839 protein-coding genes, 30 tRNA genes, 3 rRNA genes, 6 pseudogenes and 3 riboswitches (2 of these 881 only partly in view) are annotated in these 922,746 nt (G+C 33.9%); of the genes and pseudogenes, 471 read left to right on the top strand and 407 right to left on the bottom strand.

Going from position 1 to position 922,746, the window contains the following annotated elements; translation table 11 throughout:
- The 9 genes from FDY99_RS08315 to FDY99_RS08275 form a co-directional block, all read left to right on the top strand.
- Positions 1–897 carry the final stretch of a heavy metal translocating P-type ATPase gene (locus FDY99_RS08315; RefSeq protein WP_139420632.1) on the top strand. The gene continues 1,050 nt to the left of window position 1, outside the view, so the window shows 897 of its 1,947 coding nt (coding positions 1,051–1,947); its start codon lies off the left edge, out of view; it ends in the stop codon at positions 895–897.
- Positions 898–1,176: 279 nt separating this feature from the next.
- Positions 1,177–1,539, top strand: coding sequence for a hypothetical protein (locus tag FDY99_RS08310; protein WP_139420630.1), 363 nt, complete (start codon positions 1,177–1,179; stop codon positions 1,537–1,539).
- 82 nt (positions 1,540–1,621) lie between these two features.
- Positions 1,622–1,897, top strand: a complete 276-nt coding sequence (locus FDY99_RS08305) for a YHS domain-containing protein (protein WP_139420627.1) — start codon at positions 1,622–1,624, stop codon at positions 1,895–1,897.
- Positions 1,884–2,567: an SCO family protein gene (locus tag FDY99_RS08300; protein ID WP_185148720.1), complete on the top strand. Its 684-nt coding sequence runs from the start codon at positions 1,884–1,886 to the stop codon at positions 2,565–2,567. The genes FDY99_RS08305 and FDY99_RS08300 overlap by 14 nt, the downstream gene beginning before the upstream one ends.
- A 106-nt stretch (positions 2,568–2,673) precedes the next feature.
- A complete protein-coding gene (locus FDY99_RS08295; RefSeq protein ID WP_139420625.1) occupies positions 2,674–3,348 on the top strand; it encodes a superoxide dismutase in 675 nt (224 codons plus the stop codon).
- Between the two features lie 4 nt (positions 3,349–3,352).
- On the top strand, positions 3,353–3,721 hold the full coding sequence (locus tag FDY99_RS08290) for a hypothetical protein (RefSeq protein ID WP_139420623.1): 369 nt from the start codon (positions 3,353–3,355) through the stop codon (positions 3,719–3,721).
- Between the two features lie 447 nt (positions 3,722–4,168).
- Complete coding sequence (locus FDY99_RS08285) at positions 4,169–4,996, top strand: MbnP family protein (protein WP_139420621.1); 828 nt, start codon at positions 4,169–4,171, stop codon at positions 4,994–4,996.
- The gene (locus FDY99_RS08280) at positions 4,980–6,035 is read left to right on the top strand and encodes a cytochrome-c peroxidase (RefSeq protein WP_139420619.1); all 1,056 of its coding nucleotides are present in this window, start codon (positions 4,980–4,982) and stop codon (positions 6,033–6,035) included. Before FDY99_RS08285 ends, FDY99_RS08280 begins: the two co-directional genes overlap by 17 nt.
- A 12-nt stretch (positions 6,036–6,047) precedes the next feature.
- On the top strand, positions 6,048–6,989 hold the full coding sequence (locus FDY99_RS08275; protein ID WP_139420617.1) for a transporter: 942 nt from the start codon (positions 6,048–6,050) through the stop codon (positions 6,987–6,989).
- A 104-nt stretch (positions 6,990–7,093) separates the two neighbouring features.
- On the opposite strand, the gene FDY99_RS08270 is transcribed toward FDY99_RS08275, so the two are convergent.
- The 10 genes from FDY99_RS08270 to FDY99_RS08225 all read right to left on the bottom strand — a co-directional run bounded on the left by FDY99_RS08270 (position 7,094) and on the right by FDY99_RS08225 (position 14,538).
- Positions 7,094–8,299 (bottom strand): MFS transporter, encoded by a 1,206-nt coding sequence (locus tag FDY99_RS08270; protein ID WP_139420615.1) that lies wholly within the window; start codon positions 8,297–8,299, stop codon positions 7,094–7,096.
- A 48-nt stretch (positions 8,300–8,347) separates the two neighbouring features.
- Positions 8,348–9,004 (bottom strand): FadR/GntR family transcriptional regulator, encoded by a 657-nt coding sequence (locus tag FDY99_RS08265; protein ID WP_139420613.1) that lies wholly within the window; start codon positions 9,002–9,004, stop codon positions 8,348–8,350.
- A gap of 134 nt (positions 9,005–9,138) precedes the next feature.
- Positions 9,139–9,210: transfer RNA gene (locus FDY99_RS08260), tRNA-Glu, on the bottom strand.
- Between the two features lie 98 nt (positions 9,211–9,308).
- Positions 9,309–9,380, bottom strand: a tRNA-Glu gene (locus FDY99_RS08255).
- A gap of 10 nt (positions 9,381–9,390) precedes the next feature.
- The gene (gene rpsT / locus FDY99_RS08250; RefSeq protein ID WP_048501176.1) at positions 9,391–9,645 is read right to left on the bottom strand and encodes a 30S ribosomal protein S20; all 255 of its coding nucleotides are present in this window, start codon (positions 9,643–9,645) and stop codon (positions 9,391–9,393) included.
- Positions 9,646–9,722: 77 nt separating this feature from the next.
- A complete protein-coding gene (locus FDY99_RS08245; RefSeq protein ID WP_074230932.1) occupies positions 9,723–10,043 on the bottom strand; it encodes a hypothetical protein in 321 nt (106 codons plus the stop codon).
- A gap of 202 nt (positions 10,044–10,245) precedes the next feature.
- Complete coding sequence (locus tag FDY99_RS08240; RefSeq protein WP_139420611.1) at positions 10,246–12,369, bottom strand: cation:proton antiporter; 2,124 nt, start codon at positions 12,367–12,369, stop codon at positions 10,246–10,248.
- 6 nt (positions 12,370–12,375) lie between these two features.
- Positions 12,376–12,939 (bottom strand): hypothetical protein, encoded by a 564-nt coding sequence (locus tag FDY99_RS08235; protein ID WP_139420609.1) that lies wholly within the window; start codon positions 12,937–12,939, stop codon positions 12,376–12,378.
- Positions 12,940–13,115: 176 nt separating this feature from the next.
- Positions 13,116–13,190: transfer RNA gene (locus FDY99_RS08230), tRNA-Glu, on the bottom strand.
- A gap of 55 nt (positions 13,191–13,245) precedes the next feature.
- On the bottom strand, positions 13,246–14,538 hold the full coding sequence (locus tag FDY99_RS08225) for an N-acetylmuramoyl-L-alanine amidase family protein (RefSeq protein ID WP_139423783.1): 1,293 nt from the start codon (positions 14,536–14,538) through the stop codon (positions 13,246–13,248).
- Between the two features lie 52 nt (positions 14,539–14,590).
- On the opposite strand from FDY99_RS08225, the gene FDY99_RS08220 reads away from it, so the two are divergent.
- From FDY99_RS08220 to FDY99_RS08210, 3 genes are all read left to right on the top strand, one after another.
- Positions 14,591–17,179 carry a putative LPS assembly protein LptD gene (locus FDY99_RS08220; RefSeq protein WP_139420607.1) on the top strand — a complete coding sequence of 863 codons (2,589 nt, stop codon included), beginning with the start codon at positions 14,591–14,593 and terminating at the stop codon, positions 17,177–17,179.
- A 104-nt stretch (positions 17,180–17,283) separates the two neighbouring features.
- A complete protein-coding gene (locus tag FDY99_RS08215) occupies positions 17,284–17,664 on the top strand; it encodes a RidA family protein (protein ID WP_074230937.1) in 381 nt (126 codons plus the stop codon).
- Positions 17,664–18,116: a hypothetical protein gene (locus FDY99_RS08210; RefSeq protein ID WP_102978826.1), complete on the top strand. Its 453-nt coding sequence runs from the start codon at positions 17,664–17,666 to the stop codon at positions 18,114–18,116. Before FDY99_RS08215 ends, FDY99_RS08210 begins: the two co-directional genes overlap by 1 nt.
- Before the next feature lie 68 nt (positions 18,117–18,184).
- Here the strand turns inward: FDY99_RS08210 and FDY99_RS08205 are convergent, their stop codons facing one another.
- Positions 18,185–19,714, bottom strand: coding sequence for a trypsin-like peptidase domain-containing protein (locus tag FDY99_RS08205; RefSeq protein ID WP_074230939.1), 1,530 nt, complete (start codon positions 19,712–19,714; stop codon positions 18,185–18,187).
- 317 nt (positions 19,715–20,031) lie between these two features.
- Here FDY99_RS08205 and trhO point away from each other — a divergent pair, with 317 nt between their 5' ends.
- On the top strand, positions 20,032–21,387 hold the full coding sequence (trhO, locus tag FDY99_RS08200; RefSeq protein ID WP_139420604.1) for an oxygen-dependent tRNA uridine(34) hydroxylase TrhO: 1,356 nt from the start codon (positions 20,032–20,034) through the stop codon (positions 21,385–21,387).
- A gap of 196 nt (positions 21,388–21,583) precedes the next feature.
- On the top strand, positions 21,584–22,159 hold the full coding sequence (locus tag FDY99_RS08195; RefSeq protein WP_139420602.1) for a 5-formyltetrahydrofolate cyclo-ligase: 576 nt from the start codon (positions 21,584–21,586) through the stop codon (positions 22,157–22,159).
- Here the strand turns inward: FDY99_RS08195 and FDY99_RS08190 are convergent.
- Both FDY99_RS08190 and FDY99_RS08185 read right to left on the bottom strand, forming a co-directional pair.
- A complete protein-coding gene (locus FDY99_RS08190) occupies positions 22,108–22,689 on the bottom strand; it encodes a hypothetical protein (protein WP_139420600.1) in 582 nt (193 codons plus the stop codon). The two genes, FDY99_RS08195 and FDY99_RS08190, sit on opposite strands and share 52 nt — an antisense overlap.
- On the bottom strand, positions 22,673–23,839 hold the full coding sequence (locus tag FDY99_RS08185; RefSeq protein WP_139420598.1) for a hypothetical protein: 1,167 nt from the start codon (positions 23,837–23,839) through the stop codon (positions 22,673–22,675). Before FDY99_RS08185 ends, FDY99_RS08190 begins: the two co-directional genes overlap by 17 nt.
- 184 nt (positions 23,840–24,023) lie before the next feature.
- Here FDY99_RS08185 and FDY99_RS08180 point away from each other — a divergent pair, with 184 nt between their 5' ends.
- Positions 24,024–24,281 (top strand): hypothetical protein, encoded by a 258-nt coding sequence (locus tag FDY99_RS08180; protein ID WP_115948798.1) that lies wholly within the window; start codon positions 24,024–24,026, stop codon positions 24,279–24,281.
- A 76-nt stretch (positions 24,282–24,357) separates the two neighbouring features.
- Here FDY99_RS08180 and FDY99_RS08175 read toward each other — a convergent pair whose 3' ends face one another.
- From FDY99_RS08175 to FDY99_RS08145, 7 genes are all read right to left on the bottom strand, one after another.
- Positions 24,358–25,125, bottom strand: a complete 768-nt coding sequence (locus tag FDY99_RS08175) for an RNA methyltransferase (RefSeq protein WP_139423782.1) — start codon at positions 25,123–25,125, stop codon at positions 24,358–24,360.
- Between the two features lie 192 nt (positions 25,126–25,317).
- On the bottom strand, positions 25,318–26,808 hold the full coding sequence (rmuC, locus tag FDY99_RS08170; protein ID WP_139420596.1) for a DNA recombination protein RmuC: 1,491 nt from the start codon (positions 26,806–26,808) through the stop codon (positions 25,318–25,320).
- A 251-nt stretch (positions 26,809–27,059) separates the two neighbouring features.
- Positions 27,060–27,938 (bottom strand): alpha/beta hydrolase family protein, encoded by an 879-nt coding sequence (locus FDY99_RS08165; RefSeq protein ID WP_139420594.1) that lies wholly within the window; start codon positions 27,936–27,938, stop codon positions 27,060–27,062.
- Between the two features lie 66 nt (positions 27,939–28,004).
- Positions 28,005–28,745 carry a hypothetical protein gene (locus FDY99_RS08160; protein ID WP_139420592.1) on the bottom strand — a complete coding sequence of 247 codons (741 nt, stop codon included), beginning with the start codon at positions 28,743–28,745 and terminating at the stop codon, positions 28,005–28,007.
- A 10-nt stretch (positions 28,746–28,755) separates the two neighbouring features.
- Positions 28,756–29,265: a YciI family protein gene (locus tag FDY99_RS08155; protein ID WP_228448756.1), complete on the bottom strand. Its 510-nt coding sequence runs from the start codon at positions 29,263–29,265 to the stop codon at positions 28,756–28,758.
- 12 nt (positions 29,266–29,277) lie between these two features.
- Positions 29,278–30,456 (bottom strand): nicotinate phosphoribosyltransferase, encoded by a 1,179-nt coding sequence (pncB, locus tag FDY99_RS08150; protein WP_139420590.1) that lies wholly within the window; start codon positions 30,454–30,456, stop codon positions 29,278–29,280.
- Between the two features lie 96 nt (positions 30,457–30,552).
- Positions 30,553–31,029 (bottom strand): Dps family protein, encoded by a 477-nt coding sequence (locus FDY99_RS08145; protein WP_074230950.1) that lies wholly within the window; start codon positions 31,027–31,029, stop codon positions 30,553–30,555.
- A 474-nt stretch (positions 31,030–31,503) separates the two neighbouring features.
- Between FDY99_RS08145 and rpsL the strand changes: the two genes are divergently transcribed.
- From rpsL to FDY99_RS08105, 8 genes are all read left to right on the top strand, one after another.
- The gene (rpsL, locus tag FDY99_RS08140) at positions 31,504–31,917 is read left to right on the top strand and encodes a 30S ribosomal protein S12 (RefSeq protein WP_027383325.1); all 414 of its coding nucleotides are present in this window, start codon (positions 31,504–31,506) and stop codon (positions 31,915–31,917) included.
- A gap of 23 nt (positions 31,918–31,940) precedes the next feature.
- The gene (rpsG, locus tag FDY99_RS08135) at positions 31,941–32,417 is read left to right on the top strand and encodes a 30S ribosomal protein S7 (RefSeq protein ID WP_027387226.1); all 477 of its coding nucleotides are present in this window, start codon (positions 31,941–31,943) and stop codon (positions 32,415–32,417) included.
- 6 nt (positions 32,418–32,423) lie between these two features.
- Positions 32,424–34,541 carry an elongation factor G gene (gene fusA / locus FDY99_RS08130; protein WP_074230952.1) on the top strand — a complete coding sequence of 706 codons (2,118 nt, stop codon included), beginning with the start codon at positions 32,424–32,426 and terminating at the stop codon, positions 34,539–34,541.
- A gap of 19 nt (positions 34,542–34,560) precedes the next feature.
- A complete protein-coding gene (rpsJ, locus tag FDY99_RS08125) occupies positions 34,561–34,866 on the top strand; it encodes a 30S ribosomal protein S10 (protein WP_002661363.1) in 306 nt (101 codons plus the stop codon).
- A gap of 183 nt (positions 34,867–35,049) precedes the next feature.
- Positions 35,050–35,877: a GLPGLI family protein gene (locus FDY99_RS08120; RefSeq protein ID WP_139420588.1), complete on the top strand. Its 828-nt coding sequence runs from the start codon at positions 35,050–35,052 to the stop codon at positions 35,875–35,877.
- Positions 35,878–36,014: 137 nt separating this feature from the next.
- Positions 36,015–38,279, top strand: coding sequence for a TonB-dependent siderophore receptor (locus FDY99_RS08115; protein WP_139420586.1), 2,265 nt, complete (start codon positions 36,015–36,017; stop codon positions 38,277–38,279).
- A 129-nt stretch (positions 38,280–38,408) separates the two neighbouring features.
- A complete protein-coding gene (locus FDY99_RS08110) occupies positions 38,409–38,894 on the top strand; it encodes a low affinity iron permease family protein (protein WP_139420584.1) in 486 nt (161 codons plus the stop codon).
- A gap of 326 nt (positions 38,895–39,220) precedes the next feature.
- Complete coding sequence (locus tag FDY99_RS08105; protein ID WP_139420582.1) at positions 39,221–40,060, top strand: GLPGLI family protein; 840 nt, start codon at positions 39,221–39,223, stop codon at positions 40,058–40,060.
- 43 nt (positions 40,061–40,103) lie between these two features.
- On the opposite strand, the gene FDY99_RS08100 is transcribed toward FDY99_RS08105, so the two are convergent.
- The 3 genes from FDY99_RS08100 to FDY99_RS08090 all read right to left on the bottom strand — a co-directional run bounded on the left by FDY99_RS08100 (position 40,104) and on the right by FDY99_RS08090 (position 44,407).
- Positions 40,104–42,809, bottom strand: coding sequence for a hypothetical protein (locus tag FDY99_RS08100; protein WP_139420580.1), 2,706 nt, complete (start codon positions 42,807–42,809; stop codon positions 40,104–40,106).
- A gap of 213 nt (positions 42,810–43,022) precedes the next feature.
- A complete protein-coding gene (locus FDY99_RS08095; protein ID WP_139420578.1) occupies positions 43,023–43,994 on the bottom strand; it encodes a hypothetical protein in 972 nt (323 codons plus the stop codon).
- Positions 43,994–44,407: a hypothetical protein gene (locus FDY99_RS08090; protein WP_139420576.1), complete on the bottom strand. Its 414-nt coding sequence runs from the start codon at positions 44,405–44,407 to the stop codon at positions 43,994–43,996. The genes FDY99_RS08095 and FDY99_RS08090 overlap by 1 nt, the downstream gene beginning before the upstream one ends.
- Before the next feature lie 241 nt (positions 44,408–44,648).
- Between FDY99_RS08090 and rplC the strand changes: the two genes are divergently transcribed.
- The 28 genes from rplC to rplQ all read left to right on the top strand — a co-directional run bounded on the left by rplC (position 44,649) and on the right by rplQ (position 58,463).
- Positions 44,649–45,275 (top strand): 50S ribosomal protein L3, encoded by a 627-nt coding sequence (rplC, locus tag FDY99_RS08085; protein ID WP_074230959.1) that lies wholly within the window; start codon positions 44,649–44,651, stop codon positions 45,273–45,275.
- Complete coding sequence (gene rplD, locus FDY99_RS08080) at positions 45,266–45,895, top strand: 50S ribosomal protein L4 (RefSeq protein ID WP_066679846.1); 630 nt, start codon at positions 45,266–45,268, stop codon at positions 45,893–45,895. Before rplC ends, rplD begins: the two co-directional genes overlap by 10 nt.
- 3 nt (positions 45,896–45,898) lie before the next feature.
- Entirely contained in the window at positions 45,899–46,189 is a 291-nt protein-coding gene (gene rplW / locus FDY99_RS08075) for a 50S ribosomal protein L23 (protein ID WP_047442263.1), read from the top strand.
- A gap of 22 nt (positions 46,190–46,211) precedes the next feature.
- On the top strand, positions 46,212–47,033 hold the full coding sequence (gene rplB / locus FDY99_RS08070) for a 50S ribosomal protein L2 (RefSeq protein WP_074230960.1): 822 nt from the start codon (positions 46,212–46,214) through the stop codon (positions 47,031–47,033).
- Between the two features lie 2 nt (positions 47,034–47,035).
- The gene (gene rpsS / locus FDY99_RS08065; protein WP_055861765.1) at positions 47,036–47,314 is read left to right on the top strand and encodes a 30S ribosomal protein S19; all 279 of its coding nucleotides are present in this window, start codon (positions 47,036–47,038) and stop codon (positions 47,312–47,314) included.
- A gap of 2 nt (positions 47,315–47,316) precedes the next feature.
- On the top strand, positions 47,317–47,715 hold the full coding sequence (gene rplV / locus FDY99_RS08060; protein ID WP_066679843.1) for a 50S ribosomal protein L22: 399 nt from the start codon (positions 47,317–47,319) through the stop codon (positions 47,713–47,715).
- 8 nt (positions 47,716–47,723) lie between these two features.
- On the top strand, positions 47,724–48,461 hold the full coding sequence (gene rpsC, locus FDY99_RS08055; RefSeq protein ID WP_074230961.1) for a 30S ribosomal protein S3: 738 nt from the start codon (positions 47,724–47,726) through the stop codon (positions 48,459–48,461).
- 78 nt (positions 48,462–48,539) lie between these two features.
- Positions 48,540–48,965, top strand: a complete 426-nt coding sequence (gene rplP, locus FDY99_RS08050) for a 50S ribosomal protein L16 (RefSeq protein WP_050378488.1) — start codon at positions 48,540–48,542, stop codon at positions 48,963–48,965.
- A gap of 12 nt (positions 48,966–48,977) precedes the next feature.
- On the top strand, positions 48,978–49,163 hold the full coding sequence (rpmC, locus tag FDY99_RS08045) for a 50S ribosomal protein L29 (protein WP_074230962.1): 186 nt from the start codon (positions 48,978–48,980) through the stop codon (positions 49,161–49,163).
- 14 nt (positions 49,164–49,177) lie between these two features.
- The gene (gene rpsQ / locus FDY99_RS08040; protein ID WP_065400323.1) at positions 49,178–49,432 is read left to right on the top strand and encodes a 30S ribosomal protein S17; all 255 of its coding nucleotides are present in this window, start codon (positions 49,178–49,180) and stop codon (positions 49,430–49,432) included.
- Between the two features lie 2 nt (positions 49,433–49,434).
- A complete protein-coding gene (rplN, locus tag FDY99_RS08035) occupies positions 49,435–49,803 on the top strand; it encodes a 50S ribosomal protein L14 (RefSeq protein ID WP_034684837.1) in 369 nt (122 codons plus the stop codon).
- Positions 49,804–49,824: 21 nt separating this feature from the next.
- On the top strand, positions 49,825–50,151 hold the full coding sequence (rplX, locus tag FDY99_RS08030) for a 50S ribosomal protein L24 (protein ID WP_074230963.1): 327 nt from the start codon (positions 49,825–49,827) through the stop codon (positions 50,149–50,151).
- A 13-nt stretch (positions 50,152–50,164) separates the two neighbouring features.
- Positions 50,165–50,716, top strand: a complete 552-nt coding sequence (rplE, locus tag FDY99_RS08025) for a 50S ribosomal protein L5 (RefSeq protein ID WP_074230964.1) — start codon at positions 50,165–50,167, stop codon at positions 50,714–50,716.
- Between the two features lie 3 nt (positions 50,717–50,719).
- Positions 50,720–50,989 (top strand): 30S ribosomal protein S14, encoded by a 270-nt coding sequence (gene rpsN / locus FDY99_RS08020; RefSeq protein WP_047442254.1) that lies wholly within the window; start codon positions 50,720–50,722, stop codon positions 50,987–50,989.
- Positions 50,990–51,136: 147 nt separating this feature from the next.
- On the top strand, positions 51,137–51,535 hold the full coding sequence (rpsH, locus tag FDY99_RS08015; protein ID WP_074230965.1) for a 30S ribosomal protein S8: 399 nt from the start codon (positions 51,137–51,139) through the stop codon (positions 51,533–51,535).
- A gap of 17 nt (positions 51,536–51,552) precedes the next feature.
- Positions 51,553–52,098 carry a 50S ribosomal protein L6 gene (rplF, locus tag FDY99_RS08010; protein ID WP_074230966.1) on the top strand — a complete coding sequence of 182 codons (546 nt, stop codon included), beginning with the start codon at positions 51,553–51,555 and terminating at the stop codon, positions 52,096–52,098.
- A gap of 14 nt (positions 52,099–52,112) precedes the next feature.
- The gene (gene rplR, locus FDY99_RS08005) at positions 52,113–52,466 is read left to right on the top strand and encodes a 50S ribosomal protein L18 (protein WP_066679835.1); all 354 of its coding nucleotides are present in this window, start codon (positions 52,113–52,115) and stop codon (positions 52,464–52,466) included.
- A gap of 18 nt (positions 52,467–52,484) precedes the next feature.
- Entirely contained in the window at positions 52,485–53,006 is a 522-nt protein-coding gene (gene rpsE / locus FDY99_RS08000) for a 30S ribosomal protein S5 (RefSeq protein WP_034678028.1), read from the top strand.
- Positions 53,007–53,016: 10 nt separating this feature from the next.
- The gene (gene rpmD, locus FDY99_RS07995; protein ID WP_007839493.1) at positions 53,017–53,193 is read left to right on the top strand and encodes a 50S ribosomal protein L30; all 177 of its coding nucleotides are present in this window, start codon (positions 53,017–53,019) and stop codon (positions 53,191–53,193) included.
- Between the two features lie 19 nt (positions 53,194–53,212).
- Positions 53,213–53,662 carry a 50S ribosomal protein L15 gene (gene rplO / locus FDY99_RS07990; RefSeq protein WP_139420575.1) on the top strand — a complete coding sequence of 150 codons (450 nt, stop codon included), beginning with the start codon at positions 53,213–53,215 and terminating at the stop codon, positions 53,660–53,662.
- A 9-nt stretch (positions 53,663–53,671) separates the two neighbouring features.
- Entirely contained in the window at positions 53,672–55,051 is a 1,380-nt protein-coding gene (secY, locus tag FDY99_RS07985; protein WP_074230969.1) for a preprotein translocase subunit SecY, read from the top strand.
- A 3-nt stretch (positions 55,052–55,054) separates the two neighbouring features.
- Positions 55,055–55,270 carry a translation initiation factor IF-1 gene (gene infA / locus FDY99_RS07980; protein WP_029297754.1) on the top strand — a complete coding sequence of 72 codons (216 nt, stop codon included), beginning with the start codon at positions 55,055–55,057 and terminating at the stop codon, positions 55,268–55,270.
- A gap of 111 nt (positions 55,271–55,381) precedes the next feature.
- The gene (gene rpmJ, locus FDY99_RS07975; RefSeq protein WP_007839480.1) at positions 55,382–55,498 is read left to right on the top strand and encodes a 50S ribosomal protein L36; all 117 of its coding nucleotides are present in this window, start codon (positions 55,382–55,384) and stop codon (positions 55,496–55,498) included.
- Between the two features lie 3 nt (positions 55,499–55,501).
- Entirely contained in the window at positions 55,502–55,879 is a 378-nt protein-coding gene (gene rpsM / locus FDY99_RS07970) for a 30S ribosomal protein S13 (protein WP_074230970.1), read from the top strand.
- A 12-nt stretch (positions 55,880–55,891) separates the two neighbouring features.
- Entirely contained in the window at positions 55,892–56,281 is a 390-nt protein-coding gene (rpsK, locus tag FDY99_RS07965) for a 30S ribosomal protein S11 (protein ID WP_066679832.1), read from the top strand.
- Between the two features lie 19 nt (positions 56,282–56,300).
- Positions 56,301–56,909: a 30S ribosomal protein S4 gene (gene rpsD, locus FDY99_RS07960; protein ID WP_074230971.1), complete on the top strand. Its 609-nt coding sequence runs from the start codon at positions 56,301–56,303 to the stop codon at positions 56,907–56,909.
- Positions 56,910–56,942: 33 nt separating this feature from the next.
- Positions 56,943–57,938 (top strand): DNA-directed RNA polymerase subunit alpha, encoded by a 996-nt coding sequence (locus tag FDY99_RS07955; RefSeq protein ID WP_074230972.1) that lies wholly within the window; start codon positions 56,943–56,945, stop codon positions 57,936–57,938.
- Between the two features lie 6 nt (positions 57,939–57,944).
- Positions 57,945–58,463, top strand: coding sequence for a 50S ribosomal protein L17 (gene rplQ / locus FDY99_RS07950; protein ID WP_074230973.1), 519 nt, complete (start codon positions 57,945–57,947; stop codon positions 58,461–58,463).
- A gap of 57 nt (positions 58,464–58,520) precedes the next feature.
- On the opposite strand, the gene FDY99_RS07945 is transcribed toward rplQ, so the two are convergent.
- Positions 58,521–58,949, bottom strand: a complete 429-nt coding sequence (locus FDY99_RS07945) for a hypothetical protein (protein ID WP_139420573.1) — start codon at positions 58,947–58,949, stop codon at positions 58,521–58,523.
- Between the two features lie 170 nt (positions 58,950–59,119).
- Between FDY99_RS07945 and FDY99_RS07940 the strand changes: the two genes are divergently transcribed.
- The 8 genes from FDY99_RS07940 to FDY99_RS07910 all read left to right on the top strand — a co-directional run bounded on the left by FDY99_RS07940 (position 59,120) and on the right by FDY99_RS07910 (position 66,851).
- On the top strand, positions 59,120–59,752 hold the full coding sequence (locus tag FDY99_RS07940) for a response regulator transcription factor (protein WP_139420571.1): 633 nt from the start codon (positions 59,120–59,122) through the stop codon (positions 59,750–59,752).
- A gap of 5 nt (positions 59,753–59,757) precedes the next feature.
- A complete protein-coding gene (locus FDY99_RS07935) occupies positions 59,758–60,585 on the top strand; it encodes a hypothetical protein (protein WP_139420568.1) in 828 nt (275 codons plus the stop codon).
- 631 nt (positions 60,586–61,216) lie between these two features.
- Positions 61,217–62,002 carry a sensor histidine kinase gene (locus tag FDY99_RS07930; RefSeq protein ID WP_139420566.1) on the top strand — a complete coding sequence of 262 codons (786 nt, stop codon included), beginning with the start codon at positions 61,217–61,219 and terminating at the stop codon, positions 62,000–62,002.
- Positions 62,003–62,139: 137 nt separating this feature from the next.
- A complete protein-coding gene (locus FDY99_RS22970; protein ID WP_162304152.1) occupies positions 62,140–62,289 on the top strand; it encodes a hypothetical protein in 150 nt (49 codons plus the stop codon).
- Positions 62,290–62,489: 200 nt separating this feature from the next.
- Positions 62,490–62,804: a hypothetical protein gene (locus FDY99_RS07925; protein ID WP_139420564.1), complete on the top strand. Its 315-nt coding sequence runs from the start codon at positions 62,490–62,492 to the stop codon at positions 62,802–62,804.
- A complete protein-coding gene (locus FDY99_RS07920; RefSeq protein WP_139420562.1) occupies positions 62,804–63,943 on the top strand; it encodes a hypothetical protein in 1,140 nt (379 codons plus the stop codon). The genes FDY99_RS07925 and FDY99_RS07920 overlap by 1 nt, the downstream gene beginning before the upstream one ends.
- A gap of 239 nt (positions 63,944–64,182) precedes the next feature.
- A complete protein-coding gene (eno, locus tag FDY99_RS07915; RefSeq protein ID WP_074230982.1) occupies positions 64,183–65,475 on the top strand; it encodes a phosphopyruvate hydratase in 1,293 nt (430 codons plus the stop codon).
- Positions 65,476–65,564: 89 nt separating this feature from the next.
- The gene (locus FDY99_RS07910; RefSeq protein ID WP_139420560.1) at positions 65,565–66,851 is read left to right on the top strand and encodes a citrate synthase; all 1,287 of its coding nucleotides are present in this window, start codon (positions 65,565–65,567) and stop codon (positions 66,849–66,851) included.
- 47 nt (positions 66,852–66,898) lie between these two features.
- On the opposite strand, the gene FDY99_RS07905 is transcribed toward FDY99_RS07910, so the two are convergent.
- A complete protein-coding gene (locus FDY99_RS07905; protein ID WP_139420558.1) occupies positions 66,899–67,291 on the bottom strand; it encodes a hypothetical protein in 393 nt (130 codons plus the stop codon).
- A gap of 341 nt (positions 67,292–67,632) precedes the next feature.
- Between FDY99_RS07905 and FDY99_RS07900 the strand changes: the two genes are divergently transcribed.
- The 4 genes from FDY99_RS07900 (at position 67,633) to FDY99_RS07885 (ending at position 72,749) form a co-directional block, all read left to right on the top strand.
- Complete coding sequence (locus FDY99_RS07900) at positions 67,633–68,547, top strand: dimethylarginine dimethylaminohydrolase family protein (protein WP_139420555.1); 915 nt, start codon at positions 67,633–67,635, stop codon at positions 68,545–68,547.
- 16 nt (positions 68,548–68,563) lie between these two features.
- Positions 68,564–69,931 carry a hypothetical protein gene (locus FDY99_RS07895; protein WP_139420552.1) on the top strand — a complete coding sequence of 456 codons (1,368 nt, stop codon included), beginning with the start codon at positions 68,564–68,566 and terminating at the stop codon, positions 69,929–69,931.
- Positions 69,932–69,944: 13 nt separating this feature from the next.
- Entirely contained in the window at positions 69,945–70,868 is a 924-nt protein-coding gene (ctlX, locus tag FDY99_RS07890; protein ID WP_139420550.1) for a citrulline utilization hydrolase CtlX, read from the top strand.
- Positions 70,869–70,991: 123 nt separating this feature from the next.
- Positions 70,992–72,749, top strand: coding sequence for a discoidin domain-containing protein (locus FDY99_RS07885; protein WP_185148719.1), 1,758 nt, complete (start codon positions 70,992–70,994; stop codon positions 72,747–72,749).
- Between the two features lie 43 nt (positions 72,750–72,792).
- Here the strand turns inward: FDY99_RS07885 and FDY99_RS07880 are convergent, their stop codons facing one another.
- From FDY99_RS07880 to recJ, 5 genes are all read right to left on the bottom strand, one after another.
- Complete coding sequence (locus FDY99_RS07880; protein WP_139420548.1) at positions 72,793–73,647, bottom strand: alpha/beta hydrolase; 855 nt, start codon at positions 73,645–73,647, stop codon at positions 72,793–72,795.
- 74 nt (positions 73,648–73,721) lie between these two features.
- Positions 73,722–76,037 carry a TonB-dependent receptor domain-containing protein gene (locus FDY99_RS07875; protein ID WP_139420546.1) on the bottom strand — a complete coding sequence of 772 codons (2,316 nt, stop codon included), beginning with the start codon at positions 76,035–76,037 and terminating at the stop codon, positions 73,722–73,724.
- A gap of 239 nt (positions 76,038–76,276) precedes the next feature.
- Complete coding sequence (locus FDY99_RS07870; protein WP_139420544.1) at positions 76,277–76,615, bottom strand: DUF3817 domain-containing protein; 339 nt, start codon at positions 76,613–76,615, stop codon at positions 76,277–76,279.
- Between the two features lie 43 nt (positions 76,616–76,658).
- On the bottom strand, positions 76,659–77,243 hold the full coding sequence (gene nadD, locus FDY99_RS07865; protein WP_139420541.1) for a nicotinate (nicotinamide) nucleotide adenylyltransferase: 585 nt from the start codon (positions 77,241–77,243) through the stop codon (positions 76,659–76,661).
- Between the two features lie 105 nt (positions 77,244–77,348).
- Entirely contained in the window at positions 77,349–79,067 is a 1,719-nt protein-coding gene (gene recJ, locus FDY99_RS07860) for a single-stranded-DNA-specific exonuclease RecJ (protein WP_139420539.1), read from the bottom strand.
- A 215-nt stretch (positions 79,068–79,282) separates the two neighbouring features.
- Here recJ and FDY99_RS07855 point away from each other — a divergent pair, with 215 nt between their 5' ends.
- The 3 genes from FDY99_RS07855 to FDY99_RS07845 all read left to right on the top strand — a co-directional run bounded on the left by FDY99_RS07855 (position 79,283) and on the right by FDY99_RS07845 (position 81,745).
- Positions 79,283–79,993, top strand: a complete 711-nt coding sequence (locus FDY99_RS07855) for a ferritin-like domain-containing protein (RefSeq protein ID WP_139420537.1) — start codon at positions 79,283–79,285, stop codon at positions 79,991–79,993.
- Positions 79,994–80,012: 19 nt separating this feature from the next.
- Positions 80,013–80,828 carry a ferritin-like domain-containing protein gene (locus tag FDY99_RS07850; protein WP_139420535.1) on the top strand — a complete coding sequence of 272 codons (816 nt, stop codon included), beginning with the start codon at positions 80,013–80,015 and terminating at the stop codon, positions 80,826–80,828.
- A 101-nt stretch (positions 80,829–80,929) separates the two neighbouring features.
- The gene (locus FDY99_RS07845; RefSeq protein WP_139420533.1) at positions 80,930–81,745 is read left to right on the top strand and encodes a M48 family metallopeptidase; all 816 of its coding nucleotides are present in this window, start codon (positions 80,930–80,932) and stop codon (positions 81,743–81,745) included.
- A 76-nt stretch (positions 81,746–81,821) separates the two neighbouring features.
- Here FDY99_RS07845 and FDY99_RS07840 read toward each other — a convergent pair whose 3' ends face one another.
- The gene (locus FDY99_RS07840; protein WP_139420531.1) at positions 81,822–83,444 is read right to left on the bottom strand and encodes an ABC-F family ATP-binding cassette domain-containing protein; all 1,623 of its coding nucleotides are present in this window, start codon (positions 83,442–83,444) and stop codon (positions 81,822–81,824) included.
- 118 nt (positions 83,445–83,562) lie between these two features.
- Here FDY99_RS07840 and smpB point away from each other — a divergent pair, with 118 nt between their 5' ends.
- The 7 genes from smpB (at position 83,563) to FDY99_RS07810 (ending at position 89,358) form a co-directional block, all read left to right on the top strand.
- Positions 83,563–84,021 carry an SsrA-binding protein SmpB gene (gene smpB, locus FDY99_RS07835; RefSeq protein WP_139420529.1) on the top strand — a complete coding sequence of 153 codons (459 nt, stop codon included), beginning with the start codon at positions 83,563–83,565 and terminating at the stop codon, positions 84,019–84,021.
- Between the two features lie 77 nt (positions 84,022–84,098).
- Positions 84,099–85,583: an OmpA family protein gene (locus tag FDY99_RS07830; protein WP_139420527.1), complete on the top strand. Its 1,485-nt coding sequence runs from the start codon at positions 84,099–84,101 to the stop codon at positions 85,581–85,583.
- 93 nt (positions 85,584–85,676) lie between these two features.
- Complete coding sequence (locus FDY99_RS07825; protein WP_139420525.1) at positions 85,677–86,417, top strand: YebC/PmpR family DNA-binding transcriptional regulator; 741 nt, start codon at positions 85,677–85,679, stop codon at positions 86,415–86,417.
- A gap of 165 nt (positions 86,418–86,582) precedes the next feature.
- Entirely contained in the window at positions 86,583–87,017 is a 435-nt protein-coding gene (locus FDY99_RS23330; protein WP_317129850.1) for a transposase, read from the top strand.
- A complete protein-coding gene (locus tag FDY99_RS23325) occupies positions 87,002–87,394 on the top strand; it encodes a transposase (protein WP_262711395.1) in 393 nt (130 codons plus the stop codon). The genes FDY99_RS23330 and FDY99_RS23325 overlap by 16 nt, the downstream gene beginning before the upstream one ends.
- 166 nt (positions 87,395–87,560) lie before the next feature.
- Positions 87,561–88,385, top strand: a complete 825-nt coding sequence (locus FDY99_RS07815) for a UDP-2,3-diacylglucosamine diphosphatase (protein WP_139420522.1) — start codon at positions 87,561–87,563, stop codon at positions 88,383–88,385.
- A 1-nt stretch (position 88,386) separates the two neighbouring features.
- Positions 88,387–89,358 (top strand): glycosyltransferase family protein, encoded by a 972-nt coding sequence (locus FDY99_RS07810; RefSeq protein WP_139420520.1) that lies wholly within the window; start codon positions 88,387–88,389, stop codon positions 89,356–89,358.
- Here the strand turns inward: FDY99_RS07810 and FDY99_RS07805 are convergent.
- Entirely contained in the window at positions 89,347–89,637 is a 291-nt protein-coding gene (locus FDY99_RS07805; protein WP_139420518.1) for a GNAT family N-acetyltransferase, read from the bottom strand. The genes FDY99_RS07810 and FDY99_RS07805 overlap by 12 nt on opposite strands.
- A gap of 200 nt (positions 89,638–89,837) precedes the next feature.
- Between FDY99_RS07805 and FDY99_RS07800 the strand changes: the two genes are divergently transcribed.
- Positions 89,838–90,314: a hypothetical protein gene (locus FDY99_RS07800; RefSeq protein WP_139420516.1), complete on the top strand. Its 477-nt coding sequence runs from the start codon at positions 89,838–89,840 to the stop codon at positions 90,312–90,314.
- A gap of 83 nt (positions 90,315–90,397) precedes the next feature.
- Here FDY99_RS07800 and FDY99_RS07795 read toward each other — a convergent pair whose 3' ends face one another.
- On the bottom strand, positions 90,398–91,147 hold the full coding sequence (locus FDY99_RS07795) for an RDD family protein (RefSeq protein ID WP_074231004.1): 750 nt from the start codon (positions 91,145–91,147) through the stop codon (positions 90,398–90,400).
- Positions 91,148–91,174: 27 nt separating this feature from the next.
- On the opposite strand from FDY99_RS07795, the gene FDY99_RS07790 reads away from it, so the two are divergent.
- The 7 genes from FDY99_RS07790 (at position 91,175) to FDY99_RS07760 (ending at position 98,161) form a co-directional block, all read left to right on the top strand.
- Positions 91,175–92,158: a stage II sporulation protein M gene (locus FDY99_RS07790; protein ID WP_139420514.1), complete on the top strand. Its 984-nt coding sequence runs from the start codon at positions 91,175–91,177 to the stop codon at positions 92,156–92,158.
- Positions 92,142–93,104 (top strand): DUF4013 domain-containing protein, encoded by a 963-nt coding sequence (locus FDY99_RS07785; protein WP_139420512.1) that lies wholly within the window; start codon positions 92,142–92,144, stop codon positions 93,102–93,104. Before FDY99_RS07790 ends, FDY99_RS07785 begins: the two co-directional genes overlap by 17 nt.
- Complete coding sequence (locus FDY99_RS07780) at positions 93,097–93,894, top strand: DUF4129 domain-containing protein (RefSeq protein WP_139420509.1); 798 nt, start codon at positions 93,097–93,099, stop codon at positions 93,892–93,894. The genes FDY99_RS07785 and FDY99_RS07780 overlap by 8 nt, the downstream gene beginning before the upstream one ends.
- Positions 93,895–93,909: 15 nt before the next feature.
- A complete protein-coding gene (locus FDY99_RS07775; protein WP_139420508.1) occupies positions 93,910–95,067 on the top strand; it encodes a DUF4350 domain-containing protein in 1,158 nt (385 codons plus the stop codon).
- A gap of 209 nt (positions 95,068–95,276) precedes the next feature.
- The gene (locus FDY99_RS07770; protein ID WP_378087488.1) at positions 95,277–96,221 is read left to right on the top strand and encodes an AAA family ATPase; all 945 of its coding nucleotides are present in this window, start codon (positions 95,277–95,279) and stop codon (positions 96,219–96,221) included.
- A gap of 167 nt (positions 96,222–96,388) precedes the next feature.
- Positions 96,389–97,711, top strand: coding sequence for a DUF58 domain-containing protein (locus tag FDY99_RS07765; protein ID WP_139420506.1), 1,323 nt, complete (start codon positions 96,389–96,391; stop codon positions 97,709–97,711).
- Between the two features lie 24 nt (positions 97,712–97,735).
- Positions 97,736–98,161 carry an OsmC family protein gene (locus FDY99_RS07760; protein ID WP_139420504.1) on the top strand — a complete coding sequence of 142 codons (426 nt, stop codon included), beginning with the start codon at positions 97,736–97,738 and terminating at the stop codon, positions 98,159–98,161.
- Between the two features lie 89 nt (positions 98,162–98,250).
- Here FDY99_RS07760 and FDY99_RS07755 read toward each other — a convergent pair whose 3' ends face one another.
- Positions 98,251–100,863, bottom strand: a complete 2,613-nt coding sequence (locus tag FDY99_RS07755) for an MGH1-like glycoside hydrolase domain-containing protein (protein ID WP_139420502.1) — start codon at positions 100,861–100,863, stop codon at positions 98,251–98,253.
- A 186-nt stretch (positions 100,864–101,049) separates the two neighbouring features.
- Positions 101,050–101,161: riboswitch (SAM riboswitch) on the top strand.
- A gap of 62 nt (positions 101,162–101,223) precedes the next feature.
- Between FDY99_RS07755 and FDY99_RS23695 the strand changes: the two genes are divergently transcribed.
- The 7 genes from FDY99_RS23695 to metF all read left to right on the top strand — a co-directional run bounded on the left by FDY99_RS23695 (position 101,224) and on the right by metF (position 111,331).
- Complete coding sequence (locus FDY99_RS23695; protein WP_139420500.1) at positions 101,224–102,162, top strand: alpha/beta fold hydrolase; 939 nt, start codon at positions 101,224–101,226, stop codon at positions 102,160–102,162.
- Positions 102,163–102,217: 55 nt separating this feature from the next.
- Entirely contained in the window at positions 102,218–103,759 is a 1,542-nt protein-coding gene (locus FDY99_RS23690; RefSeq protein WP_139420498.1) for an ACT domain-containing protein, read from the top strand.
- A 196-nt stretch (positions 103,760–103,955) separates the two neighbouring features.
- On the top strand, positions 103,956–105,158 hold the full coding sequence (locus FDY99_RS07740; RefSeq protein ID WP_139420496.1) for an O-succinylhomoserine sulfhydrylase: 1,203 nt from the start codon (positions 103,956–103,958) through the stop codon (positions 105,156–105,158).
- A 295-nt stretch (positions 105,159–105,453) separates the two neighbouring features.
- Positions 105,454–106,464, top strand: coding sequence for a homocysteine S-methyltransferase family protein (locus FDY99_RS07735; RefSeq protein WP_139420494.1), 1,011 nt, complete (start codon positions 105,454–105,456; stop codon positions 106,462–106,464).
- A 68-nt stretch (positions 106,465–106,532) separates the two neighbouring features.
- Positions 106,533–107,624: a fatty acid desaturase family protein gene (locus FDY99_RS07730; RefSeq protein WP_139420492.1), complete on the top strand. Its 1,092-nt coding sequence runs from the start codon at positions 106,533–106,535 to the stop codon at positions 107,622–107,624.
- 4 nt (positions 107,625–107,628) lie between these two features.
- Positions 107,629–110,295 carry a methionine synthase gene (gene metH / locus FDY99_RS07725; RefSeq protein ID WP_139420490.1) on the top strand — a complete coding sequence of 889 codons (2,667 nt, stop codon included), beginning with the start codon at positions 107,629–107,631 and terminating at the stop codon, positions 110,293–110,295.
- A gap of 76 nt (positions 110,296–110,371) precedes the next feature.
- Positions 110,372–111,331: a methylenetetrahydrofolate reductase [NAD(P)H] gene (gene metF / locus FDY99_RS07720; RefSeq protein WP_139420488.1), complete on the top strand. Its 960-nt coding sequence runs from the start codon at positions 110,372–110,374 to the stop codon at positions 111,329–111,331.
- A 42-nt stretch (positions 111,332–111,373) separates the two neighbouring features.
- On the opposite strand, the gene FDY99_RS07715 is transcribed toward metF, so the two are convergent.
- Both FDY99_RS07715 and FDY99_RS07710 read right to left on the bottom strand, forming a co-directional pair.
- Positions 111,374–112,048 carry a hypothetical protein gene (locus FDY99_RS07715; RefSeq protein WP_139420486.1) on the bottom strand — a complete coding sequence of 225 codons (675 nt, stop codon included), beginning with the start codon at positions 112,046–112,048 and terminating at the stop codon, positions 111,374–111,376.
- Between the two features lie 288 nt (positions 112,049–112,336).
- Positions 112,337–113,488, bottom strand: coding sequence for a hypothetical protein (locus FDY99_RS07710; RefSeq protein ID WP_139420484.1), 1,152 nt, complete (start codon positions 113,486–113,488; stop codon positions 112,337–112,339).
- A gap of 99 nt (positions 113,489–113,587) precedes the next feature.
- On the opposite strand from FDY99_RS07710, the gene folE reads away from it, so the two are divergent.
- From folE to FDY99_RS07675, 7 genes are all read left to right on the top strand, one after another.
- Positions 113,588–114,256, top strand: coding sequence for a GTP cyclohydrolase I FolE (folE, locus tag FDY99_RS07705; RefSeq protein WP_074231021.1), 669 nt, complete (start codon positions 113,588–113,590; stop codon positions 114,254–114,256).
- A gap of 153 nt (positions 114,257–114,409) precedes the next feature.
- Entirely contained in the window at positions 114,410–115,876 is a 1,467-nt protein-coding gene (gene cysS / locus FDY99_RS07700) for a cysteine--tRNA ligase (protein ID WP_139420483.1), read from the top strand.
- Between the two features lie 201 nt (positions 115,877–116,077).
- Entirely contained in the window at positions 116,078–117,241 is a 1,164-nt protein-coding gene (locus FDY99_RS07695; RefSeq protein ID WP_139420481.1) for a T9SS type A sorting domain-containing protein, read from the top strand.
- Positions 117,242–117,367: 126 nt separating this feature from the next.
- Positions 117,368–120,016 (top strand): 4-alpha-glucanotransferase, encoded by a 2,649-nt coding sequence (locus FDY99_RS07690; protein ID WP_139420479.1) that lies wholly within the window; start codon positions 117,368–117,370, stop codon positions 120,014–120,016.
- A 139-nt stretch (positions 120,017–120,155) separates the two neighbouring features.
- Complete coding sequence (locus FDY99_RS07685; RefSeq protein WP_139420477.1) at positions 120,156–121,127, top strand: hypothetical protein; 972 nt, start codon at positions 120,156–120,158, stop codon at positions 121,125–121,127.
- Between the two features lie 180 nt (positions 121,128–121,307).
- On the top strand, positions 121,308–121,763 hold the full coding sequence (locus tag FDY99_RS07680) for a hypothetical protein (protein ID WP_139420471.1): 456 nt from the start codon (positions 121,308–121,310) through the stop codon (positions 121,761–121,763).
- Positions 121,764–121,910: 147 nt separating this feature from the next.
- Positions 121,911–122,420, top strand: a complete 510-nt coding sequence (locus FDY99_RS07675; RefSeq protein ID WP_139420469.1) for a ferritin — start codon at positions 121,911–121,913, stop codon at positions 122,418–122,420.
- Between the two features lie 65 nt (positions 122,421–122,485).
- Here FDY99_RS07675 and FDY99_RS07670 read toward each other — a convergent pair whose 3' ends face one another.
- The gene (locus FDY99_RS07670; RefSeq protein WP_139420467.1) at positions 122,486–125,638 is read right to left on the bottom strand and encodes a UvrD-helicase domain-containing protein; all 3,153 of its coding nucleotides are present in this window, start codon (positions 125,636–125,638) and stop codon (positions 122,486–122,488) included.
- 180 nt (positions 125,639–125,818) lie between these two features.
- On the opposite strand from FDY99_RS07670, the gene FDY99_RS07665 reads away from it, so the two are divergent.
- Genes FDY99_RS07665 through FDY99_RS07655 form a run of 3 tightly spaced genes read left to right on the top strand, consistent with a single transcriptional unit; the run spans position 125,819 to position 128,166 of the window.
- Positions 125,819–126,565 (top strand): hypothetical protein, encoded by a 747-nt coding sequence (locus FDY99_RS07665; protein ID WP_139420465.1) that lies wholly within the window; start codon positions 125,819–125,821, stop codon positions 126,563–126,565.
- Positions 126,566–126,574: 9 nt separating this feature from the next.
- Positions 126,575–127,357 (top strand): carboxypeptidase regulatory-like domain-containing protein, encoded by a 783-nt coding sequence (locus FDY99_RS07660; protein ID WP_139420463.1) that lies wholly within the window; start codon positions 126,575–126,577, stop codon positions 127,355–127,357.
- The gene (locus FDY99_RS07655) at positions 127,354–128,166 is read left to right on the top strand and encodes a hypothetical protein (protein ID WP_139420461.1); all 813 of its coding nucleotides are present in this window, start codon (positions 127,354–127,356) and stop codon (positions 128,164–128,166) included. Before FDY99_RS07660 ends, FDY99_RS07655 begins: the two co-directional genes overlap by 4 nt.
- Before the next feature lie 65 nt (positions 128,167–128,231).
- On the opposite strand, the gene FDY99_RS07650 is transcribed toward FDY99_RS07655, so the two are convergent.
- The 5 genes from FDY99_RS07650 to FDY99_RS07630 form a co-directional block, all read right to left on the bottom strand.
- Positions 128,232–128,744: a GNAT family N-acetyltransferase gene (locus FDY99_RS07650; protein ID WP_102979224.1), complete on the bottom strand. Its 513-nt coding sequence runs from the start codon at positions 128,742–128,744 to the stop codon at positions 128,232–128,234.
- A gap of 2 nt (positions 128,745–128,746) precedes the next feature.
- The gene (locus FDY99_RS07645) at positions 128,747–128,968 is read right to left on the bottom strand and encodes a PspC family transcriptional regulator (RefSeq protein ID WP_034678114.1); all 222 of its coding nucleotides are present in this window, start codon (positions 128,966–128,968) and stop codon (positions 128,747–128,749) included.
- A gap of 4 nt (positions 128,969–128,972) precedes the next feature.
- A complete protein-coding gene (locus tag FDY99_RS07640) occupies positions 128,973–130,238 on the bottom strand; it encodes a DUF2851 family protein (protein ID WP_139420459.1) in 1,266 nt (421 codons plus the stop codon).
- 276 nt (positions 130,239–130,514) lie between these two features.
- Positions 130,515–131,663, bottom strand: a complete 1,149-nt coding sequence (bshA, locus tag FDY99_RS07635) for an N-acetyl-alpha-D-glucosaminyl L-malate synthase BshA (protein WP_139420456.1) — start codon at positions 131,661–131,663, stop codon at positions 130,515–130,517.
- 10 nt (positions 131,664–131,673) lie between these two features.
- A complete protein-coding gene (locus FDY99_RS07630) occupies positions 131,674–133,404 on the bottom strand; it encodes a glycoside hydrolase family 3 protein (RefSeq protein ID WP_139420454.1) in 1,731 nt (576 codons plus the stop codon).
- A 112-nt stretch (positions 133,405–133,516) separates the two neighbouring features.
- On the opposite strand from FDY99_RS07630, the gene FDY99_RS07625 reads away from it, so the two are divergent.
- The gene (locus tag FDY99_RS07625; protein WP_139420452.1) at positions 133,517–134,032 is read left to right on the top strand and encodes a hypothetical protein; all 516 of its coding nucleotides are present in this window, start codon (positions 133,517–133,519) and stop codon (positions 134,030–134,032) included.
- Between the two features lie 82 nt (positions 134,033–134,114).
- Here FDY99_RS07625 and ribA read toward each other — a convergent pair whose 3' ends face one another.
- The 8 genes from ribA to FDY99_RS07585 form a co-directional block, all read right to left on the bottom strand.
- Positions 134,115–134,708 (bottom strand): GTP cyclohydrolase II, encoded by a 594-nt coding sequence (gene ribA, locus FDY99_RS07620; RefSeq protein WP_102979228.1) that lies wholly within the window; start codon positions 134,706–134,708, stop codon positions 134,115–134,117.
- A 13-nt stretch (positions 134,709–134,721) separates the two neighbouring features.
- A complete protein-coding gene (locus FDY99_RS07615; RefSeq protein WP_139420451.1) occupies positions 134,722–135,171 on the bottom strand; it encodes a hypothetical protein in 450 nt (149 codons plus the stop codon).
- Positions 135,168–135,779, bottom strand: coding sequence for a DUF4254 domain-containing protein (locus FDY99_RS07610; protein WP_139420449.1), 612 nt, complete (start codon positions 135,777–135,779; stop codon positions 135,168–135,170). Before FDY99_RS07610 ends, FDY99_RS07615 begins: the two co-directional genes overlap by 4 nt.
- 16 nt (positions 135,780–135,795) lie before the next feature.
- A complete protein-coding gene (locus FDY99_RS07605; RefSeq protein WP_139420447.1) occupies positions 135,796–136,011 on the bottom strand; it encodes a twin-arginine translocase TatA/TatE family subunit in 216 nt (71 codons plus the stop codon).
- Between the two features lie 30 nt (positions 136,012–136,041).
- Positions 136,042–137,601 (bottom strand): murein hydrolase activator EnvC family protein, encoded by a 1,560-nt coding sequence (locus FDY99_RS07600; RefSeq protein WP_139420445.1) that lies wholly within the window; start codon positions 137,599–137,601, stop codon positions 136,042–136,044.
- Positions 137,598–138,440, bottom strand: a complete 843-nt coding sequence (locus tag FDY99_RS07595) for a DUF4292 domain-containing protein (RefSeq protein WP_139420443.1) — start codon at positions 138,438–138,440, stop codon at positions 137,598–137,600. The genes FDY99_RS07600 and FDY99_RS07595 overlap by 4 nt, the downstream gene beginning before the upstream one ends.
- A 136-nt stretch (positions 138,441–138,576) precedes the next feature.
- Positions 138,577–139,593: a sugar phosphate nucleotidyltransferase gene (locus tag FDY99_RS07590; protein WP_074231046.1), complete on the bottom strand. Its 1,017-nt coding sequence runs from the start codon at positions 139,591–139,593 to the stop codon at positions 138,577–138,579.
- Positions 139,594–139,626: 33 nt separating this feature from the next.
- Entirely contained in the window at positions 139,627–141,081 is a 1,455-nt protein-coding gene (locus tag FDY99_RS07585) for a lipopolysaccharide biosynthesis protein (RefSeq protein ID WP_139420441.1), read from the bottom strand.
- A gap of 121 nt (positions 141,082–141,202) precedes the next feature.
- Here FDY99_RS07585 and FDY99_RS07580 point away from each other — a divergent pair, with 121 nt between their 5' ends.
- Complete coding sequence (locus FDY99_RS07580) at positions 141,203–142,540, top strand: dihydroorotase (RefSeq protein ID WP_139420439.1); 1,338 nt, start codon at positions 141,203–141,205, stop codon at positions 142,538–142,540.
- Between the two features lie 312 nt (positions 142,541–142,852).
- Here the strand turns inward: FDY99_RS07580 and FDY99_RS07575 are convergent, their stop codons facing one another.
- From FDY99_RS07575 to FDY99_RS07565, 3 genes are all read right to left on the bottom strand, one after another.
- Positions 142,853–145,150 (bottom strand): GH92 family glycosyl hydrolase, encoded by a 2,298-nt coding sequence (locus FDY99_RS07575; RefSeq protein ID WP_139420437.1) that lies wholly within the window; start codon positions 145,148–145,150, stop codon positions 142,853–142,855.
- Positions 145,151–145,412: 262 nt separating this feature from the next.
- Positions 145,413–146,096 (bottom strand): response regulator transcription factor, encoded by a 684-nt coding sequence (locus FDY99_RS07570; protein WP_139423778.1) that lies wholly within the window; start codon positions 146,094–146,096, stop codon positions 145,413–145,415.
- 17 nt (positions 146,097–146,113) lie between these two features.
- Positions 146,114–147,361 carry a sensor histidine kinase gene (locus FDY99_RS07565; RefSeq protein WP_139420435.1) on the bottom strand — a complete coding sequence of 416 codons (1,248 nt, stop codon included), beginning with the start codon at positions 147,359–147,361 and terminating at the stop codon, positions 146,114–146,116.
- Positions 147,362–147,527: 166 nt separating this feature from the next.
- Between FDY99_RS07565 and FDY99_RS07560 the strand changes: the two genes are divergently transcribed.
- The 3 genes from FDY99_RS07560 to FDY99_RS07550 all read left to right on the top strand — a co-directional run bounded on the left by FDY99_RS07560 (position 147,528) and on the right by FDY99_RS07550 (position 150,110).
- Positions 147,528–147,938: a DUF1573 domain-containing protein gene (locus FDY99_RS07560; RefSeq protein ID WP_074231058.1), complete on the top strand. Its 411-nt coding sequence runs from the start codon at positions 147,528–147,530 to the stop codon at positions 147,936–147,938.
- Positions 147,939–148,260: 322 nt separating this feature from the next.
- Complete coding sequence (locus FDY99_RS07555; protein ID WP_066678484.1) at positions 148,261–149,142, top strand: SDR family oxidoreductase; 882 nt, start codon at positions 148,261–148,263, stop codon at positions 149,140–149,142.
- A 140-nt stretch (positions 149,143–149,282) separates the two neighbouring features.
- Complete coding sequence (locus tag FDY99_RS07550; RefSeq protein ID WP_139420433.1) at positions 149,283–150,110, top strand: endonuclease/exonuclease/phosphatase family protein; 828 nt, start codon at positions 149,283–149,285, stop codon at positions 150,108–150,110.
- 4 nt (positions 150,111–150,114) lie between these two features.
- On the opposite strand, the gene FDY99_RS07545 is transcribed toward FDY99_RS07550, so the two are convergent.
- Positions 150,115–150,801, bottom strand: coding sequence for a response regulator transcription factor (locus FDY99_RS07545; RefSeq protein WP_139420432.1), 687 nt, complete (start codon positions 150,799–150,801; stop codon positions 150,115–150,117).
- The gene (locus FDY99_RS07540) at positions 150,791–152,128 is read right to left on the bottom strand and encodes a sensor histidine kinase (protein ID WP_139420430.1); all 1,338 of its coding nucleotides are present in this window, start codon (positions 152,126–152,128) and stop codon (positions 150,791–150,793) included. The genes FDY99_RS07545 and FDY99_RS07540 overlap by 11 nt, the downstream gene beginning before the upstream one ends.
- 126 nt (positions 152,129–152,254) lie before the next feature.
- On the opposite strand from FDY99_RS07540, the gene FDY99_RS07535 reads away from it, so the two are divergent.
- Positions 152,255–154,627 (top strand): outer membrane beta-barrel family protein, encoded by a 2,373-nt coding sequence (locus FDY99_RS07535; protein WP_139420428.1) that lies wholly within the window; start codon positions 152,255–152,257, stop codon positions 154,625–154,627.
- A gap of 82 nt (positions 154,628–154,709) precedes the next feature.
- On the opposite strand, the gene FDY99_RS07530 is transcribed toward FDY99_RS07535, so the two are convergent.
- Together FDY99_RS07530 and FDY99_RS07525 are read right to left on the bottom strand one after the other, a co-directional pair.
- Positions 154,710–155,708 carry a zinc metalloprotease gene (locus tag FDY99_RS07530; RefSeq protein ID WP_139420426.1) on the bottom strand — a complete coding sequence of 333 codons (999 nt, stop codon included), beginning with the start codon at positions 155,706–155,708 and terminating at the stop codon, positions 154,710–154,712.
- Between the two features lie 414 nt (positions 155,709–156,122).
- Positions 156,123–156,305, bottom strand: coding sequence for a hypothetical protein (locus tag FDY99_RS07525; protein WP_102979249.1), 183 nt, complete (start codon positions 156,303–156,305; stop codon positions 156,123–156,125).
- 353 nt (positions 156,306–156,658) lie between these two features.
- Here FDY99_RS07525 and FDY99_RS07520 point away from each other — a divergent pair, with 353 nt between their 5' ends.
- Complete coding sequence (locus FDY99_RS07520; RefSeq protein WP_139420424.1) at positions 156,659–157,363, top strand: FKBP-type peptidyl-prolyl cis-trans isomerase; 705 nt, start codon at positions 156,659–156,661, stop codon at positions 157,361–157,363.
- Between the two features lie 79 nt (positions 157,364–157,442).
- Here the strand turns inward: FDY99_RS07520 and FDY99_RS07515 are convergent, their stop codons facing one another.
- The 5 genes from FDY99_RS07515 to clpB form a co-directional block, all read right to left on the bottom strand.
- The gene (locus tag FDY99_RS07515; protein ID WP_074231066.1) at positions 157,443–158,087 is read right to left on the bottom strand and encodes a response regulator transcription factor; all 645 of its coding nucleotides are present in this window, start codon (positions 158,085–158,087) and stop codon (positions 157,443–157,445) included.
- Complete coding sequence (locus tag FDY99_RS07510) at positions 158,084–158,869, bottom strand: sensor histidine kinase (protein ID WP_139420422.1); 786 nt, start codon at positions 158,867–158,869, stop codon at positions 158,084–158,086. Before FDY99_RS07510 ends, FDY99_RS07515 begins: the two co-directional genes overlap by 4 nt.
- A complete protein-coding gene (locus FDY99_RS07505; protein WP_139420421.1) occupies positions 158,845–159,495 on the bottom strand; it encodes a hypothetical protein in 651 nt (216 codons plus the stop codon). The genes FDY99_RS07510 and FDY99_RS07505 overlap by 25 nt, the downstream gene beginning before the upstream one ends.
- A 9-nt stretch (positions 159,496–159,504) precedes the next feature.
- Positions 159,505–159,960, bottom strand: coding sequence for a hypothetical protein (locus tag FDY99_RS07500; protein WP_139420419.1), 456 nt, complete (start codon positions 159,958–159,960; stop codon positions 159,505–159,507).
- Between the two features lie 175 nt (positions 159,961–160,135).
- Positions 160,136–162,730: an ATP-dependent chaperone ClpB gene (clpB, locus tag FDY99_RS07495; protein WP_139420417.1), complete on the bottom strand. Its 2,595-nt coding sequence runs from the start codon at positions 162,728–162,730 to the stop codon at positions 160,136–160,138.
- A 401-nt stretch (positions 162,731–163,131) separates the two neighbouring features.
- On the opposite strand from clpB, the gene FDY99_RS07490 reads away from it, so the two are divergent.
- Together FDY99_RS07490 and FDY99_RS07485 are read left to right on the top strand one after the other, a co-directional pair.
- Positions 163,132–163,707: a TetR/AcrR family transcriptional regulator gene (locus tag FDY99_RS07490; protein WP_102979254.1), complete on the top strand. Its 576-nt coding sequence runs from the start codon at positions 163,132–163,134 to the stop codon at positions 163,705–163,707.
- 92 nt (positions 163,708–163,799) lie between these two features.
- Positions 163,800–164,819, top strand: a complete 1,020-nt coding sequence (locus FDY99_RS07485) for an LLM class flavin-dependent oxidoreductase (RefSeq protein ID WP_139420415.1) — start codon at positions 163,800–163,802, stop codon at positions 164,817–164,819.
- A 42-nt stretch (positions 164,820–164,861) separates the two neighbouring features.
- On the opposite strand, the gene FDY99_RS07480 is transcribed toward FDY99_RS07485, so the two are convergent.
- The 3 genes from FDY99_RS07480 to sbcD form a co-directional block, all read right to left on the bottom strand.
- Positions 164,862–165,308 carry a PH domain-containing protein gene (locus FDY99_RS07480; RefSeq protein ID WP_139420413.1) on the bottom strand — a complete coding sequence of 149 codons (447 nt, stop codon included), beginning with the start codon at positions 165,306–165,308 and terminating at the stop codon, positions 164,862–164,864.
- Between the two features lie 38 nt (positions 165,309–165,346).
- Positions 165,347–168,385, bottom strand: coding sequence for an AAA family ATPase (locus tag FDY99_RS07475; protein WP_139420411.1), 3,039 nt, complete (start codon positions 168,383–168,385; stop codon positions 165,347–165,349).
- 222 nt (positions 168,386–168,607) lie between these two features.
- Positions 168,608–169,819: a metallophosphoesterase family protein gene (gene sbcD / locus FDY99_RS07470; RefSeq protein ID WP_139420409.1), complete on the bottom strand. Its 1,212-nt coding sequence runs from the start codon at positions 169,817–169,819 to the stop codon at positions 168,608–168,610.
- 82 nt (positions 169,820–169,901) lie between these two features.
- Between sbcD and FDY99_RS07465 the strand changes: the two genes are divergently transcribed.
- Entirely contained in the window at positions 169,902–170,765 is an 864-nt protein-coding gene (locus FDY99_RS07465; RefSeq protein ID WP_185148717.1) for a hypothetical protein, read from the top strand.
- Between the two features lie 16 nt (positions 170,766–170,781).
- On the opposite strand, the gene FDY99_RS23160 is transcribed toward FDY99_RS07465, so the two are convergent.
- Entirely contained in the window at positions 170,782–170,934 is a 153-nt protein-coding gene (locus tag FDY99_RS23160) for a hypothetical protein (protein WP_167494295.1), read from the bottom strand.
- A 122-nt stretch (positions 170,935–171,056) separates the two neighbouring features.
- On the opposite strand from FDY99_RS23160, the gene FDY99_RS07460 reads away from it, so the two are divergent.
- The gene (locus tag FDY99_RS07460; protein ID WP_139420407.1) at positions 171,057–171,308 is read left to right on the top strand and encodes a VF530 family protein; all 252 of its coding nucleotides are present in this window, start codon (positions 171,057–171,059) and stop codon (positions 171,306–171,308) included.
- Positions 171,309–171,413: 105 nt separating this feature from the next.
- A complete protein-coding gene (locus tag FDY99_RS07455) occupies positions 171,414–171,914 on the top strand; it encodes an FKBP-type peptidyl-prolyl cis-trans isomerase (protein ID WP_074231077.1) in 501 nt (166 codons plus the stop codon).
- A gap of 251 nt (positions 171,915–172,165) precedes the next feature.
- Here the strand turns inward: FDY99_RS07455 and FDY99_RS07450 are convergent, their stop codons facing one another.
- Both FDY99_RS07450 and FDY99_RS07445 read right to left on the bottom strand, forming a co-directional pair.
- Positions 172,166–172,543 carry a YchJ family protein gene (locus tag FDY99_RS07450; protein ID WP_139420405.1) on the bottom strand — a complete coding sequence of 126 codons (378 nt, stop codon included), beginning with the start codon at positions 172,541–172,543 and terminating at the stop codon, positions 172,166–172,168.
- A gap of 96 nt (positions 172,544–172,639) precedes the next feature.
- Positions 172,640–174,781: a M3 family metallopeptidase gene (locus FDY99_RS07445; protein WP_139420403.1), complete on the bottom strand. Its 2,142-nt coding sequence runs from the start codon at positions 174,779–174,781 to the stop codon at positions 172,640–172,642.
- A 231-nt stretch (positions 174,782–175,012) separates the two neighbouring features.
- On the opposite strand from FDY99_RS07445, the gene FDY99_RS07440 reads away from it, so the two are divergent.
- On the top strand, positions 175,013–175,822 hold the full coding sequence (locus tag FDY99_RS07440) for a head GIN domain-containing protein (RefSeq protein WP_139420401.1): 810 nt from the start codon (positions 175,013–175,015) through the stop codon (positions 175,820–175,822).
- A gap of 1 nt (position 175,823) precedes the next feature.
- On the opposite strand, the gene FDY99_RS07435 is transcribed toward FDY99_RS07440, so the two are convergent.
- From FDY99_RS07435 to FDY99_RS07415, 5 genes are all read right to left on the bottom strand, one after another.
- Positions 175,824–177,704: a monovalent cation:proton antiporter-2 (CPA2) family protein gene (locus FDY99_RS07435; protein WP_139420399.1), complete on the bottom strand. Its 1,881-nt coding sequence runs from the start codon at positions 177,702–177,704 to the stop codon at positions 175,824–175,826.
- A gap of 1 nt (position 177,705) precedes the next feature.
- Positions 177,706–178,227, bottom strand: coding sequence for an NAD(P)H-dependent oxidoreductase (locus FDY99_RS07430; protein ID WP_102979266.1), 522 nt, complete (start codon positions 178,225–178,227; stop codon positions 177,706–177,708).
- A 206-nt stretch (positions 178,228–178,433) separates the two neighbouring features.
- Positions 178,434–179,237 (bottom strand): TPM domain-containing protein, encoded by an 804-nt coding sequence (locus FDY99_RS07425; RefSeq protein WP_139420397.1) that lies wholly within the window; start codon positions 179,235–179,237, stop codon positions 178,434–178,436.
- On the bottom strand, positions 179,218–179,649 hold the full coding sequence (locus FDY99_RS07420) for a TPM domain-containing protein (protein ID WP_115948685.1): 432 nt from the start codon (positions 179,647–179,649) through the stop codon (positions 179,218–179,220). Before FDY99_RS07420 ends, FDY99_RS07425 begins: the two co-directional genes overlap by 20 nt.
- Positions 179,646–180,254, bottom strand: a complete 609-nt coding sequence (locus FDY99_RS07415) for a LemA family protein (RefSeq protein ID WP_066677561.1) — start codon at positions 180,252–180,254, stop codon at positions 179,646–179,648. The genes FDY99_RS07420 and FDY99_RS07415 overlap by 4 nt, the downstream gene beginning before the upstream one ends.
- Positions 180,255–180,416: 162 nt before the next feature.
- Between FDY99_RS07415 and FDY99_RS07410 the strand changes: the two genes are divergently transcribed.
- Both FDY99_RS07410 and FDY99_RS07405 read left to right on the top strand, forming a co-directional pair.
- A complete protein-coding gene (locus FDY99_RS07410; protein WP_074231088.1) occupies positions 180,417–180,908 on the top strand; it encodes a dihydrofolate reductase in 492 nt (163 codons plus the stop codon).
- A gap of 111 nt (positions 180,909–181,019) precedes the next feature.
- The gene (locus FDY99_RS07405; protein WP_079463891.1) at positions 181,020–181,586 is read left to right on the top strand and encodes a hypothetical protein; all 567 of its coding nucleotides are present in this window, start codon (positions 181,020–181,022) and stop codon (positions 181,584–181,586) included.
- A gap of 47 nt (positions 181,587–181,633) precedes the next feature.
- Here the strand turns inward: FDY99_RS07405 and FDY99_RS07400 are convergent, their stop codons facing one another.
- The 4 genes from FDY99_RS07400 to FDY99_RS07385 all read right to left on the bottom strand — a co-directional run bounded on the left by FDY99_RS07400 (position 181,634) and on the right by FDY99_RS07385 (position 184,405).
- Positions 181,634–182,167: a hypothetical protein gene (locus FDY99_RS07400; RefSeq protein WP_139420395.1), complete on the bottom strand. Its 534-nt coding sequence runs from the start codon at positions 182,165–182,167 to the stop codon at positions 181,634–181,636.
- 5 nt (positions 182,168–182,172) lie between these two features.
- Entirely contained in the window at positions 182,173–182,805 is a 633-nt protein-coding gene (locus FDY99_RS07395) for a trimeric intracellular cation channel family protein (protein WP_115948681.1), read from the bottom strand.
- Between the two features lie 73 nt (positions 182,806–182,878).
- Positions 182,879–183,343, bottom strand: a complete 465-nt coding sequence (coaD, locus tag FDY99_RS07390; RefSeq protein ID WP_076557705.1) for a pantetheine-phosphate adenylyltransferase — start codon at positions 183,341–183,343, stop codon at positions 182,879–182,881.
- A gap of 72 nt (positions 183,344–183,415) precedes the next feature.
- Positions 183,416–184,405 (bottom strand): D-alanine--D-alanine ligase, encoded by a 990-nt coding sequence (locus FDY99_RS07385; protein WP_139423777.1) that lies wholly within the window; start codon positions 184,403–184,405, stop codon positions 183,416–183,418.
- A 154-nt stretch (positions 184,406–184,559) separates the two neighbouring features.
- Between FDY99_RS07385 and FDY99_RS07380 the strand changes: the two genes are divergently transcribed.
- The 5 genes from FDY99_RS07380 to murI all read left to right on the top strand — a co-directional run bounded on the left by FDY99_RS07380 (position 184,560) and on the right by murI (position 189,855).
- Positions 184,560–185,597, top strand: a complete 1,038-nt coding sequence (locus tag FDY99_RS07380; RefSeq protein WP_139420393.1) for a PASTA domain-containing protein — start codon at positions 184,560–184,562, stop codon at positions 185,595–185,597.
- 73 nt (positions 185,598–185,670) lie between these two features.
- Positions 185,671–186,738, top strand: a complete 1,068-nt coding sequence (locus tag FDY99_RS07375) for an RluA family pseudouridine synthase (RefSeq protein ID WP_139420391.1) — start codon at positions 185,671–185,673, stop codon at positions 186,736–186,738.
- A gap of 51 nt (positions 186,739–186,789) precedes the next feature.
- Positions 186,790–187,740 carry a PorP/SprF family type IX secretion system membrane protein gene (locus FDY99_RS07370; protein ID WP_074231094.1) on the top strand — a complete coding sequence of 317 codons (951 nt, stop codon included), beginning with the start codon at positions 186,790–186,792 and terminating at the stop codon, positions 187,738–187,740.
- 51 nt (positions 187,741–187,791) lie between these two features.
- The gene (gene hemW, locus FDY99_RS07365) at positions 187,792–188,916 is read left to right on the top strand and encodes a radical SAM family heme chaperone HemW (protein ID WP_139420389.1); all 1,125 of its coding nucleotides are present in this window, start codon (positions 187,792–187,794) and stop codon (positions 188,914–188,916) included.
- 108 nt (positions 188,917–189,024) lie between these two features.
- The gene (gene murI / locus FDY99_RS07360; protein ID WP_139420387.1) at positions 189,025–189,855 is read left to right on the top strand and encodes a glutamate racemase; all 831 of its coding nucleotides are present in this window, start codon (positions 189,025–189,027) and stop codon (positions 189,853–189,855) included.
- Between the two features lie 30 nt (positions 189,856–189,885).
- Here the strand turns inward: murI and FDY99_RS07355 are convergent, their stop codons facing one another.
- From FDY99_RS07355 to FDY99_RS07330, 6 genes are all read right to left on the bottom strand, one after another.
- Positions 189,886–190,485, bottom strand: a complete 600-nt coding sequence (locus FDY99_RS07355; RefSeq protein ID WP_139420384.1) for an RsmD family RNA methyltransferase — start codon at positions 190,483–190,485, stop codon at positions 189,886–189,888.
- A 68-nt stretch (positions 190,486–190,553) separates the two neighbouring features.
- Positions 190,554–190,907: a four helix bundle protein gene (locus FDY99_RS07350; protein WP_139420383.1), complete on the bottom strand. Its 354-nt coding sequence runs from the start codon at positions 190,905–190,907 to the stop codon at positions 190,554–190,556.
- Between the two features lie 55 nt (positions 190,908–190,962).
- Entirely contained in the window at positions 190,963–191,679 is a 717-nt protein-coding gene (locus FDY99_RS07345) for a DUF3822 family protein (RefSeq protein ID WP_139420381.1), read from the bottom strand.
- A gap of 18 nt (positions 191,680–191,697) precedes the next feature.
- On the bottom strand, positions 191,698–192,192 hold the full coding sequence (locus FDY99_RS07340; protein WP_139420379.1) for a Smr/MutS family protein: 495 nt from the start codon (positions 192,190–192,192) through the stop codon (positions 191,698–191,700).
- A gap of 94 nt (positions 192,193–192,286) precedes the next feature.
- On the bottom strand, positions 192,287–192,784 hold the full coding sequence (locus tag FDY99_RS07335; RefSeq protein WP_079463903.1) for a metallophosphoesterase family protein: 498 nt from the start codon (positions 192,782–192,784) through the stop codon (positions 192,287–192,289).
- The gene (locus FDY99_RS07330; protein WP_139420377.1) at positions 192,785–193,234 is read right to left on the bottom strand and encodes a hypothetical protein; all 450 of its coding nucleotides are present in this window, start codon (positions 193,232–193,234) and stop codon (positions 192,785–192,787) included.
- 307 nt (positions 193,235–193,541) lie between these two features.
- Here FDY99_RS07330 and FDY99_RS07325 point away from each other — a divergent pair, with 307 nt between their 5' ends.
- Positions 193,542–195,083: a serine hydrolase gene (locus FDY99_RS07325; protein ID WP_139420375.1), complete on the top strand. Its 1,542-nt coding sequence runs from the start codon at positions 193,542–193,544 to the stop codon at positions 195,081–195,083.
- Positions 195,084–195,135: 52 nt separating this feature from the next.
- Here the strand turns inward: FDY99_RS07325 and FDY99_RS07320 are convergent, their stop codons facing one another.
- Positions 195,136–196,194 carry a T9SS type A sorting domain-containing protein gene (locus FDY99_RS07320; protein ID WP_139420373.1) on the bottom strand — a complete coding sequence of 353 codons (1,059 nt, stop codon included), beginning with the start codon at positions 196,192–196,194 and terminating at the stop codon, positions 195,136–195,138.
- Positions 196,195–196,396: 202 nt separating this feature from the next.
- Complete coding sequence (locus FDY99_RS07315) at positions 196,397–196,873, bottom strand: SixA phosphatase family protein (protein WP_139420371.1); 477 nt, start codon at positions 196,871–196,873, stop codon at positions 196,397–196,399.
- Between the two features lie 115 nt (positions 196,874–196,988).
- On the opposite strand from FDY99_RS07315, the gene ruvX reads away from it, so the two are divergent.
- The 6 genes from ruvX (at position 196,989) to FDY99_RS07285 (ending at position 201,632) form a co-directional block, all read left to right on the top strand.
- Positions 196,989–197,405: a Holliday junction resolvase RuvX gene (ruvX, locus tag FDY99_RS07310; protein ID WP_139420369.1), complete on the top strand. Its 417-nt coding sequence runs from the start codon at positions 196,989–196,991 to the stop codon at positions 197,403–197,405.
- Positions 197,402–197,974, top strand: a complete 573-nt coding sequence (gene def / locus FDY99_RS07305) for a peptide deformylase (protein ID WP_074231106.1) — start codon at positions 197,402–197,404, stop codon at positions 197,972–197,974. Before ruvX ends, def begins: the two co-directional genes overlap by 4 nt.
- Before the next feature lie 67 nt (positions 197,975–198,041).
- The gene (locus FDY99_RS07300; protein ID WP_139420367.1) at positions 198,042–198,590 is read left to right on the top strand and encodes a DUF5606 family protein; all 549 of its coding nucleotides are present in this window, start codon (positions 198,042–198,044) and stop codon (positions 198,588–198,590) included.
- A 317-nt stretch (positions 198,591–198,907) separates the two neighbouring features.
- Entirely contained in the window at positions 198,908–199,675 is a 768-nt protein-coding gene (gene mazG / locus FDY99_RS07295; RefSeq protein ID WP_139420365.1) for a nucleoside triphosphate pyrophosphohydrolase, read from the top strand.
- Entirely contained in the window at positions 199,676–200,755 is a 1,080-nt protein-coding gene (locus tag FDY99_RS07290; RefSeq protein ID WP_139420363.1) for an FUSC family protein, read from the top strand.
- Between the two features lie 4 nt (positions 200,756–200,759).
- The gene (locus FDY99_RS07285; protein WP_139420360.1) at positions 200,760–201,632 is read left to right on the top strand and encodes a hypothetical protein; all 873 of its coding nucleotides are present in this window, start codon (positions 200,760–200,762) and stop codon (positions 201,630–201,632) included.
- 293 nt (positions 201,633–201,925) lie between these two features.
- On the opposite strand, the gene FDY99_RS07280 is transcribed toward FDY99_RS07285, so the two are convergent.
- On the bottom strand, positions 201,926–205,639 hold the full coding sequence (locus FDY99_RS07280) for a metallophosphoesterase (RefSeq protein ID WP_139420358.1): 3,714 nt from the start codon (positions 205,637–205,639) through the stop codon (positions 201,926–201,928).
- 26 nt (positions 205,640–205,665) lie between these two features.
- Between FDY99_RS07280 and FDY99_RS07275 the strand changes: the two genes are divergently transcribed.
- Both FDY99_RS07275 and FDY99_RS07270 read left to right on the top strand, forming a co-directional pair.
- Positions 205,666–206,838: a Pycsar system effector family protein gene (locus FDY99_RS07275; RefSeq protein WP_139420356.1), complete on the top strand. Its 1,173-nt coding sequence runs from the start codon at positions 205,666–205,668 to the stop codon at positions 206,836–206,838.
- A 21-nt stretch (positions 206,839–206,859) separates the two neighbouring features.
- Positions 206,860–207,774 carry a bestrophin family protein gene (locus FDY99_RS07270; protein WP_139420354.1) on the top strand — a complete coding sequence of 305 codons (915 nt, stop codon included), beginning with the start codon at positions 206,860–206,862 and terminating at the stop codon, positions 207,772–207,774.
- 1 nt (position 207,775) lies between these two features.
- Here the strand turns inward: FDY99_RS07270 and FDY99_RS07265 are convergent, their stop codons facing one another.
- The 8 genes from FDY99_RS07265 to FDY99_RS07240 all read right to left on the bottom strand — a co-directional run bounded on the left by FDY99_RS07265 (position 207,776) and on the right by FDY99_RS07240 (position 219,926).
- Positions 207,776–210,079 carry a GAF domain-containing protein gene (locus FDY99_RS07265; RefSeq protein WP_139420351.1) on the bottom strand — a complete coding sequence of 768 codons (2,304 nt, stop codon included), beginning with the start codon at positions 210,077–210,079 and terminating at the stop codon, positions 207,776–207,778.
- 164 nt (positions 210,080–210,243) lie between these two features.
- Positions 210,244–210,567 (bottom strand): hypothetical protein, encoded by a 324-nt coding sequence (locus FDY99_RS07260; RefSeq protein WP_139420349.1) that lies wholly within the window; start codon positions 210,565–210,567, stop codon positions 210,244–210,246.
- A 63-nt stretch (positions 210,568–210,630) separates the two neighbouring features.
- Positions 210,631–210,789 carry a hypothetical protein gene (locus tag FDY99_RS22965; RefSeq protein ID WP_162304150.1) on the bottom strand — a complete coding sequence of 53 codons (159 nt, stop codon included), beginning with the start codon at positions 210,787–210,789 and terminating at the stop codon, positions 210,631–210,633.
- Between the two features lie 8 nt (positions 210,790–210,797).
- Positions 210,798–210,938 carry a hypothetical protein gene (locus FDY99_RS22960; protein ID WP_228448755.1) on the bottom strand — a complete coding sequence of 47 codons (141 nt, stop codon included), beginning with the start codon at positions 210,936–210,938 and terminating at the stop codon, positions 210,798–210,800.
- 298 nt (positions 210,939–211,236) lie between these two features.
- On the bottom strand, positions 211,237–211,683 hold the full coding sequence (locus tag FDY99_RS07255; RefSeq protein ID WP_139420347.1) for a hypothetical protein: 447 nt from the start codon (positions 211,681–211,683) through the stop codon (positions 211,237–211,239).
- Positions 211,684–211,726: 43 nt separating this feature from the next.
- A complete protein-coding gene (locus FDY99_RS07250) occupies positions 211,727–215,464 on the bottom strand; it encodes a DUF6443 domain-containing protein (protein ID WP_139420345.1) in 3,738 nt (1,245 codons plus the stop codon).
- 34 nt (positions 215,465–215,498) lie between these two features.
- A complete protein-coding gene (locus tag FDY99_RS07245; protein ID WP_139420343.1) occupies positions 215,499–218,255 on the bottom strand; it encodes a hypothetical protein in 2,757 nt (918 codons plus the stop codon).
- A gap of 6 nt (positions 218,256–218,261) precedes the next feature.
- Positions 218,262–219,926 (bottom strand): T9SS type A sorting domain-containing protein, encoded by a 1,665-nt coding sequence (locus FDY99_RS07240; RefSeq protein ID WP_139420341.1) that lies wholly within the window; start codon positions 219,924–219,926, stop codon positions 218,262–218,264.
- An 831-nt stretch (positions 219,927–220,757) separates the two neighbouring features.
- Here FDY99_RS07240 and FDY99_RS07235 point away from each other — a divergent pair.
- Positions 220,758–221,321, top strand: a complete 564-nt coding sequence (locus FDY99_RS07235) for a hypothetical protein (protein ID WP_139420339.1) — start codon at positions 220,758–220,760, stop codon at positions 221,319–221,321.
- A 352-nt stretch (positions 221,322–221,673) separates the two neighbouring features.
- Here the strand turns inward: FDY99_RS07235 and FDY99_RS07230 are convergent, their stop codons facing one another.
- The 17 genes from FDY99_RS07230 to FDY99_RS07155 all read right to left on the bottom strand — a co-directional run bounded on the left by FDY99_RS07230 (position 221,674) and on the right by FDY99_RS07155 (position 237,597).
- Positions 221,674–223,059 (bottom strand): NADH-quinone oxidoreductase subunit N, encoded by a 1,386-nt coding sequence (locus FDY99_RS07230; protein ID WP_074231141.1) that lies wholly within the window; start codon positions 223,057–223,059, stop codon positions 221,674–221,676.
- A 139-nt stretch (positions 223,060–223,198) separates the two neighbouring features.
- Positions 223,199–224,692 carry a complex I subunit 4 family protein gene (locus FDY99_RS07225; protein WP_139420337.1) on the bottom strand — a complete coding sequence of 498 codons (1,494 nt, stop codon included), beginning with the start codon at positions 224,690–224,692 and terminating at the stop codon, positions 223,199–223,201.
- Positions 224,692–226,605, bottom strand: a complete 1,914-nt coding sequence (nuoL, locus tag FDY99_RS07220) for an NADH-quinone oxidoreductase subunit L (protein WP_139420335.1) — start codon at positions 226,603–226,605, stop codon at positions 224,692–224,694. Before nuoL ends, FDY99_RS07225 begins: the two co-directional genes overlap by 1 nt.
- Positions 226,606–226,607: 2 nt before the next feature.
- Entirely contained in the window at positions 226,608–226,937 is a 330-nt protein-coding gene (gene nuoK / locus FDY99_RS07215; RefSeq protein ID WP_074231138.1) for an NADH-quinone oxidoreductase subunit NuoK, read from the bottom strand.
- A gap of 4 nt (positions 226,938–226,941) precedes the next feature.
- Positions 226,942–227,439 (bottom strand): NADH-quinone oxidoreductase subunit J family protein, encoded by a 498-nt coding sequence (locus FDY99_RS07210; RefSeq protein WP_102979326.1) that lies wholly within the window; start codon positions 227,437–227,439, stop codon positions 226,942–226,944.
- Positions 227,439–227,996 carry a NuoI/complex I 23 kDa subunit family protein gene (locus FDY99_RS07205; protein ID WP_066680251.1) on the bottom strand — a complete coding sequence of 186 codons (558 nt, stop codon included), beginning with the start codon at positions 227,994–227,996 and terminating at the stop codon, positions 227,439–227,441. The genes FDY99_RS07210 and FDY99_RS07205 overlap by 1 nt, the downstream gene beginning before the upstream one ends.
- 134 nt (positions 227,997–228,130) lie before the next feature.
- A complete protein-coding gene (gene nuoH / locus FDY99_RS07200) occupies positions 228,131–229,195 on the bottom strand; it encodes an NADH-quinone oxidoreductase subunit NuoH (protein WP_139420333.1) in 1,065 nt (354 codons plus the stop codon).
- Between the two features lie 90 nt (positions 229,196–229,285).
- The gene (locus FDY99_RS07195) at positions 229,286–230,284 is read right to left on the bottom strand and encodes a 2Fe-2S iron-sulfur cluster-binding protein (RefSeq protein ID WP_066680254.1); all 999 of its coding nucleotides are present in this window, start codon (positions 230,282–230,284) and stop codon (positions 229,286–229,288) included.
- 22 nt (positions 230,285–230,306) lie between these two features.
- On the bottom strand, positions 230,307–231,035 hold the full coding sequence (locus FDY99_RS07190; RefSeq protein ID WP_228448928.1) for a hypothetical protein: 729 nt from the start codon (positions 231,033–231,035) through the stop codon (positions 230,307–230,309).
- A gap of 195 nt (positions 231,036–231,230) precedes the next feature.
- On the bottom strand, positions 231,231–232,586 hold the full coding sequence (gene nuoF / locus FDY99_RS07185; protein ID WP_139420331.1) for an NADH-quinone oxidoreductase subunit NuoF: 1,356 nt from the start codon (positions 232,584–232,586) through the stop codon (positions 231,231–231,233).
- A gap of 102 nt (positions 232,587–232,688) precedes the next feature.
- Complete coding sequence (locus tag FDY99_RS07180) at positions 232,689–233,198, bottom strand: NADH-quinone oxidoreductase subunit NuoE family protein (RefSeq protein WP_074231133.1); 510 nt, start codon at positions 233,196–233,198, stop codon at positions 232,689–232,691.
- Between the two features lie 138 nt (positions 233,199–233,336).
- On the bottom strand, positions 233,337–234,560 hold the full coding sequence (locus tag FDY99_RS07175; RefSeq protein WP_139420329.1) for an NADH-quinone oxidoreductase subunit D: 1,224 nt from the start codon (positions 234,558–234,560) through the stop codon (positions 233,337–233,339).
- Between the two features lie 67 nt (positions 234,561–234,627).
- Positions 234,628–235,122 (bottom strand): NADH-quinone oxidoreductase subunit C, encoded by a 495-nt coding sequence (locus FDY99_RS07170; protein ID WP_139420327.1) that lies wholly within the window; start codon positions 235,120–235,122, stop codon positions 234,628–234,630.
- 11 nt (positions 235,123–235,133) lie between these two features.
- A complete protein-coding gene (locus FDY99_RS07165) occupies positions 235,134–235,694 on the bottom strand; it encodes an NADH-quinone oxidoreductase subunit B (RefSeq protein WP_074231131.1) in 561 nt (186 codons plus the stop codon).
- Positions 235,695–235,802: 108 nt separating this feature from the next.
- Positions 235,803–236,174 carry an NADH-quinone oxidoreductase subunit A gene (locus FDY99_RS07160; RefSeq protein WP_074231130.1) on the bottom strand — a complete coding sequence of 124 codons (372 nt, stop codon included), beginning with the start codon at positions 236,172–236,174 and terminating at the stop codon, positions 235,803–235,805.
- A 120-nt stretch (positions 236,175–236,294) separates the two neighbouring features.
- Complete coding sequence (locus FDY99_RS23155; protein WP_167494294.1) at positions 236,295–236,471, bottom strand: hypothetical protein; 177 nt, start codon at positions 236,469–236,471, stop codon at positions 236,295–236,297.
- A gap of 1 nt (position 236,472) precedes the next feature.
- Complete coding sequence (locus FDY99_RS07155; RefSeq protein WP_139420325.1) at positions 236,473–237,597, bottom strand: GTP cyclohydrolase; 1,125 nt, start codon at positions 237,595–237,597, stop codon at positions 236,473–236,475.
- A 104-nt stretch (positions 237,598–237,701) separates the two neighbouring features.
- Between FDY99_RS07155 and FDY99_RS07150 the strand changes: the two genes are divergently transcribed.
- Entirely contained in the window at positions 237,702–238,391 is a 690-nt protein-coding gene (locus FDY99_RS07150) for a zinc metallopeptidase (protein WP_139420323.1), read from the top strand.
- Position 238,392: 1 nt separating this feature from the next.
- Here FDY99_RS07150 and FDY99_RS07145 read toward each other — a convergent pair whose 3' ends face one another.
- From FDY99_RS07145 to rbfA, 7 genes are all read right to left on the bottom strand, one after another.
- On the bottom strand, positions 238,393–238,998 hold the full coding sequence (locus FDY99_RS07145; RefSeq protein WP_139420321.1) for a YigZ family protein: 606 nt from the start codon (positions 238,996–238,998) through the stop codon (positions 238,393–238,395).
- Between the two features lie 11 nt (positions 238,999–239,009).
- Positions 239,010–240,035, bottom strand: coding sequence for a bifunctional diaminohydroxyphosphoribosylaminopyrimidine deaminase/5-amino-6-(5-phosphoribosylamino)uracil reductase RibD (ribD, locus tag FDY99_RS07140; protein ID WP_139420319.1), 1,026 nt, complete (start codon positions 240,033–240,035; stop codon positions 239,010–239,012).
- 63 nt (positions 240,036–240,098) lie between these two features.
- Positions 240,099–241,898, bottom strand: coding sequence for a DUF349 domain-containing protein (locus FDY99_RS07135; protein ID WP_139420317.1), 1,800 nt, complete (start codon positions 241,896–241,898; stop codon positions 240,099–240,101).
- 75 nt (positions 241,899–241,973) lie between these two features.
- Positions 241,974–242,711: a shikimate dehydrogenase family protein gene (locus FDY99_RS07130; protein ID WP_139420315.1), complete on the bottom strand. Its 738-nt coding sequence runs from the start codon at positions 242,709–242,711 to the stop codon at positions 241,974–241,976.
- 63 nt (positions 242,712–242,774) lie between these two features.
- Entirely contained in the window at positions 242,775–244,550 is a 1,776-nt protein-coding gene (locus tag FDY99_RS07125; RefSeq protein ID WP_139420313.1) for an endonuclease, read from the bottom strand.
- Positions 244,551–244,599: 49 nt separating this feature from the next.
- Positions 244,600–245,805, bottom strand: coding sequence for an ABC transporter permease (locus FDY99_RS07120; RefSeq protein ID WP_139420311.1), 1,206 nt, complete (start codon positions 245,803–245,805; stop codon positions 244,600–244,602).
- Positions 245,806–245,810: 5 nt separating this feature from the next.
- Positions 245,811–246,170 (bottom strand): 30S ribosome-binding factor RbfA, encoded by a 360-nt coding sequence (gene rbfA / locus FDY99_RS07115; RefSeq protein ID WP_074231121.1) that lies wholly within the window; start codon positions 246,168–246,170, stop codon positions 245,811–245,813.
- Positions 246,171–246,250: 80 nt separating this feature from the next.
- Between rbfA and mce the strand changes: the two genes are divergently transcribed.
- From mce to FDY99_RS07060, 11 genes and pseudogenes are all read left to right on the top strand, one after another.
- The gene (gene mce / locus FDY99_RS07110; protein WP_102979313.1) at positions 246,251–246,649 is read left to right on the top strand and encodes a methylmalonyl-CoA epimerase; all 399 of its coding nucleotides are present in this window, start codon (positions 246,251–246,253) and stop codon (positions 246,647–246,649) included.
- A gap of 62 nt (positions 246,650–246,711) precedes the next feature.
- Positions 246,712–246,785, top strand: a tRNA-Ile gene (locus tag FDY99_RS07105).
- A gap of 85 nt (positions 246,786–246,870) precedes the next feature.
- Positions 246,871–247,662 carry a hypothetical protein gene (locus FDY99_RS07100; protein ID WP_139420309.1) on the top strand — a complete coding sequence of 264 codons (792 nt, stop codon included), beginning with the start codon at positions 246,871–246,873 and terminating at the stop codon, positions 247,660–247,662.
- A gap of 162 nt (positions 247,663–247,824) precedes the next feature.
- On the top strand, positions 247,825–249,273 hold the full coding sequence (locus tag FDY99_RS07095) for an RHS repeat domain-containing protein (RefSeq protein ID WP_139420307.1): 1,449 nt from the start codon (positions 247,825–247,827) through the stop codon (positions 249,271–249,273).
- A 10-nt stretch (positions 249,274–249,283) separates the two neighbouring features.
- Complete coding sequence (locus FDY99_RS07090) at positions 249,284–252,850, top strand: DUF6443 domain-containing protein (RefSeq protein WP_139420305.1); 3,567 nt, start codon at positions 249,284–249,286, stop codon at positions 252,848–252,850.
- Between the two features lie 6 nt (positions 252,851–252,856).
- A complete protein-coding gene (locus FDY99_RS07085) occupies positions 252,857–253,279 on the top strand; it encodes a hypothetical protein (protein WP_139420303.1) in 423 nt (140 codons plus the stop codon).
- A 278-nt stretch (positions 253,280–253,557) separates the two neighbouring features.
- A pseudogene (locus tag FDY99_RS07080) lies at positions 253,558–254,730 on the top strand (IS3 family transposase).
- A gap of 29 nt (positions 254,731–254,759) precedes the next feature.
- A complete protein-coding gene (locus FDY99_RS07075; protein WP_139420301.1) occupies positions 254,760–255,914 on the top strand; it encodes a protein NO VEIN domain-containing protein in 1,155 nt (384 codons plus the stop codon).
- Positions 255,915–256,153: 239 nt separating this feature from the next.
- Positions 256,154–256,918: a type I methionyl aminopeptidase gene (gene map / locus FDY99_RS07070; protein ID WP_139420300.1), complete on the top strand. Its 765-nt coding sequence runs from the start codon at positions 256,154–256,156 to the stop codon at positions 256,916–256,918.
- Positions 256,919–257,127: 209 nt separating this feature from the next.
- Complete coding sequence (locus tag FDY99_RS07065) at positions 257,128–258,366, top strand: PQQ-dependent sugar dehydrogenase (protein WP_139420298.1); 1,239 nt, start codon at positions 257,128–257,130, stop codon at positions 258,364–258,366.
- Positions 258,367–258,755: 389 nt separating this feature from the next.
- Positions 258,756–260,258 carry a bifunctional GNAT family N-acetyltransferase/carbon-nitrogen hydrolase family protein gene (locus tag FDY99_RS07060; RefSeq protein WP_074232171.1) on the top strand — a complete coding sequence of 501 codons (1,503 nt, stop codon included), beginning with the start codon at positions 258,756–258,758 and terminating at the stop codon, positions 260,256–260,258.
- A gap of 89 nt (positions 260,259–260,347) precedes the next feature.
- Here the strand turns inward: FDY99_RS07060 and FDY99_RS07055 are convergent, their stop codons facing one another.
- The 17 genes from FDY99_RS07055 to FDY99_RS06975 form a co-directional block, all read right to left on the bottom strand.
- Positions 260,348–260,650 (bottom strand): hypothetical protein, encoded by a 303-nt coding sequence (locus tag FDY99_RS07055; protein ID WP_139420296.1) that lies wholly within the window; start codon positions 260,648–260,650, stop codon positions 260,348–260,350.
- Between the two features lie 75 nt (positions 260,651–260,725).
- Positions 260,726–261,436 (bottom strand): class I SAM-dependent methyltransferase, encoded by a 711-nt coding sequence (locus FDY99_RS07050; RefSeq protein WP_139420294.1) that lies wholly within the window; start codon positions 261,434–261,436, stop codon positions 260,726–260,728.
- A 31-nt stretch (positions 261,437–261,467) separates the two neighbouring features.
- Positions 261,468–262,556 (bottom strand): TlpA family protein disulfide reductase, encoded by a 1,089-nt coding sequence (locus FDY99_RS07045; protein WP_139420292.1) that lies wholly within the window; start codon positions 262,554–262,556, stop codon positions 261,468–261,470.
- 10 nt (positions 262,557–262,566) lie between these two features.
- Positions 262,567–262,878 (bottom strand): hypothetical protein, encoded by a 312-nt coding sequence (locus tag FDY99_RS07040; protein WP_139420290.1) that lies wholly within the window; start codon positions 262,876–262,878, stop codon positions 262,567–262,569.
- Positions 262,875–263,279 carry a hypothetical protein gene (locus FDY99_RS07035; protein WP_139420288.1) on the bottom strand — a complete coding sequence of 135 codons (405 nt, stop codon included), beginning with the start codon at positions 263,277–263,279 and terminating at the stop codon, positions 262,875–262,877. Before FDY99_RS07035 ends, FDY99_RS07040 begins: the two co-directional genes overlap by 4 nt.
- A 32-nt stretch (positions 263,280–263,311) precedes the next feature.
- Positions 263,312–263,815 carry a hypothetical protein gene (locus FDY99_RS07030; protein WP_139420286.1) on the bottom strand — a complete coding sequence of 168 codons (504 nt, stop codon included), beginning with the start codon at positions 263,813–263,815 and terminating at the stop codon, positions 263,312–263,314.
- 37 nt (positions 263,816–263,852) lie between these two features.
- Complete coding sequence (locus FDY99_RS07025; RefSeq protein ID WP_139420272.1) at positions 263,853–264,272, bottom strand: lysozyme inhibitor LprI family protein; 420 nt, start codon at positions 264,270–264,272, stop codon at positions 263,853–263,855.
- The gene (locus tag FDY99_RS07020) at positions 264,269–264,784 is read right to left on the bottom strand and encodes a hypothetical protein (RefSeq protein WP_139420270.1); all 516 of its coding nucleotides are present in this window, start codon (positions 264,782–264,784) and stop codon (positions 264,269–264,271) included. Before FDY99_RS07020 ends, FDY99_RS07025 begins: the two co-directional genes overlap by 4 nt.
- Positions 264,785–264,795: 11 nt before the next feature.
- On the bottom strand, positions 264,796–265,233 hold the full coding sequence (locus FDY99_RS07015) for a hypothetical protein (RefSeq protein ID WP_139420268.1): 438 nt from the start codon (positions 265,231–265,233) through the stop codon (positions 264,796–264,798).
- A 55-nt stretch (positions 265,234–265,288) separates the two neighbouring features.
- The gene (locus FDY99_RS07010) at positions 265,289–266,077 is read right to left on the bottom strand and encodes a V-type ATP synthase subunit I domain-containing protein (RefSeq protein WP_139420267.1); all 789 of its coding nucleotides are present in this window, start codon (positions 266,075–266,077) and stop codon (positions 265,289–265,291) included.
- A 36-nt stretch (positions 266,078–266,113) separates the two neighbouring features.
- The gene (locus FDY99_RS07005; RefSeq protein ID WP_139420265.1) at positions 266,114–271,813 is read right to left on the bottom strand and encodes a DUF3320 domain-containing protein; all 5,700 of its coding nucleotides are present in this window, start codon (positions 271,811–271,813) and stop codon (positions 266,114–266,116) included.
- A gap of 130 nt (positions 271,814–271,943) precedes the next feature.
- Positions 271,944–272,699 carry a DUF2490 domain-containing protein gene (locus FDY99_RS07000; RefSeq protein ID WP_162304148.1) on the bottom strand — a complete coding sequence of 252 codons (756 nt, stop codon included), beginning with the start codon at positions 272,697–272,699 and terminating at the stop codon, positions 271,944–271,946.
- A gap of 1 nt (position 272,700) precedes the next feature.
- Positions 272,701–273,147 (bottom strand): PepSY-like domain-containing protein, encoded by a 447-nt coding sequence (locus tag FDY99_RS06995; RefSeq protein WP_139420261.1) that lies wholly within the window; start codon positions 273,145–273,147, stop codon positions 272,701–272,703.
- Positions 273,148–273,297: 150 nt separating this feature from the next.
- Positions 273,298–274,107, bottom strand: a complete 810-nt coding sequence (locus tag FDY99_RS06990) for an HAEPLYID family protein (RefSeq protein WP_139420259.1) — start codon at positions 274,105–274,107, stop codon at positions 273,298–273,300.
- 285 nt (positions 274,108–274,392) lie between these two features.
- Complete coding sequence (locus FDY99_RS06985) at positions 274,393–275,670, bottom strand: sensor histidine kinase (RefSeq protein WP_139420257.1); 1,278 nt, start codon at positions 275,668–275,670, stop codon at positions 274,393–274,395.
- Positions 275,667–276,344, bottom strand: a complete 678-nt coding sequence (locus FDY99_RS06980) for a response regulator transcription factor (RefSeq protein ID WP_139420254.1) — start codon at positions 276,342–276,344, stop codon at positions 275,667–275,669. The genes FDY99_RS06985 and FDY99_RS06980 overlap by 4 nt, the downstream gene beginning before the upstream one ends.
- 183 nt (positions 276,345–276,527) lie before the next feature.
- Entirely contained in the window at positions 276,528–276,866 is a 339-nt protein-coding gene (locus FDY99_RS06975) for a hypothetical protein (RefSeq protein WP_139420252.1), read from the bottom strand.
- A 131-nt stretch (positions 276,867–276,997) separates the two neighbouring features.
- Here FDY99_RS06975 and FDY99_RS06970 point away from each other — a divergent pair, with 131 nt between their 5' ends.
- Both FDY99_RS06970 and pelA read left to right on the top strand, forming a co-directional pair.
- Positions 276,998–278,182, top strand: coding sequence for a DUF4861 family protein (locus tag FDY99_RS06970; RefSeq protein WP_228448754.1), 1,185 nt, complete (start codon positions 276,998–277,000; stop codon positions 278,180–278,182).
- A gap of 7 nt (positions 278,183–278,189) precedes the next feature.
- On the top strand, positions 278,190–279,224 hold the full coding sequence (gene pelA, locus FDY99_RS06965) for a pectate lyase (RefSeq protein ID WP_139420251.1): 1,035 nt from the start codon (positions 278,190–278,192) through the stop codon (positions 279,222–279,224).
- Positions 279,225–279,274: 50 nt separating this feature from the next.
- Here pelA and FDY99_RS06960 read toward each other — a convergent pair whose 3' ends face one another.
- The 8 genes from FDY99_RS06960 to FDY99_RS06925 form a co-directional block, all read right to left on the bottom strand.
- Positions 279,275–280,393: a pectate lyase family protein gene (locus FDY99_RS06960; RefSeq protein WP_139420249.1), complete on the bottom strand. Its 1,119-nt coding sequence runs from the start codon at positions 280,391–280,393 to the stop codon at positions 279,275–279,277.
- 345 nt (positions 280,394–280,738) lie between these two features.
- Positions 280,739–281,644, bottom strand: coding sequence for an alpha/beta hydrolase (locus tag FDY99_RS06955; RefSeq protein WP_139420246.1), 906 nt, complete (start codon positions 281,642–281,644; stop codon positions 280,739–280,741).
- A 205-nt stretch (positions 281,645–281,849) separates the two neighbouring features.
- Positions 281,850–282,749 (bottom strand): alpha/beta hydrolase, encoded by a 900-nt coding sequence (locus FDY99_RS06950; RefSeq protein ID WP_139420243.1) that lies wholly within the window; start codon positions 282,747–282,749, stop codon positions 281,850–281,852.
- A gap of 83 nt (positions 282,750–282,832) precedes the next feature.
- Positions 282,833–283,174, bottom strand: a complete 342-nt coding sequence (locus tag FDY99_RS06945; protein ID WP_139420241.1) for a cupin domain-containing protein — start codon at positions 283,172–283,174, stop codon at positions 282,833–282,835.
- A gap of 214 nt (positions 283,175–283,388) precedes the next feature.
- A complete protein-coding gene (locus FDY99_RS06940; RefSeq protein WP_139420239.1) occupies positions 283,389–284,126 on the bottom strand; it encodes a rhamnogalacturonan acetylesterase in 738 nt (245 codons plus the stop codon).
- A gap of 255 nt (positions 284,127–284,381) precedes the next feature.
- Positions 284,382–285,359, bottom strand: a complete 978-nt coding sequence (locus tag FDY99_RS06935; protein ID WP_139420237.1) for a pectinesterase family protein — start codon at positions 285,357–285,359, stop codon at positions 284,382–284,384.
- 221 nt (positions 285,360–285,580) lie between these two features.
- A complete protein-coding gene (locus FDY99_RS06930) occupies positions 285,581–286,564 on the bottom strand; it encodes an alpha/beta hydrolase (RefSeq protein WP_139420235.1) in 984 nt (327 codons plus the stop codon).
- A 146-nt stretch (positions 286,565–286,710) separates the two neighbouring features.
- Positions 286,711–287,007 carry a hypothetical protein gene (locus FDY99_RS06925; protein ID WP_139420233.1) on the bottom strand — a complete coding sequence of 99 codons (297 nt, stop codon included), beginning with the start codon at positions 287,005–287,007 and terminating at the stop codon, positions 286,711–286,713.
- Positions 287,008–287,329: 322 nt separating this feature from the next.
- Here FDY99_RS06925 and FDY99_RS06920 point away from each other — a divergent pair, with 322 nt between their 5' ends.
- Positions 287,330–288,580 (top strand): site-specific integrase, encoded by a 1,251-nt coding sequence (locus FDY99_RS06920; RefSeq protein ID WP_139420232.1) that lies wholly within the window; start codon positions 287,330–287,332, stop codon positions 288,578–288,580.
- Between the two features lie 95 nt (positions 288,581–288,675).
- Positions 288,676–289,143, top strand: coding sequence for an immunoglobulin-like domain-containing protein (locus FDY99_RS06915; protein ID WP_139420230.1), 468 nt, complete (start codon positions 288,676–288,678; stop codon positions 289,141–289,143).
- 91 nt (positions 289,144–289,234) lie between these two features.
- Here FDY99_RS06915 and FDY99_RS06910 read toward each other — a convergent pair whose 3' ends face one another.
- The 3 genes from FDY99_RS06910 to FDY99_RS06900 form a co-directional block, all read right to left on the bottom strand.
- Positions 289,235–289,516 carry a helix-turn-helix domain-containing protein gene (locus FDY99_RS06910; protein ID WP_139420228.1) on the bottom strand — a complete coding sequence of 94 codons (282 nt, stop codon included), beginning with the start codon at positions 289,514–289,516 and terminating at the stop codon, positions 289,235–289,237.
- Positions 289,513–289,809 carry a helix-turn-helix domain-containing protein gene (locus FDY99_RS06905; protein ID WP_139420226.1) on the bottom strand — a complete coding sequence of 99 codons (297 nt, stop codon included), beginning with the start codon at positions 289,807–289,809 and terminating at the stop codon, positions 289,513–289,515. The genes FDY99_RS06910 and FDY99_RS06905 overlap by 4 nt, the downstream gene beginning before the upstream one ends.
- Positions 289,810–289,909: 100 nt before the next feature.
- The gene (locus FDY99_RS06900) at positions 289,910–290,335 is read right to left on the bottom strand and encodes a hypothetical protein (protein ID WP_139420224.1); all 426 of its coding nucleotides are present in this window, start codon (positions 290,333–290,335) and stop codon (positions 289,910–289,912) included.
- 107 nt (positions 290,336–290,442) lie between these two features.
- Here FDY99_RS06900 and FDY99_RS06895 point away from each other — a divergent pair, with 107 nt between their 5' ends.
- Positions 290,443–290,703, top strand: a complete 261-nt coding sequence (locus FDY99_RS06895) for a DUF3781 domain-containing protein (protein WP_139420222.1) — start codon at positions 290,443–290,445, stop codon at positions 290,701–290,703.
- A gap of 509 nt (positions 290,704–291,212) precedes the next feature.
- Here FDY99_RS06895 and FDY99_RS06890 read toward each other — a convergent pair.
- The 3 genes from FDY99_RS06890 to FDY99_RS06880 all read right to left on the bottom strand — a co-directional run bounded on the left by FDY99_RS06890 (position 291,213) and on the right by FDY99_RS06880 (position 292,846).
- Positions 291,213–291,530: a DUF6922 domain-containing protein gene (locus FDY99_RS06890; protein ID WP_139420220.1), complete on the bottom strand. Its 318-nt coding sequence runs from the start codon at positions 291,528–291,530 to the stop codon at positions 291,213–291,215.
- A gap of 39 nt (positions 291,531–291,569) precedes the next feature.
- Positions 291,570–292,244: a nucleotidyl transferase AbiEii/AbiGii toxin family protein gene (locus FDY99_RS06885; protein WP_139420218.1), complete on the bottom strand. Its 675-nt coding sequence runs from the start codon at positions 292,242–292,244 to the stop codon at positions 291,570–291,572.
- Positions 292,245–292,387: 143 nt separating this feature from the next.
- Entirely contained in the window at positions 292,388–292,846 is a 459-nt protein-coding gene (locus FDY99_RS06880) for a DUF3408 domain-containing protein (protein WP_139420215.1), read from the bottom strand.
- 564 nt (positions 292,847–293,410) lie between these two features.
- Between FDY99_RS06880 and mobA the strand changes: the two genes are divergently transcribed.
- The 8 genes from mobA to FDY99_RS06840 all read left to right on the top strand — a co-directional run bounded on the left by mobA (position 293,411) and on the right by FDY99_RS06840 (position 303,372).
- Positions 293,411–293,845: a conjugal transfer protein MobA gene (mobA, locus tag FDY99_RS06875; RefSeq protein WP_139420213.1), complete on the top strand. Its 435-nt coding sequence runs from the start codon at positions 293,411–293,413 to the stop codon at positions 293,843–293,845.
- 4 nt (positions 293,846–293,849) lie between these two features.
- Positions 293,850–295,118, top strand: a complete 1,269-nt coding sequence (mobB, locus tag FDY99_RS06870) for a conjugal transfer protein MobB (RefSeq protein WP_139420211.1) — start codon at positions 293,850–293,852, stop codon at positions 295,116–295,118.
- A gap of 205 nt (positions 295,119–295,323) precedes the next feature.
- Complete coding sequence (locus FDY99_RS06865; protein ID WP_139420209.1) at positions 295,324–295,641, top strand: helix-turn-helix domain-containing protein; 318 nt, start codon at positions 295,324–295,326, stop codon at positions 295,639–295,641.
- Positions 295,641–298,358, top strand: coding sequence for a restriction endonuclease (locus FDY99_RS06860; RefSeq protein ID WP_139420208.1), 2,718 nt, complete (start codon positions 295,641–295,643; stop codon positions 298,356–298,358). The genes FDY99_RS06865 and FDY99_RS06860 overlap by 1 nt, the downstream gene beginning before the upstream one ends.
- Positions 298,358–300,298 carry a site-specific DNA-methyltransferase gene (locus FDY99_RS06855; RefSeq protein ID WP_139420206.1) on the top strand — a complete coding sequence of 647 codons (1,941 nt, stop codon included), beginning with the start codon at positions 298,358–298,360 and terminating at the stop codon, positions 300,296–300,298. Before FDY99_RS06860 ends, FDY99_RS06855 begins: the two co-directional genes overlap by 1 nt.
- A 4-nt stretch (positions 300,299–300,302) precedes the next feature.
- Positions 300,303–300,758, top strand: coding sequence for a GIY-YIG nuclease family protein (locus FDY99_RS06850; RefSeq protein WP_139420204.1), 456 nt, complete (start codon positions 300,303–300,305; stop codon positions 300,756–300,758).
- A gap of 9 nt (positions 300,759–300,767) precedes the next feature.
- A complete protein-coding gene (locus tag FDY99_RS06845; RefSeq protein ID WP_139420202.1) occupies positions 300,768–300,956 on the top strand; it encodes a hypothetical protein in 189 nt (62 codons plus the stop codon).
- Entirely contained in the window at positions 300,940–303,372 is a 2,433-nt protein-coding gene (locus tag FDY99_RS06840) for a hypothetical protein (RefSeq protein WP_139420200.1), read from the top strand. The genes FDY99_RS06845 and FDY99_RS06840 overlap by 17 nt, the downstream gene beginning before the upstream one ends.
- An 80-nt stretch (positions 303,373–303,452) precedes the next feature.
- Here the strand turns inward: FDY99_RS06840 and FDY99_RS06835 are convergent, their stop codons facing one another.
- Complete coding sequence (locus tag FDY99_RS06835; RefSeq protein ID WP_139420198.1) at positions 303,453–304,958, bottom strand: glycoside hydrolase family 28 protein; 1,506 nt, start codon at positions 304,956–304,958, stop codon at positions 303,453–303,455.
- A 162-nt stretch (positions 304,959–305,120) separates the two neighbouring features.
- Positions 305,121–306,701 (bottom strand): glycoside hydrolase family 43 protein, encoded by a 1,581-nt coding sequence (locus FDY99_RS06830; protein ID WP_228448753.1) that lies wholly within the window; start codon positions 306,699–306,701, stop codon positions 305,121–305,123.
- Positions 306,702–306,908: 207 nt separating this feature from the next.
- Here FDY99_RS06830 and istA (FDY99_RS06825) point away from each other — a divergent pair, with 207 nt between their 5' ends.
- Together istA (FDY99_RS06825) and istB (FDY99_RS06820) are read left to right on the top strand one after the other, a co-directional pair.
- Entirely contained in the window at positions 306,909–308,459 is a 1,551-nt protein-coding gene (gene istA / locus FDY99_RS06825; protein ID WP_139419508.1) for an IS21 family transposase, read from the top strand.
- Positions 308,460–308,471: 12 nt separating this feature from the next.
- A complete protein-coding gene (istB, locus tag FDY99_RS06820; protein ID WP_139418563.1) occupies positions 308,472–309,209 on the top strand; it encodes an IS21-like element helper ATPase IstB in 738 nt (245 codons plus the stop codon).
- A 460-nt stretch (positions 309,210–309,669) separates the two neighbouring features.
- Here the strand turns inward: istB (FDY99_RS06820) and FDY99_RS06815 are convergent, their stop codons facing one another.
- From FDY99_RS06815 to FDY99_RS06790, 6 genes are all read right to left on the bottom strand, one after another.
- A complete protein-coding gene (locus tag FDY99_RS06815) occupies positions 309,670–310,929 on the bottom strand; it encodes a glycoside hydrolase family 88/105 protein (protein WP_139420194.1) in 1,260 nt (419 codons plus the stop codon).
- A 12-nt stretch (positions 310,930–310,941) separates the two neighbouring features.
- Positions 310,942–311,946 (bottom strand): DUF4861 family protein, encoded by a 1,005-nt coding sequence (locus tag FDY99_RS06810; protein WP_228448752.1) that lies wholly within the window; start codon positions 311,944–311,946, stop codon positions 310,942–310,944.
- Positions 311,947–311,994: 48 nt separating this feature from the next.
- Positions 311,995–313,413 carry a pectate lyase gene (locus FDY99_RS06805; protein ID WP_185148716.1) on the bottom strand — a complete coding sequence of 473 codons (1,419 nt, stop codon included), beginning with the start codon at positions 313,411–313,413 and terminating at the stop codon, positions 311,995–311,997.
- 172 nt (positions 313,414–313,585) lie between these two features.
- Positions 313,586–314,608: a pectinesterase family protein gene (locus FDY99_RS06800; RefSeq protein WP_139420192.1), complete on the bottom strand. Its 1,023-nt coding sequence runs from the start codon at positions 314,606–314,608 to the stop codon at positions 313,586–313,588.
- A gap of 153 nt (positions 314,609–314,761) precedes the next feature.
- The gene (locus FDY99_RS06795) at positions 314,762–316,585 is read right to left on the bottom strand and encodes a RagB/SusD family nutrient uptake outer membrane protein (protein ID WP_139420190.1); all 1,824 of its coding nucleotides are present in this window, start codon (positions 316,583–316,585) and stop codon (positions 314,762–314,764) included.
- Positions 316,586–316,595: 10 nt separating this feature from the next.
- A complete protein-coding gene (locus FDY99_RS06790) occupies positions 316,596–319,592 on the bottom strand; it encodes a SusC/RagA family TonB-linked outer membrane protein (protein ID WP_139420188.1) in 2,997 nt (998 codons plus the stop codon).
- A gap of 872 nt (positions 319,593–320,464) precedes the next feature.
- Between FDY99_RS06790 and kduI the strand changes: the two genes are divergently transcribed.
- From kduI to FDY99_RS06750, 8 genes are all read left to right on the top strand, one after another.
- A complete protein-coding gene (gene kduI / locus FDY99_RS06785) occupies positions 320,465–321,301 on the top strand; it encodes a 5-dehydro-4-deoxy-D-glucuronate isomerase (protein WP_139420186.1) in 837 nt (278 codons plus the stop codon).
- A gap of 10 nt (positions 321,302–321,311) precedes the next feature.
- Positions 321,312–322,094 carry a gluconate 5-dehydrogenase gene (locus FDY99_RS06780; protein WP_139420184.1) on the top strand — a complete coding sequence of 261 codons (783 nt, stop codon included), beginning with the start codon at positions 321,312–321,314 and terminating at the stop codon, positions 322,092–322,094.
- Positions 322,095–322,112: 18 nt separating this feature from the next.
- Positions 322,113–323,510, top strand: coding sequence for a glucuronate isomerase (uxaC, locus tag FDY99_RS06775; RefSeq protein ID WP_139420182.1), 1,398 nt, complete (start codon positions 322,113–322,115; stop codon positions 323,508–323,510).
- Between the two features lie 318 nt (positions 323,511–323,828).
- Entirely contained in the window at positions 323,829–324,836 is a 1,008-nt protein-coding gene (locus FDY99_RS06770) for a sugar kinase (RefSeq protein ID WP_139420180.1), read from the top strand.
- A gap of 222 nt (positions 324,837–325,058) precedes the next feature.
- A complete protein-coding gene (locus FDY99_RS06765; protein WP_139420179.1) occupies positions 325,059–325,718 on the top strand; it encodes a beta/alpha barrel domain-containing protein in 660 nt (219 codons plus the stop codon).
- A gap of 22 nt (positions 325,719–325,740) precedes the next feature.
- Positions 325,741–327,270 carry an MFS transporter gene (locus FDY99_RS06760; protein ID WP_139420177.1) on the top strand — a complete coding sequence of 510 codons (1,530 nt, stop codon included), beginning with the start codon at positions 325,741–325,743 and terminating at the stop codon, positions 327,268–327,270.
- A 337-nt stretch (positions 327,271–327,607) separates the two neighbouring features.
- The gene (locus FDY99_RS06755) at positions 327,608–329,071 is read left to right on the top strand and encodes a tagaturonate reductase (protein WP_139420176.1); all 1,464 of its coding nucleotides are present in this window, start codon (positions 327,608–327,610) and stop codon (positions 329,069–329,071) included.
- Between the two features lie 5 nt (positions 329,072–329,076).
- The gene (locus FDY99_RS06750) at positions 329,077–330,696 is read left to right on the top strand and encodes a UxaA family hydrolase (protein WP_139420174.1); all 1,620 of its coding nucleotides are present in this window, start codon (positions 329,077–329,079) and stop codon (positions 330,694–330,696) included.
- Positions 330,697–330,849: 153 nt separating this feature from the next.
- On the opposite strand, the gene FDY99_RS06745 is transcribed toward FDY99_RS06750, so the two are convergent.
- Positions 330,850–331,830 carry a hypothetical protein gene (locus tag FDY99_RS06745; protein WP_139420172.1) on the bottom strand — a complete coding sequence of 327 codons (981 nt, stop codon included), beginning with the start codon at positions 331,828–331,830 and terminating at the stop codon, positions 330,850–330,852.
- 574 nt (positions 331,831–332,404) lie between these two features.
- On the bottom strand, positions 332,405–333,433 hold the full coding sequence (locus FDY99_RS06740; protein WP_102978806.1) for a LacI family DNA-binding transcriptional regulator: 1,029 nt from the start codon (positions 333,431–333,433) through the stop codon (positions 332,405–332,407).
- A gap of 299 nt (positions 333,434–333,732) precedes the next feature.
- Between FDY99_RS06740 and tssD the strand changes: the two genes are divergently transcribed.
- The 12 genes from tssD to FDY99_RS06680 all read left to right on the top strand — a co-directional run bounded on the left by tssD (position 333,733) and on the right by FDY99_RS06680 (position 347,842).
- Positions 333,733–334,137 (top strand): type VI secretion system tube protein TssD, encoded by a 405-nt coding sequence (gene tssD, locus FDY99_RS06735; protein WP_074232213.1) that lies wholly within the window; start codon positions 333,733–333,735, stop codon positions 334,135–334,137.
- Positions 334,138–334,398: 261 nt separating this feature from the next.
- Positions 334,399–336,357 carry a type VI secretion system Vgr family protein gene (locus FDY99_RS06730; RefSeq protein ID WP_139420168.1) on the top strand — a complete coding sequence of 653 codons (1,959 nt, stop codon included), beginning with the start codon at positions 334,399–334,401 and terminating at the stop codon, positions 336,355–336,357.
- 3 nt (positions 336,358–336,360) lie between these two features.
- Positions 336,361–338,142 (top strand): hypothetical protein, encoded by a 1,782-nt coding sequence (locus FDY99_RS06725; RefSeq protein ID WP_228448751.1) that lies wholly within the window; start codon positions 336,361–336,363, stop codon positions 338,140–338,142.
- 2 nt (positions 338,143–338,144) lie between these two features.
- Entirely contained in the window at positions 338,145–338,489 is a 345-nt protein-coding gene (locus FDY99_RS06720; RefSeq protein WP_139420166.1) for a hypothetical protein, read from the top strand.
- A 36-nt stretch (positions 338,490–338,525) separates the two neighbouring features.
- Entirely contained in the window at positions 338,526–339,134 is a 609-nt protein-coding gene (locus FDY99_RS06715; RefSeq protein WP_139420164.1) for a hypothetical protein, read from the top strand.
- A gap of 150 nt (positions 339,135–339,284) precedes the next feature.
- Entirely contained in the window at positions 339,285–340,259 is a 975-nt protein-coding gene (locus FDY99_RS06710) for a hypothetical protein (protein ID WP_139420162.1), read from the top strand.
- A 24-nt stretch (positions 340,260–340,283) separates the two neighbouring features.
- Entirely contained in the window at positions 340,284–340,754 is a 471-nt protein-coding gene (locus FDY99_RS06705; protein ID WP_139420160.1) for a DUF4280 domain-containing protein, read from the top strand.
- 4 nt (positions 340,755–340,758) lie between these two features.
- Positions 340,759–343,608 (top strand): hypothetical protein, encoded by a 2,850-nt coding sequence (locus tag FDY99_RS06700; RefSeq protein ID WP_139420158.1) that lies wholly within the window; start codon positions 340,759–340,761, stop codon positions 343,606–343,608.
- Positions 343,609–343,618: 10 nt separating this feature from the next.
- Positions 343,619–344,656 (top strand): hypothetical protein, encoded by a 1,038-nt coding sequence (locus FDY99_RS06695; protein ID WP_139420156.1) that lies wholly within the window; start codon positions 343,619–343,621, stop codon positions 344,654–344,656.
- A gap of 458 nt (positions 344,657–345,114) precedes the next feature.
- Positions 345,115–345,744 carry a hypothetical protein gene (locus tag FDY99_RS06690; RefSeq protein ID WP_139420154.1) on the top strand — a complete coding sequence of 210 codons (630 nt, stop codon included), beginning with the start codon at positions 345,115–345,117 and terminating at the stop codon, positions 345,742–345,744.
- Positions 345,745–345,976: 232 nt separating this feature from the next.
- The gene (locus FDY99_RS06685; protein WP_139420152.1) at positions 345,977–347,560 is read left to right on the top strand and encodes a Na+/H+ antiporter; all 1,584 of its coding nucleotides are present in this window, start codon (positions 345,977–345,979) and stop codon (positions 347,558–347,560) included.
- A gap of 18 nt (positions 347,561–347,578) precedes the next feature.
- Positions 347,579–347,842: a hypothetical protein gene (locus FDY99_RS06680; protein ID WP_139420150.1), complete on the top strand. Its 264-nt coding sequence runs from the start codon at positions 347,579–347,581 to the stop codon at positions 347,840–347,842.
- 79 nt (positions 347,843–347,921) lie between these two features.
- Here FDY99_RS06680 and xylE read toward each other — a convergent pair whose 3' ends face one another.
- The 4 genes from xylE to FDY99_RS06665 form a co-directional block, all read right to left on the bottom strand.
- Positions 347,922–349,343 (bottom strand): D-xylose transporter XylE, encoded by a 1,422-nt coding sequence (xylE, locus tag FDY99_RS06675; protein ID WP_139420148.1) that lies wholly within the window; start codon positions 349,341–349,343, stop codon positions 347,922–347,924.
- Between the two features lie 212 nt (positions 349,344–349,555).
- Positions 349,556–350,884: a xylose isomerase gene (xylA, locus tag FDY99_RS06670; RefSeq protein ID WP_139420146.1), complete on the bottom strand. Its 1,329-nt coding sequence runs from the start codon at positions 350,882–350,884 to the stop codon at positions 349,556–349,558.
- A gap of 270 nt (positions 350,885–351,154) precedes the next feature.
- The gene (locus FDY99_RS23640) at positions 351,155–351,454 is read right to left on the bottom strand and encodes a hypothetical protein (RefSeq protein ID WP_317129816.1); all 300 of its coding nucleotides are present in this window, start codon (positions 351,452–351,454) and stop codon (positions 351,155–351,157) included.
- Positions 351,455–351,469: 15 nt separating this feature from the next.
- Positions 351,470–352,639 carry a xylulokinase gene (locus tag FDY99_RS06665; protein WP_317129815.1) on the bottom strand — a complete coding sequence of 390 codons (1,170 nt, stop codon included), beginning with the start codon at positions 352,637–352,639 and terminating at the stop codon, positions 351,470–351,472.
- A 292-nt stretch (positions 352,640–352,931) separates the two neighbouring features.
- On the opposite strand from FDY99_RS06665, the gene FDY99_RS06660 reads away from it, so the two are divergent.
- The 4 genes from FDY99_RS06660 to FDY99_RS06645 all read left to right on the top strand — a co-directional run bounded on the left by FDY99_RS06660 (position 352,932) and on the right by FDY99_RS06645 (position 355,478).
- The gene (locus FDY99_RS06660) at positions 352,932–353,645 is read left to right on the top strand and encodes a DUF434 domain-containing protein (protein WP_139420144.1); all 714 of its coding nucleotides are present in this window, start codon (positions 352,932–352,934) and stop codon (positions 353,643–353,645) included.
- Between the two features lie 2 nt (positions 353,646–353,647).
- Positions 353,648–354,298 carry a hypothetical protein gene (locus FDY99_RS06655; protein ID WP_139420142.1) on the top strand — a complete coding sequence of 217 codons (651 nt, stop codon included), beginning with the start codon at positions 353,648–353,650 and terminating at the stop codon, positions 354,296–354,298.
- A gap of 77 nt (positions 354,299–354,375) precedes the next feature.
- The gene (locus FDY99_RS06650) at positions 354,376–354,696 is read left to right on the top strand and encodes a hypothetical protein (protein ID WP_139420140.1); all 321 of its coding nucleotides are present in this window, start codon (positions 354,376–354,378) and stop codon (positions 354,694–354,696) included.
- Positions 354,693–355,478 carry a TatD family hydrolase gene (locus FDY99_RS06645; RefSeq protein ID WP_139420138.1) on the top strand — a complete coding sequence of 262 codons (786 nt, stop codon included), beginning with the start codon at positions 354,693–354,695 and terminating at the stop codon, positions 355,476–355,478. The genes FDY99_RS06650 and FDY99_RS06645 overlap by 4 nt, the downstream gene beginning before the upstream one ends.
- A gap of 53 nt (positions 355,479–355,531) precedes the next feature.
- On the opposite strand, the gene deoD is transcribed toward FDY99_RS06645, so the two are convergent.
- On the bottom strand, positions 355,532–356,242 hold the full coding sequence (gene deoD, locus FDY99_RS06640) for a purine-nucleoside phosphorylase (RefSeq protein ID WP_139420136.1): 711 nt from the start codon (positions 356,240–356,242) through the stop codon (positions 355,532–355,534).
- Positions 356,243–356,437: 195 nt separating this feature from the next.
- Here deoD and FDY99_RS06635 point away from each other — a divergent pair, with 195 nt between their 5' ends.
- Positions 356,438–358,579 (top strand): S9 family peptidase, encoded by a 2,142-nt coding sequence (locus tag FDY99_RS06635; protein WP_139420134.1) that lies wholly within the window; start codon positions 356,438–356,440, stop codon positions 358,577–358,579.
- A 235-nt stretch (positions 358,580–358,814) separates the two neighbouring features.
- Here FDY99_RS06635 and FDY99_RS06630 read toward each other — a convergent pair whose 3' ends face one another.
- From FDY99_RS06630 to lpxK, 4 genes are all read right to left on the bottom strand, one after another.
- A complete protein-coding gene (locus tag FDY99_RS06630) occupies positions 358,815–360,287 on the bottom strand; it encodes an alpha-amylase (RefSeq protein ID WP_139420132.1) in 1,473 nt (490 codons plus the stop codon).
- Positions 360,288–360,329: 42 nt separating this feature from the next.
- A complete protein-coding gene (gene dinB / locus FDY99_RS06625) occupies positions 360,330–361,424 on the bottom strand; it encodes a DNA polymerase IV (protein WP_139420130.1) in 1,095 nt (364 codons plus the stop codon).
- Positions 361,425–361,508: 84 nt separating this feature from the next.
- Complete coding sequence (locus FDY99_RS06620; protein WP_139420128.1) at positions 361,509–362,024, bottom strand: TlpA family protein disulfide reductase; 516 nt, start codon at positions 362,022–362,024, stop codon at positions 361,509–361,511.
- Between the two features lie 133 nt (positions 362,025–362,157).
- Positions 362,158–363,186, bottom strand: a complete 1,029-nt coding sequence (gene lpxK, locus FDY99_RS06615) for a tetraacyldisaccharide 4'-kinase (protein WP_074232238.1) — start codon at positions 363,184–363,186, stop codon at positions 362,158–362,160.
- Positions 363,187–363,370: 184 nt separating this feature from the next.
- Between lpxK and truA the strand changes: the two genes are divergently transcribed.
- The 3 genes from truA to FDY99_RS06600 all read left to right on the top strand — a co-directional run bounded on the left by truA (position 363,371) and on the right by FDY99_RS06600 (position 366,469).
- Entirely contained in the window at positions 363,371–364,105 is a 735-nt protein-coding gene (gene truA, locus FDY99_RS06610) for a tRNA pseudouridine(38-40) synthase TruA (RefSeq protein ID WP_139420126.1), read from the top strand.
- Between the two features lie 130 nt (positions 364,106–364,235).
- Positions 364,236–364,589: a hypothetical protein gene (locus FDY99_RS06605; RefSeq protein ID WP_139420124.1), complete on the top strand. Its 354-nt coding sequence runs from the start codon at positions 364,236–364,238 to the stop codon at positions 364,587–364,589.
- A 122-nt stretch (positions 364,590–364,711) separates the two neighbouring features.
- A complete protein-coding gene (locus FDY99_RS06600) occupies positions 364,712–366,469 on the top strand; it encodes an ABC transporter ATP-binding protein (protein ID WP_139420122.1) in 1,758 nt (585 codons plus the stop codon).
- Here the strand turns inward: FDY99_RS06600 and FDY99_RS06595 are convergent.
- Positions 366,464–366,814 (bottom strand): FEKKY domain-containing protein, encoded by a 351-nt coding sequence (locus FDY99_RS06595; protein WP_139420119.1) that lies wholly within the window; start codon positions 366,812–366,814, stop codon positions 366,464–366,466. The two genes, FDY99_RS06600 and FDY99_RS06595, sit on opposite strands and share 6 nt — an antisense overlap.
- 378 nt (positions 366,815–367,192) lie before the next feature.
- Here FDY99_RS06595 and FDY99_RS06590 point away from each other — a divergent pair, with 378 nt between their 5' ends.
- A complete protein-coding gene (locus FDY99_RS06590) occupies positions 367,193–367,405 on the top strand; it encodes a hypothetical protein (protein WP_066679427.1) in 213 nt (70 codons plus the stop codon).
- A gap of 55 nt (positions 367,406–367,460) precedes the next feature.
- Here the strand turns inward: FDY99_RS06590 and FDY99_RS06585 are convergent, their stop codons facing one another.
- The 19 genes from FDY99_RS06585 to FDY99_RS06495 form a co-directional block, all read right to left on the bottom strand.
- Positions 367,461–368,225, bottom strand: coding sequence for a DUF3575 domain-containing protein (locus FDY99_RS06585; RefSeq protein WP_139420117.1), 765 nt, complete (start codon positions 368,223–368,225; stop codon positions 367,461–367,463).
- A gap of 138 nt (positions 368,226–368,363) precedes the next feature.
- Positions 368,364–369,338 carry a T9SS type A sorting domain-containing protein gene (locus FDY99_RS06580; RefSeq protein WP_139420115.1) on the bottom strand — a complete coding sequence of 325 codons (975 nt, stop codon included), beginning with the start codon at positions 369,336–369,338 and terminating at the stop codon, positions 368,364–368,366.
- A gap of 123 nt (positions 369,339–369,461) precedes the next feature.
- Positions 369,462–370,109 carry a 3,4-dihydroxy-2-butanone-4-phosphate synthase gene (gene ribB / locus FDY99_RS06575; protein WP_139420113.1) on the bottom strand — a complete coding sequence of 216 codons (648 nt, stop codon included), beginning with the start codon at positions 370,107–370,109 and terminating at the stop codon, positions 369,462–369,464.
- A gap of 84 nt (positions 370,110–370,193) precedes the next feature.
- Positions 370,194–370,319, bottom strand: a riboswitch (FMN riboswitch).
- 455 nt (positions 370,320–370,774) lie between these two features.
- On the bottom strand, positions 370,775–371,188 hold the full coding sequence (locus FDY99_RS06570; protein ID WP_139420111.1) for a DUF1801 domain-containing protein: 414 nt from the start codon (positions 371,186–371,188) through the stop codon (positions 370,775–370,777).
- A gap of 67 nt (positions 371,189–371,255) precedes the next feature.
- Entirely contained in the window at positions 371,256–371,693 is a 438-nt protein-coding gene (locus FDY99_RS06565) for a DUF1801 domain-containing protein (protein ID WP_139420109.1), read from the bottom strand.
- Between the two features lie 14 nt (positions 371,694–371,707).
- Entirely contained in the window at positions 371,708–372,070 is a 363-nt protein-coding gene (locus FDY99_RS06560; protein WP_139420107.1) for a DUF2200 domain-containing protein, read from the bottom strand.
- Between the two features lie 4 nt (positions 372,071–372,074).
- Positions 372,075–372,833 carry a hypothetical protein gene (locus FDY99_RS06555; RefSeq protein ID WP_228448750.1) on the bottom strand — a complete coding sequence of 253 codons (759 nt, stop codon included), beginning with the start codon at positions 372,831–372,833 and terminating at the stop codon, positions 372,075–372,077.
- 43 nt (positions 372,834–372,876) lie between these two features.
- The gene (locus FDY99_RS06550) at positions 372,877–374,178 is read right to left on the bottom strand and encodes a DUF2268 domain-containing putative Zn-dependent protease (protein ID WP_139420105.1); all 1,302 of its coding nucleotides are present in this window, start codon (positions 374,176–374,178) and stop codon (positions 372,877–372,879) included.
- Between the two features lie 123 nt (positions 374,179–374,301).
- A complete protein-coding gene (locus tag FDY99_RS06545) occupies positions 374,302–375,162 on the bottom strand; it encodes an AadS family aminoglycoside 6-adenylyltransferase (RefSeq protein WP_139420103.1) in 861 nt (286 codons plus the stop codon).
- Between the two features lie 74 nt (positions 375,163–375,236).
- Positions 375,237–376,220 (bottom strand): alpha/beta hydrolase, encoded by a 984-nt coding sequence (locus FDY99_RS06540; RefSeq protein WP_139420101.1) that lies wholly within the window; start codon positions 376,218–376,220, stop codon positions 375,237–375,239.
- Positions 376,221–376,341: 121 nt separating this feature from the next.
- Positions 376,342–378,399, bottom strand: coding sequence for a M48 family metalloprotease (locus FDY99_RS06535; protein WP_139420100.1), 2,058 nt, complete (start codon positions 378,397–378,399; stop codon positions 376,342–376,344).
- Positions 378,400–378,538: 139 nt separating this feature from the next.
- A complete protein-coding gene (locus tag FDY99_RS06530) occupies positions 378,539–379,057 on the bottom strand; it encodes a DinB family protein (RefSeq protein WP_139420099.1) in 519 nt (172 codons plus the stop codon).
- A 106-nt stretch (positions 379,058–379,163) separates the two neighbouring features.
- The gene (locus FDY99_RS06525) at positions 379,164–379,661 is read right to left on the bottom strand and encodes a GNAT family N-acetyltransferase (protein ID WP_139420098.1); all 498 of its coding nucleotides are present in this window, start codon (positions 379,659–379,661) and stop codon (positions 379,164–379,166) included.
- Between the two features lie 75 nt (positions 379,662–379,736).
- Positions 379,737–380,162 carry an NAD(+)--rifampin ADP-ribosyltransferase gene (arr, locus tag FDY99_RS06520; RefSeq protein WP_139420096.1) on the bottom strand — a complete coding sequence of 142 codons (426 nt, stop codon included), beginning with the start codon at positions 380,160–380,162 and terminating at the stop codon, positions 379,737–379,739.
- A 99-nt stretch (positions 380,163–380,261) separates the two neighbouring features.
- Positions 380,262–381,245 (bottom strand): phosphotransferase, encoded by a 984-nt coding sequence (locus FDY99_RS06515; protein WP_139420094.1) that lies wholly within the window; start codon positions 381,243–381,245, stop codon positions 380,262–380,264.
- A gap of 614 nt (positions 381,246–381,859) precedes the next feature.
- The gene (locus tag FDY99_RS06510; RefSeq protein WP_139420092.1) at positions 381,860–382,450 is read right to left on the bottom strand and encodes a hypothetical protein; all 591 of its coding nucleotides are present in this window, start codon (positions 382,448–382,450) and stop codon (positions 381,860–381,862) included.
- 141 nt (positions 382,451–382,591) lie between these two features.
- The gene (locus tag FDY99_RS06505; RefSeq protein WP_139420090.1) at positions 382,592–383,518 is read right to left on the bottom strand and encodes a Kelch repeat-containing protein; all 927 of its coding nucleotides are present in this window, start codon (positions 383,516–383,518) and stop codon (positions 382,592–382,594) included.
- 293 nt (positions 383,519–383,811) lie between these two features.
- On the bottom strand, positions 383,812–384,378 hold the full coding sequence (locus FDY99_RS06500) for a restriction endonuclease (RefSeq protein ID WP_228448749.1): 567 nt from the start codon (positions 384,376–384,378) through the stop codon (positions 383,812–383,814).
- Positions 384,345–384,695, bottom strand: coding sequence for a hypothetical protein (locus FDY99_RS06495; protein ID WP_139420085.1), 351 nt, complete (start codon positions 384,693–384,695; stop codon positions 384,345–384,347). Before FDY99_RS06495 ends, FDY99_RS06500 begins: the two co-directional genes overlap by 34 nt.
- Positions 384,696–385,213: 518 nt before the next feature.
- Here FDY99_RS06495 and FDY99_RS06490 point away from each other — a divergent pair.
- Both FDY99_RS06490 and FDY99_RS06485 read left to right on the top strand, forming a co-directional pair.
- On the top strand, positions 385,214–386,095 hold the full coding sequence (locus tag FDY99_RS06490) for a tyrosine-type recombinase/integrase (RefSeq protein WP_228448715.1): 882 nt from the start codon (positions 385,214–385,216) through the stop codon (positions 386,093–386,095).
- Positions 386,080–387,372, top strand: a complete 1,293-nt coding sequence (locus tag FDY99_RS06485) for an IS91 family transposase (protein WP_228423886.1) — start codon at positions 386,080–386,082, stop codon at positions 387,370–387,372. Before FDY99_RS06490 ends, FDY99_RS06485 begins: the two co-directional genes overlap by 16 nt.
- A gap of 238 nt (positions 387,373–387,610) precedes the next feature.
- Here the strand turns inward: FDY99_RS06485 and FDY99_RS06480 are convergent, their stop codons facing one another.
- The 5 genes from FDY99_RS06480 to FDY99_RS06460 all read right to left on the bottom strand — a co-directional run bounded on the left by FDY99_RS06480 (position 387,611) and on the right by FDY99_RS06460 (position 393,993).
- Positions 387,611–388,810, bottom strand: coding sequence for a DUF2971 domain-containing protein (locus FDY99_RS06480; protein ID WP_228448748.1), 1,200 nt, complete (start codon positions 388,808–388,810; stop codon positions 387,611–387,613).
- Between the two features lie 265 nt (positions 388,811–389,075).
- Positions 389,076–390,701 (bottom strand): chaperonin GroEL, encoded by a 1,626-nt coding sequence (gene groL / locus FDY99_RS06475; protein ID WP_139420081.1) that lies wholly within the window; start codon positions 390,699–390,701, stop codon positions 389,076–389,078.
- Between the two features lie 100 nt (positions 390,702–390,801).
- Positions 390,802–391,080 (bottom strand): co-chaperone GroES, encoded by a 279-nt coding sequence (locus tag FDY99_RS06470; RefSeq protein ID WP_066681821.1) that lies wholly within the window; start codon positions 391,078–391,080, stop codon positions 390,802–390,804.
- Between the two features lie 151 nt (positions 391,081–391,231).
- The gene (locus FDY99_RS06465) at positions 391,232–393,610 is read right to left on the bottom strand and encodes a M1 family metallopeptidase (RefSeq protein WP_139420079.1); all 2,379 of its coding nucleotides are present in this window, start codon (positions 393,608–393,610) and stop codon (positions 391,232–391,234) included.
- 11 nt (positions 393,611–393,621) lie between these two features.
- A complete protein-coding gene (locus FDY99_RS06460; protein WP_066681811.1) occupies positions 393,622–393,993 on the bottom strand; it encodes a winged helix-turn-helix transcriptional regulator in 372 nt (123 codons plus the stop codon).
- 86 nt (positions 393,994–394,079) lie between these two features.
- Between FDY99_RS06460 and FDY99_RS06455 the strand changes: the two genes are divergently transcribed.
- Entirely contained in the window at positions 394,080–395,465 is a 1,386-nt protein-coding gene (locus tag FDY99_RS06455; protein WP_139420077.1) for an MFS transporter, read from the top strand.
- Here the strand turns inward: FDY99_RS06455 and FDY99_RS06450 are convergent.
- Positions 395,445–396,023, bottom strand: a complete 579-nt coding sequence (locus tag FDY99_RS06450) for a HupE/UreJ family protein (protein ID WP_139420075.1) — start codon at positions 396,021–396,023, stop codon at positions 395,445–395,447. The two genes, FDY99_RS06455 and FDY99_RS06450, sit on opposite strands and share 21 nt — an antisense overlap.
- 77 nt (positions 396,024–396,100) lie before the next feature.
- Between FDY99_RS06450 and FDY99_RS06445 the strand changes: the two genes are divergently transcribed.
- Positions 396,101–396,601: a DUF6702 family protein gene (locus tag FDY99_RS06445; protein ID WP_139420073.1), complete on the top strand. Its 501-nt coding sequence runs from the start codon at positions 396,101–396,103 to the stop codon at positions 396,599–396,601.
- A gap of 3 nt (positions 396,602–396,604) precedes the next feature.
- Here FDY99_RS06445 and FDY99_RS06440 read toward each other — a convergent pair whose 3' ends face one another.
- The 6 genes from FDY99_RS06440 to radA all read right to left on the bottom strand — a co-directional run bounded on the left by FDY99_RS06440 (position 396,605) and on the right by radA (position 402,294).
- Positions 396,605–397,198, bottom strand: coding sequence for an acyl carrier protein phosphodiesterase (locus FDY99_RS06440; RefSeq protein WP_139420071.1), 594 nt, complete (start codon positions 397,196–397,198; stop codon positions 396,605–396,607).
- A 296-nt stretch (positions 397,199–397,494) separates the two neighbouring features.
- Positions 397,495–398,259, bottom strand: coding sequence for a helix-turn-helix domain-containing protein (locus tag FDY99_RS06435; RefSeq protein ID WP_228448747.1), 765 nt, complete (start codon positions 398,257–398,259; stop codon positions 397,495–397,497).
- Positions 398,260–398,978: 719 nt separating this feature from the next.
- Complete coding sequence (locus tag FDY99_RS23685; RefSeq protein ID WP_139423771.1) at positions 398,979–399,119, bottom strand: methyltransferase domain-containing protein; 141 nt, start codon at positions 399,117–399,119, stop codon at positions 398,979–398,981.
- Positions 399,113–399,265, bottom strand: coding sequence for a hypothetical protein (locus FDY99_RS22955; protein WP_162304145.1), 153 nt, complete (start codon positions 399,263–399,265; stop codon positions 399,113–399,115). The genes FDY99_RS23685 and FDY99_RS22955 overlap by 7 nt, the downstream gene beginning before the upstream one ends.
- 90 nt (positions 399,266–399,355) lie before the next feature.
- Positions 399,356–400,894: a zinc-dependent metalloprotease gene (locus FDY99_RS06425; protein ID WP_139420067.1), complete on the bottom strand. Its 1,539-nt coding sequence runs from the start codon at positions 400,892–400,894 to the stop codon at positions 399,356–399,358.
- 50 nt (positions 400,895–400,944) lie between these two features.
- Positions 400,945–402,294: a DNA repair protein RadA gene (radA, locus tag FDY99_RS06420; protein WP_102980508.1), complete on the bottom strand. Its 1,350-nt coding sequence runs from the start codon at positions 402,292–402,294 to the stop codon at positions 400,945–400,947.
- A 47-nt stretch (positions 402,295–402,341) separates the two neighbouring features.
- On the opposite strand from radA, the gene FDY99_RS06415 reads away from it, so the two are divergent.
- The 4 genes from FDY99_RS06415 to yidC all read left to right on the top strand — a co-directional run bounded on the left by FDY99_RS06415 (position 402,342) and on the right by yidC (position 407,366).
- Positions 402,342–402,755, top strand: a complete 414-nt coding sequence (locus FDY99_RS06415; RefSeq protein WP_139420065.1) for a hypothetical protein — start codon at positions 402,342–402,344, stop codon at positions 402,753–402,755.
- Between the two features lie 54 nt (positions 402,756–402,809).
- Positions 402,810–403,376: a YceI family protein gene (locus tag FDY99_RS06410; RefSeq protein WP_139420063.1), complete on the top strand. Its 567-nt coding sequence runs from the start codon at positions 402,810–402,812 to the stop codon at positions 403,374–403,376.
- A 176-nt stretch (positions 403,377–403,552) separates the two neighbouring features.
- A complete protein-coding gene (locus FDY99_RS06405; protein ID WP_074232284.1) occupies positions 403,553–405,160 on the top strand; it encodes a CTP synthase in 1,608 nt (535 codons plus the stop codon).
- Positions 405,161–405,542: 382 nt separating this feature from the next.
- On the top strand, positions 405,543–407,366 hold the full coding sequence (gene yidC / locus FDY99_RS06400) for a membrane protein insertase YidC (RefSeq protein ID WP_139420061.1): 1,824 nt from the start codon (positions 405,543–405,545) through the stop codon (positions 407,364–407,366).
- A gap of 110 nt (positions 407,367–407,476) precedes the next feature.
- Here the strand turns inward: yidC and FDY99_RS06395 are convergent, their stop codons facing one another.
- Positions 407,477–408,061: a ribonuclease HII gene (locus FDY99_RS06395; protein WP_139420059.1), complete on the bottom strand. Its 585-nt coding sequence runs from the start codon at positions 408,059–408,061 to the stop codon at positions 407,477–407,479.
- A gap of 134 nt (positions 408,062–408,195) precedes the next feature.
- Between FDY99_RS06395 and FDY99_RS06390 the strand changes: the two genes are divergently transcribed.
- The 3 genes from FDY99_RS06390 to argS all read left to right on the top strand — a co-directional run bounded on the left by FDY99_RS06390 (position 408,196) and on the right by argS (position 414,537).
- A complete protein-coding gene (locus tag FDY99_RS06390; protein ID WP_139420057.1) occupies positions 408,196–411,219 on the top strand; it encodes a SusC/RagA family TonB-linked outer membrane protein in 3,024 nt (1,007 codons plus the stop codon).
- 12 nt (positions 411,220–411,231) lie between these two features.
- Positions 411,232–412,698 carry a SusD/RagB family nutrient-binding outer membrane lipoprotein gene (locus FDY99_RS06385; protein ID WP_139420055.1) on the top strand — a complete coding sequence of 489 codons (1,467 nt, stop codon included), beginning with the start codon at positions 411,232–411,234 and terminating at the stop codon, positions 412,696–412,698.
- Positions 412,699–412,779: 81 nt separating this feature from the next.
- On the top strand, positions 412,780–414,537 hold the full coding sequence (argS, locus tag FDY99_RS06380) for an arginine--tRNA ligase (RefSeq protein ID WP_139420053.1): 1,758 nt from the start codon (positions 412,780–412,782) through the stop codon (positions 414,535–414,537).
- Between the two features lie 39 nt (positions 414,538–414,576).
- Here argS and FDY99_RS06375 read toward each other — a convergent pair whose 3' ends face one another.
- The 5 genes from FDY99_RS06375 to ccoN all read right to left on the bottom strand — a co-directional run bounded on the left by FDY99_RS06375 (position 414,577) and on the right by ccoN (position 426,816).
- Positions 414,577–415,506, bottom strand: a complete 930-nt coding sequence (locus tag FDY99_RS06375) for a YihY/virulence factor BrkB family protein (RefSeq protein ID WP_139420051.1) — start codon at positions 415,504–415,506, stop codon at positions 414,577–414,579.
- A 330-nt stretch (positions 415,507–415,836) separates the two neighbouring features.
- On the bottom strand, positions 415,837–418,185 hold the full coding sequence (tamL, locus tag FDY99_RS06370; protein ID WP_139420049.1) for a translocation and assembly module lipoprotein TamL: 2,349 nt from the start codon (positions 418,183–418,185) through the stop codon (positions 415,837–415,839).
- The gene (locus tag FDY99_RS06365) at positions 418,185–423,233 is read right to left on the bottom strand and encodes a translocation/assembly module TamB domain-containing protein (RefSeq protein WP_139420047.1); all 5,049 of its coding nucleotides are present in this window, start codon (positions 423,231–423,233) and stop codon (positions 418,185–418,187) included. Before FDY99_RS06365 ends, tamL begins: the two co-directional genes overlap by 1 nt.
- A gap of 406 nt (positions 423,234–423,639) precedes the next feature.
- Positions 423,640–424,518: a cbb3-type cytochrome c oxidase N-terminal domain-containing protein gene (locus FDY99_RS06360; RefSeq protein ID WP_139420045.1), complete on the bottom strand. Its 879-nt coding sequence runs from the start codon at positions 424,516–424,518 to the stop codon at positions 423,640–423,642.
- 18 nt (positions 424,519–424,536) lie between these two features.
- The gene (ccoN, locus tag FDY99_RS06355) at positions 424,537–426,816 is read right to left on the bottom strand and encodes a cytochrome-c oxidase, cbb3-type subunit I (RefSeq protein ID WP_139420043.1); all 2,280 of its coding nucleotides are present in this window, start codon (positions 426,814–426,816) and stop codon (positions 424,537–424,539) included.
- A gap of 184 nt (positions 426,817–427,000) precedes the next feature.
- Between ccoN and FDY99_RS06350 the strand changes: the two genes are divergently transcribed.
- The 7 genes from FDY99_RS06350 to dusB all read left to right on the top strand — a co-directional run bounded on the left by FDY99_RS06350 (position 427,001) and on the right by dusB (position 435,434).
- The gene (locus FDY99_RS06350) at positions 427,001–427,291 is read left to right on the top strand and encodes a helix-turn-helix domain-containing protein (RefSeq protein ID WP_074232293.1); all 291 of its coding nucleotides are present in this window, start codon (positions 427,001–427,003) and stop codon (positions 427,289–427,291) included.
- A gap of 1,221 nt (positions 427,292–428,512) precedes the next feature.
- A 16S ribosomal RNA gene (locus FDY99_RS06345) occupies positions 428,513–430,029 on the top strand.
- Positions 430,030–430,210: 181 nt separating this feature from the next.
- Positions 430,211–430,284: transfer RNA gene (locus FDY99_RS06340), tRNA-Ile, on the top strand.
- Between the two features lie 87 nt (positions 430,285–430,371).
- Positions 430,372–430,445, top strand: a tRNA-Ala gene (locus FDY99_RS06335).
- A 204-nt stretch (positions 430,446–430,649) separates the two neighbouring features.
- A 23S ribosomal RNA gene (locus FDY99_RS06330) occupies positions 430,650–433,408 on the top strand.
- 143 nt (positions 433,409–433,551) lie between these two features.
- Positions 433,552–433,659, top strand: a 5S ribosomal RNA gene (rrf, locus tag FDY99_RS06325).
- Together the 16S, 23S and 5S rRNA genes with 2 tRNA genes alongside form the textbook arrangement of a ribosomal RNA operon.
- Before the next feature lie 776 nt (positions 433,660–434,435).
- Positions 434,436–435,434, top strand: coding sequence for a tRNA dihydrouridine synthase DusB (gene dusB, locus FDY99_RS06320; RefSeq protein ID WP_074231728.1), 999 nt, complete (start codon positions 434,436–434,438; stop codon positions 435,432–435,434).
- A gap of 56 nt (positions 435,435–435,490) precedes the next feature.
- Here the strand turns inward: dusB and deoC are convergent, their stop codons facing one another.
- From deoC to FDY99_RS06295, 5 genes are all read right to left on the bottom strand, one after another.
- Positions 435,491–436,240 (bottom strand): deoxyribose-phosphate aldolase, encoded by a 750-nt coding sequence (gene deoC / locus FDY99_RS06315; protein ID WP_139420041.1) that lies wholly within the window; start codon positions 436,238–436,240, stop codon positions 435,491–435,493.
- A 2-nt stretch (positions 436,241–436,242) separates the two neighbouring features.
- A complete protein-coding gene (locus FDY99_RS06310; protein ID WP_074231730.1) occupies positions 436,243–436,716 on the bottom strand; it encodes an Lrp/AsnC ligand binding domain-containing protein in 474 nt (157 codons plus the stop codon).
- Between the two features lie 23 nt (positions 436,717–436,739).
- Positions 436,740–437,675 (bottom strand): endonuclease/exonuclease/phosphatase family protein, encoded by a 936-nt coding sequence (locus FDY99_RS06305; protein ID WP_084550763.1) that lies wholly within the window; start codon positions 437,673–437,675, stop codon positions 436,740–436,742.
- Positions 437,676–437,965: 290 nt separating this feature from the next.
- A complete protein-coding gene (trmD, locus tag FDY99_RS06300) occupies positions 437,966–438,640 on the bottom strand; it encodes a tRNA (guanosine(37)-N1)-methyltransferase TrmD (RefSeq protein ID WP_139420039.1) in 675 nt (224 codons plus the stop codon).
- Positions 438,637–439,899: an NAD(P)/FAD-dependent oxidoreductase gene (locus tag FDY99_RS06295; protein WP_139420038.1), complete on the bottom strand. Its 1,263-nt coding sequence runs from the start codon at positions 439,897–439,899 to the stop codon at positions 438,637–438,639. Before FDY99_RS06295 ends, trmD begins: the two co-directional genes overlap by 4 nt.
- A gap of 66 nt (positions 439,900–439,965) precedes the next feature.
- On the opposite strand from FDY99_RS06295, the gene FDY99_RS06290 reads away from it, so the two are divergent.
- A complete protein-coding gene (locus FDY99_RS06290) occupies positions 439,966–440,829 on the top strand; it encodes a glycoside hydrolase family 25 protein (protein WP_139420036.1) in 864 nt (287 codons plus the stop codon).
- Positions 440,830–441,054: 225 nt separating this feature from the next.
- Here the strand turns inward: FDY99_RS06290 and FDY99_RS06285 are convergent, their stop codons facing one another.
- From FDY99_RS06285 to pfkA, 3 genes are all read right to left on the bottom strand, one after another.
- On the bottom strand, positions 441,055–441,330 hold the full coding sequence (locus tag FDY99_RS06285) for a hypothetical protein (protein WP_139420035.1): 276 nt from the start codon (positions 441,328–441,330) through the stop codon (positions 441,055–441,057).
- 81 nt (positions 441,331–441,411) lie between these two features.
- Entirely contained in the window at positions 441,412–442,416 is a 1,005-nt protein-coding gene (gap, locus tag FDY99_RS06280) for a type I glyceraldehyde-3-phosphate dehydrogenase (protein ID WP_066679504.1), read from the bottom strand.
- A gap of 35 nt (positions 442,417–442,451) precedes the next feature.
- The gene (gene pfkA, locus FDY99_RS06275; protein WP_102979737.1) at positions 442,452–443,438 is read right to left on the bottom strand and encodes a 6-phosphofructokinase; all 987 of its coding nucleotides are present in this window, start codon (positions 443,436–443,438) and stop codon (positions 442,452–442,454) included.
- Positions 443,439–443,725: 287 nt separating this feature from the next.
- On the opposite strand from pfkA, the gene FDY99_RS06270 reads away from it, so the two are divergent.
- From FDY99_RS06270 to FDY99_RS06260, 3 genes are all read left to right on the top strand, one after another.
- Complete coding sequence (locus FDY99_RS06270; RefSeq protein WP_139420032.1) at positions 443,726–445,231, top strand: S8 family peptidase; 1,506 nt, start codon at positions 443,726–443,728, stop codon at positions 445,229–445,231.
- A 329-nt stretch (positions 445,232–445,560) separates the two neighbouring features.
- Positions 445,561–445,830: a hypothetical protein gene (locus tag FDY99_RS06265; RefSeq protein WP_139420031.1), complete on the top strand. Its 270-nt coding sequence runs from the start codon at positions 445,561–445,563 to the stop codon at positions 445,828–445,830.
- A 442-nt stretch (positions 445,831–446,272) separates the two neighbouring features.
- Positions 446,273–446,545 carry a hypothetical protein gene (locus FDY99_RS06260; protein WP_139420029.1) on the top strand — a complete coding sequence of 91 codons (273 nt, stop codon included), beginning with the start codon at positions 446,273–446,275 and terminating at the stop codon, positions 446,543–446,545.
- Between the two features lie 71 nt (positions 446,546–446,616).
- On the opposite strand, the gene FDY99_RS06255 is transcribed toward FDY99_RS06260, so the two are convergent.
- From FDY99_RS06255 to FDY99_RS06245, 3 genes are all read right to left on the bottom strand, one after another.
- Entirely contained in the window at positions 446,617–447,780 is a 1,164-nt protein-coding gene (locus tag FDY99_RS06255) for a carboxypeptidase-like regulatory domain-containing protein (RefSeq protein ID WP_139420027.1), read from the bottom strand.
- Between the two features lie 57 nt (positions 447,781–447,837).
- On the bottom strand, positions 447,838–448,662 hold the full coding sequence (gene ygiD / locus FDY99_RS06250; protein WP_139420025.1) for a 4,5-DOPA-extradiol-dioxygenase: 825 nt from the start codon (positions 448,660–448,662) through the stop codon (positions 447,838–447,840).
- Between the two features lie 116 nt (positions 448,663–448,778).
- Entirely contained in the window at positions 448,779–449,291 is a 513-nt protein-coding gene (locus FDY99_RS06245) for a YceI family protein (RefSeq protein WP_139420023.1), read from the bottom strand.
- A gap of 201 nt (positions 449,292–449,492) precedes the next feature.
- Between FDY99_RS06245 and FDY99_RS06240 the strand changes: the two genes are divergently transcribed.
- The 29 genes from FDY99_RS06240 to FDY99_RS06115 all read left to right on the top strand — a co-directional run bounded on the left by FDY99_RS06240 (position 449,493) and on the right by FDY99_RS06115 (position 466,946).
- Entirely contained in the window at positions 449,493–450,131 is a 639-nt protein-coding gene (locus FDY99_RS06240; protein WP_139420021.1) for a hypothetical protein, read from the top strand.
- Positions 450,132–450,252: 121 nt separating this feature from the next.
- A complete protein-coding gene (locus FDY99_RS06235; RefSeq protein ID WP_139420019.1) occupies positions 450,253–451,386 on the top strand; it encodes an AAA family ATPase in 1,134 nt (377 codons plus the stop codon).
- Positions 451,359–452,102, top strand: a complete 744-nt coding sequence (locus FDY99_RS06230) for a hypothetical protein (RefSeq protein WP_139420016.1) — start codon at positions 451,359–451,361, stop codon at positions 452,100–452,102. The genes FDY99_RS06235 and FDY99_RS06230 overlap by 28 nt, the downstream gene beginning before the upstream one ends.
- Entirely contained in the window at positions 452,093–454,495 is a 2,403-nt protein-coding gene (locus FDY99_RS06225) for a hypothetical protein (protein WP_139420014.1), read from the top strand. Before FDY99_RS06230 ends, FDY99_RS06225 begins: the two co-directional genes overlap by 10 nt.
- The gene (locus FDY99_RS06220) at positions 454,479–456,128 is read left to right on the top strand and encodes an APC family permease (RefSeq protein ID WP_139420012.1); all 1,650 of its coding nucleotides are present in this window, start codon (positions 454,479–454,481) and stop codon (positions 456,126–456,128) included. The genes FDY99_RS06225 and FDY99_RS06220 overlap by 17 nt, the downstream gene beginning before the upstream one ends.
- Positions 456,121–457,137 carry a tetratricopeptide repeat protein gene (locus FDY99_RS06215; protein WP_139420010.1) on the top strand — a complete coding sequence of 339 codons (1,017 nt, stop codon included), beginning with the start codon at positions 456,121–456,123 and terminating at the stop codon, positions 457,135–457,137. The genes FDY99_RS06220 and FDY99_RS06215 overlap by 8 nt, the downstream gene beginning before the upstream one ends.
- Positions 457,138–457,982: 845 nt before the next feature.
- Positions 457,983–458,055: transfer RNA gene (locus tag FDY99_RS06205), tRNA-His, on the top strand.
- Positions 458,056–458,154: 99 nt separating this feature from the next.
- Positions 458,155–458,228 (top strand) — tRNA-Ile (locus FDY99_RS06200).
- Positions 458,229–458,236: 8 nt separating this feature from the next.
- A tRNA-Arg gene (locus FDY99_RS06195) sits at positions 458,237–458,310 on the top strand.
- 7 nt (positions 458,311–458,317) lie between these two features.
- Positions 458,318–458,391: transfer RNA gene (locus FDY99_RS06190), tRNA-Lys, on the top strand.
- Positions 458,392–458,679: 288 nt separating this feature from the next.
- A tRNA-Pro gene (locus tag FDY99_RS22950) sits at positions 458,680–458,751 on the top strand.
- 6 nt (positions 458,752–458,757) lie between these two features.
- Positions 458,758–458,830: transfer RNA gene (locus FDY99_RS06185), tRNA-Glu, on the top strand.
- Between the two features lie 93 nt (positions 458,831–458,923).
- Positions 458,924–458,997: transfer RNA gene (locus FDY99_RS06180), tRNA-Met, on the top strand.
- Positions 458,998–459,003: 6 nt separating this feature from the next.
- Positions 459,004–459,075: transfer RNA gene (locus tag FDY99_RS06175), tRNA-Asn, on the top strand.
- Positions 459,076–459,385: 310 nt separating this feature from the next.
- A tRNA-Cys gene (locus FDY99_RS22945) sits at positions 459,386–459,467 on the top strand.
- A gap of 180 nt (positions 459,468–459,647) precedes the next feature.
- Positions 459,648–459,734 (top strand) — tRNA-Tyr (locus FDY99_RS06170).
- Between the two features lie 169 nt (positions 459,735–459,903).
- Positions 459,904–459,976 (top strand) — tRNA-Glu (locus FDY99_RS06165).
- Between the two features lie 108 nt (positions 459,977–460,084).
- A tRNA-Leu gene (locus FDY99_RS06160) sits at positions 460,085–460,158 on the top strand.
- 7 nt (positions 460,159–460,165) lie between these two features.
- Positions 460,166–460,239 (top strand) — tRNA-Leu (locus FDY99_RS22940).
- A 107-nt stretch (positions 460,240–460,346) separates the two neighbouring features.
- Positions 460,347–460,419 (top strand) — tRNA-Phe (locus FDY99_RS06155).
- An 87-nt stretch (positions 460,420–460,506) separates the two neighbouring features.
- Positions 460,507–460,579: transfer RNA gene (locus tag FDY99_RS06150), tRNA-Gln, on the top strand.
- Between the two features lie 219 nt (positions 460,580–460,798).
- On the top strand, positions 460,799–461,284 hold the full coding sequence (locus FDY99_RS06145) for a ribonuclease H-like YkuK family protein (protein ID WP_139420006.1): 486 nt from the start codon (positions 460,799–460,801) through the stop codon (positions 461,282–461,284).
- 125 nt (positions 461,285–461,409) lie between these two features.
- Positions 461,410–462,180, top strand: coding sequence for an ATP-grasp domain-containing protein (locus FDY99_RS06140; RefSeq protein ID WP_139420004.1), 771 nt, complete (start codon positions 461,410–461,412; stop codon positions 462,178–462,180).
- A gap of 13 nt (positions 462,181–462,193) precedes the next feature.
- Complete coding sequence (locus FDY99_RS06135; protein WP_139420003.1) at positions 462,194–462,739, top strand: 3'-5' exonuclease; 546 nt, start codon at positions 462,194–462,196, stop codon at positions 462,737–462,739.
- 4 nt (positions 462,740–462,743) lie between these two features.
- Positions 462,744–463,115 carry a cyclic-phosphate processing receiver domain-containing protein gene (locus tag FDY99_RS06130; RefSeq protein ID WP_139420001.1) on the top strand — a complete coding sequence of 124 codons (372 nt, stop codon included), beginning with the start codon at positions 462,744–462,746 and terminating at the stop codon, positions 463,113–463,115.
- A gap of 11 nt (positions 463,116–463,126) precedes the next feature.
- Positions 463,127–464,140 carry an RNA ligase, Rnl2 family gene (locus FDY99_RS06125; protein WP_139419999.1) on the top strand — a complete coding sequence of 338 codons (1,014 nt, stop codon included), beginning with the start codon at positions 463,127–463,129 and terminating at the stop codon, positions 464,138–464,140.
- Between the two features lie 201 nt (positions 464,141–464,341).
- Positions 464,342–464,905, top strand: a complete 564-nt coding sequence (locus FDY99_RS06120; RefSeq protein WP_139419997.1) for a metallophosphoesterase family protein — start codon at positions 464,342–464,344, stop codon at positions 464,903–464,905.
- A 360-nt stretch (positions 464,906–465,265) separates the two neighbouring features.
- Positions 465,266–465,326, top strand: a tRNA-OTHER gene (locus tag FDY99_RS22935).
- Positions 465,327–465,845: 519 nt separating this feature from the next.
- Complete coding sequence (locus tag FDY99_RS06115) at positions 465,846–466,946, top strand: slipin family protein (protein ID WP_228448746.1); 1,101 nt, start codon at positions 465,846–465,848, stop codon at positions 466,944–466,946.
- 287 nt (positions 466,947–467,233) lie between these two features.
- Here FDY99_RS06115 and FDY99_RS06110 read toward each other — a convergent pair whose 3' ends face one another.
- Both FDY99_RS06110 and FDY99_RS06105 read right to left on the bottom strand, forming a co-directional pair.
- Complete coding sequence (locus FDY99_RS06110; RefSeq protein ID WP_139419995.1) at positions 467,234–467,680, bottom strand: VOC family protein; 447 nt, start codon at positions 467,678–467,680, stop codon at positions 467,234–467,236.
- Positions 467,681–467,889: 209 nt separating this feature from the next.
- Positions 467,890–468,087 (bottom strand): hypothetical protein, encoded by a 198-nt coding sequence (locus FDY99_RS06105; RefSeq protein ID WP_139419993.1) that lies wholly within the window; start codon positions 468,085–468,087, stop codon positions 467,890–467,892.
- 109 nt (positions 468,088–468,196) lie between these two features.
- On the opposite strand from FDY99_RS06105, the gene FDY99_RS06100 reads away from it, so the two are divergent.
- From FDY99_RS06100 to FDY99_RS06090, 3 genes are all read left to right on the top strand, one after another.
- Positions 468,197–469,714: a TROVE domain-containing protein gene (locus FDY99_RS06100; protein ID WP_139419991.1), complete on the top strand. Its 1,518-nt coding sequence runs from the start codon at positions 468,197–468,199 to the stop codon at positions 469,712–469,714.
- A gap of 1,919 nt (positions 469,715–471,633) precedes the next feature.
- Complete coding sequence (locus FDY99_RS06095) at positions 471,634–472,926, top strand: alpha/beta fold hydrolase (protein ID WP_139419989.1); 1,293 nt, start codon at positions 471,634–471,636, stop codon at positions 472,924–472,926.
- A 58-nt stretch (positions 472,927–472,984) separates the two neighbouring features.
- The gene (locus FDY99_RS06090) at positions 472,985–473,176 is read left to right on the top strand and encodes a hypothetical protein (protein WP_139419987.1); all 192 of its coding nucleotides are present in this window, start codon (positions 472,985–472,987) and stop codon (positions 473,174–473,176) included.
- A 12-nt stretch (positions 473,177–473,188) separates the two neighbouring features.
- On the opposite strand, the gene FDY99_RS06085 is transcribed toward FDY99_RS06090, so the two are convergent.
- Positions 473,189–473,800 (bottom strand): helix-turn-helix domain-containing protein, encoded by a 612-nt coding sequence (locus FDY99_RS06085; RefSeq protein ID WP_139419985.1) that lies wholly within the window; start codon positions 473,798–473,800, stop codon positions 473,189–473,191.
- Between the two features lie 200 nt (positions 473,801–474,000).
- Between FDY99_RS06085 and FDY99_RS06080 the strand changes: the two genes are divergently transcribed.
- From FDY99_RS06080 to FDY99_RS06070, 3 genes are all read left to right on the top strand, one after another.
- Positions 474,001–474,648, top strand: a complete 648-nt coding sequence (locus FDY99_RS06080; RefSeq protein ID WP_139419983.1) for a hypothetical protein — start codon at positions 474,001–474,003, stop codon at positions 474,646–474,648.
- Between the two features lie 164 nt (positions 474,649–474,812).
- Entirely contained in the window at positions 474,813–476,822 is a 2,010-nt protein-coding gene (locus tag FDY99_RS06075) for a flotillin family protein (protein WP_102979759.1), read from the top strand.
- Between the two features lie 317 nt (positions 476,823–477,139).
- The gene (locus FDY99_RS06070) at positions 477,140–481,951 is read left to right on the top strand and encodes a DNA repair ATPase (RefSeq protein ID WP_139419981.1); all 4,812 of its coding nucleotides are present in this window, start codon (positions 477,140–477,142) and stop codon (positions 481,949–481,951) included.
- Positions 481,952–481,992: 41 nt separating this feature from the next.
- On the opposite strand, the gene FDY99_RS06065 is transcribed toward FDY99_RS06070, so the two are convergent.
- On the bottom strand, positions 481,993–482,328 hold the full coding sequence (locus tag FDY99_RS06065) for a helix-turn-helix domain-containing protein (RefSeq protein WP_139419978.1): 336 nt from the start codon (positions 482,326–482,328) through the stop codon (positions 481,993–481,995).
- 23 nt (positions 482,329–482,351) lie between these two features.
- A complete protein-coding gene (locus FDY99_RS06060) occupies positions 482,352–482,771 on the bottom strand; it encodes a transposase (RefSeq protein ID WP_139419976.1) in 420 nt (139 codons plus the stop codon).
- A 712-nt stretch (positions 482,772–483,483) separates the two neighbouring features.
- Here FDY99_RS06060 and FDY99_RS06055 point away from each other — a divergent pair.
- The gene (locus tag FDY99_RS06055; protein WP_139419974.1) at positions 483,484–485,019 is read left to right on the top strand and encodes a SulP family inorganic anion transporter; all 1,536 of its coding nucleotides are present in this window, start codon (positions 483,484–483,486) and stop codon (positions 485,017–485,019) included.
- 202 nt (positions 485,020–485,221) lie between these two features.
- Here the strand turns inward: FDY99_RS06055 and fusA (FDY99_RS06050) are convergent, their stop codons facing one another.
- Positions 485,222–487,288: an elongation factor G gene (gene fusA, locus FDY99_RS06050; RefSeq protein WP_139419972.1), complete on the bottom strand. Its 2,067-nt coding sequence runs from the start codon at positions 487,286–487,288 to the stop codon at positions 485,222–485,224.
- A 584-nt stretch (positions 487,289–487,872) separates the two neighbouring features.
- Between fusA (FDY99_RS06050) and FDY99_RS06045 the strand changes: the two genes are divergently transcribed.
- The 7 genes from FDY99_RS06045 (at position 487,873) to FDY99_RS06015 (ending at position 494,086) form a co-directional block, all read left to right on the top strand.
- Positions 487,873–488,547 (top strand): HAD family hydrolase, encoded by a 675-nt coding sequence (locus FDY99_RS06045; protein WP_139419970.1) that lies wholly within the window; start codon positions 487,873–487,875, stop codon positions 488,545–488,547.
- Between the two features lie 2 nt (positions 488,548–488,549).
- Positions 488,550–489,374, top strand: coding sequence for a phosphoribosyltransferase family protein (locus FDY99_RS06040; RefSeq protein WP_074231768.1), 825 nt, complete (start codon positions 488,550–488,552; stop codon positions 489,372–489,374).
- Complete coding sequence (locus FDY99_RS06035; protein WP_074231769.1) at positions 489,364–489,918, top strand: TerD family protein; 555 nt, start codon at positions 489,364–489,366, stop codon at positions 489,916–489,918. The genes FDY99_RS06040 and FDY99_RS06035 overlap by 11 nt, the downstream gene beginning before the upstream one ends.
- A gap of 8 nt (positions 489,919–489,926) precedes the next feature.
- A complete protein-coding gene (locus FDY99_RS06030; RefSeq protein WP_185148715.1) occupies positions 489,927–491,096 on the top strand; it encodes a toxic anion resistance protein in 1,170 nt (389 codons plus the stop codon).
- Positions 491,097–491,111: 15 nt separating this feature from the next.
- A complete protein-coding gene (locus tag FDY99_RS06025; protein WP_139419968.1) occupies positions 491,112–492,059 on the top strand; it encodes a hypothetical protein in 948 nt (315 codons plus the stop codon).
- 204 nt (positions 492,060–492,263) lie between these two features.
- Positions 492,264–492,875 carry a TerD family protein gene (locus FDY99_RS06020; protein ID WP_139419966.1) on the top strand — a complete coding sequence of 204 codons (612 nt, stop codon included), beginning with the start codon at positions 492,264–492,266 and terminating at the stop codon, positions 492,873–492,875.
- A 179-nt stretch (positions 492,876–493,054) separates the two neighbouring features.
- Entirely contained in the window at positions 493,055–494,086 is a 1,032-nt protein-coding gene (locus tag FDY99_RS06015; RefSeq protein WP_074231771.1) for a TerC/Alx family metal homeostasis membrane protein, read from the top strand.
- Between the two features lie 101 nt (positions 494,087–494,187).
- Here the strand turns inward: FDY99_RS06015 and FDY99_RS06010 are convergent, their stop codons facing one another.
- A complete protein-coding gene (locus tag FDY99_RS06010; RefSeq protein WP_139419964.1) occupies positions 494,188–495,189 on the bottom strand; it encodes a catalase family protein in 1,002 nt (333 codons plus the stop codon).
- A 218-nt stretch (positions 495,190–495,407) separates the two neighbouring features.
- Between FDY99_RS06010 and FDY99_RS06005 the strand changes: the two genes are divergently transcribed.
- The 6 genes from FDY99_RS06005 to FDY99_RS05980 all read left to right on the top strand — a co-directional run bounded on the left by FDY99_RS06005 (position 495,408) and on the right by FDY99_RS05980 (position 500,264).
- Positions 495,408–495,842 carry an FKBP-type peptidyl-prolyl cis-trans isomerase gene (locus FDY99_RS06005; protein ID WP_074231773.1) on the top strand — a complete coding sequence of 145 codons (435 nt, stop codon included), beginning with the start codon at positions 495,408–495,410 and terminating at the stop codon, positions 495,840–495,842.
- Between the two features lie 103 nt (positions 495,843–495,945).
- Positions 495,946–496,896 (top strand): hypothetical protein, encoded by a 951-nt coding sequence (locus FDY99_RS06000; RefSeq protein WP_139419961.1) that lies wholly within the window; start codon positions 495,946–495,948, stop codon positions 496,894–496,896.
- 53 nt (positions 496,897–496,949) lie between these two features.
- A complete protein-coding gene (locus tag FDY99_RS05995; protein WP_139419960.1) occupies positions 496,950–497,522 on the top strand; it encodes a helix-turn-helix domain-containing protein in 573 nt (190 codons plus the stop codon).
- 86 nt (positions 497,523–497,608) lie between these two features.
- On the top strand, positions 497,609–499,075 hold the full coding sequence (locus FDY99_RS05990) for a serine hydrolase (protein WP_139419959.1): 1,467 nt from the start codon (positions 497,609–497,611) through the stop codon (positions 499,073–499,075).
- Positions 499,076–499,142: 67 nt separating this feature from the next.
- Complete coding sequence (locus tag FDY99_RS05985) at positions 499,143–499,553, top strand: Rrf2 family transcriptional regulator (protein WP_139419957.1); 411 nt, start codon at positions 499,143–499,145, stop codon at positions 499,551–499,553.
- Positions 499,554–499,613: 60 nt separating this feature from the next.
- Entirely contained in the window at positions 499,614–500,264 is a 651-nt protein-coding gene (locus FDY99_RS05980; RefSeq protein ID WP_139419955.1) for an NAD(P)-dependent oxidoreductase, read from the top strand.
- Positions 500,265–500,396: 132 nt separating this feature from the next.
- Here FDY99_RS05980 and FDY99_RS05975 read toward each other — a convergent pair whose 3' ends face one another.
- On the bottom strand, positions 500,397–501,407 hold the full coding sequence (locus tag FDY99_RS05975; RefSeq protein WP_139419953.1) for a peptidoglycan DD-metalloendopeptidase family protein: 1,011 nt from the start codon (positions 501,405–501,407) through the stop codon (positions 500,397–500,399).
- A 224-nt stretch (positions 501,408–501,631) separates the two neighbouring features.
- Here FDY99_RS05975 and FDY99_RS05970 point away from each other — a divergent pair, with 224 nt between their 5' ends.
- The 6 genes from FDY99_RS05970 to FDY99_RS05945 all read left to right on the top strand — a co-directional run bounded on the left by FDY99_RS05970 (position 501,632) and on the right by FDY99_RS05945 (position 506,963).
- Complete coding sequence (locus FDY99_RS05970; protein ID WP_139419951.1) at positions 501,632–502,672, top strand: NAD(P)H-dependent glycerol-3-phosphate dehydrogenase; 1,041 nt, start codon at positions 501,632–501,634, stop codon at positions 502,670–502,672.
- A gap of 204 nt (positions 502,673–502,876) precedes the next feature.
- Positions 502,877–504,382 carry a malate dehydrogenase (quinone) gene (gene mqo / locus FDY99_RS05965; RefSeq protein ID WP_139419949.1) on the top strand — a complete coding sequence of 502 codons (1,506 nt, stop codon included), beginning with the start codon at positions 502,877–502,879 and terminating at the stop codon, positions 504,380–504,382.
- A gap of 83 nt (positions 504,383–504,465) precedes the next feature.
- Positions 504,466–504,858, top strand: a complete 393-nt coding sequence (locus tag FDY99_RS05960) for a hypothetical protein (protein ID WP_074231781.1) — start codon at positions 504,466–504,468, stop codon at positions 504,856–504,858.
- A gap of 66 nt (positions 504,859–504,924) precedes the next feature.
- Positions 504,925–505,596 carry a DUF1684 domain-containing protein gene (locus FDY99_RS05955; protein WP_139419947.1) on the top strand — a complete coding sequence of 224 codons (672 nt, stop codon included), beginning with the start codon at positions 504,925–504,927 and terminating at the stop codon, positions 505,594–505,596.
- A 3-nt stretch (positions 505,597–505,599) separates the two neighbouring features.
- A complete protein-coding gene (locus FDY99_RS05950; RefSeq protein ID WP_139419945.1) occupies positions 505,600–506,085 on the top strand; it encodes a GNAT family N-acetyltransferase in 486 nt (161 codons plus the stop codon).
- A 68-nt stretch (positions 506,086–506,153) separates the two neighbouring features.
- Positions 506,154–506,963, top strand: coding sequence for a glucose 1-dehydrogenase (locus FDY99_RS05945; protein ID WP_139419943.1), 810 nt, complete (start codon positions 506,154–506,156; stop codon positions 506,961–506,963).
- Position 506,964: 1 nt separating this feature from the next.
- On the opposite strand, the gene recO is transcribed toward FDY99_RS05945, so the two are convergent.
- The 4 genes from recO to FDY99_RS05925 are packed head-to-tail and all read right to left on the bottom strand — an operon-like array spanning position 506,965 to position 511,616.
- Complete coding sequence (gene recO, locus FDY99_RS05940) at positions 506,965–507,651, bottom strand: DNA repair protein RecO (protein ID WP_139419938.1); 687 nt, start codon at positions 507,649–507,651, stop codon at positions 506,965–506,967.
- Positions 507,651–509,909, bottom strand: coding sequence for a type IX secretion system anionic LPS delivery protein PorZ (gene porZ / locus FDY99_RS05935; RefSeq protein ID WP_139419936.1), 2,259 nt, complete (start codon positions 509,907–509,909; stop codon positions 507,651–507,653). Before porZ ends, recO begins: the two co-directional genes overlap by 1 nt.
- A 1-nt stretch (position 509,910) precedes the next feature.
- Positions 509,911–510,861 (bottom strand): bifunctional metallophosphatase/5'-nucleotidase, encoded by a 951-nt coding sequence (locus FDY99_RS05930; RefSeq protein WP_139419934.1) that lies wholly within the window; start codon positions 510,859–510,861, stop codon positions 509,911–509,913.
- Positions 510,861–511,616 carry a 5'-nucleotidase C-terminal domain-containing protein gene (locus FDY99_RS05925; RefSeq protein WP_139419932.1) on the bottom strand — a complete coding sequence of 252 codons (756 nt, stop codon included), beginning with the start codon at positions 511,614–511,616 and terminating at the stop codon, positions 510,861–510,863. The genes FDY99_RS05930 and FDY99_RS05925 overlap by 1 nt, the downstream gene beginning before the upstream one ends.
- 106 nt (positions 511,617–511,722) lie before the next feature.
- Here FDY99_RS05925 and dapA point away from each other — a divergent pair, with 106 nt between their 5' ends.
- Together dapA and FDY99_RS05915 are read left to right on the top strand one after the other, a co-directional pair.
- Complete coding sequence (gene dapA / locus FDY99_RS05920) at positions 511,723–512,595, top strand: 4-hydroxy-tetrahydrodipicolinate synthase (RefSeq protein ID WP_139419930.1); 873 nt, start codon at positions 511,723–511,725, stop codon at positions 512,593–512,595.
- Positions 512,596–512,862: 267 nt separating this feature from the next.
- A complete protein-coding gene (locus FDY99_RS05915) occupies positions 512,863–513,360 on the top strand; it encodes a GNAT family N-acetyltransferase (protein ID WP_139419928.1) in 498 nt (165 codons plus the stop codon).
- A 3-nt stretch (positions 513,361–513,363) separates the two neighbouring features.
- Here FDY99_RS05915 and FDY99_RS05910 read toward each other — a convergent pair whose 3' ends face one another.
- From FDY99_RS05910 to FDY99_RS05880, 6 genes are all read right to left on the bottom strand, one after another.
- On the bottom strand, positions 513,364–513,933 hold the full coding sequence (locus FDY99_RS05910) for a hypothetical protein (RefSeq protein WP_139419926.1): 570 nt from the start codon (positions 513,931–513,933) through the stop codon (positions 513,364–513,366).
- A gap of 21 nt (positions 513,934–513,954) precedes the next feature.
- The gene (recG, locus tag FDY99_RS05905; protein WP_139419924.1) at positions 513,955–516,039 is read right to left on the bottom strand and encodes an ATP-dependent DNA helicase RecG; all 2,085 of its coding nucleotides are present in this window, start codon (positions 516,037–516,039) and stop codon (positions 513,955–513,957) included.
- 129 nt (positions 516,040–516,168) lie between these two features.
- Complete coding sequence (locus FDY99_RS05900; RefSeq protein WP_139419922.1) at positions 516,169–516,702, bottom strand: thioredoxin family protein; 534 nt, start codon at positions 516,700–516,702, stop codon at positions 516,169–516,171.
- Between the two features lie 28 nt (positions 516,703–516,730).
- The gene (locus FDY99_RS05895; RefSeq protein WP_139419920.1) at positions 516,731–518,209 is read right to left on the bottom strand and encodes a peptide MFS transporter; all 1,479 of its coding nucleotides are present in this window, start codon (positions 518,207–518,209) and stop codon (positions 516,731–516,733) included.
- 238 nt (positions 518,210–518,447) lie between these two features.
- Complete coding sequence (locus tag FDY99_RS05885) at positions 518,448–519,842, bottom strand: peptide MFS transporter (protein ID WP_139419918.1); 1,395 nt, start codon at positions 519,840–519,842, stop codon at positions 518,448–518,450.
- A 132-nt stretch (positions 519,843–519,974) separates the two neighbouring features.
- A complete protein-coding gene (locus FDY99_RS05880; RefSeq protein ID WP_139419916.1) occupies positions 519,975–521,627 on the bottom strand; it encodes a peptide MFS transporter in 1,653 nt (550 codons plus the stop codon).
- Positions 521,628–521,713: 86 nt separating this feature from the next.
- Here FDY99_RS05880 and FDY99_RS05875 point away from each other — a divergent pair, with 86 nt between their 5' ends.
- Together FDY99_RS05875 and FDY99_RS05870 are read left to right on the top strand one after the other, a co-directional pair.
- Entirely contained in the window at positions 521,714–521,959 is a 246-nt protein-coding gene (locus tag FDY99_RS05875) for a hypothetical protein (protein WP_139419914.1), read from the top strand.
- The gene (locus tag FDY99_RS05870) at positions 521,949–522,251 is read left to right on the top strand and encodes a type II toxin-antitoxin system RelE/ParE family toxin (RefSeq protein WP_139419912.1); all 303 of its coding nucleotides are present in this window, start codon (positions 521,949–521,951) and stop codon (positions 522,249–522,251) included. The genes FDY99_RS05875 and FDY99_RS05870 overlap by 11 nt, the downstream gene beginning before the upstream one ends.
- Before the next feature lie 58 nt (positions 522,252–522,309).
- Here the strand turns inward: FDY99_RS05870 and FDY99_RS05865 are convergent, their stop codons facing one another.
- The gene (locus FDY99_RS05865) at positions 522,310–524,439 is read right to left on the bottom strand and encodes a S9 family peptidase (RefSeq protein ID WP_139419910.1); all 2,130 of its coding nucleotides are present in this window, start codon (positions 524,437–524,439) and stop codon (positions 522,310–522,312) included.
- 116 nt (positions 524,440–524,555) lie between these two features.
- Here FDY99_RS05865 and FDY99_RS23315 point away from each other — a divergent pair, with 116 nt between their 5' ends.
- The gene (locus tag FDY99_RS23315) at positions 524,556–525,020 is read left to right on the top strand and encodes a hypothetical protein (RefSeq protein ID WP_228448745.1); all 465 of its coding nucleotides are present in this window, start codon (positions 524,556–524,558) and stop codon (positions 525,018–525,020) included.
- A gap of 59 nt (positions 525,021–525,079) precedes the next feature.
- On the opposite strand, the gene glgP is transcribed toward FDY99_RS23315, so the two are convergent.
- Positions 525,080–526,738 (bottom strand): alpha-glucan family phosphorylase, encoded by a 1,659-nt coding sequence (glgP, locus tag FDY99_RS05855; RefSeq protein ID WP_139419906.1) that lies wholly within the window; start codon positions 526,736–526,738, stop codon positions 525,080–525,082.
- Between the two features lie 198 nt (positions 526,739–526,936).
- Here glgP and FDY99_RS05850 point away from each other — a divergent pair, with 198 nt between their 5' ends.
- Positions 526,937–527,734 (top strand): hypothetical protein, encoded by a 798-nt coding sequence (locus FDY99_RS05850; protein ID WP_139419904.1) that lies wholly within the window; start codon positions 526,937–526,939, stop codon positions 527,732–527,734.
- Positions 527,735–527,870: 136 nt separating this feature from the next.
- Positions 527,871–529,967, top strand: a complete 2,097-nt coding sequence (locus FDY99_RS05845) for a T9SS type B sorting domain-containing protein (protein ID WP_139419902.1) — start codon at positions 527,871–527,873, stop codon at positions 529,965–529,967.
- Between the two features lie 50 nt (positions 529,968–530,017).
- On the opposite strand, the gene FDY99_RS05840 is transcribed toward FDY99_RS05845, so the two are convergent.
- Positions 530,018–530,377 carry a nuclear transport factor 2 family protein gene (locus tag FDY99_RS05840; protein WP_084550735.1) on the bottom strand — a complete coding sequence of 120 codons (360 nt, stop codon included), beginning with the start codon at positions 530,375–530,377 and terminating at the stop codon, positions 530,018–530,020.
- A gap of 70 nt (positions 530,378–530,447) precedes the next feature.
- Between FDY99_RS05840 and FDY99_RS05835 the strand changes: the two genes are divergently transcribed.
- The 3 genes from FDY99_RS05835 (at position 530,448) to FDY99_RS05825 (ending at position 534,012) form a co-directional block, all read left to right on the top strand.
- Positions 530,448–531,041, top strand: a complete 594-nt coding sequence (locus FDY99_RS05835) for a DUF1572 domain-containing protein (protein WP_139419900.1) — start codon at positions 530,448–530,450, stop codon at positions 531,039–531,041.
- Positions 531,042–531,106: 65 nt separating this feature from the next.
- Positions 531,107–532,453: a tRNA (N(6)-L-threonylcarbamoyladenosine(37)-C(2))-methylthiotransferase MtaB gene (gene mtaB / locus FDY99_RS05830; RefSeq protein ID WP_139419898.1), complete on the top strand. Its 1,347-nt coding sequence runs from the start codon at positions 531,107–531,109 to the stop codon at positions 532,451–532,453.
- Positions 532,454–532,509: 56 nt separating this feature from the next.
- Entirely contained in the window at positions 532,510–534,012 is a 1,503-nt protein-coding gene (locus tag FDY99_RS05825) for an FMN-binding glutamate synthase family protein (protein ID WP_139419896.1), read from the top strand.
- 45 nt (positions 534,013–534,057) lie between these two features.
- Here FDY99_RS05825 and FDY99_RS05820 read toward each other — a convergent pair whose 3' ends face one another.
- Positions 534,058–534,798 carry a hypothetical protein gene (locus FDY99_RS05820; RefSeq protein WP_139419894.1) on the bottom strand — a complete coding sequence of 247 codons (741 nt, stop codon included), beginning with the start codon at positions 534,796–534,798 and terminating at the stop codon, positions 534,058–534,060.
- A gap of 54 nt (positions 534,799–534,852) precedes the next feature.
- Here FDY99_RS05820 and FDY99_RS05815 point away from each other — a divergent pair, with 54 nt between their 5' ends.
- Positions 534,853–535,290, top strand: coding sequence for an RNA-binding S4 domain-containing protein (locus tag FDY99_RS05815; protein WP_102979799.1), 438 nt, complete (start codon positions 534,853–534,855; stop codon positions 535,288–535,290).
- A gap of 26 nt (positions 535,291–535,316) precedes the next feature.
- Here FDY99_RS05815 and FDY99_RS05810 read toward each other — a convergent pair whose 3' ends face one another.
- Positions 535,317–535,832 carry a shikimate kinase gene (locus tag FDY99_RS05810; protein ID WP_139419892.1) on the bottom strand — a complete coding sequence of 172 codons (516 nt, stop codon included), beginning with the start codon at positions 535,830–535,832 and terminating at the stop codon, positions 535,317–535,319.
- Between the two features lie 116 nt (positions 535,833–535,948).
- Between FDY99_RS05810 and FDY99_RS05805 the strand changes: the two genes are divergently transcribed.
- The 3 genes from FDY99_RS05805 (at position 535,949) to FDY99_RS05795 (ending at position 536,293) form a co-directional block, all read left to right on the top strand.
- A tRNA-Lys gene (locus FDY99_RS05805) sits at positions 535,949–536,021 on the top strand.
- 35 nt (positions 536,022–536,056) lie between these two features.
- Positions 536,057–536,139, top strand: a tRNA-Leu gene (locus FDY99_RS05800).
- An 81-nt stretch (positions 536,140–536,220) separates the two neighbouring features.
- Positions 536,221–536,293: transfer RNA gene (locus tag FDY99_RS05795), tRNA-Lys, on the top strand.
- Positions 536,294–536,382: 89 nt separating this feature from the next.
- Here FDY99_RS05795 and panC read toward each other — a convergent pair.
- Positions 536,383–537,231, bottom strand: coding sequence for a pantoate--beta-alanine ligase (gene panC / locus FDY99_RS05790; RefSeq protein WP_139419890.1), 849 nt, complete (start codon positions 537,229–537,231; stop codon positions 536,383–536,385).
- A gap of 167 nt (positions 537,232–537,398) precedes the next feature.
- Here panC and FDY99_RS05785 point away from each other — a divergent pair, with 167 nt between their 5' ends.
- The 8 genes from FDY99_RS05785 to FDY99_RS05750 all read left to right on the top strand — a co-directional run bounded on the left by FDY99_RS05785 (position 537,399) and on the right by FDY99_RS05750 (position 547,685).
- Complete coding sequence (locus FDY99_RS05785; protein ID WP_139419888.1) at positions 537,399–538,169, top strand: glycogen/starch synthase; 771 nt, start codon at positions 537,399–537,401, stop codon at positions 538,167–538,169.
- Between the two features lie 11 nt (positions 538,170–538,180).
- Positions 538,181–539,794: a DUF4270 family protein gene (locus tag FDY99_RS05780; protein WP_139419886.1), complete on the top strand. Its 1,614-nt coding sequence runs from the start codon at positions 538,181–538,183 to the stop codon at positions 539,792–539,794.
- A 29-nt stretch (positions 539,795–539,823) separates the two neighbouring features.
- Positions 539,824–541,677, top strand: coding sequence for a glutamine--fructose-6-phosphate transaminase (isomerizing) (glmS, locus tag FDY99_RS05775; RefSeq protein WP_139419884.1), 1,854 nt, complete (start codon positions 539,824–539,826; stop codon positions 541,675–541,677).
- A gap of 108 nt (positions 541,678–541,785) precedes the next feature.
- Positions 541,786–543,201: a T9SS ring complex lipoprotein PorK/GldK gene (gene porK / locus FDY99_RS05770; RefSeq protein WP_139419883.1), complete on the top strand. Its 1,416-nt coding sequence runs from the start codon at positions 541,786–541,788 to the stop codon at positions 543,199–543,201.
- Between the two features lie 54 nt (positions 543,202–543,255).
- Positions 543,256–543,948: a type IX secretion system motor protein PorL/GldL gene (gene porL / locus FDY99_RS05765; protein WP_074231816.1), complete on the top strand. Its 693-nt coding sequence runs from the start codon at positions 543,256–543,258 to the stop codon at positions 543,946–543,948.
- 39 nt (positions 543,949–543,987) lie between these two features.
- Positions 543,988–545,577: a type IX secretion system motor protein PorM/GldM gene (gene porM / locus FDY99_RS05760; protein ID WP_139419880.1), complete on the top strand. Its 1,590-nt coding sequence runs from the start codon at positions 543,988–543,990 to the stop codon at positions 545,575–545,577.
- 18 nt (positions 545,578–545,595) lie between these two features.
- Positions 545,596–546,534 (top strand): type IX secretion system ring subunit PorN/GldN, encoded by a 939-nt coding sequence (porN, locus tag FDY99_RS05755; protein WP_139419878.1) that lies wholly within the window; start codon positions 545,596–545,598, stop codon positions 546,532–546,534.
- Between the two features lie 119 nt (positions 546,535–546,653).
- Positions 546,654–547,685 (top strand): NAD(P)/FAD-dependent oxidoreductase, encoded by a 1,032-nt coding sequence (locus FDY99_RS05750; RefSeq protein WP_139419876.1) that lies wholly within the window; start codon positions 546,654–546,656, stop codon positions 547,683–547,685.
- A gap of 34 nt (positions 547,686–547,719) precedes the next feature.
- Here FDY99_RS05750 and FDY99_RS05745 read toward each other — a convergent pair whose 3' ends face one another.
- Complete coding sequence (locus FDY99_RS05745; RefSeq protein WP_139419874.1) at positions 547,720–548,100, bottom strand: hypothetical protein; 381 nt, start codon at positions 548,098–548,100, stop codon at positions 547,720–547,722.
- Positions 548,101–548,347: 247 nt separating this feature from the next.
- On the opposite strand from FDY99_RS05745, the gene FDY99_RS05740 reads away from it, so the two are divergent.
- The 5 genes from FDY99_RS05740 to FDY99_RS05720 all read left to right on the top strand — a co-directional run bounded on the left by FDY99_RS05740 (position 548,348) and on the right by FDY99_RS05720 (position 555,520).
- Positions 548,348–548,737 carry a hypothetical protein gene (locus tag FDY99_RS05740; protein WP_074231821.1) on the top strand — a complete coding sequence of 130 codons (390 nt, stop codon included), beginning with the start codon at positions 548,348–548,350 and terminating at the stop codon, positions 548,735–548,737.
- A 144-nt stretch (positions 548,738–548,881) separates the two neighbouring features.
- Positions 548,882–549,964: an efflux RND transporter periplasmic adaptor subunit gene (locus FDY99_RS05735; protein WP_139423768.1), complete on the top strand. Its 1,083-nt coding sequence runs from the start codon at positions 548,882–548,884 to the stop codon at positions 549,962–549,964.
- Between the two features lie 74 nt (positions 549,965–550,038).
- Positions 550,039–553,236 carry an efflux RND transporter permease subunit gene (locus FDY99_RS05730; protein ID WP_139419872.1) on the top strand — a complete coding sequence of 1,066 codons (3,198 nt, stop codon included), beginning with the start codon at positions 550,039–550,041 and terminating at the stop codon, positions 553,234–553,236.
- Complete coding sequence (locus FDY99_RS05725) at positions 553,220–554,662, top strand: TolC family protein (RefSeq protein ID WP_167494293.1); 1,443 nt, start codon at positions 553,220–553,222, stop codon at positions 554,660–554,662. Before FDY99_RS05730 ends, FDY99_RS05725 begins: the two co-directional genes overlap by 17 nt.
- 159 nt (positions 554,663–554,821) lie before the next feature.
- Entirely contained in the window at positions 554,822–555,520 is a 699-nt protein-coding gene (locus tag FDY99_RS05720) for a hypothetical protein (protein ID WP_139419869.1), read from the top strand.
- Between the two features lie 447 nt (positions 555,521–555,967).
- On the opposite strand, the gene FDY99_RS05715 is transcribed toward FDY99_RS05720, so the two are convergent.
- Both FDY99_RS05715 and FDY99_RS05710 read right to left on the bottom strand, forming a co-directional pair.
- Positions 555,968–556,054: transfer RNA gene (locus tag FDY99_RS05715), tRNA-Ser, on the bottom strand.
- 60 nt (positions 556,055–556,114) lie between these two features.
- On the bottom strand, positions 556,115–557,131 hold the full coding sequence (locus FDY99_RS05710) for an asparaginase (RefSeq protein WP_139419867.1): 1,017 nt from the start codon (positions 557,129–557,131) through the stop codon (positions 556,115–556,117).
- A gap of 84 nt (positions 557,132–557,215) precedes the next feature.
- Between FDY99_RS05710 and FDY99_RS05705 the strand changes: the two genes are divergently transcribed.
- Both FDY99_RS05705 and FDY99_RS05700 read left to right on the top strand, forming a co-directional pair.
- Positions 557,216–557,887 (top strand): TrmH family RNA methyltransferase, encoded by a 672-nt coding sequence (locus tag FDY99_RS05705; protein WP_139419865.1) that lies wholly within the window; start codon positions 557,216–557,218, stop codon positions 557,885–557,887.
- Between the two features lie 27 nt (positions 557,888–557,914).
- Positions 557,915–558,451, top strand: a complete 537-nt coding sequence (locus tag FDY99_RS05700) for a hypothetical protein (protein WP_139419863.1) — start codon at positions 557,915–557,917, stop codon at positions 558,449–558,451.
- Here the strand turns inward: FDY99_RS05700 and FDY99_RS05695 are convergent.
- Genes FDY99_RS05695 through tsaD form a run of 3 tightly spaced genes read right to left on the bottom strand, consistent with a single transcriptional unit; the run spans position 558,444 to position 560,617 of the window.
- Positions 558,444–559,142 carry an RsmE family RNA methyltransferase gene (locus tag FDY99_RS05695; RefSeq protein WP_139419861.1) on the bottom strand — a complete coding sequence of 233 codons (699 nt, stop codon included), beginning with the start codon at positions 559,140–559,142 and terminating at the stop codon, positions 558,444–558,446. The two genes, FDY99_RS05700 and FDY99_RS05695, sit on opposite strands and share 8 nt — an antisense overlap.
- 48 nt (positions 559,143–559,190) lie before the next feature.
- Positions 559,191–559,601 carry a hypothetical protein gene (locus tag FDY99_RS05690; RefSeq protein ID WP_139419859.1) on the bottom strand — a complete coding sequence of 137 codons (411 nt, stop codon included), beginning with the start codon at positions 559,599–559,601 and terminating at the stop codon, positions 559,191–559,193.
- Positions 559,601–560,617, bottom strand: coding sequence for a tRNA (adenosine(37)-N6)-threonylcarbamoyltransferase complex transferase subunit TsaD (gene tsaD / locus FDY99_RS05685; protein ID WP_139419857.1), 1,017 nt, complete (start codon positions 560,615–560,617; stop codon positions 559,601–559,603). Before tsaD ends, FDY99_RS05690 begins: the two co-directional genes overlap by 1 nt.
- 4 nt (positions 560,618–560,621) lie before the next feature.
- Between tsaD and FDY99_RS05680 the strand changes: the two genes are divergently transcribed.
- From FDY99_RS05680 to FDY99_RS05670, 3 genes are all read left to right on the top strand, one after another.
- Positions 560,622–565,421 carry a translocation/assembly module TamB domain-containing protein gene (locus FDY99_RS05680; protein WP_139419855.1) on the top strand — a complete coding sequence of 1,600 codons (4,800 nt, stop codon included), beginning with the start codon at positions 560,622–560,624 and terminating at the stop codon, positions 565,419–565,421.
- 128 nt (positions 565,422–565,549) lie between these two features.
- Positions 565,550–566,020, top strand: coding sequence for an Lrp/AsnC family transcriptional regulator (locus FDY99_RS05675; protein ID WP_066678756.1), 471 nt, complete (start codon positions 565,550–565,552; stop codon positions 566,018–566,020).
- Between the two features lie 68 nt (positions 566,021–566,088).
- A complete protein-coding gene (locus FDY99_RS05670) occupies positions 566,089–566,478 on the top strand; it encodes a hypothetical protein (protein WP_139419853.1) in 390 nt (129 codons plus the stop codon).
- A gap of 231 nt (positions 566,479–566,709) precedes the next feature.
- On the opposite strand, the gene FDY99_RS05665 is transcribed toward FDY99_RS05670, so the two are convergent.
- The 13 genes from FDY99_RS05665 to FDY99_RS05605 all read right to left on the bottom strand — a co-directional run bounded on the left by FDY99_RS05665 (position 566,710) and on the right by FDY99_RS05605 (position 578,615).
- On the bottom strand, positions 566,710–567,654 hold the full coding sequence (locus FDY99_RS05665) for a transketolase family protein (RefSeq protein ID WP_102979822.1): 945 nt from the start codon (positions 567,652–567,654) through the stop codon (positions 566,710–566,712).
- Between the two features lie 87 nt (positions 567,655–567,741).
- Entirely contained in the window at positions 567,742–568,593 is an 852-nt protein-coding gene (locus FDY99_RS05660; RefSeq protein WP_139419851.1) for a transketolase, read from the bottom strand.
- Between the two features lie 301 nt (positions 568,594–568,894).
- On the bottom strand, positions 568,895–569,884 hold the full coding sequence (locus tag FDY99_RS05655) for a WG repeat-containing protein (protein WP_139419850.1): 990 nt from the start codon (positions 569,882–569,884) through the stop codon (positions 568,895–568,897).
- Between the two features lie 25 nt (positions 569,885–569,909).
- Positions 569,910–571,484, bottom strand: a complete 1,575-nt coding sequence (locus FDY99_RS05650; RefSeq protein ID WP_139419848.1) for a sodium:solute symporter — start codon at positions 571,482–571,484, stop codon at positions 569,910–569,912.
- A gap of 358 nt (positions 571,485–571,842) precedes the next feature.
- Positions 571,843–572,124 carry a GNAT family N-acetyltransferase gene (locus tag FDY99_RS05645; protein WP_175621469.1) on the bottom strand — a complete coding sequence of 94 codons (282 nt, stop codon included), beginning with the start codon at positions 572,122–572,124 and terminating at the stop codon, positions 571,843–571,845.
- A gap of 2 nt (positions 572,125–572,126) precedes the next feature.
- A complete protein-coding gene (locus tag FDY99_RS05640) occupies positions 572,127–572,525 on the bottom strand; it encodes an OsmC family protein (RefSeq protein ID WP_139419846.1) in 399 nt (132 codons plus the stop codon).
- A gap of 186 nt (positions 572,526–572,711) precedes the next feature.
- The gene (locus tag FDY99_RS05635) at positions 572,712–573,242 is read right to left on the bottom strand and encodes an NADPH-dependent FMN reductase (RefSeq protein ID WP_139419843.1); all 531 of its coding nucleotides are present in this window, start codon (positions 573,240–573,242) and stop codon (positions 572,712–572,714) included.
- 42 nt (positions 573,243–573,284) lie between these two features.
- On the bottom strand, positions 573,285–574,157 hold the full coding sequence (blaCPS, locus tag FDY99_RS05630; protein WP_139419841.1) for a CPS family subclass B3 metallo-beta-lactamase: 873 nt from the start codon (positions 574,155–574,157) through the stop codon (positions 573,285–573,287).
- Positions 574,158–574,190: 33 nt separating this feature from the next.
- Entirely contained in the window at positions 574,191–575,090 is a 900-nt protein-coding gene (locus FDY99_RS05625; RefSeq protein ID WP_139419839.1) for a pirin family protein, read from the bottom strand.
- Positions 575,091–575,166: 76 nt separating this feature from the next.
- Positions 575,167–575,484 carry a GNAT family N-acetyltransferase gene (locus FDY99_RS05620; protein WP_139419837.1) on the bottom strand — a complete coding sequence of 106 codons (318 nt, stop codon included), beginning with the start codon at positions 575,482–575,484 and terminating at the stop codon, positions 575,167–575,169.
- A gap of 126 nt (positions 575,485–575,610) precedes the next feature.
- Positions 575,611–576,486 (bottom strand): pirin family protein, encoded by an 876-nt coding sequence (locus FDY99_RS05615; protein WP_139419835.1) that lies wholly within the window; start codon positions 576,484–576,486, stop codon positions 575,611–575,613.
- A gap of 214 nt (positions 576,487–576,700) precedes the next feature.
- Positions 576,701–578,104, bottom strand: coding sequence for an MFS transporter (locus FDY99_RS05610; RefSeq protein WP_139419833.1), 1,404 nt, complete (start codon positions 578,102–578,104; stop codon positions 576,701–576,703).
- Between the two features lie 76 nt (positions 578,105–578,180).
- Positions 578,181–578,615: a GNAT family N-acetyltransferase gene (locus FDY99_RS05605; RefSeq protein ID WP_139419831.1), complete on the bottom strand. Its 435-nt coding sequence runs from the start codon at positions 578,613–578,615 to the stop codon at positions 578,181–578,183.
- A 108-nt stretch (positions 578,616–578,723) separates the two neighbouring features.
- On the opposite strand from FDY99_RS05605, the gene FDY99_RS05600 reads away from it, so the two are divergent.
- Positions 578,724–579,788 carry an NAD(P)H-dependent flavin oxidoreductase gene (locus FDY99_RS05600; protein ID WP_139419829.1) on the top strand — a complete coding sequence of 355 codons (1,065 nt, stop codon included), beginning with the start codon at positions 578,724–578,726 and terminating at the stop codon, positions 579,786–579,788.
- A gap of 123 nt (positions 579,789–579,911) precedes the next feature.
- Entirely contained in the window at positions 579,912–580,637 is a 726-nt protein-coding gene (locus FDY99_RS05595; protein ID WP_139419827.1) for a hypothetical protein, read from the top strand.
- A gap of 95 nt (positions 580,638–580,732) precedes the next feature.
- On the opposite strand, the gene FDY99_RS05590 is transcribed toward FDY99_RS05595, so the two are convergent.
- Genes FDY99_RS05590 through FDY99_RS05575 form a run of 4 tightly spaced genes read right to left on the bottom strand, consistent with a single transcriptional unit; the run spans position 580,733 to position 583,982 of the window.
- Entirely contained in the window at positions 580,733–582,070 is a 1,338-nt protein-coding gene (locus tag FDY99_RS05590) for a UDP-N-acetylmuramate--L-alanine ligase (RefSeq protein WP_139419825.1), read from the bottom strand.
- Positions 582,071–582,079: 9 nt separating this feature from the next.
- A complete protein-coding gene (locus FDY99_RS05585; protein WP_139419823.1) occupies positions 582,080–582,514 on the bottom strand; it encodes a hypothetical protein in 435 nt (144 codons plus the stop codon).
- A 6-nt stretch (positions 582,515–582,520) separates the two neighbouring features.
- A complete protein-coding gene (locus FDY99_RS05580) occupies positions 582,521–583,327 on the bottom strand; it encodes a lysophospholipid acyltransferase family protein (RefSeq protein ID WP_074229914.1) in 807 nt (268 codons plus the stop codon).
- A 28-nt stretch (positions 583,328–583,355) separates the two neighbouring features.
- Complete coding sequence (locus FDY99_RS05575; RefSeq protein ID WP_074229913.1) at positions 583,356–583,982, bottom strand: NUDIX hydrolase; 627 nt, start codon at positions 583,980–583,982, stop codon at positions 583,356–583,358.
- Positions 583,983–584,235: 253 nt separating this feature from the next.
- Between FDY99_RS05575 and FDY99_RS05570 the strand changes: the two genes are divergently transcribed.
- From FDY99_RS05570 to FDY99_RS05545, 6 genes are all read left to right on the top strand, one after another.
- The gene (locus FDY99_RS05570; protein ID WP_139419821.1) at positions 584,236–585,054 is read left to right on the top strand and encodes a hypothetical protein; all 819 of its coding nucleotides are present in this window, start codon (positions 584,236–584,238) and stop codon (positions 585,052–585,054) included.
- A 170-nt stretch (positions 585,055–585,224) separates the two neighbouring features.
- Positions 585,225–585,629 (top strand): hypothetical protein, encoded by a 405-nt coding sequence (locus FDY99_RS05565; RefSeq protein ID WP_139419820.1) that lies wholly within the window; start codon positions 585,225–585,227, stop codon positions 585,627–585,629.
- A gap of 10 nt (positions 585,630–585,639) precedes the next feature.
- Positions 585,640–586,371, top strand: coding sequence for a curli-like amyloid fiber formation chaperone CsgH (gene csgH, locus FDY99_RS05560; RefSeq protein WP_139419818.1), 732 nt, complete (start codon positions 585,640–585,642; stop codon positions 586,369–586,371).
- 11 nt (positions 586,372–586,382) lie between these two features.
- On the top strand, positions 586,383–586,793 hold the full coding sequence (locus tag FDY99_RS05555) for a curli production assembly/transport component CsgF (RefSeq protein WP_074229909.1): 411 nt from the start codon (positions 586,383–586,385) through the stop codon (positions 586,791–586,793).
- 17 nt (positions 586,794–586,810) lie between these two features.
- Entirely contained in the window at positions 586,811–588,178 is a 1,368-nt protein-coding gene (locus tag FDY99_RS05550; RefSeq protein ID WP_139419816.1) for a CsgG/HfaB family protein, read from the top strand.
- Between the two features lie 10 nt (positions 588,179–588,188).
- Positions 588,189–589,694 carry a carboxypeptidase-like regulatory domain-containing protein gene (locus tag FDY99_RS05545; RefSeq protein ID WP_139419814.1) on the top strand — a complete coding sequence of 502 codons (1,506 nt, stop codon included), beginning with the start codon at positions 588,189–588,191 and terminating at the stop codon, positions 589,692–589,694.
- Between the two features lie 314 nt (positions 589,695–590,008).
- Here FDY99_RS05545 and FDY99_RS05540 read toward each other — a convergent pair whose 3' ends face one another.
- From FDY99_RS05540 to FDY99_RS05525, 4 genes are all read right to left on the bottom strand, one after another.
- Entirely contained in the window at positions 590,009–590,656 is a 648-nt protein-coding gene (locus FDY99_RS05540; protein WP_102981500.1) for a response regulator transcription factor, read from the bottom strand.
- A 455-nt stretch (positions 590,657–591,111) separates the two neighbouring features.
- Positions 591,112–592,671, bottom strand: coding sequence for an Rne/Rng family ribonuclease (locus tag FDY99_RS05535; protein ID WP_102981499.1), 1,560 nt, complete (start codon positions 592,669–592,671; stop codon positions 591,112–591,114).
- 298 nt (positions 592,672–592,969) lie between these two features.
- The gene (locus FDY99_RS05530) at positions 592,970–593,260 is read right to left on the bottom strand and encodes an HU family DNA-binding protein (RefSeq protein ID WP_034674127.1); all 291 of its coding nucleotides are present in this window, start codon (positions 593,258–593,260) and stop codon (positions 592,970–592,972) included.
- 140 nt (positions 593,261–593,400) lie between these two features.
- The gene (locus FDY99_RS05525) at positions 593,401–594,072 is read right to left on the bottom strand and encodes a response regulator transcription factor (RefSeq protein WP_102981498.1); all 672 of its coding nucleotides are present in this window, start codon (positions 594,070–594,072) and stop codon (positions 593,401–593,403) included.
- Between the two features lie 179 nt (positions 594,073–594,251).
- Here FDY99_RS05525 and tssO (FDY99_RS05520) point away from each other — a divergent pair, with 179 nt between their 5' ends.
- The 9 genes from tssO (FDY99_RS05520) to FDY99_RS05475 all read left to right on the top strand — a co-directional run bounded on the left by tssO (FDY99_RS05520) (position 594,252) and on the right by FDY99_RS05475 (position 605,850).
- Positions 594,252–594,782 carry a type VI secretion system TssO gene (gene tssO / locus FDY99_RS05520; RefSeq protein WP_139419812.1) on the top strand — a complete coding sequence of 177 codons (531 nt, stop codon included), beginning with the start codon at positions 594,252–594,254 and terminating at the stop codon, positions 594,780–594,782.
- Between the two features lie 23 nt (positions 594,783–594,805).
- Positions 594,806–595,324 carry a type VI secretion system TssO gene (tssO, locus tag FDY99_RS05515; protein ID WP_139419811.1) on the top strand — a complete coding sequence of 173 codons (519 nt, stop codon included), beginning with the start codon at positions 594,806–594,808 and terminating at the stop codon, positions 595,322–595,324.
- A 38-nt stretch (positions 595,325–595,362) separates the two neighbouring features.
- Entirely contained in the window at positions 595,363–596,274 is a 912-nt protein-coding gene (locus FDY99_RS05510) for a PKD domain-containing protein (RefSeq protein WP_115951162.1), read from the top strand.
- 48 nt (positions 596,275–596,322) lie between these two features.
- Entirely contained in the window at positions 596,323–598,722 is a 2,400-nt protein-coding gene (tssR, locus tag FDY99_RS05505; RefSeq protein WP_139419809.1) for a type VI secretion system protein TssR domain-containing protein, read from the top strand.
- A gap of 94 nt (positions 598,723–598,816) precedes the next feature.
- The gene (locus FDY99_RS05500) at positions 598,817–599,320 is read left to right on the top strand and encodes a DUF4280 domain-containing protein (RefSeq protein WP_139419807.1); all 504 of its coding nucleotides are present in this window, start codon (positions 598,817–598,819) and stop codon (positions 599,318–599,320) included.
- Positions 599,321–599,338: 18 nt separating this feature from the next.
- Complete coding sequence (locus FDY99_RS05495; protein ID WP_139419805.1) at positions 599,339–602,407, top strand: peptidoglycan DD-metalloendopeptidase family protein; 3,069 nt, start codon at positions 599,339–599,341, stop codon at positions 602,405–602,407.
- Between the two features lies 1 nt (position 602,408).
- Positions 602,409–603,443, top strand: coding sequence for an XAC2610-related protein (locus tag FDY99_RS05490; protein WP_139419803.1), 1,035 nt, complete (start codon positions 602,409–602,411; stop codon positions 603,441–603,443).
- 459 nt (positions 603,444–603,902) lie between these two features.
- Positions 603,903–604,856 (top strand): hypothetical protein, encoded by a 954-nt coding sequence (locus FDY99_RS05480; protein WP_139419801.1) that lies wholly within the window; start codon positions 603,903–603,905, stop codon positions 604,854–604,856.
- Positions 604,857–604,893: 37 nt separating this feature from the next.
- Positions 604,894–605,850: a hypothetical protein gene (locus FDY99_RS05475; RefSeq protein ID WP_139419799.1), complete on the top strand. Its 957-nt coding sequence runs from the start codon at positions 604,894–604,896 to the stop codon at positions 605,848–605,850.
- A 322-nt stretch (positions 605,851–606,172) separates the two neighbouring features.
- Here the strand turns inward: FDY99_RS05475 and FDY99_RS05470 are convergent, their stop codons facing one another.
- From FDY99_RS05470 to FDY99_RS05460, 3 genes are all read right to left on the bottom strand, one after another.
- Positions 606,173–607,966 (bottom strand): endonuclease, encoded by a 1,794-nt coding sequence (locus FDY99_RS05470; protein ID WP_139419797.1) that lies wholly within the window; start codon positions 607,964–607,966, stop codon positions 606,173–606,175.
- A gap of 199 nt (positions 607,967–608,165) precedes the next feature.
- Positions 608,166–608,693, bottom strand: a complete 528-nt coding sequence (locus tag FDY99_RS05465; RefSeq protein WP_074229890.1) for a DUF4136 domain-containing protein — start codon at positions 608,691–608,693, stop codon at positions 608,166–608,168.
- Between the two features lies 1 nt (position 608,694).
- Positions 608,695–608,877, bottom strand: coding sequence for a DUF5522 domain-containing protein (locus FDY99_RS05460; protein WP_074229889.1), 183 nt, complete (start codon positions 608,875–608,877; stop codon positions 608,695–608,697).
- Positions 608,878–608,908: 31 nt separating this feature from the next.
- On the opposite strand from FDY99_RS05460, the gene FDY99_RS05455 reads away from it, so the two are divergent.
- The 7 genes from FDY99_RS05455 to FDY99_RS05425 all read left to right on the top strand — a co-directional run bounded on the left by FDY99_RS05455 (position 608,909) and on the right by FDY99_RS05425 (position 615,991).
- A complete protein-coding gene (locus FDY99_RS05455; RefSeq protein WP_115951153.1) occupies positions 608,909–609,238 on the top strand; it encodes a hypothetical protein in 330 nt (109 codons plus the stop codon).
- A 178-nt stretch (positions 609,239–609,416) separates the two neighbouring features.
- A complete protein-coding gene (locus FDY99_RS05450; RefSeq protein WP_139419795.1) occupies positions 609,417–610,325 on the top strand; it encodes a 1-aminocyclopropane-1-carboxylate deaminase/D-cysteine desulfhydrase in 909 nt (302 codons plus the stop codon).
- A gap of 78 nt (positions 610,326–610,403) precedes the next feature.
- The gene (locus tag FDY99_RS05445) at positions 610,404–611,462 is read left to right on the top strand and encodes a glucosaminidase domain-containing protein (protein WP_102981106.1); all 1,059 of its coding nucleotides are present in this window, start codon (positions 610,404–610,406) and stop codon (positions 611,460–611,462) included.
- 95 nt (positions 611,463–611,557) lie between these two features.
- Positions 611,558–612,841 (top strand): glutamate-1-semialdehyde 2,1-aminomutase, encoded by a 1,284-nt coding sequence (gene hemL, locus FDY99_RS05440; protein WP_139419793.1) that lies wholly within the window; start codon positions 611,558–611,560, stop codon positions 612,839–612,841.
- A 216-nt stretch (positions 612,842–613,057) separates the two neighbouring features.
- The gene (locus tag FDY99_RS05435) at positions 613,058–614,389 is read left to right on the top strand and encodes an amidohydrolase (protein WP_139419791.1); all 1,332 of its coding nucleotides are present in this window, start codon (positions 613,058–613,060) and stop codon (positions 614,387–614,389) included.
- Positions 614,390–614,407: 18 nt separating this feature from the next.
- Complete coding sequence (locus FDY99_RS05430) at positions 614,408–615,073, top strand: ankyrin repeat domain-containing protein (RefSeq protein WP_139419789.1); 666 nt, start codon at positions 614,408–614,410, stop codon at positions 615,071–615,073.
- Between the two features lie 72 nt (positions 615,074–615,145).
- Positions 615,146–615,991: a helix-turn-helix domain-containing protein gene (locus FDY99_RS05425; protein WP_139419787.1), complete on the top strand. Its 846-nt coding sequence runs from the start codon at positions 615,146–615,148 to the stop codon at positions 615,989–615,991.
- Positions 615,992–616,198: 207 nt separating this feature from the next.
- Here the strand turns inward: FDY99_RS05425 and FDY99_RS05420 are convergent, their stop codons facing one another.
- From FDY99_RS05420 to FDY99_RS05410, 3 genes are all read right to left on the bottom strand, one after another.
- On the bottom strand, positions 616,199–617,371 hold the full coding sequence (locus FDY99_RS05420; RefSeq protein ID WP_139419785.1) for a hypothetical protein: 1,173 nt from the start codon (positions 617,369–617,371) through the stop codon (positions 616,199–616,201).
- A gap of 226 nt (positions 617,372–617,597) precedes the next feature.
- Positions 617,598–618,758, bottom strand: a complete 1,161-nt coding sequence (locus FDY99_RS05415) for a hypothetical protein (RefSeq protein WP_139419783.1) — start codon at positions 618,756–618,758, stop codon at positions 617,598–617,600.
- Between the two features lie 27 nt (positions 618,759–618,785).
- The gene (locus tag FDY99_RS05410; protein ID WP_139419781.1) at positions 618,786–621,359 is read right to left on the bottom strand and encodes a TonB-dependent receptor domain-containing protein; all 2,574 of its coding nucleotides are present in this window, start codon (positions 621,357–621,359) and stop codon (positions 618,786–618,788) included.
- A 187-nt stretch (positions 621,360–621,546) separates the two neighbouring features.
- On the opposite strand from FDY99_RS05410, the gene FDY99_RS05405 reads away from it, so the two are divergent.
- The 13 genes from FDY99_RS05405 to FDY99_RS05345 all read left to right on the top strand — a co-directional run bounded on the left by FDY99_RS05405 (position 621,547) and on the right by FDY99_RS05345 (position 633,324).
- On the top strand, positions 621,547–622,224 hold the full coding sequence (locus FDY99_RS05405; RefSeq protein ID WP_074229871.1) for a response regulator: 678 nt from the start codon (positions 621,547–621,549) through the stop codon (positions 622,222–622,224).
- A gap of 46 nt (positions 622,225–622,270) precedes the next feature.
- Positions 622,271–623,302 (top strand): sensor histidine kinase, encoded by a 1,032-nt coding sequence (locus tag FDY99_RS05400; protein WP_074229870.1) that lies wholly within the window; start codon positions 622,271–622,273, stop codon positions 623,300–623,302.
- 132 nt (positions 623,303–623,434) lie between these two features.
- On the top strand, positions 623,435–624,040 hold the full coding sequence (locus tag FDY99_RS05395) for a plasmid pRiA4b ORF-3 family protein (protein WP_139419779.1): 606 nt from the start codon (positions 623,435–623,437) through the stop codon (positions 624,038–624,040).
- Between the two features lie 139 nt (positions 624,041–624,179).
- The gene (locus FDY99_RS05390; protein WP_139419777.1) at positions 624,180–625,460 is read left to right on the top strand and encodes an alpha-amylase family glycosyl hydrolase; all 1,281 of its coding nucleotides are present in this window, start codon (positions 624,180–624,182) and stop codon (positions 625,458–625,460) included.
- Positions 625,461–625,597: 137 nt separating this feature from the next.
- Positions 625,598–626,038 carry a hypothetical protein gene (locus FDY99_RS05385; RefSeq protein ID WP_139419775.1) on the top strand — a complete coding sequence of 147 codons (441 nt, stop codon included), beginning with the start codon at positions 625,598–625,600 and terminating at the stop codon, positions 626,036–626,038.
- Between the two features lie 118 nt (positions 626,039–626,156).
- Positions 626,157–626,906 carry an SDR family NAD(P)-dependent oxidoreductase gene (locus tag FDY99_RS05380; RefSeq protein WP_066680072.1) on the top strand — a complete coding sequence of 250 codons (750 nt, stop codon included), beginning with the start codon at positions 626,157–626,159 and terminating at the stop codon, positions 626,904–626,906.
- A 150-nt stretch (positions 626,907–627,056) separates the two neighbouring features.
- Positions 627,057–627,851 carry a thymidylate synthase gene (locus FDY99_RS05375; protein ID WP_139419773.1) on the top strand — a complete coding sequence of 265 codons (795 nt, stop codon included), beginning with the start codon at positions 627,057–627,059 and terminating at the stop codon, positions 627,849–627,851.
- Positions 627,852–627,896: 45 nt separating this feature from the next.
- Entirely contained in the window at positions 627,897–628,232 is a 336-nt protein-coding gene (locus FDY99_RS05370) for a hypothetical protein (protein WP_139419771.1), read from the top strand.
- On the top strand, positions 628,229–628,543 hold the full coding sequence (locus tag FDY99_RS05365; RefSeq protein ID WP_139419769.1) for a hypothetical protein: 315 nt from the start codon (positions 628,229–628,231) through the stop codon (positions 628,541–628,543). Before FDY99_RS05370 ends, FDY99_RS05365 begins: the two co-directional genes overlap by 4 nt.
- A 61-nt stretch (positions 628,544–628,604) precedes the next feature.
- On the top strand, positions 628,605–628,823 hold the full coding sequence (locus FDY99_RS05360) for a hypothetical protein (RefSeq protein ID WP_079464113.1): 219 nt from the start codon (positions 628,605–628,607) through the stop codon (positions 628,821–628,823).
- 29 nt (positions 628,824–628,852) lie between these two features.
- Positions 628,853–631,363 (top strand): M1 family metallopeptidase, encoded by a 2,511-nt coding sequence (locus tag FDY99_RS05355; RefSeq protein WP_139419767.1) that lies wholly within the window; start codon positions 628,853–628,855, stop codon positions 631,361–631,363.
- A 141-nt stretch (positions 631,364–631,504) separates the two neighbouring features.
- Positions 631,505–632,833, top strand: coding sequence for a hydroxymethylglutaryl-CoA synthase family protein (locus tag FDY99_RS05350; RefSeq protein WP_139419765.1), 1,329 nt, complete (start codon positions 631,505–631,507; stop codon positions 632,831–632,833).
- A 47-nt stretch (positions 632,834–632,880) separates the two neighbouring features.
- Positions 632,881–633,324, top strand: coding sequence for a hypothetical protein (locus FDY99_RS05345; protein WP_139419762.1), 444 nt, complete (start codon positions 632,881–632,883; stop codon positions 633,322–633,324).
- A 2-nt stretch (positions 633,325–633,326) separates the two neighbouring features.
- Here the strand turns inward: FDY99_RS05345 and FDY99_RS05340 are convergent, their stop codons facing one another.
- Positions 633,327–634,250: an AraC family transcriptional regulator gene (locus FDY99_RS05340; protein WP_139419760.1), complete on the bottom strand. Its 924-nt coding sequence runs from the start codon at positions 634,248–634,250 to the stop codon at positions 633,327–633,329.
- A 177-nt stretch (positions 634,251–634,427) separates the two neighbouring features.
- Here FDY99_RS05340 and FDY99_RS05335 point away from each other — a divergent pair, with 177 nt between their 5' ends.
- The 5 genes from FDY99_RS05335 (at position 634,428) to FDY99_RS05320 (ending at position 639,777) form a co-directional block, all read left to right on the top strand.
- Positions 634,428–635,957 carry an aldehyde dehydrogenase family protein gene (locus tag FDY99_RS05335; protein WP_139419758.1) on the top strand — a complete coding sequence of 510 codons (1,530 nt, stop codon included), beginning with the start codon at positions 634,428–634,430 and terminating at the stop codon, positions 635,955–635,957.
- 449 nt (positions 635,958–636,406) lie between these two features.
- Positions 636,407–636,697: an alcohol dehydrogenase catalytic domain-containing protein gene (locus FDY99_RS23310; RefSeq protein ID WP_394344538.1), complete on the top strand. Its 291-nt coding sequence runs from the start codon at positions 636,407–636,409 to the stop codon at positions 636,695–636,697.
- 33 nt (positions 636,698–636,730) lie between these two features.
- Complete coding sequence (locus FDY99_RS23305; RefSeq protein ID WP_394344537.1) at positions 636,731–637,444, top strand: zinc-dependent alcohol dehydrogenase; 714 nt, start codon at positions 636,731–636,733, stop codon at positions 637,442–637,444.
- A 351-nt stretch (positions 637,445–637,795) separates the two neighbouring features.
- A complete protein-coding gene (locus FDY99_RS05325; protein ID WP_139419756.1) occupies positions 637,796–638,182 on the top strand; it encodes a DUF779 domain-containing protein in 387 nt (128 codons plus the stop codon).
- Between the two features lie 464 nt (positions 638,183–638,646).
- Positions 638,647–639,777, top strand: coding sequence for an acyltransferase family protein (locus FDY99_RS05320; RefSeq protein ID WP_139419754.1), 1,131 nt, complete (start codon positions 638,647–638,649; stop codon positions 639,775–639,777).
- Positions 639,778–639,954: 177 nt separating this feature from the next.
- Here the strand turns inward: FDY99_RS05320 and FDY99_RS05315 are convergent, their stop codons facing one another.
- Positions 639,955–641,154, bottom strand: coding sequence for a dicarboxylate/amino acid:cation symporter (locus tag FDY99_RS05315; protein ID WP_139419752.1), 1,200 nt, complete (start codon positions 641,152–641,154; stop codon positions 639,955–639,957).
- Between the two features lie 178 nt (positions 641,155–641,332).
- Between FDY99_RS05315 and FDY99_RS05310 the strand changes: the two genes are divergently transcribed.
- From FDY99_RS05310 to FDY99_RS05300, 3 genes are read left to right on the top strand one after another with little or no spacing between them, the layout of a single operon-like run.
- A complete protein-coding gene (locus tag FDY99_RS05310; RefSeq protein WP_139419750.1) occupies positions 641,333–642,247 on the top strand; it encodes a DnaJ C-terminal domain-containing protein in 915 nt (304 codons plus the stop codon).
- A gap of 3 nt (positions 642,248–642,250) precedes the next feature.
- Positions 642,251–642,553: a chaperone modulator CbpM gene (locus tag FDY99_RS05305; protein ID WP_139419748.1), complete on the top strand. Its 303-nt coding sequence runs from the start codon at positions 642,251–642,253 to the stop codon at positions 642,551–642,553.
- A 31-nt stretch (positions 642,554–642,584) separates the two neighbouring features.
- Positions 642,585–643,121 (top strand): hypothetical protein, encoded by a 537-nt coding sequence (locus tag FDY99_RS05300; RefSeq protein WP_139419746.1) that lies wholly within the window; start codon positions 642,585–642,587, stop codon positions 643,119–643,121.
- A gap of 175 nt (positions 643,122–643,296) precedes the next feature.
- On the opposite strand, the gene FDY99_RS05295 is transcribed toward FDY99_RS05300, so the two are convergent.
- On the bottom strand, positions 643,297–644,280 hold the full coding sequence (locus FDY99_RS05295) for a PLP-dependent cysteine synthase family protein (protein ID WP_074229853.1): 984 nt from the start codon (positions 644,278–644,280) through the stop codon (positions 643,297–643,299).
- 493 nt (positions 644,281–644,773) lie between these two features.
- Positions 644,774–646,003 (bottom strand): ABC transporter permease, encoded by a 1,230-nt coding sequence (locus FDY99_RS05290; RefSeq protein WP_139419744.1) that lies wholly within the window; start codon positions 646,001–646,003, stop codon positions 644,774–644,776.
- Between the two features lie 4 nt (positions 646,004–646,007).
- Between FDY99_RS05290 and FDY99_RS05285 the strand changes: the two genes are divergently transcribed.
- Entirely contained in the window at positions 646,008–647,267 is a 1,260-nt protein-coding gene (locus tag FDY99_RS05285) for an exo-beta-N-acetylmuramidase NamZ family protein (RefSeq protein ID WP_139419742.1), read from the top strand.
- A gap of 139 nt (positions 647,268–647,406) precedes the next feature.
- Here FDY99_RS05285 and FDY99_RS05280 read toward each other — a convergent pair whose 3' ends face one another.
- From FDY99_RS05280 to FDY99_RS05250, 7 genes are all read right to left on the bottom strand, one after another.
- Complete coding sequence (locus FDY99_RS05280; RefSeq protein WP_074229850.1) at positions 647,407–647,613, bottom strand: hypothetical protein; 207 nt, start codon at positions 647,611–647,613, stop codon at positions 647,407–647,409.
- A gap of 1 nt (position 647,614) precedes the next feature.
- Positions 647,615–648,265: a DUF3575 domain-containing protein gene (locus FDY99_RS05275; RefSeq protein WP_228448744.1), complete on the bottom strand. Its 651-nt coding sequence runs from the start codon at positions 648,263–648,265 to the stop codon at positions 647,615–647,617.
- Positions 648,266–648,275: 10 nt separating this feature from the next.
- On the bottom strand, positions 648,276–649,454 hold the full coding sequence (locus FDY99_RS05270; RefSeq protein WP_139419740.1) for a thioredoxin family protein: 1,179 nt from the start codon (positions 649,452–649,454) through the stop codon (positions 648,276–648,278).
- A gap of 111 nt (positions 649,455–649,565) precedes the next feature.
- Positions 649,566–649,638, bottom strand: a tRNA-Phe gene (locus FDY99_RS05265).
- A gap of 115 nt (positions 649,639–649,753) precedes the next feature.
- Positions 649,754–649,826: transfer RNA gene (locus FDY99_RS05260), tRNA-Phe, on the bottom strand.
- A gap of 92 nt (positions 649,827–649,918) precedes the next feature.
- Positions 649,919–651,760 (bottom strand): lysophospholipid acyltransferase family protein, encoded by a 1,842-nt coding sequence (locus FDY99_RS05255; RefSeq protein WP_139419738.1) that lies wholly within the window; start codon positions 651,758–651,760, stop codon positions 649,919–649,921.
- A 23-nt stretch (positions 651,761–651,783) separates the two neighbouring features.
- Positions 651,784–653,022: an aspartate kinase gene (locus FDY99_RS05250; RefSeq protein WP_139419735.1), complete on the bottom strand. Its 1,239-nt coding sequence runs from the start codon at positions 653,020–653,022 to the stop codon at positions 651,784–651,786.
- Positions 653,023–653,342: 320 nt separating this feature from the next.
- On the opposite strand from FDY99_RS05250, the gene fbp reads away from it, so the two are divergent.
- The 6 genes from fbp (at position 653,343) to FDY99_RS05225 (ending at position 661,036) form a co-directional block, all read left to right on the top strand.
- Entirely contained in the window at positions 653,343–654,359 is a 1,017-nt protein-coding gene (fbp, locus tag FDY99_RS05245) for a class 1 fructose-bisphosphatase (RefSeq protein WP_074229846.1), read from the top strand.
- Complete coding sequence (locus FDY99_RS05240; protein WP_139419733.1) at positions 654,360–655,364, top strand: o-succinylbenzoate synthase; 1,005 nt, start codon at positions 654,360–654,362, stop codon at positions 655,362–655,364.
- A 239-nt stretch (positions 655,365–655,603) separates the two neighbouring features.
- Positions 655,604–657,277, top strand: a complete 1,674-nt coding sequence (locus FDY99_RS05235; RefSeq protein ID WP_139419731.1) for a glutamine--tRNA ligase/YqeY domain fusion protein — start codon at positions 655,604–655,606, stop codon at positions 657,275–657,277.
- Positions 657,278–657,622: 345 nt separating this feature from the next.
- Complete coding sequence (locus FDY99_RS05230) at positions 657,623–658,795, top strand: MFS transporter (RefSeq protein WP_139423765.1); 1,173 nt, start codon at positions 657,623–657,625, stop codon at positions 658,793–658,795.
- 136 nt (positions 658,796–658,931) lie between these two features.
- The gene (locus FDY99_RS23300; RefSeq protein ID WP_228448742.1) at positions 658,932–659,621 is read left to right on the top strand and encodes a TonB-dependent receptor plug domain-containing protein; all 690 of its coding nucleotides are present in this window, start codon (positions 658,932–658,934) and stop codon (positions 659,619–659,621) included.
- Positions 659,564–661,036: a TonB-dependent receptor domain-containing protein gene (locus tag FDY99_RS05225; RefSeq protein ID WP_228448741.1), complete on the top strand. Its 1,473-nt coding sequence runs from the start codon at positions 659,564–659,566 to the stop codon at positions 661,034–661,036. Before FDY99_RS23300 ends, FDY99_RS05225 begins: the two co-directional genes overlap by 58 nt.
- Here the strand turns inward: FDY99_RS05225 and FDY99_RS05220 are convergent.
- Both FDY99_RS05220 and FDY99_RS05215 read right to left on the bottom strand, forming a co-directional pair.
- Positions 661,033–662,034: a S41 family peptidase gene (locus FDY99_RS05220; protein ID WP_139419730.1), complete on the bottom strand. Its 1,002-nt coding sequence runs from the start codon at positions 662,032–662,034 to the stop codon at positions 661,033–661,035. The two genes, FDY99_RS05225 and FDY99_RS05220, sit on opposite strands and share 4 nt — an antisense overlap.
- A 59-nt stretch (positions 662,035–662,093) precedes the next feature.
- Positions 662,094–663,056, bottom strand: coding sequence for a YpdA family putative bacillithiol disulfide reductase (locus FDY99_RS05215; RefSeq protein ID WP_139419728.1), 963 nt, complete (start codon positions 663,054–663,056; stop codon positions 662,094–662,096).
- A gap of 155 nt (positions 663,057–663,211) precedes the next feature.
- On the opposite strand from FDY99_RS05215, the gene FDY99_RS05210 reads away from it, so the two are divergent.
- Complete coding sequence (locus FDY99_RS05210) at positions 663,212–663,847, top strand: hypothetical protein (RefSeq protein WP_139419727.1); 636 nt, start codon at positions 663,212–663,214, stop codon at positions 663,845–663,847.
- A gap of 36 nt (positions 663,848–663,883) precedes the next feature.
- Here the strand turns inward: FDY99_RS05210 and FDY99_RS05205 are convergent, their stop codons facing one another.
- The 8 genes from FDY99_RS05205 to FDY99_RS05170 all read right to left on the bottom strand — a co-directional run bounded on the left by FDY99_RS05205 (position 663,884) and on the right by FDY99_RS05170 (position 671,307).
- On the bottom strand, positions 663,884–665,173 hold the full coding sequence (locus FDY99_RS05205) for a glycosyltransferase family 4 protein (protein ID WP_139419725.1): 1,290 nt from the start codon (positions 665,171–665,173) through the stop codon (positions 663,884–663,886).
- Between the two features lie 125 nt (positions 665,174–665,298).
- Positions 665,299–665,532 carry a GIY-YIG nuclease family protein gene (locus tag FDY99_RS05200; RefSeq protein WP_317129813.1) on the bottom strand — a complete coding sequence of 78 codons (234 nt, stop codon included), beginning with the start codon at positions 665,530–665,532 and terminating at the stop codon, positions 665,299–665,301.
- A gap of 95 nt (positions 665,533–665,627) precedes the next feature.
- The gene (locus tag FDY99_RS05195; protein ID WP_139419723.1) at positions 665,628–668,177 is read right to left on the bottom strand and encodes a YfhO family protein; all 2,550 of its coding nucleotides are present in this window, start codon (positions 668,175–668,177) and stop codon (positions 665,628–665,630) included.
- Positions 668,178–668,240: 63 nt separating this feature from the next.
- Entirely contained in the window at positions 668,241–668,468 is a 228-nt protein-coding gene (locus FDY99_RS05190; protein WP_074229835.1) for a hypothetical protein, read from the bottom strand.
- Positions 668,469–668,555: 87 nt separating this feature from the next.
- Entirely contained in the window at positions 668,556–669,602 is a 1,047-nt protein-coding gene (locus FDY99_RS05185; protein ID WP_139419721.1) for a DUF6263 family protein, read from the bottom strand.
- Positions 669,603–669,623: 21 nt separating this feature from the next.
- Complete coding sequence (rlmB, locus tag FDY99_RS05180; protein WP_066681467.1) at positions 669,624–670,364, bottom strand: 23S rRNA (guanosine(2251)-2'-O)-methyltransferase RlmB; 741 nt, start codon at positions 670,362–670,364, stop codon at positions 669,624–669,626.
- A gap of 50 nt (positions 670,365–670,414) precedes the next feature.
- Positions 670,415–670,804 (bottom strand): four helix bundle protein, encoded by a 390-nt coding sequence (locus tag FDY99_RS05175; protein WP_139419719.1) that lies wholly within the window; start codon positions 670,802–670,804, stop codon positions 670,415–670,417.
- Between the two features lie 32 nt (positions 670,805–670,836).
- A complete protein-coding gene (locus FDY99_RS05170) occupies positions 670,837–671,307 on the bottom strand; it encodes a DinB family protein (protein WP_139419717.1) in 471 nt (156 codons plus the stop codon).
- A 251-nt stretch (positions 671,308–671,558) separates the two neighbouring features.
- On the opposite strand from FDY99_RS05170, the gene FDY99_RS05165 reads away from it, so the two are divergent.
- The 9 genes from FDY99_RS05165 to FDY99_RS05125 all read left to right on the top strand — a co-directional run bounded on the left by FDY99_RS05165 (position 671,559) and on the right by FDY99_RS05125 (position 679,882).
- On the top strand, positions 671,559–672,563 hold the full coding sequence (locus FDY99_RS05165) for an AAA family ATPase (protein ID WP_074229832.1): 1,005 nt from the start codon (positions 671,559–671,561) through the stop codon (positions 672,561–672,563).
- Positions 672,564–672,648: 85 nt separating this feature from the next.
- Positions 672,649–673,512 carry a DUF58 domain-containing protein gene (locus FDY99_RS05160; protein ID WP_139419715.1) on the top strand — a complete coding sequence of 288 codons (864 nt, stop codon included), beginning with the start codon at positions 672,649–672,651 and terminating at the stop codon, positions 673,510–673,512.
- Between the two features lie 80 nt (positions 673,513–673,592).
- Positions 673,593–674,489 carry a BatD family protein gene (locus FDY99_RS05155; protein WP_139419713.1) on the top strand — a complete coding sequence of 299 codons (897 nt, stop codon included), beginning with the start codon at positions 673,593–673,595 and terminating at the stop codon, positions 674,487–674,489.
- Positions 674,482–675,474 carry a VWA domain-containing protein gene (locus FDY99_RS05150; RefSeq protein WP_139419711.1) on the top strand — a complete coding sequence of 331 codons (993 nt, stop codon included), beginning with the start codon at positions 674,482–674,484 and terminating at the stop codon, positions 675,472–675,474. Before FDY99_RS05155 ends, FDY99_RS05150 begins: the two co-directional genes overlap by 8 nt.
- Complete coding sequence (locus FDY99_RS05145; RefSeq protein WP_139419709.1) at positions 675,474–676,481, top strand: vWA domain-containing protein; 1,008 nt, start codon at positions 675,474–675,476, stop codon at positions 676,479–676,481. Before FDY99_RS05150 ends, FDY99_RS05145 begins: the two co-directional genes overlap by 1 nt.
- 89 nt (positions 676,482–676,570) lie before the next feature.
- Positions 676,571–677,305 (top strand): tetratricopeptide repeat protein, encoded by a 735-nt coding sequence (locus FDY99_RS05140; protein WP_102978328.1) that lies wholly within the window; start codon positions 676,571–676,573, stop codon positions 677,303–677,305.
- The gene (locus tag FDY99_RS05135; protein WP_139419707.1) at positions 677,305–679,038 is read left to right on the top strand and encodes a BatD family protein; all 1,734 of its coding nucleotides are present in this window, start codon (positions 677,305–677,307) and stop codon (positions 679,036–679,038) included. Before FDY99_RS05140 ends, FDY99_RS05135 begins: the two co-directional genes overlap by 1 nt.
- Before the next feature lie 43 nt (positions 679,039–679,081).
- Positions 679,082–679,684, top strand: coding sequence for a MarC family protein (locus tag FDY99_RS05130; protein WP_074229825.1), 603 nt, complete (start codon positions 679,082–679,084; stop codon positions 679,682–679,684).
- 3 nt (positions 679,685–679,687) lie between these two features.
- On the top strand, positions 679,688–679,882 hold the full coding sequence (locus FDY99_RS05125; protein WP_066681436.1) for a hypothetical protein: 195 nt from the start codon (positions 679,688–679,690) through the stop codon (positions 679,880–679,882).
- A gap of 77 nt (positions 679,883–679,959) precedes the next feature.
- Here FDY99_RS05125 and FDY99_RS05120 read toward each other — a convergent pair whose 3' ends face one another.
- Together FDY99_RS05120 and FDY99_RS05115 are read right to left on the bottom strand one after the other, a co-directional pair.
- Positions 679,960–680,343 carry an HU family DNA-binding protein gene (locus FDY99_RS05120; protein WP_139419705.1) on the bottom strand — a complete coding sequence of 128 codons (384 nt, stop codon included), beginning with the start codon at positions 680,341–680,343 and terminating at the stop codon, positions 679,960–679,962.
- A gap of 235 nt (positions 680,344–680,578) precedes the next feature.
- The gene (locus tag FDY99_RS05115; protein WP_139419703.1) at positions 680,579–680,962 is read right to left on the bottom strand and encodes a helix-turn-helix domain-containing protein; all 384 of its coding nucleotides are present in this window, start codon (positions 680,960–680,962) and stop codon (positions 680,579–680,581) included.
- Between the two features lie 164 nt (positions 680,963–681,126).
- Here FDY99_RS05115 and FDY99_RS05110 point away from each other — a divergent pair, with 164 nt between their 5' ends.
- The 4 genes from FDY99_RS05110 (at position 681,127) to FDY99_RS05095 (ending at position 685,230) form a co-directional block, all read left to right on the top strand.
- Entirely contained in the window at positions 681,127–682,494 is a 1,368-nt protein-coding gene (locus FDY99_RS05110) for a hypothetical protein (RefSeq protein WP_139419701.1), read from the top strand.
- An 18-nt stretch (positions 682,495–682,512) separates the two neighbouring features.
- A complete protein-coding gene (locus FDY99_RS05105; protein WP_139419699.1) occupies positions 682,513–683,094 on the top strand; it encodes a DUF6705 family protein in 582 nt (193 codons plus the stop codon).
- A 145-nt stretch (positions 683,095–683,239) separates the two neighbouring features.
- Positions 683,240–684,340, top strand: a complete 1,101-nt coding sequence (locus tag FDY99_RS05100; protein ID WP_139419698.1) for a hypothetical protein — start codon at positions 683,240–683,242, stop codon at positions 684,338–684,340.
- A 2-nt stretch (positions 684,341–684,342) separates the two neighbouring features.
- Positions 684,343–685,230: a hypothetical protein gene (locus FDY99_RS05095; protein ID WP_228448740.1), complete on the top strand. Its 888-nt coding sequence runs from the start codon at positions 684,343–684,345 to the stop codon at positions 685,228–685,230.
- A 116-nt stretch (positions 685,231–685,346) separates the two neighbouring features.
- Here the strand turns inward: FDY99_RS05095 and FDY99_RS05090 are convergent, their stop codons facing one another.
- The 10 genes from FDY99_RS05090 to FDY99_RS05045 form a co-directional block, all read right to left on the bottom strand.
- The gene (locus tag FDY99_RS05090) at positions 685,347–686,321 is read right to left on the bottom strand and encodes a chorismate-binding protein (protein WP_139419696.1); all 975 of its coding nucleotides are present in this window, start codon (positions 686,319–686,321) and stop codon (positions 685,347–685,349) included.
- Between the two features lie 24 nt (positions 686,322–686,345).
- Positions 686,346–687,230: an outer membrane beta-barrel protein gene (locus FDY99_RS05085; protein ID WP_139419694.1), complete on the bottom strand. Its 885-nt coding sequence runs from the start codon at positions 687,228–687,230 to the stop codon at positions 686,346–686,348.
- 13 nt (positions 687,231–687,243) lie between these two features.
- Positions 687,244–688,347, bottom strand: a complete 1,104-nt coding sequence (locus FDY99_RS05080) for a sigma-70 family RNA polymerase sigma factor (RefSeq protein ID WP_139419692.1) — start codon at positions 688,345–688,347, stop codon at positions 687,244–687,246.
- A 3-nt stretch (positions 688,348–688,350) separates the two neighbouring features.
- Positions 688,351–689,382, bottom strand: a complete 1,032-nt coding sequence (locus tag FDY99_RS05075; protein WP_139419690.1) for a hypothetical protein — start codon at positions 689,380–689,382, stop codon at positions 688,351–688,353.
- A gap of 51 nt (positions 689,383–689,433) precedes the next feature.
- Positions 689,434–689,901, bottom strand: a complete 468-nt coding sequence (locus FDY99_RS05070; protein ID WP_139419688.1) for a protease complex subunit PrcB family protein — start codon at positions 689,899–689,901, stop codon at positions 689,434–689,436.
- A 63-nt stretch (positions 689,902–689,964) separates the two neighbouring features.
- Entirely contained in the window at positions 689,965–690,426 is a 462-nt protein-coding gene (locus tag FDY99_RS05065) for a protease complex subunit PrcB family protein (protein WP_139419686.1), read from the bottom strand.
- A 115-nt stretch (positions 690,427–690,541) separates the two neighbouring features.
- The gene (locus FDY99_RS05060) at positions 690,542–690,970 is read right to left on the bottom strand and encodes a PaaI family thioesterase (protein WP_079464287.1); all 429 of its coding nucleotides are present in this window, start codon (positions 690,968–690,970) and stop codon (positions 690,542–690,544) included.
- A gap of 144 nt (positions 690,971–691,114) precedes the next feature.
- On the bottom strand, positions 691,115–691,711 hold the full coding sequence (locus tag FDY99_RS05055; protein WP_102978335.1) for a 1-acyl-sn-glycerol-3-phosphate acyltransferase: 597 nt from the start codon (positions 691,709–691,711) through the stop codon (positions 691,115–691,117).
- Positions 691,712–692,026: 315 nt separating this feature from the next.
- Positions 692,027–693,754: a PspC domain-containing protein gene (locus FDY99_RS05050; protein ID WP_139419684.1), complete on the bottom strand. Its 1,728-nt coding sequence runs from the start codon at positions 693,752–693,754 to the stop codon at positions 692,027–692,029.
- An 11-nt stretch (positions 693,755–693,765) separates the two neighbouring features.
- The gene (locus tag FDY99_RS05045; protein ID WP_066681456.1) at positions 693,766–694,095 is read right to left on the bottom strand and encodes a PadR family transcriptional regulator; all 330 of its coding nucleotides are present in this window, start codon (positions 694,093–694,095) and stop codon (positions 693,766–693,768) included.
- A 296-nt stretch (positions 694,096–694,391) separates the two neighbouring features.
- On the opposite strand from FDY99_RS05045, the gene FDY99_RS05040 reads away from it, so the two are divergent.
- Both FDY99_RS05040 and FDY99_RS05035 read left to right on the top strand, forming a co-directional pair.
- Positions 694,392–695,084 carry an XAC2610-related protein gene (locus FDY99_RS05040; protein WP_139419682.1) on the top strand — a complete coding sequence of 231 codons (693 nt, stop codon included), beginning with the start codon at positions 694,392–694,394 and terminating at the stop codon, positions 695,082–695,084.
- Complete coding sequence (locus FDY99_RS05035) at positions 695,062–695,652, top strand: HD domain-containing protein (RefSeq protein WP_074229814.1); 591 nt, start codon at positions 695,062–695,064, stop codon at positions 695,650–695,652. The genes FDY99_RS05040 and FDY99_RS05035 overlap by 23 nt, the downstream gene beginning before the upstream one ends.
- A 161-nt stretch (positions 695,653–695,813) precedes the next feature.
- On the opposite strand, the gene FDY99_RS05030 is transcribed toward FDY99_RS05035, so the two are convergent.
- The 5 genes from FDY99_RS05030 to FDY99_RS05010 form a co-directional block, all read right to left on the bottom strand.
- Positions 695,814–696,197, bottom strand: coding sequence for an acyl-CoA thioesterase (locus tag FDY99_RS05030; RefSeq protein ID WP_074229813.1), 384 nt, complete (start codon positions 696,195–696,197; stop codon positions 695,814–695,816).
- Between the two features lie 113 nt (positions 696,198–696,310).
- A riboswitch (cobalamin riboswitch) is annotated at positions 696,311–696,487 on the bottom strand.
- Between the two features lie 78 nt (positions 696,488–696,565).
- Positions 696,566–697,363 carry an SGNH/GDSL hydrolase family protein gene (locus tag FDY99_RS05025; protein ID WP_228448739.1) on the bottom strand — a complete coding sequence of 266 codons (798 nt, stop codon included), beginning with the start codon at positions 697,361–697,363 and terminating at the stop codon, positions 696,566–696,568.
- 34 nt (positions 697,364–697,397) lie between these two features.
- Positions 697,398–698,057: an ATP-binding cassette domain-containing protein gene (locus FDY99_RS05020; protein ID WP_139419679.1), complete on the bottom strand. Its 660-nt coding sequence runs from the start codon at positions 698,055–698,057 to the stop codon at positions 697,398–697,400.
- 339 nt (positions 698,058–698,396) lie between these two features.
- Positions 698,397–698,885, bottom strand: coding sequence for a YcxB family protein (locus FDY99_RS05015; protein ID WP_139419676.1), 489 nt, complete (start codon positions 698,883–698,885; stop codon positions 698,397–698,399).
- Between the two features lie 133 nt (positions 698,886–699,018).
- Positions 699,019–701,166, bottom strand: a complete 2,148-nt coding sequence (locus tag FDY99_RS05010; protein ID WP_139419674.1) for an endonuclease MutS2 — start codon at positions 701,164–701,166, stop codon at positions 699,019–699,021.
- A 224-nt stretch (positions 701,167–701,390) separates the two neighbouring features.
- Between FDY99_RS05010 and FDY99_RS05005 the strand changes: the two genes are divergently transcribed.
- The gene (locus FDY99_RS05005; protein ID WP_139419672.1) at positions 701,391–701,900 is read left to right on the top strand and encodes a GNAT family N-acetyltransferase; all 510 of its coding nucleotides are present in this window, start codon (positions 701,391–701,393) and stop codon (positions 701,898–701,900) included.
- Positions 701,901–702,073: 173 nt separating this feature from the next.
- On the top strand, positions 702,074–702,715 hold the full coding sequence (locus FDY99_RS05000) for a uracil-DNA glycosylase (protein WP_139419670.1): 642 nt from the start codon (positions 702,074–702,076) through the stop codon (positions 702,713–702,715).
- A 7-nt stretch (positions 702,716–702,722) separates the two neighbouring features.
- Here the strand turns inward: FDY99_RS05000 and FDY99_RS04995 are convergent, their stop codons facing one another.
- Positions 702,723–703,205, bottom strand: a complete 483-nt coding sequence (locus FDY99_RS04995) for a hypothetical protein (protein WP_139419668.1) — start codon at positions 703,203–703,205, stop codon at positions 702,723–702,725.
- Positions 703,206–703,214: 9 nt separating this feature from the next.
- Entirely contained in the window at positions 703,215–703,706 is a 492-nt protein-coding gene (locus tag FDY99_RS04990) for a DUF456 domain-containing protein (RefSeq protein ID WP_139419666.1), read from the bottom strand.
- Between the two features lie 123 nt (positions 703,707–703,829).
- Here FDY99_RS04990 and FDY99_RS04985 point away from each other — a divergent pair, with 123 nt between their 5' ends.
- The 7 genes from FDY99_RS04985 (at position 703,830) to FDY99_RS04955 (ending at position 711,685) form a co-directional block, all read left to right on the top strand.
- Positions 703,830–705,095 carry a mechanosensitive ion channel family protein gene (locus tag FDY99_RS04985; protein ID WP_139419664.1) on the top strand — a complete coding sequence of 422 codons (1,266 nt, stop codon included), beginning with the start codon at positions 703,830–703,832 and terminating at the stop codon, positions 705,093–705,095.
- Between the two features lie 308 nt (positions 705,096–705,403).
- A complete protein-coding gene (locus FDY99_RS04980; protein WP_139419662.1) occupies positions 705,404–706,126 on the top strand; it encodes a pyridoxine 5'-phosphate synthase in 723 nt (240 codons plus the stop codon).
- A gap of 97 nt (positions 706,127–706,223) precedes the next feature.
- Entirely contained in the window at positions 706,224–707,015 is a 792-nt protein-coding gene (locus FDY99_RS04975; RefSeq protein ID WP_139419660.1) for an alpha/beta fold hydrolase, read from the top strand.
- Positions 707,016–707,418: 403 nt separating this feature from the next.
- Entirely contained in the window at positions 707,419–708,435 is a 1,017-nt protein-coding gene (locus tag FDY99_RS04970; protein WP_139419658.1) for an NAD-dependent epimerase/dehydratase family protein, read from the top strand.
- Complete coding sequence (locus FDY99_RS04965; protein ID WP_139419656.1) at positions 708,435–710,207, top strand: AMP-dependent synthetase/ligase; 1,773 nt, start codon at positions 708,435–708,437, stop codon at positions 710,205–710,207. Before FDY99_RS04970 ends, FDY99_RS04965 begins: the two co-directional genes overlap by 1 nt.
- Before the next feature lie 61 nt (positions 710,208–710,268).
- On the top strand, positions 710,269–711,327 hold the full coding sequence (locus tag FDY99_RS04960) for a diphosphomevalonate/mevalonate 3,5-bisphosphate decarboxylase family protein (RefSeq protein ID WP_139419654.1): 1,059 nt from the start codon (positions 710,269–710,271) through the stop codon (positions 711,325–711,327).
- Positions 711,328–711,337: 10 nt separating this feature from the next.
- Positions 711,338–711,685 (top strand): hypothetical protein, encoded by a 348-nt coding sequence (locus FDY99_RS04955; RefSeq protein ID WP_139419652.1) that lies wholly within the window; start codon positions 711,338–711,340, stop codon positions 711,683–711,685.
- Between the two features lie 24 nt (positions 711,686–711,709).
- Here FDY99_RS04955 and FDY99_RS04950 read toward each other — a convergent pair whose 3' ends face one another.
- On the bottom strand, positions 711,710–712,129 hold the full coding sequence (locus FDY99_RS04950) for a hypothetical protein (RefSeq protein WP_139419650.1): 420 nt from the start codon (positions 712,127–712,129) through the stop codon (positions 711,710–711,712).
- Between the two features lie 155 nt (positions 712,130–712,284).
- Between FDY99_RS04950 and FDY99_RS04945 the strand changes: the two genes are divergently transcribed.
- Entirely contained in the window at positions 712,285–712,980 is a 696-nt protein-coding gene (locus FDY99_RS04945; RefSeq protein WP_139419648.1) for a phosphatase PAP2 family protein, read from the top strand.
- A 36-nt stretch (positions 712,981–713,016) separates the two neighbouring features.
- On the opposite strand, the gene FDY99_RS04940 is transcribed toward FDY99_RS04945, so the two are convergent.
- Positions 713,017–714,099, bottom strand: a complete 1,083-nt coding sequence (locus tag FDY99_RS04940; RefSeq protein ID WP_139419646.1) for an endonuclease/exonuclease/phosphatase family protein — start codon at positions 714,097–714,099, stop codon at positions 713,017–713,019.
- Positions 714,100–714,215: 116 nt separating this feature from the next.
- On the opposite strand from FDY99_RS04940, the gene FDY99_RS04935 reads away from it, so the two are divergent.
- Complete coding sequence (locus FDY99_RS04935; RefSeq protein WP_139419644.1) at positions 714,216–714,653, top strand: nuclear transport factor 2 family protein; 438 nt, start codon at positions 714,216–714,218, stop codon at positions 714,651–714,653.
- A gap of 6 nt (positions 714,654–714,659) precedes the next feature.
- Positions 714,660–715,037 carry an SMU1112c/YaeR family gloxylase I-like metalloprotein gene (gene gloA2, locus FDY99_RS04930; RefSeq protein ID WP_074229790.1) on the top strand — a complete coding sequence of 126 codons (378 nt, stop codon included), beginning with the start codon at positions 714,660–714,662 and terminating at the stop codon, positions 715,035–715,037.
- A 32-nt stretch (positions 715,038–715,069) separates the two neighbouring features.
- Here the strand turns inward: gloA2 and FDY99_RS04925 are convergent, their stop codons facing one another.
- Together FDY99_RS04925 and FDY99_RS04920 are read right to left on the bottom strand one after the other, a co-directional pair.
- Positions 715,070–715,453, bottom strand: coding sequence for a DUF1634 domain-containing protein (locus FDY99_RS04925; RefSeq protein WP_074229789.1), 384 nt, complete (start codon positions 715,451–715,453; stop codon positions 715,070–715,072).
- Positions 715,450–716,280, bottom strand: coding sequence for a sulfite exporter TauE/SafE family protein (locus tag FDY99_RS04920; RefSeq protein WP_074229788.1), 831 nt, complete (start codon positions 716,278–716,280; stop codon positions 715,450–715,452). Before FDY99_RS04920 ends, FDY99_RS04925 begins: the two co-directional genes overlap by 4 nt.
- Positions 716,281–716,367: 87 nt before the next feature.
- Between FDY99_RS04920 and FDY99_RS04915 the strand changes: the two genes are divergently transcribed.
- Positions 716,368–716,919 carry a DUF1543 domain-containing protein gene (locus tag FDY99_RS04915; RefSeq protein WP_139419642.1) on the top strand — a complete coding sequence of 184 codons (552 nt, stop codon included), beginning with the start codon at positions 716,368–716,370 and terminating at the stop codon, positions 716,917–716,919.
- 138 nt (positions 716,920–717,057) lie between these two features.
- Entirely contained in the window at positions 717,058–718,167 is a 1,110-nt protein-coding gene (locus FDY99_RS04910) for a 5-(carboxyamino)imidazole ribonucleotide synthase (protein ID WP_139419640.1), read from the top strand.
- Between the two features lie 45 nt (positions 718,168–718,212).
- On the opposite strand, the gene FDY99_RS04905 is transcribed toward FDY99_RS04910, so the two are convergent.
- Genes FDY99_RS04905 through FDY99_RS04895 form a run of 3 tightly spaced genes read right to left on the bottom strand, consistent with a single transcriptional unit; the run spans position 718,213 to position 720,098 of the window.
- Complete coding sequence (locus FDY99_RS04905) at positions 718,213–718,566, bottom strand: hypothetical protein (RefSeq protein WP_139419638.1); 354 nt, start codon at positions 718,564–718,566, stop codon at positions 718,213–718,215.
- Positions 718,567–718,575: 9 nt separating this feature from the next.
- A complete protein-coding gene (locus FDY99_RS04900) occupies positions 718,576–719,139 on the bottom strand; it encodes a hypothetical protein (RefSeq protein ID WP_139419636.1) in 564 nt (187 codons plus the stop codon).
- A 41-nt stretch (positions 719,140–719,180) separates the two neighbouring features.
- The gene (locus FDY99_RS04895) at positions 719,181–720,098 is read right to left on the bottom strand and encodes a DMT family transporter (protein WP_139419634.1); all 918 of its coding nucleotides are present in this window, start codon (positions 720,096–720,098) and stop codon (positions 719,181–719,183) included.
- 137 nt (positions 720,099–720,235) lie between these two features.
- On the opposite strand from FDY99_RS04895, the gene purE reads away from it, so the two are divergent.
- Positions 720,236–720,739 (top strand): 5-(carboxyamino)imidazole ribonucleotide mutase, encoded by a 504-nt coding sequence (gene purE / locus FDY99_RS04890; RefSeq protein ID WP_139423763.1) that lies wholly within the window; start codon positions 720,236–720,238, stop codon positions 720,737–720,739.
- Between the two features lie 100 nt (positions 720,740–720,839).
- Here purE and FDY99_RS04885 read toward each other — a convergent pair whose 3' ends face one another.
- The 4 genes from FDY99_RS04885 to ahcY all read right to left on the bottom strand — a co-directional run bounded on the left by FDY99_RS04885 (position 720,840) and on the right by ahcY (position 726,294).
- The gene (locus FDY99_RS04885) at positions 720,840–722,390 is read right to left on the bottom strand and encodes a BspA family leucine-rich repeat surface protein (protein WP_139419632.1); all 1,551 of its coding nucleotides are present in this window, start codon (positions 722,388–722,390) and stop codon (positions 720,840–720,842) included.
- A gap of 18 nt (positions 722,391–722,408) precedes the next feature.
- Complete coding sequence (locus tag FDY99_RS04880) at positions 722,409–724,178, bottom strand: BspA family leucine-rich repeat surface protein (RefSeq protein WP_139419630.1); 1,770 nt, start codon at positions 724,176–724,178, stop codon at positions 722,409–722,411.
- A gap of 69 nt (positions 724,179–724,247) precedes the next feature.
- Entirely contained in the window at positions 724,248–724,640 is a 393-nt protein-coding gene (yiaA, locus tag FDY99_RS04875; protein WP_115949027.1) for an inner membrane protein YiaA, read from the bottom strand.
- 340 nt (positions 724,641–724,980) lie between these two features.
- On the bottom strand, positions 724,981–726,294 hold the full coding sequence (gene ahcY / locus FDY99_RS04870) for an adenosylhomocysteinase (RefSeq protein WP_139419628.1): 1,314 nt from the start codon (positions 726,292–726,294) through the stop codon (positions 724,981–724,983).
- Between the two features lie 162 nt (positions 726,295–726,456).
- On the opposite strand from ahcY, the gene FDY99_RS04865 reads away from it, so the two are divergent.
- Positions 726,457–726,987, top strand: a complete 531-nt coding sequence (locus FDY99_RS04865) for a HugZ family pyridoxamine 5'-phosphate oxidase (RefSeq protein WP_139419626.1) — start codon at positions 726,457–726,459, stop codon at positions 726,985–726,987.
- A 495-nt stretch (positions 726,988–727,482) separates the two neighbouring features.
- Positions 727,483–728,097, top strand: a complete 615-nt coding sequence (locus tag FDY99_RS04860) for a 4'-phosphopantetheinyl transferase family protein (protein WP_139419624.1) — start codon at positions 727,483–727,485, stop codon at positions 728,095–728,097.
- Here FDY99_RS04860 and FDY99_RS04855 read toward each other — a convergent pair.
- From FDY99_RS04855 to porU, 3 genes are all read right to left on the bottom strand, one after another.
- Positions 728,078–730,342 carry an FUSC family protein gene (locus FDY99_RS04855; protein ID WP_139419622.1) on the bottom strand — a complete coding sequence of 755 codons (2,265 nt, stop codon included), beginning with the start codon at positions 730,340–730,342 and terminating at the stop codon, positions 728,078–728,080. The genes FDY99_RS04860 and FDY99_RS04855 overlap by 20 nt on opposite strands.
- A 166-nt stretch (positions 730,343–730,508) precedes the next feature.
- The gene (gene porV, locus FDY99_RS04850) at positions 730,509–731,675 is read right to left on the bottom strand and encodes a type IX secretion system outer membrane channel protein PorV (RefSeq protein WP_139419620.1); all 1,167 of its coding nucleotides are present in this window, start codon (positions 731,673–731,675) and stop codon (positions 730,509–730,511) included.
- 56 nt (positions 731,676–731,731) lie between these two features.
- Complete coding sequence (porU, locus tag FDY99_RS04845) at positions 731,732–735,631, bottom strand: type IX secretion system sortase PorU (protein ID WP_139419618.1); 3,900 nt, start codon at positions 735,629–735,631, stop codon at positions 731,732–731,734.
- A gap of 165 nt (positions 735,632–735,796) precedes the next feature.
- Between porU and gldJ the strand changes: the two genes are divergently transcribed.
- Both gldJ and FDY99_RS04835 read left to right on the top strand, forming a co-directional pair.
- The gene (gene gldJ, locus FDY99_RS04840) at positions 735,797–737,395 is read left to right on the top strand and encodes a gliding motility lipoprotein GldJ (protein ID WP_139419616.1); all 1,599 of its coding nucleotides are present in this window, start codon (positions 735,797–735,799) and stop codon (positions 737,393–737,395) included.
- A gap of 139 nt (positions 737,396–737,534) precedes the next feature.
- A complete protein-coding gene (locus tag FDY99_RS04835; RefSeq protein ID WP_139419614.1) occupies positions 737,535–738,806 on the top strand; it encodes a UDP-N-acetylmuramoyl-tripeptide--D-alanyl-D-alanine ligase in 1,272 nt (423 codons plus the stop codon).
- Here FDY99_RS04835 and FDY99_RS04830 read toward each other — a convergent pair.
- Entirely contained in the window at positions 738,799–739,410 is a 612-nt protein-coding gene (locus tag FDY99_RS04830) for an NUDIX hydrolase (protein ID WP_139419612.1), read from the bottom strand. The genes FDY99_RS04835 and FDY99_RS04830 overlap by 8 nt on opposite strands.
- 29 nt (positions 739,411–739,439) lie before the next feature.
- Between FDY99_RS04830 and FDY99_RS04825 the strand changes: the two genes are divergently transcribed.
- Positions 739,440–739,829, top strand: coding sequence for a hypothetical protein (locus tag FDY99_RS04825; protein ID WP_034674362.1), 390 nt, complete (start codon positions 739,440–739,442; stop codon positions 739,827–739,829).
- 29 nt (positions 739,830–739,858) lie between these two features.
- On the opposite strand, the gene FDY99_RS04820 is transcribed toward FDY99_RS04825, so the two are convergent.
- Genes FDY99_RS04820 through FDY99_RS04810 form a run of 3 tightly spaced genes read right to left on the bottom strand, consistent with a single transcriptional unit; the run spans position 739,859 to position 742,785 of the window.
- Entirely contained in the window at positions 739,859–740,908 is a 1,050-nt protein-coding gene (locus FDY99_RS04820) for an anhydro-N-acetylmuramic acid kinase (RefSeq protein ID WP_139419610.1), read from the bottom strand.
- A gap of 3 nt (positions 740,909–740,911) precedes the next feature.
- Positions 740,912–741,508, bottom strand: a complete 597-nt coding sequence (gene lptC, locus FDY99_RS04815; protein WP_139419608.1) for an LPS export ABC transporter periplasmic protein LptC — start codon at positions 741,506–741,508, stop codon at positions 740,912–740,914.
- A gap of 2 nt (positions 741,509–741,510) precedes the next feature.
- Positions 741,511–742,785 carry a hypothetical protein gene (locus FDY99_RS04810; RefSeq protein WP_139419606.1) on the bottom strand — a complete coding sequence of 425 codons (1,275 nt, stop codon included), beginning with the start codon at positions 742,783–742,785 and terminating at the stop codon, positions 741,511–741,513.
- Between the two features lie 217 nt (positions 742,786–743,002).
- On the opposite strand from FDY99_RS04810, the gene FDY99_RS04805 reads away from it, so the two are divergent.
- Positions 743,003–744,118 carry a DNA polymerase III subunit gene (locus tag FDY99_RS04805; protein ID WP_139419604.1) on the top strand — a complete coding sequence of 372 codons (1,116 nt, stop codon included), beginning with the start codon at positions 743,003–743,005 and terminating at the stop codon, positions 744,116–744,118.
- 39 nt (positions 744,119–744,157) lie between these two features.
- Here the strand turns inward: FDY99_RS04805 and FDY99_RS04800 are convergent, their stop codons facing one another.
- The gene (locus FDY99_RS04800) at positions 744,158–745,138 is read right to left on the bottom strand and encodes a hypothetical protein (RefSeq protein WP_139419602.1); all 981 of its coding nucleotides are present in this window, start codon (positions 745,136–745,138) and stop codon (positions 744,158–744,160) included.
- A gap of 130 nt (positions 745,139–745,268) precedes the next feature.
- Here FDY99_RS04800 and FDY99_RS04795 point away from each other — a divergent pair, with 130 nt between their 5' ends.
- The 4 genes from FDY99_RS04795 to FDY99_RS04780 all read left to right on the top strand — a co-directional run bounded on the left by FDY99_RS04795 (position 745,269) and on the right by FDY99_RS04780 (position 750,282).
- Positions 745,269–745,895 carry a TetR/AcrR family transcriptional regulator gene (locus FDY99_RS04795; protein ID WP_074229765.1) on the top strand — a complete coding sequence of 209 codons (627 nt, stop codon included), beginning with the start codon at positions 745,269–745,271 and terminating at the stop codon, positions 745,893–745,895.
- Positions 745,879–747,192, top strand: coding sequence for a TolC family protein (locus tag FDY99_RS04790; protein WP_139419600.1), 1,314 nt, complete (start codon positions 745,879–745,881; stop codon positions 747,190–747,192). The genes FDY99_RS04795 and FDY99_RS04790 overlap by 17 nt, the downstream gene beginning before the upstream one ends.
- A gap of 19 nt (positions 747,193–747,211) precedes the next feature.
- Positions 747,212–748,315 carry an HlyD family secretion protein gene (locus tag FDY99_RS04785; RefSeq protein ID WP_102978386.1) on the top strand — a complete coding sequence of 368 codons (1,104 nt, stop codon included), beginning with the start codon at positions 747,212–747,214 and terminating at the stop codon, positions 748,313–748,315.
- Positions 748,316–748,704: 389 nt separating this feature from the next.
- Complete coding sequence (locus FDY99_RS04780) at positions 748,705–750,282, top strand: DHA2 family efflux MFS transporter permease subunit (RefSeq protein WP_139419598.1); 1,578 nt, start codon at positions 748,705–748,707, stop codon at positions 750,280–750,282.
- Positions 750,283–750,320: 38 nt separating this feature from the next.
- Here the strand turns inward: FDY99_RS04780 and FDY99_RS04775 are convergent, their stop codons facing one another.
- Positions 750,321–750,962, bottom strand: coding sequence for a response regulator transcription factor (locus FDY99_RS04775; RefSeq protein ID WP_139419596.1), 642 nt, complete (start codon positions 750,960–750,962; stop codon positions 750,321–750,323).
- Positions 750,949–752,934 (bottom strand): tetratricopeptide repeat-containing sensor histidine kinase, encoded by a 1,986-nt coding sequence (locus FDY99_RS04770; RefSeq protein WP_139419594.1) that lies wholly within the window; start codon positions 752,932–752,934, stop codon positions 750,949–750,951. Before FDY99_RS04770 ends, FDY99_RS04775 begins: the two co-directional genes overlap by 14 nt.
- A gap of 195 nt (positions 752,935–753,129) precedes the next feature.
- Here FDY99_RS04770 and FDY99_RS04765 point away from each other — a divergent pair, with 195 nt between their 5' ends.
- Complete coding sequence (locus tag FDY99_RS04765; protein WP_139419593.1) at positions 753,130–753,546, top strand: MmpS family transport accessory protein; 417 nt, start codon at positions 753,130–753,132, stop codon at positions 753,544–753,546.
- A gap of 239 nt (positions 753,547–753,785) precedes the next feature.
- A complete protein-coding gene (locus tag FDY99_RS04760; protein WP_139419590.1) occupies positions 753,786–754,199 on the top strand; it encodes a hypothetical protein in 414 nt (137 codons plus the stop codon).
- A 74-nt stretch (positions 754,200–754,273) separates the two neighbouring features.
- On the opposite strand, the gene tyrS is transcribed toward FDY99_RS04760, so the two are convergent.
- Positions 754,274–755,569, bottom strand: a complete 1,296-nt coding sequence (gene tyrS / locus FDY99_RS04755) for a tyrosine--tRNA ligase (RefSeq protein ID WP_139419588.1) — start codon at positions 755,567–755,569, stop codon at positions 754,274–754,276.
- 294 nt (positions 755,570–755,863) lie between these two features.
- Here tyrS and FDY99_RS04750 point away from each other — a divergent pair, with 294 nt between their 5' ends.
- On the top strand, positions 755,864–756,424 hold the full coding sequence (locus FDY99_RS04750) for an RNA polymerase sigma factor (RefSeq protein ID WP_074229756.1): 561 nt from the start codon (positions 755,864–755,866) through the stop codon (positions 756,422–756,424).
- A gap of 49 nt (positions 756,425–756,473) precedes the next feature.
- Here the strand turns inward: FDY99_RS04750 and FDY99_RS04745 are convergent, their stop codons facing one another.
- A complete protein-coding gene (locus FDY99_RS04745) occupies positions 756,474–757,106 on the bottom strand; it encodes a hypothetical protein (RefSeq protein WP_139419586.1) in 633 nt (210 codons plus the stop codon).
- A 107-nt stretch (positions 757,107–757,213) separates the two neighbouring features.
- Here FDY99_RS04745 and lipA point away from each other — a divergent pair, with 107 nt between their 5' ends.
- Together lipA and FDY99_RS04735 are read left to right on the top strand one after the other, a co-directional pair.
- A complete protein-coding gene (lipA, locus tag FDY99_RS04740) occupies positions 757,214–758,080 on the top strand; it encodes a lipoyl synthase (RefSeq protein WP_139419585.1) in 867 nt (288 codons plus the stop codon).
- A gap of 180 nt (positions 758,081–758,260) precedes the next feature.
- Positions 758,261–759,463 carry an MFS transporter gene (locus tag FDY99_RS04735; protein ID WP_139419583.1) on the top strand — a complete coding sequence of 401 codons (1,203 nt, stop codon included), beginning with the start codon at positions 758,261–758,263 and terminating at the stop codon, positions 759,461–759,463.
- 35 nt (positions 759,464–759,498) lie between these two features.
- On the opposite strand, the gene FDY99_RS04730 is transcribed toward FDY99_RS04735, so the two are convergent.
- Positions 759,499–759,879, bottom strand: coding sequence for a SpoIIAA family protein (locus FDY99_RS04730; protein ID WP_102978394.1), 381 nt, complete (start codon positions 759,877–759,879; stop codon positions 759,499–759,501).
- Positions 759,880–759,990: 111 nt separating this feature from the next.
- Between FDY99_RS04730 and FDY99_RS04725 the strand changes: the two genes are divergently transcribed.
- Positions 759,991–761,196 (top strand): NAD(P)/FAD-dependent oxidoreductase, encoded by a 1,206-nt coding sequence (locus tag FDY99_RS04725; protein ID WP_139419581.1) that lies wholly within the window; start codon positions 759,991–759,993, stop codon positions 761,194–761,196.
- Between the two features lie 8 nt (positions 761,197–761,204).
- Here the strand turns inward: FDY99_RS04725 and FDY99_RS04720 are convergent, their stop codons facing one another.
- A complete protein-coding gene (locus tag FDY99_RS04720; RefSeq protein WP_162304142.1) occupies positions 761,205–761,780 on the bottom strand; it encodes a Crp/Fnr family transcriptional regulator in 576 nt (191 codons plus the stop codon).
- 215 nt (positions 761,781–761,995) lie between these two features.
- Here FDY99_RS04720 and FDY99_RS04715 point away from each other — a divergent pair, with 215 nt between their 5' ends.
- Positions 761,996–762,673 (top strand): hypothetical protein, encoded by a 678-nt coding sequence (locus tag FDY99_RS04715; protein ID WP_139419576.1) that lies wholly within the window; start codon positions 761,996–761,998, stop codon positions 762,671–762,673.
- Positions 762,674–762,726: 53 nt separating this feature from the next.
- Here FDY99_RS04715 and FDY99_RS04710 read toward each other — a convergent pair whose 3' ends face one another.
- The 5 genes from FDY99_RS04710 to FDY99_RS04690 form a co-directional block, all read right to left on the bottom strand.
- A complete protein-coding gene (locus FDY99_RS04710; RefSeq protein WP_139419574.1) occupies positions 762,727–763,920 on the bottom strand; it encodes a vWA domain-containing protein in 1,194 nt (397 codons plus the stop codon).
- 143 nt (positions 763,921–764,063) lie between these two features.
- Complete coding sequence (locus tag FDY99_RS04705; protein WP_139419572.1) at positions 764,064–765,659, bottom strand: DUF4139 domain-containing protein; 1,596 nt, start codon at positions 765,657–765,659, stop codon at positions 764,064–764,066.
- 140 nt (positions 765,660–765,799) lie between these two features.
- Complete coding sequence (locus FDY99_RS04700; protein ID WP_139419571.1) at positions 765,800–766,474, bottom strand: SIMPL domain-containing protein; 675 nt, start codon at positions 766,472–766,474, stop codon at positions 765,800–765,802.
- A 121-nt stretch (positions 766,475–766,595) separates the two neighbouring features.
- On the bottom strand, positions 766,596–767,666 hold the full coding sequence (locus tag FDY99_RS04695; protein ID WP_139419569.1) for a hypothetical protein: 1,071 nt from the start codon (positions 767,664–767,666) through the stop codon (positions 766,596–766,598).
- 91 nt (positions 767,667–767,757) lie between these two features.
- Positions 767,758–768,333: a hypothetical protein gene (locus tag FDY99_RS04690; RefSeq protein ID WP_139419567.1), complete on the bottom strand. Its 576-nt coding sequence runs from the start codon at positions 768,331–768,333 to the stop codon at positions 767,758–767,760.
- A 166-nt stretch (positions 768,334–768,499) separates the two neighbouring features.
- Between FDY99_RS04690 and FDY99_RS04685 the strand changes: the two genes are divergently transcribed.
- The 3 genes from FDY99_RS04685 (at position 768,500) to FDY99_RS04675 (ending at position 771,729) form a co-directional block, all read left to right on the top strand.
- Positions 768,500–770,254 carry a tetratricopeptide repeat-containing sensor histidine kinase gene (locus tag FDY99_RS04685; RefSeq protein ID WP_228448738.1) on the top strand — a complete coding sequence of 585 codons (1,755 nt, stop codon included), beginning with the start codon at positions 768,500–768,502 and terminating at the stop codon, positions 770,252–770,254.
- A 26-nt stretch (positions 770,255–770,280) separates the two neighbouring features.
- Positions 770,281–771,015: a LytR/AlgR family response regulator transcription factor gene (locus FDY99_RS04680; RefSeq protein ID WP_139419564.1), complete on the top strand. Its 735-nt coding sequence runs from the start codon at positions 770,281–770,283 to the stop codon at positions 771,013–771,015.
- A gap of 174 nt (positions 771,016–771,189) precedes the next feature.
- Positions 771,190–771,729 carry a lipocalin family protein gene (locus tag FDY99_RS04675; RefSeq protein ID WP_139419562.1) on the top strand — a complete coding sequence of 180 codons (540 nt, stop codon included), beginning with the start codon at positions 771,190–771,192 and terminating at the stop codon, positions 771,727–771,729.
- Positions 771,730–771,864: 135 nt separating this feature from the next.
- Here the strand turns inward: FDY99_RS04675 and FDY99_RS04670 are convergent, their stop codons facing one another.
- The gene (locus tag FDY99_RS04670) at positions 771,865–772,341 is read right to left on the bottom strand and encodes a DUF7832 domain-containing protein (RefSeq protein ID WP_139419560.1); all 477 of its coding nucleotides are present in this window, start codon (positions 772,339–772,341) and stop codon (positions 771,865–771,867) included.
- A gap of 113 nt (positions 772,342–772,454) precedes the next feature.
- Here FDY99_RS04670 and FDY99_RS04665 point away from each other — a divergent pair, with 113 nt between their 5' ends.
- Together FDY99_RS04665 and FDY99_RS04660 are read left to right on the top strand one after the other, a co-directional pair.
- Positions 772,455–773,705, top strand: coding sequence for a CinA family nicotinamide mononucleotide deamidase-related protein (locus FDY99_RS04665; protein ID WP_139419558.1), 1,251 nt, complete (start codon positions 772,455–772,457; stop codon positions 773,703–773,705).
- Positions 773,706–773,784: 79 nt separating this feature from the next.
- Positions 773,785–775,836: a M13 family metallopeptidase gene (locus tag FDY99_RS04660; RefSeq protein ID WP_139419556.1), complete on the top strand. Its 2,052-nt coding sequence runs from the start codon at positions 773,785–773,787 to the stop codon at positions 775,834–775,836.
- A gap of 45 nt (positions 775,837–775,881) precedes the next feature.
- Here FDY99_RS04660 and FDY99_RS04655 read toward each other — a convergent pair whose 3' ends face one another.
- Positions 775,882–777,126, bottom strand: a complete 1,245-nt coding sequence (locus FDY99_RS04655; protein ID WP_139419554.1) for an erythromycin esterase family protein — start codon at positions 777,124–777,126, stop codon at positions 775,882–775,884.
- A gap of 136 nt (positions 777,127–777,262) precedes the next feature.
- On the opposite strand from FDY99_RS04655, the gene FDY99_RS04650 reads away from it, so the two are divergent.
- From FDY99_RS04650 to FDY99_RS04605, 10 genes are all read left to right on the top strand, one after another.
- Positions 777,263–779,362 (top strand): M13 family metallopeptidase, encoded by a 2,100-nt coding sequence (locus FDY99_RS04650; RefSeq protein WP_139419552.1) that lies wholly within the window; start codon positions 777,263–777,265, stop codon positions 779,360–779,362.
- Between the two features lie 243 nt (positions 779,363–779,605).
- Positions 779,606–780,052 carry a type VI secretion system contractile sheath small subunit gene (locus FDY99_RS04645; RefSeq protein WP_074230261.1) on the top strand — a complete coding sequence of 149 codons (447 nt, stop codon included), beginning with the start codon at positions 779,606–779,608 and terminating at the stop codon, positions 780,050–780,052.
- A 23-nt stretch (positions 780,053–780,075) separates the two neighbouring features.
- The gene (locus FDY99_RS04640; RefSeq protein WP_139419550.1) at positions 780,076–781,437 is read left to right on the top strand and encodes a DUF5458 family protein; all 1,362 of its coding nucleotides are present in this window, start codon (positions 780,076–780,078) and stop codon (positions 781,435–781,437) included.
- A 78-nt stretch (positions 781,438–781,515) separates the two neighbouring features.
- A complete protein-coding gene (locus FDY99_RS04635; RefSeq protein WP_139419548.1) occupies positions 781,516–781,989 on the top strand; it encodes a hypothetical protein in 474 nt (157 codons plus the stop codon).
- Between the two features lie 32 nt (positions 781,990–782,021).
- Positions 782,022–783,068 carry an A/G-specific adenine glycosylase gene (gene mutY, locus FDY99_RS04630; RefSeq protein ID WP_139419546.1) on the top strand — a complete coding sequence of 349 codons (1,047 nt, stop codon included), beginning with the start codon at positions 782,022–782,024 and terminating at the stop codon, positions 783,066–783,068.
- A 269-nt stretch (positions 783,069–783,337) separates the two neighbouring features.
- Positions 783,338–783,895, top strand: a complete 558-nt coding sequence (gene gldD / locus FDY99_RS04625) for a gliding motility lipoprotein GldD (protein WP_074229734.1) — start codon at positions 783,338–783,340, stop codon at positions 783,893–783,895.
- 73 nt (positions 783,896–783,968) lie between these two features.
- Positions 783,969–784,892 (top strand): PfkB family carbohydrate kinase, encoded by a 924-nt coding sequence (locus FDY99_RS04620; protein ID WP_139419544.1) that lies wholly within the window; start codon positions 783,969–783,971, stop codon positions 784,890–784,892.
- An 88-nt stretch (positions 784,893–784,980) separates the two neighbouring features.
- The gene (locus FDY99_RS04615; RefSeq protein WP_139419542.1) at positions 784,981–786,348 is read left to right on the top strand and encodes a peptidylprolyl isomerase; all 1,368 of its coding nucleotides are present in this window, start codon (positions 784,981–784,983) and stop codon (positions 786,346–786,348) included.
- Between the two features lie 135 nt (positions 786,349–786,483).
- Positions 786,484–787,428 carry an NAD(P)H-dependent flavin oxidoreductase gene (locus FDY99_RS04610; RefSeq protein WP_139419540.1) on the top strand — a complete coding sequence of 315 codons (945 nt, stop codon included), beginning with the start codon at positions 786,484–786,486 and terminating at the stop codon, positions 787,426–787,428.
- 3 nt (positions 787,429–787,431) lie between these two features.
- Positions 787,432–788,205 (top strand): alpha/beta fold hydrolase, encoded by a 774-nt coding sequence (locus tag FDY99_RS04605; protein ID WP_139419538.1) that lies wholly within the window; start codon positions 787,432–787,434, stop codon positions 788,203–788,205.
- 137 nt (positions 788,206–788,342) lie between these two features.
- Here the strand turns inward: FDY99_RS04605 and FDY99_RS04600 are convergent, their stop codons facing one another.
- The 3 genes from FDY99_RS04600 to FDY99_RS04590 form a co-directional block, all read right to left on the bottom strand.
- Complete coding sequence (locus FDY99_RS04600) at positions 788,343–788,960, bottom strand: HD domain-containing protein (RefSeq protein WP_139419536.1); 618 nt, start codon at positions 788,958–788,960, stop codon at positions 788,343–788,345.
- A gap of 54 nt (positions 788,961–789,014) precedes the next feature.
- Positions 789,015–789,293, bottom strand: a complete 279-nt coding sequence (locus FDY99_RS04595) for a rhodanese-like domain-containing protein (protein WP_139419534.1) — start codon at positions 789,291–789,293, stop codon at positions 789,015–789,017.
- 61 nt (positions 789,294–789,354) lie between these two features.
- Positions 789,355–790,557 (bottom strand): porin family protein, encoded by a 1,203-nt coding sequence (locus FDY99_RS04590; RefSeq protein ID WP_139419532.1) that lies wholly within the window; start codon positions 790,555–790,557, stop codon positions 789,355–789,357.
- A 72-nt stretch (positions 790,558–790,629) separates the two neighbouring features.
- Between FDY99_RS04590 and queG the strand changes: the two genes are divergently transcribed.
- The 3 genes from queG to FDY99_RS04575 all read left to right on the top strand — a co-directional run bounded on the left by queG (position 790,630) and on the right by FDY99_RS04575 (position 793,285).
- Complete coding sequence (gene queG, locus FDY99_RS04585) at positions 790,630–791,574, top strand: tRNA epoxyqueuosine(34) reductase QueG (RefSeq protein ID WP_139419530.1); 945 nt, start codon at positions 790,630–790,632, stop codon at positions 791,572–791,574.
- Between the two features lie 365 nt (positions 791,575–791,939).
- On the top strand, positions 791,940–792,623 hold the full coding sequence (locus FDY99_RS04580) for a TIGR02117 family protein (RefSeq protein WP_139419528.1): 684 nt from the start codon (positions 791,940–791,942) through the stop codon (positions 792,621–792,623).
- A gap of 5 nt (positions 792,624–792,628) precedes the next feature.
- Entirely contained in the window at positions 792,629–793,285 is a 657-nt protein-coding gene (locus FDY99_RS04575; RefSeq protein WP_228448737.1) for a murein L,D-transpeptidase catalytic domain-containing protein, read from the top strand.
- Position 793,286: 1 nt separating this feature from the next.
- Here FDY99_RS04575 and FDY99_RS04570 read toward each other — a convergent pair whose 3' ends face one another.
- Complete coding sequence (locus FDY99_RS04570) at positions 793,287–793,823, bottom strand: hypothetical protein (RefSeq protein WP_139419524.1); 537 nt, start codon at positions 793,821–793,823, stop codon at positions 793,287–793,289.
- Between the two features lie 104 nt (positions 793,824–793,927).
- Here FDY99_RS04570 and FDY99_RS04565 point away from each other — a divergent pair, with 104 nt between their 5' ends.
- The 7 genes from FDY99_RS04565 (at position 793,928) to FDY99_RS04540 (ending at position 805,350) form a co-directional block, all read left to right on the top strand.
- On the top strand, positions 793,928–795,349 hold the full coding sequence (locus FDY99_RS04565) for an aminotransferase-like domain-containing protein (protein WP_139419522.1): 1,422 nt from the start codon (positions 793,928–793,930) through the stop codon (positions 795,347–795,349).
- 220 nt (positions 795,350–795,569) lie between these two features.
- A complete protein-coding gene (locus tag FDY99_RS04560) occupies positions 795,570–797,360 on the top strand; it encodes a cytochrome-c peroxidase (protein WP_139419519.1) in 1,791 nt (596 codons plus the stop codon).
- Positions 797,361–797,520: 160 nt separating this feature from the next.
- A complete protein-coding gene (locus FDY99_RS04555; protein ID WP_139419517.1) occupies positions 797,521–799,668 on the top strand; it encodes an alkaline phosphatase PhoX in 2,148 nt (715 codons plus the stop codon).
- 54 nt (positions 799,669–799,722) lie between these two features.
- Positions 799,723–800,619 (top strand): leucine-rich repeat domain-containing protein, encoded by an 897-nt coding sequence (locus FDY99_RS04550; protein WP_139419515.1) that lies wholly within the window; start codon positions 799,723–799,725, stop codon positions 800,617–800,619.
- Between the two features lie 423 nt (positions 800,620–801,042).
- The gene (locus tag FDY99_RS04545; RefSeq protein ID WP_034980100.1) at positions 801,043–803,061 is read left to right on the top strand and encodes a BCCT family transporter; all 2,019 of its coding nucleotides are present in this window, start codon (positions 801,043–801,045) and stop codon (positions 803,059–803,061) included.
- Positions 803,062–803,753: 692 nt separating this feature from the next.
- Positions 803,754–803,930, top strand: a complete 177-nt coding sequence (locus FDY99_RS22925) for a hypothetical protein (RefSeq protein WP_162304141.1) — start codon at positions 803,754–803,756, stop codon at positions 803,928–803,930.
- A gap of 193 nt (positions 803,931–804,123) precedes the next feature.
- Positions 804,124–805,350, top strand: a complete 1,227-nt coding sequence (locus tag FDY99_RS04540) for a cation:proton antiporter (protein ID WP_073334159.1) — start codon at positions 804,124–804,126, stop codon at positions 805,348–805,350.
- 106 nt (positions 805,351–805,456) lie between these two features.
- On the opposite strand, the gene FDY99_RS04535 is transcribed toward FDY99_RS04540, so the two are convergent.
- The 3 genes from FDY99_RS04535 to FDY99_RS04530 all read right to left on the bottom strand — a co-directional run bounded on the left by FDY99_RS04535 (position 805,457) and on the right by FDY99_RS04530 (position 807,901).
- A complete protein-coding gene (locus FDY99_RS04535) occupies positions 805,457–805,669 on the bottom strand; it encodes a hypothetical protein (RefSeq protein ID WP_139419513.1) in 213 nt (70 codons plus the stop codon).
- Positions 805,670–805,823: 154 nt separating this feature from the next.
- On the bottom strand, positions 805,824–805,967 hold the full coding sequence (locus FDY99_RS22920; RefSeq protein WP_155845857.1) for a hypothetical protein: 144 nt from the start codon (positions 805,965–805,967) through the stop codon (positions 805,824–805,826).
- Positions 805,968–806,053: 86 nt separating this feature from the next.
- Positions 806,054–807,901, bottom strand: coding sequence for a chloride channel protein (locus FDY99_RS04530; RefSeq protein ID WP_139419512.1), 1,848 nt, complete (start codon positions 807,899–807,901; stop codon positions 806,054–806,056).
- Positions 807,902–808,230: 329 nt separating this feature from the next.
- Between FDY99_RS04530 and FDY99_RS23635 the strand changes: the two genes are divergently transcribed.
- Both FDY99_RS23635 and FDY99_RS23630 read left to right on the top strand, forming a co-directional pair.
- Positions 808,231–808,479, top strand: coding sequence for a hypothetical protein (locus FDY99_RS23635; RefSeq protein ID WP_317041433.1), 249 nt, complete (start codon positions 808,231–808,233; stop codon positions 808,477–808,479).
- A 148-nt stretch (positions 808,480–808,627) separates the two neighbouring features.
- Positions 808,628–808,894: pseudogene (locus FDY99_RS23630) on the top strand (dihydrodipicolinate reductase C-terminal domain-containing protein); the annotation flags it as partial.
- 61 nt (positions 808,895–808,955) lie between these two features.
- On the opposite strand, the gene FDY99_RS04520 reads toward FDY99_RS23630, so the two are convergent.
- From FDY99_RS04520 to FDY99_RS04510, 3 genes are all read right to left on the bottom strand, one after another.
- Positions 808,956–810,242: a DUF389 domain-containing protein gene (locus FDY99_RS04520; RefSeq protein ID WP_073334158.1), complete on the bottom strand. Its 1,287-nt coding sequence runs from the start codon at positions 810,240–810,242 to the stop codon at positions 808,956–808,958.
- Positions 810,235–811,578 carry a Na+/H+ antiporter NhaA gene (nhaA, locus tag FDY99_RS04515; RefSeq protein ID WP_073334156.1) on the bottom strand — a complete coding sequence of 448 codons (1,344 nt, stop codon included), beginning with the start codon at positions 811,576–811,578 and terminating at the stop codon, positions 810,235–810,237. Before nhaA ends, FDY99_RS04520 begins: the two co-directional genes overlap by 8 nt.
- 99 nt (positions 811,579–811,677) lie before the next feature.
- Positions 811,678–812,559: an IS982 family transposase gene (locus FDY99_RS04510; RefSeq protein WP_073334154.1), complete on the bottom strand. Its 882-nt coding sequence runs from the start codon at positions 812,557–812,559 to the stop codon at positions 811,678–811,680.
- Between the two features lie 77 nt (positions 812,560–812,636).
- Here FDY99_RS04510 and FDY99_RS04505 point away from each other — a divergent pair.
- From FDY99_RS04505 to FDY99_RS04490, 4 genes and pseudogenes are all read left to right on the top strand, one after another.
- A pseudogene (locus FDY99_RS04505) lies at positions 812,637–813,083 on the top strand (site-specific integrase); the annotation flags it as partial.
- A gap of 261 nt (positions 813,084–813,344) precedes the next feature.
- Positions 813,345–813,533: a DUF3606 domain-containing protein gene (locus FDY99_RS04500; protein WP_028123103.1), complete on the top strand. Its 189-nt coding sequence runs from the start codon at positions 813,345–813,347 to the stop codon at positions 813,531–813,533.
- Between the two features lie 95 nt (positions 813,534–813,628).
- The gene (locus FDY99_RS04495; protein ID WP_034981618.1) at positions 813,629–813,871 is read left to right on the top strand and encodes a DNA polymerase ligase N-terminal domain-containing protein; all 243 of its coding nucleotides are present in this window, start codon (positions 813,629–813,631) and stop codon (positions 813,869–813,871) included.
- Positions 813,872–814,177: 306 nt separating this feature from the next.
- Complete coding sequence (locus FDY99_RS04490; RefSeq protein ID WP_139419510.1) at positions 814,178–815,254, top strand: UvrD-helicase domain-containing protein; 1,077 nt, start codon at positions 814,178–814,180, stop codon at positions 815,252–815,254.
- Positions 815,255–815,375: 121 nt separating this feature from the next.
- On the opposite strand, the gene istB (FDY99_RS04485) is transcribed toward FDY99_RS04490, so the two are convergent.
- Both istB (FDY99_RS04485) and istA (FDY99_RS04480) read right to left on the bottom strand, forming a co-directional pair.
- Positions 815,376–816,113, bottom strand: a complete 738-nt coding sequence (gene istB / locus FDY99_RS04485) for an IS21-like element helper ATPase IstB (protein WP_139418563.1) — start codon at positions 816,111–816,113, stop codon at positions 815,376–815,378.
- A gap of 12 nt (positions 816,114–816,125) precedes the next feature.
- A complete protein-coding gene (istA, locus tag FDY99_RS04480; RefSeq protein ID WP_139419508.1) occupies positions 816,126–817,676 on the bottom strand; it encodes an IS21 family transposase in 1,551 nt (516 codons plus the stop codon).
- Positions 817,677–817,856: 180 nt separating this feature from the next.
- On the opposite strand from istA (FDY99_RS04480), the pseudogene FDY99_RS23625 reads away from it, so the two are divergent.
- The 3 genes and pseudogenes from FDY99_RS23625 to FDY99_RS04465 form a co-directional block, all read left to right on the top strand.
- Positions 817,857–817,934, top strand: a pseudogene (locus tag FDY99_RS23625) (invertase); the annotation flags it as partial.
- A 573-nt stretch (positions 817,935–818,507) separates the two neighbouring features.
- Positions 818,508–818,669 (top strand): DUF2624 family protein, encoded by a 162-nt coding sequence (locus FDY99_RS04470; RefSeq protein WP_139419506.1) that lies wholly within the window; start codon positions 818,508–818,510, stop codon positions 818,667–818,669.
- 18 nt (positions 818,670–818,687) lie between these two features.
- Positions 818,688–820,259: a recombinase family protein gene (locus tag FDY99_RS04465; RefSeq protein ID WP_139423762.1), complete on the top strand. Its 1,572-nt coding sequence runs from the start codon at positions 818,688–818,690 to the stop codon at positions 820,257–820,259.
- Here FDY99_RS04465 and FDY99_RS04460 read toward each other — a convergent pair.
- Both FDY99_RS04460 and FDY99_RS04455 read right to left on the bottom strand, forming a co-directional pair.
- A tRNA-Leu gene (locus FDY99_RS04460) sits at positions 820,213–820,292 on the bottom strand. The genes FDY99_RS04465 and FDY99_RS04460 overlap by 47 nt on opposite strands.
- Before the next feature lie 93 nt (positions 820,293–820,385).
- Positions 820,386–821,153 carry an MBL fold metallo-hydrolase gene (locus FDY99_RS04455; RefSeq protein WP_139419504.1) on the bottom strand — a complete coding sequence of 256 codons (768 nt, stop codon included), beginning with the start codon at positions 821,151–821,153 and terminating at the stop codon, positions 820,386–820,388.
- Between the two features lie 54 nt (positions 821,154–821,207).
- Between FDY99_RS04455 and FDY99_RS04450 the strand changes: the two genes are divergently transcribed.
- Together FDY99_RS04450 and FDY99_RS04445 are read left to right on the top strand one after the other, a co-directional pair.
- The gene (locus FDY99_RS04450; RefSeq protein ID WP_139419502.1) at positions 821,208–822,635 is read left to right on the top strand and encodes a TonB-dependent receptor; all 1,428 of its coding nucleotides are present in this window, start codon (positions 821,208–821,210) and stop codon (positions 822,633–822,635) included.
- A gap of 11 nt (positions 822,636–822,646) precedes the next feature.
- Complete coding sequence (locus tag FDY99_RS04445) at positions 822,647–823,096, top strand: GAF domain-containing protein (RefSeq protein WP_139419500.1); 450 nt, start codon at positions 822,647–822,649, stop codon at positions 823,094–823,096.
- A gap of 131 nt (positions 823,097–823,227) precedes the next feature.
- Here FDY99_RS04445 and FDY99_RS04440 read toward each other — a convergent pair whose 3' ends face one another.
- The 3 genes from FDY99_RS04440 to FDY99_RS04430 form a co-directional block, all read right to left on the bottom strand.
- On the bottom strand, positions 823,228–823,956 hold the full coding sequence (locus FDY99_RS04440) for an ABC transporter substrate-binding protein (protein WP_139419498.1): 729 nt from the start codon (positions 823,954–823,956) through the stop codon (positions 823,228–823,230).
- Between the two features lie 23 nt (positions 823,957–823,979).
- Positions 823,980–825,302 (bottom strand): magnesium transporter, encoded by a 1,323-nt coding sequence (gene mgtE / locus FDY99_RS04435; RefSeq protein ID WP_102978439.1) that lies wholly within the window; start codon positions 825,300–825,302, stop codon positions 823,980–823,982.
- A gap of 83 nt (positions 825,303–825,385) precedes the next feature.
- Positions 825,386–825,943, bottom strand: a complete 558-nt coding sequence (locus FDY99_RS04430) for a pyruvate decarboxylase (RefSeq protein WP_139419496.1) — start codon at positions 825,941–825,943, stop codon at positions 825,386–825,388.
- A 286-nt stretch (positions 825,944–826,229) separates the two neighbouring features.
- On the opposite strand from FDY99_RS04430, the gene rpsO reads away from it, so the two are divergent.
- From rpsO to FDY99_RS04415, 3 genes are all read left to right on the top strand, one after another.
- Positions 826,230–826,499: a 30S ribosomal protein S15 gene (gene rpsO / locus FDY99_RS04425; protein ID WP_027386233.1), complete on the top strand. Its 270-nt coding sequence runs from the start codon at positions 826,230–826,232 to the stop codon at positions 826,497–826,499.
- A gap of 152 nt (positions 826,500–826,651) precedes the next feature.
- Complete coding sequence (locus FDY99_RS04420) at positions 826,652–827,842, top strand: acyloxyacyl hydrolase (RefSeq protein WP_139419494.1); 1,191 nt, start codon at positions 826,652–826,654, stop codon at positions 827,840–827,842.
- Positions 827,843–827,984: 142 nt separating this feature from the next.
- Positions 827,985–830,246, top strand: a complete 2,262-nt coding sequence (locus FDY99_RS04415) for a polyribonucleotide nucleotidyltransferase (RefSeq protein ID WP_102978545.1) — start codon at positions 827,985–827,987, stop codon at positions 830,244–830,246.
- A 958-nt stretch (positions 830,247–831,204) separates the two neighbouring features.
- On the opposite strand, the gene FDY99_RS04410 is transcribed toward FDY99_RS04415, so the two are convergent.
- Together FDY99_RS04410 and FDY99_RS04405 are read right to left on the bottom strand one after the other, a co-directional pair.
- Positions 831,205–833,631 (bottom strand): TonB-dependent receptor, encoded by a 2,427-nt coding sequence (locus FDY99_RS04410; protein WP_139419492.1) that lies wholly within the window; start codon positions 833,629–833,631, stop codon positions 831,205–831,207.
- Between the two features lie 6 nt (positions 833,632–833,637).
- Entirely contained in the window at positions 833,638–834,078 is a 441-nt protein-coding gene (locus FDY99_RS04405; RefSeq protein ID WP_139419490.1) for a MarR family winged helix-turn-helix transcriptional regulator, read from the bottom strand.
- A gap of 780 nt (positions 834,079–834,858) precedes the next feature.
- Here FDY99_RS04405 and FDY99_RS04400 point away from each other — a divergent pair.
- On the top strand, positions 834,859–835,293 hold the full coding sequence (locus FDY99_RS04400; RefSeq protein WP_066680898.1) for a cold-shock protein: 435 nt from the start codon (positions 834,859–834,861) through the stop codon (positions 835,291–835,293).
- Positions 835,294–835,373: 80 nt separating this feature from the next.
- Here the strand turns inward: FDY99_RS04400 and FDY99_RS04395 are convergent, their stop codons facing one another.
- The 5 genes from FDY99_RS04395 to FDY99_RS04375 form a co-directional block, all read right to left on the bottom strand.
- A complete protein-coding gene (locus FDY99_RS04395) occupies positions 835,374–836,429 on the bottom strand; it encodes a nucleotidyltransferase domain-containing protein (protein ID WP_139419488.1) in 1,056 nt (351 codons plus the stop codon).
- Positions 836,430–836,436: 7 nt separating this feature from the next.
- A complete protein-coding gene (locus FDY99_RS04390) occupies positions 836,437–837,147 on the bottom strand; it encodes a hypothetical protein (protein WP_139419486.1) in 711 nt (236 codons plus the stop codon).
- 14 nt (positions 837,148–837,161) lie between these two features.
- Positions 837,162–837,794, bottom strand: coding sequence for a hypothetical protein (locus FDY99_RS04385; protein WP_139419485.1), 633 nt, complete (start codon positions 837,792–837,794; stop codon positions 837,162–837,164).
- Positions 837,795–837,865: 71 nt separating this feature from the next.
- Complete coding sequence (locus FDY99_RS04380) at positions 837,866–838,597, bottom strand: ATP-grasp domain-containing protein (protein ID WP_139419483.1); 732 nt, start codon at positions 838,595–838,597, stop codon at positions 837,866–837,868.
- A gap of 17 nt (positions 838,598–838,614) precedes the next feature.
- Complete coding sequence (locus FDY99_RS04375; protein WP_139419481.1) at positions 838,615–839,364, bottom strand: nucleotidyltransferase domain-containing protein; 750 nt, start codon at positions 839,362–839,364, stop codon at positions 838,615–838,617.
- A 393-nt stretch (positions 839,365–839,757) separates the two neighbouring features.
- Here FDY99_RS04375 and cobT point away from each other — a divergent pair, with 393 nt between their 5' ends.
- The 3 genes from cobT to cobC are packed head-to-tail and all read left to right on the top strand — an operon-like array spanning position 839,758 to position 842,084.
- Positions 839,758–840,762, top strand: a complete 1,005-nt coding sequence (cobT, locus tag FDY99_RS04370; RefSeq protein ID WP_139419479.1) for a nicotinate-nucleotide--dimethylbenzimidazole phosphoribosyltransferase — start codon at positions 839,758–839,760, stop codon at positions 840,760–840,762.
- Positions 840,763–841,545, top strand: a complete 783-nt coding sequence (locus tag FDY99_RS04365; protein ID WP_139419477.1) for an adenosylcobinamide-GDP ribazoletransferase — start codon at positions 840,763–840,765, stop codon at positions 841,543–841,545.
- Positions 841,530–842,084, top strand: coding sequence for an alpha-ribazole phosphatase (cobC, locus tag FDY99_RS04360; protein WP_139419475.1), 555 nt, complete (start codon positions 841,530–841,532; stop codon positions 842,082–842,084). Before FDY99_RS04365 ends, cobC begins: the two co-directional genes overlap by 16 nt.
- A 240-nt stretch (positions 842,085–842,324) precedes the next feature.
- Here cobC and FDY99_RS04355 read toward each other — a convergent pair whose 3' ends face one another.
- The 3 genes from FDY99_RS04355 to FDY99_RS04350 form a co-directional block, all read right to left on the bottom strand.
- Positions 842,325–844,076, bottom strand: a complete 1,752-nt coding sequence (locus FDY99_RS04355; RefSeq protein ID WP_139419474.1) for a hypothetical protein — start codon at positions 844,074–844,076, stop codon at positions 842,325–842,327.
- Positions 844,077–844,318: 242 nt separating this feature from the next.
- Positions 844,319–844,426, bottom strand: a tRNA-OTHER gene (locus tag FDY99_RS22915).
- Positions 844,427–844,450: 24 nt separating this feature from the next.
- Positions 844,451–845,836, bottom strand: a complete 1,386-nt coding sequence (locus FDY99_RS04350) for an RtcB family protein (protein WP_139419472.1) — start codon at positions 845,834–845,836, stop codon at positions 844,451–844,453.
- Between the two features lie 206 nt (positions 845,837–846,042).
- Here FDY99_RS04350 and FDY99_RS04345 point away from each other — a divergent pair, with 206 nt between their 5' ends.
- The 4 genes from FDY99_RS04345 to FDY99_RS23145 all read left to right on the top strand — a co-directional run bounded on the left by FDY99_RS04345 (position 846,043) and on the right by FDY99_RS23145 (position 848,315).
- Complete coding sequence (locus FDY99_RS04345) at positions 846,043–846,552, top strand: hypothetical protein (protein WP_139419470.1); 510 nt, start codon at positions 846,043–846,045, stop codon at positions 846,550–846,552.
- Between the two features lie 11 nt (positions 846,553–846,563).
- Positions 846,564–846,896 (top strand): HopJ type III effector protein, encoded by a 333-nt coding sequence (locus FDY99_RS04340; RefSeq protein ID WP_139419468.1) that lies wholly within the window; start codon positions 846,564–846,566, stop codon positions 846,894–846,896.
- Between the two features lie 198 nt (positions 846,897–847,094).
- On the top strand, positions 847,095–848,117 hold the full coding sequence (locus FDY99_RS04335) for a helix-turn-helix transcriptional regulator (protein ID WP_139419466.1): 1,023 nt from the start codon (positions 847,095–847,097) through the stop codon (positions 848,115–848,117).
- Positions 848,118–848,177: 60 nt separating this feature from the next.
- Positions 848,178–848,315: a hypothetical protein gene (locus tag FDY99_RS23145; protein WP_167494292.1), complete on the top strand. Its 138-nt coding sequence runs from the start codon at positions 848,178–848,180 to the stop codon at positions 848,313–848,315.
- Between the two features lie 31 nt (positions 848,316–848,346).
- Here the strand turns inward: FDY99_RS23145 and FDY99_RS04330 are convergent, their stop codons facing one another.
- The 5 genes from FDY99_RS04330 to FDY99_RS04310 form a co-directional block, all read right to left on the bottom strand.
- Complete coding sequence (locus FDY99_RS04330; protein ID WP_139419464.1) at positions 848,347–849,111, bottom strand: LytR/AlgR family response regulator transcription factor; 765 nt, start codon at positions 849,109–849,111, stop codon at positions 848,347–848,349.
- Positions 849,108–850,133 carry a sensor histidine kinase gene (locus tag FDY99_RS04325; RefSeq protein WP_139419462.1) on the bottom strand — a complete coding sequence of 342 codons (1,026 nt, stop codon included), beginning with the start codon at positions 850,131–850,133 and terminating at the stop codon, positions 849,108–849,110. Before FDY99_RS04325 ends, FDY99_RS04330 begins: the two co-directional genes overlap by 4 nt.
- A gap of 77 nt (positions 850,134–850,210) precedes the next feature.
- Positions 850,211–850,891, bottom strand: coding sequence for a hypothetical protein (locus FDY99_RS04320; RefSeq protein WP_167494291.1), 681 nt, complete (start codon positions 850,889–850,891; stop codon positions 850,211–850,213).
- Between the two features lie 124 nt (positions 850,892–851,015).
- Complete coding sequence (locus tag FDY99_RS04315; RefSeq protein WP_139419460.1) at positions 851,016–852,206, bottom strand: DUF1501 domain-containing protein; 1,191 nt, start codon at positions 852,204–852,206, stop codon at positions 851,016–851,018.
- 86 nt (positions 852,207–852,292) lie between these two features.
- Positions 852,293–853,666: a DUF1800 domain-containing protein gene (locus FDY99_RS04310; protein WP_139419458.1), complete on the bottom strand. Its 1,374-nt coding sequence runs from the start codon at positions 853,664–853,666 to the stop codon at positions 852,293–852,295.
- 240 nt (positions 853,667–853,906) lie between these two features.
- Here FDY99_RS04310 and FDY99_RS04305 point away from each other — a divergent pair, with 240 nt between their 5' ends.
- The 7 genes from FDY99_RS04305 to FDY99_RS04275 all read left to right on the top strand — a co-directional run bounded on the left by FDY99_RS04305 (position 853,907) and on the right by FDY99_RS04275 (position 861,018).
- On the top strand, positions 853,907–854,479 hold the full coding sequence (locus FDY99_RS04305) for a hypothetical protein (protein WP_139419456.1): 573 nt from the start codon (positions 853,907–853,909) through the stop codon (positions 854,477–854,479).
- Between the two features lie 112 nt (positions 854,480–854,591).
- Complete coding sequence (locus FDY99_RS04300; RefSeq protein WP_074229693.1) at positions 854,592–855,644, top strand: glucokinase; 1,053 nt, start codon at positions 854,592–854,594, stop codon at positions 855,642–855,644.
- 141 nt (positions 855,645–855,785) lie between these two features.
- Positions 855,786–856,352: a YceI family protein gene (locus tag FDY99_RS04295; protein ID WP_139419454.1), complete on the top strand. Its 567-nt coding sequence runs from the start codon at positions 855,786–855,788 to the stop codon at positions 856,350–856,352.
- A gap of 78 nt (positions 856,353–856,430) precedes the next feature.
- A complete protein-coding gene (locus tag FDY99_RS04290) occupies positions 856,431–857,042 on the top strand; it encodes a YceI family protein (protein WP_074229691.1) in 612 nt (203 codons plus the stop codon).
- 115 nt (positions 857,043–857,157) lie between these two features.
- Positions 857,158–857,799, top strand: a complete 642-nt coding sequence (locus tag FDY99_RS04285; protein WP_139419452.1) for an alpha/beta hydrolase family protein — start codon at positions 857,158–857,160, stop codon at positions 857,797–857,799.
- 148 nt (positions 857,800–857,947) lie between these two features.
- Complete coding sequence (locus FDY99_RS04280; RefSeq protein WP_139419450.1) at positions 857,948–859,294, top strand: ammonium transporter; 1,347 nt, start codon at positions 857,948–857,950, stop codon at positions 859,292–859,294.
- A 305-nt stretch (positions 859,295–859,599) separates the two neighbouring features.
- Positions 859,600–861,018, top strand: a complete 1,419-nt coding sequence (locus tag FDY99_RS04275) for an L-serine ammonia-lyase (RefSeq protein ID WP_139419448.1) — start codon at positions 859,600–859,602, stop codon at positions 861,016–861,018.
- A 115-nt stretch (positions 861,019–861,133) separates the two neighbouring features.
- Here FDY99_RS04275 and FDY99_RS04270 read toward each other — a convergent pair whose 3' ends face one another.
- The 6 genes from FDY99_RS04270 to FDY99_RS23295 form a co-directional block, all read right to left on the bottom strand.
- The gene (locus FDY99_RS04270; protein ID WP_139419445.1) at positions 861,134–862,774 is read right to left on the bottom strand and encodes a serine hydrolase domain-containing protein; all 1,641 of its coding nucleotides are present in this window, start codon (positions 862,772–862,774) and stop codon (positions 861,134–861,136) included.
- A gap of 12 nt (positions 862,775–862,786) precedes the next feature.
- Positions 862,787–863,359 carry a YIP1 family protein gene (locus FDY99_RS04265; protein WP_139419443.1) on the bottom strand — a complete coding sequence of 191 codons (573 nt, stop codon included), beginning with the start codon at positions 863,357–863,359 and terminating at the stop codon, positions 862,787–862,789.
- A gap of 7 nt (positions 863,360–863,366) precedes the next feature.
- Complete coding sequence (locus tag FDY99_RS04260) at positions 863,367–863,633, bottom strand: DUF2089 family protein (RefSeq protein WP_065720434.1); 267 nt, start codon at positions 863,631–863,633, stop codon at positions 863,367–863,369.
- Between the two features lie 132 nt (positions 863,634–863,765).
- A complete protein-coding gene (locus FDY99_RS04255) occupies positions 863,766–864,611 on the bottom strand; it encodes a prephenate dehydrogenase (RefSeq protein ID WP_139419441.1) in 846 nt (281 codons plus the stop codon).
- A 424-nt stretch (positions 864,612–865,035) separates the two neighbouring features.
- The gene (locus tag FDY99_RS23190) at positions 865,036–865,551 is read right to left on the bottom strand and encodes a hypothetical protein (RefSeq protein WP_185148714.1); all 516 of its coding nucleotides are present in this window, start codon (positions 865,549–865,551) and stop codon (positions 865,036–865,038) included.
- Positions 865,552–865,862: 311 nt separating this feature from the next.
- Positions 865,863–866,342, bottom strand: coding sequence for a hypothetical protein (locus FDY99_RS23295; RefSeq protein WP_228448966.1), 480 nt, complete (start codon positions 866,340–866,342; stop codon positions 865,863–865,865).
- On the opposite strand from FDY99_RS23295, the gene FDY99_RS04245 reads away from it, so the two are divergent.
- Both FDY99_RS04245 and FDY99_RS04240 read left to right on the top strand, forming a co-directional pair.
- Positions 866,241–866,837, top strand: a complete 597-nt coding sequence (locus tag FDY99_RS04245; RefSeq protein ID WP_262711422.1) for a tyrosine-type recombinase/integrase — start codon at positions 866,241–866,243, stop codon at positions 866,835–866,837. The two genes, FDY99_RS23295 and FDY99_RS04245, sit on opposite strands and share 102 nt — an antisense overlap.
- Positions 866,821–867,927: an IS91 family transposase gene (locus tag FDY99_RS04240; protein ID WP_139419437.1), complete on the top strand. Its 1,107-nt coding sequence runs from the start codon at positions 866,821–866,823 to the stop codon at positions 867,925–867,927. The genes FDY99_RS04245 and FDY99_RS04240 overlap by 17 nt, the downstream gene beginning before the upstream one ends.
- 234 nt (positions 867,928–868,161) lie before the next feature.
- On the opposite strand, the gene gapS4b is transcribed toward FDY99_RS04240, so the two are convergent.
- Together gapS4b and gapS4a are read right to left on the bottom strand one after the other, a co-directional pair.
- Positions 868,162–869,268: a GapS4b family protein gene (gene gapS4b / locus FDY99_RS04235; RefSeq protein WP_139419435.1), complete on the bottom strand. Its 1,107-nt coding sequence runs from the start codon at positions 869,266–869,268 to the stop codon at positions 868,162–868,164.
- 4 nt (positions 869,269–869,272) lie between these two features.
- A complete protein-coding gene (gapS4a, locus tag FDY99_RS04230) occupies positions 869,273–870,208 on the bottom strand; it encodes a GapS4a family protein (RefSeq protein ID WP_449384933.1) in 936 nt (311 codons plus the stop codon).
- Positions 870,209–870,485: 277 nt separating this feature from the next.
- Between gapS4a and polA the strand changes: the two genes are divergently transcribed.
- Positions 870,486–873,335 (top strand): DNA polymerase I, encoded by a 2,850-nt coding sequence (gene polA, locus FDY99_RS04225; RefSeq protein ID WP_139419431.1) that lies wholly within the window; start codon positions 870,486–870,488, stop codon positions 873,333–873,335.
- A gap of 9 nt (positions 873,336–873,344) precedes the next feature.
- Entirely contained in the window at positions 873,345–874,328 is a 984-nt protein-coding gene (locus tag FDY99_RS04220; protein ID WP_139419429.1) for a hypothetical protein, read from the top strand.
- A 16-nt stretch (positions 874,329–874,344) separates the two neighbouring features.
- Here FDY99_RS04220 and FDY99_RS04215 read toward each other — a convergent pair whose 3' ends face one another.
- From FDY99_RS04215 to FDY99_RS04190, 6 genes are all read right to left on the bottom strand, one after another.
- Positions 874,345–874,731 (bottom strand): immunity 22 family protein, encoded by a 387-nt coding sequence (locus FDY99_RS04215; protein ID WP_139419427.1) that lies wholly within the window; start codon positions 874,729–874,731, stop codon positions 874,345–874,347.
- A 69-nt stretch (positions 874,732–874,800) separates the two neighbouring features.
- A complete protein-coding gene (locus tag FDY99_RS04210; protein ID WP_139419425.1) occupies positions 874,801–875,103 on the bottom strand; it encodes a hypothetical protein in 303 nt (100 codons plus the stop codon).
- 12 nt (positions 875,104–875,115) lie between these two features.
- The gene (locus FDY99_RS04205) at positions 875,116–875,679 is read right to left on the bottom strand and encodes a DUF4256 domain-containing protein (protein WP_139419423.1); all 564 of its coding nucleotides are present in this window, start codon (positions 875,677–875,679) and stop codon (positions 875,116–875,118) included.
- Positions 875,680–875,704: 25 nt separating this feature from the next.
- Positions 875,705–876,415 carry a hypothetical protein gene (locus FDY99_RS04200; RefSeq protein WP_139419421.1) on the bottom strand — a complete coding sequence of 237 codons (711 nt, stop codon included), beginning with the start codon at positions 876,413–876,415 and terminating at the stop codon, positions 875,705–875,707.
- A gap of 59 nt (positions 876,416–876,474) precedes the next feature.
- Positions 876,475–877,032: a YdeI/OmpD-associated family protein gene (locus tag FDY99_RS04195; RefSeq protein ID WP_139419419.1), complete on the bottom strand. Its 558-nt coding sequence runs from the start codon at positions 877,030–877,032 to the stop codon at positions 876,475–876,477.
- A 496-nt stretch (positions 877,033–877,528) separates the two neighbouring features.
- A complete protein-coding gene (locus FDY99_RS04190) occupies positions 877,529–878,359 on the bottom strand; it encodes a GLPGLI family protein (RefSeq protein WP_139419417.1) in 831 nt (276 codons plus the stop codon).
- Between the two features lie 289 nt (positions 878,360–878,648).
- On the opposite strand from FDY99_RS04190, the gene FDY99_RS04185 reads away from it, so the two are divergent.
- The gene (locus FDY99_RS04185; protein WP_139419416.1) at positions 878,649–881,516 is read left to right on the top strand and encodes a M16 family metallopeptidase; all 2,868 of its coding nucleotides are present in this window, start codon (positions 878,649–878,651) and stop codon (positions 881,514–881,516) included.
- Between the two features lie 81 nt (positions 881,517–881,597).
- On the opposite strand, the gene FDY99_RS04180 is transcribed toward FDY99_RS04185, so the two are convergent.
- Both FDY99_RS04180 and FDY99_RS04175 read right to left on the bottom strand, forming a co-directional pair.
- On the bottom strand, positions 881,598–881,987 hold the full coding sequence (locus tag FDY99_RS04180) for a VOC family protein (RefSeq protein WP_139419414.1): 390 nt from the start codon (positions 881,985–881,987) through the stop codon (positions 881,598–881,600).
- An 11-nt stretch (positions 881,988–881,998) separates the two neighbouring features.
- Positions 881,999–883,096, bottom strand: coding sequence for an MFS transporter (locus FDY99_RS04175; protein WP_162304139.1), 1,098 nt, complete (start codon positions 883,094–883,096; stop codon positions 881,999–882,001).
- A 175-nt stretch (positions 883,097–883,271) separates the two neighbouring features.
- On the opposite strand from FDY99_RS04175, the gene FDY99_RS04170 reads away from it, so the two are divergent.
- Positions 883,272–883,841, top strand: a complete 570-nt coding sequence (locus FDY99_RS04170) for a Crp/Fnr family transcriptional regulator (RefSeq protein WP_139419409.1) — start codon at positions 883,272–883,274, stop codon at positions 883,839–883,841.
- Between the two features lie 282 nt (positions 883,842–884,123).
- On the opposite strand, the gene FDY99_RS04165 is transcribed toward FDY99_RS04170, so the two are convergent.
- The 4 genes from FDY99_RS04165 to ligA form a co-directional block, all read right to left on the bottom strand.
- Positions 884,124–886,265 (bottom strand): S46 family peptidase, encoded by a 2,142-nt coding sequence (locus FDY99_RS04165; protein WP_139419407.1) that lies wholly within the window; start codon positions 886,263–886,265, stop codon positions 884,124–884,126.
- A 259-nt stretch (positions 886,266–886,524) separates the two neighbouring features.
- Positions 886,525–887,106 carry a Crp/Fnr family transcriptional regulator gene (locus FDY99_RS04160; protein WP_139419405.1) on the bottom strand — a complete coding sequence of 194 codons (582 nt, stop codon included), beginning with the start codon at positions 887,104–887,106 and terminating at the stop codon, positions 886,525–886,527.
- 272 nt (positions 887,107–887,378) lie between these two features.
- Complete coding sequence (locus tag FDY99_RS04155; protein ID WP_139419403.1) at positions 887,379–888,023, bottom strand: MgtC/SapB family protein; 645 nt, start codon at positions 888,021–888,023, stop codon at positions 887,379–887,381.
- A 94-nt stretch (positions 888,024–888,117) separates the two neighbouring features.
- Positions 888,118–890,121 carry an NAD-dependent DNA ligase LigA gene (gene ligA / locus FDY99_RS04150; RefSeq protein ID WP_139419401.1) on the bottom strand — a complete coding sequence of 668 codons (2,004 nt, stop codon included), beginning with the start codon at positions 890,119–890,121 and terminating at the stop codon, positions 888,118–888,120.
- A gap of 240 nt (positions 890,122–890,361) precedes the next feature.
- On the opposite strand from ligA, the pseudogene FDY99_RS04145 reads away from it, so the two are divergent.
- From FDY99_RS04145 to FDY99_RS04115, 7 genes and pseudogenes are all read left to right on the top strand, one after another.
- Positions 890,362–891,918 (top strand): annotated as a pseudogene (locus FDY99_RS04145) (TonB-dependent receptor); the annotation flags it as partial.
- Positions 891,919–892,036: 118 nt separating this feature from the next.
- Positions 892,037–892,915 (top strand): IS982 family transposase, encoded by an 879-nt coding sequence (locus FDY99_RS04140; protein WP_063969482.1) that lies wholly within the window; start codon positions 892,037–892,039, stop codon positions 892,913–892,915.
- 15 nt (positions 892,916–892,930) lie between these two features.
- Positions 892,931–894,457: pseudogene (locus FDY99_RS04135) on the top strand (TonB-dependent receptor); the annotation flags it as partial.
- Between the two features lie 67 nt (positions 894,458–894,524).
- Positions 894,525–895,271, top strand: a complete 747-nt coding sequence (locus tag FDY99_RS04130) for a glycerophosphodiester phosphodiesterase family protein (RefSeq protein WP_139419399.1) — start codon at positions 894,525–894,527, stop codon at positions 895,269–895,271.
- Positions 895,272–896,106: 835 nt separating this feature from the next.
- Positions 896,107–896,820, top strand: a complete 714-nt coding sequence (locus FDY99_RS04125) for a 3-ketoacyl-ACP reductase (RefSeq protein ID WP_139419396.1) — start codon at positions 896,107–896,109, stop codon at positions 896,818–896,820.
- Between the two features lie 284 nt (positions 896,821–897,104).
- Positions 897,105–897,932, top strand: a complete 828-nt coding sequence (gene prmA, locus FDY99_RS04120; protein ID WP_139419394.1) for a 50S ribosomal protein L11 methyltransferase — start codon at positions 897,105–897,107, stop codon at positions 897,930–897,932.
- Between the two features lie 16 nt (positions 897,933–897,948).
- Complete coding sequence (locus FDY99_RS04115; protein ID WP_139419392.1) at positions 897,949–898,794, top strand: SH3 domain-containing protein; 846 nt, start codon at positions 897,949–897,951, stop codon at positions 898,792–898,794.
- Positions 898,795–898,923: 129 nt separating this feature from the next.
- Here the strand turns inward: FDY99_RS04115 and FDY99_RS04110 are convergent, their stop codons facing one another.
- From FDY99_RS04110 to FDY99_RS04080, 7 genes are all read right to left on the bottom strand, one after another.
- A complete protein-coding gene (locus FDY99_RS04110) occupies positions 898,924–900,324 on the bottom strand; it encodes a TolC family protein (protein ID WP_139419390.1) in 1,401 nt (466 codons plus the stop codon).
- Position 900,325: 1 nt separating this feature from the next.
- A complete protein-coding gene (locus tag FDY99_RS04105; RefSeq protein ID WP_139419388.1) occupies positions 900,326–901,483 on the bottom strand; it encodes an HlyD family secretion protein in 1,158 nt (385 codons plus the stop codon).
- Between the two features lie 11 nt (positions 901,484–901,494).
- On the bottom strand, positions 901,495–901,896 hold the full coding sequence (locus tag FDY99_RS04100) for a DUF3302 domain-containing protein (RefSeq protein ID WP_139419386.1): 402 nt from the start codon (positions 901,894–901,896) through the stop codon (positions 901,495–901,497).
- Between the two features lie 74 nt (positions 901,897–901,970).
- A complete protein-coding gene (locus tag FDY99_RS04095) occupies positions 901,971–902,615 on the bottom strand; it encodes a hypothetical protein (RefSeq protein WP_139419383.1) in 645 nt (214 codons plus the stop codon).
- Between the two features lie 104 nt (positions 902,616–902,719).
- Positions 902,720–903,328 (bottom strand): Crp/Fnr family transcriptional regulator, encoded by a 609-nt coding sequence (locus FDY99_RS04090; RefSeq protein WP_139419381.1) that lies wholly within the window; start codon positions 903,326–903,328, stop codon positions 902,720–902,722.
- Between the two features lie 1,118 nt (positions 903,329–904,446).
- Positions 904,447–906,204 carry a UvrD-helicase domain-containing protein gene (locus FDY99_RS04085; RefSeq protein ID WP_139419379.1) on the bottom strand — a complete coding sequence of 586 codons (1,758 nt, stop codon included), beginning with the start codon at positions 906,202–906,204 and terminating at the stop codon, positions 904,447–904,449.
- Complete coding sequence (locus FDY99_RS04080) at positions 906,195–908,285, bottom strand: ATP-dependent nuclease (RefSeq protein ID WP_167494290.1); 2,091 nt, start codon at positions 908,283–908,285, stop codon at positions 906,195–906,197. The genes FDY99_RS04085 and FDY99_RS04080 overlap by 10 nt, the downstream gene beginning before the upstream one ends.
- A 362-nt stretch (positions 908,286–908,647) precedes the next feature.
- Between FDY99_RS04080 and FDY99_RS23290 the strand changes: the two genes are divergently transcribed.
- Positions 908,648–909,832, top strand: coding sequence for a hypothetical protein (locus FDY99_RS23290; RefSeq protein ID WP_228448736.1), 1,185 nt, complete (start codon positions 908,648–908,650; stop codon positions 909,830–909,832).
- 469 nt (positions 909,833–910,301) lie between these two features.
- On the opposite strand, the gene FDY99_RS04070 is transcribed toward FDY99_RS23290, so the two are convergent.
- Positions 910,302–910,931 (bottom strand): NAD(P)H-dependent oxidoreductase, encoded by a 630-nt coding sequence (locus tag FDY99_RS04070; protein ID WP_139419377.1) that lies wholly within the window; start codon positions 910,929–910,931, stop codon positions 910,302–910,304.
- A 115-nt stretch (positions 910,932–911,046) separates the two neighbouring features.
- On the opposite strand from FDY99_RS04070, the gene FDY99_RS04065 reads away from it, so the two are divergent.
- A complete protein-coding gene (locus FDY99_RS04065) occupies positions 911,047–911,412 on the top strand; it encodes a winged helix-turn-helix transcriptional regulator (RefSeq protein ID WP_139419375.1) in 366 nt (121 codons plus the stop codon).
- 136 nt (positions 911,413–911,548) lie between these two features.
- On the opposite strand, the gene FDY99_RS04060 is transcribed toward FDY99_RS04065, so the two are convergent.
- A complete protein-coding gene (locus tag FDY99_RS04060) occupies positions 911,549–912,115 on the bottom strand; it encodes a TetR/AcrR family transcriptional regulator (RefSeq protein ID WP_139419373.1) in 567 nt (188 codons plus the stop codon).
- A gap of 97 nt (positions 912,116–912,212) precedes the next feature.
- On the opposite strand from FDY99_RS04060, the gene FDY99_RS04055 reads away from it, so the two are divergent.
- The 9 genes from FDY99_RS04055 to FDY99_RS04025 all read left to right on the top strand — a co-directional run.
- A complete protein-coding gene (locus tag FDY99_RS04055) occupies positions 912,213–913,223 on the top strand; it encodes a hypothetical protein (protein ID WP_139419372.1) in 1,011 nt (336 codons plus the stop codon).
- A gap of 30 nt (positions 913,224–913,253) precedes the next feature.
- Positions 913,254–913,697 (top strand): nuclear transport factor 2 family protein, encoded by a 444-nt coding sequence (locus tag FDY99_RS04050; protein ID WP_228448735.1) that lies wholly within the window; start codon positions 913,254–913,256, stop codon positions 913,695–913,697.
- A gap of 809 nt (positions 913,698–914,506) precedes the next feature.
- Positions 914,507–914,680 (top strand): hypothetical protein, encoded by a 174-nt coding sequence (locus FDY99_RS22910; protein WP_162304138.1) that lies wholly within the window; start codon positions 914,507–914,509, stop codon positions 914,678–914,680.
- 225 nt (positions 914,681–914,905) lie between these two features.
- Positions 914,906–918,274 carry an HD domain-containing protein gene (locus FDY99_RS04045; RefSeq protein WP_162304137.1) on the top strand — a complete coding sequence of 1,123 codons (3,369 nt, stop codon included), beginning with the start codon at positions 914,906–914,908 and terminating at the stop codon, positions 918,272–918,274.
- Between the two features lie 234 nt (positions 918,275–918,508).
- On the top strand, positions 918,509–918,676 hold the full coding sequence (locus tag FDY99_RS22905) for a hypothetical protein (RefSeq protein ID WP_162304136.1): 168 nt from the start codon (positions 918,509–918,511) through the stop codon (positions 918,674–918,676).
- Between the two features lie 9 nt (positions 918,677–918,685).
- Positions 918,686–918,967, top strand: a complete 282-nt coding sequence (locus FDY99_RS04040) for a hypothetical protein (RefSeq protein WP_139419368.1) — start codon at positions 918,686–918,688, stop codon at positions 918,965–918,967.
- Positions 918,968–919,236: 269 nt separating this feature from the next.
- A complete protein-coding gene (locus tag FDY99_RS04035) occupies positions 919,237–920,367 on the top strand; it encodes a 3'-5' exonuclease (RefSeq protein ID WP_228448734.1) in 1,131 nt (376 codons plus the stop codon).
- 24 nt (positions 920,368–920,391) lie between these two features.
- Positions 920,392–922,521 carry a hypothetical protein gene (locus FDY99_RS04030; RefSeq protein ID WP_139419364.1) on the top strand — a complete coding sequence of 710 codons (2,130 nt, stop codon included), beginning with the start codon at positions 920,392–920,394 and terminating at the stop codon, positions 922,519–922,521.
- Positions 922,521–922,746, top strand: the beginning of a protein-coding gene (locus FDY99_RS04025; protein WP_139419362.1) for a class I SAM-dependent methyltransferase. 1,235 nt of this gene lie beyond the right edge of the window; 226 of the gene's 1,461 nt are visible here — the first part of the coding sequence; the start codon lies at positions 922,521–922,523; its stop codon lies beyond the right edge, outside the window. The genes FDY99_RS04030 and FDY99_RS04025 overlap by 1 nt, the downstream gene beginning before the upstream one ends.

Raw genomic sequence — 922,746 nt, 5'->3', positions numbered from 1 at the left:
AAAACAGGAACGATGACTGAAGGTGTTTTCAAGGTTCAGGAAGTGAATTTTGGAAATGAATTTAATAAAGATGAAATTTTAAAACTAGTCAATGCGCTTGAAAGCCAGAGTACGCATCCTGTAGCAACAGCTATTCATCAGTTTGTGGGCGAGATCGATCATTCTATTCAATTAGAAAATGTAGAAGAAATTGCAGGTCACGGTTTAAAAGCAACGATTACAGATAAAGAATTGCTGGTTGGAAACTTTAAGCTGATGGATAAATTCAACATCAATTACGATCTGAAAACTGAAAATATTGTTTATACTTTAATTGCCATAGCGTATGATAAAAAGTTTGTTGGATATCTTACCATCGCAGATTCCATCAAAGAAGATGCTCAGTTAACGATCAATAAACTAAAAGCATTGAATGTAAAAACCACGATGTTAAGTGGCGATAAAACTTCTGTTGTACAGTTTGTTGCGAATGAATTGGGTATTGAAAATGCTTTCGGAGACTTACTTCCTGAAGATAAAGTAAATAAAGTCAAAGAACTGAAAGCTAAAAACCAAACCGTTGCTTTTGTTGGTGATGGAGTAAATGATGCTCCCGTTGTTGCTTTAAGCGATGTCGGAATTGCAATGGGCGGATTGGGAAGTGATGCAACAATTGAAACTGCTGATGTCGTAATTCAGGATGATAAACCGAGCAAAATCCCAATGGCGATCAACATTGGAAAGCAAACTAAAAAGATAGTTTGGCAAAATATAATTTTAGCATTTGCGGTAAAAGCTATTGTTTTAGTTTTAGGAGCAGGAGGTTTAGCAACAATGTGGGAAGCTGTTTTTGCTGATGTGGGAGTTGCATTATTGGCAATCTTAAATGCAGTAAGAATTCAGAGAATGAAGTTTTAATAATGCTGGAAGACGGGAGCTTGATGTTGGAAGTTTTACAAATAAACTACAAAAGTTTCTAATAATTTTTATCAATAGGGGCGGACTTTAGTCCGTCCTTAAAAATATCAAACTTCCAACGGCTTTAGCCAAAACATATTAACATAAATATATTTTCAAACATCTGTGTAAATCCGTGCAATCTGTGGGGAAATAAAGACCTCCATCTTACCTGACTTTCATCATAAATTAATGCATAAATAAATTTTGTACACTATATTTGTACTAAAGATTTGATACTTGAAGTTTTTCTTATCCTTTTTCATCGTATTTACCATTGCAATTCGCCCTGTTTTGCCAATGTTAAATTATGCGGTCAACTACGATTACATTGTGAAAAACCTTTGTGAGAACAGAAAAATTATAGAATCTGATTGTAAAGGAAAGTGTTTTGTAAAAAAAGAATTAGCAAAGACCGAAAAGGGATCTAATAATGCTCAAAATATTAAGATTGCAGGATTAGATGTTTTTTTATCTCATGAAATTCTTTCATTTTCAAATATTAGTAATGCAGATCTAAAATCAGAAAACCCTAATTCAAATCATATTCAGTTACATTCTTCAGAATATTTTTCACGAATATTCCATCCTCCTTTAGTTTAATTTATTTAACCTGAAACTTTAGTTTTGATTTTTATCAAGGCTTATATTCATATTAATTAAACTTAATTTTAAATTCTATTTAATGAAATCTAAAGTTATCTTAACGGCATTATTGTCTGTTTCATTATTCGCCTGTGCGCAGGAAACGCCTAAAGTAAAGCATAAAAAGAAAAATACAACTACAAAAACAACCTCACAAAAAATAAAATTTGCAAACGCTGTAGATCCTATTTGTGATATGCCTACCGAAAGCGATATGAAAGATACCGCAGTTTACAAAGGAAAAACGTACGGTTTTTGCAGTAGCTACTGTAAGGATGAGTTTAAGAAAAATCCTGAGAAGTATGTCCAAAAGTAAAAAAACTGAGAGCAGCGCAAAAAAGAAGATCATTATTCCGATTGCGGTTATTGCATTGTTGTTTTTGGGAATTGGAGTTGGGATGAGCTATTTTAAAAGCAGTCTTTACACGGTGATGAAAGTTCCGGATTTTGAGCTGACGGATCAGAACAGTAAAAAAATTACCAACAAAGAGATGCTCGGAAAAGTATATTTAGTTGAATTTTTCTTCAGCAAATGTCCTACAATTTGTCCGGTGATGAATACCAATATGAGATTTATTGAAGATCAGATCAACAATCCCGATTTTGGAATAATCTCAATAAGCATCGACCCTGAAAATGATACTCCCGAATTATTAAAACAACATGCGCAAAAGATCGGAACAAAATCTCCAAACTGGCATTTTCTGACAGGTGACCGAACTTATATCGGAGATCTTGCAGATAAATTTGATATCTACGTCGGAGACAAAGAAGATGAAAGTGAAAATCTTAATCACAGCGGAATGATCGCTTTAGTTGATAAAGAAGGAAATATCCGTTGTCGCTACAACAAAGAAAATATGCCGATCCTCTATTATTCAGGATTGAATTATGAAGACGCCGAAGGAAAGATCCCTAAATTGAATGGGAAATTTCATCCTGACCGGGAAATTTTAATCGAGGATATCAAGAAATTATTAAAATAAGGCAGGAAGTTTGAAGCTAGATGTTTGAAGTTATGATGACACCGAAAAAAGACATCCATCTTCCAACAAAAGAAAAATAAATGTTAAACCATATAAACAAAAAGTTATGAAGATTTTTAAAATCGCTGCACTAAGTGCGGTTTTTGCGGCGCAGTTTGCGTTTGCACAGTTTAAGCAGACCCCTTTACCATACGCATACAATGCATTGGAAGGTAATATCGATGCGCAAACGATGGAAATTCACTATTCAAAACACGCAGCGGCTTATGTTGCCAATTTGAATAAAGCTATTGCCGGAACTCCACAGGAAAAGCAAACTTTATTTGAAATTCTTTCAAAAGCGGGAACTTTACCAATGGCTGTAAGAAATAATGCGGGAGGTCACTACAACCACGAGTTGTTCTGGACGGTTCTTACACCACAAAAAGACACGAAACCATCTGCAAAATTAACAAAAGCAATTACTGATGCTTTCGGAAGCATGGATGCTTTTAAGGAAAAAATGAGCAAAGCAGGAGCAGACCGTTTCGGTTCGGGTTGGGCATGGCTTTCTGTTGATAAAAACGGGAAATTATTCGTTTCTTCAACACCAAACCAAGATAACCCTTTGATGGATGTTGTGGAAGAAAAAGGAACTCCAATCTTCGGGATCGATGTTTGGGAGCACGCTTATTACCTGAAATATCAGAACAAAAGAGCTGATTATTTAACTGCGATCTGGAACGTAACCAACTGGAAAGAAATCAGCAGAAGATATGATGAAGCGTTAAGCAAAAAATAATCTTTTGAATTTAATTTGCAGCATATTTCTCACCTTTTTCACGGTTTTCAGACCTCTGATCCCGTTGGTGGAGTATGCTGTAAATTATCAATATATTAGCGAAGAACTCTGCGTCAACAGGAAAAATGTTACGCTCAACTGTAATGGTAAATGTTACCTTGCTAAAGAATTATCAAAAACAACCGATACCGATTCTTCGCCTTTAAACAAAACAAAAAACTCAGGGCAGAAATTACTCGACATCTACGTTCTTCCTGAAATTATAGCCGTCAATTCCACAGAAAAGTCGATCTTTTCTACAACCAATTTCCTTTACAAAACAGGCTACTCGTTTCTGTTTTTAAAACACATTTTCAGACCGCCGGTTTTTTAGTATCCCTTTTTATTATTTTGGGCGATTCCCTTTCCATGGCTTTTCCAGCTGCTTGGGTCGGGCTGTCCACTCATATCTTTTTTTAGATTCTTCCTTGCGTCAGAATCCAAAAAAAGGATAACTGCTTTCATCCCTATCGCGATGGAGCGTCTCAATATAATTTGAGTTCAGGTTAAATAATGAATATCAATAGTTAGTTATTTAACGCAAAGAATTATTAAAATAATTTTGATTTAAGTAGGCAAAGAAAAATCAATAAATTGATTGATAAAACCGTTGCTCACGCTTCGCGATGCAAATTTATTTGCCTTTTCTTTCTAAAATATAAAGTTTAAATACAAGAATCTTTGCGTAAAAAAATCTTTTCAAATTTTAAAGATTGCAAACTGTTATCAATATTTCTTATCCTGAATTAAGCTAACATATTTATCACTAAAAAATCAAAAAATGAAAATTTATAAATTTTTATCATTATTATTTATTGTCTTTACTTTTTTCACTTTTACATCATGTAGAAACAACGATGAAGAAGATTCATCACCTGAAACAAATGGAAAACTTCAGCTCAAATTCGAAAACGGTTTCAATAACCTTGGAAATATTGTTCTCAATCAAACGACTCAAACCTCTTCAAACGGACAAAAACATCAGTTTTCAACTTTAAAATATGTTATCAGCAACATCAGTTTAATCGATGAAAACGGAAACGAATTCAAATACAACGAAAATAATCCCGACAAAGGCGCTTTTATCATCAATCAGGAAAAAGCAGTTGCCGGAATTGTTTATGTAGATTTAGATGAAATTCCAAAAAACAATTATATAAAAATAAAATTCGGATTGGGAATCAGTCAGAACGCGTATTTACTCGGACAAAACGGACAGGCAGAATTTTGGGAAAAAGCTAAAAAAGAAAGTCTCACCTGGTCTTGGGCTGCAGGATATATTTTCGTGAAATTGGAAGGGAAATACGGAACAGGTTCTGCCAATACAGAATTTATGAATCACACCGGAAACATGGGAAATGTTACCGCCAACAATACTCCGGATTTATATCGTGAAGTAATTTTAGACCTTCCGACAACAGCAAGAGTTTCTGCAAGTGTAAAACCTTCCATTCATATTTTGGCAGATCTTAATCAATATTTGAGCGGAGAAACAACAATAAGTTTTTCCACAACAAATGATATGGCGATGGGGTCTAATCAGCATTTGGTGAATGTGACAAATAATTTAACCAAAATGTTTAAAGTAGACCATGTTCACAATGATTAAGCAGATTTTTAAAACAGGATTGGTTTTAATGTCTTTCCTGAATTTCATTTCATGTTCTGAAGAAGTTATTCAGCCTTTGGAAAAAGACGAAGCGGTGAATCTTCAATTTCCTTCTTATTTTCCGGAAATGACTTTCAATCAATCAGAAAATTCCATCACAAAAAATGGAGTGGAGTTGGGAAGAAAATTATTTTATGAAGGCAGACTTTCCAGAAACAATACGATTTCATGTGGCTTCTGTCATATTCAGGAAAATGCGTTTACGCACCACGGTCACACAGTAAGTCACGGAATCGATGACAGACTAGGAATCAGAAATGCACCACCGATCCAAAATATGGCGTTTTTAAAACGATATATGTGGGACGGTGTAATTCATAATTTAAATCAACAACCGATTATTCCGATGACGGATGTAAACGAAATGGATAGCTCGATGCCTGAAGCAATTGCAAAACTCAGCAAAGATGAGGTGTATAAAAAGCTTTTTAAGCAAGCTTATGGTGATGAAAGTATTACGGGAGAAAGAGTTTTGAAAGCATTGTCTCAGTTTATGGTTACTTTAATTTCTGCTGATTCAAAATATGACCGTTTCAAGCAGGGAAAAGAAAAATTAAACTCTGAAGAATCTCAAGGAATGGCTTTGTTTCAGCAAAAATGTGCGTCGTGTCACAGCGGAGAATTATTTACCGATGAAAGTTTCAGAAATACCGGCATGTATTACAATACTCAATTCAAAGATACAGGGCGACATCGTGTGACGCTTGACCAAAATGACTGGATGAAATTCAGAGTTCCGAGTTTAAGAAATGTAGAATATACTTCGCCTTACATGCACGACGGAAGATTTTATACGTTGGAAGCAGTGCTCAATTTTTATTCAGATAATGTAGAAGATGATCCCAATCTCGACCCGCAATTGAAACAGAATAATCATATCGGAATTGCGATGAATACTCAGGAAAAACAATTCATTATTGCTTTTCTAAAGACTTTGTCCGACAAAAGTTTTATTTCTAATCCCAAGTTTGCGGAATAAATTTTAATTAAAATGAAGAAGATATTTTTAATTTTAAGTCTGGTTTTATTTAATTTAAATCAAGCTAAAACGATCAATGACAGTTTATATATTCCAAACGATCTGAGTGAAATTTTATTTAATGAATGTGATGCTTGCGGATGTGCTGCAGGAAACGGCTCTTCCGGTTTTGAATCGCTTTTAAATCCTCAGTTTATTGGAATTAAATATTTTGCTCAACATTACAAAGCGAAAGAGAATTTGTTTGTGAATGATTTAACCCAAGACCAGTATTTTAATACGATTCAGCTTTGGGCTAAAGTTCCTTTAACTCAAAAATTAAGTGTTTATGCAAGTTTACCGTTTCATTTTCATGAAAAGAAAACTTTGCAGGGTGACATTAATATCAATGGGACTGGTGATTTTAATCTGATGGGAATTTATAAACTGATCAACTCAAAAGACAATATGCATGAGCTAAACGGTGGAGTAGGAGTAAAAGTTCCGCTCGGAAAATTTGATGAAAAAGGAGTTTCGGGAGTTAATCCAAGTTTTCAGTTGGGAACCGGAAGTTGGGATTATCAGGCTGTTTTGAATTACAGATTTCAAAAAAATAAAGTGTCTGTTCTTCTCAATACCGATTATACCATAAAAACTGAGAATAAGAAACACTACCAGTTTGGCAATCAATGGAATTATTCAGCCACCGGATTTTATCAAATTTTTAGAAATGAGAAAACCATTATCTCTGGAAAAGCCGGTTTTCAGGGCGAAGTTTATGACAGAAACCGTCAGTACAAAGAACATCTTCCGAAAACTGCAGGAAGTGCTTTATATGGAAAAATGGGGTTTGAAGCTTCCTTTAAAAAGTTGAGTATGGGAACAGAATTAATGCTTCCGACTTACACCAATTTGGCTGGTGGAGATATTGAAGCTAAATCCAGATTCAGTGTTTTTATCAACTTTGGGATTTAAATAAAAAATAGAATTTTAGGAAAAGCCATTTTTATAAATGATCTTTACACCTAAAATTCTATTTAATTTAAATTTTATGTAGTCCTCATCAGCTTTGGTGAGGACTATTTTTTATGTCCTTTTATATTGGGTAAAAATGCAGTGATGATCCCCATTAAAGGTAAGAATGCACAAATTTTAAAGACAAATTCTATACTGGTATCATCTGCAACAGCGCCTAATATTGCAGAACCAATTCCTCCCATCCCAAACATGAAACCGAAGAATAATCCGGCAACCAATCCGATTTTGTTAGGCATAAGGTCTGTGGCGTAAACTAATATTGCGGAAAATGCTGAAGCAATGATCAATCCTATTAAAACAGCGAAGATGATCGTCCAGAATAATGAAAGATAAGGAAGGCAAAGCGTAAATGGCGCCGCTCCCAAAATAGAAGCCCAGATGATCTTCTTCCTACCATATTTATCTCCCAATTTTCCCCCTAAAATTGTCCCTATAGCAACTGCCGCTAAAAATATGAACAAATAAAGTTGAGAATCTTGTACCGAAACATGGAATTTATCAATCAAAAAGAAGGTAAAATAATTGGTCATCGACGCCAGGTAAATGTACTTTGAAAAAATAAGAGCCAATAAAATGGATACAGAAAACAAAATCTTTTTGCGGGAAAGCTGTATCTCAATAATATCACTTGGGTGTTTAGCAGATCTTTTTAATGATAGTCTTTCAGCATACCAGTTTCCGATTCTCCATAATACAATAATTCCGATGAAAGCTGCGATGGCAAACAATCCTACGTAACCTTGTCCCAAAGGAAGAATAATCAATGCTACCAAAAGCGGTCCTATTGCACTTCCTGAATTTCCACCTACCTGAAATATAGATTGGGCCAATCCTTTTTGTCCGCCCGATGCCAATTGCGCAACTCTTGAAGCTTCAGGATGAAAGATAGAAGATCCCATTCCGATCAATGCGACAGAAATTAAAATAACATAATATTCGTGAGCAGCAGCTAGCAAAAGTAACCCAGCCATTGATAATGCCATTCCAATTGCCAAAGATCTTGGATTTGGTTTTTTGTCAGTATAAATTCCAACAAAAGGCTGCAAAATTGAAGCGGTAAGTTGAAATACCAATGTGATAATTCCAATTTGTGAAAAGGATAAGCTGAATTCTCCTTTCAAAATGGGATACAATGAAGGAATAGTAGATTGGATCAGGTCATTCAAAAAATGCGAAAAACTGATCATAAAGAGAATAGGATAAACAATTTTTGTGGTGTCAACTGTTTTGGTAGTTATATTTTCCATGCTATTATTTTATTCATCATATCATCTGATGAATTTTGTTAAATTTTTTTAATAAATCTGATCTACTATTTTTTGAGCAATGATAGCTGCTTTCTCTGCATCACCATTCTCTATCGATAGATAAAGATCGATATGAATTTTCTGAGAAATTTTAAATGATTCTGTATTGTTATGATGTCTCGTTTCGAAAGAACTCATAATATGTTTGGTTGCTATTTTGTAGATTTCTTTTAAAAGATTATTTCCACATGCTTCTGCAATGGCTAAATGGAAATTAATGTCTGCTTGATAACATTCTGTCGCAAGATTTTGTTCTGCAAATTGATTTCTGAGATTCAGATAATTTTTAATTGTTTCTAAATCTTTCTCAGTTCGGTTAATCGCTGCTTTTGCTGCAATTTTTGAATCAAGCAATGAACGTACTTCCTGTACTTCCTCGATCTGTGCTTTATTCATTTGAGTTTCTAATGATTCGTGAACATTTTTAGAAACTACAAAAGTTCCTACGCCTTGCTGTACATTAAGAATTCCCTGAATAGATAAGATCTTTATCGCTTCACGGATGCTGGAACGGCCCACGCCATAGATCTTCATCAGCTCAGGTTCAATCGGCAGTTTTTCCCCAATAGCATATTCATCGTTGGATATTCCTTCGATTAATCTTTCTGCTACTTCTTGTGCTAAAGTTTTTCTTTGAATTTGCATGATAAAAACATCATATCATCTGATGAGTTGCAAAAGTATAACTTTTAGAGATAGATAAGCAAACTTTATTGATGATTTTTAACAGTATTTTATTAAATGAAAAAAGAGATTTCAAATTTTGAAATCTCTTTTTGTAGCCCGTAGGGGAATCGAACCCCTCTTACCAGAATGAAAATCTGAGGTCCTAACCGATAGACGAACGGGCCATCTACCAAACTGTAAATGAATTTACAGGGTTAGTTTTTTTGTTTTTATAAGTTTCAACTCTTATTTTAATTACCCGGTTAGTAGTAATTAAGTTTAGTAGCCCGTAGGGGAATCGAACCCCTCTTACCAGAATGAAAATCTGAGGTCCTAACCGATAGACGAACGGGCCAACTATATAATTACGCTAATTTATTAACGTGCTTAGTCAATTTACTTTTCAAGTTAGCTGCCTTATTCTTGTGAATAATGTTTTTCTTAGCTAATTTGTCTAACAAAGCGATAACTTTTGGCAATTGCTCAGTAGCTGCTGCTTTATTTTCTTCGTTTCTTAAAACTTTTAGAGCTGTTCTAGCAGTCTTGTGATAGTATCTGTTACGAACTTTTCTAACTTCGTTTTGTCTTATTCTTTTAAGTGCTGATTTATGATTAGCCATATCGTTTAAATGTGAGTGCAAATTTACAGACTTTTTTGTTACCCACCAAATTTATTTTTAATTATTTTAAAATATTTTTAGTTTTCTTCTGAAAGGTACTTTTTAAGCTTGTCTAAGGCCTGTTGTACTTTAATATTTTCAGTTTCTTTTCCTAATTTATTGATGATGTTTTCCAACATAATCATTGCATTATTCCATTCTCCGGTAGAGTTGGAAAAAGTAAGTCCGTCGATGGTTACTTCAAAAATACTTTTTTCTCCGCTCTTGTAGAGTTTGAAACTAATTTTATCATCCTTGCCTGTAATCCCTTCCGTACTAGTTTTTAAATCATACCCTTTCGGGTTAGAGCGAATCTTATTAAAAAGCTGTTGCGCTTCTTGAATTTTTAAATTCGGCATGATGTAAAATTTGGTAGTCTTGTGAGGCCTGTGTTTATTTACTCATTAAGAGTAAAGTTTACCAGTTTTTATCCTGTCGACTGATTTCTCAGTCTCTAAACTTTTGCAAAAGTAATGTTTTTCGCATTTTAAACAAAATCAAATTTAATTTTGAATGAAAATTTACTGATGTTTAGTTTTACGTACTTGTTTTTCAGCATGTTTATCTGAAAACTTTATTTACAATATTTCCTATTTCCATAAAATCACTGTGATTTCCTACGGATCTTTTTTCAAAATTGGTATTTTCAAATTCCGAAAAAGGGAAGATAAGTAGATAATTTTTATCACTCAAATATTTGTTGAGAAGCTCGGGAATCAATCGCATTTGTGGAATGTAAGACTTCATTCCTCTTTTTGCCATAAATATAATAAGAGCTTCATTATCTTTAAGTTGGGTTGCTGTTTGCTCACCGTCTTTCCAAGTGTTCATAATGATGAATTCGGCTTCAATATTGGCTTTTTTAATAATTCTTTGCAAAATATTCAAAATCTCTTCTGAAGCATAAAATGTCACCGTTGCTCCAGAATTTCTAGCAATATTCCAAACTCTCAACAAAGCATGGAAAAATCCGGCTTCTTTATGAGCATTTTCTGGAATCATCACCGCATGGTTTGTTATGGTAGCCAAAGGCTGAATTGCATGATAAACCAAGACATTCAAATCATCACGCTGTAAATAACCATTGTAAAGATTATCGGTGAAGGAAGTCGAAAAACCTTTGCTGTCTTCTAATCCGATAATAAGATCGGTGATGTTTTGCTCTTTAATTACGTTGTTTACACCGTTGATAACATCATTATCATATCTTTTTAGAGGCTGTATTTTCACATCTGCCGCTGCTGCCATATCGGTTGCCTGATGTAAAAGTTTCTCTGCATTTTTTACAGAAGACTCATTTTTATCTTCATTAATTACATTTAAAGCAAATAAATTTTCTGTATTCGAATGAGCTTTAATTAAAATTCCAAGATTCACCATTCTTTCAACAGTCGATTCGTGATTTAATGCTAAAAGAATATTTTCCTGTTCGTGACTGTTTCCGGAAACGGTTTCCTCATTATCCTGTTCTGCAATCTTCTGAGCACTCGACATAGAGATGAATGATGAAATGGTACACGAAATAAGAATCAATAAAATACTTCCGTTAAGAACATGTTCGTTTAATAATCTAATCGGTTCTCCGGTTTCTGTTTCCGAAATTATAATATTATAACCCACCATCACAGAAGCTAAAGTTGCTGCTGCAGAAGCAGAACTTAAACCGAAAATAAGTTTGCCTTCATCTTTTGAAAGTTTAAATGTTTTTTGTGTAGCAACAGCAGAAAGATACTTTCCTCCAATGGATGCCACAAGCATAATCGCTGCAACTTCCAAAGTTTTCCAACTTTCAAAAAAAACTTTAAAATCAATCAGCATTCCCACACTGATCAGGAAAAAAGGGATGAAAATGGCATTCCCGACAAATTCTACCCGGTTCATCAACGAAGAAGTATGTGGAATCAATCTGTTTAAAGCAAGTCCGGCAAAGAAGGCTCCGATAATAGCTTCAACTCCAGCTAATTCAGCTAACAAAGCAGCCAGATAAATCATCACCAATACAAAAATATATTGTGAAATCTTATCATTTACTTTTTTGAAAAACCACCTTCCGATCATTGGGAAAATCACCAAGACCACCAATGCAAAAACCACAAAGGAAACCGAAAGTTTTACCCAAAATTCTGTTCCTACATCACCTTGAGACATCCCGACAATAATGGCAAGAACCAATAGTGCCAAAACATCTGTAATCATCGTTCCTCCAACAGTTATATTCACTGCAGGATTTTTTGCAATTCCTAATTTACTTATTAAAGGATAAGCAATTAAAGTATGAGACGAAAATAAGCTGGCAAAAAGAATAGAGGTTAATACCGAAAATTTCAAAATATAATATCCTCCCAAATATCCCAAAACAAACGGAACGATAAATGTAAACAACCCGAAAGTGAGACTTTTCCATTTATTTTTCTTAAAATCTCCCATATCGATTTCAAGACCGGCAAGAAACATAATATAGAGCAGTCCGGTTGTTCCGGTCACTACAATGCTGCTGTCTCTCGCTAAAACATTAAATCCGTTCGGACCGATTACTGCACCTGCAATAATTAACCCCAACAAATGAGGAACTTTAATTTTATTGAGTAAAAGCGGTGCCGCAAGAATGATGATGAGCACCAAAAGAAACTTCAATACCGGATCTTCAATGGGAAGACTGAGGTTGTGTATACTTAATAGAGTCATCTGTGTTTATTTTGTTGAACGTATTAATTCTACAGAGAATTTTGCCACACAATTGTCAACTGCAACGGTTCTTGTTCCTCTGATTTTGTTTGATGAAATCTCATTCAGTAAGACATTCATATTTACCTGTTTTTTTGCAGTAGAATCTGTTTTAAAATTAAGCTTGATTTCGTTATTCTCAAATTTTCCTGAATATAATCTTACCAGATTATTGTTATTGATGATTTTGGTAAATAACTGTATGGAATCGCTGTCGAATTCCCAGGTGTCGGTACGCTGATCTCCTACAACATAATCTCCGCAGTTAGATTCTGTACAGATTACTTTTCCTGTCCAAGCTCCGGAAATTTCATCAGACCATTTGGTGATTCTTGTTGAATCTGAATTTTTATGATTAAAAATACTGTCTCTCATTTTTAACAGAGATTGGTATTCGGCTTCTTTTTGTGCAAATAATTTTTCTTTATTCAGTAATTCCTTTTCTCTCAGAGCTAAATCGTTTGCTTTGTCTTTATTGTCGCAACTGAAAAATAGAAATAAGAAGGAAATTAAGAGTATTGAATTTTTCATAAAAATAAGTTGTAGCCTAAATATACAAAAAAATTACAGATAGATTCGGGCTTTAGTTCTGGAAACTATGGATTCAAAAGATAAAAATTAATACAGAAGATCTCCTCTGAGTTTTTATACTTTGAAAAGTTTTAGAAAAACGCATAAAAAAAAGCCCTCTGAAATAGAGAGCTTTTTGGTAGTCTATAGGAGAATCGAACTCCTGTTGCAAGGATGAAAACCTTGAGTCCTGACCACTAGACGAATAGACCAAATTTTGAGGTTGCAAAAGTATAAATAAACTTTTAAACTTCAAAATTATAGAGTTTATTTAAAATTCTTCTGAATAACGGTATTTTTTATTCCTTTGGCTTCCAGTTCTTTTTGAAGTTTAACTGCGTCTTCCAGGGTGTAAACTTTTCCGTAAGTGTAGTAGAACATTCCGTTAGATTTGTTTCTTTCTACATCTTTTAAGGTTTGAAGGATGAAAGAATTTGAGCTTAATTTATCTTTTCCTACATACACTTCAATATTATAATAACCGATGCTCAGTTTTTGGTTTGGCATAAATCCTACCGCATAAGAATTTCTGAATCCGGCATCTTTAGCTGTTTTAAGATTAATGTCTTTTACAGATGCCATATTGGTTACACCATAATAGTATTTATACAATCCGTTTTCTTTGATAGGAAGAATGTAATTCAATCCTTTTAATTCCGGATCTCCATCGTTGTATTTTACAGGCATTGTCATCAGTAAAATTCTGAAGTCATTTTTCAATGCAACTTCTGCCGGTTTTTCTGGCTCCGGTTTTTTGGTAATGACTTGCGCTCCTGTTTTTCTGTCAACTGCTTTTTTATAGTCAATAATTGCTTTATAAATATTTTCTGCTGTTTCCTGCTGTCCTTTTTCAGAATTTAAGAATGCGGCATCTTCATAATTATTTACAAATCCTGTTTCAATAAGAATAGAAGGCATCGCACTTCTTCTTAAGATGTGTAGGTTTTCCTGTTTTACACCACGCGAAAAACGGCCGCTTTTTTCAAAGTTTCCTTCTACGAAGCTTCCTACAATTAAGCTGTTTTCAAGATATTTACTTTGCTGTAATTTTAAGGCAATTAAAGATTCGGGTGAAGATGCATCATAAGAGGCAAAAGTCTCTTTATCTTTTTCATCAAGGTAAATTACGCTGTTTTCTTGCTTCGCTACTTCAAGATTTTCTCTGTTTTGAGCAGGACCCTGTACGAAAGTTTCGGTTCCTCTTGCTGTCGCAGAACGACTTGGCGAAGAATTAACGTGTACAGAAATAAATAAATCTGCCCTGCTTCGGTTGGCGGTATTGGTTCTGTCTGTTAAAGAAGGATACTCGTCTATTTTTCGGGTGTAAATAACTTTAAATTCTTTGTTTTTCTCAAGCATTGCTCCTAATTTCAGAACAATTGCTAACGTAACATGCTTCTCCTGAACAAGACCCAGATCTGGATAATTTCTGTTAGCTCCGTTATCGCTTCCTCCGTGTCCTGCATCCAAAACTACAGTGAATTTTTTTTGAGCAAAAGTAAAAGAGGTAAAGAATATCAGTAGAAATGCTAAAATTGTTTTAAAATTTAGTTGGTACATCATACAGTTATAAAAATTATATTAATTTTGAGCCAAATTATATAGAACAAAATTGGACAAAACCGTCTTCAAAAATATATTACAATTTTTAATTATCCTAATTTTTAACAGTTTTTTAGCACAGGAAGGTCCTAAAAAAGTAGTTAAAGCTACGATAATTAACGATACTATTTCCAAAAAGGATACCATTGCTGCACCAAAAGAATCTCTAGACGCTGTGGTAGATTATAAAGCCGATGATATTCGTAGAGATGTTCCGAAAAAAATGATTTATCTGAATAAAAATGCTCAGGTAAAATATCAGGATATGCAGATCGATGCAGATTATATCTCAATTGATGAAGAAAAAAACTTAATTTTTGCCCGTGGAAAGCTGGACTCTTTAGGGAAAGTATTTGAGCTTGCCCAGGTAAATCAGGCAGGGAAAAAATATGAAGTAGAAAGCTTTAATTATAATACGAAAACCAGAGAAGCTATTGCCTATAACGCAAGAACAGAGGAAAGTGAAGGTTTAATTGTTGCGGATAAAACTAAAAAGTACAACGATTCTGTTTTTGTAATGCGACATGCAGAATTTACGACCGATAGTTATTACATCGATAAAAAAGATACAAGACCCGATTATCACCTTTTGGCATCTTATATCAAAATGCAGAAAGGAAAAGAAAGCTCAACCTTAATTGTAGGTCCCGCACAAATGTACATCGAAGATGTTCCTACGCCTTTGATTTTGCCGTTTGCTATTTTACCGTTTTCAAGTAAAAGAGCTGCAGGTATTCTTATTCCAAGTTTTGGTGAAAGAGAAGATGTTGGTTTTTTCCTAAATGGAATAGGGTATTATCAGCCGATTGGTGAACATTTCGATTTAAAAGTTCTTGCAGATATTTATACAAAAGGAAGCTGGACGGTAAGACCTGAAATGAATTATCTTAAAAAATATAGATATTCAGGGAATTTCTCGGCAGATATCGGAAGTACGGTTCGTGGAATTAAAGGTCTTGATAATTACAGCAAAACTGGAACATATAGAATTGCTTGGAGGCATACTCAAGATACAAAAGCAAATCCTTTCCTTACATTTTCTGCGTCTGTGGATATGACGAGTACTGCTTTCTATAATAATACCGTAAACAATGCCTTTATTATGGATCAAAGTGTTTTGAGAACGCAGCAAAACTCAACACTTTCCCTGACTAAAAGGTTTTTGAAACTTCCTGCAACGATTACGAGTACGGCTTCTTACTCTCAGAACTTTGCAGAAAAAACGGCGAGTTTGCGTTTGCCTCAAATGAACGTAGCAATCAATCAGTTTTATTTATTTAAATCGAAAACTGGTGTGAGATCAGGTTTGCTGGAAAATATTACAGTTAATACAGGTTTAAATCTAACGAATTCTGTCAATACATCGGATGGTGAAATGTTTACAGATGCAATGTGGGACAAACTTCAAACAGGTTTGAAAAATAATATTGCTTTAGGAACAAATACTACTTTTGCTAAATTTTTTACTTTTAGTTTAGGGGCTACAATTGATAATGCTCTTACCACGAAGACGCTTACAAAATATTACGACCCAATTCAGAATATTGAAGTTGATCAATTTAATAATAAAATTGCGGGATATAGCATTTTTTCTACAACAGCAAGTGTGCAGACTCAATTATACGGTCAGGCAAACTTCAAAAAAGGATCCACGATACAGGCAATAAGACACATGATGACGCCGAGTATTGGGTTCACCTATTCTCCGGATTTTGGTGGGGAACAATTTGGATACTTTAAGAATTTCTATAATGCAAATGGAGCCTTAACACCGTATTCAATTTTTGATAGAGGAGTTGTAGGAACACCTACAACAGGGATGACGGGAGCTTTAAACTATAACATCGGGAACAATATCGAAATGAAGGTAAGGTCTAAGAGTGATTCTACTGGAGTGAAAAAAATGAAGATTTTTGAATCTTTAAATGTAAGCGGGAATTATAATTTTGCTGCAAAAAGTCATCCGTGGTCAATTATCTCTGTGAACGGACAATCTTCTTTCTTTGATAATAAGCTAAGCGTAAATACAAGTTTAACGATTGAACCATATAAGATTCTATTTGCTCCGGGATCAGATACAGGAATCAGAACAGAAGATTTTGGATCTTTTAGCGTGCAGGGTTTCAATGTACAGCTTTCTTATCCTTTAAGCAACGAATTGTTTGGTGAGAAAAAAGATTACGCCAAAACTTATTCGCAAAAAGGGGAAATCAGAAATGAAAATTATTTCTTTGACGATGATAATTATGCCCATTTTGATCAGGCATGGACGTTAAATTTGAATGCCAATTACCAATATTCAAGAAACTTATCGAGAACAGCAACTAAAATGGCGTCCATTGGTTTAGATGGAAGCTTAAAGCTTACTCCTTACTGGAACATTAATGGTAGTACGCATTATGATATGGTGACCAAAGAATTGGCGTATACAAGAATTGGTTTCTCAAGAGATCAGCGTAGTTTTACGATAAATTTTAACTGGGTTCCTTTTGGACAGTATAAAGTTTATGATTTCTTTATCGGTATTAAAGCAAATATATTGAGCGATGCATTGAAGTATAAAGACAGAAGTTTTACTCAGCCTAATGCACCTTTCTAAAGTCATACTGATTTTACAATATAAATTTTATCTTTGCACCCAAAATAAACTATATTCAAGTCGTAAATGATTTGGTATGATTTTTAAAGTAAATAAATCTATATATGAAAACAATCATCAACACAGTTAATGCTCCTGCAGCTATTGGTCCTTATTCTCAGGCAAATCTTGCCAACGGAGTTTTGTATATCTCTGGTCAGATTCCTGTAGATCCTGCAACGGGTAAACTGGTAGAAGGAATTGAAAAGGAAACACATCAGGTAATGAAAAACCTTGAAGCGATTCTTACAGAAGCAGGAATGACGTTTAAAAATGTGGTTAAAGCAACAATCTTCCTTAAAAGTATGGATGATTTTGCGGTGATGAATGATATTTATGCATCATATCTTGATGCTGAAAGCTTTCCGGCTCGTGAAACTGTACAGGTTTCTTGTTTGCCAAAGAATGTTGATATCGAAATTTCTATGATTGCACATCAGGATTAATGAATTTTTTAAGAAATACATTTGCAGTTTTGGTAGGTCTTGTGATTGCAGGGCTTATTATCACTCTTGGTATAAGGGCTTTTCCAAAGTGGGTTACCTTTGATGCATTTGCTCCGTTTGAGCATTGGCAGAGATTTTTAGAAAGCATGAAAAATAATGATGCCTTCTTCGGCTTTTTGCTTTTTATTTCAGGATTAGGAACTACCGTGGGAGGAGTTGTTACGGCAATGATTGTAAAATATGCAAAAGTAGCTTATGCAATTCTTATTGGTTTCATCATGCTTTTTATAGCAATGCTTGATGTAATCATTCTTCCTTATCATCCTACATTTTATAAAATTTCTATTTTTCTTGTCTTTTTTCCATTTGCTTGGATGGGAGGTAAGATCGTAGAGATAATTTATGAAAGAAATAAGAAGAAAAGAATTGCTGAAAAAATGAATAAAAAGTAATCTTTTAAAACATAAAAAACGCTGCAGACCTTAAGATCTGCAGCGTTTTTGTTTATTATTTGTTTCTACTAAGGCATTTTAAATCCTCTTTGATAGCCTCTTCCGTAATCATCCATGTATTTTATCTGGCCTGTTCCGGTGAATTTATTTAATAAGTTTTCTACATCTTTCTGAGAATTTACAGGCTTCCCGTTAATTTCAGTAATGATATAACCGTCTACTATACCCGCCTTAGCGATTTCGCTTCCTTCCACTACATTTTTAGCAACAACTCCGTTGCTTAGTCCATAGTAAGCTTTCGTTCTGTCATCCAGACTTTGGAAATCTGCACCAATTTTTTCAGTGACGCTCAGATCAGCTTTCGTTCTTGCAGAAGTTCCGCCTTTTTGATCTTTTAAAGTAACTGTAGAGGTAGTCTCTTTTCCGTTTCTTGAGTAAGTTACCTGTACTTTATCACCTGGTCTTTTGCTTCCGATGGCAACAGAGAGATCTGCAAAATCTGTAATGTTGGCTCCGTCAATTTTGGTAATGATGTCTCCAACTTTCATTCCCGCTTCTTGCGCACCACTATTATCAGGAAGTCCTGTAATATAAACTCCAGAACCTGGTTTTATATTCGTTTTCTTTTCTTGATTGTAGTAAGCAACTTGTTGGTCATTCGATAAATCTAAAGAGTTTACACCTAAGAAACCTCTCTGTACAATACCGAATTTCTTAATGTCCTCGATTATTTTTCTTGCTAAATTCGCAGGAACAGCAAAGCCGTAGCCTTGATAATATCCGTTTGTAGATGAAATCGCTGAGTTAATTCCAATCAAATCTCCATTTACATTTACCAATGCTCCTCCTGAGTTTCCAGGATTAATGGCAGCATCGGTTTGTATAAAGCTTTCAATTGGGTTAGTTGCTTTTCCTTGTCCGCCCAAAATTCCTATTCCTCTTCCTTTTGCAGAAATAATTCCCGCTGTAACCGTAGAGTTTAATCCAAGAGGATTACCCACTGCTAAAACCCATTGTCCAACTTCAACGTTGTCAGAATTGGCAAAGTTTAAGAATGGCAATCCTTTTTCTTCGATTTTCAGTAATGAAATGTCAGTGTTTGGATCAGTTCCTACCAAAGTTGCGATATAAGATTTTTTATTGCTTAAAACAACTTCAAGCTTATTTGCTCCTGCTACAACGTGGTTGTTTGAAATAATATATCCATCCGGAGAAATAATTACTCCAGATCCTAAACCTGAAGGCATATTTTCTGGCGCTTGCTGTTGCTGTCTCTGTCTTTGTTGGCCTTTTCCTCCAAAAGGATCGCCGAAAAAGAAATCAAACAAATCCTGCTCAGACGCTCTGCTTGATGCCCTATTCTGATAATTTTTAATAGTTACAACAGCCGGAACTGTCATTTTAGATGCTTTTACAAAATCGTCACCTACAGTTGCAGTATTCATTCCCACAAACGAAGCATTGGTAGATTTTGTAAAATAAGATTGGTCACCGTTGTTAGAATCGTGACTTAGATATTGTTGCACGCCAACGGTAGTAGCTCCTGAGAGAACCCCTACAACGGCAAATGGTAAAAGTTTTTTAAAAGTACTCTTCATTGTATGTCTTCTTTGTTTGATTGTTATTTTATCTTACACAAATTTAATGCTAAATATGTATGTAAATAATCTTAAGTGTTTCATTTTTAACTAAAATTTAACGAGAATTATACCATTTTATAGTTTATGTAATAATTATCGTATGAGTTTAACACTGCTTAAAAAATTATTAAAGACAAAATGTCATCTATTAGATTGTAAAATCAGTCAAAAAGTTAAATTGTAACTTATAAGAAGGTGCTTTATGTCATATCAACCACATTTGAAAAATTAACTATCTTTGCAAAAATAATTTTCTCACTTAAACCGTTTATAGCATGCAACTGTATAACACCTTAAGCGCAGAAGAAAGAGCTCAACTTATTGATGAAGCTGGTAAGCAACGCCTTACTTTGTCTTTCTATGCGTATGCCAAAATTGAAAATCCCAAAAAATTTCGCGACGATTTATTTATAGCCTGGAACGCACTCGATGCATTAGGTCGTATCTATGTTGCCCATGAAGGAATTAATGCTCAAATGAGTATTCCTGCAGATCATTTGGAAGATTTTCGAAATACGTTGGAAGTCTATGATTTTATGCAAGGAATTCGTCTTAATGTTGCAGTAGAACAAGACAATCATTCTTTCTTGAAATTAACGATTAAGGTAAGACATAAAATTGTTGCCGATGGTTTGAATGATGATACTTTTGATGTGACCAATAAAGGAATTCACTTAAAAGCACAGGAGTTTAATAACTTATTGGAAGATCCCAATACAATTGTAGTAGATTTTAGAAATCATTACGAAAGTGAAGTAGGACATTTTGAAGGTGCTATCACTCCAGATGTGGAAAACTTCAGAGAGAGTTTGCCGATTATCAACGAGCAGCTTCAGGATTTTAAAGATGATAAAAATCTTTTGATGTATTGTACGGGCGGAATCCGTTGTGAAAAAGCAAGTGCTTATTTCAAACATCAAGGTTTTAAAAATGTTTTTCAATTGGAAGGCGGCATTATTGAATATACCCGTCAAATCAAAGAAGAAAATATTGAAAGTAAATTTATTGGTAAAAACTTTGTGTTTGATCACCGATTAGGAGAAAGAATTACCGACGATATTATTTCTCAGTGTCACCAATGCGGAAAACCGTGTGATAATCACACTAACTGTGCTAATGATGCTTGTCATTTGTTGTTTATTCAGTGTGATGACTGTAAAACGGCGATGGAAAACTGTTGTTCTACAGAATGTTTAGAAATAACACACTTGCCGGTCGAAGAACAAGTTGCTTTAAGAAAAGGATTGCAGGTTGGTAATAAAGTTTTCAGAAAAGGAAAGTCTGATGCTTTGACCTTTAAAAAGTCAGGAGATTTACCAAATAAACCTTTAGCAAAAGTTGATTCTAAAAATATTCGCCAGAAAATTGCAGTCAAAAAAACATTGATTGGAAAAGCTGAACATTACTATACAAAATCAAAAATTGCACAATTTTTAATTGAAAATAATGAAGTTTCAGTTGGAGATAAAGTTTTAATCTCTGGCCCAACAACAGGAGAACAGGAAATTACAATTACTGAAATATTTGTTAATGGAAGTTCTTGCGAAACAGCAAAAGCAGGTGACCAAATTACTTTTGAACTTCCGTTCAGAGTTCGTTTGTCAGATAAAATATATAAAATTTTAGGATAGTCGATCCTCAGATTTATGATGATGTAAAGGTTGCGCTCCTCCGGAGCGCAACCTTTTTTTTATTGAATTAAATATTATTAGAAAACTCCGTAGGCCTTTTATCTGTGTAGAAACATAATGTAACAAAACTTTGCGCTCCGTAGGAGCGCTATCTCTAAAATGGTTTTGTATAATGCTATTTTTTATAAATTTGAAAATGAAAAAATCAGAACTCAGAAAAATATATCTTGAAAAAAGAAATAATCTGTCAAAAGATGAAATTTCTCTTTTTTCTAAAAGAATTTTTCAAAATTTCATCGATTATTTTAAACCTGTTTCTGATCAAAAAATCCATATTTTCATTCCGATTGAAAAGTTTAAAGAAATTAATACCCAGATTTTTATTGATTACTTTTTAAGCCGAAATATCAAAGTTTTTGTTCCTAAAATCGTTGATGCAAAATTGATTTCTGTTGAAATTTTCTCTGACACTCAATTTGAAACCAATAATTGGGGAATTTCTGAACCTGTTTCAAACGAAGATTCAGAAGTTTTAGATTTCGATTTTGTGATTACTCCTTTGCTTTATTGTGATTTTAAAGGAAACAGGGTAGGGTATGGAAAGGGATTTTATGATCAATTCTTTGAAAATATTTCAAAAGATTCAAAAAAAATCGGAGTTAATTATTTTAACCCCGATGATATGATTGATGATGTCTGGGAAAATGATATTCCCCTAGATTATCTGGTTACGCCTACTGAAGTGCTGTCTTTTTCCAGCAAGTCTGAATAGAATTTAATAAAATAAAATTTAAATTCTTTATTTTTTTCTGTGGCTTTAGAAACAAGGGTGTATTGTGCACTTCTTTCAAAATTTCCTATTGATTTATTTTTGTCGCCAATATATTCCACATTAAATTTTGCGAAATCTAAAGTGTCTTTATCGTTTATTTTTTTGAAAACATTAATGTGGCTTACTTTCACCTTTTTCACCTTCAAACTTTCAAGTTCTTTAAATAGTCCTTGGAAAGTTGTAGAATCTGATTTCTGAAAATACTTCTCAATTTTTGAATAAATAGCAGTATCTATTTCAGTCTTTTTATTTCCGGAAAGATAAAGAGTAGACAGATCAAGCACGTCTTGTACTTTTTGTAAAGTAATAGAGTTAATGGCTTGTGTACTGTCCATTTGTACATTGATATTGTTTGTGTTTCTTAGCTTTTCAAGATCACTTATGTTGTTGTTTTCTTCTTTTTTTGTACAGGCAATCATGATGACGCCAAGAAGTATCGTCAAAAACAAAAAGTTATTTATTGTTTTCATGGTTTGAGATTTTAAATTTGATAGATACTATTTTTCCTTTATCTTTTTTCATTTCAATAACGTTCAGGTTTTTTAATGAAGTGGTAGGTGTAGTCACCAAAGTGATATAATCCTGCTTGTCTAGAGTTTCAAGACCGTAGATATCACTGTCATAAACCTGCGTTATGGTAGCTGTGTTGCTGATGAGGTTTTCCAGCTGTTTTCTTTTCTGTTTGATGAGCTGTTCAGAATTTTCTCCGTTAATATCTTTTATAGAGAAATAATAGAGCGCCATCTTATAGTCATCGGGTTTCAGCTCTATCGTTTCTTCTTCAGGTGCATTCTCAAGATTTCTGTTGACTTCAAGATCTTCATAAACCGTCGAACTGATTTGCATTTTCAAAGTTTTATCCTTTGTTGGATAGATGAAACATTCTCCTGGTTTAATTCTGTATAAAATAGGAGATTCGTTTTCTTTAATAACTTTAATTTCAATATCACGCTGAACATTTAGATTTCTGTCGGCATCCGTAAAACAATACTTATAAGTTTTTTGAAAAATTTCATCCTTAAAACCTAAAAGTCCCAATAAAATAACAAAAACTGATGCCGCAGCAATCCATGCAGTTCTTTGGTAGTTCTTTTTCGGTGGTTTTATTTCTGATATTTTAGAAGATTCTAAAATAGTTTGTTTTTTTTCAATTATTTGATTTTCAGTATTCTTTTCTTGTAAAACGGTGTTTTCTTCGTTATTAAATACTGTTTTTTTAGGCTCTTCTTCGGTTTTAGGTAAATTTAATGCACTTGAAACTGTTTTTTCTAATTCTTTCAGTTCATCATCACTCAAATCTTTCTCATCACTTAATAATTCTCCTGCGAAAAGATGGTTCTTTTTAAAATCATACCATGAGTCGTAACCCGCATAGATACTCAATAAATTAAGCATATCAATACGAGGTAATTTTGAAACCGGAGAAGATTTAAAATAGGTGTAAAAAGATTTTTCACTGATGTTTCCTTTGGCCTTTTTCCTAAGGTCTTCCTGAAAATATATAATATCAATCCCCTTCCACTTAGATATTTCATCATAAGAAGGGGTGTATTCTTTCAAATATTGAGCTTGAACGTCCTTTTTGAGCTGCTCAAAATGTAAGAGGTCTAAATCTGTCACTTTATAAAAAAGTAGTTAAATTATTGATTATCAGTATTTGTTATTTGTAAAACTATTTTACAAAGTTATTACAATTATTTTTCATAAACAAATTTCATATCTGCTATACCTTTGTCTTGTTCAAATAACCGAACAGAGAAAAAGATTTAAAAAACAATATTAACAAAATTAAATTTAATTTATTATGAAAAAGTCATTATTCGTAGCTGCTATCGCTGCAATCTCTTTAGTTGCTTGTAAAAAAGGTGAAGCTACAACTTCTACTGATTCAATCGAAGCTAACAAAGATTCAGTAGTTACTGCTATCGATTCTACTAAAGATGCTGCTGTTGATTCTATCAAAACTAATGCAGAAGTTGCTACTGATTCTATCAAAGCTGACGCTAAAGTTGCTACTGAAGCAGTTAAAGGTGAAGCTAAGAAAGAAGAAGCTAAACACTAATCAGCTCCGACTTAAAATAAAAGAACCGTTTCGCTCAGCGAGACGGTTTTTTTAGGTCTTACTATTAAAAAAACAACTAAGACTTTTTCTGTCTTAAAGCTTCATAACATGTAATCGCTACAGCATTACTCAAATTTAAAGAGTCAATACTTCCGGTCATCGGTATTAATGTATTTTGACCTTTACCATACCAGAAATCACTCAACCCTGAATGCTCTGTACCAAATAAGACCGCCGAACGTTTTGTGAAATCTCTTTCAAACATATCTTTGGAAGTCTCATCCATAATGGTTGTATATATGTTGAAGTTGTTTTTCTTTAAAAATTCATAGACTTCGTTATTGTCTGCCTGAAAAACTTCCATTCCAAAAAGGCATCCAACACTAGATCGAATTACATTAGGATTATAAAAATCTGTTTTTCCATCGGCAACAATTAAAGCATCAATTCCGAAAGCTTCGCAGCTTCTTAAGATTGCACCTAAGTTTCCTGGTTTTTCAACACCTTCTACGATGATTACCGTTGAATTTTCTTTTGGTTGAAAGTTGTTTAAATGAGATTCTTTGGTTTTATAAACTCCAATAATTCCTTCTGAAGTCCCTCGATAAGCAATTTTTTCATAGACTTTATCACTCACTAAATGAATTTTCTTTTTAGGAGTATTTCCTTTGAAAATGTTTTCACAGATATAGAATTCTACAGCTTCAAAATTGTATTTCTGAGCTCTTTCGTTTTCCTGTTGTCCTTCTACTACAAAAACTTCCGATTTTTTACGAAAACGGTTGTCTGTAAGAAGTTTGGTAATGTGTTTTATCTTTTCGTTTTGAAAACTCTCGATGATCATAAATGGGGAATGATTGATAATTGATGCAAAAATAAGATTTACATCAGACTTATCAATCATTCATTGGCGGAAGATTAGTTATATAATTTAGTGTATTTGATTAAAAATCAATTCTCAATTGTAAATTTTGCTTTACAAAAGAGTTTAAAATTGACAAACGAAGTGAATTGACTATTCACTATTCACGTTTATTTATTCATCACTTATATTTCCGATCAAGCTTTGTGGAAGCTCTTTTTTATTTTTAATTCCTAAAGATTTTAGTTTCTGAGTCTGGACAATTAAGTTGTCATTTCCTGTATATAGTTGCTTGTAAGCATCATTGTAAACATTTTTTGCTAAGTCTAAATTTTTTCCAACCTTTTCAAGGTTTTCTACAAAACCTGCGAATTTGTCGTATAATTTAGCACCACGCTCAGCAATTTCCATAGAATTTCTGTTCTGATATTCTCTTTTCCAAAGATCAGCAATGAGTTTTAATGAAGTAATCAGGTTGCTCGGATTTAAAAGTAAAATTCTTTTCTCATAAGCAAAATTCCAAAGATTTTGATCAGCTTGCATTGCAGCAATATAAGCCGGTTCGCTCGGAATAAACATCATGACAAAGTCTAAAGATTTTCCGTAATCGTCATACGCTTTTTGACTCAATTGGCTGATGTGAGTTTTAATAGAAGATAAATGTTGGTTGACTTTAATTTGATAAATGTCTGAATCTGTTTCGTCTACCAATTCTGTAAAGGCGGTCAAAGAAACTTTAGAATCGATGATCACATTTCTTTCGTCGGGATATTTTACAACCGCATCAGGGCGCATTTTTTTACCCGAAAACTCTGAAAACAAAGCTTTATTATCTTCATCTTTCAGTTCGTGCTCCAGGAAATATTCTCTTCCTTTTACCAATCCTGATTTTTCTAAAATACTTTCCAGAATCATTTCGCCCCAATTTCCCTGAGTTTTGCTTTCACCTTTCAGAGCTTTGGTCAGTTTTTTAGCATCTTCCGAAATTTGTTGGTTGAGCAAAGCCAATTCTTTCACTTTTTCAGCCAGAGAAAAACGTTCTTTATTTTCCTTTTCATAAGCTTCGTTGACCTTGTTTTTTAAATCGTTGATTTTCTCCTGAAAAGGTTCAAGGATATTTTTAAGATTATTTTGATTGACAGTTGTGAATTTTTCTGTTTTTTCTTCTAGAATTTTGTTCGCCAAATTTTCAAATTGCAGTTTTCCTTCTTCCTGAATTTTTTTAATCTCTTCTTTCTGAGTTTCTAAAGATTTTTGTAGACCTTCATTTTGAGCAGATAATTCTGAATTTTTAGCATACAAATGTTGTTTTTCATTCAAAATCAACTCAATTTGAGCGTTTTGTTTTTGATTTAAAAATTTTTGTTCATCAAATTGTGTTTGGAGAAAAGTGTTTTCTGCTGAAATTTTGGAGAACTCATTTTTAAGATCATTCAATAAATCAGATTGTTGAAGATTTAAATCTTTTTCATTTTTGATAATTTGATCTAAATCCTGAATTTTCAGATTCAAATTTTCTAAATCAGCTTTAGTTTTAATATGTAAATAATTCAATTCATCATAAGAACTTCTTGAAACCATAGACGATTTCAAAACAAAATAAATCAAAATAGCGCCGATAATTCCTCCGGCAAAACATCCAATGATGAGATAAGTGATTTCCATTTTTCAAAATTACAAAAACAAAAAAAGATTTTCTTTATGGGAAACCTCAATGTTTTATCTAGCTCGGAAAATAATTTTGTTTAATTTTTAAGACTTCTTCTATGATTTTCATTTGGATTAGTTAACTTAAAAAAGATAAGGGAAATAGACTTGGATATTGTTCAATGTTTTTTAATTTGTAAGATGGAAGTTGTATGGTTGAGCTGAATTTATCCATTCCAGTTTTGAGTAATGCTTTTTTCGTTTCAATCTTATTTTTTCTCGTTATTTATTATTTCAATAAACTTTTTCATTGCTGGTTCTAAACTTGTGAAATGATCTCCATCAACATAAATAAGTTTTAATTTTGAATTACGTGATATAGCGTTAAGTTCATCTTTTAGATCATATAATCCCTCATCTTCTTTCCCGACAAGAGCATAATGATTAATCTGCATCGAAGGAATGTTTTCTACTAAAACACGCATTTTACCTTCTAATGGATTTTTATTATCAAAAGGAATTATGTCTTCCCAACCATAAAAATCTTGTGTATATAAACCGCCGCTACTTCCGCTTTTTGCAATTGGAACATTGTTTTCTAAAGACAGCAATGAAGATATTCCTCCGCCAATACTGTGTCCAAATACATATATTTTAGTACTGTCTGCAAATGGTTGTTTTGCTATCCATTTTATTGCTTCCTTTGCATCATCAACTTCTCCTTGAAATAATTCAAAGTTTCCACCATTTCCATTTTCACCTCTATAACTTGGAGCAAATACGATGTAACCTTGCTTTGTGAAAACTTGACAGTCTAATAAATCTTGTTCTCCCAATGCAAAACCTCCGTGTAAATAGACAAGGATAGGTTTTCGCTTCGTTGAATCTAGATTTTTTTTGACAATTAATGCTTTCAAATTAATTCCATTTGAAAGATATTCTACTTTTAATAGATCTTTTGTGCTTACTAAGTCTTCGTATTCTTGAGGTGCTTTTTCTTTTTTAATTAATTTTGAATGAAAATGCTGCTTTTCATTCAAATATGTGCTATCGCTTTTTTGTGATTTTGTTTCACATGAAAATAATAAAGTGGTAAGGATGCATAAAATGAAATGTATTTGAACTTTTGTGTTATATTTTTTTTTCATTATTAGAGAATTATAATTGCTATTGTCTGCGAGGTTAGATTAGAAATAACTCAAAGATTTACGAGATTATATTTTCAATTGTTTTTTGTAAAATGTAAATTTTATTTTGTTGTCTTTTACATCTAAAATACCACTTTTAGGATGTTGAAAATAAAGTTTTTGATGGTTTTCCGATTCTTTTACAATATGTGGGGAATCATTTAAAATTAATCCATCCAATGTTTGTATTGTTTTGAATTTATTGTTCTCAACTTTTGAAATAGTTATTAAGTCGTTTTTGTAGTTTTTTATGATTGAATATAAATTATCCTTATATACAAAGCTTGTTAAAATAGATACACCTGTAGAATCTGCAATTGTCTTTATTCCTAAATTGCTTTGAGTTTCATATTCTCTTGTTATAATTTCAGGATGAAAAGGTGGTAATTTTAAAGTCAATTCCATTTTCTCAGGATTTATGATTTCCAAGATAGAGGATCTTTCATACAAGTGAGTAGATACGTTTGAAATGTAATATTTATCACCAATTTTATTTACTGAAACTGCGCAGGTGGATTGTGCATAACGAATTTCTCCATTGTTTTTATTTTTAAAATAAATTGTTCCACCCCATTCTCCGGAACAGCTATTCCAGACTTCATATTTTTCATCTTGGAAAAGTAAGCCGTAAGGTTTCCTGTTTGTTATTTGTTTTAATTCTTGTACAATATTTTTATCAACAGTATCTGTGGTGAATTCAAAAACTTTGGGTTCTTTATTGCAATTAATCAGCATCAATAGAAATAATAAGATGCAATATAGTTTCATCGAAAAAGATTTAAGGATTTTCTTTCGAAATTTCATCATGATGTTTCAAGTACAAAGGCAAAGCTGCGGAACCGTACCAAGGAAATATTTCATAACTGAAAATTCCGGCCGCAACGGCGGGATCAGTTTTTACCCAAGATTCGGCTTCTTCTTTTGACTTGGTGTTGAAGATAAACATTCCGCGGTAGTTTTCTTTATTCTTTTCTAAGAACGGTCCGGCTACAATAATTTTTCCTTCATCGGCTAATTTTCCGATGTTGGTCATGTGGCCTTTCATTAATTCTGCTTTTTTCTCTTTATCATCAATTTTTGCTGAGCCGGTTGTCAACATTACGATGGTGTAAGCTTTCATCCCATATTTATCTGCTCCTAAAGAATCTGCCAGTTTTTGGTTGAAACCTATTTTTGAAACACCAGAAGTTCCGTCTTTTCCGGGTTTACCATCTTGAGCTTTGGTTTGAATAGAGCAGGAGATTAAAGTGAATATAATTCCGCTAAGTAGAAATAAATTTTTCATCATACTTAAATGTTTTTAATCTTTAATCCTCAAAAACTCTTTTGCAAGTTCAATCATTTTTGGATCACCAGTGTATTTTCCATGTTCATCAGAAAGTTTTACGGTAGGAATCCATTCGTTGTTGAGAGATTGTACGCCGATAAGTTTCATCACGATGTTCATTGGTTTTAAACCGACATCATTCGTAAGATTGGTTCCAATCCCAAAAGAAACTCCGATTTTTCCTTTACAGTAATTGGTGATTTCTTCTACTTTTTCAAGATTTAAAGCATCAGAAAAAATAATATATTTAAATAAAGGATTAATCCCATGTCGTTTGTAGTGAGCAATGGTTTTGTCGGCAAATTCTAACGGATCACCACTGTCGTGACGAACTCCGTCGAAAAGTTTTGCGAATTTTTTATCAAATTGCTGGAAGAAAACATCAGTGGTATAAGTGTCTGAAAGAGCGACTCCCAAATCTCCACGATAAACATCAACCCAATGTTCAAGGGCTAATTCGTTGGCCATTTTAAATCCAAACTCGGCTCCGTGAAACATAAACCATTCGTGAGCATGAGTTCCAATTGGTTTTACACCGTATTTCATTGCGAAATGTACGTTGGAGCTTCCTATAAATGTAGAGTCCTTTTTCTGGGTTAAAGCTTCCATTACCAAATTTTGTACTTTATAAGAATGTCTTCTTCTTGTACCAAATTCTGCAAAGTTAACTCCCAACTTGTTTAGTGAATCTGCTTTTTCCAGCGTTTTTGCCATTACGGTTTCGTTAGAATCTCTTTCCATATGATTCATTTCGTAATGCAATTCACTAATCAAAGCCAATAAAGGAACTTCCCAAAGAATGGTTCGGTACCAAAGTCCTTCAACAGTAACCGATAGATCATTTTCTGTTTGTACAATTTTTACTTCAGATGGATCGTAATGATAGCCTTCTAGAAAATCAAGATAAGGTAAGTTTAAATAAGGACAGGTTTTAGCTAAAAACTTTTTCTCATCTTTAGTCAGTTTCAGCTCTGCCATTTTGTTGACAGTTTCTCTTAAAGCATGATCAAAACCTTCAGGAAAATGATGTTTTCCACGATTGATAAATTCGTATTTTACAGTTTGACTTGGGAAAAGTTTTACCACCGCATTTTGCATGGTAATTTTATAGAAATCGTTGTCTAGAATGGAGTTAAACGTCATATGTTGCATATTGTGTAATTTTAACACAAATTTAGTTTATTTAAAATAAAAATCGTCTAAATGTAAGACGATTTTTTAAATATTGTAATGATTTTTGTCTTGTTTTTACTTCCCTAAATAAGAATTGTACATCCAGACTTCTTTTTCCTGCTCTGTAATATAGTCGCTCATTTGCGAGTTGGTACCTTCATCACCTGCTTTGTCTGTAATATCTAAAAGCTCTCTTTGCAAATCGATGACCACTTTGAAAGAATTCAGAATGATCTCTACACTTTTATTGCCGTCGCTTACTTCTTTGCTTTCTTTAATGGTAGAAACCTGAAGGTAATCTGAATAATTGTGCGCCGGAGTTGCTCCTAAAGTTAATATACGTTCTGCAATCTCATCTATTTTTAAAACTAAACTATTGTATAATTCTTCAAACTTAGGATGCAGTGTGAAAAATTGTTCACCTTTGATATTCCAGTGAGAACCTCTTGTATTCTGGTAAAATACAGAATAGTTAGCTAGTAAGATATTCAGTTTTTCTGAAATGTTTTGGCAGTCGGCTTCTTTTAGGCCGATAATGTTTGCGTTTTTCATATGTATATAATTTATTTTTAAAGGTCATATGGAATCACACTTATTTCCATTATTCTTTATAATAGCAAATGGTGATGATTTCATGAGTTTATTTTTTGATATTTCTAAGCAGGAAATATTGTGCCGAAATCAACTTGATCTCATAGAAGATAACTATTGTAAATTTTTTTAATTTAATTAGGATTAATTTGTTTGATTTTAAAATGTGTTTAATGATTAGATAAATATAATTATGATGTTTAAGGCTGAATCAATTAGTAATAAATTAATAAAAATAGATGGGTCAAAGGTAAAATTGGGTAAAGTATTTTAAGGCTATAAAAATTTTTAAAATTTGTTGTATGTCTCTGTTTGCTGTAAATTGTAGGTAATCATAAGGTTAGTTTAAATTAAATAAAGATTATTATTTCTACATAACTACTTGTCAATTAAAAAATTATTATTATTTTTGCACCCTAAAATAAAAGCAATTAAATGCCTACTATTCAACAATTAGTTAGAAAAGGAAGAGTCGCACTTACCAAGAAGAGTAAATCGGCTGCACTTGATTCTTGTCCACAAAGACGAGGTGTATGTACGAGAGTATATACTACCACTCCTAAGAAACCTAACTCTGCACTTAGAAAAGTTGCAAGGGTAAGACTTTCAAACGGTAAAGAAGTTAACGCCTATATCCCAGGTGAAGGACATAATCTTCAAGAGCACTCGATAGTATTGGTACGCGGGGGGAGAGTAAAAGATTTACCAGGAGTTAGATACCACATCGTAAGAGGTGCGTTAGATACTGCTGGAGTAAGCGGAAGAACTCAAAGAAGATCTAAGTACGGAGCTAAGAGACCTAAGCCAGGTCAAGCTGCAGCTGCACCGGCTAAAGGAAAGAAAAAATAATCATTAAATAAGGTACAGAAACAATGAGAAAGACAAAAGCGAAAAAAAGACCGTTGTTACCAGATCCAAAATTTAATGATCAATTGGTAACTAGATTCGTAAACAACTTGATGCTTGACGGTAAGAAGTCAATCGCATTCAAAATATTCTATGATGCATTAGACATCGTAGAAACTAAAAAAGGAGAAACTGAAAAGACTGCCCTTGAAATCTGGAAAGATGCATTAACTAACGTTATGCCTCACGTAGAAGTACGTTCTAGAAGAGTAGGTGGAGCAAACTTCCAGATTCCTATGCCAATCAGAGCTGATAGAAAAATTTCTATGGCAATGAAATGGTTAATTAGCTACTCTAAAAAGAGAAATGATAAGTCTATGGCTTTGAAATTGGCTAATGAAGTAGTTGCCGCTTCAAGAGAAGAAGGTGCTGCTTACAAGAAGAAATCTGATACTCACAAAATGGCGGAAGCTAACAAAGCTTTCTCACACTTTAAATTCTAATCTGAAATGGGTAGAGATCTTAAATTTACAAGAAATATTGGTATTGCTGCGCACATTGATGCTGGTAAAACTACCACTACAGAAAGAATTTTATTCTATACAGGTGTAAACCACAAAATTGGTGAAGTTCACGATGGTGCTTCTACAATGGACTGGATGGAGCAGGAAGCAGAAAGAGGTATTACTATTACTTCTGCTGCAACTACTTGTTCTTGGAACTTTCCAACAGACCAAGGAAAACCTTTAGCTGATACTAAGCCTTACCACTTCAACATCATCGATACACCGGGACACGTTGACTTCACAGTAGAAGTAAACAGATCTTTGAGAGTATTGGATGGGTTGGTATTCTTATTCTCTGCAGTAGATGGAGTAGAGCCTCAGTCTGAAACAAACTGGAGACTTGCTGACAACTACAAAGTTGCAAGAATGGGATTTGTAAACAAAATGGACAGACAAGGTGCTGACTTCCTTAACGTGGTAAACCAGGTTAAGACAATGTTAGGATCAAACGCAGTTCCTATCGTTTTACCAATCGGTGCTGAAGAAGATTTCAAAGGTGTTGTAGACTTAATTAAAAACAGAGCGATCATCTGGGATGAAGCTGGACAAGGTGCTACTTTCGAGGTAGTTCCAATTCCAGAAGACATGAAAGATGAAGTTCTAGAATATAGAGAGAAATTAGTTGAGGCTGTTGCAGATTATGATGATACTTTGATGGAGAAATTCTTCGAAGATCCAGATTCAATCTCTGAAGACGAAATCAACGAAGCTCTTAGAAAAGCTACTATCGATTTATCTATTATCCCAATGACTTGTGGTTCTTCATTTAAGAACAAAGGAGTACAGTTTATGTTGGATGCAGTATGTAAATACTTGCCTTCTCCATTGGATAAAGATGATATCAAAGGTACTGACCCAAGAACTGATGCTGAAATTTTCAGAAAGCCAGACGTAAACGAACCTTTCTCTGCATTGGCATTTAAGATTGCTACCGATCCTTTCGTAGGAAGATTGGCATTCTTCAGAGCTTACTCTGGAAGACTAGATGCAGGTTCTTATATCTTGAACACTCGTTCAGGAGATAAAGAAAGAATCTCTAGAATCTATCAGATGCACGCTAACAAGCAAAACCCAGTAGAATATATTGAAGCTGGTGATATTGGTGCTGCTGTAGGTTTCAAATCTATCAAAACTGGTGATACTATGTGTGACGAGAAAAACCCAATCGTTCTAGAATCGATGGTTTTCCCTGATCCGGTAATTGGTATCGCTGTTGAGCCTAAAACTAAGGCTGACCAAGATAAAATGGGTAACGCTCTAGCTAAATTGGCTGAAGAAGATCCTACGTTTACGGTTAGAACTGACGAGGCTTCAGGACAAACGATTATCTCTGGTATGGGTGAGCTTCACTTAGATATCATTGTAGATCGTATGAGAAGAGAATTCAAAGTTGAAGTTAACCAAGGTCAACCTCAGGTAGAATATAAAGAAAATCTTACAAGAGTTGCTCAGCACAGAGAAGTTTACAAAAAACAATCTGGTGGTAAAGGTAAATTTGCTGATATTGTATTTGAACTAGGACCTGCTGACGAAGGTAAAGTTGGTTTAGAATTCATCAATGAGATCAAAGGTGGTAACGTTCCTAGAGAATTTGTTCCTGCAATTGAAAAAGGCTTTAAAGCTGCAATGAAGAACGGTCCTTTGGCTGGTTTCGAAGTTGAAGGTATTAAAGTAACTCTTAAAGACGGATCTTTCCACGCGGTGGATTCTGATGCTCTTTCTTTCGAATTAGCTGCTAAATTAGGATTTAAAGAAGCGGGACGTGCTGCTAAGCCAGTAATTATGGAGCCTATTATGAAATTGGAGGTTGTAACTCCGGAAGAATATATGGGTAACATCATTGGTGACCTTAACAAGAGAAGAGGTACAATCAGTGGACAAGAAGAGAAGAACGGTGCCGTTGTTATCAAAGGTTCAGTTCCATTGTCTGAAATGTTTGGTTATGTTACTACTCTAAGAACACTTTCATCAGGAAGAGCTACTTCTTCTATGGAATTAGAGAAGTACCAAGCTACTCCTCAAAACGTTGCTGAAGATATCATTGCTAAAGCAAAAGGTTAATTTTTTTAAAGTACAAGAAATGTCACAAAGAATCAGAATAAAACTAAAATCTTACGATTACAACTTGGTAGACAAGTCTGCTGAGAAGATCGTAAAAACGGTAAAGGCTACTGGTGCTGTTGTAAACGGACCAATTCCATTGCCAACGAATAAGAGAATCTTCACAGTGTTGAGATCTCCGCACGTAAACAAGAAAGCAAGAGAGCAGTTCCAATTATCAGCTCACAAGAGATTGATGGATATCTACTCTTCTTCTTCTAAAACTGTTGATGCTCTAATGAAATTAGAACTTCCTTCAGGAGTTGACGTTGAAATTAAAGTGTGATAAATATGCTGGAAGATGGATGATGGAAGTCAGAAGTTTTTTAGCAACACCTTAAATATTAAATCCCTTTTCGAAAGAAGAGGGATTTTTTTTGTTTAAATTTTAAAAATGTTTTAACTAAATATTTAGTAATAAATTAATATTAATTCAAATAGTATTGATATTTTTGATTAAAATTAAAATATGAAAAAACTGATTTTATTATTGTTTCCTTTAATCATTTCAGCTCAAACACATCGATTCATTTATCAGTTTCACTACAAATTAGATTCAACAGCAACAGAATTGACTGCCGAAAATATGATCTTGGATGTCAATCCTAATAATGTTAAATTTTATCCTTATTCTTATGCCGAAACAGATTCTTTAAATATTATTAGAGATCAGCATGTATCGAGATGGGACGATCATCTTCCTGCTCTTATTAGAAAAAAAGGTTCTTTTGAAAATACTTCATTGATTTTATTGAATGATTTATTCTCTTTAAAATCAACAGACAAGATGACTTGGAAACTTCTGAATGATACAAAAGTAGATGGTCAATATACATTACAAAAAGCAACCACAACTTTTGGGGGAAGAAATTGGATCGCATGGTTTTCTAAAGATGTTAATTTGAGCGAAGGTCCATACAAATTCCGTGGACTTCCGGGATTGATTTTCGAGATTGAAGACGACAAAAATAACTTTATGTTTAAGCTTTCAAAAAGTATGAAGTTTCCTAAAACGTATGAAGCCAAATTCCTTGAAAGTTTTGCTGGGAAAAAACCACTGTCCGTGACTGAGAAAGTCATTGCAAAAAAACAGTTAGAACTTTACAATGATCCGCTGCAGGATATCGCGGAAGCCTTTAAGTCTAATACAAATCCTGAAAATACCTTTTACGTTTCTAGTGTTCAGATAAAAAGCTTAGACCAGCTAAAAGGAATGTCTGATGAGAGAAGAAAAGCAATGCTCAGAGAAAACAACCCAATCGAGATTGATAAAGCGATAAAATACCCTGTAAATTAAAACTCCGATCATATATTTTTGATCATTCTCTAAAAAAGCGGCGTAATTTGGCATAAATTTAACATAAGTGACAATTGTCAGTTAATATAATTTATTTAGAATTAATAAAAATAATATTTTTGTTTCAAATTTATGAAATGAAAAAAACGGTATCTGTCTCATTGCTAATTTTGGGAGTAGCTTTTTCTAAAGCACAACAAAAAGCAAATGATACAATCAGAAAAGAAACCACGATTGAAGAAGTAGAACTTTTTGGAGAGAAAAAAAAGCAACCTCAAGGTTTAGATGCAATTACACGATTGCCTCTAAAAACAAGAGATCAAATACAGAGTATTTCAGTTGTATCACATAAGGTTATCGAGCAATTAGGAGGTCTTACCGTGACGGATGTTGCGAAAAATGTTCCGGGAGTAACTTTATTTTCCAGCTATGGTGGTGCAAATGAAAGTATGTCTATAAGAGGTTATCGTGGTGTTCCTGTTCTGAAAAACGGTGTGCAAATGGATTCTGATTTTCGTACTGCAGGAATGATAACTGATATGCAGGGTGTAGAAAGTATTCAGGTTATTAAAGGCTCTGCCGCTATAAGCCAAGGTGTTGGTAACGGTTTGGGATCTGCAGGTGGAGTTATTAATGTAGTAACCAAACGTCCTCAGTTTATCAACCAAACGAATGTAGGTTTCAGATACGGAAGTTGGGATTTTTACAGACCGACTGTAGATTTTCAGAGAGTTTTAGATTCTCATGATAAAGTTGCTGTAAGATTTAATGGAGCTTATCAAAATAATAATTCTTTCAGAACTCATGTTGGAGCTGAAAGAATTTATATAAATCCATCAATTACATACCGCCCGGATGATAAAACCGAGATTAATGTTGAAATGGATTATCTAAATGATAACAGAACTCCAGATAGAGGTACAATAAATACGGCAACCGGTGATATAGAAGCGCTGTATCATATGCCGAAAGGAAAATTTCTAGGATATACTTCCGATTATAACAAAACGGAAACTTTTAATTTTGCAACGACTGCTGTAAGAAAACTTAATGATAAATTTAAGGTAAGAGCTGCGTTCATCAACTCAAATAATAATGGCGATAATGAAGCTTCATCAATTTCATTGCCGACTGGAGGTACTAATTATAATATAAGACAAAGGGTAATAGGAAAATCTGAGTCAGAAGATATAAACAGAGTTTTACAGTTTGACTTCATTGGTCAGGATGTAAAGACAGGCTTTATCAACCACACATTCCAGGTAGGTTTTGATTGGCGAGAAACTGAAACTTCAGCAGTTACTTACAATGCTTATAAAAATTCAATAGCTCCACAAAATCTAATCACAGCACGTGCTACAAAAATTGGAAGTACAAACTATCCTGCAAATCCTTTAGATACTTTTGATGTAGTGAATGGTTCTATTCCCAATACACTTCCTGTAAATGTAGTTTATGAAAATCTGGGAAGATCAAATCCAGTCTTAGCTCCAAGTATAGGTGCGATGGCTCAGGATGTGATGTCTTTCGGAAAATATATTAAGGCACATTTAGGAATCAGATACAGCAGACTAAATGGTTCAGCAAATCGAATTGTAGACACTTGGAATCCTTCATTAGGTGTTATTGTTTCTCCATTTGAAAATGTAAATGTTTTTGGATCTTATACGACAACAACATCACTACGTTCTGTAAATAATATTTTGCAGGGAGGTGGAAATGTAGGAGCTTCACAAACAAAGCAGTGGGAAGCAGGAATTAAATCAGATTGGTTTAATGAAAGATTAAGATTTAATGTGACTTTATTTGACATTAATACGGATAATTTATCATTCCAAATATTAAATCAGGCATATCAACCCGTAAGAGATGATAGTAACAATATTCTTTACGGTTTGGCAGGGAATTTAAGAAGAAAAGGTGTAGAAGTTGAGTTGATAGGTAGAATTTTATCCAACTTACAAATTATGTCTGGATGGGCATATTTAGATGCGCAATATCAAGATAGTCCGGCGTACATAAACGGTTCAGCTCCGATGAATGCTCCTAAGCATACTGCAAATGGATGGCTGAATTATAAATTCAATCAAGGAGTTTTAGATGGTCTCGATGTAGGTGCCGGAATTTATTTTGTAGGAAAACGTCCGGTTGATGAATGGACTCAGAAAACTTTTACTGCAGGTCACTTAAATAGTGTTGAAGCCGGAACAAAGCCTTTTGATATGCCGGAATACACAACCGTAGATGCTCAAGTCGGTTATCAGTTGAAAAACGGATTAGGTTTAAGAGTCTTCTTTAATAATATCTTTGATTCAGTAGGATATAGTTCTTATTTCAGAGGAGGATATATTGATCAGATTCAGCCAAGAAATTTCTCAGCACAAATCAATTATAAGTTTTAATAGATAATTTTCAAGTAATAGTTTTATCTATATCGGGAGAGTCTCTGAATTTTTTCAGAGGCTTTCCTTTTTTAATTGAATACTTGTCTATACAGATGCATGTTTTTTGTTACTTTTAATAAAAAAATAATGGCAAAGTCAGATAGCAGTGTTTTTGAGAGATTTTCAAACTGGGCAACAAAATTTACGGGCAGTTCGTATGCGTTTTTGGGAGCAGTTGCCATCGTGGTAATTTGGGCAGTTTCCGGACCGGTTTTTAATTATTCAGAAACTTGGCAGTTGGTCATCAATACAGGAACAACGATTATTACTTTTCTGATGGTTTTCCTGATTCAGAAATCTCAAAATAAAGATTCTAAAGCGATTCAAATAAAATTAAACGAACTGATTGCTGCCAATGAAAAAGCAAGCAACCGGATTGTTGACATCGAAGATTTGACAGAGAAAGAGCTCGACCAATTACACTGCTATTACGAAAAACTCGCTGATTTTGCTGAAGAAGATGAAGACATTCATGCTTCACATTCTATAGATGCGGCAAAAAGAAATCAGGATTATAAGCATGAGTTTTTTAAAAGAAAGCATGAAGAATGGTTATCGAAACAAAAGGAATAAGCTTATTTAAGATGAATTCGGATTAAGCTGTAGAAGTAAACTACCTATTGTGAAATTGTTATGTATTTAACGCACAGCTTGATTTTTATGAAGCACTTGTTTATTCAAGCTTCATCAGCGACTATGTCGCCATTCTTTGCTTCTTAAAATAATACGCTTAAAAATTAAAACCTTTGCGTGACAAAAGATTCTATTTAATTTCTTATACCGAACTTCGGTTATTTAATTTAAAATGAGATTATTTATCACTATAAAGTGTGTTTTTTTAGTAATGAATTAGTACAAATTAATTTTTCATCCTATTTTTGTTTCTAAAGTTATCTTATATGTTGAAGGTTTTTATTTCAATTTTGATTTTTTGTTCAGCTTTAATTTCTGCTCAGCAAACTAAAATTCTCGGTGATTTTTCGATGAAGGCCTCTTCTTACAGTGCAAAGGTTTTTGAGAAGAGCAATCTTAATATTTATTATCAGTTTAAATTTTTAAAAGACGCAAAAATTTCTGAAAACCCGAGAGAAGGGTTATGTGTTTTACAAATTGGCGAAAACTATTCAAAGTTCAGCGATACAAAAACATTACAGAAAGATTCTTTGTTTGAAAAATTTTCTCATCTCGAAAGTGTCGGTGCGAAAGAAATGAATCAGCTTTTTATGTACAATCCTTTATGGAGTATGGAAAGTTTAAAATCGGAAGCCGATAAAAAAGTTACTTATCAAAAAAGATATAAAACAAAATACGAGTATGAAGAAATTCAGCCGGAACTAAAGTGGCAACTTCATAACGAATCGAAAAAAATTCTTGATTACAGCTGTAAAAAGGCAACCGTAAAATACCGAGGAAGAGAATTTATCGCTTGGTACACAACGGAAGTTCCCATAAACAACGGTCCTTATGTTTTTGAAGGATTGCCTGGTTTGATCTTAGAAATTGAAGATTCACAAAATAAATATCATTTTATAGCAGTTGGAATAGATAAAAAACCAATGGATATTTATTTACGAAACGATAAAGAAATACTTAGAATAAGCAGAGCAAAATTTAGAGAAGTTGAGAAAACATATCACGATAACCCGGGTGATTTTCATGGTAAAGCTGTAAATGAAGATGGTTCACCGATGGTGGTTAAATCAAAACCTTTTCTTTACGACCCTTTTGAATTAGAATAAAAATTAAAGCCTTACAAAATTTGTAAGGCTTTAATTTTATAATTTATCTCTTCATAAAATAATCGAAATACGTACAACTTCCCATCAGTTCGCGGGCAGTTTCAGTATTTGAATATTGAGATTTGAGCTGTGTAAAGTAAGTTCTGTATTTCTGGTTTTTCAGATCAGCCATCTGTTTTTCGTGAGCATCGTTTTTCTCAGACCATTTCGGATCAGCATAGTCAATGTTTGCTTGGTTTTTGGCTTCATACTGATAATATTTTCCCTGTTCTGCGCTTGCCATTTGGAAAAGTACTCTTGCTTTCTGTTCTCTGTCATTAGAAAGGTCGTACGCTTTTTTATAATAATTGATAGCCAAATCAAAATTATCAGGTTCTATAAAAGTCGTGTAGGTGAAATTCTTGTAATAATACTGATACGGATTTTCTCTTTTTGTATTCCAGAAATCATATTTTCCACCGTTGCTGTTGTCGACATCCATCACAAAAAGTTCTCTGTAATATCCAAGAATAGAAGTGTTGTACAACAGATTTCCAATGAGCTGATTGGCTTGAGTGGCTTTTGCATCTTTTCCGTTTCCTATTTTTTTAAGCTGAATTAATGCATCTGCCAATTCCAGTTTATTCATTTTGTTTTTTATGAATGGAAATGCGGTATAATCTTCTGCTTTCATACTTTGTGATTCAGGACTTTGGAAACTTTCCCAAACATTATGTCCGAAAACTAAATTCGGAATATTTCGGTAACCGTCATAATTTTCACCATTATAAACCAGCTTTTCATATTTTCCGGTTTCAGGATTATATTTTTCATAATTGTCTCTCGGAATTCCTGAAAAGTTTACTGCTTTTTGATAATAAGATTTTGCCTTATCAAAATCAGCAAGTCTCATCGCTCTGTCACCATAAATGTTGGCAAAGAAGGCGTCAATATTTCCTACGTCATCAAGGTTTTTGGCAATGATCTGTTGTTCAAATTGGGTTTTATTCGGTTTTCTGTAAAATTCTTCAACACTTTTTACCAAGCTTGAATTTGGGTTGTACTGAAGATCAGAAAGTTTGTTATTCATCAGGTAAGATTTTCCGTCTTCGCCTTGAAGGAAATAGCGGTTGGCTAAAACATCTTTCAGGAAATCTGCAGTTGACGGAGCTTCACCATAATAATCGTAATCATTGGTTTCGGTGCTGTCTTTTTTTACAGTTGCTTTTTCCACAAAATATTCAGCATAATCTTTCATTAAATGATCTTCGTAATCTGCATCAATTTTGGGTTGCGAAACAATATCATTCAGCACTTTCATTCTCTTGATCTCTTCAAGATATTCAGGATTGCTGGTTTTAATATCTGCTAAAATATCGCTGCTTTTTTCATAATCTTTTTTGAGGAATTTCAAATAAGCATCTGCGATCTGCCAATATTCATCTTTAGATCTTTCTTTTGTTTTGGCGGTGAATTTTTCCAGATCATCCAAGAAATCTTTCTGATTTTCATCCTGAGAATAATAATAAGCATTGTTCTTTACATAAGTTGGAATCCTGTCTGGGTTTTCAAACAATTCATCATTACTTTGCTCAGATTTATCATTGGTTTTGTCAGATTTCTTTCCACCAAAAAGATTTTTAAAGAAGAGAACTATTTTCTGCCAGAAACTCAGTTCCTTTTTCTTGACTTCCGGTTTTTCAGCTGTTACGTTCCCTTTTTTATCTGAAGTTGATTTAGAATCTTTTGAAGCATAATAATAGGTTGGAAGATAATTTCTTTCCAGTTCATTGATGCTTCTTGCAGCCATTACTTTCAGAATTTCAGAATCGGGATCGATGTCGTACATCTTTTCCATCATCGGAATGGGATTGGTGAAATCTTCATAGCCTAAAAGAAAATACGCCATGTTTTTTTCCTCATTCGTTCCGGCTCTTTTCATAATGTTGTTGAAAGAAGCGGTGTCTGAAAGTTTCATCGATATAAATGCAGATTCTTTACGGCTTTTAGATTTCATAAAAACCTGAAAGAAATTCCAGTTGGCCTCACTTCCCATTTCCAGACCTCTTTGAGCTCCCGCCAATTGATCGAGCGCCATATAATAAGGTGCGCCTTTTAAAGAAATCGGTTGTACATATTTTTTGAATGCCTCCAAAGCTGCATCAAAATTTCTCGTATAATGGTTAAATCTTACCAATTGATAACCGTATCGCTGTTTGATTTCTGGATTTTTAGCTGCGTTGTATAAAGAGGTTAATGCTGAAACGGTTTTATTGTAATCTAGTTGGGTCGCATTTTTATCACTTTCATTTTCGCGATAATAAAAAGAATCTGGACTTTCTACATAATTGATTTTCATGTAAGGCTCCAGATATTTTGCTTCAATTAAATAATCGATTGCTTCACGGTATTTTGTATAAAAGCCAGGTCCTAATTTCTTTAGAAATTGATTATTGGGATTTCCTTTTTTTAAATCATTTAAATCTGCCATTGAGATTTTGTTGACCAGATAATTGGTTTCTGTATAGCTGATTTGATTGCCGAAAAATTTTCTCCACGATTCTATATTTTCATCAGGAATCTGAGACGATTTGTAATTGGTGTAAAATCGATCAGAATAATTATGTAAAAAAGGAAGATACGATTTGTCTTTTATAATGCTTTGCGTGAAAAGATTAAAATAATCATGATCAGGATCAGACCATGCACAAGCTTCGGTCTTGGTGTAGAAAAGCGATGCAACCGCAAGTGAAATGATATACTTTTTCATATTAATTTTTGGTGTTTTATTTGTTTTTTTTTGAAAGCCTTGTCAATGTTTTAAACCTTAACAAGGCTTCTTCATAATTTTTAAAGTTTTATCTGTGTAAATCTGTGTGATCTGCGGGAGGAAAATATCCCCACAAATTACACATATTTGCACGGATTTTTAATTTATGCATACTTGAAAACTTCCATTATCAAGCTTCCAGCCTCCTTCATTCTAAAATTTCCTTCCTTCTACAAATTTACCATCTAATTGATAATATATAATGTTGTAAGAGCTAATTTTTTTGTCTAAATATTCTATTGCGCTGTTAAGTTGTTCTGGTGAGATTTCTTCCACTTTTATTTTGAAACCTTTGTTTAAGAAATTTCCAAAATAAAAACCGTCTTTCAGAATTTCAATTTCGTTATCGGAAATTTTTTTGAAATCTGGATTATCCAAATCTTTAGCCGAAAGTGCATTAATGAGTTTATGTTTTCCTAAATGATTGGTAACAATTCCCCACGAATAAATCGGAAGCGCGACTTCAATTTTTTTAATCGGATAATCTTCCAGTTTCGATAAATAACTTTTCATAATATTCAAATCTAAAATCGAATTTTTATCTGAATTTTCCAAAGGCGAAGAAGTAGAGTAGCACATCAGGTACACTTTTTCAACGGGCGGAATTCCTGTAAGATTTTTATCTTTCACCTGATGAAGTCTTAAAGTACAGGTAATTTCTTTTCGTGAAATCTTTTTTAACTGTTTTAAAAATTCAAAATAATCATCTTTGCTTCCTGCTGTCCAATCGCAGTCGATTTGAATTTCGTTATTGATTTTTAATTGATAATCCTGAGCTTTCTTTTGAATGAGTTGATGAATGCTTTCAGCCAGAAACTGTATTTCTTCTTTTTTGATATGTAAAAAAGTTTGATTGGTTATAAAAACTGTTGGGACGATCTGCTTGTCAGTTTCAAAACTTTTATCTTTAGTAATTACCGCAACAGGCTGAAATTTTCCTCCGACTTTATCAACATCAAAAAACCGTGTATATAAAAACGGATTTGTTGATTCGCTCAACGATTTTTTTTCGGTTTCATTTAATTTGAGGTGGGTTTTCCAGTAATAAAATGAATAAGGATGCTTTTGTTTCTCGCTACATGAAATCACCAAAAAACAAACGAAAAGAAGTTGTAAGATTTTCATTATTTATAAAGAATACTTTCGCAGTTACAGTTCATTTCTGCCATTTCAGAAACAGGGCAGCAATCGTCTGATTTTTTGATATTGCCTTTCTCATCGGTAAGGTAGATTTTCTCTTTATCAAATTTCACATAGAAGGTTTCATTATACGTTTTAAAATGAACTTTCATTACTTTAGGATTGTATTTTCCGGCATTCATCTCTTCTTTGGTTTCTTTTCCGTCGGCCTGATTGATTTGCAGAAAACCAAAGTGTACGTTTCCGTTTTTCTTTACATCTAAATAATAAGCAGGAGTTCCGGATCCGCTGGCTCCGTCTTCGATATTAAAATCTCTTTTCCCTGTAAATGGAATGGCAGTCTGCGCAAAAGAAATGACTCCGCAGAATAAAATGAATGTGGTGAAAATATTTTTCATATTACTTTTTTCTCAAAATTAAAAAATTATTCAGAAGAAATTCTTTTCAAAATCTGTGCAAATCTCTAAATGATTAAAAATCAAAATATTTTGCAAGAAATATTTGTCAAATTAAATTTTATTCATACATTTGCACACTCATTTTAGGGGAGGAGTATGCCCAATTCAAACTTGGTAATTACTTGAGCACTCGAAAAATGAAAGTGAATACAAGAAAATTTTATAACATATTATATAAATAATGTCAGGTATTATTGGAAAAAAAATTGGGATGACTTCTCTGTTTGACGAAAACGGCAAAAATATGCCGTGTACCGTTATTCAGGCAGGTCCTTGCTCAGTTTTACAGGTCAGAACCATTGAAAAGGACGGATACAAATCTGTTCAGTTAGGTTTCGATGACAAGAGTGAAAAGAACGTTGGTAAAGCGTTAGCTGGCCATTTTAAAAAGGCTGGTTCTGCTCCTAAAGCTAAGTTGGTAGAATTCTACAGAGAATTCGTAGACGAAGTAAAGGTAGGAGAAGAAGTAAAAGTTGATTTGTTCACAGAAGGTGAATATGTTGACGTAACAGGAACTTCAAAAGGTAAAGGTTTCCAAGGTGTTGTTAAAAGACACGGTTTTGGAGGTGTAATGCAAGCTACTCATGGTCAGCACAACAGACTTAGAGCTCCAGGTTCTATCGGTGCTGGATCGGATCCTTCAAGAGTATTCAAAGGAATGAGAATGGCAGGTAGAATGGGAGGTAAGCAGGTAACTGTACAAAACCTTCAAGTATTAAAAGTGGATCAAGAACAAAATCTTTTAGTAGTAAAAGGTGCTGTTCCGGGAGCTAAAAATTCTTATGTAATTATCAGAAAATGGAATTAGTAGTATTAAATACATCAGGAAAAGAAACCGGAAAGAAAGTAACTCTAGACGAATCTATCTTCGGAATTGAGCCAAACAAGCACGCGGTTTACTTAGAAGTAAAACAATATCTTGCTGCACAGCGTCAAGGTACTCATAAATCAAAAGAAAGAAGCGAAATTACTGCTTCTACTAAAAAACTTAAGAAGCAAAAAGGATCTGGTTCTGCTAGATACGGTGATATTAAATCTCCTACTTTTAGAGGTGGAGGTAGAGTATTCGGTCCTAAGCCAAGAGACTACAGATTCAAATTGAATAAAGCTCTTAAGAGATTAGCTAAAAAATCTGTTCTTTCTCAGAAAATGAGAGATAACAGCATCAGAATTGTTGAAGGTTTAAGCATTGCTGCTCCTAAAACTAAAGATTTCATCACGGTATTGAATGCTTTGGCATTGAATGACAAGAAGTCTCTATTCATTTTGGCTGATACTAACAAGAACGTATATTTATCTTCAAGAAACTTACCTAAGACTAAAGTTATGAAATTCAACGAAATTTCTTCTTATGACTTAATCAATGCAGGTGAGATCGTTTTCTTAGAAGGTGCAGTTGAAAAATTCCAGGAAAATTTAAAGAAATAAATCATGTCACTAATTATTAAACCAGTTATTTCAGAAAAAGCTAACTATCTTACAGATTTAAGAGGTGCTTATTCTTTCTTAGTACAACCTAAGGCGAATAAAATCCAGATTAAAAATGCAATAGAGCAAGCTTACGGTGTGAAAGTAGCAGACGTTAGAACCATGATTTATGCGCCTAAAGTTTCTTCGAAATACACGAAAAAAGGTCTTCAAGTAGGAAAGACAAACAAATTGAAAAAAGCGGTTATCACTCTTGCTGAAGGGGAAGTAATCGATATTTTTGCTGTAAATTAATTATTAATTATAAATAATAGTAATGTCTGTTAGAAAATTAAAACCTATCACCCCAGGACAGAGATTCAGAATTGTAAACAATTTTGAGGAAATTACTACCAACAAACCAGAGAAATCTCTAACTGTTGGTATTAGTAAGTCAGGTGGACGTAACCAAACTGGTAAAATGACCATGCGTTACACCGGAGGTGGACACAAAAAGAAATACAGAATTATCGACTTCAAAAGAAACAAGCATGATGTTGAAGCAACGGTAAAAACTGTAGAGTACGATCCAAACAGAACTGCTTTCATCGCTTTAGTGGAGTATGCAGACGGAGAGAAGAGATATATCATCGCTCCAAACGGAATCAAAGTTGACCAAAAAATTATTTCTGGCGAAAGCGTAGAACCGAACATCGGTAACGCAATGAAATTGAAAAACATTCCATTGGGTACTGTAATTTCTTGTGTTGAAATGAAGCCTGGACAAGGTGCTATTTTAGCAAGAAGTGCTGGTTCTTCAGCTCAGTTGACTTCAAGAGACGGAAAATATGCAATCATCAAATTGCCTTCAGGAGAATCTAGAATGATCCTTACTGAGTGTTATGCAATGATTGGATCTGTATCTAACTCTGATCACCAGTTAACTGTATCAGGTAAGGCTGGTAGAAGCAGATGGTTAGGTAGAAGACCAAGAACAAGACCAGTAGTAATGAACCCTGTAGATCACCCAATGGGAGGTGGTGAAGGACGTTCTTCTGGAGGTCACCCAAGATCTAGAAACGGTATGCCATCTAAAGGTTACAAAACTAGAAAGAAAAACAAAGTGTCTAACCGTTACATCGTATCTAAAAGAAAATAATTATGGCAAGATCACTTAAAAAAGGACCATTCATTCATCATACTTTAGATAAGAAGGTTCAGGCAAATGTAGAGTCTGGTAAGAAGACTGTTATCAAAACTTGGTCTAGAGCATCTATGATCTCTCCAGACTTTGTAGGACAAACTATTGCTGTACACAACGGGAAATCTTTTATCCCGGTTTACGTTACAGAAAACATGGTTGGTCATAAGCTAGGCGAATTTTCTCCAACAAGATCTTTCAGAGGTCATGGTGGTAACAAAAACAAAGGAAGCAGATAATCATGGGATCAAGAAAAAGAGAAAGTGCATTAGCACGTAAATTAACAAATCAAGATGTAGTAAAAGCATTACACAATGATTGCCCTTCATCTCCAAGAAAGATGAGATTAGTAGCTGATATCATCAGAGGGGTAGAAGTTGAAAAAGCTTTAAGCATCCTAAAATATTCGAAAAAAGACGCTTCAAACAAATTAGAGAAAGTACTTCTTTCTGCGATGGCTAACTGGCAATCTAAGAACGAAGGTGCAGATATCGAAGAAGCTAACCTTATCGTTAAAGAAATTTTTGTAGACAGTGCAAGACAATTGAAGAGACTAAGACCAGCTCCACAAGGTAGAGGGTACAGAATCAGAAAAAGATCAAACCACATTACACTAATCTTAGGAACAAAAGAAAATTAATTCAAGGTATGGGACAGAAGACAAATCCAATTGGTAACAGATTAGGTATCATCAGAGGATGGGATTCAAACTGGTTTGGTGGTAAAAACTACGGTGATAGAATCGCTGAAGACTACAAAATCAGAAGATACCTTGAAGCAAGATTATCTAAAGGTGGAATTTCAAAAATCTATATTGAAAGAACACTTAAATTAGTAACTGTAACAATCACTACTGCTAGACCGGGACTTATCATCGGTAAAGGAGGTCAGGAAGTTGACAAGTTAAAAGAAGAATTGAAGAAACTTACTAAAAAGGATATTCAAATCAACATTTTCGAAATCAAAAGACCTGAGCTTGACGCAGTATTAGTTGCAGACAGTATCGCTAAGCAAATCGAAAACAGAATCTCTTACAGAAGAGCTGTAAAAATGGCTATCGCTTCTACAATGAGAATGGGTGCTGAAGGTATCAAAGTTCAAATCTCTGGTAGATTGAACGGTGCTGAAATGGCAAGATCTGAGTCTTTCAAAGACGGAAGAATCCCATTGTCTACTTTCAGAGCAGATATCGACTATCATATCGGTGAGGCATTAACTCAGTACGGTAAGTTAGGAGTTAAAGTTTGGATCATGAAAGGAGAAGTTTACGGTAAGAGAGATCTTATGCCATTAGTAGGACAACAGAAGAAAGGTGGTCCTTCAGGAGGTGGAAACAGAGGAGATAGAGATAACAGAAGACCTTCAAGAGATAAAAAAAATAATTAAAAAAATTTTAGAGGATAGTTTTTAAATGACCGTTACTTTTTTAAAATCTAAATTCTAAAATCTAAAATTTAAGAAATTATGTTACAACCAAAAAGAACCAAATTCCGTAGAGTTCATAAGATGAAAATGAAGGGGATTGCTCAAAGAGGTAATCAACTTGCTTATGGAACTTTCGGAATCAAAGCAACAGAAGGTGCTTGGATCACTGCAAGACAAATTGAAGCTGCACGTATCGCTGCAACAAGATATATGAAGAGAGAAGGTCAACTATGGATCAAAATCTTCCCAGATAAGCCAATTACTAAAAAACCAGCGGAAGTACGTATGGGTAAAGGTAAAGGTGCTGTGGAATATTGGGTAGCTGTAGTAAAGCCAGGTAAAATTATGTTTGAAGTTGGAGGAGTATCTTACGAGATCGCTAAAGAAGCTTTAAGACTTGCTGCACAAAAATTACCGGTAGTTACCAAATTTGTAGTTGCTAACGATTTTGTTAAACCTCTTTAATCTCTGAATATTATGAAACAAGCTGAAATTAAAAATCTAAGCCTTGAAGATGTTCAAGCTAAATTGACTGAAGCTAAAGCTCAATTTTCAAAAATGAAATTGGCTCACAAAATCAGTCCACTTGAAAATCCGATCCAAATCAGAGATTTAAGAAAAACAATCGCAAGATTAAATACTGAGTTAACTAACAAACAATAATATTCCTTTTTACAATGGATAGAAATTTAAGAAAAGAAAGAATCGGAGTGGTTTCCAGCAATAAAATGGAAAAAACTATTGTTGTTAGTGAAACGACTAGAGTAAAACACCCGATGTACGGTAAATTCGTTTTGAAAACGAAAAAATATACTGCACACGACGAAAACAACGAATGCGCAGAAGGAGATACAGTTCTTATCCAAGAAACTAGACCTTTAAGCAAGAGTAAGAGATGGAGATTAGTAAGAATCATTGAAAAAGCTAAGTAATAATGTTACAAACAGAATCAAGATTAAAAGTTGCTGATAACACAGGTGCAAAAGAAGTACTAGTTATTAGAGTTCTGGGAGGAACCAGAAGAAGATATGCTTCAGTTGGTGATAAAATCGTAGTTACTATTAAAGATTCTACACCATCAGGAAACGCAAAAAAAGGTCAGGTATCTAAAGCAGTTGTAGTAAGAACTAAAAAAGCAGTGAGAAGAAAAGATGGTTCATACATCAAATTCGAAGACAATGCTTGTGTTTTACTAAACGCTGGAGGAGAAATGAGAGGAACACGTGTTTTCGGACCGGTTGCTCGTGAGTTGAGAGACAAAGAATATATGAAAATCATTTCATTAGCTCCTGAAGTACTTTAATTTTAAAAATTTTTAAAAGAAATGTCAAAGTTAAAAATAAAAAGAGGAGATAACGTAATCATTACTACTGGTAAAAAAGATATCAAAGGTAAAACTGGTGAAGTTATTGAAGTGATCAAAAAAGAAGGAAAAGACCCTAGAGTAATCGTTGCAGGACTTAACATCGTTAAAAAACACGTTAAGCCTTCAGCTTCAAATCCTCAAGGAGGAATTACTGAAAAGGAAGCTTCTCTTCATATCTCAAACGTAGCTTTAGTTGGTAAAGACGGAAAAGCTATCAAAATCGGTTACAAAATCGAAGGAGATAAGAAAGTAAGAATCAACAAAAAAACGGGTGAAACTTTATAATTTTAAATAACACATGGAATATATAGCAAGACCCAAAAAAGCATATAAAGAAACGATTGTTCCTGCAATGATGGAAGAATTCGGATACAAATCAGTAATGCAAGTACCAAGACTAGAGAAAATTATTTTATCTCAAGGTTTAGGAGACGCTACTGCTGATAAAAAGATCATCGATTATGCTGTAGAAGAACTTACAAATATCACTGGTCAAAAGGCTGTTGGTACTATCTCTAAGAAAGATGAAGCTGCTTTCAAATTAAGAAAAGGTATGCCTGTAGGTGCTAAGGTAACTCTTAGAGCTACAAAAATGTACGAATTCTTAGACAGATTAACTTCTTCTGCTTTGCCACGTATCAGAGATTTTTCTGGTATCAAAGCTGATGGTTTCGACGGTAGAGGTAACTATAACTTAGGTATTACTGAGCAGATTATCTTCCCTGAGATCGCAATCGACAAAGTAAAGAAAATCCAAGGGATGGACATTACTTTCGTTACTACTGCGAAAACAGACAAAGAAGCTAAAGCATTATTAACTCACTTCGGTTTACCATTCAAAAAGAACTAAGAAATGGCTAAAGAATCAATGAAAGCGCGTGAGCGCAAAAGAGAAGCTACTGTAGCTAAATACGCTGAAAAAAGAAAGGCTCTTAAAGAAGCAGGTGATTATGAAGGACTTCAAAAATTACCAAAAAACGCTTCACCTGTAAGATTACACAACAGATGTAAATTAACAGGTAGACCAAGAGGTTACATGAGAACTTTCGGTATTTCAAGAGTAACTTTCAGAGAAATGGCCAACAACGGTCTTATCCCGGGAGTGAAAAAAGCTAGTTGGTAATAATTACTAATTAAAAATCGGGACAATTAAGTTGTCGAGATACTAAAGAAATAAATATCAGACCTAAGATTTTCTGAAGTCTGATATTTTAATCTTCAAGTCTTTTCAAAACTGATTGTTCTTTAACCAATAATTTAAAACAAAGAAATGGTAACAGATCCAATTTCAGATTTCCTAACTAGAGTAAGGAACGCACAAAGCGCAGGCCACAAAGTGGTGGAAATTCCTGCATCGAAAATCAAAAAGGAGATTACAAAGATTTTATTTGATCAAGGGTATATCTTAAACTTTAAGTTTGAAGAGAACGCTGTTCAAGGAAACATCAAAATCGCTTTGAAGTACGATAAGCAAACCAACAAACCAGCTATTAAATCTATCCAAAGAGCTTCTAGACCAGGTTTGAGACAGTACAAAGGTTCAGGTGAACTTCCAAGAGTACTAAACGGTTTGGGTATTTCTATCATCTCTACTTCTAAAGGAGTAATGACTGACAAGAAAGCTAGAGAAGAGAAAGTAGGCGGTGAAGTAATCTGCTATGTTTATTAATTTTTAATCAAAGGAAAATGTCAAGAATTGGTAAAGCAATTATAACAATTCCAGCTGGTATCACAGTTTCTGAAAAAGAAGGTGTAGTTACAGTAAAAGGTCCTAAAGGAGAACTTTCTCAGGAGCTTACAGAAGGAATTACAATTGAGCAAAACGAAGGTACGTTAACTGTTAACAGACCATCTGATGCTAAACAACACAGAGCACTTCACGGTTTATACAGAGCGTTAATCGCTAATATGATCGTTGGTGTAAACACTGGTTTCGAAAAGAAACTAGAATTAGTAGGGGTAGGATACAGAGCTTCTCATGCAGGTCAAAAACTTGAGTTAGCTTTAGGATTCTCTCACGGTATCGTTTTAGAACTTCCTAGCGAAGTGAAAGTTGATACATTGACTGAAAAAGGTAAAAACCCAATTATTACTTTAACGTCTCACGACAACCAACTTCTAGGGATGGTAGCTGCAAAGATCAGATCTTTCAGAAAACCTGAGCCATACAAAGGAAAAGGTGTGAAATTCGTAGGAGAAATTGTAAGACGTAAAGCTGGTAAATCTGCTTAATAAAATTTAAGAAAATGGCACTAAGTAAATTAGAAAAAAGAATAAGAATCAAAAGAAGAGTAAGAGGAAAAATCTCTGGATCTGCTGATTTGCCAAGATTATCTGTATATAAGAGTAATAAGGAAATTTACGCTCAGTTAATCGACGATAAAGACGGAAAAACTTTAGCTTCAGCTTCTTCTAGAGAGAAAGGAGTAGACGCTAACGGAACAAAAAGTGAAGTTTCTGCTGCTGTAGGTAAAGCAATCGCTGCTAAAGCTCTTGCTGCAGGAATCGAAACTATTGTATTTGATAGAAACGGATTCGTATATCACGGAAGAGTTAAGGCTCTAGCTGATGGTGCGAGAGAAGGAGGACTTAAATTCTAATCATTAAATTTCGGAAATATGTTAGGACTAGATAATATAGAAAGAGTAAAACCGGGAGGATTAGAACTTAAAGATCGTCTCGTAGCTGTTAATAGAGTAACAAAAGTAACTAAAGGAGGTAGAGCTTTCGGATTTTCTGCAATTGTTGTTGTAGGAGACGAAGCTGGAACTATCGGTTTTGGTTTAGGAAAATCTAAGGAAGTTGCTTCTGCTATTGCTAAGGCGGTAGAAGATGCTAAGAAAAACTTAGTAAAAGTTCCTGTAATGAACCATACTATCCCTCACCAGACTACTGCAAGATACGGTGGTGCAGATATCTTCTTGAGACCTGCTTCTCACGGTACAGGTCTTATCGCAGGTGGTGCGGTAAGAGCGGTATTAGAATCTGCTGGTATTCACGATATCCTTTCAAAATCTAAAGGATCTTCAAACCCTCACAATGTAGTAAAGGCAACTTTCAAAGCATTGTTAGACATCAGAAGACCAGAAGAAATTGCAAGAATGAGAGGAGTTTCTCTAACTAAAGTGTTTAACGGTTAATAAATAAACAATGGCAACAATTAAAGTAAAGCAAGTAAGAAGCGCTATTGGTAGAACAAAAACCCAAAAGAGAACGCTTGAAGCATTAGGATTTAAGAAACTTCACCAAGTTGTAGAGCACGAAGCTACTCCTTCTATTTTAGGAATGATAGCTGCAGTTAGTCACTTACTTGAAGTTCAAAAATAATTTTTAAAATAATTTTAAAATGAATTTAAACAACATAAAGCCTGCTGCAGGTTCTACATTTAGTTCTAAAAGAATTGGTAGAGGACAAGGTAGTGGAAAAGGAGGTACTTCTACAAAAGGTCACAAAGGTCAGAAAGCAAGAGCTGGTTATTCTCAGAAAATCGGTTTTGAAGGAGGACAGATGCCTTTGCAAAGAAGATTACCTAAATTCGGTTTCAAAAACGTAAACAGAAAAGAATATAGAGCTATTAATCTTGATGATATCCAAATTTTAATTGAAAATAATTCTGTAACAGGAGATATTACAAAAGAAGTTTTGGTACAGCACGGTCTAGCTACTAAAAATGAAATAGTGAAAATTATGGGGAGAGGAGAATTGAAGTCTGCGATTTCAATTACTGCTGACAAATTCACTAAATCTGCTGAAGAGCTTATTGCTAAAGCAGGTGGAAAAGCAATTACCTTATAATAATTACTAATGAAAGAATTTATACAAACCCTCAAAAATATTTGGAGTCTTAAGGAACTTAGAGATAAAATTCTATTTACTTTAGGGATTATCCTTGTGTATAGATTCGCATCTTTTATCTCTTTACCTGCGATTAACCTTGCAGAAGTAGGAGATCTCTTAGAGCATTATAAAAATCAAGGCGGTAACAAGCAAGGAGCAGGTCTCCTTGGCTTGCTTTCGTCGTTTACAGGAGGAGCTTTCAGCCACGCTTCTGTAATGGCGTTGGGTATCATGCCTTATATTTCTGCTTCTATTATTGTTCAGTTGATGGGGATGGCAATTCCTTATCTTCAGAAACTTCAAAAAGACGGAGAGTCTGGTAGAAACACATTGAATCAAATTACTAGATGGTTAACCATTGGGGTTTGTCTTGTACAGGCACCTTCTTATTTAACTTCTATTACTCAGTTGTTCTTACCATATGCTCAGTTCCAGTCTGCATACTTTATAGATCCAAACTCTATTATGTTCTGGTTACCAAGTATTGTTATCTTGGTTGCAGGTTCTGTATTTGCAATGTGGTTAGGTGAAAAAATTACCGATAAAGGTATTGGAAATGGTATTTCTATCCTTATTATGGTAGGTATTTTATCTAGATTACCAGAAGCATTTGTACAAGAAATTGCAGTACAAAACGGAAAAGGAGGATTAGGTTCTATCATGATTATGATTGAAGTAATATTCTGGATGTTGGTGGTTCTTTTAGCAGTAGTATTATCTGTTGCGGTAAGAAAAATCCCTATTCAGTATGTAAGCAGAGCTCAAGCAAGAGGAGGTGTAAATAGAAATCTAATGCAAGGAGCGAGACAGTGGATTCCGCTAAAAGTTAATGCAGCCGGTGTAATGCCGATTATCTTTGCTCAGGCATTGATGTTCGTACCTGGTTTGTTGACCAAAGTAGATGAGTCTAATACTTTTCTTGCAGGTTTCAAAAATGTTTTTAGCTGGCAATACAACGTATTGTTTGCGCTATTAATTATTATCTTTTCATTTTTCTATACCGCAATTACAATTCCGGTAAACCAAATGGCCGATGATCTTAAGAGAAATGGCGGTTTGGTACCTAAAGTAAGACCCGGTAAAGAGACTGCTGATTACCTAGATGATATTTTATCAAAAATTACCTTGCCAGGTGCGATATTTTTATCTATCTTTGCAGTCCTTCCAGCAATAGTGCATGGAAGTCTTGTTCAGACAGATGCGTTCGCCCTATTTTTTGGGGGAACTTCGTTGCTAATTATGGTTGGGGTAGTATTAGATACTGTTCAACAGATTAACACTTATCTGCTGAATCATCATTATGATGGCTTAATGCAGTCTAAATTATCAAGATCGACTGGATATTAATTTATGGCAAAACAAAAACATATCGAACAAGATGGCGTTATAACGGAAGCACTTTCGAACGCTCAGTTCCGTGTAGAACTAGAAAATGGGCATGTACTTATTGCTCATATCTCTGGTAAAATGCGTATGCATTATATTAAACTATTACCTGGTGATAAGGTAAAATTAGAAATGTCTCCTTACGATCTTTCAAAGGGGAGAATTACATTTAGATATTAAACAAACGCCAAATGGAATCTTCGGATCTCCATTTGGCTCTTGTTGAAAATAAATATTTTCAAATGAAATCGTAGATTTTATTTGGTTATTGAAAAAATATAAATATTTCAAATGAAAGTTAGAGCATCAATTAAAAAAAGAAGTGCTGATTGCAAAATCGTTCGTAGAAAAGGCGTTCTATTTGTAATCAACAAGAAAAACCCAAAATTTAAACAAAGACAAGGCTAAATTATGGCGAGAATTTCAGGTATTGATTTACCAAAAAACAAAAGAGGTGTTATCGGTTTAACTTATATCTATGGAGTTGGAAGAAGTACTTCTTCTGAAATCCTTAAGGCTGCCGGTATCAGCGAAGACAAGAAAGTCAACGAATGGAATGACGATGAATTGGCTGCAATCAGAAACTATATCTCAGAAAACATTAAAGTGGAAGGAGAGCTTAGATCTGAAGTGCAATTGAACATCAAGAGATTGATGGACATAGGATGCCAACGAGGAATACGTCACAGACTAGGACTACCTTTAAGAGGCCAGAGAACGAAAAACAACTCTAGAACCCGTAAAGGAAAGAGAAAAACTGTTGCTAACAAGAAAAAAGCAAGTAAATAATCGTTAGGAATTATGGCAAAACAAACTAAAGTAGTTAAAAAAAGAAAAGTAAAAGTTGAGGCTATAGGAGAAGCGCATATTCAAGCTTCTTTCAATAACATCATCATTTCTTTAACAAATAAAAGCGGAGAGGTTATCTCTTGGGCATCTGCCGGTAAAATGGGGTTCAGAGGTTCTAAAAAGAACACTCCTTTTGCTGCTCAAATGGCAGCAGAAAATTGCTCTACTGTAGCTCACGAAGCGGGTCTTAGAAGAGTAAAGGTGTATGTGAAAGGTCCAGGTGCAGGTAGAGAATCTGCTATCAGAACTATTCACAATTCAGGTATCGAAGTTAGCGAAATTATTGACGTTACTCCTATGCCACACAATGGATGTAGACCACCGAAAAGAAGAAGAGTTTAATTTTTAGAATTTACCCATTATGGCAAGATATATTGGACCTAAAACTAAGATTGCTAGAAAGTTTGGTGCTGCAATCTACGGAGATGATAAAAACTTCGAGAAAAGAAAAAACCAACCGCCAGGACAACACGGTCCTAACAAAAGAAGAGGAGCAAAGAAATCTGAATATGCTGTTCAGTTAATGGAAAAGCAAAAAGCTAAATATACTTACGGTATTTTAGAAAGACAATTTGCTAACCTTTTTGAAAAAGCTCACAGAAGTAAAGGTGTAACAGGTGAAGTTCTATTACAACTTTGCGAATCAAGATTGGATAACGTTGTTTACAGATTAGGTTTTGCTAAAACTAGATCTGGTGCAAGACAATTAACTTCTCACAGACACATTACTGTAAATGGTGAGATCCTTAACATTCCATCTTATTTAGTAAAAGCTGGTGATGTAATCGCTGTAAGAGAAAAATCTAAGTCTCTAGAGGTTGTTGCTGATGCTTTGGCATCAAAAGCAAACTATGAGTGGTTACAATTCAACGACGAGAAAAAAGAAGGTACCTTCATTTCTGCTCCTGAAAGAATCCAAATCCCGGAAGACATCAAGGAACAGCTTATCGTCGAACTTTACTCTAAATAATTTTTTAATCAATTTTTTGCTCAACCCAACAATATGGCAATTTTACAATTCATAAAACCCGATAAAGTAATTCTACTTAACTCTGATGAATTTAAAGGTCAATTCGAATTTCGTCCTTTAGAACCAGGTTTCGGGCTTACAATCGGTAATGCTTTGAGAAGAGTGTTGCTTTCTTCTCTGGAAGGATACGCTATTTCATCTATCAAAATAGAAGGTGTAGAGCACGAATTTTCAACTATCCCAGGAGTAATTGAAGACGTTACCGAGATTATTCTTAACCTTAAGCAAGTAAGACTTAAAGCTACAGCAGAAAACCAAGCTTCAGAGCAGGTAGTTGCTAAAGTTTCTGGTCAAACTGTAATTACTGCTGGAGATTTAGGACAGTCTATCAACGGATTTGAAATCTTGAATCCAGATTTGATGATCTGTAACCTAAACTCTGATGTTACTTTTGAAATCACGTTTAATATAGAAAAGGGAAGAGGATACGTTCCTTCTGAACAAAACAAATCAAACAATGCACCTGTAGGTACTATTGCTATTGATTCTATCTTTACGCCGATCAAAAAAGTACAGTATAGTATTGAAAATTACCGTGTAGAGCAAAAAACAGACTACGAAAAATTGGTTTTGGATATAGAAACTGATGGCTCAATAAGCCCTCAGAATGCTTTAACTGAAGCTTCTAAGATATTAATTTATCACTTCATGTTGTTCTCTGATGAGAGAATCACGCTGGAGACTGAAGCTGTGAAAGCATCTATCCAATACGATGAAGAGACACTTCACACAAGACAACTACTTAAGTCTAAATTAGCAGATATGGATCTTTCTGTAAGAGCCCTAAACTGTCTGAAAGCAGCTGAAGTAGAAACTCTAGGTGAGCTTGTTTCTTATAGTAAGTCTGATTTGATGAAATTCAGAAATTTTGGTAAAAAATCTTTGACAGAACTAGAAGAATTGGTGCATTCAAAAGGTCTTAACTTCGGTTTCGACGTTGCAAAATATAAATTAGACGCTGATAATTAAATAATAATGAGACACGGTAAAAAATTCAATCACTTAGGAAGAACTTCTTCTCACAGAAGCGCGTTACTTTCTAATATGGCTTGTTCTCTAATTGAGCATAAGAGAATCAACACTACTGTAGCTAAAGCGAAAGCTTTAAGAGTATATGTTGAGCCTCTATTAACAAAGGCAAAAGAAGATACTACACACAATAGAAGAATTGTTTTCGCATATCTTCAAAGTAAAGAAGCAGTTACTGAACTTTTCAGAACAGTAGCTCCTAAAATCGCAGAAAGAAACGGAGGTTATACAAGAATCATCAAGACTGGTTTCAGACAAGGTGATGCTGCTGATATGGCCCTTATCGAGCTTGTTGATTTCAACGAACTTTACAATCCTAATGCTGAGGAGAAAAAGACGACAAGAAGAAGTAGAAGATCTACTACTGCAAAAGTAGCTGTTGAAGCTGCTCCTGTAGCAGAAGAAAAAGTTGAAGAGCCTAAAGCTGAATCAACAGATTCTACTGAAGAAAAAGCTGGAGAATAATATTCATCCGGATATAAATAAAAAACCGTTCAGATTTCTGAACGGTTTTTTTATGCTTTAAATTTTGGTTCTTTCCAGTTCGATAATATTATTCCCCTGATGAATAATTAAGCTGTCGCCTTTTACAGTAGCGGTCATATCATCTTTTTTATAAATCGTTTCATTTACTTTCGCTTCAGATTTCTCTAACACGAATGTTTTATTATTATTGGTAATAGAAACAGTTCTGTTTTTAGGATCATAGTTGAAAACCACTTTTACCAAAGATTTGTCGGTAGCTTTGTAAACATAATCTGTCTTTATGCTTTTCTTGCCATTGATATCTGTATTATAAGCAATCGTAGAATCTACAGCTCCATTATCAGCAAGAATTTCTGTGTTTGCAGAATCTGCTTTTATAATTCCTTTATTCCCTTCTTCAGATTTTTTACAGCTTGATAGCGAAAACATCAAGATGCCAATCGACAGGATAAGTTCTTTTTTCATTGAGTTTATTTTTGATATTATTAATTTAAATTAATTGCCAAATTTTCTTTAAATTTAATAAAAACAAAAAACAAACCAATAACCTCAACTCGAAATTCTATTATTACACAAAAGTGTAATTGTTTCTGTTTTGTTTTCTGTTGAAATTTGTCTTTACAAAAACAAAAAATATGAGCATTTCTATCGCCATAGTAGAAGACGAAAAAAACTACAACAATGCGTTGAAGAAAGTCATCGATTATCAAAATGATATGAAGGTGATTGCTCAGTTTTTTGACGGAAATACTGCTCTGAAAAAATTATCTAATATTTCTCCGGATGTAGTGATGATGGATATCCAACTTCAGGATATTCTCGGTATTGATATTATCGGAAAGTTGAAGATAGAGATGCCTAACACACAATTCATCATGTGCACAAGCTTTGATAATGACGAAATGATTTTCAATTCTCTTAAAGCCGGAGCAATGGGCTATCTGATCAAAGGGGAAAGCATGGATAAAATCCTGAGCTCTATTCGCGATGTCTATAATGGTGGTGCACCCATGAGTTTTTCAATTGCAAGAAGAGTTTTAGCTCATTTTGAAAAAAAAACAATTGAAATAAAAGATCTTGAAGAGCTTACAAAACGGGAGACTGAGATCGTAGAACTTTTATCTCAAGGACTTTTATACAAAGAAATTGCAGATAAACTATTTATAAGCATTGATACCGTAAAAAAACACGTCGGAAATATCTACAGAAAACTTCACGTCAATAACAAAGTGGAGGCTATTAATAAATTTAACCATTTTAAAAACTAGAAATTATGAAAAAAATTAAACTTCTTTTGAATGTAATAATTCTTTTATTAATCACAAGCTGTAATGGAAATCAAAAATTTTTGAAAGAGTTACAAGAGATAACCCAATTAAAGCCACAATATGATCCAGTACCTCCTGACGTTGCTGCAAAAATGGAAAGTTCATTTAAAGGGAAAACATTTCTTGAACTAGATAAACAAAAATTATTGAATGGTGATGAGTTTATTTTAGAGAAAAAAGAATGGCTGGAAATCTGTAATTTTCTTCAAAGCAATAATAAAGTATCAGTAATTCGGCTTTATTTTGTTCAATTTGATAGTAATTTAAATAGTAAATACGCTTCTTTAAAACCTTATGATGGCAAACTTTATATTTTGCTAGGTTATTTTGACGGGACTGGGAAATTAATTAATGACAAATATTATGGAATGATGTCTGTGAATTCTGGGACGGTAGAAATTATACCCGATGATTTTCTTATAATGCATGAGAATTACAAGAAAAATATTAAACCTCATATCAATCAATACTGCATCACAAAAAATAATACAGAATATCTAAGTATTGATGTTATAGACTTTGGTATACAACAAGGAGTAATTAAAGCTCATGATAAATATGAAAATGTAAAGTTTAAAAATTTAAAATTTAAATTGTCTGAAGTAGTAGATCCAAGCAGTATTGTGATAACAAAAAGTAAAAACTATTATGTAACGAAATATAATAATGAGATTGGACAGTTAACTACATTGACTGATGCAATAGACACAGATGATAAGATAATTTCAGGATTAGATAATTATGATTTAAATTCACTTTCACCTCCAAATTAATAGAATTGAATATTTTAAATAATACGTATGAAATTGTAGTTCTGATTAATCTTTTAGTTTCAATATATATGTTGGTAAAAGGTAAATCTGAACAGCAGTTTCATTTTTATATTTATCTATCAATGGTGACTGTATTAGATATTATATTCCCAATTATTAGATTGAAGGATGTGATAAATTCTAACTATTTATTTTTCCTTTTTGTCCTAACATCATATTTGTATTTTTTTTATTTTTTTAGAGAAAATTTTCCAGAAAAAATTTATAGAAATATCTGGACATTCGTTTTTAGTGTATTTTTTGGCGTTACTTTTATTCTTCAAATCAAATATAATTTTACAGAACTTAGCTCTTTCACCCTTGCTTTGTTGCCATTGTTTTATATTTTTGGAAGCATGGGTTGGTTCGTATATATATTAAATCAAAAAGTTGAAGGGGCAATTTTTGATAAAATGTCATTTTGGATCAGTTGTGGTCTCTTAATTTGGTCTGTCTTCTTTTTGTTTAGAGGTCTTCCGATGTACTATTTCAACAATTTTGATCCTAAGTTTTTGAAAAGTATCTCAGTGATTTTCACCGTAGTTAATATTATAACATATTCACTTTTTTTCCGTAGCCTATTTTGTAAGAAATGAAAGATCTTCCTGATGAAATAAAAATGGTTTACATTATTGCACTTGTAGTAATGATGTTATTTGTGGGTTTTATAATTTTTGTAGTATTAATATACAACAGAAAACAACTTCTCTACCTCAAAGAAAAACAACTTCAAGAATCAGAATACCAAAATCAAATCCTCCAAAAAGAACTCGAAAGACAAAAATCAGTAAAAAATGAAAGAGAACGAATCTCTCATGATATGCATGATGATCTTGGAGCAGGAATTTCTGCATTGAAACTTCAGGCAGAATTTTTAAAACAACGAGCTGAAGATGAAGATTTAAAAAATGATATCGATGAACTTCTGAAAACTTCCGAAGAAATGAATATTTCAATGCGGGAAATGCTTTGGAGCTTAAATTCCGGAAATGATACATTGGGAAGCTTTATAGATTACTCAAAAATATATGCACAGAATTTTCTTAAAAAGACAAAAATTCAGCTAAGTATTGAAGAAGAAAATGTAATTTCTGAAACTACCATTACTACAGAACAAAGGAGAAATTTATTTCTGTGTTTAAAAGAAGCGTTGAATAATGCGTATAAACATAGCCAATCTAATCAACTAAAGCTTTCGTTTGTTCAAAAAGATAAAGAATTCATGATGAAAATTTCCGACAACGGAATAGGAATCGATCATGAAAAACCAGAAGGAAATGGTCTCCGAAATATGAAAAGAAGAATGCAGGAACAAAACGGCTATTGTGAAGTTACCACCGAAAACGGAACTCATTTGTTCTTCAGAATAGATTTGTAATTAATTTTTAAGCTAAATATAACAGTATCATTTTTTAATGGTGCTGTTTTTTGTTGTGAGAATCACCCGTTTGGGTAATTGACATGGAGCTTTTTTAGAAGGAACTTTGAGGTATAAATTTTAAAAAACGAGTAACCATGAAAACTACAATTGACAATACGTTTGATGATTTCAAAACAGCACTAAATAACGATCCCAAACTTCAACAGGAATTTAGAGACAATCCTGTGAGGGCAGCCGAAAATTTGGTGACAACAAACCCGAAAGATACAGATTCCTGGATTTAAAGGATCATTGTAGTATCAATGGGAATCGCAATTCTTGCAATAATAATCACATTGACAATAATGGCGATTAGCTTAGGCGAAAAACTAAATAATCAAGTGATTACGGTATTTACGGCAATATCATCAGGTGCAATCGGTGCATTAGCCGGACTTTTAGCGCCATCACCAAAAAAATAAATTAACAACTAAAAATAATTATCATGGCAAATTTTAGAATTAATGTAAGAATAGAAGGAGGCAAATCATTTATGGGATTTTATTGTCTTTTATATAGAAACGGATTACTTATGGAAGAATTTATAAGTGAGTACGGATTTGAAAAAGTTTATGATGGTTTAAATGGAAGTTATATGTTGTGTGTTTTTGGAACTAATCCAATTGCACCAAATAGAAAAACAACTATTAGAGTATACTTTAATAATGATCAGATAGAAGTAAGTAATATCTCGACCGCAACACCATCTATTCAACAAGGGAACAGAGTTAATGCAACATATTATTTTAGAACACGATAATGAAAACAATACAATTTATAATATTAAGTCTGACATTGGGAATGTCACTATGTAAAAGCCAAGTTATTCACTCAGAAGAAAATAGATCAGTATATATTTTAAAAGAAGTGAATAAATCCAAAACAGGAAACTGGAAAGATGTTTTTGCAGACTTTGGACAATTAGCTTTTAAAGATTTAACGGGTGAAAAAAAAGCGTTTCAAATTAAAACTACTCTGTATGCTTTAAAAGTGAAAGCAGATAGTAGTCAGTTTACGGATGTTAATTATGAACAGGCAAAATTTACAAGAAATTTTCAAATTGAAATAGGGGCAAATTTAGATAATGATTATAAGTTCAAGGGTTTTACCTATGGTGCTGACTGGACAATCATCAATAAACGAGATTTATCAGTTAATACTCTTTACGGATCTAATGAGCAAAATTTATATACCAATTATTCACGAGTTTTGATAGAAGCAAAAGCAAAATATTATTTTCATTTGGCAGATACAAAAGATAGCGAATTGGAATCCAAAATGAAAAAATTAGACGAAGCCATTGCTGCAAATTCAGATAAATATGTAATTCCAATTGATAATTTTCCCAAAGATTTTGTAGCTTTTCTTCCAAATGATTTCTCTGATATAGGCACTGCAATAGACAAAAGGATTTTAGATAAAATTGAAGAAATAAAATTACAACCATTGCTTTCAATTGGCTTTAGAAATACCATCCAAGAAAAATCTAAACTGTTTGACGAATATAAATTTAATCTTGTTTACTTGCATGGTTTGAAATCCCTAAAAAATATATTTGAATTAGATGTAAGAAGTGAATTTAATGCAAAAGACAGTATAGGAATAAGTCAGTATATCAAACGTAGAGAATGGAATAGCCAAATAGGATTAAATATTCAACTCTTAAAACAAAAAGAAGTTTCTCTTGTCGAATTCAAACCCAATTTCGAATTTAAAAGAATTTTCTCAGGATTAATGGATGAAGAAAAAAATAATCAGCTTTTAGCAAATGCCGATTTAAGAGTAAGGGTTCTGAAAAATCTTTGGATTCCTTTAATATTAAAGTATGATATTAAAAATAATAATTTCTTCGGATTTTTAAATGTTAGCTTCAATTTCGATGCCGTAAAAAATGAATAAGTAAATAAAAATTATATGAAAGAAAAACCTTTTTTGAAGTAATTTTAAAGAAGGTTTTTTGTTGTTTTAAATATAATTGAAAATAAAATTTGCTTGATCTTTTTTATTTTCAAATCTAAAATTATCATAATCTTAATATTAACTAAAATTTAACTCAGATAAATACAGAAATTACCTCTTCCATGCGTTCAAAATTTAAATTTTGATTAAATTTGTATAAACTATAAAATAGATAAAAAATGAGTTACATTTCTTACATAGAAGCGAGACAAATTTTGGATTCAAGAGGAAATCCTACAGTTGAAGTTGATGTATTTACGGAAGGTGGTGCGATGGGTCGTGCAGCTGTTCCTTCAGGTGCATCTACGGGAGAGCATGAAGCAGTTGAATTACGTGATGGTGGTTCAGAATGGATGGGAAAAGGAGTTTCTAAAGCTGTAGAAAATGTAAGAGAAGTAATTGCACCAGAATTGGTGGGTCTTCCTGTTTTTGATCAGAATCTTATCGACCAGATTATGATCGAATTGGATGGTACAAACAATAAAGGAAACTTAGGAGCAAACGCAATTCTTGGAGTTTCTTTGGCTGCTGCAAAAGCTGCTGCTGCTGAACTTAAAATGCCTTTATACAAATATATTGGTGGTGTAAATGCAAATACACTTCCGGTTCCAATGATGAATGTAATTAACGGTGGGTCTCACTCAGATGCACCAATTGCTTTCCAGGAATTTATGGTAATGCCGGTAAAAGCAGATTCTTTCTCTCACGCATTGAGAAAAGGAACTGAGATTTTCCATAATCTGAAATCTATTCTTCATTCAAGAGGTCTTTCTACTGCGGTAGGTGACGAAGGTGGTTTTGCACCAACTTTCAAAGGAACTGAAGATGCTTTGGATACTTTACTTCAGGCAATTGAAAAAGCAGGTTACAAACCTGGTGACGATGTAATGATCGCATTAGACTGTGCAGCTTCAGAATTCTACAAAGACGGAGTTTACGATTACAGAAAATTCCAGACTGCAGATGCGCCTCAGTTCTCAAGCAGCGAACAGGTTTCTTATTTGGCTGAATTGGCAAACAAATATCCAATCATCTCTATCGAAGATGGTATGCAGGAAAATGACTGGGAAGGTTGGAAAATGTTAACCGATAAAATTGGTGACAGAGTGCAGCTGGTTGGTGACGATTTATTCGTAACTAATGTTGAAAGATTATCAAGAGGGGTAAAAGAAGGAATTGCAAACTCAATCTTGGTAAAAGTTAATCAAATTGGTTCTCTTTCTGAAACAATGGCAGCGGTACAAATGGCTCAGCACAACAAGTTTACATCAGTAATGTCTCATAGATCTGGTGAAACTGAAGATTCTACGATTGCAGATCTTGCGGTTGCTATGAACTGTGGTCAGATCAAAACAGGTTCAGCTTCTAGATCAGATAGAATGGCAAAATATAACCAATTATTAAGAATCGAAGAAGCTTTAGGAGATACTGCTTATTTCCCAGGATTAGATGCTTTTAAAATCAAAAGATAATTCATTGAATTTATAAATAACGGCGAACGAAATTTTTTGTTTGCCGTATTTTATAATAAATAGTATATTTAAAAAAAATAAATAAAATAATGTCAGACAACAAAGTGGTATTGAATTACGACGGTAATTCGTATGAATATCCAATCGTGGATAGTACAATCGGAGACAGAGGAATAGATATTTCAAAATTAAGAGACCAAACGGGTCTTATTACCTTAGATTTAGGGTACAAAAATACAGGTGCTACATTAAGCGAGATTACATATCTTGATGGTGACCAGGGAGAATTGTTCTACAGAGGTTATCCTATCGAGCAGATCGCTGAAAAATCAAACTTCACAGAGGTAATGTATCTTTTACTTCACGGTGAATTGCCTACAAAAGAACAATTTGATACCTTCAACGGTAACATCAAAAAATATAACTTCGTAGCAGAGGAGATGAAAAAAATCATCGATGCTTTCCCTCGTTCTGCACACCCAATGGGAGTTTTATCTACTCTTACTTCTGCTTTAACAGCTTTTAACCCAAAAGCAGTTAATGTACAGTCTAAAGAAGAGATGGATCTTGCTGCTGAATTGTTGATTGCTAAATTTGCTCACCTTGCAGCTTGGACTTACAGAAAAACTCTAGGTTTACCATTAAACCACGGAGATAACAGCCTAAACTATGTAGAAAACTTCTACAAAATGGCGTTCAGATTACCAAACGAAGAGTTTGAAATCAACCCTGTGGTGACTGCTGCTTTAGATAAATTGTTAATTCTTCACGCTGACCACGAGCAAAACTGTTCAACATCTACTGTAAGAATGGTAGGTTCTGCTCACACGGGTCTTTTTGCATCTGTTTCTGCAGGTATTTCTGCACTTTGGGGACCACTTCATGGTGGTGCAAACCAGGCGGTTATCGAAATGCTTGAATTAATCGAAAAAGACGGTGGTGATGTAAATAAATGGGTTGCTAAAGCTAAAGATAAGAATGACAGCTTCCGTTTGATGGGATTCGGACACAGAGTGTACAAAAACTTCGATCCAAGAGCAAAAATCATCAAAAAAGCTGCTGACGATTTATTGGCTGCTTTAGGAATTGAAGACAAAGCGTTGGATATTGCAATGCAATTAGAAAAAGTAGCTCTTGAAGACGAATACTTCATCGAAAGAAAATTATATCCAAACGTAGATTTCTATTCAGGAATCATCTACAGAGCGTTAGGAATTCCTACAGAAATGTTTACAGTAATGTTTGCATTGGGAAGACTTCCGGGATGGATTGCTCAATGGAAAGAAATGAGACTAAAAGGAGATCCAATCGGAAGACCAAGACAGGTTTACCAAGGAGCTCAAAAAAGAGATTATATTGATATTACAAACAGATAATGTTTTTGAATTAAAATAAAAAAGACCCAAATTAATTTGGGTCTTTTTTATTTTAATTTCCATAGATATCCATATTTATCTTTAAGTGTTTTATCATCAACTATTGTTAGTTGATATTTATGTTGTAATTGATTACTTACAAGCATAATAGAGTTTCCTGTAACTTTATATGTGCAATCTTCTATAATGTCGCTGCCATATCCTGCAAAATGTGCAGTACTTTCAGATTTAAAATTTATAAAACCTGGTGAAAGCATAGGGTCGGAATTAGGTTTTTCAACCTGTTGAAGAAAGCTTTTATTAGTTAAGTTTTTCTTAGCAGCTACCGAAGTGGTAACTATTTCTGTTTTTTGATTTTCTTTTGAGCCATTAGGTTTGCAAGAATTCATTAAAAACAAAGATGTTAGACAAAAGGTCGAATAATAAATTATTTTTTTCATTTAAATTGTTATTATATTATTAATGTTTTTTCATTTTGCAATATTTCAAATTTTATACCAAATACTAAACTCTACTAAATAGCAGTGAGATATTAAATAATACTGTTAGACCTATAATATTTCATGTTATGAAATATTTATTTAAAAAAAATAACAAAGATATTGTGCTTGAAATTAAGCTGATTATCATTAATTCTATCTGCAAGCTTTAACTTCATTAGATGAAATGATTAAAGATTCACTAATGTACAAAAGTTTCAGAAAAAGCTTCATTTATTCTCGGTTGCAAAAACTTTCAGCATCACATTGGTTTCATTATATTTGCTTAATTCTCATTATTTATGAAATTAAATATTAAAAACGAAACCGGAAGACTGAGGTCTGTGGTTTTAGGTCAACCCAACTCTATGGGCGGTATTCCTACTTTGGAAGAAAGCTATGATGCAAAATCATATTACACCATAGAGCACAACATGTATCCAAAAGAAGAAGACATCATCAACGAAATGAATGCTTTTGAAGCGGTGCTGAAAAAATATGATGTAGAAGTTCTTCGTCCGGATATTATTGAAGATTACAATCAGGTCTTTGCAAGAGATGTTGCTTTTGTAATCGACGATAAAATGATTATTTCAAATGTAATTGCCGACAGAGCAGATGAACAGGAAGCTTATAAAAAGGTTTACGAAAAAGTAGCGTGGAGAAAAATTATCAATCTTCCGGAAACAGCTCACATTGAAGGAGGAGATGTAATTGTTTGGAATGATTTTCTTTTCATCGGAACTTGCTTCAGTGAAGATTATAGAAATTATAAAACGGCAAGAACCAACGAATACGCCATCGAAATTCTTAAAGAATATTTTCCTAAAAAGAGAATCATTGATCTTGAATTAAAGAAAAACGACCGAGAACCTTATCAGGGAATTTTACATTTAGATTGTACCTTCAACCCGGTTGGAAATGATAAATGTATTATTTATAAAAATGGTTTTGTAGACGAAAGCGATTACAATCTGATCATTGATATCTTCGGTGAAGAAAATTGTTTCCACGTAACAGATGAAGAAATGTTTGAAATGTTCCCAAATATTTTTTCGATTTCTCCGGAAGTTGTGGTTTCAGATAAAGCTTTCACAAGAATGAACAATCATTTAAGAGATGTTTGGGGAATGACCGTTGAAGAAATTCCTTACAGAGAAATTTCTAAAATGGGAGGCTTGTTGAGATGTTCTACAATGCCGCTAGTAAGAGACTAAATTAAATTGAAGTCTATTGAAAAAATTAGTTTTATTTTTTCTTTTGTTATCTATATTTAAAGCCTATTCTCAGCAAAAACTTAACTGGGCTGAAGTTGTATATGGAAATATTAAAGGTTTGAAAGAAAATAAAATTAAAACTTTAAAATTAAAACAAGGCAATAAAGTTCTCCGATCTATTGAAGTACTTTCAGACAAATCGATTCTGGTAAAAGATTCGTTAAATACCCAATACTTTGATTTTGATGACGAAAATCGACTGATTTCTGTAAAGTCAGTCAAAGACATGTGGCAACAACAATTTAATTTAAATTTTAAAAATAATTACGTCAATCAGCTTTCAAAAACAATTGATAATAATGGAATTGTCACCTTCAGTAAATTTTCAAAAGTATCTTTTAACAATACTTTGTATGAAGAAAGGGAAGTATACAACTTTGATCGTAAGAAAAACGATTCTCTGAATGTTTTTAGAATAAAGTATTTTTTTAATCAACAAAATCCAGATTTAAGTTATAGAGAAACTTATAACAACGGAAAGATTTGGAATAAAAAATATTTTAATCAAACCGAAGTAACGAAGGAAAAATTTGACGGTCATTTTATTGTAGATTCCATTTTACAAAAAGATTATAAAGTTACTAAATACCATTTTGAAAATTATCCCGAACACCAGAATATAAAAATTGAAAATGACTCTGTTTTAACCATTCACAAAAAATTAGGAAAAAAAGTCAGTGAAAAATTAGAATATGCATCTATTCCTTTCAGAGAAATTTTCTACGATGAAAATGAGACTATAAAAGAGAAAATCATTTATAAAAATTATCAAAACGCCTTTAATGAATGGGTTATTTGGGAAGAAATAAAATATGATGAAAGAGGAAAGGTGATTAACCGAAAATTTCCTAATAAATCTATATACAAACTTAAAAACGGAATTTTAGTTTATAGACAAAATGTCCATAGAGTCAAAGGTTGTGGTAATTCTTATACTATCAAAAACAAAATGCTATCAATGTATTATTTACAACTCTATTCTTCTTCGATATTATTTAACTTAAAATTGAATAAGAATTTCGTAGATAATTTTGATACATCATCTGTTGAAGAAGACGAAGAAGAGTTGATCTACAATTATTTAGACTTTACAGATAGTTCAAAAGTAACTGCAGATTATTCAGCATCAAAAGATGTAAAAGATGAAATTCTCAGAACTTCAAAGGGCGTAAGAAGAAAAGACAGATACGTAAAAAGATATTTCGAAGGTTTGGAAGTAGAAGCAGAAACAATGACAGGTAAAAAATATAAATTTAATCCATCTCAAAATTCTGATCTTTTATCTTTTCCAATCCATACATTTTTAACTAAAGAAGATTATTAAAAATTCAAAAACAATGCAGACAACAGATACAGTATTAATGATAGAGCCAATTGCATTCGGTTATAATGCAGAAACGGCAGAGAATAATTATTTTCAGGTAGAGCAGAAAGGTGCAGATATTCAGTCAAAAGCTTTGGCTGAATTCAAAATTTTTGTTGAAAAACTGAGAAACAAAGGTGTTAATGTAATTACCATCAAAGACACTATCGATCCTCATACTCCGGATTCTATTTTCCCAAACAACTGGGTAAGTTTCCACAAAGATGGAAAAGTGGTTTTATATCCGATGTTTGCTTCAAACAGAAGGGTAGAGCGAAGAGAAGATATTATTGAGAGTATCAAAAATCAAGGCTTTGAAGTTTCTGAAATTGATGATTGGTCATTGCCTGAAATTCAGGGACATTTTTTAGAAGGAACAGGAAGTATGATTTTCGATCATGATAACAGAATTGCTTACGGATCGGTTTCTTTGAGACTTGATGAAGGTTTATTCAGAGAGTTTTGTACTAAATATAGATTTACACCTGTTGTTTTCCATTCATTTCAAACGGTTGGCGAAGAAAGACTTCCAATCTACCATACCAATGTAATGATGTGTGTTGCCGATAAATTCGTAGTAATTTGTCTTGACTGTATTGATTCTGAATTGGAGAGAAGCAAAGTTATTGAAACCATTAAAAATTCAGGAAAAGAAATCATTGAAATTTCCGAAGAACAAATGCAGCAATTTGCTGGAAACATGCTGCAGGTGCAAAATAAAGATGGCGAAAAGTTCTTAGTAATGAGCCAAACTGCTTATCAGTCTTTAAATGCTGAACAAATTTCTAATATTGAAAAATATTGTGAAATCATTTATTCAGATTTAAATACGATTGAAGTAAACGGTGGAGGTAGTGCAAGATGTATGTTAGCTGAGGTTTTTTTACCTAAAAAATAAATTATTTTAAATTAAACAAAATAAAAACTTCTGGCTTTAATTAAGGTCGGAAGTTTTTTTATGCTTCAATCTCAAGCAACCATTAAAAAAACTTTAAATTTGTAGAAATATAAAGTTTTGATTATGAGTAAGAGATTATATTTGAGCATGGTTATACTTCTGTGTTTCTTTTCAAATGCACAGCAGAAAACCTTTTGTAACCCAATTAATATCGATTACGGTTACACGCCTTTTGAAGTTTTTTCAAAACAAGGAAAACACCGTGCAACTGCAGACCCGGTAATTGTTAATTTTCAGAAAAAGCTTTTTCTTTTTTCAACCAATCAGGAAGGATATTGGTACAGTGACAATATGCTCGACTGGAAATTTGTGAAAAGAAAATTCCTGAGAGATAATAAATATACTCACGATCTGAACGCTCCTGCAGTTTGGGCAATGAAAGATACTTTATATGTTTACGGTTCAACCTGGGAACAGGATTTCCCGATCTGGAAATCTACCAATCCAACAAAAGACGATTGGAAAATTGCTGTAGATACTTTAAAAGTTGGAGCTTGGGATCCGGCTTTTCATTATGATGAAGACAAAAATAAACTTTATTTATATTGGGGATCCAGCAACGAATGGCCTCTTTTGGGAACTGAAGTAAAAGTTAAAAATCTTCAGTCTGAAGGTTTTGTAAAACCTATTTTACGATTAAAACCAGAAGATCACGGTTGGGAAAGATTCGGTGAATATAATGACAATGTTTTCTTGCAACCTTTTGTAGAAGGAGCTTGGGTAACCAAATATAAAGACAAATATTACATGCAATACGGTGCTCCTGCAACAGAATTCAGCGGATATTCTGACGGAGTGTATGTTTCTAAAAATCCTTTGGAAGGTTATGAATACCAACAGCACAATCCTTTTTCTTATAAGCCGGGAGGTTTTGCAAGAGGAGCGGGTCATGGTGCAACTTTCGAAGATAATTATAAAAACTGGTGGCATGTTTCAACTATTTTTATTTCCACTAAAAATAATTTTGAAAGACGTTTAGGAATTTGGCCTGCAGGTTTCGATAAAGATGATGTAATGTACACCAACACTGCTTATGGTGATTATCCGACTTTGCTTCCGCGGTTTGCGCAGGGAAAAGATTTTTCTAAAGGACTTTTCACAGGCTGGATGTTGTTAAATTACAATAAACCCGTTCAGGTTTCGTCTACTTTAGGAGGTTATCATTCCAATAATGCTGTAGATGAAGATATTAAAACGTACTGGAGTGCCAAAACCGGAAATTCCGGGGAATGGTTTCAGACTGATTTAGGCGAAGTTTCTACCATTAATGCCATTCAAATAAATTATGCAGATCAGGATGTTGAATTTATGGGAAAAACGGAAGGCAAAATGCATCAGTATAAAATCTATGGCTCAAATGACGGTAAAAAGTGGAAAGTAATTGTTGATAAAAGTAAAAATACTAAAGACGTTCCTCACGATTATGTAGAATTGGAGAAACCTGCTGAAGCAAGATTTTTAAAAATGGAAAATCTGAAAATGCCTACAGGAAAATTTGCATTAAGCGGTTTCAGAGTTTTTGGAAAAGGAGCGGGTGCAAAACCTGCAAAAGTTCAGAACTTTGTTCCATTGAGAGCTGATCCAAAGAAATATGGTGAAAGAAGAAGCATCTGGATGAAATGGCAGCAAAACTCAGAAGCCGATGGTTATGTTATTTATTGGGGAAAATCTCCGGATAAATTATACGGAAGTATTATGGTATACGGAAAAAACGAATATTTCTTCACCGGAGCAGACCGAGTAGATTCTTATTATTTCCAGATTGAAGCATTTAATGCAAACGGAGTTTCGGAAAGAACAGAAGTTTTAAAGTCTGAATAATCATTAAAATATTTAATTAAATAATAAGACGCTTTGAAATTTTTCAAGGCGTTTTATTTTTGTCAATTTGCTTTAAAAATTCACTAATCGAATTGATTACAAATGGAGCATTTCTCTCATTCACCCAATCAAGATGCCCACCTGTAAATTCGAAAGATTGATTAAAAATTCCGTTTTTGTTTAAAGTTGAGTCTAAAATATTTTTTTGTGATAATGGAATTACAGTGTCATTATTTCCGTAAAAAGAAATGGTTGGTGGAGACGTTTTATTAATCCAATAAACTGGGCTTGCAAAATTTTCCATAGAAATTCCTTTAGAAAGTAGAGTTGGATCAACCAAATGATTTTCGACAAATGAATAATCATAATAATTTTTAAAACTTGGATCTGATAAATCGGCTGGACCAACGATATTTATTACTGCTTTTATATTGGCTTTACCATCAGATTTATATGAATAAAGCATTGATAAATGACCACCCGCACTGTTTCCGAGAAGAATAATATTGGGTTTGTATTTCAATGTTTTTTCTAAAAATAAAATTACTCTATTAATATCGTCTGTCTGATTTGGAATTCCGAAACGATTTTCAGAAGCTAATCTGTAATTAATGTTTGCAAAAACACTTTTGGGGAATTTCTCCATCATCGACAAAATGAAATAAGTAAGCTGAGATTTATTTCCTGCTTTCCAACCTCCACCATGAATGATGATAAATAAATTTTTATTTTGTTGAGTGTTTTTGGGAATATATAAATCTAATTTTTGTTCAGAATCATTTCCGTAAGAGACATTCATTTGTTTATCGAAAGTAATGTCTTTACTGATATTTATTGTTTTTTCTTTACAGCTAAAAAGAATTAAAACTAAAAATAAAATTATCAGATTTTTTTTCATAATCATAAATATAAACGAAACCCACCAATTTCTTGATGGGTTTCTTACAAAATAAAATATATGAAGATTGAATGTTAACGTGTTCTGCTTTTAATCGCATCTGATGCGCCTTCTATGTTTCTTACTTTTTTTACTTTTTGGTTTCCGAAGTTGTACGTAATACTGAATGTTCCGCCTCTTCTGAATTGGTCGTTTCTTACATAGTTGTAATTTCCGTTGGCTTGATAATCTTCAATTTCTACGATGTTTGTTCTTAAAACATCATTTAGATTTAAAGCAAAAGTCCAGTCGTTCCAGTTTTTCTTTAAACTTACATCAAGGCTTGAAAGATTCTTAAGCATTCCCAATTCGATTTGCTGTTTATCTACAAAGAAATAGTTTACGCCCAAAAACCAGGTTTTCTTTTTATCTAAACGAATAGTGTTATTGGTTTGAATCAAGATACTTGTAGATCTTATATTATTACTGTACACAATTTGGTTTCCCTCTTTATCAAGAAAAATATCACCATTCGTAGGATCTACAGCCAAAGAACCATTGTTAACGTTGTGCTGTACTCCAACATTGAAATTCATCGTCAGATATTGATTAAAAAATGTTTTATTCATTCCCAACATTGCAGACATTTCCTGTTTGTCACCAAAATTTGTTCTGATGTAGCGAAGCACGTTTTGCTTGGTGATTTTACCATCCATCGATTTTGCATAGCCTTGTAATGGAACCTGAGTAATTACATCTTTGAAGAAGGAGTGATTTAAGATCAAAAAGTAAGAATTTTTGAACATGTAGGTCAGTTCCTGGTTATAGGTTGACGAAGCCTTAACAAAAGGGTTGTTTTGAGTATAATTGGTCTCAGTCAAAATATTTCTTACAGGATTAAGCTCCCAAAAACTAGGTCTTCTCATTCTGCTCGAAAATGCATACGATATATTATTTTTATCATTAATAGCATAATTAACGCTCAGATACGGAAGTAAATTATTATAATTTCTTTCAATCTTTCTGTATTCTTCAGTAGCATTGTCTGAAGTTCCCAAGCTGTTGGTAATTTCGTATCGGGTACCAATTTTCCCTGAAAGTTTATCAGAGAACTTTTTCTCCAATGTTAAATAAGCACCATAGATATTTTCATCATAAATGAAGTGATTAGGTTCATATTTTGGGTTGTCAATAGTATTTCCGTTTGAATCAAATAATTCTGCAATATTTCCGTCAATATCATAAACTGTGGTTGTGTTTTTTGTATCGTTATCTGTTTTTGTTTTATTAAAATTTCCACCAATAGCAACCGTGAAATCATTCTTAAACTTTTGAATATAATCTACAGTACTAGAAAAATTATTGATGATCTGCGGTAGATTTTGAGTAATTGTCTGGTTGGGTTTTAATTGTGTATTATTTCCTGAAGGATCTGCGGCAAATGTTTTGTTGTCTGTAAACTGAAATCTTTTGTAATTAAGATAAGCCGCATTTACATTTAGTTTGCTTCCCAATGAATCCGTTTTTAATTCATAATTTAAGTTAACCGAATTATTGTAAGAACGTGCATCTTCTTTATTTTTAGAATTGGTATAATTGGTCTTAAAAGATTGAGTGTCTTCATCAAATGCGCGGATGGTATTAAATAAATTGACCGTAGAATTATAACTTTTATTAGCATTTGAATTCCAGGATAGAGCAAGGTTGCTTTTTTCTGTCAACTGATAATCAAAATTCAGATAACCACCAATGTATTGATTCGGATCATCAATGTTTCCTGTAGATTCATTTGAAGATAGATCATTTCCGTTTCTCAGAATATAATGTTGAGCGTCAATATTGTTTCCGCCGTATAAATTGGCACTGATTCCCAACTTATCTTTTCTGTAGTTAGCCGAAAAACTTGCAGAACTGCCATTGTATTTGTTTTGAGAATTAGACATTCTCATGTTTCCATTCAGACCGTCGCTCATTTTCTTTTTAAGAATAATATTGATAATTCCATCTGAAGCTTCTACTTGAAACTCACTTCCAGGAACAGTAATTACTTCAATTTTCTGAATATTTTCTGCGGGAGTATTTTTTAAAAACTGAGTAACAGATTCAGCATCCATATTGGTTTTTCTACCATTGATGTAGATTAGTGCATTATTTTTTCCTACAATTTTTAATGTTTTATCATCTGTTGTCGAAAGTAGGGGAGTCTGTCTCAATAGATCGAAAGTTGTGTTTCCTTTGGCTACAGGAGACGCAGCTACATCATATACAAAACGGTCGCTTTGCTTTTTAAAAACTTGCTTTGTCAAAACAACTTCTTCTATTTTTTGAGTTTTTACTGTGTCTGTTTTTTTTTCCTGGGCAAAAGTAAATCCGCTTAAGAAAAGTGCTGCGATGAATATTTGAGTTTTCATAATTATATTTTTTAGTTTAGATGCTTGTATCTGTTATTATTTTACATTGCAAAGATATATAATAAATTTAGTATCATGCAATACAAAGTAGTATAAATGTTTTTATTTTTAATTTAAGTGTTTGATTAGTAGTGATTAAAATTTATTATTGGAATTTGTAGAATTTTAAGTTTCTACATAATAAGACAACTATAACAGTATATTTGTTACAGTAAGGGTAAGTTTTTTTTAAAATTTTATTATTCTCTATCGAAACGCGCCAGTTTTTTGTCAATCCAGATCGTGGCAAAAGGGAAAAAGGCAGCTATCAAAGCAAAAACAGAATCTTCATCATCCCAATTGTATATTTTTCTGGTAGCAGGAAGAAATAGAAGATAAAGCGTAAAAAATAGTCCATGAATACTTCCAATTGTACTGATGTACACAATAGGTAAAATACCTTCAGGGTCAACCCGAATCCAAATCATTGCAGTAAAAAGGAAAAACCAAGAAACAGCTTCAGCCAAACAGATTTGTTTAAACCATTTGATGACTTTTTCCTGACCATATTTTGCGAAAAAATTTTCGAGAAATTCCATTGTATTTAATTTTGCCTAACTTCTAACTTCTAACTTCTAACTTCTACTTATAAAAACTACTTCCATCCAAATATTCAAAAACTTCCGGCGGAAGCATCGGTCTTACGTTTTTACCCTGTTTTATCATATTACGAATTTCAGTAGCAGATAATTCGATAACAGGTGCTTTCACAAGCGAAATATTTTCGTTATTTATATTTTCAGAATTTTTTTTGTCACCTTCAAAAACTCTGGGATAAACAATAATGTGATGATTTTTTATTAATAAATCAACATTTTTCCATTTGTGTAAACTTCCAAGATTATCTTCACCCATAATTAAACTAAAAGAATAGTCAGGATGTTTTTCTTTTAGATAGGTTAAAGTATCGATGGTATAACTTGGTGTAGGAAGTGAGAACTCTACATTTGAAGCCCGCATATCCGGATAATTTTTGATGGCGAGTTCTACCATATCGAGCCTGTTGTGATCGTTTAGAAGTGACTTTTTTTCTTTAAACGGGTTTTGCGGACTCACCACAAACCACAATTCATTCATATCCGAATTTTCAAGAATATAATTCGCCAATATCAAATGCCCAATATGAATTGGGTTAAATGATCCGAAAAATAAGCCGATTTTTTTCATTAAGTAGATAAGTCAATTGTCAATTTTGCTTTGCAAGTCAATTCGCTAGACTTGTCAAATTTTTAATTTTTAAGAATTCAGTATTCACTTCCGAAGGAAAATTTACTATTGACCTTCATGAAACTTAACATCCTTAATATTCAGGCAATGCGTTACATTTCCTTTCCAATGATTTTCTTCTAGCGTAAAAGCTATATCGAAATTTTTAGTTCTAAAATCATCGGCAAATTGCCCTAGTTTAAAACCAATACATTCTATATTTCTTCCGGTAGATTCTTGTTTGATATAAAACTTCAGGTGATTATTATCTTTACCCATCGTTTTTAAGTAACCGGAAATCTTCTGATTTCTTAAAACCAAATTAGGTTTCATATTGTGAGGTCCGAAAGGAGCCAGTTTTCTGTGGAAATTGATAAAATCTCTGTTAATTTCATCAACATCAACATCAGCATCTATGGTAATTGACGGTTCTTTTTGATGGTCTTTTATTTTTTCACCAACAATTCTTTCAAATTTAATTTTGAAATCCTCAAACTTCGATTTCTCCATAGAAAGTCCTGCTGCAGCGTGGTGTCCTCCAAATTTTAAAAAGTATTCCGAGCAAAGATCCAATGCTTCATGTACATCAAAATCTGAAACCGATCTTGCCGAAGCTACCATTTCACCATTGTTTCCGTCTGTGAAAACTAAGGTAGGTTTATAATAAGTTTCGGTAAGTCTTGAAGCAACAATTCCTATTACCCCTTTATTCCATTCAGGATGGTAAACAATGGTTGAGAACTTTGTCTGCTGTTGTGATTCTATGATTTGATTAAGTGCTGAAAGGGTAGAGTTCATGTCGAGTTCACGCCTTTCATCATTAAGATTCATGATGTCGCTTACGATTTGGTGAGCGTGTTTCAGGTTGTCTGAAACCATCAGTTCTACGGCTGCTTTTCCTTGGGAAATTCTTCCAGCAGCGTTGATTTTTGGTGCAATTTCAAAAACAATATTTGAAATTTCAAAATGAGAAAGTTTATCCTCCGGAATTAAAAGTCTCAGACCCATATTTCGGGTTTTTCTGAGCATTTTAAGTCCCATTTTTGCTAAAACTCTGTTTTCTCCGGTCATCGAAACAATATCTGCAGCAATAGAAATTGCCAGAAGATCTGTCAGTTCAAACAGTTCCGATTCGGGAATTTTATAAATAGTATTCAGACCTTGGCACAGTTTAAAACCGACACCACATCCTGAAAGTTCTTTAAAAGGATATCTGCAGTCAACCCTTTTTGGGTCTAAAACTGCTGTTGCATCTGGAATTTCGTCACCAGGTAAATGGTGATCACAGATGATAAACTCAATGTCTTTGGTTTTGGCATAATTAATCATGTCAATCGCCTTAATTCCGCAATCTAATGCGATAATAAGCGAAAAGCCATTTTCCTTTGCAAAATCAATACCTTCGGTAGAAATTCCGTATCCTTCAGAATTACGGTCTGGAATATAGTAATCTAAATATTTTTTTTGAACAATTTTTCTGAGGTAAAGATACATCAGCGCAACCGCAGTGGTTCCGTCTACGTCATAATCTCCGTAAACCATGATTTTTTCACCATTTTCTATAGCTGTTGCAATGCGTTCTACTGCTTTTTGCATATCTGCCATCAGAAAAGGGTTGTGAATATCGGTTACGTTAGGTTTGAAAAATTCTCTCGCCTTTTGATAATTGTCGATTCCTCTGAGAACTAATAGTTTGGATTCAAAAGTTCCAAAACCAAGCGACGAACTCAATCCATCTACAATTTCTTCATCAGGTTCGGGTTTATAAATCCATTTTTGGCTCATGTCACAAAAATAGGTAAAATTTATTTTAAAAGCTATTGAAATGTCTGCTCAAATTCAAATTCATTTTGCTTTTGATGTTGAGTTATTTTCAATATAAATAGTGTTTTAAAATTAAGTTTTTAATGAATTTTGATTTTTTTTACAATTTAATAAAACCAAAGCGTTGAGAGTCTCGTAAGTAATTTTAAATATTAAACCCATTTAAAAATTATATTATGAAAAAACCAATTCAAGTTTCTAACCAGGGAGCAACTCTGGATACCGGCAGAAGAAACTTTCTAAAACTGAGCGGCATTGGTATTGCCGTTGCCGGCCTTACTTTGATAGGCTGCGATGACGACGATTTCGAATACATGGAACCTAACAAAATATTTGATTTGGGATCTGGTGATGTAGGTGTTCTCAATTATGCGTACGCACTTGAACAGTTAGAAGCAGATTTTTACACCAAAGTCGTTAATAATTTCTATTCCGGAATTTCAAATGCCGAAAAAGAAGTTCTTACCGATCTTTATCATCACGAAGTTATACACCGTGACTTTTTCAAAGCGGCCATTTCTGGCGTAACGAATAATGTTTTACCCACTTTGGAATTTCAGTATTCGAACGTGAATTTTAATGATAGAAACTCAGTTTTGGCTACAGCGAAAGCTTTAGAAGATACGGGTGTTGCAGCATATAATGCAGCTGGAAAATATATTACAAACCCTGCTTATTTGGTGATTGCTGGAAAAATAGTTTCAGTGGAAGCAAGACATGCTTCAGCGATTAGAGATTTAATCAATCCGGGAACTGCAGCATTTTCAGGAGATGATGTCATCAATGCAAACGGGCTTGATGTTGCCAAAGAACCAAAGGATATCGTAATGGCAGCCGGAGGATTTATAAAAACTCCATTCACTTGGAAAGAACAAGTTATCAACTAATCAAATTAAATCTATTATTATGAATATTCTTAAATTACTAGATAAACTTTCAGACGATTCTTTTTTTACAAGACAAACGTCTAGATCAGGTTCGCTTTCAGACATTTCAGCATTTGGAAAGAAAGCCGCAGTTGCAGCTTTACCATTGGGTTTAGCCGGTTTAATGACAACTACTGCAAAAGCAGAAACTTTTAACGATAATGTTCCCGGAACATCGATGAAAAGCGCTTTAACAGATGCTCTTCAGTTAGCATTAACTTTGGAATATTTAGAAGATGAATATTACAGAATAGGTCTCAACACCGGAACTTTAATTCCTACAGCAGACCGTACTGTTTTTATGCAGATTTCTAAACATGAGGCAGCTCACGTTGCGTTTTTAAAAGCAACATTAACTTCTTTAGGAGAAACACCGGGAGCAAAACCTACCTTCGATTTTACAGCCGGAGGAAACTTTACACCATTTACCAATTACCAACAGTTTTTGATTTTGGCGCAAGCTTTTGAAGATACAGGAGTAAGAGCTTATAAAGGACAAGCAGGAAATGTGATGTCTAACAAGGCGGTTCTTCAGGCTGCTTTACAAATCCACTCTGTAGAAGCGAGACATGCTTCTCAGGTGCGAAGAATGCGTGCCAATAAAGGTTGGATAGAATTGGCAGATGGCGGAAGTATGCCTCCTGCAACAAATCCAGTCTACGCAGGAGAAGGTGTTACACTACAAGCTGGATTTAATACTGCAACTGCTTTTGGAGCAGCGGCCGGATCTGCAGCTTATGATGAGGTTCTTAGCGGTTCAGATGCTGCAGCAATTGCAGGTCTGTTTATTGTATAAATAATTTCTTTTTTAATATTAAAAATCCTTTTTCGGTATCTCTCCGGAAAAGGATTTTATTTTGATGAAAAGTATTATCTTCACAGCACAAATTATTTAATATGAAAAAAATCTTCATTTCGGCACTTTTGATAAGTGCTTTCTCGGGCGTTCAGGCTCAGAAAATTAATCTTGGAAAAGCAGCGGGTGTTGTATCTAAAGGAGCTTCAGCTTTATCTTTCTCCAATGCAGATGCCATAAAATTATCTAAAGAATCTGTTGATTATATGGATAAGAATAATCCGATCGCTGGCCCGAAAGATCCTTATACAGTAAGGCTGAATAAACTTTTTGGAAAGCATAAGTCTCAGGATGGTTTAAACCTGAATTATAAAGTTTATAAAGTGAAAGACATCAATGCATTTGCTTGCGCAGATGGCAGTGTTCGTGTTTTTTCTTCTTTAATGGATATTATGACGGATGATGAATTATTGGCTGTAATTGGTCATGAAATTGGTCATGTTAAAAATCAGGATACCAAAGATGCTATTAAGTCGGCTTATCTGAAAGCTGCAGCTTTAGACGCTGCTTCATCAGCCTCAAATACGATTGCTACATTAAATGAAAGTCAGGTTGGGAAAATGGCAAATGAATTTTTGGATGCTTCTCACAGTAAAAAACAGGAGTCTCAAGCCGATACGTATTCTTACGATTTTATGAAAGCAAATAATTATAATGTTGTCGGAGCTTACACAGCATTCAAAAAATTAGCTTTATTATCAGAAGGAGGAACGGCTCAGTCAGGATTTCAGAAAATGTTTAATTCGCATCCGGACAGCAATAAAAGAGCAGAAGCGGTGAAAAAGCGTGCCGAAAAAGATGGTTTATGGAAAGATCCGGGAACAGTTTCTTTGCCTAAAACAAAATTGACAAAATAATAAGTAAACTAAATATTACAAAAAAATCCTCAAAATTAATTGAGGATTTTTTATGGATTTTAATGTTGTTCTAAAATTAAGAATACATTTTTTCTCTTAGTTCTTTGATCTTTTTATCAGCAAGATATTCGTCGTAAGTCATTTCTCTGTCGATGATTCCGTTTGGAGTCAATTCGATGATTCTGTTACAGACAGTTGAAAGCATTTCGTGGTCATGAGACGCCAATAAAAGATTTCCTTTGAAGTTAGACAATGAGTTGTTCAAAGTCGTGATACTTTCAAGATCTAAGTGGTTGGTAGGTTCGTCTAATAAAAGAACGTTTGCTTTCTGAAGCATCATTCTACTAAACATACATCTCATTTTTTCACCTCCTGAAAGTACTTTACAAGATTTTAAAGCTTCATCACCAGAGAAAAGCATTCTTCCTAAGAATCCTCTCATGAATTCTTCGTGACGCTCTTCGTCGTTTTTGGTAAATTGTCTCAACCAGTCAACTAAATTGATATCTTCCTTAAAGAATTCTGTATTGTCTAAAGGCATGTGAGATTGGTTAGTCGTAACTCCCCAAGCAAAAGTTCCTTTGTCTTGTTGAGTGTTTCCTGCTAAAATTTCGAAAAATTCTGTAATTGCTAAAGAGTTTTTAGACAAAATAGCAACTTTATCTCCTTTCTTAAGGTTTAAGTCGATGTTAGAGAACAATAATTCTCCGTCTTTCGTTTTTTCAAGACCTTTTACATCTAAAATCTGATCACCAACTTCTCTTTCCATTTCAAAAATGATCGCTGGATATCTTCTAGAAGAAGGTTTGATATCATCGATGTTTAATTTATCGATCATTTTCTTTCTTGCAGTAGCCTGCTTAGCTTTTGCAACGTTTGAACTAAATCTCGCGATGAAATCCTGAAGTTCTTTCTTCTTTTCTTCCGCTTTTTTGTTAGCCTGAGCTCTTTGTCTTGTTGCTAATTGAGAAGCTTGGTACCAGAAAGAGTAGTTACCTGTGTAAAGGTTTAATTTAGCATAATCTAAATCTCCGATGTGTGTACAAACGGTGTCTAAGAAGTGACGGTCGTGAGAAACTACGATTACAGTATTTTCATAATCAGCAAGGAAATCTTCCAACCAAGAGATTGTATCAATATCAAGGTCATTCGTAGGTTCATCCAAGATCAACACATCTGGATTTCCGAAAAGCGCCTGAGCCAAAAGAACTTTTACTTTGTCTTTATTCTCTAATTCGCTCATCATTTGCCAATGCATATCGTCTTTGATACCCACATTTGAAAGCATGGTTTGTGCGTCAGATTCAGAGTTCCATCCACCCATTTCATCGTAGACAACACCTAGTTCACCGGCTTTAATTCCGTCTTCGTCAGAGAAGTCTTCCTTTGCATAAAGGGCATCCATCTCTTCTTTTATTTCAAATAATTTTTTGTTTCCTCTTAAAACCGCTTCCAGTACAGTAAATTGATCGTAAGCAAAGTGATCCTGCTCAAGAACAGACATTCTTTTTCCAGGTTCCAAAGATACGTGTCCTGTTGTTGGGTCTTGTTTTCCTGTTAATATTTTAAGGAATGTAGACTTTCCTGCACCATTTGCTCCGATGATTCCGTAGCAGTTTCCTTTGGTAAACATTATGTTTACCTCGTCAAAAAGAACTCTTTTCCCGAATTGTAAAGATAAATTAGATACTGTTAACATATAGTTTTGTAAATTTGGCGCAAAATTACGAAAAGAATTTGGGTAAATTATAATAATGTAATACTCAAGTTTTTATATGAAAGCAAATTTTGTATATTTAATAACAAAATTTAATATAATGAAGATTGAAAAAACAGTCAGGATACTCAATAAAAGGGCTAGATTTGAATATGAAATTCTCGAAGAAATAGAGGCGGGAATGGTGTTGACCGGTACCGAAATTAAATCTTTACGCTCCTCTAAAGCATCTATTACAGAAGCTTTTTGCCAGTTCATCGATGGTGAATTGTATATCATTAATATGATGATTGATGAATATAAATTAGGCACTTTTTATAATCATAAAACAAAAAGGGAACGAAAGTTGCTCTTGCACAAAAGAGAATTGTTAAAATTTGAAAAAAAACTTAAGGATGCAGGGAATACAATAGTTCCGTTAAAACTTTATATTAATGATGCAGGAAAGGCTAAAATTCTTATCGCTTTAGGGAGAGGTAAAAAACTCTTTGATAAAAGAGAGGCAATAAAAGATAGAGAAAATAAACGAAACCTCGATAGAATATTAAAGAAAAGTTAAAAATCATCCTTAAAACTTTGTTTATAAAGAAAAATTATATTTATTTTGCATTATCAATTATTTAATCATTTAATTCTATGAAAAATCTAAAATTAGGAATTTCAGCATTGGCGCTTACGGTTGCCTCTACTGTTTTCGCTCAGACTACCAACAATCCGTGGATGATCGGAGTTGGTGCTCATGCGGAAAACCATACAGCACAGCGTGGTAATTTCAGTAACACGTTTTCTGCTACTAATTTGACGAAGAATATGTTCAATACGAACAATTTTTCTATTACACCACCACTTTCTAAGTTAACAGTTGCTAGAAACATTGGTAAAGGTTTAGTTATTGATTGGCAAACCTCTGTAGGAAATGTTGACAACAAAAGACTTAACATGGGTAAAGAGTTCATGTTAATGACTGGTCTTGGTTTCCAAGCAAAAGCTGCTGGTTTAATTTGGGACGAAGAGTCTTGGTTTGATCCTTACTTGAGAGTAGGTGCAAACTATTTAAGACATGATTACACTGCTCTTACTTTCCCAAGACAAACTTTCATCAACGGAAATCCTACAGAAATGATACCTAATGGAGATGGTGGAAATGAAATGGGTAAAGCTAACCACTTTACTGTATCTACAGGTGCAGGTGTTAACTTTTGGTTAACTAAGAATTTCGGTTTGGGTGTACAAGGTGATTACGTTTCTACTCCAGGGGACAAGGCTAATTATGCTAACTTCTGGCAAGCTTCTGCTTCTTTGAACTTTAGATTCGGAAACAGAGACAGAGATAAGGATGGTATCTTAGATAAAGACGATTTATGTCCAGATACACCAGGTTTACCAGAATTCCAAGGATGTCCTGATACAGACGGTGATGGAGTTCCAGATAAAGACGATCAATGTCCAGATGTTGCTGGTCCAGTTGAGAATGGTGGATGCCCTTGGCCTGATACAGATGGTGACGGTATTATCGACAAAGATGATGCTTGTCCATCAGTTGCAGGTCCTGCAGAAAACAACGGTTGTCCTTGGCCAGATACAGACGGTGATGGTATCTTAGATAAAGATGATGCATGTCCTACAGTTCCTGGTGTTCCAGAATTCAACGGATGTCCTCCTCCAGTTGTAGAGCCACCAATTGAAGAAGTTATCACAAGAGAATTTAAAGATCTTTTATTTGACTTCAACAAAGCTACAATTAGAAAAGAATCTAGTGGTAAATTAGATACAGCTGCAAAAATCATTAAAGATGCTCCAGCTCAAAACTTTGTAATTGTTGGTATGACTGACAAAAAAGGTAGTGATGTTTATAACTTAAACCTATCTAAGCAAAGAGCTGCTTCAGTAGTTGCTGCTTTAGAAGCTAGAGGTGTAAACCCATCAGTATTGAAATCTATCGGTATCGGTGAACAAGATGCACAAGTTCCAGAAACGGCTTCTGATGCTGAAAGACAAGCTGACAGAAAAGTTGTTGTAAGAGCTATCTCTGGATCAGAGTGGGAAACTTACAAAAAATCTGACTTACCAGTTAAAAAAGCTCCAGCTAAGAAAAAAGCTCCAGCTAAAAAGAAAAAATAATTAATTTTTCTAAATAATAAATACCTCCAGGTTTCTGGGGGTATTTTTTTTGTTGTTGATTTTGAGTAATTTTGTCAAAATTTAAATTATAAAATGGGAAGAGCATTTGAATATAGAAAAGCCTCAAAAATGGCACGTTGGGATAAAATGGCCAAAACTTTTTCTAAAATAGGTAAAGACATTGCTTTAGCAGTAAAAGCCGGAGGAACAGACCCCGAAGCTAATCCTGCATTGAGAAGATGCATCCAAAATGCGAAGGGTGCCAATATGCCAAAAGACAATGTTGAAAGAGCAATCAAAAAAGCTGGCGGAGCCGATGCAGAAAACTATGAAGAGATCACTTATGAAGGTTACGGACAAGGAGGTGTTGCATTTTTTGTAGAATGTACAACCAATAATCCTACCAGAACGGTTGCCAATGTAAGAGCAATCTTCAATAAATTTGACGGTAACCTTGGAAAGAATGGTGAATTAGCTTTTATCTTCGACAGAAAAGGAATTTTCACAATCGATTTAGCTAAAATTACAATGGATTGGGATGATTTTGAAATGGAAATGATTGACGGTGGAGCTGAGGATGTTGAAAAAGATGATGAAGAAGTAATGATTACTACAGCTTTTGAAGATTTTGGATCTTTATCTCACAAATTGGATGAACTTAAAATAGAAGCCAAGAGCGCAGAATTGCAAAGGATTCCGAATAATATAAAAGAAGTCACTGCGGAGCAATTTAAAGTAAATATGAAAATGCTTGATCGTTTCGAAGAAGATGATGATGTACAAAACGTATATCACAATATGGAAATAACAGACGAACTTTTAGAGTCTTTATAGAAATAAATTGCTGTTTATAGCAAAGTATTATGTCTTGCCACGAATACACGAATGTAAGATTTAGGTATTCGTGGCGATTTTTTAATAATAAACCTGTTTAAACTTTTTAGAAAAAGAGTTTCCAGAAAATTAGCAATTTAGAGTTGCAAAAAAAAGAACTAAAATCTGGAACTCATAAGCAAAGATAAACTGGAAAAATGGATTTTACCTCATTTAAGCAAAGGCAAGCGAGGATTTTCCACGAGATTTTATTTAGGAAAAATCTTTAAACTTATTATTAAACGATTAAAAACGGGCTGTCAATGGCGGGAATTAAGCCTTAAAGAATACTTTTCAAAAGAAACAATAAGCTGGCAACTCGTCTATTATTATTTCAGTAAATGGAGTAAAGATGGTTCTTTCAAACGAATTTGGATTTCTCTTCTCCAGAATAATAAAAGGAAATTAGATCTTTCCAGTGTCCAATTGGATGGAAGCCATACCCGAAGTAAAACAGGAGGACAATCGGTAGGCTATCAGGGAAGAAAATCATCTAAGACAGTAATTGTATTTTTATCTGTGATAATCAGGGACAAATGCTTTCAATGGGAAAGCCAATAAGCGGTGAACATCATGATCTTTATAATATTGAAGATACTTTGGAAGAGATTTTCGGTCTTCTCGATAATGCTGATATAAAGTGTAAGGGATTATTTCTCAATGCAGACTCTGGTTTTGACAGTAAAAAATTCAGAGATATGCTGGATAAAAAAGAAATAATTGGGAATATTAAAGAGAATCCTCGTAACGGAGATACAAAGAATGAAAAATATTTTGATGATGAACTGTATAAAAGAAGATTCAAAATAGAAAAAGCAAATGCATGGTTGGATAGTTTCAAAGCTTTATTAATAAGGTTTGAAACACTAAATTTAACTTGGGTAAATCTACATTATCTCGCTTTTTCTATTTTATTCCTCAGAAAAATAAAAGTTTAAACAGGTTCATAGTGTAACAACAAAATAATATAGCATTCATATACAATTCATTTTCAATTAGTTTCTTTGCATAAGAATCAATTGTGAAATCGCCATCCTTGGTAAATGTAAATACTAATTGATATGGCGATCACTTTTGATCATTAGTAAGATAAATATCTGCAATTTGAAAAGAAACGTTGAACTTGTTATCATTTCGGATGTACATTTGGGAACTTACGGATGTAAGGCCAAAGAACTTCTACGGTATCTAAATTCTATTCAACCGAAAACGTTAGTTTTAAATGGTGATATCATTGATATTTGGCAGTTTAAAAAGTCTTACTTTCCTAAACCTCATTTGAAGGTGATCAAAAAGATCATTTCATTCGCTACAAAAAATACAGATGTCTATTATATTACCGGTAATCATGATGAAATGTTCAGAAAGTTTACCGATTTCGAATTGGGCAAACTCAAAGTTTGCAACAAACTCTGCTTGGAAATTAATGATAAAAAAACATGGATCTTTCATGGCGATGTTTTTGATGCATCAGTACAGCATTCAAAATGGATTGCTAAACTTGGAGGAAAAGGTTATGATCTTTTAATTGTCATCAATAATGTTGTGAATTGGTTTTTAGAAAAAATGGGTAGAGAAAAATATTCATTTTCAAAAAAAATTAAAAGGAATGTAAAAAAAGCGGTAAAGTATATTGGTGATTTTGAATTAACAGCTTCCGAACTTGCTATTGATAATGGATACGATTATGTAGTTTGTGGCCATATTCATCAGCCTCAAATGCGTGAAGTTTCCAATAAAAAGGGTTCTTGTACTTATCTCAATTCCGGAGATTGGATCGAAAATTTATCTGCCCTCGAATTTAATCAGAACGAATGGACAATCTTTCATTATGAAGATCACAAACATTTGCTGAAAGATGATGAATCTGAGGAAATTCAGGATATCAATAATTCAGATCTTTTGAAAATTGTAACTCAATTTACGTAGAATGAAGATTTTGTATGCATTTCAGGGAACAGGAAACGGTCATGTTGCTCGTGCGCAGGAAATTATTCCTATTCTTAAAAAATATGCATCTGTTGATACTTTGATCAGTGGTCACCAATCTCAATTAAAAGCTGATTTTCCCATTAACTTTCAACATAAAGGTATTTCTCTGCTTTATAATAAAACGGGCGGAATTTCCTATAAAAAAATCCTTTTTGAAAATAATTTTCTCGAAGCTTTTAAAACCATCAAGCAAATCGATTTAAGCAAATACGATTTGATTATCAATGATTATGAGCCTTTGACAGGTTGGGCGTGTAAAACTAAAAATTTAAATATGATTGAGCTGAGTCATCAGGCTTCAATGAGTTTTAAAGAAACCCCAAAACCTTTAAAAAAAGATTTTTTCGGAGAGTTGATTTTAAAATTTTATGTTCCAAGCGAAAGAAAAATAGGTTTTCATTTTGAAAATTATCATCCGCAAATTAAAAAACCGGTTATCAGAAGAAAAATCAGAAACCTGAATCCGGATAAAAAAGGATTTTATGTGGTGTATCTTCCTAGTTTTTCTGACGAAAATATTATTAAAGTTTTAAGTGAAATTCCTGTAGAATGGAAAGTTTTTTCCAAACACAGTAAACTTCAGAGAAAGGAGAAAAATGTTGAGATTTTCCCAATTGATGAAATTCAATATTTAAAATATTTCGAAAATTGTGACGGAATTTTATGTAATGCAGGATTTGAAACTCCCGCTGAAGCACTTTTTATGGATAAAAAACTATTTGTAATTCCCATTCATAATCAATATGAACAGGAATGTAATGCATGTGCTTTAGACAAAATGGGAATTCCGAATTCTAAAATTTTAGATGTAGAAGAAATTAAAAACTGGGTCGCTTCAGATCTTCATTTTCAAGTAAATTATCCCGATGATATTGAAGATATTCTTCTGAAAGAAGTTTTAGCTTTGTAAAAAAATATCTTCCACATCATTCATTCTTCTCATCACGGCTCTTGCGTAAGAACAATGCGGATAAACTTTCCAATTGCTTTCTCTCGCAAATTTAATGGCTTCTTCTACCAAAAATTTTCCCATTCCGCGACCTTCAAATTCGGGATGAACCAGTACAAAAGAAATAATCAATTTATTGTCTTCGGGGAAAATAGTATAAGTCAATCTTCCAACTTCTTTGATTTCATTGTTGATTGTAATGACTCCGCCGTTTCCGGATTTATTGTTTTCGAATTTCATATTTTATATTTTTGATTAAAACTAAAAATACAAAAACTGCACCGATTGCAAGCGAAGTACAAATGAAGATAATGTAAATGGTTAATTCATTTCACTTGCTAATTTATTTAGATTCAACAAAATTTCCTAGAATTTCTTTTTTAAGTGGAATCTTTTAAAAGAAAATATTAAATATTCCGTTTAATTCTTAAATTTGGCTAATGCGAAAATATCTTTATCTCATCATCTTATCACTTTCTCTTGTAAGTTGCTATACTTATCAGGTTAAAAAAACTGTGGATACAGCAATTGATAATAAACAGGCATCTAAAAATAACGCAGCTCTTGCAATTACCAATACTCCACAAACGGAAAGTATAAAGGCTAAATCTCAAAACCAAAGCCAAAATTTACAACAAACACCGGCTCCAGTGAATGTTCAGGAGAAACTTGCACCTAATAAAAATGTGAAAATTGATGTTGATGGCCGAGCTTATAAAGTAATTGTTGATCGATGGGAAGGAGACAGTCTGATTGCTCATCCGGTTCATAGCCGCGATAAAGTTCTGAAGTTCCATAAGAACCAGATTAATGCCGAAAAAATTGCTGAAAAACGCTTTTCACAACCTATTGCAGATATTATTACTGTTGTAGCTTATGCGGGTATTGGTTTCGGAATTTGGTCTCTTTTGCAATGATATTTTAAGTGAATTGTGAATTGTCAATTTTTTTTCAATCAAAATTCACCTTTCACTTGCGAGGCAAAACTGACTATTGACATCTAAATATCTTTCCCTGTATAGTAATTGTAATCTTTAATAATAATTCCGATAAACTGTCTTTCGGTCATTTTTGTAGGATCTACTTCCAGTTTGAGAATGCTTTTTATTTTGTCTGAAAGTTTTGTAATAACTTGTCTGTCGTCAATTCTCAGAGCTTTTAAGTAATTATCTTTTATAATTCTCATATCGTTATCACTTAATCCGATTACCTGTGAAAAAGTGGGAATGTAGTCGGGATTGATGTTTTCAAGAATTGTATGAGAAATATTGATATTGTTTTTAAGTGAAATCACCGCTGTTCCCGAAGCCATGTCTCCTAATCGCTGATTATTTTTAGAAACAATCATAGAAACTAAACCTACAATTCCTGCAAAAGTTGTGTCGATTAATCTGAAAACCCATCTGATCAGATAATCTCCAAAACTTGCTTGGTAACCGTCAATTTTTACCACACGTATTTTCATTACTTTTTTTCCGGGAGTTTGTCCTTCCATCAGGCTTTCCAAAACAAGTGGGTAAAGAGCAACAGGTAATGTGAGAACAATATAAACTGCGTTTTGAGACCATGAATCTAAACCATCTAAAATATATCCTAAATTGAAAATATTGAAAAACAAATAGAAGATTGCCACAAGATAAGCCACCTTAATGAGAAGATCGATAATGTACGCTACCATTCGTTCTCCGATACTTGCCGTGATAAAATTAATATTTACATTTTGGGAGGTATTAATCGCAATTTGAGACATAATTTTTATTATTTTAGCCTTACAATTATGAGAGAGGTTTATTTCATTAAACAAAATAAAGAAAAATGGTTGGGAATTGAGCAGGTTGTTCAAGGGAAAATTAAAAAAAATCCTGATGACCTGTCTTCGTTGTATATCAACCTTGTCAACGATCTTTCTTTTGCCCAGACTTATTACCCCAAAAGCAATACAACTGTTTATCTTAACCATCTTTCGTCTCAGATTTTCCAAAAAATTTATAAAACTAAAAGAGTTGAAGAAAACAGACTTGTTTATTTCTTTAAAACAGAAGTTCCTTTGATTGTTTACGAAAACAGAAGATATTTAATCTACTCCTTTTTGTTCTTTATATTTTTTATGCTAATCGGCGTTCTTTCGGCAATTTATGATAAAGATTTTGCGAATCTTATTTTAAGTGAAAGCTATGTAAATATGACTATCGAAAACATCAAAGAAGGAAACGCAGTCGGTGTTTATCAGGATGGCTCAACTTGGGGAAGTACCATCGGAATTACTTTCAACAACATTATCGTTGGTACAAAATTATACATTTACGGGATTTTTGGCGGACTTGGAACGTTATATCTTCTGATGCAAAATTCTGTGATGTTAGGAACTTTTCAGTATTTTTTCTACGAACATGGAGCTTTAGGAGACAGCGCAAGAGGAATCTGGCTTCACGGAACATTTGAAATTTTCAGTATGGTGGTTGAAGGAATGTGTGGTCTAATTCTCGGAACATCTATTCTTTTCCCAAAAACACTTTCAAGATTTAATTCTTTTAAAAATGGATTTAAAAATTCATTCAAAATATTTTTAAGTACAGTTCCCTTTACCATTTGTGCCGGAATTATTGAAGGCTACGTAACAAGACATGCTTTAAACATGCCTTTGTCACTCAATCTTTTTATCATTTTTGGCTGTTTGGGAATTATTGGCTTTTATTATTTTGTTTATCCACATATTGTTAACCGGAGAATAAAAAACACAATCAATGATGCAGTTTTATAAAAAAAGAGATTTCGGAGCATTTATCAGCGACAGTTTTACCTTTTTCAAATTATACGGTAAAAACTATTTCAGAAATTATATTCTGCTGAATGGGCTTTTGCTTATTCTGTTGGTTGCTGTATTTATTTTTGGTTACAGAGAATTGTTTATGCAGATTTTCGGTTCCAATATGAGTGGCGAAAGCTATTATTTCGAATCTTATTTTGAAGATAATATCGGAATGTTTATCGTAGTAGGATTGCTTACGTTCTTGCTTTTTTTAATCATGATTATTGTCAATTATCTCTTCCCTGTTTTTTATCTTAAAAGATTGGCGGAAGGAGAGGTGAAAATAAAAACCGATGATATTCTTGGTGATTTTAAGAAAAATGCAGGTAAAATAGGAAAGCTTTGTCTGGGTATGATTTTCGTTGTGACACCGCTCTCGCTTATTGTAATGGGAATTTCTTATGCGATGATATTAATTGTTATCGGGTTCTTTCTCATCTTATTAGTTTATCCGGTTCTATTTAATGTGGTCACCTTTTTAATGTACGATTACTTCAACAGCAAAAGAGGTTTTTTCGAAAGTTTAAGCTATTCTATACGATCTCAATTTTCTTACACGAATGGAAGAGAAAGATCTCCATTCTGGAAATATTGGGGTTCTACGGTTGTAATTTCAATTATTCTGTATGTAATTACGACCATTTTTACTGCAGTACCGATGATTTTTTTCATGCTGAAAATTACGACTACTGAGCCTGATGCAAATTTTGAACAAAATCCATTTGCCGGAAGTTTCGGAATAATGATGTTCGTAACGTATGGAATTTCTCTGTTGGTATCGTTCTTTTTGTCGAATATGCTGTATGTAAATTCAGGATTAATGTATTACGACAGCCGAAGAGATTTTCACCAGAAAGTAGAGTTGGAAGAAATAGAAACGATTGGGATTAATGAATAAATTTCTGTTTTTTTTACTGATTTTTCTGAATCTTGGGGTTTTAAAATCTCAGGAATATGAAGATGATGATTTTTCTGAAGTTTATATCGAAGACTCTGTGGTGACTTCGCATTACAAAAATATGTATGTTGCAGATTCTGTTTTAAAAGCGAATCCTCAAACCGAGAATACGGTTTTCCCAAAGAAGTTTAAAGAAAATCTGCCTTCAAGATACAAAGGAAATGAGTTTGATTATTCGACCTCAAAACCCAGAGAATCGTTTTTTGACAAACTTCAACGTAAGCTCGCTCAACTTCTTCGTAGTATTTTTGGGGAAACAAGTTTAGAAACTTCTTCACAGATTACAGGTGTTGTTATCCGCCTTTTTGCCATCATCGTAGTTGGATTTTTACTTTATTTTATCGTTAAATATTTAATCAGCACCAATGGAAGTTTCTTTTTCGGTAAAAAGAATAAAAAAATTGAAATCAACGAAGAAGAACTTCATGAAAATATTCACGAAATCAACTTCCCTCAAAGTATTGCTAAGTTTGAAAATGACGGAGATTACCGTTCTGCGGTTCGTTATCAGTTTTTATACATTCTTAAAAAATTAAGCGATAAAAAACTCATCCTTTGGAATCCCGAAAAAACAAATAAAGATTACGTTGCCGAATTAAAAGCTGCACATCTTAAAAATGAATTTTACAACCTTTCCTATATTTTCGATTATGTTTGGTATGGCGAGTTCAGTATTGATGAGCAAAGCTATGGTAAATTTAAAAACCAGTTTCACGGATTCAAACCTTAATTAAACTTCTTAAAAATGAATAAAACTTTCAAAATATATGCTGTTATTTTCATCATTGTTATGGTGATTTTGGCATTGCTTGAAGTGAATAAAAAGGAAGTTACAGACTGGCGAAAAAACTATGATGTCAATCAAAAATCACCTTTCGGGCTTTTTGTTTTTAATAAAGAAGTAAAAGATTTGTTTAAAAACAATCTTACGAAGCTTGATGTTGCACCTTACGATTATTACACCGAAAAAGATAAGAAACCACACAATATTCTCATCGTAGAAAGCGAAATGGATCAGGAATCATGGAATAAAATTTTAGATGAGGTTTCCAAAGGTTCAGATGCGATGATAATTGCGAATCGACTTCCAAAAAATATTTCAGATACGATTGGTTTTTACGGTTCAAAAATTTCTTATGAAGACCAGAATGTTCTGAAACTGACCGACAAAAAATATCAGAATGATTTTATTAAATTAGATAAATTTCCCTCAGGAAGAGGTTTTTCTTACGTTAAACCGAATGTTCAGGTTTTAGGAAAAACGGTTGAAGAAAACAATAAAGATCAGGCAAATTTCATCAAAGCACCATTTGGAAAAGGGACAATTTATGTGCATTGCGAACCGCTTTTTTTAACGAATTATTATCTTTTGCAATCAGGAAATGTAAGATATGCGCAAAGTGTTTTTTCATATTTGAAAGACAGAGAAACGTTATGGTTTGTAGAAAGCAATACAAAAGAATCTCGTTCATTATTGCGTTTTATTCTTTCTAATCCGGCTTTAAAATATGCTTGGTGGGTATTTTTAGGAGGATTGGTTTTATTTATATTTTTTAATGTAAAAAGAAAACAACGAATCGTTCCAATTATTGAACCGCTGAAAAATACTTCTGCAGAGTTTGTGAAAAGTATTGGTAATCTTTACTTACAGGAAGGTGATTTCCATGATATGATGGCAAAAAAAGCTCAATATTTTTTAAATAAAGTAAGGCTGGATCTTCTCATTGATACTCAAAATCTGGATGAAGAATTTGCCAAAAAACTCCAACTAAAAACCGGAAAATCAACAGAAATGGTTAATGAGGCAATCATTCTGATTAAAAAAGCACAAGATCCTTATGCAAGTGTAATAAAAGAAGATTTGGCGAGAATAAACAGTCTTTTGGATGAAATTTTAAAATGATTGAAAGAATTGAGGAAGGCTCCGTAGGAGTCTGACCTTTGTAGAAAAAAAATAGAAATGTGAAAATGAGCTCCGTAGGAGCGAAACGTTCAAAATAATAAAAACAAAATAGGATGGAAAATAACGAAGAACAAAATTTAACAAATCAAAATTCTATTAATTTAAATAAAGAACAAAAAGATCAGGGAGAATTTCAATCGAGAATTGATATGATTGAGCTTCGTGAAAATTTAAATAAAGTAAAAACGGAGATTGCAAAAGTAATCGTCGGTCAGGAAAATATGGTTGAACATCTTTTAGCAGCTTTACTTTCTAACGGACACGTTTTAATTGAAGGCGTTCCGGGAGTAGCAAAGACTATTACGGCAAAATTATTGGCGAAAACTATTGATGTAGATTTTAGCAGAATACAGTTTACACCGGATTTGATGCCTTCCGATATTTTAGGAACGTCAATTTTCAGCATGAAAAATTCTGAATTTGAATTTAAAAAAGGACCAATTTTCTCAAGCTTTATTTTGATTGACGAAATTAACCGTTCACCTGCAAAAACGCAAGCGGCCTTGTTTGAGGTAATGGAGGAGAAGCAAATTACAATTGACGGAACCCGTTACGAAATGGATGAACCTTTCCTTGTTGTTGCTACTCAAAACCCAATCGAGCACGAAGGAACTTACCGACTTCCGGAAGCTCAGCTTGACCGATTTTTATTTAAAATTAATGTAGGTTATCCGAATTTGGAACAGGAAGTTGCAATTATAAAGAATCAACATGACAACAGACTTGAAGATAAGACTGAAGCGGTAAACAAAGTGATTACGGCACAACAGTTAAATAATTATCAGAAATTGGTAAAAGAAATCATTGTTGAATCTCAACTGATTGAATATATTGCTAAAATTATCATCAATACAAGAGAAAATCAATTTTTGTATTTGGGAGCTTCACCAAGAGCAAGTTTAGCATTATTAACGGCTTCAAAAGCTTTTGCAGCATTGAGAGGCAGAGACTTTGTAACGCCGGAAGATATTAAAGAAGCAAGTTATGCCGTGTTAAGACACAGAGTAATCGTTTCGCCGGAAAGAGAAATGGAAGGTTTGACAGCCGATGAAATCATCAGACAGATCTTGGAAGGAATAGAGATTCCTAGGTAAGTTGCAGGGAATAATAATTTCAGAATATCAATAAACATTATGTTTGTCATGCTGAAAGCATCTCCACAAAATTTATTAAGATTCCTCCGGAATGACAAAGATTCAGCTTAATTTTAAATACTAAACGGTTAATAATTATAGAAATAAAAAACCTAAAATCTGCAACCTTGAAGAATCTATACATCAATACACGCTTTTTTTTCGCACTCATCGGTGTAGGAATGCTCTATGTTTTAGCGTTTTTCTTTCCGTTTTTTATGATTTTGGGACATGGATTTTTATTATTGATTTTCCTTACTGCTTTTGTTGATTATTTGCTTGTTTTCAGACAGAAAGATGCTGTTTTAGCACAAAGAATTTTACCTGAAAAATTATCAAATGGTGATGAAAATGCAGTGAAAGTTGATATCAAAAATAATTATAGTTTTAAAATTAATGTAAAGGTGATTGATGAAATTCCTTTTCAGTTTCAGAAGAGAGATTTTTTGATAAGAAAAGAAATTCAGTCAGGAAAAAATACATTATTTCAATATTTTTTAGAACCAAAAGAACGTGGGGAATATAATTTTGGAGCTTTAAATATTTATGCTTCGTCACCGATTGGTTTCATTTCAAAAAGATTTATATTTCAGAAAGATACTTCTTTAGCTTCTTATCCCTCGTTTGTTCACTTAAGAAAATATGAACTGATGGCACTTCAGAACGAATTTTTATTAGGCGGAATCAAAAAAATCAGGAAACTGGGACACACAATGGAATTTGAGCAGATCAAAGAATATGTTCCCGGTGATGATGTGAGAACGATTAACTGGAAAGCTACCTCAAAGACCAATCGTTTGATGGTGAATCAGTTTCAGGACGAAAAATCGCAACGTATTTTTATGTTGATTGATAAAGGAAGAACGATGAAAATGCCTTTCAACGGCTTAAGTCTTCTTGATTATTCTATTAATGCGACAATGGCTTTGTCTCATATTATTCTGAAAAAAAGTGACCGAGCTGGAATGATGACATTTTCTAAAAAAGCTGAAAATAAAGTTGCTGCCGAAAATAAATCAGGACAATTAAGAAAAATTTCCGAAGCTTTATATAACATTAAAACCGATTTTTTTGAAAGCGATTTCAACAGACTGTATCAGGATGTAAAATACTCCATTAATCAGAGAAGTCTGGTTTTGCTTTTTACCAATTTTGAAACTTTGGATGGTCTAAACAGACAGATGAAATATCTGAGAGGAATGGCCAAAAACCATTTGCTGGTTGTGGTTTTCTTTAAAAATACAGAAATACAGAAACTGATGAATACCCATCCTGAAAGTATGCAGGGAATTTATGACGAAATCATTGCCGAAAAGTTTGAGTTTGAAAAGAAACTCATCATTCAGGAATTAAGAAAATACGGAATTTACTCAGTCTACACACTTCCCGAAAATCTGAATATTGACGTGATTAATAAATATCTTGAAATAAAAGCAAGAGGGATTTTGTAGATTTGCAATAAGAAATAAACAATAATGAAAATTACTTTAAACAGAATAAACGACGATTTTTTATTTGAATGTACCAATGCTCAGGGAAATTCAATTTTATTAGATAATACCTCTCAACCGGGAGCAAAAGGAGTTTCTCCTATGGAAAGTGTTTTGATGGCGGTTGCAGGATGCAGCGGAATTGACGTAGTTTCAATTTTGAAAAAACAAAGACAGGAAATTACAGGATTCCAAGCTGAAGTTGAAGGGGAAAGAATTCCTGTGGATGATGCAAAACCATTCAAATCAATTATGGTAAAGTTTTTATTGGAAGGAAATATTGATCCTAAAAAAGCCTTGAAAGCATCCGAATTATCTTTCGAAAAATACTGTTCGGTTTCAAAAACTTTAGAGCCTAATGTAGAAATCGGGTATGAAGTTTTTGTAAACGGAGAGAAAGTTGAGCAATAGAGTTGTAGAGTTTTAGGGTTTGAGAGTTTCAGAAAACAAAAATTGTTTATAATTCTCAAACTCTAGTAAGCTCAAACCCTCCAATCCAATTAAGCCAGTCTTGGCTTCATCAGTTTTGCCACAGTTGCAGTCCATCCTGTTTGATGCGAAGCTCCAACTCCGCGACCGTTATCTCCGTGGAAATATTCATAAAATGTGATGTAATCTTTGAAGTTTGGGTCATAATTAAATTTATAATTCCCGCCGTTGAAAGCGCGTTGTCCGCTTTCATCTTTCAGGAAAATAGAGCAGAGTCTTCCGCTGATATTTTGGGCTACTTCATCTAAGTTTTTCTTTTCACCACTTCCGGTAGGAAATTCCACTTTTAAGCTGTTTCCATAATAAAAATGGAAACGTTGTAAACTTTCAACAATCAAAAAATTAATCGGAAACCAAATCGGACCGCGCCAATTACTGTTTCCGCCAAACATTCTGCTGTCACTTTCTGCTGGCGTATAATAAACAACATTTTTATTACCATGAACTGTAAACACAAACGGGTTTTCTTCATAAACCTTAGACATGGCTCTGATTCCATAAGAACTTAGAAATTCTTTTTCATCCAACATTCTTGTTAGAACTTTTGTAAGTCGGTTTTTACGAAGAATACTCATCAAATGTTTTCTGCCGCTTCCTTCTTCGTCCCAGTGAGAAACTAAAGAAGTAAGTTCAGGTTTATTTTTTAAAACCCAATCCATTCTCTCCCGGAAATTAGGCATTTTACTGAGCAAATGATGATCGATAATTTCAACTGCAAACAAAGGAATCAATCCGACAATACTTCTCAGTCTTAGAGAAACACTTTCTCCGTTGGCCAACTGTAAAACATCGTAAAAGAAGCCGTCTTCCTCGTTCCAAAGACCTTCTTTGCCTTCACCCATGTTTTCCATGGCTTCCGCAATATAAAGATAGTGTTCAAAAAACTTGATGGCCATATCTTCATAAACCTGATAATATTGAGCCAATTCCATAGAAATTCGCATCATGTTTAGCGCATACATCGCCATCCAGCTCGTTCCATCGGCTTGCTCAAGATGTTCGCCGTCTTTCAATTCCATATTTCGGTCAAAAGCACCGATGTTATCTAATCCTAAAAATCCGCCGCCAAAAATATTTTTCCCGTTTTTATCTTTTCTGTTGACCCACCAGGTAAAATTCAGCAATAGTTTTTGGAAAACTTTTTCGAGGAATAAAAGGTCTGGTTTTCCGTTTGTTTTTTCATCAATTTTAAAAACCCTGAAGCACGACCATGCATGAACAGGTGGATTAACGTCACTCAGATTCCATTCATAAGCGGGCATTTGTCCGTTCGGATGCATATACCACTCCTTAGTAAGCAAAAGCAATTGGTTTTTCGCAAAATCGGCGTCAATAATAGCAAAAGGAACACAATGGAATGCCAAATCCCAAGTCGCATACCAAGGATATTCCCATTTATCAGGCATTGAGATGATGTCTTTATTGTGAAGATGTTCCCATTCTGTATTTCTTACATAATGATTAAAATCTCTTGGAGCTTCATAATTAGGGTCGCCTTTCAGCCATTTTCCAACATTGTAATGGTAAAATTGCTTGTTCCAAAGAAGCCCAGCAAAAGCTTGACGCTGCACATTCTTTTCATCATCATTAAATATATCCTGTTGAATTTCATCATAAAATTCATTCGCTTCATTAATTCTTGCATTAAAAATATCATAAAACTGATAGAAGGCATCATCCATATCATAAGGTGATAGCCTGAACTCAAAAACTTCAGACTGACCTCCTTCAATAACTTCATCAATGATGAAGGCTGCTTTTGTCCCCTTTCTTTCAGGATTTACAGTATTTTGCTGATGAATAATATAATCGTTGATTCCATCTTTATAGTAAGTATTTTCTACAGATGGAGTGCCATGAAGTTTGGGGTTATTGGTTTCATTTTCACAGAAAACCTGTTCTGCATTTTTATTTTTTGAATAAAACTTTTTAATGGGAAGACTGTCGTGAACCACGTTGATGCAGCCTTCTTTTCCACTTTCTACCTGACCTTTGTATTCATTATAACCCCATTTCCAGTTATTTCTAAACCAAGTTGTAGGTAAAATTACAATCGGGGCAGCTTGGTTACTTCTGTTGCAGACTGTAACACGAATTAAAATATCATGAGCATCAGATTTACAGTATTCTATGAAAATATCGAAATATTCATCTTTATCAAAAATTCCGGTATCGAAAAGTTCGTATTCAGGTTCTTTTTTGGTACGTCTTGCGTTTTCAGCTACGATTTCGTCATAAGGAAATTCATTGATAGGATATTTGTACACCATTTTCATATAGCTGTGAGTAGGTGTATTGTCAAGATAGTAGAAAATTTCTTTAATATCTTCTCCGTGATTTCCCTGCGGATTGCTCAGCCCGAAAAGACGTTCTTTTATTCTTTTATCTTTTTTATTCCAAAATGAAAGGGCAAAACAAAAAAGTTGTTTGGTATCTGAAATTCCCGCGATACCCTCTTCTCCCCATCGATACGTGTGGCTTTCTGCAATATCGTGGTTGGCAAAATGCCAAGCATTTCCGTTGGGGCTGTAGTCTTCGCGCACATTTCCCCATTGTCTGTTGCTTACATAAGGTCCCCAGTTTTTCCAGTCTTTATTTTGTAATCTTTGCTTTTCGATATTCATTTTCAGCCATTTTCATGGCTAAGTTAATTTTTTTGATAAATAATTCCAATTTTTTTAATCTGAATAATTATTAACAATCTTCTCAAAACCCTACTGTGATTATGTTTTATATTATTTATTAATTTTTTTTAATTTTTAAAATAAAAAGTTTTATCTTTGCACCATTCGTTCATTTACATATTGAAAATGTTATCAAGAAAGGTTGAGGGATTAGACCCTGTGAAACCTTAGCAACCCTTTGCGCAAGCAGAGAAGGTGCTACGTTCTACCAAATAAATTTATTTTGGACAGATAACTTACTGAAGTTCTTTTCAGCCATTCTCATGGCATTTTCAAATTTATTTTTTAATAATTATAAAATTGAAAACAGAACTGCAACATATTAATTTTTTGTACAAAACCGATTCTCAGAGAGAATATCATATCCCGTTAAGCTACCAGCTTTTCGGGAAAGAACTCTTTTCAGCACCCATCATTTTGATAAATCATGCCTTAACCGGAAACTCAAATGTTGCCGGAGAAAAAGGTTGGTGGAAACAATTGATTGGCGAAAATCAGATAATTGATACAAATAAATATACTGTACTCTGCTTCAATATTCCCGGAAATGGATATGACGATTTTTTTATTGACGAATATTCAGATTTTACCCCTTCAGATATTGCAAATATATTTCTGAAAGGTCTTGAATCTTTAAATATTAAAAACATATACGCTCTGATTGGAGGGTCTTTGGGTGGAGGAATCGGTTGGGAAATGCTTTCGAAAAAACCGGATTTAGTCGAAATTTTTATTCCCATTGCCTGTGATTCTAAAACTCATGATTGGTTGTATGCTCAATGTCTTGTTCAGAAATTTTTATTAAATGGAAATGATGAACCACTTCAAAAAGCCAGAATCCATGCAATGTTGTGCTACAGAACGCCTCAATCTTTAAACGACAGATTTCAAAATAAATGTAATCAGAAAAAACAACAGCTAGAATCTGAAGACTGGCTGATTTATCATGGGAAATCTCTTGCCGAAAGATTTAGTTTAAAATCTTATCAACTGATGAATCATTTACTGATGAATATCAATACAAACGAAAATATGTTGGAGAAAATTCAGGCACGAATGCACATGATCTCTGTAGATACAGATCTGTTTTTTCCTGCCTCTGAAATCAGAAACGGCTTTGAAAAGCTAAAGGAAAATAAAGAAGATGTTTTCTATCACGAGATCAAATCAGTTCATGGGCACGATGCCTTCTTAATGGAATACAGTCAATTAAATAATATCATAAATAACATTTTGTAGGAAAAAAAGAGTTTAAGGTAACTCTGTCTTATAAAAAAATTAAAAAAGGTTACAGATGAAAAGTAATGCAAACGAAATAAAATTTTTAAAGAACAGATCAATCATCAAATTTGAAGGAGAAGATTTTTTAGGTGAAATAGGGATTGATGGAAGAGTGTTTAAAGCGCTTACATTTGCGCGTATTAGTGTAGGAATAATTTCTCAGCAGGCGGTAGAAAACGGCTTGTCAATTCTTGTACATGAAGATGATTCTGAAAAAGCAGTAAACTGTCTGATAGAAGAGTTTGCTACGGAAAGAAAATCAGGAAAAGTTACTCAGATTTATAGTATCAACAATGTTTCTGTCATCGGTTTTGTGGCAGAAGATTTAAATAAAATACTTTCAGAATTGGCAAGAAATAACGTTTTTCCGTTACTTTTAAACCAAAATTCAAGCGAAAAACGTATCAATATTGTTGTGACATCTTCTCAGGATGAGAAAACTAAAAATATCATTGAATCTGAAATTTTCAAAAAACCAAAAACAGTTCACTTGGCAATTATCGGTCACGGAAATGTGGGGAAGACCTTAATAGAGCAGGTTTTACATTCTTCGGAAGAAATTAAAAGACGAAAAAATATACATCTGAAAGTCGTTGCTGTTGCCAATTCTAGAAAAATTGCTTTCAATAAAAAAGGTTTTGACAACCAATGGAGCAATGAGGTTTTTGCTTCTGAAAAAACTTCTAATGTAGATGAATTAATTAGTTTCTCTAAAGAAAACCAGCTTGAAAATCTAATTGTTGTTGATAATACAGCAAGTACAGATTTTGTCAAAAATTACCACGCTTTGGCAGAAAACGGGTTCGATTTAGTCTCTTCAAACAAAATTTTCAACACTCTTCCGATTGAAGAATACCGTAAACTAAGATATACGTTGAACAAAAATAATAAACGTTATTTGTATGAAACCAATGTTGGCGCAGGTTTGCCGTTAATTGATACGATAAAACTTTTACATCTTTCCGGTGAAAATATTACAAGAATAAAAGGTGTTTTTTCAGGAACATTGAGTTATGTATTCAACAATTTTTCTTTGAGAGATGATAAGTTTTCAACCATCGTTAATGAAGCTTTAGAAAAAGGTTTCACAGAACCAGATCCAAGAGAAGATTTATCAGGAAACGATGTAGCGAGAAAATTATTGATCTTGGCAAGAGAATTAGACTTAATTAATGAATTTAATGACATCAACATCCAAAACCTAGTTCCGGAAGCTTTATTGTCTATATCAAAACAAGAATTTCTTTCAAGGTTGGAAGAATTAGATAATGAATATGATAAAATTAAGAAAAATCAGAAGCCTGGTCACGTTTTAAGATATGTAGGAGATTTGCATGGAGATCTACAGAAAGAGAAAGGTAACCTCGATGTAAAGCTGATTTCTGTTCCTGCAACTTCAGCTTTGGGACAGCTGAAAGGTTCAGATTCTATTTTTGAGATCTATACCGAAAGTTATGGTGAAAACCCAATCGTTATCATGGGAGCCGGAGCCGGAGCAAAAGTAACGGCTAGAGGAGTTTTCGGAGATATTTTAAGATTAAGTGAAACGAAATAAATACGTAAGATGCTGGAAGATGGAAGTTTGAAGTCTTTCATCGCCGAAAAGTCCCGAAGGGACGATTTAACTCAGGATAGGATGAAATCCTGTCAAAAATAACAAATCAAATTATAACAATATAGTAACATGTCAATTTAAAAATTTGAAAAAATCATAATTAAATTGATGCATTGCTAAAAAGATAAATAAGTTTATGAGCGATAATAATCAACCAAAAACTAACAACGAGCAACTGTTAACAAACTTCGAGACTCTTGCTATAAGAACCCAAACTGAAAGATCTCAGTTTGACGAGCATTCTACACCTTTATATCTTACTTCAAGCTTTGTTTTTGAAGATGCGGAAGATATGAGAGCGAGCTTTGCCGAAGAAAAATCAAAAAATCTGTACAGCCGATTTTCAAATCCTAATGTTACAGAATTTACTGACAAAATCGTTAAAATGGAAGGCGCAGAAGCTGGTTATGCTTTCGCAACGGGAATGGCGGCAATTTATTCAACTTTTGCCACTTTGCTCAATGCGGGTGATCATATCGTAAGCTGTCAGTCGGTTTTCGGCTCTACACATACGTTGTTCACAAAATATTTTCCAAAATGGAATATCGAGACCACTTATTTCAAAGCAGAAGATTCTGAAAATGTTGAAAAATACATTCAGCCCAATACGAAAATTTTATATCTGGAAACGCCGACCAATCCAGCGATTGAAGTCTTAGATCTAGAATTTTTCGGAAAGATTGCAAAAAAGCATAATCTTATTTTCATTGTGGATAATTGTTTTGCAACTCCTTATTTACAGCAACCTATAAAATACGGTGCAGATATCGTTGTTCACTCAGCTACAAAATTAATTGACGGTCAAGGTCGTGTTTTGGGTGGAGTAGCAGTTGGTAGAGAAGATTTGATTCGTGAGATTTATCTTTTCGCAAGAAATACCGGACCTGCGATGTCGCCTTTCAATGCGTGGGTTTTGTCTAAAAGCCTGGAAACTTTGGCAATCCGTGTAGAAAGACACTGTGAAAACGCTTTAAAAGTTGCAGAATTTTTAGAAAGCCATCCGAATGTAAAACTGACGAAATATCCATTTCTTCCATCTCACCCAAGCTATGAGGTTGCGAAGAAACAGATGAGACTGGGCGGAAATATCGTAGCATTCGAAATCAAAGGTGGTATCGAAGGGGGCAGAAATTTTTTAGATAAAATAAAAATGTGCTCACTTTCTGCCAATCTTGGCGATACCAGAACGATTGTCACGCATCCCGCATCAACAACGCATTCCAAGCTTTCCGATGAAGAAAGAAATGAAGTGGGAATTACCGCCGGTTTGGTTCGTTGCTCGGTAGGTTTAGAAAATGTAGAAGATATTATTGCAGATTTAAAACAGGCTTTGGATTAATTCAATAGGAATGGGCTTTAGCCCGTTTTAGTGGATGAGTTGAGTGTAAGGCTTTAGCCGAAACTTAATTATTTGAGCAGCTTTTCCGCCTGAATTTATCCTGAGCTTGTCGAAAGACCTCGTTCAAGTCGGGTTGCAGAGATTCAGCGCAAAACCAGCCTTGTCAAGGTTCGAAACCTTGACAAGGCTTAGAAATAAGAAGTTTGAAATAAATAAAGAGTCCTGAAAGGATGATTTAAATCAGAATAGGATAAAATCCTATTAAAATGAAAACAACAATTTCAAAAAAAGTAAAATGAAAAATTCAGAACAACTATACAAAGCATTATCCGAAAGAATTTTAATTCTCGACGGAGCGATGGGAACCATGCTTCAGCGATATAAATTCGAAGAAGAAGATTACCGTGGAGAGCGTTTTAAAGATTGGGAACATCCTGTAAAAGGGAATAACGAACTTCTTTCTCTCACGCAGCCTGAAGCCATTGAAGAAGTTCACAGAAAATACCTTGAATCTGGAGCTGATATTCTGGAAACCAATACATTTTCCGGAACTACGATTGCGATGGCCGATTATTACATGGAAGAGTTGGTCTACGAACTAAACTATGAGTCTGCGAAAATTGCCAGAAAAGTTTGTTATGAGTTCACCGCTAAAAATCCGGACAAACCAAGATTTGTTGCAGGTTCTATTGGTCCTACGAACAGAACGGCAAGTTTAAGTCCGGATGTGAATGATCCTGGTTATCGTGCAATTACTTTTGAAGAGTTAAGATTAGCTTATAAACAACAGTCAGAAGCTTTATTAGACGGCGGTTCAGATATTCTTTTGGTAGAAACCATTTTCGATACTTTGAATGCAAAAGCTGCATTATTTGCGATCGATGAAATTCAGGAAGAAAGAGGAATTGAAATCCCGATCATGGTTTCAGGAACGATTACTGATGCTTCAGGAAGAACATTGAGCGGACAAACCGCAGAGGCTTTTTTGATCTCAGTTTCGCATTTAAATTTATTAAGTGTCGGGTTCAACTGTGCTTTGGGAGCAAACCAATTAACGCCTTATTTGGAAACATTAGCGCATAATTCAGACTTTTTTGTTTCGGCATATCCTAACGCAGGTTTACCAAATGCTTTCGGGCAATATGACGAATCTCCCGAATTTATGGCTGAGCAAATCAGAGAATATGTAGAAAAAGGATTGATTAATATTATTGGTGGATGTTGTGGTACAACGCCAGAACACATCAAAGCAATCGCTGATTTAGTTGATAAATACGAACCAAGAAAAGTGAAAAATTTTGTATGATTTTTGATTGTTGAAAATTTAGAACGAGTACACAAAATACTTTTTTTAAATACAAAAACAACAATCCCATGGAAAAGCCAATTTATCTCAAAAATCCGGACGACGCCAAACTGTTTAATGAATTAAGAAAAAGAGTGAACCAGCGAGTAGAAAAACTTCCCCAAAACAGAGATGTTTATATTAAGATCAAAGCGATTATTTTGCCTTTGATCTATTTTGGCTTGTATCTATTTGCTCTTTTAAATGCAGATCAACCGTGGATTTATATTTCGAGTTTTGTTTTAATGGGAATTTCATTGGTTTTGATTTATCTGAATTTAATTCACGAAGCGGCTCACAATAATATTTTTAAAAGCAAAAAACTGAACAGCATTGTTTTGCAGATTTTTGATTTTGTGGGAGCTAACTCATACATCTGGAAAAAAAGACATATTGCAGCTCATCACGCTTACCCAAATGTTGACGGTTGGGATACCGACATCGAACAGAGCGGACTTTTATTAATAGTTCCCTGGATCAAGGCAAAAGGAATTCAAAAATATCAGCATTTCTTTTTCTTTCTGGTTTATCCGCTTTATTTATTTAACTGGATGTTTATCAGAGATTTTAGAGATTTTTTTGATAATGAAAGGGTGATTCTGAAAACTCAGGGAAGAATTCCGGTTTCAGAAAAAATTAAAATGATCAGTTTCAAACTGTTTTATTTTTTTTATCAGATTGCCGTGCCTGTTTTATTTTTTAAAGTTTCCATAGGATTAGCTTTGGGAGCTTGGTTTTTACAGGTGATTGCAGCAAGTATTTTTGCACTTTTTGTGTTGTTGCCTTTGCATCCGCTTCCAGATAATGCTTTTCCGAAATTGGATAAAAAAAACGGACTTCCATTTAGCTGGCTTCGCCATCAATTGGAAGTTACGAATGATTTAAAAGAAAATAATTGGTTTGTTAGAAATATGTTAGGGAATTTCAACTTTCACGTTGCCCATCATCTTTTTCCGAATTACAGTTATATGTATTATAACGAAATCACCGAGGAAATTGAGCAGTTTGCTAGAGAATATAATCTGGGTTACAAGCGATTTCCAATTTTTACTGCTTTAGGCAAACATGTTGATTTGCTGAAGCAAAATGCGAATAACGCTTATTTTATTTTAGAAGAATAATTAAATGAAATATTTAAGATTATCAGGGCTTGAACCTCTGATTATTACTCCGGAATCTAATTTCATCAATGTTGGTGAAAGAACAAATGTTGCCGGATCTAAAAAGTTTTTAAGATTAATAAAAGAAGAGAAATTTTCTGAAGCCTTAGATATCGCAAGAGATCAGGTTGATGGTGGAGCTCAGATTCTTGATGTTAATTTTGATGACGGTTTGATTGATGGAAAAGCTTCCATGATTAAATTCCTGAATTTAATTGGTTCTGAACCAGATATTTCCAAAATTCCAATTATGGTCGATTCTTCCAAATGGGAAATTTTGGAAGCGGGTCTTCAGGTTGTACAAGGAAAATGTGTGGTCAATTCTATCAGTTTAAAAGAAGGAAAAGAAGAGTTTGTAAAACATGCCAAAGCAATCAAAAGATATGGAGCTGCCGTTATTGTGATGGCTTTTGATGAGGTTGGTCAAGCTGACAATTATGAAAGAAGACTTGAGATCACCAAAAGATCGTATGATATTTTGGTTAATGAGGTTAAGTTTCCTGCAGAAGATATTATTTTCGATTTAAATATATTTCCGGTAGCAACCGGGATGGAAGAACACCGTAGAAACGCAATCGATTTCATCGAAGCAACACGTTGGGTTCGCCAAAACCTTCCTTATGCTTCGGTAAGTGGAGGAGTTTCAAATGTTTCGTTCTCTTTCCGAGGAAATGATACGGTACGTGAAGCAATGCACTCGGTTTTCCTTTATCATGCCATTCAGGCCGGGATGAATATAGGAATTGTAAACCCGGCAATGCTTGAGGTTTATGATGAAATTAATAAAGAACTTTTAGAACTCGTTGAAGATGTAATTCTCGATAAAAGAGAAGATGCAACGGAGCGTCTTTTAGATTATTCAGAACGAAATAAATCGGTAAAAAAAGAAAAAGTTGAAGAATTAGAGTGGCGTACTCATCCTTTACAGGAGAGAATTACGCATTCTTTGGTGAAAGGAATTGACCGTTTTATAGAAGAAGATGTGGAAGAAGCAAGGTTGCAATCTGAGCGACCGCTTCATGTAATTGAAGTTAATTTGATGACCGGAATGGGCGTCGTTGGAGATTTGTTCGGAAGCGGAAAAATGTTTCTTCCACAGGTTGTAAAGTCTGCCCGTGTAATGAAAAAAGCAGTGGCTTATTTGCAGCCATTCATCGAAGCTGAAAAAGATGTTGCTCAAAAAGCTAACGGAAAAATTTTAATGGCAACCGTAAAAGGAGACGTTCATGATATTGGTAAAAATATTGTGAGCGTAGTTTTGGGATGTAACAATTATGAAATCGTCGATTTGGGTGTGATGGTTCCTGCTGAGAAAATCATACAAGCAGCTATTGATCATCAGGTTGATGTTATTGGTTTAAGTGGATTGATTACGCCAAGTTTGGATGAAATGGTCTACATCGCATCAGAATTGGAAAGACAGAATCTTAATTTTCCTTTATTAATCGGTGGTGCAACAACTTCTAAAGCGCATACTGCAGTTAAGATTGATCTAAAATATAAAAATGCTGTCGTTCATGTGAATGACGCTTCCAGAGCAGTAAATGTTGTCAGTTCTCTTTTGGGAGATCGGAATAAAGAATATGTAGACGATCTTAAAAATGACTATTCAGATTTTCGTGAAAAGTTTTTGAACAGACAGGTTGACAAAGAGTACGTTTCTCTGGAACAAGCAAGAGCTGATAAGTTTAAAATTGATTGGGAAAATGAAGAAATTTTCACCCCTAATCAACTGGGAATTCAGGTTTTTGAAAATCAGGATTTAGCAGAATTAATTCCGTTTATCGACTGGTCTCCATTTTTCAGAAGTTGGGATCTGCATGGGAAATATCCGAATATCCTTGAAGATGAGGTTGTAGGCGAACAAGCCAAAGAGTTATTTGCAGACGGACAGAAAATTCTAAAGAAAATTGTTGATGAGAAGTTATTAACAGCAAAAGCAATCTTCGGAATTTTTATAGCTAATTCAAACGAAACTGATGATATTTTGATTTATGATGAAAATAATCAGGAACAAGTTAAATTTTTAACCTTAAGACAGCAGGTTCAAAAGTCAAAAGGAAAAGATTATCTGGCGTTAAGTGATTTTATTGCCCCAAAAAGTACCGGAAAAACCGATTATATGGGAGCTTTTTGTGTAACAACAGGTTTCGGAACTGATGAATTATCAGATCAATACGAAAAAGATAATGACGACTACAATGCCATTATGGTAAAAGCCATCGCCGACCGTTTTGCAGAAGCTTATGCTGAATTTTTGCATAAAAAAGTCCGTACAGAATATTGGGGATATGCCAATCAGGAAAACTTGAGCAACGAAGATTTAATTGCTGAAAAATATAAAGGAATTCGTCCTGCTCCTGGTTATCCTGCGTGTCCTGATCACTTAGAAAAACATGCGATTTGGGATCTTTTGAAAGTGAAAGAGAATATTGGAGTGTACCTTACCGAAAGTTTAGCGATGTTTCCTACGGCGGCAGTTTCCGGATATTATTTTGGAAGCCCGCATGCCAAATATTTTGGTTTAGGAAAAATCACAGAAGAACAAGTGAAAGAATATTCAGAAAGAAAAGGAATTTCTTTGAGAGAGGCTAAAAAATGGCTTTCTCCAAATTTAGCAGACGGAATTTAATTTTTGAATTTTGCGGCGGCGAAGCCGCCGCAAAATCAAAAAAATTCTTTAAAAAATTAAAACTTACTATTATTAAATGAAAATCACAGACCATATAAAAAACGCCAACGGAAAAACTTTATTCTCCCTCGAAGTAGTTCCGCCTCAAAAGGGAATCGGAATTGAAGATTTATATAAAAATATTGACCCTTTGATGGAGTTTAAACCTCCATTTATTGATGTGACGACTTCTCGAGAAGAATATATTTATATCGACAAAGGAAATGGCTTGATGGAACGTAGAATTACCAGAATGCGTCCCGGAACTTTGGGGATTTGTTCGGCAATTCAGCATAAATATGGAGTTGATACTGTGCCACACTTACTTTGTGGTGGTTTCACTAAAGAAGAAACAGAATATCTTTTGGTAGATTGTATGTACCTCGGAATTGATAATATTATGGCTCTTCGTGGCGACGCGATGAAAGGTCATCAGTATTTTGAGCCTACTTTAGGAGGTCATGCAAGTGCGATGGATTTAGTCAATCAGATTAATAATTTAGGTCGCGGAAAATACCTCCATGATGATGAGCAAATTTGTGACGAACATAACAAATTCTGCATCGGAGTTGCTGGTTATCCAGAAAAACATATGGAAGCTCCTTCAATGAATTATGATTTGAAATGGCTGAAACAAAAAGTAGATGCAGGTGCAGACTATATTGTTACCCAAATGTTTTTTGATAATAAAAAATATATAGAATTTGTGAAAAAAGCTCGTGAAATGGGCATCACAGTTCCAATTATTCCGGGAATAAAACCGATTGCAACAAAAAAACATTTAAAATTATTGCCACAGGTTTTCAAAATAGATTTACCTGAAGATTTGATCAATGCTGTTGAAGGTGCTAAAAATAACGAAGCCGTAAAGCAAATCGGGGTTGAATGGGCAATTGCACAATGCAAAGAATTATTAGATTTTGGCGTCCCTGTTCTACACTTTTACTCGATGGGGAAAAGCGATAATATTAAAAAAGTAGCAGGAGAGTTGTTTTAATAAAATACGGCTGTTCATTTGGAACAGCCGTATTTTTGTTTTTTATTGATTTAAGAAAGTAACTAATTTTTTCAAGTCTTCCTCCTTATCAAATTTTATTTTATTTTCTTTGAAGAAAGCTGAAAGGGCTTCTTTTTTATCTGGAAATTGTTCTAAGATTTCTTTTTGGTTTTTAGGCTTTTTAATAAATCCTTTTGCTGTTTTTATATAGTAAAACGGTTCAAATGTCTTAAAGAAAGCAGGTCTGTCACTGTCATATGTGGTTTTTGCAAGTACAGCATCAGTAAATTTAGTTTTTATTTTTTTATAAAGTGCATTTTCTCCATTTACTAACTCATAAAAATATCCAGAAAATTCATCACCTGTTTTTAAATTTACTAAGGTTTCTTTAGTATTAACGTAGGTTACTCTAGAGAAATCTTCAGTGTCGGGTAAAATAAAGATTTCATTATTTTTTTGATATTCAATATTATCTTTAAAACTATTATATCTTGCCGGGGCTGTTTCAAAATTATCTTTAAATTTTGCTAAAACAAATTGTTTATTTGGATAGGGAGTACCTTTTATTTCATCATAGCTTAATGCTCTACTAGAACTTTTAGAATTTACTTGATTATAAAGACCTAAGTCAGTTGGAAGCGATATAGCACCAGTTGTTACTTGCCCATAAATTATTGTTAAAGAAAATAATGAGATTAAAATAAGTGTTCTTTTCATTGTCTAGGTAATTGTTATTTTTTCAAAATTACAAATAAAATTCATTTAATGTAGAATTATTTATAAATTTTTAAATTTATGATTTTAATATGTTATAAACGTAGTTTTCACTTAAATATTGCGAATTTGATAATGGTGTTTTATCTGGATATTTCATAAAGCAACTAAAAACTTTCATAGGTGTTAGTTTTTCTTTTTATTTCAAAAGATTTTTAGTTGATAAATACTTGATGAAAAAATATGCCGGAACGAAAATAAATAATAACCTTTATAGTTTCCCTTTTTTAATTACAATTCCGGATGCCTTTCAAACTCTTTATTTCTATCAAAAAGATACCTGTAAGTTGCCAGTTTTCTGGTAACTATCGTATCAAGATTTTCAGCTATTTTTATCATTTTTGGATTAAAATCACCAATCCATTGTAATTCAGTGGTTTTGAAATCGGTGTGCTTTCTTAAGTGTTGAGTTCCTTCCCAAATCATGTATCCTTCAAGACCTTTTTTCTGCCATTTGGGAACCACACCGAAAACGAGACCCACCATTTTCTCATTCTTTTTGAACTTTTTAACCCACAAAAATTTTAATTTTTCAATAATTCCGAATTTTCCGTTCAGGTATTTAAACCACTGATTCAGATCCGGAATATTCATCCACATGGCAACAGGTTTTTCATTTTCATAAACGAACCAGGAGATATGTTCATTAATGATCGGTTTCATTGTTTTAAACATTTTCAACGTTTTTGTCTCGTCTAAACATTTTCCTCCACCGTGTGAAGCCCAAGCTTTATTATAAATTAAGGTAAAGTCTTTTGCAAATTTCTCCAGATTGTTCTTTTTCATCGGTATTGCCAAAATCTCAGGATTTTTACTGTGTTTCGCATGCATCACTGTAAAAACTCTTGAAACTTCTGCGAAAATAGGTCTTGAAAAACACAGTTGTTCGAAATAAATTTTGAACCCGTAATTTTCAAAAAGCTCTTTGTAGTAAGGGAAATTATAATTCATTCCATATAAAGGTTCGATAAAACCTTCCGTTAGAAGTCCCCAAAATTTATCACGTTCCCCGAAATTGATAGGTCCGTCCATCGCTTCAATTCCTTTTTCCTGAAGCCAGTTTTTACAGTGATTAAAAATAAAATTGGCAGTTTCCTGATCGTTGATACAATCAAAAAAACCAATTCCACCAGTTGGTTGATTCTGTTCGTAAGATTTATTGATGAAAACAGCAACTTTCCCTACAGTTTCAGATTTTTTTTTAAATAAAAATCTTACACACTCTCCGTTTTTATAAAATTTATTTTTCTCAGGGTTAAAAACTTCGTTAATATCCTTATCTAAAGCTCTGATATAATTTTTGTCATGTTGATAAAGCCTTGCCGGGAAATCGAGAAACTCCTTTTTTTGATGGGTATTTTGTACTTCTTCAACAGTGATCATAACTTTTTAGCAGAATAAAACCGAAAGGTAATATTTTTCAGTATAAATTGAAATAGCCAAAAAGATTTTATCCGTATTTTTGTTGAAAAATTATTTAAAATGGTTGATTTTACCGATAACGATGATGATATTTTTACAGGAAAAGAGCATACGCCAATCCGTGAAGATGCTTTTGAGAAATCGCCACAGGAAAAAATAGAAAAGATTACCGAGCTTTTTGGTGAGATTATGGAAACATTAGGTCTTGATATGACCGATGATTCTTTGAAAGATTCTCCGAAAAGAGTCGCGAAAATGTATGTTAACGAAATTTTTGGAGGTTTACTTCCCGAAAATAAACCCGGCATTTCTACCTTTTCAAACAAGTACAAATACCGCCAAATGTTGGTGGAAAAAGATATTACGGTGTACTCTTTCTGCGAACATCATTTTTTACCGATAATAGGGAGAGCGCATGTTGCTTATATTTCAAACGGAGAGGTAATTGGTCTTTCAAAAATCAACAGGATTGTAGATTACTATGCCAAAAGACCGCAGGTTCAGGAGAGATTGACGATGCAGATTGTAGATGCATTAAAAGAAGCGTTGGGAACAAAAGATGTCGCTTGTATTATTGATGCTAAACATCTTTGTGTAAATTGCAGAGGAATAAAAGATACGGCAAGTTCTACAATTACGGCAGAATTGAGTGGGATTTTCAGAACCAATCCTATTACAAGACAAGAGTTTCTACATTATGTAGGAAGCCATGCAAAACTGGATTATTAAAATTTAAAATAATGATAAAATTTAGAAAAGTTTCAAATCAGATATTCATCACAACCATTATTTGTTGTTGCTGTGAATGCTGCTATTAAAGATTTCTTTCTTTTAATATGTGAAACTGTAAAATAAATTTAAAAATCATTAAATCAAAAATAAATGCAACTAAAAATATACAACTCTCTTGCGGGAGAAAAAGAAATATTTAAACCAATTTTAGAAGGAAATGTTGGAATGTACGTTTGTGGACCGACCGTTTACAGCAATGTGCATTTAGGAAATGTGCGAACTTTTCTTTCCTTCGATTTTATCTACAGAAGTTTAACGCATCTTGGGTATAAGGTAAGATATGTAAGAAATATTACTGATGCAGGTCACCTTACCGATGATGGAGATGTTAATAACGACCGTTTTGTAAAGCAAACCCGACTTGAGAAATTAGAACCGATGGAAATTGTGCAGAAATATACTGTAGATTTTCACAAGGTTTTAGACATGTTCAATCTATTGCCTCCAAATATTGAGCCTACTGCGACTGGTCACATCGTAGAGCAAATTGAATTGACTCAGAAATTAATTGAAACAGGTTTCGCTTACGAAAGCAATGGTTCTGTTTATTTCGATGTGTTGGAATATAATGCAAGAGGCTTAAATTACGGTGAACTTTCAAAACGTAACATCGAAGAACTTTTTGCCAATACAAGAGATCTAGACGGTCAAGGTGAAAAGAAAAATCCTCAGGATTTTGCATTATGGAAAAAAGCTTCTCCGGCGCATATTATGCGTTGGAATTCTCCTTGGGGAGAAGGTTTCCCGGGATGGCATCTTGAATGTACTGCGATGAGCACGAAATATTTAGGAGAAACTTTCGATATTCACGGTGGAGGAATGGATTTGAAATTTCCGCACCACGAATGTGAAATTGCACAGGGAAAAGCTTGCAACGGAGCTTCTCCGGTAAATTACTGGATGCACGCTAATATGTTGACAATGAATTCTCAACGTATGAGTAAATCAACGGGGAATTATATTTTACCAATGCAGTTGGTTTCTGGTGAGAATGATTTTTTTGAAAAATCTTTTCATCCTGCGATTGTTCGTTTTTGCTTTTTACAGGCACATTACAGAAGTGTTTTAGATATTTCTAATGATGCAATGTTGGCAAGTGAAAAAGGATTCAGTCGATTGATGGAAGCCTTAAAAATATTAAATTTAATCACTCCGAATGATGAGAAACAGTCTGGTTTCAGTTTGGAAGATTGGAAAACAAAATGTTATGATGCTTTAACAGATGATTTCAATTCACCTGTGCTGATTGCTCATTTATTTGAAGCGGTGAAGTTTATTTTTGCTTTAAAAGATGAAAAAGAAACAATTTCTGCTAAAAATCTTGAAGATTTAAAATCAACATTAAATGCTTTTGTTTTTGATGTTTTAGGATTGCAGAATATTGAAGAAAATAATAATGAAAAACTTGATCAGACGTTACAGGTTTTAATTGAATTAAGAAATCAGGCAAGAAAATCTAAAAACTTTGACCTTTCAGACCAGATCAGAGATAAACTTTTAGCAGAAGGAATTGAGCTGAAAGATGGAAGAGAAGGTACAACTTACGTTTTGAACTAAAGAAAGTTTTTCAATTTATATCTCTCGCAGATTTAAAGATTACCCAGATTTTTTACAAATAATTATCTGATCAATCTTTAAAATCTGCGAGAGTTTTTTTATGCTAAAAATTGTTATATTTTTAATAATATTTTTTCAAAATCCAATTCAAAAATTGTTTAACTTAGTAAGACTAAAACAATTACAAATAAAAATTAACACATGAAAAAACATTTATTCCCTATTATCTTATTATTACTTGGAAATACAATCAATGCGCAACAGGATTTTTTTGCATTGGCAGGAAAAGATTCTCCAAGAATTGAGTTTAATGATTTCCGTGCGATGAATTCAGACGGAACTTCCGCTGAAAGTATTTTCGGAGTTTCTTCAGAGGCAAAAGTGGTTTCCCAATCTAGAAAAACAGCAGTTACCGAAGATAAAACTTCTTATAATCATGCTCAGTCGATGAATTTGGCGGCTTTAGCTTTAGATTCTTCAGGCAATAATTTGGTGTATATGCCAATGTTTTCGTCTAATATCTATGTTCTAAATCAGAAAACAAAAGAAATTACTTTAGTTGAAAATACTGTGGCAAGAGTTACTTCTTGTGATATCAATTCTCATATTACAAGAATGGCAACCGGTTATGATGGAAATATTTATGCAATCAATAATGCAGGAACGCAATTTATTCAAATCAGTAAAAAGAACAATCAATACATTGTAAATGATCTTGGTATTATTAAAGATGATGCTTCAAACGGTAAAAACTCATTTACTGAGATGACAACAGGTTTTGGTGGCGATATGATTGCTGATGCAGATAATAACTTCTACGTTTTTGCAGCTTCTGGAAATGTATTTAAAGTTTCAACGAAAGAATTAAAGGCAAAATTTGTAGGTAAAATTACAGGTTTGCCTGAAGCGTATTCTATAAATGGAGCTGCAGTAAATTCTAAAGGAAAAGTAGTGATTGCAAGCGCAAAAGGGGCGGCTTTGTATGAATTGAATCTTAATAATTTGGAAGCAAAACAACTTCCGGGTGAACAGAATTTGCATATTTATGATTTGGCAAGTAAATATTTTGCAAACGACAGAATCGCTGCTGTAAATACTTTGGCGAATATTGATATTTATCCAACAAAAGTTGATGAACAAACGATTACGGTGAATGTAAATGATAAAGCTGTCAAAGGAAATATTAAAGTGAATATTTTTGATGTTTCAGGAAAATCGGTGATGTCAACAACTTTATCTGTAAAAGACGGAAACCTTAATCAGCAGATTCAGCTTAGAAATCTGGTAACCGGAACTTATGTGGTGAGCATCACAGAAGAATCTGGTAAAAACTTATTGTCTAAGAAAATTTTGGTTACTAAATAAATTGACTTTGTTATAATATTTAAAGACCTTTCTTCAGTATTGAGGAAAGGTTTTTTAATGAATATTTGATATTGCAACAGCTTGTTTTTCAATTTTTAAGCGTATTTTTAGGGAAAATAGACATCGATGAAATTGTATTTTAATATTGAATATCATGCAAAACCAGGCGAGAGACTGGAACTTATTGTTGATGAAAAAGATTCTGCTGCCCGAAGCTACATGATGTTTCATACCGAAAATGGTTTGTGGAAATGTGAAGTAGATTTTTTTTCTAAATCAATTGCTTACAAATATCAGCTTAAAGACGAAAGAGGAAATATTTTGCGGGAAGAGTTTGTTCTGCATCATTTGGGTTTTCCTCACAACTATAAAGAGTTTTTAATTTTCGATGAATGGAACAGCAAAAACTTTCCGGAAAATTATCTGAACAATAAAATTTTAAGAAACAAACTTTCCCAATTAGTTCCACGAAAAATCTCGGTCTTAAAAAAACACACTCATTTATTCAGAATTGAAGCACCGGTTTATAATCCTAACTGGGAAATTGTTTTAATAGGAAATACACCTTCTTTAGGTAATTGGAGCTATGAAAATTCAATTCATTTATCTCAGACTGATTTCGGGATTTGGGAAGCTTCTGTTGATATTCCGGAAATTCAGCTTATTCAGTATAAATACGCCATTTTTGATACAATTGAAGGGGAAATAATTGATATAGAAAGTGGTGAAAACAGGTCAACAGTTCCAAATCAACAGAATGATGTTTTGCAGATTGTAGCAGATCATTATTTCAGATTTAAATCTTATCAAATGTATCACGATGCGGGTGTTGCAGTTCCTGTTTTTTCTTTAAGAACTCAAGATGGTTTTGGTGTAGGAGAATTTTCTGATTTAAAAAAACTTGCAGATTGGGCAGATAAAGCTTCTTTAGGGATTATTCAGATTTTACCGATTAATGACACAACGGCTAATTATTCATGGACGGATTCTTATCCTTATGCGGCAGTTTCGGTATATGCTTTACATCCACAATATATTTCTATTGAAGATCTTGATTTTGAATTACCGAAAGAACTAGTTGAAGAGTTTCATGCAAAAAAATCAGAATTAAATTCCTTAGATTTAATTGATTACGAAAAAATGATTTCCGCAAAATGGAAATATCTTAAAGCTGTTTTCAATACCGAAAAAGAAAAGATTTATAAAGACAGAAGTTTCAAAAAGTTTATCAAAGATAATGAAGAATGGCTTTTACCCTATTCTGCATTTTGTGTTTTGAGAGATAAATACAAAACACCGAATTTTAACGAGTGGAAAACCCATAAAAAATATATTGCTGGTAAAATTTTACCATTTTTCTCAGCAAAAAATAAAGATTATGATGCTTCGATGCTTCATGCATGGGTACAGTTTCAACTTCATAAACAATTGAAAGATGCTGTTGATCATATTCATGGTTTAGGAATTTCGTTAAAAGGAGATTTACCGATTGGAATTTATAGACATTCTGTTGAAGCATGGGCGGAACTTGATTTATTCGGAATGGATTTCCAAGCAGGAGCACCTCCGGATCAGTTTACGGAAATCGGGCAGAATTGGGAATTTCCGACGTACAATTGGGAAGCGATGAAAGCGGATGATTATAGGTGGTGGAAAAATAGATTCAAAGCATTAGAACAGTATTTTGATGCAATGAGAATCGATCATATTTTAGGATTTTTCAGAATCTGGAGAATGCCGATTTCTGCAACTCAGGGAATTTTGGGATATTTTTATCCGGCTGTTCCGGTCATTTTTGATGAATTTAAAGCGAGACATATTCCTTTTGATTTTGAAAGATATTGTAAACCTTTCATTAATGATGAAATTCTGTGGAAATATTTTGGGAAAGAAACTTTTAAAGCTTTACAGTTTATCCATAAAAATTCAGACGGAACTTATCAATTTAAAGAAGAGTTTAATACTCAAAGAAAGATTGCAGATTATTTTAAAAATCAACCTGAAGATATTTCTGAAAAATTAATTTCGCTTTGTGCGAATGTTTTATTCTTGACTGAGGAAAAAAACGGCGAAACGGTATATCATCCGAGATTTAATATTTTTAAAACTGAATCTTACCAATATCTTTCTGATTGGGAAAGAAAGTCTATTTACGAGCTTTATCAGGACTATTTCTTTAAAAGACAGGATTATTTATGGAAAGAAAAAGCGATGGAAAAACTTCCGGTCATCCTGAACGCAACAGATATGTTGATTTGCGGTGAAGATTTGGGCATGGTTCCGGATTGTGTTCCTGAAGTTATGGATGAATTGGCAATTGTCGCATTGAAAGTTCAACGTATGCCTTCCGGAAATATTCCGTTTTCTAATCCTAAAAAAGCAGGATATATGAATGTGGTTACGGCTTCTTCGCATGACAGTTCAACGCTTCGTCAATGGTGGAAAGAAAATCCAGGATCTACGCAGATTTATTTTAATCAACAATTAAATCAAAATGGAAAAGCGCCCAGTGATTTAGAACCTTATTTAGCCGAAATTATAATGAAACAGCATCTTTACAACGATGCAATGTTGGCAATTTTCCCTATTCAGGATTTCTTTGCAATGGATGAAAATTTGATCAATTCGAAGATTGAGAATGAAAGAATTAATAATCCTGCAGTGTTTCCGCACTATTGGCGTTATAGAATGCAGTTAAACCTTGAAAATTTAACAGAAAATGTAGAATTTAATCAAAAGGTTTCAAATTGGATTAATGAAAGTGGAAGACGTTGATTAAAATTATTGTATTGAAAATCAATTGTTTAAAAATATTTTAAGAAGAAGTTTTATCTGTAGATTTAACTTCTTTTTTGTATCTATATCAAAAAGATAAGAATGAAAGTTCTGGATTAACCAATTAACGATTAATAAAATGAAAAATATATTTATAGGATTTGCATTAGGTTTGGCAACTTTATCATTTGCTCAGCAATATCCAAATAACGGTTGGGACAATGATGGATATTACGGAAATAATGACGGATATTACAGTGATGATGATGACAGGAATTATTTCCCCGATGATTATTACTACAATTATCCACAGGATTATTATCCTTCAGATTATTACCAAAGTTATTACAACGATTACAGACAGAGTATTATCAATATCAACTGGAACGGATTTTTTGCTCAACACAGATTAAACCGTTGGCAAATTGATCAGATTTTATATCTGAATAATTTATACTCAAGTTTTTCTTCGTGGAATAATTTCTACCGTTACAATCCGGATAGATGGTATTATGACAGGTTTTATGCAATGGAAAGAATTTTAGGGCCAAGAGTTTTTGTAGTTTTCCAAAACAATTATTATCATGGTCGTAGTCCGATTGTATATTTCCAAAATTACAGACGAACACATTATGTTCCGACATACAGAGTAATGCCTCGATATAGAAATGTGAATATCAATATTTATAAAGTTGACAGAAACAGCTTCCGTAGAAATGATAACCCTACTTTAAATGTTGTAAGATCTTCACGAGCGGGAAGTATCAGAAATGGAAATTCTTCCGGTGGTTTTAGAAATTCAGATTCCAATAATGGAGTAAGAAACAACAACGGAAATAACGGGATCAGAAGCAATAATGGAAATGGCGGAGTAAGAAACAATGGCGGATTTAGAAATGATAATGGACGAAATGAAGGTGGACAAAGACAGAGAGAGGCTACTCCAAGATCTGAAAACAATTCACCAAGAAACAACGGAAACGGAGGATTCAGATCTCAACCGAGAAATGAAAACTCGAGCCCGAGACAGCAAAATAATGCTCCAAGACAGCAGAATAATTCTAATGAAGGAAGAAATTCCGGATTCAGAGGGAATTTAGTAAGGAATTAATTTTCATATATTATATTTGAGTGGTGTTGAGAGTAGATTTTTTATCTACTCTCTTTTTTATTTTAAAAAATGTTGAAATATTAATAATTAAATTTAACATTATTTATGAATTTCGTTTTTAACTTATTGTGAAATTCCGTATCAAAAAGATATAACAAAACAATTAATTAATTTAAGCACATGAAAAAATTAGTATTAGCCGCAGCCTTTATCGTAACAGGAAGTTTTGCAATGGCACAACAGGTAAATCCTCAAGACAAAAAAATTAACAGAGAGGAAATGCATAAAAAAATGGAGTTGAAGCAGCAGGAAAGAATGGCTGAAATGCAAAAGGAATTAAACCTGAATGAATCTCAGGTTGCAAAAATAAAAAATCTTCAGGAAAAACGTAAAGCTGATATGAAAGCTGAGTTTGAAAAAAACAAAGGCGAAAGACAGGCGAAAATGGAGAAGATGAAAGCGAAAAGACAGCAAATGGATAATGAAATGAAAAGCATCTTGACTCCGGAACAATATGATAAATGGCAGGTTTCAAGAAAAGCAAAAATGGAAGAAAGAAAGTCTGCGATGAAAGAGAGAGGGATGAAACATGATAGAAAAATGATGGCGAAACCTCAGTCTGGAACCTCAATATAAGCTGATATAGAAGTTTATAATTTTGATTTTTAATGTTAGAAGGGCAGAAGTAATTCTGTCCTTTTTTATATTAAATCTAAATCTAAATTTTGTGAAAACTTTTCAATTCGCCTTTTAATCCGTAATTTTGAATATAAATTTTTTATTATGGTAAGTGAAAAAATTGCACAGCTAATAAACGAACAAATCGCTCACGAGCAATATGCGGCTCAATATTATCTTTCTATGTCTGCTTGGTTTTCAGCAAAAGATCTTGACGGAATCGCCAATTACTTCAGAGTTCAAAGCAAAGAAGAATTGATGCATGCTGAAAAAATGTTTGATTACCTAAACGATGTAGGTGGTGAAATCATCTTAGGTGAAATCGCAAAACCGCCACACCAGTTTGAAAGCGCAACAGATATTTTTGAAAAAGCTCTGGAACACGAAAAGAAAGTAACTAAAAGTATTTTCAATATCGTGAAAAATGCAAATGACGAAGGTGATTTTGCAACGACTTCATTCATGCAATGGTTCATCAATGAGCAAGTAGAAGAAGAAGCAAGCGCTTCTCAATACGTAACGAAAATTAAAATGGTTTGTGATAATCCATCTGCGTTATACCTTTTTGATCAGGAATTGGCGAAAAGAGTTTTTGTAGTAGATCCTACAGCCTAAAAATATTTTTTTGAAATTGTGAGTTTCGGCGGCACCAAAGGTGCCGCCGAAACTTTTTTTAAATTTTATAAATTATCAGGAATATAAATCAGCTGTGTTTTAATCACCTTCATTCCCAGGTTTTCTAAAACAGATTTGTAGGTTTCGATTTGTTTATCGTTCTTTTCGGTTTCCATTCCGGTTTTAAAATCTACGATAATATAGCCTTCATCACCTTTTAAAATTCTGTCGGGACGATAAATTCTGCTGATTCCTCTCTCAGAAATCATGATGTCTTTTTCGTTAATCACTTTCCATTTTTCATCAAAAAATTCTGAATATTGATGAATGATTTTTTTGAGATCATCTTTAATATTTTCCTTTTCTTCAAGCGTGATTTGACCTTCCAAAACATACGTTTCCAAAACCTTATCAATATCTTTTTCAGTATTTATTTTTGAAAGCAGTTCATGCACAAAAAGTCCGATTCTTACTTTCTCGTTTCTTACCTGATAATTTTTTGAAGGCGTAGCTATTTTTATTGAACTTGTATTTTCATGCTCGTTTCTCAGAGTTTGAATATTTTCAGTTTTAAACTCAGACTTTTTATGAGAAATTTGTTTTTTCAACATTTCAGGATACGTTTCATACAAATCAAATTCATCAAGATCCTGAAGGTTTTTAGATTGAATAAACTCCAAAATTTCTAAATTATTCGAAGTCTTATTTTGTTTCTGAAGGTAAAAAAATAACTGTTCTACAGGTCGTGTTGTGGCAACATATTGCAGACACAATCTATCAACAAGATTTTTATAAGAATTTTCGTGATTAAATTTCTCAATTCCTTCATCATAAACTTCAAGATTTTTATTGAACTGATTGATGTTAACAGATTTTAAAACCGATTTTTCATCCGTTTCAAACCAGTTGCTAAATTCAGAATCACGGTTTTTATTCATCATCGGAATAAAAACGACCGGAAATTCAAGACCTTTTGCTTTGTGAATCGTCATGATCTGAATCGCATCGATATTTTCGGAAGCCTGAATCGTATACGTTGAAGCTTCTTCGTCCCAATATTTCAAAAATTCTTTGGTACTTGCTCCTGCATTTTGAGTAAAATTAAAAAGCATTTCCAAAAAGTTGAGCAGAAAATCGGTTTCTTTATGCTCAATCGAAAACTCGTTGATGTAATATTCAATAAAATTATAAAGATTAAATTTCGGAAAATGATCTTGTTTTAGTTTTAAATGATACTTTTCTTCAATAAATTGAATGATGGTTTCATGCTGTTCTAAAGCCAGAATTTCTTTCATTTCTAAAGTGAAATCCGGCATATTGATTCTTCCGAGTCTGTTGAGATAAAACATCATCATAATAAGGTGAGGTTTGTTTTTCGGATTGGTTTCCCATTTCAAAAATTCAACAACAGCCAGTAAAGTATTTGATAATTCCAAAGTCAAACCTTTATCAGAAATCGTTTTAATATTCGTTTCTTCGCCATTGTAACTGACTTTCAGATTTCCTAATTTTTGTGAATAAGAAAAAATATCAAAATTTCCACGGCACAAAATGGTAATATCTGAAAATCTGAAACCGTTATCCAGACATTCCTGAATGTCTTTCTGCATTTTATCTGAAACATCATTGTAGAAATCTTCATTGGTTAAATTGTCAATGAGATTTACCTTTACTCTTCCATTAATACCTGATTTTGGATTTTGTTCGCCATCAACACCAAAAATATGCTGATGCTCTTCTTCAAGGTTTAAAGAATGAAAATGATACAGTTCATTATTAAACTGAACAATATTTTTAGCACTTCTCCAATTGTCCTTTAGAACTAATAATTCAGCTTTTTTAGGCGTGAATTCCTTTTTGTTGATAATATCCAACATCAGTTTACTTTCACCACCACGAAAACGATAGATACTCTGTTTCGGATCACCTACCAAAGTAAAAGAAGTATTTTCTGTCGAAATACTGTGATCTCTTAACGGAACAAAATTTTGCCACTGCAATTCTGAAGTATCCTGAAATTCATCAAAGAAATAATGTTGAAATTGTGAACCTACTTTCTCGTAAATAAAAGCTGAAGGCTCATTTTTAAGATTTTCATTAATCAGAATATTGAATTTTGAAAGCAAAACCAAATCATTTTCTTCCTCAATTTTTCTCAGCTCATCCTGAATGTCTTTGTTGACTTTTAGAGGTAATAATGCAGAAAGTATTTTTTCTTTTTTCTGAGTTTCGATGAACAGAAGAATGAGTTTCATTCTGTTTTCAAGAAGTGGCTCTAGGATTTCTGAAATTTCTGAGTCTTTATGTTTTGATTTTGTTGCAGTACCTTTTAAGTAATTATTTTGAGCAGACTCTTCGTTGGAAGGAAAAGGAAATTTATCTCTTTCTTTATTATAAAATCTTTGAATTTCAATAAAAAACAATGCTAATCCGTTTTTTTTACCTCCTGAAAAATCTTCAATCTCGATATTTCTTGATTTAAATAATTCGATGGATTGTAAAGCTAATTCTAAAGACTGTTTTTTGTTGAATGTAATCTCTTTCCTTAACGTGTTTTTGATGTTTTCATAATTCTCATCATCAAATTCTTTATTGTCTTTCAGATGTTCGTAATGAATGTCTTTTACAAATTCTTTCGCAGAATCGTAAAGGTTTTTATTCAGATTAATTCTTTCATTATTTTCCAGACTATAATCCACATAATCCATAAACGAATTGGAAATATTCTCATTTTCCCCAATTTGATCTAGCATTTTGTCGACAGCTTCAATCAAAAATGGTTCTGCATCAATTTCAAGATTAAAATTTTTAGCCAAACCCAATTCATAAGAAAAACTTCTCACCAATCGAGAATTGAAACGGTCAATCGTCCCGATATTTAAGGTAGAATAATTATGCAGGATATAATCTAAAAGCTTTTTTGAGCGGTGATGAAGCTCATCAATCGTTATTTTCAGACCTTCGTTTTCGAACGCTTTCTGAATGTTTTTAAGATCATTATTCTCACGATAATTATCTGCCGTAAATTTGTTGAGCCATGAAAGAATTCTTTCTTTCATTTCGTTTGCGGCTTTGTTGGTAAACGTTAATGCCAAAATATTTCTGATGGATTGATGCTGATTCGGATATCTCAGACAAATCATCAGAAGCCTCTGTACAAGAGCATAGGTTTTACCGGAACCTGCTGAAGCGTTGATTACTGTATAAGAGTTTGACATTTTTTACGAAAGATTTTATGCAATTTAGATAAAATTTAATTGAAAATTTAACAATTTGAAGCTGATATTTTAACAGTTTCGAAGTTTAAATTCAAAAAAAATATTAAAACCCGTTAAGTCTGGTTAAACTTGCTGTGTTAATGAAAAATAACTTTAGTTTTGCTTAATAAACAATAATCTGTGAAATATAAACTACTCTTTATTTTGTCTCTAATTTCTTTCATTCAAATGAATGCTCAAAACTATATTTTTGGGAAGATTTCGTCTGAAGATTTGTCTGAAGTTCCAAACGTGACGGTTATCAATCTGCGGACCGATGAGCAGGTTCTTACCAACAGAGACGGTCATTTTATGATTTCCGGAAGACAAGGTGATATTCTTCGTTTTTTTAAAAACGGATTTGAAAGAACTGACCGAAAAGTTTCCAAAGAAAATCTGGAATCACCAATGAACGTAAAGTTGTTGAGGGCTGCAGAATTAATCGCTGAGGTTGAAATCAAAAAAGGACTCAGCGGAGATCTGAAAATAGATTCTAAAACATTAAACCCACCCAAAAAAGTTGAGAAACTGAAAGCCGAAATTAATAATTATCTAAAACAAAAATCTGATCCAAGAATTTTAGCAGCCAGACCCGGTGAATTTGTGCAACCAAAAGGGCAGGGTTTTTCTATAGGAAAAGTGAAAAACAAATGGGATGACCTTGACTTGGCAAATTATCTTGCGTATGCTTTGGGTGAGCAGTATTTTACCGATTTAAAAATAGAAAAGCCTTTCATCAATCACTTCATCAATTATGTTCTTGCAGGCGGATTTGAAAGACAGAAAATTTTGAAATATGGTTTTGTAAGCGATGCTGATCTGATAAGATTTCAAGGGGCAGTTTTGATGCGGATTTCTTCTTACCGAGCTCCACAAATTCAAAAATAAACACAAACGATGAGAAAAAATCTTGCTGTATTTTTCTTTTTTCTTACAATACATTTCTTTGGTCAGCAGAAAATAATGGGAAAAACGTTGAGTGAGAACGATATGATTGTTACCTCAGTTTTGGTCATCAATATTTCCAATGACCAAAAGGTTTACAGTAATTCTTTGGGTGAATTTTCTATTGATGGTTCTGAAAAAGATGAGATCAGATTTATCAAAAAAGGATACGAAAGAGCTTCAAGAAAAGTTGTAAATGCGGAATCTCCAATCAATGTTGTTTTGGTAAGAATTCCTGAAGAGATAGAAGAGGTTGAAATAATTTCTACAACCGGAGATCTGTCTAAAGATTCTAAAAGACTGACTAAAATCGACAAAAAAGAACAGCTTCAAAAAGCTATAGGTCTTCCAAAACCTCCTGAAAAACCTCGTGAAGTTCCGGCGGAAGTAAAGAAGGTTTTATTGGCTGCTGCTTTTGGAAATGTTGATATACAAGCTGTTTTTGATTTGATAAGCGGAAAATCCAGAAGGCAGAAAAGATGGTACAAATATGAAGACGTACAGCTTGATATTACCTGGATCAGAAAAAGAATTGATGACGAATATTTTGTGAAAGACGGAATTCCTGCTGAAAGAATTCCGGAGTTTTTAGAATTCAGTTTTCTTATCAAGCCTGAAATAAGATCCTATGTGAAAGCTAAAAATATAAATAGAGTCATGTTTAATTTAGACAGTGTACTTCCGATTTATGTAGAACGCCTCAAGCAAAATAATAATACTGTTGAGCAAAAATGAGTACAGTTTTTGCAAAATTTTTAATACTGATTGCTTTACTGCTAGTAATTTTTACATTTTCACAGCAGAATATTTCCGGTAAAATTGTGGACGAAGATCACAATAATCTAACTGGCGTTTTGGTTTTTAATATCACTAAAAATACAAAAGTCTACAGCAATATTTCTGGTGATTATTTTATTGAAGCACAAGAAAATGATGAAGTGAAGTTTATAAAACAAGGTTTTTACCGGATCGATAAAATTATTAAAAAAGAAACATTCAATTCTCCATTAGAAATACAGCTTGTAAGAGTTGAAACCTTGATTCAGGAAGTAGAAATTAACTATAAACCCACTGGGAATTTAGGTAAAGACAGTAAACATTTGGAAGATTCTAAGAAAGTTGCTGCTTTGCAATCTTCAATCAATGATTACATGAAATCTGAGCTGAATGAACCGCTTCCTAAAAATGAGATTTCAAAATCTTTTCGAGTACATGATTTTCAGGCAGGGCATGTAAGTGTAAATCTTTTGACAATTTTTGGAGAAGTAGGTGGATTAATAAAAAAAGCAACAGGTTCTAAAATTACAACACCTAATTATGTTGAAACTCAACATTTTCTTGCAAGAGTAAAAGCAGAAGTAGATTTGAGTATATTTAAAAAGTTCGGAATGGATGAAGAAAAAATAGATCATTTCCTGGCTTATGCAGAGAAAGTAAATCATCTTTCGAAAAAATACCGTAAAGATTTTAATACAGCTACGATTCTGAGTGAACTTCAATCTGCTTTTGTAGAATATTCTAAATTGAATAAACTAAGTGATTGATTTTATTATTTAGAAATTTGTGGTAATAAAAAATCCAGAGCTTTTTAATGCTCTGGATTTATATTTTAATGATAAACGATATCATAAATTTCGTCTTTCACATCCTTTAAGTTTTCAGGGGAGTAATTGGCAAGAAGCCAAAGTTTGAGGCTTTTTTTGCCTTCACCATAACTTGGCTGTACATACATTTCGTCAATCAGGTTGAAGCCGTTTCTCTGATAAAACGAAAAACGTCGTTTAGCATCTTCGTTCAAATGTTCAGGCTCAATTTCCAAAATAATTCTTGGATAATTTTTAAATAAATAATCGGTAATGTAAGAACCTAATTTTTGATTTCTGAATTCTGAAAACACTTCAAAATGCTCCACAAAAACATAATTGCTCAACTCCCAAATAATAAGGTAGCCAATATTTTCTGTATCATTTAAAACAGAAATCACTTTTACATTCGGATGTTCAAATAATTTGATAAATTGAGACCATTCTCGTCTTTCATCTTCTGGAAAAGTCGTTGAATAAGAGTGAAAAATCTGTTGCACACGATAATCATCGGGTGACGTAATCTGTAAAAATTCCATAATTAAAGGTCAAAAACGCTTGGTCGTCTGGTGATAAAAATGTCTTTAATCCAAAGAGTAAAAGCCAGACCAAGATAAATTAAAAAGAAAAAACCTGCCGTTGCAAAAGTAGAATAAATAAAGAAAACTCTCAGTTTAGAAACCGGAATTCCCAGTTTGGCACCCATTCTTGTGAGTACACCAAACCATTCGCGTTCCATTTTGTGGCGTAGATTATCAAACATTTTTTTAAGATTCTTTTAAAATTTTAAATCCGATACCGCAATTTAAGCAATTTTTTGCTTCGCAATAGTTTTTAAAATGATAAATCAGGCTTTGGCTTTCTAAAGAGGTTTTGATTTTTACCCCTAATTTTTTCCATTCTATAATCACTGAATTCTTTTCAGACTGAATTTCGTTGTAGAATTTTAGAATTTCATCGTTGATGTTTTCATTTTGGTATTTGTGATAGGTGTATTTTATAGGAAGAATAGCATTTAAAATAATCAGTTCAATGAAATCTTTCGTTAAAACTTTTGGCTGATTTATCGTAGAGATTTTACCAAAATTAAAATGATTGTCCCAATATTCTGAAGCTTTTATGTCTTTAAAAATTTGATGTAAAACACTAGAATTTTCTGCAGTAATCATCTTTGAGAATAAGTTTTGATGCTGAAAATAAAGATCAGCGAGTTGTGGTAAACGAATTGTAGGGAAGTTTGGCGGGCGTAACCGAAGAAACTTAGGATGAATTGTAATTTCAGGAATAGTATATTTTGCTTTAAGAAACTCAAATTCTCTTTTCCATATTTTCATTTGTGAATCTTGTGGATTTTCTAACCAGCCGGAAATTCCGAAAAGTAAGGCTTCAAGCTGTGTTTTATTTTGCCGGATTTTATTGATGATATTGAAATCGATACTTTCTGCAATCTGTTTAAATATTGATGCATTGACTTTTAAACCGAAAGAGTAGGCGAGATGATGAAACATAACGGCTTCATAATTATTTTTGTGACGCAGCAAATCTGCTTCTATTTCTAAAGATTTTTCTTCCAGTTTTTTAAGCAAATTTTCTTCATGAAAATTAACAGGGATTTTTGTAGAGCTGAAAACCTTTTCACAAGGAATAAAAAGATTTTCTTTTAATAAATTCTCATATTTCTGAAAAACATTTTTATCTATATGATCTCTCAATTCCAGGGTCGGGATATTCTGGTCTTTAAATTCTTTGATGTCAACATCATTTTGGAAAACTACATGCAAAATGATATTCTGATAAGCTGGATCTTTTGAGTGTTGATGAAAAATCCAGTCGGAAGATTTTACATGAAGTTCTATATTTCCGGCAAGAATAAGATTTCTGATTTTGATTTTTGCCATCAGAAAATCCGGTCCCGAATCGGTATTCCATTTCCCAAAATCTAAAATTTCAATAAGATTTCCGTCGGTGTCTTGGAAGTTAAAATGAGTAAACACTTTGAAATTCCAAAGGTATTGAAGCAATTTTTCATTCATCAGTTGTGGTTTTGTGTTACAACTAATTTAGTGAAAAATATTTTTTGAAATGATATTTTTTTTAATGAGGTTTTTAGGTTGCGCTCCTACGGAGCGCCGCGATTCGTAGATTAACTGATGTTTTCTACAAAGGTTCAGCTCCGAAGGAGCTGAACTGAATCAATAATTTTCTTAAAATAGGAAAAGCTATGTTTTCAATTATGTATTTGTAATAAAATTTATAAACAAAAAATCCAGAGCAAGAGCACTGGATTTTAATTTATTTTTAAGAAAAGCTTAAGCTTTCGCAGGCTCCTTTTTGAAATTGGTAATCGTTGTTTTGTACATCTCCTCATAAATAGGAAGAATGTTTTTCAAATCAAATTTTACAGCTTGTTCTTTAGCATTCATTTTCATTTGTGCCAAAAGTTCATCGTTGCTTAAAAGTTTGATGCAATAATTACTCATCGCTTCCACATTACCAATTTCTGCTAAAAATCCGGTTTCGCCCTGGATATTTACTTCAGGAATTCCGCCCGCATTTGAACTGATTACAGGAGTATATGCTGCCATTGCTTCTAAAGCTGCCAAACCGAAACTTTCCTGCTCGGATGGAAGTAAAAATACATCTGAAAGCTGTAAAATTCTATACAGATCATTTACTTTTCCTAACAATCTGATTTTTGATATTAAATCAGGGTTTTCTTCTAAGAACTGATTTACTTTTTCCATATCGGGACCTTCACCGATGATAATCAATTTAGATTTTACTTTCTTTTCAACATTTTTAAAGATTTGTAAAACTTCATCCACACGTTTTACCGGACGTAAATTGGAAACGTGAATCAGAATTTTTTCATCCTCATTGGCAAATTGAGTTCGCTGACATTCATTAAGTTCATCAAATTCAGAATTATCTATAAAGTTGGTGATTACCTGAATTTCTTTTTTGATATTAAAAAACTGTAAGGTATCTTTTTTCAGACTTTCTGAAACAGACGTAATTGCATCTGATTGATTGATCGAAAATTCTACCGCATGTTTATAACTTGGATGTTGCCCCACCAAAGTAATATCGGTTCCGTGAAGCGTGGTCACCAAAGGAATATCATTATTGTCTTCCTTCAACATTTGCTTAGCTGTAAAAGCTGCATAAGCATAAGGGATGGCGTAATGAGCATGAAGTAAATCTAATTTATAAAGATTTACAACACGGTAAATCATTGAGCTCAACGCAATGTCATAAGGTTGATATTGGAAAAGAGGGTAGGTTTGAACATTTACTTTATGAAAGAAAATATTCGGGTTGGTAATATCTAATCTTGCGGGAAGTGCCGAACTGATGAAATGTACTTCATAGCCTTTGTTGGCGAGAGACATTCCGAGTTCTGTTGCCACAATTCCGCTTCCGCCGTATGTTGGGTAGCAAAGTATGCCTATTTTCATTGTACTGTTGTTATTTTGAAGTGGTGAATTCTGTTGATTTTGAAAATTTAAATGGATCTAAAGTCATTCCCATTCCAGGTTTTAATTGATCATTAACTAAAACCGGAAGTTTTCCTGAAATTGTAGTCTTTCCACGAAATGCATCTGCAGTTGCCGTCATAGAATCATCGTTGTTTTCGTAAGAAACCAGAACGGTGGAAACTTTAGATAGATCAATATCCTTCAAAGCATATGCGCTTCCAAAAATATTGAGAATCACATTTTGGTTTTTTGTCAATTCCGATAAAATCTTTTTTGACTCTGCTGAAATTTTGTAAGGTTTGTAAGCTGTAGAATTATCTTTATGAAAGCCTACAATTACCGTAGAATTTGCAGGAATTGTATTGATTTCTGAAGCTTTTTTAACAATAATTTTAGCATCTAATTTCAACCTATTTTCAAAAGTCTGATAAGGAGCTTCTTCCAATGGAACATAATAATATGTTGTATTAGAATTTAAAGGAAGTAGTTTCTTTTCGTCTTTTAATAATGTTAAAGCATTTGAATAAAGATTTTGAACCAATTTTGTATGCGAATCATTATTGAGGTCATAATTAACGTTTTCTGGATTTTTTGGAGTGTACTGGCTTAAACCCAAAAGATATTTAGTTAATAAAATTTTCTTCACACTTTCTTCAACTCTCGATTGAGAAATTTCTCCTTTATCGATTGCTTTCTGAATGAGTTTTTTACCTTCCGAAACACCTTGAGAAAAAAGCATGATATCATTTCCTGCCTTGAAAGCCAAAGCATCTAGTTCGCCCGGTTTGTATTTATTAGCTACAGCGCCCATATTTAAAGCATCTGTGATAATCAAACCTTTGTAACTAAGCTTTTCTTTTAATAATCCGGTGATAATATTTTTTGAAATAGAAGCAGGAATTCCTTTTCCTGACTCCAAACTTGGAACGTACAAATGCGCAACCATTACGCCACCAATTCCTTTATTCATCAAAGCTTTGAAAGGTGCTAATTCTATTTTATTTAATCTATCTAAATTATGAGAAACTACGGGAAGATCGAGGTGAGAGTCTGTATTGGTATCACCGTGTCCCGGAAAATGTTTAATCGCCGCAAGAATATTGTTGTCTTGCAAACCATTTGCATAAGATAATGCAGACTGCGTAACATTAGAGACTTCTGAACCGAAACTTCTGTTTCCAATAATCGGATTGTTTGGATTGGTATTGACATCAACAACAGGTGCAAAATCCCAATTGATACCCATTCTTTTGCAATCTTCGGCAATTTTCGCAGCCATCTTATAAATAAGATCTTTATCCTGAATAGCACCCAATGTCATTGCCCAAGGAAATTTGTGAGCAGTATTGATTCTTTGGTAAAGCCCCCATTCAGCATCCATTCCGATCATTAACGGGACTTTTGATTTTTGTTGAAATTCATTTACAAGATTAATTTCTCTTGCTGCGTCATCCTGCATCAGAATCAATCCGCCGATTTTATCGTTTGTAACAATATTCCTTACCTGATTAATATGGTTTTCGTCTTTATTGGTGTAGAGCGCCACAATAAAAAGCTGGCCTAGTTTTTCATCCTGTGAAAGACTGTTGTAAGTTTGGTTGACCCATTCTTTTGCTTTTTTAAGATCATGTTTTGAAATATCCTTTGGCTGATATTGCGCCGAAAGATTTACACTGAATGAAACGGTAATTAAGAGAAAATTAAAAACTAATTTCTTCATGATTTTTGAATATGAACAAAAATACGATTAAAAAAATGATGAATACTAAAGTTTTTGTGATTTTTGGTATATGTTTTGATTCCGCCATTAGTAATATTAAAACTTATTTAAAATGAAAAAAATTATTCCATTTTTAATGCTTGCATTTGTCAGTGTATTTACTGTTAGTTGCGATAATGACGATGATAATGTACAGTACGTAGATAACGACACTGTTGCAGGAGTTATAGAGATTACTAGAAGTTTCCAATATAATAGTACCACAGATCAACATTATATTAATCAGTCAATCAGCATATTGCCTTCTGATATGGTTTTAGTATATAGATTAAAAGATCTTTCCGGAAGTAATAATGTTTGGGAACAAATTCCTAAAACTATTTACCTGAACAATGGTAACGAATTAGATTATGATTTTGATTTTACTAAAAATGATGTGCAAATCTATATTGGTGGAACTTATGATGTAACGACTACGCCAATTTATTATAATAATCAAAAATTCAGAATTGTTTTAGTTCCTGCAGATATTGTAAATAAAGGTGCTCAAGCTCCAGTTGATTACAGCGATTATAATGCAGTTATCAAGTATTTTAAAATTAACGATTCAAAAGTTACGAAATACTAATTAAGCAGAATCTTTTCAAATTTTTATAATAAAAAAGCGCCGGAAATTTACTTTTCGGCGCTTTTGATTTATTTGATTTAAATTATTTCTGGTCATCTAAAAAATGACCGAAGAAATCTTTTTTTGTCTGTAAATATTCTTTACTATTTTCGTTTGCAGGGATTTGCAACGGAACTCTCGAGTTGAGGTTGATGTTGCTTTCCTTTACAAACTTTACCTTTTCCGGGTTATTGGTTAAAAGGTTGATATTTTCTATTTTCAGTTGATTTAGAATTTCGATAGCGATACCAAAATTTCTGTCATCGGCAGGTAAACCAAGCTCCAGATTTGCCTGTACAGTATCAAAACCTTTTTCCTGAAGAGAATATGCTTTAAGTTTATTGATGATTCCGATGTTTCTACCTTCCTGACGAAGATAAATGATGAGTCCGCCATTTTCATGCATATATTTCATTGCTGCATCAAGCTGTTGCCCGCATTCGCATTTTTTTGAATGGAAAACTTCTCCGGTAATACATTCAGAATGAAAACGTACATTAACAGGCTGAGAAAAATCTGTATTTTCTGCGATTACTGCCATGTGCGGCATCCAGTCATTTTCATCTTCCGAAAAAGCGATCATTCGGAAATTACCGTGTTCTGTAGGAACATTAGCTTCCGCCTGAATTTTAATCATTGAATTGTTTTGTTTATTTTTTTCCGTTTACAGAATCTTCTATTACGGTAATATTAGTTTTTAGTCTTACCAAATATCTGTTTAATACTTCATCTTCATCCTTTTTAAGATATTTTCTTAATTTTTGGATATTTTTGTAAGATTTTTCCAGATCTCTAATGGTCTTGTTTTTACCTGAATTATTCCCTGCAGCTATCGCATACAGATAATTTTGAAGCGTGTACTTTAAGGTAATTACTTCATCATTTACAGCAGTATTGGTAAATTTAGGAAAAGTAGAAATCAGATTAGTGATTTCTGAGGCATTTACATTTTCGGTAATATTGATGCTTATACTTTTTGAATCTTCAGAATCAGATTTTGCCTCACTTGAGAATGTGTTTGATAAAGGCGATAAATTCAGCTTTTCAGTGGCACAAGAAGTGATTAATAAAAGTATTCCAAGAAAAAGTAGTCGTCTCATTTTTGCTCCTTTTGGTAAAGGATTGGGTTAAGACTTTCATCGTTGTACATTTTCATTTGTTTGTACACTTTCATCTTAACATCACCGTTTTCAATATCTGTAAGTAATTGAATAATTGAAGTTGACAAATCTTCTTTCTGAGTATGCAATACGTCTAATTTTGCCTGGCAATTTTGACGGTGCTCTTCAGAAGCAGATTCTCTGTTGGCTTCCAACGACATATGATAAACCTTTAATGCCAAAATAGATAATCTGTCAACAGCCCAAGCTGGAGTTTCAGTATTTATTTTTGCATCAGATTTAGGAGTAATATTTTTATATTTATCTAAAAACCAACTGTCTATAAATTCCACTAAATCAGTTCTTTTTTGATTTGAAGAATCTATTGTCCTCTTTAATTGAAGAGCTTCAACAGGGTCTATGTTTTCATCTCTAATAATATCTTCCAAATGCCATTGAACGGTATCAATCCAGTTTTTAGCATACAAAATCCGTTCCAAACTGTCTGTTTCAAAAGGATTTTTCACAGGTGTCTCAACGCTGTCTAATACATGATAGTCTTCAATTGATTGGTTGAAGATCTTCCAGGCAGTATCGGTGAAATTCATTGAAATGAAGAATTATTTAGTTGCTGTTTGAATTATTGTTTGAAGGATTATTCTCCGTAGTTTTTGCTTCCGGCTTGTCTTCTTCTTTAATAGCATCTTTAAATTCTTTAATTCCAGAACCCATACCTCTCATCAATTCAGGGATTTTTTTACCTCCGAAAAGTAATAAAAGAATGATGGCAACGATAAGGATGTGCTGCCAAGATAAGGCGAGTATTGTTAATGTATACATTTCTTAAATTTTTGCAAAGTTAATCTTTTTTTAATATGAAACCCAACCTAATGGGTCAACTGCATTATTTCCATTCCATATCTGGAAATCAAGCGTATAAGTGCCGTCAAAATCCTGTGCAACTGCTCCTACCACTGTTCCTGCAGAAACCTGTTGGTTCTTAGAAACTGTTGTGCTGCTTAGATTTGAGTAAATGGTAAAATAATCACCATGTTTTATCATTACCGTTCTTGTACCGTCTGCCGAAGGAATTACCTGAGATACTACTCCTGGGAAAACGGCTCTTGCAGAAGTTCCTTTTGCTACGGATATTTTAATACCGTTATTTTCTTCCCAAATCGATTTAAAGACAGGGTGTTGCTGTCTTCCGAATCTATGGGTGATTGTTCCTTGCGCAGGCATAGAAATTCTACCTTTGTTTGAAACAAAATTGCTTCCTGCAGCTGGAGCAGATACACCATAATTGGTCATTGCTTTTGTTTCAGCCGCTTTTTTATCGCTTTCTTTTTTCTTTTCTAAAGCTTCTTCAGCAGCTTTTGCAGCGTTTAGTTTGGCTGTAGCTTCTTTGGATCTTAATTCAGCATCTTCAGAAGCCTTTTTAGCAGCAATCTTTCTAGCTTCATCTTTTGCACTAGCCTCGCTTCTTGCTGCTTCTTCATTTCTTTTTCTTTCTTCTTCAGCTCTTTTAGCAACTAAATCTGCAGCTTTTTTAGCTTCAGCTTCGGCTAATTTTCTTTCTTTTTCCAAAGCTTCGGCACGAGCTTTTGCTTCTGCTTCAATTCTTGCTTTTTCTCTGTCTGCAGCGATTTTTGCTAAACGAATTTTTTCTGCCTCTGCTTTTCTTCTGCTTTCTTCTTCAGCTTTTGCAATTCTTATTTCTTCAGCAATAATGGCTCTTATTTGTCCTTCTAAAGCTTTAGACTGAGATTGTTTTTGTCTAAGATCAGCGGTAAGTTTTGTTTCGTTTTTCTTGAAATCTGTCACCAACTGTTCTTTCTGAGTACGCTCAACACTGATAGTTGTTAAATCTTTTTTCTGATTAACTAACAGGTTTTCTTTTTCGTTCGCCGATCTCTTTTTCTGTTCAACAGATTTTTTCAGCGCAACGGCAGCTGTTGTTATTTCAGCAGCTTTTTTATCCTGATAATCTGAATATTGCTTTAAATATTGTACTCTTCGTAATGCTTCCCCCAAACTTTTTGATGAAAGTATAAAAGTTACTTTATTTTGTACTCCTTTGTTTTTGTAGGCATTTACCAAAACTTGAGCGTAATTTTTTCTTAAAACAGCAAGCTCTCGGTTTTGACGATTAATTTCAAGCTGACGAAGATATATTTCGTCTTCAATAAATCTTTTTTCTTTTTGCGTATTATTATAAACCTTTTCTCTAAGCGCTAATTTTTTATTAACGTTATTCAAATATGAGATAGACAATTTAGATTCGTTTCTTGTTTTTGCCAAATCTGAATTTATCTGAGATATCTGTTTTTTTAGATCAGCATTTTGCTTTTGCAATTGTTCTTTGGTTTGTTGACCATATTGTAAACCGAACAGCAAAATGCCTATTAAAAAGCTAATTTTTTTAATCATTTAATATCAATTTTCTTATAATTGGCTGGAACAGAATAAGGTGTTTCCATCCTCGAAAAGTCAAATTTCGTGTTTTCCATTAAAATCTGGCTTGTTTTAGAACCTTTTATAATTATTTTAACATTTTTTGGTAGCTTTACTTCATTCGGAAAGGTCTCCCAGTTTTCATATACGATTTCAATAGCATCATTGGATTTTACATCTTGTAATTTTACCCAATTTAAATTGAAATCTTCGGTGTACTGCATTTCTACTTTGTATTCTCTTGTAACTTCGTCTGTAACGATCTTCTGGTTTGTAATGGAAGTCAGCTGGTAACCTTCAGAGTTTTTTACAATTCTTGAATTACTGTTGGTGATATGCATAAATGTACGTCCCATCAAGAGTTTTTCTAAAGTTTTATAATCAATAAAATTAACATTCAAAAGGTTATTGAGATAATCAAAATCTGAATCGATATAATTTTTATTGTATCTGTCCATAGCCTTAATTCCTTCCGGCGTTATAATCGCTCTTGCTGCAGGAATGATTAGAAAAGTAATATTAGACCATATTTTTTTATCATTTTCGATGTAAATTGTTGCGTCAAGCGGACTTACTCTTAAATCACTTGCTGTAATTTTACTGCTGATTTTTACATGTTCAAATTTTGGATGTAGAAATATTTTCTCGTAAAAAGTCAAACGATCCTGAATGTTTTTAGCATCTTTAGGATCATTTTTATCTGAATTTTGTATCTGGATGCTGTCGTTCTCAGAAGAATTCTGATTAAGGGCTTTTCTGCTTTTGCAGGAAAGTACAGTCAGTGTAAGAATCAGGAAGATAGCCCCGTTTTTCATATGATGTTTTATTGTTTTTGTAGCGAATGTAATCTCTTCGATTTTATTTGCAGATTTTTAGTAACCTTTTGCAATATTAACGCCAAACCACACAAAATGTTATTGTGTGGTTCTCTCAACGTTATTTTATTTAAATTTATTTTGATAAAAAATCTAAAACTGAAAAATCTCCTAAAGAAATTTCTCTGGCTACTCCAAAATAATGAGCCGAGCTTCCGATCATTGAGTTGGAAAGATTTCCATGATCAATCACTGTTTTCTCCTGAATCAGCGAGTTGTCAATATTAGAATTGATTACTTTTGTTCCTTTACCTAATGAAACGTAAGGTCCGATTTTTGAGTTGGAAATTTCAACTCCTTCACCGATATAGCAAGGCTGAATAATTAAAGAATTCTGAATATTGGCAGATTCAGGATAAGCTGTAAACTCATCTTTTTCATATTCTAAAATCTTACCATTGGTTTCTACAGTCGCATTTTTGTTTCCACAATCCATCCAGTCATCTACTTTTCCTAAAGAAAATTTAGCACCGGCTTGACGAAGATTTTCTAAAGCAGTGGTCAATTGATATTCTCCACTTACTTTAATGTTATTATCCATGATATGGTTAATTTCAGCCATCAATTTTTCTGCTGAATTAAAGTAATAAATCCCAATGATCGCCAAATCTGAAACAAAAGTCTGAGGTTTTTCGATGAAATCTGTGATAAAACCATAATCATCCAGTTTTACAACACCAAAAGCAGAAGGATCGTCTACTTTTTTCACCCAGATTACGCCATCAGAATTTGTATCTAAAGTAAAATCTGCTCTGAAAAGAGTATCTGCATAAGCAATCACAACATTTCCCTGCATAGATTCTTCAGCACATTTTATCGAATGAGCTGTCCCAAGAGGTTCAAGCTGATGATAAATGGTTCCTTTTGCGCCAAGTTTTTCTGCTATTTTAAGTAATGATTCTTCTACTTCAGTTCCAAAATCTCCGATAATAAACGCTACCTCTTCAATTTTTTCACCTGCCACTTTAGCAATATCTTCTACTAATCTCTGTACGATTGGTTTTCCTGCAATCGGAATCAATGGTTTTGGAACGGTTAAAGTATGTGGTCTCAATCTTGAGCCCTTTCCAGCCATTGGAACAATAATTTTCATATGTGAATGTTTGTTTTTATTTATAAAGTTTAATTAAGCCCTTCTTAGAATTTTATTTATCATCGTCCTTTCATTATATGCTAAAAATGCAATGAAGAAAAGAAACAATCCGTTTCCAATTAAATAATTGTGCCGGAAATAATAAAAGGATATCATCGAAATACCAATAGATAATGAGAGATAAATTGCTATTTTGGATGTATTATAATGAATAGGGTATTGTGATTTCCCCCAAAGGTATGAAATAATCATCATACTTGTATACGTGATTAATGCAGCAAAAGCACTCGCCCAATATCCGTAGGTAGGAATAAATGTAAAGTTGATGAAAATAGTAATTGCAGCTCCGATTAAAGAAATATACAGCCCAACTCTTGTTTGATCTGAAAGTTTATACCAGATCGATAAATTTAAATAAATACCTAAAAATAATGCACCTAACATTACAAATGGAATGATCTCAATTCCCTCATAATAAAGTGGATTTTTTAAATATTTTTCAGAAATCCATTGTAGATTTACCATTAATCCGATGTAAATTAAACAGTTGCAAATCACAAAAATATCCATTAAAACGGCATAAGTTTTATGGTTGTTTTTATCTTTAAAACTTGAGAAAAAGTAAGGCTCAATTCCTAATTGATAAGCCTGTCTGAAAACCGTGATAAAAGTTGCAATCTTATAAACAGCACCATAAACTCCGATCTGATGCTTCGCTTCTTCTTTTGGAAGTAAATATTTTAAAAACTGTCGGTCTAAAGTCTGATTGATAATTCCTGCCAATCCTGCAATCATTACAGGCCAGGAATAATTCATAATTCTTTTCCAAAGCTTAAAATCGAATTTTTTAAAGCTGAAATTCACAAATTCTTTTCCTACAATCGCTAAAGTAATGATACTTTGTACCAGATTGGCAATGAAAACATAACCAACACCAATTTCAGGGTTATATTTAATTCCTAAAATTCCGTCAGGATAATTCGGAAGCCATTTGATGAAGAAAACAACTAAAAAGTAATATGCCAAAGAACCAATTACTTTTGAAAGCATATATTGAATAGGTTTTCCTTCAAGTCTTAAAACTGCTGAAGGAATTGTGGAAAATGCATCGAAGGATAGAATGAAAAGGAAAATAATTAAATAATTAACCTGATCCGGAGTTTCGAAAGCATTCGCTAGATCCTGCCTGAAAACATATCCTAAAATCAAATAAATAAAGCCTGTTCCTAAAATACTTAGAGCACAGGTAGAAACCAAAGTTTTCTTATCAATATCACCTTCCTGCGCAAAACGAAAAAATGACGTTTCCATCCCATGAGTCAGGAAAACGGTGATTACTCCGGCAATAGAATACCAATCTACGAAAGGTGACGAAGCTGAAGGTCCGAAAGCTTTTGTTACAATAGGTGCAATAAGAAAAGGGAAAATTCTTACCAATACAGAACTGAGCCCGTAAACAGCGGTTTGTCCAAATAGTTTCTTATACAATTTTAGGTTTTTAAAATGCAAATGTAAATATTAGAATTCATAATTTTCTGATTGATGTTTAAAAATCACTTTGGAAAATATTAAATTTGTGCAATATCAATCTTATATCTAAAAAGTAAAAATGAAAATTCTTATAAAAAATGCTCAAATCGTCAACGAAGGAAAAATTATAAAAAGTGATATTCTGATTGAAAACGATTTGATTTCTAAAATTGATTCTCAAATTTCTGAAGATGCAGACCAAATTATCGATGCCGAAGGAAAATATCTTTTGCCTGGAGTAATCGATGATCAGGTACATTTCCGTGAACCAGGTTTAACGCACAAAGGCGATATCGAATCTGAATCTCGTTCTGCGGTTGCAGGAGGAACTACAAGTTTTATTGAGCAACCCAACACTGTTCCCAACGCTGTAACTCAGGAATTATTAGCTGATAAATACGACATTGCTTCTCAGAAATCATTTGCCAATTATGGTTTTATGATGGGCGGAACGAATGATAACTTGGAGGAAGTTTTGAAAACAAACCCAAGAAATGTTCCCGGAATTAAATTGTTTTTAGGTTCTTCCACAGGAAATATGTTGGTTGATAATCCTGAAACTTTAGAAAATATTTTCAGCAATACAAAGATGCTGATTGCGGTTCATTGTGAAGATGAAGCTACAATTAGAGCCAATACTCAAAAATATCTGGATGAATATGGTGAAGATATTCCTGTGAAATTCCATCATTTAATAAGAAGCGAAGAGGCTTGTTATAAATCTTCATCAAAAGCAGTTGAGTTGGCAAAAAAAACAGGAGCAAGGCTTCACGTTTTTCACCTTTCCACTGCTAAAGAAATGGAACTTTTCAGAAATGATATTCCTTTAAAAGATAAAAAAATCACTGCGGAAGTTTGTGTTCATCATTTAACTTTTACGAATGAAGATTACGACACAAAAGGAGGATTAATCAAATGGAATCCTGCTGTAAAAACGCAAAAAGATAAAGATGCACTTTGGGAAGCTTTGTTGGATGACAGAATTGATGTGATTGCGACAGATCATGCACCTCATACTTGGGAAGAAAAACAAAATGTGTACACCAAATGTCCTTCGGGAGCGCCTTTGGTTCAGCATTCTTTGGTTGTAATGTTAGAAAATTATAAAAACGGAAAGATTTCTTTGGAGAGAATTGTTGAAAAAATGGCTCACAATCCTGCGATTTTATTCAGAATTGAGAAGAGAGGTTTCATTAAAGAAGGTTACAAGGCTGATCTAGTTTTGGTTGATCTTAATGAAAACTGGACCGTTGAAAAAGAAAATATCCTGTACAAGTGCGGTTGGAGTCCGTTAGAAGGGATGAGTTTCCAATCTAAAGTGACGCACACTTTCGTTAATGGAAATCTGGTCTATGAAAATGGAAAAATCAATGAACAAAAATTCGGAGAGCGATTGCTTTTTGAAATTCAGGAGTAAATTAAAATAGAATTTTCATGCAATTATATCAATAGGAGCGGGCTTTAGCCTGCTTTTTCATTTGCCCGCCTCAAATTGGCTTTAGCCAAAGCTTAAAGTTTACAAATAAAAAAGACTACAACTTGCAATCTTTTTTTCTCTCGCAGATTAAGCAAATGATTGCCTTTAAAAATCTGCGTAATCAGCAAAATCTGCGAGAGATTTATTTATAGATTCTTCACTCTACTTTCGCACTATTCATAACGAAAAATTCGCAAAACAATTATTTGTGAAAATTAGAGCAAAACATTAGTGCAATTCGTGTTTAAAAAACTATTTCCTAGCCTTAGAACTCATCTGAAAACTTAATTTTCCACCATTCATAATATCAGAATGCTTCAAAGTAAAGTTCTTAATTTCTTTTCCATTCAAAACAATTTTTTCCACATAGACATTCTTTGCACTTTGATTAATAGCTTCAATTTCAAAAGTTTTTCCGTTTTCCAAATTCAAAACAGCATGATCAATCGCCGGACTTCCAATGGCGTAATCTTCCGAACCTGGAGCAACAGGATAAAAACCAAGCGAACTCAAAATATACCATGCGCTCATTTGTCCGGTATCGTCGTTTCCGCCCAATCCATCGGGTGTCGCTTTGTATTGCATTTCCAAAATTCGTCTAATCTGTGCCTGCGTTTTCCAAGGTTGTCCCGCCCAATTGTAGAAATAGGCAACATGATGAGCAGGCTCGTTTCCGTGAACATATCCTCCGATAATTCCTTCTCTTGTAATGTCTTCCGTGTCGGCGAAAAATTCGTCTGGTAAATGCATCGTGAACAATTCATCCAGTTTTGAAGCAAATTTTTTCTTTCCACCCATCATTTTAATTAATTCGTCCGGATTTTGGGGAACAAAGAAACTGTAGTTCCACGAATTCCCTTCGATAAAGCCTTGTCCGTGCGTACTTAATGCATTAAAATCTTTTTTAAAACTTCCGTCAGCCAAACGAGGACGCATAAATCCTACTGTTTTATCAAAATTATTTTTCCAGTTTTCAGAACGTTTGATGAATTGATTGTAAATTTCTGTTTCTCCTAAATGTTTCGCCAATTGAGCAATTGCCCAGTCGTCGTAGGCATATTCTAAAGTATTTGAAACCGAAGTCCCACTTTTTTCGACAGGAATATATCCTTTATCAATGTAATATCCTATTCCTTCATAATCTCTTTTGTTGGCAGTTTCTACACAGGCTTTTAAAGCAGCTTTTGCATCACCGTTATAATTTCCTTTAATAATCGCATCTGCTACTACACTTACGCTGTGATAACCGCTCATACACCAATTATCATTCGCATAATGCGACCAAATTGGCAACATTTTCATAGAAAACTGATCGTAATGTGCCATCATCGATTTCACCATGTCACCGTTTCTTTTCGGTTGAATAATATTGAAGAAAGGATGAAGTGCACGATACGTATCCCAAATAGAGAACGTTGTGTAGTTGGTAAAACCTTCCGCTTTATGAATATTTTGATCTAAACCTTTATACTCTTCATTCACATCCATATAAGTTGTCGGATTGATAAAAGTATGATACATTGCCGTATAAAAATTCGTTTTTTCTGTTTCAGAACCTTTAATGACGATTTTGTTTAATTCTTTATTCCAAATTTCCTGTGTTTGTGCTTTCACTTGGTCAAAAGATAAGTTTCCAGTCTCTTTTTCTAAGTTTTCTAAAGCATTGGCTTGACTTACTGGTGAAATTGCCAACTTAACTTCAATCGCTTCATTTTCATTCGTATCGAAATCAAAATACATTTTCAGATTTTTTCCTGCGATTTCCGGGAAGTTTTTCGTCTGATCAAATTTTCTCCAAAATCCACCGTAAACTTGTTTTCCATCATAATTTTTCTGACCGTAAGATTTAAATGGCTTTGAAAATTTCATTGCAAAATAAACCGTTCTCGTTCTCGCCCAACCGTTAGTTTGTCGATAACCGGTAATCGTATTTCCGTTTTCTACGCGAACATAAGTCCAGACATTTTTACCATCATAATTGTAAATTCCGGCCATCAAATCTAAAATAATATGCGCTTGGTCAGATTTCGGGAAAGTATAACGATGAACACCGACTCTTGTTGTAGAAGTTAATTCGGCTAAAATATTATGATCGTCTAACTTTACTTTGTAATATCCAGCTTCTGCGGTTTCATTTGCATGTGAAAATCTGCTTCTGTAACCACTTTCAGGATTTGTTGCTGTTCCGGGATTCAATTGCAGTTTTCCCACAGTTGGCATTACGAGAAAATCTCCCAAATCAGAATGTCCGGTTCCGCTAAAATGGGTTGAGCTGAAACCGACAATCGTTTTGTCTTCATATCTGTAACCTGCACAATATTTATAAACATCACCATTGTATTTTCCATTCATTTCGTAGGAAATTGTATCGGTTTCAGGACTGAGCTGAACAGCTCCAAAAGGTGCGGTTGCACCGGGATAAGTGTGGCCCATTTTTTCTGTACCGATTAACGGATTGACATATTGAACCAGTTTTTCGGATTTTTGAGCTTTAATATTTAGTCCAAAAAATAAAAGAAATAGAAAAGGAATAGTTGTCGGATTTTTCATGAAAATTATTTTGAATCGTAAATTTAATTAAAATGAAATGTAAAGGTTTATCAATACAATGTTATCGATACAATTTTAAATCATTAAGTTTATTTAAGAAGTAAGATGAATTAAGAAAAATATTTTTTAAGCTAAATGCTAAAGTTTATCTTTCTGCTTAATGTTTAAATTTTCTCTCGCAGATTAAAGATATTTGGCAGATTTTTTATAAGCTTTATCAAAATAATCTGCGAGAGTTTAACTTTTTAATAAAATTAATGCTTTAAACTTTCTCCGAAAATCGAAAACCAATTCCGTGAATGTTTTCTATTGCAACAGTATTCTCATCGGCAAAAACTTTTCTCAGTCTTGAAATAAAAACGTCCAGACTTCGTCCCATAAAATAATCATCATCGCCCCAAATTGCCTTCAAAATATCCTGTCTTTTGAGAACCGTATTTTTATGACGAATAAAATACAAAAGCAGATCAGATTCTCTTTGGGTAAGTGTGATTGTATTTTGATTATCGTTTAAAGTATAGTTTTTAGGATCAAAATTGTATTTTCCAACTTTATATTTTTGTGGAAAAGTTTCCGTTTTCTTAGAACGTTTCAGGAAAATTTCAATTTTTAAAATTAATTCTTCGATGCTGAAAGGTTTCACCAAATAATCATCTGCTCCGATTTTTAAACCTTTAATTCGGTCTTCTTTTAAAGCTTTAGCAGAAGTGAAAATGATTGGAATTTCAGCGTTTTTATCTCTTATTTTTTGAGCTAAATCGAAACCGTTCATTTCGGGCATCATAATATCAAGTAAACAAATATCAAAATCTTTGGTGTTGAAGGCTTCAAACGCTGATTTTCCGTCTGAGCAATGTTCTATTTCATAATAATTTTCCAAGCTGTCCTGAATCAGAAAAGCTATGGTTTCATCATCTTCTGCGTATAGAATTTTAGATTTATCCATCATTTACACAAATTAAATTAAAACGGAAAAAACAGAGTAATGGTGATGCCTTTATCTGCGTTATTTTCAACTAATATTTTCCAGTTATGCTGCTGAACGATTTTTTTTACATAAAATAATCCCAGCCCAAACCCGTTGATTTCGTCACTATTATTGGTAGGTACTCTGTAAAATTTATCAAAAATATGATTGATATTTTTCGCAGGAATGCCCATTCCGTTGTCTTTAAACTTTAAATATAAGCCTTTTGAATCTTTCACCGAAGAAATAAGAATTTCAGGTTTTGTTTCGCAATATTTAATAGAGTTATCTAAAAGATTGTAAACGATATTGGTAAAGTGAAATTCATCTGCTAAAATTGAAATATCATTTTCAATATCTATCTGGATTGAAATGTTTTCATTTTTCTGTTTAATAGTTTCTGCAATCTCCTCAATAAGCGGTTTCAAAATTATTTTCTGAGGTTTTAATGATAATCCTGAAGCATCGTTTTTTGCAATATTCAATATTTTTTCAATATGATTATTCAGTTTAAAACTTTGATTAATGATAATTGATGTGTACGTTTTCAACTTGGGGTTTTCTTGCACGACTTCCTGTTTGTTAAGTGCTTCAGAAGCTAATAATATTGATGATAAAGGAGTTTTAAACTCATGCGTCATATTGTTGATAAAATCGCGCTGTAATTCTGAAAATTTCTTCTGTTGAATAATTGTATAAATTGAATAAACATAAACAAGAAGGATAATGATCAGTGCAAAAGTCAGAAGATACCAAAAACGCAAAGAACTAATCAGGTAAGTGGTTTTATCGGGGAAACGGATCGAAAAATAATACGTTAGATTTTTATGTTTCGGAAACTGAATGACTTTTTCATTTGGCTCTTCCTGATGACTGGTCATGTATTTTCCATACATCATCTGGTCGCTGTGACAATTGTACAAAGCGTAAACATAATCTGTATTAATTTGAAATCTCGTAAATTCTGTTTTTAGATAATGCTCAAGAACTGCGGGATGAAATTCGTTATTAATATTAACAACATAATAATCATTCGCAATAATTTGAACAGGATTTTCGGTGAAAGAGGATTTGCCTTCAGTCATTTTGTCAACAACCTCCATTAAAGCGATGTTTACTTTCTGATTAAATTTTCTGTCCTCAAGATTATAAGCTTGTTTGGTCCACATAAGTTGAGCTATCAAAATTCCGATGATAGCAACCAATCCAAGGCTTATAATAATATTTAGCTTTTTAATTTCCATTTCCAGAAGCAATATTATCCAAAAATATCTATAATTTTTTTACCATTAACAACTCGTTAACAAATGTTTGATAACGGTTAACAACTTACAATCGTTTTCCGCTCTACATTTGTTAAAACAAAAAATAATTATTATTTGATTTCATAACTACTAAAAATTTATACACATGAAAAATTTAAAAATTACAGCGCTTCTTGCGGTTTTGGCATTCTCTCCGTTTTATGCAAACGTATTCCCGGTAACTCCGGCTTCAATTGTTAAAAAAGTAGCAGAAGCTGCAAAATGGAAATCAGAAACTATCGATGTAGGAAAAATTCCACAAGGGAAACCAAAAATCATCAGATTTGAATTCACCAATACATCGTCACAACCAATTATGATTGATAAAGTTGCGCCTTCATGCGGATGTACAACTGCTGATTATACACAAACTAAAATTTTACCAGGAAAAACAGGATTTGTAGAAGCAAGTTACAATGCTGCAGCTGAAGGTCCGTTTTCAAAGTCAATTACAGTGACGATGAGTGACAACCAAAACCCAAAAGTACTTTCTTTTAAAGGTACTGTTGTGAAGTAATTAATTTAATCTTGTTCAATATAAAAACAGTCTGTCAATCATTTGACAGACTGTTTTGTTTTTATTTGGAGCTGTTTCTCGCTTTCCGCACTCGCTATTTTTCTACTTTGGCTCAGCGGCGGCGAAGCCGCCGCTGAGCCAAAGTAGAAAAATGAGCTCAAACAAATGCTGCAATCGAGGCTAAGATTGTTTTTAATATTTGTAAGAAATCTTTGAAATATTTTACGCTAAAAACAAAAACAATTATTTGCAGCATTATTTATACATCTATTTTAGAGGATTGCGTTTTAATATTTGTTATTTTTAAGAAAAAATAAAACGTATGAATCTTTATACACAACCGATGTTGCGTGAAGACGCTCTAAAAGATAAAGTTGCTATTGTTACAGGAGGCGGAAGCGGTCTTGGAAAAGCAATGACCAAATATTTCCTGCAATTAGGCGCAAAAGTGGTAATCACTTCCAGAAATTTAGAAAAACTTCAGGTTACTGCTAAAGAATTGGAAGATGAAACGGGAGGAAAAGTTCTGTGTGTTGCTTGTGACGTAAGAAATTGGGATGAGGTGGAAGCGATGAAAGAAGCCACTTTAAAAGAATTCGGGAAAATTGATATTCTATTAAATAATGCAGCCGGAAATTTCATTTCGCCTACAGAAAGATTGACGCATTCTGCTTTCGATTCTATTTTAGATATTGTTTTAAAAGGAACAAAAAACTGCACACTTTCTATCGGAAAACATTGGATAGATTCAAAAACTCCGGGAACAGTTTTAAATATTGTAACAACTTACGCTTGGACAGGTTCTGCATACGTTGTTCCATCAGCTTGTGCAAAAGCAGGCGTTTTAGCGATGACGAGAAGTTTAGCCGTTGAGTGGGCAAAATATGGAATTCGTTTTAATGCCATTGCACCGGGACCGTTTCCTACAAAAGGAGCTTGGGACAGATTACTTCCTGGAGATTTGCAGGAAAAATTTGATATGAGAAAAAAAGTTCCGCTGAGAAGAGTAGGGGAACATCAGGAATTGGCAAATCTTGCTGCGTATCTGGTTTCAGATTATTCAGCTTATATGAATGGAGAAGTCGTTACAATCGATGGTGGAGAATGGCTTCAAGGTGCGGGTGAATTTAATATGCTCGAAGATATTCCGCAGGAAATGTGGGATGCTTTAGAAGCTATGATCAAGGCAAAAAAATCCAATTAGTTATAAATTATTAGTCTGTGGTTTCGGGTCATTTAATTTTGTTAACAGTTAACCTCGATTAATCAAAAAAACAACACGAATAATGCTTCTCTATGAAACATAAATTTTATTTTTGTTCTTTAATTTAAATTAGAACCCTAATGAATTTCAGATTTTCAACTTTATTACTATTTGTTTTTGCATGGAGCTTTTCTCAGAATTTAAAAGTAATGTCTTTCAACATCAGACTCAATGTAGAATCTGATAAAGAAAATTCATGGACAAACAGGAAACAGGATGCGGTAGATTTATTGAGCTATTATCATCCTGATTATTTCGGAGTTCAGGAAGCACTTCCGGAGCAGATGAAAGATATTAAAAATGGTTTAAAGAACTACGATTATGTAGGTGTAGGTAGAGACGATGGTAAAGAAAAAGGCGAATTTTCTGCTATATTTTATGATACCGAAAAATTACAGGTGGTAAAATCGGGAACGTTCTGGCTTTCAGAAACTCCAGAAAAACCGTCGAAAGGTTGGGATGCTGCTTACAACAGAGTTTGCACGTATGCTATTTTTAAAGATAAAAAATCGAAGAAAGAATTTTTGGCAATGAATCTTCATTTCGATCATGTAGGAAATGTGGCAAGAGTAAAATCTGCAGATTTGATCTTAAAGAAAATTAAAGAAATCAATCCTAAAAATTTACCTTTAACATTAAGCGGTGATTTTAATTTGACAGACGATACAGAGCCAATAAAAATAATTTCTCAAAACCTGAAAGATACTTTCTACAACTCAGAGACTAAATCTTACGGACCGAAAGGAACATTTACGGCATTCAACGTAACTGAAGTTCCTCAGGAAAGAATTGATTATATTTTTGTAAAAGGTTTTAAGATAAAATCTCACAGACATATCAACGACAGAAGAGAAAATCTGCTGTATCCGTCGGATCATTTCCCGGTTTTGACAGAGCTGCAGTTTTAAAATATTAATTCTCAGGAAAATCAATCTCAAATCCAATTCCTCTCAGGGATTGGATTTTTATTTTGTCGTCATACTGAAAATATTTTCGCAGTCGGCTGATAAAAACATCAAGGCTTCTTCCGGTAAAATAATCGTTGGTTTCCCACAAATTATCGAGAATGTCGTCTCGTTTGATCGTTTTATGATTAAATTTTAAAAGATAAAGCAAAAGATCTTTTTCACGAATGGTGAGTCTTATTTTTTCATTAGGATGAGAAAGCAAAAGCTTTTCTGTATCTAAAATATAGCTTCCGATTTTGTACTGAGTAATAGTTTCGGAAGGTAAAGTTCTTTTCAGAATATTTTTAATTCTTAAAATTAGTTCTTCTGGATCACAAGGTTTTGAGATGTAATCATCGGCTCCGATTTTCAGTCCTGTTAGACGATCTATTTTCTGGTTTTTTGCCGTTAAAAATAAAAGCGGGAAATCGGGTTTTGTTTTTAAAATCATTTTTGCCAAAGAAAATCCGTCGAGATTAGGCATCATAATATCTAAAATCCCGATATGAAAATGGAAATCTGATTGTAAAACCGGTAAAATATCTTCAGGATTCTGAAACCAGGTAACTTCAAAATCTTCTAGTTCGAGATATTGTTTAAGGATCATTCCAAAATCTGAATCGTCTTCTGCCAATAAAATCTTAATCTTCATAAGGAATTGAAATTTTAAAAGTTGTTCCTACATTTATTTCACTTGTAATCTCTGTTTTACCGTTATATTTTTCAACAATTTTTTTAACAAAAAATAATCCCAAGCCTAAACCTTTGCTGTTGTGAATATTGTTGGATTGTATTCTGTAAAATTTTTCAAAAATATTTTTCAGCTCGTTTTGTTCTATTCCGTTTCCGTTGTCTGCAACAATAATTTCAAGCTTATCCTGAATGGTTTTTACATCGATTTTAATTTCTGAAGCACCATATTTCACACTGTTTTCACAGAGATTTTTGATCACGGTTTCCATCAATCTTTTGTCGAAAGGAAGTTCTTTTGAAACTGAATTATTAAGTGAAAAATCAGTGTTCTCGTAAGTAAAAGCCAAATCGTGAATAAAATAATCCCAGTTTTTTGGCTGTATTGTGGAGTTTTTTTCGTCAAAATCTTCAGGATGAAGTTGCAGCATCAAATCTTCAAGCCTTAAAACCTGTCGGTCAATTAATGGTAAAATTTCGGGAGTAAATTCTTTTTTTAATGTTTTTGAAGCAATCTTCAACGTTGCAATCGGGGTTTTAAACTCGTGCGAAATATTATCGACCACAGTATGCAGAACCTCAACCTGTTTTTGTTGTCTGATTAAATTTTTGACGGTGAAAATATATAAAATCAAGACACTCAATAAAATAGCAACACAGCATAAAATAAGCACGGTAAGGTCTTGAAAAACGACAGTATTGATGTTTAAAATTTCAAAATCTGTTTGACTTCTTACAAAAAAAGAATCATCTCTTTCAAGTTGATTGGTTTTATCAGATTTTGAAGTAGAAGAGGTTTCCCATTTTCCGGTATTGGAAATTCCGGCTTTTGTAATCTTGTTCCGCGTCTCGTACAAAGTGACAGGTTGATCGATCAGATTTAAATTTTTCGGAACATAAACAATTGATAAATACTGAGTTCTTACGGCAACTTTGTAGCCTTCTTTTTCAAAATACTGGTCTATATAATCGCTTAATTTATCTTGCGTGCGCTTTCTGTTTTGATCGAAATAATGTAAAAATTCTTTTTTTGTGATTTTTTGGTCTTTGAATTCGGCAAAGACTTTTCGTATGCGATCATCACCCAAATTACTTGTTCCTCCAAGATTTTCCAAGTTATCGATATAATCATCAAGTCTGCTATGTACATCACTGTAGATTTCCCGCTTTTTTACCTGAGCAGTTTTGTACATAAAATATACCTGAATGCCCAATAATAGCAGAAATAAAGCTGCAAAAAGAGATATAAGATATTTGCTTTTAGAAATCATTGAAGCAAATATATACATTTAGTGAATGTGTTTTTACCATTAACCTCGCATTAACCTTCCATTAACCGAAATTCTCGGTGACAATATTCAATTTTGTGACAGTAAAATATCAAACTCATTTGAATTAACTTAAAACTAACTGAAATGTATAAATATCTTCTCTTTCTTGTTTTTCCGGTTTTTATGTTTTCGCAGTCGCAGAAAATTTCCGGTACTGTTTTTAATGCTGATAAAGAAAAACTTGATTCTGTGAAAGTGGAATTGTATAATCATGAGAACACTTTAATTAAATCTTTCTTTACTGATTCTGAAGGTCGATTTTTGTTTGATAATCTTTCATCAACATCTTTTAAGCTGAAAATTAATAATGAAAAATACCATTCATTTGAAAAAAATATCGAGGCTGAAAATGAGAACGAAGCTTTAAATATTATTTTGAAAAACAATCAGAAAGATATTGAAGCAGTAACAATAACGAAGAAAAAACCATTGGTGAAAAGAAAGGTAGACCGTTTGGAATTTAATGTAGAAAACAGCAATATTTCTTCACTCAACGCTTGGGAAATTCTTAAAAAAACACCTCAGGTTACCATTAATAATGATGTTTTGGCAGTGAAAGGCGGAACATCGGTTTTAATAACCATAAATGATAAAAAAGTAATGATGACCGGTGAAGAGCTCAAAAATTTTCTTGAAAACACACAAGGCGATGACGTTAAATCTGTAGAAGTTATTACCAATCCGCCTGCAAAATATGAAGCGCAGGGTGGAGCTGTTCTGAACATTGTAATGAAGAAAAATAAAATTGAGGGCTATCGTGGAATTCTTTCTTCAAAATATATTCAAACTCAATACGCAAAAGGGGTTGCCGGTCTTTCGCAATATTACAAAAAAGATAAACTTTCGGTAATGGGAAGCTATTTTCGAGGAGGAGGAACGTATTATCGTGAAGGAACAGATTATGTAAATTATCCTGAAGACGGCACAACCTGGATCAGTACGATGAACCGGAAAGATCAGAACAAAAGCCAAAATACAGTAAACTTTAATGTAGAATATGAAATCGACAGTCTTACAGCAGCAAGTCTGAATTACTCAGGATTTTTTGCCCCCAAATCTTTTGGAACTTATTTCGTCCCGACTTTGATTTATAACACTCAGAATGTAGCAGAATCTAATTATACAACGATTAACGATCATCATTCCAGAACAATTAATAATTCATTAAGTTTTCAAATCGACAGAAAACTGAATAAAAAAAGCAGCATTTCGTGGATCAATTATTTTACAGCAAATAATTCAAATGCTTATCAAAATGTTTTGACCTACTTGAATTTTAAAGATCAGCAACCGAGAGAAACCAATTTTATGACCAACAATAAAAACAATGTTCAGTTATATTCTACACAATTTGATTATCAATGGAAAAATGAAAAACTGGAAATAGAATCTGGTGCGAAATACAGTTTTGTAAAAACGAACAGTTTGCTTGATTTTTCGGATAACGAAAATGGGCAATTTCAGTACAGACCAGAAAAAAGCAGTCTTTTTGATTATAAAGAGCACAACTTTGGAATTTATACATCAATGGCTTATAATCTCGGAAAATGGAATTTCAAAGGCGGACTTCGTGCAGAAATGACCGACTTGGAAGGTGTGGTTTCTGAACCTTATGAAGTGAATGAAAATAATTACTGGAGCTTGTTCCCAACATTTTATGCGCAATATACTACGGAAAATAAACATGAATTTGGTTTCTCTTACGGGAAAAGAATCAGCAGACCGTATTATTCATGGCTGAATCCTGCGAAATCGTATTACAATTTATTCTCATATTATCAGGGTGATCCCAAGTTGAAAGCAACGATTATTCATAATTTAAATCTTACCTATTCATTCAAAAACTGGAATTTAGATTTTTATTACCGAAAAGAAATTTTCCCATCAATGGAAATCTCATATCAACAGCATGAAAACAATAATCTGATTTATTATTTTACCAATATTGAGAAAGGGGAGGCTTTCGGTATGAGTCTTTACAAAAGCTTTGAAATTAAACCTTGGTGGAGTTTGATTGTTTCTGAAAACCTGGAGCACAACGAAAATTATTTTAAAGGAATAGATGGAGCTTTAAATAAAAATCAAGTCTGGAACTTGGTTTCAAATATCTCAACAAGCTTTACTTTAGACAAAAATTCAGACTGGAAAATGGAAGTTGGTCACAAATATTATTCGCCGTCAATTCAAGGGACATTCAAAATTTCCAGTCAATGGTCGGCTTATTTTGTAATGAACAGGAAGTTTTTCAATAAAAAATTAGAAGCGGCATTTATTTTTAATGATATTTTCAGATCGACACAGCAAAAAATAAGCACCAAATATGGTAATCAGGATAATTACTTTTTAGATTATCAGGATACCCAAGGTTTCACTTTTTCTCTAAAATATAATTTTGGAAATCAGTCGGTGAAAAACTCCAAAACGATCAAAAAAGCTGATGAACAGGAAAGATTGTAATGAATTTCTAAAAGCAATTGAAGTGTAAAAATTAAAATCCTTTTTCATTTTGAAAAAGGATTTTAAAATAATATTTTTTGTACTAATAAACTCTTAATCCTGATCTTGATCCTGATGAAGAAACTACAGATTGCATTCTTGTTTTTTGTCCGCTAGAGAACATAAACATAGCTGAATCATCCACATAGTCCATATAATTCATAAACATTACAGACCTTGATACTCCACTACAAGTATTATACAAAGGATACGAAGGTTTTCCTATATTAGCTGTAGTTTGTGTAGGAGTATCAGTTACATAGTCAGTTCCACAGTTTGCATCCCCCCAAATATGTCTTAGGTTTAAGTAGTGACCCACTTCATGGGTTGCTGTTCTGCCTAAATTAAATGGAGAAGAAGCTCCTGTTTTTCCGAAATAAGGTGCGGCGATTACTACACCGTCATTCCATAAACCTGCTGATTCCGGAAATGTTGCGTACCCAAGAGTGTCTCCATTGGGACTCGGCATACTGCTTACCACCCAAATATTTAAGTAATTAGTAGGGTTTGTTGCATTAATACCTCCTGTAGAGGTTTTTTTCATAGCATCATTGCTGCTCCAGCTTGATTTAGTGGTAGATTTTCTGACCGTATTTATGAGCTTAAATCTTACTTTTACATCGCCGGCTTTTACAGACTGGAATGCGGAAGGTATTTTGCTAACGTCGCTATTGGTGCCGCCAAAATCAGCATTTAATACTGCGATCTGTTCTGCTATTCTTGCATCAGAAACATTTTGTGAAGTGGTTTTGTATAAAACATTTACAATTACCGGAATTTCAACGGTGCCATCTGCGAGAACTTTTCCTAATTTAATTTCATTGAGGAATTTTTCAGTATGAGCTTCTAAAGTTTCATACTTCATTTTTAGTTCTGGATTTTTTTGCAATGCCTCCTTGCGGATTTCTTCAGAAGGACAGCTTCTTTTTGCAGCGGTATTGACTAAGTTTTCTGAATCACTTACTGATTCTTGCGTAATGTTGTCGTTGTTACAAGCCGACAGAGAACCTAATATAAAGGCTCCAAATAATAATTTTTTCATAAATTCTGATTTTTTTGGTGATTTTCAGAATGTGAATTTATATTATTATATAATGCAATTTGCGAAATAAATGTTAAAATCTGCTAAAATTAACGTTTTTTAATATGCATTGTATAGTATTTTTAATATTATGTTAAGTTTTTATTTGAATTGTTGATTGAAGTTTTATTTTTTTAAGGTATTTTTTTCCGCTTAGTTCTAAGTTTAATGAATGTCTATTAGGAAAAATTATAGAAAAATTAAAATATTTTTATATTATTATTTTTTTCGAAGATTTGAAAACCAATCTGTTTTTTTTAATATAATTAAAATGAAGAGATATAAAACAAACAGGTTTGCATCTTTAAATTTTAATAAAAAATAAAAGCGGTGAAATATTCACCGCTGTAGTTTATTGAATTTTGTTTTTTAAGATTAAACAATCTCAAGAGAAGGTCTGCATTCTGGTTGTCCACAGCTAAAACTTATTTCTGAACATTCTGATGTGGCACATGGACCACCACTTGTAGAGCCATCATAATAAGTAATCATACGACATGAACAATCTAGTTTTCCGCCCATAATCGTTTTTAATGCTTTTCTTTTTAATTTTTTCATAGTAATTTAGTTTTGTTAGTAAATGTTTGGTAATCATAAAGATATAAAATATTTTAAAATTGGTAAATAATACTCAAAAAAATAAAAAATGACTTGAGAAAATGACAATTGCTTTCAGAAGACCTGAAAGACAAGTGATTTCATCGAAGTAATCTAAAGTGTAATTTAGAAACTCTGTCTTTGAAAAATTTAAAAAGCAGATAAAAAGGAAAGATTGTAGATCTCCTTGATTAATCTGTTCATCTGAAAATTTTTAACAGAAAAAAGTGTTGTACTGCAGGGAAATTTCTGTAATTAATGATAGATTTGCAGCGATTATTTAATTCGTTAATAATAAATAATAAAATTATCAAATGAAAAAACAGACCATTGCATTATTTTGTATAGCAATATTTAGTATTTCGTGCGCTCAGAAAAATGATAAACAAGGCGATAGCAAATATACAGATGACCAAAAAGCGTCATATTATATAGGTTTAAATATTGCGCAAAACATGAAACAAGAAGGTTTCAAAGTAGATGCAGATCTTTTGGCTCAGGCTATTAAAGAAGAAATGAATGGAACGAAGAAACTAATGCCTGCTGAAGAAATGAATGCTTTCATGCAGGATTTTATGCAGAAACAAAATGAAAAAAAGCAATCTGCAGCATTAGTACAGGCGGGTGAAAATAAGAAAAAAGGTCAGGATTTTCTTGCAAAAAATAAAACCAACCCAAAAGTAAAAACCACTGCTTCAGGTTTGCAATATGAGGTATTGCAGGAAGGTGACGGCAAAACAAAACCAACGGCTACAAACGTTGTGCAGGTAAAATATACCGGTAAACTTTTGGATGGAACTGTTTTCGACTCTACCGATAAAAATGGAGGTAATCCAATGGATATTAACCTAGGTAGCGTAATCAAAGGCTGGACAGAAGGTATTCAACTGATGAGCAAAGGAGCTAAATACAGATTTTATATTCCTTCAGATCTTGCTTATGGAGATCATGGAGCAGGAGCTGCAATTCCGGCAGGTTCTACAATCATTTTTGATGTAGAATTGATAGGTGTAAAATAATTATAATTTAATTTTCCCAATAAAAAAAGAAGCTGAAAAGCTTCTTTTTTTATTGGGAAAATTATGAGTAGATCATTAGCTACGATTCTGCAAAACCATTTTTGATAGCAAAAACGGCTAAACCGACTCTTGTTTTAAGATCAAATTTTTCACAGAGCTGATCTCGGTAGCTCTCTACAGTTCTTGGGCTGCAGCACATTTTTTCTGCAATTTCTTTATAGCTGAGTTCGGTAACAGTGTAAGTAAGAAATTCTTTTTCTCGTTCTGAGATTTTCTTTTTTTTCTCATTATTTTTTTCGTCACTCATATTCGAAAAAATAATTTTTGATGCCCAATCCGGATAAAAAAAACCGTCGCTATTTAGCTTTGTAAGTGCAATTTCCAGATCTTTCGGATGAGTATTTTTAAGAAGATAACCTTTGGCTCCGTTTCTTATCATTTTGATAACACTATTGTCATCGCCCTGCATACTGAGTGCCATTACTTTGATATTTGGATGATTTTCTTTAAGCCATGCAGCAGTTTCAAAACCATTCATAAGCGGCATACTGATGTCCAAAAGAATGATATCCGGAATTTTCTGTCCACTTTCAAACTTATCAATCATGTCTTTTCCGTTTTCGGCCACATCAATTACTTCAAAATCTTCGAAGTTATCTATAATTCCTTCAAGCGCTTTAGCGATCAATAGATGATCGTCAACAATTACGATGGTTTTTTTCATGGTCGTTTTTTTAGTTTTATTTCAATTACAGTACCAACGTTTTCATTGCTTTCAAGATTAAACTCGGCTCCGATGATTGCTGTTCTGTTTTTCATATTGGTAAGCCCGATTCCGTTGGAGAGAATTTTGTCGATGTCAAAACCAATTCCGTCATCATTAATTTTTAATTCCCAAAGATTTTCTTCGGTTGTATTGAGTTTAATGAAAATATTTTTACACTTTGAATGTTTAATACTGTTCTGAATAAACTCCTGTGTAATTCTCAATAAAACATTTTTATAAACAAAATCGAGATCGAGATGTTCAAAATTATGCTCAAAATGAATTTTGCATTTCTTTAATACACTTGCATTATCTACTTCTTCCTGAATTAAAGTTACAATGTCTTTCTGATTAATGTTATCATCAGTTAATGTTTTTGAAAGACTTCTCAAATCCTGCAGAGACTGGTTGATAATTTGCGAAACCTGATCTATCCTTTCGCTTTCTTCTAAAACTTTATTTTCATAAAGCAACTGTTGTATGTAAAGGCTTGCTAATGTGAGTTTTTGCCCGATATTGTCATGCAATTCACGACCGATTTGCTGCATCGTTGCCTGCTGAATTTCGAGCTGGGTTGCTAAAAGCTCTTTTTGATGAATTTCATTTTTAAGCTGAATTTCATTAAGATATTCTATTTTTCTCTGCTTGTACTTTCGAATGTAAATCATCACAGCAACCAGAAATAAGACGAAAAAAATATTAAATAAAATAATAGTTAAGTATAATTCTGTTTTCCCCATATGAATGAACTTGCAAATAATAGATACATCACAATTCCGGACAAAAGGAAATAGCTATAATAGAGACTCCAGATATCCATATGTTCCAAAAGCTGGAAATAAAATGCCCAAAACGGGAGCGTACCTATATAGAACAAAGTTACGCCAAGATTAATGTAAAACATCCTGTTTTTCGTAAAATTAAGAATGTTATCAGAGTTAACCTGCTTATAATATTCCATAATAACCAAAAACATCATCAGCAGACTTCCAAATGTATAGTTGAAAGAAAAAATATGCTTGTTTTTTACAAAATAAAGCTCATTTGGGATGAATGCTAAAAGAAATAATATAGAAAATACAAAAAACAGTTTTCTATTTTTAAGTGACTGATAGGCATAAAGCCAATAAAAAAATATAAATTCTATTGGGATGACGAAGTAATTAAAAAATAAGTTTTTCGGATAAGAAATATAGTTTTCGGCAAATTTCCCGAATATTTCGCAACAGAAAATAAAAATCAGGAATATGGAAAAATATCGATAGTGACTTCCTTTCATTTTTTTAAAGAAAATAATTGATGCAAGTGCTGCAAGACCTTCTGCGAAGATCATACAGCTCTGTAAAAAAAGTTGGAAGTCACTCATAATAATTGATTAATAAGACTCTACTATCGATGTACTTGGAGGAACCAGAGTTCCGTGATTTTGAGCTAAAGCCAATTCTCCGGTTACTGCAAGTGCTTTTCCTTCTTCGAAAGGATTAAAATCATAATTTAGACTTTCTTTCTTTTTCGTAGGAATCATTACTAAAGTATGTTTTTTGGCATAATTAGAAGGAATGGGCTGTTGTGGCACTTGAGGATACGCTGCATAATAAAAACGAATTCCCAAATCGTCATTTTCTACATTTGGATCGATTGTTAGGGCCTGAGTTTCTATTTCAGCAATAAAACTTTTTAACGTTGGTAAATCAAACCAAACAGAGTGTGCATCATCCATCGCCATATTTTGATTAATGCAATCCAATTGATTGTTTCGGTAATTGTCTACCAAATTTTGAATAAGATCTACTGGAAGTGTATTTGGGTTGTTCAAGTTGGTGTTGTTCATTTTCTTAGGTTTTATGGTTATATTTTGTACAAATTTGCAAAAAAAACTCCTTAAAGTCTTCCGTTTTTTCACTGTAAATCCTGTCTTTGCAATTTATTTTTCCATTAAAAAAAGTAAGTACCACAGAATGAGATCTGTGGTACTTACTAAAAATAATATATATGAAAAAAACTACTTATTTTTCAGCTGGTCTGAAAACCAAACCTGTTTCTTCGAAATAATCAAGCGTGATTCTGTCACCGTCATTCACCGTTCCTGCAAGAATCTCTCGTGATAATTTGTTTAAAACTTCCTGCTGAATCACTCTCTTCAAAGGTCTTGCTCCAAAAACAGGATCATAACCTTTGTTAGTCAAATAATTCAAAGCATCTTGCGTTGCAGTCATAATAATATTTCTTTTTGCAAGCATATCATTAAATCCTCTCAACTGATACTGAACGATTTTTCCGATTTCTTTTTTTCTTAAAGGTTGGAACAATACGGTCTCATCAATTCTGTTTAAGAATTCCGGACGAAGCGTTTGTTTCAATAAATCAAAAACTTCAATTTTCGTTTTAGCTACAATTTCGTCTTGGTTTTCTTCCGTGATATTTTCAAAATTCTCCTGAATAATATGCGAACCGAGATTCGAAGTCATAATAATAATCGAATTTTTGAAATTAACGACTCTACCTTTATTATCGGTCAAACGACCGTCATCCAAAACTTGAAGTAAAGTATTGAAAACATCCGGATGGGCTTTTTCAATTTCATCTAAAAGTACGACTGAATAAGGTCTTCTTCGCACAGCTTCTGTCAACTGACCGCCTTCATCGTAACCAACATACCCAGGAGGCGCTCCAACCAATCTCGAAACTGAATGACGCTCTTGATATTCACTCATATCGATTCTCGTCATATTGTTTTCGTCATCGAATAAAAATTCAGCCAAAGCTTTTGCCAGCTCAGTTTTACCAACACCGGTTGTTCCTAAAAACAAGAAACTTCCGATTGGTTTTTTCTCGTCGCTCAGTCCAGCTCTGTTTCTTCTTATCGCATCTGCAACCGCTTCAATAGCTTCTTCCTGACCAACCACTCTGTGATGAAGTTCGGTTTCAAGATGCAATAATTTTTCTCTTTCAGATTGAAGCAATTTGGTAACAGGAATCCCTGTCCATTTTCCAATCACTTCTGAGATATTATCAGCCGTAACTTCTTCTTTAATTAATTCATTCTGATGGTTTTGCATCTCCAGTTCAAGTTTCTGCAAAGCATCTTCTTTCTCCTTAATTTTTCCATACTGAATTTCAGCAACTTTTGCGTAATCTCCAGCTCTTGAAGCTCTTTCTGCTTCCAGTTTCAGAGATTCAATATCTTTTTTAATCTGTGTTAAATCCTCAGATTTTTGTTTTTCTTTCAGCCATTTAGCATTAATTTCGTTTCTCTGTTCAGAAATTTTCGAGATGTCTTCTTTTAAATGGTCAATTTTCGTCTGATTGCCTTCTCTTGAAATGGCAGCCAATTCAATTTCCATCTGCATTAATTTTCTGTCGAGAACATCCAATTCTTCAGGTTTTGAATTGATTTCCATTCTCAACTTTGCTGAAGCTTCATCAATCAAGTCAATCGCTTTATCCGGTAAAAATCTGTCCGAAATATATCGTTGAGACATTTCCACCGCCGCAATAATTGCCTCATCTTTGATTCTTACTTTGTGGTGAGCTTCGTATTTATCTTTAATTCCACGAAGAATGGAAATTGCAGATTCTGTATCAGGTTCTTCCACCATCACTTTCTGGAAACGTCTTTCTAATGCTTTATCTTTTTCAAAATACTTTTGATATTCATTTAAAGTGGTTGCACCGATCGCTCTTAATTCTCCTCTTGCCAAAGCAGGTTTTAAAATGTTGGCAGCATCCATTGCGCCTTCACCACCTCCGGCTCCAACCAAAGTATGGATCTCGTCGATGAAAAGAATGATTTGTCCGTCAGATTTTATTACTTCATTTACAACGGATTTTAATCTTTCTTCAAATTCTCCTTTATATTTTGCACCGGCAATCAATGCTCCCATATCCAATGAATACAATGTTTTATCCATCAGGTTTTCAGGAATATCTCCGCTGATAATTCTATGTGCAATTCCTTCCGCAATGGCGGTTTTACCAACTCCGGGTTCACCAATCAGAATAGGGTTGTTTTTTGTTCTTCTCGAAAGAATCTGCAAAACTCTTCTGATTTCTTCATCACGCCCGATTACAGGATCTAATTTTCCTTCTGCTGCTAATTCGTTGAAGTTTTTTGCATATTTTTTTAAGGATTGATACGTCTCTTCTGAGCTTGCAGATGTGGCAGTACTTCCTTTTCTTAATTCTTTAATTCCGCCTTCCAAAAGACTTTTGGTCACGCCCATATCTTTCAGTATTTTCGAAACTTCTGAACTGGTTTCTAAAAGAGAAAGCCATAAATGTTCAATCGTTACGAATTCATCACCCATCTTTTTAGCGATATTGGGCGCATCCAACAAAACTTTATTTGCGGATTGAGAAAGATAAATATTCCCTCCTTGTACTTTCGGAAGTTTTTCTAAATTTTCGCGGTTGCGCTCTCTTACCAAATTGGCATCTGCTTCAGATTTTTTTAATAAGAAAGGCGATATATTCTCATCCACCTGAAAAATTCCTTCCAATAAATGTTGAGGTTCTATGCTTTGATTGCCAAATTCCATGGCTACTTGTTGTGCAGCTTGGATGGCTTCTTGTGATTTTACGGTATATTGATTTAAGTTCATATTTTATGTATTTTTTGGTTTTTATTATTTTGCTTGTATTTACAGATTTTAGACATCAAATTTCAAACCATAAAGACTTGAATAAATATTATTTTTTTAAATCTAATCTAAAGTCTGATGTCCTTCAATCTGATTCAATCATTTAATTCGAGAAGTATATCTCAAAAACTGTTCAATTATTAAATTTTTAAAAATAAAGGACAAAATTTCCGAAATATTCATTTTTGAATCTATTTTGAGAAGACAAAATTTCCGATTTCAAAGAATAAACTGAAAGTTAGGGAAATATGATTCAACAAAAAGTGGAAAATAGAGTGTTTTAAAATTTAGCAAGATTGTATTAAATGATTACATGAAAATCAGAATATTAAAATCAGAATAATTACTTTTGCACTCAACCTATGGAGTTAAAAGAAAAACAGATCAAAATACTCGAAGTCGCAGTAGAACTTTTCAAAGAGAAAGGGTATATGGGCAGCTCGGTAAGGGATCTTGCCACGAAACTAAATATAAAAGCGGCATCATTATATGCACACATCCGTTCTAAAGAAGAAATTCTTGAGTGGATTTGCTTTGGAGTTGCACATGAGTTTTTTGCAGAACTTCAGGAAGTAAAAAATACAAATGTTTCTCCGCAGGAAAAGCTTAATCTTTTTTTAGATAAACATTTATCGGTTGTTCTTAAAAACCGTGATGTTACGCACATTTATTCTAATGAATGGAAACATTTGGAAGAAAGATTGCCTGAATTTATTGAATTAAGAAAAAATTATCAGCAGGAAGTAGAGCAACTCATTTCTGAAATTTATCAGGCTGAAAACTGGGAACTGAAATCTTCTGCTTTTACAACAAGATTTATTCTTCATACCCTAAATAATTCTTATTTCTGGTTTAAAAGAAATATAGAATCAACTTCTGAAATTACCAATGAGATAAGAGATAAATTGCTTTTTGGTCTCTTGGGAAATCAAAAATAATTTAAAAACTTAAAATCGTCAATCTTATCATTCATCAATGTTTTTGATATTTCGTTCCCTTACTTTTGTTCTATCTTAAAAAAAACAAAAATATGGAATTAGGAATAGGAATGTTTGGTGACTTGGCTTTTGATCAGACTACCGGAAAATATAGAAATGCAGGAATTAAAATCAGAGAAATTCTTGAGCAGGTAAAATTAATGGACGAGGTAGGAATCGATGTTTTCGCATTGGGTGAACATCACCGTGCAGATTATGCCGTTTCTTCACCTGAAATCGTTTTGGCTGCCGCTGCAAGTATTACAAAAAATATAAAATTAGCAAGTGGAGTAACGGTTTTGAGCTCATCTGAACCAGTAAAAGTCTACGAAGATTTTGCCACATTAGATTTAATTTCTGATGGAAGAGCAGAGATTTTTGTCGGACGAGGAAGTTTCATTGAATCTTTTCCACTTTATGGATATTCTCTAAATGATTATGAAGAACTTTTTGATGAGAAATTAGAACTTTTATTAAAAATAAATTCAGAAGAAAACGTTTCATGGTCTGGTAAACTTCGTGCTCCGATGCAGAATCAAACCGTTTATCCAAGAGCAAAAAATAACGGGAAACTTCCAATTTGGAGAGCAGTTGGCGGAACTCCACAATCGGTTTTAAGTGCCGCACAATTAGGAATGCCTTTAGTGGTGGCAATTATTGGCGGAATGCCGATTCAGTTTAAAAATTTAATCGAATTCTATAAGCAGGAATATCGTAAAGCAGGACATGATGAAGCTAAAATGCAGATTGCCATTCATTCACACACTTTTGTAAGTGATGAAAAAGAAGTTGTAGACGGATATTTTCATAATTATAAATCTCAGATGGATCGCATTGGAGCTTCCAGAGGTTGGTCCCCTTATACAAAAATGCAGTATGAAGGCGGAAGGAATAAGGATGGTGCTTTATTCATCGGAAATGCCAATGAAGTTGCCGATAAAATCAATTACATGAAAGAGATTTTCGGGATTACAAGATTTATCGGTCATATGGATGTAGGAGATCCTGCGAATGATGTAATGATGAAATCTATTGAGTTGTTTGGAGAAAAAGTGGCTCCACAATTAAAATAAATTTAAAGCTCTGTTGAATATTTCAACGGAGCTTTTTATGATTTATACTGTATCAAACTTGGCTTTATATTCATTCAGAAGATTGGCTAAATTTTTCGCAGACATTCCGTACGTATCTGGAAAAGCTCCGGTTTTTCCTTTCATTTTAGAGTTTTCAAGAAGTTTTTCATCGATGGTAAAAGTGACCAATCTATTAACGAAAATAAATTTAGTTTTAAAACCACTCACAGCCTGCCAAGGAATGAAGGTTGTTTTGAAAAGATTTTTCATTTCAATTCCTGTTTCATCAATTTTAAGGTAAGATGAATTGGGAATCATATTGATTACAAAAATAATAAGACAGATCCCGAAGAAGAAAATATTTAAAACTGCAATCAGCATATTTTTTTCTAAAAGTGAAATTCCTAAAACTATAAAAGCAGTACTGATGAGAATAAGAATTATATTTTTTATTTTTCCGGGTTTTAAAATAAGTGGTAAATTTTGCATGGTAATTAAAATTCAAAAGTAAATAAAAAGACTAAATATTAAACAATCTCAATCAAACTTCCCCGTTCTTCATCTTTTGTAATATTCAGAGAAACCGGAATTTTTTCTTTCAGTTCTTCAACGTGCGAAATAATTCCCACAATTCTGTTCTCTTTCTGAAGATTCATCAACGTTTCAAATACGATATTCACAGATTCCAGATCCTGAGTTCCGAAGCCTTCATCGATGAAAAAGAAATTTTTCTCAGATTGCGCATTCGTTTGTACACTTTCTGCCAAAGCCAAAGCCAGACTCAGCGAAACCTGAAAAGCCTGCCCTCCGGAAAGCGTTTTCACACTTCGACTGCGTCCTTCATTCAGATAATCGATAATTTCAAAATCATTGCTTTCGTTCAACTGTAAACTCAACTGATTTCTTGTCATCCGATGAAAACGTACATTCGCATGATCACACAATTGACGAAGATAAATTGACGAAACATATTGTACAAAACCGGCTCCCTTAAAGAGATTGGTCATAATCTTCAGATTTTCTGCACGCTTTTGAAGTTGAGATAAATTCGTTAGCAAATCTTCTTTTTTCTTGAATTCTTTTTCAAGTCTTTCAATTTCAGTGGCGATTTTTACCACAGAATCATTGACTATTTTTAAATCATTTTCAAAAGCTTTGAATTGATTTTCGGTTTCTGCAAACTGTTCTTCATCAAAAGAAAAATCTTTGAGTTTGGCTTCCAGATTGAGAATGTTGTTTTTTACAATTTCAAATTGAATTCTGAATTGCTGAATCTGATTTCTTGTTTCCTGAACATTAATTTCCTGTGCAAGAATTTGCAGGGTTTCTTCTAAAGTGCTGAATTTCTGTTCTGATAAAGAATTTTCAATCAGGGTTTTATTATCAGAAATTTCTTTTTCCAATTCTGAAATTCGTTTTTCTAATTGGTTAACAATTGTTTTTTGCTCAGCTAATTTTGGTGAAATTTCTTCTTTTTCCTTATTTAGTTTTTGATAATTTTCTTCAGTTTCACGATTCGATTGCGATAATTTATTGTAAATTTCTTCGGTTTCAAGGATTGGTTTTTTCTCGTAATCAAGCCAGCTTAAAACTTTTAAATTAGTTTCATTGGTCTTGATTTGCTCTTCTTTTTTCGCCTCATCAAGCCTGAATTTTTCTAAAGCTTTATTGTAATTATCTAGATTTTCTCGCTCTTTTTCAAGATTTTTTTGTTCCAGACCGATTTGCTGATTCAGTTCATCGATCTGCTTTTCAATAGCGAAAGATTGTTGTCTTTTTTCTTCAAAATCATTTTGATTTTCAGGATTAAATTCTGTCCAGCTAAAGTTTTTTAAATGTTCTTCAATTTGAGTTTGAATTTGCTTTAAATTTTCTTCTTCTGATTTCTGTTGTTCCTCAAAAATCTTTTTTCGATCAAGAATTTTTTCAATTTCTAAAGATTGTTTTTGAATCTGATCTTTTTGAATTTCAAGTTGATCAATCTTTTTCTGAATTTCATTTAATTCAGAATTCACATCATCAAATTCTACAATATTCGGATGTTCCAAAGCGCCACAAAGCGGACAAGATTCTCCGTCGTGCAGTTCGTTGGCAAAGTGAGCCAGTTTTTGCTGCACTTCTAGATGATTTCGCTTTTCAGAAAGTGTTTTTTTCTGATTTTCTAAAGTTTCAATTTGAGTTTTAAAATCATTTCTAAAAGTCTCAGGATTGATTTCAAAAGGTTTTAAGCCTTCTGATATTTTTCCAATTTCAATTTTTATTGAATCAATTTTTCCAGTCTGATTTTGTAAATTTTCATTTAATCTTTTCTTTTCTGTAAACCAGTTTCCGACATTTAAAAGTAAAGTGGAATCTAATTTTTTAGGTTTTAAAAGTTCTGCATTTTTAGAAAGGTCTTCAATTTTTTGATGGACTAATTTCTGATGGGTTTCAACCTCTTTTACTTTTTCAGAACCTTTTTTTGTTCTTTCTTTTAAGGTTTCAATTTCTCCCGAAAATTTCTGCATTTGTAGAATCAAGCTCAGATCATTTTCCTGAGTTTTAGATTGATTTAATGCTTCATACTTTGGTTGAATTGCAGAAAGTTTATTTTTTACATCTTCAAACCGAATTTCAGTTTCCTGTACAATTTTAAATTGAACTTCTTTATTTTTCTGTTGTTCTGAAATTTCTTTCTGAAACTTATTTTTTTCAGAAATTAATGGCGTGAAAATTCTGAAAACTTTGTCGAATACTTCAGTTTTTGTTTCTAAAATATCGATTTCTGTTTTCTGTTGATTCAGTTTTTCAAACTCAGATTTTTTCTGATTTAAAATTTCAAAATCCTCTTTTAGACTTTTTAGTTTAATATATTTTTCTTCAATTTTTTTAAACTGAATTTTTGCATCTTCAAATTTTTGTTGCTCAATTTTTAAATTGTCTTTCTGAATCAAAATTTGCTCTTCGTTAACTTCTTCAAAACCCTTCAATTGCCCTTCTAACTGATCCAGTTCTGATCTGTTTTTTGAGTTTAAAACCGAAACATTATTCTGCAGATCAAAACGCTGAAGGCTGAAAATTTCCTTCATCATATTCGTTCTGTCCGTCGCGCCCAATTCTAAAAATTCTTTAAACTGACCTTGAGGAATAATAATGGTTCGCTTAAAATTGGCATAACTCAAACCAATGAGTTTTTCAGCATTGGAATGTTCCAAAGGAATCCAGTTTTCATTTTTCCATTCATAGAAAGTAACGCTCGGAGTCTTTACATCTTCAAAATTTTTAGAATTACGTTTAAACTCTCTTGTAGCACGGAATTTTTTGTTTTCAAAATTGATGAAATCAAACTCAATGTAAGATTTATTCGATTTCAAATTCATCATATTGTAAGCACGTTTGTCTCTTGAATTGAGACGCTCCGTTTCGCCGTACAACGCAAAAGAAATGGCTTCCAAAATAGAAGATTTCCCGGAACCGACAGAACCGAAAATTCCGAAAAGACCTGCTTCCGTAAGATTTTCAAAATTGATTTTCTGACGTTCCTGATAAGAATAAAGACCTTCTAAAGTCAGTTGAATTGGAATCATAATGTTATGTTTGATTTCAAAAATTAATATTGCATTGTTGTCATTTTGAGCGCAACGAAGTGGAGTCGAAAAATCTTAAATATTTGTATTTTAAAAGATTCTTCATTTCATAATGCTTCGCAAAATTTCATTCAGAATGACAAAAAGAACTTTTAAGTAAAATTTAAAAAGACCCTTAAAAACCTTATAACCTGAAACTTCTTAATGGTTTAATAAAATATATTATTTATCAGAACTAACAATTTCGTTAAACAAATTAATGAGTTCTTCATTGGCTTCCTGACCGCCGTTTTTAGATTTAAAATAATTGTTGAACAAAGTCTGAATATCCTGACTTAGGTTGATTTCACTTAATTGATTTTCATTAAAACCCTGATTTTTAACTTTCGGAATGAGATGTACAATTCCGCTGTGCGATTGATAGATGAGTTTTCTCTCTTCGGCTTTTAAAAAAGTTTCACTTTCTAAGGTCAATTCAACTAAAGTATTTGGGTTTTCTTTCAGCCATTCAATTGTATTTTCAATGGAGTCAAACGTTTTTCTGACGAGTTTTTTACCGCTTTGTAAAGCGATCTTCTCAAATGAAACATTTTTATTGGGTTCAGCTTCAATAATGGAAACATATTTCGTTTGTCCGGCTTCGCTAAAGCTGTAACACAAAGGCGAAGATGAATAGACAACAGGCTTTTCATCAGTTCCTATATTTTGAAAACCATGCAAATGTCCTAAAGCTGTATATTGAATCTGCTGCGGAATAATATCTGAAAAAACAAGATCTGCATTTCCAATTTTAATTGGTTTTTCACCTTCCGGTTCTTCCAAAATCGGAGCGCCTTTTTTGTTCATATACAAATGTGTTATCAAAAGATTAATACCGTTTTGATCGCAAAATTCATCAGCCGTTTTTTTCCAGTTTTCGGCTAAAACTCTATTGAGTTCCTCTTCTTTATTCTCTCCAAAATATTCTTTTAAACGAACCTCATTTGCATAAGGAGTGTGCAAAATTCTGACTGGGAAATTTTGATTTTTAAATTCCAATTCAATAAAACCTTCTGTTGATTTTGAAATTTTGAAATATTCAAGTTCAAAAGGATTGATTGTCGCTTTTGGATGTCCGATTAAAATAATACCGCATTCGCGCGCTAAAGGATCGGGTGCATCAATCAAACTTGGCGAATCATGATTCCCGGAAATCGCAATAACAGGACGCTTTCCATTTAATGATAAACTCTTCAAAGTTTTATAAAAAAGTTCCGTCGCCTCAACACTCGGATTAAAGTTGTCGAATAAATCTCCGGCAATCAAAACCAGATCAACATTTTCACGATCTGCGATGTCAACAATTTCGTTCATCACTAAAACCTGTTCTTCTAATCTAGAAAAACGGTCGAGACGTTTACCCAAATGCCAATCGGCGGTGTGGAGGATTTTCATAATGTAAATGTAAGAAACTAAAAAGGCAAAGTAAAATTTCTAAATAAAAATGTTATTCCCTATTTTTGGAAAAACTAATTGTATGAAAAATATTATTACTGTACTTTTTATTTTGTTTGCAGTTTCTTTTCAAGCTCAAAATCTGGAAAAACTTTCGAAAGAAATTAATGAAGAAGGAATTGCTTTGTACCGCAGCGAAATGGCAAGTTGGTATGGAACAGATGTTTTCAAAGCTAATTATGAACAAATGGAAAATGTTGGAGGATACTTTTCTTATATAGATGATTCTGTTCCCAAATGTATTTTCTTTTCAAAAGAAAGCAAGGTTATTGGAACGATTGCCTTTCCCACAAATTATAATCCGCAAAATGCAAAGCTTGATTTGAAAGAGAGAAATTTTACACCTACAGAAGCTGAGTATTTTACTATAAGACAGAATGCTTTAGCGAGAATTAAAACAGATACAATATTTAAATCTTATAAAAATACAAGCTTTAATATCGTTCCTCTCATCAAAAAAAATGTAAAAAAGGTATATGTTTTAACTGGTCCATCTGTAGATAATGTTGTTATTTTTGGAAATGATTATTTGATTACTTTTAATAATAAAAATGAAGTTAAAAATGTTGAAAAGCTTCATAACAGCATGATCGCTCAAAATATTAATGATGAAAAAATAGGAAAAACAATAAGTGGAGTCCATTCTCATGTTATTGAAAATTGGCAGACGATTACACCTACAGATATTTGCACGTTAATGCTCTATCAGAATCTTACAGATTGGGGAAGTTATATTACTATTTCTAAAAAATTCACAAGTATTTGGAATTCAAATAACAATATTGTTATTATGAAAACTGAAGATTATAAAAAAATGGCAGAAAATATTCTGGAAAGAAATAAGAATAAGACAGATTCGAAAGAAAATGCAGAGGATGCAAATTAATAAAGTCTAAACGGATTTATAGTTTAGAATCAGCTTCTCTTGCTTTAAAGTCTTCTCGAATTTGTTTTAAACGTGCTTTTCTTTCTGCTTCTGCATTTTGTATTTTACGTTTTTTCTGATTGATTTTCTTTTTATTTTTCTTCCTGTTAGCTTCGTTATTTTTGCTCATATTGATTGTCGGAATGAGTAATTTTTATAGATAAGAAATACCTTCATCAAAAATACTAAAGATTAAGAGTTTAAACAATTTTAGTAGATAAGTCTGATAAAATATTTTAATTTTACTGCGTTATGGAAGAAAAATCAAAAGATCCTTTACATGGAAAAAGACTTGATGCCATTCTTGAAGAGTTGGTAGAATATTATCAGGGCTTTGAGGAATTGGGAAAACAAATCAATATCAAATGCTTTACAGATAATCCGAGTATCAATTCGTCATTGAAGTTTTTACGAAAAACAGACTGGGCAAGAGCGAAAGTTGAAAGTCTGTATCTGTATGTTTTAAGACAGAAAAAAAGGGAAGAATCAAAAGATAGGAAGTAATATGTTGAAGATTATTCTTTACATGTAATTTCTTAATCAATTCTTTCAAAAACAGTATATTTGTGCCGTTAATCGTGATAGGAATTCACGAAAAAAAGAAAAAATATGACAATCGAAAACAATCATGTGGTAGCTGTAAAGTATATTCTTCACACTATCGAAGAGGATGGAACTAAAACTCTTGTAGAAGAAACAACTGCAGAAAATCCACTTACATTTTTATATGGTTTGGGAATGATGATTCCAAAGTTTGAGCAAAATATCCACGGTTTGAAAGCTGGTGATACTGCTGCTTTTGTAATTCAGCCGGAAGAAGCTTACGGTGAAAAGCAAGATGATGCTATCGCACAATTGCCAATCGATATGTTTGCAGAATCTGGAGTTCCGCCAATCGGAGCTATTTTACCTTTATCTGATAACCAAGGAAATAATTTCCAGGCTTTTGTAGTAGAAGTTACTCCGGAAGTTGTTGTAGCAGATCTTAACCATCCAATGGCTGGAAAAGTTTTAGATTTCCAGGTGGAAATTTTAAACACTCGTCCTGCAACAGAAGAGGAGTTGTCTCACGGTCACGCTCATGGAATTGACGGAAACGAGGCTCACTAAGAAATATTTAAAATAAAATATGAATGTCCGATTTTTTAATCGGACATTTTTTGATTAAAACGTAAAAGTTTTTTTAAACATATTAGATACGTTAGTTTAAGTTTAATACTTGAAAATATTTTAGAACATATAAGCTGAAAATCAAAGATTTTCAAAATTTAGGGTTTTTCAATTTTATCTTTGATAAAATCTTTGCGCCTTAAAATATAATTAAAGTAAATTTTTTTGCGCCTTTGCGGTTTACCAACAAATTATTCTAGAAATTCTCCAGTTAAATAATACCATCGGTTTTGAATCATTTTAAATGTAGATAATTCATGATGCATTTGTTTTTCTCCATCTTCATCAGTGTAATGTGCCTTGAATTCTACTTTATTCATTGAAGGTTTATTTACAATTTCAAGTTTTGTCCATTCATTGATTTCTCCCCATTCCTGCAAATCTTTTGTATTGTGGAATTGCCTTTTGCTGGGAGAAGTTGTTTCCATTAAATATTTTCCATTCGGAATTGCAAATGCGGAAAATCTTGAGCGCATCAAAGCTTCTGCAGTTGGTGCGTATTTTTCTCCAACATGATAAGGTTTGCAACATTCTTCGTATGTTTTTCCGGAGCAACAAGGACAGTTCATTTCTTTTGATTTTATCAGTTACAAAAGTCTTAAAAGTTTTTGATAATTAAAATTAATGATAAAAAAAGAAACATTCCAAAGAATGCTTCTAAAAATTTATTTAATAAAACCTCTGTTTCTCAACAACGGCTTAATATCCGGATCATGTCCTGTGAAATCTCTGAATGCCTGATTAAGATCTACAGAATTTCCTACAGAAAGAATGTATTTTCTGAAACGGTCACCATTTTCTCTTGTAAGACCGCCATTATTCTTAATCCATTCCCACGCGTCATTATCTAAAGTTTCAGACCATAAATAAGCGTAATATCCTGCAGAATAACCACCGCCCCAAATGTGTGCAAAATAAGGAGTATGATATCTCGGAGGAACAGTAGCTAAAGTAAATCCGTGATTATTTAATGATTGTTTTTCAAAATGTAAAACAGGAAGCAATTGACCTTCGTTAGTCACAGAATGCCAATCCATATCCAAAGCTGCTGCAGAAACCAATTCGGTCGTCATATAACCTTGGTTAAATGTTGATGCTTTTTTAATTTTATCAACCAAAGCCTGTGGAATAGGTTGTTTTGTTTCGTAATGAAGAGCATAGTTTTTCAAAACTACCGGATCTAAAGCCCAGTGTTCATTGATCTGAGAAGGAAATTCTACGAAATCTCTCGGTACATTGGTTCCTGAAAGTGAAGGATATTTCTGGCTTGCAAACATTCCGTGGATAGAGTGACCAAACTCATGGAAAATCGTTGAAACATCATCATAACTGATTAAAGAAGGTTTTCCCGGAGCTGGTTTCTGATAATTATAACATTTTACAATTACAGGTTTTGTTCCCAATAAATACGATTGCTCAACGTAGTTGCTCATCCACGCTCCACCGCTTTTAGAATCTCTTGTGTAGAAATCTAGGTAATAAATTGCAATAGATTTTCCGTCATGATCGAAAACTTCATAAGTTACAACATCAGGATGATAAACCGGAAGATCTGTTCTTTTCTTAAAAGTTAATCCATAGAATTTTTCTGCAGCGAAGAAAACACCTTTTTCCAAAACGGTTGTAATTTCAAAATAAGGCTTGATCTGGTTTTCATCTAAATCAAATTTTGCTTTTCTTACTTGTTCAGCATAGAAATTCCAATCCCAAGGTTCTACTTTGAAACCTCCTTTTTGCTGATCAATTAGATCTTGAATGTCTTTTGCTTCACGTTTTGCTGTTTCTACCGCAGGATTTGCAACCTGGTTCATCAGCTTTACTGCAGCTTCAGGATTTTTAGCCATTTGATCCTGCAATTTCCATTCTGCAAAACTTTTTTTGCCTAAAATCTGAGCTTTTTTAAGTCTAAGTTTCGCTAATTTTTCAATCGTTTCTCTCGTGTAGTTGGCATCGCCTTTTTCAGCTCTTTGCCAAGATGCTTTGAACAGTTTTTCTCTTGTTGCTCTGTTGGTAAGATTTTGCAAAAGAGGTTGCTGAGTTGTATTTTGTAAAGCCAAAAGATATTTTCCCGGTTGTCCTGCAGTTTTTGCATCGCTTGCTGCAGCTTCAATTTCATCTGTTGAGAGTCCGTCTAATTCTTTAGCATCAGAAAAGAAAACGCCACCTTGCTTTCTCGCTTCCAATAATTTGTTAGAATACTGAGTGGAAAGTGATGCCAATTCCTGATTTACCTGCTTTAATTTTTCTTTGTCGGCAGAAGAAAGATTAGCTCCTGCGATTTCAAAATTCTGCTTGTAGAACTGCAGTAATCTTTTGCTTTCAGAGTCTAAACCATTTTCTGTGATCGATTTTATTCTTTTATACAGATTTTCATTCAGATACATTTTATCAGAATGCGCTGCAAAAATGGGTGCATATTCTTCGTCCAAAGCCTGCAAAGTAGGATTGGTATTTGCGCTTGTAAGATTTGAAAATGTAATTGTGGTTCTTTTTAGAACTTCGCCACTTTTTTCTAATGCAACAATAGTGTTTTCGAAAGTTGCCGCTTCGCTATTGTTGGCGATTTTCAGAATTTCAGCATCGTGCTGTTTTAATCCAAATTGAAATGCAGGTTTGAAGTGTTCGTTTTTAATTTTATCAAACTCGGGAGTTTCATACTGAAGTTTGCTTTTCTTCATAAAAGGATTTGAAGAAAGCGAAGCATCAGGAACAGGCATTTCCTGTTTTATGTCGTTTGTTTTCATTGTGGTACAAGAGTAATTGAATGCCAAAGCAGAAATTAACAATGCTGATGAAATGTGTTTCATGGGCAGATATTTATTATTTTAAAAGTCATATAGAATCTCTTTTGATTTTAAAAATTGTTTTTATTGTCAATTGTAAGAGATTTTATAATTTAGTTGTTATTAAAGTATAAAGATATTAAAAACTAAACTTCTAAACATTAAAACATGAAATCGCTATGATTTTTCATACTGAAACACTGATGAAGATGAAGCGATTGAATATGTTCTTTAAAAAAAATAAAATATTTAACTATGAAATATACAGCAATTTTACTTCTTTCAGGATTAGTGATTTTCACTTCTTGCAAAAAAAATGAGAACAAAGAAGGCAAATCAACTTGGTTACCCGACGTTACCAATAAAGATCACGGATCTCTAAAACAAAAAGAATTTAAAGGCGATTTTAACGAAATTGAAGTTTCTCAGGCTATTGAAGCAGAGATTATTAAATCTGATGTTGAAAGAGTAGTGATTTCTGCCCCTGCAAATATTATTGACGAAGTTTTGGTGGATAACAATGGCGGCGAACTTCATATTCACTACAAAACAGGAGTACGTGTAATGAATACCAATAATGTGAAAGCTAAAATTTATGCTAAAGATTTTAAAAAACTTGAAGCAAACTCTGCTGCTATCATTATTGTAAGAGATCAGTTCACTCAGGAAAAAACAGATGTTGAGGTTTCTAGTGCAGCTCATATTTCAGGAAAACTTGAAGCAAATGATCTAGATATTGATGCAGGAAGCAGCGCTACTTTCAAAGGACAAATCTGGGCGGTAAACCTTAATATTGAGGCTTCTTCTGCAGCAGATGTTACAATATCCGGAAAAACTAAAAATGCAAATCTTACTTCATCTTCAGGAAGCGGTATTTCTGCAAAGGATGTGGTTGCTGAAAATGTGAAAGCTGAAGCGTCAAGTGGAGCGAGTGTAGAAATCGGTGTTTCTTCAAAATTTGAAGGTCATGCATCTTCAGGTGGAAGTATAAAAGGACACAAAAAAGGAAATGTAACTACCGTAACCAAAGAAGAAAGCAGCGGTGGAAGCGTAGATATTCAATAATTTATTCTTGGGTCTCTTCATCATCATCATCTGCAGATGAGGTTTCCCAGTCTTTATTTTCAAAATTTAAATTATCATAAGCCAACAACTCCTCCTCTCGCTGGAGGAGTTCTTTTGTGGTAAAAAGACGCATATCTTCATCATCTTTTGATTTTGCCAGTTTTCGGATTGAGGCTTTATCGATTGCCATAAATCTTTGTCCAAGACGTCGTGCTGCGTATTTTCGCATTCCGGTTTCCTGCAAAACATCAACGGCCATTTCTACTGCGGTTCCTAATGTTTCACGGTAAATATTATCAATTCCTTTGTCTAAATACTCGTATGCATCAATCCTGTTTTTAGCGCGTACAAATATTTTCACATTAGGATATTGCTCACGAACCAGTTCTGCAACAAATCTATTATCATCGGGATCGTCAAGACATAAAACCAAAATTTCTGCTTCTTCAATTCCTGCAGCTCTCAAGACGGGAATTCTTGTTGCGTCTCCGTAATAGACTTTAAAACCGTAGCTTCTTAATAATTTCACTCTATCAGAATCTCTGTCGAGAACGGTTGCCGAGATTTTATTGGCTTTAAGAAGTCTTCCTACAGTGCTTCCAAAATGTCCAAAACCTACAATGATGATTTTTTTCTGAGAAATATTGCCATCAAGAATATCAAAATCTGATTTTACTTCCGGAATTTCTTTGATGAATTTAGGAGTAATCAGTCTGTCATTAATAATTAAAAGAATAGGGGTTATACACATTGTAATGGCGGTGATTGCCATCATTTGAGCATTCATTTCGGCATTGAATAGATAAAGATCGGAAGCGTAATTGATCAAGACAAAAGCAAATTCTCCGACCTGAGAAAGTGCAAAAGCATAGAATAAACTTTGAGGAGTATCAATTTTAAAGAATTTTCCGATCGCAAAAAGCACAAAAAACTTTACGGCTAAAACCACAAAAACAGTGCTGAAAATGAATACAGGATCTTGTGCAATGACGTTAAAATTCATCGTAGAACCTACACTTACAAAAAATACTGCGAGAAGAAGTCCTTTAAATGGATCAATGTGTGCTTCCAATTCATGGCGGAATTCACTGTTTGCCAACATGACACCTGCTAAAAATGCTCCTAAAGCGGGAGATAATCCGATGGCAACCATTAATTCTGAAACTCCTATCACTAAAAATAGGGAAGAAGCGGTTAATAGTTCCGTCATTCCTGCTTTTGAAACGTATCTTAAAAAAGGGACAAAAACATACCGACCCAATAAAATTAAAATAACAACTCCGAAAATTACGGTTCCTGCCTGAAGCCATTCCGGAAGTTTCTGAATTAAAATCTGAACTTCATTATCATGATGTCTTGCTTTGTAATTCGCAATGATAGGTAAAATCGCCAAAATAGGGATGACAGCAATATCCTGAAATAAAAGCGTGGAAAAAGATGCTTCACCGGCGGTGGTTTTAAGATTATTTTTTTCCTGTAAAGTCTGTAAAACAATTGCTGTTGATGATAATGCAAAACACATCGCAATCGTAATGGCTCTATCGATTTTCCAGCCAGCTAAAAAAAAGATCAGGAAAAGTAGCGAAATGGTGAGAGTCATCTGAGTAAGACCGAGACCGACAATTTTCTTTCGCATTTCCCAAAATTTCCTGGGTTCCAATTCTAGTCCAACCAAAAATAGAAGCATGATGACACCAAATTCACTGGCGTGCATAATTCCGTCGACATCACGTCCTGTTAGTTTTAAAACATACGGTCCGATGATAATTCCACCTAAAATATAACCAATCACTGAGCTTAAACCTAATTTTCTTGCGAGCGGAACCATAATAATGGCAACGCCCAAAAAGAGTAAAGTGTTCATCGCTAAGCTAGATTCCATATTATTGATTTAGGGTTTCTACAAATTTCTTTTTCTGTAAAATGATTTCTTTTTTTGATAGTTTATTGGCTTCATAAACGATGGTAATATCTTTGATATTAGCATTAAAAACTTTTAAAGAAACAATTAATCCGCTGATTATTTCTTCGATAGTATATTTATAAGTTCCTTCTTTTGAAAAGGATTTTTCTTTTCCGCCGGTTGTTACAACGATATACACTTCTTTGTTTTCAAGCGGATTATTTTCGCCTTCTTTAATCCAGTTTCTGTCAAACACTTCATCAATCCACAATTTTAACAACGGTGGAATTCCGAACCAAATAATAGGAAACTGAAAAATAAATCGGTCATAATTCTGAAGCCTTTTCCGTTCTCTGAAAGCCGCAATATGAAAATCGGGATATTCTTCGTACAAATCACGAAGGGTAAAATGCTGATGCCGAACATAGAAATTAATTAACTCTACATTTGAGTTTGAATGTTCCAGATAAGGATGGGCAAAAACCACCAGCGTTTTTTTCATAGACCCCGTTTTCAGTAAAAATAATGAAAATTGAGTGAAATATGAATAATTATAATAAGTTTAATTAAATTTTAATTGAGAAAAAGAGAATTAAAGATTAGAATTAAAAATTATTTTCCGTGGGTAAGCTTAATTACTTTTCCTTCTTGGGAGCTGATAATGATAAGAAAAGTTTCATGTGACGGAAGTTTCATACTTTATTTTTTTTACCATCCACCAGAAGCTCCGCCACCGCCAAAACTTCCGCCGCCGCCGAATCCTCCAAAACCGCCACCGCCACGAGAACTTCCACCACCGAATCCGCCTCCAAAACTTCCCGGGAAAGGGAATGGGAAAAATCCGCCTGGATAATTTCTTCGTCCTCTTCGACTTATAGTAATGTCGCCATCATCATCGTTTCCACCACCTCGATTTCCGAAAAAGATAGCGAGAATAATGAAAATAAAGAAAGCAATAACGAGTAATTTTGTAACACTTATGTCTCCAGATTTATTCTTGGTAGCAATCGGTTTAAATTTTCCCTGAACCGCTTCCATGATGGCATTGGTTCCGCCATTGATGCCTTCGTACCATTTTCCCTGTCTGAAATTGGGAGTAACGATATAATCTAAAATTTGTCCGGCAACTGAGGCAGTTAAATACTGCTCAACTGCTCTTCCTTGCTGAATCGACATCGTTCTGTCGTCTTTAGCAATCAGAAAAACAACTCCGTTGTCTACATCTTTCTGGCCGATTCCCCATTTTTCGCCAAACATCGTTGCCAAATAATTAACATCTTCACCTTTTGTGGATGGAATGATAATAATTTCAATCTGCGTTGAGGTAGAATCTGCGAATTTGATGAGTTTATTATTCAGTTCATTTTTTTCCTGCGCTGTAAGTAAATTAGCCTCGTCATAAACAGGGTATAAAACTGCAGGTTTTTCAGGAATAGTGTACTGTGCTGATAAAAAACCATAACAGCAAATGAAAATGAGTGTAAAAACTATTTTAAGAGAATGTAATCTCATTGGGTAATTCGTTGTGATTTTCTCCTTTTATTGGAAAATGTTTTTTTAATTCTAAACCGGTTTCCAGAATTCCACTTTTTAAAGCCTGATAAAAATGACCTTTTGCAAACTCTGACGTAATATAATCATGCAGATAATCCCAATAAGACTGATGTACTTTTTCGTGGATTCCTGTATCACCGATAATTGTTAAGTATTTTTTCTCAAAATTAACATGAAAAAGCACCGCATTTTTTTCTGCAGTTTTATCTTTACAAAGTTCTTTAAATACCTCGAAAGCAGTTGCCGCAATCTGATTATTTGATGTAGAATCAATGTGTACACGAATTTCTCCGGTAGAATGCTGCTCTGCCGATTGGATGGCTTCTACAAGAGAAGTAATCTGTTTATCTGTTAAAAAACGATTCATTATTCTGTAAATACGCTTGGTGCATTTTCAGCTCCGGTTTGTGCTTTAAATAAAGGTTTTTCTTTGAAATTGGTAAAGTTTGCCAAAATATTATTAGGGAACTGTTTAATCGAAATATTATAATCTCTCGCAGCATCGTTGTAATATACTGTTTCTGTTCTGATGCTGTTTTCTATGGCAATATATTCTCTTTGGAAATTGATGTATTGCTGATCTGCTTTCAGATTCGGATAAGATTCTACCACCGCCATTAATCGGCTCAATGCTCCGGAAAGTTCACCTTGTGCAGCCTGGAATTTCGCCATATCTTCTTCCGTTAAATTAGTAGGGTTGATATTAATAGAAGTTGCTTTTGAACGAGCTTCCACAACTTTCGTTAATGTTTCCTGTTCAAATTTTGAATATGATTTTACCGTTCTTTCCAAATTAGGAATTAAGTTGGCTCTTTTCTGATATACCGTTTGTACGTTAGACCATTTTGCATCAACTTTTTGTTCCTGTGCTACAAAGTTGTTGTAACCGTTTTTTCCCCAGAAAAAAAGTACTCCAACGATAATAAGAAGAGCAATGCCGATGGTTCCGGCGCTCAGGCAGCCTTTATTTTTCATATGTGAATTTTTAATGTTTTAAATAGTCATATGCAATCGCCCATCTTTATGAATGCATTTTTGAAAATTTTGAAATGGCGATTTCATAATTTTAATTTTTTATTATTTTTTGTGCTAACCAAATATACAAATTAAGTGCTAATTTTGCAGAAAATTTATTGAATGACAACAATTGTGGTGGCAATGGGAGAGAAAAACGAGATTGGTTCTGGTAATCAGTTATTGTGGCATCTTCCGAAAGATTTAAAACATTTTAAAGACTTAACTTCGGGACACCCGATTATTATGGGAAGAAAAACTTATGAAAGCATAGGAAAAGCACTTCCCAACCGTACCAATATTGTTGTTTCAAGAAAGAAAAACTGGTTTCAGGAAGGGGTTTTAATTGTTGGAAGTCTTAAAGAAGCGGTGAAGTTTGCAAAAAAAATTGATGAAAATATTTTCATCATTGGAGGCGGAAATGTCTACGAACAAACCATGGAAATAGCAGACCGTCTTGAAGTAACGTTGGTAAAAGCAAATTTGGAAGCTGACACCTATTTTCCAAAGATTAACGAAAAGATTTGGAAAAAAACAGGAGAAATCTGTCATGAAAAAGACGAGAAAAATCAATACGATTTCTGCTTTCAGACGTATGAAAAGGTTAATGGTTAATAGTTGTCGGTTGATAGATTTTTAATGTGTGGAAATTTAATTAGAAACCGTCCTCTATCCACTAAAAACTAACAACCAAATTTCCTATCTTTGCACTTCTAAAATTTAATAATGAATAAGTACATAAAAGTCATAGTTGCAGCACTTCTGATTATCGGAGGTCTTTATATGATGTTTTTCACAAGGAATTTAGGCTGGGGAATTGTGATTTTCCTTTTGGCTGCATTGCCGATTTTCTTATTTTTTAAGAACGAAAATATTCTTTTAGCTTTTTGGCAGTTGAGAAAACAAGACATGATTAAAGCTTCAAAGTTTTTAAATAATATTAAAGATTATAAAACTGAACTTCATAAAAACCAGTACGGATATTACCATTATTTACAAGGTTTGGTTTTAGCTCAGGAACATCCTACACAAGTGGAACCTTTGATGAAAAAAGCTTTGGATTATGGTTTGAATATGAAACATGACCGTGCCATGGCGACGCTTAATTTGGCAGCTGGAGCAATTTCTAAAGGAAGAAGACAGGAAGGGCAAAAACTATTGGAAGAAGCAAAAAGACTAGATTCTGCAGGGATGATGGCCGATCAGATCAAAATGCTGAAAGACCAGTTGAAAATGCCAACCATGCAAAAGCATATGCACAATCCTAATATGAGAAATAGAGGGAAGTTTTAAAAAATATAAAATAATAAAAAATGCACTAATTGATTTTAGTACATTTTTTATTTTCTGGACGGAGGTGGAGGAGGAGGTTCTGGCGTTTCAAAGAATTTGTCATTGGGATAAAGTCTTTTTCTAATTAAAGAGAGTTTATCCAATTTCGTGAACTTATCACCTAAACCGTCATCATTGAAATATTGTGTCTGATCTTTATTAGGATAATAAACTGTTACCAAGGATGAACCATATTTCCGTTTAGCTTTATTTTCGTTTTTTAAATATTTAAAATAATTTTCAAAAGAAAAAGAATTGTTGGGTTTAAAAGGATAAATGATTTTGGGCAAAGTTTGTTGCTTCTTTTCAAATGAGCTTATTTCGGAATGGGTTTCTAAATATAAGGTGTCATTTTCTTTTAAGAAATTATATCTTTCAGATGCAGCAAACATACATGCTGAAAGATTAACATAAACCTCCAAGGTATCTCCATTTTCCATTTTTTCTGAAAATTGATAGAGATCTTTTTCAAGATTAAATTTACTTTCATTGTTACAAGAAAATAATATGGATAAAGCGAGTAGGAAGAGTGCTTTTTTCACAAAGTTTACATTTCAGAATTATTCTCGTAACCATAAAATTTAGGCATTTGCCAATGGTATTTTACAGCTAATGTTCTAATGGCAACAATCAATAAAATAGTGAAGATTTGGATAACTGTATAAGACAGACTGGTAAAAGTGGTCAATAGCAAAAATATTGCTCCACCAATAATACAGGCGCTTGCATAAATTTCTTTTCTGAAAATTAAAGGAATTCTATTGAGTAAAATATCCCGGATAATTCCACCGAAACAGCCGGTAATGGTTCCAAGTCCGATGCAAATTAAAGGATGGATATCTGCGTTCAATCCTTTCTGAACACCAATAATGGTAAATAATCCCAGTCCGAAGCTATCGAAAATAAATAAAGTTACTTTAAAATTTTTCTCAATAGATTTAAATATCATCGAAAAAATGCAGGTTACCAAAATCACTCCACACAGCAGGAGATCGTGCATCCAAAAAACAGGAATGTCGAGCAATAAATCTCTCACTGTTCCACCGCCAACTGAAGTGACGAAGGCTATAATCAAAACTCCGAACGGGTCTAATCTTTTCTGCATTGCGGCAAAACTTCCCGACATCGAAAATGATATCGTACCGAGAATTTCTATTGCAAAATTGATTTGTTCGTGCATTTTTGATAAATGATTTTAGATAAATGATAAAAGATTGAATGTCTGAAATCATTAATCTCTTATCATCTATCATTTATTTCTCCACTCTTACCGCTTCCGGAACTAAAAGTTCATATTCGCCACCGTGATTGATGATTTCTCTTACGATGCTGCTGCTGATGAATGATTTTCCAGATGAAGTCAATAGGAAAACAGTTTCCAGTTTTTTGTGAGCCAAGGTTCTGTTGGTATGAGCAATTGCTTTTTCAAATTCGAAATCGGCAGGATTTCTTAAGCCTCTTAAAATGAATTGAGCATTTTTTTCAAAACAGTAATCAACGGTTAAGCCTTCAAAATAATCAACTTCTACATTGGGAAATTCTGCGACCGAATTTTGTATGAATTCCATTCTTTTTTCAATGGGAAACATATATTTTTTTTGAGAATTTTGACCAATGGCAATAATTACTTTGTCGAAAAGCGCCGCTGCTCTTTCGATAATATCATAATGTCCTAAAGTAATCGGGTCAAAAGAACCCGGAAAAACAGCAATTTTCATGCGCAAATAAAGTTATAAGTTATGGGTTATCAATTATGAGTTGTTTTTACTCTAATCTCTAACTTCTAATATCTAGTTTCTCTTTTGTAAAGCTTTTTCAACCTCATTTCCACAGAGATCTTTTATTGAAATTCCGTAAATTTTTGCCTGTTGAGGAAGGATACTTGCCGGAGAAAATCCTGGGTTGGTATTCATTTCAAGCATATAAGGAATTCCATCCATTAAAATAAATTCACTCCTCGAAAAGCCACTCATTCCAAGAGAATTGTAAGCTCTTTTTGCAATTTCCTCCACTCTTTTTGTAGTTTCTGCATCTATTCTTGCCGGAGTAATTTCTTCTGAAGCGCCTTCGTATTTAGCTTCGTAGTCGAAGAATTCGTTTGTAGGAACAATTTCTGTAATCCCCAAAACAATCGTTTCACCTTTATAATCAATCACTCCAACAGAAACTTCCATTCCGTCTAAGAAACTTTCAATTAAAATTTCATGATCTTCTTTAAAAGCGATTTCGGTTGCAGCGATGAGTTCAGATTTGTCTTTTACTTTAGAAATTCCCAGTGAAGAACCCGATTGGTTGGGTTTTACAAATACAGGAAGCCCTAATTCATTAATAATTTCGTCAACATTAATATCTTCTCCCTTTCTTAAATAAATACTTTTTGCAGAAGGAATTCCATATTTTGAAAGTACCGCTAAAGTATCTTTTTTATTGAAGGTTAATGCGCTTTGGTAGAAATCGCAACCAGTATATTTTTGTCCGATAGCATCCCAATACGCCTGAAGAATTCCGTTTTCGCCAGGAGTTCCGTGAATAATATTGAAGCATGCATCAAATTTCAATACTTCATTATTATCTAAAGTGACGGAGAAATCACCTTTGTTGATGGGTTTTTTATTGTCATTTTCATCCAGAAAATACCATTCTTCTTTCAGAATAACCACTTTATAGACATGATAAAGGTCTCTGTCTAAAGAATCATATATTAACTGGCCACTTTTCAGAGAAACTATATATTCGTCAGAATAGCCTCCCATAACTACGGCAACGTGTTTTTTGCTCATATCCATATTATCAATAAAGGCAAATTTAAACATTTTATATATTGAAATAAATGAATTTTGATTTTTTTGAAAGCAAAAATGAAATCTGCTAAATAAAAACTTCAATATAAAATTATTAATTATCTTTGTCGTTATTATTAAAGTATTTTTAAGTATGCTTAAATCACTTTTCAACTGGAAAGTTTTACTCAATTTATTAGTAGCCATCGGTATTTTCGTAGGATTGGTATGGCTTACTTTCCGTTGGTTGGAGTATCACACCAATCATGGGCAGGAAATTCCTGTTCCTAATGTTGTCAACAAATCAGTGCACGACGCTGTAAAAATATTAGAAGATGCAGGACTCGACTATGAAGTTGATAGTGCAGCTTACAACCCTAAATACAGACCGCTTCAGGTTTTAAAGGTTTATCCTTCTCCTGGATCCCGTGTAAAAGACGGAAGAGCGATTCAGCTGATGGTTAATCCTAAAAGCTGGGCTCCGGTTGCTGTTCCTGATGTTATCAATAAATATTCAGGATTGGCTTTCCAAAGATTGGAACAGGTAGGCTTGAAGGTTAATGATACTATTTATGAACCGAGCATTCAGAAAGATGCTGTTTTAAGAATTTTATTTAAAGGAAATTCTATAAAACCGGGAACTAAAATTCCTAGATTCTCAGTGATTGATGTTGTGGTAGGATCTGGTCCTATGCGAAATATTGCCATTCCAAATGTTGTGGGATTAACGGTGAAAGAAGCGAAAGCTTTGATTGCAAGAAATCTTTTTGAAGTTGGTCTTGTAGATTATGAAGATGGTGGAAATGATGATTCAGATATTGTGTACTATCAAGATCCGGCATCGGGAGATGCACGAGATCAGGGAATGCAGATTGATCTTTGGGCAAGTAAAAAAACACCTGCCGAACTACGTGGAAAAATAGAAATACTTAATTCTACTTACCGTATGAAAGTAGATACTACTTTGCCTCCGGTAAGATATGACGAAGTTCCTAATTTCCAAGATCCACCACCGATCAATGATCCGGTTCCGGCTCCTGCACCTCAGAAAAAGGAAACTCCAAAAACTGAGACGCCAAAAGCAAATGGAACTTCAACAAAACCTGCAACTACAGGTGATAAACCAAAATCTGCTGCACCAACGACAACACCTGCAACAGAAAAGCCTAAAGCTAAAAAGGTAATTATATAAATTGATTTTTTAATTTAAAATAAAAAAAGGCTTCAACTTTAATTATGTTGAAGCCTTTTATATAGATAAAGCAATGACAGAAGATAACGAGGATTTTTTAGACGAAGAATTTTTAGATGCCAATAACAGTGTTGACATTGATGATGAAAATAAAGGTCTTTATGAGCATCTTAATATTACGGTTGATGGTAATCAGGAACCTTTAAGAATAGATAAGTTTTTATTTAATTTCAGACAAAATTCTTCAAGAAATAAAATTTCGCAGACTTGCCGTGCCGGAAATGTCGTGGTTAACGGAAATCCTGTAAAGCAGAATTATAGAGTAAAACCGGGAGAGCAGATTTCTGTTTTACTAACGCACCCACCTCGTGAAAACGTTATTGTTCCGCAAGATATTCCTATTAATATAGTCTATGAAGATGACGATTTGATTGTTGTAGACAAAGAACCTGGAATGGTAGTACATCCGGGATTTGGAAACTGGGATAAAACTTTGGTGAATGCTTTGGCTTTTCATTTCCAGAAAAACGGACAGAAATCAGATTTAGACAGAGTAGGTTTGGTTCACAGAATAGATAAAGATACATCTGGACTTTTGGTAATTGCCAAAACTGAGTATGCTTTAAGCTTTCTTGCCAAACAATTTTTTGAAAGAAAAACGAAGCGTCTGTATTGGGCTTTTGTCTGGGGTAATGTGAAGGACGATGAAGGCACCATTACAGGTCACATCGGAAGACATCCTAAAAACAGAATGCAGATGTACACTTATGTTGACGGAAGCCAAGGAAAGCATGCCGTTACCCATTATAAAGTTTTAGAGCGTTTCAAATATATGACTTGGGTAGAATGTAAGCTTGAGACTGGAAGAACGCATCAAATCAGAGCACATTTTAAACATATTGGTCATACATTGTTTAATGACGAGAGATATGAAGGAAATGTCGCCTTGAGAGGAGTTAATCTACCTAAGTATAAGCACTTTATAAAAAATGTGTTCGATGTTTTACCTAGACATGCACTTCACGCCCATACTTTAGGGTTTATACATCCAACCACGAAAAAGGAATTGTATTTTGAGAGCCCAATGCCTCAAGATATGGCGGATGCTGTAAAAAAATGGAGAAATTATTTAGAAAACTAAAAATATATTGAGATTTTTTTTATATTTGTTGAATTGAAATCAAGATTTGTTATGAGAAAACTATATGCTATCGTATGTTTAGCTCTTTTGTCGAATGCATACAAAGCACAAGAATCACTACCATACTATCAACAATATCTTTTGGATGGTGAGTTCCTGTTCAACCCTGCACAATACGGTAAAACAGACTACGTACAACTTAACCTAAACTATCAACAACAATTTTCAAAATTCAGCGAGTCTCCAAACGTGCAGTCTGTAGGGATTAATGCGAATATTTTTGACAGAGTAGGAGCGGGTATTTCCGTTTTTAGAGATAGCAACGGTCCTATTTCAGCTGGAGGTATTACAGCTGGTGCATCTTATTTCATCCCACTAAGTAGTGAAGGGGAGAGAAAAGATCAGTTTTCTTTTGGTACAAGTGTTAACTTCTACAATATGAATTTTGATTACTCAAAAATCAATACTGAAGACGGTTACGACCCATTATTGCAAGGTAATGAAAGCAATATCTTTATGGCATATGCAAACTTCGGTTTAGCAGCTACTTATAGAGGGATTTTCGGGGGGGTTTCCGTAAATGATATCGCATTAAGCAATGACGAATCTATTGTAAACAATTACGAGCCTTCTCCAATCAAGTTTTTCTTAAACTTAGGATACGACTGGAAGATTGCAGACAATATTGCAATTACTCCTTCAGTTTTGGTAAATTTAAATACCAATTCTACAAGAATGACAGACTTCAACTTGATGGCTACATTTTCTAACGATATCAACGCATTCTCTTTTGGGGTAAGTTACAGAGCTGTTCAAAACAGATTTGATAATCAGGAACTAAGTGTTTCTCCAGTGGTAAAAGTAAGATTCAACAAATTTATGATTGGTGCTACTTACAACCTTGGAATGTCTGATATTCAGACGTATGGAGGAAACAGCTTCATGCTTGGAGTTGGTTATAACTTCGATAACTTTATTAATCATAGAGGATTTAGATATTAATCAATTTAATTTAAATAAATTTGAGCTCTGAAATTTTTCAGGGCTTTTTTTATGATTTACATTCACATCCCTTTCTGCAAACAGAAATGCAGCTATTGCAATTTTCATTTTTCCACTTCTTTGAATTTTAAAGATGAAATGCTGGATGCGATGAAAAAGGAAATTTTCCTTAGAAAAGACGAACTTCAGAATAAAGATTTGCAGTCCCTCTATTTTGGCGGAGGAACTCCTTCTGTACTTTGTGCGGATGAAATTAAATCTTTAATTGATGAAGTTTTAAAACATTTTAGTTTTAATAATGATATCGAAATTACTTTAGAAGCCAATCCCGATGATCTGAATCCTCAATTTTTAAAAGGATTATCAGATTCTCCTGTTAATCGTTTGTCTATCGGAACTCAAAGTTTTTTTGATGAAGATCTGAAACTGATGAATCGCGCACATAATGCCTCCGAAGCTGAAGGTTCAATTAAAAGAGCACAGGATTTCGGATTTGAAAATTTAAGTATTGATTTAATTTATGGTTCGCCAACTTCTAATCTGGAAATCTGGAAGGAAAATTTAAATAAAACCATTGCGCTTGAAATTCCACATATTTCGTCTTATGCTTTAACGGTTGAACCGAAAACTGCTTTAGAAAACTGGGTTTCGAAAGGAAAAATTGCAAACCCGAAAGAAGAAGAGCAAAACCGTGAGTTTTATTACATGATAGATTTTCTGAAAGATCATGGTTTTAATCATTATGAAGTGTCCAATTTTGCGAAAGAGGGTTTTTATTCAAGACACAATTCTGCGTACTGGAAATATCAGGAATATTTAGGAATTGGTCCTTCCGCACATTCTTACAACGGAAATGATGTGCGAAGCTGGAATGTAGCCAACAATCAGCAATATATCAAAAAATTAAATTCAAATATTTTAGCCAAAGAAACCGAAATTCTTTCTCAACAGGATCAGTTCAACGAAATGATTATGATTGGTTTAAGAACAATATGGGGAGTGAATTTAGATAGTTTAAACCAAAAATTTTCTGAAAATATTTTAGATAAATTTAATAAAGAAATTCAGCATAAAATAGAAGATGGGATCTTAAAAATTGAAGATAATCACCTTAAAATCCCTGAAAAACATTGGTTTATGGCAGACGGAATTGCTTCAGACCTATTTATTGTCTAAGCTGAAAGTCTGAAGCTTGAGGCTGGAAGATTTGTTTGTGAAAAACTTCCGACATCCGACTTCCATCATCCAACAATTTCACTATTTTTGTATTAAATTTCACATCGTTTGAAAACTAAAAAACAAAACTATTCGCATCTTTCGTCAAAACAACCTATCGGAATTTTCGATAGTGGAGTGGGAGGTTTAACGGTTGCCAAAGAAATAAAAAGACTTCTTCCTAATGAAGATCTTATTTATTTTGGAGACACCAAACATCTTCCTTATGGTGAAAAATCTAAAGAAGCGATTATAGAATATTCTACGAAAATTTCTAATTTCCTTTTAGAGCAAAACTGCAAAGCGATTGTAATTGCCTGTAATACGGCTACAGCAAATGCTTTGAAGGAAGTAATGTTGTCGGTTGCCGGGAAAGTTCCCGTAATTGACGTTATCAATCCTGTTGCCGAGAAAGTTGCCTATGAAATTCATAATAATGTGGGGGTAATTGCAACGAAAGCGACGGTAAATTCGGGTTTGTACAAGAAAAGCATCCGTAAGCACAATAAGTTTATTAAAGTTGATGAATTGGCGACTCCGCTTTTGGTTCCTGCGATTGAAGAAGGTTTTAAAAATCATCCGATTACGCATTCTATTATTTATAATTATCTGAGTAATGCCAAGTTGAAAAATATTGAAACGTTGATTCTGGGTTGCACGCATTATCCGCTTTTGATCGACGAGATCAAACAGTATTACGGAAACCGCGTTCGTGTGATTGATTCACCGAATATTGTAGCCAATCATTTGACGATTATTTTAGATAAATATCATCTTTTGAATGATAATAATCCGAAGCCGAATTACAAATTTTACCTTTCGGATATTACCAAAAATTTTGAAAAAATCTCCAAGAAATTCTTTGGCAAGACCATCGATTTAGAATTGAAAGTACTATAAAACAAAAAAGACTCTTTATGAGTCTTTTTTTTATTCTGTTATATCGCTGTTTTCGGTTTCTGCTTCCATTTCAGTTTCCTGATAAGGCTCGTAAAAACTGAAGCTTACATTACCGTATTTTCTGGTGAATTTATAATTTGGATGATCAAGTTTTAATCTGCTTTGATGTTCCACAATTAGAATTCCGTTAGGTTTCAGATATTTATTTTTTAAAACTAAAGAAAGCAATTCGTGATACTTTTTTTCTTCAGTTTCAAAAGGAGCATCAGCAAAAACGATTTCGTAAGATTTATTATTTCTGAATTTTTTCAGCCAGTCAAAAACATCGCCTCTTTGCGTATTTACCTGCAAACTCATATCCAGTTCTGAAGCGGTAGCATTGATGAAAGACGTATGTTTTGGGTTCATTTCAACCGAAGTCACATCTTGGCAACCTCTTGAAGCAAATTCAAAAGTAATAGAACCAATTCCTGCAAAAAGATCAAGAACGGAAATCGACTGCATGTCGTAAGTGTTTTCCAAAATACTGAAAAGTGCTTCTTTAGCAAAATCGGTCGTTGGTCTTACGTCAAAGTTTTTGGGAGCGGCTATTTTTTTTGCTTTCCATTTACCGGAAATTATTCTGTACATAAATGTTGGGTGTTAGATGTTGGGTGATGGATGTTTAATGCTTTACGCCTGATAACGGATGTTTGATGTTAATTAAGTTTATTTCTAAAAGCAATGATGTGATTCATCAACTTGTAGGCAAAGTTATAGCAATCCTGAAAACTATTTTCATCAATATAGTTTCTGTTTTTTGCTTTATAAAGACAAGTTACAACTTCGGCAACGGATCTTATTGAATATCCTAAAAATCTTTTGAATTCTAAATTACTTTGTAAAATACTTCCTTCTGATATATTTAATGCTATTGAATCTGAAGCCCGTCTTATTTGTGAAGTTAAGTTGTAGATCTCCTCCTTGGGGAAATTGAGCGTCATTTTGAAAATAGTTTCAGCAAAATTCATAGAATCCTGCCAAATAATTAATTTTTCAAACTTAAAACTCATAACAGAAATATACGAAATAAATTAAACATCAAGCATCGTGCTTCCATCATCCAGCTTAATTAAGGATAAAATTCTTATTCGGGATATTATCAAAAACAACTTTCAGATTTTTTACAAATTTCTGAAGTTCTGAAATGAATGTTTCGTTTTCTGTGGTTTCACCATACACGTAAAAATAGGTGTCGTTTATTCCAAAACCTATTTTACTTAAGGTAAACATCACAAAATACAGAAAATCTACTTCCGAATTAACATCCAGGTTGTTATATAAGATGATTTTTTTATTTGAAATCGCAAAAAACTCACATTGGTTGTGATAAAGATTGATGTGAATTTCTTTATTATTCTTATTGTTGATTGAGTTTAAAAATTTCTCTCCCGAAAAATTAAATTTTACCGGAACTGAAATATCTTTTATTTTATTATAAAATTCTTTTGGAAAAGTATAATAAAACTGAAGCTTAAACTTTTTGTTGACAGATAGCATCAGTTCTGTATTTTCTTTATCAACAGGTGCGTTGAAGGCAATCAAATCATATCCCGAGTCGTGATCTTCATAACCTTCGGGCATTAAAGTAAAATGATTCAACGCAGAAACTACAGAGATTTCGTCATATCTCTGTTTTAGCAATGCATCTTCTAGTTTTCCGGAGATGAAATCCTTGGGCGATTCTTCGTCTACGAAATAAGACTTTTCCTCCAAAACACTTTTGTTTTTGATGATTTGGTAGATCAGTCCGTCTTTGGTAAAAAGTAAATTTAGTACGTTCATATTACAATTGTTGCAAATTTAGTGAAATTCTACCATTACCGCACCCGATTGATGATGAAGTATTTCCTTATTGTAAAAATCCAGACCAGTTTGGCTTTCAAGAACATCAAAAACCATTCTCTGTAAAGTTCCGTCGCCAATTCCGTGTACAATTTCAAGTCTTTTTAAATGATTTTTTCTACAGAAATTAATCGTCTGAATCAGTTTTTCCTTTTGCAGAAATAACCTTTCAAAACTATCGTAATCATGAGGGTTTTTAACTAAGTTTTCAAAATGAAGATCTAAAATTAAAGGGTTTTTATCATGCTTTTTAGAAACTACTTTTTTAGGTTCTGCCTTTTTTATGATTTTAATATTTTCATAAATTTCGGCATCTTTCGGAACCAGTTTGTCTTTCGGGTATTGATAAGTAAAACCGTATTCGTCTTTAAAAACCACAATATTTCCATTCACCGAAGTAATCACTCCGCTTAAATCTTCATCTACTACCGAAACTTTATTGCCAATTTTCATTTTTTTACCACTAATTAACACAAATGTTTTACACAAATTTTCACAAATTATTGGTGTTATTCGTGAAAATATTTGTGGCATTTGTGTTTCAAAATTAAACTTTTGGTCCTAATTCAATCACAGCCAAATCTTTTATTTCTTCTCCATCAATTACAAACTGCATCATCGTTCTCATTTTATGCCAACCTTGCTTTCCGCACGCTCCGGGATTTAGGTGCAATAATTTATTTTTATCATCGTACATCGCTTTCAGAATATGAGAATGCCCTGAAATAAATAGTTTCGGAGCTTTTTCTGAAATCTCTTTCTTGGCTAAAGGAGTATATTTTCCGGGATAACCACCAATGTGAATCATTAAAACTTCTACATTTTCACAAAAAAAGCGATTAACTTCTGGAAATTCAGAGCGGATTTTTGTGCCGTCAATATTTCCGTAAACTCCTTTTAAAGGCTTAATTTTTTCAAGCTGTTCAATAATTTCAAAGCTTCCAAAATCTCCGCAATGCCAAATTTCATCGGCCTGTTTTGCGTAATCTAAAATTCGGTCATCAATATAAGAGTGAGAATCGGAGAGGAGAAGGATTTTGGTCATTTATCTTATTGTTCTTTCAGTAATGTTTTGGTCATATTTCTCTTTGAAGATGGCAAGACGATCAGGATTCAATTCTCCATCATTTGTAAGTACTTTTTCTTTCAAAAGCCATTTTATCAGTTTTTCCATAGACTTTTTAGAATTCATAAAGCTTGCAATTTTATAAAAATCATTAGACTCTACTTTTACTTTTTCGGTCAGAAAATTCAGTACATAATAATCATCATCTTGATATCTTGATGTTTCATTATCCATTTGTCTGTAAAGCAATATTTCATCATCACTTTTCAGATTGTAAAATGAATATTCAACCATATTGATTTTTTCTGCTTTCAAAATTTGTTTTCCATCAAGCAAAACTTTGTCATCTTTAATCTCGACTTCCTGAGTAAAATAAAAATTAAAGCTCAATACTAATAATGAGAATGCCAATAATTTTTTTGTAATCATGTGAATGTTTTTTTTTGCAAATATAAAAATGCTAATTGTTATAATCAGATTTTTTATAGAAGCAATTTATTTTTATTCGATTATCCGTAATGTGTAATGATTGAAAATTACTACAAGCCTTTGCTGAGTGAAACGCCTTTGCGAACCTTAAAAACAGGTTTTATTAAAAAATCTTTGCGCTCTTTGCGTTCAAAAAAAAGGATTGTTGTTAAAAGAGGATAATCCTAATTTTTATTAGATTTTAAGTATTGACGAAATGGGAATTTAATTCTGCTGAATTGATTAAATTTGGGAAAATTTAAAAATAATGAAGCATAACTTATCTTTATTCTTTCTTTTAGTTTCTTTCATCTCTTTTGCACAGGTTGAAGAGAAAAAATTGGACGAACTTATTCAGAATACTTTAAAAACTTTCGATGTTCCTGGAATGTCTGTTGGTGTTATCAAAGATGGAAAAATGATTTACTCTAAAGGTTTTGGAGTACGTTCGTTAACCACAAAACAACCGATGGATGATACAACTTTGGTGGGTATTGCTTCTAATTCCAAGGCTTTCACTTGTGTTGCTTTGGCGATTTTGGCAGACGAAGGAAAACTGAACTGGGACGATAAAGTTTCAAAATATATTCCTGAATTTCAAATGTATGATCCGTATATTTCTCAAAATGTAACGATTAAAGATTTGATTACGCACAGAGCCGGTTTAGGTTTGGGACAGGGAGATTTGATGTTTTTTCCGGAAGGTGGAAATCTTACAGTAAATGATATTGTACACAATGTAAGATATTTAAAACCAGAAAACTCTTTCCGTACAACTTTAGATTATAACAACATTATGTTTATTGTTGCAGGAGAAGTTATTACCAGGATTTCAGGGTTAAGTTGGGTAGATTTTATCGAACAGCGAATTATGAAACCTGTCGGAATGAATTCAAGTTTCGGAAGTTACAACAGAGCAAAGGCTGTTGCTAATAAAATTGATGCGCATGCTCCTGTTGACGGAAAAGCAATTGCAGTTCCTCACGATTGGAACGAAACGGGTAATGCCGCAGGTGGAATTATGAGTAACATTAAAGACATGACAACTTGGGCAGAATTTCTTTTAAATGGATTCACAACGAAAGACGGAAAGAAATTAGTTTCAGATAAAAATATTCAACAGCTTTGGAGTTTGCAGATTCCTGACAGAGTAGCGATGAAAAATCCTTATGATACAAGTTTCTATGGATACGGTTTAGGTTGGTTCTTAAGCGATGTAAAAGGTCATAAACAAGTTCAGCATACAGGTGGATTGATTGGAACAGTAACGCAGTTTACTTTAATTCCGGATATGAAATTAGGAATTGTTGTTTTAACAAACCAACAATCTGGTGCTGCTTTCAACACGATTACAAACACTGTGAAAGATTCTTATTTAGGAATTGCTGATAGAAATTGGCTGAAAACCTACGGTGACAGAATGCAGAAAGTAGAAGCTGAATACAATAAGCAAAAGAAAGAAGCTTTTGCAAAGTCGGATGCTTTCAAAAAAGATAAAAACCTTCAGCCTAAAGCAGAACAGTTTGTCGGAAAATATAATGATATATGGTTTGGTGATGTTGAAATTGCTCAACAAGGAAATGTCTACAGAATTTCTTGTAAAAATTCTCCAAGACTGAAAGGGGAGTTGCTTCCTTTTTCAAACAATACTTTTATTATTAAATGGGATGACAGAAGTTATGATGCCGATGCGTATCTTATTTTTAGCTACGATGAAAACGGAAAAGCAGAATCTGCAAAAATGAAAGCGATTTCAGATATTATAGATTTTAGTTTTGATTTTGATGATCTGGATTTGAGAAGAAAATAATCAATCAACGAATATAAAAAGAGGCTGTTTTTGCAGCCTCTTTTTTGTTAAATTATTTCTTGATAAACTTCTTAGTGATTTCTCCAGTTTTTAGAATGTAATTTCCTGAAGAAAGTTGGCTTACATTGATAAAATTTCTTTCTAATGTTCCTGAATTGATGAGTCTGCCCGTCATGTCAAATATTTGATATTCTTTTGATGGAGCGTTGTAAATATTTAGTCTGTCAATCGCAGGATTTGGATAAATTTTTATTTCTTTTTGATGAGTTGTGTTAAGTTCTGAAACAGAAAGATTAGCTAGATCTACTTTAAATATAGTGTTGGCAAAAAAATCTGTAATATACATGATGTTATCGTGCATTAATAATCCTGAAGGATAATCTAATAAGCTAGACGTTACAGCATCAGAAACTGTTGGACTCAAAACAGAAGTGCTGATTTTTGAAATTTTTGAAGCTCCTGCTTCTGCTATAAATAATTGCTTTCCATTTGATGTAAGACCTGAAGGATAACTCAATCCTTGAGAGACTATCACATTTGTTGCAGAACTGTTATTGAGTTCGAATCTTACAAGTCTTCCGGCAAATCTTTCGGTAATGTAAAGTTGGCTACCAACTACCTCAATCTCAAAAGGACTTGAAACATAAGTAACATCTATTAATTGAGGTGAAGTTTGAGTAACATCTATTTTGGCAACTTTATTATCTCCTTCCAATGCTACGTATAAATCATTTCCGATAAACTCAAGACCTATAGGACTGTTTACGTTAGATATTACGATTTCCGGAACTGTATTTGGATTTGTTAAATTTACTTTGGAAATTTTGTTGCCTCCGAATTCTGAGATATAAAGCATATTGTCTTTTATCGCCAATCCGTAAGGTCTGTTTACTCCCATTGCAACATCAACTGGAGGAGTATTTGGATTGGTAAGATCAAACTTTACAACTTTATCTGAATAATAGTAACCAACATACAAATCGTTACCATCCGCAATCATCGGATTGGGTGTTGTTAAATTGTCTTGAAATACACTTATTGGGGTTTGTGAATAAGTTTTGCTTCCTAGTAATAGAAAGAAAGCGACCAATAAATAAATTTGTCTGTGCATAATAATAGGGTTTAAAATTATATTTTATTTAGAATAAATAAAATCTAGACAAACTTAATTGTTTTATTCGCAACCAGAAAATGTGCAGTCGGTTGCATTCAAAGAAAGAGAAATAACAAAATAATGATATTGTTATTAATCAGTTTTTAAAAATAAATGTACTTTTTAGAAATTAATTTTAAGATATTTTCATTAAAATGAATTAAATTTTCCCCGGCTCATAAAAGAAAAGAAGCTTTTTATTGGCTCCGTCAAACTGCGACCAAGAATCACAATCAATTTGAAAACCTGCAACACCACAAGTCGGAAAATGGAAAACATCCTCAGAAATAGAATTGGCAAAATTGGAAATGCCATTGTTGTGGGAGAAAAACGCAACAGAATTCAAATCATCATTTAAATCATAAATGACAGAATGAAAATTACTTTCAGAAGGATTGTAAAGTTTTTCGTCGGTTCCAAAAGTTAGATTATAGGTTTGATTAAAAATTTTGCAGGTAGATAAAGCTCTTACTGCAGGGCTGGAAATAAAATGATCAATACCGATACTGTTGTTTTTCAGAAATTTAGACATTTTAAGGGCATCTAGCAAACCTTTGTCTGCCAAAGGTCTGTCGAAGTCGCTAGTTTCTTCAGGCCAGTCACTTTTTGCATGTCTTACGAGGATGAGTTGCTTCATAGTCTTGAGTTTGGATAAGATAAAATTAAACAAAAATTAACGGATAAAAAACATGATTTATAAAAAAAACTGTGTTAGGAATATAATGAGTAAAATTTCTTAAATTTGCAGACTTATGGGACAGATCATTGCTATAGACTACGGAAAAGCACGTTGTGGCGTTGCAGCAACCGATGATATGAAGATTATCGCAAGTGGTCTTGATACTGTGGAAACTCGTTTTCTGATGGATTTTTTGAAAAAATACGTTATTGAAAACCGTGTGGAAGAAGTGGTAGTAGGTCTGCCAACAGACTTGAAGGGAAATGTTTCAGAAGTGGAAACCGATATTTTAGGGTTTATAGAAAACTTTAAAAAAGAATTTCCGCAGATTGAAGTTCATCGTTTTGATGAAAGATTTACTTCAAAAATGGCTTCGTTTTTTATTTCGCAAAGTGGAAAAAGTAAAAAACAAAGACAACAAAAAGGATTAATAGATAAAGTAAGTGCAACCATCATATTGCAGAATTTTTTAGAACAAAAAACAAGATGATTTTACCAATAAGAGCTTTTGGAGATCCTGTTTTAAGAAAAACGGGAAAAGAGATAGATAAAAATTATCCGGATCTGCAACAACTGATCGATAATATGTTTGAAACCATGTACGAGGCAAACGGTATTGGTTTGGCGGCACCTCAGATTGGTTTAGACCTCAGATTGTTTATCGTAGATGTTACGCCTTTGGCAGAAGATGAAGATTACGAAGATATTGCTGAAGAGCTGAAAGACTTTAAAAAAGTTTTCATCAATGCTCAAATTCTTGAAGAATCTGGCGAAGAATGGAAGTTTAACGAAGGCTGTCTTTCGATTCCGGATGTAAGAGAAGATGTGAAAAGAAAAAGTACCATCCTGATCGAATATTATGACGAAAATTTTGTGAAGCATACCGAAACTTTTTCCGATATTAGAGCCCGCGTAATTCAGCACGAATATGATCATATTGAAGGGACCCTTTTCACCGATCACTTAAGTGCTTTGAAGAAAAAGCTGGTAAAAGGAAAACTTACAAAGATCACTCAGGGAGAAGTGTCTATAGGTTACAAAATGAGATTTCCAAAATAATTTAAACTAAGAAATATATTATTATAAAAAGCGTTATAGCTTTTACTGAAATTAAAAAAATAAAATTATGCTGTTAGAAAAAATAATTTCAATCTCTGGGAAACCAGGTCTTTACAAATTGGTATCGCAGTTGAAAAACGGATTCATCATTGAAGAAGTTACTACCAAAAAGAAAGTGAGCATCGGTAATTCAAGCCAGGTAAGCTTGTTAGATAATATCGCAATGTTTACTTTTGATAAAGAAGTTCCTTTGTTTGAGGTTTTTGAAAATATTGCTAAAAATTACGATTACAAAGAGACGATCAATCACAAATCTTCAGAAGCTGAATTAGCTGAATTTATGGTTGCATCTCTTCCAAACTACGATACAGAAAGAGTTTACAATTCTGATATTAAGAAATTGGCTCAGTGGTACAACATCCTTCACAAAGCGGGATACATCACTCCTGAAAGTTTTGTAAAAGCAGAAGCAGAAACTACAGAAGGCGAAGCAGCTGTTGAAAAAGAAGCTCCAAAAAAGGCAGCTCCAAAAGCAGACAAACCTGCAACCCCAAAAGTAAAAGCAAGTACAGGAGCTAAAGCAGCTACAAAAAGTACACACAGAAAAATGGGATAATTTAGTTTATCCTTATTAATACAAAACCTTGTCAGCAATGATGAGGTTTTTTGTTTTATGGCGACTAAATTTGACTTAGGAAAATGGAGCGTTAAGAAAATTAAAAGTTATTCCGTTAAAAAAATCCCATTGTTTGAAGCGCGACACAACTATTGAATCAAAAAACAATTCACAACTCGCGCAAGTTTTGGGTATTTTAGGAATAACTTTTAATTTTTAGCGGAAGTTTCCAAGTCTTGAACTTTTGGTTCTTTTGTTTCAAGACAAAAGAACTAATAAAGATTTACCTTAAATTTGCATTAATTTCAATCTCAATTATGAATACCAGACAGGAAAAACTTGAAGCTTTCGGAAGACTTTTAGATATTATGGATGACCTTCGTGAAAAATGTCCGTGGGATCAGAAACAGACGCTTCAGACACTTCGTCATTTAACGTTGGAAGAAACATATGAACTTTCTGATGCGCTTTTGCAGGAAGATCTTACTGAGATCAAAAAAGAACTTGGCGATGTGCTTCTGCATTTGGTTTTTTATGCTAAAATAGGTTCAGAAAAGGGAAGTTTTGATATTGCCGATGTTATCAATTCGTTAAATGAAAAACTGATTTTCCGTCATCCACATATTTATGGAGATACCGAAGTGAAAGATGAAGAAGAAGTAAAGCAAAATTGGGAAAAACTGAAACTGAAAGAAGGCAACAAATCTATTCTGGGTGGCGTTCCTAAAGGATTGCCAAGTATGGTAAAAGCATATAGAATTCAAGATAAAGTAAAAGGAATTGGTTTTGAATTTCATGATGCTGAAGATGCCTGGAAAAAAGTGGATGAAGAGATCAACGAGTTTCATGCAGAAACCGATTCAGATAAAAAAGAGCAGGAATTGGGAGATGTATTTTTCTCATTAATCAATTACGCAAGAATTTCAGGTTTAAATCCTGATTCAGCTTTAGAAAGAACTAATCTGAAATTTATTACAAGATTTCAGAAAATGGAACAGCTTGCAGCTGAGGCAGATTTAAAATTAGCTGAAATAACTTTGGAAGAAATGGATGTTCTCTGGGAAAAAGCAAAACGTTTTGAATAAATGAAAGTCGATCACCCTGTAAGAAACCGGTTTCAATATCTTATTGAAATGAAGAAAACCGAGCGAAAATGGCATTTCCCATTTCTTGCTGCATTGTGCATTGGTATTCCGCTTTTATTAGGCTGGTTTTCAGAGAAACCAAATTACGGAAGTCTTTCGAGTTTGGGAGCGTTGACTATATTGTATTTTACAACGGCTCCAATCAGTCAGCGAATGATTCATTTGGCGGTTTGTGCTTTCGGGATTATATTTTCGTTTACCATCAGTCTTTTTTTTAGTTTTAATATTTATACAGCGGCTTTATCTTTCGGGATCGTCTCTTTTCTATCGCATTTTATAACGTCTTATTTTAAAATTCCACCGCCGGGAAATTTTTTCTTTATTATGTTGGCGGCGATGGCAAGTACGTATCAGTTTGATTTGGAAATGATTCCTATAAGAGTTGGTTTGGTAACAATGGGCGCTATTTTGTCGTGCTCATTGGCTTTTCTCTATTCAGTTTTTATTGAAAAAAGTGAAGTGGTAAATGTTCCAAGAAGAGTTTTTAAGAAAAAAAGATACACGAAATTTGTTGAAAGTACGATTATAGGTTTAATTATGATGCTGACTTTAATTGTCGGTCATCTTTTAAAATTTCAAAATACATATTGGATTTCTATTTCAACAGTAGCAATTATTCAGGGACGAAATTTCGAACATGTGCGACAAAGAAATATGCACCGTATTTTCGGAACTTTCATTGGTTTGGGTTTAGCATGGCTGATTCTGCTTTTTGACCCCGAAAAAATTGTAATGATAGGAATTATTGTAGTTTTACAGTTCGTTGTTGAGTTGATGATTGTAAGAAATTATGGTTTTGCTGTTATCTTTATTACGCCACTTACTTTGCTTTTAATAGAAGTGGGAAGTACCGTTCATCATCAGGTTGAAAACTTAATGGAGGCAAGATTACTCGACACTATTATTGGAAGTTTAATGGGATTGGTTGCTGGTTTTTTTCTTCATCACCAACAAATGATCAATCAATTGGAGAAAAATATCAGATATTCTTTCTTTCAGTTTAAAAAATTAAAAAAATAAAATTATGCGCATTCTCGTTGTATTTGCTGTTATGCTAATGAGCTGCAATCCGAAAGCTCAAGATTCGGTAACAAAATCGCAGGAAGATTTGAAAACAGAATTTTCACTCCCAAAAAAGCTGAAAGAAGTTTCAGGAATTACTCTTTCTCAAGACCAGAAAACCATTTGGGCTATTGAAGATGCGGGAAATAAAAATGTAGTTTACGGGCTCAACAGACAAGGCGAGTTGGTTAATGATGTTCTTGTAGAAAATGCTGAAAATAACGACTGGGAAGATATCACAAAAGATGCTGCCGGAAATATTTACATCGGGGATTTTGGAAATAATGAAAACGACAGACAGAACCTTTCGATCTTAAAGTTAGATTTAAAAAATGATTCTCAGAAATCGACAAAGGTTATTCAGACCACAAAATTCCATTATGAAGGGCAGACTGAATTTCCTCCTAAAAAATCTAATTTACTGTACGATTGCGAAGCTTTTGTAGAAAAAGACGGAAGCTTTTATCTATTTACAAAAAACAGAAGTAAAGGTTTTGACGGAACTTTTCTTGTTTTCCAGATTCCAAATAAAGAAGGTGATTTTGAAGCAAAATTAATTGGAAAACTAAAGCTTGAAGGAGGTTACAGTGATGCAGCCATTACATCAGCTGCGATTAATTCTAAAAATGAAATTGTGCTTTTAACGCATAAAAACATTCACGTACTTTCAGGATTTACAGCCAATGATTTTAATTCAGCTAAAATTCAGAAACTCCCTTTAAACCACAATTCACAAAAAGAAGCTGTGGTTTTCGTTGATGATAAAACTTTGCTGATTGCCGACGAAAAAGATAAAAAAGAAGGTGGAAATGTATATCAGTTTTCTCTTAAATAAATTATTTTTATTTTAAAAATGATGGAAAGATTGAACTCCTACGGAGTTCTAATTTTAGAATCTTGCTATTATTCTACAAAGGTATGGCTGTTGCTCCGGAGCCATTTTGGAAAGTAAACTAATCGCAAAATAAAACCCGCAGAAAGCTCTGCGGGTTTTATTTTAAATTTATTTTTTTGTTTCAAGACAAAAGAAAAGAGTTTTACATTTGAGATTCTTCACTCCGCTTTGCTCCATTCAGAAAGACAAACTGGGCTTTTAAATTTTCAGTTTAATAAAAAGGTCAATAACCGTTAAAAACTCAAACCTACACCGCCGGAAATTCTTCCGCCATCTTCACCGGTAAAGTAATCGATTCTTGCCGAAAAAGTTTCGAGAATATTCATCCAAAATCCTCCACCAACACCTTGATGCCATTTGTCTGATTGTTTATTATCAATCCACACTCTTCCCACATCATAGCCAACCAGAATTCCCATATTGACCGGAACGATATTGTTTTTCACACGACCAAAATCCCAACGGATTTCAGAGTTGTTGACAAAATATGATTTCCCGGCAAATCTTTCGTTTCTGTAAGCACGCATTGCGTTGTTTCCACCAATGGCTGCAGCCTGATAAAACTCAAAATTATTGTTGTTGATAATCATGGCATTGGAAGAGTTGGCAAAAACAAATCTTCCTTGTTTATCGATTCTGCGGAACAGGTTTAATGTTCCTTTAAAAGAGGCAAAGTTTTGGTTAAATTCTGAAAGATTGGCTTTCCAGTCTGCATTTAAAATTATTTCTAAACCTAAAGTAGGGAAGGCATTATTATCAAAGTTTTTAAAACTGAAAGTATAATTAGCTCCTGCAAACTGTTGTCCGTTAAAAACTTCAGGATTGACTTCCGGAGATGCTGCAACGAAACGATCTTCATTCAACTGCACTTTAGAATGCTCAAAATTCAACTGGAACTGATGCTTCAGATTCAGCCAGCTTGTTTTTGAGATCGATGGAGCAAATTTAAACTGAGAAATTCGTACCCTGTTAAAGTCTTTACTCACGTCATCTTTTTCATATACCGTTTCATTACCCAAACCAAAGAATGTTCTCGCAAAAAATGGAGTAGTGTAGGTTGCATCAATTCCGGCATCCCATCCTGCAATCGCTTTTTTGAAGGTTCCTTTGTAGCCCACATTAAATCCGCCTGTTAAAGTATAATAATTGGCACTTATACTGTGTTTCTGAGTAAAACGATCACGAATAAAATTATTGACCGTATAATTGGCTACAATTCCCAAAATTACACCGTCATCGGGGTTGTAATTGGCCATCGGATAACCCGCAAAGAAATTGAATTTAGGATGCTTCCAATTGTAGGTGTTGATGTCATAATCATCACTGATGTGTTTTGCTGCTCCTTCGGTTTCGTACGTATTTTTCTGAGATTTAAAATCATAAATCTTTACGTTTCTTCCGTTGGATACATTGTACACATCGTGATTATATCCACCAATCAGTCTGATGTTTGTTTTAGATTTTCCGTCACCTGAAACTTCATAGATATCATCATCATCCAATCCGTAGATCCAAAGTTCTTTGGTCTTTTTTCCATCGTAAGATTTTTCAAAAACCAGTTCTTCGGTTTTATCTTTATTAATTTTGTATTGCTTTACATCAACTGAGTTTCCATTTTTTACAATGACAAACTTGTCTGGGCTGAGAGTACCTACCAACGGAACTTTTTCCTGAAGAATATGATAATATTCTACGGCATTAGCTTCGATTTTTTCTTTTCTGAGTTTTAATTTTCTCTGAATATCGGCAATGGTTTCATCCTGAACTTCCTTCGGAAGGTTTTTAAAAGCAACATCAATATCAGCATCTGTAAGATTTTGCTGAATAAATTTTGCCTGTTCGCTCCAGTTTTTTTCAGTAGAACCTTTCAGGAAAATTAAATCCAAAGGATAAGGTTCCATATTTACCCAACGTACATTTTTTATTTCATCTTTAAAAGATTTCATGTGGCGAATCATCGGGATGTTCATAATGAAGGTAAACGCAGCGCCATCGTAGGTACTGAAAGCCTGATCTCTGTCTCTTGGAATAGGTTTGTAAATAACCTTATTTCCTGTTTTATATTCTGCCCATTTCCATTGATCTTCATGTCTGTCCCAATCGCCGATCAGCATATCAAAAATCCTTGCTCTGATGTATAAATCCTGGTCAACCGAGTATTTGCTGTCTTTTCGCATATTTTTCAGAACATCCGATGTTGAAAGAATATCAGTAGCATTATCTAGCGACTGTAAGGTTTTGGGATCAGAAGAAAAGCGTTCTTCAATCATGTATAATTCATCCCCGTAATTTTTGTTATAACGCCCCAAAGATTTTTGTTTCGGGATATAAAATAACTCAGGATTACTGTGAAAAATCCCAAGTTTATCGATCATATTATTAACCGCAAATCCGGTAAAAGGATGATTGGTCGTATAAAAATCGAGTAGAAATCTTTCAGGGAACGTGTTGTTTAATTCGTTTCCGAAATCATTTTTCTTAAAAGCCTGAGCGTTGAGAAAACGAACTGCGCTTTTTTTGATTCCGCGCATTACAAATTCCTGTCCGTCATTGGTTTTCAGACGAAGACTATTTGACTGGTTTCCGCCACCTTCTCTGAAAGGAGAATAACCAGGATTCATATCAGAAAGATCTTTCGTTTTTGCTTCAATCGGAAGAGCATAATATTTTCTGTAATGATCTCCCCAAAGCCAGCGGTAAATTCTCCCTTTTTTAGTAAGCTTTTCAGCATAAACTGTTGAAGTGTAGGTTGCTGGAAGTGAGCTTGGAAAATTATTTTCAAATACTTGAGGTTGAGGAATTACTGAAATTTGCGTCAGTTTTTTAAGCTCATTGTTTTTTGTTGAAAAATATTCTACATCTGAACTTAAATCTTTTCTGAGATTTAAAACAGCAAAACCACTTCCGCCGTAAGAAAAATCGGTTTTGTTAACAATCGTGGCGGGATCTGTTTTTGAACCTGCTCCGCTGATGATTTGCCTGATATTGTTGTCTGCATGATACTGCAGGTTATGATCGTGTCCTGAAACGAAAATCACATTTTCTTTATCCTGAACAATACTTTTTAGTCTGTTGGCAAAATCTGCATAATGTCTGTTGTTGATGTCTTCCATGCTTGCTCCGGAAGAACTTCTCAATGTTGTAAGTACAGTGGCAACTCCCGGAATCGGAACTTTCCCGTTAAATGCTGAAAGATGAGATTTTGTAGAATTAAATCCGGCATGAACTCCGGAACTGATTACCGGATGATGAAGCGCAACAATAATTCTTTTATCCTGATTTTTTGTAATTAAATCTTTGAACTCGGTATAAAAATCGTCTCTGGTTTTAATATCACAACCTTTATTGATTCCAGGATATTTATCCCAATTTATTAAAGCCCATTCAGAATCGATAATGATAAGTTTGATGTCTTTGGTTAAATTAATATCATCAATCGGGCAAGAATTTTTAGGAAGAAAAGATTTTTTATCGTTCAGATAGGTTTTTACAAAATCTTCCTGAGCTTTTAGACCATCCAAACCGTGATACCAATCGTGATTTCCGGGGATAATCAAAGTTTTACCTTTGAAGTTTTTGGTAATTGCCAGTTGGTTTTCCATTTTTTCTTTTGCCAAAGGATAATCTTTATCACTTTCTTTTGGCATTCCCAAAGGATAAATATTATCTCCCAAAAAGATGAGCATCGAATTGCTGTTGGCAGAATCTATCTTGTTCTTAAGAAAATTCAACGTTTGCTGAGCCTGAATTTCTTCTGAGTTTCCGGCATCACCTACTAGGAAAATCTGAAAATCATTATCAGTTTTCAGCTCAGATTTTGATACTTCATGTAAGTTTTTGCCCTTTTTTACGTTGTAGGTAGCACAAGATAAAAGAAGTCCCGAAAGGAGAAACGTTTTTCCTGCCGGTGATATTTTTTTTAAATAAGATTTAAAGGATAAATTCATACATTTACATTAAGAAAAATTCTGTGATGAGCACCTTAGACAAAGCTAAAAATTATGTTGAAAACTTATTCAAAGATAAACTATCTTCTGTTTACTTTTACCATAATTTTATTCATACCACATATGCCGTTCAGAAAGCAGATGAAATCATAAAGCATACCAATTTATCTGAAGTTGACAGAGAAAAGGTGTTGCTTGCGTTGTGGTTTCATGATGTTGGTTTTACAGATTGTAATGCTGAAGGGCATGAAGAAAGGGGAGCCGCTATTATGAAAGATTTTCTTAAAAAAGATAATTTTTCGGAAGAATATATAAATGAAGTTTCCAGATTGATTCTTTCTACAGAAAAATACCATCAGCCTCAAGATCTTTTAGAAATGATTATGAAAGATGCTGATTTCAGTCATTTTGCAAGTCCATTTTACAATGATTCTGCGGAAGCTTTGCGTAAAGAATGGGAACTGACAGGCGGAATGTGTTTTTCTAATGATGAATGGAATGAGATGAATGTAGATTTTCTTAAAAACAAACATAAGTATTTCACCGATTATGCCAAAGAAAACTGGGAGCCACTCAAACTGAAAAATGTAAAAAAATTGGAAAAGAAGATGGATAAAATGGGCAAAGAAGAGAAACCCAAAAAAGAAAATTCAGAAAAAAAAGATCAGAAATCTGACAGAAGTGTAGATACGCTTTTCAGAGTTACTTTGAATAATCATACAAGACTGAGCGATATTGCAGATAGTAAAGCCAATATTTTGCTTTCGGTCAATGCAATTATTATTTCGGTTTGCCTTTCTGTTTTGGTCCCGAAATTAGATACTCCGAAGAATGCGCATTTGATTATTCCTACATTTTTTCTGTTGATCTCAAGTGTTTTAACGATAATTTTTGCGATTCTTTCTACAAAACCCAATGTTACGAAGACTACTTTTACCAATCAGGATATTAAAGACCGTAAAGTAAACCTTTTGTTTTTCGGAAACTTCCATCAAATGGAATTTAATCATTATCTGAGCTCGATGCATGATCTCATCAAAGACAGAGATTATATTTACGATTCTATGGTGAAAGATCTATACTATCTTGGAAAAGTTTTAGACAGAAAATATAAGCTTCTTTCGGTTACGTATCAGATTTTTATGGCAGGAATTATAATTTCTGTACTGTCTTTTGCGTATGCTTTTCTTACGCTTTAATTAAAAAAAACTGCATAAAACATGATTGTAAGACAGCGAACACACTGGCTGAAAATGTTATTTATATGGAGAGGTTCTGTACTAAAGAAAATCGTAGCTCAGCTTTGTATTATCACCATTTTCTCTGTAGCGGTATATTATTTTAACGGTAAAATTTACGATTATAAAGTAAAGCTCAATCCTACAGTTTTTACATTGATTGGTTTGGCTTTGGCTATTTTTATGGGCTTTTGTAATACGGCGAGTTATGACCGATTCTGGGAAGGAAGAAAACTTTGGGGATTACTGGTCATTGAAACCCGCTCTTTCACAAGACAGATTTTATCTTTTATACCGAATGTTTCAAAAGAAGAAAAACAGGAAATTGTAAAATTAATTTCTGCATTTTGCTGGGCTTTAAATTATCAGTTAAGAGATAAATCAGATATAAAACCTCTTCAAAAGCTACTTTCTGAAGAACAGTTTCATCAGATTCAGGGTAAAAAGTTTATTCCCAGTATTATTTTAGGATTTATTTCAGATTGGCTGAACATTCAGAATAAAAGCGGAAATATAGATACGATTGTTTTGACTTCGATGAATCATCAATTGAATCAGTTTTCTAATATTTCCGGTGGTTGTGAGAGAATTTATAATACACCACTTCCGTTTGCTTACAGTGTTTTACTACATCGTACCGTTTATCTATACTGTTTTTGGTTACCATTCGGATTGCTCGATAGTTTAGACTGGATGATGCCGTTAATTGTTTTGCTGATCAGTTATACTTTTATAGCTTTAGATGCCATTATCCAAGAAATTGGGGAACCTTTTGGTGAAGAAGAAAATGATTTGGCACTCAACAGTATTTGCAGAACGATTGAATTTTCTATTTTTGAACAGGCTGAAATTCCGCAAGGTGAATTAAAAAAGCTCGATTCTTATTTTGTAGATTGATTTACGCTAAAGAAACTCTCATTGCAAGCAATCCTGTAATTCCCTGCAGATCTTCAACTCTTAAAAGTTCAACATCAGATTTTAAAATATTCTGTTGCTGAAGTCTGTGGATGTATTGTAAATATTCACGTTGATTTTCTAAGCCAAAATAAACGATGGTAATTTTTCCGGGACAAGTAATTCTTTCTTCAGATTCTTTGATATGCGCTTTTTCAAGTCTTTTTTTGATGATTTCAAAATTAGAATTAAATGCACCGTCTACATCAAAACGTTTTTCATCCATTCGGAAACGGATGTCTATTTTTTCATTATACACAAAAATCAGCGAAGCAATATCAAGCGAAACCGGAAGGTCTTTTTTGAATAAACGGAACTCATGTTCCATCGTACAAATAGTTTCCAGCTGCCAATATCTTAATTCATTAACCACTTTTGTAGAATAAGGCAATTCAGGAGCAATATTGGGACCGATGTAGAGATTATGCTCAACGCCATCAGATTTAAATCTTTCAAAATAATGCGGGAAAATTTCCTGAGCAGCGACTTGTTTTTCATCTAAAATATCGGCCAGTTTACGATTGAGAAGCGTAATAGAATCGTCTAAATTTTTTCTGTTGGCATAAAAAAGATCATTCTGTGTAAAAACCTGACTAAAGTAATTTTTAATTTTTTCTTTAATCATTTCTTCACTTTTTACCTCAAGCTGACCTTGCAGATAAGGATGAATTTCTTCACGCAAAAGTCTTTGGAAACGCTGTTCGGTGTCTGCTTTTATTTCATTATTGAGTTCGTTTTCAAAAACATCCAATGCCAAAGAATACTTTTCGGATTCTGATGAATTTAAAATGGTCATCACTTCATGAAGTCCGTCAATTTGCTGATTGAGATCTTCCAACATCAGCTTAAAACGTTTGTCTGATGAAGAGCGGATGTCTGAAAAACTAAATAAAGGAGTAAGATTTTTAAACGAAATCTCTTTTAAAGTGTATATTTTTTTCGATAAATAAGCGTTAAAATAACGCTCTGCTTCATTCCTGAATTTCCAGATGACGCTGTCGTGAATCGTGGTGTATTCACGTTGAATGATGGCCTCAATCTGATTATTTCTTTCATAGGTAAATCTGTTCAGAGAGAAAATAATCATGTCGGCAACAAACTCAAGCTTTTTCAGCTTTAAACCGTTCAAACTATTGGCAATAGGCGAAGTAAACTCCATCATCGCCAAAAGCTCGTTGTCTTTCATAATCGGAATGACCATGAAACTATTGATGTTATTATCTTTCAGAATACTGAAAGTTGGCAGTTTTTTGATTTCCTCATCGAGATTGTCAACATTCGAAACTACGACAGGTTTTGAATTGTAACTGATGTTTTCAAAAGCAGTTTTCCTTGCTTCTTCATCAAAGGTGTTGATCCAAAAATCAAGAAGATAATTGGTGAAAACATTTTCGTAAATAGGAAGTTTTTCGAGCCTTTTGTTTTTAATATTGAATAGCATCAAACCAAAGTTGAGCTCGGCAACATCAAAATAAGATTTAAATATTTCTTTTAAATTCTCATCGGGTGAAGGATTTTCAAGATCAATTTTAATCATGCTCGATTTCAAATCAGACAATGCCACTTCCGAAGTACAGTCGATAAGAGAAATAATACTAAATCCGTTTAAAATCCATGATTCGGGCTGGAAATATTTTTTCCAAAGCTGTACATCGTCCAGATTTTCAAGCAGCATATCTAAAACATCATCTGACGGAACTTTGGTTCCTTCAGCAGGATAAACATCGCTGAAATCTGAGTTGACCGTAATTTTATAATGCTTCATAATTCCCTGTTTATCGGGAATGTCATAATAAAACGGGATAGTAACTTTAATATCTTTTTTAAGGTATGTCTGTAAAATCAGGCAACAACAAAAAACGTAATATTCGTCATCACTGATGTCTCTGAACTCGATTTCAAAATCTTTTCCGGCATCATTTAAAATATTTTGAAATCTTTCGGTATAATTGAATGTAAGATTGGTAAGCGGAATTCCTGCCGCTTTAATTTCATTTCTCGTTAAACCGGTAGGGAAGAGGTCTGCCAACAAAAGTCTGATGAGGTCTTTGTGCTTTTCAAACACCGATAGATCCTGAAAACCATCTCTTAATTCTTTGAAGTTTTTGGTTTTCTCAATTAAAGATTCTGCATAATTGGCGCGATACTCTAAACGATCGTTATACCGAATGTGCTCTAACACATCCAAATATTTTTTGAACGATATAAAAACCTGAAACGGACTTTCTTTCTTGTAGAGATTTGCCAAAATGTAAGAAAAATTGTGAGGGTAAAGGTATGAAAACTATGAGGGAATTGGGTGTTTTTGGGGGGTGATTTTTATATTGAAACTGATTTTGCTGTTGTAGATTCTTTACGATTATGTTTGCTTCAAAGTTGATGGTTTTGAAAAATAGCGTTGATAATGGTAGTTTATTCTAAAGGAGAATCAAACAACAAGTTTTTCATAACACCTATTGTAAGCATAATTAAAAAGAACAGCAAAAAATAGATGAAAAAAACCATAAACCTTTTTCTATTATCATTCTTGAAATTATTTGCCAAATTATGGGAGTTATATCCTTTAACTACAGTTGTTAATCCCCCAGTGAATACTACAATAATTGATGTAAATACAATGTAAAGAATAATAGATTCAGTTAAGCTAAAAAAGAAATAAATTAATAAAATGTCAATGAATGCAATAATCCAAGTTATTTTTAAAAATTTAGAAGATAATATGTCTTTTCCTAACATTAGGAATACTGAGTTTGAAAATATAATTATAAGAAGTATTATGTGTAGAATTGTGTTCATAAATTAATAAGTAAAAGAATTATCTGTAGGATAATAACCGTAAACCGTTCCATTAACCCTAAGTGCAGTATGTCCAACATCTCCATCCATAGGCCAAATTAAAATCTGCACGATAGGTTTTATTTGCCCTCCATAGTTTAATTCTGTAATATAATTACTCATTCAAGGACTCAGCTCTCCATCAGCTCTCCATCAGCAAGACCAGCTCCAGTTCCTAAAGCGCTAAAGATAAAATTTATAATTTCAGCAGACCTATCAACGGTGTGATTAGTAGATCCTTTTCCAAATGAAGAATCTCCCCAGTTATTCATGCTCATGCCCTTGCAGCATAGTCATTCCAGCCTGTTTCTTCCTGAACTTCTTTTCCGTTATACTTATACTGATAAGAAGGATTTCCGTTTAAAGCATTATATCCTTCATGCTTTAATCCAAAAGGATAATAATTGCTTTCTTCAAGAACTTCTGCACTGCTTCTTGCGAAACTTTTTTAAATTAAAATTAGGGTGTCGATTTCAACACCCTAATTATTTAGTTCTCTAAACTTAAAGAGTATAAAAGTATAAACTTTTTGTATCAAAAAAGATAGCAACTCCAAATATTACCTACTATTTATAAATCTACATGATCAGTTTTTATACCCCAACGTTTATATAATTGAAATTCATAAAATTTCTTAGTCCTATAATTTTTACTTTTAGAAACTATTTTTTTTGTTTTCAAATTTATAACACTAAACCCATTTAAAAAAAGAGAGTCATTCTGTACATATTTTTTTTCAATTATAGAAATACAAGGTAAACCAAGAGAGTCAAGAGGTGGAATAGTTATATCATTTTCTGATTCAAAATTAATTGAAAAAGTATCTTTTTTGTGAGTATGTTTTAGATGCTTTTTAATATCTTTTATGGAAATTTGAATAGTATCATTCGTCAAATTTCCAAATAGTATAAATGTTTCTACATCTTTAACAAAGATACTATCATTAATTGGATCGGTACAAATTAAATTTTGAAAATTATTTATTTCTATCACTTCAATGTTTTTCTTTTTTTTCATACATGAGGTAAAAATGTTAAAACATATTATAATAAAAAAAACTCTATTTACGATTGTATAATTCATATTTCCTTATATATTTGTTTAAATTATCTTTCATAATGTATTGGTAATCAATTGTTGTTTTCTTAAAGATAGAAGATTTTATTTGGTTATTATAAATAGTAATATGATTTTTAATTCCTTGTAATTGAGGTTCTGCCGGAAGCGTTAAATGACTTACTGTCCCTCCTTCATGGCTAAGAGTAGAAATCATATTAAATCTATTATCTAACAAATTATCTACATATCCGTTATTTACCATAATTGAGATTGTTTTTTTATTTAAATCACCGGTCATAAGAGCATTTGCCCTATATTCACCACCATTATAGCTATCAAAATTACCTTTTCTTTGCATACTTTCAAATCTATAATTAGAAATTCCTAAAGAAGTACTATTTCCTTCAAGATTATTTAAGTCTACTCCTGCTTCAGTTGCATAATGATTTGCAATATTTGTAATAGTTGAATAGTTATCCTTCGAAATTTTAAACTTACTAAGCATTGTTTCTAGCCATTGTGGTTGCATTTTTGCCAACATAACATTCTGTTGATTCGTTATGCCTCCAAACACATGATTTATAACAATATTAGATGAATTTCTATTGTCTGTATATAAAAATCTACCAAACTGATCAAAATGATCATCAGGAGGAGAATTCAAATAGTTCTGCATCCAAGAGCTAAGAGCACTTCCTCCTCCACTCGTTTCATCTACAGCAGAAATTCTATCTATTTTGCTTCCACCTGCTGCATTGTGCGCTTGGGCTTGTCCTAAAAGTAAAGCTCCAAATGCTACTGCCGAATCTCCAGTAAAATTAAGGCCTCCATTTGCATATTGTACGCTTCTTCCATCCGGATCAATAAATGAAACAGGATTATTTATCGCATAATTATATGGAGAATGTCTTCTATACATTTCGGCAAGAGGATCCATAACTCCCCATCTTGCAATATCAGACATGTACATTCTAGCACCATAGTCATTCCAGCCTGTTTCTTCCTGCAATTCTTTACCGTTGTATTGGTATTGATAAGAAGGATTTCCTGCTAAAGCATTGTACCCTTCATGCTTTAATCCAAAAGGATAATAATTGTTTTCTTCAAGAACTTCTGCGCTGCCTCCTGCATTTTTGAAATAGCTCAGGCGTGTATTTCCCAAGTGGTCGGTATAGTTGTAAATATACCTATTATTTTTAAAATCATAATACCCTTCCGGAGTGGGTACAAATTCTAAAGTAACCGTTCCTAAATGATTTACCTTATACTGAAAGCCATCTAAATAATCTGTTGTAGTGGTTCTTTCTGAGCCTCCCTTATAGAAAGTTGTATATTCTTTTCTGAGCTTCGTTCCGTCTGCACGAAAGACATAATTGGTTCTTACGTTTCTTTCTTCATCTTCACCGGTTATTTTGTTTCTGATAATGTAGGTAGCGCTAAACTTTATTTCTTCAGGAAGATCCAGATAATTGTAGCTAATGCTGTTGATTCCTTTATCTTTCTGGCTGGTCATATTTCCGTTGTCATCATAATCAATCAGCGTACCTGAAGAAGACGGGTAACCATTATAATTCTGAGAAGCATCGGTAACATTGGTCAGCCTGTTTCCTGCGTCATAAGTATAGGTAAGGTTGTCAATAACCTGTGCTGTTCCTGTAAACGAATTATCAGAACTTGCAGTTCTTTTCAAAGTAGAAATATTCCCATTTAGGTCATAATCCAGAATTTCATTGTACTCTTTCAGATAAGGATTGGCATCGGTCTGGTAAAACCCGGCTTTCAGTCGGTTAACTCCGTCATAAGAATACCCATATCTTCTCTGGATGTTGTCTGTTGCGACCTTCCAGTCTACTTCTGCAATACCTCCGTTGTAACGGGGCTTTACTTTCAGGTCTGTATATTCGTTATTGGGAGCTTCCACTCCCTCTCTCTGGTTGTATTTTATTTTGTAGGCAAAAAGCTTGCTGCCCAGAGTACCCAGATCATTAGGGTTAATCCCCAAAAGCCATCCTCTTACATTGTAACTATAGTCTATGCTTTGTAAACCTCCGCCCACTTTTTTGTTGGTGATCTGCCCAAGGTCATTGTAAGTAAGATCAGAGATCAGCTCTTCAGGCTGACCGTTGATCTGCTGATAATGTTTCTGCAAAAACTGGTAAGGGCTGTAGACATAGCGGTCTTTGATGGTCACTTGCGCAGAAGCAGTGTTTCGGGAGTGATAAGTATAGCTTTCTTTTACTTTTCCCGAAAAATCAAGAGAGCTTTCGGTGGATGTAAATCCGCCCAAATGATTTTTTCCATAGGTTCCTACCGCTCTTCCCATTGTATCATACCAGATAAAAGCTGAAGACCAGCTGTCGTTCTCAATGTTTCTGGTATAGCTTCCGGTAGGCATCGTTTTGGTGCTTCTTACTGATGAGAAACCATTGGCCGTAAAGGCAGTAGGTACAGATGTCATCGTCGTCTGGTTCTGTACCAGATTGGGCTGCGCAGGTGCACCTGTAGGATATTCATCATAATAATTAACACTCAGCACCGTCATGCTTCCTGTAGGGAATGCATTTTTGGTATAGTAAATCGTCATGCTTCCCTGGGTAAAAGGGGTAGTGGTTACGGCCTCATTGTTGAGCGCATTGGCAGACATATTGCTGACTGCGTTTTGCATAGCAACGCGGGTTCCTGTATTGGCAAAGAAGCCGGTGTACAGCACTCTTCCGAAGGCATCGTATTTGGTAAACATCCAGCCTTTCTGCCCAAAATTATTGGTGGTAGCTCTCAGGTTGGCATCCTGTGTAAGAACAGGTCGGTTCTGCTTGTCATAGACTACATATTCCCAGCCTTTTCCCGGAAGCTTTTTTTCTGCCAATCGGTTGTATTTATCATACTTGTATTGATAGCAGAGTACATCCAGCTTGGTATTGAGCTGTGCAATGCTTGTTGCTGTTGCTGCCTTAGGCGGAATCACAAATGCCAGGTTTTCAAAATCATCGTATACATAATAGGTATCGAGATTTTCTGTTGTTCCGTTTGTCTTCTGGTTGATCTTACGGATCAGGATCTGCTTTCCTGCAGGATCTGTAAAGCTCTGTACCTCGTGGTTTTCTTCGTCCCAGGCGATGGTTTTTACAAGAATATTAGCATTGTAAAATCCGCCCGTAGTATAGGCATTATCCGACACGGCATCCAAAGCAACATCGCTTATCTGCGTGGCAGGATTCCAGGTAGAAGTAGCCGTAATTTTTCTTACTTCACCTGCGCTGTTGGTGGTCTGCTCTGTTCTTTGGATATGGTTTCCTGTAATCTGCCAATCGGCTCCGGGAGCTGCTTTCTTTTCTACTCTCCCCAATGGTGAAGGCTCATAAGCAACTTCAGAATACGCATTGGGAACACCGTAATAGGCATTCACGGAATTTTCGCCAACATTCGGAAGATACGCTCCGTTCTGGCTGTCAACAGGCTGCGGAAGATAGTCTTTGGTTTTTCTTCCTGTGGCAGTATCGTACAGGGAAGGAACTACAATGTCTTTTCCGGTTGGTGAAGATTTGATGCTGATGCTCTGGGTAGCTCTTCCGAGCCCGTCAAAGTATTTTACACCCTGAAGCTGCGCCGCTCCCGGCTGCTGTGTGGTTACGGGCTCGAGATACGTTCTGCTGTATATATGATTTTCTGATGGGGTAAGACTCTGAGAATAGAGTACAGCCACCATAAGAAGATAGACTAAGGTTAATATTTTTTTCATAATTTATTTTTTTAAACAATACGACAATAGATTCTTAAGGCTGTGGTTTTGTGTTGTATTGGTAATCAGAAACAATATTTCCGTTAACATCGATGACCGACTTCAGCCTGGATTTTTGATCGTAGGTATAGCTTTCCCTGATTCCGTTGGGTGGCGTTACAGAGCTTACTCCCGTCAACGGATTGTGGGTATAGGTGGTGATCTGAAACTTTTTGAGCGCAGCGTTGGTCCTGAAAGCGTCTAAAGCTTCAAGCAGTGTTTTCTCTGAAGCATTGTCTTTATCAAGATCAGATTTTGCGATAATATCATCTGCCAATGCTCCGATATCTGCTAATGTTGCACCCGGTATTTTAGCAATAGGCAACGTCTTGTGATATCCCCAGATCACTACTGCCGGAACTCCCTGCCCAGAAACCTCATCAATGTTTGAAGTGTACTGTCTGATATTGCCCTCGTTATCATAAGCATCCAGCCTTTGGGTAGTTTTAAGGCTTCCGTCTTTAGGATTGGTTACCACGGTAGAAGTAGGCCGCAGGCTTCCGTTGTCATATTTTGTCTGTGAAGTAGAGATCATCTTACCGTTTTTCTTCGCAATGGTTTTAATGGGTACAGAAATAATATTGGCATTCTGAAGATGGGTGTACTCACTGTTCCCTAAAGGATAGAAGGTCTGTGTTTCTATAACATCTCCATTAGCGAGGGTTGCCTTTTCTTTTTCGGTCTGATAATTCACTGAGCTTATTTCCGTTTCGGCAGCGGTTGAGATTGGCTGTCCGTTCTTCCCGTAATTTTTAGACAATACGGTAACCTTTTTAGTAAATACAGGGACAGATCTTGCATCTTCAATTAATTTTGCTGCCATACTTTTCTTTTCAAAAGCATAGGTGTATTCTGAGGAAGTAAGAATCTGGTTCTGCTCATTATAGGTTTCCTGCTTTTGCGTCATCCCGTTTTCCAGCTCATTGTTTTCAGGAGTGATGGTTACACTGCTTCCATTAACCTGTACATCGTATGGCGGGAAATTTCCTTCATCGGTATAATAGTAACGCAAATAACCATTTCCTGAGTTTTCATGAATCTTTACGTTTTGGTAAATTTTTCTTACTCCGCTGCTCGAAGGAATAACGGTGTCGAATTTATCATAGGTATAAGACATGGTTTTCACAGGCTGTGAATCTGTACTTGCATTAAAATATTTAATGTTTTTTATTCTTAATCCATCTGTTTCGAAAGCGTTTTTGTAAGGACCCGGGTGTATCATAAGCTCATCAATGGTAATTGTTCCTCCTCCGGACCCTATAATCTGAATGGTGTACGTTCCGGGAAGCAGAAGCATTTCATTCATCGAATAGTAAATATCGTTTTGATATGTTGCTCCTGAGTTCTGTGTTACATTGACGATTTTATAATCGATGTATTCTACACTTCCGCCTTCAGTAGGAATAGCAGGGGGGAAGCTTGCACCGCTATAGCTGAACTTGAATTTTTTTTGTTTTCCCGGAGTTCCCGTTACCTGGAAAGTAAAGGTTCGCGAATTTCTCGTATTAAAATACCAGTCATGAGCATTCTGGTAAAAATAGTGGAAAGCTTCGCCTTCCCATTTTTCCAGTTTTTCCAGATATTTGGGAGAATTAAAATCAGCAAATACTTCATTTCCTTCAAACTGATATTCAACAGTTCCTCCTCCCGGATTTACTATTCTGACCTGTCTGCTTTTAGGGTTGGGATTAATAATATTAATTTTGGTTTTATCAAGAACAGTATTATTCGCATCAAGTCTCTGCACTTCTGTTAAAACTCTTTTTCCTAATTGAGAACCATATTCCGGATAGTAGACATAAGGCAGGTCATATACAAAACTGTATTGTGATATAATATTTCCCCAAAGATCTTTAAGAACGGCTTTTTTTACACTGTAAGGATCACTCATTGAATTTTCCAGAGAAGGAACAAACTCATACTGAATCTCTATAGATCCCATATTGGGAGATAGTACCTTGATCAGCTTGCAAAGTTGGTACTCAAGTAAGGAGGTGCTTCCTTCCCTGTATTTAGGATCCTTTTGATACTCATAGGTAAGAAGAGTTGTATTGGTAGGAGAACTAATTCGGGTTAAATAAAATGCAGATTTGTAAACAAGCCCGCTAATCCCCGATGTTCCTGTTCTGTAGTCGGTTCTGCTCTGGCTGTAATCGCTGAAAAGAAACTTATATCCATAGGTATCTGTAATGGTAAAAGACGTAGCATTCAGGGTAGCCTGGTTGCTGTCTCTTGTATATTCTATCTTGATGTTGTTGGGGCTTAGGTTGACAATCTCAAAGGTGTTGGCATTAACATCCCTTACAAACCTGAATTTCCCGGAAGTTCCTGTGGGAAGATTATAATAATAGACATCATCAAATTCATTTTTTTTATAATAGGGTGAGGAAGCGTTGTAGTAACTCTCATCAAGTTCTCCAGCCATTTCTCTCGTAATGATTCCCCCTTTTGCGAGCGTCCATCCGGAACCTGTTTCGCCTGCAATTTCGTCATCCTGATCATTGCTTGGATGATACATCAGCGAAAGTCCTGTTGATATTCTGGGATCATTACTGGCAAGACTCAAAATAGGTAATGATATATTGGGTATCCCTGTAGCATAAGAAACAGGGGTGGTATCAAAAGTCGTTGCTGAAGATTCGGAAGGAACAGGTTTTGAAAAGTCTCCGAAATTAATTCCCTGGGCATGAAAGCTTCCAATGGAAATCCCCATCGCTATAACCCATAAAGCTTTGTTAATATTTTTTCTCATGTGTTTTTATTTTTTAATCAATTTAGCATTCGCAGTTTTCTCAGTATCCGTTTTTACGACAATTAAATACGCTCCCTGAATCAGATTTTGCGTATTGATTTTTGTAATCTTATTCTTTGTTTTCAGACTTTGTAACTGTCTTCCACCCATATCGTAGAGCGTTATTTCAGCTTCAGACTTTCCGTCACCCAGCTTCCAGCTTCCATCCTCAAACCCTATCTCAACATAACAGTAATCCGATACCGGATTAGGATAAATTTTAATATTTTGCTTTTCGATCAACTGGTCAATCTGTTGATCTCCAAGTTTGACTATCTTCCAGTTCTCTTTTCCTAATTCTTCAGCGCTTGTTCCTGCCAAAACAATAGAACCATCCTTGTTAACCGCCACGGCTGCAAGTCGTTCCTCTTTCTTTCTCGATTCTCCTTTTACGTGCTTTCGCCACTGTTCGTTTCCGTCATTGTCGATATAAAGCATCCAGAATGTCTCATCATCAGTTTCAATTCTTCCTTCAGCTTGCGTATATCCACCCAACAATATTCCTTTGGTTGGGTTCACTCCATTCACCCCGCTTCCGGCACCCTGCATCCCGCTGATCACATTCATTCCCATCAGGATATCACGGTTCTTAAAATTGTAAGATTTCTGCCACTGTTTTTCACCTTTTGTGTTCAAAGAGATCAGCCAGACGTCTGTTCCTTCTTCAATTCCAACCGTTTTATTTCCTGATTTCTCAGATCTCGATTCTCCGCCGATAATATATCCCGAAGAAGTAAAAGCCATTGTTCTCAAATGGTCATCACCTTTACCTCCGAAATTCTTTTCCCATTCTATTTTATTGTCTTTGCTGAGCTTGATCACCCAATAGTCACCTTCACCGAAGTTTTCTGTAGATTTTGGATAATTGGTAAATGATAATTGATCATTGATTTTATCATTTATCATTGATTTTTTATCATTGATAGATTTTCCGCTTCTCGAGTAAACTCCCAATAACGCTCCTCCATCCGGAGTAGGAATCATCTTTTCCACTTCATCCAGACCTCTTCCGCCTAAAATTATTTCTGAAAGTACTTTTCCGTTTTTATCAAGCCTTATTACCGTAACATCTTTAGAACCAAATCCATTGGCTGCATTCTGAACATTTCCCGCCACCATAAACCCGAAATCAGCAGTCTGAATCACAGATCTTGCTTCTTCATCCTGTGATGTTCCCAAAGTTTTTTGCCACAACTCATCTCCGAATTCATTAATTCTGATCAACCAGATATCAGATCCTCCTTTGGAAGCATCTTTTTTATCTAAGCCTTTTCCTGAATGAGACGTTCCTGCCAAAAGAAAACCGCCTTCCTGGGTAGCAACTGTTGCCGAAAGAAAATCATGGTTTTGTCCTGAGAAATACTTTTCCCAGACCTCTTCTCCTTGCTGGTTGAGTTTAACCAAATGAAAGTCGTAGCCGTTGTTCTGCTTTGAACCTACAGATGGCACTGCACTTTTACCTGCCACCTGAATACTGCTACCTGTTATTAAATATTGCTGATCGACTGTTGTGGTAACTTGTGAAAGAAAATCCTGAGTAGAGGATTTAATATCTTTCTGCCATACCACATTCTGAGCAAACGATACAGCAGTGGTGCATACTAGTAATGCACTCGTGTAGAGTTTTTTCATAATTTGAGTTTTTAATTATTATTTTTTTGCTAAATTAAAAATATTTTTAATTCCTGTTATAAGGAAAAACGTAAGGTTGATTAAAAATTGATGATTTTTATTGAATGTTCGCTTTTAATTATAAAGCAGAAACCAACAGTCACTTTGTCATTCCGAAGGAATCTAAACGGCTTTATTTTCAGTGTGCAGAGATCCCTTCTGAAATCGAAGATTCGAAGAAGTCGATGACAAAATTGTGCTGATTTTAGCGTTTTGATCAAAAACGGACATTCAGAATTTTTAATTTTAAATATTCTTTTCTCATTTCATTTTTATTTGTTGTTTTTTATGTTTTAAACTTGTGGCATTGCAAATATCAATCACTAATACGACAAAGCATGACGTAGCATTTTTTATTAAACTGACTTTTGTTGATTATAGAAATAAGAAAGGCGCTGAGCAGAAGTCAATCCGTATTAGAGGCACCGCGAAGAGCCCAAAGACCAGAAAGACTACGCCCGCGCCCATATAGGTACACGGGCGTAAGTCTATCAAAATTTGGTCTTTTAGAGAAATTCGCGGTTTTCTAATACCAATATGATAGCTTACGCTTTTATTTTTCGTTAAAATCTGTTGCGAATATAATAAATATTTTTAATAGGGAATTACCGTATTTATACGGTAATTTATAAAATACAAATTAATCGATGAAATATTATTATAGATTCAACGTTTATTGCTTGAAATGAATTTATAAATAATTTAATACTAATTTGTTTGTGGAATTATATCCCTACCTCTCTATAATTTAATATTTTTTATATATTTCATTCACAATTAAAAAACATAAAAATGGCAGAAAGTAAAAACAACATTGTAACCCACGGATTAAGTGGTAAAGTAGGAGATCTTTTGGTATTTAGCCAAAGAAATGGTAAAACAATTGTATCTAAAGCTCCAAAAGAACGAACCGGTGAACTTTCGGATAAACAAGAAGTTCAGAAGCTTAAATTTCAACGAGCAGTTTTGTATGCAAAGACGGTAATGAATGATGCTGATAAAAAGCAGATGTATGAAGCAATGTCAGATGATTCAAAAGGTGTCAGCGCCTATAATGTTGCAGTAGCAGATTTGCTGAATGCACCAAAGATTCAGGAAATAAACTTATCTTCTTATAGTGGAAATCCCGGTGATACTATCCGAATCATAGCGACAGACGATTTTGAAGTAATAGCAGTCAATGTGAAAATTGAGAATGCAGACGGAAGTTTAGTAGAGCAGGGTGTAGCAGTAAATAATGGTGCAGAGTGGGTTTATACAGCTACAGTTCTAAACTCAGATTTATCTGGAGATAAGATCACAATTACCGCTTCTGATTATCCTGCCAATCTGACAGAAAAGTTTGAAACACTTTAATTTCTCTAATCAGGTTTTGACGGAGAAACGACGGAGACATGACGGAGCGATAACTCATCAAAATAATCTGTCAGAATGACAAAAGTGGTTTAATTCTCATTGATTTTTCATAAAAGAAACCTTCCAGATTTGGAAGGTTTTATATTTTAAGTAATGAAATACAATTTTACACTAATTCTGCTGTCTTATTTTTATAACACTGTCATTCTGAATGTAACGCAATGAGATAAGAATCTAAACCATAGATGAGATTCTTCCTTCGTCAGAATGACAAAAAGACGTTCAGCGCTTTTCTATAAAAAAAACCTTCCAGAAAATTGAAAGGTTTAAATTTTAAATATGTTGATTCAAATTACAACCCGAATTGCTTTGCAAATAAATCAGGGAAAACACCCAGTGCAATAATCGATGCAATAATAAATACTGCGACAATATTGTAAGTTACCGTTACTCTTTCTGAAGTTTTGAAAGTAGTTTCTTTAAAGAAGAACATTGCGATAATTAATCTTAAATAATAAGCGATTGAGATTGCAGAACCTAAAACTGCTATAATTACTAAGAATGCATTGTTGTCTTTGCTTAAAGCCTGAGCAAATAATGAGAATTTACCCATGAAACCTGCCGTTAAAGGAATTCCCGCCATTGAAAGTAAAGAAATCGTTGCGACGGTTGCCAATAATGGTTCAGATTTAGCCAAACCTTTGAATGCGCCGTAAGAAGTTTCTCTTTTTAGTTTTTCAACCCAGATTAAACACATAAATACTCCCACTGTAGACAATGAATAAGCGAATAAATAAAACGCTAATGTATATGTTGAAAGTGCGTTCATTCCGAAAAACACCAAACCGATATATCCTGCGTGCGAAACTGATGAGTACGCCAACATTCTTTTAGCATTCGTCTGAGCCAGACCCATTGCGTTTGCTAATAATAAAGTAATGATAAGGAATACGCCTAAAATGTTAATCCACTCATGAGTAACACCAGAGAATCCGATCGTCATTAATCTGAATAATGCATAAAATCCTGAGATTTTGACAACACTTGCCATGAAAGCAGTGATCAATGATGGTGAACCTTGGTAAACATCCGGACTCCACATGTGGAAAGGTGCTAAAGCTACTTTAAATGCCATCGCACAAAGCATTAACACAACTCCAAGAATAAACATTCCGTTGGTTGGATTTACCGTGCTGAAATCGTGAATTCTGTATAAATCAAATGTTCCTGTGCTTCCGTAGATAAATGCAATTCCTAATAATAAGAAACCTGTTGCAAATGCTCCCATCAGGAAATATTTTAATGAAGCTTCGTTTGATCTAAGATCTGTTTTGTTGGAACCTGCCATTACGTATAAAGGAATAGACAAAATTTCAACTCCTAAGAACAAAGTCACCAAGTTTTGGTATCCGAACAATACAAAACCGCCACACAATGCAAAAAGCATCAATGCATACAATTCTGACTGATGGTTTCTGTGATTGCTGAATGCAAAACCTCCCAGGAAGAATAAAAGCAAAGTCGTTACAATAGAAATTTTTGTAAACAAAGCTGTATTTTGTCCGTACTCATACATTAATCTGTATTTTTCGAAGAAAGAAGCTTCAGGTAAAAAGCTTACATATAATGCAACGATCAACCCAAAAATCCCAATGTATCTTGCGAATTTTCCCTTTTCAAAAACTCCCGAGAATAATGCAGCAACTGCTGTCAGGAAAACAATAATTAAAACACTCATAATTTATATTTGAGATTTGAGATTTGAAATTCCAGGTTTAAAGTTTAAGGTTCCAGGTTTTATTACTTGGCTCTTTTTACTTTTACCTTTTTACTTCCTATCTCTTAATTCTTTTAATTTTTTATTTAAATCTTTAATCCTAATTGATCATCGATGAATACACAAACTTCAATGAACTTCCCACCATATCGATAATCGGTTGAGGGAAAATTCCTAACAAGATCACAAATACTGCAATACTTGCCAATACTGAAAATTCAACTGCCGATAAATCTTTTGCTGTGCTCAAAACTGCAGCATTACCTTCACCAAACATTGCTTTACCGTAAAATCTCAATAGATAAACCGCACAAAGAATGATCGTTAAACCAGCAATGATTGAAGCCAATACATTAAAATCAAAGATAGATTTAATAAGGATAAATTCACCAATGAAACCATTCGTCAACGGAACTCCCATTGATCCTAAAATGATCAGTAAGAACAATACCGCAAACTTAGGCGCTACTTTTGCCAAACCTCCCATCTGTCTGATGTCTCTTGTTTTGAATCTTTTGTATAAAATATCTGCACAATAGAACAAACCTGCAACGTTGATACCGTGAGCAAAAGTCTGAACTAAAGCTCCTTCAGCTCCTTCAATGGTTAAAGTTCCTCTTAAAGTAAGAACCGCCGAAGAGAAAATACCTGCAACCATTAACCCAACGTGTGAGAAAGAAGAATATGCAATAATTCTCTTCATATCAGTCTGGATAATTGCAATTAAAGCACCGTGTACAATTCCGATAATTGCCAGAATGATTACAATCTGTCCTGAAATTCCGAAAATAGCAGTCGGTGTTATTGGTAATAAATATCTGATTACTCCATAGATCGCCATTTTCAGCATAATTCCTGATAAAAGCATCGATCCCTGAGTAGGAGAGTAGGTATACGTATCGGGTTGCCAAGTGTGGAAAGGGAAAACCGGAAGTTTCACTGCAAAAGCAAAGAAAATAAACCAGAATACAACGATTTGCTGCGTTTCACCCAAATCTGCATTATACAGATCTGTAAGAGCGAAAGATGCTGAATGCGTGTAAACATAGATCAAACCAGCCAACATAAACAAAGATCCTACGAATGTATAGACGAAGAATTTTGTTGTGAATTCCATTCTTTTGTTTTCCTGTCCCCAAAGTGCAGCAATAAACCAGATCGGAATAAGTGTTACTTCCCAGAAAATATAGAATAACAAACCATCTAAAGCTGTAAATACTCCTACAAGACCAAACTGCATCAGCAAAATAAGTCCGTAGAAAGAGTTTTTGTAGCTTACGTTTTCGTTAAAAGATGATAAAATAATTAATGGCGTAAGAATATTGGTCAGTAATAAAAGAAGCAAACCCATTCCGTCAATTCCGAAATGAAGAGTACTTTTAATAAATTGTGACCAAGGATAAGTAATCTCATATTGCAGCGAACTATCTACAGTCAGATTAAAATCAAAATCCGAAAGAATGTAAAATGTAAGCAACATCTGAATCAAAGCAATTCCCAGCGCCAAATATTTGCTGGAAGCGTTCTTCCATGCAAAGGTTAATCCCGAACCTACAAGAGGTAAAAGTAATAATGTTAATAGTAAATAAGACATTATTGTAATATAAAGTTAACAATCAGTATAATTCCCACAGCCAAAGTCATGATAAGAACATAGTTCTCAACATTTCCGTTTTGAATACGCTTCATAGATTTTCCGCTGTCTTCAGCACCTTCACCTATGTAGTCTACAAAACGGTCTAAAACGCCTTTGTCAAACATTTTTCCGCCACGTCCAAGTCCTTCGAAAGTTTTTACAATTAATGCATTGTAAAGCTCATCAACATATAACTTTTTAGCAGAAAGTTTTTCCCAGCCTGTATATTCTTCTTCGGCAAGAGCCATTTTCTTTTTGTTCACATACATGTTTTTCACAATGAACCAAACCGTAAAGAACATTAAGATGGTTGCTCCCAAAAGAATCATTTCTGTATTGAAATCAACTCCTGAAAGAGTCATTTCCATTTGCTTAAAGCTTTCTGGAGTCAATACCGGTTTTAGCCATTCCATTAATTTAGCATAATGACCGTGACCGATAAAGTGTGGTAAATTAATAAAACCTCCAAGTACTGAAAGAATTGCCAGAACGATCAACGGTAACGTCATGTTCATCGGGCTTTCGTGTAAATGATGTTTCTGTTCTTCTGTACCTCTGAACTCTCCGTGGAAAGTCAAGTAATACAGTCTGAACATATATGCTGCGGTTGTTGCTGCTAAAATAAATAACATTACCCAGTAAATAGGGTTTTTAGCAAATGCTGCAACCAAAATTTCGTCTTTAGAGATCATCCCTGAAAGTAAAGGGAAACCTGAGATCGCCAATGTTCCGATCAGGAAAGTGATGTGCGTGATTGGAATGTATTTTTTTAAACCTCCCATAAAACGCATATCCTGTTCGTTGCTCATTGCGTGGATTACAGAACCTGCTCCCAAGAATAACAATGCCTTGAAGAAAGCGTGTGTCATTACGTGGAACATTGCTGTAGAATAAGCTCCCAAACCTAAAGCGATAAACATAAAACCAAGCTGTGAAACTGTAGAATATGCCAAAACTTTTTTGATATCGTTCTGACGCAGTGCGTAGAAACCAGCCAAAGCGGCAGTTAAGAATCCTATTAATAAAATTCCGCCCTGAACGGTTGGAGCTAAAGTGAATAAGAAGTTTGATCTTACCACCAAATAGATACCTGCAGTAACCATCGTTGCTGCGTGAATCAATGCAGAAACAGGAGTTGGACCTGCCATCGCATCGGGTAACCAAGTATATAAAGGAACCTGAGCAGATTTACCAACAGCACCGATAAATAAACTGGCTGTGATAAAGATGATGATGGTTCCGTCTAATTCAAATTTAGAAGCATTTTGTGCTACTGAAATATAATCTACAGAGTTGGTCTGAGACGCAATCATGAAAATACCGATCAATAAACCAAGGTCACCAATTCTATTCATGATGAAAGCTTTTCTTGCTGCTTTACCGTATTCTTCGTTGGTATACCAGAATCCGATCAATAGATAAGAACACAGACCTACACCTTCCCAACCGATGAATAAGATCATGTAGTTGCTTCCCATTACCAAAAGTAACATCGAGAAGATGAAAAGATTTAAATAAGTAAAAAACTTATAGAAACCTTTATCGTGGCTCATGTATCCGATAGAATACAAGTGAATTAAAGATCCGATTCCTGTAATAATCATCACCATCATTAATGAAAGCTGATCAATCTGGAAACCGAAGTTGATTTGAATTCCGTTTACTCTGAACCATTCGAAAGCCTTAACGACAACCGCCGGACTTTCAGAGTCAAATTTTAAAAATAAGCTTACCGCAATACAAAAAGATGCAAAAACTGCAGCTGTTGCCAAACTTCCGACTATAATCTTAGGAAGATTTTTTCCGAAAAGTCCGTTGATAAGAAAGCCTATAAGTGGTAAAAGTACTATTGCATATATTAAATTCTCCATTCTTATCCTTTTAATTTATTAAATATACCTACATCTACAGAACGGGTGTTTCTATATAACATCGCAATAATTGCCAAACCAACCGCTACTTCGGCTGCTGCAACTACCATGATGAAGAATACCAAAAGCTGTCCGTCGCTGTTCCCGTTGTATGCCGCAAATGCAGCCAATAAAAGGTTTACAGAATTAAGCATAAGCTCTACACAACCTAAAATTACAATCGCATTTTTTCTAAGCAATACTCCACAAACTCCAAGACAGAACAAAACTGAACAAAGAGTAATGAAATATTCCAGAGGGATGCTTTGCATAAATGTATTTACTTCTCCCATAATTTTATAAATCTTTTTTACCGATTAGTACCGCACCTACAATACCTGCCAAAATCAGGATGGAAGCAAGCTCAAACGGTAAAACATATTCATTAAATAAAAGTCTTCCCAGATTCTTTGTAAGACCTACACCTTTATCTACGTTCTCAACCACTACATGATTATCCTGTACTCCTCTGAAAACCCCTAAAACACCAATTAAAAGAAGACCTGCTGTAAAAACTCCAACAAACTTTAAAGTATTGTTCTTCTTACTTTCGTCTTGCTTATTAAGGTTAAGCATCATTAAGATATAAAGGAAAAGTACCATGATAGCACCTGCGTAAACGATGATCTGGATGATGGCAAGGAATTGTGCATTCAGAAGAATATACATACCCGCAATAGAAAACATTGTAACAATTAATGACAAAATAGCATATAAAGGATTTTTTGCAAACACGAAGTAAACCGCACTTGACACTGCTAAAAACGCCACCAAGAAAAATAAAAACTGATCCATTATTTTACCGCATTTTTTTGTTTCTCGGATTGTCTTTCTGTGATATCAATCCTTTCATTTATTTTTTCAACTAATTTATCTTTACCGTAAATGAAAGATCCTCTGTTGGTCTCAACATCAACCAATCTGTCTGTAAGATAAATTGCAGATTTCGGACAAGCTTCTTCACACATACCGCAAAAAATACATCTTAGCATATTGATTTCATATACTGATGCATATTTTTCTTCTCTGTAAAGATCTTTTTCTTCTCTGGTTCTTTCTGCAGCGGTCATTGTAATCGCTTCTGCAGGACATGCTACTGCGCACAATCCACAAGCTGTACATCTTTCTCTGCCTTCTTCATCTCTTTTCAAAACATGTTGACCTCTCCAGATATCAGCTCTAGGCTTTTGTACTTCCGGATAAGAATAAACATTGGGAGCACGTTTTACAACGGTTCTCACAGCATGCTTAAAAGTAATCCCCATTCCTTTGAAAATCGCCGGTAAGTAGATTTTCTCAGAAAAGGTCATCTCTTTATTTGAAACAACTTTTGATCTGTTGGTTAATTTCATTTTTATATTTTTTTGGTCTGATGTCGGAAGCTGGATGTCCGATGTTTCAAACTGTATGTATATTTTATTTTCAATTTTAAATTGTTTCCGAATCAAATCTTCTGACTTCCATCATCTGACTTCGGACAATTTTTTTAATTTCCAAAAGCTAAAATCACAGCTCCTGTAATCATAAGGTTTACTAATGCCAATGGAATTAAAGTTTTCCATCCTAAGTGCATCAACTGATCGTATCTGAATCTTGGAAGCGTCCATCTGATCCACATAAAGATCAAAATTCCGATTACCGTTTTCGTTAAAAATGCTACGATACTTAAAATACCTGCTACATTTTCTCCCCAGTTTTCTGTAACCCAGTCAATTCCCGGATAGTTGTACCCCCCGAAGAAAAGTACTACCATGAAAGCATTAGAAATAAACATATTCACATATTCACCAAACATGTATAAACCTAATTTCATTGAAGAATATTCGGTAGTATAACCAGTTACCAATTCAGATTCACATTCCGGTAAATCGAAGGGGTGACGGTTGGTTTCTGCCAAAGCTGCCACAAAGAAAATTAAGAATGCCAATGGTTGGTAAAAAATATTCCAGTTCATCCCAGAACCGATAGGGATAATTCCCCAAAGTTTTCCTTCAGTTTGGTTTTCAGTAATTACTTTTAAATCTAAACTTCCTGTCATCATAATGATAGAAAGTAATGCAAGACCCATCGCCAATTCGTAAGAAATCATCTGGGAAGAAGCACGGATAGCACCTAATAATGAATACTTGTTGTTGGAAGCCCAACCTCCGATCATAATTCCGTAAACTCCGATAGAAGCCATTCCGATGATGAAAAGTACACCAACATCAATGTTAGCAACTTGTAAATCATAAGAAACATCTCCAATGTTCAATGTTTTTCCCCAAGGAATAACTGCTCCGGTAATTAATGAAATAAACATCACCAATGCAGGTCCCAATACGAAAAGAAACTTTTCTGCATTGGCAGGAGTAAAGTCTTCTTTAAAGAAAAATTTACCACCATCCGCAAGAGGCTGCAGTAAACCAAAAGGTCCTGATCTATTTGGCCCGATTCTGTCCTGCATAATGGCTGCAACTTTTCTTTCTGCCCAAGTAGAGTAGGCTGCAATCGTTAATGAAAGCAGGAAAAGTGCAAGTACAAGTATTAATTTAAATGTAATTAAATCCATTTTTATTTTTATAGATGTTAGAAATTAGAAGTTAGAAATTAGAATTACAAAAGTCTGTTATCTAATGTCTGAAATCTGAAATCTTATTAATTATTTTTCGTCTTTTTCGCTGATTTCTTTAGCCATAGGATTGTCTAAAACTCTCAATTCGTCTTTAGGTTTCTCGTAATGGTTTAATGAAATAACTGAATGTCTGTCGATATGTCTTGGTCCTTCGATGTTCCAGTCTGAAAGAGATTTTCTTTCGAAACGACAAGTATCACAGATAAATTCTTCAACTTCTCCCCACTGATCTTTTCTAGCAGTTACTCTTACAACTTCGTCACCTTTCAAGTAAACTGTTGCTTTTCCAGAACACTTATCACATTTGCAAGAACCATTCATTGGCTTTGTAAACCAAACTCTGCTTGCAAAACGAGCTGTTCTATCTGTTAATGCTCCAACCGGACAAACGTCAATCACGTTTCCGATGAAGTCATTATCTAAAGCTTTATTTAAATACGTAGAAATTTCCGCATGATCTCCTCTGAAAAGAATTCCGTGCTCACGTTCACCTGTTAATTGATTTGCCGCCAAAACGCATCTTGCACATAAGATACAACGGTTCATATTCAATTTGATATGTGGACCTAAGTCGTCAGCTTCGTACGTATTTCTTTCAAATTCTGTTCTGGTTTCAAGATTTCCGTGCTCGTAACCTAGATCCTGAAGGTGACATTCACCTGCCTGATCACAAACCGGGCAATCTAATGGGTGATTGACCAACAAGAATTCGGTAACTGCTTTTCTACCTTCCTGAGCTTTTTCAGAAGAAAGGTTTTTTACTTCCATTCCGTCCATCACATTGGTTCTGCAGCTTGCAACCAATTTTGGCATAGGACGCGGATCTGCTTCTGAACCTTTAGAAACTTCTACCAAACATGTTCTACATCTTCCACCGCTGGTTTCCAATTTGCTGTAGTAACACATTGCTGGAGGAACAGATTTTCCACCGATTTGTCTTGCAGCTTCCAAAATAGAAGTCCCGGGCAAAACTTCAGCAGTTTGTCCGTCTATCGTTATTTTGAATTTTTTAACCTCTTCGCTCATAATTATATTTTAAGCAAATGCTTTATTTATATTTTCTTGTATTAAATGTATATCCAATCCCGAAATTAATCTGATAGAATACAAAATCCTGACTGGCTTTATCAGGTTTATTATTAAGAGTTGTTTTAATATCCGGCATATTGATGTAGCCAAATTTACCTTCAACTCTTGCCATCCAATGATTCCAAAAAACAAAATTGATGTTGGTTCTTGCATCCAACCCAAATCCTGCTACGTGAAACCTGTCACTTCTTTCGTTTCCGAATAGTTTTACATTAGATTTCGGAAATAATACTCCAGCTCCGGCTCCATAAGCCCAAAAAATATCAAAATTCTTTTTGTCTAATAGATTTTTATATTTCTCAAGACCTGCATTTACATAATTAAGTCCGTCTGTATGCTCAAAAGTTAGAAATTGCTCATCTTTTAAATTGACTTCTCCATTTTGAACCATTCCTGCATATTTAGGATCTGAAATATTTCCCTTAAACCCAACGGTCTGATCTTGATCCATCACATATTTCATGTGATCTGTTCCCACAACTAAAGCTAAATTGTCCTTTAAAAAATAAGCCAATCTAAAATTAAATTGAGGTATAGAAAGCCTTGTCGGATCGATATATGCCCAACTTAATTCTGAAGGTCTGTCATGTGCTACAACATTATTTAATGTAAAATCGTAACCATTTCCTTTAAATCTGATATCAGAATTACTAAATCCAGCTCTGTTCCAACCCCAAAAGACAAACATTGCTCCTTTTTTAAAGATGTTATTTGTAGCTTTAACCTCAATCCCTTTAGTGGTATCCAAAATTGTATTATACTCAGGAAGGGAAGGCATTTCATCATTTTTTTTAATAATTAACGAATCTGTCTTCTGTCCAAAAACAAAATTGGATAACAATAATCCTACAGCAATAAACTTCTTCATAATTCCAAATTCAGATTAATTACTAACTGCAGCCGGAATAGGGTCTGCATAATGAGCTAAACCATAATTCTGTGTCTGAGATAATTCTGGGTTTTTAATATGCCACTCGAATTCATCTCTGAAATGACGGATCGCTGCTGCAACAGGCCAAGCTGCCGCATCACCTAAAGGACAAATTGTGTTTCCTTCAATTTTTCTCTGGATATCCCAAAGCAAATCGATGTCTTCCATTTTTCCTTCTCCTTTCTCAATTTTTTTCAAAATTTTGTACATCCATCCCGTTCCTTCACGACAAGGAGTACATTGTCCGCAACTTTCGTGATTATAAAATCTCGCCAAAGTCATGGTATGTTCTACGATACACTGGTCTTCATCCAAAACGATAAATCCTCCTGAACCCATCATTGTTCCGGTAGCAAAACCACCATCAGCAAGAGATTCATAATTCATATATCTTGGTTCACCGTTTACCGTTTTCAATAATAAGTTTGCCGGAACAATCGGAACTGAACTTCCTCCAGGAATACAAGCCTTTAGCTTTTTCCCGTTTGGAATTCCACCACAATATTCATCAGAATAAATAAATTCTTCAACTGTGATGGTCATATCGATTTCGTAAACTCCGGGTTTATTGATATTTCCGCAAGCAGAAATCAATTTTGTACCAGTCGATCGACCTACACCAATTTTTGCATATTCAGCACCGGTAATATCGATAATCGGAACGATTGCTGCGATAGATTCAACATTATTTACAACCGTTGGTCTTTCCCAAAGTCCTTTTACAGCCGGGAAAGGTGGTTTCAATCTTGGGTTTCCTCTTTTACCTTCAAGAGATTCTAGCAAAGCAGTTTCTTCACCACAGATATAAGCTCCACCACCTCTTTGAACATAAATTTCGCAATCGAAACCTGTTCCTAAGATATTTTTACCTAAAAATCCTGCAGCTTTAGCTTCTTCAATTGCTTCTTCTAAAATATCAGGGATCCAAGAATATTCTCCACGGATGTAGATATAAGAAACATTTGAACCTAAAACGAACGACGAAATCAACATTCCCTCAATCAAAAGGTGAGGAATGAATTCCATCAAATATCTGTCTTTGAAAGTTCCCGGTTCAGATTCATCGGCATTCACTACCAAGTGTCTTGGTACGCCTTCCGGTTTTGCCAGAAAGCTCCACTTCATTCCTGTTGGGAAACCAGCACCACCACGACCACGAAGACCTGAAACTTTTACTTCTTCAAGGATTTCTTCGGGTGTCATTTTAAAGGCTTTTTCTGCTGCTCCGTAACCTCCTTGTTTGCGGTAAGTTTCGAAGTAGCGTATTCCTTCTACGTGTGCGTCTTTAAGTAAAAGTTTTTTACTCATTTTTATTTGCTTATTGCAATCAGCTTTTGGCTTTTTGCATTAATTAGTATTAAACGTTAAGTGAATAATTTAAAATCTAAAATTTAGATTTTAAAATTTCTATTAGCCCAAATCAACTTGTCCTTCTCTGCAAAGATCTAGGATTTCGTCAACTTTTTCTATCGTTAAATTTTCGTGATAAAATTTTCCTAACTGCATCATTGGTGCGTATCCGCAAGCTCCAAGACATTCAGCAGGTTTTAAAGTGAACATTCCATCTTCAGTAGTTTGTCCGTCTTTTATGTTCAATTTTGTTCTGATATGGTCAAGAATTTTTTCGCTTCCACAAACCATACAAGGTCCGGTTCTGCAAACTTCCAAAACATATTTACCCACCGGCTTCATATTAAACATGGTATAAAAAGTGGCTACTTCGTATACTTCGATAGGTTTAATACTCAATAATTCAGCAACATAATCCATTACAGGAACATCCAGCCATCCTCCAAATTCTTTCTGCGCTAAATGCAGAACGGGAAGAAGGGCAGACTTTTGTCTTCCTTCAGGATATCTTGCCATGATTTTGTGTACCTGCTGTAAACTTTCCGGTTTAAAAGCTATTGTTTCGCTCATATTTAAAGATTTTAGATTTTAGATTTTAGATTTTAGATGAAAATCTTAGTTCTAAAAATCCTATCAATTTTGATATTAATTTATATTTAAAGAGTTTAGATTAATTTAAAATTTATAATCCAAAATCTATAATTTCTTTTATGCGTCTAATTCTCCCGCAATTACATTCATACTACACATCGTAACGATAGCATCTGAAATTACAGAACCTGTAATCATTTCAGGATATGCTTGGTAGTAGATAAAACACGGTCTTCTGAAGTGTAATCTGTAAGGGCTTCTTCCGCCATCACTAACTAAATAGAATCCTAATTCTCCGTTTCCACCTTCTACAGCGTGATAAACTTCACCTTTTGGTACGTCAGTTTCTCCCATTACGATTTTGAAATGGTAAATCAAGGCTTCCATTTTTTTGTAAACGTCAGCTTTTTCTGGAAGATAAAATTCTGGAACATCTGCGTGGAAAGTACCTTCCGGCAAATTGTCGTACGCTTGGTTGATTATTTTCAAAGATTCCCAGATTTCCTGCTGACGAACCATGAATCGGTCGTAAGTGTCACCAGAAGTTCCTACAGGAATAATGAAATCGAAATCTTCATAAGAAGAATAAGGCTGCGCAACTCTTACATCGTAATCTACACCTGTTGCACGTAAATTTGGACCTGTGAAACCATAGCTTAATGCTCTTTCTGCTGAAATTGCACCTGCACCGATGGTTCTGTCCATAAAGATTCTGTTTCTCTCTAATAGATTACAGAATTCCTGGAATCTTGCAGGGAATGTTTTTAAGAAATCTTTCAGCAACTCATGGAATTTTGGAGTGAAATCTCTTTCAAAACCTCCGATTCTTCCCATATTGGTTGTCATTCTAGCTCCACAAATCTGCTCGTACATATCGTAAATACGTTCTCTTTCGATGAACATATAGGTAAGACCTGTAATTGCACCTGCATCCATTCCGGTTACTCCGTTACAGATTAAGTGGTCACCGATTCTTGCCAATTCCATTAAAATAACACGCATATAATCTACACGTTTCGGAACTTTTACACCAATCAGTTTTTCTACAGTCATGTGCCATCCAAGATTGTTGATTGGTGCAGAACAGTAGTTCATACGGTCTGTAAGCGTGGTGATTTGAGCATAATTTCTTCTTTCAGAAATTTTTTCAAAAGCTCTGTGGATATAACCAACGGTCTGCTCTGCGTGAAGAATTCTTTCACCGTCCATCGTAAGAACGTTTTGGAAGATTCCGTGCGTTGCAGGGTGAGTAGGTCCCAAATTCAGGGTGTATAATTGCCCGTCGATTTGTTCGTTACTATTGTGCTGGTTAAGTATATTAGATAATGAGTTGTCTTTCATAATATATAATTGATAATTGATAGGCGATAATCGATTATTAATCAATCATCATTAATCATTTATATTTTTATCTACCAAACATGGTGTCGTTCTTATCTGTTCTTGTACCATCTTCAAGACGGTATTCTTTCAGCATTGGATGATAACCAAGGTCTTCCATATTCAGGATAGGTCTTAAATCCGGATGTCCTTTAAATTTAATTCCATAAAAATCAAAAGTTTCTCTTTCCATCCAGTTGGCTCCTGCATAAAGCTCTGTTAAAGAATCTACTTCAATATTCTCTCTTGACATAAAAGCCTTTATACGGATTCTGAAATTCGTCATCATATTATGCAAGTGATAAACAACTCCGATTTCTTTATCTGGAAATTCTGGGTAATGGATTCCACAAACATCAGTAAGGAAATTAATTTCCAATGATGAATCTTTAAGATAATGAATTATTTTTTTGATATCCTCTTTTTTAATTTCTACAGTCAGCATTCCATAAGGCTCTGAGCTGGAAATTACAGATTCCGGAAACTCTCTCGTTATCGCTTCTAATACAAATTCGTTCGTCATTTCCGTATCAATTAATTGCTAATATTATAAGAATCAAGCAATGCTTGGTATTCCGGCATATCTCTTCTTCTGATGCTTTCGCTTTCTGCTAAAGCCTGCACCTGCATTACACCTTCAATAATCTGTTCTGGTCTTGGAGGACAACCAGGAACGTAAACGTCTACCGGAATAATTTTATCAATTCCCTGTAAAACTGAATACGTATCAAAAATACCTCCACTTGAAGCACAAGCTCCAACAGCAACTACCCATTTCGGTTCTGCCATTTGAGTATAAACTTCTTTCAAAACGGGACCTAACTTTTTAGAAATAGTTCCGCAAACCATCAACATATCTGCTTGTCTTGGCGAGAAAGAGTTTCTTTCCATACCAAATCTTGATGCGTCATACGTTGGGTTTAGAGTAGCCATGAACTCGATACCGCAACAAGAAGTAGCAAAAGGTAAGGGCCAAAGTGAAAACTTTCTAGCCATCCCTATTACACTGCTCAATTTGGTTGCGAAAAACCCTTCTCCTTCAAATCCTTCCGGAGCTGGTGCATCTGTTCTTATAATTGGTTTTTGATCTGACATTTTTAGTAGATTTTAGATTTTAAATTTTAGATTCTAAATTATTGTTAATGTTAACTTTAATTAAAAATCTCATATCTAAAATTTGTAATTTAAAATTTATAATTATCGTTATTTATCCCAGTCTAATGCGCCACGTTTCCAGACATAAAAAAATGCAAGGAAGAAAATAGCAACAAATGTAAGAACTGCAAAGAATCCTTCAAGACCAAATTCTCTGAAGTTTACAGCGTACGGATAAAAAAATACGATTTCGATATCGAATAATACAAACAATACCGCAGTTAAGAAATACTTAATTGAGAATGGAGTTCTTGCGTTTCCTTCAACAGGTACACCACATTCCCAGCTTTGGTTTTTTACAGAATTTCCTTTTTTCTGCTTTGGACCCAGAAAATGAGCTCCAAGCAAAGAAACGGCTACAAAACCTATGGCAACACCGGCTTGTATAAGGATCGGAATATAACTTTCAGGTAAATTCATTTTTACATTATTATCTCAAGTTGCAAATTTAGGCAATAAACAATAAAGCATGAAATTAATCAACTTAAAAGTCTGATGAAAATAGAGAAAACCGATAATTTAGAATCAATAAAAATAGTGCTATTTCTTCAGTTTTCTAAGTACAGTAAATGCCATAAATGAAATATAACCAAAAAGTACACTTGCATAAACGATATTTACAAGCGTATTCATTTTGTCATCGGGTAATGCAAAAAACAAATTATAAGCAGCAAAACCTGCAATCAAAAAACCGAAAATAAAAAGATGTGGCTTCATATTAGAATTTTAAAGAATATGTTCTTCTTCTTTTATGATTTACCGGATTGTAATCCTGCCAAAGAACCTGCACGCTTTTGTTTTCTTCCAACTCAGGATTGGTTTCTGCGAAATCGATTCCCATATTGTTGAAACGTACGAAAATTTCTTTGAAAATAATAGCAGTTACACCACGTCTTTGGTATTCGGGATGAATTCCAATCAAGTAAAAATTAGCGCGGTCGTTTTTCTTTTGAGCCTGTAAAAAATGCCACCAACCGAAAGGAAAAAGTTTTCCTTTAGATTTTTGTAAAGCTTTAGAATAAGAAGGCATCGTAACGGCAAAAGAAACCAACTCATCATGCTCATCAACTACGCAGATTACGTAGTTTTTGGCAATCATAGGGAAGAATTTCTCTTTGTATGTTTTAATTTGCTCTTCAGAAATAGGAGTATAGGTCGAAAGATGTTTGTAAGTTTCGTCAAGTAGCTTAAACATAGGTTTTACGTAAGGTAAAATCTCTTCTTTGCTTTGAAAGTCTAAAACTCTTAAGTTATATTTTTCCGCAATCAGTGAGCTGAATTTTTCTACTTTTGGAGGAAGTACTTTGGGAAAATTCATTTCAAATTCTACCCATTCTTTTTCTTTTACAAGACCGAGATTTTCAATATGTTTCGGATAATACTCATGATTGTAAATTCCAATCATCGTAGCGATTTTCTCAAATCCGAAAGTCAGCATTCCTGCTTTGTCGAGATTGGTAAAACCCATTGGTCCTTCAATGTTGTCGATCTGATGTTCTTTAGCGTAATTTATAGCGGTGTCAATCAATGCTTTTGAAACTTCTGTGTCATCAATAAAATCAATCCATCCGAAACGGACTTTTTTTATACCCAGTTCTTTTTCTTCTTTATGATTGATGATTACGGCAATTCTTCCCACTATTTTATTGTCTATCCATGCTAAAAACTGCTTTGCTTCAGAATATTGCAAGGCAGGGTTTTCCTGAGGATTCCATACATTAATTTCGTCTTTTATAAATGAAGGAACATAATAGGGATTGTTTTTGTATAAATTCATTGGGAATTTTACAAATTGCTTTAAATCTTCAGGAGTTTTTACTTCAAGAATGGAAACTTTTGACATAGTTTTCGGGTAAATAGAACCACAAATATAATTAATAAAACCTAAAACTTTGGCACAATTTTTACATCAATTATAAGAATTATTATATACTAAATTTAAATAAAATGACAGGTTATTATCTTATCATAGGACTTGCGATGCTGATTAGCTGGTTTGTTTCCTCAAGATTAAAATCTAAATTCGAATATTATTCAAACGTACATCTCAGAAACGGAATGTCGGGTAAAGAAGTTGCCGAAAAAATGTTGAGAGACAACAATATTCATGATGTTCAGGTAATTTCAGTTCCTGGGCAATTGACGGATCATTATAATCCGGCGGATAAAACGGTGAATCTTTCAGAAGGAGTTTATATGCAAAGAAACGCAGCTGCGGCGGCTGTTGCAGCTCACGAATGTGGTCATGCTGTACAACATGCTGTAGGATATTCAATGTTACAATTGAGATCAAAATTGGTTCCTGTTGTGAACATAAGTTCAAACTTAATGCAATTTGTATTGATGGGAGGGATCGTTGTTATGGCAATGAGTGGCAATAAATTAGTTCTGTTAATCGGAGTAATTATGTTTGCTCTTACTACATTATTTGCATTTGTAACACTTCCTGTAGAGTATGACGCAAGTAACAGAGCTATGAAATGGCTGAAAGATACAGGAACAGTGACTGCAGAAGAATTTGTAGGTGTTAAAGACAGTCTTACCTGGGCCGCGCGAACTTATTTGGTGGCAGCTTTAGGATCTTTAGCACAGTTGATATACTTTGCTTCTCTTTTAATGGGGGGTCGAAGAGATTAATCTAATCTTTAAATTCAAAAGAAATATATTGCATCTCAGATAATTTTTCTGAGATGTTTTCTTTTTGCGCCGTTTTTAATGAAGCGGTCAAAATACAGTTTTCATTGGCGTCAAAATTCAAGACTTTAGCATCAAATTTTGAGAGCAAAGTGAAAATAAGATTCTGCTGATTAAACTGAAACTGAATTTCTATTTCAGTTTCCAGTTCTTTTGTAATGATTTGGGCTTCTTCTAAAGTAATTTTAGCCGATTCTTTATAAGCTTTTACCAAACCTGAAACGCCTAGTTTTGTTCCTCCATAATAACGGACGCTTATCACTAAAACATTGGTTATTTCGTTGGCTAAGAGTTGATTGTAAATTGGTAAGCCTGCGCTTCCGGATGGTTCTCCATCGTCATTTGCGCGATAATTCTCACCATTTAAACCTATTCTGAAAGCATAGCAATGATGCGTAGCTTTCGGATGCTCTGTTCTTATTTTCTCTAAAGCATTTTTAAGTTCAGCTTCATTATTAACCGGAAAAGCAAAACCGATAAATTTGCTTCCTTTTTCTTTAAGCAAAGTGTTTTCTACAGGTTTTTCTATGGTTTTGTATTCGTGCAGCATTGGTCGGCTTCTTAGTGAGAATTTTTATAAAATTCAATAACATTATCTCGGAAATCCTGAGTATCGATCGGAGTTTCGCTAAATCTTGGAGCTTTCGTTCCGTTTTCTAATACTAAATTTTTATTTTTAATAACAATTGTCTCATCCCATAAACCTGCATCAATAAACTGTTGAAGAACCAAACTTCCGCCCTCCACAATGATGGATTGTATCTGAAGTTCGTGTAATTTTTTCAACATATTTTCAATGAAACTTTCTCTTGAAGTTTTGATGAATTTTATATTTCCTTCTTCACCTTCTTTTACAGAATTGAAAACCAAAGTTTCTGCTTCATTGCTGTAAATATTAAAATCGGTTGGAACTTTTAAATCAATATCAATCAAAATCCTGATCGGGTTTCTGCCTACAATTTCTCTTGTAGTAAGACTTGGGTTGTCTCTCAAAGCCGTCATTGTGCCAATCAGAATAGAATGCTCGTTGTTTCTTAGCTGATGTACAAATTGTTTGGTCAGTGAGTTGCTGATTTGGGTAGGCTTGAAATCTTTATCCATAAAACGGTCGCCAGATTCTGCCCATTTCAAGATAATAAAAGGTCTTCTCTTTTCGTGATAGGTAAAAAATCTTTTATTTATCTCAATGCATTCTTTTTCCAAAACTCCGGAAACAACTGCAATTACTGCATCCTGAATGATTTTCTTTCCTTTTCCGTTGACTTTATCGTGGGAATCCATTGCTCCGATAACAACTTTTTTAAAGCCAAGTTCAACAATTTTCAGAGCACAAGGCGGAGTTTTTCCGAAATGGGCGCAAGGTTCCAAAGAAACATAAATCGTAGATTCAGGAATCAGACTTTTATCTTCAACGGAATTGATAGCGTTAATTTCCGCATGATTTTCACCGGCTTTATGATGATACCCTTCACCAATTATTTTACCGTTGTGAACAATCACACTTCCTACCAATGGATTTGGATAAGTGTTTCCGATGGCTTTCTGAGCGAGCTCAATGCATCTTCTGATGTAAAATTCGTCTTGCATAAGATAAAAAAAGCGAATACAAATTTCTTTGTTTCGCTCTATAGATTTTACTTTAATTTTAATTTATTCTCCAGCGATGATACTGTGAAGATTCTGCTTTAAAGTCTCAAGGTGAGCTTTTTTGTCATCAATCGTATTGTAAGTATCTCGTAAAAGAGGGTTTTCTCTTGATGGATTTTTGAAGAATGAAAGGTTATTTTCAAGTTTAACAATTTCAGCTTCAAGATCTGAGATTTGACTCTTAATTTTTCTTGCTTTATCAGTTAATTGGTTTTCAGATAAACCTTCTTCTTTCAGCTCAAGCTCATTAATCTTATTCAGCTTCAACTTTTCTCTAAGAGTTTTATTAAACTCAGAGTTGATTGCCATCTTATCTCTCGGAACTTTTCCAATATTGTTCCAAGATGTTTTAATCGCTTCTATTTTTTCGATGCTTCCTTCGTCGTTTGAAATGGTCTTCAACTCTTCAAGAATATCTTTTTTAAGCTTGTAGTTTTCTTTCCAGTTATCGGTAGAAGCGCTGCTTTTTTCTCTGTAATTATTAAAGAATGTATTACATGCATCACGGAATTCATCCCAGATTTTATTGGTCATACTTTTCGGAACGTGACCGATTTTCTTCCAGTCTTCCTGAAGTTTTTTGAATAAAGCCACTGCAAGATCCCAATCTTCAGAAAGCATATTGTCTTTTGCAGTCTGAATCAGCTTCAGTTTCTCATCAAGATTCTGCTGTTGAGAACCTTTCAGAGATTTATAGTAATTGTTTTTTGTCGTGTTGAAACCTCTTAAAGTAGCTTTGAAATCATTCCAGTTATTGTTAGACAATTTTCTCGGAACACTTCCTGTTTTCAAAAATTCAGAACGCAGTTCTTCAACTCGCTTGATTGAGTTTTGCCAATACGTGTGATTAGGATTGTCTTTTGGCTCAGAAAGTTTCTTAATTTCAGCGATGATTTCGTTTTTCTTCTCAAGATTTGCGTTCTGCTCTGTTTCAATAGCTGCAGAAAGCTCGGTTTTTCTCTCATGAATTTTATTTGAAATTTCTTTGAACTCTTCCCAGGTTTTTTCACGGAATTCTTCAGAAACAGGTTCTGCTTCTTCTTTCCAAAGCTTGTGAAGATATTGAAGTTCGTTTAAAGCTTTTTGTACAACCGGTTCGTTTTCCAGCTCTTTTGCTCTTGCAATAATGTGCTGTCTTTTTTCTAAGTTGTGGCTGTATTCCTGCTCAAGGAATTCTTTATTTAAATCCAACATTTGATAAAACTGATTCAAATGATGGAAATAATTGTTATTTAAAATTTTAAATTCAGATTTTGCAACCTGACCAGCGTTTGACCATTCCTCTTTAATCTCTCTGATTGATTTGAAAAGATTGACTCCAGGTTCAGAATTAGTGTAAAGATTTTTAAGCCTTTCAATAATGCTTTGACGTTGATCTAAGTTTTTTTTCTGCTCTTCTTCCTGATTTTTCTGAAAATTATCATGTTTTTCTCTGAAAATATGAATCAGACCTGAAAGTTTAGATTGAGAAGGATGCTCGTAGCTGAAATTTTCGATTGCATTTCCTGCATCTGTATATTCATGCTTTTTATCTTCGATTTCGTCATGAATCGTATGATTTGCTTTTTCCTTTAATGCATTAAACTCTCTGTATCGTTCACCTGCATTATTAGAATTGATAATTTTTTCCATTTCTTTCAGTGCATCAGCAAGAGACAGATCGGCAATAGAATCGTGGTGAGAACCATCATGATTTTCTTCGTGATGGTTTTCTTCAGTATTCTGAATGTTTTCGACTGTTTCCTGATGTTCTGTAGACGTTTTGTGTTCTTCGTTTTCAGAAAGATTATTTTCTGTTGTCATAGCAAATCTTTTATGAATAATGGCGTTAATTTCTTAAAGCGAGCTAATATAAGCCAATTAAGTTACTAATTTATGTTATTTTTTTTTAAACGACCAAATTTCCCAAGCTTTTTCTGCCTGTTGTTCCAGCATATAATATCCATTGACGGTTTTTGCTCCGTTTTTGGAAGCATTTATAATAAATTTGCTGTATTCCGGATTGTAAATCAGATCAATCACCAAATGTTGATTTGTAAGAGCTTCAAAAGGAAAATTCAGGCAATCTTCTGTATTCGGAAAAGTTCCAACCGGAGTACACTGAATAATGAGCTTATTTTTTGAAACTGTCTCTGAATCTAAATTTTCAAAATTAATTTCTGATTTTCTGGAAATTGTCTGATATGGAATCTGATGTTTGTCTAAAATATATTGCACTGCTTTTGCAGCACCACCATTTCCTAAAACCAAAGCCGATTCGTGATGTGTTTTTTTGTGTGCAACCAATGTTTTTTCAAAACCAAAAGCGTCTGTATTGTAGCCGGTTTTCTTTCCGTCTTCAATTAAAACACAGTTTACAGCGCCTATTTTTTGGGCTTCATCACTCAATTCATCCAGATAATCTATCACTTTCTCTTTGTAGGGAATCGTTACATTAAATCCTAAAAGGTTAGACTTTAAAAGCAGTTCTTCAATTTCATTGATTTCCTGTAAATCGAAAATTTCGTATGAAAAATCGCTGAGTTTTTTCTTTTTAAATTTATCTTCAAAATATTGTTTTGAAAAAGAGTAGGAGATGTTTTTTCCGATCAGTCCTAATTTGTTGCTGGAATCCATACATCAAAAATAAAAAAAAAGACCGATAAAAACCGGTCCTTCGTATTGAAAATATTTGTTGTCTTAGTCTAAAATGAATTTTGTAGTGTTGTTGTCTGTTTTCAGGATGTACACTCCTTTTGCTAATCCGTGAAGATTGATTTTGTTTGAATTTTTAAAAGGATTTGCAATATTCTTAATCAGTTTTCCTGAAAGATCATAGATTTCAGCTTTCAAAACTTTGTTCAGGTTTTCACCTTTTACAAATAATTCGTGATTTTTAACCGGGTTTGGATAAATGCTGAATGCTTTTTCTTTTGAATTTTCAACCGTTGATAAAGAAGCTGCACAAGTCCAGCTTAAATCATCGATTGCAAATCTGTCTCCGCTCGTAGAAGTGTTGGTTATTTTTATGATAACATCTCCAGGAATATTAATTAAGTTTATTGTAGTTGTAGTTGCTGTTGTGTTGTAAGCAATTGTTCCTACCACTACATCATTCACCAATACGTTTGCAGTTGAAGGATCGCCGAATTTAACTTGTGTTTTCACGGTTAAACTTGAAATTCCACCTGCAATTGTACTGCTGCTTAATGTTCCGTTTCTTAGCGTTATTGCTTTTCCGTTTAATGTTTGGTCTGTTCTAGCATCAGTTGCTGTCCAGGTAATATTATTGTTTGTCCATGTTCTTGTTGCGTAGCTTGAAGCAGATGCCGGGATGTTTGAGAAATCCTCTGTTCCACAAGTTCCACCACCGCCGGTTCCTGCAAGTGTAGTTTCTGTAGCAGTATTACTTTGAGGAGATGAATTTCCGGCTGCATCTTTAGCAATTACATGGAAATTGTAGGTTGTTGAAGAAGCTAAAGCCTGAACAGTTGTTGAAGTTCCCGTAACGGTAGCTTTTAAAACATTATTAGCATAAACATCGTATCCTGTAACTCCTACATTATCTGTAGATGCAGTCCAGCTTAAAGCTACGGTACTTGCAGTTGGGTTATTTGCAACTAAATTAGTTGGAGTTGTCGGAGCTTGATTATCTACAGTTTGTGTTCCCCAAACTAAATTTACATAATTAGGATTGTCAATATAAGGGTTTCTGTTTCCCTGATAAGTATATGAAGCATTGTTTCTTCCGATTTCTGCTGGAGAAACTGGATCTAAATTGTGCCAAGCTAAAAGTTGGTTAAGTTCCCAAGTTTGTAAACCTGGGTATGCAGATCCTCCTAACATATTACCTGTGCTGAATCCTGATAATTGAGTTTCATATCTTGTTACAAAGTAAAAAATCATTCTTGCAACATCACCTTTAAATTCATCAATAGGTTCGAAAACCGTTCCGCCATATCCTGCTGAAACTGAATTTCCTAGTTTTGATCCGTTTAAAGAAGTAAATGTAGCAGTTCCTACTGTTCCAAAAGGATAATTTGATCTCATTCCATTTACTTTGGCATCAGTTGCTCTGATGAAATGAATGTCATTTTTCATTGGTGAAGCCTCATTGAATAAACTTTGAGGGACAATGTGTTCCCTGTTATAGCAAAATCCTTCACCACCATTATTTCCACCGCATTGACCTGTTTGATAAGTGAAATTATAAGGGTCTGCAACAGTGGGTCTCTCAGAGTAAATATCTAAAATAGTACCGTCATTTTCATAGTAGTAATCCCTATCTGTTGTTTGGTAACCTGTCCAAAGACCATTATAACCATGGTCTTGGTGTCCATTCGAAATAATATTTTTTAATTGAGTTTTTAAAGCTGCACCTGTACCGGTTGCATTGTTGTAATATCCCGCAGGAACTTGAGCTAAAGCACTGATAGTGATCAGAGTTAGCAAAAATGAATGTAAAATTCGTCTCATTTTTTCTAAATTGGGAGGCAAATTTACAAATAAATAAAATTATAAAATATTAATTTTTAGTAATATAGTCTTTACTGATTTTAGAAAAGAACCAAGAAATTATAATACCAAAGACAGAAGCGATGGCTGCAACGATTAAATAATTTTTACCAACAATTTTTACAGGAAAAGGTAAATCTTCAACAGCCTTAAATAATTCAGTATAAATTTGGAAATAGCATAAAGCTGTTCCTAAAATAAGACCTGAGATTACTCCCAAGATAACAATAAGAATTCCGGTGTAGAAATAGGTCATTCTAAGATGTGATAAAGGAAAACCTAAAGAAATCAGAGATTTTGCCTGTTGTTTTTTGTCGAGCTGTAAAATAATAATGGCACCAGCTAAATTAAAAGTTGTGATGAAAATAACCAAAGCGAAAATTAAATAAATAAAAAGCTTTTCGGTATTAATCATTTTCCAGAACGCTGCATTTTCTTCCTCTTTCGTTTTAATTTCGATGTCTTTTCCTAGAGTTTTAAGAAGATTTTGTTTTACAGAATCTATGTTTTCTTGATTTTTAAGCTTAATAACAATTTGATAAGCTGAATTTTTTGGAAGATTTAATAATTCTTCAGCCAGTTCTACCGGAGCAATAATATAATTGTTGAGCTGCTCATTCCCTGGAAAAACACCACAGACAATAATTTCTTTTTTATTGTAAATATCTTCTTCCTTATTAATGATTCCCGTTCCGGGTTTAGGCATAAAAAGTGTTGAGAAATCTGTGTTTGAATCTACAGGAATTCCCAATCTGTTTTGAAGCGAATGCTCCATAATAACTTCATTGGTATATTCGAATGAAGGATAGCTTCCGAAAAATATGGTTTTATTAACCGGGTTCACTTTAATATAAGCCGAATCAACTCCTCGAAGATAGGCAACATCGCCTTTTCCGTTGTAATTAATGTAGGTTTTTTCTTCTATTATTCTTGAGAAGCTGGAAATTTCTTTATTGTTTTTTAAAACAGTATTTATTTTCTCAAAATTTTTCAGCGTTTTTCCGGATGTGCTTTTTATCGTTAAATCAGCATGAAGATTAGAAATCAAAGCTTTGTTGAAATCTTCAAGACCGGAAAAAACAGAAATAATGACAAACATTGCAGCCACAGCAACACTCATCGCCACAGCAGCAAGCCAGGTAATAAATGTTACAGCAGTGCTTCCTTTTTTAGATAAAAGGTAGCGCGATGCAATGTAAAATGCAATGTTTTTCAATGTTTCTATAAAACAGGATTGTCGCCTTCGCCTCTCAGTTCTCTTTCGATTTTCTCTACATCATCAAGCGTAGTATCTAGATAAAAGCTCAATTGTGGAATAATACGAACTTGTTTTGCCATTTTCTGACCGATGAAGTTTCTGTATTGCGCCTTGTTTTCTTCAATTTCTTTCATAATTGAAGCACGAAATTCCTGAGGGAAAATACTTAAATAGATTTTTGCAATTCCCAAATCGGGAGTTACTTTAACATCGGAAACGGAAACCAGAAAATTCTGTTTACTTTCTGATGCCTGTTTGCGGAAAAGTTCTGCGAAATCTTCCTGTATAATCTGTGCTACTTTTCTTTGTCTGTTGCTTTCCATAATTTATGCAAATTTAGTACTTTTGTTTGAATTGCTAATTTGAAAATTGATTAGCATTCAAAAAAATATATTTTAGATTTATGAAATTAGAACATATCGGTATTGCGGTAAAATCTTTGGGCATCTCTGATGAGCTTTTTACAAAACTTTTAGGAAAAGAATCGTACAAAAAAGAAACTGTAGAAAGAGAGGGCGTAGTGACTTCATTTTATGAAACAGGAGAAAGCAAAATTGAGCTTTTGGAAGCCAGTAATCCTGAAAGTCCAATTTCAAAATTCATCGATAAAAAAGGAGAAGGTATTCATCATTTGGCATTTGGTGTAGAAAATATCCTGAATGAAGTAGAAAGATTAAAAAAAGAAGGATTTCAGTTTATCTCTGAAGAACCTAAAGAAGGTGCTGATAACAAATTAGTTGTCTTCTTACACCCGAAATCTACGAATGGTGTCCTGGTAGAACTTTGTCAAGAAAAGCCATAAAAAATTTTGTAGTGAAAGAAATTTTACTATTTTTGCAAACACAAAATTTAACCAAATTTTGAGGTCCTATAGCTCAGTTGGTTAGAGCACCTGACTCATAATCAGGTGGTCCCTGGTTCGAGCCCAGGTGGGACCACTTTTTAAATCAAGCACTTACAGAAATGTAGGTGCTTTTTTGTTTTGGTGGGTGAAACATAGGAGAAACATTTGTATTTTTGAATATGTCTGATAAAATTCTATTTTTCAAAGAAATTGAAGATTCTCTTCGTCCAGAGGGAATTAGAAAATCAAAGTCTGAATTCGTAGATTCATTTAAGCTTTATAATATTAAAGAAGAAAGTATTGATCGAAGTAATAATGATTTAATACTACATTTTGATAACAGCAGTTCTTCATGGCTAAATAATTTTGAACGTGATATAAAAGAACTATTCATAAAAGCTCAAACTGATATGGAAGAGATTTATCTTCTAGAGAATATTTCAGGTTTTAAATTATATGTTGAAAAATCATTGAAGAATATTTTAGGTCTTGACCAATTTGGTGTTGCTACTGCTTTGATAGATGACCTTCTACAATATTTTAAGTTTAAATACGATTTAGATTTTTCTCCATCATCTATAAATAAGCCTGTTAATTCTTTGCAAGTAAAGGATGGAATTAAAAAAGATGATATTTTAGAGCTATACAATGTGAGTGTTGATAAGTATATTAATGATGATAAGCTTTCAGCAGATGACTTCTATTCAATATTTGCTGGTGAGAATAGGGTTAGATTAGAATTCAAATGCAGCTCATCTGACATGGTAGAATATTTGAGAAATTTACTTCCTTTATTAGAAGTTTCTACTATAAAAAACGTACAAGAAGCAGGAATTGTTTATAGTAAAAATGGAACTTTAATAACTGTGAATAATTACAATAAGTATCTTCACAAGAACAAGACTACTAATGTTACTCTGCCTAAAGATTTACAAGAGCATTTCTCAAAGCTTAAAAAACAAATAAAGTAATATCAGTAATATTACTTATTTATTACACACTTCTTACTATTAAGAAGTGTTTTTTCATGTGTTGTGTAGCTTTGTCTATTTGATTTAAGAAAATTAAGAAATCCTCCTCCAGGTCATCCGCAGAACAATTCATTAGATACAAATGGCACAAATGCATATATATTGCTAAGAAACCATGCGTTGTATGAGGAAGATTTTATTGGATATAAAAAAGTTACTGAAACACAACAGGATAATATTGGCACAATAAAAAAAGAATATGAGTATAATGTTGCTCCGACCCTTGTATACAGTCATGTTTATGCATTAGGAAGAGGGCTTGAAGCTCCGACACCTACTTTTACAGAGCCTCAATATTTATTTATAAAAACCTCCATGAGAGCAGAACCCTTTGATTTTAGGCATTATCATACTGAATTTACAAGTTCACAACAATCCATTAAATATAAAAGAGATTATTCTTTTCATTATAAACCTTTTGAGCTTAAAGACGAAGTCGGTATATATAATGGATTATTATTATCAAGTAAAAATTATGCTCATGAAAATCAAATTTTTAAATTGGTAGATTCTGAAGATTATACATATGATATTTCGTACAATCAAAAACAATATTGGGGAGTAATCTATGGCCATACCATTGATGAAAGACTTAAAAATGGTTCGGATGCTAATTTTTCATTTCATAATCCCTTATATACAATTGTACAACCAATATACTATCCAGTAGTACAAACAAAAGGGTATAATTATAGCCAATATAACTTAACTTATAAAGCCATATTATCATTATATAACCCAGGTCCTTCAAGTATTGCTACAACAAAGTTTTTTGGAGGACAGGCTTTTGTCACAACAACTGATTATTCTTATGGTAATGTAACTCAATCTGATCCTATAGGTAATCTAACAATTCAAAAAACTACTTTTCCAGATGGCTCTAGCCAAACGAGTAATTACTCATATGCTGTTGAAAAAGGAAATCAACTTTTGATCGACAGAAACATAATTAGCCTTCCATTGGAAACGATAATCACTCAAACTATTGGAAATACAACTAAGATTTTGTCAAAAACAGAAACAATCTATCCAACAGTTTTACCTACATCACAAACTGGAAATTTGGTATTGCCTTTATCTGTAAAATCCTATGATATAGAAAATCCTACAGTTTCTTCTGTGGAAGCTACTTATGATCAATACGACTCCAAAGGTAATATTTTGCAATACACCACAAAAGATGGTGTTGTAACATCGATAATCTGGGGTTACAATTCTACCCAGCCTATTGCAAAAGTAACAGGTGTGTCATATTCTGTAGCAAACGCATTGGCGGCAGATATTATTTCGGCTTCAAATGCGGATATTAATGCAACTACGGAGCAGACTTTAATAGATAAATTAGATATCTTCAGAAAACAATCAGCATTAAACAGTACACAGATCACTACTTACACATACGATCCATTGATTGGTGTAACAAGTATTACTCCGCCATCAGGAATCAAAGAAGTTTACGTATACGATTCAGCTAACAGATTGAAAGAAATCAGACAGGATAATGCATCGGGTAAACTGTTAAAAGAATTCAAATATAACTACAAACCATAAAAACCAAATCATGAAAAAAATACTTATCCCTTTAGGAACTTTCCTGATATCAGGTTTAGTTCACGCACAGTTAAGTCCTACAGAGAATTACGTCTATTCAAAAACATATCTGGACTATGATGCGAATAATCAGCCCACTAAAACCTCTGAGACCGTTCATTATTTCGATGGTTTGGGCAGACCAAAACAGGTTGTAAATGTTAAAGCATCTCCATTGCAAAAAGATGTTGTTACCCATATTGAATATGACGGATTTGGAAGACAGGTAAGGGATTATCTTCCTGTACCGCAAACATTCAATGCTAATGGTAGCATCTTTACGGCTCCATTAGCTTATGCTTCTGATCCTTCTGTATATGGCACAGAAAAATTCTACTCCGAAAAAATAGTAGAAAACTCACCATTAGACAGAGTTTTAGAACAAAAACAGGTTGGTACAGCATGGAATGATAAACCAGTGAAATTTAATTATGATGCCAATATCCATGAAGATTATGTAAGGAAATATCAAACCACAACAACATGGGTTGAGGGCAGAACAGAAACATCGGTTCAATTACTCCAATATTTCCCGCCTAATCAACTATACAAAAATACAGTAACTGATGAAGACGGAAATAAAACAATAGAATTTAAAAACGGACGGGGGAAGGTGGTTCTTGTAAGAAAAATGCTTGATGCTGACACCAAAGCAGATACTTATTATGTTTACAATGAATATGATCAGTTAGCCTTTGTGATTCCTCCATTGGCTTCAGCACCAACAGTAGAGCCATCTACAGTAGAAAATCTCTATTATCAATACCGTTATGATGGCAGAAACCGTTTAGTAGAAAAAAAGCTTCCTGGAAAAGGCTGGGAACATATGGTGTATGATAAGGCTGATCGCCTTGTGGCAACGCAGGATGCAGTTATGCGTCCATCAAACAAATGGCTGTTTACTAAATATGATAAGTTTAGCAGAGTTTTATATACAGGAATTTCAATTGATAATGGTAATAGAAATGCAGTACAAACATGGATTACAAACACCTATGGAACTAATATAGAAACTGCTGGAACATACACACAAAGCGGATTACAGATCTATTATGCCAATACAGCATATCCTCAAAATATAGAAAGTATATTATCTGTCAACTATTATGATTCATATTTACCAGGAGACCCTTTTCCAACTATGGTGTATGATCAGGTTGTTTTGCCATCCAATGTTCAGCAATATGGAGTAAGTACAAAAGGTTTACCTGTATCGAATTTTGTGAAAAACATTGAAGATGACAACTGGACAAAAACATATATGTATTATGATTTGAAAGGAAGGCTTATCAGGGAATATTCCCAAAATCATTTGGGAGGATATACGAATATTGAAAAAAGACTTGATTTTTCGGGAAATCCTAATATTGTTTTAACGCAACATAAAAGGCTTGCCACCGATACCGAAAGAGTGATTACAGAAGTTTTCACGTACGATCATCAAAACAGATTAATGACCCATACCCATCAGGTTGATAATAATCTTGTGGAATATCTTGCTCAAAATGAGTATAACGAGCTTTCACAGTTGAAAACCAAAAAAGTAGGCGGTACAATTTCTGGAAATGGTCTTCAGACTGTAGATTACAAGTATAACATTCGAGGTTGGATGACGCAGATAAACAATCCTGCCGATTTAAGCGGTGGAGATTTGTTTGGATATGAGATCAAATATACCAATCCTGTATATAGCAGTTTAACAACAGGTCGATTCAACGGAAATATTGTTGAAATAGATTGGAAAAATGCGTTTGATAATGTCCTTAAAAGGTATGACTATACATATGATGGATTAAACAGACTTAAAAAAGGTCTTTATGCAGAGCCCGATACAGTGAATCCGCAAAATGGAAATGCTGATGAATATTTAACCTATGATTTGAACGGAAATATAAGCAATCTACAGAGAAAAGCTGTTCCTATTTCAGGTCTTACTTCTACTGTTGTGGATAATCTGGACTATCAATATACAGGAAATCGACTCAATCGTATTGTAGAAAATGCAATGAATGATACAGGCTATGAAGGTGGAAATAATTTAATTGACTATGATGTGAACGGGAATATGGTGAATATGTTGGATAAGGGAATTGAAAGTGTTCAATACAACCATCTGAATTTACCCAAAAACTTTCAATTTATGCCGACTTCAGTGTTCGGAGTAACTAACTATATAAATCTAAGTTATCTATATCGTGCAGATGGAACAAAATTGAGAAAAATATATTCTACAAAATTAGATGGGAGAAATCAACCTACCAACAATACGATTACGGATTATTTGGATGGATTTCATTATAATTATTCTGAAAGTGTAACTTGTATAACATGTCGTACCGAAGTTGCTTTCGAGGAGCAGGCTTATCAGAAGAAGGATCTTGATCTGGGAGGAGGTATCAAACCTCCTTTGACACCAGTATGGAGATTAGATTTTGTACCAACAGCAGAAGGCTTTTACAGTTTTGCAGAAAATCGCTATATTTACCAATATACGGATCATTTAGGAAATGCCAGATTAAGTTATGCAAAGAAAGTAGATGGATCATTGGAAATTACGGATAAAAATGATTACTATCCATTTGGTCTAAATCATATTGGAGGATCAAAAGGCTTTTTGGGAGGTTATAAGAATTACAAGTACAACGGAAAGGAGCTTCAAGAGACAGGAATGTACGACTACGGCGCAAGATTTTATATGCCCGATATTGGAAGATGGGGGGTGGTAGATATGCTAAATTCTTTTACTCTTGATTCTTACGGTTATGCCAATAACAATCCTATATTCTTTACCGATCCAACTGGAATGAGTAGTGAAGGATGTACTTCCTGTCCTCCTAGACTTGATCCCAATTCAGTTGGTGGTGATAACAATCCAGCTCCAATAGAGGAAGTAGTCGTAAACAAATCTGGAAAGGTCAATATGCAGGCTGCACCTATCATGATGCCGCTTAACTGTGCAGTATGTTATAGCGGTAGAATGGCAGACATTAAGATTCCACAAGGACAATTGCCACAGATAGATATTGCTCAACAACTTCGAAGAATGGGGCCAGAGCCAGGAGGCGGTGGGCTCTACATGATGAGTGGAGATGTGTTAGGTATATCAGATTTGATAGGTATAGGTTTGGCTAGAATAGAAACTAAGAACAGACATGCAATGATGGGAATTGGCTTGCTAGCTATTTTAGCGACCAAAGGAAAAGCTTTAGATGATGTAGTAAAAGCTGAAATAGCTGCAGAAAAAGGAGTGTTATCTGCAGAAAAAGGAGTACTGCAAAATACTTTTGAAAATCAAATTGACGATTTGGTTAAATTAAATAATGGTAAAAATTCTGTTAGTATCGGTACAAAAGACGGAGCTTTTCATTATGACTTACGTGGTGCAACGCATAAAGGGGTAGAAACTCCACACGTTCAAAGGTCGTTTTTAAATACTAATAGTAGTGGGCAAACATTTTTAAATAAAGATAGGAAATGGGTTCAACCAATGACACAACAAGATGTAAGAACAGTTAGAAACTATCTTAACAAAAAATAGTATAATATGAATGTGAAAAATGTATGGACTGAGTCAGATTTTGAAGAAATGGAATGGCATGATAGTTATGTTTATTCTATTTTTCTTCCTGATGAAAATCAAAAATTAATTTTAGATATAGATTATATTTTTAAATGGGTTTTAGATGAAACATCTAATTTATATAGTTTTTGGATTTCTCCTTGTGATTTAATATTTGAAAATGTTTTGTATTTAAAAATTAATCTTGATTATCAAAATACTGTTGGATTAGATATTCAGAATATTAATCGTTTTAATCCCCGACTATCGCCAAACGGAAAAATTCTATTGTGGGACTATGAAATATTGACTGATGTTGGTTCCATTACTTTTGAATCATCAGGCTATATACAAAATATAAAGGAGCAACCTATTTTAAGTGATTCTCAAATATTAATGAGAAAATAATATGCTGTTACCGATTTTTTCGTATGGCAGATAATAAAACCCCACCGTAAGTTGCGGTGGGGTTTGTGTTTGTTAGCGAGAAAAATAAATACTCTCACTTTAAATATAGCCACTTCTATTTTTCAATTTTGATTAGTTTCATGAATTATAAGTATTTGTAATTTTATATTCATTCCATTCAGGATCATTTTCATAATCTAAAAAATATTGTAGAAATACAGTTGTGGAGTTGCTAACTTTGTTAGGACACAATTCTTATACTCTTTATCTTTAAGAGTATGAAAAAGATCAGAAAAAATTACAGTCTAGAGTTTAAGATCCAAGCAGTATCTTTAAGTGAGCAGCGAGGCAATGTATCCTCGGTAGCTGAAGAATTGGGGATCTGTAAAGAAAGTCTCGTTAATTGGCGAAAACTTCACAAAGAAGGTAAACTTAGCAAGGAAAAACAAATATCCTCTGATCCAATAAGGGAAGAGTTATTGAGACTTCGCAAAGAACTAGAAGAAACAAAGCTTGAACGTGATATCTTAAAAAAGGCGGTAGGCATCTTCTCCAAGAGAGACGGGTAAGATATAAATTTATCAAAGAACACGCTGATGTGTTTCCTGTCGGGAAGATGTGCGAAGTATTAAAGGTAAGCAGGAGCAGTTTTTATCATTGGAAGAAAAGAAAACCGAGTAAGCAATCAGAAAGAAGAGCCATTTTATCAGCAGAAATCTTTAGTATTTATCATTGGAGCCGTGGGAGATATGGAAGCCCTCGTATTGCCCGAGAACTGGAAGCAAAAGGAATGAGAGCTTCACGTCCTTTGGTGGCCAGACTAATGAGAGAACGCAACCTGAGAAGTATTGTAAAGAAAAAATTTAAGAAAACTACCAACTCATCCCATCGATACCCTGTTGCTGAAAATTATTTGAATCAAAATTTTCAGGTTACAAGCAGTAAAGAGGTCTGGGTGTCTGATATTACGTATATCCGCACAGGTCAGGGTTGGTTGTATCTTACTACAGTCATTGATTTGTTTGACAGAAAGGTTATCGGCTGGTCATTAAGTGAGACGATGAAGGCTCAGGACACCAGTATTGCTGCCTTGAAAATGGCAAGGCTCCATCGTCCTTTACAGGATCATGATAGCTTGATTTTCCATTCAGATAGAGGGATACAATATGCGTGTACAGAATTTACATCAATAGTCGGAAAAAACATTACTCGAAGCATGAGCGGAAAAGGAAATTGTTATGACAATGCTGTAGCTGAGAGCTTTTTCAAAACTCTGAAAACCGAACTTGTCTATCAAAATAAATATGAAACTAGAGATCATGCTAAAAAACTCTGTGTTTGAATATATAGAAACATTTTACAACACTCACAGAAGGCATTCGGCTTTAGGAAATTTAACCATAAAAGAGTATCAAAATTTAATGTCTAATCAATCTAAAAATGTAGCATAAAGAGTATATAAATTTTGTCTCAAAAATAGTTGCAAGTTCAAAAATTTGTTTCAATATTATTTGAATCACCAGAACTTAAGAAAAATTTATTAGATAAATTAGAATGTTATCCCGCTCAATCGTTTAAATTATGTAGTGCTAAAGAGCTAAAGATTGATAAAATCTTAGATTTAGACTTTAAGAATAAATACAATGAAATCACTGAAGCAGACATTTTTAATGATTTGGTTATATCAAATTTTGAAAAGTATCTACAACATCAGGATTCCATTATAGCACATACAGTAGGAAAAGAGATTGAAGATATTATTTTAGGAGGTAAAGAGTTATATAAAAATACTTTAGAGAGTAATACTGCTCCAGAATTACTTACTTTACTATTAGATCTCATCGACCATCTATCAAAAGAAGGTTCAAAATGGGGTGAATGGCTACCAAGATTGAATAAAGAGAAAGAAGAAATCTTATTATCAAAATTTAAGGATGACAAAACAAGAAATAGTTTGTTTTCAATACTTTCAAAGTCACCTGATAAGATACAATTATTGGGGAAATTATCAGAAATTGAAAATTTAGAAGAACTTATCAAAAAAGGAAATGAAAAATTAAAGGAAGAAGCAAGACAAAAGCAACATACAGATTATATCAAAAGTGTGGGGCTCAAGATTCAAGATTTGATCGAGAATCAGCTGGAAAAAGAATTAGCAGAAACAATTGAACTCTTAGCATCAGAAAAAGATGAAAAACTTGCAAACAGAGAAGAGCAAAATGGTCAAGATTTTATAATTTATAAAAAGCAAAAACCTGTTTATTATATTGAAGTTAAATCTAAATGGGATGAAAATGGAAGATTTTTATTAAGTAAAAATCAAACTGAAAGATGTGCAGAACAAAAAGATAACTATGCTGTAGTTTCAGTTAATGTTGATAGATATAAAAGAGAAAAAAGTGAAAATACCGAAAATATTGATTTTAATGACCTAAAGGATTACATTAAGGTTAACATAGATTTAGGAAAAGACTTTGAAATATTGTTATCAAAAAATATTGTATTAAATGAAAAAAACAGCCCTAAATTAGTGGATTTTAGTGGACTTATTCCTCAAAAAGTTATTGACAATGATGGAGTTTTTTTTGATTCTTTTATGACAGATTTAAAGCTGTTTTTACTACAGGTAGGATGAAAAATAGCAAAACATATTATTAACACGCTTAAACCCGTCTACATCCACAGCACTCAATGCAACTCCAAAATTTTTATAGATAGCTGATATAAAGTAAATATAACTCCATCTAATGCCACATAAATACACGGGGGACATTACAGGTGGGACCACGGAACACTTACTATTACAGTAGGTGTTTTTTTATTTCAAATCAATATTTTTTTATTCCCTAACTTTATTGTTTCAAAATCATAATTATGTCTATAACAAACGAACAGGAATTAATCGGAATGCAGAAAGTAAGTGAAGCTGTGGCTTTTACTTTGAAAGAAATGATGAATTATGCACAAGTTGGAATGACAACAAAAGATCTTGATGAGTATGGAGCCAAAATTCTTTCAGATTTTGGTGCGAAGTCTGCGCCTTATCTTACATATGGATTTCCGGGTTGGACGTGTATCAGCGTAGATAACGAGTTTTGTCATGGAATTCCTAGTTCTGAAAGAGTTTTGAAAGAAGGAGATTTAATTAATATTGATGTTTCTGCAGAGCTCAATGGATATTGGGCAGATAACGGAGGTTCTTTTGTGATTGGAAAAGATATCAATCAGCATCAGAAATTAGTCGATGCATCCAAGGAAATTTTAGAAAAAACAATTAACAATATAAAGGGTGGTGTAAAAATCGCAGATATTGGTTTTTTAATGGAAACTGAGGCAAAAAAAAGAGGATTTAAAGTCATTAGAAATCTTGGCGGTCACGGTGTAGGAAGAAGTCTCCACGAAGAACCAGATGAATTGATGAATTACAAAAACCGTTACGATTCCAGAAGATTTAAGAAAAATTCTGTTGTGGCGATTGAAACATTTATTTCGACCGATTCAACAATTGCGGTAGAACTGAATGATGGTTGGACGATGGTAGGAAACAAAGGTGGGTACATGGCACAACATGAGCATACCATTTTGATTACCGACGGAAAACCTATTATTTTAACACAGATGAATGAGATTTTAAATTAAAAAAATGATTTCAAATAATATTAAACCTTTCGCTTTAAATGGAAAGTTTTTTTGTAAATAATTTACAATAATGTTTTCTAATTACTGTTTTAATATGATATGTTAAAAGTGAATTATTTTAAATAATATTGAGTTATTGGCGCAAACTTTGATGCTTTCCAAACTTTAAATTATCATTTTCAGAAACCAAATCACCAAATCTTAATAATATGAAATTTAAAGTACATTACATGCTGATTGCATCGGCGATGTTTTTCGCAAACTGTTCAGACGATATCGAACAACAGCCTATTGAAGAACCGGGAAATGAGGCGATTTATCCACCTGTAGAAACCAATCCTGCAAATACAACCTATTCTCCTGCTTTTGCCGGACAAACAAGAATAAATGGTGTGAGAACACAAACGCCTTACAGCAGTACCGTTTTAAGTTCATCATTATCTGCTCCGTGGGGAATTACAGCTTTGCCAGACGGAAGACTGTTAATCACTCAAAAGGGTGGAACGATGAGAATTGCCACCAATACAGGAGCCTTAAGCAACCCAATCACGGGAATTCCTACAGTCAATTCTAACGGACAAGGAGGTTTGTTAGGACTTTGTATTGATCCCCAATTCTCTACAAACAGAATGATCTACTGGGTTTTCTCCGAAAATGTTGGAGGAGGAACGCAGACTTCAGTTGCAAAGGGAAAACTTTCAGCTTCCGAGACATCGATTGAAAACGCTGTAGTTATTTACAGAGCAAACCCGTCTTCTTCTGCAGGAAATCTGCATTATGGAGGAAGGATTTTATTCGATTCAACTGGAAATCTTATGGTAAGTGTAGGAGAACGTTCTGATCTTTCCACAAGACCTTTGGCGCAGTCGGTTACGACGGCGATCGGGAAAATTTTAAGAATAACAAAAGATGGCGCTCCGGCTCCGGGAAATCCTACTTTTACTCAGGCTGGAGCTTTGCCGGAATTGTACAGTATCGGTCATAGAAATCCACAGGGGATTGCTATTCACCCTACAACAGGAGAATTATGGCAAAGCGAGCACGGACCTCGTGGAGGAGACGAAATTAATCGTGTATTACCAGCAAAAAATTACGGTTGGCCAACCATTACTTACGGAATTGAATACAGCGGTGCAGTGATTGGCAGCGGAATTCAGCAGCAAAGCGGAATGGAACAACCGGTTTATTATTGGGATCCTGTGATTTCACCAAGTGGAATGACATTTTACAAAGGAAACAATATTCCAGAATGGCAGAATAACCTGTTTATAGGTTCATTAAGTGGAACTCACATCGTAAGACTTGTTATTAAAGATAATAAAGTTGCAGGTGAAGAACGTTTGTTGGTCAATGAAGGACAGCGCTTCAGAGATATTACACAAGGAAGCGATAATGCTTTATATGCCGTAACCGATGCAGGAAGACTCTATAAAATTCAAAAACAATAGATTATTTTTTTTCGTACTTGAAACACCTGCAGAAATGTAGGTGTTTCTATTTTTTATAATTTTCGTTTAACTGAATAAGCTTTAGATAGTATCAATTTAAAGTTTAAAACTTAGGCGTCTTAATCGGAAAGTTTACACGTCTAACTTAAACAAATCAGACGTGTAAGTTTATTACTTTATACGTCTAAATAATGTGGCTTAATATAATGATGAATTATTTGTGCTTGTAAGACCTAAAATATTGTGATTTTTACTAAAATCTGCAGTGAAATTTGACTTAAATATTATTTTATTATTATTTGTATTAAATAACCATCTGTTTAAGTTTTTTATTGGGATGGCAACAGGTTTGCAGAGTTTTTGCGTAACTTTAAGAAAAATACACATTTATGCAGATAGAAACACGTACCCTGAAAGTAGATGATTATGAAGAGCTGGTAGAAACCATGCGCAGAGCGTATCCTCAAATGTCAGAATACGTCTGGTCAAAAAAAAGCATTGCCAAGCTGAATAAAATTTTTGAAGCCGGGCAAATCTGCATCACCGTAGATGGGAAAATTGCGGCTGTTGCATTGTCGATTATTGTTAATTATGATGAGTTCGGCGATGATCATACGTATAGTGATATCACCGGAAATTATTCTTTCAATACCCATATTTCAACCGGAAATGTATTATACGGAATCGAAATTTTTGTTGATCCCGAATATCGTAAATTGAGATTGGGAAGAAGATTATACGATGCCCGAAAAGAACTTTGTGAATTATTAAATCTGAAATCTATTATTTTGGGTGGAAGAATTCCCCATTATCATAAGTATAGCAACGAGATCTCGCCTAGAGAATATATTAGAAGAGTAAGAGACAAAGAAATTTATGATCCTGTGCTTTCTTTTCAGCTTTCTAATAATTTTTTACCGATAAAAGTCCTTAAAAAATATCTTCCTGAAGACGAAGCTTCTCATGAAAATGCTGTTTTACTTCAATGGAATAATATTTACTACAGTAAAAAACCAAACACAATGCAGGATAGTGTAATTCGTTTGGGATTGGTACAGTGGCAAATGAGGCAATTTAAAGACATTCATGCATTTTATGAACAGGTGGAGTTTTTTGTGAATGTGATGGGAGATTACAAATCAGATTTTGTGCTTTTCCCGGAATTATTCAATACACCTTTGCTGGCTCCGTTCAATAATCTTTCTGAACGTGACAGTATGATAGAGCTGGCAAAAATTACGGAAGAAATTAAAGCAAAGATTTCAGAGTTGGCAATCAGTTATAATGTGAATATTATTTCCGGAAGTATGCCGATTTTTGAAAACAATGATCTGTACAATGTAAGTTATCTCCTTCACCGTGACGGTAGAATTGACGAATACAGAAAAATTCATATTACACCGAACGAAAGGAAATATTATGGAATGAAAGGCGGAAATGAGATCAAAGCTTTTGATACCGACTGTGGAAAAATTGGTTTGGTCATTTGCTATGATGTAGAATTTCCTGAATTACCAAGAATTTTAGCCGATCAGGGAATGAAAATTTTGTTTGTTCCTTATCTTACCGATACTCAAAATGCTTACATGAGAGTTCGTCATTGCGCTGCAGCAAGAGCCATTGAAAACGAATGTTATGTCGCAATTGCAGGTTGTGTGGGAAATTTACCGGGAGTGAATAACATGGATATTCAGTTTGGTCAGGCTGCGGTTTTCACGCCTTCAGATTTTGCATTTCCTTCGAATGCGGTGAAAGGTGAGGCGACTCCAAATACAGAAATGACGCTGATTGTAGATGTAGATTTAAATTTACTGAAAGATCTTCACTACAATGGTTCTGTTCAGATTCTGAAAGACAGAAGATCAGATTTGTACGAAACGTATTTGAAATAAAATTTATTAAATCATAAAGCACTTTCATATTGGAAGTGCTTTTTGTTTTTAAATAAGATCTTTAGATTATTTAAGTATAATTTCACAATTTATGCAGCCCGTTCCGAATTATAATTTTTCATACAAACCAGACAGTACAAATCTTCTCGCCAAATTCGGTTAACTCTATAATTTAATACCGTATTGATTTCCTGGTCGATGCTTATGTTTTGGGCTATTTTAGGTTTTTCAGTATTTGATTTTTTATCTGATGATTTTTTTTTATCAATATTCACAATCATATTTTTAGAAAAATTATTCTGAATATTTGTTGAATCTTGCTTGAGTTGTTCACTTTGAGAAAAAACGAACTGAAAAGCAAACAAAAGAATAAGAGGTAGAAATGATTTCATCGATGATTATTTGTAAAACTAAGGTAAGAAAAATACATCTACTTTTCTCGTGTTTGTGATTATTAAATTCTGGAATTATAATTTTGTACCATAAATTCCTGTTGCACAACCGTAGAAATAATTTTCTGAGTTTACACTCAAATTATATTTGCTGAATATTTCCTTCACACCGTCACAGTTTTCAAAATTTTCGGTATAGATCCAAAGCATTTTATAATCACTAGGATTTCCTAAAAATAATTTACCCAAAACTGGAATCATTTTACTTAAATACAATTTATAAGGATAATATAAAAGCTTGTTTTTAGGCTTCGAAACTTCCACGAAACTAAATTTACCATTCGGTTTAAGAATTCTGGAAACTTCTTTTGCTAAGATTTCAAATTGCTCTTTATTAAACGTTTTCAAACCATAAGCACAGGAAATGATATCAAAAGAATTTGATTCTAAATTACTCTGTAAAATATCTTCACAAAGCAAGTTCAGCTGGTTTTTGAAAACCTTATTTCCTTTATTTTCTGATTGTGAAATCATTTCTTCAGAAAAATCTAAAGCCGAAAAAGTAGAATTAGGGAAATTTTGCTTTAGGTAAGTCCAGTTTTCACCTAATCCGGAAAGCAGATCAATTACTTTTAAATTGTGCTCAGATTTTCCCAATTTGTTGAGAAACTGCTTTCTCCAACGAATCGAAAAGCCAAACGAAGTAATGTAGTTCATTCTTTCGTACGAACCAGACATCTGATTGAATAACTGTTTTACAAATTTTGGCTCGTAGATATTGTTCATAATTAAAGAAATTTTAGACAGACAATTTAATTCATTTAATACTTAAACTTTTCAGAAATGGTAAAACTTGTGATGAACCATCCAATGTTTCGATAATAATTCCGTTTTCATTAATTAAATAAAGAATGGGATAGCCATTAATTCCAAACTGTTTTTCAAGATTTTTTCGGTCGGAAATTACAGGAAATTTCACTTCTTTGTTAACGAAATATTTCTTGACATTTGCTTTAGAATCTGAACCGAAAATATTAATGAGTTCAATTTTTGGATTTAAATTAAAACCTGAACTTAAAACATAATCTGAAATCATTTTTGAATAACCACAATTGGTTGAAGAAAAAAGGAGAAGGGTTTGTTTTTCTTTTTTTGGATTGAAAGAAAATTTCTCACTGTTAATATTAATTGCTTCAAAAGGCTGAACTAAAGTGTTTTTTGCTAAAGGCTGTAAAGAATCTTGTCTTTCGTAATATTTTAAAGCATAATCTTTTGGAAGAATAACTTTGAAATTGGTCGTTTTATCAAGGAAAATATAATTACTAAATAAATAGGTTACAGTTTGTCCCAATTTTCCATCTACAAAACTTTTTCTTTCAAACTTGCTGATTGTGAAATTTCCCGAAATGTAAATGTGAAATTCGACTTTTATTTCTTTTCCTTCGTAATGATGAATGCTTTCTATGTTTGAATAATGACTGTGAATTTTCCCGTCGATTTGAGTTTCATCAATAAAGCTCCATTTCTGTTTTAGCAACGTGGTTGGTCCAAATTGCCTGAGTCGGGAAGATGTAATTGCAGCGTTTTGATTTTCTTTATTTTCGTATTCGTAAATGGTTTTTTCGGAGTGATTGACTTCGTAATAAAAATTGTTTTTGTAGAATTCCTCCGAAGTTTCGTTCTTGCTGTAGAATTCGAAATCTTTATTTTGAGGTTTATAAACTGTGTATAAAACACTGAAAACAGAAGTTGCATCCGTTTCAGGATTGGGATAATAAGCGGTGGTTTTATAGCTGATTACATTGGCCTGGAAATATTTGCGTTTTGCTTTTTCTAAATCGGGGACTTGTGCGCAAAGTTGAGCGATGTTAAACAGCAATAAAAAAATGCTTATAATCTTCTTCATTTATAATTTTTTATCCTCTTATCTGACTTAAAAGATACAAACTTATCCAAACAGTAAAATAGTAAAGAATAAGATTGATGATCAGATAAATTTTCTCAATTTCGATTGTCTTTTTTCGATTGATGGTTTTTATGCTTCCAAAAATCAAAAAGATTAAAGAAAAGAGAACCATGAAAATCGAAAGAAGAAAAACAGAATTCAATACTTTTTCATAATACATCCATTCAAAATTAAAATTTTGAAGATAGTAATGCTGAATTCCAAAAATAACTATGAAGATAAGTAGAAACAGCTGATATTTATAAACCTTTTCTAATCTCATTTTATTTTAGTTTTATAAATAATAGAGTCATAATTGACAACAACTTTTAAAGAATCAAAATAGTTTTTATGCTCGAAATTTGAATTGAAATCTTTCACATAGTTTTCAATGTTTTTCAAATCAGGAAGAGAGTCATTTTCTGTATTTAGAATAAGCTCGAAATTTTCCAGTTTCGTGATTTTTTTATGTTTTAAATCCCTGAAATACCAAATTGTATCGGTTACATCACCAATTTCCATTTGATAATTGTATTTTTTATTTAAATCATAAAGCAAACCATTAGTTTTTCTTGAAGCTTCGTAATGAGGCACTCTTCGCATTCCCCATGTAAAAGGATTCAGGTAAAATAGCATGGGCAGAAGAATGAGGATAATGAGAATTATAGTTGTAGCTTTTTTCATGAGATAATTTAGTCTGTAATGAAATCTATCTTTTAATCTTTTCCGGTTATAATTTCTGAAATTTTTTCAAACCAGGGTTTAGAATAAATATTTGCATCCATCATCGATTTTTCTCTTTTATTTCTAATTTTTCCTGATTTAAAAAATGTAAAAAGTACTTTATCTTTTAAAATTAATTTATTTGGAGGAAGCGACCTGCTTTGTCCGCCTCCGGAAATTGAGCTTGCAAAGTATTCAATATTTGAAGTTTGATTAGAGATTCTATCTCGGGATAAAACCAACTGAATTTTATTATTAAGACGCAAAGTATCTTTTACTTCAACAGTGGAAAGATAGATGTATTTATTTTTTTTTAAGTCCCATGTTCCAATATTCCAGCTTGATGCAAGATCAAAACCCCAAGTATATTCAAATGTTTTATCTGAATACAATATTAGTTTTTCTCCCAATTCGTTTTGATAAACTCCGGAGATTTTATTTTGGGAAAAGGAATGTATTGAAAGTAAGAAGAAAAATAAGTAGTATGTTTTTCTCATGATAAACTGTCTTTTGATGATCAAAATAAATTTGAAATTAATAATCTAAATTCTGAAAGTACATTTGCAACTCCAAAGCTCTGTTTTTCACGATTTCCTTTTTCTTATTTTCAGCAATATTATACCACATTGTTCCTTCTTTTACTTCAAAATAAAATTTAGTAATGAATTTAAATTCTTTATCTCGATAAATAATCCATTCTTTTTGAGAAGCTTTCAGTATTTCAAAAGCGTCTTTTGGAAGTTTAGATGCGAGAAGATTGTAATATTTATTCAGCTCTTTATCCCAAGACTCTGTTGCTTTTATACTACATTTTCGCATTTCAGCATTCGAAATATCTTGCTTGCCAAAACATTTTGACTCTTCAATATCAATGACGTTTTCTTGCTGATTTTTACTCTGAGAAAATACCAAAACAGAAAGAAAAACAATAATTAGGGTAAGTATATTTTTCATGATCTTTTGTAAAGATTTGTTTTTTTAAGCCCGTGATTATTTATTTTGACAGTTTCAGCATCAAAATTCCAATGCGACAAATTTTCGATAAGTTGATTGGTTAGTTTTTCTATTCCGGAAGTTTGCTGGTAATTAAATTCATAGCCCATTTTTTCGGTAATAATTTCCAATCTGGAATGCCTTTCTTCGTGTAGAAAAGGAATACTGAATGAATTAACTTCTATAATTTCTGCCCATTTTATAAAATCAGTTTTTTCTTTTAGGGTGAAATAAAAACCGTCTTTTTGATAACTGAAAATTCCGTCAAGATTTTCCAGATAATCAACTTCTTTTTCCACAGATTCATAATTATTTTTATCACTTGGATTATAAATCTTCGCAACAGAAAACGTAATCATAATGAAACAGCAGAAAATAATCAAATAAGAAATCCCTTCACTATCAAAAACTGGATAGCTGTAAAAAGTAAAACCTAAAACAACAAAGCAAAAAATGATGATTTTCTTTTCCAATCTATTATGCTTTATAAATTCTTAAATCGATACGGTATTTTCACAATATCAATTACTTTTTCACCCTGATTGTTTTTTCCGGCAATCCACTTTATATTTTGGGTAGATTTTGCAGCGGCAGCTTTCACTTCTTTATTAAAACTTTCATTTTTTCCGAACGTTGAAATATTGAGTACATTTCCTTGTTGGTCTATCTTTAAGATGATTTCTGTATTTAAATTTTCACCAATGTCCTGTAACTTTTCTTTATCAATATTCTCGTCAATTTTCTTCAGAAATACCTTATTCCCATCTGGAAACTGCGCTGGAAAAGTTACTCTCGGTGGTGGTGGAACAGACTGATCCTGCGGTTGGGAAGATTGGTAGCGGTCTGCGATTTTTGTTTCTTGTTTTTGAGAAAGTAAAGTTTGAAATGATAATATTAGTAATATCAGAAAGAATTTTTCCATAAATTTTAAAATTTCGTTCAAACGTTTTTTAAGTTTGATGTTTATTATAAAGACTTTATTTCATTTGTCTAATGATTGTTTGTATATCTTCAATAAGCGTGATGCTATCTTTGTCTTTAAATCGGTCTAAATCTAAAGCTAACTTTTCAAAATTATGATTTACTTTTTCGGTTTCGGAGTCAGATTTAAATTTGTAAGCATCTCTTAATTTATCTGTAAATTCAAACATTTTATTAAGAATATTTATAAATGGAATTAAAGTTTTAAATATTTCTTCAACATCTAACTCTATTAACATTTTATAAACTTTTGTAGAATCTTTGTCATAATGAATAGATAAATTTCTTTGAATTTGAAGAAGTTCAAAATTCATTTTTAAATATTCGTCTAAATCTTTTGTAATTTCACTATACTCACCTTGTAAAGATTTTAATTCATTTTGAATAATATTTCCAATTTCCTTTATCCAATATGAGTTATTTCTGTATCTGGAAATGATATCACCATGCTTGTTTTCATGGATGAAATTGTATATTTTCTTGTATGCTTCACTAATTATTACAATTATTTGTCTTGCAGAATAAATATTTTCATAATTACTTTTAGATTTAGAATGTATTAAAATCGCTGAGCACAAGTCCATCGATACAATACCTAAAAATAGTCTATAGTTGATTAGATCTTTTAATCCTGCAATTTCTAGAGTAATATTTATCTTTTCAAAAACTTTTTCAGTTTCTTCTATTTTATCAAGACTTTTATGAAGTTGATCAGTTTCAAACATTAATTGTTCTAATCTTTTTTCTGAACTTAGCTGAAGATTTTCAAAATTTATATTGCTCATATTTTTTAATTATTTTGTTAGATATTAAAGAGAAATTCAATTCATCCCAAGAACAATCCTCCCATCAACTTCCTTCAGCAAACCTTTCCCAACCAATTCCTCCACAGAAAAATTTACTACAGAATCAATCTGAGAACCCACTTTTGCAAAACCAAAAGTTTTACAAATCGCACGAATCAATTCGTCCTTATTTAAACTCAAACTTGAATGCATCAATTCCATAATAGCAACCGAAATTTCTTCAGGTGCAATCTCGTCAATCAGTCTTTTTTCTATTGAATTGTCTCGGTAGAAATCAAGATTTTGAGGTTGTAGATTTTCGCTCCAGTAAAATTTCTGATAACTTTCTGTGGTTTGTACATTCGGGATAGAATTCAAAGTTTCCAAAAGATAATTATTCATTTTTCCACCTGCTCTTGAAGTATTCCAAAGCTTAAGAATCTTCCTGAATAAAGCATTCTGACTAATCGGTGATTCGGTATCAATAATCGTTTTAATCTGATTTAAAAGAACGGATTTATTTTCAAAAAGATAAATAGATTCTGAATTTGCATTAATTTCTGGGCTCAATTCTGCTGCAGCATAAGGAATCATTTTCGAAGGTTTTTCAGTTTCCGAAACTTCACTCAGATATACTTTCTCAGAAGTTTTCAGTTCAATGATTTCTTCCTTTTTTTCTTTTACTTGAGTTTTAATTTTTTCAATTTCAGCCTGAATTTTTTCAACAATTTTTTCTTTATTTTTAATCCAGTCCAGAGTCCAGATTCTGAAAACATTCCAACCTAAACCTTTCAAAACATTCGGAACAAGCAATTCTCGGTCATTGGTTGTATTGATGTTAAAATAATTTTCACTATCCAGTAAAATTGCCATCAGATATTCGCTTTCATTTTCAGGATTAATTACGCCGATATCAATTTTATATTCTGAAGTTCCGATATTGGTTTTTATTTTCAGACCGCTTTCCTCCAAATGTTTCGCAATCGAATTCACCATCAGTTTTTGCTGATTTACCGTTTGATTTGAATTGTGATAAACCAAACCTTTCTCAGAAAAATTCAGGAAGTTTTTTAACCCTAAAACACCTTCTGAACTTGTTCTGTTCATATCGATTTGGTCGCCTTTTAACGAAGAAAAAACTTTCATTTCGTAACGCGCTCTTGTTACGGCAACATTTAGTCGTCTCCAACCTCCATCTCGGTTGAGCGGACCAAAATTCATCGAAACTTTTCCGTCTTCATCAGGACCGTAACCAATTGAAAACAGAATAATATCTCTTTCGTCACCTTGTACATTTTCAAGATTTTTAATGAAAATTGGTTCTTCAGAATTGATAGCAAATTCTTCCAAATGGGGATTTTCCTGAAATAATTTCTGCAGTAAATCTTCAATCAGACTTTGTTGAGTCTGGCTGAAAGTAACCACACCAATTGATTTTTTATTTTTATTTTCGAGATGAATTCTGATGTATTCAATGATTGCTTCAGCTTCATTTTTATTGGTTCTCGTTTTTCCTTTATCGTAAAATCCATCGATAAATTCAAATGTCACTTTTCTGTTTAAGTCATCCGGAGACGGGAAAGTAAGCAGTTTATTATCATAAAAATGAGCGTTTGAGAAAGAAATCAAACTTTCATGCTTGCTTCGGTAATGCCTCAATAAATAATTTGACGGAATTGAAAGCGCCAAACAATCATCCAAAATACTTTCAAGATCTTCGAGTTCAAAATTTTCTTCATCCACTTTTTGGGAAGCAAAAAAGCTTGTCGGTGGCATCTGTTTCGGATCTCCAACAATAATCGCCTGTTTTGCTCTCGCCAAAGCACTTACCGCTTCAGAAGTTGGTAATTGCGAAGCTTCATCAAAAATCACAATGTCAAAATGCTCTTCATTTACGTCAAAATATTGCGCTACCGAAATCGGACTCATCAACATGCAAGGTTTCAGCCTCGGAATTAAGGTCGGAATCTGGTCAAATAATTTTCTGATAGATAAACCACGTCCTTTGTTTCGAATTGCTTTTTGCAGAATCCCTATTTCTGAGCTTTGAACGGCTTCCTGAGAAAAATTCGGAATTCTATCGCTGAGTTTCATCGTTAACTGATTTTTGGTCAGTTCTGTAAATTCTTTGTGAAGATTTTTATATTGCTGAATCTGAGATTCGTAAATATTCGCATCAAAACCATTCAATGTTCCCGAACCGTAAATGATTTTAATGAATAAATTCAGATGAATGATTTTTTCAAATTCAAGCTCAATAGATTCTGTATCGAGCCAACCTTTTTCTAAGAAATTAATGAACCAGTTTAGGTTTAAATCTTGTGCTTTTTCTTTTAAAACATTAAAATTAATCCAGTCTTCCAACTGATGAATATTCTGTACAACAGTTTGCAGTTCTGTATCGTTTGGAATTTCATCCACATATTCCAAAAGTTGAGTTTCTGCATTGTGGAAATCTTTTAAAGTTTCCAGAACTTCAGAAATAGGCTGACTGTTATTCTTTCTTGATGAAATATCTTTTAACCATTCCGGGAAATTTGGAATTGAAATTTTTTGCGCTAAATCTTTTGCATTTTCAAGGGTTTTTAAATCTTTTTCAATTGCTGAAATATCAAATGAATTTCCATTAAAATAAAGATTCGTAACCGAAGAAAGTGCATTGTAATGAAGGTTGTTTAATTGATTTTTAAGTTGCTGATAACTTTCAAGCTTTTCAAAAAGTCCGTCAATCTGCACATCAGATTCTATTCCTGATTTTGCATAGCCGTTCAGTTGTTGCTTTACTTTTCTTTGTTTAAACCATTTCGGAATAAACCAGGTGTGTTTTGCCTGATTCCACAACAATTTTAATGAAGCGAAATCTACATTTAAAATAGAAGAATTAAAACTTGAGGTGATTTGATTTTCAGTTTGTTGAAACTGCGTTTGCTGAGTCATCCAGTTTTTAAATAAATTCAACTGACCTTCATTGAAAACAAGGTCGACCAAACCAGCTTTTACCGGATTTTCTTTTAAATATTCAAGAATTTCTATGCTGTCAGAATTGGAAACTTCATCCAATTTGAACTGGCTTTTTACTTGTTCAGCCGCATTTTTCTTTTCATTAAATTGAGAAATTGCCGAAAGAATCAGATTTTTATTTTCAAATTGATGGTTTGAAGTTTTGATTGGTCTCAAAGCATGAAGCGAAGGCTGTCCGATTTTCTGCACAATCGAAGCAAACGGAATCAACCAGTCTTTCCACTGATTCCAATTGAAAACATCGGCACTTTCCAAAGGGAAATTGATATGAAAACGTTCATCAGGTTGTACATGATTGGTTTCCAAAAAGGCAATGGTATCAAATAAACTCCATCCAATCGGGAATTTTTTGTGCAATTCATTTACATATTTCCCAAGCTCTTTTCTGCGTTCGTCGAGACGTTTTGCCTCTTCGTGATAATCGGCATTGATTTTATATTTCGGAACTTCAAGTGTTCTTTCAAACTGTTTTAAAACATCTGATTTTTTAGATTTATTGGAATGCAATTCGAGACAAAATGCGCCCAAACCAATATTTTCCAATCGATGATGAACCACATCCAAAGCCGCTTTTTTCGCTGCAACAAAAAGTACTTTTTTATCATTCGCCAAAGCATCGGCAATAATGTTGGTAATTGTCTGTGACTTTCCCGTTCCTGGAGGTCCGTGAAGAATAAAACTTTTATTGAGATTAGCATTTTTCACGGCATTCAACTGAGAATTGTCGGTGGAAATTGGCAAAACCAATTCTGAAGCTGAAATATTTTCTAAACTTTGAGCATCATTTTCTACGCTTTCCAAAGTTCCCGTAAGTTTACCGTCAATCAAGCTTTTTACAATCGAGCTTTTCTGAATTTCTTCAGAATATTTTGAAATATCCTGCCAAAGAATCAATTTATTAAAGGAAAAAATCCCCAAAACCAATTGTTCCAACACATCCCAACCTTCAAGATTAAGTACCGCATTTCTGATGATTGCCAAAACTTTCGGAACATCAACGCCCGATTCGTCCATCGGAAGATTTTCAAGACTGTTGATGTTGAGTTTGAATTCCTGTTTTAGATATTCAAGCAACGTAATGTTGATCATCGTTTCTTCTTCACGACTTCGAAGCGTAAATTTAGAATTCACAGATTTTCTCGACAGTTCAACCGGAATCAATAAAATCGGAGCCAATCTTGGAACTTCTTTATTTTTCGGTTCAAACCATTTTAATAATCCGATTCCTAAATATAATGTGCTTTTTCCATTTTCTTCTTCAGCTAATTTTGCACTTCTGTAAAGATTGGTAAGAATATTATCGAGGTCATCCTGATGATAATACGTTAATAGTCGGTTGTATTTAAACTCATCTTCCGCCAGTTTGAAAAGCGGTTGCGACTGATGTAAAGGTTCGCCATACAAATTGTATTTTCTGAGAATAGTCTGATTATTGTCGGGCAGAATCGTAAATGATTTTCCGTCGGCTAAACTGTCTTCAAGCACATTAATTTTAGAATCAACTAACTGAAGCATACTTTTGGTAAACCGCAAATTCAGAAGATTATTTCTAAGCGAAAGATCGAGCAGTTTTCTTTCCCAGATTTTCTGTTTGGTGAGATTTGAAAAATCGGTCAGCTCGAGATCGTCATATTGTGTTCCCAAATCAAAATCCTGATCAAATTTTGCAGAGTTTTGAACAGGTTTTAAATCTTCTGCCGAATTATTTTCATTTTTCAAAAGTGGGAGAGGAGAAATTCCCGCTGACCTTGCATTTTTGATGTCTAATGAAAGCAGAAATTTTGAAGAATCCATCAATTGAGTTTCTGCAGAATTCATCGCATCTTTGAATGAAATGTTGCTTCCTTTGCACAGATTGGTAGATTCAATTAAAGCAATTTCTTTAATTCCAGTCGCAATTCTTTTAGAAATCGCAGATTGGTCAAAATTAATCATTCCATCAAATCGCTGGTCATCGAGCCAGACTCCCACGAAAGCATGACCTTCCGTTACAACAATCAACGGATTTAAATCGATTGCTTCTAGACACGCTGCAAAAAGTAGAGAAATATCAATGCAGTTTCCAAATTTTGTTTCTAAAACCGTATCAACAAGCCTGATTCTTTGTCCGTTTTTTTCAAAACTTGGCGGCATTGCGCTGTAAATCAGTTCCAGATTTTGGATAGATTTGTAAATTGCCGAAACCATCTGCAAAACTCTTTCCTTACTTTTTTGCTGATAGCCTTCAAACGAAGGCGTAAGTTTATTTCTTGCTAAAATATCAATCGCGTCAGCTTTAATTTTGTATAAAGAAGTATTGTTTGAAAGAACATACGAAGCCAAAAGTTGCGGATACGATTGCAATCCTCCAAAATAATCCATCGGGAGAACTTCTATGCTGAAACTTTTTTCATAAATAGATTCTCCGTCTTTAAAGACCTGAATTTTGATTTGGTCTAAATCTTTTTCCGTAAGTCTTTTCAACAAAGCATTATTAAAAACAAAGTTGAAAAGAGAAATTTTATATAGTGAATTCTGCCTTATTTTATCAATATAGACATCATATTTTTCAAATATACCCAAAGATGAGGTTATCTGAAGGTTTAGATTTTCAAAATCTTCACTCACTTCTCTGAAAGCAATGCTCTGCAGAAAAGGATATTGGTTTAAACAAAAAGTATAATTGAAATAAGGATTGTGCTGTATCTGTAATTCAAACGGAATAATCTGCTCCATAAATGTTTTTTGTGATTGTCACTCTCTTTTTCGGGAGATAATGCAATTTAGAAATAAAACAGATAATCACAAAACAGTTTGGCTCAGTGAGGATGAAAATTACGAATTAGTCGAATGCCAATGCAATCATTTAATTCTTTCTTTTTCCATTAAAAACTACATCAAAAGCCAAGTAGCTCACATCATACGGATGATTTCCTCCTACCAGATTATTCATATAACCAATATCAAAAGTTACTGCAGAATGTTTTGGAGTTACTGAATAATATGCCAAAAAACGGCTTTCATGATATTTCAAATCACTCCATTCTTTTGAAAGTGCATTTTTTTCTGTTGAAAATAATTGTTCGGAACTTAAAATTAATTTTTTTGAAGAATCTTCATTCAGATCAATACTAAATTGCAGACGCAATCGACTTCTTAAAGCAAAAGATTCGGCATCTTCCAAACTTTTTGGAGCGAAAAATTTTCTGAACTCCTGTCTGAAAGTAGGAGTTACTTTAAGTTTTGAACTTTTAAAAACGTGCGATAATCGACCATATAATCTAATTTCCTGTTGATCAACAATATTATTATCGGCTGAGTTTTTCTCTTTTTGATTTCTGAAACTTACCGCAAAAGAATATTTCCAGTTGTTCTTGAGTTGCTTATAAAATTCCTGATTGAGAACTAAAATTGAAGGTTTTTCTATAGGATTGAGTGATGTTTCACCCGTTCGTCCCATTCCGAAATAACTCATAGATTCCCAATTTTCACCCAACTTTTGCTTTATTCCTGCAGCGAACCAGCTCGCCGTTTTAGCATGTCCCAAACCCGGCGGACTGATTTGTGCAGAAATATTTACAGCAAAAAAACATACAATGGAAATGACCAAAAATCTCCTCATTTTAATCTTCTTTTTTTTGTAAAATTCTTCCCTGTGCATCAAAAACAACTTTCCATTCCTGAGAATAATTTTTCAATTCTACGTTGTAAATTACTTTTCCGCTTTCTGTTATTTTTTTAATATCATCAGTTTTGTAACCATTAAATGACCTTTTAATCGAAGCTAAAACGGTTTTTGGAAGATTACTTTTTGAGATTTCTTCTTCATGTCTTACCAGTTTTCCGTCTCTAGAATATAAAATTTTATGGTCATCGCCTAAAAATCCGGTTTCAAATTCTACTTCGTAATAATTTCCTTTAATTTCCCAGTCGATATCGGCTGCTTTTGGAAAAGATTTTTGAAAATGATTTAAAATCACCGAAGGAACTTCGCTCTGACGAATATCTTGTGCTGAAATATTGGTAATACTTAAACCTAAAATGCTGATTGTTAAAATTAAATTTTTCATAATGTAAATTTTTAATAGTGCTAATTTCCGACATGATTCTGGAAACATTTGGGAACAACAGTTTCTGTTGATTAATTTTATGATTGATTTTATAAATTTTTTAGAATTATGATTTGAAAACCTGTGACCTTTTGAAAACGAAACAAAAAATCAAAGTTCATACACCAATCTGAAAAATGAAGAGATACTTTCATCTTGATGAGAAACGGGAATTCCAGTAACAATTCCTACTGCAAAATGAGAATCAAGCTTAATCTTTACTTGCGGACGAAGCGTCACCAACATTTTTCCGTGACTGATTTCTTTATTGACTTCCATCCCGATAAAATGACCTGAATTGGGTAAAGAATACATCATCGAACTATTGATCTGCCAATCGACCGGAGTGTTATTTTCTCCCAATTGATGTTGAATCATCGGATAAGTGTAAACCAAAGTGTGAATATGTGAACCCCATTTTTTAGCCGCTATAAAAAACGGACTGTACACCAAACCTGTAATGAATTTTCCTTTTCCATAATTTTTGAAATCTGTAAATTCTATCACCTGAGTATACCCTAAAGCCAAAGAAGTCTGAGATTTTTCCGAAACAAAAAAAGTATATTGCGCAGAAAGTCTGAGTCCGTCTAATCGGTTTCCGGGAATCTGTTCTTTGGTTGCATTATTTTTCGGACTGAAAAAAGAGAAATCAGTTTCTACTTCTAAACCTAACCGATTCATCGGTGCAAATTCATATTCGGCCAAATATCCGTTTTCTCTGTAATTTTTCCCACTTGAAAAATCAGCTCCCAAATTAAATTCTTTTTCTCCTTTTCTTGCGCCAAGATCTCTCACCAAATCCTGAAAAATAGGTTCAGCGTGAGATACTTTTACTGGTTTAGATTGTGTTTGTGCGAATGCTGAAAAGCATCCTAAAATGTTTAAAATTCCTACCGCTAAGATTAGTTTTGTTGTTTTCATACAGCAAATCAACGGTACGAATCGGGAAAATTTTGGGAAGAAATCTGGAAAGAAATGGGAATTTGTTTAAAAGTAAAAAGTAGTTTTTATTAAACCTAAAAAATAATGCAGATTATTTAAACGCAAAGATTTATATAAAAAGTGAAATCTAAGGAGCAAAGGTTGCGACAAGTCGCTTATGAAGCTTGAAAATAAGGTACGCTTAAAATCAATTTTATTGATTATTCTTTGCTCCTTAAATTTTAAGACAGACAAGAAAATCTTTGCGTTAAAAAAAATAACGCATTAAAAATTCACTGAAAATTCATGCATTCCATTTTTAAAATCATAAGAAACTGAAAAATCATACAATTCCGCAATCGCTTTTACAATCGCCAATCCCAATCCGCTTCCAGACTGATGTTGCTCAGATTTCTGAAAACGTGTAAATATCTTTTCATGGCTTAAAGAATGATCTGTTCCGGTATTGAGAACACTTAATTTTTTTGCATCAATTTTCACCTCCACTTTTCCGGATTTTATATTGTGGAAAATAGCATTTCGCAATAAATTAGAAACGATAATATTGATTAATGCAGCATCAGCTTTTACCAAGAGCTCGCTGTTTTCAGAAAAAATGATTTCGACTTCTTTAAATTCAGCAATATCACTAAGATCTTCTATATTTTTTTCAACAATATCATTGACTTTAATTTCCTGATTGTCAAAAAACTGTTTGTTTTCAATTTTTGTAAGCAAAAGAAGCGATTTATTGAGACGAACCAATCTTTCAATAATTTCCATGATCTCAGCAATCTTTTCTGCCTGATTTTCTGTGAAATTTTCTTTTTCAATCAACAATTCAAGTTTACTGATGGCAATCGCTAAAGGAGTCTGAAGTTCGTGAGAAGCATTTCCAATAAATTCTTTTTGCTGTTCGTAACTTTTTTCGCTGTATTGCAATAAAGTAGTAACGGCATCCTGCAAATCACTGAATTCTTTGGTTTTTGTTTCAGTATTTGGGAAGCTTTTACTGATTCCTAAACGGTAATTTTTAAGCTCATCAAGAAGTTCATAAAAAGGTTTCCAAAGTCTTTGTAATACAATGTTATTAATCATCAAAATACTGAAAATCAAAAGAACGTATAATCCTGCAGCATCCCAAAGCAATTCTTTTACAAGATCATCTTCTTCAACCATATTATTGAAGATTTTAAGTTGATAAAAGTTTCCATTTTGTTCAAAAACGGTTGTCAAAATTCTTACAGGTTCTAGTTCCGGAGCTTCATCATCGGCATCTTGTGCGTAGATTTCAGTGTCTTCATAAGTGTCTTTAAAACTGAGAGCTTCTTCTTCGCTTATTTTATTAACGGAAAAAAAACCTTCATCAAAAGTTTTTTGCTGTAAAATCGTGGAATCTTTTTCTGCTTTAAAAACAATTTGTCTTTTATAGTTTTCTAGTTCTTCATCTACACTTCCTTTGATTTCATCAAGCATATTGAAATAAAAAATCACTGACCATAAACTTACGATCAGCAAAAGATAGGTCATCAGATGAAGAATAGATTTATTGAGAAGTTTCATTTTTCTATTAATTTGTAACCGATTCCGTAGACTGACTCAATCTCAATTTCGGCATTCGATTGCTGTAGTTTTTTTCTTAAATTTTTAATCTGATAATAAATAAAATCAAAATTATCTGCCTGATCGATGTGATCTCCCCAAACATGTTCTGCCAAAGCTGTTTTGGTTACCAAACGTTTTTTATTAAGCAGAAAAAAATGAAGAATATCAAATTCTTTTCGGTTAAGGGTAATATTTTCTCCATCAACAATAAAAGTTCTTTCGGTAAGATCCAGTTCAATATTGGCTATCTCAATACTATTTTTACCTTCCTGATTTTTTCTTCGAAGAACTGCTTTTATTCTGGCGTTGAGCTCGGCATTATGAAAAGGTTTGGTTAAATAATCATCGGCTCCGAGTTCCAATCCTGTCAGTTTATCGTCGAGAGAATCTTTTGCAGAAATAATGATGACATTTTCCGATTTTCCCATGTCTTTAAGCTGTTGAAGAAGTTGCAGACCATTTCCTCCCGGAAGCATAATATCTAGCAGAATACAATCATAAGTGTACAAAGCAATTTTTTCACTTGCCGAATGATAATTTTCTGCGGTTTCAATAAGAAACTGTTCCTGAATCAAAGAATCATGAATTGATTTTAAAAGTTCTTTTTCGTCTTCTACAACAAGGATTTTCATACAACAAAGGTAGAGAATGATTCTGGAAAGAGTTGGGAATTATACTTTTTTTGAGTTTTCTAAATATTGCTTCAGTTCATTTTGTTTCTGCGTTCCAATCAAAACTTTCTTCTCATCATTTAAAATAATTTGTAGCCCTTTATTTCCTTTTACATTATAAGCTTTTCCTTTTCCGAAAAGACCTTAACGCATTCCCCAACCTCCATATTCTGTTAATGGCGAATATTTTCTGACATAAGCTTTTTTAATATTCCTCCAGGGATAATATCTGAATGTAATTTGAAACGGAAAAAATCGTACAGAAATTCCCTGTTCATCAATTTTGGTTTCCAGCCTAATAACAAGAAATAAAATGATGACAAGAATTGGGATAAGAATTGATATTGCTAATTCAAGTGGAGAAAAATACTGTCGGTCTTCAATAAAATTATAAATGGTATAGATCATTACTGCGGAAAGCAATAACCAAAGCCACCATTGAGTAAATCTTTGTTTTTCGGTAAATTCAAGTTTGTTTTCCATGTTTTTGAAGAAAATCTAATTTACAAAAATTAGAAAGATTAAAAATCAATTTTCATCTTTTAAGAAAGTTTTAAGGTGAATAATGATTTGAATTTAGTGATTTATATTTACTTTTGATAAAATAACATTTTATGTTTATGTATAAAAAAGGAATGATTGGGTTAAGTTGCGCAATCGGTTGCATTGCTGCGAATTTTGTGAATGCGCAAACTTCAGTTCAGGTTAAAAATACTCAGGATTTTGCTCGAAATGAAATTGTTTCTCTTTCAACTGGTCAGCTGAAAACATTTTTAGGAAAAAATAAAGCAGAAGATCTAAGAATTAAAGATGCTCAAAATAATTATCTTACGATTCAATGGATTGATAATGATGGAGACGGCAAAAACGATGAGGTTCTTTTTCAGGCAAAAGTAGATGCAAAAAAGACAAATTCCTACACGATAGTTGCTGATTCTAAAACAGCAGTTCCTGAAAGTAAATTAACCACTTATTCAAGATTGGTTCCTGAAAGAGTTGATGATTACACTTGGGAAAACGATAAGATCGCGTTCAGAGTTTACGGTCCGAAAGGTCAGGCTGAAGCTTTGGCGGGAGTAAAAGGAAGTACACTTTCGAGTGGAGTAGATATTTGGCTTAAAAGAACCGAAAAATCAGTCATTAACGAATGGTACAAAGGTTACCTTACAGATCCTATGTATTATCACAAAGATACGAGAGGCGAAGGTTACGATCCTTATCATGTCGGAGACAGCCGTGGAACAGGAGGAATCGGAATCTGGAAAGATGAAAAACTGCAGGTTTCCAAAAACTTTACAAGCTCTAAAACCATTGCAGAAGGTCCTTTGAGAACAGTTTTCGAATTGACTTATGCACCGTGGAGCGAGTTTGATGTGAAAGAAACCAAAAGAATTTCTCTTGATTTGGGTTCTAATTTTTCTAAGTTTGAATCTACTTTTGAAACACAAAAACAAGTTCCAAATTACACAATTGGAATTACATTGCATAAAAATGAAGGTGAATCTAAATTGAATGACAAAAACGGATATTATCTTCACTGGGAAAAAATAGATGATGCTTTTGTTGGTGAAGGAATTGTAGTAAATCCTAAAATTGTAGAAAAGTCTGTAGCTTTTAAATCTGAAATTCCAGATCAGAGTAATCTTTTGGTAATAACAAAACCTCAAGATAAACTAACGTATTATGCAGGTTTTGCATGGCAGAAAAGCGGACAGATTCAAACTCAGGAAGATTGGGAAAACATTTTGCAGAAGCAGTCTAAAATAGTTGCAAATCCATTAATAATTACCGTTAAATAAGTTTAAAATGATTAAATCAAAACTTTCAGTTGCCGTTTTTTGTTTGGCATTTTCAGGAATTTCGGCGCAGGTAAAAGATACTTTGGCGGAAAAAATGATGGTTTATCAGCTTCCAAATGGAGGTTGGGGAAAACATAGGAGTGATAAAAAAAATGTAGACTATACTCAAAAAATAGATGCTCAACTTTTAAAAATAATTAAATCAGGCAATAATGATCTTGCCACGATCGACAACAATGCCACATCGAAGGAAATCAACGGATTAATAAAAGCGTACAGCACAACAAAAAATCCTGATTATCTGAAATCTGCCGAAAAAGGAATTCAATATTTGCTTTCGATGCAGTATCAGAATGGAGGCTTTCCACAGTATTTTCCAAACTCTTCAATCTATAGAAAACAAGTGACCTACAACGATAATGCAATGATTAATGTTTTGACGGTTTTATATAATATTTCAGAAGGAAAAGAAGGTTTTGATGCAGTAAATTCTCAACTGAAAGAAAAATCTAAATTAGCTTTGCAAAAAGGTATTGTCTGTATTTTAAAAACTCAGATACCGCAAAACGGAAAGCTATCAATTTGGGCAGATCAATACAATGAAGTTTCTCTAAAACCCGAAAAAGCAAGAGCTTTTGAACCGATGTCATTGGCAAGTGGAGAATCGGTAAATATTGTAAAGTTTCTAATGATGCAGCCCGTAACTCCGGAGATTGAAAGATCAATTAGATCGGCAATACAATGGTTTAAAGACAGCAAGATCGATGGTTATACTTACAATGTCTCCAGAGAAAGCGGAAATGCTGTGCGTGTTTTATCTAAAAAAGAAGGTTCGGCAGTTTGGGCTAGATTTTATGATATTCCGACCAATAAACCTGTTTTTGGTGATCGTGACGGAAGTGTGAAGTTCAATTACGAAGATGTTTCCAAAGAACGCAGAATGGGCTACAGTTGGTACAACGAAGCCGGAACGAAACTGATTGAAAACGATTTTCCGAAGTGGCTGAAAAAGAATAAATTTCTGAATAAAACAAAATCCTGATGTACAAATACATCAGGATTTTTTCATTAATAAAAGTTGCTATTTAGAACTTAGTAGCTCTCACAGATATTTCCTGATAAAGTAGCTCCTGCATTAGCGGTAACATCAGATTTTACTGAGGAAAGCGACAAAGTAGGAATAGAATATGGTGGTGTAAATGCAGTTCCACTACCTGTTTTATTACCCGTAACATTCGTAAATGTATTGTTTGAAGTAACGGTTACCGCAGTATATCCGCTCATTAAATTGATGGGTTCTTTTACATTTTCAAATACATTTCCATCTACACGAATATTTGCTTGGACTCCGGCTGCAATACATTTGTTGCTTACAGAGCTATTAAAATAACTGTTTAAGATATGAATTTTACCAAATCTCACTCTTGGCATACGCTCTCTGCATCCCGGAGCCCACCAACAACGTACAAATGTTACATTTAGTTTTCCTGCATCGGCTGTTGCGCCATCACTAGAGCCAATTAAATTAGAAAATCTGTGATCATCAGTTCCACCAGAACCACCTGCTTTTGGAGTTTTTAAATAATGGAATTTTGTATAAGAAACCGTAATATAATCTGATTTATTTTTGATATCGAAATTACCATCTACACCATCTCTGAATTCACAGTGATCGATCCATACATTTCGGCAATCATCCAGAATCGCATTGTCCCAACCATCTGTATCATAAGCTCCCGGACCTTCAAAGATCAGGTTTCTAACGATAATATTGTTACATCTTTTAATATTGATAATTCCAGAACCATCTTTAGTCTGATTGGTTGATACAAGCTTTGCGCCGCTTGTTCCGTAGATTGTTTTTCCGGTTTGATCCTGAAGAGATAATCGGGTTGTGATGGTGATGGTTCCTGTAACTTTGATGACCTTAACGGCAGTGTTTTCAATCGCTGATTTTAATTGAGCATAAGTCGTTACAGTAGTTTCAGCAGCAGTTCCGCCTCCTGTAGTTCCACCGTTTTGAGAAGCCCATCCCGGAGCCACGCAGTTCGCAAGAGGAACGACGGTTTTTGCTGCAAATGCATTTTCAATACTGTTTTCGTTGGGATTTTCAGAGAACTCACTTTTGATGTCATCATGTCCACATCCGATTAATGCAAAAGCTGTACTGAGAGCAACTATAGACATAGTTGCCTTGAAATTGATTTTCATAGTTAAAAGTTTTGTTTATTTAGTGGTGTAAAATTATAAATATTTATTTAAAAACCAAATTTATTAATTAAAAAATATTCATAAAAGTTATTTGTTAAATATTAATTTAATTCAACCGATTGCGCATTGATTATAATTTAATATTAGAGGTGTGATGAAAACTATTCTCGATTGTTTTTTTAATTATAAATTTGAGTTTTGAAACAGGATAACTTTTTTTAAGTCTGATTTCGGAAATGAAAGAAGCTTTTATTTAAGACGCGTAAAATTTTTGATTTTTAAAAATATCTGCTTTGCGAACTTGTTTGAACTATACGATTAACCATTTAGATTATTCATTATCTATCACTTATTACTTATCTCACCAAGCCAGTCTGCACAAAGTTTTTTCCAATTATCCGTCAGTTCAGTTTTATTTGAAATTCCGATATTATGTTCGCCTTGAGGGAATATGAAAATTGCGCCTTTCACTTTATTTTTAATCATCGCCTCGTAATACAAAATACTGTTGATTACTGGGACAGCATTGTCGTTTTGCGCATGAAATAAAATCGTTGGCGGTGTTTTTTCTGTTACTCTGTTTTGCATGGAATATTCTGCAATTTTTTCCTGCGAAGCATTTTCACCTAAAAGATTGACGCGACTTCCTTTGTGAGCAAATTCTCCCAAATCAATCACCGGAGAAACTAGAATCGCAAAATTGGGAACTGTAGAAATAGTTGACCAATCACCTTTCAATTCGGTGTAATCGGTAGAAATATTGCTTACCATTGCAGCGAGATGGCCGCCTGCAGAAGTTCCTAAAACTCCAATCTGGTCGGGTGAAATTCCGTATTGAGCAGCGTATTTTCTAATTAATTTTATTGCAGCCTGAATATCCTGTAACGGACCAAGTTCTCTTTGTTTTAAATCTGGAGAAGTTGGCAAACGGTAATTCAAAACAAAAGCAGAAATTCCTAACGTGTTGAGCCATTTTGCATAAGAATAACCTCCCAAATCATACGTTAAATGTCTGTAACCACCTCCAGGAATTATGATGATTGCCATTGATTTTCTTTCCTCTTTCGCAGGCAAAAAAGCAAACAGCTCAGCTTCCTGGATTTGGGTAATTCTGCCTTCTTTTTCTTCAATGATATTTAATTTTAAACCTTTAGAATTGGGCATTTCGCCTTTCGGCCAAACCGTAATTTTTTGTTGCGATGAAATTTGAATTCCAAGAAAAATGCTGAATACAAGGATGAATTTTTTCATTGGTGATTTTTTTAAATCTGAATGATTGATACTCTTTTAATTGATGACAAATTTTGTTTTGAAGACAAATCTGCAGCCCGACTTGAACGGAGCTCTTTTTGTGAGGAGCCATTGGACTTAGCTTGGGATGTGACGAACAAAAAAGCGGGAGTGGAAGGCGGAACAGCTGCCCAAATCAATCCCTTCCAAATCTTTTTATCACCCATTACTTATTACCAATGCCGGCAAGCCAATCTGTGCACAATTTTTTCCAATTCTCACTCAGCGCATTTTTATCAGTAACAAAAAAACGATGACCACCTTTAGGAAAAATAAATAAAGAACCTTTCACTTTATGTTTTGTCATGGCTTTGTAATATAAAATGCTATTCATTGGCGGAACTGCGGTATCATCCTGATTATGAAACAAAATTGTTGGCGGTGTTTTTTCTGTTACTCTGTTTTGCAGGGAATATTCTGTGATTTTTTCCTCTGAAGCATTTTCGCCAAGCAAACTGTTTCGGCTTCCTTTGTGCGCAAATTCTCCTAAATCAATGACCGGACAAAACAAAACGACAAAGTCAGGAATAGTAGAAATGTCTGCTAAATCGCCTTTTAATCCGGTGTAATCCGTACTGATGTTACTTACCGAAGTCGCCAAATGTCCACCTGCAGAAGTTCCGACAACACCGACTTGGTTGGGTGAAATTCCCCATTGAACTGCATTTTTTCTAATATATTTGATAGCAGCTTGAGCGTCCTGAAGTGGAGCAATTTCTCTTTGAATCAAATCTGTAGAAGTTGGTAATCTGTAGTTGAGAACAAAAGCGGAGATTCCCAAAGTATTCATCCATTTTGCGATTTGAAAAGCACCTTCGTCATAAGTGAGTTTTGAATAACCACCACCGGGAATAATGATGACCGACTTTTGATTTCTCTCTTTTATTGGAGGTAAAAAAGCAAAAAGTTCAGGCTCTTTCAGTTCTGCTAAAACTTTTCTTTTCTTGGTTTTAGATACTAAAATTTTTGAATTGGGCATTTCTCCTTTTGGCCAGAATAATATTTTTTCCTGCGCAGGAATTTGTGTGAAAAGAAAAATAATGAGGAGAAAAAATCTTTTTTTCATGACTTTAATTTTTTACTTTAAAGTGTATTTGGAAAAAAAACTCACAGATTTTTTAAAACCTGTGAGGTTTGATTATTGATAATTTAATCTTTCAGAAAATCCTCTCTGAATGGAGTGAAAGAATCAATCAATTGTCCGGCTTCCAAACATTTTACACCATGAAAAATATTGGGTTGGGCAAAAAATCCGTCACCTTGTTGTAAGATTTTGGTTTCACCATCAACGGTTACTTCAAATTTTCCAGAAGCTACATACGTAATTTGAGAATGAAAATGCTGATGTAAAGCTCCAATTGCATCTTTTTCAAATTTTACAACAACCATCATTACTTGGGAATTGTATCCTACAAATTGTCTGGAAACTCCGCCTCCTAAATCTTCCCATTCGGAATTACCGTCGAAAAATGGTTCTTTTTTGAAATTCATTTTTATTTGATTTTTTTTGCGTCTTTGTCATTCTGAATGAAACGAAGTGTAGTGAAGAATCTCCTGTAATTATTTAGAATCATATCTATTTGTTGAGATTCTTCCTTCGTCAGAATGACAAACTGACTGTTTACTTTTTCTCTCGCAGATTAAGCTGATTACACAGATTTTAATCCTTAGTCATCTGTGCAAATCTGTGGAATCTGTGGAAAAACTATTTAATATACTTTTCTAAACCTGTTTTTAAATCTTTCAAAGATTTTACAGCTAGTTTTGCTACGGTTTCTGCACCTAATTTTGATAGATGGGTGTCGTCTGCTTTATCTTTATCATAATATGCATTTTCGCCCGCCTTGAAATGTAAATGCAACAGTTTTGATTTTTCAGGACCGGCTGAAATTTCCATTTGTTCGGTAAGTAATTGCATATCGACAAAAGGAACTTTCATATCATTGGCAACCATTCTTACCATTAAAGGATATTCTTTGTGGGTATCAATTAAAACTCCATTTTCATTAAAATTTCTTCTTGTGATTGATGTCATCAAAATCGGTGTCGCGCCTTTTGCTCTTGTTTCATTAACATACCTTTCTAAATTGGCTCTGTACTGAGTATAAGGATTGGTAAACTTTGTAGAATCTTTTAATTTCTGGTCGTTATGCCCAAATTGAATAATTACAAAATCACCTTTTTTCAATTGTTTTTCAACTTTATCCCATCTTCCTTCTGTTCTGAAACTTTTTGAACTTCTTCCGTTCATTGCATGATTCTGAATTTCAATTCCGGAGGTCATAAACTGTCCTAAGACCTGTCCCCATCCATGTTCGGGGTTTTTGTCAGGATTGTCTTTGTTTGCCATTGTAGAATCACCAATCAGAAATAGGGTTGGTTTTTTCTGAGCTAAAACTATTGTTGAAATTACAACGCTTAGAATTAAAAGTATTTTTTTCATTTTTAAAATTGATTTTATTAATGTTCTTTTGTCTTAAAACAAAAGAACCAAAAGTTCAAGACTTGGAAACTTCCGCTAAAAATTAATTCTGTTCTCTAAAAATTCTAAACTCGCGCGAATTTGGTATTAGTTCTTTGATTTAAAACTTTCGTCGCGCTTCAAACAATAGAATTTTTTTAACGTTCACAAAATTAATTTTCTTAACGCTCCATTTTCCTATGTCATTTTATTGCGGTAACAATTACTCATTACCAATTATTTATTACTCATATTCGGCTTCCAGTCTCCAAAAATATTTTTAATGGTATATTTTTTAGCTTCTTTTTTTGTCAGTTGATGAGACCACGCTATACGATTTTCAGTTTTTCCGCCCTCGCCTTTGCTTCCAAATTCTGCGTAATAAGCGGTTTTATCTTTGTCTGGAAACATTTTGTCACCTTTCCAAGGATTCCAGCCTTCGGGAACGATGTGATTTCCCATTTCTGTATTGATGAAAACTGTTTTTGCATACGGTCTCCAAGGTCTTCCCAAGAATACTTTATTGATGCCTTCTTTCGCAATTAATTTACAGTCGAAAAATACATATCCAAATTCTTTACTTTGGTCTGTTGATGCCGCAGTGATGTAAGAATTGGCTAAACTTTTAATCGTACAATTTTTGAACACTACAGTTGCCGAACCAAATAAAAAATCGGTTGTTCCTTCAATGTAACAGTTTTCATAAAATTGTCTGCTGTGATTTCCGCCTGTATAAACAGTATCCTGACAGCCTAAAATTTTAGAATTTTTAATGCTGAAACGGTCACCTTCCACATGAAGAGCAACAGCTTGTCCCTGATTGCAAGAACTGTTTTGAATGGTTATATCAGAAATTTTAATATCATCTGACATAATTAAAAGCGTGTACGAATTGAAAGTGGTCATTTTCTCATTCAAAGCATCGGTTTTTCCGGAGTAATCATCGTTGGTAATGATGGTGTTTTCTTTGTTTTCGCCTTGTAAAGTGATCTTATGTTTTGAAGAAGGAATGACGATTTTTTCGTGATACGTTCCCGCTTTTATTTTTACTAAAGCTTCACCCGGACCTAAATCTCTTATTGAAGTGATGGCTTTTTGAATGGAGGTGAATTCCCCGCTTCCGTCTTGTGCGACGGTGATTGTTATGTAAGGTTCATTTCCTGCCAATAAAAAATTGGTTATTGAAATGAAGAGAATTAAAAATAGTTTTTTCATAAATAATTTTTATGATTGATTCTATGTTTTTTAAACGCAAAGGTTTAATTTGAAAAATTTAAATTTTAAGGAGCAAAGATTACGACAAGTCGCTAATAAAGCTTAAAAATATACGTTCGCTTAAAATCAATTTATTGATTATTCTTTGCTTCTAAAATATTTTCAATAAATAATAAATCTTTGCGTTTTAATTTTGCCTAAACCTAAACCTAAACCTAAACCTATTTCAACGTGTTATCTAAAAAATCTACCGTCAGATTCGATGTTTCTGTGAACCAAGGTTCTGCAGACCAAAAGGAATGCGGAGTGTCTTTTATTTCGTGGTATTCAGTAAAGATATTATGACTTTTTAAAATCTTCATCATGTCGTCTCTTCCTGCATGAAAACGCGGTTGCGAAGAATTGATGAATAGAGTAGGAGGTGTGTTTTTACCAACAAATTCTAGAGGTGAAGCTTCAGTCCAGTTTTTTAAATTCACATTTCTGTCACCGTCTAACCAATAAGCTGCGTAAGTACTTTCTTCGGCTTCGGGATGAATAAACGAAACAATTCCGTCTACATTAACGATTGCCTGGATTTTATTTTTAGTTTTTACACCTACCAAAGTTGCGATTTGCGCTCCTGCAGATTCTCCTAAAACTGCCATTTTTTTTGTATTTAAAGAATACTTTTTTTTGTTTTTCTTTAAAAATTTAATCGCATTTTCAACATCGTCAATTGCTGCAGGATATTTTGCCACTTCACTTAAACGATAACCCACTGCAATGGCAACGTAACCTTTTGATGCCAATTCCTGAGCCATATATTTTTCGTTTTCCTTAGAACCGGAAATCCAACCGCCACCATGAACCAAAGCAATTCCTGGATATTTTTTAGACTGGTCTTTCGGATAATAAATATCTGCTTTTAAAGATAATCCATTGACGTTTGCATATTCTACATCCTTATCAATTAAAATGTTTGACGGAACTGGTCTGTTTAAAGGTGTAATAAACGGATACTTCTTTTTAAGCTTTTCATATGTTGCTTCATTCGTGTAAGGAGTAGCATTCGGCTTTGTCTGACCGAATGCTTTTGCTCCTACAAAAAAAACAAAAAGAAAATATAGTTTGTGAAAACTCATTTTTAAAATTAATTTGGTGTTTTGTGTAACCAAAGTAGGTTTACTTTTAACCACAAAAGTCACAAAAGTTTTTTGACACATTAGTAACTTTTAAGCTTAACACTTTGAAGATATTTAAGAACACATAAGATTAAAAATCAAAGATTTTTTCTGTGTTTAAATTCTCGAATCTCGAAACTAAAATTCCGAATTGCAAAGCTCGCAGCACGAATCTCGAACCTCGAAACTTACTTTACTGCGTTTTTAGCAACTTCTTTCGAAATGCTTAATTGCTCACCTTTTACCTCTTTTGGAAGTTTTACCGCTGATGTTTTACTTCCTAAAACCTTAATTGTTGGTTTTTGAGAAGATTGTAACTGAAGAGTAGATAAATCTACATTTTTACTGTTGTAAACAACGGCTCCGGCTCCTTCGCTGTAGGTAAGTTTTACGTTTTTCAATGTAATTCCGTCTGCATCTACAATCGTTAATGCTTTTTTAGTATCAAACTGAGAATCTTCAATCACAATGTTTTTAATATTCATTTCAGCCAAACCATTGATGGTAATTGCTTCGTCAGAATTTACCGCATTGATGTTTTTAAAATAAAGTTTCAGTAAAAATACATCAAAGATTAATAACAGGTAAAACGGTTGTAAATAAAGACTTTACAGCCGTTTTATGATTTTTTGGTAATGAGGTAAAAAGCAGTAAAAAGCGAGGTTTGGCAAAAGTAAGGTTACTAAAACGTTACTTTTAAACATTAAAAACAATCGTTTTAAAATACTGTATTTCAGCTTTCTGCATAGTTTTTCATATTGTTCCGTAGCTCACATAGGTTTAATTTTATCATTAAGAATTGTGAGTATGGAAACGACAAAAAAATCAACGTTTAAGGTATTGTTTTACCTTAAAAAGAACGCCCCAAAGAAAAACGGAAAAGTTACTGTTATGTGCAGGATTACCGTAAACGGCAAACAGTCTGCATTCAGTACAAAGCTGGATATTTCCGCAACAAATTGGGATTTGAAGTACGGCAGGGTTTTAGGTAAAAGCCGAGAAGCCCAAGCCACGAACAGCAAACTTGACAAAATTCGTTCGGGTATTGAGGAATGCTATTCCAAAATCCTGAAGAACGAGGGGGCTGTAAACAGTGCTAAACTTAAAAATGCCGTTCTTGGTATGGAAAGCGGAGAACTGACCTTTTTCAAATTTTATGACCAGTTCCTATCCGACTATGAGAAAAAGGTTAATAGTGGACTTCGGGTAAATGGCACACGCAGTAAATACAAAATACTTTTGAAACATCTTCGAAATTTTGCCTTTGCAAAATACGGTTATTCCGATGTGTCTTTTAACGACCTTACTCCTGATTTTGTGCAGGACTTTGATTACTACCTTCGTGACGACCAAAGCCTAACACACAACACCATTTGGCTGTATATGATTGGGTTTACTACACTTTGCCGATTGGCAATGAGCAGAAAGCATCTTGCTTTTAATCCGTTCAGCGAGTACAAGAATACCAAAAAGGATAAAGACCGTGGTTATCTATTGCGTAATGAATTGGAACAGCTCGTAACGTTCAACTGTGATAAAAAGAAAGACGAATTGGTTAAGGATTTATTTGTTTTCAGTTGCTTTACAGGGCTTTCCTATTCAGATATGAAAGGGCTTAGAAACAGTAATATTCAAGACTTTTTTGATGGCAATCAGTGGATAATCGTACGCAGAAAGAAAACGGCAACATCATCCAATGTAATGCTGTTGGATATTCCAAAAATGATTATCGAAAAATATGCAGGACTGTCAAAGGACGGAAAGGTTTTTCCTGTCCCCTCAAATACGGTCTGCAATGACAGCTTGAAAAGAATATCCAAACAAATTGAGTGTCTTAAAGAGAAGAAAGTAACCTTTCATTTGGCACGCCATACCTTTGCCACACTATTTTTAAGTGAGGGTGTTCCATTGGAGAGTTTGAGTAAAATGTTGGGGCATAAAAACATTGCCACTACGCAGATTTACGCCAAAATACTCAACGAGAAAGTCGGAAAGGATATGCAAAAGGTATCGCATAAATTTAAAGGAATGGAACAGTCTTTTGTTTCTCAACTATGAAGTCTATAAAAGTAATCAAAGAAAGTCAATGTTATTATACGTTGGCTTTTTTTGTATTTTAGCAATTGGTAGAAACAATGACAAAAAATAGAATAATGAAAAAACTTATCCTACTTATAATTTCAGCAACACTTTTATTGAGTTGTAACCAAAATAAAAAGGAAGAAGAACAATCATCCAAAAAAGAAAAAGTAAATGATGTTGAGGATAAGTCTGTATCATTATCTATAGAGCCAAATGTTTTTAAACTTTCAGAAATCCCAGATACTATAAAGGTTACAATAATAAACAATACAAATGATACTATCACTACAGGGTTGCATTATCAGATTGAAAATTACGAGAAAAACGAATGGAAAGACATTTCGCCAAAGGGTATTGCGTTTAACGACCTTGGTTGGCGACTAAAACCAACCGATACAGAGAGTTTTGAAAAGAAATTATATAAAGACCAAATCAGTTATAAAGTAGGCAAATACAGAATTGTCAAATATTATCTGAACTCCGACTATCAAAAGACAAGGGAAAATAATAATGTTTACGGAGAGTTTGAGATTAAGTAGAATATAAACAACACAGCCCACCGCATTTAAGCAGTGGGCTGTTTTTTTAATTGACCGATATGGTTAAGTTTCAAAGCATTCATTTAATCAGCTAACGCTGATAGTTATCTTCCAATACCTTGACAATATCGCTTTCACGAAACAAGATTTTCCGTTCGAGCTTGATAAAAGGTATCAGTCCGTCATCCCTGTATTGTTGCAATGTCCGTTTGCTGATGTGTAACATCTCGCAAACCTGTTCGCCTGACAGATAGATTTCCCCTTTTAGTAATGGGTGGAAATATTCTCTGATATACAACAGTTCATTTTTGATGCCTACCACAGCTTCGAGCAGGGCAAGCATATCTTCGTTTGAATCTCCAATCTGTTTCATTTCTTTTGCTTTTTTAATGGTCGCTCTCCCTGCATAAGTAACTCCACTTCTGATAATCTGAAATACGTTTTCCGATTGATCTGCGTTGCTCCAAGAATGCCTTTTGCCCTATACGTCTGCAACGTTCTTTTGCTGATATTGAGCAGTTGGCAGGCTTCCTGTTGGTCGAGCCATTTCGTTGCCTGTTGCAATGCCTTGTAAGGCGTAGTGATTTTCTTAATCAATAAAGAAACTTCCTTTACTTCTCTGTGCAATGCTTTTAAAATCTGAATGTCCAAAACTGTTATTTCCATATCCGCATCATTTAATCCTCAAAAGTAAAAGCAACTTATAAAGGTTGCTCCAATGTTGTAGTCAGAAGTAGCATTTGGCGTTTAGTTGCCAAATACTCGGTTATAATCCCAACTTTGGTTTTTGGTTTTTTGGGCGAGCCTGTTGTATTTTGTTTGAATTGTCCATTTTTAAAGCAGGCTTTTTATTGGTCTGTACGTTCTGATTGTTTTCAGCATTTTTATAACCCGAACGCATAACCGTTTTGGTAGCGCCTATGATGCTTTCAGGTTCGGCAGTCTGTTTTTTTTGTTCAGCACGCTTGCCCCCGAACAGCCTGCCCAGACCTAAACCCTTTGTGTCTGTGAATTGGCGTTTAAAGTTGGCTATGAAATTGGAAATGGGGTCGCTGCCCTTATCGACCTGAATAAAAGGTATATTCTTTTTTTTCTCAGATTCTTCTTTTTCTTTACGCTCTTTGTCGGTTGTTATTTTTTGTGCCATAGGTTCAAAATTTCCCCCAATGTAAACCATAAAAGAATGCTTCATTTGCCTTTGGCTTTTAGTGGCAGTCTTTGGCGTTCAATTGCCAAATGCTTTGATATAAATTCATCTACGGTTAAGATATTTTGTAGTTTTGTATTAAAGAATAGGCAATGAAAGTCAATAAAACCGAAATATTAAATAATATCTGTTACACCGAACTTGTATATGGCAGAATAAATAAAAAGCTACGAGTAGACTATTCAAAATCTGAAATTGAAAAATTGATTTTTAATGCCATAAGCGAAACGGCAGAAAAATTCATTCAGAAAATCGGTAAAAATTATTATATAACAAACACTTACAAAAATATTAGGATTACAATCAACACATACACACACAGGGTTATCACTGTTGACAGAATTACAAAATAACAACTGCTTTAACCACAATTAATATAAGTTAAGCAAAGTATAAATCAACTTCCAAAAAAAGAATAAAAAGGCAGTAAAGATAAGGCAGACAGCCACCGCACCACCCAACCAAAAGCTTACGGCATAATGGCAGGGCAAATATGGTGGCTTCGCCGAGTTTGTTGTGTTGCCCTGCCACCCTTCGGGACTTATTCCGTTTCCTTTTGGTTTTTTCGCCTGTCCGCCTTGTTAAAATGGCTTTCTTTTTTTTCTTTTTTTTTGTTTTGGAAAATATTTTTTGATAGGGAGTTTCAGTACTATAATTAGCAGATGCAGGATACCCCTTGTATCTATAGGTTAGGGATAGCCCGATTTCTTTTTCTTGACAAGTTGCAGAGCAAGAAAAAGAAGCAAAAAGAACTCCGCTATTGGGGTTGGAACTGTTAAGCTAAAGCCGTTGGATGACAAAAAAAGATAGGCTGATTTCTCAGCCTATCCATCTATAAGATAATAAAAATTGTTGTTGTAACTTATATCCAATGGTAAGGCTTGTCCTTACGGTTCAGATAGCAGTACATTTCTTCCTTTTTAAGTTCTGGGAAGAACCTCAATGCCCTATCAATTGCATAGTTGGGTAAGAAGTAAATTTCGTCACGGATTGCTTTGATAACCCTGCTATGACCATAGAAACGGACAAGCTCATCAATTTCATTTTGACCGCCACGTTCTATGATACGGGCTATAATAGTCTTGTAGGCTTTCTTAAAGTCCATTGCTTCGATGTCGAAATCCCAAAAAAACACTCGGTCAAGATTTGGAATGTCGTTATTTTTTTCTCTTAATTCCATATAGTAAAGATACGATTTTTTTAGTTGTTCACTGATTTTTCAACGCCTAAAGCCTCTACCTTTTTTCGGCAGATCGGGTATTTGTCCAAATTTTAAAGACGGATTAAGAACCGCCTTGTTTAAGCGTTCATTAATTTTTTCCATATCGGTCTCTTTACCTTTTAACAACTTAACTTTTGCTTCGTGGTCGATATTCTTGTGATACAATAAGGCGTATGTAGCCATTGCAGGATTACCACCATATTTATTTTGATATGCTTCTAAATAGGTTCTAAGCGGATGGTGTTCTAATAGAAAATGCATATCTATAAAATCCTTAATCCGTGTACCATTTTGGAATATGGCGTGGAGTTTCATTGCCCCTATGTCCTCTAAGGATGCTAATCGTATCCCATCTTTTGTTTCAATTGGCTTTTGCCATGGATATTGATGCGAAAGAATATCAACTTTAATCTTATCTATATCAAGTAAGATTGTATTATTAAACATATCGTTTATCAATACCCGAGGATATTGAGTGACTAAATGTTTTAATAGCTTCTGTTCATCAAAGCCTTTGGTTGTAAAAAGGTCAATATCAATACTCAATCGGTGACCAATCTGTAGACTTAATGCAGTTCCCCCTACAAGGTTAAAATCTTTCAGCATTTCATCTTTCATTAGTGCATGGAGAAGTTTCCACATCTCACTGCTGACTGTTTCTTTGTGTAGCATGATTTTTCGTTTTTCGGGAATTTAATCCCGAAAACGAAGCCTTTGCCCAAAGTGGTAGTCAGTGGCATTGTTTGGCGTTCATGGGCACAATGAGGGATGAATATCCAAAAGATTATATGGCTCTTTGCCTACACAAACCGTTATCAGAACAACGGCTTGTGCTTATCGTTATAGATTTCCTTAATCAGCTCTCCGAACTCCTGAAAGTGGAATTCGATAATATTATCCAGATAAGCATAAATTGTCAGCTTGTCAATTCCCATAATGTTGGTAAGCCTGTTAAATGTTTCGTGATGTTCCTGCCGTACATAGACCGATTTGCCTTTGCTTGCATTTCTTTTAGGGATTCTAAAGAACGTTACGCAATAATCCTCTTTCGTCAGCTTCTTTGGTTTTGAAACGGTTCTTTTGGTATCGCCTGCAATCGGTTTTGTATCTTCTGGTTCTACAGATTTTTCGCCTGTTTCAATTGCAGTAAGCTCATCACTATGCGGTAAAGTGTTCTGCTCTTGTTCAGGTTCTTTCTTTTCATCAGTTAGGAAATTTTCAATAGAAAAACTCTCTTTTTCGGGTTGCTGATTTTTGTTTTCTTCGTGTATCATATCTCTTAATTTTAATATTATATCCAATTAGCTGTTTGGTTGGTTAAGTAGTCAGCTGTATGTTCTGTACCAATGTAACAACCTATCTACCTATGCACTTGCATACCCTTAATTAGCTGTTTCGCTAACTGAAAAATATGCAATTAGCCAGCAACCACGTATGTTGATTTGTTATCAGTCACCCTCATTTGCAATCAGGATTTATGCTGATTGGTTACATCGTTAACGATACAAGTAACCAGCTGGCTAAACATATACAAAGGACGCAAAAGCAGTCCCAATCTTAATCAGGGTGGCAGTCAGTGGCACAATTTGGCGTTCATTGTCATTGTTGTAAATAACTATTATTCAAATAGTCTTACCGAAATTTGTAATGGAAGCTATGGGTTTTTCCTGCTAACTACAATCCGTTGGCAAAACGGATTTTTCTGAACCCTTGTTCAGAGCAAGTTATCTCTTGAGGTCCTCGAAATAAATTCCCGTACCTCAAGAGCACTTGCCCTTGCAGGGGGCTGGAAACGGCTCCAAAGTCGCTCGTTTGTTTAAAAATTAAAATGGATTATTATGGAAGAGAAAAACAGAAAACAGATTAGGAAAACAGGACGAAAACCAAAGATTGACCCTGCGGTTCATCGATATTCCATCAATTTGAATGCGGAGGATAATGCCAAATTTCTTGCCCTCTTTGACCAGTCAAGAATGAAAGCACTTGCTCATTTTATTACAGCCTGTATCTTTCAAAAGACGGTAAAGACCGTGAAAATGGATATGGATGCAATAGAATATCACGAAAAGTTGACGCGATTTTTTAGTCAGTTCCGATCAATCGGAACAAATTACAATCAGATTGTGAAGATATTGTACCGTAATTTTTCCGAGAAAAAAGCAGGAACTTACCTTTTTAGATTGGAAAAGGAAACCATCGAATTGGTACAAGTTACTAAAGAAGTTATCCGTTTGACACAGGAATTTGAAAAGAAATATCTGAATAAAGAGTGAAATTATGATTGCAAAAATCGGAAAGGGAAGTAATATGTACGGAGCGATTTTGTACAATCAACAAAAAGTGGATAAGGAAAACGGAGCGGTTTTATTGCTGAACAAGATACCCGACACGGTGGACGGTAAGTATTCCGTTGCCTATTTTAATAAATGCTTTGAACCATATCTGTCTGCTAATATCAAAACGGAAAAGACGGTACGGCATATATCGCTGAACCCAGATCCTTCGGATAAAATCAGCGATGAGCAGTTTACGGATATGGCTCAGGAATATATGGAACGTATGGGCTACGGCAATCAGCCGTATATCGTGTTCAAACATACAGACATAGACCGCACGCATATCCATATCGTTTCTACCTGCGTGGGAATTGACGGCAAGAAAATCCCCGATGATTACGACCACCCACGCTCAATGGCTATCTGTCGGGATTTGGAAACTAAATATAACCTAAACAAAGCCATCGAGCAGGAGCAGAAACAAGTCAACAAAATTTTCAAGCCTATAAATCATAAAAATGGCGACATCAAAAGTCAGATTGCTTCGGTAGTTCGCCATTTGCCAAAGAATTACAGCTTTTCGACTATGGGTAATTACAATGCTTTGCTTTCTCTGTTCAACATCACAGCAGAAGAAGTCAAAGGCGAACGGAACGGACAACCTGTAAACGGATTGGTCTATTTAGCTTTGGATGAGAACGGCAATAAGGCAAGCAATCCTTTTAAAGCATCACTTTTCGGAAAAGATGCAGGCGTTGCACAACTGCAAAAACACTTCGAGAAATCCAAAGAGAAAATGAAAACCACGCCTGTAAGGGCAGTTCTGAAAAATACGGTGGAGCTTGCCATACACACTACTAGCAACGAAATGGAGTTTAGAAAACAACTTACAGAACAAGGAATTAATACGATTACCCGCAGAAACAGTGAAGGACGAATTTACGGTATGACCTTTATAGACTACGAAAGCCGTAGCGTTTGGAACGGCTCACAATTAGACAGAAATTTGTCGGCAAACGTATTTAATGATTGGTGGAATAACGGAAATAAACCCGAATTAAAGATACAAGATAACACCATTTCTAAAGGAAATGGAATAGAGAACCTACCGCAAAAAGACCTTTTTGAGTTTCTCTCACCGGAACATTCGCCTAATACCGATTTGGGATTGTTTAGCCTGTTACCCGATGCACAGGGCGAGGATTACGAAGAAGAACAGTTTGCTAACCAAATGAAAAAAAAGCAATATCCTCGGAAAAGAAGACATTAGAATTACCTAGAATTTTATTAACTATTCAATCACTATAGCGTATGATCTTTAAAATATCAGTATAAATCTGAAATGCTTAATATGTATTAGAGCCATTAAGGTTAAGTACAAGATATTTTTAATTTATTAATCATAAAATATACGTAACAATCTCTTATATTTGACAAAATAAGTCAAGTTATAAATTAAAATTGTCTTTTGACAAATGAAAAAAAATACAACGACAGGTGAAATACTCCGAGAAGCAAGGGAGCGTAAAGGATTACTTTTACGACACGTATGTGCAGAATTGGACGTGGATACCGCCATACTTAGCAAAATTGAACGAAACGAACGAAAAGCGACAAAAGAACAAATCATAAAACTTGCCGAAATTCTCGATTTAGATAGAGACGACCTCTTAATTCAGTATTTAAGTGACAAAATTCTAAATGAAATTAAGAATGAGGATTTGGGAACAAAAGCTTTAAAAGTAGCGGAACAAAAAATTAAATACAACAATAAAACCAATAACAACGATTAATGCAAATAAAATTAGAAGAACTCAAGTATCAGGAAGTTGCCATTCAATCGATTGTTAAAGTATTTGATGGCAATATCAAAAACACATTTGATAATGCTTGTTTTGATGGTATTCGCTCTAATAATTGTACCCTACTTGATGAACAGGTTTTAGAGAATAAGAAGGAAGTTTTAATAGAAAATGGAATCGAAGAAAATACAGCAAAGATTTCGAAGGACAGAGAGCTAACAATTGAAATGGAAACAGGGACAGGTAAAACACTAGTTTATGTTAAAACCATTTGCGAGCTATATAAACATTATGCTTTTACAAAATTTATCATTCTAGTACCATCAGTCGCCATCCGTCAGGGTGTTTTAAAGACATTAAAAACATTTGAGAAGCAATTGGAAGATATTTACGGCTTTATTCCAAAATCATTTGAGTACAACAGTAAAAAACTGAGTAACGTAACAAATTTTATTGAGGAGCAACATCCTCAAATAATGATTATGACATTGGCTTCGTTTAACTCCGAAGATAAAATCTTAAATCAATCAAAACGTGAAGATTTATTTGCTAATGTCCCGTTTATCGAAGCGATCGGAAGAACAAACCCGATAATTGTGATGGACGAACCACAGGAAGGAATGGATACGGTTAATTCTGTTAAACAAATTGCTAAACTCAATCCGCTTTTCAAATTAAGATATTCTGCTACGCATAAAATTGTTAAAAACCTTATTTACCGTCTTACTCCTTACGATAGTTACAGACAAGGTTTGGTAAAAAAGATTGAGGTATTGACTGTCACTGAAAAGAACGATGAAGCTACATTGAAATTAGAATTGACTGAAATTCAAAACGGTAAAAATCCAATCAGGGCAAAAATTAAAGCGTGGCATCAATCTGCTAATGGTAAGATAGAATTCAAGGAAACCAAATGGTTGAAAGATGGTGATAATCTAGGGGCTATAACCAACAATCCAAGTTATCTCAAATATAGCATTGAACGAATCAATAAGAGTTTAAGAACACAAAAATGGTCAGTAACTTTTACCAATGGAACACAAATTTTTGAGAAGCAAACTTCAGGAAATATAGAGAGTATTTGGGCTTTGCAATTGGAATGGCTGATTATCCGTCATTTTACCAAAAAGCAAAAATTACAGATGCAGGATATTAAATGCCTTTCATTAATTTTTATAGATAAAGTAGCTAACTACGTAAGTGATGAACCTATTATTAAAAATTTGTTTATAGAAAAGTATAAAACATTATATCCCGAATTTCACGATGGAAAAATTCCATCAAATGAACATATTGAAGGAATTCAGGGATTTTATTTTGCTAAAACAGGGAAAGGAGAATTTACCGACAATGAAACTTCAATGCGTAAAAACTCAGATGTTTTTGACGCTATTTTAAAAGACAAAGAAGAGCTATTGTCTTATGGAGATTCCGTAGCGAATAAAATTGAGTTTATTTTTTCCCATTCCGCCTTGGGTGTGGGTTGGGATAATCCTAATATATTCAACATCGCAACGCTAAATAATTCATATTCCGAAATCAAAAAGCGTCAGGAAATTGGTCGTGGTTTGCGTATTGCTGTTAATCAAAACGGACAGCGTGTTTATGATGCCTTGGATGTAGCAGAAGAAAAACGTGTTAATCAATTAACTGTCATTCCAAACGAAACATACGAAACCTTTGTAACCCAATATCAAGAAGAAATTAAAGAAGTTTATGGTACAGCACAAGCTGGAGCAGGAATGAGTCATACGCATAAAGGCAAACCACAAAATGAGGTTCGTTTTAAACGTAATCAAAATGAAACTATTAATCAGGCTTTCAAGCGTTTTTGGAAAGCTTTGGCTAGGAAAACAAACTTTTCGGTTGCTTTTAACGAACAGGCTTTGATTGCACGGAGTATAGAAGCATTAAACGCTATTTCAATCGCCGATTATCAGGCAGAAGTATCAAGCAGAACTATCGGGAATATTAGCGAAACTGGTATTCAGGATGAATTTGCAGGAAAAGAAACCTATAAACTAAAAGCTTTCTATACGCCTTTGGATTTAGTGGAAGAGCTAAGTGAAAACACTGGTCTATCTTATAATTCTCTTTTTGAAATTGTCAAACAATTAACCAATCACGAAGACTTTGCTAAGAATCCACCACAATACATTCATCAATCAGCAAACTTAATAAAGAATATCGAATTGGAAGAGATGCTACGTGGTTTGGATTATCATCTTACTAATGAAGCATTTCCTTTTGAATTTGATGATTTTGTCAAGAATATTAATGATTCTGGTTACGTGGACACACCTCAAAAAGGAGTTTTCGACAAAATGTTAATTGATAGTGATGTAGAAAGAAAGTTTGCTTTAGGTGCAGACCGTGATGACGAACTGATTTGTTTCTTAAAACTCCCTAGCTATTATAAAATTCCGACACCAATTGGAGAATATGAACCAGATTTTGGTATTGTGATGAAACGAAAACAATTGAAAGATGGAAAGGAAAGTGAGTTTTATTTTGTCATTGAAACTAAAGGAACTAACGATATCAATGATAAAAAAGCATTGAAAGAAAGCGAAGTGTATAAAATTCTTTGTGCGGTTAAACATTTCAATGCATTGGGAGTAGACGTAAAATACAAAGCACCAGTAAAAGACTATATGTTTTTTAAAGACGAATCTGTAAATGATATTAACGCAATAACAGAAAAATAATGAGCAATCAAGAATATATAATTAATCCACTGGAAAATGTACAATCTCACGATTGGAATAAAGAACGGTTAGAACAACTTAAAAGGTTGATGCCTGACCTGTTTACCAATGATGGCGCACTCAATATCAATGAACTAAAAAAAGTAATTGACTATAATAGTATAAACGAGACAGAACGCTATGAATTTCGTTGGTTTGGCAAGAGCAACGCTAAACGTGAAGCATTCACACCTACCGATGCTACATTGATTTATGACGAAGCCAGAAGTGTAAACCCAACCGAAAGCGAAAACCTGATTATTGAAGGCGAAAACTTAGCCGTACTTAAACTATTAAGCCAAAGCTATCGGGAACAAATAAAATGTATATACATAGACCCACCATATAACACTGGGAACGATTTTGTATATTCTGATAAGTTTAATCAAGACAGAAAAGAATATTGGGAAGATGCAGAAATAACCGAGCATGGCTATAAAATTGATTCTAATATAGAAACGGACGGACGTTTTCACAGTAATTGGTTGAATATGATGTACAGTCGTTTGCTTATTGCAAGACAATTGTTGCATGAAGATGGGATGATATTTATTTCTATTGATGACAATGAGGTACATCATTTAAGAAAGTTGTGTGATGAGGTATTTGGAGAAGAGAACTTTTTAGGGCAAGTAAGTCGATTAACAGGTACTCCTACAGGTCAAGGTACTAGAGGGCTAGTTTCTGAATTGGATTACATAATTATTTATTCCAAAACAGACCAAGGTGATTTTAATGGAGTAGATTTTGATGATAATGATAAGCAGATTTATAACCAATCTGACCAAAGAGGACAATATCTAACTAGACCTCTACGGAAAACGGGCGGGGAAGATAAAAGAGAAGATAGACCCAGTATGTATTTTCCCTTAATGGCTCCAAATAACACGGAAGTTTTTCCAATCGGACCAGGGGGATATGAAAGCAGGTGGAGATGTTCCTTAAGTAAATATAAAGAATTTGAGAATGACGGGATGATTGAATGGAAAGAGTCTAAAGAAAATGAATTGACAGTTTGGAAGCCATACCTAAAGTTTTATCTCGAAGGAAGGCTGAAACAGCCATCTGACTTGTGGAAAAATATAGATGGGAATAAAAAAGCTTCTATTGATTTAAAAAATCTCTTAGGGGGAAAGATATTTGATTACCCAAAGCCAGTAGAAATAATAAAAAAATGTATTTTGATTTCATCTAATAAAAATGATATTATTCTTGACTTCTTTGCTGGTTCTGGAACTACAGGACATTCAGTAACAGAACTGAATAAAGCAGACAATGGAAATCGGAGATATATCTTAGTACAACTTCCTGAAGCTACAGACTCAAAAAGCGAAGCTTACAACTCAGGGTTTAAAAAAATCAGTGATATTACAATAGAACGTAATAAACGAGTTGTCGAGAAAATCATTAAAGAAAAGGAAAGTGAACAGCCTGATTTATTTGATAAAAAGGAGGATAAAAATAATCAGCTAAATGGACTTGGTTTCAAAGTCTTTAAGTTAGCAAAATCTAATTTTCCAAGAGCAGAATATGCTCCTGACCCTGAAAAATCAGACGAGGAAAATGTAGAAGCATTGAAAAAGTACATTACCGACAAAGAAGCACAATTGATAACCGCTTTCAACCGAGATGAACTCATTACCGAAATATTGATTAAAAACGGCTTTAAGCTGAATTACACAACTATTCTACAAGAGCAATTCAAGAAGAATGAAGTTTTTCTAGCATCAGATGGCGAAAAAGAAACATTAATTTGTCTAGACGGCTCGTTATCAGCGGAAACCGTAGAGTATTTCAAAACTCATACAGACCAAAAGGTTATTGTCTTGGAACGTGCGTTAGACACTACCAAGAAATGGAATCTGAAGCACTATATGGGAGAAAAATTTAAGGCGTTTTAATAGAATGGAGAATGAGATATCTATATATTTTGACAACCCTATGCCATTTGAACCAAACAATATAAGACCACTAAATGGCATTGCTGGCTTGTATTTTATATTTAGTCAGTCTTTAGATATTCAGTATCCTTTTAAGAAGTCAAAACTTCTCTATATTGGAATGAGCGAGCGAAAAACAAATAGTATAGGTAGTAGACTATCTGGACATTTTGACGGTAAGTCTAAAAACGTTGGCTTAACGAACTATCGAAAAGTTGAGCCATTGTTATTTACCTATATTAATTTTGAAATGTTAAGGAATATCTGGCAATTTAGAATAGAGGATTTAGAGAGTTATTTCATCTTGGATTTTGTGAAAAATTTTGGAGTTTACCCGATATGTAATAACAAAACAGGGTTTGAAATTTTAAATAACACACTTACAACAAGTTTTAAAGTTGATTGGGAATATTTTAACTAAATTAGGAATATGGGAGAAAAAGTAAAATCAGGAAAGGAAATATTAGATGATTTTTTTAAAGGAATAGAAGAAATCAAAGATGTTGATAAAAATATTGCATCAATGTTAGTTCAACTCTACAATGATGATAAACTGACTGACACCAATGTTAAAAACGAACTCCAAAAGTTGAGAGAACAAGATGAAAGTAAAAATTAAAAACATAAACATCTCGGGAGTAAGAGGAGTTAAGGATAAGTTGGTTTTACCTTTAGAAGGTAAGTCAATTGTATTGTACGGTGATAATGGCACAGGAAAAAGCAGTATTTCTGATGCAATCGAATGGTTTTATACAAATCGGGTTGAACACCTTTCCAGCAACAGTGAAATTGATTTAAAGGATGCTCTTAGAAATGCTTCTTTAAATCAGGATGATATTTCAGAAGTGAATATTTCGTATGTTAAAGAATCAACTCTTGATGGAGCTAAAACGCTATTTGCAAAAAGAGATAAATTGGAAATTGGGTTGTCAAATAACTCTGATGATTTTAAAAACTACATTAATAACTCAAAAGAGGAAAACCTACTTTTAAGATATCAATATTTGACTGATTTTATTGATGATACTAAAAGTGATAAGCTAAAGTATCTATCGGATATTATTGGTTTTTCAGAAGTTACAAAGAAAAAAGAAGTTTTAGGGAAGAGCTACAGAGCCATAAATACTGAAATTAAAAATCAAAATTTTGAAGCGCAAATAAACACTCAAAAAGGAGTTTTGATTGCAAAATTAGGAGCTTCTATCAGTCAGGAAAGAAACTTATTTGAAAAAATAAATGAAAAAATAGAACCCCTGAAAATAGGAATAGAAGTGAAAAGCTTGGCTGATATTGATACTGTTTTGGAGTATTTGAAAAAGTCGACAAATGACAAGCTTAATAAGGAACTTTCATTTTTAGATAAAAACAATAATATATTAAATACACTTAAATCAGAAATACAATTAATAAATAATACTTACTCAAACTATTATGATGAATTTGAAAAAATAGCGAACGATGTTCAAAGTATTATGCAGACCTTCTTGAATGAATTATTAAAAACAGGCGAAACTGTTTTAAAGAAATATCACAAAGATGACAGTTGCCCATTATGTTTACAACCGAAAAACAGGGAGGATTTACAAAGTGATATAACTAAAAGATTAAAAGCGATTGAAGAGTCATCCAAGAAAAAGGCTTCTTTTGATAGGGCTAAGCAATTAGCAGATTCTATTTCTACCGAGAGGATAAAACGGATAGATAATCTTCTTTTGGAAAGTTTAATGATTGACGATAGTAATGCTAAGATAAAAACTGGTATTAGTTCAATAAAGAAGAAATTAGAGGAATATCAAAAAGCAAGTGTTGAAAAGGTAACATCTGGAAATAAAATACCTAGTAAAGAGACAATTGATTTATTACTATCCGATTTTGATTTTCAAACTGTGATTTCAGGCAGAATAAAAGTTATTCAGGAAACACTTAAAAAAGATAACTCAACTGAATTATTTGCGAATATATCAGCCTCAAAAGATGCCTTTCTAAAAATTAAACAATTTGAAAAGCAAAAAATAAAATTGGAAAGCCAGCGTAAAACACTGGAAATAATCTATAATGAGTTTGTAAAAGTTCAAAAGGAGGGTTTAGAAAACTTTATAAATACATTTTCGGAGACTATTAATGAATATTATCAATATATGAATCCTGGAGAACCTTTTCAGGAAATTAAAATTGTTACAATAGGTGAAGAAGATGAATTGAACGGAATTACAATTGAGTACAAATATAACGCGAAGTGGGTTTCTCCACCTCAAAAATATTTTAGTGAATCTCATCTAAATTGTTTTGGCATTTCCTTTTTTTTAGCTTCTGTAAAAGCATTTAATAATATAAATGAGTTTCTTGTACTTGATGACGTTATTTCGAGTTTCGACTCAAATCATAGAAAACGATTTGCTGAATTAATCTTCGAAAAATTTTCAGGTTATCAGATTATCCTTCTTACTCACGAATTAGATTGGTTTACAAATTTCGTTACCCCATTGGCAAAAAAGAAAGGCTGGTTAATCAACGAGATTAAATGGACTGAAAATAATGGAACTTTTTTTGATGAACAGCCTAATGATTTAAGGGAAAAAATTGAAAAATGCTTATCTGAAAGTAATATTGAAAACTTAGGGAATCCTATTAGAAGATATCTTGAACATGCTTTAAAAGAAGTAGCCGTAAGCATTGAAGCCAAATTAAGTTTCCAGTATAATGATTCTAATGAACATAGGATGCCTTATGAATTAATAATGGGAATTAAATCAGAGATTAAGAAATGTAGTACTGATCTAAAATCTAAATTTCCAGTTATTGATAGAATTGAAAGTTCCTCTATTTTAGGTAATATTTGTTCTCACGATAATCCATTTAATCCTAAAATAGGAGATTTAAAAGCATTTTGGTCAGACATATTGGAATTGGAAAATATTTTTATTTGTCAAGAATTGGAATGTAAAAGACCAAGAGTTTCGTTGAAGAATTATGATACAGTCGCTAAAAAAATTAGATGTGGCTGTGACCATACTAAATACGATTGGAAAAAATAGAGTTAGTTGATGTAACTATAAACGATAAAAATAATGGATAGCACTATTGTTTTATCGTTTATAGCTTTAATGCAGTTTTATTATCTATTAAGTTTAGAATACAAATCTGATTTTAAAACTTTTATTGTGATTTCAATTTCCATATATTTGCTATGAGCTAACGGAAACACGTTGAAAAGCAAAGCAATAAGCACCGTTACCAAATCGTTACCTGACTTTTTTGATAATCTATATAAAAGCCTAGTATTCAACCGATACAGCTTTTTCCTGAAAACTTTAAAATAAATATTTCTGAAAATTGGAGTTTCCTCAGTTACTGGAAATACTTTTTCAGGAGCTTTGTTGCCTTCTTCTTTTTGCCCGTCTTCTAAAACAGGAGAAGCTCCTTCGTAGAACATATTAAAACCAATCGTCTGAGTCGGAATATTGATCATATCAATGTTTTTTACATAAATATTTTCAACAATACCACCTCTTCCACGAGTTGTTTTGAAACGAAGACCAATATCAGTTCCAATAAATGTACAATCGGAAACGTGAATATTTCTAGCTCCACCAGACATTTCACTTCCGATAACGAAACCTCCGTGACCATGGTAAACCACATTATTTTTGATGATTACATTTTCAGTAGGCATTCCTCTTTTTCTTCCGTCTTCATTTTTTCCTGATTTAATGCAGATTGCATCATCTCCTACATCAAAGGTATTGTCGTAGATCAAAACATTTTTACAAGATTCTAAATCTACACCGTCACCATTTTGAGAATACCACGGATTTCTTACTGTAAGATTTCTTAAAATAAGGTTTGATGTCATTAATGGATGTAAGTTCCAAGCCGGAGAATTTTGGAAAGTCGGTCCATCCAATAAAACTTGGTCACAACCAACGATGCTCACCATTACCGGACGAAGAAAATCTTTTACAGATTCCAGTTCAGATTTTGAAATTTTATCGGGGACATTGAAGCTAGAGCTGCTTTCGAATCCTTTTTTATAACTTTCTGATGGGTACCAGTTTTTTCCGTCTGCAGAAAGAATTCCGCCTGATTTTACAATTTCTTTCCATTGAGATTCTGCCATTTTACTTTTTTTAATGGCTCTCCATGTATCACCACTTCCATCGATTACTCCTTTTCCGGTAATCGCAATATTTTTAGCATTTTTTGCAGAAATAGGAGATTGACAACGAATCGTTTCCAACCCTTCAAAACTTACATCTACCAAAGGATAGTCGTTTTTATCTTTACTGAAAACCACAAAAGCCCCTTCTTCAATATGTAGATTAATGTTGCTTTGCAAAATAATTGGTCCGGTTAACCACATTCCTCTTGGAACGACAAGTTTACCACCTCCTTTTTTTACCAAAGCATCGATTGCTTTTTTGAAAGCTTCTGTATTTTTTACTTTACCTCCTGCAACACCTCCAAAATCTTTGATAGAAACGGTATTCGCTGGAAAAGAAGTTTCTTTCACCTGTGGCATTTTAAACTCTATTCCTGTGTAAATATCTTTATTTTGAGCATAAATCTGTCCTGAAAACAGCATTACTGCAGCAAGACTGATGATTTTAAACGACTTCTTCATTATATTTATTCTTTAATTTTCTGTTGATGATCTTATCAAACCTAACGGATTTCAAAAAACGTTAGGTTTCGTATTTTAAGTTCTCGCAGATTAAACAGATTATGCAGATTTTAATTATTTAAAAATTATCTGCGAAATCAGCAAAATTTGCGAGAGATTAAATTAGTTTTTAGTTACTCTGAAATATTCAAAATCTGCGTAGCCACCGCGGTTTGCTTTTTGTGTGCTTACAGAATATAAGCCTACTTTAGCGCCAATCCATTTTCCTGGTTTTGCCTGAAATGGCTCGCCAACTTTTATGAAATTCTTACCGTTTTCGCTGTAACTGAATGTGCAAATTCCGTTCGGCTCGTTGATATTCACTTTAAAATAAGCCTCGTTTGATTTTAATTTAGCTTCAAACAATACTTTTTCTTCACCACCTTTTTCAGCCTTTTCGGCTTTTCTTAACTGTACATAATATCCGTCAGTTTTATTCGTAATAACAATCGATGTGTGATCCATTCCCATTATTAAAAGTCCGGCAGTTTTTCCTTCTTTTGCATCTTCTGGAGTTAATTTAACTTTAGTGGAAGCCACAAAATTCGGAGCCGGGAATTTTTGAGTCAAAAGATTCGGAACATTCCAAAGGTTTTTATCATTTTCAGCCATCTTCATGGAGAACAATCTCAAAAATTTCTGTCCTGGAAGTTTTGACGACCAAACGATGTTTTCATTCGCACTCCATTGCCATTGTAAACCTAATTTTTCACCATCAAACTCATCTGTTTCCGGTGGAGTAACGATTGGATAAGTTTTACCAACGTTTGGTTTTTTATACGTTAAAACCGGTTCGCCGATTCCGTTTTTATCGTTGTCGATTCCCATTACAGGCCAGTCTTTTTCCCATTTCATAGGCTGAAGATGCACGATCCTTCCACCTGCATCCACATCCTGAAAATGATAGAACCAGTCTTCACCTGAAGGTGTGTCAACCCAAGCTCCTTGATGAGGTCCGTTTATTTTTGTTTTTCCCTGCTCAAGAACTATTTTTTCTTCGTAAGGACCGTAAATGTTTTTTGATCTTAAAACCAATTGCCAACCTGTAGCAACGCCACCTGCCGGAGCGAAAATATAGTAATAACCGTTTCTTTTGTATATTTTCGGACCTTCAACGGTTGGATGAGCATCATGTCCATCAAAAATGTGAACGCCTTTATCTAAAACTTTCGTTCCTTCAGGATTCATTTTATTGATGGAAAGCAAACTTTTAACTCCTGCACGGCTTCCTGCCCAACCATGAACTAAGTAAGCATTTCCGTCTTCATCCCAGAACGGACAAGAATCAATTAAACCTTTTCCTTCCATGACCAAAACAGGATCTTCCCACTTTCCCAACGGATCTTTGGTTTTCACCATATAAATTCCGAAATCTGGGTCGCCCCAATAAATGTAGAATTCACCTTGATGAAAACGGATTGCAGGAGCCCAAACTCCGTCACCTCTTTTGGGTGTACTGAAATTTTTTGAAGGTAAAACTTCTGGCAAAGCATAGTTGACCAATTTCCAGTTGACCATATCTTTTGAATGAAGAATTGGTAATCCCGGAGCTTCATTGAAACTTGAAGCGGTCAGATAATAATCATCACCAACACGGGTAACATCAGGATCTGAATAATCTGCATATAAGATCGGGTTTCTGTAAGTTTTTCCCTGATCGGCAGTCCAGACTTCTGAAACGTATGGTTTTTCCTGTGCATTCAAAAAATTTGATGCTATGGAAAGTGTGGTTGGAAAAGACGGTCAAATTGACCACCTAATTTCGGAGTAAATTGACCACTGATTTCGGAGCAAAGTGACCACCACTTTCCGGTCCAAAATGACCACCTGTTATCTGGGTTATATTTGAGATAAAAACGACTTGATTTTTTCATGATGTTAGCGTCATACATTCGTTAAAAAAAGCGGATTATGGCAAATAAAATAACAGACATGAGTAAAATTAGAAAAGTCATAAAATTCTACAGCACTGGAAAGAGCAAGTTATTTATAAGCAGCTATTTATCCCTTTCCAGAAATACCGTTAAAAAATACATCTCATTGTATGAGATTCTGGGCTTAAACCTTGATGCGATCAATGCCAAGACAGATGCCGAGCTGGAACTTTTGTTTTCCAATACCACCGCGGAGTCCATTAGCCCCAAACTACAGTCCCTGTACGATTTTTTCCCAAAGATGGAACGTGAGCTCAAAAAGGTAGGAATCACTATCCATCATATGTGGGAGCAATATCTTGCACTGCATCCTGATGGTTTTCAGAGTTCACAGTTCCGGCATCATTACAAGATATGGGGCAAGCGTGTGAACCCGGTGATGCATATGAATCACAAATCCGGTGATAAGATGTATGTCGATTATGCAGGGAAAACACTCTCCATTATTGATAAGGAAAGCGGGGAGCTTAAAGAAGTTCAGTTTTTTGTAGCTATTCTGGGAGCAAGCCAGTACACGTATGCTGAAGCCTCTATGAGCCAGCAGAAGGAAGATTTTGTACGTTCTGTAGAAAATGCCATCCGCTTTTTTGAAGGCACACCGGCAGCGATCGTTCCTGATAATTTAAAATCCGCAGTGATCAAAAGCAGCCGTTTTGAACCCACCATCAATGAGACCCTGGCCGATCTGGCCGAACATTATGAAACGACCATCTTGCCTGCCAGGGCTTACAAACCGAGGGATAAATCCTTGGTAGAGGGAGCGGTAAAGATCCTGTACAGAAGGATCTACGCCAACCTTCAACAGGGATCCTGCGGCCTGGATGAACTAAATAGTGAGATCTGGGATCTGTTGGACTCTCATAACAAACGCAAGCTCACAGGACGCCCTTACTCCCGCTACGAGCTGTTCCTGGAGGACGAGAAGCAGCAGCTGCGCCCACTGCCTGAGCGTCGTTTTGAGATCAGGTACCAATCCTTTGCAACAGTGATGCAGAACGGGCACGTACAGTTGAGCCGGGATAAGAACTACTACAGTGTTCCGTACCAGTATATCAAGAAAAAGATCAAGATCCTATACACATCTTCCACTGTGGAGATCTACTATAAATACAACAGGATCGCGATGCACAGACGCAATTACAAGCCTTATGTCTACACGACCATTACAGAACATTTAGCCAGCACCCACCAGTTCGTGGCCGGATGGAGTGCTGCCCGCTTTATCGATTGGGCAAACAGTATTGATACTGCAGTGGGAGAATATATCCTCCAAATTATCGACAGTCGGAATCATCCCGAGCAAGCTTACAAAAGCTGCCTGGGAATCCTGAAGTTCGAAAAGAAAGTAGGAAGAGAGCGATTGATAAATGCTTGTAAACGGGCATTGGATTTTAAGATCTACAGCTTTAAGACCGTACAGAAGATATTGGAGAACAATCTGGATCAGATGATCGATCCGGAAAAAGAAGAAAAGGAGCAGGAACTGCCTGATCACGGCAACATCAGAGGAAAACAATATTATCATTAAATATCAACAGTTATGAACGAACCGACAGTGAGCAAAATGAAGCAAATGAAGCTTTACGGCATGCACAATGCCTTTAAGACCGCTATTGAAAGCGGAAGGACAGACCATTATACCCTCGACCAGTTTATATCGATGCTCATCGATGCCGAATGGGATGAGAGGCACAACAGGCGCATAGAGCGAAGCATCAAAAATGCAAAGTTCCATTACAGGTCCAGTATTGAAAGTATCAACTTCGATGACACCCGCAATCTCGACCGTAATCTGGTAATGCGTCTTGCAGGATGTGAGTTCGTAGAAAAAAATGAAAACATCCTGATCACAGGAAGTACAGGCGTGGGTAAAAGTTACCTGGGAACCGCATTGGGCTATCAGGCCTGTATCGAAGGCTTCAAGGTCAATTATTTTAATACTTCCAAGCTGTTTGCCAAACTAAAAATGGCAAAAGCAGACGGGTCATACCTGCGCGAACTTGCAAAAATACAAAGACAGGATGTGATCATCCTTGATGATTTTGGTCTTCAGGCTTTGGACAGTGCCAACAGGATAACCCTTCTGGAGATCATAGAAGACCGTCACAACAACGGATCCATCATTGTAACATCGCAGATCCCGGTGCAGGGCTGGTATGACATTATTGGTGAAAAGACCATTGCCGATGCTATTCTGGACAGACTTATACATCAGTCTCACCGCCTGGAACTCCAGGGGGAATCTATGAGAAAAAAGAGAGGAGTTAACAGGGAGTAATTATTTATTATATTTGAATACTAATTGACACATGAAAAACAAGAGTTTTTATCAAATTTAAGGGTGGTCAATTTAAACCGAAATTACCTGGTCACTTTGAATTGAAATTGGGTGGTCAATATCACTGGAATTTACAGTGTGGTTATTGAAAGTATATTTAAAATTTTGTTTGTCATAAAATCAGATTTTTGATCTGGTTTGTTTTTAACGCAAAGAGCGCAAAGATTTTTTTAAAACTTGATGTATATTTTTAAGTTCGCAAAGGCGTTTCACTCAGCAAAGGCTTGATGTTTTAAATTTCAGCGCTTTTTCCAAAAATTTGAAACTTTTTATACGTTGAATTGCATGCAGCCCGACTTGAACGTAGCTCTTTTCTGAAAAATGATGTGGGGAAAAGCCCTGGAGATTTTTCAGAAAAAAGCGGGAGTGGAAGGCGGATAAAGCTGCCCAAATATTCATTCTACTTCTCAAATTCTAAACTTGCCAAAATGAATGGTCCTGTTCCCTTTCCATCATTAGAACGGATCTCTTCATTGACATAATATTCATAAGAACCATCTCTGTAAGGTTTTCCTCCTAAACCGGCAACAGCACAACATTTATTTAAATTTACGACACCGTTTTCATCAACTGTAATCAGGTTTTTGATGATCCCGTCGTAGCCTTTTTTAGCAGCTACTTTGTATGATTTTGGAAGATAACCTTTGTTAACCGATTTAATCATCGTGTAAACAAACATTGCTGAAGCCGTTGCTTCTTCGTAATTACCATTTGCTAATGGCTTATCTAAAACCTGATACCAAAGACCAGATTTTTTATCCTGATATTTAATAACAGCGTCAGAGTAAGATTTTATGTAAGAAATAATTCTTGCTCTTCCCGGATGATTTTCTGGCAAATAATCCAGAACGTCTACCATTGCCATTCCGTACCAACCCATTGCTCTTCCCCAAAAATTAGGCGAGAGGCCGGTTTCTTTGTTTGCCCAAGCTTGTTCCTTACTTTCATCCCAAGCGTGATAAAGCAATCCTGTTTTTTTGTCTAAAAGATTTTTTTGTACAGAATCAAACTGGAAAACGATATCATCATAGGCTTTTGCTGCATCTGCACCTTTGGTGAAATCTTTTGTGTAATGCGTGTAGAAAGGCATTCCCATATAAAGACCATCTAACCAAACCTGATAAGGATATATTTTTTTATGCCAGAAAGAACCTTCATTAGTTCTTGGTTGTCCTTCGATTTGCAAACGAAGTGTTTGTAGCGCTTTCAGGTATTTTTCTTTTTTCTCTTTTTCATAAAGATAAAGCAATACGTTTCCGCTATTCAACATATCGATATTGTATTTTTCGATATCGTAGGTAAGAATGGTACCGTCTTCTTTGATCAGTTTTTCTCCAAATTCACTTATGTAATCGTAGTATTCTTTTTTGCCAGTTTTAATATAAAGTTGCTCGGCTCCATCCAAAACGATTGCTGAAGGATACGTCCACTTTGGGCTTTTGCTGAAATCGAGCATCCATGCTTCAGGAAATCTCTGCATTTCTGAAAGCATCATTCTTTCAGACCATTTTAGGTTAGTTGGAACTACTTTTCCTGATTGTGAAGTTTCTTTTGCTGGTTTTGAGGCAACTGTCGTTTTTGTTTGAGCACAAGCTAAGAACATTCCTGAACTTAAAACTGCAACTGCATATATTTTTAATTTTTGATCAATAAAACTCATTGTCATTCAATTTTAAAGTTGATTGTTATTATCTAAAATTTCTAATTTTTTATCTAAATCTTTATAGAATTCTGCTTGGGTTTTAATTCCGTTTGGTTCTTGCGACCAAGCCCCCATAAAGTAATATGAAACATTTTTTGTCTTCTTAAAAACGACGATATGCGTAGATTTTGCTTTCACAGATTTATCAAAACTTTCGATGGGGTAGAATACCACCATCCCAAGATTGTCTTCTTTTTTTGCTAAAGTCTGCGTTCCGTAAGTAGCAATGTAGCCCCATTTTTTGTTTTTGCTGATTCCCTGTTTCATTGGAATATCTTTGAAAGCGACAATTCCTGTGCATAAACCTGAAAGCGTTTGATCTAAACTTAAATCAACTTTTACAAAACGATCTTTGTTGAAAATGGTCAGTTTCGATTGAAGATCAACCGCTTTTCCCCAAGTTTTCCAACCTTTGTAATCGATGGTTGCAAAAGATTTATCATTTTCATTAAAAACTTTTGCGGTCGTGCTTTTTACGGTTTTAAAAGTTTCCACAAAATCATTTTGGTCATCATATCTTCCGTAAGAACCGATTCCGATGGTGCGACCTGATTTCAAAATATCCTGCCCCCAAACTGCATCATGATGATATGTTTCAAAACCATCCTGACCGACTTCAGGCAAAACCAAAGTATTTACTTTTTTACCAAAAATATCTGTAGCATTTCTCCAATCCAGATACAGTCTGTAACCGATTTGGTTGTTTTCTAAACCAATTCCTTCGTATCTGATGTAGTAAGAATGGTCGGTATGCTCTGCAGGAAGCGTTAACTCATTTACGTTTTTAAAAGTTCCGCCGATGTATTCGTTTCCCTGCCATTTTCCGCCTTCTTTTATCGATAATTCGGCATACGAAAAGGGTGTTTTAGGATTTTTGCGTATTTTTTCAATTACATTTTGCTGAGCAAATGACATATTGGTCGCAAAAACTGCTCCAGTTAATATGATTTTGAATATGTTTAATTTTATTGACATAATTCTTTCGTTTTAGATAACCATTTACTTAAAAATTTCAGTGACTTTCTACTGTTTATCGGTTATTTTTTTAACAAGGTCATTTATGTAGACCTCGATATTATCATAATTTTTATCTAAATCTCTTCCGTTTGCATTGGCTTTTTTAGGATCGAGATTGTGTGTTTTTTCCCATTCATCGGGCATTCCGTCGTTGTCTGAATCGAGTAGGGGTTTTCCGGGTTTTAAATCTGGAAACCCACCGATATCATTTTGCGAATCGATGATCCCGTTTTTACTTCCAAGTGAACCGTTATATGTGAAAGTACCATTTTTTACCTCTTTTAAAATACGGATGTCTATTACATCTCTCACTAAACTTGCCCCGCCAATCTGCAATATTTTTTCATACGCTTCTTTTGCGGAATGTGTTTTTACATTATTCTGAATATCGTGTGGCTGATTTATTTTTATTGAATTTTTATCAGCATCAGTCAAATTGTAAGAAGGTTTCATTTGATTAAAAACGCCTGCATTCCAGTTGTCTGCGGTTACATCAGGATTTTCTTCAGAGACATTTCCGTTGATATAATATTTACCCCAAATGTTGTAAACTTCGGTTTCAGGTTTTTCGTTTTTATCGATGGCTACAATTCTTTTTTTGTTCATCGATGCGGGACCTGGTTTATAGTAATTATTAACCATATTTACATTCATTCCTTCACCGCCGTAGACATTGTTGTGTCCCCAATTGTAAATGACATTATTTCTAAAATCAGTTAAATCGGTCAATGCAAATTTACTTCCTGCATACTCACCCAATCTGGGATTTCTGCTGTCGTGATGAGCATACATGTTATGATGAAAAGAAGCGAATTTTCCACCTGCAATTCCGCCGTATCCGTGAGCGCCTTTTTGATGGGCAGAATTTCTTAAACTTTCTGAAATTATGCACCATTGAAGTGTGGTATTTTCATTCACATAAATAGAAACCGTCTCGTCGGTAGACCAACTCATTGAGCAATGATCGACGATTAAATTTTTTATAAATCTTGCCCCTAATGCATCACCTTCAAATTTTTTCTGATCTCCCATTCTGAAACGTAAAAAACGAATAATTACGTTATCTGCCGCAACAAAAGTTTCGTAGTTGGCAATGGTAATTCCGTCGCCTGGAGCAGTTTGTCCGGCAATGGTGACATTGCCTTCTTTTATTTTTAATGGAGATTCCAAGTAGATCGTTCCTGCTGTTTTGAAAACAATATATCTTGCTCCTTTTTGGTCTAAAACATATCTTAAAGTTCCTTCTGAACCGTCGTCTGTCAATTTTGTTACAAATAAAACTTTTCCGCCTCTTCCTCCAGTTGTGTATCTTCCGAAACCTTCTGCGCCAGGGAAACTCAACGTTTTCTCCTGAGCCGAAACCGACAAAACGAACATTGTAAAAATGCCAGTGGTAAAGATTTTATGTTTTAGACTGAATTTCATTTAAAATAATTAAAATTTTATTTCATTGAATTTTTAAAATATAATAAATTGACAGGTCGCTCCTACGGAGCTTCGTTTTTTACATTTACTTTTTCTATTAACAGCAAATCCCTATGGGATTGATTACAGTTTCAAAAGAAGAGAACTTTTAATTTTTCACGGAAAAAATAATTTATTTAAAACTTTTTGTAAAGTTCCAGTTGTCTTTTCCTTTCAAAATATTTTTTGCTGAATATTTTTTAGCCTGATCTTTCGTTAGCTGATGAGACCAGAAAACTCTTTTTGAGGAATCTGCTCCGGCTCCTTTTGAATTATATTCTGCATAGAAAGTTGTCTTTTCAGCATCAGGTTTAGACCAGTTATGCCAACCTTCTTTTTTTATTGTGGAATCGATTGCACAATTGATGTAAACTGTTTTTGCAAAAGGTCTCCAAGGTCTTCCCAAATATACAGAATTTGCTGATGCATCACCTGTTAAATTACAGTTAATAAATACGTAACCAAACTCAGCTCCTTCCGGAGTAGAGGCAGCAGTAACATAAGATGCATTTTTTTTGGAATATATTGTACAATCTTCAAAAACGGCAGTGCCAGCTCCGAAAATATAGTCTGTAGTTCCTTCGATGTAGCAGTTTTTAAAATAATTTCTGGAAGTTTTGCTCTTATCCGGGTTATCCTGAGTTCCTTTGGTGTATAGAGTATCCTGAAATCCTAAGAATCGGCAGTTTTCAAAAGCAATTTTGTCTCCTGTGGTGAGAACAGCAACGGCTTGCCCAACTGGTCCTGCATCATTTTGAAAGGTGATATTTTTTGCTGAAAAATTATCTGAAAAAATAAATAGAGTAGATGAACCTGTAGTTCCTATATTTTTGCCTTCTGCGTTTTGCTTTGAAGCATAATCGCCGTAAACTAAAATCGTGTTATCTGCTTTTTCACCGATTAAAATTATTGGGCTTTTTGTAGCAGTGACAGTAACTTTTTCTCTGTAGGTTCCTGGTTTTATTATAATTTTTGTTCTTACCGATGTTCCTTCTTCAACAGCGTCGATTGCCTGTTGAATAGTCGTAAAATTTCCTTTTCCGTCTTTCGAAACGATGATGGTTTTTTCATCATTAGCTTTGAAAGAAAGAAGACTAATTATGACTACTGAAAAAATAAAGAAGAATGTACTATTTTTTAAACCTGAAAACTGCATAAGTTGTTGATCGTTTTTAGTTGTCAGTTGATAGGCTGAAATTTCAACTTTTAAAAATCTTTTCTAAATTTTTTTTGAAGAAAAGTACAGACCTTCTCCCGAAAAAGGAGGAAGTCTGTACTGAAAATTAATTAATATGAATGTATATTTTTACTAATAACCATAATCTTGGGTAAGATTATAATTAGAGTTTACAACGTCTAATGCTAATGGTAATAGCTCTTTCCTGTTAGGCTGGAAATAATATGCATAACTCTTGATAGGATCTCCACTTATGTATGGCTGAGTCATTGCTAATCTCCAGTTTACTTTTGTATAACCTGATGGTGTAGCAACAGATTGATTTGGACTGTAGAAAATATCTGCTTTTGCAACTCCTGCAGTTGTATAGAAATCAATGTCTAATACATTTTGTTGAGCCGTTTTTGTTGGAACATAGGTTGGCTTTTTGTAGAAAATATATTCAGGAACGTTTGCATATGCTCCCGTACCATTCATGAACTGGGTAAGCTTAGCTCTTGTTTCATTAATTTTAGTTTCTAATAAATTCCAACGGATAAGATCATATTTTCTTAATCCTTCACCACCAAATTCAAGCTGTCTTTCTTTCACGATATAATCGAAGAAAGCTGCTTTACCAGTTGGAATCGTTCCTACCTGACCTAAATTACCTGCATAGGCTCTTTGTCTTACTGCCATCACTGCATTGATCGCATCGGCAGATGGACCACCGTGTAATTCGTTATCAGCTTCTGCAAACATTAATAAAATATCTGAATATCTAAGCATTGGCCAATCGATCCCTAAGTTTTGAGATGTTCCTGTAATTGAGGTCCAAGATTTTCTAAATTTACCGTCATTCCAGTTGATAGATGTCTGAAGCTCTTCCTGTTTTGTAGTATTTACTCTATAGATGGCGATGTTAACATCTCTTCTTAGATCATATTTTGTAAATTCATAAAAATAAACAGGAATTGCACTGATTCCACCTGAAGATTTCCAATCGGTATCATCATGTCTTAAACCGTTATAGTAACCGATTTTACTGTCTGTTCTTGAGTTTCCTCCGAAAGCTCCGATCGCATAGATCACCTCATTCGTAGCATCCTGAGAATTGGTATGTAATGATCTGAATAATCCTTCATAGCTAGGATTAAGCTGATGCTGAGCAGAATTGATAATGTCTTTACACTCATCATAAGCGATCTGGTAATATTTCTGAGGATTAGACCCCTGCAGCATTTGTTGAGGATTTCTTCTTAAAGAATATCCTGCTCTTGCTAAAGCAATTCTGGCTCTTAAACCTTTAACTGCACCTTTTGAAATTCTTTGTGCAGTAGTTCCTCCTTCGGATCTCCAAGGTACAAGAGCTTCAGCTTTAAGCAAATCTTCAAGAATTTTATCATAAATAATATCTCTATCCGTTTTTGCAAGATACAAGTCAGGAAGATAGGCTGAAGGTACATCTTGGAAAGGTACATCGCCCCAGTTTTTTATAAGATCATAGTAGAATTGGGCTCTCAATGTTAAAGCCTCGCCCAAATATCTGTTCATTAACGTCTTATCTGCTGCTGAACCAGTTTGCATCACTGGTGAAAGCGGGATGTTTTTAATGACAAGATTCGCTCTTTCAATTCCGGCATAAGTATCTAAGAAAGGTCTTAATAGCTCAGTATTTGTAGGAATTGCGCCGAAGCAACTAATTCCTCTTCTGTCATTCGCGTTATAATCACCAGAAGTTCTTAAATCGTCACCTGATTGAGTAAGGATTAAGTTCATTCTCTGGCCATAGGTATTGTCACCCATAGTAGCGTTATAAACGCCTACCAAAGCGGAGAAAGTGTCTGGAGCAGAGTCAAATTGTTGTTTTTCGGCTGTATTAGATAAGCTTTCTACATCCAGGTAATCATCACAAGAGTTTAAAGATATTACTCCTGCAACAGCAAATAGTATTGTTAAAAATTTATTCTTCTTCATAATATTAGGTTTAAAAAGTGATGTCAACTCCTGATAAGATAAATCTGCTTCTTGGATAAGCGGCATAATCTACACCAGGTGTTAAAGGATTTCTTCTGGTATTAGCTTCTGGATCATATCCTGAATAACCAGTAATGGTAAAGACATTATTCATTGTGAAATACAGTCTGAAGTTTGAAAGTCCTAATTGTTTAGTAAATTCTTTTCCAAGAGAATACCCTAAAGTTACGTTGTTTAGTCTTAAGAAAGATCCGTCTTCAATAGCATACGAATGTAAGAAATAAGCACCTGCAGGTGGAGTCCATCCTGTTGTATTGGCATTTAATGCAGCTAAAGCTGTTGGGTCATTTACTTTTACACCTGCATCATCGAACCATCTCCATCTGTCGGCCACTTCAGCTAACATGTTATTGTCTTTGTATAAATATTGTGTTGAATATTCGATTTTGTTAGCGTTATACACTTTATTTCCAACAGAGAAATTAAACATTAAGCTCATATCCCAGTTTTTGTAACGGAAATTCTGGCTAAAACCACCATAGAATTTAGGTTGGGCATTTCCTAGATCGGTCATATCTTTATTATCAATAATACCGTCACCGTTTAAATCTTGAAGCTTAAGATCTCCAGGTTGTATTAGTTTTGCTCCGTTTGCAGCGGCTGCAGAGCTAGGAATACCTGCTTTCAGTGTATAAACCTGCGTTGCTGGATTATAATCGAAATCACTTACTTCATATCTTCCTGCTGTTTGATATCCCCAAAAAGTACCTACTGGCTTACCAACCTGTACTAAGAAGTCATTCAAGCTGTTTTGCCAACCTGAAGGGTACAGGTAAGAAAAAGAACTTGGAGATGCATTATTTCCTAAACTTTTAATGGTGTTTCTGTTTGAAGAGATATTCGCATCCATTTTCCAAGTGAAATTTTCCTTGTTAATGATAGCACTTCCGATGGAGAATTCAATACCTTTATTCGTAGTACTTCCAGAGTTTTGATATTGATATTCGTAACCTCTGTCTTTAGGAATTTGAGCTAAAAGTAATAAGTCTTTGGTATCCGTTTGATAAACATCTAAAGTTCCATATACTTTTCCTTTAAATAAGCCAAAATCTAAACCTAGGTTTTTAGAAGCAGATTTTTCCCAAGTCACATTTTTGTTTGCTAAGATATTTCCTGTTGTAGCACCTGGAGTTACATTGGTGCCAAAAGCATATCCATAATCAGATGACGTTGTGAAGAAAGTATCATATAAGAAAGATCCGATTCTGTTATTTCCAGAAAGACCATATCCTAAACGAAGTTTTAATTCACTGATGGTTTGGCTTTCTTTTAAGAAATTTTCTTCAGTAATTTTCCAAGCGGCAGAAGCTGCAGGGAAGTAGCCCCATTGATTTCCAGCTCCAAAAACACTTGAACCATCGGCTCTCATGGAAGCAGTAAGGATGTATTTATTTTTGAAGATATAGTTGGCTCTACCAAAAAATGATGCCAATCGGTCAGGGTTTCTTCCTGCTTTAGGAGCATCTTGTACCAACCCACCTGGAGGAGAAGCCGACTGAATGTTAGCAAATGCTTCTTCAGCACTTATAGATTTTGGAAACCATTTTATAGTCATTCCTAATGATTCTCCATCTGTTTTTACGATTTCCTGTCCTACTAATAGATCTAATTTATGACTTCCAAATGTCTTTCTATAATTTAAAGTATTAGTATTGGTAATTCTTCTTGTTTGAGATTTGTTTAAAACAACTACCGGTTGATCATTATTCTGTCTTGCCACAGAAGTTATGGCTCCCGAAAACTGATTAATATATTCATCCCTCTGCAAATATCCGATAACACTCCTGAAAGTAAAATCTTTGCTGATTTTATATTCTAAAGTTCCGTTTAATAACAAGTCATTTCTTCCATTTTCTTTAATCTCATTGTTCGCTAAAAGAATAGGATTTACAAGATTGGTTTCATTTGCAAATAAAGGATCAAAATCATCAACGTTTACGTTAGATCCTCCTTCAAATGGTTGATACCTTACTGCATTCCTTAGTCGGTTGGTACTTTGTGAACCTGTAGATGAGGTTCCTGTTCCGAAGATGGTTTGTCTGCTGTATCTTGTATTTAAAGTGAAATTTAATTTCTTAGAAATATCATAATCATATTTGAAGTTGAGCATGCTTCTTTTAAAACCAGATCCAATCATAATCCCATCTTCCTCTACATTATTTAAAGATAATGCGAAAGATGAATTGTCAGATCCTCCGGTGACAGCAAGGTTATGAGTAAAGTTAAATGCTTCTCTCCCAAAAACCTCGTCTTGCCAGTCTCTTTTTTGTACGTCTTTGTATTTGCTTAACTGGTCGTAAGTTCCATATCTTGCCTTGAAAGCATCAATATCCGTCTGAACTCCACCTTTATTATATACTTCATATTGATACAGCACATATTGGTACGGATCTAATACATCGATCGTATTTTGAATTTTCCTTACCCCTAAAAATCCATTATAATTAATTGATGTTTTTGCTCTTTTGCGACCTCCTTTTGTGGTGATCATAACAACACCGTTGGCTCCTCTGGCTCCGTAGATATTGGTAGAAGATGCGTCTTTTAAAACTTCAATAGATTCAATTTCTTTTGGAGATAAAATAGATAGTGCATTATCCATTTGAACTCCATCTACAATGTAAAGGGGAGCATTACTTCCTGTAATAGAATTACCTCCTCTGATGACAATGTCTACATCGGCTCCGGGTGAGCCTTCACTTAATGAAACCTGTACTCCTGCCATTCTTCCCTGAATTGCTTCGGCAGCATTGGTTGATGGCATATCTTTGATTGCTTCAGCCTTTACAGAAGATACGGAGTTAGTAACATCTTTTTTAGAAACTTTAGTATATCCTACCAAGACAACTTCGTCAATCTTGGTTTCTTTTTCCTGAGCCATAGCAAGTACGGGAAGCAGAAAAACAGTTAAATATAACCACTTTATTGATTGTACCTTTTTATCCATTTATTGTATCCTTATATAGTTTAATGTGTGGTTTGAGAAGCCAATAACTTCCCTAATTTTTTTGTGGATTTTTAAGTATTCTGTTTCTAGGAATATTTTAATGATGTACGCTTTTCTGAGTGCAATCGATTGCGTAATTATTCTTAATAAAATATCTTAGCTCCTAAACTAATATTATTTTCCATTACGCAAAGAAAAAAATGTTATTTTTCTATTAATTTGACTGTTTAATTTGTTAATAAACATAAAATGTTAAGCTTGTTTATTGTTTTATTATTTTGATTTTCAGTGCTTTGTGGTTAGTTTTATTATTTGTTTTAAAGATTGAAAAATGTGAAAATAATTTGATGTTTAATGATTATAATGATAAGAAATCAGCGCAAATAAGAGTATTTCAAGCTTCCAAAAACTCCCAAAAAGCATATCCAAACTGTAATTTTTATAGTTACATCTGATTTTTATCATCTTTTTCATTCAGAAAAACTTGTGTATTTTATAAATGATAATTTTTCACTTAAATTAACAAACAATGTGTATTAATTTAATCTTATCCTTATATATAATATATTTAGTGGGGTTGTGTTAAAATATTTGGCATGATTTTTATTTTTTACAGTCGTTACATTGCATTTCTGTAAAAAAATCTGACACTTTTACTTCTTTATTTTAAGTTTTTTGTTATTAATTTAAAATTTATATAATTGATTTTTAGTTAATTATAAATTAAAATTAATTTTTTGTTAACCGAATACATATAATCTATATATTTATCGACAAGTATTTCTGTGGAATTTTAGTGTAATTTAATGCAATCGATTACGCAATGTTTAACAGGTTTTTAAAAACCATAATTTAAGTTTAAAATCTAGAGTATGACAAAATCAGAATTTCGTTACGCCCATCATCCTGAAGATGTAAAAAAATATACAACTGAAGACCTGAGAAGGGAGTTTTTGATGAATGATTTATTTAATGAAGATCAGATCAATGTAGTGTATTCTATGTACGACAGAATGATTGTAGGTGGTGTAATGCCTGTAAAAAGCGCATTGAAACTGGAGCCAACCGATGATCTGAAAGCGCAAAACTTCTTAGACAGAAGAGAATTAGGAATCATCAACGTAGGCGCTGCCGGAAAGGTAACTGTCGACGGAGAGGTTTTCGAGCTTGGAAACAAAGAAGCTTTATACATCGGAAAAGGCGAAAAAGATGTTGTTTTTGAAAACGGAAATGAGGGTCAGACTTTATTTTATTTCAACTCAGCTCCGGCGCATCACACTTTTCCTACAAAGAAAATCACTAAAAACGAAGCTGAAATTGTAGAATTAGGTGAGACAAAATACGCAAACAGACGTACAATTAATAAACTGATTGTAAACAGCGTATTAGAAACCTGCCAACTACAAATGGGAATGACCGAGCTGCACGAAGGAAGTGTTTGGAACACAATGCCTTCTCACACGCATACCCGTAGAATGGAAGCTTATTTTTATTTTGATTTGGAAGAAGGTCAGGCGGTAAGTCATTTTCTTGGTCAGCCGAATGAGACGCGTCATATTTTTATGAAAAACAATGAAGCGGTCTTGTCTCCGGAATGGTCTATTCACTCAGGAGTTGGTACTTCCAACTATACATTTATCTGGGGAATGGCAGGAGAAAATATGGATTATGGCGATATGGACGCTGTTAAAACTAACGAACTAAAGTAATTTTTTCTACATGAATTTATTCGATTTATCCGGTAAAGTTGCCGTTGTTACAGGCGGAACTCACGGATTAGGAATGGCAATGGCTGAAGGTCTTGCTGCAGCAGGTGCTGAACTGGCAATCACAAGTACAACTCCATCAAAATTAGATGAAGCATTAGATTATTACCACAGTAAAGGGTATAGTGCTACAGGCTATCTTTTTGATGTAACAGACGAACGTGAAGCAGCTCAGAAGGTAGCCCTTATGGAAGCTACTCATGGGAAAATAGACATCTTGGTCAACAATGCAGGAATCATCAAACGTGTTCCCGCAATTGAGATGGATGTTGAAGACTTTAGAAAAGTAATCGATGTAGATCTTACCGGTCCTTTTATCATGTCCAAATTAGTTGGGAAACACATGATCAAAAGAAAATCTGGTAAAATCATTAATATTTGCTCTATGATGAGTGAGCTTGGTCGTGACAATGTAGTAGCGTATGCTTCTGCAAAAGGCGGACTAAAAATGCTTACCAAAAATTTAGCAACAGAATGGGCAAAACACAACATTCAGGTAAACGGAATCGGACCCGGATATTTTGCAACATCTCAAACAGAACCAATCAGAGTAGACGGTCATCCGTTTAACGACTTTATCATCAGCAGAACTCCGGAAGGAAGATGGGGAAACCCGGAAGATCTTGCAGGAACAGCTATTTTCTTAGCTTCAGACGCAAGCAAATTTATCAACGGACAAATTATTTACGTTGATGGAGGAATTTTGGCGACCATCGGGAAACCTGCTAATGAGTAACACAAGAATTTTACAGAAATGAAATCTTTTATTACAGATAACTTTTTATTACAAAATAAATACGCTGAAGAGCTATACTTCAATTTTGCTGAAAAACAGCCCATTATTGATTATCACAACCATTTAATTCCTAAAGATATTGCAGAAGACACAGTTTTCGAAAATATTTCAAAGGTTTGGATTGCAGGTGATCATTATAAATGGAGAGCGATGCGTACCATGGGGGTAAACGAAAAGTTTATCACAGGTGATGCTTCAGACAAAGAAAAGTTTGAAGCATGGGCAAAAACTGTTCCTTATACTTTAAGAAACCCTTTGTATCACTGGACGCATTTAGAATTAAAAAGATATTTCGGAATTGATGAATTGTTGAATGAAAACAATGCTTCAGAAATTTATGAAAATATCACTTCTCAGCTTCAGACTCCTGAAAAATCGACAAGAGGTTTGCTAAAGATGATGAATGTAGAATCTTTGTGTACAACGGAAGATCCTACAGATATTTTAAATTATCATCAGGATTTGGCGAAAAGCGATTTCTCTATTAAAGTAAGTACAGCTTTCCGTCCTGATAAAGCTATTTTAATTGAAAACCATAACTTCGCAGATTATATTTCTAAATTAGGCGAGTCGGCAGGAATTGAAATCAATTCTTACCAGACTTTGTGCGATGCTTTACTAAAAAGAGTAGAATATTTCCACGAAAACGGATGCAGACTTTGCGACCACGGATTGAACAATATTTCTTTCGAGGAAGCTTCAGAAACAGAAGTTTCAACAATTTTTACTGATAAATTAGCTGGAAAAGTAATTGCCGAAAAACAGGTAAATCAGTTCAAAACTGCCATTTTATTATTCTTGGGCGAAACATATCACAAATTCGGATGGGTTCAGCAGTTTCACTTGGGAGCTTTGAGAAACAATAATGAAAGAATGCACAGAATTTTAGGTCCTGATACAGGATGGGATTCTATTGGCGATTTCGTTCAGGCTGAAACTTTATCTAAATTATTAAACGCTTTAGACGGAAAAGATAAACTCACCAAAACTATTCTATATAACTTAAATCCTGCCGACAACGAGATTTTCGCAACAATGATCGGAAATTTTAATGACGGCAGTATTAAAGGAAAAGTACAATTCGGTTCTGGATGGTGGTTCTTAGATCAGAAAGACGGGATGATTAAGCAGATGAATGCCCTTTCAAATATGGGATTAATTAGCTGTTTCGTTGGAATGCTAACGGATTCAAGAAGTTTTCTTTCTTTCCCAAGACATGAATATTTCAGAAGAGTTCTTTGTAACTTATTCGGTGAAGAAATGAAAAACGGTGAATTGCCGGATGATATGGAATTAATTGGAAAAACCATTTCCGATATCTGTTATCATAACGCTAAAAATTATTTCGATTTTTAAGTTTCGAATGAAATAAAATCTCCCGCAGATTGAGCTGATTACGCAGATCATTTTTAAATCTGCAAAATTTGCTCAATCTGCGAGAAATAAAAAATAAATTTGAACCATTAAGGAGTTAAGTTTTTTAAGCTCAAAACTTTAATGGTTCAGAAAAACAATAATTTTCATATCTGCAATTTTTCTCAATTTGAAAAATCTTTGTGAGCTTGGCTGAGTAGAACGCCTTTGCGAACTTAAAAATATACATCAAGTTTTAAAAGAAAAATCTTAGCGCACTTTGTGTCTAAATAACAGCAGAGATTAAAGAGTATTTAAAATATGGCTAGTAAAATACTTACTTTCGGTGAAATCATCATGAGACTTTCACCTCCAGGAAACAAAACGATGAGACAGAGCCACGAAATGGAATTCTTTTTCGGAGGAACCGAGCTCAACGTAGCTTCTTCATTGGCAACAATGGGCTGCGAAGTAACGCACATCAGCAATGTTTCTGACGATTTTGTGGGAGAATCTGCATTGTCTTTCATCAAAAGTTTTGGGATCAATACATCTTTCATTAATAAAAATGATCATCCTTTAGGATTATATTTTCTTGAAGTTGGTTCATCAGTTCGTGCGAGCAGAATTGCTTACAACAGATTGAACGGTTCTTTTGCCAACATCAAACCACAACAGGTTGACTGGAAAAAAGCTTTAGAAGGTTGCAAATATTTCCACTGGACAGGCATCAGTCCTGGAATTTCAGAAGGTGCTTACGAAACTTTGAAAGAAGGTTTATTAACCGCTCGTGAAATGGGAATTGAAATAACTACAGATCCTGCTTACCGTTCCAATCTTTGGAAATACGGTAAAAACGGAAATGAGGTTTTAAAAGAATTGGTTTCTTATTCAACGATTTTCATCGGTGGTGTCAATGAAATTAATGAAATTCTTGGAACTCAATTTTCATCAGACCAACAAGGGTTTATGGAAGCTTGTGAGGAATTAAAAAAACAATGTCCTTCTATTCATAAAATTTTCGACAAAATAAGAATAGGCGTTACAGCAAGTTCTCAGCAAACGCAGGGAAGAGCTTTAGTCGATGGGAATTATTTTGAAACAGAATTGTTGGAAGTAAATCCTGTAGTTGATAGAATCGGAACGGGAGATGCTTTTGCAGCAGGTTTAATTTATGGATTATTAAATTTCGATGACGAAAAAGCATTAAAATTTGCCAACGCAGCTTGTGCCATAAAACATACTATTTTAGGCGACATCAATTATTGCAGCGCAGAAGATATTGAAGAAGTAATGAACGGAAATTCCGGAGGAAGAATTAAGAGATAGATCGTTGTTAGTTGATAGTTTATAGCAACTTGCTTAAAATTAAAAACATTTGTTGTCATATTTAAGTGAAACACCTTTGCGAACTTAAAAATATACATCAAGTTTAAAAAAAAAAAATCTTTGCACCCTTTGCGTTAAAAACGAAAGTCTGGCAAATACAGCATACTAAAGGATGGATAAACCGCCATCAAAGATTATTTTCAAACAAAATAATTAAACAAAATGACAAAAATTCAATTAGTTACAAACACCATCATTAATCAGGGAGCTTTGCCTTTGTATTATAATGCTGATGAAACGGTAACTTTAGAAATATTAAGATCACTTTACAAAGCAGGAATTCGTGCGGTAGAATATACGAGTCGTGGAGAAGCAGCGTTGAGTAATTTCATAAAAATGGTAGAAGTTCGTAATGCAGAAATGCCTGAAATGCTTCTTGGAATTGGAACGATCAAGAATGTAAAGCAAGCAGAAGAATATTATAAAGCTGGTGCAGATTTCTTCATCAGTCCCGGTTTTGTGGCGGAAGTTGCAGCATTTTTAATTCCAAAAGATTTGTTGTACAGTCCAGGTTGTATGACTCCGACAGAAATTATCGCTGCTGAAACTGCAGGAGTGACTTTTATTAAATTATTCCCAGGTAATGCTTTAGGTGCAGGATTTATGAGTGCAATTAGAGACGTTTTCCCAAATCTGCATTTTATGCCGACTGGAGGAGTTGATACCACAAAAGAAAGTATCGAAAGCTGGTTCAAAGCTGGAGTTTCTGCAGTAGGAATGGGAAGCAAATTAGTAAGCAGAGAATTGATGCTTGCGAAAGACTATGCAACGATAGAAAGTGAAACTAAGAAAGTATTGGATATCATCCAAACTTTAAAATAATAACTAAATTCTAAAAACTAATATGAGTTCAGTTAAATCTCTTAAACCGACACAATATAGGTGGACAATATGTTTGCTGTTATTTCTTGCAACCACGATCAATTATTTGGATCGTCAGGTTTTATCATTGACGTGGAAAGATTTTATCGCACCGGAATTTCATTGGAATAACAACGATTACGGAAACATCACGGCATTATTTTCAATATTTTATGCTGTAGGAATGCTTTTCGCAGGAAAGTTTGTCGATTGGATGGATACCAAAAAGGGTTTCCTTTGGGCAATCGGAGTTTGGTCTATTGGTGCAGTTTTACATGCATTCTGCGGGATCGCAACTTCAGGAATTCTTACCGGAAGCTGGTTTGTAGGTTTTCACGAGTCTAAAGAAATTATCGGAAATGTAGGAAGCGTTTCTGCAGTAATCAGTACAAGTGTTACTTTATTCATTTTTGCACGTTTCGTTTTGGCAATTGGTGAAGCTGGAAATTTTCCGGCAGCGATTAAGACGACAGCAGAATATTTTCCTAAAAAAGACAGAGCATTTTCTACAAGTATCTGGAATGCAGGAGCAACGGTAGGAGCTTTGGCAGCACCGGTTACAATTCCCTTTATTGCAAAATCAATGGGTTGGGAATGGGCATTTATCATCATTGGTGCTTTAGGATTTGTTTGGATGGGACTTTGGGTATTTGTTTACAAAAAGCCTCATTTACACAAGAGAGTTAACGAACATGAGCTTACTTATATCAACCAGGATCAGGATGATCTACCTAATGAAGACACTTCAGTTCCGGAAAAAGTATTCACATTCAGAGAATGTTTCAGTTACAGACAAACTTGGGCTTTTGCTTTTGGAAAATTTATGACAGACGGTGTTTGGTGGTTCTTTTTATTCTGGACTCCGGCGTATTTAAGTTCGGTTTACGGAATGGATTCTACACAAAGTGCATTGCCATTATTTGTATTGTACATGATTACTTTACTGTCAATTATTGGAGGGTGGCTTCCAAAATATTTTGTTGAAAAGAAAGGAATGAATGCGTATAATGGAAGAATGAAAGCGATGTTAATTTTCGCATTTTTCCCTTTGTTAGCGCTTTTAGCACAACCTTTAGGTGCAGCAACATATTGGATTCCGGTATTAATTATTGGTGTCGCAGGAGCAGCACACCAAGCTTGGTCAGCGAATATTTTCTCTACAGTTGGCGATATGTTCCCGAAAAAAGCCATCGCAACCATTACAGGAATTGGCGGAATGGCAGGAGGAATTGGTTCATTCATTATCAATAAATCTTCAGGATTATTGTTCGATCATGCACATAAAGCTTGGTCAACCGTTGATGGAGTTCCTTTGCTGGAAAAATATCCTCAATATATCAACGAAAGATTACCGGATGGTTTCTTCGAACAATTAGAAAAATCAGGAGCAGTTGTTTCAGACGGTATCGACAAAGGATATATGATTATTTTCTCTATCTGTGCAGTTGCGTATCTAATCGCATGGACAGTTATGAAAATGTTGGTTCCAAAGTATAAAGTGATCAGTAAATAAACTGAAATTTTGTAATAAAAAAATAAACCTTCAAGGTTTCAAAAACCTTGAAGGTTTGAAAAGAAATTTCAAATCATTTTTCTTTTCCCCAACCCTAAAGGGAGGAAAAATGCCTTGAAAATTTCATCAGAATTAAATCACATGTCATCCTGAGCTTGTCGAAGGAAGGGGTGGAGTAAATTAATTTTGATGAAATTGTAAGAAACCAAAATAAATAAGAAGCAAAGCAATTTTATAGCGCTCTTAGCTAAGTGAAACGCCTTTGCGAACGGAAAATATACAGCATTTTGTCCAAAAAACCTTTGCGGACTTTGCGTTAAAAATCATCAACAAGAAGATGGAAAATCAGACAAAACAACAGTTAAACCGTCAAAACAGCGGTATAGATACAAAATTACCAATCAAAATCGTACAGTTCGGTGGAGGAAACTTCATGCGCGGATTTACAGATTATGTAATTGATAAATTAAATAAAGAGGCAGATTTCAATGCAGGAATTGTCAATATTCAGCCAACACCAAATGGTTCGGTTCACAAGCTTGAAGAACAGGGGAATTTGTACACTTTATTTTCAAGAGGAATTAAAAAAGGAGAAATCATCGATGAAAAATGCGTGATTTCAGTTATTCAGAAGTCAATTAATCCCTATGCGGATTACAACAGTTTCTTAGAATTAGCAAAAGAAGAAGAGCTTGAATTTGTATTTTCTAATACGACCGAAACAGGAATCGCTTATGATGAAACAGAAACTTCTTACGAAGGTCCGCATAAAAATTTCCCTGCGAAAGTAGCGGTTTTACTGCACGAAAGATACAAGTATTTCAATGGAGCAGCAGACAAAGGATTAAGAATTATTCCTTGCGAACTGATCGAAGAAAATGCTTTCGTTTTAAGAGATATTATTTTAAAATATGCCCAACTTTGGAATTTAGAAGAAGGTTTTGCGCAATGGATTGAACAGAGTAATCACTTCCACAATACTTTGGTAGACAGAATCGTTCCGGGATATCCGAAAGATGATGCTGCAACTTATGAAGACCAGTTGGATTATGAAGATCCAATGATGGTGGTTTCAGAAACATTCCTTTTATGGGTGATTCAGGGAGGTGAAGATTTAAAACAAAGAATTCCTTTCGATAAAATCAACGAACAGATTTTGGTAGTGGATGATATTCAGCCATACCGTTTAAGAAAAGTTAGAATTCTGAATGGCGGACATACATTGATGTTGGCTCCGGCAATTTTAGCAGGAAAAGAAATCGTAAAAGAAGCAATCGATGACCAGTTTATCGGAACTTTTTTAAGCGAATCGATATTCAATGAAGTCAATCAAACTTTAGGTTTAGATGAAACTGAGTTGAAAGAATTTGCGGAAGAAGTATTTGACAGATTTAGAAATCCTTTCATCAAACACCATTTGGCGAGTATTGCTTTATATTTTGTTTCTAAATTTAAAGTAAGAGTGGTTCCGAGTTTGTTGACTTATGTTGAAAGAAATAACAAACTTCCGTTGAACTTAACGTTCTCTCTGGCAAGTTTAATCAGATTCTATCAGGGAAGTTTTGGTGAAAAGTCTCTTCCTCTGAATGACGAAGAAGCAATCATAAACAGATTCAAGGAAATCTGGAAAAACGAAGATTACGAAGTAGTTTCAGAACTTTCGTTGAGCGAAAAACTGTTCTGGGATACCGACCTTACACAAGTTGAAGGTCTGAAAGCTGCAGTATCAAAAGCATTGTACGAAATCGACCACAATGACATAGAAACTGCCTACAAAAATTTCATTCAATTTTATTCTTAAAAATCATGCAAAAGAAAGTACTGAAAGTAAATCCTAAAGACAACGTTATTGTAGCATTGATGGATTTGCCTGCCGGAGAATCGGTGCATCTAGACGGTACAGATTATACGATTCTTAAAGATATTAAAGCAAAACATAAATTCGCCGCCGTAGATTTTGAGGATGGCGACCATATTTTGATGTATGGCGTAATCGTTGGAAAAGCCAACCAATCTATCAAAAAAGGCGAAGTCATTACCACCGAAAACGTAAAGCACCAAAGTGCAAAAGTAGTCGGGAAAACCGAAACTTTAGGCTGGACTCCACCCAATGTAGACAAATGGAAAGACCGTACTTTCATGGGCTACCACCGTGAAGACGGACAGGTAGGAACAGAAAACGTCTGGTTATTTTTCCCATTGGTATTCTGCGAAAACAAAAATATCGAAACACTGAAGGATATTTTTGAAAAAGAATTACTTCATGATAAAGCCAGCAAACATCAATTGTTGTTACGGTCATTATTAAATGGTGGAGCGACTGACGTTGTTGAAGAAGAAGAAAAAGAAGAAGATACAAGAATATTTAAAAATATAGACGTAAGATTCATCACACATCAAGGTGGTTGTGGTGGAATTCGTCAGGATGCGGAAGCATTGGGAAGACTGTTCGCAGGATATGTCAACAACCCGAATGTTGCAGGAGCAACGGTTCTCAGCTTAGGTTGCCAAAATCTTCAGGTGCAAATCTTTATGGATGCACTGCACGCTTTGGCTCCAAATAATAAAAAACCAATCGTTGTTTACGAGCAACAAAAATCAGGAACTATCGATGAAATGCTGACTGGTGTTATCAAAGATTCTTATGAAGGTATTAAAAAAGCCAACGACATAGAAAGAAAACCAGCATCCATCACTAAACTAAATATTGGTTTGGAATGTGGTGGGTCAGACGGTTTTTCGGGAATTTCTGCGAACCCTGTTTTGGGTGAAGTTTCAGATATTATGGCGGCAGTTGGTGGAACAACCATGTTGGCCGAGTTCCCAGAATTGTGTGGAGTAGAGCAGGAGCTGGTCAACCGTTGTATCAACGATGAAGACGGTGTAAAGTTCCTGAAACTGATGAAAGATTTTGAAGCCTCTGTGGTTGCGGCAGGTTCAGGATTTGATATGAATCCGTCTCCCGGAAATATTAAAGACGGTTTAATTACCGATGCCATGAAATCTGCAGGAGCCGCAAAAAAAGGCGGTGCAGCACCAATTGTAGAAGTTCTCGACTTTACAGAATATGCTACAAAACCAGGTCTGAATCTTCTGTGTACCCCAGGAAATGATGCCGAATGTACAACGGCTTTAGTCGGTTCAGGAGCGACAGTGGTGCTTTTTACTACAGGTCTTGGAACACCGATGGGAAATCCGATTACGCCGGTTGTGAAGATCTCTTCCAACACAATTTTGGCAGAAAAAATGTCAGACATTATTGATTTCAATGCAGGTACCGTAATCAGCGGAGAAAAAACAATTCCCGAAGCAGCAGACGAACTTCTGGAACTCATCATCAACGTAGCCAGCGGTGAAGTAAAAACCAAAGCAGACGTTCTTAATCAGAATGATTTCATTCCATGGAGACGAGGTGTCTCTTTGTAGTGGGTTAATTATATTAAATATTAGGGTTGAAAATGCTTTCTACATCGTGTAGAGAGCATTTTCTTTTTTGTTGATAACCGTATTTAGAATCTGTGATAAGATTATTGTATTTGCAGAAAGTCACTAATTGCACAAATCTACAACATCGATTTCTTAGTGTTTAATTAATTCGAAGGTTGTATTGTCACTTATTAAAATCGTATCTCCCCCAATATGAGTTAATCCACCTCTAATATCTCCATTATTATATTTTAGAATAATTGGATCTGTGAAAGTGTAAGATATAGAATTATATTTGTCGGAGTACAGTCCATCTTTACTGATAGGATATTTTTTAAACATTTCATTATTGTATGATGGTTCCATAGCTTTTATCAAAGCTTTTTCTGCATCTAAAAAAACTTTTTCTTGTTCAGGATAGTTTTTTCCTAAAAAGCTGTCAACCATGTCGTCTATATTAGACATAGAACTAAAAGATTCTATTTGTAAATTATCTTGAAATTCAAATGGTAAAATTACTATTTCATTTGCAGGTAATTGTTTTTCAGTTACAGGAGTTTGCAATGAAAGTATATCTTGCAATGTTGAATGACCTGTTAATCTTTTCAAAATACTTTGTTTAGTAGCTTTTCCAACATAATGTACTTGATATGATAAAAATGAACTCCAATCTCCTAAAATAGCGCAATTAACGAAACCTTTCCACCAGTTTTGCAATAGTTTTTCAGGCGAAAACCATACTATAAATTCTTTTTTATTATTCCTATTACTTAATAAAGAAAAACCATGAATATTACTGAAAGGATTTTCTTCTTTTAAAGAATCATTGAGATAATTAATTGCAATCTCCACTTCATTATCTTTAATTAATCCAAATATTTCTTGGTCAAAAGGAAGTTCGCATTTTAAAATATTTACATTTCCTTGTTGATGTATTTCGAAGTTTAATTTAAATTCCTTATTATCGGAGTATAAATTTTCGAATGTTATTGCAGGTCTTTGCGCAATAACATATAAACTTGACCTTTTTAAAGCCCTTTCAATTAGTTTATCATTTTTTACAACAGCGAATTCATAAGCCGTTAAAGGAGAATACGCTAATTCTAATTGATTTAATAGAATTTTTCTGTCCATAGTGGAGTAAAATTGAACATAATTGTTTGAATTGACACTATCCGTCAATTCAAACAATTATTTAATTAAAAATAATTAAATAAAAATGAATAACAAATTTTAATTCATATTAAAACAAAACCAATTTCTACATTCCTGCGAAAACAAACCACCCCGTCAAAAATTCTTACGAATTTTTGCCACCCCTCCTCTGGAGGGGAATTTTTCACGTGTAAGTTTTAATCTTTCGTTTATTTCTATTATTTGAATTTGTGAAATCTTTGATTTACTCGCAAAATAAAGTAAAGCTGAGATTCTTCCTTCGTCAGAATGACAAACACTGTAAAGATAATAGTGAAAAATATTTTATTTGCCTTCAATACGACATAGGAAATGAAAGTGTTAAGAAAATAAGCGATGCGAACGTTAAGAAAATTCTTCTGTTTGAAGCGCGACACAAATTAACAATCAAAGTATTCATCTTGAACTCGCGCAAGTTTTAGAATTTTTAGAGAGTATTGCTTATTTTTAGCCTTTCAGTTCCAAGTCTTGAATTTTTGTTTCTTTTGTTTCAAGACAAAAGAAATTTAAAAAACTATTTCCTTTTTGAAGACTTCCTTACACAAATCTTCGGTGCAAGAACAACCTTCTTCTCAATAGAAACTCCGGAAGAATTATCTTTAATATGATCAAGGAAAACCTGTCCAGCCATATTTCCCATAATCAACGGAGTCTGATCCATCGAGCTCATCGGAAGTTCCATAAACTGGGTAAAAGGTTCATTGGAGAAGCCGATAACAGCAACTTCCTGAGGAATTTTAATCTTACGCTTCTTTAATTCCTGACAAGCTCCCAACGCTGCAAAATCACTGGAAGAAAATATAGCATCCGGAATGGATGGTCTGCTCCATAAAGTTTTGATGGCATCAATTCCTGCTTCAATCGAACTTCCCGTAGAAATGATGTTTTCTTCTTTTACCTGAAATTTGTGATCAATTAAAGCCTGTTTATAACCATTCAGACGGTTTTGATAAATCTCAAGATTCAAGTCTCCGGCAAAGTGACAGATGTTTTTATACCCTTCAGAAATAAGATGCTCGGTTGCCATGTACCCACCTTTGTAGTCATCAATGGTAACTGTGCTAATTCCCGGAATATCTTTCTTTCTATCGAAAAATATAATAGGCGTATTGGATGTATTTAAAATTTGTTGAATATGTTCCGTGTCTACTGTGGTACGGGAAACAGACATGAAAATTCCGTCAACCTGAGCATTTAATAAAGTGTTCAAATGCTTTTTTTCCGTTAAAACATCTTCATGACTTTGGCAGATAATCACGTGATAACCGTGAAGAGAAAGCTCTTCCTCAATTCCACGGATAACCGATGAGAAAAAGTTGGTATTAATGTACGGAACGATGATTCCTACGTTTTTGGTTTCCCCACTTTTTAGAGCTTTGGCAAGGTTATTCTGCTTATAGTTCATTTCCTTTGCCGTTTTAACCACCAAATCTTTCGTCGCCTGGCTGATTCTCGGATTATCATTCAATGCTCTGGAAACCGTTGCCACACTTACGTTTAGCTTCTTTGAAATATCATAAATAGTGGCATTTTTCTTTGTCATAGGTATTCTGGACTAACGTTAATTTTCCATCCGTATTCCTTGTATGGAATGGTGGTAAATTTAATCAAATTATAAATACCAATAACGCAGAAGCTATAATTTTATATGTTATTGATTAAATAGTACTGAACAATCTATTTCTAAAAGCTTTGCAAAGCTATCGTAGTTTTACTACATGAAATCGTAGAATTACTACAATTTTCGAAATAATAGTTTAAAAGTTTTAAAAATATTTTTGGTGTATCTATCTTTGGGTTATAGAAATCACAAAAATACTAACGATTTAAAATTTACTTATTATGGCAGCAAATTCAAGAGGAATCTTAAAATTCAACGGAAGCGAAGGTCAAAAATTACTAAAGCTGAACTACAGCGTTTCAAGATCTACAGATGTTTCAGGTAGAGTAGCATCAGATCCTTCAAATGCATTAATCAAATTAACGATCGAGGCAACAGAAAAATCTGACATCCTTGAGTCATTGTTAAACGGAAAATACAAGCCAACTTCAGGCGAAATTACTTTCAATAAATCTCACGAAGAAGGAACTTTGATTACCTTAAACTGGGAAAACGGTTATGTAATTCAACACGAAGTAGATTTCGATGCAGTAGACGAAAACTCAATGTTGATCAGCTTTGTAGTAAGTGCTGAGAAAATCAACTATGGTAACTCTGCTTATGAAGGAATTTGGCCAACAAGCTAAAATTTGCAGATTTATTATTTATAGTAATATATAAAAGACTGTCCTCAAAAGACGGTCTTTTTTGCCCTAATTCTTCTTTGAAAAAAAATAATTTCAAAAAGAAGGATTCAAAAAGAATAATAGCATTGCCGAAATGTAAGATGCATAAGGCAAGCTAATTGCATTCCCATTAAATTGATTAAGCAAAATAAATAAGATTTATCATATCGAGATGAATAATATTTTATAAATTTATGCTCTATACACCAAATTTACGCAGATATGAAAAGTTTTGACACATCTGGAGGTTCCGTTTTCCGACCATCTCAGAATGCAGCAGGAATTTCAGAGAATCATCATACCGGGATCAACAGACTGGTAAAATTATCTTTGGTCATTGAAGGTAAGGTGATCAAATATTACAAACATTTTAAGCTTACCCAAAGCTCACAGAAGCACCACGAATTTACGCTGACTTTAGCGCATGATACTTTAGGCGACCGCCAAACCCATACTTTAGAAGAAGCGAATAAATTTTTAGGAAAAAGATTAACGGCTGTCATTTCTTATAAAGACATCGAAAACAGTCCTGAACGCACTTTTGTAGGCGTTATCACGGGAGTTGGTTTCAGTCAGGAGAAAATGAGTCTGGGAAATATCGTTTTGTCAGGTTACAGTCCAACAATTTTATTGGATGGAGCACCACATATTCAAAGTTTTGGTGGAAATCAGGCTGTCAATATGGGAATTATTGCTGAAGAAGTGATAAAACAGGGTTTAGATAAAAGCCGTTTTGATATCAGAATTGATACAAATGATTATTCTCAAATTATTTACAGCAGTCAATACGATGAAACCCATTACAATTATTTGGCAAGAATGGCAGAAGCATATGGCGAACAGTTTTATTACGATGGAGAAGTTCTGCACTTTGGAAAACTTCCACCGCAAAATAAGCCGATTAAATTAACTTACGGAAGCAGTGCAAACGACATAAAAGTAGAATTAAAAGCGGTTCATACCAAACCACAATTTTACGGCTACAATAGTAATAAGAATGAAGTTTTGAAATCGGGTTTAACACCGATTCAGCATGTTGGAGATTTAGCAAAAACGGCTTATCAACACAACGATGCTATTTATAAAACTCCATCATTACGAGTTGCTCCAATAAAAGCAACAACTCATTTGGATGTTGAATATTCACAAAAAAGCACTTCTGGAAGCGAGGCGGTGAATGTTTTCAATCTTTCAGGTTCTACAACCGTTCCTTTTTTACATCCGGGATGTTCTGTGGATATTGAAATGCGAAAAGTTGATACGAATGAAACTTCGTATTTCACAAGAATCATGATTACAGAAACAACTCATGAAATAGATACAATTGGTCATTACACCGGAAGTTTTGCAGGAATTGCATCTGATACAGGCTTTCTACCCAAACCTGAATTTACCGTTCCTATTGCGCAGCCACAGATCGCAACTGTCATTTCAAACACCGATCCTGAAGGACAAGGAAGAGTTCAGGTAAGATTTGATTGGCAAACAAACGACACAACTCATTTCATCCGAATGATGAGTCCTGATGCAGGAGGAACAGATCAGATCACTCAGAATAGAGGTTATGTTGCAATACCAGAAGTCGGCGATCAGGTAATGGTAAACTTTGTACACAATCATCCCGACCGACCTTTTGTAATGGGGGGAATGTTTCATGGGGGAACAGCTTTGGGAGGCGGAATCAATAATCATATGAGATCCATTCAAACAAAAAGTGGAATTAAAGTTCTGATGAATGATGATGAAGGAAGTGTAAATATCATTGATCCAAGTGGCAATACCTATTTCATGGATGGAAAAGGAAATATAACGGTAACCTCCCCAAAAAATATGACTTTTAATGTAGGAGAAAATTTAGATATTAAGGTGGGACAAAATATGAGTACTTCTGTAGGCGCAGACCAAAGTAATATCGTTGGTATGAACAAAACAGAAAGTATTACCATGAATAGCTCACAAAGCGTGGGAGCAGTGAAAAATGTGATGATTGGAGGAAACTTCATGACCAATGTTGTTGGAAAAATGATGGAATTTATTAAAGGTAATAAAGAAAGTGAGGTTGAGCAGGATAGTCAGAAAGTAGTAAAAGGAGAAAGATTAATTCATAGTGAGAAGGATCATAAAATTCATTCTCAAACTGAAATTAATGGACAGGCCAACGAAAAAACCAATATGCATTAGGATATGTCAAACGATAATGTTGCGAAGATAAGTATCATAGAAGGTGATTCTATTGAGATCGTTAAAGGACAGCATACTGAGTATGTTGGTAAAATGACTTATTCTTCATCCAAAAAATTAATAGCAACAGCTGAAAACGGAAAACTGTTTGGAGACAATCCTGAAGATCCTCCTAAAAGAGAGGGACGAATTATTGATATTGTGATGTTTGTAGCAGGAACAACGGATCCTATCAATACCGACGGGAAAAAACATCATGCCAATACAGAATATTGGAAATATTACGATGAAAAAACCAAAAAAGAAACTGAAGAGAGTTTAAACAATCTTTGGAACAAGCTCAAGGAACTTAAGCCTCAATTTCACGACCTGCATATTGAAGGTCAGTTTTTTAGCTGGTCTGGTGACAACGATACTAAGGAAAGAATCGTAGCTTCTGAGAGATTATTTGATGTATTATTAAGAACGTATTCCGGCTGGAAAAATCAAGAGGTACATTTACATTTGATTGGTCATTCTCATGGTGGGAATGTCATTAATCAATTTACAGAACTTGTTTCCAGTAAGGAAATGATCACAAAATCTGCTATTTTGAAACCCCGTAAGATTACAGAATTTCCAAAATTATGGAAAGTTAAAAGTATCACTTATTTATCGACTCCTTTTTTTCAAAAGAAACACCAGCTGAATCATACCAAATTACATAAAGGATGTAAAATCATTAATGTACATAATGACTATGATTTGACTCAACAACTGATTGCTGATTTTAGCCTTACTAATTTGGAGGGCTTACTAAAGTCTTTTCAAATGGATAGATTTGAAGCAGGTATAAAAATGGTTAAAAGTGTCGATAAGGATATTATTATGACCTATTTTAAAAGCCTGATCTGGCAGGATTTTAAAAACAAAGCAACGTTAGCATGGCAGGAAACGGCAAAAGGCTTTTTAGGATTTAATATTATAGTAGGTGAGTTTATTAAGTACATCAACTCTCTGAAGATCGAAAATTCAAACCTACAGAAAGAAAAAGCTTCATTTGTTAATCTTTTAAATAGTCTTCAGCAATGGACCTCTCATGTTCATAAAAATTATTCTTCGATTGCTGGTGGTTATGACAAGTCTACGTGGGTGAAAAATCTAAACTTGACACAAGGTTTACAAGTTTTAAATATTCTTTTAGCCATTAAGACCAGTCCAAAAGACAGTTACTTATTGAGTTTATTGGCCGGGATATTTGGAGAAAATAAAGGAATCACGGATAGTATTGATGAAACTTCATGGACACCTCAAAAACAAACAAAAAGCCTGCCTATTCTAGACGTACCTATTTTTGAAAGTGATCCCTATAATTCCAGAAATAAAAAAGGAGAATTTACTGCTTTTTTAAAAGGAGTACAGGGTGCCGTACACAAACGTGAATTAGAAGACCTGCTTATGAGGTTATTAAGTCAGTTTATTAAACCCAGCATGTTAACTTTTGTTGTACGGACAATTGATTATGCTATTGAGCCTGTAGTTTTTGGCAAATTAGATACTGAAGTTACAAAACTGAGAAAAAACTTAGCAGTGTATTCAAAATTTGTAACTCAATACCATGCTGGCCTGGTTACTGAAAAGGATGAAGAGAAATTTAAAGATGCTAGTATGAAAGCACCGGGCTCTGTTTCTTATTTAGCCATGGCATCCCATAGTTTAAGCCATACCCAATTGTGGAAGAGAGTTGAAGATGGGTTAAGAAACTCATTCAGTTCAGGAGTAAATCCGGGATATAAAAAGAAATAAATATGAAAAGTATAACACAAGGTATTGGTAAGATTCTGTTGGTTTTTTTAATAGCAAATCTGGTAGTGACAGCTTATTTCTTATTTGTTTATAGTCCTCTTGTTGAATCAATTAATTTAAAACTTATTGTGAAAATAATTAAGCAATTTGGTTTGATAATAAGTATACCTACCAGTATTTTATTTGTTCTTATAGATATTATTCTTTTAAAAAAGATAAAAAAGGATTGGATTTTATATGTAAGCCGTATTATTATTTTTCTTGGATTACTATATTTAATGTGGCTGTTTTTTTCTATTTATCTTATAGCAAGCGCACTAATAGATAATCCTTTGATGGATAATTAATACCGTCCAGGTGATTATCAACAAAAAAAATGAATTATGAAAAAAATAGCAGTATACACCATCATATTATTATTTGTAGCAAAGACTGATGTATTTTCACAAAAAACTATTAATAAAGATAATTACACGTCTCTGGTACAAGAAGAAGTGGGAGATTTGAATAATGACAAACAAAATGATAAAGTGATGTTGGAAATGAATATTGAAGACGAGACCAGACCTTTGAGATTACAAATATTCCTTTCACAACCTGACAAGAAACTTCAAATGCTGGTTTCTTCTACAAAAATTATTCAACCTCAATATCCGATTAATAAAAAAGGAGAACACAATGGCAATCCCATTCCGGATTTTTTTATTGAAGAAGGAGTCTTGCGAATGCTGACAGATATTAATAACCGTAAAAGCAGTTATGAATTTAGGCTGAAGCAAAATAATTTTGAATTAATTAAAATATCACGGGTATTATGGGATGGAAAAGAAACCACATCCGAAACTGAAATAGACTTAATAAAAGGAACTAAAAGTGAATATGACAGAGATTTTAGCCCAAACAAAAAGAATATAAAAAACACTAAACTAAAACCGATCAAAACCTTACCTAAAATACAGGATTTAAGTTTTTCTGATTTAGAAAAGTATTAAAAAAACTTTTTGAGGATTGTTTATAAATAGAAACTGAAAGTATTTCCAACCTATTATAAAATTATATTCTGTGATGAATTTAAAAAAAATATTTGCTGATAAAAACTAATAAATATAAATGATAACGAAGAATTGGTGGAAACAATTGAAATGAAAGACTCGGTGATAAATGAATATAAGAAGGTTAAAGTAGAAGGCATTTTAAACCTTAAAGAATTTTCCGCAGAATATGAAATGACTCCGGAAGAGTTTTTGAATTTTCATAATAAACACTGCAGTTTTCAGGAGTTATTGACATTATCTCTGCCTAAATATGTGGAATACGTTTATATTCCTGCTGATAAGTTTGAGACCAGAGACCAGAAATTACTGAAAAGTACAACATTAGATCTTCCTGTTGTTTCCAGTGAGAAAACTTATGGAGTCGTTATCAAATTTTTACCTAAAAATCTTCAGATTCACTACAGAATAAAGATAAAAAGAACTCCATTTCATTTGGAACTGACAAAAGAAAAAACATACGTAAACAATCAGGAAATTGATAAAGTTATAGAACAGTTATTTGAAAAAGCAGAACAGATTTTATATCCGTTACAGATTTCAGTAAAGAAAAATGGTGGGCTTGAAAATATCATCAACCATGAAGAAATTGCTAAGCGCTGGAAAGCAGATTGTCTTCCAAAAATGAAAGATTATTATCAGTCTGAAACTACGGATCAGATTCTGACACAAATGAATAAGGTTTACGCAAATATTAATCTGAAGAAAGAGATGCTTGGAAGAAATCTTTTTTATAAACTGTTCTTTTTACCTGTTTATGGAAGCTATCCTCAATTTTTTAAAAAAGATTTTCTACAGGTTTATTTTTCGGGTTTAACACAGGAAATTGGATATGGGACAGAATTGGTATTGAATAAAGAATATACAACAGGAAATAAAATAGCATTAAAAATAACAGGAACTGAAGATGAAAATCTGTTCAATAAAAACAGAACAAAAGGAGAAGCTAATCTCCTGTATAAATTGAACAAAGAAACCGGGGAGATATTTTCAATCACAGGTTATCTTTCAACATTTGAGAAAAACACCGAATATAAAATTGATTTTCAGTTATACGAACAGTAAATCTGAGAAAAAATACAAAATACTATGAGTGAAAAACATTTAGTTTGCCATGGAGCAACCTGCCAATGTAAGTTTGGTACAACTCCTGATAAGCTTACCGTAAAAACACAGAGCAAACGCTACATCAATGATGCAAGCAAAAAGCTTATAGCTACTCATGTAGACATTGGACAAACCTTTGAGAAAAATACCTTCGGATCCTGCAAAAAAATGAATAATAATCCTTGTCAGGCAGTTGTTACTCAATGGAGTGGATATTATGAAAAAATCATGCTGGAAGATAATCAGGGAAAACCCCTTTTAGAAGATAACAAGGCTACCTGTCCTGTCGGAGGACCAGACTGTATTACCATTATCAATCATGGGCAGACCGCTGAGGCAAATGCGCAGAATGTGAAGAATGCGGATAAAGAAGTGTTGACAGAATTGTTTCCGTTTGTGGATTTGAATGAAGAAAAAATCCCTAATCATTTCATTTTTTTTAAAACCAAATGATATAATGGCAAGAATAATCACCCAATACGACAACAAAACTCATGATGGTAATGGCTCTCTGCATTTAGATTTTGACGTAATAAAAACAGAAACCGTCATTTTGGATATGGAAGCAGTTAATGTTTCCTCGAACACAGAAACCATTTGGGAAATCTATAGTAACAATGTGCAGTTAGACACGAATGATTTAACAAAAGGTAAGAAGGCAGAATTAAAAATTCTAAAATCTTATGCAGGCTCCAACGAAGTTCCCCATATTTTTAATGTGATTATTACAGATTTACACGATAATATATTAACAAAATTAGATATTTCTGTATTTGCTAAACCTAAAATTACTGAGGCATATTGGGGAGACTCAATAGATCAAAAAATATATGAAGTGGCCGTAAACCATAAATTTACTGCCTATTTTAAAGGGTTTGGATTATATAACATCCCTTTAACTATTCGTTTTTTCCTTAAATCTGCGGATGGTAATGATGTTGAGATTAAAGATTTTGCAAAGACCTTGCGTATGACTTCAGAGTATGATTTGAATGATTTTTATATTGATAACAAAACGCTTAAAGATAATTATCAGTTTTTTCTTCGAAATGCTCCAACGATTCTCGCCGACTATTTTTCTGGAAAAAATTTATTAGCCGTAACAGGAAAAGTAAAAGATACGGTAATAGCCAAAAGCTATTTCACGATATCCTATGGAGATCAAATCTTATTTCATGGTAAAGATCAGAGCAAGCTATTGAATATTGTTTTCAATATTACATCATTTTTTCCCCCAGAAAAGATTACAAGTCTAAGCCCAGTTACTGTTGCTGATGAACAGTATTTTACTCAAAAATATGAACCTTGCAAGTACGAAAGAGTTTACTATAAAAACGGAGATAATCCAGAACAAGAACTTTTTGATGAGAAAAACCCCACAACAAAGGATTCTAAAGGAGTTTTTAAAAATAATGTCTTACATATATCCGCAATTGTTCCGCCTAGAGATAGCAAAAATATTAAAGAACTTAAAATAAGGCTGGAAGCTGTAAAAACAGAGAACTGCAGTCTCTCGGATCAAAATAAAAAACTTACCACATTTTCTGAAAGCAGTTTAACTGAACAGGAAAAACCACACAAAGGCAGAGTAATCAATACTGAAGCTCTTACTGAAGCTAATATCGAATACTCTTTTGAAAAGTTAGATGAAAAAATTACCATAAAACCTTCTTTTGATTATAAATATGATAAATCTGAGGCTTGGGAATTTATGAAGAATTATTTTTTGTTTTCCGCAGCATTACGTAATACTGATGTCTTCGAAAATGAGATTAAAGGAGTACTGATGGATGCAGAAGCAGATAAGAAAGGCATTGTAAATACCCATAGAATTGGTTTGGAAACCTGCCGTTATCAGAAGGGACTTTATTTGCACACCTATGCTGATGTAGCTTGGGCATTTCATGGTTTTTATAATCAACCTGTTAGACCTAGATATTATATGGATGATGAAGATGTTGTTAAGCGAGAAGGTTTAGATGATAAGATTACTTGGGTTCAGAATTACAATCAATATTTTAATCTTCTGACCCCAGTAGATCCTTTTGGTATAGCAGATAGCATAAATGATTTTATTCTGGAGCTTCTAAAAGATATGGCAAAGAATTATGGTTTAGCTTTTACGGCATATTATGATTTTAATAAAAAAGGAAAATGTGACAAACGAATAGAATATGCAGAACAATATCCAAATTTGTTTGACGGATTTATAGCAGGAGCAGTAACGCTGGAAATATTAGTACAGATTCTTTTATTGATAGTTACAGAGGGTGCTTCCGCAGAACTATTACTTGCCAGAATGAGTAAAGCGGGAGTGAAAATGTCTGGAAAGCTTGAAATAATGGCAAAAAAAGCCGAAAGAAATATAGAAGCTATAAGAAAGAAAAAACTGTTAGGAACTGTTGCAAAAATAGGACATACCATTATCACAAGCCCATCTGTAAGTTATTATAAAGGCTATCGTTATGCAGAAGATGAAGAAGTAGGAATACAGCCACTCCTTGAAGAAAGAATGGCATTTTCTCCACTTTTTGGGATCGATCATGAGCATAAGAAAAACCTTGGTGACTTGGTTTATGAAAAAACACCTGTTTACAAGGTGATAGACCTTTCTCAAAAAGGACTTGAGTTTCTTACAATAGGCTTCAACCGGCATATTTTAAGACCTTTTAGTAAAGATGCACATGAGGCCGCAGGATTGTCTGACCATTATCTTCAATTGTTGGGAGATTCTTTTGAGAAGGTAAATGAATATCTTGCATTTGTTACCGCAGAATTGATAGAAAAAGTATTTGGCACAAAAGCGGAATATTCTGTAGCAGTAAAAGGAGGTTACGGGATGGATTTTGAGCTTAAAATACATAATGCCGAAAAAAAACTCAACCTTACCAACTTTTTACTAAAAAAAGATAATGTGAAAGATGCTTCGGTAGCCACAGTAGGATCTAGCAAAGAGCTTAAGGTAGATGTAAAAATAGATGCTAATGTAAAAGTACCTGTAAGGGCGATGAATATTATTAATTATGTAGCCAATACTACAGTGAAAAATATAGAGGCAGGAGGTAAATTTGAAATAAGTACTGGTATTTTTCTTGAACGCAGATATTTCTTCCATGCCAATGATAAAAAACCTTATTATGTAGATTCTGTTATTTTTACAGGTGTTGCAGGAGAATATGGATATAGTTTTAAAAGAGAAGATCAGAAGAAAAAAGGAAAAGATATAAATATTGAGAAAAAGTCTCAGAAATTTGTGGTGATTCCTCCGCAGGTCATTAGCCATAAACCGATTCCGTTAACAGAATAAAATTTTCTATATGAAAAAAGTAATTTTTATACTGGCATTTGCAATAAGTATAACTAGCTGTAGCCAAAATAAAAATCAATCATCAACAAACTACAATAAAAAAACTATGTACGATATTAACCAATATATTTTTCCAGAGGCAAAAGATATAACAGAAGCTAATTTTGTAGAGAAACTTAACTCACAAATTAAGCATTATGATAGTGAACCAATATATTATTTTAGAACGAGTAAAAAGAACTGTTTAATAGAAATTTATGTTAATGATGTAAGTTTATTTGATGATTATGAAATATCCAATTACATTACACCAACCCCACTCAGTTCATTGTTTTTAAAATCAGGCGATCAAAAAGTTACGGTAAAAATGTATCCAATAGGTAATCTAAATAATGAAAGTTTAGGTGTAAAAGATGCTCTACCAATAACGAAGCTGACAGAAGAGTCGCAAGTGATGATAAGTATTATTAGCATTGATGAAAAATCTAAGAAGGGATTGGATGATGAAAAAGTTATTACTCAAAAGATAAGCCCGAAAGAAGCAGCAGGAAAAGAGTATTACGAATTTAATTTTACATTTGATGCAAAAGTTCCATATGAATTTGAAGGCTGGAAAAAAGGCCAAAATTTAAAAAAATTAGATCAGGAATTGGTACGAAAAAAAGCTTTAGAGTTTTACAATATGGTAGGACGAATTTATATAAATAAAGATTTAGATGCACAGTTAAAAATTGATTTTCCTTCTAATGTTAGAATTAAAGGATCATATTACAGGGATAAACAGAATCTTGAAGAAACATTGGAAGAATATAAAAATGATATTATGGGAAATAAGTATACTCAGGAAACTATAAAAGACTATAAAATGGAATATATGGGAGAAGGACGATTATTAAGATTAATAACAAATAGTCAAGATTCAGATTTAAGAAATGGAGGAGCATTATTTTTAAAATATGGAGAAGGTGGAATATTTGTACCCCCAATCACGTTATATCTCCCAGAAGGCAGAAATTTAGCAACCCAAGGATTTATGATGTGGAAATAATAAAAAAATAATGATATGATAGTATTGGTTTTATTGATTCAAATAGCCAGTCTACTATTTTATTTCAGAATTGTAGCGGAGAGTTATACTGATAATGAAAGTACTTGGAAAAGGTGGTTCTGGTATTTTATAACGGGGCTTAACTTCCTTTTTATCTGTCGTTTCATTTTTGTACAGATTAATTTTTCATACAGATGGTATGACCAAATTACGGAATTTATTTCGTTAGGAATCTCTCTATTTATAGTGATTCCAATTTCAATATATTATCTCATAAAGCATAATAGGCGACAAAAAAAGAAATAACGGTTTTTTATTACATTATGGACAAAATTGGTGTATTTCCAGCCGGCATTACTTTATGTTTTCTCGAAGGAAAAGATTTGGTAAGCCAAGGATTTATGATTTGAAAGTAATGAGAAATATCGCAATTAAAGTGAAATCTAAAGTGATTAAAAATGTATAAGAATGTAAGAAAAAGTGAAATTTTTCACTCACTTTTAATAAGCTTTAGCTGTCTGATTGTTCTTTCTTGTCAAAAAAAGGTAGAGGATTCTATATTATATCAACTGATTAACCCAAAATATACTCATGATACTATTCATACGGTAAATATGCCCGACAATTTGGGTCTTATAAATAATTTAAAAAAAGAATTTGAAAAAAATGATGTAGAGGTAATCTTATATACAGTTGATAAATCAAAAGATGAATATAGTTTTATTTTCGATTGTGTGAAGCATATTCAATATCATATTAATATGAAAGGGATGCGGATTTATTCAGTTAAAAGTAGGTCAAAAAATACCAAGTATAATAAGAGAACAAAATTCGATCGAAGTAATAAAAATTTTTCAAGCTATTATTATAACTTTCACATTCGTATTTATGAATTTAAAAATGATGAAATTGCCAAAAAACATTTTGAAATCATAGATGAAGTTTCCAAGTCTGGCAAAGGATATTGTAATCGTAATTTTAACACTCAGTTTGTTTTGAAAAAGAATGAAATATTTGAATTTGAAACAATGGATGACAAGTCAAGAAATTTCATGAACAATTATATAATATTTATTGAAAATCAATAAGATGATTAACAGAGATTGAGCAACCCAATGATTCATGATATGTAAGTAATAAAAGATAGTGATATCATAGTACTGGTGTTATGAGGCTGTTGTTTGTTATGGTTGGGAAATGGCTTAAAAAAGATGAAATTCAAAGAAGCTTTTTTGTATTAAGATTTATATAATAATATCATAAAAAAAAATTCAAGCCAGCACATTTGCTATTTTTGTATCTTAAAACACAAATAATATCATGCACAGTCTTTTACCTTTTCTGTTAGCAATGGTTGCGGTCATCGTTGTTTTAAACATGTTTGCTGCCAAACTCAAAATTGCTTACCCTATTTTATTGGTTGTTGGAGGTTTGATTATCAGTTTCATTCCGGGATTACCTGTCATAAAAATTGATCCGGATCTTATCTTTTTTATATTTCTTCCGCCGTTATTATGTGATGCAGCCTGGAATATTTCCTTTAAAGAAATGATGAAATGGTGGCGTATTATTGGGAGTTTTGCTTTTCTGGTCGTATTTTTTACCGCTTTATCAGTGGCTTTAATTACCAATTATTTTATTCCGGGATTCACAATTGCTTTAGGGTTTTTACTTGGTGGAATCGTTTCTCCACCAGATGCGGTGAGTACAGGCGCGATTACTAAATTTGTCAAAATTCCAAAATCTACCTCTACCATTCTTGAAGGCGAAAGTTTATTGAATGACGCTTCATCATTGATCATTTTCCGATTCGCTTTGATTGCGGTTGGAACGGGTCAGTTTATTTGGATGGACGCAACGATGAGTTTCTTTTGGATGGTCATTGGAGGCGTTGGTATTGGTTTGCTTTTGGGATGGCTTTTTGTAAAAGCACATAAACTTCTTCCGACCGATGCGCCTTCAGATATTGCATTGACAATCATTGAACCTTATTTGATGTATTGGATTGCAGAGCAGCTTCACAGTTCGGGCGTTTTGGCGGTTGTTGCTGGCGGACTTTTTATGTCGGCAAGACGATTAAAATTTTTGAACAGCACAAGCCGTATTCATGCCTACAGTGTTTGGGAAAGTCTGATATTTATTCTAAATGGTGTAGTTTTCCTCATCATTGGATTAGAACTTCCGGAAATTGTAGATGGGCTTAAGGAAGATCAGATTCCCTTGGAAACAGCCATCGGTTACGGTATTTTAGTAACCGGAATTCTGATTGCTGCAAGAATGATTAGCTCTTATGCTGCATTAATTTCTACGATGATTTTTCGTCCAAGTGTACAACCTCATGCATCTTCAAGAACACGCCGTTGGATGATGCCACTTTTATTAGGCTGGACAGGAATGCGGGGCGTAGTTTCGTTGGCGGCAGCATTGGCAATTCCCGTGACTTTAGATAATGGTGAAGCTTTTCCGCATAGAAATTTAATTCTCTTTATTACGTTTGTCGTTATTTTGCTTACTCTTTTAGTTCAGGGTCTTACGCTTCCTTATTTTATCAAACGTACTCGGTTTTTTGATGATGTTTTCAAAGAAGAATCTGAAGAATTAACGAAACAAAAATTAAAAAAAGATTTGAAACAACATGTTTATCATTTTCTTAAAACCAAGTATGAAAACGAATTGAAAGACCATGCAGGTTTAGAAATTTTCCTTAGACATTGGGAAGAACGTGCAAAAGCCGCCGACGACAGTTGGATGAATGAGAAAACGAAACTTATCTTTATAGAAATGCTCGAAACTCAGCGTGAATATCTTTCAGAGCTTAATAAAGATCCGAAAATTAATGAAGAAATAATCCGTCAGCAATTATTCCAAATCGATCTTGAAGAAGAACGTTTAAGGATGATTTAATTCTAAAAAATTATCTCGATGTCACAAAACAAGAAAATTTTCAAGAAAATAGGAGCAGAGTTTTTAATGGGTATTTTTGGTGCTTTAGGAACTCATGTTGAGACAAAAGTCGGGTTAGGTGTTTTTTTATTAATTGTAGGTTTAGGAGTTTTATTGAGTCCAAAAACCCAAGACATAGATTATTTTTCACAATGTTTAGTTGGAGCAATATTAATTTTGATGGCATTAGTTCTATTTATTTGGAGAATTAAACAACTTAAAAAAAATGAAAATATTGATTGAAGTAATTTTAAATTGATTAAAAAAGAGCACCGAAAAAACTCGATGCCCACACAAATTAATTATAAAACTGAAGTATATTTTATTTTTTCCAAATCTTTTCGATCTCTTCCAAAGATTTGCCTTTGGTCTCAGGAACCCATTTCCAAACAAAAACTAACGATAATACACTCATCACGCCGTAAAATCCATACGTGAAAGCTCCACTGAATTCCATCATAAAAGGATAAGTGGAAGATATTAAATAATTGGCTGCCCATTGAGCGGCAACAGCAATTGCAATCGCACTTCCTCTTATTTTATTAGGGAAAATTTCTGAAATTAAAACCCAGCAAATCGGTCCCCAAGACATCATAAATGAAGCCGTGTAAAGGATAATAAACACCAAAGTGGCAATCCCGATAATTTGATAATAAGATAAGATCGCAATCGCAAACATTCCAATCGCCATCCCAACTGAACCGACAATCAATAAAGGTTTTCTTCCCCACTTATCCACCGTGAAGATTGCAATAACCGTAAATATAACATTCACCAATCCCATCACAACGGTTTGTAGCATCGAAGAATCTTTATGAACGCCCATACTTTCGAAAATTCTTGGCGCATAATACAAAGCCACATTTATTCCTACAAATTGTTGGAAAACAGAAAGTAAAATTCCAATGACAATGACGGTTTTTCCAAAGGCAAAAATCTCACTTTTTTGCTCAACGACGGTGCTTTTTATTTCAGAGAAAATTTCTTTTCCACGGGCTTCTCCGTTTATTTTGGTTAAAATTTTAAGAGCCTCCGCATCTTTATTAATAAAAGTTAGATAACGTGGCGTTTCAGGAACGAAAAATAATAGAATTCCAAATAGGGCAGAAGGAATTGTCAGTGATAAAAACATATATCGCCATCCGATTTCGTTAATCCATTCTACGGTTTGCCCGCTTGCGATTCCCCAGTTTACAAAATAAACGACCAGCATTCCAAAAATAATGGCAAACTGATTTAAAGAAACCAATTTTCCACGTATTTCAGCAGGTGCAATTTCGCCAATATACATCGGACAAACCGCTGAAGCTAATCCTACACCAATTCCACCGATAATTCTATAGAAATTAAAAGCCAGCAAAACACCCATTGAATGTTCGCCGTGTTTGAAGAATAAAAATTCAGGATAGGCCGCTCCCAAAGCACTGATGAAGAACAAAAATGCAGAAAGCATCAATGATCTTTTTCTTCCCAGTTTCGTAGAGATCATCCCGGAAATTGCACCACCGATGATACATCCGATCAATGCGCTCGAAATGGTTGCTCCGTGCGCCAATGAACTCAATCCCAAAGGAATGATCAGATATTCCTGAATCGATTTTTCGGCTCCGGAAATCACTGCGGTGTCGTATCCAAACAAAAGTCCTCCCAAAGTGGCGACCAATGTGAGTACGGTAACGTACAGCATATTGATCTGCGCCTTTGTTCCTGAAGAATAGTTAGGACCAGAATCTATTATTTGCATAGTTTGATTTAGTTTTTAATTGTTGTTTTTTTGGGTTTTACGCAAAGGCGCAAAGAAATTTACAAGCATTATGTTTTTAAGGCACAAAGATTTTATCTCAGATAAAATTTAATATAATTAGTATTGAAAATAATCCTTGCTGAGAATCTTAGATTCTCAGCAAGGATTATTTTCAAAGTAAAAAAAACTTGCGCCTTTGCGATCAACCAATATTACAAGTATTGATTAATAATACTCTCAAGATATTCCTGTTTTCCGCTTTCTCTACCAACTTCTCCCAAACCTTGAGCATAAGTTGCAAGATCTGTTAAAGAAAGATTTCCGTCTTCGAAATCCTTTCCTTTTCCACTGTCGAAAGAAGCATATCTGTTGGTTCTGATCTCAGAATATTTTGATTTTTCTAAAATTTTATCAGCAGCTAAGAATGACCTCGCAAAATTGTCCATTCCGCTGATGTGAGCGATGAAAATATCTTCAATATCTGTAGAGTTTCTTCTGATCTTAGCATCGAAATTAACTCCTCCACCTTGGAAACCTCCAGCCTGAATGATCACCAACATCGCCTGAGTCATTTCATATAGATCAACTGGGAATTGGTCTGTATCCCAACCGTTTTGGTAATCTCCTCGGTTCGCATCGATGCTTCCCAAAACATTATTGTCAGCCGCAACTTGCAGTTCGTGCTCAAAAGTATGTTGTGCTAAAGTCGCGTGATTTATCTCAAGATTTAATTTAAAATCATTCAATAGATCGTACTGACGAAGGAAATTTAAACAAGTTGCCGCATCAAAATCATATTGGTGTTTTGTAGGTTCCATTGGTTTTGGCTCGATGAAGAAAGTCCCTTTAAAACCTTGAGCTCTTGCATAGTCTTTAGCCAAATGTAAAAACTTCGCCATATGCTCCTGTTCACGCTTCATATTGGTATTTAGTAAAGACATATAACCTTCACGACCGCCCCAGAAAACGTAATTTTCTCCGCCTAATTTGATCGTTGCGTCCAAAGCATTTTTCACCTGACCTCCTGCGTAAGCCAAAACATCAAATGAAGGATTGGTTGCTGCACCGTTCATAAATCTGGGGTTTGAAAAACAGTTAGATGTTCCCCAAAGTAATTTTACACCAGAAGCTGCTTGTTTTTCTTTAGCGTAATCGGTGATGAATTCTAATCTTTTTGTAGATTCTAGGAAATTATCTGCCTCGTCGATCAAATCATAATCGTGGAAACAGTAATAAGGAACGCCCAGTTTTGTGAAAAATTCGAAAGCAGCATCCATTTTTTCAGTCGCTCTTTGCTTTGCATTAGAAGCAGTCAACCAGTCAAATTGCTGAGTTCCTGCTCCGAACGGATCTCCACCGGTTGCACAGAATGTATGCCAATAAGCTGAGGCAAATTTGAAATATTCTTTCATCGTTTTTCCACGAACCACCAAATTCTCATCATAAAATTTGAACGCTAACGGATTGTCTGATTCTCTTCCTTCAAACTTGATTTTTTCTATTCCTTTGAAATATTCTTTGTTTCCTAATGTAACTGACATATTATATATTTTAAATTTTATTGATCTTTTGAATTTATCGTTGAGTTTTTATTTGGGCAGCTATTCCGACTTCCACTCCTAATCTTTTGTTCGTTGTTCCTCCTCGCAAAAGGATTTCCGTTCAAGTCGGGCTGCGAGTTTGTCATTCTTTAAAATAATATTCATTATCGTCATCCAAACTAAGAACTAAGTTCTTATAAGCATTTCACAATACATTATTTCACTTTAAAATATTGAATTACAATCCATCAACTAATAACCATCAACTATTTATTCTATTACTTGCTCCAATTTGTTTTTCCACTTTCCATAGCTTTCCCTGTACTGATTCATATTTTTAAAATCAGGAATATAAGTTGTGGTAATATCTTTTTCTGTTAAAATATCGTTGAGAGTATCAAATGCTCCTGCTCCGATTGCCGCTGCTCTTGCCGCTCCCGTTGAACCTGTAGTATCAAAAATTCTAATTTCAGTATCTAGCAAAGATGCAATCGATTGCGCAAATAAGGAAGAGCGAAATAAATTATCTCCTCCAGCTTTAATAATACCTTTTTGAAGACCGTCATTCATCAGAATTTCAGTTCCTTAAACGAAAGAATAGGCAATGCCTTCCAATCCTGCTCTAAAAAGATGAGCACTTTTGTGACGGTTAAAATTTACATTGTAAGTAGAAGAACCAATATCTTTATTTTTTAAAACTCTTTCGGCTCCGTTTCCAAATGGTAAAACGATAACTCCGTCCGAACCGATTGGAATTTGCGATGCTAGATCATTCAGTTCCTGGTAAGAATGTCTTTTCTGGTCAACCTGATGTCTCAACCAGCTGTACTGAATTCCTGCCCCATTTAAACAAAGCATTTTCCCGATTCTCGGCTGTTCCTGAGTATGGTTTATGTGTGCGAAATTGTTTACTCGCACAGATTCTTTAGAATGAATGTTATCCGTTACTCCATAAACAACTCCAGAAGTTCCTCCCGTTGCGGCAATTTCTCCGGGATTCATGACGTTTAAAGACAAAGCGTTATTCGGTTGATCTCCTGCTCTGTAAAGAATAGGAATTCCTTCGGGTAAGCCACTTTCTTCTGCTCCCTGTTTTGAAACGACACATTGCTCTGTAAAATTATCAACCACTTTTGAAACCAATGATTCATCAATTCCCCAATGATTTAATAAAGTTTTTGAAGGTTGATGTTTTTGGAAATCCCAAAGTACACCTTCAGAAAGTCCGGTGACGGTTGTTGTTGCTTCACCGCTTAATTTCAATGCAATAAAATCTCCGGGAAGCATAAATTTCCAGATCTTTTCATACACTTCTGGCTCGTTCTCTTTTACCCATTTTAATTTTGAAGCAGTGAAATTTCCTGGAGAATTAAGGAGTTTATCCATACAAACTTTTTCACCCAGATCATTGAAAGCTTGGTCACCAGTTTCAACAGCACGACTGTCGCACCAAATTATTGACGGACGCAAAACTTCTTTATCTTTTCCCACCAAAACCAAACCGTGCATCTGATAAGAAATACCAATTCCTTTGATCTCGTTTTTATCGATATGACTTTCAGCAATTACTTTTTGAGTAAGAATTCTGAGATTTTGCCACCATTGTTCCGGATCTTGTTCTGCCCAACCGATTTTTGGAGAATCAATAGGCATTTCTGTTTCCGGATATTTTGCATGGGCAATCACTTTACCCTGTTCATCTACGATAGAAGCCTTTATCGATGAGCTTCCAACATCATATCCTATAAACTTCATTAATGAATTAATAATTGTTAACCTTTAAATGTAATAATTTTAGGCAATACTCAATAAATTTTTAAGAATATGTAAATTTGAAATAACGGATTTAATATTAAGCCTTTATTTTCAGTGTCTTAAGTATATTTTGAATTTGTATTATTTGATTTTAAACTTAAATTATTTTGATTATAGAAAAAAGATTTTTCCCAAAAAGAAGCTCGAAAAGCTAATTTTGAGTAATCGATTGCGCAAATATGTAATTTTAAATGAAATAGAACAATTTGCTCCAAAAATTATATTTTTGAATATGAACGATAGAAATCGTGGAAAAAACACAGGCGACGACACCTTATTTTCTTCACAAAAGCAGATAGATAAACTGAAATTAGCCATTCAGGATATGAAATATTTGCTGAGTCGAAATTATGCAGAAAAAGCGTCCTCAGAATTGATTGGGAATCATTACCGATTGAAAGCCCGACAAATTCAGGCTTTGCGTGGAGCTTCGGCTTCTGAAGATCAGATTCAGAACAGAAAAAATAAAGAACTTCAAATTTTAGATATAAAAGATAAAACGATTTACCTTGATGGCTTTAATGTTTTGATTTTATTGGAAAGTTTACTTTCTAAAGCTTATATTTTTGAAGGAATCGACGGTTGCTTTCGTGATCTTTCCGGTGTTCATGGAACTTACAAAAGAGTCGATCAAACACAAAAAGCGATTGAATTGGTTGCTACATTTTTTCAAAGATCTCAGGTACAAAAACTGATCTGGATCTTTGATCAACCTGTTTCAAACAGTGGAAGGATCAAAGAAAAAATTCTAGATCTTGCTCAAGAAAATAATTTTGATTGGAATGTTGAACTGGAGTTTAATCCAGATAGATTTTTAGTTGAAAATGCAGAAATAATTGTTTCTTCTGATGCCTGGATCTTAGATCATTCTAAAAATTGGTTTAATCTTGTTAAATATTTGATCAACGAAGAAAAATTGTCTGTTGATCTTGTGAAAATGTTTTAATCATGAACTTATTTGAAGACTATATTCCATTATTTTCAAAAGACTGGAAAGAAAAATATCAGGGAATTTTAGCTGAAGAACATCTTAAAAATTTGAGTCTGAATATTCAAAAATTTAAAGATAAAACTTTAGATCTCGATCTTCCATTTTTTAACGATGAAATTAAAATTGATCGTGATGACAGTTTCAATTTATTTACTCATATTTTAGATTCTGAAAATTCAGATACAATTAAAGTAAAACAACTGGAAGAAATTCCTTTTGAGTATTGGCTGAATATTTTAGGACAAAGACTGACTTCAGCAAGTCTGCGAGACGAAAATGCAATTCCTCCTTTGAAAAGTTTGTTAATAGAAGCCTGCGAAAAATCTTTTAATCAGGAAATTACCATTGCACAAAGAGCTTGGGAAAAGCATGTCGGAAGAATGGAAGACCAATTTTGGGGCGAAGTAAAAGGAAATAATCAGCAGAAACAACAAATCGTTATGGAGAAAATTAATTTCATTTTAGACCATAAAACATGGTGGAATGTTTTCTTTCATTACAAACACGAATTGGTTTTTGAGGTCAGAGAAAAAGACGGCCACGGAATTCGCTGGAGCCACGGCGGAAAAAATCTGATTGGTTTTTTGGAGGGTTTTATGAATGAATGATTTGATACGTAAAAAGATTGCGTAGTAACAAAGTAATTTTGACCAAACTTTAGCTTTAAATTTTTTTATAAAGACAGATGAAAAACATGTACAATAAAGGAACTTTCAGAAGCTTCGAATATGGTAAAATCGGACCTTATTTGAAAAAGCATGGAAATAAAAAATGGAGGAGAACTGAAAAGTCAGCAATAGAAGACCAGCTTAGTGAAATCACTAAATTTTTAAAACAAAGAAAGAAAAGACGAAAATTAATCTGGGTTAAAATCACAAGAGAAATCAACGGAACAACTGATTCTGATTACAGAAGTTTCTATTCTGAAAAAGCCTTCAAAAGCTCGATCAACAGAGCACATGTAACGAGATATTTTTTAATAAATAATAAAACAAATAAAAAATGAACACATTTATCGATATTGGCATCAATCTGACCAATAAACAATTTTACAATGAGCAAGAAGAAATTATCAACCGAGCTCTCGACAATGGAGTAGAACAAATGATTCTTACAGGAACGAGCGTGCGTGGAAGCAAAGAGTCAGCTGAAATCGTAGAAGATTATCCTGAAATTTTATTTTCTACAGCAGGAATTCATCCTCACGATGCAAAATCTTTCAACAATGAAAGTATTAATGAATTAAGAAAATTATTGAAACAAGATCATGTAGTTTCAGTTGGAGAATGTGGACTGGATTTTGACAGAGATTTTTCACCAAGACCCATTCAGGAAAAATGTTATCGCGCTCAACTAGAATTATCAATTGAAATTAATAAACCTCTTTTTCTCCATGAAAGAGCAGCTTTCAAAAGATTCAACGAAATCACAGACGAATATTTATCAAAACTTCCAAAAGCAGTTGTTCATTGTTTTACTGGAACTTTAGAAGAGGCGAAAACTTATCTGGATAAAGGATTTTATTTAGGATTTACCGGAGCAATAAGTGATACGAACAGATTTAAACATTTGGAAGAAGTCATCAAATATGTTCCACTCGACAGAATGATGATTGAAACCGATGCACCTTTTATGCTTCCGAAAAATATGCCGAGAATGCAAAACCGCAGAAACGAACCTTCGTTTTTGCCTTATGTAGCACAGACTATCGCGCATCTCAAAAAAACAAGTATTTCTGAAGTTGCCGATGAAACTACAGAAGTCGCCAGAAATTTTTTCAGAATATAAAAAAGAGCTCTACTAATTAAGTAAAGCTCTTTTTATTTATCAATTGATTTTTATTAAATCACTTTCAAAGCTGCTTCTAAAGCCAATTCAATCATTGGTTTCAAAGCTTTTTCTCTTTCGTCAGCAGAAATAAATTCTTTAGTTGGGATAATATCAGAAACTGTAAGAATAGTCGCTGCATTTTTCCCTAAATGTTTTGCATTGGCAAACAATCCGAAAGCTTCCATTTCTACTGCAGGACAATTGTATTTTGTAGCAATTACCGGTGTGGCAGGATCTTTTCTGTAAAAAATATCGCTGCTGTGAATGTTGGTTGCTTTAGCTTTTAACCCTAATTCTTCAGCCGTTTCGTTGATAATATCATAAATATTTCCCTGGTGAGAAAAGATCTCTTCTTCAAATCCCCAAGCATATTTTGCGTACGTACTTTCGCTGGCTGCGTTTTCTACATTCAAAATATCGAATAATTTCACATCACTCGAATATCCACCACAAGTTCCAATTCTGATGATTGTATCAACTTCATATTCCGTGTAAAGCTCGAAAGAATAAATTCCGATACTTGGAAAACCCATTCCGCTTGCTCCAACAGAGATATCTTTCCCTTTGTAAGTTCCAGTGTAGTAAAAAATACCTCTTGTCTGACTTACTAATCTTGCGTTTTCAAGAAAATTTTCTGCGATATATTTTGCACGAAGCGGATCTCCCGGTTGCAAAACAACTTTGGCAATCTCTCCCTTTTTTGCACTGATGTGTACGCTCATATTTTTGTTTTAAATTTTTTACAAAGATAACAATTTGTGTATTGAGAACTGTAAAATGATATTATTCAGGAACTTTTCAAATTATGATATATAATCCTTTTTAAAGTTTAAAATACATTTTCATAATCTTTTTATTTTAACATTTCTTAACGGGTGGTTTTTATTTCTTATTTTTGACGGATTCAATTTTATACAATGAAATTATATAAATTTTCTTTATTGATGGTTGTTTTGGGTGGAACGGCTTTTGCTCAAACTCAAAAATTTACCATGGCGGAAGCTGTAAACGGGATGAGAACTAATCTTGCGGTAAAAAATATCTCACAGTTTTCATGGTCAAGCGACAGCAAATCTTATATTCAGGCGGTAAAAGGCGGATATTTGACTACGGATATTAAAACGAATAAGCAGGATACTTTGATCTCTTTATATCAGCTGAATAAAAATTTTGCAGATAAAAAGTTGAAAGGTCTTCCTCCTGTAAAATTTATCACCAATTCTGAAGCTTATTTGACGGCTAATAATCAAGCGTATTGGTTGGAGAAATCAGGAAATGATTGGAAAGTAAAACGTTCGGCAAATTTAGGAGATAATCCTTCTAATGTAAAAACCTTGGCAGATAATCAGACTTTGGTTTATACAAAAAACAATAATCTATTCATCAATAAAAACGGAAAAGAAGTTGCGATAACGAATGATTCTAACGAAAATATTCTGAACGGAGCTTCTAATGTTCACAGAAACGAGTTTGGAATTGATACCGGAATTTTTCCTTCTCTCAATTCTGAAAATGTAGCGTTTTACAGAATGGATCAGACCATGGTTGCAGATTATCCTGTAATTGACTGGTCTGTAACTCCTGCAGTGAATACCAATATAAAATATCCGATGGCTGGAAAAACTTCTCATGAAGTGACATTGGGAGTTTATAATATTAAGAATCAGTCTACAACTTTCCTTAAAGTAGAAGGTGAAAAAGATCAGTATTTAACAGCAGTTACCTGGAGCCCGGATTCTAAATTTATTTTCGTTGGGGTTTTAAACAGAGGTCAGAATCATTTAAAAATGAATAAATATGATGCTGTTACAGGAAACTTCATCAATACATTGTTCGAAGAAACGAGTGATAAATATGTTGAACCACAGCATCCGTTGACGTTTTTCCCGAATTCAAATACAGATTTCATCTGGCAAAGTCAGAGAACAGGGTATAATCATTTGTTCCACTACAGTTTAGAAAAAGGACTTATTGCTCAAATTACAAAAGGCGATTGGCTGGTTACCGATATTTTAGGGTTTAATGAAAATAAAAAAGAAATATATTATGTTTCTACTCAAGATAATCCTACCGAAAAACATCTGTACAGAATCAACTGGAATACGTTCAAAACCCAGAGAATGGACAACGCAGAAGGGGTACATTCAGGAGTTTTGAGCAGCGACGGTAATTATTTATATGATACTTACAGCAATGCAACGACACCTAGAGTTGCAGATATTCTTAACACAACGACGTTAAAAGCGACCAATCTTTTGAGATCGGACAACCCATTGAAAAACTATGATCGTCCGGAAATTAAAAATATCAATCTGAAAGCTGATGACGGAACGATCTTGTATGGAAAAGTTATTCTCCCAACCAACTTCGATCCGAATAAAAAATATCCAACTATTGTTTATTTATACAACGGTCCGCATTTGCAATTGGTGACCAATACTTTCCCTGCTTCAGGAAATCTTTGGTACGAATATATGGCTCAAAACGGGTATATTGTTTTCACAATGGATGGAAGAGGTTCTTCAAACCGTGGGCTTAAATTTGAGCAGGCTGTTTTTAGAAACTTAGGAACAGTAGAAATGAAAGATCAAATGCAAGGTGTGAAATACCTGATGTCACTTCCTTATGTAGATTCCGAAAGAATGGGAATTCACGGCTGGAGTTTTGGCGGATTTATGACAACAAGCTTTATGCTTAAAGAACCGAATGTTTTCAAAGTTGGTGTTGCAGGTGGTCCTGTAATCGACTGGAGTATGTACGAAATCATGTATGGCGAAAGATATATGGATACTCCACAGGAAAATCCTCAAGGTTATGCAGCTTCGAATCTATTGGATAAAGTTCAGAACTTACAAGGTAAATTATTGATGATCCATGGAGCGCAGGATGATGTTGTGGTTTGGCAACATTCAATGAAGTTTATCAAGTCTGCCGTGGATCACGGAGTTCAGATGGATTATTTTGTTTATCCGGGACATCCGCATAATGTGATTGGGAAAGACAGAGTACATTTGATGCAAAAAGTGACCGATTATTTTGATTTGTATCTAAAGAAATAATAAAAAAAAATCCAGTCTTGAGAGGCTGGATTTTTTTTGTTTAAATATCAATAGGAGCGGGCTTTAGCCCGATTCCAAAATTATAATTTCAATATGGGCTTTAGCCAAAATATAGTTTGAGTGATAAATGCTTTAGAATATTGATCTCTCGCTGATTTTGCAGATTACGCTGATTTATTTAATATTCTTAAAATCTGCTCAATCTGCAAAATCAGCGAGAATTTTTTTAAAAATATTATTCAGGAATCCAAACACTCACATTTCCGGCAGGAACAGGAAAATCTCCCCAACCGTCTTCTCGTATTTGTACTTTTTCCTGAGATCTTCCTAAGGCATCATGAAAGATTTTCCCACTATACTTTTCACCCATTTCCATAGGTTTTTCGTAAGAATCTTTATTGCTCAAAACAACGGCGCAACCTTGATGTTCTTCATCACCTTCACGAATCCAGCCTAAACAATTGGCATCTTCAAAATAATCTCTTTGAATTCCGTATGCATTTTCTTTTCTGGCTTTTAAAAGTTCCTCAATACCGTCTACTTTATCTAAAAATATTTCCTGCTCATTTCCTTCACGGTCTTTATCTTTATAATGAGCTCCAAACAAATCTGGATAAAAAACACAAGGATATCCTTTTTCTCTCAATAAAATAAGGGCATAAGCAAGAGGTTTGAACCAAGCTTCAACCGGAGCTTCCAAATCCTGCAAAGGTTGGGTGTCGTGATTATCAACTAGACTCACAGAATGCATCGGGTCAGCTTCTGTTAAAGTTTCAGACAAAATATTTCTTAAATCATAAGAATCACCTTCTTTGGATGCGGTGTGAAAATTATTTTGAAGCGAACTGTCGAAAAGACTCATACAACCTTCTGTAGCTTCAATATATTTTTGCAATAAATTCAATTGTCCGGGAGCCCAATATTCACCAACCGCAAAAATATTTTTTCCGGAATTGGAACGGAGCATCGTTAGCCATTCTTTATAAAAATCAAATGAAATATGCTTTAAAGCATCCAGTCTTACTCCATCAAAATCTGTTTCATCAAAATACCATTTTGCCCATTTATTCAGCTCTTCACGCACATGAGGATTTCGGTGTTCGATGTCGTTGAACATCAGATAATCGTAATTTCCTTTTTCATCATCGATCATTTCTTCCCAGTCATCACCATATTCAGATTTGATTTTATAGATATGTGATTCTTTGCCTTCTGCATAATCTACACCGCTGAAGCAAGTGAAATTCCATTCAAAATCTGAATATTTTTTTCCTCGTCCCGGAAAAGTAAATTTTGTATAAGATTCTATTTCAATTTCTGAAGAAATGACTTTTTCACGGTTGTTTTCATCAACTTTTACTACTTTAAATTTTTCTAATTCATCTCCACCAGCTTTATGACCTAAAACCACATCTACAATAACCTCAATATTATTTTTCTTTAAGCTTTGAATGGCTTTTTTATAATCGTTTTTGGTTCCGTATTTTGTTGCAGTTGAATTTTTTTGGTCAAATTCTCCAAGGTCAAAAAGATCGTAAGCATCGTATCCTACAGAATATCCACCATTCGTTCCTTTATAAGCCGGAGGAAACCATACTGATGTAATACCGAATTCGGATAAATATTTTGCCTGTTTTTCTGCCTGCTTCCATAGTTTCCCATTTCCTTCTGTATACCAGTGGAAAAACTGAATCATGGTTTGGTTCATAGTTAATGTTTTAGGTGAGATTATGTGTTGAAAATCAATCTTTTAATTTTCAAACTCCTCAAACGGAATTTTAAGCTGTACTGAAACCTGCTTTTTTTCTTCGGTGTTGAGGTGTGACAATGATAGTCCCAATAATCGTACCGCTTTATCAAAAGGACGGAGTTCCCAAAGTTTTTTTGAAGTTGCAAAATATTGTTCGGGAGATGTAAAATATTCTTCCTTGGTAAAACTTCGGGTAAATAATGAAAAATCTTTGTATTTGATCTTCAAGGTTAAAGATCTTCCTAGAATTTGATGTTTCTGTAAACGCTGATGAAGTTCTTGGCTAAGATTTTCTAATTTTTCGTTGATCTGCTGTTCATCAAAAAGATCTTCGAAGAACGTACGTTCTACGGCAACGCTTTTTTGGATGCGGTTGGGTTTTACCTCAGAATGATGAATTCCACGAACAACATTGTAATAATATTTCCCCGATTTTCCGAAAAGTCTCGTTAAATCTTCAAGAGATCTGTTTTTTAGATCTTTTCCTTTATAAATTGCGAGGCTAAACATTTTGTTGGCGGTAACTTTTCCGACGCCGTAAAACTTTTCAACAGGCAATTCTTCCAGAAATTTTTCTATTTTTTCGGGGTGAATAGTTTTTTGTCCGTTTGGTTTATTAATGTCTGAAGCTACTTTTGCTAAAAATTTATTAATTGAAATTCCTGCTGAAGCGGTTAAACCGGTTTCTTCAAATATTTTCTGACGGATTTCTTTGGCAATCTGATTCGCAGATTCAATCCCTTTTTTATTTTCGGTAACATCAAGATAGGCTTCATCCAGAGAAAGTGGTTCTACCAAATCGGTGTATTCGTAGAAAATTTCGCGGATTTTTCTGGAAATTTCTTTGTACCGTGCAAATCTAGGCGGAACGAAAATTAAATGCGGACATTTTTCTTTCGCAGTTTTACTGGGCATCGCAGAACGGACTCCAAATTTTCTTGCTTCATAGCTCGCCGCCGAAACGACTCCACGATGACCACCGCCAACTGCAATCGCTTTTCCTCGTAATTCAGGATTGTCATACTGCTCCACAGAAGCATAAAATGCATCCATATCAACATGAATTATTTTGCGGAGTGGAAAAGAAAGATCCATATCACAAAGATATGGATTCTATGGTTTTTGTTGAAAAGTTCTATGTTTAAGATTTAAAATTTAGCCTAAATTTTAATCTCAACTTTATTTTAAAAGTTTATCAATTGTCTTTTGTATTTCCGGATCTTCAGGAGAAATAGCATAATATTTTGCAATGTTAGATTTTTGGTCAATCACCATATATCTCGGAATCCAGTTGAGTTCAATATAATTGTTGAAGTCGTTTTTCCAGCCTGAAGCAAACCAGTAATTTTCTTTTTCTTTCATATTAAATCTTTCCAGGCTGCTGTCAAATTTTTCTTTTGATCTTTCTAATGAAAAGAAAACGAAATCAATGTTCGGATTGTTTTTCTCCAATTCTTCAGCTTTTGGTAATGCTTGAAGGCAATCTCTGCACCAACCAGCCCAAAAATCAATGACTAAAACTTTTCCTTTATGTTGATTTAATATTTCCTGAACGCTGATGTTTTTTCCATTTTCATCTTCCAGTTTCTGATTTAATGCTTCTTTTGAAAATTGAGTTTTAGAAACTTCAGGTGTTTTTTGTGCACATCCCAAAGTGAAAATACTCAACATCATAAAAGTTAACAGCTGTTTCATATGCAGATATTTATTTTTACAAATCTAAACATTACCCTCTAAATTAAAAATGAAATTGCATGAATTGGCTTAAATTTAAGAATTGAAAGAATCTATAGTAAATGAAAAATCTGCAACTTTCGTCGCAGATTTTCTATTGTTTTTTACTTACATAATTCATAATCATTTGATTGAATTCTTCCTTTTTATCAATCACCACATTGATTGGCCAGTAATAGACCATATCTCTAAGATAGTCGAAAGTTTTCAGGCGTACATAATCTTTTTCAGTCGTTAAGATTAATTTGTATTCGCCCATTTTTTTGTATTCTTCGATGATATTTTTAATATCCGCATCAGTAAAATTATGATGATCTCTGAATTTCAGGTGCTTTACACGTTGCGAAAACTTTGCTAAATGTGCCAATAAAGGTTTCGGATTGGCAATTCCTGTGATCAAAAGAATGTCGTAATAATTCAGATTGTTATCCGGAAGCATTTTCTCTCTTGAATAAACATTTTCGTCATATCCAATAGATGAGAAAAACACTTTTTGACTGCGCTCCGGTTTTATCCTTGAAATATAATATTGCTTGGTTTCCTCAGTCAGTTCATCAGGACATTTGCTGACCATGATAATGTCTGCTCTTTTTGCTCCTGCTCTAGATTCTCTTAAATCTCCAGCCGGAAGAAGATGATCTTTAAAGTAAGGATCATTAAAATCGGTCATCAAAATATTGAATCCTGCTTTGATGGCTCTGTGCTGCATGGCATCATCAAGAATCAACACATCAAGATCCATATCATCGATTACTTTTTTTGCTCCGGGAACTCGGTCTTCGGAAACTGCGATTACAAAACGGTTTTTAAAACGCTCAAAAAGCTGCATCGCTTCATCACCCACAGTTTTATAATTACTGTCGTAGTTGGTTACATCATATCCTTTCGTTAATCTGCCGTAACCTCTGGAAAGAACGCCTGTTCTGTAATGTTTTGATAAAGATTTTGCCAAATACATCACCATTGGTGATTTTCCGCTTCCGCCCACAGAAAGATTGCCGACATTGATAATCGGTGTCTTGAATTTCGTAGACTTAAAAATTCCCAGATCGTACATTGTGTTTCGGATGCCCGTAACCATGTGATAACCTAAGGAAAAAGGGTAGAGGTACCATCTTTTCATACGCTGACAAAAATAAGAATTTTAAAACCGTTAATTGATATTTTTAATCAGTTTTCGAAATAAATTAACAATTTTTTTTGCCATCAAATTAAAGTATTTTTGCAGGAACGTTTAAGAAGTAAAACAAAGGACAATATTTTATCATTCCGCACATTTTATTTCTAAAATCTAATATTGATTCACATTGAGATATTTTATAGAATTTTCATACAACGGTAAAAATTACTTTGGTTATCAGATTCAGCCAAAAGATATTTCCGTACAGGAAGAATTAGAAAGAGCTCTTTCTACGATTTTAAGGGAAGAAATTAAAACAACAGGAGCCGGAAGAACAGATACCGGAGTTCACGCCAAGAAAATGTTTGCCCATTTTGAGACCGATCAGGTTTTGAGTGATCATCTTTCACATAAATTGAATAGTTTTTTGCCTGCGGATATTTCGATAAAACGAATTTTTGAAGTTAAAAATGATTTTCATGCTCGTTTTGATGCGACTTTCAGAACCTATGAATATTATATTTCTTTGGAAAAAAATCCGTTTACGCAGGATTCGGCTTGGCAACATTGGCGAAAACCTTTAGACATTAATAAAATGAATGAAGCCTGCAAAATTCTTTTTGAATATGAAGATTTTACCAGTTTTGCAAAACTGCATACCGACAACAAAACCAATCTCTGCAAAATGTATAAAGCAGAATGGGAGCAAAACGGAACCGAATTAAAATTCACCATTTCAGCAAACCGTTTTCTGCGAAATATGGTAAGAGCGATTGTAGGAACAATGGTAGAAGTAGGTTCTGGAAAAATACAGCCGGAAGATATTAGAAAAGTGATCGAAAATAAAAACCGAAATTCCGCGGGAACTTCTGCTCCGGCTCACGCGCTGTTTTTGGTGGATGTAGGTTATGAATTTCATTGATATTTAAACACAAATTTCACGAATATCAACACTAATCTTCACAAATAATTTTCGTGCTTTTGTGCTAATTTGTGAAAAATATTTGTGTAATTTGTGTTTAATTCAAAAAAAGATTAAAAAACTAAAAACTATGATGTCAATAATTATTCTTGTGGGCGCATATCGTTATTATGCAGGTTTGGCTGAGAGATTTGGTAAAACAAAATGGCATTTCGGGCTTTTGGCGATCGGTATTTATTTAGGATTCCAGCTATTGTTTTTGTTTTCCTACGGAATGTATGTTGCTTTTACAGATCCAAATTCCTTGAATGACAATAATTACGCAGGTTTTTCAGGAATTAATATTATCAGTTGGCTATTTGCGATTGGTTGTGTTTATGGAGTGTACAGAATTCTTGAGAACAGATTCATAAAAGAAAATACTCAAAGTCCGGTTTTGGAAATTGAAGAAATAGGTGCCGAACATACAAAGAACCTTCACTAAATATACATCAGTAAATAAAAGATATCTTTAATTTTCTATCTCAATTCTTTGACCAGTAAAATTTTAAAGCCGTATTTTTGCAGAGAATTTTTTCAAAACAATTCTTTACGTCAATTTCAATAATGAAAAAACAAGATACCTGGGCAATTGTAAAAAGGCTTTTCTTCATTGGGATGAAGTTTCGTTCTTGGTTTATTTTTACCCTGATTATTTCCATCATATTATCGGTTGTTTCTACATACAGACCTTATCTTACAATGCAGATTGTAGATAATGACATCACGAAGCTTAAAGATAAAGCGCTCATGATGAGGCATATTTATGCCTTGGTTGGGTTGGTTTTTGCCGAAACGATTTTAAATTTCTTTTTAGTTTACTTTTCAAATTATATTTCGCAGAATGTTATCAGAGACATTCGTGAAAGACTTTATAATAAGCTGATTTATTTCAGAACTGCTTTTTTTGACAAAACTCCGATTGGTCAGTTGGTAACGAGAGCAGTTGGTGATGTAGAAACTATTGCAACAGTTTATACAGACGGTTTTCTAATGGTTTTCGGGGATGTTTTGAGAATTGTCTTTGTTTTATTTATGATGTTTCAGGTTGATGTGCATCTGAGTTATATTTCTCTTGCCATTTTACCTTTAATGGTTGTGATTACAAGATTTTTCCAGAAAAGACTGAAGAAAGCTTTTGGTGATGAAAGAACCTGGACTTCCAATCAAAATTCTTTTGTGCAGGAAAGATTGGCGGGAATGCCGATTATTCAGGTATTTAATAGACAGAAAGCAGAGTTTAAAAAGTTTGATGATATTAATATCACTTTAAAAAGCGCTTTGCTGAGAACAGTTTTTATCTTCTCTTTGTTTTTTCCTGTTGTTGAATTGATTTCATCTCTTTTTATTGGTTTTGTCCTTTTTTATGGAGGTTACATTACCATAAGTGCGGGTGTGGTAATTGCATTTATTCAGTTTATTTCGATGTTGATTCGTCCTTTACGACAGATTGCAGACCGTTTCAATAACATTCAGCGTGGAATTGTTGGTGCAGAAAGAGTTTTAGGCGTGATGGATGAAGATTACGCAATGCCGAATACTGGAACTGTAAAAAAAGATCACTTCGACGGAAAAATAGAATTCAAAAATGTCCGTTTTGCTTATGACGAAAAGCAGGAAGTTTTAAAAGGAATTGATTTTAAAGTTAATCCGGGAGAAACTGTGGCAATTGTCGGAGCAACCGGAGCCGGTAAATCTACCATTATCAGTTTAATTACAAGACTGTATGATATCAATTCGGGCGAAATTTACATTGATGATGTTGAGCTTAAAGATTACGAACTGTATAATCTGAGAAGTCATATCGGCGTGGTCTTGCAGGATGTTTTCCTATTCCATGGAAGTATTTACGAAAATCTTGCATTTGGTGATGATGAGGTAACTTTAGAAAAAATAAAAGCTGGTGCAAGAGAAATTGAAGTTGATGACTTTATTGAAAGTCTTCCCGGAGGTTACGAATTTGTGGTAAGTGAAAGAGGTTCGTCTATTTCATTAGGACAGAGACAGCTTTTGTCTTTCCTAAGAGCTTATTTATCAGATCCTAAAATCTTGATTTTGGATGAAGCTACTTCATCAATAGACCACGAAAGTGAAAAATTAATCCAGAGAGCGACCGAGAAAATTACCAAAAACAGAACATCAATTATCATTGCTCACAGACTTTCAACCATTGAGAAAGCTGATAAAATCATCGTGATGGAGCATGGTAAAATCGTTGAAGAAGGTAAACATCTGGAGCTTTTAGATAAAAACGGATATTATTCTACTTTATATAAAGCACAGCTGAGACACGAAGTTGAGGTAGAAGAAAAACAGAGTTTATAAACCGTAAGGAATTATTTCTAAATCTTTTTTCCAGCTTTCACCATATTTTTTGTTTAAATATTGTGCAACTTCCTGATTATTCTTTTTTGCTTTTTCAGACATGAATGCAGTGATAACGCAGTTTTCATACACTACGTGTACTCCGTATTTTTCTTTGAAGCTATCGTGTTTTCGTGACATGATTCCGAACTGCATAAAGTACTTTACTTTTTCGTTTTTATTGGAAGCATTGTGATTTTCATTTCCCTTTTTAGTTTCTAAAATTACGGGCTCATATTGTTGTGCAGAAATTGACATTGAAGTTGCTGTAAAAATAATCAGAGAAACAGTTTTGAAGATCTTCATGGTGTTGTATTTCCCTTTTTGATGTTTAAAATTGCTTAAGGTTAAAATTTTTTTCAGATTTATGTGAAATTTTATTCATTAATAAAATTCTTTTTTAAACTTAATTTCGTTAATTGATTCAATAAGAATCAATTATGCAAACTGCGATTAAATAACTATTTGTTAACATTGAGTTCATATTAAATTTACTTTTCATTAATAACTAAACAGTTAGGTATAGTTTTTGCAATTAAGATAAATCATTAAAAATTTGCTAAACCCCATTGCTGATTTAAATATATTTGCTAAATTTATTAAAAATTTAACTTTCTATTGAATTTAATAGGGGTTGATGATGAAAAAAATGATGATTTTCTAACTTAAAAACAAAATGTAAAGATGAATAATATTCAAGACGAATTTCAGGTCTTAAAAGATGAATTGAAAAAATTGAACATTGATGTTCAAAAAATTGTAAAAGTAGGCAACGGAAGTATGGATTTCCATGAAGTGTTTTACAAATCTCCAAGATATGAGGATGTGAAGACGGTTTATGTACAAAGACACACGATGGATAATCTGATTTCCCGATTTAAAGAATGCTATAGCTAAAAATATTAAAAGCGCCTTAGAAAATTTCTAAGGCGCTTTTTTTATGCTGAAAATATTAGAATCTATATCCTAAAGAAAAACCACTTCTGAAACCTGCCCAAGGTCCGTCTACTTTAATTCTGGCTCCATTTGCATTCGTTTCTACGGTGTAATCTACAAAAGGAACATCTAAGTTTTCAATTTCTTTTTTTAGCTGTGCCTGCATTTCGGGGGTAAGAACGATATCACTTGTCAAACTGAAGTCTCCTTTTCCTGATCCGTAATGTGCTCCGGCAATCCAAAAATCCAAAACAAAACTGTGCTGTTTATTAAGAAAAAACTGCGCACCCACCATCAAACCACCACTGTTTCCATTAGCGTCTCCCAAACCTTTTAATGGAATTGGAATGGTTGTATTAAATGCAGTGTAATCATAAGTAAAATCAAAAGTATTGGTAGAAACTTTTGAATATCGGTAATAAGGTGCAAAATAAAATCCTTTTCCATACCCTTCACCAATGTAAAATCTCGGTTCTATGGTAAAATTGGTTGCTTTTATTTTAAGATTTTGAAATCTTTTTTCATCCTCATCACTCAAAAAAGCATTCATAAACGGAACTTTACCTTCTGCAACGGTTCCGAAACCTACATTTACAGCAAACCAGCGGTTGATCGATCTTTCGTATGATAAATTAATATTTCTGAAAGCATATCCTGTAACATTGGTTTTAATAATATTCATTTTATCTTCCGGAGCTGCCGAAACAGGTTCATTTACGATTTCCTGAGCTGTTGCTTCAGAAATAATAAAGTAGGGGATAATAAGAAATAGTTTTTTCATGGCTTTAAAATTTTAATTAAAAACAGATATAAAAGCGATTGTGTATGATGACAAATGAAAGAACATAAGTTTATGAAAACATTAAATCAAAAACCGTTCTAAAATCTTAGAACGGTTGCAAATTTTATAAAAATAATTTTATTTCTTTATGAATTTAGTAGTTTCTTTTGTCATTTTTGAATCTGAAACTTCAATGAAATAAGCAGCGGGTGGTAATTCTGAAACTTCAATTTTCCCGGATTTTACATCTGTGGTTTTAACCAGCTTTCCATCTAAGCCATAAATTTTAATTTTAGAATCTTTTGAAGTATTACCCTTTAATTGAATAAAATCCTGCGCCGGATTTGGGTAAATGCTTAGTTTCTCTTTTAATTTTAAATCTGAAACGGCGAGAAAAGTTTCATTTAAAGCTTGTGCTATATTGGTGTTTTGTGGAGTTCCCTGAACAGTAATCACTGCATTGGTGGTGCTTAATAATGGTGCTTTGTGCAGATTGTCATAATAGGCATATGTTGTATTGGCAATAGTTCCTACCGGAAAACCAAACACAGTAAGGTTGAAGTTCTGTATTGATTTTATCCTTAAAACATTTGGATACGTTTTCGTTCCGATGAGAAGGGTTCCGTAAGCGTCTGCTGAAATAGCAATCGTTCCCGAAAAATTTCCCGATCCTGCTGTTGCGCTGAATGTACCTGAAGCAGTATCGTTTTCAGAATAACCAAAAGCTGCAGGATAACCAATGAAAGTTCCGTTGTTGGTAGAAAAATTCAGCGTAGCATCAGGAGTTACCAATCCTGTGATCTCAAGTTTGGTTGCGGTCTGTTTGTAATAAGATGTACTTCCGCCACCTGTCATTTTAATAGTGGATCCCGGAAAAGTAGAAATCTCTGTGGAACTTGGTGCCGAATAAGTTGCTGAAGACGCAGAGCCTGCTGTTAAACTTGTATTCGTAAAGGTTACATTATTACCTGTTGCAGAATTATCCACCGTTCCGTTGATATTAACATTGTTGACAATTTCACCGATAATAGGATCATTATATGCTTTTGTAATCGTTGTTTGAGCAGATAAGAAACCTGTAGTGGAAATTAAAATAAGGAGAGTTTTTTTCATTTTTCACTTTTTATAAAGATAAATCATTTGTGAAATATTTTTCATAATATTTTTGATTATCAATAAAAAAAATCCACTTAAGTAATCTTAAGTGGACTGTTGGTGTGCGTTAAACCTATGTTTTTAGTTACTCAAAATCATTTTACGATAAGCGTAAATATCTTCTATAGTCACTACGGTCATATTTCTTTTTTCTGCAAAATCTATAATTTCAGGAAGTCTTGCCATACTTCCGTCCTCGTTGGTCAATTCACAAAGAACAGCATCATCACCAAGGTTTGCCATTTTTACCAAATCTACACTTCCTTCTGTGTGACCTCTTCTTTCGAAAACTCCATTTTTTCTGGCAATTAAAGGGAAAACATGTCCCGGACTTGCGATGTGTTCTGCCAAAGCATTTTCGGCAATGGCTGTTCTGATTGTTGTAACGCGGTCTTTCGCAGAAACACCAGATTCAACCCCTTCTTTAGCTTCAATGGAAATGGTAAATGCTGTTTGATTTTTTGAATTGTTGGCTTCCACCATCGGACGAAGATTAAGATGTTTACTTTTCTCTTCCGAAATGCACAGACAAACGATTCCGCTGCATTCGCGAATTAAAAGTGCCATGTCTTTTTCTGTAATGGTGGAGGCGGGAAAGATGATGTCGCCTTCGTTTTCGCGGTTTTCATCATCTACTAAAAGGATGCCTTTTCCTTGTTGTAATTTTAGAAGTGCATTTTCTACACGTTCTCTCGAAGTAGCTCCGAATTTTTCTAATAATTTTTCCATGTTATTTTAAGTTAAAATACACTTCGGTACATGGAAATGAAATACAACACAACAAGTCTATCAAAATAGTCTTATTGATTGTTTCATTTTCTTCTCCCATCCAGACTGTAACTGTCGGTTTTGGAATTTCACCAAATCAGTCCTTTCGTAAAAAAGGAGTCGCGGACTGTAACCGCCGGTAGGGAATTTCGCCCTGCCCCGAAGAAAACTTATGCTAAGTTTTACTGTATGTTTGTTTTAATTGTTGTTTAATTCATTAATTTTTTTGTTTAACGCACAGACTGTAAATTTCGGGAAGTTTTTTGAAATAGGGAAGAGGTTTTAATGAGAATTCAAACCAACCGCATTAAAAATAAAATTCGTGTATTTGTGGCTATTTATCTTAGCTCCACAGATTGCGCAGATTTTATTCTCAATTACCTGCGAAGATTTTTGTGATGATTGAAGTTTTACATTCAACTTTTTTGCCACGAATGCACGAATTTTATTTAATACGCTATTTGCTATAACTCTTAATTTCACGCAAAGGCAAACAGAGAATTTTAAATATTGACCGTTTTTAAGTTATACAAAGGCGTTAACTTAACAAAGAAATACAAGTATTTTGAATGATGAGAATATTATATGATTGTTTTAATTATTTGATTTTATTAAAACTATGAATTTTAAAAAGCAGATTGTATTGCTTCTTTCAGAACATCAATGTTGATATCATCCAGTTTTTTGAATTTTATGCAGTAGCTCGTGACGCTGGCTTTACCTATTTTTTCTCCAAATGTATTGGTTAGGTATTTTTTATTTTCAATCCCCATAATATAAACAGAAATTCCTGTTGTATTGGCGCTCAATCCAATTTTGTAAAAGTCTCTGGTTTTTCCATCAGCATATTTCATGAGATGAATTCCGTAGCCAATATTCGGATTGGAAACGATTTTGTTTTCATCATTTTTGCCGTCTAAAAACCATAATTTGCATTTTGGCATAAGCTCCAGAATAACCTGATGCAGATTTTCTAAATCACTGCGTTTAGGTTCTTTGTGACTTGTGATGTATTCGTTGATTTGTTCTTGAATGGGCATTATTAAAATTTAGAATTTAATTTAAAGTTTTTGTGAAATTCTAATTTATAAATTATTTTAAATCCTATTATTTGGCTCTGCAAGAACATTCGTGATGCTCGCTGATGTATTGAATTGATTCTTTACAAAGTTCCTGCAAAATAGAAACATCAATATCAGAAAGTTTTTTTATATAAATACAGGCTTTGCTCATTTTAAATTTTCCAAGATTAGGAAGTAATAATTTACTTTTTTCAGTATCGGAATAAATGTACAATGAAAACGCTGCTTTTCTGGGCGAAAACCCAATAACAGGCGCATCACCTTCGTGCCCGCTTTCGTATTTATAATGATAATTTCCAAATCCTATAATCGATGGTCCCCACATTTTGGGTTCAGAATCAGACAATTCCTGCATCAGTTTTATCAATTGCAAACTGTCGGCTTTTTTCTGCTCATTGTCAACATAAGAATCTAAAAAATCTTTTACGTCTATTTCGGTGTATGTTGTCTTTGTTTTTGCCATAATTTCGATTGAGATTACTGTCTTAAAATCTTTTCCATTTTTCTTCCTTTTGCCAATTCGTCGACTAATTTATCTAAATATCTTGCCTGTTTTGTCAGCGGATTTTCAATTTCTTCAATTCTGTAACCACAGATTACTCCTGTTATAAGATGAGCATTAGGATTTAGCTTTGCATTCTTAAAAAACGTTTCGAATGTTACTTTTCCGTCAATGAGTTCCTGCAGTTTTTGAGCATCAAAACCTGTTAACCATTCTATCACCTGATGCAATTCTTCAACGGTTCTGCCTTTGCCTTCTACCTTTGTAATGTAATGTGGATAAACCGATGAAAAGGTCATTTTTGCAATTCTCTCATTATGTTGGGGTGTAGGTTTCATGTTTTTATTTTATTAAAGTTCCGTTTTGATGTAGAATAATTTTTTCATTTTCTTCAACTTCAAGGGTGACGTCGGGTGTGTCTTCTTCGCCAAGAATATTTCTGTAAACTTTATAGTTATATTTTCCGTTGGTAAAAGTAATAACGTGATTTCCGCCACTTCCCTGAAATTCCAATTCTCCATTGTTCAAAATGAGGTCTGGTTTTGATGATTCTTTTTTACTTATTTTCCAGGAAGCATATCTGTATTTTTTGTTTTCTAATTCGTCAATTCTAATCAGATATTTCTTAGTTTTTATTTCGTAAGTCGGGCTTTCAAAGGTTTTTAATGAGCTGTGTACATTTTCTTTTTCGTTATTGATAAGCTCTTTCCTCAGCTTTTTTTCAAAATCACTTTGATAGTTTACCGCAATTATTTTTCCTTCATCACTGTCTATCCATACGGTTCCATTGTTGAGCATAATTCCTCTCCAACCAACTTCTGACCATTGTTTGAGTTTTGAATCAGCAATTTCATTAATAAGTAACTCGTCAAAAACTTCATTAAAACGTTGTTTAAACTGTTCTCTATTTTTAATTTCCGGAATCGGATATTCTCTTCTTAGGGGAAAATTCACATTTTGTGAAATGTCTTCAATATTTTTCTTTTTAAATAAATCAATAACATAGTTGATGTTGTCAACTTTATTGGTATCAATTTTTTTAATTTGAGAAAAGCAAATTTGAGAAACGAGTACAATTAAAAGTAATAACCTGAATTTCATTTTATAGTTAATAAGTCTGTATTTACAATTAAACCTGTTATTTTTAGTCTGTTGTTTTAAAGTCAATTAAATAAGGTTTAAGTCTTACTCCATTTTCTTTTCTAAAATTGCTGGAAATTAAAATTTGATAATGCTGATTAGGTTTCAGATCGGCTTCAAATGTCCAAGATTTTCCATCTTCACTAAAAAATCTTTCGGACTTAATTTTAGGGAAATTATTTTCTCCCAGAGGTCCATAATCTAATCCTGTATTGTGTTTTAATAAAGATTCAGAAAAGAAAACCGTAATTTTTGTAAGACCTGATTTTACATTTTGGCTGCCATTTTCAAATGGTAATAATTTTACAACTGTCGGTCTTTGTTTTTCGTAATCACTATTTAATTCTTCTAAAGTTTTTGGCAATAATTTGGTTAAATCAACAATACGTTCAACTTCTTTTTCATTGGTGTAGTCTAGCTCAATAAGCTCTTTAACTGCTTTTACTTTGTCTTTTGAAAGGTTATAATAGCGTTCGCAAATTTCATAACCAATATAATATCCTAAATCTCTTACTTTTAATTCATTTTTATTCTCTCCCCAAAGCCAATTGTAATTATTATTGATGATAAACAGATCAGATACAAATTTATCAACAACGATTTTTTGATTTGCTTTTCCGAATTCAATGGCAGGTGCATCAGATTTTGTATTGGTAACTTTGCAGGAAATAAACTCTGCAACCCCTTCATACAAACACATCGAAAGTAAATTTTCAACTAATTCTTTTTGTTGGGTATGGATGTATTCGTGGGTACACAACAAAGGCAGTTCATGAAAAGGATTTTGATTTTTATAGAAGTTTTGTCGCCAAGTTGGAAACTCATCAATGATGGTGGTTTTATCTGCTAATGACAGTTCACTTCCAATTAAAACCCTGTTTCCATCAATTGTTCCACCTGTTCTGAAAGCACCAAATGAAAAATAAATTGTGGCAGGTTTTAAATCAGGATATACTTTTTTAAGCTTCTGAATATTTGCATTTATTTTCGGGTAAAGACTTTTTACTTTTAAGGTATTGGGTTTTAATGAAGACCAGAATTTTGGATATTGTGTCATCCAGCTAATAAATTCTTTTTCTGAATAGTTGCGAACTTTAATCAGACTTTTTAGTCCGGGAGTTCCTTTATCAAGATAAAAATCTTTTAATAGCTTATATTGCTGAGCACTGTCTTTGGTAGCATTTATTTTGTCATAAGCATTCCAAAAATTATCAATGTCTGCTGATACAAAAATCTGTTTAGTTTTTTGTGCAAATGTAGCCGTTGCTAAACATAAAATGATTATCAAACTAAGCAGTTTCTTCATATTGTATTTAATAATTTTTCAGGTTGCTTCAACCCAACTAAATTAAACAAAAATGTGAAATAAGAAAAAGTTCTCAGAAAAAAGTAGGGAAGCTTAACTTGCCGATTAATTTTAAAAACAATTCTATTTCATTTGTAGCTCGTTTAAATATTTCCGGATATCTTTTTCTAATTTAAAAGGATATTCATAATCTAACTTTTCCGACAATTCAGTTCCGATTTCTGAAACTAAATCAGCCATTGCCAATAAAGCTGTCCAATTATCTTTTATATTACTTCCTGAAAATGTTTGCTCTGTTTTCAGCCACATTTCATGGTTTAGATATTTTTTAAAAAGCCTTCCATATTTATTGGTTGTTATATTCCAGTTGTGTTTACTTCCGATATACCATTCGATGAGAGGAATTAGATATTCAGTTCGGATATTGGTTTCCGACATAAATTTTGCATAAAACATTTCATCTCTCGCTAGACATTTTGCGACGTAAGTGGTGTCCCACCAAAAGTCATTGAGAATACGTTGGAACTCTTCTTCTGATGGTTTTTTGATGATGGAAAACTGAAAGCTAGGTTTCTGCATTTCCTTTGTTATTCCTTCTTTGTCAATCAAAACTTTATAGCCAATATCCCAATCTTCGGGTAATTCTTTGAGTTTTACTTCTTGCAGAAACTTGTCTTTGCTGAATAGTTTAAAATCAACTTTTACATGATCATCATACAAAATCATTTTCATTGCATGTTTTCCATCGAAGCTACTTTCATCCTCTTCAATCATCGCAATTGGATTCCCAAAATGATGTGTCCAATTATTGTCTGAAATATATTGAGTGTTATTTTCAAAAATAAGTTCAATATCTAAATCGCTAAATTCATCAACAGGCGCAAGAGGATTTACGAGCGAACTTGTGAGTAAAACCACTCTTACATCTTCGTTATTTTCTGACCAATTAATGATTGATTTTAATTTTTCTTCTCTGGCTTTCATTTTAAGTGAAATGATTTAGTGCAATTTTTTTACGTTAGTTTTTTCGATAGAAACTTCTTTTCTATGCGTCTTGATTAATCTGAAGTCATTTTTATTGTTTTAAGCCATCTTTCAACCAGAACTTCCCAATCTGCAATTGGCAGTTTTTCCCAATTTGGAATTTTTTGTGCAGATTCTTTCAATCCAAAAGCATGACCTCCTTCCGAGTAGATATGATATTCTGCATGAACGCCAGCTTTGTGCAATGCCATATAATAAACCAAAGAATTTTCAATTTTATCAATGTTGTCATTTCCGGCCTGCAAAATAAAGGTAGGCGGAGTTTCGCGATCAACCGGAATCATTGGATTTAATTCATAAGGTTTTGTGGTATGAAATGTCATATGTCCGGGATAAAAAACAATTCCGAAGTTGGGTTTACAGCTTATATTATCAAATTCATCCGTCAAAGGATAGGCTCTTTCTCTGTAATTGGTGCTCAAATCCGCAACCAAATGTCCACCTGCAGAAAATCCCATTACTCCAATTTTATTTGGATCAATATTCCATTCCTTTGCTCGTGCACGAACCAAGCCTAAACTTCTTTGTGCATCTTGTAAAGCCAATGGTTTTACGGGATCTTTTTCACAATCGCATTCCTCGTTATAATGCGGACCGGAAGCTGGAACTCTGTATTTTAATAATATTCCTGTAACTCCGATTGAAGCGAGCCATTTACAAATTTCTGAACCTTCAAGATTAATTGCAAGCTTGTTGTAACCTCCACCCGGATAAACAATAACAGCGACACCTGTATTTTTTCCTTTGGGAGAGAAAACTGTCATGGTTGGTGTTGAGACATTTTTTACCATTCCGTCATTATAGGATTCAGTACCTTTAATAAGTTCAAAATCCGGAATTGACTTATTCCAAATCGGAATTTCTTGAGGTTCGGTTTCAATCTTATCAGCTACTTTAATATTGTTGTTTTCTGTTTCTTTCTCTGTCTTTTTATCCTGACATGAATTAAAGATAAAGCCAATGCAACTAAACATTAAAAATATTCCACAATTTTTCATATAATTTTTTGTTTGTGTCTTGTTTTTCAGTGATTTGTTATAAATCAAATTTACATATTACATCAATATGAATATTTTAAAAACAAAAAAACCGTCCAGAAAACTGAACGGTTTATGAAATTTAAGAAACTTTTTCTTTACGCTGGCTTTCTTCTAAATCTTTCATTAGAGCCAGCAATTCTTTTTTCTTGAGGAAATATTTTTTGTGAAGGAAATACGGTAAGGTATTGATTGCATTCATGAGCATTTGTAAGTTGTGGTCAAAATACTCTTCGTTATTGAAATATATATGCTCTTTTTCTATATAATATTCTAAATCTTTTATGTCCTGCTCACTCAGATCTTTAGTTAAAAGTGAATTTTGAAGATGAAACCTTAATTCATATTTTAATTTTTCTTCAAGAGTTTTAAGAGTAATAAAATTCTGTTTTATTTGCTCAAACGGAGTTCTTGCACTGATAAAAGCAGTTGCATTTACAAGATCTATATACAGTTTATATTTATCTTCGTATTGTTGATCATAATCTGCAAAAGCCTGATAAAGGCTTACAAATCCTGATTTTCTATTCAGGTTTTCTGCGATTTTCAGGAAATAATTGTAAACATCAGAATCATTTCTAGCAATCTGATTTTTATTTTCTACAATAGATTTGTCAATTTCCGGGATGAGTTTCTTGGCTTCGGATGCTTTGTATTTTCTTCCGTCGTAGTCGAATGTTTTTAGAACAAATTCTTTATTGGCAATGGCTTCTATGGTTTTCTTATCATTTTCCAAGGCGATTAGTGTGTAGACAAGTTCCACTTTTTCGTTGTCGTAAAGGTTTTCAAACTGAATATTTTCGGATGAAACATTTTCTTTAGTTTCAGGATCTGGATTTTTGTTATCGTAATAATTATTAAAGATCTTATCGAAAGAATCGTTTTGATATTGTGCTTCAAATTCTTTTTTAAAAGCTTCAAATTCTAAATCTATTCTGCCAGGTTTATATTTTACGTTTGAAAAAAGTTTGGCAGTCAATTTTTCTTCGGTTTTTTCAAAGTTTCTAAATAAATCTTTTGCAGGTCGATTATCGGTTTCCTTTACAATATTCAGCTGTCTGAGTTTTGCAACACGATCTTCGGTGGAAGGATGTGATGCCCACTGATTTTCGATATTCAATTTAGACTTATTAAATAATCCTGATTCTGTAAGTTTCACATACGGAAGATTGTATTTTGTTTCCAATTCGCTTTGTTCTGCAAGAAAATTCATGACAAAAAACTGTTCTCTGTAAATATTTTTACTCGACTGATTTTTCGAAATTCTCGCTTCATAAAAATTAATTACATTATTGTAAGAATTACTGGCAAGTTCTAATCTCAAAAGCGATTCTTCCAAAGAAATTGAGCCCGAAATATTAGCAGCAACTTCATCTGCATGAAATTCCATTTCTCTGGAAAGCGCCATGTGACGAATGTTGACATAAGAATACATTTTGGCAAGAACCCACTGTATTTTTGAAGTGAAAAAAATAGCAAGCGATGCGAAAATTGAAAAATAACCGCTGAAACTTGCAAATTTTTCGATAGAATTGCGGTAAGATGCATCGTCATTCACCAAATTAAAAATAATCTGATTCACATTATAAACATAACTTCCAACCTTCATCGAGCGTTGTGAAAAATGCCCAAATTCGTGAGATAAAATTGCTTTAAGCTCTTGTTTTGTGGTGGTATTGATAAGTCCGACTCCAATCGTAAGATTTTTCTGAATAGGAAAAAACATACTCCAAAAACTTGAATCGTAGAATACACTTGCATTTACATCATAAGATAAATAGACTTTTTTCGGAAAATTGGTTTCTGCTTCTTTTACGATTTCGTCAATCATCTTAAAGAGTTCAGGCTCGTCTGATCTTTTGATTTCGGAGAGATAACTTCTGTCGTTGATATGTTTTTTAAATAAAAATTTAATGATAAAAAAGAAAACAAAAATTCCTGTTCCTGCCAAACCTACACCCACCATAAGTGTAAGAAACATCGGTTTTGCAATAATGAGCCAAATTCCACCACCGATACAGGCTAAAGCCAAAACAATGGTGAAAAGAAAAATAAGAATATAAACGAAAATAAAAATGATGATTGATGAAACTGCCGCCTTGGTCTTTTCTTTAAAATCCTGTGAAACCTGAATGTGCATGAGTATTTTTTTTACAATAATACATACATTGGTTTAATGGGACAAGAAAAATCCTTTGAGGTAGATTTAAATTAATAGATAAGTTGCTGTAAAACGATGTCTTTTTATGATTAAAATAAATTATCTCAGTTGTTTGTACTTAGTTCATACTTGGTACATCTGTTTCCTTATAAATATTCCAGAAATTATAATCCGTCATTGGTGCGTCGGTGATTCCTACATTTCGTCCCATCGTTACAATTTGCCCTCTGTGATAAGTGCCGTGTAAAACGATATGCTGAATGTATTCATATTTTGAAAAATCACACTGAAACCATTGTGAGTCAATTTTCACATTTTTTATAAGATCTTCTTCAGATAAACTTTCTACATACTCCATCAGTTTTCGAGAGTTATTTCTCATGGCGTTGAAAATTTCTTCTTTATCGGTCATTGCTGAAGTTGCTGCAAAATCAAAATCATTATTTTCTCCAATATGGCTCCACCAATATTCCTGTGTTTGCCAAATGTGATGCAATGTTTTTAAGATGGTCGGAAAGCTTGAAATAACTTCCTGATTAAGTTGTTCATCAGATTTTGTAGAAAGCCAGTCGATGTACTTGTTAACAACCCAATTGTTGTACTGAACGGTGTGAGTCATTAAGGTTTTTAGATTCATTGTGAAATATTTTATAGTTTGGTGTTATAAAATTAATAAAAAGTCTTTGATTTTTATTAAAACAAAACCGCTTTATTTAAAAAACGGTTTCATAGTATTTTGGTTACTATTTATTTACAAATTGATATTCAATTTCATTTTCTTCAAGATCTCTCGTTTTAATAAAACCAACTCTGTCTAAAAGTTTTATTGCGTTACTGTTATTTTTGTCTGTAATTGCAATTACTTTTGTAAGACCCATATAATTAATTCCAAATTCGGCAGCCAGTTTCATCGCTGTGGTCATAAAACCTTTTCCATGAAATTCAGATTTCAAAACACAACCCAATTCTCCAATTTCATGATCAAATCCACGATAATAACCCAAAGTTCCCATAATTTGATTGGTTTGTTTATTGGCAATTCCCCAATGAATTGATGAACCGTTTTGGTAATCCAGATTAATTCTCTCCTGCATTTCTTTTGCATTTTCAACAGTCAAAGAAGGCATTGCATCATAGAAAGATATTTCAATAATATGTTTGATATCATCATCCTGAATTTCTCTCAAAATGATGGTTTCGGAAATAATTTCCGGGAATTTATCGTAGGGTGGAAGGTTCATTTTGTTTTATATTTAGGGATTTTCTACTGAAATATGATTGTTACTATGAGAGTTTTAACTTAATAGGTTTACGTTTTAATTGATAATCTCAGCATCCGGATTTTCCCGAAGTTTTGCAATTCTTTCCCTCCAGTTTTGAAGTTCTTCATCTGTTAGTTTAATCCATTCGGTGACCTCGCCAACAATCTTTAAAGGTTCTGTACTTCGATAAGATCGGGTAGGGTTTCCCGGAAATTTTTTATCGGTTACATTGGGATCATTTTCAAAAGTTCCTGTTGGTTCTACAATATAGATCCTTTCATGGCCATCACCTTTTGCGAGTGCAGCAGCTAATCCGGCGCCGTTTTGTAATGCTGTAAAGTAGATATGGTTCATAATAATTTCGGGATAATAATTTGACTCGAATCCGGGATTGAGTAGATCGCCAATTTGTAGATCAGCTTTTGTACCGTGGTAGAACGGACCGTTATCCAGAATTTGTTCGTCTTTTTTGTTTTCCATTACGAAAGGATCTTGAGGTTTGCAGAACCTGTAAACTTAAGAATTTGTTTTGAAATGGAAAACTACTTTGAAAATTGAGTGGAAGCAGGGATGTTAAAACTAATCTTGCGGTTTATGATGATCCATCCAGTTTTTTATTCTTCCAACAAACATTTTAAGATAATTTTCTGTGAAAAATATGTTAGACCAATCAAATCTTTGTGCCTGAACACCAAGATAAAACATAAATATTGAGGCTCCGGCTTCAGGAATTAATTTAATTTCTTTATCAGATAAATTTCTTGTTTTTTGATAACCGTCTAGAAAGCTTTGAACTTTAAGTTCATATTCTTTTTTGTCTGATTCAATAAAAAATAACTGTTTACAAAAATAAGCTACATCTAAAATAAGAGCCCCATTTCCACAATTATCAAAATCGAAGATGGTGATCTCATTTTCATTATTTACACTTAGGTTATCATACCAAATATCAAGGTGAACGATGCCTTGCTGATCTTCTGACCAATCGGCTTCTTTGAAACTGTTTGATATTTGATCTCCAATTTTCTTGAGGTATTGCATTTCTTCCAAATCTTCAGAAAAAAAAGAGGTCATCTGATGATAAGCCTGATGTAAAAGAATATCGGAATTATAATGTACTCTATTGATTTTTTTGCCCGCTGTAATAGTATGAATTTTTGCCATTAAAGAACCTACTGCAAAACAGGATTCACTGTTCATGAATCGCATTTTTTTACCTTCTGCAAAAGTAAAAAGTACAGCATAGCGTAAGCCTTCCGGAGCATTGATTTCCTGGATAAAATTGCCTTCTTCATCCGGAATTGGATATGATACCGCAAGATTATTATCTTTTAAGAAGAGTAAAAGTTCTAATTCTTCCTGAATCTCAGACTTCGTTCTCCAATGAAGACAGTAAACGCGGGCAACAAATTTAGTTTTATTATCAGAAATAAAATAAGTGTGGTTAACGCCTGTTCTGAACAATTTGCAATCAACATTTTCTCCTAAGCGGTATCTTGATCTTATAAATTCAGCTAATGCTGTTGCTGATAATATGGAAGCTATTGCTGGAAAAGTAGGCATTTTTTTTATTTTAAGATTGTCAAAAATATCACTATTCATTTATTTTTTTACTTAAAAACAGTTCTGTTTTTTGAAGTAAGTTTCGAAAGATGTTAATTGGTTACAAGCCAGAGCCTGGGAAGAATATTGTTTTATAATGGAAGAATATTACTCTAAGTCGCTATAATATAAAATTGTATCGTGCCAATCTAAAACAATGTTGCAAGAATACTACTTTAAGTCACAAGAATATTGTTTTATAACGGAAGAATATTACTTTAAGTTGCTGTAATATAAAATTGTATCGTGCCAATCTAAAACAATGTTGCAAGAATACTACTTTAAGTCACAAGAATATTGTTTTATAATGGAAGAATATTATTACTCTACGTTGCTGTAAAGCCTGTTTGAACTCATTTTAGATTTAACCACAAAAGTAACAAAAGACAATCTCAAAGCTATTATTAGATAATCAAAGTTCTCAAAAGAATAAAAATCAAAGATTTTTAAAGGGTTTTGTGTTCTTTTTTCTTTGTACTCATTAACTTTAAATAGAAATATCTAAATCTTTTGCCTCTTTTGTGGTTAAATAAAAAGTTATCAAAAGTTTATAATATGAAATTATTTTTATCAAGTTAAATTTCTTTGTTGATCAGATAGCCTCTGGATTGTAAATACTCATCAATTTCTATTTCAAATGGAAGTTCAAAACCATTATCTAAATCAAATATTCCGGCTGAATTGTCTGATGATTCTAAAAACCCGATTATTTTTGAACGGGTATTTTCTTTAGCGTTTTTCCAGCAGTTTTTAATGAAGTCAATTTCCAAACCGTTTTGATTTTCCCAATAATTGGCAAAATCCAAATGATCTTCATGATTGAGATAAGCTGAATAATCGATATTGTTTTCATTCAAAACCGTTTTACACAATTCCTGAACGTCAAAATAAGAGTAGTCTTCCAAAAAATGATCTTTCAAATGCAATTCTGCAATCTGAGTGGTTTTATCCGGAGCGTAATATTCATAATTGGGCAAAGCAAATAAAAAAGCCAAAGGATTGGCAGCGTAATAATACAAACTGATCACTTCTATTTTTCTATCATCTTCTCTGAATTGATATTGCGCACTCAAAACATCCATTAAAAAATCGGTCACTACCTTTTCTCTCGGAAGCAGGAAAGTAGTAATAAATGCTTCATCAATTTTCGTTTCTATATAGCCCATAATTTATTGTTGACTGTAAAATTAATAAAAACCGTTCTGGAAATAGGAACGGTCTATAATATTTTGGATAGCGTAGATTTATAATCTGAGCTTTATTTAAAAGTCACGGATTGCAAATCTGCGACAGGGATCTTCATTCGCTTATTTAGCGGAAAGTGCTTCTTCGCTAATATCCGCAACCTGAATACTTTTAATGGCTGATTTGGTTGAGGATGCTGTACTTCCACCTATGATGTATAATTTATTGTTATATATTTCCGCGGCTGCGTGTCTTCTGGGGATCATGTTGGATGATAACTTATGTAATTTATTGGTTTCTGTATCAAAATAGGCCAGGAAATTTTGATTGTTATAACCGCCTGCAATAAAAATCTTATGACCGGACACTGCTAATGAATGGCCGGATATCGCAGCAGGCATCGTATATTGCTCTGTCCACCTATTTTTGTTAAGATCATACACGTTGACCAGGCGGGATGAGGTACCGTTAAAACCACCAATAACATAAAGCTTATCATTCACAATTTTGCCCCTTGCTTCTCTTGCTGTTGGCATATTCGGTAATGGATGCCATGTGTCTGAAGCGATGTCGTAATATTGGAATCTATCAGAAAATACTGTGGTGGCGGCATTGTTGAGCCCACTTCCTCCGAACGTATATATTTTTCCGTTATGAATGGCAGAACCTGCATTTCCTGTGTAGGCATGATTAACAGCTCCCTTCGTTTTTTTATGCGTTTCAAGGTCTATAATTTCAAGATTGCTGTTTCCCCAACCGTTAAAAATATAGATTTTATTATTGTAAGTCTCCGAATTGGCGAATCTTTTAGGAACCAAAGTAGCATTGATTACACTCCAACGGTTATCTTTAATACTGTATTTTTCAATAATAGTGGCATTACCATCCGAATCTTTATAGCCATTGCTCACATAAATATTATCATCTGCAATGGTACTGCTTATCGCTCCTCTTCTCATAGACATATCTGAAAGATGTTTAAAATTTAAGGTTTGTGCATTGACTAAGCATAAACCGAAAAGTGAAAGGAGAAATGATTTTGATTTCATTAAGATTTTGGTTTAATTGATTTCCTGTGTGGAGAAATATTTTTTAAATATAGGGAAAAGTGATGGATTGGAAATATGAGATCTTGAATTCGTTTTGATATGGAAAAACCGCTCTGATGGGAGCGGTTTTGTTTTATCATTATTGCACAAAGTCATGAGACTTTGCGCAGCGGGTTTCTTTGCCGGAGCTGGTGGATTTGGGGTGACACGAAAGTTTATGATTTTGGAGTATATTCTATAGAATTTATTTTATTGTGAAAACTCCTAATACTTTTCGCAGTGAGAGTGCCCTTTTAAAGGCTATTCATCGGATTTTCCCAGTTATAACTATATAATTTGTTTTTTAAAGCTAATTCAAGTTTATTTCGAATGTTTTCTTTATCAATTTTAGACGCAGTAGTCAATTTAAGAATGTCGTAAAATCTTTCAGAGTTTATAAGTTCGATGGGTAAACCTCTATTAGCTGATTTCTGTATTAGCTTGTTTGCCCCGCTTTGAAAATCTGATGTAGTAACAAAAATACCTTTTGGTATACCAGAAAGAAAGAGAGCGCCTGTTAACTCTCTGATTTGATCAACTTTTATTTTATTCTTGTATCTCTTAACTTGGACACCAATTTGTTTTCCTTCCTTTTCTAGGATGACATCAATTCCTCCATCATTTGAATAACCTGTTACAATTGCATCATATCCAAGGTTTTTAAAAACCTGTCCTGTTACATCTTCAAATAATTTTGGATGTAAACTAAATCTTGCTTCATATTTAGCTAGAAGATATTTTGAAATTTCATTAATTGGAACATCAATATTATGCAAATCTAATTTTTTCAATAGACCTGCTGTGCCATAGAAAATTGCCATAACTGCCATACTTTAGCACTAACAGTCACATCCTTTATTATTCTCCACCAGCCACATTTATTACAGTGATGAAAATATACTTCACACGAATATCTAGAAAGATCAAGTTCCCACATTTCTTCATCCATTCCTTCTTCGTAACACCAGCTCTTTCCTAATTGATGGAAGCTATAAATTTCTTGTAAATCAATACTCCAATAATCATTTATTGAAAACACTTCTAATTTGTTTTGACAAAAGACACATTTTTGCATATGGGGATTGTTATCACCAACTTTTAAGGGGCTATCAAAATGATCATATTCGAAGATTGACATAATTTTAAATATCAGGCAGTATAAATTTACGGATTATTAAAAATAAACCACTTAATATGTTGAGTGGTTTAGTGATTGATTTTAATTGCCCAAAGTCGGGTGACTTTGCACAGCAGGTGAAATTAATTTAAGGATTTCAACAATTCAGGAGCTAGCTAAAGGCTTAGAAGTTCATCCGCAAGAATTATTTGATTTTAAAATAGATGAGAAATCCTGACGAGAGTTGGGATTTGTCTTTATTAATCTATCAGGTAATAGAATAATGTTCTGTTCGTTTTACAATGACAGTTAACGTTTCGGGGCTTGGCGTCAGTGGCGGAATAGAAAGCCGAAACTTCAATTTTAGCCTTAACCCGCCATTGCGCCAAATTGCTGTTGAACTAAACCTTCGGTAGCTTTCCCAATCGCATAAATCAGTTACTTTGTAAAGTTAATTAAAAAATCAATAGAATGGCTACAAAAAAAAGAGTTTAGACGAGCTCAGAGAAAACAAAATCATCAATCAGGCAAAGCGCGAAGTGCCTGGTTTTACAGAACTTTTAAGCCGTTTTGAACGTACGGTTTCGGTGTTGGGACGCAGTCAGAGCACGTTCAATAATTACTCCAGACACGTCGCGGCGGTGTCGCTGCATTTCGGGAAAATCCCGACAGAATTGGATCCTGAGCAGATCCACGATTACCTTTTTTACCTTCAGAAAAAATCAAGATCACCCTCGCAATCGTATTTTAAACACACGGTTTACGGACTTCGGTTTCTGTTGAAATCGGAAGGTTTGAGCTACGATTATCTAAGTCTTCCGGAAATTAAAAAAGAGAAAAAACTGCCTGTTGTGCTCAGTAAACAGGAGGTTTGGCAGATGTTGTCATGCTGTAAACTTTTAAAACATAAAATCTTAATCGGGTTGCTTTACGGTTGCGGATTGCGCTGTCTGGAGGTCAGAAATCTCCGTTTATGCGATTTGGATTTTTACCGAAAACAGCTGAAAGTGGTTCAGGGAAAAGGCAAAAAAGACCGCTATTTGCCTTTGTCGGAACATTTGATTCGGGGTTTGAAAAAATATATTGAAGCGGAAAAACCGGAAGATTTTCTCTTTGGAGAACCTCGAGCAAATCGTGCAGGTGGAGAATTCGATTCAAGATATTCGCAACGTGGCGTACAATGGGCGGTGAAACAGGCTTCAAAAACGGCAAAAATATTGAAAGAAGTGAGTGTTCATACGCTTCGGCACAGTTTTGCGACGCATCTTTTGGAGGATGGGATGAACATTGTGAGCATCAAAAATCTCCTCGGCCACGAAAACATCGAAACGACCCTCGTTTACCTTCAAATCGCCCAACTTTCTACCCAAAAACTCTTCTCTCCACTGGATACTTTGTTTGAGGAATGCAGAGCGAAGTAGTTGGTTTTGAATTTGTTAAAAGCCAAAATTCAAGCTTTAAATTTAATGAAAATCAACGTTTAGAAATCTCAAAAATACAGTCTGCTCAACCTGAATCTCAACCTCGATACGAAGTCGCAGATGTGTTGAATATTTTAGGTTCAAAACTAGAAAATTTAGGATTAAATTCCTGGCAATTAAGAACTTTATTTGCGTTAAAAAAGTGCCGTACATCGGCTTTGGGCGGTCATATTGACGCTTGTGACGAATGCGGAAATATCAGCATCAGCTACAACTCCTGCCGAAACCGGCACTGCCCGAAATGTCAGGGCAAAAACCGCGAAAAATGGATTGAAAACCGGGAAACCGAACTGCTTCCAGTGCCTTATTTTCACGTGGTTTTTACCGTTCCGGAAGTGCTGAACAAAACCGCACTTCATGCTCCGAAAATGTTGTATGATATTTTATTTGAATCGGCTTGGGAAACGCTGCAAACCTTTGGTGAAAATCGAGGTTTAAAAATGGGAATGATCGCTATTTTGCATACTTGGGGACAGAATCTGAGTCTGCATCCGCATTTGCACTGCATCGTTCCGGGTGGCGGCGTGGATGAAAACGGAGTTTGGAAAAACATCAGAAGCGACGGTAATTTTTTGTTTCCTGTAAAGGCTTTGAGCAAAGTTTTCAGGGCTAAATTTTGTGAGAAGCTGAAGGTTCGGTTATCATTAAAATGTAATAAAAATCAGACGGAAAATGATGAAAATCAATTTGAAAACCGAAAAAATGAAGCAGAAACTTATGAAAAACTCAGACAAAAACTTTGGGAAAAACCTTGGGTAGTTTTCGCTAAAAAACCCTTTGGCAGCCCGAAATCTGTGGTGGAATATTTGGGAAGATATACGCACAAAATCGCGATCAGCAACCAGAGAATCAGGAAAGTTGATGCGGAAAATGTAACGTTGGAGTACAAAGATTACCGCCAAAAAGGCATCAAAAAGCAGATGGTTTTGAGCCATGAGGAGTTTATCCGCCGTTTTGCGATGCATATTTTGCCGAAAAGATTTGTGAAAATCCGCCATTACGGTTTTCTCAGCAGCACATGGAAACGAATGAAGCTAAAAAATCTGCAACAGAATTTAGGCATTCAGCCCAAAGGAAAATTTCCACCCAAAACTTTTCAGCCGAAATGTAGTTGCTGCAAAGTTGGGAATTTGGTAACGATTGCAACGTTCGATTTGCGCGGTCCGCCCCTTTGGTTTTTGGAGATGAGCCAAAACTTTGAAAAGCCAAAAATCTAGCATTTTGGGTAAGGGTATTTATGCCTAAAAGTGAAGGAAAACACGATAAAACCAAGAAAAACCATCAAATTCACCCACAAAAAAAGAGACCTTTCTGAAAGTCTCCTGTATATCTTTAAAATCCTTCGTCGGTAAACCCATAATGCTGAAAAAAGCTCCCGAAGCTTCCGTTCAACAGGGTTTTCATTGTTCGTGCTTCGCACGCAACGAAAACTTAGCTATTAGCTGACGTTATTATTTAAGAGATTCTAACAGCTTTTATTTCCCCGAAAACTTTTTTATTCATTTCCATCTGATAGAATTTGATTTCCCTTTCCTCTATTATATCTTGTAGTTTATTATCTATTAATTTTGTTTTTCTATAAAAACATTTTTTGTCTCTAAGTATATTTTTTATGGTTTCTTTGTCTTTTTCAGAACATTTGACACCAAAATAAATTGCTTCTATAGAATTTTGTATGGGAATAGAAATATGCAAATCTCGATTATTTGGATTGTAGTATAAAAATCTCAATTCATTTTCATATTTCCAGGATTTTCCTTTTACAAAAAATGCTTCATTTATTTGTATACTTGATTGTTTACTATAGTGTTTTAAACTCGAACTATATTCCACATCTTTAAAGTAAGTTACAAAGTCATTTTCACCACTAGAAGAAGTTAGTGAACTGGGTAGATTATATTTTATACATATTCCCATATGAGAATCTGCATAATGTGACCACATTAATTCATTAAGATATTCCTTTTTATCTCTAGTATTTTTTTTATGGTTTGTTATTGGAAGATCATTTTCGTTATTGGAATATGGTAATTTTTCATTTTTCACAAAGCAAGCGATTCTTACTCCACTTAAATATGCTTGTCTGATTAATTGAGAAGTTTCATCTTCATTATTCATTAATTCGATTATAGGACAATCAAATAGGTCGTTGAAAGTTATAGGTGATGAAAGGTTTAATGTTTCATTTATTAACGATTGATACAGAAATTTAGAAGTACTTCTAAATGCAAAGCAAGATATATTACTATAGCTTGTATGATTTGAAAGGGTTAATTGGTAAAATATATACTTCTTAAATGCGTCAATAGCATAATTAATATATTTGATTCCTAGTTTTTGCCAATTATATCCAAGATTAAAATAAACAGATAGTTTGATATTAAACATATATTTGACACGCAGCTCATAATCGATTATCTCATCTTTTAATATTATGATATTATTTTCTGAAATAGTTTGTAATTCAGAAATTGCTGCTGAAAAAATAATTAACACATTCCCATATTCTCTTTCTCCGTCATTACCTTGAATTAAATGACCAATAACTTTTTTCCATGATTTGTAATTTTTTAAAAATTCATTAGTTGCTTGTATTGCATTTGTATTATTGATATTATTGGAATAGTTATTTATATAGTTTAGTATATTGTTCATTTCTGCTATCATACCTAGTTTGAATATGGATTGAGTTAATTATTGATAGGGGTGTCGTTCTAATAATGTCAGCTAACTTTCTAAGTTACGCGTTGAGTCAATAATGACAATAGATATTGCGCTAATGTTGTTTCAATTTTAGCTATCTATTTGTTAATCATCAAATATAAAATATAAATATATTATTTCCTTACGGGAAACCATAAAAAAACCGCTCCACAAAAGCAGAACGGTTAGTATATTAAATTGTCTCAGCGACACGCTGTTACATCATTCCTGGCATTCCACCTCCCATTGGCATAGCAGGTTCAGCGCTCTTCACTTCAGTGATCACACATTCAGTAGTAAGAAGCATTCCAGAAACAGAAGCTGCATTTTCAAGGGCAACTCTTGTTACTTTCGTAGGGTCAATTATTCCTGCTTCAAGCATGTTTACATACTCGTCAGTTTTGGCATTGTATCCGAAGTCTCCTGTACCTTCCGCAACTTTCGCTACGATTACAGAACCTTCACCACCTGCGTTAGCTACGATTTGTCTCAATGGCTCTTCGATCGCTCTTTTCACGATTTTGATCCCGGTAGTTTCGTCAGAATTGATTCCTATAAGGTTTTCCAAAGCTGAGATTGCTCTTACTAAAGCAACACCACCTCCTGCAACGATACCTTCTTCAACAGCTGCTCTTGTAGCGTGAAGGGCATCATCTACTCTGTCTTTTTTCTCCTTCATTTCAACTTCAGAAGCTGCACCTACGTAAAGTACGGCAACACCACCAGCTAATTTAGCCAATCTCTCCTGTAGTTTTTCTCTGTCGTAGTCAGAAGTAGTAGTCTCCATCTGAGCTTTGATCTGAGCGACTCTTCCTTTGATTTTAGCTTCATCACCACCACCGTTTACGATCGTTGTGTTATCTTTATCAATAGTTACTTTCTCAGCAGTTCCAAGCATATCCAGGGAGATGTTTTCCATAGTGAAACCTTGCTCTTCAGAAATAACCTGTCCACCTGTAAGGATCGCGATGTCTTCCAACATTGCTTTTCTTCTGTCTCCGAATCCCGGAGCTTTTACAGCAGCAATTTTAAGAGAACCTCTTAATTTGTTTACCACTAAAGTTGCCAAAGCTTCACCTTCCACTTCTTCAGAAATAATCAATAGAGATTTTCCACCCTGTGCAATCGGCTCAAGAACCGGAAGCAATTCTTTCATTGAAGAGATTTTCTTCTCTACTAAAAGGATATAAGGGTTTTCTACTTCAGCAACCATTTTCTCAGGGTTCGTCACGAAGTAAGGAGACTGGTATCCTCTGTCGAACTGCATACCTTCTACAACATCTACTGTTGTATCGATACCTTTAGCTTCTTCTACAGTGATTACGCCTTCTTTACCTACTTTTCCGAAAGCTTCAGCGATCAGAGATCCGATAGTTTCGTCGTTGTTTGCAGAAACGGAAGCTACCTGCTTCACCATTTCTGTAGAATCTCCAACTGTTTTAGATTGAGATTTAAGGTTTTCAACAACTGCAGTTACTGCTTTGTCGATTCCTCTTTTTAGATCCATTGGGTTTGCACCTGCAGCTACGTTTTTAAGACCTTCTCTTACGATAGCCTGTGCCAAAACAGTAGCGGTAGTAGTACCGTCTCCTGCGATATCATTGGTTTTGGAAGCCACTTCTTTTACCATTTGCGCTCCCATATTTTCTACTCTGTCTTCAAGTTCGATTTCTTTTGCTACAGAAACACCATCTTTAGTAACGTGAGGTGCACCGAAAGATTTTTCGATCACTACGTTTCTACCTTTTGGTCCTAAAGTTACTTTTACTGCATTAGCCAATGCATCAACCCCTCTTTTTAGAGCGTCTCTTGACTCGATATCGAATTTTATTTCTTTTGCCATTTTTTGTTGTATTAATGTACTTTGTACAATGTATTAATGAATTTATATTCACGAAAATTAAAATCATTTTACGTGAATACGTTTTACTTTTTACAATTAATTATCCAATAATTCCTAAAAGATCAGCTTCCTTAACGATCAAGAAATCTTTTCCGTCTAATTTTAATTCAGAACCTGAATATTTTCCATAAAGAACTTTGTCACCTACTTGTACAGTTGTAGGCTCATCTTTTTTACCAGGACCTACTGCTACTACAGTACCTTCTTGAGGTTTCTCTTTTGCGGTGTCTGGAATAATAATACCTGAAGCTGTTTTAGTTTCTGCAGCGATCGGCTCGATCAAAACTCTGTCTGCTAATGGTTTAAAGTTTACTGACATAATATGTTTTATTTTTTAATTATTTCTGTGTTGTAATTGTCTAATTGTATGCCAAGAGGAGGTTTTTAAAATTTTGGCAGACTTTTGAGACGGATTGTGAAATTTTGGCAGAAAAAAGTCCACCTGTTATAAGTGAACTTTCTATTAAATTTTAGTTTTTCTTTCCTGCAGCCTGCATCGGATTGACCTTTCCATTGGCGCCTCCTCTCACAGTTCCATTTTGTTTTTCCTTGAAAACATGGAATTTTGAAGTTTCAGGAGAACTGCCGTCATTACTCCAAAAGTTGTTTGAAGTATCAATATCTGCAGTTTCTCTCATTGGATCGAGTTGAATTGATCTTAACTTTTTATCGAAATAGAAAGTTTTTGAAATTTTCTTTTCATTGTGTCTCCAAATTTGAGCTGATGATTTATCTCTTAATTTTGAACCGTCTTCAAAGGTGAATTCAAGAATAACAGGCATTACCAAACCTCCTTTATTTACAAAGTCAATTTGATAAGCATTGATGTTTTTAAGCTTTTCCTGTTCTTTTTTGTCTAAAGCTATATTTCCTTCTGTTTTTAAAGTGTATTCTTTATTGGTATCTACTTTTTCCTGACCACGGTCATAGCGATAATAAAAATCCTGAAGGTCTTTGTCTTTTTCCACTTCAAAATTAATGGTCTTATCTTCTCTGTTTCGGATCTTTGAAATATCTTCAAAAGGATTTTGTAGTGGTTCTTCTACTTTATATTTTCCTTCAACAGATTCTGAAATTGTATTAAAATCCGGACTTGCTATGGTTACTTTATCGATCGCAATATCTACAGGATCTGTTCCGTAAAACCAACCTCTCCAGAACCAATCTAAGTCTTCACCGCTTGCATCTTCCATTGTTCTGAAAAAATCTGCAGGTTCAGGATGTTTGAAAGCCCATCTTTTAGAATAAGTTTTAAAAGCTTTGTCGAAAAGCTCTCTTCCCATAATGGTTTCACGAAGAATATTCAATCCTGTCGCAGGTTTTGAATAGGCATTCGGACCAAACTGAATAATATTTTCAGAATTACTCATAATCGGTTCAAGCTGGTCTTTCGGAAGTTTCATGTAATCAACGATCGTCCAAGCCGGACCACGTTTTGAAGGGAATTTATTGTCCCATTTTTCTTCCGTTAAATATTCTGTAAATGTATTTAAACCTTCATCCATCCAGCTCCATTGTCTTTCGTCTGAATTGATGATCATCGGGAAAAAATTGTGCCCAACTTCATGAATAATTACACCGATCATTCCGTTTTTGGTACCTTCAGAATAAGTTCCGTCTTTTTCGGTTCTTCCAAAGTTGAAACAAATCATCGGATATTCCATTCCATTTGAAGCTTCTACAGACTGCGCTACCGGATAAGGATAAGGAATTGTAAATTCTGAATATGTTTTAATCGTATGAGCGATAGCTTTTGTTGAATATTTTCTATAAAGACCATAGGCTTCTTTAGGATAGAAACTCATAGCCATTACTTTATTATTGTTTTCAGGAATGGTAACGCCCATGGCATCCCAAACAAATTTTCTTGAAGAAGTCCAGGCAAAATCTCTCACATCTTTTGCTTCAAAAACCCATGTTTTTCTTTGTTTTGAGTGATTTTTTTCTGCTTTTTTAGCTTCATCCAAAGTCACAATTTCTACAGGTTCGTTCGAAGTCTGGGACTTTTTATATCTTGATAATTGTTCTGATGAAAGAACCTGTTCGTAATTTTTACATTCTCCGGTACCACCAATAATGTGATCGGCAGGAACGTTCATCGAAACTTTATAATTTCCAAAAACTAAAGCAAATTCACCTCTTCCTGTGAACTGATGATTTTGCCATCCGTGAAAATCACTATAAACACACATTCTAGGAAACCATTGTGTAATGGTGTACAGGTCATTTCCGTCTTCTGCGAAATTTTCGTAACCGCCACGACCTCCCATTTTTATTCTGTTTGGAATATTGTAGTTCCAATCAACTTTAAAGATAAATTTTTCGCCTTTCTTCAAAACTTTAGGCAAATCAATGCGCATCATGGTTTTGTTGACGGTGTATTTCAAAGGATTTCCTGAAGCATCAGTTACTTTTTCCAAATTTACGCCGTAACCATTATCTTTTACCGGAAGCTCAGAAGTCTTTAACTGCTGATCATTCAAAGATTTCGGAAGGGTAGAAGAGAACTGATAATCAGCTTTATTTAATGTTGACTGTTGGTTTTCGTCTAGCTGAAGCCAAATGTAATCTAAATCATCGGGTGAATTGTTGTGATAAGTAACTGTTTCAGAACCTTTCAGATTTCTTTTATCTTCATCCAGATATGCGGTGATGTCATAGTCTGCTCTGTTTTGCCAATAAGCCTGTCCCGGAGCTCCTGATGCTGTCCTGTAAACGTTTGGCGTAGGAAGAATGGTTCCCAACTGTTCAAACCTGTTTCCGTGATTGCTTCCCGGATTATTTTGAATATTCTGAGCAAAAGCGCCGGTATAAAATAGAACTGAAAGTGCAGCAACTTTAAATTTCATAGCTAATATTTTTAATTGTTTTCAGGAAAAGCTAACCACCAGTCTTCCATTGATTTTATAATAGGCAAAAAGGCAATCCCTTTTTCTGTTAATTTGTATTCTACTCTCGGAGGAATTTCAGCATAGGCAATTCTCAAAATAAGACCGTCGTTTTCCAATTCTTTTAAAATCGTGGTTAATGTTCCCTGTGCTAAATTATCTAATTCCCGCTTCAGAACTCCGAATCTTTTTGGGCATTCATTAGCAATAATTTTTATCAGAGAGATCTTCCATTTGCCATTGATCATTTTCAAAGCGTGCTCTGCGTAGCAATTATTTGCCAGAAAAAGAAAATTTTCTGTACAGCTAACGGTTTCATTATCAGAATTAGTATTAAAATTCATACTGAGTATGTTTTTTTTACCTACTTGACAGCAGGATTTGAGGTTCTTATTTTTGATGCCGTAAAGTTAAAATATTATCAATAAAAATGAGAAATTTTCAAGAGTTTAACAAATGGCTGAGTTTAATTGTCATTTCGATGTCGATTTTTTTATGTGTTTTGGATCTTTTCATTGTTAATATTGCAATACCATCTATTAAAAATTCTATCAACGCAAGTACCGCCGAAACGCAGTTTATAATCGTCTTTTATATTATCGGCTACGGTGCTTTTCTGATTACGGGAAGTAAAATAGGGAACAAATATGGGCACAAGAAAACTTTTATCGTTTCCATGTTCAGCTTTATGTTGTTCTCATTTTTTTGTGGAAGTTCTACTTCTGCAACAGCATTGAATGTAAGTCGGCTTTTCCAGGGGATCTCGGCTGCTTTTATGGTTCCGCAGGGCGTTGCTTTAATATCCAATGTTTTTACAATTGAAGAAGAAAGGGTAAAAGCTTTGGGAATTTACGGTGCGATTGCAGGAATAGCCTCAGTTATAGGACAGGTTTTAGGCGGAATAATCCCTGATCTTCATTTTAGTTTTGATGCATGGCGACTTGTTTTCTTTATTAATATTCCGATTGCTCTTTTGGTTATTATTTTAGCAAATAAATATCTGAAAGAAGTTGAAATTAAAGGGAAAGAATCCATCCAAATCTTTCCACAAATGATATTGATCATTCTCCTGATCGTTTTGATGTATGAAATTGTAATTGGTGGAGAAGAAGGGTGGAGTACAACTAATATTTTATTGTTGTTTTCATCTTTAGTAGGTTTGATTATTTTTATTTTAAATCAAAAAAAGAAATTTGAAAAGGGAAAAGAAGTTTTAATCAACATGAAACCCTTCTTATATCCAAGTTTTAAAATAGCGCTTTTTGCAGCGGTTACTTATTACTTAGTTCAGGATTCTTATTTTTTCATCAATGCCAATTTTTTTGAAGAACACCATCATTTGAGCTCTACAAAAACAGGATTATTATTTGCTTGCCAAGGAATCGGTTATGTTTTAGCATCTTTATTATCCGTTAGATTTTTAAATAAATATCAGGAGAAATTTATTGTTTTCGGCTTAGTGATCATGATTTTAGGACTTGTAGCCCATATTTATACCATCAATACCTTAGTAATCAACTTACCAATTATTTGCGTTGTATTATTCTTTTACGGAATAGGATGCGGAATCGTTTTGCCATCGATGTTTACCAATGCAATGAGAAAATTACCTGTTTCAATTACTTCCCTTGCAAGCGGGGTTTATTTGACAATACAACAGATCTCCATAGGATTTGGGGTAAGCTTGGTAGGCAGGGTTTATTTTAGTTTTGATGATGGATACTTTATGGCAACTTTAGTAATGATCGTTTTACTGTTGGTTACCATAAGTATATTTTTAATTTCAGGTTTTAGATTAAAAAGGAATTCTCTCTAAAGTCATTTTTAAAGCCAATGCAAAAACGCCCGATGATACAAACAAAATCCAGTCTTTTTTGTTGATTTTGAAAAGATTTAATAAAATAAATAACAAGACCAATATTGCAATTACAATAACGATTTGCCCAACTTCTAAGCCAATATTAAAACCTAACAACGGAACGGCGATGCTCTGGCTTTTAGCAATCATCACTCTTGCAGTATTGGCAAATCCTAACCCGTGAATCAGTCCGAAAAATAAGGCTAAATAATAATTGGTTTTATTCTGAGTCTGTTTTTTATTTTTCATTACAATATTTCCGGCAGCGGTTAAAACAATCGTCAACGGAATCAAAAATTCAACCCAATCTGAAGGAAGTCTTACCACATCGAGAATACTTAAAGCCAATGTTATAGAATGTCCGATGGTAAATGCAGTTACCAGAATTAAGATTTTTTTCCAGTCTTTGGCGGAATAAACAGCGATTAAGGCTAAAACAAAAAGCTGATGATCAAGCGCATCTAATGAAATAATGTGTTCCCAACCGAGTTTTAAATAAAATAAAAAGTCTTGCATTATGGTATGAATATTAGGTTTACGAAAATAATGATTAATTTCGGAACAGATTTGAATGGTTAATGAGTTTTATAAATATGAAAAAAGTTTTTGTTTTTTTAGTACCACTTTTATTGTTGTTTTCTTTTACCAAAGTAAAACACCCTTATCACGTCGGTTCTGTAGAAATTAATTACAATTCAAAATCAAAAACTTTTGAAATTACCGGAAGATTTTTCTTGGATGATTTAGAAAATGGTCTTAGTAAAAAATACGGAAAACCTTTTCATTTTAATGATGTGAAATATAAAGCTCAGATTAATGAGGCTTTAAAAAATTACAGTGCTGAATATTTAAAACTCAAAACAGATAATGAGTTTCTAAAAATAAATTACGTCGGCTATGAAGAAGACAGCGAATCAGTAAATATTTATTTGGAATCTGAAAAAGTGGAAAATCCTAAAAAAGTAGAAGCTGCGGTGAGTTTTCTGTATAATTTATTTGATGACCAGATTAATTTGGTACATATCATCGTTAATGGAAACCGTAAAAGTGAAAAACTTACGTATCCGAATCGATACTTATTTCAACAGTTTTAAAATTTATTTTTGAAGTTGCAGTAAAGCATTTTCAGCTTTTGCATGAGCTAAAAGGTCAGGAAAAAAATCGTCATAGCATTTCTGCAAAATCTCTTTGTTGTCTAAAAAAGCCTGGAAAACGGGAATGTCTTTATCTAAATATTTCGCTTTATTCAAAACATTCTGAATACTGAATTTAATTCCCCAGTCTTCACGATAATTATACAACCAATCATCGTGTTCCATTTTTGCGAGCATTTTTTTGAAATTTTCTGAAAGAAACTGCTCATTTTCATTAAGAATTCGGTATACTTTTAACGAATGTTCTTTCCATCCTTTTAAAGAATTGAGACTGAAATCTGTCGCTAGAAAATAATCCATCGAAACATCTACAAAAGCACCTGCGTAAAGCCTTACGAGCGGACTGAAAACTTTTTTTGCTTCATGTATTGCAGGATGAGAATCGGTAAATGTATCAATTGCGCGATGAAGAGTAATACCGTCCTGAATGTCTTTCGGGAAAGAATAGCGGTCTTTATTTCGAATAAAATCTTCGAGAAACTGCCCGACAATTTGTCCGTCATTAAAAGTAAGAAAAGAGTGGGCGAGAAAGTTCATATACTATAAAGATAATATAAATTTTAACTCGTATGTTATTTTTTTTTAGATAGAAATTATAATAACAACATTTATTTTTCTTGATTTATTTTAAGAAAATTTTTTTAATATGAATCAAGATCAGTTTCAAAACATCATTAAAAGAATTGGGAGGTAATGAAGGTGGCAACATTTTTTTTCTTTCAAAAATAGAACGAAAGAATGCTTAAAATGGTTTAGATTATAATTTTGATGAAAAAAAAATATGAGTTTAAAGTTTTGATTTTTAGCTATTTGTAAATTAAAAGTGTTCCGGTTTATAAATCTGAATGTTTTTTTCTGAATTCAGAAGGGTTAAATCCTGTCATCCTTTTGAAGATAGTATTGAAAGATGTTTTAGAATTAAATCCGGAGTCAAAAGCAATACTCAACATAGAATTTTTTTTTTGCGAAGGATCGAGTAAAATTTTTTTTGCGAATTCTACACGATATTTATTCACAAATTGGAAAAAATTCTCATTAAAACCACTATTTAGTAAGTACGAAAGTTGATGCACATTAATATTTATTAATTTGGCGAGTTTTAATAAATTGAGCTCACCATCAAGATAAGGTTTTTCAGCTTCCATCATAGCAAGCAGTTTTGACTTTAAATTATCAAAGTCTTGATCAGAAATTAGTTTTTTTCTTCCAATTGGAAGTTCTTCTTCTAGTTCCAAAGAAAGAAGTTCTTCTCTGTCTTTTTTATTAATCGGGTAAATTTCTTTTTGGCACATAACCTGAAAAGAAGTACTATAAACAGTAAAGAGGAACAACAAATCCATTACCAAATGCTGATGCAGCTTATAAATAAGCATATTGAAAAGTTCATAGCTAACCGTAACAATAATAGTTGCAAAAAGTAATAAGTTTAACTTTTTAAGCCATTGTAAATTAATACTTTCGGTATTGGAAGAAATAGTCTCAATTTTTTTTTGATGTTTTTTAATTCTGAAGTACATAATTGCTATATAGGGAAGATTGTGGAAAATTGCTACAAAATCTGAAATACTTCCTAATGTTTTATTCCCTTCAGAATTCAATAATAAGATTAGATAAATGCTAGGAACAATTAAACAAATGAAATCCGTTTTTTTGAAAATGTAATTTGGATTAATAAAAAACACTACACTGAACAACAAAAATATTGGTGTGAAAATCTGGATAAAATAAATGAAAAATATAAGTAATGGATTCGGAGAAAAACCGCAGATATTCAAAATATCAAAAACCCAATAACTTGACCATAGAAAAAGAAACAGACTGAAGAAAAAATTAGCTTTTTTGTTTACTTTCATGGGATTAATAAGGATTGTGAATGATACAATTAATAACCCGCCATAAATCAATATAAGAACAAAATTTTGTATGTTTTCGAATGACATTTTTTATTTTTTTAGAATTAAAAGTTCTAGAATTTTCTCAATACTTATCCAAAACTACACTCTGCAAAATCTTCAACTTTACTTGTTTTTTTATAATTCCAAGGTTTTTCTTTTCAGAATTTCCTTTAATGTGGAAAAGGAAGCCTTATCATAGCCCAGTATTTTCAATCTGTAAGATTCTTTAGTTTAAATGTGAGATACCTTCACTCAAATAAATTTTGTTCCTCATACACAAAAAAGTGAGTGAGGAAGCTCATAAACGAATATAGAAATTTTTAAATAAAGTTCGGTCATTAATTAATGTTTCTACCCAAACTCCGTTTTCAATTTTCTGATATTTGAAATTGATACTGTTGAATTTTATTTCATTTTGAGAATTATCGTGAAATAAAGTTGAGTTTATTCAATTGTTTATAAGGAAATTTTTCTTGAGCAATATTCAGCATTTCCTGGCTGAAATCTACACCATGTGTTGCGAAATTTAATAATCTTCCTCTTCCGCAACCTAAATCTAAGATATTTGAATATCTTTTTTCTTAAAAATGAATTCAAAAAAATATTTTTCCTGCCCATCAATATATTTTCCGTAAGAGTTTTCAAATCTGTTTTCATTATAGGTTTTTGCAAGATCATTATAATATTGATGAATTTGGTTTTTAATCATTTTAAATTTAATTCTTCGAGAGATGAATTTAGATAAAAAAACAAATCCTCAGAAAAATATTCTGAGGATTTATAAAATTTATGCCGGAAATTATTTTATAATAAATTTTTTACTTCCAACTAAAGAATTTTTATCTGTGTAAACACTCAGGAAGTATTCTCCAGAAGGTAAACCTCTCAGATTAATACTTTTTTTGTCAGACGTTAATACGATTTGACCTAAAACATTGATGACTTTAAAAGTGTAAATTTCATCGTTTTTAATCCAGATATTGATTTCGTCTTTTGCAGGATTCGGATAGATGGTAAAGTCTTTTACATCTTTGTTTTTTATTTCGAAAGTACCCAAATTTGCGGTCGGCATAAATTGGGAAACTACACAGGCAAAACGCGAAAAGCCAAAAGCTTCGTTGGAAGGGTTTTGATTTCCTATTGCTATTCCTGTAGGTTCAGCATTAAAATTTACAGCAGGATTTGACCACCTGTTGATTCTGGAACAGTTAAAACCATTATCTGCGCATTCATCATTATATGCCATGATTGTTCTCCATCTTTGTGAAGAAACACTTGATGTGCCTAGATTGATAGCCGTTCGATTGATATAACCATGATGATTGCTACAAGGTGTTGTCGCAGTAGAAGCATACCAATCGTGATTAAGTCCCATATTATGACCCATTTCGTGAGCCAAACTGTAATTTGAGACAACACAATTAAATAATGTTACTGTAAATGCACTATTCGCAGTGTAATTTGTAGGATTACTATTTAAATACCCTAATCCACAAATGCTTGTAGGAGTAGAGGTTACCAATGCACAAAGATCGGCTCCGTAAGTTGTTCTTAAAGTGTGCACATCATCCATGAATCCATCATTATTATTTCTAAATCTTGGTAAATCGGTATAAATATCTCCGGATTCTGTATAATCAATTTCACCAGAATAAACGAGATTAATTGTGGTATTGGTAACTCCTGAATTGATGAGTGCGGTATTGAAATTGGTGATTGCAGTAGCCACAAAAGAATTGCTTTGTGCAGCTCCGCCCCAAGAAGCTCTTGCTACAGAAGTATAAACAATCAAAACATCAATCGTTGTTGCGGGACAAATCGCTGTAGTTTCTGAACAAATATTAGCATTAACTTTTTGGGACACTGAAGAATCACTTAAAATAAAATCTGTAGTAGAATCTTTATTGATCAAAGCAGATTCGCTGACTACAGAAACGGCAAATAGATTGTTTTCAAGCTGATGAAAAATTATTTTCTCTCCTAAAATTGAAGTGTACATTCCTGTAATTGCATTTCCAGCTTTTGATAAAACCAATTCAGATTTTGGCTCGTTTTCAATAATGAAAACCGAAGATTCAGATTTATTACTGTACAGGAAAGATTTCGAATATTTAGCTTTAATTGTTCTGTTATTGGGTAAACTAATTTCAAGATCAGATTTTATATCAAACGAGGATTGCGTATAGTATTTTGTGAGAATATAAATTGCTGCTAAAGTCTTGTTAACCTTTTGTTGTTGGCTTAAATTATTTTCACTGATTGTGTTTTGGAAAATCTTGTTTTGAGAAAAAATTACAATACTGCAGAACAGCATTAAGAAAGTAATTTTATTTTTCATAATTGTCTCAGGTTTAGAGTTTTATTGTGTGTAAATGTAATAATTTTTTATTAAAATAATCTTTCATGAAAATCCTCAACCTTACTCACTTCTTCAATCTTGATCCCAAATTTTCTTTTTGGAATTTTATTTAAATTAGAAACAAAAATTTTCTCATAACCTAATTTTTCTGCCTCGGTAATTCTTTGTTCAACCTGTGCTACAGGGCGAATTTCTCCACTCAAGCCAATTTCGCCTGCAAAACAGAAGTGTTCAGAAATTGCAATGTCTTCATTTGATGAAAGAATAGAAGCGACAACTGCTAAATCTAAAGCCGGATCATCAGTCTTAATTCCTCCGGTAATATTTAAGAAGACGTCTTTTGCACCCAATTGAAAACCTGCTCTTTTTTCAAGAACAGCCAAAAGCATATTTAATCTTTTAGAATCAAAACCGGTGCAGCTTCTTTGCGGAGTTCCATAAACTGCGGTACTTACCAATGCCTGAATTTCAAGAAGCATCGGTCGGTTTCCTTCCAAAGTTACTGCTACAGAATTTCCTGAAAGTTCTTCAAATTTTTTGGTAATTAAGATTTCGGAAGGATTTTTTATTTCTTTTAAACCTTGAGAAACCATTTCGTAGATTCCTATTTCTGCGGTGGAACCGAAACGGTTTTTATTAGCTCTCAATAGCCTGAAAAGATGGTTTCTATCACCATCAAAGTTTAAAACAACATCGACCATGTGTTCTAAAACTTTTGGTCCTGCAATTTGTCCATCTTTTGTGATGTGACCTACCAAAAATACGGGAACGTTGTTTTCTTTAGCATATTTAATAATCTCATTCGAGCATTCACGAATCTGAGAAACTGTTCCGGGTGAGCTTTCAATTAATTGAGATTGGAGCGTTTGTATAGAATCTATAATCACGAAATCCGGTTCTAATTTTTTAGCTTCATGAAGAATTTTTTCTAAAGAAGTTTCAGTATATAAAAAACAGTTTGGATTTTTGACATCGGCTAAACGGTCAGCTCTCATTTTAATTTGAGACGCACTTTCTTCACCGGAAACATAGAAAATTTTCTTCTTCATTTTTAAAGCAAGCTGAAGAAGCAGAGTAGACTTACCGATTCCGGGTTCACCACCAATCAAGGTAACAGAACCTAAAACAATTCCGCCTCCCAAAACACGGTTTAGTTCATCAGAAGGTGTTTTTATTCTCGGCTCTTCAACGGCTTCAACTTCGATGATGTTGATGACGTTTTGTTTTGTTTTTGAGAAAGGAGGTGTTTTTGAAGATGTTTTTTCTACAATTTCTTCTACCAAAGTGTTCCATTCCAGACAGTTTTTACATTGCCCGGTCCATTGAGGGTATTGTGATCCACAGTTTTGACAGAAATATGCTGTTTTAAGTTTTGCCATACTGCGAAGTTCAAGATTTTTTTTGAAATTTTACTTAATTTTCGGATATGAAAAATATTTTTTTGAGTTTAGTAGTTTTTGTTGTGATGTCTCTTTTGCATGCTCAATTCACAGATTGGATTGTGAGGTTATTAAAATTACGAGGTGGAGATTATGCAATGTACTCTATTGTGATACTTATTTTCAGTTCTGTAATTACAGCAATAGGATTGGCTACCGTTATTATTTTTAGAAAAAGTTATGATTCAATTTTAAAAATAGCGATTTTGTATGAGGTTATTTATTTGTTGTTTTTGATAATCTCAGGAAATAATCCTTTCAAATATTTTTGGCAACCGACGAATGAAAATCTTTTGATGACAATGATGTACAGTAATTCAATAGTTGTATTTCTCTTGATGTTCTTAATTCATCTGCTATATTCAAAAATAACCTCTTCAAAAAATAATAACTTATCATAGGTCAATATTCCATAATAATATACTGACTATATTTGTCATTATAAATTTAAAAAAATGAAAAAAATACTATTAAGCTTTGCTTTTGCTTTAGTAAGCGCATTCACTTTTGCACAAACTACTTGGACGGTGGATCCGGCGCACTCATCAATTAATTTCAATATTAAGCACATGGGAATTAGTTTTGTGCAGGGAAGATTTGATCAGTTCAAAGGTGAAGTACATACTCCGGGTGCAAATTTAGATAGTGGTCATTTCAACTTTGTGGTGATGCCTGAATCTATCAACACTGGAGTAGAGATGAGAGATAAGCATTTGAAAAGTACAGATTTCTTCGATGCTGAAAAATTTCCGCAAATGCGTTTTGAAAGTGCATCTTTCACAAAAGTTAAAGGCAATGATTATATCCTAAAAGGTAAATTAACGATTAAGGATGTAACAAAAGAGATAAGCATTCCGGTAACTTTCGGCGGTATTACAAAAAATCAACAAGGAAAAGAAGTTGCGGGCTTACAGGCAAAATTTACAGTAAATCGTTTAGATTATAATATTAAATATGATCCAACTGGAGCAGGTGTTGCAAAAGATGTTGAGGTTACTTTATTTTTAGAATTAGCGAAATAATAAATTTCTATATATAATTTGGTTTAGGTGAAAGGTTTTTCAAATTAATTTTGGGAAACCTTTTTTCTTTTTATTATTCGGCTTTTCAATTAAAATAAAGTTAATTTCAGAATTTAAAAGTGCAACAAAATTGCTTTGCATTTGTTTTTGCCCTAACTTTGCACAAACCTAATCTAATGAGTAAAAAGAATACAAAGTACATCTTTGTGACAGGAGGTGTAACTTCATCTTTGGGAAAGGGAATCGTTTCTGCTTCTCTGGGACTTCTACTAAAATCACGCGGCTTTAATGTAACGATTCAAAAACTGGATCCTTATATTAATATCGACCCAGGAACATTAAACCCTTATGAACACGGAGAATGCTATGTAACCGAAGATGGTGCGGAGACGGATCTGGATTTAGGACACTATGAGCGTTATCTTGATGCGCCTACTTCTCAAAACAACAACGTTACAACAGGAAAAATCTACCAAACGGTTATCGAAAAAGAAAGAAAAGGAGACTTTCTTGGAAAAACAGTTCAGGTAATTCCTCATATCACGAACGAAATTAAGCGTAGAATTAAAATTTTATCTAAACAGAACTACGATATCATTATTACTGAGATCGGAGGAACTGTGGGAGATATAGAATCTTTGCCTTACATTGAAACTGTACGTCAGTTGAAGTGGGAATTGGGTGAGAAAAATTCTATGGTGATTCACTTAACTTTACTGCCATATTTGGCTTCAAGTGGAGAATTAAAAACAAAACCTTCTCAGCATTCTGTTCGTCAATTGATGGAAAGCGGAATTATGGCCGATGTTTTGGTTTGTAGAACGGAACACAAAATTCCGAAAGATCAGAGAGCAAAACTAGCTCAGTTCTGTAATGTTTCTTTGGATAATGTAATTGAATGTAAAGATTTGGAAACGATTTATGAAGTTCCAATGTACCTTCAAAAACAAAACTTTGATGATGTAGTTCTTAAAGAATTAGATCTTAAAAGTGATAAAAAAGCAGATCTGAAAGACTGGGAAACTTTCTTGAAGAAATTTAAAAATCCAAAGAAGACTGTAGAAATTGCTTTGGTAGGAAAATATGTTTCTCTTCAGGATTCTTATATTTCTATTGCTGAAGCTTTCAAACATGCAGGTGCAGATTTGGAAACCGAAGTAAAAGTAAGATGGGTTTACAGTGGTGATTTAACTAAAGAAAATATCAAAGAAACTTTAGATGGAGTTTCAGGTATTTTGGTTGCACCAGGATTTGGTGACAGAGGTATTGAAGGTAAAATTCTTACCGCTCAGTATGCAAGAGAAAATAAAGTTCCCATGTTAGGAATTTGTTTAGGAATGCAGATCATGACTGTGGAGTTTGCAAGAAATGTTTTAGGATATTCTAAAGCCAACTCAATGGAATTTGATTCTTCTACAGAGCATCCTGTAATTTCTTTAATGGAAGAACAGAAAAATGTAGTCGACAAAGGAGGTACAATGCGTCTTGGAGCTTGGAAATGTTCTTTGAAAAACGGTTCAAAATTAAACGAAATTTACGGAGCGAAAAATATTTCTGAAAGACACCGTCACCGTTATGAATTCAACAGTGATTATATCGGCGAATTCGAGAAAAACGGCTTCTTAGCAACAGGTACAAATCCTGAAACAGGTTTGGTAGAAGCATTAGAAATGCCGAATCATCCATTCTATGTTGGGGTACAGTATCACCCGGAATATAAGAGTACGGTTGCAACACCGCATCCTTTATTCAGAGCTTTCATTAAAGCATGTTCAGCTAAATAAAGTAATTCTAAAATTACAAACGTCATATATAAACTCAGACTGATTATTCTCAGCCTGAGTTTATTATATAGTAACACATTATAGTATAGAGTTTTGATAAAAAAACAGTATTTTTGTCGACTCTAAAATGTATAACATTTTGATATACATTTTAAATGAAAATTTGAACCCCAAAAGAAATAAAAGCTTTTAGTCTAAAAAACTTGGAGTATTTCACTTTTTAATAAATAAAAGTTCTCAAAATAAGAAAATCAAAGATTTTCAAAAACTTTAATGTTCTTTTAAAAGAATTGAGATGCTTTAGAAGAATTATTAAAAAACTTTTGTGCCTTTTGTGGTTAATTAAAGAAAAAAATATTTAAAAAATTTTAATAAAAATAAAATGCAACAGAACAACGGACTCGATAAAAGTCAGATTATTAGTTTTGCGGTTTTATGTTTGGTTCTTTTCGGATTCATGTTTTATTTCCAAAGGAATAGCGCTGAAGAAGAAAAACTGAAAGCTGAACAACAGAAAACAGAACAGGCTAAAACTCCAGTGAAACAAACTCCGGCAGCCGATATCAATCCCAATGTAACCCCGAATGCGATTCAGGTTTCCAATTTGGCAAACAACGAGCTGAAGCTTGAGTTTTCAAGTTTAGGAGGTCAGGTTTCAAAAGTTGAGCTTTTAAAATACAAAGCTTACGATCAGAAAACTGACAAAGCCGATCTTCCGCTTAATCTGATTACAAAAAATAACTCGAGCTACGGTTTTCAATTCAAAAATAAATCTGGAAAAACTGTCAACACCAAAGATTTGGTGTTTTCTCCAGTTGTTAATGGTAACTCAGTTACTTTAACGGCAAACTACAACGGTGCAGCCATTCAGTTTATTTATACTTTAAATAATAATCCTAAAGCTGAGCTTAAAGATCAATATACTTTAGATTTTAAAGTGAGAACTCAAGGTTTGGCGAATGTAACTTCTGATAATAAAGCAGATTTTACTTGGGATTATAGTGTAAGAAACTTAGAAAAAGGTAGAGCTCAGGAACAAACCCATTCAGAATTTGCTTATGCATTTAATAATTATAAAGATTATGATTATGACGGCAGAACAGATATGAATGAGGAAAAAGAAACCCTTAACTGGATCGGTGTAAAACAGCAGTTTTTCTCTTCTGTAATCGAATCTAAAACAGGTTTCACAAATAGTAAAGGAAATCAGGAGTCAATTGAAGAAGGCGAATATTTGAAAAAATTGAATTTCGAAGGTTTCGTAGCAATGAACGGAGGGGAATTTAATCAGGATTTTACATGGTATTTTATGCCATTGGATTTACCTTTATTAAAATCTTACGACAAAAATTTTGACGAAATTTTACCTTTAGGATGGTCTTTCATCGGAGGAATGAACCGTTATTTCTTCATGTGGTTATACAGTATTATCGCAGGATGGGGAATATCTGCAGGTTGGGTAATTTTCTTAATGACGATTATTGTGAAATTGATCTTGTCGCCAATTATGTATAAGCAGCATAAATTGAGTGCGATGATGAAAGTAATTCGTCCTGAGATTGATGAAGCGAATGCAAAATTCAAGGATGCAGATCCTATGAAAAAACAACAGGCAACCATGGAAATCTATAGAAAAGCAGGCGTTAATCAAATGGCGGGATGTCTTCCGGCGTTGGTGCAAATTCCGATTTTCTACGCATTGTTCAGATTCTTCCCGAACTTTATCGACTTAAGAGGACAAGGATTCTGGTTTGCAAAAGACCTTACCGCATATGATGATTTGATTAAACTACCATTTAAAATTCCTTTCCTGGGAGATCATTTAAGTGTTTTTGCGATTGCATGTACGATTGTGATTTTAATTTATACGGTAATGACTTCAGGAAATATGCAGCAGCCACAACAGGAAGGTATGCCAAATATGAAAGTGATTATGTATATTTTCCCTATCACATTCTTATTCTTTTTAAATACTTCTGCATCGGGTTTATCTTGGTATTATTTTGTATCGAATGCAATTAATATTTTGATTATTCTCGTCATTAAGTATGTAATTCTGGATGAAAAGAAAATTCATGCCCAAATTCAGGCCAACAAAGAAAAGCCTAAAGCGGAAGGGAAATTCCAAAAACGAATGAGAGAAATGATGGAAAAGGCTCAGGACGCACAGAAAGCGCAAGAGCAAACGAAAGGCAAGAAAAAATAACTTATTATAACAGAAAGAGAAGCAATTTATTGCTTCTCTTTTTTATTTAGAAATAATTTAAATTAACAAGAGGCTTATTTCTTTAATGATAATTCACCAGTGACTTATCTCTAGTCATATTTTAAACGGAAAGACTGTCGGTGATATTTTGTGATACCGTGCTTTATCAGGGCTTCCTGATGCTTTTTTGTGGCGTAACCAAAGTTAGTATTCCACCCATACTCCGGATGTTCTTCGTGGAGTTCTATCATCAGTTTATCGCGATAATTTTTTGCTAAAATAGAAGCTGCTGCGATTGATAAAAATTTAGAATCCCCTTTAATTACACATTGATGAGGAATAAAATTATAAGGGTGAAATTTATTTCCGTCTACCAAAATAAACTCGGGTCTTATAGTTAGCATATCTAAAGCATTGTGCATGGCATGAATACTGGCGTTCAATATATTATGTTCATCAATGAATGCAGGAGAAAGCTCAGCAATTGCAAAACTTTTTACATTATCTTTAATGTAACTATCCAAATCCATCCTCGTTTTAAAGCTCAACTTCTTTGAATCGTTAACAAGGCTCTGCTCAAAATTTTCATCTAAAATTACAGCTGCCGCAACAACCGGTCCGCACAGGCAACCTCTTCCAACTTCGTCGCAACCTGCTTCGATATAATTATTTGACCATTTCTTTAATAAATCCATAAATTTTAACATTTAAGAGTTGTGAAAATGTAGTAAAACCTCAAATGTTATGTTAAAAATAATAATTTTTTAAAATTTTAACAGTTTTATATGAGAAGTTTTTACAACTTTGTTCACACAAAATTAATATTAATATGAAGAAACTAACCGCAGGGGTACTAATTTTAGTACTTTCCTCGTCTTTTGTGGTTGCCCAAGCGCAAACAAAGCCAGGAGATACCCTAAAAACACAAGAAATTGAAGGTGTAGTTGTTACTGCACTGGGAATTAAGAGAGAAAAAAAAGCTCTAGGGTATTCTTCTCAAACTCTCGATGCAGAAAAGGTAAATTCTGTACCTACTAATAACTTTATCAATAACCTATCGGGGAAAGTTGCCGGTATGGAGATTAAAAACAACGGAAACTTTGGAGGTTCTAGTAATATCATATTAAGAGGTACAAAGAGTTTGACCGGAGATAATCAAGCATTAATTGTTTTAGATGGAGTTCCTATTATAAGTGGAAACTTAAATTCAAGTGATGCATCAAAAGGGCGTGACGGTTTTGACTTTGGTAATGCGACTTCTGATATTGACCCCAACAATATTGAGTCAATCAACGTACTAAAAGGCGCTGCTGCAACAGCTCTTTATGGAAGTATGGCTTCAAATGGAGCTGTAATTATTACTACTAAAAAAGGGAAGAGAAGTAAATCATTGGGTCTTACAGTAAATTCAACTGTTTCTGTTGGAGAAATCGATCGATCTACATTTCCTAAATATCAGAAATTATATGGAGCAGGATATTCCGGAGCTGACAGTTTCTCTAATAAAGATGTAAATGGTGACGGAATTATTGATATTCTTGCACCGACTGGTGATGACGCTTCTTATGGAGCAGCATTTGATCCTAATTTAATGGTTTACCAATGGAATTCTTTTGTCCCCGGAAATCCTAATTTTGGAAAAGCAACACCTTGGACGGCTGCTAGAAACGATCCTTCTAAATTTTTTCAAAAATCTCTGTCATTTGTAAACAGTTTTAATTTAAATGGGGGCGATGAAATTAATACTTATAACTTAACCTTTACCAATAATTACGAAACAGGTATTCTGCCAAACAGTAGATTAAACAAAAATATGTTGAGCGGTAATTACAGCCGTAAATTTTCTGATAAACTCACAGCCCGTACTTTTCTGACATTTAATGATCAAACAACAGTAGGTAGAAACTCTGTAGGCTATGGAGATAATATCATGACTGGTTTCAGACAATGGTGGCCAATAAATGTGGATGTTTTAGAATTAAGAGATGAATTTTTCAGAACAAACCAAAATTATACATGGAACATGAATGCCCCATTAGAAGGAGACTTATCTGCAGCATTTTGGAATAATCCTTACTGGGACAGATACAAAAATTATTCTTCTGATGATAAAACAAGGTTAATTGCCGGAGGTGAATTGTCTTACGATGTTACAGATAAATTCAATATCTTAGGTAGAGCTACTGTAGATTACACTAATAGTAAACAAGAAATCAGAAAGGCAATAGGAAGTCATGCTGAAGAGTTTGGCTTATCTCAGGCTGATGAAACTTCAGGATATTGGGTGTTTGATGATACAATCATGAGACAAACTTATGATGTAATTGGGCGATATAATTTAAATATTTCGGATAAGATGAATGCGCTTTTCGTAGCCGGTGGTCAATTTATGGATCAACATCAAAGAAGTATGGAAAATTCAACCACGGGTGGATTAATTATTCCGGATCTTTATACTATAGGAAATTCCAGAGCTTACTTCCCCCCTATTGAAACAAATGTTAGAGGACAGAAAGCAGGAGTCTATGCACAGGCATCTTTTGACTATGATAAATTTTTGTATTTAGAAGGTACGGTTCGTAACGATACTTCAAGTGCGCTTCCAAAAGCAAATAATAATTATACTTATTTCTCTTTAGGTTCTAGTTTTGTATTTAGTGAATTAGTTAAACCTAGTTGGTTAAATTTTGGGAAAGTAAGACTAAGCTACGCGGAAGTAGGTAATGATATGGCATTTGGAAGACCTGGTTTTTTTGCTAATAGGGGAACTGTTAGTGGTAATCCAATGGCAGATATTAGTACAACTTATGTAGACTTTAACAGCTTAAAACCGGAAAGACAAAAAAGCTGGGAAGTAGGTCTTGAAACTTCAATGTTTAAGAGAAGGGTAACTTTAGATGTTTCGTTGTATAAAACAAATACAGAAGATTTATTGTTTAGTGTGCCACAATCTCCTTCCACCAAATATAGTTTTTCACTTATTAATGCTGGAGAAACTGAAAACAAAGGTATCGAGGTTGCGCTAGGACTTGTTCCATTAAAAAGTGAAAACTTCCAATGGGATATTAATTTGAACTGGTCTCGTAACAGAAATATAGTTAAAGCTCTTAATCAAGGAAGAGATAATCTACAATTGGCAAGTTTTCAGGAAACATCATTAAATGCTACTGTTGGTCAAGCATACGGAACTTTTAGAGGGACAGGATTTGTGTATGATGCAAATGGTAACAAAATAGTAGATGATGATGGATATTATTTAGTCGCTACAGATAAGGTTATAGGAAATATACAACCAGATTGGATTGGTGGTGTTTACAATACCTTTAGATATAAAAATCTATCTCTTGGTTTTTTAATTGATGTTAGAAAAGGAGGTAGTGTTTACTCTTTAGACCAGTCTTATGGAGGATATACAGGAATCTATGAATATACAGGAGGACTAAATGATTTAGGGAATCCTGTCAGAAATACACTTGATAATGGTGGAGGTATAGTCCTTTCAGGAGTAAAACAGGATGGTACTCCAAATGATATCAGAATAGATGCTTCTACTGCAGGCGCAGCTTTTGGTACAGATGGAGGTTTACCTCAAGAAGCTTTTGTTTATGATGCTTCATACGTAAAGCTAAGAGAAGCAAAGATTTCTTATAGCTTACCTGCTGATTTATTAAAAAATACTTTTATTAAAGGAATGACTTTAAGCCTGATGGGACAGAATTTATGGATTATTCATAAAAATCTACCTGATGCAGATCCTGAAGCAGGAACTTCTTCAGGTAACGTTCAAGGGTTCCAGTCTGGTGTGATGCCGACTACGCGTATTTATTCATTCAATGTTAAATTAGACTTCTAAATCGAATTAAAAATGAAAAAGATATTTTCAATACTTACTATAGGCTCGTTAGCATTTCTCACTGGATGTGTAAACGGAGATGAGGATTTTAATAATAACCAAAGTCAACCCTATGTGGTTCCGGCCGAACCATTATTTACCAATGCTCAAAAAGAGCTAATGGATCAGATGGAAACACCTAGTGTTAACCTTAATGTTTTCAGATTTTTCCAGCATTATCTAGCTACAACAATATATAGAAATGATGCAAGATTTAATTTTGCAGGAACTAGAAAAGTTCCGGATAATATGTGGCTTGCACTATATACAGATGTTCTTGGAAATCTTAATGAGTCAAAAAAGGTCTTAGCGACTGAAGTGAAGCCACCTTTAACGCCTCAGGCAACTTGGGAAAAACAACAGGCCAATAAATTAGCAATCATAAATTTATTGGAAGTTTATACCTATCAGGTTTTAGTAGATAGTTTTGGTAACGTTCCTTATTCAGAAGCAGCAAAACCTGAAACTATTGTTTTACCAAAATATGATGATGCGAAAACAATTTATGAGAACTTAATTACAAGGATAAATTCAGCGTTATCTACTTTAGATTCAGGATATACAAGCTTTGAATCCGGAGATAATATTTATAATGGAAATGTTGGAGATTGGATTATTTTTGCAAATAGCCTAAAGCTTAAAATAGGAATTAACCTTGCCGATGTAAATCCTACATTAGCTAAACAGACTGTTGAAGCAGCATATGCTGGAGGAGTAATGGTTACAAATCCTAAAAATTCTTTGTTTAAATACGATGGAACTTCTCCTAATTTTAATCGTTTATATGCCGAAGTAGTTGCAAGTAACAGAAATGATTTTGTGGTTGAAGAAGGTATTGTAGATGCAATGAATGATTTGAATGACCCAAGAAGACCATTTTATTTTACAGAGGTTTCTGGAGGAGGATATGTTGGAGGTACTGTTGGTTTGACTAATGAATATGGCGCAAATTCTCATATTGCAACCAATTTGTTAACTCCAAACAAAACAGGAATATTATTTGATGCAGCAGAAGTTAATTTTTATTTAGCAGAAGCTGCGGCGAGAGGTTATTCCGTTGGAGGAAGCACTGCAGCCCAATATTATCAAATCGCAATTGAAAGATCAATGCAACAATGGGGAGTACCTGCTGCAGATATTACTACCTATTTAGCAAATCCCGATGTAGTGTTTTCTACTACAAACTGGAAGTTGAAAATTGGGCAACAAGCATGGATTGCAATGTATAACAGAGGTTTTGAATCTTGGAACTTCTATAGAAGATTAGATTATCCTGTATTAACAGCACCTAATGCAGTATCTGCTGCTGCTGGTAAAGTACCAACCAGATTAACTTACCCTATTAATGAACAAACTGTAAATGGAGCGAACTGGACTGCAGCATCTTCAGCAATTGGGGGAGATAAACTAACTACAAAAGTTTTCTGGGACATTAATTAAACAATTTCTTTTAACATTCATATTAAAACCGCCTTAGTGCGGTTTTTTTATTTCCGTATATTTGCATTTCAAATTAGAATAATGAATATTAAAGATATAATAGAACAAAAACTGGCAGAGGTTATCCTTAATGTCTATCAGTTGAAAGATATAAAACTTGAAATCCAGGAAAATAAAACTGAGTTTGAGGGAGATTTTACCATCGTTACTTTTCCTTTGGTAAAGCAATTGAAGAAAAATCCTGAAAGCATTGGGGTAGAATTAGGAGAAGGATTAACAACTCAGACCGAATTGCTGGAAAGTTTTAATGTGGTAAAAGGATTTTTAAATGTAAAAGTTAAAAACCAATTCTTCGTAGATCAGTTTAAAACGGTTTCTGAACAGTTTTTTAATATAGAAAAGAAAAATGCAACCGTAATGGTGGAATATTCTTCACCAAATACCAACAAACCATTGCATTTGGGTCATATCAGAAATAACTTATTAGGTTTTTCTGTCGCTCAGATTCTTAAAGAAGCGGGTTATGATGTTATAAAAAGTCAGATCATCAATGACAGAGGAATCCATATCTGTAAATCGATGTTGGCTTGGGAAAAATTTGGAAAAGGAGAAACACCGAATGCAGAAACGAAGGGAGATAAATTTGTAGGAAACTACTATGTTAAATTTGACCAGGAATACAAAAAAGAAATAGCTGAACTTATTGCGAATGGAAGCACTGAAGATCAGGCTAAAAAAGATGCTCCTTTAATGAAAGAAGCTCAACAAATGCTTTTGGATTGGGAGAATGGCGATGAAAAAGTAAGAAATCTTTGGAGCGAAATGAACTCTTGGGTTTACGATGGTTTCAATCAGACTTACAAAAGATTGGGTGTAGATTTCGACCAGGTTCAGTATGAAAGCAACACTTACATTTTAGGAAAAGATCTTATTCAGGAAGGTTTAGATAAAGGTGTTTTGTATCAGAAAGAAGATGGTTCGGTTTGGTGCGATTTAACTGACGAAGGTTTAGACCAGAAATTATTGCTTCGTTCAGATGGAACTTCTGTGTATATGACTCAGGATTTAGGAACGGCAGTTCAGCGTTTTAAAGAAAACGATATTCAGAAACTTATTTATACAGTAGGAAACGAGCAGGATTACCATTTCCAGGTTTTATTTAAAATCTTAGGAAAATTAGGATATTCTTGGGCAGATCAGTTGTACCATTTATCTTATGGAATGGTAGAACTTCCAAACGGAAAAATGAAATCTCGTGAAGGAACAGTTGTCGATGCCGATGATTTGATGCAGGAAATGTATAATGAAGCAAAATTAAAAGCAATTGAGCAAGGAAGATTAGAAGGTCTTACAGACGGAGAAAAAGAAATTTCTTATGAGATTATTGGTCAGGCTGCATTGAAATATTTCATGCTGAAAGTAGATCCAAAGAAAAAAATGCTTTTCAATCCTGAAGAAAGTATTGATTTTAATGGAAATACAGGACCGTTTATTTTATACACTTATGCTCGTATTCAATCGCTGTTGATTAAAGCAAATTATTTGAATAGAGAAATTGCTGAGGTAGAATTAAATCAGCATGAAAAAGAAGTAATTATGCAATTGGCAAATTATAAATCTGTTGTTGAAAGAGCATCTGAATCATTAAGTCCAGCTTTAGTTGCAAATTATCTTTATGATTTAGTGAAATCTTACAATTCATTCTATCAAAGCAATATAATTCTAAAACTTGAAGATGAAGATCTAAAACAATTCCGTTTGAATTTATCAAATCTCACGGCACAAACAATAAAAAAATCATTAAGTTTATTAGGTATAGGAACCGTAAACAGAATGTAAAAAATAAATCCTCCTGAAAATTTCGGGAGGATTTTTATTTTAAACCTGAGTTTCGTTTTGAACCTGGCTTTCTCTATACAATTTTGCACTGCTCCATTTGGCATGTTTTGAAGGAACAATCTTGTATCCTTTTCGATAAGTGTAGACTTTCGTAAATTCTGCGCCGAAGAAAACCAGCATACACGAATAATTAATCCACATCATAATTAAAATCACCGTTCCGGCAGTTCCAAATGCTGAGGTGGGTTTAAATTGTCCAAAGTAAAGACTCAGCAAAAATTTACCTAAAGTAAAAAGAGCTGCAGTAAGTAAAGCGCCTTTCCAAACCGATTTCCAGCTGATTTCTACATCGGGAAGTACTTTAAACATCAATGCAAAAAGGACGACAATAACTAAAAATCCTACGGTGAAATTAATAATTTCTACAATGATATACGTTTCAAGACCGAAATAAGTAGTGATGAAATTATTAAAGAGTCCTATTAATGAGGATAAAACCATCGTGATCATCAGTAAAAATCCTAAAATAAGAATCATTCCTAATGAGTTCGCACGGTCTAAAAGAAATTTTACCAAAGCTTTTTTAGGCGCAGCTTCCACATCCCAAAGATTATTCAGAGATTTCTGCAACTGAAAAAATAGGGTAGTAGAACCATAAACTAATGAGCCTACTCCAACAATTTTCATAAAAATATTTTCCTTATCAATAAGTGCTCCTGCAATCATATCCTGAATGCTTTTGGCAACATCCTGTCCCATCAATCCACTAATCTGAGTACTGATTTGTCCGCGAATCGCTTCTTCCCCAAAAAAATATCCTGCGATCCAGATAATAATAATCAGCAATCCCGGAATTGAGAAAATGGCATAATAAGCCAAACTTGCCGAGTCATTAGAAGCGGATGAATTATTCCATTCTGTAAATGTTTCTTTAACGGTTTCCCAGAAAAATTTTAATTCTTTTAGCATAGTTAGAATATTAATAGATGTGATTTGATGATGAATATTGTCTTCAGTTTGAAATCAAGAAATGACAATATATTGTTGCTGGATTTAAGGCAAAGATTATTCCTTAATGTGAATTTCAGTGTAGAAAAGGAAAAAATCTTGCTTCATAAAGTATAAATGGTTTCAGCAAATTATCAATAGATAAGTTTTGTCTAAAGCCAAATGAATTGTGGTAAACTAAAAAACGGGCTAAAGCCCGTTCCTATTGATATTGAAATATTGTGTTGCTTTTTTATGTAATAAGTCAGAGCTGATCACTAACTAACTAACTAACTAACTAACATTAGCTTTTTAGAAAGGATATCCAATGGCTATATTCAGAATAAGATTATCTTTTCTCCAGCTGGAATCTCCAAAATTGATTCTGTCGAAAGTCCATCGGTCGCCTTTTTCGTAATATGGAACTCTTAGAGGCATTGCCAAATCAAGTCTTAAAACTAAAATTGAGAAATCTAATCGTAGACCAACTCCTGCTCCTACTGCAATTTCACTTAAAAACTCTTTAGAAAATTTTCCTCCCGGTCTTGTATTGACTCCCTCATCATTGATATCATCATTAATCAACCAGATATTTCCTGCATCTACAAATGCTGCAACATTCAAAAATTTATAAAGATTGGCTCTGTATTCAGCATTCAATTCTAATTTTACGTCTCCCGACTGATCAAAAACAGCTCTGTTGTTATTCTCATCTCTCGGATCATAACTTCCAGGACCTAAAGTTCTTGCTCTGAATGCTCTGATACTGTTACTTCCACCTACAAAAAACTGTCTTGAGAAAGGAATATGTTCTGAATTTCCATAAGGAATAGCAGCTCCTGCAATAAATCGTGAAGCAAAAGATGTTTTCTCATTAAACTTATGATAGAATCTTAGATCATTTTCAATCTTTGCATATTGGCTGAAAGGAACTCCGAAAATTGTTTTTTCCTTTCCTTCTTTTACATTGGCTCCTGTAACAAGACCTGTAATATTTCCTGCTAAATCCAGCATTCCTTTATAATAAAACGTATTTTTTCTAGGAAGCATTGTTGTGGAATAGGTGTAAGAATAAGTGGGTCCGAAAATAAGTTGCTTTTCAGTTATTCTTTGAAGGTAAGGATTGCCGTCAGATTTAGTTTTAAATTTTTCAGTAATGTCTGCCGGACGAATCAAAGAAACATCAATGACATTAAGTTCGTGTTCTTTTCTTACATTTTCTTTCCATTGGTACCCAAATGAAGCATTAAATGTATTTAAAGAATATAAAGTTGTTCTGTTTTGGAATTCATATCCCAGTTTCATATTAGTTCTCGGAACAAAAGCACTTGAAGAATTGAAACGGAAAGGTGCCACAATTCTTGGAATTGATAATTGTACATTGGTTCCCGCTCTGAAAATGTTTTCAGCATCTGCAGGACCGCCCATCTGAACATCGAATGCTCCATAAACAGAAGCCTTAAACTGTTCTGCACCACGGAAAAAATTTCGTTGCGTCCAGTTTAAATTTAGTTCGCTTCCTGCATAATTTGCAGAATTGGTTCTTCCCAAAGCTTCCAAGCGTAAAGATTGAAGTTCTCTTGGAGTTAATACATAATACGCATCAAACTTATGATTTAAAGAATCTGAAACGACAAACTCATTTTTCACAAACTTAAAAACACCCAAGCTGATCAATCGATTAAGAGATAAATTGTGGTCTTTTCTATTGTAGATATCACCTTGGTTGAAATATAAAGCTCGGTCAAAAATTCTTGGTTTAAATTTTTTATCAGGATCAACTACGTAAATATTGTTGTACTCATATCCTTTCAAAGAATCGGGATTCATCGGGATATTATATTTTCCTTTTTTAGCATCGCGAAGATTGTAATTAGGAAAAACAACTACTTTATCAATTGTAAACTGTTCGGTTGCCAATTTTGGTGTGTTGTCTTTCAGCTTTACAATAAGCTCAACTTTTGGATTTTTAGTTACCGTACTATCTGCTTGTACAATAATATTGTCTGGACTGAAGTAATAAAAACCTTTGTCTTTTAGCTCATTGTCGATTCTTTGTCGTTCGTTTTTGATGACATCAAGATCGAAAGGATTTCCTTCTTTAAGTAACGTTTTTTCTTTTAAATTCTGAATTTCTGCATTAATAAGCGTAGAATCTTTTGGGAAATTCACATTGCTTATTAAATATCTTGCTCCCGGATTTAAGGTGTAAATAACCTGCGCTTTTTTATTTTTTGAAACCGTGTCATATTTAGCTTTTGCATTAAAATAACCCTTGTTTTCAGAATAATTTACAATAATATCTTTATTAAATTCTCTGTCAACATCTCCAAGCAAAACAGGTTCTTCACCAAATTTATATTTCAGCCAGTACTTTATGCCTTTTTCTTTTTTGGGTTCTTTCGTAGTATTGTATGCATAGAGTTTTGGTCTTAAACCAAGGAAAGTAGAATTTGGTTTTGGCGTAAGATTTTCTTCGAGTGCAGACTTCAATTCACTTTTTTCTTTTTTTGAAAGAGAATCACTTTCTATTTTTACTTCAGCTCCGGTATAGAGCATTTGCCCGTCTTTTAGAAACTTGGTATTGCTACAAGAGATAACTGCCACCGTCATTCCCGATGCCAAAAAATATTTGCAGTATATATTAAAGGTATTCTTCATTATTTAAATTCTACGACTTGGTTATCTTGTTTTCTTTTATTTTCTCTGATTTCCTTGTTTCTCTGATTTCTAGATTTACGGAAAATATCACGGAACTTATCGTAATCTAAAGTGATGATAAATCCTACTCCGGTTTCTATAATTTGTCCTTGTAAAGCAACCTGATAATCATTTTTTCGGTACGCTCTCAACATATATCTTCCGTCTCTAGAAAGGCTGTAATCTATCATAACATCTCCTGCAATATTGGTGGTATTTTCGTTTTGTCTCGCTTCACCTTCCAATCCGAAATTACTTCCTACTGTAACTTTCAGACGGTCATTTAATAATTTTTTGCTGATATCAATATTCAGATCGGTTCTTGTATTTTGAGTTCCGGTAGAATAATCTTCGGTAGATTCAAGATCGAAATTTAAATCAACTCCTTTTATAAGATTGGAGGCAATATTATTAAGCTGTTGCGAAAGAATTTTACTCACACTCTGTCTCGCCAATGTTTCAGCAGAAACTCCGGAATTACTTTCGAAAGGGTTTTCACCAATAAAACGATTCAGTAAAAGCAATGCAAAAACCTGCTTATTCATTTCGTTTTCATCTTGTCGCAACTGAGACAGTTTTCCGTCTACTGTTTCTGTAACGGTAGAAGAAACCGCGTTATTTTTTTCGTCTGTGGTAATATCAAAAGAGATATCAGGTTTCAAAAGTTCTCCTTTAAGGATCAGTAATGTATTGAATGGAATTCTTTGTTTAAACTGATTAAGATCTGCAGGATTTCCTCCAAACTGTTGTTCTACAAGATCAATAGGCGCTGCATTGGTTTTATAAATAGCGGTAATATCCAATTTAGCGGTTGTTGGTTCGCCGGTCCAGGTGATGGTGCTTCCTTTTTGGATATCAAATTTTCTTTTCAAAAGACTTACCGACATTTCGTAGCTTCCTTTTTCTACCTGATAAACGCCGACTAAAGTTGTTTTTCCTGAAGGATCAATTCCGCCTGTTAAATCTGCTTCACCCTGAAGTTTTACAAAATCTCCATTGGCTTTGTCAATAATAATCGACATTTTTGCTTCTTTATCTACTTCAATGTTGACATTTACATCCAATCCTTTAATCGGACTTTCTGCTTTGACAGAATCAGATTTTATGGTTTTATTAAGAGCAATCTGATCCTGATCGATAAATTCTACAATACCGTCTCTTTCCTGCAAAGATGGGCTCGACTGCGGAAGTACAAATGTGAAATCTGTTTTCTCTGAAACTGCCAATCTTCCGTCAACTTTTGGTAAATCTAGATTCCCACCCACTTTTAATGCAGCATCAATTGCCAGAATTCCGTACATCATCGCGTCGTTTGATTTTTCAGAATTTACTACTTTGAAATCTTTAGCTTTTAGATCTAAATTAAATGCAAAATCTCTGTAAGTCTGCGTTAAAATCTGTCCGTCGATGTTCAGAGCATTTCCGTCTTTGTCTTTAATTTTAAAGTCATCAAACTCAATTCCGCGGTTGGTAAATCCTATTTTATCATTGATATTTCTGAAATCACTTCCTGTTTGTGCAATCATTAATCCGACATTATTTAGCTTAATATCACCCAAAATTTTCGGTGCAGTTGTCGTTCCTGTAATTTTTAAATCTCCCGAAAGATAACCTTCCGTATTGGTAATTGCATTCATCGAAAAGCCCTGAAGCGTTTTCATCTGAAGCTGATTCATATTTAAATTTAAATCAAACGTACTCGAAGAAGTGTTGTAATTTCCTAAAATCTTTACATCATTATTATTCCCCGAAAGTGCAATGTCTGCATTCAGAAGATTTGCGGATTGGTTATTGACTTTAATCGCCAAATTTCCTACCGGACTTCCATAAACAATCAGATCAGAAACATTGATGTCTGAAGTGAACGTCATATTTTTGGTTAAATCTCTCAACTGCGCTGTTCCGTTGATGGTTCCTTTCGCCAGCAATGAATCTTTTTTGATGATCTCTGTAATCGTTTCTATTTTAAAATCTTTCAATGAAACATTCAGCGGACTGGTTGGTGAACTGCTTTCAGACTGTAAAGAAATTTCGGCTCCCAAATTTGATAAACGGAAATTATCCGCAACAATTCCCTGACTGAAAATCTGAATTTTATTGTTTTCAGCAACCGTCCAATCCATATAATTTAATTTTAAACCATTCGGATTTAGTGATATTTCGGTAACATCATTCAACGATTTGGCATTTCCTGCAATCAGGAACTGCGTTTGATCTTTATCGTCTTTTGTGGTGATATTATAATTGATGATATTATTAGCAACATCGCCATTAATGTTCACTTTATTTAAAGCAAAACTTTCACTTTTCAAAGCGGCAACACTAAGATCATATTGTAAAGCCTGATTTTCGTTTGTGATTTTCAGATTGGTATTTTCCAAAGTATTTGTTCCGTACAAAACCTGCGGAATTTTTGCATCCAATTCTATTTTCTGAGAATCTGCATTGTAATTTCCTGTAATGTTGATGGTTTCAAAACTTTTCAGATCCGGTACAAATTTTCTGATCAGATCGTCATTTTTAATTGTTGCATTAATGGTGAAGAATTGTCCGGCATCAATTTTCTGAGCTTTGCCAGGTTTTTGAAACTGATAATATTGATTAATGGTTTGACTTAAAGCTCCAAAAATCTGAGTCAGTTTATATTTACCATTCAGTTCTACATCTGCAATCTGCGAATTGAATTGAATTAAAGTTGAATCTGCTTTTGAAAAGGCATTCAATCTAACTACTTGTATAGGGTAGACTTCTTTGGTATCTGAAATGGCAAAATCCTGTAAATTAAGATAACCGTTCAGATTATCTGGGTCTAAACTTTTAAAATCGGCATCAATTCCACCAGCAATGATCATTGGCGAACTGTAAAATCCTAATTTGTTTAGATCTAATTTATTGATATTTCCATTGACTTTTACTGTCGGATTTTTCTCATCGTAAACTCCGGAAGCAGCAAGATGTAAATTGGCATTCGGATCTTTTGAGTTTAAATCAATATCATAAGCACCACGGTTTATTTTACCTTTCAGATTCATATTCTGATAAGTGTAGCCGTTGTAAGTTGCAGATTGTACGTCACCCGAAAGATTTGCAGACATTGTTTTTGGGTCAAAACCTTGTCCTTTTGCATTGATATTTGCATTGATACTTCCAATATCTTTATTCTGAATCAGTTTTCCGATCTGAAGACTCTGAAGATTGGCTTTTACATCAAAAGTTTCTCTGTTTTTTCTGCGCATATCGGCTTTAGCAATCACGGCAGCGTTTCCTAAAGTGGAAGTCAGACGCAAATTGGCATCTACAACTTGGTTCGTACCTTTTGCTGTTCCACGGATTGTAAAAGAAGATGGCAAAGTAATATTGCTCGGAATAGTATTTTTTGGAACTAAATTATAAATCGTTTTTGAGGAAGAAGAAACTTCTGCAATTTTCAGATCGTAATACAACTGATCAGGATTCATCGCATTTTTGATTTTTCCTGAAGCCAAAACTCTCAATTGGTCTAAACCTGAAACTTTCAGATTTTGGATCATCAAATCATTCACAGTTCCGTTCACCAAAGCATTTACATTTAAAGTCGCATTTGGATATTTGTTGAACGGTGCTGTATTTTTTAAAGTTGGAACTATGTTTAAAATATCAGAAAAACCAATTTTAGAATCACGGATGTCGGCTGAAATTTTTACCGCTCCAAGATTGGATGATAACTGGTCAATCGAATTATAATTTAAAATAACTTCGTCTCGTAAGATTGTTTTTGGAGTCTGCAGGTAAAGGTTTTTTAAATACGCTTCTTTTTCTGCGTAAACAAAATCGGTGTTGAACTTTTGTACGTTCAAACCTCTTGCTTCCTGTATTTCTGCTGATTTTACAGAACCTGCAAAACCATTGTTTTCCATTTTGAAATTTCGGACGTCGATATTTAATTTAGCAAAATTAAGATGGTTAAAATCCATTCCGCTTTTTGTAGGAGCGATGGCTGTGTTGTTGTATGCGATTTTTACATCATCTAAATGAAGTCTCCCTAAAAGGACTTTCATTGCTTTTTCTTTTGCCGAATTTTTTGAAACTTCAGGCTTTTCTTCGTTTTTAGGATTGGCGTTTTCCGTTGGAAGGAATAAATTGACGTTGATATTTGCTCCGGTTAAATAAACATTTCCAACATTATAATCGTTGTTTTCAAGATCGATGCTGTTTACTTTTGTACTTAATTCTTTGAAAAGAACTTTCGCAAAAGTTTTGGTATTATCGTCGCCATAGTCAATATCAAAATTGGTCAGGTTTATTTTGTTTAAACCTAATTTCATTGCCTTTTTCTGATTCAGAGAATCTACTTTTTCTTCTACATTAGCAGCAACTTCTTTTACTAAATCTTGTTTTAGTTTTAATTTTAATCCGTCAAGATTAATATCATTTACTGCGTAAGAATTGTTTTGAAGATCAAAAGTTTTTACTCGGGTATCAAAAGATTTGAAATATACTTTGATATCATTTCTGGATTGCTGATCGTTGAAAGTGATCCCGATATCTTTTAATTTAATTTTATCAAGAGAAATAATAAAAGGCTTTGACGGTTTTTGCTCCTGTTCTTTATCGGAAGTAGCAAACGCATCAATAATATAATCAAAATTGAATTTTCCCTGCGGATTTCTAACCACATTTGCGCGAACGCCTTCTAAATCTATGGAGGTAATATCAGCTTTAGAATTGATCAATTTCCACATATCTAAACCGACATCGAATTTTTTCACAGCTAAAAGCGTATCTATATTCTGACCTTTCAGATATAGATTTTCCATCACCAAACTGTTTGGAAAACCGATATAGACTTTATCTAGACTTACTTTGGTTTTTATTTTTTTCTCAAGGTAAACAATCAGTTTATCTTTTACAAAGTTCTGAACCGCCGGAAGTCTTAAACTTAAAATGAGCAGGATGATTAAAACAATAAAAGAGATCATTGTAATAACAATACCTCTGAGAATTTTTCTTTTATTAAATTTTATTTTCAAAATTTCTGTGATTTAGCCAATAAATACTTTTTTTTTGATTGATGAGTGTTTTGATCATCGATGTTTAAAAATACACATTTTAACTTAAATTTAAAAAAAATGAAATTTGATGAACTGTACCATGATTTATTTTTTTTGAAAAAAGCCCGCTAAAGGGCTTTGTTTAAAAGCTGAGCAATATGTTTGCCAAGGCGGAAAAATTGTTGAAATTTACTAAATATGTGGTATCTATTAACTACAAAAACCTGCTCAGTGAACAGGTTTTTGCATTGATGTATGCCTCAGTTGATAATTAAATATTATGGAATATTTAAAGTGAATAGGTTTTCAGATGTTAGTTGAGTTACAACTGCGACATACATCTGATGGAGATTCAATTCATAGTTTTATATATTTAGATGAGTAATTATTCTTGCCATTTTGCGATTTCTCCTTGTGGAGCCGCACCTCCCTGTTTTCCTGTGATAGGAGATTTTTCCTGATTGATATGATATATATAGGATGCAATTTTTTCGGCATCTCTTCCTGTAATGGTACCTTCTTTTATAAAAGGACGCATAGTTGGGTTGTTTGGCGAACCGTTTTCGAGCATCCAGAAAACATTTTTAAACAAACTTTTCTCTTTTATGTTGATCCAGTGCGTGTCGGTTAAGTTTGGACCGATGCCACCTTTTCCACCGTCTGCATGACAGGTTACACAATTGGTTTTAAATAATTGCTCGCCTTCTGTAATATAATCTGCGCTATATTTTGCAGTTTCCAAATTAATGGGCGGAGCATTTTTTTCGTATTCTTCAATGGAAGCAAGCTGTAATTTAGCTTCTTTGTCGTATTCAGCTTCGGGATGAGCATAGTCTGTGAAAGCAAATGCAATCATATAAACTGCACAGAAGATAATTCCGAAATAGAAGAGACCGATCCACCATTTTGGTAAAGAATTGTCGAGTTCGGTAATTCCGTCGAAACCGTGATCGATCAAAATATCTTTTTCTTCAGCCTGCGATTGTTTTTTGAAAGCCGAATTCCAAAGTTTTAGATAATACGGAGTTGTTTTATCAGTAATATATTCCTGTTTCTCTTCTTCTGTCAGTCTGCTGAACCTTTCGTTTTCTACCAAATCTCCGATAGAATTCATGATGAGCAATAAAATGGTGATGATGATCAGCAATGCCCAAAAGAAAGGGGTAGAAAAATAATTGGCATCTTGTGCGAACATTTCGAACGCCATTACCGTAATTCCTATGGTTATTGCTATATATATAGATATGGGTGTTCTCGTTTTCATTGTAATAGATATTTAAAATTAATCTACGCTTGCTGTTTTGATATCGGTTGTTTTGATATCTGTTCCTAATCTTTGCAGATAGGCGATCATAGCGATGATCTCTCTCTGTTCCATCGGTATAAAATCGTTTCCTTTGGCAATTTTCTCTTTGTCCATTTGATCTTTTACATCGGTTGCTTCAGAATAAATTCTTTTTACGATCGCTTGTGACTGATTATTTGCCCATCGATCTGCTGAGTCTATCTGTGCTTTGGTGTACGGAACATCAAAAGTATTTTTCATCAGTTTCATTTTATCGATCATTTGAGAACGATCCAGTTTGTTGGTAATCAACCAGGGGAAACGCGGCATAATAGAACCTGCAGAAGTAATTCTTGGGTTGTACATGTGTTTAAAATGCCATGAATCTGGGTTTCTTGCGCCTTCTCTGTGAAGATCCGGTCCTGTTCTTTTTGATCCCCAAAGGAATGGTCTGTCGTAAACGAATTCCCCGGCTTTAGAATACTGCCCGTTTTTTCCGTCAAATCTTGTTACTTCATCACGGAAGGGTCTTATCATTTGGGAGTGACACGAGTTACAGCCTTCTCTTACATAGAGATCTCTACCTTCCAATTCTAATGGTGAATAAGGTTTCACAGCAGATATCGTTGGCAAGTTGCTTTTTACAGTTAATGTAGGAACAATCTCTACTAATCCACCGATTGCAATGGCTACAAAAGCTAATATTGATAATAGGTGAGGGGTTCTCTCTAACCAAAGGTGTACACCTTCGCCTTCTTTTCTTGAGCTTCCTACATTGGCTAAAGCAGGTGCTTCTGCAGGCACGTTTTTCTGGAATGATCCTGCTTTAATTGTTTTGTAAACATTTACAACCATTAAAATTGCTCCACTCAGATAAAATAATCCCCCTAAGAATCTCATTTTAAAGTAAGGAATAATCGCAGTCACAGTATCTAGCCAGTTTTTCCATAATAAAGTTCCATCCGGATTGAATTGTTTCCACATCAAACCTTGAGTAAATCCGGCGATATACATTGGAACAGCATAGAAAAGAATTCCTAAAGTTCCCAGCCAGAAATGCCAGTTGGCTAATTTTTTAGACCAAAGTTCGGTTTTCCACATGATTGGGATCAGGTAATAGATAACTCCGAATGCCATGAAACCATTCCATCCTAAAGCTCCTAAGTGAACGTGACCAATTACCCAGTCGGTGTAATGCCCGATTTTATTTAAAGATTTTGTTGCTAAAAGTGGTCCTTCGAAAGTTGCCATTCCATAACAAGTAACTGCAACTACGAAGAATTTCAAGATAGGATTGTCTCTTACTTTATCCCAAGCTCCTCTTAAAGTTAATAATCCGTTCAGCATTCCACCCCAAGATGGAGCAATCAACATAATCGAGAAACCTGTTCCCACCGCTTGAGCCCATGCCGGTAAAGCAGTATATTGAAGGTGGTGAGGTCCTGCCCAAAGATAAACGAAGATCAGTGACCAAAAGTGAATGATAGAAAGTTTGTATGAAAATACTGGTCGGTTGGCAGCTTTAGGCATAAAATAATACATTAAACCTAAAACCGGTGTTGTCAAAACGAATGCAACCGCATTATGACCGTACCACCATTGAACTAACGCGTCTTTCACTCCTGCATAAGCAGAATATGATTTCCAGCTTGTAAAAGATAACGGAACTTCTAGATTATTGAAGATATGAAGCATTGCAACGGCAATCCAAGTTGCAATATAAAACCAGATGGCTACATATAAATGGCGCACTCGTCTTTTGGCAATCGTTCCAAACATATTGATTCCGAAAATTACCCAAGAGAAAGTAATCAAAATATCGATTGGCCATTCGTGTTCAGCATATTCTTTTGAAGTGTTAATCCCCATTAAGAAAGTAATCACAACAGCGATGATCATAATTTGCCATGTCCAGAAATGGATCCATGATAAAGTATCGCTGTACATTCTTGTTTTCAAAAGTCTCTGCATACTGTAATAAGCACCGCAGAAGAATGAATTACAAACAAAAGCAAAAATAACTGCACTCGTATGAAGCATTCTGATTCTTCCAAATCCTAAAGCACCCTGCGAATTAACTAACCCCTGAATATTACCACTTCTTAAACTCTGAATGGTTGTGTCGTCAGTTCCAAATAAAAATTCAGGCAATTCAGGATAAAAAAGCATCAAAGCTGCGGTTAATCCTAAAATAAAACCAATAATCCCGAATACTACAGTAGCATAGAGGAATGCTCTGACAATATTATTGTCATAATGAAATTTTTGCGTCTCCATAAGTCTTGTGTCTTGCAACGAACAATAATTTTCACAGAATCTCCCTTAAACAAAGGGTTTCGATGACCTGAAAAGAAATATCATGCTGCGTATGTAATGTTTTGACAAAGGTATTTACTAACTTTGTCTAAGGCTATTAGATATACTTCTAAAATATACCGAAAACTACTAAAGCTATTGTGTAATGAAAATTTGTGGACAAAATATCAGGAAAATGCGACGCGATCGTGATCTTACCCAGGAATACATGGCATTCGAAATGGGTATTTCTCAAAAAGCATATTCTGATATCGAAAATTCAAAAGTGAAAATCAATCTGGAGATTCTCACAAAAATTTCAAACATCCTCAATATAAAACCCTCGGAAATATGCAGTATCTCTCACAAGTGTGGTACAAATGATTATGAAGACAAATACAATGAGCTTATTGAATATATGAAGAAAAATAATATCGCTTTGCCCCAAAATTTGTAACAATTTCATCTATCCTTATATATAGATTTTTCTTTAGTAGCAATTTCCGGCTTTCACTACTCGCTTTTTTGCGCCCTGCTTTTTCTTTGCAGCAAAAAGAGCTCAAACAAGCCGTTCAATCCGGGCTGTTTTAGAATGCGAGTAAATACAAGATAATAGATGATAGACTTACTATGAGAATGTTGAGTTTTTAAAAAAAATATCACTAAATATTTAATATGAGCTAGTCTTAGTTAATGTATTTAGAAGCAAAGATCTTCAAAAGCCACGGAGTGGCGTCCTGTTAATAGGATAAGATGTTACCAAAATACGAGATAGCGCTCCATCGGAGCACCACCTTTGTAGCAAAGCATATGAATTTAGAATCAAAGTTCCATGGGAGCGACACATAGATCACCAATCCGTTATTTTCTGATTTGTTTTTCTTAGCTAAGTAGAACGCCTTAGTTTATCCTATATAAGAACACAACTAAAAACTCTTAGTTTGCCTTTGCGATAAAGCGCTTCTCTATATTATCATAGATATTTCCGTCTGAAACCTTTTCTTTCTTCTCTCTTATACTTTCAGAACTTAACCCTTTCCTATAATCTTCACTCTCAAACGTTCCAACACTATTACTCTCCAACTCTCCGACACAACCTGCGACCAGCCACTGATAACCTAAGTCCTAACTCCTGCTACCTATAACTCTCAAAATTTTGAATCATAAAACCAGCTAGTTACCATGGAATATTGATTAAATATGAATTTTATGTTAAATAAATTAGGATTGTGTGGTAATAAAGTACTACTTTTGCCCCACTGAAAAACGAGAGTTGATTGGTAGCGCAGAAGAGCTTTGAATAAGGCGAAAACGATAAGACTAGTGTTATCTACGGATAGATAAAGATCTTAGAAAAAACTTTTAAATTTTTTGAAATAAAAATTTGCGAGAAATAAAAAGATTCTTATCTTTGCAGTCCGGTAAAACGGGAGCGGAGTAGAATAAATCAAGTGTGGGAAATAAGGATTTAGGGTCATCAAAAAACTTTAAAATTTCTTTTAAAAACATTTGGTCAGTTAGAAATAAAGTTTTACTTTTGCACACGCAAATCGGTACTGAAAACGACAGAAAATGTAGGTATCGTAAAAAGCGAGAGAGAAGAGATCATTGAAAAATAATATACAACCAAGTAAGGAAAAACTAAAGCGTCAAAACTTTGAGTGAGTCAGACAAACATACAATGGAGAGTTTGATCCTGGCTCAGGATGAACGCTAGCGGGAGGCCTAACACATGCAAGCCGAGCGGTAGAGATCTTTCGGGATCTTGAGAGCGGCGTACGGGTGCGGAACACGTGTGCAACCTGCCTTTATCAGGGGGATAGCCTTTCGAAAGGAAGATTAATACCCCATAATATATTAAGTGGCATCATTTGATATTGAAAACTCCGGTGGATAGAGATGGGCACGCGCAAGATTAGATAGTTGGTAGGGTAACGGCCTACCAAGTCAGTGATCTTTAGGGGGCCTGAGAGGGTGATCCCCCACACTGGTACTGAGACACGGACCAGACTCCTACGGGAGGCAGCAGTGAGGAATATTGGACAATGGGTGAGAGCCTGATCCAGCCATCCCGCGTGAAGGACGACGGCCCTATGGGTTGTAAACTTCTTTTGTATAGGGATAAACCTTTCCACGTGTGGAAAGCTGAAGGTACTATACGAATAAGCACCGGCTAACTCCGTGCCAGCAGCCGCGGTAATACGGAGGGTGCAAGCGTTATCCGGATTTATTGGGTTTAAAGGGTCCGTAGGCGGATCTGTAAGTCAGTGGTGAAATCTCATAGCTTAACTATGAAACTGCCATTGATACTGCAGGTCTTGAGTAAAGTAGAAGTGGCTGGAATAAGTAGTGTAGCGGTGAAATGCATAGATATTACTTAGAACACCAATTGCGAAGGCAGGTCACTATGTTTTAACTGACGCTGATGGACGAAAGCGTGGGGAGCGAACAGGATTAGATACCCTGGTAGTCCACGCCGTAAACGATGCTAACTCGTTTTTGGGTTTTCGGATTCAGAGACTAAGCGAAAGTGATAAGTTAGCCACCTGGGGAGTACGTTCGCAAGAATGAAACTCAAAGGAATTGACGGGGGCCCGCACAAGCGGTGGATTATGTGGTTTAATTCGATGATACGCGAGGAACCTTACCAAGGCTTAAATGGGAATTGACAGGTTTAGAAATAGACTTTTCTTCGGACAATTTTCAAGGTGCTGCATGGTTGTCGTCAGCTCGTGCCGTGAGGTGTTAGGTTAAGTCCTGCAACGAGCGCAACCCCTGTCACTAGTTGCCATCATTCAGTTGGGGACTCTAGTGAGACTGCCTACGCAAGTAGAGAGGAAGGTGGGGATGACGTCAAATCATCACGGCCCTTACGCCTTGGGCCACACACGTAATACAATGGCCGGTACAGAGGGCAGCTACCTAGCGATAGGATGCGAATCTCGAAAGCCGGTCTCAGTTCGGATTGGAGTCTGCAACTCGACTCTATGAAGCTGGAATCGCTAGTAATCGCATATCAGCCATGATGCGGTGAATACGTTCCCGGGCCTTGTACACACCGCCCGTCAAGCCATGGAAGTTTGGGGTACCTGAAGTCGGTGACCGTAACAGGAGCTGCCTAGGGTAAAACAAGTAACTAGGGCTAAGTCGTAACAAGGTAGCCGTACCGGAAGGTGCGGCTGGAACATCTCATTTTAGAGCGTCTTTAGACGATAAACAAAATTAGTATCGTAAGATACATAAGTACTTACTTAAAGAGAAGCTTTAGTTTTTTATTTGGTTGATATATAATATAAAAATACAAAACCCACTAGAAATTAGTAAACGGGAACAGAGATAATTAACAATTATTAATTAATAATTATTAATTAGAGAGAGTCTCGTAGCTCAGCTGGTTAGAGCGCTACACTGATAATGTAGAGGTCGGCAGTTCGAGCCTGCCCGAGACTACTAATTGAAATAGAGGTTAGAAATTAGAATTTAGAAGTTAGTTTTTTACTAATATCTAATTACTAACATCTAACATCTTACCTAGAGGGGGAATTAGCTCAGCTGGCTAGAGCGCCTGCCTTGCACGCAGGAGGTCAAGGGTTCGACTCCCTTATTCTCCACAGTTTTGGAAAACTGATTTAAAAGTTACGAATAGAGCCAAAAACAATATTTGTTCATCAGAATTTCTGAAAAGAATTAAAGATCATTGACATTAACGGTAAAGATATCACAAAGAGATAACCGAGCACTTTCGAGTGCCGAGTTTATAAAAATATCGATAGACGAAAGTTTATCAAAAAATACTGAACTAATATAATATTAGGAAAGAAATCGTTAAGGGCGTATGGCGGATGCCTAGGCTTTCAGAGGCGACGAAGGACGTGGTAAGCTGCGAAAAGCTCGGGGATTGGCACACACGAATTGATCCCGAGATGTCCGAATGGGGCAACCCGGCATGTTGAAGACATGTCACTCCGCAAGGAGAGCAAACCCGGAGAACTGAAACATCTAAGTACCCGGAGGAAAAGAAATCGAAGAGATTCCGTAAGTAGTGGCGAGCGAACGCGGATTAGCCCAAAAGCTTTTATATGTTTAATAGAATGTTCTGGAAAGAACAGCCGTAGAGGGTGATAGCCCCGTATATGAAAGGCATATTTAAGTGATAAATGAGTAGGGCGGGACACGTGAAATCCTGTCTGAATATGGGGGGACCATCCTCCAAGGCTAAATACTCCTGAAAGACCGATAGTGAACAAGTACTGTGAAGGAAAGGTGAAAAGCACTTCGAATAGAAGGGTGAAATAGAACCTGAAACCGTACGCCTACAAGCGGTCGGAGCCCACAAGTTGGGTGACGGCGTGCCTTTTGCATAATGAGCCTACGAGTTAATGTTACTAGCGAGGTTAAGGACTTCAGGTCCGGAGCCGGAGCGAAAGCGAGTCTGAATAGGGCGCTTAGTTAGTAGTATTAGACGCGAAACCTTGTGATCTACCCATGGGCAGGTTGAAGCTTTGGTAACACAAAGTGGAGGACCGAACCGGTTGACGTTGAAAAGTCTTCGGATGACCTGTGGGTAGGGGTGAAAGGCCAATCAAACTGGGAGATAGCTCGTACTCCCCGAAATGCATTTAGGTGCAGCGTCGTGTATAAGTTTATTAGAGGTAGAGCTACTGATTGGATGCGGGGGAGTCAAATCCTACCAATTCCTGACAAACTCCGAATGCTAATAAATGTTCCACGGCAGTGAGGGCGCGGGTGCTAAGGTCCGTGTCCGAGAGGGAAAGAACCCAGACCAACAGCTAAGGTCCCCAAATCTCTATTAAGTTGAAGCAACGCGGTTGGACTGCATTGACAGCTAGGATGTTGGCTTGGAAGCAGCCATTCATTTAAAGAGTGCGTAACAGCTCACTAGTCGAGCGGTCCGGCATGGATAATAATCGGGCATAAATAGAGTACCGAAGCTATGGATTTATATCATTAGATATATCTGGTAGGGGAGCATTCTGTTTGCACAGAAGCTGAGTCGTGAGGCTTGGTGGAGCGGACAGAAAAGAAAATGTAGGCATAAGTAACGATAAAGCGGGCGAGAAACCCGCTCACCGAAAGACTAAGGTTTCCTCAGCCATGCTAATCAGCTGAGGGTTAGTCGGGACCTAACGCGAACCCGAAAGGGGTAGTGGATGGACAATGGGTTAATATTCCCATACTTGCTCACACTAAAAAGGGGACGGAGTGCCGTACTTACTGGAGACTGACGGAATAGTCAAGACCTAGCCTTCGGGCGAAGTTGTTGTAGGGAAAGTGCTTCCAAGAAAAGCCGAAGTGAAGCAACCCGTACCAAAACCGACACAGGTAGTCGAGGAGAGAATCCTAAGGTGCTAGAGTGAATCATGGTTAAGGAACTAGGCAAAATAGTCTCGTAACTTCGGGAGAAGAGACGCCATCAGCAATGGTGGCCGCAGTAAAAAGGCCCAGGCGACTGTTTATCAAAAACACAGGACTCTGCAAAATCGAAAGATGCAGTATAGGGTCTGACACCTGCCCGGTGCTGGAAGGTTAAGGAAGGGCGTTAGCAGCAATGCGAAGCGTTTGACTGAAGCCCCAGTAAACGGCGGCCGTAACTATAACGGTCCTAAGGTAGCGAAATTCCTTGTCGGGTAAGTTCCGACCTGCACGAATGGTGTAACGATCTGGGCACTGTCTCAACCATGAGCTCTGTGAAATTGTAGTCTCGGTGAAGATGCCGAGTACCCGCAATGGGACGAAAAGACCCTGTGAACCTTTACTATAACTTCGTATTGACTTTGAGTAAGTAATGTGTAGGATAGGTGGGAGACTTTGAAGCAGGCACGCTAGTGTTTGTGGAGTCAACGTTGAAATACCACCCTTTACTTACTTGGAGCCTAACTTCTGTATTGAAGGACACTGCGTGGTGGGTAGTTTGACTGGGGTGGTCGCCTCCAAAAGAGTAACGGAGGCTTTCAAAGGTACCCTCAGCACGCTTGGTAACCGTGCGTAGAGTGTAATGGCATAAGGGTGCTTGACTGTGAGACCTACAAGTCGATCAGGTGCGAAAGCAGGACATAGTGATCCGGTGGTTCCGTATGGAAGGGCCATCGCTCATAGGATAAAAGGTACTCCGGGGATAACAGGCTAGTCTCCCCCAAGAGCTCATATCGACGGGGAGGTTCGGCACCTCGATGTCGGCTCGTCACATCCTGGGGCTGGAGAAGGTCCCAAGGGTTGGGCTGTTCGCCCATTAAAGTGGCACGCGAGCTGGGTTCAGAACGTCGTGAGACAGTTCGGTCTCTATCTATTGCGGGCGTTAGATGTTTGAGAGGGCTTGAATCTAGTACGAGAGGACCGATTTGAACAAACCTCTGGTGTATCAGTTGTTCCGCCAGGAGCACCGCTGAGTAGCTACGTTTGGAAGAGATAAGCACTGAAAGCATATAAGTGCGAAACTCGCCTCAAGATGAGACATCTTTTAAGGGTCGTTGGAGATGACAACGTTGATAGGCTATAGGTGTAAAGGCAGTAATGTCATAGCCGAGTAGTACTAATTACCCGTAGATTTATAGCCTGATATGGTGCTACGAAAGTGCAGCAAGGTTACCTCTTTGTGAATGTTTTTATCGATAAAATCAGAAGTTAGAAATTAGAGATTAGAAGTTAGTATATCACTAACCTCTAACTACTAAACTCTACCCTCTTATATACAACCTTTAGGGTGGTTTTAGCAGAGGGGCTCACCTGTTCCCATTCCGAACACAGAAGTTAAGCCCTCTAGCGCCGATGGTACTGCGAAAGCGGGAGAGTAGGTCGCCGCCAGTTTTTTTAAAAGTCCTCAATCGTAAGATTGGAGGACTTTTTTTTTGCATATACATCAACAATATTTTTATCAATGATCATTTAAAGCAATAGATAATGAATAATAGATAATAAGTAATTTTGCCTATTAGGTTAAGGTTAATTAAGGTTAAGGTTAAGGTTAAGGTTAAGGTTAAGGTTAAGGTTAAGGTTAAGGTTAAGGTTAAGGTTCGCTCCGGAGAAGCGTAACCTTTGTAGCAGAAAATCATAAACAATCTCTCAGAGCTCCGCAGGAGCGATACAATTATTCATTACATTTTTTGGTTCAACTCAAAAAAATAACATCTTGTTGTAAAAACCTCTCTTTACAACAGTAAGTATATAATCTGTTATGAATGATTTCATAATCTTATTTCACAACAGTTTCTGTTTTTTGTAGATTTATATTTTCTTTAGCCATCAAATACTTTACATTAGTCAGTTTAGTTTATAATTTGAATGATTCAGTGAATATTCGTATGAAATAATTACTGAAAATTCTGTTAATCTTCCATCTTTATTTTGTGCCGAATTTTTTAGCCCGGATAGTAGCTGGTTACCCCGCAACATAAGTAGAGGGTAGAAGAGATTTAGAGATGGAGAAGCAATGGTGTGAGGAGTAAAAGCGAATAGCCGGAAATAGCTCCTTAAAATTATAATTATTAAACTCAGTGGTGTTCGATTATATTAAATATATTTAAGAATAACCATAATAGATATTATTAAATTGTTTAAAGTTTAGAAATTCGTAAATTTGCACCATGATTAAAATTGGCAATATAGAACTGCCGGAATTTCCGCTTTTGTTGGCTCCGATGGAAGATGTGAGTGACCCTCCATACAGACGTTTGTGTAAATTGCATGGAGCAGATTTGATGTACTCGGAGTTTATTTCTTCTGAAGGCTTAATTCGTGATGCGATGAAAAGCAGAAAAAAACTGGATATTTTCGATTATGAAAGACCTGTAGGAATTCAGATCTTTGGTGGTGATGAAGAGGCAATGGCGATGTCTGCAAGAATTGTAGAAACTGTAAATCCTGATTTGGTAGATATTAATTTCGGATGTCCTGTAAAAAAAGTGGTTTGTAAAGGAGCCGGTGCAGGTGTTTTGAAGGATGTTGACATGATGGTTCGTTTAACGAAAGCGGTAGTGAGTTCTACAAGTCTTCCTGTAACGGTGAAAACCCGTTTGGGATGGGACAGCAATTCTATCAATATTGATGAAGTTGCCGAACGTCTTCAGGAAACAGGAATCAAGGCTTTAACCATCCATGCGAGAACGCGTGGACAAATGTATAAAGGTGAAGCAGATTGGGAACATATTTCAAGAATTAAACAAAATCCTAATATTGAGATTCCTATTTTCGGTAACGGAGATATAGATTCTCCTGAAAAAGCTTTAGAATATAAAAATAAATATGCGTGCGACGGTATTATGATCGGTCGTGCTGCAATTGGATATCCGTGGATTTTTAATGAAATAAAGCATTTTTTTAAAACAGGTGAAAACTTGGCTGCTCCAACTATTTCAGACAGATTATTAGCTGTTCGTCAACATGCTGAATGGAGTGCTGAATGGAAAGGTGAAAAGCTGGGATTAATTGAAATGAGACAACATTATAGTAATTATTTCCGTGGAATTCCACATTTTAAAGATTTCAGAAGAAAATTCTTAGAAGTATATACTTTAGAAGAAATGGATGCTGTAATTCATGAAACTCAGGAGTTTTACGAAGAATATCAAGCTCAACAAGCATAAAATTAAAACCCATCAGATTTTGATGGGTTTTGTTATTTTTTAAAGTTTTGTTTGAATTAATATCCTCCTTTTGAAGAAGAATCATTTTTTATAAGAGCTAGTGCGGAAGAAGTTCCAATCCTTTTTACGCCTAATTTAATCATCTTTTCTGCATCTTCCGGAGTTCTTACCCCACCTGCAGCTTTTACGGGAAGTTTACCCGCATTATCGAGCATTATTTTGATTCCTTCGAAGGTTGCTCCGTTTGGTTTTCCGTTTACTGTTTGATAAAAACCTGTTGAAGATTTAACGAAAATATTTTCTAAATCTTTTTCATTAAAATTCTCTTCTGCCCAAGCTGAAATATTATTGGTAAGGTCTGCAATTTGTGCATCTGTCAAAGCTGCAATTTCAATAATCCATTTGGCAATTTTTTGATGCTGAATGCATAGTTGCGTACATCTTAAAAATTCGTCTTTTACAAGCTCTAAATTTCCATTAAGATAAGCTTCATAATTAATTACAAAATCCAATTCATCTGCTCCGTCATTGATCGCCTTGGTTGCTTGAGCCAGCTTTTCATCAACAGAATATATTCCTTCGTGAAAACCAATTACCGTTCCTACAATTACATTAGATTTCTTTTCATTTAAAAAACTTTTAATTTCAGCAACATAATCAGGACGAATCATTACGGCAAAAATGTGATGATCTATTGCTTCCTGAGCCAAATCTTTCACAATCTGCAATGTTTCTTCCTCAGAAATTCCTGATTGCTGTGGAGTTTTTAAATAAGTCGAATCTAAATATTGAGAAATGTTTATCATAATTATACTTTCAGTTGTCTGTAAATACCTTGTTCCAAAGATATGAAAGTTTCGGTTCTTGTAACGCCTTTCAGCTTCTGAAGTTTGCTTAAAATCAGCATTAAATGGTCGTTGTCTTTGCATAAGACTTTCAGAAAAATAGTATAATTTCCTGTGGTGTAATGTGCTTCTACCACTTCGTTTACTTCTTTCAAAGATTTTACCACCTCAGGATAATGACTTGGCTGGTCAAGAAACATCCCGATGTATGATACTACTTTGTATCCTATTTTTCTTGGGTTCAAAAATGAGATAGAATTCTCTATAACTCCCGCTACCTCAAGCTTTTTAATTCTTTGATGTACGGCAGTGGTAGATATCCCTACTTGTTTAGATATATACGCCAAAGAACTTTTAGAATTGTCCATCAGCATATATATGATCTCTTTGTCTAGCTGATCCAATTGATAGCTCGTATTATCTTCTGTGTTTCTCATTTTTAATATTTTGTTACTTCAATTCAATTTTTTTTGAAAGCTACTAAAACAGGAAAGTGGTCGCTAAAGCCACCAAGATACCTTGTTCCTGCATATGTTCTGAAAGGTCTGCCTTCAAAACCTTTATTTCTAGTACTCATACTTTCAGGATTAAAAACCTTTGCCTCCTGAAAAGATAATGTTGCATCAGCTTTAAAAAAAGAATCTGATAGCATGATCTGGTCAAAAAGTAGTCCGGATTTGTAATGAAAAGTAGAATATTTCTTAGTTGAAAACAGCTTTTGAAAAGGGTTGTGTAAAACCCTGTTCTGTGTACTGTCATAAAGAATTTTTATTAAATTCTCATCGTCCGGGTTTTGATTAAAATCTCCGCACAAAATGACATGTTCCTGATCTTTATTGATGATATTTAAAATCCTGTTGTGAATTTCATTCATAATAAAGTTTCTTTTGGGCTGATTAATGTCTTTTTCTCTCTTCGAAGGAAGGTGAGCTACAAAAACATTCATTATTTCCTCTTTGAATTTTACTTTTGCAAAGAGTACATCCCTTGTAGTGTCATAGTTATCGGGTCTGTTGTCTACGATTTCAAAAAAGAAAGTAATGGCTTCAGAATCTAAGATTTCAACTTTAGACTTGTCATATAAAAGAGCAACGTCTACTTTTCGCTCATCAAGAGAATTATAATGTACAATTCCGTATTGAGAGCTGAAAGGATCAAGTTTTACCAGATCTTCTAATACTTTTTTTCCGGAAACTTCACAAAGACCAATAAGGGCAGGCAAAATTCCGTTTTCTTCCTTCATTAAACGAAAAACATGAGCAATTTTTGAAAGTTTAGTTCTGTACTTTCTGTCGTCCCAGTTTCGTAATCCTGATCTTGTAGGATCGAGTTTATGAATCTGCGGCGGATCGGGCAAAAATAAATTTTCAACATTGTAAAAAGCAAAAAGCTCCATCAACATATTTTTCTAAATTGTGACAAAATTTTAATCAAACTTATCATTAAATATATCAAGAATTTTGATGATTATAAAATCTTAAATCAAATTAATTTTTAAAATCTTAATATGTTATTACAATGATAAATAATGGGCAAATTTACAATATAAATTTCAAACAAACCCATGTATGATTCAATAAAAAATAATCCATTTAAAAGTGATATAAATGGGGTGAAAAATGTATTGAAAGGTATTATAAATGTAAAATTTTCAGTAAAAACTATTTCTCACATAAGTTTTTTTACTTATTCTAAAAGGTCGGGGCGCTTTTCTGTAGTGATTTTTACAGCTTGTTCGTATCTCCATTCCTCTATTTTAGCGAAATTTCCACTTAAAAGTATTTTTGGAACTTCCAATCCTTTATAAGATTCAGGTCTTGTATAAATGGGAGGAGAAAGTAGATCGTCCTGAAAACTGTCTGTTAAAGCACTTTGCTCGTCATTCAAAACTCCAGGAACAAGACGGATGATAGAATCTGCCAAAACACAAGCTGCCAATTCACCACCAGTCAAAACAAAATCTCCGATTGATATTTCTTTGGTAATATGTAAATCTCTTACACGCTGATCAATTCCTTTGTAGTGACCGCACAAAAAGATCAGATTGTTTTTAATCGATAAAGTATTGGCGATTCTTTGGTTTAAAGTTTCTCCATCGGGCGTTAAATAAATGATTTCATCATATTCTCTCTGAGATTTAAGTTCAGAAATACATTTATCTATAGGCTCAATCATCATTACCATTCCTGCACCACCACCGTAGGGCTCGTCGTCAATCTGGCGGTGTTTGTTGATTGACCAGTCTCTCAACTGATGAAAATGTACTTCTACAATACCTTTATCAACTGCTCTTTTCAAAATAGAAGTTTGAAACGGGCTTTCCATTAATTCTGGAAGCACGCTTATAATGTCAATTCTCATTGCTGCGTATTATTTTTTTGAGATGGCGAAATAATCAGACGTAAGGAAGAATCTTTATTAAAATAGCTCCACATCCAGTTAAAAAATATCGCCAGTTTGTTTCGGACGCTCAAAATAAGCATTAAATGTAAGAACATCCAAAAATACCAGGCTAAAAATCCCTGAAATTTTATAAATGGTAAATCTACAACGGCTCTGTGTTTTCCGATGGTTGCTAATGAACCTTGGTCTTTGTACTCATATTCAACCCATTCGTTTTTATTTTTCCTCAGAAAATTTTTGCCTAAATTTTTTGCCTGATTGATGGCAACATTTGCAACTTGAGGATGACCTTGAGGATATTTCGGAGTTTCCATGTAGGCAATATCTCCAACTGCATAAATATTGTCGTAACCTTTTACTTTATTGAAACGGTCGACGATATATCGATTTCTTACTAAATTTTCAGAAGGAAAACCGTCAATGACATTTCCTGTAACTCCTGCAGCCCAGATTACATTGTTTGAAGGAATTTCTTTGCCACTTTTCATATAGACCTTATTTCCGTCATAATCGGTTACGACTTCACCACTGAGGAAGTTTACTCCTAATTCTTTTAAATATTTTTCAGATTTTTCCTGAGCTTCGGGGCTCATTACGGCAAGTGGTTTTTCGGTAGAACTTACGAGAATAATTTGAAGATGATCAAAATTCATATAAGGATAATCTCGCGGAAGAATTTCTTTTTTCATTTCTGAAAATGCTCCGGCTAATTCCACTCCGGTTGGCCCGCTTCCTACGATAACGATATTCCAGTTTCCGTCGTCGCTTCGGCTTTTTTCAAGAATCAGTTTTTCGAAAGTCATTAAAACATGATTTCTGATGCTAATGGCTTCCTGAGTATTTTTCATCCCAAAAGCTTTACTTTCGAGATCTTTATTTCCGAAAAAATTGGTTTTACAACCAGTGGCAATAATTAATTTGTCGTAAGTGAATTCTGCTTCGTCTGTAATGACCTTATTATTGGCCGGATCAATAGATTTTACATCCGTTAAACGAAACTGTGTATTTCTGGATTGCTGAAAGATTTTTCTGAAAGGAAAAGAGATATTGGAAGGCTCGATTCGTCCGCATGCAACCTGATAAAAAAGAGGTTGAAACATGTGGTGATTTACTCTGTCGAGAACAATTACCTTTTTATTTTTATTGTTCAGCGTTTTTGCAAGCTGCAATCCCGCAAAACCTCCTCCAATGATGATAACCTTTTCGCGTGTTTCCATAATACACAAATTTACTTATTTTATTTAGTATTTTTAAGGCTTAAAAAGTTAGTTTTGCAAAACTTTATGAGCCCTAAAAAGTACACCAAAAAAACTGCCAAAAACATCCACAAATCAAGACGAAAGAATTATTTTTTGCGTCGTAAAATTGTATTGCTCATCTTGGTGATTGCACTTATCGGAACAGGTTTATATCTAAAGCAATCAATCAGTTACTATTATGCTTTATATTTTAATAAATTTGCTCATAAGAAGCTAAAAAACAGCGAAAACGAAACTTTAAGAATTCAGAAAATTATTTCAAATAATTTGGATAAAACTTATGGTTTTGACATTTCTCATTACCAAAATAAAGAAGATATAAAATGGGATAGCTTGAGCATCGGAAATAAAACAATTCCGCTTGAATTTGTGATGATGAGAGCAACGATGGGAAACCGAAATACCGATAAAAATTTTGATGAATTCTGGGCTTCTGCAAAAGAGCATAACCTAATCCGTGGAGCGTATCATTTTTACCGAGCTGATGAAGATCCGGTCATTCAGGCAAATAATTTTTTGGAAAATGTAAAGCTTGAAAGTGGCGATTTACCTCCGGTTTTAGATATTGAAAAAATTCCAAAAAGTAAGTCGAAAGAAAAGCTAATTGAAGATTTAAAAATCTGGTGTAAAATTGTAGAAGAAACTTATGGTGAGAAACCTATTATTTATACCTATTATCATTATTACAAAGATTTTCTGAGAGGCGAATTTGATGGTTACCCGATCTGGCTTGCCAATTACAACGATGTTCCCGAACCTTCACCTGAAGATCAATGGAATTTTTGGCAGTTTACAGAAAACGGAATTGTGTACGGAATCAATTCTAAAATAGATCTGAATATCTATAACGGCAGAGTTTGGTCGCTGAAAAGCTTGACTTTGGATTAAGTCTCACGTAACATTTCTACTAAATATTATTGTAAGTGTTTATTTGGATCATGATAGCCCAATATGTCATAAATGAAAGTTCCTAAGACCAAAGCAAAAATAACAGATATTATTATTGTAATAAAATACGATAATATTGTTTTTACTTTGTTTTGTGAAAAATTTTATAAAACCGTAAGAAATAAAAAATAATCCCATTGCAAAAATATAAAAAACACGTCCAGATTATATCATTTGTAATCCCCACAACATTCCACCGGTAGTACCACCAATAATTCCCCCAATAATACTTCCAATAATTGTACTTGATTTTATTTTTTCATCTTCTTTTTCAACAATTTTATCATATCGCTCTTTTAGAGATTGTATTCCACCTTTTCTTTCTACAACAGTTTCCAAAGCTTTTTGAGCCTCATTTGTGTACCCATTTTTGTTTAAATAAACTGTCATTAGTTCTCCGTCTGAATATTGGGAATATCTTTCAATAAGTTCTTCAAGCATGATAATTAATTTGAGGGGTTAAAATAAACAAAAAAACCTTCCATCCGGAAGGTTTTTTTTTATCAATTTGAAATGTATCAATTACAAAGAAGAAGAATGAACCAACATATCAACCAATTTGTTTGAATAACCCATTTCGTTGTCATACCAAGAAACTAATTTTACAAAGTTTGGAGAAAGCATGATACCAGCATCTTTATCGAAGATAGAAGTTCTCTTATCTCCTACGAAATCCTGAGAAACTACAGCATCTTCAGTGTATCCTAAAATACCTTTCAATTCACCTTCAGAAGCTGCTTTGATTACTGCACAGATCTCTTCGTAAGAAGCACCTTTTTCAATTCTCACTGTTAAATCTACTACAGAAACGTCGACAGTTGGTACTCTGAAAGACATACCTGTTAATTTTCCGTTCAATGAAGGAATTACTTTTCCTACTGCTTTTGCAGCACCTGTAGAAGAAGGGATAATGTTATTTAGAGCAGCTCTACCACCTCTCCAGTCTTTCATTGAAGGACCGTCAACAGTTTTTTGAGTAGCCGTTGTAGCGTGTACAGTTGTCATTAAACCTTCTACGATCCCGAAGTTATCGTGAATTACTTTAGCCAAAGGAGCTAAACAGTTTGTAGTACAAGAAGCATTAGAGAAGATCTTTACATCGTCTGTAAGCTCAGTGTGGTTTACACCCATTACAAACATTGGAGTATCATCTTTAGAAGGAGCAGAAAGAATTACTTTCTTAGCACCTGCAGCAATATGTTTTGCAGCACTTTCTTTATCTAAAAATAAACCAGTAGATTCTACTACATAGTCAGCACCAATTGCATCCCACTTAAGGTTGCTTGGGTCTTTTTCTGCAGTAACTCTGATCTTCTTTCCGTTTACCACAAGGTCATTTCCTTCTACAGAAACTTCTCCTGGGAAAACTCCGTGTACAGAGTCATATTTTAACATGTAAGCCATGTATTCTGCATTGATAAGGTCGTTGATTCCTACAACTTCGATGTTGCTTCTTTCTGTCATTGCTCTGAACACAAGACGACCGATTCTACCAAAACCGTTAATACCTACTTTAATTGTTGACATAGTGTTTTACTTTTTTAAAAATTATATTAAATAGATTAGATTGCTAAAATTTCTGAAATTAATAAAAGATCTTTATTGATTTCATTATGTTTTTTAATGGCTTCTTCAATAGGAGTGTACGTTAGATCATTAGAACGCATTCCTGCCATTACATTGGTTTCACCATTCATTAATCCGACTACGGCTCCATAACCAAGTCTGCTTGCCAAAACTCGGTCTGCACAACTTGGCGAACCTCCTCTTTGCATGTGACCCAAAACTGCTACTCGGATGTCATAATCAGGAAATTCTGCTTTTGTTTTTTCTGCTAATTCATAAACGTTGGCTAGCTTTTCACCTTCTGCAACAACAACGATACTTGATGCTTTTCCTGTTTTTTCAGCATTTCTGAATTTTCCAAATAGATCTTCAATGCTGTCTTTTCTTTCAGGAATCAAAATATCTAAAGCTCCGGTCGCCAAACCACTGTTTAATGCGATAAATCCTGCATCACGCCCCATTACCTCAACAAAGAAAACTCTGTTGTGAGAAGTTGCTGTATCACGGATCTTGTCGATAGCATCCATTGCTGTATTTAAAGCGGTATCGTAACCAATCGTGTTATCGGTTCCGAAAATATCATTGTCAATCGTTCCCGGTACACCAATTACTCTGATTCCGAATTCTTCATTAAAGATTTTTGCACCGGTGAAAGTTCCGTCTCCGCCAATACAAACTAAACCGTCAATTCCTAATTTTTGACAGTTTTCATACGCTTGTTGACGTCCTTCTTTGGTTCTGAACTCCACGGAACGGGCAGATTTAAGAATCGTACCACCCTGATTGATTATATTTTTTACAGAACGAGCTCCCATTTTCAGGAAATCATCGTGAATAAGACCATTGTAGCCTTCTCTTACTCCGTAACATTCGATATTATAGTAATTTGCAGTTCTTACAACTGCTCTTAATGCTGCGTTCATACCCGGAGAATCTCCTCCTGAAGTAAGAACTGCAATTTTTTTTACAGCACTTTCTTTCATCTAGTAAAAAATTTCAAACACAAATTTACGAAAACAAGTTCAGATAACTGTAGCATTTCGAGAATAACTTTAAGGAATAGGTTTTTAATATTTAATGGAATTAATATGTCTGAATGTAAGGTTGTTCATCTCATGTTTTACATCAAAAAACAGCTATGAGATAAATCTGTAATTGTGATTAATATTAAATATTCATAGCATAGTATTTCCTTCAAAAATAAAATTTTTAATATTTCTATATCATTAGAAATTAATATCTTGGAATACCAAATTTAAAATATTTAACTATGAAAAAATGTGTATTTTACGTACTCACAGTTTTTGCATTGAGTTCTTGTTCTACAGAAGAAATGCAGACCAATTCTATTGAAGCAGAAATTGTACAGACAGATCCGCTAAGTGCAAGACAAATCAACGATCAGATTAATCAAACCACCAAGACGAAAGGAAGGTTTTCCTGGAATGAGGCTTCATCACACTTTTTGTGGAGCGGAATTGTTCAGGGAAATAAAATAGCTTCCATTGGTTTCGGAAGCTCAAAAGATGATTTTGATAGAAGTAAATCGTCTAGTTCTGAGACTCTGCAACAGGAAATTTTAGATGTCATTCAGCAATATGAAGGGAAAAACGAGCGAGTTTTGTTAGCTTCTGATGAATTTCTAAATCAAATGGATGTTTATATCGAAAAGCAGGAAACAGTGATTGCTTTGCGAAAATTAAAATCAATACGTTATTTCGAACCTGCAGATTACCGTTATTTTGAAAATGAAAATAAAATCAATGGAACTACAGCTAAATCAAGCGGAAGTTCTTCAGGTTGCGGATTGGAGTCAACTGCTCTGAGTGCTTCAGATTACACTACCGTAACTCCAAACGCAAAAGCACCTTGGTCATTTGCAAAACATAATATTACCAGTGCATGGAATTACAGCACAGGAGCCGGAGTTACCATCGGATTAATTGATTCAGGAGTTTCTTTTAATCAAAGTTTGTTGAGTGGGAGTTTTAACAATGGCTCATCTTCAGGAAGAACAATCAGTAAAAACGGAGTATATGTAGATTCTGTTTGGCCATGGAGTTCTGGCTATGACGGAGCGGATGATAAATGCGGTCACGGAACGAGTATGGCTTCTGCAATGGCGGCTCCAAGAAACAATCAGGGACAACCGGTTGGTGTTGCTTATAATGCAAACTTGATCTCTTATCGTGCAGCTTCAAACGTTGTTTTGGATGGTTATCACGAACAAGAAGGAGTGAAAATAGCCTTTACCAATCTTGGAAATATGGCAAGTGTGAAAATAATTTCAATGTCGATGGGGCATATTTTCTCTGTTGGAAAAATTGAAGATGGTGTAAAATATGCTTATTCTAAAGGAAAACTGATTTTCTGTGCAGGCGGAACTTCTACAAGTTTTACAACATTTGTCGGCGTAATTTTCCCCGCTTGGATGCCGGAAACTCAGGCGATAACGGGAGTGAAAGAAAATACTTCGAATCAGAAGTGTGATGTTTGCCACTCTGGAAGTGAAATAGATTTTACCTATCAAATGGAAAGAGCTTCCGGAAATAATATTCCTGTGCTAAGTTATTATAATGCACAAACCGATTATGTTGGCGGTTCTTCTGTAGCAACTGCTTCTACTGCAGGAATTGCAGCTTTGGTTTGGTCTAAAAATCCGTCATGGACGAGAGATCAGGTCTTAAATAAAATGAGACAGTCTGCAACCTATTATCCAACAAAAAATGCAGATTACGGATATGGAAATATTAATGTTTTACAAGCGGTGCAATAGGTTATATATTTTAAAGAGCTAACAAGAAAATATAATTTTAAAAAGTGGCGTCATTATAAATGATGCTACTTTTTTATGTTAAGTAATTATACTCAAATTGAAAAATGAGTGTTTATACGCTAACAAATATGTTTTATCTGTGGTAGTTTTGTTATGTAATTACACAACCAATACAATGTTTAATAATTTTGATAATTCGGCCAAATATTATCAGTATGACGAAACAATTTGTATTAAAAACTATTTAACCATGGAGACCAGAAACCATTCACAAAAACGGGGCGTATTTCCAAAAAGCCAAAAGAGTAGGTAAAAACAAAATATTAATCATGTCAACACAAGAATTATTAGTAGGAGGGTGGACAAAATATCACACTCTTACGCCAGAAGATCAAAAAATATTTGATGAAGCAATAAAAGGATACGTTGGAGTACACTACGTTCCTTATGAAGTTTCTACCCAATTGGTAAACGGAACCAACTATCGTTTCAAATGTAGAGCATCTTTAATAACAGGTAGTCCGGTTTGGGAAACCATGGCAGGGATTTATTGTCCAATTGAAGGTAAACCACATGTTGATTCTATTATTAGAATTTAATTGTTTTTTTTATTCATAAAATATAATCGGAAGAATTTATCTTTCGATTTTTTTGTGATTTCATATCAATAATTCAGCTTTAATCGAGTTTAAAATAAAAGAATATTTTTTGTTTTTAATATCATATTTAATATGTTTTATTGTTGCGAAAATATTTTGTATAAACATATATGATTGGTAAGTTTAAATAAAAAAATGGTATTTGGTAATTATACTTAAAATTAAAAATACGTATTTATACGCTATTAAATATATTTTATCTGTAGTAGCTTTGTCATGTGATCACAAACAAATACAGAGAAGTTTTAAAAATAGTATTGAAAGGTTTCAAAAATATTAATAAACAATCTGTATAAAAAACTTAAACCATGGAGACCAGAAACCATTTAAAACGGGGCGAAATCCGAAAAGCCACAAGAGTAGGAAAATCAAAATATTAATCATGACAACAGCACAAGAATCATTAGTAGGAGGATGGACAGCGTATCACGCTCTTACGCCACAAGATCAAAAAGTATTTGACGAAGCAATGAGAGGATTTGTAGGAGTAAAATATACTCCGCAACTTGTATCTACACAATTGGTTAACGGAACTAATTACCGCTTTAAGTGTGTAGCATCTATGCCACCTTCAGAAGTTGTTTGGGATGCAATCGTAGAAATTTACAGCCCAATTGAAGGCATACCACATGTTGTTGCAATTACAAGAATCTAATTGAAGCAATTACATATTAGAATCGGAGGATTTATCTTCCGATTTTTTTTGTGCAAAAATTTTAGTGATTATCAATCTCCTAATTGGTAATCTAAAGGCAAAAGAAATTCAATTTTATTTTTGGTGAATTCTCCTTGAAGCATAAGGTTTGCAGGATTTGAACAGTTACCGTTACTGTAGATTTCGAATATTCCGTCATTAGAATGAATGTTTGATGATTGTTGTACAGGAAGTTTACTTCTCACAATTTCCTTGCTTTTAAGCTCATAAAAGTATTTGTTGTGCTTTATTTCAAGAATATCTTTAAAATCAAGTAATACTTTACCATCAGATTTTTTGATGTAATCGGTTTCGGGAATATTAAATTTTGTAACTGCGACTTTGTATTCTGGTTCGCCAGTTTTACGGCTTATAATATCCTGAATATCTTCCGGAATAACAATGTTTTTCGTAGGTTTAAAAGTTTTTTTAAAATCTTTTAAATACCGTAATTCTTCCTCAGTAGGGTATTTTGGATTAGGAAATTTGGTTACCTGATTTACGATGAAGCCTTCATCTTTAACTTTTCCACCATACATGCTTCTTAGAAAATGAAAAGTGCTTCCGTCATAAGCATTCATTCTGTTGAGCTTCACTTTATCTGTATTTTTAGTTTCTTTGAAAAAGCTCGTACCCAAATAACTTGTAGTGTTATTTTCAAAATCAACAACAAAATCCTGAAGGTTATAGTCAATTATATAACCTAAGTTTTTATTTTCTATGATTAAGGTTTGTGGCGCTTTTACTCTTAAAATTCTATTCGTTTTATCATACGAAAATTTCAGGGAACGTTGATTTTTAATCTTTACATTAGTCTGATCTGTACCTATGAAAGAAGTAAGAAAATAATTGATGTAATCTTTATAAGCCTTTTCTGTAAAGGGAATAATGATAACCTCTTCAATTTCCTCGGCCTTGATCAAAACAACTTTTAACTTTTTATTTAAAATCTCCGAAGTATTTACGATAAATGTCTCATAGTTATCTTTTTTAAAAACTAAATTATTGTTTTTTGAAATACTTAATGAGAAGGTTCCGTCTGCTGTAGAAACAGTTCCGGTCTTTGTTCCGTCAAGATAAATGTTAACATCGGCAATCGGTTTGCCGATATCATTAACGACTGTGCCATTTATGGATTGTGACAGAAGCACATAAAAAGGACAAATCATTAAGAAGAGTAATATTGTTTTTTTCATGGTAAGCAATATTACTAAATTTATAGTGATAAAAAAAGTGGTTGAAAAGGAATTTATTTAACCGATTTTTACACTCGTCATACTCAGTGAACCGCCGATTAAATCATCATTAAATAAAACCAGATCTTCAGACTTATTTTTTAAACCTAAAGAATAAATCAATGGCAAATAATGATCAGGTGTCGGAATAGCATATTGCAAAGAAGTTCCCTGTTTTTGATAATCAATCAGGTTCTGAAAATTTCCGTCAAGAAGCCAGTTATTGGTTTTTTCACGAGCCTCGATTGCCCAGTCCCAACCCGCTCCAACAGTATCAATGTTTCGCCAGTCAATTAATCTTAGATTATGAACAATATTTCCGCTGCCAATAATTAAAATACCTTTTTCTCTTAATTTCTCTAATTTTTTAGCCAAATCAAAATGATATTGAGGCGGTTTTGTATAATCAATACTCAACTGAATCACGGGAATATCAGCGTTTGGATACATGTGTTTAATAACCGACCAAGCTCCATGATCAAGTCCCCAATTGTGATCTTCTTCAACGATTGGATTTAAAATTTCAGCAACTTCATGTGCCAATTCAGGATTTCCGGGAGCTGGATATTGCACATCAAACAAAGCTTGCGGAAAACCACCAAAATCGTGAATCGTTTTGGGCATATCCATTGCAGTAACTTTTGTTCCGCGAGTAAACCAGTGTGCAGAAATACACAAAATCGCATTAGGTTTTGGGATCTCTTTTGCCACATTTCTAAAACCCTGAACAAACTGATTTTCTTCAATGGCATTCATCGGAGAGCCATGACCAAGAAAAAGAATCGGCATTTTCTGCGAATTTTTAAACTGGCTGCTTATATTCTGTAAATCGTTGAGATTCATTTTTACTAAGATTAAAAAAGGTTCAAGGTTAACTAATAATCCCTGAACCTTCTGATTTAAAAAACTAATTATTTCATTATTCCACGCTTTGTGGCTTGCAGAAACTTATTTTAAAATTAAGCTTGTTTTACAAACTGCAATTCACCTGCAATTTTCACTTCTTCACTTACCATTACACCACCTGCTTCAAGAGCTGCATTCCAGTTAAGACCGAAATCTTTTCTGTTGATTTTTCCTTCAAAAGAAAAACCAGCTTTTGTATTTCCCCAAGGATCTACGTTGATACCTCCGAAATCTACATCCAAAGTAATTGGTTTTGTAACTCCGTTTACGGTAAGATTTCCAGTTACAGAATTGTTAAGAGCATTAGACTCAAAAGTAATCGTTGGGTTAGCTTCTGCGTTAAAGAATTCTGCAGATTTCAGGTGATTATCTCTGTCTGTATTATGAGTAGAGATAGAGTCTACATTAATTGTGGCGGTAGTTTTTGCATTGGCAAAAGTATCGTCTTCAGCTTCGATTCCTGCATTGAAATTAGTAAAGTTACCTTTGATGTTAGAAATCATCATGTGTTTTACTTTAAAAGTAATCTCACTGTGCGCTGGGTCTAAATTCCATTTTGTAGCCATTGTATGTATTTTTTTTTTGTTATTTATAATGCAAATCTAAGGCAAGAATGATTTCCGATTCATTGATTTAGGATAAGAAATTAATTTTAATATAAATTTAATGAGAATTCTGTAGTTTTTTATTCATTAAAGAAGTAAATCTTGTTTCAGGTTTTAAAATTCATAAATAATTAAAGAAAATAATTCTATTTTTGTTAGGCAATGGAAAATAAATCCCCGTTTTTAGACACTTTATTTCTTCTTAGAAAAGAGGGCGCACTGACTATTTTTTCAGATCTTAAAACATTGATTAAAAAAGAAGAAAATGATGCGGAAGATTTTTTTGAATCTGAATTTGAAAAAGAAAGATTAGATTTTTTATCCGATAAGATTCCATTCCGTAAAGAAGCTGCCATTTGGGCGGCGAAAATTTTGTATCACAGTGCTCAGTTGTATTTAATAAGAAAAGATACGGCGAAAGATTTAGAAAAACTGATTCCGCAATATCAAGGTGAAAAAGATGTTTCCGCAATTTTATCTGCAGATTTGTCGTTGAGGTTTTTACCACAATTGCTCGATGCACTTCAGGTTGCAGACTCTACAGATCCTTTGGTGAAAATGCTGGAAAATATTTTACATCAGTTTCATTATTCAGGAATTGGATTAGATTTAAATCTTGAAAAAATCAATTGGGAAGAAGAATTAAAAGACAAAACCTACCGAAAATTATATCTTGAAAGAATTGTAGAAAAGAAAGCTTATAAACTCGCCGAAATTCCTTACATCAATCATTTATTGATCGCAGAATTTGGAATGTACAAAGATATTTTTTGGAGAGAATTAAAAATAGTAGAAAACTAATCTGTTTGTATTTCTTGGCTGAGTAGAACGCCTTTGCGAACTTAAAAACGGTTAGCTTATTAAAAAAACTTTGCACTCTTTGCGTTAAAAAAGCAAAAGCAAGAAAAAATATAAAGAAAAAATGACTCAAAATATAGAAAAACTAAACAAAGTTCTCGCCTTTGTTAAAGACACTTTTGTCGGGAAAAATGACGTTGTAGATTTGCTCGGAATCTGTTTGCTGGCAAGAGAAAATGCATTTTTATATGGTCCTCCCGGAACCGCAAAATCGGCCATTGTAAGAACATTGGCAAATACGGTGACAGACGGTAAAAACTTTGAATACCTATTAACCCGTTTCACAGAACCGAACGAAATTTTTGGTCCTTTTGATATCAGAAAATTAAAAGAAGGAGAATTGTTAACCAACACAGAAGGCATGATGCCTGAAGCATCGATGGTTTTTCTGGATGAAATCTTCAATGCCAATTCGGCAATCTTAAATTCTCTTTTGATGGCTTTAAATGAAAAGATTTTCAAAAGAGGAAAAGAAACAAGGAAGCTTCCAGCATTGATGTTTGTCGGTGCAAGTAACGTTCTTCCTGAAGATGAAGCTTTGAATGCACTTTTTGACCGTTTTTTAATTAGAATTAATGTTGATAATGTAAATCCTGATCTTCTTCAACAAGTACTTTTAGCTGGTAGAAAACTCGAAAATATTCTGGAAACCGAAACTCCCGAAATCTTTTCAGATGAAATCCGAGAGCTTCAGAATTTGTGTAAAAACATAGACCTGAAACCGATTTATGAAGTTTATTTAAATACGATTATCAATCTTAGAAATACAGGAATTGCGATTTCCGATCGTAGAGCTGTGAAACTGCAAAATTTAATCGCGGCAAGTGCTTTAATTTGTGGTAGAAACGAAGCGATTCTTTCAGATTTATGGGTGTTGAAACATATTTGGGATACCGAAGAGCAGATTGAAATTTTAGAAGGAATTATCAACAGAACGATTGAAAAAGACGACCATCCGAAATCTCATCCGCAAGCTTTACAAAATAAAATTCCCAATCCTGAAGAGGTGATGAAAGATGTAAAAATCCTGATCGAAAAATGGAATAGCGGAACATTAAGTTTTGAGGAACAAAACGTGATAAAAGATAAATTAAGATATCTCCAAACCCGATGCGACTGGATCAGAAATCTTGAACAAAAACAATACATTCAACAAGAAATCGAAAGTTTATGGCAGAAGATTCTTCAAACAGTATAAAAACTTTTTGGGCAGAACTTCCAAAAGCGGATGAAGATTTTCTTGGTGCAATTCGAGACTGGAAAAATGTTCAGATTGCGATGGATGAAGAAGTGATTTGGCTGAAAGGTTTTACTGATGAACAGGCTGCTTCATCGGAAATTCAGCAGTTGCCGAATTTTATTTTGTATGAATTGAGGGATGGACTTTTATTCAGAAAAAATGCATTGGTTCCGAGTAAAAAAATGAGAACCGCTTTGCTGTGGACTCCGATTGATAAAGCTTTAAAACTCACTTTTCCTATTTCAAATAATAACTTTTTTGGAATTGATGAAAAGATTGAAGCTAAATTAAAACCAAGTGAAGAAGAGCAACCTGCAATGGCTTTATTATGTTCAATTTCAGAAATTAAAGAAGCGATTATTACAATACCAAAATTCAAATTAGAAAAACTGGATTGGATCGTCATTAATGATAAAGCATTGTTTATGGGAACTCCATTATTAAGCTTTCCCGGAAAAACTTTTTGGTTAAAAGATGATCATCTTCTACCAACAGGTTTTGATTTTGAATTTAAAAATCTGAGTTCTTTATTGCAAAGAAAATATAATGAATGCAACGAAGATTGGCTTTTATGGAGCGAAAACGGAAGTGTTTTACCAATCAAAAAAGAAGATTTCAGAAAACTATCTGTAAGCTCATTTCGTCTGACTGAAAAATCACAGGAATGGAATTAAAAGAATATTTCCAATCTTACGAAAGTTATTTCTGGGAATGGACAACGGATGAGGATGTTCCGGACGATACCGGCTATAATGAAAATAATCTTATTTCGTTTCAGAATCTTGGGGCTGTTGTTTATAGACCTTATCTAATTGAGATTTTGAAGGAGCTTAAACTTAACGGTTTACCAATTTTGAGCCCTCTTTTATTAGCTTTATATGCAACAAATGAAGGATATTTAGATCTAAAAGGTATTAAAACAAATCTCAGAAAACATCCTTTGGCAGCGCATGAATATGTTAAACATCTGATTCGTCCTGCATTTCAATTTTTAGAAACATTAAAATCTCTCCATCACAATTATAAAAAAGGAAAAAATAGAGTTCTTCTTTTACAGACAATATTCAAGTATGCGTCCAATAATATTTCGGAAAAACAATCGGAATATATTTTAAATGGATATTTACGAAATTCACGAAAAATTGCCGATTCAGCACAGAAAATAGAAATTACTGTTTCGAAGTTTTCCAAAGATTTAGGGATCTTGGTTGCTTTGAATGAAAAATTTCCTTCAAGTCAAATGATTATTCAAGTAATGAAAGGTAATTTGGTAATTGCTGATATTGAAGAAGAAGTTATTGAAGAAGAAACAACAATAGAAACCGATAAAGATTTTATTCAGGAACTCATCGAAGAACCAAAAACTTTCCAGGTTGGAAGTTTAATTAAAAGAATATGGAGCGGACTTAAAATTCCAATGCGTCATCTTTCTCGCGGTGAACAACCGATTGGCGGTGTTTCTGATATGACCAACAAAGGCGATTTCAGCAGAATGCTTTTGTCGGAATTTGCCAATGAAGATGAGGTTTTTATGAATCGTGTTGCAAATAATGAAGCATTGTATATTCAGCGTGAAATTCCGCCTGAAGAAAATGTTTTTGAAAGAATTATTTTAATAGATACTTCCCTGAAAAATTGGGGAACTCCGAAAGTTTTGGCGTTTGCATCAGCAATTGCAGTTATCAAACATCCGAAAGCGCATTCCGAATGTAAAGTTTTTGCTTTGGGACAAAATTCAATTCCGATCAAACTTGATCAAGTGGAGGAGGTGATCGATCATCTCAATATTGTAAGTCCGGTTTTGGAAGTTTCTCAGTCATTGGAAAAGTTTTTTAGTGAAGAGCATACCGAGAAAGATCTTGAAGTTTTTTTTATTACCAATCAGGAAAATTTAGAAAATCAAAAGCTACAGAAAGTCATTCACGAAAATCGGGATCGTCTAAAATTTTTGGTGACAACTTCTGCAGAAGGCGAACTGAATTTTTACAAGCATCATAAAGGAACAAGAAAACACGTTCAAAAAATCATGCTTCCGTTGCAGGAATTATGGGCAAATCCGCCAAAGAAAAATCAAAAAGGAGAAAAAAACACTTCTCTGAGAAGCAAAAAAGCAGATGTTCCTTTGAATTATCCGATTTTATTTCCAACTTCAAAAAACAGAATTGCTACATTTTTGTATGAAGGAGAGTTTTTTATTTTAAGTTCTAAAAAACAGTTGCTAAAAACTTATTTGTCAGATAATTATTACAATAAAAATTATTATGATCAGTATAAAATTCATCGGGGTTGCGAAGTTTTATTTGAAGATATTTCGGTGAGACCAAAAGGTCAGTTTGTTTTAGCTAAAAACAAACAACATCAATTTATTTTATGCCATTATCAACGAGATAAAAAATTGATTTCTAAATTAAACTTAAATACAAAAGAATATTCTGAACTGAATTTGTCTGGACAAAAAATTCCCCATCAGCATAAATTGATCTATTTTGATAAAAATTTTTATTTACATCAAATTGAAATTCCTTACAATTACAGGATAAACTTAGATGGTGATATCTCTTTAGAAGAAACTTTTGACAAGGTTAATGAAATGGATAAAAATAATTCAAAAGTTGAAACTGAACTCAATAAACTGAACAATATTGGAGTTAAAATTTTAAATAATTTCAATAATGTCGGAATCAATACTGAATTTGGATTAGTGATTTCTAATAATGAACTGACCAAGAATTATGATAATTCATTGGTTTTTTACAGGAATAAATATCCGATGAAGATTTTTGCTCAGCAAAATAAAAATAGATTTACATTTTCTGAAGGCAGTGAAATTATTACAGATTCCCGTGGAATGCTGACTTTTAAAAGCAGTAATCAAAACATTCCGGAGTTTTATATTCCATCTACAGAATCTGGCTATTTGGCTTTGGCGAGTCATACAGAATTTGGAGGTTCAGAATATTATTTGCCTGAAACCACTTTGCTGAAAATAAGAAAAATGGAAGACATGATTTTGGAATATTTAGAACCATTTATTCATCAAATTGTAGAATATGGAACTGAGAATTAAACCTTTTCCGAAAAATAATTATCCTAAAAAAGGACTTTTAATTAAAGGTTCTTCACCGTTGACGTGGTTACACGAAATGGAAATTTTAGGGATCGGTTTAAATGAAGTTCGGTCATTTCCAATTCCTTCCAATGAACCGAATATTTTGTATGGATGCTTTTTGATTTTTAAAAATTTGGCACCTTCTGAAATTGGCAAGAATTCTTATTTTCAATGTGTTGAAGACAAGCTTTTCATCCCTGAAAACACTACTTTTTATCCTAAATTCAATCCTGAAGACTGGCAAAATATCAATGCTGATTTTTTGGTGATGCATCCCGAGTTCGGGTTGGTGAAACTGAATGAAGAAATTGATTGGATTGCATTAATTAATCATCCTAAACAATCAGAAGATAAGATTCGAAAACCATCAAACGGAGTAACAATCCCCAAAGAAATTAAAAGTTTTATGGTGGACATGGATGATGACCAAGTGATGGAAGCGCTTCAAAAACCACAAACCGAAGAAGAGTGGATGAAAAACCTGCCTTTTGATATGAAAAAAGTAATGGCAGGAAATAAAAAGGAAATCGAAAAATATTTAAAATATATTGAAAAATATCCCGAAAGAACTGTAGAATTGGGAGTTCCGCTGGATGTAATGGGAACTTCAAGAGGAGATGGATTTGGTAAATTCAAATTTGGAAACTGGTTTCAAAACTTTTTTGGTGGAAGTGATAATTCTCCAGGTGAAAACTCAGGTTCTGGGAATTACCGCTGGATCTTTTTTGTTTTTATCATTTTAATTGTAGTTGCGAGAATCGGGTTTCAGTTGATTAAGGATGAGACCGAGGAACATGTGAATTCAGGGAAAGTTCAACAGCAAAACAAGATCGGAAAAATTTTGGCTTTCAAATCAGGGATTACTGATATCGATATAAAAATTGATTCTATTTACAGAAAACGAAGAGGGAAATTGATGAGTGATTTTCATGAAGCAACGAAAGAATTTCATGAAAAATCAATGGATGATGTGGTGAAAGATGTTGAGAAATATAGAATTGATGAAGGAAAAACAAAAGATTCTCTCAAAACGATTTACAATAAAAAAATAGTAAAAGTAATTACAGAAAATACCGAAAAACTACAAAATAAAATCACAGATTCTATCAAAAAAGAAGGAAACGGAATACCAGCCGATAAAGGTGTCGTGAAAATGGTACTTAATAAAAAACAGATTTTGATGGCTGACTCTTTAGGGAAACGCTACGGAACTATTGAGCCGCCAGTTTCTAAGATGGATGAAAATTCACAGGCTTATCTTGAAGGAAATAAAGGTGAGTCAAGTGATTCTGAAAAAGTTTCGGCATCAGAGATTTTTTGGCTGATTGTTTTATTGACAGGAGCTGTAGGATTGTATTCTTTCCTTTTTAAAAAGAAAAAAATACATTTCGGTGGCGAAAATGTTCCGGTAGGAATCAAGATCTTCCTCATGGTTGTTCTGATTGCGTTGTTGAGCTATATTTTTTATCCGATCATCGAAATGTTTGGCTATAATTGGTTTGTCTGGATATTGATTATTTGTGTAGCTCTTCTTTTGTACAGGCTTTTCAGGGAAGATAAAACCATTTTAAAATCTGAAGAAAATGAATAAGCAGAAGTTTATCGATAAGTTTCTGAGAGCGCTTGTGGTTTTAGCAATCATCAAAATCATTGCGATTTTTGCTGAGTTTTTTCAGAAAACATTTTGGAGCGTTATTGGAAATCTGGTCATTTTCATCGTAGTTTTAGTAATTATATTTTTTGTGGTCATCGCTCTTGAAAATAAAGAAAAATCTGGAAATTCTTCAGGAAGAAAAGGTAGTGGAGGAAATTTTTACCTTGAGAATTCTTTGTTTGACAGAATCAGAAACAAGTACGAAGAATTAGCCGAAAAATACATTGCCGAAAAAGATTATACAAGAGCTGCAAAAGTCTATATGAATTTGCTGAATGACAATTATCGTGGCGCAAAAACGCTTGAAGATGGCGGTTTGTACAACGAAGCTGCCGTGATCTACCTTAAAAAATTAAAAAATAAATCGGAAGCTGCGTCTTGTTTTGAAAAAGCAAAACAATATCAAAAATCTATTGAACTGTATAAAGAGCTTGAGCAAAAAGAAAAAGTGGGTGATCTTTATATGCAAATTAATGACACCAAAAATGCGAATTCTTATTACCAAATGGTTGTTGAAGATTATGTAAGCAATGATCAAATGGTAAAAGCTTCTCTTATTTACCGCAAAAAAATGAATGTTCCGGAAGAAGCTCAGAAAATTCTTTTACAAGGTTGGGAAGAAAATAAAGATGCTTTTAACTGTCTGAATAACTATTTTGTAAATATTAATACCATTGAAGATCTGAACCATACAATTCAGAATTTATACCTCAAAACTCCTTCTGATAAGAAATTAATTTATCTGGAAGCGATGAAGCATGAGTTTAAAAAAGATTCAAAACTACAGGAAACAACAAGAAATATTGCCTACGAGATCATTGCCGAAAACATAGAAAACCATTCTTCCATCATCAATGAACTGAAGCATTTTAATCCAAAAGATGAGGTGATTTTAAAAGATATTTCGAGATACAGAACGGGGAGAAATAAAATGTTTAGAAATTAATAACAATGCTGATTCGTCATTGCGAGGAGCAAAGCGACGAAGCAATCTCAAAGTAAATATGATATAAAATAGATTGCTTCACGTTCGTTCGCAATGACAAAATAAAAAAACATATTAAGAAAAACATTTATCTTTGCACCAATAAAATTATGACAATACAAAGAGCACATATCAGTTTAAATCTATGCGATCGCCCTGTAATAAAGGGATCGTTTGGATATGAATGGATGATATCTAATGAGGCGAAATGTGCTTGCTTTGAAAATTATTTACCGTAAACCCGTAAAGATTTAATCAAAATACTGCAAAAACGCCTCGGTCATTGAGGCGTTTTTTGTGTTTTTAGGGCGGAAATTATTTAGAATGAAAAAAAATAACCATAAAAGTGAAAATAATTTAATCAACAATGAACAAATAATTAGAAAATAAGACGTGATAGGAAAACCAATGAGAGACAGTCATTTAGGTAAAATTGATATCTGTAAAATATTACGGACAGAAATTTCCTATTCTAAAAACCAAATATAACAAATTGATTTACAGGTAGTTGGTTTAAAAATAAATTTGCGGATTTAAAAATTTCATACTTACTTTGCAACCGAAAATTAAAAGCAACACGTTTTTGATCTTTTCAAAAAAACAATTTTAAACAACAAGAATATAATGAAACAATTACATAACATATCTAATCAGTATTCAGGACGAGACGGACAAGAGCCGATGGGATTTGCGTGTATTCTTGATAGTGAATTTGTGGATAAAAGGTGCTTATATAAATGGGTCAGCTAATATAGCGACACGTCAAAAAATATAAAGCGCCTCCCGAAAAGAGGCGCTTTTTTTATGGTTTCTTTAGCTTATTTGGTAAAGCGTCGGTTTGTGGCACCGGAGAACAGGGTTCGATCCCCGAAGATACCCAAAAATGTGAATGGTCAAAAGTGAATTTTATTTCGCAAAAAGATTTTAAAAATTGACAAGCTAAGTGAATTAATAATTGACCATTCACTAGATTAAAATAATCTCATAGCTCAATAGGTTGGAGCATCGGTCTGATACGCCGAAGGTTGAAGGTTCGAGTCCTTCTGGGATTACAAAATATAATCTTATAGCTCAATTGGATAGAGCGTTGGTTTACGACACCAAAGATTGAAGGTTCGAACCCTTCTAAGATTACAAATAGAATCCCATAGCTCAAATGGTTAGAGCACCGGTCTTTTAAACCGGGGGTTGAAAGTTCAAATCTTTCTGGGGTTACAAAAAAGGAGAAAAGTGAATTGGTGAATTTTGTTTCACAAATGATTTTTAAAAATTGACGAGCCAAACGAATTGACAATTCACGATTCACATAAAAAGGTCTATTGAGGTAATGGTAACCTGCCTGACTGTCGCTCAGGCACTGCGAGTTCGAAATGCAAAGCATTCGTGAATTCAAAAGAAAAAATATATGTGATGATGAACAATCTCGCATAGACCGCAAAGATTCACGGAAAATTTCCGATCCGACTGTCTCTCGGAAAAGATTTTTGAAGTGAATCTGCAAAACTGGAAAGATAACGGTGGTTGTTTACCCGTCTTGGACGCGGGAGGTCGCAAGTTCGAATCTTGCTTTCCAGACAATTTGCTCCATTCGTCTAATGGTTTAGGACGGCTGCCTTTCGAGCAGTAGATAAGAGTTCGATTCTCTTATGGAGTGCAATAATGTGAATGGTCAATAGTGAATTTCACTTCGTAAGTGAATTTGAAAATTGATAGCAAAGGGAATTGATAATTGGCAGTTCACATAAAAGATTTCGTAGCTCAATAGGTTAGAGTATCGGTTTCATAAGCCGAAGGTTGAAGGTTCGAGCCTTTCCGAAATTACAAAATGATTCTGTAGCTCAATGGTAGAGCGCTGGTCTGTTAAACCAGAAGTTGAAAGTTCGAATCTTTCCAGAATCGCAAATAACTAAATGTTAATTGTTTCAAAAGAGAGAAAGAAAAAGTTTGTCGAGAGCAGAAGATCTTTACGCCAAAAAAACACAAAAATATAGACAGGCTTTTTCTTAACTCAAAAAATAAAGCAAAAGATTAAAGTTTTAAATATAATATAAATTTTTAGATAGAATAAAGTTTGTCAAAGCGCAGAAGTTCTTATATCAAACAAAAAATTAAGACAGGCTTTATTTTTTTTTCAATTAGAGATTAGAATTTAGAAACGTGATATTTTCTAAAAACTATCAACTAAAAACCAACAACTAATAAAAAAAACGATGGTTCGCCGAAGTGGAAGAGTCGGGGCGGTCTGCAAAACCGTTGTGTAAGCTGACTGGGTTTGAATCCCATAACCATCTCAAGTAACTAAAATGAGATTAGTTCCGAAGAAAAAGAAAAGTTTGTCGAGCGAAGAAGTTCTTACATCAAACTAAAAATAAAAGACAGGCTTTGTTTTCTTCAAATGAGAAATTAGATGTTAGAAATTAGAAGTTAGAATGAAAATCATTCATCTTCTATCAATTATCATCTATAAAAAAGGAAGTACGCCGAAGTTGGAGAGTCGGGGCAGACTGTAAATCTGTTGCTTCATTGCTGAGTAGGTTCGAATCCTACTACTTCCACCAACCGCTTATAATGTAAAGGAAGCATGCAGGAAATATACTCTTGTTGTTCAGGTTCGATTCCTGGTTAGTGGTCAAAAAAAGTGAAATGTGAATAGTGAATTTTGCTACGCAAGTGAATTTAAAACTTGACTGCAAAGCAAATTGAAGATTCCACATTCACAAGAAAAATGCTCTATTCGTCTAACGGTTTAGGACGACTGCCTTTCGAGCAGAAAACAAGGGTTCGATTCCCTTATAGAGTACAAAATATGAGTAATGGGTAATGTGCAATGAGTAATTATTACCAGCATAAATTATTAAGGAAGAATTTATATAATTAATTATACATTACTTATTCCTCATAGAAACTTGCGGGAATGGCGGAATTGGCAGACGCACTTGGTTTAGGCTCAAGATATTGAGGGTTCGACTCCCTTTTCCCGTACAAAATTGCCTCTCTATTCCAATTGGCAGAGAAAACGGTCTTAAACTTCGTAAAGTCCCAGTTCGAATCTGGGGAGAGGTACAAAAAATATAAGTAATGGGTAATGAGCGATGAGTAATTATTGCAAACACTAATTGAAGTATGATTTTAATATTACTAATTACCAATTACTCATTACTTATAAAAATGGAAGAGTGGTGTAGCAGGTCTTCACGTTAGTCTGAAAAACTAAAGGTACAGGTTCGATTCCTGTCTGTTCCGCAGGATATGATTAATAAGTGATGAGCAATGAGTAATTAAATTACACAAAAAAAATTACTAATTACCTATTACTCGTTACTAATGAATTGATTCATAGTGTAATTGGTCAGCACACAAGACTTTGACTCTTGTTGTTCAGGTTCGAGTCCTGATGAATCAACAAAAAGTGAATGTTCAATGGTGAATTTTGCTAAAGCGTGAATTTAAAAAAGGCTTTGTGCTCTTTGCTGAGTGAAACGCCTTTGCGAACTTTAAAAGTATTTAGTAGTAAAAAATCTTTGTGGACTTTGCGTTAAAATAAGCACTAAGATGAATTATGGATATTCAAATAATAATTAATAAAAATTTCAACAAAACAAATTTAAAACATGTAGAAAAAATGGAAACGCAACAACAAACATGGCAAAACATGACAGGAAAAATTTTCCAACATTCTATCACACAGCTGGTAGAAGAAGCCATCATTCGCGAACAGGCAAATGGACACCGACTGAAAGTTTGTGTGGGTTCAGACTCCCACGTTTACGGTGACGCCATTAATTATGCTACGGCAGTTGTCTTTATTCGTGAGGGAAAAGGAGCGTTTACCTTTATCAGAAAAGAAAGAGAAATACAGAATATCAGTATCAAAGAGCGAATGTTGAATGAGGTCAACAAATCCGTAGAAATCGCTTATGCAATTTGCTCAATTCTGGAAACTTATGATGTGGAAATGGAGGTACACGCAGACATTAACACCGACCCGGATTTTAAATCCAATGTTGCTTTGAAAGATGCGATGGGATATATTTTGGGAATGGGGTATATATTTAAAGCAAAACCTTACGCATTTGCAAGTTCAAATTGTGCTGATATAATGGTATGATAAAAGCGGGAAACGAGATGTAGTAAGCTGGAAGTTTTTTAACTGTATGAATATTAACTTCTCACATCCCGCTTCTAACTTCCATCAAAAAAATTAAATAAAAGAACCTTTAAAAACTAATAACCATGTATTTTTTAGTTCAGGCTAATGTGTATTTAGACCCCGATCATTATAAAATTTTTGATGCTTTGGAAGAATTGAATATTGATTACAGTGTAATTAATATTCCTCCAACAGCAGAAAAAATAGACTTCGAAACAGACAGAAAAGATGTTTTTGTTTCGGTAACAATTGCAAGATTGGCAAAACAAAATACCGATTGGTTTCCTGGTTCTTTTTACGGAGGTAATCATTTGTATGAAGTGTATTCAAAATATTATGGTGAAAACCTTTTGAATCACAAAGTTTCCATTCATAAAATTTCAGAAGAATTGATTTGGAAAAAAGGTGAAATTAAATTCATCAAACCTTATGATGAAGCAAAAATTTTTACAGGAAAAGTTTTCAACGAATTGGAATGGAAAGATTTTGTTTTTGAGGCTTTGGAAAATCAAGCTAACAGAATTACTGGAGATTCGTTAGTTCAGATTTCTGAAGCGAAACTAACAATAAAAGAAGCTAGACTTTGGATTGTTGGCGGACAGATTATCGATGCAGGATATTATAAATTTAATGATAATGCACCTTTCGAAGAAAATGTTTCAGGAGAAGGATTGAGTTTCGCCAATGAAATGATTCAACTTTTCAATCTTGAAGAAGCTTTTGTAATGGATATTTGTTTAACAGACAGAGGTTGGAAAATTGTTGAAATAAATTGTATCAACAGTTCCGGGTTTTATCCAAACACCAACGTGAAAAGTATTATTAAAGCATTGAATATTTACTTTTCCAATTAAAAAATAAATTAAAATGTTTTTATACGACAAAGTAATTGTCATAGATATCGAAGCCACATGTTGGGAAAAAGGGCAAACTCCTGAAGATCAAAAAAGAGAAATTATCGAAATTGGAATTTGCAAACTCAATATGTCGGACGGAAATATCGAAGACAAAAGAAGCTATTTGATAAAACCGACACAATCGGAAGTAAGCGAATATTGTACAGAATTGACAGGAATTACGCCTGAAAAACTAGAAAAAGAAGGAACTCCTTTTAAAGAAGCCTGTTCAAATATCAAAAACAGATACAATTCATTACGAAGAACATACGCTGGTTATGGTGGATTTGACAAATCAATTATGGAAAGTCAATGTCAAGAATTTGATATTAAATTTCCCTTTAGTGAAACGTATCTTGATTTGAAAGTGTTGATAAGTTTAATGACTGGTGAAAAGCCAATTGGACTATTGAAAGAACTTCAGACAAGAAATATAGAATTTGAAGGGAGTAATCATAATGGTGCAGATGACGCTTTTAATACAGCAAAATTATTGTATCAAGTTTTAAAAAATTAAGGCAATGGAACTCACAAAAAGATTACTGTTTCTGGATGATATAAGATATCCTATTGAGGCGTATCATTATACAAAACAGGATGTTTTCCTCAGAAAAGATTGGCATATTGTTCGTAATTATGAGCAGTTTGTCAACAGAATTTTGGAAAAAGGACTTCCGGAAATGATTTCTTTTGACCATGATCTTGCTGATGAACATTATTTAGAACCAAATTCTCAGGAATTTGTTGAAAAAACAGGCTACGATTGTGCAAAATGGTTGGTGGAATATTGTATGGATAACTATTTAGATTTACCAAAATTCTATTGTCACTCTATGAATCCTGTTGGAAAGCAAAATATTGAGAGCCTTTTAAAAAACTTTAAAAACTATTAAAAATTAAAAAAATGATTTTCAAAACATATAACTCTATAGAAAATGCTTACCAAACCCGCATCATCGATCAGATTAGGTTGCAGGGTTTTTGGGAAGAAGTTTTCATAGTGCAGGAAAAAGTTCACGGTGCTAATTTCTCTTTCTTTACCGATGGAAAGGAAATTAAAATCGCAAAAAGAACTGCTTTCATCGAAAAGGATGAAAAATTTTACAATGCACATCAGATTTTAGAACGTTACAGAAAAAATGTAATTGAAGTTTTCGAAAAAGTTAAAACCATTTATCCGGATATTGAAACTGTGGTTATCTACGGTGAATTGTTCGGAGGTGGTTACAAACACAAAGAAGTTGGACTTGTAAAAGATGCAATAAAAGTTCAAAAAGGTGTTGAATATGTACCTTACAACGAATTTTATGCATTCGATATTAAATTAAATGGAACTACTTATTTGGATACAGATTTGGTCAACCAAATTTTCGATGAAACCGGATTTTTCTATGCAAAAATTTTGTTTACAGGGACTTTGGAAGAAACTTTAAAGTTTCCGAATGATTTCGATTCTAAAATTCCGGCTTGGTTGGGATTACCGGAAATCGAGAATAATATGTGTGAAGGAACTATCATCAAAACATTGAAAACTAAATATTTTGGAAACGGTTCAAGAGTCATTTTGAAAAATAAAAATGAAAAATGGACTGAGAAATCTAAAATGGTTAGAAAAGACAGACCAATTCAAAAAGAAGTTCGCTTCAGCGAAAATGCTCAGAATATTTGGAATGAAATCTCAAAATATGCTACTGCAAACAGATTGAATAACGTTATCAGCAAAATTGGAGAATTCGAACCAAAAATAATTGGAAAGGTGATTGGTTTCTTTTCAAAGGATATTTTAGAAGATTTTGAAAAAGATTTTCCGAAAGCTTTCACAACTATAGAAAAAGAAGAGCAAAAAAGAATCAATAAAAAATTGAATTCTTTAGTCATTGATGTTGTAAAAGAAGAGTTGATGACCGTGAAAGTTTAGTTTTGGTAAGTTAGCGTCGAAAATTGGTTAATTACTAAATTTAAACTAAAACATTTCCACAACGTTTGTCACTCTTGAGGAATCTAAGCAAAAGCTTTAGAAAAAAGATTTTAGCAATCTATATTTAGATTCTTTCAGGATGACAAATATTTAGTAAAACTTCTGTGGTTAAAAAAACAAACAATTAAAAAAACAGAACAAATGCAAACAAATATATTTTTTACGGCAGATCATCATTTCGGTCATGCCAATATTATAAAATTCTCCGAGCGGCCTTTTGAGTCGATTGAGGAAATGCACGAAGAACTCATCAAACGATGGAACGAAAAAATAGGAAAAGATGATACTGTCTATCACTTGGGCGATGTAAGTTTAGGAAAGCCAGATTTCACCAAAGAAATTTTAGACAGATTAAATGGAAAAATTCATCTGATAAAAGGCAATCATGAATATTCTGCGCTTCGGGTTCCGGAAAGATTCGAGTGGATTAAAGATTACTACGAACTTTATGTGGAAGACGAAAGTCATAAAATGGGCAAACAGAAAATCATGCTTTTTCATTACGCAATGCGCACCTGGAACGGTTCTCATCACGGAACATGGCAATTGTACGGTCATTCTCACGGAACTTTATCGGATGACGAAATGAGTTTGAGCATTGATGTAGGAGTTGATTGCCATAATTTTTATCCTGTTTCTTACGAAGAGATCAAAGAATTGATGAAGAAAAAGAAATGGACGCCTCCTTTTGCGCCAAGAAATTAGCAAAGGCTGGAAGTTCGGTGATGGAAGCTGGATGTTTTTAGGAAGGTACTGAAGGTTTTCAGCATTTATCTCAAATAAAAAAACAATGTTTTAGAAATTATTTTTCTACGCAAAAAGAATGCGTAATAACCTTTTTACTTTGCATTATCAAAAGAACAAAACACTAAAATTTTGAAAATGAATTTTAGTCAAAATATCAGACAGGTCTTGTTGGGTGTTTCTGTATATCACTATTGCAGAATATTTTGTTGAGAAACATGATGTTATTCTGTTCAACTTGATCTGAAGGTTTCAGAGGTTTTCCAAAAAATCTCACACGGCTCTATAGGTTGAAGGTTCAAGTCCTTCTATTTCCAAAATGGAAATATAGTTCAAGTGGTAGAACAATAGATTTTTTGCACAGGTTCGAATCCTGTCTTCACTTCGGGTGAAGTAGCTCAGTTGGTTAGAGCACTACACTTTCACTGTAGTTTGAAAATAGACTCAAAATCTATTTTTTATTAGAGTTTGAATATCTCGTTAAAAATATTCTTCATGGAAAGTCTGGGATTTTTTCGGTTGTTGAATCAACATTTTGAAAAAGCCTGTAAGAAAAGTTTTTCTGAAAATGAAATTCAGTTGATGAATACATGATTATTGGACAAAATTTTCTAAAAATGACGGTTTTCCGCGTGAGCGATGGTAATGGATATCCTTTTTTGTCACATTGAGTTGAGTCGAAATGTGAACAAAAAAGATAGAAATGAACGTAGAGACCCAAGCTGTTGCTTTCAGCGATGGAAAGGGACACGCCCAAAATCTGATTGATTAGAAAATAAGTTTAAAAATAGTATTTGGAAATGAACAGACTTTTTTGAAATACTTTACTTCCGCCATTTTTGGAGGAAAGAATCTTGGTTTTTCCTTTTTTAATTAAAATTAATAACACTAAAAATAAAATATGATGGTAAAAAATGTACAAATTAAAGCATATCAAGTGGGTTTGGTTTTTAAAAACCGAAATCTGATTACTATTTTAAAAGAAGGTAATTACTGGCTTTTCGGAAACAAATCTGTAGAAGTTTTTGAAACGAAAGCTCAGTTTAAAACCGGAGAAGATTTGAATCTTCTATTGAAAAATACTGATTTGGCTTCTATGATTGATGTCGTTGAGGTAAGAGACGGCGAAATTGTTTTGGTTTATGAAAACGGAATTTTTAAAGAAGTTCTAAATGTTGGTCAATATGCTTTCTGGAAAGGTGTTTTGAAAAGAGAATTTCAAAAAAATGACCTGACAAAAGTTGAGATTACAGAAAAAATTTCTAAAACAATTTTGGAAAATTTGAAACTCAAAAGCTTCGTAAGAAAGTTTGTTGTAGCTAATCAATATAAAGGTCTTTTGCTGATTGACGGTAAGCTGACCCAGATTTTGGAAGCCGGAACCTATTATTTCTGGAACAACGAAACTTCTGTAGAAACCAAAACCATTGATACAAGAATGCAACAAATGGAGATTGCAGGTCAGGAACTTTTGACGAAAGATAAAACAATGCTTCGTATCAATTTTTACGTGCGTTATCAAGTGGAAGATGTTGTGAAAGCTTTGATGAATAATAAAGAATACGACAAACAACTTTACATTTTAATGCAATTGGCTTTGCGTGAATTTGTTGGAGCTTTAACGTTGGATGAGTTGCTGTTGAAAAAAGATTCTGTAGGCAAAGAAATTCTTGAAAATCTTGGTCACAAAGCAGAAAACTTAGGTTTAAAAGCTTCCGATGCGGGAATCCGTGATGTGATTTTGACTGGAGAAATGAAGGAAATTATGAATCAGGTTTTGATTGCTGAGAAAAAAGCTCAGGCAAACAGCATCATGAGACGTGAAGAAACCGCTTCCACAAGAAGTTTGCTGAATACTGCCAAATTAATGGAAGAAAACGAAACGCTTTGGAAGCTGAAAGAAATGGAATATATGGAGAAAATAGCCGAAAAAATTGGAGATATTACCGTTTCCGGAAACAGTAATATTGTTTCTCAGCTGAAAGAAATTTTCGCAAAATAAAACCAATAATCATTACTATAAGTAGGTTTCTGTAAAAAGAAGCCTGCTTTACAAAATAGCCTTGTAGCTTAAAAGGAAAAGCCTACGGCAAAATATTGCTTACCGTAGAGTTTGCGGATATTCCGGTTAGACCTGCGCGGACTAATGGGTAGAGTTTACAGAAGCACCGAAAATCTCAGGAGAAGTAGGGAAGCGTATTTACAGCCGCAATGCCAATATGGAATGTGAGTTCGAATCTCATCAAGGTTACAATAAAAGGACAGATCTAATTTTTTAGATTTGTCCTTTTATTTATTTTCCAGCCACTCCTCATAAGAAAGCACACCCAATTCCGGTTTTGCATCACCTTCCAAAATCGAAATAAATTCCAGTTGATTTCCATCAGGATCATTAAAATAAATCGCCAAAGCGGGCATCCATGCAAAAACCATTGGCTTGTCAATTCCGTCTTTCAGGAAGTTGTAAGGTTTTAAATTTTTATTTTTTAAAAACTCAACTGAATAATTTAGAATATCTTCTTTATTGGCCGTAAAAGCAAAATGTCTTGTCTGTAAATTTTCTTTTTGCTCCCACAATCCGAGCATAGATTCTTTATTTTTTCCAATCCATAAAAAGGCAATTGGGCGGGTTTCGTCTTTATGAGCAAACTCCAATCCTAAAACTTCAGTGTAAAATTGAATAGCATTTTCCAAATTCTTTACCTGAATGTGAGTTTCATATAATCCTTTGATCATTGTTTTAATTTTAATTCAGACAAAGCTAGAAAAGAGATTTCCAAAAAATTTACATTGTTGATTCCTTTATATAAAATGAATAATAGACAAATTGTATTTGGTTGCCTGTTAATAGTTGCTTGTTGTTAGTTTTTTTTTAATTCAACGGTATGTTTGTCATTCAGAGCGAAACGTAGTGTAGCGTAGAATCTAATTTATTCCTACCACACCTAGATTCCTACGGAAAGACAAACTTTGTGAATATTTATTTTTAAAATCATTGTATTATTCCTCACAACAACAACAACAACAACAACAACAGGATCAACTTTATCGAAGATAAGATCCTTGCGCCTTAAAAACAGTTTGTAACAGAAAAAAACTTTGCGTCTTTGCGATCTTCCAACAAAAAATAAAAACTTTTTCATAAAAATTTTGCTACGCAAAAACACTGCGCAACACGACTCTTACTTTGCATAAGAAATCAGAGAGGAAGTGATAATCCTCCAAAAATGTTTAACTAAAAAAACAGTAACCATGAAATTTAATTTTTTAAGAAAATCAAATAACGTAGTAATGAATTACGAAGGTGGAAAAGCTTACAAAATGACACCTGCAGAAGAACTATATAGTGCTGTTGTTACAACAGGATTATCAAACGCAACCTATGAAAAAGGAAATAAAAGATTGGCGAGAATCCAGTCTCTGATTCAAAAGAACGAGCCGGATTTCGTCGCGAAATTGGCAGTTTATGCTAGAAAAGAGATGTACTTGCGTTCAATTCCTTTGGTTTTGACTACCGAATTGGCAAAACAAACTTCGGGTACTGACTTGGTAAGCAAAACCGTTAACGGAGTTATCCAAAGAGCAGACGAAATCACAGAGTTGTTGGCATATTACCAATTGGCAAACGAAAGAACAGAAACTAAAAAATTGAATAAACTTTCAAAGCAGATCCAAAAAGGTTTGGTGAGATCTTTCAACAAATTTGATGAATACCAATTTGCAAAATACAACAGAAAAACAGAAGTGACTTTGAAGGATGCTTTGTTCTTGGTTCACCCAAAAGCAAAAGACGAAGATCAGCAGGCAATTTTCAACAAAATCGTCAACGACTCGTTGGAAACTCCCTATACTTGGGAAGTTGAACTTTCAATGTTGGGTCAGACAAAATTTGCGGATGATGCGGAAAGAACATTAGCTTTCAAAAACAAATGGGAAGAATTGATTTTCAGCAACAAATTGGGTTACATGGCAACATTGCGAAACCTTAGAAATATTTTAGAAGCCAAAGTTTCTTCTGATGCGATGTACAAAGTGTGCAACTATTTGTCAGATGAAAAAGCGGTAAGAAACTCAAAACAATTGCCATTCAGATTTTTGGCGGCGTATAGAGAATTGAAAGCAATCGATTCGCCATATTTGTCATCAATTCTGGAAGCATTGGAAGATGCGGTGATGGTAAGTGCAAAAAACATCAAAGGTTTTGGCTTCGAAACTTCGGTAGTGATCGCAGCAGACGTTTCGGGTTCGATGCAACAGCCAATTTCTCCGAAATCTAAAGTTTTGTTGTACGATATCGGTCTGTTAATGTCGATGATGTTGCAGTCGCAGTGCAAAAACGTGATCACAGGTATGTTTGGTGACCGTTGGAAAAGAGTTCCGATGCCGAAAAACGGTATCCTGAGAAACGTAGATGCATTCTACAAAAGAGAAGGCGAAGTGGGCTATTCCACAAACGGTCATCTTGTGCTTGAAGATTTAATCAACAAGCGAGAAATTGTAGACAAAATTATGTTGTTTACCGATACTCAAATGTGGGATACCGGTGGATTTACCAATGCTTTCGAAAACTCTTGGAGCCGATACAAAAAGATCAATCCGAATGCAAAATTGTATCTGTTTGATTTGGCAGGTTACGGAAAACCACCGTTGGATGTCAGAAAAAATGATGTCTATCTTATCGCAGGTTGGTCCGACAAAATTTTCGATGTATTGAATGCTTTGGAAGACAAAAAATCGGCGGTAGAAATGATTAAAAAAGTAGTGCTGTAACAAGCACTGCTTTATTAAGGATAAATTATAAGTGATAAGTGATAAATGATGAGTGATTTTTATCCTTGATATTACTGTAATTTAGGAGCTTGATCCCGCTTTCCACTATATCTTTTTCGCCAACGCTTTTTTCAAGCCATTTCAGAAAAAGGATGCCGTTGCAATCGGGGCTAGGATTTAGTCATTTATTGAAATATTCTAAAATAATAATAAAGTTTGTCATTCAGAACGAAACGCAGTGAAGTGAAGAATCTCAATTAATATTTTTAGAGATTGCTTCGTCGCTTCGCTCCTCGCAATGACAATAAAAGAATAGTAATTAAAAAACGATATAAGGAAATGGAGGCGTTAAGAAAATAAGCTATACGAACTTTAAGAAAATTCTACTGTTTGAAACGCAACACAGATATCGAATCGAAAAATAAATATTGAATTCGCGCAAGTTTTAGAATTTTTAGAGAGTATAGATTATTTTTAGCCGGAGTTTCCAAGTCTTGAATTTTTGGTTCTTTTGCTTCAAAGCAAAACGAACAAAACATAAATATTTAAAATAAATTTCAACTGCGTAAAAAGAATGCGCACCAACGCAATAATTTTGCAATAACAAATAACAAATAACAAATAACAAATAACAAATTAAAAAAGTAAGTGTCTTAAAACAGAATTTCTTCGTTTAAGGGACAGCAATACAGGTTCGAATCCTGTTTCCGAAATTCGGAATGGCGTAATTGGTATCGCTCTGTCAGTAAGTCTCTGTTTGATTTTTTACCTTACTTTAAAACAACCGATGCCGTAAAAAAGAGTTCCTTCTACTTTAAATTGAACTTAAAAACTCTTTTTATAAATTGCTCGGTTTTAAAAATATAAAAAAATCAAGTGTCGTTTTAGAATCATACTTCGATATTTAATCTTTGGGTCGCGGGTTCGAATCCTGCCTTTTCCTTAAAAACGGAAGAGTAGCTCAGTCGGTAGAGCAAAAGCACTGAAAGATTCTTAATTTTTACCTTGATTTAAAAATAAAGAGTGTCGTAGAAAAGACTTACTTCTTGGTTTAATTTTGGTTCGAGTCCAAACAATCTTGAAAAAGATTGGGCAGTCTTTCAATAGGTTACCTCTTTTAAATTTAAAAATAAAATATCAAGTGTCGTAGTATAGAAATACTTCGTTCCAAGTTTAAGGTGCAGGTTCGACCCCTGTCTGTAAAAACAGTAGTCTAATGGTAGGACGTAAGCGTAAAGTGTCTGTACGAAATTTACCTTGATAAAAATAAAGAGTGCCGTTAGAGAAAACTTACTTCGGTTAATCTTATGATATTGGTTCGACTCCAGAAAATAGGTCTTAATGACTTATTATTTCGTGGTTTTCTCGCCTTTTGCCTCTTTTTTAATTTAGACATAAAAACAAGTGCCGTAGAATAGTGTTACTTCGATTATCACGACGGGGTCGCGGGTTCGAGTCCCGTCTCTTCCACCAATAAAACACAATTTCTATGGGGAGAGTAGCTCAGTTGGTTAGAGCACGACACACTTTTTGACTGTTGCCTTGTTTGAAAAATAAAAGTGTCGTAGAGAAAAGATACTTCGTCACCATTTGAAGGGGAGGAATAATGAAGCAGATAATTCCTGCAAGATTATCCGGTTCGACTCCGGCAAGACATTGCCCCGCTTTCTTTTCTCGATTTTTACCTTTTATTATTTTGATAAATTGTTCAAATCCTTTCCTATTTCGGAGAGGATTTTTTTATTTGGAAAAATAATATCTTGTGTATTTATCTTTATTTAGTGAAATGTTAATATTTGTTTTACTCTTTATTACAGAGGATTATGTTAGGGTTGTTTAGGTTTTTGAAAAAAAACTGTAACCAAATTGTAATGTTTATTGTCTTCTGTATATCATTTAATAATTAAAATTAAATCATCATGATAAGATTAACTTTAAAACTTTTTTTATTTCTCTTTTTTATTATTTTTTCTAAAATATCAGGCCAGCTCTATCAGGTTTTTCAGGTGGTCAATATTGAAAAATATCAGGGTAAGAATTTTATTCTTGAAGGAAAAATATTTTATAACAATGAAATAAACAATAACTCATGGATGGTATTAAGTGCTCTGTTTCTTAACGAAAAGGGAACAGGAATGAAAGGGATGATTCATAGCGATGATGCACAGATTTATTATAAAAAAGGAGAATGGAGCCCATATGAACTTAAAGGGAAAATCATTAAAAATGCAAAAGGAATTGCTGTAGGGGTTTCTGTTGCAGGTAAGGGAAGTTATTACCTTGATGATTTTAAATTGTTTGTTTTGGAAGGTAAAAATAAAATAGAAGTTCCTTTAAAAAATCATAGTTTTGAAGATGCTTCTTTGATGCCTTGGCAATCTTACGCTAAAGACGAGGGTTCTAAAATGTCAATATCAACTGCTAAACCTTTATCAGGGAAGCAATCTTTGTTTATTGATAATTCAGCTGCTATTGTTACGCCTAGTTTCGGTAATAATAAAGAAATCGGAAAGTTTATGGAGGTAAATGGTGTGAAATTATACTATGAAGTGTATGGACAAGGTGAGCCGCTTTTGTTAATTCACGGAAACAATAGTTCGATGGCAAGTTTTAATAATCAGCTTGAAATTTTAAGCAAAAAATATCAGGTAATTGGTTTAGACAGTCGCGGCCAGGGAAATTCCTCTTCAAATGATACAAAATTAACTTACGAATTGATGGCAGATGATGTTAATGTTTTTTTAGATAAAATGAATCTTAAAAATGTAAACATCTTAGGTTGGAGTGACGGTGGAAATATTGCGGTTATTTTAGGAATGGAGCATCCTGATAAAGTCAAAAAAATGGCAATCATGGGAACGGTTTTGTACAATAATGAAACTTCTGTTGATTCTAAAATCAATAAAATCCTCAATCAACAGGTAAATGAGATGAAAGCAAACGGCATTTCTGAAAACGATATGAACTATCGTCTTAAAATATTGCTTCTTACAGAGCCCAACATCAATCCGGATGCTTTGAAAAAAATACAGGCGCCAACTTTGGTGATGGCGGGAGAACATGATGTAATGCCTGAAAAACACACAAAACTTATTGCGGATAAAATTCCGAACGGTAAAATGCTTATTTTTAAAGGCGGAAATCATGAAGCTCCCCAAAATATGCCTGAGAAATTTAATAAAGCTATTTTAGAATTTTTTGAAAAAATATAAATGTTATTTTCGGGTTCATATCATTTAAATTTTAATTAAAACTAAAAAAATAACAACTATGGAAAACAAAAAAGGAGGAACGTTTTTCTTTGCCGTCATTGCGGCTATTGTAGGAAGTGCTTTGTGGAAGCAGTTCGATTTCAAAACAATGACTTTTGAAAAAGTGGGTTTAAGTATTCTTTATTTAATTACTTTTTTATTTTGCATCTTCTTTTTAATTAGAAATGTCAGAAATAACGTTAAGAAATAGAATGTTTGAGTATTATTTCCCTTTTTTCTCCAAAATTTCAATCCTTTCTAGAATATCAGAAAGGATATTTTTTTGGTCATAAGAAAGATAGCCTGAAATTTTATAGACTTCTTTTTTTGGGTAATCTTCTTCAGCAATTGAAGAAAGATATTTCAGATTTCCATTTTCTAAAAACAGCAACGTTTCTGGATTTTCTTTTGAAAGATTAGATTTTAGAAGAAATAAAAAATCACCGGCCTTATAATTTGATAAAAACAATGTATTTTCGGTGAATTCATAGATTAAATCAATATTTACTAATGCTTTTTGCAGTGAGTTATATTTGGTATTATTCTCAAAGTTATTTTCCTGATAAGGTAAATCAGAATTAAAAGATAGTTGATATTTTTCAAAATTTTCAGGCTTATTCAAATCATCAACCGTTAACGGAACCGTCAGGAATTTATCTAAATCAAGGTTAAAGTAGTGTACTACAGTAAGTAATGTAGATATTTTAGGTTCGGAACGCCCTTCTTCATAGGCTCCGATAACTCCTCTTGTTAAATCAAATAGATCTGCGAATGCTTGTTGGCTTAAGCCTTTTGCCTGTCTTATTGTTTTAATATTAGCTCCGAAAAAACTCATGTGTTCTAATCTTTTTTGCAAATGTAATATTAATTCTAAGTATTTTGCTAATAATATTTGCAATTTGATTAAATTTTATTATATTTGTGTACAATCAGTCATAATTAAATAAATAAGTGAAGTTTTTAGATTGTAAAGCTGTAATTATTTTGTTTAATGGGGTGTTTATTGTGAATTGATTAATTTAAAAAAAAACGCATATGACCTACCAAGAATTTTTAACAATAGCTTTTTCGCCGATTAATACGGTTTTAAGCGTGCTGCTCATTTTATCTGTGATTTATTGGCTTTTCACCATCATCACAGGTTTAGATATTGATATAGGAATTGACGCTGACTTTGATACCGATGTAAACGGTCCCGATGGTCATGTTCATGTTCCGGATGATGCTTCGGGTTGGCTTCAGTTTTTGAAATTTCTGAATCTGGATATTGTACCAATCACTTATTTTCTCACGCTGTCACTTTTGTTAACATGGCTGGGTTCATTCTATATTGAAGCATTTTTTTCTTTTGGACTTTGGGTTTCTGCATTGATTGTGGTTCCGATGTTTTTCATAAGCATGTTGTTGACGAAATTGATTTTAAAGCCATTAAATCCTTTTTTCAGAGAAATCAATCATAAAGGTGAAGTTTCACACGATTTTCTGGGCCGACAAGGAAGAATGAAATCAACCATTCACGGAACTAAAACCGGAATGCTCGAAGTTTTTGTTGAAAAAGATCCTATGATTTTAATGGTGAGAAGTAAAGATGGTGAGGTTATCAATCACGGAACGATAGTATATATTGTTGACGAAGATCGAGAAAAAAGAATCTATTATGTAGCGGAAGAAATTCGCTTTTAAATTGAAAATAAAAAATACAAATTCATGATGAAATTTAGTTTCTCCGTCCCTAAAGGGAGCTAAATTTCTTGGGAAACTTATCAAAATTACTCCCTTTAGGGTTGGGGAAATAATTTTGATAGATTTAAATTAAAAACACATTAAAATAAATAAACTATAAAAATATGAATACACCTTTGATTGTTGGAATTGTTGTCGTTGTAATAGCATCGCTCGGATTGATTTTCTGGATTTTATCAATGTATAAAAAAACCGTTCAGGGAATCGTTATTTTAAGAACTGGTTACGGAGGAACGAAAGTTTTCTTCAATGCAGGAATCGTAATTCCGGTTATTCACCGCATGGAATCGATGGATATTTCGGTGAAAAAACTTGAAATCGCCAGAGAAGGAAGAGCAGGTTTGATCTGTAAAGATAATATGAGAGCCGATATTCAGGTGGCTTTCTTTATCAGAGTTAATAAATCGATGGATGATATTGTAAATGTGGGTCAGACGATTGGTTGCCAAAGAGCTTCGGATATCAATACATTGAGAGAATTATTTGAAGCTAAATTTTCTGAAGCTTTAAAAACGGTAGGTAAAAAGTTTGAATTTATCGAATTGTACGAAGCTAGAAGTGAATTCCGTCAGGAAATTCTTCATATTATCGGAACAGATTTGAATGGATATGTTTTGGATGACTGCGCTATTGATTACTTGGAACAGACCAAAATTGAGAATTTAGATAAAGATAATATTTTAGATTCTGAAGGTATCAAGAAAATTACTGAGCTGACTGCTAATCAAAATATCAAAGCTAATCAGGTTCGCAGAGATGAGGAAAAAACGATCACGAAACAAAACGTTGAAGCCCGTGAAGCGATTTTAGAATTAGAAAAACAATTGGCTGAAAAAGAAGAATCTCAGAAAAGAGAAGTTGCAAATATTAAAGCCCGTGAAAATGCCGAAATTCTTAAAGTGGATGAAGAAGAGCGTCTGAAATACGAAACGGTTCGCATTGCAACAGAAGAAAAGCTTCAGATTGCAGAGGAAAATAAGCAAAGACAGGTTGTGATTGCGGCTAAAAATAAAGAGCGTGCTGACTTGGTAGAAACCGAAAGAGTGCAGAAAGATAAAATGCTCGAAGCGACAGAGAGAGAAAGAATTGTATCTCTTGCTCAAATCGAAAAAGAAAAAGCAATTGAATTAGAAAAGAAAAATATTCAGGATGCGATTCGTGAGCGTTTAACGATGGAAAAAACAGTTGTAGAAGAGCAACAAGGAATTAAAGATTTGGAAGCTTTCAAAACTGCCGACAGAACAAAACAGGTTGAGATTACTTTGGCAACTCAGGAGGCTGAAAAGAAATTAATCCAGGAAACGAGAGCTGCAGAATCCAGAAAATTATCAGCAGAAAAAGATGCTCAGAAATATGTGATCGAAGCTCAGGCGAAAAGAGATGCTGCGGAAAAAGAAGCGGAAGCTCGTAAAATTATCGCTGATGCAAAAGCAAAAGAAGAAGCAACGGTTGGTTTGTCTGAAGCTCAGGTTCTTCATGCAAAAGCTGACGCTGCCGAAAGACAGGGAATTGTCGAAGCAATTGTTATTGAGAAAAAGGCTGAAGCTGAGAGAAAAGAAGGTGTTGCACAGGCTGAAGTAATCAAAGAAAAAGCGTTTGCTGAAGCTGCCGGAATTACCGAAAAAGCTGAGGCGATGAAAAAACTAAACGATGCAGGAAAAGATCACGAAGAGTTCCGATTGACTTTAGCGAAAGAAAAAGAAGTAGAATTGGCTCAAATCTCAATTCAGAAAGATATTGCACAAGCTCAGGCTGGAGTTCTTGCAGAAGCATTCAAATCTGCAAAAATTGACATTGTTGGTGGAGATAATACTTTCTTTGATAATGTCATTCGTCAGGTTTCTGCAGGAAAAGGTTTAGATAAATTCATCAGTCACAGTGAAAATGCGACTTTGGTAAAAGAAAATCTTTTGGGTGATGGCGAAAACATTATTGGTAAAGTGATGGGGATGGTTGAAAAGTACAATGTTTCCTCAGAAGATATCAAAAACATGAGCATTGCAAGTCTTATCTTCAAACTGAACGGTGTTGCCAATCAGCAGGAAAGAGGTCTTCTCGACAGAGCGATGGATATGGCAAGAAATCTTGGCATCGATCAGAAACCTATCAGATAAACTATAAAATTTTCTGAAAGTCCCGAAGGGACGATTTAACAAAGGATAGGATAAAATCCTATCAATAAAATTAATTAAAAACTCTCATTGTGTAATTTTCAATGATACTTTGAGAGTTTTTTTAATATGAATTTTAAAAATTTAATCATTAAGGTATTAAGTTCAGAAAATCAATAGATTTTTTATAAGCGTGAACCTAAAAGCGAAGCTAAACTTAATGACTCTTAAGTGTTTAATAAACCTTAATGATTAAAAAAATGTTTTTAAAAGTATGATGGTAGCCTAAAATCTAGCATCTAACATCTAATATCTAAAATATGTCAGAAACATTAAATTCAGGGACATACGAAATAATCCAGAACCGATTGAATGAGCAGAAAAATGATCTCATTCAAAGGCTTCAGAAACTAAATGAAAACCGTAAAGAAATTTTCGGCGGTGTAGATTTTTCACTCATCGCAAACGAAAGAATTTCTACGGAACACAATTGCGTTGCCAAAGATATTTTTTCACTAAAAGATATTTTGATTTTTGGTTCTAATGCGCATTTGGGTTTGCAGACGGAAATCAACATAACCGATGTTTTTTCAATTTATAAAATAAATAATGATCGTTTTGAACCGCAAGACTCTTCTTTAATTGGAGATGAAATTTTTATCGATGAGTTCAAAAACCTCTATAAATATTACAGAAATACTTTTTTTGCACGCTTTCATTTTACTGAAAACTATCTGTATATGGTTTTCCAGTTGTCGGAAAGTACATCCGATATAAAAGCTTTTAAATGGCTGATTAAGGAGGATAAATTAATTTATGTTGATTCTCGAAGTGCTTCGGAAGTAACTTATCCGCCGCAACATGGTTTTGCATGGACGAAAGCAACCAGAGATATGCAGCGAAGCGGGAAATTTCCACATGTTTCTTTGGCTGATAAAGTTTTTGTGGAATCTATTGGCGGTGATATCACGATAAAAATTGAAGATAATACCGATAGCGGAAAAGGAATTTATTCTGAAGATGTAATTCATAAAGATCAGAACCTCGACGATGCCGAAATTCATTTTTGTGATCTTGATAATCTGGTTTTGTTTAAAATTAAACCTTATCAAGAATCTGAGCGTTATTTTATTTATAATCATAAAGAAAAAATTGTTTCAAGAGTTGATACCTTAAAGTATTCTGCGGTTTTACTTCCGGAAAATCAGGGTGTGCTTTTTTCAAACGGTTATGCTTTGCAGACGGGAGGTCTGAAAGTGATTTCTCAGGATCAGAATAGACTTCACTATCTGAAAACGATTCCGGAGCCCAATGGTGAAAATTTTATGTATGTTTTTTATGATGATAAAACCAATAATTATCAGCTGATTTCGTACAATATCATTACGCAAACCATCGAGACACCGATTCGTTGCAGCGGTTTTTCTATTTTAAATGATGGAAGATTAATTTATCTAAGAGAAACTCTCGAAACTACAAAACATCATTTAGCTCAGATTTGGCAGACTCCATATTCAAAAGAATTGTTGCCAAATACCGAAAAATCAGACATGCTTCTTTACAAAATCGGGAATAAAGATATTGTAAGAGTCATGGCGGAAAGCCAGGAGTTGATTACACTTTTAAATAAAAAAGATTCTTACAGCGGATTGTACGATGATATTGTCAAGCTTTCCACAACCATTTTAGATGCATATTATTTTCTTGGTGATGATGAGGTTGAAAATCTCGATCAGCCTTTAAAAGAAATCAGAAATATCGCTCATTCTGCCATTAATGAATACGAAAAAGTTGTTGAACAGAAGAAAAATACTTCTGAAGCGGTTGAAAAAATCAAAGCAGCAGTTGTTAAGATTTTAGATGATACCAAAAGAATCAACTATTCTCAACTGACGGAATATATTGATATGCTTTCGCAAATCAGAGCTTTGCGTGGTGAAATTACCGGAGCAAGAGATCTGAAATATGTTGATGTTGATGTTCTTGATTCTTTAGAAAAATCACTTTCAGAGCGTTCTGAGGAACTATCAAATGCCTGTGTGAATTTCCTGCTTCAGGAAGATTCTTTATTGCCTTATCAAAACAGAGCGCAACAGATTTCTGAAAATATCATCAATTTACAGAAAGCAATCGACGCAAAAACAATTGAGGAAGAAATCAATAATTTATCTGGACAGCTTGAGCTTTTGGTGGATATTGTCAACAATTTAAAAATTGAAGATACATCACAGTCTACGCAGATTATTGAAAATATTTCGGTGATTTTTGCAAGGTTAAATCAGGAAAGATTAGAGCTTTCAAAAAGAAAAAGAGAAATTTCCGGTAAAGAATTGTCTGCAGATTTTCAGGCACAAATGACGTTGTTTGATCAGTCGGTAATTAATTTTCTTGAATTGTCTCAAACTCCGGAAAAATGTGATGAATATTTAACCAAACTTTCCATTCAGTTGGAAGAAATGGAAACAAAATTTGTTGATTTTGATGAATTTATCCAAAAGATTGGTGAAAAAAGAGAAGAAGTTTACGGGCATTTTCAAAATAAAAGAGTTCAGTTAACAGAATTCCGAAACAAGCGTACGCAGAGTTTGTATGATTCTGCACAGCGAATTTTAAAATCGGTTCAGACGAAAGGTGAATCTTTTGATTCTGAAAACGAAATCAACGGCTATTTTGCGACCGATTTGATGGTGGAGAAAGTCAGAGATATTTCCCGACAGTTGATGGAATTTGAAGATTCTGCCAAAGCAGAAGAAATTCAGACTTTGCTCAAAACTTCTCAGCAGGAAGCGGTCAGAAAACTTAAAGATAAAAAAGAAATTTACGCGGATGGAGACAATATAATTGCTTTGGGTGACTATAAATTTGCGGTAAACCGTCAGAAATTAGATCTTACTTTGGTGTTGAGAAATGCTCAGTATTATTATCATTTGACGGGAACTGCATTTTATGAGCCTTTAAATTTTGAAACGATTTCAGATTACAAAGAAGTCTGGAACCAGGAATATATTTCAGAAAATCAAAGTGTAAAACGTTTCGAATATTTAGCATGGAATGTTTTTTCAAACAATAGAAATATTAATACAGAAGAACAAAACCGAAGCGCAATTCAGCAATTTATGACGGAGCATTTTGGTGAAGGTTTGGTGAAAGGAATTCATGATGAAGATGCTTTGATGATAGTTTCAAAACTTCAGCAGATGTACAACGAATTAGGGTTGATGCAGTTTACGCCGAAAGAAAGAGCTTTAGCACAATTATTCTGGTATTTTTTGAATCAGGAAAGAAAAGAATATTACCAAAAGCAGTTTGAAGCCGCGAATTTAATTTCAAAATCATTTATAACAGATAAAGGTTTTCAATATTTAAATGAAGAATTGTCGAATGAAATAAAATTATTTGCTCACAATAATCATTTTTTTGCTGACGTGAATTTTCTGAATGCTGCAGTTTATTTGAAAAAAGAAAACAAATCAGCATTTTTAGTTTCTGAAAAAGCAGGTTTACTACATGAATCATTTTTAAAAGATCTAAAGGAAAAAGGAAAAGATCTTGAGTTTGTTGATCAGCTGAATGCTTTGAAACAATATCCTGCAGCTTGTTTTTCTATTGCAGAAAGTGCTTTGAATGCGTTTCTATTTAATTCAGATTCAAATTTCGAAGAGGATGTTAAAAAAGAAGCTGCTGTATTTTTTGTGACCCAGAATTTTGATGCTAAAAATATTCTTCACATTGCTTATGAAACGGTTCTTGAAGGTTTAAAATCTTTAGAAAAAGATCTTAATTATGCTCTGAACTATTATGAATTTACTTTCCGATTATCCAATTTCAATGAAGTCGTTGTTCCGAAATACAAACAGCTTCAGGAATTGAAAGCAAAGTGGGTGAACGATAAAAAGAAAGCACTGAAAATCGATACTTTCAAATCGCAGGTTTTAAGTTCATTTGTAAGAAACAGATTGATCAACGATGTTTATTTTCCGTTAATTGGAGCTAATTTAGCTAAACAATTAGGAACAGTCGGAAACGATAAACGTACCGACAGAATGGGAATGTTGCTTCTGGTTTCACCTCCGGGTTATGGAAAAACTACGTTAATGGAATATATGGCAGACCGAATGGGGTTGGTTTTTATGAAAATAAACGGTCCGTCAATCGGTCACGATATTGTTTCCACAGATCCGAATGAAGCGAAAAATGCCGGAGCAAAACAGGAGCTTGAAAAGCTTAATTTAGCTTTAGAAATGGGTGATAATGTGATGTTGTATCTTGATGATATTCAGCATTGTAATCCGGAGTTTTTACAGAAATTTATTTCTTTAGCTGATGGACAAAGGAAAATTGAAGGAATTTATAATGGTGAAAGCAAAACCTATGATTTAAGGTCAAAACGTTTCTGTTTGGTGATGGCTGGAAATCCTTATACAGAAAGTGGGGAAAAGTTCAAAATTCCGGATATGTTGGCAAACCGTTCTGATACGTATAATTTAGGTGAGATTTCTGGCAGTAAAACCGAATTATTTAACTTAAGTTTGATTGAAAATTCACTGATGTCAAACGAATATCTTACCCGATTGACTCAGTTTGGAATGGAAAATCTATATCATTTGTATGATAGTATTCAGTCTAATTCGCCGAACGTAGATTTGGCTGGGAATTTTAGTTCAAATGAAATTTCTGATTTCAGAAAAGTGGTTGAAAATATTTTGAAAGTAAGAGATGTTGTTTTAAAAGTGAATAAGCAATACATCACTTCTGCGGCAATGTCAGATGATTATCGAAACGAGCCATCTTTCAAATTGCAGGGTTCTTACCGAAATATGAATAAGTTGATTACGCAGATTCAGCCGATTTTAAAAGAGGAAGAAGTTACACAGATTGTTTTGAATCATTACCAAAATGAATCTCAAACATTGACAACCGGAGCGGAATCGAACATGCTTAAACTGAAAGAGTTGATGAATATTCTTTCGGAAGATGAAGCTTTGCGTTGGCAAGAAATCAAGAAAACTTTTGTTAAAAATAAAACAATAAAAGGTTTAGGTGATAATGACCGAATGACGCAGGTGATTGCGTTATTAGCTCAGTTTAGTGAAAGTCTTGATGGAATAAAAGATGTTTTGAATAAGAACTAAAAAGCAAAAAAAACACTACATTGAGTAGTGTTTTTTTGTTTCTATGAGTGGCTTTGAAGCTCTTCTTCCAGTAATTTTTTCCACTTTGAAAAAGTAGTTCGGCTGATGTTATACTTTTTCGACATAAAGCTCGTAGAGAAATTGTGTTTTTTCTGATAATTCAAAAGCTTCATCATGGTCTTCTTGTCATAAGTTTTAAGCTGCTGATTGGTTTTTGAACTTTCTTTACATTGCTTAAAAAGTTTTTCATTCAGCTTTAAGATCTCTTCCGTTGAGTCTAATCTGTCCAATTGTTCTCTTATTTTCGGACATTCTAGCTTTTCGGGATGTTGTTTTTGCAAAAGATCTTGGTAGATCCTGTTGTAATTTGGTCTCATAAATATAGTGTGGTTTGGTTATTTTATCTTTTCTTTTGAATCCAGCGGTGAAGGGTGCTCTTCGGAATAGAGTATTCTTTGATTACTTCTGCCTGAGTCATTTCCCCGGATTCGATCCTGTCAAGAATGAAATTTTTTATTTCCTGAGTGTAAATGTTTTTTCTGAACTGCGGTGCTTTTTCAGATTTTGGATTGTCGGTTTTATTCACAGCTGAAGGTGGAGCATACAATATCAAATGTGAACTGTATAATCTGAAGAAATCATATTCCAGTAACTTGCTCCATCTCAAAAGAATGTCAGTTTCTATGGATTTGCTTTCATATACTTTCTCCACAAACTCTTCATCCTTTGCAAGAAAATTACAGATTCTTTCTATAGAAATGTTCTTGTCATCTACCATTTCCTTGATATACTTACCTATGTGTATGTTTTTGTATAGCATTTACTAATAATAGCTTTTTTTTAAATTAATCGCATTTTGTATTGTAAAGGAATGATTACGAGCCTTGTAGGGAAATTATAAAACAATTTCTACATGATTTTGAGTTGCTCTAAAAAGTGGCTGCATCATTACTTTACAATCTTTCAATAATTAATTGGTTGTAAAAAATTGATTTTCAGTAATTTGTGCTTTGTGGTTGGTTTTGTAAACAATGTTTGAATTTTAATTTCAAAATTTAATAATAACAATTGTGAAAGTTATTTAACAGAGTTGTTACGGCGTTTAAACTTGCTTAAATTTCTCTCTTATACTTCATTGGTTCATGTAGCATAATACTATCTAATTATCATTAATACTTATCTTGTTTATTCTCCAAAATTAAAAAAAAATACGGATAAATCATAATTATTTATTTAGGTATATATTAATAATATTTAATTTATGTTGAAAATAGATTGTTAAAAGTGGGGTTAATGAATAGAATTTTAAATTCATATTGCTTCTTTATTGTACATTTTCAATAAGATACGATTCAATAGTTGATGAATAGTTTCTACTATTAATATAATAATTGCTAAGAAGTATTATTTTTGTCAAAAGAAAAAATAAATTCGGTTTCAGCAAAAAAATATTAATTTTAGTTTATAAATACACTATGTTTAATTTTGATAATGAATTTATGTAATTTTTAATAATTTTATAATATTTTATTATGCAGTCTCTTGCCTTATTTGATTTCTCCAAAAAAATAAATCTTAAAAATGAAATCTTAGCTGGTTTTACTGTTGCAATGACTATGATTCCTGAATCGCTTTCATTTGCAATTTTGGCGGGACTTTCTCCACTAACCGGATTATATGCTGCTTTCATGATGGGTTTAGTGACTGCAGTTTTGGGTGGTCGTCCCGGAATGGTTTCCGGTGGAGCAGGAGCAACAATCGTTGTTTTAATTGCATTAATAAAATCTCACGGCGTAGAATATCTCTTCGCAACGGTAGTTCTTGCAGGAATTTTACAGCTATTGGTCGGGGTTTTCAAACTCGGGAAATTTGTACGGTTAATTCCTCAACCTGTAATGTACGGTTTTCTAAATGGTTTGGCGGTCATTATTTTTATGGCGCAAGTAGAGCAATTTAAAATTGTTGATGCAAATGGAGTAGTGGGTTGGTTGCAAGGTTCTTCATTGTATGTAATGTCGGGTTTAACGGCTTTAACGATTGCTGTTGTTTATTTCTTTCCAAAAATCACAAAAGTAGTTCCAGCTTCTTTGGTTGCTATATTAGTTGTCTTTGGAGTTGTTTTAGGCTTTGGAATTAATACAAAAACAGTTGCTGATATTGCTAAAATAAGCGGTAGTTTGCCGAGTTTTCATATTCCTAAGCTTCCTTTTTCATTAGAAACTTTACAGATTATTTTCCCTTATGCTATGATTATGGCAGGTGTTGGGTTGATCGAATCACTCTTAACTTTATCAATGGTTGACGAAATTACCAATTCAAAAGGAAGTGCCAATAAAGAATCTGTTGCTCAGGGTTTAGCAAATATTACCAACGGATTCTTCGGTGGAATGGGCGGTTGTGCGATGGTTGCACAGACTTTGGTTAACTTAAATGCAGGTTCTAGAGCTCGACTTTCAGGAATTATTGCTTCAATCACAATCTTAATTATCATTCTTGTAGGAGCTCCGTTTATTGAAAAAATCCCAATGGCGGCTTTGGTAGGGGTAATGATGATGGTTGCAATCAGTACTTTTCAGTGGGTTTCAATCCGTATTGTCAACAAAATGCCAAAATCTGATATTTTTGTTGGAATTACAGTGGCTTTAATTACGATTGTTCTTCACAATTTGGCATTGGCTGTTTTGGTAGGAGTTGTTATTTCTGCCTTGGTTTTTGCTTGGGATAATGCCAAAAGAATTCGTGCAAGAAAATTTACTGATGATAACGGAGTTAAACATTACGAAATTTTAGGACCCTTATTCTTCGGTTCTGTCACTGCTTTTACAGATAAGTTTGATCCGGAAAACGATCCCGAACAAGTTGTCATCGATTTCAAAGAAAGCCGAATTGTTGACATGAGCGCAATCGACGCTTTAGATAAATTATCAAAAAAATACGCTCAACAAAATAAAAAAATACATTTAAAACATCTCAGCGAAGACTGTCGAAAAATGTTGAAAAACGCAGAAGCTGTTATCGAAGTAAATATTCAGGATGATCCGACGTATAAAGTAATGCCTGAAAAGTAGGAGCGTTTTTGAGTTTAAGGTTGGAGTGTTTGAGAGTTGTAGGTTGATAACCTGTAGTCCCGAAGGGACGATTTAAAAAAGGATTGTATGAAATGCAATCAAAAAAAATCTGCTTAATCTGCAAATCAGCGAGAGAAAAAAATCACTATAGACTCTATAACCCAAACAAGGACTGCAAAATAAAATTTACAGCCCTCGTTTTTTAAGTTATTAATGTATTTGCAATGAAATCAGGCACCAAAGCATAGTGCGACAATTTCATGCTGATCGAAGCTCTACCACTTGTCAACGTTCTCAGATCAGAAATATATCCAAAAGTAGAAGCCAAAGGAATTTCCGCTACGAAGATTTTTCTTCCTGATTTTTCATCAATTGAAGTAATCATTCCTCTTCGTTTGTTGATATCGGCAGTCACAACTCCGGTATATTCTTCAATACTTTGAATTTCAACCTGCATGATCGGTTCCAATAATTTCGGTTTACATTGTTTTACAACTTCTCTGAAACCGTCTCTTGCAGCAATTTCAAAATCTAAAGCATGAGAATCATTACTGTGAGTGGATCCATCCAAAAGTGTAATTTTCATACTTTCCAGAGGATTTCCGCTCAAAACTCCGTTTTCCATGGCTTCTCTGAAACCTTTTTCAATCGAAGGGATAAACTCATTCGGAATCACTCCGCCTTTAATTTGATTAATAAATTCCAAACCGATTTCGTTGTCTTCACGAGGTCCGATTTCAAAAGTAATGTCAGCAAATTGTCCGCTTCCACCGTTTTGTTTTGAAAGTTTCTCTCTGTGTCTTCTGGTCTCGGTTAAAATTTCTCGATAAGAAACCTTAGGTTTTCCTTGATTAATTTCAATTCCATGATTTAATCGGATTTTTTCTAAAGTAACTTCAAGATGCAATTCTCCCAAACCACTCAATAAAGTTTCTCCCGTTTGTTTGTCTCTTTCAACAACCAACGAAGGATCTTCTTCCTGAATTTTCGCTAAAACCAAACCGAAAGATTTTTCATCAGCATTCGTTTTGGGTTCAATTGAAACCCGGATAACTGGAGCAGGAATCGTGATCGATTCAAGCAAAACAGGTCTTTCAACAGATGATAAAGAATCTCCTGTTTTCGCATCTTTTATTCCTGTTAAAGCAACGATGTCTCCCGATTTTCCTTCTTCGATGGTTAACGTTTTGTCCGACTGCATCTGTAAAATCCTCGAAATTCTGAAGTTTTCACCAGTTCTCACATTCAAAACAGTATCTCCAGAATTGATTTTTCCAGAATAAATTCTCAACATTGCCAGTTTTCCAATGTGTTTATCAATCACAACCTTGAAAACCAATCCTGAGAAAGTTTCTTCTTCGGTTCTTTCAAGTTCGATTGTTTCTTCCGTTTTCGCATCTTTCCCTTTAATAGAAGGCAATTGATTCGGAGCTGGAAGATAATTGACAATTACATCAAGTAAAGGTTGAACACCTTTGTTTTTAAATGCAGAACCGCATAAAACAGGAACTAAACTCCTTGACTGACAAGTTCTTTGTATCGATTCAATAATCATTTCTTCAGAAATCTGAGTTTCGGAATCCATAAATTTTTCAAAGAAAATTTCATCAAATTCGGCTAATGTTTCCATTAATTTTATTCTGAATTCATTTGCTTCTGTTTTATGGTTTTCAGGAATTTCCTTTTCAATAATCGTTTCGCCGTTTTCATCGATCCAATACAACGCTTTTTGTTTAATCAAATCAATGACTCCTTCAAAATTGTCTTCAGAACCAATCGGAACTTGCAAAGCTAAAGGAACTGCATTCAGTTTTGTTCTGATTTCATTTAAAACAGCAAAGAAATCAGCTCCGATTCTGTCCATTTTATTAATGAAACAGATTTTTGAAATCCCATGTTTTTCGGCTTGAAACCAAACGTTTTCCGTTTGTGGCTGAACTCCCGAAGAAGCACAAAAAACCGCAACAACGCTGTCTAAAACTCGTAAAGAACGTTCAACTTCCACTGCAAAATCAATGTGTCCTGGAGTATCAATAATATTGATATTAAAAACATTCTGATCTTTTTTCCATTGTGTGGAAATCGCTGCAGATGAAATCGTAATTCCTCGATTTTTCTCCTGAATATCTTTATCCATCGTGGTATTTCCATCGTCTACGTTTCCGATTTTATGAATCATTCCTGTGTAATAAAGCAACCTTTCCGTGAGTGTGGTTTTTCCGGCGTCGACGTGTGCTATTATTCCTATATTTCGTGTGTTGTATTTCATTTTGTTTAATTTAAATAATTGATTTTTAAACTTCTGAAATAATGTTTAGTGATGTTTTTTTTGATTTTTACGCGCAAAGATTTAACTCTAATAAAACTTGCATTTAAAAGAAAATTTCCAAAATTTTATCACCGAACAACAGAAGTTTTTCGAATGTAAAAGCTGAAAAGTAGGGTAGCAAAAAAGACCTATCTGAACAGATAGGCCTTCAATATATTGTTTTGTAAAGGTCGATCGTTATTCAGATAAATATTTAGTGCTACCAAAGTACACAGCTCTGATAGGATTGCTTAAAGTTATAATATTTATCATTTTTGTTGACATTGTTGATTCTTAATCGGTTGCGAAATTATAAAAAATATTTAAATGACAAAAATTTTAGCAATATTTTTTAGGAAAAGTAAAACCGCTGTTGTTTCGTCTTTAATTAAAATCTTAAAAAATCTTAAAAAAAATCAAGATTGAATGAAAAATTTTATCTTTGAAAGGAATTGAAAAATAAAACACTGAGTGATGATTAGAAAATATAAAATATTTAAAAAAATCTTTTTCAATTAAAGCTAAAACAATTAACTTATACTATTTTGAAAACAGATATCGACATTCACAGGCATGATCATTTTTCGTTTGATCTGTGGCTTACTTTAATAAAATCTCACCCTGAATTTAAAGCAAAAAGAGTTGAGCTTTTTTCTTCGTTTTTTAATGTGGAAAAGCCCATCGGTGAAGTTGCAAAATCGGTGAAATATTATGATGATCTCTGCAATAATATTAATGAAGTAATTGGTGGGAATGTAGATACTTTTGAGATTTATTTATTGATTTTAAATTCATTGAATGTCGATATAAAGCAGTTGAATGAGGAAAATCTTAATGAGTTTTACCAGAAAAGTGAAGATTTGTTTTTAGAATATAAACCGGTGGTGATTTTTGACGAACTGCACAATTTTTTTGATGAAATTAAAAATCAGGGAAAAACAATCAATATTCTTAGCAATACAGGCTTCATCAAAGGAAAAACTATGCGAAAGTTTTTGATGAACGAAAATCTTGATCAATACATCGATTTTCATATTTATTCTGACGAAATTAAATGTTCTAAACCCAATCCTTTGGTTTTTCAGGAAGTGAAAAATCAGATCAGAAATCAGGAACTTCAAATGGAGCAGATTTTGCATATTGGCGATAATCCGATTGCTGATTATAAAGGCGCAAAAGATTTCGGATTCAGTGCACACCTACTCAAACACCAAATATAATTATGAACAAGCGTTACAGTTTACATAAAATAGATTCTGCAGAGGAGTTTACTTTTTCGCCTGCAGAATACAGCTATTTCAAATATGGCGATAAATTTTTTGCAGAAAAGTTTGCGAAAGAACTTTTTGATGGGTTTATCAATCAGCATCAGGAAATTTTAGATACCGATAAAGAGATTGTGGTTTTGCCAAGTCCTTACATGGCGATTCCTACCGCATCAAATTTTTTATGTTTTTACTTTAAAAAACATCTTGATTTTTATCTTTTTCAAAAAGGGAAAAAGTCGAGTGTGTTGTCTAAGATCAATAGAAATCATACCTACACTACAGATTATGGAAATCTTAGTTTTGAAGACCGTAAAAACCTGATTGCTAATGATACTTATTATTTAGATAAAGATTTTTTGAGAGAAAAACTCTGCATTTTTATTGATGATATTAAGATCACGGGAAGTCATGAATACACCGTAAATAAAATTCTCGATCAATATGCAGTAAACGCAGATTTTCTCTTCATGTATTACGCTGAATTGACCAATTTTGATATCGATCCTAAAATTGAAAACTTCTTTAATTATTATACGGTGAAAGATGTTGAGGACGTCGTAGAGGTGATGTCTAAAGAAAGTTTCCAGTTTAACACGCGAATTGTAAAATATATTTTAGGTTTAAATTCCGAAAATTTTGAGTATCTTACCTCAAATGTAAAAAAACAACATACTGATGATTTAATCGAGCTTGCGATAAGCAACAATTATCATTTAATAAAAGAATACGAAAATAACATAAACACTTTAACACAAACAGAAATCTATTATGGCAATTAACTTACAGAAAGGGCAAAGAGAAAATATAAATGCACCAAAATTTACCATCGGATTAGGATGGGATATCAATAATACATCTACAGGTGGAGCTTTCGATTTGGATGCTTCTTTATTCCTGTTAAATGATAGCAAAAAACTGGTTTCAGATAACCATTTTATTTTTTATAACAACCTGGAGTCTCCGGATAAAGCGGTAGTTCACTCTGGTGATAATTTAACAGGTGACGGTGATGGTGATGATGAGCAAATCAAAATAGATTTAACTAAAATAGATTCTGCAGTACAGGAAATTACAGTTGTGGTAACCATTCACGATGCAGATGCAAGAAGACAAAACTTCGGACAGGTAAGAAATTCTTTCATCAGAATTTTCAATACAGATACCAATGAAGAGATTTTGAAATATGAATTAGACGAAGATTTCTCTATCGAAACAGCAGTAGAATTCGGAAGAATCTACAACAGAAACGGAGAATGGAAATTTGAAGCTGTAGGAAGCGGCCAGAGAGACGGTCTGGATAAATTTGTATCAATGTATCAATAATCATTATTATGGATAATCAAAATCAGCCAATTGACCCATCATTGCAGTCAATTGAGCCTTTAAAAACATTCGAACCTACTCAGATGCCGTCTCAGCCGAGCCAGGCAAATCCTTCAACGCCACCGGTTTTGATGGACAGAGATGGGAATGTAAATTTGAATCAGATTCAGGATGCAGATCGCGCAAAATATGAAATGGTTGCTAATGCGATTGACGAAACCAATCCTGGATCTATCGTTAATTTCGGTTCAGAATTACAGAAAACTTTAGCCAATCAGAGTGATAGTTTCTTAGGTAATGTAAGAAGATCAAATTCTGGTGAAGTTGGAGAATTGATCAATAATTTATTGATTGAATTGAATTATGTTGACGTAGACGAAATCAATAATGGTGGAGTAAAAGGTTTTTTAAGCAAAATTCCTTTTATGAAAAAGATGTTGACGCAGGTTGATAATCTTTTCGCTAAATATGATAAAATTACAAGCAATATCGATCAGATTTCACATAAAGTAAACGCAGGAATCATTACTTCTACGAAAGATAATGCAGTTTTACAGACTATTTTCGACAGCAACGTCAATTCAATTAAAGCGATTGAAGATCTTGTGATTGCCGGAAATCTAAGAATGGAGAAAGCGGCTTTAGAATTAACAGATATGGAAGCGAATGTTCAGAATTTTGCTGATTATCAAATTGCTGATAAGAGAGATTTTATCAACAGATTAGACAGAAGATTGGCAGATTTGAAGGTCGTTCGTTTAATTATGATGCAGTCTCTTCCACAGATCAGACTGGTGCAAAATAACAATGTTTCGATTGCTGAAAAAGCACAGACAATTCTTACCACTACTTTACCGGTTTGGAAAAATCAGCTTTCTTTGGCAGTTGCCATGCACAGACAACAGCAGAATATTGAGATTCAGCAGAAAGTTTCGCAAACAACTGAAGATATTTTAAGAAAAAATGCAGAACGTTTGGGTCAGAATTCAAGAAATGTAGCAAGAGCAAACGAACAGACGATTGTTTCTGCTGAAACCTTGAAAGAAACAACTGCAATGTTGATCAATACTTTGAATGAAGTAAAACAGATTCAGAAACAGGGTACTGAAAGCAGAAGAAAACTAGATCAGGATCTTCAGACTTTAGAGCACGAATTAAAAGCAAACATCAGAGGGTAATAAGACGGTAAAAAGGTGAATGAGGAGGTTGCGATCATAATGTCTCAAAGCAAAAGAAGATTAACAAGGCTTAAACTTCTGGCTAATTTCTTTGAAAATGTTGATATCATTGCGATTTATATTAAGACTGATATCATCCATAATTTATTCAACGAAAATCAGACGTTGGATTTCAATAAATTAGAGCTTTTTCACCTGCAATATACCGACAGTCTTATCGAATTGTTGACCAAAATAAAAAAGAAAAAGGAAAACGATTTGCTGGCTGTTATTAACGAAATTAATATCAACAACCGATACATTGCTTCTTTCGAAGAAAAAAAGACCGACAGTTTTGAAACCGACAGGAAGATCTACAGCGGAATTTTTTCTGAACATCTGAGAAATCTGTATAAAGATCTTACCGAAAACAGAGCAACTCTAAACTGGAATGACGTGCTGTATTTTCATAAAAAATATGCAGCAGAATTTTACAGAACAGAAGTGGATGAGGATAAACTGAAACCTCAATCTGCTCCGTTTTACCAGTATCAGGATTATTGTATCGAAAGAAAATTGTTGGGAAAACTCAATATTCAGAATTTTAAAGTGCGTTTTGTCTGCGGATATCGTATTGAAAGAGATGAATACGAGTTGTTTAAGATTTTTCAGTCTGATGAGCATTTTATCTTTAATGTAGAAGAAAAAAAAATGTATCTGATAGATGATGAAGATTTAGAATCATTAAATACGAATGAAAATGAATCTAATCAGATCTCGATCATCAATCAGCTGAAAAGGAAAAATGAAGACCTCAACGAAACAATGGAATTTAGAAAGAAAGAGCTTTCGGCAGATGTAACTGCGGTTTTGAAAGATTATCTCAGAAACATTGAAAGCGTTGATATTATGAGTAAGATATTTGATGTGAACGAAGAAACCAATATTCTTCGGGCGATGCTTAATTTAAATTTAAATAATTAAAAAAATAAAAAATAAAAAGTAAAAAGTAAAAAGTTTATTTTCTACTCTATATTTTAAGTATGTAAATTTTCTTAGCTGAGTGGAATGCCTTTGCGAAAGAAAATATGCAGAACAGATTTAACAAAAATCTTTGCGGGCTTTGCGTTTAAATTAAATTGAGCAATGAAGCAGAGATTCAAAAAAATAACTAAACAAAAAGAAATAATGGCTATTAACTTACAAAAAGGTCAGAGAATAAACCTTACTAAAGAAAACGGGACTACACTTTCCCAGGCTTGCGTAGGAATCAACTGGGGCGCTATCGAGAAGAAAAGTTTCTTCGGTGGAACTTCAAAAGAAGCAGTAGACTTAGACGGAAGCTGCATTTTGTACGATTCAAACAAAAATGCAACTGAAGTAATTTATTTTGGAAATCTTAAATCTAAAAACGGTTCTGTAAAACACAGCGGTGATGATTTAACCGGCGATGTGAATGGTGATGATGGATTAGACAACGAAGTAATCACCGTAGATTTTTCTAATTTAGATCCTGCTGTTGAGCATGTAGCAATGGTTTTGCACAGCTACAGAGGTCAGGATTTCGGTACAATTCCTTTTGCATCGATCAGAATCTATGAAGGAAGTCCAACAAACGTAAGAGAGGTATTTGCCAAATATGATATTGCCAATGATAAATCTTTCAGCGGACATGTATCTATGGTGATGGGAGTTTTCTATAAGAGAAACGGTGAATGGAAATTCAACGCAATCGGAGATGCAACTTCAGACAAAAAATTGGAACAGACGGTACAGACCGTTCAGCAAAAATATTTGTAAAATAATTTTATTCAATAGGAGCGGGCTTTAGCCCGTTTTAAATAATGAAATCTTCTTTTGGCTTTAGCTAAAACCTATTTATTGAAATCATTATTTTATTGAAATGAAAATTAGATTTAAATTAGCAATAACTGTATATTTACGGCTATTGCTTTTATCATATAATAAACAGAATTAACGTGGAAAAATACAATATTTTAGAACTGCACCCTGGTTTGGTGTGGGGGTTTGCGATAACGGTTGTTATCATGTTGCTTCTCGATTTGGGAGTATTTAATAAAAAAAGTCATGAGGTTTCTTCAAAAGAGGCTACAATCTGGTCAATTGTCTGGATCTCGCTGTCTATGGTTTTTTCTGGAGTTGTTTACTGGGTTTTCAATACAGATGGAACTCCGGAAAGTCACGCAATTGCGGTAGAGAAATTCACACAATATCAAGCTGCGTATTGGATTGAGAAGGCACTTTCTGTAGATAATCTCTTCGTATTTATATTGGTTTTCGGGTTTTTTAAAGTTCCAAAATTCTTGCACCACAAGGTTTTATTTTGGGGAATTATCGGGGCACTTGTTTTTAGAGCCATCTTTATTTTTGCAGGAGTTGAATTGATTGATTTAACTTACTTGCCTGAAATGAATGTTTTTGGTCACGCAGTGAAAATCAATGTTGTGATGACACTTTTTGGTTTATTCCTTATTTATGCGGGAATCAAATCTTGGGGTGACGGTGGAGACGATGAAGATGAAGATTACAGCAATACGGCAGGAGCAAAACTGATCAAAAGTTTCTGGAAAGTTTCAGATAACTATGATGGCGACAAGTTTTTTACCGTGAAAAACGGAGTTAAAATGGCAACACCTTTATTGGTTGTTGTTGGGGTAATTGAGTTTACAGACGTTCTTTTTGCAGTAGATTCTATTCCTGCGATTTTTGCGATTTCAAAAGATCCGTTTATTCTTTATACATCGAATATTTTTGCAATCTTAGGATTAAGATCTTTGTATTTCCTGTTGGCAAACTTTATTCACATGTTCAGCAAGCTACCTTATGGGTTGGCAATTATTTTGGCATTTATCGGTGTTAAGATGTTAATTGCACCTTGGTATCATATCTCATCTCCGGTTTCATTAGGAATTGTAGGTGGAGTTTTGGTGCTTTCGGTACTTATTTCTATCATGTTTCCCGACAAGGAAGATGACGAAGTAAAAGAATAACTAAATAAAATTAAAACATACAAGGCTTTACAAATCGTAAAGCCTTTTTTATTTCTTATTTTCACCATCAACCATCAACCATCAACCATCAACCATCAACTTTACTTATATTTCAACAGCTTATTAATCTTCTTTCTCGTCTGCAGTGAAACTTTATACGCTTCATCTCTGAGTTTCTGGATTTTTCCAACTGGCTGAAAGATTTCAGCACTTTCAAAAGGATTGAAAGAGAGAAGTTCATTTTCGCAACCTTTAGGATTAAGCAATGAGTTTTTTTCAATTTTAATTTCTCCAATTTTGATGAAAGGTGAGTTTTTCCATTCAACATTGAGTCTATTAATAGGCTGGTCTTTCAGATCATAACAAAACTGAATATAAACCTCCGCTAAATAATCATGATTTCTGCAAAAGCTTTCAACAGATTCTTTCACAGAATATTTTTTACCGAAATTTTTATCTATATTTTTTGGACTTACTTTAATTTTAATCATTTTATCATCAAAACGATAAGCTCCTACAGAATGATATTCAAAAGAAAGCATGAAATTATTTTTGTTTAAAAGAAGCTTCCAAACATTTTTTAGAAAAGATGGATTTAAAGTAAAAGGAATAACTTTGTAAATCTGCTTTAAAACCAAAAAAAAATTGCTCCATTTTTTCACAAAAAACCGATTGACAGAAGTAAACAATTTCAAAAATACAGAAACAGAATTCACCGGAAACAAAGGGAAATTCACCAAAGGATAATTGGAAATCGTTCTTCCAGAATCATCTTTTATTTTAATGGCAAAACCATACGCTGGAAATTCTTTCTTGTTTTTATTAATCTTCGGATGCGCATTAGATAATCTTGCAGTAATTTCGTATTTATCACTGTCAAAAACAGTTTTTAATTCATTCGGAATATCTTTGTTGATGATAAATTCACCTTTCAAAACAGTATAGGTTTTTGCATGAGCATTTCTTGTTGCGTAATTCACGTCACTTATTGTAGATGAGTATTCTACAAAATCGGCAATGCTCTTTTTGGTCTCTTCCAAGAGTTGTTTTTCTTCATAGCTAAGCTTTTCAAAGTTCTTATTATATTTTAACGAATTTGGCATATAGTTTTTAAAACTCAATGATAACGCCAAGTTTTTTAATTTACGTTACGAGAATATTAAACATTTTTTAATGTTTTTAGTGCTGTAAACAGAAGCGATAATAAAAAGCTGGAAGCTTGATGTTTGAAGCTGAAAGTTTATCATTTATGATATATTTATTTCAATTATCAATTATGATTTATCATTTATGCATAAACCTTATCTTTGTAAAAAAAATTATGGGAGTAGCAGATTTGTTATTTAAGAAGAAAAAAGAATTGGCAGAGAAAAACCTGAAAGACGGTCAGGAATATATGGTTGAATATGGTAAAAGAGAAAGTGTAGTGCAGTTACCAAGCGGATTGCAGTACGAAATCATTACCGAAGGTGATGGCCCAAAACCAGGTCCAAAATCTATGGTAAAATGCCATTACCACGGAACAACAATTGCCGGAAAAGTTTTCGACAGTTCTGTAAAAAGAGGAACTCCAGCTTCATTTCCGTTGAATAAAGTAATCAAAGGATGGACAGAAGCACTTCAGTTAATGCCTGTAGGAAGTAAATGGAGATTGATTATTCCACCGCATTTGGCTTATGGAGATCAGCAGATCAGTAAAGAAATCGGGCCAAACTCTACTTTGGTATTTCAGGTAGAATTATTGGATATTAAATAATCCTGCCCTTAAAAATAAATTAAAATTCATCTGTTTTCAGGTGGATTTTTTTATTTGTGCTATCTTAGTAATAGGATTCATATTTTCCTTAATTGAATTTTTAATGAAAAAACTTTACTTTATTTTTGCCGTTTTTATTTTGTTGACTTCCTGTGTTTCAAAGAAAAATCAGGTGATAAAACAAAATATTCTTACACTGAGAGACAGCTATTGTAAGGCGCCTTTCAAGTATAATTATGAAAATAAATTACCTTCTTATAATTCAGATTCTATCATTGCAGCGAATCAGCAACTGAAAAGTACTTTTTCTGATCAGAGTATTTTGGTTTTAAATGCTTTGGATAATTTAGATGAAGTGAATGAAATTGTAAAACTGAAGAAAGATTCATCATTAAATTCTCAGGTAAAAGTTTTGCAATTAAAGATGAAAATCAACAGCAAAATTACAATTGCACTGACTGAATTGGATGCCGTTGCTGCAGAATTCGATTGTGAAGGAGAACGTGTTGCGCAAATTGGAAATTATGTTGATAATTTAAACGATTCCAGAAATAATAAACTCATTTTATACTCAATTGCAGCCGGAGCTGTAGCATCAATTGCAGGCGGAATTGTAAAAGATGAGGGTTGGAGCAGTGCAATTGATATTTCCGGAGGTGCTTTGGGAGCTGGTTTTGGTTTGGCAACCTTAAATCCGAAAGGTAAAAAAGTAGAATTTATACATCAAAGAAATTTATTAAGAGATATCTGGAACGAAAGACTGGAATCTCCCAATTTCCCACCTTTTATTTGGTATATGTACACTGAAAAAAGGTTTTCAAACAAAGAACAGCATTCTATTATTTCAAGCATGAAACAACGATGGCTGCATTATCAGTTTGATGATGATCAGAGTAAAGCCGATCAGTCGGTTATTTTTAAGGATGGAGGTCTTTACAGAGCAGATGATCTTCACAATCGTGCAGCAATGCTTAATCAGATGCAGTCGGCAACCCGTACAATTAATCAGATTATTAATTATCTGTTGTTAGATTTAGATAAATTGATTTTATAATTTTGAATAGTAAATGTTTGAATGTCTAAATTTGCTTTAATCTACTTTAAAGAATGTCGGAATTAAAAAAAATCAGAGAGAGACAAAATCTTACTCAGGAAGAATTAGCTGAAAAGTCAGGAATTTCGGTAAGAACAATTCAACGGATTGAAGCGGGTACAAATCCAAAAGGTTATACCTTAAAAACGCTGGCTGCAAGTCTTGATGTTTCTGAAAAAGATTTATTGATTTCTGAGACGATAAAAGAAGAAATTGCAGTTGATGAAATTATTATTGTAACAGAAAATAGCGATGCTTTTAACTCCGGTTTAATCAAAATGATTAACCTTTCCACACTTCCATTGGCATGGCTTCCGATTGCTAATTTTTTGCCACCATTATTGATTATGTTTTTCACAAAAAATAAATCACAAATTGTAAAACAAATCATTTCACTTCAAATATTTTTAGCCATTATTTCGCCTATTATTTTTATGTTGATTGCGTTATTAAAACTAGGTTCAGAATCTGTTATGATCACAATGATTTTCTTGGTATTGGCAAATGTTTACATTATTTTGAGAAACACTTACGAAATTGACAAGAGACAAAATCTTCGTTATAAGTTGAATTTCAATATCATATAAATGTGACAGATGAATGTCGGGTTTTTGTCGGGTTCTTTTTTTGATTTGAAATCAATTTATTCTGAATCTTTGTCAAAAATTAATCAATGGCAAAAAAACTTAACATCAGCATTTTTATTCTCTTCTTTTTCTTTGGAAACTTCAATGCTCAAATCGATAAAAATTCACCATTATTTTTAGAATTAAAGAAACAGGATAGTCTTTTTTTTGAACGTGGTTTTAATAATTGTGACATCGCATATCTTGAAAAATCAGTGGATGAAAATCTAAAATTCTATCATGATAACAGCGGGTTTCAGGATAAAAAATTATTTCTCGAAAGAACAAAACAGAATATCTGCTCAAATCCTAATCAAAAGCCAATTCGTAAAGTCATTGAAAGTAGTTTGGAAGTTTTTCCATTATACAATAACGGCGAATTGTATGGTGCGATACAGTCCGGAGAACATCAGTTTTTTATTCGTGAAAAAAATAAAGAAGATGTTTTAGGCGGCCAGGCAAAATTTACAACAGTCTGGACAAAAAAAGACGTTAATTGGATTATGAGTGATATTTTAAGTTATGATCACGGAGATCCAGGCCAATCAAAACTTACCGATAATTTGGAGCAATTGTTGAAAAATAATAACATCCCAACTTTAGGTTTAGGAATTATCGAGAATGGAAAATTGACTGAAATAAAAGTTTATGGAAAACTAAATGATAAAACATCGGCTTCTTACAATAGTCTTTTTAATGTTGCTTCTTTAGCCAAACCAGTTACTGCAATGACAGTTTTACGCTTGGTAAGTCTTGGTAAATGGAATCTTGACGAGCCGCTTGATAAATATTTTATCGATTCTGATATTGCTAAAGACCCAAGACATAAAAAATTGACCACAAGATTAATTTTAAGCCATCAAACAGGTTTTCCGAATTGGAGATGGATGAATAATGATAAAAAACTTCGTTTTGAGTTTGATCTGGGAACAAAATATCAATATTCGGGTGAAGGTTTTGAGTATCTGAGAAAAGCCCTTGAAAATAAATTTCACAAAAGTCTTGAAAAATTAGCAAAAGAACTTGTTTTTCAGCCTTTAGATATGAAAGATACAAGTTATATCTGGAATGAAAAGAAGTATTTTGAGAGAATGATACTTGGTTATGATAACTCAGGAAAGCCGTATGAAATTGTAAAAAATAAAACTCCAAATGCAGCCGATGATTTAATAACTTCTGTAGAAGATTACGGAAAATTTTTAGTTGCTGTTTTGAATAATGATTTGTTGACACCAAAGATTGACGAAGAAATGAAAACTAAGCAGATTGAAACTAAAAAGGACAAGTTTTTCGGTTTAGGATTTGAAATTTATGATCTTGAAAATAACGAAATTGCCTTATCACATGGTGGTTCCGATAATGGAGTAAATACTATTATTTTTCTTTTACCAAAAACAAAAAAAGGATTGATCATTTTTACGAATGTTGAAAATGGATATAAAATTTATGAACCTCTTGTTGATCATTACTTGGGAAATGTAGGGAAAAAGATCATTTCAATTGAAACAAAATAAGTTTAATGAAATTTAATTGTAATTAATTTTGTTACAATTAAAATATTTGTATCTTTGCAGAGTAATTATGAACAATACAAGATTTGCTACGGCGATACATATCATGACCTTGTTGTCAAAATTTCCTCAGGAGTGGCTTACTTCTGATTGGCTTGCCGGAAGTATTAATGTAAATCCTGTAATTGTTCGTAAAGAAATTGGTGTTTTAAAAGAAGTCGGTTTGATTATTAGCCGAAAAGGGAAAGAAGGAGGGAGCCAATTGGCAAAAGACGCTTCTGACATTAGTATTTCTGAAATTTATTCTGCGGTAAAAAACTCAGAAGTTTTAGGTAAAAAAAATAACAATCCTAATCCGGCTTGTCCTGTTGGTAAAAATATTAATACTCATTTAGGAAAGCTTTTTACAGAAACAGATGTATTGGTCTGTCAATTTTTAGGAGATAAATCGTTAAAAGAATTTACCGAACATTTCGACTAAAAAATTTTTTTGACTTAAAATGTAACAAAATTCATTACAATTAATTTAAATAAAAATATTATGAAAAAAGTAGCAGTAATCGGTGCAACAGGATTTGTGGGAACACAAGTAGTAAAAGAACTCGAAAACAGAGGTTTTGAAGTGAAAGCAATCGTAAGAGATGCATCTAAAGTGAATGAAACTGAAAACGTAAAAGCAAAAAGCGTTGATGTAAATAATGTAGATGAATTAGCAGAAGCTTTGAAAGGAAATGATGCTGTAATCAATACCTTTAATGCAGGTTGGACGAATCCTAATCTTTACAATGATTTTCTAAACGGTTCAATTAATATCGAAAAAGCGGTTGAAAAATCAGGGGTGAAAAGATTTATTACAGTTGGTGGAGCAGGAAGCTTATTCATCGACGGAAATCAACTGGTTGACGGACCAGATTTTCCGGCAGACATCAAACCCGGAGCAACTGCAGCAAGAGATTATTTAAATAAAATCAAAGAAAATACAACTTTAGACTGGACTTTTTTCAGTCCTGCAATTGAAATGCATCCCGGAACAGCAGGAATCAGAACCGGAAAATACAGAACAGCTCTAGAAAATCCTGTATTCAATGAAGAGGGGAGAAGCGTACTTTCTGTAGAAGATGTTGCCGTTGTTTTGGTTGATGAACTGGAGCAAAACAATCACATCCGTGAAAGATTCACAGCAGCGTATTAATTTTCTTTAGAGTCCCAAAGGGACGGTTTAACAATGCATCGGATAAAATCCGATGAAAACCGATCCAATAAATAAAAAAAAGTTTCGGCGGTACCAAAGGTGCCTCCGAAACTTTTATACAAATAAATTATTTTATAAACTCATAAACAACTTCGGATTTACCGGAGCATTGTTTTTGTGTACTTCATAATGCAAATGCGGTCCTGTAGAACGTCCTGAATTCCCTGATTTTGCAATCACTTGCCCAACTTTCACTTTCTCATTGGTTTTTGCAACCAATTGTGAAAGGTGACCGTAAAGTGTTGCCAATCCGTTTCCGTGAGATACAATGACGCAGTTTCCATAACCACCTTTCTGTCCTGAGAAAATTACAGTTCCGGCTGCAGTTGCAACAACATCAGATCCGAAAGGAACGGCAATATCCAAACCTTTGTGAAACTGCATTTGATCAGCTTCTGCAGGAGGATTGTTTTTTTCTGTTGGAGCTTTAGAAACAGCTACATTTTTAGCATTTGAAGTTGTTGGTGCAGCAGAAGTTGTACTTGCTGTTTTTGGAGTCACCATCACTTTTATTTCTCTCTTGTTTCCGTAACTGTCGGTTACTTCTATAATTTTTTCTACCGGTTCAGCTTTTACTTCAGGTTTTGGAGTTGCTGCGACAGCGACTGGAGCTGAAGTAGGTTTTACAGACGCATAAACTGTTTTAAAAGGAATAGGATTTTTTCTGATTCCAAAGTTAGATGAAATATACCCTTCAGTAGGCATTCCTAAAGGAACCTGCATCAGTTTTTTCTGCAGATCCATCAGATATTGGCTGTATCTGTTTGATTGTTTTGCCAGATAAATTGAGTTTGAAATACTGTCGTTATCAAGAACCATCAACTTTTCGTTCTTAATATCTTTTGATTTTAGAAAAGAATTCAGTTGAGAAACCGTTTGATCTACCAAGCCAAGATCTGTTTTCATTTTCAGATAATCAACGCTGTCTTTTTCTGTATTTATTTTTACCAAATTTACTTCATAGTTTTTGTCATCTTTCTCCGAAAACAATTTGGCAATGAAAATACTTTGTGCAAAAACGATCAGTAAAAGTCCTCCAATAAGAACAGTTACTTTCTTTTTGCTGCCTAAAAATTTCTTCATTTTTCTTTCTCTTAGAATTTAAAAAGGTTTTAAGGGTGCAAATTTAGGTAAAAATAAACTTTAAGCATTATTCTTAACAAAAATTTAGAAATTATTGTAATAAACGTATTTTTAGATATTTAATTGTGCAAGAGTGTTAAATTTTTCAAAAAATGATTGATGTTGGGTGATATAAAGTTTCGATATTTCTCGGTTTTAATATATTTGCAAATCACATTTCAATTATGGCGAAAAAGAAAACCAACTCAGAATCTTCTACTTCTAAAAAAACCAAAAATGACGTTGCAGTTGGCGTTGTTGGTAGCGGAAGTTTTGCAACAGCAATTGTAAAAATGCTTGTTGAAAATTGCAAAACCGTGCATTGGTGTGTTAGAAATGAGTTTGTAAAAGGAGCAATTGAACTGCGTGGGCACAATCCTACATATCTTACGGCAGTTAATTTCAATCTTAAAAATTTAAAATTAACAACTGATGTCAACGAGTTGGTGACAGCTTGTGATGTTGTTGTTTTGGCAACTCCATCTATTTATCTTTCAGATACTTTAGATAAAATGACGTGTGAGTATAAAGACAAAATTTTTGTTTCTGCAATTAAAGGGATTATTCCAAAAGTGAACGATGTGGTTGCACATTATTTAAAAGAAGAATTTCAGATAGGATTCAGAAATCAGGCAGTCATTGCAGGACCGTGTCACGCTGAAGAGGTTGCAATGGAAAGACTTTCTTATCTTACGGTGGCAACTGTGGAAGACGAAGTTTCTGAAAAACTGGTTAATATTTTCAATTCAGATTTCATCAAAGTAAATTCCAGCAAAGATATTTTAGGTAACGAATACAGTGCGATTCTTAAAAATATTTTCGCAATCGGAGCCGGTATTGCAAGTGGTTTGGGGTATGGTGATAACTTTACGGCTGTTTTTGTATCGAATGCGATTAGAGAGATGGAAACTTTCCTTGAAGCGATTTATGAGGCTCCAAGAGATGTTAACGAAAGTGCTTATTTGGGAGATTTACTGGTTACAGCATATTCATTGTTTTCAAGAAACAGAAATTTAGGAAATCTTATCGGAAAAGGATATACCGTAAAATCTGCGATTCAGTCGATGAACATGGTTGCAGAAGGATATTATGCTGCAGATTCTATTTACAAAACAGCAAAACAGAAAAAACTGGAATTACCGATTATTGATACCGTTTACGGAATTTTGTATGAAGGTAAAAATGCTGAAAAACAATTTAAAAAACTAACAGCAAAGCTGAATTAGAATTAATTTCATCTAAAAATACATAAAGCATCAATGATTTTCATTGATGCTTTTTTGTTAAATATATCGCTTCTATTATTTGAAATTGATAATTTCCATCGTCTTCGCTGGGCTGATAATAATTTTATTTTCGGCACAGAATTAAATAGTTAAATCTTATTTTAATCTAAAACTTTTCCCGAAATTCGTATTAAAATTCACGCAATGCCACACGCAATTACCAACAGAACGCCTAAGCCAAAATATGATGTAGTGCTTATAGGAGGCGGAATTATGAGTGTTACTTTAGCCACTTTACTTCACGAGTTTGATCCAAATTTAGATATTGCTATTTTCGAAAGGCTGGGAAGATTTGCCAAAGAAAGTACCGCTGCATGGAACAATGCAGGAACTGGTCACTCTGCATTTTGTGAACTCAATTATACACCAGAAAAAGAAGATGGGAGTATAGATATTTCAAAAGCTGAAAAAATTGCAGAACAGTTTGAAATTTCAAAACAGTTTTGGTCTTATTTAGTTGACAAAAAATACATTCAGAATCCTCAGGAATTTATTAATTCTTGTGCTCACATGAGTTTGGTTTTTGGTGAAAAAGATGCAGAATATCTTAGAAAAAGACACGAAGCAATGAAAAATTCACCTCTGTTTTCAGAAATGGAATTTTCTACCAATCATGATACGTTAAGAGAATGGATTCCTTTGGTAATGAGCAAAAGAAATCAGTCTGAAGTTTTGGCAGCTACTAAAATGAATATCGGAACCGATGTCAATTTTGGAACGTTGACCCGAAAAATGGGACGCCATCTTGTGGAAGATTCTCATGTAGAAGTTTTCTTGTATCACGAAGTGAAAGATATCGATCCCAGAGAAAACGGAAAATGGGAAATGAAAGTAAAAGATCGCATCAACAATCATAAACAGGAAGTTGTTGCAGATTTTGTTTTTATTGGAGCAGGAGGTTATGCATTGCCTTTGCTCGATAGTTCAGATATTAAAGAAAGTGAAGGTTACGGCGGTTTTCCGGTTTCTGGGGAATGGTTGGTCACGCATAATCAGGAATTGGTAGCGCAACATCAGGCAAAAGTTTATACTCAAGCAACAGTTGATGCACCGCCAATGTCTGTTCCGCATTTGGATTTGAGAATTATTGATGGTAAAAAAGCATTGCTTTTTGGTCCTTTTGCTGGTTTTTCAACGAAATTTTTGAAAGAAGGAAGCTATCTTGATTTACCCGAAAGTGTCAATACCAAAAATCTCCGCTCTTTATTCGGAGCTTGGTGGCACAATATTCCGTTGACAAAATATCTGATTCAGCAGGTTGCGATGACAAAAGCTCAAAGAATACAACATTTAAGAGAATTTGTAAAAGATGCAAAAGAAGAAGACTGGGAACTGAAAGTTGCCGGACAACGTGTTCAGATCATCAAAAAAGATGATAAATTAGGAGGTAAATTAGAATTCGGAACCGAGGTTGTTGTAAACGATAAAGGAACGATTGCTTCACTTTTAGGAGCTTCTCCGGGAGCATCAACTGCAGTTTTTGCAATGTTGAATGTTTTAGAAAAATGTTTCCCTGAAAAATTAAAAGGAGAATGGAAAGATAAATTGTTGGAAATGATCCCGTCATACGGACAAAAATTATCCGAAAATCCTGAACTGGCAAAAAGAATGAGAGCTCACAGCAAAGAAAAATTAGAGCTTAAGCATTAAATATAAGTGATAAGTAATGGGTAATAAGTAATTTTGCAAAGTTGCTTATTACCCATTATCAATTAATCATTACTCATACCAAGATGGAAGTTATTTCAAAACCGATTATTGCGAAGGAAATCCTTGAAGCTCTTCAAACGAAAATTGAAGAAGAAAAGCAGGTGATTGTACATTGCTGTTTTCCTGCGTCACCGTTTTTGGGAAATTTAATCAGAATTTGGAATACCACTTACCTTGTTGATAATAGCTCAAGTCACAAAAGTAAACTGATTCACGCTGAAAATATTACTATTTACCCGAACTGGACGGTTGTTCCGTTTATGAAAGATTTTTGGTTTACATTAGTGTTTTCAGGCTTACCAAAAGATTGCAAAAGCTTTGATTTTAAAGAAATAATTCCGGAAGAAGGTGGTTTTTTTGTGAAATCTATCAAAAGAAATTCATCAGATATTTACCGCATAAAAATTTCAGAATAAAATTTTCTGCCATTTCCAATGAAATCAGGAAGAATGAAAAATCTTTTACCAATTAATTAAACTAAAATGAAGAAAATTATATTTGTACTCTTGGCTATCTTTCCACTTCTTGTGTTTTCTCAGAAAAAGAAATTATCGAACTTTAAGAAGTCTGAAAGAAAATCAATTATTCATACAAGTTCAGATCCTGAAAAACTTGAAATAGAAAAATTTCAGAAAGATTTGAATAAGGAATATTTAAATCCAAAAGAAAGTCCTTTAAGAGGTGATAATTTTAAAAATTTTAAGGCACATCCTTTCTTTCCTATCGACTTGAAATACCGTGTAACTGCTGATTTTGTTAAAAATGAAAACCCTGAACCTTTTGATTTACCCACTTCTTCAGGAAAATCAAAATCATATCAGGAATTTGGGAAAGCTCATTTTACGATTGACGGAAAATCTTATACTTTAACGATCTATCAAAGTTTAGATCTGATGAGAATGGAAAAATATAAGGATCATCTTTTCTTACCTTTTCGTGATGAAACCAATCAAAAAGAAACTTATGGCGGAGGAAAATACATGGATTTAAAAATACCGAAAGGCAACACGATTGTGTTAGATTTTAATCAGTCTTATCAACCTTTCTGTGCCTATAATGCTTATGATTACAATTGCCCGATTGTTCCTGAAGAAAATAAACTTCCGGTAGAAATAAAAGCGGGCGTAATGTACAACGATATTTATCATCATTAAATTATGGTTGATTTACAGTTTTTTAAAACGAAAGATTTATCTGAATTAAATTATGAGCTTGATGAAATTCAGGCGCAGTTTTCAGCTTTGCCAAATCAAGCTTTGGAAAGAATTGAAGCAAGAAATCAAAATGACGATTTTTTTGCTTACCCGATTACTATTTTTTCTGATGAAAAAGTAACAGGTTTTTGCGTGCTAGATTTTGGGAATGATAAATTAGAATTAACTGATAATCACAATTCGGTTTTACTTCGATCGTTGTCTATAAATCCTGAATTTCAGGGAAAAGGAATTGGTAAATCTGTGATGATTGTGCTGGATGATTTTATTAAAGAACATTTTAAAGATTGCAATGAAATTGTCTTGTCAGTTAATGAAAGAAATGATTTTGCTTTTCAAATTTATGCGAAAAAAGGATATGTTTATGCCGGCAAAAAGATAGACGGAAGAAGTGGACCTCAGTTTGTGATGTCTAAAATTTTAGATTAATTTAAAAATCAAACAGTCAGTTTGGCGTGATACTTTCAATTGGTTTTAAACATCATTAAAATCAAAATATGGAAGTTTCATTAAGAAATCAGGTTGCCATTGTTACAGGCGCATCAAGCGGAATCGGAACCGGAATTGCAAAATCTATCTCTTCGGCAGGAGCAACAGTCATCATCAATCATTCATCTGAAAAATCTAAAGATGAAGCCCAAAAAGTTTTAGACGAAATTCAGAAAAACGGCGGAAGTGGAATGGTTTACCAATGCGATGTTTCTAAAGAAGATCAGGTGGTAAAAATGTTTTCAGACGTAATTTCAGAATACGGAACAGTTGATATTTTAATTAATAATGCCGGAATTCAGAAAGATGCCAAATTTATCGATATGACTTTGGAAGAGTGGGATACGGTAATGGGCGTGAATCTTCGGGGTCATTTTTTGTGTTCGAGAGAAGCTATTAAAGAATTTCTCCGCCGGGGAATCGATACAACCCGTTCTGTTGCCTGTGGAAAAATCATTCACATCAGTTCGGTACACGAAATTATTCCTTGGGCAGGTCATGCGAATTATGCAGCAAGTAAAGGTGCCATAAAAATGCTGATGCAGACTTTGGCTCAGGAACATGGAGCAGATAAAATTAGAGTTAATTCTATTTGTCCGGGAGCGATTCAAACGCCGATTAATAAAGATGCGTGGGAAACTCAGGAAGCGATGAATGATTTAATGAAGTTAATTCCGTATAACAGAATTGGTCAACCTGAAGATGTTGGAAATTTGGCAGCATTTTTAGCGAGTGATCTTGCAGATTACATTTCCGGAACGAGTATTTTCATAGATGGCGGAATGACCAGTCTGGAAAGTTTTTCAAACGGCGGATAATTTATTCGAAAATCTGCTGAATGATTTCGAGTGAATTGGGCGTTTTAAAATCGGTAATATGGTAATGATAATAAACCAGCACGCTGTCTAAAAAGGTTTTTCTCATAGCTTGCGGAATTTTTATTTGATAAGGATCTTGAGAGGATAAAATTAATTTCCATAAAAGAGAATTTTCACTATCGAATAGGTGATGGCTTCCAAGGTTTGAAAAAGTTCCTGTTTCGGGATCCAAATAATTTCCATCTCCTAAAAGTGGGGAAACACCCTGGATTTTTAAAATTTTGACCAAAAGAATAAGGTGAGAACGATAATTTTGCCGATTGAGCTCAAAGATAAATTCATCAATCGTGTGAAAGATGATCTGATTTTGATTTTCATTTCTTAAAATCTGATTCAAAAAATCGGCAATAAAAAATATAACCGTATTGGCTTTGATGTCTGTGTAAACATCATTTACTTCTATGAGTTCAAATTTTGAAACGGTTTGAATTCCGCTGCTTTTCCCTGCATTAACAGAAAAATTAAGCTTATTTAAAGGAAGTAAAAATGCTTTTTTCTTATTTTTTTTACTGTAAATTCCTTTTAGAAAATAGGTTTGAAAACCATCTTCTTCGGTGAAACAATGGAGAACTGCATCGTTTTCTCCATATTTTATGTATGAAAGTAAGAATCCGTCTTGTGAAGTCATTAATTAACTACTGCTATTTTTGCTGTAGCTTTATCTGAGCCGTCTTCGTTGGTCATCAAAACAAAATAAATTCCCGAAGCCACTCTTTTTCCTTTCTGGTTATTAAGATTCCATTCGTAATATCCTGTTCTTGCGATTGCAGAGTGTACAAGATTTCCGGCTGCATCAGTAATTCTGATGTTTGTTTTTTCGGCCAAGCCTTTAATAGTTACATTACCTTTAAACTGAGAATAAACCACAGGGTTCGGATAAACCAAAACATTTCCAAAGTCTTTAGTCACATCTGCAACATCACCTTGGTAAGTAACAATTCCGTCAAAAGTCACAAAATAAACTTTGCCTGTTTTTTTATCAACTTTAATATCGGTAACGGTATTCGTTGGAAGTGGAGAATTATCTTTATTGAAAAATTTTATAGTTTTTTCTCCGTTTGCAGATAAATAATAAACACCTCCGTCTTCTACAGATACCCATTTTTGGTTTCCGCCATCTACTTCGATATGTAAAATCGTAGCATCTCTGAAAAGTTCTTCGGCAAGTCCGCCTTGTTCGATGACAATAGATTCAAATTGTGGATCGTTTTTAATCTCAGCTGCTGCATTAGGAAGTATTCTTAAACCCAGCTCAGTTCCAACCCAAGCATCTCCAGATTTATCCATCGTAAAAGAAACTGTATTCGCAGGAATATTGTTTGATTGATCTAAATAATACTGTGTATCATCAGAAAGGCTTGCTGTTTTTTTTGTGTCGTAGACTAAAAAATTAACTGTTCTTGGTATAGGAATCCACAGTAAATCATTACTAAAAACAGGATATTGAATACCTGTACTTACATTTAAATCTTTTATAATAAAATCGTCAGTAGCTCTGTCATATAATGCAAGAGAGGATTTAGTTGCTAAGCCAGTAAAAGCAATGGTTGCAAAAATATTATTCTGATCATCAGAAGTAAAACCAACTGGACGGTTAATATATTGACTATCTGCACCAACTAAGTATCTTTTAGAAAATTCGAAGTCCTTTGAGCCAGAATTGTATTTCATTTTATAAATACCATATCCTGTAGGAGAATAATAATTGGTAAAAAAGACTTCATTTGTATTGACAGGATCTGGAAATGCATCTACAACATTAAATTCTGTTGTACTTCCTACAAAATAAGATGAGTAGACCCATTCCGTTCCGGTAAAATAATAAAATCCTGGATTTTTCGGATTAAACTGAGCATCATTATATCCGTTTGCTCTAATTCCTGTAGAAACTAAAAGCTGATTATCATTAAATAATCTTATTTTATAAGAATCATTAAAATATGGTCCATCTGGTTTGTATGCTACATTATCATCAGATTTAACTCCGGATACTTTAGTTCCTCCATATACTTTAGAGCCGATGGTTGTTGCGGTATTACAAGCTTCTCCTACACTTGTACTTCCACCGAAATTTCCATTCGTGTTATAAGTGTAAATTCTGCTCCCATCTGTAATGATAATATTGTTTGACGTAACAACTACATCATTGATGCTTCCAAAAGTTTGAGCAAGAGGAGTTGATGTTCCGTTATTGTAAATATAAGTTGTTGTTGCAGATGAAAAAGCTAAAACAGATTCTGAATCAATATCTGTGAAATTTCCAGTCATTTCTGTTGTCCAGGTTGTGAAAACAGGGAAAGTAGTATTCAGTTCATGGGTTTTTAATCCAGTATTGGTTACTGCAAAAACTTTATTTCCAAGAATGGTAGCTTCATTACTTGCCTCAAAAATACCTGCTCCGCTAATGAAGAAAGCAGAATCAGCAAATTCTTTCTTTTTTAAATCAAAAATAGAAACTCCATAACCTACAGAAACGGTTGCCCGATCTCCGGTAATCGAAATGTGATTAATTTTTTTGCTTCCGTTATATCCTGTTGCAATTGGGATATCCACAACATACATTACACCTTGTGGAGTAATAATATCTAAAGCTCCGTTTTGATATCCTACCAAACCGATTTTTGTTTGTGGATTATAATCAAAAGCAGAAATTTTCACATCATGAAGACCATTGGCTTTAGATAGTTTTGTGATTTCTCCTGTTGAAATTGTATAATAAAAAATCCCGTTTTCTGTGGCAGCAACGATTTTTCCGTTATCTTCTTTCATCGCCAGAACATTGTTGTAAGAGAACAAGTCTGCCCATTTTTTTGAAGAAATATTCTGCGCATTTACAAACTGCAACGATGCGAAAATACCAAAAGAAAGTAATGAGATTTTTTTCATATTATACTGTTATACTGCTGTCGATTGCCTGATTATTCCAGGAAATCTGTTTTATATTTTTGTTTGAATCAAAAAAGAAATCTATTCTGCCTAAAAGAAGACCTGCCCAACCTACTTGGTTTACCAAAACGTTTTTCCCTTGTCTGTTTTTAAAGGTTTGAGGTTCCGGTAAAAAAGTATGCGTGTGACCTCCCAAAATTAAGTCAATATTTTCTGTTTTTGAGGCTAAAATTTTATCACTTATTTTTTCGGGTTCGTCTTTGTAGTCATATCCGATGTGTGAAAGGCAAATAACAAGGTCGCATTTATTCTCATTTTTCAGAAAATTAGAATAATGTTGCGCCACGTCAATAGGATCAGACCAAATGGTTTCTCCGTACTGTTTTTTTCCAACTAATCCATCTAACTGAATTCCGACTCCGAAAATTCCGACTTTGATGCCGTTTTTGTTGAATATTTTATACTGCGAAGTTTTTCCGTCGAGAATGGTATTTTTAAAATCATAATTCGAACAGATGAAAGGAAACTCTGCATTAGGCAAAACCTTCAGAAAGCCATCTAAACCATTATCAAAATCATGATTTCCCATTGTGGATGCATCATATTTCATCATCGACATCAGTTTAAACTCCAGTTCGCCACCGAAAAAGTTGAAATAAGGTGTTCCCTGAAAAATATCTCCGGAATCGAGCAACAAAAGATTGCTTTCTTCGCTTCTTATTTTTTGTATTAAACTTGCTCTTCTCGCAAAACCACCCTGATTAGGATTTTTGGTATAACTTTCGTCAAAAGGTTCTATTCTGCTGTGTTGATCGTTGGTATGAAGAATCGTTAATTTGTGGGCAGATTTGAAAGAATTTAAACTCAATTCTTCTGCCATCATCAAATTGGGAGCTAAAGTCATTGCTAAAGTTCCGCCACCTACTGTTTTTAAAAAACTCTTTCTATTCATTATTTCTTCCCAATAAAATTTAAGCGAATATCTTCTTTCGGATTGATCTCAGCATTTTTCTTAAAATAATCGATAAATAAATCTCTCAATTTAATTCCTGTAGGAATCGATTCTCCTTTGCTGAAAAATTTCATATTATCACCTCCCAAAGCCAGATAATCAGACGTTGCAATATAATAATCCTGATTTGGATTTACCACTTTTCCGTTAATTAAAGTTTTGGTTAATTGTCCGTTATTGGTTTCTATGTATAAGTGAGAAACCGGATTATTTACCTGAGTTTTTGCGTAGTAATCAAACAATCCCTGCAAATCTGAACCTTTCATTTTTACAATGATCACTTCATTTTCAAAAGGCATTACTTCGAAAACATTTTTCAGAAGAATATCGCCTTTTCCAATCGTAGTACGGATTCCACCGATATTGATTAGGGCAGCATCTACGTTTTGATTGAGATTCGCTTTTGTCCAAACATCTGCTCCGTCAAAAGTGTAGTCAGCTAAAATGTTTCCCAAATTGCTGTTGTCTCCTTCTTTTGTGAGATTTACTTGCGTATAAGAGATCTTCTGGTTCATCTCTTTGTTGAGTTTTAGAGTGTAAGGCTCGATAAATTTCGCAAAACCTTCATCGTCCTTCAGCTCTTTATTAATAGAAATGTTCTTCTGTGTCTGCACATTGGCAACCTGCAACGGTGTCGTTTTACAGGCTGTAAGTGATAACAAGGCAATTCCTAGCAATAAGAATTTATTTTGCATAATATCTTTAGTATATGCAAATATAATTATATGTATAATAAAATAGGATTAAATATTGTAAATTCTTGTATGAAATTATTAAATTTGGGGAAAATAATTCGAACAGATGAGCATTTTAAAAGGAGTAGGTGTTGCTTTGGTTACACCCTTTAATGAAGATTTATCCGTAGATTTCGAAAGTTTAACAAAACTTGTTGAGTACAATATCGAAAACGGAACCAACTATTTAGTAGTATTGGGAACTACAGCGGAAGCTGCTACACTTTCTTCAGACGAGAAGAAACAGGTAGTTGAGCACATCATTAAGGTGAATAATAAACGTCTTCCTTTGGTTTTAGGAATTGGCGGAAACAATACTCTTGAAGTCAAACAGCAAATCGAAGAAACTCATTTGTCAGATTTTACGGCAGTTTTATCGGTGTCTCCTTATTATAACAAACCTAATCAGGAAGGGCTTTATCAGCATTATAAAGCTTTAGCTTCTACAGGAAAAAATATTATCATTTATAACGTTCCTTCAAGAACCGGACAAAATGTAGAAGCTGAAACTACTTTGCGTTTGGCAAATGAATTCCCGAATTTATTCTTAATTAAAGAAGCGGCACCAAATATTCTTCAGTATTTTGATATTCTTAGAAAAAAACCTGAAGGTTTTAATTTGGTTTCTGGTGATGATGAATATACACTTCCTGTAACTTTAGCTGGTGGAAATGGTGTAATTTCTGTAATCGGGCAAGGTTATCCGAAAGAATTTTCTACAATGGTTCAACTGGCTTTTGATAAAAAAGTAGATGAAGCTTATGGAATTCACAATAAATTAGTGGAGATCACAAGACTGATTTTTGCAGAAGGAAATCCTTGCGGAATTAAAGTTGTTTTAGCAGAAAAAGGATTAATCAAAAATTATTTGAGACTTCCATTGGTTCCTGCTTCAGAAGGACTTTATGCGAAAATAAAAGCTGAAATGGCGAAAATTTAAGAAGGCGAATTGTCAAAAGTCAATTGTGAATTCTTAAACTATAAATATTTAAAGTGAAAAGTGTAATGCTTTTCACTTTTTTAATCTAAAAATTATAACCACAAAAGTCACAAAAGTTTTTATTTAAAAGAATAAGACGAATTACATTAAAGCATTCAAAAGTTTTTGAAAATCTTTAATTTTCTTTTTTGTGAACTTTTAAAAGAGATTTTTATATCTTAAATATTAAAAAAAGACTTTTGTGACTTTTGCGGTAAAAAATAAATTATGAAATTAATCAAAGCAACAGAAGAAAATATCCTTTTAATTCAGGATTTAGCCAAAAGATCTTGGGAAAATGCCTATGCAGAAATTCTTTCTATTGAGCAGATGGAATACATGTTAAACACAATGTATTCTCAATCTGAAATTTCAACTCATCTTAAAGATCCGGATTATCATTATTATCTTGTTTTTGATGAAAACTCCAATGAATATGACGGATTTATTGGTTTTGAAAATCATTACGAAGAAAATACAACCAAACTTCACCGAATTTATTTGGTTCCTGAAAGTAAAGGAAAAGGCCTAGGTAAAAAAACGCTTGAGTTTTTAAACGAAAAAACTTTAGAAAGTGGAGATAACAGAATTATTCTGAATGTCAATAAACATAATTCAGCGAAGAAATTCTACGAATCTCAAGGCTATAAAGTATATGATGAAGGCGTTTTTGATATTGGAAATGGATATGTGATGGATGATTATTTAATGGAATTTGTTCTGTAATTCTTATTCTTCAACATTATTTTTTGTTGCAAATTGGCTCAACTTTAAAATTCGTATAACATCATTTTTTTTGGAGGGAAGAATCAAATTTTTATGTTCTTCTTCAGGTTGTTTGTATACATTGGTCTTCTTATCCCAAAATTGATAATCAAAAAAATCTTTGTCCCAATTTATTACAAATATCTTTGATTTTTCTACAGACTCAAAGATTTCAATTTTTTTGAAATCTACGGGTCTTGCTTTTATAATTGTTTTGCTTTCTGTTTCAATGAATATTGGTTTTTCATTTTGCAGATATATGATGACTTGTTCGTAACCGCCTCCGTTATCTTTTGAATAATCTATGATTTTGACTGTCTGATTTCCCTTTTTGAAAACATCAATATTTTCATCTTGTCCATATTTCTTAACCTTAGCAATTTTATCGGAAGGAACTTTGTAAATCGTTAAACTCTCATTATTATTTATATCCAAAACATTTTTTTCAATTTCAGAAATAATATTTTTGTTTTGAGCATGAATATTTATTATTAAAATAAAGAAAAGGGCGGTTGAAAATATTTGTTTCTTCATAACAATTTTTGGATTTTAATTTTAAGAAATCTTACTCCACTTATTTTTCCCTTTATAATTTTGGATATAATAATTTTTAATGATCTGATGATCAGTTCCTGATAAATGTGGATCTGTTTCTAAGATTTTGTCGATCATTTTTTTTGTGGTTTTAATGATGGGTGCATCGTTGACCAAATCGAGTCTTTTAAAATCAACAACACCGCTTTGCTGAGTTCCCAAAATATCACCGGGACCGCGCAATTGCATATCGACTTCAGAAATTTTAAAACCATCATTGGTTTCGGTCATCGTTCTGATCCTTGTTCGGCTTTCGGCAGACATTTTATCGGAGGTCATCAAGATACAGTAACTCTGTTCGGCTCCTCTTCCAACTCTTCCACGAAGTTGGTGAAGCTGAGAAAGACCAAATCTTTCAGCACTTTCGATCACCATAACTGAAGCATTCGGAACATTTACACCGACTTCAATTACGGTTGTTGCAACCATAATTTGCGACTTTCCTGATGCAAAATAATTCATTGCGGCATCTTTCTCATCGGGTTTCATTTTCCCGTGAAGCATCGTTACCTCATAATTCGAAAAGTTGTCCATAATATGCTCCAAACCTTCCATCAGATTTTTATAATCTAAAGTTTCAGATTCTTCAATCAATGGATAAACAAAGTAGATCTGTCTGCCTTTTCGTATTTCTTCATGACAGAAATGATAAACATAAGTTCTGTCTTTTTCTCTTCTATGAGCGGTAATGATCGCTTTTCTTCCAACAGGCATTTCATCAATCACAGAAACGTCGAGATCCGAATAAAAGCTCATTGCCAAAGTTCTCGGAATTGGAGTTGCGGTCATCACCAAAATATGAGGTGGAATTTTATTTTTAGCCCACAGTTTGGCTCTTTGAGCGACTCCAAATCGATGTTGCTCGTCGATAATTGCCAATCCGAGGTTTTTAAATTTCACTTTATCTTCCAAAACTGCATGAGTTCCTACCAAAATAGAAAGCTCACCATTTTCTAATTCATGGTGAATAACCTTTCTTGCAGAAGCTTTTACCGAACCCGTCAAAAGGCTGACTTTAATTTCTGTGTCTTTTAATAGATCTTTAATTCCGTTGTAATGTTGTTGGGCAAGAATTTCTGTGGGAGCCATCAAACAACTTTGAAAACCATTGTCTAAGGCAATCAGCATCGTTAATAAAGCAACCATTGTTTTTCCTGAACCTACATCGCCTTGCAAAAGCCTGTTCATCTGAATCGGCTTTTTCATATCCATTCTGATTTCCTTTAAAACTCTTTTTTGAGCTCCTGTAAGTTCAAAAGGAAGATGTTTTTCGTAAAATCCTGTGAAATGATCACCAACAATCGGAAACGGATTTCCTACAGATTGTGTTTTATGATGAAGTTTTTTTAGAGCATATCCTAGCTGAAAGAAAAATGATTCTTCAAATTTTAAACGCTGATTTGCCTTTTCAAAATAATCTAAATTTTTTGGAAAATGAATGTTTAAAAAAGTCTGTTGCCTCGATAAAAACTTCATCGAGCTCATTATAGACTCCGGAAGATTTTCCTGAATAATATCAGGGATCTCTTTGCAGATATTTCTCAGAATCACCTGAAAGAATTTTTGGTTTAAACCTCTTTTCGTCAGTTTTTCAGAACTGGAATAAATGGGTCTTAATCTGTTGTCTTTTTCTTTGTTTTCATCCAGTTCAATTTCCGGATGCGGCATCGAAAACTGATTGTTAAAAGCATTGATTTTTCCGAAAATAAAAACTTCGCGGTTGACAGGAAGTTGTTCTTTCAGCCATTTCGAATACTGAAACCAAACCAGATCCATACTTCCGGTGTCGTCGTTGAATTTTGCGGTCAGTCTTTTTACTTTTCCGGTGAGAATTTCCTGCACATTGGAAATTTTTCCTTTCAGCTGAATTTCAAGATTACTTTCCTGAAGTGCGTTTACTTTGTAAACTTTATTTTTATCTAAATACCGGATCGGGTAGAAATTGAGGAGATCTTCCACAATAGAAATTCCCAACACATTTTTAATGAGTTTGGCTCGTTCAGGACCAATTCCTTTTACATATTCTATGGAAGTTTCTAAAGTCATTTACGTGTTTTGAGATGTCTGTTTCGAGTTTTTTATCCGTGTTTTGAATGAAAAAATAAAAGCTCGAATTTCGGTAAAATAAAAAAGACTTCCAAAAAATGGAAGTCTTAATTATATGTTTTAAAACGATTAATCTTTTATTTTAGATCTGAATTTCTTCTGATAATCTTCCCAATCTTGCTTGGTTTTTACTTTTTTGTATAGATTGTTTGATATAAAATCAAGATAAGGTTCTAATTCTTTTGCAGATAATTCTCCTTGTAACATAGTTATGGGATTTCCTTTGTCATCAAGAAAAACTGTACTTGGTACTGCATTTACATTCATGAATTGTGTGAATTCGTGAAGTGAATTTCTTCCTTTTTTGTGAGAAGTATTGTCATTAGAAAATTTTCTGCCGAAGATCTCTATCGTTCGTTTGTCTTCTGCATCAAACTTTACGGGGTAATAATTTTCATTTAAAAACTCATAAATTATGGGATTTCCATAGGTTTTTTTATCCATGATTTTACACGGGCCACACCAATCTGCATAAAAATCGATGATGATTTTTTTAGGTTGTGTTTTCTGTGCATTTAATGCTTCTTCAATCGTCATCCATTTTACCTGCGCAAAACTGAAGCTGATAATGAAAAGAAAAAGTAGGGTGGATATTTTTTTCATGATTTGATGTTTAAATGAAAAGCAAACTCTATTTTACCTCCTGCATAAGCTTTTTAATGAATGGTGATATCAAAATCAGTACCACACCGGCAATTAATGCATAAATAGCAAGCTGATAATAACCGTCTGTATAAGACTGTAACTTAGATACTAAATCATTTCCTGTATTTGATTTTGAAATTTCAGCACCCAGTTTTCCTGCTGCTAACTGACCAAATGCACTTGCTAAAAACCAAAGCCCCATCATCATTCCGAATAATCTTTTTGGGGATAATTTGGTAATGATCGACATTCCGATTGGGCCTAAACAAAGTTCCCCGATGGTTGTAATAAGATAAGCGAATGCAAAGACATTAAGTGAAGTAATTCCCTCTACATTAGCAAAAAACTTGGTGTAATAAAATATATAAAATGAAGCAGAAAGGAATAAAAATCCGATTCCGAACTTGATTAATGTATTCGGTTCTAATTTTTTCTTAGCCAACCAAAGCCATAATAATCCAATGATTGGACTTAAAATAATAACAAAAAGAGTATTTGAACTGTTGTTAACCACATTGGGATCCATATTAAACCCTAATAAATTGTGATCTAAATTATCTTTGGCAAACAGAGATAAAGAACCACCACTTTGCTCATAAATCGCATTGAATAAGAAATAGAAAAATATAAAAGCAAATGCTGCAATTAATTTTTTCTGAAGGCCTGAAATTTTTAATCTGATTAATTCATAAATAAAATATCCTACAGCAATAACTCCGATGGTATACATGAAATAATCTGTGTAATGAGTATTTTTCACCATGATGAAAATCAGCGGAATACTTAAAATAGAAAGTGCATAAACACCAATTTCTCTTATTTTTCTTTTTCCCGGTTCCATATTTATTAATGGAGAATTACCTATTGGACCTAAGTTTTTCTTGGTGAAGAGGAAAGTAAGCAATCCGATAACCATTACTACAGCTGCTGCAAGGAAGCATAAAGTCCAAGAATGATATTTTCCTAAATAAATACAAAGAGCACCTCCTAAAAGTCCGCCAATGTTAATTCCTGCATAGAACATTCCGTATCCTGCGTCTCTTCTCGGATCTTTTTCGTCGTACAATTCTCCTACCATTGATGAAACATTGGGTTTGAAGAATCCTGTTCCGATAATGGAGAATGCAATTCCGTAATAAAATAAATCTTTCGGAGAAAAAGCAATCAATAAATTACCTAAAATCATGACAATTCCGCCGAAAAAAAGTGATTTTTTAAATCCTAAAATTTTATCGGCAAAAATACCACCTATGAAAGTGAAAGCATATACAAAAGCCTGGATTGCACCGTATTGAAGATTAGCTACATCATCTTTTAATAAAAGCTGATCTACCATGAAAAACGTAAGAACACCCCTCATTCCGTAAAAACAGAATCTTTCCCACATCTCGACGGTAAAAAGTGTCCATAATTGTTTTGGGTATTTTCCTTTGAAATTTTGTATTTCTTCTAAAGTTTGGTTCATAATTTTATATGTAATTATATTTTAGTTTCATTTTTTATTCCTTTCGATTAGTTGTCAGATTTGCCAATAAGTTACGAGTAGAGTAGAATTCGCAATACGAAAAACTTTTTCGCGCGATTGATTAATAATTTCCTTTATGGATTGAAACAAAGAATCTTCAGAAACTTCCATTATACGAATGTAAAAAAAACCTCTGAAAAAATCAGAGGTTTAAATATTATTTTGATGAAAATACTTTTTATTTTACGCCGTGCATCATTTTGCTGATGTATTTGCTTAGTAAAAGTAACAATACTCCACATACGATTACAAATCCTGAAATGTAAGTGAATACTTGTCCTGCTCCTAAAGTTTCTACAATTGAAGCTAAGAAACCTCCGATAAAGTTCGCAATTGAAGAAGACAACATCCAAACTGCCATCAAGATTGAAGCTAATTTAGGTGGAGATAATTTAGTTACTACAGATAAACCTACTGGTGAAAGGCAAAGTTCACCAATTGTATGTAGTAAATAAGTCATAATCAACCACATAATTCCCGCTTTGTTTGCTATGTCAGCAATGTCTCCGTTTGAATTTCTTTCTGCAACTGCTCCAAGCATAAACCAGAAACCAACTCCTAAGATAATCATACCAACACCCATTTTTACAGGAGTAGAAAGCTTTTTACCTAATTTAGAACTCCAGAATATTGCAAATAATGGTGCTAATGTTACGATGAAAATAGGGTTAACCGACTGAAACCACGAGGTTGGAATTTCAAATCCGAAAACATTTCTATTGATAAATTTATCTGTATATAAAGATAGAGACGATCCTGCCTGTTCAAAACCAGCCCAAAAGAATACTGCAAATAAGAATAAAATAAAGATTACTGTAATTCTTTGTCCTTCTTCAGGTTTAGTTAAAGGTTTTCCTGTTACTGGGTTGATAGATTGCCCTTCAGTAGTTGCTTTGTCTTCAGTTCCTGTTGTTTTTACAGGTTTTGTACCTAAATCTCCCAAATATTTTTGAGCAAAAATATTAAATACAACCTGACCTAAAAACATTCCGATTCCCGCTGTAAGGAAACCGTATCTATATCCATAAGCAATAGAACCGTCTGCATTGGTTGTTGCAAAAAGGTTATCTGTAAAATATCCGATAATAAAAGGTGCAATTAAAGCTCCTAAGTTGATTCCCATGTAGAAAATAGAGAATGCAGAATCTCTTCTGTCGTCACCATCTGCATATAAACCACCTACTAAAGTCGAAATGTTAGGTTTAAAGAAACCATTTCCGATGATCAGTAAGGCCAAACCAATGTAAAGCCCAGTTGTAGAATTCATTCCGAATAAAACAAACTGCCCAATCATCATGGTGATACCACCGATTGTAATTGCTAAACGTTTTCCTAAAAATTTATCGGCAAGCCAACCTCCGATAAGCGGTGTAAAATAAACTAGACCGGTGAAATAACCATATAATAAGGTTGCATTCTGCTCGTCCATTCCTAATCCTCCTTCAATTAATTTCTTAGTTAAATAAAGGATCAAAATTGCACGCATTCCGTAATAAGAAAAACGCTCCCACATCTCGGTGAAGAACAAAAGGTACAAGCCTTTAGGATGTCCTTTCTTCTGTACTGTATCCATATTTGATTGTTAAATTTCTGTTAAGACCCACAAATATAGTTTTTTTTGAGTTTTTGGCAATGTTTTAATTTTATTTTTAAAATAAAAAAGCCGCAGAATCACCTACGGCTATTTATTTCGAATTTCAGGAGGTTAATTTACACCCTTTTCTTTCATGATCTTATTAAGCCTTTTTAATATGGAAAGCCCAAGTAAAGTAGCTAGAAGCAATAAACCAAAATTGACGATAAAGAAATTAGCTTTATTGTCATAATCGTACCAGAAGCTCGCTAAAACTCCGGAAAGTTTGTTTCCGATTGATGTTGAAAGGAAAAATCCACCCATCATCAAAGCTGTTAATCTTGGTGGTGAAAGTTTAGAGACCAAAGATAATCCCATTGGAGAGAGACAAAGTTCTCCCACTGTGATTACTCCGTAAGCAGCAATCAACCATAAAGCTGATACTTTTACTAAGCCGTTTTGTCCGGCATAAACTGCACCTACCATCACTAAACATGATAGCGCTGAGATAAATAATCCTAAAACAATTTTTGAAGGAGTACTCGGTTCTTTCCCTTTTTTACGAAGCATCATGAAGAATGCAACGACAACGGGTGTTAGTAAAATTACCCAACCCGGATTAATCGACTGGAATAATTCTGTGTTGTAAAGATTTACTGTTTGTGAAGGATTGGCTTCTAATTTTGTTTTGTCTGTATCAGAAATATTTCTGAAATAAATATCTTTTCCTTGCTCTTTTAAAGCCTTGCCATTTTCGTTTTTTTTTACCTGATACTGGTCGTCATAGACAGAAACTTCTTTGTCTAGATAATCTTTTTTATCAACCAAATATATTGATTCTAAAGGATTTTCTACAGCTGCAGGAACGGTTCTTTCAGTATAATAATTTGCCCAACGTGTTAAAGCGGTTCCGTTTTGTTTGAAAACGGCCCAGAACATTAAACTTACCGCAAAAATTGCAAGCAAGGCTCCAATTGGTTTTTTGTCTTCTGCATTTGCCTTTACATAAAGCATTACATAAAAATAAATTACTGGAATACAAGCGAAAATAAATGCATCTGTACTGTCACTTCCAAAAATATTGTTGGGGATAAACCATCCAATCAATCCGAAAATTACTGCAGGTAAAAATACTTTTACTAAAACATCAGAAATTTTAGTGTCTCCTTCTTGTGCAGGTTTCAAAACATTTGCCTGAAGAATATGCTGTCTTCCGATGGTGAAAACTAAAAGTCCTACAAACATTCCGACTCCGGCTGTCATAAATGCCGGTCCCCATCCGTATTTGTTACGCATGAAAGCAGCAATAATATTACAGACAAAAGCTCCAATGTTGATTCCCATATAGAAAATATTGTATCCTGCATCTTTATTCGCTTTATAAGGTTCTTCGTTGTATAAATTTCCCAGAAGTGTAGAAATACTAGGTTTAAAAAATCCGTTTCCAATGATAATTAAAGCTAAAGAAGCGTAAAATAGAGGAAGTTCTTTAAAAAAACCAATTCCGAGATAACCCAGTCCCATCAAGAATCCGCCAATGTAGATTGCTTTGATGTATCCTAAAACTCTGTCGGCTAAAAATCCACCTAAAAATGGCGTTAAATAAGTTAATGCGATAAAAGTTCCGAAAATATCATCAGCGCTTTTATCATCAAAAGCCAATCCGCCTTTTTCACTGTCGATCATGTACAGCACAAAAATTCCGAGGATTAAATAATAGCCGAAACGCTCCCACATTTCTGTGAAAAATAGATAGGGAAGCCCTTTAGGATGTTTGGTTTTCATGTATAAGATTTTTACAATTTCACAAATATAAAATTTTAAAAACAATATTTGAATTTTATTAACTTTGAGTAAAATAAAAGATGAAAATGGACATCACTATAAAAGACATCGAAAATAATCTGGATACTCTACCAAAAGAATTTCTATATGAAGTAAATGATTTTATCGATTTTCTGAAATATAAATATCTTAAGGAAAAACAATATGAAGTTCCTGAATGGCAAAAAGAAGAAGTAAGAAAAAGATTGAAATATTCACAGGATCATCCTGAAAGTTTTGTTTCTGAGTCTGAAATGAATGATTATCTAAATGACTTAGAAAGTGGCGACTAAATTAATATACAGTCATTTTGTGAAAAATGATTTAAAAGAGATCAACAATTGGTACAGAAAAATTGATAAAAAACTCTTGGATAATTTTCTTAAAGAGTTTCGTTATAAAATTGATTTTATTAAAGAAAATCCCTTGTCTTGTGAACTTAAATATGATAATAATAGAATCGTTTTTCTCAAGAAATTTCCCTTTGGCATTCATTATTTCTACAATGAACACAAAAATTTAATTGAAATATATTCTGTTTTTCATACTTCGAGAAACCCTGAACAGTGGAAAGACAGAAAATAAAAGATCCGAATCTTATGTGAGACTCGGATCTTTTTTATTATTTAATTCAGATAAAATCTTAAAGATTTTCCAAAATAAAATCTGTCATTTTTTGGTACAGTTGTGGTCTTGTTTGTCCGCCATAAATTCCGTGGTTTTTATCAGGATAAGCCATAAATTCAAACTGTTTTTTGTTTTGGATTAAAGCTTCAGAAAATTCCATAGAATTTTGGAAATGTACATTGTCATCGGCTGTTCCGTGGATTAATAAAAATTTACCTTTCAACAAATTAGCATAAGTTGTAGGCGAATTATCATCATAACCTGCCGGATTTTCCTGTGGCGTTAATAAAAATCTTTCGGTGTAAACAGAATCATAATATCTCCAGTTTGTAACCGGTGCAACAGCGATTCCTGCTTTGAAAACATCTGCACCTTTTGTCATTGCCAAACTTGCCATATAGCCTCCAAAGCTCCATCCGAAGATCCCGATCCTTGTTTTATCGATATATTTTTGATTTCCTAACCATTTTGCTGCAACAATCTGGTCTTCAATCTCGTATTTTCCTAAATTCTTATACGTTACTTTCTTGAATTTAGCCCCTTTATAACCAGTTCCACGTCCATCTACACAAGCAATAATGTATCCTTTTTGAGCTAACATTTCAAACCAAAGAGCATTTCCGTTGTCCCAAGAATTAGAAACCTGTTGAGATCCGGGACCAGAATATTGGTACATAAATAATGGGTATTTTTTATTCGGATCGAAGTTTTTAGGTTTAATGATCCAAGCGTTCATCTGATCTCCTGCAGCGTTTGGAATCGTAATAAATTCTTTTACTGAAAAATTATCTGACTGTAATTTTTTAAGCTGATCGTCATTATTCTGAAGTTCTTTCAACTGCTTTCCGTTACCGTCTTTCAATACAAACGTGTAAGGTTTTGCTGCTGTAGAAGAAGTTTCAATGAAATAATTATAATTCTTGCTAAAGTTTGCGGCATTATTTCCTTCCGCATTAGAAATCAGCTGCGATTTTCCATTCTGAATATTGATTTTAGAAACTACTTTATTGATGCTTCCTTTTTCCGTAGTCTGAACGAAAATTTCCTGAGATTTAGGATTGTAACCATAATATTCTGTCACTTCCCAATTTCCTTTTGTAACCTGCTTTTTCAGCTTTCCATCTTTGTCAAACCAATACAAATGACGGAAACCATCTCTTTCTGAAGCCCAAAGAAAACTGTTGTCCTCAAGGAATTCCAACGTTACATTTTCTGTATCGATCCACTTATCGTCAGTTTCTGTAAACAGTTTTTTTGCTTCACCAGTTTTGGTATTTACTTTCAAAACATCAGACGCATTTTGCGTTCTTTGTGAAGTAATCAAAACAATTTCATCTGAATTCGCTGTCTGAATAACGTTTGGAATGTAATAGTTTTTAAAATTGTCAAGATTTACTTTTGTCTTTTTTCCGTCTGCTAAATGATAAATATGTGCCGTTGCAACAGAGTTTTTTTCTCCTGCTTTCGGATATTTGTAACGCATTTCGGTAGGGTAAAGTGACTTTCCATAGATAGGAATGTAAATTTCTGGAACATCAGTTTCAACCAATTTTACAAATAAAATGTCTGCAGAGTTTTTAGTCCATTCATATAATCTTGCATGTCCAAATTCTTCTTCATACACCCAGTCTGCTAAACCGTTCAGAACTTTATTTTTTACTCCATGTTCGGTAATCTGAGTGATTTTTCCTGAATTTAAATCCTGATAAAACAAATTGTTATCAACAATAAAAGCGATTTTGCTAGCATCCGGAGAAAATCGTGGTTCCTGTACAGGTTTACCTTCATTTAAACTTAAAACCTTACCAGATTTTAAATCTTTAACATCATAAACACCTAAAAAAGAATGCCTGTAAATAGGCTGACTTTGTTTTAACAAAAGTATTTTAGATTCATCATCAGAAAATTCATAGCTCTCAAAATTTCCATCAACCAGATTTCCTTCTTTCTGAGAAGTTTTGTAAGAATATTTTGCAATTCCGCCTTGCTCGATGACCAAATAATTTTCACCGTTTTTCATAGATGCAATTCCGGCAATGCCTTTGCCACGGTAGTATCCTGAATATATTTTGTCTAAAGTGATTTCCTGTGACGTAGCATTTTGAAATGCCGCAATAACAGTAAGGCTAAGTAAGAATTTTTTCATTGCTTAATTTAAAGAATTTCAAAGATAATAATTTTATTAATCTGATAAGAAAAAGCTTTTGTTGTAATGTTTTGGCAAAAGAATTGAATATATTTTATAATCAAAGAAAAATAATTATGGAAACTAATAAAAAACTTAATCGTTATGATCTAAAAGATCAAGTGGTAATTACAGGATTTTCAAACTTTAATGAAGCTGAAAATTATGTACAAAAAGAAGGCGGAGAATTAGTAGAGATAGCTTTTAAAGATGGAAACGATAATCCGCAGATTACTAATGAAGCAGGAATTATTGAGAAAAAACTCCATTATTTTGTAGAAGCAGGTCCTGAATATAAATTTATACATTCTTCTGATCCCGGTTTTAAACAATATGCAGGTGAACTTCAGAAGATAAAAGCAAGCATGGATAAAACGGGTCCTGAAGAAAGATATTTTGCGAATTTTGAAATTGAAAACACAGAAGACCCAATCATCGTTATTAAAAATGATCATTTAGAATCGGTAACTTCAAGAGAACGATCAAAATATCTGAAACATGCTTGTGTTTATGAAATCGGTGTTTCGAAACGAAAATCTTAGAAAATTAAATTTAAAAAATAGAAAACCGTGAAATTAATTTTTCACGGTTTTTTTTATTTCTATTTATTGTACATAATGCTGTAATATTCGTCTGCCATTCTATCGCTGTTGAAATTTTGCTTTACATCTTTCATCGAATTCTGCTGTATTTTTCGCCATTGATCATGTTGATCGTAATAGGTTGGTAGAATTTCGTTTTCAAGAATTTCATATAATTTGTTGAAATCATATCGATCCTGTTCATAGATACTCATATTCATGTAATCTGCTTTCGGAACAACGAAAGAATTTTCGCCATGTTTTGCAAATTCCGGAATCCAGCCATCGTCTGTAGAAAGGTTGACAGAACCGTTCATTGCAGCGGTCATTCCCGATGTACCCGAAGCTTCTCTCGGTACTCTAGGATTATTTAACCATAAATCTGAACCTTGTTTTAAAGATTTACTTAAAGCCAGTTCATATCCTGTTAAAACCGCCATGTTTTTGTGATTTTTACTTTCCTCCACCAAAACATTGAATGTAGAAATCGAAGAATAATCCATCGGGTAAGGTTTTCCTGCCCAAATAATCTGAACCGGATATTTTGGATTGTTAAGTAGTTTCCTGAATCTTTCTTTATCCTGTAAAAGTAAATCTGCTCTTTTGTAACCTGCAAATCTTCTTGCCCAGACAATTGTGAAAATGTTGGGGTCAAATAAGTTTCCGGTTTGATCGGCTACAATCTTGAATAATCTTTTCTTTAAAATTTTCTTTCTGTAATCGAAAAGAGTGTCGTTTTTTTCGTCTTTGGAATTGTAAAGTTCTTTATCGCCCCAATATTTAAATTCCTGAGCGTTGGTAATTGATTTAATTTCACAGATTCCGGGATATTTACTCCACATCGCTCTGGAAACTTCACCATGTAACTTTGAAACACCATTTGCAATTCTTGCCATTTTCAAAGCACAAAGTGAATGGTTGAAAAGTTCACCATCAGAACCTTCAAGTTTTTTTGCTTCTTCCATGCTTAAACCTGAAAAATATGACATGTCGTAGCATAATTTCAGATTGTGCTTTTCATTTCCTGCTTCTTCGGGAGTGTGTGTCGTAAAAACAAGTTTTTCTTTTACTTTCTGAATGTCTCCGTCATATTTTTTCAATAAATGAAACGCAGCCGGAAGACCGTGAGCTTCATTAAGATGATACACATCTCTGTCGATATTCATTTCATCTAAAAGTTTTGCACCGCCTTTTCCAAGAAGAATATATTGCGCCAGTTTTGTAGATTCGTTGGCGTCGTACAGTCTATGGCAAATTGTTTTGGAGATATGATCATTTTCCGGTACGTCTGTGGAAAGAAAAAATATCGGTGCGGTGTTGAAAATTTCAGGATCAAGATACCAGACTTTTACCCAAACCGGAGCGCTGTGGATTTCAATTTGAAACTTTATACCTGTATCTTCAAGAAAACTGTACATTTTTCTCGTCCAGGTTGGCTGTAAAGTTTGATCATGATTTCTCGCCTGATCGTAATACCCGAATTTCCATAAAATTCCGATCCCGATAAGATCCTGATTAAGATTGTAGGCACTTCTCATGTGAGATCCGGCTAAAAAACCTAAACCTCCGGAATATATTTTTAAAACTTGCTCAAGAGCAAATTCCATTGAAAAATAAGCGACTTTTTCAGCATATTTTGGATTGATACTGAAAGGCATTTTGAAATTTCTGAAATCCATAAAATCATTGTTTGTGTTAAACAAAGTAAAGGTATCGATTAAGAAAACAAACTCTGTATTAATTATATGATAAATTATTTTAAAAGAGATTTTTGAATCTTATTTTTAACTACCTTTAAGTGTAAATTTTTGATTATCAAAAGCTTTCAGTCTGAACCGTGAAAACATGTGTCATTATTAACTTTTAAAAGTCCACACATGAAAAGAGCATTTTCTGATGAAGATTTAATAAAAAATCTCAGCCTGTATCATCTCAATCGGCATTTGAAGAAAAAGCCGATGGAAAAATATCACCGAAAAATTGATGAGTCAAAACTTCATGACCGTGAAAAATATAAGAAAAAAGCAGAAATTTTATTGCTTAACTCTTTTATGCACCATTTTCCTGAAGTTACCTTTGAAAATCTTACCTGCGAAAGTCCGGATTTTATTGCCACTCTTAACGAAAAAAAGATAGGAATAGAATTAACGGAAGTGATCAATCATCTTGAAATGAAAAAGGTGGAAAGTAACTTAAATAAGATTTTCCGTCAGGCAGAATTATTACTCGAACAAGAAGACACTACGAAATATCGTGGTGTTTATTTTTTAGAATTTCATACAAATATTAAGTTTGATTCTCTGGAATATCAACAGGAAATTATTTTAAATATTTACAAAAGCATTAAAAAAGGAAAACCTGTTGGCTGTGTAAAAAACATCAGAAAATCTTCTCATCGCAGAAATGTTTTTATTACCTATGAATATAATATGAGTCTTTTTGATGAATTATGCTCTGAGAAAATCATTGAACTGATCGAAAAAAAGAACGAAAAGTTTCCATATTATGATACTTCTGTTGATGAATGTTGGCTAGTTATTGTTTCAGATATGAATTCTATTGCATCGCGATATACTTTTATTCAAGACAGGGAACATTTAACTCAAGTAAAAAGCCCTTTTCATAAGATTTTTCATCTCGAAAATCTTTGTGGGAATATGACTAGTATTAAGTAGTTTTTTTGTGAAATTAGTATGAATAATACAATTAAATTTACGTTTTGTTGGTAAGTATTTTACTTTTGTCATTATTTAGTGATATTAATTAAATTTAAGTATATTTGGTATACTTTAACTATTAATCAAATTAGACATGAAAAAAACTTTACTATTTATTCTTTTTTGTATCTCACAGAGTTTTTACTCACAAGCAGATTGTTCTACAGCTTTGGCTGTTTGTGGAAATTCTAATATTACGTACAGCCCTTCAGGGATTGGCCTGGTCGATGAAGTGTTGGGAGGCTGTCTCACAGATGGAGAAAATAATTCAATATGGTATAAATTAACGGTCGCTACCAGTGGAACGCTTACTTTTGATTTGGTTCCTAACAATCCCAATGCAGATTATGATTGGGCGATTTATGGTCCTAATGCTGTATGTGGAAGTTTAGGTTCACCAATTCGATGCAATGCGGCAACGGTAATCGGTGTGGGGGCTTCTACAGGATTGAATATGACAAGTACAATAATAAGCGCAGCGGGAGGTTCTTCTACTCCTTATTGTCAGTATTTGGATGTGGTTGCTGGACAAACTTATTATTTATATATAGATAATTGGGTAGGAGTAGGTGGTAGTACTACTGCACCTTTTTCGTTAACTTGGGGTGGGACTGCTACTTTAGCTTCTCCCTTTACCAATCCTGCTTTACAGCCAAATCCGTTTATCCCACCAGGAATTCCTGCGGCTAATCCAAACAATCCGCGTGAGATTCTTATTTGCTCAAGTCCTGCTTTGTTTGATTTCAATACACTGACTCCAGGAATCTTAAATGGAAACCCAAATTTTGTAGTTTCTTATCATACATCACAGAATGATGCGCTTTCGGGAGCAAGCCCTATTACTGCTCCTTTAATTGTGAATACAACGACAACTTATTATTTTAGTATTCATTATCAAGATCCAGCGAGTCCTAATAATGCACTTAATTCTTGCCGACAAATCGGTGCTTTTAAATTTAAATTAGGAAATATTACTGCTAATGATGTTACGATTTTTGCATGTAATAATAATAAAAAAGGTCAGGGAACATTTAACTTAACCACAGCGAATGTTTTTGGAGGCACAAATGTTACAATAACTTATTATCCTACATTGGCAAATCTAAATGCAGGAACAGGGCAAATTGCCAATCCTAGTCAGTATGTTTCTGCAGAAGGAGTTGTTTATGCTGATGTGATAACAACAGACGGTTGCTCAGATTATGCAGTGATTACTTTACGTTTCTACCCGGAAGTTGTAGTAAATGATGCTATTTTGAGAGCTTGCACATTTGATGTTAATCTTAAAACGGCTTCTTTTAATCTTACAACAGCTTCAGTGACTGCTCAGACAGGAACTACAAAAAAATATTATCCATCTCTTACCGATGCAACGAATGGAACTAACGAAATTTCAAACTTCACAAACTATATTTCTCCAAATGGAGTGGTTTATGTAAGAGTTATAGACGGAAACGGATGTTATGGTATTGCAAAAATTAAATTAGAAGTAATTCCTCCAGTGTACTCTACGGTTTTAAAAGATAAAACAATTTGTATTGAAGACAAAACCACTTTGGATGCAGGAGCAGGCTTTGATGGCTATGAATGGAGCACCGGTGCAACAACGCAAACTATTTCTAATGTGGGAGTTGGAACGTATTGGGTGAAATTAAAAACCGGAGATTGTATCATTCTGCAAAACGTAAAAGTATATTCTTCAGAACAGCCGGTTATTACAAGTGTTGATATTTCTAATACGACTATAACAATTAATGTAAATGGAGGGAAAGCTCCTTACCAATATTCAATGGATGGTATCGCTTGGCAAGATTCTAACGTATTTACGAATATAAAAAGAGGAGATCACAAAATCTACTTGAAAGATGCTTATGATTGTGAACCGATAGAAATCGGAATTGTTGTTCCAAATCTGGTGAATGTCGTCACGCCAAACGGAGACGGCATCAATGATGTGATAGATTATTCTGCTTTGGCAAACAAACAGAATTTGATCTTCAATGTTTTTGATAGATACGGAAATAAAATTTTCCAGGCAGATAAACTGAATAATTATAAATGGGACGGAACTGCAGGTAATAAAAAAGTTCCTACCGGAAATTATTGGTATTCTGTGTCATGGAATGAAAATGACAAAAAAGGAACACCAATTAAATACTCAGGTTGGGTATTATTGAAAAACAGAGAATAATTAGAAATAATTAAATATGACAAAAGCCATCTTGCAAAAGATGGCTTTTGTTAATTAAAAACCTTTGTATCTTTAAAATAATCAGAGAGATAAAGTATTTTTCCGCATTCTGAAAATTGTATAATCGTACAGATCTCATTGGCATAACTTCCTTTTCCGGATATATTGCCTAAGGAATTGGTCTGGTAAAAATATTTATTATTTCCCAGATTGAAAATTTCAGAAACGCTCCATTCAATCTTTTCGTATCTTCTGAAAATAGCTCTGAATAATGCTAAGATTCTGCTTTTTCCTGAAATTTCTTTTGTAGGCGGAATCCAAATCACAGTTTCATCAGTAAACCATTTTTCAAGCTTTTCAATGTTTAAGGAATTCAAATCCTGCATAAAATGGCTAATCTTACAATTCATAGGTTGCAATTTACATTTATATACGTGAAAAATCTTAAATTGGTTTTAAATAAAATATTAAACATTTATCATGAAAGATCTATTTATCAAAAGATTTGAATACTACAAAATGCTCGGCGATAAATCATTTGCACAGCTTTCAGACGAGCAGATTTTCTGGCAGTTCAATGAAGAAAGTAATTCCATTGCGGTGATTGTGAAGCATGTTGCAGGAAATATGTTGTCGAGGTGGACGAATTTTTTAACGGAAGATGGTGAGAAATCTTGGCGAAACCGTGATGAAGAATTCGTAAACACTTTTAAATCGAAAGATGAGGTTTTAAACTATTGGGAAAAAGGCTGGAGTTGTCTTTTTGATGCTTTGAGTCAGATTAATGATGAAAATTTATATTCAACTATTTATATCAGAAACGAGGCGCATTCGGTGATTGATGCGGTTTTCAGACAATTGGCACATTACCCCTATCATATCGGTCAGATTGTTTTTATTGCTAAAATGATGAAAAATGAAGATTGGAAAACGCTTTCTATTGCAAGAAATAAATCTCAGGATTTTAATAATGAAATGAAAGATAAATTTACAAAAGATGAGGCAGAGATTCAAAATTCTTCTTCGGTTTGTTTTGCAAATAGTCCTGATGTAAGAGACGATTATAAACTATAGACCAAATCAATTTAAAATTCATATTAAATTGATTATCTTTGCACCCACAAAATTCAGGAAAATAAATGTCTCACTTTCATAGAACTGCCGCATTTCATACTCTTGGCTGCAAATTAAACTTTGCGGAAACATCTACTATTGCCCGTCAATTAACAGATGCAGGTTATGATAAGGTAAGTTTTGATGATAGAGCAGATATTTATGTAATCAATACTTGTTCGGTTACCGAAAACGCTGATCGTGAATGTAAACTTCACGTAAAAAGAGCAATGAAAGCCAATCCTGAAGGTTTGGTCGTAATTGTTGGATGTTACGCACAGCTGAAACCTGAAGAGATTTCACAAATCGCTGGGGTAGATTTGGTTCTTGGAGCCAAAGAAAAATTCAATATTTTGAGTTATCTCGACGATTTAGAAAAATCTGAAAGCGAAGGTGTTGTTCATTCATGTGAAATCGAAGAGACTGATTTTTTTATCGGAAGTTATTCCATTGGTGACAGAACCAGAGCTTTTCTGAAAGTTCAGGATGGTTGCGATTACAAATGTACGTACTGTACAATTCCTTTAGCAAGAGGTATTTCCCGTTCAGATACTATCGAAAATGTATTGAAAAACGCCAGAGAAATTGCCGAAAGAGACATCAAAGAAATTGTTTTAACAGGTGTAAATATCGGTGATTACGGTAAAGGTGAGTTTGGAAACAAAAGACACGAACATACTTTTTTAGATTTAATTTCTGAACTTAATGAGGTTGAAGGAATTGAAAGAATCCGTATTTCTTCTATTGAGCCCAATCTTTTGAAAGATGAAAGCATCGAATTGGTTTCTAAAAGCAAGAGTTTTGTACCGCATTTTCATATTCCTTTGCAATCGGGAAGTGATGAGTTGCTGAAAAAAATGAAGCGTCGTTATCTTACCAAATTGTATAACGACAGGATTCATAAAATTCGCGAAGTAATGCCCGATGCGGCAATTGGTGTGGATGTTATTGTTGGTTTCCCTGGTGAAACCGAAGAATTATTCATGGAAACGTATAACTTCCTGAATGATCTTCCTATTTCATATCTTCATGTATTTACTTATTCTGAAAGAGAAAATACTGAAGCGGTAGGAATGCAGGGTGTTGTTCCGATTTCGGAAAGAAAAAAACGTAATAAAATGCTTAGAATTCTTTCTGAAAAGAAAAAAATGGCATTTTATCAGACTCAATTAGGAAAGACGCTTCCCGTTCTTTGGGAGCACGAAAATAAAGACGGCAAAATGTACGGCTTCACAGAAAACTATGTGAGGGTGCAAAAAGATTTTGATCAGGCTTCAGTAAATCAAATTGAATTTCTAAATTTAGAAAAAATCCTGTCAGATGGCACGGTTTCTGTGCAATCGTCTTACGAAAGTTTTTTAGCAAAAGCATAGTCTGTTTGCTATATTTCCACTAAATTTATTCTTTAACGTTTTAAATCTATATTCTTATGAGAGATAAGTTCTTATCTTGGGGAATTGTATTGGTAGCTGCAACATGGGTTGTGGCGTTACTGATCAAAGCACATTATTGGATTCCTACGCTGTTAACAGCCATTTACGCATTAGGAGTTTATAATTCTTACCAATCAAAACACGCAATTCTGAGGAATTTTCCTGTTTTGGGATATTTCAGGTACTTTTTTGAAGGTATTTCACCCGAAATGCAGCAGTATTTCATTGAAAGAGAAACAGACGGAAAACCATTTCCCAGAAACCAACGTTCTGCAGTGTATAGACGTTCAAAAAACATTAGCGACACCGTTCCTTTTGGAACTCAGTTAGAAGTAAACCATAGAAAATATGAAGGAATTAAGCATTCTATTTATGCTAAATCTCCAAAAGAAGAACTTCCGAGAGTTTGGGTAGGAGGTGAGCAGTGTACTCAGCCTTATCATGCTTCATTGTTTAATATTTCAGCCATGAGTTTTGGTGCATTGAGTGACAGAGCTCAAATTTCGTTAAATAAAGGGGCAAAAAAAGGAAATTTTTATCATAATACAGGAGAAGGAGGAATTTCACCTCACCATTTGGAAGGAGGAGATTTATGCTGGCAAATAGGAACCGGATATTTCGGCTGTAGAAATGATGAAGGAAAATTTAATCCTGAATTATTCACAAAATATTCTACTCTTCCAAGTGTAAAAATGATTGAGATTAAATTATCTCAAGGTGCAAAACCTGGTCATGGTGGAGTTTTACCGGGTGTGAAAAATACTCCTGAAATTGCTAAAATACGCCATGTACAACCTGGTCAGACGATTATTTCTCCGCCTTCGCATTCATCTTTTTCTGATGCTGCAGGATTGTTACGGTTTGTACATCAACTAAGAGAACTTTCTGGTGGAAAACCTGTTGGTTTTAAGCTTTGTATCGGTGATACCAAAGAGTTTGAAGATATTTGCGTTCAGATGAATGTTCTGAAAATTTATCCTGATTTTATTACCATCGACGGAGCAGAAGGAGGAACCGGAGCTGCGCCACCAGAGTTTTCTGATGGAGTAGGGATGCCTTTGGAACCCGCTTTAATATTTGTAAATCGTACATTAAGAAATTATAATCTTAGAAATAAATTACGCGTAATAGCCAGCGGAAAAGTATTAACAAGTTTAGATATTTTGCGTGCGGTTGCAATGGGAGCGGATATGTGTAATAATGCACGAGGATTTATGTTTTCTCTTGGCTGTATTCAGGCTTTGAGATGTAATAACAACAATTGTCCGACAGGTGTAGCGACTCAGGATAAAATGTTGATTAAAGGGCTAGATGTGACTGATAAAGCAGAAAGAGTATATCATTTCCACAAAAATACTTTACATACGTGTAACGAGTTGATTGCTGCTGCAGGAAGAAGCTCTTATGAGGAAGTAGATGCAAGTATGTTTATGCGAGGTGATGAGTTTGAACATCTTTCAGATAAATATTTCCCGGATATTTTAGGGAATGTGAGATAAATAAAAAAGCGCTTCAAATATTTGAAGCGCTTTTTTTACTATTTGTTATTGACCTGTAGGTCTTAGATTTGATTTATAAATCTGGAAGCTAAATACAAAACAATAGTTTTGAAGAGAATATCCAGTATAATTGTAATGTGCATTTCTGGCAAAAGCTGCTTTTGACGGAACAATAATTACTCCTTGTAGATTGTAAGGATTTTCATCTGGTAAATTTTCAAAACCTTTAAAATATCTTAAACCCTCTTTTAGGCCTGCTATTTCATAATAACTACTGTTTTGTCCGGCAGCAGTTCTTACGCTCTTTTTTACAAAATAAAACATAGGATCAGTTACGGGAGAGCCGCTTCCGTCAATTGTATTTAAAAGAGCTCCTGCTCCTCCAAACGAAACATTTCCATCTGTATCTTTAGCAAGATAATAATTAGCTCTCATCATTGTTCTAATCTGAGTTGAATCTCCTATTGTTACACCTGTTGAAGGAGGAGTGCTGTCTTCAGGCTGTGCTCCGGTTCTTTTGATATAAATAACTCCGGACGGGAGTGTTTGAGGGTCCAATTGAGATAATTTTTTCTCATTATCATCAGCAGCATCTGATGTGAAAGCTTTTATGTTTCCCTGCGTATCTAAGTAGTTGTTATCCATGAATTTCTGAATAGCCTGCTGGTCATAAGAGTTTCTTACATTGATGTCTTCCGGTTCTACGAAAGTTTCCACCTCATCATCCTTTTTACAAGCTGCGAAACACAACGATCCTGCAAGGATATACAAAAATATTTTTTTCATTTCAAAAACTTTAATTACTTTACAAATAATATAACGACAAAAGTATAAAAAAATATGAGAATAGATAAATTTTTATGGAGCATTCGTTTTTATAAAACAAGATCGGTATCTGCAGATGAAATAAAAAAGAACAGAGTTTCTATCGGAACCTCGGTTGTGAAGTCATCCAAAGAAGTAAAAGAAGGAGATGTTATCAAAATTCGCAAAAACCAAATTGAGTATAAAATTAAAGTAATACAGATTCCTAAAAGTAGAATTGGAGCTAAATTAGTTCCGCTTCATATCAAAGATGTAACAGATAAAGATCAGTACGAGCAATTAATGATGAGAAAGATGTCTCAGGAGTATTATCGAAACAGAGGAGAAGGAAGACCTACTAAAAAAGACAGAAGAGATATGGATGATTATGTGGAAAATGATGTCACTGCTGATTTTACAGATTGGGATGATTTCTTTGGTGAAGACGGCAGTGATTCTGAAACCAACGATTAAGCGTTAATTTATAAAAAGAAAAAGCTCTAGAGATAGAGCTTTTCTATTATTTCCTGAATAATGTCTTCAGGATTTTTATTATCCGTATTAATGCTGAATTGTGCCTTGCTGTAATAAACATTTCTCTCAAATAAATGTTTAGCAATAAATTCCGGGATATCTTCATCGGCAATTTTTGCAATTAAAGGTCTTTTTTCTTTCTGCTTTGAAATTCTTTCTACTAAAGTAGTGATTGAAGCTCTTAGAAAAATACTCTTCGAATTATTATTAATAATTTCCATATTATTATAATAAACCGGCGTTCCTCCACCCAAGCTCAAAACGATGTTTTCTTGGCTGGCTAAAATTTCCTCCAAAGTTTCTCTTTCTAGCTTTCTAAAGTAAATTTCTCCCTTTTTTTCGAAGATTTCAGGAATGGTCAATTTATTTCGACGAGAAATCGCTTTATCGAGGTCAATTAATTTAAAATTTATTTTATCGCTTAATATTTTGGAAATGTGAGATTTGCCACTCCCCATGTATCCTACCAGTGAAATTATCATGAAAATATTTTAAACAAATTTGCGAAAAAGTTTTGAGATAATGAAAAAAGTTATATCTTTGCACCACTAAAAACAAGGGACATTACTTAACAATGAAACTTGATAATAAAGTGACCGACTCGGTAGCTCAGCTGGTAGAGCAATACACTTTTAATGTATGGGTCCTGGGTTCGAATCCCAGCCGGGTCACTAGCGAAAAATTACTAGATTTTTGTAATTTTATTGCCTGTGTGGTGAAATTGGTAGACACGCCATCTTGAGGGGGTGGTTTCCTAAGGATGTGCTGGTTCGAGTCCAGTCGCAGGCACTGCAGAAAAAAAATATTTAATTAATCATTGATATTTTATAAAATTAATTTTATATTTGTCGTCGTTAATTTGATGTGACCGACTCGGTAGCTCAGCTGGTAGAGCAATACACTTTTAATGTATGGGTCCTGGGTTCGAATCCCAGCCGGGTCACAAGTTTACTGAAAAGTAAATTTTTTTCATATTAATATTTTGTGATTTGGTGTTCAAAGGCTTCCTGAAGGAAGCCTTTGATTTTTGTGTCAATCCAAGTGCATATTGTCAATTAATCTTACTCCGTCTACATCAACTACGATAAAGGCTCTGTAAGAATTTCCATCTTCTTTTTGATTGGTTTCTTTTAATGTGCTTTCATCAGCAATCAGAAAATATTCTAATTTCATGTTTTTTTGATGAGAAAAAATTTCGTCTACATTTTCTTTAATGTTAAAAACTGAAGTGCTTTTAAACCATTCTTTAACTTTTGTTAATGTTTCGAAAATTATTCTAGCATCCTCTTTTCTGGTTTCGGTGAGACGTTGATTTCTTGAGCTTAAAGCTAAACCGTTTTCTGCTCTGTAAATAGAAACTCCTTTTATTTTAATAGGAAGTTGCTTTTTCTCGACCATTTTTTTGATAATAGCTAATTGCTGGAAATCTTTTTCTCCAAAATAAGCGTTGTCTGGTTTTACCTGTCTGAAAAGTTCTTCAACTACTGTTCCTACCCCGTCAAAATGCCCCGGTCTTGATTTTCCTTCCATTTCATTTTCCAAACCATCATAATCGTAACGCTGGCTTTCTGTTTTTTCAGGATAAATATCTTCAACTTGAGGAAGATAAACAGCATCTACCAATTCTGAATTTTTGAGAATGGAGATGTCGCGATCGGTATCTCTTGGGTATTTTTCGAGATCTTCAGCATTGTTAAACTGTGTAGGATTTACAAAAATTGAAGAAATGACCAGGTCATTTTCTTTTCTTGCAGCTTCGTATAATGACAGGTGCCCATTGTGTAAAGCTCCCATTGTTGGCGCAAAACCTATTTTTTTGCCCATTTCCTTCTGTCTTTCTATAAAATCCTGAAGTGTTTTTTTGTTTTTTAGAACTTCCATAGTTTATTTTAATAACAATTCAAAAATACTAATATTAAGATATTTATTTTTAGTTTTCCAGCAATATCTTAAGAACTATCGTAAAAAAATGTTAATTAGGATAATGTTGAATGTTTTTTCGTAATTTTGCATATTAAGCGTTATTTAAAAATTATATAAAAAATTATATGCCCAATCAGAAAATACTGTACATTACCACAGAGATGTACCCTTATCAGGAAGATACAAATTTAGCAGCGGTGGTAAACAAAATGGCACTTAAAATGCACCAAGAAGGCAATGATGTAAGAGTTTTTATGCCAAGATTCGGACAGATAAGTGAGAGGAAATTCCAGCTTCATGAAGTAATTCGTCTTTCGGGGATGAATATTATTATCAATGATTTAGATCAGCCATTAATTATTAAAGTGGCTTCACTTCCGGGTGAGAGACTACAGGTTTATTTCATTGATAACGAAGAATACTTTAAAAGAAAACAATATTATTTTGATGACGAAGGAGTAGCGTTTGATGATAATGACGAGAGAGCGATATTCTTTGCACGCGGTGTGATAGAAACAATCAAAAAACTAAACTGGGTTCCAGATGTTATCCATTTAAATGGATGGATGTCTTCTTTTGTGCCTATTTATCTGAAAACATATTACAAATCTGATACTTACTTCAAAGATGCTAAAATTGTACTTTCATTATATAATGAGAAAGATGCAGCTTTGGCAGGAAATGTAGGCGAGAAACTTCAGTTTGATAATATTTCAGATTTAAATGCGTTAAATAATCCAAGCTTCGAGAGTTTCGTAATCGAAAGTATGAATTATGTAGACGAAGTTGTAAAAGGAGATGAGTTTTTGAACGGTGATCTTGATAAAGGTTTCAATGAAACAACTACTTCAAAATCTGAATACCTAGATGTAGACTCTATCAGTAAATTATATTAATATACATTTTGATGATTTATAATATTAGAAAAATTTTCACCATTCTTTCTGTAATGGTTTTAGGTGGTGTATTAGTTTATAACTGCGAACCGGAACCGGATTCTTTAGGTGAACAGCTATTTTTAAATGGTGCAGCAGAGGGAGTAGAATCTTCTTATGATCTTATTGCGTATAATATTAATAATAATGATACAATAAGAACAGATGCATATAAACTATTAAATCTTATTAGTCCTGGTTCAACTGCTTCAACTGCTGTTTTGGGAGCTTTTGATGAGAATCAGTTTGGTAAGCAAAAAGCTTCTTATTTTACCCAAGTAAGATTGCCTTCTTATAACCCTGATTTTGGAACTAATGCAATAGTAGATTCGGTAGTTTTGGTGATTAAACCGATTTATCGTGCTGACTCGCTTGTAGCTACTACCACAGATGAGAATTACATTTATCCTGATGGAAATATAAATGCTAAAAAAGTAGTAAGTACATATCCTGTTGCAAAGTTTGGGAAAGCTAAAAAGAATCTTACACTACAAGTGTACGAAGTAAAAGATTTTATGAATGGATATAACGATATTGTCTATTCTAATAAAGATTTTGCTACATATTATACTACACTTTTAGGTTCAAAAGAAATTAAAAATGGTAACGTAAGTTCTGTTTCAATTACAAAAGATTCGGATAATTCTCAAATATTTCCTTCAACAATATCATTATTAACACCGGCACCAGGTTTAAGGATTCAGTTGTCGCCTTCTATATTTCAGTCTAAAATTATTGATAAGAAAGGACAGCCTGAGTTAAGCGATTTATCAAATTTTATCAGACACTTCAAAGGTTTAAAGGTATCCGTTGCTGAAGATGATGGTTATTTATTCCAGTTTACTCCTGATGATATGGAGCTGATTATGTATTATAAGAACGATAAACTTGTAGATGGTGTCAATACTAGACCTCAAACAAAGTATGACTTTACTATAAAAGGTACAAATATGCGTTCTGGTTTCTATGAATATAATAGAAGTGGTGCGGCTGTTCAAGCCTATGCTAACCCAAATAGTGTTACTGGTGACGCAAAACTTTTTGCACAAGGAATGGGAGGGAATTCTATTGGTATAAAATTCAAAAAAGAAGAGATTGATAGGCTGAAAGAGAAATATCAAAATGACAAGGCTGCTATTATTAGTGCTAAAATCAGAATTTATACAGATAAATTAGAATGGTCAAATCCTTATCCAAAACCAAGTGTCAAAGATTTTACGATCGTTCAAAGAGATAAAGACTCTGATGGAAAAGAAACAACAGCATTTACAACTGATTATACTTCTTTAGGAGCTCTATTTATTCCTATAAGAGCCTATGATACAGATAAAAATCCTGCCTATTATGAGTTTACGGTAACTAAATCTTTAAAAGATATTGTTGAATCGACTGATACTTATAACGATTATAAAGACAAATATTTCAAAATAGATCTTGCTCAGTTTACTCCTAGTCTTTCTAGTTCTATTGCTGGATACAAATACACTACACGAGCATTTTCTACGGGAAGAGCTGTTTTTATAGGTTCAGACAATTCGAACGAGAACAAAATTCAATTAAAAGTTACTTACGGTACAAAAAAATAAAAACATTAAAAAATACATTTGAATAAAATATGTGCGGAATAGTTGGTTATACAGGTTTTCAGGATGCTTATGATATTGTTATCAATGGTCTTAGAAGATTAGAATATAGAGGTTACGACAGTGCCGGAATTGTTTTAGAAAACACAGAAAACAGCTTTAGTGTTGAGAAAACTAAAGGAAAGGTTGATGACTTGGTCAATATTTCTAATGATTTAAAAGGAACTTCCAAAATAGGGATGGGACACACACGTTGGGCAACTCACGGTGTACCAAGTGATAGAAACTCACACCCTCATGTTTCAAATAATAATAAAATAGCACTTGTACATAACGGGATCATTGAAAATTATGATACAATTAAAACAATGCTTACTGAGAAAGGTTTTTCTTTCAAATCGGAAACAGATACAGAAGTTTTAGTTAATCTTATCCAATATTTTACAGATATTAATCCTGAGATAGATTTTCCCGAAGCTGTAAGATATGCTTTAAATGAAGTTTATGGAGCTTATGCTATTACCGTAATGCATGAAGATCATCCTGGAGTTTTGGTTGTTGCGAGATTAGGTTCTCCATTAGCAATTGGAATAGGCGATCAAGAATATTTTATTGCCTCTGATGCCTCTCCTTTTGTTGAATTTACAAAAGAAGCAATTTATCTTGAAGAAGGTCACATGGCGACTATATCATTAGAAGGCGGTGTGGATATCAGAACAATTACAGAAAATTCTAAAATAATTCCTGAAATTCAAGAATTAAAATTAAGCTTAGAGCAGATAGAAAAAGGTGGATATGAGCATTTCATGCTTAAAGAAATCTTTGAACAGCCAAAATCGATCCACGATACAATGAGAGGAAGACTTATTGTAAATGAAGGAGTTATTAAAATGGCGGGAATTTGGGACCATGTAGAAAAATTCAAAAATGCTAACAGAATAATCATCATTGCTTGTGGTACTTCATGGCATGCAGGTCTTATCGGAGAGTATTTAATTGAAGAATTTGCAAGAGTTCCTGTAGAAGTAGAATATGCTTCAGAATTCAGATACAGAAATCCTATTATTACAGATAAAGATGTAGTAATTGCTATCTCTCAATCGGGAGAAACTGCAGATACAATGGCTGCTTTAAAATTAGCTAAAGAAAAAGGTGCATTTATATATGGTATATGTAATGTAGTAGATTCTTCTATTGCGAGAATTACAGATGCAGGATCTTATACTCATGCAGGACCAGAAATTGGTGTTGCTTCTACAAAAGCATTTACAGCTCAGTTGACTATCCTTTCTTTAATTGCATTAAAGTTAGGAAAACACAACGGTAACTTAGGAAATGCTGAATTTATGAGTCTTATCTCTGAGTTGGATGCACTTCCTAAGAAAATAGAAGAAGTCTTGGAGAGTACTCACGAGCTTACTCAAAGTATTGCAAAAGACTTCATCAATGCAACCAATTTCCTTTACTTAGGAAGAGGTTATAATTATCCTGCAGCTTTGGAAGGTGCTCTTAAATTAAAAGAAATTTCTTACATCCATGCAGAAGGTTATCCTGCTGCAGAAATGAAGCATGGCCCAATCGCTCTAATTGACGAAAACATGCCAATTGTTATCATTGCCCCTAAAAAAGGCCATTATGATAAGATTGTAAGTAATGTGCAGGAAATTAAAGCTAGAAAAGGTAAAGTAATTGCGGTTGTAAACAAAGGAGATACACAAGTTAGCGCAATGGCAGACTATGTGATTGAAATTCCTGAAACATCAGAATGTTTTTCTCCAATAGTAGCTTCTGTGCCTTTACAACTACTAGCTTATTATATAGCAGTATATAGAGGTGCTAATGTAGACCAGCCAAGAAATCTTGCAAAATCAGTAACTGTAGAGTAAAAAGTACTTGGAAATAAAATAAGTTTAGTTTTTTTTCGTTATTCTAAAAAAAATCTTAAAAGTTTCTTAAAAAAATTATATATTTACGGCTTAATTATAAAAATTAACATGAAAAGGATATTTCTTTTATTATTGTCTGCGTCGGTAGCATCGGTATCTTGTTCAGGTGGTGGATCTTCTTCTGTAGGGAAGCCTGGAACAAAAGGAGAATTGATACCTAGAGAAAAAACAAAATCATTTGTTGCACAAAGACCTTATGGTATGGTGGCAATTCCTGGCGGTTCTTTTATTGCTGGTATGGCCGATGAATCATTTACCAATAATGGTGAAACTGCACCTTTGAAAACTGTAACTGTTGCTCCTTTCTTTATGGATGAAGCAGAAACTACTAATGCAGAATACAGGGTTTTCATTAATTATGTAAGAGATTCTATCGCCAGAACGATGCTTGCTGAAGCAGCAGGTGAAGGCGGAGAAGGTGGCGGAAGAGGCGCAAGCATCGGAGACTATGCTTATCTTGCTAAAAAAGAAGAAAACCTTACACCATATCAGGAATATCTTGAAGGAGCTGGAGGAAGAGATGATGGCTTCGATGCAAGCAAAAAACTAGACTGGAAAATTCCATTACATTGGAATACTTCAAAGTATCCAGATGTAGAATATGCAGAAGTTCTTGAATCTATGTACTTACCTGCATCTTCTAGAGTAGGTAGTGAAAGACTTATTGATGTTAGTAAACTAAAATATGGGTATAGATGGGGAGATATGGATGTTGCTATCGCTGATAACCAAAGAGGAGTAAACTTCTTAAGAAGCGAAAGCATTGCAATCTATCCAGATACAACAGTTTGGGTAAACGATTTCCACTTTACTTATAATGAGCCTTTATTTGAACAGTATTTCTGGCACAAAGCTTACAAAGATTATCCTGTTGTTGGGGTAACTTGGGATCAGGCAAGAGCATACTGTGACTTCAGAACTAAATTGAAGTCTGATTATAACGAAAGCTTGAAAAGAAAACAACAAAGACCTTTACGATTCCGTCTTCCTAACGAAATGGAATGGGAATATGCTGCAAGAGGTGGAAAACAAAATGCAACTTACCCATGGGGTGGTCCTTATTTAATGGATGATAGAGGTTGTTATCTAGCAAACTTCAAGCCAAAAAGAGGTAGCTATATGGAAGATGAGAAAAAAGGTACTTATACTTATACAGCTCCTGTAAAAAAATTCAAGAAAAATACTTTTGGATTATTTGATATGGCAGGTAACGTATCTGAGTGGACGGATTCAGGATATAACAATTCTGCATACGGATTCTCTTCTACTTTAAATCCTTCTATTAAATCTAAAGCAGATAACAAAAAATCTGTAAGAGGAGGTTCTTGGAAAGATGTTGGTTATATGTTGATGACAGGTGCAAGAGACTGGGAAAACAAAGATTCTGCTAGAAGTTATATCGGTTTCAGAACGGTACAAGATATTCCTGAAGCAGCTGTTAAAGCGAAAAGAGTTAACAGATAATTTTACTTAGATTATTTATTATCAATTTATAACACTTAAAAAAAACTAACTTATATGTTTAAGACTAAAGATGCTTGGATGAATTTCTTCTATTCATTCGGTGCTGCAATTGTAATTCTTGGAGCTTGGCTTAAAATTACTCACATTACCTTGGGACCAATTAACGGAAACATCGCTCTTACAGTAGGGCTTGTAACTGAGGCAATTATCTTTATCATTTTTGCATTCGACCCTCCTGCTGCTGAAGAGTCGTACCACTGGGAAAATGTTTATCCTGAATTGTTGGATAAGCATGCTAATCCAAATCCTCTACATTCAAATATCTCTGCAAAGAACACCGTTGATCATTTTGCGGAATTAGAAAACTCTCTTTCAGGTAAGTTAGATAAAATGCTTCAGGATGCAAAGCTTGATGTACAGTTGTTTGATAGACTAAGAACAGGGATTGACAAATTCTCAAGCTCAGTAGATCAAATCAACCAAACTGTTGACGTATCTGCTTCTACACACAAATATAACGATCAGTTAAACAAAGCTGCTTCACACATGGAAAGCATGAATGCTCTTTATGCAATGCAGTTAGAAAACGGCCAGAGACAATCAGATTTCGCTAAAAAATATGTTGATGATATGCAGAAATCAGCAGAGCAATCTGAGAAATTTAATCAAGAATTACAAGGTTTAACAACCAACTTAAACAGCTTAAACAGAGTTTATGGTGGTATGTTAACTGCTATGAAGTCATAATCCTTAACCATTATTTAAACAAAAACTAAAGAAAAGAGAATGGCAAAAGGAAAACAGACTCCACGTCAGAAGATGATCAACCTGATGTATTTGGTGTTCATCGCTATGATGGCCCTAAACATCGATGTTGAAATTATCAGATCATATTATGATTCTACAAGAGCCTTAAATGATACAAGACACTTGACAGAGCAGAAAAATGAAGATATTTTTGAAAAAACATTAGAAGCAAAAGCTCAGCAAGTTCCTGATACTTATGCAACACCTTGGGAACAGTACAAAATACTGAAAAGCAAGATTGATGTTTTGGTAAAATCAGCTGATGATATAAAATTAGTTCTGAAGAAGCAATCAGATTTCTATGACAAAGATCCTAAAACAGGAAAAGACATGGATGTAAGTGAAAACTTCTCAGCATTAAACAATAACGAAGCTACAACTGAATACTTCTTTAAAGAAGGCGATGAAAATTCACCTTCTGCAAAAGCTTTAGAACTTAAAAAGCAATTGGATGATGTAAGATCTTATATTGTAGCTACTTTTGGAGGTAATCCACAGTTACTGAAATTAGTAGAGAGAGCAAATAAATCAATCATTGCAGAGTATCCTGCTGGAAAATCTCCAAATGGTAAAACTTGGTTTCAGAATAAATTTTATCACCAACCTCTTATTGCTGCGATTTCAAATTTAGAGATTATTCAGAATGATGCAAGAAACGTACAATCAGATGCATTGGCGTTAATGCTTCAGGAAAAAGTAGATGCTAGTATTAAATTTACAAGCTATGAAGCAATTGTTTCTGCTCCTACAGACGTTCAGGTTGGTAAGAAAGCTGAAGCTGTTGTAATGCTAGGTAACTATTCTAACAGCAGTAAAATCAGCATCAGTGGTGTAAGTAGACAAGAAAACGGTAAAGGATATCTTCCTTTAAACACCGGAGGTATTGGCGAGAAAAAGATTGGCGGTGTAATTACTTTAACAGATGCTACAGGAAAAGCTCAGCAATTCCCGTTCACGCATACCTATAATGTAATCGCTGGTCCACAAGAAGTTAAACTTGAAAAAGGTTTATTACTTTCTGCTGATAAGATGAACGTAATGTATAGAGGATTAGAAAACCCTGTTTCAGGTTCTATCCTTGGTGCAGACAATGCTAAATTATCTTTATCTGCTCCTGGAGCTCAAGTAAGAAATACAGGTGCTGGTAAATGGATTGTAAAACCTCAAAGTGGGAATACTGTAAAATTAACATTATCAGGAACAGAGCCTAGCGGTAAAACTGTTTCTCAGGTATTTGAATACAGAATTAAAAATGTACCTCCTCCACAAGGTCAGATGAGAGGACAAAATGCACTTGCTATGCCAGCTAGCTCAATTAAGAATCAAACTGTACAGGCAGCAATTCCTGACTTTGATTTCCCTGTAACATTTACTGTTACCGAGTTTATGGTAAGAGTTCCTGGTAAAGCAGCAATGCTTGTTAAAGGTAATTCACTTGCAGATGCAGAAGGTTTATTGAAAAATGTAAGATCTGGAGATATTGTTTCGATTATTGAAATTAAAGCTACTGCTCAGGGACTTGAGGGACCTGTTAAGAGAATTACTCCAATCGTTATTAATGTTCCATAAGATTAAAAAGCAATTATTATGAAAAAATATATTAGCAGTCTTTTAGTTTTAGCTTCTGGGTTTGCATTCTCTCAGACTATTCTAAATGCTTCTTCTCCGGAAGAATTCAGACAGATGAGAGCTGAAAATATGAGAAAAGTAGGAGATACTGTTATTAGTAATAAAATTACTCCTTTAGAATATGGCTTTGTAGATGATAAAGATATTCTTAAAAGCATGATGGTGTGGGAAGTAATTGACCTTAATGATAAGATCAATCAGCCTTTTTACTATGACAATCCCAATGCGTTGCTTTCTAAAACGACAAGATCTTTATACCAGATTTTGTTAGATGCAGCAATGAGTGGTCAAATCCAAGAGGTGTATGATGATGAAAATTTTTCAATAAAGTTAACACCTGAGCAAATTAAAGCTAGATTGCAGAAGATAGTTACAGGTGACGGCTTAGTTGATATTATCGCTTCTGGAAGAAAACCTACTGAGCAGGAAATTAAACAAAATACAGATATTTTTGAAACTACAACTGAGAATGTTAAAGTTTTAAAAATCATGGGTATGTGGTTCATCGACAAAAGAGATGGAATGATGAAGTACAGACCTCTTGGTATTGCAGCAATGGGTCCAGATCCAGCTGTACAAGGTGTTTTTGATGCTGAAGGTAAACCAATTGCTGGTAAAGACGAATTGATTGATTTATTTTGGATTTATTATCCAAAAGCGAGAGATATTTTAGCAAACAATTATGTATTCAATAGAGCAAATTCGTCAGCGGATTTATCTTTTGATGATATAATCAATGCAAGAAGATTTTCTTCAATCATCTACAAATCAAGCAACGGTCTTGGTGATGGTACTATTAAAGATTATGTTCCTAGAAATGCTGAAGAGCAATTGGCTGAAAGCCAAAGAATCAAGGATCAGATTCTTCAAATGGAAAACGATATGTGGAATTACTAAATTTCACTTGATATTTATAAAAAACCTGAGTACATTTACTCAGGTTTTTTTATTATACAATCGCCTTTTACATAGTTGTGGTAAATGATTGTATATGACTTTTAAATAAAATCTTTTATATGAAAAATGTAGATTACATCATCGTTGGTGATGGTTATGCGGCTTTATTTTTTGCTCATCAGTTACTTTTAAATAATAAATCATTTGTAATTTTCTCAGAAGGAAAGAAAAGTGCTTCACAAATTTCTGCCGGAATTATTAATCCGGTTGTCCTAAAAAAGTTTACTACATTTTGGTTAGCTCAGGAACAAATTGACTTTCTGAAAAAATCTTTGAAAAAAATTGAGTCTTATACAGGCGAAAATTATTTAATAGAATCTCCTATTCATAGAATTTTTCATGATGAGAACGAACAAAAACTTTGGCTTAAAAAATCAGCGAATGATGACCTAAAAAACTTTTTAGATGAAAATTTCGATCATTTAAATGGTGTAAAAAATGACTTTCAGGCCGGAAAGGTCAATCAGTCAACGAGACTAAATGTTAAAGGTTTTTTTGCTGGTTTATTAAGTTTTTTAGAAAATAAAGGAAATTTAGTCAAAGAGAAATTCGATTATTCTGTAATTGATACTTCAAATTCTACTTATAAAGATTTTAGCTTTAAAAATATTTTGTTCTGCGAAGGAATGGGAGTAAAAGAGAATCCATACTTTTCAGAGATTGCTGTTAATCCAAACAAAGGGCATCACATCCGCGTAAAACTTTCTGAACCTATTCAGCAAGATATTACTGTCAAGAAAAAGCACTTTTTATTTCCTTTAGACAATGATCTTCATTTTTATGGTGGAACATACGACCGTGAGCAATTACATCACGAAATAGATAATTCTGCAGTCGAGCAATTACAAAGAGGACTTTCAGAATTTTATCCGAATGATTTTGAAATTAAAGAAATTCATTTTGGCTTCAGACCAACGGTAAAAGATAGAAGACCTATTTTAGGAAGACATGCTCAGCATTCCAATTTATATGTATTTAACGGTTTGGGAGCTCGCGGAATTCTTAATGGATGTTATTTCTCAAAGACGTTATTTGATTATATTGAAAATAATATTCCATTACCTAAAGAAATTTCAATCGATAGATTTTAAAGAAAAAAGACGCTTAATAAAGCGTCTTTTCTTATTATTGTAAAGCCATTTTCTTGGTTGGCTGATCTTTTTTTGCATGAAACAAGACCATATCAGCATCTTTTTTTAAGAAGGTGACTTCATATTTGGTTTCAGTAAATTGATATTTATTATCCTCTGTAGAAAAACTGGGGTTTTCTATATTTTTTTTAAGCTCATAGCTTTGTCCGTTTAGTCTCACCACAACAGTATTTTTAGTGTTGTTGGTGATAATTTCCATTTCATCACCGTGGCGGTCAGTAACAGTTACCTTTGTAATATCATCTTGAGATGTAGGTGTTTCCTTCTTTACATTGGCAGTTTCGGGATCTTTAGCGGAATGTGTACACGCTGATAATGTGAGGATTATAAAAAATCCAAGTAAAAAATTCTTCATTTGTAATTTTGGTTTTTAAGGTTTTTCTAATATATTGCTTTGGTCGTGTAAAATTACAATTATTTCTTATTAAAAAATGTTAATTTTTAATAATTTAAATAATTTAATCTTTGTTTATGAGTTTATTTTAATGTTAAATATAATCAGCCGCTTCTCTCACTCATTTTTTCAGCCGATTTCAAGAAGAGTTAAATTTTGTTAATAGTGAATCGACTATTAAAATCTAAGCATACATTTGCATCTTGAAATGAGAAACTATATCGTATATTTTTTGACCAGCCTTTTTCTGCTTTTTATGGTGGAAAGCAAGCTTAATGTCAAAACTTTGCGTAATGACTTTTCGGGTCATATTGCTCATAATTATCCCAATAAGATTGATCAGACCAATCAATCAGGAGCTAAATTTTCAGTTCAGCAAATAACGAATACTACCGACGGTTTTTCGATAGAATTGGCTGAAGATGATTTTCAATTTTCAGATACAGTACAGGCAATTATCGTTTTTGCCAGTGTATTTGGATTAATTTATTCATTTGGATTATTATTCAAAAAAAGGTTTAAACCCTCAATTTCCGAATTTTTACAGCACTTCAATTCTGTAAAAACATTTATTTTGATTCGTTCTATCAGAATCTAAAATTTCATTTTCCCATTTTCTTTTTTGTTCCAGAACCGGAACAAAAGCATTGCGTTGTGCTTTGAATGATTTCACAATGTAATTATTTCCAGAATTATTTATTCAAATTAAACTTTTAACGATTTATACCACTCTAAAATTATGATGAAAAGAGTTGTCTCAGGTGCTGTCTTAAGCGCTGTTCTCTTACTGTTTAGCTGTAACGAGAAAAAAGAAGAAAAACAAGAAGATTCAGTGTATCCGGTGACTTCACCTGTAAAAATGGATACGATTATTAACAAAGATTTTGTTGCGCAGATTCAATCGGTAAAAAACATTGAAATTCGTGCTCAGGAAAAAGGTTTCCTTGAGAAAATCTATGTAGATGAAGGTCAATACGTAAAGGCTGGACAGACATTATTCAGAATTATGCCCCAATTGTATCAGGCTGAATTATTAAAAGCAAAAGCTGAAGTTGAACAGGCTTCAATTGAGCTGAGAAATGCAAGTACATTAGCAAACAACGATATTGTTTCAAAAAACGAAAGATTAATGGCTAAAGCTAAATTGGATGCTGCGAATGCTGAAATGAAATTAGCTCAAATCCATCTTTCATTTACAGATATTAAAGCTCCGTTCTCTGGAGTTATTGACAGAATTCCTTTGAAACTAGGGAGTTTAGTGGATGAAGGTGATCTTTTGACGACGCTTTCAGACAACACAGATATTTACAGTTATTTCAATGTTTCCGAACCTGAATATCTTAATTATCAGAAGAATGTTGCAGACCGAGGAAATCAGAATGTAAATCTGGTAATGGCAAACGGTGATTTATTTAATCAAACCGGACAAATTCAAACCATCGAGGGTCAGTTTGATAATGAAACTGGAAATATTGCTTTCCGAGCAAAGTTTCCAAATCCTGAAAAGCTATTAAGAAATGGGGAAACAGGAAAAATCCGTATGACTTTACCGTTGAAGAATGCTTTAATTATTCCTCAGAAAGCAACCTACGAAATTCAGGATCAGAAATATGTTTTTGTTGTCGATAAAAATGGGGTAGCAAAATCTAAAAATATTAAAGTTGCCTATGAACTTCCGGATATTTATGTTGTTGCATCTGGTCTTTCAGGTGGTGATAAAATCTTGTTGGAAGGAGTTCAGAAAGTAAAAGACGACCAAAAAGTAAAAGTGAAATTCCAGGATCCGAAGAAAGTTCTTCAATCTTTAAAATTAAAAGCAGAGTAAAAATAAATGATAATTGATAAGCGATCATTGATCCATCATTCATCATTAATAATTTATCATTTATAATTATTTTTATGTTTAAAAAATTCATACGCAGACCTGTTCTGTCGATTGTAATCTCTTTGATTATCGTTTTTATGGGAGTTTTATCGTTAATGAAACTTCCTATTACTCAGTTTCCTGCGATCTCGCCACCAAAAGTAAATATTACGGCAACTTATCCAGGTGCGAATAACGAATTATTGATTAAATCTGTAGTTATTCCTTTGGAAAGAGGGCTAAATGGTCTTCCGGGAATGAAATATATGACTTCCGATGCCGGAAATGATGGTGAAACTTCTATTCAGGTGGTGTTTGATCTGGGAACTGATCCGAATGTTGCAGCGGTTAATGTTCAGAACCGTGTTTCTTCGGTAGTGAATAAGCTTCCACCTTTGGTGGTGCGTGAAGGGGTGAAAATTACCCGTGAAGAACCGAATATGTTGATGTACATTAACTTGTACAGTGACGATCCCAAAGCTGACCAAAAATTCCTTTTTAACTATGCGGATATCAATGTAATGTCTGAATTGAGAAGGGTAAGTGGAGTTGGTTTTGCTGACATTTTGGGAACCAGAGAATATGCAATGCGTATTTGGCTGAAACCAGACAGATTAACGGCTTACAATATTTCAGCCGATGAAGTAATGGAGGCTTTAAATCAACAAAGTTTAGAAGCTTCTCCCGGAAAAACGGGGGAAAGTTCAGGGAAACGTTCTCAGTCATTCGAGTATATCTTAAAATATCCGGGACGATTTAATAATGAAAAAGATTACGGAAATATTATTCTTAAAGCTAAATCGGCAGGAGAATTTGTAAGATTAAAAGATGTTGCCGATATAGAATTTGGGTCTTCGATGTACGATATTTATTCTACATTAAACGGAAAACCGTCTGCCGCAATTACGGTAAAACAGTCTTACGGATCCAATGCAAGTGACGTTATCAAAAATGTAAAAACTTTGATGGCTCAGTTGGAGAAAACCAACTTTCCGAAAGGAATGCATTACGACATCAGTTATGACGTTTCAAGATTCTTGGATGCATCAATTGAAAAAGTTGTTCATACTTTATTTGAAGCCTTTATTTTGGTAGCGATCGTTGTATTCTTATTCTTGGGAGATTGGCGTTCAACATTAATTCCAGCGATTGCAGTTCCGGTTTCTTTGGTAGGAACTTTTGCAGTCATGTCCGCATTTGGAATTACTTTAAATATGATTTCGCTTTTTGCATTAGTCATGGCCATCGGAGTCGTTGTCGATGATGCAATTGTGGTGATAGAAGCTGTTCACGCCAAGATGGAAGAGAAAGGACTTTCGGCATTAAAGGCGACTGAAGAAGCGATGCATGAAATCAGCGGTGCGATTATCGCGATTACGTTGGTAATGGCAGCTGTATTTATTCCGGTGGCATTTATGTCGGGTCCGGTTGGAGTTTTCTACCGTCAGTTTTCGATTACAATGGCATCATCCATTATTCTTTCGGGAGTTGTGGCATTGACTTTAACTCCAGCCTTATGTGCTTTAATTTTAAAAAATAATCACGGAAAAGCGAAGAAGAAAGGTCCTATCACGATTCTTTTAGATAAATTCAATAACGTATTTACCAAAGGAGCAGGTAAGTATGAGAACTTACTGAAGAAAACCGTAACTAAAAAGTTCATCACACTTCCTTTGTTATTGATTTTCTGTGCGTGTACTTACTTTTTAAGCAATTCATTGCCTTCAGGATTTATTCCGGGTGAAGATCAGGGGATGATCTATGCAATTATTCAGACACCACCTGGTTCCACGTTAGAAAGAACCAATCAGATTGCGAAAGAACTGTTGAAAGAATCTGAAGATATCGATGGAGTACAGTCTGTTTCTTCACTGGCCGGCTACGAAATTCTGACGGAAGGAACGGGTTCAAACTCAGGAACATGTTTGATTAACCTTAAAAGTTGGGAAGACCGTTCAGAATCTGCCGCGGAAATCATTGAAAAGCTTGAAGAAAAAGCTAAGAATATCCCGGGAGCCAACATTGAATTCTTTCAACCTCCGTCAATTCCTGGGTATGGAGCTGCAGGTGGATTTGAATTGAGACTTTTAGATAAAGCAGGAAGTGGCGATTACCAAAAAATGGAGCAGGTGAGTACTGATTTTGTGAAGGAATTAAAAAAACGTCCGGAATTAGGTTCTGCGTTCACTTTCTATTCTGCGAGTTTCCCTCAGTATATGCTGAAAATAGATAATGATCTGGCCGAGCAGAAAGGTGTGAGTATCGAGAAAGCGATGGATAACCTATCTACCTTAATCGGGTCGAACTACGAAACCAGTTTCATCCGTTTCGACAGACCCTACAAGGTGATTGTTCAGGCAGGTCCGCAGTATCGAGCATTGCCGAGTGATTTGCTGAAATTATATGTGAAAAACGATAAAGACCAAATGGTTCCGTATTCCGATTTTATGCATCTGGAAAAAGTATATGGTCTTTCTGAAATCACAAGACATAATATGTACAATTCTTCTGAGGTGAGCGGAACTCCAGCTCCGGGTTACAGTTCCGGACAGGCAATTAAAGCCATTCAGGAAGTTGCCGATAAAACATTACCAAGAGGCTTCGGAATCGACTGGGCAGGAATTTCAAAAGATGAAGTGGGCCGTGGAAACGAAGCTGTCTACATCTTCCTGATCTGTTTAGGATTTGTTTATTTAATTCTTTCGGCGCAGTATGAAAGCTTTATTCTTCCTCTACCAGTGATTCTTTCATTGCCTACCGGTATTTTCGGAGCGTTTTTATGCCTGAAATTATTAGGATTGGAAAACAATATATACGCCCAGGTTGCGATGGTCATGCTGATCGGACTTTTAGGTAAAAATGCTGTATTGATCATCGAATTTGCCGTTCAGAAAAAAGCAGAAGAAGGAATTCCTGTCGCGCAGGCAGCCATTGAAGGAGCAGCAATCCGTTTCAGACCGATTCTGATGACTTCATTTGCATTTATTGCCGGATTAATTCCTTTGGTAATGGCAACCGGACCGGGAGCGGTGGGGAACAGAACGATTGGAACCGCAGCAGCAGGAGGAATGTTTTTGGGAACCGTTTTCGGACTGATGATTATTCCCGGACTGTATTACATTTTCGGAACCATTGCCGATAAATCCCGACTGGCAAAATATGAAGAAGAAAATCCGTTAACCGAACAAACAGAACCTTACCAACACGATGATAAACATGAAGATTTACAGTAAATATATAGCAGCCATCGCCTTATCGCTTGTTTTAGCAAGTTGTAAAGCGCCAATGGCAACCGTTATTCAGGACGAAGTAAAAAATAATATTCCTGAAAATTTTAATCAAAACGAACAGCAGGACGAAAATACCAACAGCGGAACTACGCCCTGGAGACAGTTTTTTACAGATCCTAACTTAGTAAGTTTAATCGAAACCTCTCTGAAAAACAATCAGGAGCTAATGATTACGCTTCAGGAAATAGAGATCGCCAAAAGCGGAATCGTTGCCAAAAAGGGTAGATTAAGTCCATCGGTCAGAGCAGGACTGGGAGCCGGAGTAAGTAAAGTCGGCCGTTACACCAGCGAAGGAGCCGGAGATGCCTCCACTGAAATTGAGCCGGGAAGAGAAATTCCCGATCCGCTGGGTAATTTTGAAGGTGGCTTAATGGCCAACTGGGAAATCGACATTTGGAAGAAACTCAGAACAGAAAAGTATGCAGCCGTTGCCCACTATCTTTCAACGGTGGAAGGAAAGAATTTTGTGCTTTCAAATCTGATCGAAGAAGTGGCTGATAATTATTATGAATTGTTGGCACTGGATAATCAGTTGGATATTATTCAGCAGTATATCAAACTGCAGACAAGAGCTTTGGAAATTGCTAAAATTCAGAAACAGGCGGCTGCAGCAACCGAATTGGCCGTGAAAAAGTTTGAGGCTGAACTGGCAAAATCTAAAGCGACAGAGTACACGATCCGTCAGCAGATTACGGAAAAAGAAAATCAGATCAACGCCCTTTGTGGACGTTATCCTCAACCGATTTTGAGAACGAAGGAAAGTTTTATGTCGATTATTCCGCAGACTGTTTATACGGGAATTCCATCTCAGTTATTGGCAAACCGTCCGGATATTAAGCAGGCTGAATTAGAATTAAAAGCTGCGAAATTAGACGTAGAAGCAGCAAGAAAAGAATTCTATCCAAGTTTAGAAATCTCTGCAACTTTAGGATTAGAAGCATTTAAACCTTCATATTTAGTGAAACTTCCGGAATCTATTGCTTACAATTTAGTAGGTGAATTGGCAGGTCCACTGATTAATAAAAGTGCGATTAAAGCTAATTTTCAAACGGCAGATGCGAAACAAATTCAGGCTTTGTATGAATATGACAAAACCATTTTGAATGCGTATTTAGATATCTCAAACTTAATGTCTAAAGTGAAAAACATCGATCAGTATTATCAGTTGAAATCTCAGGAAACACAGGCTTTAAACCAATCTATTGATATTGCCAATCAGCTTTTCAAAAACTCAAGAGCAGATTATCTGGAAGTTCTTTTAAACCAAAGAGACGCTTTAGATGCAAAAATGGAATTGATCGAAGCCAAAGAAAAACAGTTAAGTACTGTAGTCGACATCTACAAAAGTTTAGGTGGCGGCTGGAAATAGGTTTAGTTTTTTTATTCATATCATTATTTCATTCGTTGAAGTCCGGTTCTAATTTTTTAGAGCCGGACTTTTTTATTGAAAATAATTTACATCAAAATAAAACGCGTCAAGTTTTGGCGCATTACAGCTATAGCTTTGCAGTATAAAATATTGAGAGTTATGGAAATCCCGTTTTATTTAAGCTTCAGAGAATTTGAAAATGATTATTATGACAATCTTGAAAACTGGTTTGAAAACAATCGAAACACCAGTGAGACCGATTTTCTTCTTCATCTGAAAGAGATGTATAAACCGTATTTATGTTATAATTTTTCGAAAGACAGATTGCAGGCAGATGCTGTAATCGAAATAAATAACTGTTTCTTTCCGTATCATGAAAACTTTGGAATTTCTTTTAATATAAATCATGAAAACGCTAAAAATTTTAAAACCGGAATCAGCAATATTTCTGAAATAAAAAGTATAACGATGATGGAATATGCTCAACATATTTTAGACAGAATCCATCAATATTTTCAGAAAAATAAAATTTCAATGAAAGAAAATGAAACGATTCTGGATTACATCAACCATTACGAATTGATCACTGCAAAAGAAAAAACTGGCTATTGCCCCGATTACAATCTGCATCAGAAAAAACTTCCGTTTTTAAAGGCTTTTCTTCCTCGTTTCGGAAGTACGGTGGATATGTCTTTATACCGAGATTTTTATTTTTCAGTGGTACGAATTGCAGATTTCATAGACTCAAAATTGAATGAAGTTCAGGCTTTTGATCAAAGTATTTACAGCGAGTTAAAATCTGAAGCAATGATAAAAATTCACATGAGAGGACATAGTTTTCTTACGATTTGCAATTGATTTTTTTTAGGAGCTTGATCCCGCTTTCCGCACTCGCTATTTTTTAGTTTCGGCGGCGGCAAAGCCGCCGCCGAAACTAAAAAAATGAGCTCAAACAATTGCTCCAATCGGGGCTAAGAAATGAGGTTTCAAAACTAGAATTTAGAAATTAAAACAAATTGCCCGATTTAGAAAAAAATAAAAGATTAATCCATTTAATAAAATTCCCATTGCTTGAAAGCGGTTAAAACTAATAACCAATTAATATAAATAATCCGCACGGGTTTTGGGAATTTTAGGATTGATTATTAATGTTAACAAAAGGTTTCTGTTTTGAGCTTTTGGTTCTTTTGCTTTAAAATGAAAGAATATTTATTGAACATTCATACACATCATTATATTGTCGAAATGCATTTTGAAACTGCATTTCAAGCAAAAAACCAGATCAATTGATCTGGTTTTGTTTTGTAGAGAAGATGGGATTCGAACCCACGATACAGTTACCCGTATACTACCTTTCCAGGGTAGCTCCTTCAACCACTCGGACACCTCTCTATGTTTGAAGACTGCAAAAATAGGCTATTTTATTGAATCTACAAATTCTTTAATTTAAAATTACTCGCTTATTTCTCCACAAAGATTCCATGAAAAATTATCTGCAAAACTTCCGCTGTAATTTGGGTTGTCAATCAAGTGCATTGCTTTTGTGATGGCAGCTTCTGCGGTCATATCTCTTCCACTGATGGCACCAATTCTTGAGAAAATATTAGAGTTCTCATATTTTCCAAACGATATTCCACCTGAAATACACTGACTTACCACTACGATTTCAGTCCCGTTATTTCTGATTTGCTGCAAAGTTTCCAAGGTTTTTTCGTTGCTGAAAATTGTTCCAGAACCAAAAACCTGTAAAATTAAAACCTTCATTTTCGGAATTTCTTTAAAATGATTCAGCTTCATTCCTGGGAAAATTCTGCAGAACAAAACATCTTCAGAAATATGTTCGTCTACATGAAATTCAATTTTGCCGTCACAACGGAAAAGATTATCCTTGTCGATTTTCAAATGAACTCCAGATTGCCCTAAAATTGGGTAATTCGGACTTGCATACGCATCAAAATACTCCGCAGAATATTTTAAAGTACGGTTTCCTCTCAATAATTTATATTCAAAATAAATCGCAACTTCCTGTATCACGGCTTCATTTTCTTCATAAAGACTTGCATAATACAAACTGGTCAGAAGATTTTCTTTGGCGTCGGTTCTCAAATCTCCAATCGGAAGTTGTGAACCTGTTAAAATAACTGGTTTTGTTAAACCTTTCAGCATAAAACTCAATGCAGAAGCAGTATAAGACATCGTATCTGTTCCATGGAGAATCAGGAAACCGTCATATTTTTTATAATTGTCGAATATCAGATTGGCAATTACTCTCCATTCTTCTGGTCCCATATCGGATGAGTCGAGCGGTTGTGCAAAAGGATGTACGAAAACTTCGCATTCCATCAATTTCATTTCGGGCATTTTTTCAAAAATATTTCCGAAATCAAAGGCACGGAGACTCCCGGTTTCGTAATCTTTTTCCATACCAATCGTTCCGCCGGTATAAATCAGAAGGACTTTTCTCTTCATTTTTTTATTTAAATTAAAGATTTTGAGTTTCTTTTCAGGTTCAGAATTTCAAAATTACGTTAATTTGCAAAGATTTGAAAGAAGATGAAAGATTTAGAGAAAACTTACGAATATTTACAGCAATTTTTAACGGAAGAAAGATTAAGAAAAATCGAACATTTTGCTCCCGAAAGTTCAGATTTTATACTTCCGGTGATTGAAGATGTTTATCAATTCAGAAACGCAGCGGCAATTGTACGTTCTGTTGAAGCTTGTGGTTTTCATAAAGTGGTGGCATTGCAGGAAGAGCACAGCTTTGAGCCCAATTTAAGAGTGACAAAAGGCGCAGATACTTGGGTTGAAGTTGAAAGACTTCCAAGAAATATGGAGTCTTTTCAGAATATTAAGGACAGAGGTTATAAAATGGTGGCAGTTTCTTTAGAAAAAAATGCAAAATTTTTACCTGAATATGAGATTACCGAACCGATCGCTTTGGTTTTCGGAACTGAAATGGAAGGCGTTTCAGAAGAGATCTTAGATTTTGCAGATGAAACTTTGGCAATCCCGATGTATGGTTTTACAAGAAGTTTTAATGTTTCTGTTGCTGCCTCAATTTGTATGTATGAATTAAAGCAAAAGCTGATAAAATCGAATATTGATTATAAATTAAATGAGGAAAAACTCCTGAGAATGAAAATTCGTTGGGCAGTAAACTCTATGAGAAGCGGGAACCAGATTTTTGAAAAATACTTAAAGGATAATAATTTTAGCTTTTAAAAGTTATTATTAAAATTTTAAATCATCATGGCGAGATTATTCCTAGTTTTATTTTTGCTTTTATCCTGTAGTGTGTTCTCTCAATTGAAATTTGATACGCTCTCTCATAGAAAATTAAAAACTACGGTTACTCCTGCAATATTAGTAGGTTATCATTATGCAGGTGACGCAAAAGATAATACAGAAACATTCAGAGCGTCGCAAATGCACATCATTGAAGTTATTTTTGCCAGAATCATCGAGTATGGGGGAAATCACGGTGCTGCAAAAGTATATTATGCAGGAAGTGATTTTATATTCAATAACCGATATGATTTTTTTATGGCTCCTAAAATCGGAGTAAGCTCAAGTGCAGGAATTGCTTTAGGGGCAGAAGTGCAATTCCAGACTAATTTTGAAAAAGTAATTCCACGAGTAATGCCATATTTTGGATTTGGTGGCGGTGGCGGAAAGCTGACTGTCGGATATAATTTCAGATTATTAAAAGCCGAAAATTTTCCGATCAATACTCTTCAGGTAGGAATTACCTGGCCGATAAAAAGATTTAAAGAGAAAACTATTTAATCATCTTATTATAATTCCAAGCAGACACAAAAACTCCCGCAGTTTCCGTTCTTAATCTTTGATTTCCTAATGAAACCGCTTTGATTCCTTTTTCTGCTAAAAATAGAATCTCCTTATCCGAGAAATCACCTTCGGGACCTATCAGAAAAGTATAGTTTTCTAATTTTGGAATTTCATTTAAAGCAATTCTTTCTAAATTTTCGTTACAATGCGCTACAAAAGTGGTTTCAGAATCAATCGTTTTAAGAAAATCCTGAATTTTAATCAAATCATTTATAACAGGAAAATGAAATCTCAAACTTTGCTTTGAGGCTGCAATTGCCTGTTTCCTGATTTTATCAATGTTTAAATTTTTACGTTCAGTTTGTTCGGTTTGAAGAATGGTTATTTCAGAAATTCCCATTTCTACAGCTTTTTCCACGAAAAACTCGATACGGTCAATATTTTTTGTCGGAGCAATGGCAATGTGAAGTTTAGGACTGAAATCTGGAGTTTCCGTTTTAATTTCAGCAACTTCAATTCCTGCTTTTTTGCCTTCAATAATCAATGTTCCGGAAGCAAGATTTCCCTTTCCGTCAGTCACATGTATTTCTTCCCCGTCTTTCATACGAAGAACTTTTACAATGTGTTGCTGTTCTTCGTCATTGATGATTGCTTTTCCGTTATTGATTTCTCCAAAAAAAAGTTTCATAAAATGGAATATTTAGAATCTATCTGATTTAAATTAAGTTAATGTTCTTTAAAAAAATATCTCATTTTCACTTATAAATGCCACTCCGGTTTTTATCGTGGTATAAATATCGCCTTCACAATCTCTGTATGAACACATATAAATTTCCTCAATCCAAACATTATTCATGAAGATCATATTCAGATATTCATTTTTTCTTAAATTATTTTTGATCGACAAATAATCTCCTTCTTTTGGTTCGAAATCAAAACTGAAAACATTTTCAGAATTTATTTTCTCAATAATTTCTTCTTTTATATTTTGAATATATCCAATTTCTGAACTCGCCATTAAATAATCTTCGTCTTCAGATTGTTCTGTCACTTCATTTTTCCCGGTAATGGTTTCTAAAACCCAATAATATTTCGAGTTCTTTTTAGATTGTGTTCCCAGTACTTTTTCTTCTAATAATATCTTCATTATAAATCGTATTTTGAGGTTGCTGTAGTTCTTAAATCTGTAAATTCTCCTCTTTCAAATTTAAGCTGAGCAACCATTGCAATCATTGCTGCGTTATCGGTGGTATATTCAAATTTCGGAATGTAAATATTCCAGCCTAATTTTTCGTGATTGTCCTGCATTACTTTTCTCAATGCTGAATTGGCAGAAACTCCACCGGCAATCGCAACTTCTTTGATGTTTAAATCTTTTGCAGCTTTTTCTAATTTATTCATTAAAATTTCGATGATACATTTTTGTACCGAAGCACAAAGATCATTCATGTTTTCTTTAATGAAATCAGGATTTTTCTTTACTTCTTTCTGAATGAAATATAAAACTGAAGTTTTAATTCCGCTAAATGAATAATCGTAGTTGTCTAATTTAGGTTTATTAAATTTAAAAGCATCAGAATTTCCTTCTTTTGCCAATCGGTCGATGATTGGACCTGCAGGATAATCTAAATCAAAAATTTTCCCGATTTTATCAAAAGCTTCACCCGCTGCATCATCAATTGTTTTTCCGATAATTTCCATGTCGAAATAATCTTTTACCAAGACAATCATTGTATGTCCTCCACTTACGGTTAAACATAGAAACGGAAATTTGGGCGGCATAGGATTTGCATCATCAATGAAATGCGCTAAAATATGCGCCTGAAGGTGATTTACTTCTATTAAAGGAACATCTAGACTCATCGCGAGCGACTTGGCAAAAGAGGTTCCTACAAGCAGAGAACCCAAAAGTCCGGGACCTCTCGTAAAGCCTATGGCTGAAATTGCATTTTGTTGTATATTTGCTTTAAGTATAGATTTTTCAACAACAGGAATAATATTCTGCTGATGGGCACGTGAAGCCAGCTCGGGAACTACACCACCATATTCTTTGTGGATTTCCTGATTGGCTGCAATGTTTGAAAGAATAGAATTTCCTTTGATAATAGCTGCTGAAGTGTCATCGCAAGATGATTCGATACCTAAAATTATAGAGTCGCTCATAATAATGGCAAAGTTAGAGAATAATAACGAAAATGAGAACAAAAAATCGGTAGCTGAAAATCTGGGAGATCAGGTGCAGAAGACCGTAGAAAATGTTCAGGAGACCGTAAAAGAAGCTTCTGAATTGGCTTCCGACGCTATAAACCATCCGATAGATACCGCACAAGAGTTTGGTAAACAGGCTGCAAAAGATGTTGTAAGCTATTCTTGGTGGGCAAAATTATTATTATTTCTTTTCTGGACCCTTTTCTCAATCATCGTTCTTGTTTTAATTGCTATTAATTTACCCGTTACCAAAAGATGGGCTGCAGATCAGGCTTTACAAATCGTAAACAGAGATTTTAAGGCGAAAATGTCTACGGAAAGTGTAGAGGTAGATTTTTTTGGAGATGTTACCATTAAAGGTTTAAAAATAAAGGATTACAAAAATTTAGACTTTATTAAGGTAAGAGAATTCAAAGCTAATTCTGACTGGTTTTCTTTGGCGACCAATATCGGAAAAAATAATTCATTAAGTTTTAATGGGTTGAAACTTAATGATGCTGATATAAAGGTGATTACTTATAAAGGCGACAGTATTTCAAATTTCATCCGTTTTACACAACTTTTCGACAGCGGAAAAAAAAGAGACCCGAAAAAACCTCCCTTTCAACTGAATGCACGTCTGGAGATTTTAAATTCAAAAGTTTCTATCGTTAATCTAAATTCTCCGGGTGAACCTGGGAAATGGTTAACGGCAACAAACGTTAATCTTATTGTTCCAAAAGTAAAAGTAAAAGGCGTAAACATTGATGCACGGATTGATAATTTTACTTTTACCACCAAAAGATGGGGAAAATCTCACTTTGTAGAAACATTTTCTACCGATTTTTCGATGACTGAAGATTTTCTGGCTTTGGGAGATCTTACTTTAAATACAGATCATTCGCTTCTTCAGGGAGATATTAAATTTAATTTAAACAAAGGTTCGTGGGCAGATTTTACAAATAAAGTAAAGTGGGACATGAATATGAAATTGGGTAGCCAGATAAGTGGTTACGATATTTCTTATTTTGTCACCAACTGGGATAATTTTATTCCGTTTAATGCAAGCGGGAAAATGACAGGCCCGTTAAATCATTTTACCTTAGAAAACTTCCTGATTAGAAATCCTTCGGTAAATATTGCAACAAAAAAACTAAAAGCTAAAGATTTACTTAAAGGTAATTTCTTAATTGAAACCAATGATCTTTCAGCAGATTTTACGTATAAAGATCTGAAAGCAATGATGCCGACTTTCGTTTCTTCAAAGATGAAAAACTTTGCAGACGATTTTGGTAAATTAAAATATAACGGAACAGCGAAAGTAACTCCGAAACAAGTCTATGTTTCTTCAGGGAATCTGATGACAGGAATCGGGCAGGCAAAAATTTCTAATTTCTCTTTAACGGATTACAGTTCGACTTTACCTAAATATAAAGGATATGCAGAAGTGAACGACTTAAATACTTCTGTTATTACCAAAAGCAAAACGGTTGGTTTAATCTCCGGTAAATTCAATTTAGACGGACAAAGTTTTGATGTAAACACGATGCGTCTGAGTACAAAATCTCAGATTTCAAGCATCGAAATTATGAATAAAGAAATCAATAATGTTGTGTTGGATGGTCTTTTAGATCATAAAAAATACAACGGATTGATTACCGTAAATGATGAGCAGGCAAAAGCCACTATAAAAGGTTTAATAGATTTTAGTACCTCAAGAATTTCTGCCAATGTAGATGCTGATGTTGCTTATTTGAATATGAATTATTTTACCAACAAAGCAGGAAGCCAGATCGTAAGTGGTAGAGTAAATGGTAAAATGGCAATGTCTACCATCAATGATTTGAATTTGGACGTAGAGGCTTTCAATGTGAATTTTGCAACAGCAGATCAGAAATATCATATTCCGAATGCTAAATTAAAGACCTTTGTAGAAGGTGGAGAACGTTCTATTTTGGTAGATGCGCCGGGCGCAGTAAACGGAAAAATTTCTGGGAAATATAATCTTGCCGATTTGGCAGGAATGGTAGAAAATGGTTTAGGAAAAATTCTCGTTGGCCCTGAGCCAAGAAAATTATATCGCGGACAAACCTTTGCGATGAATTTTGATGTTGAACAGGGGGTGGTTGCTTATTTTATGCCCGATTTGAAACTTCCTCAAGGTGCAAAAGTGGGAGGAGAATATGATGGAAATTCAAATAATTTAATTCTGAATCTTGATGCTGCTTCTTTGAAGTATATCATGACAAAAAAGGAAGAGATTACAGAGGCAGACCGTGTTTTGGCAGAAGCTAATCCTGATTATAAACTTGACGATAGAGTAGTCGTTACCCGAGACAGTGCAATGGTTGACAGTGTAATGGTAAGAATTAATACCGCAAATACCGAACAGCAACTTTATGCAAAAATCAATAGGTTAGAATACAATAAAAATATCCTGAAAGATGTAATATTAACAGGTAAAAACGAAAATAATTCGATTCTTAGAATAGCAACCAGTTTTAAACATGGAAGTCCGGAAGATGAATTGAATGAAAATCTGAAGGAATATGCCATCAACTTTAACCAGTCCACAAATCCTGAAGGCGATTATGTTTTCAGATTTGAGCCTACAGAAGTTAATTTAAATAATGTAAAATGGTCAATCGATACCAATCCTGAGCTTAATCATTATATAAGTTATCGCAGAAAAACATCTGATTTTGAAATTCATAATTTGAAAATTTATTCGGATGATAGTTCATTGTTGATTAATGAATCTATTTTTAAATCAGCTAAAGATTTTTATGTAGATGCTGAAGTTCAGAATTTTGCTATCGAAAAGATTTTAGAAATGCAGTCGGGTGGAAACCCAATGGATATAAAAGGTCTGGCGAATGGTAATGTGAAAATTAAAATGGACAAAAGCACGTTGCAGCCTTTAGTAGATCTTACCGTTGATAACATTATGATGAATGGTAATGATATGGGTGATGTTACGATTTCTGCAGTCAACGGCTTTTCTCTGAATGTTTATGATGTTGACGTAAAAGTAGCTTCAGCGGGAGTAATTGGGAATAATAACCTGCATCTTACGGGCACAGTTAATAACAATACGCCATCGCCAACAATAGATTTAACAACAGAATTAAGAGACTTTGATTTGGCTTTTACCCAACAATTTGTACAAACTATTTTTGGGAATTTAAGAGGGAAAGCAACCGGAGATTTAAAAATAAATGGTACTCTCAAAAATCTTGATTATAGTGGTGACATTGCTTTAAAAGAGTTTGGGTTAAAACTTTTATTTACCGGTGTAGATTATTCATTTGATGATACGGTCATTCCACTTTCTAAAGGATTGGCAATTTTAAATAATATTGGAGTTCACGACGGAAGATCAAATTCTTCAGGAACAATTTCTGGTGCGATACAATTTGAAACTTTATCATCGATGGGAGTCAACCTCGTTATGAGAGCCGATAATTTATTAATGCTGAATACCACACAAAAAGATTACGATTTATTTTGGGGTAGAGTTTACGGACAAGGTGATTTATATGTTGACGGACCAGTTTCTGCTTTAAATCTTTCTACTCCAAATATGAAGGCTCTAAATGGTAGTACATTTACTTTTAACTCAAGTTCTACTTCCAATGTTGAAGAATTTAAAATGCTGAGGTTTTTGAAAGAGGGAAAAGACGGTTTAGTTACTTTAGAAGAAAAAAAGAAAACCGGAGCCAATATGAATATTGATTTCAGTTTGGATGTTGATAAAGGGACCACAGTAAATGTTTTGGTAGGAGATGATGTAGGAAATATTACGGTGAAAGGAATGGCCAATAATCTGAGATTCCAGATGAATCGGCAAGGAAATATAGCCATGAACGGATCTTATATGGTTGACAATGGAACTTTCGTGTCTAAAGCAATCCTTAACAGAACTTTTCAGATTCAAAAAAATAGCAGCATCAGATGGGATGGTGATGCGATGAAGCCTGCTTTGGATATTTCTGCAAATTATGTAAGAATGGTTTCTAATGCTGGAGATTATTTAAATATGGGACAATTACAGCCAATCAGTGTATTGTTACAGGCAAATATTACCAATACTTTAAATGATCCTAAAGTTGCATTAAATGTAACCGCGCTTGATGTTTCGAGCCAGGTAAAAGAAACTTTAGCTGCAAAAATTAATCAGACGGAAGGCGAAAATGTTTTACAATTTGGTTCTATATTATTGCTTAATATGTTTAATGTTTCAAATTCCGGTGGAGGATTAACTATTGATGCTGCAGGTATAGCAGAGTCTTCGGGATATAATATGCTATTAAAGCAATTGGGTTCAGTTTTGAATACAGTGAGTAACGAATTTCAAATTGATTTGAATTACGTAAAAGGAAATGATCAGTTTTCTAATACTGGCGACCGAGCGAATGCAGGGGTTAGTTTTGATTTATCACCTCGAATTACGGTGAAAACGGGCTTGGGGATTCCACTTACCAAAACAGAAAGTACAAGCAACAATTATCTTTCCGGTGAAGGGTCGGTAGAATATGACATTTCTAAGAAAAACGATGGTACATTGGTCTTGAGAGGTTATTCTAAACCTACGAACATCGGAATGGGTGTAGGAACTGTAGGAACGAATGGTTCTGCAAATCAGGCGTATGGTGGAGGTATTGTTTGGAGCAAAAGCTTCAATTCTTTATTCAAAAAGAAGAAAAAAGACAAAAAGTCAGCTACTGACAAAGTTGAAATAAAAACAGATTCTGCAAAATCAAGTGCCAAAAAGCCGTAAGTTTTTAATGATTTTTATCATACGTGTTAATTATTGTTAATGTTTGAGATTATTTTTTTAGTTTAATTATTTTTTTTAATTTTGTAAAAAATTTATCGATTTTTTAGGAAAAATATAATTTCACTAATATGAACTATCAACTGGACGAAATAGACAAGAAAATTCTTGATTTCTTAGTAGAAAACACAAGAATGCCTTTTACAGAAATTGCTAAGCAGATGGACGTTTCTGCGGGTACAATTCACGTAAGAGTGAAGAAAATGGAAGATGCAGGTATTATTTTAGGATCATCTCTTAATCTTGATTATGGTAAACTAGATTACCATTTCACTGCTTTTATCGGAATTCTTTTAACAAAATCAAACCGTACGCAAGAAGTTTTGAAAGAGTTAGGAACAATTCCAAACGTTATCGAAGCGAGTGTAATCTCTGGAAAATACAATATCTTCTGTAAGGTAAGAGCTAAAAATACAAACGATGCAAAAAGAATTATCTATCAGATTGATGATATTCAGGACGTAATGAGAACTGAATCTATGATCTCTATGGAAGAATTCTTAAGCGATAAAAACAGATTGATCAACGCAATCTCAATTTAATCGAATTTTAGACGATATAAATACCTAAGAACTTATGAAATCATTCATAAGTTCTTTATTTTTGCAGTATGGAAAAGGAATATAAAGAATACAGCTATTTTGATGTAGATCCAAAGAAAGGATGGGGTTTTATTTTGGCACTGGCTTCTCTGCTTTTGTTCACCATTATGGGGCTAGGAATTGATGTTGATGAGTTTCTACAGCACGAGTATCTCAATATACCGAGATGGTATTTTTATGTGATTTTCACTGTCGATGCTTTAATGATGATAAGTCTTGTTCTGATGTTTTTTTACAAGAAAATCGGGATGTTTGCTTTTCCTGTATTATTAGTTTTCCATTTCCTGATGCATAATTATTATTTGTCAACATTTTTATACACCGATGTTACCAACCTTTTCCTTTTTACAGGATTTGGAATGTTGGCAATTATTCCAAAATGGAAATTTTTCAAATAATTTATTAAAGATATTTTTATAAATAAAAGCCGACAGTTGTCGGTTTTTTTGTTGTAGTCGTATCTCAAGTTTATCAAAGAAACGAATAAATGAATTGCTCCATAGGAGCAATATCTGTGTAGAAGTAGGATAGAATAGGTAAGTTGCTCTCCGTAGGAGTGCTACCTTTGTAAAATCAAAATAAAAAAGCATCCAAAATTTGGATGCTTTTCTTCATTTTAAATGAAAATATTATGCTAAAATTCTCTTCACTGCTTCTTTTACAGCTGCAGCGTCGATTTTATATTTTTTCATTAATTCAGCTGGTGTAGCAGATTCTCCGAAAGTATCGTTTACCGCAACGAATTCCTGTCTTGTAGGTCTTTTTCTTGCCAACATTCCCGCAACTGATTCACCTAAACCACCTAAGTAGTTATGTTCTTCAGCAGTTACAATTTTACCTGTTTTTTCAACAGATTTTAAGATGATTTCTTCATCTAAAGGTTTAATTGTGTGAATATTGATTACCTCACAAGAAATACCTTCTTTTTCAAGCTCATCTGCAGCAACTAAAGATTCCCAAACCAAGTGACCTGTTGCAACAATCGTTACATCAGTTCCTTCCTGCAAAAGAATACCTTTTCCAATCTCGAAAGGCATATCTTCCGGAATGAAAACTGGAACAGTTGGTCTTCCGAATCTTAAATATACAGGGCCGTGGTGGTCTGCGATTGCCAAGGTTGCAGCTTTTGTTTGGTTGTAATCGCAAGGATTGATAACCGTCATCCCAGGAAGCATTTTCATCATCCCGATGTCTTCTAAAACCTGGTGTGTTGCTCCGTCTTCTCCTAAGGTAAGACCTGCGTGAGAAGCACAGATTTTAACGTTTTTATCTGAATATGCAATTGACTGACGAATTTGGTCATACACTCTTGATGTAGAGAAGTTAGCAAAAGTTCCGGTAAAAGGAATTTTTCCCGTGATGCTTAAACCTGCAGCAAGACCCATCATATTTGCTTCTGCGATACCAACTTGGTAAAATCTTTCAGGAGCTTTTTCGATGAATTTTTCCATTTTCAAAGAACCGATAAGGTCTGCACATAATGCAACTACATTTGGGTTTTTATCAGCTAATTCAGCTAAACCAGCCCCAAAACCTGAACGTGTATCTTTTTTTTCTGTATATGTATATTTCATTTTACTTAAATTTTGATAATTGATAAATGATGTGTGATCAATGATATTGAATCGTATCATTTATCGATGATAATTTATCATTTATAATTAATAGTCAGCTGGAGCTTCTAAGTACAATTGTTTGAAAGCAGTATCCAATTGCTCGTCGTTTGGAGCTTTTCCATGCCAAGCGTGAGTTCCCATCATGAAATCTACACCAGCTCCCATTTCTGTATGAAGGATAATTACCACTGGTTTTCCTTTTCCTGTTTCAGTTTTTGCTAATTCTAAAATTGCAATTACCGCTTCAAGATCGTTACCGTTTTTCTCTTCCAAAACTGTCCATCCGAAAGATTCTAGTTTTGCATGAAGATTTCCTAATGAAAGTACATTTTCTGTGCTTCCATCAATTTGCTGTCCGTTGTAATCGATAGTAGAAATAATGTTGTCTACTTTGTTTGCAGCAGCATACATCAAAGCTTCCCAGATTTGTCCTTCCTGCAATTCTCCGTCTCCGTGAAGAGAGTAAACTAAAGAGGTATCACCGTCTAATTTTTTCCCCTGTGCAACACCTAAAGCTACAGACAGACCTTGTCCTAGAGATCCTGAAGCAACTCTTACTCCTTCCAAACCTTCGTGAGTGGTTGGGTGACCTTGTAATCTTGAATCTAATTTTCTGAAAGTTTTCAGTTCGTCAACTGGGAAGAAGTCGAATCTAGCCAATGTAGAATAGAAAACCGGCGAAATATGTCCGTTTGAAAGATAGAAGTGATCTTCATTTTTACCTTCCATTGTGAAAGGAAGATTGTAGTTCATTACTTTACCATACAATGCTGTGAAGTACTCAGTACAGCCCAAACTTCCACCTGGATGCCCAGAATTTACAGCGTGAACCATTCTTAAAATGTCTCTTCTGATTTGTGTTGTAAGAGATTTCAGCTCTTCAATACTTTTACTCATATATTAGGATTTATTTGCATGCAAATTTACAATTTTTTGTCGGCTTATGGAAATGCAAAATTTGAGACTTTTCTACGAAGATTTAGTTTTATTCACTTGCCGAAGTTGAACATCTTTGACAAAGCTTAAAGAGGTTTGGATTAGTCTTTAGCCGAACTTAATATTAAACAATAAAAGAGATTTGACATTCTGACATGATTTACTTCTATACAGTTTCTGTATCATCGCTGTATCATCTCTCCGTCTGGATTTTATTTTGAATTTGATGAGAAATATTTAAACAGACACTTTGGCAGTAGTTTTACTTTTTATAAAAAATATAAAAATTGGTTTTTGAATTAAATATCACGAGTGAATTGTTCATAATACCCAAAGTTCCATCAACATTAATGTAATCGAATTCTTGAGATAAATTTTCACCATTGGTTTTTAATATATTATATTTTTTATCTTTTGAATATACACCAATAGCATTGCTTTGATAAGTAGGACTAGTACATTGAAATTCTGAGGAAACAATTAACTTTAACTTGTTATTTTCGAATAAGTAATATTTCCAAACTTTATTTTCAAGTAACATTATATACTTTCCTAAGAACTGAATTTTTTCATGTTTAATTTTCAAAATTTCATTACCATTAGAAAGATATAATCCGTATTTATCATTCTTTTTTAAGATGAGTAAATTAGGTCTGTTGTTATATATTAAAAAATTCTGTGAAATAATTAAATCCATTTCTGATTTAAAAATAAATTTTTGCTCTTTTTTATTTACTAATTGATATTTTTTTGATTGTGTTTTGATAATAAAATAATCAGGAGTTAATGGCTCGGCACAGTTGATGAACCCAGATTCTTGTATACCACTTCTTAAGTTATATATAGTTCTTCCATCATCGAAAATTCCATATTTTTCATAAGAAGATAACTTTATTGGAAAAGGAAACTGTGATTGATAAATAAATTCACCGAGACGATTGATAAGCCCCCAATTGCCATTGTTTTTAACAATTGTTGATTTTCCTGTAAAGGGATAAGCAACTTCATAACCCATTTTAATTGCTTTATTTCCATTTTTATCATAAAAATAGAAAAGGCTATCTTTTGATAAATGATTGTTGTTTGTGTTGCTAACATAAACTGTATCATCTGACATTTTAATAATTTCATTAAGAATATTAAAATCTATTTTATCAGAAAATTGAGCCATTTGATCTTGGGCAGAAACGTTACTTGTAACAACTAATAATGTAATTATTGTGATTAATAATTTTGTTTTATTTAATAACATCTTTAAGTTGTTTAAATGATTAATATTAAACCACTTTCAAATAATTCTTATTCTTTACCAACCACAATCCAATGAAAGTTAGTAATCCGTTCAGAATAATTAGTTCGACACCAATTCTGTAATCTGTGTAATTGGTTACTAACATGTTAATGATGTAAGTTAAAACCGGCGCTAAAAGTGTAACAGTTAAGATAGAATACTTTTTAGAAATTTTAAATTTGGTGAAAATTCCGAAGGCAAAAAGTCCTAAAAGTGGTCCGTAAGTGTAACCTGCGATTTCCATGATCAAATAAACGATGGACTTATCATTCATTGCTTTGAAAACCATAATTAAAATAAAGAAAACTACGGTAAAGATCAAATGAACTTTCATTCTTAAACGTTTTTTCTCTTTTTCGGTTTTGTTTTTGTCTTCATTAAGATTTAAAAGGTCAACGCAATATGAACTTGTAACCGCCGTTAAAGCTCCATCCGCAGAAGGAAACAAAGCGGAAATCAATCCGATAATAAAGATGACAGAAATAATCCTCGGGAAATGCCCCTGAAGAGATAAAGACGGGAATAGATCATCGCCCATTACGTTCTTGATATTTCCAGCAGCGTCTTTAAATCCGAAAACATTAGAAATAACTTCTTTTCCATTCACAATGTTACTAATTTGACCATATTCTGCGCCATTTTGTAATGCAAAAAGATAAAGTAAACCTCCTAAAAATAAAAATGCAAGATTTACAAAAAGCAATGTTCCCGCAAAAGTCAGCATGTTTTTCTTTGAATTCTGAAGATTATCAACCGAAATATTTTTCTGCATCATTTCCTGATCCAATCCGGTCATTGCGATGGTAATGAAAATTCCGCCTAAAATAGTTTTGAGGAAAAATGTCTTGGAATTAGGATCAAAATTGATGAAATGAGTATAATTTTTCTGTTCTAAGATCGTGTAAGCTTCGCCAAAAGATAAATTTAAATTGGATAAAATGTAAACAATACATGCAATTAAACTGATGATCATAAACGAAGTCTGCAATGTATCGGTAATGACAATGGTTTTTACACCGCCTTCAAAAGTATATAAAAGCACCATTAATAGAAGCACCAAAGCGGTTACCCAAAACGGAACGCCTAAACCTTCCAATAAAAATATCTGTAAAACATTGACTACCAAATATAATCTTGCTGTCGCTCCGATCGCTCTTGAAACGATAAAAAATACAGAACCAATTTTATGCGCTTCTACATTGAATCTTTTTCCTAAATAGGTGTAGATCGAAGTCAGATTCATCTTATAATAGAGTGGAAGTAATATTGCTGCCACAATAAAATATCCGATGAAAAACCCGATCACCATCATGTAATATTCAAAACCACCGAAAATATATTCGCTTCCGGTCATTTTACCCACTGTTCCCGGAACGGAAATAAAGGTAACTCCACTTAAGCTGGTTCCGATCATCCCGAAAGCAACGAGCCACCATTTACTTTTTTTGTTTCCAATAAAAAAAGACTGGTTATCAGAATTTCGGCTCGTAAAATAAGAAATCACCAAAAGACCAATGAAATAAACAAAAACAAATAGCAAAAGTATAGTTCCGGAATTCATGTTTACAATTTAAATTTCAGCAAATATAGTTTTTTTTCGAATGTAGCGGATGTTGGATATTTAATGATGAAAGTTTTGCAAAGATCGTAATTTCCCCAAATTAATATTTGATCTAAAATAAAAGATCCGTGAAGAAAAAACTTTAAGATCAATTAAAATTATTTCTTCACGGAGATAGATAACTTGTGAATTTTTTTGCCACCAATGCACGAATTTTTGTTTAATGAAAAATAGTAACGGTTAAATTCGTGTATTCGTGGCGATCTATTTTCTTCTCACAGATTGCACAGATTGCACAGATTTTCTTCTCAATCATCTGCGAAAATTTGTGAAATCTATGGGATTTTAACATCCCGTTTTATAAAACGTCACGCAAGTCTTCGTTTTTCTGGAAAGTCGCTTTTGCAAACGGACAAAGAGGAATGATCTTTTTACCTTTTTCTCTTGCAAATTCTACCGCTTTTATCAGCATTTCTTTTCCTACCCCTTTTCCGTTGTAGGCTTCTTCAACTTCGGTGTGATCGATGATGAATCGGTCTTCACCTGCCCAAGTATAGGTCATTAATCCCGCTCTTCTTCCATCGATCAATGCTTCAAAGCTTCCGTGTTTTTCGTCGTTGTTTTGTTTTACGTCTATCATATTTAAGAAAATTTGGTTTGTATTTCTATTTCGTTATTTAACATTTTATGTACCGGACAAGCATCCGCAATGGTGTGAAGTCTTTTTAGTTGTTCTTCACTCAAATCATTTCCTTCAAAACTTATGTTTCTTTTAAAAACTGCCAGTTTTGTTAGAGGGAAATTTTCCAACTCGACTTCTACGTCAATTTTTTCAACGTCCCATTCTTTTCTGTCGATGTACATTCTTAAAGTGGCTGCAGTACAGCTTGCCAAAGAAGTTGCAAGAATCTCAAAAGGATTAAACCCCTTGTTTTGTCCGCCTTTGTCGATGGGTTCGTCAGTGATCAGACGGTTTTCACCTGCGACAACTTCCGTGTAATATTTTGTTTTGCCTAAACTTGCTTTTACAGTTACAACCATATTTTTGTTAGATGTTAGATGTTAGATGTTAGATGTTAGATGTTAGATGTTAGATGTTAGAAAATCTTTGATTTTTAAAACTTATGTGTTCTTTATCAACATTATTATTTTACTTAAAACTTATGTGACTTATATGTCTAAAGCTTTTGTGCCTTTTGTGGTTAAAAAAAGTTCCACAGATCCTAATTAAGCAATCTGATTTTTAAAACTTTCTATTTTATTATTTAAATCGTTCAGCATTTCAGGATTGATAACTCCGCTTTCCAAATCGAAATTTTCGTAAAATTTAGGTAATGAAAAAGTCTCCTTTACATCTGCTGCAAATTGCGGAAAAAATGTTTTTGCAGTATTCATTACATTTCCACCGCCATAACCTCCCGGAGAAGTACTCATCAAAAGCATCGGTTTATTTTGGAAAACTTTTACATTGCTTCTCGAAGCCCAGTCGAATACATTTTTAAAAGCTGCCGAATAAGAACGGTTGTGCTCCGCTAAAGAACAGATAATAACATCGCATTCTTCAATTTGCTTTAAAAAGTTATGCGCTTCATCCGGAAAACCTTTCTTTTCAAGATCAACAGAAAATACAGGCATCGTGAAATCATTAAGATCGATCAAATTGATCTCGTGTTCCTGAAAGTTTTTCAGAACAAATTTTACCAGCTCTCTGTTGATAGATGTGGAAGAAGTACTTCCTGCAAATGCTAATATTTTCATGTTTATTTGTTTTAAATTTAAAAAAAGAAAATCCTGAATTATTTATTTTTTCGCTGAATCTTCTTTCACTTTTTCCAGATAATCTTCCTCCAGACTTTTGAGCCTTTTAAAATAATTTTCTTTATCCATAAACAACTTCGGGTTGTAAGCATCTCCTTCTTTTCGCTTTTTATGAAGATCAAACTGACTTGCATGTGAAGCTACCCAAACATCGAAATTTATTTTTTTCATGGCTTCAAAAGTATATCCATAATCTTTTTGAATGGTAGGATATTTTTTTACATCCGAAAATTTATGATCAATGATGATTGAAGGTAAATTGGCGATCAAAACTTTATAGTTTTTATTTCCTTCTTTAGTTTCAAATAAGAAACTGCAAGATCCTTTTGTATGACCGGGATGATGGAGTAAGGTCAATACCGTATTTCCCAATTTTATTTTAGCATTGTTTTTTAAAAGAAAATCAGGATGTACAGGTTCGAAAGTAACTCCGTATTTTCCCATTTCGTAATCAGATTTTCCACCACTTTTCAGCTCTTCTGCATCTTTTTCGTCAACATAAAGTTTTGCACCGGTCTCTTTTTTTATTTGAGCCATTGCTCCCATGTGATCATAATGAGCCTGCGTCAAGGTAAGAATTTTGATGTCTTTATACTTAAAACCTAGCTTTTCTATATTTTTTTTAATGGTAGAATAAGAATCCGCCAAACCTGTGTTGATTAAAATATTGCCTTTATCGGTCACGATGAGATAAGATGCAAGATCGTAAGTTCCTACGTAATACAGGTTGCCTACAATTTTGAAAGGCTCATAATCTTTTGACCATTCTGCCGGATTGTTTTTAGGCTCTGTTACAGTTTGTGCAGTTCCAAAAAAAGATAGGCATAATAAAAATAAAAGTGTCAGGTTTTTCATCTGTAAAATTGAACTGTTTATAAAATATTGCTTCTATTTTCTGTTTAAAATGGCTTTAGGAAGCGGAACATATTCCTCTTCATCTCCGGGAACCAAAGGGAAAGCGTCGTGATTCTGGTCATTCCAGTTTACTTTTGCTTCGTCAATTACTTCTTTGTCTGAATTTACAAAATTCCAGAAAATGAAACGTTCTTCATCAAAAGGTTCACCTCCGAAAAGATAAACGGTTCCGTTTTCACTCATTTCAAACTCACAAAGTTGCGTGTTTTTGGCGATCAGCAATTGTTTTGAACCGTAAGAATTATCTTCAATATTTACCGTTCCGTCTAAAACATACATCGCTGCTTCACCATAAAGATCTTTTCCGATGCTTATTTTCTGTGTAGTTTTAGTTTTAATTTCAATAAAAAATAATTTACTGTGAACAGGAACTGGAGATCTTTTATCGAAAGCTTCACCAGCAATCAATTTATACTGAACTTCTCCTTCTTCCCAAACAGGAAGTTCGTTGGCTTCAATGTGATGAAAAGTAGGTTCGCTTTGTTCCAAATGTTTTGGAAGACCTACCCAAATTTGAAAACCGTGAAGTTTTTTATCTGTATTTCTTAAATATTCAGGAGTTCTTTCTGAGTGTACCACGCCTTTTCCGGCAGTCATCCAGTTTACAGCGCCCGGTTTTATTTCAAGAGCGCTTCCAATGCTGTCTCTGTGAAAAATAGATCCTTCCAAAAGATAAGTTAAAGTAGAAAGACCAATGTGTGGATGCGGCGGAACATCAAGATTCTGATAATCTTTTAATTCTGCAGGTCCCATATGATCGATAAAAACGAAAGGACCAACCGCTCTTTTTTCACGGAAAGGCAATAATCTTCCCACTAAAAAGTTTCCGATATCTGCGGATTTTTCTTCTAATATAAGTCCGATATTTGACATGAATAATGTGATTTTAGTTTTTGTGGATAGCTAATTTAATTAAAATTTATTCTATTTAAGGCTACTTTAATAAAAATTAAAGTTTATCGTAGCCTTCAAATTTTTCGTCTACAATACGTTTCCAATCTGGATTTTTTTTGATGTATGCAAAAACATACGTACAAAACGGAAGCAGTTTTTTGTCACTTTCTTCAATATAGATCAATGTTTTTTCAACTACTGCAGCGGCAGCTCCGGTTCCTGCTAATTCAGGCTCCGCTTCGGTATGGATCAATGTGATTCGCTGGCTTGTTTCTTTATAATCGATAAATGCGAAATGACCGTTTACTTCAATCTCAAATCTCTTTTTATCTTCGTTTTTTACTAATGGAATGTTTTCAAATTCTGGTTTCATGATGTTATATTTTTTAAGTTGAGTTTATTATTTATCCTTCTGACGAAGCAAAGCATAGTGATAATCTTATTTAAAAGAGATTCTTCCTTCGTCAGAATGACAAATGTGACAATTAATAATTGTAAATTAATCTTCCAAATACCCGAATTTTCCGGTATTGAAATCTTCAAAAGCCTGCATGATTTCTTCTCTGCTGTTCATTACAAAAGGACCGTGTGGAAAAATGGGTTCATTTAAAGGTTCGCCACTTAGAATTAATACCACAGAATCTTCTGTTGCTTCGATGGTAAAGTTTTCACCTTCATTTTTAAACAAAACCAAATGGTCAGTTTTTACTTTTTCTTCACCATTCACTAAGATGTTTCCTTCAACCACCAATGCTGCGGTATTGAAATTTGCAGGAAAATTAAATTCGGCTTTTCCACCCGATTTTAATTTAGCATTCATCAAATTCACGGGACTGAATGTAGAGGCAGAACCTTTTATATTTTGATATTCTCCGGCGATAATTTCTACTAATCCGTTTTCACCTAGATCTGCTCTTTTTATTTCTGAGTTTTTAATGGCCTGATATTTTGGCGCACTCATTTTATCTTTTGCAGGAAGGTTTACCCAAAGCTGTACCATTTGGAAAATACCTCCGGTTTTTGACCATTCTTTTTCGTGATATTCTTTATGTAAAATTCCACTTGCAGCAGTCATCCACTGTATATCTCCTTCACCAATAATACCACCGCCTCCTGCACTGTCGTGATGCTCTACTTTTCCTTGATAAGCAATGGTTACTGTTTCAAAACCTCTGTGTGGATGTACACCAACTCCGCGAGGAGTTTCTGAACCGTTAAAATGAAATTTAGAATTATAATCAAGCATGATAAACGGATCCATTCTTTTCATATCTAAATGATAAGCACCCGGAATAAAATTGTGTACTCTGAAACCATCACCTACAAAATGAGCAGGTTTTGGTGGAACTACGATTTCTATTTTTTTTGTTGTCATAATAGATGTTTTAATTTTAAACAAAATTAGAACAGTCTGAAGAGAATTACATTGATGTGTGGTAAGTAAGTTTGAGGGTAGTGAAAGAGTGTTTTTTATCTCTCGCAGATTGGGCAAATTCTGCAGATTTTAAAAATGTAATCACCTGCTGAATATATCTAATCCGTGAAACTTCTATAAATAATAAAAATTTAAAAAGCTCTAAATTGAAATTTTATTCCTGAGATTTCATGTTTCTGCCGTCGAACGTGTGAAGTCTTCTGAAAACTAAGCTTGATAAAATCGTTAAAATTCCTACGGTGAGGAAAGTGTAGCGAAATGCGTTGTGGGTTTCATGTTTAATTAATTCAGGGCTGTTCTCGTAAATTTTTAAAACAATTAAACCAAAAGCAATTCCGAATCCTATGGCTAACTGTTGATTAACCGAAATCAAAGAGTTTCCGCTGCTCGTTTGAAAGTTTCGTAAGTCTGCGATAGAAATGGTATTTATCGATGTAAACTGGATTGAATTGAAAAATCCTAATATAGCAATCACCGGAACAAACCAGAAAATCGAAGTATGAATATCAGGAATGGCAAGACAGCAAATTAATACTCCGATAATAAATGTATTCACCATCAAAGTTCTTTTATAACCAAATTTATTTAAAATTTTAATGACGGAAGATTTTCCAAACATTGCTGTTAAAGCCATTGGTGCAATAATCCAACCTGAAGTTACGGCTGATTGTCCATACGCAATCTGAATCATCAAAGGAAGCAATAACGGAACCGAGCTAATCCCTAATCTTGTTGCAAGATTCCCTACAATTCCAACACGGAATGTACGAACCTGAAATAAGCTTAAAGGAAAAATAGGATTGTTACCTCTTTTTGCATGTCGGTAATAATAGTACAGAAACAAAAATCCTAAAATGAAAACGAGTAAAACCGGTGTAATATTCTGCATATCTCCGAAAAGTTCCAGTGAAACAGAAAGCAAGAGAGAAGATGCTGCAAAAATCATAAAACCTTTCAGGTCAAAATCAGTTTCCCGGGAGTTGTAATTGGGCATATATTTTAAACCTAAAACAATTCCCAAAAACCCGATCGGAATATTAATGAGAAAAATCCAATGCCACGAAAGATAATCGACCATATAACCTCCTACAACCGGACCGAGAACCGGACCAATTAAAGCAGGAACTATTGCAAAATTCATAGCTTTGAGCAATTCATTTCTGTTAAAAGTTTTTATTAAAGCCAGTTTTCCAACAGGAGTCATCAAACTTCCACCAACTCCCTGGATAACCCTTGAAATAACTAAATGCGTAAGATTTTGAGAAAGCGCACAAAACACAGAGCCTAAACTAAAAAGTACCAATGAAAAGATAAAAACTCTTCTCGTTCCAAAACGGTCTGCCAAAAATCCGCTTGCGGGCATGAAAACTGCTAATGTTAAAACATAACTAATAATTGCATTCTGCATATTTAGTGGAGATTCATTTAAATCTCTTGCAATCGAAGGAAGGGAAGTATTCAGAATCGTAGAATCGAGCATCTGCATAAAAATAGCAGTCGCTAAAATCAACGGAAGGACTTTTTTTACAGTTTGGCGTGGAGAAGTTTGTGTGGGCATTTATCGAAAAATTGATATGATTTGCCATACCAATTTACGAAAAATTACAGGACGAAAGTTTTTAAGCTTAACATAATTAAAGACTCATATGAATTAACGGGTAATCTTTACCGGAACCATCTTTTTCTGATCTTCCTGTTTTTCTGAATCCCATTTTTTCATAAAATCCTATTGCCTCCGGATTTTGCTCGTTCACATCTACTTTTGTAAAACTGGTTTTATCATGCAAATATTGATAAAGAATTTTTCCTAAACCTTTTCCACGAGCATCATTATGTATAAAAAGCATTTCTAAAGTGTCTTCTGAAACTGCACCAAATCCTTTTGGATCACTGTTCTCAGAAATAATGTAGACTTCAAGATGAGGAAAATACTGCTCAGGAATCGCTTTTTTGAAATATTGGAAATCACTTTCCGATAAAAAATCATGAGTAGCTTTTACGGCAGACTCCCAAATTTGAACAAGTTTCGGATAGTCGTCTGGAATTGCTATTCTAATAGTATAAGACATTTCTTATTTTTCGGTTAAATTTAAAAAATTAATCAATGAAAACGAAAATCATGTTTTGAGGATGATAAAGGAAAAAATAATTGACTAACTTTAAGTAAAAGAAATCTTATGCCTTTTTCAGAAACCATCAGCAAAATTTTAAAAATAAAATACCCGATTATACAAGCACCAATGTTTGGAGTAAGCACTCCGGAAATGACAGCAGCTGCAGCAAAAGCAGGATGTTTAGGTTCGTTGGCATTGGCTGATCTTTCCGCTGAAAAATCTGTTGAACTGATTCGTAAAACTAAAAAACGGACCAATCAACCTTTTGCGGCTAATATTTTTGTTCATTACATTCCTGAAATAACAGATGAATTAAAACAACAGTATTCTAAGACGAAAAAATACCTTGAAAATTTGGCTCAGGAAAATAATATGGAAATGGAGCTTCCTGAATTAGAAAGCTTGAAGATCAATTCTTATCATGAGCAAATTGATGCAATTGTTGAAGAGAAATGTAAGATCCTAAGCTTTACTTTTGGAAACCTTGATAATAAAAGTATTCAGAAATTAAAAGAAAACGGAACAATTTTAATTGGAACTTGTACTTCTGTGGAAGAAGCTTTGGAATTAGAAAGATCAGGAATAGATATTATTTGCGTTCAGGGAATAGAAGCCGGAGGTCATAGAGGTAGTTTTGTTTCGGAAAATATTCCTCAAATCGGCGGATTTTCATTGTTGTCACAGATTTATGATTCTGTAAAAGTTTCTCTGATCTATGCAGGTGGAATTTATAATGCAAAAACTTTGGCTGCTGCAAAAGAATTGGGCGCAGAAGGTTTTCAGATAGGGAGTCTTTTGCTGGCTTCTCAGGAAAGTGCTTTACAGGATTTTGAAAAAGAAAGGTTAAAGAATGTGAATGAAAAAGATATTGTGTTAACGAAAAGTTTTTCGGGACGCTACGCAAGAGGAATTAAAAATAAGTTTATTGAAGCCATTGAAAATTCAGAATATATTTTGCCGTATCCATATCAAAATAAACTGACCGGAGAAATGAGAAAAATTGCAAGAACGGTGAAGAATGATGAGTTTGTTAATCTTTGGGTAGGGCAATCAATTGTAGATTACAGTGAACTTTCAACTCAAAATATTTTAGAAAAATTAATTAGAGAATATTCAGAATCTATTTAGTTTTAAGGTTCTCGCAGATTTAAGTGATTTAGCAGATCTAATAAATGAAAAAAACAGTTTTATTTGTGAAGTTAACGAGATAATATTTAAGCTATATTTATATCATAAAATCATACAATATAAATGAAATCACCATCACAAAATTTTGAAAAACCAATAAGAAAAAAATCAACTGCAAGAAAAATATTGAAAATCGTTGGATTTTTATTTTTAGTTGTAATTCTAGGTTTAGGCATCACAGAATATGTTTACCGAAACGAAAAAGAAACACCATTGTATAAAATTCAGCAGTATTTAACGTACAGCAAAGAAGATTGGGAAAATTACGAAAACAACAAACGAATGTTGGCAAGTTCTCCTGCAGAATCGAGTATAACCGATCTTGCAAGTCCTGCTCCTGAAAGCCCGATTGATACTTTGATGTGGGAAAATGCAATTAAAAATAAAGATTTTATTCCGGATGAGGTTTTGGCAGAAATTAAAAGGTACAAAGCACGAGATTTTTCTAAACTGATTCTGGCAGAGAATAAACCGACAAGTGAAGAAGCTCAAAATGCCATTATTAGTCATTATAAAAATGAAGTAAGTAAACTTCTAAACGAATATAAAGCCCATATTCAGATTGGAACGGCTTACAATGCACCATTACAATCGCAAGATGAATTGGTAAGAGTTACGGCAATGGTTTCAGCATTTAATAAAGAACGTGGAAACTTGGGAAATATTCAGATGCCGCTTGATGTAATCTATGATTTTGTTCAATATAAATCTGAACCTAATGTTTGGTATGTATCAGATTTTAGCCAGAATATTCCTTATGACTACAAGCTTAATAAAGATCCTTGGTAATTTTATTATTAAATCCATTATCAAAAAATAGCTTTCAGTATTTCTGAAAGCTATTTTTAGTATGTGTAAATTAAGAGTTTATTCTTCTCAATTATTTATTTCGTTAAATCTAAACCTCCAAAATTCCCGGAACTCATCATCATATAAACGCCTTGTGTTTTATCCAGCAAATCCCAATAAGCATGAAGTTCTTCAGCATTGGTAAAGACTTTTAGGTTTTCATTTTTAAATTTCTCTTTGATCAGATCTGGAGAGATCGGCTCCATTCTTTTTATTTTTAAAGCGTCTTCAGAATAGAAAACAACAGCTTCGTCTAGTCCGTCCATTGCGTGGTCATATTGCTCAAGAAAAGCTGGGTTTAAACTTGAATACGTGTGAAGCTCAAGAAAACCGTATTTTTTTTCATTTTTAAACTGTTCACAAAATGCTTTTACAGCCGCTTTTACTTTGCTTGGAGCGTGTGCGAAATCTTTGTAAAGAATTCCTTTATCTTCTCTTTCTACTTTTTCAAGACGTTTTGAAGCACCTTTAAAGCTCATAATCGCATCATAGAAATCTTCATCCATAATTCCCAAAGTATGGCAAATGTGTCTTGCTCCTTCAAGATTTAATAAATTGTGCGCTCCAAAAACAGAAAGCGGAATATCACCCATTTCGGTTTTCAGAAGTACTGTTCCGTTGCTGATTTCGTATTCAGGAGTTTTATATGGAATTTTTCTGAAATAATTTTCAGCATTTTCTATCACTTTTACCACTTCTGCATCTTCTTCATTGTACACCAAAACTCCACCCGGAGTAATGCTTGCTACAAATCTTCTGAACTGCTCTATATAATCGTCAAATGTTTTGAAAACATTGATGTGATCCCAAGCAATTCCGCTCATTAAAGCGATATTCGGTTGATATAAAAGGAATTTTGAACGCAGATCGATAGGAGAGGAAAGGTATTCGTCACCTTCCAAAACCATAAAATCGTTGTCTTCGGTCAGTTTTACCATACAGTCAAAACCTTCCAATTGAGCTCCCACCATATAATCTACATCTTTCTGATGGAAATTCAGAACATGAAGAATCATTGATGTGATGGTTGTTTTTCCGTGGGAACCTGCAATGACAACTCTGGTTTTAGTTTTCGATTGTTCGTAAAGAAACTCAGGATAAGAATATATTTTTAAACCCAATTCTTTTGCTTTTGCCAACTCAGGATTGTCTTGATGAGCGTGCATTCCGAGGATTACAGCATCAATATCAGACTTAATTTTTTCTGGAAACCAACCCATTTCTTCGGGAAGAATTCCTTTTTTTTCTAATCTCGATTTGGAAGGTTCAAAAATAGCATCATCTGAACCTGTTACCTGATATCCTTTATCTTTAAGTGCAATTGCAAGATTGTGCATTGCGCTTCCGCCAATAGCAATAAAATGAGTTCTCAACTTATTTTCCTAATTTTTTACGTTATTGTTTATGAGTTTCTGAAATTCGGCGGTAATGTTTTCCCAATTGGTTTTGTAATTGGGCATAATCATGCTTCCGTCGTTTTTGCTTCCTTCATTTACACCTTTCTTGATGTTGATTGAAGTTGTCACATTATCATAAACTTTTTTATGATCTTCCTGAATTTTTCTGAAATTATTTTTTGAAAGTGTTTCTTCCAGATTTTTCAGATCTTCATTTGATACTTTGAAACTTTTTTTAATTTTTTTACCCTGTCCTTCAAAAGAATAATGTACATCATTTCCTTTAATTAAAAGGTTCTCGTAAGTAGGAGCATAACCTCCGCTTTTAGAATAACTGATATCAAAATCCTGATAAACTTTCTGACTGTTACAAGAAAGTATGGTGATCATTATTAAAAATACACCTAAAATCTTCTTCATTGTTTTTTAGTTTTGAGAATTGCGCTGTTCAGATTTTTTAGCCTTAATTTCTTCATCATAGGTGTGTAGGATATTAAAATCTTCGGTCTGCTCAATGGCAGTCATTATTTTAAGAAGAATCTGCTGTGCATTTTCTTTGTCGTAATCAATATCCAAAGGTTTTTTAAACTCCATGGTTGGTTTTACTCCGGTTACTTTTACACGAAGTCCTTTTTTATCAAACGCTCTTCTGAATCCATTTATTTTAATAGGAATTACAATCGGGCGCTGGTTTTTTATCAGTTTTGCTGTACCTTTTCTTCCTTGTGCAAAAGCTGCAGTTGTACCTTGTGGAAAAGTTGCTACCCAACCGTTGTCGAGAGCTTTCATAATGTTATCAATCTCTCCAAGATCTACCATTCGGTTGACGTTTTTCCCTTCTGCTCTCCAGGTTCTTTTTACGGTAACTGCACCTGCAATTTTAAAAATTTTAGGTAGAATTCCTTTGTTCATGGTTTCTTCAGCAGCAACATAATAAAAATCTACTCTTGGATTAAGAAGATAAATAGGATTTTTAATGGTATTTAAATATCCGTTGTTTACTGCACAAAATGCGTGATACATTGCAGCAACATCAGCAAAATAGGTTTGGTGGTTTGATACGAAAAGCACATTAGAATCCGGAAGATCTACCAAATTTTCGGTTCCGGTGATTTTAAGCTTGTTGAAACCATTGAATCTTCTGTAAGAAACAATTCCCAGAATAAAAATGATTAATCTTTTTAAAAAATAAGGTGTTCCGAATGAATCGGTAAAAATGTTCTTCTTCGCCATTTTTCAATTAAACATAATAGTTGCAAAGTTACATTTTTTTAATCAACTGGCTGAATTCGCTTAAGATCATCGCTGTGGCTCCCCAAATAATATATCCATTAAAATTGATTACCGGAACTTCGTGACCTCCGGCTCCGGGAAGTGCCATAATTTCAGGACTGTCTGGTAAATTTAAAAATGAAGTAATAGGAAATTCTATCACTTCTACAGCTTCACTTTGCTGCAAAATAAATTCAGGATTTTTTTTGGTGTAAGAAATAAATGGATAAACATAAAAATTACTTGGCGGAATATAAATAGGAGAGAGCTCCCGTATAATTCTCACATAATGTTTTTCAATGCCTATTTCTTCAGACGTTTCACGGATTGCGGTTTGGGCAAAATCTTTATCAAGCTCCTCACGTTTTCCGCCGGGAAGAGAGATTTGTCCGCTGTGTCGGTCTCTTTCGTTTGTACTTCTTACAATCAGAGGAAAATGCCATTCATTATCTTTTAGATATAAAACGATATTTACGGCTGCAAATTTCGGATTTTTTTCTAAAACCTGATCGTATGTAAATATAGGACGTGAGGGCGGCGAGAAAATTCCGTGTGCATTGGCGCCTGCCAATCCTGCATTTTTTATTTTTCGTAGTAAATCTTTTCCAAAACTCATACTTCAAATTTACTAATATATCTTGTAGAAAGGAAGTGCGAAAATGTTAATTAAAAATAATTTTAAGTTTAAAAACTCATAAGTGATCATATTGATTATGTTGTGTAACTAATAGCCGTTATAAAGAAAAACTGAAAACGGTTACAATACAAACTGCATTCAGTGATTTTTAAAATTTACACTTTTGCAGTGTTTTTTCCTGCGTTTTGCGCTTCTATCTTTGTCTCATTATTAACCAACAAATTTTACTGAAATGAGAAATTTAATTACTGGTGTTTTAACACTAACAGCTATGGGGTTCACATTTGCTCAAATGAACATCGATGTTAGCACTCAAAATGGAAATTTAAACGCAGCAACTGTTACACAGACAGGAATGCTAAATTCAAACTCACTATTACAGGATGGAAATCGTAACGTTGCAACGATTGACCAAACCGGAATACAAAACTCTAATACAGTTGTGAGCGACGGTAACAGAAATAACGTTGATGTTGATCAAACTGGTTGGCTTAACGTTAATAATACCAATCAGGTAGGAAACAGAAATGATGCTTCAACTTTGCAATGGGGAGGTTGGAATAGCGTAGATCAAGATCAATTAGGCAATAGAAATGATGCTTCTGCAACTCAGTACGGAGCAAGTAACGCAATTATCCAGTTCCAGGATGGAAATGATAACTCAGCAACTGCTATTCAAGTAGGTAATTCTAATGCTGCAGGACAATATCAAATGGGATCAGGAAATACTGCTGTAGCTGCTCAAGGTGGAAACTCAAACTTAATTGTACAATGGCAGGATGGTGACGATAACGTTGCTGTTCACGGTCAGTTAGGTAATAGCAACCAAGCTTTTGTAGGTCAATTTGGAGATGATAACCAAGCTTATGCGGCTCAAATTGGTAATGGTAACTATTTAGAACAAGGCCAATTCGGTGATTCTAATACAGCTTTAGATATTCAGTTAGGTAATTCAAACCAAGCTTATATTTATCAATATGGAGATTCTCATCTTCACGTAGGAACTCAAATAGGAAACAATAATACATTAACGGTGACCCAATCTAATTAATTCTTAGGTTATTTTTTATTCAACCCAAAGAGAGGCTTCGGCTTCTCTTTTTTTGTTTAAAGATAATTCGTAGAAACGATGATGTGATGTAACGGAAAGTAGTGATTTTAATTTTGTAATGGTAAGGAGTGTTTCGCAAGGCTGTGTAATAGGGTACCTTTAAATAAAAAATGAAAGCCTTAACCAAATTAATTTCATGTATTATCTTCTTCACATTTCTTTGGGGGAAGTCGCAACAAGTTGATTGGAATAAAATCAATAGCAATACAATTATAGATGTGATTTCTCTTCAGAGTATTCCACAAAGTAATTCATCATCTATTGTTGCACAAGTTGGAAACGGGAATAACGCTGATCTTACTATCAGTTCTAAAACCAACGTTATTATTCAGCAGCTAGGTGATCAGAATAGTATTTATTTTAATAATGCTTTTACCGAAAAGGAAACTAAAGCCGCCGTTACCGTACAAGGTTATAATAATATTGTTGATGTTACAGGAAGTAACAGTGTTTCAGATGGAATGCAGATTAATGTAAAAGCAGATAATAAGACCGTCTTTGTAAGAAATTATTAGATGAAATGCGATGAAAAGTTTTTATTCATTATTAGTTTTTTTATTTCTTATGCTCTTGCCCTCATCAATCTTTGGGCAAGAGGATAAGAGAATTATAGCAAAAATTGAAAATGAAACAATTGAAAAACAACTTAAAATAAAAGCGATTGTTACTAATAATACTCCAACTTACGTAGAGCTTAATTATCTTTTGGTAAGCATTAAAAAAGGAGAAAATGGAAATCTTTCCAACAACAAACAAAGTGGAAAATTCTCTATTAATCCGGGAGAAACAAAATCTTTATCTGAAATCAGTGTAGGTTTAGAAAATAAAGATGCACTGAAAGCGTTTCTCTACATCCGTGACGAGCAAACTCAGAAACTCATATCTAAAGACAGTTTAGAAATAAATCAGAATTTTTTTAACAAAAAAATCAGCCAAGTCGAAAAAGAAGAAGCTTTTGAACTGAAAGGCCTTACGATTGACGACACTAAAACAAAAGTAGGAAGAGATTTTTATGATATGTTTTACATTCAGTATAGTCAGATTCCCGATAAAAGCACTTCAAGTATAAAAATTTCTGAACTTCCGGCAAGAGGAACCAGTGGACAAATAAACATTGAAATTGATGATAAGGTTATTTACAGCTTTATTACAAACCCAAGTGAAGACTATCTAACGGTGCAGCTTGCCTATACTTTAAGATACATCAAAGAATATAATATCAGGAAAAATCTTATAAAAAATGAATTTATCTACTAAAATGAATAGTCATGAAAAATTTAACCGTTGTAATGATACTTTTTGCCGGGACATTTCTCGCAAAATCTCAGCAACTGGTATATAAACCTATCAATCCCGCATTTGGTGGCGATACCTTTAATTATCAGTGGCTTTTGAGCTCAGCAAATGCTCAGAATCAGTTTGATGAAAAGTCTAATATAGATAATTTATTAAGTGGTTTAAACTCTCTAGACAGTTTTACACAAAGCCTGAATAGGCAAATCTTGAGTCAGCTTTCTAGCAAATTGTTTCAGGAACAGTTTGGTGATGGAGCATTAAAACCAGGAAATTACATATTTGGATCACTGTATTTGCAAGTGACTTCTACAGCTCAAGGACTATTAATAAATATTTTGGATACCGGTTCGGGAGATCAGTCAGAGATTGTCATTCCAAAATAAAAAAACTAAAAACGATCATGAAAAGTTATATTAATGTCAAAATGTTATTCTGTATAATGGTTTTGTCTATTGTATTGGGATGCGGTTCTATGATTGGATTACCTTCTTCAAAAGAAAAATCGATGATTGGTGAAATCACACCTTATACTACAGAACTCAAAAATTTACCAGCTCCTAAAGAAAAAATTGTTATCGGAGTATATAAATTTCGGGATCAAACCGGGCAATACAAACCTGCAGAAAACGGAAACAACTGGAGTACAGCAGTTCCGCAAGGTACCACCACAATTCTTATTAAAGCTTTGGAAGACAGCCATTGGTTTATTCCTATCGAAAGAGAAAATATTGCAAATCTTTTAAACGAAAGACAAATCATCCGTTCCACAAGACAGGAATATCTGAAAGATGCAGATAAAAATAACAGCCAGGGATTACCGCCATTATTGTACGCCGGAATTCTTTTGGAAGGTGGTGTCATTTCTTACGACAGCAATATTCTGACCGGTGGAGTAGGTGCAAGATATTTTGGGATCGGTGCTTCTTCACAATACCGACAAGATAGAATTACTATTTATCTGAGAGCGGTCTCTACTTTAAACGGAGAAATTTTAAAAACAGTTTATGTTTCCAAAACAATTCTTTCTACAAGTGTAAACGGAAGCTTCTTCAGATATGTTGATGCAGAAAGACTTTTGGAAGCTGAGGTTGGGATGACTCAAAATGAGCCTGTTCAATTGGCGGTAACGGATGCTATAGAAAAAGCGGTGAAATCTTTAATTGTAGAAGGTGTTCGTGATAAAATTTGGGGAAAAGCAGTTGATTCAAATGTGAAATACCAAAAACTTATTGATGAGTACAATGCCGAGCAAGCCAATAGCAATAAAAGATTAATCGGAAATAAATATCCTAACGACAGCAGACAGAATTTTTCAATTTTCGGAAATGTTGAAACGCAGCAGGTAAAAGATGATTATGTAAATCCTTCAACCAATATTGGTGGGAAAGTGGGAATCAAATATTTCCTCAATAAAAATTTCAACTTAGAAGGAAATGCCAATTATTTCAAGATTCAAAACGATAACATAATGTCTCGCTCATTTTTCGTTACAGAAATTAATCTTGAATACATAATCATTCCACAATACAAACTTTCGCCATACGTCTATGGTGGAGTTGCAACGATGTTTTCCCAGGATAAATCAAGATACAAAGCACAGGTTGGTGGTGGATTAGAATATTTGGTAAAACAAAATATTGGTTTAAGGCTTTCCTCGCAGTATGATATGGGATTCAGTGATGATTGGGAAAATCTCATAACGGGAAAAAGAAATGATCAGGCAATACGATTTGGTCTTGGAATCAATTTTTATATCGGAAAAAATTAAAAACTAGGTTATGAAAACTTTTATAAAAATATTCACCATTCTCATTCTGATTTTTTCTTTAGGATCATGCAGTGAAGAATTGGTAGAACAGGCACAAACAGGGACTCTTAAGGGGAAAGTTGTAAAACGTGGCACCAACGAACCGATACAAAATGCAAAAATTTTTACAACTCCAAGTACACAAACTGTGTTTAGCGACAAAGATGGTTTGTTTGAAATAAAAGATTTACCAATTGGAAATTATTCGGTGAAATGTGAACTTTCGGGTTATGTAACCAATTTTCAGGCGGTCAATATTCAAAATCAAGGGCAATTGGTTACGATTGTTTTTGAGATGAATGATGATGATTCGTTAAATTCTCCACCGACTGCTCCTGTGTTGTTGAGCCCAATTGATAATGCGGTCAATCAACCTTTGACCGTAGAACTCAAATGGAATTCTACCGATCCCGATACAACCGATGTTTTGAAATATAGATTGATAGTAAAAAATAATCTCAATACAAATATTGTTGAGGTAAATAATCTAAAGGAAAAGCATTATACGTTAGATAACCTTCAGTTTGGAGTCAGTTATTTTTGGCAGGTTGGCGTTTCAGACGAAATTCATCCGGAAGTTTTGAGTGCTGTATTCAAATTTACAACGAATACTGTTCCAGCAAATCGGTATCATTATGTACGTAAGCAAAGTGGAAATTTTGTAATCATGTCGAGCGATAATCTGGGAAGTAATTTTCAATACACAGCTTCTATGTACAACAGTTGGCGTCCGAGAAAAAATAATAATGCAGGATTAATCGCATTTTTAAGAACTGAAAGTGGCGGAACTCATATTTACACCGCAAATCCGGATGGTTCAAATCCATTTAAAGTAACTCAGATTCCGGTTTCCGGTTTTAATAATTATGAAATGGATTTTGCATGGAGCACGAATGGAAGCATGTTCATTTACTCCAGTTTTGATAAACTATATAAAATTAATAAAGACGGAAGCGGACAGGAACTTTTGTACACAACACCCGATGGAAGCCTGATTTCAGAATGTGACTGGAGCTATGATAACAGTAAAATTGCCCTGAAAACAAATAATTTTAACGGCTACAATGTGAAAATTTATATCATCGATATGCTCGGAAATGTTTTGAAGAATATTGTAAATGGTGGTTTAGGAGCAGCAGGAGGATTGAATTTTTCTGTTGACGGACAAAAATTGCTGTACACAAGAGACGTTTCAGGATATCAGGATTCTAATTACCGACAGCTCGATTCTCAAATTTTTATTTATAATTTAGTAACCGATGCTATTCTCGATGTTTCTACGGAAAGTGATAAACCAGTTGGAACGAACGATCTTGACCCAAGATTTTCACCAAACGATGCTCAGATTATTCTGATGAATACTTCTAATGATAATATTTCACAGAAAAATGTCGTCGTTATAGATTTAAATAATACCAATACAGATTTTACCAGAACTACACTTTTCACCAATGCAGAAATGCCTGATTACGAATAATATTAAGACCAAAATATTTCTCGCAGATTGGTTAGATTAAACAGATTTAGTTTTATCATTTATGACTTACAATGTCTGAACAATCTGTGAGAATTAAAAATTAAAAAAGATAAAAAACTTGCGCCTTTGCGTTTTCCAACAAAATAGTATTTTATAAAAATTTAAACATGTGATTTGAAATTTCTAAAACCCGAATAAGCTAATTTAAACATTCATATTTTTTTTTAAAAACTTTGCCAGATTTTCTAGGATTAATGGCAAAAAGAATCTAAACCTTTTGAGTTTAGATTTTTTTTGTTTAAAACTTTGAATTTTTAATGAATGATGTTGTTCTCCAAAGCATATTTTACGACACCCACAGAATTTCTCACATTGAGTTTTAAAAGAATTCGTTTTCTGTGAGTTTCTACCGTATTAATGCTGATGAACAGTCTTTCGCCGATGTCTTTACTGCTCAATCCGTCGCAGATCAGTTTCAAAATCTCCATTTCCCGCTTTGTTAAAGGGTCTTTAATGTGAGAATTTTGTTTTTCCTGCTCGTGACTGATGTAATTAATCATCATTTCTTTCGCGTAATCACAAATGTAGATTTCGTTTGAGATTAATGCCTGAATAGATTTTAAAAATTCATCATAAGAACTGTTTTTGTCGAGATAACTTTTAATTCCTTTCGTAAAAAGTTTTCTAATTGATGTTACGTCAAAAGAGTGCCCGATTACAATAATCTTGATATTTTTATTTTCAGCAACAATATTTTCTATAGAAGAATACATTTCTGTACGTACTAAAATACCGGAGCTGATCATTAAAAATTCTGGAGGGTCATTCTTGATGTGTTTAGAAAGATTTTCGTACGAATTAAAAATTTCGATCGAACTAAAAATCTTGTTTTGAACAAGAATTTTTGATAAACCCTCCGCATACAACAGTGGCTCATCAAAGATGGTTAATTTAGGTTTCATCAGGGTAAGTTTTCAATACATAAATATAGTAAAAATCCCATTATTTTACACTAAATAATCCGTTTTTTACGGTTTTTATTAATGTAATTGTTGTTTTTGTATGAAAATGATAATTTATAGTTATTTATATCATTGATTGTTGATTAATTGCGTTTTCATCATTTTTTTGAGAGTTTAAATGTGTGAATAATTCGGTGTTTACATGAATTTATTAAACTTTTGGAGAAAATTTATTTCACAAGTAGGGAATTGTACGTTGAGATTGAAAAAAAGTTTTTTTCAAAAATTATCTCATATGAGGCTTAAAATTTATATAATTTCTTAAAAAGCTGTAAAATCAATGAAAATAATGTGATTTTTAAATGTAGAAAAACCTCAGTTAATGTATGAAAAAGTAAGCTATGATAAAATTTAAATAAAAAAGCCTCCAAAATCTGGAGGCTGTAGAATGTTTTTTAATTAGAATATCCGCTCAATTCTTCTTTATTAGAATTGTAGATTTTGTATTCTAAATACTTAAAAGAATCCCTGGGAATAATGGTGACCCATTTTTTGTACTTCAAAAACCATTTCATCTGGATGCTTTTAAGACCTTTAGTAAGGTAAGCTTCTACGAAAGGGTGTACATGCAGGAAAAGTTTTCCTTTTTCTTTCTGCATAATGGTTCTGATGGTGTCTCCCATTTTCTCAACAATTACGATCGGAGCTACTATTTCTCCGTCTTTGTTGGGATTTTCTTCTTTAATGTCGATTTGTTTTTCCGGACGGTTTCTTTGTCTTGTGATTTGTATCAATCCAAACTTACTTGGAGGTAAAATCTTGTGACGGGCTTTGTCGCGGCTCATTTCTGTTTTAAAATGCTCATACAAATCTCTTCTGTGATCGGGGTTGGTCATGTCGATAAAATCTACAACGATGATGCCTCCCATATCGCGAAGACGCAATTGTCTTGCTATTTCTGTGGCTGCCATTTTGTTCACATTCAATGCGTGTTCTTTATTGGCAGTGTTTCCGGCGGTAATATTATTTCCGGAATTGACGTCGATTACGTGCAACGCTTCTGTGTGTTCTATCACCAGATAAGCGCCTTTTGAACTTGGAATATTTACGTGTTTTCCGAAGCTTTGTTTTAGCTGCTTTTCAACGTTATAATATTCGAGAAGAGGAATGTGGGAGTCGTAGAACTGAACGATATTTTTTCGTTCCGGAGCTATTACTTCCAGATAATTTTTCATTTCGTCTACCATTTGCTCGTCATCGCAAAAGACATTTACAAAATCCTGGTTAAAGTTATCTCTCAAAATAGACGATGCTTTATCATCTTCGCTCAAGACTTTAGAAGGTACTTTGTTTTTCTGAATATTCTTAAAAGTATTCTCCCATTTCTGAATCAGTTGATTCATATCATTATGGAGATCGGCTACTTTCTTTCCTTCTGCTACTGTTCTGATGATGACGCCAAAACCTTCTGGTTTTATACTGTCGATCAGGGTGCGAAGTCTTACTTTTTCTTCAGAACTGCTGATTTTTTTTGAGATTGAAACTTTATTGTCGAAAGGTATCAAAACCAAAAAACGTCCTGTTAAAGAAATTTGGGTAGAAATTCGTGGTCCTTTTGTGGAGATAGGCTCCTTGGTAATTTGTAATAAAACGATATCATCTTTGGCGATGATCTTATCTACAGTCCCGTTTTTGTCGATTTCAGGCTGAATTTCAAAATTCTTTAAACCTGATGAAGCCTGTTTTTTAGAAACCGAATCTTTTAAAAATTTTCGGTACGTAAGGTATTGCGGTCCCAAATCCTGGTAATGCAAAAATGCATCTTTATCATAGCCGATATTTACAAAAGCGGCATTAAGATTGGGTGCAAGTTTTTTTACTTTTCCTATAAACAGATCTCCTACTACAAAATCATTTTTGTCTTCTTCCTCATGAAGTTCACATAGTCTTCCATCCTCCAGCAAAGCAATCTTTGTAAGATCATCTTCATGCGAAACTATTAGTTCTTTCTTCATTTTTAAAATTAAAGATAAAAAGATTGGTGATGAAATTTGAGGTTAATGATTGCTCATTGTTCTCAATTCCTTACTGTTTTACATAACAAAATATAGTCGGTGAATATTAAAAAATTAAAAACACCAACTATATTATTATACTAAAAATCCCGAAGGAGATTATTTTTTCTTATGTCTGTTCGCTCTTCTTCTTTTCTTTCTTTTGTGTGTTGCAACCTTGTGTCTTTTTCTTTTCTTTCCGCTTGGCATAATGTTAAATTTTTTTTAAGTAACTAGTTAATATTAATTATTTCTCTCTTTATTTTACTGCAACCTTAGTTTTCACTTTCTCCACAAAAGATTTTGATGGCTTGAAAGCAGGAATATTATGTGCAGGAATTTCTATTGCAGTGTTCTTAGAGATGTTTCTTCCCGTTTTTGCTGCTCTTGTTTTCACGATGAAAGATCCAAAACCTCTTAAGTAAACATTGTCTCCATTGTACATAGAAGTTCTGATCTCCTGCATAAAAGCTTCTACAACTTTCTGTGTTTCATTCTTTTCGGTCCCCAATTTATTTGAGATGGTGTTTACCAATTCTGCCTTTGTCATTTCCTTTGTAAATTTTAAATTTTAGGTGTGCAAATTTAGTCAAAAAAATTGAATATTAACAATTTCAAACGAAAAATGTTTCACATAAACTACTGAGAATTCTGTGTTTAGTATAGTGTATTGGTAAAAGAAGGAGTTTTTTACATGCTGGAATTGTAATATCCGTTTTCTACACAGAAGCGAATGAGGTGCAGTTTGGTTTTTAAACCGAGCTTTTCTGTAAGTCTGTTGATGTACGTATCGATGGTACGTGTGCTCAGATTGAGCTTTTCGCCAATCTCTTTATTGCTGAAGCCTTCATAGCAAAATTTCATCAGTTGAATTTCTGTTGATGAAAGTTCTTCCTGGCTTTTTTTCTGACGGTTCATATATTCCTGCACTGCCAAAGGTTGTTGTTTCCAGTTTTCGGAATAAGCTTGATAATCAAAATCTTGAGAAGTGATTTGTCCTTTGATGATGTCTTTTATAATATTGCTGTTTTTCTGGCAGTAATAGATATTGGGAACCTTCTCTAAAATCTCTGCCATGTCTTCCTGATACGTTCCGGAATAGGTGATAATCGGTGTTTCACTATTGTTTTTTCGGATAAATTTTATGGCTTCAATACCGCTGAGAACAGGCATAAAGAGCTCTATGATAAAGACATCTTCCTGTTTCCTGTAGATTCGGTTAATCAGCTCATGACCGTTGTTGCAGTCATTAAGCAGCATATTAAATGGGTTTTCCAGAAGCGTTTTGATCATTATTTTTTTAAAATAAAAATCGCTGTCCGCAATAGAAAATCTTACCGTATTGGTCAGTAATTTACTCATTTTATTTTCGTGATTTGGTATGGCAAAATAAAATTCTGCTGACTAAAATAAGAAAATCTTTCGGATCTGAAAATTAAACTTTACATTAAAAAATTGTAAATAGTATTGTATGCATTGAATTTAATTTTGTGCATAAATTTTTTTTTTCCTATTTTCACAATCCAAACCAAATCACAAACATGTCTACGAGTAGAGAAAAAAAATTAAACAAATCTGATGTAAGATTGGGTATATGGAAGTTTATACTTTCATTTGCTATATTATCTGCAATATCGTTTATTGTAGTATTCTTCTTTTTTAAGAGTTATGACAGGCAGCTTGCGGGTGTTGATGACGAAGTTCGTGCATACCGTGAACTATTGATCCGTGATAATCTTCTTCATACCCACATTGACAGTATTTATGCAAGAATGGAGCTCTATGATTCTGATAAAGCTTATAACGATAACTATTTACGTACATATATTCTAGATAACGTTCGTGAAGCTCAGGAAATTATGGGAGCCGACAGTGCTACTAACTTAAAGCATTATGCTGTTTTAATGCAGAAAATTAAACCAATGCTTAATCTTAAAAGCCAAATTGTCACTGTTTCAGCTAAACAGCAGATTGCCATCCGCGATGTTCAGGAATGCCAGGGGAAATCTAATCAGATTAACAACAAGATGAAAATAGATCCTACCAGAAAATTTACAGGACGAAGAAGATAATCATATTTTAAAGTTTAAAAATTATGCAGGGACAGATTACATTATCAAAAAAAGAAAAGCATTATCAGTTTTTTTACCTCATATTAATGCTTATTGTTGCTCTTTTCTTTTTAGGAGTTATTTTTCTTAAGGGTTTTTCATCTCCATTTTCTGAGGCAGATACCAATGCATTGCAGATTTTAGATCAGAAAATAAAATTTGATCAGCAGCAGAAAATTGGTTTAAAATTAATAGATACCGCTTCAGCAAGAGTGAACAGATTGTCATTGGAAATTCAGCAACCTGTAGAAAGAAACGATGCTGAGTATGCAATACAGGATTTAGCTAATACATTTCAGAATGTCATGGTCAATGATCAGCGAAAAATGGCATTTCCGCAAATAGGGAAATTCTTCAAAATGAATATGGTTGATAAAGAGAGGATCATGAAAATGAATGAGACTACAAAAACTTTTGAAAAACAGTTTGAGGAATGTCAACTAGGATATAAAGAAAAAAGCCAGACTCTGAGAGATCGAAACAATGCTTTAAACCCCAGATAACACCATAAAATATACAAAACACATCACAAAAACTTACTATGAACTATTTTCAAAAGAACAGGAAAAACATCATCATTGGTGTAATTGTCACATTGCTTATTGCAGCACTGGTTGCATTGTGGCTGCAAAAGAAGGTCATTCATTCTGCAGATGATATTGAAGGAGTCGTTTTCCCGTCTACACTTTCTACTGGTGATACTTTAACATTTAATGATAAAACATCATTTGCAAAATTCAAAAAATGGGATTTTGGAGATGGACAGACTTCAGAGAAAGACAAGGGAATACATTTTTACAGTAAACCTGGTTATTACAATGTAACCTTGATTATTGATAATAAATATTCTAAATCTTTCCCGATCATAGTTTCCTCAAGAGGAATTCCAAAACCTAAAGACAGCGCTGCGACAGTAACTAAAATTGATGCTCAGACTCAGGCAATGCAGTATGAGAATGTGCAGTTTCGTGCGCTTTCAGATGCTACACAGTTTACCTGGAGGTTTGGTGAGACCGGAAAAATAGATGCTAAAGACAAATTAGCTATTTATGCGTTTCAAAAACCTGGAGATTATGTGGTTACATTGTATACAGAAAAAGATTTAGAGCCTATTCAGCACCGTATAAAAATTTTACAGGCATATAATTCTATGCAGGACGAAGAGCCTACGTTAGACGAGCTGTACGCTAAAAAAGATAATGATTTTAAATATCACTTGCAGCAGATCGCGAATGGTAACAGCTTTAATATGCATTACAATTATCTTTTGAAAACCTATCTGTGTAATAACGAAAATGCAATAGTAAAAGTTGCTGACAGCAAAGTCAATAATTTTTACCTGTATTGTGCGGGTCTTCAGTTTGACAAAAATACAGTGATACAGTCTGTAAAATTAAATTTTGATGACGGAATGACTTGTGTAACCAAAGTTGACATCAACCAAAGCAAATAATAAATTGTTCGTTTATCGGGCATCACACCAATTATAAAGAAAATTAAGATGAAAAATAAATTTCCTCTAGCAGCTTATTATATAGGGCTTTCAGTTTTACTGACGAGCTGTCAGGTAAAACTGCCGTCAAAAAAAACTCCTGAACCAAAGCAATATGGGCAAATCGACAATGCATCAGTGATCAATGGTTTTCCAAAAAAATCAGCTCCCTGGATTGTCATTTCAGACCGATCCAGAAATACGGCTTATCTCGATAAAAATGATGAAAAATCATATAAAGAAGTGAAATTTTTAGAACCTTTAATGGTTTTAAAACACAGAGACGGAATGGTAAAAGTAGCAGAATATATTCCGGATGCTTTAATGAAAAAGATCTCGTCGAAATCAATAAAAACCTACGGCTGGATCCCTGAATCTGATCTTTTGCTTTGGAGTAATTCTTTGAAAAGCGAAAAAAATGGTTATCCTGTAAGAGTTGCTGTAGTTCCCAATGATCCGGATGTTATCAAAAGTGCAGAGAGATACTATAAAAATGATTCCATCATGGTTTTTAATTCGCCAAGTCTTATTGAAGCTGCGAATGTGAAAATCCCGAACGGACAAATGGTTTATGTTTACAAACAGGCCGAAAATAACAAACTTTTTCTAGTAGGTAAAAAGCCGAGGATTGATATGGACAGTATCAGTACGGGCTTATACGGTTGGGTGAGCTCTAATGTTGTTTCAGCTTGGGGTGAACGTTCTGCTGTGAAAATGAAAAATACGACAGGTATTAAAGAATCAACTTTAGGAATTCATGAAGGTTCTCCGGTAGCTTCGGATAAAGAAAACCGCACTGCTGTTCTGTTGACGGATGTGAATAAAAGACCTCCTCTTGAAAATATTTATCCTGTAACATTAGCTTTAAATGAAGAAGCAAAACCTGATCGTAAAACTAAATATTTTACCAATGTTTTAGATTACAGTAAAAACTTTGTTAAAAACGTGTTGGGAGAGCCTATTATTTTTGATCGTTACAAAGAGATAATTGATAAAAACAAGAAAATAAATATTGTTTTTGTTCTAGATATAAGTGAAGCAAATAGACCATACATTCCCATTGTAAGCTCACTTTTACAGGATCTTCAGTTAAAATTTGAAAAGCCTTCTTATTTTAATTCTGTAAAATACGGTGTGGTTCTTTATAAAAACAATTCTTGTGGAGAAAATGTAATTCCGTCGCCTTTAAGTAAAGATTATAATAAAGTAATGAGTTTTATTGAAGATAAAATGAATGAAATGAATTGTCCTAGTACTGTTGGAAATCAGCCGGTAAATGAAGGTCTGATTGCTGCTGGAAATTTACTTTCTGGTGTTGCAGACGAAGCCAATATTATAGTTACAATTGGTACTTCCGCCAACCGAAGCGGAAATATGTATGGCGTTATTGGCTCATTAACACAAGCTCAGGCAAGACTGATTATGTTCCAAACTAATGCTCGCTCTTCCGATACTTACAATGATTTTGTTTTGATATCAGAGAATATCGTGACCAATACGGCTAAAAATGTTGCCGAATTAAAAAAACAGAAAATTATTAATCAAAGTGACGTCTTAAACAAGAATAATTTTAGTTTAATAGAAAGTGATGCAGGCTTCTTTTCTTTAGATTTTCCTAAACAGAGTATGGCTCAAGGATTTGTAATTTTCCCTAAAAAAGGGGACATCACCGCACCGGGGCTTTTAATAAAATCTGTAGATAGTCTCATTGCTCAGGTAACTTATGACAACGAAATGATAGATAAGTCATTAAATGAACGCTTCCATTCTTCAGTGGGTGCAGGGAAAACTGAGGTAGATTTTAAGTATAAATATTTGTATCCGGGATTGACGAATCCGGTTCCTTCAGGGATTGCAGCGCAGTTGATCAACTATGGAAATCCGTTTTTAGCAAAAGGATATATTCCTAAAGAATTGATGGATTACAAACAGAATATGGAAAAAGGTATTCTTGTTTCTGAGAGTGAATATGATCAGTTAAAAGCTTTTTATAAAGAAGTTTATGAAAATACAGGTGCTGCAAGAACAGACTTTAAGCAGAGAAGAGCAATTAGAGAATATGTTAAATTATTAAAAAAATATAATCCAACGCTGAAATTCTTAGATAAAAGTGAGTTGTATAAACAACCGATGTCTTATGCAGTGGGAGTAAGTACAGGTTTTGATATTTCTGATGAAGAAAAAATGTCAAAATTCATGCTTAAAGGCTGGACGAAATCTGATGTTATCACCAATGAAGAAGCAAGAACTTATTTTAAATATTACAAAGATCTTGCAGAGAGAATGCTTACTTACAGAAATAATCCTGCGGTAAAAATTAAACAAAACGGGCAGGAATTTTATTGGCTTAATGAATATTTTATGCCAACAATGCTTCCTGTAGAGGAACCGGAATATACTCAACATTAATTAGTTATGACATAATGAAAAAACGGAGAATTAATTTTCCGTTTTTTTTATGTTAGAATACTTTTTGTTATCTTTGAGTACCAAATCTCACATTATGTCTACTCAATCATCATCTCATGATGGTAAACACTTCGTAGTTCAAAAAGGAACTTGCCAGTGTAACCAGGGAGATCAGTTTCCTAAGCATATTGTTAATGCTCACAACAAACATTTCTGGAATGATTCTGCCGGAAATTCAGATTATTTATCTGTTACAGAAGATGACCTTCAGTTTGATCCACCAGGTCCGAGTTTTGGAAAATGTAAATTAAAACCCAGTTCGGGTGGTTATCTTCCGTGCGCTTATGCTCCTGCCGGAAAATGGCAGAAAACTTATGAAAAAGTTTTAGTCATGGGTAAAAAGTGTGTGACAGAAGTTTCAGAGCTTCAATGTGCAACGGGTGGAAAAATTACGATTAAAGATCACGGACAGCGTGGTGAGATGAGTAAAAAGAATGTAAAAAATGCTGATGCAAAAGTAATCAGACACGTAAATCCTCTTGTGGATGTGAATGACTTTAAAGAAACAGTAATGGAAAGCGAAATCGACGCTTATTAATCTATAAACTTTCCTGAAATGTCTAAAAAAGGAGTTTCAAAAATATCCGGAAATTCTTCTCCAAAAGTAGGAGAAGCTACTACTTATACCGTTACAGATTGGTATCCTTCCACACCTCAAAACCAAAGAAATCCGGCAAATGTTATTTGGGAATTATTTAAAAAAAGATCCAACGGAAGATTTACATCAACCAACATCAAAAAAAAAGGTGTTGGGAACTTTACTTTCGGAGAAGTTGCACAAAAACATACCTATCGTTTAGAAGCATATCTTTTTGAACCTGAAGGAAGAGGAGCATCAACAATTGAAATCAATCCTCAACCTGCGGCTGTTCCTAAAATTGAAAAAGTAGAACTTCAGTATGTGGACGATTCACCGGGAACTGTTTTCAGTTTTAGAGAAAAAATGAGAGCTCGTGCACAATGTGTGAATTTGAATGGTAAAAAATTAAAGTTTACTCTTTGGGAGGATGATGCAACAGGCGAAAGACACGATGCAAAAAATCTTTTAATTGAAACCAAAGAAGCAACCGTAGACAGAAGTGGTGTTGCTACAGCCGAGTTTATGCTCACCAGAGCTTTGATGCAAAAAGCAATGCAGGGAGAAACAGATCCCAAACAACTTGAGTTTTATGTTACGGTAGAATATTTTTCTCACAAAAAACACGTAACGGATAATGTGAATGTAAACAATCCTTTGTATACGCCTGCTCCAATTCCTCAACCAAGACCACAACAATCTACAGATAATCCTACTCCTCCGGCTCAGTCAACACCTGAAACTCCATCAAATAATACGCGGCCCAGAGCTGAAAATTCACCTGCCGCAGAAAAACCGGCATCGCAAATGGAAGAAAGGGGAGTTGCTGGTCAAAATACAAACCCGTCTGAAGAAGAATTACACGATTATCAGGAAGCTCAAGGAACAGTTGAGGCTGAACAACCACCAACTCCGCAACCTAACGAAGGGAAAACGGTAAGTATAGTAGAAGATTCTTCGGTGGAAGAATTGTTGGATGCTTATTTTGCTAAAAAAGAATACATCAAGCAAACAGGCGAAGCTGCCGGAACTTTAGAATACCAGTTTGGAAGTAACGGAAATAAAACTGCTACTGATGCAGAAAAAGAAAAAATTGCAAAAATTATTTTAGGAAAACCTGCTGTAAAAGCATTGGCAGACAAAAAAGAATATACAACTTTGGAAGCTATTAAACAGGCTCTTTCCAAAGAGGTTTATAATAAAGATGAAAAAGTAAGTTTCCAAACCTTTAAACTGGGAGCTGAATTAAAGAAAATTACCTCTGCACCTTTAGATACAAAATTATATTTGGTGGCAAAAACGGCTGGTTCAGGTCTAAGTGACAAACAGGCAACGATAATTATTAAAGAAAAAGATGGATTAATTAAAGGTTCTGCAGGAGCTGTTCTACCAATCTTAGAAATTAGTGAAGAACAAATGGATCAGGCTACTCCGACCACAGGAGAAGTTCCAGGAACTGAAAAAAGTGAGTTCACAGGGAAAATAGAAAACGGGATAGTGAAAATTCCTGTTCATCTAAGACCAAAGTCTGATGATGAACTGAAAGAATGGAGAGAAAAACTTAAAAAAGGAAAGCAAGATGGTGAATATACTTATACTTTCAATAATGTAAACGGTACTGCTATCACCGCAGAAAATAAAAAAAGTTTATCCGCAACTATTGCGAAAAATGCTAAGGAAGGAAAATTAGGCAATCCAAAAATTGAAAACGGTAAAGTTGCTTATGCCGAAGATATTGAAACCGTACTACAAATTAAAACGTACACAAAAGGTGAGACTATAAAGTTTAATTTATATAAAAAAGAAAAGGAATTATTATATCTTAATGTTAAAGCTCAAGGTGAAAAACAGCATGATAAAGAATTTTTAAAAGCAGAGGGAGCTTATTTTGAGATAGGGAAAAAATGCGAATGTGAAGAAAGAATTCGTGCATTTATGAGAGTGATAAGAATTGCTGAAGGAACCGGAGAATACGTCAAAGGAACTAAACAAGCAAGAGATCCTCAGTTGGGCTATACCACTTGGTTCAGTGGAGCAGGAAATAACTTCACATTATCAGATGATCATCCACGAGTAATTAATAGCAACAGTACAAATACCTTAAGGTCTTCTGCAGCAGGCGCCTATCAGTTTATGAGTTGGAAATTTGACGAACTTAATGGCTATACAATTGTATTTAAAAACGGATATTTCCAAAAGGCGATTCCAGAAGTTTATACCGAAGCTAGTGATAAAGCTAAAAAATATGATGCAAAAGGATTTTCAGAAGTAGCACAAGATAGACTTTGTGTGATTATATTGAAAGATATTGGAGCGATTACTAAGCTTCTAAATAATGATATAAAAGGAGCGATATCTACATCAAGCGGTACATGGGTAAGCTTACCTGGAGCAACAGCAGGGCAACCAACAGCAAAAATGCAGGAGACCTTAGATTACTATGATGAGTTTTTAAAAGAAGAACTCGCTGGAAAAAGTCATTTACATATTCAAAAAGGATTTTTAAAAGATTTTGACATTAAATGTAATTGTGAAAATGAAAGTAGTGGGTCATGGCACCATCCTTTAGATAGAATGGAACTTCGTGGATGGTATGGTAGTGGATTTTATCCGGGAGATAGTGATCATGGAGATGCCGAAGTGAGATTCTCAAAGCAGCATGAAGGTTTAGACCTCTACGCTCCGGTAGGTACAGAAGTTTATGCCTGTGTGGATGGAGAAATTTATGAAGATTATATTTCAGGAACTTATGGTAATACACTCGGAATTAAAGGAACCTACAAAGGGGAAACTTATTACTTTTTTTATGCGCACCTATCGGAAAGAAGCGTTGCAAAAGATGCGAAAGTTACTGCCGGAGACCCAATTGGAAAAACAGGACAATCTGGTAACGCCAGTGGACAGGCAGCAAAAATGAATCATCTTCATTTTGAGGTGAGAACTACAAGCGCAAGAACAGGAGGAAGAATTGATCCTATTGCAACGATAGACGAATTAAAAAATGATGTAATCACTAACCCAGATCAGGCCACACAAACAGGAATTTAATATGAAAAGAGTAACCTATATTTATATACTGTCAGTTTTATTAATTTTTTCATCTTGTGGTAAAAATAGTAACACAACGATAACTGATGCTGAAAAAATCAATATCAACTCAATAGAACAGGTCAAAAGAACAAAGGGACAAAATGATATTTATATTAATAGAGAATTTAACGAAATGACGGAACTTGTTGACGTAAAAACCCTAGAGTTCAAAGAAACTGCTATTGATAGCATATGGTATGGTTTATATAATATAACAAATAGTGAAAATTATATATTTGCAGTTCATAAATTTTTACAAAATCCGGATGTTGCAAAGTATCGAATTATGGATACCGTTAATCTCAAATCGAAAAATATTGATGTAAAAATTGAAGAATTTTCTGATCACAAAACTTTAAATTTATTGTTGGATAAAAAACTTGTAAAAAAATGGACATTTAAGTTGAATTCTAAAAATGAACAAAATAGCATCAATGGAAAAGAGGATCAACTTCGTACAATAAATGTTGATGATAAACAGCTATTTAAAACCGCTAATTTTACTTACTTTATTAAAACCGCCTCCTTTACTGAAGAAAAGAAGCCAAGAGCACTCCAAATAAAAATAATTAATAAAAGCGCTCAAAATCAATTAATTAATTTTAATCCTGAATATATTTATTCTGCACCGGAAGAGGCAGTTTCTTTTTTTAATGATCCAGGTATAAATCAGAAGATCAATAAGCAAAACTTACCGGAATTTATAATTGTGGATATCAATTTCGATGGCTTAGAAGATTTCGTTATTGCAAACTATATGGGTGGAAATGCAGGAACACTATATGCATATTTTATTCAGGATAAAGACGGAAAATTCAAAATTGACCATTACTTGACAGACCAGGTTAGATTTTTTCCAAGAAATATAGATTTTAAAAATAAAACTTTGACATTTTTACATTTGAGTGGCTGTTGCAGCCAAGTTAACTTCAAGGTTCAATTACAAAATTCTAATAAATGGAAGCAAACTTTTTATGAAGAAAAACCTTTGTGATATTTTTGAAAAGATGTGAGACTCTAGTACACATTTTGGTATAGATTTATGCGCTCCAACTGGAACTCAAATTTATGCTTGTGTAGATGGTGAAGTCAATGAAATATATATTTCCGCAAATTATAGAGAATATATTAATCTGAAAGGTGAGTATGGTACTACATATTGTTTTTTCTAGGCCCATTTAAGTTCAGTAGATATTGTCGCAAAAGATAGTAGTGGTAATCCTACAAAAGTTAAAGCTGGTGGTCTTATAAGGAAAAGTGGAAAAACAGGATCTTCGGCTACAGCGCTCAATGCAAATCAGGTACATTTGCATTTTAAATTACGCACAACGAGTGCAAGAACTGGTGGACGGATAGATTCACTCAGTAGTATTTCAGAGTTAGACATAGGTGTGAATAAACTCGAAATCAGGATTACAGCCAGAAGATTATATGAAAACAAAATTTGATACTAATGAAAATGCAATTGAATAAATTTTTCTTAATAATTCTAATCTTGTTGTTTTCGTGTAAGCGAGATGTACAAGAAAATCACATAGTATCCAAAAAAACTAAACAAACTTCTACCACTGAGAGTATTAACTTTTTTGATAAAAAATATTCTGCTAAATACACAATGATTGTTGATGAGTCTACTCCTGCAGATCATCCTATAAAAACGTTCTTAGATTGTAGAGATAGTTATTTCACAATTCATTATATTCCAAAAACTCGAGAATTGGAAGATTATTGGGTAAATCAATATTTCAAAAATAAAGATATAGATAAAATAAATTTTGAAACAGAAAATAAAGAAATTGAAAATAAAATAAGAGAGAGTAGTAAGGATTATACAATTTTTTGCTACTATGTTCCTTTAAAATTTCTGAAATCTAATGCAGGATGTTCAAGTGAAAGCGTGTATTTAGACGATAAAACAAATGCAGAAATTTATTATTATAATAATCAAGAAAATAAATGGATATTAATTAAACAAGAATTATCAAATGTTCTTCCTAGAATTTTAGAATCGAAATACTTTAAGACTAATTTTCCATCGTATTTTGTTCAAAATTTTAAATCAACTATCGAGACAAAAACTCCTTCAAAAAACTTTTCTTGGCTTGGGGATTATTCCTGTAATTTTTTGAGGATGAAAGAAGAATCTGGAGATCCGAGAGGTTGGGGAATGATTAGAATAAAAATTAAAAAAGATTCTGTAAAATTTGGCTTAGATACTTATATTGAGATTTTTGAAAAAGATTTAACTGTTTTAAATCAAAACGAAAATGAAATTATTCTTTCCCTAAAAAACAAAAAAGATTCTACTTTTATAATCACAAAAAATAATAACAAATACCTTTTGAAAAGTAATTTTATCAACGAAATAGTAGATGAAAATGAAACCTATGAATTGATAAAACAATAGTTAAGTTCAAAATAATTTTCAAAATGATGAGAAATCTATGATGATCCATTTTATACTTCCCGGAGATACTTTCGAGAATATTGCTGAGAAAATCAGACTTGAAAACCCTGTTTATCTTAAAGAATTTCACAATCAACATTGCCTGAAAGAAGATTTTATTGTTGATGATTTGATTCCCGGAAAAAAACTGTTGTTACCCGATCTTGCAAAGATCAAAGCATATAATGATAAAAATGATGCCCCTTTTAAAAGTCCGGAATTAAATCCGAAGATCAGTTTTGATCCGGTTGGTTTTAACGAAAAATTTAAAATTGCAATTAAAGAAACATCAAATGAAGCAGGTAAAACTGTTGACAAAAGTTTTTCTTATATCGCATCTTTAGAATGGAAAAAAAATGAATTGGGTGAACATCTTTTTCATTTTACGAAAGATCAGTTTTCAAACCGCAATGACACAAAAATGGAAAGTTTGGCGATTGAAAGCATGAAATCGTTATATCCGATTGAAGTTTTTGTGAATACTAAAGGGGAAATTTTGCGAACTGCTTTAAAGAAAGAAATTTTAAATAATTTTAATCAGATTAAAGAAAAATTATTAGATTTTTTCCCTGATAAATATGCTAAAATTTATCTTGAAGAATTTGAGTATGTTGTCTTAAAACCTGATGTTTTTAATCAGAAAATGAAAGAAGACTTGTTTCTGAAAAGCTACTTTTCATCTTTCCGAAATCCTTTTGAAAACGGAAAATCTTTTTTTGAATTGTATTTAGATAAAACCTTATTAAACATTCAACAAACTGCAAAATTAACGGACAACAAAGAAGAAATTTTATTACATCAAACCTTAAAAAGTAAAGAAAAAAATCAAAATGATTTCACAGGAAATATAACGGTTTCTAAAAACGACGGAATGATTAAATCGATGAATCTATCCCATACTTACAACGAATTTTCAGTTTTGTATACCACCGAATTTTCAATTGAAAATATATAAATTAAACGGTTTTTTTAATTGCCTATAATTTCTCATTGTATTTCTTTATTAAGTTTACGCCGTTGTTTAACTTAAAATCTGTTCATATTTACAATTCTTTGTTTCCCTTTGCGTTAAATTAAATTTTTGTGTTAATTGGTTGATTTTTAAGCTATTATAATTTTATACGAAAAAACTTTAATTTTTAAATATTTTCATAAAATTCGTGCATTCGTGGCAAATCAGTTTATTTCCAATTATTTTCTAAAACCCACAGAATATATATTTAAAAAAAGACTGCTTCAAAATTGAAACAGTCTCTTTTAATATTTTATCTGAAAACCTATTTAATTACAAACTTCAGACTCGATTCATCAAGCTTTAAAATATAAACTCCCTGCAAAAGGCTTTTTATTTTAATTGACCTCCCGTTTTTAAAAGGATTATTGATCGTTTGCATTACTTTTCCTTGAAGATTATAGATTTCCGCTTTTTTAATATTTTGCGTATCTCCTTTTACAAAAATTTCTTGATTCGTAATAGGGTTGGGATAGATCTGTAATTCTTTAGGCTCAGCAAAGATATTTGTTGTCTGGCTTTGTCTTGAAGAAGAATTATTACAAGTCCAGCTCAGATCATCGATCGCCACTCTGTTACTTGTAGAGTTATTCACTAAAGTAACGACTACATTACCTGAAACGTTGATGTTATTAATCGTCGTTGTCGTAGCCGTCGTGCTGTAAGGAACTGTTCCAACATTTACTCCATTAACCTGAACCGTAAAATTTCCGTTGCTTCCACTGAATTTAAGCTGTGTCGTAACCGTTAAAGACCCAATTCCGTTTGCAGAGCTGCTCGATTTTAATGATCCGTCTCTTACAGTAATTGCTTTGTTAGAAATAGTTTGGTCACTTCTTGAATCTGTTGCCGTCCATGTAATTCCGTTGCTCGTCCATGTTTTTGTTGAATACGATGATGAACTTGCTGTTGGAATTGTTTCAAAAGTTTCATTCACACAACCCGTTGGATTCGGATTGGTTGTTCCTGCATTCGTCGTAACAGAAGCGGTAGAACTGTTTGCTGAAGAATTTCCTGCAGCATCTTTAGCTTTAATATAAAAATTGTAAGTCGTAGAAGGATTTAATCCGGTAATAGTTGTTGAAGTTGAAGAAACATTCGTTTTTAAACTTCCGTTCATATAAACATCGTAAGAACTTATGGCTACATTATCAGTTGCAGCATTCCATGTAAGAGAAACCGTGTTTGATGTTTTTCCTGAAACGGTTAAATTAGTAACCGTTGACGGAGCTTGAGTATCGGTTGTTGGAGCTTGCCCTCTCCAAATTTGATTTACATAATTAGGATTATCTATAAACGGATTTCTGTTTCCCTGAAAAGTATAGGAAGCATTATTTCTGTTGATTTCTGCCTGCGAAACAGGATCCTGATTATGCCAAGCTAAAAGAACATTCAGCTCCCAGGTTTGTAGCCCCGGAAATGCAGAATTTCCAATCATATTTCCTGTGGAGAAAGTTGAGAGTTTGCTTTGATATCTTGTCACAAAATAGAAAACCATTCTTGCTACATCACCTTTAAACTCATCAATGGGTTCAAAAACAGTTCCCGAAAATCCTGAAGATGACGAACTTCCCAATTTTGAACCATTTAAAGAAGTGAAACTTGCGCTTCCCACTTTTCCGAAAGGATAATTAGAACGCATTCCATTTACTTTTCCATCAGTAGCTCTGATGAAATGTATGTCATTTTTCATCGGCGAACCTTCATTAAAAAGACTTTGAGGAACAATGTGTTCACGATTGTAGCAGTTTCCTTCGGTAGAGTAAGTGCCACACTGATTATTTCCCGGAGTAAATTTATATGGGTCTGTAGCGCTTGGTTTTTCAGAATAAATATCAAGAATAGAACCGTCGTTTTCGTAGTTTTTATCGATGTCTGTGGTTTTGTAGGCCGTCCAAAGTCCGTTGTAACCTTTGTCTTGATGTCCGTTTGTGATGATATTGCTTAAAGCGGTTTTTAATGAAGCTCCCGACAATCCGTTCGCTGAGTTGTAATATCCTGCAGGAGCCTGTGCATTTGCAAGCTGGGAGAATACTACACATAAAAGTAGTTTTTTCATAAAAAAAAAATTTTTGGTAAGATTAAAACAATTTGGTAAATGTAAAATTACATTATTATTAAATTTAAAAGCAATTATCTTTTCGACAAACAGGTTAAGTTTTTGTAAAATTTCACATCACTTATTTCAAGAAATATCGCATAAAAAAAGTCAACACAGAATTCTGTGTTGACTTTTAATATAATTTAAAATAAAAATTTTATTTTTTCATTCCCGGAGGATAGTTTGCCATAATTTCGGCTACAATCTGAGGGATTTGTTTTTGTTTAGCTTTTGGTCGGTCTACAGAAATTCCGCTACCGATTCCCTGCCAAACTAATTTTTGAGATCTAGAGTCTACAAGGTCTACAATAATTGCACCTTCATTATAATTGCTGGTCCAGGTTCTGTTCATTCCGATTCCCCAACCGAAACCACCGCCCCATCCCCACATTCCGTAAGGATTTGTGCTGTTGATATCGGTAATTTTTTTGTGGTTAGCTTTTACATTCACAATCAAATCAGGATTTTCTCCCGGTTGAAGTCCTTTCATCTGCAATTGCTTAGACAGCTCATTCAAAACTCTGTCTTTATCGATGTCATTCAGTTTCAAATCATCGATTCTGATTTTATATGTTTTGTAAGTCGTAAAGTTAGCAGTTTGAGCATAATCTGAACGTACCTGAAATGGGCTACAAGACGATAAACCTAAACTTGCTGCAAGCAAAATAAAAATATATTTCTTCATTTTATTTATTTTTTTTAGTGGTTTTTATAAATGTGTCTGTCTTCTTATCGTATCCGTATGGGCAATGTCTGCAACCGCTTTTACAGCAATGTCCACGTTTAAGATGGAATTTTTCGGTAAAAACTTTGTAACCTTGCTCGTTATAGTAAAAGTCTTCACCCTCTTTGATTTCAAAAAGAGCCATAAGTTAAATCAAAACTTTTATATTTGTTATCATGATAATTGTGTGCCAAAAGCTCCTCAAAAATACAAAAATAAACGGCATTACGCTCTATCCTTTTATTTTCATTAAAAATCCTGAAGATAAGAAGAATAGAGTCCTGATTAATCATGAAAAAATTCATATCAGACAGCAATTAGAGTTATTGATTGTTTTCTTTTACATTTTATATGTTGCAGAATATTATTATCATTTCTTCAGACTTAAAAATGCACACGCAGCCTATCACGCAATTTCTTTTGAAAGAGAAGCTTACTCAATGGAACATGATTTAAATTATCTTAAAAAAAGAAAATTCTGGGCATTCAGAAAATATTTTAATTAAAAGATTAGCGCTCCAAAATTCCCCTCCTCTGGAGGGGTGGCAAAAATTCAAAGAATTTTTGACGGGGTGGTAAAAAGAAGCAACAAATATCCTCAATACTAGCAAAAATCCGTGTTATTTACACAAGCTCAAATAAAAAAACTAATTTTGTTAAATCAAATATCATTTAAACGAAGAAATGCTATTACAACTTCCTACAGAAACTATTCCCATTCAGGAAATTCCAATTAATAAAAAAGTAAAACTTTTTATCAAAAGAGAAGACTTCATTCATCCTCAAATTTCAGGAAACAAATACTGGAAACTTTTTTATAACATCAATCATTATTTAGAAACTCTGCCGGAAAACCCTTTAATAATAACATTTGGCGGAGCCTATTCAAACCATATTTCGGCAGTTTCTGCCACAGGAAATCTTTTTGGAATTAAAACTTTAGGCATTATAAGAGGTGAAGAATTAGAACAAAAATGGCGGGATAATCCGACTTTACTTTTTGCCAAAAGAAACGGAATGAATTTAAAATTTGTCTCACGTGAAGAATATCGCCATAAAGAAAAACTGACCGAATTTTTACAACATGAATTTCCGGAAGCATTAATAATTCCTGAAGGCGGAACCAATAAACACGCTGTTCAGGGCATAAAAATGATACTCAATAACGATACAAAAGATTTTGATTATCTTTGCACAGCAGTTGGAACCGGAGGTACTTTGGCGGGGATTTCAGAATTTTGTGAAGATAATCAGAAAGTTATAGGTTTTAAAGTAGTTGAAGATTCTTCTTTAGAAAGCAAAATATCAGAATTAACCTCTAAGAGAAATTTTCATCTAATCGATGTTGCTTTTGGTGGTTATGGTAAAATAAATGATGAAAATGTTCGTTTTATCAATGATTTTAAAGTGAAATTTGATATTCCTTTAGAGCCAGTGTATACAGGAAAAATGATGCAGAAAGTTTTTGAAATGATTGATGCTGATTATTTTCCTGAAGGAAGCAAAATTATGTGTTTTCATACCGGAGGTTTGCAGGGAATAGAAGGTGCCAATTTGCTTTTAGAAAAACAAAATAGAAATTTAATAATATAAAGCTGAAAAGCATGATGTACTCATGCAGCAATTTTAAAATACAAGTGATTACTTGTCTGGCTTTAAAAATCAAAAAACATGAAAAGACTTTTCTTACTAATTAGCCTTTTAGTTTTATCAAAATTCTCAGCTCAGACCTGGGCTACAGAAGATCAATACATTCAGAAATTTGCTCAATATGCGGTTGAAGAAATGGAAAAATATAAAATTCCGGCTTCAATTACTCTTGCGCAAGGACTTTTGGAAACAGGTGGCGGACAAAGTCGCTTGGCACAGGAAGGCAAAAACCATTTCGGTATAAAATGTAAAGAAGACTGGACAGGAAAGACAATGAAACACACTGATGATGCTCCAAATGAATGTTTCCGTGTATATGACGATCCTAAACAATCTTACGAAGACCACTCTATATTTTTGGCAACAAGAAAATATTACACCAAACTCTTTGATCTTGATATGAAAGATTACAGAGCTTGGGCGCATGGTTTAAAAAAGGCAGGTTACGCTACTAATCCCCGTTATGCATCAATTCTTATAGGAAAAATTGAAAAATACAAGTTATATGAGTTTGATGACGTAAATTCTAAGGAAGTTCTTTATGCAGTATTAAAAAAATATCCAGATCTGAAAGACGACCGTACTTTTATGGCGAGAATGGAGCCTGCAAAAGCTACAAAAAAGACGACAACTCCTGTTACTGTAAAAGTTCCTTACAAAGCGACTTCTTATGCGCAACAGCAACAGAGAGTGGAAAGAATTAAAACCAAAGCTGAAATTCTTAATTCAATCTTAATTAAAAGCCATCCGAATGGCGGTTTAAAATATATTGTAATTCCTGAAGATACTGATGTACAATATATTGCTAAGAAATTTAAAATCAGTGAAAGTAAACTGATGAAATGGAATGAGCTGGAAGGAACCGCATTAGCAAAAAATGAAGTCGTTTTTCTTGAATCTAAAAATTCTGAAGGAAATACTGCAATCTACAAAGCCGAATCTGGCGAAGATATGTATGATATCGCACAGAAATTTGGCATCAAACTCCATAAATTATACGCTAAAAACAGAATGGATGAAGGTCAAAAACCATCCGCTGGACAGCTTATTTATCTGATTGACAAAAAACCTAGAAACTAAAATCAGTTGTTAGGTTTTAGTTGATGGTTGTTAGTTTTAAGAACTGATAATTAATCGCTATCAACTAATTACCATCAACTATCAACTAAATAATAATGAAATACCAAAGAAGTTCAGCTTTATTTGAAGAAGCTTACAAATATATTCCGGGAGGTGTAAATTCTCCGGTTCGTGCGTTTAAATCGGTGGGTGGAGTTCCCGTTTTTATGAAAACTGCGAAAGGCGCTTACCTTACAGATGCCGATGATAATACGTATGTAGATTACATCAATTCGTGGGGACCTGCCATTTTAGGGCACACTCATCCTGAAGTTTTAGAAGAATTAAAAATTCAGGCAGAAAAAGGCTTCTCTTTTGGGGCACCAACTGAATTGGAAACAGAAATCGCAAAATTCATTACTGAAAATGTTCCGAATATCGACCAGATTAGAATGGTTTCTTCAGGTACAGAAGCGTGTATGAGCGCAATCAGATTGGCAAGAGGTTTTACAGGAAGAGATAAATTTATAAAATTTGAAGGCTGTTATCATGGTCATTCAGATTCATTTTTGATAAAAGCAGGAAGTGGCGCTGCTACTTTTGGAAACCCGAATTCTCCGGGTGTAACTCAGGGAACAGCAAAAGATACTTTGTTAGCAAGATATAATGATTTTGAGCAGGTAGAAGATCTGTTCAGACATAATCAGGGTGAAATTGCAGCGGTAATTATAGAACCGGTTGCAGGAAACATGGGTTGTGTACTTCCTGAAAACGATTTCTTACAAAAATTAAGAAAGATCTGTGACGAAAACGGAGCTTTATTGATCTTTGATGAAGTAATGACAGGTTTCAGATTGGCTTTTGGTGGAGCTCAGGAATTATTTAATGTGAAAGCCGATTTGGTAACTTACGGTAAAGTAATCGGAGGTGGACTTCCGGTAGGAGCTTTTGCAGGAAGAAACGAAATTATGGATCATCTTGCTCCGAAAGGCGGAGTTTATCAGGCAGGAACATTAAGTGGAAATCCTTTAGCAATGAGAGCGGGTTTAAAAACTTTGCAAATCATTAAAAACGACCCTGAATTTTTCAACAGATTAGCTAAAGCAACAGAAACTTTAGACTTTGAAATCGGAAAAATTTTAAATGAAAAAGGAATCGAACACAGAATCAACAGAAAAGGTTCGATGATGTCGGTTTTCTTCCACATCAATGCGGTTTCTAATTTTGATGAGGCTCAGAATGCAAATCATTCATTATTCAATAATTTCTTTCATCAGATGTTGACCAACGGAATTTATCTTCCGCCAAGTGGTTATGAAACCTATTTCATCAGTGATGCGATCAAAGACAAAGAGATCGATATGACTTTAGAAGCTGTAAGAAAATTTCAGTATTCTTAAAATTATAAGACATAAATTATAAAGGATGAGGTTTAAAACTTCATCCTTTTTTGTTTTAATTAAACACAAGTTTCACAAATTTTTTACACAAATAAAACACAAACTTATGTGAAAATCTGTGTAATCTGTGGGAAAAATGATTGATACAAGCAATGTGATAAATGATACAATTCTAAGACCTTAGTTCTTACTAATTTTGTATCATAGAAATTGAATATGGAAAGGTCTAATAATATTTCGCGAAAAGATTTTTTGAAAAGCTCTGCTTTAGCAATGGCTGGAATTACGTTAACGCCTACAGTGATGAGTGCAAATACGCTTTCTGAAGATAAAGTTTTAGGAGTAAATGGTAAATTAATTCTTAAGAATGTCCGTCTTGAAACCGGTTTTGAATATGAAGAAGGGGAAGTGATTTCTACAAAGACAGATTTGTTTTTAGTGGAAACAGAAAACGGTAAAATCACAAAAATAGCTCCGAATGATCCTAAAGCAAAAGCGGTGGATGCAAAAGGATTTTTGATGCTTCCGGCTTTTAAAGATATGCACATTCATCTTGATAAAACTTTTTATGGCGACAAATGGCAGGCTGTAAGAAAAAGAAAAGGCGGAGTAAAAGGAATGATTGCTTTGGAAGAACAAATCATGCCGGAAATTCTGAAAAATTCTACTTACAAAGCAGAAAAAATGATTGAATTGATTCAGTCTAAAGGAACTGCTTTTGCAAGGAGTCATGTGAATATTGAACCAACTTCCAAGCTCGATTCTTTGAAAAATTTACAGAAAGCTTTAGATAATAAAAAGAAAAGTTTCGGAGCTGAAATTGTCGCTTTTCCGCAACACGGAGTTTTTTACAAAAATTCTGTTCCTTATTTGAAAGAAGCGGCTCAGATGAATATCGATTTTATCGGTGGAGTAGATCCATACACAATTGACGGAGCGATTGAAAAGACAATTGATTTTACGGTACAACTCGCTTTAGATCATCAAAAAGGAATTGACATTCATCTCCATGAAACCGGAGAATCAGGTTTGAAAACGGTTGAATACCTTATCGATAAAGTGAATGAAAATCCTTCTCTAAAAGGAAAAACATTTTTTAGTCATTGTTTTATTTTGGGTAAATTAGATAAAATAAAACAGGAAGAGATTGCCGAAAAATTAGGCAATGCTCAAGTGGGAATTGCTTCAACGATTCCTATCGGAAATTTGATTATGCCGCTCCCGACTTTACAAAAACATAATGTAACTGTTTATACCGGAAACGACAGTATCATCGATCATTGGAATACGTACGGAACTGGAAGTGTTTTGGAGAAAGCCAATCTTTATGCTCAGCTTTACGGTCAGTCGACTGAATTTTTGCTTTCAAGAAGTTTAAAATTAGCAACGGCAAATCTAACTCCTTTGAATGATAAAGGCGTTCAGCAATGGCCGAAAACAGGTGATGATGCCGATTTTGTTTTGCTCAATGCAAGTTGTTCTGCAGAAGCGGTATCAAGAATTTCAAACGTAGAATCTCTTATTTATAGAGGGAACGTGGTATTTTAATTAAATAAAAATCAGGCGATGAAAGTTTTGTTTTTTCTGTTGTGTTTTATCAGTATAAATGCTTGCGAAAAAAGCTTTTCTCAACCTGTAAAAGGAATTATGATTAATGGTGAAAATGTGATTGAGCTTGTAAAGAGCAATAATGCAGAAGGATTAAGAACGGCTTTGGAAAACGGAGCCGATGTGAATACGAAAGATTCGAGAGGAAGATCCTTGCTGCTTCTTGCAGCGGTAGGAAAAAAGATAAAAATTGCAAAAATCCTTGTCGAATATAAAGCGGATGTTAATCTGCAGGACCAACAATTAGATAGTCCGTTTTTGTTTGCGGGTGCAAACGGACAGACAGAATTGGTGAAATTATTTCTGAAAAACGGAGCTCGTTTTGACGTTTTCAACAGATACAACGGAACGGCTTTAATTCCTGCCTGCGAAAGAGGTCATGTAGAAACGGTAAAAGTTTTGGCGAATACGGAAGGTTTTCCGATCAATCATGTGAACAGATTGGGATGGACTGCTTTAATGGAAGCGGTGATTTTAGGTGACGGAAGTTTAAAATATCAGCAAATTGTTCAGATCCTTAAAGATAAAGATGCAAAAGATATTCCCGATAAAGATGGAATTACCGCTTTGGAGCACGCAAAATCTTTAGGTTATAAAGAGATTGTAAAAATTTTAGAATCTTAAACTGCCCAAACTTATATTCTGAAAATGATTTCCTGCATAAATTTTACTAATTTTAGGCAAAAATCATTCGGAATGAGCCGTCGTTCAGATCATTTTCCGGTTTTAGGTATTCAGGATTTCAAGGATGATCATTCTTTGGAAACACATCTCTTGTTTAATGAGCTTTATGGAGAACGTTCTATCGATGATCCGCATAAACATGATTTTTTTATCATTAATATTTTTGAAAAAGCAAAAGGAAATCATACCATCGATTTTGTAGATTATGAAGTGAAAGATTATCAGATTCATTTGGTTTTCCCTGATCAGGTGCATCAATGGGATATTGAAGCTGGAACGGTAGGATATCAACTGATGATCAGCAGAGCTTGGTTTGAAAGTTTAATTCCTGCTCTGAGGTTTTCTCAATCATTTTACCAAAATCACCCTGTTATAGATCTTTCAGATACAAGTTTTGAATTTCTAGCTTATGAATTTAAGACCATCAAAAAACTGTTGAATGATGAGAATATCTTTTGGGAAATGATTCAGAAGCGAAGTGAAATGATCGGATTACTCATTAGTGAAGCGGTTGAATATATTTTTAAAAATGATGAGCAATACCATTCGAATCCTCTATTTTCAAAATTTTTAAATCTTATTGATGAGTATTTTAAAGAAGAACGTTCGGTTTCTTTTTATGCTGAAAAGCTTAATATTTCACCCAATTATTTAAATATTATCTGTAAAAAAAGCATTAATTCTTCAGCTTCATCGCTTATTCAGGATAGAATTTTACTTGAAGCTAAACGTCTTCTGAAAGTTTCAAAAAAATCGGTGAAAGATATTGTTTTTGATTTGGGATTTTATGATCAGGCAAGTTTTTCAAAATTTTTCAAATCTCAAACGGGAATGACTCCTTCTCAATTCAAAGAATGATCATTGAAAAAGGTTGAACTCCTATGGAGTTCTAATTGTAGTTCCTACCATTATGCTACAAAGGTATTGCTCCTCCGGAGCTACCCAGATTGTGAGACAAATTGGTATAAGGAAAATTCTAAATGAAAAATGATATAAGTTAATTGTTTAAACAAAAATTCCTCAGAAAATATTTCTAAGGAATTTTAATATTGATGTTGAATTTCATTATTGTAATCCGGACCAACCAACTGCCCAAGCTGGCGTTAAAATTCCGTTTCCAGCTCCGGTTGCATCGGGTTTTTCGGTATAAGTGTTGGCTAAAATTGTTACAGATGTACCCGCTGTTGAAGTAGCTGAAATCTTAGCCGTAACATTGGTGGCATTAAATAGAATGTCTTTTACTTTACTTTGACCGTTAAAATAAGTAACGGTTGCGTCACCTTGTAAATTAATACCTGTTTTCCAACTTGAAATCACGGCATTTTCAATCGTTGCTTGCGCTCCCGATGATAATAGTATACCATTAGCTTCGCCTGTGTCATTTCCTCCGATTACAGTCACGTTTTTGATAGTTGCGCTTGATTGAGGAGAAGCAGTAGGATTTGTAGCATTATTGATACCTTTAATTCCATTATTTCCTGTGCCGTCTGCTTTTCTTTTGGTATAAATATTTGTAGCACTACCAATCCATCCATCTTTGTAACTGAATGCGTGATTCGTATTCCCGATTGAAACAATATTTGAAACATTTACCGTTCCACCATAAATTTCAATACCGTCGTCTGCATTATTTAAAAGCGCTACACTTTCAACTCTGGTCTCGTTGCCAATTCCGAAAAGTGAAAGGCCGTTAAATTTTTTATTGGCGGCAAATTCGGCACCTGCATATTCAATTCTTACATAATTCAATGCTCCTGAATTGTCTGTAGCTTCGGTACCTCCGTAAGGTAAATTTCCTATTTCTGATGAACTTGTATTTCCTGTATTAATCGGAGCTTTACCACAAATAACTATTCCGCCCCAATTTCCTGCTTCGGCTGTTGTTGATGTAAATAAAATTGGTGAACCCGGAGTTCCGTTTGCATAAATTCTTCCACCCTGTTCTACAATTACGTAAGATGAAGCTCCTGCTGTCGCAGTAATTCTTGTTCCGGCAGGAATAACGAGAGTTCCCCCATTTTTTACCGTAACAATCCCGGTGAGTTTATAAAGCTTCATCGGATCAAGTGTTACAACTTGTCCGTTGGTAACATCACCTTTAAAATTATTAGGATCCTGAGCTATTCCAATAACTGGAATTGCAGAAGTTATATCTTCATCTTTACTGCACGAATGAATGGTAAATGACGAGCCAATAATAAAGGCAGCGATGATTATTTTTAAGTGATTTTTCTTCATAATTCTCAGATTACTCTTCTTCAACGAGATTTTTATCAATCTATTTTGAATGAGAAGACCAAATTACCATTTTTCTGTTTATTATCCCAATTCAAACGGTAATGAATTGATTTTAGATTAAATATTAAAAAATAAATTTAAATTGAGTGTAAAAAATAACCACGCCCGGAAAATAAATTCCGGGCGTGGTTTTCAATTTGATATGAAGAAACTAATTACTTAAATTCTACAATCCAGCCCAACCTGTAGCCCAAGTTGGAGTGTTTATTCCATTTCCAGCCCCAGTTGCAGAAGCATTTTCTGAATAAGTGTTTGCTAAGATTGTTACGGCTGCACCTGCTGTATTTTTAGCAGAAGCTTTAGTAGCAACATTGGTATCAAATTTAACGTTAGTAATCCTGTTACCACCGTTGAAATAAGCTACAGAAGCATCATGCTCAACATTGATACCGGTAGTCCAGTTAGATAACACCAAGTTATCAAAAGTACCATAAGTACCAACTCTTAATTTTAATGCATCAGCTTCACCTGTTGTACCTCCGATGAAAGTAGCATTTTTGATAGTAGGGTTAGATCTTGGGTTTGCGTTGTTATCTAAAGAGTTGTTATCGGCTTCGATACCTCTGTTACCAACACCGTTTGCTCTTCTTTTTGTATAAATGTTTGTTGCAGTTCCGTTCCAACCTTCAGTCCAGTCGAAAGCGTCATCTTCGTTAGCAACAGAAACGATGTTTGATACGTTTACTGTTCCTCCAAAAAACTCGATACCATCATCAGATCCGTTGATTAATGAAATGTTATCAATTGTAGTTCCGTTACCAACTCCGAAAAGAGAAAGACCGTTAAATTCTTTATCACCTGTAAAGATTGCACCTGCATATTCAATTCTTACGAATTTTAAGATTCCTGAATTATCAGAAACATTAGTTCCTCCGTATGTTGCGTTACCAACTTCAGCAGTTGCAGTAGTTCCTTTATTGATAGGAGCTTTACCGCAAATTACTAAACCTCCCCAGCTTCCTGGTGTAGGGTTTGGTGAAGTCATTACAATTGGAGAAGAAGCTGTACCGTTTGCAAAGATTTTACCATCTTGCTCAACTGTAATATAAGCAGAAGTACCACCTGAAGCTTCAATTCTTGTTCCTGCAGGAATTACTAATGTACCACCAGCTTTTACAGCAACGGCACCCGTAAGTTTATAAACTTTTGTTGGATCTAAAGTTACTGTTTCACCAGATTTTACTTCTCCCTTAAAGTTATTAGGATCAGAAGCGATACCTGTAGCGATGATTTCTTCGTCATCATTATTACTACAAGATTGGAATACTACAGCTGTTGTCGACATAATGAATGCAGCAGCTAATAATTTTAAAGTGTTCTTTTTCATTTTACAATATTTTATATTTATTTTTTATTAGAATTCATAAGAAATGCTTGCTCCTACAGCTGTTCCTCTTTTATATTTTTTTGATGCAAGTTCATTTCCTGTTATTAAATTGTCTTGAACTCTTGTGAAATAAGGATTAATTAGGTTTCTTCCTGTGAAAGAGAAGCCCATTCCATTTGATAATTTAAATTTCAAAGTGGCATCTAAAGTACTGAATGCCTTATCTACCATATTTCCTCTGTTTTGTGTACCTAAAGAGTAAATGTTATCTGAAATATAAGAGTATGAAACAACCAAATCCATCGAGTTTTTGTTACCCCATTTCTGTTCTAAACCAATATTGGCATTAGCTAAGAAATCTGAAGCACCCTGCATTTTATCTTTTGTAACATTGAAGTTAGTAGAGTAATTTGATTGTCCAGGTCCTGAATTCTCTTTAGCAACTTTGTCGTTGTCAAGTTCTTGTTCAGTATTCAAATAAGTACCGTTCAAGAATGCGTATAATCTTGTGTTTCCGGCACTGTATATGTCTTTTCTTATTTCTGCTTCCACTCCATATACTCTTCCTGTGTCTCCTACGTTCATTACAGAAGTAGAGTTGGAAGATGAATTAATGGTTACTCTTGCAAGAGGATTTTGGATATATTTTCCAAATGCAGATAATGACACTAATTCATTTTTGCTTGGAAACCATTCCCATTTTAAATCTATATTATAGTTGTCTGCAAGGTAGTTTGATTGATTACCCAATGTACTTTCTTCAATATCTTCATATTCGAAAGGTGCAATTTCAAGTAACAATGGTGAGGTGTAAGTTTTAGATCCCGCTAATCTTAAATTATGTTTATCATTTAAGCTATATTTTAAGTTGAAAGCAGGTAAGATTTTATTGTAATCTCTGTCTTGTTTTCCTTCCTGAATTGCAGTATTGTATTTAAGTTTTTGCATTAGATTTTCGTATCTTACTCCAACCTGTGCTGTAAACTTATCGCTGAATTTGTAATCTACATTTACATAACCTGCATTATTAGTCATTTCAGAAGTAAATGTTTGCGGAATTAATGCTTGTTCCGGAGAATATTTCACATCACCTCTAAAAGTTACAACATCAAAGAAAACTCCCGACTGATAATTAGCAAGATTAAAGAATGTGTCATAATTTTTAGGATCAACAAAGTAGCTTCCCTGTACCGGCAAAATTCGAAAGTTATACTGTGTTGCTTTGAAATCACTGTCTTTATATCTTCCGCTATATCCTAAAGTAATTTTTGCGCTTTCTCCCAATTTGTAATCTGCATGAATATCACCTACAAAATCATTCTCCAAAAGCTGATCGTAATATCTGTTGTTTGCTCCAGGATTACTACTTGCGAAGAAGCTATAGTTTTGTTGTTTGTCTAAAACAGTTACATTCTGTTGTCTGTCTGGTCTTCTGCTGTCTAATCTGTTATATCCAATATTCCAAGATATTTTCAATGGTTCAGATAATGTATGCTCACCTCTTAATTGGTTGACTAATAAATCGTTAATACGAGTTGTGGCTCTTCTCAGCTGAGTTGTGTATCTTGTCTGGTTAACATCATTATCATAATAATCTCTGTTATATCCTGAAAAATTTCCTAATTTCTGCTCAGAAGTATGGATATAATTTGATGATAGATTAATATTATGATTAGGATTAATTTTGTAATTAATATTTACTAAACCAGTTGTATTGGTAGTATATTTAAATTCTTCTGCTTGAGTATATATTCTAAGAGCATCGTCCTGTGCGCTATATGTACCTCCTGTGATTCCGTTAAAATATTCGTAGCTGTTATCAAAACCTCCGTATCCGAAAATACTTAGTTTTCCTTGGCTTCCAACTTTGAAATTAGTTCCGAAATCAAAGCTCAAGTTAGAGTTGAAAGGATTGTTTACTTCCTGATCTTTCCAAGACGTATTAAAAACATATCCTCTATTTGCAACTGCATTTTTAGAAGGCTGCTCCAGTTTAGCAAAGCCAAAATAGCTTGGTCCGTCCTGAAGAAAAAAATTGTTTTTCTGAACTGCATTAAAATTAACAGAAGAACCTAAGTTTACTTTAAAATAAGGTTTTCCTGTGTAAACTTTTGTTACAATATCAACATTGGCTCCAGACATATCACCCCAAAGTCTTGGGTTATACACTTTTTCCAAACCAATAAAATCGATCATATCAGTTTTTATGATACTTAAATCGATGTTCTTATATAAAGGATCGTTTGAAGGAACCTGAAGTCCGTTGATGGTTGTAGAGTTGTTACGGTCACCAAGACCACGGATGAAAATTTGTCCGCTACCTTCTTGTTTTTGCGATCCTGTTGCTTTCGTTACGGCTACAGAAACGTCGCCTACACCTTGTTTTTCCAGCTGTACAGAACCTACACGTTCAATTACTTCAACAGATTTTCTCTGTACAGTGATGATGTTAGATTCGCTACCTTTCTTTGTTGTTCCCTGAATAATAACACCCTCAATCTTTTTTTCGTTCTTTACGGTGTCATTTTTTTCTTGAGCGTACATTAAAGTACCAGATGTGGTAAGGAATAATGCAGCGATACTCAGTTTTCTAAAATTCATTTCTTTTTTACTAATTACTTTCGGTGCAAAGGAAGAAAAGATTGTTCGTGTAAATGGTTTAGTAAAATTTAAATTTTTCTTAACTAAACATTACGAAAAGGAAATTATTGTTAACTTTATGTGAACGATAACCATTGTGTTAATCCATCATTCAAAATTGATTAACTTTGAAACGTAAAAATTGAAAATGAACCAAAAGAAAATTCTTCTAATAGACGATGAACTCGATATTCTAGAGATTCTGTCTTACAATCTGGAAAAAGAAGGCTACGACATTTATACCGCTACAAATGGTAACGAAGGTATAGATAAAGCCAAAGAAATTATTCCTGATTTAATATTATTAGATGTAATGATGCCCGAAAAAGACGGTATCGAGACTTGCCAGGAACTTAGAAAAGTAAAAGAGCTGCAAAAAACGCTTATTGTTTTTCTTTCTGCAAGAAGTGAAGAGTTTTCTCAGTTGGCTGGCTTTCAGGCAGGAGCAAACGATTATGTTGTAAAACTAATCAAACCGAAAATTCTTATTTCTAAAGTAAATGCATTGCTTCAGCTGACTTCTCAGGTTTCTGATAATGCCAAACTGATAGAAATTGGTGATTTAATCATTGATAAAGACAACTTCAGAGTTTCAAAAAGCGGGCAGCAGTTTTTATTGCCTAAAAAAGAATTCGATTTGCTTTATCTTTTAGCTTCAAACACAGAAAAAGTGTTTAAAAGAGAAGAAATTCTCGAAAAAGTTTGGGGGAATGACGTGATTGTTGGTGAAAGAACAATTGATGTACATATCCGTAGACTGAGAGAAAAATTAGGAATCAACACGATTCAGACTTTAAAAGGTATTGGGTATAAATTAATTGTTTAACTCAAAAAATCCTAGCTTTACATTTAACCTATAAAATTTTGTAAAATTGAAATTTTACAGACTTACCCTAGTTTCATCATGTCTGCTTACATTGGTGATGTTTGTTTTAGTGATTATTTTCGATTCACTGAAAGATATTTATTACCATACTTCTCAGTTTAAGATTGGTCTTTTTGTGTGCATCGTTTTGATGTTTATTATTAATTATGTGGTCTTAGAACTTCTGTTTAATTATTACGCAAAAAAACAGGTCAGAAAAATTTCGAAAATTCTTCCGGAAGAAATTGTTTACAGTGATCAGAATAATATTACACTGAAAGAGTTGGGCGAAAGATTTTCAGACTTCAATCAACAACAGCTCACCGAGATGGATATGATGAAGGAAATGGAAAGTTACCGTAAAGAATACATCGGAAATGTTTCGCATGAGCTGAAAACTCCACTTTTTTCGATTCAAGGTTATGTAGAAACTTTGGTTGACGGGGGAGTTGATAACTTAACGATTCGTGATAAATATTTAGAAAGAATTGGGATCTCTGTAGAAAGATTGATCGCTATCGTCAACGATCTCGATATGATCAACAGATTGGAAGCCGGAGAAATCAATCTTACTGTTTCAAAATTTGATGTTAATATTCTGATAAAAGAAATTTTTGACCTTTTAGATCTTGAAGCCGAAAAAAACAATACCGTTTTACAGCTTCAGACTTTACATAGCCAGATTTTTGTGGAGGCAGACAAACAAAAGATTTCTCAGGTTTTTATTAATTTAATTTCAAATGCTATTCATTACGCCAACAGACAGGAAGCTAGAGTAGTGGTGAAAACAAGTGTTCTCAAAAACAAAGTACTCATCGAAGTGATTGACAATGGGATGGGAATAAAAGCCGAACTTTTACCAAGAATTTTTGAAAGATTTTATAGAGTAGAGACCAGCCGAAGCCGAAGACAAGGTGGTTCCGGATTAGGACTTGCCATTGTAAAGCACATTCTGGAAGCTCATAACGAAAATATTACGGTAGAAAGCGTTTACTTGGAAGGCACAAAATTTAGTTTTATGCTCGAGAAAAGTAAATGATTTTGGCGAAATGTAAGAAAAAAAAAGTTTCTAAAAAATTATTAAATATTTTTTGTAAAATCTCATTTATTATATATTTGCATCAAGAATTTATCATAATAAATAAAGGCAAAAAGTAATTGAAATACTGATATGGTTTACAAAATCCGTGTAATATTAGATACGAAAGAAGACATTTTCCGCGATGTAGAAATCAAAGGAAAACAAACACTCTGGAACTTACATTTGGGAATTAAAAGTGCATTCAATCTTAGTGGAGATGAGCTGTCTACTTTTAATCTTCTCGAAGAAGATGGTACTGTTGTAAAAAGCGTTCCACTTGAAGATATGAGTGATGATGGTGATGGCGAGATTATGTCAGATGTGTACATCGATGAAGCATTTGAGTCAGCAGGAGACAAAGCACAGTTCCAGTATGGATTACTTGATCTTTGGGAATTTTTCTGCGAACTTGTAGAAGTGGTAGAAGAAACAAAAGGTGTAAATTATCCACTTACTGCATACAGATTCGGAAACGCTCCTTTAAAAGCTCCAAGCAAAAATAAAAGCGCTGCAGGATCAAAAAATAAAAAATCGGCAATGCCTTTAATGGATGACGATTTTAATTTTGATGATGATTTCGGAGGTGGAAGCAATAACTTTGCAGATGAAGATGACGATAGTTTTGATGATGATGAAGAAGAAGATGACTATAATGATGATGTTTTCGATGATGAAGACGATGACAACGAAAGATAGAAATTAAAATATAGCCCTGAAGTAAAATTCAGGGTTTTTTGTTTCAAATAAATTTTAAAACTCAATTTCTTATTTTTGCAAAGAATTTCAGTCAAAAACTGATTGTACGAAACAGCATCTGTTTCCTTTATTTTTTAAAATGAAAACGAATATGGATTTACCTCAGGAATGGAAACACACCACCAATATATATGAAGTTAACGTAAGACAATATACTAAAGAAGGCACTTTCAGAGCGTTTGAAAAAGAAATGCCACGTCTGAAAAATATGGGCGTTAAAACTTTATGGTTCATGCCGATTACTCCTATTGCTCAAAAAAATAAGAAGGGAAGTCTCGGAAGTCCTTATGCAGCGTCAGATTACACTTCGATCAATCCAGAGTTTGGAACGATGGATGATTTCAAACATTTGGTGAATGAAGCGCACCGGTTAGGTTTTAAAGTAATTATCGACTGGGTTGCCAATCATACAGGTTGGGATCATGTTTGGACAAAAACGAATCCTGAATTTTACCTGAAAGAAAATGATGATTTCAAAATGGCTTCCGGAATGGATGATATTATTGAGCTTGATCATCAGAATCAGGAAATGAGGAAAGCGATGATTGATGCGATGAAATTCTGGATTGAAGAAACCGATATTGATGGCTTCAGATGCGATTTGGCTTCTTGGGTAACGGTAGATTTTTGGAAAGAAGCAAGACCTGAAGTAGAAAAAATAAAACCTCTTTTCTGGATTGGTGAGTTTGATGAATTGGAAAGTCCGGAATACGGAAAAGTTTTTGATGCAAGCTATTCTTGGAAATGGATGCACAAATCTGCCGAATTTTATAAAGACAATCAACCGATTCATGAACTTGTAGATTTGCTTAGAAAATATTCTCAAATCGGAGATTCTTCAATGAGAGCTTGGTTTACAAGTAATCACGATGAAAATTCCTGGAACGGAACAGAATACGAAAAGTATGGAGATATTACCAAACCAATGGCAATATTTTCAGCAACTTGGAACGGAATTCCTTTATTGTATTCTGGTCAGGAACTTCCTAATCTGAAAAGATTAGAATTTTTTGAAAAAGATCCAATTGAGTGGACGAACCATTGCGAAATGGCTGATTTTTATAAAACTTTATTGAATCTGAAATCTTCAAACCCAGCTTTAAGAGGTGGTGATTCAAATGTTGTGACCTATCTTTTAAATACTTCTGCGAATGATAAAATTTTTGCTTACATCAGAAAAAATAAATGGAATGAAGTTTTAGTGGTGCTTAATTTTTCAAAAGAAAATGTAGAATTTACCATTGAAGATGAAAATGTTTCCGGAGCTTTTAAAAATATTTTTGATGGTACGAAAAGAGATTTCAACAACGGTAAAAACTTTAGTTTTAAGGTTTCTGATTACGCTGTTTTTGAAAAATAAATTGGCATAAAGTTATGATGTAAGTTTTTCTTTTAAGATTAAATCAAAATACATAACTTTAAAAATATATTATAATGGAAGCGGGCTTTAGCCCGTTTTTTAATGAATTAAAGAAAAGGCTTTAGCCAAAATTTAATATGAACAAATCTTCACTTATCAATATTGTTAAATTAAAACTCTCCGAAAAAATCAACAACTTCGAGAAGCTGATTTCTGAAACTCGTGCATCAAGCAACGATACGAAAAGTTCAATGGGAGATAAATATGAAACAGGAAGAGAAATGCTTCAGCAGGAAATCAATAATCTTCAGATTCAATTAAATGAAGTTTTGAAGCAACAGGATTTTCTGAAAACGATACTTCCAAAACAGTCTGAAAAAGCAGAAAAAGGAGCGGTTGTAAAAACTGAAAAAGGTTTGTTTTTTATTTCGGTTTCTTTGGGTGAAATTACTTTTGAAAATCAAAAAATTATCTGTATTTCTCCGGAATCTCCTTTAGCAAAAGCAATGAATGGAAAACAGGAAAGCGATTCTTTTTCGCTCAATACGATGAATCAGAAAATTATTGATATTCAGTAGTTTTAAGTTTGAAAACATCATTGATTCAAAAAGAAACATTTATGAATTTATTAACTTTTAAAAACCTCTCTTTGCATAATTTTTGTTGATTTATTATCATAATTAAATATCATTTATTATGAAAATTTTAAATAATAAAGTAGCATTGGTTACTGGCGCAGGTTCAGGAATTGGACTTGCTATCGCAAAATTATACGCTCAAGAAGGAGCAAAAGTTATCGTTTCAGACATCAATGAAGAGCATGGGAAATCTGCCGTTGAACAGATAAAGTCAGAAGGCGGTGAAGCAAGTTTCGTAAAAGCAGATACTTCAAATCCTGAACAGGTGGAAGCTTTGGTAAAAGCAACCGTTGATACTTACGGAAGATTAGATATTGCTTGTAACAATGCCGGAATTGGCGGTGAAGCAAACCAAACGGGAGATTACAGTCTTGATGGATGGAAAAAAGTGATTGATATTAATCTCGATGGCGTTTTCTACGGTTGTAAATACGAATTGACGCAAATGGAAAAAAATGGAGGTGGTGTTATTGTAAACATCGCATCGATTCACGGAACAGTTGCGGCTCCATTATCATCAGCTTATACTTCTACTAAACATGCTGTTGTGGGTTTGACAAAAAATATCGGAGCAGAATATGGTCAGAAAAATATTCGTTGTAATGCAGTTGGACCAGGTTATATTGATACTCCTCTTTTGAATCAATTGGACGAAGAACATAAAAAAGCATTGATTGCAAAACATCCGATGGGAAGATTAGGAAAGTCTGAAGAAGTTGCAGAACTGGTTCTTTTCTTAAGTTCTGATAAATCATCATTTATGACGGGAGGCTATTATTTGGTTGATGGAGGTTATACAGCAGTTTAATTCCTTAAAAATAAATTTATAGAAGCATTCATTTTTTGTGAATGCTTTTTTTTGATAGAAAATTGAAATCGTATTGATATGGATAACTTTAGTTTTGAAATGAAGATTTTAAACTTAGTTTTTTCTAAATTTGAGGGATAATTTTTCGCAATGCAAAACTACCTCGATTTACTTCAGCATATTTTAGATAACGGAACCGATAAAACCGACAGAACAGGAACAGGAACACATAGTGTTTTTGGATATCAGTTGCGTTACGACTTATCAAAAGGATTTCCTTTGGTTACGACCAAAAAGGTTCATTTGAAATCTATTATCTATGAATTGCTTTGGTTCATAAAAGGAGATACCAATATCAAATATCTTACCGACAACGGAGTTTCTATTTGGAATGAATGGGCCGATGAAAACGGAGATTTAGGTCCTGTTTACGGCGCGCAATGGAGAAGTTGGAGCGGAGCCGACGGAAAAGTAGTTGACCAGTTTTCTGATGTCATCGAACAAATTAAAAAAAATCCTGATTCCAGAAGGTTAATTGTCTCTGCATGGAACGCTGCCGAAATTCCGAATATGGCTTTGGCGCCTTGCCATGCTTTATTTCAGTTTTATGTAGCAGATGGAAAATTGTCGCTTCAATTGTACCAAAGAAGTGCAGATGTTTTCTTGGGTGTTCCTTTCAATATTGCAAGTTATGCGCTTTTATTGATGATGGTTGCGCAGGTTACAGGTCTTGAAGTTGGTGATTATGTACATACTTTTGGGGATGTACATATTTACAATAATCATTTTGAACAGGTTAACAAACAACTTTCCAGAGAGACACGACCTTTGCCAACAATGAAACTCAATCCTGAAATTAAAGATATTTTTGATTTTAATTTTGAGGATTTTACTTTAGAAAATTATGATCCTCATCCGGGAATTAAAGCTCCTGTTGCGATATAATTTTTTAGTAATAAAATCATTAACTTTGATTAAAATCCTGAAATTATGGAAATTAAAATCAGTTTAGACGAATATGCAGATATTCCTTTCATTAAAAAACTTTTGTCTCAGATAAAAGGAATTAATCATATTGAGATTTCTGAAAATGATAAAACTTATTCGTGGGAAGAGATTGAAAATTCTGAAAATTTTGGAAAGGTTATGGAACAAAGTGAAAATGATTACAAAAACGGAAAATATCAGGAACTTACGGATGATTTTTTTTTAGAAAAAGAAGAAATTATTATTGACCAATTATTAAAAGAAAGTCTGCATCAAGCTAAAGAAGGAAAAGTAAAGGAGCTTACAGATGAGCTATTAAGTCAATATTTCAAAAAATGAAGGTTTTATTGACCGAATTGGCAGAAGAGACGCTCCAAGAAATTACCGATTTTCTTAAACATAAATGGACTCAAAGAGAGTTAGATTCTCTTCTTCAAGATTATTATGCTTTTCTTTCTTCGTTAGATGATAGAATCATAAAACCTCGTGTTTACAAAACTTTTGACAGTAAAATTCATTATGCTTTAATTGGAAAAAAGCAGGTAACTATTTTTTTTGAATTCGAATCTGAGCAGACAATAAAAATACTTCTGTTTTGGGCTAATAAAAAGAATCCTTCATTATTAAAAAATCTCCTTAATAAAGGATAGAGTGAAGTACAGAACTTCACTTTTTTTGTAACTTTCACGCCAAAACATCTACTTATTACTTATGAAATCACTAAAAATCACCATTGAAGAAAATACGGATGTTGAAAAATTGAAAGAACTTTTACTTCAGGTGAAAGGAATTAATGATATTGAAATTATCGACGACGAAAATCCGGAAAGTGAACTGAAAAAAGCGTTTGCAAAAACTAAAGAGCAGTTGAAAAAAGGTGATTACGAAACATTGGTCAACGATATTTTTGATATTCTGATTAAAAAATAATTCAAAAAAAAATAATAATATAGAAAAGGATGAGAAAAGCCATTTTATCTATCGCAATACTGGGAGTTTTATTCTCCGCAAATGTATCTGCACAAACAGAAACTTCGGGAAGAGAAAAAGTCTACAGAGCAACACATACAAAGGTTACAGAGCTTAAACATACCAAACTTAAAGTCAATTTTGATTATCAAAAAGAGCAGATGAATGGTGAAGAATGGTTAACAGCTTCTCCGTATTTTTATCCTTCTAATGAATTGACGCTTGATGCAAAAGGAATGTTGATTCATGAAGTGGCTTTAGATAATAACGGCAAAAAATCTCCTTTAAAATATGATTATAAAAATGATGTTTTAAAGATAAATTTAGATAAAACGTATACAAGAAATCAGGATTATACGGTTTACATCAAATACACTTCCCGTCCGAATGAAGTGAAACAAGAGGGAAGTGCAGCAATCAACGATGCAAAAGGTCTTTATTTCATCAATGCTCAAGGTAAAGAAGCTGATAAACCAACGCAAATCTGGACTCAGGGTGAAACTGAATCTTCTTCAGCTTGGTTTCCAACAATTGATAAACCGAATCAGAAGACCACTCAGGAAATCTTCATGACGGTTCCTGATAAATACGTTACTCTTTCTAACGGAATTTTAAAAGAATCAAAAAAAGAATCCAATGATTTAAGAACCGATCATTGGGTGATGGATAAAAGACATTCTACCTACCTTTTCTTTATGGGAGTTGGTGATTATGCTGTTGTAAAAGACAAATGGAAAAATATTCCTGTAGATTATTATATCGAAAAAGCATACGAACCGTATGCAAAGCAGATTTACGGAAACACACCGGAAATGATCGATTTTTTCTCTAAAAAATTAGGTTACGATTATCCTTGGGCAAAATATGCTCAAATTTCTGGTAGAGATTACGTTTCCGGAGCTATGGAAAATACGACAGCAACACTTCACGGAAGTGATATTCTTCAAAAACCGGGACAGTTAATCGATGAGAACAAATGGGAAGATACCATCGCACATGAATTATTTCACCACTGGTTTGGAGATTTGGTTACCGCAGAAAGCTGGAGTAATCTTACGGTTAATGAATCTTTCGCGAACTATTCAGAATATCTTTGGAACGAGTACAAATACGGAAAAGACCAGGCAGATTATCATCAAATGGAAGATGTGAATCATTATATTCACAATCCTTCAGATTTCAAAAAAGATTTAGTAAGATTTGATTACAGTTCTCGTGAAGATGTTTTCGATTTGGTAACCTATCAGAAAGGAGGCGGAATTCTTCATATGTTGAGAAACTATCTTGGTGATGATGCCTTTTTCGCAGGAGTTACAGATTATCTGAAAACCAATGAATACAAAAATGCTGAAGCACATCAGTTGAGATTATCTTTTGAAAAAGTTTCAGGTAAAGATTTAAACTGGTTCTTCAATCAGTGGTATTTCGGAAGTGGAAACCCCAAATTAAATTACACCTATACTTTTGAGCCTGTAAAAAAACAAGTTACGGTTACTTTGAATCAATCTCAGGATTTACCTTTTGAATTTCCTTTAGCGATTGATGTTTATGATAATGGTAAACCAAAAAGATATAATGTTTGGGCGAATGCGACTGCAAAAAATACATTTACATTCGATTCGTCTAAAAATCCGGATTTAATTAACATCAATGCAGACGGAGTTTTGGTAGCTGATGTTACTGAATCTAAAACTCCGGAACAGAATTTCTTGCAGTTTACCAATTCTAAAGAATTTAAAAGTAAATACATTGCTTTAAATGCAATAAAAGATCAGGTTGGTAAAAACCCTGCTGCAACAAAATTATTGGCAGCAGCGATAAAAGATCCTTTCTTTAGAATCAGAATGAAGGCTTTGGAACTGATGGATCTGAGTAATTCTGAGCAGATGAAAGCTTTGGGAAGCGATGTTGAAAAGCTGGCGTCAAATGATCCTAAAACTTTGGTTCAGGGTGTTGCAATTGCGGCTTTGGCGAAAACGAAAGACAAGAAATATGTTCCGATTTTTGAAAAAGGTGTAAATGCGGTTTCCAATTCTGTAAAAGTAAACTCTTTGGCAGCAATTATTGCAGTTGACCCTTCAAAAGTAAATGGTTTAGCTGATAAAATTGAACTGGATGGTGCTTCTGAAGAAATGCTTACTCAGCTATTGCCTGTCGTGGTTAAAAATAAAGTGACTTCTCAGATGGCAAATATTGCTTCGATCGCAGCATTTTATCCTTTTGTGAAATTCCAGGATCCTGAATTGGGAAAGGTGGCTGAAGAAGGCTATAACTGGATCATGTCTTCAGATAATTTAAAGGCTACAGAAAGTATTACAAAAATTTTAGGTCAGGCAAAAGGACAAATGGGAGATAATCCGCAGGTAAAAATGATGATTACTCAAATGCTGAAAGACGGTTTGAATAAGAAAATGGAACTTCTTAAGCAGAATCCTCAAAAAGCATCAAGCATCAATCCGCAAATTGATGCAATCAATAAAGCGATTGAAAATTTTAAATAGATAAATATCTATATCATAACTAAAGCATCTCTCATGAGGTGCTTTTTTATTGCTATAATTTTGTGTAATCGGCAAAAAAATAGACGATTCTCCAGTATTTTTTATTACATCTTTCATAAATTAGTTTAAAATTTGACGATTATGAGTTTTGGAATTGAGGCAGCAACATATTATGTGCCTTCTTTGTATTTGGAAATTAAAGATTTAGCAGAAAAAAGAGGAATTGAACCTGCAAAACTGGAAAAAGGATTAGGCTTACATAAAATGGGTTTCCCCGATGTACATGAAGATGCTGCTACATTCGCTGCAGAAGCTTTATTAAAATTAATAAAAGACTACAAAATCAATCCCAAAGAAATTTCCCGTATTTATTTAGGAACAGAGAGCGCAATCGATGCCGCTAAACCAACAGCTTCTTATGCAATGCAGATGGTAGAAAAAGTTTTGGAAGCAGAGTTTGGAGAAAGATGTTTCAAAAACTGTGATGTAGTAGATATGACTTTTGCTTGCATTGGCGCGGTTGATGCACTTCACAATTCTTTAGACTTTGTAAGAGTAAATCCTGATAAAAAAGCAGTGGTTATTGCAAGTGATTATGCCAAATATGAGCTGGCTTCTTCCGGTGAATATACTCAAGGTGGAGGTGCAGTTGCTTTATTGGTTTCTGCAAAACCTGATTTAATTGAGATTGAAAATAATTGGGGAGTGGCTACAGAATCTGTTTTTGATTTTTTTAAACCAAGAAGACATTTCAAAAAAGAAGATTTAAAAAATGCTACTGAATCTTTTCCTGACAAAATAGAAATTTTCACAGATGAACCTGTTTTTGACGGGCAATATTCCAACCAATGTTATCAGGATAGGATTAGGGAAGCTTATCAGCATTATGAGGAAGTTTCAGGCAAAACAAAACCTTCAGAAAACTGGAAATATCTTATTTTCCATCTTCCGTATGCATTTCATGGGAAAAGAGTTTTTACAGAAATTTACAGCTTAGAAAATGGACTTCCTTATTCAAATGCTGACGAACAAAAAGCAGTTGCAAAGTCTGAAAATTATATCAAATTTATCAACAATAAAATTGAAAAAACACAACGTGCATCTTCGGAAATAGGAAATATGTACACTGCTTCGATTTTTATGGCTTTACTTTCAGGTTTACAGACTTCTTTTAATGAAAATGAAGAATTAGCTGGTGAAGAAATCGGATTTGTTGGTTACGGAAGCGGTTCAAAATCTAAAGTTTTTGCAGGAAAAGTTTCTGAAAACTGGAAAACTGTGGTTGCAAAATGGGATTTATTTGAAAATCTTAAAAATCGTTTAGCTATTGATTTTGATACTTACGAAAAACTTCATAGAAAACAATTGGAATATTCTGTAAATCCTGATTACAACGGATTTGGTTTAGAATCTGTAGAATTGGAAAATCCCGTGTTGAAAGGAGCGAGGTATTACGGTTATAAAGGATAAATAGAAAAGCATCTCTTTTGAGGTGCTTTGTTTTTAAAATAAACAATATGCGAAATTTAATTTATCTGATTATAATTTTTGCTTTCACTTCATGTGCTGAGAGAAGTAATGATTACGAAATTATAAATACCTTTTTTGATGAACATAAAATAAGTGTGAAAAACCTTTCTTCAGAACCAGTTTATCTAAAAGAAGGACTGGAATATTGGAAAGAAAAGGAGTTCGAAGATTTGAATTTTGAAATTATTAAAAATGAAAAATATAAGATTGATACTTCTTTAGTAAAAAATAAATATACCGATTCGAAATCTATTTTTTGTAAAACAAGAATATCGAAACCATTATTTTCAAAAGATAGAAAAAGCATACTTCTAGCTGTAGATGAAAATTGTGATTCAGATAAAAGTCTAACGATTTATTTACTTAAAAAAGATAAAGGAAAATATGTTTATGAAACAGATATTAATTCAACAAGAAGTTATAGTCATTAAAATTAAATATGAAACATAATTTCATTTTGATAACTCTTAGGCGTCACTCCAACCAATTGTTTAAAAACCCTTGTGAAATAATTGGTATCAGAAAAACCGGTTTGAAAGGCAGTTTCCTTGATGCTGTTATTTAAAGCTAATAGTTCTTTTGCCCTGTTGATGCGTTCCTGAAGAATAAAATCATTGGGCGAAGTTCCCAGTTCATCTTTAAACATTTTAAAGAAATTTGACTTGCTTACGTAAGCCAATTTCGCAATGCTGTCAATAGAAAGTTTTTGATGAATATTTTTCTTGATATAATCTACTACAAACCCGATTCTTGATTTATTTTTAGCAATATTTTTTTCTACCATAGTTCTTGCCTGAGTTTGCATCAGCCTGATTAATAATTCTTTTAAAGCAAAATCTGCCATAATATCTTTCTGTGAATTATCATCCATGGCAATTCTCATAATATTGTTTGTGGCAGAAGCTAAAGACTGATTATTAAAAAGAAAATATTCATCCAACTGTATATTCCATGTTGAGGTTTCATCTACTTTTGGAAGATTATAATTGAGATGATTCAGAGAATTTTCAATAAATTCCGGGTTTAAGCTTAAAGAAATACATTGAGAAGGAGTTTCATCCGCATCGGGAAAATCGATGACCATGGTTTCTCCGGGAGCGACCAAAACGCTTTCTCCGGGATGATAATCAAAATAATTGGTCTTATTTTCCAGCTTCATATGCTTTTTACCGCGAAGCATTGCTGTGAATGCAATGTTGTCAAAATGCAGTTTTACGCCGTAAGCAGATTTGTGGGTTTCGTAAATACTGAATTCACAATTATTTAGATTGAATAATGTCTGGTTTTCAACCAAGTTCAAAAGCTGGCTTTCCTTCTTTAATTCAGGAGTATTTAATAAAAACTTGTTATCATTCATTTCTAAACATTTTTCAAGACCTGTATATTCAAATATAGAAATTAATTGAGGAATTCTTTGTTAATGAAATGATAAAATTAGAATGATGTAGGATTTTAGTATTCTTTTGTAGGATTCTGCTATTCAATTCTCTTATCTGTGTGTAATTTGGCTTTAGATAAAATTAAACTTACTAATATGAGCACAACAACAGAACAACAATCATCTACCAGTTTACAGTGGCCGGAGTTTAAAAATCAATACAATAATTATATTGACGGAAGGTTTACAGCACCGGTTAACGGGCAGTATTTTGATGTGGTTTCGCCGGTAGACGGAAAAGTTTTCACTCAGGCAGCACATTCCTCAAAAGAAGATTTAGAATTAGCAGTAAATGCAGCAGAAAAAGCATTCGAAACATGGAAAAACACTTCATCTACTGAAAGAAGTATCATCCTGAATAAAATTGCCGATAAAATTGAACAGAATTTAGAATACATTGCAACTGTTGAGACGATTGATAACGGTAAAGCGGTAAGAGAAACTTTAGCGGCAGATATTCCTTTGGCAGTTGACCATTTCAGGTATTTTGCATCGGTCATCAGAGCAGAAGAAGGTTCTCACAACGAATTAGATAAAGATACCGTTTCATTGATCGTTCATGAACCTTTAGGGGTTATTGCCCAAATTATTCCTTGGAATTTTCCAATCCTTATGGCGGTTTGGAAATTAGCTCCAGCTTTGGCAGCGGGAAATTGCGTAGTTTTAAAGCCTGCAGAAAGTACACCAGTCTCTATTTTGGTTTTAATGGAATTGATTGGCGATTTGCTTCCGGCGGGAGTCGTAAATATCGTTAATGGTTTCGGTGCAGAATTAGGAAGAGCTTTAGTAACCAATCCAAAAGTAAACAAAGCAGCGTTTACAGGTTCTACAGCAACAGGTCGTTTGGTAATGCAGTATGCAACAGAAAATATCATTCCGGTGACTTTAGAATTGGGAGGGAAATCTCCAAATATATTCTTCAGTTCAGTGATGGATGCAGACGACGCATTTTTAGATAAAGCAATTGAAGGAGCAGTGCTTTTCGCTTTAAATCAGGGTGAGATTTGTACTTGTCCGTCAAGATTATTGGTACAGGAAGATATTGCAGACGCTTTCATTGCAAAAGTTATCGAAAGAGTAAAAGCCATCAAAGTAGGAAATCCTTTAGATAAAACGGTGATGATGGGAGCTCAGGCTTCAAAAATTCAGAAAGACAAGATTCTTTCTTATATCAAATTGGGTAAAGAAGAAGGCGCTGAAGTTTTAGTTGGTGGCGATGTAAATCATGTTGGAGAAGGTTTAGATGAAGGATATTACATTCAGCCGACCATTTTCAAAGGAAACAACAGGATGAGAATCTTCCAGGAAGAAATTTTCGGACCGGTTCTGGCGTTCACCACCTTCAAAGACGAAGAAGAAGGAATCAAAATTGCCAATGACACGATTTACGGATTGGGAGCAGGAGTTTGGACGAGAGATGCGCACCAGTTGTATAATGTGCCGCGTCAGATTCAGGCGGGTAGAGTTTGGGTCAATCAATATCACTCATATCCTGCAGGAGCTCCATTTGGAGGCTACAAACAGTCGGGTATTGGTAGAGAAAACCACAAAATGATGTTAGACCATTACCGTCAAACCAAAAACATGTTGATTTCATACAACAAAAACAAATTAGGATTCTTTTAATTTTTAAATACTAGGGGCGTGCCCGTTTGCCTTGGCTTTGGTCAGGGCAAAACGGTCGGGCTATTCAGGGCTGCACTTGGTTTCGGTACTCCGCTTCGCTCCGCACTCTCGCTTTCAGCGAGACCCTTCCTATCCCTCACGCAAAAGCAGACTTATTTCTCACTTATCTTACCCAAATTAGATGAGCAGGAATTCTTATGAATCTTATGAGCCTTGTCAAGATTCAAAACCTTGACAAGGCTTTTTAATAAAGATAATTGAATAACAAGAATAAAATCAGCCTAATAAAAAGTAAAATAGAAAGAATCTCAGACAAGCAAAAGCTTCATCAGAATCAATTCATTGATTCCATTCTTTGCTCCTTTAAATATGCAGCTTCAAAATAAATCTTTGCGTTAAAAGAACAACGATTAACAAATTAAAATAAATCTAATAAAAAAGTAAAAACTATGATTCCAAAAACAATGAAAGCCGCCGTAGTTCAAGGCTATGGACAACCGTTAAAAATTATGGAAGTTCCGGTAAGAGAACCCGGAAGATATGAAGTATTGGTAAAAGTAATCGCTTGTGGTGTTTGTCACACCGATTTACACGCTGTAGATGGCGATTGGCCTGCAAAACCAAAAATGCCATTAATTCCCGGTCATGAAGGAGTAGGAGTTGTAGTGGCTTGCGGACCGGAATCTCAGGTAAAAGAAGGAGATGCAGTGGGAGTTCCTTGGCTGTATTCAGCTTGTTGATGTTGTGATTACTGCATTACAGGATGGGAAACATTGTGTGAAGCTCAGAAAAATGGCGGGTACAGTGTAGATGGAGGTTTTGCAGAATATGTAATTGCCGATTCAAGATATGTAGGACATTTAAAATCAGATGCTAATTTCTTAGAAATTGCACCAATCCTTTGCGCTGGAGTGACTGTTTATAAAGGCTTAAAAGAAACTGAAACCAAACCTGGAGAATGGGTTGCCATCTCAGGAATTGGTGGTTTAGGACATGTTGCGGTTCAATATGCAAAAGCAATGGGAATGCACGTTGCAGCAATTGATGTAGCAGATGATAAATTAGAATTAGCAAAAAAATTAGGAGCAGACTTAGTGGTCAATGCAAAAAACACAGATCCTGGAGAGTATTTACATAAGGAAGTTGGCGGAATGCATGGCGCATTGATCACTGCTGTTTCGCCTATAGCTTTTAAACAGGGAATTGATGTTCTTAGAAGAAAAGGAACGATTGCTTTGAATGGTCTTCCTCCTGGTTCGTTTGAGCTTCCAATCTTTGAGACTGTTCTTAAAAGAATTACCGTAAGAGGTTCGATTGTAGGAACGAGAAAAGATATGCAGGAAGCATTAGATTTTGCCAACGAAGGCTTAGTAAAAGCAACTGTCACAGCAGCAAAATTAGAAGACATTAATGATGTGTTTGATAAAATGAAGGCCGGAAAAATTGATGGCAGAATTGTCTTAGATATTGCTGGCTCAGCAAATTAGAGTATATTGAATTTTAGTGAAACCTGACAATTTTATGTTGTCAGGTTTTTTTAACTTTAATTAAATTTATAAGATCTTCAATTTATCACGGTTTAATTGACTTAGGAGTCTGAAGCGTGAAGAAAATTATTTCAATGAACGTGAAGAAAATTCTTCTGTTCGAAGCGCGACACAAAATTTTAACCGAAGAACATTATTGACTATCGCGCAAGTTTTAGAATTTTTAGTGAATTGAATTAATTTTTAGCTGAAGGATCCAAGTCTTGATTTTTTGATTCTTTTGGATCAAGCCAAAAGAATATTTAACGAAAAGCGAAAGCTAAATGTATTATAATGACAAAAAAAGAAATTATGGAAACAAAAAAAATATCAAGACTTTCAGTAACAGAAAAAGCCCTTGAGTTGATTTGGGAATTAGAAAAAAAACATGGTGATTTGATGTTTTACCAAGCAGGAGGCTGTTGCGAAGGAATACAGCCACAATGTTTTGAAAAAGGCGGCTACTTCCCAAGAATGAACGATGCCATGATAGGAACCATCAACGGACATGAATTCTGGATCGACCGTGATCTTTTCGAATATTGGAAATATTCTCATTTTACATTAGATATTTTAGAAGGTTTCGGACCGGGCGGATTTTCTCTGGAAACTCCTTTAGGAAAGACTTTTAAAGTTCATTACAGATTGTTCACGCCTGAAGAACTTGGAAATCTTGAAGCGATAAAGAGAAGTGAATAGTTTATGCTATATTATTTTTCTTTTTTTAGAATATATTAACCTTGCTTTGTCGTCTCTCAAAAGTAAAAGAGAAAATTTATCTAAAATCTATGAAATTTAAATAAGCTCCTAAAAATGAAAATTTGAGCTATGTTTAAGTAATAATTTGAGTTCGCTTTTTTTTTAAAATAAAAACTGTGATAAAAACACAATGTTTTTTTTCTCTCAAGTCATTTCCATTATTTTACTCTTTCTTTTTTTTAGCACTTTTAGATTTATTATTTATATATATATATTTTAATAAACTAATTAGAAACAAAGGTTATTAACTTGCTTTTTTTATCGAACTCAAGTTATTTATATATATTTATAACTTAATTTCTTTTTCCTAATTTTGGATTTCTAAAAATAGAATACATAAAATTTAAAAAAATAATGCAAATTCTAAAGTGTTAATTTTTTAAAAAAAACACAAAGAAAAAATAATGATCAATTTTTTAAAAATAGAAATAAATCAGAATAGGATTTTTGGATTGGATATACTGAGAGCCGCAGCTATCCTATTTGTAATGATAACTCATACAAATAATTTTATGCTTCGAAATATCGATTTCTATGCGAAGATGATATATGATGGAGTAGGGATTTTTTTTGTGCTTAGTGGTTTTTTGATTGGTGGAATTTTAATAATGCAATTAGAAACATATAAATGTAATATGAAAAATTTATTACATTTTTGGATGAAGAGATGGTCTAGAACTTTACCAAATTATTTTCTATTTCTATTTTTATTGATTATAATTGAATATATAACTAACCAAAATTTCAACCTAAAAAGCTACTTACCTTATTTTTTCTTTTCTCAGAACCTAACGCATAAACCGTTAGATTTTTATGCCCATTCTTGGAGTTTAAGTATTGAAGAATGGTTTTATATAATAGTACCAATTCTTTTATTTTTTGCTATTAGGGTATTTAATATCCGAATAAAACATGCTTTTATATCTATGATTACTTTAATTATAATTAGTGTTAGTTTTTTAAGATTGCAAAAAGTACAAACTATAAGTGATTATGAATCTTTTCAAAATGTGATATATAGTGTTTTATATAGATTTGATTCGTTAATGTATGGCTTATTAGGTGCTTATATATCCTACTATCATCCTAAATTTTGGAGTGAAAATAAAAAAATAGCCCTTGCTATTGCATTATTCCTATTCGTATTGTATTATGTAATTGATATTAAGGCAAATTTTTTAGTACGGAATTTTGTATTCACAATGACTTCAGTTACAGTTTTATTATTTTTACCATATTTAGGATCACTAAAGAAAAATAGTAATATTCTTTTTAAGCCGATTACATATATCAGCCTTATTTCATATTCTCTTTATTTAGTGAATTCAATTGTTATACATTATATTGAAGAATTTATAAATTGGGATAAAATAATTGAAATTGCGAAAATAAATTATTCTTTAAATATAAAATGGTCATTTGCACTATTATTTAATTTCTTTTTATCATGGCTATTATCATTGGTAATATCAATATTACTTTACAAATATTTTGAAATTCCTACAACCAATTACATTAGGAAAAAAATGGGTTAGGAGTATTTTATTTTGTATTTTCTAAATTTGAATAAACATTTTTATCAATGTCTTACATTGAATAGAATCAGCAAAATCTACGAGATAAAATTAACTAACATTTCTTTAGAATTTTATGCACATTATAAGCTATAATCATTAGTAAGAACTAGTGTGAAATATCTGTTTTAAACAAAATCAAACCTTCACAAACCGATTCACAAACATTGCCGCTACAATATCTCCGACTGCATTTAAAACTGTTGCCAAAGGATCTACCAAAGTTCCGATAATGATCACTGCAGGAATGGCTTCCTGTGGTAAACTGTACACAGAGATCATCAGCATTTCGCCAATATAACCGCCATTCGGAATTCCTCCGGCAACGATGCTTACAAAAACAGTGATCCCTAAAGCCAATAAAAGATTGGAAGGTTCAAAAAAATCTCTCCCAATGATCTGGAACGCCACATATATTTTAATAATCGAAGACATAGACGAACCGTTTTTATGCAATGTCGTTCCAATCGGTATCACCAAATTGGCAATCGAACTTGGAATTCCAATTTTTGATGCGGCTACCAAATTCGTGGGCATGGTGGCAAAGCTACTGCATGTACTCAACGCAGTTAAGGTCGGAAGAATGGCGTTTTTCCAGAAACTTTTTATTCCGTTTTGTCCGTTTGCCATAAATGCATAAAGTGTGAAAAATACAAAGAAGTAAATAATTCCTGCGATGTAATATAATCCAAGCGGTTTAGCATAAAAACCAAAAAGTTGAGGTCCTAATGTAGCAACTTGGTAGGCAAAGTACGCTCCCAAACCGATGGGTGCAATTTTCATAATCATTAAAAGAAGTTCCTTCATTACTTCATAACCTGAAGCAATAAAAATTCTGAAAGGCTTCCCGCTTTCACCTGATTTTCTGGCTGCAAAACCTGTAAGGAAGGCAAAAATAAGAAGAGCCAACATGTTTTTTCGGGAAAACAATTCGGTAAACTCACCCACGGTAAAAAAACTTACAATTCTATCACCCCAGTTTTCTTCTTTGGTGGCTTCTGCAATTAATTCTGTACTTCCTGATATGGATGAAACAGGAAAAAGGTAGACTGCACCAATGGTGAAAACTGCAGCAATCAGTATGAAAAATAAGAATGTAAAAGACATTATTAAAAGAATTTTACCAAACTTAGATTCCTGCTCGAGAGAAGCAATAGAATTGGAAACGGCAAAAAACACGAGCGGAACCACACTTACAAAAAGAAGATTAAGAAAAATATCACCCAAAGGTTTTATATATTCCACGATTTGCGGTGCCACAATACCGATAATGCTTCCTATGGTAATTCCAACAAGTAAAAGCAAAATTCCGGAATAGTTTTTTAAAACTTCTTTCATAGGTGGATGTTTATTGTTTTTAAGCAATATGTAATCGTCTAATTTAATTGCTATTTGAGATTCAAATAAGTAATTACGATTTTATGGCTGATTTTTATCAAAGATAGATTTATTTTTAACAATTTCTAAGAGGTATTTTCGCCTTAATTTTTCTAAATTTGAGTAAACATTCGTTTCTATGGCTTATATAGATTATTATAAAATTTTAGGCGTAGACAAAAGCGCAACGCAGGACGATATTAAAAAAGCGTACCGAAAGCAGGCAAGAAAACTGCATCCAGACCTTAATCCGAACGACAAAGAAGCAGAAAAACAGTTTAAAGAGCTGAATGAAGCTAATGAAGTACTCAGTAATCCTGAGAATCGTGCCAAATACGATAAATACGGTGAAAACTGGAAGCATGGTGAAGAATACGAAAAAGCACAGCAACAGCAAAGACAGCAATATCAAGGCGGAAATTACGGCGGCGGATTTTCTGGTGCTGATTTTGGGGAAGGTGAAGATTTTTCAGATTTTTTCCAAAGTATGTTTGGCGGAGCAGGAGGAGATTTCGGAAGAAGTTCGCGTGGAAGTGCTTCCGGAAAGTTTAAAGGTCAGGATGTTCAGGCTGAATTAAATTTAAACCTAAAAGATGCCGCAACAACTCATCAGCAAACTTTTGATATTAATGGTAAAAAAGTAAGAATTACGATTCCTGCAGGAGTGTATGACGGACAGCAAATAAAATTAAAAGGTCACGGAAATCCGGGTGTTAATGGCGGACCAAGTGGAGATTTGTACATTACTTTTAATATTAATCCGGATCCTAATTTTGAAAGAGTAGGAGATGATTTGAAAACTAAAGTGACGATTGATCTTTACACCGCTGTTTTAGGTGGTGAAGTTACTGTAAACACTTTGGACGGAAGTGTTAATCTTAAAGTAAAATCCGGAACTCAAAACGGAACAATGGTAAGACTAAAAGGAAAAGGCTTTCCGGTCTATAAAAAAGAAGGACAGTTCGGTGATCTGTTTGCAACCTATGATGTAAAATTACCGACCGATCTTACAGACAAGCAGAAAGAACTTTTTGAACAACTTAAAAATTCCTAAGCTATGAGTGAAAGAATATCACGCGAAGAGCTCGTACAGATTTATAATATTGAAATTACTTTTTTTGATGAATTGGTAGATTCCGGCTTGTTGAATATAGAAACAGATAATGAAATTCGGTATCTGATGTACGAAGATCTTCCTACATTTGAGAGATTTGCCAATTGGCATTATGACTTAGAAATTAATCTTCCCGGTTTGGAAGTTATCAACAGTATGCTGCAGAAAATGAAAAATTTAAATCAGATAAACCGTGAATTAATGCAAAAACTTTCGGCGATAAATGAGAAATATGAAGATATTTAATTTAGTTTTGTAAACTATAAAAACTCATTCTATGGCAAGACTCAATGACGATAAAATCATTAATTTACAGATCAACAAAAAAGATTTCGAAGAGATTTACCTTCATGGAGATCAGGGAAGTCTTTTTTTCTCACCTACCGTAAAAGGTAAACTGATCACCACAATCGTAGTTGCCGTTATTTTGTTGGTTTTATTTTACTTTAAAGATGATTTAAGTAAAGAAAAATTCGGGATTTTATACTTTGTGAGTTTTCTTTTCCTGCTTTGTGCGGTCTATTTATCTCTAGCGATCAATAAGGTTTCAAAATGGAAAAAAAAAGTGGTAAAATACCTTAAAACTCTTGAAAACACAGAAATTTATCAAATTCAGTTTAATGCTAAAGTTTTTAAAGTAAACCTTAACGACAATAAAGAAACCAGCCTTTGGACAGAATTTACGGCTGCCGAAATTAGCGATAAATTTATAGGTTTAGAAGGAAAATTCAATTATATGTTTCCCAAAAAATCAATGCAGGAAGCAGATTTTGAATTGCTGAAACAAGCAGTGCAGACTAATGTTTTGAAGTAGAACTTAGAAAAATTATTTGCTTCCTCAATAAATTTAATGCTTTTAAGTAAATCATCAGAATCTTGTTCAGAAATAAAATTTGTGCATTCGTGGCAAAACATAGGATGCTAAACATTTAAATAAATAAAAAACTCAGAGCAAACACTCTGAGTTTTGTTTTATAATGAAAAGTCGATTAGTCTAACCAACCCATTTCCTTCATCCATTCGTCGTTGTAAATCTTCCCAACGTATCTTGAACCGTGATCGTGAAGAAGTACCACAACGATATCATCTTTTGTAAACTGATCTTTCATCTGAACCAAAGCTGCCATTGCACTTCCTGCAGAATATCCACAGAAAATACCTTCTTCTTTAGCCAGTTTTCTTGCGTAAATAGCACCGTCTTTATCGGTCACTTTTTCGAAATGATCGATTACAGACATATCGTAGTTTTCAGGAAGAATATCTTCACCAATACCTTCTGTAATGTAGCTGTAAGCGTTTCCTAGATTGATTTCTCCCGTTTCGTGAATCTCTTTTAAGATAGAACCATATGTATCAATACCGATTACTTTGATGTCAGAATTTTTCTCCTTAAAGAAAGTTCCACAACCTGTAATGGTGCCGCCCGTTCCGGCTCCAACTACAAAATGAGTCAGTTTTCCTTCCGTTTGTTCCCAGATTTCAGGAGCGGTAGACTCGTAGTGAGCAGCTCTGTTTGATAAATTATCATATTGGTTAACGTACCATCCGTTTTCAGTTTCTTTTGCCAATCTCTTTGAAACTGAATAATAAGAACGCGGATCTGTAGGTTTTACGTCTGTGGGACAAACGATCACTTCAGCTCCAACAGCACGAAGAATATCACATTTTTCTTTTGACTGTTTTGCGTTGGTCACAAAAATACATTTGTACCCTTTGATGATGGCTGCCAAAGCCAATCCCATTCCTGTGTTTCCTGAAGTCCCTTCAATAATGGTCCCTCCTGGTTTTAGTCTTCCGTCTTTTTCGGCGTCTTCGATCATTTTCAGAGCCATTCTGTCTTTTACCGAATTTCCGGGGTTGAAAGTTTCTACTTTTGCCAAAACCAATGCAGGGAAATCTTCACCCAAAACTTTATTAAGCTTTACAAGAGGGGTATTTCCAATGGTTTCGAGTATATTTTCTGCGTATTTCATATGTAGCTTTTATTGTCTTTTTAAAGATCATATGTTATCGCTTATTTTCGTGAGCTTCTGTGATTTGAGAGCCTACACAGCGATTTCATAAATGTTTTTTCTGCGTGGCAAAGATACAGTTTTCAGATAATTAATAATTAAAAATGAAGAATTAATAATATTTCGACGAAACTCTCCAGCGCTCTGACACACGAACTTAATTAGGAGCTGTCTCCCACTTTCCGTTGCAATCTTTTTTTTCAAAAAAGGATTTCCACTGCAATCGAGGCTAAGATATTTGTAGCCATCAGAATTATTGGTCATTGCGAGAAGCGTAGTGACGAAGCAATCTCAAAAGTATTTAACAATAAAATATTCACTCACTTTGTCATTCTGCAAGAATCTCAACAGTCGAATTACAAAATACTTGCTTAGATTTCTAAGAAATGAAAAACTTTATGCAAAGCAAGATTTATAATTAATAATTCACTAGCGAAGCTAAATTGACAATTCACTAATTATACTTGATTGCTTTTACAGGAGAAATTTTACTGATCAGATAACTTGGAATCACCAAAGCCATTCCGGAAATAATTAAAATCCCTACAGAAATAGAAATAATGATCCACGGATTAAGGTCTACAGGAACTACACTTACGTAGTAATTGGCAGGATTTAATTTAATAATTCCAGTGTATTTTTGGGTAATTAAAAGTCCAAGACCAATCAGGTTTCCACATAAAAGTCCGGGAACCATGATAATTAGGGTGTAATTGATGAAAGTCGCACGAATCTGTCCGTTGGTTGCACCTAAAGTTTTTAGCAAACCAATCGAGTTGGTTCTTTCGATAATCAAAATCAGCAAAACCATAATGATATTGATGATTACTACCAAAAGCATAATTGAAATAATAATCCCGATATTGGTGTCGAAAAGCCCTATCCAATCATTGATTTGTGGATATTTATCGGTAGCTTTTTCTGCGTAATTTTTATATCCGATAAATTTTTCAACCTGTGGAAAATCTTTATCGATATTATTGATGTTTTTAAAAAACACATCCAATCCTCCGATTTCATCAGGCTTCATATCAAGAATTCTTCTTACGTGATTGATATCACCCACTACAAACTGATCGTCAATCATTTTGATGTCGGTTTTGTAGATTCCCACGACTTCAAAGTTTCTGTAAATAGGCTTCTGGTCGGCTTTTGAAAAAACAGTAACGATGCTGTCATTCACTTTCAGATGAAGATCATTGGCAATTTTTTCTGAAATAACAACGCCGTTATTATAACCTTCGCCATTCAGAAAAGGAGTTTTTCCGGCAGTCAGGAATTTTTTAAATCGTAAACTGTCAAAATCTTTACCGACACCTTTGAAAATAATTCCTGCAAAACTATGTTCATTACGCATAATTCCGGTTACCATTACATATCCCTGAACTGTTGCAACATCGGGAAATGCCTTAATACTTTTAATATCTAATCCTTGGTTATCTAAAACTGAAGTATTGTAAGACGAATTTGATTTGGTAGATCGTACCGTAATATGCCCGCTGAAATCTCCCAGTCTCTCTTTAATCGCTTTTTTTGAACCCAATCCTGTAGAAACAGTGATGAGCGAAACGATGATTCCCAAAGCTACAGACAGTCTGCCGATGAAGATGATAACCCGAGAAAGGTTATTTTTGTTATCTTTGGAAAACGCTATTTTTCGGGAGAAATATAATGGAAATTTCAAGCTTATGAATTTAAATTTCAAAATTAAAACATTAGTTCTTATTTGCCTAATTTTTTTAGGAGTATTCAGTCAATATTATTCTCAGACATCAAATAAAGAGGATTTTAAAACCGGTGCAGACCAACCGGAAAAATATCTTGGACTTCTAAAAAATAAAAAAGTTGCGGTAGTAACCAACCAGACTGGGCTTGTAACAAGAGTGAAATATTATAATGCAGCAAAAGATCCTTCGACAGGTTGTGCAAAAGCAATGAAGATAGATACTTTAAGTATCGTAGATTTTTTAGTTGAAAATAAAATCAATGTCAAATCTATTTTTGCCCCCGAACATGGTTTCAGAGGCGATGCTGATGCAGGAGAAAAAGTAAAAAACGGATTAGATGTAAAGACCGGAATTCCTATTGTATCTCTTTACGGAAATAATAAAAAACCAAAACCGGAACAATTAAAAGGAATTGATATTGTTGTTTTCGACATTCAGGATGTCGGGGTGAGATTTTATACGTACATCTCAACTTTGACGTATTTGATGGAAGCCGCAGCCGAAAATAATGTGGAAATCATGGTTCTGGATCGACCAAATCCGCATGATGGATATATTGACGGACCAGTTTTAAAGAAAAAATGGGAAAGCTTTGTCGGGATGCACGAAGTTCCTGTTGTGTACGGTTTAACCATCGGTGAATACGGAAAAATGGTAAACGGTGAAAAATGGCTAAAAAACGGGGTTCAGGCAAAATATACTTTGGTAGAAATGAAGAATTACCATAAGAAAAAGCGTTATGCAATTTTAGATAAACCTTCGCCCAATCTTCCGAATGATCAATCGATCAACCTATACCCAAGCTTATGTTTTTTTGAAGGAACACAGGTTTCTGTAGGACGAGGAACTGATCTTCCGTTTCAGGTGTATGGTTCACCATGGACAAAAGATTTGCCTTACCAATTTACGCCAAAACCCAATTTCGGAGCAAAAGATCCTTTCCTGAATGGTAAATTGTGTTATGGTGAAAACCTTTCTGAATATTCTAAAGACTTGCGAGAAATTAATCTAGAATGGTTAATTAAAGCGTATAAAAATTATAAAAATCCTCAACAGGATTTCTTCCTTAAAAATCTTTTCTTTGATACTTTAGCAGGAAGCGATGAGCTGAGGAAACAAATTGTTTCGGGCAAATCTGAAAGAGAAATTAAATCTTTCTGGAAATCAGATTTAGAGAAATTTGAAAAAATAAGAAAGAAATATATTGTTTATCAAGATTAAAAAAGTCAACTGTAAATTTTACAGTTGACTTTTTTTGTATTCTTTATTTATAATTGTGAATTTAGCTTAGCTAATCAATCTTAAATACATTTTAAAATTCACAAGAGTAGCGGATTGACCTTTGACCATTCATTATTTTTCAATCAAAATTCTGTGGCGGATTTTTATCATCCTTTCCTTTATTCAGAATAAAAAGTCCGATGGATAAACCGATAACGCCTGCAAACGCTGTCATCAAAGCACGTTCAAGCTTATCAGCTTCATGATTTCCCAGATAATTCATCAGGAATAATATCGCAAATGTAATAACCGATATAATGATATGGTTTCTTCCTAGTAGTTTCATTTTATTTTAATCTGTAAGAAATCATTACTCCTCCTCTGTAAGGAATTATTTCGCCGCTTCTGTTGTAGCCATCGGGTTTTTCATCATATCTTTTTCCGGATACTCTGTCATATCCTTTGTAAAAATCCTGTGAAGTTCCTATTGTACCATATAAATCCATCCTCCAATTATCAGATAACCTAAACTGATAACCAGTTGTAATTCCTGCTAAAAAAGAATATCCCTTTTGATATAGGTTTGATTTTGTGAAAGTTACATTTTCTTCATTTTTACTTGGGTATGGATCATCATTCCAGTAATTCCATTTCTGTAAAACAAAAGAGGATACCCCAATGTTTGCACCTAAATACCATCCGTCAAATGCTTCTTTGAAATAGTATCTTCCTTCTATCGATGCAGAATAATATTGTAGCTCATGACCAGAAAATGACTTCCAGGGAGAAATAAAAACATCTCCTTGTACTGTTATTTTTTTATTTATTTGATGCTCTAAACCTAAGTTAATAATTCCGATAGGAACAAATAAAGCATTTCCTTTTAGGTACACTTTTTTCTCAGATTCAGATTTTATTTCTTCTGTTTGATTTTCCTGTGCATTAATATTTATTACTGAAAATAAACTTAATGCAGCCATAAAAATTTTATACTTCAAAATGTATATTTTATTTAATTTGATTTAATAATGCTTGTGCTAAACTTGCGTCTTTACCAGATTGACTGGCAATATTTTTAGATTGCTCGGCAAAGTTTTTAGCTAAATCTTTACTTCCTAAACTAAAGTAAATTTTAGCTAAAATATAAGTGTTCTCCGATGTTTCGCCACGCATAACCGATTTTTCAGTCCATTCTGCAGCTTTTTTTAAAGAAGAGGGTGTCTTTACATGATCTGAAAATATCCATGCTGCTTTTAAAAGCTCATTCGGTTCAAATGTATCGGAATTTTTATAATAATCTAAAGCCACTTTTTCATACTCAGGGAAATTGGAATTTTGCTCGTAGTAAGCCAGTTTAGTCTGGTTAAGTTTTGTCAAAGCTGCTTCTTTTCCAACCAAAGGTTCTGCAGTTTTCAGAAAATAGGCATCGTTGATTTTTTTACTTTTCTCGTCAATAGATTCTTCAACCACTTTTCCTAATACAAGTTGGTTGTTAAATTCATTATAATTTTCTTCAGGTAAAAACTTTAGAATTTCAGTTTTTCTTGCAACAAAAGTTTTGTAATTCGGGTCTTCAGAAGATTTAAGGAAATAGAATAAAAATCCTGCATCATCTTTTGTGAACTCTTCATTTTTGGGCTTATTTTCAAAATATCTTTCAGAAGCTTTTCTGGCAAACTCATAATCTGAATTTGAATGAAGTTTTATTATATTAATTAGAAATTCCGGGCTCTTTTCACCTTTAGCAAATCTTTCTTTAGATGAACCTTCTTTAGAATTTACGGCATTTACATCTTGTGCCATAGAAAGAAAAAGGCTTGGTTCCATATAGCCATAATTTTGAGAGACCAAGTCTCCGTCACCATTTAAAAAAAGAAAAGTGGGATAGGAGCGCACCGAAAATTTTTGGGCAATTTCTCTTCCTTCACCTTTTTCCATGTCGATTCTTGAGCTCACAAAGTTTTTATTGAAATAATCTCCTACCGATTTTTGGGTGAAAACATTTTTGTCCATCATTTTGCACGGACCACACCAAACTGCATAAGCATCAATAAAAACAAGCTTTTTCTCTTTTTTTGCTTTAGCAATAAGATCTTTGAAATTACTCTGGTCAAATTTAATTCCTTCTTCCTGAGCCAAAATAAAAATATTGATAAAAATAAATAATCCGGAGATAATATTTTTCATTCTAATTATAAATTTAAAGAAGCGAAGATACTTAATTTTGATTTTATATGAATAACGAAACTTTCCAAAATAGAGTAAACAAAAAAACCGCCCTAAAAAAGGCGGTTTAAGTGGTTTCTCCAGGAATCGAACCAGGGACACATGGATTTTCAATCCATTGCTCTACCAACTGAGCTAAGAAACCATTTGGTTTTATATTTCGTTTTGAAGTGGTGCAAATGTAATAATAAATATTATAATCTGCAAATTTACTTTAAACAGTTTTGAAAAGAAAACCGCCTAATGAAAGGCGGTTTAAGTGGTTTCTCCAGGAATCGAACCAGGGACACATGGATTTTCAATCCATTGCTCTACCAACTGAGCTAAGAAACCAATTACTTCGTTGTTTTAAAGTGATGCAAAAGTAGGAAGTTTTGGTATATGAAGCAAATATTAATTAAACTTTTTTGCTAATAAATTAAAACCTATTGATTTTCAGTCTGATTATTTTCCTGTTCTTTTCTTATTTGTTCACTCATTTCCTCTAAAACAGGCTTAATCGTGCTTTCAGGAAGATCACTTATTCTGATATACATTAATCCGTCAATCGCATCATTAAAGTTGGGGTCAACATTAAAGGCAATTACTTTTGCATTTTGCTTGATGTATTTTTTTATCAAAACCGGCATTCTCAATTCAGGTTCAAGATCGTCAATTATTTTATCTAATTTATTTAAATCAGATTCCATTTCATCTAAAAAAAGATGTTTATCACGATCTCTGAGTTTTACTTTAAAATCATTTCTTGGGGTAATGTATTGAGCTACAGCAGAGTCATAATAGTTTGAACGCATAAACTCAATCATCAAAGATTTAGAAAATTCTGAAAATTTATTAGAAATACTTACTCCTCCCATCAGGAATTTATGATCAGGATTTCTTAAGCAAACATGTACAATTCCACGCCACAAAAGGAATAGAGGAAGTGGTTTTTGCTGATATTCTTCACAGATATAAGCACGTCCCATTTCAATTACTTTCTTGAAAAATGGATGAATGTCCTGCTCAAACTCAAAAAGAGAACTCGTGTAAAAGCCTTTGATTCCAAATTTTTTCATCACATCTCTTCCTAAAGCCATTCTATAGGCTCCTGCAAGTTTTTCTGCGGCATTATCCCATAAAAACAAGTGATGATAATGTTTGTCGTACTCATCAAGATCAAACGGAAGGTTACTTCCTTCACCCACTGCACGGAAGGTAAGCTCTCTCTGTCTTCCGATTTCCCTCATTACAGAAGGAATCTGCTCATAAGGGGTGAAATATATTTCATAATTACCATTGCTGAAAAGCATTTTGTCGGTACCTCTCAGTTTATTGATGTCTTTTATAATATCTTCTTTCGGAGTTTCATCAATGATATTCTGTACAATGTTTTCTTCTCTTAATAAAGGGAATTTTACATATAAATTCTTAAGATTAATAGCCTGCGCAAGAGATTTTCGTTTTTCATAATAAGATTTCATCATATAAACCTTACGTTTCAGAAACTCTCCCAATTCCTCGATATTTTCCATCTCATCCATCACCTTTACCGTGATAGGTTTTCCTATTCTGATACGGATTGGTTTTTCACGGTCATTCATCATTTCCGCAGGCAGCATAATGGTCTGCAAGTTCGGGTGAATCTTGGCTACCTGATAAAAAAGAGTACTGTTTTTAGCATGAAAATACATAGGAACAACCGGTACTTTTGCCATTTTTATAAGCTTTAAAGCCGGTTTTTCCCATTCTCTGTCGAGAATTTCTCCATAGGGATTATTTTTATTTGAAACTTCTCCTGCAGGAAAAATTCCTATACAGCCTCCATTTTCAAGATGCTTCAGTGTTTCCCGCATTCCGGTTGCACTGTTTCTGATTTCCTTTCTTCCTTCAAAAGGATTTACAGCAATCACAAACGGTTCCATGGGTTTTATTTTTTCTAAAAGAAAATTTCCCATTACTTTAAAATCCGGGCGGACTTCTGAGAGAATTTTACACATTAAAATTCCGTCAATTGCACCCATAGGATGGTTAGAAACCAATATAAAAGGACCCGTTTTCGGTATTTTTGCTAAGTCTTCTTCAAAAGCTACATAGCTCAAATTTCTCTCTCTCACGAAAGAATCGAAAAAATCTTTACCTTCTTTGTCTTTCAGCTTATCATAAAGTCTGTTGACTTCATTTATTTTTGCAATGCTCATAACAGCAGATGCCACAGGATTTTTTAGGAACCCTATTTTATGCAAGCCGGAAGCTTTGATTAAATCATTTTTCGATATTAAGCTCATGTGTGTTTAGTCCGAGTTAGTTTTTATAGTGTTACCATTTGAAGCGTATTCTTAGAAATCTGTTCCAATAATACACTTTTTTCTTGGTAAAATTTATCAATGTTCTCCATTTTTGCATTTCTTACAGTAAATAAAGATACATTTTTTATAACATCTGTTTTGAAAATTTTCTGAAGTTCATTATTCAGTTCCTCAATTTTAAGAAATTTATCTTCAAGACACAATGCCAATGAAATTGCAGAATTCTGCATCAAAGAAACTTTGATTTTGTATTTAGATAAATTATTGAAAATTAAGCTCATGTGGTCTTCTGCGATGAAAGAGAAGTCTCTTGTAGAAATTTTAAGCAATGTCTGATTATCTTTTAAAATATAAGATTCTTCGCTTTGGTTTTTTTCAGAAACACCCACTTTCGTTCCTTCTTTTGTAGGGTCTACAAAAGATTTTACATAAAAAGGAATGTTTTTTTGCTGAAGCGGTTGCAATGTTTTTGGGTGGATTACACTCGCTCCAAAATAAGCCATTTCTATTGCTTCTTCGTATGAGATATTAGATAAAAGCGTAACGTTTTTAAAGATTCTCGGGTCACCTGTCATTACTCCCGGAACGTCTTTCCAAATAGTCATTGCGGTTGCATTAAGGCAGTATGCAAAAATTGCTCCTGAGTAATCTGAACCTTCTCTTCCTAAAGTTACAGTAAAATTATTATCATCAGAACCAATGAAACCCTGTGTTACATAGCAGATGTCAGGATTTAAATTTGAGATGAATTCCTCAGTTTTTTGCCAGTTGACGTTACCGTCTCTGTAAGAATCATCTGTTTTTATGTAGTCTCTTGCATCAAGCCACTGATTGGTAAATTGTATATCATTCAGATATTCGCTTACAATTTTTGTGGAAATCATTTCTCCACAACTTACAACTTGGTCATAAACAAAATTATAATTGGGAGATTTATTTCTTCTTAAAAAAGAAACAATATCATCAAAAAACAAATTGATTTCTGCAAAAACTGCATGATCGTCCGAGAAAAGCCCCTTAGCTATTTCAATGTGTTTCTGTTTTATATTCTCTATTTCAGTTTGATAGTTGTCTTTTTTGAAATACAATTCTACTACTTTTTCCAGCTCATTGGTGGTTTTCCCCATTGCTGAAATTACAAGTAGACATTTTTCAAAACCTTGGCTGCTAAGAACCATAGATACATTTTTTACACTTTCGGCATCTTTCACTGATGCGCCTCCAAACTTGAAAATTTTCATTAAATTGTTAAGAATAAAATTGTTAGATATAAAACATTGAATTTTTTTTCGGATGTCAAAATTATGGAATTACGATGAGATATGAAATAGCGATGAGCTAGGATTGAATTAAGATTTAATTAAAATTGATGTAAAGTATAAGAAATATTTGCTCTTTAAGGGTATGATTTGGGGATAATTATCTTCATCAATTGAGTATGGATGTTAAAATATTTGATTGGTATAATGTTGATTAATAGGGTGTAAGGTATTTTGTGCGAAAATGTTTTTTAATGTGATAAAATTTACGAAATTTGGGACTAAAGTAAAAAAACATAAAAATGTCAGATCAACCATTACAGACCCTAGGAGAATTTTTAATTGATAAACAGGAAGATTTTCAGTATTCCACTGGGGAATTTTCACGTCTTCTAAGTGCTATAAGACTGGCGTCCAAAGTCGTAAACAGAGAAGTAAATAAAGCAGGGATTGTAGATATTGCAGGAGCTGCCGGAAATCAGAATATTCAGGGTGAAGAACAGCAAAAACTTGATGTAATTGCCAACGATATTTTCATCACCGCACTTTCTCAAAGAGAAGTTGTTTGCGGAATTGCTTCTGAAGAAAATGATGATTTTATCGATATTAAATGTGGCGAAAACGGTCATTTAAGCAAATATGTAGTTTTAATTGATCCTTTAGATGGTTCTTCAAACATTGATGTGAATGTTTCTGTAGGAACTATCTTTTCAATTTACAGAAGAGTTACAGAGCCTGGAACTCCGGTACAGTTAGAAGACTTTTTACAGAAAGGCATTAATCAGATTGCAGCAGGATATGTTATTTACGGCTCTTCTACAATGATTGTTTACACGACAGGTAATGGCGTGAACGGATTTACATTAGATCCTTCTCTGGGAACTTATTATCTTTCTCATCCAAATATGACATTTCCAAGAACGGGTAAAATTTATTCAATCAACGAAGGAAATTATATCAAATTTCCTCAGGGAGTTAAAAATTATCTTAAATATTGCCAGATGGAGGAAGGTGATCGTCCTTATACTTCAAGGTATATTGGTTCATTAGTTGCTGATTTTCATAGAAATATGTTGAAAGGTGGAATTTACATCTATCCATCATACGGTCAATCACCAAACGGAAAGTTGAGATTATTATACGAATGTAATCCAATGGCATTTTTAGCAGAACAAGCTGGTGGAAAGGCAACAGACGGCTTTAGAAGAATCATGGAAGTTGAGCCGACTGAGCTTCACCAAAGAATACCGTTTTTTGCAGGAAGCATTGATATGGTAGAAAAAGCAGAAGAGTTTATGCGAATTGACAGCGTAAAATAAATGACAGCAAAATATTACAAATATTTATTAGAATTTAAACGCCCGAGTGGAACATCTCGCGGCGTTTTGCTTGAAAAAGAGACTTATATTCTTGAAATTTTTGAAAAAGAAAATAAAGGAATAGGAGAGTGTGCCATATTCAGAGGACTGAGTTACGATGACAAACCGGATTATGAAAAAAAAATAATATGGCTTTGTGAAAATATTAACCAGGATTTTGAATTTTTAAAAGAAGAGTTAAAAGAATTTCCATCGATCTGGTTTGGTTATGAACAGGCTTTATTAAATTTAAAGTACGGAGGCAAACTTTACTTTCCGAGTGAATTTACAAAAGGGCAAAGCTCAATGATGATCAATGGTTTAATCTGGATGGGTGATGTCGATTTTATGGAAGAACAGATTCGGGAAAAACTTGAACAAGGCTTTCATTGTATTAAATTAAAAATAGGTGTCAACTGGAAATCAGAACATGAAATTCTTCAAAAATTAAGACAGAAATTCTCAAAAGAAAAGTTAGAGTTGCGAGTTGATGCCAATGGAGGATTTTCTAAAGATGAAGCTAAAATTGTATTGCAACAACTTTCAGATTTACATATTCATTCTATCGAGCAACCTATAAAAGCTGGAAATTGGGAAGATATGGCAGATTTATGCGCCGAAACCCCAACTCCGATTGCGCTTGATGAAGAGCTAATTGGAATAATAGATTTCAATGAAAAGAAAAAGCTTTTAGAAAAAATAAAACCTCAATACATCATCTTGAAACCAGCTTTGGTAGGTGGATTTTCAGGATCTGATGAGTGGGTATCTCTAGCTGTGTGTCAAAATATCGGATGGTGGATTACTTCTGCTTTAGAAAGTAATATTGGTTTGAATGCAATTGCACAATATACTTTTACAAAAGCAAACGAAATGCCTCAAGGTTTAGGAACAGGAAGTTTGTTTACGAATAACTTTGAAACTAACTTAGAACTAAACGGAGAAAGGTTATTCTTTAAGGGGTAAATGAATTAATTAAATTACCCCGTTTACGAAAATTGCTTTCTTGATATATTCAATAATATCAAGAAAATGCTTTCTTATTTTTTTCATGATGATATTATGTTAAGATTTAGGACTGTAAATATCCGAAAAAAAATCAATTTAAAGTGAATTTATTTTAAAAATTTATCATTTTCATAAACCCTTAAATTTTCCTAAATTTGCAAATTGTCGGATAATACGACATCTTAAAGCGAATTTTAATGGAAGAAGAAAAAAAATCACTCAATTTTATTGAGCAAATTATCGAAGATGATTTGGCAAACGGTTTGAAACAAGATCAAATCCGTTTCCGTTTTCCGCCTGAACCAAACGGTTATCTGCATGTAGGCCATACAAAAGCGATCTGCATCAACTTCGGTTTGGGTGAGAAATACAATGCTCCCGTAAACCTTCGTTTCGACGATACGAATCCTGAAAAAGAAGAGCAGGAATTTGTAGATTCTATTATGAAAGACGTTGAATGGCTAGGTTTCAAGTGGGATAAAGTGTTGTACGCCTCCGATTACTTCCAGCAGCTTTACGATTGGGCAGTTCAGTTGATTAAAGAAGGGAAAGCTTACGTTGATGAGCAGCCATCTGAAGTTATTACTGAGCAAAGAAAAAATCCTGCAGAGCCGGGAATAGAATCTCCGTTCAGAAATCGTCCTGTTGAAGAGTCTTTAGATTTGTTCGAAAAGATGAAATACGGAGTATTCGAAAGTGGTTCGATGTCTCTTCGTGCAAAAATCGACATGGTTTCACCAAATATGAATATGCGTGACCCTGTGATGTACAGAATTTTGAATAAACCTCACCACAGAACAGGTACAGACTGGAAAATTTATCCAATGTACGACTGGGCGCATGGTGAATCTGATTATATTGAACAAATTTCGCACTCGCTTTGCTCTTTAGAGTTTGAAAACCACAGACCGCTTTACAACTGGTATTTAGACCAGGTTTATGAAGAAGGAAAGGTTAAAAACAAGCAAAGAGAATTTGCAAGGATGAATGTTTCTTACATGATAACTTCCAAAAGAAAACTACAAAGGCTGATTGCTGAAAATGTAGTTAACGGTTGGGATGATCCTAGAATGCCTACGATTTCCGGAATGAGGAGAAAAGGTTTTACAGCGAATGCAATAAGGAATTTTATTGATAAAGTTGGAGTTGCCAAAAGGGAGAATTTAATTGAAATTCAGCTTTTAGATTTCTGTGTACGTGAAGATTTAAATAAAGTAGCCAAACGTGTGATGGCGGTGGTAGACCCTATTAAATTAGTGATCGAAAACTATCCTGAAGGTCAGGAAGAATGGCTGGTTACCGAAAATAATAACGAGCAGGAAGATGCAGGAACAAGAGAAATTCCTTTCTCAAGAGAATTATATATTGAGCGTGAAGACTTCAAGGAAGAAGCGGGCAATAAATTCTTTAGATTAAGATTAGGTGGAGAAGTCCGTTTAAAATCTGCTTACATCATTAAAGGTGAAAGGGTAGAGAAGGATGAAAATGGTGAAATCACGACTATTTACGCATCTTATGACGAAAAATCTAAGTCGGGAAGCGGAACTGAGGAAAGTTTAAGAAAAGTAAAAGGTACCATTCACTGGGTCTCTGCGAAACACGCGATTCCTGTGGAAGTTAGAAATTACGAGAAATTATTTACTGTGGAACAGCCTGATGCTGAGAAAGATGTAGATTTCTTAAATTTCATTAATCCTGAATCTGTCAATACAATTCAAGGATTTGCTGAGCCTAGTTTGAAGGATGTTGCAGTGGGCGAACCACTTCAGTTCCAAAGGATTGGCTATTTTACGAAGGATCAGGATTCTACAGATACAAATTTTGTATTCAATAGAACGGTGACTTTAAAAGACTCTTATAAGCCAGAGTAAAAATTTATTTATATCAATATAAATGAAACAGGGCTTAATTTTTTAAGTCCTGTTTTTTTGTTTTTAAACATATAATGTATAATAAATGCCACGAATACACGAATATTTTTTGTGTTATTAATGAAAAATATGAATGCTATTTGTATTTAAAGGAGTCCCGAAGGGACGACTTAATAAAGGATAGGATGAAATCCTATCAATTAAAAAATGGGATTTAAATAAAAATAAGATAAAACGCTTATCAATAAAATTATCAACGAATTATCATCAATATTAAAATTAGAAATTGTGAAAATAATACAATTATATACCAACTCATTCAAAGGGCTTTCTCAGGAAAGCTGGATGTTAGCTTTGGTAATGCTCATCAACCGTGCGGGTTCGATGGTGCTCCCGTTTTTGGGAGTTTATATGACTGCTCATTTAAAATTCAGCATAGAACATACAGGAATTGTGCTTAGCTTTTTCGGAATCGGTTCTGTGATTGGTTCTTGGTTAGGTGGATTTATTACCGATAAAATTGGGGAATACAAAGTTCAGTACCTGAGTTTGTTACTGAGTGTTCCGTTGTTTTGCTTAATTCCTATCTTTAAAACAGAAGTGGGAGTTGCTGCAATTATTTTGATTCAAAGTATTGTAAGTGACTCATTTCGTCCTGCAAACTCAGTGGCGATTACCAAGTATGCAAAACCGGAAAATATCACAAGAGCATTTTCATTAAACCGAATGGCAGTCAATTTAGGATTCTCTATCGGTCCTGCTTTAGGTGGAATTTTGTCGGCAATTTCTTATGAGTTTTTGTTTTTTTCAAATGCTTTAGCCGCTTTATTAGCCGGGATTTTATACATTGTTTTCTTTCGAAAACGTAATAAACTTGCAAAATTGAGAGCAAGAAAAGTAAAAGAAGCGATTGAGATTAAAAAAGAAAATTCGCCTTATCGGGATGGTAAGTTTTTGATTTACTGTTTTTTCTGTATGCTATTTTCAATCTGTTTCTTCCAGTTATTCAGTACGTTAACGATTTTCTATAAAGATACTGCTCATTTAAGTCAGCAAAATATTGGTTATTTATTAGGTTACAGCGGATTTATAGTTGTGTTGCTGGAAATGGGATTGGTTCAGGTAGCCGAAAAATATCTGAGCCTTGCTCGTACCATGTTTTTAGGAACCTTTATTTGTGGACTTTCTTATGCAATGTTGGGCTTCGATTATAGCATTATAACTTTAGTGATTTCAATGACCTTATTATCCGTTGGTGAGATTTGGGCATTGCCTTTTATGTCAACCATCACCGCTTTAAGATCAGGGCAAAACAACAAAGGTGCTTATATGGGTCTGAATGGAATTTCCTTTTCAATCGCATTTATTGTAACTCCCTATTTAGGAACTTTAATTGCCGAAAAATTAGGATTTACTGTTTTATGGATCTGTACCGGAGTTTTAGCAACAATCATAGCTATTGCGTTTTACTTTATCGTTCCGTGGATGATTGAAGATAAAAAAGAAATTGTAGATTAAATTTAATTTAAATAGTAAGCCAGCCTTGTCAAAGTTCAAAAACTTGACAAGGCTTTTTTTTATTCTAATTTTTATGATTGTCCGCTTTTGTCATATTAGAAAAATCTTTGCGCTCTTTGCGTTAAAATTTTTTATTATGATTGAAAACGGATATTTATACCAATTTTTAAGTTTAGACTTAAACTGTACAATTTTTGCTGTGCCTTGTCTAATGACAAAACTATACTTTCTTCTTTCCGCCTTATCCGTGACTTTTTTATTTTCTCAGAAAAAAGATTCTGTCAATCTAATTTCAGAAGTAAAAATTGATGCTTATAAAAAACCGACGACTTTTATAACTTCCACAAAATCAGTTTCGGTAGTTTCAGAAAATTTACTCAATCAAAATACGCCGGAAAGAATGCTGGAATCGATCAACCAAATTGCAGGAGCAAGAATGGAAGAACGCTCTCCCGGAAGTTACAGAATTTCACTTCGTGGAAGTACTTTACGCTCACCTTTTGGAGTTCGGAATGTGAAAGTTTATCTGGATGATTTCATTTTGTCAGATGCTTCCGGAAATACTTATTTTAATGTGATCACTCCTGAATTGATTGACAGAATGGAAATTTATAAAGGTCCGGAAAGTGGCGATTATGGAGCAGTAACTGGTGGAACATTGCTTTTAAAAATAAGATCTTCAGATAATTTATCCGCAAATTTATCCATCGGAAGTTATGGAACTTTCAATCAGAGTTTTGATCTTTCTAAACAGATCGGGAAACATTTTTGGAAGTTTTTCAAAATTATTATCAAACCGATTCTTATCGTGAACAGTCGAAGGTAAAGAGAAAACAAATCTTTATAAAAGATAATTTTCAATATTCAGAAAAAGGAATTTTAAAAGGAATGCTGATGTATTCGGATCTTGATTATCAAACTCCGGGCGGATTGACTTTCGAACAGATGAATATCAATAGAAAACAAGCCAGACCAAAGACCGCGACGCTTCCAGGAACTGAAGAACAAAATGCGGGAATTCGTAATAAACTGTTTCTTGCAGGATTATCAAACGAATATCAATTGAATCAAAATTTTTCACATTTTATTTTAGTTCAGGGTTCTTATGTTGATTTTGAAAATCCTTTTATTACCAATTTTGAAAACCGTTTTGAAAAGAATTTTGCTTTGAGAACACACTTTAATTATGAGAAAAATTGGGATAAGATTTCATTAGCTTACCGATTGGGTTTCGAAGGTGGAATGAATGATATTCTGATTAAAAATTATGATAACAACAAAGGTTTTGAAGGTAATCCACAAAACTTTGATCAAATTAAAAATACTTCAGGATTTTATTTCCTTTCACAGAAATTTAATTTTGATGAAAAACTTTTTACTGATATTTCAATCAGTTTAAATTCAAATTCTTACGATTGGGAAAGGGTTTATCCACGAACGGAAAACGGAAAAATAAATTTTAAAAATCAATGGCTTCCAAATTTTGGTTTTACTTATCTTTTTGCACCGGGTTTTTCAGCAAGAGGTAAAATAGGAAAGGGAAATTCAGCACCCACCAATGAAGAAATTCGTTCCTCAAATCAACAATTTAATGTAACTCTAAGTCCGGAATTTGGTTGGAACAAAGAAATTGGGGTTCGAAAACAATTTGGAAATTTCTTTTTTGTAGAAGCAAGTTATTTTGATTTCCGACTCGAAGATGCAATCGTAAGAAGACAAAACGAAGCCGGACAAGAATATTTTGTAAATTCAGGAAAAACCGTTCAGAAAGGTTTTGAAGTTTTGTTGGAGTCTAAAAATTTTGATCTTAAAAATGATTTTTTCAGTCAGTTGAAATTCAGGTTTTCAGGAAGTTTTTATGATTTTAAATTTAAAAATTATCAACAGAATCAAAATGATTTTTCGGGAAATGATTTAACAGGAGTTCCAAGAACAACGATAAACAGTTTGCTGAATTTTACTTTTTTCAAAAAACTTTCTGTTGATTATTCTCATTTTTATACCTCAAAAATACCTTTGAATGATGCAAATTCTGTTTGGTCGGAATCAAGCTTGGTTGGAAATATTCAATTTAGATTTCCTATAGATCTTGAAAAAACAAGAGTGAATTTATACCTTCAGATTCAGAATTTATACAATGAAGATTATGTTTCTGGTTTCGATATCAATGCGTTTGGAAACCGATATTACAATCCTGCAGCAAAAAGAAATTTTGTTTTGGGGATGAAGGTTGATTTTTAATTTTTATATTTACCATCAATATACTTAAACGCTTCTTTCAGATAGTTTTCGTTTGTTTTTGCTTTATCGGTAGATTTTTCAATGATAATATTTGGAGGAATTCCTTCGCCAATTTTAGCATATTCTTTTCCTGTTCTGTCAACAACATTGCCCGTAGTAAGAACAAGGAAAGATCCGTCTGATAATTTATATTCTTGGTTTCCGGAAGTTAAACCTTGCGTATTTGTGCCAATAATTTTTACATTTTTTTGACCGACAAATGTAGCGGTAATAAATTCTCCCGAGCTTCCCGTTACTTTATCGACCAATATTGCTACAGGTTTTTTCACCGATCTTGGCTGTTTTTGTGTTAATTGGAACATCTGTGTAGCTGTTGAGCCTTCATAGAACTTAGCGTCTTTGTAATTGTAATATTCAATTTGTCCTTCTGCATCTTTTGTGCCGACTACATTTTTATCGTCTAAAAAAGGAGCAATTGCAGCATACATCGGATAAAGCATGCCTCCGAAATTTCCTCTCAAGTCAATAATCCAACCTTTAGGTTTACGTTTTTGCAAGTCATTAACTTTTGCATAAAAAGTATTGATGTATAAGTTCCAGTCATCTTTATTGAACGAACCAACATCTGGTAAACTGATGTAAGCATAGCTGTTTTCCAGCATTTCACTTTTAATGATCGGAAACTCCTGACCCGTTGCTTTGTATCCTAATGTGTAGGCTTTTACAACATCTTCAGGGTAAAAATTAGAATGAGAATCGTTTAATGAACTTAAAGCATTTTTAATAATGGGATAAGTCTCTTTTATCGTTTTAGCTTTTGATGCTTCATCAAGAGTTTTATCGAATATTTCATCCCAATTAAGTTTTGATTTATTTACTGATTTATTTTTCATAATTTTCAGCGCTTTGGTAACATACACTCGAATGCTATCCGACTGAGCTGAAATTGTAATTGAAAAAAATGTGGTAAGAAGGGCGAAGATGATGTTTCTTTTCATATTGAAATTGAATATTTCAAAAGTAAGAATATATTGTTATATTTCTTATAATAAAATAATTACGTTGAAAGAATGTTTCGAATAATCATTTCCGCATGAATTCTTGAATTTTCGATAAACCAAAGGTGAGTGTCTTTTCCACCACAAACAACGCCTGCCAAATATAAATTTTCAATATTGGTTTCCATTGTTTCAGGACTGTAGACAGGATTTAAACATTCACCTTGTAAATCAATTCCGGAATTTTTAAGAAAATCAAAATCGGGAAGATAACCAGTCATTGCCAAAACAAAATCATTTTCAATTTCCTGAATCTCATCGTTTTTGTCTTTAAATACAATAGAATTTTCTTTAATTTCAATCAATTCAGCATTAAAATGAGCTTTAATACTTCCTTCTGCAATCCTGTTTTCAATATCTGGTTTTACCCAATATTTTACATTTTCAGAAATCTCAGAATTTCGAATAATCATCGTTACTTCAGCTCCTTTTCTGTAGGTTTCCAAAGCGGCATCAACCGAAGAATTACTTGATCCGATAACTACGATTTTCTGTTTTGCGTAAGGATAAGGTTCGGTATAATAATGCTTTACTTTCTCAAGATTTTCTCCGGGAATATTCATCAGATTCGGAATGTCATAAAACCCGGTCGAGATAATCACATTTTTGGCTGCATATTTTGATTTGGAAGTTTCAATCTCAAAAATATTTCCGCTTTTAGAAACGTTTAATACTTTTTCGTAAAGGTTAATATTGATGTCTTTCTGTCTCGCAATTCCCTGATAATATTCTAAAGCTTCCTGTCTTCCCGGTTTTGGAGCAGCCGATATAAAAGGAATTTCTGCAATTTCAAGTTTTTCCGCTGTCGAAAAAAACTTCATGTATAAAGGATAATTGTAAAGTGAGTTTACAATCGTTCCTTTTTCTATAATTAAATAATTCAGGTTGTTTTTCTTTGCTTCGAGTGCGCAGTTTAGACCAATCGGTCCAGCTCCGATAATCAGAATATCTAAAATTTCCATTTAACAAAAATACAAAAAAGCTTGGCTCAATAGTCTCTAAACAATAAGTCAAAAACTATGGTTCTGATTTTTAAACTCTATTTAATTTAACATAACATTGAAAGATTTCAACTCAAAACTGGCATTGCTTTTGAACTTTTCACGAAAATTTTATAATGAAAAAGACTTTTTTAGCATTCATACTTTTAGCAGCATTGTCGTGTGAGAAAAAGCAAGATAAAAGTCCTGCAGTTTCTACAGATAATCTGAAAAGGTCAAATGAAAGAACCGAAACAAAGCCGGAAGCATTCTCTAAAGAAGTAGCGCTGAAAAAGACCAATGATGAACTTTTACAGGCACTGAAAGTTGGTTATTATGATGTTTTTGCCAACTATATTCATCCTGAAAAAGGCGTAAGGTTTTCGATGTATGCTTTTGTTAACCGAAATGAAGATAAGCATTTCTCAAAAACAGATTTTGAAAAATATTTGCCAACAAAAACTATTTTCACTTGGGGATCCAGAGACGGATCGGGTGAAATTTATAAAGCAACTCTTGAGCAATATCTCAAAAACTGGGTATTTAAAAAAGATTTTACAAAATCCGAGTATGCATTTGATAAGTTTCTAGGTAATGGAAATTCTCTTAATAATTTAAAAGAAATATATCCCAATACTAATTTTACAGAAAATTACATTTCTGGTTCAGAAAAATATGGCGGAATGGATTGGAAGGCGCTTCGATTTGTTTTCGAAGAATTCGAAGGGAAATATTATGTAATTGCCGTTATCAATGATGAATGGACGATTTAAATAAAATTCCCCTTCTTTTTTAGATGGGGAATAATTTTATAATATTTCAGAAAGTTGTTTTGTTAAATTTTTTCTTGAAAACTTCTCAATGTTTTGAGTATTTTCTAAAAGATTTCCATTTTTCCACAGTTCGAATTTTTCTAAAATAAAATCTTCAATTTCTTTGAAATCATTGTATCCAAAATGTTTTCCTGCTTTTGTTTCATCTAAAATTTTTGCAACATCAGCTTCGTTTGGACCAAAAGAAATAATTTGTTTTCCTGTTGCCAAGTATTCAAATATTTTTCCAGGAATAATACCTTTTGACGAATCATTTGGAAAATTAGTGATCAATAAAAGAGAAGATTTTGCCATTTCATCAACCGCTTTATCATGCGAAACGTAACCAAGATTCTGAATATGATCTTTTAAGCTTGATCTCTCAATAGCTTCTAAAATTTTGTCATCAATTCTTCCGACAAATTTAAGGTTGAAGTTTTCTGCAAGATCTGAATTGGTTTTCACTAAATTATCGATTGCCTTCCAAAGGTTTTCAGGATTTCTTAACTGTTCTAAAACACCGATATAGCTTAAAGTGAATTTTGAAGCGTTCTCTGTCATGCTGAGCGAAGTCGAAGCATCAGTTTCATCAAACCCATTGGTAATACAAAACGCATTTGCTCCATTTTTACGGAAGTTTTCTGCATCGGTATAACTTGTTGCCAAAGTGATATCCGCAGTTTTGAACACTTCAGATTCCAATTGGCGATGCTTTTTATCTGATTTTTTTGTTAATTTTAAATGCTTATAATACGAAATTTCAGTCCACGGATCTCTGAAATCAGCGATCCATTTTAAATCGGGAAATTTCTTTTTTAAATTTAAACCTATCAAATGCATCGAGTGGGGTGGTCCTGAAGTAACGATCGTCTCAATATTGTTGATCTTCAAATATTGCTCAAGAAATTGAGTCGAAGGATTAACCCAAAAAATGCGTGCATCGGGAATGAAAAAATTTCCTCTCACCCAAATCGAAAGCTTAGATTTCCAGCTTTGATTGTTACCGACATCAAATTGCCCCGCTTTGAATTTTTTATTGCTTTTATTAAGCTTTTCCGCCAATTGATAAGGCTCCCAGATTTTTGTTCTTACGATTTCCAAATCTTCAGGAACGTCATTCATTAAGCTTTCATCCAACAAAGGGTAGCTTGGGTTTTCAGGTGTATAAATAATCGGTTTCCAGCCAAATTCTGGAAGATATTTTGCGAATTTTAACCAACGCTGAACTCCCGGTCCACCTGCAGGTGGCCAATAATAGGTGATAATAAGAATTTTCTTTTGTTCCATATAATTTTGCAGACTGTCATTCTGAATGAAGCGAAGCGTAATGAAGAATCTCTTTAAACGTTATCATTCAAAAATTTCCAAGTAGGATTAAATTCTTTAATTAAGTTCTCTTTTTTAATTCTTGTTCAACCTTTTATCTGCTTTTCTTTTTTGATAGCAGTTTCTACATCAGCAAATTGTTCAAAATAAACTAAATAGAAACATTTATATTTTGTGGTAAAACTTTTGTCAATTGCTTCCGGATTCTGATGCCAATATAATCGGGATTTCAAATTGTTGGTAACTCCTGTGTACAAAACAGTCTTTATTTTATTGGTTAAAATATAGACATAGTAATTATGAGTTCCAAGAGTTTTCATTGATTGTTTTTCTTTTGTCATTCTGATGTTGGGAAAAATCATTACTTAAAATGAGATTCTTCACTCCGCTATGATTCGTTCAGAATGACAGAAACTTACACAGATTTGTCAATTGAGATTTCAACTTGTTTTTTATCTCTTTTTCGGTAAATAAAATAAATTCCGAAAGCACTCAATGCAATGAATAATCCGAAGCAAAGAAGAGAAATCCATTTTCCAGTTTCGATGACTTGTGGCTCAAAAATCATTTTGATATGATGATTTCCAGCAGGAACGTGTACTGCACGCAATAAATAATCAGCTTTAATGTATGGAACTTCTTTTTCATCAACAAAAACTTTCCAGCCATGAGGATAATAAATTTCAGAGAAAACGGCTAATTGCGGTGTTTTAGACTGAGATTTGAACTCTAATTCATTGGCTTCATATTTTGTCAGATTAATCGTTGCTGTAGAATCTGCCTGAACCGGCTTGTTATTAAAATATGATTTATCAGAAACATTGATAACAGCTGTTTTTTTGCTGTCGATTTCCCCGATATATTTAATTTCTTCGTCTGGAGTATTCACAAATTTCAAATCACTTACAAACCATGCATTTCCATTGGCTTTAGGATTCGGAACAACTTGTGGCTCTCCCGGATTTCCAAAGATCATGTACTTGGTGTTGAGTAAATTCAGAATTTTTGGAGTTTTTACGCTGTCGGGTTGTACGATATATTTATTTAATAGATCGTCATATCTTCTCAGTTTCACCGCATGATAACCTCCGATAGAAGCTTTGAAATAAGAAGTATTGGTTTCGCTGGTTGTTCCTAAAACCTGATTGTAAATTCTGTAATGTTTTTTATCATTTTCAGCAATATTTTCCAATGTTTTATTCACAGGAATACTTGCTAAAATCGATTGTAAGTTGACATTATCGCCTACTTTTTCAGCTAAATAATCTGATCCTTCAGTTTGGAAAGGGTTTTCAGCAAAGATTTTATCTACATAATTATCGTCATTTAAATAACGCTTATTAACCGTCCAAAGATCAAATAAACTCACCAATCCAATAATAACCAAAGCGATGTTTTGATTTAATTTTTGTTTTAAAACAAAGAATAGAACGGCTACCGTAATTCCAACATATAATAATGCTTTGATGGCATCTGTTCTGAACATGCTGAAACGTTCATCAACCAAATAATCGAGTAGGAAAGGAGGCAGGTACAGTTTTTCGTTGTCGGTATAAAAGCCTAAAATTGATTTTCCGAAAATAATAAGAAGTAAAGTTAAACCTAAAGTTCCACCTCCAACATACGTAAGGATTTTCTTTTTGTAGTCTTCTTCTAAAGTTTCACTATTGAAAAATCTATATAATCCGATAATCGCAATTAAAGGAAATAACAATTCTACAACAACCAAAATAGAAGATGGCGCTCTGAATTTGCTGTAAAACGGAACATATTCTATAAAGAAGTCTGAAAGCGGCATGAAGTTGCTTCCCCAAGCCAATAATATGGTGAGGATTGTAGCACCTAAGATCCAGTAACGGTATTTTTTTGAGGCAAAAAAGAATCCTAAAAGTGCCAAGAAACAAACAATGGCACCTTGATAAGCAGGTCCGGAAGTTCCCGGTTGGTCTCCCCAATACGTTAAGCTTCCAAATCCTTTAGAAATTCGGTCGTACTCGGCTTGAGAAGTTACATTATCCTGAACAAGCTGCTGTACTTTTTCCATCATCTCTTTTCCTTCAGGTTCTTGGCTTCCGCCTCCCATCAATCTTGGAATAAATAGGTTTAAAGTTTCCAACTGACCGTAGCTCCACATCAAGATACTTTCTTTGTCCATTCCGGTATTTCCGGCAGTATGGGTCTCGGTATTCAGAATTTGTTTTCCTCTTACCGTTTCTTTAATATATTCGGAGTTTGCCATGATTCTTTGAGAATTCATTCCAACTCCGATCGCTAAAGCAGAAGCTATAATTCCTGATGAAATCAAAAAATGTTTCATCGGAACTTTCTTTTTTATCGCTCTTACCAATTCAGAAATAAATAAAAATCCTAAACCTAAGAACAGATAATACGTCATTTGCGGGTGGTTTGCAGCAACCTGTAATCCAAAGAAAAGGGTGGTGATGATAAATCCGAGGACGTATTTTTTTCTGATATAAACCAATAAAATTCCGGCTAAAAGTGGTGCGAAATATTCTATTGTGTTTACTTTTCCGTTGTGTCCGGCTGCAATAATGATGTAAAAATAAGTGGAGAGCCCGAAAAAGGTGGCTCCCAAAAGGGCGTATTTCCAGTTTCGAACAGCAACCATTCCTAAAAGGAAAAACCCTGAGAACAATAAAAACAAATAATTAACCGGTCTTGGCAAAATATTCAGGTAGCTATCAACTTTTTTGATAATGTCTCCTTCAAAACGGCTTCCCATTTGGTAAGTTGGCATTCCGCCAAACATAGAGTCGCTCCAGTAGGTTTCTTTGTCGAAGTTGTTTCGATAATCAATCAACTCTTTTGCGCCACCACGATACTGTACAATATCGTGCTGGAAAAGCTGCTTTCCTGTAAAAACAGGAGTAGAATATAAAAATGCTAAAACTAAAAATGCAATTAAAGAAACTGCAATGTATATTAAGTTTTTGTTTTTTGCCATCTTGGTTATTAAGTAGATTTTATTTTAGATGTTGTAAAGATTCAAAATAATATTTAAATAAAATTATCTTTTCTCTTTCACCTCTTCATAGTCCACAGTTTCTGCGTCCCACTTTACTTTTTTCTCAATATTTGTTTTTGAGTTTTTAGTTTCCTGCTGTTGATTGTTATTAGGTTTGAATCCCATGAAATTATAAAACTTTTTGAAGAAAATTCGCTTCAAAATATTCCAGACAAAAAAAATAACAATGGTTGCGAGAACGATCTCAAAAATTCCTTTGATAAAAGACATATTACTTTTTATTTAATAATTCAAAGTTCAAGGTTTAAAGCTTTAAAATATCAGTTTTAAAACTTTCAGTCACTCAAACCCTAAAACTTATTTAGATGAAGGGTTTACCATTACAGAAGAGTTTGAAACACTTTTCATAGACTGAGACTGTTTTCCGTCTGAAATAGTTTCTACCTGCGTTGTTTTTACACTGATGTTTTGGTTGTTAATCCACCCCGTGTTTTGGTCAAACTTGATCGTTCCGTTTTGAGATAACTCGCTGCTCATGCTGTGCGTCATCGGACCTTGAGATTTTTTCTCTTCTTTTTTAGGAATTCCACCAGTGATTGAAATTTCTACAACTCCGTTTCCTGCACTTTTTAAAGTGTAATTAGATGTTACTTTAATTTTTCCTGCTTCGTCTGCATTTTCAGAAGTACTCCATTTATCACCGATTTTAGCTCCTTTTTTAGGAAGTACCGAAAGGTTTTTTTCAAACTGATCTTTCAAAACCTTTTCGTTAAAGCTTTCTTTAAGACTTGCTACAACACTTGCTCTTTGATTAGCGTCTTTAACGATATTCTTCAACGCATCAGAAATTTTTGTGTACACAGCTTCAAATCCGGTGATAGAAATTACATTTCCTTTTGTATCCATCTTCATGTTCAGCTTGTTTCCGGTAAGTGCTTTGTTTACATTCCAAATCATTTTCAGGTTATCTTCCTTAGGAATCGGCAATTTTGTATCAACAACAACGGTTTTACCTTGTGCTGACTGAGAATTTCTTTTTCCAATCAGATTAATGGTCATGTCATAAACATTTCCTTTGATATCGTTTACAGTGAAGTTCATTTCGTCAGTAGATTCGCTGGTTCCCGTCATGGTTTTACCTTGCGGATCAGTCATCGTTTTGGTATCTCTCTGATAGGTTGTTAAAGGGTAGGTTTTTCCTTTTTCAAGCTTAAAAGTTTGCTTAAAAACTCCCAAAGAATCTTTGATTGCCGCATCTGCCTTTACTTCTTTTATAGAATCTGCGGGAACTTCTACGGTGATTGTTTTTCCTGTTTTAGGATCTACTTTCGTGATGGTTGCTGTTTCTTTTTTACATGAAACAAGTGCTATTGAGATAAGCGCTAATGCTGCTATATTTTTCATTAAATAATTTTAAAAGGTGAATTAAATTTTTGTGATTTTCTGTCTCATTGCTTCATATAAAATAGCTCCACAAGCTACAGAAACGTTCAGAGACTGTGTTTTTCCTTCTATCGGAAGCTTTATTTTTTCATCTGAATGATGTAGTACTTCTTTAGAAATTCCGGTCTCTTCATTCCCCATTACAATGGCGCAAGGCGCAGTAAAATCAACGTCGTATATCAATTTTTGTGCCTTTTCAGTTGCCGAAAATACGGCGATTCCGCTTTGCTGTAAGAAATCTACAACGTGAGCTAAGTTCGGTTCTTTACAAATTTTGATATTGTACATCGCTCCGGCTGAAGTTTTTATCGCATCAGAATTTACAGGCGCACCTCCTTTTTCAGGAATTACAATAGCATCAATTCCTACACATTCTGCAGTCCTACAAATCGCACCAAAGTTTCTTACATCGGTTAATCTGTCTAAAATTAAAATGAATGGCGTTTTACCTTCTTCAAATAATTCAGGAACAATATTTTCAATTCTGTGAAACGGAACATCAGAAATAAAAGCCACTACACCTTGGTGGTTTTTTCTTGTAAAACGGTTAAGTTTTTCTACAGGAACGTAATTGGGACGTATTTTATTTTTTGCTAAAATAGCTTTCAGTTCAGCATAGATCTCTCCCTGCAATGCATTTTGTACAAAAATTTTGTCAATAGTTTTTCCAGCTTCAATAGCTTCCAATACGGGACGAAGCCCAAAAATAAAATCGTCTTTCATATGTATAGTTCAACGTTTAAGGTTTAAAGTTCAATGTTAAAATAGATTTGTTATTTAAACTTTGTCCCTTTCAAGTCTGTATTCTTTAAATAATTAATAAATGAGCCTATTTTTCTGCTCAGTATTTCTGTCTGTTCTTTTAAATTTTCAAATTTTTCAGGAGTTATAAAATTCCTGTCAAATACTCTGTATAATTGCGATCTGGTTTCTCCACAGGATGCTTTAGCAATTGAAAGGAAGTTGATAAATTCTTTATTTCCATTTCTTTCAAATCCTTCAGCAATATTATCCATGATTGAACCTGATGAGCCGTCAATCTGATTGCTTAGTCTAAAGTTATTTTTAAGATTCGTAGTTTCAATAATTTCAAAAATCTCAGCGCATAAAATTCTGGATAATTTCCATATCTCCAAATCTTCAAATCTGCTGATTGTCGCCATAACCTTAAACTTTGAACTTCAAACCTTGAACCTTAGTACTTTTCTCCTAAAATTGCTCTTTTCTGCGCCATTGCATAGCCGTAGTGCAGACTTTCGTGCATGTTGTTAAAAATAATTGCATCTTGAATACTCTTCAGATCCATCCCAAAACTTGTAGTGTATGGTGTGTAATCTGAAAAGAAATCACTGTCGAAATCTTTCATCAAAGTTTTTGAAGTTTCAGTGAGTAAAAATTCTAAATCTTCTACTTCAGATTTTTGAACATTCAGATTCGGTAAAGTTCCTTTTTTGTACGTTTCAATCCAGTATTTATCAATTCTGAAAGGATTTCCACTCAGGTAATAATGCAGCAATTGCTGTGTGGCAACGGTATGCGCAATATTCCAATAGATATTGTTATTAAAACCATCAGGGATTAATAAAAGATCTTCGTGAGAAGTATCCTGCAGAATATCTAAAAGGTTTTTTCTAACCTGTCGGTGAGCTTGAAAATGATAATTCATTTTACAATATTTTAATCGTCAAAAATAGTTTAATAAACTGAAAATGACAATTCTTGACCGAAGCAATGAACAAAAATTTATAGATTTTTATGAAATAAGTGATTTTGTTGAGATAAATTTATTAAAAGACCGATTATTAACCTTACATTTAAGGAAGAACATTTAACAAACTTTAACTCAAATATGGCATTAATTGTGTTGATTAGTGCAAGTATTTATCAGAAATTTACCCATTATTTTAATCCAAACTAATGTCAGATTCATATCAAGCAGAAGACATCCGTCAATTGACCGAAAAGGTTAAAGAACAAAATTATTTTTTTAATCTTCTGAGGCAGGAAATCAATAAAGCGATTATTGGTCAACATTACATGATTGATCGACTTTTGATAGGTCTTTTAGGAAATGGTCACGTTTTGCTGGAAGGTGTTCCAGGTTTGGCAAAAACTTTAGCTATAAAGACTTTGGCAGAAGCCGTTCACGGTGAGTTTTCAAGAATTCAGTTTACACCCGATCTGCTTCCTGCAGATGTGGTGGGAACGATGATTTACAACATCAAGGAGAATGACTTTTCGATAAAAAAAGGTCCCGTTTTTGCGAATTTTGTTTTGGCAGATGAGATTAACCGAGCTCCGGCAAAAGTGCAGTCGGCTCTTTTGGAAGTAATGCAGGAAAAACAGGTAACCATTGGTGACGAAACCATGCCGTTACCGAAACCTTTCTTGGTCTTAGCCACTCAAAACCCGATTGATCAGGAAGGAACTTATCTTTTGCCTGAAGCGCAAAGCGATCGTTTTATGCTGAAATGTAAAATCGATTATCCTGAATTTGAAGATGAAAGAAAGGTGATGAGAATGGTTTCTACTTCGCATCAACCTGAAATTAAACAGGTGATTTCATTACAAAATATTGTTGAAGCAAAAGCAATTGTCAATCAAATTTATTTAGACGAAAAGATTGAAAAATATATCCTGGATATGGTTTTTGCAACCCGTTATCCTGAAAAATATGGACTTTCTGAACTGAAAAATTACATCAGTTTCGGAGCGTCTCCAAGAGCGTCAATCAACTTAGCAATTGCTTCAAGAGCGTATGCGTTTTTGAAAGGAAGAGCTTTTGTAATTCCTGAAGATGTAAAAGCTTTAGCACAAGATGTTTTAAGACACAGAATCGGGCTTACTTTTGAAGCAGAAGCCGAAGAAATTACTTCCGAAGAAATTGTAAACAGGATTTTAGCGAAAATTCAAGCACCTTAATTAATGTAGCAATTTAACAATGTAACAGTTTATCAATTTTGAGATTGTTACATTGATAAACTGATACATTGTTACATTTGAAACCATGCAAATAAAAGATATTGTAAAAAAAGTCAAGCAAATAGAGATCCGTACCAGAAGGAAAACGGAAGCGACTTTGATGGGGCAATATCACAGTGCTTTTAAAGGGCAGGGAATGACGTTTTCTGAAGTTCGCCCTTATCAATTCGGAGATGAGATCCGTAGAATCGATTGGAATAAAACAGCCCGTTTCCGTGAACCTTTCGTTAAAGTAATGGAAGAGGAAAGAGAACTGACCATGATGATCTTGGTTGATATTTCCGCATCAATGGATTACGGTACAAAAACTCAGCTGAAAAGAGAATATGTTGCAGAAATTGCTGCAAGTTTAGGATTTTCTGCAGCGGGAAATAATGATAAAGTGGGATTAATTTTATTTGCAGACAAAGTATACAAAGTAATTCCGCCACAGAAAGGAAGGAAGCATGTTTTATCAATGATCAGTCATATTTTAACGGCTGAATATGTTCCTGCAGAATCAAAAATCGATAAAGCTTTAGAATATATGATGGGGATTTTTAAAAGAAAGTCTCTTGTGTTTTTGCTTTCAGATTTTGAGGATGATTACGATTCTAAAATTCTGAGAGTGGCTTCTAGAAAGCATCAGCTTTTGGGAATGAGAATTTACGATGAAAAAGATAATGAAATTCCGGATGTAGGTTATACTTTGCTGTACGATGCTGAAACAGGAAATCAGGTTTGGGCAAATACTTCGAGTGCAAGATGGCGATATACATTTGCTGAGGCACAAAAACAGAAACAGAGAAATCTTGAAGAAGATTTTGCCAATTCTTCAGCCCAATTTCTGAACATCAATACCGGAGAAGATTATTCAAAAATGTTATATAATTATTTCCAGAAAAAATAAAATATTCAATAGGAGCGGACTTTAGTCCGCTTTACATGATAAAATAGAAAATAGGCTTTAGCCAAAATTTAGTATTTAAATTGAAAAAAATATTCTTATTACTCTCATTTTTTATCTGTGTAAATTCTTTTGCACAGCTGCTTTCTTCTAAACTGGAGAAAACGACACTTGCTTTGGGAGAAGTTAATCACTTGGTTATAAAAATAGATAATCTTAAAAGTCGTGCAGTAATTACAGCGCCAAAAGATGAATTATTGCCTTTTCATTTTGAAGAAATTTCAGACAGCATCAATATCAACGCCAATACGTATGAAAGAAAAATAGAATTTGCTGTTTATGAAGTAGGAGTTTTTAAAATTCCGGAGCTTGAATTTAAAGTGGGAGACAAGCTTTTAAAAACAATTCCTTATGAAATTGAGATCATCAATACTGCAATGAAAGAAGACCAGATTAATGACATTATGAGCAATAAGGAAGTTGATTTGGAAGTAACCGATTACTGGCAACTTTATAAATGGTATGTTTTGGCGGCAATCGCTTTTATATGTTTAATTTTTGCGATTATCATGTTTGTAAAATACGGAAGACGAAGTAAAGATTCGCCTGTTGTTGCAACAAACCAGACTTTAAAAGAATTAGATTCATTAAAAAAGAAAAAATACATTGAAGACGGAGATTACCGTTCTTTTTATGTTGAACTGATTGATATTTCCAGAAAATTTATCACGAAACAATACCGAATTCCTGCAGATATTTTATTGACGGATGATTTAATTGTTTTAATGAAAGAAAATAATACGATTTCTCAGGAGAACGAAAAAATTGTAGAAGATGTTTTCTTAAGAGGAGATTTGGTGAAATTTGCCAAAACATTCCCTGACGAAAAGCTGATGGAAAAAGATTTTGCTGAAATAAGAGACTTTGTACAGCGCTCTTCCAAGGATTTAGAATTTGAAAACCTGAGAAAAGATGTTTGATTTTGAATTTTACAGTCCGTGGTTTTTTCTTTTGTTTTTGCTGTTTATTCCGCTTTTATTTAGAGATTTAAGTCAGAAAAAAAGAAAAGGAATTAAGGTTCCCACTACCAAAAATATGAACAGCAGTAATGGTATTTTGCCGGTGCTTTTCTTATTGAAAATTTCAAAATATATCATTCTTTCTGCTTTGATTATTGCCATGGCAAGACCGAGAACTTTTTCGGTTTCTCAGGACAGAGATGAAACAAAAGGAATTGATATTATGTTGGCTGTAGATGTTTCGTTGAGTATGTTGTCGAAAGACTTTGACCCGGATCGCTATGAAGTATTGAAAAAAATTGCGGTTGATTTTATCGATAAACGACCTAATGACCGATTTGGCGTGGTGAAATATAAGATGGAAGCTTTTCTGAAAGTACCATTAACGTTTGATCATGATGCTGTAAAAGATGAAATAATAAACATGAATCAGCGTGAAATGGCAGACGGAACTTCGGTAGGAGACGGATTAGCCGTTGCTGTGAATCATTTAATGAAAAGTAAAGCAAAAAGCAAAATAATTATTTTGATGACCGACGGAGTAAACAGTCCCGTAAGAAATCTTTTCCCTCCAGAAATTGCTGCTATTCTTGCGAAAGATAATCATATTAAGGTGTATTCTATTGGGATAGGAACTAATGGTTATGCTTTGACGCCTTATACCTATGATGAGTTTGGATATTTCTATAATGAACAAGAAGTTTCTATTGATGAAAATATGCTGCAAGAGATTGCTGCAACTACAGACGGTAAATATTACAGAGCAGATTCTGAAAACAGATTGCAGGAGATTTACGCTGAGATCAATAAATTAGAAAAAACGGATATCAATATTTCTAAGCTGTATAATTATGATGAGCATTTTAAGCTTTTTCTTTGGATAGCTTTAGGAATGCTGGTTTTTGATGCTTTTTTACGTTGGGTACTTTATAAATTTTTAAGCTGATGGATTGGTATTTAGGAAATAACTGGTATCTTTTGTTATTGCTGCTTCTGCCGCTTTTATCATTTTTTCTGATAAGTTATCTGCGTTGGAAAAAAAGAAAAAGAGAATTGTTTGCAGAATCAAAATTTCATGAAAGTTTGTTTGAAAAGAATTCAGGATTTATAAAAATATTTCCTGCACTTTATTTTTTGGCAACACTTTTTTTGATATTCTCAATTATTGACCTTTTAAGTGGAGCAGAAAAAATAGAGACCAAGCAAAAGATGAATAACGTAATGTTTGTATTGGATGTTTCTAACTCTATGAATGCAGAAGATATTAATCCAGATCGGCTTACCCAGGCTAAAAATTTGATCATCAATACAATGCATGAACTGAAAAATGATAAAATAGGGATCGTAATTTTTGCAGGTGAAGCAGTTTCTATCATGCCATTAACAACAGATTACAGCTCAGTTGAAAATTATATTACAGATTTGACTACAGATAATATCACCATTCAAGGGACGGATTTTCTTTCAGCAATGGAAACTACAGCGACTAAATTTAAAAATATAAATAAAGGTTCAAGAAAAGTAGTTTTGATAAGTGATGGTGAAGATAATGAAGGGAATGACAATGCTGCAATAAGACTGGCAAACAAAGAAGGAATCGCTATTACTTCTGTAGGAGTGGGAACTGATGAAGGAGCACCTGTTCCGGTTTATAGTAATGGTCAGCTTATCGGGTATAAATTTGATCAGAATGGAGAAACTGTTATTTCTAAAAGACAAACCGGAGCCCTTAAAAAAATGGCAGAATCTACAGGCGGAGCTTACATCGACGGAAACAATATGAATGATGCCCCTAAAAGAATTGCTGACGATATCAACAGAACGGTTTCAGATACTGTTACCACAGTCAATTCTCAAAATGCAAATCATTATTATCAGTACTTTCTAGGCGTTTCGATATTCTTCTTTTTAATGATTTTCTTATTTATTCCTAAAAGAGATTTTAATATTTAAAAGAAATCTGTTTTTAATTAAATACTTTAACCCAATTTTAACAAATAAGACGCTGTTTCTTAACATATAAAGGGATAATTTTGCAAGGGATGAATACTAAAATTGTATTTTTAGCGTTAATATTTGCTTTTTCGTTCTCAGGTGCAGTATTTGGGCAGGAAAGTTATAAGACTTTGGTCTTTGAAGGCAATCAAAAATTTAATGCTAATGATTATGATGGCGCTTCTTCAAAGTATATGGAAGCTATAAAATCAAATTCAGGTGATTTTACGGCACATTACAATTTAGGAAACGCTTTGTATAAAAGAAAACTGTATCAGGATGCGAAAGAGGAGTATGCAAAAGCTGAAAAACTTTCTCAGACTTTACCGGATAAAGCGGCAACGCTTCATAATTTGGGAAATACAATGATGCAGATGAATCAGCCGGATAAAGCCGCTGATTATTACAAGCAATCTCTGAAACAGGATCCTTATAACGAGGCGACGAGAAAAAACTACGAGATTGCTAAGCTGAAGCAGAAGGAAAAAGAAAGGAACAACAGCAAGAAAGACCAAGGCTCCGGTAAAAACGGAGGCGGACAAGATAAAAACAAAGGAGAGAAAGGAGATTCTAAAAATCAAAAACAGGAGCAGGGCAACGGTCCTCAACAAAATAAAGGTGAGGATAATAAACCCAAAGGGAAAGGCGGCGAAGGCAAACTTCCCAAAGAGCTTGAAAAAGCGATCCTGGACAGTATTAATGGCAGAGAAAGAAAAACTGCCAAAAGAATTTTAGACGAAAAATCTTATTCAAAGCCGCAAAGCAACGAGAAAGATTGGTGATGAAACAAAAATTTATTTACGCAATATTTACCCTTATATCTGTAATTTCTTACGGACAGGTACAACTGTCGATGAAATCTGATAAAACAGATTACAACGGTAGAGAAATCGTAAATCTTACCATTGTTTTAGAACTGAATGGAAACAATCTGGAGCAGAAAAGTAAAATCATGCTTCCGGATTTGTCGAAATTTAATATGATAGGTAGCGGATCATTCAATCAGATTGTTAATGATGCCGAAACCAATACGGCAATCGATCAGTACATTACCAGAATCGCTCTTGAACCTAAACAAAAAGGAAAAGTAAGAATTGGTTCAGTTCTGGTAAATGTTAACAACAAAATTTATAAAACCGAACCTTTTGATATTTTCATAAAAGATATTGAGAAAAAACCAATAGCCAATATTGCTAACGACGTTTATCTGAATATGGAAATTGAAGATCGTGAAGTTTATCAGGATCAGCCTACCATTGCTATCCTACGTGTTTACTCAAGAAATATCGACAATCTTCGAAAAGTAAAGAATGTACGACTTCCACAGCAGGAAAATATCAATGTGCATGCAGTCAGTTTAAAAAGATCAGAGATTGATCCTTCCGGTTACGCCAATATGGCATCGCAGGTTTTGGCTGTTTTTATGGTATTTCCCAACGAATCGGGGTATGTAGAAGTTCCATCGGTTTCTGCTTCGGTAAATACTTTTTCCACTAAAAATAAAATAGCTTCCAATAAAGTAAGGCTTAATGTAAAAAAACTTCCTGAAGGTTCACCGGAATCTTTTAAAGATGCAGTAGGTAAATTTAAAGTGGATATTTACTGTTCACCAAAAGAAAAAATTGAAGCCAAAAAACCTGTAAATGTTACCGTAAAAGTTTCAGGAGAAGGGAATCTTGCGGATATGAGTCTTCCGAAAATTGAAGAATCTCCCGATTATGAAATCTTTGCACCAAAGATTACTTCTCATGTAAATCCTGGTCTTACAGGTATGAAAGGGGAAATTTTAGCTAAATATATTTTAATTCCTAAGAAAGCGGGTGAACTGGTTGTGAAAACTGAAGCTTTTGCTTTTTTCAATCCTGCGGAAAAAGAATATGTAAATCTTGGACAGGAAAAATTGGGCTTAACTGCTTTTTCACATGATCAGGTTTTAGAAGCAAGATCAACAGTGGAAAAAGTAAATGACTATACCAATACGTTGCTTGAAACAGTTGATAGTCCGGTTTTGAAAACCACTTCATTTAAAGTAAAAGAAAAAAGTAAATTCAACTGGAATGTGCTTTTTGTGAATATCGCTATATTAATTGGCTTGTTTATCGCTTATATGGTGTTTAAATATTGGCAAAAAAAACAAAATATAATTAAGGAAAAGCCAAGTCCAAAACCTTTAGGATCTGTTGCTGAAACAGAAAAAGAGATAAGAGAAAGTTTAAAAACTGATATCAATGATTATTTTGCTTACCTTGAAAATCTGAAAGTTTCCGGAGATTATCCTAAATTTTTTGAAACCTTTGAAGAAATGGATGCTGATGTAAGAAGCCAGTATTTCCAAAGCTCTAAGGAAGATTTTAAAGTATTTCTTGAAAGACAAAACGGCAGATCTGTTGCTGAAAACTATCAAGAATTATTGCAAAAAGTTCAGATTGAGAAGTATTCTCCAATCACTTCAGAAGATTTTTTAAACGAACTGTTAAAAGATATTGTTAAATTATATTCTCTTATTAGTAAATAATCATTTTTTATTTATATTTTTGCGAAATTAATAATCGTAAGAAATGGAGGTTTTCAACAGTTTCTCTTTTAAAGAAGTAATTACCAGTTTCATGGTACTTTTTGCGGTCATCGACATCATCGGTTCAGTTCCGATTGTGGTAAGCCTGCAACAGAAATTCGGACAGATTGAAGCAGGAAGAGCATCAATTACTGCCGGATTGATTATGATTGTCTTTCTTTTTGTAGGAAATAAGATCTTAAAATTTATTGGCGTAGACGTTAATTCATTTGCCATTGCAGGTGCTTTTGTAATTTTTATCATTGCGCTTGAAATGATTTTGGGAATTGAAATCAACAAAACAACCGAAGCAAAATCTGCCTCGATTGTTCCGATTGCATTTCCTTTGGTTGCAGGAGCGGGAACTTTAACGACTACTTTATCTTTAAGAGCAGAGTTTCATGATATTAACATTATTTGTGGGATCATTCTCAATACAATTTTCGTATATTTGGTGCTGAAATCTGCGAAGTGGATTGAGAAAAAAATGGGAGAGGCGTCTTTGGCAATTCTTCAGAAAGTTTTCGGTATTATTCTACTGGCAATTTCAATTAAATTATTTACCGCAAATTTTGCTCAGCTGGTGCAGAATTATATAAATTTTTAGATCATGCAGAAGTTTTATAAAGTATTTTTAATCGTATTTGTCGTAATCATCGCTATCAATACGTATGCAATCGACTGGAATTCAGATATCACATCTGAAGATAATGTTAAATTTTTAATTTCAATCGCTTGCGGATTGTTGGGTGTTGGTTTACTTTTCATCCTGAATACTTGGAGTAAAATAGGCGCAAAGAAGTAAATTCTTTGTACATAAAATATAAAACCTCTTTCGTTGTGAAAGAGGTTTTTTTGATTTTTAAATTCTTAATTCTGGTTTTACCCTTTCTTTTGAAAGGTAGCAAGCTTCAGTGCATCTTTAATCATTTTTCCCGGTCGGAATAATGTCCTTACGCTTTTGATGCTTGATGCATTTACTTCATCTGCAGTCTCTTTTCCTTCACTGGAGCCACCTGCCTGTAAGGTAAAATATTCACCTACATAAACAATTTTTCCATCGGCTACATCATCTGCAATTTTAGAAAATGTGCTTTCTAGTACGGCAAGAATATCTGCTTTTGATACGGTAGAAACCGTGGAAGCGTACTTGGCAAGATCTGCAAGAGTGGTTTGCCCGTTACCTACAAAATCGGCGTAGTATTTTTCGGGATCGTTAGGCTTTAGTGGATTTTTTCTGGAGATAACATTAAATGTAATTGGCATTTTTTTTCATTTTAAGTTAAACATATTGTATTTTATATCACGAATGTATAAAAAAAATCAATAGTAAAAAACACCTTAAAAAAAAGAAAATACAGTCTTTGCTTTTTATCTAAAAAAAATCATACAGGTAAACCTGAGAATTCACCCGCATGATTTTAGCAATTCATCCGCATGAATCTTACAAATCACCCGCATGAATTTTAAGTATTTTTTAAAAGAACTACAACCCGAAGTTTTATTTCTTTAAAAGCTGCTCTATCAGTCTGTTCTGCATCTCCATCAGCTGAGATATCTGCTCCTGATTCTGAACCAGACTTTTTACCAAATCATCTGTAACTGTATTGTTGATTGTTATGGTACTATATGGATTTCCGAACGCAGAACTGTGATTATTATCCACAATATTCTGAAATATCTGATCATCCATAAAGTATTGAGGTTCTACTTTGAAGAACTCTGCCACTTTCTGCATAAATAAGAAATCTAGTTTTTCGATGGTTCCGTTTTCTATTTTGCTGAGGTAGCTTTGCGAAACATCCAGCTGAAATGCCAGATTTTCCTGAGAAATATTCTTCTGCTCTCTGAGTTCTTTTATTTTGTAGCCTATATTCTTATTCATACTGTTTTTTTACAGAGGTAAAGATAAACTTTTTACGAGAAACATATTATTCCAAACGGAATGGTATTTTATTCCGTTTGGAATTGCAACGCAGTAATTTATTTCACATTTTTGTTACTCAGAAAAAAAAAATATATTTAACCCTTTAAAAACACATAATAATTATGAAGAAAAAATTATTACTCAGGCTCTGCCTGATGATGACAGTAGTACTGTCTCTCTATTCCTGCACCAATGAAGACTTCTATTCTTCGGCTGAAAACCAAAAACAGGAAATCATATCAAAATCTCTCTGGAAAGAAGATACGCTATTCATCAAAAGAATCTATGATCACTTTCAAAAAAGCTTTACACCTACAGAAGCAGACCAAAGGAACTTCTTTGCAGAGCACGGAACACCGGTCTGGGAATATGCTATGACAATGGGCTTTAAAAGAAACCAATTGTTTGTACCTTTAGTACAAAACAATCAGGTAATTGGGGTGATGAGGGTACAGCGACAGGATAAAAAAGCTTTTTACAGCTTTACAAAAGACGATGAAGCCTTAAGGTTTTTTGATATCGTAATGTACAACCGCAATCTTTATAAGCTGCAACCACAAAAGGACGAAAAGTTCAACCAAAATATTTATTCTAAAGGAAGTGCTACCTGGACGTGTACCAAACGCAGTGTCATTACAGGCTATCATATGGATGGTGATGTAATGGTAATGGAGACTTCATTTATGGATGTCTGCAAGTACTCTTACACTACAGGAAAACCACGCGTAGACCATCTTGAGGTGTATACCGACGGTATGGAAGGCGGCGGCGGTGGTGATGAGGGAGAAGAGGAGCAGAATGAAGAAAACCCTTGCGATAAAGCAAAAGCAATATTGGCAGATCCTGCTGTACAAACTAAAACAAGTGATCTGAAAGAGCAATCTAAAATTAAAGAGGGGCAACCTGGCTATGGGGAAAAAGCGTTTGAAGCAAACAATGATGGTACCATATCTGGTATTATAGATGGCGACGAACACATGGTAAAAGTGGGAAGCACTGCAGGTAAGCAAGGCGTTTATCATAATCATACCCCTGATGGACCAAAAATGTTTTCCCCTGCCGATATTTTAAAAATGCTTCACTATGCTTTGGCTCAGCCTATTGATGATCTAAGCAATGGTTTTTTGGGTATGGTGGGCTCTGAAGAATGCAATACCTGCCCTGGTGGCTATAAATATCATAATTATATAATAAGATTTTCCGGAAATTCGGAGGAATTAGTGAAGTATATCTATCAAACGAATTGGGATAAGAATAATTTAAAAAGAACTTATGAATATAATAAAAATCAATTATCTCAAGACCTTAACTATGCAAATTATCAATATGGCCCATTGAATGGTAGTGGATTGGAAAAATTATTTTTTGATACCTTACTTGATATGGGTATGGAAGGAAAAGTAAATTTGCAAAGGATCGATGAAAATGGAACAGTACAAAATATAACACTGAATAGCAATGGCACTACAAATGCTACACCATGTCCATAAAATTTAAAAATGAATAATATGAAAGCAACTTTTTTTAAAATAACACTAGTATTAGTATTAACTATAAATGCCGTTTCTTGCAAAGCACAGCAGCTTCCTTTAAATACTTTACTGAAAGACATTCCTACAAATGCTTATGTAAAAGACTTAGATAATGAATTCCCCCCTTATATAGGAACTTACAAAGCAACTTATAAAGGAAATGAGATTACTTTATTTATTACAAAAGAAGAAAATAAACCGTCAAAACTAATGAATAAAAACTTTTATCGGGATGTCTTGTCAATAAGATATATTGTTAAGAACTCTTCGGGAATAATTCTTCAGAATACACAGAGTATGAATTTAAGTGCTCAAAGCAATTTTAATATTTTAAGTATGGGAACTATGCCAGAATTAGGACAAGTTGCATTAGGTTATGATGGTACCAACTGTGGTGTTGGCTGGGGACAAATAAACCTTAAAAAACTCAATACTACACAGATTTCTTGGGATTATTATCCTTATAATACAATTTTAGATGAAGAAACCTGCCCATCAAGTACAGATACAAAAGTTTATCTGCCACATACTAAAGGTTTGATATTTACTAAGCAGTAATATAAAGCCTCTTCGGAGGCTTTTATTTCTAATCCTATATTTTTTATTTGAAAATAATTCTAAACAGGAAATCATCTCAAAATCTCTCTGGAAAGAAGATACCCTGTTTACGAAAAGAATCTACGACCACTTTCAAAAAAGCATTATGTCTACGAAAGAGCATCAGCAGAAATTTGTTACCGAACATGGGACCCCGGTTTGGGAGTATACGATGACAATGGGCTTTAAAAGAGAACAATTGTTTGTGCCTTTAGTACAAAACAATCAGGTGAGGGTACAGCGACAGAATAAAGAAGCTTTTTACAGCTTTACCAAAGACGATGAAGCCTTAGCGTTTTTTGATGTTGTAATGTATAACCGTAATCATGATAAGCTGCAGCCACAAAAGGACGAGAAGCTCAACGAAAACATCTCTGCCAAAGGAGGAGGGTATACATGGTCTTGCACTAAACGTAGTGTCATTAGCGGTTCTTATATGAATGGTGATGAAATGGTACTGGTAACTTCTATAGTCAATGTCTGTAAATATTCTTACACAGGAGGTAAACCATACGTAGACCATCTTGATGTTTATACAGACGGCATGGAAGGCGGTGGCGGCGGTGAGGAAGAAGAATTAGAAAGCCCAAATCAGGATATTATTGATAATCTTCAAGGCTATCCTTGTGCACAAGATCTTGTTAAAGAACTCCCTGATTTAAAAAATATCATTTCTGCATCTATGAAACAAATTTTTGCTAATAATGAAGATTATAATATAATTTTTAAGGCAAAAAGTGGATTAGGGCATCTCGACGGTATAACTTATGCTTCATCAAGTAGTGAATTTAATAGTTTTAAAGCAACTATTTATTTAAATGATCAAATGTTATTAAATGCAACAAAAGAATATATCTTGGTAACAATGTTTCACGAAGTTATACATGCCTTTTTGGATTATGAAAGATTTAGGTTAGGAAATGTGCTTTTTCACCAACAATATCCAAATATTATTGAAGGCTATGATTACGCTCCAAATGGAACTATAATAAATACATATACATATATAGATGGGCATCAACAACTAATGCCATTTTTAACGACACTTCAAAGTATTGTTTCTGCTTACAATCCAGATCTACCACAAAATGTAGCTGTAGCAATGTCTCGATATGGTATTGCAACATTAACATCTGAACAATCAACATTAAATACAAACGAAAGAGATACATCTTTAGGTAATTACCACGGAACAAAATGTCAATAAATATGAAAATACAAATTTTAATAATATTGTTAATACCTAATCTATTTTTTTGTCAAGAGTATTTTTGGGAGGATGATTTAAAGTCTCAATTTAAAGTAAATCGATTTACCTTAGAAACGGAAGACATCTATACTATTAAAAAGGATATTAATATATATAATGTTTTTATTTCCGAAAATAGTATTTTGCTACTATCCATATTACCAGATTTAGACGAAAAGATACTTCCAAAAACAAATGAAAGAGGAAGTAATTGGGAAATAATTAACTATGATAATATAAAAGATAAGATTTTTTCTAAAAGTAAAATTATCAATATGGTAAGTGACTGGAAATTAAATAATATTCCAGAAAACAAAACACTACAATATAAATTGATAAAGAAAGAAAATGGAAATTATTATGTTTCAAAAATCTGTTTAACTGAGTTTTTCTCTATAGCAAATTTGAAATTTCCTATTATTTCTACTTATGGAACAATTAATACAGAAGAACCGAAAGTTACTATCAAGCAAATGGAGGCAAGCTTTAAAAAACAAGTGCCCAATCAAGATTTCTTAATGGATATAAGAGAAAATGATTTTACAAGAAAAGTTGATATACCTTATAGCTATAGAAATTATTTATCTAAAGAAATTTCTGTGAAAGGAAATAAAGCTTTTAAATTCTGGACGTTTGATGGATGGTGGGCTCATGATGGATATAACGAACACAGGGGTATAGATCGCTTTCTATATATACCGGAAAAGGGTATTGTCGGTGGCTCTTATGATTTCTACTTCAGGTTAAAACCTAAAGTTTCATCAAATGAATATTATACTGCTCCACTTGGTTTATTGTGGAACAATATCATCAATGAAAAAATAATGATTGCTAAAGAAATTAAATAAATGAAAGCCTCAAATTGTTGAGGCTTTTGTATGTTAATATGCATTATAAATATGTTTCAAAATCGCCTGCATTTTTATTTTTGCTTGGAAATCATAGAATTCTATTAAAATATGATTTAAGAAATAACTAGATTTTTCAAGACAGCTTCAGACTTAAGCTCAGTTTCATTCCATTCTTTTTTGGGGTTGCTTTGAGCGGTAATTCCTCCTCCAACAAAGAGATGAACTGAATTTTTATATAATCTTGCGCAGCGTAAATTCACGAAATACTGAATGTAATCTTCTGTCTCAATTTTAATATAACCAGCGTACAATTCTCGTGGGAATTTTTCAACCTTTTCGATGACTTCTCTGCAAAAATCTTTAGGAATTCCGCAAACTGCAGGAGTGGGATGAAGTTCCTGAATAATAGAATCTAAATCTTCAGGATTGATTTTTATTTTAAAATCGGTTTTTAAATGTTTGATATTTCCCGAAATATGATCGTAAGTTTCCGACTCTTCGACTTCGCTCAGATTGACAAATTTTGCCAAAATATTTCTGATGTAAGACGAAACAGGTTTCTGTTCTTCAATCTCTTTTTCAGTCCATTCTTCAGACACAGGAATTGTTCCGGCGATGCTCATTGTTTCAAACTCGTGAGTCGATTTGTTGAATTTTCCTAAAACTTCAGAAAAAGCTCCCATCCATGAGGTTTCACCATCGAAAAAAAGATATATGAATGCATTAGGATAATTTCTGCAAAGGTTGTTGAAGCTTTCTTTTAAATCTATTTCAACAAAATCATTGAAAATTTTTCTTCTTGAAAGTACCAGTTTCGGGAGGTTGTTTTCGTTGATAATTTCAATTACTTCTTCCAGTTTTTGCAAATATTCTTCTTGAGTTTCTGTAATAAACTGAGTTTCATCTTCGGGTAAAATTGTTGAGCTAATCTTTAAATTTTCAAATTCCGAAAGGTCTTTTTCAATAACATTTCCGGCAATATCAATTTTTTCAATATTATTAAAAGAATGGAAATTGATTGAATTTATGTTAGAATTTTCGTCTGTAAAATAGAGTTTCTCGTCAAAAGGAAATTTGAAATAGATCATAATGTTGAATCTTTCAGAAAACCATTACCTAGAAATAAAATAAGAAATTCCTAAACTGATTTTTCTTTCAGCAAAGGTATTATTAGTCTTAAAAATGTCAAAATCAAATGAAGAGTTTTTTAAGGAAAGATTCTTGATTTTATAATGTTGATATTCCACATCAATCAAAAATCGGCTGAATATTCGATATTGTAGACCTAAAGAAAACCCGAAATTGACTTGATTGCTTTTAAAATCGTCCAATTTATTCAGAACATTATTTTCAGGAACCAAAAATTGCATTTTGTAATTGTTTTTATTGGCTAAAAATCCAACAAAAGGTCGCAGGTTTTTCCATTCGTAGATTGCTTTTAACTGCAAAACATATTCAAAATGTTTATTGTTAAATCTTTGAAAGAGTAGTGGTTGATCGTCTTCAGAAAAATAAAAACCGTCAAGATAAGTTTCTTCTTTATTGGTATCGAGATCAAACGTAGAACTCCAATGATGAACATTTGCGGAAAGCATTAATGAAAAATTTGGATTAATAATACTTTTAGAGATCCATATTCCAAAATTTTGCCCAAATTGTTGATTTTTATCTGACAGACTTTCTGACCAACTTGCTTTTTTGAAACCTAGTCCGGCTTGAATTCCGTATTGAAACCTTTTTATTTTTAGTTTTTTTATTTGTTCTTCAAGTTCTTTTTTGTCAATGTCTCGATTGATTTCTTTAATTTCTTCTTCCTGAATTTTTAAAGAAGAAAGCAGAAGATTTGCGGGTTTTAATTTTATTGATTTTTCAAGATAAATAGTATCGTACACAATTACTTTCTCATAAACATAAATGGTATCTGTTTTTTTGCGTTGAGCAAAAGCAGAAGTAATGAATATGACAGAAAAAAATAAAATTATTTTTCTTAAAAGCATGATTGATTTAGTTTTATCTTTCTATAAAAACGGTGTCTCTCTGAATGATTTTTTTCACAACAATCACTTTATGAGAAACGTTTTCGGTAGTGTCTTTTTTTGTAATAGGTTTTGAAGATACTAAGTTTTTTGTTTTAACGGAACGATTTTCAGATTTTAAATCTTTATTGATTTCTAAATTTGATTTCTGATCAGTTTTTATATTTTTTAAACCTTCACTGGAAGATGACTCTTCAGCAATATTTGGTTTGTATTGGTTACTTGTTACAATATTTTCTACTGATTTTGGTTTAGAAATATTTAAATTAAATGTTTTACTTAAAGAGTTTTTAGGACTGAAAAATAGAATAGATCCAACAATAATGATGAAGAAAGTAGTTCCTATGATTGCTTTCTGTCTCCAGTAGTTCTGGGTTGATGAAAACGAAATAGTGTTTAAACTAATATCAGAAGGAATTTCGAAATTTTTTGATGGTGAGATGGCAAAATCTGAAAATTTACTTTGAAAATTTTGAGCCCACAACAACCCACCCAATCCGAAGAAAACTAAAAGTTGTGCTGTTTTGTTTTTCGGAGTTTCATTGTTAACGAAATGAGTCATTAAATAATTTTGCACTGATTTTTTAGCTCTCATCAAATGAGATTTTGAGGTATTGACCGGGATTTCCAGCAAACTTGATATTTCTGCGTGTGAATAATTTTCGATATAATATAAATTGAAAACCGATTTATGATGAGAAGGTAAGCTGTCAATAGATTGTAAAAGCTCTTCTTTCGTAAAATCGTAAGCGAAAATGTGTTTTTTTTCATCAATTACGGATGGTGTCATTTCGGTCAATGTATTATCTGGGATTTCTGATGGTTCGGTGGTGATAAAGGTCTCTTTACTTGTTTTTCGGATAGATTGTAAAGCATTATTGATAACAATTTTCTTCAGCCAGCCGAAAACTGCTTTTTCGTCTTTCAACTGATGGTTTTTCTGAATTGCCATTATAAAACTGTCCTGCACAATATCTTCGGCATTTTGAAGATCTGCGATATATCTGCGACAAATCCCCAAAAGTTTTGGGGAATGGTCGAGATAAATTTTTTGCCAGTTGAGTTTTGTTTTTGACATTTTTTAGTTTTGAACTACGTAAATTGAATTGAACGTATTATTGGTTGACGTTGATGTATTAGTAATGTTTTGTGTTTCAATATTATTAATATAAACTTTACTTGAGTTAGGTGTTATTTGATGCTTGATTGTATATAGGTTATTATCAAGAACAAACATATCTTTAATACGTGAATATGTAGGATCGATAGGGAATACTGTTTGAATATTGTTTTTGAAATAACTGTTTCCTAAGTGTAAAGAACCTGCAATATATAAATCTGAAGAATTTGTTTCACTAATTATCTTTCCTTCGAATAGGTTTGGGTAATTATTATTACTTACAAGTGTTTCAATATTTGTAGTTAAATTTCTGTAGTAATATAAGCCACTTTTTATATAAAGAAAGTTGATGCCCATTGAATTTTGACTAAAATTACAAACCCAGCTTATATTAGGGATAGAATGAAAAGTTGTCCCAATGTAATATCCCGATTGAAAGCTGCTTGATATATTATTTGTGATTGCAGAAACATATGTTTGATGATTGAAAATATTAATTTTTGATGTTCTATAAATGATATTATTTGATGTATTAAGAACTGTTTTTACACCATTTTTCCAAATGCAAAACTCATATCTCAAAGGAGCTATAGGCGAAAAAGTGTCATAATATCCTATAAAATAATTATCTCCATTATCGATTGCCATATCTAAAATTTGATAAGGTGAAAGTGTAGGAATTCCTAAATATACACGTAAGTCTTCTTTGGTATTATTTTTCCAAAAATAGTAGTTTGGGTTAACCCCATTGCTATTTCCTAAAATATAAGTGTTGTTGTTCTCTACAATTATTTTTTCAGCATTTAAATTATCGCCTCCTGCTAAATTGTTTAAAACATTGTTTTTCCAAAATGAAGCTTTATTATTTTCCGACCCTGCGACATATACATCATATGATGTGGTTTTTTGTCCAAGTCCCTCATCAATATCATTTGATGTGCAAGAAAATACAAAGGTCAATAATAAAATAAAAGGTAAAATTAAGTTTCTCATGGTCATTCTTTTCTTTAAAGATGTGGAAATGTAAAAAGGTTGCAGTAGATTTTAATTAAATATCACAAGTTTTTGAATTTTAGGTATTTTCACGATGTGATAAGGTTGGGTGACAACTGTTGTTACGTTTCCCTGAAGTAATTTTTCAACATCAATCTCAATATTTTGCGGATTTTCATCAACGGTCATTATATCAACGGAATGTCCGCCATTTGGATAAACTGCATCAATAACGATGATAACCATAAACTGATTAAAATCGATATTGGTTTCTGTAAAACCTGCCGAAGAATGATTGTTTGGGCTGTCTATTTGATCTAAAAAATTATTCCATTGCGTTGAGGTTGTAATCACCGTATTTTGTTGAGCAGCGTAATTTCCCACAAAGTTTCCTTTTCCAATTAACTGAAAATTAATTTGGTTTTTGCTCTCCAATTGTTCATCATTATCCTGATTATCGCTACAGGAAATCGTTATAAAAAAGATGGAACATAGTAAAAGAAGTAAATGTTTTTTCATGATGTATAAATTTAAGGGTTTCTTTATATAAGATGAAAAAAAATAAAAAGGTTGCAGGAGGTTTTAATTAAATATTAAAGATTTAGCGGTTTTAGGAATTTTCACAATATGATAAGGCTGAGTGATAAAAGATGTGACGTTTCCCTTTAACGATTTTTCTACATTGATAGTAATATACTTAGGGTATTCTTCCATTTTCGTAATCTCGATTGAGTGTTGTCCACCGCTTGGATAGGTTTCATCTACTACAACGATAACTATAAATTCGTTAAAATCAATATAAGTTGTGATAAAACTAGCAGAAGTTTGATAAGTTGTGCTGTCTATTTGATTAAGAAAATTATTCCATTGTATAGAGTTTGTAATAATGGTGTTTTGAGAATTAACGTAATTTCCTATCAAATTTCCTTTTCCAATCAATTGAAAGTTAATTTGATTTTTATTCTCAATGTTTTCATCATCATTACGACATGAAGTTATAATGAATAATACGGAATATAACAGAATAATTAAATGTTTTTTCATAATATGTAAATTTATGTTTTTCAATTACATAATAAATGAAAATCTAAAAATTTTGTTGTAACATAATAAAAAAGACTCAAAAATTTGAGCCTTTAATTTATTTTGTTGAAAATTCTTATCGGTTGATAATATTGTTTGTCATCGTTGTATGATTAATCAATTGACCTTTTTCGTCACGAATTTCAATCTCAGAAACATGCATTGTTTTTCCTTTTCTGATAAATCGTGCGACTGCAGTTACAATTCCGTCTTTTTTACTTCTTAAGTGGTTAGAATTAATGTTGGTTCCTACGCCAAAATATTTGCTTCCGTCAATGAAAATATTAGAAAGGCTAGAGCCCATTGTTTCTGCTAAAACACAACTTGCTCCACCATGCATAATCCCAAAAGGTTGATGGATGTTTGGTGTAACAGGCATTGTTGCAGTCAGCGTTTCGTTTTCAATATCAATATCGATAAAATGAATACCAATCGTTTTCGCAAAAGTTTCTTCACCCCAGTTGTTGATGAATTCTAATATCTCTTCTTTCGTTTTATCTTTAATGTACATTTTTTATGGGTAATAAGTAATTGGTAATGATTAATTTTTTAAGTAAAAAGTAAAAAGTAAAAAGTAAAAAGTAAAAAGTAATTTTGCTCCTAACTCCTAACTCCTAACTCCTAACTCCTAACTCCTAACTCCTAACTCCTAACTCCTAACTTCAGCATCGTTCCCCATAATGTCAGGATTCCAGTTGGCCGGAATTTTTGGACCGATATCGTTTTTAATATAATAATCCTGAATTTCCTTCATTACTTCAGCAAAACTTGCCGTTTCCAATCTTTCGTAAGGAATTTGATAGCCTAAATAAACAATGTTTCTTTTAAAATCACCAGCTGCCAAAACAATAGGAACTTTAGCCGCTAAAGCCATGTGGTAAAAGCCTTTTCTCCATTTCGGAACCCAGCTTCTTGTCCCTTCCGGTGTAATCACCAAGCTGAAATCTTCTTTTTTAAACTCATTCGCCACGAAATTAATAAGATCGTTCTTTTGGCTTCTGTCAATACCGATTCCGCCTAAACCCCTTACTACTGCACCGTACCAAGCTTTAGTATGAGCGTCTTTAATGATGATTTTAAGTTTTTTTCCTAATTTCCAATAGGCTAAATTTCCTAATAGATATTCCATATTGTGAGTGTGTGGCGCTACAACGAGAATACAACGATCGAGATTGTTGACATCGCCCTGCAGAACTACTTTCCAGCCCAGAATTTTTAGCATTAAACTACCTATCAGTTTTTTCATGTATTTTATATTTAAAACAAAAAAGTATAACCAAACTTTGGTTATACTTTACAAATATATTGAAATATTGTCGCTCTTAAAACAAACTGCTAATTAAATCTGCGATTTTCACTGCAATTTCTAAAACTACTTGTACCATGGCTTAAATTTTTTTGTGTTTGTTTTTTATGGAATTTGAATATACGAATATAAAACTTTTTTATGACATAAAATACTTTTTTTTGAAAAATATTTGTCTGTTTCTGAGAGTAGAAGAGTGTGAATTTCAAACGGTTGTCTTACGTCCACACCTTCCGTCACTCTCTGAGGTTTGAATTATTTGGTTTTTATAGAAACTTTGCTGTCTCCGTCTTTGATTTCAATGCTTTTTATTTCGTTTTCGTTTTGCTTGATGATGTTTTTGATAGAATCAATTTTCTTCTTTGCATCTTTCTCAGAAACTTTTACTCCATTGATAATTACACTGTCTTTATCATTCGAACTGTATTCTATAGTAGAACCGTTGATAGAGATTTTGTTTTTTTCAATGCTGATATTTCCGTTTTCGTTATCATCAGATTCATCATTATCGTTGATTCCGTTTCCATCAGTGTCACCATCAAAATTAATCTGATCTTTTTTCACAGGAATTACAATAGTGTTTTGAGGAATTACCAACTCATAATCGATGCTGTAATCTCTGAAACGGTGATCGTAAGGATATTTTATGTAGTTTGGAAGAATAACTTTATTACCTACAATTTCTACAGGAACGCTTACGTTTAAAGGATAATTATAACCTTTTGCTTCTTTCTTTATAATTAAATAAGGAGTCTTGATATCCGTTTTTCTTGTAACATCTACGTGAATCCAGTCTTTTTGGAAAACAGAGTTTTTATCAGAATAAAGATCGTCGTCGTATGCTGTAAAATTCTGAGGAATCGTTACGTTTTTCATATCAACATAGATGGTGTCTGAAGTTGTATTGATGGCAACTTCTTCCACATCTTCTTTATGACCTTTAAACAGCATGTCCCTTTTTGCCATACTTACTCCAAAGTAAGCGCCTAAACCCATTAAAGAGATAAATAATGCTCCTAAAACCCAACCGATATTTCTCAACTTAGTTTTTGGCGAGAAGATTTTAATACTCAATAAACTGAATAGAATAGCCGGAATTAAAGATCCTACAATGATAATTGCTGCTAAAACACTATACAATCCGTCGTCATCGAAATAGAATTTCATTTCATTAGCTCCCGGAAAATTTGAATCAATTCCAAAAAGTCCGAATACCACAAATACTCCTATAATGCTTCCTACTGCCATCAAAGCAAAGAATGCACCGATAATATATTTTAAAACATTCCAAACTCCGCTTCCTGCGTTATTGATGTAAGGTTTGTTTTCGGTGAAAATTTCACCGGCTCTTGTACTTGTTTCGTTGGCAAACTGTACAATTTTGCTTGATTCTTCTTTTAGATTATCAAAATTTAAAGGTTTACCTTTCATCTTAAGAAAATCTGATGCAGATTCTGCTTTTGGTAAAACTGCCCAAAGAATAAAGTATAAAATGATTACGAGGAAAGATGATCCCGGTGCAACCCATAAGAATAAAAATGCACCTACCCAGATTAATCTCATCCAAGAAATTTCCATTCCGGAATATGCTGCTAAACCTGCGCAAACCCCTGCAATTTTTTGTTTCTCAGGATCACGGAACAATTGTCTTTTGTCTGTGTAAGTTGTTCCTGTAGAATTATTCTTATTCGATTTTGTATTTTTCTCAGAATAATATGCTTCTTCTTGTTCTTCTATTTTTTCAGGAGTACCAATCTGTGCAATTACTCTTTCTACATCACCGTCGTTGATTACTTCGCGTTTTCCTAAAGAATCTCTGAAGATTTCAACCATTCTGATTTCTATATCGTGAATTACCTCATCAGCTTCAGAAATATCCAAAGAGCTTCTCAGAGCATTCAGATAATCGCTAAGCTTTATGTATGCGTGTTCTTCTATAGTGAAAGAAAAACCTGCGAGTCCTATTGAGAGTGTCTTGTTCATAGCTTTTGTTTTTAAAGTTTTTGAGTGATTTGGTTTACAGAATCTGTTAATTCTTTCCAGGTGATTTGAAGTTCAGATAAAAACGTTTTGCCTTTTTCTGTAATTTGGTAATATTTTCTGGGAGGTCCTCCTGTAGATTCTTCCCATCTGTAGGAAAGAAATTCTCCATTTTTCAATCTTGTTAAAAGAGGGTAGAGGGTTCCTTCCACTACATCCAGTTTTCCTTTTTTCAGCTCATCTATTAAATCAGAAACATACATTTCGCGATTGTTGATAAGGCTTAAAATACAGAATTCCAGAATCCCTTTTCGCATTTGCGCTTTGGTATTTTCGGTATTCATCTTTAATAGGTTTTGTTAATTAGTTATATAATTTTCAGTTTTCGGTTCCTAGCTAGTTGAACCTATTCCGATTTTACATTACAAAGATATGTAATTAAAATGGTAATATGCAATACAAAGTAGTGGAATTATTTTTAAAATAATTTTAAATAACTGAAAATCAGGTTAATAATTTTTATTCATGATTTTGTGCTATTATTAAATATTAGAAATAAACTGAATATTTGAGCTTAAATTTTTATATTTGTTATAGATTTTTCGGGTTTTAATTTGAAAAATTATAAAAACTACCAACCATGAATTACAAGAAATTTCTAATGACATTCGTTCTTTTAGGAGGACTTTGTAGTGCGCAAAATTATTTTGAGTTAGCCAATGTTTCCAAAAGTTTTAATGTTGTTGTCAACATGGTGACGTGTACTGAAAGGAAATGTAGTGGGAAAGCAACATTTGATCTTTACGATAAAAATACAATGAAGAAATATCAAAGTTTCTCTTCAAGTGATTTTTATTTAGATTTAAATGAAAACCAAAAACCTGTTTTTGATTCGTTGAAAAATTCGGTCGTTTTTGATGATTTTAATTTTGATGGAGCGGAAGATCTTGCCATTAGAAACGGAAATACCAATCATCAAAGTCCTTTTTATGAAGTATATTTGAATGATAATTCTAAACAGCAGTTTGCGTTGAATGATGAATTGACAAATCTTGTCCGTTCGAATTCCGGAATGTTTAAAACAGATTCTGAACGTCAGCGAATTATTGCTTATCAAAAAAATGGATGTTGCTGGAATCTTACCTCAGAATATTTATTGGTTCCCGAGAGAGGATTATTAAAAGTATTAGAATTTGAAGAAGACACGAGAGATCCTAAAAAAGTGACAACCGTAAAAAGAGAATTTATAGATTATAAGTGGTTTGCAAAAACGACAATCTATCCTAGAGAACGATATTTTAAAGAAGAAAATGAAAATACAGAAAGAAATTGATTTTATCCTCGCAGTAGACGCATTAAAAAATGTGCAGAGAAGAAATTATAATGCAGATGATTCCAGAAGAGAAAACACGGCCGAACATTCGTGGCAGATTATTATTTTAGCCCAAATTCTTTTTCCTTACGCCAAAAACAGAGCCGATATAGATTTGTTGAGAGTCATCAGAATGCTGTCAATTCATGATTTGGTTGAAATTGAAGCAGGTGATACTTTTCTTTTTGACGAAGCAGCGATGGTTGGGAAATTTGAAAGAGAAAAACAATCTGCCCAAAATATTTTCGGAATTTTAGACGAGCCGATCCGTTCAGAATTTTTTAATCTTTGGCTTGAATTTGAAGAAGAACAAACTCCCGATGCCATTTTTGCTTGCGCCATCGACAGAATTATGCCTTTCATTCTTAATTCTTACACCTCCGGAAAAAGCTGGACTGAAGCAAAAGTAACGGAACTTCAAATAAGAAATATGCTTGAAAATGCAATCAGCAGAGCTTCTGATGAAATGGGAGAGGCTTTTCAGACCTTACTTAACCTAAGTTTGGATTCTGAAAAAGTTTTGAGATAATTTTTATTCCCACAGATTTCGAGTCGATTGTCTGAAATTTATTTTTAGATAATTTAATAAAATGAAAAAGTTTCGGCGGGCCTTTGGCCCGCCGAAACTGCTAAAAAACATTTGAATTTAATGTTGAATTTCGGCGACCGAAGGTCGCCGAAATTCTTTATCTATAGTATTTGAATTGGTTTCTTAAATTCATCAATCGCCACAAAAGTAAAATCTCCCACAATAGCTTTTTCCCTTTCGTAAGAATACATTTGCTCGGTGTAGATCTCAACATTCACTTTCATACTTGTTTTTCCAACGTGTGAAACTTTTCCGATAAGCTCTACAATCGTTCCTGCTGGAATTGGTTTTTTAAAATCGATTTTATCGCTACTTACGGTTACTACACGTTTTCTTGCAAATCTTGTTGCGGTAATAAAGGCAACTTCATCCATCAATTGCATGGCTGTTCCTCCGAAAAGAGTATCGTAATGATTGGTGGTATTAGGGAAAACGGCTTTGAAAATTCTGGTTTCCGATGATTGAATTCTTTCTTCTGTAGTCATATTTCATTATTAATTAAAGCGAAAATGAAATGATATTGGAACCAACAGAATTATTCAGGAACATGAAATTCCTGAAAAGACTATAAGATCAATCAACTTCAAATCGCGAAAGTTTTTGTCTAAAGAAATAGGCAGGTCTCCTGACTTGTAACATCTTTATACCTTCCCATGCCTTTGCACAGTGGTTTTTATAAAGACTTCGGTTACTTACAGTTGCGCGACAGTTCGTGATTTTCACACGATTCCCTTTTAATCTGTAGTTAAACAGAACCAATTTCCTGAAAAGTATTAGCATGAAGCGATACGCCAAAAGCTAAAGACTTTTCGGGTGCAAAAATAAGAATAATAAAAGAATATATGGTAAAGAATTATTCCGGGTTGCTGTAAATAATCTGGCTGATTGCTCTTCCTTCCTTAATTGTCCAGAAAGTAGTGTATCGGTGTTCACCCGAACCATTGATCATATAAAGAAAAATATGATCATCATCGATTGAAGTTACGCCCATATTATCGAAATCCATAGTAGGATCAAACATATTTTTAATCGCTTCTCTTACAAAAACAGAACCTCTTCCGGGTTGTTGTACTCGAACTGATTTTATTTCTTTTAAATCTTCAGGAAGTTCTTTTCCGAGTCCCCAGGTTTTTTGTTTGTCTATTTTAACGATATTTCCTTCTGCATCTTTTTCCTGCTTTTTAAATTTTGCACTTGACGGATAAATGTCAATCACCACTTTCGTTCTTTGAGCAGTCGGTATTTTCTGATTATTATTGTCGGTAAAAGTAATCGATCTTCCGTTTTTAGATAATACCGGAGTAAATTTCGGAAGCTGATCGATAAATGCAATACGACCTTTGTTTACCATTCCTTCTTTATTAAGACTGTCATATCTCACAAAAGGCTTTGGAAGCTCTTCTTTTTCAGGATATTTTATCCAGATCCATTCAGTTTCTCCGGGAGCGGGTTTTACATAAACAAAAACATCCCCTCTTTTCATCCTGATTTTGTCAACAATTTTACGGTAATCTTCTTTGTGTACACGCACCATTGCATAACCTTCTTCGGCTTTTACTACGCCAAAAGGAACTTTATTCTGAGCATTGATCAAACTAAAAGAAAAAATACAGAATAGCGATAAATAGATTGCTTTGTGGATGAAAGTCATGATAAAAAGAATATTTATAGCTCAAAGATATAAATTAAATATTTTTTGGAAGATAATTAAACCTTTTCAATTCTGTTAAATCTTTAATTGATTTTAAATGACCATCAGAAAGAAGAAAAATATCATTTGAAATATCTAAAACATCATGATATTGATGATCTGAAATAATAAAGCCTTTATCAGTTTGTTGTTTAATAAATGTTTTAATTTCGGTTACTACTTTTGGCGAAAGACTGTGAAACGGCTCATCCAGCAAAATGAATTCTGCTTTAGAATAAATAATCAGCAAAACTTCTACAATTCTAAGTTCTCCTCCTGAAAGTGTATTCGGAGTCTCATTTAAAAATGGTTGAATGAATTCAGATTGAGAAATTTTTGTACTGTTTTCTTTATCACAAAACAAATCTATAAGATTTTTGATCTTTATATTTCTCGGTAAAAATGAATATTGAGGTAAATAAGCAATTTTGTTTTTTCGGTCAAATTGATTTTGTAAAATCGTATTGTTGAGCTTTATATATTGTGTATCACCTTTTATCGATCCAAAAATAATTTGAAATAAAGTTGACTTTCCCGAACCGTTTCTTCCTAAAAGCCCGGAAATATTCCCGGTTTCACAGCTTAAGTAAATGTCTTTCAAAATATCTTTTTCACCAAAAGATTTTGTAATGCTGTCGATATGAAGCTTGCTCATAGAATAAATGAAATAAGTTTTAAAATACAACCAAAAACAACTGTGATCATCCAAAGTGATATTCTTGAAAATCCAAAGTTAGCATAGAAAAGATATTCGTTTTTCAATCTTAATTCATAGATAAAATAATGCATCAACGGGAAAATAAATAAAAAACCAAAGCTGAAGTTTTTAAAATTTATTCCTGCAGGAAAGGAGGTCAACAAAGAAAATATAATTCCCGGAATGAGAAGTTTCCTGTAAAAGATCCACAATATTTTAAGATTGACAAGCATTTTCAAAAATAGAAATAAAAATAAAAAGAGAGAATCAAATAATGATGCTCTCTTTTGTTTGCAATTAATAATTTAAAAGCCTTGCTTTCACATTATTTTTTTCAATAATATTCCTTAATTCTATAATTTCACTTTGTGAAAAGTATTTTTTCGGAACCATATTCATCGTCGTTTTACTTTGATAAATCAAAAACCAGTCTTTGGTTTCTTTTACTCTGTGGACTGTATTCCATGTAAAATCGCCATCAAATGTTTCTCCTTTTGTCTGAACTTTTTCATCAGTGAAAGTATAAACAATCTCTTCCTGAATTTTCTTGTTAGAGTAAAAAGCATTTTTCAAACGGAAATAAGAACGGATGATGATAAAAACAAAAACAGCAGCAAACCAAATCGATGCAGATTTGAAAATTTCCTTCGTATTATATTCAGCATTAGAAAAGTTTAACCCAAAAATGGCTAATATTATTAATGAAAAAATAATAATTCTTGGGAATGAATTTTTAATATTAAAATTCAGAAAATCCTTAAATGTGATATGAGTTTTTACAGTCATTTAAAATTAATAATCAATAAAATAATTTGATAAATCGTCTGAATATTCAAGCTTAAGCGACTTGTTCGCAACTCTTTGCTTCTTAAAATATTAAAAGTAAAGGATAATCTTTGCGTTGAAAATTAATTCAAAATTAAATCCTCTCCAGTTCGTCAGCATCAATCATTGTCTTAAACGTTCCATAATTTACCGTTACTTTATTTCTCGATATTTTTTCAATCGTTCCCACACTTGTACTTCCGGTAATTCTCACACGTTGCCCTTCTTTCATCCAGACAGCGCGGTCAGTTTTACGTTTTTCTTCGATTTTTTCATTGGTTTCGGTAATTTTTTCGATAACTTCTTCTTTCTTCAGCTGTTGGGTAATTTTTCTTTTTACCACTTGAAGACGCTTAGATTCATCTTTATCTGCACCAATCTTTCTGAATTTTTCCTGCTCCAGAATTTTTACGAAATCTTTCACCACATCTTTCCTCGATTTTCCTTTTACATAGCTGTCAATGAAAGATTCAATCTTGGTTCCGAACTGAAGTTTCCGATGCTCATCTTCGTACAATTTCTGAAAATTAAATAGCTTTTGCTGTAGCTGTTCGTTTAGCTTTTGCAGATTATCACGCTTATCTTCCACCGATTCTTTTCTTTCGGCAAGATCAGTTTTCAGTTTTTCAACTTCGTATTTTTCCTGTTGAAGCTTTACAATCGTTTTATCTAAATTCACAATATCATGTTCCACTTTTTTCTTCGCAGAATGAATGATAAATCTTGGGATTTTATTCTTTTCAGCAACTTCAAAAGTAAATGAACTTCCGGCTTGTCCGATTTCCAGTTTGTACATCGGTTCAAGCGTTTCTTCATTGAAAAGCATTGCCGCATTTTGCGCATTAGGAAGCTCTTCCACAACCAATTTGATATTCGTGTAATGCGTTGTAATGATCGCAAAACTCTTCTTATCATAGAAAAACTCAAGGAAACTTTCAGCCAAGGCGCCACCCAATTCAGGATCAGAACCGGTTCCGAATTCGTCGATCAGTAAAAGCGTATTTGCATCGGCTTCACGGATAATCCCGCCCATTTTCTTTAATCTTGAAGAATAGGTCGAAAGATGATTTTCAATAGATTGATTATCCCCAATATCGGTCATGATTTTATCAAAGAAAAACATCTCAGATTTCGGATGCGTAGGAACCAAAATTCCACTTTGAATCATCAATTGAAGCAATCCTACAGTTTTCAGCGTAATAGATTTTCCTCCAGCATTCGGTCCGGAAATACAGATAATTCTGTTATGATCTGTTAAACTTAATGATTGTGGGAAAATAGTTTTGTTTTCAGCTTTATTTCTCAAAAACAACAAAGGATGAAAAGCTTCTCTTAATCGCAACGTTTTATGACGATTGATTTTCGGTAAAACTCCGTTAACAAGTTCTGCAAATTTGGCTTTAGCTCTCGTTAAATCAAGATCGAAAATATACATTTGATATCTCCAAAGCTGAGGTTGGAATTCTGCCAATTCTGCGGTTAGTTTTCTCAGAATTTTGTCTATTTCCTTTTTCTCTTCTTCTTGGTCTTCCTTTAGCTTAAAATAATGCTTTACTACAGAATCGGGTTGCATGTAAGTAATAGAACCTGTTTTTGATAGTCCTAAAACTCTTCCAGCAACTCTTTTTTTGTATGCCGATTTTACCGCCAAAACTCTTTGGTCGTCAATAATCGTTTCGCGAATATCATCCAAAAATTCACTTTGTCCATAATTGAATAAAGCACGATTGAAATTTTCTGTAATCGCTTTTTTGGCATGTTGAATTTCAGTTCTCAACTCTTTCAAAATCGGGGAAGCTTCACTTTTTACTTCGCCAAAACGGTTAAAAACTTTATCAACTTTATCAATAATTTCTTTTCTAAATTCTAATGCAGTAACATCCTTTATCAAATTGGGAAAAGTTTCGGGCATGGTTGGAAAAAACTTCTGCAGTTTCCCGATTTGCTCCGTTAACGTTTTTATTTTGATAAAAGCAGAATTTTCTAATCGATAATTCTCGATCAGCATTACTTTTAGTTCATTTTCAATATCTTCATATTCATCAAACGGAATCGCATTCGAACTTTCAAAACTCGATAAATATTCGGATGTTTTTTTTAATGAAACTTCGGCTTCGTCAATTTCCATCGGACGAAGTTCAAGGATTTTATCTCTCGTTTTCGGAGAATATGCAAAAGGAGCAATTTCCGCGAGCAATTGCGGAAACTCTAATTCGTCTAAATCTTCTTTATTTATATACACAGTGCAAAGATAATTAATTTGAAAATGAATTAATTGGAGAATTTGAAAATGTATTTTTTAAATTTAACCCAAAAAGAAACAAAAGTATTGGCTTGAATAGTAAGGGTCTTTAAAATTTTCTAAAGCTGATGGCCTTCTCTAAAACAATATTTATTAAACACAAATTATTAATGTGTTTAAACTTTTGTGCTTTTTATGGTTGAAAGTTTTCTTACATTTAATAGATGAAAATAGAAACCGAAAGATTAGTTTTAAAATCAATCGACGAAAGTCATGTAGAAGATATTTTAAAGATTCGAAGCAATGAAGTAGTCAATCAATTTGTCAAAAGAATTTCGCCAAAAACAAATTATGACGCGTTGGATTTTATTTTGACAATTAAAAAGAGAGTAGAAAACAAAGAAACATTTTATTGGGGAATTTCTTTGAAAAATCAACCCAATCTGATCGGAACAATCTGTTTATACAGATTTTCTGAAGACCGAACGGAAGCTGAGGTCGGTTATGAATTACTACCTGATTATCACAGAAAAGGAATAATGTCTGAAGCCTTGAAAGCGGTTTTGAATTTCGGTTTTAATGAGTTGTATTTAAATGAAATTTTAGCGTTCACTAATAAGTTTAATGAAAATTCAAAGTCATTACTTCTAAAAAATGACTTTACTTTGGAAGAGGGAAGAGTGGATGAAGGTTTTCCGGATAATTTGGTTTTTAGTTTAAGGAAAAATATATGATTTTGTCATTCCGACGAAGGAAGAATCTCAATTCTAATCATTAATTTTGCTAATAGATTTCTACATTACGCTTTGCTTCATTCAGAAATTGAAGATTCGATGAAGTCAATGACAGTCTAATGTAAAAATTGAATTTTCAAATTAACTCATTCTCAAATTTTCAAATTGAAATCATGACCTGGACAGAAATTTTAGCCCCAATAAAAAGCACAGAATATTTTACTCAACTTTGGGAAAAAGTAAAACAAGAGTACGCAATAACAAAAGTATTTCCTCCGAAAAATCAGATTTTCAGAGCGTTGGAATTAACTGCTTTTGAAGATGTGGAAGTTGTAATTATTGGCCAAGATCCTTATCATAACGATTTTCAGGCAAATGGTTTGTGTTTTTCAGTTTCAGAACAGGTTACAGCGCCACCTTCGCTTAAAAATATTTTTACTGAATTAAAAGATGATGTAGGAGTGGAGCGAACTTCAAAAGAGTTGGACGATTGGGCTAAACAAGGTGTTTTATTGTTAAATGCAACATTGACCGTTCGTGCGCATTCTCCAAATTCTCACAAAGATTTAGGCTGGGAAAAATTTACTGATTTTATTATCAAAGAAATTTCAGATAAAAAAGAAAATGTAGTTTTTGTTTTGTGGGGCGCTTTTGCACAGAAAAAAGCCGAACTGATCAATCCGGCTAAACATTTTATTATAAAGTCTGCACATCCATCACCTTTTTCTGTATACAGAGGTTTTTATGGAAGCAAACCTTTCTCGAAAATCAACGAATATCTTGCTTCAAAAGGTAAGAAAACAATCTCTTGGTAGAAGTGGTTTAATTATTTTCTTTACTAATTTCAATTCCTATTTTATACATTCCCGAAAGAGATTTTGTACCCTTCTGTGATGTTGGATATGGAGTGATTTCCTTTAAAGAAATAGAATACCCATTAAATGATTGAGTTTTGTGATAATCTTTACCCTTAACTTCTGCAGTTGATAATTGTAAAATCATAGGTCTGCTTGTTGTGCTCATGAATTCAACATTGGCAACGGCAACTCCTGCCCAAACGCACTGAGTTCCTTCAGGACAACGGCTGTCTTCTGCAATATTTTTGAAGGTGACATTCATCTGAAATTCTTGCAAGAATTTATTTTCTCCTTCACGGAAATAAATAATCTTACCTTCTTTTTTAAGAGGTGTTTCGTTCACAATGGTGGCTTCTTGCTTGGTTGTAGTTTGTTTTGTGGTTTCTTTCTGCGCATTGCAGTTTACTAAGCTGATAAAACTTAAACCTACGATTATATTTTTATACATTTTTATAAATTATATGACGTTAACGATGTCTAAAATTACAACTAAAAGCATTGCAATTCCTACAACTAAACTAAATCCTGTTCCGTAAATAAAACCGATAAAAGCACCTTTTGTAGATTTTAATGCTTTGTTCATGTCTTTACTGTCGTGTAAAAGTTCACCAATAAAAACTCCGGCAAACATTCCTACCAAAAATCCAAGGGGAATTGGAATGAAGATTCCTACAATTGTACCGATGATCGAGCCTATACTTCCCCAACGTGTTCCACCGTATTTCCTGTTGGTTTTTGCAGGAATTACATAGTTTAAAACAGCGGACGCAAGTGTAAGAATAACGAAAGCCCAAATATAAAGAACTGAAAGATCAGAATCTGTTCCGTATTTATAAATTAACAATCCGGCAAGGCTTAAAACAAGCCCCGGTAAAACAGGTAAAAAAGTTCCTAAGATTCCCAGAATAAGTAAAATAATACTTAACAGAGAAATTAATGAGTGATCCATATGTTTTTAATTAAAACTAAGTTAGCAAAAAAGTTATTTGTTCTATTTATTTGGGATGATAATTGCTGATAATATTCAGATTTATAAACCAAAATCATTCCTAAATTACCTAAATTTGTTGTAATGAAAGACGAAATAAAAGATACCAAGAGTTTTTTTCAGGAAATCAGTGAACAACTTTATATTTATGTAAGCAAAATCTCTCCATCCGGAACGGATTGGATTTTTCATATTATTGTTAAGATTGGATTACTGATTGCTATTTTTTTATTGTTTGACTTTATTTTCAAACTCATCATCAATTATACTTTTCTGTTTTTTCACAACGAAAATAAATTTCCTGTTTTAAAATCTGTTTATCAGTCAAGAATTACTAATTCCGTAGCACATTTTATAGCATTGAGTTTTATCGCTTCAATGCATGAGTCTATTTTTGTAGGTGCACTTACCAAAACCACGATTTTTATTCATCGTGCGGTTAATTTGGGTATGGTTCTTATTCTTGCAGGAATGCTTTATCGTTCTTTAACGGGTTTTAGGTATTATTTCACAATTAAACAGGATTATTATAAAGTAATGGCAATCAATGCTATTTCAGAAACGGTAAAGATTCTGGGAATTTTTATTTTCACTGTAGTGAGCATTTGTGTGGTTTTTGGGATTAAAGGAACTACAATTGTAGGAAGCTTAGGAGCAATAACGGCGGTTTTGGTATTGGTTTTTAGAGATACTATTTTAGGTTTTGTAACCGGGATTCACGTTGCAACTTCAAAAAGCTTAAAAGTAGGCGACTGGATCGGTATTCCTAAATATAATATCGAAGGAAATATTTTGGATATCAGTTTATTGACTACGAAAATTGCTAATTTTGATAAGACAATTTCCTCAATTCCAACGTACGATTTACTGACTACTGAGATAAAAAACCTTCAGGTAATGTCTGAATCGAATACCCGAAGAATTAAAAAATCTATTTTCTTTAATATCAATTCATTCAAATTTTTAAATAACGAAGAAATTGAACGTTTAAAAGAAATCAATCTTATTTCAGATTATCTGAATGATAAAACTTCAGAAATCAATCAGGAAAAAGAATCGATTAACCATAAAGATAAAGTGATTAACGGAAGACAGCTTACCAACATTGGTGTTTTCAGGTATTATGCACAAAAATATCTAGAAAATGATCCTGAAATTGATAAAGAAAGCGCAATTATGGTTCGCCAGTTGGAGATCACTACGCAAGGGCTTCCAATGGAAATTTATTGTTTCACCAATGATTCAAATTGGCAGCGTTTTGAGCAGATTCAGGCAGATATTTTTGACCATTTATTGGTTGCCTCAAAAGAATTTGATCTTCAGATTATGCAGATAGGATTGCCAAAATAATTTTTTTAAATGTTGGGATTAAACCTTGTCAAGGTTAATTTGCACCTTAATAATAACCTTGACAAGGTTGAGTTTTAAATTTTTCAATTACTTAAAAAAAATCACTCTGTAATTTATTGTTGATAGGCGCTGTAAACGTCATTCTTACGGTAGTCAGACTTGCACTTACTGGAAGTTAAAAAACTTTTATAAAGCCACTTTCGAGTGGTTTTTTTATTTTTGTACTTTAATTAATGAAGGCGTAAGATTTTAAACTTAATTTAAATGATTTAAAATTCTAATTTTCAGCCTTAAACTTTAATAATACAATGACAAAACTAAGTGTAAACATTAATAAAATTGCAACGCTGAGAAACGCAAGAGGTGGTGAAACGCCAAGTGTGACAGAAGCTGCAATAAAAATTCAGGAATTCGGTGCACATGGAATCACCATTCATCCAAGACCTGATGAAAGGCACATTACCAGAAAAGATGTATATGATTTAAAGCCTTTGGTTACCACCGAATATAATATTGAAGGAAATCCTCACAGAGAATTTATTGACATGGTTTTAAATGTGAAACCGGAACAGGTGACTTTGGTTCCTGATGCGGATGATGCCATTACTTCAAATGCAGGTTGGGATACCAAAAAACACTTTGATTTTTTAAAAGAAATTATTGCTGAATTTAAAAATACAGGAATCCGTACATCTATTTTTCTTGATCCTAATCCTGAATTAGCAGAGTCTGCTGCAAAAACCGGAGCAGATAGAATTGAATTGTACACAGAAGCTTATGCAAAAAATTATACAGTCAATAAAGAAGAAGCCATTAAACCTTATTATGAAACGGCTGTAAAAGCTGCGGAATTCGGTTTAGGAATTAATGCAGGTCACGATTTAAGTTTAGAAAATTTAAAATATTTTGCAGATAATATTCCGAATCTTTTAGAAGTTTCTATTGGTCATGCTTTGGTTTCTGAAGCTTTGTACATGGGAATGGAAAACACGGTTCAGGCGTATTTAAAGAGATTGGCAAAATGGGCATAAAGCTGGAAGCTGGATGTTCGAAGCTGGAAGTTTGATTATACACTTTTAATAACTTCCAACCTCCATCATCCAACTTCCCACCTTAAAAATTTTATACATGGAAATTTTACATTCAAAAATATTTGGCGAAAACTTGTCGTCAACACCGCTTTTAGTATTTCACGGTTTGTTCGGAATGCTTGATAACTGGGGAAGTTTCGGAAAAGAATTGGGCGATTTTTTACCAGTTCATTTAATTGATTTAAGAAATCATGGCAGAAGCTTTCATTCTGAAGAGATGTCGCATGATGATTTGGCAGATGATATTGCCAATTATATGAATCATTACGGAATTGAAAAAGCTAACGTTTTAGGACATTCTTTGGGTGGAAAAGCAGTGATGCAGTTCGCAATTAATTACCCTGAAAAAGTAGAAAAATTAATCGTTGTGGATATTTCTCCAAAAGCTTATCCGCCGCATCATCAGGGAATTATCAAAGCTTTGGAAATGGTAGATTTTAATACCGTTGCTTCCAGAAGTGATGTTGAAGCGGTTTTAACTCAATATATTCCTGAGAAATCAACGATTCAGTTTTTAGCTAAAAACTTGTATTGGGAAGAATCTGGTGAAAGTAAAAAACTTAACTGGAGATTTAATCTGAAAACGCTTGCAGAAAAATACAATCAATTTGTTTCTAATGCTATTAAATATGGAGTTTTTCAGGGAGAAACTTTATTTATTGCCGGCGAAAAATCAAATTATATTTTACCTCAAGATGAGTTCCCCATTAAACAGCAGTTTCCAAAAGCTCAATTTGTAAAAATTAAAAATGCTGCACATTGGGTTCAGGCAGATAATCCTGTAGATTTTGCAACTGTAGTAAAAGATTTTCTGAATTTAAACAACTAAACATTCGTTTTAAATATTGTTAAAATTTTCACAATTATTTTATTTTTAAATATTGTGAATTATTTTATCGTATATTAGATTTATCAAGTTGGTAATAATATTTACTTTATGCAAAGTAATTCATTATTTAATTTTTATTTTAATGAATATATTTAATAAACTTGATGTGTTTTTATGGTGAATTCATATTTAATAAATTTATATCAGAAAGGAAACTTAATATTTAGGTTTCCTTTTTTTAATGACCTCAGATAATCTGAATAATTATGAAAATCTAATGAGTTTTGACTGAAAAAGTTGCAAATTTGCACAAATTGTTTTTCAGTTGAAATTCAACTCAAATCAATTTTTATAAAAAATAAAATCGACCCAATTTTGAAGGTCATCAATTAGAATTAAATTCATGGTTTTTGTAACAGGAGCAACAGGAATTTTAGGCAGAGTCATCGTTTTAGAACTTTTGAAAAAAGGTAAAAAAGTGCGTGCTGCAAAAAGACCTTCAAGCAACATCAATGAAGTAAAACATTCTTATCAGTTTTATACCGAAAATCCGGATGATTTTTTCAATAAAATCGAATGGCTTGATGTTGATTTCGATGATATTAATGCTGTTGAATCTGCCTTAAAAGAAGTTACCGAAGTTTATCACTGTGCTGCAAAAGTAAGTTTTCATCCGAAAGATGAGAAAGAGATGTATCATACCAACATCAAGGCTACAGAAAATCTTCTTTTTGCCTGTGAAAATTCTACAGTAGAAAAATTTCTTCACGTCAGTTCAATTGCTGTGCTGGATTTATTGAATGAAAAAGGCGAGCTTGAAGAAAGTTCAGATTTTAATCCTAAAGAAGAACATTCGGCTTATGCGATTTCAAAACATCTTTCAGAAATGGAAATTTGGAGAGCTTCTGCAGAAGGATTAAATGCAATTATCATCAACCCTGGAATGATTATAGGAACAGGAAACTGGGGAAAAAGCAGTGGCGATATTTTCCCGACTTTTGAAAACAATAGTTTTACTTTCTCGGGCGGAACAAGTTATGTTGATGTAAGAGATGTGGCTAAAGTTTCAATCAAATTAATGGAAAATAATGCTTTCGGAGAACGTTTTATCATCATTTCTGAAAGTAAAAAATACGCTGATCTTGGAAAACAGATCAGAACAAAATTAGGGTTAAAAGAAGCGAAAATTCTTTCAAAAAGTACTTTGCAAATCGGAAGAATTGCCAATTGGTTTTTCGGATGGATTTTTCCTCAACTGAAAATGGCCACCAAATCAAACATTGATGCAGTTTCTTCTCTTAATGTGATTTCTAATCAGAAAATTAAGGATAAATTAGATTTTAAATTTATTCCGGTACAAGAAAGCATCGATTTTCATCTCAACAATTATATTAACGACAAAAAGCTGAACAAAAAATAATGAATCTTGCAGAGGCAATTATTAAAAAAAATATAGAAAAGCATCCTTTAAAATCGGCAGTTGGTTTCAAAAAAAAGGAAGGCTGGAAAGAATTGAGCTGGAAAAAGTTTGGCGAAATTGTTTTTAAAACCGCCAATGCGCTGAAAGATTCAGGTGTTGAGGAAAATGATAAAGTAGCGATTTATGCTGAGAATTCTGCAGAATGGATGATATTTGATCTGGCTGCAATGTCGATTGGCGCTATTACAGTTCCTATTTATTCTACCAATAATGCAGAGCAGGCAGAATTTATATTAAAAGATTCGGGTGCAAAAATTGTTTTGGTTGGAGATCAGACGCAATATGACGGTTGTCTTGAAATTTTGAAAAAAGAAGACACCGACAATCTTCTTAAAACTATCATCGTTTCTAAAAAAGCAGTCTGGATTAAGAAAGAATTCAGCAGTTTTTATCTTGAAGATTTTATTGCTAAATCTTCTCCGGAACTTGAAGTTATTTCTAAAAATGATGATGATTTAGCAACGATTATTTATACTTCCGGAACTACAGGAATGCCGAAAGGAGTGATGTTAACGCATGGAAATTTCATTAAAGCATTTGATGCGCATTTTGAGTTTTTTAAATTTAAAAATTTCGAAGAAGAATTGTCATTAGCATTTTTACCTTTAAGCCACGTTTTTGAAAGAAGCTGGAGCTTACTTTGTCTGTATGGTGGAGCGAGAGTCTATTTTTTAGAAGACCCGAAAAGTATAGCGAAAGCTTTGGAAGAGGTAAAGCCAACGATGATGTGTGCGGTCCCTAGATTTTTCCAGAAAGTGTATGCCGGAGTTTTAGAAAAAGCAGAAGAAAGTTCGTCACTAAAAAAGAAAATCTTCAATTGGGCTTTAGAAGTAGGAAAACAAACCGGAGAATTAAGAAGAACGGAAAAACAAATTCCATTCGGTTTAAAAATAAAAGAAACCTTTGCAGAATTGCTGGTTTACAGTAAAATTAAAGAAAAAATGGGTGGCAGACTTTGGTTTATGCCTTGTGGAGGCGCTTCTTTGTCACCGGAAGTTACCCAGTTTTTCGAATCGGTGAACATTCATCTTACCGTTGGTTACGGTCTTACTGAAACTACTGCGACTTTAACAGCTTTTCCGTTCACAAATTTTGAACATGGAAGCTGTGGAAAACCTTTGCCGGGTGTAGAAATTCGTATTGGTGAACAAGACGAAATTCAGGCAAAAGGAAATGGAATTATGAAAGGATATTACAACAAGCCTGAAGAAACCGAAAAAGTTTTTACTCAAGATGGTTGGTTTAAAACCGGTGATGCCGGAAAGTTTGACGAAAAAGGTAATCTGTTTATTACCGACAGAATCAAAGATCTGATGAAAACATCCAACGGAAAATATATTGCTCCGCAAATGATCGAAAATTTGCTGACCAATAATAATTTCATCCAGCAGATTGTTTTAATTGCAGAAGGAAAACAGTTCGTTTCGGCCTTAATTGTTCCGAATTTTGAGTTTTTGAGTGAGTATCTTAAGAAAAAGAATATTCCGTTTACCAATTGGGAAGAGCTTGTAAAAAAGAAAGAAATAATCGATTTTTACAAAGAAAAAATCAACGAATTGCAACAGCATCTTTCTGACTTCGAAAAGGTAAAAAAGTTTACTTTAATGCCTGCCGAATTTGAAATTGGTACAGGAGAAATAACCCCAACCTTGAAGATTAAAAGAAATATCGTGCTGAAAAAATATGCTGATATTATTGAGAAAATGTATTAATTTGAGGTTGAGATTTAGGTTGAGACAAAAGGTATAAAATTAAAAGTTTAGTAATTAAACGATGACAACACAAGAATTTTTAGGAAAAGAAAATTTTACGATACAAAATAGAACGGTTTCAGAAAGCTGTCCGTCGAATATTGCTTTGATTAAATATTGGGGCAAATATAAGGATCAAATTCCGGCAAATCCGAGTATCAGTTTTACATTAAACCATTGTAAAACAAATACAGAGATGGAATTTTTAGCCAATGAAACATTTTCTGTTCAGACTTTTCTATCAGGAAACGAAGAAGTGAAGTTTGCCGAAAAAATTGAAAAATATTTTAAAAGTATCGAACAGTATCTTCCTTGGATTTTAAAAGGAAAATATGTTATCAGAACAGAAAATACATTTCCTCACAGTTCAGGAATTGCGAGTTCAGCATCAGGTTTTGGAGCGATTGCAAAATGTCTGATGAAATTGGATGAAAGTTTTTCCGGAAAAAATCCTGATGAAGAATCTTTAACAAAAGCATCTTTTTTAGCAAGATTAGGAAGCGGAAGTGCTTGCAGAAGCCTTTACAACGGATTGGTTGTTTGGGGCGAATCTGATGAGGTTGAAGGAAGTTCAGATTTGTTTGCAGTACAATATCCGAATTCTGAAATTCATGATATTTTCAAAGATTTTAACGATTGGGTTTTACTGATTCATGAAGGTGTAAAAAGCGTATCTTCTACAGTTGGTCATGGTTTGATGAATACCAATCCATATGCGGAAAGAAGATTTCAGGAAGCAAGAGAAAACTTTGTTCCGATGAAAGAGATCTTGAAAAGCGGAGATTTACAAAATTTTATAAAATTAGTAGAACACGAAGCATTGACGCTTCACGCAATGATGATGATGAGCGACCCTGCATTTATTTTAATGAAAACAGGAACTTTAGAAGTGATCAATAAAATCTGGGATTTCAGAAGAGAAACCAACTTACCGTTATTTTTCACTTTAGATGCAGGTGCAAATGTTCATTTACTGTTTCCAAATGATAGTTCAGAGGAGAAAATAAAAACTTTCATCGAAGCTGAATTGCTTCAACATACTCAGAAAAATGGAGTAGTGAAGGATGTGATGAAATTTTAGAATGTATTTTATGAAAATTAAAGTAAAAGCTCAGTTTATAGATTATTTATTGATAGTAATTGCAAATTTAGCTTTTGCTTTAATTTTTATTTTTGGATATTATAGATTAGAATGGTTCGGTGTCATTCCGGGATATGCACCTTATAATTTTGCATTTAATATCGGATTGATTCTTCCACTTACGTTTGTATCTTTTGTTTTGTCTGTTTTTGTTTTTTTAAGAGCTTTACAGAATCGGAAAAAAAGACCAAATAAATTAGATAATTCTTTTTTGATTTTTTTCTCTTTGCCAAGTATTATTTTAGTTGTTAAGGTTTTTATCTCTCTTGTGTTTCATATTTTTACTTCCAATTATTAGTTTTGAAGGTTTTTCATTAAAAAATCAATTGCTGTTGATCATCTTTCTCAACTTAAAATAATAAAAAAACCAAACTAAAAAGTTAACCCAAGGAATAATGATAAAATATTCCTCGCCTGAAAATTCAGGAAGACTTGTTAAAATTAATGACAGATAAAGTAAATAGCCTGCGAAAAATGCCAGAAATACAAAGTATTTATTTTTTCTGATTTGTTTGAACAGAATTAAAAAGGCAGGTAAACTAAGAAAAGCTATCAGTATTTGAATTCCTATTGCGATTCCGTATTGCAAACCACCAAAACAGTTCATTTTCGGTCTGCCATCATCATAATGATCTGGAGTTTGCATATCAATTATGATTAAAAACGCGATCATAAAAAGAGTTCCTGCCAAAAAGCTGGCAAGTATTCCTGAACCTATAACTTTTGCGATTTGTTTTTTCATATTCAGTTGGAATCAATCTATAGGTTTATAGATATGAAAATTATTTATCTTTTTTAAATTTAAAAAAAGATAATCTTTCTTCTATAAAATAATTTGCATCAAATTTGCAGCCCAAATGATAATTAAATTAAAACAATTCAAATTTAAGATGTAATATGGGTTTCAAAAATGAATTTCTGAGTGATTTCTCAACCTATCTCAAAGATAAAAGAAAAACGTTTTTTCTGTGTTTTTCTATTTTTTTTATCGTTGTTTTTCTTTTTTTGAGTTTTTATGTGGTTGATTCTTCTCCAAAATCCTGGGATCTTCTTGTTTCTCAGGAACTGCAGGAAGAGCCAAGTGCAATTTTAGACGTTTTAATGAAAGGCTTTAGTTGGTTGGGGACTGTGTATGTTGCAGCAGTTATGGTTGTTGTATTTTCTTTGATTTTCTTGATATTTAAATATACCAAAGAATCTCTTTTTGTCTTGTCATGTCTTTTATCAGGCGGTGTAAGTTATGTTTTAAAAATGCTTATCGATCGTCCGAGACCTACGACAGATTTTGTAAGAATTGTTGAAGAAACGCATTATCAAAGCTTTCCGAGCGGTCATGTTTTGTTTTATACTGCTTTTTTCGGAACATTGATCGTGATTGCAATTTCATCGGGAATTTTAAAATTATCTTGGAAAATAATGATCTCTGCAATCTGTTCGGCGATGATTGTTTTGGGTGCTGTTTCGCGTATTTATTTGGGTGCACATTGGTTTACAGATGTAATCGGCGGATTCATCGTTGGTGTTCTTTTCGTGATGTTTACAGGAAGTGTTTATCTCAGAAGTAAAAAGAAATCAGCTCTTATTCAGGAATAATTATTTCATTGGAATTGCTAAACTTAATTTACACTTTTAATCTTCAGTAACGACTGAATCACGTTCTCCATCTTCTTTTTTTCCTTCTTCGATCATTTCTTCGGCTTCTGCAATTTCTTCAGAATCTGCTTGTTCTATACGTTCTTCCTGATCATCATTGTGATGATCGATAAAGAATTCACAATAAATCGGAAGGTGATCTGAACCGAAATTTTCTAAAGTTTTTAAATCTTTAATGAAAATATCTTCACTGTGAAACATCAGATCGATAGGAAATCTGAAAAGCCAGTATTTTGCATGGAAAGTAGATACAAAAGCATGACCGACTCTGGGATCAATCAAATGACTTGTTTTTCTGAATAAAATGGAAGATTTAGACCAAGCAACATTATTGAAATCTCCCACAACAATCACCGGCTTTTTTATTTTGGTGACTCTTTTGGCAACACTGAGAATATCGCCGTCTCTTTCTTTTGAAGTTTCTTCTTCGGTCGGACTTGGCGGAGGAGGATGAACTCCAAAAAATACAAATTCAAAACCATCTTCGGTTTTTAAATGTGCTTCAATACTCGGAATATCATCCGCTACAAAATAATGCGTTTTTGATTCTTCAACTTTTATTTTAGAATAAAAATGCATTCCGCAGGTATTTTCAAGTGTGACTTTATGTTGGTACGGATAATCTTTTTCTAAAACCTGCAGCGCTTTTTCCCAATCGCCGTTGCTTTCCATTGTTAGAAATATATCCGGTTTGTTTTTGTTGATGAGATTAATAAATTTTTCGAAATCGGTATTAAACTGATAAACATTGGCAGAAATGAAGTGGTATTTCTTTGAAGATTGATCGGTTTGTGGATGCTTTTTAACTTTATAAAACGGAGTATATTTAATCAGCGTAATTCCGTGATAAATAATCATTGCCAATAATAGACCTTGCAGATACCAGAAATAGTCTGTCTTTTCAATAATAAATCCTAAAGCAAAAGTGATGATTGTAAAATAAGTGATCTGAATTTTACCAAAATCAGGAAACCGAAAAATCCAATGCGGACTCGGAATTTTTGGCAATATGGTTAAAATCAGTAATAAAGCACTTAGAACAAGATAAGTTTCCCACATATTTCTTAAGATATAAAATAAAAATAAGATATTTTCAGGTAATTTCGTGCCAGTTTTGATGTAAACAGTGATGATGAACGATATATTTTTTAATTTTAAAGTTTAAAACTCATAGTATGGGAAAAATTTTAATCGTTTTGTTGTTTTTAAGTTCGTTCTGTTTCGCCCAGAAAACTGAAAATGATGCCATAAAAGAAAGTGTAGAAAAGCTTTTTACAGGAATGAAAAATGCAGATACACTCATGATAAAATCTGTTTTTGCTGACAATGCAATTTTACAGACGATAACAAAAAATGATGTAGTGAAAACTGAAAAACTACAAAATTTCCTGTCTTCTTTTTCTAAGTTATCAAAGAATGATGCAGACGAAAAAATTAAATTTGAAGCGATTCACATTGATGGAAATCTGGCGAGTGTTTTTACACCGTACGAATTCTATTACAAAGGAAAGTTCTCACATTGCGGAGCCAATAGTTTTCAGTTGGTAAAACAAAATAACGTCTGGAAAATTCAATATTTAATCGATACAAGAAGAACAAACTGTAATAAATAATTTTAAATGAAAATCCATCATATCGCCATTATCTGCTCAGATTACGAAGTTTCAAAAAAATTTTATACCGAAATTTTAGGTTTAAATATGATCCGTGAAGTTTATAGAGAAGAAAGACAATCTTATAAATTAGATTTAGCCATCGGAGAACATTACGTTATCGAGCTTTTTTCTTTTCCCAATCCACCGCAACGACCTTCAAGACCAGAATCTTGTGGTTTAAGACATTTAGCTTTCTCTGTGGAAAATGTTAATGAAAAACGCGAAGAATTAATTCAAAAAGGATTAAACTGTGAAGAAATCCGCATCGATGAGTTTACCGGAAAAGAGTTTTTCTTTACGCAAGATCCAGATGATTTACCGCTTGAATTTTATGAGAATTAAATTAATTATCGTTGATCAATCATCAATGATAATTAATGCGCATAACCCGTAAAGAAACTAATCGCCATAATTGCCAAAACAATTGAAGAAATGATTACATAAACATAATCTTTTTCTTTAAGATAACCGATTAGCGCGAAAATAATTCTCATCAAAGGCGTGAAAATAAGCATCAGAATTCCAAGTTGAATAATTGCCATTCCTTCACCTTTGCAAAGCGTTTCCCAAAAATGGCTCCAGACTTTTTCTGAAGAAGTTCCCATGTCGAGAAGCTTGTATTTTCTTGGCATTTGAAAACCTTCCATGAAAAGCTTCACAAAACCAATCAGCGAAGTGATAACCGATAAAATAACGCCCAAACGAAGGAGATTTCCAACAGAACGGTTAAGATCAACATCTGTAAAATCTTTTCTCATGAGAAATTGCTTCTAATACCGTTATACATCATGTAAACTGAAAGAATCGTAATAACAATTGCGAAAAATGTCTTCAGTTTTTTTGTTTTTGAAACCATTAAAGTTTTAGATCCTATAAAACTTCCAACCACAACACCTACTAAAACAGGTGCTACAATTACCGGAATAATTTCTCCTCTCTGGAAATAAATCAATGAACTTGCAACTGCAGTTACACCAATCATAAAATTACTTGTCGTTGTAGAAACTTTGAAAGGTAACCTCATCATATTATCCATTGCCAATACTTTCAAAGCACCGGAACCGATTCCTAAAAGTCCGGACATTGCTCCTGCAAACATCATCATAAAAAATCCGGGAATGGTATTTCTTGCGGCATAGTTTTTCACAACACCTTTATCGGGGAAAGTTCCGTACAATTTCAGTTTATCTTCCAGGCTTCCTTTAATTAAAGCTTCCTGATGATCGGGTTTTCCTTTAAGATTTAAAATAACTGTAAGCAAAAGAATACTTGCAAAGATGATCCCGATGGTATTCGGATTTAGCATTCCGGAAACCAAAGCTCCCACAATTGCTCCTGAAGTGGTTGCGATCTCCAAAAACATTCCGATCCTCATATTGGTAAAGCCTTCTTTTACGAATGCAACGGCGGCTCCGGAAGAAGTTCCGATCACCGAAATCAATGAAGCACCAATTGCATAATGCATAGGAACACCGAAACCAAGCGTTAATAAAGGGATAATGATAACTCCACCTCCCAAACCGGTGAGTGAACCTAAAAGCCCGGCCGAGATAGCGCCAAGAAAAAGAATAATGATCTCCGACATGCTACAAATATAAAACTATTGCGGTTTTCAGGCAAACATTCATTCAAGATTATTTTTTGCCGTATTTTTGCAAAAATAAAATTCAAAATGAAGTTATTTTATATCATTCTTGGTGCAACGCCGAAAGGCAGAAATATAGAACAACATGATGTTTTCTTTGGGATTGCGGAAAATCTGAAGGATTTGGTTCAGGATATGAAAGATTTTTGGAAAGAAGCTGACGGGAAAATTCATTTAGACTGTTACCAGGAAGTGAAATTTGCTGATGGTTTTGAATTGAAGATTGTAGAAAAAGGAGAAGAAACTTCAGAAAACCAATTGTATTTTATCAATTTGGGTGGTTACAAAAAAGGTTATTTCGAAGAATTTCATGAACAACATTTAATGGTTGGAACTTCGATGGCGGATATTGTAAAAAAAGCCAAACAAACTGAATTTTATAAAACAATGGGTTTTGAAGGTGCAGTAAGTCATATCGATGACAAACATGGTGTTGATATTGATGATATTTTTAATGTCAATGATATTCTTCCCGAAAAAATGAAGGAAAAATATTCAATTGTTTTAGTTAAATCTGATGCTGAGAATCAGGAAAATCCGATGGGATTAGGATATTTGAAAATTGATAAAATTCAATAATAACTTTGATGTCTTTGCTAAGTAGAACGCCTTTGCGAGCTTAACAACATAAAGTATTTAAATAAAACCTTTGCAAACTTTGCGTTTAAAAAGTTTTTAGAGAAATAATTAAATCTAATAGAAAAAATAAAAGTAAAAATGAAAATAGGAATTTTGGGTGGTGGCCAGCTCGGTAGGATGTTGATTCAAGAAGCGTTGAAGTATGACGATGAATTTTATACTTTAGATCCGGCTTCAGATGCACCTTGTCATAATATTTCGCATTTTACACAAGGAAGTTTCAATGATTACGAAACAGTTTTAAACTTCGGAAAAGATAAAGATGTAGTAACCATTGAAATTGAACATGTAAATGCAGATGCTTTGGCTGAACTTGAAAATCAAGGGGTGAAAGTGGTTCCGAATGCACAGATTATTAAAACCATTCAGCAGAAAATTCTTCAAAAGCAGTTTTATAAAGCTCATGATATTCCAAGCCCAGATTTTGAAATTATGGATGGAAGTTCAGATGAAATAAAGATGCCGCTTCCTTTCGTACAAAAAATGAATACAGGTGGATATGACGGAAAAGGAGTTCAGGTTATCCGTACGAATGAAGACATGAAAAATCTCTGGATACAGGATTCTGTTCTTGAAAAATTAATTGATATTGAAAAAGAACTTTCAATAATTGTTGCCAAAAACGAAAACGGAGAAACTCAAATTTTCCCTGTAACGGAAATGGTTGCTGATCCTAAGCTAAATTTGCTTGACTTTAATATTTGTCCGGTTTTCTTGAGTGAAGATATTGAAGATCAAATCGATTCAATTACTGAAAAATTCCTGAATGCAGTAAATTCTCCTGGACTTTTTGCAATTGAATTATTTTTGGATAAAGAAGGAAAAGTTTGGGTGAATGAAACGGCCCCAAGACTTCACAATTCAGGACACCAAAGCCAGGAAGGAAATGCCAATTCGCAATTCGAACAAATGTATCGAGTGGTAAAAAATCTTCCTTTGGCAGATACAGATGCCGTTATTTACAGCGGAATGCTGAATTTAGTTGGAACAGAAGGCTTTTCAGGAAAAGTAATTTATGAAGGAATGGAAGAGGTTTTAAAACTTCCGGAAACCTACATTCATCTTTACGGAAAAACAGAAACCAAACCCGGAAGAAAAATGGGACACATCAATGTTTTGGCAGAATCAAGAGAAGAATTGATGGAAAAGTTGATACAGGTGAAAGCAATGGTAAGAGTAATTGCTTAAGATTTTAAAAATACATTGAAAAGACTGCTTTCCGGCAGTCTTTTTTTATTTAATTTTAGGTTGATCAATCGTCCATTTTTTCTCTGTTGAATTCCATAATAAATAAGGACCGCCTAAACCATCATCATATATCAATTCGTAATTTCCAGCTTCATCCTTATTGTAAACTGGTTTTGAAGAATCATCTTTTTGTAATCCTAATTGTTCTAAAGTTTGCCAATCGTTAACTTCAGGAAGTTTGTAACTATTTTTTCGGTAATTCTCAATATTTTCAATGATTTTATTTCCGTTTTTAATATCAGATTTTCTTGTGATTTCTATCGGAAGATTCCAATAAATAGTAATTGATAAGATAATAAGAACGATTACTGATAGGGAGATGATGAGTGTTTTTTTCATTTATTTTTTTTATTTTAAAAGATCCTTAAGTTGGAAATAATCAGTATTTGATCCAAAGTTTTTAGTATTGGCACTGGTTCCGAAAATACGATATTGATGACAATCAAAACAAATTTTCATAATTCCGTTGACTTTTTTATCCTTTTTAAAAATTAGAATATCTCTGTAAACAGGAGCACATGCTCTAGCTTCCATATCTTCTTCGGGCTTTTCAATAAAAATTTTATTTAGTGCTTTAAACTTTGAAGAATCAACTTCACTTTTAGAATAACCAATCTTCTCAATGAATTTTAGAAACTCTTGGTCTGTGATATCATTTGGAGTTTCTCCAGCAATAACTTCGTATTTTATTTTGTCGATTTTAGATTTGTCTTGACTATTATATAAACTTAAAATAGTACTATTACTTATATCAATATAATAATGGTCTAAATTGTTATAATCAAAAAATTGTTTTCCATATTTTATTTTAGGTGACTGATATGGTTTTTCGATTTTTAAATTATTAGTATTTTGATTCGCATCTTTACAATTGAATAAAATAAGCAGAACTAAAAATAATAACCTTTTCATAAAAGAAAACTTTGCTTAATGTAATTTAATTATTTCTCTATTTAAATCGAGTTTTCTTCAATCTTTTTTCTCTTAAAAAGTTCCGGATTATAATTAATAATAAAAACTCCGGCGATAATCAGTACTGCTGCAATGATAAATTTAGCCGAAATTTTTTCATCTAAAATCAGCCAGCTTAAAAATATAGAAATAATCGTATTAATGTAAGCTAAAATTGAAACCTGTACCGGAGAAATTTTTGTTAAAGCATAATGAAATGCAAAAAAAGCCGCTACAGAACCAAAAACTGCAAGATAAAGCATTGCCGAAATACTTTTTATACTCCAGTTTTCGAAATTATAAGTTTCTGAAAAAAGAAAAGCAAAACAAAGCTGTACAACTCCCGCAAATAGAAATTGGTAAAAAAGATTAAGCGTGATATTTTTGCTTTGAAGGTTTAATTTTTTGGTGAAAATAGTTCCCGATGCCCATCCTAAAATGGCAGCAAAAAGAAAAATAATGCCCATTAAATAATCTGGATTTGATAAATCATTCAGCCCATCCCAAAATATAAAAAGAATACCACTAAAACACAGTATAATTCCAATTAAGGCCCTAAAGCTGAATTTTTGTAATCCAAAAGCCACACTTCCTAAAAAGACTGCAATAGGCGAACAAGCACTCATTAATGAAGCTAAACTACTGGTTACGGTTTCTTCGGCCACGGTAGTCATTCCGTTGGCAATAACGAGCATTAACGTTGAAAAAATAATCTGATACCCTAGATTTTTCCAGCCAATCCATTTGAATTCTTTTCTGAACAAAAGTATCATCAACATTATTATTCCTGCTAAAAACTGACGGATTCCCGCAACAAACCATGCCGGAATAGTTTCTACAGCCACACGAATAGATAAAAAGGTAGTTCCCCAAACAATGGCTACAGTGAGAATCGCTAAAGTAAGTTTATAATTTTTCAAAATGGAGTGAATCGTCTGCAAATATAGAGATAATGAGTCAGAACAAATGGGTACAGAACAGCAGAATTTTGAAGTTACAGAATTGACGATTCACTTTTTTAAAATCCTTATCTTTGAGGTCTAATAAAATTGAAAAAATGGTAGGAATTATTATGGGAAGTCAGAGCGACTTACCGATTATGGAATTGGCGGCTAATTTTCTGAAAAGTTTAGACATTCCTTACGAGCTGACTGTAGTTTCTGCTCACAGAACTCCGGAAAGAATGTTTGATTACGCAAAAACAGCCAAAGAAAGAGGATTGAAGGTAATCGTAGCCGGAGCTGGCGGAGCTGCCCATCTTCCGGGAATGGTTGCAAGCTGTACTACTTTACCAGTGATCGGAGTTCCTATACTTTCCAGCAATTCTATTGACGGTTGGGATTCTGTTTTATCTATTTTACAAATGCCGGGCGGAATTCCTGTAGCAACAGTTGCATTAAACGGAGCATTAAATGCGGGAATTTTAGCAGCAAAAATATTAGGAAGCGGAAACGAAGAAATCGCACAAAAACTACAGGTTTATCAGGATACTTTAAAAGATAAGGTTTTGGGAACTGTAGATGATATTAAAGCGAAGCATCCTAATCAATATGATCTTTAACTTTAACATTCAATGATTACTATTAATGGGTTTATTAATCTCGTCAATGGCAATCAATTCTTTTATAAAGTAAGGCCTCACATTTTTTGTGAGGCCTTTATTATTTTTTGATGAATTTGAAGGATTGTATTTTTTCTTTTGTAATGATTTGTAAAATATAATTTCCGGGAGCGAGAGTCTGAATATTGATATAATCTTTGTTTAATGAATCTTTCATTATTATTCTGCCACTAAGATCTGTTATAATAAAGCTTTTGGCATCGGATATATTTTTTAAATAAATAGCATGATGGGCAGGGTTGGGATAAATAGAAGGCTTTAGATAAACCGTCTCGGAAGTTGCAAGACCTTCTTTCGTTTGACAAGTTCCCAAGGTGTCTCCGAGCATTAACCATCCTTTACTGATGAGGATATTTCTGTCTACAACGACATCCGGCGAATAAGAAAGCATCAGTAATGGAGACAGCGAAATATTGTTGGGTGTATTTGGATTTTGTGCCCATCCTGTAAGGGTCGTACTGTAATTAATACAGCTCATTGCTGCTCCGCTTATGGCAAGACTTGCATTGGTAAGCGAAGTTAGATCCCAACTTCCAAGGCTTTGATCAAAGCTGTCTGCACCGGCAAATATTCCGCTCATATTTTGAACATTACTTGTGTTCCAAGATGACAAAGGTTTGTTAAAATAATCTGCATCATGAAACATATGTGAAATATCAGTTACATTAGATACATTCCAGCTGTTAATAGATTGATTAAAAATAGCATTAGTAAACATACCAGACATATTGGTAACCATTGAAGTATTCCAATTATCTAAAGGTTGGTTAAAAGCTTTAGTTGCCTGAAATAAATTACTCATATCTTTTACGTTTGATGTATTCCAACCGTTAAGATTTTGATTAAATACCTGTCTTCCTCCAAACATCTGACTCAAATTTTCAGCTGATGAGATATTCCAATTGTTAATTGGAGGATTAAAGGTATCAACATTTGAATTACCTACCCCGCCAAACATGCCTTTAAAGTTTTTAATGGTAGAAACATTCCAATTGGCAATAGATGTACTTACAGTAAGCCCAGGTATTTTATAAAACATATATGAAACATCGGTGACGCTATTGAAATTTGGGATGTCTGTTGCAGTGATTTTCAAATTTCTGCAGTTTACGAATGCGCTGTACATCGATATCCACTGAATATTTCCCCATTGTTCAACTTCAAGAATTCTTTCTATGCTTCCTAAATTTTCAAATACTGGCACTGGGTCTGATATCGTATTGGGATTTATTAAGCCAAAACGAATCTGTTTAAAACTTCCGTTTCCATTACTTATTTTTACTCTGTATTTTACATCATCAGATACAGGGTTTAAGGCGGTTCCGAAATCGATTAAAACCTGAGTGGTAGAAGTTACATTAGACATCGTTCCGTTGTGTTGCAGATAGCCTATTTCTTCCCAATTTATTGTATAGTTTTGTCCTACTCCGGGAAACCATATTTGATTAGCTAAAACCTGATTGGGTGCAGCAACAATTTCATCCATATTTATAGCTGTAGTAGGCTTCCATATGGTAATAAATTCGTTTTGTGCTTTTGCAAATTGTCCTAAAAACAGCAAAAGAATAAAAGCGGATATTTTTTTTAGCATATTTTATTTTTATAAAGATTACTTTTTAATAAATTTAAAATTCTCAATATTTTTATTTGCTATAATCTGTAAAATATAACTTCCAGGGATAAGACTTTGGATATTTATAACATCTTTAGCCAAATAATCTTTCAATATAATTCTTCCACTGAAATCTGTAATAATATAACTTTTTGCATCTTTAGCATTATTTAAATAAATAAAATCTGATGTCGGATTAGGATAAATTGAAAGACTGTTTTTTAGTGTGTTTTCATTCACTGCAAGCTTTTCACATTCACCTGCAAGATCTCCGGTAAAAATCCATCCTTTATTAATAAGAATATTTCTCTTGTTGATAATGGTTGATGTATAAGTAAGATTCATAAGAGGACCTAAATTAATATTATTTGCTGTATTAGGGTTATCTGCCCATCCTGAAATAGTATCACTGTAATTGGTACAGTCTATTCCTGTTTGGGTAATTGCTAGCAAAGCAGCTGTAAGAAGTGGAAGATTCCAGCTTGCTAATGTTTGATTAAAAGATGTTGCACCTTGCAAAAAAATATTCATCTCAGTTACCTTGCTTGTGTCCCAATTGTCTAAGGGTTGATTAAATGCTGTACAGTTATGGAACATATGAGATATATTGGTAACTTTTGAAGTGTTCCAACTGTTCAGGGGTTGATTAAAATTAGGAATCAAATGAAACATAGCACTCATATCTGTAACATTTAAGGTATTCCAATTATCAAGAGGTTGATTGAATGCTGTACATTCAGCAAACATATGGCTCATATTGATAGCATTTGAGGTGTTCCAACTATTAAGAGGTTGATTAAAGACAGTACAGCCCTCAAACATATGACTCATATTGATAACATTTGAAGTATTCCAAGTATTTAAAGGTTGATTGAAGTTAAGCATAGCATGAAACATAAGAGACATATCTGTAACATTTGAAGTATTCCAGTTATTAAGAGGCTGATTGAAAGTGTAACAGCCTGAAAACATCGCACTCATATTAGTAACACTTGAGGTATTCCAGGAATTTAAATTTTGATTAAAAACTTTTCTGTTTTCAAATAGTGATTTAAAATTTGTGGCTGCAGAGGTATTCCAATTTTCAATGGGAGGGTTAAATGTATCTGCAAGTTGATAGATATTTTTATGAGCAAACATAAAGCTGAAATCTTTTACATGAGAAGTATCCCAGTGTGCCATTGAAGGATTTCCAGTAAAACTGCTGGTGTTAAAAAATAGGTGTGAAGCATTTTCAACATTTGATAAATTCGGAGTATCTGTAGCAGTTAACTGTAAGCTTTGACAATGTGAAAATGCATTAAACATCGAAGTCCATTGTATATTACCCCATTGCGATATCGCAAGAATCTTGTCTGAATTACCAAGATGAGACCAGATTTTAGCTCCATTTGGGTCTAAGGTGAAAGAAGCAAATTGTATTTTACTAAAAACTCCATTTCCATTACTTATTTTTAGGCGATAAGTCGCCTGATTTGGAGTTGGATTTATCGGTGTTCCAAAATCGATTAAAATTTGACCGGCAGATGTTATATTCGTTAAAGTACCATTATGCTGAGGGTAATTTATTTCTTCCCATTGAATGGTATAGTTTGTTCCTGTCCCCGGAAACCAAATCTGGTTTGCAGATGATTGGGATGATGCGGTTACATAGGTTGTAATTGCTGCATTTACACCACTCGGTTTCCAGATGGTGATAAATTCGTTCTGTGCTTTTAGTAAATGAAAAATAACTAAGAAAAAAAGGGGTAAAAACTTTTTAAGCATATCAATATTTTGTGAAATAAAGATATATAAAAATAAAAAACTCACCAAATCTGGTGAGTCTAAGTTATTCTATTCCTGCATCATATTGTCTCGGGTATTCTTCTGAACGGCGATTGCACCAAATAAAGCCAGTAAAAATGCAAAAGCATAAAACCCTTTTTCACTCGGTAAGATGGTTGCGTTGAATAATCCTATAGTTAACAGAACAATAGATGATATGGTAGCAAACCAACAGATTCCGTAATAAATATCGGTGACTTTGATGTTTTCTAATCTGTCACGAACTGCTTTTTGTAAAGAAATTACGGCAAATAAACCGTAGAGTAGGATGGTAAAGTAGTAACCTTTTTCGTTAAGTTGCATTTCAGCCCTTACCAAACCGACAATAAAACCAACCATTCCGGCTCCTAAAGCAATCCATGATGCTGCAACGAATGCATTTGAAACTCCTTGTTTTTTCATTAAATGTTATTTTTGTTTATTATTGATTCAAATATATTATTTTTTAAATTAATGTTAACGATTATTTCATTGGAGTTTGAAATTATTGAAGTCAGCTGTAAAATATTAGCCCCTATAAAAACGACATCCTTTTTTGGGGTACTGTAGAAACCTCATAGGTTTTCAAAACCTATGAGGTTTAGCTTTGGAGAAAAAAGATACAGCGGATAGCGGGAAATAGCTCCTGAAATAGAGTTTGAGAGTAGGAGAGTGAGAGTGTTTGAGAGTTTGAGAGTTTGAAAAATATTAATAAAAAAACGCTCCGGAAAAATATCCGAAGCGTTCTATTTTTGCTAATTGTTTAGTATCTGTAATACTCAGGTTTGAAAGGTCCTTTCACGTCAACACCGATGTACTCAGCTTGTTCAGGAGAAAGAGTTTCCAACTCAACGCTTAATTTTTTAAGGTGAAGAGCAGCTACTTTTTCATCTAAATGCTTAGGCAACATGTAAACTTCGTTTCCGTAAGCTTCAGAATTGTTCCAAAGTTCGATTTGAGCCAAAGTCTGGTTAGAGAAAGAGTTAGACATTACAAAAGATGGGTGACCTGTAGCACAACCAAGGTTTACCAATCTACCTTCAGCAAGAATAATTACTTCTTTACCTTCGATTGTGTAGATGTCAACTTGAGGTTTAACTTCAGATTTTGTAGAACCATAGTTTTCGTTCAACCAAGCCATATCGATTTCATTATCGAAGTGACCGATGTTACAAACGATAGCTTTGTCTTTCATTTTAAGGAAGTGCTCTCCTCTTACAATGTTGAAGTTACCAGTCGTAGTGATTACGATATCTGCGTTATCAACTACAGTATCTAATCTTTTTACTTCGTAACCGTCCATTGCAGCCTGAAGCGCACAAATTGGATCGATTTCAGTAACCGTAACGATAGAACCAGCTCCTCTGAAAGATGCTGCAGTACCTTTACCTACGTCTCCGTATCCGCAAACTACCACTCTTTTTCCAGCCAACATTACGTCAGTCGCTCTTCTTACAGCATCTACTGCAGATTCTTTACATCCGTATTTGTTGTCGAACTTAGATTTAGTAACTGAATCGTTTACGTTGATTGCAGGCATTACCAAAGTTCCGTTCTTCATTCTTTCGTACAATCTGTGAACACCAGTTGTAGTTTCTTCAGAAAGTCCTTTAATATCTTTTGTGAATTCAGGATATTTATCAAAAACCATGTTTGTTAAATCTCCACCATCATCCAAAATCAGGTTCAATGGTTTTCTGTCTTCACCGAAGAATAAAGTCTGCTCGATACACCAGTCGAAATCTTCTTCGTTAAGACCTTTCCAAGCATACACAGGAATTCCTGCAGCAGCGATTGCAGCAGCAGCGTGATCTTGTGTAGAGAAAATGTTACAAGAAGACCAAGTAACTTCAGCACCCAGAGCAACCAAAGTTTCGATTAAAACTGCAGTCTGGATTGTCATGTGAAGACATCCTGCGATTCTTGCTCCTTTCAATGGTTGAGATGGTCCGTATTCTTCACGGATTGACATCAAACCTGGCATTTCTGCTTCTGCAAGGGTAATTTCTTTTCTTCCCCATTCTGCTAAGGAAATATCCTTAACTTTATAAGGAACGTATTGTGTTGTTGTACTCATATCTTATGAATAATTTAATTTCTAATTATAAACTGCAAAATTACAACATATAATTTAGATACAAAAACAAGCTTTGAACTTCCTTTTTATGAGATAATACAGTGTTAATTTTATTTGTTTTAAATCTAAATAATGTATTTTTGCACAAAATAAATCTCTATTATGAATCATACAAATACTCAGGAAGAAGCTCAAAGACAGGCAAAACCTCTTGCACCTAAAGTAAAAGAATTGGTAGAAAGAACTAAAAGCATCATTTTGGCAACAGTAGATACTGAAGGAACGCCTAATTCTAGCTATGCTCCTTTTGTACAGATAGAAGATACTTTTTATATTTTAGTTTCTTTCATGGCAAAACATACCAAAAATCTTGCAGACGGAAGAAAAACTTCTATTATGTTTATCGAAGATGAGTCTGCAACAAAGCAAATTTATGCAAGAGAAAGATTAACGATTGAAGCTTCTACTTCTCAGGTTGAAAGAGATTCTGAAACCTGGAATACTGTAGTTGCTCAATTAAAAGAAACTCACGGGAAAGTAGTGGATGTAATTTCTGAAATGAAAGATTTTATCTTAATCGGTCTTCATCCAACAAAAGGTTCTTATGTAAACGGTTTCGGAAGCGCTTATTTTGTAGATGAAAATCTTGAAATTATGGAGCATAGAAACGATCAGAATCACCAGAGTAAGTAGGATGATGGAAGCTGGGTGTTGGATGTTTTACATGTTACGCTTTAAGTTTTTCACTTTTAAATAATATTCAAATTCACTTAAGTCTTAGGATTTAAGTGAATTTTTTTTGTTCTAAATTTTAATCTAAATTCCTGCGGTCAATTTGTCATTCTGGAAGCATCTCAACATTATGCGTTTAAACATTGTCTAAATGCTTTCAGCATGACAAACTATGAGTGAGTCTTGTAAATTCTGTTTAAACGCAAAGATTTATTTTGCAGACTGTATTATTTAAGGAGCAAAGAATAATCAACAAAGTTGATTTGATGAAGCGCTCTTTTATTTTCATGCTTCATAAGCAACTTGTTGCAATTCTTTGCTCCTTAAATTCAACATAAAAGTTAATAAATCTTTGCGTTTAAAAACAAAAAAGCAATTAGTTGCAAAAACTTCCATCATCCAACTTCCATCTTCCAACCAAAATTTTTTCACTAATTTTACCCAATAAACAAACCCATGCCTCTTTACCGAGATTTTTCTGATGATACTGCAACTATTCTGGTCTGGAAATACGACGAGAATGATGAACTTAATATTGATGAGCTTTTAGAACCCGAAAATGCCGAAAAAGTAAAAGATTATCATCCTAAAAAATTGTTGGAGGTTTTAATGGTCAGAAAACTTTTGAAAAGTTTAAAACCCAATTCGAAAATTCTGTATAAAGAAAGAGAACCATTTTTATCACCGAAAGATGCCGAAATTTCTATTACCCATTCTTATCCTTTTGCGGCGATTGCCATTTCTAAAAATAAAATAGGAATTGATATTGAAAAATTTAATCCTAAAATTTTAAGAGTAATCGACAAATTCACTTACGAAAACGAAAGAGGTTTTATCCCTTTTGATACGGAAGTTGTTTTTTATACAATTATTTGGAGCGTGAAGGAAAGTATGTACAAAATTCATCACTCCAAACATTGGTCGCTGAAAAAGCATTATGAAGTAAGACCCTTTGAATTAAAACATCTGCATCAAATTAAATGCAGAGTTCATGACGATAAGATTTCAGACGAGCTCAAAGCAAGAGTGGAATTTTTCGACGAGTATTGTTTTACGATTGTGGAAGAGTAGAATTTTCTTCGTTTCTGTACTTTTCAATTACTTTTCGCTGTTCTTTAGCAACATCATAAATCAGTTCCAAAACATCGTGGATATTTTTCAATTCAGTTAAGTGAGAAATTTTGTTAGGATCTCTTGTATCGAAATGTTCTTTTTCGAGAAGTTCTGTTTTTCTTTTGTGAAGCATATCTTCGATTGAAGAATCTTCTGGCTCAAGACGGCTGTCCATTCTTAACGTTTCTGAAATCTTATCTCCGTTAAGTATTGCTGAAACCTGATTCATTTCAGATTCTATTTTTTTGCTCCAGCTTTCAGAGTCTATTTCCGGATATTCCTGATCACTTTTGGCGTATTGCGACAATGATGCGGTATACGCTGTAATTAGATGTGAAGTTGCCACAAACTGATGGACTACTTCCAGTTTTTTCTGTTGATTTTTAGGATCAGAAATCATTCTCTGGAAATTATCCGAAAGATTGGCTAAAGAAATGATCGCGTTTTTACGTTTTACTTTATAGTCTTCTACATTAAAACCATCATTCAAAAACTTAGACATTACGCTGTGGAAATACGTGAGATTAGATTCTGCAGATTTTTTCATTAAATCTAAATTCTGTGTATGTTCCCAAACCGGAAGCACAATATACGAAACCACAAAAGCGATAATTCCGGCGATAAAAGTATCTACAATTCGGTCTTTAAAAATAACATTTACATTTCCCGGATTTAAGAAATTAAAACTCATAAAAACATAAATTGTCATAAACAAAACCGCCCAGAAATATCTTCCTTTTAATAAACTGAAACATAAAATCATGCTCAACAAAAGAATAGCAAAAAGCAAGGCATTAATGTGAATAAAGTACAATAAACCATAAGCAATCACCGCTCCTGCAACTGTTCCGTAGAAACGCAGAAGATTTCTCTGTTTGGTAATAGAGTAGGCAGGTTTTAAAATAGCAACAATGGTAATTAAAATCCAATAAGTATGACCAATTTCTACAAACGGCAGCAAAGAAACTAAATATCCCAATAAAAGCGCAACCGTAATTCTTATCGCATGACGAAAATGTGATGAGGTAAGAGAAATATTGCTTTTTAAAACCTTAAAATTAATTTTCTCTTCTTTAGGCATAAATTTCTTTAAATCTAAACCTGTAGAAAGACTTTTTGCCAGTTTTACGTTCTGAGAAAAAACCTTGTAAATCTCACTGATCTCTTTGGTAATTTCGTTGATACGCATCATAATTTGGCGTAGAATCATGAAATTTTCCAAATTCTCAGGAGTCATTTCCTTATTTCTCAATTCGAAATAATGTACATTAAGCTCATGAAAGCGTACTTCAAGATTGAAAATTGGTCTTGCTCGTGTGCTGCTTTGTAAAGAGATGCCGATGTTGGCAATTTCTTCGGAAAGGATATTTAAATAGTCATGAATTTTAACTAAAATTTCGGTGTCTTCAAAACTTTCCTGAAGCTTTTTGTAATCGCTTTCAGAGGTCATCAGTTTTTCGTGAAGGTCCATTGAATTCAGAAACATCAGCATCAATAATCTGCTTATTGTTGTGGATTCATTGACGATGGTTCTTGTTTTAAAAACAGTTTCGCGGGTTTCTTCCTGAAGATTTTTAATTCCGATCTGCTTTGTAATGACTTGTAAGCTCAGCTTATCGAAATCAGGATTTTTCTGGTAATAATTTGCTTTAATTTTAAGAAATTCTGCAAGCTGAAGATAATTTTCACCAATCATCTGACTTGCCAGTTTATACGGCTGAATTGTAGTAACAATAAGGAAAATCAATAAAAACCAGATACACCCGGCTGCAAAAATCAATAAACTTTTCAGAATATTGGCTCCGGTTAAATGACCATCAATAAAGATGGCTAAAACAACTAATGCTAACGAACCTACAGCGGCTAATCTTTGTCCGTAAACTCCGATTAATGAGAAAAACATTCCGAAAACAATGACTTCGAGAAGAACAAGCGGAATAATTCCTTTCACCAGACTCGCAATTGACGCAACAACGACAAAGCAGAAAATAGCAAAAGTTAATGAATTTCTACGTCTGATAAATGGTCCCGGCTGATCTGTTAATGCAACAAAGCTGGTTCCCAAAGGAAAAAGAAAATATTCTTTGAGTAAACCGAAGTAGGAGAGAACTAAACACGGAATCACCGTCGCCAATGTAATTCTTATGGAAGAATATACATATTGGCTGGTTACGATTTTTTTGAGCTCCGAAGAATAGTTCATATTACAAAAATAAGAGTTAAATGTGAATTGGCAGGTTTACTTCGTACGTGAATTGTGAATTTTTATTTAAATATTTTATTAAAGCACATATAAAATGACAGCAAAGTACTGAAACAAAAAAAGCCTCATAAAAATGAGGCTTTTCAAAACTTTTTATATTCGTTTTTTAATAATCCACATTTGAAGTTTCATCACCAATGTTCCAAGTTAAACCGAAACGAATAGTGTTATCTAATGCTGTATTAATTTTAGACATATTGATTAAGTAAGATACATCAAGACCGAAAGAACGGTATTTTAAACCAATACCCGCAGTTGCAAACTGTCTTGCTCCCTGCTCTTCGCTTTCGTGGAAATAACCTCCTCTTACAGCAAATGCATTGTCATAAGAATATTCTAATGCACCACTGTACATAATTGAGTTGGTATTCTTGAAAGATTTTCCGATACCTGCCATTACCCCAACATTTGGAACTTGGTACATTGGCTGTCTTGTATTAGGATCTGTTCCTACAAATTCTGATCCCGGAACCAAGATTTTAGATCCTTCTACAGAAAGACCTACTTTGTTCATGTCATCAAGATACATATCGTAACCTACACCAATTCTAGCCATTGTAGGAAGATAAGATCTAGAAGCCTCATCACCTGTATAGTCTAATTTCGGACCTAAGTTTGTAATCGAGAAACCTCCATTTATTTTACCATCCATATTTCCGAAGCTAGAAAACTTTGGAGATGTATAGTAACCTGAAACGTCTACCGCAAAAGTATTTGCCGGCTTCAGTGTAGTATCAGTGTTGAATCCTCCAGATAAATCTGAACGAATGAATCTACCTGTAACCGCCATAGAGTAAGAATCTGATAATTTCAAAGCATATGCAACGTCGATTGACATTTCGTTTGGTTTTGAAACCCCATTAGATGTTACTGTATTGTCTACACCAAGCTCAGTAAGTTCTACTTCCCCCATATTGAAGTAATAAATACTTGCAGAAATAGTAGATCTTTCTTCCTGACCTAAAAATTTATGGAAAGCACCGTACAATAAGAATACATCATTGGTTAATTTTCCCATATATGGAGTATAGTTCAAACCTACAGAAGAACTAGTTCTGCTAAAAGGATATTTTGCAGCATTCCAGAATTGAGAGAATGCATCAGGTGAAGTTACCACACCCTGATCTCCCATACCTCCTGATCTTGCATCTGGTGCGATTCTAAGGAATGGAGCTCCGGTTAATACAGGTCTTACCTGACTCAAATCTTGCGCGTAGCTTAAAAAACCAGCACTCAAACCAATCCCTAAAAGCAGTTTAGTAGTTAAATTCATATGTTGTCTTTTATATATTATCAGTTTTTTATTGATATTGTTGATTAATTATTTATTTACTTCAAAAGTACCATTTTTTCTACAGCTGTAGCACTTCCTTTGCATTTTTCTTGATTTTGACTTTTTGCAAATATCTTAAAAATATACGTACCTTTTGCAACTGTGTCACCAAAATCGTCTTTTCCGTCCCATTCAATTGCCTGACGTGGCGTTCTAAAGCCCTGTAGGAAAGGTTCTGCGACTACAACATTTGTTAAAGTTCTTACTAATTTTCCTGTAATTGTATAAATTTGAACGTTTACATCTAAAATATCATCACAATTATGTTCAAATTGAACGTATGTTTTATTGGTAAAAGGGTTTGGCCAGTTCAATGGTCTGTTAATAATCAAATGTTGATCAGCTTCATCTTTAACTTCAAAGTTTAACGTTTCAGTTGTCGAATTATTGTTGATGTCCCAAACTTTAAATGTTAACTGATGTTGACCTATCGCCAAGTTTCTGAAAGGGTAGGTTACATTTCCTTTTTGATAGTCTGCCAAAGCAGGATTGATACATCCGTTTCCTTCACCTGACGAGAAGAAATCATTTAAAACAATGGTGTTAATAATTTGCCCGTCTAAATATACTGTAATATCATGACCAACACCAGAACCTGTAGAGTTTATTCCCGTATCGTCATTCAAACATGCCAAAAGCATAGGATTCTGATTTGTAATGCCGCCATTTGCAAAATTAGTGTTGTTCATGTACAATTTTATTTTTGGTGGCTCATTATCATTGATTCCGTTAGGATTAATATCTCCTACCTGTACAAACTGATTATCGAATACATCAATCGATTTGTTATCAGCATAACCTAAGATTCTACCTTCTCCTACTGCATAATTAATGTCTTTAGGAACATAAAATTCTACAGTGAAAACTCCATTTACTGCTGTTCCGGAAGCTTTTACTATAGCGCTTCCTTCTTCTTTGTAGCTTAAAACAGGAGTTAATCCACCATCATTGTTTAGAGTTGTTTTATTTAATTTTTTATCAAAAATATTAATTACTACTCTTCCGTTAAAGCTTGTATTTAAAGTTCCGTTTGGATTATTAATATGACCTTTCACTTTTACAAAATCTAAGCCTCGGATTAATCCGGGAACAGGAGTTTCTATTCCGTCAATCACTAATAATCTCTGAGGTCTACTCAATTTCATCGCAGGATCTCCCAAGACATTTACTTTTAAATGATTGCTGTTTCCGGGTTTTAATTTTTTTGCATTCAGATGGGCATTCCCGATAGTGTTAAAATCATCATTGGTCATTTTAAACATTTCTTTTGTATAAAGATCTGTGAAATCTCTTCCATAGTCTACACCAATTGCTCTACTAGATGTAATCATTGCCGCGGGGCCTCCCTGTTTTAATTTTATAAACTGTTCTCCTGCCGAAAAAGTAGACGGCTCATCCCAAAGTGTGAATTCACAGGTAATTGTTGATACAAACGGGAATCTGCTGTAAACATTTGAGAAATTATTTGAGTTCTGAATTTCATCTGTTGTTAAAACTCTTTCCTGAGCCCATCCATTGATACCTCCATGCCCAAAATAAAACAAATAAAGACTATTGCCTATATCATTAGAGATTGCCTGGTTTACTTGAGGATATCTCTGGCCTCCTGCTGTACTTTGCGCCTGAAAAGCATCCAGATAAAGCTTTCTCACATTGTATTCTTTCAAAGTATTTACTAGCGGAATTTCAAATGTGTTTACAAGAGTGTTATTCATGACATTATGAAAAGGACCTCCTCCTTGCCCATCGTCATCCACAATAAAATCAAGCTTCATTCTCCATTCTCCGAAAGGCGATGACTGTCCAGCAAGTGAGTTGTAATATGCTAAAGTTTTATCAATCATATTGGCTGCTTCTGTAGGATTGGCTGCCGGGATTCTACCTATTGGTAAATCTGGAAGATTATTTGATATTTCAGCAGCCGTTTGTGGTTTTGTCATTACAATATAATCGTCTGTAACAAATGAACCCACAAAATCCGAAGATACTTGACTCTGATAACTTGAAACAATATTAGTGTTATTCGAAACTCTGTTTTTATAATCATATGATGTATCTCCTAATATAAATACATATTTAAGACTGCCAAGCGGAGTATTAAGTTTTGTTACAAAATCTCTTATTGCTGTAAGATCTTTGCTTCCACTGCCAAATTCATTGTAAATCTTATCTGTGTCTACAATCTGAACATTAAAATTATTTTTTGTCTGGTGATAGTTGGCAATTCTTTGAGCCTGTGCCATCATTGGAGGCGTTGTGATAATTAAATAATCTACATTTTGTAAAGCTGAAAGATTTTGATTGGCGATTCTTCCTACAAATTGAGGTGAAAAAGCAGCGTCGGCTCTGAAAGCTATAAATTCATTATTAAAATTAGGATCGGAAGTAGAATATCCAAAATTGAAATTTCCGCTTCCCGGTGCCTTGTTTACTCTTCTGTTGGCATTTGTAATATCGGTCACATCCCAAACTTGCTCCAGATTTCCGGTATTAGAAATACTAAAACCGTAATTGGTATTGGTTCCGCTTGCCAAAGAGAAATCTCTGAAACTCATCTGAGTGCCATTGAATTTTAAATCATCTTTGTATTGCACTTCTGCATAATCTAGATAAAAAGCCCCGTTTGGATTGGTTGAAATATTGGGTAAATAATTAATCGTAAGTTGGTTTCCTGAAAGGTTAGAAATAGAGCCGTTGTAATTAATAGGAAAATAATCATAGGCATAATCAGGATCGTTTGCTGGTACTGTTTGTGGTGAAGAATTTTGACTGTTGATGTTAAAAGTAATACCGTTTTGCTGCGCTCGCCATCCTACAACCTGAGTTCTGTAGCGTATAACATCAGTTCCCTGGATAGCTGAGCTTAAATTAAACGTTACTGCTTTATCGGTTGTGAAACCTTGGTCTTCCACCCAAATTCTTCCTACTTTAAATAAATTTTTCTGATCATTGTTAATAACCTGATAGTTGTCAAATCTTGAAATGAGTGTTGTTGTCGGAAGATTTACATCAACGTCTTGTACTCTTTTTCCTGGTCCTTTATCAAAATTAATATAGTAATAGGAGAAGTCTTCATAGATATTTTTTACGTTTTCACTTCTGTCACTTAGTCTCGTCTCAGCTCTCTTAAATCCATTTCCATTTGCCTTGTTATACAGGTTATATCCATTTGGTCCTTGAGCGTAGAAAAGAGCATAGTCGCCATCATTCCAGACATTATCATCTTCACCCACTACCTGGATAGCATTTTCCTGCAAAGCACTGTATTTTACATCCTGATTAAACTCCGGAAGCATAACGCCACCATTTCCGTAGATTCTAAAGTTTTTCGGATTGATATTAGCTGGGTTCATTCCATTGTCTCTTAGAAACTGGGCGGTTATTTTGAAAACTCCAGATTTATCAACTTTAATTTTATAAAAACCACCACTAGATAACGGATTTTGAGTACTTCCTACTTTACTTGCCATTTGAGGAGCAGATGCATTGGTTTCAGAAATATCAAAAGAAGATAATCTCTGAATTCTTCCTTTTATATTTTTAAATAAGCCAACACGCACACTTGCGTATCTTTCTCCTTCAGAATAGTAATAGTCTATATCTGAAATATCAAAATCCTGAATAAGATCTTTATTCATTTCAAACAAATCTTTTGCAGAAACAGATTCCCAAATAAGATTAGAAACACGAAGCTGTTTTTCACCTGTTTTTTGCTTATTAACGATAAAAATATTATTTTGGCTGTACGAAAAACCTTCGTTTTTGAAGTTTGGAAGATTCCTTTTTGTATCACCATAATCTTGAATTTTAGCACCGTCCCAATTTATGGGCACTCTTTGAGCCCAAGAGGTTGATACAAAAGCAAATACAAGTAATAGAGTGATTTTTAGTCTCATGTTGATGTTTGAAATTTCTAAATTACAAAATAAATGAAAATTTTGTAATTAATATGTGATACCATAAAATTAATTTGTTAAGAATTTTCAAAAAAATCAAATCTTTATTTGATTTATTGAATAATTTATTTTTTCTTTGTACTTTGAATAATATTTATATCGACTATGAAAAAACTAAAGTTGTTTTCATTAATAGCATTGAGTTCTACACTTGCATTAACCAGCTGTGGTGGTTCAGGAACTTCCGGAGGCGGGGGTACCAAAAAATTTGTCAGCAAGACAGGTTGGAAACCAAACGAAAAACAGGGTTGGTTTTTTGCAGGAAAGCAACAGAAGCAAAAAGGTTGGCCGGGAATGGTATATGTTGAAGGAGGAACTTTTACAATGGGATTAGTGAAAGATGATGTAATGCACGATTGGAATAACTCGCCTCGCAGAATGCAGGTTAGTTCGTTCTTTATCGGTGAAACTGAGATTACTAACTACGAATACCGCGAATACCTTACATGGTTGAAGTATGTATTCCCTCCAAGTGATCCTAGTTATAAAGAAATTTACAACGGTGCTTTACCGGATACTTTGTTATGGGATAATAAATTATCTAGAAATGATCTTAACGAAACTTATTTCAGAGATCAAAACTATGATTATTATCCGGTAGTAGGAGTTTCTTGGACTCAGGCAAACAGATATTGTGAGTGGTTGACAGACAGAGCAAACGAAAAAGCTTTGATGCAAGCAGGTATTATTGCAAAAGATTTGTACATCAACGAATCTAATAACCAAGGTGGAACAGCTTTCAATATGGATAAATTCAAATCGAATGATCCTGAAATGCAAGGTTACATCAACCAGCAAAGAATGAATCAAAGGACTGGTATGAAAACTACCAACCAAAGAATTCAGGCTGCAAACGGAGCTCCGAATGCTGCGATGGTTACCAAATTCAGACTTCCTTCAGAAGTTGAATGGGAATTTGCTGCTCTTGGTATGGAGAAAAACAGAGAGTACAACAATTACTTAGAGAAAAAACCTCAGGTAGATCTTCTTAGAGGTACCAAAGGTAAAAATAGAGGAATGATCCTTGAAAACTTCAAGCTAGGAAGAGGAGATTACTCAGGTACGGCAGGATGGAAAAATGATGGGGCTGCTAAAACTGCAGACGTTAGACAGTTTCCTTCAAACAACATCGGTATCTACGGTATGTTTGGAAACGTTTCAGAATGGACTGCGGATGTCTACAGACCAATCATTGATGAATCAAGTGACTTCAACTATTACAGAGGAAACATGCCTCAAGCTATCGTAAGAAACGGTGACGGAACTTACAAAATGGTAGAAGAAGGTAATATGAAATACGATACTTTAGCTGACGGAAGATTGGTTTACAAAAACTTACCTGGTCAGTTTGAAAGACAAACTATCGCAGATTACAGAAACTATAGAGATGGTGACAGACAGTCTTCATTAGATTACAGAAATGCAAGCGATTCTGCTGCATCTTACGATATGTACAATGCTCCAACTACGAAATTTGTTGTTGATGCAAATGGTAAAGTAATATTGCAAAAAGATACTAAAGACAGAACTTCAGCTATTTCTAACGATATCAGAGTTGTGAAAGGTGGTTCTTGGCAAGATTCAGCATATTGGTTGGATCCGGGACAGAGAAGATACAAAAATCAGTCAGCTGGTTATGGTTGGATCGGTTTCCGTGTTGCACAAGATGCTAGAGTAAACGACAAATCTAGAACGAGAAGATAATATTTATCAAAATACTTAAAAAAAACCTCCCGTATTTTCGGGAGGTTTTTTATTTTTGAACCATGAAATCGCTTGGCTATAAAATCTAAAATACTTATGCAGATTGGGCGATTATCTATGATCTCTGAAATAAAATATAATGAATATAGAACAGTTTTATCCTATCTTTTTAAAGGCAAAAAAAATAACTATTGACAGTAGAAAAGTAGAAAAGAATGATATTTTCTTTGCGTTTTCGGGAGATAATTTTGATGCGGCAACTTTAGCTGAAAAGGCTATTGAATTGGGCGCTTTTGCTGTTATTATTGAAAATAAAGAATTTGAAAATTCAGAAAGAAATATTTTTTATGTTCCTTCTACGTTAGAATTTTTGCAAGAACTGTCTGTACATCATAGAAATCAATTAAATATTCCGATTATTGGTCTTACCGGAAGTAATGGTAAAACGACGACCAAAGAGCTCATTCATGCAGTATTATCAGAAAAATATAATGTGCAGTACACTTTCGGAAATTTAAATAACCACATCGGTGTTCCCTTGACTATACTTTCCATTAAACCGGAACATGAAATGGCGGTTATCGAAATGGGAGCCAATCATCAAAAAGAAATAGAATTACTTTGTACTATTGCTCGCCCAAATTATGGATATATAACCAATTTTGGAAAAGCACATTTAGAAGGATTTGGAGGATTCGAAGGCGTTATAAAAGGGAAATCTGAGTTGTATGATTATCTTAAAAATGCAGAACAAACCGTTTTAATTAATGAAAATGATCCTATTCAATTAGATAAAACTCAGAATTATAGACCAAAAATAACTTTTGGGAAAGCTGATTCTGATTATTATTTCGAGGCTTTTTCTGAAAATAATTTTGTCGGTTTACAGTATCAAAATCAAAAAGCTTTATCAAAACTGACAGGAGACTACAATTTTACCAATCTCTGTGCTGCTGCGAGTTTAGGACTGTATTTTGGAATAGATTTTAATAAAATACAATCTGCTATAGAATCTTACACTCCAACGAATATGCGATCTCAGGTGGTGAAAAAAGATCATAAAACTCTGGTTTTAGATACCTACAATGCAAACCCGAGTTCAATGTCTGCTTCTCTACATAATTTTGTCACTTTTGAAGGCTCAAAAACAATCGTTATCGGCGATATGTTGGAATTAGGAGATGAAAGCGAAAAAGAACATCAGAATATTTTTAATTTAGCTCAGGAGTTAGGTTTCAACGAAATTATTACTGTTGGAAAACAATTTAAAAACGTCAACAAAAATTCTGCGGCTTTTGAAAGTACAGATGAATTAATTCAATATTTAAAAGGCAACAAAATTCAGTCAGAAAATATTCTGCTTAAAGCTTCACGTGGGATTTCTTTAGAAAAAGCAATCGATTTTATTTAGATTTTGTATCCCAAAATTCATTAATAATCAATTTTATATTTTGAAACGTGTTTGGAAAAACTTCATTCTCAATCTGAGTGGTGTTTTTCCAGGCAACTTCTGTGATGCCTTCTTCTAACTGAGGTTTTGAGGTATCTTCACCATCAAAAAACATTTCAAACCAATGGGTGTGTTTCAAAACACGGTCGCCATTTCTTTCGATATAAATATGATAGGTTGTATTGATGAAATCTTTGAGCTCTACATTCTGCAGATTGGTTTCTTCCTCAATTTCTCTTATGGCAGATTCTTCACGAGATTCACCTTTTTCCATTTTGCCTTTCGGAAGATCCCATTTGCCTAATCTTCTGATGAAAAGTGTATCTCCGTTTGGCTTATTTACAATTCCTCCTGCAGCCTCAATAATCCTGAAAAGTTTTTTAAATTCTTTCCAGATCTCATCAATCTGTTCGCCGTACACATTAAGCTCGGAAGTCGATGTGTTCTGCAAAAGATCAAGGGCAATTTCTAAAGTTGTGAAACTTTCGTAATTTAAGACTTTCTCTAAGTTTTCAGGGTTCTTAGATATCAATAATTTTTTTTCGTTCACAAAAACTTTATACATTTGTAGTAATTTAAATACAAAAATAAAAAATGAATTTAGAAGGACGAAAAATTATTGTCAATAAATCATCTAAAGATTTATCTGAGTTGCTGAAATCTCCTGAAAATTATAAAGAATTTATGCCGGATGGTCTTCAAAAATTTGAAACCAGAGAAGATGGCTTTAAATTCGGACTTCAAGGAATGCCTGAAATTGCACTCAAAATAGATGAAGTTACAGATGAAAAAGCTGTTTTGAAATCGGCTAGCTCAAGCTTAGATTTTGCTCTTACAGCAACTTTGAAACCTTTGAACGAAAATCAGACTGAAGTACAGATGCTTTTTGAAGGGAAATTTAATCCTTTTATCAAAATGATGGTTGAGAAACCGCTTCAGAATTTCATTAATACTTTGACCGATAAAATCGAAGCTTATAAATAAAACGAAAACCTTCAGAAATGAAGGTTTTTTTATGCGATAATTCCGGAACTGTGGTTATGTGAACTTCCTGTTGCCGAAGCAAGAACGTTGGTTTCATTATTCAATCTGAGAACGCCCATAAAAGCAAAGATTAATGCTTCTTTAAAATCAATAATCTGTTTTTCGGGAATAATGATTTCTGTATTCGTTTTGCTTTTTATTTTTTCGATAAGAAATTGGTTGTAAGTTCCGCCTCCTGTAAAAAGTACTTTATTAAACTGATGAATATTGAAGATTTTAGAAATCTGTTCAGCAGCATGTTCTGTAAAAGTTGCTAAAACATCTAAATTTTCAATCCCTGAAAAAAAAGGGAATATATTTGCATTACACCATTCAATTCCCAATGATTTTGGATGAGACAGCGCATAAAAATCCAAAGAATTTAATTGTTCTAATAATTGAGGATTAATATTTCCTTTTCTCGATAAATCGCCGTTTTCATCGTAATCTTGACCAAACTCCTGAACTAATTTATTTAAAACAATATTTACCGGAGCAATATCAAAAGCGATTCTTTCTTCATTGATTTTAAACGAAATATTCGAAAATCCACCTAAATTAAGACATGCATTGTAATCCGAAAATAATAACTCATCACCAATCGGAACCAAAGGCGCTCCGTTTCCGCCTAATAAAACATCCTGAGATCGGAAATCGTAAATAACTGGAATTTTAGTTTGTAATTTTATGGCTCTTCCGTCACCAATCTGAAGGGTGAATTTTCTTTGAGGTTGATGGAAAACAGTATGACCATGAGACGCAATCAAATCAATATCTGAAAGCTGGTTTTTCGTAATGAAATCTTTGGTAATTTCACCTAAATAAAAGCCGTATTCTGAATGTAAGGCTAATAAATCCTGTGAAGATAAATAAATAGAATTTCTAAGCTGCTCCTCTAAAACTTTAGGGTAAAGAATCGTTTCAGCTTTGATGATTTCAAATTTCCAAGAAGAATTTTCTTTCCAAAATTTTGCAAAACAAATATCTAAACCATCTAAACTGGTTCCCGACATTAATCCTATTGCTTTATAAACAGTCATTGGTTAAGGTCTTGGTTGTGCAATTTTAGCCTTGCTTACATCAAGATCTCCAGAATTGTTGAAAAATTTATATTCTGAGAAATCGTCTTTAGCGGTCATTCCGTTGGCGTGTACAAGAGTAGAGCCATCTTCCATAGTTGCATAAACAGTGTCTCTTGTGTAGATTCTATTTTTTTTCTGATCCCAAAAAACACTTTGGGTAGCAAATCTTTGTCCGTCACTGGTAAGAATTCTTACATTGCCTCTTGCTTCGTAGAATTTTTTATAATCGTACATTTTTGCATATTTTGCAGTAATGTTACCAGGTTTTTTAGGATTTTTTTTATCAAAAAACTCTATTTTCATTCCTTTTTTAGCAACAGTATATGGACTGTCGATCAACTCGTATTTTTCAATAATCGGAGCCGTTGCTTTTAGGGTAATAAAACCAGAATCTCTCTGTATAATTTTTGCATTGTGAATAATCTGCGATGGGAAGTTTTTTTCGTTGCCGCCTTTTGGTTTGGTGAGGTCTTCTTCGCAGGATGTGAATATAAAAAATATAGCACAACTAAAAAGGTATGCTATATTTTTAAAATTTATGTTTGAAATAAAATTCATTCTTAGTTGTAAAGCTGTTTTCTAAACCATCTGTCAGCAAAATTGAAACCAACTTTCAGGTTAACAAAATTCTGATTAATCAGATTGTTTTTAAGCGTTCCTCTTTTTCCTAATTCTACACCAATTTCAAGACCACTCATTCTTGTGATACTGCTATTTTTGAATGGTAGCATTACTCCTCCTGATATACCAAATTTATTGATACTGTTTCCTGCAATTTCAAGACTTCCTTTTTCATAGAAAGCTCCATATCGGTAAACAACTCTTGAGAAATAACTTCTAAAGTTGTTATAGTTTGGTAAATACCAACCTCCGGCAGAAATCCTGTAAGAATCCTGATAATCAAAAGTATTACCGAAATAGCTGATAGATTCTCCTTTTTTATAATCAATCTGTCCTGAAAGGAACCAATGGTTTTCACTTCCGTATCCTACACCTATTGAAGCCTGAAGTGGAAGTAAATTGTTTGAACTTGTATTTTTTTGATCAATAATTGTTTCTCCCGCTTTTGTATCAACATCACTGTAATAATAAGTGCTGTTAATATAATTGGTGTTCATATTACTTGTATTACCAAATGTAGCAGTTGCCCCAATGGTCAGTTTACGATCGGTACTTGTATTTACACTTTGATAACTTGTACCTAATGTAAAGTTGAAATTTTTAATGCTGTTTTTGGTTTCGTAACCATTTATTAATTCAGCATTAGAATTTGAAAATTCATTTAAATCATAAAGATTACCAAAATAATAATTAGCTCTTGCTCCTACAGCAAATTGAGAATTGATTTTATAAGATAGGGCTAACTGAGCGGTATTTAAAGTTCCACTACCTTTGAATATATTTCGATTGATTGCTCCATCAATTGTTTCATCATGTACTACCTCATAGCTTTTAGAACTATACGGTTGGTAAAGGAAACCCATTTTTATTTTTGATGAAATAGGAAAAGCGATAGATATATTAGATAAATACGTAGAATGTTTGGTAGACTTCGTATTATTATAATCAGTTTTAAAATAATTGTTTTCGTTAGTAGCTTCAAGCTTAATACTTGTTAACTCAAAATTACTGTTATTCGCAGGGTTTCCGAAGTTAAAATTACTGCTGAAATCACTTATAAAAGCAGTTGAGATCCCTCCCATAGAGGAAGTTTCAATCGTATTATCATATTTTACATCACCAATTCCGTAAGTTGCATAAGGTGAGTTGCTCAAACTTTGCGCGTTAAGGAAGTACCCCACTGAAATGAATGATAGTACAAAAATTTTTTTCATTCTATATTTTTAAAATAATGCGCAAATATCTTAAATATTAATGAATTGTAAAAATTTACTGAGGTTAAAGTTTGTTAAGGGTGAATTTGTAATGAATTGTCAATGAAAAATTAGCTTTACTGTCAAATTTTTAATGACATTAAAATTAACTATTTACTTGCGAAGCAAAATTAACACTTGACTCGCTACCCTTTTCAAAAATTCTTATCTTTGAAACATGAATTGGGAAAACATCGCCGGACAAGAAAATCTTAAAAAACTTCTTAAAGACAGCATCACCGAAAACCGAGTAAGCCACGCCCAGCTTTTCATAGGAAAAGAAGGCTACGGAACAATGCCTTTGGTTTTAGCGTATGCAAAAGAAATATTAAAAGGTGAAAATGAGCATGCTGCATCAAAAGTAGAACATCTTAATCACTTAGATTTACACTTCAGCTTTCCTGTTTTTACCGATAATAGAAACTCATTAAGCAAAAATAAATTTGAGGAATTCAGAGAAATGATCTTAGATTTTCCCTACGCGAGTTTTGACGATTGGACTGCCGTTCTTGAATCTGAAAACAAACAGTTCTTTATTTCTGCAGATGAAATAGATGAGCAAAATCAAAAATTTGCTTTAAAAAGTTTTGAGGGCGGAACTAAAATTCTTATCGTTTGGCGTGCTGATAAAATGAATACAGCAGCATCCAACAAGTTTCTTAAATTTTTAGAAGAACCACCAGCAAAAACAATCATTCTTTTAACGGCAGAAAGCAGTGACGATATTTTACCAACGATTTTATCAAGAACGCAGCTGATTGAAGTTCCAAGAATTAATGATGAAGATTTGGAAGTTTATTTGAAAAGTAAATTTAATATTTCAGATGAAAAAGGGAAGGAGGTTGTGCATCAGTCACAAGGAAATCTCAATGATGCCGTAAAATTTCTAAGTTCACAAGATAAAAATCCGGAGTTTGAAAAGCTATTTGTACAGTGGGTTCGTGATGCATTTATGGTAAAAAAGAAACCGGAATATCTTAAAAACATCATTATTTGGGCAAAAGAAATTGCAGGCTGGAACAGAGAAAAGCAAAAAAACTTTCTCAACTATGCCTCAGAAATTTTCAGATTGGCTTTATTGCAAAATTATCAGTCTGAAGAATTGGTGTACAAAAAGATTGATGCCAATGGTTTCAACTGGGCTGGTTTTTCAAAATATATCAGCGGTGCAAATATTATTAATATTTTAGAAGAAATAAACACTGCCGATTTACATCTTACAAGAAATGGAAATCCTAAAATTGTATGGACAGACTTGGGAATTAAATTATCAAGATATATTCATAAAAGCTAATAAATTCGGGATTTTTAAATCAATATTAAAAAAGAACTATCATTGAAGATTGTTTTTAAACTCTAAATATTCCTTTTCCATAAAATCGGGTTTGCCCAACTGAACACGCATAGATTCTATGTTTTTTACTGTAGACTGCACTGCAGTTGTAAACCATGGAAATTCCTGACTTAAAGAAGTGAGTTTGGCGAGAGCACGCAAACCTGTATTTTCAGATTCAGATAATTTTACTGCATGCTCGTAACGGAAGACAGGGCAATAATAATATTCTTCTGCAACGTAATCCCACATCTCAAGATCTGCATCGCCGTTAATAAGATATGCCATTGCAAATACTGACGAATCCAGATAATTTTCTGAAAATATAAAACAATCGAATATATTTTGTGATTCATTTTGTTTCATTTTCTTTTCCAAAACATCACCAATAATCTGATGGCTTTTTTCTCTTTTTACGGTGTCTTTAGATAAATGAAGTACACTGGCGTATTCCACTTTTGCTAAATCATTGCCGGGAAACTTTTCGTAGGCTTTTTCTGCGTAAGTCAATGCTGAATCATTATCCAGTAAAACTCTGTAAAGTTTAGAGACAGCCACTAATTCTTCTACAGACAACTTATCTTTTCCTTCAACCTTTTTTCTGAAATAATTCAGTGATTTTGTAGCATATCTGTCTTTCGTATATCGTTCTATGATTTGCCAGTCTTCCAGTTTTTCAAGTTGAGAATTATCCCAAAATTCATAAAGCACAGACATTCTATCCCATTTAGACTGAATTTTTGCCCACTCAGAAAATATCTGAGAATAAGCAACGTGTGGCGGAACACTTTTTCCGTTTTGATCTTCGATGTCTAAACTTATATCTGAAGAAGGATCTGAATGATATCTTTTATAAGCTTCTACAATTTCCAGATCGAATTTTACTCCGGATTCTGAAATTTTAACAGATTGATCTTCTGCGGGAGGATTGATTTTCTCCGTCTGTTTTTTTCTGCCAAAAAGAAAACTGAAAAAGCCCATAAAAATTGATTTTAAGTAAATATAAAATTAATTGGAAATATATAAAGAATTAAAAATAAATTAAAAAATCAATCAATCGTTTGATTTTAACAAAAAAGCGTTGTACATTTGCACCCGAAAATTACTAAAGATGATTTCAAAAGAAGAAAATATATTATTCGCTGCAGAAAAACTATTTGCGGAAAATGGTTTTCAGGGAACTTCTACAAGAGAGATTTCTAAAGCTGCCAATGTAAATATTTCAATGATTTCTTATTATTTCGGTTCTAAAGAAAAGCTTTATGAGAAATTGGTGGAGTACAGAATGAATGAAGGACAGTTTTTTTCTAAAGATATTTTAGAAAGAACAGATATTAATGAATGGGAAAAAATTGAAAGAATTGTTGATCAGTTTGCTGGCAGAGTAAGGCACCACAAATGCTTTTACAGAATTATGCAGAGAGAGCAGCTTCATACAGAAAATCCTCAGATTGTGGAATTTTTAAAGGAAACTAAAATGAGTTTCATTTCCATGTATTCTAAAATTTTGGAAAGCGGAATTCAGAAAGGAATTTTCACCAAAAACCCACCCATCTATTTATTACATTCTACCGTAAGCGGAACGCTTTTTTACGCATCAAACGCCAAAGGTATGTATAAAGAATTTCTTAATAATACTGAAGATGAGGAAGCTTTTGAGGAAAAATATTATTCAGAACTCAAGAAACATATAAAACATATTTTAAAAGACCTTTTAGGTTATGAAGAGAATAAATAACTCAGCTATTGTACTGTCCCTTTTCGTAGGAATGATGTACACTAATGCTCAGGAGAAAAAACAGTTAAGTCTTGATGAGGCGGTACAGTTGGGAATCCAGAACAGTAAAAGTTTAAAAATAGATGCTGCCAAAATAGAAGAAGCTACAGCCGATCTTTTGGAAGCAAAAAACAGACAGCTTCCGGAATTGAAAGTTTCGGGGAGTTATATGTATCTTCCGATAAAACCGAACATTGATCTGAAACTTCCAGGAGTTTCTGCAGCAGGAGGACCGGAAGTTCATCAGGTTGCATATGGTTCGGCAAATCTTAGCGTACCTATTTACAGCGGTGGAAGAATAAAATACGGAATTCAGTCTGCAAAGTATTTGGTGGAAGCATCAAAATTGAGCACTGAAAATGATAAAATCGCCATTGCGTATAATGTAGCTCAGGCTTATAATAACTTATTTAAAGCCAACCAATCGATTAAAGTTTTAGAAGAAAATCTTACGGCTTCTCAAAAAAGAGACGAAACTTTTCTTAAGCTTGAAAATAATGGAGTGATTGCAAGAAACGACCGTTTGAAAGCAAACCTTCAGACTTCAAATATTGAACTGCAGTTATTAGAAGCTAAAAACAATTACAACATTGCCAATATCAATATGGATTTGCTTCTTGGTCTTCCGGAAACTACGGAGATCGAAGTTGATCAAAACTATTTGGATGAATCTGATGATGTAAAACCTGTTAGTTTTTATCTGAATGAAGCGAGAGAAAACCGTAAAGATCTTCAAGCTTTAGATCAGCAAAGAAAAGCCGCAGAATTGGGAACGAAATCGGCAAAAGCAGAAAATCTTCCTTCTATTGCATTTACAGGAGGTTATGTAGCAGCAGATATCCCGAAATTTTTAACGATTTATAATGCCGTGAATGTTGGAGTAGGAATTTCTTACAATCTATCTAACCTTTGGAAAGAAAATTCTTCTTTAAAGCAATCAAAAGCCAGAGAAATGCAGTTGTCTGCAACCAACGAACTGTTGAACGACAATATTAAATTAGACGTCAACAGAGAATATCAAAACTCAGATTATTCTAAAAAAAGAATTACAGTTTTCGAAAAAGCAGCGGTACAAGCTAACGAAAACTACAGAATTACAAAAAACAAATATGATAACGGTCTTGCAACCATGACAGAATTATTGGATGCAGATGCGGCTCAGATTGCTGCCAATGTTGGCGTTATCAATGCAAAAGCAGATGCTGCATTAGCGTATAGAAAACTATTGCAGACAACAGGAACTTTAACAATCAAATAAAAAACAGACAATATCCAAAATGGAAAATAACAATACTCAAGTAACTGAACCTAAAAAGAAAAAAAGTTTAGTTTTTCCGATCATTTTAGCCGTAGTAGTAATCGGGGGCGGAATTTTCGGTTATAGATCTTACACTTACGGTCAGTTTCATGAAGAAACGGATGATGCTCAAATCGCTTCTAATATGAACCCTGTAATTTCTAAAATCTCAGGATATGTAGCAGAAGTAAAAGTAAAAGACAATCAGTTTGTAAAAAAAGGTGATACATTGGTTATTTTAGATAACAAAGATCAGAAAATGGCTTTAGAGCAAGCTCAGGCAGCTTTGTCAACCGCAAAAAGCAATATTTCATCTGCTCAGTCTTCTACCAATGCAACTTCAAAAAATATTAGCAGCTCACAAGCAGCTGTAGCAACAGCAAATGCACAAATTGAAGCGGCAAAAGTAAACGTTTGGAAAACGGCTCAGGATTTAAAAAGATATTCAGTTCTTGTAAAAGATCATTCAATTACAGAACAGCAGTACGAACAGGCTTTAGCAGCAAAGCAATCTGCAGATAAACAATTGCAGGTTTTAGTAGATACAAGAAACCAGATTGCACAACAAACAGGAATTGCATCTTCACAAACAGAAGCAAGTTCTCAACAGATTTCAGTTGCCGGTTCGGTAGCGAAACAGAGAGAAGTGGATGTAGAAAGTGCAAAATTAAATCTTTCTTATACGGTTATCGTAGCTCCGGAAGATGGTTTTGTTGGGAAAGTTCCTATTCAGGCAGGTCAGTTTTTACAGGCAGGTGCACAATTATTTAGCTTGGTTAAAAATGATCAGAAATGGGTAATTGCAAATTTTAAAGAAACTCAGGTTGCTAAAATGGTTGAAGGACAAAAAGTGAAAATAGAAATTGATGCTTTTCCTGATACGGAATTTGACGGTGTAGTAAGCTCATTTTCTCCTGCAACAGGATCTACATTCTCAATTTTGCCTCCCGATAATGCAAGTGGAAACTTTGTAAAAGTTGTACAGAGACTTCCTATAAAAATCGATTTTGTAAAATTAGATCCAAACATTGCAAAAAGATTAAGAACAGGGATGAATGTGAAAGCAGAAGTTTCTTTAAAATAATATTGAAAAAGTTAGTGAAGTGAATTGTCAATTTTGCGGAAGCAAATCGATTGTGAATGGAAATGCAGCTGAAGATCGGTAACAATGTTGATGGGGTATTGACAATTCATTTTTTATAAAAAAGTATATAAGTGAATTGTCAGTTTTGCTGAGGCGAGTCAATTGCGAATGTTGAGGAATTAAATGCAGGAAGATTGATGAAGGTTTTGACGATGACTGATGACAGATTGAAAATGAAGTAGTAAAGTTGACCATGAAGTTGATTAACTATTGACAATTCACTTTTTATAATTCTTAAAGATGAGGAGTAATGATTTTAGGCTTTAGAAATATTTTATTCTCAAGCTAAATTTTAACCTCAACCTTCTTTAAAACACATTAAAAAATCAATGCAAGATTCATTAGTAGAATATGGAGCCCGAAGAGTGATCATTACGATTACAGCGATTCTTTGTGCTTTGCTAGAAATTGTGGATTCCACGATTGTAAATGTTGCCCTCAACGAAATGAAGGGAAACATGGGTGCCACACTTTCTGAAGTGGGTTGGGTAATCACAGCATATGCTATTGGTAACGTTATTGTTGTACCTATGACGAGCTGGCTTTCGCAGCAGTTCGGAAGAAGAAATTATTTTGCAGCATCCATTATTATATTTACCATATTTTCGTTTTTATGTGGAAATGCCGAAAATATTTGGGAGCTGGTATTCTTCAGATTATGTCAGGGAATTGGCGGTGGAGCGTTGCTCGTAACTTCGCAAACCATTATTACCGAATCTTATCCGGTTGAAAAACGTAGTATGGCGCAGGCAATTTACGGTTTGGGTGTAATTATTGGTCCAACTTTAGGACCGCCTTTGGGAGGATATATTGTTGATAATTACAGTTGGCCGTATATTTTTTACATCAATATTCCTATCGGTATTGCGGCAACATTAATGACTTTACAGTTTGTAAAAAGTCCGAAATTTTCTGAGAAAAGAAAAGCTTCAGATGTCGACTGGCTTGGAATTGCTTTATTGGCATTAACCGTAGGATCTCTACAGTTCATTCTGGAAAGAGGTCATGAAGAAGACTGGTTTGAAAGCGGAATGATTGTAACCTTCACGACTACTGCAGTTTTAGGATTTATATTATTTCTCTGGCGAGAGCTAACCTTTAAATATCCGATTGTGGAACTCCGGGTTTTAAAGAACGGAAATCTGAGGATCGGAACTGTGATGTCCTTCGTTTTAGGATTCGGGTTATATGGTTCAACGTTTATTGTTCCTTTATATACGCAGAGTATTTTGGGTTGGACGGCGCTTCAGTCAGGAGCATTAATGATTCCGGCGGCGCTTACAACAGCTTTCATGATGCCGATCATCGGAAGATTGCTTTCAAAAGGTGCAAAACAGCAGATTTTAGTTTCCCTGGGGTTATTTATATTCTTTGTTTACAGTTTCTGGGGGTACAAAATTCTGACACCGGATACGAGTAAAGAAGCCTTTTTCTGGATGCTGATTGTACGAGGAATGGGACTTGGTTTATTGTTTATTCCAATCACATCTTTATCATTAAGCACATTGAAAGGTCAGGAAATCGGACAAGGTGCAGCTTTTACAGGAATGATGAGACAGCTTGGTGGTTCTTTCGGAATTGCAGCGATTACAACATTTATTGCGAACGCCAGTCAGAAATACAGGCTGAATTTAATTTCGCATTTGGATGGAGACAGCTTTGATGTTCAGCAGAGATTGGCAGCTTTAAAAGCTAATTTTATAGCTAAAGGAATGACTCCTGATGCAGCTATGAATGCCGCTTACAAAGTTTTAGATATGACCGTCACCAAACAGGCAACCGTTTTATCTTACATGGATGTTTTCCTTTACCTTGGTGTAGCGTTCTTGATATGTATTCCGTTTATTCTATTTATCAGAGAACGGAAAAGCAAAAAAAAAATAGATTTGAGTGAAGCAATGCACTAAAATATAAACTAAAACCTCTGAAATTTTCAGAGGTTTTTTTATTCCAAAATCATATTCTGCTGTACCGCAATATGCACAAGCTCAGCCGAATTTTTAGCACCAAATTTCTGAAGCAGATTTTTACGGTGGGTATCAACAGTTAATGGGCTTAAAAAAAGTTCGTCTGCAATTTCATTGCTTGTTTTTCCTTTTGCTAAAAATTGTAGGATCTGTTTCTCGCGTTTTGTTAAGCGTGGAGTAGTGGTCAATTCCTGTGGCGAAGGTTTACTGATGATATTTTTGGTTTCGTTACAGAAAACAATATTGCCGGAAAGCGCGCCGTGAAAACATTCCATCAATTCTTCCAAAGAAACATTTTTCAATAAATAACCGCTGGCTCCGTTTTGTATACACTGCATGATAATGCTCCTTTCGGAACGGTTACTAAACATAATGACGGACGTATTCGGAGATATTTTTTTAATTTCTTCACATAGCTGAATTCCGCTGATGTCGGGCAGAGAAATATCGAGAAGAATAATATCGACTTCATTAGATTTAATAAACTGAATGACTTCACCACCGTTGGTAAACGTTTTTGCAATATGAAAAAAAGGTTTGTCAGATAACATGATTTTCAACCCTTCAATAACGATAGGATGGTCATCTACAATGACGATGTTGATTTTATGAGATTGCATTGGTGTTGAGTTCTATATTAATTGCCGTTCCTTCATCATCGGAATTGATCTCCATTTTACCTTTTAAATAATCCACGCGAGTTTTTAGATTGTGAAGTCCCATACTTTTTGTTTGGGAAGAATCTTGTGAAAAACCTTTGCCGTCATCTTCAATGGTAATTAAAAATACGTCCTCAGATTGAGAGCATTGCAGCAATATGTTTTCTGCTTCAGAATGTTTCACTGCATTAGCCAGAATTTCCTGTACAATTCTGAAAATATTAATCTGAACCGTCAAAGGAAAATTGGTGTTAATATCAATAGACTGAAAGTCAATATGTAAATCTTTTCTGGCGTAAAATTCAGACAAATCTTTTAAAGCAGTTTCTAAACCAAATTTTAAAAGAGATTCGGGCATCAGATTTCTGGCAATATTTCTGAGCTCGGTCACCGAATGATCTAATTGATTTAAAATTTCATTGAAGTTTTGTTTGTTTTCTGACTCTAAATTTTGTGAAGCCCAAGCTGAAAAATTTATTTTCACTCCGGCAAGCATTCCTCCAAGTCCGTCATGAAGGTCTTTTCCCACTCTTTCTCTTTCTTTTTCTTCACCCTCCAGAATCGCTTTTGTTATTTTTAATTCTTCCTGTTGCGCGATTTCTTTCAGCTTCTGAGAATGGTTTATTTCTTTTTCTTTTGCTAATTTTTTAGTGTAGAAATAAATGGAAATAATTAAAATAAGAAGGAATAGTGATGCAAAAACCAATAGCCATAAATATTGGTTTTTCTTGTTGATCTCCAGTTCTTTTTGTGCTTTTTCAGTGTTGAGATTGGCGATTTCTTTTTGCTTTTCTGCAGTTCTAAATTTTGTTTCCAGTGTATTGAGTTCCAGCTTTACATTTTCAGAATTTAAGCTGTCATTTAATTTTGAATATTTCTTTTCCCAGATCAAAGCTTCTTTCAGATTGCCCATTTGTTCATTAAGGCTTGAAAGCTGGTTGTAAAAAGCTTTTCTGTTGTTAGCATCAATAATGAGTGTCTTTTCGGATAAGATATTTTCCAGAACGTTTTTCGCTTCATTCAGTTTATTCTGCTTCCTTAAAATATCATATTTATTCATATAAAACATCTGAGTTAACAGATTTTGGTTAGATCTTTTAGCATAAACCAAACCTTTTTCAATCATTGGAAGTGCTTCTTCATTTTTCTGTTTAGTAATAAAATAAAGTGTCTTTCCATAATAGAAAGAAGCATTGGAAGAAGATTCCGAATAAGGCTGAATAAGTTTTTCGGCTTTGTCTAAATATTTTTTGGCTTCATCACCTTTTGCCTGGTAACAGAAATTACTTGCTGTGTTGAGGTAAGCAAAAAACAATTCTGGAGAATGTGGCGCATTTTTTTCTAATATTTTAATCGCTTTTGTATTGTATTCAAAGGCTTTTGCAAACTCGGCATTATACGTAAGAATGATGGCAAGCTGAGAATAGAATTGACCTAAAGTTTTATGATGCTTGTATTTTTCAATCTGCGGAATGCTTTTTTCAACCAAAATTTTTACCAAAAAAGGGTAACCTTCTTTGTTTTTCTGGGTAACGCCATAGTTGTACCACGATGAAGCGATGTAGAAATCGGCTTCTTCAGTTTTAATTTTAGAAAATTCCTGTATGGCTTTTTGAAATGAGACTGCTGCTTTTTCTTTGTTGCTTTCTAAAAAATGCCAACCTTCATAATAATGATATTTTGCTGTATTTAAAGGTGTTTTCTCACTTAAAGCTTTCCCTTTTTCTAAATAGCTTTTACTTAAAAGAGAATCTGTATTTCTGTAAAAGTTTGATAATAAGAAATATGAATTCGCTTTGGCGTTGTTGTCAATTTTTCTGTTTACAACAGTTTTCAGACTGTCTGAATAGCTTTTCTCATTCAGCGGAATGAGTTGCTGAGATTGTACATAAGTAGATAAAAATATACAAATGGTGATGAGGTGATTCTTCATTATATCAATTTCATTATTGAAAATAAAACTCCACAATTTAGTGAAAAATTAAGAACTGAAAAATACCTAAAATTAGGTAGAATATTTTCCTTGATTCTAAGGATTGATTGCCTTTTCAGACAGTCATAGCTTTGCAGGTACTAAATCAGAAAGATTACAAATTAAAATTAACAGTAATATTTAACAAGAGAAATTATGAAAAAAATGAAATTGAAAAACGTATTGAAAGGCTCATTTGTAATGGTGATGGCAGCGTTGGTTTTTGGCTTTGTAACATCGTGCAGCAATGATGACGACGACGATATTCCCGGAACCAACAAAACACATAAAGTAGTTTTCAAAGCAGAAGCATCTGCAGGAAGTAATATTGAGATCGCTGTTTACGGAATCGATGGAAATCCTACCACTGCAAGTAGCTTAAGCGGAACAACATGGTCAAGCCCGGAAATTACTACTGAAGCGGGAGCAATGAGCGCAAATGTTGCAATAAATGCGATAGGAGCGAGTACTTCATCTACTTTGAAGGTTCAGATTTGGGTAGATGGTGAACTTAAAAAAGAAGGAACTTCAAGCGGGCAATATTTATCTGCTTCAGCAAGTCATACATTCTAATATAAACTAATGATGAAAAAAAAGTCCGGTTCAGTTTTGAGCCGGACTTTTTTGTAGAACAAATCGTATTCTTTCATAGCCATTAATGAAAATAGTTTTACAAAAAGCAAAACTGAAAAATATCTAAAGTAGGGTAGGATATTTTTTTTAAATTTGAGGATTGACAGTATTTTTAGTCTATCATATCTTTGCGGATGCTTAAATCAAGAGATTCCGAATACTATTAACAAAAATAATTTATGAAAAAAATAAAATTGAATCAGGTATTTAAAGGATTATTTGTCGCTGTAATCACGGTAATGGTTTTGAGTTTTGTTGAATCTTGTCGCAAAGATGATGATGATGCTTCTGAAGATATCAAGACACAAAAAGTAGTCTTCAAGGCAGAAGGATCATCCGGAGTTAATATCAGTAAAGCCGTTTATGGAATTGATGGAAATCCTATTACGGTAAATGGTTTAAGCGGTGCAACATGGACGAGCCCGGAACTCACTGCAGAAGGCGTAGTTTATAATTCTAATGTTGTAGTAAACGGAACAGGAGTGGATGCGGCATCTACTTTGAAAGTTCAGATTTGGGTAGATGGTCAGCTTAAAAAAGAAAGTGTCTCGAGCGGAATGACCTTATCAGCTTCAACAAGTTATACATTTTAAAATCTATCCACTTTTATAAAAAATAATCCGACTCAAAAACTGAGTCGGATTATTTTTTGTGTATTATTTTAAGATTAAATCACTTTTACAATAAAGTAACTTTTCTTTCCTTTTTGCAATAATAAGAATTTACCGTCAATTAAATCTGTTTCGTTTGCTGTATAAACTTCGTTTACCTTTTCTTTGTTTACAGAAATTGAGTTTCCTTTCAATTCTCTTGTTGCTTCACTTTTAGATTTAAGGAAACCTGATTTTTCAGAAAGTAAATCAACAATATTAATTCCTAAAACATCAGCTTTAGCCACTTCTTTCTGAGGAACTCCGTCAAATATTTCCAAGAAAATTTCTTCATCAAGACTTACTAAATCTTCTGCGGTTGATTTTCCAAACAGAATTTCTGAAGCTTTTAAAGCTCTTTCATATTCTTCTCTCCCGTGAACCCAAACCGTAACTTCTTCAGCCAGTTTCCTTTGAAGTTTTCTTTCGTGAGGAGCTGTTTTGTGTTCTTCAATTAAAGCTTCAATTTCTTGTCTTCCTAAAAAAGTATAGAATTTAATGAATCTTTCAGCATCATCATCGGTTGCATTCAACCAAAACTGGTAGAATTTATAAGGGGAAGTTTTCTTTTTATCTAACCAATAATTTTCTCCACTTTCAGATTTTCCAAATTTAGAACCGTCAGCTTTTGTGATCAAAGGAACTGTTAAAGCAAATGCTTCTCCTTGTGCTTTTCTACGGATCAATTCTGTACCTGTAGTGATATTTCCCCATTGGTCAGAACCTCCCATCTGAAGTTTTACACCATTATTCTGATATAAATGAAGGAAATCATACCCTTGAATCAATTGGTAAGTGAACTCTGTGAAACTCATTCCGTCAACACCAGCTTCTCCTGAAAGTCTTTTCTTTACAGAATCCTTCGCCATCATGTAGTTGACCGTGATATTTTTTCCTACATTTTTAGCAAAATCAAGGAAAGAAATATTTTTCATCCAGTCGTAATTGTTGACCAATTCGGCTTTGTTGGTTTCATTTCCATCAAAATTTAAAAATCTTGAAAGTTGATTTTGTAGACAGTCAACATAATGTAAAAGCGTTGCTTCATCCAAAAGATTTCTCTCTGCAGATTTTCCTGAAGGGTCACCAATCATTCCTGTTGCGCCACCTACCAAAGCGATAGGTTTATGACCATGCTGCTGAAAATGAGCTAAAATTTTGATCTGAATAAGACTTCCGATATGTAAAGAATCTGCGGTAGGATCAAAACCGATATAGGCAGTTGTCATTTCCTTATTCAGTTGTTCATCTGTTCCGGGCATCATATCGGCAAAAAGACCGCGCCATTTCAGTTCTTCAATAAAAGAGTTCATTATTTTTTTCAGTTTAAAATTTAATACGCAAAGATAAGAAAATCACTTGAGTTTCGGGTTTCGAGTTTCGGGTTCAATGTTTCTAGTTTCAAGATTACTGTTAATACTTTTAGAGCGATGTTTTCAAAGTTGTAAACTTCCACCATCTAATTTCCATCATCCAGCAATCATTATTTTTAGATAGCTTTCAAAGCTTTTTGAGTCCTGTATTCAAAGTTGTAAACTTCCAACACCCATCATCCAACTTCCAGCCCTTATTGTTTCATTAGCAAAATTCAATTATATTTGTTAATAATGAAAGACGAGCAATTATTTCCTCTCATCCAAAAAGCAAAGGAAAAAGACCAGAAAGCACAAACTAAACTGATCAATGTTTTTTGGTTGGATGTTTTTTCTTTTGTGATGAAGAAAGTGCATGACGAAAATGATGCAGACGAAATTACCGTGAATGTTTTTTCAAAGGTTTTATCAAAACTCGATTTATACGATCCTCATTTTCAGTTTAAAACCTGGATTTTGACGATTGCTCAAAATACAATTATTGATTTTTGGCGCAGAAAAAGCCGCGAAAATCAAGATCCTACCGAAAACCTGGATGAAGTAAAAAATCATTACGCAAAATCTCCGGAAGAACTAATGATTTCTGATGAAGAACAAAAGAAAATCATCAAAACTATCGAATCTTTAGACGTTAATTATCAGGATATTATCAGATTAAGATTCTTTGAAGAAAAAAGCATTAAGGAAATTGCTGAAGAACTGGGGATTTCTGTTGCCAATACGAAAGTTCGTGTAATGAGAGCGAAAAAAGTTTTAGCTGAGTTGCTGAAAAATAATGAGTTTGAGGATAACTAATGAGCCTTGTCAAGGTACAAAACCTTGACAAGGCTTTTCCGAAAACTGTTTACAAATAAACATCCTCCTTCGTTTTAGGAAGAATAATTTTTCTTTGCTTCTCTTGATTTCTGTTTTGAAGATTAATTTTCATTCCTTTTTTTATAAAAATCTCGTTTTTAGATTTTCCGTATTCTTTAGTATTTACAACTTCTTTATTAAAAATTAGTTTTCCGGTTGAAAGATTAAAATCTACGGTAGTCCAATATTCTTCTGGTTTTCCGCCTTCTGAAGAAAATCCTATTAATTCAAAATGTCCGTTTTGAAATCTGTATTTATCTGTGCCTCCCCATTTCCAGCTGCTTCCTCCATAATGAGTAATGCTTAAAATACCTTTTTCAATGGTTGTGCTCATATAAGGATCACCCATCATTCCACCATCTTTACTTTTTAAAATTGCATTTCTGGATTTTTCTAAAACCGTCCATTTATTATTAATTTTCTTCAAAATTTGGATCTCTCGAATATTGCCATAATCATTGTTGGATGTAATGTCATAAACAATTACTTTCTCCGGAACTTTATCTCCATCCAAATCTCCATCAACAGTTTCATTAACCGTTGAGCCTTTTGGTTGAAATTCTTTTTGAGCAAAACAAAATGTACTGAAAATAATGGATAGAAAGCAAACTGTAGTCTTCATAACAAATATTGAATCTTAAAATTACAAAATTATCTGTTTCATCAATGTCTGTCTTTGATTGTTTCGATAAAAAAATCACTAACTTTGAACCTCAATTTGAGAGATAAATGGAGAATTTAGTTCAAGATACTACCGTTCAAAAACCAAAATGGATTCGTGTAAAACTTCCTACCGGAAAGAATTACAAAGAATTGAGAACTTTGGTTGATAAATATAAATTAAATACAATTTGCCAAAGTGGAAGCTGCCCAAATATGGGTGAATGTTGGGGAGAAGGAACGGCAACTTTCATGATTTTAGGAAATATCTGTACCCGAAGCTGCGGATTTTGCGGTGTAAAAACCGGAAAACCAATGGATGTAAACTGGGATGAACCTGAAAAAGTGGCTCGTTCAATTAAATTAATGAAGATCAAACACGCTGTTTTAACTTCCGTTGATCGTGACGATTTAAAAGATATGGGTTCTATTCTTTGGGGTGAAACTGTAAATGCAGTAAGAAGAATTTCTCCGGGAACAACGATGGAAACTTTGATACCGGATTTTCAAGGTTTGACTAAACACTTAGACAGATTGGTAGATGTTGCTCCGGAAGTGATTTCTCACAACATGGAAACGGTAAAACGTTTGACAAGAGAAGTGAGAATTCAGGCTAAATATGAAAGAAGTCTTGAGGTTTTAAGATATTTAAAAGAAGCAGGACAAAACAGAACAAAAACCGGATTGATGCTTGGTTTAGGTGAAGAAAAAGATGAGGTTTTCCAGACTATCGAAGACATTAGAAATGCGAATGTTGACGTTATTACAATGGGACAATATTTACAGCCGACAAAAAAACATCTTCCAGTAAAGAAATTTATCACTCCTGAAGAGTTTGATGAATTCGGAGATTTTGCTAGAAGTTTGGGTTTCAGACACGTTGAAAGTTCGCCTTTGGTGAGAAGTTCCTACCACGCAGAAAAACATATTCATTAAAATATAAATCGCTTCATTTTTTGAGGCGATTTTTTTGATTCAAAGATTGGTTAAGTTGATTTAATTATAGTTCTGATATAAAATTTATATCAAACCTTTCAACATTTTCTTTCCAATTATAGTTACTTTTGTGCTTTTAAAAGAAGCAATGGGGGTGTTGCTTTAAATAATTATTGATTAATGATGTTTGATAAAAGAATTTTGCCTTTGGCAATCGGTGGTTTGGCAATCGGAACTACAGAATTTACTATTATGGGATTGCTTCCCGATATTGCAAAAACACTGCAGATTACCATTCCGCAAGCTGGTCATTTAATTGCGGCGTATGCTTTGGGAGTAGTAATTGGAGCACCCATTTTGATTGGGTATTCCGTAAAATTTCCACCTAAAAAAGTATTGCTTGCTTTAATGGTAATTTTCACAATTTTTAATGCTTTATCTGCTATTGCGCCTGATTATAATTCGATGTTGATTATCAGATTTATGTCTGGTTTACCGCACGGTGCATTCTTCGGAGTAGGAACTGTGGTTGCATCAAGAATGGCAGGAAAAGGGAAGGAAGCTTTATATATTTCATTAATGTTTACCGGATTAACGGTTGCCAATTTGGCGATGGTTCCTTTGGTAACTTACATCGGACATGAATTTCACTGGCGTTGGTATTTTGCAATTGTTGGTGTTATTGGTATCGCCACTTTATTAGCTTTAAAACTTTGGCTTCCTGTAATGGAAAAAAAGGAAGACAGTCATTTCTTGGAAGAATTAAAATTCCTAAAAGGAAAACAATCTTGGTTGGTTTTAATGATTACAGCAATCGGTTTTGGTGGATTGTTTACTTGGTTTAGCTACATCACACCTTTAATGACGGTGGTTTCAAAAATTGAAAGCGGTTATATGGCTTATGTAATGATTCTTGCAGGCGCAGGAATGGTTGTTGGAAATTTGGCAGGTGGTTTTCTTTCAGACAGATTAGGCCCAGAAAAAACGTGTTCGTTATTATTGTTTTTAATGATGACCTCATTAGCAGGAGTATTTTTCCTTTCTCAATATCAAAGTATTTCGTTGATGTTAACCTTTATTTGCGGAGCTTTATCGATGTCGGTTGCGGCACCTATTAATATCATGATGATGAAAGCTGCGCCAAAAAGTGAAATGATGGCCGCTGCTTTTATGCAGGCTGCATTTAATATTGCAAATGCAATGGGTGCTTTCTTGGGCGGAATTCCTTTGGAACACGGGCTGTCTTACAATTATCCTTCGCTTGTAGGAGTCGGGATGACGGTGATTGGGTTAATTATTAGTATTGTTTATTTTTATCTATATAGATCATCAGATGAAGACGAAAAAGAAATAGCGGTAGAATGTGCTACCTGTGACCAATAAAAAAAGAGAAGCAATTGCTTCTCTTTTTTTATTAATTATTTATGAACTTCATTTCCGTTTTGACACCAATACAAAGCATTGTAGAGATTCTCTTTTGGAAAAGATTTAAATTCTCCGGGCATTAAAACACTAAAAATATCAGTGAAATTCTGCACTCCTTCCTCATCTGTTACAATGGCTGCTCTGTTCCATTTGGTAATATTTTTTATACCTAAAAGTGCATCCTGAAGCCAGGCTCCCATCGTAAAATTGCTTAAATCGGTATCTAAATAAAGGAGGTAATTTAATTCATCAAATTGTTCTACTTTATTCTTCACGTAAGGAATGACAAGATTCTCAAAATCTTCTTTGGTTACTTCACCAGTTGCATTGAAAGCTGCTACATTTTCCGGAGCATCATTAAGTATTGTTATCATAATTTATATTTTAAATGGTTTTGGTGATTTTATTTTATCAATAATTAAACCATAATTAATGAATAGGTACATTTAAGGCTCAATTATTGCTGAGATTTTGAAAATAAAACTATGGACTTGAAATCTAACGAACCTTTCTGGCTTTTAAAAAATGGTTTAATATCTTCCTATCCTTCCCTGAAATCTGATGAAGAATGTGATGTTCTTGTGATTGGTGGTGGAATTACAGGAAGTCTTATTGCCCATCAAATGATAAAAGACGGATATCAAACCATTTTAATTGATAAACGCGAAATCTGCAATGGAAGCACTTCAGCGACAACCTCGATGTTGCAGTATGAAATTGATACTCCGCTGTACGAATTGATTGAAATGATTGGTGAAAAAGGTGCGGTAGAAAGTTACAAAGCTTGTTCGAAATCTATAGATGACCTGGAAAAACTGACAAAAGAAATAAAAGCCCGATCTGGTTTTAAGAGAAAGCAGTCTTTATATTTTGCGTCGAAAAAGAAAGATGCGATTTGGCTGGAAAAGGAATATGAAGCCCGAAGAAAAGCAGGATTTGATGTGACATGGCTCGGAATTGAAGATATTGAAGAAAAATTCGGATTTCAAAATACATACGGTGGAATTTTATCTAAACAGGGAGCAAGTATCGATGCTTTTAAATTTGCTCACGAATTGCTGAGATTTAATGTCAATAAAGGTTTAAAAGTTTTTGATAAAACAGAAATGAAATCGGTGAAATATTTACGAGATCATAATTTGGCATTAACGACTGATGGCTTTAATATTAAAGCAAAGAAAATTATTTATTGTGTAGGTTATGAAAGTTCAACACTGATAAAGGAACATTTCGTAGATCTTAAAAGTACGTTTGCCGTAGTTTCTGAAATTGACAATGATAAATTTAAAAATATAGAACACACTCTTGTTTGGAATACAGATGATCCCTACATTTATATGAGAACGACAGATGATGAAAGACTTTTGATTGGCGGTGGAGACGAAGATTTTTCTGATCCACAAAAACGCGATTCTTTACTAAATAAAAAAGAAAAAGAAATTCTGAAAAACCTGAAAAGAATAAAACCTGATTATCATTTTTACACTGATTTTGTGTGGGCGGGAACTTTTGGTGAAACGAAAGATGGACTTCCATACATCGGCGCTCATGAAGGTTTCAAAAACTCGTATTTCGTTTTAGGATTTGGTGGAAACGGAATTACTTTTTCTGTCACAGGAATGGAAATGGCTTCGGCTTTTATGAAAAATAAAAAACACAAGCTTTCTGAATATTTTAAATTTAGAAGATAGATTTTATATTATTTTGTGCTGAAATATCTTTTTTTTAACCGACTCAAAGAAACAGGATGCATTCCTAAATATGTTGCCAAATCTTTAGATTTTACACGTAAAATTAATTTAGAATTTTGGCTAAGTAATTCAAGATATCTTTCTTCGGGAGTTAGATGAAGAAAAGAGTGAAAGTGGTTATATATATTCATAGCTGTGCTTTTCCAATACATTAGAAGCAATATTGCGATATTTGGATATTCCTGAATGGCATTTTCCATGTCTTGATAATTCAATAAAAATAATGTTGTTTCTTCTAATGTTTCATAAGTAAATGAGGAAGGTTGCTTAAGCGCTAAAACTTCTATTGACCCATATACATCATTCTCTGGAACCAGCCAAACAGTCTTATCATTTTTATCATATACCCTTATTAAACCCTTTATTACAATACCAACTTGGCTGAGTAGTTCTCCTCGATGTAATACTATTTTATTTGCAGGATAATCAATAATTTGTACCATTTCGAGTAATTTATCTCTATCCTTATCAGTCAAAAAACTATTTTGCTCGAAATAGGTTTTAGTAAATTCATTAGATTTCATATTATTCATTTGTGCTATATCAAAGCTAATAAAAAAATATTTTCTGCATAATATATTTTTTAAATTTTAATAGTATTTAATTAACTGATGTTATTTATTTCTTAGCATTAGTTAATTATTATATTGCATTGGTTAATTAATAAGTGGTTATGTGGTTATGGTAATAATAAAAACATAGTTTTGTTAAGAAATTTTCATATTTAAAATAACAAGTAATGGAAAAGGAAAATATTATTTTAGTACTATTCCTGATGATAGGTATAACCTGTTATGCACAGGTAGGGATTAATACAGAAGACCCACAAGCCACTTTAGACATTAACGGTAATTTGCGAATACGTACTGTAGAAAAATGCTCTGGACTGCCTTGTACAGACTCTATTTTGGTAAAAACCAATGGAGGATATATTCAGAGTATTTCAAAAGCTCAATTGGCTATATCAAACAATGTATCATTTGTATCTGGTACAGGTAGTGGCAGTACAATTTTAGCTAACGTAATAATTATTTCAGACTGGAGGAGAATTCAGTTCGACAAAGAAATAATTGATGAAAATAATGATTTTGATGTTATCACAAATACTTTTACGGCACCGAAAGACGGTATTTATAAAGTCTATGTACAAAGTAAAACCTCTTCTTTAATTTCTGCCGGAGATTTCGGAGTTGGTATTTTTGTACAAAGGGGTATGAATGCTCCTGAGTTAGTAGCAGAAGAAAATTATGTTAACGTAAGTGTTTTAGGAATTTCAGTATCTCCCCCCACAAGAAGCACACAGATATTATTGGCATTAAATTTTGGTGATAAGATTATCTTTGGTGTTAAATCTATACTTTCAGTTGATCTTTTATCTGAAACCAGTTCTTTTTTTACAATTAATCAGGTTAAGTAAAATTTCATATGAGGTATCAAGAAAACCGTTTCAATTGAAACGGTTTTTACAATTTATAAACTATAACCATTTTTTTTGCTGATTTCCAATAGTGATCTCTCAATCGCTTTTCCTAAGTCATCGCCTTCAGAACTTCCTCGTTTTTTGGTTTCAATATCAATAAATTCCTGTCTTTTTCTTGCGAGAACTTCAATTTCTTTTTGAATTTTATCTCGGTCTGCAGATTTTTGAACCACAATTTTTTTGATTTCATCTTTGCTTTTTCCTTTTAATTCAGAAGGTAATTCATCCTCTTTTATTGATGAAATGTAGCTTTTGTCTTTTTCAACTTTATCTACCAAATCCCAATGATCATTTTTGTAAGCGTTTTTCTTCGACTTACTTACTGCTCTTTCAACAGCATTCGAAGCAGATTGCATTTCTGCATTTGAATCTTGGGTCGTTTGCTTATTTTTCATTTCATAACCACGGCTTCCGTAAGAAATATAAGTGTCGTTTAGCTTGGAATTGTATTGTGAAATTTTCACATCATAAGGCGTTTCAATATAAATTACTTTTTGGTCGCTGTCAATATTAAAATATTTTCCGTCTCCTAAGCTCGCTCCGTTTTGCCAATGCGATTGAATGCCTTCTTCACGGCTTCCGCAGAAGATCGTATTCGTGTAAATGTTTTTGGTTTTAGCTTTAGAAATAACATCTTTATAACTGATTTTTCCTTGGTCGAAAGGTTCATTTCCGGCGATGTAAATAAGTTTCATACTTTTTTCGTTTCCATCCCATTTCAAATTGGATGATGCATCACGAATGACTGCTCCGCAATATTCATTTCCGCCATTGGTTCTTAAAGCGAAAAGTTTTTCCGAAACTAAATCTAAATCTTGCGTTAACGGAGTTACTTGTCTGATGTAATTTTCATCTTTTAAACCATCATTTCCGTATTCATAAAGAGCAATTTCCACTTGTGGTGCTTGTCCGTTATATTTTAAAGTCGTCAGTGTATTAACGATATTCCAAAGTCTTGACTTTACCTGATCGATTAATCCATCCATACTGTTGGAAGTATCCAAAAGCAAAGCAACCTGAATTTTATTGTCTTTTGAAACCAAAATTTGTGGTTGATTTGAAATGTTACTCTCTATAATTTCTCTTTCGTTGGCTTTGCTGCTGCAACGGTTATCTGAAATTTTACCTGCACTCAAAAAAGCGAATACGCTTGCTGTTACTGTTAAAACTTTTAATGTGTTCATATTGTATGTTTTTAATGATTTTTTATTTTGTTACGAGGTATGAGTTACGGGTTGCGAGATTCAAGATTCGAGGTTTGAGATTTGAGATTCACAACACGAATCAGCCAAGTTATAACTCGAATTCCGTATCTCGAAACTCGAAATTACCTACTGTAATACTGAATCTGCATTTCCTTCGGATATTTTACTTCATAAGAGAAATTGATTTTTTCTGAAGCTCCGCTGTTGATCTTTCTGTTCCAAAGAATGCTTCCTGCTTTAATATCAAAATCTCCGTCGCCGATGTTTAAAGTTTTCACTGTGATTTTCTGATTTTCACTTAATGGAATCTGGTCTAAAACCTCCAGCTCGATACTTTCTTTCGTATTATTTCTAATGGATATTTCGTAAGATTCTGTTTCCCATTTATTAGAATTGAAAGATTTTTGAGCTGTTTTATCTTCAATTTTGATACGTTTTGCCACAATTCTTTCATCTACACCAAGAGAAATAGGGAATTCATCTTTCACATAATTGCTTGTAATATTGGTTTTTCCGATATAGTTATCTTCAAAATAAATATTCGCTTCACCTGAAATAAGATTTAAATTTTGCCAGTTTTTTACAAAAGCCATTAAGAAAACCTGATTGTTTAGTTTCGGAACCGTATGATACTTGAAATTAGCTTCTACATTTTTCTTATCTAAAATCACATATTGCTCTTTTTCCTGACTTACGATGGTTTGATTGTAATTCAATTCATACAGAATGTTCATCTGATTATCCGAAACTGTCGCAACAGGAATCTGACTTGGTGCAGCAGTTTCTGCTCTCATCTGATAAGAATTCGACATTTCTGCTTTCGCTTTTTGCATATAACCTACTTTTGCATCCTCATTATTGTAAGCCGTATATTCTGCGACGTACAATGGCGATAAAATTGGTCTGTTTTGGTTGTAAGAAGGTCTGTAAGTGGACACGAAAAGTTTCACATTGTTCCAGTCTTGTCCGGTTTTCTGATAAATTTTTCCTTTATAGACAATTTCTAAAGGTTTCTTCGTAGACAAAGCTCTCAAATCATAAGATGGAACCCAGCCTGCATTTGAAACGATATAACTTACTCCAAGATTCAGATTCATTTCATTGTCGGCAAGAATTTCAAGAATTAATTCTTTTCTGTTTTGTGTTTTATGAGTCTGTTCTTCAGAAAATTGTTTGTTGATTTTAGCAATGCTTTCATCAAGCGTAGTTTTTTGTTCAGTCAGAAGAAAAACCTGATTATCGATTTCCAGCATTCTTTTTCTGTAAAATTCAGTCAGTTTTATCAACTGTTCTTGGGGAGTTGATTTATCGTTGGTTGAAACTTTAAGATTATCATTAATGATATTTTGTTCGCCCGTCAGATTTTTAATTTGAATATTCAATAAATTGACCTGTCTCTGAATTTTTTTTCTTTCATCATCCAGTTTTTTTTCGCCATCGGTCAGTTCATCGTTTTTAAGATAATTGCTTTGCGGAGTGATTGATAAAAGGGTAGTGTTTTTTTCAAGATTGATTTTGTAAGTATTTTCATCCAGATCATTCGGAAGGTTAATGATTTTCACGGTGTTTCTTCCTTTTTGAAGAGTAACGTTTGTGCTTCCAAAAACTTTCGCGCCCTGCAAAAATACAGTCGCCTGTTTTACGTCGATTTCTTTTTTAATTTCCTGAGATTTAAAAAACGAAACCATCAAAATGAGTATTAAAATAGAGTGTCGCATAGTTTATTATTTTAAAGTTCTACAGTAATATTACTTTGATTAGAAACCCAAAATCGGAAGACTTGGTGAACCGAGGTTTTCACTTGGTGGAAGTTTTTAAGCGAAAAAAAGACAGCCATTTCTGACTGCCTCTTAAAAAACTAAAGAATTTCGTATTTTGTTTTGATGCTGTATTTCAGCTTGATATTTTCGATGTTGTCGAACGAATAATCCATACTTTGGTCGGCTGCTTCCAACTGTACATTTGCCATTTTACTTCTGTAAGCAACGGGCATAATAGAATCGCTCATGTAATCTTCAATTTCAATGATTTCAATTGCATCTCCTGTCTTTTTGTTGATGCTTCCCAAAAGATAATCAGCTTTCTCTTTCGCCGCTTTCAACGCATTGATTTTAACCGTTTTTCTGAAATCTGCAATCTTTGTGTTTTTGATTTCAGCAATATTCAGATTGCTTACCCATTTTTGGTTTAAATCTTCGAAAAGCTTACTCACATTGGTTTTTGCATTAACTTTAAACTGAAAGCTTTTGGTAAACTTCGTTGTTTTCGAATATAAATTCTGATACATCGATTTAAATTTAATGTCTTCATTTTTTACACCGTTGTTTTTCAGTGTTTCAAATAAAAGTTTTTCGCTGTTTGCCAATTGATTTTTGTTGTCGGCTTTTATACCGATGCTAAAGATGATCTCATCCGGTTCTACTTCCATTTCGGCAACTCCGGTTACTTCAATTGCGTTTTTTTTGATTTCCTGCGCATTCACCAAACTTCCTGCTGCAAAGATTCCTACTAATAAAAGGTGTTTCAGTTTCATAATGTATGTATTTATTATTTTAAAATTTCTTGTTTTAAATTTCTAAAGTAAAATTACCACGATTTGAAACTGAAATTTTGAAGACTTGGTGAACTGAAGTTTTCACTTGGTGAAAGAAAGGTCAATCAACCAAAAAATGAAATCTATCCTGCAATACATTCATTTTTTTGTATTGAATAGGTTTAGCATGAATCATTTGATGATCAAAAGAAAAAATAATGGTGCTGTCTTTCTTATTTTTCATTAATAAATGTTTGGAAATATGATGTTGATTATCTTCAGGGATAATTTGATGATCAAGAGAAATATCATAATGAAAAGAAACCATCTTTTCTGAAGACCCTTCCATTAAAATCAGGTATTGGTCTTTATGAAAGAATAAATATTGGTAAGGGCTTTCGGAAGAAATTACTTGATAAGATCCCGTTAAATTGAATGAATTATCTTTATTTTCTGCATCGAAATCATTATTGAAATATGGTATTCCGATTTTTATAAATACAGTTCCTAAAATAAGAATCTTAAAAAAGGTTTTATACGGAAGAAATAAAGTTTGGTCAAAAAAAGTTTTTTTCGGTAGACTAATGATTTTCAAAATAAGTTCCCATCCGCTTTTTCTGACCAAAAATAAGGTCATTAAAAGTAAAATCAGTGAAAATAATTTTACAGAAATATCAAAACTGATATTGATGATCAATATCTGAGCGAAACTAATGATTACCAATAATAATCCCAAAAATCGGGTACGCTGGAATAACAATAAAATTCCTGCAAGAAGTTCAACTGAACCAGTAATGTTATTATAAATTTTAGAAGTCCCAATCGTACTCCAGAATAAAATATCTTTGTCTAGATTTCCGAATCTTGTGAACAGAATATTCGGTTCAGGTGTGGGAAATTGAGCTTTAAAAATTTTATCAACACCGTATTTTATCAATACAACAGAAATGTAAATTACACAAACATATTCTGTTATTAATAGAAAATGTTTACTCCATTTTTCCTTGATCAGAAAACAAAATATTATCGACGTAAGAAGTAAAATGATGATTAAAACCAACATCGAATAACTATCTGAGCTATAATCTATTCTGCTATTCTTTTTATTGAAGAAAAATTCTAAAATAAAACCTGTAAAATCTCCAAAAATAAAATCCGTAATTTTTAACTGGAAATCATTAAAAAAACTCAACGGAAAAAATAGAATAAACTGCAGAAAAAAAACACCGCAAAAAACAGTAGCCTGTCTAAAAAATATTGATTTAAATTTCACAGAAATACTCTTAACGATTTTTTCTATAAATAAAAACAGACGCAAACACAGCGATACTTAATACAAGCAAATACATGATTTCCTCTTTTGACTTGAAAGATTTTATCTCAGCCGTTTTTATAACTTTTTTAGACGTAATTGGTTTGTATTCTTTAGTTTTCTTGTCATATTTTAGAAAAACGGTGCTGTCAATATCATTTTGAAAGTTGTAATCTCTTTTTAATTCTTTTTTTACAGCTTCTATATTTTCTTTGGAAAAAACGGGATGATTGTAAACGGTATCTCTTCCCGGTTTCCATTTTTGAGGATCTGCATTTCCTCTGATTTTACAGTAGTTTGAGGTAACAATAACGCTTTTTTTATCATCAATAATAATGACGCTGTCTAATTTTGAATTGGTTACATACCTTTGAGGAGCCATTCCAAGATTAGAGTAATTGGTATTGTAACTGTCTTCCACAATACTTTTTTCAAAATATTTCATATCTCCACTGTGGCTTTTGTAGGATATTAATTTGGTTTGAGAAAAAATCTGGCAACTTGAAAATACCAAAGCAAAATGAACTAAATAGGATAAATTTTTCATGAGAATTAAGTTTAAATTATATCACAAACTTATTGGTCTTTTCACAGTAATTTAAAGTCAACTTGGTGAATACCAATTTTCACTTGGTGAATAGTTTTTGGTAAACTATATATATGTATATCTTTGTTTTATGAAAATGTTTCGGTTTTTTATACTCTTTTTATTTATGATTTTTGGGAATGTCCTGTATTCTCAAAGCACTAATAATGTATCGAAAGAAGTTGAAGCTGAAAGCGAAAAACTGAAAAAAGCCGTTGATACCAAAAACGAATCTGCAGAAGCCGACTCTTATTACAATATTGGCGAAACATTTTTTAATGATAGAAATTTTTCTAAAAGTGAAGAATATTTTCTAAAATCTAAAAACCTCTACGAAAAGCTGAATGACAAGCAAAATCTTGAAAAAGTAATCCGAAAACTGGCTCAGTCTCAGGAAAATCAGAATAAGCTAAAATCTGCGCAAAGCAATTACCAAAAGGCTTCAAAAATTGGATATTCTAAATCAAAAAGAAGTTTGAATGCGAATGACGCTTCAAGACTTTCTTCTCCGGCGTCAGAAAATAAAGCTGAAGCTATTCAGAATAATATTCAGATTAGTGAAAAAGAAAACAATAAACAAGATCTTGCCGCAAGTTATAGCCAAATGGCGGATGTAAATATTGAAAATAAAAATATTCCGAAAGCCGAAGAAAACCTGAATACAGCTTACCAAATTTCGAAAGAACAGGCGCCGCAACAAGCTTTGGCAATCAATCAAAAATTGACCAATTTTTATGTCGACAATAAAGATTTTGATAAAGCGATAGAAGCTAAAAAATCTGTTTTAAAAGAGAATTTCGTTAAAGAAAATTCTCAGAAAAAAGTAGAGCAAATTCAGGAACTCGCAGAAATTTACATCAAAAAAAATGATCCAAAGGAAGCAATTGTTTTACTGAAAAATGCTTATGATATTGCTTTGCAGAAAGGTCACACTCTTGAAGCGCAGAAAAGTGTAAAAAAACTCGACAGTCTTTATAATATTTCTGAAAACACCAATGCTTCGGTACAGCTTTACCGTGATTTTCTCGGAAAATTACCTGATTTGGTTTCCAAAGACAGAAGTTTAGTTGATAATAAAATTCTTGAAGATACTGAGCAAAGAATTTCACAACTTGAGCAGGAAAAAAAACTGAAAGATGAGCTGATTCGCAAGAAAAACATTTTTAATTACAGTTTAATTGGTGTATTGGTTTTACTGACAGGTTTAATAATTTTCATTTTCAGAACCTTGAAAAAAGTTCAGATTAAAAACAAAAAAATTGCGTTACAATCGTTGCGTCGTGAGATGAATCCGCATTTTATTTTCAACAGTTTAAATTCTGTCAATCATTTTATTGCGACCAATAATGAACTGGAAGCCAATCAATATTTAACCAAATTTTCAAAATTAATGCGTGGTGTAATGGAAAATTCAAGTGAAGATTTCATACCGTTTCAGCAGGAATTAGATTTGCTCCAGAATTATCTGGCTTTAGAAAAAACACGTTTTTCCGATAAATTCGATTACGAAATTGAAGTTGATGAAAGCTTAAATACCCAAAGCCTAAAAGTTCCGGGAATGTTGATACAGCCATTTTTAGAAAATGCAGTTTGGCACGGCCTAAGATACAGAACAGATAAGGGATTTTTAAGTTTAAAATTTGAAAAAAATAACGATTCACTTAATGTTTTCATTGAGGATAACGGCATCGGAATTGAAGAAAGTAAAAAACAAAAAACCGAACATCAAAAAAGCAGAAAAGGTCGCGGTATGAAAAATACTTTGGAAAGAATTGCTTTATTGAATGATTTGTATAAACAAAACATTCAGTGCAAAATCACCGATAAAAAAGAAGAGCCAGGTGTTTTTGTTGAAATTTCATTCAAATTAATAAACAGTTAACCTCAACTTAATTTTAATCTAGAAAGATGAAAATAAAATCAGTAATCGTTGACGACGAAAAAATCGCAAGAGAAGTTCTGAGTAATTATCTCACAAAATACTGTCCGCAAATTGAGATTTTGGGAGAAGCCGAAAATATCAAAGAAGCCGTTCCTTTGATTGCGGAACATCAGCCACAGTTGGTTTTTTTGGATGTCGAAATGCCTTTCGGAAATGCTTTTGATGTTTTGGAAGCCACCAAAGAATTCTCTTACGAAACCATTTTTATCACGGCTTTTTCGCAATATTCTCTGCAGGCTTTAAACAAATCTGCGAGTTATTATATTTTAAAACCTATCGATATTCAGGAATTGATTTTGGCAGTGAATAAAGTCGCAGAAAGTATTGAAAAGAAAGACGAATTAAACCGAAACAAAATCCTCCTGGAAAATTTAAAATTAAAACCAGAAAAACAACAACTGATCCTCCCCACATTACAAGGTTTTGATGTCGTAAAAACGGAAGATATTGTAAGACTTCAGGCAGATGGAAATTTTACGCAGGTTTATCTTACAGACGGTTCAAAGAAGATGGTTTGCAGGTTTTTAAAGCATTTTGACGATTTGTTAGAAAACCCTTTCGTTCGAGTTCATCGCTCACATATCATCAATACTCATTTTGTAAGATCATATCATAAAAGTGGCACGGCAACTTTATCAGACAATTCAGAAATTGAAGTTTCAGGAAGTTTCAAAGACCAGTTTTTGAAAGTTTTTTCATGATTTTTGAGCAGTAATTTGAGCTATTTTTATTTTTAGGGCAGCTTTTCCGCCTTCCACTCCCGCTTTTTTGTTTCACAAAAAGAGCTCCGTTCAAGTCGGGCTGCAGCAATTCGATACTGAAATTACATTGAAAGGCATCATTTTTGAATTTTTACATCAATAAAATATTTCAACATGAAAACCTTACACAAAATAGCCATTCCCGTTTCTTTAGGTATTATCGGATTTTTAATATTCAATTCCTGTTCGGTCGGGATTCCAAAAGGCGCAACAGCCATCAAAAATTTTAATTCAGAAAAATACCTTGGAAGATGGTACGAAATTGCCCGTTTCGACTATAAATTCGAGAAAAATATGGATAATGTGACCGCCAATTATTCACTCAATCCTGACGGAACAATCAAAGTACAAAACAGAGGTTACGATTATGTAAAAAAAGAATGGAAAGAATCCATCGGAGAGGCAAAATTCGTAAACGATCAATCTGAAGCGAGACTGAAGGTTTCCTTTTTTAAACCGATTTGGGCGGGTTACAATGTGATTGATATTGATGATGATTATCAAAATGCTCTCGTCGTAGGAAACAGCACAAAATACATCTGGATCTTATCCCGAAATAAAGAAATTCCAAACAGTATCAAAGAAAGATTCTTAGCAAAAGCCCAGAAACTAGGCTATAATACTGATAATCTAATTTGGGTAAAACACAACTAGTCATTGCGAGAAGCGAAACGACGAAGCAATCTAAAAATAATTTAACATTCAGTTTGCCATTCTGACGAAGGAAGAATCTCTACAATAAAAAAAGATTCCTCATTTCATTGCGTTCAGAATGACAAACTGAATTATTTAATCTAAGCTTTTATACTCTTTCCATTCCTGAAAACGATGATCGATGATCTGCTTCATCAGATCATAATTTTCGTAGGTATCTTCAATATGATAAAAAGTTTCATATTCAAAATCATTTTCTTCGGCTACAGTGTCAAAAATATTGATGTAATCTGTAGCAAATGAACTGAATTTATCGGCGAAATCGGTTTCGTCAGCATAATAATCTTTGGCAAAACTATTTCCTAAATCATTCAAATCATATTCAGAAAATTTTCCGTCCATAGATTCGATGACAAAATCCGCTCCGGTGATTTCTCTTCTTTTTAATTTTTCGATTTCTTCTCCAGCATATTCTTTAAATTCTTCCGAAACCAAATCATTGTTAATACACCAATTCAAGAACATTCCGGTATGGGTAGCGCTGTTTTTTTCGGGAATTCCTTCCGGAAAATCTCCTCCATAATGCCACGAAGCATCATCATATTTAGTCATAATCTTTATTATAGTTTCAGACAGTTTAAACCAAAGATATAAAAAATCATTTTCTTTTGTTCACTACAGAGATTTTCACGTCATTTGTATGGAATTTATTCAAAATTAAACGCATGCAAAACGCAGTTCTTATTACCATTGGTGACGAAATTCTTTCAGGAAATACAGTTGATACCAATTCAAATTTTATTGCTACCGAACTTAAAAACATAGGCATCAAAGTTTCTCAGATCATTACCATTTCAGACGAAATAGAAACCATAAAAAGTACATTAAAGTCGGCTTTTGAAATGGGAAATTTAGTGATTACTACAGGAGGTTTGGGTCCAACAAGAGATGATAAAACCAAAAAAGCTTTGGCCGAATTTTTTGATGATGAAATTGCTTTGGATGAAGCTACTTTCGAACATCTTAAAGCATATATGGAAAGACGTGGTCGCATAGAAATTTTAGAAAGAAATCGTGAACAGGCTTTTGTGCCTACAAAATCTACAGTTTTTCAAAATCATTTCGGAACAGCGCCTTGTATGATGATGCAACAAAACGGAAAACTTTCTTTCAGTTTACCCGGTGTTCCGTACGAAGTAAAACCGTTGATAAAAGACCAGATTATTCCTTATTTAAAAGAAAAATTTAATCTTAATTATATTTCTACAAGAATCGTTTCTGTAGTCGGAATTCCCGAAAGTATTTTAGCAGACCAGATTGAAGAATGGGAACTTGCTTTACCGGAAAATCTTGCTTTATCTTATCTTCCTGTCGGAACAAGAGTGAAACTGAGATTAACTGCTACAGGAACTGATGAAAATCTGTTGCAAGTTCAGTTGGAAAATGAAATTCAAAAATTATTTCCGATTATCGGAGAAAATATCATTGCAACTTCCGAAGATAAAATAGAGAAAATTTTAGGTGAAATTTTAAGCGAAAAAAAATTAACCATTTCGACTGCTGAAAGTTGTACAGGCGGAGAATTGGCTCTTTTGATCACGTCAAATCCGGGAAGCTCAAAATATTTTATCGGAGGTATAGTACCTTATGCAACGCAGAAAAAAATAGATATTCTTCATGTTTCAGAAGGGATTATTGAACGATTTACGGTTGTAAGCGAGGAAGTTGCACGGGAAATGGCAGAAGGTTGCCAAAATTTATTTAAAACTGATATTTCTCTTTCTACAACGGGTGTTGCAGGTCCCGGAAAAGGTGAAGATGGAAAAGAGATCGGATTGGTTTATTACACGATAAAAGTGAAAAATGAATCTAAAACTTTTAAATTGTATATGCCTCATTTAGACAGACAAGATTTTATTTATTTTGTTTCTCAGAAAATTATTCAGGATTTGGTGGGGATTTTAATTGCTCAATAAAATCCAATTCACAAAATAAATTAACTTTACCGTAACAAAATTTAAATTAAATATACATATTGTGTAAATTATTATTACAATGAAAAAATTAACACTTTCTTTGTTTTTATTAGCTGGAGTTTGTTCACAAAATACATTGAACGCTCAGACTAAATCTACCAAAACAATTACTACTGATAAAGGTTTAGACATCAGTTTGATGGATAAATCTGTTCGCCCGCAAGATGATTTTTACAATTACGTGAGCGGAACTTGGATGAAAACTGCTAAAATCCCTTCTGATAAACCAACTTGGGGAAGTTTCAACAAACTGGCAGATGATACCGACAATAATTCAATGACGATCTTAAACTCTCTTCTTAAAGATAAATTTGCAGAAGGAAGTGAAGGTAAAAAAATCCAGGATTTGTACGCAACGTACATGAATATGGATAAGAGAAATGCAGACGGAATCAAGCCTATTCAGGAAAATATCGACAAAATTGATGCGATCAAGAATCTTGCTGATCTTCAGAATTATTTAATTTCAGTTACCAAAGACGGAGAAAATAACTTCTACGGATGGGGTGTTTATTCAGATCTTAAAGATTCTAATATGAATGCAGTTTACCTTGGTGATGCTTCATTAGGAATGGGTAGAGATTACTATCAAAAAGTAGATGCTAAAAACACAGAAGCTCTTGCAGAATATCAGAAGTATGTAGCTTCTATGCTGAAAGAATTAGGTTACAAAAACGCTGATGCAGCTGCAAAAGGAATTGTAGACTACGAAAAAAGCATTGCAAAACATTTGTTAACGAATGAGCAAAGCCGTGATAATACGCTTCAGTATAACCCTAAAACAATGGCTGAACTGAAAGCTTTGGTTAAAAATGTAGATATTCCTGCTTATCTTAAAAAAGTTGGAGTAAATACAGACAGAGTGATCATCGGTGAATTAGGATATTATAAAAACTTTGATCAATTGGTGAATGCTAAAACGCTTCCTGTAATCAAAGATTATTTGAAATTCCACATGATCAGCGGAAGTGCTTCTTATTTAAGTGAAAAATTAGGAGATGCAAAATTTGCTTTCTATGGTAAATATTTAAGAGGTCAGCAAGAGCAGAGAGCTTTAAACAAAAGAGGTTATGAGCTAATCAACGGTTCTTTGGGTGAAGCTTTCGGTAAATTATATGTTGAAAAATACTTCCCGGCTGAAGCAAAAGCTCAGATGGTTGAGTTGATCGATTACTTAAAGAAAAGTTTTGCAGTTCACATCAATGGTTTAACGTGGATGTCTGCTACAACTAAGGAAAAAGCAATGACTAAATTGAATAAATTTACAGTGAAAGTTGCTTATCCTGATACATGGAAAGATTATTCTAAATTGAATATCGTTCCTGAATCTAAAGGTGGAAATCTATATGCAAACCTTCAGAATATTTCTGAATGGCAGTACAATAAAGATTTAGCAAAAATCGGAAAACCTGTTGATAAAACAGAATGGGGAATGACTCCACAAACTGTAAATGCATATTACAACCCGGTATATAACGAAATCGTTTTCCCAGCTGCGATTCTTCAGCCACCTTTCTTCAATCCTCAAGCGGATGCTGCAGTTAATTTTGGTGGAATCGGTGCGGTTATTGGTCACGAAATGAGCCACGGATTTGATGATTCAGGAGCACAGTTTGACGCAGAAGGTAATTTAGTTGACTGGTGGACTCCGGAAGACAAAGCAAACTTCGAAAAAGCAACTAAAGCTTTAGCTTCTCAATATGACAAATACGAGCCTGTAAAAGGAACTTTCGTAAACGGTACATTTACAAACGGTGAAAACATTGCAGATTTAGGAGGTGTAAACATTGCTTACGATGCATTGCAAATGTATTTAAAAGATAAAGGAAACCCTGGATCAATCAGCGGTTATACTCAAGATCAAAGATTCTTCTTAAGCTGGGCAACCGTTTGGAGAACTTTATCAAGTGAAAAATATATGGTAAACCAAGTAAAAACAGATCCGCACTCTCCTGGATATTTCAGAAGTTTCGGTCCGTTAACAAATGTTGATGCTTTCTACAAAGCATTTGATGTGAAACCTGGTGATAAACTTTACAAAAAACCAGAAGACAGAATTAAAATCTGGTAATCAGTATTTAAAATATTCAAAACCGCTCAGAAATGAGCGGTTTTTTTATTTGACTAACAACTTAGATGCTGTGGATTTTTTGATGAAAATAATATAATCAAAATCTTCCGAAACATTTCCTGATTTGAAGTCTTTTTTATGTATTGCAGATCCTACTGTACGGTAATCAATTTTGTTTAAAAGCTTCTTTGCAAGCTTGTTATTTTCTTTTTTTATGTTTTTTAAATCTAAAATAAAGACTGGCACTTCAAAAGAGTTTAATAGTTCTTCTAATGAATTTTTAGAATTTTTCTCTAAATAAGTAGGTTTAATATCATTATCATTCATATCAACCACAGAATGAAAACCTTCGTAGAAAAATGTTCCGCAATTCACATAGTCATCCATTAATTTCTCTTTTAGAAATTTTCCTGTTTCTTCATCGGTTTTCTTTAGATGTGAATTATGTGCCCACAAAACAAAAGCAGATTCGGGATACTTATTGGTAAGCCACAAAATATTGTCTGCCATATATCGATTTCTTTTCCAATAAGTATTGTTAAGGTGTTGTTCTAAAAGAATAATATGCTGCAGAAACCAAGACTTATCTTCTTCATCCGATATATTTGAAGAAAGTGCTTTTATCTTATTCAGTTCTATTAAAGCTTCACTTTTTATATTTTTCTTTTCTGAAAGCTGATTTCCTTCAAGCTTGCTGAAGTCGTTGAGGTTTTTAAATAAAGCAATTAAATCATTATCCGGAATTTTATATTTACTCATCAACATTTTAAGCTGAACAACCGAACCTGTATAAGTGGTGTTGTCAAATCCTGTAAACCGTATTTTTTGAGCATGTTTATCATTGTATTTTTTCATCCATTCTACCATGCTTAGAATTTCATCGGTCTGATAAATCCACGATTTAATATTCATCAGATATTCTTTACCTGTTTTATTACCATTGATAATATATTCATTGAGTAAAATAGAATTCGGCATGGATGTTTCTATTGAAAAAACTCCGCCATTATTTTTCTGTAAAATATATCGGGTTAATTTATCTTTTACCTTAAAAATTTCACTTGATCCATGTGATGCCTCTCCTAAACCAACAATTTTGGCATTCGAAAAAAATTTATTAAAAACTAAAGAATCTTCTTTAAAGCCAACTTCCGGTTCATAAGATTGTAAAGGATAAACAAATTTTCTCAGGTATTCTTTTTCATCATTATCAATTACAGAGTTTTGAGAAGATTGTGAATAAATAGATTGTACTGTGAATGTGATTACTAATAAAACTAATTTTTTCAATGCAAATGTTTTTATTAATTTTTAATTACTTGTAAATGTACTCATTTATCTCTTTTTGTTGATTAATTGTTCTGAGTAAGATTTAACATAAATGCTTATATTTGATCAAACTGTTTTACACATCAAAATTATTTTAATGAAAAAGCTAAATATTGCAGTACTTGCGTTTTCCGGTATTGTATTCTTAAACTCTTGTGGAACTACCAAAAATACCACTGCGACCGAAGAAAAAGCTCCCACAAATATTGTTGTTGAGAATTCTTCACTCACCATTTATCCTGAAAATGGAATTAATTTATCTTATATGGATAAAACGGTTCGTCCGCAGGATGATTTCTTCAGCTATGTAAACGGAAACTGGGTGAAAGAAACTCAGATTCCTTCTGATAAAGCAAGTTGGGGATCTTTCAATGCATTGAGAGAAAATGTAGATGATGCTTCTTTAGGAATTTTAAATAAAATTTTAACCGAAAAATATGCAGAAGGTTCGGAAGGACAAAAAATCCAGAATCTGTATGCGTCTTTTATGGATGTTGAAAAAAGAAATACTGCAGGAATTGCCCCCATCAAATCTGATTTAGCTAAAATTGATGCGATTAAAAATGTAAATGATCTTCAGAAATATCTTTTAGAGGCAACCAAATTGGGTGACAATTCTTTCTATGGTTGGAGAGTAAGCGCAGATATGAAAAACTCTAAGATGAATGCAGTTTATCTTGGCGGTCCGGATCTTGGTTTAGGAAGAGATTATTACCAAAAAGTAAACGAAGCCAACACAAAAACTTTAGCTGAATATCAAAATTATGTAGCTAAATTGTTTGTTGTTTTAGGATATAAAAACTCTGATGCTGCTGCAAAAAATGTAGTTGATTTTGAAAAACAACTGGCTAATTATTTATTGACTTTAGAGCAAAATAGAGACGCCAATTTAAGATACAATCCTAAAAATGTTACTGAGCTTTCTGGCTTAGTGAAAAATGTAAATCTTGCTCAATATCTGAAAGATGCAGGAGTAAATACAGATAAAGTAATCGTGGGTGAACTGAAATATTACCAGAATATGGATCAGTTTATCAATCAGAAAAACCTTCCGTTGTTGAAAGATTACCTGAAATATCATGTCATCAATGGCAACGCAAGTAATTTGGGAGATAATTTAGATAACATCCGTTTCGATTTTTACTCTAAATATCTTCAGGGACAAAAAGAGCAGAGAGCGATGGACAAAAGAGGTTTGGCGCTTGTAAACGGAGTTTTGGGTGAAGCTTTTGGTAAACTGTATGTTGACAAATATTTTACTCCGGAATCTAAACAGCAGATGGAAATGTACATCGATTACATTTTAAAATCATTCAAAAAGCATATCAATGATATGGATTGGATGTCGCCGGAAACCAAAGTAAAAGCTCAGGAAAAGCTGTCTAAATTCACAGTAAAAATCGCTTATCCGGATCAGTGGAAAGATTATTCTAAATTAAAAGTAGAATCTCCGGCTCAAGGAGCAACTTTATATTCAAACTTACAGAATGTTTCGGCTTGGCAATACCAAAAAAGCTTAGAAAAAGTAGGAAAACCTGTTGATAAAACTGAATGGGGAATGTCTCCGCAAACCGTAAATGCATATTACAGCGGTTCAAATAACGAAATTGTTTTCCCTGCTGCGATTCTACAGCCTCCTTTTTACAATCCAAAAGCTGATGCTGCAGTGAATTTTGGGGGAATCGGAGCGGTTATCGGTCACGAAATTTCTCATGGTTTCGATGACAGTGGTTCAAGATTCGATGGCGACGGAAACTTAAATAACTGGTGGACAGATCAGGATCGTAAGAATTTCGATGCTAAAGTGGGACAATTAGCGGCTCAATACAACGCTTACGAACCGGTAAAAGGAAGTTTTGTAAACGGAAAATTTACAAGCGGTGAAAATATTGGTGATTTAGGTGGAGTAGCGGTTGCGTATGATGCACTTCAAATGTATTTAAAAGATAAAGGAAATGTTGGTTTGATTAGCGGATTTAATCAGGATCAGAGATTTTTTATGAGCTGGGCTACAGTTTGGAGAACAAAATCTACCGATCAGTATATGATGAATCAGGTGAAAACAGATCCGCATTCACCGGGATATTTCAGAGCTTTCGGACCGTTGGTAAATCAGGATTCTTTCATGAAAGCATTCGATATTAAACCAGGGGATAAATTATATAAAGCTCCGGCTGAGAGAATTAAAATCTGGTAATTTTACAACAATAATATACTGTTAAAACGCATCATTTTGGTGCGTTTTTTTATTTATTTTTCCTAGATTAGTGACACCAAAACATATTAATAATCATTTAATTATCATCGGTAATTTGATTTATTTTAATAAAAATCTTCACAAAATTTTGTATGTTACAGTTTTTTTATAAATTTAAACAATGGATTGGTCAAAAGTTTGCTAATCCAAAACCAAAATCAACAATCTCAAAATAATAATAATATGGCAATGTTTAATTATGGTGTTGGCGGAAACGAAGTCAAGGTCGACGCTAATGAAGCTATTCAGGAAATTCAGGAGAACAAATCTCTTATCGTAAGCCAGCTTACAACCGACGAATCTTATGTTCCCGAAATTGTTACAGGATTAAAAACCGTAGATGATGTTTTCAGACACTTTCAGCCTTCTGTCGCTGTACAGCACGAAACAGAGGAAGGAAGCGTGGTAGAAGAAGAATTCCGTTTTCAGAATCTTGCAGACTTTACTCCCAAAAATCTTGTTCAGAAATCAGATTATCTTCAGCAGCTCAGCATGGAGCAGGAGCAGTACAATAAAATCGTACGTCAGCTGAAAACCAATAAGATTCTTCGCAATATGTTGGAAAATGAGCAGACCAGAGCTGCTTTTATTGAAGCATTGAAAGATGTCGCACAAGAACTTGAAAAATAATTTAAAGTACCTACACAAATATTATGGATAGTAAATTACAGGCTGCAGAAGGCCAACAGCATAATCAACAGCAGCAGGCTGGAAGACCGAAAGGAAATCCGCTTGAAGAATTAAATAAAATCGGAGGTTTTGGCTTTATAGAATCTGTCGTAGACGGAATTGCCAATATGAACCCAACCAGAAAAGCAAGAAAAGAAATTTTCCTGAATGATGGTAATAAAAACGAGGAAAGAAAAGAACTTTTACAGAAAATCAATCTGTGGGTAGAGATTTTAAACAGCAACGATTCTGCTGAAAAAATGGCAGATATCTGCAAAAATAAAGCACAAGCAGCAGATCAGAATTTAAAATTAAATCTTAAAAATTCTCTCGATGCTGTTCGTCAGCTGGAGACTTCATACAGAACGGTTGCTCAGTTTTATAAAAATACAGAATTAGACAAAGTAGATAATGTAAGCATTGTAAATGCAACGCTAGAGCAGGTTTCAGATTTAGATAACCCGTTATTTATTGATGCTATTTCTGATGAGTTTAAAAACTATTACGATCGTTTAGATTTAAGAGATAACTATTCTATTTTGGCAATTCCGGGATATTTAGGATCTAATAAAGTAATTGAAAAATGGGCGAAAATCTGTAACGAAAACAAAGTAATGATGGTTACCGATTTTGCCAACCTTGATAAGCCGGATGATGTGGTAGATTTATTCCACTCTGCGAATCTTACAGGTGGCGAATTGCACAGAAGTAATGTGATTATGACGTGTAACTGGTTAGTTGGTCGTGGTAGAGCAGAAGAAGTGGGTGAAGAAGAAAACGTGGAACTTCCACCTTCAACTTCATTGGCTGGAAAAATTCACAAAACATTAATGTCACAAGTTGCTGCCGGTAAAAAACACGGTAATATCAACGAAGTAGACGCTGTAAAATTTGAATTGAAGAAAAGTGAAATTTCTCAGTTAGAAAAAATGGGATTGGTTCCTATGGTCAACGAGTACGGAAAAATCATGGCATTCTCTGCAAAAACATTGTTTACAGGAGATAATATTGGTCTTCAGACGTATTCTGTAGTTCGTGTATTCGATTATGTAACTAAAGTTTTACTGGATTTCTTAAACAGAAGAGCCTTCGAAAACTGGAATGCAAAAAACGAAGACGATTTGAGAAAGCAGATTGTAAGTTTCTTAGACGGTATCAAAGGAGCTGATAAATTAATCGAAAAGTTCAAAATTGTCCGTTTCGAGCAGGATAAAGTGAATAAAGACAGAGTTTGGCTAGATATCAGACTGACTCCTTATTTCCCAACAAAAAGTTTTGTGATCAAACTTGATGGTCACAAAGGTGATGACGGTAATGAGTGGGATGCAGAATATATCCAGGATTAAATTTTCTAATATTTAATATAAAAACCGGTGCGTCAAAAACATCGGTTTTTTATTTCTAATTATTTTAAAAACGGTTTAATGAAAAATTTCACGTTTTACATTTTGTTCGCTTTTCTGTTGATTTCTGTTTTAAGCTGTGAAAAAGAATATCAGCGGCCTCGAAAATATGAGATTGATCTTTTTAAAAACGAAAAAAAAGACAGCAATCAGGCTTATGTAATGTCTGAAGACGAAGCTTACGGAATCAGCGATATGGTTGTGGCAAGTTCAGATATTTCTGTTACCGACAGTTCTTCAGGTCGAGGTAAGGCAATTTATATTTACAGCATCAATTCGGGAGACTTGTTATTCAGCAAAAGAGATTCTGTAATTTCGTATCCGTATCGGTTTCTTTCAAATCAGAGATTAAATATTAAAAAAGAAAAAAATGATTCGGTGTATGTTTTTTTAGAAAAGCTTAAGGGGTATAAATCTATTGCAGAAATAAAACAAATCAAATATCAATGGTTAAAAGGAGCACCTGTTTATCTTATTGATAACGCAAAAAAATAATTTTATCTTTGCCTCATTAAATGAATTGGTTTTTGGAAAAGAATAAAAAGAACTCAGACTTTCTTCACATCGGGAACAAGCTGTTGAAGTGGTATGACAAAAATGCGAGAGATTTACCGTTCAGAAAAACCAAAGATCCTTATAAAATCTGGATTTGTGAGATTGTTTTTCAGCAAACCAGAATTGCTCAGGGTTTAAATCATTACAATAATTTTATCGAAAGATTTCCCGACGTGAAAACTTTGGCAGAATCTCCTGTAGATGAGGTTTTATTATATTGGAAAGGTTTGGGATATTATTCTCGTGCCATCAATATTCATAAAGCGTCACAACAAATTATTCACGATTACAACGGAATTTTTCCTTCCGATTATGAAGAAATTTTAAAACTAAAAGGAATTGGAAAATATACTGCTGCAGCTGTTTCCAGTATTTGTTTTGGTGGGAAAATGCCTGCAGTTGATGGAAATTTTTACCGAGTTTTAAGTAGAATTTTTGCCGATGATTTTGATATTTCTAATTCGAGAGCTTTCAATTATTTTTCAGAATTATCAGCTTTGATTATACCTGAAAATGTGGGTGATTTTAATCAGGCAATGATGGATTTAGGTTCGGAAATCTGCAAACCCAAAAATCCTTTGTGTGGAGAATGTCCTGTAAATGATGATTGCTTGGCTTTTTCATTAAATAAAATATCGGAATTTCCTGTTAAAACCAAGAAAGTAAAAGCACAGGATTTACAATTACTATATTATTTCGTTCACCGAAACGGACAGTTTTTAATTCAGCAAAGAAAAGACGACTTCATCTGGAAAAAATTATTTGAATTTCCATCAACAATTTCAGATGATTTAAAACCGTTTATTAAAAGTGTAAAAACCATCAATCATAAACTCACCCACAAAAATTTAAGCATAGAAATTTTTAATGTTGAAGTTGATTCTGAAACAGCTTGGGAAAGTTTTATTGCTGAAAACAATTACATTGTAACCGATGTTGAAGGTTCTCATGAAAGATCATTTCCAAAACCTTTAGAAAATTATATTCAACATTACGATGTAGCGTATAAAATTCTATAATTAAAGTTTAGTTTGTCACTATCTATTAATTTAAAAAAGAGATTCTTCACTATGCTTTGCTTCGTTCAGAATGAAAAAAATACCTACTTTATTAACTTTTTTGTCTTTGCTAAGTGAAACGCCTTTGTGAACGAAAAATATGCAGTAAGTGATGAAAAAAAATCTTTGCGGACTTTGCGTTAAAAAAATCTTCTCCAACAAATTTCAAAACTCATTGAAATGCTGAAATTTGTCTCCCAAAATCTAAATCTAATTTGTATTTTTGCAAAATGATTAAAAAAGTCATTTTTATTTTTGTTTCGATGCTGATTATTTCGTGCGGAAAAGAGAGTACTCCAAAACCTTACGGCGAGTTGAGATTAGAATATCCTGCACCAAAATATCATAAATTTGAACCTAATTGTCTGTATTCTTTTGAAGCTTCAGATTATGCCAAAATTTATGATGCAAAGAAACCTTGTTGGTATTATCTGAACTATCCTAAAATGAAGGCGAAGATTTTCCTGACGTATTACCCAATCAACAACGATTTTGCTCAACAGATTATGGAAACCGAAAAAATGGTTTACAAACATACTGTGAAAGCAAGTTCTATCGATACAAAATCTTTCGAATATCCTGAGAAAAAAGTCTACGGAAATTTTTATGAGTTGAAAGGTCAGGCTGCATCCAATCTACAGTTTTATGCAACCGACAGTACAAAACATTTCGTGACAGGATATTTATACTTTAATTCTAGACCAAAACCAGATTCTTTAGCTCCTGCAATTGATTATATCAAAAAAGACATGATGCATTTGTTGGATACTTTTGAATGGAAAAAATAAACTTTAAAATATAAAAAATACATATGACATCGGTAGATTGCATATGACCTTTAAAATAAAATAAAAAATACATATGAAACTTTTAGTCGTAGGAAGCGTGGCATTTGATGCAATTGAGACGCCGTTTGGGAAAACAGATAAAATTTTAGGTGGAGCAGCTACTTATATCGGGATTACATCTTCTATTTTGGGAGTGAAATCTGGAATTGTATCTGTAGTTGGAGGAGATTTCCCACAAGAATACCTTGATAAATTTACCAATAGAGACGTAAATATTGAAGGAATTGAAATTGTAAAAGAAGGGAAAACGTTTTTCTGGGCAGGAAAATATCATAATGATTTAAATACAAGAGACACTTTAGCGACTGAAGTAAATGTATTGGAAAACTTTGATCCAAAAATTCCTGATTCGATGCAGGATGCAGAAATTTTGTTATTAGGAAATCTTCACCCTGGAGTTCAGCTTTCAGTTCTTGAAAAAATGAATCAGCGTCCTAAATTGGTTATTTTAGATACAATGAATTTCTGGATGGATTCTGCAATGGATATTTTGAAAGATATGATTGCTAAAACTGACGTAATCAGTATCAACGATGAAGAAGCAAGACAGCTTTCAGGAGAATATTCTTTAGTAAAAGCTGCTAAAAAAATCCACACAATGGGACCTGAATATGTAATTATCAAAAAAGGAGAGCACGGTGCTTTGCTTTTCCACGATAATAAAGTATTCGCAATTCCTGCGCTTCCATTGGAAGAAGTTTTCGATCCGACTGGAGCGGGTGATACTTTCGCAGGTGGTTTTGCAGCGTATCTAGCTAAAAAAGGTAAATTCGATTTCGAAACAATGAAGTCTGCATTAATTGTAGGTTCTGCAATGGCATCTTTCACGGTAGAAAAATTCGGAACTGAAAGAATTGAGGAGGTAAACGAAGCTGATATTTCTAAGAGATTGGAGCAATTTAAAGAATTGACAACTTTTAATGTCGAATTGCAGTAAATCATCTCTTTTTAAGAAATATTTATAATAAAAAATTGAGTGTAATTCATTAAGAATTCTAAATTTGCAACTTGTTTAAAATAGTATAATGATAAATAAACTAAAAATCACTTTCCTTTTGGGAGTTTTCACGATGTTGTTCTCAGGAAACATCAACGCTCAGCTAAAGAAAGGACAGTTGGTAGACGGTATTGCGGCAGTAATTGGTGATGAGATCGTTTTGGAATCTGATGTTGAAGAGCAGATGAATTACGGAAAACAACAGGGTGCCTCAACAACCGACAGATGTGAGTTTTTGGAAAACTTAATCAATAATAAACTTCTGGTTTACGAAGCAAAAAGAGATACCTTGATTGATAACCGTTCTGCGGCAATTAAAGAAGGAGTAAATGCAAAGTATGGTCAATTGCTTTCTCAATTTCCAGACGAAAAGTCGATGTTGGCTGCTTATAAGTTCAGAAATCAGTTTGAGATGAAAAATGCCATCGAAAAAATTGATACTGATCAATATTACGGGCAGGCAAAATATCAGAGAATTACAGAAAAAGCCGATGTTACTCCAAATGAAGTAACCGATTTTTTCAATTTGTATAAATCTCAGCTTCCTGAAATAAAAGATGAGGTTTCTCTTTCTCAGATTATGATGTATCCTAAATTGACGGAAGCTCATAAAGAGGAATTGATTAATAAACTTAAAAAAATTAAAGCTGATATTTTAGCAGGAGAAAGTTTCGAAAGTCAGGCAAGAATTTATTCTGAAGATCAGGGAACAGCTCCAAATGGAGGTTTGATGAAAAATATCTTTAAAGGACAAATGGTAAAGCCTTTCGAAGCTGCAGCATTAAACCTACAGGAAGGTGAAATTTCAGACCCTGTAGAATCTGAATTTGGATATCACATTATTCAGTTGGTGAAAAAGTCGGGTAAAGCATATGATGCGAGACATATTCTTTTAATGGCTACGCCTACAGATGCGGAAATTACGACTGCAAAACAAAAATTAGACAGTATCAGGGGTTTGGTCTTAGCTGAAAAATTGAGTTTTAAAGATGCCGCATTTAAGTTTTCGGATGATAAAAGAACTAAATTCAATGCGGGTGTTATTACTGGCCAAGATGGTTCTAGTAAAATGGAAAGAGAAAGTGTTCCGGGAGTAATCAGCTATGAGCTTGCCGGTCTTAATAAAAATGATATTACAACTGCTTTTGATGATGAAGACGAAAGAAAAAGAAAAGTGGTAAAAATCATTAAAATTGAAGATGTTATTCCTGCTCACCAGATTACTTTAGAAACAGATTATGACAGAATTAAGCAGATGGCTCTTAATAAGAAAAAAAGTGAAATGATTGAAAAGTTTGTTAATTCAAAACTTCCAACCACATTTATTTCTATAGACGGGCGATATGATAATTGTGATTTTAAAGGGAACTGGAAAAAAGAATCTCTTAAAAAATAATAAAAAAACCTTCAGAACTTTCTGGAGGTTTTTTTATGAAAATATATCTTAGATGTATCATAGAATCTACGTTTTTAGTATTTTTACCTTATGAGTAATTTTATAGATTTCAATTCCGCTAAAAAGCTTCATGAAATGAACGAAAATAAAAACAGAATCACAGAACTTTTCAATATTCAATATCCCATAATTCAGGCCGGTATGATTTGGCATTCAGGTTGGAGGCTGGCTTCGGCGGTTTCAAACTGTGGCGGATTGGGCTTAATTGGTTCAGCAAGTATGTATCCCGATATTTTGCGCGAAAATATTAAGAAATGCAAGAAAGCTACCGATAAACCTTTTGGTGTAAACGTTGCCCTGCTTTACCCTAATTTAGAAGAAATTATCAATATAATTTTAGAAGAAGGTGTGAAAATAGTTTTCACTTCAGCCGGAAGTCCTAAAACGTATACCGAAACTCTTCAAAAGGAAGGCTTAAAAGTAGCTCACGTAGTTTCTTCAACTAAGTTTGCAGTTAAGTGTGAAGAAGCTGTAGTTGATGCAATTGTCGCAGAAGGCTTTGAAGCTGGAGGTCACAACGGTAGAGATGAAACAACTACTTTTTGTTTAATCCCAAATGTAAAAAAACATATTTCTAAACCATTAATTGCAGCAGGCGGAATTGCTTTGGGTTCTCAAATGAAAGCTGCCATGATTTTAGGAGCAGACGGAGTTCAGATTGGAAGCCGTTTTGCCGCAACACAAGAAGCAAGTGCTCACGAAAACTGGAAAAAGAAAATTACAGAACTGAATGAAGGCGATACACTTCTTACGTTAAAAGAATTGGCACCTGTAAGAATGGTTAAAAACAAATTCTTTAATGAGCTCGAAGAAATTTATAATGTAGGACGAAATGCAGAAGCTTTGGTCGCTTCTTTAGGCAGAGCAAGAGCTAAAAAAGGAATGTTTGAAGGTGATATGGAAGAAGGCGAATTGGAAATTGGTCAGGTTTCAGCTTTAATTGACGAAGTTCTTCCCGTGGAAACAGTTTTTGCCAACCTTTTAAAAGAATTTAACGAAACAAAAAATCCTAGTTTATAAATAATGATTGAAGAGGTAATTGATGTAAAGGGGAAAAACTTATTTATAAAATTTAATAATTCATTCGAAAATAAACCCACCATCGTTTTTTTACATGATTCTTTAGGTTCGACTCAGCTTTGGAGGGATTTTCCTGAAAAATTGGCTGAAGAAACTCGATGTAATGCTTTAGTATATGATCGTTTAGGATATGGAAAATCTTTTTCGATGACTACCCATGAAAGGGAAAATAATTACATGGAACTTGAAGCTGATGCATTGAATGATTTGCTTTCTGAATTGAATATTAATGATGCCATTCTTTTCGGGCACAGCGATGGCGGAACGATTGCTTTAATGGCTGCCTCAAAATATTCTGAAAAAGTAAAAGCTGTGATTTGTGAAGCTGGACATATATTTGTTGAAGATATAACGGTAAAAGGAGTGAAGGAAGCGTTAAATGCTTACAACACCACAAACCTACCACAACGTCTGGAAAAATATCACGGAGACAAAGTAGAAATGATTGTCAAAGCATGGACTGAAATTTGGCTTAGCGACAAGTTCAAAAGCTGGAATATTGAGTATTTATTGAAAAATATAATAAGTCCTCTATTATTTATTCAGGGAGAGAATGATGAATATGGAACTTTAGACCAAGTTGAAAAAACAGTTTCGCAGGTTAAAGGAACTGCCGATAAATTTATCATTCCAAATATTGGACATACCCCACACAAAGAATCTCCGGAAATAGTTTTAAATAAATCAATTGAATTTATAAATTCTGTTATCAATTAATTCTCTAAAAAAATTCCCCTCCTTTGGAGGGGTGGCGAAAATTCAAAGAATTTTTGACGGGGTGGTTTAATAAAATATAAACCCTCAATGACACCAATAAAAATCGAGCTTTAGCCGCTTAATTTTTTAACCAAAATCTATAAACTTTTCAATTCAAATTCTATATTCTCTCTCGCCTGAGTTTCATATTTATTTTTAAAAAATTCAGTTTTATAAATACTTTCAAGCTCCAAAAAATGTTGTAAAACCTTTTTTCTTCCCGGCTTATAAAGAAAATCCGGATAAATAGAATATTCTTTTCTGATCTGTTTTGTATATTCTGAATAAACTTCACTGCTTTTTCCAAGAATTGATAAATCGGCATCTAAAAGAAAATTAGTGTCTTCATCTTTAGATTTTTGATGAGATTTTGTAGATAAAATCTGTTTGTAAACTTTTTGAATGTCATCATTATTTACATCCAAACTTTCAAGTCTTTCTTTTGCAATATCTGCACTTTTTTCTTCATTTAACTTCGATGTCGGATCATAAATCACATCATGATAAAAAATAGAAAATGAAATATTATCAAATTTTTCAATCTGATTTCTTACTGCATCAATTTCCTCGAACATATTTTCTAAATGTTGAAGATTATGATAATACCTGCTTTTTCCTGAATATTTTTTCTCTATTTCAAACCAAAATTTTTCAATTAGAATTTTATCTTTAGTAAAATTCAGACAAAGTGATTCAAATCTATCTTTTAAAATCATATAATCAGGTTTAATTAAATAAAAAAAGGAACTTAAAAAAGTTCCTTCTGTTTGTTATAAACTTGCTTTCAAATCAGCCCAGCCTCCGCCGTTATAGCCGTCTTTTAAACCTTGAGAATTAAGATATTCTAAAGCTTTTCCGCTTCTGTTTCCGCTTCTGCAGAATAAAATGACAGGCTTTTCAATAGATAGGATTTCTTCTTTTCTGTCTTCAACTTCTCCCAAAGGAATATTGGTTGCTCCTTCTATATTTCCATCCATTTCAAGCTCCATTGGCTCACGAACGTCTATTAATGCATAATTTCCTGATTGTAATACATCTGCTAATGACATAATATAATTTTTTATTTATTAGACAAAATTAAGTGAAAAATAATAATTTTTGCTAAGAAGCTTAAAATAAATTATATCCTAGAATCACAGAAAAATTTGAATAATTTGAATCCATAGCCAAAAAGTTTCTTAATAAATTTTCTTTTGAGTATCTTAATTCGATGCCAAATTTATTATTATACTTATATCCTGCACCAAAGAGTATAGGAGTACCATTTGAAATTTTGTTCGCATTTGGATCATTAGAGAATTTTATATCTGATCTTATAGGTACATTTATTCCGATAGCAACATTCATAAATATTTTAGAATTATCATTAAGGAAAAAATAATGTCTTATACCAAAAGGAATTTGAATATTTTTGTAATCAATACTTCGTTCACGAGTTTGCTCGAAAAGTACAATTGTTTTTTCAGCTTTGAAATATTGAAAATTTGGTTCTGCAAATAATGCCCATTTATTTCTATTGAAAGGAAGAATATATTCTAACTCTACTCCTATTCTAAAGAGCGTTTTTGAACCAAAATCAGTATAATTATCTTTATTGTATTTACTTATTAAATCTAATGAAGAAAAAACGACACCAGGTCGGATACTTAGACTAATTGCATCTTTGTTACTTCTTTTTTCTTTATTATAATCAATTGTTTGATTATTAGAGCAACTATTGTATTTTGTAAATAGTTTAGAAAGATCATTTTGATTGTATTTTGCTTGAGAAATTTCAGAACTCGTAATATTATCACAGATTAAATTTTCTTTTATTTGATCTTGATATTTTTTATTATATGATATTTGACTCTGGTTTATTAAGAAAGGCTTGTAAACAAGTTGCTTTGGCTCACTTTCATCAATCATGTAGAAATATTTTTTAATATTTCCATCATGATAAGATAATAAACTTGCTTTTCCCTGAATAACATAATTTAGAAAAATAGTTTTTTCTTTAAAATTAATTTCTTTGTCATCAGTAAGTCTATTAATTTCCTCAGAAGAAAGATCTATTGATACAGTCTTACGAATAAATCTTTGTTTATCATTTACTCCAAACTCCTTAACATTATTTATAGTTAAGGTTTTTGCCTGGGAAGAGTTGTCATTTTTATACTCAAATTTTTCAGGGTTATTTTTCCAACCCTCATTTTTTATAAGAACTTCTTTTTTTAAATTTGTGTTGTCAATAAAGTAGCCAGGTTCGTACTTTATTTGAGCATTAAAATTGCAAATAAATAAAAGTAAAAAGAGTAAAAATAATTTTTTCATGTTTTATTGAAATATGATTTATTTTAAGCCCACGAATATACTAATTAATCCTAAGTTTGCAATGCGAAATCTATGAATTCAACAGCTGAAAAATATTCTCAATTAATAAAATCTAAAGCTAAAAGTTTTGGGTTTCAGAATTGTGGAATTTCCAAAGCAGATTTCTTGGAAGAAGATGCACGGCATTTGGAAAAATGGCTTAAAAATAACTTCCATGGCGAAATGAAATACATGGGAAATCATTTCGATAAAAGATTAGACCCTAGATTGTTGGTAGAAGGTTCAAAATCTGTGATCTCGCTTTCTTACAACTATTTTCCTGAAGAAAAAATTTCTGCATTAGAGAATTTTAAAATTTCAAAATATGCGTATGCTGAAGATTATCATGAAGTGGTAAAGGAAATTCTGCGTGATATGGTTTCTGAACTGCAAGAGGAAATCGGAGATTTTGGTTTCCGTGTTTTCGTAGATTCTGCGCCAGTTTTGGAAAGAAGTTGGGCGAAAAAATCAGGAATCGGCTGGGTTGGTAAAAATGCCAACTTAATCACCAAACAAAGCGGTTCGTTTTATTTTTTGGCTGAAATTATTTGTGATTTAGATTTAATTCCGGATCATGAAACAACAGATCATTGTGGAAGCTGCAGGAAATGTATTGACGCTTGTCCGACAGATGCGATTGTTTCGGAGAAAATTGTTGACGGAAGTAAATGCATTTCGTATGCAACGATTGAATTAAAAACTGAAATTCCGGATTATTTTAAAGATAAAATGGAGGACTGGATGTTTGGTTGCGACATTTGTCAGGATGTCTGTCCGTGGAACCGTTTTTCGGCGCCGAATCTTCAGGCTAAATTTAAACCTAATGAAGCTTTAAAAAATTTCAAAAAAGGGGAATGGAAAGAATTAACTCAGGAAATATTCTCTGAAATATTCCGGAAATCACCTGTGAAGCGTACAAAATTTGCCGGTTTAAAAAGAAATATTGAGTTTTTGAATCAGTCTTCAAAAGAATTATAGTAAAATATAAAGGTGAAAAAACCTGTTCGGAAATTTTACTCTCCAAAAATAATGAGGTTACTGTATCATTCCTTAAAACTTTAGTTTTAAAGAAATAAAAGATTTTGATTCGTAAAAGTTTAAAAAGCCCTTTCTACAAAAGAAAAATTGACTTTCAAAAAGAGAATGTCTTTAAGAAAATCAACGTTTTTTCTGGGTTCTTTTAGGAGCTGTTTTTACTCTTACTTTAAATCTTTTTTGGGATTTCGTGTTTTTAAGCATATTTGTGAATGTTTGTTAGTTAAATTTAATTAATTTTTGAATTAAAATAAATACTTTTAGAAAAAATTTAGATTAAATTTTATTAAACTCCAATATCTATAAACATGAATGTGAAAATTATACTGATCTATTTCCTCAAAACTCTCGGTTTCATTCTCGGAATCGTCGTTCTGTACGCAATTCTTGGTTATTTGCTTCCTTTTATCGAAGTTTCGGCAAAAGATGATGGCGAGCAAAAAGAAATTCCGATTTACATTTATACAAATGGTGTTCATACCGACATTGTAATGCCTGTAAAAAATGAATTACATGATTGGAGCGCAAAAATTCCGTTTGCAAATACGACCTCGAAAAAATCGGATTACAATTATGTAGGAATCGGCTGGGGCGACAAAGGTTTTTATCTGGATACACCAACCTGGGCAGATCTGAAATTTTCTACAGCCGTGAAAGCCGCCTTTTGGATGAGCGAATCTGCAATGCACACTTCGTTCTACCATACGATGACCGAAGCTTCTGATTGTAAAAAAATAATGATCAGTAAAAAACAATACACAGAATTAGAGAAATTTATAGATACTAAATTTGACAGAGATGCAAACGGAAATTATATATTAATTCCTACGAAAGCTGTTTACAGTGATAATGATGCGTTTTATGATGCGAAAGGAAGTTATAGTTTCCTAAATACATGTAACACTTGGGCAAATGATGCATTGAAAGCTGCAGGACAAAAAGCAGCGTGGTGGACTCCAACAGATTATGGTATTTTCTTACATTATAAATAAATCTTGTGAAAATTTTCCATTTAATTTTCTTAGTTATCATTTTTTCATCATGTCAAAATGAATCGAAAAAGGTTGCTGACAACACTGTTTCTGAAAATGAAAAGACCAGTGAAATTATAAAGCCTGAATTAGATTTAATCAAAACAAAAAAGAAAGCGGAAGAAGCCCTTGTGTTTTGCAAAAGCAAAAAAATGAACACTGATTTTTGTATTTTAATTGATATGAGTCTGCATTCCGGACTCAGCCGTTTTATAATCTGGGATTTTAAGGAACAAAAAATTTCAAATAAATATTTGGTAGGTCACGGTTGTGGAAACAATAATTGGAGCAGCGATGAATCAAAAGAAAATCCCGAATTCAGTAACGAAGACGGAAGTCATCTTTCGGCTTTGGGGAAATATCAATTGGGAGAAAGAGGAAGAAGTGACTGGGGAATTCATGTAAAATATTTGATGCACGGTTTAGAAGAAACAAATAATAATGCGCTGAAAAGATTCATTGTTTTTCATTCCTGGGAATTGATGAGCGATGAAGAAATTTATCCAAAAGGTTCTCCGGAAGGATGGGGTTGTCCTACGATTTCCAATAATGCGATGAAAGAATTAGACCCGATTATTCAAAACTCTGAAAAGCCTTTGCTGATGTGGATTTATAATAAATGATTTATGATTTCTTTAAATCTAATTCATAAATGGATGATGGAAGATTGAATGGTTCTGAAACCGTATCTTTTACAAAAACGAATTTTTGATCTTTAAAAAACTGAATTTCTGAATTATTTTCTCTAATATTAATCCAAATACTATCAGCAAATTGAATTGCTGATTTTACTTTATTCCAAAGAGAAAGTCTCACTTCTGGCAAATCATATTCCTGAAGAATAGAAAATTCTTTGATAGCTGTCATTTTTTGATTTTCACTAGCTTCTGGATAAGAAAATCCGGTTTGAAAAAAGCAATATCCTACAGGTTGCTGATTTGCAAACACCATAATTAATTGATTGGAAAAATCATTTAAAACATTGATCATTTTTCTGTGATCAAAATGTTCTTTAATGTAATTCTCTATAATTTCCGGTGCAACGATCTCTTTGTATGAGCTTTTAATAAAAGCTTTTTTAACATCGAAAAACTCATCGACTCCCTGATCTGAACCTACCACAAATTTTGAAACAATCTCCATTCTTAATTTTTTTTTCAAAGCTAAGTTATTTGAGAATGATAATATCGGTACAGTTTTAAGCTAATAAAACGGTACAGATTGAAATTTTGTAAATTTGTTCGGAACAGATTCGTTATAAAATAATGCAGAATTTTAAATATCAGATATTTACTTCGGTCATCGAGGAACAGATTAAAAGTGGAGTTTTTACTTCGGGCGATCGGCTACCTTCTGTAAGGGAAATTAAAGAACAGTATCAACTGAGCATTACTTCCGTGCAAAATGGTTATGATTATCTTGTCATGAAAGGCTGGGTTGAAAATCGCCCTCGCTCAGGATTTTTTGTTACTATAAAAACAAATGAAAATATTCCTGAAGATTTACCAACATTTTCGCCAGTTGTAAGAAATTCGGAGTTTGATGAAAAGGTAAAACTCACTTCAAAGTCAGGTAAGTCTTTTGAACAAATTTCATTTAATACCGCTGCACCGACAGATTTGCTTGTTCCTCAAAAATTGATTTTAAGAAAAATGCAGGAAGTAATTCGGAAAAAAGGAGCATCAATTCTCAGGTATTATCCTGCGAATGGATCGGAAGTTTTAAGAAATCAAATTGCTGAACGAATAATAAAATTTGGCTGTAAAATAAATTCAGAACAGCTAATTATTACAGATGGTGCATTGCAGGCGCTTTATATTGCGTTGGCTTCAGTAACTCAACCTGCTGATGTGGTTGCTGTAGAAAGTCCGTGTGTTTTCTCTGTTTTGGAGGTAATTTCAAATTTAAAACTGAAGATAATTGAAATTCCAGTTCATTATAAAAACGGTTTTGATATAGATTATCTAAAAGATGCTGTAACTGAAAATAATATTCGTGCTGTTGTTGTAACCCCAAATTTTCATAATCCCACAGGAATTTTAATATCAGACGAAACAAAGAAAGAACTTGTTTCGATTGCGGAAAATAATGAGATTCCGATTATTGAAAATGATATTTATGGTGACATTTATTTTGATGGAGAAAGACCTTCAACAATTGGTAATTTTGATAAAGAGGGTTGGGTAATGACCTATTCATCATTTTCAAAAACTTTAGCACCAGGAATTCGTCTGGGATGGCTGAATACAGGTCGGTTTTTTGAACAAGCTGAAAGAATAAAGTTTTCTTTGGGAAGGTCTGTAGTGCCTATTTTTCAGGAATTAATGATACAATTGTTAAACGAAAATTCTTATGACCGACATCTTCGTTTTTTTCGAAAACAATTAGAAATTCAATGCGTAGAACTTCTTAATGCATTACGATTATACTTTCCAAAAGAATGTTATTTTCACAGACCTCAAGGCGGTTACAGCATTTGGGGAAGACTTCCTAAAGGCATAAATATGCCAGATTTCTATAAATTTTGTGAAAGTCAAAAAATCGCTTTTACACCCGGAGATACATTTTCGTACACTGATGCATACAGCCATCATTTCAGAATTATATTCGCCGATAGAATCACTCCTGAAAGTATTCTGAGACTGAAAATAATTGGAGAAAAAGTACAAAGTATTTTAGATAAATAATTAAATGAAAATCTTTGAAATTATAAAATTAGAGACTCATTTTCTAAAATAGAATTTCATTTTTACAATAAACTAAAACAGAAGGCTTGGCGAGCGCAAATCGTAAACATTATTTAATTTATGCGTAAAATTCCTGTAATCTAATCAGGTTACTTTTGCGATTAAAACTGTGAGATATTATCTTTTACTGCTTATTCCATGTGCTTTCATTTTTTCTGTGATGTCTTTTAACTCTGTTGATCAGGGCGTGAAAAATGACAATAAATTTATAAACAGAGGTTTACGTGATTTTAAAATTGAATTAGAGTATCTGAAAAATGATGTAGAACTTTATTCACAAGAAAAAATTTCCTTAGAAAAACTTCAGCAAACTTTAAGAAATACCAGAAATTCTTTTAAAGAAGTAGAATTTTTCATCGCTTATTATTATCCTGAATTTACCAAAACTCACCTTAATGCAGCGCCACTTTTTCATATAGAAGCTGCCGGAACTTCTGCTTACACTTTGCCTCCCGAAGGTTTACAGGTTTTAGACGAACTTATTTTTTCTGACGAGGCCAATGAGCAAAAAGAAGAAATAAGTACAATTACCAATTTTCTGTACAACAGTTACGCAAACTTTTATTTAAGTGCTTTGAATAACGGATTAAGCTCGGGAAACAACAAGACTTTGCCTTTGCGAATAGAACTTATTAGAATTTACAGTTTGGGAGTGACTGGTTTTGATACTCCGGGTTCGCTCAATATTTCTGAGGAGGCTGCTCATGCTTTAAAAGGAATGAGTGAATACATCAATGATGAGGCTTATTTTAGAAATTTTAAAACAGAAAAAGCCAATTTACTTATTCAAAAAGCGATTGTTTATCTTGGAAAGAAAACCGATTTTGAGTCGTTCGACAGAATACAATTTTATAAAGAATTTGTTCAGCCTTTATATGCAGAATTGGGCAGTTGGGATGGAAATCCTGATGATTTGAAGAATTTTTCGGGCTGGAATGTTTCAAATAAAGATTTTTTTAAAGCAGATTTTTTTGATCCTTATTTTTATACGATTTTAAAACCTTCTGAAGATTCTGAAGAATTAAAAAAATTGGGTGAAAAGATTTTCTATGACCAAAGTTTCAGTGCGAATGAAGCGATGAGTTGCGCAAGTTGTCACCTGCCAGAAAATGCATACACCGACCTAAAACAGAAATCGGCAAGCAATGTAGAAGGAAAAACGGTTTTAAGAAATTCTCCTTCTTTGTATAATGCAGTTTTTGCGAAAAGGTTTTTTTATGATATGAGAGCTTTTTATCTTGAGCAGCAGGCGGAACATGTGATCTATAATCAGGATGAATTTAATACCGATTATCAAAAAATTGTACAAAAGCTGAATGGCAATAAAGAGTATAAAAAAGAGTTTAAAAAAGTTTTTAAAGACGGAAAAATTAATAAACAAAATTTTTCGAAAGCGTTAAGTTCTTTTGTGGCATCTCTGTATTCGTTTGAAAGTGATTTTGACCGTTTTATGAGAAACGAAAAGGAAATTTCTGAAGATGCTAAAAAAGGTTATAATCTATTCATGGGGAAAGCCAATTGTGCGACTTGCCATTTTGCGCCGCATTTTTCAGGACTTGTTCCACCTTTTTTTAATGAAAATGAATCTGAAGTTTTAGGAGTGACTAAAAAACCAATTTTAAATTTACCTATAGAACTCGATGGTGACAGAGGAAGAATAAATTCTAATGTGAAAAAAGAAAATTCGTGGATCTACGAAAATTCATTTAAAACCATGACCGTGAGAAATATTGCCTTAACAAAACCTTACTTCCATAATGGAGCTTTTAATACACTTGAAGAAGTGATCGAATTTTATAATGAAGGAGGTGGTGAAGGGTTAGGATTGCCAATGAAAAATCAAACGCTTCCTGCAGATAAACTTAATCTAACGGAAATTGAAAAAAAGCAACTCATCAGTTTTCTAAATACTTTAACAGACATCAGCAAGGCTAAGAAATTAGCGAAATAAAGCTTCGGTTTTACATAAATTTCAAATTTAATAATAAGTTAAAATTCGTAACATTTACTTTCAGTTATCTTAATATTCATCGGGGTTTAATTAAAGATAGCGTAACGCAATGCCGAAGCAAAAAAAATAGTTTTGCATGGTAAATGAAATTTTAATAAAAGTGAAAAGAAAACTACTTAGTATCGCAGCTTTGGCATTGATGACGACATCGATGATCCAGGCACAGACTACGATTTTTGCATTGCAAAGTGCATGGAAGTACAACGACGCAGATGTTGCATTGCCCGCAACCTGGAAAAGTTCCAATTATGATGTTTCAAACTGGGCGGTAGGAAACGGACCTTTAGGATATGGCGATCCTGTTACGACTTCTTTCATCTCGGGTGTAGATACCGCTTATCTTATCAAAGATTTTACCGTGAATTTGGCAGATCTTACCAATACGATGGAATTTGGCGTGAGAAGAGATGATGGAATCATTGTTTATCTAAACGGTGAAGAAGTAATAAGAGACAATATGCCTGCTGGAGCTGTTTCTCATGGTACTTTCTCGAGTACAACGATTGACGGGGCTGCAGAAACGGCTATTAATATATTCTCTATTCCTAAAAACAAATTTGTACAGGGAAACAACAGAATTTCAATTGAATTGCACAATAGAAGCGCTTCAAGTTCAGATTTAACAATAGATGCATATCTTAAAACAACTGCAACTGTCACTCCACCGGTTTCTAACTGTACAGGAGCTCACATCAGCTGTTTTACCTCAATTGTTCCGACTACGCAGACTGCAAAATTAATTATCCCTGCTGAACACAAATATCAGTTAATCTTAAAAGAAGGGGATAATTATACAGAAGGTGGCGGATTGGTTGGTGGTCTTAATGACTTTACAGCTTATGTTGCTAAAAATAATAGCAGTACCGACGGATATCTTTCTGTAAACCATGAAACTAACCCAGGAGGTGTTACCATGGCAGAAGTTAATTATAATACATCAACTAAACTTTGGCAGTTGACAAAATCAAGAGCGGTGAGCTTTTCAGCACCGAGTCTTGTGCAGACGATCAGAAACTGTTCGGGAGGTGTTACACCTTGGGGAACAGTAGTGACAGCTGAAGAATCTGTGACTTCAAATGATCTTAATGCCGATGGATACAAAGATTATGGATGGTTGGTAGAAATTGATCCTGCAACAGCACAAGTAATGTCTCATAACCAAGCAGGAACTAAAGACAAGCTTTGGCAGATGGGAATTATGAATCATGAGAATGTGGTTGTAAACAACGCGGGAACTACTGCTTATTATGGTGAAGACGGTGGAACTCACATGGTTTACAAATATGTGATGGATACTCCAAACAATCTGGCTTCAGGAAATTTGTATGTTTTGAAACTTGATCAGGGATTAAGTGGCGGAAATCCGGTTGCAACTACAGGACAATGGATTCAGATTCCAAATAAACTTCAGGCAGATCAAAATAATACAGCTGCTTTGGCTCAGTCATTGGGGGGTACTTCCTTTAATGGAGTAGAAGATGTTGAGATAAGTCCACTTGACGGTAAAATTTACTTTACGGCAAAAGGATTAGACAAAGTGTACAGAATGACAGACAACGGAATGACGCTTTCAAACGTAGAAACTTTCGTTGGAGGTGCATCAACTACTTATTCATTCAATACTGCTCAAGGAGTAAAAACTGAGGCTTGGGGAGACGGAAACGATAACCTTACTTTTGATGAACTTGGAAATCTTTGGGTACTTCAGGATGGTGGTAAAAACTACATTTGGGTGATTGGTCCAGATCATACACAGGCAAATCCTAATGTGAGATTATTCGCATCAATGCCTGCAGGATCAGAACCTACAGGTCTTACCTTCACACCAGATAAGAAATTTGGTTTCTTCTCAATTCAACATCCGAATTCTACAATTTCTACTGATGTAGATGCTACAGGAAATACAATAGATTACAGAGGAAAATCTGCTACAATTGTAGTTGCTTTACAACAGTTTTTGGGAACTACGGGAAGTTTGGGTACGGTAGAAGTTGTTAATGAAAATGATGTGATGGTTGCTCCGAATCCTACCTCAGGAATTGTGAAAATTAATTCTCCAAAAGCACTGAAAAATCTTGAAATTACTGCGTACAGCATTGACGGAAAAGTTGTGTATAAAAAGAAAATGACTGGTTCTACAACAAGTTTAGATCTAGATTTTACAAGCGAGCTTCAGGCATCAAGAGTTTTAATATTAAATATTGAAGCAGACGGATTCCAGAAGACAACTAAGATTCTTAAAAAATAGTTTTAATACTTTATAACGGTCGTCGGAGTTTTTTCGGCGACCTTTTTTTTGTTTATGAAAAAATATATTTGCCTTTTGTCGTTTTTGTGTATCGCTAATATAAATGCACAGATCGATCCTGTAAAATATCCTACTTACACAGATATGGAGGCTGCTTTGAAATCTGATAAAACTGTTTACAGCTTAAGTTTCAGAGATAAAGGTTTATTTAATCTGCCGCCCGATATCAGGAAAATAGATTCTGTTTTTTTTCTGAATATGATGGGAAATAATTTTGAAAAGCTGGACGATGCACTTTTTTCACTTTCACAACTTCAGATTCTTAATATTAACGAAAACAGCATTAAATATATTCCGGATGAAATCAGTAAGCTTAAAAAACTGACGACATTTTCTATGAATCTTAATCAGTTGACAGAGCTTAATCCTGAGTTTGCCAAACTTCAAAATCTTAAAGTGGTACATCTCGATGCCAATAACCTCAGCGTTTTTCCAAAGGCTCTGACGGAAATTACCGGACTTGAAGAGATCAATTTACACAGCAACCAGATTAGTATGGTTTCTGATGTTGATAAAATAAAAAGCCTTAAGTTTCTGAATCTTTCGTCGAATCAGATTAACGATCTTAACGAAACCGGGTTTCCCAATAAGCTCAAATATCTTGAGCTGCAAAAAAATATGTTGCTTACAGTCTCAAAAAACATTCTGACTTTAAAAAATCTTGAGTTTTTGAATGTAGGAGAGAATAAAATATCTGAGATTTCGCCTAAAATAAAACATTTAAAAAATATCATCAGTCTTAATTTGGCGAATAATCAGTTAAAATCATTACCGAAAGAAATCACTGATTTAAAAAACTTAAAAACACTTATTCTTACGGGAAATCCTCTGAATACAGCTCAAGTTGAAAATTTGAGGAAACAAATGCCGAATACTCAGATTTATTTTTAATTGTGTTCTAAAAATTTAAAACTAATAATAAAAATATTTTCTTTTTTTTGTTATTACTAAAAAGCAAAAACCTCTGAAAAATATTTCAGAGGTTTTTTGTACCCATAACCGAAGAGTTATCGAAATATTTGGTGGAAGATTTAGAAAGAATTTCAAAATTATCAGGAACAAATTTATAAACTCTGTATATCATTTTTTTCTGTTGTAGGCTAAAGATAAGTTATATTATTGTCCTAGTATTTTCTATTGCTGAAAAAATAATATGCTACACTTTGACTGTTGAAAATCTTTAAGAAGAGTGTGAACGAATAGAAGAATAGTACAGAGAAATGTTGCAATACTTACGAGTCTTACAGAATGTTCTTACGGTTTTACTATTTTAAAAGCTGTATATTTGAAAGTACTCTAACAATTTCTTTTTGTATGAATTCATCCAAACCCACATCAAAAATCAGATTTACATTCGATAAAGGGGTCACCATACCCAGTTTAATATTTATAGTGGGGATATGTATTTTCTCAGTATTGTTTCCTGTTGAGATCAAGGCTGTTTTAGATGTGATTAAGAATTTTATTTTTGTAAATCTCAACTGGGTGTACGTATGGTGTGTGACCATATTTGTGATATTTCTCGTGTTTCTGATGTTTAGCAAGTACGGAAAAATCAGATTAGGCACTAACGACAGTAAACCTGAACATTCTTTTTTTTCCTGGATTTCCATGCTTTTTGCTGCCGGCATGGGAATAGGACTGATGTATTTCAGCGTCGCAGAACCAATGCAGCATTATTCTACAGATGCTTTTTCTGAAAGCCATATTATCAGCAGGGCAAAAAATGCACAACTTTACACCTTCTTCCACTGGGGTATCCATGCCTGGGCAATTTATGGTCTCGTAGGTCTCTGTTTAGCATATTTTACCTATCGTTACAGACTTCCTTTGTCACTCCGCAGTTGCCTGTATCCATTGTTAAAGGACAGAATTAAAGGTAAATGGGGCGATGTGATTGATATATTTGCTTTATGCAGTACCTTTTTCGGTATTACAACAACGCTGGGATTTGGGGTTGTTCAAATTAATTCAGGATTAGAAACGATGAAAATCTTGCCCGAGACGGGATTCACCTATCAGATATTAATTGTTCTAGTCTTAGTATCAATCGCAGTTTTTTCCGCGACATCAGGAGTTAATAAGGGAGTTAAGATCTTAAGTAATATCAACGTTGTTATCGTTATTATCCTCCTTTTATTTGTCCTGTTTTTAGGACCGACCGTTTATCTGATTGGAAGTTTCACCTATGGTCTGGGCAATTATATCAATAACTTTTTTGACCTGACTTTCAACACCCACGTTTATGAGGAAAAAACACTCTCTTGGTTTTATAACTGGACCATTCTCTATTGGGCATGGTGGATTTCCTGGTCACCTTTTGTAGGTTTATTTATTGCTAAAATTTCAAAAGGAAGGAGTATCCGTGAATTCATTGCCGCTGTTTTGATTATTCCCACATTATTCAATTTTATCTGGATGTCGGTTTTTGGGAACAGTGCTATTTGGTTTGACTTCAACGTGGCGAATGGCGCACTAAGTGCCTTGGTTTCTGATCCTGATGCTTTGATGTTCAGGTTTTTAGAATATCTTCCACTTTCCAAAGTTTTAAGTTTTATTGTTCTGGCAATAATAATAATCTTTTTCGTTACTTCAGCAGATTCAGGAATGCTGGTAATGGATAGTATATCCTCAAAAAATTCAAGTAAATCACCTAAAATCCAAATGGTATTCTGGGGAATACTTCTGGCAACATTAGCCCTTATGCTACTTAATGCAGGCGGGCTTCAAGCATTGCAGACGATGACACTTATCACTGCGCTGCCGTTTGCAGTCATTATGATTTTATTTGTTGTCTCATTGATGAAAGCACTAGTGATAGATTACCGATACTATGAAAAAGGACTTTCGGTTTCTACAGTACCTTGGTCAGGCGAATTCTGGAAAGAACGGCTAAAAAAAATTGTTTCTTTCAAAACGAAAGAATCCGTGAAAACGTTTATGGACGATCAGGTCTTGCCTGCTTTCACAGAATTAAAGGAAGAATTTTTATTAAATGGAATTGCCGTTGAGATCAATTACTTACCGGACGATTTAAAGATCCATTTAGAGATCCATCACGATGTGGTCAATAATTTTATCTATGGCGTGATGGGGCAGAAAAGAATCGTTTCCGAATACATGGTGGATGATGACAACCTACCAGACCTGGATAGCAATGTTACGTATTTCCCTAAAACCTATTTTGGGGATTCACGGGAAGGATACGATGTCCAGTACTTTACCAAAAATGAGTTAATCAGCGATGTGCTAAAACACTATGACCGGTTCCTTAAGATAGTAGCTGAAGAGTCAAACGAAATGTTTATAAGCAGTGATAATAATTCTCTATAGACTTAATAATTTAGTCCAAGTTTCAAGCAAATGGATTTCGGTACACTTAAAAAAGACAAATATCTTAATTCCGGATAGATAATTTTAATTAATGATGATGAGATTTTCTAACTGTATAGCATTTTCTATTTATTAAATCTTCCAATGAGTCAAAAGATATAATGGTGGACAAAATTGGCATTAGTAAGTTCTATTAAGAGTATTTTGATAATCAGACTTTGGTGCACTCAATGCAAAAGACTAAGCAGGAAAATCTTCTGGAGTATCTATCGGTGTTGGAATTTTTTGAGGCAGCGACTCTTCGTGTGATCAAAGTGGAGTAAGAGAATTATGGAAAGGACAGAAAAGTCCTCTAACCTGGGTGACTCCTTCTACTGGTATAGGATTTTGAACAGACTTAGATACGAAATTATTCTGTTCAACTATTAGCGCATGGCAATAAATATTTTAAGATGAGAACTACAATTTTTTCTATTCTAGCAATTTTTTTTGTAGTTATAATTTTTATTTTCTACATAGATAGTGGAGTAAATAATGATAAATTTATTATACAAGATATAAAGGCTGGCTTCGACGGAATCGTTTTAAAAAAAGTTTCTGTTAGGTCTAATGATCTCTTAACTCATATCAAAATTAAATCAAAAACTAAGGATACACTAGTATTCATAGGCCAAAATATTAATAATATTAAAATGGACGATTCAATCTATAAACCAGCAGGTACTCCATTTTTGTTTATTAAAAGCCGGAGACAGACGAAAAGAATAAATTATAGTTTAATTCCATCAAGATTATTATATAGTGACGATTTCGAGGCTTCATGGAAAGACAGTTGTAAAACAACATGGAAACATATTGTACAACAATAAAAAATATTTGTCAATTTTCGTAAATCGAGCTAGAAAAGTTCGGCATCTGTTGGGTGTATTTCACCATAAGAAGCCGTGGCGGGATATTTGATATTTCACCTCAAGCCGCTTGAGTATTACAGCTTCGCCTAAACGTACTGAATATTACAGCAATTCAAAAAATACTTTTAGCAATAATAAATTTACGTTCTCTATGGATCAATATCTGATTATTTTAGTAATACTCGGCGCTGCCATTTTCAGTGTGACATGGATGCCCAAAATTTCAAAAAAAACTGGCATCTCGTACTCTATTTTTTATGTAGCAACAGGGTTTGCACTTTATCTACTGGCTCCCGATCTTCTGCCAAACCCAATGCCTCAAAAAAATGAAAATCTGACGCTTCATTTAACCGAGTTGATTGTTATTATTTCGCTTATGGGTACTGGGATCAAGATCGACCGGAAATTTTCTTTTAAAACCTGGTCATCCCCGTTGAAACTTGTAAGTTTTACCATGTTATTGTGTATTGGTGCAGCAGCGGTAATGGGCTATTATTTTTTAGGTTTCGGTCTTGCTTCAGCAGTACTTCTTGGTGCTGTTCTTGCTCCGACGGATCCTGTCCTCGCATCGGATGTACAGGTGGGACCTCCAAATGAGGGAATGAAATCAGAGACCAAATTTGCGCTCACGTCAGAGGCTGGACTCAATGACGGAGTCGCTTTCCCATTTACCTGGCTTGCCATTACTATTGGTCTTATGTTCACAGGCAAAGAAAGCAGCTTTTTAGAGTGGTTTGCTCTTGATGTTATCTACCGAATAGTTGCCGGTATTGTGATCGGATTTCTATCAGGCAAAGGTTTTGGCATTTTGTTATTCAGAGTGTCCAAAAAATATGAGATCCTACGAACCAGAGATGGTCTGGTGGCAGTTGCTGCTACTTTACTAGTGTATGGTATAACAGAAATTGTTCATGGTTATGGATTTATTGCAGTTTTTATCTGTGCAATCACACTAAGGCATTTTGAGAAAGATCACCAGTATCACGATACACTTCATTCTTTCACCGATCAGATAGAAAGGCTGCTAGTCTGCCTGCTACTGATTATTTTCGGAGGAGCATTAGCAATGGGTATTCTAGAACCCATAACTTTGAAAATGGTTGTGTTTTCGGTAACTTTCCTGCTAATAGTAAGACCTGTCTTTGGATGGCTGGCATTGAGTTCCTCAAAAATGAAAAACAAAGAAAGGCTGGCGATCGGATTTTTTGGCATCCGTGGGATGGGTTCGATATTCTATCTTGCATTTGCTTTCAGCAAATATAATTTTGAACATCAGGATGAATTGTGGGCTGCTGTTTCTTTAACGATTCTCTTTTCAATTTTGATTCATGGCCTTACGGCGACGCGTGTCATGGAATATCTTAAAAGAGAAGCATAGGATCAGTAATACAGGGGTCTACAGAAAAAAACCTCACATTTTAAGAAAATATATTGTTCCTGACCGCAGTAACGTATCCTTAGCGTATTGATGGCCTTGAATTCAATTATAATGATTTTGAATCTACATAATAAATTCTCTGTAATACTAAATGATATATTAGCGCACCTGAAAAGTAGCAGATAATATCTATAAAATCAGCTGTATATCTTGCTGATAGTAACGGACATATAATTTCAAATACAATGGTCAGATTAAGTGCAGCTCCCAGCAAAAACTTCAGATCCGGTCTCCAATCCGGATAATAGGTGAGCTTCATGATTTTCATTATCGTATAACTGAACATAGGGACACTGTATAGATCAGTCAAATGATCATTGATTAGAGGTATGAGTATTCCATTCCTTCTCAAAAATGCGATAATTCCCCAAATGATAAGCCCTCCAATAAACCAATATGAAATATTTAATTCTTTAGACATGCATTGCGCCTAAGATGATGCTCAATATAATTTGAATGACTTTTAGAAAAATATTGACATCAGGTTTTTGTTTGTCTTCAGCTGAATTATCTTTATTTTCGCTGTCTTCGTAATTAAATAATTGCTTTCCTTCCATTTTTTTTCTCAATCATAACAAAATTCATTCCTACTCCACTTGTCTATTAATAGGTACATAATTTTAGATCCTTTTGATAGTAATGTTTAATTGGAATATCCTTTCAGCAACTGCCTGTAACTCATTAAAATCGATGATTTCGAAATAAACCCAAGGAAGATATTCTGCTGATCGACGACAGGCAAGCTCCACGTACCAGTGTTGTCAAAGATCTGGAGTATCTCTCTCGGCTTATCGTCGGGATGGATGAATGCTGCCGGGGCTCTCATTATTTTTGTTATCGTAAGGGTCAAATCATTTTCATCATTGAAAAAATAAGGTCTGATATCATCTAACGTTAGAATACCTCTTAACTTTTTATGATCATCGATAACTGCGAAAAAATTCTTGTTCCCGTTCTTAACTAGATCAGACAATTCTTCTATTGAAGCATTTTCATTAATGGTTTGGGAGTATCTATCAATGAAATCTTCTGTATGGAGTGAGAAAAGAAGATTCTCGTCATGCTGATTCGTGAAAATCTTACCCTGGTCGGCCAAAGATTTTAGTTCTGGGGATATCGGTGAAAACCATTTTGCAATGAGGTAAGAGATCACTGAAACGATCATCAAAGGTATAAAAAGGTCGTATCCAAAACTGGACTCAGCAATTAGAAATATGGCAGTTAGCGGGGCGTAAAGAACACCGCTCATCGCACCGGCCATTCCTACCAGAACTAAGTTTGATACAGGAACGTCCTTAAAGCCGATCTGCTGGCAGATTACGGCAAATAAAAATCCGACGGTTCCTCCTGCAAAAAGTGATGGTGCAAAATTACCTCCGTTTCCGCCGCTGAAAATGGTGAAAGATGTTGCAAAAGCCTTTAACAGGCATACACAAATTAGAAATACAATGATCGTCCATTCTTTGATGTCAAAATATCTAAAGAGACTGTTTTCGATGATCGAGTTGGTATTACCATTGGTAAAAGCTTTCACGGTATCGTAACCTTCTCCGAACAGTGGCGGAAAAAGCACGCAGAGTAACGATAGGATGGCACCGCCCAGCATTGCCTTCCGCAATCTGGACATTTTCAGACCTTTGATAAAATGCTCTACCTTTTGGGAAACCATTAAAAAATATCTTGCATACAGTCCTGTGACAATACCTAATATAAGATAGTAGGGTAGATTCCTGTAATCAAATGCTTCTCTGGTATGGAACCTAAAAAGTATATCTTCCTGAAGCAGAATTCTGGATAAGAGGCTACCACATACCGCAGCAACTACCAGCGGGATAAAATCCGTAAAGACCACGCCTGTCAGTAGGATTTCAAAGGCAAACATGACCCCTGCGATAGGAGCGTTGAAAGCAGAGGCAACACCAGATGTGGCTCCGGCTGCCAAAAGTAGTGTTCGTTCCTTGTAATTCAGGCGGTATGTCTGCGCGTAATTGGAACCAATGGCCGCACCAGTCACAGCGATAGGGCTTTCTAAACCGGCAGATCCTCCGAGACCTACGGTTATTGCACTTTGGACAATTTGGGAATAGGTCTTCACGGAAGAGACGATACTCGAATTCTGAGCGATCTCATACAATATGGCGCCTATCCCTTTTCTGTCCTGTCCTTTGAATATCGTCAACACGATGCTGGTTGTCAATACGATTCCCAAAAAAGGAAAAATGATATAGAACAGGATCTGATATTCAAAATGAACCTTGTTCGTGATAAAGAAATGGATATTGTGTACTATTGTTTTCAGCAGAACACCAGCCAGACCTGCTGTACAGCCCACTAGGATTCCGGAGAGAAGTAAAAACTGGCTGCGGCTGAGCCTGTTGTTGAGCCAATGGAGGATCAATTCATAGCTGCGGGCCTTTTCAAGTCCATATTTTTGGAAGTCTCTCTTGAACCTGAGAAAACTTATATATCTTTTTTTATTGTTGATATTCACTTATTTGGATCGCTTTTATTAGCGCTAGGATCTTGATTAGAATGCGCAATTTTTAGGGTTATTGCAAATATACCAAAAGCTTATGGGATAGGCATCTCTATCTCAGTAAAATCAATAAGATCTGTATCCTAAAAGTATGGTAGAAAACGATCTTTCATTTTTTTTGTATCTTACTACGATCAATTATTCGAAATCATCAATTAAAAAATATAAAAAATTGTAATTATGAAGATAGGATTATTAGGATTTGGGAAGGCAGGTAAAGCGGTAGCAAATGTCATTCTTCAGCACAAGGATTTTCACTTGAATGGGTTCTGAAGAAAACTGATATGCTTAATAAGCTTTCTGCAAAAGATATTCTTGGAATATCTTCACCGGATGACGCATTGATCTATTCTCAAAGCAGCACGGACATTGAAACATTACTTGAGGATCATCCAGTAGACTTTATTATTGATTTTTCCAACGAAGAAAGCATTCATCTTTATGGCAAGGTCGCAGCCCGTAAAAAGATCAAGATCATCTCAGCCATTTCGCATTACAGAGAAAATGACATCAGAGTTCTGAAGAACTTGTAAGGGACACTGTGGTTTTTTGGTCGCCTTATATTACGCTGGGCGTCAACTACTTTTTGTTTGCGGCATTGCTCTTAAAAAATATAGCGCCGGTGTTAATATAGAAGTGGTTTAAGAACATTTTAAGGCAAAATCCGGTGTTTCGGGAACAGTAGTGAAAATTGCGGAAACTTTGGATATAGAGACAGAAAGCATCAACTCTGTCAGGGCTGGCGGTATCGTTGGAAAACACGAGGTCATATTTGGATTTCCTTACCAGACCATTCGTCTTGTCCACGAGTCAATATCACGAGAGGCTTTCGGAAGCGGTGCATTGTTTGTCGCTGAGAACCTTAAAAACAAACTGAAGGGAATGTACAATTTTGAAGACATCCTGCGACCTTACTTTTTCGCTCAGACTCCAGATATGTTATCTTAAAATATATCTGTGGAAAATGCCATTCCAAAATTGGAATGGCATTTTTGAAGTATATTTCAATCTAGTTTTCAGAATTGTTTAAAAGTTTGACATTTTTCTCATTCAGTCTTTTTTCAAGCCAGCTTTTAAGCTGTAATTCATTCACTTTTTTTCCAGAGTAGATCATCACAAATTGGAGCCTTGCACTGTCCGTTTCGGGATATTGGGCTATCTTTCCGTAAGAAACGCCGGACATATCCGGATATAGGATCTGTATCTCTTTGCCTAATGTGGAGTCTGACACTTTATAATTATCCAGTTCTGACCGCAGGCTGGATAATGCTATGTCCTTCTCCGATAAGGTAGTGTTGTTTTTGTTGATCTCACTCAGTATCTCTGATTTCAGATCGGAATTGTTTTGCCTGAGGTTTATCTTTGTGTTTGCAAGCCCGTTATCAGAAAGCATCTTGTTGTAAGACTTGATCTCTTCGGCAGTGAATTTTTTATTTAGGAATGCAACGTCGATGGTCTTGGGATTGGCGTTGTAGTTTATCTTTTTGTAGATCAATGTGTATCCATTTTTTTCAAATTCTTTCTGAAGAAAAATTTCTGCGGTCTTCGTGAATTTCTTTTCATTGTACAGATTGTAGGCCAGATATGAACTGGGAACGATCATTACCAATATTAAGAAAGATATGCTGTACCTGATCCTTTTTTCATATTTGCTGTCAACAATAGAGGAGGGATAATGCAGATATTTCACAACAAGAAAAGTCGCAATGCATATGAAAAAGCAGTTGATCGTATAAAGGTAAAAGGCACCCAGAAAATAGGAGAAATTAAAAGTTGCCAGACCAAATCCGGCGGTGCACAAAGGAGGCATCAATGCAGTGGCGATCGCTACGCCCGGAATAGGATTTCCCTTTTCTACCCTGGTTATCGCAATGACCCCGACCAGACCACCAAAAAATGCGATGAGAACATCGTAGATGTTAGGTGCAGTCCTTGCCAAAAGTTCTGACTGTACATCCTTGAAGGGACTTATGTAAAAGTAGAATCCTGAAACCAATAAACTCACTACCGTTGCGATAAGAAGGTTCTTAAAAGATTTCTTGAGCAGAGGAAAGTTATAGGTTCCAAGCGCAAATCCTGCTCCTACAATAGGACCCATCAATGGAGAAATAAGCATGGCCCCAATAATGACCGCAGTAGAATTGACGTTAAGCCCAACGGATGCAATGATGATAGCACAAGCTAATATCCAGAGATTGGAACCTCTGAACGAGATGTTGGACGTCACATTTTCCAGTACTTTATCCTTTTTCTCCTCACCATTGTGAAGATTAATAAAATTAAAGATATTATTCATCGGTTTGAGTTGGTTTAGAATCTTTGTTAAGAATGATATAGCCTATGATTCCTCCGATCAATGAGGCTGCAAATATGCCGATCTTTGCCTGTGTCTGGTATTCTTCGTGGCTAAAGGCAAGGGAGGTCACAAACAGGGACATTGTAAATCCAATGGATGCCAGAAAACCAAGTCCGAGCAGATTACGGATATTCATTCCCTCAGGTAATTGGGCAATTTTTAGTTTAATAAAAACAGCAGTGAAGCCGACAACACCTAAGACCTTTCCGACCAACAAGCCCAATGCTACACCCAATGCGATATTGGTGTCAAATAAACTGTTAAGGTCAATATTAAACGATACCCCGGCATTGGCTATTGCAAAGATCGGGATGATAACGAAAGTTACAACGGGATGCATTGCGTGTTCCAATATCTGAAGGGGAGGAGTGGCGGCATTTGTCGCCTCATTGATCTTTTCCAGGACATGCAGCTGGTCGTTGGTCAATGTAGGTGTATTTTCAGTAGGGTCTAAATTTTTAAACCTTTCCAGATAGCTGCTGATCTTGGCAATGAACAGATTTTCCTTGATCTTCACATCTGCCGGAATGGTAAAAGCCGCCAGAACAGCAGCGATCGTGGCGTGAACGCCTGAAATTACAAAGCATGTCCATACACCGCAGATACCAAGGAATGCGAAAAAAAAGATCGATCTGACGCCAAGCTTATTCCCCAGGTACATCACTGCAAGAATGCCAAGTCCTATCAGCAAGTAGGTCATTTCAATGTTCGATGTATAAAAAAATGCGATTACCAGGACTGCTCCCAGATCATCTACGATTGCCAAGGCAGTTAAAAATACCTTCAAGGAGAGTGGGATCTTTTTTCCCAATAGAAAAAGCACGCCCAAAGCAAAAGCAATATCTGTGGCCATAGGGATGCCCCATCCCTTATGCATTTCTCCGGAAGGATTGAGCAGTAGGAATATCAATGCCGGCATGACCATTCCCCCAACTGCCGCAACAATGGGAAGCATGGCTTTCCGCGGATTGGAAAGCTCACCACCGATGATCTCCCGTTTAAGCTCAAGCCCCACCACGAAAAAGAAAACAGACATCAATCCGTCATTGATCCAGTGATGGACGGTAAAATCGAAAAAACTTTCCCCATTCCATTGAAATCCAAAGGTCTGCTCCAGAAAATGATGGTAGCCATCGGATAATGGTGAATTGGCCAAAATCAAAGCAATGATCACACTGATCCCTAAAAGTAATCCTCCGGACTTTTCCTGCTGGATAAATCGCTGAACGGGCTGTGTGATCTTGTCGATCGGCTTTGTGGGGTAACTTTTGATCATAGTTAATTGTTATAGATAACTGCAAATTTATGAATACTAAAGATAAAAATAGGGGAACATTGCAAAGTTATTTTTAATATACTAACTCGTAGTGCATTATTAAATTAATTCAATTTTAAGTCTATTCATTTTTCTACTGAAAACAAAAACATTTACAAACTGAATGAAAGTTAATGCTGTTATTTTGCTCAATACCCTTTTTTTAAAACCGTTAAAAGATTTTGCGTAATTGTTTCTGATTTTAAATTGGTCGCAAAGTTGAGAGAATAAAGTCTCAATTCTTTTTCTGGATTTTCTGAAAATATATTTTTGTTTTTGATAATTTTTTTGGTTGTTTCTCATGGGTGTATCCAGCTTTATATTCGCATAATTGAACAAATCTGTTTGCACTTGGGTGGATAAATAACCCCTGTCTCCAATCAACGTACAATTGTTCATTTGATGCTTGATATCTTGCAAAAAATGAATATCATGAATGCTTGCTGTAGAAATATCAAAACTTTGGAAAACTCCGGAAACAGAACAAACAGCATGTAATTTGTAACCATAATAATAACTCGATTGAGAAGCGCAATAACCTTTGCTGGGAAACGAAAATTCATTTTCCTTACAAATTTTAGAGCGGTTCGCTCTTGCGTTTTTACAGATTTCTAAAGGCATCGAATCTACAATAAAAGTGGTTTCCATCTCATTAAATTTAGCAACCATAAGTTTTCTAATATTTTCCAAGTGTAAGAAAAGCTTTCTTTTTCTGCGATTAAACACACTTCTCTCAATCATTCCCTTTAGTTTTGAATTAGAGAGGTATCTAAACAACTGATATTCTGAATCTATCGATAAATATTCCGCAGAAATATTTATTGCAATGAGCTCTAAATCAGATAATTTTGGTTTAATTGGTTTGAAATAAAAATTTTCTTTGATGGTTAATTTTCTTAATTCCTTTAAAATAAAATCGTAAATTGCATCTAGGTTATTCATAACGTATTAGATTGATAGTCAATACAATATACGAAATTTTCGTATTATGAGTAACCTTTTTTATAATGCACTACGGGTTAACATACCAAAATATCAATTTAGGACTTGATGGTTCTCAATGGATCTATACCAAACGTCAGAAAACTAAAACTACTTCTAATATTCCCTTGCTTTCTCAAACAGAGAAAATTATTGAAAAGTATAGAAATCACCCTGTATGTCTTAATACTGGAAAGTTGCTGCCTATTCTTAGTAATCAAAAAATGAATGCATATCTTAAAGAGATTGCTGACCTGTGCGGAATTAACAAAGAATTGACCTATCATATTGCACGCCATACTTTTGCAACAACGATCACTTTATCTAACGGGGTTTCAATTGAAAGTGTGAGTAAAATGCTAGGTCATAAGAGTATTAAGACAACACAGCATTATGCCAAAATACTTGATGAAAAAGTCAGTGAGGATATGATGGAATTGAAACAGAAATTTATTGATAAAAAGAAAATTGCAATAAGTTGTTAGGTTATTTGGGTTGACTGAAGGATTCTTATTTTTATTAATTATTTGAAAATCACTGAGAATATGGAATTATGTGATGTGACTTTTGTACAAAAACTTATTTCTAGGCAGCCAATTTCGTATTCCTGTGGATAAGGCTCTGTAAATGAATATTGGTTCTTCTTTTGAAACTTTTATTCTACAATCAACATGTAATCTTCGCTTTGTGGCTATTGATGTCATTACACTGGCATTTTATTTGTTTCTTTTCATCAAAATCACATTATGGCAGACAATAAATCAAAAAAAGACCAGCGTGACCGCAGCCAGGTCAGTGGTTCTGAAAATTATGAAATTCAATATTTCAAAGATAAACTGGGCGTAAGCTCACAGGCAGTAACCGGAGCAATCCGGGCAACGGGGTCTAATGACCGCAAGACACTTGAAGCTTATTTAAAAGATAAGCATAAATAATAATTTAAAAAGCAAACAGCAAACAGCAGAAAGCTTTTTAATGATCTGATCTTTCTGGCATTGTCAGGGAGATTTTTTTTGTTAAAGAAATTAATATGAGCTTATCAAAATATCATAAAAAAAGATCAGAAGACAAAACACCTGAACCCTTCGGCGGTGTTCCGTCAGGAAAAGAATTGAGATTTGTCGTTCAGAAACACGATGCTTCACATTTGCATTATGATTTTCGTCTGGAAATGGATGGCGTCCTGAAAAGCTGGGCGGTACCGAAAGGGCCTTCACTGGATCCGAATATCAAAAGACTTGCGATGATGGTAGAAGATCATCCGTATGGTTAAAAAAAACATTAGAAATTGATTTATTTCCTTCATCTGATATCAATACAGAATATTTAAAAGAATGCTTTAAAAACTTAGGACATTCAAAATCTTATGATAATTTAATTGAAAAAACAAGGGAAAATCCTGAACTTTGGGAGTCTGAGTTAATTAAAAGAATTGACAATACTATAAAAAAGGGAAGGTTTGCTCAAGAACTAAGTATTTTAATTGAGGGAGGGGCGCTAATTTATGGGGAATTCATTGTGCCAGGCTATATTAAAAATGCTATTACACACATTGCAAATTGTAAAAAAATTTCTATAAATGCTAAATAGTAGGCAGAAGAAAGCAGCATTTGAAATCTCTGGAAATACAATAGTAAGCGCCTCTCCAGGAACAGGTAAAACAAAAACTCTAATTGCTAGAGCACAAAAAAAACTTGAGTCTATTCCTAAACATAAGTCTTTAGCTCTTATAACTTATACAAATGCTGCCGCAGATGAAATTGCTAGTAGATTAAATACCGATGATAAAGATATATTTATTGGTACAATTCATAGATTTTGCCTTGAATTTATATTAAGACCCTTTTCTTGGATTTACAAATGGCATAAGCCAAGAATAATTTCATATGATGAGCTGAAAGAATTTATAGAAATAAACTCCGATATTGAGTTAGGAGATAATCCACTTGATGAACTAAGTAAAATAAAAAGACTTTTAAATGGTGATTTAGATTGTTCAAATACTGATAACATTGAATCGTGGATATATATTTCTGAATTATATTTCAATTTCTTAAGAGATAAAAAGGCAATAGATTTCAATGAAATTTTATTCAAATCACATAAGATTGTTTCTGAAAATGATTTTGTTGCACAATCTATAGCAAATAAATTTTACGAAATATCGATTGATGAGTTTCAGGATACAAATATATTTCAATACGAAATTTTAAAGGCTATTCGAAATGAATCTGAAGATTGTACATTTTTTATGGTTGGAGATGAAAAACAAAAAATATATGCCTTTGCTGGAGCTATTGATAATGCATTCAGTAGAGCATCATATGATTTTCAAGCAGAAATAGAAAATTTAGATACAACATATCGTTCTACTACAAATATAGTTAAAGGATACTCAATTCTTTTTAAAGATCATATTGAATTACAGAATGATTCAAAGTACAAAGACTTTAATTTTGATATAGTAATTTGTGAAACCAAAAATGACAATAATAATGATTACATAGCTAATACCATAGCCAAGCTTATAAGTGATGGTAAAGCTGAATTATCCGATATTGCTATATTAACAACGAGTTGGAGAGATGCTTATTTCATAAGTAAGTCACTTCGTCAAAAGTATCACGTGGTTGGTCTTGGGTGTAAATTCCAGTGATATTGACCACCCAATTTCAATTCAAAGTGACCAGGTAATTTCGGTTTAAATTGACCACCCTTAAATTTGATAAAAACTCTTGTTTTTCATGTGTCAATTAGTATTCAAATATAATAAATAATTACTCCCTGTTAACTCCTCTCTTTTTTCTCATAGATTCCCCCTGGAGTTCCAGGCGGTGAGACTGATGTATAAGTCTGTCCAGAATAGCATCGGCAATGGTCTTTTCACCAATAATGTCATACCAGCCCTGCACCGGGATCTGCGATGTTACAATGATGGATCCGTTGTTGTGACGGTCTTCTATGATCTCCAGAAGGGTTATCCTGTTGGCACTGTCCAAAGCCTGAAGACCAAAATCATCAAGGATGATCACATCCTGTCTTTGTATTTTTGCAAGTTCGCGCAGGTATGACCCGTCTGCTTTTGCCATTTTTAGTTTGGCAAACAGCTTGGAAGTATTAAAATAATTGACCTTGAAGCCTTCGATACAGGCCTGATAGCCCAATGCGGTTCCCAGGTAACTTTTACCCACGCCTGTACTTCCTGTGATCAGGATGTTTTCATTTTTTTCTACGAACTCACATCCTGCAAGACGCATTACCAGATTACGGTCGAGATTGCGGGTGTCATCGAAGTTGATACTTTCAATACTGGACCTGTAATGGAACTTTGCATTTTTGATGCTTCGCTCTATGCGCCTGTTGTGCCTCTCATCCCATTCGGCATCGATGAGCATCGATATAAACTGGTCGAGGGTATAATGGTCTGTCCTTCCGCTTTCAATAGCGGTCTTAAAGGCATTGTGCATGCCGTAAAGCTTCATTTGCTTCATTTTGCTCACTGTCGGTTCGTTCATAACTGTTGATATTTAATGATAATATTGTTTTCCTCTGATGTTGCCGTGATCAGGCAGTTCCTGCTCCTTTTCTTCTTTTTCCGGATCGATCATCTGATCCAGATTGTTCTCCAATATCTTCTGTACGGTCTTAAAGCTGTAGATCTTAAAATCCAATGCCCGTTTACAAGCATTTATCAATCGCTCTCTTCCTACTTTCTTTTCGAACTTCAGGATTCCCAGGCAGCTTTTGTAAGCTTGCTCGGGATGATTCCGACTGTCGATAATTTGGAGGATATATTCTCCCACTGCAGTATCAATACTGTTTGCCCAATCGATAAAGCGGGCAGCACTCCATCCGGCCACGAACTGGTGGGTGCTGGCTAAATGTTCTGTAATGGTCGTGTAGACATAAGGCTTGTAATTGCGTCTGTGCATCGCGATCCTGTTGTATTTATAGTAGATCTCCACAGTGGAAGATGTGTATAGGATCTTGATCTTTTTCTTGATATACTGGTACGGAACACTGTAGTAGTTCTTATCCCGGCTCAACTGTACGTGCCCGTTCTGCATCACTGTTGCAAAGGATTGGTACCTGATCTCAAAACGACGCTCAGGCAGTGGGCGCAGCTGCTGCTTCTCGTCCTCCAGGAACAGCTCGTAGCGGGAGTAAGGGCGTCCTGTGAGCTTGCGTTTGTTATGAGAGTCCAACAGATCCCAGATCTCACTATTTAGTTCATCCAGGCCGCAGGATCCCTGTTGAAGGTTGGCGTAGATCCTTCTGTACAGGATCTTTACCGCTCCCTCTACCAAGGATTTATCCCTCGGTTTGTAAGCCCTGGCAGGCAAGATGGTCGTTTCATAATGTTCGGCCAGATCGGCCAGGGTCTCATTGATGGTGGGTTCAAAACGGCTGCTTTTGATCACTGCGGATTTTAAATTATCAGGAACGATCGCTGCCGGTGTGCCTTCAAAAAAGCGGATGGCATTTTCTACAGAACGTACAAAATCTTCCTTCTGCTGGCTCATAGAGGCTTCAGCATACGTGTACTGGCTTGCTCCCAGAATAGCTACAAAAAACTGAACTTCTTTAAGCTCCCCGCTTTCCTTATCAATAATGGAGAGTGTTTTCCCTGCATAATCGACATACATCTTATCACCGGATTTGTGATTCATATGCATCACCGGGTTCACACGCTTGCCCCATATCTTGTAATGATGCCGGAACTGTGAACTCTGAAAACCATCAGGATGCAGTGCAAGATATTGCTCCCACATATGATGGATAGTGATTCCTACCTTTTTGAGCTCACGTTCCATCTTTGGGAAAAAATCGTACAGGGACTGTAGTTTGGGGCTAATGGACTCCGCGGTGGTATTGGAAAACAAAAGTTCCAGCTCGGCATCTGTCTTGGCATTGATCGCATCAAGGTTTAAGCCCAGAATCTCATACAATGAGATGTATTTTTTAACGGTATTTCTGGAAAGGGATAAATAGCTGCTTATAAATAACTTGCTCTTTCCAGTGCTGTAGAATTTTATGACTTTTCTAATTTTACTCATGTCTGTTATTTTATTTGCCATAATCCGCTTTTTTTAACGAATGTATGACGCTAACATCATGAAAAAATCAAGTCGTTTTTATCTCAAATATAACCCAGATAACAGGTGGTCATTTTGGACCGGAAAGTGGTGGTCACTTTGCTCCGAAATCAGTGGTCAATTTACTCCGAAATTAGGTGGTCAATTTGACCGTCTTTTCCATCATATTCCGCTATAGGTCGAATCTTGGGTGTACATCGATTGACTGTGTCAGCTTTTGTAAAGGATAGGATGAACTAAATTGTTTTATTAAAAGAGTTGAATCTCCCATATCGGCAAAAATAGCAGAATTTCATTCATAAAGTTTTTATTCTTGCCGATATTTATAAATATGTCACAAAATCATACTGTCTGCAGAACTTAGTAATCACTCAATGATTAGAGATAAATCATAAAATTATCTAATTTCATTTCTACTTTATCTTTTGGAGCCAAAGTGAAGTTAGAAAAAATTATGGAATTTTCAGACACTACCTAAACTGATTTTTACATCTGATTGATTATTTATATATTAGCTACATATTAGAATGACGAATTTCTACCGCAACAATTTTCTCTGTGTTGCTATTTAAAATTTTTATACGGAAAATCAATCAATTAATGTAATATTTTACAGCAGATCTGTGTACGTAGATTTCACTGATGAAACATATACACAGGTTATCTTCACGCAAGGGGATGAAGATCATAAATAAGAATTTACCTTTAATAGATTAATAATGAATCAGCACTTCTATGCCAACTGAAACACATGAGTGTCATAACTAATGATGATTAATTGTGCCGAATATTTTTATTTAAAAGATATCGGTTATGGAAAGGACACCTGAGATTAAAAATATTAGCATTGAAGAGGTTATCAAAATATTTAAAGAAGAGGAGGGAGTTGAATTAACAGTTCCTGAAGCGGAACAAATTGTAGAATTTCTAAAAATGCTATTAACAGTAACTATAAGGCAGTTTTTAGATGAATAATATTTTAAGATTGTAAAAATGAAAAAAGCAGATTTATATATTCGTGTTTCAACTGATGAGCAGGCAGATAAAGGGTATTCACAAAGAGATCAGGAAGAAAGACTGAGACGCTACTGTGAAAATAATAGTATCGTAGTGGGACAAGTCATTTATGAAGATTATTCAGCCAAGACCTTTAACAGGCCTGAATGGATCAAACTGCTAGATACACTTAAGAGAAAGAGTTCAAGAACCAATTTATTGTTGTTTACAAAATGGGATCGTTTTAGCAGAAACGCCGGCGATGCCTATCAAATGATCAATATCCTCAAAAAGCTTAATGTGGAACCGCAAGCCATTGAACAACCCCTGGATCTTTCCATTCCCGAAAATAAGATGATGCTGGCAATCTATCTTGCTGCACCGGAAGTTGAAAACGACAGACGTGCCCTGAATACCTACTATGGAATGCGTCGTGCAAGAAAAGAAGGAAGGTTGATGGGAAGGGCGCCTTATGGATATGTCAATAAGATCACGGAGAACGGGAAGAAGTATGTCACTCAAAAAGAACCAGAAGCTTCCAATATGAAATGGGCATTTAATGAAATGGCGAAAGGCGTTTACTCAGCCAGCCAGATCATGGATATGATGAACAAACGGGAAGGGAAAACTGTAAAAGTCAGTGCTTTTCTTGCCGGCTTAAGGAATACTGCATATTGCGGAAAAATTTATGTAGAACAATACAATGACGAGGAGGCTCATTTTGTTCCAAGTATTCATGAACCTTTGATCAGTGAGGAATTATTCGAAAAAGTCCAAAATATAATGGATGGCAATGCAAATCTTGCAAGACCCAATGTAAAAATATTATCTGACGATAATCTTCCCCTGAGAGGATTTCTAATCTGTCCGGAATGTGGTCATTTAATAACCGGTAGTGCATCTACAGGACACTCTAAGAAATATTATTACTACCATTGTCAGTCACCATGCGGATATCGTTATAAAGCAGAAATTATCAATAATAAATTCTTGGAAGTACTGGAAGCTTTAGAAATGAGGGAGTCCATCAAAAAATACTTGAGAAAGGTCTTGAAACACAATTTTGAGAAGTTTATCGATAATCCTCAACATCAAAGAAAAAAGGTATTACTTGAAATTGATGGACTGAATAACAGGTTAAAGTTGGCAAGAAACAAACTGTTGGAAGATGTCATTGATAATGAGGAATACTTGGAAATTAAGACTGATTGCAAGGACAAAATTGAAAAGTTAGAAAGCAACCTGACCAAAGTAAAAGATAAAAACAAAATAGATTTTCCGAAACTACTTGACCATGCATTATCGAACGTTGTAGATCTTGCTAAAGTCTTTAGTAGTGGGGATATCACATTGAAACGTCAAATAATTAGTTCGATATTCCCTGAAAAATTGGAATTTTTTGAAAATCATTATCGAACTATGCGACCTAACGTTTTGTTGTCCTATATCTATCAGATTAACAATGATTTACGAGCTAAAAAAAACCGGAAAAATAGTGAATTATCACCTCTTTCCGGTCTTGTACCCAGGACCGGGATCGAACCGGTACTCCTAAGAACTGGTGTTTGAGACCAGCGCGTCTACCAATTCCGCCACCTGGGCTTGATGTTTACTTCAAACGTTATTGTTTGTTTCAAATTGGTGTGCAAATATAGGAAGTTTTTTCAATGTTCAAAAGCTTTTTGAAGAAAAATTTTAAAAATTTATTTCCAAACCATCGTAGGCAAGATGTATTCCATCAGGAAGTAGCTTATCTTCAATATCATGCAATCCAAAATGATGACTGATGTGAGTTAGAAATAATTTTTTAGGTTTTAGCTCATTATGTAAATTAATAACATCCGCCAATACAAAATGAGCGGGATGAGGATCAAATTTTCGGATACAGTTTAAAATAAGTACATCTAAATCTTGTAGTTTTTCCTTTTCTGAATCAGAAATAAAATTGGCATCAGTAATATAGGCGAGCTTTTTAAACTTATATCCTAAAATAGAAATCTTGTAATGTATTACTTCGATAGGAGTAATTTCTGTATCTACAACAGTAAACTTTTCGTGAGTGATTTCGTGCAAATCAAAGGCAGGCGCTCCGGGATAACGAATGTCTGCAAAAGCATAAGGAAATCGGTTTTTAACTTCCTGTCCAACTCTTGAGAGACAATAAATGGGCATGTTTTTGCCACTTTTAAAAATAAGGGGACGCATATCATCCAAACCAATCACGTGATCATTATGCTCATGGGTAAGAAGCGTAATGTCGATGTGATTTTCTTTATTGATAAGCATTTGCTGCCGAAAATCGGGTCCGCAATCGATCAATATTTTCCTGTTTTCATCGGTGGTAATCATCGCTGAAGCCCGGAAACGGGTGTCTTTTGGATTTTGAGAAGTACATACCTCACAAGTGCAGCCTATAACGGGGACACCTTGGGAAGTTCCGGTTCCTAAAAATTTCAACTTCATTTTCTTTTGAGGTTGTTTTAATTTTGGTAAATTTACGAAAAATTTAATGTCCTAATGTATCAGAAATTAACTCCTAAACAAAAAGCATTAACAATTAATCTAGATCCTACTATTTATGGTACTTTCGCAGAAATTGGAGCAGGGCAGGAAACTGTACGACACTTTTTTAGAGCAGGGGGGGCTTCCGGTACAATTGCTAAGGCAATGTCGGCTTACGACAAAGATTTTAGTGATGCCATCTACGGAAAAGAAGTAAAAAACAGGTATGTTACTCAAAACAGACTTAGAAAAATGCTTCGCTATGAAGTTTCGCTAATTGAAGAAAGAATTTCCAGAGATACTAATCCCGGAAGAAAATATTTTTCTTATGCCAATACAGTAACGACTATCAATTTTGATAAAACCGTAAAAGGTCACGGTTGGGTCGGAATTCGTTTTCAGGTGAAAGAAAATGAAGATTACAACGAGATTGTAATTCACGTAAAATTCAAAGAAAATGATGCTACTTTGCAGCAGGAAACACTGGGTAATCTTGGTGTAAATCTTATTTACGGAGCATATAATTATTACGACAATCCAAGAAGGTTGATAGAGTCTCTTTATGATGAGGTTTCTACAGATAACCTAGAGATTGATATGATCGATTTCAGCGGTCCGGCTTTTGCGTATGTTGACAATAGACTGATGTCTTTGCAGCTGGTAAAAAATAATATGACCGATGCTGTAATCTTCAATTCTGAAGGAAATAATATGCTTCCTGCAGATATTTTGTACAAGAAAAACATTTTTGCGGTAAGAGGAAGTTTCAGACCGGTGACAAAAGTAAATATAGATATGCTTCGAAACGGAATGGATATGTTCCTGAAAGACGCAATCTGTACACAGGAAGAAACAGAAATTCTTATTGAAATTACCATTTCAAACCTTCGTGCAGACGGAGATATTGATGAAAGAGATTTTCTTGATCGTGTAGATGTTTTGGGTAAATTGGGATATACCGTTATTATTTCAAACTTCTCAGAATATTACAGACTGATCGATTATTTCTCACATTATACCAATGGTGATATTGGCGTAACGATGGGGGTAAATAATATGTTGATGGTATTTGACGAGAAATATTATAAAGATCTTTCAGGAGGTATTTTGGAAGCTTTTGGTAAATTTTTCAGAAACGGAATGAGAGTTTATCTGTATCCGTACAAAGATCCTGAAACTCACGAATTATTAGATTCTTCAAACCTAAAAGTAGAAGAGAATCTAAAAGAATTGTACAAATATTTCAAACACAACAACCGTATTGTAGATATTACGAACTACAATCCTGAATTTTTAGAAATATATTCAAGAGAAATTCTAAGAAAAATTGCTTGTAATATCGGCGGTTGGGAAAACCAGGTTCCTGAAGGTGTTGCAGAAATGATAAAAGAAAGAGGAATGTTCGGCTTTAAAAACGAGCTTTCTTTAAAACAATTTTCATAAAAAATATTACAATGTCTGAATTAAAAAAAAGACTTTCGTCTATTCTTGAAAGTCCAAAACATAATATTGAGGAGAAGCTTGAAAAAGTTTGTCATTTATTAGATCAGGAAATATCTTATTTCAACTGGACGGGTTTTTACTTTAAAAACGGGGATAAAGACGAGCTGAAATTAGGTCCTTACGTAGGAGCTGAAACTGATCATACGATTATTCCTTATGGAAAAGGTATTTGCGGACAGGTGGCTGTTTCCAACGAAACATTTATCGTTCCCGATGTACATTTGCAGGATAATTATTTGAGCTGTTCGATTGATACAAAAGCTGAAATTGTAGTTCCTATTTTTAAAAATGGCGAAAACATCGGTCAGATTGACATTGATTCTCACACGATCGATCCTTTCACCAAAGAAGATTTAGAATTATTGGAATGGCTTTGTAATGAAGTTTCAAAGATTTTGTAATCTTATTTCAATATAAAATATAAGCTCCGATTTTTTTTAAGTCGGAGTTTTTTTTGTGGGTGAAATATCAATAGAGACGGGCTTTAGCCCATTTAATAATTTTAAAAAAAATCATTGGGCTTTAGCTAAACTTAAATATTAATTTCAGCAATCAGTTCTTTAAAATAACTCTCATATTTCGCAATATGTGTTCCGTACCAAGAAAAAGCTTCACCATCAACAATCATAATTTTTTTATCAGGATAAACCTTTTTCAGTTCGGCAATATGTTTTTCTTTAAATGGAAAAGGCTCGGAAGATAGCATAATGACATCTGCTTCAACTAAATCTTCAGCTTGGATTTCCGGATAACGGGTTTGATTTTTAAATATATTTTCAAAACCGATTTCACTTAAAACATGATGAATGAAAGTATCTGAACCGACCGTCATATAAGGATTATTCCAAATAAGATAAGCCACTTTTATTGTTGAATTGATTTTGGTCTGATCGAGGATCTCGTAGATCTTTAGATTGAAAACTTGTGCTCTTACTTCTTTGTTAAATAGTAATCCTAGGTTTTTCAGCAAGTAATAATTATCTTCAATCGTCTCTGTGTTGTAAACAATTACTTTGAAATCCTTCATTAAAATTTCAACCTGCTCTTTAACGTTTTCTTCTTTATTGGCAATGATTAAATCGGGTTTTAAACTTTTAATTTTCTCAATATTAAGGTTTTTTGTACCACCAATAATTCCTACATTTTTTACTTTTTCTGAGGGATGAATGCAGAATTTTGTTCTTCCGACAATTTCATTTTCTGTTAAACCTAAATCAAATAAAGCTTCTGTAATAGAAGGAACTAAAGATACAACTCTCATAAAATTTCAGACTTTGCCTAAAATTACAAAAGTTTTCCGGTTAAGAAAAGCCCGGCAACCGAGAAGTAAATAATTAATCCGGTAACATCTACCAAAGTAGCAACAAACGGAGCAGAAGAAGTTGCAGGATCGAGTTTTAGTTTTTTAAGAATAAAAGGAACCATAGAACCCGAAAGTGTTCCCCATAAAACGATCATTACTAAAGAAACCCCAACGCTCAAGCCTACAAAAGCCCAATGAATTCCGTAATCGAAAAAACCGACTTTATGCCAAATCATAATTCTAAGAAAACCTATGATACCTAAGATTCCGCCTAATAAAAGTCCGGTGAAAATCTCTTTTTTCATTACATACCACCAATCTTTTAAACCGATTTCCTGTAACGCCATTGCACGAATAATCAGAGTTGCAGCCTGAGAACCAGAATTTCCTCCACTTGAAATGATTAGCGGAACAAATAATGCCAAGACAACAGCTTTCTGAATTTCATCTTCAAAAAATCCCATCGCAGAAGCGGTCAGCATTTCAGAGAAAAATAAAATAACCAACCACATTCCTCTTTTTTTGATCATTTCGATCAAAGAAGTTTGGGTATAAGGTAAATCTAAAGCTTCAAGTCCCCCGAATTTTTGAATATCTTCGGTGTTTTGTGATTCAATTTGATCTAAAATATCATCAATCGTTACAATTCCGACCAAAACTCCGGCTTCGGTAATAATGGGAAGTGCGGTTCTGTCGTACTTTTCAAAATAGGTAACGGCATCTTCTTTGGATGTTGTTGTTTTAATAGCAACAAATTGATTGTCTGTAAGTTCGGAAACTAAAGTGTCTTCTTCCACCAACAATAAACTTCCTAAAGCTAAATCGTCAATAAGGTGATTTCTTTCATCAACTACATACAGGTGATTGATGGTTTCTACCCGTTTACCAACTTTTTTTATTTGCTGAAGACATCTTTTTACTGTCCATTCTTTTCGGATCTGAATGTAATAAGGAGTCATCAGACGTGCAATAGAATCAGAATTGTAGCCAAGAAGTTTCAGGGCAATTCTTCTTTCCTGCGGATTAAGATGATTGATTGAATATTTGATCAGTTCATCCGGAAAATCCTCAAACAGAGCCGTTCTGTCATCGGGAGTCATCGCATTCAGAATTTCTGAAACATCATCACTTCCAATGCTTCGAATGGTTTCCTCCTGAAAATCAGGGTCTAAATGCGAAAAAACATCGGCTTTGTACTGCTTCGGAACTTTCAAAAAAGCGAGTAGCCTTTCATCAGCGGGAAGTTCACTGAGTCTTTCGGCAATATCGGCTGGATTAAATGTAAGTTCGTGTGTAGAATTCAAAACCTGAAATTTTTGATATGCAAAAATAACTCAAATTTTTAGAATGAGAGAATGATGTATCAAATTTAAGGTTTATTTAAAGTTTAGAAACCGGCTTCTGCAGAAGGTTTTATCTTTCTTAATTCCTTAAGAATGTTTTTCATGGCGCCGTTGGTTCCTATTTTTATCGAATTTTCGGTAGAGCCTAAAAGGCGCATATTTTTTCGGTAAGTATCGTATTCTGAAGAGGTAATTAAGTTTCCTTCTGCATCAAAAAGCTTCATGCTTACGACAACTTGGTTAGAGAAAACGTATTTTCCTAATCCTACTTTGAAATATTTTACTTTTGGAACAATCACAAAATCGGCATCGTTGTTTTTGCTGTATTCGGTAATGGTTTTAGAATCAATGCTGTCAAAAGAAACCTGAACTTCAGATCTCAGCATTTTGTTTTTACGGAAAGCGCTGATGTTATCCGAAAATGCACTGAAGAATGCAAGATTGGTGGGTTCTTTTATTTCTTCAATATCGGGTTCTACTTCAGGATTGAAGTATAAAACTTTCTTTGTTTTATCATAATCCGAGGTTTTCTGCGCTTTTACAGAAGAAACACTGAGGATAAACACAGAAGAAATAAGCGTATAAAATAAAAAATTCTTCATCTTTTTGTCGGCTGTAAAATTACTGTCTTTTAATGGGATGGCATAATTTTTTTAAGAATTTGTTAACATATTTTTCTATCAATTTTAATATATGAAATCAATAATGTCTCCACAGTCTGATGGTTTCCTTAAATAATTATTAAAAAATACTGATAATGTATTATTTATAAATAATATGGAGATTTTTAATGAGCGTTTTGTTTCTAATTTTAATTAGTGTTTTGGTGATTAAAAAAATAGTCGTACTTTTGCACCCGTTACATAATAATCATTAAACAATATTGGAATGTACTTAACAACAGAAAAAAAAGCAGAAATTTTCGCAAAGCACGGTAAATCTGCACAAGACACAGGAACAGCTGAAGGACAAGTAGCTCTTTTCACGTTCAGAATTAACCACTTATCTCAGCACTTGAAGGCAAATCGTCACGATTTCAACACTGAAAGATCTTTGGTGAAATTAGTAGGTAAGAGAAAAAGTTTATTGGATTATCTTAAGAAAAAAGATATTACAAGATACAGAGCGATTATCGCTGAACTAGGATTAAGAAAATAATCTATCCGGTTTCCAAAATAAAGAAGCAACTTCGAAAGAGGTTGCTTTTTTTGTGCTTTAATTTTTTAAATCCTAAAAATTGAGTACTAAAATTTATAAATCTTTAAAGAAATCGTTTAAATTTGCTGTTTTTAAAAATTTAAATTACAGATTTGAAACATTTTTATCTCTATTTTTTTCTTTTAACATCAGCTCTTTACAATTCTCAGGATTTGGATACCATTTCCAGACCAAATTTGCAGGGCTCTGTAAGTATGCAGTTCGGGAAATTTCTGGGAACCAATGATTATCTCAAAGAACTTAAACATAGAGAATTTATCGGGGTTTCTGCAGAGCTTACCACACAAACAGATGGAAGTCAGGAATGGCACAGAAGATTTGGAAAACCTTATTACGGTGGAGGGATTATAGCTTTTGATTACCTTAAAAACAGTGAAATGGGAAAACCTTTTGCTGTTTACGGAACTTTTGGTGGAGTTATTAAAGAAACACCCACTCATTCCTGGAACTATGAAACAAGTGGTGGTTTTGCCTTCAACTGGACTCCCTATGATTTGAAAAAAGGATATATTAATCAGACTTTTGGTTCATCAGTGAGTATTTATATTAATTTAGGAGCTAATTATAAATATTATTTAGGAAAACATTTTGACTTAGGTTTAGGCTTAAATTTTAATCATTTTTCAAACGGAGCTTTAAAACTTCCGAATAAAGGAATGAATACTTTTTCTCCAAAACTTTCCCTGACTTATCATTTTGATGAAAGGCAATTTGCTCCACATGATTCTTTGTCGGCATTTGATAAATATTCTACCTTGGATGTAAATGTTTTTGGCGGAGTAAGGCATTCTATTTTTTATGGAGTAGATCCCGGTTTTCAGGAATCTGATGTTGATATGATCAGAAAATTTGAAGGTAAATATTATCAGAACTGGGGAATAGAAACGGTTTACCACAGGCAAGTTACTTATAAATCTTCTCTCGGATTAGGAATTGGTGTAATGTATGATGAAGATTACAATCATAAATTTTATCAGGATGAAAATGGAGTCATACAAAGCACAAAAAGATTTCAGCGTGATCAGGTTTTATTGAATATTTTCCCTTCTTATCGACTTTCAATTTCAAGATTTGCCATTCAGATTCAACCCGGATTTTATATATTTAAAAAAGAAATTGACCGACGTTATGATAAAACTATTTTCTATCAGAGAGTTGGTTTCCAATACACAGTCGGGAAGAATCTGTTGATAGGAATTGGTTTACGATCATTTAAATTTCACAAAGCCGATTATATAGAATGGAGGCTGGGTTACAGAATTTTTAATAAGAAAAATCCGTAATTATTTTAAATGGAATACTTGAAATTTAGCCCTAATAAGTTTCGCCATTCTATTTAAAACAAAAACACTAAATTTGCATCACATTTAGACGAAAATATCAATAATTAAAGTGCTCAATACGGAGCGCAACACAAAACAATTTATGAGTATACCTCAAGCAATTACAGAGTTGATTACTCTTGCAGACGGCAGAGAAATCACATTAGAAACAGGGAAACTGGCAAAACAAGCTGACGGATCTGTAGTAGTAAAAATGGGCGGAACAATGCTTTTAGCAACCGTAGTAGCAAGCAAAGAAGCTAAAGACGGTGTAGATTTCCTACCATTAACAGTTGATTACAGAGAAAAATTCTACGCTGGTGGAAAAATCCCTGGAAACTTTTTCAGAAGAGAAGCTAGACCTTCAGATCAGGAAATCCTGACGATGCGTTTGGTGGATAGAGTTCTAAGACCATTATTCCCGGAAGATTTCCATGCAGAAGTGCAGGTAATGATTTCATTAATTTCTTATGACGGAGAATCTATTCCTGACGATTTAGCAGGTCTTGCAGCTTCTGCAGCGATTGCTATTACAGATATTCCTTTCAACGGACCAATGTCTGAAGTAAGAGTAGTAAGGATCAACGGTGAACTTTCTATCAACCCTAAATTCGAAGATCTTAAATTGGCTGACCTTGATATCATGGTTGGAGCAACGAAAGACTCTATCGTAATGGTAGAAGGTGAGATGAAAGAAATTTCTGAAGCAGAAATGCTTGAAGCTATTAACTTCGCTCATGTTGAAATTAAAAAACAAGTTGAAGCTCAGGAAAGATTAGCTGAAAAAGTAGGTAAATCATTCCCTAAAAGAGAATACAGCCACGAAAATCACGACGAAGCAATTCGTGAAAAAGTGTGGAAAGAAACTTACGATAAAGTATACGAAGTAGCAAAAACTCCTTCAAGCAAAGAAGAAAGAGGTGAGAAATTCAAAGCTGTTTTGGCTGAATTCTTAGCTCAGTATGTAGAAGACGCTGAAGAATTAGAAAGAGTAACTCCTTTCGCAAAAGTATACTACCACGATGTAGAAAAAGAAGCGATGCGTCAGATGATTATCAATGACAAAATTCGTCTTGATGGTCGTGATCCTGAAACGATTCGTCCAATCTGGTCTGAAATCGATTATTTACCTGGAGCTCACGGTTCTGCAATTTTTACAAGAGGTGAAACTCAATCTTTAACAGCTGTAACTTTAGGTTCAGTAAAAGATGCGAACATGGTAGACAGCGTAATGGTAAATTATGATGAGAGATTCTTCTTACATTATAACTTCCCGCCATTCTCAACAGGTGAAGCTCGTCCTTTAAGAGGAACTTCAAGAAGAGAAGTTGGTCACGGAAACTTAGCTCAAAGAGCTTTGGCAAATATGATCCCTGAAGAAAACCCTTATACTATCCGTATCGTTTCTGATATTTTAGAATCAAACGGTTCGTCTTCTATGGCAACTGTTTGTGCAGGAACTTTAGCTTTGATGGATGCAGGTATTCAAATTACAAAACCAGTTTCTGGTATTGCAATGGGATTGGTAACTGACGTAAAAACTGGAAAATTCACTGTACTTTCTGATATCTTAGGAGACGAAGATCACTTAGGTGATATGGACTTTAAAGTAACAGGAACTGCAGATGGAATCACCGCTTGCCAAATGGATATCAAAATCCAGGGACTTTCTATGGATATTATGGAGAAAGCGCTTCTACAGGCTAGAAACGGAAGACTTCATATTTTAGATAAATTGAATGAAACAATTTCTGCTCCAAGAGAAGATGTGAAACCTCACGCTCCTAAAATGGTAATGATGGAAATCTCTAAAGATTTCATCGGTGCTGTAATTGGACCTGGTGGGAAAATCATTCAGCAAATGCAGAAAGATACTGACACGGTTATCGCAATTGAAGAAGTTGGTGAGATCGGAAGAATCGAAATTTCTGGTGTTAGCAGAGAGAAAATCAACGAGGCGATTGCAAGAATCAACGAAATTACTTTTGTACCTGTTGTAGGTGAAGTTTACCAAGGTAAAGTAGTCAAAGTAATGGATTTCGGAGCTTTCGTAGCAATTGCAAAAGGTACTGAAGGATTACTTCACATCTCTGAAATCGAGTGGGCTCGTCTTGATAAAGTTCCTTACAAAGAAGGTGACGAAGTTGAGGTGAAATTTATGGGTTACGATGACCGTAAGAAAATGAAACTTTCTAGAAAAGTTTTGTTGCCAAGACCACCAAGACCTGAACAAAAACCAAGAGAAGAAGGACAGGGAAGACCAGAAGGACAAAATAGGCCTGAAAGACCTGCAAGACCGGAAGGAAAAGTAAACCCAGAAGGAAGAGACCAACCGGGAGAGCACAAGCCTTTGAACGAAGCTTAAGATTATTATAATCGATTATATTAAAACCACCGAATTTCTCGGTGGTTTTGTTTTATGTCATTGCGAGGAACGAAGTGACGAAGCAATCTCAATTTGATAAAATAATCTTATATATGATTGAATTGTTTCTCTCAATAACTGATCTAACTTGAGCGAGCGTTAAGCACTTGCAAGTAATAATAATATTTATGGAATTGAGATAGAACTCCTACGGAGTTCTGCTACTTCGTGATTTATTTTTCTACACAGATATTGCTCATTTGGAGCATTAAGGAATGTGGGATAAGGTTTTTTGGATGGAAGAATGATATTTTATATTATATCAACCCGTTGTGCATTTTAAATTTTGTTTTTCGGAAATAAGTGAAACGGCTTTGTATATCTTATTCCAGTATTTTTTTTAAAATTCCTTGTCTATCCTTGCGTTTTTAATCGCTAAGAAAGACAAAGTTCATTCAGATAGACTTCTTTTTTTAGATTAAGCTCTGTAATTCATTCTAATGATGAATATATCAAAGATTTTAAAACAATTGCGACTACTAATACTCCAGACCAATTACGTCAAAAAATTGAAGAGAAAATTTTAAATTCTAATGCATTCAAAGGTGTTCATAAACTAAAAGACTTATTTAAAAGAAGTCCAGTTCAACATGTTGATAATCTAGCTAAACTATTAGAAATTTGTCAAAGAGCTGAAATGATTGATATGGATTATGATTTAAAATTTAAATTAATATATTGGATTTCAGATATATTACTATATGGGAAAAGCAATTAGCTTTAAAGCTTCTAAACTTTCTTAAATAAAAAAGCCCGTCTCAAATTTTAAGACGGACTTTTTTAATGATTGATATAAGTGTTTAGATTCTTTCAGAATGACAAAGAGGATTTTTGCAAATTAGAGATTGCTTCGTCACTTCGTTCCTCGCAATGACAGTTATTAGTTTCTCACAATAACTTATCCATTCCCGATTCTTTGCTTCAAATCATCTGCACCACCGGTTTTTCTTGTCTGTCCGTTTTTAGATGAACCAAAATTATAGGTGTAAGAAAGTGTTGCAACACGGGTTTCTCTGCGAACCACAAAATTTTCGATATAATTGGAGTAGACATTTCTTGCTTCAGGATTGCTGGTGAAGAAAATATCGTTAAACGAAAACTTCAAAGTGCTGTTGTTTTTAAATTTCTTTTGAGCACCGATATTAAGATACCAGTTAGGTTTCAGATCCATATAAGCATAGACTTCTCTTGCTCTGTAATTTCCTGTAAGCTCGGCTGTAAAGCCGTTTCCAAGTTTAAAAGAATTGATGCTGTTGACGTTGAAAGTGAAATTTCCCTGGTTTTTAATGTAGGTATCAGCAATATTTCCGGTGTAGCTTCCGTAATAGAAATTGGCGCTGTTATTCATATCCCACCATTTTGTCACTTTTACAGGCGCAATAAGATACAATCCTAAATAAGATGCGGAACTTAAATTATCATTGGTCTGTACCACCACAATATTACCGTTTTCTACAGTAGGTTTTAGAACATCGGTGATATTATCAGATGTTTTGCTGTAGCTGAATGTTGCAAAATATTTGTTTTGCAAGCTGTACGTCAACTCATAATTCATCGTGGTTTGTGGATTCAGATCAGGGTTTCCGGCTTTGTAGGTGGTCGGATCGAGATAGAATTTAAAAGGATTCAACTGATTGTAACTTGGTCTTGTAATTCTTCTGCTGAAATTTAGTTCAATGTTATTTTTTTCACTCAAATCATAAGAAAAAACGGCACTCGGAAACAATTGGGTATAATTCTTTTTGTTGACCTGATTGGTTGTTATCTGATTTCCTGTAACGTTGGTGTTTTCTGCTCTTAAACCAAATATAGCACTGAATTTGTCCCATTTTTTAGAAACATTTCCATATAAAGCATTGATGTTTTCTTCGTAAATGAAATGATTGGTCTTGTTCTGATCAATAATTGAAACTCCCGAAGTGGCATCGAAAAACTGCATGTCATTATCTGCTTTTACAAAGCTGGTTTTAATTCCGGTTTCTATTTTCCAGTTGTTTTTTAAGCTTTTAGATAGATCAGACTTTAAAGAATAAATATTCAGATTCCCATTGATGTCACCTTTTAAAATATCAAAACTATTAAGATTACCGTTGATAGCGTAATTTCTCGTATCAAAATTTTGGAGCGAAGTATTTGAATAATTGATGTAATCGAAGTCGGTGGTCAGTTCAGAACCCAAAGAATCGATTTTATATTTATGATTAAGGTTAAAAGAAACATTTTTCCAGTGATCTTTTGATCTGTTTTGTGAGGTGAAAGTACTTTCAGGAAGCTGATTGCTGCCTAAAACCAAACTCGAATTATCACCTCTCGGATCAAACCTGTTGCTTACGAAACCAGCCGAAAAACCAATGATATTTTTATCATTCAGATAATAATCCATTCCGGCTTTTGCGATATGATTTCTGAAATTAAATTTCAAATAATTATCCTGCAGATAAGCTTTTTCAAAATTTCCATTGTCGTTGTAAAAGTTTCTGTCTAAAACCAAATGATTGTAAAATTCTCTGTAGGCAAAACCGTAATTCGCAAAAATATTTACTTTTTTGTTGCGGTGATTGATGCTGAAATTATTGTTGTTTTTAATGTATTTTCCGGTTCCCAAAGAAGTGGAAAGACTTCCGTTCGTCCCTTTTCGCTGATCTTTTTTAAGCTTAATATTGATGATTGAAGTTCCTGCAGCGTCGTATTTTGCTGATGGATTGGTAATAAATTCTACTTTTTCTACGCTCGAAGATGGAATTCCACGAAGATAATTGGCAAGATCGGTTCCGGTCATCGGTGTGTTTTTACCGTCAATCTGAATGAGAAGATTTCCTTTTCCACGCAGACTGATGTTGTCGCTTCCGTCAATATTTACGCCTGGAGCTTTTTCCAAAACTTCAAAAGCAGAAGTTCCTGTTGCTGCGATGCTGTTTTCTACATTCAGAATCATTTTCCCGTCTTGTCGCTCGATGTAAGGTTTTGCTTTGGTAATCGTAACGGCTTCAATTGTTTTTTCGTTTAAATGAATAATGGGAAGATTGGTGTTTTCTTTTACCGAAATTAGATCAGATTTATACGCTTCAGAACCACTTTTGTTGATCTGTACAATATAGTTTCCATCGATAAGATCATTGAAAGTAAATTTTCCGTTTTGATCTGCAATTTCTGTTTTTACCAGCTTGTTTTCAGAATTGAATAAATTAATTTCAACCTGATTGACTTTGCCGGAATCGATACTTCCTGAGAGAGAATGACTTTGGGAAGTAGTAGTTTGTGCCGAAATTTTGAGGCTGAAAAAAGACATCAGCCAAACAAAAACAAATAGAATTATTCGTAGCATGGTGTTTTATTTTTTGGTGTTAATTGTGTTTTGTGAAATTTTTAATAATGCATTGTTCATGATTTGCAATTCTTCTTTAGAAACTCCTTCCAAAGCGATTTTCCTGTTTTGTTCTACTATTTTCTGAACTTCTTTAATGGTTTTCAGACCTTTATCTGTTACTTCAAGATTGGTTTTCCTTCGGTCTTCAGAGTGTACACTTCTAATGATATATTGAGATTTTACCAGCAAATCGATTATTCTTGTTACCGATGCATTGTCTTTAAAAACCAGATCTCCAAGTTCATTCTGAGTGATTCCGGGGTTTTCAAGGATCGCTTTTATAATCAGCCATTGGTCGACTGTTATGGTAAAACCATGAAGTTTAAGTTGTCTTTGAGCATAATTTCTGTATGCTCTGATTGCTTTATCGATATTGTAAAATATAATTGAATCTAATTTTTCCATAATGAATTGTTTTAATAATGACTTATCAATTATTGATATATCAATTAATTGGTTGTTTGATTTATTTATTTGTTACAACCTGAAAGAAATATTTTATGAATATCCTTTTTTAATAATTATATTTCGTTGAACGAAAAGTCATAAAACGGATTTTAAAATCTGATTGTTTTCAAGTTATACAAAGGCATTTTACATATTTTTGAAAGACAGGATTCAAAATGCATAACGAGTTTAATTATTATTTTCTCAGCAAAAATATTTTACCGAAAAAGGTGCAAAAGAAATAATTAAAAGATAGAAGTTCAAAAGTTTACAAAATGTAAAAGAAACTGAGTTATCAATTTTCTTGGTAAACTTTTGAATTACTTAAGCATCATAGAATCTACTTGAATCTTTTATTGGCGAAAAAAAAGTCATGTACGAAGCAGTATTTTAATGAAGAAAAAAGGACTTTATAAATTATTGAATATGAAAAAGTTAGATTTAGCATAAATCCCAATAATATTTATCGTATATTTGCAAAAGCAATTAATAGAAAGGTTTTCAAGCTTTTGTTTCAGACAAAGTTTAAAACATTTATTTTTCTCTCAGTTTTCACATTTCAGATGCCTCAATTTATTCCTCAGAAAATACTTGTGTCGGCAATCTTTTATTATTACTGAAAAACTATAATACCTTTCTGATTTAATCGGGAAAAGTATTTGGTTATAATAAGATAGATTTCAAAAAGAAGTTTTATCTTTAACAATCAGCACGTAACAAATAAATTTTATACAATATATGGCGGATTCTTTCTCAAAAAAAGAAAATTTCAAGAAAAAAGTTCAGAAAGCAAAAGAAAAAGCTCAGAAAAGAGAAGAGCGTAAAACAGTCAACAACAAAGGTAAAGGTCTTGATGACATGATCATGTATGTTGATGCAAATGGTCAGTTGACTTCTACACCACCAGACAACAGCAATGTTGAAGAGTTTGATATCAACAATATCCAATTGGGTGCAGCTCCTATTGAAGCTGAAGAATTGGTAAAAACAGGAATTGTAACATTTTTCAGTGAAAAAGGTTATGGTTTTATTACAGAAGACGGTTCTAAAGAAAATGTTTTCTTCCACAGTAACAACTGTATGGAACCTATCAAAAAAGGAAATAAAGTATCTTTCGAAAAAGAGAAATCTCCGAAAGGTTTTGTTGCCGTAGAAATCAGAATGGTTAAGTAATCATGCGGTTTTGGTATTGAAACTCGATAGATAATATCATATAAAAGGCTCCGAATCGGAGCCTTTTTTGTTTTTTTAATTCAGTATAAAGAATTTCTTATTTCTACTAAAATTCTGGTTGTCTTTTCCAAATCCGGTGTGTCCGGAAGATTAGACTTTGAATGATGATGTTCGATTGATTTAATCAGTACTTCAGCTTTATTCATTACATTTTTATACGACCAGTTTCCGGCTTTGATGTCTAACAATTCGTCCCGGTTTTCTACCCGAATTTGTAACGAACCGGTTTTGAAAATCTGTTCACAAGACTGCAATAACCGAATAGTGTGCATCATATTTTTGCTGTCGTAATTTTGTCCATGATTTTGATTGACATTATAACGGTCTTCATTTCTCTCTGAAACCCACTTCCAATAGTCACGGTAATCTTTGCAATAAGTAGAGTAGGCGTCGAGATTACAAAACATAAACGCCAAAGATCGTTCACCTTTCGGAACGGATGAAACGGAAACCTGATTGGCTTCTTCATTTTGAAAAATTCCTTTGTAGTTTAAATCTCCTGATTCATCGTAGAAAAGCGCAAACATTCCTTTGGTATTGTCGATGTTGACTAATCCACATTTTTCCTGAATTAAACCACTTTTTTGCAACCATTTTTTCAACGGAACAGAGCTGTTATTTTCTAAAATATAACAGAAATCAAGAATCGATTTTCTTTCTTTATCAATCGGATTCAATATCTTTTTGTTGAGTCCTTTTGCTTTTTTGATTTGTGAAATCGCATATCCTGCAAAAGTATCTTTGCATAATTTGGAAAGAAAATCTTCAGGCTTCAGTAAATCCATCAACGGGTTTTTATGTTGAATACAATCTTCCGGACTTACCAAGATTTCCAGAATATTCGGATTGTTTTTCTGCAATAATTCTACAAATCTTCCAATCTCATAATACGTAATATCATTCGTCTCATTAGAAATCTGAGGAATATAGTTTAAACCAAAAAAATCTTCTTTCGGTAAATAATACACTCCCCGAATATCTGTATCTGAGTTTTCCGTAGCGAGTCCGAAAGAGCGGCTTCCGGAGATGGATTGGAAGAGGATGAGGTTGCGGGATTTTAAGTCTTGGATGGTCATAATTTGTTTAATCTAAAAAATATGGTGAAAAATCAATTCCCTGAATACATCCAACAATTGGAAGAACATTATCTCCATTCATCGTAACTTCATATTCATTGCAGGTAAGCTGTGAAACTTTTGGATGCCAAGTTTTCTGATATTTTGTTTCAATATTCTGCAAATTAATTAAGCAATGTAATCCGCCGTTTGTTTTGATAAAAATAAGGCAATCAGCATTAATGCAATCTGAAATATCTGCTTTGAATTTTTCAATTGCTTTCTGATGATCATTAATCGTGAAATCAATATCCAGATCAAAGAAGATTTTTCTTGAAGCTGTAGTCTGAATTAAATTTAAAGCTAATGTATGAGGATGAATAGCACTATCGTTCCGAATCAGTTTTTCCGAAATTTCTTTCAATAAAAATAAAGAAGCTTTATGTAAATCTCGAGGATTAGGTGTAATATAAATTGCCAGATTATCTTGAGAAACTGTAGCGTTTCCGGATTCGTATAACCCTAAAGGAAGTTCAAGCTGTTTGATTTTCTGCAAAAGTCTTTCTTTTGTTGATGTAAATCGTTTTAACTGCGCTTTGTCTGCCTTCAAACCAGTTTCCGGATTATATTTTTTTCTTGCCAAAAGCGCAACATAATATTGTTCGTTCGGTAATAAATCGGGCAGCCAGTCGATGAATTGTTGCAGCTTTTCATCGTTGAATATAATTTTGTAGTTCATTTGGTTTTATAAATTTATTTCAAAGAATTAATAATTAATTCTTCATACATTTTTAAGCAATGCCATGTGTTTTTCTCCTCTAAAGGACTGTAATAAAGTTGCATTCCTCCATGATTAATTTGTTCATGTCCAAAATCGGTAGTTAAATGACCGGATTTTTCACCATTGATTAAGAAATATACAGTTCCACCACAATCGGAAGTAACATCAAGTCCTATTGAAAAACAAAAATCCGAATCTGAATTCAATTCAATAAAACATTTTTGCATGAAATTTTCATCTTTGCCTCCTTCAAAAGCATTGTTTTTTAAATTGAAATTATAACTTGCTTCTTCTAAAATATTTTCTAAACTATTTTCAGTATCATCTTCATTAAATTGTGTTATCCATTTTTCCACACAATACTCAATAAATATTTTATTATAAAATATTTTTATGCTTCTAAAATTATTATATAAAATAGAATTGATAACATCATCCTCAATATTGAAATGGCTATAGAAATATATTATTTCCCAAGGTAAATCAATATCATAATTCAGTTTTATGTATGAGAATTGAGATGTATTTTTCGTATTGAGATGGGAATCAGTTTTTTGATTTTGTTTATGCTTTTGTAAAAGTTTGATGATATTTTCTGTTTCCATGATTTCTGTTTTTGTAGCAATGATAGTAAAAAGTTCCTTTTGAGTAAGGAACTTTTATAATTTAATTAACCTTAATTTTTCACACAACTCTCAACAATTACTTCCAAAGCCTTCTCTGCGTCACAAGCATACAAACCAGAACACCAAGCCGGATTTGCTTCAATCAGAGCCCAGCCTTTTCCTTTGATTGTTCCAAAATCTAAAACAATTGCTTTGGGTAGTGTTTCAGAATATTGTTGAATGAAATTTTTGAAAAACTCAAATAAATCTTTTTGTTCCGTTTCAGAAAGCAGGTTGGTGTCAAAAGCATTATTTCGCCAATAAGAAGAATAAGTTTTTATTTCATTGTTTAGAACAAAACATCTTACTTCAAGTTCCCATTCCACAACTTGTGAAGTAAAAACGGTAATGTCTAAATCTAAAGAATCAAAACCTTTGATATTGGTGACTTTATCGAAAACTCCGGCTTTGAAACTTTTAAAATCAGAACATTTAATGAAAATATTTTCTTCATGTACAAAATCCTTCAATTGCCCGTAAGAAATTTTACGTTTGATAAATTCTTCCGAAATCTTTGAAAGCCAATTATCATCAGGCTTTGTTAACGTTAAATTACATTGTTCAGCAACAATTTCTGCATAAATATCTTCGCCATATACTGCAATCACATCTGCTCGAAATTCTTCAGGAACGTTCCATTTTGCATTAAAACGGTTCAATTCGTATGGTGAATTGAGCGATGCTTTTTTCAGGTTATTGCTGTCTTCCGTGTACATTGGAGATAGAGCTATTATATTTTTCATGCAGTTTATATTTTTTCCTAATTTATTAATATTTCTCTAAAAACTCTTTCCATTTCATTCTTATCTGTATTTCCTCCAGCCAAACTCTTGGCTTCTTTCTCATTATTTTTCACCATTTCTTCCAAAAAACCAAAAAATTCCCAATCATTCGGATGATAATAAGATTCTCCTTTGGTGGCTTTTAAGGCGACCAGATTTTCTATTTTGGTTCTCGTAAAATCATCCACTAGAACCAACAATTCACTGAAAAAAACAGGCGGAACAGTTCCTTTTTCTAATATCCATTTTCCGGTCAAAGCAGTTCGAAGACAGTAGAAATAAGATTTCAGTTTTATTTCATCGGTTCTGCAGGCTTCCAGATATTTCTTGCTCATGCTCAGATAATGGTAAGAAACCGCTATCGGTGAAAAAGCAGAATCTGCTAAAGGTTTAAATAAGTTGTAAAATTTTTCATTTTTCACATAAATGATAGGAGAGTAGAACCAACTCAATAAAGCTGCATTCGATTTTAATAAGAGGTGAAAAGTCTTTCTCAAATCCCATCCGGAACCATCCAAATCGTCTTCGGTCATAAATTCTATCGTTTCATCTTTATCCCACGGTGAAAGATACCAATCTTTTTCATGGCGGTATATAAAACGTATGTCGTAATCACTATCTGGAGAAGCAAAACCCCAGGCTCGGCTTCCAGATTCTACGGCAAGAAGTATTTCTATGTTTCTTGTTGCCTCTATTTCTTTTAGTTTATCTACTATTTTTGGTGTCATTGTTTTTAATTTATAATGCAAAGTAAAAAAGGAGGTGCGCAATGTTTTTGCGCTGTGGTTTTGGATTTTAGTGTCGGAGGGTTTGAGATTTTTTATATTCAAAATATAATTGATGTTGTTGGTAAATCGCAAAGACGCAAAATTATTTCGAAGCTTTATGTTTCAAGGCGCAAGGATTTTATCTGTGGTAAAATTTGAGTTGTGAGAATTTTAAAACTAAACATTGCTTCCCGAAAACCTTTGATTTTCTTGCGTCTTAAAAGCAATATTATAATTTAAAGTTTTATGATTTTTTAACTTTCCAACTTTACTATTTTGTTTCAAGACAAAAGAAAATTAAATATCTGTTTAACAAATAGATTTTAGTAATTTGCAAAAACATACAATACATCAATGTTAGCAGACGAATTACAACACAAAATTGATTTCAAAACAAAACCTTTAGGAGCCCTTGGATTTTTAGAAAATTTGGCTCACAAAATAGGTATGGTTCAGCAAACTACTTCACCAAAATTAATAAAACCTCATATGGTTGTTTTCGCAGCCGATCATGGAATTGCAACTGCAGGAGTGAGTGCTTATCCACAAGAGGTTACCTATCAAATGGTGATGAACTTTTTAGGTGGCGGTGCAGCAATTAATGTTTTTTGTAAGCAAAATAATATTGACATAAAAATTGTAGATGCAGGAGTGAATTTTGATTTTCCTGAAGGATTAAATTTAATTAATAAAAAGGTCAGAAAGTCAAGCAGAAATATGTTGGATGAACCTGCCATGACGAGTGAAGAATACCAACAGGCTTTGGAAAACGGAAAATCTGTGGTTAAAGAAATTGTAGAAACCGGTTCTAATGTCATCGGTTTTGGTGAAATGGGAATTGGAAATACGTCGGCTTCTTCATTGATGATGAGTCAGTTATTTGATATTCCGATTGAAAATTGTGTTGGAAGAGGAACGGGTTTAAATGACAGTCAGCTAAAAAATAAAATTGATATTCTTTCAAAAGCAATAGAAAAATATCCTCATTTAAAAACTGCAGATGAAATTGCTCAAACTTTCGGAGGATTAGAAATTGCCCAAATGATTGGAGCGATGCAGGAAGCGTACCACCAAAATATGTTGATTTTAATTGACGGATTTATCGCAACTGTTGCCATTTCTGTTTTGTTTAAAAAGAATAATAGGATTTTAAATAACTGTATTTTCTGTCATGTCAGTGACGAATTTGCGCACATCAAATTATTGGAATTATTAAATCAAAAAGCTTTGTTGAATCTCAATTTGCGAGTAGGTGAGGGAACAGGTTGTGCATTGGCTTATCCTATTATTCAAAGTGCCGTTAATTTTCTAAATGAAATGTCGAGTTTTGAAGATGCTAATGTTTCAAATAAAGAATAAATGAAGGCTGTAAAGAATGAACTGATTTATTTCGCAACGGCGCTGATGTTTTTTACAAGAATTCCGGTTCCTTTTAAAATTCCGTATTCCAATGAAATTATGAACCAATCTCAAAAGTATTTTGCCTGGGTTGGATTGTTGGTTGGGTTGATTAATGCGGTTGTTTTATATGGCTCTTTTCAGCTTTTCAATTTAGAAATTGCCATTGTTTTGATGATGAGCGCAAGTGTTTTGTTGACCGGGGCTTTTCACGAAGATGGTTTTACTGATGTCTGTGACAGTTTTGGTGGTGGTTATGGCAAGGAAAGAATAATGACCATTATGAAAGACAGTCGTGTCGGAGCTTATGGTGCGATTGGAATTATTTTGTTGTTTGCTCTAAAATTTTTAAGCATTAAAGAATTGGGAACTTTAGATGTAATGAAAACCTTTGCCATTATTATTTTTGCCCATACTTCAAGCCGATTTATTGCAGGAACAATGATTTATACGCATCAATACGTTACAGATATTGATGTGAGCAAATCAAAACCATTGGCGAATAAAGCATTAGACGGAAAGTCTTTATCCATCAGTTTTATGGCTGTTTTATTGGCTTTTTCTTTAATTCCCGATTGGCGATTGATTTTTGCGTTGCTTTTTGCGTATACCGGAAAAATATATTTGGGTTGGTATTTCAAAAAACACATTGGTGGATATACAGGTGATTGTTTGGGAACGGTGCAGCAGGTTTGTGAAGTTTTACTTTATTTAGGGACAATTATCGTATGGAAATTCATTTAATTCGTCATACTGCCGTTGAAAATCCGGATAATCTGTGTTATGGATTTGCCGAAATGTCTTTGCGTAAAAATTATGTTGAAGATTTTAAATCGATTCAAATTGATTCAGATTTTGACTTAATTATTTCGAGTCCGTCTCAACGATGCCAATTATTGGCAAAATATTTTCAGTTTCATTATCAAACTGATGAAAGAATTAAAGAAATGAATTTCGGAGACTGGGAAATGAAAAAATGGACAGAAATTCCGAAAGAAGAAATTAATCCTTGGTATGAAGATTTTATCAATGTAAAAGCAACAAATGGTGAAAATTTATTAGAAATGCAAAATCGTGTTTCTGAGTTTTGGAATGAACTGCTTTCTAAAAAAGACATCAACAAAATTTTAATTGTCACTCATGCCGGAGTCATTCGATTAATCCTTCAGTCTATTCTCAAATTCCCTTTGGAGAATATGTTTAATCTTCAGATTGATTATGGAAAAAGAACTGTAATTGATGTGAAAAGTGGTTTGATTTCAATTAAGAATATTAATATATAATTCTCTCGCAGATTAGTTTGATTTCACCGATAATTACATTTATAAAATCTGCTTAATTTGCTAAATCTGCGAGAGAAAAAAATCAAACTCTAATGTTGGGTTCTTTGGTGAAACGCAAAGACGCAAAGTGTTTTAATTCATTCCGTTTTTAATTCACAAAGATTTTATTGAAGATAAAAATAATGATTTTTAAAACAAGCCATCATTTCAAGATTTTTCACTCAAAATGACAGCTAAATATTATTTGAAAATTTTGGTAAAACTATCTTTTTCCAAGGTTTCTAAAGAGAAATCAAAGTCTGCTTCTTCTTTTTCTGAAGTGATGATTGCGCCCAGTTTTTCTATCAAATGATTGAAAGAAATCAATTCATACCATTGCTGATACAGTGCATTCGTCGCCATTGTAGAAACTTCGGAAGTTCCTGAAACATGAGAGTTTCCAGCTCCGAAATTCAATAAGACGAAACATTGTTTTCCATCTTTTGGAAGTAGCATACCTAAAATCGTTTGTTTTTGAACCGAATTACACTTAGCTTCCGCAAAAAGATTGTTAGGATTCATCATATAATCGTAAGAAATATCATCTCCTTTTCCGATAACGATTTTATAACCACAATTAGCATCTCCCGAGAAAACACTATTCATTACAAGCGTTAGAGTATTTAAATATTTGTTGGCATAAAGATATTCTACAGCACCATTTGGAGCAGAAGTCATATCTCCGGAATACATCAACTGCCCATTATCTTGATTATAAGCTGCATTCCACCCGATTTTTCCGGCAATATTCAATCCGGAAAGGTCAAGGTCATTTGCTCCCCAAGCATCTTCCCAGTAAATTCCGACAGCCAGTCTTTCTCCATAAAATCTCGTTCCGGTCGGAATATTTCCAACAAACATTTTCTCAGAAGTAGGTAAACCAAATGCGACATCTTTAGGGAAATAGAATTTCTTTTCAGAAAGATTATATTTTGATTTTAAATAATTTAAGATAAAATCATAGTTTAATTCATTCACAGAAGTAGCAGTTCCTCTTTTTGTCCAAGATTTTCCGTTTCTTATTCTGTATACAAAAGTATTCTGACCATATATTCTGGAATAACAAGCCGATAAAGCTTTAAACAAAGCAAAAGGCGTAGCATTTTCCAGCCAATGTAAATCACTGTTTTCCAGCAAAATATTTGTAGCATTATTCAAAGGATTTGAGATTAATGGTTGATGGTAAACTTTTGACAGTTTTGAAATTTTATTAATCGTTTTTGGTGCTCTGTTTTTATAAGCTAAAAACAAAGGTTTGAATCGGTTAAAGATCTCTGCCATTTTTTCCAACCCGAAGTTTTCAAACAGATAAGTTGGATTAAATTTACTTTTCTTGATATCATCTATTAAGTCATTGCTTTTGATTAAAAGCGTTGTTCGGGTTGTTTTATAAATTACATAACGGAAAAATTCAACGGGATTTTCAGGATAAATATCGTATCGGTCGGCAATTTTTATCACCGCTTCTTTGTTTCGGATATTTTCTTTTCCTGTAAAATCATATTCCAGTTCGGTATGCAAAATATAAAGCAAATCATCAATTGTTTCTTCTTTCAAAGCAATACCTGATTTCAAAAGAGAAAGACATTTTTCCTGCATTTCTTCTTGAGTATAGGCTTTAATTACTTTAAAAGTTAACTTCAAATCAGGAACATTCAACACTTCTTTAGGAATATAAATTTCATTTTGAAAATCACTTCCATACGTTGAAATATAATGATTGATTTGTTCGATTAATAATTCAATTCTAGAGCTTTCTTTAATTTTCTGCCACGATTTATGAAAGGTTTTGTTTAAATCATTTCCATTTAGTTTTTCTTTTGAATAATAAGAAATAATTTCTTTTTTAGCCCAAAGTGCATCAGACTCAATGATAAAACCTTCATCTGAAATAAATGGCTTTTCATTAGATTTTCTTGCCAATACAGCGTTGAATAATTTTAATGTTTTCATTGTTTTTAATTTTAAAAAAATAAGTGAGGAGTAGTTCTTTTAATGAAATATATAGGAACTCCTTTTACCTATAGTTTTATAAAAGGCGGGGAGTAATTATCCAAATATAGGAACTCCCTTTGCCTCGTAATTTGTAAAAAGGCGGAAAGTAAATGTGGGAAATCAATAGGAACTTTCTTTGCCTTAATTTTTTAATAAATGAAAATGATTAATTGTTGAATATAAACATTTTCAATATTTTGAGGAACAGGCAGGGCTCGAACCTGCGACCAACAACCTTAATTCATAGGAACTTTCTTTGCCGTAAGCGAAAAGTAATCCTGTTGCTCTACCATCTGAGCTACTGTTCCCACCATTATGAAATTTTAGAAAATTTAAGCTTTTCTAAATTTCTTCTTCTTTTTCCAAGGCGCATTTTTCTGTACATCTCCTGCCATAATACATCCGTAAGGCATTACTTCATCCAATACTTCACACAACCCGTATTCCTCAATCTGAGCTCTCACATTTTTAGCACTTTTATAAGCGCTTGGAAGTTCAGAAATATCAATATCATTGGTGAAAAATCTGATATCCAAACCTTTTGTTTCTTCTTCAAAAATTTCTTCAATCGTTTTATGAGCCAGAGACTTTTTATGCTGCGTTCTGCTGAAATTTCTTCCTGCTCCGTGTGGCGCAAAACCAAGATTTCTATCGTTCGTTTTTCCCTGAACAATCAAAACCGGTTCCGACATGTTCAGCGGAATCAATCTCGGACCTGTAATATCCGGTAAAAATTTATCGTCCAGCGGAGTGGCTCCTTTTGCATGGTAGAATAGATCGCCTTCTCTGAATACAAAATTATGTTCGTTCCAATATCTGTTTTGTCTTTCAATATTTAGTTTTTCTAAAGTTGCGTTATGAATCGATTCGTGGTTTTCTTTCGTCCAGTTTCTTATCAATTGCAAAGCTTCCCAATATTGCTTTCCTTCTTCGGTTTCATACGGAATCCACGCATTTTCTCTCAAAGTTTCTGGCGAAATTTCCTGTCTGAATCTATTCGCTACTTTCATTCCTTTATCATACAACATCGCTCCCGGAGCTCTCGACCCGTGATGAGTCACTAACATTGTGTTTCCTGTATTTTTAGAAACTCCGACAAATAAAAAATGGTTTCCATCACCTTGAGTTCCCATATGAGAACGGGCAATACTGATTAATTTTTCATCATTCAAAAACTCATTTTCTCTGAAAGCATCCATCAATTCCTGAGACATTTCCATTTGTTCACCTCTCGGTCTTCCTCCGTATCCGAAATGCGTGATTGAATGAGCGGCATCTAAAACTTCTTTAGGGTTTGCTTTTCCAAAATCGGTTAACATAACGGAACAGCAAATATCTGCGCTATGAAATCCTGGATGAATCGCATTTTTTGCAACAACAACTCCACCAACAGGAATATGTCCTTCCGGCCCTGTCGGACAAGCATCGGGCATAATTGCGCCTTCAATTAACGTTGGTGTTTTCATCAAAACTTTCATCGTGTTGATTACTTTTTCTACATTATCATTTTCACTTTCGTGTTCCGCTTTGATGTTGATGATAAAATCTTTCGGTTCCGCATGCAACGAAATAGGTTCCGGAGATTTGAATTGCTCCAAATATTCAGAGATTTGATTTTCATCCAATTGATTTTCGTTGATATATTCTAATGCTTCTGCAAACCATTTTCCCGGTCTGTATCCTAAAGCGATCAATTCGTTTCCTGTAATTGTATTCATATTTTTGTTTTTTATTTGACTTTGTCTAACCACTTTGTTAGGTTTGGGCAGCTTTTCCGCCTTCCACTCCCGCTTTTTTACTTCACTTCGTTTCGTAAAAAGAGCTCCGTTCAAGTCGGGCTGCAAAAGATTAGACTTTTTATTAATACTTTGTCATTTTGTTGATGCAAAGTAAAAACATAAGTGTGCAATCTTTTTGCGCAGTAATGATATTTTTAATTATTTTTGAAAAAAATTGTGTTATGCTATTCCCAATCTTGACATTCGTTTTATTTTTTGGCTTTGTTGTATTGGTTTTTTGGCAAAAATCAGATTCTATCAAAAAGCTGAACAGACAACTTTTAGAAAGTAAGATGATAATAACGAAAGAACTAAAAGACATCCGTTGTTTTTGTTTTGCTACGGGAAAAAGAAATCACGATTTCAGGTTTAATAAAGCCGATGTTTACATTTTAGAGGATGCTCTTTTCATTTTTGGCTACTCAGAATTTCGAAATTTAAAATGGTATAAATGTTTGGTTATTTTGACCCATCGCGAAGATATTTATAAAGAACAGTTTCCTACGGCGCAAATTCCCCAATTATATAAGCTCAATTTGCATTCATTTAATCAAGATGTTTTTATAGAATTTCAAACTACGCCCGGTATTTATAGTAATATAGAAATTAGGTTAGAAAATCTAAGCCTGGAAGATAAACAATTAATAAAAATATAAAATAAAAGATTATGTTATTTGAACAATTAGAAAAATCAGCGGAAGAAATTCAGTTTAAAGATGTTATTGCTTTTATTGATGAGCATTACGACTTTACTCCCACAAAATTTACCAACGGAAATACCGTAAATGAAGCAGATCAAAATAATGGTTCTTGCAAAGTTTTCAGTTTTGCAAAATTGAATGATTTATCAAAAGAAGAAACATTAAACCTTTTCGGAGAATTTTATAGAAAAGATGTTTTGCAGAACCCTGAAGGAACAGATCATCAAAACATCAGAAATTTTATGGAATTCGGTTGGGACGGGATTTCTTTTGAAGGGAAGGCTTTGGTGAGAAAATAGATTTGTTTATTCATATAGTTTGTCATTCCGTAGGAATCTCTGCAAAATTTTTATAAGTAGTTGCTTAGATTCCTACGGAATGACAAATTGGATGTTCATTTTAAACCACCCCGTCAAAAATTCTACGAATTTTCGCCACCCCTCCAAAGGAGGGGAATTCATCCTGCTTTAGTCTTAATCTAAACCTCAACCTATTTTATGTCATCTAACAAAAACGCTTTAATCCGCTACAAAACTTTAGACAAATGCTTGAAGAATAAGTACAAAAAATACACTTTGGAAGATTTGATCGACGAATGCTCCGAAGCGCTTTTTGAATTTGAAGGAAAAGAATCTTTTGTCAGCAAACGTACGGTACAACTTGATTTGCAGAATATGCGAAGCGAAAAGTTTGGATATGAAGCACCAATTGAAGTTTTTGAAAAAAAATATTACCGTTACAGCGACCCAGATTACAGTATTCATCAGATTTCAGTGAACGAAAATGATCTGAAAGCGATGAATAATGCGATACAGATCTTAAAGCAGTTCAAAGATTTTTCGATGTTCAAGGAAATGAATGGTGTGATTCAGAAGTTGGAAGATTCTATCCATTCTACCAGCCAGAAATCGATCATTCATTTAGATAAAAATGAGCAATTGAAAGGCTTGGAGCATATTGATGTTTTGTATGAAAGTATTTTAAATAAAAAGGTTTTAAAGATTTGTTATAAAAGTTTTAAGGCAAGAGAAGAGAATTTTTTGACGGTTCATCCTCAATTACTGAAAGAATATAACAACCGTTGGTTTTTGATCTGTTGGCACAAAAAGGCGATTTACAATTTGGCTTTAGACCGAATGATAACCATTGAAACAGACCATGAAACGGAATATATCGATAAAGATTTTGATGCAGACCGCTATTTCGGGGAAGTGATTGGAGCAACTGTTTCAGAAACTCAGCGACCTCAAAATGTTGTATTTTTTGTTAATTCAGAACATGCACCTTACGTTAAAACCAAGCCATTTCATCATTCTCAGGAAATTATTAAAGAAAATGAAAACGGAACGACTTTTAAAATTTGTGTACAGCTCAACTTTGAACTGGAACGAATGATCTTGGGAATGGGAGAGTTTTTAACGGTTTTAGGCCCGAGAAAGCTAAAACAGAGAATTGCAAAAAGTATTAGAATTGCTCATTCAAATTATAATGCTCAAAATACAACAAATGAAGAGTCATAATTCTATTTAATTAAAAACTTGGCTTGAAAGTTGTAATTTAATTTCGCAAATAAAATTATTATGAAATCCAGAATATTAAAAGCTGTCGTGGCGCTTGTTGTGCCGATTGTTATAGAATTTATCATTAAGAAAGTTACCGAGAAACTCGATAAAAACAAAGAAGAAAAAGATGTGAAATCCATTCCTTCGCCTCATTAAAATAATAGACCTTCCTAATTTGGGAAGGTTTTTATTTTTCAATCCATTCTCTGAAATCGACTGTCTGACTTTGGCTTGTGATAAGTGGATTTTCCCAACCTTTAATTTCTAAAGACAGAGCATTTTTCGAATAACGCTCCAGTTTTATAATATTTTTTTTATTGACAAGTTCGCTCCGATTGATCTTGAAAAATTCGTTAGGATTAAGCTGATATTCTATTTCTTTAAGCACGGTTTGGTTGAGTAAATGTTTTTTACCGGAATCATCGAACGCAAAAATAACTCCTTCTTCAGCTTTAAAAAATGCGATATTTTCAGTTTCTAAAAAATAAATTCCTTTATTGCTGATTACACTGAATCGTTCTTTGAAACTTTTAGGTTGAATCTCTTTTTGAATCTGACTGATTTTTAATAAAATTTCATCAGAAGCATGAGATTTATTTAATACTGAAAACTTATTCCATGCTTTTTGAAAACGCTCTAAAGTAAAAGGTTTCAGAAGATATTCAATTCCGTTTGTTTCAAAAGCATTCATCCAAAATTGGTCATAAGCGGTTGTGAAAATAATCGGACAGGAAATTTTCACCTGATCATAAATTTCAAACGCATTTCCATCTAACAATTCAATATCCGAAATAATAAGATCAACAGATTTTTCTGTTTTTAAAAAATCTATAGCCTGTTCCACATTATCAATTTCTGCAATGATTTCTGTAGTTTCTTTTAACTCATCAATAAATCTAATAAGTTTTTTTCTTGCCGGAATTTCATCTTCAATAATGACTATTCTTATCATGATTTTTGAATTATAGGTAAGGTTACGGAAAATTGATCGCTGGTATTTTGAATTTTTATCTGATTTTCGATCAGTAAAAAATACTGTTCGTTGAGGTTTTTCAATGCTTTTCCTGATGGAGATTTTGTGTTTCTTTTTTGAATAATATTATTTGAAACAGTAAGATCTTTATCAATGCTGATGGTGATAAAAATAGGTTTTGTTTCTGTTCCGAAATTATGCTGAATGGCGTTTTCCAATAATAACTGAAGACTTAACGGAACTATAAAACCTTGCAATTGATTATTCTTTATTTCCAATTGATAAGATTTTCCGTATTTGTGCTGAATCAGTTTGAAATATTTTTTAACGAAAGCTAGTTCTTCATCAATTTCTACTAATCTTCTATCTGAAACCTGCAAAACATAGCGGTAAATATCTGCAAATTCGTTGAGGAAATCTGAAGCTTGTGCTTTATCTTCTTCAATAAGCTGGTCGAGAATATTCAGATTGTTAAATAAAAAATGGGGGTTGAGTTGGTTTTTAAGCTGATTGATCTTGGTCTCGGAAAGTATTTCATTAAAAGCTGCAATCTGTTTCTGGTTTTTCTGATTTTTTTGGTAATAATAAAAAGCAAGAAAAAAACTTCCGTAAATAAAAGCATTCAAAAAATCTGAAATAGCATTGTTGAGAAATGTTTGTGCATTAAAATTCCTTTCAAAAGTATTAAAAATAAAAGCGACAATAAGTTTAAAAATAGTAAGGATCACCAAATACAGAAGAAGGGAAGTTCCAAAAATTTTAAAAATTTCTTTAAAATTGAAATTGTCTGATTTTTGCCAATACATCATCAGAAAACGCATAATCAGAAAGAGAATACCAGCGTTTACAAAATACAAAACGGGAGCTTCCGGTGTGAAAGTGTACCAGTTGATCTCTCTTTCTGTCTGAAAACGGATTTCTATGGTTTGCACATAAGAAAATAGAAAAATAAAGAGTAAAAAGTATTTGTTCTGCTGTATTTCGGTTAAAATTTTCTTCATGATTTTGTTACAACAAAATAGTTCTATAAAAATACAGAACTATTTATAAATTTTATAATTGAAAATGTGTTTACGGTTTATTTTGAAGAATCCTCGGGAAATGAAGCTGTAATATTTCCTTTATCATCATAAAAATCGAGCTTTGCTTTGTTTTCTTTGTCTACATAAAACATGGCTTTAGGCAATCCTTTTGCATCAAAAAGAAACAATCCATCTCTTTGTCCGCGAGATTTTCCAAGCATAATTCTTGGTGTTCCTTGTCCAAAATTTTTAGTTCTCTGAGATTCATTTTTAGGACGATCGTTGAATGTAAGGCTGCTTCCCACAAACCTTTCATTGCCCTTCTGATAATCTTCAGATAACAATTGCATGATTTGGTCGCCATCGTATTGATCATGTGTGAATGAAAGTCCTGAAGAATGACCGTCTGCATTTTTTTTACCGTCATAGATAAAACCGCCACATTCCAGACCTTCTTCATTGAAGAACAACATTCCGGAACGTTTTTTACGCTTTTCGTTGGTGTAAACGTCGTTTATTTTGATTTTTCCGTTGGGAAAACGATCTACATTGGTAATTACCATTTTAACAGTACCATCTTTTTCAACGATATTAATTCTTTCGACATCGATTTCTGAAAACTTTTGATTTCCATTACTTTTGAAAGCTGAATTAACTAAAAAGAAAATTGCAATGGCCATCGAAAAGGCGAAAGTTCTTAAAAATATAAGCTCTCTGTTGATACGTTTTTCTGTCATAATTATTGATTTTATGGCGTAAAAGTATCATGAATACTCGATTTGAATCAACAACTATTTTTTGAACTAAGGAAATAAAGCTATGAACTAAGAATAATATAAGATGAGTGAATTTTTAGCTTAATTAAATAAAATCATAAATGCCGTTCTTCCAGCCCAACACTTTTGACGAATCTGCATTCAGCCAGTTTTTAAGAACTGTTGCGTAGATTTTTCGGAAATCTTCGGTATAAATTAAATCTCCTTCATTAAGATTTTGTAAATCGGGAAGGGCATTTAGAATTCCTTTCTTTTTTAATCCTCCGCTGATAAAAAACATTTGATTGGCCGTTCCGTGATCGGTCCCTTTGCTTGCATTTTGGGCAACACGTCTTCCGAATTCTGAAAATGTCATGAGCAAAATATCATTAAATAATCCGTTCGATTTCATATCGGCAACAAAAGATTTTACGGCATCATTGATCTCTCCGAACAGCTTTTGCTGTCTTTCATTTTGATTAACGTGCGTATCAAAACTTCCGATAGAAAGATAATAAACTTGCGTATTAATGTCAGATTTTATTAATGAAGCAACAGTTTTAAAGTCTTTTCCCAATTTAGAATTCGGATATTCCTGAGTCGATTTTTTTGCTTTACTTTTCTCGAAAATATAATCAGCGTTATTGATCGTAGAGCCTAAAGTTTTGTATAAATAAGAAACGGTTTCGTCATCGTGATGATGGTCATTATTGTACAATGATTTAAAATATTTTTCCTGACTGGTTTGATATAGTTTTTTTGGATCTTTAAAGGCAAAAGCTTTATTATTTTCTCCTTTTAAAGCCAGGCTTAGCATGTCATCAACTTCCAAAGCCTGCGTTGGATGTTCGCATTTATAGCATTCTTCATCCAGAAATCTTCCGAGCCAACCTGTTTCCAAAAACTCATCGCTTTTACTTGCAGAATGCCAAATATCCATGCTTCTGAAATGCGATTTATCAGGATTTGGGTAACCCACATTATTCATCAGGGAAAGTTCGCCGCTGTCAAACAATTCTTTAAAATAAGACAATGAAGGATTAATTCCCGTTTCATCATTTAAAGCTAATGAATCTTTGACCGCAATAGTATTTCTTTCTTTAAAATAAATGTCGTTTTTTGTCGGAATAATCGTGTTTAAACCATCATTACCACCTGTAAACTGCAAAACAATCAATATCTTCTGACTTGGATTCAAAGCATTATCTAAAGCCATCGACTGCAAAAAATTCGGAACCAATAAGGAAGCCGTTGCCAATGAACTTATCTTTAAAAATTCTCTTCTCTTTATGATCATAATTTTTTTTCTTTGATTAAATAAAACTAGCTTTCTCTAACTTCTAACTTCTAACTTCTAACTTCTAACTTCTAACTTCTAACTCCTTACATTAACTGATATTCCGGTGTAGACATCAGATTAATCACATTCATTTTAATACTTTTATCTGAAAACTGATTCACAATATCCATATCCAATGATTCCGAGTTGACGATCAGATAATCTTCTGCTTTTTTCTGCGCTAAAGCTTGGTCAACTTTATTCCAGTCGATAATGATATTTGGATTTTTGAAACTTTTATTTAAAGCTTCCCGCGATTTCATTCCCATTTCCATATCATCATCTTCTTTTGCTGAATATTCCATAGGACGTAAGCCTGACCAGATTTGCGGAATCTGAAGTCTTAACATTAAAGTAGAGCTGTCAATCCACGATTTTCCATTAGGCCAACCTGCAACATTGGGTGGGTAAAGTAACATCTGACCTAAAAGTTTTTGGTAAACCGTAATGTTTTCAGGGTTTTGAATATTCATCGGAAGCATTCTCATCATTCCGGTAAATAATTCTGTGGGAGATTTTATACGGTTGCCAATATTTTTTTTTTCATAAAACCATGAGCTTGAAAAGATCTCAGACATCAGTTTTTTGATGTCATATCCGGACCGATAAAAATCTTCGCTTAGATCTTTGATCCTAACGGGATCAAGCTTTTCATTAACGAAAAAGGTATAGATCTTTGTAGTAATGAATTCTGAGGTAGATCTTTGCTCCAAAATGATATTTAAAATATCGTCTCCGGTAAAATTTCCGGTTTTTCCAAGAAAAGTTTTTGTTCCGGTGTCATGAAGTTTTTTTCTTTCATTAAAATTTCCTTCTTTATCATAACCCCATCCTGTAAAAGCTCTTGCGGCTTCCCTAATATCTTTTTCGGTATAATTTCCACGACCCATTGTGAATAATTCCATCACTTCACGGGCGAAATTTTCGTTGGGATGATCTTTTTTATTTTGTTGATTATTTAAAAAGCTAAGCATTGCAGGAGAACGGCTTACTTCAAACAGTAAATCTTTAAAATTTCCCAAAGATTTTTCTCGGATTGTATTTAAAAGCTGTTGATTGAATTTTGGATTATTGATTCTCGTCGCAAAATGTCCGTGCCAGAAAAAAGCCATTTTCTCTCGTAACTGTTCTTTACTATCGGTCATTTTTTTTAGAAAATTAAGATTCAGTTCGTTGTTTTGCTTCTGATTTATTTTTTGAATTTCTCTTTTCTGTTCGGCTGTCGCTTTTGGGTCTGTGTATTCAATGGGTTCAATGTCGGGAGTTTCATAAAGAATAGGAGAGAAGGTTTCTTCATTAAATACTTCCTTCAAAATCGTTTTGATGTTTTTACTTTTCAAATCATTTACTTGCCCAATCTCAGGTCCGAAACCAGCACGCCAAAGAAGATGTTTGTTATTGATGAATGAAGCAGCCATAATCCTGATTTTGTTTTTTGATGATGAAATAAAGTTGAGGTTAAACTGTATAAACAAATATTAATGTTGATTTATTGTTTGCCTTGATGTAAAGTTAAACAACTATTTAAATATTTGTAATTTTAAATGATTGATTTTCATTATTTTATGAAATGTTTAGGCTTTCGTGTTAAGAAGTGTGAATTATTTTGGCATGATTTTTACATCTGCCCTTGTAGTAAAATTTAAAAAATCAGAGTTATGAAAATGTTTAAGCAAACCATTTTAGCAGCTGGAATTTTAACAGCCGGTTTAGTAAGTGCTCAAAGTGCTCAGATGAATAATATGATCAAAGTGGGAGCAACTGCAGGTATTGCTGTTCCTTCAGATAACCTTTCTGCTGCAGTAGGTGTAGATGTGGCGTATCAAAATCTTATTACTCCAGGTTTAGGTTTAGGTATCGCAACGGGTTATACTCATTATTTTGGAAAAGATAACAACGGATATAATAATAACGATGTTGGGGTAATTCCTGTAGCGGCACTTTTCAGAGTGTATCCTAAACAGACAGGATTTTATTTCGGAGCTGATTTGGGCTATGGATTTTTAGTAGGTGATGAGAAAGTAGCAACCAATTCTACAGTAAACAGACCAGATGGTGGTTTTTATCTTAAACCTGAAATCGGGTATCACAACAGAGACTGGAATTTCTATGTACAATACCAAAAAGTTTTTGCAGGAAGCAACGGAGATATCGCATCACCAGCTTCTCAGGACTATAATGTGGGAAGTATCGGAGCAGGATTTTCGTACAATATTCCTTTAGGAAAATAAATACAAAAATATAATCAGTTATTAACCAAACCTTTTCGAGTTTTTGAAAAGGTTTTTTGTTCCCATACAAAAATTACCAAAACAATTATTATATTTGATAAAATTTGCGATTATGAACTTAAATCCAAAATTTCCTCTCTATTTACCGGGAGTTAAAAATACCAATAATGATAATATTTCTATTATCGGAGCTAATTTGAGAGAAGACGTAACTACGATTGCGTATTATATTTCAGGAAATTCCGGGATAGAACTTAAATTTAAAAATAATTATCCTACCAAAGAATATGCATCTTTTTCAGATGTTCTTTCGAAGTTTATTCAGGATTCTCAGCTTGAAAATGTTCAGCGACTTGGGATTTCGGTTCCGGGACCTGTAATAGATGGTAAAAGTCATCCTGCACGTTTGAAAAACTGGAGTTTAGATGTAGAAGAATATCGCAGCAAATTTGGTTTTGAGAAAGTTGATATGCTGAATGACCAAGAAGCTTCTGCTTATGGAATTGGTCTTTTGGATGATTCTGATTTGGACGCAATCTACACAAGCGGTCATCTTGAAAAAGGAAATGTTGCTATTCTTGCACCTGGAAATGGTTTGGGAGAAGCAGGATATTTCTTTGACGGAAAATATTTAAGACCTTTTGCAACCGAAGGAGGGCATTCTGAATTTTCACCAAGAACCAATGTTGAGGTAGAATTTTATCAGTTTTTAAATAATATCTACGGAATTGTAAGTTGGGAAAATGTACTTTCAAAAACAGGTTTATTTAATATCTACCGATTTTTGAGAGATGTAAAAAGACATCCTGAACCGGAATGGCTTTCTGAGCGTTTGGCAAATGGAAACTTCACAGAAGAAATCTACAAAGCAGCAATGCATGAAGATGCGTTGATTTGTAGAATTGCTTTAGACACATTCTTAGAGTTTTTGGCAAGAGAAGCCAACAACCTTACTTTAAAACTGAAAGCTACAGGTGGATTGCTGATTGCAGGAGATATTCCGCAGATCATAAGAGAATATATCGACAAAGATAAATTCTATGAGAAATTCAAGATCAGTGATAAGATGGAAGATATGTTGAAGAACATTCCTATTTATGTAGTTAATACAGAAAGTACAAGTATTAATGGTGCGGCACTTTACACCGCCTATTTTACAGAATAATATAAGCTCCGAAGAAATTCGGAGTTTTTTTATGCCTGATTTTATTCATGTCAAAAAAAGATTTTTATTGATGTACATCAAGATGAATTATTAAATAAGATAATTACATTTGCAGCGTTAATAAACATTTAAAAATTTACAATGAAAAAAATATTCTTATTAGCAGTTTTAGCTAGTGGATTGGCTTTCGGGCAGGCAAAAAAAGTAGTAAGCTCTGATGTTCACTGGTGGGGTTATAAAGTTGCTAAATCTCAGGCAAGTTCTCACGACGGTACCATTACTGTAAAATCTGGAAATATCGTAATGAAAGGAAACGAAATCGTTGGCGGTTCGTTCGTTTTAGATATGAATTCTATCAACGCAACGGATGTTTCAGGAGAAATGCAAGGGAAATTAAACGGTCACCTTAAAAACGGAGATTTCTTCGAAGTTGAAAAATTCCCAACTTCGGCTTTCAAAATTACTTCAGTAAAGAAAAACAACGATAAAACTTACAACCGTACAGTTACAGGTGATCTTACAGTAAAAGGTAAAACAAACCCGGTTTCTTTCCCTGCAAACGTTACAGTGAAAGATGGAATGGTTACTTTAACTTCAAATAAATTCTCTTTCGACAGACAAAAATTTGATGTAGCTTACAAATCTTCAATGAAAGATGTTTTTGTGAAAGATGAGATAGAAATGACCGTTAAGGTGAGCGCGAAATAATTTATTCAAAAAAATATTATTAAAAGTGTAGAAGTTCTACACTTTTTTTTATTTTTGTTGAATTGTAAATAAAATATAATGAAAAGATTACTATTGTTTGTTATGATGTGTGCAAGCATATCATTAGTTTTTGCTCAGAAAAAAGGAGATAAGGTTTCGAAAGTGATAACATCCGAGATCAAATGGTGGGGACATAAAGTGGTAAAAACTAAAGCTTCGTCTCACTACGGAAGTCTAAAACTGAAAAGTGGTAAGTTTAATTTCGATAAAACGGTTTTAGTAGACGGTGAGTTTGTAATCGATATGAGAAGTCTTGTTGTTGCAGATGTTTCTGGTGACGATCAGGTGAAACTGACCAACGAATTGAAAGGAACCAATTTCTTTGAAGTTAAAAAATTCCCTACAGCGAAGTTTCATTTAAAGAAAATCATCCCTCTTGCAAACAGCGAGTACAATTCTACGATTGTAGGTGATATTACGATCAAGAATATCAGAAAAACAATTTCTTTCCCTGCAAACGCACACATTACGCAGTTTACTGTGGAAATTGAATCATCAAAATTCTCTTTAAACAGAAAAGACTTCAAGATTGTTTACCAGAATTCTTTGAAAGATTATTTCATCAAAGACGAAATGGATATTCAGTTTAAGCTTTCTACACAAAAAGTTGATAACGAAAGACCTTTATAAGGTTAAATTTATAATAAAATACAAAGGACTGCTTTTAGATAAGCCGTCCTTTTTTTATTTTAGCTTACTCAATTACTCAAGAAGCGTTGTAATTGTTTAAATTAAAAAGAATCAGGTGAAAATATATGTAATAAGTGGTCTTGGTGCCGATTTTAAAGTTTTGGAACGTTTACAGTTTCCAAAAGAGCATGAAGTGGTTTTTATCGATTGGCTGATTCCTGAAAATGATGAATCTTTTAGTTCTTATGTTGCAAGAATGGGCGATAAAATTGATACTTCCGAACCTTTTTATCTTTTGGGGTATTCTTTTGGCGGAATCATGGTTCAGGAAATTAATCTTTTAAAAGCTGCTGAAAAAGTAGTGATCTTAGGAAGTATTAAATCTGATAAGGAAAAATCGAGGTTGATAAAGATGGGAGAACTTACGAAAATTCCTAAATATCTTCCTGTAAACCTTTTCAATCCTAAGACTTTAGAAACTTATTCTGTTTTCAGAAAGTTCTTTGATCCTAAAAATCCTAAGGTTAATCAGTATTTCAGAGTTACCGATCCGTATTATCTGAAATGGTCTATTCAGCGTATTTCAGAATGGAAATTTGAGCAGAAAAATAACATCATTCAAATTATGGGTGATCGTGATATTGTTTTTCCACTAAAAAACTCAAAACCGGATTATGTTATTAAAGGGGGGACTCATCTTTTTCCTGCAACGAAATATAAAGAAGTTTCATTGCTTTTGAATAAAATTTTCATTTAATTTTAAAATGCTATTAAATTAACAGGGGTTATTGTTTTAAATATGTGTTTTTATGAAATTTATTTTTAATTTTGATGGGGTTAAGAATTAAAATATATAAAATTACTATTTAGTAATTTAAAAAACACTAAAAAAATAAAAAACTCTTATGAAAGTTGGTTTAAAATGGAAAGTTTCATTTGTTGTTATTTGCATTATTGCAATCGGTGGTCTATTCTTCAGACCAGATGTTGATATTCCCAATACCGGAAATTTTCTGAGTGAAAAAGAAATTGTAGGTTCAGACGTAGCCTGGATCCTTGCAGCAGCAGGTTTAGTTTTACTGATGACTCCAGGTTTATCGTTTTTTTATGGCGGAATGGTCGGGAAGAAGAATGTAATTTCGACGATGTTGCAAAGCTTTATTGCTTTGGGAGTAATTTCTATTTTATGGATCGTCGTGGGTTTTTCCCTTTCTTTTGGCGAATCTATCGGCTTTGAGATCGATGGTGTTCATTACGGAATTATTGGAAATCCTTTTACCTATCCATTTTTTAATCATGTAAGTATTTATCCTCACAAAACGATGGCTTCAACCATTCCGTTTGTTTTATTTGCGCTTTTTCAGATGAAATTTGCGGTGATTACTCCAGCTTTAATTACAGGATCGTTTGCGGAGAGGGTTCGATTTATTTCATATTTGGTTTTCATGGTGTTGTTTAGTCTTTTCATTTACACACCGCTTTGTCATATGGTTTGGCATCCAGAAGGACTTTTAAATAAATTTTTCGGGGTTAAAGATTTTGCAGGCGGAACGGTTGTTCACATGAGTGCCGGTTTTGCAGCTTTGGCGGGAGCGATTGTTTTAGGAAGAAGGAAAAATCCTCATCACGAACCGTCAAATATTCCTTATGTTATTCTCGGAACAGGAATGCTTTGGTTTGGATGGTTTGGTTTTAATGCAGGTTCTGCTTTAAGTGCCAATGCAACAGCAGCAATCGCTTTTGGTACAACTACGATCGCTTCGGCTTCAGCAATGATGACGTGGATTTTTTTCGACAGAATTAATGGGCGAAAAGTTTCGGCTTTGGGAGCATGCATTGGTGCGGTTGTCGGTTTGGTGGCGATAACTCCGGGTTGTGGTTTTGTTTCTATTCAGGAAAGTATTTTTATTGGTTTTATTTCTGCGATTGTTTCTAATGTGATGGTGAATTGGAAAGCTTTAAAAAAGATTGATGATACGCTTGATGTTTTTGCCTGTCATGGAGTGGGGGGAATTATGGGAATGATTCTTACTGCTATTTTTGCTCACGGTGAAAACGCAAGTCTTCTTCATGGAGGGTTTGGAATTTTCGCACATCACATGATGGCGCTGATCTTGGTTTCTCTTTTTGCATTTTTCGGGTCGATGCTTTTGTATAAAATTACTGATAGAATTATTACATTAAGAGTAAAGGAAGATTCGGAAGAGCAAGGACTTGATATTTCTCAGCATAGCGAAAGCCTGAAATGGTAGATTAATTTCCTTTTTTCTCTCGCAGATTTGGCAGATAACGCAGATTTTTTTGATGTTTTTAAATCTGCTAAATCTAAATAATCTGCTAGAAATTAAAAATAATAGAAGTTAGTTAATTTTTAGATTAAATAATATATCATATTGCACTTCTACGGAGCGCTTTTTTATTTACATACAATTCTTTTCTACAAAGGTTCCGCTCCTACGGAGCTTCACTAATACACCTTTACATAATGCTCAATATTGTTTTCATTCTAAGGTATTTTCAATGTATATTTGCTTTTCATGAAATTGGAATTTAATTTATGGAATCAATATCGGTTTTTGAAATTATTAAAGTAGGAATAGGTCCATCAAGTTCGCATACAATGGGACCTTGGAATGCAGCTTCGGCATTTATCAGAATCATAAAAAGAGAAAGATCAATTGCTGAGGTAAAAGAAGTTTTTCTTGAATTTTTTGGCTCATTGGCAAAAACGGGAATCGGTCACGGAACCGATATTGCAGGAATGTTGGGTTTGAATGGTGAAGATTTTAAAACCATCGATACTACAAAGATTGATAAGATTGTAGATACCATTAAAGAAACTCAAATCATTAATTTGGGTGGAGAAAAAGAAATTCCATTTGTTTACGGACATCATTTGGTTTTAAATATGTCTCAGACTCTTGATTATCATCCCAACGGAATGATTTTTAAAGCCATTTTTGAAGACGGAACCGAGCTTGTACAGGATTTTTATTCTGTAGGTGGAGGTTTTATCATGAGTCAGGAGAAAAATTCGATTGAGAAACAGTGCGTTCGTACCATCTATCCTTGTCATCACGGTTCTGATATCGTAAAATATTGTGAGAAATTAGGTTTCAACAAAATTTCAGATTTAATTTTAATTAATGAAGAAAGCTGGAGAACGCAGGAAGAAACAAGAAAAGAAGCACTTTACATTTGGGAACAGATTAAAGAATGTATTTATAAAGGAGTCAATAAAGAAGGTATTTTACCGGGCGGACTGAATGTTACCCGTCGTGCTGCCGGAATCAACAGAAAACTTTTAGGCGACAAAATTTATAAAAATAAAGACGAGTGGTTTCAGCAGGTTGTAGATGCTGAAGAAAATTTCACCAATATCAATAAATGGATTGCGTGTTTCGCTTTAGCTGTAAACGAAGAGAACGCAAGTTTCGGAAGAATTATCACGGCACCAACAAATGGAGCGAGTGGTGTAATTCCGGCAGTTTTAATGTATGCTCAGGCTTTTACAGATGCTGTAAGTGAAGATGATATTGTAAGATTTATTTTGGTTGCAGGGGAAATCGGAACTTTATTTAAGAAAAATGCGACTATTTCTGCGGCGATGGGTGGTTGCCAAGCCGAAATCGGAGTTTCTTCAGCGATGGCTGCAGCAGGTTTAACGGAGATTCTCGGCGGAACTGTCGGTCAGGTTTTAATGGCGGCAGAAATCGCAATGGAACATCATTTAGGTTTAACCTGTGATCCGATTAAAGGTTTAGTGCAGATTCCTTGTATTGAAAGAAATACGATGGGCGCAATCAAGGCGATTACTGCGGCAAATATTGCTTTAGAAAGTGATCCTACAAAAGCCAAAGTAACTTTGGATGAGGTTATCCAGACGATGTGGGAAACTGCTTTATCGATGAATGATCGATTTAAAGAAACATCAGAAGGAGGTTTGGCGATTGCGGTAAATGTTCCGGAGTGTTAAAATAAAAGATTAAAAGATCTCAATAAAAAGATCCTGATGTTTTGCTTAAAACCTCGGACGTTTTTAATAAAAGATGCGGACGTTTTACTGAAAACGTCCGCATCTTTTTTATCATTTATTTCTTAATAAAAACAAGATTATTACCGTTTTGAGTAAGATTTAATTGTTTCTTTTCCGGAGCAAAAGCGATTTCTACACCGATATTATCATTTTTAAATTTGTCTCCTTCGGAGTATTCTAACGGAAATGAAGGCTGATCTGCTAACTGAGCAAAAAGATTCTCATCTTTTATGAAGATTTTAAAATCTACTTTAAGGTCTTTAGAATAATAAGTTCCTTCATATTTCTGCAGTTCTTTTTCAGAGACTTTTTTTAGTTCTGTAAACTTTGGATATTCATATTCCTGGTCGTAAACCAGATTGATAATTCCTAAAAAGACCTCTCTGTGTGCTAATTTTTCACCGTTAATAATGGTTGATATCGAGTACTTTTCAGTAGGGCTGTAAGAAACAAGCGAATGAGTTCCTGCTGTGTCGCCACCATGTCCGTAGGAAATTTGATTGTAAAAAGGAACTGTCATTACGCCTAATCCAAAAGGTTTTTCTGATTTAGGGAGCATTTTATCCAATGTTTCTTTTTTTACAAATTTGTAATCAAATAAAGCATTAACGAATAAATTCATATCATAGGTTGTAGAAGTAATATCACCCAAACCGATGCAGTTACGGAAATCAAAATCTTCTACTTCTGTCCATTTTCCGGTTGTATTTTCATACGATTTGAAGATGTTTTTTTGATTGTCTAAAACCGAGAATGTATTCTTCATATTGGCTTTACTCGTAATATTTTCTTTAAGTAAAATATTGTATGGTTTCTTGGCAACTTTCTCTAAAATTCTGCTTAAAAGATAGTATCCTGAATTTGAATATCTCTCTTTTTCTCCTGGCTGAAATTCTACACCGTGTTTTTTAATAGTATCTAAAATAGCTTTGTCACCCACTGTTTTCCCAAATAACCACGGTCCTGCATAATCGCCCAATCCGCTTGTGTGGTTCATTAGGTTTTCTAAAGTTATTTTATTGGCATTAGGGACGTCGGGATAATATTTTGAAAGTTTTTCATCCAGTTTCAGCTTTCCTTTTTCTTCCAATTGCATGAGCATAACGGCAGTGACCAATTTACTGATAGATCCAATCTGATATCCTGTATTCTTGTCCCATTTTACATTAGATAATTGGTCTTGACCGAAACTTTTTTGGTAAATCTCTTTTCCATTTTGGAAAATAGTGATGCTTCCGATCCCCTGTTTGTTTTGGCTGATGTAGTTTAAGAAATCATCAATTTTTGCGGTATTAATTCCATTTTTACTGATTCCTTTTATTTTTTCATCTTTCGGATTGGGTTTTTCTTTTCCATCATTTTGATAAAGACTAAGAGGGAAAGATTTTGAATTTTGCGTAAAAGTTCCTTCAAAATGATCTGTTTTAAACTGACCTTTGTAAGATGCTCCTAAAGCTTTCATTTCAAACACTAATTCATTGTTGATGAATTCGGTTTTATCAACAGGGATTATTTCATCACCTTGCTTCGGACTTTTCGCGGTAGAAAGGTAAATGTTATTTTCTTTTTTTATGTCAAGAACTAAGGGAAGCGTCATTCTGCCTAAATCGAGTTCTCCTTTCCAAGAACCGGTTATTTCTTGGCCGTAAAAAGTCTGTGCTAATACAATTAGCACTAATAGTAGTTTGGTTTTCATTAAGGTAAGTGTTTAGTTGTTAAATATTTGACAAACTATTACAGTAAGGAATGTTACGATACAGAATAGTACAATGTGTTGCCATTTTTTAATGTTTGTTGCAGTTTTAAATCCGTTGTATAAAATAACGATGCTGTAAATTAAGCAGCCAATATTGGCTATTGTAAATAAAATCATCACTGCAAAATCTACAAAAGGAAATATTTCGGTTGGATGGCTCTGATAATCTACGACTCTTTCTATTGCTTTTTTTATGAAATCAAAATTTTCAAAAGGAATAAGAATGATAAGAGGGATTTGAGAAATAAAAACAGTATTTGCAATGTCAATTATTCTTGTTTTTCGATAAAAAGCTTTGCCTAATAAAAATAATGTAATGATCATTACTGCAAAACTTATAGAAGTTGGAATAATTAGATCATAGAAATGAGTTGCCTTGAAGGGTGCAATTCTATAGATGCTTATAAAACAGGTGTTTGTCCAATAACATAATGGAATAATAAGTACGAAAAATAGAAGACCTATGAAAAGTAGGATTTTTTCATCAAATTTTTCAAAAGGATTAAAAATAGTTTTCCAGTTCATAGATAGATTATTTTTTTAGTTGATCAATTTTCTGAATGAGATCATCCATTTTATTTCTCATGGTAGGATAAGAAAGCTCTGCCTGTTTTGCCATTTCCTTAATGCTTCCGCTGGAAAGAAAAAAGTTTAAGATAAAATCCTGTTCATCTCTGTTGAGTTTTAAAAAAACGGGAAGTTCATAATCGCCGTTTACATTGGTTCCGCAATCGGGACATTTCATCTGACTTACATTGAGTGTATGATCACAACTCGGACAAATTATAGGAAGTTTCATTGACTTTTTGTTTTTACAAATGTAATATTATTTTTAATAAAGTTAAAAAATATTTTAATAAAGTTAAAATTTAGTTTTGGTTTAAAACTAAAAAAACTTCCTGATCAGGAAGTTTATATTGCTTGAAAGTCTTTATTTATCGAGAATTCCGCGGATTTTATTGGCGTTACTGATCAGTTCTTCCAAATATTCAAAATTATCTTTTTCTAAAGCAGATTTGAATTTTCTAAGTTGAGAGATATGTTCATTCAAAACATCCAAAACATTTTCTTTGTTTTGTTTAAAAATAGGAACCCACATTTCAGGATGAGATTTTGCCAAACGAACCGTGCTCGAAAAACCTGAACTCGCCAACTGAAAAATAGTGTCTTCTTCTTTTTCTTTCTCTAAAACCGTGTTGGCTAAAGCATAAGAAGTAATATGTGAAATATGCGAAATATACGCAGTATGAATGTCATGATCTTCCGCATTCATGTAAATTAAGTGCATGTCAAGACTTTTCACGATGTTTTCTACCAATTCTAAAGCGTCTTTTGCAGATTCTTCACGGTTGCAAATCACTCCGGCTTTTCCTGAAAAACTTTCAGAAACTGCCGATTTCGGACCGTGGTTTTCTGTTCCCCACATTGGGTGAAACGCTACAAATCTTGATCTTTTTGGATGGTTTCTTACAGCATTTACAATTCCAGATTTTGTAGAACCCACATCCATCACCGTTTGCTGATCCGAAATTAGGTCTAAAACTTCAGGAAGAATTTTCCTCGCCGAATCTACAGGAATGGCAATGATAACCAGATCGGAATTTTGAATTCCTGTTTTTAGATCTGCTTTTTCATTAATGATATTTAAGGCTAAAGCTTCATCAAGATTTTCAGTATTGTTGTCGATCCCATAAATGAAATCTGCTGTTTTTTTCTGTTTTAATTTCAATGCGATTGATCCGCCGATTAATCCTACACCAATGATACTAATTTTCATTTGTTTAAATTTTTTAAAAATAAAAAACCTCGCCAAAGGACGAGGTTTTAGTTATATATACAAGAAATCCTTATCCCAGATCTGAGTTAAAAATTCCGTAATAATATGTCTTGTTTGTATTCACAAGGCAAATTTAATAATTTTTTTTGAAAGCATGCCTGCTAAAAACGTGTTTTCTACATCTTAGAATGAAATTAATTATCCGTCAGTTCTAGTGAAATTCTGAAGAAAATAAGTAGTTTCTTTTTTATAATTGGAATTTTATGTTCTTAAAAAAAATCTAGCTAGGATAAATGGTTATTCATTCTAAATGGTTTTTTGTTTTATAACGGTTTTGACTTTGCGTCCGGGAGATATTTTTTGCATAAAAGTAAAGCATATTTGAAAAGTCAGCATAACGTAAAACCCGTCTTGTGTGCTCTGTTTAATCGGTCAGTTTTAAATGCTTTATTAATCTATCTTCAAGTTCTGTCAAACTTAAATTATAAAACTCTTCTATTGGGGAGTATACCAGTTCATTGTTCACCGACGGATTTTCTAACGCCAAATAATAATCATTGTCTTTGTCGCTAATTGTTGAAATGTAAGCTAAAAGCTGTTTACTTTTTTCAGTCAATCCAATTGCTTCTTTATCACTATCCCAATGGTCGATTATTAAAATATTAGTCGTTCCATATTTAGTCTGAAGGAAGTCAATAATTGAAAGTATTTTTTTGCTTTTGTTTAAGTTCTTATCTTTTATATTCTGTATATAATCCGACACACTGCCACTCCAAAAGCATTTCTTGCATCGTCCATTTTCAAAGTCGTGATTGCAATTTTGGCAGCCGTACAAAATATATGAACACTCTGGACAAAGGTTTGCCATTTGTGAAATGTCTGTATAATAGTCGCTATTACATTCATCACAAGAAGTGATATTTCTAAGCTGATCTTCCATTTTAAATGTTGTCAAAAATGTTATACAAAGGTTCGGAGCTTGGCGCAAGTGGTAGAAATTGAAGCGAAAAATTTCAATTTTGTGACATGGTAAGCAAAAGCCAATTAATTGAATAAATTTAAGAAAAAAGTCAATATAATTGGCTTTTTGCGGAATAGAAAGCCGAATCTTTAAATTCAGCCTTAACCCGCCATTGCACCAAGCCAATGTTGAACTAAACCTCCGGTAGCTTTTCCCTTCGCTGTTTTATTAACTTTGGTAAAACAACAAAAAATCTTTAAAATGGCTACAAAAAAAAATCTCCGGAGGAGTTAAGGGTAAACAAAATTCTGAACCGCGCCTCGAGCGAAGTTAGTGGTTTTGCTGAACTGCTGCAACGCTTTGAGCGGAATATTTCTATCCTGGGCAGGAGCCCCAGAACCTTTGATAATTATTCCCGTCATGTGGCGGCTCTGGCGCTTCACTTTGGAACTTTGCCCACCGAACTGGATCCTGAACAGGTCAAAGATTATCTTTTTGAACTGCAGCGGCGGAGCAGAACCCCTTCGCAATCGTATTTTAAGCATACTGTATACGGTCTTCGGTTCCTGCTGAAAACTGAGGGTTTGCCTTATAGTTTTCTGCACCTTCCCACCATTGCTAAAGTGAAGAAACTTCCTGTAATCCTGAGTCGGGAAGAGATCTGGCGTATGCTTCAGAGTGCCGAACTCCTGAAACATAAACTGCTCATCGGTCTGATATACGGCTGTGGACTGCGCTGCATGGAAGTAAGGAATATCGAACTTCAGCATCTGGATTTTGACCGGAAGATGTTGCATGTTGTTCAGGGTAAAGGGAGCAAAGACCGTTACGTTCCCTTGTCGGAACATTTGATCCGGGGACTGAAAACCTTCATCAGTATTGAGAATCCGGTTCAGTATTTATTCAATGGAAACCATAACAGGAATATTGAAGAGATTGATGCGCTCAGCACAGGGGCTTCACGGTCTGCCAGCAAAGATTTCGATTCCCGCTACAGCCAGCGCGGTGTGCAGTGGGTAATAAAAACCATTTCTAAAAAAGCCGGCATCACCAAAGACTTTCACACCCACACGTTGCGGCATTCTTATGCCACACACCTTTTGGAAGACGGCGTTCCGATCATCATGGTACAGAAACTTCTGGGTCATGAGCGTATTGAAAGTACAATGGAATATCTTCATGTGTGCCAGCTCTCGGACCAAAAACCGCACAGTCCTTTGGATACGGTATTTACTTTATGCAGCAGGAATGCAGGTCCGAAGTAAAGGTGCGAGTGTAGCAGAAGTTCTTCGCAAAATCAATTTATCATCCCAAAACTTCAGCGTTCATCAGGAAAAGACGCTTAGGGCATTGTCCAACTGCCGGACTTCTGCCTTGGGTGGTCATATTGATACGTGTGATGGTTGCGGAAATCTTTCCATCAGCTACAACTCCTGCCGTAACCGGCACTGTCCGCAGTGTCAGGGACACAAAAAGGAAGAATGGATCCAAAAGCGCGAACAGGACCTCTTGCCCTGCAGCTATTACCATGTGGTTTTTACCCTGCCGGAGGAGTTGAATGGGCTAGCAATATCCCAGCCCCAACTCATTTACAAAGCCTTATTTGAGGCCGCCTGGGCTACTTTAAACCAGTTCGGCAAAACCGAAGGCCTTCAGTTGGGAATGATTGCCATACTTCACACATGGGGACAAAATCTGAGCCTTCATCCGCATCTGCACTGCATTGTGCCGGGAGGTGGTCTCACGATGCAGGGAAAATGGAGAAAGAAAGTAAGGACGGATAAGTTTCTGTTTCCAGTAAAAGCGCTGAGCAAAGTCTTTCGGGCAAAGTTTGTGACTTCCTTAAGAGCCTGTGGAATTACTGACCGGGATTTAATGGAGAAACTCTTCACCAAGAACTGGGTCGTATATGCCAAGCGGCCTTTTGGCGGCCCGAAACAGGTGATCGAGTACTTGGGGAGATACACTCACAAAGTCGCCATCAGCAATCACCGCATAAAAGAAGTGACGGATCAGCAGGTCCGTTTTGAGTACAAAGATTACCGCAAAGGCGGCGAAAAAAAGGAAATGACTCTTGCAAACACGGAGTTTGTCCGGAGGTTTTCGATGCATATTTTACCGAAAAGATTTGTAAGGATCCGGCATTACGGCATCCTGAGCAGCAGCTGGAAGCGTGGGAAACTGCAGGCACTGCAATCGGATTTGAAAATCAGAGTTACTGCAGCAAAACCGAAAACTTTGCTCCGGAAATGTCGAAGTTGCAAGGAAGGAAACTTAGTCACTATAGCTGTTTTCGGGCAGCGCGGTCCGCCACCGGAATTTCTTTTCGTTATCCAACCATTGTCTGCAAAATAACCTTTGCGGGTAAGGGAATTTATATGCTGCAGCGAAGAAAAACCTGCAGAAAACCACTCATAAAGGCTACCAAATGCCACAAAAAAAAGCAGTCATTCCAAAAAACTGCTTTGTTACCCTAAATCCTAAAATCGAAAACTCCATAGACGGCCAAAAAAGCTCCCGGAGCTTCCGTTCAACGGGCTTTCATCTCGTGTCCTGCGGACAAGACGAAAGCTTAGTTATTACATACAGTTATATTATTTTGAATTTATTATAACTTTCTACTTTTTTCTTTTCAAAGAATTCGAGAAGTTTTTTTCTGATTTTATTTTCTGTACTTTGATTTTTATGTTCACGACCAAGAATTAATTCAATTGACATTTGAAAATCTGCATTTTTGTCTTTTGATTTTACATAATCTGGAAATCCAAGATTTACAACCACACTTCCTTCTATGCCATTAAAAGATAGTGCATATCTAAATTTAACAGCTCCGAAAATTAGTTTTGGATAATATTCTTCCTTGTAGATAAGTACATGATTTTGTAACTCTTTCCCATTAAGTTTTAAATTATCTATTTCATCTAAAAACAATTTTACATCTTTATGAGATTCTACATCTTCATCAAGATATAAATCTATATCTGTAATCGATTTGAAATCAAGATATATAGTAAAATTACTAGTTAATGAGTAAAAAAACTTTATTCTTGAAGAGTTGTCAAAATGATTAAATTTTACAGAAATAATATCGTCATTTGATTTAATGATTGACTTTGCGAACATTTGCTCTTTTAAAGCATTTAATATTATGTTATTTACTTCAAATGTTTCTTTAGATGTTGAGTCTTGCTGTACTGAAATTTGTATATCGTTATCAGATATTTTTTTTAATGTAACTGCACCTTTGTGATATGTTTTGTTATTCGTCCAATCACCTAAAACATTTTCTCTCTCAATTTGATATTCAAAAATTGCTGTAAATTCATCTTCGAAATAAAAATTAGGATTACCAACTACAGAATAATTAGGTTTATATGTATAGCGATCTTTTATTAATGAGTTAATATCAATATTATTTCCAATTACTTCTTGAAAATCGAAATCATTTTTACAATTAATGGATGAAGTTCTATACTTTACAGTTTCTTCTTTATTTTTTTGAGTTTCATACAATTCTAAAAAGTCTTTTGGAGTAATAATACTTTTCATTATTAAAGGAACTGAGTTGTTTTTCTGATTCTGTCCTAAGAAAATACCTTTTTCCCTTAGTAGTGAATTTATGTTTGCATTTGTTATATTTGATTTAACAAGTAATTGTCTAATAGTATCGCCCTGAGGAAGTATATCTTTATTCATATTCTTAATTTCTAAAGTCAGATGGGAATTTTTTTACTAATAAATTTTCATTTAAAGTATACGTTGGAAAATTTGATAAAGTTTGTTTAATTGAATTGTCGTTTATTAAATAATCATACGTCTTAAAATATAAAACAGTCCTATCTGTAGAATTAAGATGGTCAAAAGTTTTTGCAAATGTTAGAATTTGAGAAAATTGTTCTTCGGAATAATCATCATTAATGAAAATTCTGAATTCAATGTCTTTTCCATTTTGAATTCTTAAAGGAATAATATCTGAATATAGATAGTTCAAAGGAAACGTTTTTCCGAATGAATATTCATGTATCGATGCGAAGTTTAATCCAGAATTATGGTATACAAAATCAACATTTGAAACACCAAAATTTTCTTTGGTTCTAAAAATACTTTCGTATAAAAAATTAACTTTATTATTATCTAAAAGTAATATTTTATCGAAAACTAAATCGTTATCAATTTGAACTTTCGATACAACAGCTGATAAATCAAAGTTTATTGGACTTTTATTTGATAACCAAACCAAAATACCAAAAATGTCGGTTTTATTAACACCAGTAAAACTTTGGTTTAGGTTACTTTTCTCTTTGGAATAATTAAAACATTCCAATGTGTATGCTAAATCTTTAATATGAGATTTAAAAAGAGTAGAAGGATATTTAGGATATTCATCACCTACATATTTTGAAGAAATAACACCAATATCTAAAGTGTAATCTTCTAATGGGGATTTGTAGGTAACTAATCCATCAATTCCATGTGTTGTTTTGTTGTTTTTTGCAGAAGCGTCTTTATGCTTTGTTCCTTTATTGCAATTTATTGAGTTATTCTCTTGAAGTGAATTGTAATTTAGTATTTCTTCAAATACAAATTTCACAATTTTTTCTCCTTTTTCTCCAATTGATTTAGACCATTCTCCCATAAGTTTTTAATAAAGTTCTGTTTGGTATAATTGCATGTAACGTTTGGCTTCACGCAATGCGTCAATCCAAAATATATTTTTTCTAAAAATAAATAATATCCACACGCAAAACAATTTATTTCTACTCTTAATGAAAAAAACTATAATTCTCGCTACAAAATTCTTTCAGAATCTCAATCGAACTGACGAACGAAATAATTGTAAGCATTCCTCTCATCTCTGCTCTTTATTTTTGACCGCTCATCCCGATTTCATATATTTGTTCATTATTCAAAATATGGAGGCAACACAAGATAAAAGGCTTTTTCTCATCGATGCGTATGCGATGATTTTCAGAGGGTATTATGCATTGATCAGAAGTCCGAGAATTACAAGTACAGGAATTGATACATCTGCAATTTTTGGTTTTACGAATTCTTTGATCGAATTAATTAGAAGAGAAAAACCTACCCATTTAGCGGTTGTTTTTGATGTCGGTCAGGCAAGTGTAAGAACAGATGATTTTGCAGAATACAAAGCCAACCGAAGCGAAACTCCAGAAGCGATAAAAATTGCAGTTCCTTATATTCATAGAATTTTAGAAGCCATGCACATTCCTTATTTGGGAGTAGAAGGCTATGAAGCTGATGATGTTATCGGAACGATTGCATGTAAAGCAGAAAAAGAAGGGTATACCACATTTATGGTAACTCCTGATAAAGATTTTGCTCAATTGGTGACCGATAAAATTAAAATGTATAAACCATCATCAAAAGGTGGCGAAATAGAAATTTTAGGTGTCGAAGAAGTGAATGCAAAATACGGGATCAAAGATCCAAAACAGGTGATTGATTATTTGGCAATGATGGGTGATGCGGTAGATAATATTCCCGGATTGGATGGTGTTGGTGAAAAAACAGCCATGAAATTCTTACAGGAATTTGGAAGCATTGAAAATCTTTTAGCCAATACAGATCAACTGAAAGGTAAAATTAAAGAAAAGATCGAGGCTTCAGCAGAACGTGGAATTTTATCTAAAAAATTAGCAACCATTATTTGCGATGCACCTGTAGAATTCAATCAGGAGCAATACGATTTGGAAACTCCGGATTTTGAAAAAGTAAAAATTGTTTTTGATGAAATAGAATTTACCAGATTATACGAAAACCTATATCGTGCTTTTGCTCCCGCTCAAACTGGTTTGGTAACCGGTGATGTTCAGAAAAAAGAAAGCAAAGAATCTCAGGCAGAAACACCACAACAAAAAGTGGCTAAAAATGTCGGGCAACTCGATCTTTTTGCAACCTATGAAGAGCTCGATCAGGCATCTTCCACAAAATCTACGATTACAGACAACGACCATTTATACCAGTTTGTAGACAATCCGAAAGCGCAGAAAATTTTAGTTCAAAACTTATTACAACAAAAAGCAGTTTGTTTCGATACAGAAACGACTTCTTTAAACGAGCTGGAAGCCGAATTGGTCGGAATGAGCTTTTCTTACAAAAAAGGTTTGGCGTATTATATTCCGCTTTCTGAAGATCAGGGCGAAGTTTTGCAAACGTTAGAAATTTTCAGACCTTTCTTTGAAAAGGAAGATTTAATTAAAATCGCACATAACCTAAAATACGATTATAAAGTTCTTCAACAATATAATGTTACGGTAAAAGGAGCAATGTTCGACACGATGATTGCGCATTACCTTTTAAATCCGGACGGAAGACATGGGATGGATTATCTTTCTGAGGTTTATTTAAATTATAAACCCGTTTCTATTGAAACCATTATTGGTAAAAAAGGTAAAAATCAGGGGAGCTTCAGAGACGCAGATCTGCGAACGCAGACCGATTACGCCGCAGAAGATGCAGATATTACTTTTCAGTTATATGAATTGTTTGCGCCACAATTAAAGAAAGAAAATTTAGAAGATCTTTTCTTCAATATCGAAATGCCGTTAATGGAAGTTTTGGCTAAAATGGAATTGGCAGGGATTTCTTTAGATGAAAAATGGCTGGCTCAGGAAAGTATCGATCTTGAGAATGATTTAAGACAATTAGAAGCTAAAATATTTGAAATTTCGGGTGAAGAATTCAATATGAATTCACCGAGACAGTTGGGAGAAGTTTTATTTGAAAAAATGCAACTCGACCCAAAAGCTAAAAAAACAAAAACCGGACAATACGCAACCTCGGAAGATATTTTACAGAAATTATCTTCAAAGCACGAAATTATTCAGCATATTTTAGAATACAGAACGTATCAGAAACTGAAATCGACCTATGTTGATGCATTGCCGTCACAGATTGATAAAGACGACAACAGAGTTCATACCAATTTCTCACAAACCACGGCTGCAACAGGTCGTTTGGCAAGTGTAAATCCGAATTTACAGAATATTCCGATTCGTACGTTGAGAGGTCAACAAATTCGTGGAGCGTTTGTTTCAGGAGAAGGGAAGAAAATTATTTCTGCCGATTATTCTCAAATCGAATTGCGTCTGATTGCCGAAATTTCCGGTGAAGATAATATGATCAAGGCGTTCCAGGATGGTGAAGATATTCACGCTTCTACGGCGGCAAAATTATTTAAAATTCCATTGGAAGAAGTTTCAAAAACGCAGAGAAGTCAGGCAAAAACCGTCAACTTTGGAATTTTATACGGTCAGGGAGCTTTTGCTTTAGCAGAACAAACCGGATTATCGAGATCAGAAGCAAAGCAAATGATAGAGGCGTATTACGAAACCTACCCGAAATTGAAAGCTTATATGGCTGAACAGGTAGCGAAAGCTCGTGAACAAGGTTATGTAGAAACTATTTTGGGAAGAAAACGTCACTTGAAGGACATCAATTCGGGAAATTTTGTGGTGCGGGCTCATGCTGAAAGAAATGCCGTTAATGCTCCTATTCAGGGAAGTGCGGCTGATGTTGTGAAAGTGGCAATGATCAAAATTGATAAAGAACTGGAAGCGCAAAATCTTCAAACCAAAATGCTTCTTCAGGTACATGATGAATTGTTGTTTGAAGCGCCAATCGAAGAAGTTGAAGTTGCTACAAAGCTGATCAAAAAAGAAATGGAAAGTGCTATTGAAACGCAAGTTCCGTTATTGGTTGAAGTTGGAGTAGGGAAGAACTGGTTGGAAGCGCATTAGAAAATAGAAATGAACCGAACTAAAACATATATTTTTATTGTTCTGAGTATTGTAATAATAGTACCATTAATCATTTATTTTTACCCGAATAATAAAAATATTGTTGAAGTTCCAAAAGTAGAAAAATCACAAATTTCGATTACAGATTCTGTGAAAAAAGATACTGATTCTACAGCTATTTTTAAAGATTTTGTAAAAGATTTTAATTCTCACCAAGAGAAAAATATCAATAAATATATCAATACAGATTTAGGAATGATCATGTATTATCATGATGGACCTTATCCTATTATCACAGCTCTTAAGGAAATCGAGTATGAAATAGATTGGCTGAATGCAGATTTATTTGAAAATGTAAAATTTGAAAGTTTTCCAGAATATTTAGGTGATTTTAAGTTTTCTAAAACAGGTTTTTTTGTACAGAAAAATCAGAATAATTTTTTGCTTAAAAATTTTGATAATTCCTACACTTCTCATCCACCATCTTTTTTTAATAAATATAAAAAACTTGAGAAACTCTGTAATTTTTGGGCGATAGGAATAAGCAAAAACCAAAAGAAACAGTTTTATTTCTATTTCAGATTAGATCAAAAAAAGCTCACTTTATTAGGTTTGGAAGTTGATCGGTTGAATGATGTTTTATTTGCTAATTCTGAAGCTTCTTTTATTCCGTTTAAAAATAAAAATGATATCGAAAATTACTTGAGAAATCGTCAATTGTTTTTAGATAAAGAACAAAATGCTACGATAGATTTGGCAAAAAAAGAGATTGTTTATTACGATTTTCCTGCAGATAATCCTTTCATATTTGACCATTATGAAATTGGGGAAATTGAAGAAAATTCCTCAAAAATAAAATCAGCTGAAATAATATTTTATCCAAATGAGTCTAAAGAAGATGGCTTTATTACTTACTTTTCTAATAAAGGTCGATTTGTAGTTTATCCGATGGGTGTAAGACCACCTTACTTTTACGATGTTGTAAAAAAGTGAAATTAGGTTTTCATTATTAATACTCAAACTCAATTCCACCTACATAAACCAAAGAAAAATCATCATTTTCTATAGATTTTGGTGTTGGAATTTGTCCTTGGCTTACGAAAACCAAAGAGTTGATATCAAATTTAAGATTCATTTCATTCAATCTGTTGTATAGAACGGGAAGCCACTGGTCAGCAAAAGAATATTCAGAAAAATGCTGAATGCTTTGTTCAAAGCCGTATTCCATTAAATCCTGATCAAACCAGATGGTGTCTTGTGATTCTGCAAATTTTGAAATATAAGTGTCATCAGATTCTTCTTCGATGTAGTAATTCTCATCTTCCTCTACAAACTGGAAAAAATCTTCTTCCGTTCTGAAATTTCCTACCCAAAAATCTAAAACCTGTGTATTCATAGTATTTATTCAAAGCTCAAAGGTAGGAATATAGTTTTTGTATTCAAAAATAATTTGATTTGTGTTATCTCAAATTTCACTTTCAATAGAAGATAAGTAAAGTTCTAAATCAGATATTTGTTCAGCAATCTCATTAGAATATTCGATTAACCAAAGGATAATCTCCCTATCATCCGAATCTCTTGCTGCATTAATTATTATATTGTCTTGGGTAATCAGATTAAAATAAATTTGTTTAGTACTATCAGTTTGATGAAGTTCATATTTGATTTTTTCTAAATCAGGGCAAGCTTTAAATTGTGTGATTTCATTAAAAAAAATAATGAGAGAATCCAAATGGTTATCGAAAATCCAAAAATTAAATTTATTCATAAAAAATAATTATTAAACCTTCAAAACTCCTCTGAAAGCTCTTGCTGCATAATAAGAATCGGCTCCGTTGTGATAGACAAAAACCGTGTTATAGCGACGGTCACAAAATAAAGCGCCTCCCAATTCTCTGATATCTTTCGGAGTTTTAATCCAGCTTGAAGTTTTCAGATCAAATTTTCCTAAACTTTGTAAATAACGGTATTGCTCCTCAGAAAATAGTTCTATCCCCATTTCTTTGGCAGCCGTTATCACATCGTTCTGTGGTTTATGTTCTTTTCGGGCATCCAGAGCTTTGCGATCGTAGCAAAAGCTTCTTCTGCCTTTTGGGCTTTCAGCTGAACAGTCGAAGAAAATATATTCATCAGTTTTTTCATCATAATCCACAACATCGGGTTCTCCGCCTGAGTTTTCCATCTGATAAAGTGACCATAATTTTGATGGATTTGAATTTAATTTTGCCTCAATTTTTGTCCACTCCAGATTTTCATGACGGCTTTTATTTTTCTCAAAACGTTGTTGCAGAATATCAAGAAGTTCTATGGTTTCTTTTTCGGATAATTGTTTTTTTTGTGGCATTTTCTTAATTTTTTTAGGTTTAAAACTACGGGAACTTAATAAGTTTGTCATTGGGCAGATCGTATTCATAGATTGTGTCGGTTTCAGGATCAATATAAAGCCATTGAAAAGGACTTACTTTATGCTCAAATTCTACATAAATTCCCAAGACATAATAATCTTTCTCATTCTTCTTTTGCTTTTCAACAGAATATCCGAGTTGCTCTTTATTTTTGAGAGAAATTTTTATCAGATCTTTCTTTGAATTGGCGATGTAATATTCTGCAAGCTTATATAAATGATCTAGATAAGTACTGGAAATTTCATCTTCTTTTGAGTAATGATACTTAATCGGCTGATTATATTCTTTTCTGAATTTTGAAACTTTTCCGTCTTTGATTTTTTTTGCTGAAACAATCCATTCAGCATTTTGAGGAGTTCCTCCGTCTCCGGCAATGTAGATCGAATCGTTTTTATATTCAATAGCAATTAAGTCACCTCTCAGAAAACTGCGGTCGTTATTTTGATCATTGATATAACTGATTTCTTCCTTTCCTTTTTTACCGTTGAGCTGCGAATAATCAAAATCGTCATTATAGGAAACAAATTCGATGGTGTCTCGTTGTAAAGAATCTTTTTCTACGGCAATTTGTTGAATTTCTTTTTTTCGTACCGTCTTTTTATCTTTATTTTTTTCCGGACCGGGACTGCACGAAATACAATAGATTAAAAGTGAAAATGCAACAATTTTCTTCATATTATTTTGGCTTGGATCTCAAAAATAATAAAATTTTAGCTGAATTTGAATGTATGATTCTAAGAAATTCTTTTTCCATTTTCAGTTTCTGAAATAGTTTTTTCTAATCGTGAAATCTGTGTTTTCTCTTGTTTGGCGCTCATGATCCAATGAATCATCACTTTTTTGTAAGAAGGAGCCTGTTTTTCAAAAAAATCCCACGCTTTTTTATTGGCTTTAAACTGATTTTCGTATTCTGATGTAAGTTTTGCAGGTTCTTTTTCGTGAGAATAAATCCCTGATTTTTCTTCTTTTCTAAGCTTGAATGCTTCCAAACCAGCTTCCTTCATCAATCCTGCTTTGGTAAGTTCTTCTATTTTTTTAATATTCACAACGCTCCAAATACTCGTCGGTTTTCTTGGTGTAAACCGGATGCTGTAGCTTTCTTCATCGATCGATCTTCTTATGCCATCAATCCAGCCAAAACACAAAGCCTGATCTACAGATTCAGACCAAGTTATTGAAGGCTTTTTGGTTCCGACTTTATAAAAACCTACCAATAATTCTTGTTCGATTTTATGGTTTTTATCGAGCCAGTCTCTGAAATCTTGTGGTGTTGGGAAGAAGGTTGTAGACATTTTATTTGCATTTAGATTGATGTAAATCTAATAGTTTTTTTGAGTTTTTAATTCGTTGAAAATTTTTATTTCTTCTGAATTCAGATTTTGTAGTCTGATTATACGTTTACCGGAAAGCAAAAAAGGTGGGTAGTATATAAAATCTATACTGTATTTATTGATTATTATTTCTCTAAGAATTTGTGGAGACATTGTAAATTTTCGATCCGAATTTGAAAAAATAAGATTAATCTTTCGGATAGGAATAAAGTATAAGCTTCTTGGAAAAATAAAAATAGAATTTTCATTAATCAAAATTTCGAAACTGCACCATTAGATTTTCTGTCTTAAAAGACCATTGCTATCAATAATAAGACCTTTTATATTTTTAATTGTTTGGAATTAGGTTGCTTATACTTTTTAATAATATCATATTTTTTAATGGTAAAAAAAACGGTAGATACAATTATAGAGATTGCTGCTAATGGGAGAAAATAAAGTAAAAGAAATTCAGGCATTATTTCACAGGATATTTTATAGCTTTATTAAGCTCAATAGGATTATTATTTTGGCGGATATATTCCTGCTCTTCTCGAATTAAAGGTACTAATTCTTCAGGTTTACTATACTGTTTTCCTCCGTCTTCATAGCTTTTTATTGTTCCATTTTTCATTTCTGCTCTTATTTCTTGCAAAGGATCGTTATAATATTCAAGAGATTTTTTCAGATATATTTTCTCGCTTATCGGAAGCGGTTTATTTCCATAACGAACTTCCAGAAAGTTTGATGTATCGTATGTCTTTTCTAATTTTTTACTTTTAACAAGACTAAAACTATATTGGTTGTGATCATCTTCTAACAAAACAATAAGCCCCGGTAATCCTGTGAATTTATAAGGACCTTCTGAAAGCGGAATCTCTTTTGTAAACCAAGCCGTCCATTTTCTGCCACCAAAATTTGTAGTTGCTTGCTGAAGATTAAAGTGCAAATATTTTTTAGTTTTATCAGACAATTTCCATTGTATCAAATCTTCGGTAGGATAAGAATAAAGCTGATCGTCTATAAAAGTATAATTGATATTTTTATTTGAATTTTTTTTTCTCGTTACAGGAATTTGGCTTGTCCAATTGGTAAGTTGGGAATGATTTGCTTTATTGATGGAATCTTTTTCCAAGAAAGTATTGTCATAATATTTTGTTTCATTAAGATTAATATCCAAAACCATAAAAACTTTCTGATGTTCAGTTTGAGTAGAATCTTCTTTGAATTTTACCTCGTAGAAAAAGCGGTTGGTTTGTGCAGTACTCAGACTGAAAAATAATACAAGTAGAAATAAGCAACTTTTCATATCAATTTACAATTAAGTTTCTAAGATAATAATTTTCCCCATAATAGGATTTAAATTTGTTTTTTATGTTTAAATATTGGTTTGTATACCTATGTTAAGAATTAAAAAATAATAATTTTTAAATTGAAATTATAGTTGTTAAATTGAATGATTTCTCAGCAGATTAGATTTTTAAAGTTTATACAAATCATAATCATAGATTTAATATAATCAATTGTGGTAGCTCTTATTTTTTGATTGCGTAAATTTGTAAGATGTTCTAAAATTTTAGAGCTTGTAAAATGAAAATATGACTGACAAAAAGTACGCAGAAACTCATCATACCGACAAAAATAACTACGATTATATTACCATTGCCAACGACGAAAATAAAGTAAGAATTTATACCCTCAAAAATGGTTTAAAAGTTTTTCTTGCCCAAAATTTTGACGCACCGAGAATTCAGACCTTTATTCCGGTGAGAACGGGAAGCAACAACGATCCTTCTGATAATACTGGTTTGGCGCATTATTTAGAGCATATGATGTTTAAAGGAACATCAAAAATCGGAACTCATAATTGGGAACAGGAAAAAGTTTTGATTGAAAAAATATCAGATTTATATGAGGAGCATAAAGCTGAACAAAATCCCGAGCTGAAAAAAGAAATTTATAAAAAGATTGACGAAATTTCTCAGGAAGCAAGTCAATATGCGATCGCCAATGAATACGATAAGGCAATTTCTTCTTTAGGAGCAAGCGGAACCAATGCACATACCTGGTTTGACGAAACAGTTTACAAAAATAATATCCCCAACAATGAGCTTGAAAAATGGCTTAAAGTGGAAAAAGAACGTTTTTCGGAAATTGTTTTAAGACTTTTCCACACAGAACTGGAATCTGTTTATGAAGAATTTAACCGCGCACAAGATAATGATTCCCGATTGGTGAATTACGAATTGATGGATGCGCTTTTCCCTACTCATCCAAACGGACAACAAACGACTTTAGGAAACCCGGAACATCTGAAAAATCCTTCTATGAAGGCGATTCACAAATATTTTGATGAATATTATGTTCCTAATAATTACGCAATTGTCTTGGTTGGAGATTTAGATTTTGAGAAAACAGTTGTATTAGTTGATGAATATTTTGGTCAAATTCCATATAAAGAATTGCCAAAGAAAGATTTAATTATAGAAAAACCACTGACTGAAATTGTTGAAAGAACGGTAAAAAGCCCGACAACACCAAGGCTTCAGTTAGCCTGGAGAACCGACAGTTACGGAACCAAAGAAGCGATGCTTGCCGATATTACAGCTAATATTTTGAGCAACAGGGGAGAAGCAGGATTATTGGATCTGAATATCAATCAGACTCAAAAAATGCTTTGGGCTCAAGCGTATTCTTTAGGTTTAAAACAGTACGGATATTTTTCTTTGGTTGCCGTTCCAAAAGAAAATCAGACGTTATCTGAAGCTAAAGAAATGATGTTGGAGCAGATCGAGTTATTTAAAAAAGGAGATTTTCCCGATTGGATGCTTCCTGCCATCATCAATGATTTTAAACTGCAAAGATTAAAAGGTCTTGAAACTGCAGAAGGTCTTGCTACAAACCTTTATGACACGTACATTAAAGGCAGAACCTGGGAAGAAGAATTAAGTGAAATGGATGAATATGCTTCTTTTACAAAACAGGATATTATCGATTTTTCGAATGCATTTTTCAAAGATAATTATGTGGTTATCAATAAAGAAAAAGGAGTTAATGACCAGCTTTTAAGAGTTGATAATCCGGAAATTACACCGATTAAAATTAATCGTGAAGCACAATCAGAGTTTTTGAAGGAAATTTTAGCCGATAAAACGGAAGATATTCAGCCTGAATTTATTAATTATCAGGAAGAAATTAAAACCGATTCAATTCAGGGTAAAAAAATAAGTTTCGTTAAAAACAAATACAACGAAATTGCTCAGGTGCATTTTATTTTTCCTTTCGGAAGTGATCATTACAGAGATCTGGCTATTTCTACGCAGGTTTTACAGTATTTGGGAACAGAAAAATTTTCACCAGAAGATTTAAAAAAAGAATTTTTCAAAATTGGAATCAGCAATGATTTTAAAACACATTCAGATCAGCTTACCATTTCTTTAAGCGGATTAGAATCTAATATTGAAAAAGGAATTTCATTATTGCAGCACTGGATGTATAATGCAAAACCTGATCAGGAAATTTACAATCAGTTTGTAGAAACCATTCTTGAGAACCGTGAAGCAATAAAAAAAGATAAGAACCGCATCATGACGGCGTTGACAACTTATACAAAACTTGGAGAAAATTCAAGATTTTTAGATGTCATTTCAAAAGACGAGCTTGAAAATGCAAAAGTGGAAGCGTTTACCGAACGCATGAAAAATCTGTTTGGTTTCCCGTACCAGATTTTCTTTTATGGAAAAGATTTTGAAGGCTTTAAAAATTATATTCCAAATTATATTTCGACTGAAGATTTTACGGTTTCCGAACCAAGAAAATATCCAGAACAGGAAACTTCAGGAAAGGTGTATTTCACCAATTACGATATGGTTCAGATGGAAATGAGTAAGATTGGGAAAAGCAACAATGTAAATCCTGAAAACTTTGGAAAGATTAATGTTTTCAATGAATATTTCGGTCGTGGTTTATCATCAATTGTATTCCAGGAAATTCGTGAAAGCAAGAGTTTGGCTTATTCTGCTTATGTTTCTTATTCGCCAAATTCGGAGCTGAATCATCCTGATTATATTACAACCTACATCGGAACTCAACCTGATAAATTACAGATTGCTGTTGTTACAATGATGGATTTGATGGATAAATTGCCCGAAGTTCCGGTTCAGTTTGAGAATGCTAAAAATTCTGCTTTAAAACAGATTGCATCAACCAGAATTACAAGAACGAATATATTCTTTAATACGTTGAGGTTGAAAAAACTGGGGATTAACTATGATTTCAGAAAAGATATTTACAATCAAATCGAAAACTTAAATTTTGAAGAAATTAAACAGTTTTATCAGACTGAAATAAAATCAATCCAGTTTAACACAGCGATTATCGGGAAAAAAGAAAACCTGAATTTGGAAGCGGTAGAGCAAATGGGAACTTTTGAGGAAGTAGGTTTAAAAGAAATTTTTGGATATTAAAAATATTCTAAAAATATAAAATTAAAACAGGCTGTTTCATTGATTGAAACAGCCTGTTTTTTGTTGTGAAAAGTTTTCAGATTACATAGAAATTTCTACGTAATTTCCTTCGGGATCCAAAACAACACTTTCGTAATAACCATCACCTGTAGTTCGAGGTTCGCTTTCGATGGTATAGTTATCTGCACGCAATCTTTCTGTTAAATCATTTACGGCTTCTTTACTCCCGACAGAAATAGCGAAATGAGCAATTCCTTTCATAAATCCTCTTTTATCAGGCTCTTGAACGATATCTTGTCTATTCATTAATTCAATCTGTGTTTTATCTTTGCCAAAATCTAAAAAGTAAGATGTAAAACCTTTCTTGGAATTAGTATATTTTTCATTTGACGTTACATTAAAATAGTTTAAATAGAACTCACGCATTTTCTCCAGATCGTCTACCCAAATAGCTAAATGGTCAATTTTCATACGTTTATATTTTAAAATTTAATTGATTTATATTGATAAGAAAGTATAATAATTAAGATCCCGAAAGAGGATGCAGCTAATAATGCAATTCTAAGATCTGTTATCTCCGAAAGCAAACCAATTAACGGTGGCCCGATCATGAAACCAAGGAAACTGATGGAAGAAACTGCTGTAATAGTAATACTTGCAGACATTGTCTTTAATCTTCCTGCTGCACTGTAACAAATAGGAACGATGGATGAAACACCTAATCCTATCAACAGAAAACCGAAAGTTGAGAGAATTAATCCTGGTGCAACTGTAGCTAATAATAATCCTGATGTGATTAATATTCCGCAAAATCTTAAGACAACGGAAGCCTGATAACGGTTTACAAATCGATCGGCAACAAAACGTCCAAATGTCATTGCACCCATACTTGCGATGTATCCCATTCGTACGAAAGTTTCATCAGGTTTTATAATTGTGGAAAAATAAACACTGCTCCAATCGAACATTGTTCCTTCGCAGAACATACTTCCAAATCCTATCAATCCTAAAATAATAATTCCTGAATCTAGTTTGAATGCTTTTTTAGACGTTTTAGCATCTGAATTTTCTTTAATATCCTGACCTAATAAACCACGACTGAATATAATGATTCCAATAACTCCGAGGATCAAAATAATAACTAAATGAGTGAAAATAGAGAATTTTGTTTCTGCAAAAACAGCGCCCAATATTCCGCCTGTTAATCCACCAAGACTCCATAATCCATGAAAAGAAGACATGATGTTTCGCTTGTACAGCGCTTCTAGACTGACAGCTTGTGTATTTACAGCAATATTTGCCATATTCGAAGTAATACCGAAGAAAAATAATATTAAAAACAATTGAGCAAAACTATTTGCTTGAGGAATAAATGTAAGTGCAATTGCATATAAAGTCATTGCAGTTATCAGAATAATTCTGCTTCCGAATTTGTTGACTAAATAACCGGAAACTACCATCATCATAAGTTGTCCTAAAGGCATCGCAAATAATACCTGACCCAATTGACCGTCGTTTAAATGAAGAGAAGATTTGATATCCGGAATTCTGCTTGCCCAACTGGCAAATATCAATCCCATGATAAAATAAAAATAAAAAATACTGAGACGTATTCGCGGTAATTTCTGTTGAGCCATGTTTGTTTTTAAAATTATGCTGCAAAGCTAGTGACAGATTAACGAAAGCAAAATGACGAACGTCATTTTCGTGTTGATTCAATTAAAATTAATAATTTTAAACCCTGATTTTTTTATAATGAATGTGATTAAAAACCTGCTCGAAAAATATAACGTGCAACTTTCTGAGGAATTAATGTTGAAGTTTGAATCGATATTGATACCAAAGCAGTATCAAAAGGACGAAATAATTTTAGAAGAAGGTACAATCAGCCGTTATCTCTATATTGTAGAAAAAGGGTTGGTTCGTCAGTTTTATTATAAAGACGGACGAGATATTACGGAACATTTTTCCTGTGAAGGCAATATTGCAACCTGCCTCGAAAGTGTATTTTTGCAACAACCTACTCGTTTGTTGATCGAAGCTTTGGAGCCGTCTACATTATTTCTTTTGGATTACGATAAATGGAAAAAACTTTGCGATGAATTTCCTGAAATGAATCAGCTATACAGAGCCGCAATAGAATATATGCTTATTGTCTCTCAACAAAAAGCAGATTCCTGGCGTTTTGAAAATTCAAGAGAACGATATGATCGATTTTGCAGAGAGCTTCCTTCTGTTTCCAGACGTGCTTCTGTTGCACACATTGCATCTTATCTGTTGATGTCACCCGAAACTTTAAGCCGTGTAAGAGCAGGAGTTTTGTAATGTAAAATTGTTTTAATTTTTATTTAACCGCAAAAGTGGCAAAAGATTTATATCTTTCTATTTAAAGTTGAAAAAAGCACACAAAACCTTTAAAAATCTTTGATTTTTTATTCTTTTGAGAACTTTGATTATCTAATAATAACTTTATAATTATCTTTTGTATCTTTTGCGGTTAAATCTAAAATTAGTTTAAAGAGACTTAATATAAAAACGAAAAACCCTTGAAGCAATTTCAAGGGTTTTATGTTGAATCTTATCTTTTAGATCTAGATAAAATAAGTCTTATTTTACAACTTTCATCTCATCGATCAGCCATTTTGAATCGGCAAATTTATCGATGATGAAAAGAATATATTTCGTGTCAACCATGATATTTCTGCTGAAACGAGGATCGTAATTGATGTCACTCATTGTTCCTTCCCACTGTCTGTCGAAATTCAACCCAACAAGATTTCCGTGTGCATCCAAAGCAGGACTTCCTGAATTTCCACCTGTTGTATGGTTGGTTGCAGTAAATCCTACAGGAACATCACCACTTTTATCTTTGTAATTTCCGTAATCTTTTTTATTGTAAAGATCGATCAGTTTTTGAGGAACATCAAATTCATAATCTCCAGGAATGTATTTTTCCATAACTCCTGCCAAATGTGTTTGGTAATCGTAAGTTACCGCATCTTTTGGAGTAGATCCTTTTACTTTTCCGTAAGTTACACGAAGCGTTGAATTGGCATCTGGGAAGAATTTTCTGTCTTTATCTGTAGCCATTTGCTGCGCCATATACTTTTTCTGTAACGCATCAATCTTAGTCTGTAAATTTGTGAATTGTGGATCGGCAGTTTTCATATAAGTATCTTTAATACTCATAAACAACTGATAAACGCCATCTTTTTTAATCGTTTTGATCAATTTATCCTGGTTTGAAAATGCTTTTTCAATATCTCCGTTAAGAGCGGCACCATTCACCTGGCTTCTTCCTGTGATGATAGAATTTTTTGATAATTCTTCAAAATTGGTGATGTTCTGCGACTCATTTTTATATTTATCAAAACCAGCCGGTAAAAACTGTGCATCGGTCTTGTTAGCGTATAATGCCAAAAGTTTAGCGGTAACTTTAGAATCTAGTTCAGCGCTGTAATCTTTGTAGAAAGAAGTCAGTTTGTTTTTAAAAGCAGCTGTTCCTTTTTCATCCATTCTTCCCGCTTCCACAGAAGTGATATAATTTGAATACATATTTGCCAACGCAAACGTTTCTGCATTTCTTACAACTTCACTGTAGTAAGCATTGTTTAAAGCATAAGGAGCCTGATCGTTATACAATTTATTCAATTGGTCTAAAGTCGCTTTTACTTCATGATTTTTAGCAACCAAAGAACCTTCGTACATTACTTTTTTCTGTACCGCATTAGATTTTTTCAAACCTTCCACTTCACCGATCCATTTTTTCCAGTAATTGGCTACAGAGGCAAATTTAGAAGCGTATTTAATTCTTGTCGCATCATCAGTACGCATTTTTTCGTCTAAAGTTTTCAGAGCAACGTCACGCACGGCAATTCTTGCAGGATCAATCTCTTTCATGATTTTTTCTACTGCAATCGCAGGAAGATATTCTGTAGTTCTTCCCGGAAATCCGAATACAAATGTGAAATCATTCTCTGCTTTATCTTTTATAGAAACAGGTAAATAATGTTTCGGAACGTAAGGAACGTTGTCTTTAGAATATTCTGCAGGCTTATTGTTTTTATCAGCATAAATTCTGAACATCGAGAAATCTCCCGTATGTCTCGGCCAAACCCAGTTGTCTGTATCGCTTCCGAATTTTCCGATACTTTGAGGAGGTGCACCAACCAAACGTACATCTTTGTAAGTTTCGATCACATAAGCGTAAAATTTATTGCCGTAATACATCGGTTTCACAGAAATAGACTGATAGTTCTCTATTTTCTGAGAATTTTTGTAAATCTCAATATTTTTAGCGATTTGTTTTGCGAGTTCCGGCTCCTGAAGATTATCGGTGTCTTCTAAAATCTGACCAGAAACATCTTTTATATCAACAATAAAATCAACTGTCACTCCCGGATTTGGAAGTTCTGTGCTCATGTTTTTTGCCCAAAAACCGTTAGAAAGAAGGTCGTTTTGAACAGTAGAATGAGCCTGAATTTGCCCGTAACCACAGTGATGATTGGTAAGTAATAATCCTTTTGGTGAAATGATTTCGGCTGTACAACCACCATTGAACTGTACTACTGCATCTTTGATACTTGGTTTTTGTGTATTAAAAATATCTTTTGCAGAAATTTTCATCCCAAGATCTTTCATTTCCTTTTCATTGAGTTCCGTAGGAATCCACATTCCGCCGTATTGCTGAGCAATTCCCCAAGAGAAACTGAAGAACGCAGAAGCAATAAGAATATTACGTTTTATCATTATTTAAAAATTTTGTCTAAAATACGCATTTTAATTTTTTTAAGAAAAGAAAAACCCTTCCTAAAAATAAAATTTAGGAAGGGTCTTTCGGATTATTTTTTTTTGTTAAATATTTTTTCGAATCATATTCGGAAAAAACTTTTCAATATATATAGTCTTCATGTTTTTCGAGTTTTGAAAACAAAAAAAAACATCGTTTGTGTTTTGCTTTCGTTTGCAAAATAAATCAAAAAATATTGAATAAAAAATGAACATAGGTTCATAAAAGTTGTTTTCTGATGCGACTTAAAGCTTGTGGAGTTATTCCGATGTAAGATGCAATATGTTTCAAAGGAATTTCTCTTATAAAATGCGGATATGCCTTTACCAAATTATTGTAACGTTCTTCTGCACTGTGCATGAGTAATGAAATTTCACGCTGAGTTTTTCGTACATATAGATTTTCGGCAGAAATTCTTCCCAAATAATTTCCGACTTTACTTCTTTCGTAAAGCTCCTGAAGATCATCAAAATGAATTCTGTACATCACGGTTTCCTGTACCGTTTCTACGTTATAAGCACAAGGATTTCTAGTAATAAAAGAATCGTAAGCGCTACAGAACATATTTTCTGAAATCAAAGAAAATGTAATTTCTTTTGAAGGCTCGGTAGGATGTACTTTATTCACAAAAAAACGGATAATTCCCTTATCGATAAAATACAGATAATCTTCTACAGTTCCTTCTCTTAAAATCATTGTTTTTTTTGGTAAAACAATCTTCTCAAATTTGTTGATGTGATACAAAGCTTCTTCGTGAGAAAGGCCTTCTATACTATTGTAAATATTCAGCAGTTTTTCCATGAAATCCTTATGGATATTAGTTTTTCGTATTGTAAAAGTAATATTTAATTTTCGTTAAACCTTATTTTTATCGAAGTTAAATAATTAGACTTTGTAGCTTTGAATTTTGAAAAACGCTGTAAAAATAAATTGAATTAAAAATATAAATCAGGATTAGAATTTACATGAAAAAATCAGGCAGAAGATCTCTTTGTTTGTTTAAATTTTTAGGGTGTGAATTATTCAATAAAATTTGATTTTTTAATTGAAATTTTATGTTTTACGATTGGTTTTTAAAACTGAAAAGAATCGATTTTCTCATCATTCATCATCTGCTGAATCAAGTTTTCATGATGATTATTTTTTCCTGTAAGAAGCCAGGTTGTATTGGATGATCCTTTTGAAAACTGCTGTTTTACGACAACGAATTTTAAATGATTCGTTTTAAATAATTCTTCACAATAATCAAGATTTTCTCTGTTGGAGACTGCAATTTTATACTCCCGGATTTTGTGTTTATGATCAATATATGTTTGAAAATAAGTGAGTGAACTCAAAATTAACAAAACCAGAACAGTTCCTAAAAGTGATAAATAAACATATCCTGCACCAACTGCCATTCCGATGGATGCAGTAGCCCAAATTGTTGTAGCAGTAGTAATTCCGTCGATTTTATTGTCGCCTTTAAATATAACTCCCGCTCCCAAAAAACCGATTCCTGTAATAATATTGGCGGCAATACGATCGGGATCATTAACTCCTATTTTTATAGAAAGAATGGTAAAAAGGCAGGCTCCGAAACAGACAAGAATAAATGTTCTTAATCCTGCAGATTTGTTTCTGTATTCTCTTTCTGCACCAATGCAAAGACCGAGGAATACCGAAATAAATATCAAAAGCAATTCGTTTTGAATGGAGTGGTCTTTTAGGAAATCCATTTTTTATAGTTTAATGAAATAAAATTACGATAAAATATCAAACGAAAAGACTGCCTAAAAAGACAGTCTTTAATTAATTTTTTAAATGATTATTTTAATTATTAATCAGATCCAAAAACTGTTGTTCATCAAGAATTGTGATCGTTCCGATGTCTTGTGCTTTCTTCAGTTTGCTTCCTGCTTTTTCACCAACAACAAGATAATTCAGGTTTTTAGAAACGGCAGAGATGTTTTTTCCGTTGTGCTTTTCTACCATTTCTTCGGCTAATTCTCTGGTGAAAAGTGAGAGTTTTCCGGTAAATAAGAAAGTTTTTCCTTCCAAAGCATTCGATAAAACTTCATTCGTATTTTCTCCTTTTTCCAACTGTACGCCGTAAGATTTTAATCTTTCAAGCATTAAAATGTTTTCAGAATTATTAAAGAAATCAACAATACTTACAGCGATTTTCATCCCGATATCTTCTACCTGACATAATTCTTCGGCAGTTGCATTTTTTAAATCGTCAATCGTGTTGAAGTTTTTGACTAATTTTTTAGCAACGGTTTCTCCTACATGTTTAATTCCGATTCCATATAAAACTTTTTCAAAAGGAATTTCTTTTGATTTTTCAATTCCGGTGATGATATTTTGTGCCGATTTTTCAGCCATTCTTTCCAATGGAAGAAGTTGCTCTTTTGTTAAAGCATAAAAGTCAGCCGGATTTTCAACCAATCTTTCTTTATAAAGCTGTTCGATCGTTTCACTTCCCAAATTATCAATATTCAAAGCCTTTCTAGAAACATAATGGATCATTCTTCCTATAACCTGCGGTGGACAATGTAAATCGTTCGGACAAAAATGAATGGCCTGATCTTCTACTTTTACAAGCTCAGTTCCACATTCCGGGCAATTTTTGATATATTCAATTTCTTTGCTTTCAGATGTTCTTTTTTCTGTATTTACACCAACAATTTTAGGAATAATCTCACCGCCTTTTTCTACAAAAACAAAATCTTTTTCGTGAAGATCCAATTTTTTGATGATGTCTTCATTATGCAGTGAAGCTCTTTTTACAATAGTTCCGGCTAATAAAACAGGTTTTAAGTTGGCAACAGGAGTAATTGCTCCGGTTCTTCCGACTTGATAAGAAACACTTTGTAATTCGGTTTCCACTTTTTCAGCTTTAAATTTATAAGCCATTGCCCAACGTGGAGATTTTGCGGTGTAACCAAGCTGTCTTTGTTGTTTTATTGAGTTTACTTTCAGTACAATTCCGTCAATTTCAAAAGGAAGATTATGTCTTTCTGTGTCCCAGAAATTAATAAACTCTTTAATTTCATCTAAATTTTTGCAGAGTTTCGCCTGATCTGATATTTTAAATCCCCAATTTTGTGCCTGATGAAGCAATTCCCAATGCGTTTCAACAGGAATTTCATCTGAAACAAACTGATAAAGTACCGATGAAAGCCTGCGTTTTCTAACTTCACCACTATCCTGCATTTTTAAACTTCCACTGGCTGTGTTTCTTGGGTTCATAAACGGATCTAAACCTTCTTCTTCACGCAGTTTGTTTATTTTGTCGAAGTTTTTTCGGGTTAAATAAATTTCGCCACGCATAAAAAATCTTTCAGGAAAGTCTCCGTTCAGTTTCAACGGAATATCTGAAATTGTACGCACATTGGCTGTGATTTCATCTCCCTGAAAACCGTCACCACGAGTTACCGCTTGTGATAATTTTCCATTTTCGTAAAGAATAGAAATTGAGGCACCATCATATTTGAGCTCGGCAACAAATTCTACAGGTTCGTCAATTGTTTTAATGATTCGTTTTTCCCAGTCTTCCAAATCATCAAAGTCGTAAGAATTATCCAAAGAATACATTCTAAACTGATGCTGAATGGTTGGGAATATTTTTGTGACACCGCCTCCAACACGAATAGTTGGCGAATTATCGTCATGGAATTCCGGATATTGCGCTTCCAGATCCTGAAGCTCTTTTAATAATAAATCAAACTCAAAATCTGAAATACTGGGTTCATCCAACAGATAATAATTTTCATTATGCTGATGAAGTTCTTTACGGAGTTGCTCTATTTTATGCTGAATGTTTTCGGACATGCGTTTTCTATCTTTTCAACAAAAATAATGTAAATAATAGTTTAAAAAAATACCACTATTAATTATTCTGAGAAAATTAAAACTTTGTAATCTTATCTAACGAATTGATAGCCTTGAGAATAATGTTATCGTTTACACTTATTTAACATAATATTTCAATTTAATTAAAAAAATGTTAAAACACCCTTAAACAGATGGCTTACAAAGTCACTATACCTTTGTGCCCAATTAATTTATTATATGAAAAAAGCAAAGATTTTATTGGGACTTCTGTTTTTGGGAGTAGGAACTATTGCCTATGCACAAACAACACAAGCTTCTATTGTGGGGAAAATTACGGGCAAGAAAGTTCAGGAAAAGGTGAAAGTTACTATCGTGAATGAGTCTACCGGTTTTCGTACAGTAACAGAAACTAATTCTAAAGGGGAGTATATTTTTAAAGAAATACCTTTAGGAGGACCTTATACGGTAATCGTAAATGAGGAAAAGAAGGAAGGCTACAATGTGAATTTTGGAGATCAGGTGACTGTGAATCTTGATTTAGATGAAGGCGAAAAAACGATTGAAGAAGTAGTGATCAATGGAAATCTTAAAAATAAAATAGGAAACTTAGGAGCAGCAACTGCCATTTCAGCGAAGAATATAGGAATTTTACCCGTAAACGGACGAAATTTTACTAGTCTTACAGATTTGTCTCCTTTAAGCGGTAAAAACGGAAACTTATCTGGTCAGCTAGGTTCTTCTACCAATTTTACCATTGACGGGATGACGGCGAAAAACCCAACCTCTGCAGGATCTACAACAAGCCGAAGTGGTGCGCCTTTTTCTATATCGATTGAAGCGGTAAGAGAATTTAAAATTACAACCAATCAGTATGATGTTACCTTGGGTAGAAGTGGAGGTGGAACGGTAAGTGCGGTTACAAAATCAGGAACCAATAAATTTTCAGGAAGTGCTTGGGAATATTTGAGAACCAACTGGCTTTCGAGTCCGTATGATATTCGTGGAAACAAGAGAGATGTTGATTTTTCTACTTCTCAGTTCGGGTTTTCATTGGGTGGACCGATTATTAAAAATAAGCTACATTTTTTCGCAGCTTGGGATCATCAGTTAGATTCTAGACCGTTGCAGATTGCAGATATCAAATCGCGTGAAGATGAGTTGAGATTAAATACTACAACAGCGACACTTAATAAATTCCTTGATATTGCAAGAGCAAAATATGGCGTTGGAAATTCTCCACAATTTGGAAGTTTCGATAAAGTAAGGAATTCTGATGCCGCATTTTTACGTTTAGACTGGCAGATTAATGATAAAAACTTATTGACATTAAGAAACAATTTTACTTACGATCTCAATAAAAACGGATTAGGAGACAATACAGCTATTAATGCATTCGAGTCTTACGGAACCGATAAAAACATGGATAACAGTTTGTTGTTAACTTTAAGATCTAATTTAAAGCCTAATATAACGAACGAATTGAAAGTTCAGCATTTATATACCTTTCAGGACAGTTATCAAAGTGACCAGTTGGGACATGCTGTTCCGAGAGCGATTGTAGAAAATATAATCACTAATATTGACGGAAACAAGGCAACAAATATCCAGATTGGAGGTCACCGTTTTGCGCAGGAAAGCTTCAAAAATAATGTGATCCAGATCGTAGATAACTTGTATTACAATACCGATAAGATCAAATATACTTTTGGGGTAGATTTCATGTACACAAAAGCAAGATCTGTGTACGGAAGTGAGGTCAACGGAAGATTCCATTTCAGAGAAAATCCTACAGTGAACGGCGGCGATAATCTATTTAATTTTAACCTGTTGTGCATTTAGGAATTAAACAATAAAAGATTGTTCATTTGGTTCAAAAACCGTATATTTATTTGACTACCAATCATTTAAATACATGAACAATCTTATTCAAAACTACAAAATTATTTTAGAAGAATTGATAAATACTTGCAGTCATATTAAGACTAAACCTCAGATCAGAGTTCCAAAACTTTCTGATTTAGAACTTGTAGCTTTAAATATTACAGCAGAATATATGTCGATAAACTCTGAATTACAACTGTTTAGATACATTTCAAAAACAGAATTAGAACAAAAAATAGAAAGAAGCGTTTATAACAGAAGAAAGCGAAAATTGTTTTTCTACTTAGAAGAAATACGCAGAGTTTTGAGTGCAAAGTTTTCTGATTTTACAAACGTTTTTATTGTTGATTCAACACCATTGGAGATATGTAAAATAAGTAGGGCAAATCGCAGTGGAATTTGTTCCACAGAAAATATTCGTCCGGAATTTGGATATTGTGCTGCACAAAAAACACGATATTTCGGCTATAAATTACATGCTGTCTGCGACAAAAACGGTGTTTTTCATTCCTTCGATTTTTCTCCGGCAAACGTTCATGACATAAATTATCTGAAGGATATAAAAGAAAACTTCAAAAACTGTTTACTGATAGGCGACAGAGGATATATTAGCGAAAAATTAAGGGTTGATCTGTTCAATTACTCAAACATTAAACTTTCTGTTCCAATGAGAAAAAATCAACATGAATTTGTATCGTTTTCGAAAGTAAAATCTAAAATTAGAAAACGGATTGAAACAGCTATATCACAACTGAGCGGACAATTTTTACTACACATCAATTTAGCAAAAACTTTTGAAGGGTTGGCAACCAGAATTACCTCTAAAATCACTTCTTTTACAATGATACAATATCTTAATTTCTTTATATTTAAAAGAAGTTTAAACAAAATAAAAATTAATTTATCCTAAATGCACAACAGGTTTAATTTTAATAATCTTATTTCTAACAGATTTTACAGAGAAGTTCCTTTGGTAGAAGACCCTTCTGTGAAGTCGAGTATTTGGAATGCCGGTATTTATGGTCAGATCCAGACGAAAGTGGCAAAAGGATTAGATTTTATGGCTGGTTTAAGGCTTGATTATGGTGGTTATCCGAAAGCTCAGTTTAATCAGAAATTATTTGACGAAATGGGGATCAGAACTGACAATCAAATTAAATCATTTGTTATTCAGCCAAGATTTCAGTTTGAGTGGAATGTGAATGAAGGAAATAAAGATTTCTTGAAATTTGGAGCAGGAATTTTCTCTTCAGATATCAACAATTATATGGTAATCAATAATTTGGTTTTTGATGGGAAACATTTGGCAACGGTTGACGTTAATCCTTCACAAATTGGTTTGACACCGGATTTCAACAGTTATAGAAACGATTACAATACTGTTCCTACATTATCTCAATATCAGCTTCCGACCATTAATTATACAGGGGAAGATGCGAAAATTCCGATTGTTTACAAAGCAAATATCTCGTATACGCATTTCTTCAACGAAAGATTTAGAGCAGGAGTTGCGGGTTATATGGCTTTAGGAAGAAACAATTACTTCTATTATGACAGAAATATGAGAAAAGATCCTTTTTTCACATTAGATGCCGAAGGTGGAAGAGGTGTTTTTGTTCCTGCTAGTACGATCAATGCAAGTAATGGTGTAATGAATTGGAAAGAAGGAACGATCAACAAAAATTTTGGAAGAGTTTTAGAGCTTGTAAGTGACGGAAAAGTGAATCAATTCTCTTTTGTAGTTGATACAAGTTACCGTTACTGGAAAGACGGAGAAATTACGGCAAGTTATACGTGGTCAGATATTAAAGATAATACTTCGTACAACGGAAACGTAGCGAATTCTGCAACATTGTCAACATTGGTAGAAAGTGATCCCAGAAATCTGAGAATGACCTATTCTGATAACCAGTTCAGAAACAAAGTAGTTTTATACGGAAATTCACCTACAATTGCAGGATTTACTTTAGGAATCAGATATTCAGGAATTGGAGGAACGCGTTTCTCGGTGACTTCGGGAGGGAATATTAATGGAGATTTCGTAGATACTAACGATTTAGCATACATTTTCCCTCAACTGACGCAATCTCTGATTGATGATCCTGAAGTTGGGAAAGCTTTAAAAAATTACATCACAGATTACAATAACCAAATTGCAGAAAGAAACGGCGGAAAGAACGGATTCTACGGAGTTTGGGATGTACGTGTAGCGAAAAAAATTAAGTTTGAAAAAGTTGGAGCTTTTGAACTTTCTGTTGATATTTTCAACCTTGCCAATTTACTTAACAGAGAATGGGGGGTAAACAAATCTTACGGAAATATGTCTTTGTATAGAATAAACAAATTCGACCCGGTTACAAAACAGTTTGAATATGCTAAAAATACCAGCGGTTTAGCACCTTTATCAGGGAATCCTTATCAGATCCAGATCGGAGCAAAATATTCATTCTAAAAAATAAGTACTAATTTTATCTAAAAGTCTGAAAAAGGCTTTTAGATTTTAATGATCAATCGATATTATGAAAAAGTTTATCTTAGGGTTTGCAGTTTTAACGACAGTTTTTATGAATGCACAAACCCAAATTATTGCGCACAGAGGTTATTTTCAGACGCAGCCTCCAACAACGGAAAATTCTATTACAGCATTACAAAATGCTCAAAAACTAAAGATTTACGGATCTGAATTTGATGTAAGAATGTCTAAAGACGGTATTTTGGTTATTAACCACGATGAGCATCACGGTAAAATGGAAATTTCTGAAACAGATTTTAAAGAACTGGCAAAACTAAAACTTTCAAACGGTGAAAAATATCCGACTCTAAAAGACTATTTGAAATCGGGTAAAAAAGACAAGGCTTTAAAGCTTATCGTAGAAATAAAACCAGCAAAGACAGAAGCTTTAGAAAACGAAATGGTTGAAAAAACCGTTAAGATGATTAAAGAAATGAAGCTTGAATCTCAATGTGAATACATTTCATTTAGCTTAAATATCTGCAAGCAGATCAAAAAAATCGCTCCAGATTTTAAAGTTCAGTATTTAAGAGGTGAACTTTCTCCACAACAGATTAAAGACGAAGGTTTAGACGGATTAGATTATCACTATTCAGTATTTCAGAAAAACCCGACATGGATCTCTGAAGCGAATGCTTTAGGGTTAATCACCAATTCCTGGACGGTAAATGACGTTGAAATTTACACCGAATTGAAAAAACAAGGAGTAAAATTTGTTACTACCAATATTCCGGATCAGTTGAAAGACAAATAAATTTATTGTATTATTTAAACAAAAAAATCTGTCTCATTTGAGGCCGGTTTTTTTTTAAATAAGCGTGGTTTGTTGCTCTGTAGAGGCAATGTCTTTGTAGCAAAATTTCCTCTTGCATCCTAAGCTCCGTAGGAGCGACACGTTACTTTGTAAATAAAAAATTGAATAAAATTGTGGTTTTTATTTTCTCAAGAAAAGGCATTAAGTTATACTAAAAATAACTCACTTTTTATATTAAACATAATTCATTCATTTAATACACTGCTAACTAAAAGCTTGTGCATTGTTGTTAATTATGAATTAATATCTCGTTTAGAATTTGTTCAAAATATGTTAAAGCCCTATTAAAGCTATGTTCGTCATAGCTTTCTAATTTTGCACAAAACAAAAAAATGTAGACGTAAAGAAACTTAATTCTTTATCGAAAGCGAAACAGTTAAAGTAGAATACAGAATCGACAACAGAAAATGAGACGAAATGGAATACAATGGAAACATCGATCTCAAATTTGCAAACTTTATTTTTAAATGGAATTCTACAGAAAAATATTCCTAGGAAAAATACTTTCAGATCCTGAACGGTCAAAATATAGGGATGGCGGCTTGGAAAATAAATTAGATTTTGAAAAATACAATATTAAGGTGGAAGTCTATATATTGATCCATTACATCATTTTTACTTTTTATATATTACTTTCAAAAACCAGCTTATTCGTAAGTTGGTTTTGTTTTGATTTGATATAGAATTTCCTGATGATTAATTTTTATTAAATCAAAAATATAAACACTTGTTTGAAAAAATGGTTTCGTAAATTTGCATCATAAAAATTTAAATAATGAATCTAAAGGGAAAAAATGCCATCATTACAGGTGGTGGAAGAGGTCTCGGAAAAGCAATCGCTTTAATTCTTGCGAATGAAGGAGTGAATATAGGAATCACAGGAAGAAACGAAGAAAACCTTAAAATGACTGTTGACGAGATCCAGAAATTGGGTGTTAATGCAGCATACGCAGTTTTTAGTATCGATAATGAAATTCATGTAAAAGCAGGAATAGAATCGATTGTAGAACAATTGGGTGGAGTAGATATTCTAATCAACAATGCCGGGATCGGTGATTTCGGTTCTATTGAAGAGATGCCTTCAGAAACTTGGGAGCAGGTAATCAAAACCAATCTTTTCGGAGTGTATTATGCAGCAAAAGCTGTTTATCCATATTTAAAAGAAAAAGGTGAAGGTGATATTGTAAATGTAGCTTCTACAGCAGGATTGAAAGGCGGACCGAATATGTCGGCTTATGCAGCTTCAAAAGCAGCCGTCGTTTCTTTATCTCAATCAATGATGGCAGAATGGAGAAAGCAAAACATTCGTGTAATTACTTTAACGCCGAGTACAATTGCTTCAGATATGTCTATTCAAGGAGGCTTAACAGACGGAAACCCTGATAAAGTACTTCAGCCTGAAGATTTCGCAGAATGGGTAAGAGATATTTTGAAAATGAACAGACGCGCTTTGATCGCGAATGGCTCTATTTTCTCTACAAATCCTTAATTTAGAAGTTAGAAACTAGATAGTAGAAGTTAGTATTAGAAACACCGAAATTCCCCTTCTTTAAAGAGGTGGATTTTTGTGAAACAAAAATACGGGATAGCTATAAATAATAACAACTTCTACATTAAGATAATAAAATCAATAGGAGCGGGCTTTAGCCCGCTTTTGTTTTGATACGATACATGGCTTCAGCCAAAATATATTTTCTTTCAATTATAATCTTCATGGGTAAATCTCATCGGCTTTAAACTTTTAAATACTTATTTTTGCAACAAATTATTCACATGCAAAATTATTTAGAATTCGATTTCAAGATTTCTCCACTTCAGCCTTGGAACGAAATATTAATGGCAGAACTTATCGAGATAGGTTTCGACAGTTTCACAGAAGAAATTCATGGTATTTTAGGATATATTCAGAAAGAGCTTTTCAAAGAAGAAGAATTGAAAGCGTTGCCTCTTTTTCAAAATGAAGAAGTGAAAATAGAATATACTTTCACCGAAATGCCCAATATCAACTGGAATGAAGAGTGGGAAAAGAATTTTGAACCGATCAATATCGATGATAAAGTATTGATCAGAGCAGAATTTCATGAATCTGTAGAAGGAATGCACGAAATTATCATTCAGCCTAAAATGTCTTTCGGAACAGGTCATCACCCAACAACGCATTTGATGATTCAGCAAATGATGGATATCGATTTTAAAGACAAGAAAGTTTTAGATATGGGTTGCGGAACTTCGGTTTTGGCGATTTACGCAAAACAAATCGGAGCCGGAGATACACAAGCCATTGATATTGATGAATGGTCAGTTGAAAACTCAAAAGAAAATGCTGTAAGAAACGGTGTAGAATTGGATATCGAATTGGGAACTGCAGATAATTTAGGCAAAGAAAATTACGACATTATTTTAGCGAATATCAACAGAAATATTTTGATCTCAGATATTCCAACGTATGTTTCTGTTTTAAATGAAGGTGGTAAATTATTGCTTTCAGGATTGTGTTTCTTCGATGTTGATGATATTTTGGAGGTTTGTAAAGAAAATAATTTAGAACTAAAAAAGAAACTGCAGCGTGAAGAATGGGTAAGCTTATTGCTTGAAAAGTAAATTGTAAAATATTAATATGAAACCATTCATCACTGTTTTATTTGTATGCATCATTCAGTTTTTTTCTGCGCAGGAAGAAGATTATGAGTATGCAAACGGAGTTTTTCATTTTGAAGAAAATAAAACGCAGAAAATTTTTACCGATCTTACGAGAATCAGACAGTCACCAAATGTGAATGCCCAAATTCTCGATTCTTTACAAATGAATCAGCAGATTTTGATCCTTAAACAAGATGAAACGATTTTGAAATTAGGCGAAAGAAGAGCCAATTGGTACAAAATATCTTACCAGAAAGGTGATAAAACATCCGAAGGCTACGTTTGGGGTGGAAATCTTTGTGTAGGTTACAGAACTAAAAACGGATATGATTTTCTTTTTGGCTTAACGAAAACCATTAATAAAAAAGACAAGGAATATCCTGAGATTGTGATCAAGCAAAATATTGCTTCCATTAAAATGGTTGAAGGAAATACACTGATCGATGAGGTTTCTTTCGATACCGGTTCAGCCGAAAGTCTGAGTTACGGAACCTTTACTATTGAGAGCAATCATAAGTTGAAAAATGTAGAATTTACTTTAAAAGCCATGGTTTCTGGTGAAGCCTGTGGAATTGCAAGTTATGACCAATATGTTTTGGTGAAAGATAAAAAAATGATTGTGCTTCCACAGTTGATGAACGTGGGAGATGCAGATGTTTATTATCACAGTGAACAATTTGTTTTTCCTAACGATAAAGGCGGAATTCCCGATGCTTTTATTTTTAAAACGGAAGAGATGGAAAAAGATGAGAAAGAGCGTGAAAAGAAGAAAAACGCCTCAAAAACGTATCTTTGGAATGGTGATTCTTATCGATTGAAATAATTTTAATTATAAATTTGAAAACCACTGTATTTTTGCAGTGGTTTTTATTTTATCTTATCTAAAATTGAATATATATAAAAAGATCCCAAGTCTGCTTTTCTTTCTGAAAAGCCACTGAGATCAATATTTCTAAAAATGTTCAAGACCATTGGCTCCTAAAGCCATATAAAGATTGATTCTTTCAATACGCTGTTGCAGGTCGAGGTCGATGATGTTCATCTCTTTTTTTATCAGGTCTCTTTGTTTTTGGAGTAAGACAAAACTATTATTGCTGCCGATTTTTATTTGTTTTTTCGTTAAATCAACATTCCTTTCCAGTGAAGAAATTGCCTGTTTCTGAAAAACATTTTGCCTTTCTATAGAACTGAGATTGGCTAATGCAGATTCTACTTCATTATAGGCCAAAAGTACTGATTTTGCATATTCTTCTATCACCTGTTTTTGCTTTGAAGTTTTTACTTCAACATTCTTTTTCAGTTTTCCTCCGCTGAAAATAGGGGTTGTTAATCCGCCACCAACTTTTATCAAAGGATTGGAAAAAAGATTACTGATAGCTCCTACATTGGTTTCTGCTGCACCAAAAGCTGCGCTGATGTTGATGGAAGGCAATCTTGCCGCTTTTGCTTCCTGAACTTCATAAAAACTGGCTTCTATCTGAAACTGTTGTGCCATAATATCTGATCTTTTTTCTAAAAGACTCAAAGGAAAATTGGCTGGAATTTCCTGTTTTAAAGCTGAAAACTCTGCATTAACTTTTAATAAACCTTCCGGATATCTTCCGCAAAGCATTTCTAAACTTCTTCGAGATTGCGAATTGGCATTTTTTACTTTTTCAAGATAAGAATTCAGCAAAATAATTTCACTTTCGATGTTGGATAGATCAATTTCATTGGCAGTTCCGACCTTATTTTGAACAAGATAAATTTTCTTCAAGTCTTCAGTCATACCAATATACTGACTGATTTTCTGTTCCTGATATTGCCCTGCAATATTAAGATAGTAAGCTTTGGCTATCATTGCAGCAACCGATTGCTTCAACATTTTTTGTTGAAATGCCGCCGAATAATATTGACTTACACTCACCATTTCAGCCGATTTATTTTTTCCCCAAAGGTCGAGCTCCCAATTGGCTTTTAACTGTAAATTTCCGATGTGAGTTCCGCTTACAAGATTGTTGCTGGTATTTGCCAACGCATTTACACTCGGGTAAAGATTGCTTCCTGCAATATCCATCGACAATTCTATTTGATTCAACTTTTCTTTAGAGATAATAATATCTGCGTTGTGGGCAAGTCCTTCCTTTACTAAAACTTCAAGCTCGGTTGTAATAAGCTCATTCATCCATTGATAAGAAAAATCGGGGCTGTCTGTTTCTTTATCTTGAATCCATTTATCAGGAATTTCGATGTTTGCTTTTATTTCGCTGGTGTTTTTTAAATCTTCTACTTTTTCTGGTGTTGCATTTTTATAACCAATACAAGAGGTTAAAGTTAGTAACAGAACGCTTGCAATACTTATTTTCTTTAGCATTTTAGTGAAGTTTTAGAATTAAGTAATTGACTTTACTGTTCACTCTCACCATCACTTTTCTTATCAAATGTAAAGGTTTAATGTTATCAGAATAAATAACAGCTGTACCTCGCGCACCAACTGTTAATGGTTTTTCTTTTTCATCTAAAACAAATTTTGCAATCAATTTCCCGTCTGTTTCAGGCAATTGTCTCGCGGTATCTGGGATTCCGGCTGTTGTTCCGTTGCCACCAAACATTCCTCCTGCATTGTTCATAATACCCTGGCTTGTTGCATCGATTACATATTCCAGTTTTGCTTTTACCACTTTTCCGGGTGAGGTTTTTAAAGCAAGTTCTACTTCATCACCATTTTTTACAGCTTCCAACTCATTTTGAGAAAAGAATGCAATAATAGACTGTTGTTTTTGAATTAAAACAAAAGCAGATTTGAACGGCGCTATGATTGCACCTTCGTTCAGCTGTACGTTGGGAATAAAACCGTCTGTTGGTGCTAAAACCACAGTTTGAGAAAGATTCCATTTTGCTTGTTCTAATTTGGCTTTGATTTCTGAAACTGAAGCGTTTTCTCCGTTGTAATTAGAGTTGTATTTGGTTTCTAAAGATGATTTCTGAGCCTGTGCTGCACTGATTCTTGATTGTAAATCCTGGGAAGTTGACATTGCCTGTTCCAAATCAAATTTATTGGCTGCACCTGCATTCACCAATTCCTGATATTGCTTTATTCTTTTGTTGCTTAAATTCAATTGAGATTGTAAACTCAAAATATTTTTACGTGAAGCATCAATATCCGAATTGTAAGACGAAACGGTAGATTTCATATTGCTCAATTGCGCTTCCAAAGATTTTATTTCTTGTTGATAAGGCAAAGGATCAATAGTGAATAACGTATCTCCTTTTTTAACTTCCTGATTGGTTTTTACATATACCTTTTTTACTCTTCCTAAAGTTTGAGTAGTAATATCTACGCTTCGGTTACCTACTTTTACATCCGATGTAATAGGGCAGAAGTAATTCAGACTCAAAATAAGAGCAATAGACCCGAAAATTGGCAAGGAATAGACAACAACTTGTGTGTTGAAATTCCAAGGGATTAATTTTAATTTTTTAATGAGAAGCCAGCAAATTCCGGCATATATTCCGATAAGTAATTCTAACATAATTTTTATTCTTAATGATTTTGTGTTTCTTCTGAAAGTGATTGGTTTTCTTCAATTAAAATTTCTTCTTTTCCGTTTGAAGAATTTATATTTTCTGAATCCGAAGAAGGTGTTTTTTCTTTTTTGTAATCGTAGTTTGCCCATATTAAAGCAACCGGCCAAAGAAGACCGCCAAATACCAGTGAAAGCAGGCACATGCTTTTGATGGCGTTTAATTGTGGATGGTTTTTCTTTTCCGCCACTTTTTCAGGATAAATATGAACTTTCCAAAAAAGAAATATTCCGGCAAATGGTAAAATAAGCATGATAAGCCAAGATGCTGTATCTGCGATAGTATCTTCTAAAGTTCCTGTGGAAGCATACGAAAGGCCGCAACACAGGAATACACACAGTATTGTAAGTAATTTTTGCATAATAAAATAATTGGGATAAAAATCCCGGCATATCAGTTAAGATAATACCGAGAATCATAAAGCATGATAAAAAACTAATTTTTAGTTCCGTATTCTTCACGAAGTACACTGCGTAAGAGATCGGCATTTTCATGATAAGTGGTGATTTGCTGTGGGCTTAAAATCTGGTCAAAAGCTTTGTCGGCTTTCTTCAATGCTTTGTGTAGTTTGCGTTGAGCAGTGTTTTTACCTCTATTGTTATTTGCAGAAAAGTAGATGTCTAAATCTTTTCTTACGTTTTCTACTACTTTCTGATTAATGTTGAAAATTGGTGTCAACTGGTCGTTGCTTAGATCTAGCATACGTGCCATAACCATCGTTCTGAAAGTAGCGGCTCTTGCGATTTTATTTTCCTGAAAAAGCTGGAACTGTGCAGGTGAAAGAATTTCCTGTAAGGCAAGATTTCTTTCTTTTAAAATTTTTGTAAAACTTTCGAAATTTTCTTTTTGTGAAGAATTTTGAGCAAAACTTTTTTGGTCTAAATTTTCTACCGCAGCAGCAGCTTGTACATTGATTTCATAAATCTGTTGTGCTTGTAACGGTGTCATATTAAGAAATGACATTTCTTGGGTAATGTAAGTGCCAATTTTTTCTACTGGTTGAGTTTGGGCATTTACGGAGTTACTTGCTAACAGCATGAATAAGCTTACTGAAGCTATTCTTAGAATTTTTTTGTTCATTGTTTTTTTTGTTTTAAATCATACTTTTTGCACAATCAACTGTGATACAGTTTTTTGTACAGTGCAAAATTAAAACGAAGAAACTCTGAAAAACTATTCTTAAGTTATTTTTCCGGTGGCGGTTTTTTTTGTATGCGGGCTGTTAATCTGGATAAAGAATTGGGTGTAATTCCTAAAAAATTGGCAATATACTTACGGTTTGCATTCCTTGTAATGTAAGGGCGATTTTTTAAGAAAACTTCATAGCGAGCGCTCGGAGAATCGCTGCACAATTGCTCTGTACGATTGCGTAAAGTACCGATGATCACTTTCAGCGATTTAATGTAAAACTGAAAAATGCCTTTATGCTGAAAAGCCAGTTCCTCGAACTGATCTTTTGGGAACAACAATAATTGAGTATCCACAAGCGCTTCAATCGTGTATTTTGTCTGCTTTTGGTCGTCATAATATTCCGGAATTCCGGCTATAATAGCGTGTTCCTTTTCTGAGGTGAAAAAAACATTATTTTCGGTACCATCATCAGAATCGAAATACCAACGCAATAAGCCAGTTGTAAGTACAAAAACGTGATCAAATAAATCGCCTGACTCAACTAATTTTGTTTTTTTTGAAAGAAATAGTGGTTTGCCAATTTTAGATAGGGCGTCACGCTCTTCATCGTTAAGCGGATGAAGGTAGTCTAAATTTTTTAATAGTTCCGACGGTGTTGCCATCTTTTTAAAGGTCTTAAATCAGATGATTAAAAATAAAGAAAATATTTGATAAAGAAAAAAGTTAATGAATTAGCAACGAAATCCTTGTTTCTGAAAAGTGTAAACAAGCTTTTAAGATTTTGAAAAAAAAAGTTACAAAACAAAAAAGAACCCACAATAGAAATTGTGAGTTCTTTTTGTGAACTTGGAAGGATTATCTTCGAACCGTCTGATACAAGATTTGAATTGGATTTTGAAATTAAATGTTTGATTATTAGATATTTGTGTTGGTGTTCGGAGAGTTCGAATCCTTTTGCGATATGTTGACGGGAGCGATTTTTCGAACTTTTGTCCTAATATTTTAAGAAGTATAATTGTCAATATATTGGTTTTCAGTATTTTGTGATTTGTAATTCAAGTTCGAATCCTCTTGCCATATTGATTTTTATTAAGTTTTCGGACTTTTATAATAGCTGAAATACATATTTAATAGATTGGAGTTGATAATAAATCAGCTCCAATTTTGTTTATAAAAGAAATGTATTTTTAATTACATGTTTTACAATTTCTTTTTTAACATGCAAGTGAGGGACTGGAACTTTCTTTGTTTTTAACCCTGTTAGAGCCGTTTTCAACCGATGCAGCATTTTGCAAGATTATGCCATAATCTTATTTTCCATGCCTAAAACTGCGCGTTTACGTCTCAACGGAAAGAGAGGGATTCTAACCCATCTCTTCCAAATTACTTTAAACCTATAAGGATGTTTTAAATTACTGCCATGAATTTGCTATAAGATATTTCAGCAGATTTAGGAAGTATATATTTCAGCGACTCCAAAGAACAACTTTTAATTTCTCAAAGGTACAAATTTTCATACTAGTGTTTTAAATATCTATGTAATTGATGAAAGAGGAGGTACTATTGTATCTTAAGGTTTTCCGAATTATTTTTTGTTTCTCCTATTTAGGATTAGCGAAACAGAATAAATATAGTAATTGTAAACCTGCTCTTCTAAAAATACATATATAGCCTGTAGACAGCGCTTAGCAAGATCTCTAAAGATCTTAAATTTACTCAGGACGTCAATAAAATGAGTTAATTAATACCTAAAAAGACGGGGTAGTACCCCATCCAATTTTTATAGATTATTTATTTCAAAGAGATGCTCAATTTGCCGCAGTTTACCTTCTTCCAATGTTGGTACAGATATAAATAATCTTTCTCGTGCCCGGCTAACCGCTACATAAAATATTCTGTGCTCCTCTGTTCTTAAGGTCTGACGAACCAAAAAATCAAAATGTTCCTCTTTTTTCAGAACCACCAGAACATTGTCAAATTCATCTCCTTTGGATTTATGAATGGTTTTACTTGGCGATCTTTCATTATCGATTCTTATGCAAACTGCTAGTTGCTGAAAAGAATAGCGTTCATAGAATTCCTTAGCCCTTCCTCTGGTGATGGCAGGAAAATTATTCCTTACATCAGTGCGCACATGATTGTAGAAATCCAAAAGCGGTTGATCGTGATATTCATCATATTTTGACAAAAGCTTTGAGAGTCCATCCAACGCCATAGCTTTTCGGTCATTTTTGTTTCTGATATGAAGGTAATTATACGACATTTCTTTCAAAGCATCTTTAAACCGCTTTTCTCTTGCAAATTCTGCGGCACTGATACAGGATAAAATTGCATTACGTCTATCAGAATTGTCAATCGCCTGTAAATCCTCTACAAGGTTGTGATCGGGTCTATCTGCTACCATTTGAGATCCGAGCTCGCGTGCAGTAATATTGTCCCATGAAAGGATGGTAAGGTTATCGCCACAAATTCCCTGTGCAAATTCACTTGCAAGTCTATAGTTTCCGATTAGGAGATTACATCTTTCACCTGGAACGTTTCTAAGAGGTTCCTGTCCCATGTCCTTTCGGATGTGGTTGAGGATGCCGACGATTTCATTTGTACTTCTTCGATTGTCGATAATTCTATAATCCTTTAAACCTTCCAAATGATAATCTGTAAACTGTGCGGGTTCTGCTCCCTGAAAGCTATAAATGGACTGGGCTATATCACCGATTATACCGGTAACAGTGCCACTCGCACCGATTAGTTTCAATATTCTGGCCTGGATAGGACTTGTGTCCTGAAATTCATCAATGAAGAAATAGGGATATTTTGTTTTCAGAACCTCTACGATGAAAGGGTAGCGCGTTAGTAGGATATAGGAAAAGTATAATACGTCTTCATGGTGAAGGACTCCTCTTGCCCAGAATAATTTTTTGTAGGACAGCAGATCAGTAGCCAATATATTTAGGCAGTTTGCTGCTCCAAAATTTCTTCGTGTACCATTAGGCATAAAATAGTAAGCTTTACTATTATCTACTGATAGGACAATCTGATCACCATTTAATTTATAGTCTATTGTTGAAAGCCAGTTTGCTAGCCCTGTCATAAAGTAAGGAAGAGCTTTTAATTGATTGAGCGTATACGGATTTCTGAGGTTAGGTGCTCCTGGGTGTTCATCTAGCCACTCGGTAATTTTGCTCCGACTGGCTCTATGTTCCTCATGACCGTCCATTTTTATAGCATTGAAGCCAAATTCTTCGGCAATGGATCCAATATATGGTTTTATGACATTGCTATAAAGAAAGGCATGTATCGTTGAAACTTCGATTCTGTCTGCACCGAACTGTAGCCTTTTTACGATCGTCTCGACGGCCACGTTTGTGTATGTAATACATGCAATTTTTTTTGTTGCACCAAATTTGTTGGAACTTTGAAGCAGATGGCGCATATGATTTACAAGCCAATGTGTTTTTCCTGCGCCAGGTCCTGCAAATATTCTAAAATGCTCCTCAGTATCTATAATGGTTTCTGAGGTAATTGTTGTTATTGGCATATCCAGTGAATTGCTTGTTGAATATAATCAGGTACATTAAAGATCTTTCGTGTTTTATCTTCTGGATTTACTGCCATTTCAGGAAGAAGAAGATTTTCTTCAAGCAATGTTGCCAGTTCCAACGCATTTTCACCCTTGCCTACGGACGAAAGATATCTAAATGCCAGTATTACCTCCTTTCTTTCTTGCTGCGTCCAAGTATTATCAGCTAAACCTTCAAGTGCTGCCCTGAATGTTCTTGAGGCTGGGCTATCCCTCATTCTATTGAGAAGATCAACTTCAGGGCGACCATCGTTGTACCATTGTATTAGATCATTTAATTCATCTTTGTTTGAAATCGACCGAGTTAGAAGGATATCATTCTGAAGGTTGGAAAGCATAAGTTCGTATTCAAATGTTTTTCCATTTTTATGGTTTTGGCCGAAAAACCTAATATTTGGATGAGCTTGGTAGGTCTCCAATTTGTCTTCTATATGATTACGATAATCATATAAAGCTGCGTTTTGACCTACATCAAAGGTGTAGCATTTCCCAAAGCTTCCGTCTGCCTTACGCTTTCTTTCCGGATCCCTGTCTTTTAATACTAATACCATTTTAGGTATCGTAAAAGGCCGGGTTGAATCAAAAATCTGTAGGAAATGATCGAAGTATCTTCCTCCCACTGGAACAATCGCAATATGGTGATCTGCAATATCAATATCGATATACTTCGTTAGTGTTGGAAGTATGACCTGTTCTGCGAGTCCTTCAACAAAAATCACTTTTTGTGCAAACAGCATGTCGGACCTGGTTGCATCCAAGAACCTCTGAACGTAGGCTTTTGATTCCCGGCCTTCGTCATTATCTGCAAAGCATTTTCCTGGATATCCTGCTACGATCTCATTGCCCAGATTATGTAGACATATGATATCATCTAATGAAACAGCCGATGTTATCTGTGTTGAGTGCGTAGTCACAAAAATCTGTCTTACCTTTCGTTCAAGTCTGTTTTCCTTTAGAAATTTCAAGAACTTATACTGCATGGAAGGGTGAAGATGTGCTTCTGGCTCTTCGATAGCCAGTACTGGGAAAACCTTCGCATTGCTACCAAGATATTTTCCATCAGAATTTACCTGCATTTTTGCAAGTAGAAGAGACATGTAGATCAAGTTATTATAACCAAGCCCATTATGTGTAGCAGGGATTTTAATATCTAGCCCCGCGTAGCCAATTATTAGCTTTAGTGCGGAAAAAAGTTCAACTTCAGAAATTCCTCCGTCGAAGTCAGGAGTAGCGTTATTAAAAGTTGCACCTGTCTGCCTTGCATAATTTAATATCTGGTCTTTCCCTGCACGCATCCGGCGCTGGAGTTCCGTAATCAACGCAGCAGCCTGGTCTGAGAAGACCTGTTTTGCGGCTTTGATTTCCGCTACTTTTTCCTCATTTGACTTTACAGCCTCATCTGTTGATTTTATGTCGTAATCCAAAAAGAAATCCAGAATTTCACGTAGCATCGTGTTGCGGCCAGTAAACATGTCTCTTTCAACATCTCTTATTGCATTCAAAAACTGGAAATCAAATTTTTGTAAAGAATCTGAATCCGCTGTCTGTAGGAGGGTAGGATCTCCTCCGTAAATTTTGTAGGTATAGAACCTTAGATAATCCTGCTTAATAACCTGCCATGCTTTGTCTTTCGTTTCACAGTCTGCTAATGCAGTTTCATATTCATCGTGTTTATCTACTGGGAGGAAAAATCTATACGTCAATTTAGCCTCATAATCAGCATTCAGTACAGTTAGCCAATCTGATACAGTGACAAGATCTTCACTATTGGCGGGTTCATCGATACTTTTTTTGAATGTTAAAGTAATAGTTACAGCTGGCGGGTTATTTTTAAGTTGCTCCAATGTCAAGCTTTTAGAAAAATCGTCCATTTCAAGACGTCTGGAGCTTTCACTGTTGATGACCAGACTGATCGCTTTTATTAGGCTTGTCTTTCCGGAATTGTTATGGCCGATTATTACATTTACGCCATCATTGAATAAAATCTCATTATGAGGGAAATTACGAAATCCCTCAATTGATATTTTTGAAATATACATAGGTTAAATAGCTTTCTTATAAAAATAATTAAAATTTTTGAATTGAAAGCTATTTCCTGTCATTCTATTTGACTAAGAGCAAAAGAATAAGATATCAATGGTACTACAACTTTATATCGATAAGATTTCTCACGGTGAAATTGAAATTGCGATGTGAACGGACTCTAAACTTGATAATATTAGATCGTTAGAAAAACGATCTTCTTTCTAAGCTCCTCTGATATTGATTTATTTGACCAAAGAGATGTTAAGCGTCAGGGATTGCAATGAAAACCTTTTCATGCTGAAAAGATTGGAAAGAAAAGCCCCCCGAAGAGGACGCCCTAATAAAGTTCTTTTTATTTTTGCAGAAACAAACGATCATGAAAATCCTAAAAAGCAGTTTTTTCAGACCTAGGAAATGCCAGCACGGTAATTTTGAGCTTTCCCCTGATAAAGGCAGGGAGATCCTGCAGACTTTTATAGACTTTGAGTCAGGACTTCTTGTGGTCAGTACCATCAAGGGCAAAGAGGATTCTTCAAAATCCGGCGTACAGTGTGAAGTAAAGCAGTATCTTATAAATCTACAGTCACTCCAAATTCTTTCCAGCGATGATTATAAGGAATACTTTGACTATGGCCTCAAAGAATCCTACAGCCTCGACGGAAAACTACGGCTTATCTCCCAAAGGATCCATGACAAAGTGAGGAATAATGATTTTTTTGCTGAGAAGCTCTACGATACAGAGATGGGAACACTTATCAGCTCAGGAGAATCCCTGGCGTTTACAGCAGATAGGAGAGAGAACCTGCTGGAAAGACATTATTCCACTTTAAAATTGCAAAAGGAATCCCAGCGCAAAGAGACGGAAAAATTAAGCTTATCCGATCTTGAATCCATTCATAAAGCTGTCCTCAAGAAGGAAGTACCAATTATTTCATTTTTCGATGAGTTTTACTGCTATAAACTGATCTATACCGGAAAGCATTTTGAAATCCTCAGATACAGTATAAATGACAGAGAGTCAGAAAGTATTCCGGCAAAGCTTAGCACCTTTTTAAATATCGAAGATTTCTGGAAAGAAATTACGGTAGACCCCAATTGGTTCAGGACACTTAGTATTGATCACCAGCAATCTCTGCAGCCTTTTGTGCTTTCAAGAGAAGTGATCGAAACTTTCAACAGCTTAAAAAAAGAAAAAGAGCTCAGCTATGGACAGCATGAAAAAATCTATGCATGGGAAAAAGTATTTATCCATCCGGACTTAAAAGCAGGGGAGGTCAAACAGTTCTGTTCAAACTGCACAAAAGAAGTGAAATATAATCCACGTTACCCCAAATATATCTGCAGTATCTGTTCATCGAAAGATAAATACAGTCCGGACCGAATGCTTCTTGAATTTTACAATACAGACCTATCCGGCGGACTGAAGATTGTTTATAAAGACATACACGGCAATGTACTGGGGGAAGATGACTCTAAATCTGAATTCCTCTGCCTGATCGATGGTAAAGAGTTCATCGTGCAGGAAGCAAGGTTCGGCGGGATTGTCATCCAGAGGAAGTAAAACATTACTCTGATGAATTTATTAATGAAAAAGCCCTGGGCTGGGAACCCAAGGCTTTCTACTATATTAACCTATTTTATGAAAAGTAATACTAAAACAGTTATTACTGATTTTAGTTTTCCGCTAATTTTTTTTGACTCGAGGGATACGGTAAAATCTACCTTCAGGGTAAAACAGGCAAATATTTTTTGAATTATCCTTATAAAACAGAAGCCTACCCGGTGACAATCTATCAATTATTAACGCACACATAAGAAAGTTCAGTTTTGCGAGGAATATGATCAGTGACATTACATTGGTATAAAGTGAGAAAACAGGCTATTGAAAAGTGTAGGATGGGAGTAGTCCTATATACATTTAAGTACATTATCACAAAAGTTATGACTGGAATCTAAAGTATACCAAGAAGAAGTTCCCTAGATAAAAAGAGATGTTGGTTCAATAAACATCTCTTTCTATTTGAGATAACTTAGTTTACAGTATGTGCCATTTCTTCTAACGGTATTCTGACTTTCTTCGTGCTCGCTAAATAATCGTTTGCTTCATCACGATATCCAAGAGAAAGAATAACTGTGCTGTGTAATCCTTTTTCGTCAAGACCTAACAGTTTGTCGAAAAGCTCGGAATCAAAACCTTCCATAGGTGTCGCATCAACCCGTAAGTTAGCAGCAGCAACAAGTGCTGTTCCTAATGCGATATAGGTTTGTTTCTCTGCCCAGTGTCTGTTCTGCTCATCGGTTCTACTTCTAAAAAATGAATCAATGGAGACAAATAATCCATCTAACGATTCAATTGATACATTTTTTACCTGAGATGTCAGATAAACTAAATCTTGTACGTTTTGCGTTGTGATTTTGTTATAAGCGGCAAAAACAAAGAGATGTGAAGATTCTGCAATCTGTCCGTTAAATGAATCTGCCTTCAATTTAAGTTTCAGTTCTTCATTTGAGATCACAAATAAGCGATAGGGCTGTAATCCGCAGGAGGATGCACTTAAATTAATTGCGTTAAGAATTAAGTCTATCTTTTGCTCATCCACTTTTTCAGTGCTATACTTTTTAACTGCGTATCGCCAGTTTAAATCTTTTAATAATTCCATTTTGTAAAAACTTTTTTTTCTTTAGCAAAGGTATAATCCGATGGTGACTTTTTGTAACTTTGTGACAAAAAGTAATGGTGACATTTGGGTAACCATCTTAGTAAATTGTATAATTATGGAAAATATCGCTGGAGAAAATATAGACAGCCCTGTTAAAGAATGTAGTTACAATATATTGTGTATTCATGATGCGATGGATGTTATCGGAGGACGATGGAAAGTATCCATAATAGCCTGTTTATGTTATCAGCCTATGCGTTATTCTGAGTTATTGCGTGAAGTAAAAGGTATTTCTGGTAAGATGTTGAGTAGAGAATTGAAAGATATGGAGATTAATCAGTTAATCAGCCGAACGGTTACCAATACCCAGCCGCTATCAGTTGTTTATGAGCTGACAGATTATGGGCAAACTTTGCGGGAATTGACTCTAACTATTTCAAATTGGGGACGTAATCATAGAAAGAAAATCATGGAAAAATAACCAGTCAAAATTTGATTTAGTTAAAGTTAGGTAGAGAAGCGATATTTTCCGCATCCTCTTTTGAAACCTTTTTTCTGGCATTTACCCAAGCAAAAATGTAGAAAGGAATATTTGTTACTTTTTATCTCGTCCTAATTTATCTTTCCACAATTGAAATAAGTTTTAGCATCATTTCAATGACTTTTTCTTTGGTAAGAGGAATAACGTTGTGAACAATGGTATATCCTTCTACAAAAGGTATAAGGAAACTTACAATTTCATCCGGCTTACTGCAAAATTTAGAGATCAGATCAATCATCCAAATACAGTATGTCTTATAATATGTTTCTACAGCTTTTTGCAACTCTTTGTTTCTGGCAGCCAAAGTCCATATTTCTTGGAACATCAAAGTTTGATGGCTTGATTTGCTATCAATCAGCAGCATACTCAGTACTTTTTCCAGGAAAATATCTTTATCCGGGGTGCTGCCTTCAGTTAACATCTTAATGGCATGGGTAAGTTCTTTCTTGCAGCTTTCAAAGTAAAATTCAACCGTGGCGATGAAGAGGAGGTCTTTATCCTTATAGTAATACTGAAGGTTACTTAGCGATATATTTGCACTTTTAGCAACCATTCTCATGGAAAGTTTTTCGGCACCTTTTTCGGTAAGTATATTGATCGTCGTCGATAAGATCTGATGTAGTCGCTCTTCTTTTTTGTCCATCTGGTAAAATTAAAAATAAAATATTAAAAATTAATTATAATTAGGTCAAATGACCTATATTTGCATTAGGTCATTTGACCTAATTTAATATTGCATTATGGAATTAAACAAAAAAAGAATTTTAATTGTTGGCGGTTACGGCCAAGTAGGCAGTAACATAGCGCGTCTGATCAGAAATGAAGATAGAACTGCTGAACTCATTCTTGCAGGTCGAAATCCCCAAAGTGGTGAAATGTTAATAAATGAATTGACAAATGCTGAAACAGCCTATATTAATCTGGATGAAAGCTTTGATTTAAGCGACTTCGGAAAAATTGACCTGATCATTTCCGCATTAGACGATCACAGGAATGTTTTGAGGGAAACTGCTTTAACCAATGGCATTTCTTGTATATCTGTAAGTGAATTAGCCGATCAAATTTCTCCGATGGTATTTCTAAGCTTACATAAAAGGATCTCTGCGCCGATAGTATTTGCCGGACATTGGCAAGGGGGACTATTGACACTTGTAGTCAAACATCTGTCAGCTAGATTTAGCAGGGTAGACAAGGTAGAGATTGCAGGATTATATGATCCGAAAGACCCTGTTGGGCCATTGGTCACCGAAGAAGTAAAAGGTTTCGTCGGTAAGGCACTTATTCGCCAGGATGGGAGCTGGCTATCAGTAGAGTCGAGAGATCATGCGAGATTGATCGATCTGCATGATCATTCACAAGTTTTGGGCTATCCAATGGGTACCTTGGATGTTCCCAGTATCGCAGCTTTTACCGATGCTTCAAATATTCGATTTGATTTTATTGTCGGGGAGTCGATAGGCAGCAGCAAAGGTTTGGGGGCATCGCATGATTTGTACATTGAGATTGAAGGAACTTTATTGTCCGGGGAAAGGACTAAGCTTCGCACGATAGTTTCCGGGCCAAGAGGGAATTCCCATCTCACTGCCGTGGGTATATATTTGATAGCAGAAAGTATATTAGGTCTAAAAGGGCAGTCCGTACAGAAAGCGGGAGGTCTGTATCTTCCTGAAAATATTGTTTCATCGGATGATATTATCAGCCGTTTATCAGGATTCGGAATCAATGTAGTTGAAGAGATCGGTATAAGTTAACTTAGGATCGATTCAGTACAATCTTCAGGTATGAGAAAATCATTAATCATCATCATATTAATGCTTGTAGCATGCAATATAAGTGCGCAGGCAAAAAATGATCACTTAAAACAACAGAAAAAAATGAAAAATGCAACAATCTTACACAAGGCCAATGAATTTGTTTCAGAGGGCGACTATGAAAGTTTTTTAGCTTATTGTACTCCAGGAACAAAATGGGTATTTGTTGGGGAGCGTACCCTTAATGGGAAAGAAGAAGTACGGGCTTATATGAAAGAATTCTATTATGAGCCTCCTGTATTCAGCGTGGAAAAAACTATCGAAGATGGCGATTTTGTGATGGTAACCGGAGGAATCCGACTAAAAAATAAAGATGGACAATATGAACATTTTGATTATTGTGATCTTTGGCGATTCGAGGATGGAAAGATAGCGGAGCTGAAAGCTTTTGTTATCGAGAAAAATAATTTTTAAAGATAGATTACCTAAACACTTCTTGTGGGGATTGCGGGTAGCATGGAACAATGGAATTGTTCCATGCTATCGGACGATATCGAAATAAAGAGAGTTACAATCAATAACTGAATAAGAAAAGTGAGGTTATTTTTAGGCTATTTATAGGACTTCCCTTAGAGAATGAAAATTTGAAAGACAATTAAAATCTTGGAATTTTGAAATTTTTAATTTGAAAGCCACCTGTTTGGTGGCTTTTTGCATGACCTCTTCTATGCGCTCATACTCCATGACATCAACCATGATTTGAGCCCGCGATTTATAGTCCTTCAGTTCCATTATTTTCCGCGTTAGCGATAGGAGCGGCATCCTTTTGCTGGGCGAAAGATATAGCGGAAAGCGCTGCCGATGAGTGTTCGAAATCGGAACGCCCCGGTAAAACGAAATATAGATACTATCGTAATTATTATGATATCTACGTCTTCAATCAATAAAGATTTCATCTTGTTTTAAGTCCTCCGTCTATTACCAATAATTCACCGGTTACAAACTTTGATTCATCTGAAACAATACAGAATCGAATTGTTATTCTATTTCAAGGTTTCAAAGAATGATAATAATGGCAGAAGTAGTTCGAGTGGGCTCCCTCTCTCGCTTAGGGAGACGTTTATTTTTTAACGTCTCTTTTTTTATATTTATTACCAGTGAAGGTGCTGTTTTTAAATTGACCAAAAGGTATTTTAGACAAAGGATCGATGAAGATGGATCGGATTTCGATAAAATAACGATGACCCATTATGAGTAATTTATTTGTAAGATCAATCTTTATTTTGGACCTTTTATTTTGCTGTCTTCTTTCTGCCCAGGGTTCTTCAAAATATATAGAGCTGGAGTGGAAGAATGGAAGCGAAGAAGCAAAGAAAATTATGGTCAGTTCATCTTATTATGATACTATAGAAAATTGGTCTCCATTCAGTAGTGATATCAGTAATCGTACCTATTAGTTATAGGTGGACTGGGGCACGAAGAAAATGGATGTACTGTACCTAGAGGCATTTGCTAGAGTGAGCGGACTGATTATCTCTTAGAACAGGGCAAGCTGGAAATAGTATGCCATAATCATGAAATAAAGGCAGAAGATTATTGAAAATTCAACCTTTTTCAGGCTTTGGATAATGATTATTTCACTACATTTAAGCTCAACTATTAACACGATACTATTTAGAATTATGAACAAACTTGATGCTGTTATGGTAGAGGATTCATTTCTTCTTACAGCTCTACAAAATAAATCTGCGGAAAAATTGGCATTTAGTGATTATATGGATATTTTTCTTGCTTTCAAAAGATTAGTAAGCCAGCATGTCAAATTTATCTGCCAGGTTTTTCCTGAATACACACCACACGAGGAAGAGTTTCATCTTCGCCGTTTACTTGGTCTGGCCGAGGAGATTTTGGGACATGAACTTATTGAGCGGCTCAATGCGGCCGAGCTACTGATCCTGTGTCTGTCAATATTTGGACACGACTGGGGGATGGCTGTATCACAGGCCGAAAAAGATGCCATAGCAGACCGCCCCGGTAGCAGCCCTGAGGAATATGCGCTGCTCAATTCCGAGCATAACCGATTTGCCAGACATCTTGAAGTTTTTGGCGAAAAAACTGATAAGATTTCAGATTTCACATGGCAGGAATACATTAGGAAGACCCATGCGGAAAGAAGCGCACAACGAGTTAGAAAATACTTTAAGACGATTGATAATGGAATAGGAGAGGCAGCCGCGAGAGTGTGTATCGGACATTGGCTGGATTTCAAGGAGCTCAGGGATCAGGATGATTATCCATTGAATTATATTGTTAAGGGCGAACGGGTAAACCTCAGGGCGGTAGCTATCTATCTTCGCCTGATTGACCTTTTTGATATCACCAATGAACGCACACCTTATGCGATCTATAAATATACAGCACCACAGTCATACCGTTCCAAAATGGAGTGGTCAAAGCACTTCGCGATAAATTCTCTTGCCACTGTGGCATTTCAGAATGGGCGTCTGATACAGGTCGATGGGCAGACCAATGATTATAAGGTCTATGCCGAACTAGAGGATCTGCGAACTTTCTGCGTGGAGCAGCTTGTGGGCTGTAATGACTTGCTGAAAGATGATCCAAGCGAAAGATACTATCTTAATATTTTTGATATCAAGTGGAATGTTCGGGCATTGGGATTTGACCCTATCCTAATTAAATTTCAGTTCGATAGAACCAAAATGTTTGATGTACTTAGCGAAGAGATTTACAGTGGGGACAAATATGTATTTATCCGTGAGCTTGTTCAGAATTCAATTGATGCCATCCGCATGCGTAAGGAATGGATCGAAAAAAATACAGGTGCGACCGTGAGCAATTTTGGAAGAATTTCAATAGAGGTAGAAGACGCAGGGGATGATCTCTTGACCGTTTCTATTAAGGATGATGGAATCGGAATGGATCAGTATATCATTGAAAATTATCTGAGTATTGCCGGAAAAAGCTACTATGGAAGCGATGAATTCAAACAGCTGGGGTTGGAGATGGATCCGATTTCCAAATTTGGTGTGGGTATCCTGAGCTGTTTCATGGTTGCCGACAAGGTCCATATCAGTACCTTTAAAGATCCACACATTAAAAGTGACAGTAAGGTTATAAATATTGATATTCCCCACGTTGACCAGCAGTTCCGGGTATCTGCAACCAACCACGAGTACGAGCCAGTGGGAACCACAGTAACGGTTTATGTTTCAAAGAATAAGATCAGAGGCAAAGTTGATGAAGATCCACGGATTGATATCACTTCTTATCTGAAAAATCTTACGGGATATATTGATTTTCCGATATATATCAAGGAAGGAGGCAAAAGTACTGTTATTGTTGACCCGCTCGATAAAACAGATAGTTACCCTGGATATGAAGTTCACAGGTTGGATACCGCAATTGATTTCAGCAAGATTTTTTTACCACAGAGCCTGAAACTTGCCAGGGAACATTTCACGGTAAAACAGATTTCGATCCATGATGATCTGAAAATGGAAGGGGTTACCGGATCCGTCAGTTTTATAATTCCGAAAGATCCATTTTTAAAAATTGCCGGTTATCCCAGCAACAAACCCGAATATTCACTGGTATTTCCAGGAAAGAGGACGCAAGACAGGATAGTAAAGATAAGATCCATCTGGAGTTCCTACAAGCACGCAAACCCTGGCAGAGATTATCCATATGGACAAAGTTCATATTCGACCGAACCTTACAAGGTTTACCTAGACGGAATTTTGGTTCCAAGAGCGATTCCGCCAACTTCCGTCGAGGGAGGTTCCTTTGAAGGACACCTGTCAGAGGATTTCTTTGATTATTATCCGATGGAAAGGTTTGTTGTTCCCCAATTGCACGTGCAGTTTATCAAAAATGATATCAGGCAGACAAATATTTCCAGGACCGAGATCAGGCAGCAGACATATTTTTGGGACGAGGCTTTAGCAAAGAAACTCTATCTGTATATCATTGAAATACATAAAGAAAAGCTTATGGATCCTGATCTGAAGAAAAGGATGATGTATATCAATTATCTGATTTTCTTTTATCGCGTCCCACTTAGCGTAATAATTAAATTCATCGGTCTGGAGAATGCCCCCCTGATGACTGTTAACGAGCAGGGAATCCTAAAATTTGATACATGGAAAAACCATATGGGCCGACCCGTCCATTTTCAACCGTCTTATACCTACTGGTTTAGGGAAATGGTCCTGAAGGAGTTTGACGAACGGCATAAATTGGACGAGAATCTGCTGGACTGGAGAGGAGATACCTTTGTTATCAGTGATATAAGCTATCCTGAGCTTTATAAGAAAAAAGGCTCAGTGCAGGCTATTACGGGAAGTCTTCTGGCTCAGTCTTATATATTCCTTAGCCACACTTTTTGTTCATTCCGCTTTGTGGAATCACCCTGGTTTGGTGGACCGCCACTGATCCAGGCCAGATGGGATCCTTCGGTAGCGACCTGTTCAGCTGAATATTTCGAGATATTGACGAAGGCGGCAGAAAATATCGAGACCGTGGAAGAGGAATATTTCGGGCAGCTGCTATATGAGATCCGTGAAGAGCTTCATGAATATATCGATGTATTCCCACAGATCGGTCCATTTCAAGAGCCCTACGAAGATGCCATGGGTTATGGCACGGGAATACTAAATCAGCGACATCCTTTCACAAAAAGATTACTTCGGATTTTAGCGAACATCGCAGTTCTTGAACAAAAACCAATAGCAAGCTCGGCAGAACTTGCGCAATTGATAGACAAGGTCATGGAGTTGCCATTTTTTGATCATAATACTTATTTTGACCATGAATTTTTACTGCATGAGACCAATATGGTAATCGATGAGATCAATGTTATGATCGAAAGTGGACAGCTGATAAAAAATTATGAACCCCTGGAACATCTTTCGGTTGAAGTTTTTGTGGAAGAGACGATTTTCGAGACGGAAAAAGGGAGTTACTATCAGTTTTTTAATATGAGTGACACAGAAGATTATGGTTTAAATCCTTTTTATTCACATTCGTTGTAAATGAATGTAAGTAATATGCTTCGTCTTTTTCCGTAATTGCTGCACTGTTTATAACGATACAATCTGTACTGTTTTTTTTTGGTCTTTGTGGTTCTACCTGTGCAGCACAACACTGCAGAGATTCTGGAATTTGCGACTGAATGTGGCGAAATTTTCGGGATAGCTGGAGTTGAAGTAGGATATCAAAATAACGTAAAAATGATCAATATTTAAGAACATGCTTTTCTGGACGAAATGCTTAACAAACTTAGTGGGGAACAGAAACCTAATTTCGGAACAATGACGCCTCAGCACATGATCGAGCATCTTTCACTTTTTGGAAGATTTTCCAACGGAAATGAGCCACAGACAAGCTATTATACGAGTGAACAGGAGAGTCTAGTAAAGGAAAATGGTTATTAAAAAAAATATATGCCAAAAGACTTTAAGCACCCTGTTCTGCCCAAAGACATGCTTTTATTACTAAAGTGTTCAACATTGGCAGATGCCATTGGAGAATTGAATGTAGAGCTGGGGGAATTCAGGGAGTATTTCAGAAAGAATCCAGAGGTATACCCTGTAAATCCCATAATGGGTGAGCTGAACTTTAGTGAATGGGTGATATTTCACAACTGTCATTTTACACATCATTATAATCAATTTGGACTACTGTTCTATAAAGAAAAAGAAGTAAATTTGCTCAGGACAAAATAATGTGGACAAAACAGTCCGATGCCCAGTTTGGGTGCAAACAGGACTGTTCTTTAGATTTGGTGCCTCTTCTTGGGAAACTAGCGGTAGGTGCAATGATGATTGCAGCCGGCAGTGGTATGCCTTTAAGCTGCTGGACGATGTTGATTGTTGGTTTAGGGAAGGCATAAACAAAAAAAAATAAGATAACTATGCCAGAATTCAGATTTTCATTACCTGCCATAACTGCGCTATATAACGATCAGTAACTGGCCTACAATCCAAGACACTCTGTGTTGGTAACGGGAGGACCGGGCAGCGGTAAGACAGTTGTTACCATTTTTAGGTTTTTAAGGGCTATCGGTGAGGAGCAGGAGATTATGCTTTTTACCTTTAACCGGACACTGATCTATACGATAAGAGGAATGTTAAAAGCAAGTGCCGAGGAACTTTTTGGTGAGCTTAATGAAGATCAGATTGATGATATTGTCAAAAATAGGCTGTCAACATTTTATCAGTGGCATAAGGACAACGTCGCTTATTTCAATGAAGATGAAGACAGCGATGTTATGGGTGAGAATTTTCGGAGGTATATCCGAAAAAAACGTAGTCAGCAAAAGTTTGATGAACTATTTTATGATGAGGGTCAGGATCTTCCGGGCAATGTTTACAATAATACTTTTGACCTGTCAGAAGTAGTAACGGTAGGAGCTGACAGGGCGCAGAATTATAGAGAATTTTATCCACCTGACGAGGTAGAAGACATCATTCTGGACAACCTGCGAAAGCAGTTTAGAGCTGACCAGCAATATCTTGGCGGAAACTACAGAAATACGAGACAGATATTTGATCTGGCGAAGAATTTTGTACCAGATGATCTCCGTGTTCAGGATATAGATTCTTCGGAACTGTCACCTGGTAACCGACCTGAGATCAGAATCGGACTTTCCCATGGGAAGCAGATGGATTTAATTATAGAAATTATTGAAAATAATCCAAACAGTAACATCGGAATCTTAGTTCACTTCGGAAACGAAGTGGAGACCATAAAAAATGAACTAATATCCAATGGCTACAGATGTGATGAAGACGCCCCGGTAGAAAAGTCCTTTTCGTATTATTATAACGAGATGAGTGCTGCGGATGAGGAAGTTTTAAAGCGAAAATTCCGGACACCTTTCATAACGACCTATGAATCATGTAAAGGTCTAGAATTTGATATCGTGATCATGGCTTTATTTGAGCTTTCCAACAAAGCAATGATAACTAAGAACAGAAGCGACAGATTTTATGCCACAAGAAGTCATTATTATGTTGCGGTGACAAGGGCCAGAAATGATATTTTCATTTTATGCAACAGAAAGCCAGATGTACTGGATTTTTATAATGAAAATGCCCAGCAGGATATCCTGGAGGGTTTATAGTAATTCAAAAAAGGAAGATTAAAAATGGCTAAAGGAAATAGAAGAAATAAACCCGTTGATAAGAAAGATACAAAAAAGCCGCAAGATAGCAGAAGCTTTTGGGAGAGGGCTATTTCGCCTAAAGATAAAGAAAACAAGAAGGCTTCAGATATAGAAGAAAGAAATGTCGATGGCGGGGAGCAGGTTGCTGGTCAGGCACAAATAGACCACGATATAACGACGGTAAGAGATGAAAAAAAGATATCCGTGGAATCTGAACAAGAGACGTTAGATAATGTTGGCAGGTCCATCATGCTGCAAGAAACGAATCACGGGCCCGAGAATGATGTAGATGACTCCGCTAGGGACTCCAAGACTGACAATGGTCAGGATGAGCAAAGTCAGAATTCTGAGCTCTTGACTATGCAGCAACAAACTGAAACCAAGGAGAACAAAGATGGATTATCAGATAGTGGGGCTATGGAAGTTCGAAAGGAATTTTTACAAGGAAGTATTTCTTTTGATGTCGATCGAAATGATAAAGCAGATTATGGGCCTACTGATAAGAGATCAAAAACTGACCGAAATAACGTGGAAATGGACAAAATCAATTTTGATCTATCAAAACCTGTTTATGTGGAGATCCATAAAGGTAATATATTTCATTATTACACTTCGGGACAACTAATGCCTTCCAGTTATGTAAAGAACCGGGCGTTTACCGATATTCAGACTGTGAACGGAAACTTTCTTGTTCTGTCCAACAGTTCATCACATTCCTCAAGCGATCATATCCTACTGGAGATAGATGTATTACAGATAGAAAATCAGGATATTACGGTCTTTGATAATTTTGCGCTTTTGGCTGTACCATTGCCAGTTACCAGAATAAAAAAAATAATTGTTCAGAGCAATGATCTAAAAAGTGCTATTCTCAATGATTCGCTTCTGTTCAATGGAGGATTCATTCCTGAGGACATAATAATTGTCAGGGAGGTCGTTTTCAGGCAGCAGTTCAACTTTAAAAGTTTAGAAAAAAAGGGAAGTGAAGATTATCAGTCAAAAATTGATAAATACGACCGAATTCTTGGCCTTTTGGCTTTTTTACGCAATTATGATCTTTTAACCGTTGATAAGAGCAAAGTATTTAGGAGTCTTTCTCAACATTTTTTCTATGCTATGCAGGTTCTGGATGAAGGATTCGGAGTTGAAATTGTACAGAAAAATACTATTTCGGAATTTTATAGTTACCTGTTCAATGAAAATTGTCCACCTGACAAATCGCTCTTAAAATGGCTTTTTGCAAGGGTTCAGATAGAGGAAAATTTTACCGATGCAGATACTTTGGACTTTGGGAAGATCCTGAAAGCCTCTGGCGAGGATTCGCCAGCTGTTAAACGTGTTCTTTCACTACTTGTGAGTAACGTTGAACGGAAAAAGGCGCTAAAGGAAGTTGAAGAGTCCAAGCAAAAATCGGCATTGCCGCTGTACGTATTTGCTTTCCTGAGAAATTACGGAAATCTTAACGGAATAGAAGTTGCCAGAAGGGATATCGCATCCGTTTATTCACGTTCATTCGGTGAATATGCATTTGCGGTTCTTGGATATTTTTATGGTTATAAAAATTTAAGAAACAGTGAGGAGCGACTTAGTTCCTCTAACCTTGCTTTATCCATGGTCAAAGGGAAACAGCCGATCAAATTCCAGCTGTCCACCCGTTTTGATTATGTGGTTATTGAACTAGTCTACCGTTTTGTATTTGAAAGTCTGGTCGGTATTACAGCTGAGACTATCAGGATTAGGGAGGATATTGAGGATGAAAAGGTAGGAAAGAAAATACCGGGCGAAAATTTCCCTGTTTTTGAAAAACTTCTTTACGGTAAACTTTACAGTAGTATATCGTTCGTTGATCCTTTTGAAAAGTTTATCGAACAGATTTCGTTTCTTCCACAGGAGATTCCGTTTTCATCAACATTTGGAACGTTCTGCCATAAAGCAAAAATAAAGATTCTACCGGTGAGCATAACTGAGCTTGGGGATGCCGCTTACTTCCTAGACCGTGTTTTTTTCGCCAAGAAGGATCTTTTACGTTACCTGTACGACAACAGGGACAAAATTGACATGGAGGAAATGCAGCTGAGAATTCAACTTGAAAAAAAAATAGTCAGTAGATAATGATTTTGCAGGATTTTCAAGATACAATTCTTCAGCTGAACGCACAGGAGATCATCGGGCACATCTCCATAAACAGAGCTAGTCTGAAGCTGATGTTCATCAACCTTGATGTCAATAGGGGAAATACGGATCTTGCAAATCAGATTCTGGTACTTTTAAGTACCATGCAGCTTGATGATCAGACCGAAGGATCCGAGGAAATACAGTTTTTATTCAAAGAACTGG

Origin of the sequence: Chryseobacterium mulctrae (genome assembly GCF_006175945.1) — a bacterium.
GTDB lineage: Bacteria > Bacteroidota > Bacteroidia > Flavobacteriales > Weeksellaceae > Chryseobacterium > Chryseobacterium mulctrae.
This window is presented reverse-complemented; position numbering and strand designations above follow the sequence as displayed.

Bases quoted from the DNA above. Each gene is read 5' to 3' on its own strand.
- FDY99_RS07710 (WP_139420484.1), bottom strand. From the start codon at position 113,488: ATGATCACTGTTGAAGAAGTACAAAATACCCATCAAAAAAAGGAGTTT.
- FDY99_RS05310 (WP_139419750.1), top strand. From the start codon at position 641,333: ATGGCTTATATAGATTATTATAAAATTTTAGGCGTAGACAAAAGCGCA.
- FDY99_RS08285 (WP_139420621.1), top strand. From the start codon at position 4,169: ATGAAAATTTATAAATTTTTATCATTATTATTTATTGTCTTTACTTTT.
- FDY99_RS07350 (WP_139420383.1), bottom strand. From the start codon at position 190,907: ATGAGTTTTAAGTTTGAAAAATTAATTATTTGGCAGGATTCTATGAAT.
- FDY99_RS05600 (WP_139419829.1), top strand. From the start codon at position 578,724: ATGCCTTTTTCAGAAACCATCAGCAAAATTTTAAAAATAAAATACCCG.
- FDY99_RS07375 (WP_139420391.1), top strand. From the start codon at position 185,671: ATGACAGAAGATAACGAGGATTTTTTAGACGAAGAATTTTTAGATGCC.
- FDY99_RS05040 (WP_139419682.1), top strand. From the start codon at position 694,392: ATGAATTACAAGAAATTTCTAATGACATTCGTTCTTTTAGGAGGACTT.
- FDY99_RS07690 (WP_139420479.1), top strand. From the start codon at position 117,368: ATGAAATTGTATTTTAATATTGAATATCATGCAAAACCAGGCGAGAGA.
- FDY99_RS08265 (WP_139420613.1), bottom strand. From the start codon at position 9,004: ATGCAAATTCAAAGAAAAACTTTAGCACAAGAAGTAGCAGAAAGATTA.
- FDY99_RS07490 (WP_102979254.1), top strand. From the start codon at position 163,132: ATGGAGTTAAAAGAAAAACAGATCAAAATACTCGAAGTCGCAGTAGAA.
- FDY99_RS04345 (WP_139419470.1), top strand. From the start codon at position 846,043: ATGATATTTTTAATTATTTTTGAAAAAAATTGTGTTATGCTATTCCCA.
- FDY99_RS04440 (WP_139419498.1), bottom strand. From the start codon at position 823,956: ATGAGAGTTGTATCTTTAGTTCCTTCTATTACAGAAGCTTTATTTGAT.
- FDY99_RS06065 (WP_139419978.1), bottom strand. From the start codon at position 482,328: ATGAGACCAAATTACAACAGGATCTACCAAGATCTTTTGCAAAAACAA.
- FDY99_RS07925 (WP_139420564.1), top strand. From the start codon at position 62,490: ATGGCAAATTTTAGAATTAATGTAAGAATAGAAGGAGGCAAATCATTT.
- FDY99_RS07785 (WP_139420512.1), top strand. From the start codon at position 92,142: ATGATGCAGTTTTATAAAAAAAGAGATTTCGGAGCATTTATCAGCGAC.
- xylE (WP_139420148.1), bottom strand. From the start codon at position 349,343: ATGCAAATAATAGATTCTGGTCCTAACTATTCTTCAGGAACAAAGGCG.
- FDY99_RS05535 (WP_102981499.1), bottom strand. From the start codon at position 592,671: ATGAAGAAAGAACTAATAGTTTCGCATGAAGATGATCTTACAAAGATT.
- FDY99_RS06485 (WP_228423886.1), top strand. From the start codon at position 386,080: ATGCAGAGCGAAGTAGTTGGTTTTGAATTTGTTAAAAGCCAAAATTCA.
- mazG (WP_139420365.1), top strand. From the start codon at position 198,908: ATGAATACCAGACAGGAAAAACTTGAAGCTTTCGGAAGACTTTTAGAT.
- FDY99_RS08205 (WP_074230939.1), bottom strand. From the start codon at position 19,714: ATGAAGAGTACTTTTAAAAAACTTTTACCATTTGCCGTTGTAGGGGTT.
- FDY99_RS07530 (WP_139420426.1), bottom strand. From the start codon at position 155,708: ATGAAAAAATTATTATTTGGAGCCTTTATATTAGGTTCTCTGTCGGCT.
- FDY99_RS08090 (WP_139420576.1), bottom strand. From the start codon at position 44,407: ATGAAAAATATTTTCACCACATTCATTTTATTCTGCGGAGTCATTTCT.
- FDY99_RS05900 (WP_139419922.1), bottom strand. From the start codon at position 516,702: ATGAAAAAAATATCCACCCTACTTTTTCTTTTCATTATCAGCTTCAGT.
- FDY99_RS05875 (WP_139419914.1), top strand. From the start codon at position 521,714: ATGGACATCACTATAAAAGACATCGAAAATAATCTGGATACTCTACCA.
- tamL (WP_139420049.1), bottom strand. From the start codon at position 418,185: ATGAAGAATACCTTTAATATATACTGCAAATATTTTTTGGCATCGGGA.
- FDY99_RS04880 (WP_139419630.1), bottom strand. From the start codon at position 724,178: ATGCTTAAAAAGTTTTTACCCCTTTTTTTCTTAGTTATTTTTCATTTA.
- FDY99_RS07805 (WP_139420518.1), bottom strand. From the start codon at position 89,637: ATGAAATTCGAAAACAATAAATCCGGAAACGGCGGAGTCATTACAATC.
- FDY99_RS05255 (WP_139419738.1), bottom strand. From the start codon at position 651,760: ATGAGCTTAATATCGAAAAATGATTTAATCAAAGCTTCCGGCTTGCAT.
- FDY99_RS05495 (WP_139419805.1), top strand. From the start codon at position 599,339: ATGTCTAAAAAAGGAGTTTCAAAAATATCCGGAAATTCTTCTCCAAAA.
- FDY99_RS06130 (WP_139420001.1), top strand. From the start codon at position 462,744: ATGGAACTCACAAAAAGATTACTGTTTCTGGATGATATAAGATATCCT.
- FDY99_RS07100 (WP_139420309.1), top strand. From the start codon at position 246,871: ATGTCTGATAAAATTCTATTTTTCAAAGAAATTGAAGATTCTCTTCGT.
- FDY99_RS07910 (WP_139420560.1), top strand. From the start codon at position 65,565: ATGTCAGACAACAAAGTGGTATTGAATTACGACGGTAATTCGTATGAA.
- trhO (WP_139420604.1), top strand. From the start codon at position 20,032: ATGCAACTGTATAACACCTTAAGCGCAGAAGAAAGAGCTCAACTTATT.
- csgH (WP_139419818.1), top strand. From the start codon at position 585,640: ATGAAAAGTTTTTATTCATTATTAGTTTTTTTATTTCTTATGCTCTTG.
- FDY99_RS04795 (WP_074229765.1), top strand. From the start codon at position 745,269: ATGATTTCAAAAGAAGAAAATATATTATTCGCTGCAGAAAAACTATTT.
- FDY99_RS06440 (WP_139420071.1), bottom strand. From the start codon at position 397,198: ATGAACTTTCTCGCCCACTCTTTTCTTACTTTTAATGACGGACAAATT.
- FDY99_RS04780 (WP_139419598.1), top strand. From the start codon at position 748,705: ATGCAAGATTCATTAGTAGAATATGGAGCCCGAAGAGTGATCATTACG.
- FDY99_RS07875 (WP_139420546.1), bottom strand. From the start codon at position 76,037: ATGAAAACTCAAATATTCATCGCAGCACTTTTCTTAAGCGGATTTACT.
- FDY99_RS04690 (WP_139419567.1), bottom strand. From the start codon at position 768,333: ATGAAAAATTTATCCTATTTAGTTCATTTTGCTTTGGTATTTTCAAGT.
- prmA (WP_139419394.1), top strand. From the start codon at position 897,105: ATGCAAAATTATTTAGAATTCGATTTCAAGATTTCTCCACTTCAGCCT.
- FDY99_RS04645 (WP_074230261.1), top strand. From the start codon at position 779,606: ATGGCAATGTTTAATTATGGTGTTGGCGGAAACGAAGTCAAGGTCGAC.
- FDY99_RS04675 (WP_139419562.1), top strand. From the start codon at position 771,190: ATGAAAACCTTACACAAAATAGCCATTCCCGTTTCTTTAGGTATTATC.
- dinB (WP_139420130.1), bottom strand. From the start codon at position 361,424: ATGGATCTTTCTTTTCCACTCCGCAAAATAATTCATGTTGATATGGAT.
- FDY99_RS06455 (WP_139420077.1), top strand. From the start codon at position 394,080: ATGAGAAATTTTCAAGAGTTTAACAAATGGCTGAGTTTAATTGTCATT.
- FDY99_RS06500 (WP_228448749.1), bottom strand. From the start codon at position 384,378: ATGGCAATTTTCTATGGCACAGCAGGTCTATTGAAAAAATTAGATTTG.
- rpsD (WP_074230971.1), top strand. From the start codon at position 56,301: ATGGCAAGATATATTGGACCTAAAACTAAGATTGCTAGAAAGTTTGGT.
- FDY99_RS05785 (WP_139419888.1), top strand. From the start codon at position 537,399: ATGCCCAATCAGAAAATACTGTACATTACCACAGAGATGTACCCTTAT.
- FDY99_RS07735 (WP_139420494.1), top strand. From the start codon at position 105,454: ATGAAAAATTCAGAACAACTATACAAAGCATTATCCGAAAGAATTTTA.
- FDY99_RS07250 (WP_139420345.1), bottom strand. From the start codon at position 215,464: ATGAAAAAAATATTAACCTTAGTCTATCTTCTTATGGTGGCTGTACTC.
- FDY99_RS05635 (WP_139419843.1), bottom strand. From the start codon at position 573,242: ATGAAAATATTAGCATTTGCAGGAAGTACTTCTTCCACATCTATCAAC.
- FDY99_RS06605 (WP_139420124.1), top strand. From the start codon at position 364,236: ATGATGTCAATAATTATTCTTGTGGGCGCATATCGTTATTATGCAGGT.
- FDY99_RS06645 (WP_139420138.1), top strand. From the start codon at position 354,693: ATGAACACATTTATCGATATTGGCATCAATCTGACCAATAAACAATTT.
- FDY99_RS07810 (WP_139420520.1), top strand. From the start codon at position 88,387: ATGAAGATTTTGTATGCATTTCAGGGAACAGGAAACGGTCATGTTGCT.
- FDY99_RS07255 (WP_139420347.1), bottom strand. From the start codon at position 211,683: ATGAAAAAAAAGAAAAACATTGAAGTGATAGAAATAAATAATTTTCAA.
- FDY99_RS22905 (WP_162304136.1), top strand. From the start codon at position 918,509: ATGCTTAACAAACTTAGTGGGGAACAGAAACCTAATTTCGGAACAATG.
- FDY99_RS06395 (WP_139420059.1), bottom strand. From the start codon at position 408,061: ATGGATTTATTAAAGAAATGGTCAAATAATTATATCGAAGCAGGTTGC.
- FDY99_RS05670 (WP_139419853.1), top strand. From the start codon at position 566,089: ATGGAAAAGGAATATAAAGAATACAGCTATTTTGATGTAGATCCAAAG.
- rpsJ (WP_002661363.1), top strand. From the start codon at position 34,561: ATGTCACAAAGAATCAGAATAAAACTAAAATCTTACGATTACAACTTG.
- FDY99_RS05480 (WP_139419801.1), top strand. From the start codon at position 603,903: ATGAAAATGCAATTGAATAAATTTTTCTTAATAATTCTAATCTTGTTG.
- FDY99_RS07290 (WP_139420363.1), top strand. From the start codon at position 199,676: ATGAAAGTCGATCACCCTGTAAGAAACCGGTTTCAATATCTTATTGAA.
- FDY99_RS07050 (WP_139420294.1), bottom strand. From the start codon at position 261,436: ATGAACAATATCTACGAGCCAAAATTTGTAAAACAGTTATTCAATCAG.
- FDY99_RS07000 (WP_162304148.1), bottom strand. From the start codon at position 272,699: ATGAGGAGATTTTTGGTCATTTCCATTGTATGTTTTTTTGCTGTAAAT.
- FDY99_RS04985 (WP_139419664.1), top strand. From the start codon at position 703,830: ATGAAAGACGAAATAAAAGATACCAAGAGTTTTTTTCAGGAAATCAGT.
- FDY99_RS05300 (WP_139419746.1), top strand. From the start codon at position 642,585: ATGGCAAGACTCAATGACGATAAAATCATTAATTTACAGATCAACAAA.
- FDY99_RS04910 (WP_139419640.1), top strand. From the start codon at position 717,058: ATGAAAATAGGAATTTTGGGTGGTGGCCAGCTCGGTAGGATGTTGATT.
- FDY99_RS04165 (WP_139419407.1), bottom strand. From the start codon at position 886,265: ATGATAAAACGTAATATTCTTATTGCTTCTGCGTTCTTCAGTTTCTCT.
- FDY99_RS04810 (WP_139419606.1), bottom strand. From the start codon at position 742,785: ATGAAAAAAATTTTTGTACTATCATTCATTTCAGTGGGGTACTTCCTT.
- rplB (WP_074230960.1), top strand. From the start codon at position 46,212: ATGTCTGTTAGAAAATTAAAACCTATCACCCCAGGACAGAGATTCAGA.
- FDY99_RS05640 (WP_139419846.1), bottom strand. From the start codon at position 572,525: ATGGTTGTAACTGTAAAAGCAAGTTTAGGCAAAACAAAATATTACACG.
- glgP (WP_139419906.1), bottom strand. From the start codon at position 526,738: ATGGATTTCAGAAATTTCAAAATGCCTTTCAGTATCAATCCAAAATAT.
- nuoK (WP_074231138.1), bottom strand. From the start codon at position 226,937: ATGGGAGAAGTAAATACATTTATGCAAAGCATCCCTCTGGAATATTTC.
- FDY99_RS07520 (WP_139420424.1), top strand. From the start codon at position 156,659: ATGAAAAAACAGACCATTGCATTATTTTGTATAGCAATATTTAGTATT.
- FDY99_RS05220 (WP_139419730.1), bottom strand. From the start codon at position 662,034: ATGAAAAGAAACATCATCTTCGCCCTTCTTACCACATTTTTTTCAATT.
- FDY99_RS07210 (WP_102979326.1), bottom strand. From the start codon at position 227,439: ATGGATCAGTTTTTATTTTTCTTGGTGGCGTTTTTAGCAGTGTCAAGT.
- FDY99_RS06515 (WP_139420094.1), bottom strand. From the start codon at position 381,245: ATGCCTACTTTTCCAGCAATAGCTTCCATATTATCAGCAACAGCATTA.
- FDY99_RS06255 (WP_139420027.1), bottom strand. From the start codon at position 447,780: ATGAAAAAAACAATATTACTCTTCTTAATGATTTGTCCTTTTTATGTG.
- gloA2 (WP_074229790.1), top strand. From the start codon at position 714,660: ATGAAAATCCATCATATCGCCATTATCTGCTCAGATTACGAAGTTTCA.
- rplF (WP_074230966.1), top strand. From the start codon at position 51,553: ATGTCAAGAATTGGTAAAGCAATTATAACAATTCCAGCTGGTATCACA.
- smpB (WP_139420529.1), top strand. From the start codon at position 83,563: ATGAAGATTGAAAAAACAGTCAGGATACTCAATAAAAGGGCTAGATTT.
- FDY99_RS04060 (WP_139419373.1), bottom strand. From the start codon at position 912,115: ATGGACAAAAAAGAAGAGCGACTACATCAGATCTTATCGACGACGATC.
- FDY99_RS07945 (WP_139420573.1), bottom strand. From the start codon at position 58,949: ATGAAAAAAGAACTTATCCTGTCGATTGGCATCTTGATGTTTTCGCTA.
- FDY99_RS04520 (WP_073334158.1), bottom strand. From the start codon at position 810,242: ATGAATAATATCTTTAATTTTATTAATCTTCACAATGGTGAGGAGAAA.
- FDY99_RS07930 (WP_139420566.1), top strand. From the start codon at position 61,217: ATGAAAGATCTTCCTGATGAAATAAAAATGGTTTACATTATTGCACTT.
- FDY99_RS06265 (WP_139420031.1), top strand. From the start codon at position 445,561: ATGTCAACACAAGAATTATTAGTAGGAGGGTGGACAAAATATCACACT.
- cobC (WP_139419475.1), top strand. From the start codon at position 841,530: ATGGAAATTCATTTAATTCGTCATACTGCCGTTGAAAATCCGGATAAT.
- FDY99_RS05065 (WP_139419686.1), bottom strand. From the start codon at position 690,426: ATGAAAAAACATTTAATTATTCTGTTATATTCCGTATTATTCATTATA.
- FDY99_RS07590 (WP_074231046.1), bottom strand. From the start codon at position 139,593: ATGAAAATTATTGTTCCAATGGCTGGAAAGGGCTCAAGATTGAGACCA.
- FDY99_RS08235 (WP_139420609.1), bottom strand. From the start codon at position 12,939: ATGAAAAATTCAATACTCTTAATTTCCTTCTTATTTCTATTTTTCAGT.
- ribA (WP_102979228.1), bottom strand. From the start codon at position 134,708: ATGATTAAAATTCAGGCGGAAGCTAATGTTCCTACAGAACACGGTAAT.
- FDY99_RS04955 (WP_139419652.1), top strand. From the start codon at position 711,338: ATGAAAATTAAAGTAAAAGCTCAGTTTATAGATTATTTATTGATAGTA.
- FDY99_RS05955 (WP_139419947.1), top strand. From the start codon at position 504,925: ATGAAGAAAATTATATTTGTACTCTTGGCTATCTTTCCACTTCTTGTG.
- FDY99_RS04565 (WP_139419522.1), top strand. From the start codon at position 793,928: ATGCAGAATTTTAAATATCAGATATTTACTTCGGTCATCGAGGAACAG.
- FDY99_RS04900 (WP_139419636.1), bottom strand. From the start codon at position 719,139: ATGAAAAGGTTATTATTTTTAGTTCTGCTTATTTTATTCAATTGTAAA.
- FDY99_RS08175 (WP_139423782.1), bottom strand. From the start codon at position 25,125: ATGATCATCGAGAGTTTTCAAAACGAAAAGATAAAACACATTACCAAA.
- FDY99_RS05320 (WP_139419754.1), top strand. From the start codon at position 638,647: ATGATCAATTTTTTAAAAATAGAAATAAATCAGAATAGGATTTTTGGA.
- FDY99_RS06470 (WP_066681821.1), bottom strand. From the start codon at position 391,080: ATGTCAGTAAACTTTAAACCATTAGCAGACAGAGTTTTGATCGAGCCG.
- FDY99_RS07955 (WP_074230972.1), top strand. From the start codon at position 56,943: ATGGCAATTTTACAATTCATAAAACCCGATAAAGTAATTCTACTTAAC.
- FDY99_RS05720 (WP_139419869.1), top strand. From the start codon at position 554,822: ATGGAAATCCCGTTTTATTTAAGCTTCAGAGAATTTGAAAATGATTAT.
- FDY99_RS04590 (WP_139419532.1), bottom strand. From the start codon at position 790,557: ATGAAAAAATTATTTTTACTCTTTTTACTTTTATTTATTTGCAATTTT.
- FDY99_RS04155 (WP_139419403.1), bottom strand. From the start codon at position 888,023: ATGGATTTCCTAAAAGACCACTCCATTCAAAACGAATTGCTTTTGATA.
- FDY99_RS06550 (WP_139420105.1), bottom strand. From the start codon at position 374,178: ATGAAGAAACTGCTTAGTTTGATAATCATTTTATGTTTAGCAACGGCT.
- FDY99_RS23635 (WP_317041433.1), top strand. From the start codon at position 808,231: ATGCTTAATAAGCTTTCTGCAAAAGATATTCTTGGAATATCTTCACCG.
- FDY99_RS05425 (WP_139419787.1), top strand. From the start codon at position 615,146: ATGAGCCGTCGTTCAGATCATTTTCCGGTTTTAGGTATTCAGGATTTC.
- rpmJ (WP_007839480.1), top strand. From the start codon at position 55,382: ATGAAAGTTAGAGCATCAATTAAAAAAAGAAGTGCTGATTGCAAAATC.
- rpsS (WP_055861765.1), top strand. From the start codon at position 47,036: ATGGCAAGATCACTTAAAAAAGGACCATTCATTCATCATACTTTAGAT.
- FDY99_RS07280 (WP_139420358.1), bottom strand. From the start codon at position 205,639: ATGAATTTATCCTTTAAATCTTATTTAAAAAAAATATCACCGGCAGGA.
- FDY99_RS05470 (WP_139419797.1), bottom strand. From the start codon at position 607,966: ATGAAAAAACTACTTTTATGTGTAGTATTCTCCCAGCTTGCAAATGCA.
- FDY99_RS08275 (WP_139420617.1), top strand. From the start codon at position 6,048: ATGAAGAAGATATTTTTAATTTTAAGTCTGGTTTTATTTAATTTAAAT.
- FDY99_RS04820 (WP_139419610.1), bottom strand. From the start codon at position 740,908: ATGACTGTTTATAAAGCAATAGGATTAATGTCGGGAACCAGTTTAGAT.
- FDY99_RS22970 (WP_162304152.1), top strand. From the start codon at position 62,140: ATGAAAACTACAATTGACAATACGTTTGATGATTTCAAAACAGCACTA.
- FDY99_RS04140 (WP_063969482.1), top strand. From the start codon at position 892,037: ATGAACAATCTTATTCAAAACTACAAAATTATTTTAGAAGAATTGATA.
- yiaA (WP_115949027.1), bottom strand. From the start codon at position 724,640: ATGAAAAAACAAGGAGTTTCAAATGCATTCGTTGCAGCATCATGGATT.
- deoD (WP_139420136.1), bottom strand. From the start codon at position 356,242: ATGAGCGTACACATCAGTGCAAAAAAGGGAGAGATTGCCAAAGTTGTT.
- FDY99_RS04395 (WP_139419488.1), bottom strand. From the start codon at position 836,429: ATGACCATCCAAGACTTAAAATCCCGCAACCTCATCCTCTTCCAATCC.
- FDY99_RS06770 (WP_139420180.1), top strand. From the start codon at position 323,829: ATGGCTAGTAAAATACTTACTTTCGGTGAAATCATCATGAGACTTTCA.
- FDY99_RS05985 (WP_139419957.1), top strand. From the start codon at position 499,143: ATGAACAATACAAGATTTGCTACGGCGATACATATCATGACCTTGTTG.
- FDY99_RS08240 (WP_139420611.1), bottom strand. From the start codon at position 12,369: ATGACTCTATTAAGTATACACAACCTCAGTCTTCCCATTGAAGATCCG.
- porN (WP_139419878.1), top strand. From the start codon at position 545,596: ATGAAAAAATATATTAGCAGTCTTTTAGTTTTAGCTTCTGGGTTTGCA.
- FDY99_RS06800 (WP_139420192.1), bottom strand. From the start codon at position 314,608: ATGCAGTTTTCAGGTTTAAAAAATAGTACATTCTTCTTTATTTTTTCA.
- FDY99_RS05405 (WP_074229871.1), top strand. From the start codon at position 621,547: ATGAACCAAAAGAAAATTCTTCTAATAGACGATGAACTCGATATTCTA.
- recJ (WP_139420539.1), bottom strand. From the start codon at position 79,067: ATGAGCCAAAAATGGATTTATAAACCCGAACCTGATGAAGAAATTGTA.
- FDY99_RS07595 (WP_139420443.1), bottom strand. From the start codon at position 138,440: ATGAAAAACGGGGCTATCTTCCTGATTCTTACACTGACTGTACTTTCC.
- FDY99_RS06425 (WP_139420067.1), bottom strand. From the start codon at position 400,894: ATGAAAAATAAAATTACTTTCTTAATGCTGTTCTGCAGTATTGTAATT.
- FDY99_RS07195 (WP_066680254.1), bottom strand. From the start codon at position 230,284: ATGAGCGAAGAGGTTAAAAAATTCAAAATAACGATAGACGGACAAACT.
- FDY99_RS04500 (WP_028123103.1), top strand. From the start codon at position 813,345: ATGGCAGACAATAAATCAAAAAAAGACCAGCGTGACCGCAGCCAGGTC.
- FDY99_RS07010 (WP_139420267.1), bottom strand. From the start codon at position 266,077: ATGAGCAATATAAATTTTGAAAATCTTCAGCTAAGTTCAGAAAAAAGA.
- FDY99_RS04615 (WP_139419542.1), top strand. From the start codon at position 784,981: ATGATAAATAAACTAAAAATCACTTTCCTTTTGGGAGTTTTCACGATG.
- FDY99_RS06920 (WP_139420232.1), top strand. From the start codon at position 287,330: ATGGAAACGACAAAAAAATCAACGTTTAAGGTATTGTTTTACCTTAAA.
- FDY99_RS07465 (WP_185148717.1), top strand. From the start codon at position 169,902: ATGAAAAATATTATTACTGTACTTTTTATTTTGTTTGCAGTTTCTTTT.
- FDY99_RS06840 (WP_139420200.1), top strand. From the start codon at position 300,940: ATGAAAGTAAAAATTAAAAACATAAACATCTCGGGAGTAAGAGGAGTT.
- radA (WP_102980508.1), bottom strand. From the start codon at position 402,294: ATGGCAAAACTTAAAACAGCATATTTCTGTCAAAACTGTGGATCACAA.
- FDY99_RS05130 (WP_074229825.1), top strand. From the start codon at position 679,082: ATGGAGGTTTTCAACAGTTTCTCTTTTAAAGAAGTAATTACCAGTTTC.
- FDY99_RS06565 (WP_139420109.1), bottom strand. From the start codon at position 371,693: ATGGCAAAAACAAAGACAACATACACCGAAATAGACGTAAAAGATTTT.
- FDY99_RS04385 (WP_139419485.1), bottom strand. From the start codon at position 837,794: ATGGAAACAGAAAATATCATCAAACTTTTACAAAAGCATAAACAAAAT.
- FDY99_RS06215 (WP_139420010.1), top strand. From the start codon at position 456,121: ATGAATAAGCAGAAGTTTATCGATAAGTTTCTGAGAGCGCTTGTGGTT.
- FDY99_RS06535 (WP_139420100.1), bottom strand. From the start codon at position 378,399: ATGCACATTCAGGTTTCACAGGATTTTAAAGAAAAGACCAAGGCGGCA.
- argS (WP_139420053.1), top strand. From the start codon at position 412,780: ATGAATATTAAAGATATAATAGAACAAAAACTGGCAGAGGTTATCCTT.
- FDY99_RS04350 (WP_139419472.1), bottom strand. From the start codon at position 845,836: ATGAATACAATTACAGGAAACGAATTGATCGCTTTAGGATACAGACCG.
- FDY99_RS06725 (WP_228448751.1), top strand. From the start codon at position 336,361: ATGTCAAACGATAATGTTGCGAAGATAAGTATCATAGAAGGTGATTCT.
- FDY99_RS06055 (WP_139419974.1), top strand. From the start codon at position 483,484: ATGCAGTCTCTTGCCTTATTTGATTTCTCCAAAAAAATAAATCTTAAA.
- FDY99_RS06655 (WP_139420142.1), top strand. From the start codon at position 353,648: ATGAACTTATTTGAAGACTATATTCCATTATTTTCAAAAGACTGGAAA.
- FDY99_RS04205 (WP_139419423.1), bottom strand. From the start codon at position 875,679: ATGCCACAAAAAAAACAATTATCCGAAAAAGAAACCATAGAACTTCTT.
- FDY99_RS04105 (WP_139419388.1), bottom strand. From the start codon at position 901,483: ATGTTAGAATTACTTATCGGAATATATGCCGGAATTTGCTGGCTTCTC.
- FDY99_RS07655 (WP_139420461.1), top strand. From the start codon at position 127,354: ATGAGTACAGTTTTTGCAAAATTTTTAATACTGATTGCTTTACTGCTA.
- FDY99_RS06260 (WP_139420029.1), top strand. From the start codon at position 446,273: ATGACAACAGCACAAGAATCATTAGTAGGAGGATGGACAGCGTATCAC.
- FDY99_RS06405 (WP_074232284.1), top strand. From the start codon at position 403,553: ATGAGTAAAAAGAATACAAAGTACATCTTTGTGACAGGAGGTGTAACT.
- def (WP_074231106.1), top strand. From the start codon at position 197,402: ATGATTTTACCAATAAGAGCTTTTGGAGATCCTGTTTTAAGAAAAACG.
- FDY99_RS04465 (WP_139423762.1), top strand. From the start codon at position 818,688: ATGAAAAAAGCAGATTTATATATTCGTGTTTCAACTGATGAGCAGGCA.
- FDY99_RS04800 (WP_139419602.1), bottom strand. From the start codon at position 745,138: ATGGGCTTTTTCAGTTTTCTTTTTGGCAGAAAAAAACAGACGGAGAAA.
- FDY99_RS07660 (WP_139420463.1), top strand. From the start codon at position 126,575: ATGAGAAAAAATCTTGCTGTATTTTTCTTTTTTCTTACAATACATTTC.
- FDY99_RS04785 (WP_102978386.1), top strand. From the start codon at position 747,212: ATGGAAAATAACAATACTCAAGTAACTGAACCTAAAAAGAAAAAAAGT.
- deoC (WP_139420041.1), bottom strand. From the start codon at position 436,240: ATGATAAACATTTCTCAATATTTAGATTCGACTTATTTAAAAACTCCA.
- rpsO (WP_027386233.1), top strand. From the start codon at position 826,230: ATGTACTTAACAACAGAAAAAAAAGCAGAAATTTTCGCAAAGCACGGT.
- FDY99_RS04715 (WP_139419576.1), top strand. From the start codon at position 761,996: ATGGAAAAGGAAAATATTATTTTAGTACTATTCCTGATGATAGGTATA.
- FDY99_RS07315 (WP_139420371.1), bottom strand. From the start codon at position 196,873: ATGAAGCAACTCATCCTCGTAAGACATGCAAAAAGTGACTGGCCTGAA.
- FDY99_RS05975 (WP_139419953.1), bottom strand. From the start codon at position 501,407: ATGAAGAAATTTTTAGGCAGCAAAAAGAAAGTAACTGTTCTTATTGGA.
- rpsG (WP_027387226.1), top strand. From the start codon at position 31,941: ATGAGAAAGACAAAAGCGAAAAAAAGACCGTTGTTACCAGATCCAAAA.
- arr (WP_139420096.1), bottom strand. From the start codon at position 380,162: ATGGAAAACAAAAAAGACGAACAAATTCTGGATAACGGTCCGTTCTAC.
- FDY99_RS06580 (WP_139420115.1), bottom strand. From the start codon at position 369,338: ATGAAAAAAACTCTCCTTATTTTAATTTCCACTACAGGTTTCTTATCT.
- FDY99_RS04260 (WP_065720434.1), bottom strand. From the start codon at position 863,633: ATGAAACTTCCTATAATTTGTCCGAGTTGTGATCATACACTCAATGTA.
- FDY99_RS04065 (WP_139419375.1), top strand. From the start codon at position 911,047: ATGGAAAATATCGCTGGAGAAAATATAGACAGCCCTGTTAAAGAATGT.
- FDY99_RS07730 (WP_139420492.1), top strand. From the start codon at position 106,533: ATGGAAAAGCCAATTTATCTCAAAAATCCGGACGACGCCAAACTGTTT.
- FDY99_RS05360 (WP_079464113.1), top strand. From the start codon at position 628,605: ATGAAATCACTAAAAATCACCATTGAAGAAAATACGGATGTTGAAAAA.
- FDY99_RS07800 (WP_139420516.1), top strand. From the start codon at position 89,838: ATGCGAAAATATCTTTATCTCATCATCTTATCACTTTCTCTTGTAAGT.
- FDY99_RS04835 (WP_139419614.1), top strand. From the start codon at position 737,535: ATGAATATAGAACAGTTTTATCCTATCTTTTTAAAGGCAAAAAAAATA.
- FDY99_RS05725 (WP_167494293.1), top strand. From the start codon at position 553,220: ATGAAGATTTACAGTAAATATATAGCAGCCATCGCCTTATCGCTTGTT.
- FDY99_RS04400 (WP_066680898.1), top strand. From the start codon at position 834,859: ATGGCGGATTCTTTCTCAAAAAAAGAAAATTTCAAGAAAAAAGTTCAG.
- FDY99_RS04510 (WP_073334154.1), bottom strand. From the start codon at position 812,559: ATGAATAACCTAGATGCAATTTACGATTTTATTTTAAAGGAATTAAGA.
- nuoF (WP_139420331.1), bottom strand. From the start codon at position 232,586: ATGAGTAAAAAACTTTTACTTAAAGACGCACACGTAGAAGGAATACGC.
- FDY99_RS06125 (WP_139419999.1), top strand. From the start codon at position 463,127: ATGATTTTCAAAACATATAACTCTATAGAAAATGCTTACCAAACCCGC.
- FDY99_RS04365 (WP_139419477.1), top strand. From the start codon at position 840,763: ATGAAGGCTGTAAAGAATGAACTGATTTATTTCGCAACGGCGCTGATG.
- FDY99_RS07570 (WP_139423778.1), bottom strand. From the start codon at position 146,096: ATGGATAAATCTAAAATTCTATACGCAGAAGATGATGAAACCATAGCT.
- FDY99_RS08115 (WP_139420586.1), top strand. From the start codon at position 36,015: ATGAAAAAAACGGTATCTGTCTCATTGCTAATTTTGGGAGTAGCTTTT.
- gap (WP_066679504.1), bottom strand. From the start codon at position 442,416: ATGTCAACAATTAAAGTAGGTATTAACGGTTTTGGTAGAATCGGTCGT.
- FDY99_RS07015 (WP_139420268.1), bottom strand. From the start codon at position 265,233: ATGGAAAAATTCTTTCTGATATTACTAATATTATCATTTCAAACTTTA.
- FDY99_RS07160 (WP_074231130.1), bottom strand. From the start codon at position 236,174: ATGAATTTACCTGAAAGTTATATTCCGATCCTTATACAAGCCGGTGTT.
- FDY99_RS07885 (WP_185148719.1), top strand. From the start codon at position 70,992: ATGAGTAAGAGATTATATTTGAGCATGGTTATACTTCTGTGTTTCTTT.
- FDY99_RS05745 (WP_139419874.1), bottom strand. From the start codon at position 548,100: ATGAAGAATTTTTTACTTGGATTTTTTATAATCCTCACATTATCAGCG.
- FDY99_RS22955 (WP_162304145.1), bottom strand. From the start codon at position 399,265: ATGATTAAAAACCAAATTCATCAATATTATAATGATCTTGCAAAAACC.
- lipA (WP_139419585.1), top strand. From the start codon at position 757,214: ATGGAGAATTTAGTTCAAGATACTACCGTTCAAAAACCAAAATGGATT.
- FDY99_RS23315 (WP_228448745.1), top strand. From the start codon at position 524,556: ATGGAAACTAATAAAAAACTTAATCGTTATGATCTAAAAGATCAAGTG.
- FDY99_RS04855 (WP_139419622.1), bottom strand. From the start codon at position 730,342: ATGAACTATTCTTCGGAGCTCAAAAAAATCGTAACCAGCCAATATGTA.
- FDY99_RS07335 (WP_079463903.1), bottom strand. From the start codon at position 192,784: ATGACCAAAATCCTTCTCCTCTCCGATTCTCACTCTTATATTGATGAC.
- rplC (WP_074230959.1), top strand. From the start codon at position 44,649: ATGTCAGGTATTATTGGAAAAAAAATTGGGATGACTTCTCTGTTTGAC.
- FDY99_RS07170 (WP_139420327.1), bottom strand. From the start codon at position 235,122: ATGACGAACGAATTTGTATTAGAAGCGATAACGAGAGAGTTTCCGGAA.
- FDY99_RS06710 (WP_139420162.1), top strand. From the start codon at position 339,285: ATGAAAGACTCGGTGATAAATGAATATAAGAAGGTTAAAGTAGAAGGC.
- FDY99_RS22965 (WP_162304150.1), bottom strand. From the start codon at position 210,789: ATGAGTAATTATATTACAGAATTAAACTATGGAGGGCAAATAAAACCT.
- FDY99_RS23325 (WP_262711395.1), top strand. From the start codon at position 87,002: ATGGGAAAGCCAATAAGCGGTGAACATCATGATCTTTATAATATTGAA.
- FDY99_RS23295 (WP_228448966.1), bottom strand. From the start codon at position 866,342: ATGCTGAAGTTCGATATTCCTTACTTCCATGCAGCGCAGTCCACAGCC.
- FDY99_RS04295 (WP_139419454.1), top strand. From the start codon at position 855,786: ATGAAAAAAATATTCTTATTAGCAGTTTTAGCTAGTGGATTGGCTTTC.
- gldJ (WP_139419616.1), top strand. From the start codon at position 735,797: ATGAAAAAACTAAAGTTGTTTTCATTAATAGCATTGAGTTCTACACTT.
- map (WP_139420300.1), top strand. From the start codon at position 256,154: ATGTCTATAACAAACGAACAGGAATTAATCGGAATGCAGAAAGTAAGT.
- tssO (WP_139419812.1), top strand. From the start codon at position 594,252: ATGTCTACGAGTAGAGAAAAAAAATTAAACAAATCTGATGTAAGATTG.
- FDY99_RS05465 (WP_074229890.1), bottom strand. From the start codon at position 608,693: ATGAAGAAATATATTTTTATTTTGCTTGCAGCAAGTTTAGGTTTATCG.
- FDY99_RS05925 (WP_139419932.1), bottom strand. From the start codon at position 511,616: ATGCAAAATAAATTCTTATTGCTAGGAATTGCCTTGTTATCACTTACA.
- FDY99_RS05165 (WP_074229832.1), top strand. From the start codon at position 671,559: ATGTCAGATTCATATCAAGCAGAAGACATCCGTCAATTGACCGAAAAG.
- FDY99_RS05365 (WP_139419769.1), top strand. From the start codon at position 628,229: ATGAAGGTTTTATTGACCGAATTGGCAGAAGAGACGCTCCAAGAAATT.
- FDY99_RS07855 (WP_139420537.1), top strand. From the start codon at position 79,283: ATGAAAAAACCAATTCAAGTTTCTAACCAGGGAGCAACTCTGGATACC.
- FDY99_RS06060 (WP_139419976.1), bottom strand. From the start codon at position 482,771: ATGCTATACAAAAACATACACATAGGTAAGTATATCAAGGAAATGGTA.
- FDY99_RS05350 (WP_139419765.1), top strand. From the start codon at position 631,505: ATGAGTTTTGGAATTGAGGCAGCAACATATTATGTGCCTTCTTTGTAT.
- FDY99_RS04240 (WP_139419437.1), top strand. From the start codon at position 866,821: ATGCAGGTCCGAAGTAAAGGTGCGAGTGTAGCAGAAGTTCTTCGCAAA.
- FDY99_RS06505 (WP_139420090.1), bottom strand. From the start codon at position 383,518: ATGAAATCAAAATCATTTCTCCTTTCACTTTTCGGTTTATGCTTAGTC.
- FDY99_RS04860 (WP_139419624.1), top strand. From the start codon at position 727,483: ATGCCTCTTTACCGAGATTTTTCTGATGATACTGCAACTATTCTGGTC.
- istB (WP_139418563.1), bottom strand. From the start codon at position 816,113: ATGAACGAACCGACAGTGAGCAAAATGAAGCAAATGAAGCTTTACGGC.
- FDY99_RS07680 (WP_139420471.1), top strand. From the start codon at position 121,308: ATGAAAAAATTAGTATTAGCCGCAGCCTTTATCGTAACAGGAAGTTTT.
- FDY99_RS07600 (WP_139420445.1), bottom strand. From the start codon at position 137,601: ATGATTAAAAAAATTAGCTTTTTAATAGGCATTTTGCTGTTCGGTTTA.
- FDY99_RS07055 (WP_139420296.1), bottom strand. From the start codon at position 260,650: ATGAAATCATTTCTACCTCTTATTCTTTTGTTTGCTTTTCAGTTCGTT.
- FDY99_RS06360 (WP_139420045.1), bottom strand. From the start codon at position 424,518: ATGAAAACGAGAACACCCATATCTATATATATAGCAATAACCATAGGA.
- FDY99_RS05780 (WP_139419886.1), top strand. From the start codon at position 538,181: ATGATTTATAATATTAGAAAAATTTTCACCATTCTTTCTGTAATGGTT.
- FDY99_RS05510 (WP_115951162.1), top strand. From the start codon at position 595,363: ATGAACTATTTTCAAAAGAACAGGAAAAACATCATCATTGGTGTAATT.
- panC (WP_139419890.1), bottom strand. From the start codon at position 537,231: ATGGAAGTTCTAAAAAACAAAAAAACACTTCAGGATTTTATAGAAAGA.
- FDY99_RS06620 (WP_139420128.1), bottom strand. From the start codon at position 362,024: ATGAAACAGCTGTTAACTTTTATGATGTTGAGTATTTTCACTTTGGGA.
- FDY99_RS04735 (WP_139419583.1), top strand. From the start codon at position 758,261: ATGATGTTTGATAAAAGAATTTTGCCTTTGGCAATCGGTGGTTTGGCA.
- nuoH (WP_139420333.1), bottom strand. From the start codon at position 229,195: ATGGATTTAATTACATTTAAATTAATACTTGTACTTGCACTTTTCCTG.
- FDY99_RS04830 (WP_139419612.1), bottom strand. From the start codon at position 739,410: ATGTATAAAGTTTTTGTGAACGAAAAAAAATTATTGATATCTAAGAAC.
- FDY99_RS04750 (WP_074229756.1), top strand. From the start codon at position 755,864: ATGAAAGACGAGCAATTATTTCCTCTCATCCAAAAAGCAAAGGAAAAA.
- FDY99_RS07900 (WP_139420555.1), top strand. From the start codon at position 67,633: ATGAAATTAAATATTAAAAACGAAACCGGAAGACTGAGGTCTGTGGTT.
- FDY99_RS05090 (WP_139419696.1), bottom strand. From the start codon at position 686,321: ATGATCTATTTCAAATTTCCTTTTGACGAGAAACTCTATTTTACAGAC.
- FDY99_RS05175 (WP_139419719.1), bottom strand. From the start codon at position 670,804: ATGGCGACAATCAGCAGATTTGAAGATTTGGAGATATGGAAATTATCC.
- FDY99_RS06900 (WP_139420224.1), bottom strand. From the start codon at position 290,335: ATGAAGCATTCTTTTATGGTTTACATTGGGGGAAATTTTGAACCTATG.
- FDY99_RS05705 (WP_139419865.1), top strand. From the start codon at position 557,216: ATGAAAGATTTAGAGAAAACTTACGAATATTTACAGCAATTTTTAACG.
- FDY99_RS08165 (WP_139420594.1), bottom strand. From the start codon at position 27,938: ATGAAAAAAAAATATAACACAAAAGTTCAAATACATTTCATTTTATGC.
- FDY99_RS08145 (WP_074230950.1), bottom strand. From the start codon at position 31,029: ATGAAAAACGCAAACATTATCGGCCTAAAAGAAGCCGACTGCCAAAAC.
- FDY99_RS04550 (WP_139419515.1), top strand. From the start codon at position 799,723: ATGAAAAAATATATTTGCCTTTTGTCGTTTTTGTGTATCGCTAATATA.
- FDY99_RS05340 (WP_139419760.1), bottom strand. From the start codon at position 634,250: ATGAATGATAACAAGTTTTTATTAAATACTCCTGAATTAAAGAAGGAA.
- FDY99_RS04330 (WP_139419464.1), bottom strand. From the start codon at position 849,111: ATGATAAGAATAGTCATTATTGAAGATGAAATTCCGGCAAGAAAAAAA.
- FDY99_RS04635 (WP_139419548.1), top strand. From the start codon at position 781,516: ATGAAAAATTTCACGTTTTACATTTTGTTCGCTTTTCTGTTGATTTCT.
- FDY99_RS04070 (WP_139419377.1), bottom strand. From the start codon at position 910,931: ATGGAATTATTAAAAGATTTAAACTGGCGATACGCAGTTAAAAAGTAT.
- FDY99_RS23155 (WP_167494294.1), bottom strand. From the start codon at position 236,471: ATGAAGCCACATCTTTTTATTTTCGGTTTTTTGATTGCAGGTTTTGCT.
- FDY99_RS04685 (WP_228448738.1), top strand. From the start codon at position 768,500: ATGATTTTTGGGAATGTCCTGTATTCTCAAAGCACTAATAATGTATCG.
- FDY99_RS07920 (WP_139420562.1), top strand. From the start codon at position 62,804: ATGAAAACAATACAATTTATAATATTAAGTCTGACATTGGGAATGTCA.
- FDY99_RS07880 (WP_139420548.1), bottom strand. From the start codon at position 73,647: ATGAAAAAAAATCTGATAATTTTATTTTTAGTTTTAATTCTTTTTAGC.
- FDY99_RS04600 (WP_139419536.1), bottom strand. From the start codon at position 788,960: ATGATTTTAAAAGATAGATTTGAATCACTTTGTCTGAATTTTACTAAA.
- FDY99_RS04915 (WP_139419642.1), top strand. From the start codon at position 716,368: ATGAAGTTATTTTATATCATTCTTGGTGCAACGCCGAAAGGCAGAAAT.
- FDY99_RS05435 (WP_139419791.1), top strand. From the start codon at position 613,058: ATGGAAAGGTCTAATAATATTTCGCGAAAAGATTTTTTGAAAAGCTCT.
- FDY99_RS23640 (WP_317129816.1), bottom strand. From the start codon at position 351,454: ATGAATGACGGTCTTCAAAAAGGTATTATTAAAGCTGGAGGAGATAAT.
- FDY99_RS04300 (WP_074229693.1), top strand. From the start codon at position 854,592: ATGAACTTAAATCCAAAATTTCCTCTCTATTTACCGGGAGTTAAAAAT.
- FDY99_RS06665 (WP_317129815.1), bottom strand. From the start codon at position 352,639: ATGAAGTTTATAGGATATGATGTTGGAAGCTCATCGATAAAGGCTTCT.
- FDY99_RS06030 (WP_185148715.1), top strand. From the start codon at position 489,927: ATGGATAATCAAAATCAGCCAATTGACCCATCATTGCAGTCAATTGAG.
- FDY99_RS05355 (WP_139419767.1), top strand. From the start codon at position 628,853: ATGAGAAAAGCCATTTTATCTATCGCAATACTGGGAGTTTTATTCTCC.
- mqo (WP_139419949.1), top strand. From the start codon at position 502,877: ATGCCACACGCAATTACCAACAGAACGCCTAAGCCAAAATATGATGTA.
- FDY99_RS07065 (WP_139420298.1), top strand. From the start codon at position 257,128: ATGAAATTTAAAGTACATTACATGCTGATTGCATCGGCGATGTTTTTC.
- FDY99_RS05035 (WP_074229814.1), top strand. From the start codon at position 695,062: ATGAAAATACAGAAAGAAATTGATTTTATCCTCGCAGTAGACGCATTA.
- FDY99_RS06755 (WP_139420176.1), top strand. From the start codon at position 327,608: ATGGAAAATCAGACAAAACAACAGTTAAACCGTCAAAACAGCGGTATA.
- FDY99_RS05015 (WP_139419676.1), bottom strand. From the start codon at position 698,885: ATGACTGTAAAAACTCATATCACATTTAAGGATTTTCTGAATTTTAAT.
- FDY99_RS05420 (WP_139419785.1), bottom strand. From the start codon at position 617,371: ATGAAGAAAAATCACTTAAAAATAATCATCGCTGCCTTTATTATTGGC.
- FDY99_RS04455 (WP_139419504.1), bottom strand. From the start codon at position 821,153: ATGAAGTTGAAATTTTTAGGAACCGGAACTTCCCAAGGTGTCCCCGTT.
- FDY99_RS04325 (WP_139419462.1), bottom strand. From the start codon at position 850,133: ATGAAGAAAATTTTAACCGAAATACAGCAGAACAAATACTTTTTACTC.
- FDY99_RS06445 (WP_139420073.1), top strand. From the start codon at position 396,101: ATGAAAAAAGTTTTTGTTTTTTTAGTACCACTTTTATTGTTGTTTTCT.
- FDY99_RS06855 (WP_139420206.1), top strand. From the start codon at position 298,358: ATGAGCAATCAAGAATATATAATTAATCCACTGGAAAATGTACAATCT.
- FDY99_RS04320 (WP_167494291.1), bottom strand. From the start codon at position 850,891: ATGACAGAAAAACGTATCAACAGAGAGCTTATATTTTTAAGAACTTTC.
- FDY99_RS06945 (WP_139420241.1), bottom strand. From the start codon at position 283,174: ATGAATTTCAAAAAAGAACCATTTTTCGACGGTAATTCCGAATGGGAA.
- yidC (WP_139420061.1), top strand. From the start codon at position 405,543: ATGCAACAGAACAACGGACTCGATAAAAGTCAGATTATTAGTTTTGCG.
- FDY99_RS07180 (WP_074231133.1), bottom strand. From the start codon at position 233,198: ATGAGCGAAACAATAGCTTTTAAACCGGAAAGTTTACAGCAGGTACAC.
- FDY99_RS05345 (WP_139419762.1), top strand. From the start codon at position 632,881: ATGCGAAATTTAATTTATCTGATTATAATTTTTGCTTTCACTTCATGT.
- cobT (WP_139419479.1), top strand. From the start codon at position 839,758: ATGTTAGCAGACGAATTACAACACAAAATTGATTTCAAAACAAAACCT.
- rmuC (WP_139420596.1), bottom strand. From the start codon at position 26,808: ATGGAAATCACTTATCTCATCATTGGATGTTTTGCCGGAGGAATTATC.
- FDY99_RS07625 (WP_139420452.1), top strand. From the start codon at position 133,517: ATGAAAAAAATTATTCCATTTTTAATGCTTGCATTTGTCAGTGTATTT.
- FDY99_RS06660 (WP_139420144.1), top strand. From the start codon at position 352,932: ATGAACGATAGAAATCGTGGAAAAAACACAGGCGACGACACCTTATTT.
- FDY99_RS08210 (WP_102978826.1), top strand. From the start codon at position 17,664: ATGAATTTTTTAAGAAATACATTTGCAGTTTTGGTAGGTCTTGTGATT.
- FDY99_RS05445 (WP_102981106.1), top strand. From the start codon at position 610,404: ATGAAAAGACTTTTCTTACTAATTAGCCTTTTAGTTTTATCAAAATTC.
- mtaB (WP_139419898.1), top strand. From the start codon at position 531,107: ATGTCTCACTTTCATAGAACTGCCGCATTTCATACTCTTGGCTGCAAA.
- FDY99_RS05150 (WP_139419711.1), top strand. From the start codon at position 674,482: ATGTTTGATTTTGAATTTTACAGTCCGTGGTTTTTTCTTTTGTTTTTG.
- FDY99_RS07460 (WP_139420407.1), top strand. From the start codon at position 171,057: ATGGAAGAAAAATCAAAAGATCCTTTACATGGAAAAAGACTTGATGCC.
- FDY99_RS07505 (WP_139420421.1), bottom strand. From the start codon at position 159,495: ATGAGTGACTTCCAACTTTTTTTACAGAGCTGTATGATCTTCGCAGAA.
- FDY99_RS06810 (WP_228448752.1), bottom strand. From the start codon at position 311,946: ATGTCAATAAAATTAAACATATTCAAAATCATATTAACTGGAGCAGTT.
- FDY99_RS06980 (WP_139420254.1), bottom strand. From the start codon at position 276,344: ATGAAAATCCTTGTTGTAGAAGACGAAAAAGAACTTTTAAAATCAATT.
- FDY99_RS08120 (WP_139420588.1), top strand. From the start codon at position 35,050: ATGAAAAAACTGATTTTATTATTGTTTCCTTTAATCATTTCAGCTCAA.
- FDY99_RS04185 (WP_139419416.1), top strand. From the start codon at position 878,649: ATGACTGACAAAAAGTACGCAGAAACTCATCATACCGACAAAAATAAC.
- FDY99_RS05565 (WP_139419820.1), top strand. From the start codon at position 585,225: ATGAAAGCCTTAACCAAATTAATTTCATGTATTATCTTCTTCACATTT.
- FDY99_RS04680 (WP_139419564.1), top strand. From the start codon at position 770,281: ATGAAAATAAAATCAGTAATCGTTGACGACGAAAAAATCGCAAGAGAA.
- metH (WP_139420490.1), top strand. From the start codon at position 107,629: ATGAAATATTTAAGATTATCAGGGCTTGAACCTCTGATTATTACTCCG.
- FDY99_RS07480 (WP_139420413.1), bottom strand. From the start codon at position 165,308: ATGCAAAATTTACCACTTATTTTAAAACCCGGAAAAATAAAAAATATA.
- FDY99_RS07430 (WP_102979266.1), bottom strand. From the start codon at position 178,227: ATGAAAAAAACGCTGGTGGTTTTTGCCCATCCTTATCTGGAACATTCA.
- lptC (WP_139419608.1), bottom strand. From the start codon at position 741,508: ATGAATTTTATTTCAAACATAAATTTTAAAAATATAGCATACCTTTTT.
- FDY99_RS04905 (WP_139419638.1), bottom strand. From the start codon at position 718,566: ATGAAAAAAACACTCATCATCTCCCTATCAGTAATCGTTCTTATTATC.
- dapA (WP_139419930.1), top strand. From the start codon at position 511,723: ATGAGCATTTTAAAAGGAGTAGGTGTTGCTTTGGTTACACCCTTTAAT.
- FDY99_RS06685 (WP_139420152.1), top strand. From the start codon at position 345,977: ATGCACAGTCTTTTACCTTTTCTGTTAGCAATGGTTGCGGTCATCGTT.
- FDY99_RS22960 (WP_228448755.1), bottom strand. From the start codon at position 210,938: ATGAATAACTGGGGAGATTCTTCATTTGGAAAAGGATCTACTAATCAC.
- FDY99_RS06555 (WP_228448750.1), bottom strand. From the start codon at position 372,833: ATGAAATTCAGGTTATTACTTTTAATTGTACTCGTTTCTCAAATTTGC.
- FDY99_RS07905 (WP_139420558.1), bottom strand. From the start codon at position 67,291: ATGAAAAAAATAATTTATTATTCGACCTTTTGTCTAACATCTTTGTTT.
- FDY99_RS07715 (WP_139420486.1), bottom strand. From the start codon at position 112,048: ATGAAAAGAACACTTATTTTAATCTCATTATTTTCTTTAACAATAATT.
- FDY99_RS06230 (WP_139420016.1), top strand. From the start codon at position 451,359: ATGGCAGAAGATTCTTCAAACAGTATAAAAACTTTTTGGGCAGAACTT.
- FDY99_RS06110 (WP_139419995.1), bottom strand. From the start codon at position 467,680: ATGATCAAAGGATTATATGAAACTCACATTCAGGTAAAGAATTTGGAA.
- FDY99_RS04760 (WP_139419590.1), top strand. From the start codon at position 753,786: ATGAAAAAAATAAAATTGAATCAGGTATTTAAAGGATTATTTGTCGCT.
- FDY99_RS05210 (WP_139419727.1), top strand. From the start codon at position 663,212: ATGAAAAAGACTTTTTTAGCATTCATACTTTTAGCAGCATTGTCGTGT.
- FDY99_RS04040 (WP_139419368.1), top strand. From the start codon at position 918,686: ATGCCAAAAGACTTTAAGCACCCTGTTCTGCCCAAAGACATGCTTTTA.
- FDY99_RS07475 (WP_139420411.1), bottom strand. From the start codon at position 168,385: ATGATTCCAATTCAACTGACTTTAGAAGGTCTTTATTCTTATCAGGAA.
- hemW (WP_139420389.1), top strand. From the start codon at position 187,792: ATGATTTACATTCACATCCCTTTCTGCAAACAGAAATGCAGCTATTGC.
- FDY99_RS04195 (WP_139419419.1), bottom strand. From the start codon at position 877,032: ATGTCTACAACCTTCTTCCCAACACCACAAGATTTCAGAGACTGGCTC.
- FDY99_RS06270 (WP_139420032.1), top strand. From the start codon at position 443,726: ATGAAAAAATGTGTATTTTACGTACTCACAGTTTTTGCATTGAGTTCT.
- FDY99_RS05145 (WP_139419709.1), top strand. From the start codon at position 675,474: ATGGATTGGTATTTAGGAAATAACTGGTATCTTTTGTTATTGCTGCTT.
- FDY99_RS07575 (WP_139420437.1), bottom strand. From the start codon at position 145,150: ATGAAAAATCCGACAACTATTCCTTTTCTATTTCTTTTATTTTTTGGA.
- FDY99_RS05075 (WP_139419690.1), bottom strand. From the start codon at position 689,382: ATGAGAAACTTAATTTTACCTTTTATTTTATTATTGACCTTTGTATTT.
- FDY99_RS23310 (WP_394344538.1), top strand. From the start codon at position 636,407: ATGATTCCAAAAACAATGAAAGCCGCCGTAGTTCAAGGCTATGGACAA.
- FDY99_RS07445 (WP_139420403.1), bottom strand. From the start codon at position 174,781: ATGAAACACATTTCATCAGCATTGTTAATTTCTGCTTTGGCATTCAAT.
- FDY99_RS07275 (WP_139420356.1), top strand. From the start codon at position 205,666: ATGAGCACCTTAGACAAAGCTAAAAATTATGTTGAAAACTTATTCAAA.
- FDY99_RS07535 (WP_139420428.1), top strand. From the start codon at position 152,255: ATGTATAAATATCTTCTCTTTCTTGTTTTTCCGGTTTTTATGTTTTCG.
- rplD (WP_066679846.1), top strand. From the start codon at position 45,266: ATGGAATTAGTAGTATTAAATACATCAGGAAAAGAAACCGGAAAGAAA.
- FDY99_RS07740 (WP_139420496.1), top strand. From the start codon at position 103,956: ATGAGCGATAATAATCAACCAAAAACTAACAACGAGCAACTGTTAACA.
- FDY99_RS06590 (WP_066679427.1), top strand. From the start codon at position 367,193: ATGAATAATATTCAAGACGAATTTCAGGTCTTAAAAGATGAATTGAAA.
- FDY99_RS08155 (WP_228448756.1), bottom strand. From the start codon at position 29,265: ATGATGAAAAATTTATTTCTACTTAGCGGAATTATATTCACTTTAATC.
- FDY99_RS06880 (WP_139420215.1), bottom strand. From the start codon at position 292,846: ATGATACACGAAGAAAACAAAAATCAGCAACCCGAAAAAGAGAGTTTT.
- FDY99_RS07500 (WP_139420419.1), bottom strand. From the start codon at position 159,960: ATGAACAACACCAACTTGAACAACCCAAATACACTTCCAGTAGATCTT.
- FDY99_RS04745 (WP_139419586.1), bottom strand. From the start codon at position 757,106: ATGAAGACTACAGTTTGCTTTCTATCCATTATTTTCAGTACATTTTGT.
- FDY99_RS07340 (WP_139420379.1), bottom strand. From the start codon at position 192,192: ATGAAAATTGGCAATAAAGTTTCGGTAGTAGATGAAGATTTAAGCGGA.
- FDY99_RS05030 (WP_074229813.1), bottom strand. From the start codon at position 696,197: ATGACTACAGAAGAAAGAATTCAATCATCGGAAACCAGAATTTTCAAA.
- FDY99_RS06995 (WP_139420261.1), bottom strand. From the start codon at position 273,147: ATGAAAAATTTAATTTTAACAATCAGCATTTTAGGTTTAAGTATTACC.
- rpsH (WP_074230965.1), top strand. From the start codon at position 51,137: ATGGTAACAGATCCAATTTCAGATTTCCTAACTAGAGTAAGGAACGCA.
- FDY99_RS07870 (WP_139420544.1), bottom strand. From the start codon at position 76,615: ATGGAATTTCTCGAAAATTTTTTCGCAAAATATGGTCAGGAAAAAGTC.
- FDY99_RS07085 (WP_139420303.1), top strand. From the start codon at position 252,857: ATGAATGTGAAAAATGTATGGACTGAGTCAGATTTTGAAGAAATGGAA.
- FDY99_RS06940 (WP_139420239.1), bottom strand. From the start codon at position 284,126: ATGAAAAAAATACTTTTAATTCTAAGCGTTGTAATTTCAACAATAGTT.
- FDY99_RS07345 (WP_139420381.1), bottom strand. From the start codon at position 191,679: ATGAACGTACTAAATTTACTTTTTACCAAAGACGGACTGATCTACCAA.
- FDY99_RS07450 (WP_139420405.1), bottom strand. From the start codon at position 172,543: ATGAACTGTCCTTGTTGCTCCGGAAAAACATACGAAGAATGTTGCAAA.
- FDY99_RS05660 (WP_139419851.1), bottom strand. From the start codon at position 568,593: ATGAGTAAAAGTATTGAAGAGCTGAAATCTCTTACAACACAAATCAGA.
- FDY99_RS06310 (WP_074231730.1), bottom strand. From the start codon at position 436,716: ATGAGAAACACAGAAGATAATACGAGCTATCAATTGGATCAGCTAGAC.
- FDY99_RS04775 (WP_139419596.1), bottom strand. From the start codon at position 750,962: ATGCAATCTCATAAAATCAACATCGTCATTGTAGATGACCATCCTATC.
- FDY99_RS04545 (WP_034980100.1), top strand. From the start codon at position 801,043: ATGAATTCATCCAAACCCACATCAAAAATCAGATTTACATTCGATAAA.
- FDY99_RS05000 (WP_139419670.1), top strand. From the start codon at position 702,074: ATGACCTGGACAGAAATTTTAGCCCCAATAAAAAGCACAGAATATTTT.
- FDY99_RS04130 (WP_139419399.1), top strand. From the start codon at position 894,525: ATGAAAAAGTTTATCTTAGGGTTTGCAGTTTTAACGACAGTTTTTATG.
- coaD (WP_076557705.1), bottom strand. From the start codon at position 183,343: ATGAAAATTGCTGTTTTTCCGGGTTCTTTTGACCCGATTACTTTAGGA.
- FDY99_RS06630 (WP_139420132.1), bottom strand. From the start codon at position 360,287: ATGAACCAAACCATGATTCAGTTTTTCCACTGGTATACAGAAGGAAAT.
- FDY99_RS04405 (WP_139419490.1), bottom strand. From the start codon at position 834,078: ATGGAAAAATTAGATTCAATTATATTTTACAATATCGATAAAGCAATC.
- FDY99_RS04275 (WP_139419448.1), top strand. From the start codon at position 859,600: ATGGAATCAATATCGGTTTTTGAAATTATTAAAGTAGGAATAGGTCCA.
- rplR (WP_066679835.1), top strand. From the start codon at position 52,113: ATGGCACTAAGTAAATTAGAAAAAAGAATAAGAATCAAAAGAAGAGTA.
- porK (WP_139419883.1), top strand. From the start codon at position 541,786: ATGAAAAGGATATTTCTTTTATTATTGTCTGCGTCGGTAGCATCGGTA.
- FDY99_RS07850 (WP_139420535.1), top strand. From the start codon at position 80,013: ATGAATATTCTTAAATTACTAGATAAACTTTCAGACGATTCTTTTTTT.
- FDY99_RS05895 (WP_139419920.1), bottom strand. From the start codon at position 518,209: ATGAACCAAACTTTAGAAGAAATACAAAATTTCAAAGGAAAATACCCA.
- rplX (WP_074230963.1), top strand. From the start codon at position 49,825: ATGTCAAAGTTAAAAATAAAAAGAGGAGATAACGTAATCATTACTACT.
- eno (WP_074230982.1), top strand. From the start codon at position 64,183: ATGAGTTACATTTCTTACATAGAAGCGAGACAAATTTTGGATTCAAGA.
- FDY99_RS06100 (WP_139419991.1), top strand. From the start codon at position 468,197: ATGAAATTTAATTTTTTAAGAAAATCAAATAACGTAGTAATGAATTAC.
- FDY99_RS04265 (WP_139419443.1), bottom strand. From the start codon at position 863,359: ATGAACTGGAAAACTATTTTTAATCCTTTTGAAAAATTTGATGAAAAA.
- FDY99_RS07320 (WP_139420373.1), bottom strand. From the start codon at position 196,194: ATGCACAGACAAATTTATTTATTGGTCGCTTTCTTTCTATTACTAGGA.
- nhaA (WP_073334156.1), bottom strand. From the start codon at position 811,578: ATGATCAAAAGTTACCCCACAAAGCCGATCGACAAGATCACACAGCCC.
- FDY99_RS06815 (WP_139420194.1), bottom strand. From the start codon at position 310,929: ATGAGTTTTATTGATCAAAAATTAAAAATATATGCAGTTGCAGTTTTA.
- FDY99_RS06115 (WP_228448746.1), top strand. From the start codon at position 465,846: ATGATGGTAAAAAATGTACAAATTAAAGCATATCAAGTGGGTTTGGTT.
- FDY99_RS05240 (WP_139419733.1), top strand. From the start codon at position 654,360: ATGACAGCAAAATATTACAAATATTTATTAGAATTTAAACGCCCGAGT.
- FDY99_RS07405 (WP_079463891.1), top strand. From the start codon at position 181,020: ATGAATAAGTACATAAAAGTCATAGTTGCAGCACTTCTGATTATCGGA.
- FDY99_RS05595 (WP_139419827.1), top strand. From the start codon at position 579,912: ATGAAATCACCATCACAAAATTTTGAAAAACCAATAAGAAAAAAATCA.
- FDY99_RS05115 (WP_139419703.1), bottom strand. From the start codon at position 680,962: ATGAATAAGAATATAGGCTACAAAATAAAAGAACTCAGAGAGCAGAAG.
- FDY99_RS05945 (WP_139419943.1), top strand. From the start codon at position 506,154: ATGGAAGTTTCATTAAGAAATCAGGTTGCCATTGTTACAGGCGCATCA.
- FDY99_RS06080 (WP_139419983.1), top strand. From the start codon at position 474,001: ATGACCTACCAAGAATTTTTAACAATAGCTTTTTCGCCGATTAATACG.
- FDY99_RS05610 (WP_139419833.1), bottom strand. From the start codon at position 578,104: ATGCCCACACAAACTTCTCCACGCCAAACTGTAAAAAAAGTCCTTCCG.
- FDY99_RS04055 (WP_139419372.1), top strand. From the start codon at position 912,213: ATGGAATTAAACAAAAAAAGAATTTTAATTGTTGGCGGTTACGGCCAA.
- FDY99_RS07695 (WP_139420481.1), top strand. From the start codon at position 116,078: ATGAAAAAACATTTATTCCCTATTATCTTATTATTACTTGGAAATACA.
- FDY99_RS04110 (WP_139419390.1), bottom strand. From the start codon at position 900,324: ATGCTAAAGAAAATAAGTATTGCAAGCGTTCTGTTACTAACTTTAACC.
- FDY99_RS05370 (WP_139419771.1), top strand. From the start codon at position 627,897: ATGGAAATTAAAATCAGTTTAGACGAATATGCAGATATTCCTTTCATT.
- FDY99_RS05950 (WP_139419945.1), top strand. From the start codon at position 505,600: ATGGTTGATTTACAGTTTTTTAAAACGAAAGATTTATCTGAATTAAAT.
- FDY99_RS05930 (WP_139419934.1), bottom strand. From the start codon at position 510,861: ATGAATAGAAAGAGTTTTTTAAAAACAGTAGGTGGCGGAACTTTAGCA.
- FDY99_RS05730 (WP_139419872.1), top strand. From the start codon at position 550,039: ATGTTTAAAAAATTCATACGCAGACCTGTTCTGTCGATTGTAATCTCT.
- FDY99_RS07515 (WP_074231066.1), bottom strand. From the start codon at position 158,087: ATGAAAAAAACCATCGTAATTGTTGACGATCATCTATTGATCGCTAAA.
- fusA (WP_074230952.1), top strand. From the start codon at position 32,424: ATGGGTAGAGATCTTAAATTTACAAGAAATATTGGTATTGCTGCGCAC.
- FDY99_RS06415 (WP_139420065.1), top strand. From the start codon at position 402,342: ATGAAAAATATTTTTTTGAGTTTAGTAGTTTTTGTTGTGATGTCTCTT.
- FDY99_RS05450 (WP_139419795.1), top strand. From the start codon at position 609,417: ATGCTATTACAACTTCCTACAGAAACTATTCCCATTCAGGAAATTCCA.
- FDY99_RS08190 (WP_139420600.1), bottom strand. From the start codon at position 22,689: ATGAAAACAATAAATAACTTTTTGTTTTTGACGATACTTCTTGGCGTC.
- FDY99_RS04380 (WP_139419483.1), bottom strand. From the start codon at position 838,597: ATGAAAAATATAATAGCTCTATCTCCAATGTACACGGAAGACAGCAAT.
- FDY99_RS06385 (WP_139420055.1), top strand. From the start codon at position 411,232: ATGAAAAAGATATTTTCAATACTTACTATAGGCTCGTTAGCATTTCTC.
- FDY99_RS05045 (WP_066681456.1), bottom strand. From the start codon at position 694,095: ATGAATACCGAAAATACCAAAGCGCAAATGCGAAAAGGGATTCTGGAA.
- FDY99_RS04965 (WP_139419656.1), top strand. From the start codon at position 708,435: ATGAATCTTGCAGAGGCAATTATTAAAAAAAATATAGAAAAGCATCCT.
- gldD (WP_074229734.1), top strand. From the start codon at position 783,338: ATGATTAAAAAAGTCATTTTTATTTTTGTTTCGATGCTGATTATTTCG.
- FDY99_RS06040 (WP_074231768.1), top strand. From the start codon at position 488,550: ATGAACAAGCGTTACAGTTTACATAAAATAGATTCTGCAGAGGAGTTT.
- FDY99_RS05235 (WP_139419731.1), top strand. From the start codon at position 655,604: ATGGAAGAAGAAAAAAAATCACTCAATTTTATTGAGCAAATTATCGAA.
- FDY99_RS06530 (WP_139420099.1), bottom strand. From the start codon at position 379,057: ATGAATCTAAAAACCTTAATGACTCACACCGTTCAGTACAACAATTGG.
- FDY99_RS04560 (WP_139419519.1), top strand. From the start codon at position 795,570: ATGTCTTTTAACTCTGTTGATCAGGGCGTGAAAAATGACAATAAATTT.
- FDY99_RS05250 (WP_139419735.1), bottom strand. From the start codon at position 653,022: ATGAAAATTTTCAAGTTTGGAGGCGCATCAGTGAAAGATGCCGAAAGT.
- FDY99_RS06295 (WP_139420038.1), bottom strand. From the start codon at position 439,899: ATGGAAACACGCGAAAAGGTTATCATCATTGGAGGAGGTTTTGCGGGA.
- rpsL (WP_027383325.1), top strand. From the start codon at position 31,504: ATGCCTACTATTCAACAATTAGTTAGAAAAGGAAGAGTCGCACTTACC.
- FDY99_RS05285 (WP_139419742.1), top strand. From the start codon at position 646,008: ATGAATTTAAATTTCAAAATTAAAACATTAGTTCTTATTTGCCTAATT.
- FDY99_RS07325 (WP_139420375.1), top strand. From the start codon at position 193,542: ATGAAGCATAACTTATCTTTATTCTTTCTTTTAGTTTCTTTCATCTCT.
- FDY99_RS06790 (WP_139420188.1), bottom strand. From the start codon at position 319,592: ATGGATAAAAAGGTACAATCAATAAAGTGGTTATATTTAACTGTTTTT.
- FDY99_RS06095 (WP_139419989.1), top strand. From the start codon at position 471,634: ATGATAAGATTAACTTTAAAACTTTTTTTATTTCTCTTTTTTATTATT.
- FDY99_RS07555 (WP_066678484.1), top strand. From the start codon at position 148,261: ATGAATCTTTATACACAACCGATGTTGCGTGAAGACGCTCTAAAAGAT.
- FDY99_RS07395 (WP_115948681.1), bottom strand. From the start codon at position 182,805: ATGCACGAACAAATCAATTTTGCAATAGAAATTCTCGGTACGATATCA.
- FDY99_RS05540 (WP_102981500.1), bottom strand. From the start codon at position 590,656: ATGAAACCTAAATTAACCATCTTTGATGAGCCACTGTTGTATGCGGAG.
- FDY99_RS05110 (WP_139419701.1), top strand. From the start codon at position 681,127: ATGAAGAAAAAATTATTACTCAGGCTCTGCCTGATGATGACAGTAGTA.
- FDY99_RS05195 (WP_139419723.1), bottom strand. From the start codon at position 668,177: ATGGCAAAAAACAAAAACTTAATATACATTGCAGTTTCTTTAATTGCA.
- FDY99_RS05990 (WP_139419959.1), top strand. From the start codon at position 497,609: ATGGCAAAAAAACTTAACATCAGCATTTTTATTCTCTTCTTTTTCTTT.
- FDY99_RS06915 (WP_139420230.1), top strand. From the start codon at position 288,676: ATGAAAAAACTTATCCTACTTATAATTTCAGCAACACTTTTATTGAGT.
- FDY99_RS04410 (WP_139419492.1), bottom strand. From the start codon at position 833,631: ATGCTACGAATAATTCTATTTGTTTTTGTTTGGCTGATGTCTTTTTTC.
- FDY99_RS04190 (WP_139419417.1), bottom strand. From the start codon at position 878,359: ATGAAAAGTTGCTTATTTCTACTTGTATTATTTTTCAGTCTGAGTACT.
- porV (WP_139419620.1), bottom strand. From the start codon at position 731,675: ATGAATTTAACTACTAAACTGCTTTTAGGGATTGGTTTGAGTGCTGGT.
- FDY99_RS08245 (WP_074230932.1), bottom strand. From the start codon at position 10,043: ATGCCGAATTTAAAAATTCAAGAAGCGCAACAGCTTTTTAATAAGATT.
- FDY99_RS06860 (WP_139420208.1), top strand. From the start codon at position 295,641: ATGCAAATAAAATTAGAAGAACTCAAGTATCAGGAAGTTGCCATTCAA.
- FDY99_RS05825 (WP_139419896.1), top strand. From the start codon at position 532,510: ATGAGAGATAAGTTCTTATCTTGGGGAATTGTATTGGTAGCTGCAACA.
- rplV (WP_066679843.1), top strand. From the start codon at position 47,317: ATGGGATCAAGAAAAAGAGAAAGTGCATTAGCACGTAAATTAACAAAT.
- ruvX (WP_139420369.1), top strand. From the start codon at position 196,989: ATGGGACAGATCATTGCTATAGACTACGGAAAAGCACGTTGTGGCGTT.
- FDY99_RS07510 (WP_139420422.1), bottom strand. From the start codon at position 158,869: ATGGGGAAAACAGAATTATACTTAACTATTATTTTATTTAATATTTTT.
- FDY99_RS05690 (WP_139419859.1), bottom strand. From the start codon at position 559,601: ATGAAGATATTATTAGAAGAAAAAGTACTGGGAACACAATCTAAAAAG.
- istA (WP_139419508.1), bottom strand. From the start codon at position 817,676: ATGGCAAATAAAATAACAGACATGAGTAAAATTAGAAAAGTCATAAAA.
- FDY99_RS06905 (WP_139420226.1), bottom strand. From the start codon at position 289,809: ATGGAAATAACAGTTTTGGACATTCAGATTTTAAAAGCATTGCACAGA.
- FDY99_RS05105 (WP_139419699.1), top strand. From the start codon at position 682,513: ATGAAAGCAACTTTTTTTAAAATAACACTAGTATTAGTATTAACTATA.
- FDY99_RS07355 (WP_139420384.1), bottom strand. From the start codon at position 190,485: ATGTACAGAATAATTTCCGGTAAATGGAAAGCAAAAAAAATAGCCGCT.
- FDY99_RS05460 (WP_074229889.1), bottom strand. From the start codon at position 608,877: ATGGCTCTTTTTGAAATCAAAGAGGGTGAAGACTTTTACTATAACGAG.
- FDY99_RS23300 (WP_228448742.1), top strand. From the start codon at position 658,932: ATGATTGAAAACGGATATTTATACCAATTTTTAAGTTTAGACTTAAAC.
- FDY99_RS04170 (WP_139419409.1), top strand. From the start codon at position 883,272: ATGAATGTGATTAAAAACCTGCTCGAAAAATATAACGTGCAACTTTCT.
- FDY99_RS04175 (WP_162304139.1), bottom strand. From the start codon at position 883,096: ATGGGATTGATATTTGCCAGTTGGGCAAGCAGAATTCCGGATATCAAA.
- FDY99_RS05840 (WP_084550735.1), bottom strand. From the start codon at position 530,377: ATGAATTGTAAGATTAGCCATTTTATGCAGGATTTGAATTCCTTAAAC.
- FDY99_RS04430 (WP_139419496.1), bottom strand. From the start codon at position 825,943: ATGAAGAATTTTTTATTTTATACGCTTATTTCTTCTGTGTTTATCCTC.
- FDY99_RS07795 (WP_074231004.1), bottom strand. From the start codon at position 91,147: ATGTCTCAAATTGCGATTAATACCTCCCAAAATGTAAATATTAATTTT.
- porM (WP_139419880.1), top strand. From the start codon at position 543,988: ATGGCAAAAGGAAAACAGACTCCACGTCAGAAGATGATCAACCTGATG.
- FDY99_RS05170 (WP_139419717.1), bottom strand. From the start codon at position 671,307: ATGAATTATCATTTTCAAGCTCACCGACAGGTTAGAAAAAACCTTTTA.
- nuoL (WP_139420335.1), bottom strand. From the start codon at position 226,605: ATGGAGAATTTAATATATGCAATAGTACTTTTACCACTTATAGGCTTT.
- FDY99_RS04215 (WP_139419427.1), bottom strand. From the start codon at position 874,731: ATGAATACACAGGTTTTAGATTTTTGGGTAGGAAATTTCAGAACGGAA.
- ygiD (WP_139420025.1), bottom strand. From the start codon at position 448,662: ATGAATCTCAACGATTTACAGAATATAAGCAGCCAGTTTAAAAATTCG.
- porL (WP_074231816.1), top strand. From the start codon at position 543,256: ATGTTTAAGACTAAAGATGCTTGGATGAATTTCTTCTATTCATTCGGT.
- FDY99_RS05815 (WP_102979799.1), top strand. From the start codon at position 534,853: ATGAGAATAGATAAATTTTTATGGAGCATTCGTTTTTATAAAACAAGA.
- dusB (WP_074231728.1), top strand. From the start codon at position 434,436: ATGATTAAAATTGGCAATATAGAACTGCCGGAATTTCCGCTTTTGTTG.
- FDY99_RS08195 (WP_139420602.1), top strand. From the start codon at position 21,584: ATGAAAAAATCAGAACTCAGAAAAATATATCTTGAAAAAAGAAATAAT.
- FDY99_RS07545 (WP_139420432.1), bottom strand. From the start codon at position 150,801: ATGAAGATTAAGATTTTATTGGCAGAAGACGATTCAGATTTTGGAATG.
- FDY99_RS04080 (WP_167494290.1), bottom strand. From the start codon at position 908,285: ATGTATATTTCAAAAATATCAATTGAGGGATTTCGTAATTTCCCTCAT.
- FDY99_RS06120 (WP_139419997.1), top strand. From the start codon at position 464,342: ATGCAAACAAATATATTTTTTACGGCAGATCATCATTTCGGTCATGCC.
- FDY99_RS04925 (WP_074229789.1), bottom strand. From the start codon at position 715,453: ATGAGAAAAGATTTTACAGATGTTGATCTTAACCGTTCTGTTGGAAAT.
- FDY99_RS04445 (WP_139419500.1), top strand. From the start codon at position 822,647: ATGTCTGAATTAAAAAAAAGACTTTCGTCTATTCTTGAAAGTCCAAAA.
- FDY99_RS23190 (WP_185148714.1), bottom strand. From the start codon at position 865,551: ATGGAAGATCAGCTTAGAAATATCACTTCTTGTGATGAATGTAATAGC.
- mobA (WP_139420213.1), top strand. From the start codon at position 293,411: ATGGAAGAGAAAAACAGAAAACAGATTAGGAAAACAGGACGAAAACCA.
- FDY99_RS08100 (WP_139420580.1), bottom strand. From the start codon at position 42,809: ATGAAAAAGTATATCATTTCACTTGCGGTTGCATCGCTTTTCTACACC.
- FDY99_RS07060 (WP_074232171.1), top strand. From the start codon at position 258,756: ATGCAGATAGAAACACGTACCCTGAAAGTAGATGATTATGAAGAGCTG.
- mobB (WP_139420211.1), top strand. From the start codon at position 293,850: ATGATTGCAAAAATCGGAAAGGGAAGTAATATGTACGGAGCGATTTTG.
- folE (WP_074231021.1), top strand. From the start codon at position 113,588: ATGGTTGATTTTACCGATAACGATGATGATATTTTTACAGGAAAAGAG.
- FDY99_RS04115 (WP_139419392.1), top strand. From the start codon at position 897,949: ATGAAACCATTCATCACTGTTTTATTTGTATGCATCATTCAGTTTTTT.
- FDY99_RS05810 (WP_139419892.1), bottom strand. From the start codon at position 535,832: ATGATAATTTCACTGGTAGGATACATGGGGAGTGGCAAATCTCACATT.
- infA (WP_029297754.1), top strand. From the start codon at position 55,055: ATGGCAAAACAAAAACATATCGAACAAGATGGCGTTATAACGGAAGCA.
- FDY99_RS07155 (WP_139420325.1), bottom strand. From the start codon at position 237,597: ATGTCAAAAGTTTCCATTCTTGAAGTAAAAACTCCTGAAGATTTAAAG.
- FDY99_RS04720 (WP_162304142.1), bottom strand. From the start codon at position 761,780: ATGAAATCTAATGAATTTACTAAAACCTATTTCGAGCAAAATAGTTTT.
- FDY99_RS05140 (WP_102978328.1), top strand. From the start codon at position 676,571: ATGAATACTAAAATTGTATTTTTAGCGTTAATATTTGCTTTTTCGTTC.
- FDY99_RS08225 (WP_139423783.1), bottom strand. From the start codon at position 14,538: ATGTACCAACTAAATTTTAAAACAATTTTAGCATTTCTACTGATATTC.
- secY (WP_074230969.1), top strand. From the start codon at position 53,672: ATGAAAGAATTTATACAAACCCTCAAAAATATTTGGAGTCTTAAGGAA.
- FDY99_RS05575 (WP_074229913.1), bottom strand. From the start codon at position 583,982: ATGAGTTTTGGAAAAGATTTACTACGAAAAATAAAAAATGCAGGATTG.
- FDY99_RS06845 (WP_139420202.1), top strand. From the start codon at position 300,768: ATGGGAGAAAAAGTAAAATCAGGAAAGGAAATATTAGATGATTTTTTT.
- FDY99_RS07610 (WP_139420449.1), bottom strand. From the start codon at position 135,779: ATGAATTTCACCGATACTGCCTGGAAGATCTTCAACCAATCAATTGAA.
- FDY99_RS07540 (WP_139420430.1), bottom strand. From the start codon at position 152,128: ATGTATATATTTGCTTCAATGATTTCTAAAAGCAAATATCTTATATCT.
- FDY99_RS05865 (WP_139419910.1), bottom strand. From the start codon at position 524,439: ATGAAAAAATTCTTACTTAGCCTTACTGTTATTGCGGCATTTCAAAAT.
- FDY99_RS05190 (WP_074229835.1), bottom strand. From the start codon at position 668,468: ATGTCTTTTATCAAAGGAATTTTTGAGATCGTTCTCGCAACCATTGTT.
- FDY99_RS07130 (WP_139420315.1), bottom strand. From the start codon at position 242,711: ATGGATTCCAGCAACAAATTAGGACTGATCGGAAAAAACATCTCCTAC.
- FDY99_RS07640 (WP_139420459.1), bottom strand. From the start codon at position 130,238: ATGAATGAAAAATTGCTTCAATACCTTTGGAATTTCAAAGTGTTTACT.
- FDY99_RS04540 (WP_073334159.1), top strand. From the start codon at position 804,124: ATGGATCAATATCTGATTATTTTAGTAATACTCGGCGCTGCCATTTTC.
- FDY99_RS05665 (WP_102979822.1), bottom strand. From the start codon at position 567,654: ATGAAATATACATATACAGAAAAAAAAGATACACGTTCAGGTTTTGGG.
- FDY99_RS07190 (WP_228448928.1), bottom strand. From the start codon at position 231,035: ATGTTTGTCTTTTGGGGTTGGAACAGAGCTGGATTTAGTAATTCTGAT.
- FDY99_RS05125 (WP_066681436.1), top strand. From the start codon at position 679,688: ATGCAGAAGTTTTATAAAGTATTTTTAATCGTATTTGTCGTAATCATC.
- FDY99_RS05455 (WP_115951153.1), top strand. From the start codon at position 608,909: ATGATAATTGTGTGCCAAAAGCTCCTCAAAAATACAAAAATAAACGGC.
- tssD (WP_074232213.1), top strand. From the start codon at position 333,733: ATGGCAGCAAATTCAAGAGGAATCTTAAAATTCAACGGAAGCGAAGGT.
- FDY99_RS05695 (WP_139419861.1), bottom strand. From the start codon at position 559,142: ATGAAACTTTTTTTTGGAGAAATCAATAACGGAAAAGCAATCATCAAT.
- bshA (WP_139420456.1), bottom strand. From the start codon at position 131,663: ATGAAAATAGGCATACTTTGCTACCCAACATACGGCGGAAGCGGAATT.
- FDY99_RS06245 (WP_139420023.1), bottom strand. From the start codon at position 449,291: ATGGCTACAAAATGGAATTTAGACCCAGCGCACAGTGAGATTACTTTT.
- FDY99_RS05885 (WP_139419918.1), bottom strand. From the start codon at position 519,842: ATGGATACAGTACAGAAGAAAGGACATCCTAAAGGCTTGTACCTTTTG.
- FDY99_RS05880 (WP_139419916.1), bottom strand. From the start codon at position 521,627: ATGAAAACCAAACATCCTAAAGGGCTTCCCTATCTATTTTTCACAGAA.
- polA (WP_139419431.1), top strand. From the start codon at position 870,486: ATGGAGGCAACACAAGATAAAAGGCTTTTTCTCATCGATGCGTATGCG.
- FDY99_RS05475 (WP_139419799.1), top strand. From the start codon at position 604,894: ATGATGATCCATTTTATACTTCCCGGAGATACTTTCGAGAATATTGCT.
- FDY99_RS07025 (WP_139420272.1), bottom strand. From the start codon at position 264,272: ATGAAAAATATACTTACCCTAATTATTGTTTTTCTTTCTGTTTTGGTA.
- rpsT (WP_048501176.1), bottom strand. From the start codon at position 9,645: ATGGCTAATCATAAATCAGCACTTAAAAGAATAAGACAAAACGAAGTT.
- FDY99_RS07560 (WP_074231058.1), top strand. From the start codon at position 147,528: ATGAAAAATTTAAAAATTACAGCGCTTCTTGCGGTTTTGGCATTCTCT.
- FDY99_RS08180 (WP_115948798.1), top strand. From the start codon at position 24,024: ATGAAAAAGTCATTATTCGTAGCTGCTATCGCTGCAATCTCTTTAGTT.
- FDY99_RS06495 (WP_139420085.1), bottom strand. From the start codon at position 384,695: ATGTCAATCTTCGAATATGATCATTTTGATAGCCCCTTAAAAGTTGGT.
- FDY99_RS06540 (WP_139420101.1), bottom strand. From the start codon at position 376,220: ATGAAAAATTGTGGAATATTTTTAATGTTTAGTTGCATTGGCTTTATC.
- recO (WP_139419938.1), bottom strand. From the start codon at position 507,651: ATGACTTCACAAGACGGATTCTTACTTTCATACATAAAATATGGAGAA.
- FDY99_RS07240 (WP_139420341.1), bottom strand. From the start codon at position 219,926: ATGAAAAAACTCTACACGAGTGCATTACTAGTATGCACCACTGCTGTA.
- FDY99_RS04280 (WP_139419450.1), top strand. From the start codon at position 857,948: ATGAAAGTTGGTTTAAAATGGAAAGTTTCATTTGTTGTTATTTGCATT.
- FDY99_RS07380 (WP_139420393.1), top strand. From the start codon at position 184,560: ATGCTTAAATCACTTTTCAACTGGAAAGTTTTACTCAATTTATTAGTA.
- FDY99_RS05050 (WP_139419684.1), bottom strand. From the start codon at position 693,754: ATGAACAAGACACTCTCAATAGGACTCGCAGGTTTTTCTTTCACTATA.
- FDY99_RS05085 (WP_139419694.1), bottom strand. From the start codon at position 687,230: ATGCTTTTAAGAAAAATAATTTTATTTTTTTCTGTCATATTCATTACT.
- FDY99_RS05410 (WP_139419781.1), bottom strand. From the start codon at position 621,359: ATGAATTTTAGAAAACTGAGTATCGCTGCATTATTCCTTACCACATCT.
- gapS4a (WP_449384933.1), bottom strand. From the start codon at position 870,208: ATGGGAGAATGGTCTAAATCAATTGGAGAAAAAGGAGAAAAAATTGTG.
- FDY99_RS05185 (WP_139419721.1), bottom strand. From the start codon at position 669,602: ATGAAAAATATAGCAGCATTAGCGCTTATCTCAATAGCACTTGTTTCA.
- FDY99_RS05025 (WP_228448739.1), bottom strand. From the start codon at position 697,363: ATGACTTTCATCCACAAAGCAATCTATTTATCGCTATTCTGTATTTTT.
- FDY99_RS06350 (WP_074232293.1), top strand. From the start codon at position 427,001: ATGAAAATTTGTGGACAAAATATCAGGAAAATGCGACGCGATCGTGAT.
- FDY99_RS07775 (WP_139420508.1), top strand. From the start codon at position 93,910: ATGAATAAAACTTTCAAAATATATGCTGTTATTTTCATCATTGTTATG.
- FDY99_RS07630 (WP_139420454.1), bottom strand. From the start codon at position 133,404: ATGAAGAAATTAGTTTTTAATTTTCTCTTAATTACCGTTTCATTCAGT.
- FDY99_RS06850 (WP_139420204.1), top strand. From the start codon at position 300,303: ATGGAGAATGAGATATCTATATATTTTGACAACCCTATGCCATTTGAA.
- tyrS (WP_139419588.1), bottom strand. From the start codon at position 755,569: ATGAACTCTTTTATTGAAGAACTGAAATGGCGCGGTCTTTTTGCCGAT.
- FDY99_RS06715 (WP_139420164.1), top strand. From the start codon at position 338,526: ATGAAAAAAATAGCAGTATACACCATCATATTATTATTTGTAGCAAAG.
- FDY99_RS07935 (WP_139420568.1), top strand. From the start codon at position 59,758: ATGAAAAAAATTAAACTTCTTTTGAATGTAATAATTCTTTTATTAATC.
- tsaD (WP_139419857.1), bottom strand. From the start codon at position 560,617: ATGAGCGACTCTATAATTTTAGGTATCGAATCATCTTGCGATGACACT.
- FDY99_RS05055 (WP_102978335.1), bottom strand. From the start codon at position 691,711: ATGAAAAAACTGATAGGTAGTTTAATGCTAAAAATTCTGGGCTGGAAA.
- FDY99_RS08110 (WP_139420584.1), top strand. From the start codon at position 38,409: ATGGCAAAGTCAGATAGCAGTGTTTTTGAGAGATTTTCAAACTGGGCA.
- FDY99_RS06290 (WP_139420036.1), top strand. From the start codon at position 439,966: ATGAGCCCTAAAAAGTACACCAAAAAAACTGCCAAAAACATCCACAAA.
- FDY99_RS07145 (WP_139420321.1), bottom strand. From the start codon at position 238,998: ATGCTGCACGAATACAAAACCATAGAAAAACCTGTAGAAAACACTTTG.
- FDY99_RS04650 (WP_139419552.1), top strand. From the start codon at position 777,263: ATGAAAAAGCTAAATATTGCAGTACTTGCGTTTTCCGGTATTGTATTC.
- FDY99_RS06545 (WP_139420103.1), bottom strand. From the start codon at position 375,162: ATGAAAGCCAGAGAAGAAAAATTAAAATCAATCATTAATTGGTCAGAA.
- glmS (WP_139419884.1), top strand. From the start codon at position 539,824: ATGTGCGGAATAGTTGGTTATACAGGTTTTCAGGATGCTTATGATATT.
- tssR (WP_139419809.1), top strand. From the start codon at position 596,323: ATGAAAAATAAATTTCCTCTAGCAGCTTATTATATAGGGCTTTCAGTT.
- FDY99_RS07040 (WP_139420290.1), bottom strand. From the start codon at position 262,878: ATGAGATTAGAAAAGGTTTATAAATATCAGCTGTTTCTACTTATCTTC.
- FDY99_RS05615 (WP_139419835.1), bottom strand. From the start codon at position 576,486: ATGACAACAAAAAAAATAGAAATCGTAGTTCCACCAAAACCTGCTCAT.
- FDY99_RS04045 (WP_162304137.1), top strand. From the start codon at position 914,906: ATGAACAAACTTGATGCTGTTATGGTAGAGGATTCATTTCTTCTTACA.
- rplW (WP_047442263.1), top strand. From the start codon at position 45,899: ATGTCACTAATTATTAAACCAGTTATTTCAGAAAAAGCTAACTATCTT.
- FDY99_RS04355 (WP_139419474.1), bottom strand. From the start codon at position 844,076: ATGAAAACATTAAAATTATTCAACGCTGTATTGGCAAGAAAATCTAAT.
- FDY99_RS05605 (WP_139419831.1), bottom strand. From the start codon at position 578,615: ATGTCTTATACTATTAGAATAGCAATTCCAGACGACTATCCGAAACTT.
- FDY99_RS06480 (WP_228448748.1), bottom strand. From the start codon at position 388,810: ATGAACAATATACTAAACTATATAAATAACTATTCCAATAATATCAAT.
- FDY99_RS07030 (WP_139420286.1), bottom strand. From the start codon at position 263,815: ATGAGAAAAACATACTACTTATTTTTCTTCTTACTTTCAATACATTCC.
- FDY99_RS06570 (WP_139420111.1), bottom strand. From the start codon at position 371,188: ATGCCCATTCAAGAACAAATCAACGAATACATCACAAGTCACAAAGAA.
- lpxK (WP_074232238.1), bottom strand. From the start codon at position 363,186: ATGAAAAGATGGTACCTCTACCCTTTTTCCTTAGGTTATCACATGGTT.
- FDY99_RS06005 (WP_074231773.1), top strand. From the start codon at position 495,408: ATGGGAGTAGCAGATTTGTTATTTAAGAAGAAAAAAGAATTGGCAGAG.
- FDY99_RS06780 (WP_139420184.1), top strand. From the start codon at position 321,312: ATGAATTTATTCGATTTATCCGGTAAAGTTGCCGTTGTTACAGGCGGA.
- FDY99_RS04885 (WP_139419632.1), bottom strand. From the start codon at position 722,390: ATGCTAAAAAAAATATCCGCTTTTATTCTTTTGCTGTTTTTAGGACAA.
- ligA (WP_139419401.1), bottom strand. From the start codon at position 890,121: ATGTCCGAAAACATTCAGCATAAAATAGAGCAACTCCGTAAAGAACTT.
- FDY99_RS04730 (WP_102978394.1), bottom strand. From the start codon at position 759,879: ATGATAACAATACTTAATGATGCTCCGGAAAATGTAGCAGCTTTCAAT.
- FDY99_RS05095 (WP_228448740.1), top strand. From the start codon at position 684,343: ATGAAAATACAAATTTTAATAATATTGTTAATACCTAATCTATTTTTT.
- FDY99_RS06975 (WP_139420252.1), bottom strand. From the start codon at position 276,866: ATGGAAAACAAACTTGAATTTACCGAAAAACAAAGATTTACTCAATGG.
- FDY99_RS05380 (WP_066680072.1), top strand. From the start codon at position 626,157: ATGAAAATTTTAAATAATAAAGTAGCATTGGTTACTGGCGCAGGTTCA.
- rpsM (WP_074230970.1), top strand. From the start codon at position 55,502: ATGGCGAGAATTTCAGGTATTGATTTACCAAAAAACAAAAGAGGTGTT.
- blaCPS (WP_139419841.1), bottom strand. From the start codon at position 574,157: ATGAAAAACCTGACACTTTTATTTTTATTATGCCTATCTTTTTTTGGA.
- FDY99_RS07565 (WP_139420435.1), bottom strand. From the start codon at position 147,361: ATGGAAATTAAAAAGCTAAATATTATTATAAGCCTTGGATTGGTTGCT.
- FDY99_RS07780 (WP_139420509.1), top strand. From the start codon at position 93,097: ATGAATAAATTTCTGTTTTTTTTACTGATTTTTCTGAATCTTGGGGTT.
- pelA (WP_139420251.1), top strand. From the start codon at position 278,190: ATGATTAAATCAAAACTTTCAGTTGCCGTTTTTTGTTTGGCATTTTCA.
- FDY99_RS06935 (WP_139420237.1), bottom strand. From the start codon at position 285,359: ATGAAAAAACTATTTTTAATTCTCTTCATTTCAATAACCAATTTTTTA.
- FDY99_RS05585 (WP_139419823.1), bottom strand. From the start codon at position 582,514: ATGAAGAAGATTTTAGGTGTATTTTTAATAATGATCACCATACTTTCT.
- FDY99_RS04305 (WP_139419456.1), top strand. From the start codon at position 853,907: ATGAAAATGTTTAAGCAAACCATTTTAGCAGCTGGAATTTTAACAGCC.
- FDY99_RS04335 (WP_139419466.1), top strand. From the start codon at position 847,095: ATGTCATCTAACAAAAACGCTTTAATCCGCTACAAAACTTTAGACAAA.
- FDY99_RS06930 (WP_139420235.1), bottom strand. From the start codon at position 286,564: ATGTGTCAAAAAACTTTTGTGACTTTTGTGGTTAAAAGTAAACCTACT.
- FDY99_RS05490 (WP_139419803.1), top strand. From the start codon at position 602,409: ATGAAAAGAGTAACCTATATTTATATACTGTCAGTTTTATTAATTTTT.
- FDY99_RS04710 (WP_139419574.1), bottom strand. From the start codon at position 763,920: ATGAACACATTAAAAGTTTTAACAGTAACAGCAAGCGTATTCGCTTTT.
- FDY99_RS07035 (WP_139420288.1), bottom strand. From the start codon at position 263,279: ATGAAAAAAGCTACAACTATAATTCTCATTATCCTCATTCTTCTGCCC.
- FDY99_RS04935 (WP_139419644.1), top strand. From the start codon at position 714,216: ATGGGAAAAATTTTAATCGTTTTGTTGTTTTTAAGTTCGTTCTGTTTC.
- FDY99_RS23290 (WP_228448736.1), top strand. From the start codon at position 908,648: ATGAAAATCCTAAAAAGCAGTTTTTTCAGACCTAGGAAATGCCAGCAC.
- FDY99_RS04960 (WP_139419654.1), top strand. From the start codon at position 710,269: ATGACAACACAAGAATTTTTAGGAAAAGAAAATTTTACGATACAAAAT.
- FDY99_RS06680 (WP_139420150.1), top strand. From the start codon at position 347,579: ATGTCACAAAACAAGAAAATTTTCAAGAAAATAGGAGCAGAGTTTTTA.
- FDY99_RS05530 (WP_034674127.1), bottom strand. From the start codon at position 593,260: ATGACAAAGGCAGAATTGGTAAACACCATCTCAAATAAATTGGGGACC.
- FDY99_RS05215 (WP_139419728.1), bottom strand. From the start codon at position 663,056: ATGGAAATTTTAGATATTCTGATTATCGGAGCTGGACCGATTGGTCTA.
- FDY99_RS04095 (WP_139419383.1), bottom strand. From the start codon at position 902,615: ATGAACAAAAAAATTCTAAGAATAGCTTCAGTAAGCTTATTCATGCTG.
- FDY99_RS07790 (WP_139420514.1), top strand. From the start codon at position 91,175: ATGAGAGAGGTTTATTTCATTAAACAAAATAAAGAAAAATGGTTGGGA.
- FDY99_RS04700 (WP_139419571.1), bottom strand. From the start codon at position 766,474: ATGAAACTGAAACACCTTTTATTAGTAGGAATCTTTGCAGCAGGAAGT.
- FDY99_RS05960 (WP_074231781.1), top strand. From the start codon at position 504,466: ATGGAAGTTATTTCAAAACCGATTATTGCGAAGGAAATCCTTGAAGCT.
- FDY99_RS05735 (WP_139423768.1), top strand. From the start codon at position 548,882: ATGAAAAGAGTTGTCTCAGGTGCTGTCTTAAGCGCTGTTCTCTTACTG.
- FDY99_RS05135 (WP_139419707.1), top strand. From the start codon at position 677,305: ATGAAACAAAAATTTATTTACGCAATATTTACCCTTATATCTGTAATT.
- FDY99_RS07670 (WP_139420467.1), bottom strand. From the start codon at position 125,638: ATGTCAAACTCTTATACAGTAATCAACGCTTCAGCAGGTTCCGGTAAA.
- FDY99_RS05850 (WP_139419904.1), top strand. From the start codon at position 526,937: ATGAAAAGAGCATTTTCTGATGAAGATTTAATAAAAAATCTCAGCCTG.
- FDY99_RS07175 (WP_139420329.1), bottom strand. From the start codon at position 234,560: ATGAAAGACAACTCATTATCTAATATACTTAACCAGCACAATAGTAAC.
- FDY99_RS05280 (WP_074229850.1), bottom strand. From the start codon at position 647,613: ATGAAACTACTAGGAAGAAACCATATCATTATATCGGTTATTACATTT.
- FDY99_RS08270 (WP_139420615.1), bottom strand. From the start codon at position 8,299: ATGGAAAATATAACTACCAAAACAGTTGACACCACAAAAATTGTTTAT.
- FDY99_RS04315 (WP_139419460.1), bottom strand. From the start codon at position 852,206: ATGATCATAAAGAGAAGAGAATTTTTAAAGATAAGTTCATTGGCAACG.
- FDY99_RS05680 (WP_139419855.1), top strand. From the start codon at position 560,622: ATGGCAAAGTTAGAGAATAATAACGAAAATGAGAACAAAAAATCGGTA.
- FDY99_RS05915 (WP_139419928.1), top strand. From the start codon at position 512,863: ATGAAATTAATCAAAGCAACAGAAGAAAATATCCTTTTAATTCAGGAT.
- FDY99_RS06990 (WP_139420259.1), bottom strand. From the start codon at position 274,107: ATGAAAACAACAAAACTAATCTTAGCGGTAGGAATTTTAAACATTTTA.
- rpsE (WP_034678028.1), top strand. From the start codon at position 52,485: ATGTTAGGACTAGATAATATAGAAAGAGTAAAACCGGGAGGATTAGAA.
- FDY99_RS05545 (WP_139419814.1), top strand. From the start codon at position 588,189: ATGAAAACTTTTATAAAAATATTCACCATTCTCATTCTGATTTTTTCT.
- FDY99_RS04490 (WP_139419510.1), top strand. From the start codon at position 814,178: ATGCTAAATAGTAGGCAGAAGAAAGCAGCATTTGAAATCTCTGGAAAT.
- FDY99_RS04640 (WP_139419550.1), top strand. From the start codon at position 780,076: ATGGATAGTAAATTACAGGCTGCAGAAGGCCAACAGCATAATCAACAG.
- FDY99_RS04180 (WP_139419414.1), bottom strand. From the start codon at position 881,987: ATGAAAATTGACCATTTAGCTATTTGGGTAGACGATCTGGAGAAAATG.
- FDY99_RS06085 (WP_139419985.1), bottom strand. From the start codon at position 473,800: ATGAGTTTTTTCGGAGCTAATATTAAAACAATAAGACAGGCAAAAGGC.
- FDY99_RS04980 (WP_139419662.1), top strand. From the start codon at position 705,404: ATGACAAAACTAAGTGTAAACATTAATAAAATTGCAACGCTGAGAAAC.
- FDY99_RS05750 (WP_139419876.1), top strand. From the start codon at position 546,654: ATGAAAAATGTAGATTACATCATCGTTGGTGATGGTTATGCGGCTTTA.
- xylA (WP_139420146.1), bottom strand. From the start codon at position 350,884: ATGTCAGTTACATTAGGAAACAAAGAATATTTCAAAGGAATAGAAAAA.
- FDY99_RS04050 (WP_228448735.1), top strand. From the start codon at position 913,254: ATGAGAAAATCATTAATCATCATCATATTAATGCTTGTAGCATGCAAT.
- FDY99_RS04375 (WP_139419481.1), bottom strand. From the start codon at position 839,364: ATGACACCAAAAATAGTAGATAAACTAAAAGAAATAGAGGCAACAAGA.
- FDY99_RS06985 (WP_139420257.1), bottom strand. From the start codon at position 275,670: ATGAAACTTCTCAATAAATCTATTCTTCATCTGATGACCTATCTTTTG.
- FDY99_RS05740 (WP_074231821.1), top strand. From the start codon at position 548,348: ATGAGAAACTATATCGTATATTTTTTGACCAGCCTTTTTCTGCTTTTT.
- rplN (WP_034684837.1), top strand. From the start codon at position 49,435: ATGTTACAAACAGAATCAAGATTAAAAGTTGCTGATAACACAGGTGCA.
- FDY99_RS04495 (WP_034981618.1), top strand. From the start codon at position 813,629: ATGAGCTTATCAAAATATCATAAAAAAAGATCAGAAGACAAAACACCT.
- FDY99_RS07415 (WP_066677561.1), bottom strand. From the start codon at position 180,254: ATGAAAAATAAAGGCTGCCTGAGCGCCGGAACCATCGGCATTGCTCTT.
- FDY99_RS07135 (WP_139420317.1), bottom strand. From the start codon at position 241,898: ATGACAACAGAAAATAATCTTTCTGAAAACGAAGAACACAAAACGTCT.
- rbfA (WP_074231121.1), bottom strand. From the start codon at position 246,170: ATGGAAAGCAACAGACAAAGAAAAGTAGCACAGATTATACAGGAAGAT.
- FDY99_RS06450 (WP_139420075.1), bottom strand. From the start codon at position 396,023: ATGCAAGACTTTTTATTTTATTTAAAACTCGGTTGGGAACACATTATT.
- FDY99_RS06730 (WP_139420168.1), top strand. From the start codon at position 334,399: ATGAAAAGTTTTGACACATCTGGAGGTTCCGTTTTCCGACCATCTCAG.
- porZ (WP_139419936.1), bottom strand. From the start codon at position 509,909: ATGAAAAAAATCTCATTACTTTCTTTTGGTATTTTCGCATCGTTGCAG.
- FDY99_RS06145 (WP_139420006.1), top strand. From the start codon at position 460,799: ATGGAAACGCAACAACAAACATGGCAAAACATGACAGGAAAAATTTTC.
- FDY99_RS07675 (WP_139420469.1), top strand. From the start codon at position 121,911: ATGGTAAGTGAAAAAATTGCACAGCTAATAAACGAACAAATCGCTCAC.
- FDY99_RS08160 (WP_139420592.1), bottom strand. From the start codon at position 28,745: ATGAAACTATATTGCATCTTATTATTTCTATTGATGCTGATTAATTGC.
- FDY99_RS05070 (WP_139419688.1), bottom strand. From the start codon at position 689,901: ATGAAAAAACATTTACTTCTTTTACTATGTTCCATCTTTTTTATAACG.
- FDY99_RS04310 (WP_139419458.1), bottom strand. From the start codon at position 853,666: ATGGCTGCTTCATTCATCAATAACAAACATCTTCTTTGGCGTGCTGGT.
- FDY99_RS06950 (WP_139420243.1), bottom strand. From the start codon at position 282,749: ATGAAAAAAAGATTTTTTCTCCTCATTATTTTTCTTTTCACACAAATT.
- FDY99_RS06705 (WP_139420160.1), top strand. From the start codon at position 340,284: ATGAGTGAAAAACATTTAGTTTGCCATGGAGCAACCTGCCAATGTAAG.
- FDY99_RS04125 (WP_139419396.1), top strand. From the start codon at position 896,107: ATGAATCTAAAGGGAAAAAATGCCATCATTACAGGTGGTGGAAGAGGT.
- FDY99_RS04450 (WP_139419502.1), top strand. From the start codon at position 821,208: ATGTATCAGAAATTAACTCCTAAACAAAAAGCATTAACAATTAATCTA.
- FDY99_RS07650 (WP_102979224.1), bottom strand. From the start codon at position 128,744: ATGGAATTTTTACAGATTACGTCACCCGATGATTATCGTGTGCAACAG.
- FDY99_RS06305 (WP_084550763.1), bottom strand. From the start codon at position 437,675: ATGGAGCTTTTTGCTTTTTACAATGTTGAAAATTTATTTTTGCCCGAT.
- FDY99_RS07270 (WP_139420354.1), top strand. From the start codon at position 206,860: ATGATTGTAAGACAGCGAACACACTGGCTGAAAATGTTATTTATATGG.
- trmD (WP_139420039.1), bottom strand. From the start codon at position 438,640: ATGAGAATTGACATTATAAGCGTGCTTCCAGAATTAATGGAAAGCCCG.
- FDY99_RS04100 (WP_139419386.1), bottom strand. From the start codon at position 901,896: ATGCAAAAATTACTTACAATACTGTGTGTATTCCTGTGTTGCGGCCTT.
- FDY99_RS07760 (WP_139420504.1), top strand. From the start codon at position 97,736: ATGAAAATTACTTTAAACAGAATAAACGACGATTTTTTATTTGAATGT.
- FDY99_RS06375 (WP_139420051.1), bottom strand. From the start codon at position 415,506: ATGCTAAAAGAATTAAAATTTTTCTGGGAAACCGTTAAAGAAACATTT.
- FDY99_RS05820 (WP_139419894.1), bottom strand. From the start codon at position 534,798: ATGAAAAAAATATTTTTGTATATCCTTGCAGGATCGTTGTGTTTCGCA.
- FDY99_RS08295 (WP_139420625.1), top strand. From the start codon at position 2,674: ATGAAGATTTTTAAAATCGCTGCACTAAGTGCGGTTTTTGCGGCGCAG.
- FDY99_RS04605 (WP_139419538.1), top strand. From the start codon at position 787,432: ATGATTGAAGAGGTAATTGATGTAAAGGGGAAAAACTTATTTATAAAA.
- FDY99_RS07150 (WP_139420323.1), top strand. From the start codon at position 237,702: ATGACAGGTTATTATCTTATCATAGGACTTGCGATGCTGATTAGCTGG.
- FDY99_RS04670 (WP_139419560.1), bottom strand. From the start codon at position 772,341: ATGACTAAATATGATGATGCTTCGTGGCATTATGGAGGAGATTTTCCG.
- FDY99_RS07090 (WP_139420305.1), top strand. From the start codon at position 249,284: ATGAAAAAAATACTTATCCCTTTAGGAACTTTCCTGATATCAGGTTTA.
- FDY99_RS04665 (WP_139419558.1), top strand. From the start codon at position 772,455: ATGCAAAACGCAGTTCTTATTACCATTGGTGACGAAATTCTTTCAGGA.
- FDY99_RS06865 (WP_139420209.1), top strand. From the start codon at position 295,324: ATGAAAAAAAATACAACGACAGGTGAAATACTCCGAGAAGCAAGGGAG.
- FDY99_RS05835 (WP_139419900.1), top strand. From the start codon at position 530,448: ATGAAAGATCTATTTATCAAAAGATTTGAATACTACAAAATGCTCGGC.
- tssO (WP_139419811.1), top strand. From the start codon at position 594,806: ATGCAGGGACAGATTACATTATCAAAAAAAGAAAAGCATTATCAGTTT.
- FDY99_RS06585 (WP_139420117.1), bottom strand. From the start codon at position 368,225: ATGAAAAAACTATTTCTTATTATCCCCTACTTTATTATTTCTGAAGCA.
- FDY99_RS07440 (WP_139420401.1), top strand. From the start codon at position 175,013: ATGAAATATACAGCAATTTTACTTCTTTCAGGATTAGTGATTTTCACT.
- FDY99_RS06510 (WP_139420092.1), bottom strand. From the start codon at position 382,450: ATGGGCTATATAGAAACGAAAATTGATGAAGCATTTATTACTACTTTC.
- pfkA (WP_102979737.1), bottom strand. From the start codon at position 443,438: ATGAAAGAAAGTGCTGTAAAAAAAATTGCAGTTCTTACTTCAGGAGGA.
- FDY99_RS05845 (WP_139419902.1), top strand. From the start codon at position 527,871: ATGAAAAAAACTTTACTATTTATTCTTTTTTGTATCTCACAGAGTTTT.
- queG (WP_139419530.1), top strand. From the start codon at position 790,630: ATGAATTCAACAGCTGAAAAATATTCTCAATTAATAAAATCTAAAGCT.
- FDY99_RS08105 (WP_139420582.1), top strand. From the start codon at position 39,221: ATGTTGAAGGTTTTTATTTCAATTTTGATTTTTTGTTCAGCTTTAATT.
- FDY99_RS07410 (WP_074231088.1), top strand. From the start codon at position 180,417: ATGACAACAATTGTGGTGGCAATGGGAGAGAAAAACGAGATTGGTTCT.
- rpsN (WP_047442254.1), top strand. From the start codon at position 50,720: ATGGCTAAAGAATCAATGAAAGCGCGTGAGCGCAAAAGAGAAGCTACT.
- FDY99_RS05295 (WP_074229853.1), bottom strand. From the start codon at position 644,280: ATGAAATACGCAGAAAATATACTCGAAACCATTGGAAATACCCCTCTT.
- FDY99_RS05655 (WP_139419850.1), bottom strand. From the start codon at position 569,884: ATGTTATTAAATAAAACAAAATTATTAATCACAATAATTACATTATTA.
- rpsC (WP_074230961.1), top strand. From the start codon at position 47,724: ATGGGACAGAAGACAAATCCAATTGGTAACAGATTAGGTATCATCAGA.
- FDY99_RS23145 (WP_167494292.1), top strand. From the start codon at position 848,178: ATGAAATCCAGAATATTAAAAGCTGTCGTGGCGCTTGTTGTGCCGATT.
- FDY99_RS07645 (WP_034678114.1), bottom strand. From the start codon at position 128,968: ATGTTTGATAATCTACGCCACAAAATGGAACGCGAATGGTTTGGTGTA.
- FDY99_RS04340 (WP_139419468.1), top strand. From the start codon at position 846,564: ATGTTATTTGAACAATTAGAAAAATCAGCGGAAGAAATTCAGTTTAAA.
- FDY99_RS06135 (WP_139420003.1), top strand. From the start codon at position 462,194: ATGTTTTTATACGACAAAGTAATTGTCATAGATATCGAAGCCACATGT.
- FDY99_RS04085 (WP_139419379.1), bottom strand. From the start codon at position 906,204: ATGCCAATAACAACAATTACCTCAGAAACCATTATAGATACTGAGGAG.
- FDY99_RS04470 (WP_139419506.1), top strand. From the start codon at position 818,508: ATGGAAAGGACACCTGAGATTAAAAATATTAGCATTGAAGAGGTTATC.
- FDY99_RS04610 (WP_139419540.1), top strand. From the start codon at position 786,484: ATGAACGAAAATAAAAACAGAATCACAGAACTTTTCAATATTCAATAT.
- FDY99_RS05200 (WP_317129813.1), bottom strand. From the start codon at position 665,532: ATGAAAACTCTTGGAACTCATAATTACTATGTCTATATTTTAACCAAT.
- rpsQ (WP_065400323.1), top strand. From the start codon at position 49,178: ATGGATAGAAATTTAAGAAAAGAAAGAATCGGAGTGGTTTCCAGCAAT.
- FDY99_RS06690 (WP_139420154.1), top strand. From the start codon at position 345,115: ATGTATAAGAATGTAAGAAAAAGTGAAATTTTTCACTCACTTTTAATA.
- FDY99_RS07485 (WP_139420415.1), top strand. From the start codon at position 163,800: ATGGAATTAGGAATAGGAATGTTTGGTGACTTGGCTTTTGATCAGACT.
- FDY99_RS07435 (WP_139420399.1), bottom strand. From the start codon at position 177,704: ATGGAATCTAGCTTAGCGATGAACACTTTACTCTTTTTGGGCGTTGCC.
- FDY99_RS06070 (WP_139419981.1), top strand. From the start codon at position 477,140: ATGTCAGAAACATTAAATTCAGGGACATACGAAATAATCCAGAACCGA.
- FDY99_RS05020 (WP_139419679.1), bottom strand. From the start codon at position 698,057: ATGAGCAAGCTTCATATCGACAGCATTACAAAATCTTTTGGTGAAAAA.
- FDY99_RS07825 (WP_139420525.1), top strand. From the start codon at position 85,677: ATGGGAAGAGCATTTGAATATAGAAAAGCCTCAAAAATGGCACGTTGG.
- FDY99_RS06750 (WP_139420174.1), top strand. From the start codon at position 329,077: ATGCAAAAGAAAGTACTGAAAGTAAATCCTAAAGACAACGTTATTGTA.
- FDY99_RS04160 (WP_139419405.1), bottom strand. From the start codon at position 887,106: ATGGAAAAACTGCTGAATATTTACAATAGTATAGAAGGCCTTTCTCAC.
- rpmD (WP_007839493.1), top strand. From the start codon at position 53,017: ATGGCAACAATTAAAGTAAAGCAAGTAAGAAGCGCTATTGGTAGAACA.
- FDY99_RS04975 (WP_139419660.1), top strand. From the start codon at position 706,224: ATGGAAATTTTACATTCAAAAATATTTGGCGAAAACTTGTCGTCAACA.
- groL (WP_139420081.1), bottom strand. From the start codon at position 390,701: ATGGCAAAAGAAATAAAATTCGATATCGAGTCAAGAGACGCTCTAAAA.
- FDY99_RS07605 (WP_139420447.1), bottom strand. From the start codon at position 136,011: ATGTATACATTAACAATACTCGCCTTATCTTGGCAGCACATCCTTATC.
- FDY99_RS06960 (WP_139420249.1), bottom strand. From the start codon at position 280,393: ATGAAAATCAATTTCAAGGCAACTATGTCTATAGTTGCTCTCAGTACA.
- FDY99_RS06760 (WP_139420177.1), top strand. From the start codon at position 325,741: ATGAGTTCAGTTAAATCTCTTAAACCGACACAATATAGGTGGACAATA.
- FDY99_RS08305 (WP_139420627.1), top strand. From the start codon at position 1,622: ATGAAATCTAAAGTTATCTTAACGGCATTATTGTCTGTTTCATTATTC.
- FDY99_RS05160 (WP_139419715.1), top strand. From the start codon at position 672,649: ATGCAAATAAAAGATATTGTAAAAAAAGTCAAGCAAATAGAGATCCGT.
- FDY99_RS06285 (WP_139420035.1), bottom strand. From the start codon at position 441,330: ATGCTTGAAGAACTTATTGAAAGATATTCCCAATATTCAGACGGAGAA.
- uxaC (WP_139420182.1), top strand. From the start codon at position 322,113: ATGAAATCTTTTATTACAGATAACTTTTTATTACAAAATAAATACGCT.
- sbcD (WP_139420409.1), bottom strand. From the start codon at position 169,819: ATGAAAATCCTCCACACCGCCGATTGGCATTTGGGTAAACGTCTCGAC.
- FDY99_RS05385 (WP_139419775.1), top strand. From the start codon at position 625,598: ATGAACAAATCTTCACTTATCAATATTGTTAAATTAAAACTCTCCGAA.
- FDY99_RS07125 (WP_139420313.1), bottom strand. From the start codon at position 244,550: ATGAGACGAATTTTACATTCATTTTTGCTAACTCTGATCACTATCAGT.
- FDY99_RS06970 (WP_228448754.1), top strand. From the start codon at position 276,998: ATGTTTATGTATAAAAAAGGAATGATTGGGTTAAGTTGCGCAATCGGT.
- gapS4b (WP_139419435.1), bottom strand. From the start codon at position 869,268: ATGAATAAAGATATACTTCCTCAGGGCGATACTATTAGACAATTACTT.
- clpB (WP_139420417.1), bottom strand. From the start codon at position 162,730: ATGAACTTAAATCAATATACCGTAAAATCACAAGAAGCCATCCAAGCT.
- FDY99_RS06895 (WP_139420222.1), top strand. From the start codon at position 290,443: ATGAAAGTCAATAAAACCGAAATATTAAATAATATCTGTTACACCGAA.
- FDY99_RS07550 (WP_139420433.1), top strand. From the start codon at position 149,283: ATGAATTTCAGATTTTCAACTTTATTACTATTTGTTTTTGCATGGAGC.
- FDY99_RS05390 (WP_139419777.1), top strand. From the start codon at position 624,180: ATGAAAACGAATATGGATTTACCTCAGGAATGGAAACACACCACCAAT.
- FDY99_RS06390 (WP_139420057.1), top strand. From the start codon at position 408,196: ATGAAGAAACTAACCGCAGGGGTACTAATTTTAGTACTTTCCTCGTCT.
- FDY99_RS07205 (WP_066680251.1), bottom strand. From the start codon at position 227,996: ATGAAATTAACCAACAGATCAAAAGTTGTTTCAAATAAAGAGATGACC.
- FDY99_RS04390 (WP_139419486.1), bottom strand. From the start codon at position 837,147: ATGAACTACAAAATTATATTCAACGATGAAAAGCTGCAACAATTCATC.
- FDY99_RS07830 (WP_139420527.1), top strand. From the start codon at position 84,099: ATGAAAAATCTAAAATTAGGAATTTCAGCATTGGCGCTTACGGTTGCC.
- FDY99_RS06885 (WP_139420218.1), bottom strand. From the start codon at position 292,244: ATGCTACACAAAGAAACAGTCAGCAGTGAGATGTGGAAACTTCTCCAT.
- FDY99_RS07525 (WP_102979249.1), bottom strand. From the start codon at position 156,305: ATGAAAAAATTAAAAAGAAAAGCATTAAAAACGATTATGGGCGGAAAA.
- FDY99_RS04770 (WP_139419594.1), bottom strand. From the start codon at position 752,934: ATGAAGAATCACCTCATCACCATTTGTATATTTTTATCTACTTATGTA.
- FDY99_RS08095 (WP_139420578.1), bottom strand. From the start codon at position 43,994: ATGAAAATCTTACAACTTCTTTTCGTTTGTTTTTTGGTGATTTCATGT.
- FDY99_RS05550 (WP_139419816.1), top strand. From the start codon at position 586,811: ATGAAAAGTTATATTAATGTCAAAATGTTATTCTGTATAATGGTTTTG.
- FDY99_RS07260 (WP_139420349.1), bottom strand. From the start codon at position 210,567: ATGTTAGGAAAAGACATATTATCTTCTAAATTTTTAAAAATAACTTGG.
- FDY99_RS04990 (WP_139419666.1), bottom strand. From the start codon at position 703,706: ATGGATCACTCATTAATTTCTCTGTTAAGTATTATTTTACTTATTCTG.
- FDY99_RS05120 (WP_139419705.1), bottom strand. From the start codon at position 680,343: ATGCCAATTACATTTAATGTTATCTCCAGAAAAAATCCACTAAAGCCT.
- FDY99_RS06955 (WP_139420246.1), bottom strand. From the start codon at position 281,644: ATGAAAAAATTCATCCTTGTATTCAGCATTTTTCTTGGAATTCAAATT.
- FDY99_RS05995 (WP_139419960.1), top strand. From the start codon at position 496,950: ATGTCGGAATTAAAAAAAATCAGAGAGAGACAAAATCTTACTCAGGAA.
- FDY99_RS06240 (WP_139420021.1), top strand. From the start codon at position 449,493: ATGGAAAATAAATCCCCGTTTTTAGACACTTTATTTCTTCTTAGAAAA.
- istA (WP_139419508.1), top strand. From the start codon at position 306,909: ATGGCAAATAAAATAACAGACATGAGTAAAATTAGAAAAGTCATAAAA.
- FDY99_RS07005 (WP_139420265.1), bottom strand. From the start codon at position 271,813: ATGGAGCAGATTATTCCGTTTGAATTACAGATACAGCACAATCCTTAT.
- FDY99_RS06000 (WP_139419961.1), top strand. From the start codon at position 495,946: ATGAAAAAACTTTACTTTATTTTTGCCGTTTTTATTTTGTTGACTTCC.
- FDY99_RS07580 (WP_139420439.1), top strand. From the start codon at position 141,203: ATGAAAATTCTTATAAAAAATGCTCAAATCGTCAACGAAGGAAAAATT.
- recG (WP_139419924.1), bottom strand. From the start codon at position 516,039: ATGACTTTAGAAACTTCCATAGAATATGTAAAAGGAATTGGTCCTGAA.
- FDY99_RS07235 (WP_139420339.1), top strand. From the start codon at position 220,758: ATGGCAGAAAGTAAAAACAACATTGTAACCCACGGATTAAGTGGTAAA.
- FDY99_RS04595 (WP_139419534.1), bottom strand. From the start codon at position 789,293: ATGTCATTAGCAGATGTATTACAATCAGGAAATTATGCATTAATAGAC.
- FDY99_RS05335 (WP_139419758.1), top strand. From the start codon at position 634,428: ATGAGCACAACAACAGAACAACAATCATCTACCAGTTTACAGTGGCCG.
- FDY99_RS04950 (WP_139419650.1), bottom strand. From the start codon at position 712,129: ATGAAAAAACAAATCGCAAAAGTTATAGGTTCAGGAATACTTGCCAGC.
- fusA (WP_139419972.1), bottom strand. From the start codon at position 487,288: ATGAAATACAACACACGAAATATAGGAATAATAGCACACGTCGACGCC.
- FDY99_RS05230 (WP_139423765.1), top strand. From the start codon at position 657,623: ATGTTAGCTTTGGTAATGCTCATCAACCGTGCGGGTTCGATGGTGCTC.
- FDY99_RS07770 (WP_378087488.1), top strand. From the start codon at position 95,277: ATGATTGAGCTTCGTGAAAATTTAAATAAAGTAAAAACGGAGATTGCA.
- FDY99_RS05305 (WP_139419748.1), top strand. From the start codon at position 642,251: ATGAGTGAAAGAATATCACGCGAAGAGCTCGTACAGATTTATAATATT.
- ctlX (WP_139420550.1), top strand. From the start codon at position 69,945: ATGCAGACAACAGATACAGTATTAATGATAGAGCCAATTGCATTCGGT.
- FDY99_RS04030 (WP_139419364.1), top strand. From the start codon at position 920,392: ATGGCTAAAGGAAATAGAAGAAATAAACCCGTTGATAAGAAAGATACA.
- FDY99_RS04790 (WP_139419600.1), top strand. From the start codon at position 745,879: ATGAAGAGAATAAATAACTCAGCTATTGTACTGTCCCTTTTCGTAGGA.
- FDY99_RS05375 (WP_139419773.1), top strand. From the start codon at position 627,057: ATGCAAAACTACCTCGATTTACTTCAGCATATTTTAGATAACGGAACC.
- rpsK (WP_066679832.1), top strand. From the start codon at position 55,892: ATGGCAAAACAAACTAAAGTAGTTAAAAAAAGAAAAGTAAAAGTTGAG.
- FDY99_RS05710 (WP_139419867.1), bottom strand. From the start codon at position 557,131: ATGAAGAGAAAAGTCCTTCTGATTTATACCGGCGGAACGATTGGTATG.
- FDY99_RS05650 (WP_139419848.1), bottom strand. From the start codon at position 571,484: ATGAATTCCGGAACTATACTTTTGCTATTTGTTTTTGTTTATTTCATT.
- cysS (WP_139420483.1), top strand. From the start codon at position 114,410: ATGCAACTAAAAATATACAACTCTCTTGCGGGAGAAAAAGAAATATTT.
- FDY99_RS05315 (WP_139419752.1), bottom strand. From the start codon at position 641,154: ATGAAAGAAGTTTTAAAAAACTATTCCGGAATTTTGCTTTTACTTGTT.
- FDY99_RS06090 (WP_139419987.1), top strand. From the start codon at position 472,985: ATGGAAAACAAAAAAGGAGGAACGTTTTTCTTTGCCGTCATTGCGGCT.
- FDY99_RS04535 (WP_139419513.1), bottom strand. From the start codon at position 805,669: ATGAAGCTCACCTATTATCCGGATTGGAGACCGGATCTGAAGTTTTTG.
- FDY99_RS06460 (WP_066681811.1), bottom strand. From the start codon at position 393,993: ATGAATTTTAATACTAATTCTGATAATGAAACCGTTAGCTGTACAGAA.
- FDY99_RS05270 (WP_139419740.1), bottom strand. From the start codon at position 649,454: ATGAAAAATATTATCTCCGGATTATTTATTTTTATCAATATTTTTATT.
- FDY99_RS07615 (WP_139420451.1), bottom strand. From the start codon at position 135,171: ATGAGACGACTACTTTTTCTTGGAATACTTTTATTAATCACTTCTTGT.
- ccoN (WP_139420043.1), bottom strand. From the start codon at position 426,816: ATGGAGACGCAAAAATTTCATTATGACAATAATATTGTCAGAGCATTC.
- FDY99_RS06010 (WP_139419964.1), bottom strand. From the start codon at position 495,189: ATGCCAAATTCGTTAAAATATAATAAGAACTTTGAAAAGCTTAGCTAT.
- FDY99_RS05700 (WP_139419863.1), top strand. From the start codon at position 557,915: ATGGCGAGATTATTCCTAGTTTTATTTTTGCTTTTATCCTGTAGTGTG.
- FDY99_RS04580 (WP_139419528.1), top strand. From the start codon at position 791,940: ATGAATGTGAAAATTATACTGATCTATTTCCTCAAAACTCTCGGTTTC.
- FDY99_RS04415 (WP_102978545.1), top strand. From the start codon at position 827,985: ATGAGTATACCTCAAGCAATTACAGAGTTGATTACTCTTGCAGACGGC.
- FDY99_RS04765 (WP_139419593.1), top strand. From the start codon at position 753,130: ATGAAAAAAATGAAATTGAAAAACGTATTGAAAGGCTCATTTGTAATG.
- FDY99_RS08280 (WP_139420619.1), top strand. From the start codon at position 4,980: ATGTTCACAATGATTAAGCAGATTTTTAAAACAGGATTGGTTTTAATG.
- metF (WP_139420488.1), top strand. From the start codon at position 110,372: ATGAAAATCACAGACCATATAAAAAACGCCAACGGAAAAACTTTATTC.
- FDY99_RS07940 (WP_139420571.1), top strand. From the start codon at position 59,120: ATGAGCATTTCTATCGCCATAGTAGAAGACGAAAAAAACTACAACAAT.
- FDY99_RS06635 (WP_139420134.1), top strand. From the start codon at position 356,438: ATGAAATTATATAAATTTTCTTTATTGATGGTTGTTTTGGGTGGAACG.
- FDY99_RS04940 (WP_139419646.1), bottom strand. From the start codon at position 714,099: ATGTGGGAAACTTATCTTGTTCTAAGTGCTTTATTACTGATTTTAACC.
- FDY99_RS06795 (WP_139420190.1), bottom strand. From the start codon at position 316,585: ATGAAGAAGAATAAATTTTTAACAATACTATTTGCTGTTGCAGGAGTA.
- FDY99_RS23160 (WP_167494295.1), bottom strand. From the start codon at position 170,934: ATGAGCAAAAATAACGAAGCTAACAGGAAGAAAAATAAAAAGAAAATC.
- porU (WP_139419618.1), bottom strand. From the start codon at position 735,631: ATGAGACTAAAAATCACTCTATTACTTGTATTTGCTTTTGTATCAACC.
- FDY99_RS05675 (WP_066678756.1), top strand. From the start codon at position 565,550: ATGAACTATCAACTGGACGAAATAGACAAGAAAATTCTTGATTTCTTA.
- FDY99_RS04825 (WP_034674362.1), top strand. From the start codon at position 739,440: ATGAATTTAGAAGGACGAAAAATTATTGTCAATAAATCATCTAAAGAT.
- purE (WP_139423763.1), top strand. From the start codon at position 720,236: ATGGTAGGAATTATTATGGGAAGTCAGAGCGACTTACCGATTATGGAA.
- FDY99_RS04210 (WP_139419425.1), bottom strand. From the start codon at position 875,103: ATGAATAAATTTAATTTTTGGATTTTCGATAACCATTTGGATTCTCTC.
- FDY99_RS06925 (WP_139420233.1), bottom strand. From the start codon at position 287,007: ATGAATATTAAAAACATTGTGATTGAAGATTCTCAGTTTGATACTAAA.
- FDY99_RS06235 (WP_139420019.1), top strand. From the start codon at position 450,253: ATGACTCAAAATATAGAAAAACTAAACAAAGTTCTCGCCTTTGTTAAA.
- FDY99_RS05580 (WP_074229914.1), bottom strand. From the start codon at position 583,327: ATGGCGAAGAAGAACATTTTTACCGATTCATTCGGAACACCTTATTTT.
- FDY99_RS07045 (WP_139420292.1), bottom strand. From the start codon at position 262,556: ATGAAGAAGATTATAAGCATTTTTTTATTGCTGTTTAACATCGCTCAA.
- FDY99_RS04220 (WP_139419429.1), top strand. From the start codon at position 873,345: ATGAACCGAACTAAAACATATATTTTTATTGTTCTGAGTATTGTAATA.
- FDY99_RS06890 (WP_139420220.1), bottom strand. From the start codon at position 291,530: ATGGAATTAAGAGAAAAAAATAACGACATTCCAAATCTTGACCGAGTG.
- FDY99_RS07230 (WP_074231141.1), bottom strand. From the start codon at position 223,059: ATGAGTGTTTTAATTATTGTTTTCCTGACAGCAGTTGCTGCATTATTC.
- FDY99_RS05570 (WP_139419821.1), top strand. From the start codon at position 584,236: ATGAGAAATTTAATTACTGGTGTTTTAACACTAACAGCTATGGGGTTC.
- FDY99_RS05645 (WP_175621469.1), bottom strand. From the start codon at position 572,124: ATGATAGACGTAAAACAAAACAACGACGAAAAACACGGAAGCTTTGAA.
- FDY99_RS04290 (WP_074229691.1), top strand. From the start codon at position 856,431: ATGAAAAGATTACTATTGTTTGTTATGATGTGTGCAAGCATATCATTA.
- mce (WP_102979313.1), top strand. From the start codon at position 246,251: ATGAAATTAGAACATATCGGTATTGCGGTAAAATCTTTGGGCATCTCT.
- FDY99_RS05625 (WP_139419839.1), bottom strand. From the start codon at position 575,090: ATGTCAAATATCGGACTTATATTAGAAGAAAAATCCGCAGATATCGGA.
- FDY99_RS07685 (WP_139420477.1), top strand. From the start codon at position 120,156: ATGAAAAATATATTTATAGGATTTGCATTAGGTTTGGCAACTTTATCA.
- FDY99_RS07245 (WP_139420343.1), bottom strand. From the start codon at position 218,255: ATGAGAAAAAATATTAACAAAGCTTTATGGGTTATAGCGATGGGGATT.
- FDY99_RS06765 (WP_139420179.1), top strand. From the start codon at position 325,059: ATGACAAAAATTCAATTAGTTACAAACACCATCATTAATCAGGGAGCT.
- FDY99_RS04945 (WP_139419648.1), top strand. From the start codon at position 712,285: ATGGGTTTCAAAAATGAATTTCTGAGTGATTTCTCAACCTATCTCAAA.
- FDY99_RS04865 (WP_139419626.1), top strand. From the start codon at position 726,457: ATGAATCATACAAATACTCAGGAAGAAGCTCAAAGACAGGCAAAACCT.
- FDY99_RS06595 (WP_139420119.1), bottom strand. From the start codon at position 366,814: ATGAAGATCTTCAAAACTGTTTCTCTGATTATTTTTACAGCAACTTCA.
- FDY99_RS05525 (WP_102981498.1), bottom strand. From the start codon at position 594,072: ATGAGTAAATTACTGACCAATACGGTAAGATTTTCTATTGCGGACAGC.
- FDY99_RS04245 (WP_262711422.1), top strand. From the start codon at position 866,241: ATGCTTCAGAGTGCCGAACTCCTGAAACATAAACTGCTCATCGGTCTG.
- FDY99_RS04660 (WP_139419556.1), top strand. From the start codon at position 773,785: ATGAAAAAATTAACACTTTCTTTGTTTTTATTAGCTGGAGTTTGTTCA.
- FDY99_RS05005 (WP_139419672.1), top strand. From the start codon at position 701,391: ATGAAAATAGAAACCGAAAGATTAGTTTTAAAATCAATCGACGAAAGT.
- rplQ (WP_074230973.1), top strand. From the start codon at position 57,945: ATGAGACACGGTAAAAAATTCAATCACTTAGGAAGAACTTCTTCTCAC.
- FDY99_RS06600 (WP_139420122.1), top strand. From the start codon at position 364,712: ATGAAAAAACAAGATACCTGGGCAATTGTAAAAAGGCTTTTCTTCATT.
- FDY99_RS06720 (WP_139420166.1), top strand. From the start codon at position 338,145: ATGAAAAGTATAACACAAGGTATTGGTAAGATTCTGTTGGTTTTTTTA.
- FDY99_RS05430 (WP_139419789.1), top strand. From the start codon at position 614,408: ATGAAAGTTTTGTTTTTTCTGTTGTGTTTTATCAGTATAAATGCTTGC.
- fbp (WP_074229846.1), top strand. From the start codon at position 653,343: ATGTCAGATCAACCATTACAGACCCTAGGAGAATTTTTAATTGATAAA.
- ribB (WP_139420113.1), bottom strand. From the start codon at position 370,109: ATGGAAAAATTATTAGAAAAATTCGGAGCTACTTCGAGAGAACGTGTA.
- rlmB (WP_066681467.1), bottom strand. From the start codon at position 670,364: ATGAAAGACGATTTTATTTTTGGGCTTCGTCCCGTATTGGAAGCTATT.
- FDY99_RS04270 (WP_139419445.1), bottom strand. From the start codon at position 862,774: ATGAAAACCAAACTACTATTAGTGCTAATTGTATTAGCACAGACTTTT.
- nadD (WP_139420541.1), bottom strand. From the start codon at position 77,243: ATGAAAAAAATCGGCTTATTTTTCGGATCATTTAACCCAATTCATATT.
- FDY99_RS22925 (WP_162304141.1), top strand. From the start codon at position 803,754: ATGGACGATTCAATCTATAAACCAGCAGGTACTCCATTTTTGTTTATT.
- FDY99_RS04995 (WP_139419668.1), bottom strand. From the start codon at position 703,205: ATGTATAAAAATATAATCGTAGGTTTAAGTTTTATCAGCTTAGTAAAC.
- FDY99_RS06805 (WP_185148716.1), bottom strand. From the start codon at position 313,413: ATGAAATTCAGTCTAAAACATAAAATCTTTACCACTGGCATTTTTACA.
- FDY99_RS04620 (WP_139419544.1), top strand. From the start codon at position 783,969: ATGAAACTTTTAGTCGTAGGAAGCGTGGCATTTGATGCAATTGAGACG.
- FDY99_RS06835 (WP_139420198.1), bottom strand. From the start codon at position 304,958: ATGAAGAAGTCGTTTAAAATCATCAGTCTTGCTGCAGTAATGCTGTTT.
- FDY99_RS05325 (WP_139419756.1), top strand. From the start codon at position 637,796: ATGGAAACAAAAAAAATATCAAGACTTTCAGTAACAGAAAAAGCCCTT.
- FDY99_RS08300 (WP_185148720.1), top strand. From the start codon at position 1,884: ATGTCCAAAAGTAAAAAAACTGAGAGCAGCGCAAAAAAGAAGATCATT.
- FDY99_RS05555 (WP_074229909.1), top strand. From the start codon at position 586,383: ATGAAAAATTTAACCGTTGTAATGATACTTTTTGCCGGGACATTTCTC.
- FDY99_RS04200 (WP_139419421.1), bottom strand. From the start codon at position 876,415: ATGAAGAAAATTGTTGCATTTTCACTTTTAATCTATTGTATTTCGTGC.
- FDY99_RS06650 (WP_139420140.1), top strand. From the start codon at position 354,376: ATGAAAAACATGTACAATAAAGGAACTTTCAGAAGCTTCGAATATGGT.
- FDY99_RS06560 (WP_139420107.1), bottom strand. From the start codon at position 372,070: ATGAAACCTACACCCCAACATAATGAGAGAATTGCAAAAATGACCTTT.
- FDY99_RS05080 (WP_139419692.1), bottom strand. From the start codon at position 688,347: ATGTCAAAAACAAAACTCAACTGGCAAAAAATTTATCTCGACCATTCC.
- FDY99_RS04090 (WP_139419381.1), bottom strand. From the start codon at position 903,328: ATGGCAACACCGTCGGAACTATTAAAAAATTTAGACTACCTTCATCCG.
- FDY99_RS05980 (WP_139419955.1), top strand. From the start codon at position 499,614: ATGAAAAAAGTAGCAGTAATCGGTGCAACAGGATTTGTGGGAACACAA.
- rplE (WP_074230964.1), top strand. From the start codon at position 50,165: ATGGAATATATAGCAAGACCCAAAAAAGCATATAAAGAAACGATTGTT.
- FDY99_RS06695 (WP_139420156.1), top strand. From the start codon at position 343,619: ATGAAAAAAGTAATTTTTATACTGGCATTTGCAATAAGTATAACTAGC.
- FDY99_RS04725 (WP_139419581.1), top strand. From the start codon at position 759,991: ATGGACTTGAAATCTAACGAACCTTTCTGGCTTTTAAAAAATGGTTTA.
- FDY99_RS07330 (WP_139420377.1), bottom strand. From the start codon at position 193,234: ATGATTACAAAAAAATTATTGGCATTCTCATTATTAGTATTGAGCTTT.
- ribD (WP_139420319.1), bottom strand. From the start codon at position 240,035: ATGCAAGACGAATTTTACATCAGAAGATGCATTGAGCTCGCTCAGAAA.
- FDY99_RS22920 (WP_155845857.1), bottom strand. From the start codon at position 805,967: ATGGAAGGAAAGCAATTATTTAATTACGAAGACAGCGAAAATAAAGAT.
- FDY99_RS07845 (WP_139420533.1), top strand. From the start codon at position 80,930: ATGAAAAAAATCTTCATTTCGGCACTTTTGATAAGTGCTTTCTCGGGC.
- FDY99_RS06410 (WP_139420063.1), top strand. From the start codon at position 402,810: ATGAAAAAAATACTATTAAGCTTTGCTTTTGCTTTAGTAAGCGCATTC.
- FDY99_RS06745 (WP_139420172.1), bottom strand. From the start codon at position 331,830: ATGGACAGAAAAATTCTATTAAATCAATTAGAATTAGCGTATTCTCCT.
- FDY99_RS06525 (WP_139420098.1), bottom strand. From the start codon at position 379,661: ATGAACCTTCCACCCTACGATAAATTCCCGGAAATTATTTCCGAAACC.
- FDY99_RS06465 (WP_139420079.1), bottom strand. From the start codon at position 393,610: ATGAAATTTAAAGTTGCTGCACTTTCAGTTCTATTTTATACCGGCGCT.
- FDY99_RS06220 (WP_139420012.1), top strand. From the start codon at position 454,479: ATGGAACTGAGAATTAAACCTTTTCCGAAAAATAATTATCCTAAAAAA.
- kduI (WP_139420186.1), top strand. From the start codon at position 320,465: ATGACAAAATCAGAATTTCGTTACGCCCATCATCCTGAAGATGTAAAA.
- FDY99_RS07285 (WP_139420360.1), top strand. From the start codon at position 200,760: ATGCGCATTCTCGTTGTATTTGCTGTTATGCTAATGAGCTGCAATCCG.
- FDY99_RS05100 (WP_139419698.1), top strand. From the start codon at position 683,240: ATGTCTACGAAAGAGCATCAGCAGAAATTTGTTACCGAACATGGGACC.
- rplP (WP_050378488.1), top strand. From the start codon at position 48,540: ATGTTACAACCAAAAAGAACCAAATTCCGTAGAGTTCATAAGATGAAA.
- FDY99_RS07840 (WP_139420531.1), bottom strand. From the start codon at position 83,444: ATGTTAACAGTATCTAATTTATCTTTACAATTCGGGAAAAGAGTTCTT.
- FDY99_RS04255 (WP_139419441.1), bottom strand. From the start codon at position 864,611: ATGAAAATTAGTATCATTGGTGTAGGATTAATCGGCGGATCAATCGCA.
- FDY99_RS07385 (WP_139423777.1), bottom strand. From the start codon at position 184,405: ATGAGCAAAAAACACGTTGCCGTAGTTATGGGAGGCTATTCTGACGAA.
- istB (WP_139418563.1), top strand. From the start codon at position 308,472: ATGAACGAACCGACAGTGAGCAAAATGAAGCAAATGAAGCTTTACGGC.
- FDY99_RS06740 (WP_102978806.1), bottom strand. From the start codon at position 333,433: ATGACAAAGAAAAATGCCACTATTTATGATATTTCAAAGAAGCTAAAC.
- FDY99_RS07300 (WP_139420367.1), top strand. From the start codon at position 198,042: ATGCTGTTAGAAAAAATAATTTCAATCTCTGGGAAACCAGGTCTTTAC.
- FDY99_RS06075 (WP_102979759.1), top strand. From the start codon at position 474,813: ATGAATACACCTTTGATTGTTGGAATTGTTGTCGTTGTAATAGCATCG.
- FDY99_RS05620 (WP_139419837.1), bottom strand. From the start codon at position 575,484: ATGAAACCAGAATTTGAAAACATTCCATTAGTAAAAAACGAAGATAAA.
- rplO (WP_139420575.1), top strand. From the start codon at position 53,213: ATGAATTTAAACAACATAAAGCCTGCTGCAGGTTCTACATTTAGTTCT.
- FDY99_RS07165 (WP_074231131.1), bottom strand. From the start codon at position 235,694: ATGTCAGATCAAAAACCAATTATAAGAACAGATGCACCAGCTCCGGAA.
- FDY99_RS05205 (WP_139419725.1), bottom strand. From the start codon at position 665,173: ATGGAACAAAAGAAAATTCTTATTATCACCTATTATTGGCCACCTGCA.
- FDY99_RS05395 (WP_139419779.1), top strand. From the start codon at position 623,435: ATGGTTTACAAAATCCGTGTAATATTAGATACGAAAGAAGACATTTTC.
- FDY99_RS04705 (WP_139419572.1), bottom strand. From the start codon at position 765,659: ATGCGACACTCTATTTTAATACTCATTTTGATGGTTTCGTTTTTTAAA.
- FDY99_RS07370 (WP_074231094.1), top strand. From the start codon at position 186,790: ATGAGAAAACTATATGCTATCGTATGTTTAGCTCTTTTGTCGAATGCA.
- pncB (WP_139420590.1), bottom strand. From the start codon at position 30,456: ATGCAACATATGACGTTTAACTCCATTCTAGACAACGATTTCTATAAA.
- FDY99_RS06225 (WP_139420014.1), top strand. From the start codon at position 452,093: ATGGAATTAAAAGAATATTTCCAATCTTACGAAAGTTATTTCTGGGAA.
- rpmC (WP_074230962.1), top strand. From the start codon at position 48,978: ATGAAACAAGCTGAAATTAAAAATCTAAGCCTTGAAGATGTTCAAGCT.
- FDY99_RS06910 (WP_139420228.1), bottom strand. From the start codon at position 289,516: ATGAAACAGATTGGAGATTCAAACGAAGATATGCTTGCCCTGCTCGAA.
- FDY99_RS06020 (WP_139419966.1), top strand. From the start codon at position 492,264: ATGGCTATTAACTTACAAAAAGGTCAGAGAATAAACCTTACTAAAGAA.
- FDY99_RS07455 (WP_074231077.1), top strand. From the start codon at position 171,414: ATGACAATCGAAAACAATCATGTGGTAGCTGTAAAGTATATTCTTCAC.
- FDY99_RS06105 (WP_139419993.1), bottom strand. From the start codon at position 468,087: ATGAAAAAGTTTTTATTTTTTGTTGGAAGATCGCAAAGACGCAAAGTT.
- hemL (WP_139419793.1), top strand. From the start codon at position 611,558: ATGAAATACCAAAGAAGTTCAGCTTTATTTGAAGAAGCTTACAAATAT.
- FDY99_RS23690 (WP_139420498.1), top strand. From the start codon at position 102,218: ATGAAAAGTAATGCAAACGAAATAAAATTTTTAAAGAACAGATCAATC.
- FDY99_RS04970 (WP_139419658.1), top strand. From the start codon at position 707,419: ATGGTTTTTGTAACAGGAGCAACAGGAATTTTAGGCAGAGTCATCGTT.
- FDY99_RS06700 (WP_139420158.1), top strand. From the start codon at position 340,759: ATGGCAAGAATAATCACCCAATACGACAACAAAACTCATGATGGTAAT.
- FDY99_RS08215 (WP_074230937.1), top strand. From the start codon at position 17,284: ATGAAAACAATCATCAACACAGTTAATGCTCCTGCAGCTATTGGTCCT.
- FDY99_RS07755 (WP_139420502.1), bottom strand. From the start codon at position 100,863: ATGAATATCGAAAAGCAAAGATTACAAAATAAAGACTGGAAAAACTGG.
- ahcY (WP_139419628.1), bottom strand. From the start codon at position 726,294: ATGAGTACAACAACACAATACGTTCCTTATAAAGTTAAGGATATTTCC.
- FDY99_RS06140 (WP_139420004.1), top strand. From the start codon at position 461,410: ATGTATTTTTTAGTTCAGGCTAATGTGTATTTAGACCCCGATCATTAT.
- FDY99_RS04805 (WP_139419604.1), top strand. From the start codon at position 743,003: ATGAATTGGGAAAACATCGCCGGACAAGAAAATCTTAAAAAACTTCTT.
- FDY99_RS05970 (WP_139419951.1), top strand. From the start codon at position 501,632: ATGGCGAAAAAGAAAACCAACTCAGAATCTTCTACTTCTAAAAAAACC.
- FDY99_RS05910 (WP_139419926.1), bottom strand. From the start codon at position 513,933: ATGAAGAAACAAATATTTTCAACCGCCCTTTTCTTTATTTTAATAATA.
- FDY99_RS07425 (WP_139420397.1), bottom strand. From the start codon at position 179,237: ATGAGATTACATTCTCTTAAAATAGTTTTTACACTCATTTTCATTTGC.
- FDY99_RS04920 (WP_074229788.1), bottom strand. From the start codon at position 716,280: ATGTCGGAGATCATTATTCTTTTTCTTGGCGCTATCTCGGCCGGGCTT.
- FDY99_RS06035 (WP_074231769.1), top strand. From the start codon at position 489,364: ATGGCAATTAACTTACAGAAAGGGCAAAGAGAAAATATAAATGCACCA.
- FDY99_RS07225 (WP_139420337.1), bottom strand. From the start codon at position 224,692: ATGTCTTATTTACTATTAACATTATTACTTTTACCTCTTGTAGGTTCG.
- FDY99_RS05500 (WP_139419807.1), top strand. From the start codon at position 598,817: ATGTCTACTCAATCATCATCTCATGATGGTAAACACTTCGTAGTTCAA.
- FDY99_RS05415 (WP_139419783.1), bottom strand. From the start codon at position 618,758: ATGAAAAAGAACACTTTAAAATTATTAGCTGCTGCATTCATTATGTCG.